Origin of the sequence: Romboutsia lituseburensis, assembly GCF_024723825.1 — a bacterium.
GTDB lineage: Bacteria > Bacillota > Clostridia > Peptostreptococcales > Peptostreptococcaceae > Romboutsia_F > Romboutsia_F lituseburensis_A.
Genome location: NZ_JANQBQ010000001.1, coordinates 346,029 through 1,268,774, shown reverse-complemented (window position 1 = coordinate 1,268,774; position 922,746 = coordinate 346,029). Strand labels below are relative to the sequence as shown.

The following is a 922,746-nucleotide window of genomic DNA, read 5'->3' as shown; positions in this document are numbered from 1 at the left end:
AGATGCTGCTGAAATGGCATTAGCTACTGACAAAACTGAAATAGCTGATTTATTAGCTTCAACTCATAAAGAAGGAATAGCTTTATCTGATGTATTAAACAACAGAATAGCTACAATAGGAGAAAAGTTAGACGTAAGAAGATTTGCTAAAATATCTACTGACGGACAAGTTGCTGGATACATCCACGGTGGAGGTAAAATAGGTGTTTTAGTTGAAATGAAGACTACTGCTAGAGATGCAGAAGTTATAGCTATGGGAAGAGATATAGCAATGCAAGTTGCTGCTATGAACCCTAAGTACGTTTCAAGAAACGATGTTGATCAAGATTACATAGCTCACGAAACAGAAATATTAACTCAACAAGCTTTAAACGAAGGAAAGCCTGCTAACATAGTTGAGAAGATGATAAAAGGAAGATTAGAAAAGCAATTAAAAGAAGTTTGCTTATTAGAACAACCTTTTGTTAAAAACGGAGATTTAACAATAAAGCAATTAGTAGCTGAAACTGCTAAAAAAGTTGGAGCTGAAATAGAGCTTGGGCAAATTGTTAGATTCGAAGTTGGAGAAGGTATAGAAAAGAAAGAAGAAAACTTTGCAGAAGAAGTTGCTAAGCAACTTAAGTAATGACCAAAGGAGAACACTTAAGTGTTCTCTTTTTTTTAAAAAAGTAAATACAAAACTAAATATACGGAAAAAATATAAAAGTTACACAAATCGTAATTTTTAACTGAAAGAGGAGGATTTCTTAAATGAGTAAACCAAAATATGAAAGAGTGCTATTAAAACTTAGTGGTGAAGCATTAGCAGGAGAAAAAGGTTTCGGTATCAACAATGTAGTTGTTGATGAAATAGCTGTTGCTATAAAGAAAGTACAAGAGATAGGTGTAGAGGTATCAGTAGTTGTAGGTGGCGGAAACTTCTGGAGAGGAAGAACATCTGAAGGTATGGATAGAACTACAGCTGATTATATCGGTATGCTTGCAACAGTTATGAATGCTATGGCACTACAAGATGCACTTGAAAATATAGATGTTCAAACTAGAGTTCAAACTGCTATAGAGATGAGACAAATAGCAGAGCCATATATAAGAAGAAAAGCTGTTAGACACTTAGAAAAAGACAGAGTTGTTATATTTGGTGCAGGAACTGGAAATCCATATTTCTCAACAGATACAGCTGCAGCGCTTAGAGCTGCTGAAATGGAGACAGAAGTTATATTACTTGCTAAAAATGTTGATGCAGTATATGACAAAGATCCAAAAGTACATGCTGATGCAGTTAAATTCGATGAATTAAGTTATTTAGAAGTTCTTCAAAGAGAATTAAAAGTAATGGACTCAACTGCTACATCTTTATGTATGGATAATCAAATTCCTATACATGTATTTGAACTTTCTACAGAAAATATAATAAAAGCAGTTATGGGTGAAAAAATAGGAACAATAGTGAAATAGTACTATTAATATGACACTAAAATAAATACCATAAAAATTAGAAATAAGTATTATAAAAATAGACAAATAGTTTTTATGAAAAAAATAAAAAAGTGTGTAAACTATTAATATAATACTAAAGTATTTTAATAAAATATGGTAAAATAGAAATAGATAAAATAATAGGAGGATACATATATGAAATTAGATACTCATAAGCAATTAGAAGCTAAAATGTCTAAGACAATAGAAGCTTTAAAATACGAATACACTACTATAAGAACAGGAAGAGCTAATGCTCAAATGTTAGATAAAATAAGAGTTGACTATTACGGAACTCCAACTCCAATAAATCAAATGGCTGCTATATCAGTTCCAGAACCAAGAACTTTAATGATAAGTGCTTGGGATAAATCTTCTATGGCAGAAATAGAAAAAGCTATAAGAAATTCTGATTTAGGATTAAATCCTTCTAATGATGGAGAAGTTATAAGATTATCTGTACCAGTATTAACAGAAGAAAGAAGAAAAGAGTTAGCTAAGAAAGCTCATAAAAGTGCTGAAGAATTTAAAGTTAGATTAAGAAATGAAAGAAGAGATGCTAACGATGCATTAAAGAAACTAGAAAAAGATGGAGAATTAACTGAAGACGAATTAAAGAAAGCTCAAGACGAAGTTCAAAAGATAACTGATAGATTCATCAAAGAAATAGATGCAGTTGCAGTAGCTAAAGAAAAGGATATAATGGAGGTATAATATTGAATAAATATTATAACCTTTTGGGCCTTCATATAAATAAAGTTGAAGAATTTTTCAAAAATCAAAATATAAAGTACACTATAAAAGCTATAAAAGGTAGAAAAGACCAAGAAAAGTTAACTATTCCTAAGGTCATTAAAATATCAGAAATAGATAATGGTGTAGAAATTTTAATAACATATTTTACTGACTCCTTAAAATAGGAGTCAGATTACTATTTGGAGGCATAAATTATGAATTCATATAATATAGATATTAATAAAGTACCTACACATATAGCTATAATAATGGATGGAAATGGAAGATGGGCAAAAGCTAGATTTCTACCAAGAACAGCTGGACATAAAGCAGGAGTTGAAACTATAAGAAAAGTTTTAATGGAATGTCAGAGATTAGGTATTAAGCATTTAACGCTATATGCATTTTCCACAGAAAATTGGAAAAGGCCTAAATTAGAAGTAGATACATTAATGAACTTATTATCAACATATTTAAAAAAAGAAGTAAGAGAATTACATAAAAATAATGTTAAGATAACAACTATAGGAGATACTAGTCAACTACCTCAAGCTTGTATAGATGAATTAGAAAGAGCGTATGAGCTTACAAAATTTAATACAGGCGTAAATTTAAATCTGGCACTAAACTATGGTGCAAGATATGATATAAAAAATGCTGTAATAGATATAGTAAAAGACGCAAAATGTGGTAAACTAGATATAAAGGACATAACAGAGGATACTATAACAAATTATTTAAGCACAAAGTCTATACCAGACCCAGAGTTAATTGTAAGAACTAGTGGAGAAGAACGATTAAGTAACTTCTTATTATGGGAGGCTGCATATTCTGAATTTTATTTCACAAATGTACATTGGCCTGATTTTAATGAAAAAGAATTGCAAAAGGCTATATATGATTACCAAAACAGAGACAGAAGGTTTGGTGGACTTAAGTAAGGAGAATAATATATGCTTACAAGAATTATTGCAGCTTTAGCGTTGGTTCCACTGTTTATATTTTTAATAATAGGTGGATTGCCATTATACATAGCAGAAATAGCAATAGTAGCTATTGCTTTACATGAATTTTATAAAGCATTTCAAACAAAAAATATTAACCCTTTATTTAATGTAGGGTATATATTTGCAGGATATTTATTAATAAAAAATATATATGGGTTAGGAATAGAATATTCATATGCAGTAGCATTTGTTTTATTTGTAATTTCAATAACATATTTATTAAGATGTAAAAATAACATACTCGATATATCAGTTACATTTTTAGGAATCTTTTATGTTGCTATATTTTTAGATTATATAGTTTTAACTATTAGAGATTTTGAATTAGGACATTTATATGTATGGATAATATTTATAATATCTTTTGCAACTGATACTTTTGCCTACTTCAGTGGATATTTATTTGGAAAACATAAGTTAATACCTAAAGTAAGCCCTAAAAAAACCGTTGAAGGTTCTATAGGAGGCATATTAGGAAGTATAGCATGCTGTGCAATATTTGGATATATATTCAAACTTCAAATAATGCCATTAGTAATTATAGGTCTTATAGGAAGTGTAGTAGCGCAATTTGGAGATTTATTTGCATCATCAATTAAAAGATATGTTGGTATAAAAGACTATGGAAAATTAATACCAGGACATGGTGGTATATTAGATAGATTTGATAGTGTTATATTAGTAGCACCATTTGTATATTATGCAATTATGATTTTTATAAAATAAAGGCTTTTTCGAGAGAGATGCTATCAGTAATTAGCAGTATTAGATAAAATATAATATCATTATAATTTTAAGTTTTATGTATGATATTATATTTTATTTTTTTATTTAATTTACTATACTTCCTAAATCGAAAAAGCCTTTTATAATATGTAAAAATCGTAATAGGATATTTTAATTGTATTTTAAATTAGTTTTAATATGAAATTTATTTTAAATTGGATAAATTTATATAATTTAATGGTATAATATAAGGATGAATATATTAAAATTATAGAAAGGGAATTAATATGAAAAGAATATCAATACTAGGGTCTACAGGGTCTATAGGAAAGCAAACTTTAGATGTTGTAAGAAGAAATAAAGATAAATTTGAAGTTGTAGCAATTTCTGCGAATAGTAGTGTAGATTTATTATTAGAACAAATAAAAGAGTTTAAACCTAAATATGTTGCGGTATATAATGAAGAAAGCGCAATTAAACTAAAAAAAATGATACCAACTGATATAAATGTAGAAGTGCTAAGTGGGATGTCGGGTTTGAAGGAAATATCTTCACTACCTGAAATTGATGTTTTATTAACAGCTATAGTAGGTATGATAGGATTAGTACCTACATTAGAAGCTATCAAATCAGGTAAGGATATTGCTTTAGCAAACAAAGAAACTCTAGTTTGTGCTGGTGATCTAGTTATTAGTGAAGCTAGAAAGCATAATGTAAGTATACTTCCTGTAGATAGTGAGCATAGTGCTATTTTCCAATGTTTAAATGGGGAGCAAAATAAAGAAATAGAAAAAATTATCCTAACAGCATCAGGGGGACCATTTAGAGGTAAATCTAAATCTGATTTAGAAAATGTAACTAAAAACCAAGCATTAAAGCACCCTAATTGGTCAATGGGAAGAAAAATAAGTATAGATTCATCAACATTGATGAATAAAGGGTTAGAAGTTATAGAAGCTAAATGGTTATTTGGAGTTGAACAAAATCAAATAGATGTTGTTGTACATCCTCAAAGTATAATACATTCTATGGTTCAATTTATTGATAGCTCAGTAATGGCTCAATTAGGATGTCCAGACATGAGATTACCTATACAATATGCGTTATCTTATCCTAATAGAATTGTAAATGATTTTGAAAGATTGGATTTAGCTAAGATTGCAACTTTAACATTTGAACAGCCTGACTTAGAAATATTCCCTTGTTTAAAACTAGCGTACGATAGTTTAAAAATGGGTGGTACATATTCAGCAGTATTAAATAGTGCTAATGAAGTACTAGTAAATGAATTTTTAAATGACAAAATAGGATTCTATGATATACCTTATTACATAGAAAAAACAATGGATGCTCATACTAGTATAGATAAACCAACGCTAGAACAAATACTAGATATAGATAGATGGGCAAGAGAATATGTGGCAAGTGCCATAAGATAGGAAGGTGTAAATTTGACTATTATAGCAGCGATAATACTATTTGGAGTATTAATATTCATACATGAGTTAGGACACTTTTTATTTGCTAAAAGAGCTGGTGTTACAATACACGAGTTTTCAATAGGAATGGGGCCTAAGTTATTTAGTGTTGAAAGAGGCGGAACTAAATATTCTGTAAGATTATTACCACTAGGTGGATATGTCAGTATGGAAGGTGAAGATGAAGAATCAAAAGATCCGAATTCTTTTGGAAAAAAGACTATTCTTCAAAGAGCAAGTATCTTATTAGCAGGGCCATTTTTTAATATTATATTAGCTATATTACTTTTAATACCAGTGTATATGTCAATGGGTATAGCTACTAATCAAAATGTTTTAGGAGAGGTTATAGAAAATACTCCGGCATATTCAGCAGGCCTTAAAGCCAATGACGAAGTTATAGAAATAAATGGACAAAAAATTACTACATGGGAAGATATAGTACAAAATATCCAAAAATCAGATGGGAAAGAAATAGATTTTAAAATATCTAGAGATAATGAAATTAAGGATATTAAAGTTAATCCACAAAAAAATGAACAAGGAAAGTATACAATTGGTATATTGGCAACACATGAAAAGAGTATCCTTAAATCTGTTAAGTATGCTTTTGTATCAACAGTAGATATGTCTAAGCAAATGTTTGTATTTGTAGGTAAAGCAATAACAGGTACAGTTCCTGGAGGTGCAGGAAATGCAGTTGCAGGGCCAATTGGAGTTATAGGTATAGTATCCAATGCAGCAAAAGTAGGAATAGTAAACCTATTACATATAGCAGCTGTTATAAGTTTAAATTTAGGTATACTTAACTTACTTCCAATACCAGCATTAGATGGTGGAAGACTATTATTCTTGGGTATAGAAGCTATAAGAGGTGGAAAAAAAATAGATCCTAACAAAGAAGCTACAATAAATCTAATTGGATTTGCACTATTAATGGCATTAATGATATTTGTAACATTTAAAGATATAACTAGATTATTTTAATTAATAAACAAATTTTATTTATGGTTAAGTGATAGTTGAATTGAAATTAAAAATCAATAAATTTATTGTTGAAATATAATTAGACATTTAGAAAAAGGTGATGAAATGTATAAAAGAAGACCTTGTAGAGAAGTAAAAGTAGGAAGTTTAAAAATAGGTGGAGATAATCCAATAAGCATACAATCAATGACTAATACAGATACAAGAGATGCAAAAGCTACAATAGCACAAATAAAAAGATTAGAAGAAGTTGGTTGTGATGTTGTAAGGGTAGCTGTGCCAGATATGGAAGCTGCTAAGAATATAGGGAAAATTAAATCAAATGTTAATATACCTGTAATAGCAGATATACACTTTGATCATAGATTAGCAATAGAAGCTATAAATCAAGGTATAGATGGAGTTAGAATAAATCCAGGAAATATTGGTAGTATAGAAAAAGTAAAAGAAGTAGTAAATTTATGTAAAGAAAAAAATCTAAAAATTAGAATAGGTGTAAATGGTGGATCTCTAGAAAAAGAATTACTAGAAAAATATGGCCATGCAACAGCCGAAGCTTTAGTTGAAAGTGCATTAGGTCATGTTAAAATATTAGAAGATTTAGATTTTTATAATATAGTAATATCATTAAAATCTTCAGATATATATAAGACACTAGAGGCATATGAACTAATATCACAAAAAGTAGATTATCCTTTACATATAGGAATAACGGAATCAGGAAGTGTTAAAAAAGGAACTATAAAGTCATCTATAGGTGTAGGAGCCTTATTATTAAAAGGAATAGGCGATACAGTTAGAATATCACTTACAGGAGATCCATGTGAAGAAATTGTTGTAGGAAAAGAAATATTAAGAAGTCTAGGACTATTAAATGATAAAATAAAAGTTGTATCGTGCCCAACATGTGGAAGATGTAATATAGATTTAATAAGTGTAGTAAATGAAGTTGAGGAAAAAATAAACCATTTAGAAAAAGATATTACAGTAGCTATAATGGGTTGTGCAGTAAATGGACCAGGAGAAGCTAGAGAAGCCGATATAGGTATTGCTGGTGGAAAGGGAGAAGGATTACTGTTTAAAAAAGGTGAAATAGTTAGAAAAATAAATGGTAATGATTTAGTAAAAGAATTATTAGATGAAATAGAAAAATACTAAGATATATACTTTAATCATAAAATATTCTAAATGATTGAAAATTTAATCATTTGGAATATTTTTATTTTAAAATGAAGTTAAAGTTACTTTTTAGATTAGTGCAAAATATTGGAGGATTCTAAAAATGGAATTGAGTGTGTTTGTAGAAAATCTTATAAGGGATTATGGATTAATAAGTATATTTGTAATAGTTGCACTTGAATATGCAAATGCACCTTTGCCTAGTGAGATTGTATTACCATTTGCAGGTATATTATCTTTAAAATTTGGTATGAATTTGCCAAGTGTTATTTTTATATCTATATTAGGTGGTATTTTAGGATCTATAATTAATTATTATCTAGGATATAAGATTGGAAATCCATTAATAGACTTTTTAAAAAGAAAATATCCCAAAACTAAAAAATCTATTAAGACATCTTATAAATGGATAACTAAATATGATAAAATTTCAGTTATGATATCAAGATTAGTCCCATTAGCTAGAACTTTTATATCTATTGTAGCTGGAGTAACAAAAATGAATATTGTAGCATTTATGCTATACTCAACTATAGGAATATCAATATGGAATACAATACTTATAAGTATGGGGTATATAGTAGGAAATAATATGATATTAATAGGAAATATATTAAGTAAGTACTCTATATTTATAGGTATAATAATAGTTATGATATCTGGATATTTAATTAAAAAAAAATAAAATAATAAATAGCAAAAAAATCAAGTTATATTTTAACTTGATTTTTTTGCTATTTATTAATAAAAAGTGAAATATAAAGAGATTATAATATTAAAAAGTATAGATATAAGGAGAGAAATGTTATGAGTATAAAAAATATATTAATAGTATCATTAATGCTATCTTCTTTAATTCAAATACAAGTACTAGCACAAAATAATTGTTATAAACATATTGATGAAAATTTAAATTTATATAGGATGTTTAGCTATAACTATAAACCAATAAGTAATAAATTAGTTATAAATGATATAAAAAATAAAAATTATTTATTAGATAAACTTAAAGTTAGTGATAAGTTAATTTCCATGACTCAAAAAGAAAAGATAAAAATAAATGCAGAGTTTAATTATGAGGTTAAAGAAGAAAATCTAAAATGGACTTTTGGGGGAAAGGATATAAGTTCATGGAAAACTTGGAATCCAGATCAGAAAGATTATAGTGGACAAGATTTCTTAAATATAGAAAATTTAAAAATAAATCCAGTCAAAATTGAAGATGGAAAATTAAAAAGTATTATTACAGGAGACTTAAACGTAGACCTTTTATACAATACAGTAGATTTAAGCCCTAGATCTATACGTGTTAAATATCCTGATATGATAGGAAATTATGATTTGAAAATAGAAGATACATCAACAAATACAAGTTTTAAAACTACAATGAAGTTAAATGTATACGATAGTTATAGAAAATATGATGAATTAAAACCAGAATTAGAACAAATATTTAAAAATGCCAAATCAAATATATATTTAAATTATGAATCTATAGGAAAATCAGCAGAAGGAAGAGATATGCATTTTGTAGTTATGGCTAAAGATAAATCTTCCGTAGATAAATATCTTAATGACACAGTTCCAATGATGCTTGAAAACCCAGAACAATTACAACAAAAAATAAAAAATAAAGCTATTGGAGATTATAAAATACCTATATTTATAAATAATATACATGCAGATGAAGCTCCAGGGGTTGATGCACAATTAGAACTATTAAAGAAATTAACTACACAAGATGTTATAAAATATAAAACTATAGATAAAAACAATAAAGAAATAGATGTAGAGCTAAATGTAAAGGACTTATTAGAAAATGTAATTTTTGTTATGAGTATAACTGAAAATCCAGATGGTAGATACTATAATACAAGAGCCAATGCAAATGGATTTGATTTAAACAGAGATAATGGTTATCAAACACAAGTAGAAACACTAAGTATAGTTGAACAAATAGCTAAGTGGAATCCAATTTCATTCCTTGATTTACATGGATTTATTAAAGGATTTTTAATAGATCCATGTACACCACCACATGATCCTAACTATGAATACGATTTAATTGCTAAAAATGCAACAGCTCAAGCACATGCTATGGGAAATGCTGGTATTGCTAATACTAAGTATGATAGTTATGAAGTACCTTTTGAAGATTATGGTGTAAATGGTGGATGGGATGATGCAACAGCTACATATATAGGAACTTATGCACTTCACCATGGTGCAATGTCCCATACAATAGAAGTACCAGAATTTAATCAAGATTCTGTAGATGCATTCGTTAATGCAATATTAGGTGCATCATCATTTGTACTAGATGGAAAAGATGAATTATTTATTAGTCAATTAGAATATTATAAACGTGGAGTTAATGGTGAGGATAATAGAGAAGCTGATAAATATTTTGTAAACTCTAAAGGTGAATCTATAGGAAGACCAAGAGGAGATAATGAAAATTTCTTCCCTGAGTATTATGTTCTACCTGTAGATAATAAGCTTCAAAAAAATATACCAGAAGTTCAGGACACAGTAAAATATTTATTGAGAAATGGGGTAAAAGTAGACGTATTAGATAATGACACTAAGATTGGAGATATAATATATCCAAAAGGAAGCTATGTGGTTGATATGCATCAAGCAAAAAGAGGATATGCAAATTTAGTATTGTATGATGGAATAAATGCATCAGACTTTAAAGAAGTGTGCGCCGAAATAGTCATGAATTTTCCTGATGTTAGAGGTTTTGATAATTATGAAGTTAGAAATAAAGATGTATTTAAAGGTAAGCTAAAGTCAATTAAATCAGTAGATAAAATACAAACTAAAATAACTGGAAATAATGACAAATACATTATAAAAAATAGTAATAATGATGCTATAAAGGCTATAAATGAATTATTAAGTAAAAATAAAACTGTATCAATACTAGCTAAAGATAGTAAAACTAATGAAGAAGGAGACTATGTAATAGATAAAAAAGATTTAAATGAGATATCTAAAAAATATACATTAGATGTAGAGCTATTTAAAGATGATATTCCAACTTTAAAATTAAGAGAGCCTAAAGTTTATGCAACTGGATCATATAGTAAGTTTATTTTAAATGAGTTAGGGTTTAATGTAGTTAACAAATTAGAAGATAGTAATATAATAATTGATGATACTGGAGCTGTTAATCCTAAAGATTTAAAAAATGGAGTAGACTACTTAGGAGTAGGAGAAGACTCAATTGTAAATGTAGGAGAAAAAGTTATACCAGGATTAAAGTTAGGTAAAACAGATTCTTATCATGAGGGATTGTTAAAAGGAGAATATCTAGACGATAGAGCTACATGTGGATATGACAATGAAAAGTATATATATACAGCTAATGGTTCATGGATAAATAGTGTGCCAAGAGGAGTTAAAAAAATTGCTAAAGTTTCAAATGAAAATGATTTCTATGTATCAGGTTGGTGGCCAAATAATGAGCAAGTTAAAGGTAAAACAATGGGAGTAACGACGGATTTAGAAGATACGACAGTGACGTTATATGCTAACACAATAACAAATAAAGCACATACTAAAGGTGCGTATAGACTTATTGCAAATGCTATATATGATTCAGTAGATAGTAAATTAGGGTATACATCTATAGAAGGCAGTGATAGATATGAAACTGCAATCAAATTGAGCCAAAGTAAATTTGATAAGGCAGATACGGTAGTTATAGTTAATGGAAATTCTTTAGCAGATGGGTTAACAGTAACACCATTAGCTGCTTATAAAAAATCACCGATACTTTTAACTAATGGACATAGCCTATCTAAAGAAACTAAAGATGAAATAAAAAGATTGGGTATTAAAAATGTAATAATTGCAGGTGGAAATGGGGAGGCAGATGCACTATCTATCTCATCAATATCGGCAACTAAAAAAATGCCTATAATTTTATCAGAAAAACAAGACATAAATAATTCAGCATATAAATTGGATGAAAGGAGAACAATTAGAAGATGCATATATTATAGGTAGTCAGAATAGTGTTGATAATAAAGTGCTAGAAAAGTTTTATGATAAAGGCTTAGAGACAGCATACATAGTAAAGGGAAAAGAATTAATAGATGCTTTATCAACAGGACCAATAGCATCTATAGATAATGCGCCAGTAATTATAGTAGGAAATATTTTAAACTCTAAGAGCTCTAAATCAATAGTAAAAGCTGGAGGAGGAATCCAAAATAAATTAATAAATAAAGTAATTTCTTTATTAGGAAAGTAAAAAGTAATAATTTTTTATCTAAAGACCCTATCTATAGGGTCTTTATTTTTAATAAACACCTTATTAAAAAATCTAATTGAAAAAAATATTAAAAAGTATGATATAATTTAAATTATTTATTTTTAGGGATGGTGATTAGAATGAAGAAAAAAATATATTTCATATTAATTGTATTATGGATGTGTTTTATATTTTATATGTCAGCACAACCAGCAACAGTATCATCAGCCCAATCTGGTGGAGTTATATCATTTTTAAGTCCAATTCCATTTGTAGGAGATATAGTTTCATACCTTATGGATATTAAAATTGGTGAATTTATTATTAGAAAATCTGCTCACATGTTTTTATTTTTTGTTTTAGCTATCTTAATATATTTACACAAATATAATAAAGTAAATATATTAAAAACTTGCGCTATAGCATTTTCATTAACTTTTTTATATGCATGTACAGATGAATTTCATCAACTATTCGTCTTAGGCAGAAGTGGAGAAATAAGAGATGTTATGGTAGATTCGACAGGCGCCTTTATAGGTGTTTTAGTAGCAGGATGTATAAGTAAGTTGATTATAGTTAGAAACAAAAAAAGAAAGATGATACTGAATTAAAAAAAGAATCAGTTGATAATCATAATGAGTTAATAAAAAATAATGATATTTCAGATTCTAAAATATAAATAAAAAGTGAACTGTATAAAAACAGTTCACTTTTTATTTATATTAAAATGTAAAAAAATCAAATACAGTAATTTTAATACATCAACATGCATAATTATAATAAAAATACCTGTATAAGGGGGTAAGAGATGACTTTTGAAGAATTATTAATAGATTTGTATCCTATAAATAATAAAAATAATAAGCTAAAAAAATTTATACAGAATCATTTACATGGTGAAAATTTGATAACTTATATACAAGAATTAGCTGTTTATATGGTAGCGGCTACAAAAGTTTCTGGTACTACAGTTTTAGAAAAAATATTATATGAACAAAATATAGATTCATTAAATGACGAATTTAAAAAGGAAAAAGAAGCAATTGTAAAAGATGATATATACTTTGAATTGAATGAAGATGAAGAGTTAAGTGGCTATTTTTTCATAAAGGCAAATGATGAAGTAATAGCTATAGTAGAAGAAGATTTGGAGTTATTTAGGTATTTACAAAATTTTATTTTAGATTAGGTATTATTTTTTTTATTTAACTCAAAATAATAATGAATTAATATATTTGAAAAATATTGACATTAAAATGAAAAATATTGACAGAAAGAGGTAAAAATATGTCAGAATATAGACTTACATCAAAAAAAATGATAATATATAGAAGCATAATTAATGTGGGTGGGCGAGGGACATATTTTACGAGGGAAGAGGAATGAACGAAAGATTACCAAATAATTTAGAACAAAATCAAGCGAACGTATTCAAAACAGATCTAAAAACAGAAATATTAGCAGGAGTAACTACATTTATAGCAAGTGTATATATTATAATGACAAATGCACTTATATTGTCTGATGCTGGTATTAATCCAGATGCTGCTATGATAGCAACAATACTTACATGTAGTATATCTACTGTGTTAATAGGTCTATTTTCAAACACGCCATTCATAGTTGTGCCTGGTATGGGTATTAATTCATTATTTACTTACACAATAGTAAATTCAATAGGGCTACCATGGCAAGATGCCTTAGGAGCTGTATTTATAAGTGGGATAATATTTACTATTATTGCAAGTACTAAAATAACTCCAATACTTATGAAGTCAATTCCAAGTAATTTAAAACATGCAATAACTGTTGGAGTAGGGTTCTTTATTTTATTTATAGGTTTACAAAAAAGTGGCCTTGTAGTTTCAAATGAAAATACTATGGTAGCACTTGGAGATATTACTCAAAAAGAAACATTATTAAGTATAGTTACACTTTTAATTATTTTAGTTTTAAATGCTAGAAATGTAGGTGGAAATTTACTTATAAGTATAATAGCAGGAACTATATTAGCTTTATTTATGGGAGTTACAAGTTTAAGTAATTTAGATTTTGCATCATTTAACATAGGTGCATTTACAGATGTATTTTTAGCTATGTCGTTTAAAAATATTTTAACAATACCATTTATAGTTGCAGTATTCTCTATAACTATTGTTATTGTATTTGAAAATATGGGAATTTTATATGGTCAAATGGAAGCTATAGGAAGAATTGATGAATTCCAAAAACCATTTACAATAGCAGGAATATCAAATATGATAGCAGGTATGTTTGGAACTAGCCCAACAATTGTTGCTGCAGAAAATTTCTCAGGTATAAGTGCAGGCGCAAAAGGAAAGATAGCTGCATTTACATCAGGAATATTATTCTTAGCATCGCTATTTTTAATACCTATACTTAAATTAATTCCTGATGGAGTAATAAGTAGTGTATTAATATTTATAGGATTTTTGATGATACAAACTTTCTTTGATATGAAAAAAGGGGACTTAATAGATAACATATCTATAATATTTATAGTTGCACTAATACCTCTTACTTATAATATAGTAAATGGTATAGCTTTAGGATTTATAGTATATACTGTTTTAAAATTGGCTTCTGGAAGAGGTAAAGAAGTATCTGTTCCGATGTATATACTTACAGCTTTATTTATATTAAGTTTTATTATGAATATATCAATGGGAATAATGCATTAAAGTAGTATAGGTAATTAATTCTTATTAAGAATTAATTACCTGTTTTTAATTGTAAAAAAAATTAAGTTGTGATACGATGAATCTTGTATAAGAAAAATAAAAAAAGTCTTTTTGTGGTACAATTTAAATAAAAATGTAGCTAGACGTAAAAATAGCTTGTTTAGTTTGGATACAAAACTGTAATTTTTATCTAGTGGACATTTTTTAAAAAAATAATATAATAATTAATAGATTGAAAAACGACAAAATAGGACAGAGGAGGGGGAGCTTAATGGCTAATCAAAAAATAAACTTTGGTAAAAAGAAAAAGAAATTAAATCCAAAAAAATTAGGAATAACAGCAGTTGCAGCACTGTTAGTTATATTTTTAGGAGTAAAGGGAGTAGGCGCAACTACATCTTATATCGCTGAAAAGAAAGAAGAAAAAATAGTACAAGAGAAAAAAGCAGAGGCTGAAAGAATTGCAGCTGAAAAAAAACGTAAAGAAGAAGAAGAAGCTAAAAAGAGAATGGTCGGAGTTAACCATGATGCTAAGCAGTACTCATATGATGCACTAAAAGTTTCAGAAAAACTAAAAACTTATGATTATACAAACAACGGAGAAAAAATAGTATTTTTAACATTTGATGATGGATCTTCAACAACAGTAACACCACAAATATTGGATACATTAAAGCAAAATAATGTTAAGGCAACATTCTTTGTAACTGGTCAAAATATCGAAAGAGGTGGAAAACCTGCAGAAGCACTTGTTAAAAGAGCTTTTGATGAAGGGAATGCAATAGCAAATCATTCATACAGTCATGATTATAAATATTTATATCCTGGTAGAACTCTTAATTTAGATAATTTCTTAGCAGATTTTAATAAGACAGATGAAATATTAAAAAGAGTAATAAGTCCATATTTCTCTACAAGAGTTTTAAGATGTCCAGGAGGACATATGTCTTGGAAAGGTATGGATACATTAGATGCTTACTTAAATGAAAATAATATGGCATCTATAGACTGGAATGCTTTAAATGCAGATGCAGAAGGAAGAAAGAAAAATGCAAGCGAATTAGCAGAACATGCTAAAAAAACAGCTGAAGGTAAAGAAATGGTAGTAATACTAATGCATGACACTTACGGAAAAGAAGAAACTGCAAAAGCACTACCAGAGATAATAAAATATTTCAAAGACAATGGATATGAATTTAAAACATTAGCATAGTTTAAATAAAAAATGGTGTAAAAGATAACTCTTTTACACCATTTTTTATTTAATTTAATTATTATATTATTTGAATTATTAAAAAAGATTCAATGATAAATATTAGAGGTATACCTACTGTAAATTTTCTCTTTTTAGTTTTATGTCTAAATTTATGCATTCCAACAAAAGAACCAATACTACCTCCGAGTATACTTAATAATAAAAGTGTTCTCTCACTTATTCTAAATTGATTATTTATAGCTCTTTTTTTATCTATATACATAGATAGAAATCCTATGAAATTTATAATTAAAATATAAAGAAAAACATATTTGAAATTTAAATTATACATAAAAATCTCCTTTCAATCTTAAGTGTAACTTTTATATAAATATATCATAAATTTAAAATTAATGATAAAAAAATAAATTATTGTTATAATAAAAATTAGTATAGTAACTGAAATAATTGAAGGGAGTAGATTAAGTGAATAACAAAATTAAAGATGTAAAGACCTTAGTTGAGACTAAATTTGTAGGTCTATATGATGTTGAATATAGAAATAAGCAAAATGAAGATAGACATTGGATGGTTGCATCAAGAAAAAATGAAGATGAATTAAAAGAAGTTTACTTAGAAGAAAAAGAGGATAAGATTGATGCTGTAGTAATAGCAGCTTTTCATGAATCAGAAAATAAATTAGTTTTGATAAAGCAATTTAGAGTGCCTATAAATAACTATATATATGAACTTCCAGCTGGACTTGTGGATAATGATGAATCAATGGAAAGTACAGTAGCTAGAGAGCTTAAGGAAGAAACAGGATTAGATCTTTTGAAAATAAATTATGTAAAAAGTAGACAAAAAGTTTATTTATCACCTGGAATGACAGATGAATCAGTAGCATTTGTGTACTGTACATGTGAAGGAGAACTGAGTAATGAGTTTTTAGAAGATGATGAAGATATAGAATCAATGCTTATCTCTAAGGAAGAAGCAAAAGAAATTTTAAAAAGTGATGAAATTATAGATATAAAATCATATTTGATGCTTCAAATGTTTGCTAGCATGGGAGATACATTATTTAATTAATATAAAAATACCTGAAATATATTTCAGGTATTTTTTATTATATATAAAAACATTTCTTTTTGAAAAAAATATATATTTAACAAAATGTACTTTTTTCAATATGTTTAGCTTATAAATAGGATATAAAAATTAAAAAATATTATATAAATAAAATTATATAGTTGCATTATCAAAATGATAATAATATAATAAACTTATCATTATCATTTTGATAATAAAATTTGGAGGTAGTTATATGGTGAATGAGAGTATATTAGAAATGATAGGTAATACACCTATGCTTAAATTAAATAAATTAGAAAGTTCAAGTATATATATAAAATTAGAAAAATATAATCCTGGAGGTAGTATAAAGGATAGAGCTGTATATTTTATGATAGATGGATTGGAAAAAAGAGGGGTTTTGAAAAAAGGTGATGTACTAGTTGAAGCAACAAGTGGCAATACCGGGATAGCACTAGCAATGATAGGTAAGTTAAAAGGTTATGAAGTGATAATAGTTATGCCAGAGACTATGAGTATAGAAAGAAGAGAGTTGATGAAAGCTTATGGGGCAAAACTTGTACTTACAGAAGGAAAACGTGGAATGAGCGGATCCATTAAAAAAGCACAAGAACTTTTAAATGAAAATAAACATTATAAAAGTTTAAATCAATTTGAAAATGAAGATAACCCATATGGTCATTATAAAACGACTGGAGTTGAAATATTAAATCAAGTAAAAGACTTGGATGTGTTTGTATGTGGTGTTGGTACTGGAGGAACATTAACTGGAGTTGCAAGATATTTAAAAGAAAAAAATCCAAATGTAATTATAGTAGCTATAGAACCTGAAAATTCGCCAGTTATATCAAAAGGTATCAGTGGATCTCATAAAATTCAGGGTATTGGAGCTGGATTTATACCTAAAAATTACGATGAATCACTAGTTGACATGGTTTTAACTATAAAAGATGATGAAGCATTTGAAGGTGTCAGAATGCTTTCTGAGAAAGAAGGTATATTAGTCGGATTATCTTCGGGTGCAAATGTTATAGGTGCTTTGAAAGTATCTAAAATATATTCTGATAAAAAAATAGTTACAATTGCTCCTGATGGAATTGAAAAATATATATCTATGGAAATATTTAAATAGAGGTGATACAAGTGTTAAAAAAAATAAATAAAGACATAGAGTATATTATGGAAAATGACCCTGCAGCAAGAAGTAAAATAGAGGTTTTTTTACTTTATCCATCTATACATGCTAGGTTAGTTCATATATTTACTCATTTTTTATATAAGCATAAATTATTTTTTGCAGCCAGATTATTATCTCAAATAGCTAGATTTTTAACAGGGATAGAAATTCACCCAGGAGCTACATTAGGAGATAGTATTTTAATTGATCATGGAATGGGAGTTGTAATAGGAGAAACTGCAGAAGTTGGAAATAGAGTAACTATATATCATGGAACTACATTAGGTGGAACAGGTAAAGATACAGGAAAAAGGCACCCAACGGTTGGAGATGATGTTATAATTGGTGCAGGTGCAAAAGTATTAGGACCTATAAATATAGGCTCTAACTCTAAGATAGGAGCAAATGCAGTGGTTTTAAAAGATGTGCCTGACGGAGCAACAGTGGTTGGTGTAGCTGCTAATATAGTTAGAATGAGAGGTCAAAAAAACGAAAGAGATTTGATTAAAGAAACTAAATAAATTCATTGAATAAAAGTGCATATTATAGTATCATTTTTTATTATAAAAAAATAAATGAGGTACAATATGCATTTTACATATATAATTAGGTGTATGGATAATTCTCTTTATACCGGATATACAACCGATATAAAAAGAAGGATGAAAGAACATGAAAGAGGAATAAATTCAAAATATACTAGGGTTAGAGGCTATAGAAATTTAGAAATATTTTTTATAAGTGACAGTAGAAGTAAAGCTATGAAATTAGAAAGTTATATAAAGAGATGCTCTCGAATTAAAAAGCTGTGGATTATAGAAAATGGAAATGAATTTATACAAGAACTTGAAAATAAATTATATTATAGCCTAGGAAAAATCGAAGAATTAAAATAATAAACAGAAAATTAAAAAATAATAATTAATTGACAATTATAGTAAAAATACTATAATTAAATTGTAAATAAATAATAAATATAGCTAGGGGAGCCTTTAGGCTGAGAAGTATAAACTGACCCTTATACCTGATCTGGGTAATGCCAGCGTAGGAAAGCTTGTACATAACTCTAAATATTACAATATTTAAACAAGTGTATTAAAGCTATACCTAATCTAGGTATAGCTTTTTATTTTATAAAATAATACTATAAATTTTTACTAAAGATAAGGGGGATAAATATGAAAAATTATAAAATACCTACATTAACAATAGCAGGTTCCGATTCAAGTGGGGGCGCAGGTATTCAAGCTGATTTAAAAACATTTAGTGCAATAGGAACATATGGAATGAGTGTGATAACTGCTGTAACAGCACAGAATACACAAGGTGTATTTGATGTAGAAGAATTAAGCCAAAATATTATAAAAAAACAAATAGAGGTAGTATTTGAAGATATAAAACCTAAGTCGACAAAAATTGGGATGGTATCCAGTCCTGAAATCATACTTGAGATAGCTAATACTTTAAAAAAGTATAATGTAGAAAATTTAGTAGTAGATCCAGTCATGATATCTAAGAGTGGGTATAGTTTATTAAGACCAGAAGCTAAGGCTAATTTAATAAAATATTTAATACCAATGGCATATATAGTAACACCGAATATTCCAGAAGCTGAAGAAATAACAGGAATTAAAATAAAAACAGTAGAAGATATGAAGGTAGTAGGAAATGAAATACTAAGTATGGGTCCTAAATATGTATTGATGAAAGGCGGACATTTAGAAGGAGATGCAATAGACTTGCTAATTGGAAAAGAAACATTTGAAATATTTAAAAGCAAAAGATTAAATAGAAAAAATACTCATGGAACTGGATGTACAATATCGTCAGCTATAGCATCACACTTAGCGTTAGGATATGATATTAAAGAGGCTGTAAAGTTAAGCAAAGAATATATAACAAATGCTATTGAAAATAGCTTTGATATAGGTCATGGCGTTGGGCCAGTACATCATTTTTATAAATTAGACCTAAAAAATGACAAAAAGGAGGAAAAACAGTTAGTACTAGCTGAATAAATAATTATGAAAAATGCTATAAGAAACAAATTAAAGTTATATTTAGTAACAGATAATGATATTTTAGAGGATAGAGACTTTTATAGATGCATAGAAGATGCAATAAGAGGCGGAGTTACTATGGTTCAGCTAAGAGAAAAAGATACATCAGGTAAAGAATTTTTAGAAAAAGCATTTAAACTTAGAGAAATAACACGAAAATATAATATTCCATTTATCATAAATGATAGAGTTGATATTGCTATGATTTGTGATGCTGATGGTGTGCATGTTGGGCAAAGTGATATAGATGCTAAATTTATAAGAAATATTATAGGGAAGAATAAAATATTAGGTGTTTCTGCTAGAAATTTAAATGAAGCAAAAAAAGCAAAACAGGATGGAGCTGATTATATTGGTGTTGGAGCTATGTACTCTACATCAACTAAATTAGATGCAAAATCAGTTTCTTATAAGACTGTAGGAGAAATAAAAAAAATAGTAGATATACCAATTGTTTTAATAGGTGGAATCAATCTAAATAATTTAGAAAATCTAAAAAAACTTGATTGTGATGGATATGCTGTTGTATCATCAATTCTTAAAGAAAGAGACATTTATGTTACCAGTAAAAATTGGGTAGAAGCAGTAAAATAAAAAGAGAGACTTTTTAAAGTCTCTCTTTTTATTTTACTTTTTATAAGGAACTTTTTTAGGTGGTATATATTTTTCTTTTGCCTTAGGTTCAGGAATAATAGGACAATCACAAATACCTTGAGGACCCATATCGCCCTTATCACCTTTAGGGCCAGCAGGGCCTTGAGGACCTACATCCCCTTTATCTCCTTTTTCACCTTTAGAGCTTGCTGCTCCAGCAGGACCTTGAGGACCCATAGGGCCTATATCTCCCTTATCACCTTTAGAGCCAGCAGGACCTTGAGGACCTATAGGGCCTATATCTCCCTTATCACCTTTAGAGCCAGTAGGACCTACATCTCCTTTATCTCCTTTAGGACCGGCAGGACCAGGTATACCAGCAGTATTACAATTTCCTACATTGCATAAAGGATTTATATAAGTTTCTTTACCTAAATCAATATACTGAATAGTATTTAATTTGATATAAATAGGACCTTTTCCAGAAGAAGTTTTCCCCATAACAGCGCAATGATTAACTTTGCAAATGCGTAGTCTTAAAATACATTCACTATTTTCTAATTTCAACCCCACTACTTTTCCAATACAGCTACATAAGATATTGTAGATTTGACAATCAGCTAAATCTACAGGATATACAAAAACAGGACAAGATCCTGTATTCATATTCTTACAACTCTTTTTGGTAGATTTTTTGTGATTTACATCACAAGAACAAGATTTTGAAGAACATATAGAAGTCTTACAATAAGAAGGCTTCTTGCAATCATTGTTGCAATTGTTGTCTTTTCCTATATAGTCTTTATACATATACAACACTCCATGTTAAATATTTTAATTTGTAGTTTTACTACGTAATATACATATATGCTTTTTATGTTAAAAATGGGACATTAAATAGCAAATAAATTATAACGTTCAAGTTAATTGTAATTAATATAGTGTAAAATAGCTTTAATTTAGAATTGATATATGAATTTTTTATAAAATAGATGTAGATAATAAAAAGTAATCTAATATAATTAAGACTTATATAAAAACATTCAAAGGAGCGTTTGACATCAAATGAATAAAACAAGGATACTAATTGTGATGATTTTATTTATTTCAATAGGTTTTAAGATAGATATTTTAGCGAAAGAGGATTATAAAGCTGAAAATAAGAATATCCTTATTATAAACTCATATGATAGCAAAAATTTATGGGAACTTTCGGTCTTAAAAGGTATTCAAGATGAGCTTAAAAAAAATGGTAAATATGATATAAATTTAAATATTGAATACCTAGATAGTAAGAAAAGAAGTGATGAGGAATATATAGATAAATTTAGAGAGCTATTAAAAATTAAATATAGCGATATAAATATTGATTTAATTGTCACTGTAGATGATGAATCATATGATGCTATAAAGCCAGAAATTTTTAATAAACATAGTATTTTTAATAAAAAGCCCTTAGTTTTTATAGGTGTAAACCAAGAGGTCTACTTAACTAAAGATGAAAAAAAATATATAACAGGATTTATTGATTCAAAAAATAAATTGCAAATAATAGATATTATAACTAAATTGCAACCTGATATACAGAATATAAATATTTTATTAGATAATACATTTTATAATGAAAAAATAAAATATGATATAGTAAATAGTTCATATTTGTTAGAAAAGTATGTAAAAATTAATTTTATACAAAGTAATTACGAAGAAGAAATATTATCGAAAGTAAAAGCATTAGATAAGGAAGAAGCAATTATAATATCTGGTGTATTTAAGGATAAGGAAAACAACTATATAAGGCCTAAAATATTTGTAAATAATTTAAAAGAAGTATCAAATGCACCATTATATACAGATAGAGCAGATTATGCAAAGTCAGGAATTATAGGTGGATATATGGATATTGGGCAGCGAAATGGTATTGTTAGTGCTAAAATGATATTAAGAATATTAGATGGTGAAAGTGTTGAAAATATTTCTCTAACAAATGAGCCGGAAGGAAGTTATATATTTGACTATAATGAAATATATAATTATGATATAGAAATAAAAAATATACCTAAAGGTAGTATTATCTTAAATCGAAAAAAACATGAATTATTAATTCCTAAAAAAGATAAAAATGCAATAGCAATAATTCTTTTTATAGTAGGATTTATATTTGTTGCTACTATGTTTATAATATATCTTGAAAAGAAAAGAAGTAGCCAGAATAAAAAATTATATGTATTAGCAAAAGAAAGAGAAAAATTAAAAACAGATTTTATTGTAAATATGAGTCATGAATTTAGGACACCTTTAAACGTTATAATAAGTATTTGTAAGCTGTTAGAAATTAAAGTGCAACAAGATGAAACTAATAAGGATTATTTGCTTGAAAAAATAAATAAAATAAATCAAAATTCAAATAGATTAACAAGATTAATTAATAATTTGATCGATATATCAAAATTTGAAGCCAGTTTATATGAGTGTAAATTTAAAGAAGTAAATATTGTTTATGTAGTTGAAGAAGTTGTTGAAGAAAGTATAGATTTTGCAAATCAGAAAAATATAGATTTAATATTTGATACAGAAGATGAAGAAATTATAACTTGTATAGATTTAGAAAAAATAGAACGAGCTATTTTAAATCTATTATCCAATGCTATAAAATTTACTAATAAAAATGGAAAAATAGAAGTATATATGAAAAAATATAAAGAAAATGTGAGCATAGCTATCAAAGATAATGGTATAGGTATGGCTAAAGATAAAATAGAACAAATTTTTCATAGATTTTATCAAATAGATTCATCTTTATCAAGAAGTAACGAAGGAAGTGGGGTTGGCTTATGTATAGTGGATGAAATAATAAAAATACACAATGGGCACATAAATGTGTATAGTCAAGAAAATAAGGGGAGTACCTTTGAAGTTATACTACCAATAAAACACTGTGATAAAATAGTTAAGGATAAAAGCATAAAAAATATGGCATTTAGAGAAGTTGTAAAATTAGAAATGTCTGATATTGATAAGTAAAAATACCTTAAAATATTTAAGGTATTTTTTTATTAATTTTATAATGTATTGTATATGAATAAAAATTCAACAATGTGAATGCTAAAAGTAATGACAATTATATATATATATGATATATTACTTGTACAAATACCCTATAGAAATAAATGAAATTTAAATAAATGATATTAAAATGAAGTAATAGGGTATAATTAAAAGTAGTATTAAAAAAAGAGGGAGGAAACATGAAGATTGATTGGAATAAAAAATATACAACAATATCTGTATATTCATTTTTAGTAATATGTGCAAGCATAACATTTTTTAGTATATTAAATAAAATGGATGAATTTACAAGTACATTAGGATGGATAGTTTCAACTTTGCAGCCATTTATAATAGGGTTTGTAATAGCATATCTGTTAAACTTTATATTAGCTTTTTATGAAGAAAGAGTTTTAGTTTTTGATTCAATAAAGAATATTAAGAAAAAAGGAAAAAGAGGAATTGCTATTTTACTTACATATATAACTGCATTTATAATACTTTATCTATTTACGAAATTTGTATTACCGCAAGTGGTAGATAGTATAGCAGGACTAGTGAACGATGTTCCTACATACGTAACTAATGTAACTAAATTGATAGAAGAAATTAGTGCAAAGATTAATCTAGAGAGTGAATATGTAGGGCTAGCTATGGATAAGTGGAATGACTTTGTTAATTACACTATTAGTATAATAACAAATCTACTACCAGTATTAGGAGAAGCTGTTAGGGTAATCTTATCAAGCATATGGAATATTATTTTAGGAATAATAATTTCAATTTATTTATTAATAGATAAGGAGAATTTTTGTGCATTAAGCAAAAAAATAACTTATGCTATATTCTCTAATGAACATGCAAATGTTGCAGTTGAATTAGCTCATAGAACAAACGATACTTTTGGTAAATTTTTAAGTGGTAAAATTATAGATTCTGCTATAATAGGTGTTTTAACGTTTGTTATTTTAACAATATTTAAAATGCCATACACAATACTTATATCAGTTATAATCGGTATAACTAATATAATACCATTTTTTGGGCCATTCTTTGGAGCTATACCATCATTTATAATAATAATGTTTGTGTCTCCTATAAAGGCATTATGGTTTTTACTTATAATAGTTGTAATACAACAATTAGATGGAAATATAATAGGGCCTAAAATATTAGGGGATTCTATTGGTATATCTGCATTTTGGATTTTATTCTCACTATTAGTAGCTGGAAAGTTACTAGGATTAGTAGGTATGATTATAGGTGTTCCTTTATTTGCTATAATTTACTCTATTATAAAAGATATAATAGAAGCTAAATTAAATAAAAAAGGATTACCTGAAGAAACGCAAGATTATATAAACCAAAATTAAAAAAAGCTGAGACAATTTTAATAATTGTTTCAGCTTTTTTAATAAAAAAATAAAGGAAAAAAGGCATAAATTGTAAAAAATAAAAGAAAGAAAATGAATATGGTAAAAAAATAGAAACTTTGTCGAAATTACCATTTAAAAAAAATCAATTATATGGTATAAATATTTTAAGAAGAATTTTATATTTACGGAAAAAAGAGGCGATAAAAATGCAGTATACATTAGACAATCAATCTAATAATGAAGCAAAGCAGAAAAAGGAGTTTAGGTTACCAACAGCGTATACTATATTGTTTTGTATAACAGTTGTAATTGCAATGATAACGCAGTTTATACCAGAAGTGAAAAATGCATCTGTAGCAGATGTTATCATGGCTCCCATACAAGGATTAAAAAATTCTATAGACATATCTTTATATGTTCTATTAATGGGTGGTTTTTTGGGGGTAGTAACTAAAACTGGAGCACTTGATGCAGGTATAGGTTCAGTAGTAAAAAAACTCAATGGGAAAGAGCTTTTTTTAATACCAATACTTATGTTTATATTTTCATTAGGTGGAACAAGTTATGGGATGTCAGAGGAAACTTTAGCATTTTATGCATTAGTAACAGCAACAATGATGGCTGCAGGATTTGATTCATTAACAGCCGTAGCAACTATACTTTTAGGTGCTGGAGTAGGAGTGTTAGGTTCTACAGTAAACCCATTCCTAGTAGCAACTAGTATAGATTCGTTAAAATCAGTTGGAGTTGTAGCTAATCAAGCTACAGTTATTGGAATTGGAGTGGCATTGTGGCTATCATCACTTTCAATATCTATATTCTTTGTTATGAGCTATGCTAAAAAAGTTAAGAAAAATAAAGAAAGCTCATTATTGTCTGAACATGAAATGGATCAAGCTAAAAAAGCATTCTTAGAGGGGAAAGAAGATGTATTAGAGTTTACTCCAAAAAGGAAAATAGTAATGGCTTTATTTGCTTTATCTTTTATAGTAATGATACTTGGTGTTATACCATGGGAAAGATTTGGAATAAATATATTCGAGCATACAGCATTTTTAACAGGAAGTTCGCTAGGAAATTGGTGGTTTTCTGAGTTAGCTATGTGGTTTGTATTGATGGCTGTAATAATAGGTGCTGTATATGGATTTAGAGAAAAAGATATAGTTTCATATATAATAGAAGGTGCTTCGGAAATGGTAGGAGTTGCACTTATAATAGGTATTTCAAGAGGAGTATCTGTTATAATGGGAAATACAGGCTTAGATGCATATGTACTACAAAATGCCTCTAGTGCTTTAAGCGGAATGTCTCCAATATTATTTACTAATGTTGCGTTTTTAATATATATTGGCTTATCATTCTTAATACCATCAACATCTGGATTGGCTAGTGTATCTATACCTATATTTGGACCATTAGCTCAAAGTTTAGGGTTTGCGCCAGAGATAGTTATATCTTTATTAGGCGCAGGATGTGGATTAGTAAATCTTATAACACCTACATCTGGCGTTGTAATGGGTGGACTTGCTATAGCAAAAGTTGACTATGGAACATGGGTAAAATTTGCGACTAAAGTTGTATTAAGTATATTTGCATCATCAGTTGTTATATTATCAATTGCTATGATGATTATAAAATAGTAAAATAGAATGTCTAAAACGACTAAGTAAGATTACTTAGTTGCTAAGACATTCTATTTTTATTTTAATTAGTTATTGCAACCGTATGCACAAATAGATATAATTAAGCTTGAAAACGATATCAAAATGATTTTAATTATATAGAAATATAAATAGGGGGAAGTTAAAATGATTGAAAAAAGATGGTGGCATAATTCTGTAGTATACCAAATATACCCAAGAAGCTTTATAGATAGTAATAACGATGGAATAGGAGATTTAAATGGAATAACATCGAAGCTAGATTATTTAAAAGAATTAGGAATAGACGTAATATGGTTATCTCCAGTATACAAATCACCAAACGATGACAATGGATATGATATAAGTGACTATAGAAATATAATGGATGAATTTGGGAACATCGAAGAGATGGAGAATTTATTAAAAGAAGCAAACAATAGAGGAATTAAAATACTAATGGATCTAGTTTTAAATCATACATCAGATGAACATGAATGGTTTAAAGAAGCTAAGTCTAACAAAGATAGCAAATATAGAGATTATTATGTATTTAGAAAGCCAGTACAAGGAAAAGAGCCGAATGATTTAGTTTCGATATTTAGTGGAAGTGCATGGCAACTAGATGAAGATAGTAATGAATATTATCTGCACTTATTTTCTAAAAAACAACCAGATTTAAATTGGGAAAATGAAAATATGAGAAATGAACTATACGATATGATAAATTTTTGGATAAGTAAGGGAGTAGGAGGATTTAGATTAGATGTTATAGATTTAGTAGGAAAGCAACCAGATAAATGTATAACAAATAATGGTCCAAAACTTCATGAATACATAAAAGAAATGAACTCTAAAACTTTTGGAGATAAAGATTTGTTAACTGTTGGAGAAACATGGGGAGCTACTCCTGATATAGCTAAATTATACAGCAATCCTAAAGAAAAAGAATTAAGTATGGTATTTCAGTTTGAGCATATAAGTCTTGACGAGATACCAGGAAAAAGTAAATGGGATTTAGCACCGCTTGATTTTGTTAAGTTGAAGATTGTGTTTGAAAAATGGCAAACAGAGCTTAAAAATGATGGATGGAATAGTTTGTTCTGGAATAATCATGATCTTCCAAGAATAGTATCAAGATGGGGAAATGATAGTAATGAATATAGAGAATTAAGTGCTAAGATGCTTGCAACAGTACTTCATATGCAAAAAGGTACTCCATATATTTATCAAGGTGAAGAAATAGGAATGACAAATGTCAAATTTGCTACTATAGATGATTATAAAGATATAGAACTATTAAATATGTATAAAGAACGTATAGCTAATGGATATGATGAAAAAGACATAATGAAGTCTATATATACAAAAGGAAGAGATAATGCGAGAACACCTATGCATTGGGATGAAAGTGAAAATGCTGGATTTAGTAAAGCAACTCCATGGATAAAAGTGAACCCAAATTATAAGGATATAAATGCTAAGAAAAATTTAGAAGATAAAAACTCAGTATTTAATCATTATAAAAAATTAATACAAATAAGAAAATCAATGGATGTAGTTGTATACGGTGACTTTAAATTATTATACAAAAATCATAAATCTATATTTGCATATATAAGAGAATTAAATGAAGAAAGAATACTAGTAGTTGCAAACTTTTATGATAAAGAAGAAAAATTTGTATTAGATAAAGATATAAAATATGATGAAGCTAATATACTACTAAGCAACTATATTGATTCTAATAAAAATCCAGATAAAATAACTTTAAGACCTTATGAAGCTATAATATATAAATTAAAGTGATTATTTATTTTTAATGTAGGGGGCAATATATGAAAAAAGCATGGTGGAAAGAAGCTGTTGGATATCAAATATATCCAAGAAGTTTTATTGATAGTAACAATGATGGAATAGGGGATTTACAAGGAATAATACAGAAACTTGATTATATAAAAGATTTAGGTATAGATGTTATATGGATATGCCCAATGTATAAATCACCAAATGATGATAATGGATATGATATAAGTGATTATAAAGACATAATGAATGAGTTTGGTAAAATGAGTGACTTTGATGAATTATTAAAGGAAGTTCATAAAAGAGGTATGAGACTTATAATAGATTTAGTTGTGAACCATACATCAGATGAACATGAATGGTTTAGAGAGTCAAAATCATCAAAAAATCATCCTAAAAGAGATTGGTATATATGGAAAGAAGGTAAGAATGGATTAGAGCCTAATAATTGGGAAAGTATATTTAAAGGCTCTGCATGGGAAAAAGATGAATCTACAAATGAGTACTTCCTTCATATATTTTCCAAAAAACAACCAGATTTAAACTGGGAAAATGAAGAAGTTAGAAAAGCTGTTTATGAGATGATAAACTGGTGGTTAGATAAAGGAATCGATGGATTTAGAGTAGATGCAATAAGCCATATAAAAAAAGAAGACGGTCTTTTGGATATGGATAATCCAAATAATTTAAAATATGTACCATCTTTTGATAAGCATATGAATGTAGACGGCATACAAAAATATTTAAAAGAGCTTAAAAAAGAAACCTTTGATAAATATGATATAATGACAGTTGGAGAAGCTAATGGTGTAACTACAAATGATTGTAATGAATGGGTTGGAGAAGAAGATGGAAAGTTTAATATGATATTCCAATTCGGGCATTTATCACTTTGGGACTATAAAAATAAAAAATCATTTGATATATTAAAATATAAAAGAGAAATGAATAAATGGCAAGAAGCGCTACATGGTAAAGGATGGAATGCTTTATTTATAGAAAATCATGATCAAGTAAGAGTAGTATCAAATTGGGGAAATGATAGAGACTATTTGGCTGAAAGTGCAAAATCTCTAGGATTATCATATTTTATGCAACAGGGAACACCATTTATATATCAAGGTCAAGAAATAGGAATGACAAATATAGAACTTGATAGCATAAATGATTATGATGATATAGGAACTAAAAATGCATACTATGAAGATATAGAAAAAGGTATAAGTGAAAGTTATGCTCTGAAAAAAGTATGGATGTCATCAAGGGACAACTCAAGAACACCTATGCAATGGAATAATTCTAAAAATGGTGGATTTAGTAAAAGTGATAAAACTTGGTTTAAAGTAAACTCAAACTACATAGATATAAATGTTGAAAAACAAATGAATGATGGAAATTCAATTCTTAATTTTTATAAAGAAATGATTAAAATAAGAAAACAAAATGAAGCATTAATATATGGTAAGTGTAATTTACTTATGAGATATGATGAAAATATTTATGCATATGAAAGAGTATTAAATGATGATACATTTATAATTATGTGCAATCTAAGTGATAATAATTCTATATACTATCAAAAAGAAATAAATATAGATTATAAGAACTTGATTCTATCAACACATGAAGTAAAACCTCATGAAAATACTACAACAATAAACTTAAAACCTTGGGAATCAAGAATATATAAGGAGAAAAGTATAAAAAGACAACAACAAAAAATGATAGATGGAGATCTTTATATAGCATTTGGAAATGAAGGATTAGAAACATTTGAAGAAAGACAATATGCTAAAGAGGTTTTATTTGATTATAATAGCTTAAGACCAAGTAAAGTAGATGAAAGAAATAAAATTTTAGAAAATTTATTTGGATCAGTAGATAAAAACTTTTATATAGAGCCACCGTTTAGATGTGATTATGGATATAATATATTTTGGGGAAAAGGATCTTATGCAAATTATAATTTAACGGTGCTAGATTGTTCAAAAGTTAATATTGGTAAAAATGTACTAATAGGACCAAATGTAAATATATTCACCGCAGGCCATCCTGTAGACCCTGAGGTAAGAGCTAGCGGACTAGAATTTGCAATGCCGATAACTATAGGTGATAATGTTTGGATTGGCGGAGGAAGTACAATAAATCAAGGAGTTAGTATAGGTGAAAATTCAGTAATAGCATCTGGAAGTATAGTGATTAAAGATATTCCCTCAAATGTTGTAGCAGCAGGAAACCCATGTAAGGTGATAAGAAGTATAAACGAAGGAGATAAAAAAAGATATTTTAAAGGCAGAAATATTTAAAATACTTTTATAAAAATAATTTAATATAAATATATAAAATTAATAATAAAAGCTATAGAAGTTTAAATTTCTATAGCTTTTATTATTAAAAAATAAGCTATAATAATTATGTAATATAATAAAATTTAATAGTTATAAATTTAAATTAATATATATTGGAGGATATATGAGCAAATATAATTTTGATAAAGCTGTTAATAGAGAAAATACAAATTGTATAAAATGGGATTTTAGAACAAGATGTAGCCAAAAAGCAACTCAGGAGGGGCTTCCTTTATGGGTTGCAGATATGGACTTTGAATGTGCTGAGCCTATAGTAAATTCATTACGAAAAAGAATTGAACATAAAATATTTGGATACACATCAGAAGATACTAAAGAATATAAAGATTCAGTTTGTGGTTGGTATAAGAGGAGATTTAATCTAGATGTTGATGGAAATAATATATTTTTTAGCCCAGGGGTAGTTCCGGCTATAATAACTTTGGTAAAAATACTTACTGAAGAAAATGATACAGTAATAATACAGCAGCCAGTATATACACCTTTTGAATTAAAAGTCAAAAATAATAACAGAAATGTAGTAAGTAATAGTTTAAAGTATGATGGAGTAAGTTATGAAATAGATTTCGATGACCTTGAAGAAAAAGCAAAAAATCCAAAGGCAAAGATTATGTTATTTTGTAGCCCACATAATCCTGTAGGAAGAGTATGGAAAACAGACGAATTAAGAAAGGTTATAGATATATGTAAAAAAAATAATTTATGGTTAATATCTGATGAAATTCACTCAGATTTAATAAGAAAAGGAAATAAGCATATGCCTACATTAAAAGTAGGTTGTGATTATAAAGATAAGATAATAACCTGTACCGCTCCGAGTAAAACGTTTAATCTAGCTGGTATGCATTTAGCAAATATAGTGATAAATAATAAAGAAATTCAGAAAAAATGGTTATTTGAATTAAAAGATAAGTTAGATATTGGATCACCAAGTCCATTTGCAGTGGTATCTGCAATGGCAGCATATAATGAATGTGAAGATTGGTTAAATGAATTGAACCAATATATAGATGATAATATGGAATTTATAGATAAATATTTAAAAGAAAATTTACCTAAGGCAAAGCTAGTAAAACCACAGGGAACTTATTTGGCATGGGTTGATTTTAATGAATATGGTTTAAGTGAAATTGAACTAGAAGATATAATGTTTAAAAGAGCTAAAGTTTTGTTTAATCAAGGATATAACTTTGGTAAAGAAGGTAAAGGATTTGTAAGAATAAACGCAGCATGTCCTAGATCAATATTAAAAGAATGTATGGATAGAATAAAAAACGCTTTTTAATTAATATAAAAAGGATAAAATTTATATAAATTTTATCCTTTTTGTTTTACAAACTTAAGATGCAAAAGATAATATTATTTATGTGTTTGAGGATAAAGCTTATAATAGGTTAAAAGTAAGTTAACCATTTTACCGTAGCTAGCAGAACCTTCTTTAATTCCATTAGCTTTTAAATAAGAGTCATTGAATTTGTTTGATATTTCATCAACCTTGCCTTCATATATTTTCCAAAAATTTTTATTATTAATCAAATCTTTTTTTACGTCATTAGAAATTTTTTTAGATAAAGACATATATTTTTTATAATCAGCTTTATATAGTGCATTAGCAGTATGATTAAGTGCAAGTATATATCCAGAATATTTAAAGTATATATCTGGATGGTTTATAGCTGTTAAATAACCTATAAAGTTGGCCTCATCTTCACTTGCATAACCTCTTTGATGGGCCATTTCATGTAGTGTTGTTGAAGGAATGTAAATATCAGGAACTGCAATATTAACATTTGCTTCACCAGTAAAAGGAAAATAAATGCCAGTTATACCTGTATAGCACATCAAATTAGATGATAATACATACTTAGGTTTAGAATAATTACCATCAATTTGAGGTAAAATACTTACAGTATTTTCATATCCTAAGTAAGCTCGATTGAGAACATCTTTAAAGTCTCTATTAACTTTCATAATACCATGAGAATCTTCTTTTACAAGTTCTCTAGTCTCATTTGATTTATAAATTAAAAAATTATATAAATTAGATAAGTCACTAGAATTGTGGTTACGTACATCTTTATTATATGTATAAACTATATTATTCTCCAGAGTATAATTTTTAATTAAAGTATCCTCTAAAGGTATTCTATTATAGTTTAATCCCCACAATATTATAAATAAAAAATATATTATAGATAAAAAACTTAAGATATTAAGTAAATAATATTTTAAAATATCTTTAAGTGAATATATATTATTATCATAAAGTTTTTTACGGAAGCTTTTATTAATGATAAGTATAAATATATATAATAAAAATAAAGCAGTAAATAGTGCTAGTAGATACATAAAAAATTCATATAAAGAAAATGGAAAAATTCCACTTACATTACTTAAGACTTCTACCATAAATTTGTTTATGAAGGATGAATAATATATGTCTATAGCTATAGGGAATTTTGAACTGATAAAGTTAATTAATAAAGCTAAAGGAAAAAGCAATATTGATAAGAGTTTAAGTTTCTTTATTTAAACCACCTCCAAATACAAATAAAGTTAAATTGCTAAAAATATTATACTTATATTATAAATGAATGGACAGTTTGAGGAAACAATATACATATGATATAATTATATAAAATTAAATAGAAGGGATAAATTATGCAGAATTTAAACATTAAGCTAACAAGAGATAATTTTAATTTCAGATTTAAACAATATGAAGGAATGTATTTTCATGCAAATATAGATGAAGATAATGAAATTGTAAAATATAAAATAAGCAAAGATAAAGAAGGACAAGAATTAAAAGAATTTGGCAATACGCATATAAAAGAAGAACATATGTTATACATACCTCAAATAGAAGCTTATATAGATTTAAAAAGTATAAAATAATAAAGCAACTTTAATTTAAATAAAAAGCATCTTTGAATGGTATTAAAGTCTCATTCGAGAGATGCTTTTTTACTCAATGCATTAAGTTATTAACAACATGGAGTGTAGCGCCCAACGCAGTGGCTTAAGCGAAGCACATTTTTTATATAAATAATTTGTATATCATAAGTATTATAAAAAGAACTAATGCTATTTTGAATATAAAGCTAGTTACAAATTTTAATGCTTTTATAGCAATTCCGATAACTACTATTAATAAAACTATTTTAAAAATTAAATCGATATCCATACCAATTCCTCCTATAGTATTATTATTACAGATATTTCCATAAAGATACAGTTATAATATTTTTAAATTAATTTTAAAAATATTTTGAAAAATAAAATGGTTACTTTATTAGAATAGAGCTTACTAAAGGTATAGTTATAACTGAAAATAAAGTTGTAAAAAAAACAGCTTGAGATGCTAAATGTGTATTAGCTTCATATTCACTTGCCATTATCGCAGTATTTGCAGCAGCTGGCATAGCAGATATTACAATAGGAATAGAAATTAACAAACTATCTTTTATTTGACCATTTAAAACAAAGTAGATAGCAATTGGAAGTATTATTAACCTAATAATTGTTACAAAATAAAGTTTTTTATTATAAAAACAATCAATTGCAGAAGATGCACAAAGCATACTACCTATTATTATCATTGACATTGGTGTAGTAATATTACCTAACATATCCAGTGGCTTACTTATGAAAATAGGTAATTTAATATTTAGTACAAATAATATTAATCCTATAAAAATAGATATAATTACTGGATTAATAAAGTTTTTTATAGAAAAAGAATAGTCTGCTTTTCCTTTAGATAAAAAATAAGTACCTAGTGTAATAGTTAATAAGTTAAATGGCAAATTAAATATTGCTGTATAAAATACAGCTTCTTTTCCTAATACAGCTTCGACAACTGGATAACCCATAAAACCAACATTAGAAAACATTATAACGTACTGATAAATACCCAAATCGTTGCAAGATTTAAATATAAATTTTAGCAAATATGATGCTAAGTATGATATAGTATACATGACAAGTGATATTATTAATAATTTTATTATTTTGTCAATCATGTCAGGACTATAATCAATTTGCATAGAATTAATAATCATTGATGGTAAAAAGATGCTCATAGTTAAAGATGATAATTTAGATGTAGTATATTCATCTAATAAATCTTTTTTTCTGGTATAATAACCGATTATTATCAAAATAAATAAAATTAATATTTGAGAAAATACATTACCCAAACTCATAACAAACCCCTCCCTCACATAATATTATATAGTATCTTATTTATAATGACTATAATATGTAAAATACTTGGAATAAATCATAATAAATAGTAAAAAATAAAAAAGAAATAATTACCAAAATCTATAAGGTGTTATGATACTATGATGGAGGATATTGTATAATTATCAATATTGTATCTATTATTACAATAAATTTACAAAAAGCTAAATATTATTTAGAAAAAATATTTTTATTATATAATAATCATTAAAAGTTAAAGTAATAGGGAGTTTAATATGAAAGAAAACAAATTTTCAATACATAATTTAAGAAATATATCTCAAGACCCAAAGATGTTTCATACTAAAGGAGCATTCTATGAGAAGATGGGAAAAATAGATAAAGCAATAGAAAGCTATAAGCAAGCTGCTGAATATGAGTATTTAAAATCACAGTATGCATTAGCTAATTTGTATCATGCTAAGGGGCAGTACAATGAAGCTGAAAAATGGTACTCAGCATCATTCAAAAATGGAGAAGAGAGAGCTGCACTTAATTTAGGAAATATGTATTTTAAAGTAGAGGGATATGAGTACTCTATTTACTGGTATGAAAAAGTTGCAGCCTTAGGAGACTTAAGAGGACAAAATAATCTAGGGGTTACATATTTTAAATTAAAAGACTATGAAAGGTCTGAAAAATGGTTAAAGCAAGCATCTCAAAGTAATTTTGGGAAGGCATGCTTTAATCTAGGTGTTCTTTATTATAATTTAAATAGAATTGACGAGGCAATTGAAAGTTATAAAAAAGGATCTGTATTATCAGATGAAGAATGTAAATTTAATCTAGCTGTATTAAGTCAAAGAGAAGAAGATGAAAAAAATGCTATAAGCTTATACAAACAACTTCATAAGTTAGGCCATAAAAAAGGATGTTTTAATATAGGGCTTATAATGGAAATAGATGAAAACTATGAAGAAGCTGAAAGATACTATCTAAAAAGTGCGGATAAAGATTGTAGTAATTCTCAATATAGATTAGGATACATATATGATAGAGATGAAGAATATGAAGATGCAATAGAATATTATGAAAGAAGTATCGAGAAAAATAACACATTAGCCAAGTATAGACTAGGAAATTTATATAATCAAAAAAATGATATTGAACAAGCTAAAATATATTATGAAATGGCAGCTAAAGACAATATGATAGAAGCAAAAAATAATTTAGCTGGTCTATATTTTGAGGCTAAGAATTATGAGGAAGCTATAAAGTATTATGAAGAAGCTATTGTAGATGGTTGTAAAGAAGCTATTGAAAATATTGGAGATTTATATTTCCAACAAGGAGATATAGAGAAGGCTATATCTTATTATTTAAGAAATTCAAATGATTTATCATGTCAGATTAAATTAGGAAGAATTTATGAAGATGGTGAACATTATGAAGAGGCGAGAATTTGGTATATTAAGGCCAGTGAAAATGGAGATACTCATGCTAATTATAAGTTAGGATGTATGTATGAAGAAGAAGATAATGTATTAGAATCTAAAAAATATTTTGAATTAGCATCTGAAAAAACACATTTAAATGCTAGAATTCATTTAGGAAAAATTTATTTTGAAGAAGAAAATTATGAAGATGCAAAAAAAATGTTTGAAGTACCAGCTAATGAAGGGAATACATATTCTCAACACATGCTAGGTGTAATATTTGATAGTTACTTTAAAGATTATGTAAATTCAAAGTATTGGTATGAAAAAGCTAGATCAAAAAATTGTGAAGAATCTATATACAATTTAGGACAATTAAGTTTGAAGTTAAATGAGGATAGTGAGGCTGAAAAATATTATAAAGAAGGATTTAAACTTGGAAATAAAAAATGTGAGTATATGCTAGCGGGACTTTATTATAAGAGAAGTTTAGAAATGTATAAGTCTTTAGCTAATGAGAACTATGAAAATTCAAATGAAGTAGTAAATTCTATGCCACAATTGAATATAAACTTTGATGAGGTGCTATTAACTAAGTTCGAAGAATTAGAAATTGTAGTAGATGAAGAAGAGTATGTTCCAATGTATATATTAGAAATAGAAGAAAATTTAAAAGAAAAATTTGAAGATCTTATAAAGGATATGATAATAGATTTTGATGAAAAATAAAATTATGACAGCTTAATATAATATTAAGCTGTCATAATTAGATAAGCCATATAAAATAAATAAAGGCCAATAAGAGTTAAACTTTCAATTTTATTCACATCTTTCTTTCTAGAAGCAAATATATATGTTATAAAAGTAACTATTATCATAAATACCCCATCTAATAAAAGCCCATTTTGTACAGTTATAGGAGATATAAATGAAGATGCACCTAATACAAAAAGTATATTAAATATATTAGATCCAATAACATTTCCTAATGCTATATCACTTTCACCTTTTGTAGCAGCTATAATAGATGTTACAAATTCAGGTAATGAAGTCCCTATAGAAACAATAGTAAGTCCGATTAATTTATCGCTAATACCAAATGTAGAGGCTATAGACGATCCAGAATAAACAACTAATTTACCTCCGATTATTATTGCAATCATTCCGAAAATTGAATAAAATATAGACTTATACAATGGTTGTTCTATACTATATGAAATAGTATCTGCATCTATTGAGATTAAACTTTCGTTCTCTGTAAATTTATTTTTAGATTTTAAAGCAGTGTTTATTAAATTGTAGAAAAACAAACCAAATAAAATAAGTAAGACGATACCATCAAATTTACTTAAAACATTAATTGAACTATTTCTAAACAAAGAATCACCTGTTAGAAAAACTATTAATATTGAAGTGAATAATAAAAAAGGAAACTCTTTAGATAGTATTGATTTTTCAACATGTAGTGTTTTAATATATCCAGCAGCACCTACTACCATAAGTATATTAAATATATTAGATCCAATAACATTCCCCATAGCCATTCCATTTTGTCCATCTAAAGAGGCTGTAATACTTACAGCTGCTTCTGGAGCACTAGTTCCGAAAGTAACGATGGTAAGACCTATTATAATAGGTGGTATGTTTAATACCTTTGCTATATTAGATGAACCATCAACAAAATAATCAGCCCCCTTAATGAGTAAGAAAAACCCAAGTATTAATAAAATATAATTCATAATAAACCTCCGCATATTTTAGTATAATACATTAAAAAAACCCCCAAAACAGATAAATATCTGCTTTGAAGGTCTTGCTTTCAAGTATAAACTTGCTTAATCAACCGAGTGTATTACACTGAAATGACGACTGATTATCCACACTTATGTATGGTAAGCTACTCCCCTTCAGGGAATCAATTTAATTATAATGTTATTGTAATATTAAATAGTAAATTTTGCAATAAAAAATAAATTTTTATATAAATATTTATTTTACTCGGTAATTAATATTTTATAGTTATATTGTATAAATGTAATAAAATTTATAATAACTTATTTCTAGACATGAAAAAGGTAACTATTAAACAAATTAAAGTAGTAATTAACATTACAATCCAAAATCCATTTATATCATTACCATATGGAATACCACCTACGTTCATTCCGAAAAAACCTGAAACTATAGTTGGGATAGTAGTTATTAATGTAACAGAAGTTAAAAATTGCATAACATTATTTTGATTGTTACTAATAATGGCACTAAATGCATCCATTACTCGGCTTAATATATCACCGTATATAGTAGCCATCTCTAAAGCCTGCTTATTTTCAACTATAACATCTTCTAGCAAGTCCTCGTCATCTGGATATTTTTTTATACTATTAGTTCTTACCATCTTATTTAAAACTAGTTCAATGGCTTTTAAAGAAGTAGAAAAATAAACTAGTGATTTTTCTAATTCTAGAAGTTGTATAAGCTCTTTATTTTTCATGGATTTAGTAACTTCTCTTTCTATTACAGAAGTCATCTTATTTATTCTTCTTAAGTAGTATAGATAATAACTTGCATTTTTATAGAGAATTTGAAGTATAAAACGAGTTTTTTTATAAGTATAGAAGTCTTTAATATGCCCTACAATAAAGTCATTTAATATTTTAGTTTGAGTAGAGCAGACTGTTAAAATAAAGCTATCTCCTATTATAATACCTAGAGGTATTGTTGAATAATGAGAAGAGTTACTATCACTTTCATCTACAGGTAAATCTATAAGTATAAGTGTGTGATTATCCTCGACATCTATTCTCGAACGTTCTTCCTCATCTAGAGCAGATTTAATACTTTCAATATCTATATTTAATAAAGCAACAATTTCACTTATTTCACTTTGGTTAGGTTCAACAAGATTTATCCAACAGCCACTTTCAAAAGAATTTAGCTTTTCCAATTTGTTGTCAATAGTCTTATAGTATCTTATCATGGCAACACATCCTTTATTCAATTTTTATAAATCTTATCACTTAATATTATCTATTAAATGATCGATTTATATAATCAAATAAAAAAATTCGTTCATTTTAAGATAATAATAAGTGATAGTTATTAAATTCCACATTCCGCAACGGACTGTGATCCATTTCCCATCACTCTCCTATGATTACATATTTAATTAGTATAAAAATATACTCTTTAAATAGGATACATTGTAAATAAATATAAATCAAGAATTGATTTTAAATTTAGTATATTTTTTTATAAAATATATATTTTTTCTATGAAAAATAAAATGCAAAAAATGATTTGCTTTATTTGGTTATGTTATTATAATAATAAAGTTAAATTACGTAATATTTATATATTTATATTGTAATGATTTATTTCAAAATAAGTATTCTTTTATTTTATAAACATATAAAATAATATATAAATAATACATATGTCAGGGGAGGAATATTTATGAAATATAGAAAGTTAGGGAAGACTGGGGAAGAAGTATCAATACTTGGCTTTGGATGTATGAGGTTTCCTCAAAAAGATGAAAAAATAGATGAAGAAAAATCATTAAAAATGATAAGGTATGCAATCGATAACGGGGTAAATTATATAGACACTGCATACCCATATCATAATGGAGAAAGTGAAATTTTTTTAGGGAAAGCATTAAAAGATGGATATAGAGAAAAAATAAAGTTAGCAACAAAGCTACCATCATGGGCAGTCAATAAAAGAGAAGATATGGATAAATTTATAAATGAACAATTAAAAAAGCTACAAACTAATCAAATTGACTTTTATTTGATTCATAGTTTAAATAAAGAAGACTATGGTAGGTTAAAGGAAAATGGCTTATTTGATTTTATAAGAAGCATTAAGGAAGAAAAGTTAGTTAAATATGTAGGTTTTTCATTCCATGATACATTAGATGTATTTAAATACATTATAGATGACTATGAGTGGGATTTTGTACAAATCCAATATAATTATATAGATGAGAAGTATCAAGCGGGAACAGAAGGGCTTTTATACGCTCACAATAAAGGGCTTGGGGTTATAATAATGGAACCATTAAGAGGAGGGGCTTTAGTAAACAACCTAAGTGGAGAAATAAAATCTATAATAAAAAATGCTCCAATTAAAAAAAATGCAGTAGAGTGGGCGTTTAAGTTTTTATATGATAAAGAAGAAATTTCAGTAGTTCTCAGCGGAATGTCATCATTGGAACAAGTTATAGATAATATAAAAGCAGCAAATAGTCAAGGCGATGCTAATTTAATGACTAAGTTTGAAAAACAAATCATAGAAGAATTAAGTAAAGAATTTAAATCAAAGATAAAAGTAAACTGTACAGGGTGCAAGTACTGTTTACCATGCCCTAAAGGAGTGCAGATCCCACTATGTTTTGAGTTATTAAATAGTTCTTCTATGTTTAATGATATAAAAAAGGCAAAAGATATGTATCATGGATTTTTGGTTAGTGAAGGTAGTGATGCATCTAATTGTGGAGAATGTGGAGCTTGTGAGCAAAAATGTCCGCAACATATAAATATAGTAGAGAAGTTAAAAGAAGTGAGAGAACTTTTTGAATAAACATAAAAAATAGAGCTAATATTAGCTCTATTTTTTATGTATGATATTAATTATAAGATATGAAAAACTTATATACTAAGAAACTGACAACTATATTGGTTGGAGCAATAAAGTTAAACATATATTTAGTATATAATAAATTTTTTAGATATGAAAAGGTATAAACCTTAGGATTAGGAGTGTTTAAGGTTTAAATATAATTAATCTAAAAAATTATATATCTATAATTTACATGTTAATTCACTTATGACTTCGTCCACAGAATACAATCTATCTATCTTATAGGCATTTGAACCACAAAATAGTAAAGCATTATCAATATCACCTTTAACTGCATTTATAAGAGCTTCTGATATGCAATAAGGTGTATCCTTAGGATTACAAGGAATTAAACAATTATAGCATTTAGTTATTTTAGGTCTAGTTTCACTAACTTTTTCTATAAATTTATTGTGTATAGCGCGACCTGGCATACCAACGGGACTTACTACTAAGTTTATATCTTCTTTGTTAGAGTTTATATAAGTATTTTTAAATATTGGTGATGCGTCACATTCATGCGTAGCTACGAACTTTGTACCAACTTGAACACCACTAGCACCAATATTTATATATTTTAAAACATCTTCACCAGTAAAAATACCACCAGCAGCAACTACTGGAATTTTCTTATTATATTTTTCTTCGTATTCTTTAGTTACTTTTAATATCTCAACAAACTCTTTATCATAATCAATAGAGTCTATATTTTTTAACTCCTCTTTATGATAACCCAAGTGACCTCCAGCGTTAGGACCTTCTACAACTATTAAGTCTGCAGTCATTTCTTCTTTTCTATCCCACATTTTTAAAATGACTTTACACGCTTTAGACGTAGATATAATAGGTGCTATTTTTACTTTGCTACCCTTAACTAAAGAAGGTAACCTACTTGGTAAACCAGCTCCTGAAATAATTAGATCAACTCCAGCTGAAATAGCTTCTTTTACATGCTGCTCATAATTATTCATGGCAACCATTAAATTTACACCAATTATTCCTTTAGGTGCATTTTCTTTAGCTTTTATAATATGCTTTTTTAAAGCTCTTAAATTCGCATTTAAAGTATTTGTTTCAAAATCTTCTTCATCGTATCCTACATGAACACCAGAAATAACTCCGACACCACCAGCACGAGCTACAGCTGCTGCTAAAGATGATCTAGATATTCCGACACCCATTCCACCTTGTATTATAGGTACTTTTGCAATTAAGTCTCCAATTTGTAACGGCTTTATAATAATCGCCTCCTTATATAAAATATACAAGTACATGATTATAATATTTGATATTATGACCTGGTACTAAAAATATTATACTACACATTTAAAAAAAATAATAGCGATATTTATATAAAAAAATAATTAATGTAAAAAGTTACAAAATTTAAACTGGTAATTAAATTAATAAATGTAATATAATGTATTTAATTTATAAAAGACGTGCATAATAAGACGGAATAAACTATATAATTTAAAATTGGTAAATATATATAAATATTCAAGTAAAATTCATAAAAATTTCATACGCAATGGATATAATAATAATAAAAGGAGGGATTAATGAAATGGGAATAGTATTCATAACAGCAGGATTAGTTTTCGTTATGTATGGATTAACATTTTTATCTTACTTGACGGAAAGTCATGTACTAGATGATGTAACAACTGATCAAATATAAATCAAAAAATAAATATATAAGTTTAAGTTATAATAATGAAGCATACTATTAAAATGTGTTATAAACTTTGTACTTATATAATAAATATAAATTGCAAAAATAAAAAATATAGATGCTAAAATTAGCATCTATATTTTTACTTCTGCGCAAAAAAAGAACTATTAAAAAATAATAGTTCTTTTTTACTTACTATTTACCTTGTCTAGATTTATTGTATCTTAATCTATCATGCTCATTTAAGTATTTTTTTCTAAGTCTTATAGCATCTGGAGTTATTTCAACTAACTCATCATCATCTATAAATTCTAAAGCTTCTTCTAAAGTAAATGTTCTTGCAGCTTGTAATTTTACTGCATCATCAGTACCAGAAGCACGAACGTTAGTTAATTTTTTGTTTTTACAAGGGTTAACAGTCATGTCATCTTTTCTAGAGTTCATACCTATTATCATACCTTCGTAAACTTCAACAGCAGGGTCAACGAACATTTGAGCCCTTTCACTTAAAGCATTAAGAGCATAAGCCATAGTTGTACCTGGAGTTTGAGCTATTAAAACTCCGTTAGTTCTTCCTGGCATTTCACCTTTATGTTCTTCGTATCTTTCAAATGATCTAACTAAAGAACCTTCTCCGCGAGTATCATTTATGAATTCACTTCTGTATCCAAGTAATCCTCTTGTCGGAGCGATGAATGTTATTTTAACATAATCACCTTCTATTTCCATAGCTTCCATCATAGCTTTTCTTAAGTTTAATTTATTTATAACAGTTCCTGAGTAAACTTCTGGACAGTTAACTATAACTCTTTCCATTGGTTCTAATAATTTTCCGTCTTCTTTTATGAATAAAACTTCTGGCTTAGAAACACCTATTTCATATCCTTCACGTCTCATGTTTTCAAGAAGTATAGATAAGTGAAGCTCTCCACGTCCAGATACTCTGTATCCATCAGTAGTATCCATTGGCTCAACTTTTAATCCAACGTTAACTTCTAATTCTTTATCTAATCTATCTTTTAAATGTCTAGTAGTTACGAATTTACCGCTTTTTCCACAGAATGGAGAATCATTAACTAAGAAGTTCATAGATAATGTAGGTTCTTCTATGTGTATTAATTCCATTGGTAATGGATTGTCCGGGTTACATATAGTTTCACCTATAGATATATCTGTTATACCAGCTATAACAACTATATCACCAGCATAAGCTTCATCTTTCTCAACTTGATTTAATCCTTCATAAACTGTAAGCTTAGCTATTCTTCCTCTAGCTACTGATCCGTCAGCCTTACATATAGAAACTTGAGAACCGTTTTTAACAGTACCTTTGTAAACTCTACCTATACCAAGTCTACCTACATAATCATCGTATGCAAGTGCAGATACTTGTAATTGAAGAGGTTCTTCACTATAATCAGGGTATGCTTCAACATGTTCAACAACAGTTTCAAATAATGGAGCTAAGTTAGAACTTTCGTCTTCCATTTCTTTTTTAGCTATACCTTGCTTAGCTATACCGTATATTATTGGGAATTCACATTGCTCATCAGTTGCATTTAAGTCAACGAATAAGTCGAATACTTCGTCAACAACTTCTTCAGCTCTTTGATCTTGTTTATCTATCTTATTGATGAATAATATTGGTCTAAGTCCAGCTTCTAACGATTTTTGTAAAACGAATCTTGTTTGAGGCATTGGACCTTCACTAGCATCAACTAGTAATATAACTGTATCAACAGTCTTTATAACACGTTCAACCTCAGAAGAGAAGTCACTATGTCCTGGAGTATCTACTATATTTATTTTGTAGTCCTTGTAGTTTATAGAACAGTTCTTAGAATATATTGTTATACCTCTCTCGGCTTCAAGGTCGTTACTATCCATTACACAGTCTTTTACTACTTCGTTATCTCTGAATGTACCTGATTGATGTAAGAATGCATCAACTAATGTTGATTTACCAGCATCAACATGGGCAATAACTGCGATGTTTATTATTTTATTTTTTGACATTTAATTTGCTCCTTTCAGCATTAAAATAACTTTCTTAGTATAACATAGTATAGGTGTGTATACAAGATACTATCTAGGTAAAATCAAAAAGTTGTCTAAAGATTTTTTCTAATATATTTTATGTAGAAAAAAAACTTTTAAAGTCGATTGATACAAAATATGGCATAAGCTATAATATAATTGGAAGGGAAAATGTTTTAATCAAGGGGGAAAAGGGGTAAAAATGAAAAATGCATCAAACGTAATTTCATTTAGAAAAAGAAAATTAGAGAAAAAATATGGAAAGATTATAAAAAAAAATAAATATTTATTTATATTTATTGTAATACCTATAGTAGTAGCATGTTTTATTATGATTGATAGATGGATTATAAAAACTAAATTAGCTAGTCAAGAGATAGGTTATGTTCCATACCATGAAAAGTATAAAAATTATATATTAAATGATAGTGAAGAAGGGAAATTTAAGGAATTAAAAGAATTTTATAAAACACAAGATAAAATAGAAACATATATAGAAGAAAGTAATCAAAGGTTAGCCTTAAGATTAAGATAGAAAGTTTGTTTAATAGATTTTTTTATGGGTATAATTTTAATAACATAAATTAAAAATCAAAAGGAGATTTGACATGATAAGAGTATGCCCATATTGTTCTAATATAGATGTAAATAAATTAAAGGAAATTGCAGGAGAAGAAAATGTAAAAACAGGATGTATAGGAGCCTGTAGAGCATTTTCTAAAGAAGTAGCTGGTAAAATAGATGGAGAGCTTGTAATAAAACAAAATGAAGAAGATTTCTTTAAACTATGTAAAAAATAATCGGTTGTAAAAAAGGTGGATTCTAAAAATAGAATTTACCTTTTTTATTGTAATCAAGTAATACTATAAGTAAGTTCATATAAATTATAAAAAGAGTTTATTGAATTTAAAAATTACACTAATTATAGCTATTATATGTTGGTATAAAAATAGAACATAAAGTGGCGAAAATATGACATAAAAATATTGGATACTTATATTATTATTGAAAAAATTTAAATATAGCAATATAATGAAACTAGAAAATTGATATAAAATGTTAAAAATAAAAGGGATGTGGAACATTGAAGAATACATTATCATTAGAAGAAATAATAAATATAGAATCATTCCAAAAAATACAAGATGATATAGCGAAAGCAACAGATACAGCAATAATAATGGTAGACTACAAAGGAAAACCTATTACTAGTCATAGTAATTGTAGCAAATTTTGTTATATGATTAGAAACATAGAAGAATATTCTGTTCTTTGCGAAAAATGTGATTCAAGGGGAGGTCTTGAATCTGTAAGAATAAAAGAAGCATATATATATAAATGTCATAAAGGTTTAGTTGATTTTGCAGTACCTATAATAGTAAATAATCAATACTTAGGAGCAGTAATGGCAGGACAGATATTAATGGAAGATGAAAATAATGTAGACTTAGAAGAAATCGTAATGTCTAAAAAAAACTTTTATAATTTAGATGAAGATTTAAAAAAGTCACTAGAATCTGAGTACAATAAACTTCCCAAAGTAAGTTTTAATAAAATAAAATCCATTTCTCAGATGATGTTTCATATAAGTAATTATATAGTAGAAGAAGCAGTACTTAAGATGTCATTAAATGAAGCTAACTATAAATTAACACAAGGAAATAAAGTAGATATAAACATAGAAAAAAATGAAAAAATAACTACTGTTGTTAATTTAAAAACTAACGAATTGGAGATTGAATCTCCTATAATTAAAGCGATTGAATATATAGATGATAACATTCAAGAAAACATAACATTAGATAAGATATCCTTTGTGTGTAATTTAAGTCAATGTTATTTTAGCAAGTTATTTAAAAAAGAAACTGGGCTTAATTTTGTTGCATATTTGAATGAAAAAAAGGTTGCAAAAGCGAAGCAAATTCTTGTAAATACAGATAGACCGATAAATAATATAGCTATAGATTTAGGATTTGAAGATTGTGGATATTTCATAAGAATATTTAAAAAAACAGAAGGCATGACACCTAAAAAATATAGAGATTTAAATAAAAAAGATAGTTCTATTTAAAAAATAGGACTATTTTTTTATTTAAAAATAAAAAAGACAAAAAAATCCTATTTTTTATAAAAAAATAGGCTAAAATTTGCTATAAAAAGACAAAATTTTAAGATGTATTTAATAAAAAAACAAGTTAAAATTATCACAAGGAAAACGAAATTATAACTTGAGGGGGAAATATAAAAGTGAAATCAAAAAGATTTGAAGCTTTAGCTAAACGTCCAGTAAACCAAGATGGTATTATTGGGGAATGGGCAGATGAAGGATTAATTGCAATGAACAGCCCTAATGACCCTAAGCCTTCTATAAAAATAGAAAATGGAAGAGTTGTTGAATTAGATAATAAACAAAGAGAAAACTTTGATATGATAGATAGATTTATAGCAGACTATGCTATAAATTTAGAAAAAGCTGAAGAATATATGAACTTAGATTCTTTAGAAATAGCTAGAAGATTAGTAGATATAAATGTAGGAAGACAAGAAATAGTAAACATTAGTACATCTATAACACCAGCTAAAATAGTGGAAGTTGTATCACACATGAATGTTGTTGAGATGATGATGGCAATGCAAAAAATGCGTGCAAGAAAAACACCATCAAATCAATGTCACGTAACAAATGTAAAAGATAACCCAGTTCAGATAGCTGCAGATGCTGCTGAAGCTGGAATAAGAGGTTTCTCAGAACAAGAAACGACTGTTGCTATAACTAGATATGCACCATTTAATGCATTAGCTATACTTATAGGTTCTCAAGTTGGTCGTGGAGGAGTTTTAACTCAATGTTCTGTTGAAGAAGCTACTGAACTTGACTTAGGTATGAGAGGTCTTACTAGTTATGCTGAAACCGTTTCTGTATATGGAACAGAATCAGTATTTACAGATGGAGATGATACTCCTTGGTCAAAAACATTCTTAGCATCAGCTTATGCTTCAAGAGGATTAAAAATGAGATATACATCAGGAACAGGTTCAGAAGCATTAATGGGATATGCTGAAGGTAAATCAATGCTTTACTTAGAAGCTAGATGTATATACATAACTAAAGGTGCTGGAGTTCAAGGACTTCAAAATGGAGCAGTTAGTTGTATAGGTATGACAGGAGCTGTTCCATCAGGAATAAGAGCTGTACTTGCTGAAAACTTAATAGCTTCTATGTTAGATATAGAAGTTGCTTCAGGTAATGACCAAACATTCTCTCATTCAGATATAAGAAGAACAGCTAGAACATTAATGCAAATGTTACCAGGAACAGATTTTATATTCTCAGGATATAGTGCAGTTCCAAACTATGATAACATGTTTGCTGGTTCAAACTTTGATGCAGAAGACTTTGACGATTACAACATACTTCAAAGAGATTTAATGGTAGATGGTGGACTTAGACCAGTAAATGAAGAAGAAACAGTTGCAATAAGAAACAAAGCAGCAAAAGCTATTCAAGCAGTATTTAAGGAATTAGGATTCCCAACAGTAACTGATGAAGAAGTAGAAGCAGCAACTTATGCACACGGAAGTAAAGATATGCCAGAAAGAAATATAGTTGAAGATTTAAAAGCTGCTGAAGAAATGTTAAAAAATAGAATAACTGGATTAGATATAGTTAAAGCACTAAGTAAGCATGGATTTGATGATGTAGCACAAAACATATTAAATATGTTAAAGCAAAGAGTTACAGGAGATTACTTACAAACATCAGCTATATTAGATGAAAAATTCGATGTTATAAGTGCAGTTAATGATATAAATGATTACAAAGGTCCAGGAACAGGATACAGATTAAGTGAAGAAAGATGGAATGAAATAAAGAATATACCAAATGTAATAAAACCAGAAGATATAGATTAAGGGGCGAAGATATATGAATAAGTTTGTAATGCCAACTCTTCAAATAGAAGAAATAGGTGAAGCTAGCGTTGGAACAAGATCAGATGAGGTTGTTATAGGAATAGGACCTTCATTTTTTAAACATCAAACTAAAACTATAGTTGGGATAAAGCATGATGAAGTTTTAAGAGAACTTATAGCAGGTATAGAAGAAGAAGGTTTACATGCTCGTATAGTTAGAGTATTAAGAACTTCAGACGTTTCATTTATGGGAAATGATGCAGCAAAATTTAGTGGATCAGGAATAGGAATAGGTATTCAATCAAAAGGAACAACTATCATACATCAAAAAGATTTACTTCCTTTAAATAATATAGAACTATTCCCACAAGCACCATTACTAGATTTAGAAGCTTTTAGATTAATAGGGAAAAATGCAGCAAAGTATGCAAAAGGAGAATCACCAAATCCAGTGCCTACTAGAAATGACCAAATGGCAAGACCAAAGTTTATGGCAATAGCTGCATTACTTCATATAAAAGAAACTAAGCACATTGTAGAAAATAGCAAACCAGTTCAAATAGAAGTTAAATTTTAATTAAGAAAGGAGATATATTATGCAATTAAATAAAATGACTACTAAAGAATATCCTTTAGCAACTAAAATACCTGAAAGTATAAGTACACCAACAGGTAAAAAATTAAATGATATAACATTAGAAAGCGTTATGTTAGGACAAATAAAACCTGAAGATATAAGAATATCTAAAGAAACACTAGAAATGCAAGCTCAAATAGCTGAAGAAATGAAAAGAGATGCAATAGCTAGAAACTTCAGAAGAGCAGGTGAACTTATAAGTGTTCCTGATGAAAGAATATTAGAAATATACAATGCATTAAGACCTTTTAGATCTACTAAAGAAGAATTACTAAAAATAGCTGATGAACTTGAAGAAAAATATGATGCTAAAATAAATGCAGAATTTGTAAGAGAAGCAGCTTGTGTATATGAAACTAGAAAAAAACTAAGAGTAGAATAAAAAGGGTGTAAAAAATGAAAATAATAGCAGGTGTAGATATTGGAAACGCGACAACAGAAGTAGCAATAGCAAAGGTAAGTTCTGATAAATGCGAGTTTATTTCAAGTGGAATAGTTCCAACTACAGGAATAAAAGGAACTAAAGACAATATATCAGGTGTTGTTTCATCATTAAAAATGGCACTAAAAAATGCAAACCTACAAATGAAAGACTTAGATTTAGTAAGAATAAATGAAGCAGCTCCAGTCATAGGAGATGTTGCAATGGAAACTATAACTGAAACAATAATAACTGAATCAACTATGATAGGTCATAATCCATCTACACCTGGTGGAGAAGGACTAGGAACGGGAAAAACTATAAACATAAAAGATTTAGAGTTATTAAAAGGAGATGCATTAGACGAAAGCTATATTCCATTAATACTAAGTGATATGAATTTCTTAGAGGCGGCATTTAGAATAAATCATGCAGTTGAAAATGGTATAGAAATAACTGGTGCAATAGTACAAAGAGATGATGCTGTTTTAATTAATAATAGATTAAACAAAAGTATACCTATAGTAGATGAAGTTACTTTATTAGAAAAAGTTCCTTTAAATATGCTTTGTGCAGTAGAAGTAGCACCACCTGGAAAAGTTATTGATAAACTTTCTAATCCCTATGGAATAGCAACAGTATTTAATTTAACTTCTGATGAAACGAAAATGATAGTTCCTATATCTAGAGCACTTATAGGAAATAGATCTGCAGTAGTTATAAAAACTCCAAAAGGTGACGTAAAAGAAAAGAAAATACCTGCTGGAAAAATAATTATTGAAGGTGAGAGAAGAAAAGAAACTGTTGATGTTGATGAAGGTGCAAAGAAAATAATGGAATCAGTCAACATAAGTTTACCAATTGAAGATATAAAAGGAGAATCTGGAACAAATGTAGGAGGTATGATTGAGAGAGTAAGACAAGTAATGAGTGAACTTACTAATCAAAATATATCAGACATAAAGATTCAAGATTTATTAGCAGTAGATACATTCACTCCACAAAACGTAAAAGGTGGACTTGCTAAAGAATTTTCTATGGAAAATGCTGTAGGTATAGCAGTTATGGTTAAAGCTGATAAACTGCAAATGCAAATTATAGCTCAAGAATTAGAAAGTATGTTAGATATAAAAGTAGAAGTTGGTGGAGTTGAAGCTGATGTTGCAATCAAAGGTGCTTTAACAACTCCAGGAACTAGTGCTCCACTTGCAATACTAGATATGGGTGCAGGGTCAACTGATGCTTCAATAATCAATAAGCAAGGTGAAATAAAGTCTATACACTTAGCAGGTGCTGGAAATATGGTAACTATGCTTATAAAATCAGAGCTTGGTCTTGATGATTTTTCAACAGCTGAAGATATTAAAAAATACTCTTTAGCAAAAGTAGAGTCATTATTTAACATAAGGCATGAAGATGGTAGTGTTGAATTCTTTGAAAAACCACTAGATCCATCAGTATTTGCAAAGGTAGTAATTATAAAAGACAATGAGTTAATACCAATAGACGGACAAAACTCAGTTGAAAAAATAAAAAATATAAGAAGACAAGCAAAAGAAAAAGTATTTGTTACAAATTGTTTAAGAGCTCTTAGTGTAGTTTCTCCTACAGGAAACATTAGAGATATAGAGTTTGTAGTATTAGTTGGAGGCTCATCTTTAGACTTTGAAGTACCACAACTTATAACAGATTCATTATCTCATTATGGTGTTGTTGCAGGTAGAGGAAATATAAGAGGTACAGAAGGTCCAAGAAATGCTGTAGCAACAGGACTTATACTATCTTCTAACTAAGGAGTTTATTATGATTATAAGAAGTTATGATTTAGACACACCGAGTGTTTATGTAATTCACAGTGAAAATGTGAGTATAGAAGATTTTAAAGAAGTTTTATGGGGAATTGAAGAAGAAGGTATTCCTTATAAAGTACAAGTTAAAAATGATGATACTTTAAATATCCTAAGCCATGAAGCATCTTTAAAGTCTAAATTAGGAGTAGGAATTGGAATAAATGAAAAGTCAATAGCTTTAACTACAAGTAAGTTAGATAAAAATAGTCCTCTAATTACTATAGAAATGAATAAAGAATATAGTAGATTAAGGAATATAGGGGCTAATGCAGCTAGATTAGTTAAAGGTATAGAACTTAAAAAAATTTAGGAGGTACACCTATGAAAAAGCTAAATGAATTTAAGGAATTAAGTTTAGAAATAGTTAAAGTAATGGCTAAAGCAGCAGAAGAAAAGGCTTTAGAAATAAATGTCCCAGTAGTAATTTCTGCAGTTGATAAAGGTGCAAACCTTATGCTAATGCATAGAATGGAAAATGCTTTTGTAACAAGCATAGATATATCAATAAACAAAGCATTTACATCAGCTTGCTTAAAGCAAGGAACACATGAAATAGTAGATGCAGTTCAACCAGGAGCATCTTTATATGGGCTTCAACTTACAAACAATGCAAGAATAGTGCCCTTTGGTGGAGGTCTACCAATAATAGTAGATGGTAATGTTGTAGGAGCGGTAGGTGTAAGTGGTGGAACAGTAGAAGAAGATATGTTAATAGCACAAGCTGCTGTTGACGCTTTTCATAAATAAAAAATAAAAAGATTATTATAAATTTTGGAGGAATATAAAATGAGTAGAATGTATGATTATTTAGTACCAAGTGTAAACTTTATGGGACCAGGATGTTTAAAAGTTATTGGTGAAAGAGCTAAAATGTTAGGTGGAAAGAAAGTTTTAATAGTTACAGATAAATTCTTAAGAAATCAAGAAAATGGAGCAGTAGAACAAACTGCAAAATACTTAAATGAAGCAGGCATTGAAGTTGTAATATATGATGGAACTGAACCAAACCCAAAAGATACAAACGTAGCTGAAGGTTTAAAAATGTTTAAAGAAGAAAATTGTGATATGATAGTTACAGTAGGTGGAGGTTCTCCTCATGACTGTGGTAAAGGTATAGGTATAGCTGCAACTCATGAAGGTGATTTATATGACTATGCTGGAATAGAAACATTAACTAATGCACTACCTCCAATCATAGCTGTAAACACTACTGCAGGAACTGCAAGTGAAGTTACTAGACACTGTGTTATAACTAACACAAAAACAAAAGTTAAGTACGTTATAGTTAGCTGGAGAAACTTACCATTAGTATCTTTCAATGACCCAGAATTAATGGTTGGAAAGCCAGCAGGACTTACTGCAGCTACAGGAATGGATGCATTAACTCATGCAGTAGAAGCTTACGTTTCTAAAGATGCTAACCCTGTAACAGATGCATCTGCTATACAATCTATAAAATTAATAGCAAACAACTTAAGACAAGCTGTAGCTATGGGAGACAATATAGAAGCTAGAACCAATATGGCATACGCTTCATTATTAGCAGGTATGGCATTTAACAACGGTAACTTAGGATATGTTCATGCAATGGCTCATCAATTAGGTGGATTATATGATATGCCACATGGTGTAGCTAATGCAATGTTATTACCTCATGTTTGTAAATACAATGTAATATCAAATCCTCAAAAATTTGCTGATATAGCAGAATTTATGGGAGAAAATATATCTGGATTATCAGTACATGAAGCTGCTGAAAAAGCTATAGATGCAATGTTTAGATTATCTAAAGAAATAGGTATACCAACTTCATTAAAAGAAATGGGTATAAAAGAAGAAGATTTCGAATACATGGCTGAAATGGCTCTTAAAGATGGAAATGCTTTCAGTAACCCAAGAAAAGGAAATGAAAAAGACATAGTAAATATATTTAAATCAGCATATTAATATAGGTGTCCCCTTTCAGAGATGAGAGGGGAATTTTATGGGGGAGAAGATGAATACAAGTTTTTTTGCAGAATTAATAGGAACAATGATATTAGTATTACTAGGAGATGCAGTTGTTGCAAACGTAATACTTAAAAAGACTAAAGGAGAAAATGGCGGTGTTATAGCAATAACTGCAGGATGGGCATTTGCAGTTGCGATACCTGTATTTATGTTTGGAAGCATTAGTGGAGCACACTTTAATCCAGCTGTTACAATAGCACTAGCATCAGTAGGTAAATTTTCATGGGCAGATGTTCCTATGTATTTAATAGCACAATTTATAGGAGCATTTATAGGAGCAGCTCTTGTATTAGTTCTATATTATGATCACTTTAAATCAACAGATGATAAAGCAACTAAATTAGGTGTATTTTGTACAGGACCAGCAGTTAGAAACTTAAAGTTAAACTTTATAACTGAATTTGTAGGAACATTTGTATTAATGTTTGCAATTTTAGGGATAGGTGCATCTAAATTAGCTGATGGAATAAGTCCAATTGCTATTGGAATATTAATTTGGGGAATTGGGTTAAGTTTAGGTGGTCCAACAGGTTATGCTATAAATCCTGCTAGAGATTTAGGACCAAGACTTGCACATTTTTTACTACCAGTACCTCAAAAAGGAGACTCTGATTGGGATTATGCTTTAATACCAGTTATAGCACCAATATGTGGAGCGATAGTAGCAGCATTTACATATAATATGATATTTTAAATAAATAAAATGTCTCAAAGTGGCTTTTGTCATTATTGAGGCATTTTTTGCATTATTAGTATAATAAAATATAAAAATGTATTTTATTATAAATTAAAAAACTATTAAATATATCCTTAAAATATATAATTTAAATTATAAAAAATACAAAAAGCTAGCATATAAAAAGCTAGCTTTTCAAACTATCTATCAATTTTTTTACTACTAGATAAGAAGCATTCTAGCTCATATAAGCTAGGTAGACCTTCCATATCACCGAGGTATTGTACGGCCATTGCACCCATAGCATTACCAATACGAGCACATTCTTTAAGCTCTAAATTATTAGTTAAACTATGTAAAAATCCTGCAACAAAAGCATCTCCAGCGCCTACAGTATCAACAACTTTTTTTACATTAAATACAGGAACATGGTGTCTTTCATCTTTATTTGCAACCCAAGTACCTTTATCACCTGATTTTAAAACAATAGTTTTTATACCAATAGATAAACATAAGTCTATAATTTTATCTGAGTCTTCAATATCAAATAACATAGAAGCTTCTTCAATACCTGGTGTTAATATATCAACATAAGGCAATATATCTAAAATTTCTCTTTTTGCTTCCTCGATGCTCCAAAGTTTTAATCTAATATTAGGATCAAATGCTACTAATATATTGTTTTCCTTACAGAATTTTAAAATTTTTCGACAAAAAATTCTGTTATTTTCACTTAGTGCTAAGGTTATACCACTAAAAAATACTACCTTAGCAGATTTTAAATAATCTAAATTTATATCATCAAAATTTAGATGGTGGGCAGCAGAATCTTTTCTATAATAATAAACATTTGTATCACCTAAAGGTGTCAATTCTTTAAATAATACACCTGTACTGTGACTTGTTGAACGTGTAACATAAGATGTGTCAACACCCTCTCCTCGAACCTCTTTTATGACAAAATCTCCAAATGGATCGTTACCAAGTTTACTAATCCATCCAACACTTTCATTTAACCTAGCAAGACCTATGGAAACGTTTGTTTCAGCGCCGGCAAGACCTTTTTTAAATCTATCAATATGCTTTAAACTACCTGCATGTTCTGGTGATAAATACACCATACTTTCTCCTATAGTAATAAAATCAGGCATTGTAAATTTCCCCCTAAAATAAAATTATTTTTAATCGCTTACTATAAGCATAAGTATACTTAGAAAATTTTACCTGTCAATATAAAAAATTAAATAAAACATCAAAAATATATTACGAAAAAATAAAAATCTTGAAAAAATAAAAAAAATATATATAATTAGATGTTAATCAAGGCTGTATTTAAAAATTAAAATCAAAGGGGGATTTATTGTGTTAAATAAATTAATCGATTGTGGAGTAATAGCAGTAATTAGGGCGAAAAATCATGAGGAAGCTAAGGGGTATATAAATGCATGTTCTAATGGTGGGATAAAAGCAATAGAGCTTACATATACAATACCAAATTTATGTAAATTGATAAAAGAAGTTAAAGAAAATAAAGATTTATTAATCGGAGCAGGTAGTGTAATAAATGGGGAAATGGCTAAAGATGCTATAAAAGCAGGGGCTTCATACATAGTTAGTCCAGGTTTTTCAGATGAAGTAAATGATGTTTGTAAAGAAAATAATATTTTATATCTTCCTGGATGTATGACAGTAAGTGAAATGATGAATGCATTAAACAAGGGAAATGAAATGGTTAAATTATTTCCGGGAGATACATTTGGAGCTAAGTTTGTTAAAGCTATAAAAGCACCAATACCAGATGTAAAAATAATGCCAACTGGTGGAGTAGATATAAATAATATTGATAAATGGTTTGAAAATGGAGTAAGTTGTGTAGGGGTAGGAAGCTCATTATTAAATGCAGGTTCATTAGAGGATATAGAGAAACTAGCTAAAGAATTTATAAAAAAAGTAAACGAAATAAGAAAATAAAGAATATGCAAGCACTCATTTAGATGGGTGCTTTTTTTATATTTCAATATACTGTATTAATAAAATAAAAAATCAAATAAAATTATGGAAAAAATTATGGAATAAAAATCCATTTTAATCATTGACGAAAAATAAAAAAATGATATATAATTAACTTAACAAAAATGAAACAACGTTCCGTATTATGGAACGATAATATAAAACATAGCATAGGGGAGGAAACAGAAAATGGATATAAGATATGCAAATCATCCAGCTGATTCAAAAAAATATGATACTAAAGAATTAAGAGAGCATTACCTAAAGGAAGAGATATTTTTAAAAGATGAGATAAGCTTAACATATAGCCACGTAGATAGAATAATATTTGGTGGAGCAATGCCAATAGATGAAGAATTAACATTAACTGCAGGAAAAGAAATGGGAGTTGAATTTTTCTTACAAAGAAGAGAAATGGGAGTTATAAACGTAGGTGAAGCAGGAGTAATAGTTTTAGATGGTGTGGAACACGAAATGAAAAAACATGATGGTATGTATATAGGAATGGGTGTTAAAGAAGTTACATTCAAATCAATAGATGGTGACAAACCAGCTAAATTCTATATAAACTCAGTACCAGCTCATAAGGAATATAAAACAGTAAAAATTAATATAGAAGATGCTAGACCAGTAAAATTAGGGGAACAAGAAAACTTAAACAAAAGAACTATATACCAATATGTACATCCAAATGTATGTGAAAGTTGTCAATTATTAATGGGAATGACAATGTTAGAGCCTAACAATGTATGGAATACTATGCCATGCCATACACATGAAAGAAGAATGGAAGTATACTTCTATTTTGATATGAATGAAGACACAAGAGTAATACATTTAATGGGAGAACCACAAGAAACTAGACATTTAGTAGTTTCAAATGAACAAGCACTTATATCACCAAGTTGGTCAATACATTCAGGAGTTGGAACAAGCAACTATACATTTATATGGGGTATGTGTGGTGAAAACCAAACATTTGATGATATGGACCATATAAAGATGTCAGATTTAAGATAAATAAATAAAACATCATAAGGAGTAAATGAGGATGAATAATTTAAGAGATTTTTCAATGGACTTTTTTTCATTAGAAGGAAAAGTTGCTATGGTAACAGGTGGGAATACTGGGTTAGGTCAAGGATATGTTGTAGCATTAGCTAAGTCAGGTGCTGATTTAGTAGTTCCAACTTATGATACAAATTGGGATGAAACAAGAGAATTAGTTGAATCATTAGGAAGAAAAGTACATTTTGTTCAAGCTGACTTAACAAAATCTGAAGATAGAGATAAGGTTATAGAAGAAGCTATAAATACATTTGGTAAAATTGATATATTAGTAAACAATGCAGGAACAATAAGAAGAGCTCCACTTCTTGAGTATAAAGAAGAAGATTGGCAAGCGGTAATGGATATAAACTTAAATGCAGTTTATTATTTAAGCCAAAAGGTATCTAAGATTATGGCTGAAAATGGTGGAGGAAAGATAATAAATATAGCATCAATGCTATCATTCCAAGGTGGAAAGTTTGTACCACCATATACTGCAAGTAAGCATGCTGTAGCAGGATTAACAAAAGCATTTGCAAATGAATTAGCATCTTTAAATATTCAAACAAATGCTATAGCACCTGGATATATAGAAACAGCAAATACTGCTCCAATAAGAGTTGATAAAAATAGAAACTCAGAAATATTATCTAGAATACCAGCTGAAAAATGGGGAACACCATTTGATTTAATGGGAGCTGTAGTATTCTTATCAAGTAAAGCATCTGATTACGTTAATGGTCATATATTAGCTGTTGATGGTGGATGGTTAGTTAGATAGTTGTGTTAACATAGGAAACTATACTTATTTTTAATATAAGCATAGTTTCCTTTTTAAATATAAAAAATCTTATAAATATTTATAGTTTATATTAAGGAGACATTGTTATGAGTGAAACAACATATAAAAAAGAAGTAAATATGAAATTAGATATATATTTAAGTACAGAAGAAATAAACGAAATATCAAAATATTCTAAGTTGAAATTTCTTGATGATGTTAAAGAAACTATACGAATTGCAGATGATGTTTGTAACAACAAGTTTATGTTTGAATGGAAATGGGATATGGAAAGAACATTTATACCTTACACATTTGAAGATAAGATAGTTTGGGATAAGACTCCAAATATGGATGAAGAATGGATTTTTATGTTAAATAGACATAGATATTGGGTTACACTAGGTAAAGCTTATGCACTAACTAATGACGAAAAATATTCAAAAGTATTTTTTTATCAACTAAAACATTGGATAGAAAATGTAGTATTAATTGAAGGAACAGACAAAACAACATGGAGAACTATTGAAGCTGGTATAAGATGTGAAAATTGGATAAAAGCATACATGTATTTTAAAGAAAGTGAGTATTTATCAGAAGATATAAAACTATTATTTAAAAACTCATTACAAGAGCACTGTGAATATTTATATAATAATTACCATGACCCTAGAAAGTTAAGCAACTGGGGAGTATTAGAAAGTCATGGTTTATTAATAGTAGGGTTAGCTTTAAATGAAAAAGAAATTAGTAATAAATACATAAACACAGCATTAGAAAGATTAGAAGAACAAATTGAATTGCAGGTAATGGATGATGGTATGCATTGGGAACAATCTCCAATGTATTTAAATGAGGTACTGCATTGTTATATTGACTCTATTATAATTTGTATAAAAAATAATATAAAAATACCAAGTATTATATTAGAAAAAACTAAAAAATTAGCTTATGCAAATTTATATATGAAAAAGCCTAATCATCATCAAATATGTCAAAGTGATAGTGATGATACTGATTTAAGAGATATGTTAACTAAAGCCGCATATTTATATAATGACCCTGTATTAAAATATGGTGCATATGAAGAAATTGATTTTGAAAGTATTTGGGACTTAGGATATAACTCAATAAAAAAATACAAAGAAATAAAATCAAATACACCTTTAAAAAAATCTTATGCATTTGAAGATAGTGGAAACTATTATATGAGGTCAGGATGGACAGAGGAAGACAGTTATATGTATTTCCATTGTGGGACACTAGGAAGTGGTCATGGTCATGCAGATTTATTACATTTTAGTGTTTTTGCAAATAAAGAAGATTATTTAATAGACCCAGGAAGATATACATATATAGAAGGAAATGAACTTAGACAATATTTAAAAAGTTGTAAAGCTCATAATACAACTATAGTTAATAACGAAGAATTTAGCGAATTAAATGGTTCGTGGGGATATAAAAGCGTTGCTACACCTATAAAACATCCTTTTGTAAGTGATTCTAATTTTGATTATTGTGAAGGGTCTCATTTAGGATATATAAATTTAGGCGTTTTTACAAATAGAAAAATAATTTATATAAAACCAGATATATGGTTAGTTATAGATGCATTTTATGGAGAAGGAGAACATGAGTATAAGCAATTTTTCCACTTTGCACATGATATAGTAATTAAAGACGACAAAACAATTTGTAAAGGAAAGAATGGATTTTTAACTTTAAATCATTTAAATGATTTAGAAAAAAGTATTGAGAAAAGTCCTGTATCATATCATTACAATAAATTAGAATATAAAGATACATTAACTACAAAATCAAATAATACTGGATTTACATCTATAATAACTGCTATAACTGTATCTAAAGAATTAAGTAAAGTTACATTTGAAAAAATGCCAGTAAAAAATTGTAACAATAGAGTTTTAGAAGATTATGAAGCTGAAGCTATAAAGATAGTAAGTGGAGATAAAACTTATATAGTTTTAATTTGCCATAATGAAATATATAAAGGGAAAAAATTATTAAATGTATATGGACATGATGTATATGGTAAGGTAGTTGTCATAACTGAAGATAAATATACAGTAAGTAAAAAAGTAATTAAATATTAAAAAATAGGGCTAATTTAGCCCTATTTTTATTTTTAAATTATAAATATTTAATTATATTACTTATTTCTGAAGAGATATCAGATAAAGAAGATTTTAACGCTATAAGATCATCAGTTGTTGTATATATTATTAAACCAGTAACACTCATAGCAAGGTTTATATTACCGTTTTTATCATATATAGGTATTGAAATACATATTATTCCAGAATCATATTCATGTTTATCAAGTGCATAACCTTGTTTTCTGACTTCATGAATTTCTTCTATAAATTCATCTGTATTTTTTATAGTTTTTTCAGTGTAGACTTTATAATCTACATCTTTCATTATATCTCTTATTTCATCATCACTATATTGAGATAAAAGTAATTTTCCAGCAGCAGTACAATAGCAAGGAGCCTTTTTACCAACTTTAGAAGACATAACAAATATTTTGTTTGAATTGGTAGGTTCTATTTTGTCTACATAAACAATATTTGTACGTGTGTCATCTAAAATAGAAAGATGAACTGTAGCGTCAACATCATCTGCAAATTTGGTTATTATAGGTCTTGAAATTTTAAAAATATCAAGTTTTGTACTTATACAATTTGAAAGATATAACAGCTTAAAACTCAAAAAATATTGTTCATTATCTTCAGATTGACGAACAAAATCTTTAATTTTTAGAGTAGTAATTAATCTATGTACAGTAGCCTTACTAAGGCCTAATGCCTTTGAAATCTCTGTAATACCAGCTCCATTGTGGTATTCACCTAAATATTCTAATATACTTAAAGCCCTATCTACAGATTGGACTAAATTAGTGTCAGTCATTTTGTATACATCCCCCTTAAATTAAAACTCGTAACTAATTTATAAATATAAAGATACACTAAATTTATAAATTTTAAAAGGGGAAAAATTTAGTTTTAAAGTAAAATAATAAAAAACATAAAATATTTAAGTTTTGATAATGAGAATATAAAAAAAACTTGAAAAATTTACCTTAAATAAATTGACAAAAATTAAACCGTTATTTATAATAAAGATAAGAAAAAACGAAACACTGTTTCATAATACGGAACGTAAGGGTTGAGTTAATAAGTAAATCATTATGGAGGGGAACATGATAAAAGACATTAACATTGAAAAAATCAAAAAGTCTAGTTTTTTCAAAGAAAACTATTTTATAACAAGGGAAGAAATCAAAACAGCTATTGACAATTGTATAAAAGTAATTGAAAAAAATATGGATAAATTTGGGGAACAATATCCGACACCAGCTACATTCGATAATAAGTACAAAGTGATTGATAATATAGAATGGACTAATGGATTTTGGACAGGAATGTTATGGTTAGCTTATGAGTATACAAATGATGAAAAATTCAAAAAGCTAGCAGATAAAAATGTTGAGTCATATAAGCATAGAATAGAGAACAAAATTGAGGTAGACCACCATGATATGGGATTCTTATACAGCCTTTCATGTGTAGCATCTTACAAATTAACAAAAAATGAAGATGCAAAGGAAGCAGCAATAAAAGCAGCTGACCAATTAATAGGAAGATACCAAGAAACAGGAAAATTCATACAGGCATGGGGAGTTTTAGGAGCTGAAGACAATTACAGATTAATAATAGACTGCTTACTAAATATACCATTACTATATTGGGCATATGAAGAAACAGGAGATAAAAAATATTATGATATAGCTTACAACCACTATGTTACATCATGCAACAATGTTGTAAGAAGTGATGCATCAGCATTCCATACATTCTATTTTGACAACAAAACAGGAGAACCTTTAAGAGGGGTAACAAGACAAGGATATAGTGATGATTCTTCTTGGGCAAGAGGTCAAGCATGGGGAGTTTATGGGTTACCTCTAAATTACAGATGCACAAAAGATGAAGAATGCTTTAGATTATACAAGGGAGTTACAAACTATTTCTTAAATAGACTTCCTGAGGATAACGTTTGTTTTTGGGATTTAATATTTAATGATGGTGATGATCAATCTAGGGATTCTTCAGCAGCAGCTATCGCAGTATGTGGTATGCATGAGATGGGTAAATATTTACCAGAAGTAGATGAAGACAAAGACACATATAAGCATGCAATGCACACAATACTAAGATCTTTAATAAATAATTACTCTACTACAGTAGAAGATGATGTTGATACATTATTATTACATGGCGTTTATTCATGGCATTCAGGAAAAGGTGTAGATGAAGGTAACATATGGGGAGATTACTTCTACCTAGAAGCTTTAATAAGATTTTATAAAGATTGGGAGCTTTATTGGTAAGGGTAAATAAAAAATATATTATATAAGGAGTGTTAAAGATGGGAGTACCAGATATAAAAATGCTAAGAATTGATGAAAGATTGATACATGGCCAAGGACAAATGTGGTTAAGTGCTTTAGGAGCTAACTTAGTTATAGTAGCAGATGATGAAGCTAGCACAAATAAGTTACAACAGACTTTAATGAAAACAGTAGTGCCAGCTTCTGTAGGAATGAGATTTTTCTCAATACAAAAAACTTGTGATGTAATACATAAAGCAGCGCCACACCAAAAAATATTTATAGTATGTAAGAGCACAGAATCAGCTCTAAAATTAGTTGATGGAGGTGTTCCAATCAAAGAGATAAATATAGGTAATATACACAATGAAGAGGGAAAAGAAAAAGTAACAAGATCTATATACTTAGGTCAAAAAGATAAAGAATCGCTAAGAATATTAAAAGATAAACATGGTGTGAAATTTAATACTAAAACAACTCCAATAGGTGGTGATGGAGCTGCAGAGGTAGATATAACTAATTACTTATAAAATAAATGTTTAGGGGGAAATAATAATGGAAATCTCAATATTCCAGTGTCTATTAATTGGATTATGGTCAGGTCTTTGTCTAGCAGGTCAGTTATTAGGAATATATACTAATCGTTCATTAGTTCTAGCAACGGGGGTAGGTTTAATACTAGGAGATTTACCTACAGCGTTAGCCATGGGAGCAGTATCGGAAATAGCATTTATGGGATTTGGAGTTGGAGCTGGTGGTACTGTGCCACCAAATCAACTAGGGCCTGGTATAGTTGGAACATTAATGGCTATATCAATGAAAGCAGCAGGAATGGATGTAGAGACAGCTTTAGCATTATCGATGCCATTTGCGGTTGCATTCCAGTTTTTAATAACAGCTACATATACAGCGATGGCAGGTATGCCTGCAGCAGCTAAAAAAGCACTAGAAGAGGGGAAATTTAAAAAATTTGGAATATTATCTCATCTATCAGTAGTAGCATTTTTAGTAGTAGGATTCTTAATAGGGTTTGCAGCTTCAATGAGTGTTGAAGGAGCTCAGGCTGTAATAAATATGATTCCAGTCTGGATAATAGATGGATTTGCCGTAGCAGGAAGAATGCTACCAGCAATAGGATTTGCTATGATACTTAATGTTATGGTAAAAAAAGAATATGTTGCATTTGTTGTATTAGGGTTCGTAGCAGTTACGTTCTTTAACTTACCTGTAATAGGTATAGCATTTTTAGCATTAGTATTTGCATTATATGATTATCATAACAAGCCAGTATTAGTAACACCACAAGCTAACTCAGTAGAATGTTTAGAGGAGGATTATTCTAATGGAATCTAAGAACCCAGTGTTAAAATGGAAAGATTATTTAATAGTTGCACTAAGATCTTTTTTCTTGCAATCGGCTTTTAACTATGGAAATTATCAAGGTGTAGGGTATGCAAATATTCTGATGCCTGCTCTTAAGAAAATATATGCAAATAATGAAAAAGAATTAAAACAATCAGCAATAGAAAATATAGAGTTTTTTAACTCAAATCCACAGACATTGCCTTTTATAACAAGCATACACTTAGCATTACTTGATAATGGAGAAAGTGCAGAAAATGCTCGTTCAATAAAAATGGCATTAATGGGACCTTTATCAGGAATAGGTGATTCATTCTTCCAATTTGGATTAGCTCCGTTATTTTCAAGTATCGGTGCAGGTCTAGCTGCAGAAGGATTAATAATAGGGCCAATATTATTTTTCTTAGGTATAAACATATCACTAATAACTACTAAAGTAGTGACTGGATACTATGGATATAAATTAGGGACAGATTATATAGATTCATTAAGCGAAAAAATGGCAAGTATATCAAGAATGGCAGCAATAGTTGGTATAACAGTTGTTTCAGGCCTTGCAGTATCATTTGTAAAGATAAATATTCCTCTTAAGTATACAGCAACATTACCAGATGGATCAGTAAATGAAATTGCATTCCAAACAATATTAGATAAGATAACTCCAAATTTATTACCAGCATTATTTACACTATACATTTTCTATCTAGTTAGAAATAAAAAATGGAATGTATATCAATTATTAGGATTAACTGTAGCTATTGGAATGATAGGATCAGTATTTGGTATTATAGCATAATAAAAAGGGGTGTAACATGTACAATATATTAATAGTAGGACACGGAAATTTTGCAACGGGAATGAAGTCTGCTTTTGATTTATTATTGGGGGCAAGTGATAGAGTTCATGCGCAAGATTTATCAGAAGATATAACTCATGAGCAATTTGAGAAGGTAGTTACAGATTATTTGAATAAGTATGATAAATTAATAGTATTTGCAGACTTAATAGGTGGAGCACCTAGCCAAATAGTAACTAGAAAAATAGCTGAGTTAGCTAAATCAAAAGAGCAATTTATAGTATCAGGTGTTTCATTAGCTTTAATGGTAGAAATATCGACAAATATTCTAATATTAAATGATGAAGAAGATATGTTAAAGAAGATAAATAATTCTTTAAATGGAATAATATCATTAGTTGGAGTCATGAGTTTAGCTGATTTTGAAGAGAATGAAGAAGAATTAGAATTAGAATATGAAGATATGATATAAGTAGAAATAAGGAGTAGTTAATTATGAGCGGTAATACAATGTTATTAGTGGTTTCAGTATTTATTGTCTATGTAGGATTATTAGTATTTATGCGAAATAAAAGAAAGCAGCAAATGGATATTCAACAAAAACAAAGAAAGGAATTTACTAAAAATCTTAAAAAAGGAGATTACGTTGTAACTATGTCTGGTATATATGGATACATAAAAGACATAAATAGTAACAAAGTATCATTAGAAGTGTCTAAAGATGTAAACATAAATATGGATATAGAGGCTATAATGGCTACTTTAGAAAAATAAATTTAACAAAAAAGAGTACTAGAAGATACCGCGTTAGTGTATTTAATAGTGCTCTTTTTTACTTTTAACTTATTAATATGTTTATAAATTTTATTTTGATATTTAATGAAGATATCTTATGTTAATAAATATTCTTTATGCAATACCCATGTATTATCTATCCATTTATAAATACATATATTATCAAAATCACATTTAAAATCACATTTGAATTTATTAACATAAGACCAAAGTTCACTGTATATTTTTTGGATTTTTTTTGAACTTATAGTTACATGAAAAATTTTATCCTTTCCATCTGATTTTTCAAAATTAATATAATTTATTCCACTTAATGCATCAATTAATGCATCATGAACATCTTTACCTTTAGGACTCATAAAAACCTTCATAAATATAACCCTGTCATCAAAATGATCATAATCTTTTATATGATAATTTTCATAAGTATGAGCTTTAGAAAATTCATCTAATGCACTTTCTAGTTCATCTATATTCTCAGATTCAAATGGTGATTTTATAGTAAAATGAGCTGGAAGCTTAGAAGAACGAGCTTTAAATTTTTTAAAGACATCTTTTCTCAAATTATGGTTAAACTCTCCGGCATCACCTTTAACTAAACTTACAATTACATATCTCATAAATTTACCTCCAATGGCATATAATGTGGATTTTAAGCAATAATCTATAATAGGTATTATATCCTAAACAGATTAAAATTAAAAAATTCATAAACACATACTTGATATATACATAGAATATATTAATTATAAATATAATTATAATTCAATTAAAAGTGAATAAAAGGAATTTAAATAATATAAAAGGATGGGATAAAACATGGGATTTTTTAAAAGATTGAAAAATGTAGTAGATGCAAAGGCTAATAAAGCATTGGATAAGTATGAAAACCCTATAGAAATGTTAGAATTATCAATAGTAAAGAAAGAAAATTTATTACAAGATGCTAAAAAACAATGTGCAAACTTTATAGCATCAGTAGATTGTATTAGAAATGAAAAAAAAGAAATACAAGAAAAAATTAATAAGTATGAAGAGGCTACTAAAGCAGCAATATTAAAAGAAGATACTGAAAAAGCTCAAAATTTTGTAAAACAAAAAATAGAGCTAGAAGACAAATTAAATGACACTGATTTAAGGATTAAAGAACAAGATGAAAAAATACAAATTATAAAAAATAAAATACAAGATTTAGAAATTGAAATATCTAAAATGAAATCTAAAAAGCAAGAATTAGCAACTAGAATAGATGTAGCTGATATAAATAATGAAATAAACGAAACATTAGCTGGACTTAGTGATGATAATGGAATAAATTTAGATGAATTAGAAAAGAAAGTTGTACAAAAAGAAAGCTATGGTAAGGCATTAGAAGATTTAAAACCTAAAAATGAGGATGAACTATTAGATGATTATATAAATAGTTCACCAGTAGTTGACAATAAAATAGAAGAAGAATTACAAAAAATAAAAGAGCAAATGAAAAAATAATTTGAGCATATTAAGGTAGATGGTAAATAACTATCTACTTTTTTAAAGATAGAATAAGGGAGGGACATTATGGCAAATGAACTTATAGAACAAGAAAAAATTAAATATAAAAAAACATATTCAGATATGATGTTTGCTTGCGATGATTTAAGACAAATGCTAGATGAAAGTGAAATTAAAAAAAGAATATTTATATCTAAAGTGGATGAATTAAAGAATTATATGAATTTTTTAGATAAATTAGAAATTGAAAGTAAAATGGATAAGAATTTTTTTAAAAAACTAATCAATAAAGAAAAAAATATAGATAACAAAATACATGAGTATATGACAACTGATAAAAAAAATAACCTAAATAAACTTGAAAAATGTATAAACTGCAAGTGTAAGAATTGCGTAAGTGAATGTAGTATGAATGGATGCTTAAACTGTAGAGAAAAAGAATATGTATATGAATGTAACAAATTAAATGGTTTATTTACAAAAACAAGTGAAACAGTAACTCTTTATAACCAAGATGAAGAGTTTATATTTAATGTTGCTGGGTATTTAGTTGAAAAAGATACAGAAGGAAATTTTAATAGATATGTTTATTTAATAGATAGTAAAGACTATGATAATCAACATATATTAAAATATTCTAAGTTTAAAGGGGAAGAATATTATGATTCAGTTATTAATGATGATAATCAAGGTGAACTAGTAAGATTAAATGAAAAATTTATAAAATTAGGATTAAAAGTATAAATGAAAAATAAAAAGATAAAATTAATGCCCCTTTTAGCTTTAGTACTGTTTTTATCTATTTCATCATTTAATATATTTTTACTAGAAAATTCATATGCGCAAGGTAATATATTTTATTTGGCTGAAGCAGCTCCAAAATCAGGTGGATTCAGCTCGGGTGGAAGTAGTAAGAGTTTTTCAACTCCAAAATCCACAACTATAAAGCCAGATTCAGGTAGTTTTTCAACAAAGCCAAATAAAGGATTTAGTAATTCGCCTGGAAGTAGTATAAAACCAGATTCAGGAAGTTTCTCAACAAAACCAAATAACAATAATAAAACATATGATAATAAAAAATATAATACATATGATGACTATGACAACTATCCTAGAAAAAGTAGACCTATATCAGGAAATTTTTATGGATTTTCTAATCCATTTTATGGAATGATGTATGGATTTAGAACAAGTTCATGGATAATGAAAGTAGTAATGGCTATAACAGTTTTAGTGATTTTATATATAATCATAGATATAATAAGAAGCAGAAGGAGATAAAAGAATCCCCCCCTATAAGGAGTATACTTCATATAGGGGGGATTTTTACAATACCAATAAACTAGAAGTTTTTAAATTATAAACAATATTCTTATAAAAAACTATTTATTTAATAATAATATTATAGATAAGCAACATAGAAAATAAAAAAATCCTTGATTAAATAAAATAAATGATTTAATATACCCTTATAGGGTATTAATAAAATATCTTTTTAAAGAAAGGAGAAACCTTAAATGGATAATAATATAATAAAGCAAGGTTATAAAGTAACAGGTATGACTTGAGCCGCATGTGGGAATGCTGCCGAGAGGGCAGTAAAGAAACTTGACGGAGTGAAAAGTCAAAGTGTAAATATGGCTACCGAAAAAATTGAAATAGAATTTGATAGTAGCAAAGTAACGTTTGAGGATTTTAAAAGAGCTCTTCAAAAATCAGGATATGATTTAGTAGAAGATATAAATTATAAAAAAATAGATTTAAAAATAGGTGGTATGACTTGTGCAGCTTGTTCAAAAGCAGTAGAAAGAGTAGTTAAAAAACTAGATGGGATAGAAAATATAAATGTTAATATAGCTACAGAAAAAGCTACTATAAACTATGATCCATCAAAAGTTAGATTATCTCAAATAAAATCAAGCATAGCTAAAGCTGGATATGAGGTTTTACAAGAAAATAACAAAGAAAAAGAGATAGATGAAGATAAAATAAGAAAAGAAAAGGAAATGAAAACTTTATTTACAAAGTTTATCATAGCAATCGGATTTTCTATTCCTTTATTTTATATAGCAATGGGACCTATGATTTCAAAGCCTATAGGACCATGGCCAGTACCTATGGTTATAGATCCTATAAATAATCCTTTAAATTACGCATTAATACAGTTAGTTTTAGTAATACCAGTAATGCTTGCGGGATATAAATTTTATATAAATGGATTTAAAGCACTTATAGGGAGAAGTCCTAATATGGATTCTTTAGTTGCTATAGGTACATCAGCTGCATTTATATATAGTGTATATACAACAATTCAGATAACTAATGGCCAAGCTCATAGTGGACATGGTGGAGGACACCATCAACTATATTTTGAAAGTGCAGGTATAATAATAGCTTTAATATTACTTGGGAAATATTTAGAATCAAGATCAAAAGGTAAAACAAGCGAAGCTATAAAAAAGCTAATGGGGTTACAACCTAAAACAGCTATTATAATAAAAAATGATAAGGAGATGGAAATCCCTATTGAAGAAGTAGAAGTAGGAGATATTATAATAGTAAAGCCGGGAGGGAAAATACCTGTAGATGGTATAGTTGTACAGGGACATACTTCAGTAGATGAATCTATGCTTACAGGTGAAAGTATACCAGTAGAAAAAAATATTGGAGATAAAGTAACTGGGGCTAGTATAAATAAAAATGGAAACATAAAGTTTAAAGCGCAAAAAGTTGGTAGTGATACAGCACTTGCTCAGATAATAAAGTTAGTTGAAGATGCACAAGGAAAAAAAGCACCTATAGCTCAACTTGCAGATACTGTATCTGGATATTTTGTTCCAACGGTAATTTTAATATCCGTAGTAGCAGCATTTTTATGGTTTATAGTAGGAAATAAAGACTTAGAATTTGTACTTACAATTTTCATATCTGTGCTTGTAATAGCATGCCCATGTGCATTAGGTCTTGCAACACCTACAGCTATAATGGTTGGTACAGGCAAAGGTGCAGAGAATGGTATTTTAATAAAAGGCGGAGAAGCTCTAGAACTAGCTCATAAAGTGGATACAATAATATTTGATAAAACTGGAACTATAACAGAAGGTAAACCTACTGTTACTGAAATTATAGTAAATGAAAATATTTATGAAAATTATTTATTAAGTATAGCAGCAAGTGCAGAAAAAGGTTCAGAGCATCCATTAGGTGAAGCAATAGTAAAATATGCAGAATATAAACAAGTAGAATTTATGAAAGTTAATAAATTCAAAGCTATACCAGGCCATGGTATAGAAGTATCTATAGATAATAAAGAAATATTACTTGGAAATAAAAAGCTTATGGTAGACAGAAATATAAGTTTAAAAACTCTAGAAATAGAAAGTGATAAACTTGCTAGCAAAGGAAAAACACCTATGTATGTATCTATTGATAATAAAATTTCTGGCATAATAGCTGTAGCAGATATAGTTAAAGAAAGTAGCAAAGAAGCAATAGAAAAATTACATGATATGGGCATAAAGGTAGCAATGGTTACTGGAGATAATGAAAAAACTGCCCAGGCCATAGCTAAAGAAGTAGGTATAGATATAGTACTAGCAGATGTACTTCCTCAGGATAAATCAAATGAAGTTAAAAAACTTCAAAGTGAAGGTAGATTTGTAGCAATGGTAGGAGATGGAATAAATGATGCTCCAGCACTTGCTCAAGCTGATATAGGTATAGCTATAGGTAGTGGAACTGATGTAGCTATGGAATCTGCAGATTTAGTATTAATGAAAAGTGATTTAATAGATGTATGCAATGCTATAAAATTAAGTGATGAAACTATTAAAAATATAAAGCAAAACTTGTTCTGGGCATTTGGATACAATACTATAGGTATACCAATAGCTGCAGGTGTGTTATATATATTTGGTGGTCCATTATTAAATCCAATGTTTGCAGCAGCAGCAATGAGTTTAAGTTCTGTTTCAGTAGTAACTAACGCGCTTAGACTTAAAAATTTTAAAGCTTATAAATAGTATATGGATAATAAAATATAATACATTAAGTAGCGCATGTGATATAATCTATTAATATTAAACTTGAAAAGAGGTATTAATATGAAAAAAATTATAGGCCTTGTGCTACTTATTTTATGTATGGGATCGATGTATTATTTTTCTAGTCAAGATGGAACTAAATCATCAAGTCAATCAGGAAAGGCAGTACAAGTTATTGATAAGGTAAGAGATAAAGTTACACTAAATGATAGTAGATTAATTAGTGTAAAAGAAAAAGTTTTTGATAAATTAAAACAGTATGGAGATAAAGGATATATTGTAAGGAAAATAGCTCACTTTTCTATATATGCATGCATAGGTATAAGTATGGCTTACATAATATACTTATTTTCAAAAAGAGTTTTTATATCATCTACATTAGCATTTATGTTATCAATAATGTATGCTTATTATGATGAATATAGGCAACTATCTGTAGTTGGAAGAGTTGGTAGTATAAAAGATGTATTTATAGATTCTGCTGGAGCATTAACTGGAATTCTAGTATTTTGTATCTTAACAGTTGGATTAAATGGAATAAAATCATTGATTTTTAAAAATAGAGAATATAATGATTAAAATAAACTATCAAAATTGATAGCTTATTTTGATTTAGTATAAATTAACAAGAATTAGTTATCAAAAAAAATGAAATAATATTATCAAAACATGTTAAATATTAATAATTTATAGGAGAATAAAATATGGCAAATTATAATGGAGTAGTTAAGTGGTATAATGTAGTTAAAGGATATGGATTTATAACATCTGATAGTGGAGACGATGTTTTTGTTCATTTTTCTAATATCAAAGAAGAAGGCCCTAACAAAGATCTTCATGAAGGAGAAGAAGTTAGCTTCGATATAATACAAGCTGATAAAGGAATCGCAGCTATAAATGTTCACAAATTATAGTTAAGTAGAAATGGCATCTTAAAAATAGGTGTCATTTTTATTTGTATTAAAAGAAATATATTAAAAAATAAAATATTTGAATATTGAAATATAAATTCATAAAAAATTCATATATTAACAATTTATATATGATAAAATTAGATAGCATATAATTTTAAGATGGAGTTGATAAATATGAATGAGTCGATACTAGTTGTAGAAGATGACTTTGATATACAAGAACTTATAGTAGAATTTTTAAGCTCTCAGGGCTATAAAGTAGATTCTGCAAGTGATGGATTAGAAGGAATACAAAAATTTAAACAAAAAAAATATGATTTAATCATTTTAGATGTAATGATGCCTAATCTAGATGGTCATTCAGTATGCAAAATGATTAGAAAAAATTCTAATGTGCCCATAATATTTTTAACAGCACTAAATGACGAAACTGATCAGGTTAAAGGCTTTGAATTAGAATGTGATGATTATATAACAAAGCCTTTTTCGTTTAATTTACTTATAAAAAGAGTTGAAGCTGTGCTAAGAAGATCTTCAAAAATGACTAGCTGTGATTTTATTACATTTGAAAAGTTAAAATTAGATTTAAATACATATACAGTAAATGTAAATGATGAAGTTATTGAATTAACATTAAAAGAATTTAATATTTTAAAGACATTAATAGAAAAGTACCCTCAAGTTATAACTAGAGAGAGTTTATTGGACAGTATATGGGGATACGATTATTATGGAGATACAAGGATAGTTGATGCACATATAAAAAATATAAGAAAAAAAATAGTATTACCATATATAAAAACAGTAAAAGGGATAGGATACACACTTGAGAAAGATATTTAATAAATGGGAAAATCTAAATATAAAATATAAGTTATTTTCAATAACAACAGGGCTTTTATTAGTATTAGCTATAATAATATATTTAATATTATATTTTTTATTACCATCATACTATCATAAGTATAAAATAGGGCTATTAGAAGATAGCATAAAAAGTCTTACACAAGAATCTGTAAATTACTCAACTGCACAATTAGAAGAAAGACTTTTCCATTTGGCAAAAGATCAAAACCTTTCTGTATTATTAATTGATTCTAATGACAGAATCGTTTATGGTAAAAATGAATTTATAGTCTTGAAATATAGTAAATATGTAATAAATAGAAATACAAAAGAATTTCCTATAACTATTCCTATTTATACAAAAGACTCTATACTTCCATACAAATTAAATATTGTTATGCCACTTCAGCCTATAGATGAAGCTAGTGATGTCATTAGAACTTTAATGCCATACATAATCGCTGTAGCAATACTTATAGCTATGTTGGGTGCATACATTTACTCAGTTGTAATAACAAAACCACTTATTGATATTATAGAAAGTGAGAGAGAAGCTGAAAATAGGCGAAAAGATTTCGTAGCTACTATATCTCATGAACTAAAAACACCTATTACAATAATAAGTGGTCAGCTAGAGGGAATGATTTATAATATAGGTAAATATAAGGATAGAGATACTTATTTAAAAAAATCATATGAATCTACACAAGAACTAAAAGAATTAGTAAATGAGATGATAGAAGTTTCAAAGAGTGAAATACTAGAGCAAGATTTAGTTTTGAAGGACGTAAATTTAAGTGAATTATTAAAACGATTAGTAAAAAGACAACAGTTCTTAATAGATGAAAAACATATAGATACTGTTTTAAATATAGAAGAAAATTTATATATAAAATGTGATGAGGAAAGAATTTCAAAAGCTATAAATAATATAATAAATAATGCTATAAAATACTCACCAAATGATGAAAAAATTATAATAAGACTAAGCCAAAGTAGTTTAAAGGGGCATAAGAAAAGAAATAACTCTAAAACTTACTTAGAAATAGAAAATACGGGTGTAAATATAGATGAAAAATACTTAAGTGAAATATTTAAACCATTTTTTAGGATAGAAAAATCTAGATCTAGAAAAACAGGTGGAAGTGGCTTAGGATTATATTTAGTAGGCCAGATATTCAATAGTCATGGCTTTAGACATAACTTAAAAAATAAAAATAACTCTGTTATATTTACAGTAGAATTTTAATAAAATATTTCAAGTATCATTCACATTAAACTCACATTAAATTCACATACGAGGTGTATTCTATAAATATAGAAAGACTAGCTTAAAAAAAACCATAATATAATACCCTATTTGCAATGGCAACCCTCCCTCACATCCTCCTATAGAGTTGTCATTGCAAAGCTTTATCCCCCATATACTCCAAACTATGGGGGATATTTTTTATTTTTTTTTATTAACTAAATAATCTACTAGATATCCCATTATTATAACTCCAGGTATATCTATTAAAAGCCTAGTAATAGTAAATTTGTATCCTAGAGCTCCTATTTCAAAAAGAAGAGTAGAAAACTTTGTTACACACCATGCATTTAAAAATATTATTATATTAGAAAATTTAACACCTTTTTTTATTAGAACTGCAGTAAATGGAAAAGCAGCATACATTGGACCAGCAGCAAAAAAAGCAATTAAAAAAGCAAGTGCGATTCCTAAAATTCCAGAATTAGATCCCATATATTTTATAAAATATTCTCGTGGAACCCAAACATCTAAAAGGCCTAATAAAATCATTACAGGAGGTAATATAGATAACATTTGAAAAATATTTGATTTAGTACTATAAAAAATATCTAAACCTAAATTGTTATCAAAAATATATATAGCTATACAAATCAATAGACTTATTAAGAAATACTTATATCTATTTAATATGAATTTGATATTTATCACCCTAATACACCTCCAACAAAAAATGCTACAATAAAAGCAAATAAAAATGCAACTAAGTTACGATAGAATGTAGCTTTTTTACCAATATAAGTTGCTTCTAGAGAAAAAGTCAAAATGCCAACCATAGTCAGCGTAGATATTAAAGCAGCGACTTGAGCATACCCTGCTCCGTTTTTTAATAATGAATCACCTGTTGAAAATGCAACGAATGTTGGCATCATGGTCACAGAACCAACTATAGATGATAAACTAATACCGATAAAACCGGAATCTGGACCTATAAGTTTTGATATAGAGTTAGGGTCTGTTATAGATAATAAAAAGGCTACAATCATTATTATAAAAAGAAATTGAGGCATAATGTTTTCCCAGGACTTGAGGCCATTTTTTATAGCTAGTTTAGTTTTTTCTTTGTCTTTAAAAAACGATACTATTACGAGTAGTATGCAAAGTGAATAAATAATATACGATGTCACAAAAAATTCCCCCCTTTAGCTAATAATATATAATATGTAATGGTAAGAAAAAATGAAATTGATGATAGTAAATTTTGTTAAATAATTTTTACTTATTTTGCAAAATATAAGATATATATTAGTTAAGGAGGTTCTAAAATGAGCATGATGAAAAAGCAAATGGAAAATTTAAAAGGTGATTTACAAAAAGGAATGAAAAAAGCTGAATTTGTATTAAAAGACACTGCAGAAGACATTAAAGATGATGCAAAAGGTGTCATGATGAGCATGGAAATGAAAAAAGATGAAATGGTAGAAGAATATGAGCAAAAAAAATTTGCAAAAGATTTAAAACATCAAATGGAAAAAGAAGAAAAATATAAATAGACTAACAAAGATATAGGGATAAAACTCTATATCTTTATTAAGTTATATCATAAATTTTTACTACATAAAAATAAGTACACTAAATTAAGCAAAATAATAAATTTAAAAAATAAAATTAAATTTTATAAAAATATGTATTAAAAAAAATTATAAAATGTGTTAAACTACAACTAATAATTTATTTGAAAAAATAAAAACAGTTAAGTAGGTAGATAGGAGAATAATCGACATGGGAATATTTGATATGTTCAAGAAGAAGCAAGAAGAAAAGGGTATCATAGCACTAACAAATGGAGAGTTATTAGAAATAACAGAAGTTCCAGATGAAGTGTTTTCTAATAAAATAATGGGTGATGGATTTGCTATAAAATCAACTGATGGGATAATAGTATCTCCAGTAGATGGTACTGTAGAAATGGTTTTTGATACAAAGCATGCAGTCGGTTTAAAAGGTGATAATGGATTAGAAATATTGATACACTTAGGCGTAGATACTGTTAATTTAAAAGGTGAAGGTTTTGAAGTGTTTGTAAGCGCTGGAGATAAAGTATCTGCTGGTGATAAATTAATAAAAATGGATGTAGACTTTATACAAAAAAATGCGAAGTCAGACATAAGTCCGGTAATATTCACTAACTTAGAAGAAAATCAAAGTGTTAAAGTTATAACAGGAAAAGTTATAGCTAAAGAAGAAAATAGAATTGAGATATTAAAATAATAAAAAAGCTTTTAGTATAAAACTAAAAGCTTTTTTCATGTTATAAATTATTTGGTTTATAGGTAAGTTATAATACCAACTGATAGGCTTGGGAAATAGATCTGTTTTTTAAGTCGTTGGCGACAGAAGCGAAGCAACTTTTTTACCTCAAAAAAATAAAAATAAAAACTCTTGCAAAAGAAAACTATTTCCAGTAATGTATTGGTATAGACCATGCGGTATATACCAATATAAAAAATATAAACATTAATTTATAATATGAAAAGTATATTTTAGTTTATTTTACTTAATAAAGTAAGAATATATATCATAAAAATACAACAAAGGAGAGACAAATTATGCTTAAATTTTTACAACGTATAGGAAAGTCATTAGTACTACCTATAGCAGCTTTACCTATAGCAGGTATAATGCTTAGATTAGGTCAAGGTGACGTAATAGAAAAATTAAACTTTTTACCATTTTTAGCAAATATATTACCATACTTTGGTGCGGCTGGTTCAGCTATATTTGATAATTTACCAATGCTATTTGCAATAGGGGTAGCAGTTGGATTTTCAGATGATCAAAATGGTGCATCGGCACTTGCAGGTATCATATCTTATTTAACATTAACAAAAGTTACAGGACAATATTGGACAATGAACTTAACTCCTGAAATAGCCTCAACTTTAAATATATCTTTCTTGGGAGGTATATTAGCAGGTATTATAGGAGGATTATCTTATAATAAGTTTAGAGGAGTAAAATTGCCAGAGTTTTTAGCATTTTTTGGAGGAAGAAGAGCAGTGCCTATAATGGCAGGTCTTATATCAGTAATAATAGCTATACCACTTGGTATGGTATGGCCAACTATTCAAGATGCATTATCAAATGTATCTGCAGGAATAGCTGGAATGGGTGCAATAGGAGCAGCACTGTTTGCATTCTTTAACCGTTTATTATTACCACTAGGATTACACCATGTATTTAATTCATTCTTCTGGTTCCAATTAGGCGAATTTGGTGGTAAAACTGGAGATTTAAATAGATTCTTTGCCGGAGACCCTACAGCTGGACATTTTATGGCTGGATTCTTCCCAATAATGATGTTTGGATTACCTGCATTAGCACTTGCAATGTACTTTGCAGCTAAAAAAGAAAAAAGAACAGCAGTAGCAGGTATGTTTTTATCACTTGCACTTACATCATTTTTAACTGGAGTTACAGAACCAATAGAATTTTTATTCATATTCTTATCACCGGTGTTACTAGTAGCGCATGCTATACTTAGTGCAGCATCAATGTTTATAACAGACAGTTTAGGAATATTGCATGGATTTACATTCTCAGCAGGCGCAATTGATTATCTTATGAACTTTAATTTAGCTACTAAGCCAGCATTAATATTATTAATAGGATTAGGTATAGGGGCTGCATATTTTGTAGTATTCTACACTTTAATAGTTAAATTAGACTTGCCAACTCCTGGTAGAGAAGATGATGAAGATGTAGCTATTGGAAATAAAAATCAAAAAACTTCTGATGATGAACTTTACCTAAAATATATAGAATACTTAGGTGGAGAAGAAAATATAGTTAAAGTGGATAACTGTGCAACTCGTTTAAGACTAGATGTAGTAGATTCGGAAAAAATAAATGAAAAGGGGCTAAAATCTATAGGAGCAAAAGGCGTAGTTAAATTAAGTAAAACAGCAGCTCAGGTTATAGTTGGAACAACTGTAGAATTTGTGGCAGATGGAATAAAAAATAATCTAAAAAAATCTGCTTAATATAAATATATAATATAAAAGGTGAGTGAAAATACACTCACCTTTTATGTTAAAATTCTAAATTTAAATTTATAAATCTTTTTTTTATATCATTCATAATATTAATCTCATCTTCTGGTGTATTTGCATCATAGGTAACTGAAAATCTTAAAAAACCTCCACAATCATCCCATGGTACTGTAGAAATAAGAGAATTTGATAAAATATATAATGAAGCTTCTTCTGCATTTTTAAACTTAGCTCCATTTTTAATTCCTATAGGAATAGGAACATAAATATAAAAACCTGCTTTAGGCTTACTAGCTTTAAATCCTATTTCCTTTAAAGTTTTAGTAAGTAGATCAAGTCTTCTAGAATATCTTTCACGATTAGGGTCAACCAAACTATAGTTGTCAAGTGCATATGCACCTGCTAATTGAATAGCTCTAAATTGGCCAGAATCAGCATGAGATTTAATTGTAGAGTAAAGTTTAATAAATTTTTCATTACCTACTATAAATGCTAGTCTCCAGCCTGTCATATTAAATGATTTAGACATAGAGTGTATCTCGACGCAAACATCTATTGCTCCATCAATACTTAAGATACTTAGTGGTTTGTAATCATCATAAGTTAAATGACCATATGCGGCATCGGATATTATAAAAATATTATGTTTTTTAGCAAATTCAATAGCTTTTTTGTAAAATTCAATACTAGCAACTTGTCCTGTTGGATTATTAGGATAATTTAGATATAGTAATTTTGCTCTTTTTAAAATATCATTAGGTATATTATCTAAATCAGGATAGAAATTATAATCTTCACATAAAGGAAGATTATATATTTCTCCACCTAAAAATTTTGTATAGGTAGATAGCGTAGGATACGCAGGCTTAGGCATTAAACATATGTCATTAGTATTTATAAAGCAAAATGGAATCATAGCAAGTATTGATTTAGAGCCTATGCCATGCATAATATTATTTTTAGTTAAATTATTTAATCTGTATATATTTTTTAAATATTTACAAGCAGATTCTCTAAACTCATCAATTCCATTGTCAGCATAAAATCTATTTTCTTTTTTTCTAGCCTCAATGTTTAAAATATCAACTATAGATAAGTCGGCCATCTGATCAGGTTCTCCGACTCCCATATCAATAAGTTTTATATTTGGATTTTTTAAAGTGGTTTCTTTTGTTAATTGTTTTATTTTTTCGAATTTATATAGTTCATTACCTTCTTTAAAAAAGGATGAGCCACCTAATCTGTCAGATACTAAATTGTCCAAAAACTCCATTAAAAATCCCTCCAAAAAATTAGTATAATATATTGTATTAAATATTGAAGCAATAAGATACAATATATGATAATTTTTTATTAATAAATAAATTTTTATTTTTATAAAAGCTAAATTAGAAATAAATTAGACAAAAATAATATTAAAAATAGTAATTAATTAACACGTGTAAAATACTTAGTAAAGGAAAAAATAATTTTATCAGAAAGGGTGGTAGGATGAAAAAAAATTTAAGCGAAAATAATAAAAATGAATTAATACAAGAATTTGTAAATAAAATTCAAGGAACTATAAATAAAAAATCAAAAGTACAAGAAAGTCAAACTAATGATAAAAAAATGTCTAATAAGAGACAAGGCGCATCTATAAAAAATAATTTACATTAATAAAAATTAAATAATTAGAAAGGAGAATCTACTTAATCATTTTGAGTAGAATAAACTAAATGGAAAATATAGTTAGAGTTATGAATGACGAAGAATTTAATTCAAAAATTGAAAATGGATCTGGAATTGCAGTTGTAGATTTTTTTGCAACATGGTGTGGTCCTTGTAAAATGTTAGCACCTGTATTTGAAGAAGCTGCAAATGAGGTAGAATCAAAAGCTAATTTTGTAAAAATAGATATAGACCAAAGTATGGAACTAGCAAGAAAATATAGTGTTAGTACAGTTCCTACAATAATGATATTTAAAGATGGAAAGCCTGTAGAAACTTTAGTAGGATTTATGCCTAAAGAAAAATTAATGGAAAAAGTAAATATTCATTTATAAAAATAAGGAAAAAAGCATCTAGAAAAATCTAGATGCTTTTTTTGTTTTAACATAAAGTAAACTTTTGTGTAATTAAGAATAATAATGTAACAACAAAGGATATTTAAACATAAAATAATACAAAGGGTAGAATTATAAACAAAAAATATCAAGGAGTGAACATATATGGGAAATAAAGTAGAAAAGACAGTAAAAAAAGTAACTGATCCAGTAACGAATGTAGGAAAAGAAGTAGTAAATGGAGTTGGAAATGTTGCAAAAGAAGCTGTTAAAGGAACTATGAATGTAGGAAAAGAAGCTGTCAAAACTGGATACAATGTGGGTAAAGAAACATTAAATACAGGGTATAATGTAGGTAAAGCTGTTAAGGATAGTATAAAAAAATAAATAAATAAGTAATGTAGGATATCTATGTATAGATATCCTATATTATTTTTAATAAATAATAATAAATTTTCTATGTAATTGAGTAAATAAAGGCTAAATAGTTAAATATAAAATATATACAATTACATAGGATGACTATTGTTATAAAATACATATGAAAGTAAAAGGTGAGTATTTATGGATAAATTTTATTTAATGCCTCATCCACCTATTATGATAGATGCGATAGGCAAAGGACAAGAACAACAAATAATTAAAACTATAAATTCTTGTAAACAAATAAGTACAGAAATTAGTTGCATGGATATAGATACTATAATAATAATATCACCACATGGGTTAGTATTTAAAGATGGAATAGCAATTGTTGATAGTGACAAATTAGAGGGGGACTTAAGTAAGTTCGAATCGGGTGAAATAAAATTAGAAATGGATATAAACAGAGAATTAACAAGTGAAATAATAGAAAATTCAACTATTAAAGGTATAGGTATAGCTCCTCTTGATAAATATACATGTGTAAACTATGGAGCCACGCTAGAGTTAGACCATGGAGCTTTAATACCTCTTTACTATATAATACAGAATAAAAAGTATAATTTAGTGCATATAACATATGGTATGCTATCAAAGTTTGAGCTTTATAAATTTGGAATGATAATAAGTGAGAGTGTACAAAAATTAAAAAGTAAGGCGGTTTTAGTCGCATCAGGAGATTTATCTCACAGATTAAAAGAAGAAGGTCCGTATTCATATAGTCCTTATGGAAAGAAATTTGACACTGAATTTTTAGGTGCACTAGAATCAGGAAATATGAAAAACTTACTTGATATAAATTATGAACTAATAAAAGAAGCTGGAGAATGCGGATTAAGATCTATGTATATCTTAGCAGGAGCAATGGATGGAAAAGATATAGATGCAACGATTTTAAGTTATGAGGATACTTTTGGAGTAGGATACGGTGTTGTAAAATTTAACACAAAAAAGTCAGACAAGAAATTATCAGTAGAATTAGAAACAGATCAGGAACATAAAAGAATAGAGAAGCTTTCTAAAGGGGACTTATATACTCAGTTAGCAAGAAAAAGTTTGTACTATTATTATGACAAAGGACACTATTTAAAAGAGTCTGATGATTTACCACATGAAATGTTAAATGAAAGACGTGGTGTATTTGTTTCGTTAAAGAAAGAAGGGGAGTTAAAAGGATGTATAGGAACTATTGGTGCAATAACAGATAATGTAGCACAAGAAATAATAAGAAATGCAGTGAGTGCTGCGACACAAGACCATAGATTTTCAAAAGTATCAAAAGATGAATTAGGATATTTAGATATATCAGTAGACGTACTTTTTGAACCAGAGCCATGCACATTAAATGATCTAAATGTTTATGAATATGGAGTTATAGTAAGTACGCTAGATAAAAGAGGATTATTACTTCCAAATCTCGGCGGTATAAATAGTGTAGATGAGCAAATTAAAATAGCACTTCAAAAAGCTGGAATAAGTTATAATGAAGATTTTTTAATAGAAATGTTTAAAGTAGAAAGGCACAAAGAAAATAACCTAGAGGATTAAATCAAATCTGTATATTCAAAAAAATAATAAAAACATGGTTATGTTAATCATATATAAATTAAGTTAACCATGTTTTTACTGTAATATTATGCTTATAAATTTATATTTTATTATCTAAAACATCAGCTAAAGTATAATCATCAAAGACCTTCATAAAAGAATTAAGAGCATGACCGATTACACCTTTAAGTTTACACGAAGAACTGATATTACAAGTATTATTATTTTTAGAAAAACATTCAACCACACTTAAATTATCCTCTGTAATTTTAAGTAATTCACCGAGATTTATATCACAAGGATTTTTGCCCAGGCGAATACCACCATTTCGACCTTTTGTAGACTCTATATAACCTTCTGTAGCTAATTTATAAACTATTTTTTTTATATGATTATTAGATAAGTTTAAAGTTTTCGAAATCGAGTCTACTGTAAATGTATTATCAGGATTATTTCCAAGAAGTATTAAAATTCTAAATGCATAATCACTAAATTTTGATAATGTCATAAAAACCTCCACAAATATATAATATTTATATTATAACTTAAATTACTATATATTAACTATTAACTTATTATAAAAATCTATTCAATAAGGTCAATTAACAAATATTACGTTGCATTTAAATCATGATATAATTAATATACTAATATTTTCTTATAGATATTTGATAATATATATTTTTTTTAGGGAGGAATCAAAATGACTTTAATGGCAAATATGACATGGTATGAGTTTAATGATAAAAAAGATGAAGATGTAGTGATATTACCAATTGGTTCAGTAGAACAACATGGACCTCATTTACCTTTTATCTACGGATACTATAATATCAGAAGGATTTGCAGAACTTTTAGGGGAGCATATTAATGGAATAGTAATGCCTTCTATTAATTATGGATACAAATCACAGCCAGCATTTGGGGGAGGTCCTTTATTTCTTGGAACAAATGATTAAAATAGTTAAAAAAGAATTATTATAAAAATAAAAAGGACTGATATATCAGTCCTTTTTATTTTTATAATAATATAGAACAATATGACAAAGTACTATATTTATAGGATTGAAATACAGCATAAAAAAAATAAAATATATATAAGGTTAAAAACAAAATTAATATCAATGTATATATTGAGATAAACGATTTCATAAGACGTCGGTTTCTTTTAATATATTCCAAAAAAATACAAAATATTTATAAATTTAGTGCTATAATATACTATAAGGGGGGAAAGCTGATGAAAAAAATACTATATATAAACTTAAAAAATAAGAGAATAAAAGTAACGCATCAGTATGACGAATATAAAATCAATTTAAACGGTGACAATTTGGTATTTGAAGCGCCACCTCTAGCTGGATACGGAGTTGTAGGGTTAAATCGATTAAGTGTGTATGATAAAAATTCTTTATCGCAAAGTGGAAGTCATTTTGCACATTTTATGAAATGTAATGGATATGATTATTTAGTATTGGAAGGGGAAAGTCAAGAACCTGTATATGTATATATAGATAAAGATAATATAAGCATTAAAGATGCAAAGTACATATACAATGAAAGTTATGATGTTGTTAAGGAGTTATTAAAAAAGGAATTAGAAGAAGAAAAGATAGAAATAGCTGCAGTAGGAATGGCGGGGATTAATAAGGTAGATTTTGCAAAAATAATGTTTAGGAATAATAAATCATGTGGCAAAAATGGATTAGGAAAACTTATGGCAACAAAAAAATTAAAAGCTATAGTATTAAAAAGTCAAGAAAATTTAATTCCATATGATGAGGAAAAATTCAAAAGATATAATCAAATAATAGGGCAAAGGATAATAAATAAAAGTAATGTAAATTGGTATGATGAGAATAATTCTTGTTATGGATGCTGTTTAAATTGTAAAAGTAGCACTGTAAACAGAATACATGAACAAGGTTTTAGTATAGAAGAATCTAATAAAATAAATGAATTATCAAATTATTATGGTATGGATAGTTTAACACTAGCTCAAGGAATAAATACTTATAAAAAAACATTTGATACAGAAATTATTGATTTAAATTATTTTGTAGAAAATATAATAAAAAATTATGAATATTATAGACCATTATTCGTAAATGAAAATAGCAAAGTAAGAAAAATAAAAGATAGTGATGAAAAATTAGGTTTTTGCAAGCTATTATTACAAAAAAATATACTTACAGAAAAAGAAAAGAAATGCTTAATAAAGTGTATTTTAGGATTAAGTATGGCAATTTAACTTAATTAGGAGGGGAATTATGAAACTTTTTGATGTAGTAAATGTTGAAGACGCTTTAAGTATAATAAAAAGTACATTTATTCAGGATTTAAAAGTCGAGAGAGTTAATTTAATAGATAGTTTTAATAGATATTTAGCAAAGGATATAGTTTCAAATATTAATGTACCTCACTTTAGAAAATCAACAGTAGATGGATATGCAGTTCGTTTTGAAGATGTTATATCAGCAAGTGCATCAAACACTACAAATCTAAAACTACTAGGAGAAAGTCACATGGGTAAAGTCTGTAAATTTGATTTAGATGAAGATGAATGTGTATATGTTCCTACTGGTGCAATGATACCATCAAACGCTCAGGGTGTTATTATGATGGAGTATTGTGATAAATTAAATGATAAAGAAATCTATGTACAAAAGAATACTTCATTTAATGAAAATATCGTTGGAATAGGAGAGGATATAAAGGAAGATGAAATCCTTTATAAAAAAGGGCATTTAATAAATGAAAGAGACTTAGGAGTATTAGCAGGAGCAAATATAAAAGACATTTCAGTATATAAAGAATTAGTAGTTGGAATTATATCTACAGGAGATGAAATTCTTAACATAGAGGAAGATATAAAAGAGGCTAAGATTAAAGATATAAATGCATATATTTTATATGGTCAATTTAAAAAGATGAACTTAAATCCTAAAATTTATTCACCAGTAAAAGATAATTTAGAAGAGATTATTAGTTTAATGAATCACGCTATAAATGAATGCGATATCGTACTTATATCAGGTGGAAGTTCTGTAGGAAAAAAAGATGAAACACTAAAGGCTATAGAAAGCTTTAAAAATAGTAAAGTATTTGTTGAAGGAATAGCTTTAAAGCCAGGAAAACCAACCATTATATCAAGTGTAGAGAATAAGTTAGTGGTAGGTCTTCCAGGGCACCCTTTATCATGTGCTTTTGTAGTTGAATCATTAATTAGGCCTTATATAAATTCAATATTTGAATGTAAAGAAGATAAATACATAGTTTGTGAGTTTGAGTATAACTATCACAAATCAAAGGGTAGGGAAGAAGTTTTAGCTGTAAATATAAAAAATGAAAATAATAAGGTTATATGTATGCCGATATTTTCAAAGTCAAGTACGATTAAACAGTTTGCTAAATGTGATGGATATATAAGAATAAATAGAGAACTAGAAGGGGTAAATAAAGGTGATTTAGTTAAAGTTTGTTTATTTTAAAAATTAATAAATTATAAAAAGTTGTATGTTTTAAATAAAAGCATACAACTAATTACTATTTGATAGGGAGATTTTTGTATGGGAAAATATTTAATGAATATACCTCTTGAAGATGGATTAAACAAGTATTTAAATGAAATTAAAGATTTGAAAAATTTAGAAGGTGAATTTATAGATATAGATAATTGTTTAAACAAAGTAACTTGTGAGCCTGTTTATTCAAAATTATCATCACCTTTTTATAATTGCTCTGCAATGGATGGAATTGCAGTTAAAGCAAAATCTACGTTTATGGCAAATGAGCAAAATATAATTACTTTAAAAGAAAATATTGGTTATATAGAAGTCGATACTGGAGATCCAATACCTAAGGATTTTGATGCAGTAATAATGATTGAAGATGTACTATCAAAAGAAAATAAGATTGCAAAAATATATAAGCCTGCTATACCATGGCAGCATATTAGATGTATAGGAGAAGATATAGTAGAACAACAAATGATAATTCCTAGCTTTCATAAAATAAGACCTCAAGATATAGGAGCTATGATTAGTGCAAGAGTACAAAATGTAAAAGTATTTAAAGATTTTAAAGTAGGTATAATACCAACAGGAACAGAACTTATAAATAAAGAAGAAACACCTAAAATCGGAGATATAATAGAATCTAATTCAAAGCTATTTGAAGGATTAATATTAGGATATGGAGCTATACCTATAATATATCCTATAGCTAAAGATGATTATAGCCAGATAAAAAAAAGTGTTTTAAATGCTCTAGATGAATGTGATATGGTGTTAATAAGCGCAGGATCTTCTCAAGGAAGAGAAGATTATACTCATGACATAATAGCAGATATAGGAAAAGTATTAATACATGGGCTAGCTATAAAACCAGGAAAGCCTGCCATATTAGGGTACGGAGAAAATAAACCTATAATAGGAGTACCAGGATATCCTGTATCAGCATGGGTGGTAATTGAGAATATAGTAAAACCTATAATAAATAAACTTACATATAAAAAATATTCTAATACTCAGTATATAACAGCAAAACTTGGGAAACGAATAATGAGCTCTTTAAAATATGAGGAGTTTATAAGAGTTAAGTTAGGAAAAGTAGATAATCAGTATACGGCGATACCTATAAAACAAGGTGCTGGAACGATAACTAGCTTAGTTAATGCAGATGGTGTAATAAGGGTAGCGCAAAATGTAGAAGGGATATCACAAGGAAGTATTGTAAAAGTAGAACTGCTAAAAGATATAGATGAAATTGATAAAACAATAGTAGCAATAGGTAGCCATGATTTAATTGTTGACTTAATAAGCTCAGAATTAACTAAAAATTCTTTAGGTCAGTTTAAGTTAAACTCAATTTATGTAGGAAGTGAACACGGAGTATTAGCTCTTAAGAATAATGAATGCCATATATCTCCAGTACATGCAATTAAATTAGATGATGAAGACTACATAAAATATATTATAGATGAAGATATATCTATAATAAAATTAGCTAAAAGAACTCAGGGGATAATTGTTAAAAAAGGTAATCCATTAAAAATTGAAAATATGCATGATTTAGTAAAGTATAGAATAGTAAATAGACAAAAAGGATCAGCATCAAGAATATTACTTGATAATTTTATAGATAGTAACAATATTAAAAAAAGTACCATAAATGGATATAAGAGAGAAGAATCGACTAATATGTGTGTTGCAAAAACAATACAAAATGATGACGCTGATTGCGCTATAGGGATATATTCAGTATCTAGAGCTTTTGATTTAGATTTTATACCTATATGTGAACATGAGTATGGTATACTTGTAAGAACTAAAGATTTAAAAGAAGACTATATAAAAAAATTGTTAGATGTAATAAATTCTAACAGCTTCAAAAAAAAGGTAGATAGCTTTGGTGGATATGATTTAAGTCAATGTGGTGAAGTTTTAAAATGTGATAAAAGTACTAATTAAAATAAAAGGGGAGTTCTATAAAGTGAAATAGAGCTCCCTTTTTTATAGTATATTTATTTTATATATTCTTTTCCATCTATAAGTAAAGACTTTAATTCTTTATTTTCAAATATAGCATCAAAATATATCGTATTATCTTTATCTAGTGATACATCACCTTGAGAATAGATATAATTTCCATTTTTATGCATAGTTTTTGTTTTTACTGAATGTTCACCATTTAATTTTAAGGCGCTTCTCACTGATGATTCAGATTTATCTGAAAACTGAGAAAACTCAGCTTCAGACACTAATAAACTAGAAGAAGCTCTAGAATGAGATTTTAAAGGTTTTCCATTAGGACCATACTTGTCTTTCAACAAATTATTATCAATAAAGGAAAGTAAAGAGAAAAACATTATCAGTCCAAGGACTATAATAAAAAACTTATTATTTTTTATTATTTTAACTCCTTTATCTTTCTTTTTTTTGTATTTTGGGTAACGAATAACTTTAGATGATCCACTATTTTTATTAATGTTAAAATTATACTTAGAATTTTTCTTATCTTCATCCCTTTTTTTGAAAGGAATAGTTTTATTAACTGTAGTTTTCAATTCTCATCCTCCCCTAACATATACAACATTCCCTTATAAGATAATAGTACTATCATTATGACTAATATACAATAAAAGGTAGAAGTTATAATCTTACAAATACTAATAAATTTCTTCAATATATAACAAACTTATATTATAAAAATCAATTATCTTTATATAAGATATGAAAAATTTTAAATTATGTTCTTTGAAAGTTATAGTTAACGAAGAATTAACATGAAAAAACTCTATAAATATAAATCTCTTTTACCTTCATTTAAAGAATTTATATTATTATATACAATTTCTCTTACATCATTTCTTTTAATTTTAGAAAGTTCTTTTTGAATTAATTTTTCTCCCATAGTTTGAAGTTCTTCATCTCCATAGTCTAATAAAAATTCCTTCAATGTAGTAAGGGCATTAGGAGTACAAACATTATGAATTTCACCGCTTTTAGCTAAACTCATAAATCTATCCCCGGTTCTTCCCATTCTATAACATGCTGTACAGTAACTAGGAATGTATTCATCATTAATAAGCTCTTTAAGAACTTGAATAGGTGTTCTATGGTCATCTAATGTAAATTGATCTACATTATTGCCGTCTTCACACTCTTTATATCCTCCAACGCCTGTTATAGATCCAGCACTAATTTGAGAAACACCGTATTTTAATAGTTCATTTCTCATAGATGCTGATTCTCGAGTAGACATAATTATACCCGTAAAAGGTACAGCTAATCGAGTTATAGCAACTATCTTCTTGAATGTATCGTCATCAACTAGATGAGGAAAATCTTTTAGTTCCATACCTTCAGCTTTTTTTAATCTAGGGAAAGATATAGTATGGAAACCTACTCCAAATTTATTTTCAAGATGCTCGTTATGCATCATAAGAGCTAATACCTCAAATTTAGGATCAGAAAGTCCAAATAGTACTCCAGCTCCTACATCATCAATACCTGCTTCCATGGCTCTATCAAATGCTGTTAGATGGTAATAATAGTCATTTTTTATAGACTTACCATGCATTTTTATGAATGTAGGTTTATTATAAGTTTCTTGGAATAAAATATATGTTCCAATTCCTTTTTCTTTTAATTTTTTATAATTATCCACTGTTGTAGCAGCAATATTAACGTTTACTCTTCTTATATTGCCATTTTGGTTATAAGTAGAATAAATTGTATCAAGTGATTCTAATATATATTCAATAGGACAGTTGTTAGGGTCTTCTCCAGCTTCAAGTGCAAGTCTTTTATGTCCCATTTTTTCTAGTATTTTAACTTCTTCTCTAATCTCATTTTGAGTTAGTTTTCTTCTTTCAAACTTATTACATCTTTGGTAGCCACAATAAACACAATCATTTACGCAATAGTTAGATATATATAAAGGTGCAAATAAAACAATTCTATTACCGTAAATACTATTTTTTATTTCTCCAGCTATTTTAAATAGTTTTTTTAATTGAATATCATCATTTATTTGAAGTAGTATAGCAATATCACTATAAGTTAATTTTTCTCTATTTGAAGCCTTAAAAAGAACTTTATCTATATCACTTTCTGTAGAATTTTTAGCATTTTCAAGTAATTCATTTATAAGTTCATGATTTATAAACATTTAACACGCCTCCAATTTATATTATCACCACGAGAATAATCTATTCTTAAATTAAGATTACTAATATTTTCTTCTAATTTTTTATTATGTTCAAATGCTTCTAATCCAGTAGACAATTTATTATCGTAAAGAGAATATTTACTTCTAAACTCATAAGGAGAAAGGTTTGGCATAATAACATTACAACCAGCTAGTAGTCCAAAGTTACGTCCATTAGAATCAATAGAAGAAAGAGCAGTAGTTGCAGGTAGCAAAACTGACGGAAGTAGCAATCTGGTTAAAGCTAATAACAATAATGTTTTTTCAAGATTACCAGGATTGTAATTTTTAAAGATGGTCTCTTTATGAGGAATAAAAGGACCAATACCAACCATATGAGGATTTAAATTTTTTAAATAAATAAGGTCATTTACTATGTCTATATTGGTTTGAAATGGAGAATCTACCATAAATCCGGCTCCAATTTGAAAACCTATTTTTTTTAAATCATTAAGACATTTTTTTCTATTTGATAATTTAAGATTAGATGGATGAAGTTTATTATAATGAGATGAGCTGGATGTTTCATGTCTTAATAAATACCTATCAGCACCACATAAAAAATATTTATTGTATGTTTCGTAAGATTTTTCTCCTAAAGAGAGGGTTATAGCACAATCTGGATATTTGATTTTTATTGAGGAGATTATGTCACACATTTTTTTATCGTCAAAGTACAAGTCTTCTCCTCCTTGCAAGACAAATGTCTTATATCCTATTTTATAACCAATTTCACAACATTCTAGGATTTCAGATTTAGTAAGTCTATACCTATCAATATTTTTATTAGAGCACCTTATTCCACAATAGTAACAATCATTTTTGCAGAAATTACTAATTTCAATAAGTCCTCTTAAAAAAACTTTTTTATCATAATATTTATCGCGAGTATTACAGGATAATTTATACAAATAATTTCTATTGCTAATATTGTTTTCTTTTAATTTATTATCTAAGTCATTATCAATATTATCCAACAAATAAAGTAATTCATCGCTTTTTAGAGAGTTTTCTTCATATAATTTATCTATTAGGATTTTTATATTATATTTAGTCATATATTAAAAGGCTCTAGAGTTCTGTCTAATATATTATTAGCATAAGCCATAAGAACTCCGTAATTCACAATAGGAATATCTAACTCTCTACAATTTTTAATTCTACTTAACATTGCATTTCTATTCATCATACAAGCACCGCAATGAACTACAAGAGAATAATCTGATAAATTATTACTAAAAGAAACACCAGATGTAAAATCAAATAATAGATTTTTATTAGTTTTAGTTTTTAGCATATTAGGAATTTTAAAATTACCTATATCATCATCTTGTCTATGATGAGTACATCCTTCTGCAATAAGAATTTTATCACCGTCTTTTAAATTGTTAATAGCAGCACATCCATCTATTAATTCTTTTAAATCACCTTTAGCTCTAGCAAAGAGTATAGAGAAAGATGTAAGTGGAATATCTTTAGGTATACTGTTATTAACCTTTTTAAATACTTGAGAATCTGTTATAACTAATTTTGGCTTTGACTTAAGATTAGCTAAAGTTTCTTTCAAATTATCCTCTTTAGAAACAATAGCATTACACCCAGAGTCTAAAATGTCTCTTATAATCTGTTGTTGAGGTAAAATAAGCCTACCTTTTGGAGCAGCTTTATCTATTGGAACAACTAATAAAACAAATTCATCTGGTTTTATTAAATCGCTCACTAATTTGAACTCATTTAGGCCCTTAGGTGAAACATTTATAATTTCTTTTTTTAGAGAATCTATTCCGTCTTTATTTTTAGCAGATACAAATACTACAGGGCATGTTACATATTCATGTTCTAAATTTATAAATTTAGTATTTAAAGAATCAATTTTATTTAAGACTAAGATGTGAGGTATATTTTTTGATTTGAATGTTTTGATTAAAGCTAAGTCGTCTTCGCTAAGTCCTACTAAACTATCTACAACTAAAAGAGCAATATCAGTTTTAGATAATACGTCCAAACTTTTACTTACTCTAAGTTCTCCTAAATTACCTATATCATCAAGACCAGCAGTATCTATTAACACACAAGGCCCAATTGGTAAAATTTCTATAGGTCTAAAAACAGGGTCAGTAGTAGTTCCAGCAACATCGGATACAATAGATATTTCTTGATTTGATATAGCATTTATTATGCTTGATTTACCAGCATTTCTTTTACCAAATAATCCAATATGTACCCTAACACCCTGAGGAGAGGAGTTAAGACTCATATTTTCACCCCCTAAAGTTCTTTCTTTGAGATGCTAGTTTTTACTAATACATCCTCAATATTTCCTAGCTTACCTGTTAAGCTATTTATAGTGTTCATTTCGGCTAAAACTACTATACAGATTATAGATACACCCTCTTCTTCGCAAGGGATGCCCATTCTTCCCTTTATAATGCCTTTGAAATTTGAAACAATTTTATTAAATTTATGTTGGGATTTATCTGGTTCTTCTAATATAGCACTTATAACAGCTACTTTTTTCATAATACCTCCCTTCAATAATATACAAAAAATCATATAATAAATAACAACTAACCCGAGCTAAATTTTATAAATAAAAAAACTTTTCCAAAGTAAATTACAAGGAAAAGTTAATATTTGCACAAAAATAAGAGTGCTATTTATAAACAATTCCTTTCAGATTAGATAAACTCTTTTCTGGTAGGGTAGTTTGTTAAATTTTAATATCAATCAACTAAAGAAATTACATGAAAAATCTGAAAGAAGATTGAAGTTAATTAAATAATAGTACTAAAATTTATATAAGTCTATATATATATTTTCTTTTTAAAAAATTTATATATATGAAAAAGTAATAAAAAACTATTTAATTCATAAAATATAAAAGAGTTAAAAATTTCATGTTGAGTTAAAAATATTAAAATTATTTTATTGTAGAAAAAATACAAAAAAAAATAAAAAATTACAAAAGATGCCATAAAAATAAAATTTTATATTGATACGAACAATTGTTTGTTATATAATAAAACAGTCGAAAGGAATGTTCGTAATTATATGATTAATAAATACAAAATAGTCATATTTTAAATAAAGGTAAAATATAATAGAGTATAACAAATTCAAAAAGGAGTGGTAACTAATGATGATTTCAGCAAGAAAGGTAAAAGAAATAACTTTAGCAAATTTAAAAAATGGAGAAGTGACTTTAATGGAATTAAATGAAATCTATGAGAAATTAGGATTTGTATTTGTTGTAAATCAAGGGAAACTTACTCGTATAAAAAAAGAAATTAAACATTAGTAAAATGTTAATATATAAATCTATTAGAAAAGCCTAGCTTGGTAGGGGATATTTATAACTAAGCTAGGTTTTTTATACTATATAACTAAAATAAGTATTAAAATTTAAATAATATAAATTTAAGGTATATTTATAGGAGATAAAACTATGAAAATGGTAACTTATAATATTCATAAAGGTATGGATGGAAATGATAAAATTACATTAAATAAGATAAGTAAATATTTGAAAGAATTAGATTGTGATGTTATTTGCTTGCAAGAGGTTTTGTATCCACAGTTTGCAAAATTAAAGTTGGATTTAAAGATGGATGGTATATTTGCTATGAATGTTAATAAACCAAGTTTGATGTATGGTATATGTACATTTGCAAAGAATGAAATAGAATATCATACTCACGTTTTTTTAACTAGTAAAAAAGAACAAAGAGGTTTTTTATATACAAACGTATTTTCGCTACAAGGAAAGTTTAATATCATAAATACCCATCTTGGATTAGATAAAGAAGAAAGAAAAATACAAATAAGTGAAATATTAGATTACAAACAGACGATAGTTGGTAAAAATATAATATGTGGAGATTTTAATGAAAAAAATATTAATATAAATACATTCTATGATGCGGCTATAGTTACAAAAAATAATGATTTATGTACATTTGTAAAATCAAACGCCAGAATAGATTATATATTTTTAGATTACAACATTATTGTAGATAATTATAAGGTAGATAAAGTATATTATTCTGATCACTACCCAGTAATAGGTGTATTTTGCTAAAATGTAACAATATAGTTACATATCTGACATAAATGTTGTTTAAAAAAATTTAATCTCATATAATTTAGATAGTCTTAAAAATGAGGTGGGGGTAATGAGTAAAAGTACACAAAAGAAGAAAGGCAGGCTAGAAAGCCTAAAAGAAAATAAAAAAAGAAATAGGGTAATAGGTTGTATATCAGCAGTTGTTTTTCTAGGAATTATTATTAATCATTTCAATACAAATCATCTTTATAATGATAAAATTGCAAAGCATATATTTATAGATAACATAGATGTATCAAACTTGACAAAAGATGAAGCGCTAGAAGTAGTAGGTAATAAAAAACAGCCCAAAAGTATGTATTTGATATATGAAAATACTAATCATGAAATATCTCCAGAGGATATAAATTTAAAATACAATGTAGAAGAAACTATAGAGGAAGCTTATAATTACACTAAAACTGATAGCTATTTTGAAAATGTAAAAAGATATTTTGGCCTTAAAAGCAATGATAAAATTATAGAGTTAAAATCATCATATGATGAAGCAAAACTTAGTGATAAAATACAAGCGGTATCAAAGGCTATAAATGTAGAAATGGTAAATGCAACAGTATATGTGTCTGGTGGCATAGGTGTAACACCATCTAAAGTAGGAAAAGAATTAGATATAGCATCCACTAAGGAAAATATTATAAAAAGTATAAAAGAAAAGAAATATGGAGACATAAATCTTGAAGTTAACCTAAAACAACCTAAAGTAACAACTAAGGATGCTGAAAGTGTAAATGCACTACTAGGTCAATATACAACGAAGTTTTCGACTGGATTATCTGGTAGGGTTCACAATATAAGAACGGCAGCATATAAAAGTAGTAATGTACTATTAATGCCAGGAGAAGTTTATTCATATAATAATTTAACTGGGGATAGAAACAGATCCAATGGTTATAAAGGAGCTCCTGTTATAATAAATGGAGGACTTCAAGATGCTTTAGGCGGAGGAGTTTGTCAGGTATCTACAACACTGTATAATGCTGTTTTAAGTTCAGGAATGGAACTAGTATCAATAACCAATCATTCATTAGCATCAAGTTATGCACCACTAGGAAGAGATGCTATGGTAAATGATGGGGGAACAGATTTTAAATTTAAAAATCCTTATTCACATCCTGTATTTGTAAAAACTACAGTTGGAAATGGAACTGTAACGTCTAGTATATATGGAAATTCAGGAGATAAACCTAACCTAGATATATATGTAAAAACATTTAAAATAAATGGACGAGACGCAGCAGATACATATAGAATATATAAAGATTCTAACGGAAAGGTTATAAAGAAAGAGTACGTGGATAGAAGTGTATACAAAAAACCTAAGAAATAATTAATAAAAACTCTAGTAAGTTAAATTAGACTTATTGGAGTTTTTTATTATAAAAAAATCTCTTAAATTAATTTATCATAAAACTTTTTATTATATAAAGATAACTTGTTCAATATAATGATTAAGAGAATAAGTTTTATAATGAAGGGTGAGAGGTTATGCTAAAAAATAAGAAAAGGTTAATATGCACTGCTATATTAGGCGTTATATGTATAAGCTTGTACTTTGATAAGAAGCAGTCAAGTACAGAGATTGTAATTATGGGAGGGAAACACATAAAAGAGTTTTGTGTAGAAAATGATAAGGAAGTAGATAACCAAGAAGAGTATTATAGTTTGGAACGATTTTTTAGACCATCTAGTTCAAAAATAATAAATGATAGAATTGAAAAATCCCTATATGAAATGTATGGAAATAAACCAAATGAAGTTAAAATTGATGATAATATGCTAAAAACTCCAGAAGATACAATTATAAATTATTTTAGTGTTTTAAGAGAAGCTGCAAATCCATTATATAATACTAACACAGGATGTGGTACTATTGGTGATGCTAAAGGTCCTTATCCAGTCGCATATAACTTTTTAACCGATGGATATAGAAAAAAAATGGACTATAACAAATATGTTAAGTCATTTGAGAATAAATTACATATTAATTTAGTGAAGCTAAATAAAGCCCCAGGGGATAAAAATAATCCAAATGATATAAAATATTTTGTAGAAATAGAAGTGATTGAAGGATCAAAAGAGAATAAGGGACTATTTGCATATTACTATGGATATATACATTTAGAAAAATTAGGAGATACATATAAAATAAAAGATATGGTTTATAATGATGAAAATTATTTATGTGCTCCATATCATGGATGGTCATATGATGCTAAATCTTTTTTAGAGATAGAATATGGTGAATGGTGTTCTTTAATTGATTCAGATATTAAAATAGAAGAAGATGGATATGAGAAAAAAGCATATTTTAAAGACAAAAATAATAATGAATATTATGTACTTTTTTATCAACTAACAAATGGAGTAGACTTAAAAATTGCTGATTATAAAAAAGATAAAAATGGAGTATGGAAAGTAATATATATTGAGCCAGAGAAATGTTTAGACAAAAATAAAGTAAAGAATTAAATAAGTTCGTAGATTATTGAATTCATATTTAAAAATGTAAAAAGGCAAGGATATAATAATTTATTATATCCTTGATTTTTATTGTTTTATTTAAGATTTAGTAAATCTACTAAATGTGTATCTTTAAAAAAAGTATTTGCATTGTATAAGAATAGTACATCTGTAAATTTATTATCATCAATTAAATCATATAAATTATTAGAATAATATTTTGGATCTACAATTGTAATTTTACTATAAGACTCGAGAAGATAAGGAACCATTGAATTTGCATAAGAATCTTTAATTAAAAGTAATTGTCTAGGAGTATTAGTTGTTGTATTAATTTCAATTATAGGATGGTCACCATTTAAAAATACTGAATATTTGTCTTGAGAATCAAGTTTAGTAGTATTATAAAGGGTTGTTTTTTTTGATTTATTATCTAAGTAATTAACAATAAAGTCTGTATTCGTATTTGAAGGTAGATAAATGTTTATATCATCAGAATTATTGCTTCTAAATCCACTTTGAGAGCATAAATTTCCTGTAAAATTATTACTAACTTTTTTTACATCATAATAAGTATCAGAACTTAATAACATATCTTCTTGAAGTTTTAAGAAGGTAGTATAGGCTCCCAAAGAGGTCCAGTGTTTATCAGTTTTATAATAAATATATTTATCAGATACTTTCTTAAGAGCATCAAATGTATTAATATATTTTGTATTTTTATTTAATTTTTTTGCGAATTCATCAATATAAGATTTTTGATTTTTAACTGGAGCATACTTGGGTAATTTACTTTCTAAAATACTAACTGAATTTGGTATTATCGCTAAGTAAGTATTTAAATTTTTGTTTTTTATTGAAAATTTATTTATTGCTTCACTAGTTTTATTTATTTCATAATTATTATTAGGCACAAAATTTTCTATAAGATATCCATCTTTACCTAAGAAAACATCATTATTATCTTTATTAAGAGCTATCAAATCAATACTAGATTTAACTTTTATAAAAAGTTCTTTTCCTATAAAATTAGAATCTACTGGTATACTGCTAACTAAATAAGATAAAGAAATTAAAAATATTACTATATTTATAAACGTTGGGAAACCATATCCACTAAGTTTTAACTTATAGAATTTTTTACTAATAAAAGGAGTACATAAAATAATTGATATAATTAGTAAAATAAAATTAGTGTAAGTGTAATACAAAGAGGAATTATTGAAAATAGGATTACCAGACATAAATAACATTACTTTAATGTAACTAAAACAAGAAGATAAATCATTCATACTAAATAACATCCAGCCAATTGAAACAATAATCAATGTATATAGATGGCAAATAAATTTTGGAAATGTTTTTAATTTATTTTTTAAAACTGTCTTTTCTAGCAATATGATAGTAGCAAAATATATTGCAAAAAATAAATAGTTTAAGCTACAACCAGCCCAAATACCTACTATTAGCCATACTAATAATATATTTAAAGATTGTTTCTTTGAAGATACTTTGTTTCCACCAAGGGGAATGTAGATGTAATCTTTAAACCAGCTACCTAAAGATACAAACCATCTTCTAAAAAATTCACATACACTTTTAGACATGTAAGGATAATTAAAGTTTGGAGTAATTTCAAAACCAAACATTTTGCCAATACCAATGGCCATATCAGAATAAGCACTAATATTAAAATAAATATGTAATGACACTGCTGCTATACCAACCCATGAAGTAACAACTGATAAATTCGAGATATCTATATGAATAATATTTTTCCAAAGTATGCCTATATTATCAGCAATTAATACTTTCTTAGCGAGACCCATTAAAAATAGTTCAATCCCTTTGCCAAGTTTATTTATACTTTCATTTCTATTAAATAATTGGTACTCTATATCTTTATACTTTACAATAGGTCCAAATATTAGTATAGGAAGTAATGAAATATAAAGAGCTATTGAGATAAAATTTTTTTGAATTTTAACATTGCCTCTATAAATATCAATTATGTAAGAAATTGATAAAAGCGTATAAAATGATATACCTAAAGGTATGCGTGTGTTTATTGAAGTTATATCAAAGAGTAATAAACTACATATATCATGTACTAAAAATGAGTAGCATTTAAATAATAATAGTATAGATATATCAACTATTATAGTAAATATAAAAATTTTTTTTCTTATTGATTTATTTTCCTTATTTTTATCTATAAAAATTCCCATATAATAATTAAATACTGTTGTAAATAACATTAATAAAATATAGATTGGTTTTCCGAACGAATAAAATAATAAACTTGATATAAGCAAAATCAAGTTTTTGAATCTTTTTGGAAATATATAATATAAGATTAATGTTATAGGTAAAAATATAAAAATAAAAGATATGTTAGTAAAATTCATATAAAAAACCTCTTTTTCTATTGATTTTTAATTTGAAATAATTAATTATAAATTAGCTTGTTTTTTTAATTGTTCTAACCATGCAGGATAAAACAATGGTTTTAAATGAATACCGTCTTTTTCATATAATTCATCATTATTAAGAAATAGATTAGATGTATCAATAAAAGTTATATTTAATTCTGAACACATTTTTTTTAATTCTTTATTATATTTATTTATATTTTTATAAATTGAATTTTTATCTTTTACCTGTTCTTGAACAGGAAGTATAGAATTTATAAAAATTTCAGATTTAGGCAGTGATTTTTTCACTTCTATTACTAAATATTTATAATTTTTAATAAATTCATCTACATTATCTTTATAGATAATCATATCATTTAGGCCATATAACATAAAAACTTTTGAAGGTTTTGTATCTTTTAATATTTGGCATTTAGACTTTGAATTTACTAAATTTGATCCTTTTTTTGCGATAATAGAATTATAATTAAAAAAATTATAAACTGCTAATCCCTCCACTTGAGAATCTCCCATAATAACACATTTTTTGAATATATTATTATAATCTATTTTGTGAAAATCTTTATCTATACCATAATAGGAAATTTGAATTTTATTAATCTGTTTTTCTATTTCAGACAGATCACTTTTATTAAGATCGTTTATCATAGCTACATTTTTATTAATTTTTTTTGTTTCTTTTAATTTAACTTCCTTTGTTGAAGACTTAGTAGCAAAGGAGTATGTAGCAATAGCTGGTACAAATATTACACAAATCATAGAAAATGTTATTAAGAAGTTTTTCGAACCTTTTTTCATTTAACAACACCCCTTTAAAATAAAATATTTATGACTATATATTATATTAGGACAACATATCTATAATGATTAATAATAAAAAATAAAGGTTACAATATTTAAACCTTAAATTTAATGAATAATATAAGAATAGAACAATACTTATTCTTATATTAAAAATTTATAACTATAAATTTTTAATATATAGGTTTTATATAGCTAAATATGTTAAAATATTATATCGAAATAAATAATAATAGAGCGATCCATATTATGTTAATAAACGAAAATTAAAATATAGTAAGGAGAAATAATGGAAGATATAGTAACAGTAAAAAGAGCAATTAATGGAGACAGGCAGTCATTTGAAAATTTAATAGATAAATATTCTGATAGATTGTATAGAGAAGCTTATATAAGATGTAAGTATGAAGAAGATGTAAAAGAGATTATACAAGAAACAATTTATAAAGCTTATAAAAATATTCATACTTTAAATGATCCTAAGTATTTTAAAAGATGGATAAGTAAAATTCTTATAAATGAATGTAATGATTTTTTATGCAAGCACGGTATGATAGACCTAGAGCATAGTAAAAACTCTTATATAAAAGAGTTTATAATTGGGGATATGATAGATACTAAAATAAATTTATATAATGCAATAGATGAATTAGAAAATAAATATAAAGATGTAATAATCCTAAGATATATAGAAAGATTAAAGCTAGAAGAAATATCAAATATATTAGAAATTACTATTAATGAAATAAAAATTAATTTAAAAAAAGGAATACTGGATATGAAAAAATTATTAAAGGAGGTTGATGATATTGAACAAGAAAAAGAACAATAAAGATAATAATATAAGCATAAGAGAAATTGATAAATATATGGATGATTTTTATATAGATAAAAATAAAATAGAAAATATAAAGGCATCGAAAGACTTGAAATTATGGGTAAAAGAATCAATCGATCAAGCTCAATCAGATATAGAAGAAGAAAAAAGAATTAATCAAAGGAAAAATAAAATAGTAATAGGAATTATATTTTTGATTTCAAGTTCTTTTTTAATATATAGCCCTGAAATAGTTCATAAATTTTATCCGATTCAAGCTATATTAAAAGATTTAAATGATGTATTAAAAGTAGATGAAATAACATCAAAAATAGGGATAGATAAAATAATACCGAAGGCTATAGTTGAGGAAAAAGGCAAAATTAAGTTTGAGAAGGCTCCTAAATACAATATAGAAAATTTAAATTAAGTATCAAATTTAAATATAAATTAGAAAATAAATAGAATAAAACAACAAAAAAAGAAGCTTGAAAGCTTCTTTTTTTGAAATAAAAATATATATATTAATATTAAAAATAATAATTATATTCTATTTACATTTGCAGCTTGAGGACCTCTGTTTCCTTCAACTATTTCGAAGCTAACTTCTTGTCCTTCTTCTAAAGTTTTGAATCCGTCACCTTGTATAGCTGAGAAATGTACGAATACGTCATCTCCACCTTCTACAGATATGAATCCAAATCCTTTTTCGCTGTTAAACCATTTTACTATTCCGTTTTTCATGAGAAAAAACCTCCATATATTAAAAAAAATGCAAGCTTATTATCTAAGCTTGTTTATTAAGTATAACTTATATAAAAAATAAAATCAAGTACTAAGTTAATAATAAATGAAAAAAATTAAAATTTTTTCAAAATTTAGTAAAAATATAGTTATAAGAGATAAGTTAATTAACGATTTTAGTATTAAAAATAAAAATATATGTTTATAAATGATAGATTTTTATTTTGAATAAATACTTTATGAAAACACAATATATAGAAGAAGGATAGAAAAACATTCAATATATTGTGTTAAAAAAATAAAAATGGGTATAAAAAAATAGTATTACAAGATAAAGAATGGGAGCGTACAACTTTTATGAAAATAATAAAAAGGGATGGAAGCAAAGAGAATTTTGATAAAAATAAAATAATAAATGCTATATATAAGTCAACAATAAATAGCAAATATGGAATAGATGAAAAATTAGCAAAAAATATAGCTATTAAAATTGAAGATAGAGTACTGTCTTCAAATGAAAATATAAGTGTAGAAGAAATTCAAGATAATGTAGAATTACTACTTATGGAATCAAATAGAAAAGATGTTGCTAAAAAATATATATTATATAGAGAAAAAAGATCAGATATAAGAAAGTCCAAATGGCAAATGGACCAGTTACAAAAATCAATTTGGAACAATAAGTACCAATATAACCATGAAAACTTTAATGAATGGTTAGTAAGAGTTTCAGGAGCAAATAAAAAAATAGAAAAGTTAATAAGAGAAAGAAAATTTTTATTCGCAGGTAGAATATTAGCAAATAGAGGATTATCTAAAGATGGAATAAAAGTAACTTATTCAAACTGTTATGTTTTACAACCACCTAATGATAATATAGAATCAATATTTGATACAGCTAAGTATCTTGCGAGAACTTTCAGCTATGGTGGTGGAGTTGGAATTGATATATCTAACTTAAGACCTAGAGGTTCTAAGGTACACAACTCGGCTAAAACTACAACTGGAGCTGTTTCATTTATGGATCTTTATTCAATGACTACAGGTCTTATTGGACAAAGAGGAAGACGTGGGGCTTTAATGATATCTATGGATGTAAACCATCCAGATATAGAAGACTTTATAGATATAAAGACAGACTTAGATAAGGTTACGAAAGCTAATATTTCAGTAAGAATTAATGATAGATTTATGAATGCTGTTGAAAATAAAGAAACATATGAATGTAAATTTGAAATACAAGAAACAAAAGAAGTAATAACTAAAAAAGTTGATGCTTATAAGTTATTTATGAAGCTTATAAAGAATAATTGGGATTTTGCGGAGCCTGGTATATTGTTTTGGGACAATATAGAAAAAAATCATTTATTAAGTGAAGATAAAAACTTTAAATATGCAGGTGTAAATCCATGTGCAGAAGAACCACTTCCAGCAGGTGGGAGTTGCTTACTTGGTTCTATAAATTTAGCTGAATTTATAGTAGAGCCATTTACAGAAAATGCTATTTTTGATATTAAAAAATTTAGAGCGTGTGTATCTGATTGTGTAATAGGTTTAAATGAAGTATTAGAAGAAGGGTTACCATTACATCCATTAGGCATTCAAAAAGAAACAGTATCTAAGTATAGACAAATTGGACTAGGTGTTATGGGAATAGCTGATATGCTTATAAAATTAAATATAAGATATGGAAGTGAAAAATCTATAAAACTTTGTGAAAAACTATCAAAAATAATGTTAAACGAAGCAGTTAAACAATCTGCATTATTAGCTAAAGACTATGGAGTATATGAAATGTATAATGAAGAGGCTATAATGAAGTCAAGATTCTTTAAAGAAAATATTGACAAGGATACAGCTGATTTAGTAAAAACATATGGCATTAGAAACTCACAATTACTAACCATACCACCAACAGGTTCTATATCAACGATGTTAGGTATAAGTGGGGGAATAGAGCCGATGTTCAACTTATCATATATAAGGAAGACAGAAAGTTTGCACAATGAAGATGTATATTATAAAGTTTATACACCTATTGTAAAGGAGTATATGGATATAAATAGTATAGATAATGAGGAAGATTTATCTGACATTTTCGTAACAGCAATGAACCTAAAAGCAGAAGACAGAATCAAAATGCAAAAAGCATGGCAAAAACATATAGATGCTTCCATTTCATCTACAATAAATATACCATATGAATCAACAGTAGAAGATGTATATGATATATATATGGATGCATGGAAAAATAATTTGAAAGGAATAACTATATATAGAGATGGATGCCAAAGAGGCGGAGTACTTTTGAATGAAAAGCCTAAAAATACTAAAAAAGAAAATATGTATGAAGAAAAAAATATAGAAAATGAATTAGCTATAACTACTGAAGAAAATGAAGTTGAAAGTTTTGTATGTCCTGAATGTGGAAATGAATCGATAATTCCAACCGGCGGATGTGGGATATGCTTACAATGTGGATATAGTAAATGTAATTAAAAAAAATTAACATAAAACAAGCAAAATTAAAAAAAATTAACATAAAAAAGGATTTTATAGTGGAAATGTAGAAATATGTATTGATTTGTTATTAGGTTCAAAAGTGGGGGGATGCTTTATGTCAGAAATAATAAAAGACATATGTGAAAATTTTATGGCAGGACAAATCATTCGCTATAATAGATAATTCCATAAAATCTAAAAAAGATATTTACAGGAAGTAAAATAACTGTAAATATCTTTTTTATTTATTTTAATGGTTAATAGGCTTATTAAAAATTAGAAAGTATAAATTTTGCACTATAGCTATTTAGTAAATTCCTAATATTTTTTCGATGACTTAAAAATTTAGAATATAAGTCTTCTGAGGGCTTTGGATCTCCATAAACTCTCCAATATTTAGTTGATTGGAATTCATAATTACCGTATCCCATAAATCCAACTACATCTTTTAGTGGGTATCCTAAAAAAATACCTATCTCATCAGGAAACTCATCTGAATATAATTTTTCTATTAAATGATTTAAACAGCTATCTAAATCATTTGGACTTGGATAATCTAGGTATTTTAAAAAATTTTGAATTTTAACATTCTCTAGTTGGCTGCTCAAAGATGTTTTATTAATAAATAAAATTTTCAATCCTTTTTTTTCTTTATCAATTATTATAAAATCAATCTTTGAACAAAGTTTAAAGTGTTTTTTTATTTCAGATAATTTATATTCTTTATCGTTATCAAATACAGGTATAGATAATATTTCACAAGGCTTAGATCCCATAAGAACAGGACCTAATAGTTCTAGTAACCAATTTATATATGATGAATTTAATTTATTTTCGCATGCATAGCATTTCATAATGACAACTCCTTATTGAAAATGATTATTAATATTAATGTGATTATAATACAAATGACAATCAATATCAATAAGGGGATTAAAAAATGTAATAAAATTTTAAAATATACAAATAATAATATAGTAATTTACTTAATTTTATTTTATGTATACACATAAAATACATACAAAAATAGGAGGATGGCTATGAATTTAAAAAAAATCACAACGACAGGACTATCATTAGCATTAATACTTGGTATGACTGGGTGTACTAGCAAAACTAAAACTGTTGAAGAAAAAAAAGTAGAAACACCTACTACAGAAGAAACTAAAGTTGTAGATAAAGAATATCTAAATAAATATTCTAAAGTTTACGGAGATTACGAAACTGGACTTAAAGACTATCAAATGTATCTAACTCCAGAAAAAGTGACAGAATATTATACTACTAATGAATATCCAGGAAATGAAAAATATTTAGAAAATGTAAAAATGGCTTATAAAACAAGTAAAGAAAAAACACAAGCATTTGTAAATTCATTAAAAAATGATATAAAAACAGATGATACTAATATTAAAAAAATGAATGAGAGCTTAATAGCAGAAGGTGAAAAAACTATAGCTAATATAGATGCCAAATTAAAAAAACTAGATGAAATTCCAAAAGATGCAGTGTCAAAAACACAAGAAGAATATATAAAATTAGTTGATGAAAGTGTTAAAATTAAAGATGAAAGTAAAAGTGAATTTACAAAAATGATTGATGAAATGAATAAAAAATTAGGTATAAATGTAAATAACAATACAAATGAAAAAACGAAATAAAATATAAGTAGATGTTTAGTAAAATTATTTAATTTAAATATGTGTATACAACTAAAATTAACTATATCAAAACTTATAAATATTATTATGTTAAGCTTAAGAAATATACATTTAGTATATTTTTTAAGCTTTTTTAATAATTAAAATTAAATTATATATGTAAATTATTTATTTTTAACACTAGAAAATGACAAATTTTTTGAAAATAATTTGATATTATATGTATAACTAAATCAAAAAAGTGGGGAGGATTATGGAGACAAAAGTAATTAGCCAGGAAGATAAATTACTAAAGATTAAAATGTTTATTAAAGAATATAAGGTAATACTTTTTCTAAATTTAGTTTTTATAATAATTGCTATTTTAAATAAGTATTATTATTGTAAAGCAATCAACTTATTAAGAACTACATTACTTTGGATATTTTTATATACAGTATCATATGATGAGGAAGGGGTAGAGCAAAATACTTTACTTAAAATTTTAAAAATAAGTAGTTTAGCTATTATAGTTTTATCAGGTGTTGGATCTATATATGATATAGATTATAAATTTATTCCATTCAATATAACATTAACTATAATGAACTTATCTAACTTAATCTATATAATTAATAAAAATAGTAAAGTAATTGAAACTACAGTAGTTATATATGCAAGTATCATAGTTTTTACATTGATATTATATAGTTTTATAGACATGGTGTATGTTAATAAAATCATTGTGTCTATAAATATATGTATAAATATTTTGACTTTATTTATATATAGAAGTAAGCAAATCAAATATAAAGATATGATAAAAAATTTATCTTATATTAATTTTATTTTAAATATTATTGTGCTGATTTTTATATTTATAAATAAAATTGAAATTAAAGAAAATTTAGGATATTTAGTTATGATAATATTATTTAACCACACATATTATGGATATAATTATATAATTAAAAATATAATAAAAAATCCATATTTTGAGCTAGAATTAAAAAATAAAAAACTAAATGCTAGTTCAGAAAGATTAAAAAAACTAAATACAATTATTAGTAAAGATGTAACAATTCAAAATAAGATTAAAGAATTCATACTTGAAAGACAAGCATTATTAGAACAAGCACTAGATACTATTCCAAGTGCATGGATGATTACTGACTATAAATTCAATATAATTTATAGAAATAACAAATGCAAAAGATTATTTAAAAATGATGTAAATAACTTTTTAAATATTGAATGTATACTAGAGAATGATAGTATAACTAAAGGTCTACAAAATATTGAAGTAAATAAAAATATATTAGAGACTATAGTATATGTAGAAAACAAACAATATGTATTAAATATAACAAATAATGATATTGATTTTACTTATTTAATAAGTTTTATAGATATTACTAGCGAATTAGATATGGAAAAAGAATTAAGAGATAAAAGAGAAGAATATGAAAGTATAGTGGAGGGGATTCCTTGCCCTATAATGATAAGGAATGTAAAAGCAAATGTAAAAGAAGCCAATTTGCAGAGCATAAATAAAGCTTTTGAAGAATTTTTTGGATATAATTCAAGTGATATAAATGGAATAGAATTAGTTAAATATTATGATATGTTTGACATAAATATCTACGATAATAAAAATTATAGAAAAGTAAATTTATCTCACGAAGAACAAATTAATTTTATACATGAGAATAGTAATTCTAGTTTTATTATGAACTGTACTATGAAAGATAAATACCAAAATGAACATAACTTAGAAGTGCATATAAATAATTATAACGAAGGATTAGAAGAATTAAAATTATTAACTTTTATAGATAAAAGTAAGGAGATTAATATATATCAACAAATAAATAAACAAAATCAGCTATATCATAAAATATTGAATAATATACCCGATGGTATAATTGTAGAGGCATTAGGCAGTGGAGAAATAATTTATGCAAATCAGAAATTTAAAGAAATTTTTGGTATAGAAAATGATAGTGATGGAATCTGGGTTCAAAAATACAGAGATAGATTAGAAACAAAACATTTATATAACTTACAAGCTGGAAACAAGAATAAAACAATTTATATTGTCAATGAAAATAAAAATATAAAAGAAGTAAAATTCTATTCAAAAATTTGGATTTTAGATAATCTAAAACATAGGCTTAGAATAGTTAAAGATTTAGATGAAAAAAGAGAAGCAGAACGAATGAAGGAGATATTGACAAAACAAAGAGAATACGACAAAATGAAAATGGAATTTTATGCAAATATATCTCATGAATTAAAGACGCCATTAAATAATATATATAGCTCAACTCAGTTAGTAGAAACATTACATAGTTGTAATAAAATAAAAGATCAAAAGGGAGAGATTAATTCACATGTAAAAATAGTAAAACAAAATATGTTTAGATTAATGAGATTGATTGATAATATAATTAATATATCTCAAGTTAAATCAGAAATATATAAAATAAATAAAGTTAATTTTGATATTGTATATTTAATAGAAGAGATAGTTTTATCAATTAACCCATATGCAAGATCAAGAGGAATAAATTTGATTTTTGATACAAATGAAGAATGTTTATTAGTTGGATTGGATCCTGAAGCTATAGAAAGAATTGTTCTTAATGTTTTATCAAATGCAATAAAATTTACTCCGAGTGGAGGAGAAATATTTGTAAGTATTTATAAGCTAGAAGATAAAGTACAAATAACTATAAAAGATAGTGGCGTAGGTATAGAAGAAGATAAGCTAATTGATATCTTTGAAAAGTTTAAACAAATAGAAAATGGTAATATAAATAATGAATTTGGCAGTGGAATAGGACTGTATTTATCTAAATCTTTAGTTGAAATTCAAGATGGAAGTATAGATTTAAAGAGTAAAGTAAATAAAGGAACTAAAGTTACAGTAGAATTTCCTATAAAAGAAGTTATAGAGGATGATGAGGAGATTATTGAATATGGAGGTAACATTGAAAAATTTAAAATAGAGTTTTTTGATATTTATAAGTAAATATTTAAATTGAAACAGTAAAGCTTTTAATGATTTTATAACAAAATTATTAAAAGCTTTTTTAATTTTAATATAATAAATTAGGTTTTTGTAAAATTCAACAAAAAATAATAAAAAATAAAATTAATATATATATGATGCACTCAAGTAGTTTCAATGTGTCTGTAGATAAACAAAGAAAAATCAACAACAAAAAATGATAAAATAAAAAATTTGATATAGTTTGTAGAAGGATATTTTGAAAGGATATAGAATAAATTAATTAAATGAAATTAATTAAAATGGATTAATTATTTAGGTGAATTTAGCATAAATATTAAATAAGTAACTTAAAATATTAATAATAACATTGAAAAATAGAGACCTAATGCTAAAGTGTAAAAAATTATATGGATAAGTCAATATTAATATATTGTCGAAATAAATAAAAAAGGGGTGTGGTATTTGAATGAGTAAATTAAAAATAACAGAAACTGCATTAAGAGATGGTCACCAATCTTTAATTGCAACAAGGTTAAAAACGGATGAAATAATACCTATACTTGAGACTATGGATGATGTAGGATATCATGCATTAGAAGTTTGGGGTGGAGCAACATTTGATGCATGCATACGTTTTCTTAATGAGGATCCTTGGGAAAGATTGAGACTTATAAGAAAACATATAAAAAAAACAAAATTACAAATGCTTTTAAGAGGTCAAAATTTACTTGGTTATAGAAACTATGCCGATGATACAGTAGATAAATTTGTAGAGCTATCAATAAAAAATGGTATAGACATTATAAGAGTATTTGATGCATTAAATGATGTAAGGAACTTAGAGGCTTCAATGAATGCCATTAAAAAATATAATGGTCATTGTCAATGTGCAATATCTTATACTACAAGTGAAGTCCATACTACAAAATATTATTTAGATTTAATTAAAACAATGGAGAATATGGGTGCTGATTCTATATGTATAAAAGATATGGCAGGAGTTTTAACTCCATATAATGCATATGAATTAGTGAAAAAAATTAAAGAAATGACTACCTTACCGATAGAGTTACATACTCATTGTACTAGTGGTATAGCAGATATGATATATATGAAAGCTGTAGAAGCTGGAGTAGATATAATTGACACTGCAATATCACCATTTAGTGGGGGAACTTCACAGCCTCCTACAGAATCATTAGCTGTTACATTTTCTGAAATGGATAGAAATCCAGGTCTTGATATGGAAAAGCTTTTGAAAGTAGCAGAGCACTTTAAGCCTATAAGAGATAAGTATATGAGTGAGGGAATATTAAACCCTAAAGTTTTGTTAACAGATCCTCAAACTTTAAAATATCAAGTTCCAGGGGGAATGCTTTCTAACTTACTATCTCAGCTAAAGCAACAAAATGCAGTTGATAAATATGAAGAAGTTTTAAAAGAAGTTCCAAGAGTCAGAGCTGATTTAGGATATCCGCCATTGGTTACTCCGATGAGCCAAATGGTTGGAACACAATCATTATTTAATGTATTAAGTGGTGAAAGATATAAATTAATACCTAAGGAAATAAAAGACTATGTAAGAGGGAATTATGGTAAATCACCAGCTCCAATTAGTGAAGAGATAAGAAAGAAAATTATAGGAGATGAAGAAGTAATAACTGTTAGACCAGCAGACTTGATAAAACCTGAATTTGAAACAATAAAAGAAGAAGCTAGTGAATTAGCTAAATGTGATGAAGAGGTACTAATGTATGCTTTATTCCCACAAGTAGCACCTAAGTTTTTAGAAGAAAAATATGCTATAAAAAGGGAAGAAAAAGAAGATGAAGTTATGCATATAACCGTAACTATGTAGAAAGTAGGTGATAATATGGATGGAAAAATAAGTATAATGCAAGGTCTTTATGTTACAGTAATTAGTATGGGAATGGTTTTCATAATTTTATTTTTAATATCATTTATACTTGGTTCTTTTAAAAATTTATTTAAAGATAAGGGTAAATATGTAAACAAAGAAGATCACCATAAAGAACTTGCTTTGACAGATGAAGAAGATGAAGACGAAAAGGTGGTAGTAGCGTTAGCAGCATCAATAATGGCAGGGCAAGGAAAAATTAATCCAAATCTTAATATAAAAAGCATTACAAGGATTAAATAAATTTGTGAAATTTAAGAAATTATAATTATTATATGAAAATAATTAGGTACTGTGATAAAAAAAATTTAATTTATATTCATAAATTTTAATGTTAAGTAGTATAAAGATAGTGGGTAAAATTTAATATATACTTAACCAAGTAAAAATATGATATGTCCACTAAATATATATTACTAATTAAAAAATATAGGATAGGTTTGTAATTATATAAAAAAAATAAAATTTAAATAAAGTTTATAATTTAGATAAAATAATATAAATGTAAAGGAGATTTAAAAGATGAATGCTAAAAAATATCATATAACATTAAATGGGAAAGTATATGAAGTAGAGATAGAAGAAGTTATAGAAGGCGTAAATGACAAAAACATAGAACAAAAATCACAACCACAAAAAACAGTAGCTAAACCTAATGTTAATTCAACTGGAGAGAGTATAACAGCTCCTATGCCAGGAACAATAGTAAATGTATTAGTGAAACCTGGTCAATCTGTAAAAAAAGGCCAAGTAGTAGCAGTTCTTGAAGCGATGAAAATGGAAAATGAAATAGTTGCTCCAGTAGATGGAAAAGTAGAAGCTGTAAATGTGGATAAAGGACAAAATGTAAGTCTAGGAGATAATTTGCTAGAAATAGCTTAATTAATTTTTGGGGGAGTTTAAAATGGGTGATATAATAACTAAGTTTATTACTGAATCTGGCTTTGCAATGATAACTTATAAAGAACTTATAATGATAGGTATTGCGTGTATATTTTTATATTTAGCTATTAAAAAGGGATATGAGCCATATTTATTAATACCTATATCAGTAGGTATGTTGCTTGCAAATATGCCAGGAGCAGATTTGATGAAATCTGCAACACAAGATAGTACAGGTGGACTATTCTATTATTTATACCAAGGTGTTAAATTAGGTGTATTCCCACCACTAATATTTTTATGTATAGGGGCTAGCACGGACTTTGGGCCGCTTATAGCCAATCCTAAGACTTTATTACTTGGAGCTGCAGCACAATTTGGTATATTCTTTGCATTCTTAGGAGCTATATTCTTAGGATTTACAGGACCTGAAGCTGCATCTATAGGTATAATTGGAGGCGCAGATGGACCAACAGCAATACAATTAACATCTAAGTTAGCACCACATCTTTTAGGACCGATAGCATTAGCTGCTTATTCGTATATGGCATTAGTTCCGGTTATACAGCCACCAATAATAAGAGCATTGACAACAGAAAAAGAACGTAATATAAAAATGGAGCAGCTAAGACCTGTTTCAAAAAAAGAAAAAATAATATTTCCAATAGTAGTTATGGTATTAGTTATAGGTTTACTTCCAACAGCAGCACCACTTATAGGAATGCTTATGTTCGGGAATTTATTAAAAGAGTCAGAAAGGGTACCGAAACTAGTTGAAACTGCACAAAATTCATTAATGTATATAATTACAATAATGTTAGGACTTACAGTTGGGGCAACAGCTAATGCGGATACATTCTTATCAACAAAAACATTAGGAATAACTGCAATGGGTCTTTTAGCATTTGCAGTAGGAACAGCATCAGGAGTACTATTTGGTAAAATAATGTGTAAGGTTACAAAAGGAAAAGTAAATCCTATGATAGGTGCAGCAGGGGTATCAGCAGTTCCTATGGCTGCTAGAGTTGTACAAAAAGTAGGGCAAGAAGAAAATCCTTCAAACTTCTTACTAATGCATGCTATGGGACCTAATGTAGCTGGTGTTATAGGATCGGCAGTAGTAGCTGGGATACTTCTTAAATTCTTTGCATAAATTAAATACATAAAAAATAGAGCTATTTTATAAAATAGCTCTATTTTTTATAAAAAACAAATAAAAACTTTAAAATTAATAATATAAACAAAATAATAAAGGAAAACGTAATTGTATATATTAATTTATGAAAATTAATTGTATAATATATTTAAATTGAAATGGTAATATGAGTTTACATAATTTAAATTAACTAGTTAAAACAATGAAGATTTAAAATTAATTTAGATGCATTTATATTTAAATAAAATATATCTAAAGGGGGAGACAAAATGTATAGTTTTAAAAATGATTATAGCGAAGGTGCACATCCTAGAATATTAGAAAAAATAGTAACCACTAATTTAGAACAGTGTGAAGGTTATGGAGAAGATATATATTGTATAGAAGCTAGAAATTTAATAAAGAAAAAATTAGAAAATGATAATGTAGATATACATTTCATATCAGGGGGAACTCATACAAATTTAATAGCCATAGCATCTTTTCTAAGACCTCATGAGGCTTGTGTAGCAGCAAATACAGGCCATATATTTGCAAATGAAACAGGTGCTATAGAATGTACAGGGCATAAGGTAATAGCTATGAACTCTAATGATGGAAAACTTAAAAAGCATCATGTATTAGAAGCTATTAAAGCTCATGCTAATGAACATGTAGTAAAACCAAAGCTTGTTTACATATCAAATTCTACAGAAATAGGTACTATATACACTAAAAAAGAATTAAAAGAATTAAGAGAGGTTTGTGATGAAAATAATTTATTATTATTTATGGATGGTGCAAGATTGGGATCAGCTCTTTGTTCAGAAGGAAATGATTTAAGCTTAAACCACATATCAAATCTTGTAGATGCTTTTTATATTGGGGGAACAAAAAATGGAGCATTGATAGGTGAAGCATTAGTAATTTGTAAAGATTCTTTGAAAGAAGATTTTAGATATCACTTAAAACAAAGAGGAGCAATGCTTGCAAAAGGAAGACTTTTAGGAATACAATTTGTTGAGTTATTTAAAGATGATTTATTTTTAGAGATAGGACAATATGCAAATGGTATGGCAAATATATTAAGAAATGGTATAAGTGAGCTAGGATACAGTTATTTAGTAAATTCACCTTCTAATCAAATTTTTCCAATATTCCCAAACAAGATTATAGATAAATTGAAAGAAAACTATTCATTTACAATATGGAAAAATATAGATGATGAAAATACTTGTATAAGATTGGTTGCTTCATGGGCAACAAAAAAAGATAGGGCAATAAAATTTGTAGAAGATTTAAGATGTATATCTAAAAATTAAAATAGGAATTATTAAAAATAATATTTTTTGAAAGTCATATTTTATTATAATAAAATATGACTTTTTTTATAAAAGGTTAAAGTTGATTATATGAATTATGATATTCATAGATATAAAAAATTATAGGTACTAAGGAGAATAAATGTAAAAAAACTAAATAATAAAATAATTATTGCTGGGTTATTATTTTTACTTATACCAGTAGGCTTATTAGGCTTTATAATATATAAATCACAAGATAAAGAAAATCTTACTAAAAATATAGAAAATATAGATGATCGATTAAAAAATGAAAAACATATAAATATAGCTTTATTTGGTCTTGATAAAAGAAATGAAGATGAAAAATCAAGATCAGATTCTATAATGATAGCTAGTACAGACTTAGAGAAAAAACTATTAACTTAGTTTCACTATTAAGAGACACATTAGTCGAAATAGAAGGGTATGGAAAAGATAAATTAAATCATGCTATTTTAGTAACTGCTACGTAAATATATATGGTTTGAGTAGGCTAAGTTGCGTAAATCTCAGAACTTGCAACATTTTTTATATAATTTCTAAATGGTATCCAATAGTTTGGGGTATTTTTATCACTTGTCAATTCATCATGAACTATTATATCTTTCCTATAGTGTAAACTTTTATATTGGAATTCGATAGATTCGAAGATTTAGGCAACGATATATTTTGAATAGCTTCAATACAAGGCAATATTTGGACACATTCGATGGCAATTATTTAATAGCCATTTTTTTAAACCTCAAGCAAATAAGTACTATATGCTCTATGAAAATTAGGTACCTGAGAGCATATAAAATTAAAAATAAACTGTGAACATTTACAATTGTTAGAAAAATATAGTCTAATTGATTTTATATAAAAAGAGTATTAGACTTTACTAAGTAGGTAAAAACTATTATATAGTTAATGTAATTTAACTAAGGATAACATTTTAATAAAATAAATTTACAATAACAAATATAAGTAATAATATACATATAAAAAGAGAGGGAGTAAAAATGAAAAAAACAAAAAACATTATAGTATTAGGATTAGCATCATTACTTATAATGAGTTCATTAGTAGGATGTTCAACAACTAAAGAGATTTCAGAACAAAACAACGAATCACAAATAAAGGTAGGACAAGTAATTACTAAAAAGCCAAAGTATGTGTTTTTATTTATAGGGGATGGAATGTCGCACACACAAGTGAATGCAGCCCAAGTATATAATGGAACTATAAAGAATAAAGATAAGGTTAAATTAGAAAAATTAGGATTTACGCAATTTCCTGTTATAGGAAATGCAACAACTCAAAATGCAACATCATTTATAACAGACTCAGCAGCGGCAGCAACGTCTATAGCAGGTGGTGTTAAAACTCAAAGTGGGGTTATAGGATTAGCATCAGATAAAAAAACTAAAACAGAAACTATTGCAGAAAAATTAAAAAAAGAAGGTTATAAAGTAGGTGTTGTAAGTAGCGTAGCATTAAATCATGCGACACCAGCGGCTTTTTATGCTCACACAAAGTCGAGAGGAAATTATTATGATATAGCACAGCAAATGGCTAATAGTAACTTTGATTATTTCGCAGGGGGAGCATTATTAAATTCTAAAGGATTAGATAAAAAGCAAAAAGATACATTTGATATATTAAAAGAAAAAGGATATAAAATTACAAATGATAAAGATGAAATAATGTCTTTAAATAGTGAATCAGGCAAGGTATATGCTATAAATCCACAGATACAAGACTCTTTTGCTATGGAATATAGCATAGATTCAGATAAAGATTCAATTATGTTAAATAATTTTGTTAAAAAAGGTATAGACGTACTTGATAATGAAAAAGGATTTTTTATGATGGTAGAATCAGGAAAAATTGACTGGGCAGGACATGCAAATGATGCTATGACAAACATAAGTGATGTGTCAGAATTAGATAAAGCTGTTAGTGAAGCTGTAAAATTTGCAAATAAGCACTCTGATGAAACTTTAATATTAGTTACAGGCGATCATGAAACAGGTGGAATGTCTATAGGACAAGCAACAACTGGATATGATACTGCATTTGATATACTAGAAAATCAAAAAATATCTTATGTAGAATTTAATGAATTGTTAAATAAGTATAAAGAGAAAACTAAAGAAAAAGATGCTAAATTAGAAGATTTATTACCTATAATAAAAGAAAATTTTGGTCTTATTACTAAAGATGATAAAGATGTAGCAAAGAAAGATAATAAAAATTTAGTTGTTTCTGATCATGAATATAAAAAGTTACAAGATGCTTTTAAAGAAACGATGAAAGAAAAAGACAAAAGAAAAGAAGATGAAGTGATATACGGTAATTACGAACCATTATCAGTAACACTGACTCATATAATGAATAATAAAGCAGGTATAGGATGGACATCATATTCTCATACAGGTGTTCCTGTACCAGTATACGCTATGGGAGCATCTAGTGAAGTATTTAATGGATCGTATGATAATACAGATATATTTAAAAAATTAGTTGAAGTATGTGGTTTAAAATAAAATATTTAGGAGGAAAAGTTGAGTAAAAAAATACATTTAAAAAGTAAAAAATCATTAATAAAAAATAAAGATTTTATATTCTCTATTATTTGTATAATTGGGATAATAGTATTATTATTAATTCCAACTGGTTTTGAAAAACAACTATATATAAACTCTCAAAGTGTAAAAGCTAAAGTTATTAGTGTGGATAACTCTAATATTTATAAAGTTGGTTTGATAAAACAAGGTGAGCAAATATGTAAAATAAAAATACTTAATGGAGAATTAAAGAATAAAGAAATTGAAGGAATAAATTTATTAAGTGGAAAGTTAGAAGAGGACAAGATATTTAAAGTAGGAGAGAAAGCTTTTGTACTTATAGAACAAAGCAAAGAAGGTGAAATTTTATTTGCAAATATGATAGATCATTATAGGATAGATTCGGAAATCTTTCTAGTAGCATTGTTTGTTGTTTCATTATTAATATTTTCTGGTATAACAGGTATTAGAACAATAATATCATTTGCATTTACATTAACTTGCATATTAAAATTATTTATACCAATGCTATTGAAAGGGTATCAGCCTATATTTCTAGCTTTATTTATAGGAGGAATTATTTCTATAATTACATTAATATTAGTTGCTGGATTTACTAAAAAAGCTTATTGTGCAATATTTTCTAGTATGTTAACATCTCTCTTAACGTGTATATTAGCGATAGTATTTGGAAAAATGTTTAATATACATGGATCAGTTATGCAGTGGTCAGAATCACTTTTGTATGCAGGATACCAAAATATTAATTTAACGCTTATATATCAAGCTGGAATTTATTTGTCTTGCTCTGGTGCAATTTTAGATTTAGCTATAGATATATCAGCTGCAATTGAAGAATTAGTAGATAAAAAACCAGATATATCTAAAAAAGAAATATTACTTTCAGGAATTAATATTGGTAAATCTATAGTGGGTTCTCAAACAACAACATTGCTACTAGCATATATGGGAAGTTTTATAGCGGTTATGATGGTTTATATGGCTCAAGGTACACCTTTACTCAGTATACTAAATACAAAATTTATATCTTCAGAAATTTTGCATACTTTTGTAGGATGTATAGGTCTTGTTATAGTTTCACCACTTACTTCAATTATATGTAGTTATGTTTATACAAAGCATAAAGATATAAATTTTAAAACAATAGAGTAGATAGATTGATAAAAGGCTACCTCAAAATTATAAATTGATTATGGAGGTAGTCTTTTGCTTAATTTTATACTATATAAAGTTAAAAAAGATGTTATTTAAAATAAGAATTATATAAAACTACATTAAATGGTATACTTAAATACAAATACTAAAATAATTTTTCGTATAAAGAGAGGTATAAAATTGAACAGAGGATTTTTTAATCAAGACGGGATAAATGTAGCAAAACAAATACTTGGTAAATACTTAATAAGAAAGTACGAAGGTAAAACAATAGTAACAAAAATAGTAGAAACTGAAAGTTATATGGGGATTACAGACAAAGGAGCACATGTATATGGTGATAAAAAAACTGAAAGAACAAAGCCATTATATTTGGAAGGCGGACACATATATGTTTATTTAATATATGGAATGTATTATTGCTTAAACGTATCTGCTAATAATGAAGATATACCTGAATGTGTTTTAATAAGGGCAGTAGAGCCTATAACTAATTTAGATGATATAGCATTCAATAGATTCAAAAAGGAATATGAACAACTATCAAATTATCAAAAAAAGAATATAACAAATGGTCCAGGAAAACTTTGCATGGCTTTAAATATAAATAAAACATTAAATAGCAAAAGTATTTTAGGTGATGAATTGTATATAAGTGATTTTTATTATGAAGGAAATAAAAAAATACATAGTGATAGTAACTTCGAAATAGAAAAAGGAAAAAGGATAAACATAGACTATGCAGAAGAAGCAAAAGATTATTTATGGAGATTTTTTATAAAAAATAATAAACATGTATCGGTAAATAAAAAATAAATAAGTTAAGTGTATATGAAGAAAAACTCAAATTATAAATAATTTTAAATAGTATCTTTTTATGATAAAATAGTATAGAAAATACAAGTTAAGGAGTATGTTATGAGTAGTAAATTAAAAAAAGAGATTTTTGAGTGGGTAAAAACTATAGCTGTAGCATTAGTATTAGCAGCAATAATAACTTCAGTAGTAGCACCTACTATAGTAAGCGGAGAGTCTATGTATCCTACTTTAAAGGATAAAGATTATTTATTTGTAAATAAACTATCATATAAGACAAAGGATCCAAAAAGAGGAGATATAATCGTATTTAAAACAGACTTAGTTGATTATGAAAGTGGAAAGAAAAAGGACTTAGTAAAAAGAGTTATAGCATTACCAGGAGAACACTTAGTTATAAAAAACAACCAAGTTATAATAGATGGAAAAGTATTGAAAGAAGACTATATACATGATGCATACACAGACGGATATATAGATATAATAGTCCCAGAAAATCATATATTTGCTATGGGAGATAATAGACCTAACAGTGGAGATAGTAGACAGGCAAATTTAGGTCCTATAAATGAAGATGAAATCATAGGAAAAGTTATGATAAGATTATATCCATTTAATACGATAGGAACAGTTAAATAAAAAAAAAGTCACCAAAATAATTTGGTGACTTTTTTTTTATTGTGCACCAATTATCACATTAAAAGTATATATTGTAATATAAAGTATTAATTCAATACCCTTATCTAATTATGAAGGAGACATATATATGTTAAATGACAAATCAATACTAATTACAGGTGGAACAGGTTCATTTGGAAAAGATTTTACTAAAAATATTCTAAATGATTATAATATAAAACGAATAGTTATATTTTCAAGAGATGAGTTTAAACAAGATTTATTTAAAAAAGAATTGTCATTGATGTTTCCTGATAAAATTCATAAAGTAAGGTTTTTTATAGGAGATGTCAGAGATAAGGATAGATTGTATAGAGCTTTTACAGGAATAGACTATGTAATTCATGCTGCGGCTATGAAGCAGGTACCTGCATGTGAGTATAATCCATTTGAAGCTATAAAAACAAACATTCACGGAGCACAGAATATAATTGATGCAGCTATAGATAAAAATGTAAAAAAAGTAATAGCCCTTTCAACAGATAAAGCAGTTAACCCTATAAATTTATATGGTGGAACTAAATTAGTTTCTGATAAATTATTTATATCTGCAAATGCATATTCAGGAGGAACTGGAACAAGATTTTCTGTTGTTAGATATGGAAATGTAGCAGGTAGTAGAGGATCAGTAATTCCATTTTTTAAAAGCTTAATAGAACAAGGCTATAGAGAACTTCCAATTACAGATTTAAATATGACTAGATTTTGGATAAGTTTGGAAGAAGGGATTGAATTAGTGTTGAAAGCTTTAAAAGAATCAAAAGGGGGAGAAACCTATATATCAAAAATACCTTCTTTTAAAATTACTGATTTAGGAAAGGCAATGCTTTCAACATGTACACTAAAAGAAGTTGGAATAAGAGAAGGTGAGAAGTTACATGAAGTAATGATAACAAAAGATGACTCAAGAACTACTTATGAATATGAAAATCACTATATTATTTATCCAAACTTAGAATGGTGGAATAAGTCACAATTTTTTTTAGAAGGAGGAAAGCTTATAGAAAATGGATTTGAATATAGCTCAAACAGTAATAATCAATGGTTATATGAAAATGATTTAAGAGAAAAAATTAAAAATATAGGATTATAAGAAATTAAAAAATAAGGAGTTTTTATATGGAAGAAAAATTAGCTATATATGGAGGTAATCCAACTAGAAAAAATTATTTATCTTATGGAAAGCAAAAAATTGATGAAGACGATATGAAAGAAGTTATAAAAGTATTAAAATCTGACTATTTAACTACAGGACCAAAGGTATGTGAATTTGAGGAAAAGATATCAGAATATGTAAATTCAAAATATGCAGTAGCGTTTTCTAGTGGAACAGCAGCTCTTCATGCAGCATGTTATGCAGCTGGTATAAAAGAAGGTGATGAAGTAATAACATCTCCAATAACATTTGCAGCATCAGCAAATTGTATATTATATTGTAATGCAATACCAGTTTTTGCAGATATAAACTCTGAGACTTATAACATAGATCCTGAGGATATAGAAAAAAAAATAACATGTAATACTAAAGCAATAATACCTGTGGATTTTACAGGACAAAGTGTAGAGTTAGATGCTATAAAAGAAATTGCAAGGAAAAATAAACTTATAGTAATTGAAGATGCAGCACATGCTATAGGGACAAAATACAAGGGTAAATGCATAGGTAGTATATCAGATATGACAGTATTTAGTTTTCATCCTGTAAAGACTATAACAACTGGTGAAGGAGGAATGGTAACTACTAATAATGAAGAATTTTACAAAAAGTTAATTCTATTTAGAACTCATGGAATAACAAAGGATAAAGACTTGTTAATTAGTAAGGAAGAGGGCCCATGGTATTACGAGCAAATAGACTTAGGATATAACTATAGAATAACAGACATACAATGCGGCTTAGGAATCAGCCAGCTAAATAAAGTTAATGAATTTATAAAAAAGAGAAAAGAGATTGTAAAAATTTATAATGAAGAACTTTTAAAAATAGATGGGATAATTATTCAAAAAGAAGAAAAATTCTCAGATACGAGTAGACATTTATATATAATAAAACTTGAGTTAGAAAAATTTAAAGTTGGAAGAAAAGAAATATTTGAAGCATTACTTGCTGAAAATATAGGAGTTAATGTACATTATTTACCTGTGTACCTTCACCCTTATTATAAAAACTTAGGATACAATAAAGGTTTATGCCCTAGAGCTGAGGATTTATACAAAGCTATAATCACATTGCCGCTTCATATAAATATGACGAAAGAAGATGTTAAAGATGTTATAAGAGCCTTAAATAAAGTATTAGGATATTATAAAATATAAAATGAAAAATAAAAAAGTAGTGGCAATTATTCAAGCTCGTGTGGGGTCGACTAGGTTACCTAAGAAAGTTTTAAAACTATTGAAGGGGGAAACTGTTATAAGTCATGTTGTACAGAGGGTAAGACAGTGCAAATGTATAGATGGAATAGTAATAGCAACATCACTATTAGATAAAGACCTAGAAATAGTCGAAGAAGCTAAAAATATAGGGGTCTCATATTTTAGAGGTAGTGAACAAGATGTTCTAAATAGATACTACGAAGCATCTGAGCTAATAAATGCAGATATTATAGTAAGAATAACGTCAGATTGCCCTCTTATAGATCCGATTGTAGTTGATGAGATAGTAAAATTTTATATAAATAATAATTATAATATTGTGACGAATGCTCCAGCCGATTTAACAAAGAGGACATATCCTAGAGGCTTAGATACAGAAATTTTTTCTTTTGAAGTTTTAAAAATAGCTAACCTGTATGCAAGTAAGAAATACCAAAGAGAGCATGTGACACCATATATTTATGAAAATACAGATAAAATATATTATTATATAAACAAAAAAGACTATTCAAAGTATAGATGGACACTAGATACAGAAGAAGATTTTATATTAATAAGTAAAATATATGATTATTTTTATAAAGGAGAGCATAATTTTTATTTGGATGAAATAGTAAAATATATGGAAAATAATCCTGATTTATACAAAATAAATAAATGTATAGCTCAAAAGGAAATTAATAAGGAGGAAAAATAGTGATTAGTTTAAGAGAAGCTAATTATAGAGATTTTAATTTACTATTTAATTGGACTAACGATGAGCAAGTAAGAAAAAACTCATTTAATAAAGAAAAAATAGATTTAGAAATTCATAAAATGTGGTTTAATAATAAGCTAAAAGATAAAAATACAAAAATTTATATAATAATAAATGATGAAATAGAAGTTGGAGTCATAAGACTTTCTAAAGAAAATAATGAATATTTAATAAGTTACAGTGTAGACAGCAACTATAGGGGAAGAGGAATAGGAACAAAAGCCATTTTATATTTAAATGATATTATGAAAGGTAAAAAATTAGTAGGCTTAGTAAAGCATGAAAATATTATATCATCTAAAGTATTTGAAAAGGCAGGATATAATAAAATTATATACAATGATTATATAAAATTTGTATATCAAAGTTAGGTGATTATGTGGAGTTGATAGCAATAAGAGCTGATGGTAGTTTTGAAAAGGGAATGGGTCATATAATTAGGTGCATATCATTGGCTAAAGAATTTAGAAATAAAAATATAGTTCCTATTTTTGTAATAAAGGAGGATAAAATCACAGAAGAAGTATTAAAAACAAATAAAATAGATTATATAACTTTAAAATCAGGTAACTTAGAAAATGAAATAAAAGAGATAGAAAATATTTTTAAATATATTAATCCCAAATATACATTGACAGATTCTTATTGGATGAGCGAAAAATATTTAATAAAACTAAAATATATTTCGAATATTTTGATATCTGTAGATGATAATAATTTATATAATTATCCTAGTGATATTATAATAAATTATAATCTTCATTCTAAAGACTTAAATTACAAATTAAAAAATAGCAAATCTAAAATACTGCTAGGATGCAAATACTGTATGCTTAGAAGTGAATTCCAAGAAAAAATTCCTATAAATATAAATAATATTGTGAGAAAAATTTTGATTATTATGGGAGGAACTGATATAAATAGTTTTTCAAGTGTAGCCCTAGATAGCCTTTTAAAAATTGATATGAATCTAAAAATAGATGTAATAGTAGCTAACTCTTATAAGTGTGTAACTGCATTGAGAGAAATACAAAGTAAAAATAATAATGTAAATTTAATATTTAATCCTAATAATGTTGCAGATGTTATGAAAAATTGCGATTTAGCAATCTCAGCAGGAGGAACAACTATTTATGAGCTAGGTTGCTTAGGAATACCAACTATATTAGTTCCTCAAGTTGACAATCAGATAAATTCAGCGAAAAAAGCAAATGATCTAGGTATGATGATAAATTTAGGTAAATATAATTGTGTTAATTTATATGAGCTAAATGATACAATTATTATGTTATCAAATAACAAAAAAATCAGACAAAATATGCACAATATTTGTTTACAATATGTTGATAAAAATGGAAATAAAAATATTGTAAATGAAATTATAGAATATAAAATTAGTAGGAGCGCTGTATATGAAAATTGAAAATTTTACAATTGATAATAATTCTTCATGTTTTATAATAGCAGAGCTATCAGCAAATCATGGTCATGATATAGAAATAGCAAAAAAAACAATAAAATCAGCAAAAGAATGTGGAGCAAATGCAATAAAATTACAGACATATACTCCAGATACAATGACTATTGATTGTAACAATGAGTATTTCAAAATAAAGAAAGGAACTTTATGGGATGGTAAAACACTTTATAATTTATACAAAGAAGCATATACACCTTGGATTTGGCAAAGAGAATTAAAAGAATATGCTGAAGGTTTAGGATTGATATGCTTTTCAACCCCATTTGATAAAAGTGCCGTAGATTTTTTAGAATCACTAAGTGTAGGAGCATATAAAATCGCATCATTTGAAATAACGGATATACCTCTTATAAGATATGCTGCATCTAAGAAAAAGCCAATGATAATATCTACAGGTATAGCAACACTAGAAGAAATAGAAGATGTAATTTACGCTTGTAAAGATGAGGGAAATAGTAAAATAATCCTATTAAAGTGTACATCTGAATACCCTGCAAAAGCAGAAGATGCAAATCTTAAAACTATGTATGATATGAAAAATAAATTTGACGTTGAGGTAGGTGTGTCAGATCATTCATTAGGCATAGAAGTTCCTACAGTAGCAGTCTGTTTAGGCGCAAAAGTTATAGAAAAACATTTTATACTAGACAAAAGTATAGGTGGTCCAGATTGTGAATTTTCATTAGAACCAAAAGATTTTAAATATATGGTAGACTCTATAAGAAATGTAGAAAAAATAATTGGAAATGTGCACTATGAAAAAGATAATGGAAGTAATAAAAATAGAGAATTTGCAAGGTCGCTTTTTATAGTAAAAGATATGAAAATCGGAGAAATATTGACAGAAGAAAATGTTAAATCAATAAGGCCTGGATTTGGATTAAAGCCAAAATTTTACAATAATATTTTAGGTAAAAAAATAAATAAAAATGTAAAAAAAGGAACACCTCTTACATTTGATTTAATAAATTAGATATAGTATCAAAAAAAAATATAAAACATATAGTGATAATAAGATATATATTTTATCACTTATGGAGGAAATATAATGCCACAGAATATATATATTTTAAATGGAACTATTTATGATGAAAAGCAGAACCTAATTAGTGGTGCGGTTGTGAAAATTTCTGAAATTGATCCTGTAAAAAAAACATCTAGATTTTTTGGATATACAGTTACTGATGTAAATGGATATTACCTGCTATCATTAGAAGCATTTGATGATAAATTTTATGAACTTGCTATATTTCCTCCATTGAACTCTTAAATACAATAAGCATTTAGTGTTAAGACATAAATAGGAGAAGTAAAATGAGTGAGCCTAAAAAAATAATAGTTTCAGGAAAGGAAATAGTAGAAGAAAAAATACTAGATATAAGCACTACTTTATCAAATAATAAGTATTTTTTTTTTAACTGGAGTAGTGTCCCAACCAAATGGAGAGCCACTTGTAGGTGCAGCAATAGTAATTTATGAGATAGATGAAAGTACGTATCCTAGAAAGAAAGAATTAATAGGTATTACGTTCACAATTGAAGGTGGAGTTTATGGGATTTCACTTTTAGTAGATAAAACATACAGTATGGTCGCTTATTCATAATAATAAGTGACCATTAATTTTTTATAAATACATAATAAAAAGGAGGAGTTAAAGTGATAACGCTAGATGTATCTAAACAAAATATCGTAATAGACAAAATAGGGGATTATGAGATTATAGGAAAAACTAGTGATTACAATATATATATAGATTGTAAAGCTAATATAACTTTAAGTAGTGTAGATATAGATGTGTCAAAAAAATCAATTGGAGCAATGATTATAGGAAAAATGGCAGATGTCAATTTGACATTTATAGGCACTAATAATTTAAAAAGTGCTGACAATTATGCAGGAATTCAGATGGAAGAAAAAAGTAAGCTTTTAATACAAGGAGATGAAAATTCTTATTTAAATATATACTCAGGTACATCTGCTGCAGGAATAGGTGGTGGATATGGTCAAGATTTAGAAGGTACAGTTACGATAGAAAGAGGAGCTATTAATGTAGTATCAACTAGAGAAGGAGCAGGAATAGGTGGTGGAAATGGAACTAATGGAGGTGGGAATTTATCAGGCAATCTGATTATAAATGGAGGCATATTAAATATAAAACCAGGTGATTCTGGAGGAGCAGGAATAGGTGGTGGATGTAATGGTTCATTATCAGGAAATGTATATATATATGATGGTAAAGTAAATTGTATTGCTGGTAAATATACAATTGGAGCAGGAATAGGTGGAGGGTATGATGCAGATTTAAGCGGGAGTTTACTAATAAGTGGAGGCTATATAGTAGCAATTGGAGGAGAAGGAGCAGCTGGAATCGGCAGTTCAATCAATATAAAAAACGGCGCAAAATTAAGTGGGAATGTAACTATAAAAGGAGGGATAGTCAATGCAACTGGTGGCCAGTATTTAAAGAATTATGGAGGGGCAGGAATAGGTAGTGGTTATGGAGGTGATTTTAGTGGTAACATAATATTAGATACAGGAGAAATAACAGCAAGAGGATATGGTAGTGCAAATGATATAGGATCGGGGTCTAAAGGTGAAATAACTGGTGATGTAGTAATAAAGATAAATGATATAACTGTTAGTCCAGCATATTTAATATTAAATATTGGGGAGTATAAAAAAATAGATACAATTGTAAATATAAATCCTATAATACATGCAAATATTGGATATTATACAAAAATTGAGTATATGTCACAAAATGGAAACATAGCAACAGTGAATGAAAATGGGCTAGTAAAAGGTATAGGAGAGGGCGAAACATTAATAATAGTTACATCATTGTTAGATAAAAGTAAATTTGCTGTTTGTAAAGTTAAAGTAAGTGGAAAAAATATAAATATAGGCGAAATTGATTTATTAATAGAAGTTGAAAAAGACACCATAAATCCAAATAATTTAAAAAATATTGTTTGTTATGGAAATAATCCTATAATAAAAAAAATATATATAAACTCAGCTATAAAGGAGGCAAATACAAATATAATTCAGACAATATGTGAAAATAATATAAATGCTAAATATAAATATAATTATACATATATTTATCTATATGTATATTACTCTATCGCTCTTTATACAGTAGATGAATGTATTTCAAATTTAAAAATCTATGCATTAAATAATGCTTGTATGTCATCTAACATAGAATTTTGTTTGAATGAAAATGAGGAATTTAATATAGAGGACTATAAAATAATAATAAATACTACTTATGAAATAGATGAGAAATATTCAAAAAAATGCTACTTATTTAATATAAAAGGGAATATTGAATTAATAAAACAATTTTAAAAAGTCAAAAAATGTAACACAAAAAAAAATACAAGAATATAATATATTAGGGATTAAAAAAAATCCTAAATATATTATATATAGGAGTGACATTTATGGCAACTACACCTAGAAAAGCATATATGCCTAAAAAGTATGATTCTATAGATATTAAATCAGGTCTAATACCTATAAAAAGCCAAAATATAGTTCCAAGTCTTTGGACAAATGGATTATTAAGAGGAACAGCCACTCTTAACAAGAGCATTTTATCAAATGCTGCAGTTTTAGTTTGGACAGGTAATGTTGGTAGTATAGGGAATGCATATGCTATAACTTTTACAGACCAAAATGGTAGATATGCAGTATCTGTAAAAACTGGTACTACTCTAGGAATAAGAATATACAGTTAACAATTAAAAAGGAGATTAGCTATTTGGCTAATCTCTGATTTTAGTTAGAGGGAGGAATAATGTCTAATATAAGAAAGCTTAAAAGTGATGATGATTATTATTTATACGAGTTAAAAAAAGATGATAAGTTATATTATCTTGGGAATAGAAAAAGTTATAAAAATAATATAGAAAATTTAGTAAATAGCCTAGAAGGGCTATTATTTGACTCTATAGTTTTTATATTTGGACTTGACAGTTCAGAATATATAAAAGCATTAAAAAATAATATATGCACATATAATAAAGTAATAATAATAGAGCCAAATGAAGATATTTTTAATATTTATAAAGATGAAATATTCGATGAAAATATGAGTTTAGTTTTATATGAACAAGAAGTGATACAAGGAATTTTAAATTTTTTAATCAATTTTAAAAATTTCAATAGATTATATGTTCACTGTTTTGGAAACTATGAAGAGGCTTACAAAGAAGAATATGAAAAATTCATTGAAATGATAGATTATAGATATTATGTAGCGGTTTCATCATTAGCTTTAGATAATAGATTTAAAAAGATGTTTTTTGAAAATATGATTTCTAATTTATATCAAATAAATAATTCGTCACCACTAAATTCATATATAAATTACAACAAAAATATACCCGCTATAATAGTGTCTGCAGGACCATCATTAGATAAAAATATTGAAACAATGATAAAATACAAAAATAATTTAGATAAATTTTTTATAATTGCAGGTAATAGAACATTAGGAACTCTTATGAAAAATGGAATAACACCTAACTTAGTTGTATCTATAGACCCAAATAAAGTTACTTACGAAATGATGGAAGAATATTTAAATTCAGCAGTGCCTTTTGCTTTTTATGAATATAGCAATAAAAATTTAGTAGAGGAATATAGAGGCGATAAAATATACCTATCTCAATTATTTTCAAAGACAATAGAAGATTTTACAAATTTAAGTGGAACTTATAGTGGAGGGTCTGTTGCTCATACTTGCATAGACATAGCATTGTTAATGGGATGTAACCCTATAATACTAGTAGGTCAAGACTGCGCATTAACTTATGGAAATCACCATTCAAAAAATGCTACATTTGATATCGATAGTAAAGTATCGTACAAAGGAGATATTATAAGAAAAGATGTATATGGAAATGAGATAAAAACAAGTAAAACACTAGATTTTTTTAGAATAAAAATTGAAGAGTATATAATATTAAAAAAAGATGAAAATGAAAACATTAAATTTATAAATGCATCCTATGGTGTAGACATAAATGGTGCACCACATAAAGAACTAAAAGACTTACTATTATCGAGTGATTTTTCTGAAAATGCAAAATATTTGATACAAGGTAAAAGTCTTAATATCAATGCTGTTGATGTAATAAATTCAATTCATGAATATATAAATTATTTTATAGAAAAATGTGTTGAATGTGAAAAAATATGTAAAAAAATATTAAATAAAAATATTAAAGCATCTTTATTAAATATTGATGATGATGATGAAAACCTAAAAGATTTTTTATATGTAATGAAAACTGTAGATGAATTTGAATTTAGTAAAATGAGCAATTATTTAGGTTGTTATTTAAATAAATTTTTATTTGATGTAAGACAAAAATATTTTGAAATGGAATCAAAAAATTATGAAAAATTATCTTCAAACTTTAACTATCAAAGTGAAACTTTTATAAATTATTTTAAGGAACTAAAAATTATGTTAGAAGAAGTTAAAGATATACTTTTAAATACTCACAAAATGTAAATTAATATCATACTTATAAGTAAAACTTAATTAAGGAGGTAAATTTATGAGGAATAAAGTGACAATAGATGGTAAAGAATATACTGAAAGAACGATTAAGTCAATCAATATAGATGGAAAAAACATTGAATCTAATATCATCCCAAATAATATGACTTCGCAAAAATTTATTATAAATGCAAATGTAAATTTGATAGATGACTTACAATTAGAACAAAAAGACTTAAGTGCACAAGATATAAATAAATCAGAGTATATGTCTTTACAAAATAGTAAAGTTAAAAAGTCATGGATAATTAAATTAATAGATTCAATAAAAAAAATAATACAAAAATAAAAAATTAATAAAATAATTATGCAAAATTTATCCTATAAGTATAAATTAAAAAATTAGAATTTATACTATTTACAATGTAGCTAAGTATATAAATAAAAATACAACATAAATTAAAATTAGATTGTATTTTTATTTATATATATCTACAAAAAGTAAAGAATCTGAATATATTTATTTTAATTCACCCAGATTCTTAGATATAATTATAAAATATTATTTTTGAAGCTAGAATAAAATTCTAATATTTCATTAGCTTTATTTTCCCAAGTATTAAATGAAGAAGTTATTTCATAAGCATTTTTTGTGATTTTATTTCTTTGTAATTCATTATCAAGATAATATTTTACTTTATCTGTTAAATCATTTTCTTTATTTGGATTATAAAACACAATACTTTCATTATTTTTATACATATTAAAAGAGTAATTATTTTCATTTGCTATTACTAAAGTATTATTTAACATAGCAGAAAGCACTCTTTCATGGCTACCATTTTTAAAATAACTAGTAATATGAATAATTATTTTTGATTGATTCATAATATTAAGCAATTGTGTGTATTGTATAGATCCATTATTCTTAAAATTAGAATATTCACTAAATGTATTACAATTACAATTGCCAAAGTGATTAATTTCCACTCCATTTTTAAGAAGCTCTAATATACCTTTATATCTCATTTCTTTTCTTATAAATAGATCTACAACTTTATAAATAGATGCTACAGCTTCTTTAAATTCTTTTGTCTTTATTAGCTTATCGTCAAAGTTAAAGTTGTTTATTATATCTTCTAAGTATTCATATAAAGGTTTTTGAAGATTTTTAATTGCATGGTTATATAAATCTATAGCAATTTCTTTTGATAATTTATCAAGGGAACTATTTATATAAGTTTCAAAGTCTATTAATTCATTTAAATCTCCTGCTACAATAACATCATATTTTTTTTCAGAACTTTTTAATTCTGCAATACTTCCTCCATGCGTTATTTGAGTAGTAGTTATATATTCATACATATATTTTTTTGCAATATCTAAATAGCCCTCATCAGATAAGCCCACAAACGTATTTTTACTTTTTAAAGAATCTAGTCTTAGTAAATGATAAAATGGATTATCTACTAGAACTGTTCCAAAAATAATATTTAAATTTTCATAAATTTGTATTGGAATAGCATTTATACCGTTGAAGCTAAATACAAAGTCAATATTTACATAACTTAAAAAATTTATTAAGTCTAGCAAATCATTATCATTATTGATGTCAATCGGTAAGTCACATATATATACAGTATGATTTTTTTTTGAAAAATATTTTGCCAAATCATCAATAAAATGATTTACAACATTATAATTAAAATTTCCTTTATATAACAAAATATTCATTTAAAAACCTCCTTTATTTATTCTATTCGTATAAAATTTATTTGTGAGAAGTACAATTAAATAAAAATATATACGATTGATATAAAACATTTTATAGCAAAAAAATTTATATTTAAATAAGTAAAAAATACTTTGACTTTAATAATATAGAGGAGTATGATGTATAAGGATGAAAAAATGAAAGGAGCAAATTAATGACACCAAAGTTATTTAAAATGTTAAGTCAAAAGGACTTAGATAGGCAACAAATTAAGAAAGATATAGTATCTGGTATTATAGTAGCAATAATAGCACTTCCATTATCAATCGCGCTAGCTATATCTTCTGGAGTTTCACCGGAAAAAGGACTTATAACAGCAATATTTGCTGGATTTGTAATTTCCTTATTAGGAGGAAGTAAAGTTCAAATAGGTGGTCCTACAGGAGCATTTGTAGTGATTGTTTATGGAATAGTTCAACAGCACGGTATTGACGGTCTTATCATAGCTACTATAATGGCGGGTATTATACTTATAATTATGGGAGTATTGAGATTAGGAGATCTAATAAAATATGTTCCGAAAACTATAACAGTAGGTTTTACTAGTGGAATAGCAGTAACTTTACTTATAACACAATTTAAAGACTTTTTTGGATTAAAAATCCAAAATGTACCAGCAGAAGCACTTGAAAAGTTAGAATGCTACATAGCAAATATAAATACATTTGATATAATGGCATTTATAGTAGGATTAGCTTGTATAATTCTTATGATTTACTGGCCTAAAGTAAATAAAAATATTCCAGGTTCTTTAATAGCATTAATAATAGCAACAGCAGTTGTTAAAATATTTAGTATAAATATAGATACAATAGGAAGTGTGTATTCTAACATATCTTCAAGCATCCCAGCACCATCGATACCTAAAGTAGATCTGAAATCAATAATACCATTGATTCAACCGGCGATTACGATAGCAATATTAGCAGCCATTGAGTCTTTATTGTCGTGCGTAGTTTCTGATAATATGATAGACGATACTCATGATTCTAATGCAGAGCTTATAGCTCAAGGTGCAGGAAATATAGCATCAGCTTTATTTGGTGGAATACCAGCAACTGGAGCAATAGCAAGAACGGCTGCAAATGTTAGAAGTGGTGGAAGAAGTCCAATTTCAGGTATCGTACATGCAGTAACACTACTTCTTATAATGGTAATATTAATGCCACTTGCAAAATTAATTCCTATGACTGTATTATCCGCTATACTTATAATAGTTTCTTATAATATGGGAGAGTGGAAGGAAATGAAGGAAATGTTACATTTACCTAAAAAAGATGTAATAGTTCTTTATACAACTTTTATACTTACAATAGTATTTGATTTAGTATTAGCAATAGGTGTAGGAATGGTAATGCATATAGTATTTAATATAATATCAAAATCTAATAAAGTAGATGAGATAGATAAAAATGAAAATTTAGAAGAAGTAATATAAAAATAATAAGAGTATATTTGGCTTATGAAGTTAGATATACTCTTATTTTATGATATAATGGCATAAAGTATAGATTGAGGTGATAATGATGGATAATATTCAAAAGGTTATAAAAATAAAAGACCTTAAAATGAGCTATGGAGATAAGGAAGTTTTAAAGGGAATCAACCTAGAAATAGAAAAGGGGAATATAATAGGATATATAGGTTCTAATGGAGCAGGTAAAAGTACAACTATTAAGATAATTTTAGGTCTTGTAAATGGATATAGTGGAAATGTATCTATATTTGGAAAAGATATAGAAGATGAAAATAATGATTATAAGCATAGAATAGGTTATGTACCTGAGATAGCAAAAGTATATGAAAGTTTGACTGCGAAAGAATATTTAACATTTGTGGGACAAATATACGGTCTTGAAAGTAATAAATGTGATGAAAAATCTAGAAGGTTAATGAAAGTTCTTGGAATAGAGCATGCCTATGAATCGAGGTTATCGTCTTTTTCAAAAGGAATGAAACAGAAAGTTGTAATAATTAGTGCATTACTTCACAATCCAGATATATTATTTTTAGATGAACCATTAAGTGGTTTAGATGCAAATAGTGTATTATTGATAAAAGAAATTTTATACAAGTTAAAAGAAGAGGGGAAAACTATTTTTTATTCATCTCATATAATGGAAGTTGTTGAAAAATTAAGTGATAGAATAATACTTTTAGACCAAGGAAATATAGTTTGTGATGGAGATTTTGAAGAAATAAAAAATGCTAGCTTTGATGGATCTTTAGAGGAAATATTTAACCAATTAACAGGTTTCGAAGAGCATTCTGACTTATCTGATGAATTTGTTAGAATATTAAAAGAGGTATAATTATGAAGGACTTTTATATATTAAACATACTAGATTTGTTTAAGGGCATATACAAAGGTCTAGGTATAAACTATGAAATAATGAGGCTTATAGTCCAATCTAAATTAATAATGGATGGAAGACGTGGCCAAAATATATTAAATCAAGAAGAAGAAGTCAAAGATAAAAATTCTTTCTACATGTCTTTAATAATATACGCAGTAGTAGGGTTGATATCAGCTCCAATTATAAGTATGGACATAAATCCAATTATAAAAATGAGCTTGTATTTTAGTTTTTTTATGGTACTTATATTAAGTGTATTTATATCGGACTTTTCAAGTGTAATATTAGATATAAATGATAAGGATATAATTGTTACAAAAGGGGTAGACTTAAAAACTTTAAATGCAGCAAAATTTACTCATATATTTATATACATATCACAGTTAAGTTTAGCTATATGTATAACTGCTGTAATTGCAGGACTTAGATATGGTCCTAAATTTATAGCATTGTTTTTGATTAGTATTATTTTAATTGATATCCTGATGATAATAATTACAGCACTTATGTATTTTATTATATTGAAGATATTTAGCGGAGAAAAGTTAAAAGACATGATAAATGCTTTTCAAATACTTTTTTTATTAGTATTTATAGTAGGATATCAATTTGTAGGAAGAGCTTTTACATTTGTAGATTTTAACTTCGTATATAAACCAAATGTATGGCATGTATTAATGCCCCCTATGTGGTTTGCATCAAATTTTAATGTAATAAGTGGAACTAATGTAGACAGTTTAACTAAAATTATGAGTGTATTATCAATCGTGATACCGATAATTTCAATAATAGCATATGTTAAATTAATACCAGTGTTTGAAAATAATTTACAAAAACTAAGTGATAATACATATAAAAATAAAAGAACTAAAGAAACTATTTCCCAGAAAATGAGTAAGATTATTTGTAAAAATAAAGAAGAAAGAGTATTTTTCAATTTTGTTTATGATGTTTTAAGTAAGGATAGAGAATTTAAAACTAAAATTTATCCATCATTAGCAATGGGAGCATTTATGCCATTTATAATGTTAGTATCATTTTATGATGGTAACGGATTAATACAGTTTTTAGATAGTTTAAGAGGTAGTAAAAATTATTTCATGGGATACTTATGTGTATTAATGTCTCAGAGTATAGTAACTACACTTAAGTTTTCAGCTCAGTATGAAGCTGCATGGATTTATGATGTACTGCCTATAAAAGAGAAGTCAAATGTTTACAAAGGAATGCTTAAAGCGAGTATTTATAAGCTTATATTACCAGTATTTCTTATTATGAGTATAGGGTTTATAATGTTATTTGGAACACATGTTATTATACATTTATTTGTAATGTTTGTTTCTATAATAATAACATCAATGATTACGTTTAAATTAAATGATAAAATAATGCCTTTTTCAAAGGAGTATAAAAATACTAACTCTTCTGATAATATAATAACTATGTTTAAATCTATGTTTATAGTAGGGATAGTTGTTGTAATTCACCTTTTAGTAAGTAAAAGTATGTTAATCACATTAATTTATTTTATTATCTTGCTATTAATTATTAAATTAATTTGGAATAAAATTTTTACAATAAAAAATTAAAAATAAAAAGCACTAAAAGATTGATTTATTAAATCTTTTAGTGCTTTTGTATAAAAAACCTATAATATTTATATAGAGTCAGATTTCCATTTTGCAACGTACTTATCCAATATTTTTTTTAGTGCTACTCCTATTTCTGAGTAAGCTTCATCATAAAGATTAGCGAGAGAAATCCTAATCGACCATTTAGGTCCTGCAAATCCACCACCACTTAGTAAAACAATAGAAGATTCTTCAGCTAAATCAAATAGAACATCTACAGGCTTATAATTCATTTCTAAATAATCAGCAAAATCTTTTCCATGATGACGTGTAGCCCATTCTAATAAGTCAAATTGAGTATAATAGCAAGCGTCATTAGGGTCGTTAGGAAGTTCTAATCCAAGGCTATCAAACAACAGTTTTCGTCTTGTATGACAAATATCAATAGTCATATTTTTATAGATATTATCTTTATCAATAAGCGCAAATGCAGAAAAGAATGCCATTTGTACTTGTTGAGGTGTAGAAAGACCTGCGGTATGGTTAAGAGCAACTTGCCTACTATCTGCAACTATTCTATCTATAAAAGGAACTTCCTCAGGATTAGTATTCATATCAGCATATCTTCTATTAGTTCTTTTTCTTATAGAGTATGGCAATTCAGATATTAACTTATCAAAAATATTATTTTCATGAAGTGCTAAAGTACCAAGTCTCCATCCTGTTACTCCAAAATATTTAGAATATGAATAAGAGCCGATTGTATTATATGGAAGCTCTGCCATTAAAGATTTAAATCCATGTACAAAAGTTCCATAAACATCATCTGATATAATCATTAAATTAGGGTTATGATTTTTAACTATATCAACTAGCTTTGAAGTTGATTTAGGAGAAATTGCAACTGATGGAGGGTTGCTTGGATTAACAACAAATAGTGCTTTTATATCATTATCATAAAGTTTTTCTAACTCTCTATCTGAACATTGCCAAGTATGCTTACCATCAGGAGCTGTTTCATCAGCTGTAATATAAACAACATCAAATTCATATCTAGGTAAATGCGGAATTTCTAAATATGGTGTAAATATAGGTGTCATTATAGCTATTTTATCCCCTTTTAATAATAAATTATTGGCTATTAATGAATCAAAAACATAACACATAGCAGCTGTAGCACCTTCTACGGCAAATACATTAAAGTTTCCTCCATTAGATACATTGTATTTCATTTCTTGAATTAGATATTCTTTAACTATTTTTTCTATATGTATAAGCATTCTGTCAGGAAATGGATAGTTATCTCCTATTATAGCATCTGCTAATTCATGAACAAATTTGTCTGGATCAAAGTTTAGTTTATTTATTCCGTATTCGATAATTTGTTTTAGAAATTCTATTTGAGGAAGATTTGGATTGTCTTCTATAAATTGATATAGTCTATTGCATATACCTGTTCTTCTAGGCATGCCAGATAAAGGACCTTTATGCCAAGAATCTAAACTTTCATTTATAGCAAAATGACCAAATGTAAAAAAAGCCTCACGAGGAACATGTGCAATCCAGTTAGGATTACCTCTACCGGCATCTAGTAAAGTACGAGTACTTTTTTTATTGGGTTGAGTAGCTAGTTCTAAAAGCTTATTTTTAAATTCAAATGGGCTAATTTTCCCATAAATATTTTCTAACTCTAAACGCTTTATATTAATAGGTTCCATAGAATATCTCCTTAATGTTACTTTAGTTAAAATATTTGTATAGTATATATTATTTGTATTTTAGAATATATTATGTTATTTAAAATAATGTACTCTACATAATATATTCTAAAATACGAAACTATATTAAAATTTTAAACTTTAATCTTCTGTAAATAGAATATTTTGGTATTTAAAGATTAAATAATATTACTGTTTTTTGAAACTTTTTGCTCTAGCTTCTAATTTTATATCTTCCTCTGAAGTAGGAGGATCCATAACTAAGTTATGATTCATTTTACATCCATGTTCATCTATGCATACAAATGTTAGATAACCATCAACTAGAACTTTTGCATCATTATTTCGAGTTACTTTTCCATAAACAGTTAAGCTAGTTTTACCAAGTAAGCAAATTTTAGATTGTATATGAATGATATCTCCTTTTCTTATAGGTGTATAAAAATTAAGTTCTTGTATTTTTACACAAACTAAGTTTTCGGGATGCTTATATTCAACAGCTGTTGTAATAAAGCAACTTTCAACAAACCATTCAGACATTCTTCCTGCAAATAATGTACCGTGGTGATTTAAATCTTCACTTTTTACTAATTTATAAATATCATAATAATTCATAAAAGCCTCCAAATAAAAAAATTAAAATCTTATAAATATTATGCACCAATAAGTTAAATGAAGAACTTATTTTTGGACAAATAGTGTTAAATTAAGGTTAAAAATTAAAATTTAATACTAGAAAAAACTAATAAGATAGTAGTATAATATATAATGTATATACATTTGGTTGATTATATATATATATATATATATAGGAGAGATGAATATGAGGAATTTGGGAATATCAATATATCCTGATAAAACTAGTGAAAAAGAAATTTATGAATATATAAATAGAGCCTATAAAAATGGTTTTTCTAGAATATTTTCGTGTTTATTATCTGTTCATGAAAGCAAGGAAAATATAATAAAAAAGTTTAAAGGAATAAATGAATATGCTAAATCTAAAGGATTTGAAATAATACTTGATGTAGCGCCTTCTGTATTTAGTGATTTAGGAATAGATTATAAAGACTTATCTTTTTTTAAAGAAACAGGCGCAGATGGAATAAGATTAGACTTAGGATATACAGGAAATGAAGAATCGTTAATGACGTTTAATCCACAAGATTTAAAAATAGAGATAAATATGAGCCAAGATACGCATTATTTAAATACTATAATGGACTATAGACCGAAAAAGGATAATTTAATCGGATGCCATAATTTTTATCCTCATAAATATAGTGGATTAAAATTAGAACACTTTTTAAAATGTACACAAAGATTTAATAAGTATGGATTAAAAACAGCAGTATTTGTAACTAGTCAAAATAAAGGTACATTCGGACCATGGCCTGTTACTGATGGATTACCAACTCTTGAAATACACAGAAATTTACCGATAGATGTTCAAGCCAAACATATAATAGCATTAGATTGCATAGATGATATAATAATATCAAATTGCTACCCAACAGAAAAGGAGTTAGAAGCATTAGGTTCTACAAGAAAAGATTTAGTAGAGTTTGATATTATCTTAGAAAAAAATACTCCTGATATTGAGAGAAAAATTCTATTTGAAGAATTACATTTTAACAGAGGAGATATAAGTGAATATATGATTAGATCTACTCAACCTAGAGTTAAGTATAGTGGACATAGCTTTAAATTATTTAACTCACCCGAGATATTAAAAAGAGGTGACATAGTAATAGAAAGTAGTAAATATGGCAATTATGCGGGAGAATTACAGATAGTACTTAAAAATATGAAAAATAGTGGAAAATCAAATGTTGTTGGAAGAATAAGAGAAGAAGAAATTTTTATAATAGACTATATAAAACCATGGCAAAAATTTAAATTCAAAGAAATATAAATAAAGCTAAAAATGAGGAGTAAATTTAACTTAAATTTACTCCTCATTTTTATAAATATAAGATATACTTAAGAAAACTTAAGTATATCTTAAGAAAAAAGTTAGAATTATATTATAATATAAAAGTATTAAACATTATATATGAAATAGCTAATAATATACAAACAAATGATATAAACGTAGTATGGAGGTTTTTAAATGAAGTATAAAATATTAATAGCAGAAGATGACAAGGATATTGTAGATATTTTAAAGCTTTATCTTGAAAATGAAGGATATGAAGTATTAGCTGCTAATGATGGTCAGGAAGCATTAAATATAATAACAAAAAACAAAATAGATTTAGCAGTATTAGATATAATGATGCCAAAGTTAAATGGATATGAAGTAACAAAAAATATAAGAGAAGTTAGCAGTATGCCTATTCTTATTTTATCTGCTAAAAATTTAGATAGTGATAAGATATTAGGGCTTGATTTAGGTGCAGATGATTATATAGCAAAGCCGTTTAATCCATTAGAAGTAATTGCAAGAGTTAAGTCACTGTTAAGAAGATGTTATAGTTTAAATAGTGATATAACAAATAGCGAGAAAGAAAAAAAAGAAAGCGTTATAAAAGTAGGAGATATAAAAGTAAACTTAGAAACTTTTGTAATTAGTAAAAATGATGAGGAAATAATATTAACACCTAGTGAGTATAAAATACTTACTACATTTATGAAATCACCTGGAAGAGTATATACAAAAGTTCAGATAGGAGAAATAATAAAAGGAGACTATTCGATGATAGATGAAAATAGCATAATGGTTCATATTTCTAGGCTTAGAGAGAAAATAGAAAATGACCCTAAAAATCCAACATATATAAAGACTATAAGAGGAGTAGGATATAAAATTGAAAAAATTAAAGAAAATTAAGAAAAAAAACTTCTTTAATCTCCTTATAAAAAACTATGTTCTTTTTACAATAACAAATGCAATTATAGTTTGTGCAATGTTTTTTATAGGTATACTTATAACAGATAAGTTTTTAGGTTTTCCATATGGGCACCCTAAAAATCAACTAGACATACTTAAAAAAGGGAATTATACTGAATTAGATATAAAAGACTTAGTAGGTAAAAATGGGTATATTCAAATCTTAGATAAAAATAATAAAGTAATATATAAGAGCAATAAAAAGAAAGAACAAATAACGTCATATACAAATAATGAACTTAAATATATACCTGACTATGATGAGTATGAATCATCGATACATTTAAAAACGTATAAGGATAAAAACAATAAAAAAATTACAATAATATCAAAAAATAAGTATACGGATGAATCAGATGGAAATTATGATAATAATGAAGGTTGGTTTGAAATATTAGATGAAAATTTAAATATTGTATATAGTGGTGGTAATTTAGAGAGCAATAAAACTTCTTATACTAAAAAAGAGTTTGATTATTTAACTGGTAACATATCAAAGAAGTATTATATAAGTAAATATCATTTTGAAGATAATCATAAAAATAAATATACAATGATTTTAAAAATTAGTAAATTAAGTGAGGATAAAATAGCTACAATTTTAGATAAAAGTTTAATGATAACTTTTATTATATTTTTAATAATATATACAATTTCTACTGCATTATTTGTAATGTGGCTAAATTGGAAGGTAAAAAAACCGCTTGAAAAATTGAATAAAGCGATGATTTCACTATCCGAAGGTGGTAGCTATGAAAGTATTGAATATAAAGGAGCGCATGAATTTATGCAAATCTGTGAAAATTTCAATATGATGTCGCAAAAGCTAAAGAAAAGCAAAGAAGAAAATGAGCATTTAGAATCAGAAAAACAAAAAATGCTGGCAGATATATCTCATGACTTGAAAACACCAATAACAATTATTCAAGGATATGCAAAAGCATTAGCCGATGGAATAATATCTAAGGATGATCAAGAAAAATATCTGAAGATAATATATGAAAAATCTAATAATTTAACTGAGCTTATAAATGTTTTTCATGAATATAGTAAGTTAGAGCATGTTGATTTTAAACTTAATTTAGAAAAAAAAGATTTAAGTGAATTTATAAGAGCTTATGTAGCCCATAAGTATGAATATATTTATGATATAGATTTTAATATGGAAGTAGAAATACCGGAGCATGAACTTTTATGCTACTTTGATGAAGTTCAATTAAAAAGGGCATTTGAAAATATCATATCAAATAGCATAAAACATAATAAAGAAGGAACTACTATATGTATTGTTTTAGAGGAAGAATTTAATGATTATAAAATAACTATTGGAGATGATGGTATTGGTATACCAGAGGATATAATAAATAGTGTATTTGATGCATTTGTAGTAGGTGATGATTCTAGAAATACAAAGCAAGGTTCAGGTCTTGGATTAGCTATAACGAAAAAAATAGTTGAAAAACACGATGGAAGTATAAAATTGATATCGGATATTAACTCTGAATTTAAGACTATTTTTGAAATTAGAATTCCTAAAAAATAAAAAATAAGATGGTAGATTTTGTTATGTCTATCATCTTATTTTTTATTTTTAACAACCTTACTAAATTGTAAGGTTAATGTAAGGTAAACTTTAGACTGAACTGATATTATAATATATAGATATTAAGAGGTTAGGAGGTATTTAAGTTATGAATTTAGGCATGGAAGATAGTCAGTCTAAAATATTAGATATTAAAAATAGTAAAAACAACTTAAATAAAGATAAGATAAAAAATATATTAAAAATAATATTAATGATAGGTATTTTAATAATAGTTTTAAAAGAATTTTTAGGTATAATAAGTTCTTTTGATATAAGTAAGTTTGAAAGATATACAAAAGAGTTATCTCTGTTAAATATAATTTGCATAGCCTTTTTAGGTATTATTTCATATATTCCACTTAGCTTTTATGATTTTGTATTAAAAAAAAGAGTTAATATAGAATTAGATAATAAAAAGTTATATAAGTTTTCTTGGATAGCTAGTTCAGTAGCTAGTATAGCCGGATTTGGAGGGAGTACAGCACTAGCATTAAAAACACATTTTTATAATGATTATGTAGAAGATAAAAAATTATTAATAAAAGAAATTTCTAAAATAATTGCTTTAAATTTAAGTGGCTTCTCAATGGTTTGTTTAGTATATACGATGATGAATACTAAAACAATACAAATTCCTAATCCAAAGGTATTAGGAATTATACTTATAAGTATATACTTACCAGCTTTACTTGCATATCTTGCATATAAATACTTAATAGGAAATTTAGAGGAAAAAACAGATGTTAAAGATGCTATAAAAATAATATTAATATCAGCATCTGAGTGGTTAACAACTATAATTTTAATATATAGTATACTAGTTATATTAGGAATAAAAATATCTATAGCAGAATTTTTCCCTATTTTTGTGATATCAATTGTGGTTGCAATTGTAAGTATGTCACCAGGAGGGATTGGATCTTTTGATTTAAGTTTTATGCTAGGATTACAAGCTCTTGGTGTAGAAGGTGAAAAGATATTATTGGCTATATTTTTATATAGAGTTTCATATTACTTGTTACCTCTTTTTATAGGGGCCATATTATATGCTAATGAAATTTATTTAAAGATGGATAGTAAAATAAGAACAATAGCAACAAATGTTGTATCGAAATTAGCATACTTAATATTAGTAGGTATCGTATTTTTCTCAGGTTCAAGTTTACTTATAAATGGACTTATTCCTAATTTAAACGACAATATAAAAATAATAAGAGAAACATCATATATATTAATGATGAATAAATTAGACTCATTATATTTTGATCAAATAGCAATTATATTAGGATTTGGATTAATTGCAACTTCTAGACTTATAATGTATAAATCAAAAAAAATATATAATATAACAACTATACTTGTTTTAATGTTTGGAGTAATAGCAATAATGAACCATGTAGGTTACTTAGCGGTTGTATATATTATTTCTATAGCAGCTATACTTTGTTTAAGTAAGCCACAATTTTATAGAGAAGGCTTTGTAATGAAATGGGAAAAGTTTTTAAGAGATATTTTAGTTTTAGGAGTATTTGAAGTAATATATATATATGTTCTTCGTACAAATAAATACTGGCTATATAGTCAATATAGTCATAATATATTTATTTATAGTATGATAGGATTTACTATGGCTGTTGCATATATAGCTATCATGTATTTAGGTAGTAAATCAGAAAATTTACCCAAACTTACATTAAAACAGTGTGAAGGTGATCTGAAAAATATACTAGAAAAATATCAAGGATCAAATATGATACACTACATTTATTTAGATGATAAGTTTATTTATTTAAATGAAGATAAAGATGTTATTATGCAATATCAAATTTGTTTAGATAAAATATTTATATTAGGAAGTCCGGTTGGAAATCCTGATAAAATATTAGATGTAGTACAAGAATTTAGCGAATTAGCAGACAAATATGGATATACACCTGTATTTTGCTCAGTTGAGCAAAGTTTAATACCACAGTTACATGAAATAGGTTATGATTTTATGAAATTGGGCGAAGAAGCTAGTGTAGATTTGCAGGAATTCACTTTAGAAGGACGAAAAATGAAAAGTGTAAGAAATGCTATATCTAGAGTTACAAAACAAGAATATACATTTGAGATAGTAAAGCCACCGTTTACGGATGAATTTTTAAATAGTTTAAAAGTAGTATCAGATGAATGGCTAGGTAATAGAAAAGAAAAAGGATTCTCAATAGGATCTTTTAAAGTTGATTATTTAAGTAGAGAACCAATTGCGGTTGTTAAAAATAAAGAAGGCGAAATTAAGGGATTTGCAAATCTTATGCCTATGTATGATAAAGAAACTTTATCAATAGATTTAATGAGATTTTCAAATAGTACTTGCAATGGTGTGATGGATTTTATGTTCGTAAACTTATTTATATGGGCTAAAGAAGAAGGCTATTTAAAGTTTAATATGGGATTAGCACCATTGGCTGAAGTTGGAAAATCAACACAATCTAGAAAAATAGAAAAATTAGGTGGATATGTGTATTCTTGTGGAGAGAAAATATATTCATTCCAAGGATTAAGAAAGTTTAAAGAAAAATACTGTGATGATTGGAATGGAGTATATATAGCATATAAGAAAAAAAGTTCGATTGCAATCACTATTGCTCAAGCTTTAATATTAATATCTAAATAATAAATTCTAAAAGAGATATCTTAATTAAGATACCTCTTTTTTTATAAACTAATATGAATAATTTACTAAAAAAGAAGTGTCCAATTAAAATGAACTTCTAATTGGGCACTTCCTAATTTTATAAATTTATTTATTGAGCAGGAGGAATTTCAGATGTTTGATTATTATCTTGTGAAGGTTGTTCCTGCGTATTATTTTCATCTACTGAAGGTTGCTGAGTTTCTTGGTTATCTCCAGTATTAGAAGTTGGCGTATTTTGATCTAAAGATGAATCTTGAGAATTTAAATTCGTAGAAGAATCATCTTTTGGTTTAACTGCATTATTTTGTTCAGGTGTTGACTCAACATTAGAATCATTAGTCTTATTTTCTGAATTTGAGTTAAATAATCCAGTAAACCAATTCCAAACTTTAGAGAAGAATCCTTCGACTTGCTCACTTGAAGGCATGTTTATTGCCTTATCATCTGTAGCATCTATTTGGGCATTTGATCCTAATAATTCATCATTAGTATTTTCAAGTATACCTAAATCTTTATCATTAGAATTGAATAAGTTACCAAACCATTCACCTATTCCGCCGAAGAAATTACCTATAGCATCAAATAAACCTGAGTTACCTACACTTTCACCAAGAGCTGATAAGTTTTTATCTACATTATCAGAAACATTAGCTAAAGTATTTTTTATTTTACCATAGTCATAATCTTGTTGAGATATTTTTAGCATTAAATCTTCTATCTTTTTAAATTGGTCGTCAGTTAGATTTATATTATAGTTATTTGTTATATTATTTATAGTATCTGCTATTTGAACAGTATCTTTAGTACCATTTTTTATTATCTCACTTTTTATATCATTAATAACACCTGTAGCTTTATCTTGACCTATTTCATCTCCTAAGTCACCTGTAGTAATTAATTCTTCTGTAGCTAATTCTTTTTTATCTTCAGGCAGAGATTTACCGGTAGCATCTTCAAATGCTTTCATAACACCTGTTAAAGCTCCTGTACCAGATACAGGGAATGGAGCTGCGGCTATTACGTTAGCATTTTCTATACCAGCAGTAGATAATGTAGTTGCTATCATAGAACTAGTAACCCAAGTCAGGTTAGCTGTTTTTACGTTTATACCGTTCCCTTTAGTAGTTGGTTCAACATAAGAACAAGAAATAGTTATTTTACCTAGTTGTTCTTCACTTGCAACACCTTGTAGATATTTTCTTTCTTCTTGGTTATTAACTTCTAAAACGACAGCTTCATTATCATTAACACCAAAATATTTTAACATCTGTTGCTTTTGCTCTGGCTTTAAGTTTGCACCAAGTGTAACAACTTTTGAACTATCTGCAAATGAAAGCGTAAGTGTAGACAAACTAAGCATAGCAGCAAGCGTAAGCGTAGTAGCTTTTTTTCTAAAATTTTTAAATACTTTATTCATAAATTTTCATTCCTTTCAACTTTTAAAAGTTAAACCATAATATGTGTCCCCTACTATAGTATACTATAAACTATTTTTTATGATAAGGGAATTACAAGTTGGTAACAAAATACAGAAATTTCTGACTTAAAAAGAAGAATAAGTTGTTGATGTTTCAGGAAAAATAAAAAATTAAAATAGCACTTATGTCAAATAAAAATTAAGCCACTATAAATATATTACTGGTGAATCTTAGTTATTCTTATAGGGTAAAATAATCACAGTAATTTGAATATAACCAGTCAACTAAAGGAGGAAAATATGGTTAAATTATTAAAAGGTCTTAAATCTTACTTATGGATAATAGTTCTTATATTTGTATTAGTATTTTTGCAGTCTTTATCTGACGTTTACTTACCAAATTTGATGAGTGATATAGTGGATAAAGGTGTTATTAATAAAGATACTAATTATATTATAAATACTGGATTTAAAATGATTTTAGTAACTTTTTTAGGAGGAGTAGTTACAGTTAGTGCAAGCTATTTTTCATCAAAGGTTGCTATGGGTTTTGGGCGAGATTTAAGGAACAAAGTATTTGATAGAGTAGAGAATTTTTCTTTGCAGGAGTTTAATCAAATTGGAACAGCATCACTTATAACAAGAACTACAAATGATATAACTCAGATTCAGCAAGTTGTTATGATTATGCTTAGGATGATGCTTTATGCGCCAATGGTAGCAATAGGAGCAACTATAATGGCAGTTAGAAAAGATGCTAAATTATCATTAATAATATTAGTTGCAATGCCTATTCTTATAGTAAGTATAGGATTAATACTTAAAAGAGCAGTACCTTTATTTAAATCTATGCAAAAAAGAGTAGATAATTTAAATAGGGTACTTAGAGAAAATCTAATAGGTGTAAGAGTTATTAGAGTATTTAACAAGGTAGACTTAGAAAGAAAAAGATTTAAAGGTACTAGTTTAGACTTATGTGAAGTTGCAACTAAAGCGAACCAAACAATAACATTACTTATGCCTCTTATGATGCTTGTAGTAAATATAAGTATCATATCTGTTGTTTGGTTTGGTGGAATTAGAATAGATAAGGGCGAAATGCAAGTTGGAGATTTAATGGCATTTATACAGTATTTATCACAAATAATGTTTGCACTTATGATGCTTTCGATGATGTTTGTTATGATACCACGTGCATCAGCATCAGCAACAAGAATAAATGAAATATTAGATATAGAAAAAACTTTAAGTGACAAAGAAAATGCAATTAAAAATACAGATAAAAAAGGATTTGTAGAATTTAAAAATGTAAGTTTTTCATATGAAAAAGATACTGAAAAAGTCTTAAACAATATAAGCTTTGTAAGTAAGCCAGGAGAAGTAACTGCTATAATTGGAGGGACAGGGTCTGGTAAATCAACTTTAGTAAAATTAATCCCTAGATTTTTTGATACCACAGAAGGTGAAGTTTTAGTGGATGGAGTAAATATTAGAGATTTAAATCAACATGTATTAAGAAGTAAAATAGGCTATGTCCCTCAAAAAGCTATATTATTTAGTGGAACTATTTTTGAAAATTTAAAGTATGGAAAAGAAAATGCAACAGAAGAAGAGGTTAAAAAAGCGATCGAAATAGCACAAGCAAAAGAATTTGTAGATAATATGGAAGAAAAAGAAAATTCTTTTATAGCTCAAGGCGGCACAAATGTATCAGGAGGTCAAAAGCAAAGATTATCAATTGCACGTGCTATTATAAAAAAAACTGAAATATATATTTTTGATGATAGTTTTTCTGCACTTGACTTTAAAACCGATGCAGCACTTCGAGCATCTCTTTTAAAAGAAACAAAAGAATCTACAGTAATACTTGTAGCGCAAAGGGTATCAACTGTAATGGATGCAACTAGAATAATAGTACTAGATGACGGACGTATAGCAGGAATAGGTACTCATGATGAATTATTAAAAACTTGTGATATATACAATGAAATAGTATCCTCACAACTTTCAAAGGAGGAGATGTAGTATGGCAAGTGAAAATAAGCAACTAAAGCCAGCTGGTATTGGTGGACCAATGAGAGGTGCAATTCCAACTAATAAAGCAAAAGATTTTAAAGGTACATTAAAAAGATTACTAGGGTATGTAAAACACTATAAAAAAAGTATTATGCTGGTTTTTATAGCTGCTATTTTAAGTACAATATTTTCTATAATAAGTCCTAAAATATTGGGTAAAGCTACCACTAAAATTTTTGAAGGAATAATGATGAAAGTTAAAGGTGTTCCTGGAGCTTTTATTGATTTTAATTATATAGGCAAAATATTAATATTATTAATAGTACTATATGTTATAAGTAGTGTGTTTAGCTATGTTCAACAATATATAATGGCAATCGTAGCGCAAAGAACCGTATATGATATGAGAAAAGATGTTTATGACAAGCTAAATAAGCTACCATTAAAGTTTTTTGATGCTCATACTCATGGTGAACTTTTAAGCAGAGTTAGTAACGATATAGACAATATAAGTTCTACACTACAACAAAGTATAACTCAGTTAATAACATCTATTGTTACTATAATTGGAGTAATAATTATGATGTTAACTATAAGCCCACTTATGACATTAGTAACAATTGTAACATTACCACTAGGTGTAATATTTGTAAGACCAATAATTAAAAGGTCTCAAGGGCAATTTATAAAACAACAAAGGGTTATAGGCGAGTTAAATGGACATGTAGAGGAAATGTATACAGGACATGACGTTATAAAAGCTTTTAACAGAGAAAACAACTCTATAAATACATTTAAAAATATAAATGAAGATTTGTATTCAGCTGCATGGAGAGCTCAATTTATGTCTGGCATAATGATGCCAGTTATGAACTTTACAAATAATTTAGGATATGTATTTGTATCTGTTATAGGAGGTATACTTGTAACACGTGGTAAAATACAAATTGGAGATATACAAGCATTTATACAATATTCAAAACAATTTGCTCAACCGATAAGCCAAACTGCAAATATTGCAAATATAATACAATCTACAGTTGCATCAGCCGAAAGAGTGTTTGAGCTTTTAGATGAGGAAGAAATGATCAAAGATCCAGTGCCTAGTAAAAAAATAGAAAATCCACAAGGAATGGTAGAATTTGAACATGTTAAATTTGGATACGAAGAAGATCATATATTAATAGATGATATGAATATAAATGTACTTCCTGGACAAACAGTAGCTATAGTTGGACCAACAGGAGCAGGAAAAACTACTTTAGTTAATTTACTACTTAGATTTTATGAATTAAATGGAGGTAGGATTTTAATTGACGGAGTAGATATAAAAGAAATGAAAAGAGAAGATCTAAGGAATATGTTTGGAATGGTTCTTCAAGACACGTGGTTATTTAAAGGAACTGTAAAGGAAAATATAGGATATGGTAATAAGGAGACTACTGATGAACATATCATAGCTGTAGCTAAAGCTGCAAATGCAGACCATTTTATTAGAACATTACCAAAAGGATATGATACTGAAATAAATGAAGAGGCATCTAATATTTCTCAAGGACAAAAGCAATTATTAACTATAGCTAGAGCTATGCTTAAAAATCCTAAAATATTAATACTAGATGAAGCTACAAGTAGTGTTGATACAAGAACAGAAATAAATATACAAAGGGCTATGAATAAAATGATGCAAGGTAGAACGAGCTTTGTTATTGCACATAGATTATCTACTATAAAAGATGCTAATATAATTTTAGTTATGAAAGATGGTAATGTTATAGAAAAAGGAAATCATGAGGAACTATTGGCTCAAGGTGGTGTATATGCTGACTTATATAATAGTCAATTTAGCAAATAAAGAAGCTGTCTAATTTAGACAGCTTTGTTGTAATTTAAGGGTTTACTTGTATCTCAACTAAAGGACAAACTCTAAATATATAATAACCAGAAACAGTAGCTGGTGGAGCAGTTTCATCATCTGCAACGAAGCTAATTGCATCGTATCCAGGTGCATTATCTAATACTATAAATGGATGAGGCTCAGGTCCCATTAATTCATAAACTATGAATTTATTAGGATCATTAGGATCAGATTCACTATATGGCTTAAAAACCAGAGAAAAATTAGTAGGAGTTATAGGCGCTGTACCCACAGGATAACATCCTAGATTTTGTTCTATACCTGTGAATTCGTAACTAGTTGCAAGTAAACCTTTATTTGAAGCATATAAAACTGGATTATAAGGAGAGGCACCTCCAACTAGAAGTTCATCTAATTTATAATAAACTTTTACTTTTTGTAATTTACAGTCTGGGTTATTATAATCATAGCTTTTAGTTGCTTCATTAACACAAACCTTAAAATACTGATCTTTTACAGTATTAATAAAACAAGTCACAAAGGGAACAACTTGTGTATAATCATATGGGTCTGTAATATTTATGCCTATATTTTGAAAAACAGATCTTCGAACTTGAAGATATATAGGAACTTCTTTTTGAAAAGCCATTTTAACATCTCCTTTTTATATTTTTATGACATATATTTATGTCAAATATATAGTAATTTTGATTAAATTATTTTTTTATAGCTTCAATAGATAAAGTTCCAGCTATAACAAATACGTAAAGATTTGAATCTCCCTCGTTTCTAGCAGAATCAAGCTGTAAATCAGTTAATGCAACACTTAAATTATATTGATCAGTTAAATTATCAGTGTAAGATAAAAGTGTTTTATCTATATAGATAGTACCTGAAGTTGCAGGCCATGCTAAATTTACACCTGTAGGTGTAGGAATTGTATTATCGTCAAATAAATCAGCATTAGCCACAAATTGTATAGCTCCATGAACACTCACTTGATTAACTGTAACATCACTAACTGATATAGATCCTTTAGGATTACAATTTACTGGTATGTCTATAGGTGGATCTAATTTTTCTATAACTTCTTCAACTTTAAGGACAAGGTCAGATGTATTTAAAGCTACTCCTAGTTTGTCTATAGGAAATCCTGTTTGAGTAACTAAAAAGTCTCGAGTATCTTGATTAAATTCCATAGGATAATTAATTGTTATACCACCTTTAAATTCAACAATAAGGGGTTGTTTTGCACAAGGTATACCCATTTATATTCCTCCAATACTTGGTTATATTAGAGAGAAAAACTCTCTAATATAATTTATTAATTAGAGTGGAAAAGTGTGATACTTAAATTACTTTAAAATAAAAAAAATATAAAATTAAGTCGAAAAGATATGTTGAAATCATATTTCTAAGTATTAAAAATTTAGTTAAAGCTTTTTGATAATTTTAACTTTATATAACCTATCAATAAAATAGGATTAAAGATAACATAAAGTGAGTATTAAAAAAAATAATGGGTAAAAATAATTTATATTTATGATTATTTTTACTTGAAAGATTGAAAAAATTGTAAATGTGGTATACTATAAAGAGGAAAAGTTTGGACAACAAATAGTTAGAAACTGAAAGGAGAATTACTATGTCAAAACAATTAGTAAAAGAAAGAGTTATAAAGTATTTAATGGAGGACTTATTAGTTCCACATGATATGATAGATACAGATGTAGCATTATCTGAATTTGAAGAAGGTGCAGAAGGTGTACTAGATGTAGTTGTTAACGTTAAAGATAAAGAAGACTATTATGCACCAGTTATGATAGTGCAATGTATGGATGAAGATATAAAATTAGAAGGCGAAGTTGTACAAAAACAAATAGATTTCCTAGAAGATGTAGACAATATGACTATGGCAGGAAGATTAGTATTAACTAATGGTGATGCTATGATGTATGCAGATTGGACAGGAGAAGAATATGATACTGAAGCAGCATTACCAACTTATGATACAATGGTAGAGGAATTCTTTAAAATGGAAGAATTAGCAGAAAAACATGAAAATCATCATCATGAAGAAGGACATGAATGTTGTGGTGGACATGAAGAAGGACATGACTGTGGATGTGGAGACGATTGTGGTTGTAAGCACTAGTAAAAATACAAAAATATACAAACTTGACTATATTTTTTAATGGTGGTATTATTAAATGGTTAAAGATTCTCTATAAAAAACCGTAAGTGTTGGGGCAAACGCTAAGGATTTGTTAATAGAGGGGTTTATAACGTCGTTCGAGGAAAAAAGACTGCATCTTGCAGTCTTTTTTTCTTTTTTATAAGAATATTCTAGTACTTTTAAAGTATGATATTGCTATATATGATATAAATAATTGGATAACAAAAAAATATTTTTAAATATTAGATAGATATATAAATAAAATTTTGAAAAATTAAAAAATATACTATATTTCAATAAAAAAACAGTTGAAAAATCAATCAAAATTTACTACAATAAATTACCAAAAAAAAAACTATAAAAAAAAGAAGGAAATTTGAAATGTAAAGTAGAATAATAGATAAATAAACTTATTGACATTTAAGTTAATTGAATGGTATTTTTCAGTAATTGAAATCATATTATAGAATTAGATGAAGCTAAAAAATACTTAAATATTTTGATTAACAAACTAATATGGATAGAAGGGGTTAGATTATGGGGGCTAAAAAAGAACATACTTATGAAAATTATATTTATGGGGACTCATCAAACACATCAAATGCAATGAAAATGTACTTAAAAGAAATTGAAGAGTACAAAATGCTATCAGCCGTTGAAGAAGTAGAACTAGCAAAGGCAATAATTAACTCTTCACCAGAAGCGAAAGAACAATTTATAAATGCCAATTATAGATTAGTTGTAAGCATTGCTAAAAAATACAGAAAAGAAAGTGTAGATATGCTAGATTTAATTCAAGCTGGAAATATTGGATTAATAAAAGCTGTAGAAAAGTACGATTATAAAAAGGGATATAAATTCAGCACTTATGCTACATGGTGGATAAAACAAAGTATAACAAGATACATAGATGACTGTGAAAATACTATTAGAATACCTGTACATTTACATCAAAGAATAAATTTTGTTAAAAGAAAAAAACAAGAGTTAGCTAATGTACTTCAAAGAGACCCTAGCTTAGATGAGCTAGCAGAAGTATGTGACCTTGAAGTAGAAAAAGTTATAGATATATTAAAGAGAGATAAAAATGTTGTATCTTTAGATACACCTATAAAAGAAGATGAAGATAGTAGTTTAGTTGAATTTATTCCATCAGACGCAGACTTTGGTGATGTAGTAATGCATGAAGTAGAACAAAATAACCTACGCGAAAAAATAGAAGAACTATTAACTGGCCTTAGTGAACAAGAACAAAGAGTTCTTAGAATGAGATTTGGTCTTGATGATGATACACCTAAAACATTAGAAGAAATAGGTAAAGTATTTGGTGTAACAAGAGAGAGAATTAGACAAATCGAAGCTAAGGCAATAAGAAAATTAAGACATCCAAGTCGATTAAAACAACTAAAACATTTTTATTAATTAAAACTTACTCTTCTTAAGATAAATGATAGCACAAAAAGTTCTAGAAAACATCTAATATATTTTAAATTTACAAAAACTATAAAAAATAAATTTTATTTAAATAAAAATAGTCTCAAACTTATGATAAGTTTGAGACTATTTTTAATGATTAACAGTTTTTCTAGTTTTTAAAGCATTTCTTTCCTCTAATAAATGAGAAACAAGAGTGTTTAAACTCCAATTTATATTGTCTTCAGTAACAAATGCTATAAGAGGTCTATTAATTCTAAATTTCTTTAAATTATCTATAAAAGCACTTACTTTAATTGATTCAATGTTATTGAAAATTAAAGATTTCTGATTTATACCTTCTTCTTCACCATTATCTAATTGTTTATTTATTATATCTTTAATTTTAGAATTTGAATTATGTTTAGTTAATATTTCTATATCTCTAATACCTAATAAATTACAAATCGTTTTAATTACAGAAAGTTCTTTAGCATTAAAATTATATGTAATTACGAAACTTCTACTATCTTTATTTATATCAAGATCACTTATCTTAGCAAAACTCATAAAATACCTCCAAAAACTATATTGTATTATAGTTATTATTACCCAATAATTATTAGTTTAAAAATTACATTAAAAAAAAGAGGTTATCCTCTTCTTTTTAGTCATCACCAAGTACACTGTATAAGATCATATTTGCAATAGACAATAATATTGATGCAATAATTGCACTTATAAACCCACTTAGATGAACTCCAGAAACAATTGAAAATGCAAGTTTTAAAACAGCTCCATTAATAACTAAAGAAAAAAGACCTAAAGTTAAAAATGTTATTGGTAAAGAAAAAAACTTTATAATAGGTTTTACTGTAAGATTTAAAATACCAAATATTAAAGTGAGAATAAGTAGTGATTTAAAAGATCCTATATACATATTATCCATTAACAATGAAACTAAATATATAGAAATTGCATTTATAACAATAAATGATGATGCTTTTTTCATATTAAACATCTCCTTTCAGTAACAGTATATGAATACTTAATATAATATTTATACATTGAATTTATAAATATTGCAAGGTGAATAGATTAACTAAAATAAGATACTTAGGTCTTGAAAAAATAAATTGTTCATATAATGTAAAATAAATAATTAAATATAGTAAAGCTAAAAAGGAATGGTAAGTATGTATGAAAGTAGGCAAATAGAGCTTTCACGTATGATAAGTATAATAAAGAATATAGAACAATCACTAGATATGCTTAAATTAGATATAGATTTATCAAGAGAAAGTAAAACATCAAATTTATTTAATCTATTAGAAGCAGAAGTAAAAAAAACATTAGAAAGTGTTTTGGAGTTGAAAAATCCATTTCTATTATTTGTTATAGGATCAGGAAATTATGGAAAATCAACATTGATAAATGCTTTATTAAATCAAAATATAGTTGAAACAAATGATATTCCAAATACATGGAAATTAGATGAATTTATAATGTCAGATGATGAAAATATAGAGATTTATTATACAGATAAGGAAAAAGAAATAATTAGTGTGGATAAAGGAAAATATATTTTGAAAAATGAAGAATATAAATTTAAGAAATCAAAAAAAAATATAGCTAATATGGTAAAAGAATATAAAAAAAACAAAGACATAAGTACTAAAGAACTTAAAGAATACAAGGTAAAGTTAGAACACAAATACTTATATAAGTCCAATATAGAGCAAGTTAAATATTACTTAAAAAAGGGAGATATATTAAATGATTTTATAATTGTAGATACACCTGGATTGAATCAAACTTTATTAAAGAATACATTAAATAGAATGAAAAGTTATTATGAAAGAGCAGATGGTGTTATATGGTTGATAGATGCTTCAAATATAGTATCAAATGAAACCAGTAAATTAATAAATGAAATAAATGATATTGATAGGTTATATAAAACAAAGAAAAATAAAATAGCAGTAGTAAATAAAATAGATATAATTGAAAAAGAAAATTTAGCCAATCTAGCTAAAGTTAGAAGACGAATAAGTGAGATATATAAAAATAAATTTGAAGATATAGTATATATTTCAGCAAAATATGCTTTAGATGGTTTTTTAACTAATAATTACGAATTAGTAAAAAAAAGCAATATAAATGAACTATACAATAGTATATATGATAACTTTACTAAGGTATGTGAGCATAATCAAATAGCTTCAAAATATAGAAATTTAGATACTATGAGAATAAATGTAATGAATTTAATCTATAGTTATAAACGAGAACTTTATAATGATATGTCTATATATAATCAAATTGATTTTGATATAAATAAAAAATTGAATAAATTATATATATCGACAAATGATTATCTTGATAGCATAAAAAATAACAATATATGTATAGATAAATTTAATTCTGTATTGAAAGATAATATAGAAAAATTGCAAAATCAATGTAATATAGAATTAAAAAAATTATATGAAGATACACAAATGAAAGCAAATCTAAGTAAAAAACACAAACAAAATAAAGTAGATACAGAGATATACTTTACCAAAAGTAAAAATATAATAATTAACTATCATACAAAAAGTAGTTCTATATATACAGATTATAAAACTGTGCATCAAAATAAAAATATTTTGGATAAATTCATTTCTAAAAAAACTTATGAAACTCAAACAAATGAGATACTATTCAAAGAGCAAATCTATAAAAACATCAATAGTTTAAAGAATGAGATAAATGAAGTACTAAACGACAAAATTGAAGCAATAAAGTTTGACATAAATCAAACCAAAAATAATGAATTTGAAAAAAAATATATTCATTATTCAAATATAAAAAAACATATAGAATACTTAAATGATATAGAAAACATATTAAATGATTTGAGGTGAAATCTTGGAAAAAAATAAAATTAATATTTATGATATAAAAGAACAGTTTTTAAATTCTCCTATTAGAAAAAAACTAATAGAAGAAAACTCCCTTCCATTTAAAAATTTAATTTATAAAAAATTAGATGAAACGTTAGAAAATATAAAAGCTATAGAAAATAATAAAGAAGACCCATTAAAAATAGTTATTGTAGGTGAAGTTAAATCAGGAAAATCTAGTTTAGTAAATGCACTTTTAGGCTGTGAAGTTAGTGAAGTTGATGTTTTAGAAACTACATCCAATATATTAGAAGTAATTTATGATTCAGAATCATATATAACAAAAGAAAAATATGTTACTAAAGTTAGATTAAATCTAGATTATTTAAAAAATATAAACATAGTAGACACTCCAGGTCTTAAGAGTATAACAAAACAAAATGAAGAAAAAACTATGTCATATATTAAAAATGCAGACCTGATTTTATTTGTAATAGATGCAACTCATCTAGGTCAGGAAGATATATCTGATGCACTGGATTTAATTTGCGAATATAAAAAGCCTATTGTAGGAGTTATAAATAAAAGTGATTTATTAGATAAAAATAAAAATGATACATTAGAATATATAAACGATGAGTATGGGATTTATATGGATAAATTTTTTATGGTATCTTCTTATTTAGAATATCAGGGGAAAATTAGTAAAAAGGCAATAGCTAAAGATAATGACTTAGTAATATCTAACTATACAGATTTGAAAAAAAATTTTAATGATTTAAATAAATATATACAAAATATATATGAAAATTGTGATGATATAAAAAAAGAAAGTAGAGAGCTATCAATTAAAGGTGTTATACAGAAAGAAATAATAAATCACCATGATTATATAAAATCAATATCTATTACTATTGATGAGCTTAATAAATATGAAAAGATACTTCAAAATAAGTTTGAATATATAAAGTCTAAAATGGATTTTGAGATTGATGATTGGTCAAATCGTGTATTTTTCAATGAAGAAATAGAAAAGATAAAGGAAAATATAACTGATGCAAATCTGTATATAAATGAAAACTATGTAGCTGAAATTATTAATAAAAAAAAGATAGAATTAGATGATTTATTTTTCTTAGAATGGAGTGAATGCATAAAAGAAGTAAGTCAGGAGCTTGATGAAAACATAAAAAAATACGTTGATGAAATAAATTATAAAAAAGAATTCTTAAGTAGCCCTAATTTTAATTTACAAGGTGAAAAAGCTAATATAAATGATATGCTCGCAGTAGTAGGAACAGGAGCAGTAATAGGTGCAACATCTGGAAGCATTGTATCATTATATAGTGCTTTGATAGGAGGATCTGCTGCGTCTGTTACTATAGGTAGTGCACTGATGATGTATTGCCCTCCATTATTAATTGCAGGGACCGTAAGCGGTGCAATAGCAAAAGCTATATATGATAAAGTTAAGTTAGAACAAAAAAGTAAAGATGTATTAAAGGATGTAGATGATTTTATAGAGGAAGTAAAGTATAAAACAGTAGAAGATTTGAAAAATGGATATGAAAGTGCAAGTAAAGAAATACTTTATACTACTTTAGATATTTTAAAAAATATAAAAGGCATATATAATAGCAAATATGACTTGGAAATTTTAGTAAAAGATAGTGAAGAATATATAAATAATTTCAAAAACATTTTAATGTAAAATTAATAAAAAAATAAAACTAAAAATGTGTAAATAACAAATAGTTAAGAGTGTTTTAATAATATTAAGGCACTCTTTTTATTATATAGAAAATTTAGAAAATAATTAATATACAAAAAACGGGACTTACGGCAAAAATCGACAGAGTGTATAATAGATACAAATGATTTCAGATTCAATTGAATCAAAGTTAAGCATCTTGGAAGAATAAAATTAAGTTAAAACGAAAGGAGCATTAAACTATGATAAAACTTATAGGAGTTTTAATTGTTGTGATAGGGTTTATTTTTAAAATTGAAACTCTTTTTACAGTACTAGTAGCAGATCTTGCTACAGGTTTAGTAGCAGGTTTAGACATAAACCAAATACTTACTATTTTAGGTGAATCATTTGTGGCTAATAGAGCTGTATCATTATTCATATTAACATTACCAGTAATAGGGATTTTAGAGAGATATGGTTTAAGACAAAGAGCAGTACATTTAATAGAGAGCTTAGGAAAGCTTACAGCAGGTGGAGTTTTTAGTATATATATGCTAATAAGACAAATTGCTGGAGTATTATCAATAAGAATGAGTGGGCATCCTCAGTTTGTTAGAACATTAGTAAATCCAATGGCTCAAGCTGCTGCAATAAGTAAACATAAAGAAATAGAAGAAGGAGATGAAGAAGCTATAAAAGCATTAGCTGCTGCATCAGAGAATTATGGTAACTTCTATGGACAAAATTTATTTGCTGGAAGTAGTGGAGTTTTACTTATAGCCTCAACTTTATCGGAGCAAGGATTTAAAGTTTCAGAATTAGAAATAGCTAAAGTAAGTATAATAATGGCTGTGGTATCGTTTTTAGTATCAGCAGTTCAAAATTACTTATTTGATAAAAAGTTAAAAAGAAAATATGGACAAAAATAATTAAATAAGGAGGGAAATGACGTGCAAAACTTTATAAATATATCGTTAGAAATTTTTTATGCTCTTATGGGCCTTTTAATGATAGTTATTGCAATAAAGTCATATAAGACAATAGATAGTAATAAAAAATACGGAACAGCATTATTTTGGATATTAATGTCTATACCATTTATATTTGGAACATTAATACCTGCTAATATAATAGGATTAATTTTAATATTATCAAGTTTACTAACGCTTACAAAGCAAGTTGTATTTGCAAAATACGATATGCTAAGTGAAGAATTTGGTCAAAAACAATCAGAAAAACTTGGAAATAAGATATTCTGGCCATCATTAGTATTGGCATTTGCAGCTGTTGCAGTTGCAATGGGTCTAAAGGCTTATAGAAGTTCTTCACAATTTGCAATAGGAGCAGGTGCGGTAATAGCGTTAATATCAGCATTTATGTTAACTAAAGCAAAAATTTCAACAACAGTAGATGATAGTGCAAGACTTTTACAACAAATGGGTCCTGCAAGTATGTTACCACAACTTTTAGTTGCTCTAGGAGCGCTATTTACTACAGCTGGAGTTGGAGAAGTAATATCAAATATAATTTCAGGAGTAGTACCTGCAGATAGTAGATTCTTTGGAGTAGTTGCGTATGTACTAGGCATGGCAATATTCACTATGATAATGGGAAATGCATTTGCTGCATTTGCTGTTATAACAGCTGGAATAGGTATACCGTTTGTTTTAGCTCAAGGAGCTAATCCTGCTATAGTTGGTGCTTTAGCATTAACAGCTGGATATTGTGGAACATTATTAACACCAATGGCTGCAAACTTTAATATAGTTCCAGCAGCACTTCTAGAAATGAGAAAGCAATATGACGTTATAAAATATCAAGCACCAGTTGCTATAGTTTTATTAGTACTTCATATATTTGCAATGTATTTCTTAGCATTTTAGTAAAATTATAAAATAAGATAAATAAGCATTACAGGAGGTAGCAAAATGAAAGTTTTATTAACTGGATTTGTGATCCATTTGGAGGAGAACCAGTAAACCCAGCAGAAGAAGCGATTGAAAAGCATAATCCAGACGTAGTTATATCTGTAGGACAAGCTGCATATTTTTCTAACTTATCGATAAAGGCAATGGTTAAACATATAAATGAAAATAAAATACCTGCGACTGTATATAACACAGCTGGTACTTTTATTTGTAACCATGTCATGTATGGAATATTATACATGGTAGACAAAAAGTATCCTAATATAAAAGGTGGTTTTATACACATACCATATATTACTTCTCAAGTTATGGATAAGAAAAATACTCCATATATGTCTTTAGATGAAATTGCAAAAGGACTAGAACTAGCAATAGAGGCCTGCACTTTATATAAAGAAGACATAAAAACTATAGGTGGAGAAATATGTTAATAGATAAAATATTTGTATATAGAAGTTTGAGAAGTGATATGTTCAACTATGATAAGCTTATGAATATAATCCAAAATCTAATACAAATGAATATGATAATTTAATACCAGTTTCTCATGGTGATTGGAAAGTCTATTTTATTTTTAATATAGATATGATTTAACAAAATATGTCGTCTTATCATACATTAAAGTATAATAAACAAAAGTAAGGAGTAATTAACATGACTACAATAAGCCTATGTATGATCGTTAAAGACGAAGAAAAAGTTATATCTAGATGTCTAGAAAGTGTATATAAGATAGTTGATGAAATAATAATCGTTGATACAGGATCAAAGGATAAAACTATAGACTTAGTAAGAAAATATACATCAGATATTTACAATTTTAAATGGATAGATGATTTTTCAAAAGCTAGAGAATTTTCATTTAGCAAAGCTACAAAGGACTATATATTATGGCTAGATGCAGATGAAACTATAGATAAATTAAATCAAAAAAAGTTATTAAATTTAAAAGACAATTTAAATGATAATGTTGATGCAATAACTATGGAAACTCATATGTGTATAGATGAAAATGGGAATCCTAAAATAATATCAAGACGAAATAGGATGGTAAAAAGAGATAGAAATTTTAAATGGATAGGCTTTATTCATGAATATATAGATATAGATGGAAATATATTAGATAGTGATATATCAATAATACATGACAAAATAAAGTGTGTAGATGATAGAAATTTAAGAATATATAAGAAAAACTTAGAATTAGGAAATATGTTTAGTGATAGAGACTTATACTACTATGGAAAAGAACTTTATTGCAATCTAATGTTTGATGAAGCTATAAATATATTGGAGGAGTTTGTTTCTAGAGAGACTTGGGAGGAAGAAATTGTAGATGCTCTTTGTAAAATAGGGGAATGTTATATGTATAAAAAAGAGATGAAAAAGGCTAGAGAATATTTCTATAGAACTTTTGAGTATGTGGAACCTCGAGGCGAGATAATTTATAATATAGCTAAATCTTTTGAGAAAGAAAAAAAATTTACTCAAGCAGTAGCATGGTATGAAGTTATATTAAATTTACCTATGCCAAAGGATTGTAGACAATGTATTAATTTAGGATGCTGGAGATTTAAGCCTCATTTAAATCTATGTGCATGCTATTTTGAATTAAATGATATATATAAATCATATTATCACCATAAAAAGTGTCAGGAAATAAACCCCCTAGATAAAATTGTAATTGAAAATGAAAAATATTTTAAAAGTATTATGAGAGAAAAATAATATAAAAAAGAAAAAGATGGGATTAACCCATCTTTAAAATATGTACAATTCTTACTTTTGGGGAAAGTAGAATATAGAATAAAAGTTAACATTATTTTCAGTTAAGATAGAAACAAAAAAGTCAGAAGACACAAGTCTTCTGACTATATTTAAGATATTTTCAAATATCTACATTTCTATTAAATATGCAACTCTTAATTTAAGTATAAAACGATTTTATATGAAATGTCAATCAATAAATTGACAAAATTTAATAAATATATAGAAGGAAATTGGTATTAAATTATCTAAATGTTATTTAGAAGAATTAAAGAATATTACACAAGATAAATACTTTAATTAATAAATTATACAAATAACTAGCATAAAACACAAGTTTTAAAAATATATTTTATTAACAGTAAGAAAGGAGTTATACAATGAAATTATACAAGCTTATAGAAAATTTGAATATAATGTCTATAGATGGAAATATGGATATAGATATAAGTGATATACATTACGACTCTAGGCTAGTGACACAAAATAGTTTGTTTATTTGTATAAAAGGATTTAATAGTGATGGTCATAAATACATAAATAGTGCTATTGAAAAAGGTGCAAAAGCATTTTTAATACAAGATGATATAGACATTAAAGATAAAGAAAATTATACTTTTATAAAAGTTAAAGATACTAGGGAAGGAATGTCGACAATAGCTTGTAATTTTTATAAAAATCCAGCTAATACATTAGAGGTTATAGGTGTTACAGGTACTAATGGTAAAACTAGCATAACAACATTTTTAAAACAAATTTTAAGTAAAAGAGCCCAAACAGGATTAATTGGAACTATAAATATAAATGATGGTAAAAATGAAATAATATCAAAAAATACTACACCAGAAAGTATAGATTTACAAAGCTATTTTAATGACATGATAAATAATAATTGCAAGTATTGTGCTATGGAAGTATCTTCTCATTCTCTGGCCTTAAATCGAGTGGGTAGTGTTAACTTTTCTATAGGTATATTTACAAATCTAACAGAGGATCATTTAGATTTTCATAAGAATTTAGAAGATTATAGAAATGCAAAAGAAAAATTATTTCACAAAACTAGTATTGCAAATATTATAAATATAGATGACGAAGGTGGAAAAGTAATTTTTAATAATATTAAAAAATTAAACACACCAATATATACATATGGTATAAATTCTGATGCGGATTTTACTGCAAGTGAGATAAAGCTGTACCCAAACGGAGTTTCTTATAAACTAAAGACACCAACATATACTGATTATATTTATGTAAATATACCAGGTAAATTTACAGTATATAATACATTAGGTGTAATAAGTGCATGCTATATTTTAAATATTGATATAGAAACTATTAAAGAGGTTTTAAAAAATACACCTGGAGTTAAAGGTAGATTTGAAAATATTAAAAATGATGAGGGGTTAACTGTTATTGTAGACTATGCCCATACTCCAGATGCATTAGAAAATGTATTAAAAACATCTAAAGAATTTGTAAAAGGAAAGATAATAACTGTTGTAGGGTGTGGAGGCGATAGAGATAAAATAAAAAGGCCTATAATGGGAAAAATAGCTCAAGAAAATTCTGATATAAGCATAATAACTTCAGATAATCCTAGAACAGAATGTCCAAGTATTATAATAAAAGATATATTAAAAGGTATAGATACGAATAATGATAATTTTATTGTGATAGAAGATAGAAAAAAAGCCATATACAAAGCAATAGAACTTGCAAACGTAGGGGATGTTGTTATGATATCAGGAAAAGGTCATGAAAATTATCAAATAGTAGGTACAACTAAACACCACTTTGATGATAAAGAAATAGCTTTAGAGGCAATTGATGTATTAAAATCATCAGCATACAACATATAATTTAGTGATCAAATAAACTCATATATAAAGCAGGTTTTTTAAGATTAAATTTCTTGAAATCCTGCTTTTTATAATGTTAAGAATTTAAATTATATAAATTTTATTTATGTAAATAATTATAATGTGATTTATTAAATAAAAATATTGTTTATAAATTTGAAAATAAAGCTTATTATATTATAATGAAATAGTTTTAATTAACAATTAAATATGTACAGGAGGCAATAATGAATAATACTAAAAAAATGACAGAGGCAGGAATGTTATCTGCTTTATTTATAGTCAGTACTATATTAGCAGTTGGAAGTGGTTTTGGATATACAATTTATTTGGATTTTGTTGTTCCTGTATTTTTTTGCATAGTGCTTTTAAAATGCGATTTTAAATACACAGTTTTATCAGGAATAGTTTCATTAACTATAGTTGGACTAGTACTTGGCAATATAGGTACTGCAATTTGGGCAAGCCAAAGTATAATGATTGGAATTTTATGTGGTTGCTTAATGGTTAAAGACACTAGCATTATGGATGACTTAGTATATGGATCTATATTAGGAGTTATACTTATGGTGTTTATAGATATATATGCATCAAGTTTAATAGGATATAGCTTTATGAAAGAGTTCAGGGGATATGCAAATATGTTTCCATATAAAGAGTATATGGATTTTATATATTACCTTTTTGTATCAACATTTCCATTTGGAACAGTATTTAGTATATATTATATATCTTTAATACTAGTTAAAAAAATAAATATACTAAAAGGTAATAGTAAGAAAAAATTCCAAGTAATAAGAAATTTTAGATCTTTTTCTAGATTTGTATGTTGTTCTAAAAAAGTATTTTATGGATGTTGTATATACATTATAGTTTTAGAATTATTAAGTATATTTAATATAAATTTAAATGGAGTTTATTTAAGTACTATTTTAATTTCTATAAAATATTTATGTTATTATTTTGTAATAAGGGATGGATACATAACTGCTCAAAATTATCTAATGTCTAAATATCAAAATGTATTATATGTGAGAATAACATCTATAATATCTCTTGTATTTTTAATTTTTTTATTTAAAGTAACAACGCTAGCTATAATTTTATTAAACTTAATATTAGATATAAATTTAAACATAAGGACAAAGCAAATAAGCATAATAAATAATTATATAAATGCTCTAGAAAATAAATAATATAGGGGTGTTGTGCTGTGTCTAAAAATATAGGTTGGCTTAAAGAAATTCCATTTGCTCATAGAGGTCTTTATAATGAGATAATACCAGAAAACTCTATGGGCGCATTTAGAAATGCAATAAAATATGGATATGGAATAGAACTAGATGTTCAGTACACTAAAGATAAAAAGATTGTGATTTTTCATGATAATGCACTTTATAGAATGACAGGATACAAGGGTAATGTTAACGACTTAACTTACTTGGAAATAAATAAATTAACATTATTAAATACAAATGAAAGAATTCCCTTATTTAAGGATGTTATAAATTTGATAGATGAAAGAGTTCCTTTACTTGTGGAAATAAAAAAGAGCAAAGATTACATAAACTTAAGTAAAGATGTTTATAATACAGTTAAAGATTATAAAGGGAAATATTCTATACAATCATTTGATCCAAGAATTGTTAGTTGGTATAAACAACATGCAAAAGAGGTTATAAGAGGTCAACTATCTTTTAATTTTAAAGAGTCATCTTTCAAATGGTATGAAAAGATTGCTTTAAAAGATATGATATTTAATTTTTATAGTAAACCCGATTATATTTGCTATGGCATAAAAGGAATAAATAGTTTGGAAATTAAAATATTAAGAAAGAAAAAGCCAATAATATCTTGGACTATAAAAAATGAAAATGAAATGAAATTTGCATATAAGTATAGTGACAATATAATTTTTGAAGGATTTATACCTAAAAATATTAAAAAGGGTTGACAAAAAAGTGTATAACTAATATATTAATATTAAATATTAAAATATTTAAAAGCGTTGATAAGAACAAGTAAAGCTAATGTAGTCTAACAGAGAGTTTCCGGTTGGTGAGAGGAGCAAGTTAAGTTAGTTTGAATACATCTTAGAGTAATTTTTCTGAAAGATAACACCCATTAAGGAAAATCGGGATGGCACACGTTATAGTGCAAAGGTATAATCAGTTTTGGCGTACCTAATAAGGTTAGTATTGTGAAATACTAATAAACTAAGGTGGTAACACGTGAGCAATGCTCTCGTCCTTTTATAGGATGAGAGCTTTTTTAATACAAAAAATTAAACAATATTAGAAAATATGATATTGGCGCCGATGTATTGTTTAATAAAATGAAATTTTAGCAATTTAAAATATAAATAGTTGGAGGTAAAAAATGATAAACTTAGACGATCAAATTAAAATAATATTAAAAGGTGTAGATGATATAATAGATGAGAAAGACCTTAGAGAAAAATTAGTTAAGGCTGACAAAGAAGGACGTCAACTAGTTATAAAATTAGGTCTTGATCCATCAGCTCCAGATATACACTTAGGTCATACTGTTGTTCTTAGAAAGATGAAGCAGTTACAAGATTTAGGACATAAAGTAGTAATAATAATAGGAGACTTTACAGGTAAGATAGGTGATCCAACAGGAAAATCTAGTGCTAGAAAAGCATTAACAACTGAACAAGTTTTAGAAAATGCTAAGACTTACCAAGAACAAATATTTAAAGTTTTAGATAAAGAAAAAACAGAAGTTAGATTTAACAGTGAATGGTTAGCGAAGTTAAACTTTGAAGATGTTGTTAAGTTAGCTGCAACTATAACTGTCGCAAGAATGCTAGAAAGAGAAGATTTTAAAAAGAGATATGAAAGCCATACTCCAATATCAGTACATGAGTTCTTCTACCCATTAATGCAAGGATATGACTCAGTAGCTATAAAAGCTGATATAGAATTAGGAGGAACTGATCAAAGATTTAACTTACTTATGGGTAGGGCATTACAAAAAGAATTTGGTCAAGAGTCTCAAGTTGTTATAATGATGCCTTTATTAGAGGGATTAGATGGTGTTAATAAAATGAGTAAGAGTTTAGGAAACTACATTGGAGTAGATGAAGAAGCTGGTGTAATGTACCAAAAATCTATGGAAATACCAGATGAACTTATAATAAAATACTACAACTTAGTAACTGATATTCATCCAGATGTGGTTAATCAAATAGAAAAAGATTTAAAAGAAGATAAAGTTAACCCAAGAGATATAAAGATGGGTCTTGCTAAAGAAATAGTAAAATTATACCATGGAGACGAAAAAGCTAACTTCGCAGAAGAAAGATTTAAATCAGTATTCCAAAAAGGACAAATACCTGTAGATATATTAACAGTAGAAGCGAGTTCTACAGATTTTGATTTAGCTCAAATCGTTGTTGAAAATAAATTGGCTCCAAGTAAAAGTGAGTTAAGAAGATTAGTTAAACAAGGTGGAGTTAAGGTAAATAGTGAAAAAATAGATGATCCTCAAGCAATAAATGCAGAAGGTGAATTAGTTGTACAAATAGGTAAGAAAAAGTTTATAAAAATAATTGTTAAATAATAATATATAAAAAAGCAGATTTGAATAAATTTCAAATCTGCTTTTTTAGTAATGCTGAACAAAACTTTTAACCTAAACATATTATATGAAAGTAAAACTATATTAACTATATGTAATTAATTCATAAAGTAATCAAAAATGTTGTAAAAAATGTATATAAATGTTATATTTTATCTATCGACGGTGAAAAATAAGCAAATGAGATTTATTGAGAAGAGGGAATTACATGTATTTACCAAACAGAATAGTTAAAATATTAGCTAATATAAACAAGTCTTACATCATATATTATACTAAAGGTAAAATATCTTCAGTAATTATTGATAGTGAAAATATAAAGATAGAAGCTTGCACTGAGGGCTATTGTATAAATCTTAAAGGTTCTAAAGTTATATTGAATGATTTAAAGTCTATAGAGCCATTACTTTATAAAGTTTGCATGCATAATAAAAATGATGAAAATAAAAGTAAGCTTAAAATTGCAGACAGTCTAGTTGAAATATTTTCTAAAAATGAAAAGACATTTGCAGTTAAGTATTTAAAAGGAAACATAGTATCTATAATAATGGATGAACATAAACTATCAATAAATAAGACATCGGCAGGATATTTGCTGAAAGTAAGTAATAAAAATATTGCAGTAGAAAGTTTCGGAGCAATAAAAAAATTGCTTTTAAAAATGAACATAATAAAAAAAATACAAAAAACAAAAATTGATAAAAATGAAATTTACTTTGAACAACTTAAATTAGATATTTAAAATATTTTCCTGGGAAATTTTAGGAATTAGTTGATGAAAGGAGAAAGTATGGAAGAGTATAATAAATCAATACCAAGAGAAAATTTGATTATGTTATTAATGGCAGGATCAATAGTAGTGTTTAATATAATAGGATTCATAGTATCTTACTTTGTGTGGAAAGAATATAGTAAGGATTCATCATTTATTGAAATAAATGGAAAAAGACTTTTGAACTTTCATATAACATTTGTAATATATGAAATTATATCATTTTTATTAATAATAGTTCTAATAGGGACTATATTAATGCCAATTGTAAGTATTGCATATTTTGTAATGACTATAATAGGTATGATAAAATATGGATATCATAAAGACTATGAATACCCATTTACATTTAAATTCATAAAATAGTAATTATAAAAGGCTATAGTTAATATAGTCTTTTATAATACATTAAAAAATTTTTGGAAAATAAAAAAAAATATAAAAACTACAATAATTATGTTTACAAAAATCATTTATTATACTAATGTTAAATTAAGAGGGCTTGATCACAAATATATAGGTACTTGAGGAGGGGGTAAATATTGTTTAAGGCGCATATAGCGGAATTTGGATTGATATTGATTGCCATGATCTGGGGGAGTGGCTTTGTTGGTACACAGTTAGCTTTAGATGGAGGTCTAACTCCACTACAGTTGTTAACGTTAAGATTTTTTATAGGGTCTATTTTAATTAATCTAATATTTTTTAAACAAATAAAAGAAAACATAAATAAAGAGATAATAAAGAAAGGTACTATATTAGGATTTTTCTTATTTATAGCATTTACAGTTCAAACGATAGGAATATTATATACTACTCCATCTAAAAATGCATTTATAACAGCTGCCAACGTTGTTATAGTACCATTTATAGGTTTTTTTGTGTACAAAAGAAAATTAGATAAAATTGGTATAATAAGTAGTATAATGACGCTTATAGGAATAGGTATATTATCTTTAGAAGCAGACCTTTCTATAAATATAGGAGATTTTCTAACTTTAATATGTGCATTTGGATTTGCATTTCATATATTTTTTACAAGTGAATTTGCATCAAAGTATAATCCAATTGCATTAACAGGAATTCAGTTTACAGTTGCATTTATATTATCTTTAGTTTGTCAGCTATTTATGGGAGAAATGCAAATAGATACACAAGTAAATGGGTACTTAGGTGCGCTATATTTAGGTATATTTAGTACTACTATTGCATTCTTACTTCAAACTATATGCCAAAAAATGGTAGATGGTACAAAAACAGCAATAATACTTTCTACAGAGGCTGTTTTTGGAACACTTTTTTCTGTTTTAATTCTAAAAGAAATTGTTACTGTAAAAATGCTTATAGGTAGTGCAATCATATTTACTTCTATTATAATGGCTGAAACAAAGTTATCTTTTATTAAAAAGAAAGATGTATATGTAGAAGATATGTGTAGTGCTATAGTAAAAGAAAGTGAAAATGAATTATAATATTTTAAAATATAGATAATAAAAGCCATTTAATTAAATGGCTTTTTTATTATTAATGATAAATGAAAAATATTTTGTAAAAAATTTAAAAAATATTATATGAAAAATGTTTAAAGTAATATAGGGGAGGGTATTTATGTATTACAATAATTTTTAACAGAAGAGTTGAGAGTTATTAACAAAAAATGTTAAAATAAATAAGAGAAAAATTTAAAAATTTGTTTAAATTAAATATACTCGGGTATATATAGAGTATAAGAAAATAAACAATAAATTAAATTAATATAAAAAAGTGGAGGGAATAATTATGAAAAAATTTGTTTGTACAGTATGTGGATATATACATGAAGGAGAAACTGCACCAGAAGTCTGTCCAGTATGTAAAGTTGGGGCTGAAAAGTTTGACGAAATGAAAGGTGAAATGGTTTGGGCAGATGAGCATAGAATAGGTGTAGCTCAAGGTGTAGATGATGAAATACTAGAAGGATTAAGAGCTAACTTTACTGGTGAATGTACAGAAGTAGGGATGTACTTAGCAATGAGTCGTCAAGCTGATAGAGAAGGATACCCAGAAGTTGCTGAAGCTTATAAGAGAATAGCATTTGAAGAAGCAGAACATGCAGCTAAATTTGCTGAGTTATTAGGAGAAGTTGTTGTTGCAGATACTCAAGCTAACTTAAAAGCTAGAGTTGAAGCTGAATATGGAGCAACAGAAGGAAAATTAAAAATAGCTAAGAGAGCTAAAGAATTAGGATTAGATGCAATACATGATACAGTACATGAAATGTGTAAAGATGAAGCTAGACATGGTAAAGCATTCTTAGGATTATTAGAAAGACACTTTGGGAAGCAAAACTAATAGATATAAGATAGAGAGAGCGTAAGCTTTCTCTATTTTTTTACGTGCAAGGGTATTATAATAAATAAATAACTGTGGATAATGTATTAAGTATAGTTATTTCAATGCTTTTACGAAAGTAAAAAATGACATTCTGAGCAATGGACGAAGTCGTTGGAGATAGAAGTGAAGCGATTTTTTTATAATTAATAATATTTACAAGTTATATAGTTAAGTTTTTATAGATATAATTATTCTAAAATTTTACAATTAAAATTAACATGAATAAGAAGGAGTTTATTATGAATTTAGTGTCTTTAAGAAAGTGCAATGATTATGAGTATGAAAATATAAAAAAGTCTATAGAAATGATGTTAGATGATTTAGGTGGGATAGAGAAATTTGTAAGTAAAAATAGCAAAGTTCTTATAAAACCAAATTTACTTATGAAAAAAAGACCAGAGGAAGCAACAACAACACACCCTATGGTTGTAAAAGTCTTATGCGAAAAATTATTAAAATTAAATTGTGAAGTTATAATTGGAGATAGTCCAGGTGGACCATATACTGCAAGTTCATTAAAGGGAATTTACAAATCGAGCGGAATGAAAGATGTAGCTGATGAGTTAGGGGTAACTTTAAACTATGATATAAGCGATGTAAAAGTAGAAAATGATAGGGCAAATGCACTGAAATACATGGACATTATTACACCTATAACTGAAGTTGATTACATAATAAATGTTTGTAAATTAAAAACACATGGTATGGCTACATTTACTGGAGGAGTTAAAAATTTATATGGATGCATAGCAGGATTAAAAAAAGCTGAAATACATTATAGATTCCCTACAGAGGAATTATTCTGTGAAGAAGTATTATTAGATATATGCTCTTATGTAAATCCAACGTTAACTATAATGGATGGAGTCGTAGGTATGGAGGGGGATGGACCATCTGCAGGTGTACCAAGACATATAGGCGTGATGTTAGCATCTCAAAGTCCTTATGCTCTAGATGCTGTTGCTTGTAAAATTATAAATTTAAATAGTGATAGAGTACCAACCTTAAGAGGATCTATAAAAAGAGGATACATAAAAGAAGATTTATCAGATATAAAAGTATTAGGGGAAGATATAGAAAAGTTAATAATAAAAGATTTTAAAATACCAAGTACTAGTAAAGATTTTAGACTTCTAAAATCAAGCCTACCTAAGTTTTTACATGAACCTATAACAAAGATAATAACACCTAAGCCAGTTGTTAGGCATAAAGACTGTATAAAGTGTGGAAAATGTATACAAGCTTGTCCTGCTAAGGTTATGAGCTTTAATGAGAATAAAGTAACTATAAACTTAGACAATTGTATAAGATGTTATTGTTGTCATGAACTATGTCCTAAAAAAGCTGTTGATATAAAAAGAAATTTTATATTTAAGTTGATAAAATAAATAATTATAAATCTAATTAAAATATGAATTATACAATAATAAAATTAAAAATAATTCGTAATTATGTTTAAAATAAATTTTACATAATGTATAATAGAATAAAAATATACACAAATGTGTTAAAAATTCAAACAATGGGGGACAAGAGTATGGCTTCAAAAAGAGAAGATATAGAGTATTTAGAATATATTTTTAGCAAATTTTACGATATTGGAGCCAATTCATATGGCGGAGTAACTAGACTTGGATATACTAAAGTAGAAGATGATATGCACAATATGTTTAAGTCATTGGGTGAAGAAGAGGGATTTTATACTTATATAGACGAAGTTGGAAATACATATGTTGCAAATGATATATCACAAAAGCCATATTACTTAATGGGATCTCATTTAGATTCTGTGGTAAATGGTGGAAGATACGATGGGGTATCTGGAGTAATAGCTGGGCTTTTAATTTTAAAGTGGGCTAAATATGAAAATTTAGATATACCAATAAGAGTAGCTGCATTTAGATGTGAAGAATCAAGCAACTTTGGAAAATGTACTATAGGTAGTGGACTAATAACAGGTGAATTAACCAAAGATGATATAAAGGGACTAGTTTCCAAAACAGGTAGACATATAGTGGATATATTTTATAGTAATGGATATAGTTTAAACCCTAAAAAGATTGAAAATATAAAGCAGTATTTAGAATTACATATAGAACAAGGAAAAGTATTAGAAGAATATGGAATAAAGGTAGGGATAGTAACTGATATAGCAGGTCCTAGAAGATTTGAAATAAGTGTATTAGGAGAAGCTGAACATTCAGGAGCTACACCTATGGATATGAGAAATGATGCTCTTTGTGCAGCATCAGAACTTATATTAGGATTAGAAAAGATTGGAATGGATGAAAGTTATAGAAAATCAGTAACTACAGTAGGTGTTATAAACAATGGACCGAACGTATTAAATGTAATTCCTGGTGAGGTGACTCTTGGAGTAGACATAAGAGGAATAGACATAGATAGTCTAGACAAAATAGAATCTTATATGAAAAGCACCATAATAGAAATTATGAAAAAAAGAAATGTAGAAATATTTGCTCAAGACACAGGTAGATTTGATCCTGTTAAAATGAGTTCTTATATACAAAAAAAGTTAATAGAGAGTAGTGAAAAATTAAAAATATCTCATAAGGTTATGCCAAGTGGTGCAGGTCACGATGCTATGGCGTTTAGCAAAATTTGTGATACAGCCATGATATTTATACCTTGCTATAGAGGTATAAGCCACAATAAAAGTGAATTTTCGTCATTATTAAGTATATACGATGGATGTAAAGTTATGTATGAATATCTAAAAGGAGAGTTATAGACATGATACTTATAAGAAATGGTAGAGTAATAGACCCAAGTACTAAAAGAGATGAAGTTTTAGATATAGTTATAAAAAATGATATTATACAAAAGATAGGTAAATTTCAAATAACAAGTGAATATGAAGTAGTAATTGATGCAAGTGGAAGTATAGTTTCACCTGGGTTAATTGATGTACATGTACACTTTAGAGATCCTGGATTTACCTATAAAGAAGACATAGAAAGTGGATCTAACTCAGCAGCAAGAGGAGGATTTACAACAGTGGTATGTATGGCAAATACAAATCCTATTGTTGATAATACAGAAACTTTAAACTATATAAAAAATAAAGCTAACAATTCACCTATAAATGTATTGCAAGTTGGATCAATAACAAAAGGATTTAAAGGTGAAGAACTAGTAGACATGGAAAATCTTAAAAATAGTGGTGCTATAGGATTTAGTGATGATGGTTTACCAATAATGAATAGCGATATAATTTTAGAGGCTATGAATAAAGCCAAAGAATTAAATGTACCATTAAGTTTTCATGAAGAAGATCCATCACTAATAACTTGTGCAGGGATAAATGATGGAAAAATATCTAAGCAAATGGGGATAGTAGGTGCATCAAATGTAGCAGAAGATGTTATGGTTGCTAGAGACTGTATGCTAGCTTTAAAATCTGGTGCAAAAGTCAATATACAACATATAAGTTCAAAAGCTTCTGTAGAAGCTGTAAGGCTAGCTAAAAGATTGGGAGCTAATGTATACGCAGAAGCGACACCACATCACTTTACATTAACAGAGGATGACGTTTTGATATATAAAACTAATGCAAAAATGAATCCACCTCTTAGGACTGCAGATGATAAATACAGCATAATTGAAGCACTACAAGATGATACTATAGAAATAATTGCAACTGACCATGCGCCACACACAAGTGAAGAAAAAAATGTAGATTTTGTTAAATCACCAAGTGGAATAGTAGGGCTTGAAACATCTTTAGCTTTAGGTGTAACTCATTTAGTTAGAAAAGGACATTTAAGCATAATGAAGCTGCTTGAAAAAATGACTATAAATCCTGCTAAGCTTTATAATTTAGAAAGTGGATGTATAAAAGAAGGAGCTAAAGCAGATTTAGTAATATTTAATCCTAATGAAGAATATGAAGTAAAAGAATTCGTTTCAAAATCATCGAATTCACCATTTATAGGCCATAAATTATATGGAAAAATTAATTATACTATATGTAATGGAAATATAGTATTTGAAAGTATAGAACAAGATTAATAAAAAATACCTAATTCTATTATTTAGAATTAGGTATTTTTTTACTTTTTGTAGATATATAATAATCAATAAACTAAAATTATCTCATAGGACATTTTAAGAAACGGATGAAGTTGTTGAAAGTATAAAGTGTCGTTCCTAAACGGTGGTTTAAGCTAAGTTAATTTTTTATAAAACAGAAGTATATAGGTTAGGGAGAGTGAGATATATGAAGTCTATAAAAATATGTATAGGTAGTGCATGTCATATAAAGGGATCATATGAGGTTATAGAAATTTTTAAAGAAGAAATAGATAAGTATAAATTAGGAGATAAAATAGAACTTTGTGCTTCATTTTGCCTGGGTAAATGCAAAGATGCAGTTTCAGTTATGAGATGGGATGATATTGTATTTTCTGTTTCAAAAGAAAATGCAAGGCAAATATTTGAAGCTGAGTTTATGCCATATATTTAAAAGATAAAGGGGAAGATAAAATGTGGGTTATGGGTTTTTCTAAAGTTAATTGTAAAAATTGTTATGCATGTTTAAGAGCTTGTCCAGTACATGCTATAAGGGTTAAAAATGACCAAGCTCAGATAATGAAAGATCGATGTATTGTATGTGGTAGATGCTTTAGAGCATGCCCTCAAAATGCAAAATTAATACGTTCAGAAATTGAAATGGTTAAACATTATATAAGTGGTAGAAAAAAAGTAGTAGCATCGATAGCTCCAAGCTTTGCATCTATATTTGGAAAATATAGTAATAAAATTCCTAAGGCACTTAGACTGCTAGGATTTGATTATGTAGAAGAAACAGCATCAATAGTAGATCCGATTATAAACGAATATGAAAGATATGCAAACTTAGATGATGACAAAACATATATAACAAGTTTTTGTCCTTCGGTAAATAAGTTAATTGAAAAATATTATAAAGATTTCAATGATAATATTATACCTGTAGCATCTCCAGCAATATTTCACGCAAGAGTATTAAAGAGTATATATGGAAAAGAGACAAAAGTTATATTTATAGGCCCATGCTTAGCTAAAAAAACAGATGGACATGATGATGAATCTATAGATATTGTATTAACATTTGAAGAACTTCAAAATTGGTTTAAAGAAAAAAATATAGATTTAGAAATTATTGGTGAAGAGCCATTTGATTATGTTAGTAAAGATAAGAGACTGTTACCTATAATTGGAGGGCCAACAAAGCATATAGAAGAAAAAAATCCTAAAAAAAGTATTATACAAGTCGATGGGATAGATGATTGTATAAAAATATTAGATGAATTAAAAAAAGGGAAACTTAAAAATTCATTAATTGATATGAATAGTTGTAGGCATAGCTGTGTAAATGGATCTGGTATGCCTCATGATAATATAACATGCTATGAAAGAAAGGAAAATCTTAAACAATACGCTAAAAGAGTTAACAAAGAAAAGAATCAAGACAATTCTAAAATAAATGATATAATCTCACAGGTTTCTATAAAAAAGAATTTTGTATCTAAAGAAATTTTACTAAAGCAACCAACAGAAGAAGAATTAAGAGAAATAATGAAAAGTATGGGGAAACATGATAAAAATGATGAATTGAATTGCGGTAGTTGTGGATATCACACATGCAAAGAAAAAGCTATAGCAGTGTATAATAATATGGCGGAAGTAAATATGTGCTTACCTTTTATGAGGGAAAGAGCTGAAAATTTAACAAATATCATATTTGATATGACCCCTAATATGATAGCTATAATAAATAAAAAATTAGATATAGTACAATTAAATCCATCAGCTGAAAAGTTTTTTGATATTACAAATAAAAAGGCTATAGGTCTTCCGATATTAATGTTTTTAGATGGAAATAAATTTGAAAATATAAAGAAAAATAAGGTTAATGTCTATAAAGAAAAAGTATTGCTAGAGTATAATCAATCAACAATAATACAAAGTATAATATGGTTAGAAAAAAACCAAGTTATGTTATGGATTGCAGATGATATAACAAAGGATGAAAAACAACAACAATCAATTCAGAACATGAAAATAGATGCCATAAATATGGCTCAAAAAGTTATAAATAAACAAATGACAGTAGCACAGGAAATTGCAAGTTTATTGGGTGAAACTACGGCAGAAACAAAGGTAACATTAACTCAACTTAAAAATCTTATTCAGGAGGATACAAGTAAAAAATGAAATTTTTTATAGATTTTGCCAGCAGCAGTTTAAATAAATATGGAGAAGAGTTATGCGGAGACAAAGTTGAGTTTTACCACGATGAAAAAAAGTTTATTGCGGTTTTGTCAGATGGATTAGGCAGTGGTGTAAAGGCTAATATTTTGGCTACATTAACAGCTAAGATAGCTTTAACCATGTTAAAAGAGGGTCTACCTATAGAAGAAGTAGTAGATACTGTTATACATACACTTCCGGTATGTTCACAAAGAAATTTAGCGTATTCGACGTTTACTATAATAAAAGTTGAAAACGATGGTATGGCATATGTTGCTGAATTTGATAATCCAAGTATTTTCTTTTTAAGTGATAGAGAAATAAAAAAAATAGAGTGGTGTACTACTGAAATTAATGGCAGGAAAATAAAAGAAAGCAAGTTTAAACTTAAAGAAAAAGATATATTGGTATTTGTAAGTGATGGAGTTGTGCACGCTGGGGTAGGGAAGGTATTGAATTTAGGATGGCAATGGGAAGATATTGAAAAATATCTAAAGGAAAATACAAACAAAAATATGTCAGCTAAGACAGTAACTAATTTGTTATTAGGTGCATGTGACCAGTTATATATGCAGCAACCAGGAGATGATACAACAGTTGCAACTATAAAGGCAGTTATGCCTAAAAAAGCTATATTATTCTCAGGACCTCCTATAAATCCTGAAATGGATAATCAAATCGTTAAAAAGATAATGTCTACTTATGGAAGAAGAATTGTTTGTGGGGGGACTGCTGGAAATATTGTTGCGAGGGAGCTAAATGAAGAGGTTAAAACAAGTTTTAAAGTAGTTGATAAAGATATACCGCCAATTGGTTATATAAATGGAATAGATCTTGTTACAGAAGGTGTTTTAACTATAAGAAAAGCAACTGAAATATTAGAAAAAGTAAAGGTAGCAACTGATTTAAAGTTTTTATATGAAGATGATGGAGCATCGAAGTTAGCTCGCATGCTTTACGAGGATTGTACACATATAAAATTTATAATAGGGAGAGCTATAAATCCAGCTCATCAAAATCCAGATTTTCCAAATGAATTAAGTATTAAGTTATATGTTTTAAATGAACTAAAAAATACTTTGTCAGGATTAGGTAAGATTATAGAAGTTGAATTTTATTAAAAATATAAATAAAAAAATGAGTATATCTTAAGTTTAAGGTATACTCATTTTTATTTATATAAAATTAGTATGTATTATTTGTAAATGGCCTTAATTGGATCTAATTTAGATGCTTTAAGGGCAGGAACAATACCAAATACGATTCCAGTTAAAACAGTTGCAATAAATGCATAGAATAAGCTGTTAGCATTAGGAATAGCTTTAAATGGTAAATAGTTAGATGCATAGTTAACTACTATAAATCCTATTATTATTCCCAGTATTCCACCACATACCGTTATAAATACAGCTTCGGTTAAAAATTGGAATAATATATGTCTAGGCTTTGCACCTATAGCTCTTCTAATACCGATTTCTCTTTGACGTTCCATAACAGATACATACATTATATTCATAACACCTACACCACCTACAAACATAGATATAGCAGTTATAGCAGTTATAAATAAGTTTATTTTAGAAACCATTGCTTCAAGCTCTTGAGTTTGTTCTGATGGATCTTGAGGGTTATACGAACCGTCAATATCTGGATGTAAATCATATAACTTATCACAAACTCTGTAAGCTACTTCAGATACATCATATCCTTTAGAAACTATTAAATCAAGTCCATAAATTTCAGTTGGATAAGAGTATTGATTCATTAAAGAATCAAAAGATTTCTTTGGCATATAAGATGTAGCATAAGTAAAGTCACCGCTATACATACCAGCAATCATGCCACTGTTATTTTCTTCAGTGTTAGTAGTCAGAGAACTCTCATCAACAACACCTATTACTTCAAATGTTGAACCACTAATAGTTATACCTTTACCTATAGCTTTTTCTGCATCACCAAATAAGTCTGTTGCATTTTGCATAGTTATCATAATTACTTTTCTATCATTATCTTCTAAAGAAAAATTTCGACCATATGAAGCTTTTACTTTTGTATCTTTTTTCAACTCATTTACTTCAATAGAAGTAGTCTTTTTATCAAAAGATGCTTCAGAAAAATAACTGGAGTTCATATCAAAATCTTCCTTAGCAGGTCCTATTCTTTCAACGCCTTCCACAAAAGATAATTCTTCAATATCTTTTAGAGCAAATGGTTGTAAAAATGCTGTCATGCTAGACATATTTTGATCTGTAGGCTCAAATGAAATTCTTGTTTTATTAGGGTTGACTTTGTCAACTGAACTAAAAACTTCTTTTTTTAGACCATTACCGATAGAACTTACAAGTATTACTGATGTAATACCCATTATAATCCAAAGTAAAGTTATAAATACTCTAAGTTTATGACCTTTTAAATTAGATAAAGAACTTTTTATTAAATTCATAGGCTACACCTCCATTGAAACTACACCATCTTTTAGTTTTACAACCTTAGTGGCATATTTTACTAAATCATTATCATGAGTAACCATTATTATAGTCTTTCCTTGTTCATTTAAATTTTTTAAAAGCTCCATAATGTCATTGCTAGTTTCACTATCTAAAGCACCAGTTGGTTCATCTGCAAAAATAAGAGAAGGGCTATTAACTAGTGCACGAGCTATAGCAACACGTTGTTGTTGACCACCTGATAATTGAAGTGGCATATTTTTTAATTTATCGAGTAGACCAACTGATTCTAATTTTTCACAAACTATTTTTTCTCTATCAACTTTATTTATTAAACCTTCATAAATAAGAGGTAATTCTATGTTATGGTATACATCTAATGTTTCTATTAAGTTAAATTGTTGAAAAATAAAACCTATATTTTTATTTCTAAATTCAGATTTTTGATTTTCATTTAAATTTGTAACATCTTCGCCATTAAATAAGTATTTTCCGTCATCGAATTTATCAAGGAAACCTAAACTGTTAAGTAGTGTAGTTTTACCACTTCCTGATTTACCCATTATCATAACAAAATCTCCAGCTTCTATTTCTAAGCTTAAAGATTTAAGCACATGGAACTGTTCCTTACCAACTTTATAAAATTTTTGAACATTTTCTAGTTTAATTATATTACTCAAGAATTACTCAGCTCCTTCTTCAGCAGGTGCCTTATCTTTTTCATCTGATGAATGCTCAGCTCCATCTTCAGTAGTGGCTTTATCTTTTTCATCTGATGAATTTTCAGCTCCATCTTCACTATTAGGAGTATTTCCTGTATTTACAGGATCACCTTCTTTCATATCTTCAGAAGGGTATCTTACTATACAAATATTTTTGTCAAGTCCAGATTTTACAGTTGTAAATTCATCATTTTGATCATTTATTTCAATAACTCTTTTCTTAAGTATTCCATTTAAATCTTCAAATACATAGTTTTCTGTTTTATCATCCTTTTTACTTTCTAATACAGCAGATGTTGGTATTTTAACTATTGAATCACGTACTTCTATAGATGCTTGAACGTGGAAGCCATTAGTTAACTCTTCTTGGTTTTCAAAAGATATTATTATATCATAGTAAGATAAATTACTTTGACCACCCATATTCATATCATTTGTAGCAGTAGATGGTCTATCTGATATATAGCTTATTCTACCTGTTAACTTTTTGTTATTAGAGAATACTAAAACGTCAACAGGATCATCTATTTGAAGTTTTGGTAAATCTTGTTCACTGGCTTGTCCCTTCATATAATACTCGTTACTTTCAATCGTCATAAATGCAGATTGCTCAGGTCCTTCAGAAGTCTCATTTAAATAAACTTTACCAGCAAAAGGAGCATATGTCTCTAAATATGCTTTCTTTTCTAAAGAAGATATTTGAGAGTTTAATTTGCTAACATCAGAATTTAATCCGCTTATTTCAGAACTAATACCTGAATCATTAGAGCTATTAGCTTTTTTTAGCTTATCTATCTGATTTTTTAGAGTATTTACTTGAGATTTTAAATCATCGATTTGATCTATTGCATCTTGATTTTTCGTAGTGAACAAAAGATCTCCTTCATTTACAACTTTTCCGTTAGTAACATTTACTTTACTTATATTTTCTTGATTAGGATTAAAATCCTGTGTTTTAGTAGGTGTGATAACACCATTTATAAAAATCTTTTCGTTATCAGCGATAGTATACGTCTCGATATAATTTTCATTCATGCTTATGTCATCGCCATTTATTTTATTCTTATTATAAATAAAGATTCCAATGCCCAATGCAACTATTACAAAAACACCTACACCTATAGCTACTTTTTTGTTTTTGAACTTTTCTAAAAAAGACATAAATTCCTCCTTGTGTAAACTTATACTGACTTAAATTATAAAAGAATTTATATATATAAGTCAAATAAAAATGGTAAATAATACAATATTGTAAATAAGCTTAGAATATATTGAAGATAAATGTAATTAAATGTAAAAAATACTTAATAATTAAGAATATTAATACAAATTTAATCTTATATTTTTGATGATATTTATCCTATCTTATATGGCATATTATGTGCAATATATAAAAAAACATAAATACATTATTAAAGTAATTATGAAAAATACATTAGCTAGTAAATTTGTATAAAACATAAAAATTAGAGTTATAAAAAATTCTTTTGTTATAACAAATAAAAGAGAGAGAGATAAAATTATCTCTCTCTTTATTCTATCTTTCTAAGCTGTAATTTCTATTTCTTGTTCTGATGTATTAACCAATTGCTTTATAAGTATATTTCTTGTTATACCATAGTGGTTTTCTTTTTGTAGTTTTATTTCAAAACCTAAATTAAGAACTGTCTTTAGACTAAAAATATTTTCAGTAGCTATTGCAGTTACAATATGGTTCTTACCTCTAATGATAGATTCTTGTATTCTAGTTTCCATTAATATTTTATGAAGGGAATTGCCACGGTAAAGAGGGTCTACCATTACATAACCAGATACATAACTAGAATTTATTTCTTCTTCAGTAAGTCCCATTTCATAAAGATAATCTAAATAATCACCACTAGGCAATTCGCATAGTGCTGATGCAACTAAGGTTTCTTCAACATAACATCCTATTATAAATCCACCCTTGTCTAATACATCCATTAAATAGAGTTGATCGCGAAATTTAAGCCAGTTTTTATTTTCCATCGCATCATTTACCCTATTGTATAAATTAGTAATGTCTTCAAACTTTGATGCAGTTATATAACATACATCAGCGTATAAGTTTTCACAAAGCTCTCCATTAAACTTAGATAATTTTACTTTCTTTATCAAAATAGACACCATTTCGTTCACATAAGTTCGCTAAGCTTATGCAGTTCTCTAATGAACTTCTCACACTTTCATGTGAGAGCAGACTATTTCTTCACCCTCGACATTATTCGTTAGGGGCAACCTACTTCCACTATCAATAGCTTATAGTGTACGAGACAATTCTCTAGTCGTTGAAGGTTTCCCTGTTCGGGACTTCCCTGCATGAACATCCATTGTACAAGCACTTAGGGTTTAACCATATGCCATCCTAAGACTTTTTTCTACTTTCGTTCCATCACGTTTAAAGCTATTCGCTTTTACGTTGTGGCACTTAGGCTTTAGGAATTATCTGCAATTCAAGTTGTGTCCTATGCAGATTTCTCTACATACGAGGCTTAAATCGTTACCTCTTTTCCGAAATTAGAGATCATAGATCTCTTTAATAAAATATTAAGCTATAATTATTTGTTTAAGTTATTAAGTTAAGGTGTAATTATTATACCATAATACTTAAGAATGTGTAGTATTTTTTACATATTTTTAAGTAAAAACTAATAATTTTAACTTAAATTTAAAAAAACTAATTAAAATTTATTAACTACTTATTAATTTGATATAAAAAAGCAGTAGCATATAAAAAAAAATATCGGAAAATATAAACTTATAAACTATATTTAAGGAGTAAGTTATGACAAATAGAAAAATAAATAAAATATACATAATAGCATTTATATTTTTAATAGGCTTATTTAGTTTAGGAATGAATAAACCTATTAAAATTGATGATGGAAAAATTTTTAGAAAAATATATATAGAAAATCAAGATGTAGGACACTTAACTATTAATGAAGCTAAACATCTTATATCTAAAAAATACCCTTTAGAAGTAATGCATATTAGATATAATGATAAAACATGGGATATAACCCCTGAAGATATAAATTTAGACTATAATATTGATAAATCTATAAAAAAAGCGTACTTATATACAAGAGGCTATGATAAGGTAGAAAATATAAAAAGGATGTTTAATTTATCATTTAAAGATCCATATACGATAAAATTGCATGGAAGTTACGATGAATCAAAATTAAGCAAAATTTTAGATGAAATTTGTAATGACATAGATATTGAAGTAGTTCAAGCTACTATAAAAATAACTGATAACTCAGAAATTAAGACAACCAAATCTAAAGATGGTATAGAAGTGGATATTATTAATTTGAAAGAAACTATATATAATATGATAGACAAAAAAAGTATATCAACTATTGAACTGCCTATAAAAATTATAAAACCAAATATAACCACAGAAAGTGTAAAGTCTATAAACTCAATATTAGGGCAATGTAGTACTAGTTTTTATGATCAATCATCTAGAGGTAGCAATATACATATTGCAGGTAAAAGTACGAGTGATTTACTTGTTATGCCAGGCGAAATCTTTTCATATAATAAAGCTACGGGAGCTAGAACGTGGAGCAATGGTTATAAGTCTGCTAAAGTAATAGTTGGAGGAAAATATGTAAATGGAGAAGGTGGAGGTGTATGTCAAGTATCAACAACTATATATAATGCAGCGCTACTTTCTGGAATGGATATAAAAGAAGTTCATAATCATACATTTACATCTCATTATGCACCAAGAGGTAAAGATGCAGCAGTATCATATGGATACACAGATTTTAAATTTAGAAATCCTTACTCACATCCTATATATATTAAAAACATTGTAAATAACGGAGCTATAACAACTAAAATTTATGGATGCGATCAAGATAGGGAAAGAATTTATATAAGGACAGAGGAAAAGTTAAATAAAGACAAAATTAATGTAAACACATATAGAATTTATTTAAATGAAGAAAATAAAAAAATTAGAGAAGAATTAATATCTGAAAGTACCTATAAAGTAAAGTAACCCCAGTGAAAATATAAACACTGGGGTTTAGTATTTTAAAACAAAGTTTTATCTAATATTAAAAAAATGATCTCGGTAAAAAGTTAATTAATTATAAAGAATAAATTTATATTTATTAATTATTTTATATGCAATTAATTAATGTATTTATATTTTCAAGTACATTAAAAAAATATATAATTAAATATAGGTATAAATTGATATAGAAAGTTATTTTGGAACTGAATTTTTAGTATTATATATTATTAAAAAATATACAGAAATTGAGCTAGATATTAATGTGAAAATAAGATATAAATTTGGGAATTTAGTTGCATAAACAACTAATATATCATAAGATGATAGTCGCATAAACAACTAATATATAATTAATATATTAAATAAAGGAGGAGAAATATGAGTTCACAACAAACTTTAGGAACAGAATCTGTATACAAATTGCTTATAAAGTACTCAATACCAGCCATAATAGGAATGATGGTAAATGCTTTATATAATGTAGTTGACAGAATGTTTATTGGAAATATCCCAGGTGTAGGGCCATTAGCTATAACAGGTCTTGGTGTAACAATGCCGATCGTAACTATAATATTAGCTTTTGGCATGTTAATAGGAATAGGTACAACAACTAATATATCTATAAAATTAGGTCAAGGTAAAAAAGAAGAAGCAGAACAATTAATCGGTAATGCAATGACTCTAGCCGTATTAATTGGATTAATAATAACTATAATCGGTCTTTTATATTTAGATAAAATACTAATTTTATTTGGTGCGAGTGATAAAGCATTAGTTTATGCAAAATCGTATGTAACTATAATTTTTATAGGGACAGTTGTTAACTTACTATCATTTTCTTTAAATCATTCAATAAGAGCTGATGGCAGTCCTAAAATATCAGCTGGAATAATGATTGTAGGATGTTTGACAAATATTATACTAGATGCAATATTTATATTTGGATTTGATATGGAAATAAAGGGTGCAGCTTTAGCTACAGTTATTTCACAGACAGTTACGGCCATACTTACTATGGCATATTATCTTTCTGGAAAATCTAATTTAAAATTTAGAAAATCTAGCTTAAAATTGAATAGAAAGCTAATGTTAGGAGTTTTTGCAATAGGGATATCTCCATTTTCTATGCAGATTGCAGCTAGTTTAGTTCAAGTTATATCTAATCAAGCTTTAAAAACTTATGGTGGTGATTTAGCTATAGGGGCTATGGCTACAATTTCATCAATTTCTATGCTATTCTTGATGCCTATATTTGGAATAAACCAAGGAGCACAACCAATAATAGGATTTAACTATGGAGCTAAAAAATATGAAAGAGTAAAAAAAGCATACTTATCGTCTGTAGCTGTAGCAACAATTATTTTAACAATAGGGGCTTTAGTAGTTCAAACATATCCTGAGATTATGATAAGAATGTTTAATAAAGATAAAGAGCTTATGAGAATTTCTGTTGAGGGTATAAAAATTTACTTGCTTATGATGCCTATAATAGGTATTTCAGTAACAGGAAGTAACTTTATACAATCAATAGGAAAAGCTAAAATAGCAATGATACTTAGCCTTCTTAGACAAGTAATTTTACTTATACCAGCTATACTAATTCTTCCGAAATTTTTAGGATTAAAAGGAGTATGGCTAGCCCAACCAATATCAGACTTTATAGCGACTTTAATTACGTTTGTAATATTATTCAATGAGATAAGAAGCTATAGTATCAAAGTAGAAAAAAATATTGAAAATAATTCTTTAAATGACAAATATCTAGAAAGTGAATTTGCTATAGATAAAAATAAGTAATATTTAAAAATAGATATAATATAAAGATGAGTAGTGTAAACGTAGCCTTTATATCAAAAAATGTAACCTTTTATATATAAAATCCATATTCTAATTATGAAATATAAGTTTAAAAGTTTTAATTACTTATATTCATATAAAAGTAATGAATTTTATATAAAAGGGTGATTCATTATGAATGAAAATTTAAATTTAACACCGTTTACAGTAGAAAGCGAAGTTAATAAATTAGATTATACAATTCCATATGGAGTTACAATGTTAAATGCGACAGAAGCTTGGAAGAAGGGATATACAGGAAAAGGAGTTGTTGTTGCAATTATAGATACTGGATGTGATACAAAACATCCTGCACTAGAGGGTAGAATTATAGGAGGTAGAAATTTTACTTCAGATGATAATTCAAATCCAGATATATTCGAGGATTATCAAGGACATGGAACTCATGTTGCGGGAACAATAGCTGCAAATACAACACCAGTTGGGATAACAGGTGTTGCACCAGGAGCTAACTTGTTAATATTAAAGGCTCTGGATAAAAGTGGATCAGGAAAAATGCAGTGGATTATAAGCGCCATTAACTATGCAGTATCTAAAAAAGCAAATATAATATCTATGTCACTTGGAGGACCTCAAAATACAAAAGAATTACATGATGTAATTTTAAATGCAGTTAATAATAATATATTAGTTGTATGTGCAGCTGGTAATAGAGGTGATAAGGGTAATGCAAAAACTGATGAGTTAGATTATCCAGGTGCATATGATGAAGTAATAGAGGTCGGTGCAATAGATTCAAATAAAGGAATTGCTCCATTTAGTAACTCTAATTTATATGTAGACTTAGTTGCTCCAGGAGTTAATATTTTGTCAACATATAAAAATCAAGGATACGCGACATTAAGTGGAACCAGTATGGCAACTCCGCATGTATCAGGTGCTTTAGCAATAATTATAGAATGGGCAAATAAAGAGTTTGAGAGAAATATGACTGAATCAGAATACTATGCTCAGCTCATTAAATTTACAAAAGCATTGAAGTTATCAAGAAGGCTTCAAGGTAATGGATATATTACTTTAAGTTTATAATAGATTTTAAGAGTGTATCTAGTAATGATTTATTTCATTTTATAGATACACTCTTTTAATTTAATTAACTGTAGATAAAATTTCAAAATTTATTTTATATATTATGATTTGAAATAATTTGATATAATGTAGGGAAAAGGTTTAAAAATGTAATAATATGACAGATTAAAGAACGTATATTATTAAGGAGTGATTAGATTGAGTAATTTAGTAAGTGTAGAATGGTTAAAAAATAATATAAATAATGAAAACTTAATTATAGTAGATTGTAGATTTAGTTTAATGGATAAGGACTATGGAAAGAAAAGTTATGAACAAGGTCATATAAAAGGAGCGGTAAGATTAGATATTGAAACTCAATTGTCAAGCGAAGTAAAGGAACATGGTGGAAGACATCCCTTAGCATCCATAGAAAGCTTAAAAGAAACTTTTGAAAATATAGGTATAAGCAATGATTCTATTATAGTTTGTTATGATGAAGGTGATCTAGCTGGACCATCTAGACTTTGGTGGACATTAAAGTACTTAGGTCATGATAATGTATATGTACTTAGAGATGGAATAGAGTCATTCAAAAAAATAGGCGGAGAGATAAATACTGTAGAAATTAAAAATAACAAAGATATATTCAATATAAAAATAAATGAAGAAATGAAAGTTGACATGAACTATGTAAAAGAAAGACTTTATAATAAAAATGTAGCTATTGTTGATTCAAGAGAAAATATAAGGTACATAGGAATATTTGAACCTGTTGACAAAAAAGCAGGGCATGTACCTAGCGCACTAAATTATTTTTGGATGGATATATTTAATAAAGTAGATGAAAAAATAGAACTAAAATCAGTAAAAGAATTAAAAGAACATTTCAAAGAACTATATAACTATAAAGAAGTAATAGTATATTGTGGTTCTGGAATAACTGCTTCTGTAAATAGCTTAGCACTTAGTGAAGCTAATATAAATCATAAAGTATATACAGGAAGCTTTAGCGACTGGATAAGTTATGATGATAATGAAATTGAAACTAATTTAAAAAATTAATACTAATGTAAATTAATAAAATAGACCAAGTATCTAAATAATAGTATTAGGTCTATTTTTTATAAAACCGCATTTTAGTAAATTTAATAGATAAAATAAAAAAATATTACATATATAATTTAAGAATGAGGTGATTTTATGAATACTTATAAAAAAATATTACAAAAGCAAAAAGACTATTTAGATAGTATTGGAAATATAGATGTAGATACACGTATAAAAAACTTAAAAAAATTAAAAGGTACTATAAAAAAATATGAAAAGGATATAATGGATGCTCTAGAAAAAGATTTAGGTAAGCATGAATTTGAATCATATTCAAATGAAGTTGGATTTGTATATAGTAGTATTGAACATGCACTAAAAAATATAAAAAAATGGTCTAAAGTACAAAAAGTTAAAAATGATATTGCACAAATTCCAGGTAAATCAAGAATTTATAGTGCACCTTATGGAGTTGTATTAATAATAGGTCCATATAACTATCCATTTCAACTTTTAATAGAGCCTTTGGTTGGAGCAATTGCAGGGGGAAATACTGTAGTTTTAAAGCCATCTGAGTATACTATGAATACAGAAAAAATAATAGAAGAGATGATAAAAGAAGCTTTTAGTGAAGAATACATAACTGTTATTACAGGCGACTATAAGGTAAACAGCAGCTTATTAGATTTAAAATTTGACTATATTTTTTTTACAGGAAGTGTTAATGTAGGAAAAATAGTAATGGAAAAGGCAAGTAAAAATTTAATACCAATAACATTAGAACTCGGTGGAAAATCACCTGTAATAGTAGATAATACAGCTTCTTTAAATATAAGTGCTAATAGAATTATGTGGGGAAAACTTTTAAACGCGGGTCAAACATGTGTAGCACCAGACTATATTTTAGCACATGAAGATATATATGAGGGGTTGTGCACAGCTTTAGAAAAATCAATTAAATCATTTTATGGAAATGAAATTTCAAAAAATAATGAATTTGGAAGAATCGTAAATGACAGACACATGAATAGATTAGCTGAAATTTTAGAACATGATAAAGATAAAATAATCTTTGGAGGAGAAGTTGATAAAGAAAATAAATTTATATCACCGACTATATTAAAAAATATAACACTCAAAGATAAAGTTATGGAAGATGAAATTTTTGGACCTATACTGCCTGTTATAAAATATAAAACTATTGAAGATATAAAACAATATATAAATGCTCACCCTAAGCCGTTAGCGCTATATGTTTTCTCAGAAGATAATAGATTTTCAGAAGATATTATAAATAGATTTGCATTTGGTGGAGGTTGTATAAATGATACAATAAGTCATGTTGCATCAAATTATCTACCTTTTGGAGGGGTTGGAACTTCTGGTATAGGAAAATATCATGGTAAAAGTAGTTTTGAAACATTTACTTATAAAAAGTCAATAGTTAAAAAATCAACCAATATAGATATAAAAATAGTCCTACCTCCATATAAAAATAAATTAAGTATGGTAAAAAAAATCATGAAATAATAAAAAAGACAGGTCATGCACCTGTCTTTTTTATTTAATTGAAAAACGAGAAGATTTATAAATTCTTTATTTTTAGGATTCTAATAAATATATACCCCATTAATTAGATACTAAACATATTAGTTGAAAAATAAAAATTTATTTTGCTTAATTTATTGAAATTGTACACAAAGAATAAATTATATTTTAGTACAAATAATAGTATAAATAATAATTTAAGGAGGATGTGTATGAATAAGTTATTATATATTAGTGTAAATTCAAAGCCAGAGGAACTGTCAGCAAGTAAAACAGTAGCAAAAGAACTTATAAATAGATTTTTAGAAAAAAATAAAGACTTTGTAGTAGAAGAAGTAGATTTATACAAAGAACATATTCCAAGATTAGAATATCAATACTTTGAAAAAAGAAACTGTGTAGTTGATGAAAGTGATACAAAAAAATTAAATGATAAGGACCAAAGAGAAATTAAAAAGATAAGAAGTTTGTGTAATCAATTTATAAGCTCAAATGTATATATAATAGCGGCACCAATGTGGAGCTTATCATTTCCAGCACCATTAAAAGAATATATAGACTGTATAATGCAAGATCAAAAAACAATAAGTTTTGATAATGGTAAACCAGAAGGATTATTAAATGATAATCCTAGAACCGTTGTGTATGTACAATCATCAGGAGGACATATACCTTGGTTATTAAAACCAGCAATGAATAAAGGTTTAAGTTATGTAGAAGATATAATGAAATTTATGGGAATTAAAAAATTTGAAGAACTTTTAGTGGATGGAACTGGATTCAGTGAAAAAGAGAAAAAAGAAGCTATAAATAAAGCATGTGAAAAAATTGATTATATAATAGACTCTATAAAATTTTAAATGTTATTATAAATATCCTTATATATTAATAATGCTTAAATATTAAGGATATTTATAATATTTAGAAAAAGTTAAATATGAACTAAAATTTACAATTTGAGTTTAGTATTTATTAAATACTATGAAAAATAAGACAAAAATCATAAAAATATAACAAAAAATAAAGTAAAAGCTATAAAATTATAATTTTTTTATATTTAAAAAAATAATAGGAAAACATTTCTTCGGAGCAAAAAATCTAAAATTATTTATATTTCAAATATATTCATTGCATCAAACATTTAAATATCAATATATTCAACAAAAACTAAATATTTTAAATTGGTAGAAAATTAAAAAAAATAACGTTTTGTAAAATAAAATTTCTAAAAAAACATAATTTTAAAATTGAGTGTCGAAAAATAGTAAAAAATGTATTGAAATGACTGAAAAAAACATTATAATTATAGATGTAAGATGAACTGATAAAAAAATAAATTATATGTTTTTAAGGAGATGCACAGACATGGAAAACAAGGAACTTCAAAAAAATCTTGGTATGGCTGCTGCTTTATCAACAGTTGTTGGTATGGTTATAGGTGGGGGAGTATTCTTTAAGCCACAAGCGGTTTATTCAGCAACAGGAGGAGCACCAGGACTTGGAATTTTAGCATGGGTATTAGCTGGAATAATGACTATAACAGCTGGACTTACAGCTGCGGAGGTTTCAGCAGCTATACCTAAAACAGGCGGAATGATGACTTATATAAGTGAGATCTATGGTAAAAAATTAGGATTTTTGACAGGGTGGATGCAAACGGTATTATTCTTCCCAGCAACTATAGCAGCATTAGCAGTTATATTTGCAGAACAAGCAACTGGATTAATGGGAAATCCAGCATTGAAACTTCCTCTAGCAGTAGGAATAATATTATTAGTAGCTGCTCTTAATACATTAGGATCTAAGACAGGTGGAGCAATACAAACTGTATCTACTGTATGTAAATTAATACCTCTTGTATTAATAATGGTATTTGGATTCATAAAAGGATCAGGACAAAATGAAATAATAACTCCATTAGTAGGAGAAGGAATAAGCATAGGTGGAGTATTAGGTCAGTTATTAATAGCTGTACTATTTGCTTATGACGGATGGATAAATGTTGGTGCTTTAGCTGGAGAAATGAAAAACCCAGGTAAAGATTTACCTAAAGCAATAGTTGGTGGATTATCATTAGTTATGGCTGTTTACTTAATTATAAACTTAGCTTACCTTTGGGTAGCACCAGCTCATGAATTAGCATCAGTAGCAGCACCAGCGGCATTAGTTGCAGAAAAGATATTTGGACAAGTTGGTGGTAAAATAATAACTGTAGGTATATTAATATCAGTATTCGGTGCATTAAATGGATATATATTAACAGGACCAAGAATAGCTTATACATTAGCTTCTCAAAAAACTTTACCAGGACACAATTTCCTATCAAAGTTAAACAATGCTCAATCACCAGCTAATGCAACAATAGCTATGGCAATATTATCAGCATTATATGCTTTATCTGGACAATTTAACTTATTAACAGATTTATCAATATTTGCAATATGGATATTCTATGTATTGACATTTATAGGGGTAATAAAGTTAAGAAAAGATCAACCAAATTTACACAGACCATATAAAGTACCTTTATATCCTGTGATACCAATGATAGCTATATTAAGTGGATTATTTGTTATAGTTAATCAATTATTCCTTGCTGGAATGCAAACAACTATGATATCAGTAGGTGGGCTTGTAATAACAGCTATAGGATTACCAGTTTATAACTATATGTCAAAGAAAAATGGATTAGAGACTAAATCAAATAAAGTAGCGTAACAAAAAAGACTCAAAGCTTTGCTTTGGGTTTTTTTTTATGTTTATATATTTTTTGGAATTTAAAAGAATGCTGATAAAACAAAATTTTTGACTAATAATATAAGAGAAGCTAAAATTTAAAAGGTTTATTTGTCGCAATAAACGTCTAATCTAAAATCTAATAAAAGATGTTCCTAAAAACGACATTATATAAATATAAAGCTAATAGGAGGAACAAAACATGCATAAAAATTTAAGAAAAACACTCGCCATAATACTAAGTACAAGTGTGGTTACAATAGGAGCTTGTATATCGAATATAAAAAATATATATGCAGATTCAAACAGTACAATTAATATATGCTATGATAATTCTTATGAAAATATAATTGAAAGTGAGCAAAGAAAAATAGCATATATAACTATCGATGATGGCCCAAGTAAATATACAGATACTATAATAAATACTCTTAATAAATATGGAGCAAAAGCAACATTTTTTATGATCGATAGAAATATGAAAACTTACCCAGAACAGGTTAAGAATATAATAAACAATGGAAATACAGCTGGATTTCATAGTGTAAGTCATGATATACATGAATTGTACAAAAGTAATGTATCTGCAAAAAAAGAATTTGATCAAAATAAAGAGACATTCCATGACATCACTAACTTAGAATCAAATATAATAAGGTTACCATATGGGAGCAAGCCTTATACTCCAACGAAATCTTATGAAATGCTAGTTGAAGCAGGATATAAGTTATGGGACTGGGACTTAGATACACAAGATTGGAAATCTAATTCAGTTCAAATAGTTGAAAATGTTAAAAGATATACTGAAAATAAAAAAGAGGTAATTATATTAATTCATGAGAAAAAACAAACAGTAGAAGCGTTAGATGGAATTTTAAAACACTTAACAGAACAGGGGTATGATATTATTCCTATAGAACAAGATCAACAACCTCAAAATTTTTGGATAGGAAATTTGTACAAATAAAAATAAAAGTGAACCACTTAAATTAAATGGTTCACTTTTATTTTTATTTAAAGAAAATCATCATTTTGTATATTAAATTATTTTGTATACAAAATAATGGTAGACAAATTTAGACAAAAAATAATACAATAAGATTTGGATAAAATAATAAAAATAGATTACAAAATCAAAATAAAGGAAATCTTAAGTATAAGCTAGTCTGAAAGGAGCAAATTCAATGAAAGATAATAAAAAAATAACAGAAGATCCTAGATTTAAACAGTGCAATAAAGAAGCACTTATGGGATTAGGCCTTGGAATTGTAAATCTTATATGGTGGTTTGGGTTTGGATATGGATTTGGAAAAAAAGATATATCTGAATATACATATATATTAGGATTACCTACATGGTTTTTCATGAGCTGTATAGTAGGTGGAGTTTTATTTTCTATATTAACAGTAGTAATGATAAATAAATTTTTTAAAGATATGCCCTTAGAAGGTTTAAGTGAAGAAGAAGTAGAGAAATATAGAAGGGAGTTTAAATAATGAAAAATGTTAATTTAGGAGTTTTAGTTCCTATAATAATATACTTCATAGCAATATTTGGTGTTGGTTTTTATTCTATGAAGTTCGTTAATAAAGCTAGAAAATCAAATAACAAAGAAAATGAATTTATGGATGAGTATATGACTGGAGGAAGAGGATTAGGAGGTTTTGTACTTGCTATGACTTTAGTTACAACTTATTTAAGTGCAGGAAGCTTTATAGGTGGACCAGGAACGGCTTATACAGAAGGATTAGGATGGGTCTTTTTAGCTATGGCACAAATGCCAACAGGATACTTTACATTAGCGGTGCTTGGAAAAAAGTTTGCTATTATATCTAGGAAAATAAATGCAGTTACTATAACAGATTTTTTAAGAGTGAGGTATAAGTCTGATATTGTAGTTGTGATAACTTCAATATCCATAGTAGTATTTTTTATATCAGCAATGGCAGCTCAATGGGTAGGAGCTGCTAGACTTTTACAAGGCTCAGTAGGACTTGATTACAATATAGCATTAACTGCTTTTGGTGTTACAGTTATAGTACATACGGTAATAGGTGGATTTAGAGCAGTAACAATATCAGATACAATACAAGGTATAATAATGACGATAGCAACGATAACTATCTTTGTAGGAACAGTTATTGCCGGTGATGGAGTTTCAAATATTGTACAAAACATGGCAAGTATTGATCCAGGTATGATAACTCCTTTTGGAGTAACAGAAGGTAATATGACTATATTATGGGTAACATCATTTTGGATATTAGTTGGATTTGCAGTTGTAGGAATACCATCAGTATCACAAAGGGCAATGAGCTACAAAGATACTAAAAGTTTGCACCAAGGTATAAAGTATGGAACGATAGTATCTATGATACTACTTTTAGGGATGCACATGGTAGGCGCTTTTGGATCAACTTTAGTGATTGGTATAGAATCAGGAGACTTAGTTGTACCAACTCTTACCACTCAGTTGTTCCCATCTGTTATAGCAGGAATATTATTAGCAGGGCCATTAGCTTCTATAATGTCTACAGTAGATTCACAATTGTTAGTTGCTTCAGGGGCTATAGTAAATGATATAGTAGTTAATTATATAAAACCAAGTTTAAAATCAGATTCTAAAAAAATAGGTAAGATAAGTATTATATCAACCGCTGTTTTAGGAATAGCTATATATTTAGTTGCAATTAATCCACCTGATTTAATAGTATGGTTAAATTTATATGCTAATGCAGGTATAATTGCTACATTCCTATGGCCTATAATACTAGGGCTTTATTGGAAAAGAGCGAATTATCAAGGTGCTATAGCATCTATAATAAGTGGTATAGGTACATATGTGTTATTTAGTAAAATATGGATTAGACCTTTTGGTACTCATACTATTGTATTACCATTATTGATATCTTTAGGAATGTTTATTCTAATATCTAAGCTAACAAAAGCACCAGATGATGATGTAATAGAAACATTTTGGGGAGTTTACTATAAATAGAAAATATAAGAATAAAAACACCTTAATGTTAATTTTACATTAAGGTGTTTTTATTTTTACTAAAGAACAACTTATGATATAATTTTTTACGTATAAGGAGAGTATGATTACACCATAAGGGAAGATAAGTAGGTGATTAAAATAAATAAAGAAATAATAATGTTTAATAAAGGTGCTGAAATAAAGGTAGACGTTATATATAGAAAGCGTAAAAATATAACGATAACTGTAAAACCTAAAAATCAGGTAGCAATTATAAGTCCCCCGGGAATTAATATTAAAACTTTAGAAAAACTTCTAAAAAGTAAGTCTGATTGGATATTAAAGCAATTAGACAAATATAAAGATATTGATATAAATGAAGAAATTATATTTGAAGATGGAACAGAACTTTATTACTTAGGAGAAATATACTATTTAAACATTATAAAATCCACTAAATACAATAGTAATGTTTATATAAGTGAAAATAAAATTATGATAGAAAGTACCAATTTAACTCAAAGTAATCTAAAAGATATACTCAAGAGATGGTACAAAAGTGAAAGTGAGAAAATTGTTATAGAAAAATTAAAAAAACTTAAAAATAAATCAGAAATAATGAATAACTTAACTCCTGCTTGTATAAAAGTAAAAGAACAAAATAAGAGATGGGGATCTTGTACTTCAAAAGGAAATATATATATAAACTCTAAAATATCAATGGCAAGACCAAAGTCAATAGAATATATATTAGTTCATGAATTTAGTCATTTAGTACATATGAACCATTCTAAGGAATTTTATAAATTTGTTGGAAGAATAATGCCATCATATAAAGATGAAGAATTATGGTTAAAGCATAATAGTTATAAATTAAAGTTATAATAAGTTTTATGTTTAGTGAATAAAATTTAAAGAGTATTATTTATTATACATAAGGGGTAAAGTTTATGACTGAAAAGGTTAGAAAGAAAAAAGTAAAAGTTCGATCTAGACAATCATCGCAAGAATCGTCTACAATCGCTAATAATGGAAATTCTAATAACGATAACTCTTTGAAAAATTCTTCTAACTGTGATTCAAATAAAGCTACAAGTAACTCTAATAATAATCTTAATATAGGTTTAGAAAATTTATCTTATGCAGATTATGTCTTGTTAGCTTCACTAGCTGCATTTTCTATAGGTGATGATTTAAGTGATAATGATTTAGATTTACTGATTGTATTTTTTAGTATGATGTCTTCTGATTTAGCTCTAATAAGAACTAAAAGAGGAGTAGCACAAAGAAATCTAGCTGTAAAACAAGCTACTACACAAAATAATCAAAATGGGGCTGAAAATGCAGCAATAGAATCAACTACAACAGGAGGAGAAGAAAGTCTAATAGCTGATTTAAGTAGAACAAAAAAAGTAAAAACTAAGAAATGTATAAAGAAAAAGAGGAAATAGTTTATGATTATATAAATTGTTTTCTCTTTAATTTTACAATTAAATAATTAGAAAAATGACTATTAAAAAGTAGGTTAGTTTGATATAATTAGAGAAATTATAAGATTAGTTGGGAGCGTAGATAAAATGAAATGTGAGAAATTTTATTTTAAAGGCAGTGATAATCTAGATATACATGTATATAAATGGCAACCTAAAAGTATAAATCCTATAGGATGTATACAAATAGCTCATGGCATGTCTGAAACTGCAATAAGATATGAATATTTTGCTAAAATATTAACTGAAAATGGATACATAGTTTATATAAATGATCATAGAGGGCATGGAAAAACAGCAAAAGATATAGAAAACGTAGGATATTTAGCTGATAAAGATGGATTTACTTATTTAGTAGATGATATGAGTATTCTTACAGACATAATAAAACAAGAAAATAAACATTTACCAATATATTTATTTGGACATAGTATGGGATCTTTTGCAAGTCAAAGATACATAATGAAATACTCTGATAAAATAGATGGTCTTATATTATCTGGATCTAATGGAAAGCATGGGTTTATATTAAATATAGCTCAAAAGATAATTAAATATGAAATAAATAAGAATGGAAGAAAACATAGAAGTAAAATGTTAGATAATTTAATTTTTGGAGGAAATAATAAAGGATTTAAATATCCTAGAACTGACTTTGATTGGTTAAGTAGAGATGAAAAAGAAGTTGATAAATATATAGGAGATCCTTTTTGTGGAGTTTTATTTACATGTGGATTCTTTGAAGACTTTGTAAAAGGTTTAAAAGAATTAGAAGATAAGGAAAATATAAAGAAGATACCACTAGATTTACCTATACATATAATGTCAGGAGATAAAGACCCTGTAGGTAAAAATGGAAAAGGTGTATTAAGATTGGAAAAGCAGTATAAAAACCTAAGAGTAAAGAATGTAAGCTGTAAATTATACAAAGATGGAAGGCATGAAATGCTAAATGAAATAAATAAAGATGAAGTAATAAAAGACGTATTAAGTTGGTTAAATAAAATAAATAAATTAGAAGAGGAGATAAATAGATAGGAAGTATAGCAGACGATGAGTTTATTCATGTATATCTTAAAGAGAGAGTATTTGACGCTAAACTAACTATAAACGTAAATAACGATGGAAAAGAGATTAAATTAAAACTTAAATCAGATTTAGATAAAAAATTATTACACATACAATATAACAAATCAAAAAGATGGCGAAGAATTTGAAAAAATAGTTTTAAAATTAACAGAAAAGTATTCTTTAGGAGAGGATAGAAAATCAGCTTCTAGCTTAGCATTATCTTATTATGCAGCTTTTAAGGAAGGATTTACATCTTCAGGGATAATGGTATTTATAGGTGTATTTTAGTAATAGGATTATTTTTTGTTAGATAAACTTTATATCCAGTAAAAGATATATCATAAATAAAGACTATTTCTAAAAAATATAATATTGATCCATACCTTTTGGCAGCAATGGGTCACTTTGAATCAAGATTTGATGATAAAGATTATGAGAAAAATACTAATAACGGTATATTAAGATTTAGTGATGAATCTTCAGTTAAATTAGCAAATGAATTAAAAATAAATAATTTTAAACCTAGTGGTTTAACTTATAATAAAACAAGCTTAAAGCTAGGGTAATACTATCTATCTAAATTTAAAGACCAAGGTTTAAGCAAAATGGTTCAAGAATGGAATGTAAGAAATGAATCAAATGATAAAATCGATAGAATAGCTTATGCTAAAGAATACTATGTTCCAAAGATTGAAAAAAATATAAAAATATTTAAAAATTTATATCCAGGATTAAATATATAGGTTTAATTTCTATAAATTAAAAAGTATAGGTTTAATAATCAATACTTTTTTTTGTTAGAGGCATTGAAAGTTCGAATTTAATATAAATATATAAGCTAAAATAGCCAAAAATGTATCTTATTTTAAAAATAAATAAAATGTTATTTATATATAATATAAAATTTAATAAATAAAGTTGTCAAAATTTACTAAATGATTAGTTTATTAACTAAAATAAAGTAAGAAAACGAATTTTCATCCTAAAAAACAAGTTAAAAGGTTTAATAACTTTATAAAATATAGAAAAAACTTAAAAAAACTAAAAAAAAATTAAAATAATATTGACATTAAAATGTTAATAATATATCATAGAAACTGTAAATAAAGTAAATTTTGAAAAAACAATAAAATAGTTAACTAAAAATGATATTTTAACAAAAAAATATATACTATATGGGGAATTTAAGCTAAAAATAATAATATTCTAATTAGTTAAAATATTATTTAACAAAGTTGTTTTTGAGAGTTTACTTGAGGGTAATTATATTAAGGATAAAATATTTTACATCATGGAGGAGAGTAAAGGATGGGAGAAAGTTCGTTTTTATCACAGTTTCTTATGATTACAGATATTAAAACGGTATTATTTATAGCTGTATTAATAGGAACATTTTTTATTGTCAAGCAATTTGAAAAGAAAAAAGTTGCGTTCTCAACAAGAACAATATATGCAACAGTAATAGGTCTTATATTAGGAGTTATAATACAATTTGTAGCTGGGCTTCCAGAAAATCCAGCAGAGATTACTTGGTTAAATGAGGTAAGTAAGTGGTATGGTTTATTTGGATATGGATTCATGGATTTATTAAAAATGTTAGTTGTTCCAATGGTATTTGTATCTATAATAAGAGTTATAATAAACATGAAAGAAGGAGACAATTTACAAGCTTTAACTTTCAGAACTCTTGGAATGTTACTTGGAACTACTGCATTAGCTGCTATAATAGGGATAGTAGTTGGTAATGTAATGAAATTAGGGGTTGGATTTGATGTAAGTGGGATAGAAGCTCCAGAAATGAAGGAAATAGTACCTTTAGTTGATACTATAAGAGGATTATTACCTGCAAATCCAGTTTTATCTATGGCTGAGGGTAACATAGTTGCAATAATAATATTTGCATCTTTCATAGGTATAGCTACAAATAGAATGAAGAAGAAATATATGGATGTTGTAACGCCTTTCATAGATTTAGTAGAAGCATTCTATAAGATAATAGTAAGCGTTGCTATGACTGTTATAAAGTTTATGCCATATGCAGTTGTTGCTTTACTTGCAAATACTATAACAGCTAGAGGATTATCTTCAATGCTAGCAGTTGTACAATTTGTTGCTGCACTTTATATAGCTACAGCTTTACTGTTTGTTGTTCACTTAATAATAATAACATTAAATGGATTAAATCCAATAACATATATAAAAAATGCTGCAGAACCTTTATTACTAGCATTTACATCTCGTTCAAGTTTAGGTACGTTACCTGTAACTATAGATAAACTTGTTAAAAATCAAGGTGTTGATGAAGGTGTAGCAAGTTTTAGTGCTAGTTTAGGTGCTAATATGGGTATGAATGGATGTGCTGGTATATATCCTGCATTAATGGCTATAACAATAGCTAACATGGCTGGTGTAGATAAAGATATAAGCTTCTATGTTATGTTATTAGTTGTTATAACTATAAGTTCATTAGGTATAGCTGGTCTTCCTGGTACTGCTACAATGGCAGTTTCAGTAGTTGTATCTGGTGTTGGTCTTGGGGCATACTTCCCATTAGCTGGTGGAATACTTGCAATAGATCCAATACTTGATATGGGTAGAACCATGATAAACGTAAATGGTGCTACTACAACAGCTATAACTGTTGGTAACTCACTTGGAAAGTTAGATAAAGAAGCTTTCGCAAAAGAAAATGTTGTGGTTAATGAAGAAAAAACTGCTTAAATAAGGTTTTAAATAGAAATGAGCTATCTCAGTAGAGCTAGCTCATTTTTTTATTTTCATCTACAATTTTAAAACAATCATAAAAAGAAACATTAGATTCTATAATTTTTGATGTTTTAATTAGAAATGGTATATTACTAGCAAAAGTATGTTCATTAGGATCTTTATGTTTGTATATGATATGGTTATATCTAGAAGATGAATATATTTTATAACCTAATTTTAAGCAGTCACTATTAAAGTATTTATCCTCTAAACAATTAACATCTTTAAATTTGACATCATCTAAGATTGATTTTTTGAAACATATAGTAGATCCTAAAACTGTAGTTACATAATCATTTTCTACTTTATTAACTTTTAATAGTAGCATATTATACATTGATAAGTAAACATATGCTTTTAATTTACCTACTATATCACAGTCATAATTTAAAAATTTACTTTCTGCTTCTTTTAAATAATAAGGACTATAATAATCGTCATCATCAAATTTACATATAATATTGTATTTTGATTTACTACAAGCATAATTTAGGCACATCCCAAGGGATATATTTTGAGATAATTTATATACTTGTATATTATTGTATAAATTTGTATAAAGATAGAAGTCTTTAATGCTGATAGAGTCGTTATTTATAACAACTATCAACTCTTTATTTGGAATTACTTGCCCTAAAAAGTTTTTAATTAAGCGAGAGATACAATTTTTCCTTTTAGTAATTGTAACAATCGAAAATCCATCAATATTCATATTGTAATTAATCTATTATAGGTGTAACAAGTAATAATGTAATCGTTCCTGTAAAATTATCATCAAAAGTAGAGAATGTTAAATCTGCAGGAGTAGTACTTGATACATTTTCCCATATTATAGACTGGCAATTGCAACTCTCTTCAGTATAGCATTTTCCAGGTTCAGATATAGTATCAATACAAGGATCATCTCCATTTAAGTCCTTTAGAAAATCTAGTTCTAACACAAATGTATAAGATGGTTCAGAAGAATCTATTTCTATAGGTGATATATTTCCATAATCTATGAGTTGGTCTTTAGCTATTACATTTATACTGTATTTTTCTAAATTAGATATATCATATATAGCATTTTTAGAGATTACTAAAGTTTTTAATGAACTTGGTATAGTAAGTTCAAGTAATTTTTCAGTAGTTAAATTAGTACTTGTTAAATCTAAAAACTCCAGATTAGGAATATTTCCTATTTTTGTAGGGTCTATAGGATTTCCCTCTATAGATAAAGTTTTTAAGCTAGTAAGTTGAGACAATGAAGTTAAATCTGAAATATTATTATTATCTAATTTTAATGAAGTTAAATTTCCTAGTGTTAATACACTTTCAGGTAGAGTGTTTAGATTATTACTACTTATATTTAATTGAGTTAGATTTCCAAGTAAAGATAAGTTTGAGAAATCTATAAGACCAGTACCAGCTATATTCAATGTATTTAAATTAGAAAAATTACCTATAGTATCTGGTAGGCTACAAATTAAATTATTAGCTAAACTTAAGCCAGTTAGTCCTATAAAGTTCGTTAAAGGTGTTATATCAAGGCATGCATTTTGAGTAAGGTCAAAGCTAAATAATGTAGTTGTTTCTAAACCGAAATCAATAGTTTTAAGTGAAGCAAAAAGATTAGTTAGTGATAAAAATGGAGTTAAATTCGTAAAATTATTATCTCTAGCTATTAAATTTTGTAAGCTAGTCAAATTATTAAGTTGATTGAAATTAGGATTTGTTTGAGCATTTGTATTAGATATATCTAAATCTATTAAAGATGTAAGATATTTAAATATATTATAGTCTAAGTTAGTAACGTTAGCATAATTTATTTCTGTTACAGAAGCTAGCTCAAGTACAGTAAAAATTGTATTATTTAAAGGTTTATTTAATTTTTTATTTAAAACAGCTAAAGTATCTTGATTTATGCTACTTAAGTTAACATCTGGAGCTAATGATAAAGTAATTTCTACTTCCAATTCATATAAATAATAATCTTCAAACTCACATGTAGGAGATACTTTTCCTCCTAAAGGAGAAACAACTGTTACTTCCACTAAAAATTGATTGGGTGTAAATTTAGGGACATTTTTATTGAAGCACATTTGAAACGGAGTTAAGAATAAAGCATCATTTTCAAGAGAATATATATCTAAATTATTGATATTAAATGGATCATTAATAGGTGGAGTTGTTGTAGGTTTTTGTTCATACAAGGCCACACTATAAGATACAAAAGGTTTAAAGTTTATTTCTTTGTATTCTAATATTATAGGCACAGATACTTTTTTACTTGAACAAGTGATATCAGTAGTATTAGACATATTTTTTATGCTTTCTGTTGTTTCTAAACTTTGGATTATAGGTAAATTAGGGTAGTAATATAAATCTGTGCTTTTTGGTACGGGATAGCTAAACTTTGATTTATCTACTTTAAATAATAAGTGTCTCTTTCCTGTTGTGTAATAATTACCTCTAGAGCCTAAAAGTCTAACACATGGTGTAGGTGTAGATTGAATTGTAACATCTGAATAAGAAACTGTGTTAGATAGATTTTCTTCAGATGAAACCTCATTGGATACCTCTTTTTCATTAGTAGGGGTATCTAGAAATTCATAATCTGGTATAGAACTTAGATTTAAATTATTTGTTTCGCTAATTTCATGATCATCATTAGCTGAGCTATTATCAATGGACAATAGTTTACTTTGCTTAATAGAATCAGATGAATCACATGTAAATAATGTTTTTATTTTTTTTAAAAAACTATTTTGATTAGCTATTTTTCTCACCTTCTTTTACAAAATTAATAAAGTTAACTAAAATTTGTCAACCTAGTAATATAATATGTTTTTTTTGAATAAAAGTGTTTAATTTATATAAATTGATAATGTAAATTATTTAATATTTATAATGTTAGTGGCATTTATAACTTAATTAACATAATATAATTAAGAAATACATGTAACCATTTAGAATGAATTTATTTAAAATATGTTAAAGAGGTAGGAATTTAATGAATAGAATTAATTCTGAATATAAGTTAAGTAAAGAACCTGATAAAAACATGAATAACAAAGAAATAAAAAAGATAGAAGAATTAAAAATAGCATGTATATTTGATCCATTTACAATGAGTTGTTATAAGGGAATATGTGAACTTATAATTTTAGATATAGATAAATATATAAACCAATTACAGATGAATAAGCCAGATATATTGTTAGTAGAGTCAGCATGGAGAGGAAATAACGGCATGTGGACTAATAAAATTTATACTAATAAAAGAGAAAATTTAAATGATTTAGAACGAGTAATAAGTTGGTGCAAAGAAAATAAAGTTCCAACCGTATTTTGGAATAAAGAAGATCCAGTTCATTATGAACAGTTTTTAAATACTTCTAGATTATTTGATTATATATTTACAACAGACGAAAACTCTATAATGAGATATAAACAAGATTTAAGTAATAATAATGTTTATATTTTACTGTTTGCAGCAAATCCTAAAATACACAATCCTATAAAATTACCTAATGAAAGAATAAATAAGGCTTGTTTTGCAGGAACATTTTATAAATATAAATATAAAGAAAGAAGAGATGACTTAAAAAAAATATTAGACATTGCTATAGAAAATATAGGTCTTGATATATATGATAGACATTACAATACATTAAATATAGGGTATAAATATACGGATGATTTTAAGCAATATATAAAAGGATATTTAGATGTAGATAAATTATATATTGCTAATAAAGGCTATAAAATAGGTATAAATGTTAATATTGTGAAAAATTCTCCTACTATGTTTTCAAGGCGTGTATTTGAATATCTTGCATGTGGAACACCTGTAATAAGTACTTATTCACTTGGTATAAAAAATATATTTAATGATTTGGCTGTAGCAAGCGATGACTTAACAGAATTAGATAGTGAATTTAAAAATTTACAAGATAATTATTACTATGATAAAAAGTCAATAAAGGGAATAAGAGAAGTATTAAATAATCATACATATGAAAAAAGACTATTATATATATTAGATAAAATAAATATAAAAATACCCAAGTACAAGAAAAAATTATATGTAATAAGTGTTGTAGATACAATGGATGAATTTTATATGATAAATAATATGTATAATAATCAAACGTATAAATACAAAAATATTTTATTTATAACAAGAAATAAAATATTACAAGTCAATGTTAATGAAGATATTAAAAAAAATATAATTGTACTTAACAATGAAAATAAAGAATTTAAAATTGATAACTTATCAAAGTTTAATTATATAGGTATTTTAAGACCTAATAATTATTATGGAAAGTATTACTTTGAAGATATGATAAATGCTACTTTATATACGGATTCTAATATTATAGGTAAAAAATCTTTTTTTAAATTTAATCAAAATCAACTCAATTTAGTAAATGAAGGTAAAGAATTTGAATATGTAGATAGTATAGATTTAGATAAATGTATACTTAAAACAGATACTATACAAAATCTAGGGTTGAATAAATTAATAGAAAATATACGTTTAAATAAAATAAAGTGTGCTGAAAGTGTGTATTTCTCCATAGATAAATATAACTTTATAGAAAATATTAAAGAATTTAAAGATAATATTTTTGATTATGTAGAAATTTAGACATATATATGTGTTAAATAAACTAAGAAGATAAAAGATAACATATATCACAAAATATAGATATAATTAGTATTATATAGTAGAAAAGTTAATTAGTGATAAAATTTCAGTGATGAAGGTGATTTATAATGACAGCAAAAATTTGTATAATAGGGCTTGGATATATAGGTTTACCAACAGCTGCAGTATTTGCAGACAATGGGTATAAAGTCATAGGTGTAGATATAAATAAAGAAATAGTAGACAATTTGAATAAAGGAAAAATTATTATCACAGAGCCTCATTTAGACAAATTAGTTAGGAGAGTGGTTGATAAAAAAAATCTTATAGGAGTATCAAAACCATGTGAAGCAGATGTATTTATAATTTGTGTTCCGACTCCTATAGGTGAGAATAAAAAAGCAGATTTAAAATATGTAATAGATGCAACCAGCTGTATATTACCTTATTTAAAAAAAGGATCAGTTGTTATACTAGAGTCAACATCCCCTGTAGGAACTACAAAAAATATTATAAAAAATATACTTAAAAAAAGTAACCTAGATATAGGCAAAGATGTATATTTGGGATATAGTCCGGAAAGAGTTTTACCAGGTAAAATAATCGAAGAACTTATCAATAATCATAGGGTTGTAGGAGGTATAAATGAAGTATCTGCTATTAAGATAAAGCAACTATACGAAACTTTTGTAAAGGGAGAAATATATATGACCGATACAGACACTGCAGAGTTAGTAAAGTTAATTGAGAATACTTTTAGAGATATAAATATAGCATTTGCAAATGAATTAGCTCAGATATGTGATAGTTTAGAAATAAATGTATGGGATGTAATAAAATATGCAAATAAGCATCCGCGTGTAAACATATTAAATCCTGGCCCAGGTGTAGGTGGACACTGTCTAGCTGTTGATCCATGGTTTATAGTAGAAAGCAGACCTGATTTGGCCAATTTGATAAAATTATCAAGAAATATTAATGACTATATGCCACAATACATGTTTAAATTAGTCAAAAGCCTGCTAAAAGACGATGAGGATAATAAAAAAATTACAATTTTAGGAGCAACATATAAACCTGATATAGATGACGTTAGAGAAAGCCCAATAACAAAGCTTATTAACTTATTAAAAGAAAATGATTATGAAGTTTGCGTATATGATCCATACGTTAATAATCTTGAAAATAAAGTAAAAAACTTAAATGTAGCAGTAAAAAATAGTAATTTACTAATTTTAGGCGTAGGACATAGTATATTTAAAAATATAGACTTTAAAGAATTGCTGAACTTAATGAATTCTAATATATTATTAGATACTATAAATTTTTTAAATAAAGAAGATATGATTAATATTGGTTTTAAATATGTATTGTTAGGTGATAAAAATGAATTTTAAGAAAATTTTCAACTTAATAAGTAACAAAAAAAATGATAGCCTATATTTGGATAATAATAAATCATATAAGAATTTAATAAATGTTGCATGTATATTAGATATATTTAGCTATCAGTGTTTTAAATATGAATGTAATTTAATTCCTTTAAGCCCTGATGATTGGAAACAGACTATAATAAAAGAAGAACCTTTGATATTATTAGTTGAATCATATTGGTTAGCCAACAATGGACAATGGGATATAACTAAAGTGAAGCAACAAAAACAGATAAAATTATTAGTAGAATTTTGCAAGTCACTAAATATTAAAACTGTATTTTGGAATAAAGAGGACCCTTATAGTTTTGATATGTATCTAAATTTAGCTAAAGAATTCGAGATAATATATACAACTGATATAGCATGTATAAAAAGATATAAAAGTATTGTTAATCATGAAAATGTATATTTATTACCTTTCGCAGCCCAGCCAGCTATTCATAATCCAATAGAAATTTATGATAATAGAAGTGATAAAATAAGTTTTGCAGGTAGTTATTATGGGGCTACATTTATAGAGAGACAACATCAATTTGAGATTATAGCAAGTATATGCAATGAATATGGTCTAGATATATATGACAGACATTTTGGAACAACAAATCCTTTACGAATGTTTCCTCAAAAATATAAAGATAATATAATAGGGAATCTAAAAGGGGAAGAAATTGTAAAGGCATATAAAGGATATAAATTTGGAATAAATTTAAACTCTATAAAAGGCTCTTATACGATGTTTGCAAGAAGAGTTATAGAACTTATGGCATCAAACACAGTAGTTATAAGTTCACCGTCTATAGGAATGGAAGAATTTTTTGGAGATTTAACTATTCATGATACAGATAATATAAAATCCAGTATAGATAAATTAAAAGAAGATGAAATATATTATAAAAAATACAGATTATTAGCATTAAGGAGAGTGTTAAAAGATCATACTTACGAAGATAGAATTAAAGATATAGTAGAAAAATCTTTGAATATAAAACTAAGTAATAAATTTAAAACAGTAGCTGTAGTAGCCTTTGTGGAAAATGAAGAAGAAATAAAAAAAATAGAGTATATGTTTAATAATCAATTATATATAAATAAAAATCTATATATAATTTGTAGATTTAATGTAAATAAAAGTAAAAAGCCGAATATATACGATATAAAAAGTATAGAGTATAAAAAAGTACAGGATTTAATAAAAGAAGAATATATAAGTTACATTAATACAAAAGACTTTTATGGACCATATTATTTAACTGATTTAATGTATGCTACATTATATGCTCCACAATGTGAAGCAATAGGAAAATCATCATACTATTTTTTAGAAGATAAATTGAAATTTAAGTCTAATAAGCAAGAGTATAAATATGTAAATGAATTGATGTATAGAAACTCTATAGTAAAATTATGTGTTATTAATAACAGAGTAGGAGATTTGTTTAATTTATTTAATAACGTTACTATAAGATATAATCATATGTTATCGATAGATTGCTTTAATTATTTATACAATGAAAATGATAAGCCTATAGATGAAAAATCATTAAATAAAATACTAGATATAAAAAATATAAATATAGGAAAAAATATAAATGAAATACAAAAAGACTATTATAGAAATATAATAGAAGATGAGAAAACATACAAACTAGATTTAAGCAAATTTATTTGCAAAAATATAGATATTAATTTAAAAAAATTTAAAGAAAGTGGGCTTATTATAAATAGCAATTTAGATCAATCAAAACATCAATATATAATATATAATTTACAAACTGATAATATAAGTAATATTCCCAAATTTAGTACTATAAAAGTGAGTTTTAATAAGGAATATACTATAACTGTATTAGGGGATAATGATGATAATCAAAATTCAGCTATATTTATAACTGCTTATTCTGATAAAAAAATGGAAAAATCATATGTTATACAATTAAACTCTAGTAAAGTATTAAGTTTTAGTAAAAAGATAAAAAAAATATTAGTAGCTGTAAGAATACAAGGAAGTGGAACTGTGATCATAGATGATATAATTATTAGAGAAAGTAGGAAGAATTATATAGAAGAAGGTAGAGGCGATTATTTAATACTTACAGATAATTATCCTTCAGATTTAGAAATATACAAAAATGGATTTGTACACCGAAGAGTAAAAAATTATATAAAAAATGGATTAAGTGTAGATATATTTGTATTTAATCCACATGAACAAAATAATTATTTACAATATGAATATGATGGTGTGATTGTCAGAAGGGGAGGAAAAGAACATCTAGCACAGCTTTTAGAAAATTCAACATACAAAAAAATATTAGTACATTTTCTTAGAGAAGATATGTATAATGTTATAAGTTTATTTAACAATATAGAAACTATAGTATGGATTCATGGTGCAGAAGTTAGACCTTGGTATAGACGATACTTTGAATATGAAGATAGTGTAAATTTAAAAGATATAATATTAAATAGTGATAGAAAAATGAATTTTATCAGAAAATTATTTACAAAAATACCTTTAAATATGCACCTGGTGTTTGTATCAGAAAATTTAAAAAATGAAGTAGAAAAAGATATAGGAATAAAAATTGATGAAAGTAAGTATTCAATAATTCATAATATTATTGATGAATCATTATTTTTATACAATTCAAAAACAAAGGATCAAAGAAAGAAAATTCTTAGTATAAGGCCTTATGATTCACAAATATATGCAAATGATTTAAGTGTTAAAGCAATTTTTGAATTATCTAAAAAAACATATTTCAATGAGTTAGAATTTTGCTTTTATGGAAGAGGAAAACTTTTTGAGCAGATTCTTAATCCACTTAGAATATTTGATAATGTAAAAATACATGAGACTTTCTTAAAACAAGAAGAAATAGCTAATATACACAAGGAATATGGAGTATTTTTGGTTCCAACACGTGGGGATACACAAGGTGTATCTAGAGATGAAGCTATGTCTAGTGGGTTGGTTCCAATAACGAATGATGTAGGAGCAATAAGAGAATTTGTAAATGAAGAATGTTCAATGATAGCACCTAAAGAGAGTTATATACAAATAGCAAATGCTATTGAATATTTATATCTAAATCCAGATGAATTCATAAAAAAATCAATAAATGCTACAAAACAAGTTAAAAATTTAAGTAGCACTAGTCATACAATATTAAAAGAAATAGAGTTAATACAAAAGCCAGTTAATAATCAATTTAAAGAAAAATACAAATTAGATTTACAAAACCTAATCTGTATACCAAATCATAAATTAGATATTACAAAAAATGATGATGGTAGTGTTAAAGTAAAGTCGATAATACCAGAAAATAAACATCAATATATATATTACAATATAAATGTTAAAGATAATGATGTTGTAAATTTTAATGCACCTCCACAATACAGTCCTATATTAATAGAATCTAATAAAGAATATTTATTTGAAAGCTTTGGTAGTAAAGCTGTTTATACGAGTATAGTTATTATAGCATACTCTAAAAATAAAAAAGAAAAACACTACTTTATTCCATTAAATTCTCATAAAATTATAAAATTTGATCTTAATATAGAAAAAATTATGATATGTATAAGAGTGGTAGGTAATCAAGAATTTAGTATAAAAGATATAACTATAAAAGAAAGGAAAAAAGAAATACAATCATTAAAAGAATATAAAGTTAATAATATCCCTTATATATCAATATTGATGACTTCATACAATGTAGAAAAATATATTGAACAGGCTATTAATTCTATTATAAATCAGAGTATTGGATTTCAAAATATAGAAATAATAATAATAGATGATGCTTCTACTGACAAAACAACACAAATCATAAAACGATATATGAATAAATATAGCCAAATAAGTCTCATAATAAATCCGCAAAATGAAAAATATCCAGGAAAATCTAAAAATAAAGCTTTAAATTTAGCAAGAGGAAAATATATTATGCTAGTTGACTCTGATGATATTTTAAGTATCCAAGCATGTATAAATTTATATAATTTAATGGAAATATATAAAAGTGACTATATTATAGGAAAATATAGTTATTTATATGATAAAGATAATAGAGTAGAGGCTGAACCTTTATTTGAAACTAAAAAATATAAAAGATCATATATAAACTTTAACTTAAATTATTTATATAATAATTCTTTAGAACAACATATTACATCCTGTGATATTATAAATCAACCAGGTACTTCATGTAATAAAATCTATAAAACGAGTTTTTTAAATAATAATAATGTAAGATATGTAGAAGATCAGATTATAGGAGAAGACTATATATTTAATCATCAGTGCCTATTAAAAGCATCAAAAATATCATACTTTCCAATAAATATATTTGAATATAGAAAAAGAAATACCATATTTAATAGATCTATAACACAAGAATTTAATACTCAAAGGATGGATGACTTGTTAAAACAAAAGCTAAGAACCTCTCAATTGTACAAATCAACACCATATCCATTTGATAAAATAACTAATAGTTATTTCTTAAATTCAATATACCCTAGAATAATAGATATAGAAAATTATACTGATAAAGAGAAAATATTAGAAAAAATAAAGGAATTTTTGAATTATTTTGATTTAAATGATCCAAGAATAAATGAAAATAGAAAAAATGTATTACAAAATGTACTAAAAAATGATATGAGTCATTTTAATACATTTATTGAAGAAGGCTTTTCAGTTATATCCCCAACTATTAGAAAAAATTGTATAGACAATATAATTAGAAATTTTATAAACCAAGATTATAGTAAAAAAGAATTAATTATTGTTGTAAACAAAGATAACATTAATATTGAATATATTCAAGAAAAAATTAAGAAATATATAAATATAAGAGTATATAAATTGCCAGAAAGTTATACACTAGGAGAATGCTTGAATTTTGGGGTAGAAAAATCTAAATATAAATTTATAGCTAAATTTGATGATGATGATCACTATTCTAAATATTATTTATCTGAAGTATATAATAATTTAAAAAAAACTAAATGTGACATTATAGGTAAATCTAAAATATATTATTATCTTGACGAATTTAAAGAACTAAGAATATTAAAAGATGGTGTTGTAAATAAGGATATAAAAAAAGTTGCTGGTGCAACTATATGTTTTAAAAAAGAAGTATTTGACCAAGTAAAATTTTATAATATAAATATAAATGAAGATGGTGTTTTTTTAGCTGAATGTATTAAAAAAGGTTTCAATATATATGCTACATCATCAAAAAACTTTATAGCATTTAGAAGTAATAGTCTAGATAATCATACATGGAAAATAGAATTAGAAAAAATTTTAGATATGACTATACCATATAAAAATAACATCAGTTTTGAACAATGTTTTAATTTAGTAGAACTTAAATCAACTGAAAGTGGATATTAAACAGAATATTAAAGTTAAAGAATGAATTTTATAGTTTAAAAATTGAAATATGCTAATTAAATGATTAGTAAAAATTTTAAAATTAGATTAATATATATAAGTTTAATTTATATGGAGATGATTATATGAATAAAAAAATAATAGTAAGTATAGTTTTTAATACATTAAATTTTGATCAAGTATTAAAGAATGATCAAATTATATCTCCTAGGCTTACTAAAGAATGGATAGATTATAGAATGGAGATATTTATGAAATATACATGTAAAAGTTTAATAAATCAGAGTAATCAATCTTTTACGGCAATAGTCCATTATGAGCAATCAACTGAAAATCTAGTTATGGATGCTTTGTCAAATTATGAGCCTTTACCAAATAATATAATATTTACATGTTTACCAGGTCATGATATTAATAATTTAATTTCAAATTATGAATACGTTTATATAACAAGAATAGATAGTGATGATGTCTACCATCCTAAATTTATTCAGCAGCTATTGGATTTTAAAGATAATTCTGTTGAATGTATAATAAATCAAAAGGGATATGTATATGATGTATCAAACAATAAATTAGGAATATGGGAAGCTCAATCTCCACCATTTTATACATTAGTTTACAATGTAGAAGATTACTATAGAGGAAAAAGATATAAATTACCCAATGGTCACCCAGATGCTATAAGATTAAAACATTATATATTGGATAAATATAACTTTATGGTCATAGTTCATGGAAAAAATACTTCAACAAAGTTTGAAAATAAATTTAATAAGAAAACAATAAATTGTGAAAATGAAAAAAATAAAATTTTGAAGGAATTTAATATATAGGTGTTAAAATAGCTACATTTTAAATAAATGTGGCTATTTTAATAGTTAATAAAATATATTAGCTAATAATATGGTTAATTTATTAGATATATTATAGATAAAATTATAGTACTTTTATACACGCTATAATGATATATAATATACAAACAAAAATATAAAAAAATAAAAGTTACAAAAAAGTTAATTAGAAGTTACAAAAAAGTTACATAAATTAGTAACAACCTTAATATATATACATATAAGCAACTTTAAGAAAACTTATAAAAAGGGGGACTATTATGAAAGAAAGGCGATCAATAATAGTTGGTGTAATAAGTGTATGTATATTAATGGTTATGTTAGTTGGATATTTCACTCTACAAAAAGATAAAATATGTTTAGTAGTTAAAGGAAAAGAAACAACAGTATCAACTTTCAAAAAAACTGTGAAAGACTTATTATATGAGAAAGAAATAGCTTATGATAAAGATGATGAGATAACGCCTAGCTTAGATACTAAGTTAAAAGATAAAATGAATATAAAAGTAGTTGAAGTAAAGAAAACAAAACAAACAGAATACAAAGATATACCGTTTGAAGTTAAGTTAGTAGATGATAAAGAGTTAAAAAAGGGGACAACCAAGGTTACACAAGAAGGTGAAAATGGTAAAAAAGAATTAGTATATGAGCTTACATATAAAGATGGTAAACTTGATGAAAAAAAATTAGCTAAAGAATCAGTGTCAAAAGAACCATTAGAACAAATAGTTAAAAAAGGTACAAAGGAACAATCAGTATCTGTGTCAAGGGGAGGATCAAATTCAAGACAAATGAGAGTTGTTGCAACAGCTTATGCAGGGGACGGAATAACATCAACAGGAACAGTTCCAAGATGGGGAACAATAGCAGTGGATCCTAGTGTAATACCATATGGTTCAAAAGTTTATATACCTCAATTTGGTATGACATTTAGAGCAGAAGACTGTGGAGGTGCAATCAAAGGAAATAGAATAGATATATTTATGGGAAGTGAAAGTCAAGCATATAGCTGGGGAAGAAAACCAATAGACATATATGTAAGCAGATAGAAAAAATTAAATACATATACTATCAAAAAAGAGAATAAAACAATATTCTCTTTTTTTTGCCATAAACATGTCGTAATATGCATATACGTTTTTATTGAACGAAATGTTTAATTATGTTATCTTTACATACATAGAAAAACAATATAAAATAAAGAATAATAAAGTTTTAGTAAAAAAATCGTTTTATACTATTCGTTATTAAAAACAGTGAGGATGAAAGGGAGATAATTTATGGAGTACATGAAAAAGTATGAAGAGTGGATAAATAAGCCTTATTTCGATGAAAAAACAAAACAAGAACTTGAAGCGTTAAAAGATGATAAAAAAGAAATAGAAGATAGATTTTATAAGGATTTAGAGTTTGGGACAGCTGGACTTAGAGGAGTTATAGCAGCTGGAACAAATAGAATAAATATATATACAGTAAGAAGAGCAACTTTTGGACTTGCAAACTACATAATAAAAAACACAACAGAAGAAGAAAAAAATAGAGGGGTAGTCATAGCACATGACAATAGACATATGTCTAGAGAGTTTTGTATGGAAGCTGCAAACACATTAGCAGCATGTGGCATAAAAGCATACATATTCGATAACTTAAGAACTACGCCAGAACTATCTTTTGCGGTTAGAAACTTAAATGCAATAGCTGGTATCGTAATAACAGCAAGTCACAATCCAACAGAATACAACGGATACAAAGTATACTGGAAAGATGGCGCACAAGTAATGCCTCATATAGCAAATGATATAACAGATGAAATAAATGAAATACATGATTACAGCACAATACCAACATTAACTGAAGAAAATAAACAATTAGTTATAATGTTAGACGAAAAACAAGATACAGAATTTATAGAAGCTGTTAAATCGCAAGTAATAAGAAAAGAATTAATAAAAGAAGTTGGAAAAGATTTTAAAATAGTGTTTACTCCACTTTGCGGAACTGGAAATGTTCCAATAAAAAGAGCATTAAAAGAAGTTGGATTTGAAAATGTAGCTGTGGTTAAGGAAGAAGAAATGCCAGATCCAAACTTTGCAGGTATAGACTATCCTAATCCAGAAGATAAAAAAGCTTTAACTAGAGGCATAGATCTTGCTAAAGAAGTAGGTGCTAATTTAGTTATAGCAACTGATCCAGACTGTGATAGAGTTGGAGTTGCAGTTAAAACTACAAGTGGAGAATATGCATTATTAACAGGAAACCAGATAGGTGGAATGTTAACTAACTATATAATAGAAGGACTTAAAGAGAATAATAAACTTAAAGATAGCTCTGCATTAATAAAAACTATAGTTACATCTGAATTTGGTGCAGATATAGCTAAAGCTAATAATGTAGAGGTACTAAATGTACTTACAGGATTTAAGTTTATCGGAGAAAAAATAAAATCATTTGAACAAAATAATGAAAAAACATATATGTTTGGATATGAAGAAAGTTATGGATACTTAGTAGGAACTCATGCAAGAGATAAAGATGGCGTTGTTGCTGCAGTTTTAATAGGTGAAATGGCAGCTTACTATTACTCTAAGGGACTTAGCTTATATGAAGGATTAATAGAATTATATAAAAAATATGGATTCTTTAAAGAAGAAACTATATCTTTAACACTAAAAGGAATAGAGGGTATAGCTAAAATAAAAGATATAATAGATTACTTTAGAGAAAATGGTATAGATAATGTAAATAAAGTAAAAGTTGTAGACACAAAAGATTATGCTAAAGGAATTGATGGTCTTCCTAAAGCTGAAGTATTAAAATATTTCTTAGAAGATGGATCATGGATAGCAGTAAGACCTTCAGGTACAGAACCAAAGCTAAAGTTTTATGTAGCAGTTAAAGGTGAAAATGAAAAAATGGCAAATGAAAAAATCACAGCAATAAAAACTTATATAAATAATACAATAGATAAGCTAATGTAGTTAATATAAAGGGTGCAATAAAATTTTGCACCCTTTTTAAATTCAAAAAATATATACAAATAGTATAGAAAAGGTATAATTAAAAATATGTTTAAATAAATATAATAGAAGTTATAAGTCCATATAATTAATAAAATGGAACAAAGGAGAGGAGGTAAAATCTATGAAAGCAGACAGGTACAGCATCATAAATTATTTTAAAGAATCTAATTATAGTGATATAAATTCAAAAGCAGCAGAAATGTCTTTTTACTTGTTATTATCCTTTTTTCCTTTTTTAATGTTTACTATAAGTAGTATAGTGTATATTCCTATACTTCATCTTAATAGATATATAGAAATTTTAAAAAATATGATGCCAGAAAGTGCGTTTGACCTAGCTTACTCTATAATTAACTCTGCAATTGCCAATAAAAGCTCAAGCTTTATAATAATGAGTTTTTTTCTAACGGTATGGACATCTTCTAGAGCTGTTAGAGCAATTATAAGAGGTGCAAATAAGTCTTATAATGTAAAAGAAACAAGATCTTATATAAAAGTATTTATAATAGCATTTTTATTTACAATAGGTCTTTTATTATTAATTTTTTCATCAATGATATTTTTAGTATATGGAGAGAAAATAGGCTATTTTATATTTGGATTTATAGGATTAGATAAAATATTTATGGATGTGTGGAATATTTGCAGATATACCATAGGTGTATCTACTATCGTTATCATATTAATAAGTTTATACAAATACACACCAAATAAAAAAATAAGTTTAAAGGAAGCAACACCTGGAGCAATAGTTGCAACACTAGGGTGGATAATTGTGTCATTTTCTTATTCTTACTATTCTAATTACTATGCAAACTATGAAATGATATATGGCAGTATAGGTGGAATAATTGTCTTAATGACATGGCTTTATCTAAGTAGCTGGGCTATATTAATAGGATGTGAAGTTAATGCTAGACTTTACTGTTATAAAAATAAGAAAAAAATAGTAAATATATAATAAAATTATGTGAACCGAGTATATAAAAGGAGTAGACTTTATCTACTCCTTTTAATTATATTAATTAATATAATTAAGTTCATATTTTAACTTAATATGTGTGAAATAGACAGAACCAAGCTTTATTTTTTATTCAGCAAATGCTTTTACTTCTTCATAGCACTTAAGATCTGTATAAAGCTCACCTTTATATGGATTGAGTTTTGTTTTTCTTATTTTGTAGATCATATAAACAAATAATGCTACATTAGCAAGAAGTGCAATTAAACTTAAAATAAATAATGCAGTTGGATTTTGTGTTGATTTAACAGCAAATTGTGATTCATCAATGAATGAAGGGCATGTCATTGCAAACATACACCAAAGAGCAAGTGTTTGTGCACGATGCTGTAACCAAGCACCTTTTTTAAGAGTAAAGGCAGTTACAGTTGGTGCGATTAGTAATGCAATGCCACAGTACCAAGCATGATCCCCTAAACAGTTATAAGTATATGCAAAGTTCCAAATATCATAAGCGATAATCCAGAACCAGCACATGTCTGGCCATAACATATCTTTGCTTTTATCTTTGCTAATACAAATTCCCGCCCAACCTGTGATTGTAATTATATTTAAGATACCTGCAATACCATTTAAGTAATTCCAAGAACCACTATACAACATTATTCCTTCAAATACTTCTTTTGTAAGGCCTAGGGATCCAATTTGAAAATCACGAGAAACAGCCTCAAGAATATTAATTGCAAGAATTAGTGGAGGAAAATATAAAACCCATCTATGACTAGTAGCGTCTTTTAAGTGGCGTATTAGCCAAAAACCTATACATCCTGCTAAAGCAGAATAAACTTTTGCGTAGTGAAACCAGTCATTTACACTAGTACCGTTAGTAGTATTAGGCCATACAAATAATGTAAGAATTATTGGTAATACTATAAATAGTGCAACCCAACCCCATTTATAACGGCGTCCAATTTCGTTTAATATAATTAATAAAATGAATACTAAAAATAGCATAAGCCAATTAGTAATTGGCTGTGATTCAAATAAAAACATAATGTTACCCCCCTCGATTATATATAAAGTGATAAATCAGGATTATTGTAGCACCTTTAGTTAGAAAACGAAACATACTAATGAGTATTTAGCATTTATTGAAAAGTATGAAATTTCACAAAATTTTTATATTTAGATAAATATTTTAAAATTAAAAAAAGTCGCATTGTTAGCGACTATTTCCATATGGTTTTTCAGTTTTAAAATTAGAAAGAACTAAGTTTAATTCAAATTCCATTGTAGATTTAAGATTATAACTTCCATCATTCAGACACCAGTCAAATATAGTACCTCTAGATATTCTCATAATTATTATAGTCAAATCTAGTGAAGAAATAGAGCTATCTAACTCACCACTTTTTATGGAATCTTCTACAATGGATTTAACTTCTAATGCAATATAACGGTCAGGTTTAGTAGAATACTTTCCATCTATTGAAAGTAAATTTTTATATATCTCACTTACAAATACCCAGCCAAGTTCCTCCATCATATTAGCACCCTCACCTAATAAAAATAATAATTTATCAAGATTTGAACAAAAGCTTTTTGTTTCAAGTCTATCCATTACTAGAATATCAACTTGCTCATAAGCTGTATTAATTATTTCTGCTTTTGATTTGAAATGATGATAAAAAGCTCCTGTTGAAATCTCTGCAGCTTGGCAGATGTCTTGAACTTTCACGCTATCAAAGCCATTTAACTTAAAAAGTCTAGTTGCTACTTGTGTAATTCTAAGTTTGGTTGCAATAGCTTGTTTTTGTCTCTTAGTTAATTTTTTCATGACAAATACCTTTCTATAGCACTGCAATGTCAATACAGTAAATTATATAATTATTTAGTATAGCATAAAAAAAGCAAATATATAATGATAAGTTATGAAAGAAAAGAAATGAAAACTAAAAGTATATATTTACAAAATATGTTAAAACTGTTACATTTTAATTACAGAATAAGATTCTGTGAAAATGATTCTGCATAAAATAATGTTATAAAATTAACAAATGAATGGTTTGAAATACATTAAATACTTTTGATAATACCAATAAATATTAAGGGGGCATTTTATGGAGAAATATAAAGTAATTGAAATAAAGGAAAGTGTTTTTGAAAATAATGATAAACAAGCAAATTTGCTTAGAGAAGATTTAAAAAAAGAGAAAACTTTTTTATTAAATTTAATGTCTTCTCCAGGATCAGGTAAGACTACAACCGTGTTAAGAACTATTGAGACATTAAAAGATGAAATGAAAATAGGGATTATGGAAGCAGATATAGACTCCGATGTTGATGCTAATACTGTTTCAAAAACAGGAGCAAAAGTAATACAGTTACATACAGGTGGGATGTGCCATTTAGATGCAGATATGACCAAGCAAGGTTTAGTAGAACTTGGAACAGAGGATTTAGACTTTGTAATATTAGAAAATGTGGGGAATTTAGTATGTCCAGCAGAATTTGATACTGGTTCTTCAAAAAACACTATGATACTTAGTATACCTGAGGGTCATGATAAACCTCTTAAATATCCATTAATGTTTTCCATAGTGGATGTAGTTTTAATAAATAAAATTGATGCTATAGAGTATTTTGACTTTGATTTAGACTTAGTTAAAGAATATATTAAAAAACTAAATCCAAATATAAAAGTTATAGCGATATCAGCGAAAACTGGTGAAGGTATGGATGAATGGGCCGATTGGATAAGAAAAGAAATAAGAGTATGGAATCAGTAATATAATATAAAAATTAAAATTTTTAGGGGAGATTACTATGGCAATTAAAGAAAAGGTTCTTCAATTTGCAAATCAAGTTAGTGGAAAGAAACTAGGTTCTAGGGGATACTTTAATGAAAATGATGCACGATATAAAATTTTAGAGCCAGTTGTAACTGATGAAATGGCAGAGGTTTTACTTTGTATGAAGATTAGACAAAAAATAACGGCTGAAAAAGTGGCACCTTTATGCAAAAAAAGTGTTGATAGGTGCACAGAGTTATTATTAGCATTATCAAAAATAGGGGTAGTTTTTGTTAATGAAATAGATGGTGTAGATACTTTCTGGTATGAAACTTGGGTACCAGGAATTATGGAAATGATGGTTAATAACAAGGAGCAGGCTAAAAAATATCCACAAATTCCTAAAGCATTTCATGATTATGGTGTGGAAAATGGACCTAGATCTACAGGTAGTTTTCCCCCAGGCGTGGGACTTATGCGTGTTATTCCAATAGAAATAGCTATAGATGGAGAAACGAGAAGAGCCTCGTATGAGGAAATATCAAAATATTTATACGATAGTGATAAATTCTCTGTATCAGACTGTTCATGTCGTACAGCAAGAGAAAGCATGGGAGAAGGATGCGGTCATTTAAAAGAGGATATGTGTATTCAGCTAGGTCATGCAGCTGAGTATTACATAAGAACAGGAAGAGGTAGAGAGATAACTAGAGAAGAGGCTTTTGAAATAATAAAAAAAGCTGAAGAAAATGGTTTAATGCACCAAATACCAAACTTAGATGGTTCAGGAAAAACTCACGCCATATGCAATTGCTGTGGATGTTCTTGTTTAGCGCTGAAGGGTGCAAATATGTTTGCAAATACGGATATGGTACGTTCTAATTATGTATCTAAAGTAGATAAAGATAAGTGTGTTGCTTGTGGGGAGTGTGTAGTAAACTGCCCAACTAATGCTTTGAAACTAGGTCAAAAATTATGTTCTAGCAAACCTATCGTAGATAAAATAGAAAGAAAAGAGACTCCAAGAAATACTAATTGGGGACCAGATAGATGGAATGAAGATTATAGAATTAATAGAGAGGATGTAGTAGAAAGTGGAACAAGTCCATGTAAAACTGCATGCCCTGCCAATATAGCTGTTCAAGGATATATTAAGCTTGCTTCACAAGGAAGATACAAAGAAGCTTTAGAACTTATAAAACAAGAAAATCCATTTCCAGCTATATGTGGTCGTATCTGTCCTAGAAAGTGTGAATCATCATGTACAAGAGGAAATATAGATTCACCGATTGCTATAGATGAAATCAAAAAGTTTATAGCTGAGCAAGATTTAAAAGAAGAGCATAGTTTCATTCCTAAAAAAAGACATAGTTATGGCAAGAAGATTGCCATAATAGGTGGCGGACCTGCTGGACTTTCATGTGCTTACTATTTATCAATAGACGGATACAAGGTAACTGTGTTTGAAAAACAAAAAGCACTTGGTGGTATGCTAACTCTAGGGATTCCTTCTTTCAGATTGGAAAAAGAAGTAATTAATGCTGAAATAGAAATACTAAGACAAATGGGAGTAGAGTTTAAAACAGGTATAGAGGTAGGTAAGGATATTACATTAGATGAATTAAGAAAAGATGGGAATGACGCTTTCTATTTAGCAATTGGGGCACAAGCTGGTAGAAAATTAAATATAAAAGGTGAAGATGCAAAAGGTGTTATACCAGGGGTAGAATTTGTACGTGATGTTAACTTAGGAGAAGATGTAAAACTAAATGGAAAAGTAGTTGTTATTGGTGGAGGAAATGTTGCTATAGATGTTGCAAGAAATGCAACAAGAGTAGGTGCAGATAGTGTAGATATGTTCTGTTTAGAAAATCGTGAACAAATGCCTGCTCTAGAAGAAGAAATAGAAGAAGCTTTAGAAGAGAATATAGTAATAAATAACTCTTGGGGCCCTAATAGAATAATTGTAGAAGATGAGAAAGTAGTAGGAGTTGAATTTAAAAAATGTATTTCTGTATTTGATGAAAATGGAAAATTCTCTCCAGTATTTGATGAAAATAATTTAAAAGTAGTAGATGCTGATTACGTTTTAATTTCAGTAGGTCAAAGTATTGATTGGGGCGATTTACTTAAAGGAAGCAAAGTAGAGTTAAATCCTAATAATACAATAAAAGCTGATGGATTTACTTATCAAACAAATGAACCTGATATATTTGCTGGAGGAGATTCATATACTGGTCCTAGATTTGCAATAGATGCAATAGCAGCAGGTAAACAAGGAGCTATATCAATTCATCGTTTTGTTCAGCCAGGGCAAAGTTTAGTAAATGGACGTGATAGAAGAGACTATCATGAATTTGATAAGAAAAGCTTGCAATTAGAAGGATATGACAAAATGCCAAGACAAAGACCAAATCATAAATCTGATGTAAATGTAAAAGAATCTTTCAAAGATATGCGTCTTATTTTTACAGAAGAACAAATGAAAAAAGAAACAGAAAGATGTTTAGGTTGTGGAGCTACTGTTGTAGATGAATATATGTGTGTAGGTTGTGGCCAATGTACTACAAAATGCAAGTTTGACGCTATATCATTAGTAAGAAAATATGATGCAGAAGGTGTAGCTTATGAAGATTTAAAACCAGCAGTAGTTAAAAATGTTATAAGACGAAAAGGTAGAATAATAACAAAAAAAGTTAAGGATGTATTTGTAAAATAAAATTAAAATAGATAAGAGGTGCATTATGGGGATTTTATATGAAAAAATTACCTTTGAAGGATGGGGAATTTTCCTGTTTGTATTACTTGCATTGATGGCATTCAATGAACTTGGAAGATCAACAAAATGGACGGGTATACTATTATTTTTAATAGTACCTACATTTTTAACTATTTATGTATGGCCAACTACAGCAGCACCAGGTAATGAATATGGGACGGGAACTTGGTTTAATTGGGTAAAAACTTATTCAGCACTGGCTGGGTGTATTTGGTTTATGGCTCTTAGATACATTCCATCCCTACAAAAGAAAAAATGGGCATTGGCTCTTCCAGCAATGATTTTAGCATTAAATATATTTGAAGCTTCTATTAGAGACTTTCAAATTTTCACTTATGGATTAATTGATGGTGGAGTTGTAGATAATCTTTGGACAATATCTGGGCCTTGGAATATTATGAATGGGATAGCAGGTCTATTAAATATAATCACAATTTGTGGTTGCTATGGAATATTTATATCGAGAGATAAAACAAAAGATATGATATGGCCAGATATGATATGGACATGGATTATAGCCTATGATGTATGGAACTTTGCTTATACTTATAACTGTATATCAGATCATTCAATTTATTGTGGTGCAGCTTTATTACTTTCATGTACTATACCAACTTTCTTTATAAAAAGAGGAGCTTGGTTACAACACCGTGCTCAAACATTAGCCCTTTGGATTATGTTTGTCATGACTGTTCCTCAATTTGCTGATAGGATAGCACCAGTTCCTACAACACACAATAAGACTGCGTTCTTTGTGGTAAGTTTAATATCTTTAACGGTGAATGCAGCTTTAGCAATTTATCAATTTAATAAGGTAAGAAAAAATAAACTTAATCCAATAAAGGATGAAATTTATACAGATACTAATGCTTATAGAAATGTCCTTGCTGAAAATAAGTAGAGGTAAAGACAGGAGTAGGTGAAAATAATGCACGAGCTAGGGGTAGTTATAGAAGTTGTAAAAACAGTGGAAAAAGTAGCGCTAGAAAATAATTTAACGAAAATAGATAGCGTAGTATTACAGATAGGAGAATTATCTTCTATGATACCTAAATATATAGAAAGCTGCTTTCCAGTAGCAGTAGATAATACAAGTTTGCAAGATATGAAGTTAAAAATAGAAGTTATACCTGCAAATGGCATTTGCAAAAGTTGCAATAAAGTATTTAATGTAAAAGAAAATAATGGACAATGCATTAATTGTAGCAGTAAAAGCTGGGATTTACTCAGTGGAAAAGAATTTATGATTAAGGAAATAGTAGCCTATTAAATAGAATGTAGTTATTAAGTGTAAAAGCTTAGTAACTACATTTTTTAATCTGAAGATATAAAGTCAATATTATTTTTATATAAATCCATATAGCAAAAGATATAGTTTTTAAAAATACTAATAATTATTTGTGAATAAATGGTATACTAAATGTGGATGAATATAAAATTGTTTTTATAGAAAGGGAGCTTATATTAAATAAGAGATTTTTGTTTTTAAATATAGATAAGTTAAAAAAGATTTTAAAAAATAATAATTATATGTAGTTAAATAGAATTTTAAATCTATATTTAATATAGTTAGGCAAGATATAAGGAGGTAAGTTGATGAAATTAAACAGAAATGATGAATGTTGGTGTAAAAGTAAAGTTAAATATAAAAAATGCCACATGCAATTTGATGAAAAATTAAACAAACTAAAACAAATGGGACATGAAGTTCCATCACATGAAATTATAAAAACTAAAGAACAAATAGAAAAAATAAAAGAAAGTGCAAAAATAAATGATGCTGTACTAGATGAAGTATCAAAGCAAATAAAAGAGGGGATGACTACTGAGGATATAAATAAAATCGTACATGATTTTACAATATCTAAAGGAGCAGTACCAGCACCACTTAATTATGGAGGATTCCCGAAAAGTGTATGTACTTCAATAAATGATGAAATATGCCATGGAATACCTAGTAAAAATACAGTCTTGAAAGATGGAGATATAATAAATGTAGATGTTTCAACGATATACAATGGTTATTATTCTGATGCATCAAGAATGTTTATGATAGGAAATGTTAGTGAAGAAGCTAAGAGATTAGTAGAAGTAACTAAAGAGTGTTTATATAAAGGAATAGAAGCTATTAAGCCATGGGGAAAATTAGGAGATATTGGTTATGCAGTGCAACAACATGCACAGAAAAACGGATATTCAGTAGTTGAAGAATTTGGAGGACATGGAATAGGGCTACAGTTCCATGAAGATCCTTTTGTTTATCATTATGGTAGTGCTAATGAAGGGATGGTTTTAGTTCCAGGTATGATATTTACTATAGAGCCTATGATTAACCAAGGAACATGTGATTTATATATTGATGCAGAAAATGAATGGACTTCGTATACTGAAGATGGAAAATTATCTGCTCAATGGGAGCATATGGTTTTAGTCACTGAAGATGGAGTTGAAATTTTAGCTAAGTAATCTTAAAAATAAATATTAGATAAAATAATAAAAAGTTATGTTACTAAGTATTTATGCATCCTTAGTAATATAGCTTTTTATATAAGAAAAATAAGTATATATGAACTATAGCAGTATTAAGGGGCGTATAGAAAATATGAAAAATTTAAAAAATAAAAAAAATGCGACAATAGTTATTATTTGTTTTGTAGTTTTAACAATAGCGGGAATTTATTTAACCAATCCAAAATTATTTAAATCAGATAAAGACAAATCTTTAAATTCCATAGAAAATAAAGTTTATCCAAATCAAAGCAATGACTACAAAGATTTAATAGAAAAACTTAAAAGTACTAATAAAATAGGCATTTATCATGATTATCATGCTGAAAGTGTAGATAAAATAAAGCCTATTTATATTAAAGATAAATATATTATAAATGACTATTTAAATTTAATGAGTAAAAATGTGAAAAAAAGTAGCGAAGAAATGAGCGGAGGTAGTGTTAAAAATCAAAAGCTTGTATTTTATACAGACAACGAAACTATAGAAGTAAATTATAGCTATGATGATTTAGATAACTTTGGTTTTATAACTTATAAAGGAGAGGACATATATTTAGATTATGATTTCTTTAGACTTATATCAAATACACAAGGATATTCTCCTAAAGAATCAAGTATAGATGAAGATGCTAAAAAATTATTAAAAAGATACAATTGGAGACCTAGTTTTTTAATAGCTAATCATAAAATAAAAATATCAGACGACTTAAATTATGCACCTGAAAAAGGAATTGATGAAGTATATTGGGCTTATAACTTACAATTTTCAAAGTCTATAGGATTAGATTTTTCTAATTTATTAGGAGAAGAAGTAAATGCAGAGGTATATTATTTATTAGAGCCACTTCCTGATGCATGTACTCCTACTGTTGATGCAAAGGCAGTTGTACTTAAACATAATAAAAAAATAGTAGGAGCATATATTGATTCTGGAATTTTAAATAGAGCAATATGTAGTTTAGATAGAAAGTCATTTAAAGAAATTACAGGTTTAACTATAGAGGATTATTTAATACAAAACCATATAGACAAAAATAGTAAGTTAAATAAGGAAGTAGAAAATTTAAGTACTGAAGAATTGATAAAGTCTTATTATAAATCTCAAAGTGATAATGATGTTAATAAATATTTATCAACTCTAGACATGGGAGCAATAATTTCTTTATTAGATCCTGATGAATTTGATATACAAGCTGAGTTATTTAATACATTGGATAAGAATAATACGATATTTAAGCATGCTAATGAAACAGAGGTTTTAAAAGTTAAGGAGAATGGGGAATCTAGCGGCATGAAAGATGTTAATATAAAGCTAAATATTTTAAAATGTAACCAAATAACTATTGATAAAGGTATATATGACATGGTAGTTAACATGAGAAAAAATGAGAATGGAGTATACAAAATCAATTCAGTAGGATTTTAATATATTTACTAAATAACTAAAGTTCAATAATAAAGGAGCATGTACTAAAACTATTAAAGAAAATAAGATGATAGTTAGTTTGGGAGATTAATTTTTAAATATATTATAACTATTATAAAGCTAAATGAGGTAAAATAGATATTATATAAGACATAAATTTTAAGGAGCGCATATGATAAAAAGAGAATTTGAAATAAATGATATAGCATATCTTGCTAAAGATAGAAGAATAAAGGTACATGTAGATGGAAGTGATACTTACACTAAAAATATATCTTTAAAGGCAGGAGATGCAGTTAAAATATTAGACTTTTATGAAATAGACAAGTATGGATATTCATATGAGGCTGAATTCAAAAAAGATGGAACTTCGTATATTATAAAAAAACATTTAAGCCAATCAGATTTAACACCTAAAAATAATAATATATAGTTTAATTAAAAATGCAAAGTGCTAATCTTATTCTGAGAGGTGCTTTGCATTTTTTATTTTTAATGTAATTTTAATTGTAATAAGCTTAATTATAACTATTATTTAGGATTTTATAATATTTTGATATCCATAATTATTTTAAGGAATATCAAATAAATTGTCTAAGTAGATTAACTTGAGGCAAGGAACATTATTCAATTAAATATACAAAATATGGTATAATATGGATAAAAATGTAACAATAAATTAAACGGAGATTAATATGTTAAAAATAGTAATATGCGAAGATGAGATAGAACAACAAGAAATATTAAAAGCTTATTTAGAAAAAATATTAAATCAAATAAGCACTAATTATGAAATATTATTTTTTTATTCAGGGTAAGAGCTTTTTAAAAATTATCCAGAAAATGTAGATATATTTTTATTAGATATACAAATGGATGGGTTAAATGGAATGGAAGTAGCCAAAAAAATTAGGAAGATAGATAAAAAAGAAGTAGAAATTATATTTACAACATCACTAATAGAATATATTCAAGAGGGTTACGAAGTAAGGGCATATAGATACCTTTTAAAACCTATAAAGTTAGAAAATCTTAAAAAGCATATTATTTCATGTGTAGAAGAAGTTAATAGAAATAAGAGCAGTTATATAGTTGTAAATGAAAAAAACGATGCTTATAAACTTAAAATTTCTGATATTACCTATATAGAAATTCAAAAAAGAGAAATGACAATACACACTATAAATAAAGATTATATTATAAATTCTAGTATGTCAAAAATGGAAAATGAGCTTAGTAGATATAATTTTTATAGATGTCACAAGAGCTTTATGGTTAATATAGAGTTTATTAAAAATATAAAACAATATGTAGCGATTTTAGAAAATAAAGAAGAAGTGCCTATAAGTCGATATAAATTCAAAGATACTAAAGCTAGATTTTTAAGTCATCTTGGGAGTGTTTTATAATGAATGAGCGTTTAGTCCTAGATATAATTTATAGAATAAATTCTATTATTTATGTAGTTATATTCTACTTAATAATAAATAAAATATATGATAGAAGAAAAGTCACTAAAAATTTAGATTATATAGTGATATTTATTATAACTATACTTACAATTATAATTCCAAAGTTTTGGTATAGGTGTGAATACATTATTTATAACGGAGTGTTACTTACCCTATTAAGTAAAAAAGTATTTAAAATTTTACTAAAAGATGCTTTTATTTGGGGAATGTGTTTTATATTTGGATATGGGATACTAAGAGATACAATAGATTATTTGTGTTTGTTAATGTTAAATATTATAAGAGATGCACCTCCTATAGCCTATGTACTTTATACATCTATACCTTTAACTATTATATTAATTTTAGTACTTAAATATTTTGATAAAATTGTAAAATCCAATTTAAATATTAAGTACTATATTTATATTGGATTTACAGTAGTTACAAATATAGTATGTATATTATGCTTAATAAAATCAAATAGACATATAGAAGATATATATGATTTTATAATAACAAATAACATAAATACTTATATAGACAATAATAATTTTATAACAGTTAACTTTATACCTTTTATAGAATTTACAAAACATTCAGTTATAATAGCTATAATATTTTGTAATATATTTTTGATTTTTATAATAAATAATATAATTAAAAAGATGAAAGATGAGTCTGAAATGAAATCTTTAAATGATAAATTAGACATGCAGTATAATCACTACTTAAGTATCCAAGAATCTCAAATGAAAGTAAGGAAATTATATCATGATATAAACAATCACATGGCATGTATTAAAGAGCTTCAAAATGAAGATGTAAATGAATATATAGATAGCATTAATGAGGAATTAAAAGAGTATAAAAATACTTTCACTACTAACAATATGATACTGGATATAATTTTAAATGAAAAAAACTCTGTGTGTAAAAAAAACAATATAGAACTAACTTGTGATATAAATTTTTCAAAATATAGTTTTATAGAAATGATAGATATATCATCTATTTTCTCTAATATTATAGATAATGCTATAGAAGCATGTAAAAAAGTTGAAGATAATAGATACATAAGTATTAGAGGAACAGTAGTTAAATCTTATTATGTTATAAAGTGTAAAATCTTCTTTAGATAAATACAATGGAGATTTAGAAATTATAAGTGATAAAAATAAATTTATAATAAATATTTATATTCCAATAGATTAAAAATATAGAAAAATTATGCTAGTTGGAACAAAAAAAATACCACTTGTGTCGGTTATATTGATTCAAAAAAATGAGAGTGATATCTTTTAAATACAAGAGAGCGCTCTCATTTTTTTGCACAAGGAGGAATTAAAAAGGTTATGTTTGAGTTTAAATTAGCATTAAAATATTTAATGAAAAATAAAAAACAATCTATTTCAATAATAGCTTGTATAGTTGTTGCAATAGCTCTAATTTTAGGAGTTGATATTGGTTCAAATAGTATACAGCTAAATCAAATAGACATGGCTAGAGAGATAGCGGGGTATTACGATGGAACATTAAGAACTAATAGTAAAGAAAATATTGAAAAACTCAAAAAAATAGATGGAGTATATAACGTAAATCCAGTTGAAGACTTGGGGCAGATTATTCCAAAAGATGGGTTAACATCTAAGCTTTATACATACAATGAAAGTTACTTAAAAGCATTTAACTATAAACTTGTATCGGGAAGGCTTCCAAAGAACAACGGCGAAATAGTTGTAGATAAAACAATATTTGAGAAATATAGTGAAAAAAATATATTAAATAAAAGTATTGATTCTATAAATAAAATAGAATACAAAATAAAAGGGGAAGACAAAATTTATAGCAAAAAAAATAAATACAAAGTAGTTGGAGTTATAGCAAAAGAAGAAAAATACTATACAACTGGAAATGACGAATCAATTGGAGGAGCAGACCTTTTTACATTTGTTAAAACTGATGAAGGTTCTATACCTAAGGATTTAGTAAAATATCATATAGTATTTAATTTAAAAGGTGTTAATCCAGAGAATTTAGATGCAAAATTTTCAAAGCTAAGACAAGAGTATAATCCAAAACTAGATAGTAGTGTAGATATTAGACAAGATACTAGAAGTGGTATATCTAGCAATGAATACCTAGATGCAACTCTTAGACTATTCAAAGACCAGCAGGATAACAATGAAGTACAAGCAAAAATATTTATTATAGTTATAGCAGTATTTACAATAGTTAATTTCTTTAATATAATTCTTACAAAACTTACAACACAAATAGGTAGTTTAAGAGTTATTGGAATGTCTAATAAAAAAGTAATTAAATTTTATTTAATTAAAATATCAATATTATTTACACTAGGTTCAGTTATAGGGTTTATAAGTTCTGTTATATTTGCAAGATATGCTATGTGCACAATTATAACCTTAAATATGTTTGATATAAATGATTTTAGTAAAGTTAAATTAAATATTCCGTACTTTATTGTATTTAAAGCTTTAATTATAGTTTTATTTATACTATTAATTACGGTACTTATTCCTGTTTTAAAATCACTAAGAAAATATCCAATAGATATTATAAATGCTACAGATAAAATAAAATACAAAACAAAATATAATAGTAAAATTACTAGAACGTTTTTAAAAAATAATTTACTTAGAAAAAAAATAAAAACGTTAATATCTGTAATAGTAATAGCTTTTAGTGGAATTATGGTTATACAAAGAATTTCTACTAACTTAGATTATATTAATGATCAAGTAGACAAACAATCATTTTACTCACCTCATAAATACAACTATATAATAAGACCATATTTTAATACTGACGAAAGTATAAAAAAGGTAAGTGATAAAGATATTTCAAATATTAAAAGTATAGATGGAGTAACAGATCTAAGAGTAGATAGTTATGCTAGACAAATTTTAATAGCAAATAATAATAGAGTAAGTAAAATTTATATGGATGAGTTTGGAGATAAAGATAGTAGTTTAAATACACTAGATGTTCACTCGGTAATTGAGGGGATGAAAGATATAAATAAATTGAGTGAATTTGTAAAAGTAGGAGATATTAAAAGTTTAAATAATTCAAATAAGGACTATATAAATATTGCTATATCTAACAATTTTTATTATATTAAGGATTCATTTTATAAGCCTGTTATAAAGGATTTAAAGTTAGGTGATATACTTAGTTTTAAAGTAATAACTATTGATGATGATGGTAATTATTATCATAAAAATTATAAATGCAGAGTTAGTGCTATTTTAGGATATAACTACAATATGAATTATGAAACAGATTATATTGGACCTAGAGTAGTTATGAATTTTGATAATTTCAGTAAAATAACTAATGGATTTTATGATCAAAAAGTATTTTTTAACGCTAAAAAAGAAAGTTATAAAAGTGTAGATAAACTTTTAGACAATATAAAAGAAAATAATAAATATTTACATGTTTATAATGGACAAGAACATAAGAAGGAATTTAAAATTGACTATACTATGATAATATCTTTATTGGTGTTTATTTCAGCATTATTTAACATGTATATTACTATTAGTTTAAATATAAATAATAATATAAAAGAGTTCTCTATATTAAGAGCAATAGGGTTAAATAAAAAGTCTCTTAAAAAATTAGTAGTTTTGGAGTCGATAACATATGCATTACTAGGAAGTTTATCTGCTATTATTGTTACTGCAATAAAGGATTTTAAATATATTAAATACATTAAAGAAACATTTATAGATCACTTTGGGATGGATATAAAGATAAAATCAATATACTTACCTCCAAAAGAAGTGATTATATTTACAGTAATAATAGTTTTATTTGCTTTTTTAGTAGGATCCATAAAAGCAAAATCAATAGACAAGGTAAATATAATTGATGGAATAAATGAAAATTAGTAGATATTGTAAACAAAATATAGGGGAGAACTATAAAATGAAAAAAATTTTAAAAGTTGATAATATAAAAAAAATATATGGAAAAGGAGAAAGTACAGTTAAAGCTATTGATGGGATAACTTTAGAAATAGAAAGTGAAAAATTTAGTGCAATAGTAGGTGAAAGTGGTAGTGGTAAAAGTACACTACTACATTGTATGGCAGGACTTGATAAGCCTACTGAAGGAAATGTGTATTTAGACGACCAAAACATATATAAATTAAGTGATGACAAACTATCTAAAATTAGAGTTAAAGAGTTTGGATTTGTTTTTCAAAGCTTTAATTTAATACCAGTAGTAAATGTGTATGAAAATATAGTTTTACCTGTATCAATAGCTCATGATAAGATAGATAAAAATTATATTGATGATATTATAAAAAAATTAGGACTAGAATCTCAAATAAAAAAATTTCCTAATGAATTATCAGGTGGGCAACAGCAAAGAGTGGCAATTGCTAGAGCATTAGCAAATAAACCTTCAATAATATTTGCAGATGAGCCAACTGGAAACTTAGATAGTAAAACTACTAAAGAGGTAATGGATATATTAAAACTTTGTGTAGATGAGTATAAACAGACTTTGGTTATGATAACTCATAATGACGAAATAACTAAAAGTGCAGATAATATTATAATTATTAGTGATGGAAAATTTTTATCAAAATAATTTTATTCTGTCATGATAAAAATTAATATTATATTATAATAATAATTATAATATAGAAAAATATGTAAAAAAATGTTACAATACAACTTGGACTAAATAATTAAAATAATATATGGAGGATGAAATATGAATACAACAAAAAAAGCATTTTTTAATATAGCAGTACTATTTGTAGTGCTATTTATATTTTCATCATTTTTAGGATGGAAAATTATAAAAGGAGAATCTATTAGTACTAGTTCTGAAGAAGGTATCAGAATGCTTAAATCAATAGAATCTATGATTGATAAAAATAAGTTACAACAAGTAGTAAAAACTAAGAGCATAGATGACGATTATTACAAAGAACTAGAAGGTAAGTTAACAAAAATTGTAGATGAAAATAAATTACTTTATCTTTATACATATAATATTGATGATTCTGGTAGTGGTTTAAAGTATGGTGTAGTAGCTAATTCATTTAATGATGGTACTTTAGATACATTAGGAATGGATATAGCCTCGGATGATGTAACGAATAAAATGAAAGGCGCTTTAGATGGAAAGTATTCTACTTCAAGTATTATTGATAGTGAAGAGTGGGGAAAGCTTATGTCATGTTACATACCAATTAAAGATAGTTCAGGAAAAATAATAGGTGGTATAGCAGCTGATATTCCTCAACAAGAAATTTTTAATAAAGCATTTAAAATGTTATCTAAGATTCAAATTACTTTATTATTAGTTTGTGCTATGCTAGCAATTGCTGCATATAGCTTTATTCGTAAGAATATAACTAAACCTGTAATTGAATTACAAAAAGATCTTGAATTAATTTCAGAAGGTGATTTTACGAAAAATGTTAATCAAAACCTTTTAAATAAAAAAGATGAAATAGGCCTTATAGCTAATTCTATAGAAAATACTAGAATATGTATACAAAATATTACTTCTAATATAAAAGAAGAGAGTATTTTAATTAATAAATTAGTAGATGAAATATATACAAATGTTAATATGCTAACAGAAGAAGTAAATGATATAGCAAATGTATCTGAAAATGTATCTCAAGGTATGGAAGAAACAACAGCATGTATGGAACAAATAAAATTTGATTCTACAGTTTTAGGTAATGCAATTGTTGAAATAGAAGGAGATGCTAAGAGTGGAGTAGATAAGAGCAATTCTATAAATAAAAGTTTTAGTGAATTTAAAACTATAGTAAGTGAATCTAAATCAAATCTTGATAATGTATATTCTGAAGTAGAAGTGAATTTACATGAATCTATAGAAAAAACATCTAGAATTCAAGAAATAATAAAATGTGCTGAAATGATTTCTAGAATTAGTGATCAAACAAAAGTACTTGCAATTAATGCATCAATAGAAGCGGTGAGAGCTGGAGAACACGGAAAGGGATTCTCTGTGGTAGCAGAAGAAGTAAAAGAATTGGCAGAAGAATCTAAAAATGTAAGTTCTTTAATTCAAGAACGAACGAACTCAATTGTTGCATCTGTTAGAGGATTAGCAAATGAATCTAGTAATATTCTAGAATTTTTAGATAAAAAAATACTTAAAGATTATGAAATGTTTTTAGAAATGGGTAATCAATATTCTCATGACTGTAATACTATGAAAGAATTATTTGACAATTTCTTTAAAATGACTAATGAGTTAAATGAAAGTATTAACTCAATAGGAAGCTCAATAAATGACGTTGTTTTAGTAACAAATACAACAACAGAAGGATCTGTAGGTATAAGTGTGAATGTAAATAATATAAATATTAAATTTAAGGATATTTTTGAGCAAATAGAAAATACCAAATCAAAAAGTGACATGCTAAAATATTTAGTTGCAGATTTAAAAATATAAAAACTCACAAGACATGTAAAGAAGGGAAAATTAAGTATGGATATTTTTAATAAAGAAAAAATTAATACTTCTTATCAGAAAGAATTAGATTTAGCTAAAGGATTAGCAATTTTATTTATGGTTTGGGTTCATGTTAATGAATACTACCAATCTCCAAAGATAGAAGGTGGTTTTTATAATAGATTAGTTGAATTTTTAGGAAGTCCGATGTCAGCACCGATATTTATAATTTTAATTGGAGTAGGTATTGTATATTCAAGAAGAAGTACTGCAAAGTATTTATTTAAAAGAGGAATATCTTTATTATTATTAGGATATGGATTAAATATACTTATGGATTTTATTCCAAATATTATATTAGCACTTAGAGCTAATGATATGAGTTATATTCAATTAGGGCTAGAATCTATATTCGGAATTGATATATTAGCATTTTCAGGATTAGTATTTTTGTTTTTTTCTCTAATTAAGAAATTTAATATTTCAAATAAAGGATTATTTGGTATTTGGTGTGGATTAATGACATTAAATATATTTTTAAGAGGAACTGTTATTGAAAATAAAATTATTAATATTATTTGCAGAGGAATATGGGGAACAGATGAACTTTCTTGGTTTCCATTTTTATCATGGATTACATTTGCTCTAGTAGGGTATTATTTTGGTCAAATTTTAACAAGATGTGCAAATAAAACTGTTTTATATAAGAATATATTATTTGTAACTGCACCACTTTCAATACTTTTATGGGTTTATTCTTATGTAAATAATGTGAAATTCGGAGCCTTTGGAGCATTATATCAAACTGAGTATTATCATCAAGATATTATGGGGAACATTGTATTATGTGTTTTTGCATTATTCTGGATAAGTCTTTTATATTTTGTATATCAGTACATTCCAGAGATAGTAAAAATAACTATTAATAGATGGAGTAAAAATACTAATTTGATGTATTGTATTCATTATACTATTATAGGATTTTCTATTTTATTATTAAAAACAGAATCATATATGCCGTTACAAACTATTTTACTAGCAATAAGTATATTTACTTTTACAGATATACTTTGTATATTTATTAATAAAGTAAAGTCAAAGAAACTTTCTAAAGGTTATACAAAAAATGAATATGCAGCTTTACAAAATATACAAAGTTAAATTTATAAATGAGAAAAACTATTTTAAGTAATTAAGAATCATAATTTTTTTTAAATGCATATAATAGTATAAATAAAAAAGTACATAGTATAAATAAAAAAGTACATAGAACCGTATCACAATTAAGTGATACGGTTTTTATATTATATAATATTTTACATATCCATAAAACTCGTAATTATCAAATATCGGAAGTGGAGAATTAAACTTTACATAAATAGGAGCATTAGCTAGCTTTGGATGTTCTTTTATTAAATCTCTGTCACCATAAATTATAGCTTGTAATGCTAAATTCATATGAGATTTAAAAGCACTGTATTTCATAAGAGAAGAAAAATAGTCCAGGTTTCCAATATAAGCATATAAAAATAGCACGTAAGAACTATCAAAGTTTTTCAAGGTACCTAAAAGCTCATCTCTTAAATCTTGATTTATAACTTTATAATTATATTCATCGGCTATGTCTAAAAACATCACACCAGTCTTATCGGAATGTGTAAGTGTATATTTTCGACCTTCTATAGGACCATAGGGTGCCATAGGTTCTACAAAAGTTGTTTCTAGTTTATCAGGATTAAAATTCACATTATCACCAACCTAGTATTTTAACTTATATATAATATTAGGTTTAGTAATTATGTGTTACATAAAGCATGGCGAATGTAAAATATTTATAAAATTGGAAGAACCTTTGGTAAATATATTTATAGTCTACTTATTAACAATACCATATCTTTTCATCTTATTATAAAGCGCATTTCTACTAATTCCTAGCTTGTTAGACGCTTGAGAGATATTACCGCTACAAACTCGTAAAGCTTTTTTTATTTCTATTTGCTCAAGAACTACTAGAGGAGTAACAATATCATCATTAGTTTCACACATTGCACAAAGTTTATCAGGTGATTTTTGTTCTATTGGATTGCCTAAATTATCATGTGTAAGACAATGGCATTCTTCTAAATCTATTTCACAAGTAGTTTCTCCGTTTAAGGCAACTATGTTTTCTACGAAATTTTCCAACTCTCTTATATTTCCAGGCCAACAATATGAAATCATTTTTTTTAAGAGAGTCCCTGGAATATTGGGGATTGGTTTATTTAATTTTCTGCTTTTCACATTTAGGAAGTGATTTAAAAGAACCGGTACATCTCCAATACGTTCTTTTAATGGAGGTACATTTATAGGTAATACATTAAGCCTATAATATAAATCACTTCTAAATCTTTTATCCTTTACCTCTTGTTTTAAAGCTTTGTTAGTAGCAGCAATTACACGAATATCTACAGAGATATTATGTTTCCCGCCTATTCTTGTAATTACACCTTCTTGTAAAACTCTAAGTAGTGTAACTTGCATTTCTAAAGGCATTTCACCTATTTCATCAAGGAATATAGTACCTCCATTAGCTAGTTCAAATTTACCTAAAGCACCATTTTTATTTGAGCCTGTAAAAGCACCTGATTCATAACCGAATAATTCACTTTCTATTAAATTGGCAGGTATAGCACCGCAATTTACAGCTATAAATGGTTTATATTTTCTAGAGCTATTGTTGTGTATAGCTTGAGCTAAAAGTTCTTTGCCACAACCACTCTCTCCAAGGAGCAAAACTGTAGAAGGACTATCTGATATAGCTTTACATTCTAATATTACTTTTTTTATTTGGCTACTTTCACCTATTATATCATCAAATGTATAACTTTTTTTAGTGATTTTAGTATCTTTCATTTATATAGACCTTTCTAAAAATTAATAAATAAAATTTAATTGATAAGTTATTTTAGCATATAACAAAAAAATATAAAATAGTAACTAATGTAGACAACTTAATAAAAAGTGTAATTAAAAATGACAGTGTAATGAAAGTTTACATTGAAATGGTAAAAAAAATAACACAAGTGATAAAAAGATTGATTGATTTATAACAAAGAAGATGGATAAATTCTTAACTAAATAAAAAATAAAAACTTGGCACGAAAATTGCTTATATAATATATAGAATGTTAAATAAAAAACAAAAAAAGATTAGGAAAGGAATTGACGTTATGAAAGACAACAAAAATATGAAAAAAGGGTTATTACTTGGAATTACAGTAGGACTTGCATGGGGACTTGATTCAGTTTTAATGGGAAAAGTTGGAGGTAGCAGTATATTTTCAGAATTCGAACTTTCACCGCTAGTATCAGCATTTTTCCATGATAGTTTCTGCTTTATGTGGATAGCATTAGTTTTATTATTTGGAAAACAGTTGAAGCCAGTATTTGGATTATTAAAAACTAAAAAAGGTAAGGCAACGGCTTTAGCAGCTTTAGTGGGAGCACCAATAGGCATGAGTGCTTACTTATTATCTATAAAATATGCAACAGCGCCTTACGCATCTAGTATATCAGTTATTTATCCAGGTGTTGGAGCAATATTATCATATTTTATATTAAAAGAAAAACTATCAGCAAGAGCAATGGTTGGTATTGCGGTAAGTTTATTAGGTTCATTTATGTTAGGATTTAATCCATCATCAAATGTACCAGATACATTCTTTATGGGAGTTATATTTGCATTAGTAGCAGTATTAGGATGGGCTTTAGAAGGTGTTATTATAGGGTTTGCTATGAAACATATAAAAGGAGAGGAACATATTAACCCGACACCACAACAGTTTTTATGTCTAAGATATTTAATATCAATGTTATCATACGGATTTATAGTTTTACCATTAATAGGTGGTTATGGTGTAGCAGCTAATGTAGTAACCAGTGGAACGATAGTAGCGTATGCTGGTATAGCTATATTAGGTGCAACAACCTATCTTTGTTGGTATAAAGCTGTTGATTTAATAGGAGCAGCAATGGGAACTGCTTTAAACTCAACTGCTGCATTATGGTCTATTATATTTAGTGCTATATTATTTGGAGAGAAAATAACTCCTAGCCTAGCATTCTGGGGACTAGTTATAGTTACAGGTGTATTTATATTTGCTATAGATCCGAAGAAAAAGAATGCATAATTTAAGTTGTGGAGGATGATAGTATGTTAAAACAAAACATAATAAAAAATATGGAAAATATAGTGAATGAATGTATAGGTGATGCAGATGCAGGTTGTGTAGCTACATGTCCTATGCATACAGATGCTAAAGAATATATAAGATTAATAAGAGAAGATAAGGGATTTGAAGCCATAAAAGTTATAAGAGAAGATTTGTTTATACCAGGAACTTTAGGTAGAATATGTGCTCATCCTTGTGAAAGTAAGTGTAAAATTAATGAGATAAATTCTCCAATGTCAATTGCAGGACTTAAAAGATATGCAGCTGATAATTTTGATAGAGAAGAAGATTGGGATTTATCGGTTAAGCCATCAAATGGAAAAACTATAGCGATAATAGGTGCTGGTCCATCAGGGCTTCAAGCAGCACTTGAACTTCAAAGAGAAGGATTTGATGTTACTGTATTTGAAAAGCTACCTGTTAGAGGTGGTATGATGGCAGTTGGGATACCTGAATACAGATTACCAAGAAATATTTTAGAAAAAGAAATAAGTTATTTAGATAAATTAGGAGTTAAGTTCAAGTTAAACTGTGAAATAGGAAAAGATATAGATTTTAAAGAAGTAGTAAATTCATATGACAGTGTTATAGTTGCAGTTGGTAAGCATCAAGGTAGTGTTGATAGAAGTTTAAAAAACTCTAATGCTAAAGGAATATTCTCAGCAGCAGAATACACTAAAGAAGCTGCAATTACAAGAGATGTAAAAGAAGCTGGGAATAAAGTGTTAGTAGTTGGTGGTGGAGATGTAGCAATGGACTGTGCTAGAATCTCTAAAAGACTTGAACAAGTTAGAGAAGTATACTCTATATGTCTAGAAGATAGTTTTAATACTATGAATGCATCAAATCATGAGATAATAGGTGCAATAGATGAAGAAATAAAGTTTAACCATGGTCAAGCTATAAAAGAAATAATAGTAGATGAAAATAATAGAGTAAGTAAAGTAATACTTAAAAAATGTATATCTATATTTAATGAAAATGGAGCTTTCAGCCCTACATTTGATGAAAATGAAAGTAAAGAATTAGAAGTAGATACTATAGTTTTTGCTATAGGACAAGGTGTAGAGGGAAGCTTTGCAAATGGTATATTAACTCAAATGCCTAACACTAATTTTGAGTGTGATAAATTAACACTACAATCTAAAGCTAATGAAAAAGTATTTATAGCAGGAGATGCTTCTGGAGAATCCGTAATAGTTGTACAAGCTATGGCGACAGGAAGAAGAGCAGCAGAATCAGTTAAGAGATTTTTAAGTAATGAATCTTTAACAGAAGGTAGAAAACTAGAAGACACTTCTAGCTATGAGACTAAGTTAAAAAGAGAAGTAGACTGGACTGATATTAGTGAAAGAAGATATTCTATGGCTGAATCAGACAAATCTATAAGAGTTAAATCTTTTGATGAAGTATCGCTTGGATATACAAAAGAAGAGGCTTTAAAAGAGGCTAATAGATGTAGACAGTGTGAATGTAAATTATGTATGAAAGAATGTATAATGATGAATGAATATACAGATTGTCCAAAAACTTTATTTAAAAAATATTTAAATAAAGGCTATGAAAATATGGATAAAATGATAGCATTCTCATGTAATGATTGTAGCCAATGTACTATTAAGTGTCCTAAAGATTTAAACTTAAGAGAAAACTTTATAGCTATTAAAGATCAATATATAGTAGATAACAATGATCAACAAGTTATAGAATTGTTAAAGCCTTTTGATAAATCACAGGAAATGGAATGTAGTGAGGAGTACTCAACTACTGTTTTAGCACAAGATAAAAAAACAAAATATTTATTTGTACCTGGATGTACAGTTCCAGCTTATAGTCCTTCAGTTGTAGAAAGTACCCTTAAGCATCTAAAATCAAATTTAGATGGAGAGGTTGGAGCATTATTACAATGTTGCGGTAAAGTAACTAAATTAATTGGAGAAGATAAAAGCTTTAAGAAAAGAAATAAGATGGCTATAGATGCTATAAATGAAACTAATGCAGATGTTATAATTACAATATGTCCTTCTTGTTATAATGTTTATAATGAAACATCTGATAAGAAAGTTATATCGTACTGGGATTTAATGAAAGAAAAAATAGGTATACCAGAAGTTCAAAAAGGCGTAGGCACTAGTTCAGATGTAATATTTAATATACATGATTCTTGTGTAACTAGAAATGTTAAATCACATCATGAAAATGTTAGGTGGATATTAGATGAATTAGGTTATAAGTATGAAGAAATGCAAAATAACAAAGAAAATACAAGATGTTGTGGTGTTGGAGGTATGGTTTGTAGCTCAAATCCTCAATTATATGAGAAACTATATACAAGAAGAGCGAATGATTGTACTCAAGAAAATGTATTGACTTATTGTGGTTCTTGTAGAGGAACTATGGAAGCATCAGGAAAAGATGCACTTCATATACTAAATTTAATACATGAAGGAACATATACTAAAGATATGGCTAAGAAAAGAGGATACACATCTGAAGAAGAGATGTGGAAAAATAGATTAGAAACTAAAAATAGGCTTGATAAAATGAAATAGTAAATTAAATTTGCTATTTTAGAGACAAGTGTAAATTTAATATAAAATTATATAAATAAATATAAAATAAATTTAAGAATAAAAAGTACTAATCATTTTATGATTGGTACTTTTGTTTTTTGTCATTTTTATATTAAGTCTAATTACTTTAATTTTGTTTTTAGTTAAAGGGTAATAGTTTAGGGCTTGGATAAAATTAAATATTAACAATATAATTCCATATTTAAAATATGACATATTTATGTCATATTATATTAGTCATACTTTAAGAAAACGTATAGGAGGAAAATTATTTATAAATTATGAAATAGTTAATCTGAAAGAAAATCAAGTAGTAGGTTTATATCTATAAATTAATTTATAAATCTAAGTTTAGAAAAAATATTTCAAATTTTATTATAAATACAGATACAAAAAGGCAAGTAAAATAGCTTGTTTTTTATAACTTTTTGATTTTAAAATAAAAAAATTTTCATAAATAAAAGTAATTTTTTTTTATATGCACAAAACATTAGAATTCTAAGGAACAAGAGTTGTCAAAAATAGTTATTATTTGTAAAAAAATGTAACTATTTTGTCGCTTTTTGCGGAGTAAGGTGTTTACAAAGGATCAAAATTGTATTAGACTAATAAACAAGTTACAAAACAGTAACAAAATTTAAAAAAACGAATTTTATAACAAGATAGTTAATTATATATAAATTTTATAAATTAAATGGAGGAATTTTATGAGGAAAAATAAAAATATCAAAACATCATTAATATTAACCATAGGTTTAGCCGTTGGAGGATTATATACTTCAACACATACTGTACACGCTGTAGAAAGAGAAGTAGTAAGAACGGAAACATTAAACGTAAGAAAAGGACCATCTGTAGAAGAATCTAAAATAGAAATTTTAGATAAAGGTACTGTTGTTGAGATATTAGAAAAAAACAAGGAATGGAATAAAATTAAGATTGAAGAAAATGAAGGATGGATACATTCAGATTATACTAGTAATGAAAAAGCTACAGTAACTGTAGATAAATTAAATGTAAGAAAAGGACCATCTATAAAAGATTCTAAAATAGAATTTTTAAGTAAAGGAACGGATGTTGAAATTTTAGAAGTAGAAGATGATTGGTACAACGTTAAATATGACGACAAAAAAACTGGTTGGGTAAATGAAGAGTATGTATTAACAGAAACTCAAGTTAGGCAATTAGAAAAAGAGACTTCAGTTGCTAAAAAATCTGTTGATCAAAATAATAACACAGTGGTATCAAATAATACTGTAAATAACAATGAATTATCATCAAATGATTCTAAAAATAATAATGAAGAAGAAAAAGCTAATTTTTCTAATAACAACACTGGACGTTTAATGACAGTAAATGCAAGCGCATATTCAGGTCATACTATAACAGCTACAGGAACTACTCCTAGATGGGGAACTATAGCAGTAGACCCTTCAGTAATTCCATACGGAACAAGAGTATATATACCTAAATTTGATATGGTATTTATAGCAGAAGACTGTGGTGGAGCTATAAAAGGTAATAAAATAGATATATTTATGAATAGCGAATCAGATTGCAATAGCTTTGGAAGACAAAATATAGAAATACAAATATTAGGATAAATATATACTACTAATTTGAAGTTATAAATAAAAACTTAATAAAATATAAAAATTAAAAGGGTGAATTATGTATATTTTAGGTAAGTCATCTTTTTAATTTTTATATTAAATTCATAAATTAACTCGTTATGCTAGTTAATTTTTTTAATAATAAAACTCCAACAAATATAGCATCTTAAGATTATCATCATTAATCTAAAGGAGGGTTACCGTTTAAGAATTATTATACCCCAGAAATAGAAAATTTAAATGGCTTATTTACTATTATTTATACCATTGTTGATGATATATACAGTGATATTATACTTATAAATATTAGAAATAGGACAAATGTTAAAGATAGTAAACTTTCAGATAGTGAAATAATTACTATCAGTATTGTTAGTGAACTTTTGACTATTGATTCAGAAAAGGCATTCTTTGGTTTACTATGCAGAGAATATAAAATGTTATTCCAAAAAATAGGAGATAAAAGATATATCAACAAAAGGCTAACACCTGAGTTAAAAAAGGCAAAATCTATAAATTTATTATTCTTAAAAGAGGAAATAGTAAGGATAACTATCCAAAATAAGTTAGATAACTAACATTTAAAGTTAGAAGAAGAATAGAAACTAGCTTTTCTCAATTAATGGAACAATTAATTTTAACTAGTACAATAGGTTAATATAGTATTTTTTATTTAGAGGATGATTAATAAAATATAAAAATAGCTTTTTTTCTGAATATCTGAGTATTATTTCATTTATATCATAAAATATATGTGCAACATTAAACACATACAGAATTTAGTTAATCTAGATTTTATTGTAAAGTAGTGTTAAAATGTTTAAGATTATGGAAATAATAAGGACGTGAATTTGATGAAAAAGAAAGCATTATTTTTAGTAATTATTTTTATATTTATAATAGCATTAGGAAGTTACACTTATTCTAATACTAATGAATTATCTAATACAGAAAAGGTAGAAGACTTTAACTATATGTACAATACTATAAAAAATGGATATCCTTATCTTGATGTAAATAAAAGACGTAATAATATAGAGTGGTTAGAAAATAAGGATAAATATATAAAAAGAATTGAAAATACTAAAAGTGACCAAGCATTTATAGAAGAAATGTCATCTATATTATCAGACTTGAACAATAGACATACTGAAATAATAGATAATAAAAAGAGATATGAACTTTTTAAGAAGTCATATTCAAATAATAATTCATATGACTTTCTTAATAATAGTAAGGTAGTAGATAGATACAATTCTATAAAACCCAAGATAGAAATATCAAAAGAAACTTTTTTAAAAAAAGAATTAATTTTAAAAGATGCAATTAAAAATAAGGTAGGATACATATATTTACCATCAATGGCATCTAAGAATGGATCTATAGAAACAGATTTAGACATGATTGGAGATTATATTAATACATTAGGTAATCATAAAGCTTTAATTATTGATATAAGAGGAAATTTAGGGGGAAGCGATAAATATTGGCAAGGAATAGTATCTAAGCTTACAAAAGATGAAATTAAAGTAAATGGTTATAGAGTTTATAGAAACAATAGTGAGATAATTAAAAAATATACTAATGCAAAAAATATAAAGCTACAACCTATAAAAAGTTTACCTATGAATGTAAAAAATAATGCTCCAGAGGAAGTCTTAGGAAAGTTTAGCAATTTTGAAAATACACTGTATGATATAAAGTCAAATCCTAATTTAAAGTTTAAAGGCAATATTTATTTACTTGTAGATGAAAAAGTATATTCATCATCAGAGGCATTTGCTATATTCTGTAAGGAAACTGAATTTGCTACACTAATAGGAAAAACTACAGGAGGAGACGGAGGGGTGATAGATCCTGTATTATTTGATTTAAAAAATAGTGGACTAATAGTCAGAATGGCAAGCTGCATGTATTTAAATAAAGATGGAATATGTGATGAAGAATTTAAAACTACTCCAGATTTTAAAATAGAAGATTCTAAAAGAACCTCGGATTATGAAGATGATAATTGCATAAAAAAGGTATTAGAGATTGAAAATATAGCATAAAAACTATTTATTATAAAGAGGTATTGATTTAATAATCAATACCTCTTTTGATATTTGACTAACATGATGATGAGCATAAATCGTTATAGCAAAATAAGCTAAATATTGTTGAACAAAGTTTAGTATGATATACTTTAGAAGAATATATGATAGAAATGAGGTTTAAAATGAAAAAAACGAAGTTTTTTAAAGCGTTAATTCTTACACTTCTAATAACGATATCAACATCTGTTACTAGTGTAGCAAATGCACAAAATAATATAGGACAAATTCAAGGAATAATTGCAGAATCAGCAATAGTTATGGATATGGATACTGGTGAAATTATTGCATCAAAAAATGCTGATAAACAAAGACCTGTAGCTAGTACGATTAAATTGTTAACATCACTAATCTTTGCTGAGAATACTTCAAAATCAGAGCAAATTGCGTTTACTGAAGATGCACTTAAAACTACTCAAACAGCATTAAATAATTTCAAAAAAATTAATGTTGGCGATAAAATATCAAGTAATGATATTATGAAAGCCGTTATGATTTTCTCTGCTAATGATGCAGCATATCTAATGGCAGACTCTGTATCTGGAAATACTAAAGACTTTGTAAAGATGATGAATGATAAAGCTAAATCTCTCGGATTAGAAAATACACATATAGTAAATCCTTGTGGATTAGAAAAAGATGCTCTAAACCCACAAAGTACAGAAGTCAATTTATCAACAGCATATGATATAGCAATAATTGCAAGTGAAGCTTATAAAAATGAGTGGATAAGAGATATAATTTCAGAAAAGTATAAAAAAACATCAGTTAATTTATCTGGATCACCTGTTCTTATTGAAACAAGAAATAAAATTCTTGGACAAGATGGTAATATAGGTGGGAAAACAGGAAATGAAATTCAAGCAGGTCGTTGTTTTGTAGGATTCTTTGAAAGAAATGGTAGAAAATTAGTTACTGTAGCTCTTAAGTCTGAGTATGGATCAGACGACACAAATGTATTTAATGACACAAAAAAAATTGCAGATTATGGCTATGCTGCTAAAAAGCAAGTATTTAAAAAAGATGGAGAAAAGGTTGGTACAGTAGACTTAGAATATAAAGCATTTGGACTTTTTGGACCTAAGAAAAGTATAGAAGCTCCTATTATAACATCAAATGATATAATGTATTATAAAAATGATATTAACGATAAAAATGCAAAAGTAGAATACAATAGTAAAGATAAAAATGCATGGAAATTATCAAATAAAAAAGTAGACTTAACATTTTCATTGCCAAATTATAAATCAAGAGTGCCTGGAAAGATAGATTCATCAGTATTTGATTTAATTAAAGATAATATAGGACTTTATGCTACTACTATTGTGGGAACTATTTTATCATTGGGAGCAATAGCCTATAGTGTTAAATTTATTAATAGAAAAAAAAGATCGAAGAGAAGAAATAAAAATATATATAAAAGAAGATAATTAATAATATAAAATCAAAATAAACCGTATTACTTTTTGTAATACGGTTTATTTTATGTAGTATATATGAGTAATAAATTTTATTTGAATTTTTGAGGGAATTGTTTTATTATACCATCTGTAATAACATCAGCAAACATAATCATATGATCTTCACCTTTATCATAGGCTTGTATATCTGCATTCCAATCATTATTTAATCTGGCAACAACTTGATCTGTAACAAATTGTAAATGCTTATATAGCATGTCTTTTAGAGTTTCATACGAATAGTTAGGATTAGCAGAACTTAAAAATTTAGCTATATTATCTGCATTTTCATACCATAACTTATTGTATTTTTTTAGATTTTCTTTATTTCCATTTTTAGCAGCATCAGTTACTTGGACAGCAAGGTTTATATGCTCTCTTAACAATAAAGCAAGTTTATTTCCAGCTTCTTCTCCGTAATATGGTTTAATTGAATTTCCGATATCATCTTGGTTTTTAAGCAATCTTTCTAATACAAGTCCCTTATCTTCAAGTGAAGATAAATCGCTTACAATCGTATTTCTAGTCCATGAAACATGATCTATCCATAACCTTCTTTGTAGCATTCTTAAATCACAACAAGATTTACTATACTGTAGGTCTTTAGAAGTGAAGTTTTCTAAAGCTTGACTTTTAATCGGAGTTAGAATAAGAATTAACACAAATAATGATAATAATGAATTTCTTAAAATTTTTTTCATTGTTATATACTCCTTTAATTATTAAATTCGACCTTAGTTTGTCCTAAATTAAATATATACATTCTTAGTACTTTTATTAAAAACATATTACAAAATTTTAATGATATTTTCTAATAAGTTAAAAGTTAAATAAAGTACAATATCATGTTAAGTTTATATAACAGTGATACATTAAAAAACTTGACAATTAAAGGTCTACAATAGTAAATCAAAGGAGAAAAAATGAGAGATATAAAATTATCAGATTCAGAAATGAAATTTATGAATTTAATATGGGATAATGCACCAATCAATTCTACAGAGTTAGTAAAGCTAGTAGAATCTAGTTTAGGATGGAAAAAATTAACTATATATACTGTACTAAAAAGGATGTAAAAAAGAAAGTAGTATAAATATAAATTTAGCTTTAAATATTTGGAAGATAGTAACTGTTGGGTTATTCATAGTATTTATTATTAACTATATACTAAGCATAAATAAATGGACGAATAGAATAGACAAGATAAGTCCAATAATAGAAAATAATAAATAAATTAAAAAAGAGAAGCCAGTGAATTTAATCCTCACTATCTTCTCTTAGTTCTATAATTTTTAATATTTCACTCATGTGATATTCTAAAATCAAATTACCATCATCAGATATAACATAATTATTTATGACATTGATACCATAAGTATATAGTTCTTTTGCTAAGTGTTTGGATACCATTAAGTTTTGTTTTTGTATACTTAAACCATACATATGATAATATAATTCTTCACATTCTTTCAGTATTGCTTCAAGTTTTTCCTTATCAAATGTATAAATAGAATAATTTCCTTCATCTATATAGTTTTTATGAGTTAATTGTAAACTTGTTAAAATATCTGATAATTCTTCTAATCTATTATATTCTATATTTGAAATTATATCTTTTACTAAATTTATATAAAGATCTTCCAACTCATGAAAGTTAAATTGTATTTTCTCGATATATCTTTTTCTCCTAAGACTGTAATTTACAACTAATGCTATAATTACGCCAACTAGTGTATCGAAGGTTCTTCCAATGGAATAAGAAAGAGGGTCAGATGATCCTGAACCAACTACTATGGATGCAAATGTCAATGTAGCTATTGCAACCGAATCTTGTATTCGTAATAATATACATAAATATATTATGAATATTACTCCAAGACCGATAAGTATAGAGGATTTACCTAAATACATTATCATTAAATAACCACAGATACCACCTAAAATTGTTCCAGCAATTCTCATTAAACCTTCTAAAAATGAACTTTTTACAGTGTTTTTCATTGATACAACACTTGCTGAAACTGTAAAAATAGAATCATTAACTATCCCAAGTTCTCCAAAGAGAACAGATAGCATAACACCTATACCTGTTTTGATAGTCCTCATACCTATTTTAGGAAATATGTTTTTGTTGTTAGGTTTTAAATTCAACACCATCCTTTCTTTAGTTATTACTTTATATATTCTAATTTATAGCATAATTTGTCAATAGTATTTTATAGATACCATTTAATGAAAGTAAATATTAATATGATATTTAATTATTATGTGATATACAATTAATAAAAATACATATGATAAGAAAGTCTATCTGTGTTTAAAGATTATAAAAGATTGCATACTAAATATAACTGTAACATTACAAATAATTTATAATAAGCTTGTTATGACTAAGTTTATGTGTTAACATTAGGAAGAATTATATAAAAAACAATTAATATAAAGCTCTTATACTTTTAGTATACGAGCTTTTAAATTATACGGAGGAAAAATGAACAATAAATCAAGTAAAGAAATAGGATTAAAATACAATAAAGCAAAAAAAATGGATAAAAATTTTATGTATCAAGATTTAAAAAGAAGCAACTGTTACAACACTGATTTTTCGAACTCAAATTTTAATTTTACAAGTTTAAGAGGTGCTCATTTTAAATCTTGTAACTTTTATGGATGTACTTTTAAATCATCAGAAATCATAGGAGCTAACTTAAAAAGAAGTAAATTTAAGAATGCAAAATTTGAAAATACTATATTTGAAGGTGTTAATTTAGAAGAAGTAGATTTTACTGGTGCTAAATTTAAAAATGTAATTTTCTTAAATACAGATGTAACTAAAGCTAAAAACATTGATATAAACTCACCTCAAATAAAAGTATTTGAAGAAATGCCTGCTATAGAGATAAGTGAAAGATTAGAAAATGCTGTAAAATCAGCAATGGAAAATAAATATGTTAAAAAATCAAGAACATTAGATACTAAAGATGGTGGAATTAATTCTGTAAGTATAATGATACTTTTAGAAAGCTTTAAAGAAAAGCAATTAATAGATGGATTGATGTTAATTGGAGAAAGAATAGACAAGGAATTTTGTACACTAAGCTATATAATAAAAAATTTAGAAGTATATAAATCTCAAGGTCTTTTATAAATTCTCAATAACTATATAAATAATTATACCCTCATGATATTTTGAGCGATGGGGGCTATTTGTATTAAGTAAATATATCTGTATTTATAAATTTTACTTGTTACATAATAGTATGGTATTATAATAAAATACAGAAATTTAAGGAGATATAGCATGAATTATATACAACCAAACAGTAAACATGAAGTATTTGTTAAAAATATAGGAATAAAGCAAAGATTTGACAAATTAATAACTAAATCAGTTAATATAACACCAGAACAGGTAACAAAATCACTAGAATTTGCAAAAAAATGTGTTGAAGAATCTAATGACTATATAAATTTAGTACCAGATGATATAAAAGACAAAGAGCTTAAAAAAGAAATAGGGATACAAAGAATATTTGTAGAAAAAATTGCTGAATGTGCATTTGTAAATTATTTAGTTAGTAAAGGGAAAGATGCATCTGTAATTGATAAAAATAAAATAGGAATAAAAACAGCAATCGCTAAAGGGATGCATACGAGACTTATTGTAGATAAAAGTGAATTTTCAAATAAGAAAAATAAAAAAAATTACTATGTTGGGGTTCATCTTAATTTAGAAATGGAAGATAAAAAAGACAAAGTTAAAAGACATATAGTAAAAGATTTATACAATATTGAAAAGGTTCAAATTTTTGGATACTTAGATAATAAATTTATAAATGAACTTAAATATGAAACTGTAAAAAATAAAGAAGGTAAAAAAGAGTATAAATTTTATAATAAAAAATCTAAAGGATATGAATCTAAATCAGAGTATGCTAAGCTTTTAGATAGCGAATGTAAGTGGTATTATTTAGATAGAATGTTACCGATAGATAACCTTGTTAAGAATTTAAAGTAATAAAAATATAGTAAGTTTGTTTAGAGTATTGGCTAAAATCCGATACTCTTTTTAATTACAATAAAATTAAAAAATATTACACAATTTTAGAAGGATTAAAAATATTTAGCTATAATTTTATAAGGGTAAATATAATTATCTATAAATTTTGAGGGGGATTTTACATGAAAGAAATTAAATTAAAAAATGGGGAAATTGCGATTTTAAGGGAAGCAATGAAAGAAGACGCTAAACAGATGATAGATTATTTAAATATAGTTGGAGGTGAAAGTGATTTTATAACTTTTGGTGCCAATGAATTTTCAATGAGTATAGAAGATGAAGAAAACTATATAGAAAAGATTAATTCTATGAAAAACTGTAAGATGATACTTACTATTATAAATAATGAAATAGTAGGAATTGCATCAGTAACTTCTGATCAAAAAGAAAGAATGAAGCACAATGGAATATTAGGGATAAGTTTTAGAAAAAAATACTGGGGTATGGGTATTGGAAATGAAGTTATGAAATATCTTATAGAATGGTCTAAATCTAACGGTATAACAAAGAAGATAAGTCTTTTAGTTAGAGAAGATAATGCTAGAGGAATTAATTTGTACGAAAAATTTGGATTTGAAAAAGAAGGATTATTAAAAAAAGATATATATATATGAATGATATTTATTATAGTACTATTTTTATGGGATTATATATAGAGTAGTCTAATCGAAATATCAAAACAGGAGATATATGCAATTTATAAGTAAATTGAAAATTTAAAAAATTTGAATCTGACTAAAAAAGAATAATTAAACATTCTAAAAAAGATGGATCTTATGCAACAGATTATTCTATAAAAATAAATAAAATATTGATATTTAATTGGTTGACAAAATAAAATTAAACTGATACGCTTATAGCATACCGAACGAAAGTATGTAAAGGAGAATAAAGATGGCAAGAAATAAAAATCCTGAGATTACAATAAATCGTATTCTCGACACATCGATGGATCTATTTCTAAAAAAGGGATATGATAACACTACTATTCAGGATATAGTAGATGCTTTAGGTGATTTAAGTAAAGGTGCCATTTACCATCACTTTAAGTCAAAAGAAGAAATTATCGAAGCTGTGATACCTAGACTTTATGATTCGTCAGACAGCCAGCTGTTAAAAATAAAAGAATCAACTTCATATACGGGTTTAGAAAAGCTTAAGCAAACTTTAATAATTTCTTTAAAAAATCCTGGTCAGGAAAAGCTAGCTATGGCAGCACCAAATTTAATGAAAAATCCTAGATTTTTAACTCAACAACTTTATAATACGATAGAGGACATTGTACCTAAACTTATTGAGCCTATTATTAGGGAGGGCATAAAAGACGGGTCAATAGTAAGTGATAATTCTAAAGAGGTTGCAGAAACATTTATGATTTTAATGAATGTTTGGATAAATCCAGCCATATTTCACTCTACAAAAGAAGAATTTAAGAATAAATTTACCTTTTTTAAAAAACTAGTTGAGGACTTAGGAATTCCAGTATTAGATGATAATGTTTTCAGGGTACTGGAAAGATATAGGTCTATTATCGAAAGAGAGCGAAAAAAAAAATTATCATAAATTATATATCAACATTTTCAAGTATTTTTAGCTAAATATGTTTGAAATATAAATTACTGCCTTAATTGGCAGTTTAATTTTAAGAATTACATACCAAATGAATGTATGTAATTTAAATTATAATATCAATCTATGGAGGTTGTTTAATTGAATAATAAGACAAAGTTGTTTAACAGAGACTTTACCTTAATGGTAATAGGTCAGGTAATTTCCTTGTTTGGAAATTCAATTTTAAGATTTACATTGCCACTTTACCTTTTAGATACTACAAATTCTTCAGCTTTATTCGGAGCCGTGTCCGCATGTTCTTTAATTCCTATGGTTATAGTAACTCCTTTTGGAGGAATTATTGCAGATAGAGCTAATAAAAGAAACATTATGGTAACTTTAGATTTTATAACTGCAATACTAGTTATAGCTTTTTTATTTTCTATAGGTAAATTTAATTTAATATTTATGTTAATAGTTACATTGATGACACTGTATGGAATACAAGGTGCTTATCAACCTACCGTCCAAGCAAGCATACCACTTTTAGTAGATAGAGACCATTTACTACCGGGGAATGCTGTTATAAACCAAGTTAGCTCACTTGCAGGATTATTAGGTCCTATAGTTGGTGGGATTTTATATGGATTTTATGGACTTATACCTATTTTAATATCAAGTATAATATGTTTCTTTGTATCTGCTATCATGGAAATATTTATAAAAATACCGTATAAGAAGCAAGAAATAGCATCTAATGCATTTTCTATTGTTAAAGATGATTTTATGACTAGTTTAAATTTTATATTTAATGATAAGCCGATAGTCTTTAAAACTATTGGAATAATTTCTTGTTTTAATTTATTTTTAACTCCTTTGATAATGATAGGTATCCCTGTTATTATTACTCAAATATTAAATATGTCTAGTCAAGCATATGGAATAACTCAAGGTATGTTAGCATTGGGCGGATTATGTGGAGGAATTATGACTGGGATTTTGGTGAAAAAAATCAAGATTTATCAAAGTCACATAATATTGTTATTTGCTATATTGGGGTTAATCCCAATAGGCGTTGTGATTATGCTTAATTTAAATCATAGAATTTCTTATATTATTGTTACAGCTTGTTGTTTTTTAATAATGGTAGTATCTACTTTATTTAGTATTCAAATCTTAGCTTTTATACAAAGTGAAACACCTGATCATCTTATAGGAAAGGTTATTTCATTTTGTTTGTCGATAACGATGTTTTTAACACCTATTGGTCAAATTATGTATGGTTATTTATTTGAAGTACTTAAAAGTAATACACATATAATTGTGTTTATAGTTACTTTGATTTCGGGATTAATAGCAATTGTATCTAAAAAGGTTTTTAGTAAATTGAGAAAGGCAGGGATTTTTAATGACAGATAATAAATATGTATATATAATTTTCAGTTTTATAATTAATATATTAAATATAATAATTATTATGCCTTTAATTTTAGCTTTTGGGTTAATAGTTCTATCATTATGTTTAGTGAATTTAGCGCTTTTTCTAGCATTTATTTTATCAGTGTTAAAAATATTTATTCATAAATTACCAGTGAATTTTGGTGTGAATAATATTATATTAAAGCTTATAATTATATGTATTGTAGCCATAGTAAGTTATTATTTACATAAATTTTTAAAATTATTTATTCCTAAATATTTAAATTTTTTAGGTATATATATGAAAAAAGTTTCTCATTTAAATTATGTATAGGAAATTAAAAATAAGCTCAATTTAGTAAACAAGATAATTATAAAAATAAATAATAATTAAAAAGTGTCTTAAAATAATTAATAAATCAATTTAAGGCACTTTTTATTTCTAATATAATACCATCTATATAAAATTATATAAATGGTATTATATTAGAGTTAATGATAAAATAAATACTAAATAAAATAGTTAGGAGATCTTTAATTAATATGATAAGGAAATTGGGAAATAAAGAAATAGATACAATAATAGATATATGGCTAAAGAACAAATTAATGAGGATTCTGGATATAGTGAATATATAATGGAAATTTAATGAAAGTAAAAAATTGAATTATAATTGAATTATAAATGAAAGGAAAGTAAGTGATGATATATTTAGAAAGTTTTATATTTCCTAGTGAATATATGGAGTTTAAATTTATAGATAATGAAAAACGAACTTGTTATGACTCATTTTATCCATTTAAAGTATTATCAAAAAATCTATTTGAAAGAATAGATTTTGAATCAATTACTATTTTATATGGAGGTAATGGCTCGGGAAAATCGACAGCACTAAATGTAATAGCAGAGAAGCTAGAGTTAAATAGAGATTCTATATATAATAAAACTAATTTTTATGCTGATTATGTTAATTTATGTGAAATGTATATTGAAAAAGAAGTACCAGAAAACAGTAGAATTATAACAAGCGATGATGTGTTTGATTATATGTTAGATGTTCGTAATATAAATGAGGGTATTGATAAAAAAAGAGAGAATCTTTTTGAAGAGTATTTAGATACTAAGGGTTCTAGTTTTCAAATGAGCTCATTAGATGATTATGATGAATTAAAAAAAATAAATTATGCTAGAAGAGTAACTCAATCTAAATTTGTTCGAAAAAAATTAACTGATAATATAAGGGAGTATTCAAATGGAGAAAGTGCTTTTAAATATTTTATTGAAAAGATAGAAGAAAATGGATTATATATTCTAGATGAGCCTGAAAATAGCCTTTCACCAAAGCGTCAGGTAGAGTTAGTTAAATTTATTGAAGATGCAGCAAGATTTTTAGGTTGTCAATTTATTATATCAACCCATTCACCATTTATGCTAGCTATGAAAGGTGCTAAAATATATGACCTTGATGAAAGTCCAGTGGATGTTAAAACGTGGACTGAATTAGAAAATGTCCGTACATATTATGAATTTTTTAAACAACATGAGGATGAATTTTAAAAATAGGATATAATTTTCCTATTTTTTTATTTTTAATAAGTGTGCTAAGATTTAGTAAACGAATGTTGAACTTAAAGTTTTGATATAATTGTATTAAAGAATATAAAAATGGAGGGATAAAAATGTATCTGCATGTTCAAGCCCCTAATAGTTAAAATTAATATAACTAGGGGGCAATTTGATGAAACTAAATTTAAAATTAATGTATATAATATCATTTTTGCAAGGTCTAGTATTTTATGCACCTGTAAGCTTGATTTATAGAAAACAAAGAGGATTATCAGTAAGCGAGTTTTTCTTTTTAGAATTTATTCTTTTATTGATAGTTGTATTAACAGAAATACCATGGGGATATTTTGCAGATAAATATGGATATAAAAAAACATTAATGATATCTTATTTATTATTTTTCTTAGGACGATTGAGTTTATTATTTTGTAGCAGTTTTATGGGATTTTTAGGTCAAACTGTGTTAACAGCTTTGGGTATATCTGGAACTTCTGGATGTGATATAGCATTTTTATATAAATCATGCGATTTAAATGAAAGTGAAAAAGTTTTTGGACGATATAGTGCATTTAACAGTCTAGCATTTTTCATTTCATCAATATCATCATCTTTTTTTATATCTATATCAATAGAATTAGCTGTATTAGCAACAGTTATTGCTTATGGAGTAAGTGTTGTTATAATGTATTTTATAGAAGATATAGAAATAGAAAGTTCTAGTCATAATAAAAATTTAATAATAAAAGAAATCTTTAAAGATATAAATGATATAAAATGGATATTTGTGTTTGTTATAGCAACTGCTATAATAGCTGAAATATCTTATGGAATAAGTATAAATTTAGGGCAATTACATTTTGAAAGTATAGGAATTGATATAAGGTTATTAGGGGATATAAGTGCATTTTCAGAGCTTTTAGCGATGCTATCATGTAAAACTCATACGCTTAGCAAAAAATTTGGTCAAGATAAAACCTTAAAGACTATGATAAATATAATGTTATTATGTGTATTAGTACTTATACTTACGAATAGTATTATAATTAGTATTATTGCGATATGTTCTTTAAGTGGGTTAATATCTATGATATCTCCTATTGTATTAGATATAAAGAATAAATCTATAAGTAAAAATAGAGCTACTGTTTTATCTGTTTATTCAATGATAGGAAGTATAGTTTCTACATTTATAAATATAGCAGTAGGGTTTTGTGCGGATATCTATTTGAAATATGCATTTGTAGCTTACTTTGTGATAATGGGAGTAGGTGTATTTGGAGTTTATTTGTATATGAAAAATATTAATTAATGATGAGTTTTATTTCAAGAATGTTAGAGTTAATAAAGCCTTAGTTTATAGATGAAGTTAAAAATATAATGATTAGCCATAAAGCATAATACTAAAAAACTAGATATAATTTATATCTAGTTTTTTAGTATAAATAAGTTATTTAAAGTTTCTTTCTCCATCTAATCTATTGTGAGTTTCAGGACCTGCGCCTGCTCTAGTTACACATTTTTTATGTCCCTCACCATCGATTTCAACGATTGTCTCTCTATCAGTATTTGTATTTTCTGCCTCTGAATAAAGGATTTGTCTACCTAAATCTTTTAGTTCTTCCATAAGTGATTTATCTTTCATTTGTTTTTCTCCTTTATTTTTTATTTTGCTCTTTAATTAATATCAAATACCTTGCAATATTTTCAATTAAATTTAGTATAGAGGATACTTTATTATTTTTATAAATTATATAATGAGTTTTTTAATTCTATGGAGTATAAAATTGCAAAATAATAGAGTTTTGCCTTATTACTTTAGTCAATCACCTAATCAATGGTTTAATAATTAATAACTATTGATTAACTATATGTTTTTTGATAAGATGTAAATAATAATAAAATTTGATAAATAAAAGTTTTATAGGGTTCCGCAGTTAAAATTTTTAACTGGTCTGGTCCGAGATAAAACGCACAGTATTCTGTGTTCACGGAAGGACAAAAGCCTGGGAGATATTTTTTATATCGACTAGGCTTTTTTTAATTCTAAAATTACATGATAAAGGGAGTGAAAAAATATGAAATGGTTAACATTAGTAATTGCAGGTACTTTTGAAGTATGGTGGGCTGTAGGTTTAAAGTATTCCGAAGGATTTACAAAATTATTTCCAAGTATATTAACAGTAATAGGAATGATAGCGAGTTTCTATTTTTTATCATTAGCATTAAAAGAGTTACCATTAGGAACAGCTTACGCTATTTGGACAGGAATTGGAACTATTGGAACTGTTATTTTAGGAATAGCATTGTTTAAAGAACCGATAGATCCTATTAGATTAGTTTGTATTGGTTTTATAGTAATAGGAATAATTGGTTTAAAATTAGTATCACAACATTAATAAATTATTTAAATTATATTTATAATAGTCTATAAAAAATTTACTATAGACAACAATTTACTATAAAGATTATGGTGATAGTTAAAGTACTTCTATATAGATACAAACATATTTATGACAATATTTTCAAATGTCAACTTATTTTTATAACTAAAAATTAAATATTAATTAATAATATGTGATATAATATTAAAAGTTTTATAATTGGAGGTCAAAAAATGAAAAAAAATAAAATCGTACTTATATTATTTTTAGTATTAATATTATTACTTGGATTATTTGTAACTAAACAAAATAAAAATAAGTCTAGTAATACCGATGAAAATAAAAAGTTATTAATTACTCTGGTACTAGATAAGGGTGGAGTAAATGATGAATCTTTTAATCAGTTAGCTTGGGAAGGTGCAAAAAAGGCTAAAGAGGAATATGGAGTAGAAGTAAAATACTTAGAGTCTAAACAAGAAAGTGATTATACAACAAACATAGAAACAGCAGTAGATTTAAATTCAGACTTAATAATAGGTATAGGGTTTAATTTAAGTAAGGCTATAGAAGATGCAGCTTTAAGTTATCCTAATCAAAAATTTGCCATAATTGATGGGTCATTTAAAACTGTGCCTAAGAATGTAAATAATATATCATTTAGTGAATCTGAGGCTGGATATTTAACTGGATTAGTTGCTGGAAAGACTAGTAAAACTAATAAGTTTGGATTTGTTGGAGGAATGCAAGTACCAGCTGTACTTCATTTTAAAGAAGGCTTTGAAAAAGGTATCAAGGAATCAAATCCAAATGCAGACTTAGTAGTTCAATATGCTAATTCATTTGTTGATGCATCTAAAGGTAAAGCTATAGCTCAGCAAATGTATAACAATGGTATAGATATAATAATGACTGCAGGTGGCGGTGTTAATAATGGAGTATACGAAACAGGATTAGAAAATGGAAAGTATGCTGTTGCAGTTGATATGGCTCAAAATCATATTTCTCCTAATGTAATATTAACATCAGCTCTTAAGAATGTAGATGTAGGTGTTAAATTAACAATAAAAGAATTAAAAGATGGAAACTTCAAAGGCGGAAATACAACTGAATACAATATAAAAAATGATGGAGTTGGTTATGAAAAAACTAAATTAATACCTGATGATATAATTAAATTTGTTGATTCTAAAAAAGAATCTATGAAAAAATAATAAAAAAATAAAAAGATGGTATCGAAATTAATGATATCATCTTTTTATTTTTTTAATAAAGTTACTTGATAATTTCGCTATTTTTTTATATTCAATATCATGTACATAGTGAGAACAGTTTAAGTATATTATTTGTGAGTTTTTTAATTCTTTAGCAGTTGTTTTCTGAATTTTTTTCCAATCATTCTCATTCCATCCAGTACCAATGCCATTTGATACAAACATTAATACAGGAATATTTGGAATAGTATTTTGAGACACCTTTTTAGCGTTATTTTTAGCTTCAAGAACTTCATTTAGCATTGTAGAAGTTGCTGTTCTTCTATAAAAAATTGTTTTATATAAATCTTTTTCATCATCAGTTAAAGTTCCATATTTTATAGCATCACTTTCAGATAAACTTGGAATTAATCTTGTTATTCCAAGTTTTGAAGCGACTGAGCTAATCTTTATTAATGGAGTGTTTATTTTATAATTTTCATAAGCTTTAGGAAATGCCATATCAAGTCCTACAATTCCCTTTACCTCTTTTGGATATAATTGTGCCCAATATAATGCTTCTAGTCCAGACATTGAATGTGGAAATAGTATATAAGGGCCTTTTATATTTGCAAGAGAAAGTGCTTGTCTTGTATCATTTAATATCGAGTCTATATCTCTTGGAGTATTAACAATATCACTAAAACCATATCCAAATTTTTCTATTACAACAATTCTATAATGATCACTCAATAACGAATACAAAGATTTAAAATCTAAAGTAGGTGAACTAGTACCCCCACCAGACATGAATACCAAAGGAACTTCCCCTTTACCTTCAGTATATATGTGCATATAATGACCATTAACATTTACCATTTGTCCCATTGGTATAAAATTTTTATCTTCTTTTGATAAATTAATTTTGTGATTAATATATATAAGTGCTATAAGCAAACCAATGATTATTGATATAGCAAATATTAAAGCAATCATTATTTTAGTTATTCTTTTCATAGATTTCCCCCATAAAAGTTTTTGTATAATAATCTATATCCATGGTATATCCTTTTTTATACTTATAAATAATTATACCAAAGTTTAATAACTAGTATAATATTAACAATGAATATAAGCAAAATAGTATGGATAAATATAATTAACTTATATTGTAAATATTAATATTAATATTTGTATATAGGAGGATAAAATATGAAGTTTGATATAGATAAATTTAGATATCAATTTACTAGAAATCAAGCTAGTTATAAAGAAATACAGGATAATATTTTAGAAGGAATGAATGTACATGGAGCAAACTTTATAATTTTGATGTGTGCAATAATTATTGCATCTATAGGTCTTAATATGAATTCTGTAGCAGTTATAATAGGTGCAATGCTAATATCACCGTTAATGGGATCAACCATAGGTATAGGGTATGGTGTAGGAACGTACAATGCAGAACTTTTAAAAAGTGCTTTTAAAATATTAGGTATTTCTATTTTGATAAGTATAATTACATCAACTATTTATTTTAAATTAACACCAATAACTACTGCTGGAAGTGAGATATTGGCAAGGACAAGTCCCACTATATGGGATGTTATTATTGCTTTTATAGGTGGTATAGCAGGAATGATTGGGTTGACACGTAATAAATCAAGTAATGTAATACCAGGAGTTGCTATAGCAACAGCTTTAATGCCACCCTTATGCACTTCAGGGTATGGAATAGCAACAAAACAAATTGAAATATTTTTAGGTGCAGGATACTTATTTTTTATAAATGGTTTTTTTATATCTATATCAACATTCATAGTTACAAAGGCACTAGGTGTGCCAACTAAAACTAGTGTAGATACTGAAAAACAAAAAAAATTTAAAAGATTTATAATTACATTATCTATTATAGTTATGATACCAAGTATGATATCTGCTATTGCAATGATTAGAGAAACTATAAATGATAAGAATTTAAATGATTTTATAAATAAAGAATTACAACAACAATATGTGCTAAATAAAATAATAGATGAAAAGAATGATACTATAACACTAGTTACTATTGGAGATAGAATAACAACTAATGATTTAAATGAGTTAAACAAAAAACTTTCTTATTATGGATTAGGTGATAAAAAGTTAATAATAAATCAAGATAAAAGTGAACTATCTATCATAGAAAAATACATGAATAATATAAAAAATAATGAAAATAGTTTAAAAAATAATATGGGAGGTATTATAAAAAATAAACCTACTGAGATTAATAATCAAGCAATATCTAAAGAAATAAAGGCTATCTATCCTGAAATTAAAAAATTATATATAGGATATTTAGATGGAGAAACACAAAAAGATAGTGGTATACCTGTAATTGTTATATATAGCGAGAATGAAGATCTTAGAAATAGTTTAGTAAATATTGAAAATTGGTTTAAAATGAGAATAAATACTGAAAATGTAATGGTTTATATAGAGAATTTTGATGGAACTCATAAGTAATATATCGCTATTAAATAAAATATTAAATAGGTAAGATAAAAAGAGAGTGCAAATGCACTCTCTAAAAATATAACTATCTAGTAAACACAAATGAGTTATTATTAGATAAATCTTTATTAAATTTATAACCTTCTAAATTAAATTTCATCAAATCATTAGCATTATCAATTTTATTTTTAACAATATAAGAAACCATATACCCACGAGCTTTCTTAGCATAAAGGCCTTTGACTTTATACACATCTTTTGAAGCATCATATTCTTTGAATATAATATCAATAAACTTAAAATCACCAAGCTTTTTTAAATCAACACATTTTAAGTATTCAGAAGAAGCTAAGTTAACTAAAATTTTATTTTTTTGCTTATCAAGTTCATCTATAAGAAATTCTGTTATTTTACACTTCCAAAACTTATAAAGATCTTTGCCATATTTATTATTAAGCTTTGCTTTCATTTCAAGTCTGTAAGGTTCTATTAAGTCAAGTGGAGAAAGTACTCCATAAAGACCCGATATAATTTTAAAATGCTTATTTGCAAATTCTATTTCATCATCATTAAAATCATTAGCATTCATACAACTAAAAACTTCACCATCAAATGCAAATAGACTTTGACACTTTTTATTATTTTGATTTCCAAAGTTTTTATATCTATTAAAATTTAAGTTAGATAAATCATCACTTAAATTCATTAAACCTGAGATTTCCTCAATAGATAATGTTTTTAGTATGCTCATAAGATAATTAGCATCATTTGCAAAAAAAGGAGTACTGTGTTTATTTAAATTTATATCTTTATCGAAATTCATTGTTGTAGTTGGGGAAATTATTGTTATCATATGTATCACCTCATAAATATTAATAGTTTTATTATATACCCTGTGGGAATTAAATTAAAACATCTGTTAAAAAATGTATTTTGAATTATATGGAAAAAATATGTACATATGATAATATATAATTAAGAAGGAATTATATATTAAGTAAATAAGATATTATGCTTAAAGTTTATATAAAACTTTAGTTAAATGCTTTTAATTGGAGAGGAGAATACAATTATGGATAACAATGTTGTTTGGGTAAATGAACAAAAAATAAAGAGAACTATATTAGCTTTAGAAAAAAATAATATGAAAGGCTATTTTGTAAATAATAAAGAAGAATTATTAAATAAAATACAAGAGTTAGTTGAGAAGGACTCAGTAGTTAGTTGTGGTGGATCAATGTCTTTATTTGAGACAGGGGTAATAGATCTTTTGAAGAATGGTACTTATAAGTTTTTAGATAGATACAAAGAAAACCTTACACCACAAGATATGAAACAAATATATATAGATACGTTCAGTGCAGATGCATACTTTACAAGTACAAATGCTATAACAGAAAATGGAGAGCTTTATAATGTAGATGGTAATGGCAATAGGGTAGCAGCTATGTTATATGGGCCAGACAAAGTAATTGTTATAACAGGAGTAAATAAAATAGTTAAAGATATTGATGAAGCTGTAAACAGAAATAAATCTATTGCAGCTCCTGCAAATGCTAAAAGAATAGGAACAAAAACTCCTTGTAAAACAACGGGATACTGCATGGATTGTGAAAGTCCAGATAGAATATGTTGTGAATATACATTAATAAAAAGACAAAGAACAGCAAATAGAATACATGTAATATTTATAAACGAAAATTTTGGGTATTAATATATTTAAAAGTATATAAATTGAAATTAATGGATTTATTGATAAATAAGATTTTACAATTAATCATATAATATATTAATAATATATTTTTAGAGAATAAGTCACCAAGGTTAGTTAGGAGGAAATATGAAAAAAGTAAAACTTATATATAATCCAAATTCAGGTGAAAAAAGAATAGTTAATCACTTAGATGACATAATTCAAATATATCAAAAAAATAATTATATGTTAGTACCATATAGATTAAATAAGGAAGAACATATAAGTAAGGCTTTTTTAGGAATTGATGAAACCTATGATCATTTATTACTAGCTGGAGGAGATGGAACTTTAGATACAGTCATAAATTCAATGAAAGAGTTTGATATAGATTTGCCTATTGGAATATTGCCAACAGGAACTGCAAATGATTTTGCTAAAGCTTTAGATATTCCATGGGATATAAAAAAAGCTATAGAATGCATAATTAAATCTACTTCTGAGAGAATTGATATAGGAAAGATAAATAATAAATATTTTATAAATGTAGCTAGCGCAGGTATGTTTACAGACGTGTCTCAAAAGATTAATCCTGATTTAAAAAATTATATGGGAAAAGTATCTTATTACATAACAGGAATTGAAGAAGCTCTTCATATGAGGAAGTTTAATATACGAGTTACATCAGATGAGGTTAAGTATGAAGGAGATATGTATTTAATGTTAGTTTTCAATGGGAAAACTGCAGGAAACATAAACTTAGCATATAAAGCAGAAGTAAATGATGGATATCTAGATGTTATAATATTTAAAGGTATGCCTATTCCAAAATCTATACCAGTACTAATTAGTGTATTAAGAGGGGAACATTTAGATCAATTTAATGAAAATGAACTTTTATATTTTAAAACAAAAAAAGTATTAATTGAGTGTAGCGATGATTTGTCAACAGATATAGACGGAGAAAAAGGACCAGATTTTCCACTACAAATTGAATGTATTAAGGATGGTATACAAATACTTGGATTTAATAAATAAAATAATAAAAAAGAGCCTTGAAAATTATTCAAGACTCTTTTTTATTTATTTACCAGGTTTGAAAGAACTCTTTAATGGAACAACTCTATTTAATACTAGTTTTTCATCAGTTGTGTATTTATTATCAACACTGAAGAATCCGTTTCTTACGAATTGGAATTTATCTAAAACTTTAGCATTCTCAAGTTGAGTAGGTTCTATAAATCCTTGAAGTATTTCTATAGAGTTTGGATTTATTTGCTCTAAGAAATGCTTACCTTCATTTTCTGGAGCATCATCAAGAATTAATGGCTCATATAATCTAAACTCACAAGGCTTAGCAGAGTTTGCTTCAACCCAGTGTATAGTAGCTTTAACTTTACGACCAGTAAATCCTGAACCACTCTTAGTTTCAGGGTCATAAGTACAATGTATTTCAACAACATTTCCGTTTGCATCTTTTATAACTTCATTACATTTAACAAAGTATGCACCTTTTAAACGAACTTCATTTCCTGGGAATAATCTGAAATATTTCTTAACAGGTTCTTCCATAAAGTCATCTTGTTCTATATATAATTCTCTACCAAATGGTACTAATCTAGTTCCTTTAGTTTCATCTTTGGCATTGTTTTCTATTTCAAGCATCTCTGTTTGACCTTCTGGGTAGTTAGTTATAATTAATTTAAGTGGTTTTAAAACACCCATAGCAAGAGGAGCTTTAGGTTGTAAGTCTTCTCTTACGAAGAAGTCTAACATTTGGCTATCAACCGTAGAATCAGCTTTAGCTACACCTATTTCACGACAGAAGTTACGTATAGCATCTGGAGTGTATCCTCTACGTCTAAGTCCAGATATAGTCGGCATACGAGGATCATCCCATCCATCAGTTACACCTTCATCAACAAGTTGCTTTAATTTTCTTTTACTCATAACAGTATTTGTAAGGTTAAGTCTTGCAAACTCTATTTGTCTTGGAACAGATTCCATTTCACATTCTCTAACGAACCAATCGTAAAGTGGTCTTTGATCAGCAAACTCTAAAGTACATATAGAGTGAGTTATACCTTCGATAGCATCTTCTAATGGATGAGCAAATGCATACATTGGATATATACACCATTTGTCACCAGTATTGTGATGATGAGAATGAGCTATTCTATATATTATAGGATCTCTAAAGTTTATGTTAGGAGAACTCATATCTATTTTTGCTCTTAAAACTTTTTCTCCATCTTTAAATTCACCATTTTTCATTCTTTCGAATAAATCTAAGTTTTCCTCTACAGATCTATTTCTGTATGGACTTTCTTTACCAGGTTCAGTTAAAGTTCCACGATATTCTCTTATTTCGTCTTGAGTTAAATCACATACGTAAGCTTTTCCTTTTTTTATTAAAACAAGAGCTCTTTTGTACATTTCATCGAAGTAATCAGATGCGAAGTATAGGTTGTTCCAATCAAATCCTAACCACTTAACGTCTTCCTTAATAGAATTAACATATTCTACATCTTCTTTTATTGGGTTTGTATCATCAAATCTTAGGTTTACTTTTCCTTTAAACTCGTCAGCTAAACCGAAGTTTAAGCATATACTTTTTGCATGCCCAATATGTAAGTATCCGTTTGGTTCAGGTGGAAAACGAGTTATGATACTGTCATGTTTTCCTGTATCTAAGTCATTTATAATAATGTTTTTTATAAAGTTAGATGAATTGTTTTCATTTGACATATATAATACCTCTCTATTAATTAAATTTTCTATATAGTAAATAAAGATACTATAATCCATACTATTCATTTTAATCTAATATTGGAAAAAAATAAAGATATAATTACTTAAAAATCAAATCTTATCAGAATATATATTTAACATTATTATACAAAAATATATATTTTATAAGTAAAAACAAGATAATAATTAAATGTGATTTATAAAATTTATAAAAATAAACTGCTTTATATAAATTAATCTTAAAATTAACTTTAAAAATATAAAATAGATTATTTATTTCATAGTAGGTTTAATTTTATTAATAAATATCTCTAAATCTAAATAATATAAAATATAACTATAAATTAATAATATTTAACAAACACAATACGAATAATAGGTATATAATTGTTTTATGGAAATTTAGAAGAGGTGATGAAATTTGAATAAAGGAATGAAAATAATAACTTCTATTATAATTATTGTTTTAGTATTATTAGGTGGTACATATTATGCATTAATGCCAGAGGAGAAAGTATCTGTAGAAAAAGGAAAAATTATAACTATTGAGCAGTTAATAAAAGAGTCATCTATAGACAACTTTGAAATATCAAAAAAACCTCTAGGTTTACAAGGAAAAATATCTATAACATCACAAGAATTTAAAGATATAGTTTATTCAGTAATGAAAACAAACAATATAACTGAATTAGAAGATGCTAGTATAATTCTTGAAAATGATAAGGTTAAAATAGTATCTCCGTATAAGGCGTTTGGAATTATAGATAGTCAAATCGAAGCATATTTAATGCCAAAGATATCTGATAACAACTTAAATATAGAAGTAAGTAATTTAAAACTTGGAAAAATTAATTTAAGTGACAAGACTTTAATTAACCATTTAAATTCATATAAAGATAAAATACCATTTACTTTAAATGGAAAAGTTATAACTATAGACAAAAGTTATACATATCCAATAGTTTTAAATAATATAGAAATAAAAGAAAATAAAATAATACTAGATTTGAACTTACAAGTTAATAATATTATAGACGCTATATCTAAATACAAAATTAATATTAGATAAAACATATGAAAATAAACGACAGAAATTAGGTGCATGTATTTATGGAACAAATATTATACTCAATAGCAGATCATAAATTGTTAGCTGCTGTAATAGGACTTTTATTAGTAGCTGTAGAAACATTTGCTCCAGTATTACCACTTTTAGCGATAGTTTTAGCAAATGCTTTTGTTCTTGGAATGTGGAAGGGTTTTTTAGTATCATGGGTTGGTTCAAGCGTTGCATCCATAGCATTATATTATGTTGCTAAAAAATTTTCTACAATTAAGTTCTTTACAAAGTATGAAAAAAATATTAAAATAATTAAAATTAAATCTTGGATAAAAAAACAAGGGTTTAATAGTATATTTATATCATATGTATGTCCTTTTATTCCTGATTTTTTAATAACTATTACATCTGGATTTGTTGGATTTGATATAAAAACATTTATATCTGGGATGGTATGTGGTAAATTTGTTATGTTTTTACTTTTAAGTTATATTGGAGAAGATATTGGTGATTTATTTTATAATCCTAAAAAGATAGTTATATTTACTTTTGCTATTTTAATATCTTGGATAATCGGAAAACGAGTTAATAATAAAATTCATAAAGAGAGCAAATAAAAATGTATTTACAAATATATATAGATTATGATATAATTCTATAGTTGTATTAATTTAAAAAATTAAGGGGGAGAAATATGAAAAAGATATATATCGTAACAACTTATACTGGTACATTATTATCTTATCTTATAAGAAATATAAGTAAAACCCCATATGCACACGTATCTATAGCTTTAAATAAAGAGTTAAGACCTATGTATTCCTTTGGAAGATTAAATCCTAAAACTCCTATATTTGCAGGGTTTGTGGAAGAAAATATAAATGAAGGATTATATGCTATTAAGACAAATACTATGTGTAGGGTGTACTCATTAGATGTTACAGACTTACAGTATGAAAAATTATATAAGAATATAATGAATGTTAGTGAAAATAGAGAAGAATATGATTATGATGTTAAAGCACTTGTATGTTTATCAATAGATAGACCAAGAGAAAAAGAGTATAAGTATGTATGTTCACACTTTGTAGCTGATATGATGCAAAAAAGTGATATACATATAATAGAGAAACCAGCATATGAAACTAGACCTAATGACTTTTATAATTTAGAAGGATTAGAGCTAGAATATGAAGGATTACTATCTAAATATTCAACAAGAGAACCTATATATATAACTAGAGTTGCTGAAGCATAAGCTATTATATTTAAAATTAATAAAACAATGAAGAAAATACCTCATATTTTATATGAGGTATTTATTTTTTTGAAAATTATGGATATAATGTAATTAATAAGGATATAGTTTTGAAAGGAGTATTAAATGAAAAAATTTATACAAACATATGGTGTAGCTTTTTTAATAGTAGCTATTTACGCATTTGTTAAATTACCAGTACTAAGGTTTGATTTCATATCATGTATTTCTGTGCTTATAATTTTCTTTGGTATAGCAGGAATATTAGATATGATGCTTGATAGGGGAGAAAAAACATCTAAAATAGCTAAATATAATTTTTCGATAGCTATAATACTAATAATATACAGTATAGCAGCACCATTTATTGCATCTTCTCCAATACTTCATGCTAAGTCATATAGAAATTTAATTGGAGAAGTTAAAGAAAGCGAATTTTCAAAGGATGTAAGTCCTGTAAATACTAACAATATAAGAGTAGTAGATGAAGATATGGCTATGAAATTAGGAGATAAAAAGTTAGGAGAAGTTCCTGCACTTGGAAGTGTATCTAAGCTTGGTAAATTTCATATACAAAGTGTAAAAGGTGAATTATATTGGGTAGCACCATTAGTACATAGAGATATAATAAAATGGATAACATCATTAGATGGAACAAACGGTTACGTAATGGTATCTGCAAGTAATCCTCAAGATGTTAGACTAGTTCAAGAAATAGATAATAAACCTGTAAAAATAGTTTATCAACCAGAAGCGTACTTCCTTCAAGATTTACATAGACATATGTACGTAAAAGGAATAATGGATGTAGGTATGACAGATTTTACATTAGAAATAAATGACGAAGGAAGACCATATTGGGTGGCTAGTTTATATGAACATAAGATAGGATATAGTGGAGCAAATGCAGTTGGTGTGGCAACTGTGGATGCAGAAACTGGAGAAACTAAAAGATATTCTATAAAAGATGCTCCAAAATGGATAGATAGGATACAACCTCAAGAGTTTGTAACAAATCAAATAAATGATTGGGGATTATATATAAAAGGATTCTTAAATTCAGTTATATCAGAAGAAGGTGTTTTAGTTCCAACTGAAGGAACTTCATTAGTATATGGAAATGACAATAAGGCATATTGGTATACAGGAATAACTTCATCAGGTGGAGATGAATCTACTATAGGATTTATGTTAGTAGATACTAGAACAAAAGAAGCTAAACTATATAAACAACCAGGAGCAACAGAAACTGCTGCAATGAGATCTGCAGAAGGTAAAGTCCAAGAGAAAAATTATGAAGCTACTTTCCCTGTGATGTACAATATCTTAGGGAAACCAACATATGTATCATCTTTAAAAGATAAGGCAGGACTTGTTAAGATGGTATCATTTGTATCAGTTGAAGATTTTAGTGTACTAGGATTAGGTGAATCTAAAGAAGAAGCATTAAGAAATTACAGAGAAGTATTAGCATCAAAAGGAAATAATATAAAAATAGAAAATGATACAACAACAGATAAATTAGAAGGTAGTATAACAAGGATTAGCCCAGATGTTAAATCAGGAAATACATTCTATTATATGACACTCGATTCAAATGAAAGTATAATATTTAATGCAACATCTAAGGTGTCAACAGAAATACCTTTAACAGTAGTAGGAGATAAAGTGAAAATAACTTATCAAAAAGGTGAAAAAGGATTTGTTGATATAGTTGAGTTTGATAACTTAACTTTAGGAAGTCAGCCTGAAGCTAATAATAAGCAAACTACGGAAGAAAAAAACATAGAAGAAAAAACAACTAACGAAGCTGAAAACATTAAACAATAATAGAAAGTAGCTATCTAAAAATTAGATAGCTACTTTTTACATTTTATAAGTATTTATAAATTATAACATAGACTATTAATTAAAATAGTTAAAATGATTTTAGGATATTAGGTGTGCTAAAATTAAATCTATAATTTAAAATAAAATAAATTGATTAAAATATGTAAATTTTATTGTCCCAAATTAATATAATGGTAATATAACTTGCCAAAATAATAACTTCAAGGGAGAATAGACGCAATGATAGGAATAGAAAGAGATATATTAATACTAATTAGCAGAGTAAGATGCATGACGGAAACTCAGGTGGGAAAAGTTTTTGGATCAAAAAAACGATATGGACGAAAGCCTTTCAAAAAAACGCTAAGAAAAATGTGTAATGAATATACTCTTAGAAAATATCCGTGTAATATAAATTATTCGGGGTACAAAGATAATACTTATGTATATTATTTAAACGGAAGTAAAATGTATAAAGGACAAGAACTAGTTAAAGCAGTCATAGGTTCAGAAGTTGCTATAAAGCTAAGCTCAGGTGGATATGAAATTAAAAGATTTTATAGAAATGTATCTGTAGCAGATTCAAAATTTGATTTATTTATAGAGTATATAGATAAATATAATGAACAGAAACAATTATTAGTAGATATAAATCTTGATGGAAATTTTAGATCATCAAAATATGAAGATATGGAATGTAAAATAAATAAATCAACAATACCATTTTATGATATTCCTAAAATATTAGTTGTAACATCTGAAAATATAGATGGATTACAGGAAATTAGAGGAAATTACGAAGTAAATTTCTTAGATTTAAATTTAAGTAAATTATTTAGATATATATAAAACCTATTTTAATAAATAGGTTTTTTTTTGATGATTTGCAGATAATAATTAAAGACACTAAAAATTTAGCAAAAGAGGTGATTATATGGGAGAAATGAATACAGCAGCAATTAGTGCAAATGAATTAGTACTAATAATGGCTTCGATTGCAACGATAGGTGTTATAGGTGGATGGTTTGCTCAGAAACTAAAGCTTCCAGATGTAGTAATTTATTTAATATTAGGAGTGGCTTTCGGTCCTACATTTTTAAATTTAGTAAATATAGAAGCATTTCCAACGGTAAACGAAATTATATTAACTTTCGGGTCAGCATTTATACTTTATGAAGGTGGAAGAGAAGTAAAATTAAAAATATTAAATGAAGTAAAAGTAACTGTAGGGCTTCTAGCATCATTAGGTGTTTTTATAACAGCAGGGATTATAGGACTTACAGCACATTATGTATTTAATTTAGGAATAGGTCCGAGTTTTTTACTAGGAGCTACTATAGCATCAACAGATCCAGCGGCACTTATACCTGTATTTAAAACAGTTCCTATAAAAAATAAATTAAAACAGACTGTAATAAGTGAATCTGCATTTAATGATGCATTTGGTGCAATTTTATTTACATCAATACTTACTGGATTAACTATGGCAGAGAAAGTAGGAATATTAGCAACATCACTAGAGCTAGTATTTATGATATTAATAGGATTATTAGTTGGAATAGGCATAGCATTGATAGCTGTCGGAATTTCATCAGACAAAAAATATGGAATATTCCATGGTTATGCACCTATAATATCAATTACGGTAGTTGTTTTTGCTTATGAAATATCAGAAAGATTTGGTGGAAGTGGATATATGGCAGTATTTATTGCAGGTCTTGTATATGGAAACAAAAAAAGATTTGGATTCTGGGTTCCGGATGAAGATTATATATCAGGAGTACATTTTAGAGAAAATATAGCAACAATAGCAAGAATGTCAATATTCATAGTACTTGGAACGCATCTTAATCTAAATTCATTGTTAAAGTTTGGTATGGGGTCAATAATTGTAGTATTAGTTTTAATGTTCATAGCTAGACCTATAGTAGTTTTAATTTGTACTGCATTTGATAAAAAAACTAATTGGAGCAAAAATGAAAAGTTATTTATGATGTGGGTAAGAGAAACTGGTGTTATACCAGCAGCTTTATCTGGAATAATAGTATCAACGAAAGTAGAGGGATATGAAATTATATCATCAGCTGTATTTATGACTATTATAGTAACGTTATTGATACAGGCTAGTACTACTAATATAGTAGCAAAAAAATTAGAAGTTTTGGAAAAATAAAAAATAGTTGCAAAATTAAGAAAAGGGTGTTAAAACTATATTAATTAATTAATTAAATAAAAAAGCCTAGGGTAGAGGTGCTTAGATTAAGAGTACTTAGTAGTAGCTGGCAAGTGTTGATAACTAAGGAAAGGAATCGTAGCCGAAGAGTGTTAATTGGCAAATAAATTCTCTGGCTTTGTACAAAATATGTGCAAGGCTGTCACTTATTAAAAGTGTTGAGCTACAAGGTTTACTTTGAGTTAAATAAAACGTCCAAAGTATTCCTTTGGACGTTTTTGATTATAGTAAATTATTGCTGAAAACCTCAAAATGGCTGTATACTTTATACTAATACAGGAGGGTATTTATGAAATTACATGGAACTATGTCAGTAAAAAATAGAAACTTATATATAGGTGGTGTAAAATGTGAAAAAATAGCAAAAAAATATTCAACACCACTTTATGTATTTGATGAGAAACTTATAAGACAAAATTGTAGAGAGTATGTAAATTACTTTAAAGTTAAAGAAAAAATCTGTAAAAGACATGATATAACACAAAATATTTATTTTAGAATAACTCCGGGCATAGAAGCACATACACATGAATATATAAAAACCGGACAGATTGATTCAAAGTTTGGTTTTGCACTGGCTAATGGATATTTATATGAAGCTTTAGGAAAAATAAGGGATTATAAAAATATAAGTTTGATAGGACTACATGCACATATAGGATATCAAATATTTGAGATTGATTCATATATGGATGCAGTAGATATAATGATGAATTTAGTAAAGAAAATAATAGAAAATTTTAATATAGAAATAAAAGAAATAGATTTAGGCGGCGGTATAGGTGTTTATTATACCAAGTATGATAGCCCCAAAACTATAAAAGAATTTTGTGAGTCTATAATAAATAGACCAGAAAGAGCTTGCCAAAAACTTAAAATAAATAAACCTATATTAATTATAGAGCCAGGTAGATCTATTGTTGCAAATGCAGGAAGTACGTTATATACAATAGTATCTATAAAAGATATAAAGGATATAAGAACATATGTAAGTGTAGATGGTGGTATGACTGATAATAAAATACCTAAGCCAGCAGTTGTATTTATAGAGAACGGAAAAGCAAAATTAATTTGCAAAAGGCAAACATATAAAGATTTGATATCATTAGAACTTTAAACTGCCTAAATAAAAAAGTTTCCTTTTTTATTTATTTTTTACTGAATAATCGCTAAAAAAATACAAAAAATATTAAAAAATAATAAAAAATAAATAAACTAAATTCGATATTTTTACCTAAATAAACCATATTTATGATAAAATTATCTTAAATAATAAGGAGGGATTTGATGAAATTAAAAATAGTCTTATTGGTATCATTATTATCTATAGTAATGGTTGGATGTTCTGGGTTAAAAGAAAATACAACCGTTCATGATGGAAAAGAAGCATTAGAAGCACACGATTATGAAAAAGCAAGAGATTTTTTATCGGATGCCTTAGAAATGGATAGTTCAGATGAACATGCAAGAGCAATGTATATGCAAGCTACTAAAATGGAAAATGTATTAGAGTACGAAAAAGAAGGAAATTATAATAAAGCTATAAAAGAGCTTGAAGCAATAGAAGAAATAAAAAACGGATCGTCAACTATAAAAACTGAGGCAGCTGCTAAGAAAAAAGAGTTGGTTAAAGCCAATGAAAAGTACTTAAAGGCAAGAGAAGAAAGAAAGCAAAATGCCAAAGAAGTATCTAGTAAAGATCAAGATAGAATAGAAGCACAAGCTTCAATAGAAAAAGAAAAGCATTTAGCATACTTAGCACAAAAGAAAAAACAAGAAGAGGTAGAAGCTAAAAAGAAAGTAGAAGAAGAAGCTAATAAACCACAGGAACCAAATCAAGGTACTAATGAATTGGAAAATCCAGGTATAGTAGTTTCTCCACCAGTTGAACAAACAGTTGCTCAATAATTTAATCAAAAATGCCTATATCTTTATATAGGCATTTTAATCAATGAACGAAATTATTTGTGATATAAAACGTAGTGAATTTTTCACTTAGAACCCTTTATATATAGATGATTTTGAATATATTTGTCAATGCAAGATTTTAAAACAGCAGCTATAGGTACAGATAGAAATACTCCTATTATACCAAATAGTGACCCACCGAGAAGTACAGCTGATATTATCCAAAGAGGACTAAGTCCTACCTGATCTCCCATAACTTTAGGGCCTATTAAATTACCATCTAATTGTTGAAGAACAAATATAAACACTATTACCCAAAATGCTTTTACAGGACCTTGAGTGAGAGCCATAGCAACAGGAGGAATAGCTCCTATAAAAGGACCAAAGTAAGGAATTATATTAGTTAAAAAAACTATAAAAGATAAAAATAACACATTATCTATTCTTAAAAGAAACTTAAACCCAAGAAAAGCAAGTACTCCTATAATTGCTGAATCTAATACTCTTCCTATTATATAATGGTAAAAAATATCATGGCACATAATAAAGAAGTTAACTGTATTATTAGCTTTATTTTTTGTAGTAATACAGTATAGTAAGTTTTTAAACCCCTTAGCTATATTTTCTTTATCGTATAGCATGTATATAGATAATATGACACCCATAGAAATATTAAAAATTAATGATGTTAAACTAAATAAATAAACAATTATATCTGAGGATGTCTTAGAAAAAATATTAATCATTTCCTTAAGTATCAAATTTATATTATTTTGTATATGAGGTATTAAAACTTCTAGTATATCTGTTTGCTTAATATGATTATTTAAAAAATCTTCTATCATACTTATATAATGAGGGATTTCTTTAATTAAAGTATTTAAGGTATTTATAATAGATGGAATAAAAATTTTACCCATTAATAATAAAGAAATAAAAATAATTACATAAGATATGAGGATATTTAACACTCTATGTAAATTAAACTTATTTTCTATATATTTGACTAAAGGATCAATCAAAAGTGCAAGCAAAATTCCTATTAAAAAAGGACTTAAAAGTTTAACTAATCCTCCTATATTAGAAAGTAGCCTAGAAGGAGAATCTATTACTTTATAAATTATTATAGATATAAAGCCTATAAGTACATAATATTTAATATTTTCTTTGGAAATCATAAAATTCTCCTTTATTAACTTATTAAAATTTCTTCAATAATATCTCCAAATATATATGTAAAAATTCGCATAAAATCAAATTTTAACATTATAAAAAGTAAATCAATTAAAGTATGTAATAAAATTTTAGTAAAATAAAGTGTACTGAAATATTATTATGTGTAGATTTTTAGTATTTTATTTAATCAAACACATTTCATAGAAACAAATAACTAAAAAATAATATATAAATTTAAATAAATAATTAGTAACTACAAAAACTAAATATATTAAAATCTATTCAAATATAGTAGATGTATTAAAAAATTTAGTGTTTTGTTTTTAGTATAGATGTATTATGATATAATAATGTAATAAAAATAAGAAAATAGAGAAGGTGCAGTATGAGAATTAACAAATACATAGCTTCTTGTGGAGTGGCATCAAGAAGAAAAGCAGAAGAAATAATATTACAAGGAAGAGTAAAAGTTAATGGTGAAACTGTAGAAGAGTTATCATTTAGCGTAGATGAAAATAATGATATCGTAGAAATAGATAATGAACAAATAGGGCTAGATGAAAAAAAAGTTTATATAGTTTTAAATAAACCAGAAGGTTATATAACAACTGTAAAAGACCAATTTGATAGACCTAGTGTACTTGATTTAGTAAAAGATATAAAAGAAAGAATATATCCAATAGGAAGACTAGACTATGAGACTAGTGGATTATTAATACTTACTAATGATGGTGATTTAACATATACTTTAACTCACCCTAAACATGAAGTAGATAAGACATATATGGCAATAGTAAAAGGAATACCAACATCAGAACAAATGAATGAGTTTGAATCTGGACTTTATATAGAAGACTATAAAACAGCACCAGCTAAAATAAAAATAGTTAAAAAAGATGAAGAAAAAAATTATGCTATATGTCAAATAAAAATACATGAAGGCAGAAATAGACAAGTTAGAAAAATGTGCAGAGTTATAAATCATCCAGTTATGAGACTTAGAAGAGTAGCCATGGGTAAAATTACTTTAAAAGAAACGGAAATTGGAAAGTACAGACATTTAACGGATGAAGAAATACAATACCTAAAAGGTCTTAAATAGAGGTGTTTTATGAAAAAAGCAAAATATTTAACAAAGGTTACGGATATAAATAAACTTTACCTAGATCAAGTTATAAAAGAAGGCGATATTGTAGTAGATGCTACAATGGGAAATGGATATGATACAAAGTATCTGGCTGAAAAAGTCGGAGAAAATGGATATGTATATAGTTTTGATGTTCAGGAAGAAGCCTTAAAATCAACTAAGAAAAGACTTGAAAAAGAAAATTTACAAGACCGTGTAGAGTTAATATTAGATGGTCATGAAAATATGGACAAGTACGTTGCAAAAAAAATTTCATGTGTTGTGTTTAACTTGGGATATTTACCAAGAGCAAAGCATATGATTATAACAAAACCAAATACAACGATAAAAGCTATAGAGCATAGCTTAAAACTATTGAAACCTCATGGGATAGTAAGTATTGCTATTTACACTGGACATGAAGGTGGGCCAGAGGAAAAAAATAGTGTATATGATTTTGTTAAAACGCTAGATCAAAACGAATTTAACGTACTTGAGTGTGGATTTATTAACCAAATAAATAATCCACCACAATTAGTTTTGATAGAGAAGAAGAAAGAATATTAAACCATGCTTTATAGCATGGTTTTTTTTATTTAAATAAGAATATTTATATAACTAATAAATAAGCTTAATATAGGGAGAATTAATTAAGTTAAAAACGCTATAGAGTTAAGGGGGGAGTTTATGAAAAAGACATTGGTAGTAAAAAAATCATGGTGCAAAAAATGTGGTATTTGTGTTGAATATTGTCCAGTAAAAATATTAGAGTTAAAAGAGGATTCAATAAGTGTAACAAATCCTAATAAATGCATAGGGTGTGGTCAATGTGAACAAAGATGTCCAGATTATGCAATATACCTAAAAAAAAGTGAATAAAAACCTTAAGGAGAGATTTGGTATGACTGATAGAATAAAGTTATTACAAGGAAATGAAGCTTGTGTACAAGGAGCAATTTATGCGGGCATGAGATTTTTTGCGGGGTATCCAATAACGCCATCTACAGAAATAGCAGAGATATCATCATTATTACTTCCGAAAATAAATGGAAAATTCATTCAAATGGAAGATGAAATAGGTTCTATAGCAGCTACAATAGGGGCATCTTTAACGGGATATAAATCAATGACAGCGACAAGTGGCCCAGGATTTTCTTTAAAACAAGAGTGTATAGGTTACGCATCATTAGTTGAATCACCATGTGTAATTGTAAATGTACAAAGATGTGGACCTAGTACAGGATTACCTACAAGTCCATCACAAGGTGATTTAATGCAAGCTAAGTGGGGAACTCATGGAGACCATACAATAATAGCATTGTCACCATCAACAGTAGAAGAGACATTTAATTTAACAGTAAAATCATTTAATTTTGCAGAAAAATATAGAGTACCAGTAATACTACTTTTAGATGAAGTTGTAGGCCATTTAAGAGAAAAAATGAGAATACCTATGGCAGGTGAGTTAGATGTATTAAATAGAAAAAAACCAACATGTGATTATAAAGAATATAAAGCATATGAAGATGGTAAAGATTTTGTACCAGCTATGGCAAGTATAGGGGAAGGCTATAGATATAATGTAACAGGCCTTATGCATGATGAAACAGGATTTCCAACAAATAGCACAGTAGAAACTGAAAAATTAATGAATAGATTGTTCAATAAAATAGAAAAAAATCTAGATGATATATTAATTTATGAAGAATATGAGACAGAGGATGCAGACGTTTTATTTGTTTCATTTGGAGGGTCATCACGTTCTTGCAAAGATGCAGTTAAAATGTTAAGAAATGAAAATATAAAGGCTGGATTATTTAGTATAAAAACAGTATGGCCATTCCCAGAAGATAAATTAATAGAGGTTAGTAAAAATGCAAAACAAATAGCTGTTGTTGAAATGAATAAAGGACAAATGATATTAGAGGTACAAAGAGTATTAGGAAAAGAAAAAGACATATTTGGTATTAATAAAATAAATGGTGAAGTAATAACTCCTAATGAGATAATAGCTAAAATTAAGGAGGAATGTATCAATGCCTAGTGAAGTAATTAAAAACAATTTAAGAACAAATAGACTTCCTCATATTTGGTGTCCTGGGTGTGGACATGGAATACTAATGAGAGCGATAGCAGTTGCAATAGAAGAATCTGATATAGATAAGGATAAGGTTTGTATAGTTTCAGGAATAGGATGCTCATCAAGAGCAGCAGGATATATGGACTTTAATACTGTTCATACAACTCATGGTAGAGCATTGGCATTTGCAACAGGAATAAAACTTGCAAAACCAGATCTTCATGTGATAGTAATTAGTGGAGATGGAGATTTGACAGCTATAGGTGGAAATCATTTTATACATGCATGTAGAAGAAATATAGATATAACAACAATAGTATTTAATAACAATATATATGGTATGACAGGTGGACAATATTCTCCAACTACCCCAAATGGAGATTTTGCAACAACAGCTCCGTTTGGTAACATAGACAAACCGTTTGATATATGTGAATTAGCTTGTGGAGCAGGTGCTAGTTTTGTAGCACGTTCAACAGTATACCATGTTCCAAATACAATTCAATATATTAAAAAAGCACTTAATCATAAGGGATTTTCATTGGTAGAGGGGTTAAGCATATGTCCAACATACTATGGAAGAAAAAATAAAAAAGGCTCACCAGTTATTTTAATGAATGAGCTAAAAGATAGAAGTATTAATTTAACTAAAAAAGATACTTTAACAGAAGAACAGCTAACAGAAAAAATTTTAATAGGTATATTTAAAGATACTATCACGCCTGAATACACAGATGAATATAAGAAAGTATTAGATAAGTTCAATAAATAGATAGATTTAATAAAAAATACCTAAGGAGAGATATAAAAGATATGAAAGTAGAAGTAAGACTTAGCGGTTCAGGAGGTCAAGGTTTAATATTAGCCGGAATAATATTAGCAGAGGGTGCAATAAGCACTAACTTAAATGCAGTTCAAACACAATCATATGGGCCAGAAGCTAGAGGTGGAGCTAGTAAATGTGAAGTTGTTATAAGTGAAAATGAAATAAATTTTCCTAAAATTTCAAATCCAAATATATTATTATCTTTAACACAAAAATCTTTAAATCAGTACTTAAAAGATATGGACAATAGTGGTATAATAGTTATTGATAGTTCAATAGAAGTAAAATGTACAGAAAATTTGAATATTTACAAGTTTCCGATAATAGATTCTTCAAAGGAAGTGACTGGAAGCTACGTTTCAGCGAATATGGTTGCACTGGGAGTTATTAGTCAGTTAGTAAAAGATGTAGATATAGAAAATATTAAAAAGTCAATAATAAAGAGGGTTCCAAAAGGAACTCAAGAGTCAAACATAAAGGCATTTGAAAAAGGAATTGAACTTTTCAGAAATAATATTGATGTAAACCACTAAAGGAGAAAGATATGGACGATACAAAGGATTTAAAAGATAGCAAAAAGCTTATATCAGACATCCAAGCTCAATACCCAAGATTTAGTAAAGGACAAAAACTAATAGCACAGTATATTTTGTCAAATTACGATAAAGTAGCATTTATGACTGCATGCAAACTAGGAGATACAGTAGGGGTAAGTGAATCTACTGTTGTAAGATTTGCAAATGCCTTAGGATACTCAGGATATCCAAAGTTACAAGCAGCACTTCAAGAGTTAATAAAAAATAAATTAACTACAGTGCAAAGAGTAGAAATGGCAAAAGAGTATAGCGATGATTATACCATACTTAATAAAGTTTTAAAAAGTGACATGGATAACATAAAAACTACTTTAGAAGAAATAGACCATAAAGCCTTTGAAGATTCAGCGAATAGATTATTAAAAGCAAGAAAAATATATATATTAGGTATGAGAAGTTCATTTACTATAGCTCAATACTTAGGATTTTATTTAGATATAATACTTGATAATGTCCATATAATTAGAATGGATATGGGGGATGCGTTTGAACAAATAGTAAGAATAGATGAAAATGACGTTATAATAGCTATAAGTTTCCCAAGATATTCTAAAAAATCATATCAAATAGTAAATTATGCAAAAGAAAAAGGAGCACATATAATATCTTTAACAGATAGTTTATTTGCACCAGTAGCATCTCTTGCAGATAATACACTTTTAGTAAAAAGTAATATGGCATCATTTGTTGACTCATTAGTTCCTGCTTTAAGTATAGTTAATGCACTTATAGTTGCAGTAGGTATGAAAGAGAAGGATGATATAAAAGAATACTTTGATGACCTAGAAAAAATATGGGATAGATACTCAGTATACGAGTAAAATTTAATTAAATAACAAAAAATAAGTCCAGCTAACAACATAAGTTAGCTGGATTTAACTTTTAATATTAATTTAATAAATTAAAAAAAGCATCTTCTTGTACAAGAATTACAGTTACAATTACAGCTGCAAGAGTTAATCTTAAAGCAGCAACAATACCAATCAGAATCCCAAGAGTTATTATTACAGTTGCAGCTATTATTATGGCAGCAGTTGTTATTATTATTGCAGTTACAGTTATTACCATTACAGCAAATGCTGTTATTGTTGTTGCACCACCAATTATTGTTTACAAAACAACTATCACAAGATTTTTTATTGCACTTATCACTGTTATTACATAAATTACACATGAACAAATCGCCTCTTAAATTAGTAAATATTAAGATTTTATATGAATCATAATTATAAAAAATAAATATTTTTATACAAAATCTATACAATATAGTATGTCGTAGCATGTCGGAATGTTACGGCTTATAATAATGTTATAAAATAGGTAAAAATAAAAAATATAAATTAAAACACTCTTTAATATATATAATAAAGGGTGTTTTAATTTATATTTAAATTTAATTAATAACATATTGGGGGGAGAATCATGGATAAATCATTTAATAAATTTGTATTTGGATATCCTATGCTATTTGAAAAAAAGGGAGATCAATATGTTGTAAGAATAAAAGAGCTAGATATAAAGCAACAATCTCAAAGTAGGGGTAGGGCTATTAGAGAAGTTTTTGAAGAAATAAGAGAAAAAAATAAGTTGAATTTGATAGAACCTAAAAAATACAACTGTGAACTATCTTATTATAATGATTTGCAGATAAGGCTATTTAAAATAAATCAAAAAATAACTAAATTTGGTTTCTCTATAATCGCAGAGGATATAAATGAAATAGATATATTAAAATTAGAAAAACTATGTACAGAAATAGATTTAAATAAGTTATACGATACATATGAAACACAAAATATTGAAAATGAAATTATAAAAATATTAGATCCATACATAATAAGTCCTCACTTAAGAGCTTTAAACATGGTATCATTAATAATGAAGACAAAGCATATAAACAAGTTTTCACATATAATAGAACAATCATATTTAAGTTTATTTAGAGAAGAATACATATCTACAGTAATGATATTAACACCTGTTATAGAAGGAATACTATTATCTTTATATGAGTTTAGATCTATAGATAAAAAACCAAAAGAACATCAACTTTTAAATAAGTGGGCTGAGTTAGAATACAATAATTTTAATGAAAAAATACCACATCCATTTATAGTTGATGAGTACATAAGAGCATTTATTGATATATCAGAAAAGATAATATTTACAAAGCATCAAATAGCAAGAGACAACTCATATTTTAATAGAAATTATATAGCGCATGTAATGGGAGATGGAAGATTTTATTCAAGAAATAATGCATATAAATTAATTCATCTAATAGATTTAATGGCACATGTGCTTGCAGCATGTACAGGAGAGCATAAAAGATATGCATTTAATAGAGATAATACTGATTATAAATTAAGACTCTATTATTATACCAATTTAGCGAATGAAAAGGATATTGAAGAGTCTAAGCGACATATATTCAATTCACATTTGAATTTTAAAGGTTACTTGTAATAAGTAAAATAATAAGAACTAAAATTAGTATAAACTAATGAGAAAACAATGAGGTGGAAAATGAATAAGACTATTGGGGTACTTGCACATGTAGATGCAGGAAAGACAACATTTTGCGAACAAATACTTTACCATACAAATTCAATTAGAAGTAGAGGTAGAGTTGATTTAAAAAATACATTTTTAGACAATCACGACATAGAAAGACAAAGAGGAATAACTATATTTTCAGAACAAGGTGTATTTGAATATAATAATTCAAAGTACTATTTAGTAGATACACCAGGACATATAGATTTTTCTGCGGATATGGAAAGAGCTATAAGTATAATGGACTATGCCGTAGTAGTTATAAGTTCAGTTGAAAAAATTCAATCTCATACAAAAACAGTATTTAGGTTACTTAAAAACAATAATGTTCCTATAATATTTTTTGCGAATAAAATAGATAGAGAAGGAGCAGATATAGAACTTTTAATACAAGATATAAAAGATAATTTAACGAGTGATGTAGTTGATTTAAGCGGAAATTTAAATATAGAAAATAATAAAGAACTTAGTGATGAACTTATAGAGTTTATATCAGAAAGAGATGACTTGTTATTTGAAAAATACTTAAACGATGAATATGAAAATGATTTGTGGGTAGATAGATTAAAAGAAATGGTAAAAACATTAAAGATACACCCTTTACTAAAAGGATCAGCGCTTCATGATATAGGGATAGATGAATGCTTACAAAAAATAGATTTTTTAACTTATACATCTTATGATGAAAATAAAGAATTTGTAGGAAAAGTTTATAAAGTTAGATACGATGAAAATAAAAATAGAATAACATATATAAAAGCACTTCAAGGGAAACTTAAAGTTAAAGATGAAGTAAATTACAATCATAAAGATAAAATTTTAAGTGAAAAAATTAATTCTATTAGAGTTTATAATTCAAATAAATACGAAGTAGTAAATGATATAAAAGCAGGGCAAATATTTGCAGTAACAGGAATAACACAAGCAATTTCAAAAGAATATCTCTCTCAAATTGATTATAATTTAAACGATATAAATAAAATAAGTAATAAAAATGAGATAATTCCCACTCTAAAATCAAAAGTTATATTTGATGAGTGCTTAAACATAAAAGATATATTAAATATTTTTAAAATACTAGATTCTGAAGAACCAGCATTAAATGTAGTTTGGGATGAATATTTAAAAGAAATACACATACATGTCATGGGAAAAATTCAATTAGAGATACTAAAAGATGTTATAAAAAATAGATTTGGTGTAGATATTGAGTTTGGAAAATGTGAAATATTATATAAAGAAACAGTAAAAGAAAGAACAATAGGATATGGACATTTTGAACCATTAGGTCACTATGCAGAAGTACATTTACTAATAGAGCCAAATAAAAGAAATTCTAGTATAACATTTAAAAATAATGCGTATGTAGATGAGATATCAATTGGAAATCAAAACTTAATAAAGACTCATTTATTTGAAAAAGAACATAAAGGAGTACTTTGTGGTTATCCCTTAACTGATTTAAGTATAACGTTATTAACGGGAAGAGCACACAATAAACACACTAGTGGAGGAGACTTTAGGCAAGCAACTCTAAGAGCATTAAGACAAGGTTTAGATCAAGTTAAAAGTATTTTACTGGAGCCATATTATAGATTTAAAATAGAAGTGGATTTAAATAATATGGGAAGAGTATTATCAGATATTCAAAAAATGAATGGAGAATTTAATCCTCCAGAAACTTTTAAAGATAAAACAATAATAGAGGGTAGAGGGCCTGTTGCTACCTTTATGGAGTATAGTTTAGAATTAGCGACATTTACAAAAGGTAATGGAACTATAAGTTTAGTATTTGATGGATATGATATATGTCACAATAGTCAAGAGGTAATAGAACAAATAGGATATGACAAAGATTCAGATAGTGAATATACATCAAACTCAATCTTTTGTTCTAAAGGCAAAGCATATGTAGTACCTTCAGAAGATGTTAAAAATCATATGCATTGCTTAAAATAAAAAGTTGAAATTTTGTATTGACAATATAAAAAAAATATAATAAAGTATATAGAAATAAATCTTTCGTATAACCCCAATAATAAGGTTTGGGGGTCTCTACCAAGAACCAATAATTCTTGATTACGAAGAAGTTATACATATTTATGTATGAAAAACTTCTTTGTAATTAAGAATTTTTTTTTATACATAAAATTAATATAAATATAAAAAATAAATAAAAAAGGGGACGATATTATGACGAAAAAATTACCAAAAATAGAGTTACATTGCCATTTAGATGGAAGCGTTAGAGCAAACACTATAATAGATATAGCTAAAAATGAAGATATAACATTACCATCTTTGGATGAAAATGAAATAAAAAAGTTAGTTCAAGTACCTGAGGATTGTACATCGCTTAATGAATATTTAAAAAGATTTGATTTACCTAATATGATAATGCAAACTAAGGAAGGTTTAGAAAGAGTAGCGTTTGAATTATTAGAGGATGCAGCTAGTGAAAATGTTAAATATATAGAAATAAGATTTGCTCCACAACTTCATACTCAAGAAGGATTAAACTTTAAAGAAATAATCCAAAGCGTTATAAATGGGATAAATAAAGCTGAAAAGATATATGATATAAGGGGAAATATTATATTATCTTGTTTAAGACATATGAGTGTAGAGGATGCTGACTTAACAGTAGAGTCAGGAAAAGAATTTTTAAATAAAGGTGTAGTGGCTATAGATTTAGCAGGTCCAGAAGAGGAAGGTTTTGCAGTTAAATTTAAATCAGTAATTGATAAAGCAAGAGGTTATGGGTATAAAGTTACTATTCATGCAGGTGAGGCTGCAAGTGGTCAAAATGTAATAGATGCAATAAAGTTACTAGGAGCCCAAAGAATAGGTCATGGTGTTAGAATTAAAGATATGAAAGAAGCTTATGATTTAGTAAAAAGCAATAACGTAGTATTAGAAATGTGTCCTACTAGTAATATACAAACTAAAGCTATAGAAGATTTCAGACAATATCCATTATTAGATTTTTATAAAGATGATATAAAGGTTACATTGAATACAGACAATAGAACAGTTTCAAATATAGATTTAACTGATGAAATAAAATTAATATCTGATAATTTTGGATTTAGTAATGATGATTATAAAAAAATATACCTAAACAGTATAGATGCTATATTTGCAGATGAAGAAACTAAAGCATGGTTAAGAGCTTTTATATAAATAAGATTTAGTTTGAAAATAAAAAAGTCTATAGATATTAATAAATTATTTTGTTTATTAATCTATAGACTTTTTCTAGTAATTAAGAATAATTACATTTTATCAGGAGCAGGATATTCAACTCCTTTAGTATCAACTTTAATAGACTTTATTACAACATCTTTAACAGGTTTATCATTAGCACCTGTTTCAACATTTTCTATTTCATGAATAATATCCATTCCTTTTGTAACCTTACCAAAAGAAGCATATTGGCCATCTAGATGAGAAGCATCTTTAGTTACTATAAAGAACTGACTTCCAGCGCTATCTTTACTTTGACTTCTAGCCATAGATAAAACACCTTCAGTATGAGCTAAGTCGTTTTTAAATTTGTTTTTTGTAAATTCACCTTTTATACTATATCCTGGTCCACCCATACCAGTTCCATCAGGATCACCACCTTGAATCATAAAATCTTTTATAACTCTATGGAATGTAAGTCCATCATAAAAACCACTATTAGATAGTTCAATGAAATTATTTACAGTATTTGGAGCTATATGAGGATAAAGTTCTGCTTCAACAGTTCCAAAATCTTTAAATACTATAGTGGCAACTGGTAATTCCTTTGGTGGAGTTCTTACTTCATCAACACTTGATTCATTCGATGAACATCCAACCAAAGCTAAAGCTCCTGCAAGTATACTTGCCAAAAATCCTTTTTTTCTTTTAGTAGTCATAGTTTTTACCATCCTTATGTTAATTTATGGGTTTATTATATCATAAATACAAATAATTAAAAAACTAAAGTATATTAAATATAAATTCAATTATAATTTAGTTTTTTATTAATTAATTTTTTTATAAGTTTCCTTTAAAGGATTAAATTACCATAGAATTATTGTAAATTAGTACACATAATATTAGTAAAATAATGTATATTGGAGGTTTTTAAATGGAATTAAAAAACAAAAGCAAGCTGATTATATTTATTATGTGTTCATTATTACTAATTGGTACAAGTGTAAATTACTCTTATGCTAAAGAACCTATTATGGAATATAAGTATACAGTAGAAGAACAAAAAATTAAAAGAGCTCAATTTATTTGGAAATCTTGTATAAATGAGTTAAAAAATGAAAATATTTTAACTACTATAGATATAAATAATATAAACAGCTATTTAAATAAAGAAATGAGATGTGAAAAATTTGAATCGCCTTTAAAACGATATGATAGACAAAAGAGAGCTCTTAGACCAACAACTATAGAGAAGATGGTGAGTGAAAAGATAATAACCCCAGAAAAAGGTGGAAAATTAAGAGATAAGATGAGTAAGTACAATTTATCTAATTTAGAAAAATAGAAGCTTCTTATCTATTGTTTATAATTATTAATATGTATATAATTTAAAGTGCAACTAAATATTAAAATGGGGGAGAGATAGAAATGAAAAAATACAAAAGTGTTATATTTGATATAGATGGAACAATATTAGATACAGCAAAGATGAATCTAATTCCTCTTATGAAGCTTATAAAAGAAGAAAAAAACAAAGATATGGATTATGAAGATTTATTATTTGCTCTAGGCCTTCCAGGTAAAAAGACGCTAGAACAATTGGAATTTGAAAATGTAGAAAAATCATATGAAAAATGGGTAAGATATGTAAATGAATATGAAGAAGGTGCAACTTTGTACACTAATATGGATAAAGTTATAAAAGATATACACTCTAAAAATGTATTATGTGGAATTGTTAGTTCAAAAAATAAATCACAATACGAAATAGATTTTATGCCAACAGGGCTTCATGATTATATGAATGTTGTAATTTTAGAAAATGATACAAAAAATCATAAGCCACATCCAGAGCCATTAGAAAAAATTATAAAAATGATGGAAATAGATAAAGAATCTACTATCTATATAGGAGACTCAGTTGGTGATTATAAATGTGCAAAAGCATGTAACATTGATTTTGGTTTAGCATCATGGGGGGCAGTAGATGCTAAAAATATAGATGCACAAATAATTTTAGAAAAGCCAGAAGACTTATTAAAGTTTATATAAGATAATTTGTAGAAATAAGTATATTAAAACTTAATGAATTATAAGTGAAGATGTAATACAATTAATTTAAGTATACTACTCTCCTTGGTATACACAAATTAAAACCTATTTTTTATTTAAAGAGAATCTAAATATGAGCGGAATATTAAAAGCCAACTATATATTAATATATAGTTGGCTTTTAATATTTATATAAAAAATATAATAAATGGTGGTATAATAAGTAAGAGAAATAATGTTGGAGGGGAATATGAGAGAACTATTAGAAATGAATCCTATAATAGGAGCTATAAAAAATGATAAAGATATAGAAGATGTTATTAAATCAGATTGTGATATTGTGTTTTTATTAACAGGAGATATCTTAACTTTAAAGGAAAAAATAGCATACTTACATAAGAATAATAAAAAAGTATTTGTGCATGTAGACATGATATCTGGCATATCATCAAGTCCAGTGATCGTAGATTATATAAAAAAAGACTTAGATTTAGATGGAATAATAACAACAAAAACAAATATTGTTAAAAGAGCGATAGAATTAGATTTAAGAGTCGTGCAAAGGTTTTTCTTTATAGACTCAATGTCTTTGGAAAATGCAATAGATAGCTTAAAAAGGGTTAAGCCTCAAGCGATAGAAATTATGCCAGGAATAATTCCTAAAGTAATTAAAAAAATGCATAAAACTTTTCCGAGCATTCCTATTATCTGTGGAGGTTTGATAAACGAGAAAGATGAAATAATAAAGGTATTATCATCAGGTGGTATGGCGGTATCGACTACAGAAAAAAATATGTGGTAAGACCAATTTTTTAAAAAGTTTGAAAAAAGAATGTCTATTAATTAACAATTGCAAAATAATGTTGACGGGAAAAAGTTTTCATAGTACTATTTAATTAAATTAAATATTAGGCTGGAGAGAGAGAGAGCCCTTAGTTTGTTACTATAGGATAGCTCTCTCTTTTTGTCTAAAAATGAATATTAAAGGAGGAATTGGGTTGAAAAAAACATTAATGGGAGAGTGCATATCTGAATTTATAGGATCTTGGATACTTATATTTATTGGGTGTGGTTCTGTAGCTTCGCTAGTATTAAATGGAGCAAGTATTTCGCAATGGGAGATAGGCATCATATGGGGATTAGCAGTAACAATGGCAATATACATAACAGGCGCAGTATCAGGTACTCATATAAATCCAGCTGTTACAATAGCTTTGATGGTTTATAGAGATTTCCCTAAAAAGAAAGTAATACCATACATAGTTGCTCAAGTTCTAGGGTGTTTTGTAGGTGCAGCAACTGTATACTTCTTATTTAAAAACCTATTTATATCTTACGAAGCTACTAACAATATAGTAAGAGCTAGTGCAGATGGTCTTGCTACAGCAGGAGTATTCTCTACATATCCACATGCTCAAATAAGTACTTTAGGCGCTTTATTTGTAGAGATAATAATAACAATGTTTTTAGTAATGGTAATTTTAGCAGTAGGTGACGCTAAAAATGCTAACAGACCAGGCGCTAACTTAGCACCAATTATGATAGGTTTGACAATAGCTATAATAGGAGCTAGTTTTGGAGTATTAACAGGATTTGCAATGAATCCATCAAGAGACTTAGGACCTAAATTATTTGCTATGATAGCTGGATGGGGTGTAGATGCTCTAGGACCTAACATGTATTTCTGGGTGCCAATAGTTGGACCAATTATAGGTGGATTACTTGCAGGATTTGTATTTGATAAAGGTGTAAGAAAATACATGGAAGATGAAGAAGTTTCAGAAAGCGCAAAATAATATTAAGTAAGGTTAGTTGTTAAGACTTATATTATATAAGATAATTTATTTAAAATTACTGGGGGAATATAAATGGAAAAAAAATATATAATGTCTTTAGACCAAGGAACTACAAGTTCAAGAGCTATATTATTTGATAAACAAGGAAATATAGTAGCTACTTCTCAAAAAGAGTTTACTCAATTTTATCCAAATGCTGGTTGGGTAGAGCATAACCCAATGGAAATATGGGGAAGCCAAAGTGGCGTAATGAGAGAAGTTTTAGAAACTAACTCAATAAGACCAGATGAAGTTTGTGCCATAGGTATAACAAATCAAAGAGAAACAACTATAGTATGGGATAAAAATACAGGAAAGCCAGTATATAATGCTATAGTATGGCAATGTAGAAGAACATCTCAAATATGTGATGAATTAGAAGCTAAAGGATACAAAGGTTTAATAAAAGAAAAAACAGGACTTATACTAGATGCTTATTTCTCAGCAACTAAAATAAAATGGATACTTGATAACGTTGAAGGTGCTAGAGAAAAAGCTGAAAATGGAGATTTATTATTTGGAACAGTTGATACATGGTTAATATGGAATTTAACTCGTGGAAAAGTGCACGTTACTGATTATTCAAATGCAGCAAGAACAATGCTTTATAATATAAAAGAATTAAAATGGGATGATGAAATCCTTGAAATACTAAACATACCAAAGAGTATGCTACCAGAAGTTAAGCCATCAAGTTGTATATATGGATATACTGATGAAGGTATGCTATCAGGAGCACAAATTCCAATAGCAGGATGTGCAGGAGATCAGCAGGCAGCATTATTTGGGCAAACTTGTTTTGAAGAAGGTAGTGCGAAAAACACTTATGGAACAGGATGCTTTATGTTAATGAATACAGGCGAAAAAATGGTTGAGTCTAAAAATGGACTATTAACAACTATAGCTTGGGGTGTAGATGGAAAAGTTGAATACGCCTTAGAAGGAAGTATATTTATAGGTGGAGCAAGTATACAATGGTTAAGAGATGAACTTAGAGTTTTATATGATGCAAAACAAAGTGAATTTTACGCAGAAAGTGTAAAAGATACTAATGGAGTATATGTAGTACCAGCATTTGCAGGATTAGGAGCACCTTATTGGGATATGTATGCAAGAGGTGCTATAATGGGATTAACTCGTGGATCTAATAGAGCACATTTAGTTCGTGCTACTTTAGAATCTATTGCATATCAAGTTAAGGATGTACTAAATGCAATGCAAGAGGACTCAGGTCTTAAATTAAAAGGATTAAAAGTTGATGGTGGAGCAAGTGCTAACAATTTCTTAATGCAATTCCAATCTGATATATTAGATGCTAATATCAATAGACCTAAAGTTGTTGAAACAACTGCATTAGGAGCTGCATATTTGGCAGGTCTTGCAGTAGGATTCTATGATAGTAAGGAAGATATTAAAAACTCTTGGGTAATAGATAAAGAGTTTATGCCTAATATGAGTGAGGCTAAGAGAAACGTATTATATAAAGGATGGAAAAAAGCAGTTGAAAGAAGTTTAGATTGGGCAAGAGAAGATGAAGAATTTGCAAAAGAATTAGCAACTGTAGAAAATTAAGAAAAATTAGTGACATTAACTTGTAAATAGTATATAATTAAAGTATAAAAGAAAACGTTTCATTATTTCTAAAAAATAATGTTAAAATATTTATGGCTAAGAGATGAGAGAGCCTTCTATACAATGTATAGGGGCTCTCTCTGTTTTTTTGCAAAAAACTGAGGAGGGGAAAGTAATGTATGATATAGCAATAATAGGAGCTGGAATTAGTGGGAGTTCAATAGCTCGTGAATTATCTAAATACAACTTAAAAACATTAGTACTAGAAAAGGGAGTAGAAGTATGCCAAGGCACTACTAAGGCAAATAGTGCGATAGTACATGGTGGGTTTGATGCAAAAGAAGGTAGTTTAAAAGCAAAATTAAATGTAGCAGGAAATAAGCTTTATCCACAACTTTGCAAAGAATTAGATGTAGAATTTAAACGAAATGGAGCTTTAGTATTAGCATTTGATGAAGAAGATAAAAAACATATAAAAGATCTTTATGATAGAGGGCTAGTTAACAAGGCAGAAGGTCTTAAACTTTTAAATAAAGAAGAAGTAATTGAAATAGAGCCTAATGTAAATAAAAATGTAGCGGGAGCTTTACTATGTGAAAGTTCAGGGATAGTTTGCCCATTTAATTTAAATGTAGCTCTTATGGAAAATGCTATAACTAATGGAGTAGAGCTTAAGCTACAGTCAAAAGTTATAGATATAAAAAAAGAAAATGATATTTTTAATATAAAATTAGAAAATGACGAAGTTATAAAGTCTAAATACGTAATAAATGCAGCAGGAGTATACTCAGATAAAATAAATAATATGGTAGGTGGAGATGAATACTATATAATACCAAGAAAAGGTCAATACAAAGTATTAGACAAGTCAGATGGTAAAATGGTAAATCATACATTATTCCAATGTCCAACAGAAAAGGGTAAAGGAGTACTTGTGACTCAAACTGTTCATGGAAACCTATTAGTCGGTCCTAATGCTACACCAGTAGAAGACAAAGAAGATATATCAACAAGTAGAGATGGAATAAATGAAATCGTAGAAAATTCAAGAAAAAGCATTGAAAATATAGACTTTAGAAAAACCATTACATCTTTCTCTGGTCTTAGAGCAACACCTAGTACAGGAGACTTTATGATATTTGCATCTCAAAAATGCAAAAACTTTATAAATGTAGGTGGTATAGAATCACCAGGTCTTGCTTCAGCACCAGCTGTTTCTAGATATGTAGTTGAACTACTAGAACAGGAAGGATTAGATCTTGTAAAAAATCAAAAATTTAATCCTGTAAGAAAGAAAAATAAACCATTCTCTCATATGACTAAAGAAGAAAGAGATGAAGTAATAAAACAAGATGAAAATCATAAAAAAATAATTTGCAGATGTGAAACTGTAACAGAAGCAGAGATAATAGATGCAATTCATAGACCATGTGGTGCAAGAACTGTGGATGGGATAAAAAGAAGAGTTAGACCTGGAATGGGTAGATGCCAAGGCGGTTTTTGTGGACCAAAAGTAGTAGAGATAATAGCTAGAGAATTGAAGATTCCAGTAGAAGAAGTTTTAAAAGATTATGAAAAATCAAATATGGTTATAGGAAAAGTAAAAGAGTTAAGGGGTGAGTTAGTTGAAATATAATGTAGTAGTAGTTGGTGGAGGACCAGCAGGATTAGGAGCAGCGGTAGAAGCTAAAAAAAATGGAGCTAAAGATGTACTTATAATAGAAAGAGATAGAGAACTAGGTGGTATACTTAACCAATGTATTCATAATGGATTTGGACTACATGAATTTAAAGAAGAACTAACTGGTCCTGAATATGCTCAAAGATTTATAGAAATGGCTAAAAGTGAAAATATAGATTATATGTTAAATACTATGGTTCTTAATATAAGTGAAGATAAAACTATAGAAGCATTAGGAGAAGATGGTTTAATAAATATCAAAGCAGATGCAATAGTTTTAGCTATGGGGTGTAGAGAAAGAACTAGAGGTGCTATAGATATACCAGGATATAGACCAGCCGGTGTGTATAATGCTGGAGCAGCACAAAGACTTAGTAATATGGAAGGATATATGGTAGGAAAAGAAGTTGTTATATACGGATCAGGTGATATTGGTCTTATAATGGCAAGACGTATGACTTTAGAAGGTGCGAAAGTCAAAGCGGTAGTAGAAGTCAACCCTCACTCAAGTGGTTTAACTAGAAATATAGTTCAATGTTTAAATGATTTTAATATACCTTTAATGTTAAGCACAGGAATATCTAATATTCATGGAAAGCAAAGAGTAGAAGGTATAACTTTATCTAAACTTGATAGTAATAGAAACCCAATAGAAGGAACTGAAGAATTTATAAAATGTGATACAGTACTTCTTTCAGTAGGGCTTATTCCTGAAAATGAATTAAGTGTTGAAGCAGGTGTTAAATTAGATACAAGAACAAGTGGACCAATAGTTAGAAATAGTATGGAAACTAACATAGATGGAGTATTTGCTTGCGGAAATGTTGTTCATGTTCACGACTTAGTTGATTTTGTTACAAAGGAAAGTAGAATAGCAGGTAAGAATGCTGCGCTTTACTATTTAAATAAATTAGAGAATAAAGAAACTGTAAGCACAGTTGCTAACGAAGGTATAACATATATAGTTCCACAAAATATAGATACAAGTTGTGGTGAAGATGTTAACTTATTTATGAGAGTAAGATCAATTTTCAAAAACAAAAAATTAGTAGTAAGAAGTAATGATAAAGTTATTTTAGAAAAGAGACGACCTCACATGATACCATCAGAGATGGAAAATATTAAAATAGGAAAAGATTTATTTAAAGATATTACAGGGGATATAACTGTAAGTGTAGAGGAGGCGTAAAAAATGGCAAATATAACTTGTATAGTTTGTCCAATGGGATGTCCATTGGTAGTAACTAAAACAGATGATGGATATAAAGTAGAAGGAAATACTTGTAAGAGAGGGGAAAAGTATGGAGTAGAAGAATTAACTAACCCTAAACGAGTTATAACTTCAACTGTAAAACTTGAAAAATCATATTTAAACTTACTTCCTGTCAAAACACAAGATTCAATACCTAAAGATATGATGTTTGAAATAATGGAAGTGCTAGATACTATAAAAGTAAGCGCACCAATAAATGTAGGCGATGTTATAGTAGAAAATATATTAAATACAGGCATTAATATAGTAAGTGCAAAAACTGTTGAAGAAGTAAGTGCATAAAAAGTAAGTAAAAAACTGTTAATTGGAATTAACTAATTCTAATTAACCGTTTTTTTTAGTAACTCATAAATAACTCTTTACATAAAATTAATATATATATATTAAAATAGGAGCGTTATATGAGAACTGTTGCAACGTTTATAATATGTTTAATAATTTTTTTAATAATAATTGATATATTTGCAGTATTATTTAGATTAACAGGTCTGAGTAGAGAAAAAGCTAGGTTTCAAGTAATATCACTTCTTACAAGTACAGGATATACAACAAGGGAAAGCGAATTAATAACTCAGCACCCAGTAAGAAGAAAATTAGCTAGTGCTTTAATGGTAGTAAGTTATGTAAGTACTTTAACATTTATATCATTTTTAGTTAATATGCTATCAAATAGTTTAATTAATATAAAATCATTATCGGCAATAATATTATTTGTGATATGTGCAGTATTTTTTTTTAAAAGCCCTATATTAGATGTATTAGAAGATTTAATAGAGCATTTAATAGAGAAATCTTATCTATGGAAAAAATCAAATCCTAAGTATTTAAATTTTATTACAAAGCATAGAGGATATTCTATATGCGAAGTATATTTAGAAGAAAGCTGCGACTTAATAGGAAAGAGTATAAAAGAAAGTAAGCTAAGCAGTATAGAAATTAAAGTTTTAAGTATTGACAAGGGATATGAAATTATAAACTTTCCTAAAACTTACTATATATTTCAAGAAAATGATAAGCTTATGGTATATGGAAATACAAAAAACATAAAAAATAAATTTTATTAAAAAAGCATTGTAAATAAATTATATAATTTATTTACAATGCTTTTTTATATTAAGTTAAAAATAAAAGAGATAATATAATTATTAAAAAAGGTAATATAAAGATTAACTTACCTTTAGTTGTTCCTACATTAACTGTCCAACCAACTCCAAATCTTTTACTTACAAATATCGAAGGGTCATTAGGATTATTATAAAGACATCCAAAGATCCATAAGGAATCTTCATCATCTATTGAATAAACAGCATCTTTTGCCTTGGCAGGTGACTTGTAGTATAAATAAGTCAAATAAATAGATGATAATATAATTATAATAGTTGAAGATAACATAATAGGAGTATTTACATTTCCACCTTTTAAAGTAGCTATTAAAATATTTATAAATAAGGCTTGACAGCTTATATTTAAAGCTAAGAATGTATACCCAAAACTTTTTAAATAATGTAGATGAAGTTTTTTACTATTATCGACACTAGTAGTAGATAGCTTAGCTCTAGATTTTAGAGAATATATTGAAGAAATATATATAACAATATTAAGTCCAATCATCATAACAACTTGAGCTAAGATTAAGCCAAATGATTTATCAGCAAAAGCATCAGGGGCTCCACTTATACCCCAGTGAGTTGGAATAGTGTTTGGGATTGAGTTATATTGTGTTAACATATAAATTCCAACTAAAACGACTGCAATAATAGGTATAGCTAAAACTATTGAAAATTTATTTATTATTATGTTTTTTTCAGTTATAAATTTTGTATCTAAAATAACTTTTGTTTTTTCTAATTCTACTTTAGGATCATTTAAAGCTAACTCAGACTTTAAATTTTTTACTTTATTGTGTATATGAACATATACTACAAATTGATATAAACAAAAACCTAGCATTGGAATAATAGAAGAAGATACATAAGCATTAAATCCATAAATTAAAGCTAGCGTTATTATACTAAACAAGATAAATCCTATAGTAATAAGTGATTTAAATCTTTTATCTAAATTTTTAAATTCTGGTTTACCAAAATAATCACTATTTAAACTAATTCCGTAAAATTGTCTTTTTCCACTTAGAGCTTGAGTAAAATAAATTAAAACATAAAGCAATAAAAGTGTTGGAATATTAATTAATAAAGCTATTGTACTATTCATAATCTTTCACCTCATAATCATTAAATAATTTACTTGCATAATCTAAAAATTCTTCGCGAGATAGTCCTAAAAGATAACTTTGAGCAACTAATAAATCAAGCATAGACTTTATCTTGTTTTCATTTATATCATCTTTAGGTAAAGGCAGAGAATTAACAATAGCTCCTTTTCTTCTGTCTATATTTATATAACCTTCTTCTTTAAGTAAGTTATAAGATTTATTAACCGTATGAAGGTTAACACCTATTTCTTCAGCCATATTTCTAACAGACGGTAAAGATTCATTTATTTTTAAGTCACCGCTTGCAATAGATTTTATGATTTGTTCTCTAATTTGTGTATATATTGGAACATCACTATTAAAATCTAAATTTAAAATCATTTTTTACACCTCCACATTTAAGTTAATGTTTGTTAAAACTATTTGTTATATATATTATATAACAAATCTATGAAATGTTACAACTAAAATTAAAAAAATATGAAATTTTATAAATTAATATTAAAAAGTCATATAAAAATAATTAGTTTAAAATGAAATTAAAATGGTAAATATATATAATTGAACTTTGATAAACTATGATATAATAATTAGTCTAAAATATATAAATGATAGAGTATAAGCTAAATGTTTAAAAATAAATATTTAAGGAGAAAAATATGTTTTGGTTTTCAGATAACAAAAGCAAAAAAGAGAAGGTTGATAAATATGAAGAATTAGAAAAGCTAGTTTGGAGTTTTTTTATGGATGAGATACCTAGATTAGGATTTGAACAAAGAGAAGGTCAAGAAGATATGGCACTTGATATTTGTTATTCTATAAAAGAAAAAAAGCATACTATAGTAGAAGCGGGAGTTGGTATAGGAAAATCTTATGCATATATAGTGCCATTAATGTATTATAATATGTTATTCAACAAACCTGTTTTAATAGCAACTTCAACAATAGCACTTCAAGAGCAGTTAATAAAGGATGTAAAAAAAATTTGTTCATATATAAAGCATAGACCAGAAATAATATTAGCTAAAGGTATGACTCATTTCGCCTGCAGAAAAAGAGCAGATGAATATTATAAAGATAAAGATGACGTAAATGAAGACGAAGAAACACTTTATAAGTACATAGAAAATGGAACAGTAGATAGACGATTTATAAACTTAGATATAAATGATGATATTTGGGAAAATGTATCTATAAAAGCAACTGATCATAGTAAATGTGAGTATTTTAAAACTTGCAGATTTATGAGGCTTAGAAATGATATGCTAGAAACTAAAGGGGTTATTCTTTGCAATCAAGATTTATTAACAGTTCATTTTCAAAAATTAAAAAAAGGCCAAAAAGGACTTTTAAGTGACAATATAGACTTAATAGTTATAGATGAAGCTCATAATTTAGAAGATAAAGTAAGAAGTTCTTTAGTAGAGAGCTACACTAAAAATAGTATAAAAAACTTATTAAAAGATTCTAGAAACAGTATAAAGAAAAATAGTATAAAAAATAATTTATCTTTAACTATAAAAAAAGTATATGATTTTTTAGACAAATGGTTTGTAGAGTTAAATAATCAAATACAAAGTCAGATAAATGAAGATAAAAACTTTAAAACTAATGAAATTGAAAGATTTTTCATAAATACAAAAAATCATAAAGAATTAATTATTAACATTGATAAAAATATTAAAGATATCCATGAAAAAGTACAATTTTATAGTGACAGTAACTTAAGTGAGGATATTGTTGAGGAATTAGAAAATTTAACAGTTTTTTTAGAGAACTTAATAGATGATAAATCAAATAATTTATTCTGGATGGAAAAAAATAAAGGAATAGAAATTTTTTCTTGCCCTAAAGACATAGATAAAGAAATAAGCAGACTTTATTTTGACAAAACGAAAACAACTATATTAACATCAGCAACTATAGCGGATAAAAATAAAGGAAATGAAGAAGAAAAATATGAGTATTTTATAAAAAATACAGGGTTTGATACAAAAGAAGGATTTTTATCTCCTCAAAAGTATTCACCATTTAACTATAATGAAAACTCAATGATTTATTATTTAGAAAATATGCCTCATCCTACTTATGAAAGAAGTGATTTTATAAAAAAGGGAGCTCAAGAGATAATAAAATTATTAGAAATAACAAAAGGTAAAGCCTTAATATTATTTACTTCAAAAAATGATTTAAAAGAAGTATATAATATATTAAGCAAACAAAATTTAAAATATAAATTACTTGTACAACGTATGTCATCATCACAAGATGAGATATTAGAAGAGTTTAAAAAAGATGAAGACTCTGTATTGTTAGCAACAGGAACTTTTTGGGAAGGTATTGATATACCAGGAAAAGCTCTTTCAAATCTTATAGTGTTTAGGCTTCCGTTTCCAGTACCAGACCCAATAATTGAGTATAAAAGAAACACTTGCGATGATTTTTTAATGGAAGTTAGTGTTCCTTATATGATAGTGAAACTCAGACAAGGTGTAGGTAGATTAATAAGAAAACATGATGACATGGGGATTGTAGCAATTCTTGATTCTAGAATAGGAGACTCATCAAATAGTAAGTACAAAGATATTGTATTTGATTCTCTTCCAATAAAAAACAGAAGTAATGATATTGAAATGGTAAGAAGTTTTTGGAATAAAAAATGTAGACTATAAAAGATTAAATAAAGACAGTAAGAATATTGTTTTATATTCTTACTGTCTTTATTTTGTATACAATATAAAGATATGAAATGTTATAATATGAGTATCAACTTTTGTTTTAATCTATAAAATACATAAAGTAAAAAGGAGATATTTATATGAAACAACTTAAATTATTAACAGAAATTCATGCATTTGATAGCTTTAAAGAATTTGTATATGAATTTAAAATTGGAAAAGATGACTTATTGTTAACTAGAAGTTCTATATATAATGAATTTATAAAAGATTTAAATTTAGAATGTAATATTGTTCTTCAAAATAAATATGGAAATGGAGAACCTAGTGATGAAATGATAAATGAAATAATAAAAGATATACAATACATAAATTATAAAAGAGTAATAGCTATTGGTGGGGGAACTGTAATTGATATATCAAAATTACTTATATTTAAAGACACAAAAGATTGTTTAGATTTATTTGAAAGAAAAGTAGAACTTATAAAAGAAAAAGAGCTTATAGTTATACCTACAACTTGTGGAACAGGAAGTGAAGTTACAAATATATCTATAGCAGAGATTAAATCGAAAAATACTAAGTTAGGATTAGCATCAGATGAATTAACACCTGACTATGCAGTTCTTATACCAGAATTAATGAAAAACCTACCATTTAAAGTATTTATGTCAAGTTCAGTGGATGCATTAATACATGCAATAGAATCTTTTGTTTCTCCAAAATCAAATGAATTTAGTGAATTATTTGCCATCAAAGCCATTGAAATTATAATAAAAGGTTATAAAGAAATAATAAAAAATGGAATTGAATATAGAAAAAGTTTATTAAAAGAATTTTCAATAGCTAGTAACTATGCAGGAATAGCATTTGGAAATACAGGAGTTGGAGCTGTACATGCAATGTCTTATCCGTTAGGTGGAGTTTACCATGTTCCTCATGGAGAAGCTAATTATCATATGTTTACAGAAGTATTTAAAGTGTATAATATAAAAAATCCAAATGGCAAAATAAAAGAAGTAAATAAGCTATTAGCTAATATTTTAGAAATAGATAATGAAAAAGATATTTATTTTGAAATAGAAGTTTTACTAAATAATTTATTGAATAAAAAGCCTTTAAGAGAGCTTGGAATGAAAAAAGAAGATATAAGTGAATTTGCAAATAGTGTAATTAGTACTCAACAAAGACTATTAGCAAACAATTATGTAGAAATAACAGAAGAGGAAATGATACAAATATATACAAATCTATATTAATAATTATTAGAAAATCAAATATAAATAAGGAGATATCTTAAATTATAGGTATTCTCCTTTTTTATTATTAAGGGAATTATGATGCTTGATAGTATATGGATAAGTACTGTAATTGTATATTAAACGAAACAAATTCTTTAGTGAATAAATAGTATTAAGTTAATGATATATTCTAAAAATTTATGTATACTTACTATAAGTAATAATATTATATATATATGAAAAAGTACAATTACAAATAAAGGGGAAAATTCTATGAATATAATAGAAACTAAAAAATTAACAAAAAATTATGGTAAAAATAGAGGAATACAAGACGTAAATATTTCAGTTAAAGAAGGTGAAATATTTGGATTCATTGGACCTAATGGAGCTGGTAAATCAACAACTATAAAGACACTATTAAATTTTATATATCCAACTAGCGGAAGTAGCAAAATACTAGGAATGGACATTGTTAAAGATAGTTCAAAAATAAAAGAACATATAGGGTATGTTGCAAGCGAAGTAAGATATTACGATGATGTAAAGGTTAAAGATATTATAAAATATTCAAAAAGCTTTTATCCTAAAATAGATCAGGAGTATGTTAACAAAATTTGCAATGAATTAGAATTAGATATGAATAAAAAAATGGGAGAGCTAAGTCTTGGAAATAAAAAGAAAGTATCGATAGCTCAAGCATTAATTCATAGTCCTAAATTATTAATATTAGATGAACCTACTAATGGTCTAGACCCTTTAATGCAGAATAAACTTTTTAATATTTTATTAAAAGAGAAAGAAAAAGGCAATACTGTATTTTTATCTTCGCATAATTTAACAGAAGTCCAAAATTTGTGTGACAGGGCATGTGTTATAAAAGAGGGGAAAATTATAGATATAATAGAAATTGAAAAAGAAACTTCTAAACTTAGCTTAAAGGTAACATTAACTAGTAGCGATATACCTAAAGAAATAGTCTTAGATTTAAGTAGTAAATTATTAAGCGATAAAGAAAATTCATATACATTTACATACTCAAAAGATATAGATACTCTTATAAAAGAAATAAGTAAGTTTAAAATTGATGAACTATTAATAGAAAAAGAAAATCTTGAAGATACTTTTTTAGACTATTACAAAAATAAGGAGATAGAGTAATGAATATATTTAGATTTGAGTTTAAAAGATTATTAAAGTCAGGTATAGTATGGTCTTTAATTTGTGGATTTTTAATAGTATTGTTTATGGCATTATTTCCAAGTATGGAAGATATGGGAATGAAAGAAATTGTTAATTCAAAGATGCAGGGGATGTCAGTTGATTTACTTAAGGCGTTTAATATTGATGCAGCTGTTGATTTTACAAATATATTTGATTATTTAGGATATGCAATTCAATATATAGCAATGGCAAGTGCTATATATGGTTCAATACTGGGAGTGAATTCTCTTATAAGAGAAGAAAGTCAAGGAACTATTGAATTTTTATATTCAAAACCAATAACTAGAACAAAAATAGTTACATCAAAATTATTATCAATAGTTTCAATATTCTTTATGTATATTATGATTATAGGTATACTTGCAATGGGAACTTGTTATATTGTAAAACCTGAGGATGTTACAGTTATGGATTTAATTATTAAAATTAAATCTGTATTTATAGGAATTACACTTCTTGGATTTGTATTTATGTCATTAGGATTATTAATATCGTCAATTATAAAATCTGATAAGGGTGCGATTCCTATATCTATTGGAATATTTTTCGTTTCATACTTTATGGGAATAATAGGTAAGTTAAAGGAAAGTTTTGAATGGCTAAAGTATATTTCACCTTTTGATTACTTTGTACCAAGCAATATTATGAAAAATGGATTTGAGATTAAATATATTATAATTAGTTTATGTATAATAGTTATTTGCGTAATTAGTAGTTATGCAATATATAAAAATAAAGATATGAATATATAAAAATAAAGATATGAATATATAAAAGGAGGAAAAAATATGAAAGACGGTCATATACATTCACCTTACTGCCCTCATGGTAGCAAGGATGATTTCGAAGAATATGTAAAAAATGCTATAGATAAGGGATTAACGGAAATTACATTTACAGAACACTTACCACTTCCTAAAAAATTTGAAGATCCATCGCCTAAAAAAGATAGTGCTATGGATGAAAGTTTGTTAATGAATTACTTTAATGATGTAAAAAGAATTAAAGATAAATACAAAGATAAAATAAAAATAAATGTTGGAGTAGAGGTAGATTTTATAGAAGGCTATGAAGAAGAAATAAAGTCTAAATTAGATAAATATAGTAAATACATAGAAGACTCTATTTTATCTTGTCATATGTTAAAAATAGAAGATGAATATTATTGCATTGATTCTAGTATAGATGATTTTGAGAAAATAATTAAAAAGTTAGGCTCATTAGAGAATGTTTATAATAAATATTATGAAACTTTAAAACTTGCTGTAAATAGCAATTTAGGTGAACATAAACCTAAAAGATTAGGACATTTAAATCTGGTAAGAAAGTATAATCAGATTTTTTCATATGATTATACAGGAAATAAAACATTAGAAGAGGTTATTAAATTAGTTAAAGAAAAAGACTATGAATTAGATTTTAATATATCAGGGATAAGAAAACAGTATTGCAAAGAACCATACATACATGGATACCTTTTAGAATTAGTAAAACAATACAAAATACCTACTGTATTAGGATCAGACTCACATGATTCTAGTACAATAATAGGAAAACAGTATAAAAACATTTAAATAATATAATATATAGATATAAAATTATATATATGGTACTATATAAAAATATTAAAATCAACTTAAGGAGCGATTTAGCTTATGGAATGTAGACCAAATTGTGGAGCTTGCTGTATAGCACCATCTATAACATCTAACATACCTAAAATGGAAAATGGAAAACCTGCTGGTGTTAGATGTATACAGTTAGATGAAAATAATATGTGCAAAATATTTAAAGATCCTAAACGACCAAAGGTGTGTGGAGAATTAAAACCTTGTAAAGAAATGTGTGGATCAAATCAAGAAGAAGCTTTAAAATATTTAAGCGAATTAGAAGAAGCAACTAGTCCTAGAAATTAAAAAGAAATTACCCTTAGATAAAAGTTTATCTAAGGGTTTTATATTTTTCTAAAAAATTATTTATCTTTATTAATCATAGTACTAGATATATCAACTATAAATTCATTATAGTGAGGAAGAGATCTAAAGAGAATTTTAAATTCGATTAATTGCTTTTCTATGTCATCTAATATAATTTTTTGAGCGCTTGTAGGATAGTCTTGAATATCATTTAATTTAACTTTTAGTTTCTTTACATAAACATCTATTTCATTTAAGATTTGCTCACTTTTTATACATTGATTTTGAAATTTTACACTTTGTTTATAAAGTAAATTTGCATTACATAATAAAATTTCATTTTGAGTTATTGTATTTTTTAATTCTTCTAACTCTTTAGGATTAGGAGGTGATTGTTGATTTGTTAGACTACTTTGTTCTTGAGGTAATTGAACTTTTTTTTTATCATCTGATTTTGTTAAATAATTAATGACATCTTCAATATCTATATCATCTTTTTTTAGCTTTACTTTGAAATAATATGCAAATCCTGAAACTAAAACAGTTATAGCGGAACTTACTGCTCGAATAAGCTTTGTTTGTAAATCAGAAGATAAACCAATTTTAGAATTTTTACTGTCTAGATTTTCGTCTTGAGATGCTAAATCAAGTGTAACTTCATGCAATAATTTTAATTGAGATTCATTGTATTTTAAAATTTGTTTTTCTAAGTCCTCAGATATTACATAATTTGATTCATATTTTAGAAAAGCAGAGCTTAAGTCTTGAAACTCCTCCATAGTATATTTAAGTTGAGATTTTTCTGTTTCACTAATATATCCATTAGAACTAAATTCATCAATTTGTTTATACACATTATTTAAAGTTTTATCAAAATCATTTTTATATGGTTCTTTTTTTGTTAAAATATAAAGTTTTTGAAACTGAGAAGCCTTAACTACATCACCTCTAAATTCATCTAATATCAATATTTTTTTTCTGAGCAAATTACTTTCTTCAATATATTCAGATACTTTTTGATGGTTGATGTATACATACACATTAACTATTATCAACATAGATATGATGGAAGAAATTCCAATAAAAACTTTTTTTTCATGATTGCCACCTTAAGATGTTTTATTAGCATTATATGATTACTATACCTACTATGTACTAATATAGAAAATAAATATTTTTATCTAAATAAATATTTAAAAGTATATGATACAATCTTACTATATACACGATAGGAAAAGGAGAATATATGAATAAACTAGAGAATAATATAACAGTTATTGATAAAGCGTCTTATGATGGTGTAGAGTTTGAAGTTGTTGCATACAACGACTTACAAGGAGCGCAAAGTATTGATACAGCAATGGGATTGTTTTTTGCTAACCAAGCTGGACTTAAAATGAAGCAGGTAAGAATTAAATTAAATAATGCTACAGTAAAAACAGAGGCGGGTGCACTATATTATTATAAAGGTAGTATAAAGTCAAAAGCTAATGTTGGTGGAGTAGGTGGACTATTTAAAAAAGCAGTATCTGGGACTATAACAAATGAAAGTACTATAAAGCCTTCGTATAGTGGAAGTGGAGAAATACTTTTAGAACCTTCATACAAACATTATATAATGATGGAACTAGATAATGATAGCATAATAGTAGACAAAGGTATGTTTTATTGCTGCTCAGATGATATAAATATAAAAGGGAGTATGCAAAAAAATATCTCAGCAACTTTATTAGGTGGAGAAGGGATATTTCAAATAGAACTTTATGGAAGTGGTATAATTGTTTTAGAATGTAATGTTCCTAAAGAAGAGTTAGTAGAAATTGATATAAAACAGGGTGAAGAATTAAAAGTTGATGGAAATTTTGCAATAGCAAGAACTAAAGGTGTAGAATTTAGTGTAACTAAATCAGATAAGAGCCTATTTGGTTCAGCTATAAATGGAGAAGGATTATTGAATACATTTAGTGGTCAAGGAAAAGTATGGATAGCTCCTACTCAGCCAATGTACGAAAGAATGAATTATGGTCTTCCAACTCAAAATAATTCTATGAATAATCATTCATCTCGTCAAAGGGGATAAAAGTTAGCGTAGAGGAGTTAATTAAAAAGTGTTGATTTTAATGGCACCATTGACTTTGTAATCTTTTTATAGGGGTTGTACATGCAGCTCCTATTTTAATGCTAAGAAACTATAAAATATTAATCAATTATATGAGCAATGAGATATGAGTTTGCCAATCATACATTGGGTATGTAAAGAGTAGCAATTAAGTAATGTATTAAGTTAAGTTAATTTTTTATAGTTTAATTTTGTATATAAACTTAATAATAATTTTCAATTATGATATAATAATTAACTAGACTAAAGTAAAATTCAAAAATGAATCACTTAAAGTTTATTTAAATTTTAAACTTAAACTTAAATTAGTAAGAAACAAGGGAGGAATCCACTAATGAGTATAGATAGAAATAAATTAACTCCAATGATGAAACAATACTTTGAAGTAAAAGACAGATATCCAGACTGTATATTATTTTTCAGGCTAGGTGACTTTTATGAAATGTTTTTTGAAGATGCAATAGTGGCATCAAAAACACTTGAAATAGCATTAACAGGCAAATCTTGCGGTCTAGATGAACGTGCTCCTATGTGTGGTGTACCTTTTCATTCAGCAAATGCATATATATCTAAATTGGTTGAAAGTGGATACAAAGTTGCAATAGGAGAGCAGATGGAAGACCCGTCAACTACTAAAGGATTAGTAAAAAGAGATGTAATAAGAGTAGTAACTCCAGGAACAGTACTTGAAGGAAGTTTACTTGAAAATAAAAAGAATAACTACTTAATGAGTTTATATAAAGAAAATGAAAATATAGGATTAACTTATGTAGATATAAGTACAGGTGAAGTAAATGCAACGTACTTAAAAGAAGATAAATTAATAGAAGAAATTGCAAAGGTTCATCCAACAGAAATAATTCTTAATGATTTAAACTATATAGAAAAGCTTAATAATATAGCAACATTAAGTAATATTTATATAAATGAAAATTTTAGTGAAAATTATCTTGATATAAATATTTTAAATGAATATTTCCCAGACAATTACTTAGATAAACTAAAATTTGATGAAAATGGATTTATAAAAAATAGTCTATCAATTCTTTTAAATTATATATATAATACTCAAAAACAAGTAACCTCAAATATTAATCAAATAAATATATATAATAGTAGTGAATATATGGTACTAGATATGTTTACTAGAGTTAACCTAGAACTTACTCAAACTATTAGAGGAAATAAGAAAAAAGGTTCATTACTACATGTTTTAGATAAGACGTCGACAGCTATGGGTGGAAGACTTCTTAGAAAATACGTAGAAGAGCCATTAGTTAATAAAGACAAAATAGAAAGAAGACTTAATGTTATAGAAGAAATAAAAGACGATTTTATGCTTAGAGAAGATTTATTAGAAACTTTAAAAAGCGTATATGATATAGAAAGAATCTGTGGAAAAATAGCTTTTGAAAAAGTAACACCTAAAGAAATGATTCATTTAAAAAACTCTATAGAAAAGCTTCCAAATCTTAAAGAAACTATAAATTCGTCAAGTGCTAATATCCTTAAAATGTATATAGAAGAAATGGACAATCTGGATGATATTTATAGCTTAATAGAAGAAGCTATAAAAGAGGAACCAGGTATAGCTATAAAAGAAGGTAATATAATAAAGTCTGAATTTAATGATGAATTAAGAGAACTTAGAGATATATCTAAAAATGGAGCATTTTTAATTAAGGAAATTGAAAATAGAGAAAGAGAAAAAACAGGAGTTAAATCTTTAAAAATAGGATTTAACAAAGTATTTGGGTATTATATAGAAATAACAAAAGCAAATTTATCAACTGCTAAAATTGATGAAAGTTATATAAGAAAGCAAACTTTAAGTAATGCAGAAAGATATATAACTCCAGAACTTAAAGAGATAGAAGATAAAATACTTAATGCAGAAGAAAAAATAAAAAGTTTAGAATATGAGATATTTGTAAATATAAGAAATACTATATATGAAAATATAGATAGAATACAAAAAACTGCAAAAATTATAGCAAATATTGACGTATGTGTATCTTTAGCAACAGTTGCATATATGAATAATTATGTAAAACCTAATATAAATGAAGGTAATAAATTAGACATACAAAATGGTCGACATCCAGTTGTTGAAAGTTTAGTAGGAGAAGAAAACTTTGTTCCAAATGATACTTACTTAAATTCTGGAGAAAATATAATAAATATAATAACAGGACCGAATATGGCAGGTAAATCTACTTATATGAGACAAACTGCAATTATAGCATTAATGGCGCATATTGGTTCATTCGTACCCGCAGATTATGCAGATATTCCGATACTGGATAGAATATTTACTAGAGTTGGAGCAAGTGATGATTTAAGTCAAGGTCAATCTACATTTATGGTCGAGATGAGTGAAGTAAGTCATATATTAAAAAATGCTACAGACAAGAGTTTAGTTATACTTGATGAAATAGGTAGAGGAACGAGTACCTATGATGGAATAAGCTTAGCTTGGTCTATAGTTGAATATATACAAGGAAAAATAAAGTGTAAAACTTTATTTGCTACTCACTATCATGAACTTACAGATTTAGAAAATGAATTTGATGATGTTAAAAATTATTCAATAGCCGTTAAAGAAGATAGTGATAATATAATTTTCTTAAGAAAAATAATTCCACAAGGTGCGGATAAGAGTTACGGTATATATGTTGCAAAACTAGCAAAACTACCAGATGAAGTTATAAGTAGGTCAAGAGAAATATTAAATGATTTAGAAAAAAATCATGTTTATGAAAGTGTATCTATAAACCAAGAAATTAAAAGTCAGGATCATATATCACAAATAAACTTTGTGGATGTGGATATAGATAATAAAGCAAAAGAATTAGAGAGAGAACTTGATAAAATAAGAAAAGATAAGATTAGCTTAGAAAATCAATTAGAAAATATAAAAAAGGAATCTTCTAAATGTAAAGAAATAGTTGAAGAATATAATGATTTAAAATATCAATATGAATCATTAAATAAAAACTATAAAGAAATAAAAGTAAATAATAAATTATTAAGTGACGAAAATTTAAAATTAAAAGAAAATATAAATAGTGCTCAAGTAGTAAAGGAATCAGCTATAACTCAAATATCTTTTGAAACTATAGAAAATGATAGTTTAGCAGATGATATAGCTAATTTAGATATATTAAATATGACACCGCTTGATGCTATGAATGCACTTTACATGTTACAAAAGAAAGCAAAAACTCATTAACATTAATATTTACAACGTTATAACTTCTCGTGAACTAAACTAAATCAGTTGTTTAAAAAGCTAGATTTACAAAAAATTTAAATTGGTGGAGAAGTAATTTATAAGGAGGGAGGTTTTTTATGCATAGAATTAATATCCTAGATGATTTGACTATAAATAAAATAGCTGCTGGGGAGGTTGTTGAAAGACCTTCCTCTGTAGTTAAAGAATTAGTTGAAAACTGTGTCGATGCAGGTAGTACTAAAATTATTATTGAAATTGTAGATGGTGGTAAAAAGCTTATTAGAATAACAGATAATGGATGTGGTATACCATCTAGTGAAGTTGACAAGTCATTTTTAAGACATGCTACAAGTAAAATAAATAAAATAGATGATTTATATGACCTATATTCTTTAGGATTTAGAGGAGAAGCATTGGCATCTATATCAGCTATCAGCAAATTAGAGATGATTACTAAAACGAAAGATGAACCAATAGGAACTAAAGTTATAGTAGAAGGCGGAAAAGTAATTTTCAAAGAACCAATAGGTGCCACAAATGGGACTAATATACTAATAAAAGATATGTTTTACAATACACCTGTTAGACAAAAATTCTTAAAATCAACACATGCTGAGACTATAAATATAAGTGATTTAATAAATAAATTAGCTATAGGAAATCCTAATATTCAATTTAAATATATAAACAATAATAAACCAATGCTAAATACTCCAGGAGATAATAAGCTTACAAGTGTTATTAGAAGTATTTATGGAAAAGATGTATGTGAGAATTTAATAAAAGTAGAACATGAATGTAAATATTTTAATGTGAAAGGATATATAGGCAATAATAACGTATATAGAGCTAATAAAAATTTACAACATGTTTATATAAATAAAAGATTTGTTAAAAGTAAGGTAATACTAGATGCTTTATCAGAAGCATATAAAGCTATAATACCTATTAATAAACATGCAGTATGCTTTTTAAGTATAGAAATAGATCCATCAAGTATTGATGTTAATATACATCCAACTAAGTTAGAAATAAAATTTGAAAATGAAAAAGAACTTTATATAGAACTTAGAGATTTTTTAAAAAGAGCATTATTAAATACTAATTTAATAGGAAAATATCAAACATTTGATAAGCCTATTAAAGAGAACATAAAACTAGAAGAATCTAAAAAAGATTCAATAGAAAATAAAAGCGAAGTAAAAGTAAAAAATGGTTTTGAATATATACCTTATAAAGCGGATTTAGATCATACTAAAGACGTAGATGTTATTGATGTTGATACTAATTCAATAGACTCATTTATATCTGTCAATGATTTATTAACTAGTGATAAGTCTGATAAAAAAATAAATACGCTAGAAGAGTATATAATAGAACATGAGAAAGAAGAAATAGCTAAAGAAAGTGAAGAAAAACTTAAAGACTATACTAATATGGATGAAAGTATATATTCAAAAAATATTTATGAGGAATATTTAGATAGAATTGATAGAAGTAGAGAACTACAAAAAAGAATAGAAAAAAGTATAGTTAAAGATCTAGATAGTGGTTATTTAATGGATAAAGATGTACCTTTAAATTTAAATCAATATAAAAATGAAAACCACAGTGAAAATAATATTAATATAGACATAGAAGAAGACACTCAGGAACAGTTTTTTAAAGATGAAAATACAGAAAATAATAAGTTTACATTATCTGGTTATAATGTAATTGGAACAATATTTGATACTTATATAATTTTATCTAAAGGGAGTTCAATGTATTTATTAGATCAACATGCTGCTCACGAAAGAGTATTGTATGAAAGATATATGGAGAAGTTTTATAAAAACGAAATAAACATGCAAATGTTACTTGATCCAATAGTACTAGAGTTATCAACAGTGGATATGCTACATGTAGAAAAAAACTTAGATTTATTTATGAAATTTGGTTTTGAAATTGAAATCTTTGGTAATAATCATATAATGATAAGATGTGTACCAACTGTATTTGGAGTTCCTGAAAGTGAGAAATTTATACTACAAATAATAGATAATATAGAGGAAATAACAAATAACTATGAGTTAAAAGGAGAACGATTTGCATCTATGGCATGTAGATCAGCGATTAAGGCTAATGATAAAATAAATAATCTAGAGATAAATAGTTTATTTAAGCAAATGGAAGAATGTACAAATCCTTTTACATGTCCTCATGGAAGACCTGTTATAGTAGAAATTTCTAAAACTGAAATAGAAAAAATGTTTAAAAGAATTATGTAGAATGGGAAGATGACTATGAAAAAAATACCACTTATAATACTTACAGGACCAACAGCTGTTGGAAAAACAGATTTATCAATAAACTTAGCAAAATCTTTAGATGCTGAAATAATATCAGCAGATTCTATGCAAATATATGAGTATATGGATATAGGTAGTGCGAAGGTAACTAAAGAAGAGATGAACGGAATTACTCATTATTTGATAGATGAAGTAAAACCAGATTATACATTTTCTGTTTCTGAATTTCAAAATAGATCGAATAAATACATAAAAGAAATTCATGAAAAAGGTAAAAATGTCTTAGTAACTGGAGGAACGGGACTTTATCTAAATTCGTTGATATATAATATGGATTTTGCTAAGTCTAATGCGAATAATGAGTTAAGAGAACAATTAAGGTTAGAACTTGAACAAAATGGAATTGAATATATGCATGAAAAATTAAGAAGCTTAGATAGTGAAAGTGCAGATAGAATTCATAAAAATAACACAAAAAGAGTTATAAGAGCTTTAGAGGTTTGCTTAAGCGGAGAGAAAATGAATGATTTCTCTAATGATTTAAAATTTAATGAAAAATATAATCCGATTATAATTGTTTTAAATAGAGAAAGAGAACATTTATATGAAAGAATAAATAAAAGAGTAGATATAATGATAGAGGGTGGTCTAATAGATGAAGTTAAAAACCTTTTAAATATGGGCTATACTAAGGATTTAATATCTATGCAAGGAATAGGATATAAAGAAATAATAAAATACTTAGATGGTGAATATATTTTAGATGAAGCCATAGAAATAATAAAAAGAGACTCAAGAAGATATGCAAAACGTCAATTAACTTGGTTTAGAAGATATGAAAATGTAAAATGGTTTAATTTAGACGAATATAAAGATAAAAAAGTTTTAGAAAAAGATATCAATAATTATATTGAAAAAATGCTTTAATTTATATATTATATAATAGAGGAATAGTATAAAATTACCAATAATATATATTAATCTTTAAATTTAATTAAGATCTCGGGAGGATATATGCAAATGAAAAACTCAGTATTAAATTTACAGGACTTATTTTTAAATAATGCTAGAAAAGAAAGAATACCTGTAACTATATATTTAATGAATGGTGTACAAGTAAAAGGACTTGTTAAGGGGTTTGATAGTTATATAATATTATTAGAAGGAGATAATAGACAACAAAACATGATATATAAACATGCTGTGTCTACTATACTTCCAGGGAAATATATAAGTTTCCAAAATCCTAATCAACAAAAATAATAATATAATAATAATATAAATTAAAAAAGCTCTACAAAGGTATATAACTTTGTAGAGCTTTTAACATTTACTTTTTAATAAATTTAAAGCTGAAGGCATTAAACAAGATATATCTAATTCTATCATATAATTTAAAAAAACATTTCCAAATAAAGAATCTATATTTTTCTTACAATCAAATATTGGAGATAAAAATATACAGTCAGGACTTGCTAAACCTAATATATCATTATTAATTTCTAAATATGCGTTATTTGATAAATTTCTTGGATTTGGAATTAATATATTTGAAAGTATAATTGCGTTTATGTTGTCCTCCCCACACCCTATTGCTTCAAAATAAATTTTTTGGCAATCATTTATATAAGCAATTCCTTCAATTTCAATTTCAACCTTAAAACTTACATTTAAATTTTCGATAATATTAAACGTTATTTTGTTACATTCATCATTAGTTGTACTTAGCATTTTATTATCTATACATATGGTATCTTTTATAGAATTTTTGCAACAATTAATATTATGACCATTTATTAAAATTTTTTTATCAATATTACATATTTCATATTTAAAATTAGTTTTAACAATTTCTAACTTTGTATTAGAAGGTAAAGGACACTGACTAAAGACTTGAAAATTCATAGGAATATTAGAACTTAATTTAGTTGTAGCCTTAGATCTATCATATATCCTATTAACTAATACTGGACAGAAAAAATCATTTTTTTTTAATTTAGAATACATAAAATTCCCTCCCATTAAATATATATTATATTATGTCATTTTATAAAAAAATGTTACGTAAAATAAGCAAAATAAAAATAAAATAAAAAAAATAATATTATTGTGTCATTTTTAGTGAAACTTAATATATTAGTATGGAGAGATGAAAATCTTGAAAAACAAAATAGGGAGTGGTATGAATGGCGTTTATATGTGAAAACTCACATGAAATTACTAAGTGTGGAAAGTATGTACAAGAATATCTAGGGAATTTAGAATATGTATCAAATGGGATACTAAGTTTAATAAATACAAAAATATTACCATCAGAATTAATAGTAGATGGTAAAAATGCACCATTTGATTTAACTAATGATAAGTGTGTTTGTTTACCATTAACAAGTCTTCATCAAAATGACACAGCAGTTTTTGATTGTACTTTATGGGAGATAATCAAAAATAGTTTAATAATAGAGAGTACTAGTAGTACAGATACTCAAGGATATTTAGTTGTACTTTGTCAAACATTGCAATGTATATTAGCAAATACTGCAAATATAAACCATGGATTTGCTTCACAACTTGAAAGACTTCACTGTTTATGTGAATCATTAGAGACAAGATTAGACTCAGTATCTTGTAACAATAGATGTCCAGAAATAATAGGAGACCTATTATGTTTATTAATGCAAATATTAACAAAATTAATATCTGCAATATCTAAAGCTGCAGTTTTAGTATATTATGCTGACTGTAGTACACAACCAATAGCAACTGCCAATAAAGTAGTTTCATCATTCTTTAGTTGTATGATTTGTGATTTTGTAAATGATTTATGCGAACTTGAAAAATTAGTTCCAGAATTAAGCTCTATAGTAATAGGCTTTGCTACTTGTGATACACAAAGTTGTACGCCTTGTTATATAGCACAAAGTGCTCCTAGAAAAGTTAGACCTGTTTGTCCTCCAAGCGCTATGTATGGTGGGAATTCTGGATATGGACAATATAACGGTGGAGGCTGTGGATGTGGCTGTAAAAAAAGATAAGTGATAGATAAGTATAGTACAAGTTTACAAATTGTAAGCTTGTACTATAACTAAATTTATAGGAGGGAATATAATGGAATTTTATAATGAATTGGGATTAGTATATAGTGAATTAAGTAAATTAAATTTTAGTTTATTTTGCAAAGAAAAATGCCATCAAAGTGAAAAAGAATCTTTAAAAAGTGTAGTAAATATTTTGATTGATAAGGATTTTTGTAAAATAAAAGAAAACGAATGTGACAAGGAAGATTGTATAGGTTTAATCGATGTTTTATTAAAAACTATTCATAAAATAGAAAAATATACTTGTTGCGATAAAAACTATGGCTATTTATTACAACTAGAACGTTTTTCATGTATACTAAAAAACTTGAAAAATCTAATTTGTCAATTAAGATGTTTACCAAATAATGGAGATTGTGAATTAATAAGTAAAACATTTTGTGTATTAATAGAAATTTTATCAAGTATAATCGATATAATTTCAAAAATAAATAATATTGAATGCTTATGCTCATCTTGTATGTGTTGTAAATGTGAAATGATTGAATGTTTATTGTGTAATTTAGTAGAAAATATAAGTTCATTAGAAGAGTTAGTAGCTAAGTTATCTCATTTAGTTTTACAGATAGTATCTTTAAACGTTATAAATTGCACAAGTTGTAGTACTTCATGTTGTAGTGTTCCTAAAAAACGTGATTATTTAGAGGAATACTTTGAATCTTATTATTTAGATCAGAAATGTTACGATATAAAACCTAGAAAATATTATAGATAAGGAGCGATTAATATGAGTTTTGATCCTAATTATGGAACTTGCAGTGTTTGTGGTTCGACAGGTGGATGTTCGTGTGGATGTTCAGGCGGATATGATTACTCATCATGCTCACCTGATTATAACCCAGTAACAGTAAATAATACTACTAATCCAACGGTTGATGGTAGTACGGGTACAGGCGGAAGTAGTACTTCATCCGGAAATAATAGTAGTGTTAATGTAAGTTTAGGTGGATTTGGAGGTAGTGATAAAGGTGAAAATGGAGAATGTTGTTGTAAAAATGGAGTTAAAAAGTTACTTGATTATTTATACAAGGAATCTTTAGAATTAGACCCAAATCCTAAAACTAGTAGTATATGTATTTATGGAAATATTATACCATCAGATATTACTGAAAATAGTGGATGTGATGCATCAGCATTATTACAAATACAAAACAATAATGATATACAAACTACATCTATAACCAATGATGTAATAAAGCTTCCTAATGTATCAACAGTTTCTTTATGTTCTATATCTGTTATTAAGTTTTTATTCGAAACGGTTGAGAGTGCAGGAACAACAATTGGTGTAAACGTAGATTCTAATTTTAGAAAAGAATTTTTTTATACACCAAAATGCGGGTGCTGCTGCGATTGCGCAGATGGAGTTGCTCAATCACTATACTTTACAGGTTTAGGTCTTAAATATAGTGTTACATTAGAAAATACATTTGATTCAGATACATCAAAAGGATTATTACAAGGTATATTAGGTACTGAAAAAAATCCAGCGATATTAATTGCAATAGACTGCGATATGGCTATATTCTCAAGTAAAATAGATAATGAAACAGTGTACTATGGAGTACCTACTTGTAAAATTGCTAAATTTATTAATATAAGAGAGTAATAAAAATCTATAGAAAGGAGATTTAGATATGTACCAAAATGGAGGATGTTGTACCCCACAATCTAAAAATATAAATAGCGAATGCTGTTGTAAAAATGGTATATTATGTGCTCTAGATTGGTTTTATCAAGATTTTTTATTAAAAGGTCAAAAGTGTATTAAAGATTTAAAATACTATCCTATTTTACCAAATTTTAATCAATTTATAACTGGGACTGAAATTGATAAACCAATATCAAATATAATATATAACATACCTTATATAACACAAGATATAGTACCTATATATACAAATACACCAGTAGATGAACCATACAAAGGAAATATAACGTATTTAAATATATGTAAGATAGAAGGATTTGAATTTAAAATCAATAGCACAAATTGTACAGCTATTACAAAAGAATCAGATATTGCAAGTAGATTTTGTAAAATAAGCTATTCATCTCCATGTGGATGTTGTTGTAAAAATGGAACCTTAGAATATTTACTAAAAGCAAAAGACTTTTTATTAAATGTTCCATCGGGAACTCTTGATTCAGTTGTTTTATCTACTCAAAATAATAGTTTCGAAGTAACACAAATTCTAGCTGTTAATCCAGATACTGTTTGGGCAAAAAACGATAAAACTTTAGATAATAACACTCCGGTAACAACATACTATGTTTTGTCTTTATGCGAGTTAATAGGAATAAGTCTAAATAGAGTGTAATAAGGATGTGAAAAAATTGAAAAATTTTAATAATCCAATAACAAGTTGTTGCTGTAGTTGTGGAATGAAAAAGGCTATTTGTGAGATAAATATCTTAAGTGATTTAATTGAGAGCTACACAGTGTATTACACTTGTGGGAGTTCTAATGGAGTAATCAAAGAAAGTGATTATCCAAATTTTGTTTTACTACAAGAAAGTAATTCTTCAGATATAAAAAATATAAATTTATGTATAGAAGATATCTTATTTATTCAAATTGAACCTAAACAAGGTGATTACCAATCGATAATAAATTTACTAAACAATAAATACACCTCTCCATTTACTTTAAATATACCCTGTGATGAAAATTGTTGCTGTAAATCTAGTGTAGCAGCATATCTAAAAGATAAATATTTAGAACCAGATCCAAGTAAAAAAACATTTATAATCCAAGTGAACGGACAAAATAATAATACAATACCTAATGTAGCTGAAAATTTAATAAATTCTCATAAAGTATCTTTAGTACAGCTAAACTATGATGTAGCTTGGATATTAGATTACAATGGAAAAACTTTATATTTAGTTTCCTTATGCAACGTAGGTGCTTTAATTGATTAAATTAAAGATGATATATATATTTTTTACAGGGGGTATTCTTAAAAAGGATACCTTTTTGTAATTACAACAAATGCAGTAATAAAAATACTAGCTAGATAGTTATAGATTAATGGTATATAATTAAATTTATAATTATAATAAAATGAGGTGTGAAAATGAGTGCAGCAGAGAGAAGAGAAGAAATATTAAATATTTTAAAATATTCATCTGAAGCAATTAGTGGAACTAATTTATCTGAAAAATTAAATGTAAGTAGACAAATTATAGTTGGAGATGTAGCTTTACTTAGAGCAACAGGAGTAGATATAATATCAACACCAAGAGGTTATATATTAAATAATAAAGAAAATAATTATGACTGTTTAATAAAAACAATTGCATGCAAACATAGTGAGGATTGTATAGAAGATGAATTAAATACAATAGTAGATGAAGGTGCGAGTGTTATAAATGTAATTATAGAACATGGAGTGTACGGGCAATTAACGGGCAATCTACATGTATTTTCAAGAAGAGATGTAAAATCATTTATGAGTAAATTAAAAGAAGAAGAAGTTAATTCTTTAGCTAGATTAACAGATGGAGTACATCTTCATACCATAAAATGTAAAAATGAGGAAGTATTTAAGTTAGTTTCAAAAGCCCTAAAAGAAAAAGGATATTTATATTAAGTTTAACTTAATATAAATATCCTTTTTTTATATTAAAATAATTGACAACCATTGATTAAAATAATAAACTGTAAATAAAGGTGTAAAGACACATGTAAATGGAGGGAGTATATGAATAAAAAATTAAATACATCATCAATTATATTATCAGCACTTCTGTGTGCTATCGGAATTATAATACCTATGTTTTCACCAATTAAAATAATACTAGAGCCAGCATCATTTACTTTAGCAAGTCATGTAGCAATATTTATAGCTATGTTTGTTTCACCGGGCACAGCATTATTTGTTACAATTGGAACTACACTTGGATTTTTATTAGGAGGATTTCCTATTACAGTTGTACTTAGAGCATTAAGCCATGTTGTATTTGTTATTATAGGATCTTTATATTTAAATAAAAATAAATCAATTATCAACAATACTAAAAGTTCAATATTATATTCATTTATAATAGGCATAATTCATGCAGTTAGCGAAGTTTTAATAGTTATTCCGTTCTATTTTGGATCAACTCTTACACCTGGATATTATGAGCAAGGATTTATGGTTTCAGTTCTTGGTTTAGTAGGGGTTGGAACATTAATACACAGTATGATAGATTTTTCATTATCAGTGTATATATGGAATTTAATACCGAAAAGCATTGTAAAAAAATCTGTAGTTAAAGCATAAATTTAATAAAGATTAAGTGAGCGCTCAATTTTAACTTGAGCGCTTTTATTTATGTAGAAATAAACAAAAGAGTATATAACTTGAACAAAACAAAGCAATATGATAAAATTCTAGTGTTGAAATTATAAAAAAGACAGGTGAAAACAATGCTAAATGAAACAAAAGAATTATTGAAAAATTTCTATGGCTTAGATAATGAAACTTTTGAATTATCTGAAGAAGTCATGAAAGAAATAAAAGATAGATTTGAAGAAATAAAAGAAGTAAGAGAATACAATCAATATAAAGTTTTAAAAGCTATGCAAGAAGCTAACTTAAGTGATAATCATTTTAACTGGACTACAGGATACGGCTATAATGATATTGGTCGTGAAAAAATAGAAGAAATATATGCTAAGGTGTTCAATGCAGAAGATGCTATAGTTAGACCTATAATAGTAAATGGTACACATGCATTAAGCTTATGTTTACAAGGGTTAGTTAGACCAGGGGATGAAATATTGTCAGTAACAGGTGCACCATATGATACATTACAAGGAACTATTGGTATAAGAGAAGAAAAAGGATGCTTAAAAGAATTTGGTGTTACATATGATCAAGTTGATTTCTTAGAAAATGGAAATGTTGACTTAGAAGGAATTAAAGCAAAATTAAAAGATGAAACTAAACTTGTAATGATACAAAGATCTAAAGGATATTCTTGGAGAAAATCACTTACGATACCAGATATAAAAGAGATAATAGACACTGTAAGAAGTGTAAAACCAGAAGTTATAATTATGGTAGACAACTGTTATGGAGAGTTTATAGAAACACAAGAACCAACGGATGTAGGTGCAGACATAATGGCAGGATCTCTTATAAAAAATCCAGGTGGAGGTCTTGCATTAACTGGTGGATATATAGTTGGTAGAAGTGACTTGGTAGAGCTTATATCATATAGATTAACATCTCCAGGTATAGGAAAAGAATGCGGTTTAACATTTGGAACAAGTAGAACAGTTCTTCAAGGATTCTTTATGGCTCCATACGTTGTATCTCAAGCAGTAATGGGAGCAATATATTGTGCTAGAATGTTTGAAAAAATGGGGTATGAAGTACTTCCAAAATATGATGACCCAAGAAGTGATATTATACAGATAGTAAGACTTAAAAATGCTGATGAGGTAGTAGCATTCTGTCAAGGTGTACAGGCTGCAGCTCCAGTTGATTCATACGTAAAACCAGTTCCTTGGGCAATGCCAGGATATGAAGATGAAGTAATAATGGCAGCAGGTGCATTTATACAAGGATCTTCAATAGAATTAAGTGCAGATGCTCCAATAAGACCACCATATAATGTATATTTCCAAGGTGGACTTACTTTTGATCATTCAAAAATGGGAACTTTAAAAGCTATTGAATATATGAAAAAAAGTAAATAATAACGAGAACGAAGCTTATATAAGCTTCGTTTTTTTTGTTATAAAAGTATTAATTATTGAATGAAAAAATAAATAGTGCTACAATAACTTTACAGGTGTAAAGACATATATAAAGACTGTAAAGAAAGTGGTGTATTTAAAGAATATGAATTTAAAAGAGGAAATATTAAAATTAAAAAAAGAAAGAAATGCTATAATACTAGCTCATTATTATCAACCAGCAAATATACAAGAGCTAGCAGATGTTGTGGGGGATTCTTATTATTTAAGTGAAATTGCAAGAGATAGTAAAGAAAATGTTATAGTATTTTGTGGAGTTAGATTTATGGCAGAAAGTACAAAGATTTTATCTCCTCAAAAGAAAGTATTAATGCCCGTATTAGATGCAGGATGCGAAATGGCTGATATGGCGTCTGAAGAAGAAATAATAAAGTTAAAAGAAAAATATCCAAATGCATCTACAGTATGCTACATAAATTCAACTGCAAAAGTAAAATCTCATTGTGATGTTGCAGTTACATCTTCAAGTGCATTAGATATATTAAGCAATATTGATAATGAACAAATAATATTTTTACCAGATAAAAACTTAGGTGATTATATATCTGAATTCTTTAAGGAAAAAGAATTTATATTATGGGATGGTTACTGTAAATATCATAATAACATAAATAAAGATCAAATATTAAATTTAAAAAATAAGCATAAAAATACAAAGATACTTGTTCATCCAGAATGTAAAAAAGAAGTAAGAGACATTGCGGATTATGTAGGTAGTACAAGTGGAATTATAAGCTATGCTACAAAATCTGAAAACATAGAATTTATAATTGCGACTGAAGAAGGCATACTTCATGAACTAAAAAAGAGAAATCCAGATAAGAAATTTTTTATACCAGGAGAAACAATATGTTGTATTGATATGAAAAAAACAACATTAGAAAATTTATACGATACCCTACTAAATATGAAAAATGAAATATTTGTAGAAGAGGATGTAGCTAAAGATGCATTAAAATGCTTAGAGAATATGCACTGTTTAGCCAAAGAAAATGTATAAGCTCGTAAATAAAATAGTAGATGTATTAATAGTAGGTTCAGGGGTATCGGGTCTTTATAGTAGTTTAAACTTAAGAGAAGATTTGGAAATATTATTAGCGACTAAATCTGATTTACAAAAAACAAATACATCCTTAGCACAAGGAGGAATATCCACTGCTAGAGATGAAAATGACATAGCGTTATTTATAGAAGATACGCTAAAAGCAGGTAAATACAAAAATAATGTTGATGCTGTTAAAATATTGGCAAAAGAGTCTAAGTCAAAAATAATTGACTTAATAGATTTAGGTGTAGAGTTCGATATAGATAATAGTAATTTAAAATATACTAAGGAAGGCGCACATAGTACTAATAGAATAGTACATATAAAGGATAAAACAGGTGAAGGCGTTGAAGATATTCTTATAAACAGAGTTAAGGAAAGAGAAAATATACATATTTATGAATACACGTATTTAGTAGATATAATAAAAGACAAAAATAAATGCTTAGGAGCAGTGCTTATAAAAGACAATATACAATTTAATATATATGCAAAACAAGTTATACTGGCTACAGGTGGGATAGGAGGAGTATTCAAAAATACAACTAATCAAAAAATATTAAATGGAGATTCTATAGCTATAGCACTAAAACATAATATTAAATTAAAGAATTTAGGCTATATACAAATACATCCTACAGCATTTTTTGAAGATGAAAAAGATGAAAGACGATTATTAATATCAGAAGCTGTTAGAGGCGAAGGTGCAAAACTAATTGATATAAATGGCGAAAGGTTTATAGATGAGTTACTTCCTAGAGACATTGTATCAAAAGCAATATTTAATCAGATTAAAAAAACAAACTCACCATATGTAAATTTAGATTTAACTTTTATGGATAAAGAGTATGTTATTAAAAGATTTCCATATATATACAGTGAATGTTTAAAAAGAGGGGTTGATATAACTAAAGATCACATAAAAGTTTCTCCAGCACAACATTATTTTATGGGTGGAATTGAGGTGAATTTAGATTCTAAAACATCTCTTGAAAATTTATATGCTATAGGAGAAACTAGTTGTACCGGAGTGCATGGAGAAAATAGACTAGCTAGTAATTCATTGTTAGAAGGATTGGTTTTTTCAAAAAAAGCATCTGATTCAATAAATAACACTATAGATGATATTAATATAACTATAAAAAACGTAGATAAAGTAAAAGAAAATATAAATGATATAAGAAAGAATAACAAAAGAATAGTCATAGAAGCTATAAAAGAAAATTGTGAGGGGTTTGACGATGAATTATTTGATTATAGATAATATAATAAAAGATGCATTAAGAGAAGATATACCAAATGAGGATATAAGCACTAGCTATACTATAAGTGAAAGTAGTGTATCTACGGTTGAATTATTATGTAAAGAAGAAGGAATAATTGCAGGGCTTGATGTTTTTAAAAGAGTATTTAATATACTAGGCAAAGTGGAGGTAACTTTATATAAAAATGATGGAGATAGAATATACCCTAAAGATAAAGTAGCTTTTTTGAGAGGAAACACTAGAAATATTTTACAAGGAGAAAGAGTAGCATTAAATTTATTACAAAGGATGAGTGGCATAGCGACATTAACTAATTTATTTGTACAAGAAATTAAAGATAGTAATACAAAAATATTAGATACTAGAAAGACAACGCCTAATTTAAGAATATTAGAAAAATATTCAGTACGTGTTGGAGGAGGTAATAATCATAGATTTAACTTGTCTGATGGTATAATGCTTAAGGATAATCATATAAGTGCATGTGGTGGTATAAAAAAAGCTATTGAACTAGTTAGAAGTAATGCATCTTTTGTGAGGAAAATAGAAGTTGAAACTGAAAATTTAGAAATGGTAAAAGAAGCATTAGAATCTAATGTAGATATAATAATGCTTGATAATATGGATTTAGAAACTGCACAAAAGGCGGTAGATATTATAAATAAAAAAGCAATAACTGAGTTTTCAGGCAATGTATCTTTAGATAATATTAAACAAATCGGAAATATAGGAGTAGATTATATTTCGATAGGAGCATTGACGCATTCTAGCAAGGTATTAGATTTAAGTATGAAAAATTTAGTTAATATAACTGATTAAGTTAGTTATAGCACCTTATTGATTAACATATATATTAAATAATCAAATAAGTATATATTATTGAACAAGGGGGGGCAGGATGGATATTAATTTAGAAATGCTTAAAACGTTAACAGAAGCAGATGGAACTTGTGGAAATGAAAAAGAAGTAAGAAAAATAATGAAAGAATATATAAAGGATTACGTAGACGAGATATATACAGATAAATTAGGAAGTTTAATAGCTAAAAAATCATTTGATAAAAATTTTCCAAAGATAATGGTAGCAGGTCACATGGATGAAATTGGTTTTATGGTTACAGGAATAGATGAAAATGGTTTTTTATCATTTCAACCTCTAGGAGGGTGGAGCACTAATGTAATGGGATCACAAAGAGTTACGGTAACTACATCAAGAGGGAGAAAAATAATTGGAGTAATTAATTCAAAACCTTTTTTTACACTTCCTATAGAACAAAGAAGCAAATTGCCTGATATGAAAGATATGTACATAGATATAGGTGTTAATTGTAAAGGTGAAGCTGAGTTATTAGGTATAATGCCAGGAGACATGGTAACCCCATATTTTGAATTTAATGCTATGGCAAATCCTAATTATTTACTTGCAAAAGCTTGGGACAATAGAGTTGGATGTGCTATAGCTATTGATGTTATGAAAAATTTAAAAGATGAAAAACTTCCAAATGAACTCTATAGTGTAGGAACTGTTCAAGAAGAAGTTGGATGTAGAGGTTCAAAAACCGCATCTTATATGGTAAATCCAGATATAGGATTTTCTATTGATGTAGGTGTTTCATCAGATACACCTGGAGTTAATAAAAGAGAAGTTGCTGGAGAATTAGGAAAAGGCCCACTAATAAATATATACGATGGTTCTATGGTTGGACATAGTGATTTAAGAAACTTTGTAATTAAAGTTGCGCATGAATTGAATATTCCATATCAATTTTCATATATACCTTTTGGAGGAACTGATGCTGGTTCTATGCACATAAATTTAGATGGTGCACCTTGTTTATATTTAGGTATAGCTACTAGGTATGTACACTCACATGCTGGAATAATTCATAAAGATGATTATATTAATGTAGTTAGACTTTTAACAGAAGTAATAAAAAGATTAGATGAGAATAGGGTAAAAAAAATTATTGAAGGTGAGTAATTTAACATATAAAAATTTAATACAATAAAATTGGGGTAGAAACTATATAGAGTAAAATATATAGTTTCTATTTTTTTACTCTTAAGGGCATTATAATACATCAAAAGCTGTGAATAAGTTATTAGGTATAGTAATTCAATACCTTTGTGAAAGTAAAAAATGACATTTTTGAGCAACCGACGAAGTCGTTGGCGACATGAGCGAAGCGAATTTTTTACTGTTTACATTATAACTTTTGAATAAAATTAATTGTTATGGTAAAATTCTAATGTTATTTAAACTACTAAGGAGGAATTTATGGACAATATAAGAAGTAATATAAGTGACAGAACAAAAGGTATAATTTGTATTATAATATCTGCATTTGGATTTGCTATGATGTCTGCTTTTGTTAAGCTATCTGGAGATTTACCTACTTTCCAAAAAACTTTTTTTAGAAATTTAGTATCATGTATAGTAGCATTTATAATGGTTGTTAAAGCAAATGAAAGTTTTTTTGGAAAAAAAGAAAATAGAAAGATTTTAACTTTAAGAGCGACATTTGGTACATTAGGAATAATACTTAATTTTTATGCTATAGATAAATTGGTTTTATCTGATGCTAATATGTTGAATAAATTAAGTCCTTTCTTTGTTATAATTTTTTGTTCATTATTTTTAAAAGAAAAAATAAAGACAAATCAAATAATAGCTGTAAGTATTGCATTTTTAGGAGCATTATTTATAATAAAGCCAGAACTTAATATGCAAGTTATACCTGCATTAATAGGTGTAAGCGGTGCTATATGCGCAGCTATTGCATATACATGTTTAAGAGTTTTAGGAAGTAGAGAAAAAGGTGCTACTATAGTGTTTTATTTCTCATTATTTTCATTGATTGTAATATTTCCATTTATGGTTATATCATATAAGTCAATGACTTTACTACAGTTTGTTTATTTAATGCTAGCGGGGACATTTGCAACACTAGGACAATTTGGTATAACATGGGCATATAAATATGCACCAGCTAAAGAAATATCTATATTTGATTACTCAAATATAATATTTTCTGCCATTATAAGTATTGCATTATTTGGAGTATTCCCAGATAAATATAGTATATTAGGATATATTATAATATTTTCAGCTTCTTTATATATGTTTATGTATAATAAGAAATTAGATAAAATTAAAGATAATTAATATAAAAAAGCTATATAGTTGTTTAATTTACTATATAGCTTTTTTATTATTGCAAATTTAAAAAAATTTACTACAATTAATCTCATGATGATAATTTATAATATGTACTAATTATTTACATTTCATATTATAAATATTTGGGTATTATTTATGTTAGATAGCTAAACTTATATGTGAAAGGAGATTATATGGAACAGAGAATTAACTTAACTGATGGTAAAATAACAGAAAAATTAATTAAGCTATCATTACCTATAATGGGAACTTCATTTATTCAGATGGCTTACAATATGATAGATATGATATGGGTTGGAAAAGTTGGAAGTAATGCAGTTGCTGCTGTTGGAACTGCTGGATTTTATCCATGGCTTGCTATGGCTTTTATAATGATATCTAAAATTGGTGGAGAAGTAAAGGTAGCTCAGAGCATTGGTGAAAATGATTTAGATAAAACAAAATTATATATTAAATCATCTATTGAAATAAATATTATATTATCTGTTTTTTATACTGTATTTTTAATTGCCTTTAATAAATATTTAATTGGATTTTTTAAACTAGGAGATGTAGAAGTAATAAGTATGTCAAGAAAATATCTATATATAATATCCATAGGTATGATATTCTACTTTATAAATCCGGTTTTTACGGCTATATTTAATGGTATGGGGAATAGTAAGACTCCATTTAAAATAAATACAGTTGGTTTAATTACAAACATTATACTAGATCCGATACTTATCTTAGGGTGGTTTGGTTTCCCTAAATTAGGAGTAACTGGAGCTGCTGTAGCAACTGTAATAGCGCAAGCTGTTGTATCAGTTTTATTTATATATATAATAAAGCAAAATAAGGATGGCTACTTTAAAATAAAAGTATTTAGAAATATACAATTTAAGTATTACAGAATATTATACAGATTAGGGATACCTGTTGCTATTCAAAGTGGAATGTTTACATTATTTTCTATGTTACTAGGTGTTATCGTTGCATCTTTTGGTCCAGTTGCAGTAGCTGTTCAAAAGGTAGGTTCACAAATTGAATCTATATCTTGGATGACAGCTGATGGATTAGCAGTAGCTCTATCTGGATTTGTAGGTCAAAATTATGGAGCTAAAAAATACGATAGAATAAACAAAGGGTGTAAAGTAACATTTATAATAGCTATATTATTAGGTATCTTAAATACACTTATATTAGTATTTTTAGGTAAATATATTTTCACAGTATTTATCCAAGAGTATAAAGCAATATATGAAGGAACTATATACCTAAAAATATTAGGGTATTCTCAACTATTTATGTGTATAGAAATAATAACTATTGGAGCATTCAAGGGCCTTGGAAGAACATATATACCATCGATTATAAGCATTATTTTTACAGGTGCTAGAGTTCCATTAGCGTATATTTTATCTAAACCTGAAATACTAGGACTAAATGGAGTATGGTGGAGTGTAACAATAAGTAGTGTATTTAAAGGAATATTACTTATAAGTATATTTATATTTTTATTAAAATTAGGTAAATTATATAATATAAAAAAAGATAATAAATTAGAAAATAATAAACTTATAAAGGAATGATAAAAATAATTGAAGCTTTTATACTAATACACTATATAAAATGTTTTGTTAATAAATCAATAGATATAGCTATAATTTTTTATTAAGTTATAGCTATATTTATTATATAAAAATTATTTTAGAGGATAAGGATTTTTCTTGTTGATAACTCTAAAATTTTCAATATCAGTGGTTTCACTATCAGTGCTTTCATTTATTTCTACATTATCTAAAATTTCCTTGTATTGATCATCAAAATTATTTAAATAAGTTAAATCATCTTTTGAAGAGCATTTATTTTTTTCATAATTAATTCTCCTTTAAATATTATTTTAACAAGTAATAACTAAGTTATATTTTTATTATTTTAAAAAATGATTTTATTATGTAATATAAATTTAAGCTTAAGAAAATGTTTTCTACAAGTTATTTTTAAATTATGAGATTTAAGACTATTTAAAAAGTCTTGTCATAAGAAAGTAATAGCGGTTATAATAAATTTTAGGGTTTAAATTTGTTTTTTTATTATAAAAACGCTTATAAAGTCATACAATGTAGAATTATTAGAGCACAAATAAGTATAAAAAGTACATGTGGGGCAAGTACTTTTTAATAAAAGTAAGTGTACAGTTAAATACATAATTGCAAAAAATTAGATGTTATAGCTTTAATACATAAAGGTTTTTAAAAGTGCAAATATTAAAATTAGCATAAACGGTAAGGCTAAAAAATAATTTAAGCTAAGCATCAAATAGAAATTCTATGTAGCTTAAATTTAAACTCACCAAATGACAATATTATAGAAATAGAGGATGAGAAAATGACAATATTAATAAATGCATTAGGTATAGTTATTTTATTAGGTGCATTATATCTTTTATCATCTAGTAAAAAAGACATTAATAAAAAATTAATAATAAAAGCATTATTAATTCAATTTGTAGTGGCATTTTTATTAGTAAAGTTTCCATTAGGAAGAATAGCTTTACAAAAAGTATCAGATGTTGTAACTAATGTATTAAGTTATGGAAAAGAAGGTTTAGGATTCTTATTTGGGCCTTTAGCTGATGCAGGAGCACCAACAGGAATGATATTTGCTGTTCAAGTTTTAGGGAATATAATATTTATATCTGCATTAGTAGGAGCACTTTATTATCTTGGAATTATAGGATTTATAGTTAAGATAATAGGTGGAGCTATAGGAAGTGTTCTTGGAACTAGTAAAGTAGAAAGTTTTGTTGCAGTTGCAAACATGTTCTTAGGACAAACAGAATCACCAATACTTGTAGCAAAGTACTTAAAGGATATGAGTCAAAGTGAAATAATGTTAGTGTTAATATCTGGAATGGGTAGTATGTCAGCTACTGTTTTAATGGGATACGCTGGAATGGGTATACCAATGGAGTATTTATTAATAGGTGGAGCATTAGTTCCGTTAGGTAGTATAGTTGTATCAAAGATGATACTTCCTGAAGTTGTACCTTCATTGGCAGATCAAGATTTAGAAGATGATTTAGAACATGCAGAAGCAGCAGCATCTAAAGAAGTAAAAATAGACAATAAAGGTGATAATGCAAACCTTATAGCGGCTATATCTCAAGGGGCTAACGATGGTCTTAATATGGCGCTTGGAATAGGTGCATCACTTATAGCTATAATATCTTTAGTTGCTTTAGTTAATGGTTTATTAGGTGTGTTTGGAATATCATTAGAACAAATATTATCGTATGTATTTGCTCCAATAGGATTCTTAATGGGATTACCAAAGCAAGATATTTTAACAGCTTCTCAATTACTTGGAAGTAAATTAGTATTAAATGAATTCATAGCATTTGGTAAGTTAGGTCCAATGCTAAGTGGATTAAGTTACAGAAGTGGTCTTATGATGGCTATATCTCTTTGTGGATTTGCAAATATATCTAGTATGGGTATATGTATATCAGGGATATCAGTATTTTGTCCAGAAAAAAGAAATGTGTTAGCTAAGTTAGCATTCAAAGGAATGTTAGGAGGATTTTTAGTAAGTGTACTAAGTTCTCTAGTTGTAGGGTTAATAATAGCTATATAATAAATAAAGAGAGTGTCTATTTATAAAGACACTCTTTTCTCATAGAAAATATAAATTGTCAATAAAATTAAAAATCTATATTAAATTTTATGTTCATTTATAACAAGTTAACAAAAATTTAATTTGAAATATAAATAAATTAAGGTAATATTATATAAGTAAAAACTACATTTAAAAAAGTTAGGATAGGTTAATTATGGAAAGGATTATTACTGTAAATTCTAATAATATGAAAAAATCATTAGAAACTAAAAAAATCTTATCTGAAAAATTAAAAAGTGCAGGTTTTTGTGTTAGTGATAGATTAGAAAATGAATCAGAGTTAATAATATCTATAGGAGGAGATGGATCATTTTTAAAAACAATAAATGATTTTAATTTTCCTAATATACCTGTAGTAGTAATTAATACTGGACATTTAGGTTTTTTCGCAGAATTAGATCCATCAGAGATTGATGAATTTATACAAGACTATAAAAGTAAAAAAGTATTTATACAAGAAGTACACCCTTTAAAAGCTAATATTTGTACTAAAGATAGTCATATTACTATAGAAGCTATAAATGAAGTAGTAATAAAGAGTGTATGCTCTAGGACGTTACATTTAGATTTAATGGTTAATGAAAATAAAATACAAAAATTTAGTGGAGATGGAATGTTGATTTCAACGTCAATAGGTTCTACAGCGTATAATTATTCAGCTGGAGGTAGTATAGTAGATCCAAGTTTGGATACTTTGCAACTTACACCTTTAGCGCCTATGAACACTATTGCATATAGGTCATTTACATCAAGCATTATATTACCAGCTCACTCAACTATAAGGATCCTTCCAGAGTATAGATTTGAAAATTCTATACTAGTAGTTGTTGATGGTGTAGAATATAAGTTTAATGACATTGTAAACATAGATATAATCAGGTCTGAGACTAAAATAAAATTGCTTAGAAGATCTAATTATGAGTTTTGGAAACGAGCTTCTGAAAAATTTTTATAGAATTAATCAAAATTTGTTATATAATAGATATTGTTAAAAAATTAAATTAATCAAAAAAGAACGTAGGAGAAAGAATATGTCAAAAGTAGCAAAAGCCGCAGTCGGTCTTATGGCTGCAACCTTATTTGCAAAAATGTTAGGATTTGGTAGAGAACTAGCACTAGCTTCAGCTTATGGTGCATCTTCAACTAGTGATGCATTTTTAGTAGCTATGAATATACCAGCAGTAATATTTACAGCTGTAGGTACGTCTCTTGGAACTGCTTTTATCCCACTTTATTGTGAGGTAAAATCAAAACATGGACAAAAGGCATCAATTAAATTTACAAATAATGTATTTAATATAGTAGCATTAATTTGCTTATTTGTTTCATTAATTGGTGCAGTATTTACAGAGCCAATAGTAAAAATGTTTGCTGTTGGATTTAAAGGAGAAACACTTGAACAAGCTATATACTTTACTAGGGTAATAATTCTAGGAATGGCATTTTTAGGTATGAACTATATAATGACCGCTTACTTACAAGTTAAAGAAAACTTTATAATACCAGGATTGATGCCAATACCAAATAATATATTTATAATAGCAACAATAATTATAAGTACAAAAATAAGCCCTTACTTATTGCCTTGGGGAGCTCTTATAGGAATAGCATCTCAGTTTTTCTTCCAGCTTCCATTTGCAATGAAGAAGGGATATAAATATAGACCGCACATAAACTTAAAAGATAGATATTTAAAAAGAATGTTGTGGCTTGTGGGTCCAGTACTTATAGGAGTTGCGGTAAATCAGGTAAGTACTATAGTAGATAGAACAATAGCATCTACATTAGTTGAAGGTAGTATATCAGCTCTTAACTATGCAAACAAACTTAATCAATTTGTTATGGGTATGTTTATAGTTTCTATATCTGCTGTTATATATCCAATGTTATCTAAGTTATCTACTGAAAATAACAAAGAAAAGTTTAATGAATCAATCAGAACAGCATCAAATACTGTTATATTGTTAGTAATACCTATATCAGTAGGTGCTATAATACTTGCAAGTCCAATAGTTAAACTATTATTCCAAAGAGGAGAATTTGATGCAAGAGCAACATATATGACATCTATTGCTCTTATATTCTATTCAATAGGTATGATAGGATTCGGTCTTAGAGATATCCTAGGTAAGGTATTCTATGCATTACAGGATACTAAAACACCTATGATAAATGGTATGCTTGCAATGACATTAAATATAATACTTAATATTTGTTTCGTTAATTTTACTAATATGCAACTAGCAGGCTTAGCATTAGCGACAAGTATATCAGCTATAGTTACTATAATATTATTATTTATAAGTTTAAGAAGAAAAATTGGACCATTTGGTGGAAAAAATATTGCAGCAGTAATGATAAAAGCTTTAATAGGAGCAGGCCTTATGGCAGTTGTAACTTTATTTGTATATAAATTTGTAGCAAGTTTATTAGGAGCAGGATTTATACAAGAAGCTATTACTTTAGCTGTCGCAGTTGGGTGTGGAGCTATAGTATATGCTGTTAGTATAATAGTTCTTAAGGTACAAGAAGTAAATCTTATAATAGATACAGTTAAAGCTAAATTAAAATTAAAATAAATGTAAGAAAAGTAGATAAATTTTAAGCTTATCTACTTTTTATTTTTATTATTTTAAAAAAATCACTATTTTGAAAATTAAGATTTATATATTAATAAGAAAAATGTCAATTTAATGATATAATTTACATATATTGACAAAATAATAAAAAGGGGGAGACATAATGAAAGAAAAATTTGAAAAGTACATGATGCTGTTTGCAACTATATTTTGGGCAGGCGCATTTATAGCAGGGAAATTTTCAATAGCAGAGTTTCCGGTATTTTCTTTAGTTTTTTTTAGATTTTTGATAGCAACAATAATTATTTTTATAATACTTATAAAAACAGAAGAAAACTGGAAAATTACTAAACAGGATTTGAAAACGTTTTTAGTTTTAGGGGTAGTAGGAATGGTAGGGTACCATGTATTCTTTTTCCTATCTTTAAAATATACTACTGCAACAAATTCATCATTAATAGGAGCTACAAACCCAATAGTAACAACTATATTAGCATGTATATTTTTGAAAGATAAAATAACTTATAAAAATATATTAGGAATTTTAATATCTTTATTTGGAGTAATTCTTATAACTACCAATGGAAATATGAGCGTATTATTCAATATGAAGTTTAATATAGGTGATATATTAATGATGGTAGCTGTATTATGCTGGGCAACTTATGGAGTTTTATCAAAGAAGGTACTTGAGGTTTACTCACCTATTAAAATAACTAGTTATGCATTTTTAACATGTGTGATAATTTTAATACCTCTAGTTATACTTGAAAAGCCTTGGGTATACATTCCACACACTACTTTTAATGGGTGGATGTCTGTAATTTATATGGCTATATTCCCTTCAGTAGGCGGATATTTAATACAACAAATATCTATAAAAAAAATTGGTCCAACAAAGACTTCATTATTTATTAATTTAGTACCTGTATTTTCTATGGTGCTAGCATTTTGTATACTAGGAGAATCTATATCGATTATAAAAATAATAGCAGGTATTCTGATAATATGTGGAATATGTACAAATCTTATGGTTAAGAAAACAACAAAAAAAGAAGAAACTAATTAATAAGATTAAATAAAATAAAAATAACCTATAAAGTTTAACTTTATAGGTTATTTTTATTTAGAAAATATTTGAAAAATAAACTTGCTTTACTAAAACAGACAAAATGTTGTATAATACAACAATGCGTTTGTTTATATTACAAAAAAGAAGAAACAACGAGGAGGGAAGAATGAAAAGTTTTAAATATTTTTTTAGAGGAAATATAGAACATAATAATTTTATTATGTTTGGGAGAATGCATCTTTTTATATTATTTTTAATGGCAATTATAAGTATTTTTATATTAATAAGGAAAATTGAAAATCGTAAAATAGAACTTTTTATAGGAGTAATATTAATTTTACAGCAAATTATTTTATATAGTTGGTACTTTATTAGTGATACAGACTTATTTAAGGAAGCTCTTCCATTATATCATTGTAGGGTAGCAATAATATGCATAGGTTTAGGTCTTATACTTAATCAAAAATATATAATGAAACTAGGATCATATTTAGGTATATTTGGATCAATAGCAGCCTTACTGTTTCCAGGGTTAGATCCATTTGTATTTCCTCATGTAACTCAATTTTCATATTTCATAGGACACTTGTTTTTATTATGGGGATCTATTTATTTATTATTTGTTAAGAATATTGGAATGACAATAGTAGATTTTAAGAATACAATCATATTTATAAATGTATTTCATATAATGATGGCTATTCTAAATAAATATTTAGGATCTAATTATGCATATATAAGTTCATCTCCAATAAATATTGGAAAAAGCTTAAACCAAATAATTTATACTGTATTAGTAATGATGATTTTTAATCTAGTATTATTTTTAGAGTATATTTTTATTAATAAAAATATAGCACTTCAAAAGAAGAATAAGTTTGGAGATGTTAGTTTGAAAATAAAGATAATAGAATAATAGATACTTCGTTTTTCATGTAAAAATATGTAAAAATATGCTAAGATATAAATGAGAAATAAAATAAATGAAGGGGACAAAAATGAGTAAGAAAATATTGGAAAAAAAGGATATGCGGATGATTGTAATAATGATAGTATTAGGATTCATACTAGATGTTATTATGAACAATGGAATGGAAATTGCATTTTTATTATTTACATCGTATGCGTGTCATAGAGGGCTTACAACCATATTAAAAAATTCAAAAGAGTATAAAAACTATACATTTTTTGATGAGCAAAAATATAATAATGGGTTAAAAAATTTCGTAATAGTTGTCGATATATATATAATAATTAGAATACTTTCTATACTTATGACTAAATATAACGGATTTACTATATTAGAAGTAATATTAGTGTTAGTAATATTTGTACCTTATGAGTCATATCTAGGAAGGAAATATATAAAAAACATAAGAGATAAAGAAAAGAATATAGAAAGAGTTTTAATAAAAAATAAATCAGTAGTAGCTATTATGCTTATTATATTTTTAGGATTTACTATGTATATAGTTAACTTTACAAGCAAAATTAAATTTACTAATCATATGAAGTTTGGAGAATATGAGTATAAGCTAACATATGATGAAGATGACAAACGAGTTCTTCAGATTAACACAGGATCTAATCACACGAAGACAGAAGAGACAAATAGAAATACAGAGTATTTTGAGGACTATATAATAACTGCGAAAAAAGTATTTGCAAATTATGTATATAAAATATATGCATTTGTATCTATGGCAATAATGTTTATATTAGTTTTAACTCAGTGTTTTAGTGGCAACAAAGATAAAAAAACAGTATCAATTTTATCAAATTTATTTTTAGTAATAGGTATAATATTTGCTATAATAGCCTTAAATCCCAATTTAAATTATGCAGAGCAAGATTTGACAGTATATATAAATGAATATTTAGAGTAAAAACAATGAATAAATCTAGAATTAGATTTATTCATTGTTTTTTTATTTTATAAATTATAAATACTTAATTTGATAATAATATCTATGTTAATTGCTAACAATACCATTATGAGTAAAATAGTGAAGGAGGATATTATGAAGTTATCTAAAAGTATTGATAAAAACTACAATGCAATTTCATCAAGGTTAGAGATAAAAGATAGCTTTGATATAATAGCAAGAGAGGTATATATAGGTGGAAGAAAGTCGTATTTGTTTTTTATAGATGGACTTGTAAAAGATGATGTAACAGAGCGAATATTAAATACCATAATGAATATATCAAAGGATGAAATGAATCAAGTCAAAAGTATACAATCATTTATGAATCAATATATAGCACATATAGAAGTGGATAAAGAAAGTGATATAGAAAAGATAACTACATCTGTCTTAGTAGGCCCTATGGCAATCGTAATAGATGGATATGATGAATGTATGCTACTTGATGTACGTACATATCCAGCTAGAGGGACTGAAGAACCTCCAAATGAACAAACTTTAAAAGGGCCTAGAGATGGTTTTGTGGAAACTATTGTAATGAATACAGCTCTAATTAGAAGAAGAATAAGAGATGAAAAATTAGTATTTGAAATGACTAATATTGGGAATAAAACTAAAACAGATCTATCTATAGGATATATTAAAGGTTGTGCAGATGAAAAAGTTATAAACTTTATTAAAAAAGAGCTCGAAGAGATAAATGTAAGAGGATTAGAAATGGGACAACAAAGTCTAGTTGAAGCATTAACTAAATCTAAATGGTATAATCCATTTCCTAAAATTAAAACAACTCAAAGGCCAGATGTAGCAGCAGCTCATATTAACGAAGGGAAAATAGCAATTATTGTAGATACTTCACCAAATGTAATAATTTTGCCAACAAGTATTTTTGATTTTATGCAAAATGCAGATGATTATTATCAACCAATAATAACAGGAAATTATTTAAGGTTTACAAGAAACTTTACTTTACTAATGACACTTATACTTACTCCTGTATACTTATTGTTATTAGAATATATAAATATACTACCTCAGTGGATTAGATTTATAGAACCAGATAAGGGGTTTGCAGTGCCTATCATTATACAATTTGTACTATTGGAAATAGCTGTTGATGCATTAAAACTAGCATCTTTAAATACGCCAGGTTCATTAGGTATGTCTTTATCAGTTGTTGGAGCCTTAATACTTGGGGATTTTGCTATAAAAACAGGATGGTTTGTTCCTGAAACTATATTATATATGGCAATAGTATCTCTAGGAAGTTTTGCACAATCAAGTACAGAACTAGGTTTTGCTCTTAAAATTTGTAGAATGTTACTTTTAATCCTTACGGGAATATTTGGAGTATGGGGATTCATTGTAGGTATTGTAATTACATTCTTACTTATAGCTACAAATAGAACAATAGAAGGTCAATCATATCTGTATCCTTTATACCCATTTGATAGAATAGCGCTTATGAGACAAATATTTAGAACTCCAATAAGATCAAGTAAAAAATAATAAAAATTAATAAGCTAAAAAAAGCCTTCATTTAAAACAGTAGAAGGTTTTTTTTATAAGTAAGCTAAATAGTAAATATTAAAGTTAAAACAGGTTAAATGTTAAATATTGTAAATCAAAAAGAAATATTGTAATATTTAAATGGGGAGGAAATAAAATATTTGAAAGGCAAGGGCATGAGAAAGAATAGAGTATTAAAAAAACAAATAACAATAATTTGTTTCCTTATTATTTGTATAGTAAAGTTTAGTGGATTTAAATCATATGCAGACCTAGATAATATAAATTTTAACAACATATACATCGAACCAGGTATAAGTCAATCAACTATAGAGTGCATATTTCAAGATAGCAAAGGATATATATGGATAGGGACAAATGATGGTTTAAATCGTTACAATGGTTATGAATTCAAGGTTTATAAAAATGAAGAAAATAAAAATAGTATAAGTGGTAACGTAATAACTGATGTAGCAGAAGATAATAAAGGGAACATATGGGTAGGAACTGTTGGAGGTATAAATAAAATAGATATAAAAACAGGGGAAATAAGCAATTATACCGAGGACAAAGGTAATATATCAGATGGAAATATTAAGAAAATTATATGTACAAAAGACAATAAAATCCTTGTAACAACTCATAAAGGATTAAGTATTTACAATGAATATAATAATACATTCGATATTGTACTAAAACAATCAGATGGATTAAGTAGTAATGAGATATGTTCTATTGATGAAGATAATTATGGTCATTTATGGATAGGAATGAATTCTGGGGTAGATGAAGTTTCAAAAGATTTTAAAGTTATAACTAATTATTTGGTAACTGAGTTTAAACATTATTTAGGAGACGACGAGGTTAGTTCGTTATATTGTGATAATAAACATGATATTGTATGGATTGGAACGTATAACTCAGGTTTATATAAGATAAATACTAAAAATAATGAAATAAGAGAATATAAGCATAATTCTAATGACAGAGATTCTGTTCCATCAAATCAGATAGAAGCTATTATGAGGGATAGCAATGATAATGTGTGGATAGGAACGAAAAGCGGTCTTGCAAAATATAATGAAAGTAATAATAAATTTAAAACATATATAAATAAAGTATATGATAAAAATAGCTTAATATATGACCATGTAAAGTCTTTAATGGAAGACAAAGAAGGCCTTATATGGGTTGGGACATATTCAGGATTAGGCATATTTGATAAAAATAACAAGATAAAGCATTATAAAGCTGGTATAGAGAAAGACCAACTATTAAGTGAAAATATGATTCATGGAATATATGAAGATGACGATGGATATCTCTGGGTTGGAACAAAATCAAAAGGAATAAATATAATAGATAGAAAAGATAATGTTTGTATATATTTAAATAGCAAAAATAATAAAGAAATGGACTGTGATTATATAAATGATATTACAGGAAGTGGAAGTTTAATATTTGTTGCTACTGACAATGGCATTTTAAAAATAGATAGAAAAAATAGAACTATAAGAAGTTATAATACAAAGGATGGTCTTATTAAAGGATCAGTTCAAGATATATTTTTAGATAATAAAGGGTATTTATGGATAGGAACTACAAATGGTTTATGCATATTCAATACAAAAAATAGCAAAGTAGTCAATATGAATGAATATATAAAAAGGAATTTATATGTAAAAGAGATATATCAAGATAGTGAAGGTAATTATTTCTTAGGATTATTAAAGGATGGAGGATTATGTGTACTAAATCCGGATCAAAAATCAATCAAATACTATAAGCATGAGCAGTCAAATAAAGATAGTATAAGTAGCAATTATGTAATGAGCATAATTGAAGATAAAGAAAAAAATATATGGATAGGAACTGATAACGGTCTAAATAAATTTGATAAAAAAACTAAAAAATTTATAAAATATAAAACACAAAATGGTCTTTCAAATAATACTATTCATGAAGTGTTAGTAGATAATGATAATAACATTTGGGCAAGTACTAATTTTGGAATTGTTAAAATTGATACTAAAAATAATAAAGTGAAAAATTTAAGTGTTACAGATGGTATACAAGGCAAAGAGTTTAATAATAATGCTTCATATAAGAATAAAAATGGAGAGTTGTTCTTTGGTGGTCCAAATGGATTAAATGCATTTTATCCAGAGGATGTAAATAAAGCAGTAAGTAAATCAAATGTATTATTTGATGGATTTAATGTAAATGATAAAGAATATTCAGATATAAATGGTTTAAATCTTAGTGAAAACACAGATACAATAACAATAAAGTTTTTTACGCCTATATATTCAAGTAAAAATAAAGTTATGTATGAATACTATTTACTAGGAAATAGAGGGAAATCTTCTGTTACTAAAGATAATTATGTTACATATAAGGGATTGGCTCCAGGTAGCTATACATTTGAAGTGCGAGCTATTGATACCAATGGAAATATAGGAGACCAAAGTTTCGTAAACTTTACGATAAAATGCCCATTCTGGATGAGTCCATCAGCATGTATTATATACGTTATATTAATAGCTATAATTATAATGAGACATAAATATAGGATGAAGACATTAGACAAGATAGTAAAGGAAAGAACAAAGCTATTAAGTGAAGAAATGGAAAGAAACACATTGTTACTTAATGAAAATATAAAGCTAGAAAAAAATAAGAATAGCTATTTTGTAAATTTATCCCATGAGCTAAGAACACCTTTAAATGTAATAAGCAGTACAAATCAATTAATAATGGGGTTAATGAAAAAGGGATCGTATATAACAGAAGAAAAACTAGGTCATTATATTGATGTGTCACAAAAAAACTGTCACAGACTATTAAATTTAATTAATAATATATTAGATGGAGCTAAGTTACAAAAGGATATGTATGTGATAGACTTAAAAGAAGTTGACATAGTCTACTTAGTGGAAGAAACGGCCCTTACACTAGCAGACTATATAAAGGCAAAAGGAATTGATATTATAATAGATCCTGAAATGGAAGAAAAAATAATAACTTGTGATCCATATGAAATAGAAAGATGTGTAATTAATTTAATAGGAAATGCAGCTAAATTTACTCCAGAGGGTGGTAGTATAACTGTGACGGTAAAAGATTTAGATGATAAAGTTATGATCAGTGTACAAGATACAGGTGTAGGTATAGAAGAGAAGTATCATAAGATAATATTTGATAGATTTAACCAGGTATTAAATGAACAAGATGAAGCTAAATGTGGAAGTGGATTAGGGCTAACAATTACAAGTCATATAATAAAACTTCATAAAGGAACCATATATGTAGAAAGTACTCCAGGAGAAGGAAGTAATTTTATAATAATATTACCTATTAATCCAAATGAAGTAATGGAGCAATGTTAATAAAAAACACTAGATGCTAAAAAGTATCTAGTGTTTCTTATTAAATAATTTTATAACTGTTTACTACAGAATTTGTAAGTAAATTAAAGACTACATAATTTCCAATTGATATTTGGTCTAAGTATTCAACAATTATAGGGTTAATAGTTACATAAACAGTAGGATAACTTAAATAAACACTTTCAAATGGAGAAAGTTTTATATGAAATCCATTGTCTACTAAACTTATATTTATTCTATTAAGGTTGTTGAGTGCATTAATAGTTTGAGCTTTTATATCTAATAATTGTAGTGTAGAGTTATCTATAATGCTTATAATTTCATCTATATTAATTTCTAAATTAAGATTTTTATTGTTTTCAATATTGGATTTAAATACTCTATATACAATATAATAAAAAATATTTTTTTCTAATGGTGGTAGTTTAGTCGGTGAATCATATATTATTTTTGGCAAATAAACTTTCATCTATATATCTCCTTATTTAGTATTTATGATGAATGTAATTATAATTAAAAAATTCAATAAAAGCAAGGTATTATTATTTTGTGGAAATTACAGAAAAAATTATTTATAATAAGTCTAGTAGTTTATTAAAAATATAAAAAATTAGAGGTAGTATTTATGAACAAAAAGACGTTGGTAATAGGAATTTTAGTAACGACATCAGTTTTAATCGGTGGGTACATTTTTATGAAGCCTACAGGAAGCAAAAAATTAAAAGAAGATACACATAAAGTAGAAGACGCTATAGAAAATAAAGATATTAATAGCACTTTAGAGTTTCTAAAGAAGGTACATGGATTAAAAGTTGAAAATGTAGAACTAATAGATAATCCAGTTGGATTTGAAGGGGCATTTTTAGCACCTAAGGAATCTATAAAAAATGGAGTAGATCACTTTTTAAATGAAAGTAAAAATGAAAAAATAAGCAAAGTTAATATAGATATAGGAGATGGATACATAAAAGCGATAGTAGATTATAATATAACTAAAAAAATAGTTACACCAATTGAGGTTAAGATTAAACCTTTACTAAATAAAAATAAAGACTTACTTTTAAATATTGATGAAGTTAAATTTTTAGACTTAAAAATAGCTAAGTGGATAGTAAATATCGGGATTAATAATTTCGCAAAGGATTGGTTTTCAGAAGATAGTGATATGGATGTAGAATTTAATGATGGAAATGTAGTTATAGATAAAAGTAATTTTAAATCAGTTACTCTAAATAATATATCAATAGACTCAACAAAATTAAAATTAGATATGACCATAAATTTAGAAAAAATATTTTAGCTTTTTATAATGCTTATATTAAATCATATAAAGAAAAAAGACAGGTTTCCGATACCTGTCTCAAATATAAGCATATTATAAAAATTTAATTAGATTAATGTTTTAGCATATAGTGGATTTTATATGTAAGTATCTAACTTATGATATATAAATTATATCCAATATTATAGGATATATACAACTATTTTATAAAAAAATTAAAATAGAATATTTCATATTTTAGTTAATAAAGTAAAGAAATTTATGGAAAACACAAAGAATTACAAAATTCGACACTATGCTTGTTGTATTATATAGGTGTTGATAAAATACATTAAGGGATGTAAAAATAATAAGTAAATAATTAAAGTAGGGGAACTAAATTAGTTCGAAAAAATACCAAAAGGATAACGTTTGGTTAAATTAATAGAAATAAAAGACAAGTTGAGGGGCTTGTCTTTTATTTTTATCTAAGAAAGGTAGGTTTTAAATATTAGAATTGACCATATCTATAAAATATTTATGAATTCTATAATCATTTGTTAACTCAGGATGAAATGATGTAACGAGCATGTTTTCTTCTTTTGCTGCAACTATTTTATTATCTACAACTGATAAAATTTCAACATTTTTTCCTACACTTTGGATAAAAGGAGCTCTAATAAATACCATATTTATATTATCACCAATATATTTCATACTAGAATAAGTATTAAAACTTCCTAATTGCCTACCATATCCATTTCTAATGACTTTTATATCCATTTCACATATATATTTATCATCTTGTTTTTCAATATCTTTAGCAAGTAAAATCATGCCAGCGCAAGTACCCCATACAGGAAGTTTATCATGTATTTTATTTTTTAAAATAGGATAGATATCTAAAGTTTTTATAAGTTTTCCAATACTAGTGCTTTCACCACCAGGTATAATAAGTCCATCCAAATTATCAAAGTCTTTTTTATATCTAACATCAAATGCATCAACACCTAGATTTTTTAAGATATTAATATGTTCCTCATAAGCACCTTGCACTGCTAATACACCTATTTTCATATTACCAACCTCTAACTGCTAATTTTTCATTATCGCTAAGACTTGATACAGACATTCCACTCATAGCGCCACCTAAGTCTTCTGAAATCTCAGCTAATTTTTTAGGATTATTAAAATTAGTTACAGCCTTAACTATAGCTTCTGCTCTTTTTTGAGGATTATCTGATTTAAATATTCCAGAACCAACAAATACACCATCACATCCTAATTGCATCATAAGTGCAGCATCTGCTGGTGTTGCAATTCCACCTGCTGCAAAGTTTACTACTGGTAAAGAGTTATTGTCATGAACGTATTTTACTAAATCAAAAGGTGCTCCCATTTCTTTAGCTGCATTCATAAGTTCTTCCTCACCCATTGATACAACTTTTCTTATATCAGAAGTCATAGTTCTCATATGTGTTACAGCTTCAACAACATCACCTGTCCCAGCTTCACCTTTAGTTCTAATCATTGCAGCTCCTTCACCAATTCTTCTTAAGGCTTCACCTAAATTTCTGGCACCACATACAAAAGGAACTTCAAATTTTGATTTATCTATATGATACACGTTGTCAGCAGGTGTTAAAACTTCGCTTTCATCTATGAAATCTATTTCTAAAGCTTCTAGTATTTGAGCTTCTACAAAATGTCCTATTCTAACCTTTGCCATAACTGGAATACTAACTGCATCTTGAATCTCTTTAATCATTTTAGGATCAGACATTCTAGCAACGCCACCATCACGTCTTATATCAGATGGAACCCTTTCAAGTGCCATTACAGCACAAGCACCAGCATTTTGTGCTATTACTGCTTCTTCTTTGTTTGTAACATCCATTATTACTCCACCTTTTAGCATTTGAGCTAAATTTTTATTTAATACATATCTACTATTCATGTATTCTCCCCCTTTATATTTGTTTGATTTACTTTACAAACAAATAGTAGTACAATTTACAAAAAATAGCAATACAATTAAAAATATAGATTATTTAAAATAAAATGTATGGATACAAAAACAAGTATAATTTGTAAAAAAACAAATTGTATGTAAAACAAATATAAAAATTAATAATTAATAAAAACTAAGAGATTTAGAAATTTATTTTTTTATTAAGTTAAAAATAAAAAATAATAGTTGACTTAATAAAAAAACTATATTAAGATTAAATCTAAATAAAATAAAAATACGAAATAGTAAAAATATTAAAAAAATGAGGAGGAATGGTGTTATGATTAAATTAACAATAAAAAAGGTAAACACAAATGTAAATATAAAATTAAATCATCATCACCATCATAGAACCAAGGGATTGTAATATGAAAATTAATTCATAGATACAAGCCCTTTTAGTGCTATTAAAAAGGCTTGTATCTATGGTGGTATATAAATAATAATTATAAACCATATAGGTATAAAGCCTATATGGTTTTTTTATATTTATTACAAATTTCTGGAGGAGAGTTATGAGAAAAACACTGAAAATTTTAAATGTAATGATTTTAATTTTACTGTCTTTATTATTGATAGTAGGATGTTCAAAAAAAGATGAAGTTAAAAATGAAATAGTGATAGGTTTTGATAATACATATTTTCCAATGGGATATATGAATGAAAATGGAGATACAGTAGGATTTGATATTGATCTAGCAAAAGAAACATTTAAAAGATTAGATATGAACATTAGATTTCAACCAATAGATTGGTCTATGAAAGAAACTGAATTAAGATCAAAAAACATAGATGTAATATGGAATGGATATAGCCTCACAGAAGAAAGAAAAAAATTAGTAACATACACAGAGCCTTATATGAAAAATAAACAATTAATAGTTGTGTTGAAAGATTCTAAAATAAAAAACAAAAGTGATTTAAAAGGAAAGATATTAGGAACACAACAAGGATCCGCTGGACTTGAAGCTATAGAAAAGGATAAAAAACTATTGAATAGTTTATCTAATAGTGAACCAATACTTTATGATACTTTTGATAAAGTATTTAGAGATTTAAATGCAAAAAGAATTGATGCATTAGTAGCTGATGAAACATTAGCAAAATACTATATAAATAAAACGGGGGTAGAAAAATACAATATTTTAGAAGAAAACTTTGGAGAGGAAGATTATGTTGTTGCATTTAATAAGGATAATATTAAACTCTGTGATAAAGTGAATAAAACTTTAAAACAAATAAAAAAAGATGGAGTGTTTAATGAAATATACAATAAATGGTTTGGAAAAAATAATTAAATTTAATAAAGGAGAAAGCTTATGTTACAGGGACTAAGTATTACAATATCAGTATTTTTAATGACATTAATAATATCAATTCCACTTGGAATTTTTATAACATTCTTAAGATCATCTAAAAACAAGTTAATAAGCAAATTATCAAAGACGTATATACTTATTATAAGAGGAACACCATTACTTTTACAGCTTATATTTATATTCTTTGGACTTCCACTATTAGGAATAGTATTTGATAGATATACAGCTGCAATAATAGCATTTTCATTAAATTATGCAGCATATTTTGCAGAAATATTTAGAGGCGGTATAAATACTATAGACAAAGGTCAATATGAAGGTGCTTTAGTATTAGGATTTAGTAAGTTTGATATGTATAAAAAAATAATAGTTCCTCAAGTAATAAAAAATATACTTCCAGCTATGTCAAATGAGATAATCACTCTTGTAAAAGACACAGCAATAGTATATACAATAGGACTTAATGACATTTTAAGGATAGCTCAAATTAAACAAAATCAACAAGCTAGTTTAATTCCTTTAATACAAGCAGGACTTATATACATTATAATAATTGCAGTGTTAACTCAAATATTTAAACAAATAGAAAAAAGATATTCATATTATAGATAGGAGACAGTAGTATGTTAGAAGTAAAAAAATTAAATAAATCTTTTGGAGAAAATAAAGTGCTCAATGATATATCTTTTGAGTTAAAAAGTGGTGAAATAGGAGTACTACTTGGAAAATCAGGTACTGGAAAAACTACTATATTAAGGTGTATAAATGGATTAGAAGAATTCGATAGTGGAGAAATAATAGTGGATGATATTTCGATAAAAAATATAAAAGATATTAATAAAATTAGAAAGAAAACCGGAATGGTTTTTCAAAATTTTAATTTGTTTCCTCATATGTCTGTTTTAGAAAATATTATTCAAGCGCCTATAAGTGTAGCTAAAATTTCAAGAGAAGAATCTATAAATACAGCAAAAAAACTATTAAAGCTTGTAGACTTAGAGGACAAAATAAATGCCTATCCATTTGAACTCTCAGGAGGTCAAAAACAAAGAGTTGCAATAGCGAGAGCTTGTGCATTGACACCTAAAGTTCTTTGTTTTGATGAGCCAACCTCAGCATTAGATGTAGAGTCTATAAAAAAAGTAATAAATATAATAAATGAACTTAAAAATAAAAAAATAGCAATTCTCATAATAACTCATGACATAGGATTTGCTAATGAAATAGGTGATAAAATTATAAACATTTGATATAATTTTTGTGTATATTAATAAATATTTACGTGGGGAGAAGGAATAGAGATGTATGCAGGAAAAGAAGAATTATTAAATTTAACACTAGAACTTGTGGGGATAAAAAGTGTGTCGGGGACTAGTGATGAGGCTTATGTTTCAAATTTTGTATATCAAAAATTAAAAGAATTAGATTATTATAAAGAAAATCCAGAGCATTTATTTATTAAGGCTATAAATAATGATGAACTAAATAGATCATTTGTATGTGCACTTATGAAATCTAAAAAAAAGACGACAAAGACAATTTTAACAATAGCACATATAGATACTGCCGATATTGAAAATGCAGGAATATTAAAAGAATATATATTAAGTCCATATGAATATACAGATAAGCTTAAAGAACACATAGATTTACTAAATGAAGATGCAAAAAATGACCTACTAAGTGGAGATTGGTTATTTGGTAGAGGAATAATGGATATGAAGATGGGACTTGCGATGCAAATACAACTTATAAAAGACTATAGCAAAAGAGATGATTTTGAAGGAAACTTATTATTAATAGCAGTACCAGATGAAGAATCAAACTCAAAAGGGGCAATAAGTGCTATACCTTTTATAAATAAAGTAATAAAAAAGCATAATTTAAGTCCAATAGCGGTAATTAATTCAGAGCCAGATTTTGGAGCATATCCAGGTGATGACAATAAGTACATATATACAGGATCTTGTGGAAAGTTACTTCCAGGTATTTTTATAGTTGGCAAAGAAGTTCATGTTGGAGAAAGTTTATGTGGGTTAAATCCAAATTTAATAGGTGCTGAAATACTTTCAAGATTAGATTTTAATACAAGTTTTTGTGAGAATATCGATAATGAAAATACAATGCCACCAACTTGTTTAAAATATGAAGATACTAAAGAAGTATATAATATTCAAATGCCTCCATCAGCCATAATGTATTATAACTTGCAAACACTACATTCTAATCCAAAAGATATTATATTAAAATTAAAAAATATATGCAAAGAAGCTAGTGATGAGGTTATTAGAAAAGTAAAAAAAGCTAAGACAGAGTATAAAAAGTTGTCCAAATCAACTATAAAAGAAGAGGATTTAGAAATTAAGATTTATACTTTTGATGAGATTTATAACAAAATTTATACTGAAAGAGGAGAAAAATTTAAAAAGACTATAAGTGAAAAAATAAGTGAAATTATAAAAAATCAGGACTTAGATGAAAGAGATATAAGCTGTGAAATAGTTAAAGAGGTTTGTAAATTTGCTAAAAGTGAAGAACCATTTGTGATTATATTCTTTGCACCACCGTATTATCCTCATGTTGGCATAAATAAAGAGGATGAAAGATCTAAAAAGATTTTAACTGTAGTAGATAATGTTATAAAAAGAGCTAAAGAAAATTATAATATAGACATTAAAACTCAAAAGTATTTTAAAGGATTATCTGATTTAAGTTATTTTGCACTTCAAGATGGGGAGGAAGTTATAAAATACTTAAAGCCTAATATGCCATGCTTAGGATATAAATATAATTTACCATTGGAAGAAATAAAAAAACTAAATGTACCTGTACTAAATTACGGGCCTCATGGTAAAGATCCTCATAAATTTACAGAAAGAATCCTTGTTGATTATTCTTTTGAAATACTTCCAGAGCTTGTAAGATATATGATAGAGGAATTAATTAAATAAGATAAAAAGAGATATGGTTAATTTAAAATGGATCCTATATAGTGGACACGAGAAAAAGCGTGTCTATCTATATAGGATCTTTTTTTGTACAATATTATTTAGGGAGTGAATTAATAAATGAGTAAAAAACTATTTACAGATGAAGAAATACTAAAATTATCTAAAAATAAATATATATAAAATGTTACTTGTAAAGGTATAACTTATACTAATGAATTTAAACTACATTTTATTGCAGAGTATCAAAATGGAAAAATACCTAAAAAAATCTTTGAAGATGCAGGATTCGATATTGAACTAATAGGATCTAAGCGTATAGAATCAGCCAGTTTAAGATGGAGAAATGCATATAAAAACAAGGGGGTTTTAGGTTTAGAAGACACAAGAACTTTAAACTCAGGACGAACTATTAACAGAGAATTAACTATTGAAGAAATTCTCGCTAAAAAAGATGCTGAAATAAAGTACCTTAAAGCGGAGCTTGAACTAGTAAAAAAGCTCGAGCTGCAAGAAAGGCAGGTGATAAATAACAAATTACCATCAGTTAAAATTTTTAGACTAATACAATGATGTCTCTACTTCAGGTTACTATAGATTTTTAAATACCTTTAAAAATAGACAATTTAAACAAGATATACCTGGGAAGGTAATGTTAACTGATATCACATATATGCCGTACGGCAATAATAAAATGGCATATTTATCTACAATAAAGGATTCTTCAACTAATGAAATATTAGCATATAATCTTTCTAATAGCTTAGCTATAGATATTGTAACCGATACAATAAACAAATTACTTAGTCAAAAGTATTTGAAATTAGATAAAGATGCATTTATTCATTCTGACCAATGATCTCATTATACAAGTCCAATTTTCCAAAAACTACTTAAGAAAAATAATTTAGGGCAATCTATGTCTCGTAGAGGTAATTGTTGGGATAATGCTCCGAAGGAATCATTCTTTGGGTATATGAAGGATGAAATTGATTATAAAAGCTGCACAACAATAGAAGAACTTCAAATTAAAATAGATGATTATATAGATTACTATAATAATGATCGTTGTCAGTGGAACTTAAAAAAGCTGACTACTATACAATACAGGAATCAGCTTTTATAAGTTTCTTAATAACCCTCTTTTTTTAGTATCCTTGACAAAGAGTCCATTTTAAAAATATAACTCTTTTTTTATTAATATTACATAATATAATGTAAAATATTAACAAAATATTTATACTCAATAGTATATATTTATGCGATATTTATTTTGAAATTGATATTATATTATTAAAGAATTAATTTCAAAATAAAGGAGAAATATTTATGTTAGGACAATATTTAAGCAAAAATAATTATGAAGAATGTATAAAAAGTGCTATTTATAATTTAAAAATAGATAATTTAGATAAGGCAATGAATTATTTACATGATGCATTATGTCAAAATGATTCATCAGGTGAAGTGCATAATTTATTAGGAATACTATATGAGAAAAAAGGAGATTTAAATTTAGCAGCTAAACATTATAGAGCATCTAGTGATTTAGATCCAACATTACAGGCAGCTAATATTAACTTAGAGAGAGTAACAACATATAAATATATGTATAGAGAAGATAATATTGATTATGGAGAATTTAAAACAATATATAAACCTTATTATCAAATTGTTTATGATAGTCTTAATATAGGAAGGCTGAAAAAGAATAAAAAATAAAGTTTTGGAGATGGTTAAATGAAAAAATTAAATATAGAAAAGGAAAGGTTATATGATTATGATAGGATAGAATGTCGGAGGCTATTAAATAAGGAAAGATTAAGTATAAATTTATTAAAATCAACATTTATAATGACATTAACTATATTAGTGTCATTTATTTTTTATAATATGAATTTAAATGAAGCAACAATTATACTTATATATATACTAGGTGTTTTATTTATATCAATTACAACTGAAGGGTATTTTTTTTGAATAGTTGCATCTATAATAAGTGTTCTATCCTTTAATTTTTTATTTACAGAACTATATTATACACTACTGGCATATAGAGCAGATTATCCTATAACATTTTTTATAATGCTTATAGTAGCAATAATAACTAGTACGCTAATGTCTAATGTGAAAGAAGAAGCTATGATTGCAAATTTAAGAGAAAAAAGGATAGAAGCACTTTATAGAAGTAATAGAAAGTTACTTCAAGCTGAAAATAAAAAACAGGTAACAGACTTTTCTGGTGAAAGTTTAGTTAAAATTTTAAATAAAGATGTTATGATTTGCTTGGCTAAAGATAATATATTGGAAGAAGAAAATATATATTATAAAAAAAATACTAAAATTAAAGACATGTTTATTTCATATATAGATAAAGAAGCTATGAAATATTCCTTTAATCAAAAAATACCGTGCGGATTAGGGACTAATTATTATAAAAACATAAAAAATTACTACTATCCTATAAAAGGTCAAAATAAAATAATAGGTATAAATTTAAATGATGAAAATCGTTTAACAAATACAGAAAAAATTTTACTTGAATCTATATCTGTTCAAACAGCTTTAGCTATAGAGAGAGAGAATCTTTTTGAAAAAAATAGAAAGGTTAGCTTAGAGGCAGAAAGAGAAAGGTTAAGAGGGAATTTATTAAGATCAATATCTCATGATTTAAGAACTCCTTTAACGAGCATATTAGGTTCAGTATCAACTATAATAGATAATAATGAAGTTTTAGATGGTGAAACTAAAAAAGAACTTCTTAAAAATATATATGATGATACTGTTTGGATAAGTCAATCATTTGAAAATATATTAAGTATGACTAGAATAGATGAAGGAAGATTGAAGTTAAATAAAAAGATAGAAATAGTAGATGAAATAGTAGTTGAAGCAGTTTCTAGAGTTAAAAAATTTTCTAAAAGTCATAATATAAACTTATCATTACCAGAGGATATAATACTTATAAATGCAGATGGCTTATTGATTGAGCAGGTATTAGTAAATTTAATTCAAAATGCAGTTAGATATACTCCTAAAAATTCTAATATTAATATAAAAATAATAAAAGATATTAATTATATAGCATTTGAAGTAGAGGATAATGGATGTGGAATATCAAAAGAAAACATAGAAAATATTTTTGAAAGATTTTATACAAAAACCAAATCAAACCAAGGAGAGCAAAGAGGAATAGGTTTAGGTTTAGCCATATGCAAGTAAATAATAGAAGCACATGATGGAGATATATGTGTTTTTAATAATAATTTAGGTGGAGCAACATTTAGATTTAATTTACCAGCAAGAGGAGAGATATAAATGGATATAAAGCCATTAGTTTTAATTGTAGAAGATGATAAACCTATATGTAAGTTTATAAGCGTATCATTAGAAACCCAAAATTACAAATGCGTAGAAACTGACTCTGGAAGTCATGCAGTTTCATTAGTTTGCTCTATTAATCCAGATATTATAATATTAGATCTTGGACTTCCAGACATAGATGGTATTGAAGTAATAGAAAAAATAAGAGATAAGAGTAACGCAAAAATAATAGTAGTATCAGCAAGGGATAGAGATAGAGATAAAGTTGAAGCCTTGGATAAAGGTGCTGATGACTATTTAACAAAACCTTTTAGTGTACCAGAATTACTTGCAAGAATAAGAGTAGGACTTAGAAATATTAATAAAAATACGATTAATTGTGAAGAAATTTCTAATTTTAAATTAAAAGAATTAGAAATTGACTTTGAAAAGCATAAAGTATATATAAGAGGGGAATCAATACATTTAACACCTATAGAGTATAAATTGTTAGAGCTAATGTCAAAATATAGAGGTAGAGTTCTTACTCATAGATTTATAATAAAAGAAATATGGGGAAGTTATTGTGAAAGTGAAACTCGGTCTTTAAGAGTTTTTATGGCAAGTATAAGACGAAAAATAGAAGTAGATCATGCACAACCAGAATATATAATTACAGAAGTGGGTGTAGGCTATAGATTAGTAGACGAATAAAAAGTGAGGGATATCCCCTCACTTTTTTATAACGGAATAAGTCGTCGTGGGGATATGAATATTAGTGCCAATGCAGTGACTTAAACGAAGTGAATTTTCTAATTGGTATTATTTTTTATATAGTATGGAAATTTAATGATTTAGAATTTATTAAAATGAATTTTAGAACAATCTAAATTAGAATCATTGTAACTATTTTTAGATTCATTTTTATATCCTATAGAAAATAATGCTAATACTCTAAACTTATCAGGGATATTTAATAGATTTTTTACTTTATTTTCAGAGTTTTCATTTTCACTTTCTCGATTTCTTATCTGTATCCAGCAAGAACCAAGGCCTAAAGCCTCTGCCTGTAGTGAAAGTATAGTAGCTGCAACAGATGCATCCTCAATCCAAACATCACTAACTTCAGTATTAGCAATAATAGCTATAGTCATAGGGGCAGTATCAAGACCTAAAGTACCTATTTTTTTGCAACTTGATAATTTTTTAATGGTTTCTTTGTCCTCTATTATTATAAATTCAAGAGGTTTTTTGTTCATTGAAGATGGAGCTAGTAATACTGCTTTAAGTAGTTTTTCTAATTTTTTTTTCTCTATTGGCTTATCTTTATATTTTCTAGTGCTTCTCCTTTGCTTTAATAAATCTAGCATACAAAAATCCTTTCTAATTCAAATTTATTTGTACAATAAAATTATAGCAACAAAATAAATACATTTCTATTAGTAGAATCAAAGTATTTAGTTATGATATTTATTTTACAAAATGTAAACCTTTATATAAAAATAGGTTTACTAAAAATAAAAGATGTAGTAAAATTAAATTGAAAAATATTTTAAGAGGTGAGATTATGAAAACAAAAGAACTGTCAATGGTTGCACTCTTTGCAGCTTTAACAGCTATAGGTGCATTTATAAATATTCCACTACCGTATGTGCCATTTACATTGCAATTTATGTTTTGTGCATTTGCTGGAATACTTTTAGGTTCTAAATTAGGAATGCTATCGCAAATAGTATATGTAGGGATAGGACTTATAGGAATTCCAGTGTTTACACAAGGAGGAGGGTTTGGATATATATTTAAGCCTACATTTGGATATCTTATAGGTTTTATAATTGCAGCATTTATAATTGGAAAGTTAACTGAAAATAAGGAAGAGTTAAATATAAAAAATATATTATCAGCTGTATTGACTGGTTTATTTTGTGTATATCTTATAGGAGTACCGTATTTATATTTTATAAATAAATTTTATCTAGGTAATACATATACTGTATATTTAGCTGTTATTTATGGTTTTATAATGTGTATAGGTGGAGATTTTTTATTAAGTTTAATTATAGCTGTAGTAGGTTCAAAGATAATACCCATATTAAAAAAATTAGGATATATAAGCTATAAATAAAATACATAATAATAAAAACGTATTAACTTTATGTTTGAGATGTTTTCATATTGTATGTTTTTAATTTAAATTAAATTTAAATTAAAAACATTTTTATGGAATAAATTTTAAAAAAGAAAAATGTCAAAATTTATATTATGAAAATGTTTTTCAGAAAATGCGGAAAATGTTATAATATAGGAGAAAAAGAAGAAAAATAAAAGAAATATAGGTTAAAAACATGATCAGAAATAAAATAAAAAATTTTACAGAAGATATTTGTGAATATAATGGTTATTCTAAACAACAACAAGAAGAGATTGAATATACTCTTAGAATATTTATATTTGAGATACTAAAAATTTTAATTATAGTTGGATTATTTTCTGTAATCGGATACTTTAAAGAAATAGTATTTATTATTATAACTATGAGTTTAACTAAACCTTTTACTGGAGGATATCATGAAAGTTCACAACTCAAATGTTTAATAGCTACAATGATAATATTTTTAATTATTATCATTTTGGCTAAGAATAATAATTTAAATTTAATAAGTATTATTTTAATTAATTTGATAAATATTTTTAGTGTTTATCATCAAGCACCAATAATAAATAATGATATGCCTCTGACAAGATATGATTTAATAAAGAAAAATAAAATGTTAGCATTAGTAAATTCTAGTATATTATTTTCAATTGCTTTAATTTTATACAGTAAAGGGATATATAGTAGTATTATAACATGGACTTTATTCATAAATTCATGTCTTATGTTTAATAAAAAATAAAAATTTAGGAGGAAAATAAAATGAAATTAAAAAAAATGATGGGTGGATTAATGTGTTTATTATCAGTAGTTATGATGGATGCTAGTGCAGCATCTATGTTATTAGTAGGAACAGAAGAAATGCCACAATCAATGAAAAACAAGAGATAATAATTAATAATGATAGAAACTATAGATATAGTTAACACAATATTACAATCAATATTAGTAAGCTATTTTCCTTATTATTGTTTAAAAAAAGATAATTTATTAGAAGACAAAAAAAGCATATTTAAATTATTATTATGTTGTTTTTCAATATTTATTTGTATACAAATATTGACTAAAATGATAGGTGGAAGTTCATTATCTATAATTATAATGAATGTTTCAAATATAGTTATACTTGGTTGTTTTTATTTTAAAAACTATAGTAAAGCTCTTACATCTTATTTTATTATATATTTTATAATGCAATCAACAGTTATAGTATTTAGTAATGTACATTGGTCATATATCGAATATATAATTAATAATAAAGAATTAGCTAAAGTTTTAAGTGTATATTTACCAGTAATTACTATAGAAATTATAATAATAGTCTTAATAAGAAAAATATATTATATTTACAAATCATTATCTAAACATAAATATTACTTTGAAATAGCATTTTTATTTGTTTTTGCATTTGACTATGTACTTTGTTTATCATTAACTATACATGGAAATGATAGTATTATGTTTAAAAATTTAACAATAATTAGCTGTATTATATTTTTTATACTATTAGCTTTATATTTTGTAAATATAAATAAAAAAATTGCAGAGATAAAAAAATTAAATAGTTCTTTGAATAATAAAAATAATGAATTAAAGAAAATAAAGCATGATTATGGATCACAGATTTCTTATATAAATGGTTTATATATTATGAATCAATATGAAAGACTAGGTGAGCTTCTAAAAAAGATAATAGATGGTAATAATGATATATCAGATAATATAAGAGAAATATCAAATGAAGAATCTATTATTGCATATGTAGTAAATTCATTAAATATTGAAGGCATAAATTTAATAATAGAAGAAGATATAGATTTAAATTATTTAAATATTTCTGAGTATGAGCTTCATAAAATATTAGCAAATATAATAAATAATTCTATAACTGCTATGAATAATAATGGACTCATTATTATAAAAACATATAAGATTTTTAATAATGCATATATTAGTATAAAAAATAATGGCCCTAAAATAGAAGAAAAAATAATCGATAAAATATTTGATTTAGGATTTACAACGAAAACAGATTTAGGAAATCAAGAAAATGGTTTTGGACTAGCTATAGTTAAGGAATTAGTAGAAAATAATAATGGACAAATATATGTAGATAGTAACAATGACTATACTGAATTTAAGATAATTTTTAAACTTTAAAATCCGTTTATTCACCTTATTATATTAATATTCTATTTTAAAATTAGAGTAAATAAGGTGAAAGACGGATTTTTTTTATTCGGAAAATCCTAAAGTTAAAAATTTTTTGCCGTATTATTTGAAATATAAGGGGGGTGAATTTATGCAACAAATTTTAAAATTTAAAAAAGTAAAGTTGCTAAGTGTTGTTATAATTGTTTTATGTATGTGTACAAGTGTATTTATAAGTTTTGCAAATCCTCAAAGTAATAGTGAAGAAATAGACTTAGGGATAGACAATCTAAAGTATAATAAAAAAGAAGTTTTAGCGGTTAATGGTGATAGTATAGAAAGTATTATTCCAAAAGAAGGAATAAAATCAAATAATAAATTTGTAGTAGTTGAAAGAAGTAAAAAATCACTTACAACATCACCAGTTGATATCTCAATAATCGATTCAATAACAGATCGAACATATCCAGGAGCTTTACAATTAGCGGATGAGGACTTTGTTGACAATAAGCCAAATTTACTAATGTGTAAAAGAAATCCAATAGATATAAGTATAGACCTACCAGGTCTCAAAAAAGATAATACAATGACAGTTAAAAATCCAACATATGCAAATATATCATCAAGTATAGATGAGTTAGTATCTAATTGGAGTGAAAAGCACTCTCAAACTCATACATTACCTGCAAGAACTCAATATACAGAGTCTATGGTTTATAGTAAATCTCAAATAGCTAGTGCACTTAACGTAAATGCAAAAGTTTTAGATAATTCTCTAGGGATAGACTTTAACGCTGTATCAAATGGAGAAAAAAAAGTAATGATTGCAGCATATAAACAAATTTTTTATACTGTAAGTGCTCAACTACCTAATAATCCATCAGAGTTATTTGATGACAGTGTAACTTTTAAAGAGTTAACTCGTAAAGGTGTAAGTAATGAAACACCACCACTTATGGTATCAAATGTAGCATATGGTAGAACTATATATGTAAAATTGGAAACAACATCTAAAAGTAAAGATGTACAATCTGCATTTAAGTGCCTTATAAAAGGAAATGATGTAAATAGTAAGCAAGAATACAAAGATATCTTTGAAAATAGTTCATTTACAGCAGTGGTACTTGGAGGAGATTCAAAAGAGCATAATAAAATAATAACAAAAGATTTCGATGAAATACGAAATGTAATTAAGGAAAATGCAGAATTCAGCTTAAAAAACCCTGCATATCCAATATCATATACAAGTACTTTTTTAAAGGATAATTCAATTGCAGCCGTACATAATAAAACAGACTATATAGAAACTACAACTACAGAGTACTCTAGAGGTAAAATTAATTTAGATCATAGTGGAGCATATGTAGCTCAGTTTGATGTTTCATGGGATGAGTTTAATTATGATGAAAATGGAAATGAAATCTTAACTCATAAGACATGGAGTGGAAATAATAGAGATAAAACAGCCCATTTCTCAACAACAATACCACTTGAAGCTAATACAAAAAATATTAAAATTCTTGCGAGAGAATGCACAGGACTTGCTTGGGAATGGTGGAGAACTATTATAGATGAAAGAAATGTTCCTTTAGCAAATGAAATAAATGCTTCAATATGGGGAACTACTTTATATCCAAGAACGAGCTTAACATATCAATAAAACATACAACAATTATAACAATTTAATCAGCAAATTGCTGGTTAACTTTAATAGCATCTTAGTAAAAGTTAATTACTAAGATGCTTTTTTAGTGAAAAATAGTTAGACTTCAAATTATATAGCTATTGGTACTTAAATAATGTCCATTTGTGCTATGTATATAGAATAAAAAAATTAAAAATGTTATTATATGAAAGAATAAATATTCAAATTAAAATTTTATAAAAAAGGGTGTGAAATATTTTTGGAATATAAAAAACTAAGCAAAAAATCAAAACAATCTTGGTTTTTATCTAGATTAGTAACTACCATAATAGTAGGAATTTTTTTAGTTGGAGGAGAGTGGATTGTAAATTATAAATTAAAGTTGGAATTTACATTAATGTTTAAAACTCCAATAAATGTAATTATTATTATTATACTATTACTATTATTATTAAATACTTTTGTTTATCCAATAATAGAGTATAAACAATGGGAGTATATGATAAATGAAGATAAAGTTGATTTTAAAGAAGGGATATTTTCTATAAAAAGAACTATAATTCCGATGATTAGGATTCAACACATTGTAATTAATGAAGGGTTTATTAATAGAATATTTTCTCTTGCAAGTATAGATATACATACAGCTGGAGGTGTGCATACAATACCAAACTTAGAATTAAAAGATGCAAAAGAAATTAGCGAGTATTTAAGATCTAAAATAAGTGAAAAGGTGGAAGATGAAAATGATACCTATAACTAGAAATCACTGGTCAGAGATGATTTTTATGACTTTTGAAAATATAGTTAATTCAATTGTTTATATAATTCTTGGTTTAAAGATGATAAAAGAAGGAGCAGTATTTATTTTACTAGGTTTTATATTTTTATATTTAATGATAATTATAATAAAATGGAGATATAGCTTTTTTTATATTGAAGGAAGTACTATATTTGTACAAAATGGAATATTCAAAAAAATAAAAAAAGAAATACCAATAGATAAAATAACAACTTTAGATACAAAAACAAATATTTTAAATAGATTACTAAATACATCAAAGTTAAATATAAATACAGGTGCAATAAATAGTTTAGAAGATATAGAATTTTCATTTACATTAAAAAAAGATCAAATAGAAGTTATAAAAGAAAGAATATCAAATAGTACAAAGATTATATGTAAACAAGAATTAAAGGTAAACGAAGATGATATTAGATATAAAAGTAATTTATACAAAATGGAGCTTAAAGATATATTTTTATATACTATAACTAAAAGTAAAATTTATGTCATTTTAATGGTCGGATTTTTGTATAACATATTAGATGATTTAGTTGTAATTGATAAAGTAAATAAATATATAGATAATCATAGCAAAAAACTAGAATATTTATATGAAAATATATCAAAAAGTAACATAGCAACATTGGTTTTTATAATAATTTTATTTTTAACATTTATCTATATCATATCAACTTTAATTTGTTTTATATATAATTATGTAAAGTATTATAATTTTACATTACAGAGAATAGAAAATAATATATTTATAGAGTATGGATTTATTAGTAAAAAGAGCTTTAGCTTTAATATTGAACAAATTAACTCCATAAGATTTGATCAAAACTTAGTGTGTCAGCTATTAAATTTATATAACATAAATATAAGCGTAATAGGGTATCAAGATGATGATATAGCATCACAAACACTATTATATCCATTAGCTAATAAAATATTAAAAGAGGAAATAATAAAAAATATAGTATATGAACTTGAAATTTATGGAGAAAAAATTAAACCACCGAAACATACTGTAAGTATGTTTTTAATAAAAAGATATATAATTAGTCTAATAATATTATTACCAGTATTTTATTATGTAGATATTTATTTATGGATAATGTGCACCATATTATCTATAGTATTAATAATTCAAACTATTAGTGGGTATAGGCTGTATAAAAATACTAGTATAAAAATTGGTAAAGGAAAAATAGAAATAAGTAATGGTAGTATAAGGAAACAGACTATTATTATACCTAATGAAAAAATACAGTCAATTGGATATAAGCAAAGTATACTTCAAAGGAAAAAGCAAGTATATGATTATAATATAGATGTATGTTCAAATAACATTGGAGATTTGATTAAACTTAAAAATTTAGATACAAAAATAATAAATTATCTAGAAGAAAAAGCAGTTGTATAAAATAGAGCCTAATTAGGCTCTATTTTTATATAAAGAAAAATTAAATTTAAATTGTAAAAATAGTTGACGGCTTAAATGATAGGTGTTATCATTTAATTGAGATTATTGATAAAGATAATCATTTACAATAAGGAGGCGTATTTATGAAAATAATATATTGGAGTGGAACAGGCAATACTGAGACTATGGCAAATTTAATAGCCAAAGGTATTTCAAATAATGGAAAAGAAGCCGAGGTATTAAGCGTAGATAAAGTTAATATAGATGACATAAAAAATGAAAATATCTTAATATTAGGATGCCCATCAATGGGAACAGAAATGTTAGAAGAAGGAGAATTCGAACCATTTATACAGGAACTAGAAAATTTTGGACAAGGTAAAAAAGCATTATTATTTGGATCTTATGGATGGGGAGATGGAGAGTGGATGAGAAACTGGGAAGAACAAATGAAACTATATGGTTTTGAAATACCTATTGAACCAGTTATAGTGAATGAATCACCAGAAGGAGAAGACGAAGAATTATGCATAAAATATGGTGAGCAAATAGCTAAATTATAATAAAAAAATTAACATGTATTAGACTTAAAAATAAAAAATTACCCTTAAATTATACAACAATAAAAAGTAGACTAAATTAATGTACTGCACCTCAATTGTTGGAGCAAAAATCCAATGATTGGGGTGTTTTTATATATGCTAACTACTTTTTTATTTTAGAAGGAAAATAAATAAAAGACATACAAATTTTATCAACGGCCTTTAATACTTATAATGAATAAAAGTATCTTTTAAAACAGATATTAAAAATATAAAAATAAATTTTAAAATTAAGATAGAAATAGGATGTTTTAAAAGGAGATCTTTATGGATAAAAAGATAGTATTTAGAGTTATAGCTACAATATTTATATTTTCTATATTTTCTAAATCTGTATATGCAGCGCCTCCATCTTTAAGAGAGTTAAAGGCATACACAGAATATAATGAAATCTTCAATAGAATAGAAGATATAAGGAATAACATTACATTAATAAAAGTAAATCAATCAACTGATAAAAATAGCTCAAATAAAATACAAAGAGAAGTAAATTTTTTTGTTGCTCAATTGAACTCTATTGAAATAGAAATAGAGAAAATTAAAAAAGAACAATACAATTCAATGCCAGACCAAGTATGTGGAAGAGAACTAATGATAGTATGTGAAAGTTTAAAAATGAGTATAGAACAACTAGTATTATTACTAGATATTATAAAAGCTGATGAACCTGCAGGAAGCGATTTATTTTATTCTGAATATTTATTTCACTCATATTATCATTTAAACTTAGCCGATGATATTAGTGCTTATATAAGCAGATATTATAATTTTAAATAAAAAAACTAAAAGTAATTGTTACTTTTAGTTTTTTTATTTTTAGATGATACTTACGAAAAAGTGCGTATTTTAAAAATTCTTTATGCAATATTATACTAATCTTATTAGCTTAGAAATATTTTGATGTCATGGAAGATTTATTAAATAATTTTAGCATACAATATTTTTCATTATCAAGACCTTTAACAGATGAGCCAGATTTAATAAACAGATGGAAAAATGAAGATAAGAAAAAGCCAAAATGTGTATCTTGTAATAAATGTTATAATACCTATGGGAAAAGGTGTATATTAAATATAAAATGATTTTAAAAAAATATAATAAGGCTTAATACTATTGTATTAAGCTTTTTAATTTATAGAATTATATTAATACTATGGATTATGCAGAGTAGAATATTTGACAAATTTAACAAAAAGGATTTTAATATGTTTTGTAGTATTTAATATAATAGGATAAGGGGGTGTTGATAGTGAATGAGAAATATAGGTTAAATGATACGATACAATATTTGTACAATCAAATGTTGAGAGATGGAATACTAAGAGAGAGTAAAAAAGACCAAGTTCAATATATATTAGATATGATATCCATATATAATAATGATAAATTGGATATGATAGAAGATATAATTGAAAATGTAAAGTTATTTGGATATAAAGAAGAACATATTTTGCCGTTATATACAAAATTATTAGAATGTATAATAGATGTGGATAAAAAGTTAGATATAGATTTAGATAGTGGAAAATATGAATCGACATGTCAAATTGATAAGTTATTAGGACGCTAGTATACTAACTAGGTATTAAGGGGATGAAGAAATGGCTCACGTATTTGAAAAAAAATATGAAGTTGCATATAGAGATACGAATGTAAGACAAGAATGCAATTTATCGTCATATATGGAATTTATGGTAGATGCAGCATTTTGTCAAGAAGCTACTTTAGGGCTTTCTATATCAGACTTAATAAAGAGTAATCATACCTGGGTGATTTATGATTACAAAATAAAAATACATAAGTATGCAAATTATAGAGACAAACTAAAGGTAGTTACATATGTTAAAAGGTTTAAAAAATTCTATGCTATTAGAATATTTGAAATATACGATGCAAGTAATAATTTAATAGTAGAAGGAGAAACATTAGCATTTTTTATAGATATGATAAAAGTTAGACCATGCATTATACCGAAGTATTATTATGAACTATATTGTGTAGAAGAAGACAATAAGGAACCGATTAAAAAATTAAAACTAAAAGCACCAGAAAAGGTAACTCATGAAAAAGAGTTTGAAATTAGGTATGGAGATATTGATTTAAATTTGCATGTTGGAAATGTTCAATATGTAAAATGGATTATGGAAACTATACCATTTGAGGTAATGACTAATTATAGAAATAATCATATCAAGATAAAATATGAAAAAGAAATAAAATATGGTGAAAAGATAAGGGTCCAAACAGAAATTAAAAATCTAGAAAATAACATATTAGCAATTCATCAAATAATTGATAAAGATAATAAAGAAATAGCTTTATTAGAAAGTCATTGGGAAAAAATAAATGATAGCAATAATTTTATTAAAAATTTAAATATAGAACAGAATATAAAGCAATAATAAACATATATTATATAGAGAATTATATATACTATTTATAAAATAAAAGATTTTTAATCATTAATATAGATTGTTTAAGACTTAAAATAATAAAAGATGTGTATTGAAATACACACCTTTTGTTATTTTAATTAAAATTTAATCCTCTTCTTTTAAACAAATATTAAGAATTAGGGCAGCAATTGTTCCTGTACTTATACCCGATGCAAATAACATTTGAAGGGATTGAGGTAAATTATTTAATAAATCTGGTCTAGTTGTAATCCCTAGACCTAATGCAATAGAAACTACTATAATTAGAATATTTCTGTTATTCATTTTTATTCTGCTTAAAGTTTTCATACCACTAGCAGATACAACACCAAACATTACAACACCAGCACCACCTAAAACGGGATTAGGTATAGATGCCACAATAGACCCTAATTTTGGGAAAATTCCCAGAAGCATCATTATTATACCAGCCATAACAACGACATGTCGGCTAGCCACTCTAGTCATCGGAATAAGCCCTACATTTTGGCTAAAGGATGTATTTGGTCCAGCACCTAAAAAACCTGCTATAAAGCTTCCTACACCATCAGCTAAGACACCACGGCTCAAGTCATCACTATTAGGCTCTCTTTGAGATGCTTCACCAACAGCTATCAAACATCCAACAGTTTCTATAGTAGTTACTAAATAAGCAATTATAAAAGGTATTAAACCAGCTAAACTAAACTTAATTCCATATTTTAGAACTAGTGGAACACCAGGAACTCCAACAATAGATGCTTCTTTTATAGGATTAAAGTCAACAAGACCTAGAGGTATACATAATAAATAACCTAAAGTCATACCAATAAGTATAGAGGCACTACTAAAAACACCTTTACCATATCTATTAAGAAGAATAACTATTATCATGACTATTAAAGCAACACCAATATTAGTTATACTATCATATGTAGGCGATCCAACGCCACCAGCACACCAGTCCATAGCAACGGGAACTAATGTAAGTCCTATTAGAGTTACTACAGTACCTGTTACAACTTGGGGGAAAAATTTCATAAGTGGCTTTATAAATCGACTAAGAATCATTTCAATAAATGAGCCAAGTATCGTGGCACCAAGAATTCCTGCAAGACCCATTGAGGTGCCAACAGCAATAGATGGGCCTACAAATGTAAAGTCTGTTCCCATTATGCATGGAGCTTAGAACCTACTTTTCCTAATCCTCTAACTTGAATAACTGTTGCTATACCAGCTACAAATATTGCAGCGTTTATCATCATAGCGGTAGATTGGATATCAAATCCAAGAGCGGTACTTACAACTAAAGGAACTGCAACGATACCTCCAAAAGCAGCAACAATATGTTGAAAACCTAGAAGCACAGAAAGTTTTAATTGTGGTCTATCGTCAATTTGATAAAGTAGACAAGAATTTTTTGCTACTTTTATCATTTGAGAAGAATTTGTTTTATTCATTAATATTCCTCCTCAATATTTAATTTTGTTAGTGATATATTTTTAGTGATATTAAAGTATAGATTGAGAAGTTTATTTTAATGACAAATTTTAAATAAGTTTTATGTATACATCATATGTATATATGTATACGCAAAAAAAGCTTAACCATGAATCAGTAGTTATTTCATAGTTAAGCATTTTTGTATTTATTATTCCTCAATAAGAGCTATAGCTCTTATTGGTGAACCTGAGCCAGCTCTTATTTTAAGAGGTAGGCCAAAGTATAAGAACCTTTTATTAACAACCTTATCTAAGTTGCATAAATTTTCTGTATTGGTAATATCATATTCGCCGCATACTAGATGACCTGAAAAATCTATATCATTAGGATGATCAATAGCAGGGGCATCTACACCTATATTTACAACACCACATTCAGCTAAATATTTGGCAGCACTATAACTAAGCCCACTATATTCGGTTTGCCATTTGTCAGTTCCAAAATTTCTATCATAATGACCTGTATACATCAAAACTATATCACCTTTATTTAATTCTTCGTTGCATTTTTTTACAGCTTTTTTTATATCATCAACTTCTATGTATCTATCAGGCTTAATATGTGATAAATCTATACATATAGCGCTACCAAAGAAATAATCAAGAGGCATAAATTCAATAGTTTTACCACTAGGCTTGTACTCCCAAACAGCATCACAATGAGTTCCTCCGTGTTCACTTATAAGTAAGTTTCTAGCAGAAAAACCTAATGTCTTACTACCTGTTTTTTTCATATTTTCTTCATGGGTCATGTTAGTCATAATAAATGTTGGTTGATGCATTGGAAATACAGACATACCTTGAAATATTTCTTGAGACAAATCAATTACTTTTAAACTCATAAAAATTCCTCCTAAAAATGTTGTTGATAATAGATATTCATAAACTTAAAAAAATATAATCAAATTGCAAGTTGTATAACTTTAAATATAAAATCATTAGTTAAATTAAAAAAACTAAAAAATTTAGTAATAATTGTGATATTTAAAAATATAATTTATTAAACAAGCACAAAATAAAAAATTTATAGCTACACTTTAAAATTTGATTAACTTCTAACCTTACTTGTAATAGAAGTGAAGCTATTATTTGGGTAAAGTATGAACTTAATACATACTGCTTATATAAATTTTGTATATTATATAGGGATATCTATATATTTAAGCAAAAGAATACTTAGATAAAATAAGACCTAAGGAACATTTTGTTTATTTAAATTTTTTACAGGGCTTTTAAAATTTTTAAAATTAAAAATCAAGCCTAATTAATTTTTACAGCACATAGGATAGTTCCAATTGTGTTAAAAAACCTTAGTTTACATGGTTTTTAAGAGGTTAAGATAAATGAAGATTTGCTTGTTTTAATAATTTATCTACTTATTTAATAATTAAATTTTAAAGATAAGGAGATAAGTGAAATGGAAAAAAAACAATATGTATTAGCTGTTCCGAATTTTAGCAATGGTAGAGATCATGATGTTATTGAGGCTGTTGTTAATGAAGTTAGAAAAGTTAGTGGAGTTAAATTAGTAAGTTATGAACCTGAACATGACTTTAATAGAACTGTGGTTACGTTCATAGGTCAACCACAGCCTGTAAAAGAAGCTTTAGTAAATATGGCAGCAAAAGCTGCAGAGCTTATAGATATGAGAGAGCACAAAGGTACACATCCAAGAATAGGTGCTCAAGATACCCTTCCAATATTCCCATTTAAAGATATAACTATAGAAGAATGTGTTGATTTAGCTAAAGAAATAGGAAATGAATTACATAATAAAACTAAAATACCTATATATTTTGCTGGAGAAGCAGCAAGAAATGAAGAAAGAAAGGCATTTGCTTATATAAGAGCTGGTCAATATGAAGGTGTAAGAGATTTATTAAAAGAATGCAAAGGTAATGAAAAAAGAAAGCAAGAGTATGAAAATAGAAAACCAGATTTAAGTGTAGATGGATTAATAAGCGATACTGCAGGAGCTACTATTTGTAGTGCAGAGACAGATGGGCTTACTGCTTATAATATATTTTTAGGAACTGAGAATATTCAAATAGCTAAAGAAATAGCTAAAGGATTAAGAGGACCTACTGGAGGATTTTCTACAGTAAGAGCTGTTGGAATAAAATTTCCAGAAAGAGAAGGAGTAGTTGTTTCAATGAACTTATTAGATTGTTCAAAAACTCCAATGCATAGAGCTTTTGAATTTGTAAAAAGAGAAGCTGAAAGATACGGTGTTATGGTTACAGGTACAGAACTTGTAGGTCCAATAAAATTAGATTATATATTAGATAGTTTTGAGTATTTCTTTAGATTAGAAGGATTTAGAAAAGAGCAAGTATTAGAAACTCATTTAATGGATATGTAGGAGGATTAATATTATGGTTGATGTAATTATAAAAAATGCAAGAATACCACAAGGTGACGATACAATAGTAACTAATATATTAGTTAAAGATGAAAAAATAGCAGGTTTTGTTGATGATATAAGTATGATAGATGCTAAAGATGTAATAGATGCAAATGGAAATTTAACGATTCCAGGATGTATTGATTCACATACTCACTTTATGTATCAAGGATTCCCACATAGAGAAAACTTTTTAACAGGAACAGCAGCAGCTGCAACAGGAGGTGTTACAACTATAATAGATATGCCATGTTGTTCAGTTCCTTCTGTTAGAAGTATAGAACAGCTTGAAACTAAATTAGGTATATGTGGACCTCAAGCAGTAGTAGATTATGCTATGTGGGGTGGTGTTACAGGTGAAGATGTTAGAGAAGGTTGGATGCACAATGTTAAGGAACAAGCAGATTATGGTGTAGTAGCATTTAAAGTATATATGACTCCATCAGTTCCAACATATCCAAGGGTAACAGACCCTGAGATGTATGAATGTTTTAAAGCAGTTTCTAAAACAGGACTTCCAATAGGAATTCATGCAGAAAATTTTGCAATGTGTGATTTTTATGTTAATAAATTTAAAAATGAAGGTAGACTTGATGGGCCAGCATGGGCTGAAGCTAGAATGGAGCTAGCTGAAAAAGTTGCAATAGAATTAGGAATAAGTTTTGCAGAGGCTAGTGGGGCTAGACTTCATATAGTTCATATGAGTACAGGTATAGGTGCTAAATTAGTTAAAGATGCTAAGATGAGAGGATTAGATATAACAAGTGAATCTTGCCCTCATTACTTAACATTAAATTATCAAGAATCTATGAGTAAATATGGTCCACTTGCAAAAATAGCTCCACCACTTAGAACTAAAAAAGATAATGAAGAACATTGGCAAGGAATAAATGATGGAAGTATAGACTTTATAGCTACAGACCACGCTCCTTATGAAATAGAAAGTGAAAAACACAAAGAAGGTATGAATATATGGACTTCATTCCCAGGTATACCAGGTGTTGAAACTATGGTTCCAGTTGTTGTAAGCGAAGGATATAACAAAGGTAGAATATCTTTAAGCAAATTAGTTGATATATTAAGTACAAATGCAGCTAAACATTATGGATTATATCCTAAAAAAGGAGCTTTAAATATAGGTTCAGATGCTGACTTTACTATAATAGATTTAGAAAAAGAATGGACTATAGATCCTAAAACTATGGTATCTATGTGTGGATATACTCCACTTGAAGGAATGCAATTAAAAGGAAAAGTTTTTAAAACTGTAATCAGAGGGAACTTAATATATCAAGATGGAGAAAATGGTACATTAGGAAATTTAGATAGCTACGATGTAGTATTTAACAACCCAGAAGAATTAACAAGCGGAGAATATAAAGTAAGTTATAGAAAAGACCATCCAGAAGTTATATTAAATCATGTTAAAAATATAAAAGGTATAATGGTAAAACCAGGATTTGGTAAGTTTACTAAGAGACAACAAATAATGAAGTTAGATAAAAATATAAAATTTTAATTTAAACAGATAATAATATTATGTTAACAATTATTGAGTTATGTACGGATATAATCTTTAATTAGTGCACGACTTAATTTACAAATTAAGTATATAAATTTATAGGAGGATTTAATTTATGCCAAGACACGGTATTGTTGTTATAGATATGTTAAATGATTTTGTTGGAGAGAAAGCTCCACTTAGATGTCCAGGAGGAGAAAAAATTATACCTAATTTACAAAAGCTATTTGCATGGGTAAGAGAAAGAAATGCAAGAGGTCTTGATGATGTTCAATTAATACACATACAAGAAGCGCATAGAAAAAATGATGCTGATTTCAGAGTGAGACCAGTTCATGCTGTAAAAGGAACTTGGGGATCTGACTTTATAAAAGATTTATATCCACAGGGTGAAGAATATACTATACCTAAGAGAAGACATAGTGCATTTGCACACACAGATTTAGATTTGTATTTAAGAGAGGAAAACCTAGATACTGTTGTTGTAACAGGCGTTTGGACTAATGTATGTGTAAGAAGTACAGCAAGTGATGCTTTATATAATGCATACAAAGTTATAACTTTAAGTGATGGTGTACATTCTAAAAATGATGAAATGCATGAAGCGGGATTAAGAGATTTAAGTATATTTACTAAAATTATGACAATAGATGAATATATAGATGCTTGGGAAAAAGGTATTGATCCATGGCAAGGCGGTGGAGATAAAGAAAATAAAGTAGAATAAGTGGAAAAAATTTTAAGTAAGAGGCTTATACATGCTTCTTACTTAAAATTTATATTAATACAGGTAAATTAAAGATGGGAGAAAACTATATGAAAATTATAGTAGGAATATCTGGAGGAAGTGGTGCAATTTATGCACTAGGAATATTAAAAGCATTAAAAAATCTCAATATAGAAACTCATTTAGTAGTATCTAATATGGGTGAGTATGTGGTGAATCATGAGTGCGGAGTTGATTTAGACGAGCTTAAAGATATGGCAGACTTTTATCATGAAAACTATAATTTAGCAGCCCCTATAGCAAGCGGATCATTTAAAACAGATGGAATGATCATAGTTCCTTGTTCTATGAAAACTTTATCTGCTATAACTTGTGGATATAGTGATAGTTTACTTACAAGAGCTGCAGATGTTTGTATAAAAGATAGACGAAAGTTGGTGGTTTTACCAAGAGAAACACCACTTAGCTCTATTCATTTAGAGAATATGCTGAAACTTTCTAATTTAGGCGTAACTATTATGCCTCCTACACCAGGTTTTTATAATCATCCTCAGGACTTAAGCGATATTGTAACATCTATAGTTGGTAGAAGCCTAGATCAATTAGGTATAGACCATAATTTACTTAAAAGATGGGGTGAGTAGATGGAAACTCAAATGTTAAGGTATACATTAGATAAATTAAATAACTTAAATTATACCAAGATTTGTAGGAAAAAAGTCAATCCTAAATTTGAGTTAGGAGCTGTGCTTAAATATTTTGATAATGAAGTGCCAATTATATTTGAAGATGTTAAAGGCTATGATATGCCATTGGTTGGTGGACTTTATGGAAATAGACAAATATTTTATGATCTTATGGATATGAACAAAGAAAATAGAATTTTTAAATTTATGGATGCTATAGCAAATCCACAAGAAACAAAGTTAATTTACACAGGACCTATCAAAAAAAATATAATAACTAAAAATATTGATATAACAAAATTATTTCCAACTCCTACGTCTCACGAAAAAGATTCTTCAAGCTTTATAACTGCAGGAATGCTTTTAGTCAAAGACCCTGAAACCGGAGATATCCATATGGCGGTTAGAAGATTTCAGGTAAATTCTAAAACTAATATAAGTACTCTTATATCAGGTGCATCACCTCATTTGAGAAAAATAGTTAGAAAAAGCGAAGAAAGCAATAAGCCTGTAGAATGTGCAGTGGTTTTAGGGTATGATGCTGAATATTTAATAGCATCTCAGATAAGTTCATCAAAGTATGGACTAGACAAACATAAAGTCTATAGTGCATTGAAAGGTGAAGCATTAGAAGTTGTAAAATGCTATAGTGTCGATATAGAAGTTCCTGCATATTGTGAGATAGTATTAGAAGGTGAAATTGTTCCTAATAAAAAGATTACAGAAGGGCCTTTTGGAGAATTAATGGGATATTATGGAGAAGTAGCACCAAATCCTGTAATGGAGATAAAAACTATAATGCATCGAGATAATCCAATATTTCAGCATGCCTTTCCTTGCAGAGAAGAACATCTATCAAATGGACTTATAAGAGAAGTTGAAATATATAGTGCATTAAGTAGTGTAGTAGATGTTAAAGATGTAAATGTAACTATAGGTGGAGGGTGTAGATTACATGCTATAGTTAGTATAGATAAAAAAAATGAAGGCGATGGAAAAAGTGCAATATTGTCATCACTAGGAAGTAGTAAAGATTTAAAACATGTAGTCATAGTTGATAGTGATGTTGACATATACTCATATAAAGATGTTGAATTTGCGCTAGCATCTAGGGTACAAGCTAGTGACGATATTGTTATAATCAAAAATGCGTTAGGTAGTGCACTTGAAGCATCACATGTATATAAAGGAACTAGTGATAAAATAGGTATAGATGCAACTAAACCATTAAATGAAGAAAGTTTTATAAGAGCTATAATACCGGAATATGAAGACATTGATATAACTAATTATTTTTAATAAAAATATAAATAAAATACGTTTAATAAGTATTAAAAGGAACCTTAAGAGAGGTGAAAATTTTGAAAGCATTAGGGATTGTAGAAGTGAAAAGTATGATAGGTGCAATACAAGCTGCAGATACTATGTTAAAATCAGCAGATGTTGATTTAGTTGATATAAACTTAGTAGGATCTGGAATAGTTGCGGCTATAGTAAGAGGAGACGTTGCAGCAGTTAATGCAGCTGTAGAAAATGGAGAAGAAAGTGCAGCAAAAATTGCAGAAATAATATCGACAAATGTAATAGCAAGACCACATGATGAGGTAAGCAAAATATTATAGGTGGTGAAATAAATGGCAAACCCACTAGCTAGAACAATAATGAATAATATATCTAAAAAATCAAGAAATAAAAAAATAGAGGAAAAATTAGAAAAGTATACTGATGATAAGTGTATAAAAAATATAAATGAAAAAGAAGAAAACATTTTAAAAAATATATTATATAAAAACAAAGTAAGTTTAAATTCTTTAAATAGTATAAACGAAATTAAAAAAAATATTAACTCAAAAACTATAATTCAAGAAAAATCATCTCAAAAAAATAGCATAAATGATTTACTAAATAAATCTAATAACAAAACTAATGAACCTTTTAGTAAAACTAAACCTAAAATAAAAACTCAAAGTCTTAAAAGTTTAAATTTAAATAGTAAGTGTGAAGAAAATATAAAAAAACATACATCAGAAAAACAAATAAAAAAAATAACTAGCTTAAGAGATTTAGCTAAATAAGGGGGAGTACTATGAGAAAAGCCCTAGGTATGATAGAAGCAGTAGGTTTAACAACGGCAATAGCAGCATTAGATGCAGCTAGTAAAGCAGCAGATATTACACTAGTTGGATATGATAAGGTAATAGGGGTAGCAAAATCAGTTAGTGTTACTATACATATTGCAGGAGAAGTAGCGGCAGTAAATGCAGCTATTGAAGCGGGGATTGAAGCTGGAAATAAGGTTGGAACAATAGTTTCAAGTAAAACAATAGCTAGACCACATGAAGAAATTGATTTTTTAATAAATGAATTTAAAAGCAATTTAAAAGAAAAGAAATCTAAAAAAGAGGTTAATAAAATTTCTAAGAAAAAAGAGGGAAGTAAAGAGGAATAGTTTAAATAAAAATAAAGATATACAAATTTAGGAGGTATAAGTTTATGGGTCAAGCACTAGGAATGGTAGAAACTAAAGGATTAGTAGGAGCTGTAGAAGCTGCAGATGCAATGGTAAAGTCAGCTAATGTAACATTGATGGGATATGAAAAAATAGGATTTGGACTTGTAACAGTTATGGTAAGTGGTGATGTAGGGGCAGTAAAAGCGGCAGTTGATGCAGGAGCAGATGCAGCTAGAAATGTTGGAGAACTCCACTCAGTTCATGTAATACCAAGACCACATTCAGAGGTAGAAAGAGTCATACTTAATAGAGAATAATATATATGGAAAATAAAAAAAGCTTAACTCAAAGTATCTTAAGCAATATAGGAAATAAGACCATAAATCCTTTAGAAGCTAAGAAAGATAACAATGAAGTTAAGCTTGATTTAAATTCATTTATAATGGTTCCTATAAATCATCCTAAAATAAACGAAGTAATAAGAATTTTAAATGAGAATAAAGGTAAAACAGATAAATCAAAAACAGATATGAAATATACTGATCTTAAAAATAATATTAATTATGAACGTCATAATAAACAAGAAAATTCAGAAAAAAATACAAGATTAATAATAACACTAAATGATATTTTAAATAATTTTGATGAAAATCAAATTATAATACCTAAAAATTCTATAATAACTCCATTAGCTCATGATTATATAAAACAAAAGAATATAGAGCTAATTTTTAATAAATAAAAGTAGGGGATGAAATAATGCAAATAGGTAAGGTTATAGGTACAGTAGTTGCAACTAGAAAAGATGACTCATTAGTTGGAAGTAAACTAATGATAACTCAACCTTTAAATTTTAAGAATGAATTTGATGGAAAGCCATTAATTGCGGTAGATACAGTTGGAGCGGGAATAGGTGAGTTAGTTATTTTTACAGAAGGAACAGCTGCTAGAAATGCAGCTAAAAAATATGATTCATCAATAAATGCTGCAATAATAGGTATAGTTGATAATATAGACGTATGGGAGGATTAAGTTTGAAATATATAAAACAAGCAATGGAATATAAAGAGTTAATAGACACTCTTATGAGTGATAAACACCATGCAGATATTGTTTTGTATGGTGGGAGTGTTGTAAATGTATTAACAAGAGAAGTATATAAAGCAGATATTGCTATAAAAGGGAAATATATATTAATGGTTGGAAATTGCGAAAGTTTAATAGGGGAAAATACTATTGTAGTAGATGTTGAAGGAAAGTATTTATCTCCTGGGTTCATAGATTCTCATATGCATTTTGAAAGTAGTATGCTGACTATAACTGAATTCTCAAGACTTTCTATACCATCAGGAACCACAACATTAATAGCAGATCCACATGAAATAGGAAATGCACTAGGTTCTATTGGTATGAAAGCTATGGCAGATGAAGCAAGTAAGATGTTAAATCATGTTAGACTTGTAGTGCCAGCGTTAACGCCAGATTGCCCAAGTTTAGAAACTGCAGGTGTAGATGTAAGTTCTAAAGATATGAAAGACTTGCTAAATTACAAAAATATTATAGGAATAGGAGAATTACAAGGTTTTAGTAATGCAAAACATGTATACAGAAATACTCCAGAAATAATAACGGATTTACTTGCATCAACTACATATGCAAAAAGTATAGGAAAAGTAGTTGATGGAAATGCTCCTGAATTATTTGGAGAGGAACTAGCAGCTCATATAATATGTACTGGAGGCAAATGCTCTTGCCATGAAACTACGACAAAAGAAGAGTGTATAGAAAAGTTAAGACAAGGTGTATATGTATTTATGAGAGAAGGATCAACTCAAAAAAATATGGCAGAGTGTATAAGAGCTGTTACAGAAGAAAGATTAGATTCTAGAAGATGTATATTAGCAACCGATGATATGGTATCTGAAGATCTCGAAAAATTAGGCCATATGAATGAAATAGTTAAAAGAACTATTAATCAAGGTGTAAACCCAATTGAAGCTATACAAATGGTTACTATAAATCCGGCTACATATTTTGGTCTAGAAGATAGAGGGGTACTATCTCCATCTAAAGTAGCTGACATTGCTATTATAAATGATTTAAATAAAATGGATGTAGAAGCTGTGTTTATAGATGGAAAATTAGTTGCAGCTGAAGGTGAGTTAATAGTAGCTTTACCTAAATATACTTATCCAAATTGTGTAAAAAATTCAGTTAAAAGAGAAATATTAATAGATGCGGACTTAGAAATAAGAAGTGAAAAAAATAATGTTACAGTCAGATGTATAAGGGCAATACCAGATCAAAATTTAACTGAATGCATAGAGGAAGAAACTACGGTTAGAAATGGTGTAGTTCAGAGTAATGTAGCTAATGATTTATTATATATAGCTTGTGTAGAACGATATGGTAGAAATAATAATATAGGAAAGGCATTTGTTAAAGGATTCGGACTTAAAAAAGGTGCTTTTGCAGAAAGCGTAGCTCATGATACTCATAATATAACTGTTGTTGGAACTAATATAGGAGATATGGTAGTTGCTGTTAATAAAGTTATAGAAATGGGCGGAGGGCTAGCAGTTGCAAATAATGGCAAAGTACTAGAAGAACTTAGATTACCAGTAGGAGGACTTATAACAGATGAACTTACAGGAAGTGAAGTAAGTGAAAAAATATCTAAGTTAGAAAAATTAGTAAGAAATGATTTAGGGGGGGAATTACGTGCTCCATTTATGCATCTATCTTTCTTAGCATTATCAACTAGTCCAAAGTGGAAGATAACAGATAAAGGTCTTATAGATGTCAATAATTTTGAAATATTAAACCCTATAGTTTAAATTTTGTTACTTAAAATTATAAAAAGAAGCTATATTTTTATAGTTTCTTTTTTATTTTAAATAAAAAACATATATACATTGGGAAATGAAATTATTTGAGAATATAATAAAATGTAGAAATAAGTAATTATTTGTAGTATGAAATAATATATACAAAAAATAAAAAATTTATTATACTTAAAACATAGACAATTAAACCAAATTAGGAGAGATGTGATAAAGTGATATTTGATTTATTTTCAAAAATGACTCAAAAGTCTGCAGAAAAAGCTATAGACAGGTCAATTGATGAGTATAGCAAAGTTTTGGAGAAAGACGTAAATTTGATGGTACGTATGATTTATAATAGAAAAACGTATACAACAGATGTGGAAAGTATAAATAGTAGAGAGGTAGTTTTCAGATGTCCTATAAATGAATATGACCATGTAAGGTTTAAAAATGGGAACAATATAAAAATAGATTTTGTAAGTTACACAGGGCTATATACAACAAGAGTAACTATAATAGAAAAAATTGTAAAAGAGGATATTACATATTATAAAGGTAAAATTACCCAGCCAATAGAAAAAAAACAAAGAAGAGATAATTATAGATTGCCAATTTCATTAGATGTAATCTATACACTATTACCCAAAGAAATTACAGAATATGAAGGAAGCACATTAGACATAAGTGTTGGAGGGATGCTTATGGAAACATATGAAAATATATATCAAACTAAAAATATAAAAGTAAAAGTTGATATAGAAGATAAAATTTATGAGATAAAAAGTTATATAGTTAAAAAGAGAGAAAATTTCTCTAATGGAAAATATTTCTATCATATTAAATTTGAAGATTTAAATAATAAACAAAAAAATGAAATATCTAGATTTATATTTGATAATAGAAAAATGCAATCTAAAAATCTAAAGATTAAAAGTTAGAAACTAAAATTTTAACTAGTCTAAATATAGCTGCCTTAAAACTACGTTTTAAAGCAGTTTTTTGTATATAATAATACATGGAGGAAAGACATATGACAAAATTTAATAAGACATCAATTTTTATTGTGTTTATAGTCATAATAGGAACATTAATAATTACCAACAATATTTATAATGTTTATTCTAGCAATGATATAGACCAAATAGCAGAAGAAAATTTAGGGATGTTAAATAATAAAATAACATCAAAAGAAAAAAATGAAATTAAAATGTTGTTAACTCTAAAAACATATTTATCAGAAAGTAGATTAAATCAAAATCAACTAGAACCTAATTTGTTAGAGCTTAGTTTATCAAAAATTATAAATGATAAGTTAAATAATTATACAATAAAATATCTACTTAATGGATATGAACTTGAATATACAGATGATGAGTATAATTTAAAAAATAAAACATTAGAAAAGTTAAAATTAATAGTAAGTAAAAGTGATTATAATTATCTAAAAGATCAAATACAATCTTATGAATCTAGAAATTACGAATCATTAGAAAACATACAGTTAGTACTTGAAGATTATAATTTAAAGCAGATAGATATACTAGTATCATATTTAACAGAAGGTAGTAATTTAGAATTAGAAGCAGTTTTCAAAATAAATAAAAACTTAGAACTTAAGTATGAAAATATAGAGAATATAACACCTGACGAACTATCCAATTCAAATCTTGCTGAATATAAAAACATATGGAAAAATATAAAACATATATTACCACATTATGGACTTGAAAATTTTGATGAAATATATTTTTCAACAGATGGAAAAGATAATGAATTAGCTTCTGTAGCACCTAATAACGAAGACGGTAGTAGATGGATAATTAATATAGATCCAAAAGATGTATTTAATGAAGAAAATAACAATTATTTTTATGAGACTATCTTTCATGAATATTTTCATTATATGAGTTTAAATAGTCATCAAGTTGTTTATACATATGATTATGATACAGAAAATTATTGTGAAGAAGGAATATCATCTAAGAAAAATTCATATATAAATGAATTTTATAAAAGTTTCTGGACCGATATAATTGATGACAGAAATTCAAATAATGATAATTTATATTTTTATGAAAGGCATAAAAATAGTTTTGTAGATGAATATGCATCAACAGATCCAAGTGAAGATATAGCTGAAACCTTTAGTTATTTTGTATTAGAAGATAAACCAACGGGAAAAAGTGTAAAAGATGAAAAGATAAAATTTTTTTATAAATATAAAGAATTAGTAAAGTTAAGAGATGATTTAAGAAATAAAATTAATAGTTTATAAAAATAAAACTCATTTGTAGTAATAAATATAATAAGAACTACAAATGAGTTTTTTGCTTTATTTACTAATTTAAATAGATTTTAGTCTAATATATTTTTTAGAAAAATAAAATATAAAGAATCCAGCAGCACAAGTAGCTATAGATACAACTATATGCATGCCGACATCATATTTAAATACATAAGAACACGCATTATCTAATGCATGGAATAATATACAAAGCCAAATACTGTTTGTTTCAGTATATATGTAAGTGAGTATAAAAGATGATGCAATACATGTAAGTGCAAAAGGGAGAAAATTAGTTCCCTGTTGAGGTGTTCCAACTACAAACCAAAGGGGTAAATGCCATAACGACCAAATAGATCCTACTATCAAAGAACTTGTAAAATAAGAGTAATTCTTTAATAGTTTAGGCAGCAAATATCCTCTCCAACCAATTTCTTCTAAGCCACCACCAAATATCATAATAGGTGTTATCCAAACTAATGAGATTAATGGTTCATTAAGTAAAATGCTTTTACCTCTATGAAATTCAACAACAATAAATGGAATTGTCCACAAAATTAAAGTTACAACTAAAACATAGAAATATTCTTTAAAACTTTTTCTTATATTAGTAATATTTTTTACAAAATTAATAAAACTATAATTAGACGAAAATATTTTTATTGTAATTAAAGCAGCTAAAGCAGGGGAATATCCAGAGATACCATAAAATATCATAAAAATGGGTGAACCATAAGTTAAGATATTTTGATTAGTAGTATATATGGTAACTGAAAATCCAATTATACATAAAAATACTAATGTTATAAAAAAGTATTTTAAATCTTTAGAAATCATATTTTCCACCTCTACAATTAAAAAATAATAAAATAATTCAATCGTAATAAAAAGGTTAAATTATTATAGGTTTATTATATGCCAAGTAGAAAGAATATAATAGCACATAAATGTTAAAAAAATAAATTCTACCTTACTATAATATGTAAAAGTAGAATTTATTAATATTATTAAAAAAATATTATATAGAATTAACTAAACTTAATAGAATTTTTTCTAGTTTATCATCTGGTAAATCATTAAAATTAACTGAGCCAAGTACTGTGCAATAGCTATTTTCATTATTATCCCATACAATAGAATGATTAAGTATATCCTTGCAGACTTTATCCAAATCTATTCCCATAGCTTCCATACTAAATCTTAATTTGTCTGGATATCTACACGGTAGGTTATCCATATAGGTACATGATTCACAGTAACGACAGCGACCTCCATCTGTTAATAGACCATTAACTTCTTTTTCAAGAGGGATTAGAAGATCAGATAAAACTCTCCTTAAGTAAGGATGAATATCATTGATAGTTTGATCTTTATCTATCTCCATATACATAGCTATAACTAAAGAGTAATTATAGTTTTTAGTATAATCAGTAAATTTAGGACTATTTGGAGGACAAGTATAGCTTAAATTATAATGAGGGCAGCCATCCTTGCAAAGACCTGTAAAATAATCAAAGTTCATATAGTTTTTTAAAATATCATTTGAACACACATTTGCTTTTAAATTGATTTTATTATTATCTTTATTGAAATTTAAATTTATCATAAATAAAACTCCTAATTATTATTTTAATTAGAGTTTATTATTATAGTATTATTATGTCAATGATATTAAATGTTTTATCTAGTACCTTGTCATAAATATAAGTGATGAGATAAAATATCCAATAAACAGTCCGTTTATAATAGTAACAACAAATCTACCTATACCGAAATTATTAAATAATAAATAGCTTAAAATTAAAGTTAAAATCAAAAAAATAAAAGCAATTAAATGATATTTGATTTTATTGCAATAAAATTTTTTATAAGAAATTTTTTTTATACTATAAAGAAAAGCTAAGATTATAAAAAAGCCTATAATAGTACTTCCATGTTGCAATATTTTATAGATAGGTATTTTGAATGATAATATATTAAAACTTTTTGTTAAAAATTTTATATTTGTAACAAAAAATCCTGTCTTATGAGTAAAGGCATCCCAAAATACATGTGTTAGCATTCCGATTAAGCAAGAATAGGTAAATACTATAACACTCTTTAAATTTATAGATTTATTTTTATCATCTAATAAATAAGTATAATACTTAGAGAGGCCAAATGGTAAATTTGATATAAAAGGATATTTTATAATCTTAGTTATTATATAAGATAATAAAAAACATAAAGGTAAATTAACAAAAATAAAACCATTTAAAGTATGGCCTAAGCTACTACTTGGATTAAAAAGTATAAAATATATAAAATCAGGAGCCATAGATCCTAAAATTAAACCTAGTAAATTAAAATTTTTATTTTTATTAAAAACAACTAAAGCTGGGTGAGTTAATGTAAATGGCATAAAATAACCTCCTTTATAGATTAAATATTAAAAGTCATAAAACAACTTTAATAAGTTATTTTATGACTTTGTTTATGCAATTTCTGATTTTTTAGATTTAACAATATCTAAATTACTTATCCACTTTAAAACAATGAAGCTAAATAATGAAACACCTATAGAAAAAATAAATATTGAATTTATTCCAAATAAGTCTATCATAGTTCCATATAACAACTTCATAAGCGAATAAGAAACACCTATAGTAAAAGTATAAACAGTCATCGATGTAGTATAAAGCTTTTTATCAACTACTTTTCCAATGAAGTCAAAGGCGCAAATTATCATAATAGAAATAGCGATACCGTGCATAGATGTAGCAACCATAAATAACCAAGGGTTAGTTGTTAATGCATAAACAGTCCATCTAACTAATAAAGCACAACTTGCAAATCCTATCATTTTTACCAATCCATATTTTTCAACTAAATCTTTACTTTTTACCATAAAAAATAATTCAGGAATAACCATAAATACAGTAAGAAGACCAACAAGTTCAGCACCAGCGCCAAGACTCATTAAATGAATTCCTTGATAAGACATCATAGCTTCTGTTAATGAAGCTACACAAACTCCACAAACTAATATTAATATATATGATTTATTTTTAAATAATTTTGGTAAATCTTCTTTTAAGTTTAATTTTTCTTTATGTTCAACTTTAGTAGTAGTATCTAATATAGGAGTTATTAATAAGCATCCAATCATACTAACTATAAATACATATAAAAACATTATGTTGCTATTTGTTGCTTTTATAAGCTGACCACATAAAAATGATGAAATAGCAAATGACATAGAGCCAATTACTCTTATGCTACCATAATTTTTATTATTTTCTTTACAAAATGATGTAGTTATAGAGTCAGTCAAAGGTAGTATAGAGTTTCTAAACATTTCAAGGAATGTAGTAACTACTAACACTGGAATAAACGAATCTGTAATAATATAAAGTACTGTAAATAAAAGTGACAGCAATATATTAAACCAAAGGACAGATTTTTGCTTTTTTAATAAATCACTTATAAGGCCCCATATAGGAACAAATATAATACCAATTATAGAAGGTATTGATACGACCATCCCAACCTGAGATGAACTAAATCCTAATGTTTTTTCTAAATATACTGGTAAAAATGTATTATAAGCACCTAAACCAATAAAAAGAGTTAAATATTTTGCATAAAATTTTGTCATGATGATTTCCTCCCTGTATGAATATACCACAATATAAGCAATATGAAAATAGTAATAATTCATACTAAATATATTTAATAAAGCACATTAAATAAACAAGTAAAAACTTGCATATAATTGAGCGTATTTTAATTAAAAATGATATTATATATAAATTTATTTTAAAGGTATACAAAAAATTTAAATAAAAAACAGTTAACCTAAGAAGGTTAACTGTTTTGTTTAAAATTAATTAAAACAACAATTAATTGAATAAATACAATTGCTGCAAATGAAAATATAAAATAATGAAAAGCTAATAGTGAATTAAATAATCCGCTCATCATAATTATATATAGAACTACTGAAAGTATAAAACCTAAAATTATTTTTAATTTTAAATTAAGATTTTTATTTTTTAAGAAAGAGCATATTAGTAAAAGTAAAAATAATGCTGATATAAAAATTACAAAATAACTCTTTATTTTTAAGTTAGAATTTGAAAAAATTGTATTTTCAAACTGATACCTTTTATAATATACATGATGCATTACACCAGCACTTTTATTAGTTAAGTATTGTAAAATAAAAACACCTATAAATAAAATTAATTGAACAACCTTTGCAAAAGCACAGAAGATATTTTTAAAATTAATTTTTTTCATGTTAAAAATTATTTAGGTTCTCCTGTTTCTGTTGGATTTGAAGGGTCGTTGCTCCAGCCAATCCATCCATCGCTATATAAAGATGTATTGTCAAATCCCATAACATTAGCATAAGTTAGAACTTCAGCTGCTCTCCATCCACTTCCACACATAAATGCAAGATGGTTATTAGTATTTATATTTTGTGATTTCCATAAATTTTGAATTTCATCTGCGTTTCTCATTGTATTATCTATATTACGATAGTCCTCAAGTGTAGTTGAACTTGTTCCAGCATAGCCATAAATAGATCCTGGTATACGTCCCTTTTTGTTATGGTAGCTATAGCCACTTTTTTTACCTATATGCTCATCCCAACTACGTATGTCTACTAAAGTAAATTTAGAATTTTTTAATTGTTCTTTAAGCTCTGGTATAGTAACTATTAAGTCAGGATTTTGCGGTATTGTAGCTCCGAAGTCATTTCCTGATATTTTAGGGTTGTTTTTAGTCTCAAGTTCATACCCGGCACTTACCCATGCATCATTTCCGCCATTTAAAACTCTAACATCGTTTATACCAATATATCTAAGAACAACAGCAACTCTATAAGATGCCATTACATCAGGTCCAGTAACTATTACAGTATCATTTTTAGTAAATCCGTAGTCATTGGCAAATTTAGTTAGTTCTTTGTCACTAGCCATCATCCAACTAGGTGGTGGTTCTATAGTGTCAGTATTTATATGAACACTAGTAGGAACATGTCCTTTTAAATAAGCTTCTTTTTCTTCACCCCAGCTAGCTTCAACAATTTTTACATTTTTAGAATTTTTAAATGTTTCAGGTGTTTTTCCATCTAACAATTCTTTAACAGCTTGAGCTGGAACTATCATTTCATAATTATTATACTGCACCATAGGTAAGTTTTTATCATTGGCCCATTCATTTACATTATATGTATATAAATTATCATACCCTTTGTTTTTTAAGTAGTCATATACTTCCTTAGAGTCTTTTTCATTAGAATCATATAGTACTATATTCTTATCTTTATCTATTCCTTTAGTTTCTAATGCTTTTTCTAAGGTCTTTTCTTTATTTTTAGCGTCAACATTTAGCCAATTTGCTGAGAAATCGACTGCTCCTTTTATGTGTCCACCTCTTTTTATACCATCTAATGCCCAACCATTATAAGCATCGTTTATACGAGTATCGACTATTACCCAAGATTTATCGTCTAATTTTTTCTCTAAGTCACTAGTTGATATTGTTTTGATGTTAGCTTCTTGAGTATTATCAGCTTTTTTAGCGCAACCAGATAGTAATGATATGCTAAGTAGTGCAGCGATACTTAAGGTTAATGTAGTTTTTAATTTAAGTTTCATTAGAACTTCCTTTCTATTTAAATATATATTTAAGTTAGATTATATTAACAAAGTATACGATATTAGTAAATTAATATAGAAAAAAAATATAAAGAGATATATTAATTATAGATATTATCTATAATTAATATCTAAATTATAAAAAGAACAAAAGCTAAATAGTTAACATATCCTATTATCAAGAAGAATTTTAGGGGAGGGATAAAAGCATGGATTGTTTTAAAGTTAAACCAACAAAAACTTTAGTTAGAGTATTCAATGCACTACCAATAAATATGGCGGTGGACATATATGGAGATGGAATACTTATATTTTCAGACTTAAAATATAAAGACTTTACATCTTATTTTTATGTTCCTATAGGTACTCATAAGGTTGATATTTATGAAGCGGGTACTAAATCTAATCCAATAATAAGAACGTCACTTAGATTGCCTACCGATCAAATTTTTACAATAGCGATTACAGGAAACCAAGGAAAAGAAACTTTGTTAGTTGTAGATGAGGATATAGAGCAACAGCCTTCTAAGCAAGATGCAGTAGGAAGAACTGTAAATTTATGTCCTGATATAGAATTTATAGATTTATTGCTTAATGATGTTCCATCATTAAATAATGTTGCATATCGTGATGAAACACCATATGTATTTATACCACCAGGAATATACAATATTTCAGTAAAAGATGGAATAACGGGCGATGTTATATCAACAGGAAAATTTGAGTATAAAGTAGAACGAATATATACATTGTATATAGTTGGGTATGCACAAAATCTACAGATGGTTCAATCTGTAGATGGAAATACTTATGTATGTAAGTAGTAAAATATAAAAAATAAAGAATAAGGTTAGATAAATAAGCTATTCTAACCTTATTTTCATTTCATAATACTAATAAATTGCATAACTGTAGGTGATTAGTACCGCAAAATGGGATATAATAAATATACTAAATAGATAAAAGGTGATTAAATGAAAGAATACAATAGTATACAAGTGAAAGAATTAATTAAATGGCAGAATAAAATGAGGAAAAAACCGTCTATAATAAATAAAGCATCAAAAGGAACTCAAAACAAATTAAACTCTATCTTACCAGATAAATATCATGAAGTAATAACAACTGCAATTAAAAATATGACAAAAGTTGTTTTGTTAGGATCAAAATATACAACTAAGCCACCAATACAAAATTTAGATTTAGAAGAAAGAGATATATTGGCTAAAGAAAAAATTAAAAATTATAAAACAACAGCAGTTTTAGAAGGAGCAGGAACAGGAGCAGGTGGTATATTAATAGGTTTAGCAGACTTACCATTACTACTGAGTATAAAAATAAAACTTTTATATGAATTGGCTAGTATATATGGATTTGACGTTAATGATTATAGAGAGAGGATATATATATTAAATATATTTCAATTAGCATTTTCAAGTCAAAATCATGTAAACTACATATTTGAAAAGATGGAGCATTGGGATGAATATAAAGAAACTTTATCTGAGGATATAAATGATTTTAATTGGAGATCATTTCAACAAGAATATAGAGATTATATAGATCTAGCTAAATTGTTGCAGTTAGCACCTGGTATTGGAGCATTTGTAGGTGCATATGTAAACAATAAGTTAGTTGATAAGTTAGGTGAATTTGCTATATATGCATATCATATGAGACATTTAGAAAAAGAATTATATATAAATGATACTAAAGAAAGATGGTGGATAAAAAAATATAAAAATTTAAACAAATATAAATAAAAAAGTTCTTGGATTATTTACATAATCCAAGAACTTTTTTATGAAAAAATATTAATTAATTTTATAAATAAAAATAAATTAAGTTTTTATATTAATGAACCTTTAACATATCTATGATAAATCTGTCTATCATCTCCTAAATAGACAAACCTTTCTAAACGCTCTATTAAATTATAATTATCAAAGTTAAGATCATGATCATCAATAATTAGTGCATCAAAATCATAACCTTTTTCAAAACTACCAATATTTCCAAAGAAGGATCCTCCACCTTTAGTAGCTATATAAAATGCCTCGCTAAAACTTAAGAAATCATATTCTTTATTTTGAGCCCAAGTAAGCTTTGAAAATTCAATAGCATAAACCATAGTTTTAAAAATAGAAAAACTATGACCTCCACTTACATCGCTTCCAAATCCTATTTTTATATTGTTATCTAGTAGTTTTCTTATTGGCATTATTCCACTAGCTAAATTAGCATTAGAGGTAGGGCAGTGAACCGCATAAACATTTTTGTTTTTCATAAGGTTAATTTCATCATCTGTTAAATGTATACAATGTGCCATTAATGTGGGCGTATCACCAAATAAATTGAATTTATTATACACATCGCCGTAGAACTTTGAATCTGGATGAAGTTCTCTTACCCAGTTTATCTCACCAATATTTTCTGATAAATGAGACTGAACAGGAATATTGTGTTTTACTGCTATAGCTCCTAACTCTTTAAGTAAAGTTTCGCTACATGTAGGAACAAATCTAGGCGTTATTATCGGATTAACTAGTTCTGACTTATCAAATGTTTGACCTATAATATCAATAGTATCATTTATAGAATCATAAGTATTTTCACATAAAGTATCACAAGAGTTTCTATCCATATTAACCTTACCAACATATGCGCCAATACCAGATTGTTTAAATAATTCTATTAGTTTTAAGGTAGAAGATTTGTGTATAGTAGCAAATGCAGCTACCCTAGTAGTACCATTTTTATAAATTTCATTTACAAACCTAGAGTACATTTTTTCTCCATAGTTTACATCAATATACTTAGACTCCTCAGGGAATGTATAATCATTAAGCCAAGGAAGTAACTCTTTGTCCATAGCAATACCAAGGTTTCTAAATTGAGGAGCGTGGCAGTGTAAATCATTCATCCCAGGGATTATAAGTTTATCTTTGTAGTCAATTAATTCATAATCTTTATATTTTTCAGGCAATTTTTTGCATATATCTAAAATAATATTGTCAGATAAAATTATATATCCATCTTCTATAATTTCAAACTTGTCATGTGTAGGGGTGAAAATTATATTTCCTTTAATAATCCTCATAAAACACCTCTTAATAAAAAATTCTTGTTACTTTTTAATAAAATTATATAAACACTAATAATATGAATTTTATATAAATAATATATATGAAGATTTATTCGAAAATATTCAATAATATTGTTTTAAAATCAACAAATTAATATAAAATAACACTTTTGATTATAAAAAAAAGAAGTTTGAGTTGAACGTATGTATAATAACGAACTTATTTGTTTTTAAATAATGTAACATTCTTTTACAAAAATGTAATTAATTCAAATAAAAAAGTACTATAATGCTTAAAAGGTTCATATGTTTTAAGAAAGGTATTTTAACGTTTATAATATGTTTTTAATAAAATTTTTAGAATTATATTTTAAAATTTGAAGTTATTTAAATTAGACAAAAGATGATCAACTTAAAGTATTTACAAAAACTAAATTTGTTGTGGAGGAATTTATGATTGAAGAAGTATATAAGGCTAAGACTTTAGAAGAAACATTAAAATTATTGGATACTAAAAGTGACTCTATGATTATAGCGGGAGGAACGGATTTAATTGTTCAAATGAGGAATAAAAGATTACAAAAAAAGAATTTAATTGATATATCAGATGTAGAAGAATTGAAACTAATATCAGAAGATAAAGGAATTATAAAGATAGGAGCATGTACAACATTTAATCAAATAATACATAACGAAACACTTAATAGAAATTTAGACGGGTTAAAAAAAGCAGCTATGTCAGTAGGATCACCACAAATAAGAAGCAGAGGCACTATTGGAGGTAATATATGCAATAATTCACCTAGTGCAGACCTTATATTACCGCTATTAGTATTAGATGCAGTAGTAACCATACAAACAAAATCATATGAAAGGAAAGTGCATTTAAAGAATTTATTACTAGATAAAAATAAAGTAGATATAAAAGACAATGAAATATTAACCTATATAGAATTTGAAAAACCTACAAAAGACCAAATAGTAACTTTTTCAAAATTAGGTTTTAGGAAATCACTAGCAATCGCAAAAGTATCTGCTGGTGTTTTTTTAGATATAAAAGATAATAAATTTGAAATAGTTAGAATATCTTTAGGTGCATTAAGTAATATAGCTAGAAGAGCATATAATGTAGAAGATTACTTAATTGGTAAAGAAGTTAAAGATGAGTACATAAATATCGCAATAGATATGTTAGAAAATAACGTTAAAAAGGAATTACAAGGAAGAGAGAGTGCTGAATTTAAATCTCATGCAGTTAAAGGAGTAGTAGAAAGTGCTATAAGTGAGTGTATAAAATTAAATTTAAGAGGGTGAAGTGTTGAAAAACATTAATTTAAATATTAATGATACTTTGTATAATGTGAGCATAAATGAAAATGCACGATTAATAGACGTGCTTAGAGATAACTTAAATCTAACAGGAACTAAAGAAGGTTGTGGTGAGGGCGAGTGTGGGGCTTGCTCTGTAATTATAGATGGAGAAATAGTTAACTCATGTTTAGTAATGGCATTTCAAGTACAAGATAAAAAAATAATAACCATAGAAGGTGTAAAAGATGAATACTTAAAACAATCCTTTATAGATGTTGGAGCAGTACAATGTGGTTTTTGTACTCCAGGTATGATATTAAGTGGAAAAGTAATATTAGACCAAAATCAAAATCCTACAAAAGAGCAAATAAGGGAAAGTATATCTGGAAACTTGTGCAGATGTACAGGTTACAGCAAGATTGTAGATGCAATATATAATGCATCGAAGGTAAGGGGAGATAATTAGTGGATGTAGTAGGTAAAAGTGTAAAAAGGGTAGATGCTTATGATAAAGTAAGTGGAAAAGCAATATATCCACAAGATATATATATAGATAATATGCTTTATGGAGCAACTTTAAGATCAATGAAACCACATGCATATATAAAAGTTGATATTAGTAAAGCCTTAGAGTTAGAAGGAGTTATAAAAATATTTACGGCAAAAGATATAAAAAATAACTATCATGGGGTTGTATTAAAAGATCATCAAGTATTTTGTGAAAATAAAGTTAGGAGAGTCGGAGATCCAATTGCATTTGTGGTAGCAATATCTAAAGAAGTTGCAAATATGGCATTAGAATATATAAGGATAGACTATGAAGAAATTGAATGTGTGTTTGACCCAGAAATTGCAATGAAAAACGACTCAGTAAAAGTTCATGATAATGAAAGTAATATAGTTCATCATTTTAAGATTAGAAATGGAGATATTGATAAAGGGTTTGAAGAATGTGATATTATAGTTGAAAATGAATATAAAGTACCACAAGTAGATCATGTATTTTTACAACCAGAAAGTGGTGTTTCTACTATTGATGAAGATGGAAATATAACTTTATATATATCAACTCAATATCCTCATTACGATGTAATTGAAGTATCTGAAGCACTTGGAATAGAACCCAATAAGGTTAAAATTATAAATTGTACAGTTGGTGGAGCATTTGGTGGGAGAGAAGACATAATGATGCAAATACATTTAGCACTAGCAGCAAAAGAATTAAAAAGGCCAATAAAAACAGTTTACACTAGAGAAGAATCATTTTTAGCACACTCAAAGAGACATTCTATGATAATGAAATATAAAACAGGGGTTACTAAGGATGGTAAGCTAAAAGCGATAAAAGTAACTATAATAGGTGATACAGGTGCTTATGCGTCTTGGGCTATAAATGTACTTAGAAAAGCTGGTGTGCATGCAACTGGACCTTATGAAATAGAAAATGTTTGGGTTGATAGCTATGCAGTTTATACAAATAATCCATTTAGTGGGGCTATGAGAGGGTTTGGAGCAACTCAAGTACCGATTGCTTATGAACAACAAATGGATATATTAGCACAAAAGTTAAATATGGATCCTATTGAATTTAGACTTAATAATATTTTTAGAAAAGGAAGTAAAACATCTACCAATCAAATCCTAAAGGAAAGTGTTTCTCTAGAAAGATGTATAAAAGAAGTTAAAAAACACATAGACATAAATAAAAAAGGCTGTGGTATAGGGATTATGTTTTATGGAACAGGTTATGGAAATGGATTTCCAGATGTTTCAAATGCAACCGTAAAAATAGATAAATATGGAAAATTAGAAATATATGTGGGTGCAACAGAGGTAGGTCAAGGAGCTAAAACTATAATGAGTCAAATTGGAGCCGAAATCTTAAAAATAAATATAAAAGATGTAATTTTTATAAATGAAGATACATCTATAACTCCAGATTCAGGAACTGCTGCAGCTAGCCGCCAAACTTATAATACAGGCAATGCTATAAAGATAGCATGTGAAAAATTAAGAGATGAAATAGCTAAAGTTTACAATATAAATAAATATGATTTAAGAGAAGTATACGAAAATATGGATGAAGATAAACTTGTTAAGCATGCATCATTTACTGCTTATACGACTACTATGGATGAAGAAACGGGAATAGGAGATCCTTATTGGCCATATACTTTTGGAGCATGCGGTGTGGAAGTAGATATAAATGAAAAAACAGGAGAAGTTAAATTATTAAAAGCAGTAGTAGCTCAAGATGTAGGCAAAGCCATAAATCCACAGCTAATAGAAGGTCAAATAGATGGTGGATTTGCTATGGGAGTGGGATATACTTTATTTGAAAATCTAAATGTTATAAATGGATATATAAAAAATAATAAGTTATCTAAGTATTTAATACCAACTTCTTTAGATACAATAGATTTAAAAAAAATAATAGTAGAAGATGAAGAAAGTAGTGCACCATTTGGAGCTAAGGGAATAGGAGAGCCTGTTATAGTATATGTAGCACCTGCTATATTAAATGCTGTTGCAAGTAAGCTGGATAAAAGAGCTTATGAAATACCATTAACGCCTGATAAAATAATAAATCTTATAAATAGCTAAATTCATATAAGGAGGAATATATGAACACTAAAAATTTAATAGACTTAGCTATGAAAAATAAAAAGGCTGAGTTAGTATTAAAAAATGCAAAAATAGTAAATGTATTTTCACATGAAATTATAAATTCTGATGTAGCAATAGACAATGGAGTTATAGTTGGAGTAGGAAGTTATGATGGTATAGAAAATATTGATTTAGAAGGGAAATTTATAGTTCCAGGTCTTATAGATTCACATTTGCATATAGAATCAGCTATGGTAACACCCCAAGAATTTGCAAAGGCAGTAGTTCCAAGAGGTACTACTACAGTAATTGCAGATCCGCATGAAATAGCTAATGTTTGTGGGTTAGATGGTATAGAATACATGATAAATTCTAGTGAAAATTTACCATTAGATGTTTATATTATGCTTCCATCTTGTGTTCCAGCTACAAAATTTGAAAATTCAGGAGCGGTATTAAGCTCCGATGAATTAACAAAATTTATAAATCATCCTAAAGTTTTAGGGCTTGGTGAAATGATGAATTATCCAGGGGTTATATATAAAGATGAGGATGTTATAAGTAAGTTAGATTTAGCACATAAAAGCGATAAATTAATAGACGGTCATGGCCCAGATATAAAAGATGAAAAGCTAAATGCTTATGTAGTGAGTGGAGTGTGTACTGAACATGAATGTTCAACTGTTGAAGAAATGCTAGATAGGATTAGACTTGGGATGTATGTAATGATAAGAGAAGGCTCAGCTGCTAGAAATTTAGAAGAATTAGTTAGAGGTATAAATAGTTTTAATTATCAAAGATGTTTATTTTGTACAGATGATAGACATCCTCAAGATACTTTAAATAGTGGTCACATTGATAATAACGTGAGATTGGCAATTAAAAATGGAATAGATCCAATAACAGCAATACAAATAGCAACAATAAATGCAGCAAATTGCTATAATTTAAAATCTATAGGAGCAATATCTCCAGGATATAAAGCTGACTTATTAATAGTTGACAACTTAAAGGATTTTAATATTGAAGAAGTTTATAAAAATGGAAAATTAGTAGGGAAGAATAAAAAAGCTTTATTTGAAACTAAGTTAGTTGACACATCTAAAGTTATTGATACTGTTAATATAGGCGAAGTTAATAAAGAGAATTTAAAAATTATTTTAGAAAGTGATATAGTAAATGTTATTAGATTGCTTCCGCATAACTTAGTAACAGAAAAAGTAGTTAGAAAGGTTGATATTAAAAATAATGAATTTAAAAATAATGAAAAATTAGATATATTAAAATTAGTAGTTATTGAAAGACATAAAAATACAGGAAATATTGGGCTTGGACTTGTTGAAAATTTCAAATTAAAAAATGGATCAATAGCATCAACAATAGCACATGATTCACACAATATAATAGTAATTGGAGATAATGATGAAGATATATTAAATGCTATAGAAGAAGTTAAGAGAATAGGCGGAGGGATATCCATCTCATCTAATGGAAAGATATTAGATAGTTTGTCACTTCCAATAGGCGGAATAGTAAGTGATAAAAGTATTGAATATGTTAATGATAAATTAAATAAAATGTTAAATTTAGCTTACAATGAACTTAATGTAAGTAAAGAAATAGATCCATTTATGACATTATCATTTCTAGCACTTCCAGTTATACCTCAAATAAAGTTAACTGATAAAGGATTATTTGATGTTATTAAATTTGAGTTCATAAAAGTATAAAAAAAATTCAAAAAATTCAAAATAAAGTACAAGTCATTTAGTTAAGTTTATAAAAATCTAATCATATAATTTATAGTATAAAACGAATCAACTTGAATTTTCATATTAAGGATCAATTAAAATTAAATAAATGACTAAAATTTTTTAACATTGAAGCTATAGAGCTTGCCCTAGTTTAGGCATATATCTTTAGAATATAAGATAAAAGCCTTTTAGGATAAATTTAAAGGGAGGTTGTGCATATATGGAGTTTTTAGAGAAAAAATTTAAGCTCAAAGAACACAATACCAATGTTAAAACTGAAGTATTAGCTGGAATTACAACTTTTATGACTATGGCATATATTTTAGTTGTAAATGCTAATATTTTAGGAGATGCGGGTATGGACAAAGGCGCAGTATTCGTAGCAACTGCTATAGCAGCTTTTATAGGCTCGATGATTATGGGATTGCTTGCTAATTATCCAATAGGGTTGGCTCCAGGTATGGGATTAAATGCATTTTTTACTTATACTGTAGTTATAGCGATGGGTCATACATGGCAATTTGCATTATGTGCAGTTTTTATTGAAGGGTTAATATTTATACTTTTAACACTTACAAATATTCGTGAAGAAATTATAAATTGCATACCACCTCTTTTAAAGCATGCAGTTACAGTAGGTATAGGTCTTTTTATAACATTTATAGGGTTAGTTAATACAGGTATAGTAGAGCCTGGTGGAGCTATCTTAACTTTAGGAAGTATGCAAGCTCCATTAGTATTATTATCTATAGCGGGACTTATATTGGCATCAGTATTAATGTGCAAAAATGTAAAAGGTGCATTTTTATTATCTATGATAGTAACAGCAGCGATAGGGATGTTTTGTGGATTAGTAGAATTTCCAAAAGCTCTAGTATCAAGTATACCATCTTTAGATCCAATATTTTTAAAGGCATTCACAGTTCCTAAATCAGAAATATTTAGTTTAGATATGGTAGTAGTAGTATTTACATTCTTATTTGTTGACTTGTTTGATACAGTAGGATGTCTAGTGGGTGTTGCATCTAAGGGTAACTTATTAAATGAAGATGGAACATTACCTAGAGCTAAAGATGCTTTACTTTCAGATGCAATAGCAACAACAGCAGGAGCTATGTTAGGTACATCTACAATAACTTGTTATGTTGAAAGTTCAGCAGGTATAGCAGAAGGAGGAAGAACAGGTCTTACAGCTGTTACAACAGGATTTTTATTTTTAGCATCATTATTTTTCTCTCCGATATTTACAGCCATACCACCACAAGCAACAGGACCAGTATTGATATTAGTTGGAGTTTTAATGGCAAGTTCAGTACTTGAAATTAACTTTAAAGATCCAACAGATGCTATTCCAGCATTTTTAACATTTGTTATGATGCCACTTGCATATAGCATAGCTGAAGGTATAGTATTTGGTATAATTTCTTATACGATTCTTAAATTCATATGTGGGCAAAAAGAAAAAGTAAATATATCCCTTATAGTTTTAAGTATTTTATTTATATGTAAGTTTATATTCTTATAATTTAAAACTGAATTTTATTCAATATAACCTGTATATATTTAGTAATAGGGTCTAAATGTTTCTACAAGGCTACCGTAAATAGTCTGGCTACAGGTATTCAAAAACTAAAATTTTTAGGGGGAGGCATTTTATGATAAGAGATATATTATTACTTGGTAATCCTAAACTATATGAAAAAAGTGATAAAGTAAAAAAAGAAGAACTTGAATATATAAAAGATGTAGTAACGGATTTATATGACACCTTAGTTAATTTTAGAAAAAAACATTTTGTAGGACGAGCAATAGCAGCACCTCAAATAGGAGTAGCAAAGAGATTAATATATATGTACATAGATAAGCCTACAATTTTTATAAATCCAATTTTGATATTTGAAGATAGAGAAGTTATGGAAGTACTAGATGACTGTATGTCATTTCCACAACTATTAGTTAAAGTACGAAGATATAAAAGATGTATTGTAAAATATAAAGATATTGATTGGAATGATTGGGAGTTAAGGCTAGATGGGGATTTGTCAGAACTATTACAACATGAATATGATCATTTAGATGGAATAGTAGCAACAATGAGATCTAGAGATAATAAGTCATTATATCTAAAAAGTGAAAAAGAATTTTATAACATATAAATATGTGACTAAAAAGCTCTCTTAAATCGAGAGCTATTTTAAATTTTTATTATTTAAATAAAAACAATTAAGATAATGCTGAAAAATATTTTAGTATAAAATAAAACTTATGGTATAATTAATATAATATTAATTTAATAATAAATAGTAAAATTTACATTGAAAAATAATATGAAAAACAACATTAAAATAGTATTATTATAAAAGATGATTTAGTATAACAACAGTAAAAGGGAGCTATAAAAATGAGTAATATTAAGATAATATGCGATACAATGAATGATTTACCTCAAAAAATTATGGACAAATATGATGTAGATATATTACCAGCAACAATAATATTTGAAGGTAAAGAATATAAAGCGGGTGTAGATATAGATACAGATGATTTTTACAAACTATTGAGAAATTCAGAAAGTATTCCATCTACTTCACAAATAACATATATTACATATAAAGAAGTATTTGAAAAATATGTAAATGAAGGTAAGACAATATTATATATGGCAGGTTCGTCAACGGCATCTGGTATATATCAGTCAGCTACAATAGCAAAAAATGATATAGATGGAGATATTCACATATTTGATACATATAGTTTATCTGTAGGTGGAGGTATGCTTATATATGAAGCTGCTAAAATGGTAGAACAAGGGCATGATATAGAATATATAATAAATAAGTTAGAAGAGTATAAAAATAAAGTAAATGTTTATTTTTCAGTAGATTCACTAGATTATTTACACAAGGGTGGAAGAATATCGGGAACTAAAGCTGCTATAGGAACATTACTTAATATAAAACCAATATTAAAAATTGAAGGTGGTTTAGTAAATCAAGTAAATCAAGTTAGAGGAACTAAAAAAATAATTCCAAAGTTAATTGAAGAATTGAAATCACAAATTGGTGAAGATTTTTCAGGCAAAGACATTTATGTTGGATATGGAGATGATTTAGAATTACGTGATAAATTTATTGAAATCGCTAAAAAAGAATTATCGCCTAAAAATGTACATACATTCCGTATAGGGTCTTGTGTTGCTTGTCATTCTGGACCAAGTGTATTTGGACTAGCATGTTTAGATAAATAGATATAAAAAAGCATCTTTAGAGAAATTAAAATCTTTATGAGGTGCTTTTTTATTTAAATATATTATAATATTAAAAATATAAGCTAGAGATATTTAAATTAAAATACAAGGGGTGATAGAGTGAATTTACAAAATTTAAAGCTAAGGGCATATGAGATAGAAAACGAATTATTTAAGGAATTTGAAGAAGTAAATGATTATATATTTAAAAATCCAGAACTTGGGGGAGTAGAATATAAGTCTTCTAAATACATAGTTGATAAAATGAATGAATATGGATTTAAAACAATTTTTCCATATTGTAATATAGATACAGCCTTTAGAGCTGAACTTGGAGATGAAGAAGGACCGACAATAGCATTTATTTCAGAATATGATGCATTACCTGGTTATGGTGAAAATAATGATGAACCAGCACATGCATGTGGTCATAATTGGATAGCAGCATCAACTCTAGGAGCATGTGTAGTTCTTAGTAAGTTAAAAGAGCATTTTAAAGGTAAAATTGTTTTAATTGGAACACCGGCAGAAGAAACAATTGGATATAAATATAACTTAGTAAGATCAGGTGCATTTGATGATATAGATGCAGCATTTCAAATGCATATAGAGTCATGTAATAATGTAAATTGTAAATCTCTAGCAATGGATTCTATAGAATTTGAATTTGAAGGATTAGCAGCACACTCTGCATCTCATCCACATAAAGGTGTAAATGCATTAGATGCAGTTAACTTAATGTTTGCAGGAATAAATGCTTTAAGACAACATGTAAAAAGTGATGTTAGAATACATGGCATTATAACTAATGGAGGTCAGGCTGCAAATATAGTACCAGAAAAAAGTATTTGTCAATTTTATATAAGAGCAAGTGAAAGAAGCTACCTAGAAGAGGTTACTCAGAAGGTTATTAATTGTGCTAAAGGTGCAGAACTTATGACAGGCGCTAAATTAAGTTATAGAAACTTTGAAAATCCTTTTGATAATATAATAAATGTAAGAAGCTTTCAAAATACTATGAAATCAAATCTAGAAGATATTGGAGTAATAGATTTTTATGAAGGTAATAATCCTCCTATTGGATCAACAGATATTGGAAATGTAAGCCAAGTATGTCCTACTATGTATACTGAGTTAAGTTTAAATATTAATCCTATGGTATATGTTCATGAAAAAGAGTTTTTAAAATATGCAAATTCAAATGAATCGTATGAATTATTGAATAAGGCAATTAAATCTATGACAACAACGGCACTAGAGTTATATTGTGATAATAAATTATTAATTAAAATAAAAGAAGAGTATTTAATGTTAGTTGGTTCTAAATAAAATAGAAAATACAGTATTATAAGTTAAAATACCTTGAAAGTAATTATTTTCAAGGTTATTTTTATAGATAAATAAAAGATTAGAAAAACGAATATTTAATGCGAATGAAATAATATAGTATTAAAAAATATCGAAAAATACGTACATAAAATGATAAAAAATATAAAATGTTTATACGTATTGCGTATTTTATTGAATTAAAATATACGATTATGTTATAATCAAGAAAATAAATAAATATTAGGAGGAAGTATGTTTACGCTAATAGATATTGTTCAGCCAACTACAGTAGAAGAAGCATACGAAGTTTTAACTAAAAGAAAAAACAATCAATTAATCGGTGGTAGTGCTTTTTTAAGAATGGGTAAAAAAAGAATAGGAACTGGAATAGAATTGTCTAACCTAAACCTAGATTATATAAAAGAAGATAATAATTATGTAGAAATAGGTGCTATGACTACATTTAGAGAATTAGAAACTAGTAAAGTACTTGAAGAAAACTTTGGAAGTATAATAAAAAATTCAGTAAAAGATATAATAGGCGTACAATTTAGAAGTATTGTAACAATAGGAGCTACCGTATTTTCTAGATATGGGTTCTCAGATTTAATAGTAGCACTATTATGTTTAGACACTGAGGTAGAACTATGTAAAGGTGGAAGAATTTCTTTAGATGAGTTTTTAAATAAAAAATATGAAAAAGATTTTTTAACGAAAATTTATATAAAGAAAAATATGAAAAAATCATCATATAAATCACTTAGAAATGCTAAGAGCGACTATCCATTAATAAACATATCAGTTTCAAAATGTGATGATATATTTAAAATATGCGTTGGAGCAAGACCTCACAGAGCCACAGTTGCTTTAAAGTCTAGTGAATTTATATCTCAAAATAGTATAAATGAAGAGAACATAGATAAAGCAGCTCAAATAGCAGTTGATGAATTAGTTTTTGGAACTAATATGAGAGCAACTAAAGAGTATCGATATGCTATGACTAAGGTACTCATAAAAAGAGCTATAATGGAGGTCATATAATGCTAGTAGAACTTAAAGTAAATGGAAAAAAAAGAAAAGTTGATATAGATTGTGAAGAATATTTAGTTGATACATTAAGAAAATTAGGGAATCTAAGTGTTAAAAGAGGTTGTGACACAGGATGTTGTGGGCTATGTTCTATATGGATAGATAAAAAACCAGTTCTATCATGCGCAATGTTAACAGTAAGAGCACTGAATAAAGAAATAACTACGATAGAGGGAATAGAAAAAGAAGCTAGTGAGTTTGCTAGGATATTAGTAAGTGAAGGTGCTGAACAATGTGGATTCTGTTCTCCTGGTTTTATAATGACGGTAATCGCAATGAAAGAAGAACTTGAAAATCCAACAGAAGAAGAAATAAAACATTACCTAACTGGAAATCTATGTAGATGTACAGGATATATGGGACAGCTAAGAGCTATTAAAACTTATCTGGGGGTAAAATAGTATGAACATAGTAGGAAAAAGTATAGCAAAAATAGATGGGATGGCAATTGCTACAGGAAAGCCGGTATATACTGACGACTTAGCATCAAAGGATGCTTTGATAGTAAAAATACTTAGAAGTCCTCATGCACATGCTAAAATAAAAAATATAGATATCAAAAGAGCTTTAATGATAGAAGGCGTTGAGTGCGTACTTACTTATAAGGATGTACCAGATACAAGATTTACACTTGCAGGTCAAAGTTATCCAGAACCATCACCATATGATAGATTAATACTTGAAGATACAGTAAGATATGTTGGTGATGAAGTTGCAATAATTGCAGCTGTAGATGAAAAAACAGCTGTTAAAGCAATGAGAATGATAAAGGTTGAATATGAAGTTTTAGAACCTGTACTTAATTTTGAAAAATCAACTGAAACTGAAGTCTTAGTTCATGATACTCATAGGCATACCAACTTTGATATAGGAATGAATAGAGAAAAAAATATAGTTTCTACTCATAACTACACAAAGGGTGATGTTGATAAAGTTATGAGTGAATGTGATATAGTCGTTGAAGAAAGTTACTATACACAGCCTCAACTTCATGGAATGATGGAAACATATAGATCATACAACTACTTAGATCATATGGGAAGATTAGTTGTTGTAAGTTCAACTCAAATACCATTTCATGTAAGGCGTCATTTAAGTAGAGCATTAAATATACCATCAAGCAAAATAAGAGTAATAAAACCTAGAATAGGTGGAGGATTTGGTGGTAAACAAACTGCTTGTGTTGAAATATTTTCGGCTATTGTAACTTTAAAAACAGGTAAACCAGCAAAAATAATATATGATAGAAGAGAAACATTAAACTGTTCAACTAGTAGACATGCTATGAAATTAAATGTAAAGATAGGGTCTACTAAAGAAGGTATAATAAAAGTTATAGATATAGATGCAATATCAGATACAGGTGCATATGGTGAACATGCTTCAACTACATTTGGATTAGTTGGTGAAAAAACTATGCCAATGTACAATAAACTAGAAGCATCTAGGTTTAAAGGTCATGTAGTGTACACAAATAAAATGCCAGCAGGAGCATTTAGGGGATATGGAGCAAGTCAAGGGTGCTTTGCTGTAGAATCAACAATAAATGTATTAGCTAGTAAATTAAATATAGATCCAACGGAGATAAGACTTAAAAATATAGTAAAAGAAGGTGAAACTTCATTTGCATATGATAAAACATTAAACTCAGTAGACTTAGAGAGATGTATACAAAAGGGTAAAGAATTAATTAAATGGGATGAAAAATATCCTTGCAAAAAATTAGAAAATGGTAAAGTAAGAAGTGTTGGAATGTCACTTACAATGCAAGGGTCAGGAATAGCAGGTATAGATACTGCTAGTGCAGAAATTAAATTAAATGATGATGGAAACTACACATTATTAGTAGGATCAACTGATATGGGAACAGGGAGTGATACTATTCTTGCTCAAATGGCATGTGAAATACTTGAAACTACTATGGATAAAATAACAGTGATAGCTGCTGATACAGATGTAGTGCCGTACGATCCAGGATCATATGCTTCTTCAACAACATATGTAACAGGTATGGCGGTAGTAAAAGCTGCTACAGAATTAAGAGAAAAAATAATTAAGGTTGGTGCTGAGAGACTTAATATAGATAAAGAGTATGTTGAATTCGATGGAGAAAGAGTATTTACAGACAGTGAGGATATATCTTTATTTGAAATTGCAGTAGATTTTACAGTAGGACCTCAGAAAAACCAATTAGTAGGATATGCTTCACACGGAAGCCCAGTTTCGCCACCACCATTTATAGCAGGGTTTGTTGAAACTGAAATAGATAAAGAAACTGGAAAAGTAGAAATAATAGATTATGTAGCAGTAGTAGATTGTGGTACTGTCATAAACAAAAATTTAGCTAAGATACAAGTTGAGGGTGGAATAGTTCAGGGAATAGGTATGGCTATGTTTGAAGAAGTAAGATACACAGACTCTGGGCAAATGGATACAAATACATTTATGCAATATAAAATACCGGCTAGATGTGATGTAGGTAATATAATAGTAGATTTTGTTGAAACTCATGAGCCAACAGGACCATTTGGTGCAAAGTCGGTTGGAGAGGTTGTTTTAAATACACCACTTCCAGCAATACAGGAATCTGTGTTTAATGGAACTGGTGTTAGAATAAACACTTTGCCTATAACTCCAGAAAAAATATTTATAGAGATGAATAAATAATAATAAAAAAGCTACCTAATGATAGGTAGCTTTTTTATTTAGTATAATATGCAATACCTATACTTCCAGGACCAACATGAAGTCCAATAACAGGACCTATAGATTGTATTTTTACAGGTATTTTTAGCTTTTCTTCAAGTCTTTTAGCAAGAGCTAATCCTTCTTCTTCACAATTTATATGATGAACTATTACATCTCCAAGACCATTTTTTTCAATATCTTCAAATACAGCATTAACTATTGTGTCTATAGCTTTCTTTCTAGTTCTAACCTTAGTAAAAACAGATGTCTCACCATCCTTAACAGTAAGAATAGGTTTAATTTGAAGTATAGTTCCTAAAAGAGCAGATGCAGAACCTATTCTTCCACCCTTTTTTAAATAATCCAATGTTTCCGGTGAAAATAAAAATCTACTATTGTTTAATATATAGTTAACTGTATCAACTATATCGTTTTTAGATTTCCCATCAGAAGCAGCTTGAGCACCTTTTATAGCAGCGAATCCCATTTGCATACAATTGGTTTTAGAGTCTACTAAAGTTATATCTGCATCTGGATAATTTTCCAGAACCATTTCTTTTATTAAATTGGCACTAGAAAAAGTACCGCTCATACTAGATGATAAAAATATACCTATTATAGAATCACCATTTTTAACTATAGATTCAAAAGTACTTAACATCTCGTCTGGAATTGGTTGAGATGATTTTGGTATTTCATCGATTTTTTCCATTTCTTTATAAAAACATTGGTTATTAATATCTAACTCTCTAGTACTTTTATTGTTCATAAATACATTTAATGAAACTATAGAAATATCATATTTGTCAATGTATTCTTGTGGTATATAAGATGTACTATCTGTAACAATTTTTATACCCATACTAAATCTCCTTCCATATGTACAATTTTTTATATAAAATAAAATTGCAAAAATACTTCAATCACAATAAAATATAATACTATTATATACTAAAATCATTGTCAAGTAAAATATGAATGAACTATAATTTAATATACATTGATAGGGTATTTTATGTATAATTAAATAAATTATATACACTATACAATATGTATTTAAATTTCAATAAAAAAATATTGTTAATATAATTAAATTATATTAAAAGGAGTGCGATATGTTAAATATATTAGTTGCAGAAGATGATTTGAGAATATTAAGATTAATATCTGACTTTTTAAAAAGGTATAATTATAATGTATATCAAGCTACAAATGGTAAGGAAGCATTAGATATTTTTAAAAAAGAAAAAATTTCACTAATAATTTTAGATATAATGATGCCTATATATGATGGATGGCATATATGTAAATAAATAAGAAAGGAATCAGATATTCCTATTTTAATACTAACAGCAAAAGATAGTGACTCAGATGAATTATTTGGTTTTGATTCTGGTGCAGATGAGTATATATATAAGCCTTTTAATCCAGTACTTTTAATGGCTAGAGTTAAAAATTTATTAAAAAGAATAGAGATTCAAAATCAAATTAAAGAAAATTTAGATGAAAACCACAAAAAGAATTTATTAAATTATGAAGATATTTCGATAGACACAGAGAATAAATTAATGTTTATTAACAATGAAAATATAGAGCTAAAGCCAAAAGAATATGACTTAATAGTTTTATTTGTAAAAAATAAGGGGAGACTTTTTGAAAGAGAGAATTTACTAGATATTGTTTGGGGATATGATTATTTGGGAGATCCTAGGACTTTAGATACACATATAAACAGATTAAGAAATAAGTTAGGTGAAAAAGCATATTTATTAAAAACAATAAGAGGATTTGGATATAAATTTGGAGGAGAATAAATTGAAATCTATAAAAAACAAACTCTTAGCTGGAATAATATTAATAAATTCAATAATATTAATAGGAATTTTTATATTTAAATTTGGTTTTGAAGACTTCTATATAAAACATACAAGTAAGCTATTAAGTGAATTTGGAAATGAAATTAAAGTTTTAGTAAGTGAAAGTAATGAAGAAAAGTTAAATGACTATATAAATAAATATGGTGAAAGTAAAAATATAAGTGTTGATATATATGATCAATATGATTCACTAACTTTTACAAATAAGTATAGTTCAATGCATGGGCATAGAGGACAGAATTCTCTAAATAAGCCACTAGGTTCAAAAAAAAATCGATGTTCAATAACTCATGAATATAAAGTAGGAAAAAATATATCATCATATATCATGAAAGATAAGTCACAAGGTATTGAATTTTTAGCTACAATAGTGCCAAGTGAGGATGGTTTTTATTCAATAATATGTAAAACACCAATTAGCGCTATAAAAAATAGTGTTGATATCGCATCAAATTTTTTATTAATGATATTTATACCTATAATTACACTAAGTATATTTATGGCGGTATATTTTTCAAATAAATTTACAAAGCCGATAATTAAATTAACTAAAATAAGTAATAAGATGTATAATTTAGATTTTAGTGAAAAAGCAGAGATACAAACAAGAGATGAAATCGAGGAACTTGGAAACAGTATAAATTATCTATCTTATAAAATAAAAATTACTATGAATGACTTAAAATCTAAAAATGAAGAATTAGAAATAATGATAGAAAATAAAATTAAACAAGAGAAACTTAAAAGAGAATTTGTATCGAGTGTATCTCATGAGCTTAAAACACCGATAACGGTTATAAGTGGATATGCTCAGGGACTAAAAAGCAATATTTTAGATAATGAGGAAGATAAAAATTTTTATATTGATGTTATATGTGAAGAAAGTGAAAAGATGGGATTAATGGTAAATGATTTATTAGATTTGTATAAATTAGAGTCAAAAACCTTTAATTTAAAAAAAGAAAAGCTAAATATAAATGAGCTAATAAAAAAAGTAGTTAAAAAACAAGAGTTTGTATTAAAAGAAAAAGAAATAGAGATAATGGTTGATATAGATGAAGAATTAAAAAATGCACCTTATGCTATTGGAGACAAAATAAGGATAGAGCAAGTTTTAAATAATTTAATTGATAATGCAATAAATTATGTTACAAATGAAAATAAAATAAAAGTATATACAGAATTAATAGATGAGGATGTATATATATATATTTACAATAGTGGCAACAAGATAAAAGAAGAAGATTTACAGAAAATATGGTATTCATTTGTAAGATTAGATAAAGCAAGAACTTATAATAGTAATCGAATAGGTTTAGGGCTAGCTATAGTAAAAGAAATAATGGAGCTACATGATGGAGAATGTGGAGCTAAAAACACAGATGATGGAGTAGTATTTTGGATAAAATTAAAAAAAATTAGTTTGTGACATTAGTGTGACATTTGCCTCTTATAATAAAGCTAGATCAAATATTATTGGAGGTAATAAAAATGAAAAAATCATTGATAGCTTTAAGTGTAGTATCATTATTAGGATTAGGAGCATTTACTGTACAAGCTAATGAAAGTGACCAAAATACACCATCAAATAGTAGCATAAAAGAGAATGTAGATAACTCTAATAGAGGTAATGGGTATCAAAAACAAAAAAATAATATGTGTAATAACTTAACAGAAGAACAACAAAAGCTGATAGAAAAGGGATACAATGAATTAACTCAAGAAGAAAAAGACATGTATGATAAATATCATCGAAATCACAAAAAAGATTTAACTGAAGATGAATTAAATAAATATTATCAAATAGTTGATAAAGTTTATAAGTATATGGATGAAGATTTTAAATCACAAGTTAAAGAAAGAAGAGAACAAAGAAAGTTGCATAGAGAAGAAATGCAAAATAATCCTAATAAGGGCAATAGGCATGGAAAAGGAAAAAATTCTTGTAATTAATAGTAAAGGAAAAGCTAAGGTTTTACATACTAAACCTTAGCTTTTTTATGTATAAAGAAAAATAGTGTCCATACAATGAATTAAGTGAAGTGAATTTTTTAATTAAGTCAATATACTTAATATTTAGGTAAAATTGCGTTTATATCAAAACAACCTTTAAAAGTGAAAAATGAAGATAGATTATATTTTTTATCGCTTTTTAAGTTAGATTTAAATCCATATATTAAAACTGGTTTAGAAGAGGAGTAATTTATTAATGTAGGTTTACTCCAGGTTGCGCCGAAATCATATGACTTGCAAGTATATAAGTTATAATACTCTACCCAGTAAGCATATAATATGGAATTAGATTCGACTAAACTAGGGAATAAACACATAATATTAGAACTTAGGTAGTTAGGGTTATAAGTTTTAAAAGTATAATCATCAATATGTAATGAAAAATATCTATATATATATTTTCCGCTGTTATCTTCTGAATATGAAATATGATAAACGCATTCTTTAGATTGAATAACAGATAAATAAATCTTATTTTTTTTTGAGTTTGTTATTTGAATAGGATTAGACCATTTAAGTCTAGTTAAATCAAATGTAGATGTAAAGAGTTCTTCGGAGTTATCTACAACCTTAAAGTAAAATATAGTAGGAATATTATAATTCCAAGTTATTATAAAATTAGTAAGTATATTATGGTTAATATAGTCTATAATATTTTTTTTATATACATTATTTTGCTTATAAATATGAATTAACTTTGTTGGTTTATTTTTGTTAATTACATAATAAATAATATGATTTGAGCCTAATAAATTTTTTATATATGGAAATTTGATAAAATAATTATAATGGTCATATTTAAATATTGTAGTATTAATAAAATTATCATTAGTTATATTTATATTAATTAATTTACCTTTTTTATCATTAATTACTCCATATATAGTATCATTATCAGTTATATCAAACCATGTATCAGCAAAAGAAAAATCTCCATCAATTATAATATCAGAATATAGATTATTAAGATTAGAATCTAATCTATTATATAAAATATGTTTATTAAGATCAAATACATTTATTGTTTTATCTGATTTTCTAATAAATATATACGCATCATTAAAAAAAGACATAACACCCCTCCAAAAAGTACTTATACTAATATTTATATTTTAAAATTAAGCGCTTTATACGTTTATTGAACAAAAATAATAAAATATGCGAATAAACAGTAACACGTATCTACAAATATCCATATATTTTAATAAGAAGAGAAATACTCTTTTTAAAATTTATTAACAGGAGAGGATATTTGACATGGAAGAAAACAAAACTAATCAAGTAAATAATTGCTGTGAAGAATGTGAACCAACACCTCCAACACCGAAGCCAAATAAGTGTGCAAATCAATGTTGTGAACCACTTGAATTTAGATGTCCAGTTGATGTATCAAATGCTAGATGTATACCTGTATTAACAGAAAGAATATATGATTATGTTTGCTTAAAATCAGGTACAATGAAATTAATAAAAGATTTAGTATTTGAAGTTAAAAATAAGCCAGGAGTAGGATATGGTGCAAATGAAATATGTGTAAATGATATATTAGTTGAATATGATTTTATAGGATTAATGAATAGCGATAAAGAGCCATTTTTAAAATCATATATAGACAATCAAGAAATAGATTTTGTACCAGATGATTGTGCCCCTGAGTGTGAATGCTGTGGAAAAGAACTTTATAACTCTTATAAAAATAAAAAATTTATAGCAACTAAACCTAGTTGCTGTATGGATGGTAAAAAAATAAGAATCGCTCAAATAGGAGTAGAGTTTTATGTATGTAATTTAGTAATAACTGTAACTGGAAAAATAGGATGCGAAGACTTTGAAGCATGTACACATTATAGTGGACCAATATTAAACATATCAAATTTAGAAACAACACCATTAGATTTTATAGGTAAAATATGTTTACCAGCAGATCAAAAATGTGTAAATATGAAATTGAACTTTGATGGCTGTATAGGTGTTGATTGTGTATCTCCACAGGAAAAATTTAACCCAGATAAAAATACTAATCCAAATAGAGAATTTAAAGCTGATATATTCTCTTCACTTTTAGTAACAGAAAAAGTTTATGCAATAGTTAAAGAAGAATTAGTTGTATATACAGCACCAGGAAGAATACAATGTAGTGATGGAACTATAAAACCAAGCGGATGCTAATAGCTTAATAAAAATTAAAATATATAAGACCTGTTTAATAAAATAGGTCTTATATATTTTTAATTAAAGTTATATAAAGGGTGTTTTAGTGTAGAATAGGATATTTCTAAAATGTTTTAGCAAGTATTTATGTAATAAGAAAATATTTTAGAACATAAATATAAATTAAATAATTATGATTATATTTAATTAATAAGGGGTGAATTAACATTTGGAAAAATATGAAAATAAGTCTATAGTAGATATATTTATAAAGATAGAGGATATTATTACTAAATTAGCCAATAATTATTGCTTCTCTATATATATAGAGATTAGTACCACAGATGGATCTGAAACGACTTTGGAATTATTAAGTAATGAAAAAAATGAAATAGATATTAGTAATAATATTATAATATATAAAAATGTAGCAATATCTTTAAATGATATAGTTAAAATAAATATACGAGCAGATGAATTAATAAAAGGTAGAATTATGAATGGATTAAAAAACATAGATATATATAATTCTAAATACTTGTATAACTCTAATTATCAAAGAAGAGGTGGAAAAAGACCGAGAGATAAAAATATAGAAGATTATATTTATGATAATAGTAAAAACATAGAATCTATAAGATTAAATAGTAATATAGGCAAAGAAAAAAAGAGTACATTAGCTGAAAATAGTGAGCTATCTCTAGACCTACATAAAACAAAAGTTTTGAAAAATACAAGTGTATCATCACAAAGTAGAGAGGTAGTTAACTCAATTGACATATATTATCAAGATGTAGTAACTGAAATAGATATTGAAAAAATAAATGTTCTAACTGATAAAGCTAAAGAAGTTGAAGTAGCAAAACCTATAAAAACAAAAACTTTAAATGTAGTTACTGATATAAATATAGAAAATCAAGACATTATGATAAATAAATCTAGTACAAATGCAGTAAAAGATATTACAACCAATGAATGTGATGTGATTTCTGATGTATATCCTATATATACGCATGATGTGATAGGAAATATAAATTATAATGATCAAATAATTAAGCCCAAAACTATCGATATATTATGTATAGAACCTGTAAATAAATATGTTGATAAAGAAGATATAAACTCAAAGCCACTAAGATTAGACCCTACAGGTGAAATGTATATAGGCGTTATATTAGATGATGGAACATTTGAACCATTGCAAATATCTAAAAAAACACTAAGCATATTAGATAGTAATGTTGAAAATTTATTAGGCAATATACAATTTGAAAACAATATAAGTCAAGTTGTAAAAGATATAAATAAATCTAAGGAAACATCTATAAAAACGTTAGATGTAGAATATGTAAACAATTTAGTTGAATGTAGGTCTGAAAATATAAAGAATATAAAGGATCTTATAAGTATAAAAAATGAACAATTAAATACTGTTGTAAATGCAGAAGAGACAGTACATGTTATAAGTAAAGAAACTACAGAGGAGATAACTAATATAGGAAATATAAAAAATGAATCAATTAAACAGATAAAATATATAAATAGCGGCTCAGCGATACAATCATTAAATATAGAAAATGATTTTTCTAGTGTGATAGGGGATGCTAGCATAAATACGTCAAATGAGGACTTAGAAAATGATACTGTAGATACAATTGATAAAGATGGTAGTTTATCTAAAGACGATATAATTGGAAATATAGAATACGTAGGTAATGGTATAATGATTGTAGACAATGAAGATTCATGTATAACAATTTATCCAACATCAAAGATAAGTTCAGTAAATATATAGAAAATATTTATTAATGTTTAATTATATAAATATAAGGGCTCTATTTTTATAAATAAAGCCCTTATTTTAAGTTATAAATCAAGAAGTTACAATTTTAGTAAAGCTATATTTAAAGGTTATAAATATTTTTAATAACCTATAAATCCGATTGCATCTAAACAAACAAGGTAAATTCTATGAGTAGATGGAGCTGTACTTGAAAGTACTAATACATTATCTATTTTTCCTAGAACCTTAGCATTAGTGGCAGCTAACCATCCAGCAGTAAAGTTAATAAGATTATTAGAATTGAATTTGTTGAAAATAGCATTAAATATTCCTTTATTACAGCAACAATCTTCACATTTTAATTGACATTTTTTATGGAACTCATCAAGTAATTCAGATAATTCATCTTCCAAATCTTTACTTGGATTATGTTCATAATTAAATACAACAGCCTGCAAATCACATAAAGACATATGATTTAAAGAAAATGAAGGAATTTCAACATCGCTAGGAGTATTATTTGGGATAGGATAAAAGATGTTTGAAGTCGTTCCTAATGAAATTAAGTCACAATTACAAATATCTAAACCTTTAAATGGAACACCAAGATTTGATGGATTATTGATATTATCATTACCTGCAAAATCAGTTCTTATATTAGCACCAACTAAAAATTTCTCACCTATAAAAACAAAATGATCAAAGTCAATTCCTTTTAATCTTCTACTTGATAATAATTCTAAAGCTTTTTTCATACTTTCCTTACAACAGCACTCTTCTTTTTTTTCATGATGTTTAAATTCATGTTCATTAAATTCCCAACCGTTTCTATTTGATTGACAACCAGACATAATGTCACTCCTTATATTTGTAAATTCCATAGGAAATACTTAATAACCTATGTACTATAATATATTAGAAATAATATAAAAAGTTACAAAAAAATATAAAAATCGACATAAAAACAAAAATATACAAATTTTATTTCAATTCAAATATATACAATGTTTATTAAATAATTCATATGAAAAATTTTACAAGAATTTTAAACTGCATTAGTGAAATAATAAATATAGAAATAAAACCAAAAGGATGTGGCAACATGACTCATAAAAAAGTACCTAATAATCAAAAGATGGATAATTATAAAAAAGAAAAATTAGAAGTTGCTGAAGAATTAGGAATAAATGGATGCAACAATACTGAAGTCAATGCAGAGATAGCATCTCAAGGAGATCCAAAGTTTAGTAATAAAACTATGACTAAGCATAGAAATTTAAAAAATGATCAAAAGAATGCTAAAGAATAAATAAAATAAAGGCTGTAGTTTAAATTAAAAAACTATAGCCTTTATTTTTTATGATTTTTATTGATTTTTTTTATGTATTTTTTTTTAACTTTACGCAAATTTTTATTCTCATTATCTTTAAATCCTCTATCGAACACATCCTCAATTTGCCCTGATAAGTATCCTTCATCTTCAAACTTAGCTTTACAAGCAATTCTAGTTTCAGAAGCTAAAGAAATTTCTTCTCCTAAAGAAATTAAAAAGGAACCTAATATACCTAAATCTTCGTCGTTTTCAATTTCTTGAGAAATTATAGCAGCAAATATAGTAACGAGTATAAGATATTGATTAGCTAAATTATTACAGTGATTATTAATATCAAAGTCTCTATAAAAATAATTAGTTTTAGGCATAAGACCTCCATAAAAAAGTAGTACTATTTTATTATATGAACTAACTAAATAAACGTTACATATTCACGTTAAAAATATATAATAGATTAAATCTATAGGCTGATATATTTATATATAAAAAAACTATAATGACTAATATTAATAAATTTTATAATAAAAATGTGTTAATATATCAAGGTTAAGAGCGAAAAAAGAATTTTGGAGGAATAATACATATGAAGTATAATAAACGTTTAGCTATAATAATATCAGTTATGATGATAGGAAGTGCATTTGTAGGATGTTCAAATCAAAAAAATGATCAAGAAAAAAAATCAGAAAGTATAAAAGTAGAACAAAATATAGAATTAACAACTAAAGATGATTATACATACGAAAATAATGATTACTTTACAAGTGTATCTTGGTTAGAAAAAAATATTAAAGACAATAAAAAATTATTTATAATAGACGGAAGAAGTGATAAGGATTATAATAATGGTCATATACCAGGTGCAGTAAATGTACAGTGGCAAGAGTTGGCTAAAATGATTGGAAAATCAGGAGATAAAGATTGGGGCAATTTAATAGATGAAGAGCCAACTTTATATAAAGTTTTAGCTACAATAGGAATACAAAAAGATAGTCAAGTAGTAGTATATGCTAATAAAGATGGTTGGGGAGAAGATGGAAGAATAGTTTGGTGTCTTAAAAGAGTAGGTATAGATGCTAGAATGTTAAATGGCGGATTTGATTTATGGCAAAAAGAAAATAAAGAAATAAGTAAAGATTCAAAAATAGAAAACTCAGAAAATGATTCAAATAAAGAATATATAAAATTAGAAGATATAAAAATAAATAATAATGCTAATATAACAACTGAAGAACTTAAAAAAGAAATTAAAGATGTAAAAATAATAGATACTAGAGAAGAAGATGAATATAAAGGTGCTACTAAGTTTGGAGAGGCAAGAGGAGGCCATTTACCAGGAAGTATAAATATAGCATTTAACAAATTATACAATGAAGATGGTACTATAAAGTCAAATGATGAGATAGATAAAATAATGAAAGAAAATAAAATTGAAAAAACTGATAAGATAGTTACGTACTGTACATCAGGAATAAGATCTGCTCATATGGCACTTGCATTAAAAAATGCAGGATATGGTAATGTTAGAAACTATGATTCTTCATACTATGAATGGGCAGCAGATAAAAATAATGAAGTAGTTAAATAAGTTTGGAGTGAGAAAAATAGAAAATAAGAAAAAATTATTAATAAAGCTATTAGCAATACTAATTGTATTAGGTATATACCTATTTATTCCAACGGTAAAGCAAAATGTAAATCAGATGATATTTTATCTAAGTATGGTTAATTTAGATGCTATAAAAGAATACATTTTATCATTTGGAATATGGGCTCCTATAATATCATTTTTGCTGATGCTACTTCAATCAGTTGCAGCTCCACTTCCAGCATTTTTAATAACATTTGCTAATGCAGCGTTATTTGGGTGGGTTTATGGAGCAATTTTATCTTGGACTAGTGCAATGGCAGGAGCAGCACTTTGTTTTTATATTGCTAAGTTTTTAGGAAGAGATGTTGTAGAAAAATTAACTAGTAAATATGCTCTAGAGAATGTGGATAATTTCTTTGAAAGATATGGAAAACATACTATATTAATAGCAAGGCTTTTACCGTTTATGTCATTTGACCTCGTAAGTTATGCAGCGGGACTTACTTCTATGAGCTTTATGTCATTTTTAATAGCAACAGGAATAGGACAACTACCTGCTACTATTATTTACTCATATGTTGGTGGTATGCTTACAGGATCTTCAAAAATAGTTATGATGGGAATTATGATATTATTTGCTTTAAGCATATTAGCCTTTATGATTAAAAAAATATATAATGAAAAAAATAATAAAACTATAAATTAAAAATAAAAAATGAATTGGCTTTTGCCAATTCATTTTTTATTTAAGCATTTGCTCTTTCTTTTATATTATGAGTGTTCCATGTAAATGACAAGAAGAATATAGCTAATACAGACGAAATGATTAATAATATAAATCCACCATCCCAACTGAATCTATCAACTATAATACCCATTAACATTTCAGCTAAAACTTGACCACCCATATATCCAAATAAACCAGTAAATCCAGCAGCAGTTCCAGCAGCTTTCTTAGGCACTAAATCAAGTGCACTTACACCTATTAACATAACAGGTCCATAAATTAAAGCACCTATTGATGCTAAAGCACAGTTGATAGCAATTGGACTTGAACTTTTCCAGTATATAAATGTAGCTATAGTAACACCAATCATACAAATTATACCTATAGGAGCACGTCTACCATGAAATATGTGATCACTTATCCATCCAACTAGTATAGTACCTGGTATAGCGGCATATTCAAACAATGCGAATGCAATAGATGAATCTTTTGGGTTGAAGTTTTTAACTTCTTGTAAATAAGTAGGAACCCAGTTTATAACTCCATATCTAACTAAATATACAAAAACGTTTGCAAGAGCTATACACCATAAGAACTTATTGTTTAAGACATATTTAAATAATATTTCTTTTGCTGTAAGTTCAGATTCAGCATCTTCAACTTCTACATCATATTCAGGATAGTCATTTTTATATTCTTCAATAGGTGGTAACCCAACTGATTGTGGAGTATCTCTTGCAAATACTATGTAAATAAAACCACCAATTATAGCTATAATGCCAGGTAAGTAAAAAGCACCTTTCCAAGTTCCAAATAAAGATACGCCTATTAATACAACAGTAGCAATGAAACCTCCACCTATATTATGAGCAGTATTCCAAATTGACATCTTTACACCACGTTCACTATCAGAAAACCAGTGAGTCATTATTCTACCGCAAGGAGGCCATCCCATTCCTTGGAACCATCCATTAAGCAACATTAAAATAAACATAAAGGTAATATTCGTAGCATTTGGTAGGAATAAGTTTGTTACCCCTGATAATATAAGACCGATTGCTAAGAAGTATCTTGGATTAGATCTGTCAGAAACATTTCCCATTACGAATTTACTGATTCCGTAAGAAAGGCCTAATGCAGATGCAACAAATCCAATTTGAGTTTTGCTGAAACCTTGATCTAAAAGATAAACCTTAGATAATGCAAAGTTGCTTCTAACAAAGTAATAAATAAGATAACCAACATAAATACTTATAAACATCTGAATACGATACCTCTTATAAGTAGCTGGTATCTTTTCTTCAGATAACCTTTCAACAGAAGGTGCTGGCTTTAAAAAATTAAACATTTAATATTTCCCCCCTTTTTTGCACAAAAAAGTCAAGCCTATACTAGAAAAGATAACTATATAAAGTTATTTCTAGTTATGTGCTTGACTCCTGTTCTCTATTGCACTTGTATTAAATTAAGTTTAAAAGTTCTTCTCAAAATAAATGTAGCATACTACTTTTGTTAATTCAATATCAGAAGAAAAATTTATATAATTTAAACTATTTAGAAAACTTACAATCTAAATGATATTCTTATGTATTCTTATAAAATAGAAAAAATCTATACTTACAAAAGTAAATATAGAAAAAAACATAATATAAATAACTGTGTTTTTTAGGTTTTATATTTAAAATATGTTAAAATAACAAGATTGAGGTTATATTTTTTAAATTTAAAATAAATATTTAATTTTAAAAATAATTATAGGCTAGAAAGGAGAGAGATATGGGTAAATTATCGTTTAAGTTTCATCAATTAAACAGTAATAATAAAATATTTAGAAAAACATTTTTAAATGATAATAGCAATGTTATATTTATGCCAGGATGTAGTTTAAGTGGATATAGACAAGATATTATTATAAAAATATATGAGTATTTAAAAAAACATATAGATGATTTAGGGATTAGTTTGTCATGTTGTTACAAGCCAAGTATTATGATAAAAGATTATGACTCGTTTAACAAGTATTATAAAACTTTAGATAATATGCTAAATGATAATAATATAAAAGAAGTTATAACAGCTTGTCCTAATTGTTATAAAACTATAAAAGAAAATTCTAAAAATATCAAGGTAACCTTTTTATTAGAATTTATAAAAGAAAAAGGTATTGATAAAAAATTACTCAACAACTACATAGATATAGAGGAAATTTTTATAATTCAAGATTCTTGTGCAGTAAGAGGTAATGAGTCTATATATGAAAGTTGTAGATTTATATTAAATCAATTAGGAATTAAGTATATAGAATTTGAAAAAAATAAAAAAAATTCAAATTGCTGTGGATCTATATTTGTAGATGATAACAAAAGAGTAGAGCAAATAAAAAGAAGATGTGAACAAACTGATTGTGATAACGTAATATCTTATTGTGAAACATGTGCTAAATCTATGTTAGAAGGTGGGAAGAATTCTATTCATATACTAGATTTATTATTCAATGAAGATGTTGTAAACAAAAAAATGTTCACTCAAAAACATATATCTAGTTTTAAAACTTGGGAAAATAGATATAAGGCAAATTATAGGAGAAATTATGAATAAAAATTTAAAGAAAATACTATTACTAATTACAGTTATATTTTTTATATTTATATCATCTAAAATTATAAAAAACAATATTGATATATATACAATTAGAGATTATATAAACTCTTTTAAAATATTTGCGCCAATAGTATACATTGTAATGTTTGCTATCGTTCCTTTAACATTTTTCCCAGATTCTATATTAGCCATATCATCGGGTCTTATTTTTGGATTTTATAAAGGATATATATATACTACAATCGGTGCTTTGTTAGGAGGCAGTATTGCATTTTTTCTAGCAAGATATATAGGGTATGATTTGCTAAAGAAAATTTCTAATGATAAGTTGTCAAAGATAGAAAAATTAATAAACGCAAATGGATTTTATATAATATTTTTATTAAGATTAATTCCGCTTTTTCCATTTGATATAATAAGCTATGGAGCGGGACTTACTAGTGTTGACTATAAACAATTTTTATTAGCTACATTACTTGGAACAATACCTGGAATTGCAGTATTTACTAATATAGGATCAAGTGCTTTGGATATAAGTAGTACAAGTTTTTATATATCAATAGCTATGCTTATATTACTTTTTGCAATATCAATATTACTTAAAAAGAAGTTTTTAAATAATAAATTAAAAGAAATCGATTAAGAAAGGGTATATTATGTTAGATACACATGCAAGGAAATATGTTAATCCATTTATAGAAAAAGGAGCGGATTTTTTTATTAAGCTAAAATTAAGTGCGGATAGTGTAACTATATTAGCTTTGTTACTTGGAATATTTTCATCAATATTATTATATTTTGACCAAAATATAATCGCAGTTTTAATTCTTTGGTTATCAGGATATTTAGATGCTGTTGATGGAGCAATAGCAAGAAAAACTAACTCATCATCTAGCTTTGGTACAGTACTTGATATAACCAGTGATAGAATAGTTGAAATAGGAATAATAATTGTAACAGGAATAAAATTTGTAGATGTAAGGTTTAACTTAATAATTCTTTTGAGTTGTATTTTATTATCTATGGTAATATTTTTGACCGTAGGAGCAGTAAGTGAGAAAAATGGAATAAAGTCATTTTATTATCAAGCAGGAGTTGCTGAGAGAAGTGAAGGATTCATAATGTTTTCAATAATGATGTTAAGTAGCACTTACTTAGGAATAGTTATTAATATATTTGCATTTATTATACTTATAACAGCACTACAAAGAATGATTGAAGCAAGCAAGATTTTAAAATAGACACCATTGAGATAAAAAAGTTTGAATTTAAATATATTATGGTATATAATACTTAGGTAAACTTAATAAGACAGTTCGGAAGCCTCCTGTCTGTAAATAAAACTACGGTAAAAAAGCATTTAAATAATGTATAATTTTTTTGTGCAAAAAACCGTAGATGAAAACTACGGTTTTATTTTGTTTAAATGTATAGCTTTTAAAGTGAATTGTATCTTACTATAAGGACATAATTAAATATATAACTTTAAAAGATAATAAATAAATTTTCCTAGTTAGAAAGGCTACAAAATAATCAATATTAGGAGAAAAATATGAGAGAAAAAACTAAAAAAATGGTAAGATTAGCTGTTGTTGCAGCTTTGTATGCATCACTAACAATAGCATTAGGTGCGATAAGTTATGGACCGATACAATTTAGAATTGCAGAAGTAATGAACCTACTTCCTTTAATAGGTGGTGAATATATAATTGCTTTAACAATAGGTTGTTTTCTTGCTAACTTATTTGGAGGCCTAGGAGTTCCAGATATGGTATTTGGAACACTTGCGACACTTATAAGTGCATATTTAGTATACTTTACAGGAAAGAAAATGAAAGATAAGCCTGGATATATATTAATAGCGTCATTGTGGCCAACAATAGTAAATGCTATAATAATAGGAGGAGTTGTACTATATGGATTCTTTGGATTACCATTAATTCTTTCTATATTACAAGTAGGATTTGGTCAATTCGTAGTAATAACTATAATAGGCGTTCCTTTATTCAAAGTATTTAATAATAAATATTTAAAATTGCTAAAAAATATATCTTAATATTTTATGTAATTAGTAAGGAGTAAAAATGAACGAAATCGAAAAAATAGAAAGTGCTAAAATGATAGGTATAGGTGAAGATGGTATAAAAACATTAGATTCTATATCAGATAAAATAGTACATAATATGGATTTAGAAAAGATAACTGTTAATCAAGATGTTGATAAGGACTATGTTAGAGAACTATTAGATGGAGTAGATGTATTATTTTTGACACATAATAGTGAAGATAAAAAGTCATTACAAATAGTTAATGCTATAGGTTATATGGCAGATGAAAGAAGAGTGCTAAGTGTTGGACTAGACTCTGCTAAAAAAGAAAATAAAGATGATGTGAATTTAAATAGAGAGTTTAAAATAAATGATGAAAATACAGATACATTATTAAATGTTATGAACATGTTATTAGATTCTATATCAGACTCTTGTATGATAAATATAGATTTAAGTGATCTCAAAGAAACTTTATGTTCGGAAAAAGGTATAAAATATTCTTGTGGAGAATTTGATAAGAGTGTAAATAATGATGGAATAGTTAATGTTCTATTAGAAAATACTATAGAATCAGGTGAAGAGTTTGTTGGTAAGAAACAAGTAATACTTGTAGAAATGGACTCTAACTATTGCGAAGAAGAAAAAATGTTAATAATACTAAACGACTTGTTAATGAAAATACAAGATAGTAATAAAGAATCTTATGAAACGATATTCTCATTATATATAAGAGAAAAGTCTCAAGAAAAAATAAAAATAGGATTAGTTTGTAACTAATATAAAAAACCCTAGAAAAATGATATAATTTTTTTAGGGTTTTTTTATTACCTTTTTATAATAGATTGAGTATTTAACTTTACTTTAGTATCATTGAGTTAAAATAAAAATATAAAACTAAAAATTAGAATGAACATAGTCAATAAATTATAATAAAAAAGAGTGAAAAATATGAATAATGATGTAGCAAAAATTTTCAATATAAAAAAGAAAGATATTATAACTGTAATAGGTGCAGGAGGTAAAACATCTTTTATAAATTATATATCTAAAGAGTTAAGATATGAATGTTCTATATTATTAACAACAACAACTAAAATTTACATGCCAAATAAAGATTTATATGATAGAATCTATTTTTTACAAAATGTAAATAATAGTGATATTTATAAAAATAAAAATGGAGTTACAGTAATCGGAAAATATATAAATAATGAAAATAAAATTATCGGGCTTGACTTTAATGAATTGAAAGCCTTAGAGCAAACATTTGATTTACTACTTATTGAAGGGGATGGATCTAAAAGAAAAAAGCTTAAGGGCTGGAATGAAAATGAGCCAGTAGTCTATAATAAAACTACTAAGACTATTGGAATCTTAGATATAACCTCATACAAGATGGAAATAAGTGATGAAAATATACATAGATTAAAAAAATTAAAAAATTTAATAGATAGTAAAAACATAAATGATAAATACATCAATTTAGATATGTTATATAAAATAATTTTAAACAAAAATGGATTGTTTAAAAATGCTATTGGAGATAAAATATTATTTATAAACAAAGTTGAAAATAAATACTATGAAGATTTAAGTATCCAACTGGCAAAAAAAATAACAAAACAAAATAAAGATATAAAAATATATTATGGAAGTACAAAATTAGAAGTATTTAAACTTTTTAAAGACTATTAATCTAATATCATATAAAGGAGAAACTATTGATAAACAATAAAATAACAGCCATTATAATGGCATCCGGTTTATCTACTAGAATGGGTGCTAATAAGTTATTATTAAATTACAAGAATGAACCTATAATACAATATGTATTTGAAGCAGTTAAAAATTGCTTATTTTATGAGGTAATTGTCATAAGTCAATATAATGAAATAAAAAAGATTAGCAAAAACTATGAATTTAAATATGTGCATAATGAAAAACCTTATATAGGTCAGAGTGAATCTATAAAGCTAGGAATTTTAAATAGCAAGCCTTGTGACGGATACATGTTTTTTGTTGGAGATCAGCCCTTAGTAGACGAAATATACATAAAGAATATGATTTCTGCTTTCTATAAAAATCTAGATTATATAATAATTCCTAAATGTAAAAATAAAACTGGAAATCCTGTCATATTTCCTTTTTCTAAAAAAGAAGAATTATTAAAATTAAAAAATGATGAAAAGGGTAAAAAAATAATAAATAAAACTTCTAATATAAAGTATATAGAAGTTCCAGAAAGTATGTTATTTGATATAGACACGAAAGAAGACTACAAAAAATTAGAGGTGTAAAATGAAGAAAATAAAGACAGTAGATGCTATCGGACATATATTATGTCATGACATTACAAAAATAGTACCAGGAAAATTTAAAGGTAGAGCTTTTAAAAAGGGGCATGTAGTAAAAGAAGAAGATATAGAAGTTTTATTATCTATGGGAAAAGACAACTTATATGTATGGGAAAAAATTGATGGCCTTGTTCATGAAAATGATGCAGCAGTTGTTTTAAAGGACTTAACAGCCGGAAAAAATTTAGAATTTAGTGAAATTAAAGAAGGTAAGATAGACTTCATAGCAAATACATATGGGTTATTAAAAGTAGATGTTGACACATTATTAAAATTAAATTTAATAGATGATATAGTGTTATCTACGTTACATAATAATTTTGTAGTTAAGAAAGGACTAAAAGTTGCAGGCACAAGAGTCATACCTTTACTTATTGATGCAAAAAAATTAATAGAAGCTAAAGAAGTTGTAAAAGCTAAAAAAATAGTAGATGTAATTAAATTTAAACCAAAGAAAGTAGCAATAGTAACAACTGGGAATGAGATCTATCATAAAAGAATAGTAGATAAATTTGGACCAGTTATAAAAGAAAAAGTTGAAAAATTTGGATGCCAAGTTATAGGGCAAGCAATATGTTCTGATGATAAATACATGATAAAAAATGCTATAAATGATTTTATAAATCAAGGCGCAGAACTTATATGTTGTACAGGTGGAATGAGCGTTGATCCAGATGATGTTACTCCAACTGCTATAAAGGAAAGTGGAGCAGAAATAGTTACATATGGAGCACCAATACTTCCAGGTGCTATGTTTTTACTTGCATATAATAAAGATATACCAATAATGGGTATACCTGGGTGTGCAATGTACAACAAAACAACAGTATTTGATGTCATATTACCTAGGGTATTAATAGACGAGAAATTAACAAAAGTAGATATAGTAAAATATGGGCATGGTGGACTTTGTATGAGTTGTGAAGTATGTACTTATCCATCTTGTAATTTTGCTAAAATATAAATTAAAAACATATAAAAATAGAACGAAAACTTTACATAATAAAAAATAGATAGAACTTATTATAAACAATAATTAACAAAAAAATAACAATTATTATATAGATAAGAAACTTTAAAAATAGTTATACAAAAGGCTTAGAAATAACTGTTTACTTAGTTGACTAAAATAAATATTTGTTATATTATAAATAATGTTGTATAATAGAAAATTAATTTAGATACGAAGAAAGGAAAATACACGAATGTTACAAGTTACAAATGTTGGACTTAGATTTGGTGATAAAGAGTTATTCAAAGATGTTAACTTAAAATTCACTAAAGGTAATTGTTACGGGATAATAGGAGCTAATGGTGCAGGAAAATCTACTTTCCTTAAAATATTAGCTGGTGATATAGAAGCAAATACAGGAAGTATTTCAATAACAGAAAAGGAAAGAATGTCAGTTCTTAGACAGGATCACTTCAAATATGAAGAAAATACTGTATTGGATGTAGTTATAATGGGTCATGAAAGACTTTATGCTATAATGAAAGAAAAAGACGCATTATACATGAAAGAAGATTTCTCAGAAGAAGATGGTATAAAAGCTGCTGAACTTGAAGGTGAGTTTGCTGAACTTGACGGATGGGATGCAGAAACTAATGCAGAAAGATTATTAATGGGTCTTGGAATACCTAAAGAATTACATTATAAACAAATGAAAGAATTAGTTGGTGGAGAAAAGGTAAAAGTGTTATTAGCTCAAGCACTATTTGGTAAGCCTGAAATACTAATAATGGATGAACCTACAAACCACTTAGACTTCCAATCTATAAACTGGTTAAATGAGTTTATAATGGGTCTAGAAGATTCTATCGTAATAGTTGTATCGCATGATAGACATTTCTTAAATCAAATATGTACAAACATAGTTGATGTTGACTTTGGTAAGATACAAATGTATGTAGGTAACTACGATTTCTGGTATGAATCAAGTCAATTAGCTTTACAATTAGCTAAAGATCAAAATAAAAAAGCTGAAGAAAAAATAGCTCAATTAAAAGAGTTCATCGCAAGATTCAGTTCAAATGCATCTAAAGCAAAGCAAGCTACATCTAGAAAGAAACAATTAGACAAGATAGAACTAGATGAAATACAACCATCAAGAAGAAGATATCCATATGTTGGATTTACTCCTGAAAGAGAAATCGGTAATGAAGTTTTAGAAGTTGAAGGATTAACTAAAACTGTAGATGGCGTTAAAGTTTTAGATAATGTATCTTTCAGATTAGATAAAGAAGATAAAGTAGCATTTATGGGTGATGAAATAGCTATAACTACTTTATTCAACATAATAATGGGAGAAGATACAGCAGATGAAGGTACTTTCAAATGGGGAGTAACTACATCTCAATCATATCTTCCTAAAAATCATAACCAATACTTCGATGGAATAGAATATTCATTAGTTGACTGGTTAAGACAATACTCAGAAGAAAAGAGTGAAAGTTTTATAAGAGGATTCCTAGGTAGAATGTTATTCTCTGGAGAAGAAGCTTTAAAGCAATCTCAAGTTTTATCTGGGGGAGAAAAAGTTAGATGTATGTTATCTAAGTTAATGTTATCAAATGCTAACGTATTAGTTTTAGATGACCCAACTAACCACTTAGACTTAGAATCAATAACTTCTGTAAATAAAGGTTTAGAAAAGTTCCCAGGAGTATTAATATTTAACTCTCATGACCACGAGATGATACAAACTCTTGCAAATAGAATAATAGAAATAACTCCAAATGGATTAATGGATAGAAAAACTACTCTTGATGAGTACTTAGAAAATAAGGATATACAAAAACAATTAAAAGAAATGTATGGAAATACAAAGTAATTTAATAAGATAATTATTTAAAAGCACTTAATGTGTATTAGATAGTATTAAAAGTTATATGTTAACTTTTAAAAATGCTATCTAACACAGGAGGTGCTTTTTTTAATGCAATTAAAAGATGCTATTGAGGAATTTTTACTTGAATTAGACATAAGAGGTGCAAGTAAAGAAACCATAAGAAGTTATAGGAACTCTCTTAAAACATTCAGTAAATATATGTGTGATAGTACAAAATTAGATAACATTAAAGCTATTCATATTAAGGAGTTTGCAAAGTTCAATAAGGATAGAGGATTAAAGATGAAAAGTCAAAATGGATATATTTCTTCAATTAGAGCCTTATACACATATTTAGTGGATGAAGAAATTGTATCTAAGAATTTAGGTTTTGCAGTTAAGTTAGTCAATGCAAATGATAAGAAAGAAGATAGAAGAAAAAGAAAATAATTCTAGTAAAAAGGTTGAAGAGCATAACAATGTAGAAAAGAAAAAAGAGATTGAAGATATTTTAAATCATTACTTTAATGAACTTACAACCAAAATAATTGGAGAACCATTTGCGATAGTATTAAACAACAATGAAGATGGGTTTCCTATAAAGATAATTGGTATGAATGGTAAGCCAGGAACAGGGATAAAGAAAGCAATGATTACTTGCTTTGATTTAGCACATATAGATTTGATTATTGAGAAAAACTATCATATGCCAAGATTTGAGATACACGATAAGTTAGAGAATATTGACTTAAAAGAGTTAAGGAATATCGTGGAGCAAACACGTAACTTTAAGGGACAGTATGTATTCCCAATACTTAAGGATAGAATTAGTGAATTGGGAATAAAGCCAGAGGAAATAGTATTAAGACTTTCAAATGAAGAAAAGTTCTTTTTAATATAAAAGTAGCATTTACAAAAGGGTATGTAAAATAGCATACTCTTTTTTTGTTTAAAATATTAAAATTTAAAGTCTTAAAATAAATTTAAAAACTGTTGAACAGTCTGTTACACCTGTGAAATAAAAATGTATAATATAAATGTAAGACAAGATAAAAGCTAGAAAAATAGAAGTTGAGAGGTATAAAAATGAACGATAATAAATCAAATAGAACGGTAGAAAAGATAAAAAAACTTATAGATGTGGGTTTAACTAAAACTAAGATAGCTAGAAGGTTAGGAGTAAGTGATACAACAATAAGTTATGCTTATAAATACGGTAAACAAATATCTAGTGTATATGAAGAAGAATTAGATTATATGATACAAGAGATTATAGATATATTGGAAGCGTAATATAGAATATTTTTATAAAATAAAGTATCAGAAAATTCAAATAAATAAGAAAGGGTAGATGTAGTATGCAACAATTAATAAGTAGTAAAGACATAAAAATAATTGAGGTTAATGAAGTACAAGTGGTTTCTTCAAGAGAGATTGCTAGTAACTTTAGAAAAGAGCATTCAAAAGTAATAAGAAGTATTGAAGAGATTATAGAGCAAATGGATACATCAAGCCAAAATTGGCGACATCTTTTTATAGAGAGTTTATATGAAGATAGTTATAAAAGAGAGCAAAAAGAGTATCTTATAACAAAGAGTGGATTTAGTTTATTGGCTATGGGGTTCACAGGAAAGAAAGCATTGCAATGGAAACTAAAATATATAGATACTTTCAATAAAATGGAACAAATAATAAAAGATAACTTGCAACAACAAATAGAAGTAAATGAACCTCTAGTAATATTTGCAAGAGCAGTAATGAAATCTAGTGATACAACAGATATGAATACATTTGCTAAATTGTTAAATAGTAAGGATTTAAAGATAAATGGAAAAGAAATTGGTCAAAAGAAATTATTTGCATTTTTAAGGGATAATGGGATATTAATGAAAAATAATCAACCTTATCAAATTTATGTTAATAGAAAATATTTCAAATATAATAAGGTAGAAACACCTAAAGGGTTTGTAAATCAAACAGTTTTACTTGGTAAAGGTGAAGTAGCTATAACAAAGTTAATAAAGAAAAAAATGGATGAATATGAATTAAATAATATGACTGACAGATTAGCATAAGTATATATTTAAATATTAATTGATAATGATAACTGTATGAAAATAAGGTGTAGAAAATATGTCTACACCTAAATATTAAAAAATTAAAATGTGGAGGAAGAGTTAAAATGATAAATAGAATTATTTATAGTAATAAAGTGTATTACAAAGTTAAAGATTTAGTAGAGATGTATGATAATAAGTTTAGCTTATATAAGATAAAGAAGGTTATGAAGGAGCAAGGCATAGCTACAACAAAACTAAAAGGCTATGGTAATGCTTTATTTATAGAAGAAACTAATATAGCGATGATAGAGATAGATGGGGCTATAACAGTTATGGAAACTAAATTTAAAGATAGAAAGCAAGAATTAAAAAGTGAAATTAGTAGGATGTCATTGTTTAATTGTATGTTTACAGGTAAACTACCTAAGAAAACAGATGAAGAACTATTTAAAGAAGTAATGACAAAAACAGATGAAACAATGGAAAAAGATATAGATATAAAGATGGATAATGATGATTTTGAAAATGAGTGTATAGAATTTAATTCAGAAATAAAGGGTCATCAAGAATGTAAAATTGGGTTTAGTTATTTAATAAAAAATGAAAATGAAAAAATAGAAAAAAAGGTAATATCCTTACTTGTAAATAGTGATGATGAAGTAATTGCAGATGGTAGTTCAATATCATATTATAAAGAAGAAAATAGAATAGTTAGCGAATATTTAGAAGAAAGCATTATTCCAACTATTGGAGAGCCTAAAGTAAGGGCAAAGAAAGATATTATAGAATTCATATTAAACTTTATCAATAATAGCGAGTATGAAAGTGAACACTACGAAGATTATATAGAATTTAAGTGTCAAGAAATAGGTATGAGTATAAAATCATATGATGTTGTAGGTATATTAAGAGGAGATATTAAAATCATTAATGTATTTGGTGATAATTCAGAAGACATTATAGATGGAGTTATTGATGTAGAATATGTTGATATAGAGGATTATACTAAGGAATATGAATTTAAAGAATTTGTGAATAAAGTTACTAATGATGCAATAGAACAATGTAATAAAGTAGTGTCTAATATGTTTAATAAAGAAGAAAATTATATTGATGTTAAGTATACAGAAGTAGAAGAACAAGAAATAATGCGACAAGGATTAGAGATAGCAGAAAATATATTAGGTGAAGATGTAGTAGAAGTAATTAATAATTTAGATGAAGAAGAAACAGAAGTTGAGTATAAAAATATATATGAAAAGATAAAAGCAAGAGCCGAAAGAAATAAACGAAAATTTAGAGAAGAACAAGAACGTAGAAGTTTTGATATACCCTTAGATTTAAGGAATATATATGTAGAAGATGACGATATAGGATAATAAGTGAGTATTAGTAGTAGTTAAAGGTAAGTTTATTTAGGTAGATTTATCTTTAATTATTACTAAAAAACTCTATAAAAAGTGTCAAAAAAACTATTAAAAATGATTAAAAAATGATGAAAATATATCATAAAAAGTAGTTGTTTTGGTGTATTTATAGATAGTTTTAGGGCTTAATGTAGGTGTATAATAACATAGAAATAAAATAGAATAAAGTAAGGTAAAAGGCTAGGATGTAGTGATTGCAACGGTTATACCCCCCACGCCCTAAAATTCTAAAAGTTCGAAGGGGTGGCAGGAGGGGGGAAGCCTAAATTTACACAAAATGCCCTAAATGAGATTTTTTTTCGCCACGTCCACATAAAAGGTGAAAAAACACAAAAAAAATGAACAAAAAGTTTAGTATACAACTAAGCTATTAATAGTATATATGATAGGCGAAACAGTTGCAATAGCTTACTAGGATTAAATATCAGAATATTTAAAAAATACATTTAGAAACTGTTACATCTGATTAAAAAATATGCATAATACAGCTGTAAGGTTAATCAAGCTTTATAAATCAAAACTAAAATAATTGTAAGAAATTATAAATAAATTTAAAAAATTAAAAAAGAAAGGGTATAGGCACGATGCTTATACAAAGGTGATATTATGCAGTTACAAAATGAAATGGTACAAGATACTAGAGAAGTTTCTTATGAAGAACTATCTAAGTATGACAGAATGGTTCAAAGTGAGTTAATGAAAGACCCAAAGACAGGAAAGACATTAAAGTTATCAAAACTATTCAATGGCAATGAGGTAGAGGTAACATATGAAGAATTATCTAAATATGATATGTTGGCTCAAAGTGGATTAATGAAAACGGTAGAAGGTAAATACATATCTATACCTCAAATAATACTTACATTAGCAACAAGTGGTGGAGGGGATGGTAGTGGTTCGGTACATTGGAACAACATCTTAGGTAAGCCAAGTACATTTACACCATCAGCTCACGAACACAATGACAAAGCAAATATATTAGAAAGTGCAACAAAGCCAGTTGGATACAAAGGTTTTTGGTGTAAGAAAGAGGTATAGGATATGTATTTAAAACATTTAGATATTAATAAAGTTAGAGTTGAAGGTATAACTTGTGAGTCCATAGTTCAGACACAAAATAGTGGTGTTCCTATGATAATGATAGATTTATATAGTAACCCTAACTTTGTAGTAACTAAAATATATGGATTAGATAATTTGTATATGAGTGACGAACTTAATTATCAAAGTATTAGTGCGATTATAGTGGGGGAAGATGAAACTTCTATTTATATATTAACAGAAGGAACTCTAACTCTTCAAAAGATGGACAAAGATAAATTAGCCAATATGGTTACATTGCAAGAAGTAACTAGACCAAAATCATTTGACCGTACAATTTATCTTAAAGATGTAGAAGGAACTAATAAATATAAAATTGTAGTTGAGGCAGGATATGGATATGAGAATAATGGAAGTGTCGGAGAAAGAGTTGTTGAATACACTTTATTGCTAGATAAGTCTTGTAAGAAATTTGGGTTTATTTGGGTAAATCAAGATTTAGTATATTATAAAAACTTAAAACAAATATATTCTTCTTATAAAGAATATGAAGTAGGTATGAAGATAGACACATCTTTAGATAAAGAACCTTTATACTATTGTGATGGTACTAAGGATAGATTGATACTTACAGAGGATATGATAGTAAGAGGTAATACAAACTTCACAGAAGAACTTACATACAATGATAAAAGAATATTATGTGAAGGTAATTTAGGGTAGGGCTTAGGCTCTACCTTTTATTTTTTTGCCTATTTTTATGTCATTATAACTTTGGTGCAAATGAAAGAACTTATGTAAACTTATAGACATCTAATGTTAATGGTTTAATTGCCTTCTTTATACATATATACTATAATTAGTAATATAGTTAGGAGGCGATTCTTATGGAATATAGGATATTTTTATCGTTAGAGGAGTATTGTGAAATAGATGGCGTGCTAAATATTAATCCAAAGATAGTAAAAGACAACGAAGATGAAGAAGATTATGAGTACGAACGTGAAGATATTGGTGAAATAGACGCATATATATTACCAAAGACTGACGGAACTTATGAGAATGTATTTGAAAATGTAAATGCTATATCTGATGCTGCTATTGAATTATTAGATGTATTTAAAGATAAATCAGAAGCAGGAGATATAAAATTAGATGTATATAAAAATTTATTTAAAGAAGTTAATTGCTATATAGATAAAATTGAAATTATTGAAGACGAGCGACGTAAAGGATACGGAAGTAAAGCACTAGACGAACTATTTAAGATACTAAAAGGATTTGGAGTATCAGGCGTTTATTTAATAGCTAAATCAAAATTTATAGAAGGTGATGACTTAAATAGATTTTATGAAGAAAAAGGATTTAGTCTTGTACATAAGAATTATAACGATGGTAAATTAATAAATACATTTATGTTCAAATATTTAGATTAGGTTTAAAAAGAAGGTTGATTTCCTTCTTTTTTTTATGTCCAAAAGTACATAACTTTCCCATTCTAAATTCAAGGCATATATTAGTATTAAAACACAAATGGAACGGCTTAGATGGGCAACAGGATGGCTCAAAAAAACTTATTCAAATTGATAAAAATAGTACCTCAAAAAATGTTACATTTCGATTACTTCTCTGTATAATTCCAATAAAGGAGAAATAAGGTTATGTTCAATTTATATAGACATAAAGATTATAAAGATAAGTACGGATTATATTATGTATACATTCACGTATATAAAAATCAAGTTATATATGTAGGTAAAGGAAGTAGAGCAAGAGGTAGAGATTTTGCAAATAGAGATAGTAAATATAAAGAATACATAAATCAAATAGGCAAAAATAATGTAACTACATATATAATAGAAGAAAGTTTTGACGAAGAATTAATGATACAGTTGGAACAACTTGTCCACGAACTGATTTTGGATGAAGGATATGAATTATTTAGTAAGCCACAATTTGGGAAGTATGGATGCTTAAAAGGAAGGACTTTTTCAGAAGAAACAAAGTCTAAGTTATCTAAAGTAAGAACGGGTAAAAAGCATAACCAAGTAGCAAAAGATAAAATAGGGAATGCTCGTAGGGGGGCAACTTCTACATTAAGAAGAAATGTAGTCCAATTGGCATTAGATAGCACTTTCATAAATGAGTACGAAAATATAAGGGAATTAGATGAACTAGGATTTCATAATTCGGCAATAGTGATGTGTTGTAAGGGACAAAGAAATAAACACAAGGGATATAAATGGATGTATAAAGAGGATTATGCTTTAATTAATGCTAATGAAAAGGCACTATAAAATCTATATTAGATAATATAAGAAAATAATGCTTGAACCTGTCCAAATCTTATAGTATCATTATCTATATAAAATATAGAAATTATAGTGCTTTTAAATAATTAAAGCCTATTTTCGCTCTAAGTTAAGTATTGGACAGACTTATGTTATCAAATGCTAACGTATTAGTTTTAGATGACCCAACTAACCACTTAGACTTAGAATCAATAACTTCTGTAAATAAAGGTTTAGAAAAATTCCCAGGAGTATTAATATTTAACTCTCATGACCATGAGATGATACAAACTCTTGCAAATAGAATAATAGAAATAACTCCAAATGGAATAATGGATAGAAAAACTACTCTTGATGAGTACTTAGATAATAAGGATATACAAGCTCAATTAAAAGAAATGTACAAAGGTGCAAAGTAATTTAGTGAGATAAGTATAAAAAAGCACCTACTTAATATAGTAGGTGCTTTTTAAGTAACATATGAAGCTATTTTATATATAAAATTATTTTTAAATTTAAGATTATAGTAAATCATATACTTTAGAGTACTAAATTTGGAGGTTATTATGATTATAAATATTTCAGATAGTGCAAAGCAAGAATTTGACAAGATGTTGAAAGATTTTAGTCAAAATAAATGCATTCGTGTTTATTTAAAGGGTATTACTTGAAATGGAGCAGTTTTTTATGTAACTCTGGATGAGATTACAGATTGTGATAATGTTTATAAGGTTGATAATTATAATATAATTATCAATAAAAAGTTATCTTCAAAATTTAGTGTTGTAAATATCTATTACAATACTTTTAGTGTTAGCAATGATTTCAAGATTACAACTGATTTTGTGTGGAAAGATGAATATCATTACAGTGGTATTTTTTAAAAATGAATGTACTTATATCAATAGTTAAATTATAAAATAAAAATAAATACAGTAAATTTGAATATAAAATTAAGTATATAGTTAGTTAATTAATAAGTTTTAAAGTATATACAAGAAAGTATTTTTTTATTATAATAATATAAAACAATATTATTTAAAAGTAAAATGATTTTTTAAAATAAGAGTATCATTTTTATAGGTAATATTAATACATATTAATAAGTAGAAATTTTTATTAAGGAGATTAATTGGTAATGAAAAGAATAGACATTGCGAGTAAAACAATAACTCTTTTAACAGCTTTAAGTGTTGTATATGCTGCCTTAGAGTCTAACATATTGTTTATAGCCCCTATAGTAACTTTAGCTATACCATATACATTTATGAAAGAAAAAGGACTAGAACACTATGCTCAAAATAAGAGAATATTAAATAATTTATTCTTATTTAATATACTTAGTTTTATGATAGTATCAATGATATCTAACCATATGAATCAAACAGTATTTGATATAGTTGTAAATATGGTAGTGAGTTACGCGTATTTCAAAGTAATATGGGCAATAGAAAAGAAGCAAATAAAAGTATATAAAAATCCTGAATTATTATGTGAAAAGTTAGAAGATAAAATTCAAGTGTTAGAAGCTATGAAAGAAAAATTAGAAAATGATATGGAAAGCATAGACAATGAAAAGGCTAAAATATCTTTAGAGACTAAATTACTGGCGTTGAATCAGAAAATATTACAAGATAAAAGTCAGTTAGAAATAATTAAGATGAAAATAGAAACTCAAAAAAATGATATAAAATAATAAAAAGACTTTAGAAGTTAAATAACTTCTAAAGTCTTTTTATTATTACTTAAGATTATTTTTTATTATAGTATCTATAACAGTATCTAAAGTTAAATTTGATGTATTAATATTTTCTAACTCAACTATGTAATCTTCAAATTCGACCTCAACATAAGAGCTATGCTCGTTATTATCGTTTATATAATCTATAATTTTAAAATCGATTATTTCATCTTGGAAATATTCCTTTAATTCTTGATACTCCTCAGGATCAATATTTGATGCTTTAGATTTATTGCACTTGCAATTTGGGCATGACATACTAATCAACTCCTTGCTTTATATACTTATTATATTTTAACTTTTAGGTTATGCTTTGTAAAGAATAACATTTTATATTATACCCATTATTTTAATAAAAAGACTTAGAAGATTTAAATAAATTTAAGATATATGATTGAATACAAAATGCAGAATTAGTTTCAAAACAAGAACAAAATAGTATATAATATATAATAATTAGAAAATTAAAATAATTAATAGTTAAGTATATTCTTAGAAGAAAGGGCATTTGAATGGAGATTAAATTTATAGAAATAAATGAAAATGACTTTGAAGATTTTGAATTAATAGCACATTGGGATAATCAAAGTGATATAAAATACCTTATTAGACCTAATTTTACAAAGGGTAAAATGGATGATATAAAAGTAGATAGTATAATAAATGGATTTAAATCAAATGGTAATAAGAAGATATATATAATATCGTGTGATTATAAAAAGATTGGGTATATTAGTATAGAAACAGACTTTTTTGGATTGTACAAAAAAGAAAAAAACAGTGTATGGATTGGTATATGTATAGGAGAGTCTGAATATAGAGGTAGAGGTATAGCAAAACAGGCTATGGGATATATAGAAGAAATTAGTAAGCTGCTAAACCAGAAGCGAATTGAATTAGGTGTATTTGAATATAATAAAAAAGCAATTGAATTATATAAAACAATGGGATATGAAAAAATAGGTGAGCATAAAAACATTGTGTACTATAATGGTACATGGCATAGTGATATAAGAATGGAAAAATACATATAGATAAAATGCATCGTTTATACGATGTATTTTTTTTGAAAATAGTAATTTAAATTTGAAATTTTCTGTCAAGAAAAGGCTATTCTTCAATGAAAACGATAGTAAATGAAGTTTAATTATTGACAAAAATTAAACTTATAAAAAGTTGATAAAAAACATTGACTACATACAGTATATTGTATACAATATATTTATCAAAAGAAAAAGGGAGAGAAAAGAAGATGATATTTTTAAATAAATTAGCAAAAACAATGAAAGAAATAACAAGTTATATATTAGTAAATGAGAGAATTAACAGCCAAAGATGTGTGGCGAAAGATATAGATACAACTAGAACTATCATAGATAGTAAATAGTGCCCTAAAAAACTCCAAGATGTAAAATATAGAAAAAGCATTATTTTTAAATAATGCTTTTTTTATGTTTAAAATATTTTACAGATTATTAAAAAAATTTAAAAAATAAAATTTACAGTAGGATAGTATTTCTAAACAAATAAAAAAGTTATATGAACAAAGATTTATGTATACTAAATTAAAATAGTAGCTAATATAAACTTATATAAAAAAATAAAATATGTAGCCATTGAAAATACTGGCTTCTAAACAAAACTTGAATTTTTATGAAAAAAATATAAAAAAACTATTGAAATTTAAAAATAAAAATTGTATAATTTAAGATTAAAAAATTCCAGTATACAAAGGCTAATTGGTGTAATATAATGAAGTAAACCAAGAAAAAGGAAGGGATATTATGGCCAGGCGGCGATTTTTAGAAAGCTTAGGAAAGATTTTATTAGGATCTTTTATATTAGCTTTTGGATTTTACAATTTTTATTATTTAAACAACATAACTGAAGGTGGAGTGTTAGGACTTTTACTACTGCTAAAGAATGTATTTAATATAGAGCCTTCTATAGCGAATATTATTATCGATGGAGCACTTCTATTAATAGGGTATAAATTTTTCGGGAAAAAATTCTTTATTTACTCGGTGATAGCATCAGTAAGTTTCTCATTTTTATATGAATGCTTTGAATATATAGGTCCAATAATACCTCAAATACACAGTATGCTATTAGCAACAATACTAGCAGGTATAAGTGTTGGATTAGGTGTGGGTCTTATAGTAAAGGCAGGAGCAGCAGCAGGAGGAGACGATGCTTTAGCATTAGTGATTGCTAAGACTACATCTTTAAATATAGGTATTGTATATCTATTAGGTGATGTTGTAGTATTGATTTTATCACTTACGTATTTATCATTATTTGATATATTCTACTCGTTAATTGCAGTTACAATAAGTGGTAAAGTTATAGATTTAATATATTATCATAATAATAATTCACAAAAGATTACTGAAACTATATAATAATTTAATAAATTATTATATGTTTCAATAATAAAAGAGGAATAGTATATCTTAAATGATACTATTCCTCTTTTATTATAAAAAATAAAATATATAGTATACAATTTTAAACGTATAGTGTATACTATATTTAAAATAAAGAGTAAAAAAATGAATTAGTATATAATAAATGACGAACTAGGGGGACATAATTATGAAGATAAAAATAGGAATAAATGGATTTGGAAGAATAGGAAGGGCTGTCTTAAGAATAGCTGGTGAAAGACTTGATGAAAATATTGAAATAGTAGCAATAAATGCAAGAGGAACAGCTGAGACTTTAGCACATCTATTCACATATGATTCTTGTTATGGAACATTTAAAGGTGAAGTTGAAGCTAAGGACGATGAGACTTTATTAATAAATTCAAAAGAAATAAAGATTTTAAGAAATAATGACCCTAAGGATATACCTTGGAAAGAGCTAGGAGTAGATATTGTTGTAGAATCTACAGGTATATTTACAAAAAGAGAACAAGCTCAAAAACATATTGATGCAGGAGCTAAAAAAGTAATAATAACAGCTCCAGGAAGTGATGAAGATTTAACTATAGTAATGGGTGTAAATGAAGAAAAGTATAATGATAAGGTTCATAATATAGTATCTAATGCATCGTGTACTACAAATTGTTTAGCACCACTAGCAAAAGCAATAGATGAAGCTTTTGGTATAGAAAAAGGGTTAATGACAACTATACATTCATACACTAATGATCAGCAAATATTAGATAAAAATCATAAAGATTTAAGAAGAGCAAGGGCAGCAGGTGAATCTATGATACCAACTACAACAGGGGCAGCAAAAGCTGTGTCAAAAGTCTTACCTCAGTTAGAAGGTAAATTAAATGGATTTGCTGTAAGGGTTCCAACGCCTACGGTTTCATTAGTTGATTTAGTATGTGAATTAAAAACAGACGTAACAATAGAAAAAGTAAATAATGCATTAAAAAATGCATCTCAAACTACATTAAAAGGAATATTAGGATATTGTGAAAAACCACTAGTATCAGTTGATTATAAACAAGATGAAAGATCTTCGATAGTTGATGGATTGTCTACAATGGTTATGGATAATAAAATGATTAAAGTTGTTTCTTGGTATGATAATGAATGGGGATACTCAACTAGAACAGTAGATTTAGTAAATCATATTGCAAGAAATATGTTTAAACAATCAAATAATTAATATAAAAAAATAGTCATAAATAAACAAAATGCCTATACTTCATGCATTATGAGGTATAGGTATTTTGTTTAAGATGACAAAAAATACTAAAAAATGAAAAAAAACTAGAATAAGCATGAATTTTATTATATAATATACCAAATACAATAAATGTAAACTTAGGCTTTAAGTAAAGTCAAAGTCAGATTTTAAAATTTAATAAGGGGATGATTTACATGGAAAAGAGCGTAGAGAGAAGGAGAGTAAAGGCCATTGGGCTTGAAACTTTCGTATTTTTAGCGCTACTACTAGCTGGATTTGGATACATAGCTAGTATAATGGGTGCTGGTGTAATGTTTAAAGTTATAATGAGCACAGCACACGATTTACTTTTAAACACAGTATTTTTAATAATGGCAATGGCTGTATTAGCAGGTGCGCTTAGTGCACTATTATCAGAATTTGGAGTTATTTCACTTTTAAATAAATTATTTGCCATTTTTATGAAACCCTTATATGGACTACCCGGAGCGAGTATAGCTGGAGCTATAACGACTTACTTATCTGACAATCCTGCAATAATTTCATTTAGCAAAGATAAAGCCTTTACTAAATATTTTAAAGAATATCAAGTTCCTGCGTTATGCAACTTAGGAACATCTTTTGGAATGGGTCTTATTGTAACAACATTTATGATATCTCAAGGTGAAGAATATGTAGTACCAGCAATAATAGGTAATGTAGCTGCAATAATAGGTAGTGTAGTAAGTGTTAGGATAATGCTACATTTTACTAAAAAGTTCTATTTAAAAAATGAAGAAAGTAATTCTATAGAAGAAGTTGCAGTCTCACTTGTAAATGAAGATTGCAAAAAAAATATACAATTAAAAGATTCACAAGAATATAGAGAAATTAGAGATGGAAGCATATTTCAAAGAGTATTGGATGCAATGTTGGAAGGTGGAAAGTCAGGAGTAGAGTTAGGTTTAGCTATTATTCCAGGAGTATTAATAGTATGTACGTTAGTCATGTTATTAACTTTTGGACCTTCTGTAGATCCAGCAACAGGAAAAGAAGTTTATAAAGGTGTAGCATATGAAGGTATAGCATTACTTCCTGTTATAGGAGAAAAGTTAAGATTTATATTAGAGCCTATGTTTGGATTTACATCATCACAAGCTATAGCATTTCCTATTACATCATTAGGTGCGGTTGGTGCTGCAATGAGTTTAGTACCAAAATTTATAGCGGATAATGTTATAACTCCTAACGATATAGCTGTATTTACTGCTATGGGAATGTGCTGGAGTGGGTACTTAAGTACTCATGTAGGTATGATGGACGCTTTAGATGCTAGAGGATTAACTAGTAAAGCGATACTTTCTCATACTATTGGTGGGCTTTGTGCAGGTATGGCAGCTCACTTTATATTCGTTATTTTATGTTAGAATTACATAAACAAAAAAGTAGACTTAAGAACTCTTAAGTCTACTTTTTTTACTTTTTACTAAGTACGGAGTTTATTTAACGTGCCAATTAAAACTAACTTTAGATGCTTTAAATTACTTAGATGTATTTTTATGAGATTTTATAGGTCTAGCAGTGTTTTGACTAACAGAACCTGTTTTTGAAGGTCTTAAACGAGGTTCAATATTAAGTTCCTCTGCTATCTCTAAGCTTGATTGTGCTACATTTTTGCACTGTTTAGGGTCTTTAATGTTTTTATTCTTTGCCATGATGTCCTCCTAAGTGAAAAATTATCTAGCAATAATAATTTAACCAAAATAATTATTTTATATTATGTAAGATAAGGAAATTAGAAAATAAAACTATTTTTATAGTTATATTAATGTATTATAAATTCTAAAATAGATAATCATATACCTAGAGAGTTTAAGCACTAAAGGAGGTATGATTTTGAATATAGCAATAAGTCTTATTGGAGGTTTAGGACTTTTTTTATATGGCATGAGCCTTATGGGAGAGGGATTACAAAAATCAGCTGGAGATAAATTAAAAAGAATAATAGAACTTTTGACTAGCAATATAATAATGGGAGTTTTAGTAGGAACAGTTGTTACAGCTATTATTCAAAGTTCTAGTGCAACAACTGTAATGGTTGTAGGATTTGTAAATGCAGGACTTATGGGGCTTTCCCAAGCTATAGGAGTTATAATGGGAGCTAATATTGGTACTACAGTAACAGCTCAGTTAGTAAGTTTTAATTTAGAAGGGTTAGCACCAATAACATTAGGGATAGGGATTGTATTATACCTTTTTTCATCAAAACCTAAAGTAAAAAATATTGCAGAAATATTATTGGGATTTGGTATATTATTTACAGGGATGGAATTTATGAAAGATGCAGTAAATCCTTTAGCTGAATATAAAGGATTTACAGATGCACTTATTAGTTTTGGACAAAGACCAATACTTGGACTGCTTTTAGGTTTAGTTATAACAGCCATTGTTCAAAGTTCAAGTGCTTCAATGGGAATGCTAATAGCACTAGCTGCTCAAGGATTAATACCATTAAGTTCGGCACTTCCTATACTATATGGTCAAAATATAGGTACCTGTGTTACTTCTCTAATTTCAAGTATAGGAGCAAATAGAAATGCTAAACGAGCTGCAATAATGCATTTATTATTTAATATAATAGGAACAATAATATTTTTATTATTCTTAAATAAGCCAGTAGTATCAATTGTAACAAAAATTAACCCAAATGATGTAGCTAGACAACTAGCTAATACTCATACTTTATTTAATATAATTTCAGTAATAATTTTACTTCCATTTGCGAAATATATAGTAAAAATAGCAATGAGAATAATACCAGAAGGTGCAGATGAAAAAGAAAATGAAACATTTCTCGATGAAAGAATTCTAGAAACACCATCTATAGCATTTGGTAATACTATTAAAGAAACTTTAAAAATGGCGGATTTATCAAAAGATTGTTTGAATACATCATTAAATAGTTTTTTTAAAAAAGATTCTAAAGAGGCTCACAACGCTTTAGAGATGGAGACAAAAATAAAAGAATTACAAAAAAATATATCTAATTATTTATTAAAGCTATCTAAAACATCTATTACAAAAGAATCAATAGACGATATAGATAATTTGTTTAACACTATAAATGATATAGAAAGAATAGGTGCACATTCAGAAAATATAGCAGAGATATCAATAGAATCGATTGATAAAAAAATAGATATGTCTGATGAAGGAACTAAAGAAATCAATCAGATGTATGAAAAGGTAAAAGAAAACTGTGAAAGTATTATAAAACTTATAGAAACTAAAGATTCTAATATTGCACGTAAAATAATAAAAACAGAAGAAGAGGTTAATAAAATAGAAAAGTCTATAAGAGTAAATCATATATATAGATTAAATAATAATGATTGTAATATAGATTCTGGAATTTTATATCTTGACTTAATAACAAATTTAGAAAGAATATCAGATCATTGTTCAAATATAGCCAAAAGAATTTACAATTAAAATTATTTCAAAATAGGTCATATTAAATGACCTATTTTTTTATGTGGAAATTAATTACTTATATAAAATATTAAATTGATAAAATATTAAAAAAAATAATGAATAAGAAAAAATGATAAAAAAATACATTAAATAAATTATCCAACATATAAGATATCTAAAATGCATAAATTTTAATATTAGATAAATAGGATTTTATTAAAAATATAGTCAAATATATTTATGCATTTGGGGGGATAGAAATGGATGAAGTATTTCGCATAGGTATTGATATTGGTTCAACTACAGTTAAAACAGTAGTGCTTAGTGCTAACAATAATATAGTATATAAAGAATATAAAAGACATTACTCAGATGTAAAAAAATCTGTAAAAGAAGTTTTAGTTAATATTTATAGTAAGTTAGAAAATTCAAAAGTTACTATTGCTATAACTGGCTCAGGAGGTATAGATATCTCTACAAAGCTAGATATTAAATTTATTCAAGAGGTCATAGCATCTACAAAAGCAATTGAATATTTTTACCCTCAAACAGATGTTGTAATAGAACTTGGAGGAGAAGACGCAAAAATAACATATCTAAGCGGAGGAATTGACCAAAGAATGAATGGTATCTGTGCAGGTGGAACAGGTGCATTTATAGATCAAATGGCATCTCTTTTACAAACTGATGCTATAGGTCTAAATGAAATGGCAAAAGACTATAAAGTAATTTATCCTATAGCATCGAGATGTGGGGTATTTGCTAAAACAGATATACAGCCTCTTATAAATGATGGAGCTAAGAAAAGTGATATTGCTATGAGTATTTTCAATGCAGTTGTTATGCAGACAGTAAGTGTATTAGCTTGTGGGAGAAAAATTAAAGGTAAAATAGCTTTTTTGGGAGGACCACTATATTTTTTATCACAGCTTAGAGAATGTTTTAAAAAAGTACTAAAACTAGATAACAAAGACATAATTTTTCCAGAAGATGCACAACTTTACGTAGCTATGGGAGCGAGTTTATTATCTGAAAAAGAAGACATTATAAACTTAAATGATTTAATAAAAAAAATACAAAATCTAGATATTGAAGATTTTGATAATGTAAATAAATTAGAGCCTTTATTTAAGGATAATTTAGAATATAAAGAATTTATAAAAAGACATGAAAAAAATATAATTAAGATTAAAGGGATACAAGATTTTGAAGGTGACTGTTTTTTAGGAATAGATGCAGGTTCGACAACCACTAAAGTAGCTTTGATAGATGATAAGGGGAATTTGTTGTATACACACTATAGCAGTAATGAAGGAAGACCATTAGAAGCAGTTATAGATGTAATGAACGAAGTATATGATATACTTCCAAATAAATGTAATATAGTATCGTCTACTGTAACTGGATATGGTGAAGGATTGATAAAAAAAGCCTTGAAAATAGACTATGGAGAAATAGAAACTATAGCGCACTATAAATCAGCTAAATTTTTTAATAAAGATGTTGATTTTATTCTAGATATAGGCGGGCAGGACATGAAATGCTTAAAAATAAAAAATGGAGTTATAGACAGTATCATATTAAATGAAGCTTGTTCTTCAGGTTGTGGATCATTTTTAGAAACTTTTGCAACATCTTTATCAATGGATATAAAAGAGTTTGCTAAAAAAGGTATATATTCAAAGTCTCCTGTTGATTTGGGATCTAGGTGTACAGTATTTATGAATTCTAGAGTAAAGCAAGCACAAAAAGAAGGTGCAACTATAGCTGATATTTCGGCAGGCCTTTCATATTCAGTAATAAAAAATGCACTGTTTAAAGTAATTAAAATAAGAGATGTAAATGAAATAGGAAAACATATAGTAGTTCAAGGAGGGACATTTTATAATGATTTAGTTTTAAGAAGTTTTGAAAAACTTATAGGTAAAGATGTAATAAGACCATCTATTGCTGGAGTTATGGGAGCTTTTGGAGCAGCTTTAATAGCGAAAGAAAAATACAAATATGGATATGAAACTAATTTATTGAAAAAAGAAGAGCTAAAAAATATAAATCTAGATGTAAGTGTAAATAGGTGCGGAGGGTGTTCAAACAATTGCTTATTGACTATAAATAAGTTTTCAGAACAAGAGGTTTTTGTGTCTGGAAATCGATGTGAAAAAGGAGAAATTATTTACAATAAAAATAAAAAAGTAAATAAATCTATAAATTTATTCAAGTATAAATATAACAGAGTATTTAAGTATAAGCCATTATTAAAAGAAGAAGCTTTTATGGGGGAAATAGGAATACCTAGAGTATTGAACATATATGAAGATTATCCTTTTTGGCATACATTTTTTACAGAGCTAGGATTTAGGGTAGTTCTATCTAGTAGATCTTCAAAAGATATTTATGAAAAGGGGATAACTTCTATTGCATCAGAAACTGTATGTTATCCTGCAAAATTTGCTCACGGTCATATAGAATCATTGATAGAACAAGGAATAAAGCATATATTTTATCCGTGTATAACAAATGAGAAAAAAGAGGATTTGAATGCAAATAATTATTATAATTGTCCAGTAGTTATATCATATTCTGAAGTTATAAAAAATAATATTGAAGAAATTAGAGAAAAGAATGTAACTTATATAAATCCATTTTTAAGCTTAAATAATAAGAGCAAACTTAAAGCTAGACTTTATGAAGAATTATCTAAAGTTTTTGGAAATATATTAAAAGTAAATGTAGAAAAAGCGGTAGATAAGGCAAGTGAAGAACAAGAAAATTTTAAAAGAGATATTGAAAATGAAGGTGAAAAAGCACTTTTAGAAATTAAAGAAAGAAATATGAAAGCTATTGTTCTATGTGGTAGACCTTATCATCTAGATCCAGAAATAAACCATGGAATACCAGAAGTAATAAACTCACTAGGTATGGCAGTATTAACAGAGGACTCTGTAAGCCATTTAGGTGTTGTAAAAAGACCATTAAGAGTTGTAGACCAATGGGTTTATCATTCAAGACTTTATAGAGCTGCAAGTTTTGTAAAAAATGAAAAAGATTTAGAGTTAGTTCAATTAAATTCTTTTGGATGTGGGATAGATGCTGTAACCATAGATCAAGTACAAGAAATTTTAAATGAAGGTAGTAAAATTTATACGGTTATAAAAATAGATGAAGGTAATAATTTAGGGGCAGCTAAGATAAGATTGAGATCATTAAAAGCTGCAATGTTAGAAAGAGAGCTAAATGATAATAATGAATATATAGAAAATAAAAAAATTGAATATAAAAAAGGTGTTTTAGCTAAAAATCACACAATATTAGCTCCGCAAATGTCTCCTATACATTTTCAATTCTTTGAAGAAGCTGTTAATATAAGTGGATTTAAACTAGAAGTATTAAATTCAACGGGAAGTCATATTGTAGAGGAAGGGTTAAGATATGTAAATAATGATGCTTGCTATCCAGCTATAATTGTAATAGGTCAGATAATAAATGCATTAAAATCAGGGGAATATGATTTAAACAGTACATCTGTTGCAATAACTCAGACAGGTGGAGGATGCAGGGCTACAAATTATATAGGATTTTTAAGAAAAGCAATGTATGATGCTGGATTTAAAGAAGTGCCTGTAATATCTTTAAGTGTTAATGGAATAGAAAAAAATGGACTAATAAAAAATGTTAATTTAAAACTTATAAATAGAATATTTATGGGTGCAATATACGGAGACTTACTTATGAAAGTTTTGTATAGAGTAAGACCTTACGAGAAAGTGAATGGTAGCAGTAACAATCTTTATGATAAATGGGTAAAAATATGCAAAGATTCATTGAATAAGGCAAATATAAAAACCTTTAATAGAAATATTAAAGAAATAATCTATGATTTTGATAATTTAGAATTAGTAGATATAAAGAAACCAAAGGTAGGCCTAGTTGGAGAAATTTTAGTCAAATTTCACCCACTTGCTAATAACTACTTAGTTGATATTATAGAAAATGAGGGTGCAGAAGCTGTTGTTCCAGAGCTTATAAACTTTTTTTATAGTTGTTCACTAAATACAGTTTTTAAATATCAGTACTTAGAAGGCAAATGGATAACTAAAGCAATAGGCAAATCTATTATATGGTTTATGGAAAATTATCAGAAAACTTATAAGGAAGAGCTAATAAAAAGTAAAAGATTTAGTTGTCCTCAAAAAATAACTAATGTGGCTACAAGTACCAAAAAAGTGATTTCAACTTGCAACCAAACTGGTGAAGGTTGGCTATTAACAGGTGAGATGATAGAACTAATTGAGGATGGAATAAATAATATTATATGTATGCAGCCCTTTGGATGCCTCCCTAATCATATAACTGGAAAAGGACAAATAAAGGAGCTTAAAAGAATTTATAAAAATGCAAATATAATACCTATTGATTATGACCCATCAGCTAGTGAGACTAATCAGCTTAATAGAATAAAATTAATGCTTTCAACCGCATTTGAAAATATATAGTTTAAAATAAAAGGTGTTAAATTTATTATTTATAGCACCTTTTATTTATATTTTAATTTATACATTAATTCTATTTTAATGAACTAATATATTATACAATTCGATAATTTTGAGATAATAAATACATTTAAATAATATTGTTACTTTTTAATTAAAACATAAACATAAAATAATGAATAAACAATTAATTATAAGTTATTTTACATATTATATGAGTGATTATGTTATAATTATATAGAATTAAAGAAATAGTAAAGGTGGGCTAGCTATGAAGGTAGTTAACAATGCTATATCTTCGGATTATTTAAGGTATAAAGTAGATGAAGATATAAGTATTTATCAAGGTAGATTTTGTATTTACTTGGATAAAAAATATAGATGTAGTGGAATAATATATTACAAAATGACACCTCCAGTATCTATGAATTTTAAAGCTCAAATATTATCGGTAGAAGATGAAGACATTGATTTAGATTTAGACTATGATGATGCAATATTAGAAATGTATGGGTATAAACCAATATCTATAACAATAAATACTATAAATGATTTTAACATAGAGGGATATGCTAATGATAATTACATAAAATCTAAAAATTCATATGTAGAATATATTGATTTTCATATAGTTAATTTAGATAAATTTCCTGGAACTCTTATAAAACACGTGGATAAGTTGTTTGTGGGTAGGATACAATTTGAATTAAATGACTTTGTCATAACAATAGATAAAAGGTATGATTATAGAAAAGAGTTGTACGAAGAATTAAAAGCAAAATCGGGGAGTATAATAACTCATATTGGTAGAATAGAAAGAAAAGATAAAAAATTATTTAGAACAAATAATATGCTAAATTTCATAGATAGGCTTTCATTTGCACTAAGTTTTATGTGCGGTAGATACGTAGGAATTTGTCTAGTTAAAGGATATCAAAATAATAATAATGTATACAGATTATGGCGAGAAAATATAATAAGTCCCTATAAATTTGTACCTACGTGGACAGACACATTAGCTAATCATCATAATATAGAAAAGTATATGTCTTTAATGACTAAAAAACTAGAAGATGGATATTGTGGTCCTGTTATAAAAACTGTTATTGATTGGTACATAGAGTCTTTAGGTGAAATTACTATAGAAAACAATATAATATCTATACAAATAGCCCTAGAAACATTATCATATATGATTTTAGTAGAGCAGGAAAAAATATTAAATAATGAAGAATTTGATATGAATAGTGCTGCTAAAAATATAAAGATGGTATTAGATTTATGCAAAATACCATATAGTAGTGATGAGCTAGAACTGTTCGATGATTGGATAAGGGCTAGATTTGATGATGGAATCGATTTGATAATTTATTTTAGAAATAAAATAGTACATCCAACTAGAAAAGATAACAGAGCTACACTTACTGTTGAAGACATGTGGAATATAATTCAAATTGGGACAAGATATGTAGAGCTAATAGTTTTATCGTTTATAGGATATAAAGGAGAATATTCAAATCGTTTAAAAGAAAGATGGTTTGGAGAAGTTGAAGTAGTTCCTTGGAATTAAATTTGATTTAATATAAAATGTTTGGGTATATATAAAATATAATAAACAGCAAAGGGTGATACTTATGATAAAATTTTATGGATATTCAAAATGATCGACTGTAAGAAAAGCCAAGGCTTGGCTTAAAGAAAATAACATAGACTTTGAGGATATAGAAATAGTTAAAAATCCTCCAACAAAAGATGAATTGAAAAATATGTATGAAATAAGCGGATATGAATTAAAGAAATTTTTTAACACTAGTGGAGTAAAGTATAGAGAGCTAGGGTTAAAAGATATTGTTAAAACAGAATCTGATGAAAAGCTTTTAGAAATATTAGCTAGTGATGGAATGCTTATAAAAAGACCTATAGCATTTAACGGTAAAAATGTTGTTATTGGTTTTAAAGAAGATGAATGGAAAGATAAATTATTATAAATAAAAACTCCTATTGAGTAAAGCTATATTACTCAATAGGAGTTTTTTTATAAAAAAATATAGACTAAGTGTAACTTAAGTGTTATTATGTGTATATAGATAATATATACACTTTATATACAGATATATACAGTGTATTAAATAGAGGTGATAAATTGAATATAAACGTTAGTAACTCATCGACGATACCTTTATATGAACAAATTCAAAATCAAATAAAGGCGCAAATATTAAGTGGATGCTTAACACCAGGAGAAGGATTACCATCAATAAGAAATCTGGCTAAAGAACTTAAAGTAAGTATAATAACTACTAAAAGAGCTTATGAGGAATTAGAAAAAGAAGGATTCTTACAAACTGTAGCAGGTAAAGGTACTTTTGTAGCTCAGCAAAACACAGAAAGATTAAAGGAAATGGCCATGTATGAAATTGAAAGCAAACTAGAAGAAATAATAAAACAAGCTAAGTCTGTAGGGGTAAGTTTAGAAGAAGGTATAGAAATATTTAAAAGTATATATGAAGAAGTTTAGGAGGAGAAATATGAGTGCTATAGAGATTAGTAATGTAACAAAAACTTTAAATGAATTTGAGTTAAATATAGAAAATTTAAACATAGAAAAAGGTTTTATTACAGGATTTATAGGTCCTAATGGAAGTGGAAAAACTACTACTATAAAGTTGATTTTAAATATGATTTTTAAAGATAGTGGTAGTATAAAAATATTTGGAAAAGAATATAAATCTGATGATATAGATATAAAACAGATCATAGGATATGTTGGCGATGTATCCGGATATATTCCAGAATCGAAAATAAAAGATATAAAAAAAGGTGTATCTATGTTTTATAAAAATTGGGATGAAAAAGTATATCAAAAATACCTAGAAAAGTTCAAATTAAATGAAAATAAAAGATATAAAGAGTTATCTAAAGGTCAACAAAAAAAGTTTGAACTTATAATGGCTCTTTCGCATCACCCTAAAATAATAATAATGGATGAACCAACAGCTAACTTAGATCCTCTAGTTAGAAATGAATTTTTAGAAATATTACAAGATCATATAGAAAAAGAAGAAGCAACTGTATTTTATTCTACTCATATAACTTCAGATTTAGATAAAGTATCTGACTATTTAGTGTTTATATATAATGGAAAAATAATGCTAAAGGGTGAAAAAGATATTATATTAGATAATCACAAGATAATAAGAGGTAATAAAAATCTAATAGACGATGATACAAAGAAAGAACTAGTTAGCTTTAAAGAAAATCAGTTTGGGTTTGAAGGTCTAACATCAAATGCAAAATCAGCATATGAAGTGTTTGGAGAAGAAGTTGTGTATGATAAAGCTAACTTAGAGGATATTTTAATGTACTATACAAGGGGGTAAATTATGAATAATATAATGAATCTTACAAAGATGAGTTTTTTAAATTTAAAATCAGTATTTAAACAAATATGGCTTATAGCAGCTATATGGATAGTAGTTTCTACTTTTAATCCTACATTCTTAAATATGTTATTTGGAATGATTATAGTCTTGACGGTATATCAAGTAATGGCATATGAAGATATGAACGGAATAGATAATCTAATATGTGTAATTCCTGTAAAGAAAAAAGAGTATGTAATATCTAGGTATTTAATGGGTATAATTGCATTGTTTATAAGTATTATAATTGTATCTATTGAATACTTTGTAGCACTTAAGCTTAATCAAAATTTAATTCAACTAAATCTCTTATTAGTTACAGGAGGAACTGTTGGGGTTATTGCAATGTGTATCGTTATACCTATTTTACTTAAGTTTGGAATAAATAAAGGTAGAACAGTAACTATATTAATAATGATGATTTTAATGATGATACCATCTGGAGTAATAGGTTATCTAGCAGATTCTCCAGAGGCTATGGAAAAAACAATAGAAATGATAAATAATGTTGGAATTCCTTTAATAGCATTTGTATTAAATTTTATAGTTTTAGCTATATCTACTACTATATCAATAAAAATATATGAAAATAAAGAAATAAAATAATAATTTAAAAATAAGTGATAAAAGCCAGTATAGTTAAATTTAGAGACTAAAAGTTTTGAATTTAATTATATAGGCTTTTGACTTGTAAAATATTTGCACAAAAATGATAAAATAGAAGAACTAAAATTAGCTCTCAAGAATGAAAAAAATATTAGAAAGTATAAAATATATTCAGCTTTACTTAAACACCTTCAAGGCATTAATAATAAAGATATAAGTAAAATGGAAATATTAGACCCTCACACCGTAAGTTTGTATAAAAAAATACACTAGTTGACATATGAGAAAAAGTGGACTACTCTTTAAGTACAAATATTTATCTCTACACTAATGAAAAAATAAATATAAGTAGTTATATAAACATCAACATATTTAGGTGTATTTAAATTTTGTATAGAGGTAAATCAATCTATATTAAACCACAACACATGGTGTAATTACTAAAAAAGGAGTAAAATATGAAAATACAAGTATATCAAATAAGTTGTAAGGTATTTACTTTAAAAAATATCTTAACTCAAGATGCCCAATGTGAAATATGCAAAATAATAGATAGTTCACTATCTAAAAATAAAGATTGGTTAGAATTTCATAAAACTAATGAATATAAAAATTACTGTTTCGATTCATTATATCCAATTCCTAAAGACAAGATATACAAATCTAATCAAATATATACATTCACAATAAGAACAATAAATGAAGAATTAGCAAGATATCTTCAAAAGATATTAGCGAATGAATTTAATGACACTATTAAATGCCTTACTACAAAAATAAAGATAATTCCTAAAAAGTTTATAGAAAAAATATACTCTATATCACCTATGATAATGAAAAGTGATAATGGTTATTGGAAGAACAACCTCTCATTAAGAGATTTTGAAAAAAGATTAATTGAGAATTTAATAAAAAAGTACAATAGAATAAACAACACAAAAATTGATGAGGATTTTGAGTTTTATACAACATTGGAGTTTAAAAATAGAAAACCTTGTACAATGAATATTAAAAATGTAAAGCTACTTGGAGATAAAATCTCTTTAAATATATCAGATAATGAGATAGCACAAGAATTGGCTTATATGTCGCTTGGTGTAGGATTGTTAGAATGCAATTCAAGGGGTGCCGGATTCATGAACTATAGATGGTTATAAGGAGGTGGGAATGTGTTAAAAGATTGTATTGAAGTATTTACAAAAGAATATGAAAAATATGAGGACAAGCTAATACTAGATAATTACATACCATCTGATGGAAAATATATACTACTTTCAACAGAAGGTGAAAACGATTTCAAAATAGAGCATTCAATAGATATTAAATACAATAAAAAAACGGGTGAAGTTGAAGGAAGAAATAATTTACACTTCAATGAGATTTGTAATTATGATTATAATAGTAAACTTATCGACATGCAAAAACCAATGGATAGTAAAAAAATTATACAAGGAAATAATTATTTATCTTTCATTATAAAAAAAGAAAGTTTAAGCAATGGAAAACTTACAGAAGAAATAATAGATAATTATTATAAAACTTTATCTAATCCTTATTTAAAATATACTAAAACTAAAGCTAAACAAATATACGAAACAGTAGAATCTCAATTAGAAGCAATAGATCAAGAATTATTAAATAAGATTAAAAATTGGATAAAAGACAATATTTTTAATCTTGATGAACTAGGTATTGATATAAAAGGCAAAGATTATCTAAAAATATTTGTAATAGTTACTATGGAAATGTACATAACAGAAGGCAAAAGATACTTAATACCTAATATCTACAGTAAAAACGATTTTAATGAAAAAGTTGAAGATACTTTGTATGGGGTACCTAATGATAACATGAATTTAAATTCTAATAAGCCATATTTAGAAAACAAAACAAGGAAAGTAAAAGTACCATATATGGTAGATAACAAGGATATCTTATTGCAAAAGAAATTTTTTGATTACCTAATGAACTATGCAACTAAAGGAAAAACCAATATATATCTTAATGAAGATGGTATTAAATCATTTAAAAATGGTGAATTACCAGAAGCAGATTTTGAAGGTATGTATATGAGAATAAAAAAAGGGAAAGAAGTAGAGATACATTCTTATGATTTAGTAACATCATATAAGTATAAATTAAGTAAGCCTCTTAATTTTAAAGACGTATTAAGCTTACAAGATAAATTAAAATCAGATTTACAATATGGTAGCTGTAAAAATAGAAAAGATTTGCAATTTATTATAGATAATGTATTTTTCTCAAAATACTTGATAAATAACTATTATACAGAAGCTAAAGATATATCACTTAAAGATAGTGTTATAAAAAGAAATTTATTATTATCAAGACAAGCTATTTTTAATTGGATTTATAAAGGGAATGAAAATGGAGTATATGGTGTATTAAATAAAGTATCATTAGATTTAATAAAGAACTCAATTACAAACGGATATATACCAAAAGCATCACATCAATTCAATTTGAGACAAGCTATAAAAAGTTATTTTAAAGGAGGAAATGATATGGGAGATATAGTGTTAGAACTAAAGAATAACCTTAGAACAAAGATAAACTGTGCAGATACAAGTTCTTTTGAATCAGATGAGGAATATTATTTTTCAGTAGGACAATTTGTGAACTATTTATTATCAAAAAGTAAAGGTAAAAATAAACCACATTCACTAGCAAATCCATTTATAAATGCAAAAAATAATGAAGCAATAAAAGAAAAATTAAGAAATTTATATAAAAGATATAACTATGATATAGATATGCATGGAAGAAGAGTAAAAAATCTATATGCCATGATAGTATCATATGAGCCACAAGGAAAAGTAAATCAAGATATGATAATAGCAGGATATTTGCATAGTAATCTAATTTATGAAAGTAACAAGGAGGATAAATAATGAATAAGAGAGTTTATGGAGCAATAGGAATAGTATCTAAAATGGCAAATTGGAATGCTGATTTTACAGGTTATCCAAAGACAACATCTGATGGAGAAACATTTGGAAGTGATAAGGCATTAAAGTATCCAATGAAAAAAATGTGGGAGAATCAAGGGGAAAAAGTACTTTATATAAAGACAATGAAATTATCAGAGAATAAGGGAGAAATATCACTAGTACCTCGTTCGTTGAAAGAAAGATATGAACATTTATTTAATGTAGATGATTTGAAAAATTGCAAAGATAGTAAAGTAGTTCTAACAAATTTATTTAATGCATTAGATGTAAAAAATTTCGGAGCAACATTTGCAGAATCAGGAAATAATATATCTATCACAGGAGCGGTACAAATTGGGCAAGGATTTAATAAGTTTGATGGAACAAGCCCTGAAGAACAACAAATATTGTCTCCATTTAGAGATGCATCAAAAGATAATAAAAAAGAGGATTCAGAAGAAGCTAAAAACTCAACATTAGGAACAAAAATTGTAAGTAATGAAGCTCATTACTTCTATCCATTTACTATAAATACTATGGCATATAAAGAATTTAAAGAACTCGGTGTAACAGATGGATACACAGAAGAAGACTATAGCAAATTTAAGAAAGCAGCTTTAGTATCAGCTACATCATTTGCAACTAATGCAAAAGCAGGATGTGATAATGAGTTTGCACTATTTGTAGAAACAGAATCAGACTTATACTTACCTAATTTAGATGAGTTTATTGAGTTTACTAAAGGGGACGAGAAGAATACAATTAAATTAAATTGCTCTGAATTGCTAAATTCATTAAAAGATAGAATATTAAAAGTGGAAATTTATTATAATCCTTACACAACTAATATAGAATCTGAAATAGAAGGAGCTAAAAAAATTAATATATTTACACAAAAAGAGGTATAGATTATGAAGGCTTTAAAATTTAAATTATCAGGGAAAACAGCATTTTTTAAAAAGCCCGAAGTTAACTCATATTATTATTTTACCTATGGAAGTATTCATAAAGTTGCCCTATTAGGTATGTTTGGTGCAATACTTGGATATGGTGGGTATAATCAACACAGATATAACTTAGACAATATAAAAAGTTACAAAGACCCATATCCTGAGTTTTATAGTAAGCTAAATGCATTAAGGGTATCTATAGAACCACTGAATGAGAAGGCTTATACTCCTAAAAAAGTACAATTTTTTAATAATTCAATAGGAGATTACAATAAAGATAAAGACAAAAATTTATGCAACTTAATAGTAAAAGAACAATGGTTAGAAAATCCTAAATGGAACATTTATGTATTATTAGATAATGAAGAAGCCAATAAATTAAGCGATTACATTGCTAATTACAAAACAGTGTATCAACCATACTTAGGTAAAAATGATCATTATGCAAATATAAGTGAAATAGAATTATATGATGTAGAAGATATTGTGGAATATGATGATATTGATAAAATAGACTCATTATGCCCTAAAAGTTATGTTGAATTTGATATGGAAAATGATGAAGAAGAGGATTTGTTTAAATATAGTGAAAGATTGCCAATAGCATTATATGAAGCAACTAATATGTATGAGTTAGAAAGTTTTGTATTTAGTAATATGTGTATAGACTCTATTACTGTAAGTGATATATATAAAATAAACAATAAGAATATAGTATTCTTTTAAGAGGGAGGGGAAACCCTTCCTTATTTGTAGGAGGAACTTTATGAATTACTTTAAAAGAGAAGATTTAATAAATATAGAGTTATTAATCAAAGATAATATAGATTTTTATGCACATATAAAATCAGGTGAAAATGAAACACTAAAAGAACACATAGATAGATGTAATAAATATTTTTTAAAAATAGATGCTGCAAAAAACATAGGAAATATATTTAAGAATTTTGAAGAACTGTACTTAGGTAATACAGATAAATCAGTAAAGACATTATTTAGAAAGCTGTTGGTAAATACAATTAACTTCCACGATATAGGAAAAATAAATCCAAAGTTTCAATGTGAGAAAATGAATAATAAAATAATAAATAAAGAAATATTTGAAAATCTAGGAAGTAAACACTCCATTATATCTTCGATACTTTACTTAGATTATTTTATTGAAGAAGTAGACAAATATAAGAAGTTAGATAAAAAAACATTTAAAAAATTATCTCACATACTATTTTTAAATTCCTATATAATATCGAGACATCACGGAGATCTAAGTGGATTCAATGAATTTGTAGATTCATTTCATGAAGATTACCCAGGAGATGCAAGCAAAGTAATAGAGTCTTTAGGAAATGAAAATTACAAAGAAATATATAACAAAAATATAAGTCCTTTATATAAAAAAATGAAAATAAAATGCTCAAATGTAAGAAAGCAACTAAAAGAAAATAGCGAAGAAGAAAGTATTTACATATATACTTATGTAAAGCTTGTATTCTCCTTATTAGTAGCTTGTGATTTTTATGCAACTACAGAATTTATGAATAATCTAGAGCTTGATGAATTTGGTGAAATAAATGATATTTCTCTGTTCTATGATATTTATAAAAATGGAGAAATATACAAAAGTATAAGTAAATATGAGGAAAAAGAATACAAGAAAGAAAAAGATCTTACAAATGAGAGAAATATAAATATATTAAGAACAGAAATGTTTTTAGATGCACAGAATGAACTTAGTAAAAACTTAGAGAGTAATATATACTTTTTAGAAGCTCCTACAGGAAGTGGAAAAAGTAATGTATCTCTAAATCTTAGTTTTAAGCTATTAGAAAGTAATAACTACATGAATAAAATATATTATATTTATCCATATAACACACTTATAGAGCAAAATATAAAAACTATGAAAAATATATTTGGTTCAAATGAGGATATATTTAAAAATATAGCTGTAGTAAATTCTATAAATCCTATAAAAGTTGAAAAGTATTCATCAAAAAAAGAAGAATCTAGTGAAGAGTTTGATTATGAATATTATGCAAAAGCATTATTAAATAGACAATTCTTAAATTATCCAATGATACTTACAACACATGTAAGCTTATTCAATACTATGTTTGATAATAAAAAAGAATCATCATTTGCTTTTTATCAACTAGCTAATAGTGTAATTGTCTTAGACGAAATACAAAGTTATAAAAATACAATTTGGACAGAGATAATTACATTCTTAAAAGGATTTGCAAAAATATTAAATATGAAAGTAATAATTATGTCGGCAACTCTACCAAATTTAAATTATCTTACAAATGAAGTTGAAAATACTACTAATTTAATTGTAAATAGAGAGAAATATTTTAATCATCCATTATTTAAAGATAGAGTAAAAGTTATATATGATTTAATAGATAAGGACATAGACGAATTATATAATCATGTAAAAGAGAGTAGTTTTGCTAAGAATAAAATAATAGTGGAATTTATAAAAAAACAAAGTGCTTATGATTTTTATAATAAATTAAAAGAAGACGAAGAAATTCAATCAAAAATTGAGCTAATAACAGGTGACGATAATTCTATAGAGAGACAAAGAATACTTGATCTTGTAGATAAAACAGATGACATTATATTAGTAGCTACTCAAGTAGTAGAAGCTGGTGTCGATATTGATATGGATAAAGGATATAAAGATATATCAAAGTTAGATAGCGAAGAACAATTTATGGGGAGAATAAATCGCTCATGTAAAAAATCCGGAATTATCTATTTTTTCAATATAGACAAAGCAAATTTCATATATAAAAATGATCTTAGAATGAATAAAGAGTTTACATTAGAAGATGAAAATATGAAAGAAATACTAATAAATAAAAAGTTTGAAAATTACTACTCACCAGTATTAGATGCAATAAAAACATATAATAAATCGTTATGTGAGTTTAATTTAGATAACTTTTTCTCACAAGATGTTGGAGGATTAAATTTCAAAAAAATAAAATCTAGAATGGAACTTATATCAGAGGATATGTGGAGCATGTCTGTATATTTATCTACAAGAATAAAAACAGAAGATAACTTAATATTAGATGGTAAGGAAATTTGGGATAATTATAGAAAGCTTCTTTTGGATAAAAAATTAGAATATGCAGAGAAGCAAGTTAAATTATCAGAAGCAAGAAGTTTGCTTAATTATTTTATATACCAAGTGAAGAAAACAAATATTCCTTACAATGATAGGGTCGGAGAACTTTATTTCATAGAAGATGGTGAAAAGTACTTTAGAGATGGAAAAGTAGACAAAGAAAAATTAACTACTGGAATAGGAGATTTTATATAGTGAAAGTAAATGGGACTTTAGTAAACTACTATTTTCACTGTAAAAGGCAATGCTACCTTCATGGAAATAGACTCAACTTAGAGGATAATAGTGAAATAGTTAAAATAGGAAAAGCAATACATGAAAGTAAAGCAGGAGAATTGGAAAACACAGAAATATCAATAGATAATATAAAACTAGACAAGCTTACCTCAGAATATCTTACAGAAGTAAAAAAATCAGATGCTGATATAGATGCAGCTAAATGGCAATTGATATTTTATTTGAAAATATTAAAGGACAAGGGCATATATAGAAAAGGCAAGTTAGAATTTATAGAAAAAAATAAAACTGATAGAAAAATAATACATTTAGAGTTAAATGAAGAAATAGAAGAAGAGTTAAACCAATACATTGACGATATAGAAAATCTAATTGATACAGATGTTATACCTAAGGTGTTAAATAAACCTAAATGTAAAAAATGTGCGTACTATGAGTATTGCTATATATAGGAGGAAATATGGGAAGTACACGTTATATAACTTCTATGGGGGAATTAACAAGAAAAGATAACTCACTCTGCTTTAGAAAAAACGGCAAAAACGTTTATATACCTGTAGAAAATACAAAAGAAATATATTGTTTAAACGAAGTAAGTATAAATACAAAACTATTAGACTTTTTAGCACGTAATAATATAATAGTTCATTTCTTTAATTATTATGAAGGTTATAGTGGTACATATTATCCTAAGAATCAATACAATAGTGGGAAATTATTAGTTAAACAGGTAAAAAAATTCGAAAGTAACCGATTAGATATAAGTAAAGCTATTGTTAGAGGTATAGGTATTAATATAATAGAAGTTCTTTATCATTATTATAAACATGGGAAAAAAGAAGTAAAAGGAACCGTAGATTGGATAAAAGAAATCTTTTTTGATAGAGTTGAGAACAGTAAGAATATAAGAGAACTAATGTGTGTGGAAGGTGAGTTATGGGAAAAATTTTATAGAGAATTTAAAAATTTTCTACCAGAAGAGTTTATAATGAATAAAAGAGTAAAAAGACCACCAGATAACCCTATTAATGCATTAGTTTCATTTGGAAATAGCTTATTATACACAAAGACTATATCTTCCATATATAGAACACATCTAGATCAAAGAATAAGTTATTTACATGAACCATCTGAAGGAAGATTTTCACTAAGCTTAGATATAAGTGAGGTATTTAAACCAGTTTTAGTTTATAGGACTATATTTGATTTAGTTAATAATAAAAAGATTCAAGTTACTAAACATTTTGATAAAAAAGTTAATTACTGTTTACTTAGTGAAGAGGGTAGAAATATTTTTATAACTGCATTTGAAGAAAGAATGGAATCAGTATTTATGCACAATAGATTAAAGAGAAAAGTAACTTATAGAACAGCTATCAAGCTAGACTGTTATAAACTTATAAAATATATAATGGAAGATAAAGAATTTGTACCTTTTAGCTTAAAGGAGAAGATTTAATATGAGTAAAAACATGAACTATAACTATGCATTTGTTTTTTATGATGTTGGAGAAAAGAGAGTAAATAAAGTATTTAAAGTATGCAAAAAATATTTATCTCATTTTCAAAAATCTGTTTTCAGAGGAGAAATAACTCCTTCGGATATGATAACCTTCAAAAATGATTTAAACAAAGTTTTAGATAAAGAAGAGGATTTTGTTTGTATTATTAAGCTTTTGAATGATAGTGTGTTTGGAGAAGAAGTACTTGGAAAAGAACAGAATAATACAGGTGAAGATTTAATAATTTAATTTACCAAGTGGAAAATATTGATATGGATTATGAATCTAGTTATTTCAATGGTTACAACTATATTATATTAAATTTTATATAATTTAAGTTTTACTTGGTAAATTTCCATATAATTTAAGTGATTTTAAGGGATTGACATATATTCAGATTTGAAATAAAATTGAAATTACATAAGATTAACCTTAACATGAGATGTATTTAAACTAACTACAATGTCCATCTTCATCAACTTCTATATGAGATTAACCTTAACATGAGATGTATTTAAACTCATTACGTCCTCAACCATCTTAGCCGAATTACCTTGATTAACCTTAACATGAGATGTATTTAAACTTAGTTAATTTATATATATTTTTTCCTTTTATTCGTGATTAACCTTAACATGAGATGTATTTAAACTAAGTATGCTTTTACATATGCTTGGTAATGTATAAGATTAACCTTAACATGAGATGTATTTAAACTATAAACACCCTTTCTTTTTAACATTGTGAATAAACGATTAACCTTAACATGAGATGTATTTAAACAGTACTTTGTTTACCTCGTTGCAAATATCTTGTAAGATTAACCTTAACATGAGATGTATTTAAACGTAAACATGTTTAGAGCGTCTATTATAATATCAAGCGATTAACCTTAACATGAGATGTATTTAAACTGTCTATTCGTCCCCCTTAATGATAAATTTAATTAAGATTAACCTTAACATGAGATGTATTTAAACAATTTTTCACCTAACTCTTTTCTTAAACTCTCCATGATTAACCTTAACATGAGATGTATTTAAACTTAAGTATGAATGGTGGATTATAGTTTTCTATTATTAGATTAACCTTAACATGAGATGTATTTAAACTTAACAACATTTCCGCAAGTTAATATTTCCTTCATGATTAACCTTAACATGAGATGTATTTAAACGCATTAGCAAATAAAGCTTTAGAAAAATTTAAAGTTGATTAACCTTAACATGAGATGTATTTAAACCCCAAAAGTCCTTTCATTGGTATCGGCTTTATAACTTGATTAACCTTAACATGAGATGTATTTAAACAGCTCTACGGGGTCCCCTTCTTCGATAGCGTCCTCTGATTAACCTTAACATGAGATGTATTTAAACCTCTTAATAGTTTACTATATTACATGTATTCAATTTGATTAACCTTAACATGAGATGTATTTAAACAGTGATATAATGAAAAAATTTAATCCAAATAATAACGATTAACCTTAACATGAGATGTATTTAAACCATATAAAAAAGGCTATCTTATTTTTTTCAGATTTAGATTAACCTTAACATGAGATGTATTTAAACAATATTTCTATTAATCTTATAAACTCGCCTAGCGTGGATTAACCTTAACATGAGATGTATTAAACCGAGACAATGCATAGATTTGTGTAAATAAGATGTTTAATTTATAATATTGCTGGAAATTCTACATTTTCAGTAATATTATTTTTTTAAATGAAATACTAATAATAGGTTATTTCATATTTTTATTAGTATTTGTTAAATATAAAATATTATACCAAAAATATTTTTCGTCTTTTTTTGACATTTTTAATTCATTAGATTTATTTCATTTAATTTTTCTGAAAATCGTATCTCTAACTGAGCCAAAGTTGATCCCTAGTTCGCTGTAGGTGATGTCCATTTTTATATAACCACTTCAGTTGAAAGATATAACGCTTTTCTTAATGCATCATCTGTTGGAAATACGGTTCTATTTTTAGTACACTTTATTAATTGTCTATTGAATCCTTCCAATGCATTAGTTGTATAGATAATTCTTCTTATTTCTGGTGAAAACTCAAAGTATGTGGATAGTCTGTCCTAATTATTATACCAAGAATCTATAACTATGCCATACTGTTTCCCACATTTACCTTTTAATATATCAAATCCAATTCAAAAAGGGACTGTAGATAGATTTGAATTTACACAAATCTATCTACAGCCCCTAGAAATTTGGACATACCTTAATTATGATAAATCATAATAATGACATAGCTAGTATGGCAGATGTTTGTATAAGTATTAAAGATGGAAATTTATTAGATTACATTGAGAAATAGATTAAATTAACTATCTTTAAATAACAAAATGATGTAAGTAAATTTTAAAAAAAAATCTACTTACATCATTAGAAATTTTAAAATAATTAGTCTATTAAATTTATTTTATATAAATTTTAGGAATATACATAGTTACACCATCAAGCTTAGTGATACTATCATAAATTACCTCACTGTTGCTCACCAAGTCAGTATTATCCAATTCTAAAGTTAAAATAACTTGACTATAAGATACTACATCTAAAATATTGCTGTTTTCCCTAAAGTTTAATTTGATATTTTTATTACATCTAAGAAAATTTTGTAAGATGTCATAATTGATATTCATTGTCATCACCCCTAATAATTTATATAATACAATAAATACCAATAAAATTCAAATTTAAACTATAAGAATCTATTTTGTAAGTGTGTAGATAATCGATTTCTGGATTAATTTTAGATTCTATTTATATAGATAATCAATTTAATATATGATATACTTACAAAAGTAGTATGAATCTAAAGGATTAATATTACAACTTGTTCGAGAACCTCCAAGTATAAAAAACTAAGGTATTTATATAGTGGCAGTATATAAGTTTTACCCTTAGCTATGACCTTATAGGTTGTAAGGTTCTCCTTTAAATAACTTTTTAGGAGGAATTTGTTATGCAAAAAAGAAAGGTAATAATTGATTGTGATCCAGGGATTGATGATTCTTTGGCACTACTTTTAGCTTTAAATTCACCAGAGCTAGAGGTATTAGGCATTACTATATGTAGTGGTAATGTACCTGCAAAATTAGGAGCAAAAAATGCTCTAAAAACACTTCAGATTTGTTCTTCTTTACATATTCCAGTATATGTAGGAGAAGAATATCCATTAAAACGGGAACTTGTAACAGCTCAGGACACTCATGGAGATGATGGATTAGGCGAAAATTTCTACGAAGATATAAATGAAGCTAAGTTTTATGAAGGAGGAGTAGATTTTATAATAGACACTCTAAATAACAATGATAATGTATCTATTATAGCATTGGGACCTCTTACAAATATAGCTAAAGCACTAATGAAAGATAAAAAAGCTTTTAATAACTTAGATGAATTTGTGTCTATGGGAGGAACTTTTAGAATTCATGGAAATTGTTCTCCAGTAGCAGAATTTAATTATTGGGTTGATCCTCATGGAGTAGATTATGTTTACAAGAACTTACCTAAAAAAATTCACATGGTAGGATTAGATGTAACTAGAAAAATTGTACTTACACCAAATATAATTGAGTTTATAAATAGACTTGATAAAGATATATCTAAGTATATAACTGAAATAACTAGATTTTACATTGATTTTCATTGGGAGCAAGAAAAAATTATTGGTTGTGTAATAAATGATCCACTAGCGGTAGCATACTTTATAGATAGAAGTATTTGCAAAGGATTTGAATCTTTTGTAGAGGTAGTTGAAGATGGTATTGCTATGGGCCAATCAATAGTAGATTCTTTTGATTTTTATAAAGAAGAAAATAATGCTGTTGTATTGACTGATGTTGATAAAAATAAATTTATGGGTATGTTCTTAAAAAGGATATTTAAGGGATACGGTGATATTATAGACTCTATTGAAGGCGTTATATAATATGGAAAATAAGAGTATGGATATAAGAAAATTAAGTCTAATGAGCCTTGGAATTGCTATAAATATAATTGGAGCTTTTGTAGCGCTTATGTTAAAGCTTCCAATATACTTAGATTCTATAGGAACGATAATGGTAGCTTGTATTTTAGGTCCTAAATATGCAGTGATGACAGGTGTTTGTGGAAGTTTATTAAGTGGGATGACATTTGATATATATTCACTTTACTTTGCACCAGTTCAGATATCTACAGGACTTATTGCAGGAATTATGTACAAAAAAGGATTACTAAATGGTAAAAAAAGAATCCTAGGAGTAATGATATTTTCGATTCCAACTTCAATAATAAGTTCGCTAATAGCAGCATATTTATTTGGAGGTGTTACATCATCTGGATCATCGTATATAGTTCAAGTGCTAAAGGCTTTAGGTGCTAATGATGTTTTAAGTGTATTTGTTACACAGGTATTTACAGATTATATAGATAAGTTTGTAGCTACAGTATTAGTATCATTATCTATTAATGAACTTTCAAAGAGTTTTAATTCACCTATAGTAAACAATAAATAAGAAAATAGTATATATAAGTTTTTACTATAATGAAAATAGGGTTAAGAGCTTCTATCTTTGAAGCTTTTAATCCTATTTTTCGGACTAATCAAAACTTTGGTGGTATGAATTATAGAACTTATACTTTATATAAAGTTAAATAATTTTTATAGTAATTTATATATATATTAATTTTTATTTTTATTAAATATATAGTCATTTTAATATGTCAAATACACATTAAAATAAATTTAAAGCTACAATATATCAAATTAAGTTTGATTTATATATGTATATTTTATATAATTAGTGTATTATACTCTATATAAATATAGAGAAGTATTATATTTAAACCTCTTAAAATCAAACAATAAATATTTATTGTTTGATAAATAAAATTCATAAGGAGGTAGTTTTTATATGCAAGTAAGTGAAAAGCTAAATAACCTTAAATCTAAACTACTAGAATTAGAAAGTGTAGCAGTGGCATATTCCGGAGGCGTAGATAGTAACTTTTTACTTAAAGTAGCAACGGAAACTCTAGGAGATAGTGTTATTGCAGTTACACTAAATGCTATGATGCATTCAGATAGAGAGATTGAAGAAGCTAAAGAGTATGCAAAACAATTTGATGTAAAACACATTGTGGTGGATATAGAAAATTTCGAAGTAGACGAATTTATAAATAATAATACAGATAGATGTTATCATTGTAAAAAAGCAGTATTTAGTACAGTAAAAGATATTGCAAAACAGCATAATATTAACAATGTTTTAGATGGAACTAATTTAGATGATTTAGGTGATTTTAGACCGGGTCTTAAAGCCTTACAGGAATTGGATATAATTAGTCCTCTTAAAGAATGTGAGTTAACTAAAGAAGAAATAAGATTTTTATCAAAAGAAATGAATTTAAAGACTTTTAATAAGCCTGCTTTTGCATGTCTTGCAACAAGAATTCCTTATGGAACAAAAATTACAAAAGAAGTGCTTAGAAAGATAGAAAAAAGTGAAGAATATTTAGTAGAACAAGGGTTTAATCAATTTAGAGTGAGAATTCATGAAAATATTGCAAGGATAGAAGTAGGAAAAGATGAAATACATAAATTTTTTAATGAAGATTTACTAAATAAAACAAATAAAAAATTAAAAGATATAGGATTTGAATATGTTACCTTGGATATGGCAGGATATGAGATGGGTAGCATGAATAAAGGTATACAAAAATAGGAGGCATCATGAACAATTACACATTAATATCACCTTGCTTTTTCGGTATGGAAAAAATGTTAGCAAGAGAAATAAAAGACTTAGGTTTTGAAATAATAAAAACGGAAGATGGAAGGATTACATATAAGACTGGAGCTGATGGAATAGCCAAAGCAAATATGTGGCTAAGATGTGCAGAAAGGGTTCATCTTAAAATAGCTGAGTTTGAAGCTAAAACTTTTAATGATTTATTTGAAGGAACTAAAAGAATAAACTGGGCAGAATATATACCATATGGATCACAATTTCCAGTATCAAAGGCATCTTCAATAAAATCAAAGCTGTATAGTACTCCAGATATTCAATCAATAGTAAAAAAGGCTATAGTTGAAAGCTTAAAGAAAAGTTACTTAGAAGATGGGCTTTTAAAAGAAGATAAAGAAAAGTATCCAATATACGTATTTATACATAAAGATAAAGTAACACTGTCTATAGATACAACTGGAGATGCACTTCATAAAAGAGGATATAGAGAAAAAGCTAATAAGGCACCAATAAGAGAGACATTAGCTGCTGGTATAATGTATTTAAATCCTTGGAGACCAGGAAGAACATTAGTTGATCCTATGTGTGGGTCTGGAACTATTTTAATAGAGGCTGCTATGATGGGAATAAATATGGCTCCAGGTCTTAATCGTGAATTTATATCTGAAAAGTGGAGAACTATGGACAAAAAGATTTGGTGGGATGTAAGAAAAGATGCATATGATAAAATTGATGAAGATGTACAGTTTAAAATATATGGATATGATATAGATGAAGAAGCCATAGAAATAGCTAAAGAAAATGCAGAAATTGCAGGAGTAGACGAGTACATAGAGTTTAATGTAGGCAATGCACTTGATTTTAAGAGTGATGAAGAATATGGATTTATAGTTACGAATCCTCCTTATGGAGAGAGACTTGAGGATAAAGAAAGTGTTCAAAGTTTATATAAACATTTAGGATATACATTTAGAGAACTTAAAAACTGGTCTTATTACTTAATAACTTCATATGAAGAATTTGAACAGGAATTTGGAAAAGAAGCGGATAAGAGAAGAAAACTATATAATGGTATGTTAAAAACTAACTTGTACCAATACATAGGACCAAGACCACCTAAAAAAAATTAATAAATTAATTATATTTACCCCCTTAAGATAATATATATAGTATATAGAGTATTTTAAGGGGGTGTCTCAATGTTTAGAATGAATGGCAAAAATCGTAAAAAGGCATCTAAAGAAAAAAAAGTAGATAGTAAACAAAAATACCAAGAAAATTTTAATGAAATAATATTAAATGACTTAGTACCAGAAGAAAAAAGAGAAGAGTTTGGATTAAACAGTACAGAAAGACCTAAAGAAAATAAATCTAATGGGTTAAAATTAAACTTTGCATTAGGATCTAAAAAATCAAATTCAAAAACAAGTTCAAAAGGAAAACATTCAAATGCTTCAAAAGAAACAAATACCTCTAAAGATAATGTACAGAAAAATACGAAACATAATAAAAAGAATAATGCTAGTAATGATGATACGCAGGTAGAAGAAAATACTAAGACAACAAAAGGTAAAAACTCAACAAATAGTAAAAAGAATAATTCGGCGCCGAAGGGTAAAAAAACAAATAATTCAAAACATAGTGAATCTAGACCTAAAAATTCTAAGAAAAAGAGTAAATCATCAAATGCCAAGACAAGTGAGATAGATGAAATACAAGAGCAAGAGCCTATCATTAATGATGTATTACCGGAAGAAACAAAGTCTAGTAAAAAGCAAATTGGTCCTAAGAAAAAAAGAGTTAAACATTCTAATAAACAAGTAGAGGAAGATAGCAAAAGAATAATAGAAGATATAGATATTCAAGAAAATAATGAGGACTATGAAGTTAAGGATAATTTTGATTCAGTAAACTTTAGAAGCTCCCAAGAAGTTGAATATATAGATGATATAGAAGATATGGAATTAAATGAGGAAAAAGTTGAGCCAAATACTAAACAAAAATTTGAAAATTTAGTTTGGTCAGAAGATAAGTTTCCTAAAAAATAAAAATATAAATAAATAATTTAAATACGTGTTAAAATATAAAATAAAGGCTTAGTAATAAATGCTAGGCTTTTATTTTGTATTATTTTATTGAAATAATAGTAAAAATAAGTAAAACAATATCAAAAAATAATCTTGAGGTGAAAAATATGAATGCTAAAGATGTATTTAATGAAGTTAATGAAATTTTACTAAAAAAAATAAAACCTTCTGAGCATATAAACAGTTTAATAAAGAGAGGGTTCTTTGACGAAGAACCCTTTAATAAAATAAAGAACTTAGGAAAAATCGAACAAAATTTAAAATATCATCCAGAAGGAAGTGCACTTAATCATGTATTAATGGTAGTAGATAAGGGCAGTGAAGTAAAGCAACTATCAAAAAATGAAAAAATTTTTATGTGGGCTTGTTTACTTCATGATATAGGAAAGCTAACCACTACGAGAATTAGAAAAGGAAGAATAACATCGTATAATCATGATATCGAAGGAGAAAAAATAGGACAAGACTTTTTAAATTTGGTTAGTGATGATAAAATATTTAATGAAGAAGTATCGAAATTAATAAGATGGCATATGCAACCATTATTCTATGACAAAAATCTTCCTTTCTTTGAACCTAAACATATGTTAGAAGATGTAGATTATAAAGAAGTTGCATTAATTTCTTATTGTGATAGACTAGGAAGAGGAAATTTAAGTGAAGAAACTATTAAATTAGAAAAGAAAAGAATTGAAAGTTTTAAGGAGTATTGTAAAACTCATAAAAGTTAGGAGGTTTTTAATGAAATTATGTAGGTTGATAGCATGTGCTAGCTTAGTAACATTATTAGCAACTGGATGTAGTATAGACTCAAAATCTGGTGAATCACTATTATCGAAATCTCCAGAATCTTTGCTAAAAGATAAGCCTGTGTATGATGAAAATAAAGAAGTTTTATATAAAGCAATTGAACTAAAACTACCTTTAAACTCTAGCTTAATCTTGCCTTCAAATGCAAGTGAGGTAGGCAAAATTAATGAAGTGGATTTAAATGGAGACAAAAAAGACGAATTAGTTGTATTTGAGAAAAAAGAAAATCTAACAGAAAGAACCAATCAAGTTGGATTTATGATATTAAGTAAAAATAATGATGGAACATATACTGAAATAGACAATAGACTAGAACTTGGAGATTCTATAGAGTATGCTAATTTTTATGATTTAAATGGAGATGGAAGTAAAGAAATTATATTATTAGTTAAAAATAATAAAAAAACTAATATGTACATATATAATTTTGAAAATAATGAAATACAAAAAACATATATACTAGACCCAACATGGATAGATGATAGAGAAAAGTATTTAGATATGACGATAAAAATAGGTGACATGAATAATGACAATAAACCAGAAATTCTTATGATACATCATGATTCTAAAACAACTAAAGCTTATGCAAGCTTAGCTAAGTTTGATGACTCATTAGAACTAATAGGTTATACTGAACTTGAAAATGTAAAGACTTTATCCAATTTCTATATTACAATTGGGACAGTATCTACAGAAAAAATTGATGATAAGACTGTAGAAAATAAAGGCATATTTTTAGATATACCAATTGTACAGGATAACAATTATGCAACTCAGATACTGTATGTAGATGAACATAATAAGCTTAAAAAAGCATTTGATGATAATAATATGCCTACAATAAAGCCGTATTATATACCATTAGAAGATATAAATAATGATAAGGTAATAGATATACCTGTTATACTTAGAGGTAGTGGTGATGTATATACTACGAAAAACTCAACGACTGTAAATTGGTCTAGATGGAATGGCAAAGAAGGGCCAGATTCAGGGTTAGTATTTACAAGTCAAATATATTATAATTATCAATATAACTATAGATTATTTATACCAAACGATTTAGCTCAAAGCTCATATATTGAACATGAATTTTCTAAGGATGAAGCTTTATTTAAGTTCTATTATTATGACAAGCAAAACTCTGAACCTAAAAATTTATTTACAATAGCTGTAGTAAATAAAAGTGTAAGAGATGATAAGAAAAATTCAACTGCATCAAGTGGTGTAATTTTAGCAGATAATAATGAATATAGTTTCATATTATACCAAAATAATATAGAGGAACTTAAAAAGTTTAAAATAGATGCAAACACAATTAAAGAATATTTTTCACTAATATATGATGAAAATTCAAAGAAATAGTAATTGGGAGGAAATAAAATGAAGGAAAAAATATTAGTACTAGAAGACGAAATAGGTATTAGAAGTTTCGTAAGTATAAATTTAAAGAGAGAAGGCTACGAGGTAATAGAAGCTGGAACTGGAAGTGAAGCTATAGAAAAAATGACAACAGAAAAAGACATAAAATTAGCTTTACTAGATGTAATGCTTCCTGATATGAGTGGAACAGATGTATGTAAATTTATAAGACAAAATTTTGACCAAGTTGGTATAATAATGCTTACTGCAAAGGGTCAAGAGGATGATAAGATAGAAGGATTTATATCAGGTGCAGATGATTATATGGTTAAACCATTTAGTATAAAAGAATTACTTGTGAGAATATCTGCGCTACTTAGAAGAATTAAAAAAGAAGATAATGTATCAAAAACTAATGAAATAGTATCAGAACCATTTGTACTTGATCTGGATAAGAGAAAATTATTTAAAAATGCAAAAGAAATAGAGCTTACACCAACTGAATTTTCTATAGTTAAATACTTAATGACTAATGCTAAACAATCATTAAGTAGAGATCAAATACTAGATGAAGTATGGGGGACAAACTACTTGTATGATTTTAAAATAGTTGACGTAAATATAAGAAGAATAAGAAATAAAATAGAAGATGACCCATCAAAACCTAAATATATACAAACTATTTGGGGATATGGATATTGCTTTAGAAAGGAAGACTAGTAGTGTTACACTTTGAAGGGTTAAGAAAAAAGATAATTAAAAATTATTTCACAATAATAATTATAACAGTTGCATTATTTGAAGGTTTATTTATATTTTATATTCAAAATTATTATTATGATTATGTTAGGCAAAGTCTAATGAATCAAAAAGAGTATACTAAATCAGTATATGATGCACCTACAAGTTCCACTGGAAGTTTTGAAAGTAAAGTAAAGAATATAGTAGAAAAACAAAATACAGAAAAAAACTCTATATATGCTATTGAGATAATAAATAAAAATTCAGAGGTCATAATAGATCCTTATGGATTTAGAGTAAAAGAAAAAGTATCGTATGAAGATGTAACTAGAGCGTTAAGAGATGTTAAAGACCTAACACCATATACATATAGACAGCCTGAAACAAATGAACATGTTATGAGTATCTCAGTACCCCTTAAAACAAACAACATAATAGAAGGGGTAGTTAGGTATACTGTATCATTAGACAAAATAGATAATATAATTTTCAAGCTTACATTTGGGCTTATACTAGCTGGTATATGTATATTACTTATAGCTATATCTTTAAGTCTTAGATTTGCAGAGTCATTAATTCAGCCATTAAGAGAATTAAAACAATTTGCAAATGAATTAGCACATGGTAATTATAGTATTAAACTTAAAAATACAAATATATCTGATGATGAAATTGGAGACCTTGCTCAAACATTTGAGCATATGGCAGCAGAAATTGATAAAAGTGAGAAATTAAAAGAAGAATTTATATCTTCAATATCTCATGAGTTAAGAACACCACTTACATCTATAAAAGGATGGAGTGAAACCTTAGGATATGAAGGAATAACTAAAGAAGAATTAGACTTAGGATTAGGTATAATACAAGACGAAACTGAAAGGTTAATAAAACTTGTAAATGAATTATTAGACTTTTCTCGTTTAGCATCAGATAGAATAAAACTTCAAATTGACATGGTAGATATAAGACACTTAGCAACTGGTGTTGTAAATCAATTAAAAGTGAAATCAAGTGAAAAAAATATTACATTAAGTGTAGAATTTGAAGATGAAGAAATAGAAAGCGTACAAGGTGATAAAAATAGGTTACGTCAGGTTTTAATAAACCTTATACAAAATGCTATTAAGTTTACAAGTGAAGATGGATTTGTTAAATTAGTAGTTTCCCAAGGTGAAGAGTATACAACTATTAGAGTTATAGATAATGGATGTGGTATTGAATCTCATAATTTAGATAAAGTACTAGATAAATTTTTCCAAGAGGATTATAATAAAGCAGGTAGTGGACTAGGACTTGCGATAAGTCATGAAATTGTAAAACTTCATGGAGGAACTATGAGTATAGATAGTGAAAAAGGTAAAGGGACAGTCATAACAATCACTATAAAAAATAAATTAATAGAGTCAATATAATATATAAGTAAAAATAGTGCTATATAATTTAGTTATGTAGCACTATTTTTTTGAAAATATTAGATACTTTAATTTAAATATAAATATATAATTAAAACTAATAAAATTTGCTAATATGCTTAATATAATATAAAATACAATTTATAATGAATATATACGAAAAGAAAGAGGCATAATATGAGAAATATAAAAATGATAATAAAATATGATGGTTCAAGATACAAGGGATTTCAAAGACTTAAAGATAATGATATGACAATACAAGGAAAAATTGAAAATGTACTTAGCAAAATGACTAATGAATCTATAGAGATAATTGGTTCGGGAAGAACTGATATGGGAGTTCATGCTAATGGACAAGTTGCAAACTTTAAAACAAATTCTGAATTATCAATAAAAAAAATGCAAGATTATTTATATGAATATTTACCGGAAGATATTGTAATAATAAATATGGAAGAAGTGGATGATAGATTCCATAGTAGATACAATGCAAAGTCTAAAATATACTTATATAAAATAGATAATAATAAATATCATGATCCATTTTTAAGAAAATACACTACTCATGTAGAAAAAAAATTAGATTTAGAACTTATGAGAGAAGCGAGTAAAAACTTAATAGGAGAACATGATTTTACAAGTTTTGCCTCATCAAAATCTAAGAAAAAATCAAATATTAGAGAAATATACTCTATAGAAGTAAAAGAACATCATAGTTTAGTTGAAATATATGTTCATGGAAATGGATTTTTATATAACATGGTAAGAATTATAGTAGGAGCATTACTAGATGTAGGTTTACATAGAAAGACACCACAAGATATAAAGGAAATGTTAGAGTACCAAGATAGATGTAAAGCATCAGATACAGCTCCATCTAAAGGTCTTATTTTACACAAAGTAAATTATTAATTTATAAAAAAATAATTATACAGTTGACAAAGTAAATAATATAAACTAATATTACTTACAAGATAATAATTTAATAAAAAAATTCGATGAAAAAGAGAGTAGCTTAAATGAATTTTACAGAGAGTTAGGGATGGTGAAAGCCTAATATTGAAGTTTGAGTGAAGAGAACTTTGGAGAAGATTGCAGGAAATATAAAGTATTGCAATAGGATTATCTCGCCTTAAGAGAAAGAGTGGATAAGTAAAACTTATCAATTAGAGTGGTAACGCGGATAATATTCGTCTCTTGATTTTTTATAATCAAGAGACGTTTTTTAATATAAAGATAGCTTGTACTAAAAGTACTGGTAGCTACTTTATATAGTTATCAAGTATCTAAATGAAAGATTTTAATTTATCAATAAGAGTGGTACCGCGGAAAATTCGCCTCTTAGTATTTTAATACTAAGAGGCTTTTAATTTGTCCAAGTAAGTAGAACTTATAATAAAAATGCAAATAACATATAATACAATGTTTTGTATACAAAATAAATTAAGGAGGAAAAGTTTATGAAAGAAAAAGTAGTTTTAGCATATTCAGGAGGATTAGACACATCAATAATAATACCTTGGTTAAAAGAAAATTATGATATTGAAGTTATCGCAGTTTGTGCAAATGTAGGTCAAGAAGAAAATATGAAAGATGTTTATAAAAAAGCATTGGAAAGTGGAGCTAGTAAAGCATATGTTGATGATGTAAGTGAAGAATTTGTAACAGAGACAATATTTAAAGCAATAAAGGCTGAAGCTAAGTATGAAGGAAAATATTTATTAGGAACATCTCTAGCAAGACCAATAATAGCTAAAAAGTTAGTTGATGTAGCTCATATAGAAGGTGCAAAATATATATGTCATGGATGTACTGGTAAAGGAAATGACCAAGTGAGATTTGAGGCATCTATAGCAGCGCTTGATCCAAGTATAAAAATAATAGCTCCATGGAGAATATGGGATATAAAATCTAGAGAAGATGCAATAGAATATGCTCAAAGTCACAATATTCATATAACTGCAACTAAAGAAAAAATTTATTCTGTAGATGCGAATCTTTGGCATATATCTACTGAAGGTGGAGATATAGAACATTTAGAAAATGAACATCAAAATGATGTATATAAAAAATGCTTACCAGTAGAAGAAGCTTGTGATGAAGCTGAATATGTTGATATTTATTTTGAAAAGGGAGTTCCAATTAAAGTAAATCAAAAAGAGCTAGTGCCTGTTGAAATAATCAAAACATTAAATGATATAGGGGCAAAGCATGGTATCGGAGTAATAGATATAGTTGAAAATAGATTAGTTGGAATGAAATCAAGAGGTGTATACGAGACACCAGGTGGTACAATCCTTTATGAAGCACATAATATTTTAGAAAGTGCTACTTTAGATAAAGAAGCATTACATTTTAAGCAAATGGTTTCTTTAAAATATGGAGAGTTAATATATAATGGATTGTGGTACTCTAAATTAAGAGAGTCAATTGATGCATTTATTGAACAGACACAAGAAAATGTATCGGGAAGTGTAAAAATAAAGCTTTATAAAGGATTTATGAAGCCGGCTGGAATATTTACAGCAAATGCACTTTATGATGAGTCAATATCTTCATTTGGAGAAAGTGCTTTGTATAATCATAAGGATGCACAAGGATTTATAAACTTATTTACTTTACCTCTGAAGATACAATCTATAAAGGACGAGAAAATAAATAATAATCAAGAAAATTTAGAGCTAGGTAAAGAAGTAGCGGTAGATAAGGTTATATAAATAAAATGGTCTTAAGATTATTCTTAAGACCATTTTATTTTAAAATATATGGTTTAAATCACATTTTTCACTTTCTAAGATATTATCTAAAGTACTTTTTATTCTATATACCTGTTCAAGTGCCATTGACTTGTCTTTAGAAATTATAGATCCATCTAATATATCTAAGCATAAACATACATTATCAAAATAATCATGATTTAATAGCTTATACCATGCTCCTTTGTCTTTATGAAAATTTTTATGATAATCATCTAGCTCATTTTTGGCATCATCCCAATTATCGTTTCTTATATAACTTTCTATAATATCAGCTTTAGAATTGTAGACATCAGTAAAGGCAGATATTTCACTATTAATATAAAGTCCAAATATAACAAATAATATAGTCCAAATTAAAGAGTAAACTAAAGATTTCAAAGATAATCACCTCGATGTTAATTAATTTTTCTTTTCTTGAATATATGTTTTTTCATTTTCATCTATTACACACAAAAGAACATCTTTTAGATTTTCAATATGATTAGATTTTAATATCCCCTCCAACCAATTTGTATCTTTATTTACTATATTTAAGTTATGTTTTATGATTTTACCATCTATTATTAACGATACAGGTAGATGGTTAAAGGCACTATTGGGAGGATTTTTATATGATGGTGTTGGCAAAACACTCAGATTTCCGTCTGTTTCAAGTATGGCATATTGAACATCCATAATTCTGAAATAACCTTGTATACGAAGTTGTTCTAGTAATTCATCTATAGTGACTCTTTCTCTTTGCAATTCTTTATAATTAATTTCTCCTCTTTCTATTAAGATAGAAGGTTTACCTGACAATAGTACTCTTACTGTTCTAGACTTTAAAGCTAGATAAGAAATAACTATTTGCATAACAACAAGTCCTGTAACAGCTGCAACACCATTTATTATAGGTATATTATTGTTTTCCATAGGAACAGCCGCAACTTCTGCTATTAGAAGAGTTATAACTAAATCAAAAGAGTTCATTTCAGCTATTTCACCTTTACCCATAACTCTTAGAGATATTAAAACAACTATATATAACAAAATACTTCTTATTAAAACTACTAACATATTCATTTTCCTTTCAAAGTCATATGATAAATTATTATTACCATTTATATAATTTTGATTCATAAAACTAATGTTAAAACCTTTTAAAATTTTTACAAATTTGATATAATTAACTTTAAATTGAATTATAAAAATGTTTTTATATGACTAAAAATTATAATTACAAGTTAGATAGATAAAAAATTACATTTTGAGTTTGATGGACTAAGCCATTGTAAGATTAAGTTATCACCTAATGTAGTGGTTTAATTGAAGCGAATTCTTTATCTATTTCAAAATATAAATTATAGAGTAAATAAGTAACAAATTGGGAGGATTATAATGAGTAAAAGAAAGCAAGTACAAGTTCCTATAGAAAAAATACAAGAACAAGATAGATTTATAGAAGCAATAGCAGAGCAAAATTCAAGATATTACGCTATACATCAAGCAAAACCTAGATACTTAATACAAACGTTTGGATGTCAAATGAATGAACATGATTCAGAAAAATTATGTGCAATGCTTGATGAAATGGGATATGAAAGAGGGATAACTGCAGGTGAATGTGATTTAATAATATACAATACTTGTGCAGTAAGAGAAAATGCAGAACTTAAAGTTTATGGTAACTTAGGTCAATTAAAATTCCAAAAAAGAAAAAATCCAGATTTAAAAATAGCTGTATGTGGATGTATGATGCAACAACCTCACGTTGTAAAAGAGTTAAAATCTAAATATAATCATGTTGATTTAGTATTTGGTACACACAACTTATATAAATTCCCTGAGCTATTAACAAAATCAATGGATAATAAAAAGATGCTAGTTGATGTGTGGGATGTTGATGGAGAAGTAGTAGAAGGTCTTAAGAGTACTAGAAAGTTTGAATTAAAAGCTTTTGTTAATATAATGTATGGATGTAACAATTTCTGTACTTACTGTATCGTACCGTACACAAGGGGAAGAGAAAGAAGTAGAAAACCAGAAGATATAATAAATGAAATAAAAGAATTAGCTGCAAATGGGACTAAAGAAGTTACATTACTTGGTCAAAATGTTGATTCATATGGTAAAACTTTAGAAAACTCTATAACATTTGCAGAACTTTTAAGAAAAGTAAATGATATAGACGGCATAGAAAGAGTTAGATTTATGACATCTCATCCAAAGGATATATCAGATGAAGTTATATACGCAATAAGAGATTGTGATAAAGTTTGTGAATTTTTACATTTACCAGTTCAATGCGGTAGTACACCATTACTTAAAAAAATGAATAGACATTATACTAAGGAATACTATTTAGAAATAGTAGAAAAGGCTAAGAAAGAAGTTCCGGATATAGCTTTCTCTACAGACTTAATGATCGGATTCCCAGGGGAAACTGATGAAGATTTATTAGAAACTATAGATGTAGTAGAAAAGGTTAGATACGGTTCTGCTTTTACATTCATATATTCTAAGAGAAAAGGGACTCCAGCTGCTGAAATGGAAAACCAAATACCAGAAGATATAAAACATGAGAGATTTAATAAAGTATTAGAGAGAGTAAATACTATAGCAGCAGAAATTAATAAAGAATACGTAGGAAAAACAGTGGAAGTCTTAGTAGAGGGAAAAAGTAAGACTGATGAAGAGAAATTTACAGGAAGAACAAGACAAAATAAATTAGTTAATTTTGAATCTTGTGAAAAAGATTTAATAGGAAAATTAGTTATGGTGGAGATAACTGGAGCTAATAGCTTCTCGTTAGTAGGTAAGGAAAGTAAATAATTTTTAAATAGAAGGGGTTGTCTCAGGATAGATGCATTTAATCTATTAGCATTGAATTTAGTTGCTTTTAGTTTAGATTTTTTTGAGACAGTCCCTTTCAATATATTATTAGTACAATGGGGGATAAATTTAATTGATGTGAAAAAAGGTGGAGAATAATTAATAAAACATAGGAGACTTGATTATGTTTGACAATATGTTAGAGATATTACTAGATAATATTCCATACTCTATTTGGCTAAAAAGCAAAGAAGGACATTTTATATTTGTAAATAAATGCCTATGCGATAGTTTGAAAAAAACCAAAGAAGAGATATTAGGAAAAACTGTTTATGATATATATGGAGAAAAATTAGGAACAGAATATACAAAAAATTATAAAGAAGTGGAAAATCTAGGAGAAGCTAAAATGTTTTCGGGATATCAAGATGATATATTTTTAGAATGTTATATAGCGCCTATTAAAAAAGATGGAAAAATAGAAAGTTATTTAGGTATACTCCAAGATCAGACTGAACGCAAAAAATATGAAGATGAAATAGTAAAACAAAAAAATTTATTAAAAACTATAATGGATACAATTCCAGATTCTATATTTTATAAAAATTTAGATGGTGAATACATTAACTGTAATGTATCTTTTGCCCAAAATTATTATGAAAGTGATAAGGAAAAAATTATAGGAAAAAAAGATTTAGATATTATAAAAGATGAAAATTTTAAAAATCAAATTATTAAATCTGATGAAAAAATAATAAGAGAGCGAACTACTCAAACTACGAATATTAATATAAAAGTTAATGGAGAAACAAAATATATGGAGTGTATAAAAACTCCTTTAGTAGATATAGAAAATAACATGTGGGGAATTGTTGGTATATCAAGGGATATAACTGAAAGAAAACTGGTAGAAAAAGAATTAAGAAAAATAGGTTATAATGATAAGTTAACAAACGTTTATAATAGGGCTTACTTTGACGAAAAAATTAAAACTCTAGATAATGAAAGGTATTTGCCATTAAGTTTAATAATGGGGGATGTAGATGGATTAAAAATAGTAAATGATACATTAGGTCATTTAAAAGGAGATGAGCTTTTAGCTCAAGTATCAAATGTATTAAAAAGAGTTTGTGATGATGGGTTAATAGTTAGGTGGGGTGGAGACGAATTTATAATATTACTTCCAAATACAGAATCTAAAAAAGCAGAGCAAATATGCAAAAAAATTACACGTGCTTGTAAAAAAGAACCGTATACGTCTATACCTCTAAGTATATCCTTAGGGTATTCAACAAAAAGAAACTTAAAAGATAATATAGATGACATTATAAAAGATGCTGAAGAAAAGTTATATAAAAAAAAATTACCAAGAAATATAAATTCTAAAAAGAAAATTCTAAAAGGATTAATGGAAATCTTAGAAGAAAAAAGCTCAGATGCAAAAAAGCATACAGATAGAGTAGTATACTATGCTAAAAGATTAGGTAAAAGATTAAAACTTAGTATTGATGATCAAAAAGAGCTTATAATTTCAGCTATGCTTCATGATATTGGTAAAATAGGAATACAAAATGAAATTGCATCTAAAAATGGTAAACTAACTGACGAAGAATTTAATATAATAAAAACACATGTAGAAAAGGGATATAGGGTTGCTAAATCTAATTATGAGATAGCATATGTAGCAAATAATATACTATCACATCATGAAAAATGGAATGGTACAGGGTATCCTATGGGGTTAAAAGGCAAAGAAATACCGTTTTTAGCCAGAGTAATATGTGTTATTGATGCATATGATGCAATGACAAGTGAAAGGTCATATAAGAAACAAATGACTAATGATCAAGCTTTAAAAGAAATTGAACGATGCTCAGGTACTCAATTTGATCCTGAGATAGTTAAAGTTTTCATAGAAGAATTTAAATATGAAAATTAATTGGAGTAAAAAAAGTAGTTTATAAAATATTATATTTTATAAACTACTTTTTTATATTATATAAATAATTACCATACTAATCATTTAAAATTTCTAAGAAGTTTTGAAGTATTTTTGCAGTTATACCCCAAATAATATAATTATTATATTGATAAAATAAAACCTCGTAATTTCCTTTTCCAAATTTATAGTTTTCTTTGTTTGGAATTATATCATAAGGAAAATTGCTATCTGGTATAATTTTTACTTCATTGTTATAGTAGTTAGGCTCATATTTTAACAAATAAGGTATTGGTACTAAAAATATATGATCGACTTCATCTTTATTTATATTTAAAGTTTCAATATCATTTAATATACCGACATAAGGGTGAATAATTAAATTAGCTGGAGTTATAAGTAAATCTAGTTCAGATATTATTTGAATATTATCTGGGCATGTACCAAGTTCTTCACAAGTTTCTCGAATACAAGCATTATAAGGTGTTTCATTTAACTCTATTTTCCCACCAGGAAAGGATATTTCATTGGGTTGAGATCTCAATGTCTTGGATCTAACTTGAAATAATATATAAAAATTATTCTCTTTTTTTACAAGAGGAATGAGTACAGAAGCTTTTTTCATATTTTTGTGCCCATTTATATAAGGTTTATAGTTTGAAAGTTTATCTTTTAGGGTATTAATCATGATGTCCTCCTTATAAGTATTATATACTTATTATAGTATATGAAATAGTAAGAATTATAGGACAAATATAAAATAATTGTTAAAAAATGATAATTATAGTATAATCAAATTGAAAATACACATATTTCAGGGGAGCCAAGTAGCTGAGAGGAGATAATAAATCTCGACCCTTTAAACCTGTTTGGATAATGCCGGCGTAGGGAGAAAATCAGATTATATAAAGGCTATATTAAAAAGTAAGTTTTGTAATAATCAACAATTAAAGCCAAAATATAATTTCTCCTTTTATAATTACGAAATATCGATTTTAAAATAGGAGATTAATTATATTTTGGCTTTTTTATGTTCAATTAAACTATTTTTTTATAAATATAGAAATATTATCTGAATGAATAAAAATAAAGGATGGTGGATTATATGGTAATAGCAGATGTAGCAGTAGTACCTTTAAGACCTTATAAAGGTGAAGAAGAAATGTACAAGGTTGTAGATGTATGTATAGAAGAAATAAAAAATAGTGGTCTAAAATATGAAATAGGTGCAATGAGTACAACGATAGAAGGCGACTTTGACGAAGTATTTGAACTTCTAAAGAAAATACATAAAATACCTTTTGATCTTGGCTGTGAAAGAGTTATAACAACAGCTAGAATAGATGAAAAAGCTGGGGGAATAACAATAGATGAAAAGCTTAAAAACCATAGATAAAGTAAAAAATAGCTTATATCCAATAATTACATTTTTAAGCATATTACTTATATGGGAATTAGTAGTACAAATAAATGATATACCTAAATATATACTTCCAGCACCAAGTGACATAATAAAGGTATTTAGTAAAGATTATTTAAACTTATATACAAATACTTTAACAACTTTAAATGAAGCATTGTTAGGGTTTATTATAGCAATTATAATATCTTTAGTTATGGGAATACTTATGGACTTCATACCGATATTTAAAAAATGTGTTTACCCAATAATGGTTGTATCTCAAACAATACCAACTATTGCAATAGCACCTCTTTTAATAATATGGTTTGGATTTGATATGTTACCTAAAGTTATAATGGTAACTATGACATGTTTTTTCCCAATACTTATAAGTTTTGTAGATGGAATAGAAAATTTAGATAAAGATTATTTAAACTTATTTAAAACAATGAATAGCTCAAAATTATCAACATTTATACATTTGAAGTTTCCAATGTCTATGGAGAAGCTTTTTTCAGGACTGAAAATTTCAGCAACTTATGCAGTAGTTGCAGCAACAGTAGCAGAGTGGTTAGGGGGAACCAAGGGGCTTGGAGTATATATGGTGAGAGCAAAGAGTGCTTATGCTCTTGATAAGGTATTTGCTTCAACAATACTTGTAGTAATTTTTAGTTTATTATTTGTATTGTTAGTGCAATTAATAAAAAAAATAGTGTTAAGGCACAACAACTAGGGAGGATTTTATGAAACTTAAAAAATTAGTTAGTCTAGGATTAATAAGTGCACTTACAATTAGTACTTTAAGTGGGTGCTCAAGCAATAAGAAGTCTGAAGATAAAAAATCTAATGAAGAAAAGGTTACAATGGTACTAGATTGGACACCTAATACAAATCATACTGGATTATTTGTAGCTCTTGAAAATGGGTATTATAAAGAACAAGGGTTAGATGTTGATATAATACAGCCACCAGAAGGAGGAGCAGCTACTTTAGTGGCTACTCAAAAGGCAGACTTTGGAATAAGTTATCAAGAGGAAGTTACATTTGCTAAAACAAGTGATGATCCACTTCCGATAAAAGCTGTAGCAACAGTTATACAACATAATACTTCTGGGTTTGCAGCGCCAAAAGATAAAAATATAAAATCACCAAAAGACTTTGAAGGGAAGGTTTATGGTGGTTGGGGTTCACCAGCTGAAGATGCTATATTAGATGCGGTTATGAAAAAAGAAGGTAAAGATTTTAAAAATCTAAAAGTAGTAAATATAGGAGATGATGATTTCTTTACAGCGACAAGCAAAAACATAGATTTTGCATGGATTTTTGAAGGATGGACTGCGATAGAAGCAAGTCAACGTGGAGTAGAGTTAGACTATATACCAATAGGTGAAGTTGATAAAAGACTTGATTATTATACACCTATTATAATATCGAATGAAAAATTATTAAAAGAAAAACCAGAAGTTGCTAAAAAATTCTTAGAGGCAACAAAAAAAGGTTATGAATATGCAATAGAAAATCCTAAGGAAGCTGCTAAGATACTTGTAAAACATGCACCTGAAATAGATGAAAACCTAGCAATAAAAAGTCAAGAATATTTAGCTGAAAAATATATTGATGATGCAAAAAGATGGGGAGAAATGAAAGACAGTGTATGGAACAATTATACAGAGTTCTTAAGAGAATATAAATTGATAAATAAAGACTTAAAACCTAGTGAGGCTTATACTAATGAATTCTTACCAAAATAAAAATGTTAAAATAGATATTAAAAACATTTCTAAATCTTATGAAGATGTTAAGGTATTAGATAATATAAGTATAAGGGTCTGTGAAGGTGAATTTGTAAGTATACTTGGCCCTAGTGGATGCGGTAAAAGTACTATATTTAATATGATTACAAATTTAATCGAATATGATAGTGGAAGTATTGAGATTAATGGTAAATTGAGTTATATGTATCAAAAAGATTTATTACTACCTCATAAAACTATAATAGATAATGTTAGTTTGCCATTAACTATTATGAAGGAAAAGAACTTTTATAATAAATCTATAAGAAAAAAAGAAGCGCATAAAAATGTTATACAGTATTTTAAAACATTTGGATTAGAAGGGTATGAAAATAAATATCCAAAAGAATTATCTGGTGGGATGAAACAAAGAGCTAATTTTTTAAGAACTTTTGTAAATTCAAATGATATTATGCTGCTAGATGAGCCATTTGGAGCGCTAGACTCTATAACTAAAGCATCAATGCAAAATTGGTTATTAGATATAAAAAATAAAGTAAATTCAACTATACTATTAATAACTCATGATATAGATGAAGCTATAATGTTATCTGACAAAATATATGTTATATCTAAAAAGCCTGCAATTGTAAAAAAAGAATTTACAATTGATAAAACTTATATAAGTGATGAAAACCTAGAATATATTGTTAAATTGAAAAAAGAAATATTAAATTTATTATAAACTAAGGCACATGGATTAGATAAAAATTCATGTGCCTTAGTTTGTATTTAAATAAGCATAAAAGCTGTAGTAAAGTAAAATATTAGACTTAAAAATATAATTTATGCTATAATTAAATCTGACTTTAAGTTTGAAATATAAAGGAGAAAAAAGTATGACAGAAGACATTAAAGCTATTTTTGAAGAAGATGAATTAAAGCTATGTGTCAACGAAAATGACATTTATATAAATATACCAAAAGAAATATTAAACAAAGGTATGAAATTAATAAAGGAATACATAAAAATATATAAAAATATTGAAGCATTAAAAGAAAGTGTAAATAAGTATTTATTTGATAGAAATAGTTCAATAAATCATATGAACATCCTAAATCAAATTTTGCAAATAAAGAATTATGAATATTTTAACGAAATAGAACCATTTATAAATGTTGATATAAATGATATAGAAAATAGATTATTAAATATGTGTTTAGTCTTTAATATAAAAATAGAGGATATAAATAATTTAAAAGATGAATTATCTCAAAACTATGTAAATAATACTGAGAACTTAAATAATATTATAGATAAAGAATATGTTAAAGAAATAATAAACTATATAGAAGATAATGAAATTTATTCTTTAAATCAGAAGTCTAGATATGGATCAATATCTAGCGAGTATGAAGTTAAAAATAAATCTGAAATAGTTGATAAAAATGAAGATGAAACTAATGGTGAGTATAGCCCAATTCTTGTTATTCATAGACCTGCAAAATATCATAGGGGTACATATATATTAGAAGAAAATTCTTATGTATATATAAAAAGACAGCCACTAGATGCATTAATAAAACAAGAAAGACTGGAAGAAAAGGGTATAGATTCAATGGGTGCTATACTATACAAAAAGTTAAAACACGATCTTACGAATGAGAATTTACAAGAATTGCTAGCTGAACTTTATGTGTACTCTCAAAAAAATAATTCTCAATTTGATAATATTAAATTAGCAGACATAACTTCTAATAAAGTGTGGATGACAGCAGACAAACTTAAAAAAGAATTTAAGGAACTTAGATATTATCATAAAAACTTAACTCAAAAAGTAAAAGAAATTTATGACTCAACAGGGGCATATTATACTCAAATAGGAGGCAAGTATATATTTAACAGTAGAGAGTTTTTACATAGCTATAAAACATATAAGGGAAAAGATATAACAAACTAAAGAATATTAAATGAAATTGTTAATAGTTTGTAAAATAGGTTAATTAATGGTAAAATACGATACATTTTAGTCGATGAGAGAATATATTTATAGAAAGAAAGAACATCACATTTAATTAATAATTAACCATTTTTACAAAACTAGGAATAATAAAATTTTTATAAAAGGAGATGTTAAAAGTGACTACAACAGCATGGATATTTATGGGTGTAGCTTGGACATCAATAATTGCAGTATGCAGTTTAGCTCTTGCAAAGGTACTTAAATAGTTTGTAGTTATCAAAATTTATAGCATCTAGTTAAAAAAGACTATCCAGGATATTTTTATTATGGATGGTCTTTTAATTTTTATAGATTAAATAAGAAATTAATAAAATCTATTACAGTTGATATATGTAGAATGATTATATATAATAAATAATATAAGTACATATTAAGATATTAGGTGTCAATGTGACTTAATAGGGAATTAGATTAAATCTCTAAGCTACCCCAGTAACCGTAAAACGGACGAAATCTAAAATACCACTGATTAATCGGGAAGGTTTGAAAGTAGGACGAAGTTGAGCCGGGAGAACTGCCTAAAATCTAACTAGTACCTTCTGAGGGTGGGGATTAGTGTGATTTTCAATTGTAATTTAGTAATTGATTTAAACAGGCATGCCCTTTAGGTATGTCTTTTTGAATATGTCAAAAACTTAATAAAACACCCTAAACAATCAACTAGAAAGGTAATTCAAAATATGATTAGGAGAAAAAGTTTATCCTTAGTATGCATACCAATAGTGTTTTTAATAATTTGCATGGGAATATCTATAGGAAGTTCTAATATTAATTTGTTAGATACAGCTAATATATTATTAAATAAAATGTTTAACATTCCTTTAATAGATAATATAAACCCTAAAGATGTATCAATAATATGGTCTATAAGATTTCCAAGAGTTTTATTAGCATTTATGGTTGGAGGCTGTTTATCTGTAAGTGGTGCAGTAGTTCAGTCTATATTAAAAAATGAGTTAGCATCACCTTATACTCTAGGTGTATCATCAGGTGCATCACTAGGTGCAGGATTGGTTATAGTTCTTGGAATATCAATACCACTATTAGGAACCTTAACACTTCCGTTAATTGGTTTTTTATCAGGTCTTTTGACTGTTTATTTAGTAATAGTATTTAGCCAAAAAGTAGATAAAACAATGTCGAATAATACTATAATACTTGCAGGAATGGTACTTTCATTATTCGTAAATGCTCTTTTGACAACAATAACAGCTTTGTTTAGTGAAGATATAAAAAGTATTACAATGTGGCAGATGGGAAGTTTTTCCATGAAAGGATGGTCATACGTAAAAGTCCTTGTACCATTTTTGTTAATAGGAATGATAGGTGTATTAAAGTATACTAAAGAGATGGATATTTTAACGTTTGGAGAAGAGCAAGCAAAAGCTGTTGGTGTAGATACTGCTAAGGTTAAAAAGCACTTATTTATATTATCGGCAACTTTAACAGGCTCAGCAGTAGCCTTAAGTGGAACGATAGGATTTGTTGATTTAATTGCACCACATATAGTTAGAAAGGTATTTGGGTCAAAACATACATATGTGATACCAATGTCTTTTATATTTGGAGGATGCTTAATGGTTATAACAGATCTTATATCTAGAACTATAGTATCACCACAAGAACTGCCAGTAGGTGCTATAACGGCTCTTATAGGAGCGCCATTCTTTGCATATGTTTATTTTAATAATAAAAAAGGGTAGGTAAGAAAATGCTAGAAGTCAAAGAGCTTTATTGCGGATATGATAATAATGACATTATAAAAAATGTAAATTTTGAAGTTAAAAAAGGTGAAAATATTTGTATAATAGGGCCAAATGGTTGTGGAAAGAGTACTTTACTTAAGTCTATTGCAAATATAATTGATTATAGAGGAAGTATAAAGATAGATGGTAAAGAAGTTAATACATTTAATAGGAAAGAATTAGCTACAAAAGTGGCTTTAATGAGCCAAATATCTCAAATATATTTTCCTTATACAATTTATGAAACAGTATCGCTGGGAAGATATGCTTATTTAAAAGGTCCATTTCAATCTTTAAAAGGTGAAGATAGAGATATAGTTATTGATAGTATAGAAAAAGTCGGACTTTATGATATAAAAGATAAAATGATAAGTGAGTTGTCAGGAGGACAATTACAAAGAGTATTTTTAGCTAGAACATTTGCTCAAAATCCTGAAATTATATTATTGGATGAACCTACAAATCATCTAGATTTAAAGCATCAGATAGAATTACTGCAACATTTAGTCATTTGGGCAAAAGATAATAATAAGATTGTTGTTGGAGTTTTACATGATTTAAATTTAGTTCAGTATTTTTCAGATAATGTAATTATGGTAAGTAAAGGTGAGGTAGTAGCTAAGGGAACACCTAAAGAGGTCTTAATAAGTGAAAAACTTAAACAAGTTTATGATATAGATGTTAAGCAATTTATGATAGAAGTGCTTAAAAAGTGGGAATAAGAAGAATGTAGTACATACAATCAAGAGAAATTTTTAAATTAGAAGGAGAAGTAAATATGAGCAAGAAGTTTATTATGTCATTTAGCGGGGGTAAAGATAGTACTTTAGCACTTTATAGAATGATGAACAAAGGATATGTCCCTATAGGATTATTAGTAACAGTTAAAAAGGGTGAAACAGGTTCGTGGACTCATAGCATACAAAAAGAATTGTTAAATAAAGTTAGTGAGAGTTTAGATATACCTTTATTTTTAGTTGAATGTGAAATGAATGAATATGAACATAAATTTACAGAGACGCTTTTAAAAGCAAAAGAGCTAGGAGCTCAATCTTGTGTATTTGGAGATATAGATATATCTGATCATAGAAAATGGTGCGAAGATAGATGCAAGGAAGCAGAACTTGAGGCTATATTACCTTTATGGCAAGAGGATAGAGAAAAACTAGTGAATGAATTTATAGACAATGGATTTAGTACAGTAATTAAAAAAGTAAATTTAACGCAATTGCCTAGTGATTTTTTAGGAAAGGTACTAACTCGTGAAATTGTTGGGGAGATTAAGGATTTAAAATGTGATCCATGTGGTGAAAATGGTGAATATCATACATTTGTAATTGATGGTCCGATATTTAAAGAAAAAGTAAACTTTAAAATTAATAAAATAGTAATTGATGGTGATTATGGTAATCTAGATATATCAATATAAATAAAATATGAACTAAAAAGAGTGTTAAATTTAGCACTCTTTTTATATTGTAAAAATTTAATTAATATAAGGTATAATTGATACGGCCTAATATACATGGACGTTATAGTATGAAACAAGCAAAGTTTACTCAATAGGTAAGTTATGGTAGAATATACATAGAAAATAGAAGAAGAAATGTCAGGGCACAATAGTACCCCCTATTTTATTACTATACGGAGGTATAATTGAGACTACAAGAGAAGTTAATTAGTTTTCTTATAGTTTTGAATTTAAATTAGAGTAATTGTTTTATTAGATAATTTATTTTACAGTGGGGAATGAATAGATAAAATTGACATATGCTTAAGAGGGGATTATAAAAGTGAGCTGATTTTTTTGAAAAGGAGGTTAAAAGGTGGTTACATTAAAGGAAATTGCCAACGAGGTTGGTGTATCTGTAGGTACTGTTTCTAGAGTATTAAACCATGATACAACAATTAGTGTTTCTGATGAAACTAAAATAAAGATATTTGAAACTGCAGAAGAAATGCAATATAAGACTTTAAAGCAAAGAAAAAGTAGTAGTAAAGTTAAAATAAATAAATTAAGAGTCGGGATAGTTGAGATGTATAATCATAGTGAACAACTACAAGATCCTTACTATTTACTTCTTAGAAGTGTAGTAGATAGAGAATGTTTTGATAATGAAATAGAAGTTGTAAATGTTTATAAATCGGAAAAAGAATATAAATTTATAGGTGAAGAAAAGCTAAATGGAATAATTGCTATAGGTAAATTTAACGGTGAAGAAGTAAATATGATGAATGAAATTAGTGACAATATAGTATTTTTAGATTCTTCACCAGATGAGCAACGCTATGACTCGGTTAAAGTTAATTTTAAATTAGGGACTTATAAGGCGCTAGATTATTTGTTTGAATTAGGTCATAGTGATATTGGATATATTGGAAGTACAAAGACTTTAGATAACAAAAAAGAAAAAAATCTTGATTATAGATTAAGATACTATACTGATTATATGAAGTCTAAAGGAGTATATAAAAAAGAAAATATAATAGATACAAAAGAAATGACTGCTATGGATGGATATGAATCTACAATAGAGTTTATAAATAGTAATGAAAATATGCCTACTGCTTTCTTTGTTGGAAATGATACTATAGCAACGGGGGTACTTAAAGCTTTATATGAAAATAATATAAAGGTTCCGGATGATGTTAGTATAGTTGGATTTAATGATTTAATAGCATCTAAGCATACAATTGTACCGCTTACAACTGTTAGGGTACATATAGAGCATTTAGCAAGTGCTTCAGTTGATTTAATAATTGAGAAAATAAATAAAAGTAGAAAATATTGTAAAAAAGTTATAATACCTAGTGAACTAGTAATTAGAAAAAGTACAAAAAGTATAATATAAATGTAATAAAAAATAGCAACTAATTTTGTTTAGTTGCTATTTTTTATGTATAAATACATAAAATTTAAATAAAAACTTAAATACTAAATTTAGTTAAAAAAATATAAAATATAGTAAAATTATACTAAAAAATATTGGCTCAAGCTTATTAGTGTGCTAACATTTAAGTGTAAAAAACAAATATAAAGGGGAATTGTAAAATGTATTTAGGGGTGGATTATTATCCGGAACAGTGGAATGAATGTATGACAGATAATGATTTAGAAAACATAATAGAATTAGGAGCCAACGTAATAAGAATAGGGGAATTTGCTTGGCATATGATGGAGAGTATAGAGGGAAATTATGATTTTTCATACTTTGATAATATTATAAAAAAGGCAAAAGATAAAAGATTAAAAGTAATATTTGGCACACCAACAGCTACAATACCTGCATGGCTAGCTAAAAAACACCCTGATGTTCTATCTGAATTTGAGAATAATAAAAAAAGAGTATTTGGAGGAAGAAGACAGTATTGCTTTAATAGTAAAACCTATATAGAATACTCTAAAAAAATAATAACAAAGCTTGCAACTCATTATAAAGATGAAAAAAATATTATTGCATGGCAAATTGATAATGAATTTGGCCATGAAGGTAGTGATGTTTGCTATTGTAGCAATTGTGAAAAAGAATTTAGAGCGTACTTAAAAAAAGTCTACAACAATGATATAAAGAAATTAAATGAAACTTGGGGAACAATTTTTTGGTCTCAAGCTTATAATGAATTTGATGAGATACCTTTACCAACAAAAACTATAACAACTCATAATCCTAGTCTTAGGATAGAATGGGAAAGATTCAGATCTTTAAGCATTGAAAAGTATGCAAAACTTCAAGTTGATACATTAAAAGAAACAATTGGAGTAGATGTAGTTGTAATTCATGATTTTTCTGGTGGTTATTTTGATAAGAGTTTTGATTTTTCAAAAGTAGCAAAACATATAGATGTAGTAGCATATAATAATTATCCTGTATGGGGAGGACAAGCAAATCCTATACCACCACATGAAATCGCTTGTGGGCTAGATTTTATGAGAGGTGCAAAAAAGAAAAATTTTTGGATAACAGAAGCTATAATGGGGGCTCAAGGTCATGATGTTATAGGATATCTTCCAAGACCAGGTCAAGCTAAGATGTGGTCTTATCAGGCAATAGCTCGTGGATGTAATTCTTTAATGTATTTTAGATATAGAGGTGCTACTAAAGGAGCTGAACAGTATTGCTATGGAATACTAGACCAAGATAACATAAAAAGAAGGAAGTTTTATGAAGTAAAAAGTTTTTTTCATGAGATGAAATCAAATGAAGTAATTATAAATTCTAAAATAGATGCTAAGATAGCTTTAATTTATGATTTTGAATCAATGGCTTCCTTTAGAATACAAAGGCAAAGTGTTTTAATGGATTATAAAAATGAAGTATACAGGCTACATAGACCTTTTTATGAAAATAATTTAGTTATAGATGTAATTCCATCATATTCAGAATTTAGTGAATATGAAATTTTACTAGTGCCTGTTATGATTGTGCATAAAAAAGAAGTTCAAGAACGTATGAGAACTTTTGCTAGTCAAGGAAAAACTGTTGTAATAAGCTTTAGGAATGGAGTTAAAGACTATTATAATAATTTAGAGTTAGGTAAGTTTAATCCAATTAACTTTACTGATTTTATAGGAGGATATGTTGAGGAAATAGAGGCATTCCAAGAAAATCAAAGTATAGAGCTCATTGGATTAAATGAGTTTGAAACTATGAAAGGAACAGCAACAGTATTTAGAGACTTAATAAAAACAACAACAGCAAAAACTTTATTTAGATATAATGAAGAATTTTTTGAAGAATTAAGTGCGATAACTTTAAATGAATATGAAGGTGGGAAAGTTTACTACATAGGTAGTGGTGTAGATGAAAATATAATGGATAATTTAGCAAATAAAATATTAAAAGAAGCTAATATTGAAACTTTAAAATCTCCAAAAGGTGTAGAAGTAGTTAAAAGGCAAGTAAATGATAGTGAAAGATATTTTATTATGAATCATACTTCGAAAACTCAAATGCTACAAAATACAAAATTAAATCCATATGAAGCTAAAGTTGTTGAAACCCTATAATAATATCATTTTAGTAAAATAACTATTAAACCTCACAATTAAAATTAAATTTTAATTGTGAGGTTTTGTTATTTAAAAATAAAAATGGGTATAGAAATAAAATGTAAAAAGATAAATTTGTTTTAATTAAATGACATTAAAAGCATAAAGATGCAAAACAACATGAAAGGCAAGGTAACAAAATTTATGAAACATTTATTTACAGAAAAGGTTGTTCCTGTTGAACTAGATAATCCAGCAATTCAAATTGACTATGATAAATGTATAAAATGTGGATTGTGTAAAAGAACTTGTGATAATGAAATAGCAGTAGCGAATAGATTTAATTTAGAAGAAACAAATGATTTAGCTATATGTATACATTGTGGACAATGTGCGGTTGTATGTCCAACTCAAGCAATTACACAAGTTGAAGATTATCAAAAAGTTAAAGAAGAAATACAAAACCCTAAAAAGATAGTTATATTTAATACAGCACCAGCTGTAAGAGTTGCACTAGGTGAAGAATTTGGGTACGAAGTAGGATCATACGTTGAAGACAAAATGGTAGAATCTCTTAGAAGGCTAGGCGGAGATTATGTGTTTGACATAACATTTGGAGCGGATATGACGATAATGGAAGAAGCAAATGAACTAATAGATAGAATATTAAATAAAAGTGAAAATCTACCGCAGTTTACAAGTTGTTGTCCATCTTGGGTTAAATATGTCGAGACATTTTACCCTGAATTTATACCTAATTTATCAACAACAAAGAGTCCAATAGGTATACAAGGTGCGGCTATAAAAACTTACTTTGCTAAAAAAGAAAATATAGACCCATCCAAAATAGTTAATGTAACTATAACACCTTGTACATCAAAAAAATATGAAATAAAAAGACCTGAAATGAATGATTCTAGTAGGTTTAATAATATAGATGGTTTAAGAGATAATGATTACATAATAACAACAAAAGAATTAGCTAAATGGATAAAGGAAGAAAATATAGACTTTGAATCTCTAAATGGGAGTCAATTTGATAATATTATGGGATTAGGTAGTGGAGCAGGTATTATATTTGGTAATACAGGCGGTGTTATGGAAGCTGCTGTTAGAACGGCATACAACATATTAACTGGACAAAGACCAACGAAGGAATTGCTAGATTTTAAACCGGTTAGAGGGCTTGAAGGAGTTAAAGAAGCTGTATTACAAATAGATGAAAAAGTTATAAAAGTAGCCGCTGTTCAAACTACTAAAAATGCAGAAGCTTTAATAGAGAAATTAAAATCAAAAGAAGTAAGTTATCATTTTATAGAGGTTATGACTTGTAAGGGTGGATGTATAGGTGGAGCTGGACAACCTAAACAGCCTAAAAAAAGAGTTACAGATGAAATGAGATTAAAGCGTATTGATGGATTATATAATAAGGACGCCGGTATTAAAATTAAATGTAGTCATGAAAATCCAGATGTTATCAAGGCTTACGAAGAATTTTTTGAAAAACCCCTATCTCATAAATCTCATGAGCTTTTACATACAGAGTTTGAGTCAAAATATCATATGCTTGGAAGAGTTAATAAAAAAGTTGACAAAGTCAATGATGAAAGTCAAGATGCTATCTAATTATAAGTTTTAAGGAAGAGTTAATCAACAAAACTAAAGTAGGAGAAATGTATGAATGTAAAAGATATAATTAATAAGTTGTATGAAGAAAATAGTGCTAGTAAAAAAGAGCTTCTTTACTTGTTAGATAATATAAATGAAGGAGAAATAGATTATTTAATAAGTAAAGCTCATGATACTAGAATGAAATATTACTCAAATAAAGTATATTTAAGAGGTCTGATAGAACTTACAAGTTTTTGTAAAAAAGATTGTCTTTATTGTGGTCTTAGACGTAGTAATAAAAATGCTCAAAGATATAGATTAGACATGGATGATGTTTTAGAGTGTGTAAGAAAAGGCGATAAATTAGGATATAAAACATTTGTACTTCAAGGTGGGGAAGATGCTTATTATAGTGATGAAATTATGATAAAAATTATTAAAGCTATAAAAAGAGAGTTTCCTGAAAATGCAATAACGCTATCTTTAGGTGAAAGGAGTTATGAATCTTATAAAAATTTATTTGAAGCAGGTGCGGATAGATATTTATTAAGACATGAAAGTGCATCGAAAGAACTTTACGAATCTATACATCCAGGCGAGCCCTTTGAAGAAAGATTTAATTGTTTAAGCAATTTAAAGGAGATAGGGTATCAAGCTGGAGCTGGATTTATGGTTGGTATACCAAATCAGACTAATGAAGATTTAGTAAATGATTTGATTTTTGTAAAAAAATTTGAACCTGCAATGTGTGGGATAGGACCTTTTATACCACATAAAGATACACCACTTAAGGAATATAACCATGGTAGTTTAGAAAAAACAGTTATTTGTTTAGCAATAGTTAGGCTACTACTACCTAAAGTACTACTACCAGCTACAACAGCGCTATCTAGTATTGATAAAAATGGAAGAAATGCAGGTCTAAAAGCAGGAGGAAATGTTATAATGCCTAATTTATCTCCCATGAGTGTTAGAAAAAAATACTCTTTATATAATGATAAGGCATATATACTTGATGAAGATGCAGAGTATAGAAAATTAATCGAAGAAAAAGTTAAAGAAGCTGGATTTGAAGTTGAAGTTAACAGAGGCGATAATATAGATTTTATAAAATAAAAAGGAGTTTTTTATATGTTTATAAACCACAATCATATATATGCAATTTTAGAAAAAACAAAATGTCCATCAAATAATGAAATTAAAAGTGTACTTGAAAAAGCTAAAAAAAGAGACGGACTATCTTATGAAGACATAGCAGTATTACTTCAAGCAGAAGATGAAAAAGATTTAAATGAGATATACTCATTAGCTGGAGAAATAAAAAAAGATATTTATGGAAAAAGAATAGTTGTATTTGCACCTCTTTATGTAAGTGACTATTGTGTAAATAACTGTGTTTATTGCGGATATAAAAGAGACAATAAATTCCTAAGAAGAAAACTTACAATGGAAGAAGTTGCACAAGAAGTAAAAATTCTTGAACAAATGGGGCATAAAAGGTTAGCACTAGAACTTGGAGAGGACCCAGTTAATACCACTATAGACTATGTTTTAGAATGCCTAGATACTATATATAAGACTCAAAATGCAAATGGAGAAATAAGAAGAGTAAATGTAAATATAGCAGCTACAACTGTAGAAAATTATAAACTGTTAAACAAAAAAGGTATAGGTACATATATACTATTCCAAGAAACTTATCATCAACCTACTTATGAACAAATGCATCCAAAATCAATAAAAGGTGACTACAATTATCATTTAACATCTTTTGATAGAGCTATGGAAGCTGGGATAGATGATGTTGGAGCTGGAGTTTTATTTGGACTTTCAGACCCTAGATTTGAAGTATTGAGTTTAATGATGCACAACAACCATTTAGAAGAAAAATATGGAGTTGGATTCCACACTATATCAGTACCAAGACTTCAAGAAGCAAGTGGTGTTAATTTAGAAAGCTATCCATACTTATTAGATGATAAAATGTTTAAAAAAATAGTAGCTATACTTAGAATAGCCCTACCTTTTACAGGACTTATACTATCAACTAGAGAAACACCAGCTATGAGAAAGGAACTATTAAAATATGGAGTAAGTCAAATATCTGCTGGTTCTTCAACTGGAGTTGGAGGGTATAAGGAAAGAGAAGAAGGTAGAGATATTAAACAATTTAAAACAAATGATGAAAGAAGTCCAATTGAAATATTAAAAGAGCTATTAGACGATGGATATATACCTAGTTATTGTACAGCCTGCTATAGAAAAGGTAGAACTGGAGATAGATTTATGCAACTTGCAAAGTCAGGTAATATAAAATATGTTTGTGAGCCAAATGCTATAATGACATTACAAGAATTCACATTAGATTATGGAGATAAAGAATTATATGAAAAAGCACAGCAAATAATAAATTCTGAGGTTGAAAATATTCAAAGAGAAGATATTAAAAATTATACTAAAGAGAGTTTAGAAAAAATGCAATTTGGTAAAAGAGATTTTTATATATAGGAGGCGTATATGAATAGTACTCCAAATGGAAATAGAAAGCATATAGGAATATATGGAAATACAAATAGTGGAAAGTCATCTTTAATGAATAAAATATTGGGGCAAGAAGTTTCATTAGTTTCAAATGTTGAAGGAACAACAACTGATCCAGTACAAAAAGCTATGGAATTAATTCCGTTTGGTCCAGTTCTTTTAATTGATACAGCAGGACTTGAAGACAAAAGTCAATTAGGTTCTATAAGAATTAAAAAAAGCTATGAGTATATGAAAAGATTAGATTTTTCTATATACGTATTAGATGGGAAAAATCCAGATTTGGATACTTATAAGGTATGGAAAAAAGAAGCTAACAAATATAATTTAAGTCATTTATTAGTGATAAATAAAGTAGATGAATTAAGTAAAGAAGAAATAAAAAATTTAGAAGGTACATTTAAAAATTCTATATTTATATCTGCTAAAAAAAATACTAATATAGAATTTTTAAGAGAAATATTGATAAAAAATTTAGAGAAAGAAGAAGAGGAGAAACCTATTGTAGGTGATTTATTAGAATATGGTGCAAAAGTAATATTAGTAGTTCCGATAGACTCAGAAGCTCCTAAGGGAAGGATAATACTTCCTCAGGTTCAGGTTATTAGAGATTGCCTAGATCATGGAATAAAAACATATGTAGTAAGAGATACAGAACTTACACAAGCCTTAGATGAATTAAAAGATATTGATCTAGTTATAACTGATTCTCAGGCATTTAAACAAGTAGAGGAAATAATACCAGAAGATTTAAAACTTACAAGCTTTTCTATATTATTTGCAAGACAAAAAGGAGAATTAAAAGATTTTTTAGATGGAGCTAGAAGACTAAAGAGTTTAAAACCAGGCCAAAAAATTCTTATTTGTGAAAGTTGTACTCATAATGTAAGTCATGAAGATATAGGCAGAGTTAAAATACCAAAGATGCTAGAGAAAATTGCTAAAGGAAAGCTAGAGTTTGACTTTAAAGTTGGTTATGATTTTGCACAAGATCTAGATTCTTATGATTTTGTAATACACTGTGGAGCTTGTATGGTAAATAGAAAAAGTGTAATTCAAAAGATTGAAAAGTGTAAAGAAAGGAATATACCTATAACTAACTATGGCTTAGTTATAGCATACTTTACTAATATATTAGAAAAAAGTGTTGAAATATTTAAAGTTGATAATATATAAATGAAAACACCTTAAAACATATTTTAAGGTGTTTTTTGTATATAAATTTAGTAAAAAAAAGTAAAAAATAAATAGATTTACTTATAATTGAGAAAACGTTATTGTTGCGGTAATTATACTCTGCTAATATATAAATATAATGATAAAAATTTAAAAAAGGGGAAGTAAAAAATGAAAGAAAATATGATTCGAATTTTTACTAAAGTTTATGGGAGTGATAATGATATCCGAGTTTTTTTCTCACCAGGAAGAGTAAACTTAATAGGTGAGCATACTGATTATAATGGTGGAAATGTCTTTCCTTGTGCATTAAGTTTTGGAACATATGGAGCAATAAAATTAAGAGATGATAAATTAATTAGAATGTACTCTAAAAATTTTGATGATTTAGGTATAATAAGTTTTAATATAGATAATTTAAAAAATGAAGAAAAGCACAATTGGTCAAATTATCCAAAGGGGGTTATAGATGTTTTAAGTAAACATGGTTACAGTATAGATTGTGGATTTGATATGGTTGTATTTGGAAATATACCAAATGGTGCAGGCCTTTCATCATCAGCATCCATAGAACTTTTAATGGGGGTTATGATAGATGAATTATTTAATTTTAATATAGATAGATTAGATTTAGTAAAGTTTGCTCAAGAGGCTGAAAATAAATTTATAGGTGTTAATTGTGGTATAATGGATCAATTTGCAATAGGTATGGGTAGAGAAAATAGTGCGATTTTATTAGATTGTAACACTTTGGATTATATATACACTCCAGTTGATTTAACTAAAGAAGTGATTATAATTGCTAATACTAATAAGAGAAGAGGATTAGCAGATTCTAAATACAATGAAAGAAGAAATGAATGTGAAACTGCATTAAAAGAGCTTAAAACAAAACTTAATATAAAGTCATTAGGCGAACTAAGTGAAGAAGAGTTTGAAAACAATAAGCATTTAATTAGAGATAACACTAGAGTCAAGAGAGCAAGACATGCTGTCTACGAGAATCAAAGAACTTTAAAAGCTGTTAAAGCTTTGCAAAACAAAGATATATATAAATTTGGGCAGTTAATGAATGATTCACATACATCATTAAAAAATGATTATGAAGTAACAGGAATAGAGTTAGATACCTTAGTAGAACTTGCCTTAAGACATGAGGCTACGATAGGATCTAGGATGACAGGAGCTGGATTTGGAGGATGCACAGTATCTATAGTTAAAAGGGAATTAAGCGAAGATTTTATAAAAAAAGTAGGCAAAGGGTATAAAGAATTAATAGGGTATGATGCAGATTTTTATACTGTAAGCATAGGAAATGGAGCGAGAGAACTATAAAAAAGAATAGTCCATATAAAAGTAAAATATATTCTAATGAAGTTATGTTATATTTTACTTGGTAAGTAAATCTATAAGCTAAGAAATTGTGGGAGGTAAATATGATATTAGTTTGTGGGGGAGCTGGATATATAGGTAGTCATGCAGTAAGACAACTTATAGATAATTCAGAAGAGGTAATTATAGTTGACAACTTAGAAACAGGTCATAAAGGGGCAATACATCCAAAAGCTAAGTTCTACAATGTAGATATAAGAGATGAAAAAGAATTAGATATTGTATTTAAAGAAAATAAAATAGATGAAGTAATACATTTTGCAGCAAATTCATTAGTAGGGGAAAGTATGACAAATCCATTAAAGTACTATAACAATAATGTACATGGAACAGAAGTACTTTTAAATGTTATGGCAAAAAATGATGTAAAAAAAATTGTATTTTCATCAACAGCAGCAATATATGGAGAGCCTAAAAATATTCCAATTCTTGAAAGTGATGAAACAAAACCAACAAATGCATATGGTGAAACAAAGCTAGCTATGGAAAAAATGATGAAGTGGGCTGATATAGCACATGGTATTAAGTATATTTCCCTTAGATATTTTAATGTAGCAGGCGCTCATGTAAGTGGAGTAATAGGTGAAGATCATAGTCCAGAAACTCACTTAATACCACTGATACTTCAGGTTCCATTAGGAAAAAGGGAGTTTATATCTATATTTGGTGATGATTATGATACTCATGATGGAACATGTATAAGGGATTATATACATGTAAGTGATTTAGCCAATGCACACATATTAGCAGTTAATAAACTAAGAGAAAGATCTAATAGTAATATATATAACTTAGGTAGTGGAAATGGATTTACAGTAAAAGAGATGGTAGAAGCAGCTAGGTTTGTGACAGGACATTCTATACCTGCTAAAGTTTGTGAAAGAAGAACTGGAGATCCTGCTAAACTTGTGGCATCATCAGAAAAAGCTAGACACGAACTAGGGTGGCAACCTAAATTTGAAACTGTTGAGGCAATGATATCTTCTGCTTGGAATTGGCACAAAAGTCATCCAAATGGTTTTGAAATGTAGATATTAAGGGAGAGATAGTTATATGAATATATACAGTGAATTTGAGAGGCTTATAAACTATGGAATAAAAAAAAGATTGTTTGAAAAAGAAGATATTATATATATAAGAAACTCTTTAATTGAGTTATTTAGACTTGATGAATATATAATAGAAAATATAGAAGATGAAAATTTAGAAAATCCAACTGAAATTCTAGATAATTTATTGAACTATGCTTTTGAAAATAAAATACTGGAATCTAATTCTCCTATATATAGAGATTTGTTGGATACTAAAATCATGAACTTACTTATGCCTAGACCATCAGAGGTCATAAAGGAGTTTAATAAAAAATATCAAGAGGATAAAGTAAGTGCTACAAATTATTTATATGATTTAAGCAAGGCATGTGATTATGTTAGAACTCAAAGAATAGCTCAAAATACAACATGGAAAGTTGACACTGAGTATGGTGAAATTGATATAACTATAAACTTATCAAAGCCAGAAAAAGACCCAAAGGCTATAGCAGCTGCAAAAAACATGAAACAATCAGTATATCCAAAGTGTTTATTATGCAAAGAAAATGTAGGATATGCAGGTAGACTAAATCATCCAGCAAGACAAAACTTAAGAGTAATACCATTTAAGTTAAAAGATGAAGAATGGAATCTTCAATATTCTCCATATTCTTATTATAATGAGCATTGTATAGTATTTTCTAGCAAGCATGTACCTATGAGTATAAATAAAAATACTTTTGATCGGAATTTAGAATTTGTAGAAAAATTTCCACATTATTTTATAGGATCAAATGCCGACCTACCAATAGTGGGAGGATCTATACTTACTCATGACCATTATCAAGGTGGAAGATATGAATTTTCAATGGCAAAAGCAGATGATATTTATAGGTTTTGTATAAATAAATATGAAGATATAAAAATATCTATAATAAAATGGCCATTATCTGTAGTTAGAATAAGTGGAGAAAATAGAGAAAATATCAGTAAATTAGCAGATCAAATATTGACTCATTGGAGAAATTATTCAGATGAAAATGTAGGAATACATTCCCATACAAATGATATACCTCATAATACAATAACACCAATAGCTAGAAATAAAGATGGAAAATTTGAACTGGACTTAGTTCTTAGAAATAATAGATGTGATGAAAACTATCCAGATGGAATATTCCATCCTCATAAGGAACTTCATCATATAAAAAAAGAAAATATAGGCCTTATAGAAGTACTGGGTCTAGCAGTATTACCCTCTAGATTAAAAGAAGAATTAACTGTAATAAGAACATGTTTATTAGATGAAAGTAAAATAAGTTTAATAAGTAAAAATGAAAAACTAAAAATACATTTAGATTGGTTTAATAGTTTAAAAGAAAAATATATTTATTTTAATGAAAATAATGTTGATAAAATACTTGAAAATGAAGTCGGAAATATATTTAAAAAGGTATTAGAACATTGTGGAGTATTTAAGTGGGATAAAGAAGGACTAGATGCTATAAATAGATATGTTATAGATTTAAAAGGATATGTTGAAGGACGTAAAAGAGCAAATATATAATCTATAGCCTTTTACAAACTAATTGCCTATAAAAATAAATTAGAATTTGGTGATATTATGAAATGTACTAAAAGCATAGTTGGCAAAATAAATGATAAAAATATAGTAGCTTATAATATAAAGTATGATAATAAATTTGAGGTGGAAATACTTAATTTAGGTGGAATTATAACTAAGATAATAACTCCAGACAAGTATAATAATTTTGAAAATGTAGTAGTCGGATATAAAGAAATAGAAAGTTATATAGAAAATCCATCATATTTAGGGGCAATCATAGGTAGAACATCAGGACGAATTTGTGAAGGCAATGTAACTATAGATGACAGACAATATAGCTTATCCAAAAACTACAATCCTCATCACGGTCATGGAGGAAACGTAGGGTTTAATAAAAAAATATGGGAAGTTAATGTTATAGAGGATAAGGACAATATAACATTGAGGTTGTCTACAATTAGCAAAGATAAAGAAGAAAATTATCCAGGTAACCTAGATATTACTTTAATCTTTAAAATATATGAAGACTTTACAATAGAGCAAATATATGAATGTAAGTGTGATAAAACTACTTTAGTGAATTTGACAAACCACAGCTATTTTAACTTAAGTGGGAATATAAAAGCTCCTATAACCACACAATATTTAAAAATAGACTCTGATTATATATTAGAATTAGATGAAACTTGTGCAGTAACAGGAAAAAGCATTAATGTTAAAGACACAGCTTTTGATTTTAATAATATGAAGTGTATAGGAGAAGATATAGATTGCAATAATGATCAAATAAAAATAGGAAGTGGATATGATCATACATTTTTATTAAATAAGAATGGAAAAATACATTTAGAAGACAGGGCATCAAAAAGAGTATTAGATATTTCAACAGACCAAAAATCTGTAGTTGTTTATAGTATGAATTTTCCAGATGAATTTAAATTATACAATGGTAAAAAAGCACAAAGAAGATTTGGGATATGCTTTGAAACACAAGCACCTCCAATAGGTAGAAATATGTGTTTTATAAAAGATTCTATTTTAAACAAAGGTGAAGTGTATAAACAAAAAACTGTATATAAATTTTCAATAAAATAAAAAACATATTAAAAAACTACTTAATTTTAAGTAGTTTTTTAATACAATCTAATATAAATATCAGAATATAAGTTATCTGTAACTTCAAAATATATTTTTTTAACATCTAATGTATATTATTACCAAAATATATTACAAAATATATTTTAGTAAACAATAAATTACTAGTATTTGTCAAATTTGAACTTTATTGAGTCTAAAGTCATATATAAATAAAGAAACAATAAATTGAGGAGGACAAATATGAGAAATTATAATATTTATAGAAGTCTATTTATAGGAATAGATACACCTGTCATGATAAAAAATGGAAGGGTTGTGACTCCAATAAATTTTGATAATGGAGCAACAACACCGCCTATAAATATGGCAGCGAATGCAGTTATTGAAAACTCACTAATATATGGACCAATAGCTAGGGGTGCAGGTCAAAAAGGTGATTTATGTACTCAAAAATATGAAGAAGCTAGAGAACAAATTTTAACATTTTTTAACTTGTTAGGATGCAATTCACACACTGTAATATACACAAAAAATACAACTGAAGGAATAAACTTATTAGCAAATGTATTAATAAAGGATAAAAATGAAAAAGTGTTGACTACTAGAATGGAACATCATGCTAATGACTTACCTTGGAGAAAAGTAGCTACTGTAGAATATATAGATGTTGATGAATTAGGAAGAGTTAATATAAATGATATAGAAAAAAATTTGATAGAAAATAATGGTGAGATTAAATATGTAAGTATAACTGGAGCATCAAATGTAACTGGATACACAAACCCTATTAATGAGATTGCGAAAATATCCCATAAATATAATGCGAAAATAATAGTTGATGGAGCTCAGCTTATAGCACATAAAAAGGTAGATATGAAAGGTAGAACACCAGAAGAGCAAATAGACTTTTTAGTATTTTCTGCTCATAAAGCGTATGCTCCTTATGGAAGTGGAGCAATAGTGGGATTAACCGAAGAGCTATCACAAGCAGAACCATTTCTAAGAGGTGGTGGATGTGTTGATGTAGTAAGTGATTATGGTGTTGTATGGAGTGAACCACCTCACAAAGATGAAGCTGGAACATCTAATTTTTTAGGTGTAATGGCTATGGTAAGTTCATTAAATCAATTAAGAAATATAGGATTTAGAAATATATCTAGTCATGAAATGCTACTTAAAAATTACTTGATGAAAGAAATGAAAAAGTTAGATAGAGTAATACTTTATGGTGATACAGAGTATACGGATGATAGATTGGGTGTAATTACATTTAATATAGAAGGAATCGAGTTTGATACAGTTGCACATAAATTTGCAGAAGAGTTTGGTATAGCATTGAGATATGCTAAATTCTGTGCTCATCCATATGTAAATAGGCTGCTAGGTATAAGTGACGAAGAAGCTTATGAACATGCAATGGATGAAGACTTAGAACAATATGGAATGGTAAGGTTAAGTTTAGGGTTATATAACACATTAGAAGAAGCTGAAATTTTTATAAGAGCTTTAAAAAGTATAATAAGAAATAACTAATATACGTATGACTTATAATATTTTAAGAAACGTACGAAGCCGTTGTCACTATGAAGAGTAGTGAATACGCAGTGAATTAAGATAAATGAATTTTTTATTAGATATTTGAGAGATTGTGAAAAGAAAAATGGGTATAAATTAGATTATTGAAATAAAGGATTGCAAATACATGAAATATAAGCTACTATAAAAGTGAGAAAAAAGAATAATAAAAGTATTGGTGTTTATTTAACTTAATAGGGAATTAGATTAAAAGTCTAAGCTACCCCAGTAACCGTAAAACTGACGAAATCAAAGATACCACTGAGCAATCGGGAAGGTTTGAAAGTAGAATGAAGTTGAGCCGGGATACCTGCCAATATCTTTAACGTTAATATCTTCTGAGGGTTAGATATTTAACTATATAATAAAGATAAAATCAAAAGCATGCTCTCAAAGCATGCTTTTTTGTTTTTTGTATTAGTATTAAAGTTAAATGAAGAAGTAAAAAATTTATAAGTAGAAATTATAAGTAAGGAGAAAGAAAATGAAAAAGAAACTAACGAGTATATTAGCATTAGTATTAGTAGTTATGCTAGCTACTGTAGGATGTAGCCCAAAAAGTAAAACAATAAAAGATAGAGAAGGTAATGATGTTACACTTCCTAAAAAAATGGATAGAATAATATCAACAGCCCCATCAAACACAGAGGTGCTAGTAGATTTAGGTCTTGCTGATAAATTAGTAGCGGTGGATAAATATTCAACAGATATAGAAGGAATAAACAAAGACATAGAAACAATAGATTTCTTAAATCCAGATGCAGAGGCAATAATAGCTTTAAATCCAGATATAATAATAGCATCAGGACATAATAAAACAGGTTCAAGTGAAGATCCATTTAAACTTATAAAAGAGGCTGGAATAAGCGTAGTTTACATACCAAGTAGTGATAGTATACAAGGAATTTATGATGACATTATGTTTTTAGCAGATATAACTGATAAAAAAGAAAAAGGTCAACAGATAGTAGATAATATGAAAAAAGAAGTAGATGAAATAAAAGCTATAGGTGAAACTATAAAAGATAAGAAAAAAGTTTACTTTGAAATAGGACCAGCACCAAATCTATATAGTTTTGGGAATTCAACATTCTTAAATGAAATGATAGAATTAGTTGGAGCAGAAAATGCATTTAAAGATGAAAAATCATGGATAAGTCCAAGTGAAGAATCAGTGATAGATAAAAATCCAGATGTAATATTAACTAATGTAGACTATATTAAAAATCCTTTAGATGAAATTAAATCTCGTAATGGTTGGAGCAATATAACTGCAGTTAAAGATAATAAAGTATTTTTAATAGATAAAAATTCATCATCTCGTCCATCACATCACGCTATAAAAGCTCTTAAGGAAATGGCAGTAGCAATTTACCCTGAAAGTTATAAGTAGAAATAAAATAACACCTGTATTTTACAGGTGTTATTTTTGTTTAATCATAAATCGATTTTGAATATTCAGTAGGTGAAATCCCAAAATTAGATTTAAATTTTTTTGAAAAATAATGAATTGATGAAAATCCTAGAATTTCAGAAATTTCACTGAGTGTATATGTAGAGTTTTTAATAAGCTCCTTGCTTTTGTTAAGCTTAAGGTCATTAATATAATTTTTTACAGTATTATTCATATTCTTTTTAAATAAAGAGTGTAGCATAGATGGACTAATACAAAAATGTCGGCATAAATTATCGACTGAAAGTTTTTCATATAAATGATTATCTATAAATTTTAGGATTTCATTTAGCAAATTATTTTCATAAGTTTGTTGCATATGAGTAGTTGGTCTAGATTGAAAATAAGAATTCTCTAATCTAAGTGTTTGTATAATAAGTTGCTTTAAATAACAAAGTGATAAATCGTTAGAGTATATACTCTTGCTAGAAAGTTCTTCTATTAGTTTTCCAACAAGAGAATAAGAGTCTCTTTGCAATGTAAAGACCTTATTACATAATAACTCATGATGATTAAAGTCCATATTAAAATTAATTGTTAAATAAGAACTACTAGAATCTAGAGTTGATTGAGTATGAAATTGAAGAGGAGCATAAAAAATTAAATCTCCTTGTTCTAATTCATACTTTTTATCATCTACAGTAGTAGATAATAAACCTTTATCAACATAAGTTAACTCCCAATATGGATGGGTCTCTCCGGAAAAATTATAGTTTATACCTTTTTCTTGATAAAATTTGGTATATATTTCATTTATATTCAAAGAAGAAGAAATATTTTTGTAAGTATATTTTTCTTTTAAATTTATAGGTTTTAAATATTTGCTGTCACAAGAAATTTTAATTTCGCAATCATCAGATACGCAGATAAGATTAAAATAAATACCTTTTTTTAAATTTAATGTTCTATTTATTATAAATGACTCTAAAGAATTACCATCAGATGAAACTAATATCATTACAACTCCTTTAATTACTTTTATAAATAAATCATCTCTATCAACTAAATATAAGCTTTTAATACTTTTATTTTTAAATAAAAATTTGCTACCATAATCAAAGCTTATATTTTCATAGATTAAATCCCCAAATTTTTTAAATGTTGGACTTGTCGTTTTGTTAAACATAAAATCACCCCAATACAATGTCTATAATTAAATTATATCTAAATATCACATATAAACTCAAGTAAATAATAATAGGTATACACCAAAATGTCTTCATAAGAAAATGTTTGTTTTAATGGTTTCGGCCTTTTAAAGTAAAAAAAATCTATACTTAAGTAAGATTAGTCTATTTTAATAAAGAAATAGTACTAGTACCATTATAGTATAGAACTTTAACTATAAAAAAGAGGGGGAATCGGTGTGGAGATTAAAACAGAAACACCTAAAAAAATAAAAAATAAACAAAGTAAAAACAAACAAGTTTTAAAAAAAAGCGAAAGACAAAAAAAACAAGGTAGATTTATATTTTGGTGTGTAGTTCCTACGTTTTTATTATTTTTATTATTTAAAATATATCCAATGCTAAGTGCAGCAAAAATGTCATTGTACAGATCAACAGGTCTTAGTAGTAATCCGACTTTTATAGGTTTTGAAAACTTTACTACTCTAATTAATGATCCTGTATTTTGGAAATCACTAGGTAATACATTTTTCATATTAGGAGTATTTCCTATAGCTACAATGTTACTTTCATTGTTCTTTGCTGTAATACTTACCCAAGGCAGAATTTTTGAATTGGAGAAAACATTGTACAGAATAGTTTTTTTCTTACCTAATATATTATCAATGGTTGTAATAGGTATGCTATTTATGTATGTGTATGATTTTAATTTAGGTATCTTAAATTCATTTTTAGATTTTGCAGGATTAGAAGCTTTAAAAAGAACATGGTTGGGTGAAAAGGATACTGTCTTATGGGCATTAACTTTTACTATGGTGTGGCAGGCTGCAGGATATTATATGGTAATTTATATATCAGGAATAAATAGAATACCACAAGATTTATATGAAGCAGCAACTTTAGATGGAGCTACTCCTATGAAACAATTTTTTATAATAACATTACCTTTAATATGGGAAGTTGTGAGAGTTACAATAACATTTTTTATAACGGGCGCATTTAACTTAAGCTTTATATTTGTAAAAGTAATGACAAAGGGCGGTCCGGATAATGCATCAAATACATTATTAAACTATATGGATTCACAGGCATTTATGAATGCAAACTATGGATATGCAATGGCTATATCAGTAGTAGTATTTGTAATAGCTATAGTTTTAGCTGTAATAGTTAAAAAAATTACAGAAAGAGATGTAATAGAATTTTAGGGGGTGTTCTAAATGGTTAAGGGCAATAAAATTACAGTTAAGAGTATATTTACAGGAACTGTAATAAGGATAATTTTAATAGCATTTTTATTTATGGTAGTAGTCCCGTTACTGTGGACAGTAATGCAATCATTTAAAACATCACAAGAGTTCTTTCAAGACCCATGGGCATTACCATCAGCGTTTAAATTGACAAACTATATTAGTGCATGGAATAAAGCAAACATGTCAGGTTATTTTTTAAATTCTGTATATGTAACACTTATATCTACAGCATTTATGATGTTACTTGCTATACCAACATCATATTGTTTAGCAAGGTTTAAATTTTTTGGATGTGAGATCATAATGCTTGCTATGACTCTTGGATTATTTATACAACCAACATATATATTAGTTCCATTATTTTTATTGGCAGCTAAATTAAATTTATTGAATAATCTAACTGGTTTAAGTTTAATTTATGCTGTTATACAACTACCATTTTCAATATTCATACTTACAGGATTTATTAAAGGTATTTCTAGAGAGTATGAAGAAGCAGCCGAAATAGATGGATGTAATAGAATACAAACGATAAGACATGTTGTGCTACCTCTTATTAAGCCTGGGGTTATAACAGTTTTAATATTTAACTTTATGGGATTTTGGAATGAATATGCAATGGCATTTACATTGTTAACTGACGATACAAAGAAAACACTACCTGTAGGACTACAAAATTTAATGGAAGTACAACGCTTTTCAACTGATTGGGGGGCTTTATTTGCAGGTATGGTTATCGTTATAATACCAACGGTAATTATTTATATATTCCTAAATAAGAAGCTTACTGAAGCTGTTAATGTTGGAGGTATAAAGGGGTAAAATTATGAAACCAAATATAATAGTGTTTTTTTCAGATCAACAAAGATATGATACTGTAGGTGTATATGGTCAAAAACTTGATATAACTCCTAATCTAGACTACATGGCAAGTGAAGGAGTAACTTTTGAAAATGCTTTTACGTGCCAACCAGTATGTGGTCCGGCAAGAAGTTGTATGCAAACTGGAAAATATGCAACTCAAACCGGGTGTTTTGTAAATGATATAGGTATAAAAGAAGATGAAGAAACTATAGCAAAGATATTATCACTTAATGGATATGAAACTGCATATGTAGGTAAATGGCACTTAGCATCAACTCAAAACGAATGTGACTATTCTAAATCAGCTGTTCCAAAAGAAAAACGTGGAGGATATGAAGACTATTGGATGGCATCAGATGTATTAGAATTTACATCACATGGGTATGATGGATATGTATTCAATAAAGATCTAGAAAAAGTAGAGTTTAAGGGATATAGGGCTGATAAAATAACTGATTTTGCAATAGATTTTTTAGAAAATAGAAATAAAAATAAGCCTTTTTTATTGTTCTTATCACATATAGAGCCACATCATCAAAATGATAGAAAGACATATGAAGGTCCTAAGGGCTCAAAAGAAAAATTTAAAAATTACAACTTACCATTTGATTTAAAAGATCTAGATGGTGATTATAAAGAAAATTATCCAGATTATTTAGGATGTTGCAACTCTCTTGATGATAACTTAGGTAAAATAAGAGATAAAGTGAAAGAATTAGGAATAGATGAAAATACAATAATAATATATACTAGTGATCACGGCTGTCATTTTAAGACCGTAAATAAAGAACTTCCAGAAGGTGGAGCAGATGATTATAAAAGAAGCTTTTATGAAAACACTATAAGGGTTCCACTTATAATATATGGTCCTGAATTTAAAGGTGGAAAGAAGATAAAAGAGCTTGTTAGCTTAATAGATATTCCTAAAACAATATTAGATATATGTGTAAATGAAATACCAGATTTTATGGAAGGGGTATCATTACTTGATTTAGTTAATAAACAAAGTAAAAGAGATCATATATTTATACAAATTAGTGAAAGTTATGTAGGGAGAGCTATAAGAACTAAAAAATATAAATATTGTATAATAGACTATACAAAAAATCCATATAAAGATAAGGATAGTAATGAATATACGGAATGTTATTTATACGATTTGGAAAAAGATCCATTAGAAAAAAATAATTTAATAAATATTAAAGAATATGAAAATGTAAAAATAGAACTTAGAACTAAAATAAAAAAATATATTAAACATATTGAAAATAAAGATGTTGATATAAAATACAATGATATAAAAATTAAAAAATAATATAAAAAATAGGGATGAACTTAACATTGAGTGCATTCCTATTTTTTATATGTTTTATTTGAAATTTATTTATACAAACCTTTTTTTATATACAAATAAAGAAATAAATCAACAAAGATAAATCTTAATAATATTATAATAATAGTTAAAATTTGATTAGTATCACATTTTTTATAAAAACAAAGTGATATTATTTTTAATGAGATTAAAATAATTAAAATTGGAGGATTTGTTTTGTTTGAATTAGTAGAAGACGTTGTATTATTTAAACCAATAGATATAAATGCAAAAGATATATTACAACCATATTTTGATTTAGTAGATTATGAAGCATGTGAATACTGCTTTGTGACATTATATATGTGGAAAGATTTATATAAAACAGTTTATTATGTAGAAGATGATTTTGCTATAGTTTCTGGAGAATATGAGGGAAGTGAATTCGTAGTACTTCCACTAGCATCTAAAGAAAATATGGGAAAAGCAATTAAATTTATAATCGATACATTTAAAGGTAAGGGTAAAAAAATTCATTTAAGAGCTATAACTAAAGAAATCGTTGATTTCATGAAAGTAAATTATGAAGGTATGTTCGAATATATTGAAGAAAGGGACTACTTTGACTATGTTTATGATGGAGAGAGCTTAAGAACTTTAGCTGGTCGTAAAAATCAGAAAAAGAGAAATCATTTAAACTACTTCTTAAAAGAATATGAAAATAGATTTGAATATAACAAAATAGAAAGTGAAGAACAATTCAAAGAATGTATAAATCTTGTACAACTATGGTCTGAAGGAAAAGAAGATCAAAAAGATTACGAAGATGAGTTTAATGCTATACAAAGAATTTTTGATAATTATGAATTGTTAAAGGAAAATTTAAGAATAGGAGGAATATATATAGATTCTAAGCTAGAAGCTTTTACAATTGGTGAAATGTTAAACAATGATATGGCTGTAATACATATTGAAAAAGCTAATCCTGATATAAGAGGGCTATATCCATATATAAATCAACAGTTTTTATTAAATGAATTTGAAAATACTAAATTTATAAATAGAGAAGAAGATTTAGGTATAGAAGGACTTAGAAAGGCTAAACTTTCTTATCATCCAATAAAATTTGTAAAAAAATATACTGTATTAGAAATTTAAAAAAGGGAATATTATTCCCTTTTAATTTTATGCACTAAAGATTATAATATAAAATCAACTAATTAATTTTTTCATTTTATCTAAATCTTTAATAATTAATTTTTTTAATCCTTTAAACTCAAATAAGCCATCTTGTTCATATTTAGATAGTTTTCTGCTCATAGTTTCTCTGGTAATACCGCAATAATTAGCCATTCCCTCTCTATTTAAAGGTATATTAACTTGAATTTGACCATTAACTTCTTTACTATATTTATCAGCAAACTCTAAAAGCATGCATATTATTCTATGGTCAACATCATTTGAAGCAAGGCATGTTGCTAAATTTTCAGTTTCCATTAATTTTTTACTTACTTCATTTAAAATTTTTAAAGTTATATGAGGATTATTAGATAAAACTTTGTCCATATTTTTTTTAGAAACTGCACAAATAGTTACATTATTAACTGCAGTTGCTGAAAAATTAGATATATAATCATCATTAAATAAGCTAAGCTCTCCAAAGAAATCACCGATTGATAAAATACGAATTATTTGTTCTTTTCCATCGTGAGTTGTCTTTGATAATTTTATAGTACCATTGCTTATTATAATTAGATTTGAAATTAAATCTCCCTCATTAAATATTATTTCATCTTTTTTAAAACAAAAATGCTCTATATTAGTTAAAATTTCTTCTAACTCGATTTCTGATAAGGAATAAAATATTGGTATTTCTTTTGCGTATAATCTACTTTTACATTGAGTACTTATAAAAATCACTCCTAACAAACTAATATTATTAAACTTAATTGTAACATAAATTTAATAGAAAGGAGCAATTTTAATTAAAGTTTAAAGCTTAATGAATAGTTTATTTGAATATTAAAGCTAGTTATATTATTAAGGTTAAAAAAATTTAACAATATAAAAAATAACAAATTTCGGGTTTGTAAATATAATATAATGTTAGATATAAGTTAAAAACAAGTTAATAAGGGGGATGTTTATATGGAATCGTCTATACAAACAATAGCAAGTAATGCGCTTTTAATAATCTTTGCAATAGTTGCTATGACGGGGATTGTTTGTAGCAAATTGAGTGAAATGTTAAAAGTACCAGATGTAGTATTATTTTTATTAGCGGGGATTTTAATAGGACCTTCTTTCTTAAACTTTATAGATATAAGCCAATATCAGGTTGAAAATCAATTAATTTTAACCTTTGGGTCAGCGTTTATACTTTATTTAGGTGGAAAAGAAATAAGTTTAAAAGTATTAAAGAATGTAAGGATAACAGTATTTTTATTATCTTCATTAGGTGTAGTTATATCAGCAGTAGTAGTAGCAAAAGTAGTGGGATTAAGTTTCCAAGTATCAGCTATGACAGCATTGTTGATAGGGGCAATTATCGCATCTACAGACCCTGCAACATTAGTACCTATATTTAATCAGGTAAAAATAAAAGACAGAGTAAAACAAACAGTTATAAGTGAATCAGCGTTTAATGATGCTACTGGTGCGATACTTACATCAGCAGTATTATCTATAATATTATCAGGTAAGTTTTCATTATCAGAAAACATATATGAGCTAGCTATAATGGTTATAGTTGGAGTTGTAGTAGGGATTGTAACTGGGATAGTACTTCTTAAATTAGTAAATGATCAGCCATATGGTGTATTTAAAGATTTTGCACCTATTATATCAATACTTTCAGTAGTAATAGCTTATGAAGTGGCTACTAAATTTGGTGGTAGTGGATACATGGCCTGCTTTATAGTAGGGATTATAACAGGGAATAAGAAAAACTTTAAAATATGGCTATCACAACGTTCTTATGATGCTGATTGTTATGTTGCAGAAACACTAGGAACTATATGTCGTATGGCTATATTTGTAATATTAGGAAGCCAAGTAGATTTAGTTATGCTAGGTAAATATTTTGTTCCAGCACTTGTAGTTGTTTTAAGTTTAATGTTTATAGCAAGACCACTATGTGTATTGGCATGTACTTTAGTTGATAGAAATGCAAAATGGTCTAAAAAAGAAATTTTATTTATGATGTGGGTAAGAGAAACAGGAGTAATACCAGCCGCTTTATGTGGTATAATAGCAGCTATGAAAATTCCTGGATATGAAATTATTTCATCAATAGTATTTATGGCAATATTAATAACTTTAATAATACAAGGCAGCACTACAAAGTTAGTTGCTAAAACGCTAGGATTGCTAGAAGAAGATGAAGGTCAAAAAATAACTAATTAAAATTAAATTTTAGAAATGCTAATAATAAAAATAACTATAGTTTAATTATTAAACTCTAGTTATTTTTTATAATACACAGAAAATTATATTCATTTTAAGCAACGGACGAAGTCGTTGGCGCTATGAGTGAAGCTAATTTTTTATTATTATAATGTTAAACTTAGAAAATAGGAAAATTTGCCTATAATGATTTTTTAGATTGAAACAACTATTATTATATGAAATAACATGAATTAATGAAATGAGTAAAGGAGTGTAGTTTTATGAAAAAAACTAATTATAATGAGCTGGGAGTTGTGCTTCTTAATAACTAAGGAGTTACAGTAAAATTAATTCCTTAGTTATTAAGTTGAACATAGTACAACTTATAGCAAAGGAGATCAAAAAAATTGAAATATAAAAATACAAAAAATATATTACCTAAAGAATTACTAGAAGAAATACAACAGTATACTTAAGGTAATTATATATATACCAATTGTAGGGGATAAAAAAATGCCTTAGGGTCAAAAAATGGAACTAAACAAGCTATATTATGATAGAAATGAAAATATATTTAAGTTATATCAAGAAGGCTATTCAATAAATGAAATAGTAAAAATATATAACTTATCATAATCTAGTATAAGAAAAATAATTTCAAACATAAAAAAACAAAGTAGTCAATTAGGCTTAGGAGGTCTTACAAATGAATAATTATATATTCGAGAAGTTGCAATTAGAGGAATTAAAGGAACTAGTAAAGCTACTTTATTTGATGAAATAGGAAGTGGAACTGAGCCTAATGACGGTGCAGGGCTTGCAATATCAATATTAGAAGAATTTTATAAAATGGGTTGTATAACTGTAGCATCTACACACTATGGAGAAATTAAAAAATTTGCAAACCTTCATCCTGAATTTGAAAATGCAGGTATGATGTTTGATAAAGATGCGCTAGAACCACTATGTAAGCTTACTATAGGGAAATCTGAAGAAAGTAATGCATTGTTTATATCTAATAAGATGGGTATTAAGGAACGTGTAATAAAGAGAGCGCTGAACTATATAAATGAAAAAGAATATAATTTAGATACAGTTAAGAGTAAAAATATAGATACTAATGATGAAAAGGAAAAAAAGTAATAAAAACTATTTATACTGACTATGAAATCGGTGATAAAGTTAAATTATTAGATGAGAATAATTATGCAATAGTATATAAAAGTATAGATAAATTTAATAATTTAGAAGTTTTATATAATGATGAATTTATAAAAGTTAACTATAAGAAAGTAGAATTGTATTTAAAGGCAAAAGATTTATATCCTGAAGGATATGACATTGATAGCTTGTTTATATCTTATGAAGATAGAAAATTAGAAAAAGATATACAACGAGGATCTAAAAAAGCTTTAAAGAAGATACAAAAAGAAATAAAAAATAATAAAAAAGTTAATTAATATAAACCCTTTGGAAAAATATTATATTCCAAGGGGTTTTTATATTTTAAATTTATCTATTAATAAAACAGTAATTCAAATACAGTAAAATTTAAAAATAGAATTTCATAGCATATATTATAAATTATTTTATAAGGGGGGCATACACTTTGATTAGAAATAAGCTATCAATGAAAAATGATGAAATATTAGATTATTCTATGTTTAATATAGATATGGTTGAATTTGTAAACAGGAATAATATAGAAAGTAAAACAAAGTACTTGTTAACAACATCTTTAACTAATAAATATACTTATTTATTTCAGAAGCTTAACTTTAAATGGGATTTAATGTATAAGTGGAGATGTACAGTTGGAAAACCTTCAACACCAACTATTACAGGTATATTCAATATAAATGGAAGGAAAACATCATTTGGAACAGATATGTATATGGTAAAATATGCTACAAGGATAAAAGATGGATATTATTATCATTCGATTTTATATGATTCAACTGGTAGCTATGTAATTGATGATAGATTAGGGGGTGCTATAAGCCATGGATGCATAAGACTTGATACAAATAATGCAAAATGGATATATTACAATATACCTGATGGGACTAATGTAGTTATTAAATAAGGAATATTGTGATAACTGTTTTTATATAATTAATAATATAAGCATTAACATTTAATAAAATGTAGCATATATTATGTAGTAAATACAATCAATTTTAATCAATAGACGAAGTCGTTGGCTCCATGAAGTAGCTTAAGCGAAGTGAATTTTTATAAAAGTATGTATATTAATTGATTTATTTAGCTTTCTGTGATAAAATCATCTAAAAATTATTTTTAAGGAGAAGAGTATGAACATATTAGAACCGGAACCCGAAAGGACCCTTTCACAATCAAATTTTCAAAAAATATCATTAGCATTAGCAGATGCGTTTCAAAAAATATCAGAATTAAGCCATAAAAATAGAGAAGGTAAGATATTGGCCTTAAAAAAAAATAAAGAAGCATTAGCTGATGAAGAATCAAAAATTAATAGTCAAAATAAATTACACCAAAAAACAGTTAGAGAAATAATGACATCAAGGAAGGATACTTTCACTATAGACATTGAAGATGATATAGATAGTATTTTAGACAGTTTAGCGAATATAAAGTACTCTAAGATACCTGTATATGAAAAAAATATTGATAATATTATAGGTATTTTATATGTAAAAGATTTATTAATCATTGCAAAAGAAAGAGAGCTTAAAAGTATTGATATAAGAAATATACTACATCAACCTAATTATGTACCTGAAACTAAATATGTAAAAGAATTATATGATTCAATAAACTCTAATAATGATGAGCTATTTATATTAGTTGATGAATATGGCGGATTTTCAGGCATAGTTACATTAGATGATTTAATGTATGAAATTAAAGGAATAACATACGATAAGGAAATTAAAAATTCTAAAATAACTAAAATTGATGAGAAAAACTTTATAGTTAAAGGTTTTTTAACTTTAAGTGACTTTAATAAAGTTTTTAGAACTAATATAGAACAAGGTGATTATGACACTTTAAGTGGATATATAATAGATCAACTTGGTCAGATACCAGATGATAATGAAAATATAGAAATTAATCTAGAAAATTTAATACTTAAACTAACAAAAATTGATAACAGAAGAATAGAAGAAATACATGTTTGTATTGCTAACTAATCTTATTATATATATTATAGGATATCTTAAATTAGATATCCTTTTTTTAATTTTAATATAAAATAATATACTAAAAACTATATTTTATTTAAAGATTATAGTATGATAAAAAATGTATTATGAAAAATTTGACTAATACTAAAATTAGTATAAAGAATTAAAGGAGGAGTAAGGTGAAAGATATTTTTTTTAAATTAATACGGTTGTTTATAGGGTTTATTTTTTGTGCATTAGCTATAGCATTTATGATAAATGCTAACTTAGGTCTATCTCCATGGGATGTGCTTCATCAAGGTATTTCAGATAAGCTAGGGATAACTATGGGAACCGCTACTATTGTAGTAGGTTTAGTTGTTGTAATTATCGATGTTGTTTTAGGGGAAAATGTTGGTTGGGGTACGGTCCTTAATATGTTATTGGTTGGTGTATTTTTAGACTTAATAATATTTACAAATATAGTACCTAAAGCTGATTCATTTATAGGTGGAGTTTTAATGCTATTAATAGGAATGATTCTTATGGGTATCGGTATGGTATTATATATTGGAACTGGACTTGGAAGTGGCCCTAGAGATGGAATGATGATAGCGTTTCAAAAAATAACTGGAAAGTCTGTAAAATCTATAAGAGCCACTATGGAGTTAGCTGCATTATTTGTAGGATATTTATTAGGCGGAACTGCTGGAATTGGAACAGTTATAACAGCTGTAGGGCTAGGGTATTTTATACAAATTGTATTTAAATTATTAAATTTTAAAAGTGAGGAAGTTAAACATAGATTTATTATCAATGATATAAATTATTTAAAGGGTTGTTTAAATAAAAATATAGATACTGAAATAAATGACACAAACTTATAAATATCAATAGTTACCTCAATTTCACTATGTAACTATTAAGTGCGTAATTATAAAATCGCTTATTATTTTATATACTGTAAGGTGAATAAGATATTGTATGTGGGGGAGATAAGAACAATGAAAATGATGTGGAGGTACGTATTAAAATATAAAGTTCAATTCGTAGCAAGAATAGTTACTATTTCATTAGTAGCCCTAGCAAGTATTTGTTTTGACTTTTTAATGGGATTTATAGTCGATATATTTTCACAAGGGCAGGTAGATAAATTTTTACTGATAACAATTATTAGTATATCACTTATAATAATAATGTTTTTAATTGAGTACATAGATGGATTAGTTATGTCTAGTTACATAAAAAATACTGTAAATTATTTAAGAACAGATATATTTTCTAAGATAATAAATAAAGATATAAGAGATTTTTCGCTTGACAATAGTGGGAAATATATATCAATTTTATACAATGATATAAAGATTATAGAAGACAGTTTTTTAAATAACATTTTTCAAGTTATATCATCGTTTATATCGTTTATTATATCCTTAATAGTGTTATTTTCTATAAGCCCCTTAATAGTAGTATTTATAACTATATTTGGGGTTCTAGGATTTATAATACCAAATTCACTTTCAAAAAAATTAATATTAGAAAAAAGTAAATACTCAACAACTTTAGAAGAAATAACTTCAGTAACTAAAGATTTATTTTCTGGATTTGAAGTAATAAAAGGTTTTAATATTAGTAGTAAAATAAACTCAGTTTTTAAAAAGTCATCAATTAATGTAGAAGATTCAAAGAAAAAGTGTTCTATATTAGAGTCAATTATTAGAGGGTTTTCATTATCTTTTAGTGTGACTATATATTTAGGTGTATTATTAGTTGGCGGATATCTAATGTATAAACAAAATATTTCTGTGGGAACTGCAATAATAATAATACAACTTAGCACTCATATAGTAGGTCCGGTAAAAACAAGTATATCGTTAATTAATCAGATTAAGTCAGTATCTTTAATAGCAGACAAAATAGAATCTATATTAGAAACTTCTAATTATAATAATGAAAGTGTAAGTTTAGAAAGTTTTGATGAATCTATAAAAATAAAAAATCTAAGTTTTTCGTATACAGAAGAAAGAAAAGCATTAGAAAATATAAATCTTACACTAGAAAAAGATAAAAAATATGCAATAGTCGGTGAAAGTGGTTGTGGAAAAAGTACTCTAATAAAGTTACTTATGAGATATTATAATGATTATGATGGAAAAATAATTATAGATAACAAAGATATAAAATCTATTTATAGCTCTAATTTATATAAAAATATATCCATGATACAGCAAAATGTATTTATGTTTGATGATACAATTAAAGAAAATATAAGATTATTTTCAAATCATACAGATAAAAAGGTCTTAGATACTTGTAAAAGATCAGGGATTATGAGTTTAATAGAAAGATTGCCTAATGGAATAGATTCACTCGTAGGCGAAAATGGAAATAAGTTATCTGGAGGAGAAAAGCAAAGAATTGCAATTGCAAGATCTCTTATAAATGATACAAAAATACTTATACTAGATGAATCTACATCTGCATTAGATAATGAAACTGCATATAACTTAGAAAACTCGTTATTAAGCTTAAAAGACTTAACATTAATAGTAGTTACTCATAAGCTTATAAAGAGTATTTTATTAAAATATGATGAAATAATCGTTATGAAAGAAGGAAAAGTTATAGAAAAAGGAAGTTTTGAATCCTTAATAAATTTAAAAGGATATTTTTATAGCTTGTATTATATACAAAGTGATGAGTTAGATACTATATAAAATATAATAAAAAACAAGATAAAAAGATATAGGTAATACTGTTTACCTATATCTTTTTTGTGTAAAAAAATTATGATTATATTTTAAGTAATGTAGGAATCGATTATCTTTATGAATAAACTTATCAGGAACAAATCTATTTATATAAAAATATTATATAAGTATTGAAACCAAAATTTAGTATATTAAGAAAGGTAGTGATAATTTGAGCCTATGTAATTATAAAGAACTTAGAGGGGCATGGATAACGACAGTGTATGGAATAGACTGGCCTAAAACAACAAATGATCCAAAATCTCAGCAAAAAGAATTTATAGAAATATTAGATACATTACAAGATTTGAATTTTAATACGGTGTTTGTTCAAATAAGACCAGAATCTGATGCATTTTATAATTCATATATAAATCCATGGTCAAAATATATTACAGGAGAACAAGGAAAAAAACCTTCATATGATCCTTTAAAATTTATGATTAGAGAAACTCATAAAAGAGGAATGGAGTTTCATGCATGGTTAAATCCATATAGAGTGACAAATAAAGGCACGGATTTAGATAAACTATATAAACTACATCCAGCTAAATTAAACCCTGAATGGTTAATTGAGTATGATGGTGCATTGTTTTATGATCCAGAAAATCCTGAAGTTATAAAATATATAGCTACAACAGTTTTTGAAATAGTAAAAAATTATTATGTTGATGGGATACATTTTGATGATTACTTTTATCCTTATAACTACCCTCTACCAAAAGGAGAAGATAAAGAAGGGGAGACAGCTAACAATAGAAGAGAAGCAGTTAATGATATGATTAGATTGGTTTATAAAGCTATAAAATCAACTAGAGAGTGTGTACAATTTGGAGTTAGTCCTTTTGGAGTATGGAAGAATAAATCTACTGATCCAAGTGGATCAGACACTAATAATTTAGAAAGCTATTATGACATTTACGTAGATAGTGTTAAATGGATAGAAGAGAAGATAATAGATTATATAGCACCTCAGATATATTGGGCAATAGGCAATAAAAGTAGTTCATATGAAGCTTCTATAAAATGGTGGTCTGATAGAGTAAAAAATAGTGGTGTAGACCTATATATAGGGCAAAATATAAGTAATGTAGAAATAGCTAAAGAGATAGGCCAGCAAATAGAAATAAATAGAAAATATTGTGAAGTAGAAGGTAGTATATTTTTTAGTATGAAAAACATAGAAGAAAATACAGGAAATGTTATAGATAGTCTTAAAAAATTATATAGCTGTGAAGCTGACATACCATATGATGGTTGTATTTATGATGATAATAAATAATTATCTACACAACTGGTAAATGTAAATAAAAAAGAGATATTGTACTTCAATATCTCTTTTTTATTTAAGCAATAAATGTAAAAGCTTATAGTAAAATAGGAATAAGTGATCCTAGATCTAATAAACTTTCGTCACTTAGACATAGTATTTTTTTGTTTTTGCTTGTTATAAATTCAAGTACCTTTTCATAGTCGGGATGTTTTTTTATATTTCCGAAAAATGCAATAGTATCATTAGATATACTTCCACTACAGCCACCTATAAATCCATAGTTCATATCAAATAAATCTATAAAACCTTGATTAATAAGCAAACAATCAATATCAAATAATGAGCAAGCATTCATAATTCCCTCATCAGAAGTTATTATAGATTTTTCATCAATGATACAAATTGAACATTTGCTATAACCTTGCTTTACATCTATTTTTTGTATGTTACTTTCCTCTAGAAACTTTAGAATCTCAGGATCAGTATATTTAAAATTGTGTATTGCATAATTGCCAAATATAGCAACATTATAGCTTATATTATGTGGATACTTATTTTGTATCAAAGAACTACCTTTAATAACATTAATGCCATAATTTTTTAATGTTTTTGAATAATAATCATAAACATTAGGTGCAACAACTATATTATTATCATATAATTTACAAAGGCTTATATCTGGATGACATTTGATTGCATTATATGTGTTAGGACATTCTATAGTTTTTATTAGTTTAATACCTAAATTAATCAAAGTATTTTGCATATTAGGTGTTATTCTTTTATCTACTAATGCTACAGATAATGGTCCGTTAGCTAAAAATGATTCTTTAACAAATTTCATAATAATAGCCTTTAGTCATTTAATATTTCTATAAGTTTTATATTGTTTTTATCAATAGAAAATGAACTTCCCAATTCTTTACTTGATAAAGTTAGTAAAGCTACATTTTCACCATTTTTAAATTGCTCCATCCAGTCAATCAAAGAGTTAAAGTTTCTTATATTATCTCTTTCTACGATTTTTACAAAATCGTTTTTAAATACAATTTTTATCTTATTTAACTTCATTTTTTTCACCATCCTATATAATAAATATTTTATATCAAAAACAAAAATTATAATAGAGTGGTTTGAAGTTTTTATTAATATGGAGGTATTATTATGAAAAAAATATTACTTTTATTAATTATAATTATAGGTATTTTGATCTTAATTGTAGGTTGTACTGAAAAACATTTTAATCAAGTTATGAATGAAGGTAAAACAGCTGTAGAAAGAGGAGATTACGAAACGGCTAAAGAAAAGTTTAACTTGGCAACATTTGAAAAAAGGGATAATAAAGAGGCTAAAGCTCTCCTAGATCAAGCTAGTAATTTAATAGAAGGTAAACAATTAGAAAACGAAGGATATTTTAAAGAAGCAAAAAATATGTATGATAATATAAATAATATAAATAGCCAGTATAATAAAATTAAGATAGAAGGTAAACATCTAAGTTTAAATATGAGCAAAGAACTTCAAAAGGAAGATGAAAGTAGAGAATTTCTAAAAGAACTAAAAAGATGTGCCATAGATGTCAAAAATTTAATTGACGATTTAGAGTCTAATAATTTTAACGATCATATAAACAAAGACTTAGAAAATATAGTTGATAATATTGAGTATTATAATAATACTAAATAGATAATAAATTTTAAAAATTAAATATAAATATGTAAGATTAAAATTATCTAGATTGAGATAATTTATTTAAAACTTGTATAATATAGATTCTTTTTAAGAAAAATATACTTGACCATTTAATAATTAAAGCATAATTTTAGGAGGGTTAAGTATGAAAAAATCTATTAATAATCAAAATGCTAAAGAAGCCTTAAATCAAATGAAATTAGAAATTTCAAATGAGTTAGGCGTTGAGAGTAGTAATGAGGGTGAAAACAAAAGTGCTTATCAAAATGGAGTTATAGGCGGAAAAGTAGGCGGTCAAATGAGCAAAAGACTAGTTGAAATGGGAGAAGAAATATTGCTTAGCCAATATAATAATAAAAAATAGAAATTTTTAAAATAGCTATACTAAGTAAAACTTAGTATAGCTATTTTGCAGTATAAGGAAAGTAAGATTAAATTATAAAAAGTCTTAGATAAGTAGTTTAGAGGTAGATTCTAAAGAATATAAAATTTTTATACTAAAAGTTAAGTTGCTTTAATAGTAATAGTAATGAAAAATAAACTAAAAAGTAAATTTTTCTATGTTTGATAAAAAAAGATTTAATTTGGTTAAATTTACCTTATAATAATTATATAAAGAAAATTAAAAAAATAAGATAGGAGGTCAAGTATGATTTCAAAAGAAATAGCAACTAGAGTTTTAGAAAAATGCTTGATTACAGGTGGAGATTTTGCTGAAATCTTTGAAGAGGACACTATTACAAATTCAATAGGTCTAATAGATGAAAAAATAGAAAATGCACTAGGTGGTAGAAGCTATGGTGTGGGTATAAGAATTTTTAAAGGATTTAAGAGTGTGTATGCTTACACTAATGATAATAGTTTAAATTCTCTTTTAGACACAGCACATAAAGCAGCATTGGCCTTAGGAAGCTTAAAAGAAGATATAAGTATTACACTTCATGATACTAAAATTATAACTGATATAAATCCTATACAACTTTATCCAAATGATATTGGATATGATAAAAAAATAGGAGTGATGAAAACTGCATATAAAAGTGCAAAATCATATAGTACAGATATATCACAAGTAAGTGTAACTTATATAGATAAAGATCAAAAGGTATTAATAGCAAATACTGAAGGCTTATATACTGAAGATAGAAGAGTAAGAACTAGATTAGCTATAAGTTCAGTAGCATCTAAAGGAAATGAAAATCAAACAGGATTTGAAGGACCTGGTGGATGTAAAGGATTTGAAATATTTGAAGATATAGATCCAGAGTATCATGCAAAAGAGGCATCAAGAGTTGCAACAACAATGCTTAATGCTAAAAATTGTCCAGCAGGTAAAATGATGGTAGCTATAGATAATGGTTTTGGAGGGGTAATATTCCATGAAGCATGCGGCCATTCACTAGAGGCAACTGCTGTAGCAAAAGGAAACTCTGTATTTGCAAATAAATTAGGAGAACAAATTGCATCAACTAAAGTAACTGCTATAGATGATGGAACTCTTCAAAATCACTGGGGATCTAGCAATATAGATGATGAAGGAAATAATACTCAAAGAAACGTACTTATAGAAAATGGAATCCTAAAGTCATATATGATAGATAAATTAAACGGAAGAAGAATGAATATGAATCCAACAGGAAGCTCTCGTAGACAAAACTATAAATATGCACCTACATCAAGAATGACTAATACATATATAGCAGCAGGTGATGATAAACCAGAGGATATAATAAAGTCAATAGACAATGGATTATATGCTAAAAAGATGGGCGGTGGTTCTGTAAACCCTGTTACAGGAGAATTTAACTTTGCAGTATCAGAAGGATATTTAGTGAAAAATGGAGAAATTGTAGAACCTGTTAGAGGCGCCAGTTTAATTGGAAAAGGCAGCGAAGTTTTAATGAATATAGACATGGTTGGAAATAATTTAAAACAAGCACAAGGTATGTGTGGATCATCATCAGGAAGTATACCAACTAATGTAGGTCAGCCAATGGTTAGAGTAAAAGAAATTACAGTTGGTGGAAGATCGGAGGAATAGTTATGGAATTTAAAAGTTTTAAGAAAATGTTATTAAAAAAAGGTATAGAAGCTGGATTTGAAGAGTGTGAAATATACTTTAGTGAAGGTGAAAGTATAAGCATAAGTGTATATGAAGGTGAAGTTGAAAAGTATAGTTTAGATAAAGCATTTGGTTTATCATTTAGGGGTAAATTAGACGGAAAAATAGGATACTCATTTACAGAAATAATGGATTTTGATGCAATAAATATGTTAATAAAGAATGCTAAGGAAAGTGCATTGTATATAGAAAATGATGATACTCAGTTTATTTATGAAGGCGACAAAGAATATGAAAAAGTAAGCTCTTATTCAGAAAAGCTTGAAAATATAGATGCTGGTAAAATGATAGAGCTAGTTTTAGATTTAGAAAAAGAAACAAAGCTATATGAAAATGTAGTAAATATTAATGGATGTAAAATATCATATAGTTCATCTAATTATGGAATATACAACACAAAAGGACTAGAATTAACTAATAAAAGCAATATATTAATGTCTTATGTTGTTCCAGTAGTAGAAGAAAATGGAGAAAAACAAGATGGAATAGGATATACTATTGCAAAATCTTTAGATGAAATAGATCCTAAAATAATTGCTAAGCAAGGAGTTAAAGAAGCTAATTCAAAATTAAATGGAAAAATTATCCCATCAGGAAACTACAAAACTATACTATACAATGAAGCTATGGTTTCTCTTATTGGAACTTTTGCAGATATATTTAGTGCAGACTCAGCTCAAAAAGGCCTTTCTTTATTGAAAGATAAAGAAGGAGAAATTATTGCAAATGAAATAGTTACAATAGTGGATAATCCTTTACTAGAAGACGGATTAGCATCAACTCCATTTGATGATGAAGGGGTAGCTACTTTCAAAAAAGAAATAGTATCTCGAGGGAAATTAACTACTCTTTTACACAATTTAAAAACTGCTAATAAAGCAAATGTAAAAACTACAGGAAATGGATTTAAGGCATCTTATTCATCTCAAGTTGGAGTTGAGCCTAGTAACTTATATATAGAAAAAGGTGAGAAATCTTTTGATGAACTTATGGATTTAGTAGGAGAAGGTGTTGTTATAACTGATTTAGCAGGACTTCATTCAGGAGCTAATTCTATAACAGGAGACTTTTCTTTAGCAGCTAAAGGATTTTATATCAAAGATGGTAAGAAAGAATTTCCTATTGAGCAAATAACTGTAGCAGGAAATTACTTCGATTTATTAAAACAAATTGAAGTAATAGGAAATGATTTAAAATTCCCTATGAGTAGTGTAGGATCACCTTCAGTTATAATTAAAGAACTTTCTATAGCGGGAAGTTAAATAGGGGACTAAAATATGAAAATAGCAATAATGTCATGTAGAAAGCTTATGGGAATGTGTTCTGGTAGCGGATGTTATGAAGCTTACAATAATTTAGACGATGCTTTTGATATATATAAAGAAAAGCCGGAACTAGCAAGCTTTTTTTACTGTATAGGATGCGAAGATACTTTAGTAGAAGGCGAAGATTGGGAACATAAAATGAAACAATTACAAAATAAAAACGTAGAAAATATACATTTAGCTTTATGTACAAAGATTGAATGTGATAATTATAAAAAACATGAAAATATTTTAAGAAATTACGGATTCAATATAGTTCATGGGAGTCACAAATCTAAAAAATAGAAAGTTTTAAATAATTTTATTATGTTAACTGGTATTTATAATATATGATTAGTTTTAATATTTATATATTATAAATACCTTTTTTGTGTTTAAGGAAAATATTAAACAATATAAAGATGAATTATATTGAATTATATGATTAAAATTGAATAAAATTTAAGAAAAATGAAAAATAAAAAAATATTGTAAGAATGGAGAAATATTGGTAAAATTGCTATTTGTGACGAAGAGTAAATCAGAAATCTATAGGAGATCATAGATGGAAAATAAGCAATTACAAAAAACTTTAGGAGCATCTGCAGCGTTATCGACAGTTGTAGGAATGGTAATAGGTGGAGGGGTATTTTTTAAGCCACAGGCAGTATATGAATTAACAGGAGGTGCGCCAGGTCTTGGAATTATAGCATGGATAATAGCTGGAATAATGACAATAACAGCGGGTCTTACTGCGGCAGAGGTATCGGCGGCTATACCTAAAACAGGTGGTATGATGGTTTACATAGAAGAAATTTATGGCAAGAGATTAGGTTTTTTAACTGGATGGATGCAATCGGTATTGTTTTTCCCAGCAACTATAGCTGCAATATCAGTTATGTTTGGTCAACAATCAGCAATTTTATTAGGAAATGAGTCATTAGTTATACCTATGACGGTTGGAGTAATATTATTTATAGGAATTTTAAATTCATTTGGTTCAAAAACAAGTGGTGTTATACAAACAGTATCTACAGTATGTAAATTAATACCTCTTGTACTACTTATATTATTTGGATTTATAAAAGGTAGTGGAGAAAATCCTATAATGACACCTTTAGTAAGTGAAGGCCTTAAACCAGCTGGAGTAATAGGTCAGTTATTAGTTGCAATATTATTTGCTTATGATGGATGGATAAATGTAGGAGCTATAGCAGGAGAAATGAAAGATCCAGGAAAAGATCTACCAAAGGCTATAATAGGTGGACTATCTTTAGTAATGGCAGTATATGTAGTTATAAATTTAGCATACCTTTGGGTATTGCCAGCTAATGAATTAGCTAAATATGCATCACCTGCATCTGCTGTTGCAGAATCTATATTTGGACCAGTTGGTGGTAAATTTATAACTGTAGGGATACTAATATCTGTATTTGGATGTATAAATGGTTATTTATTAACAGGACCTAGAATAACTTATACTTTAGGAACACAAGGACATGTTCCTAAATTCGTAGGAAAATTAAATAAACATGATGTTCCAGCAAATGCAACATTAATAATGGCTTCTTTATCCGCATTATATGCATTATCTGGTCAGTTTAATTTATTGAGTGATTTATCTATGTTTGCTATTTGGAGTTTTTATGTATTAACATTTATAGGTGTAATAAAATTAAGAAAAAGTCATCCAAATATACATAGACCTTATAAAGTACCTATGTACCCTTTTATACCAATGGTTGCAATCTTAAGTGGACTGTTTGTTGTTATAAATCAGTTATTCTTTGCAGGTATAAATAGTACTATTATGTCTTTAGGAGGAATTATAGTAACTTTAATAGGATTACCTGTTTATAACTATTATGAGAATAAAAATAAATCAAAAAATATTGAAACAGATAAAAAAATCGTAGCATAACAAAATGAGTTACCTAATCTAGGTAGCTCATTTTTGTTATGAAGTGGTGAAATTTGACATTTCAACTATACTTATATAGTATTTAAGTATAGACCTTATATATAATGTACATTCAATAACAATTAAACTAGGGGTGGTAATATGAAATCATTTATAAGTATTGATTGGGATTATTTCATGAATTATATAAAGGACTATCAAGATTCAGAAATAGAAAACAAAAACAATATAATCATGCATTGGTATAAAATATATTTAGAGAATAAATCAAAGGGTATTGATTTAAGTAAAAAAATGAGTACTAGTGGTCAAGAAAATATTTTTTGGAGAGTATTAAAGCAAAAATTTAAATTAACTAAAAATACAAAACTTATAGTAACTGAGTCTCATGCAAATGCCTATGAAATAATAAAAGATAGTGGGTGTGAAAAGGTATACTCATTTGATGCACATTCAGACTTAGGATATGGAGGTTTACGCTCTCTTTATTTTGAAGTTAATTGTGCAAATTGGTTAGGAAAACTATTAGACGATAATATAATAAAGGAAGCAAATATAGTTTATAGTAAATACACAGTGGAAAAATCTGAATATTTTAAAGAGATTAATGATAAATTTGGTGTAAACTATTTACGACTCGAGGATATAAAAGAAGATGATGTTTTTGATACAGTACATATTTGTAGATCTGGTGCATGGAGTGCTCCATGGTTAGATAGAAAGTTTTATGAGTTTTTAAATAAGTCTAAACTTAATTATGAAATAAGAGATTTACAAGATAGAAATTGGAATCCAAATTCTATTAATTTAGCTATGGAGATAGATTGTCTTATATATGGATAATTAAAAATTATTAAGTATAAATAGGATGTACATTATATAAATATATATTAAACATAATAAAAAGCTATAAAAACTCTAGTATGAGTAGAAGTTTTTATAGCTTTTTTGCGGTTTTATTTAAATGTGTATAAAATAATTTAATAAATTTTCATAATGTATAATTGTAATTTTTATTGGAAATAGTGACTATAATAAACAATAAATAAAACATTATGATAGTGGGTGAAAATGTGAAGCCAACGCAAAAAATAGTATTTATGCTATTTAGTATAGTTTTAATAAATATTTTTATATGCATAAAACAAGATCAAAAATTTAAATATTTAGATGCTAAACATATGAAAATATATAATTTGTATAAAGATGATTTAGTACCTAGTGTAAATACCAAAAACTTACAAGAACCAATAGATGTAAAAATTATGTCGTTTAATATACATAAAGGTAGAAACGAGAAGAATAAATATACATTAGATTCAACTATAAAACTTATCAAAGAAAATGACGCAGATATAGTTTGTTTGCAAGAAGTTTTAGGCTTTCAAGATGCTAAGATAAAAAAGCAACTTGAAAATAATTCACAGTTTATAGTTAATCAAAGAGATAATTTATTTTCTCATGGATTAGCTATATATTCAAAGTACCCTATAGTAGAAAGCAACCAAATACTGTTAACTAGCAAGGGAGAACAAAGAGGTCTTTTACATGTGACTTTTTATATAAATAATAAATATGTTAATATAATAAATGCACATTTAGCAATAAATACTAAGGAAAGAAAAGTACAAATCGAAGAAATGATGAACTATATAAATGGATTAGATGGAGAAGTGATTTTAGTTGGTGATTTTAATCAAACTAATTTAGAATTGAGTGAATTGATAGATGTAGGGAAATATCATGGGTATGTTAACTCGAAAACATTTATACCTATAGATTCTAGAATAGATCATATATTTATAAAAGAGGGTAGTATATATTCATCTACGTATAATATAATAGATTCCAAATTATCAGATCATTATCCTATAACTGCAAATATTAAATATAAACCTCAATTAATAATAGATTAAAGCAACATAGTTTTTATTAAAACTATGTTGCTTTAATTTTAATTAAAAGATATTATATTACTTGATATGTTTAAAATTTTTAGTAGAGTGAGAGTTATTAATGAATTATATTAATTTTTAAAATTATATATTATAAATTGCCTGGGAAATTTCAGAAAATAATTAATATTTAAATTTTAACTATTTTATATAAAAAATAACAAAGTTTTTAATTATGTGAAGGGAGAAAATATGTTTAATTTAAATGATTGTATAGGCGTTATAACAAATAAATATAATAAAGAAATTATAGAAGCTTTTAACAATAGAGTATTAAGCCATGGAATAACAAGAGTACAGTGGATAGCAATTTATTATATTGGCCAAAACGAAGGAATAACACAAAAACAATTATCCTATATACTAGATTCAAATGAGTCTTCAATTGTTAGGCTTGTAGATAGAATGGAAAAGGATGATATGGTAAAGAGAGAAAAAGATGAAAATGATAGAAGAATTACTCGACTATACTTAACGGATTATGGAAATAAAAAAAGAGAAGAGATAATACCAATAGGAGAAAAATTTTCAAAAGATAGCATTAAAAATATATCAGAAAAGGATTTAGAAACATTCAAAAATGTTTTAAATCAAATAGTTAACAATCTAAAAAATACTTAATAATGATTTACAAAGTATTATAATGATGATATACTTGTCATATGAATAATTGCTATAGCAAGTGTTTAAAAAGGATAATCATAAGGGGGAAAAATCATGAAAAAAGATGTTAGAGGAATGTTAAACGATTTTACAGATGGATTAGCTGATATAAGTGAAACTAATAAAGCTAATGTTAATGCATTTATGCGTCTTTTAAATACGGGGTACAAAGAAGGTGCTTTAAGTACTAAGACTAAAGAACTTATGAGTGTAGCAATAGGAGTATATAATCGTTGTGAGTATTGCATAGTATATCATGTATATAAGTCACTAGAGGTAGGTGCTACTAGAGAAGAAATAATGGAAGCGGCTATGGTTGCAGTTGGATTTGGTGGAGGTCCATCTATGGCTTATAGTGCGACTTTATTAAAAGATAGTATAGATGAATTTGAAAATGATTTTAAATAAAAAACTCAAAAAAATGCTGTGTATAAGTTTTAACTTTACATAGTATTTTTTTATTTAAAAATGATTTTAATTGTGTTAAAATACCATAAAGAGCATATATAAGTGATTTTTAAGGGGAGGATATTATATTTACATTAGATAAGTTTATGAAGCTTTTATTAAAAAAGTATTTAATAAAATATGAAGACATTAAGGACGAAGTAACAGTAGATGTAAGAACAAAAGAGCAGTACTTAGAAAATAATGTATTCAAATATAACATTCCTATAATGACAAAGGAAGAACATGATTTTTTACATAGACACTTGTTTTGGGCAGAAGTAATTGTGATTTATGGCATGATAAAAAATATAAAGGAAATAACTAAAGATCTTATAAAAGTATCACATAATAAAACAAAAACACTAATTATTGGATGTTCAAAAGGAAGACTAAGAAGTCCTACTATGTGGGCTTATGCAAAGTTACTAGGTATAAATGCAAAAGTATTAGAAAATGGAATTTTGGGTATTAAAAAATATTAAAATCCAAGTTGTTTATTACAACTTGGATTTTTTACGATTAAGGTAATTATTATTTATGTGAACGTATGTATAAGATATAAAATTAAGTTAATATGATATTTTAAAATTAAAAAATATTCATTCAAAGTAGATGTAGATATGGCATTTTATCTGAAATGGAAGTTGTACAATTATCATATTCAATATTTATAAGTTTCTTAAATCTACTTTTAGACATACTAAGAATCTTAGCTATTGTAAAAGATAATGACTAAAATTTATTATAAAAATAATTGAAATATTAAATATATATAATAGAGTGAAGTTTAAGATTCAAAACTTCACTCTATTTTTTTAAAAAGTATAAATTTTAGATATAAAGATTAAAAAATAAAGGTTTTTATATAGCAATATAGCATTATATATAATAGAACGCTATATAATCAAAGATAATATTTGTAATTTAATGATAACCTATAGTAATAATAAAAAAATATCTTCATAAATATGTATAGCAGAGTTTTAATTTTTTATGAACTAGATCTTAGGCCAAAAACTATAAAAGGGGATTATGATATGGAGCTTATACAAGATTGGGTAAATAGCAAAGGCATAAAAATAAATTATATCGATAATCATATAATAAATAGTGAAAAAACGCCATTATTAATATGTCCAGGATTATCAGAGTCAGCACAAGATTATATAAAAATAATAGAAAGATTAAGGGATAGAAGGTGCATAGCTTTGTCCTTTAGGGGGAGAGGAAAAAGTGATTCACCAAAATGCGGATATACATTAACGCATCATTTACAAGATATACATTCAATAGTTGAATGTTTAAATTTGGATAAATTTTGTATTATGGGATACTCTAGAGGTGTTTCTTATGCAATAGGGTACTCACTGTTAAATCAAAATGCTTTAAAAGGATTAATATTAGGAGAATATCCAGCTCAACATAAAAAAATGCCAAAAGGTTGGGCAAGGGAGAGTATGGAATTTTATAAGTCCAATGGCCAATCAATATCAATAAAATACAATGTATTAGAAGCTATAGAAAAAGAATCAGAACAGGTTTATTTTAAAGATCAATTACCCAATATAACATGTAATACATTGATTTTAAAAGGTGAAAAAGAAGAAACTTTGTTAACCATAGAAGATATAAGTGAATATATAAAAAACCTAGGAAGTAAAAGTATAAGAATAAAACATTTTGAAAACTCAGGTCATGATATAAAAGAAGATGAATTTGAAAGTTTAACAAATGTATTGGAAGAATTTTTGGAATCAGTAGATAATCAATAAAACTGAATAAGATAAATATAGATATAAAAATAAGGCTATAGTTAGATTTAAAACTATAGTCTTGTTTTTATTTACAATGAAATTGTAGACAAATTATTATTATTATCTATAAGTAGTTTGTCGATAATTAAATTTTAATTTGGATTGTTATATTTAACACAAAATTAACGTTTAAGACAAATATTAATTAAACTTAATTAACAAAAATTATATACATGAATATATGAAAGTATTGAAATTTAAATGAATTTATATGGATAACACAACTATTATAGTTTGAAATTTAATTATTATAATGTTAAAAAATAAATAAATAAGAATAAAATTAAATTTTCAGAAAATTTACTTTACTTAATTTTGTCCAATATACTACAATTTAAATATAAAGCAAAACATTAATACAATATATATAAAAAAAACTATACGTTATTTTGAGGGAGGTATTTACATGCAAGCAAGAGATTATGTTTTACAGTTAATAAATAAAGCTCGTATAGCTCAAAGAGAATTTGAAAAATATTCTCAAAACCAAGTAGATGAAGCAGTTCGTGCTATAGGTAAATCAATATATGATAATGGTGAAATGCTCGCTCGTATGGCTGTTGATGAAACTAAAATGGGAGTTTATGAAGATAAAATAGTAAAAAATAAAGGTAAATCAAAAGCTGTTTGGAACAAACTAAAAGGTGTAAAAAGTAGGGGGATAATAAAATATATCGCAGAAGAAGGATTAGTTGAAGTAGCTAAACCTATAGGAGTAGTAGGTGCAGTCACTCCTACAACTAATCCAACAATGACACCTATGCACAATGCAATGATTGCTTTAAAAGGAGGAAATTCGATTATTATATGTCCACATCCAAGAGCTAAAAATACTGGAGTAAAAACAGTAGATTTAATGAGAGAAGCGCTAGAAAAAGTGGGAGCACCTAAAGATTTAATTCAAATAGTAAATGAGCCTACTGTTGAAATATCAAATTTGGTAATGCAGTTATCAGATGTATGTGTATCAACTGGTGGACCTGGAATGGTAAAGGTTGCATATAGTAGTGGGAAACCAGCATTTGGAGTAGGTGCAGGAAATGTACAATGTTTAATAGATAAAGATGCTAACCTTGATGAAGTAGTCCCTAAAGTGATAAAAGGTAGAATATATGATAATGGAATCCTTTGTACATGTGAGCAAAGTGCTATATGCCCTAATGAAATGTACAATGAATTTATAGCTAGATTAGTACAAAGTGGAGCGTATTATATAGAAAAAGAAGAAGAAGTTAAATCTTTAAGAAAAGCATTATTCCCAGATGGCAATATAAGTAAGGATTGCGTTGGAGCATCTCCTTATGAAATAGCTAAGATGGCATCTATAGAAATACCTAAAGATACAAAGTTATTGGTTGTAAAAGCTGAAAAATATGGAACAGAAGAATATTTTGCTAAAGAGAAAATGTGTCCCGTATTATCAGCATATAAGTATGATAAGTGGGAGGAGGCAGTAAATATAGCTAATCAAAATTTAGAATATGAAGGTAAAGGTCATAGTGCAATAATACACTCTTATACAAAAGAGAACATAGAATATGCAGCAAATATACTTCCAGTATCTCGATTTGGAGTTAATCAAATTGGTTCAAGTGGACTTGGAGGATCTTTCTTAAATGGTCTTAATCCTACAGCAACACTAGGATGTGGTTCTTGGGGAAATAATAGTATAAGTGAAAATTTATGGTTTAATCATCTAATAAATATAAGTAAAATAGCTTATGAAGTTCCTAGTAAACAAATTCCTACAGATGATGAAATCTGGAATTAAATCTTCAAATAAAGGAGATAAAAAATGATAAAAAACTTTAAAGAATTAATGGATGTAGTTATTAAAAATGAAACAAAAACAATAGCAGTAGCAGTAGCACAAGATAAAGATGTACTGTCTGCTGTAAATAATGCTTATAAGATGGGTATAGCTAAAGCAATTTTAGTAGGGGATAAGGAAGAGATAGAAAAAATTGCTAATCAAATAGATATTAAGTTAGATAATTTTAAAATTATAGATATCAAAGATAAAGTAGATGCTTGTACGTATGCTGTTAAATTAGTAAGAGACGGTAAAGCTGATTTACCTATGAAAGGATTTGTAGATACATCAGTTATATTAAAAGCTGTATTAAATAAAGAAACAGGTCTTAAAACAGGAAATCTAATTAGTCACGTTGGTTTACTTGAAGTTAATGGATTTGATAGATTATTTGTATTAAGTGATAGTGCTATGACTATTTCACCTACCTTAAATGAGAAGGTAGATATTATTAAAAATAGCATTAAAATTTCACATGCACTAGGCAATAAAGAGCCTAAAGTAGCCATACTTTGTGCAGTTGAAAAAGTAAATCCTAAAATGCCAGCTACAATAGATGCACAAGAACTTACAAAAATGAATGAAAGTGGAATAATCACAGATTGTTTAATTAAAGGACCTTTAGCAATAGATAATGCAGTAAGTTTAGAAGCTGCAAAACATAAAGGTATAAATCATCCTGTTGCAGGTAAAGCAGATATATTAATAGCACCAGATATAGAAGCGGGTAATATTTTAAATAAATCAATGGAATATTTTGCAAAAGCAGAAAAGGCAGGAGTGATAATGGGTGCTAAAACTCCAATTATATTAACTTCAAGAGCAAGCTCTGATATATCAAAACTTCATTCGATAGCATTAGGTGCACTGGTTGTTCAACAACTTGGAAAGGAGTAAAAATATGAATAATTATACTTTTCTAATAATAAATCCGGGATCAACATCTACTAAGATTTCAATATTTGAAGATGATAGAGAGACTATGACGGAAACTATTAGACATTCGAGTGAAAAAATAAATTCATACAAAGAAATTTATGATCAATTTGATTTTCGTAAAGAGCTTATAATGGATGTATTAAAAAATAAAAATATAGATTTAACAATATTTACAGCTATTATAGCTCGTGGTGGAAATATGAAGCCTGTAGTTGGTGGAACTTATGAAGTCAACGAAGAAATGCTAAAAGATTTAAAAATAGGCGTTATGGGTCAGCATGCATCTAATTTAGGTGGAGGATTAGCGTACTCAATAGCAAGTGAGCTAGGATTAAAAGCATATGTGGTAGATCCTGTTGTAGTTGATGAATTTGAACCATTGGCTAGAATATCAGGAACACCTCTTATACCAAGAAAGTCTAAAGACCATCCATTAAATCAAAGGGCAGTGGCTAGAGAAGCGGCTAAAGAAATGGGTGGAAAATATGATGATTTCAATTTTATAATAGCTCATTTAGGTGGCGGAATATCTGTTGGAACTCATAAAAGAGGTAGAATGATAGATGTTAATAATGCTCTTGATGGTGATGGTCCAATGTCTCCTGAAAGATGCGGTACAATACCATTTGGCGGAGTTATGGATTTATGCTATTCAGGTGAGTATACTAAAAAAGAATTAAGAAAAAAATTAGTTGGAGGTGGAGGCTTAGTAGGATATTTAGGAACAAATGATGCTAGGGAAGTTATAAAAAGAATAAAAGAAGGAGATGAATATTCAAAACTTATATACGAAGCAATGGCATATCAAATTTCAAAGGAAATAGGTGCATCTTCTGCAGTGCTTAAAGGTGATGTTGATGCAATTTTATTAACAGGTGGTCTTGCATATGATTCAATACTTATGGGTTGGATAAAAGATAGAGTTGAATTTATTGCGCCAGTTAAGATATTCCCTGGAGAGCATGAAATGAAAGCTTTGGCATGTGGTGTACTTAGAGTTCTTGAAAACAAGGAAAAATTACAAATGTATCCAAATAAGTAACTCCAAGAATTAAAGGAGGGAAGCTTTAAATGACGTCATTACATTATTTAGGAGCTGTGTTAATATTAGCATTAATCACAGCAGTAGGAATTTACTCTGGTAGAAAAGTAAGTTCAGCAAAAGATTTTTCATCAGGTGGTAGAAAGGCAGGCGTTGGAATTATAGCTGGTTCTATAATAGGTACATTAGTTGGAGGAGCATCAACCATAGGTACAGCACAGTTAGCTTTCAATTATGGTTTTTCAGCTTGGTGGTTTACACTTGGAGGAGGAATTGGATGTTTAATACTAGGGTTAGGATTTGCAAAGCCTTTATACAATAGTGAAATAACAACTTTACCACAAGTATTTGCAAGAGAGTATGGTCAAACAGCTAGCACAGTTTCAACTGTTTTAATGTCAATAGGAAGTTTTTTAAGTATAGTTGCACAAGTTTTATCAGGTATAGCATTAGTAACAACTGTTAGTCATCTAGGATCATTTCCAGCGACAGTATGTATAGTTCTATTAATGCTTGCTTATGTTATATTTGGCGGGGTTTGGGGAGCAGGCCTTGTTGGAATAGTAAAAACAATACTACTTTATGCTACTGTTATAATCTGTGGATTTATGGCATTAAATTTAGGAGGAGGATTATCTGCATTTAGAGAAGCATTGCCAAGTGATCAATATTTTAGTTTGTTCGCAAGAGGAACCATGGTTGATATGGGAGCAGGAATATCTTTAATTTTAGGTGTCATAACAACTCAAGCATATATTCAAGCTATAATATCTGCTAAAAGTTTAAAAATATCAAAATCAGGAGCTATAGTAAGTGCGATTTTAATACCAATAGTTGGTACAGCTGGAATATTTGTAGGTATGTATATGAAAATGACAGCTCCAAATATGGTAGCAGGAGAAGCACTTCCAACATTTATAATGCAAAACCTTCCTCCATTAGTTGCCGGAATGGTAATGGCTACATTATTAGTTGCATTAGTGGGAACGGGAGCAGGTGTGGCACTTGGTTTAAGTTCAATGATATGCAATGATATATACAAGGTATATTTTAATAAAAATGCAAGTGATAAGACATTATTAAAAGCGGCAAGAATTATAATAGCTGGAATATTAATTATCGTCGCAATACTTGCAAGTGGAAATCTTGGATCATTAATACTGGGCTGGAGCTTTATGTCAATGGGACTTAGAGGAGCGGTAGCATTTGCACCATTATGTTGTGCATTATTTTTACCAGGAAAGATACACAAAAAATTTGCTCTAGGAGCTATTATATTAGGTCCAACATTTGTATTAATTGGAAAATTCATATTACCATCTCATATAGACCCTTTATTTTTAGGGGTATCAGTTTCAATTCTAGTAATGTTTTTAGGATATTTTGCAAATAAAAACAAATCAAATCTAGATAAATCTCAATAATATAAATCCAAGTTTATAGATTTTATATTAATTGACAAATCTATAAACTTGGAAACGTGAAAAATTCTAAAAAATTTTTATCTTCAAAGACTTATATATATACTGCATGTATCTATTAAGAGATACAATTGACAATTTAGAAAACCTCGAAAAACACAAAGAAAAGTTATAAAAATATAACTTTATAAACAGAAGAGCGGGCTAAAAGTAGTCTAGGTTATCTTGGTTAAATGGAGGTTGTGTATGGAAGAGAAAAATTTTGATAGAGTATTAGGTAAAAAAGACGTCCTGGCCCTGGCCTTTGGTGCAATGATAGGATGGGGATGGGTAATCTTAGTTGGTGGATGGATTTTAAAAGCTGGAACACTTGGAGCAATGAGTGCATTTGTAATAGGTGGAATAATGGTTATATTTGTAGGTTTGGTTTATGCAGAACTTACAGCAGCCATGCCAGAATGTGGAGGTGCAAATGTATTTAGTCGAAGGGCGCTAGGTAAAAATGCATCATTTGTATGTACATGGGCACTAATCTTAGGTTACGTTGGAGTAGTCGCCTTTGAAGCTTGTGCATTACCTAATGTTGTGGAATACTTATTTCCGAATTTTTTAAAAGGATACATGTATAGCGTAGCAGGATTTGACATATATGCTAGTTGGGTAGCTGTTGGAGTTGTTAGTTCCATTATAATAACTGCAATAAATTATTTTGGGGCAAAACCTGCAGCAGTTCTTCAATCTGTATTGACAGTTGCAATAGCTGTAGTTGGTATAGCTTTAATATGTGGATCAGTAGTTTCAGGTGATTTGGAAAGTACAAAACCACATTTTATAGATGGTATTACTGGAATTATGGGAGTTGCCATAGCAACACCATTTATGTATGTAGGATTTGATGTTATACCACAGGCAGCAGAAGAAATAAATATGCCTTTTAATAAAATTGGTAAAATATTAATTCTATCAATAGTCATGGCAGTATCATGGTATGCATTAGTTATTTTTTCTGTATCAATGACTATGAAACCATGGGAGATGGAGACATCAATACTTGTAACAGCGGATGCTATGAAGTTTGCATTTGGAGGTAAACAGATAGCAGCTCAAATTTTAATAGTAGCAGGATTAGCTGGTATAATCTCAAGTTGGAATGCATTTTTAATGGGTGGTAGTCGTGCAATATACTCATTAGCACAAGCTAAAATGCTACCATCATTTTTAGCTAAAATACATCCTAAATATAAAACTCCAACGAATGCAATATTATTAATAGGTCTATGTTCTTGTGTAGCACCTTTCTTTGGAAAAGTAATGCTTACTTGGATTACTAATGCAGGTAGTTTTGGAATAGTCATAGCTTATGTATTGGTATCAATATCTTTTATGGTATTAAGAAAAAAAGAACCAGATATGTCAAGACCGTATAAAATTAAACATTATAAATTTATAGGTACTATGGCTATAATATTAGCGTCATTAATGCTTTTATTATATATACCAGGACTTATTAAACCGGAATGGATAATTGTAGTAGGTTGGACTGTATTAGGTGTAATATTCTTCATAAGCGCTAAAAGAAAAAGTAAAAATATAAATTAATATAAATAATCTACTGGGAGTATGTACTAGTTAGTATATTATTAAAATACTTAATTTGAGTGGGGGTAATTATATGAAATTAAACGAAGCTAAATTAACTAAACAAGAGCTTAAAGAGTTAACTAAAAAATATATGATAGAAACTTATGAGAGATTTGATTTTGTAGCACAGACAGCAAAAGACATGTATTTGTATGATGAAGAAGGGAATGGCTATTTAGACTTTTATGGTGGGGTAGCTGTAAATAGTGCTGGAAGTTGTAATGAAAAAGTAGTAGAAGCTGTTTGTGATCAAGTAAAAGATATTATACACACTTTTAATTATCCATATACAGTACCACAAGTATTACTTGCAAAATTAATATGCGAAACTATAGGAATGGATAAGATATTTTATCAAAACTCAGGTGCAGAAGCTAATGAAGCTATGATAAAAATGGCTAGAAAATATGGTACAGATAATTATGGACCTAACAAATATCATATAATAACAGCTAAAAGCAGTTTTCATGGTAGAACATATGGAGCGATGTCTGCAACTGGCCAACCAGATAACGGATGCCAATTAGGGTTTAAGCCTATGTTACCAGGATTTAGTTATGCTGACTTTAATGATGTAGATTCTTTTAAAAAATTAGTTACAGAGAATACTATAGCTATAATGATAGAACCGGTACAAGGAGAGGGTGGTGTTAGACCTGCCACACAAGAATTTGTAGATGGAATAAAAGAACTTTGTGAAGAAAAAGGGCTATTACTATTATTTGATGAAATACAGACAGGATGGTGTAGAACAGGGGAAGTTATGGCTTATATGAATTATAATGTTAAGCCAGATATAGTATCTATGGCTAAAGCTATGGGTGGTGGAATGCCAATATCTGCGGTATGTGCAAGCGAAAAAGTTTCTAAGGCATTTACAATGGGATCTCATGGAAGTACGTATGGAGGAAATCCTGTTTGTTGTGCAGCTGCATCTGCACAAATTAATGAATTGCTAGATAGAAATCTAGCTGATAATGCAAAACAAATGGGCGAGTATTTTATGAATAAATTAAAACACCTTCCACATGTAAAAGATGTTAGAGGTAAAGGATTATTAGTAGGAGTAGAATTTGATTTACCAATAGGTCTTGATATTAAGCATAACTGTATAGATAGAAAATTATTAGTTACATTAATAGGAACTAGCATAATAAGAATGGTACCCCCACTAATTTTAACTAAAGCCGATTGCGATAAGGCATATGAAATATTAAAAGAATCAGTTGAAGCAGCGTTAGCTAAATAATAAAAAATTAAGAAAGTAAGGTAGTTACCTGAGGTAACATCTTACTTTTTTTAGGTTTATAATCAAATAGATTTAAATAGTAAAATTGTTTGATAGGAAACTTTTAAAATATAAAACAAATATTAGGAAAACGTTAAAATAAAATGTAGAAGAAATAGGTAAAATATAGTATATTATAATAGAATAGAAAAATAAATGACAAACTTAGGGGGTTAATCATGAAAAAACAAATAAAAGAAAAAATACAACAATTAAAACCTGAGATGATATCATCTATAGTAGATTGTGTAAAAATACCAAGTGTTATAAGTGACGCTACAGAAAATTGCCCATTTGGGGAAAATATAGATAAAGCATTAAGATACACATTAGAACTATGTAAATCTTTAGGATTTAAAACAGTATATAAAGATGGATACTATGGATATGCAGAAATAGGTGAAGGTGAAGAACTAATAGGTATACTAGGTCATTTAGATGTAGTTCCAGAAGGAGAATTAGAAAGTTGGGAGTTTCCTCCATATGAAGGTGTAATAGATGGAGACAAACTTTGCGGAAGAGGTACTCAAGATGATAAAGGGCCTACAATAGGAGCTATATATGCTGTAAAAGCATTAATGGACTTAGGTGTTGAATTTAATAAAAGAGTAAGATTTATATTTGGAACAGATGAAGAAAATCTTTGGAGATGTATAAATAAATACTCTGAAAATAAAGAGGAAATACCTAACTATGGATTTACTCCAGATTCAAAGTTCCCTATGATAAATGCTGAAAAAGGACTTTTACAAGTATTTTTAAATGCCCCAGGAAATAGTGATATAGAATTAGAACTTGGAAATGCATTTAACTCTGTCCCAGATAAAGCTGCTTACAAAGGTAAATATATAGAAGAACTTGAAAAAGAATTAAGTAAATTAAAGTTTGAATACACAAGAGAAGAAGATAAAATATGTGTATTAGGTAAAGGTGTTCACTCTGCAGTAAGTGATAGTGGTATAAATGCTATTTCAAGATTAGCTATAGCATTAAACAATATTGGTGTTAATTCAAATGCTATTAAGTTTATAGCTGAGGTTATAGCTGAAGATGCTAATGCAAACAATATAATAGAAAATTGCCAAGATGAAGTTTCAGGAAAACTGACATTTAATATTGGTAAATTAAGTATAAATAAAGATAAAGAAAGTATAGGTGTAGATGTTAGAATACCTGTTACATATGATAAGGAAGAGTTTGTAAAACAATTAGTAGAAAAAGCTAAAGAATATGGATTAACTTATGAAGAGTTTGATTTCTTAAAAGCTATATATGTTCCGGAAGATAATTTCTTAGTAAAAACTTTAAGAAAAGTATTTGAAGAAGAAACAGGATTAGATGGAAAGCCTCATTCATCAGGAGGAGCTACGTATGCTAGAGCATTAGATAACTGCGTAGCATTTGGATCTGTATTTCCAGGGAAACCTAAGACAGAGCATCAAGCTAATGAATATATAAGCATAGATGACCTGACAAAGGCTGTTGAAATATACGCTCTTTCTGTATATGAATTATTAAAGTAATATATAAATAAAATTAAATACAAATCATATAATAAGTATAGGAATTGATAATTTCTATACTTATTTTTTTTGAATTTTGAGATAATTTCATATGGGAGGGAAATATAATGAACGTATGTATATTTCTTGGGGCTGGAGCTTCAGCTGCTGAAAATTCACCTATTCAAAATGAACTATTTAGTGAATATTTTGCAAGTTTAAAGCCTAAAGATTTTGAAAGTGATATGAATAAAGAATTATATAGATTTTTTAAACAAATGTTTAAGATTGATGTGATGAAAGATGATATGAAAGAGGCTAATTTTCCTACATTTGAAGAGGTTCTTGGCTTAATTGACTTAGCAGAGCAAAGAAGAGAATCATTTAAAAATTTTGGTTTAGAAACTTTGAATAGAAGAAGTGATAGTATAAGGTTTTTAAGACAGTATTTAATTTTACTCATGGCTCGTGCTATACATAAAAGTGAAGGTAGAAGAAATGAATATCATAAAATGTTAGTTGATAATTTATATGAAAGCAAGTTATTAGAAAAAACAACATTTATAAGTGCCAATTATGATATACATATAGATAACACTATAGCAGCTTTATATCGTCGCAAAAAAGAGCCTATTATGTTAGATTATGGCGTTGATTTTAATAATTTTGACGTAGAAGGAGGATGGAAAAAGCCTAAAGATCCCAGTGTAAAATTATACAAAATACATGGTTCTCTAAACTGGCTTTACTGTCCTATATGTAATAGCTTAACGCTTACTCCCTATGAAGGAGGGGTAATGAGATTACTTGATAATATAAAAGAAGCCAAGTGCTTAGAATGTAGGGAAGTCACAGTACCAATAATAATACCTCCAACTTTTTTTAAAAACATGTCTAATGTATTTATATCTACAGTATGGAGAGAAGTAGAGAGAACTTTAAGAAAATGTGATGTTTTAGTATTTTGTGGATACTCTTTTCCAGATGCAGATATTCATATAAAATATATGTTAAAACGAGTTCAAAGTAGTAGAAAAAAGCCACCATTAAAAATAATAGTATTTAATAATCACGAAGGAAAAGAAGAAGACTCCTTATTAAAAGAAGAAGATCGATATAAAAGATTTTTAGGGAGTGATGTAATTTATACTAGAAGCTCTTTTCAAGATTTTGCGAAAGATCCTTTAAAGTATATAAAAAATAAATAAATTAACATTATATATAATAAAATTAATTATAGAAAAAAGAATTTTATATATATATTAAAAATTCTGACAAATGAAACATATCCTTAATACTTGATTAATAAAATTTAAAATAGATAAAATTAGATCTTTAGTAGACTGATTTTTATCTATTTTAACTATATTAAAGTAATAGGGGGTAGTAAATGAAAAAAATACTTGGTAAGTGGAATAAAATAAGTTTGGTAAAAAGAATTATAGTAGGTTTATTAATCGGTATCATATTAGCATTAACAATTCCAGATATTGCAAAGCCAATAGTAATTTTAGGTTCTTTATTTGTAGGAGCATTAAAGGCAGTTGCACCAATTCTAGTTTTCTTTTTAGTTATGTCTGCTATTTCTCAGCACAAAAAAGGTCAACAAACCAACATGAAATCAATTATATGTCTTTATCTTTTAGGTACTTTTTTAGCAGGACTTATAGCTGTTGTAGCTAGTTTTATATTTAAGATAACATTAACTCTTGGTGCAGGAGTGGAAGATGTTGTTCCTCCTGGTGGTGTTGTAGAAGTACTTAAGACTTTGTTAATGAATATTGTTGACAATCCAGTTAAAGCTCTTTTTAATGCTAATTATATAGGTATATTATCTTGGGCATTAATTTTAGGGATTGCGCTTAAAAATGCTGCACAATCTACAAAATTAATGATAAGTAATGTAGCCGATGCACTATCACAAGTAGTTAGATGGATAATAAATTTTGCGCCACTTGGTATTATGGGCCTTGTATTTGATAGTATATCTACACAAGGTATTGAATCATTACTTGGATATGGCCAGTTAATTGTATTATTAGTTGGATGTATGGCATTTGTTGCATTTGTTGTAAATCCTATAATAGCATTTATAGGAATGAGAAAAAATCCATATCCACTAGTATTTAAGTGCTTAAAAAATAGTGGAATTACAGCATTCTTCACAAGAAGTTCAGCTGCAAATATACCTGTAAATATGGGATTGTGTGAAGAATTAAAATTAGATAAAGATACTTACTCTGTATCAATCCCATTAGGAGCAACTATAAATATGGGTGGAGCTGCTGTAACTATATCAGTATTAACACTAGCTGCTGTACACACACTAGGAATAGAAGTAGATATTGGGATGGCACTTATATTAAGTTTATTATCAGCTGTAAGTGCATGTGGTGCATCAGGTGTTGCAGGTGGTTCTTTATTATTAATACCATTAGCTTGTAGTTTATTTGGAATTCCAAATGATGTTGCAATGCAAGTTGTAGGAGTTGGATTTATAGTAGGTGTTATACAAGATTCTTGTGAGACTGCATTAAACTCTTCAACTGATGTATTATTTACTGCTGTAGCAGAATTTGCTAAAAAACGTAAAGAAAGCAATAATGATAATGAAAAGCTAACTTCAGAAATGTAAAGGTTATAATAGATATATAAATATAAAAGGATTGTTTCTAATAATAAAAAAGAAACAGTCCTTTTATATTACAAAAATTAGAAAATTTAATGAATTCTAAAAAATAAATTGATATAATTAAACTCACATAAGAGTATATAGGGGAGAGTGGTTATATGTTTGGAACTATAGTAAATAGTTTAGCTATTATTTTAGGTTGCGTAATAGGATTATTAGTAAAAGGTAGAGTATCACAAAAAATTAGTGATACGATAATGAATGGTTTGGCATTATGCGTTGTATACATAGGAATATCAGGGGCATTAAAAGGTGAGAATACTTTGCTAACAATAATATGTATAGCTTTAGGGGCTTTAATCGGCGAATTAATAGATATAGATAAATGGTTAAATAATTTAGGTGAAAAAATAGAGCTAAAAGTTAATAAGGGGAAATATAAAGGAAAAGAGAATATATCAATATCTCAAGGATTTGTATCAGCTAGTTTAATATTTTGCATAGGAGCTATGAGTATCGTTGGAAGTCTTCAAAGTGGATTAACAGGGAATCATGAAACACTTTTAGCTAAATCAGTAATAGATGGAATAACATCTATTATATTTACTGCTACATTAGGAATTGGTGTTATGTTTTCTTCCATATCAGTTTTTATATATCAAGGAATTATTACTTTAGGAGCATCATTTTTATCAAATGTTTTAAGTGATGCAGTAATAAATTCTATGACAGGTGTAGGTAGCCTTTTAATAATCGGATTAGGTTTAAACATACTTAAAGCAACAAATATAAAGATTGCTAATTTATTACCAGCAGTATTTTTACCAATTATAGCGGGTTTATTAGGCATAATATAAAACAAAAAACAACAAAAACATATTAGAAAGTTCAAGAACTATTAATATAATAAGGTTAAATCTTAGAAAGTTTAGACAAATTCTTTATTTAGAAGGAAAATCACTTTAATAATCAAATATATAAATAAATAGTTATAAAATATAGAAATTTGATTATAGTAGGGGGATTTTAGAATGGTTACATTTGATATAAATGGTGCGATTGTGGAGTTTGATGAAAAATTAGATAATTATAACACTGTTAGAAAGTCGTTTAAGATATATGCAAAGAGAGCTAGTGAAGATTTTGAAAAAAATTGTTTAGAGAATTTTAAAAGTAAGAAGTTATTATCAGAAAATGGATTAAAATTAGGATATGAATGTATTGAAAGCGGATTAAAAAAAGCGATAGAAACAATTGTTGGATTTGATATAATAACAATTGATCTTGAAATTTTTAAAAATTCTTATTGTGAAAAATATTTAAATTATGAAAGACAATTTAATAATTTAAATAAAGAAGTTTTACTAAATAATAAAGGTAAAAAACATAATCATAAAATTTTTGATATTAAGCCTATTGTAAAAAAATTAAGTCAATATCTTTATGAAGATTGTTTTAATATACATTATGCTGTAGTAGATGCACTTATAGAAAATAATATTGATTCAATAAGTTGTTATATAGGTAAAGAGAGAAAACAAAAAGCAAAAGCTTTGTTTAATAACTATAAAGATGGATTTATAACTAAACCAGATGAATGTAAGGTAGTTAAACAGATAATAGACTTAAATCCCTATAAAAAAGATGTATATGAATTTTTAGTAAAAGAAGATGGAGATTTTAGCCAAGAAATAGAACGACTAACAAATTATTTAGGATATGATATAAGCGAACATAAAAACGTGTTAATGGATACATATATAAAGAAAATAATAAAAGAAAATAATTATGATATAGAATCAGATAAAGAAAAAGTTGAAAAGTATGCTAAATATATAGGATGTATAGATTGCTCTGTATACTTAGCTAGAGTTGAAGCTATTTATACTTTTGAAAATGCATAAATAAATAAAATAAAAAGCTAAACTAAATTAAATTTAGTTTAGCTTTTTATTTTGACTGAAATACTTAAGCTTTTAAAACTTATAATTAAATTACCTAACCCTAAAAGTTAATTTATATAAAATTATGTTTATTATTAAAATAGCTATTATATAAATATTAAGTGGTAAAGTTCCAAAGAGTGAAATAACAAAGTGAATACCTGCCATAATAAGAGTTAAAACAACCATTAAATAATTATCTAATATTGCATAATTTTTCTTAAATATATTAGGTGGTTGAGAAAATGGCAGTTTTTTATTTAGTATAATAAATGTACTTATAGCTATAAATATAGTAATCAAAAATATAATTATTATATGTTGGATTACAGTTACCTCATAAATATTCATAAAAACAATACTTGAAATTATGTAAATAGGTATTATTACATTAGCTAAGCAAGCTTTAATAGCTGCTTTATGTACATTCATTTTATTTTTTATAGGTATAGTTTTATATATGTATGATGCATTACAATTTCTAGAGAATTTTAATGCTATTATTATTGTAGGAACTATAGTTACATAGCTATATAAAAATAAATAAATATACACACCTATATCTTCTACATTTCTATCAAGAATTACAAAAATACCGATTAAATTAGATCCAATAGTTGTATATACTGTAGTCTTAAAATCTCTATCAACTTTTAGCATTCTAGAAAAAAAATCAAAAAATATTCTTTCCTCTTTATCTTTACACACAATCTTACTCAATTTTATTTGAAATTTATATTTTTTTATATTATTATTTGAGCTTTCATTATTATTGAGTTTTTGAAGATTTTTTTCAAATATTGGTGTAAGCTTTATATATATTAAAGCTGATATTAAAGGTGTTACTAAAGCTAAAAAAGAAAGTATTAATAATGTTTTATTTATATGTTTTGTTGCTATTATCTCAAGTAAAGATGCAAACCAAAAAGGTGGTAAAAAGTAACGTATTGCACCTAAATGAATGCTTTTAAATAAATCTATACTTGTAGATAAATTAATAACAAGTATATAAGTCAAACTAAATAATATTGTAACTCCTATTTGTATAATAGTGATTGCATCTTTAAGTTTCGATCCATTAAATAACTTTAGTAAAAGTAAATAAATTAGCCCAGAAAACATTAGCATGAAAATATTTATAAGAAATATTTCTATTAAGAATACTAAAGAAAAAAGTAATCCATATTTTAGTGATGCAATTAATGAAAATCCACTCAATGCTATACTTATTTTTACCATGTATATCATAACATGTGTTATTTTAGATGCATTTAAAGTTTTTAAATCTATACCTCTAGTAGCTAATATAGATTTATCTTTAACATCTAATATTACTGATGAAAAATCAGACATAAAATTTGTAGCTATAAAAAACATAAACATTGCAAAATAAGTTGCCATTGAGACTAAAGTATTTTTACTCATTATTATAATAAACATCATAAAAAATCCAATGATTGTATATATTATTTGAACTGTTTTATATTGATCTAAATATTGATCAAACTGTTGACGTTCTAATAAATTAGATGTTTTTCTTGAGTCTAATGTTAGTTTTATACTTAATATTAACCTCATAGTATCATAATCAATACCAAGTTTTTCATATAAAAACCTAAATTTATCAAGTATATTTAGTGAAATAAAATTATTCATAATTTACACCTCTTTTATTACAGATATAAATTTTTTTGCAAGATTTTTATATTCACTAAATCCTGTAAGTTGATTAAAGATTTGTTCTAGAGATTTTTGATGTAAACTTTCTTTTAAATCATCAAAGCTTCCATCTGCAACAATAGATCCATCATCTAAAAGTATGATTCTATCACTTATTTTTTCTACAATTTCCATTATATGTGAAGAGTAAAAAATAGTTTTACCTTCTTCTTTTAAACTTAGCAAGATTTCCTTTATTATCATTACACTATTTGCATCCAATCCACTTAGTGGTTCATCTAAAAATAGTATATCTGGGTTATGTATTAAGCTAGATATTATAATAACCTTTTGCTTCATTCCTTTTGAAAAGGATTCAATTTTTGAGTTATAAACATCTTTTATTTCTAATATATCCATTAATTCATAAGCTTTTTTATCAGCATCATCATATTCTAATCCGTAAAGTTGTCCTATAAATGTTAAATATTCTCTAGCTGTTAAGCTTTCGTAAGTTTCTGCTACTTCAGGCACATATCCTATTCTTTTTTTATATACCTCTTCTTGAGAGATATCTTCTCCAAATATTTTAACAACTCCTGTATAACCCTCAATTAAACCTAGTATTATTTTTACAGTTGTACTTTTTCCAGCACCATTTGGACCTATATATCCTATTATATTTCCCTTGTCTATTTCAAGGTTTATTCCTTTTAAAACTTCTTTATCCTCAAAGTTCATCTTTAAATCTTTTATAAGTATTGCTTTATCCATGATTTATCCCCTTAACTGTACAAAACTTTATGTAATAATAGCATTAACATATGTCTTTTAGATAATAGATGTAATATTTAAAAAGTTTTCAAGTTCATTAACCTGTTTTTCTTATTAAAAATACTCTTATTTAAGGATAAACTAAAAATATTTTTTTACAATATTTTATGTATAAATGGTATTATTTTAGGCACGAATGGCGAGTTTTTAATATTAATAACTTGATTATTTTACTAATAAATAATTATTAAAAATTAAAATCTAATAAATTAAAGGAGGGGTTATATAAAAAAGAAAGGAAATATTTTTAAGTATTATATAACAAGAAAAGTGCCTCTAAAATATGGAGACACCTTAAAATAAATATATTCTAAACTATATTAAAAATTTATAAATAGTATATTGTATCATCTTTATAAACATCATCTTCCATTTTTAAGTTATCCTCAGAAATTACATAATCATAGTCATAATCTTCGTCATAAGTATTGTCGTAATCATAGTCATCATCATATAACAAAATATCACTATCAGATAATAAATCATTAAAATTTATTAAGTCCAAAATCTTACTTCTTTTACCGTTGCATTTTTTTGATGATCTAAAAGAAATATTCATTTTAAGCACCTCGAGAATATAAATTTAATAAGTAGCATAAAACTACGTTACTATTTATTATATTCAAATAAACTTATTTTAGTAATACATAAATAAAAAATTATAAAAATTTAACATTTTATATACAGATAAAAAAATAAATACATAAAATGTATGAATTATCTGATAAGTATGACGAAACTATCATAGATGTAGTATAATATTAATATATAAAAATCAATAAATTTTTTTAACTATTTTAAGTCAATACTTAAAGTAGTTTTTTTCATATATAGAATTAAAATCATATAAGTGTATTTATTAAAATTTGCTATCATTTGATTGACGGGAGGGTTTGAATGAAAGAATTAAAAAATAAGAACTTTATATGTACTAAAGAAGGAATTTTAAACAAAGAATCTATAGGGTGGAGTAGAAAGATATTCTCAAATTGTGACATAGATAGTGGATATTTTAGGAAGAAAATATGGAATCATTATATGTGGATGAACGACAAATATATATGTGCATTTGCTATAGTAAAACTTGATTATGTAGGACTAATTTTTATAGACTTTTATGACTTAGAGGAAAAAAGAGAGATACATAAAAATATTACAATACCTTTATGTAATGGAATGATAATACACAACTCAGTAGGGTCTTATGCCCATTATCAAAATAAAGATATGTATTTCAATATAATAAGAGTAAATGAAAAACTACATGTAATGATTAAATGGCATGAAATAGATATAGATGCTAATTTTATACTACAAAAGGAGTCATTAAATGTATTAGTACCGTGGAGTGATAAAAAATATCACTATACATCGAAACAATTACCTCTAAAATCAAAGGGATATGTATGCATAGGTCAAGATGAAAATGAAACTTTTAATTTAGAGGATTCTATAGGTTTTATTGATTACGGAAGAGGAATATGGGAAAGAGAAAAATCTTGGTATTGGTTAACTTGTGGATTTAAAAATGAAGACTTAAAAGTTGGCCTAAACTTAGGTGGTAAGTGGACAGATAATACAGGTGTTAATGAAAATGGTATAAAAATAAATGGTATATTATATAAGATATATAGTGATGTTAACTTTGAAAAAATAGATGAAAATAAATGGTCTATAAAAAATAATCAAAATAAAGAGGAACAAATAGATTTGATATTTAAAGTAGAATCTATAAATGATAAAAAAAATAATAAAATATTAGTTAAATCAAGTCTAAAACAACATATAGGAAGGATAAATGGAGAAGTTAAAGTAAATGATGAAACTATTGAATTTAACGATGTTATCTGTTGGTTTGAAGACCACTATGCAAAATGGTAAATTTAAAATATACTGAGTTAAAATATAAATGTATTTTAACTCAGTATATTTTTATATTAATAATTATCTAAGCCAAGGTGGATTACCGGGCACAAAAACTCTATTTCCAAATTTCTTTTTAAACTCTTTTAAAGCCTCATCAATAAGAGTTTTATTATTTTTAAATGTAGTTGTATTTTTTATAGTTTCTAAGTCTTGGCTAAATGGACAAGCTGAAATGCACATACCACAATCTGTACCTAAATATCTCCATTTTGTGTAGCATGATTCATGGTCTATTACCCAGTTATATTCTCCTAAGTTACTGATTTTACTATCATTACTTAATGAATGAGAAGGGCAGTTGAATGAACATTTTTTACACTCATTGCAAAAGTCCTCTAATCCAAAGTCTTCATAAGTATCTTCCTCAAGTTCTAAATCAGTAGTAACTACACCTAATCTTAGTCTAGAACCATATATTTTGTTAGTCAAAATAGCATTTCTACCAATATCTCCAAGACCTGCATCACGAGCTAAAAGTACTGGCATAACTAAATAGTTAGCATCCATATGATTTCTAGCTTCATATCCAAGGCTTCTTATAAAATAACTAAGAATCATACCTACAATAGAAGCATCTACATAACACTTACTAGTTTCTATGACTTCACAAATCATAGGAGACCTATTTATCATTTCTTTGTTCATTTCACATCCAAATACAATTGCATACTTATGATTTAGATTAATTTCTTCACCATAGTTTTCCTCATGACGACCTCTATGAGTATATATATGTGATTCATTTAATTTAGTAATGCCCACAACACAAGCTCCATATTGTTTAGCAAATCCTTTTAATTTTTTAGTAATTGCTTTAGGATTTGTTTCAACCTTTGGTGAATTAACTTCTTTTTCACATAGATGTCTTATATCTTCTAAAAATTCAAAAGCACAGCTAGGCATTTTCGAATTTATTTCATTATAAGTCATAGTACCGTTACTAAAACTTTATAAAAGTTTATAAAATCCTATTCCTAATTCATAGAGTTTGATTTTGAAATTCATAAGAAAATCTACTTTCGTTTTTTATAACTCTCCAAAGGCTTAAATTCCCCAATAACGTTTGGGTACATACTTAACTTATATTTAAGTTATATAGCTAAGTTTTTTAAATTAATACTAGCATTGAAATCTCTTTCTATTTCTAAATTACAACATTTACATTTATAAACTCTCTCTGATAAACTTAACTTATCTTTCTTATTACCACAATTACTACATATTTTTGATGATGGATACCATTTGTCTGCTATAACTAAGTTTATATTATTCCATTCACATTTGTATTTCAATTGTCTACGAATCTCATAAAATGAACAATCTGCAAACTTTTCAGCCAAATGCTTATTCTTCATTAAATTAAAAATTTCTAAATCTTCAATTACAATATGTGAAGGATTAAGTTTTATTAGTTTTGTAGTAGCTTGATGTATATTATTAAATCTAATATTTGTAATTCTTCTATGTTGCTTTAAAATAGATTTCTCAATTTTTAAAAGATTTCTAGATTTATTAGTAGTTTTATTTTTATACATTTTAATATAATGTCTACTTGCTTTTCTATGTAACCTTTTAAGTTTTTTTATTTCTTTTTTAGTATTAATTCTATTAAAATTCATCTGATTAGAATAAGCCATTAATGTTTTTATACCTAAATCTACTCCTATTGGTTCAGATTTATTTTCATTGATTTGGTTATCATCAACTTCAACATTTATACTTAACCAATAATATAATCCGTCAAATGATATTCTAGGATTATACATTTTACCTTTAGGGATTCTACTTTTCTCTGCTAGATTTATAGTTCCTATAACCTCTAATTGCACTTTATTATCAAACACTTTTATTTTATAAGTGTCATTATAAAAACTTAATTTAGAGTGTTTTTTACTTTTGAATTTTGGTTTTTTAGCTTTGCCATTGAAGAAGTTTTTATATGCTTTGAAACAATCTTTAATAGCTTGTTTAGTAGCATTATTTGGTATTTCGTACAACCATTCTTCTCCATTAGCGTTCATATCTTTTTTTAATTGTGTGAATTGCTTTCTTAATTCACCCTCTGATATAAATTTATTACCATTTTTATATGATTCAAATTGTTTAGCTAAAGTCCAATTATAAGCAAATCTAGCACAACCAAAAGTTTTATTCATTAATAATTGTTGTTCTTTATTTGGATAAATTCTAACTTTATAGCCTTTCATCATCTTTTTATCATATCCTATCCATCGTATATTATACGATGGATAGGATATGAACATTCGATGTAATATTAGGAAATCACTTTTATATAGTCTTAGATATTTTCCATATAACGCTACTTATATGAAGCTATTTCTCTCACGATAATAGCCACTCCCTTTCAGAACGTGCGTAGACTATTTCTTCACCCTCGACTTATACGTTAGGGGCAACCCATTTCCACTACCAATAGCTTGTAGTGTACTCCCTTGCGGGATAGTCGTTTGACCTTCCTATTTCTAGGCTTGGCGACCAAACATCCATTGTCACGATACTTAGGTTCTCACCTTATACCATCTCAACTATTGTTTCTGAGTTTCCTCACATTCATAAGAGTTTCTGATTCTATCTTTTATTGTAGTTGTTGAGCTTTAGGAGTTACTGGTTTTAAAGTTGTGTCCTATGTGGATTTCTCCACATACGAGGCTAAACAGTTTATAAAATATTATAATTGATTCCTATAGTTTTATAACCTTTATGCAACTGTTATGTTACCTTCCTCACATAAGTTAGGTCTAGATCTTAAACTATCATCAATTTCTTGTTTATCTGGATTTTTTGAATAATAATCTTGATAAGCTGTACTTCCTTTTTGATAGCTTGCTCTTGCAAACATAGTATCTCTTTCGTCTATTCTATTCATAATGTATTCCCCCTAAATGACATTGTTTTGTACAATACAATTATATAATAAAATACATATATTTACAAAAAATGAAAAAACTAAAAATTAGATTATAATTTTATGAAATAACTATTTCTATTAATTGAAATTTAAATATTAGAAAAGTAAGTCTACTAATTGAAATTTTTATAATGAATATTTTATAGGCTATGTTATATACTTTTCTCATTAATAATCTAATAAATAGGGTATTCTGTATATATTAACTATATCTTATAGAAAGGATACTTGAGATTATGCCCCAAGTAGATATAAAAGCCATTATTAAAGAAATTAGATTTTCAAAATGGTGTGAGTGTCCTAAATATAGATTCAAGAATGTTAATAAAAATAAAAAAATCTAGAGGGGAGGCAAAGATATTTATGCAAAAGATGTCGTTGCGATTTTGATAAGTTTATTTTTTATCATATTTTAAAGATTTATAATTGATATGTTAAATAATATTATATTTGATATAATATAAGTATGATAAGGAATAATATGTCGATATATTTTAATACCTATAGAATTATTATCATTATATACAGTTTATTTTTAATAAAAAAATTGAAAATATAGGGGTAATTATATATATAAAAGGAGAACTGGATGAATTATAATGAAACCTACGAACTTATAAAAAGTTTAAATAAAGAAAATATAGAACAAACTAAACCTGAATTAATAAAATGTTTAATTGGGTTAATGCTTAATATAAAAGAGGTTGATGAAAAAATTTCATTAGAAGAATTGGAAGGATTATTTAAAGTTTACTTATTAAAAAGAGACATAAAAAATAGCATGGATGAAACAGAAGAGCAAAGGATTGAACTAGGACTTTTAAACTCTGAATTTATAACAATATACGAACGCTTTATATATGGCATCGTAGACAGAGGTCATATAATGGATGCAATTAGAATAACTAAAAATATTCTAAAAGGAATAGGTGGAGAATATAGAGAAATTCTAATAGTTAAAAAAAATATTAAAATACAAGATGAAGATAATTTATATCTATATACAAAAAAACACTTAAATGATTTATTAGATGAATTGAAAAAACACCTAAAACAGCATGAAGATTCAATTATAAAAGAACAATTTAATATTATTGGGTTAGTAGAATTTATAAAAGTTGATTTAGATTAAAAATTAGAAGAAAGTACATATACTATATTAAACCAATTAAAAGAAAAAAGTTTAAATGAATTTGTTGATGAAAGAAAAGAAATAGATGATGAATGCATACAAGAATATACAAATATATTTAAAACTTCATATATAGAAGAACTAAAAAGAAGAAAATATGAATGGGCAGTTGTAAGTGAAAAGTTAAAACAACCGTATTTTTTAGATATGCTTTATAGTTACTTAAAAGAATAAGGAAATACAATTTTGTATTTCCTTATTCTTTTAGTTTACGTTAATAAATTTTAGATATAGTAAAGTAACTTAAGATGTTAGTGTAAAACTTGTTGTAATACTTCATTTATATATTGCTACGGCAATAAGATAGTTACAAACTTTTATAAGTTAAGCTATTACATCTCTAAATATAATTAAAAATATATTTATCACGAAAAAATCTGACATAGCCATTTTATATAACAAAATGCAATATATAGTTTACATTATGTTATATTTATAATACTATATGTAATATAGGGAGGTTTTTATGAAAAATAAAAGAATGAAAATAGCTCGTATTGAATGTGATATGAAGCAAGACGATTTAGCCAAAGCAGTAGGGGTAACAAGGCAGACGATTGGTTTGATAGAGGCTGGAAACTATAATCCAACTCTAAATCTTTGTATTGCAATATGTAAAGCTTTAGGGAAAACCTTAGATGATTTATTTTGGGAGGAATAGATATGAATAATATTAAAAATCAAGACGAAAGAGTTTTAGCTCAAAGAAGAAAAATTCAAAGTGATGGATTTCAATTATTGATATACGGATTACTTTTAGCAGTTGTAATACAGCAGTTTTTTTTACAAGCTCCACCTAGTCAATTTATGGGAGAATTTTTATGCTTAGTAGGTGCTGGGTTTTATAATCTTATACGCAATTTAAAATTAGGTAATAACATTTTTGTTAATAATGAAGGATCATATAAAAGCTATTTTAAAAATGCTGTAATTTCAGGTATAGGAACTATGATTCTTTTTACTATATTAACTGGTCCAAAAGTAGAAGATGTTATTGGATTTTATATATCATACGCCATAGTTTATGTGGCGATGTTGTCAGTCATATATTACTTTAGCAAAAAGAAGGAAGAGAAAATTCAAAAAGAACTAGATATGGATGAAGATGATATTAATTAGTGAATTGTTATGATTAATCTTATAAGAAAAAACTCCAACAAATATATTGACCTTTATTTAAATTAATGCAAATAAGGTTTAATATATGTTGGAGTTTTTTAATTATTTTATTATATTTAATTCTTTAGTATGTTTGTTTAGTATTTCATGTCCGTCTTCAGTTACTAGTACTAGATCTTCTATTCTAACTCCGAATTCTCCAGGTAAGTATATACCAGGCTCAACAGAGAATATCATTCCAGGCTTTAATACGTCAGTATTTATAGCAGAAACATCTCCCATATCATGAGTTTCAAGTCCTATAGAGTGCCCAGTTCTATGAGTGAAGTATTTTCCATAACCTTTTTCAGTTATATAATCTCTTGCGGCATTGTCTATATCGCAAAATCTCATTCCTGGTTTAACTAATGCTATAGCTCTTTTATTTGCTTCAAGTACTATTTCAAATACTTCTTTAGCTTTTTGAGGAGCTTCTTTATAAAATACTGTTCTAGTCATATCAGAGCAGTAGTTGTCTTTTATACATCCCATATCAAGTATTATACAGTCTCCAACTTTTACCTTAGCATCTGATGGATGAGCATGAGGATCAGCACCATTTGGACCATATCCTATTATTGGAGAGAATGAGAATCCATCTGCACCAAGTTCTTCATATATAGTAGCTAATTTTGAAGCCATTTCTTTTTCTGTTAAGTCCTCAAGTAAAGCTTGTTGAAGCTTAACCATCGCCATATCATTTATTTGAGAAGCTTTTCTCATTAAGTCTTTTTCTTCATCATCTTTACACATTCTTAAAGAGTCTATTATAAATGATGAATTTATATATTTGCAATTAGGGCAAGTATCCATTAAAGATAATAAGAATCTTGCTGGCCAATTTTTATCAATTCCGATCGTAGCATTTTTATCTATGTAATTTGAAACTATTTCTATTGCGTTTTGAGTATCGTTAAACCAAACCTTTTCTACACCTAAATCTTCAGTAACAGGGAATAATTCATTTAAGAAAAATTTATGATCTCCGTTAGTATCTAGATAAAGAGCAATAAGTCTTTCACCAGGGCTTATCATTTTACCTGTTAAGTAAAAGATTGATATTTTGTCTGTTACTAATATTTGATGGATATTGTTTTCCTTCATTCCAGATAAAACTTTTTCTAGTCTATTTAATTTCATTGTTTGTTCCTCCTTGAGTAATATATAAACAAGTTATTAATATATAATAATAAAATTATATAAAGCTTATTATACTACAAAAATATAAAATAGTAAAAATATTAATACAGTATTAGAATTTGAACAATATAATAATTGTATTCATTATATAGTAGATTTTTTAGCAAGGGATGAATTCGTTGCCTACATGAAGTGTAGATCACACGTGGTGGCTTAAGCAAAGCAAATATTTTATATATTGTATGAAAGAGTGTAACACATCAAATTAAAATTAAATATTATATAGTATAATCAGAGTCTTAGCTTAAAAAATATTATATAAGAGGGGGATTTTATGTTCAAAAAAGTAGTGGCACTGGCTAGTTCATTGGCACTTAGTATGCTATGCTTTACGGGATGTGCACAAACAACAAATGAACAGCAAAAAACTGATGAGAAAAAATTAGATAAAGTTACTATAGCAGAGGTAACTCATTCAGTATTTTATGCACCACAATATGCAGCTGTAACTAAAGGATTTTTTGAAGAAGAAGGAATTGATATCGATATACTAAACACTCAAGGTGCAGATAAAACTATGGCTGCCCTTATTTCAGGAGAAGCACAAGTGGGGCTTATGGGACCTGAGGCATCGATTTATGTTTATAACCAAGGTAGTGATAACTACGCTATAAACTTTGCTCAACTTACTAAAAGAGATGGAAGTTTTTTAATAGCTAGAGACAAAATGCCTGATTTTAAATATGAAGATTTAAAAGGTAAAGAAATATTAGGTGGAAGAAAAGGTGGAGTACCTTTAATGACACTTGAGTATGTATTAAAACAACATGGACTTAAAATTGGTGAAAATACAGCAGCTGGAGAAGTTAATGTTAGAACAGATGTGCAATTATCAGTTAGTTAATCACAATAAAGTAAACTGTTGGAATTTCAACAGCTTACTTTGGTAATTTAGGATAAATGACTATATTAAAATCGTGTTCATCCCTTCTTTTATGATCCTTAGTATAAATGACCTTATCAATTACAGATTTTAAAAGGTTATTTTTAATAGTTATATCATCAATAGAATAGTATTGGTCAATAACATATTCTAGATTTGGAATTATATTAGTAGTAGCTATATTTTTTTTCTTTTCATAATCAATTATTTCTAAAGTTGAATTTAATGTATTAGAAATAGAATCAATTCTATCTTTTAAATTATTACTTCTTTCTATAAATGTATCAACATCATAAATTCCTCTTTCAAGTAAATCATGAAGATTATTTTTTTGTTTATCAAGTTCAGATAGTTCATTTCTTAAATTAATCACTATCTTATTATAATTATCTAAATCATTAGATTTATATTCAACTTCTTTATTAGATAATGAAACCTTATAATTATGTAACCAATCTTTTAAACTATCAAGTATTCTATCTTCAATTATGCTTAATTTAGTACCTCTATTTCTACAGTTTTTACAAACTAAATATGTTTTATATGTATTAGATCCATCTTTGTGTTTTATAGTTGCATTATTAGTAGTTAATGTATAACCACATATAGAGCATTTTACAAGTCCAGCTAATGAATTTGTTAGAACATTATTTGAAGTAGGGGAGATAGACCTATTTTTTCTTATGTTTTGGCATTTATTCCATAATTCTTCGCTTATAATTGGTTCATGTTTTCCTAGTGCTTCTATTTGTTCATCTGCAGATCTAGTTCTAGATGAACCTTTTTTACGTTCAACCCTATTCCAAACTACATAGCCACAGTAAGTTTTATTTTTTATTATATCCCTTATAGCTTTTTCATACCAAGTACGACCAGTAGTTGTTTTTAGACCTAAAGCATTTAAGTGATTACATATTTTAAGAGCACCTATATTTTTATTATACATATCAAATATAGTTTTAATTACATCTGCTTTTTCTTCATCTATTACAAGAACTCTATCTTTATGATTGTTTATATATTCAATTTTATATCCATATGGAGCAGATTGAGCTATATATTTTCCATCTTCAATAGATTTAATTTTACCTCTTTGAAGTCTCCTAGAAATTATTTTCAATTCCTTCCTAGCCATAAATGCTTCAAATTCACTATATTCTTCATCAAATTCATTATTTAAATCATATAGCTTTCTAGGTGTTATAATCTTTGTATTAGAGTTTTTAAATGTTTCTAATATTAAACCTTGGTCTTGCATATTTCCACGTCCCAAACGGTCTATATCCATAACAAGAACTGCATCATATAGTCCGTTCTTAACTTCATCTAATAATTCTAGCATCTTAGGACGATTAGCTATACTTTCACCAGAAACAACTTCTTCTTTTATCTCAACAATATTTAATTTTTTTTCTTTTGCAATTTTTAAAAGAGTAGATTTATGCTTTCTTAGAGTATCTTCAATACTAGCATTTTCTAAATCTCTATCCTCACGACTTTTTCTCAAATAAATAACAGTATTCATAGTTAAGTACCTCCATAAGAGATTATACCAAAAAAAGATAAAAAGTAATCTTTATTTATGTTATAATAAATTTTGGAAACTATAATCTATAGGGTGGAGTTTCATACAAAAACCAACTTCCTACAGTAAGCAGGGAGGAGGTGAAATCTGTATGGAACTAAAGACAATAAGTGAAATAGCTGTTATATGTGCAACTTTTGCATCTGCTATTTCAATGCTAGTGGATTCTTATGTGAAAATAAAATCCACACAAAGTAAAAACCACCCAAAGGCCAATAAGGGTGGTAAAAGAAAATAATTTTTGTAATTATTAAGGAACTCCACTCTACTGTCAAATAGATTGTAGTTTCTTTTTTTATTGATACTTATATTATATACGATAATGTCGTATATATGTCAATAGAAAAATATATTAATTGATTAATTGATTAATTGATTGAGTCTTATAATTAAATAAAATATCCTTTAAAATAAAATATAAGAGCACCTACAACAGATGCAACTGTTAATAATCCCAAAACAAAATTTTCTAATGGAGTTAGTTTTTTACCTTCTATTTCTTCTTTTGATTTTAAATCTCTATAAACTTTTTTAGTTTTCCAATCAGTTCTTTTATTTTCATCAAATTTAACACCACTAAATTTTTCAGCTTTATTTAGCCTTGGTTTCCATAAACTAATATAATATCTTTCATGTTCCATAGCCTCATAATCGTCATCAAATATCATGTATTCAACCTTATGTATCAAAGGCAAATCTTTCTTTTTAAAATTAGTACGTCTTTGATTACAGCTGATATGTTCTGCAATTCTTTTGTCTAATCTTCTTCTAGTTTCACCTACATATATAACTTTACCGTATATATCTATCCATCTATATAAATAATGCTTATATAATCCCATAATTAGCCTCCTAATATATTTCCATAAAATACATAAAAATATTTTCTAAGAATATGTATAAAATAAATTGATGTTGGGAAATCAATTGTCGCTTCGGGACGTTGCCGCTCGCTTCTAAGCTATTGATTGTAGTTACTTCAAATCAAGTTATCTACTTATGCTTACTATCCATTTAGTCAAAATGATTGTCGATATTTTTTTAGATGTTTTTTAGATATTCATTCACATATCTTTTTACTATTCATATAGATATATTATAGATAATTAAAAAGGAGGTATTAAACATGACTGAAAGAGATAGTTTTGTTGTTGATTTTATAAATAAATATAAGTTATGTACTAGTAATCATATCTATAAAATATATTTTAGCCAAGTAGACCAAACTGTATGCAAAAGAAGGTTAAGATATTTAGCTGATTATGGGTATATTCAAAGAGAAAAATATAATGGAAATAACTATATTTATTATTCTGGAAATAAACCAGCAACAAGGATAGTAGCTCATGATCTATTGATAACTAATTTTGTAGTTAGACTATTAATAGATGGATATGAGATTATTGAATTTAAAAAGTCGTTTGTTCTTGGTGAAGTAATTAGTGATGCATATATTAGAGTTTCTAAGGATAATAGAATAAAAAATATATTACTAGAAGTACAATTAAGCAATCATGATTGTTTAAGTAAGTATAGAAATTTAAAAAAATTAGTATTAGACAACACTAAATGGGATGTATTGCCTAGAATAGTTGTTGCAGGAAATGTTGAGACACAAGATATACCAGGGGTTAAAGTAAGTTATTTAAATTTGAATATGGAGGGAGAATTGTGTATTTAGAAAGCGCAAAGGTACTTGGAATTATTAAAACATGCCATTATTGTGGCAAAAAATATATTAAAGATTCAAGTAATGGATGGGGGTGTTGTGAAGAGTGTTATTGCAATAAAGAAGTAATGATATGTAGAGAATGTGGTAAAGAGATAACAAAATTTGATTTTGATGATAATGGAGGTTTGTGTGAGAAATGCTATTTTGAATCTGATATTTATATTTGTTTAGAATGTGGAAGAGAATTTATACGAAATGATTATAGTAAAGGCATTATATGCTCAAAATGTGAGGGAGAATAAAATGAGTGAAAATATATTTGAACCTTTAGTAGATACTTTTGAGAATAGCACAAAGATATTACTTAAATATTCAAAGAAATATCTAGGATTAAACATATATGATTTTAATGATTTATTTAAAAAAATAAACTTTAAAAATAAGGCAGATGAATATCCAAAATTAATAAACATTGAGAATGAAGAATACTTTAAAGTTTATTTGTTTAGGTTGCCAGTAGGAATAACATTAAGTGATTTTAAAAATAAATCAGAAAATATAGCATTCTTTTTAGGAGTTAAAGATGATGTTTTAAGATTTGAAACTAAAGAAAATTTTAATATAGCCGTAAAAGTTATGACTAAAACACCTTCAGCAGAGTATGATCCATTAACTATGAAAAGAAATGATTTTAAAATTCCACTTGGATATAATTTAAATAATAATAAAATGGTTTACTGGGACTTAATAAGTTCATCAAATACTCATTGCTATATTGCAGGAAGTAGTGGAGGAGGTAAGAGTATAACATTAAGATTAATACTAACACATTTAATTAATAGTCTTAGTAAAAGAGATATAGAATTTAGTATAATAAACACAAAGAGGGTTGATTTAAAAGACTTTAGATATGCAAAGCATACTAAACATTATATGACAGGTATAGATGGAGTAGAGGACTTTTTAAGATGTGAGTTAGAAGAAATGGAAAAAAGATATAAGCTGTTAGAAAGAAATGATTGTGATGATTTAACGGAATATAGAAAAAAGATATGTAAAATTCCATATAGGATTATAGTGGTTGAAGAAATATCAAGCTATAAAGGAAACAAAGAATATCAAAGAGCGATAGAATTAATAGCATCACAGGGTAGGGGAGCAGGAATGATATTATTATTAGTTACACAGTTGCCATCTAGAGAGATTATGCCAAATACTATAAAGTGTAACATTAATACAACAATAGGGCTTAAGACAAAGGATGCTATAAGGTCAGAGATTATTGCAGGAACTGATTCAGGACTCGAAAAATTAAAAGGTAATGGTCATAGTAAGTTATTTAATGGAAATCATGATGGTACAGAATACCAAGGATTGTATATTTCTAAAGAAGTTATGAAAGATATTATAAAAAATAATTGTATAAAAGAAAAAGGAGCATCTGTAGCTGGAACTACAAATACTCCAGATAAAAATGATTAGGAAACCACTTTTTATCTACTTAATTATATATTATTTGACATGAATAGTAAATAATATATAATTAATATTTTATCGTTTATTTTTAACTTTAGGTAAATATATATTTTTTATAAAATATAAATTAACTAAAAGTAATATTAATCCGAAAATAAATAAAAACAATCCTACATGTAGAATTAGTATGAATATATTTTGATTAATTGTTAATATTGTTATAGAAGTATCATTTTTTACTATGAAAAAGGACTTTAAAATATATATTAACAAGGATGAAACAAATGAAAATATAGTCATAAAATTAACTTTGTAAACAACCCTTATGCTATTAGATTCATTTAACTTTCGAGTCATATAAGTATCTGATGAAATAATAGTGCCAAAAGAAGTAGAAAGCAAGCCTATTAAAATTCCACTGACAGTAGCTATATCTCCAGAATATACATTATTTATTAAATTTAATTCAAACTTAATTGAATTTGAAGTTATAAATATATACCCTAATAATGTTATACAAAAATAAGTTGGTAAAATATATTGTTCGGATCCGAAGGCTCTGTAAAAAAATATTTTTCTTCTAAATTTATTCATAACAGTTAGTTACCTTTCATATTAGAATCACTAATATAATTATAACTCATATTTATATAGAAGTAGTAGCTATTTCTAAAGTGCTAAATTCATTCAAGATAGTTTTTTTATTATAAGAAAATGCTTCTTCTATACATTTAAACATATCACTAGAATTTAAATATTTACTACCGTCATTTAATTTTACAGGATATACTTTAGATAATAGTTTTTCTTCGAATAAATCAACAGTTAAACCTTTAGTTTGACTAAGTGGCTTTGTATGAACCTTAGCTAATTTTAGTGGGCATTTAGATTTTATGAAGCCATCTTCATCAGAAAATTGATTTTTTATACTATCAACTAGCTTTATAATATTTTTGATAAATTTATTTTTATCTTTTAAATTAAGCCCAGATGAATCATTTATACCTATATTTATAAACATATTATCTAAAGATGTAAAGTTATTATCAAATTCAGGCAAAATACCAAGATTAAGTGCAGATTGTATTTGTCCTAATGCTGGATATGCAACTTTTAGGTCAAAACCTTTAAATATTCCTTTATAAAGCAGTTCTTCAACACTATCTGTATTTAATATTGGTGCTAATTCTAATATATTTTTTTCTTTAAACACTAGTTCAAAAATATCTGAAAGTCTTTCAATTCTACATCCATAATAATTAAATTCTGAAGCTATAATATTATGTTTTGGATAAACTATAAAGTGAGTTTGTTCCATAAGGGTATCATCCATGTTATGAGGAATTTCTCTTTTTTCACCTGTAAAAATATTAAATAGGTATGGAAAAGCTGAATCTCTTAATGAATAAAGTAAACATTCAATTTTTTCATTATCAATACTTATTACGTCTAAGAAATGATATCTATTTTTATCCTTTAAATTTTTAAGTATTAATCCACTGTCTTTTAAGTTTTCAAAGCTATTCCCTAGATCATTTTTATGTTTTTGTAAAATAGAATTATATAATTTAAATAACTTAAATAAGTTATCCATTTTCTTAACATCAGTTCTATAAAAATAGATACTCTTTTCAACTCTATTTTTTGTTTTTTTATTCGTAGATATTACACTGTTCATATTTCATATCCTCCTAGATAGATAGTGATAGACTTTGGTTATATTCTTCTGCTAACATTGTTTTATTGAATTCAGCAGAAGGGTCGATTTCATAAATAAGTTCTTCTAATTCATCAATAGATACATTAAAGAATTCTTTCCTTAAGTTTATTTTATTAACTCTCCTATCATCTAAGATAGAGTGTAGTTTTTGTTCAAGTCCAACTGCATCATCTGAGAATATAAAGCTATGTACATCAAATGTGAAAGGTACACTTGCGCTTCCTAATTCTTTAATTCTTTCAAATGGATCAAGTCTTCTTGTCATCCCTATTTTAAATACATCCTTACCAAAAGAACCTAAGTTACTTATTACATAGACGTTACCAGCTTTACCATTTTGTCTACTAACGATTTCTTCCTTTTTAGTTTCAACTAAATTAAGCTGATCTTGTAGTTCCTTTATTCTTAATTCAAGTTGTTGCTCTTTATCACTTTGAGGCGATTGTTTTAACTGTTCCTCTAGCTTTAATATTTCATTTTTATATTTTTCTTCCTCTGCCTCTACTTTTTTACGTTGTGCCTCTAATTCTTTCTTTTCTGCTGCTTCTTGCTTCATTTGTTCTCTTAATGCTGCTTGTTCAGCTCTTTGTTGCTCTTTTTTTACATAATATTGATATTCTATATTCACACAATTTAAAAATAAATACTCTATTTCTCCTATAAATTTTGATAGGGTAGAGGCGATACTTTGATTACCCTCACCAGCAATAATAAAATATTTTTTAGTGGTTTTCTTTATTAAGTTTAATGATTCATCTAAAGTTCCATATTTTAAGTTATATAAAATATTTTGTAATTCAGCTTTTAAAGCAATAACCATGAGTTTGTAAATGGCAATATTAGCTTTAGTAGTATAACGGCCTTGATATTTTTCAAGTGTATCTTCTATAGATTCTTGAACTAAATTAAATGATTTTTTTAGCTCTTTAACATCCATACTATGTATTTTTAATAAAATTGATGGATCTAAATCATTTATTAAGGCATAGTCATCAGTAGATAAATTTAAGCCATCTTGATAAAATATACTATTATTAGCATATTCTTGAAGGGCATACTCGGCACTTTTGAAAGCTAAGTTAATTTTTTTCTTTTTCTTAGATATGTTTCCAAGATTGGATAACTCTTTTTCAACTTTAGATTCTAGCTCATTTAGGTTATCTTTTGTATCGTTAATATTTAGAACTAATTTTTCTAAATCATTATTTTTATCGATTAAAACATTTTCTAAAAATTGTTTATTACTCCCCAGTTTTTCAATTTCAGACTTTAAGTCTAAATAAGCAGTTTCTTCCTTAGATAAGGTTATGTAGTTAAGTTGCGTTTTTAAATTTGTAACTTCACTTTCTAAATCAATCTGCTTAAACTTTAAGTCACTATTTATTCTTTCTAAATCATCATTTTTATTTTGTAATTCTAATAGTTGTCTTTTTAAGTCCTTTTTACTTGGACCGAAACTAAATAAACCCATGTAAGCCCCCTTAATATTGTCTAGATATTGTTATTAAATTTATACATTATAAGTTCCTCTGGAACTTTAAAGTATTTACTTAACTGTTCAGCTGTTACATATTCATAGCCTCTAGAGAACTTATTTAAAGCTTTATCACTTATAAGTATATGAGCAGCAAACTGATTAGCCTCATTCTCTAGTTTATTTGTAACAGAGTATGTATAACTTTTCAAAAAACATATATTAGTTTTTTTATGTAGCACAGAGTGTGCTAGTTCATGTGCAAGTACAACTCGTTCCTCCCATTCATCTAGTGAAGAATTTAGAGTAATGAAGAAGTTTCCGTCAACATTTAAGAAATATCCTTTAGTAGAACCTAAAGGATCTCTTTTTATTTTTATATTTAAGTAATCACATAGTTCATATAGATTTGATGTTTTATATTTATTTATTAATTTGATTACTTTTCCCTTAACTTTGCTCAAAATAAATCCCTCACTGTTATTTTAAATATGATGTCTACTTGGATTATAAAAAATTGTTTTAGTGATCTATTTTTTACATTTCATAGACTTAGCTAATTCTATAGTACTTTTTATAGAATCCCTAAGTAGTCGCATATCTTCATCACTCATAGGTTCGCCACAAAGCATAAGACCTTGTTGCATCATAAGTTCATCTATTTTTTTCTCAATATCTTTTTCTTGATTATCAGCAACTTCTTTCATTGTATCGTGTTTTCTATTATCTGTTCGACCTAATAGAAATTCAGTAGATACATTAAAATAATTTGCTATTTTTTCAAGTAAAGGCAATTCGGGTAATTGTTTTCCATTCTCATACTTAGATATTGAAGTTCTATCAACACCTAATATATTCGATAATGCACTTTGAGTAATTCCTTTTGAAATTCTTTCTTGCTTAAATCTATCTTTAAACTCTGCCATTTGCTCACCTCCATATTAAAAATATAAATAAAATGTGAGTTAAAATCAATAAAATGTGAAAAATTAGCACAAAAATATAAAAAAGTGTTGACTGTGTGATTTTAAATCACTATAATAATGATTGTAAGGTGAGTTAAAATCACTAGCAAGGAGGTTACATGAGTTGAAAAACTTTGAATTAAAAAATCTTAGATTAAAAAATAGAATCACACAAAAAACTATAGCTAATTTGCTAGATGTTGATGTTTCAACATACACAAAAAAAGAAAATGGACAAATTGTTTTTTCTATAAAGGAAGTATCGGCTATAAAAGACTTTTTTAAACTAAGTGATGCAGAGATAGTAAAAATTTTTTTAAAATAAAAGGTGAGTTAAAATCACTAAAATTAATATCTACATTTGATGGCACAAAATTGTGCTACCAAAATTAGATAAATTATATAAAGAAGAGAGGTAAAAAAATGAATGAATTAATACACATACAAGAAGTGAATGGAACTTTATTAGTAAGTAGTAGAGATATTGCTAAAAATTTTGAAAGAGAGCATAAGTCAGTAATTAGGTCAATAGAAGATTTAGCTAAGGCTGATGAATCAAATCTTAGCTATGAAAAATTTATTGAAATGTTTGTAGTATCATCTTATTTAAATAGAGGAAAGACATATAAAGAATATTATATGACGAGAGACGGATTTAGTTTATTAGTAATGGGATTCACTGGAGCAAAGGCACTAAATTGGAAACTTAAATATATAGAAGCATTTAACAAAATGGAACAACAATTAAGAGAACAATCTAATCCATATGCAAATTTAAGTAAAGAATTACAAATGATAATTCAATTGGACCAAAAGCAACAAATGGCAGAGCGAAAAGTTATAGAAGTTGCAAATAACTTAGAAGATTTTAAAAATAATGCACCTTTATTTAATTCAGAATGTGATGAACTAATAAAGTGTGTTAAAAAAACAGCTACAAGGGTTTTAGGTGGATATAAATCAAATGCATACAATGATAAGTCAATAAGAGCGAAGGTTTATAGTGATATACAACAACAGATAAGAAGGCAATTTGGTGTTGAAAGTTACAAGGCAATAAAAAGAGTTCAATTACATAAGGCTCTAGATATAGTTGCAGATTATGAAGCTCCTATAGTTTTAGCAGAAGAGGTTGAGATTTTAAATAGCCAGCTGGCATTAGCTTAGGAGGAAATTATGGAAAATCAAAAGAAGCCTGCTCAAGAAGGTCGAGTTCAAGAGCAGGTAAAGACTATAAATCAAATGAGAAAAGAACATGGTCTCAAGCCTATAAAGGGTGGAGACATAGTACTTATTCCCATAAAGTAATACTGTAACAATCAGCAGGAGCATTAGCATTTGATATATTATGAACTTCTACCATTGGTTCAAAGTTCATATTCAATGATTTACAAGCTATTGGTATTAGGTTGTTAAGTTCATCATTGCTAACTTCAAAGTCAAAAACTTTTTTTAATGAATGTAATAGCTCAACTGAATATATGCAATTAAAATTTCCACCTAAGAATAGCATATCATATTTAGCCATTACATCTTTTATAGTTCCAGTATCAGCTTGAATACTGGCAGAACGAAGTTCTAATAAAATTTTTGATAACTTTTGCAAATTATTATTCATAATATCACCACCTTTTATATTTTAGGCATCAACCTAAAATAATTATAACATACTGGAGGTAAAAAATGACAGTAGGCGACAAAATGAAAGACTTATTAAAAAAATATAATATAAAGCCATATTTACTTGCAGACATGGCTGGATTAGATAGAAGTAATGTTTATGACATTATAAATAATAAAAACACAAAACCAAGTATATATGTAATTGCTAAGATAGCTCATGTATTGGAACTAAGTGATGAAGAACTTGGAAAGTTAATAAGATAGGAGTGTTTTATATGGAAAATTTAAAAGTATTACAAGCTCAAAATTTGTTGGAAGGTACTTGGTACTTTCCAAAAGAGGATGTTTTCATTAGGAGTAAAATAGTTGATGTTGAAATACTTAAAAATTGTTTTGGAGAAGAAGATCTAATGGATATTAAATTAGAAAATGGTCATATAGCTATATGTGAATATAGTGAAGTAATAAAAATACCTAGACCTTCTAATATAGTTTCAGCATTTGATTGGTGTTTTGCTATTCAAAATAAAGATAAAGAGTTTATAGGATATATAGGTAAGCCTAGGGCATAGGACAATTTTTAAAAAGCATATACAGATAGTGGGGGTGTGTTCATGGAACAGAAATATGATGCAACGTACCACTTCGGTAAAACTACGGTGCACATTGTTTCCCCAGAAACTGTGCTTGGTAGAAAAATGACCGAAGATGAAAAGCAAAAGGTACTAGATGAAGTTAAAAGAATAAATATTGAAATTATGAGAATTAGAATTGCTAACGGAGAGTTTGCTTAGGCAACTTCTTCGGATGAGGATTTAGGACAAGTTGAGGAGTTTAAACATGGATATCAGGATTTTAGCTAAGTTTTGTGAGGAATTTAAAGAAAAGGATATAAATTATAAATTTAATTTATTAAAGGCATATAAAAAAGTTTATAAGATAAAACCAAATGAAAATAAAGATAAAGAGGTTACATGGCTTTATCAATAAGGAGTGTGTTTCACATGAAAATAGAAAAGACGTTACTACGTTAAGATAAGGAGGTGTGTATAGTGAAAAATACTATACATGGATTTAATCAACGTAAAGCCTTAGAGTTAGAGTTAGATTTAAAACAGTTAATTATCTTAAGGTGGTTTGTTGATTATAAAGATACAGGAAAAATGAACTCAAAGATGTTTGATGATGATAAATATTATTGGATTAAGTATGAAGGTATAATAGATGCTCTTCCAATATTAAAAACAACTAGTCATGACACTATTTATAGATATCTTAAGAAAATGTCAAAAGTAGGAGTTTTAAAACACAGGACTTTAAAGCAAGGTGGAATATGGAGTTACTTTACATTAGGAGATAGATATAAAGAGCTTATAGATGATAGTTATATGGTCGGAAAAAAATCCGATAGTATCGGAAATGAATCCGAGGGAAACGGAAAAAAATCCGATAGTGTCGGAAAAAAATCCGAGGGAAACGGAAAAAAAGTCGGAACGAAAAAACAACCTATTATTAATACATCTATTATTAATACAACAACTGGAGAAGAAGATGTTGTTGTTGAAGATGTAAACAGATATAGAGCTATGATTGAAGTTAAAAAAGCTTTTAATGAACTTGTAGAAAATGACATAAAAAAAGTAGTTGACTCTCTACAATCAACTACTGGTACTTATGACATAGACTATTTAAAGTCTAAGTTAGAAATTACCAAAAACAATTCACATATTAAGAATATCACAGGTTTCCTTATAAAAGCTATAAAAGAAAACTACAATATTAAGAGTTTGTCCAACAATAATACACAACATACTACAAAACCTACAAAGTTTCATAATTTTGATGAAACATTTACTCAATATGAGACAGAAGAACTTGATGAAATTATTTTAAAAAGTCAAAGGGCTAAATTTGGTTAAGATATGACTTTGGCATTAGAGAATCAAATTAATAAAGCTTTGAGTAAAAAAGGTAAGCATACTCTAAAGAGGTTTGAGTGTAGTAAGTGTGGTCAGATATATATTTATATAGTTAAAAGTGATTTAAATAATTTAAAGTGTATTAGTTGCGATACAGATATGAATTCAGAGGGTGAGTATTGATGAAAATTTTAGATAAGATGACAATAACAGAAGCAGCAGAGCTTATAAGATTAAAAGCTATAGAGGTAAAAAAAGAAAAAAATATAACAGAGCAGGAAGCATTTAAAGTTATATTATCAGATATAGAAAAACATCTAGGGGGAACCAGTGATGATATTGGAGTTAGAAGATAAGCAGTTTGAAGAAATTAGAGATATATTAGGTAGTTTATTTTTAAAAAGTAATATATCAGAGAGTACAGATATAAAAGAAGAAGTAATTAGACTTAGTCAATGGGTGGATCATATGGTAGTTAGCACTCAAAATGAAAGACAAGTATTTTATGAAAAATATCAAAAAGAGAGGAAACAATAAAATGTTAATGCTAAAGAAAAAGCATAAGGAACTTTTAAAAGTAGCTAATGAAAAATATTATTCTAAAGGATATGATAAGGCTACAGAAGAGCTAGAGGATGTATTTAAAAATACTGTTAAAGAACATAATGAACTTAAAAATGTGTTATTAGAAAGAGAAAAAAGATAGATATTTTAAACTTTTTTCTAAGATGTACATGTGATAAAGATATAGCAAGATATGAAGCAATAGTAAAAAGAACTAAAAAAGCTAGGATAAGAAAAAAAGCAGAGACGAAGATCCTAGAGATAAAGGAAAGAAAGTTAGCATTTGAGTAGTATTGTGGTGGTGCTAATTATTTGGATTGGCATCACTGATATAGTAAGTATTTTTAGGAGGAAGTATAGATGAAAGATTTATGGACAGCTATTTGGATAATATCTTTTATAAAATTATCAATTGATGTAGTTATATTAGCTGGAGAACATATAAAAAAGAAATATTAGTGTGAGGTGTTAAGAGTGTTAACTAGGCATAAAAAACAAATAGCATCAGAATTAGCAGAATCTCTAATAGAAGATGGGATGCTATTTGGTGAGGAACTTGAATGGTATTTGAAATTAGGAGCCAAAGGTCAAATTGAATTTAAGAATGAGGATGAATATTTTGAGTTTGAGAACCAAGTAATAAAATATGTTGAGAATAAAACTAGATATGTCAAAGTATTTGATACTGATACAAATGAAGAAAAAGTATTTAAAGAAGTATCAGACTTGGCAAATAAAATAGGTGTTACAAATGCAAGGATAATATCTGCAATAAGTGGCAAATGCTTGATGATGAAAAGATATAAAGTTGAGTATGGCAGAACAACTGTAAAGGAGCTTAGATATTACTAGAGCTAATGATGAAGTAATATTTGCATTAAAACATTGATTTTAGGAGGAGAACACTATGAAATTAGGACAAGAAATTACGTTTAAGAATGATTTTAAGATAGAAACATTGATAACAAATACAAAGCTACAAGTTAAAAAAGGAGATAAGGCAATAGCAACTAGAACTGGGTTAAAAATACTAAATGGAGAAGGTATAGGTAAAATCACTAATTACCAAGAGGGAGAACATATAAGAGGGTATGATCACAGAAATATAGCTAAAATGGTTCTTAACAGAATAAACTGCGTATTTGATATAGAAGGGTTTATGATGTACGAGGATATAAAAAAAGCAGAGATGATAGATGAAATAGAAGATGTTTTAACAGATATACTTTAAAAGAAAATATTGGTTTTAGGAGGAGAATGAATAAATGGAAAAATTATTAAAAGCTAAATTAAAATTAAAGAAAGTTAGGGGCAAATTAGAAGAATTAGACTTAGAAATAGATAATATACAAGATTTTATAGATGAGTTAAGCGGACAAAAATACTCGCTAGAAGAAGAGATGGAATCAAAAGAGAGAGAGGAAAATGAACTTTTAAAGTTTATAAGGGATTACACTATTAATAACTTAGATAAAGATATATCAGAAAAATACGGTAAAAATAGTTTTGAAGAAAAATTATTGAAAGCTACTCTGTTTACTGCTAAAAATGGATTTAAGCCAGCATTTAACCATGTATATGTAAGTAAAGACTATATATATTCTATTGATGGATACAGAGCTTTACAGTATAAACATAACAATTCTAATATAGTAAAAAATATGTTTGTAGAGGTAGATAACCTATTAGAAGAAAAAATAGATTTATCTTTATTTAAAGAAGTTGATGGTGAACATGAAACATGCGGATTAGATATAGCTAGAAAAGTTATAAATAAAGAAATTGAAAAAGTTGATAATGATATTTTTAACATAGATAAAGATTATTTTATGAATGAATTTTTGTATAAAGAAGCGGATGGAAAATTCTATAAATTACTTATATTTGATTTCAAAAACATGAAGATAGCAGTAAATAAAGAATTTATAGAAGATGCACTTAACATATTTAAAGATAGTAAGTTTAATGTAAGCTATTCTGGAGCTACTAATCCTATGATTTTTAGTAATGACGAAATTAAATTATTAGTATTGCCTGTTAGATATAGCGATATTGACAAAATATAAGTAGCTTGGTACCGACACAAATGTCGGAACCAGCTAACTAAAGATGGGTTTTAGGAGATGAAATATGAAAATTAAAATAGGCGACATAGTAACTATAAAAAATAAAAAGTATCTATCTAATGAATACCCTAGGTGGATAAGAGAAGCTATAGAGCAAGATATACACTTGAAAGTTATAAAGCCGATACCAATGAAAGGACTTTTGGTGAGGTCAATGTTAGGTGATAAGTATATTTTTAATAGAAGTGATTTAAGAGCTATATAAAAAATGGAGGCGATTTTATGATTAAAAGAATAACAAGTTTAATGTTAGTAGGAATTTTAGTAGCACCAAGTATAGTAGATGCTGCACCAGTATCAGTTGCAAGACCAGTAACTATTTCACGTCCTGTTACAGTTTCAAGACCTGTAACAGTAGCTAGGCCATCAGTTACCACTCCGAAAGTCAGTACTCCTAAACCAAGTACTACTGTTCCAAGAGTAACTACACCAAAAGGTACAACACCAAAACCTTCTAGCTTAAAGTCAGGAACACAGACTTTAAAGCCTAGTAGTACGAAATCAAATACACAAACAAAATCAAGCACAACTAAGTCTAATCAATCAAATAACAATTCAAAATTAGATATGACTAAGAAACCTGAAAGTAATAATAAAAATGATAATTATAAAAATATTGATAAGAAAAATGATACATATAGCGTAAAACCTAAAGATACGAATAGCAAAACAATAGTTAAAAAATCTTATTATAATAATTATTCTAGTTCTCCACTTTATATAAATAATGGGTCAAACTTTTGGGCTTACTATGGGTTGATGAATATGAGTAATAATAATTTAACAGAGCGAGAGCTTGCAAATGCTTTAGAAAAAAAGGGCTATAGCGAAGATGAAGCAGAAAAGATAGTTAAAGATGCTCGAAAGGAAAGCAAAGGTAATAAAAAATCTATATCAAAAATTATAGTATATGGAATAGCAGGGATTGGAGCTATTTCTGGACTAGCATTATTATTATTTAAATTAAATAGGAGATAAAACTTAAAAAATAACCTGGGGCTTATGCTCCAGGAACTAAAAGATGGGTTTTAGGAGATGAAATATATGATAAAAAGAATAAAAGAGTTTATAAAAAATAAAACAAATCAGAAAAAGTGTGAGCATGAATATGCTGAATTTGGAAAAGTTTCAAAATATACAAATCTAAATGGATACAGAGTTTATATAAGATGTGAAAAGTGTGGTCATATCAAAGATTCATACTTTAGATACGAATAAAAAAATATTTGAATAAGTAAATGTCATTATCAGTATAGTTCTATAGCTATATCAATAATGATAACTAAATGATAAGAGGTTATAGAACATGGAAGATAATAAAATATATTGCAGTAGATGTGGTGACGATATGACGGAGGGATATGACGTGCATGATGGACTTTATCATTATTGTAGCAATGAATGTCTATACACCGTAATGAATGAAAAAGAGTACTTAGAGTTGTATGAAGAAGGTTATGCATTTTGGACTATATTTGAAGATTAGGAGATTGAGTATGAGAGTTCTTATATTTAATACAAATGAGCCTTTTTTATTAAAAGAAATTAATAGTAATAAAGATGTTAATGAAACTATAGAAGATATAAAAAAAGACTATGCAATTGATACATATAGCTATAAGAAAGTAGATAATACATTGTTTGTATATATATTTATAAAATAAAAAACATATTTTAATTGATAGGAGATTGATTATGAATCAAGTAATTTTAATAGGAAGATTAACTAGAGATGTAGAGTTAAAGTACATCCAAGGACGTGGAATGGCAGTTGCTCAATTTGCAATAGCTGTTGAAAGAGAATTTACAGGTAAAGATGGTAAGAAAGAAACTGATTTTATAGATATACAAGTTTGGGGAAAGAGTGCAGAGAATTGTGCTAATTATATATGCAAAGGTAGCTTAATAGCTGTTAATGGAGCTATAAGAATTGAAACTTATAAAAATAAAGATGGAGAAAATAGAAAAACAACTAAGATTAATACAAGTAGAGTTCAGTTTTTAGATAGTAGAAATAAAACAAATAACCAAGAACCACAATTTGAACCACAAGGAGCATTAGATCCTAATGGTTGGGATGCAATAAATGATAATGATATACCATTTTAATAAATAAAATATAGAGATTATTTATCAGGGGGATGCACCAAATATATTATTTAGAGGTGCTATGATGAATATAAAAAAAGATTATATAGAGAAAACAAAGAAATATTTAGAAGATTTAAGAATGAAGCTAACTAGAAAAGAAAATTTACAAATAGAAATAGAGATGTTAAAGGAAAGGCAACGTATTGAGGGCGGAATGGATTTTAATGATATTTTAAGAACGGGAACATCATATAGAGGTATTGAAGATTTAATAATAACATATGATTCTCAAATAACTTGTAAACAGGCTGAAAGTGAACGAATAGACCATTATTTAAGGATGTATGAGTTATATTCTAGAAGTCTTAGTAGTTTTGATAAAAAGATATTAAAACTTAGATATTTAGAGAGTGAGAAAAAAATATCTTTTGTAAATATAGCAAAAAAGTTATCTTATTCTAAGAGTGCTATAGCAAATATACATGATGAAGCAATAGAAAAACTAGCATTTTACATATATGGAGATGCTGCGACTTATATATAAAATACTTAACTGTGGATAAGGTGGAAATTTAGTGGAAAAAAAGTGGACACAAAGTGGAAGCATTATGTGCTAATATATTATCATAGGAAAAATGACAGACAGTAAACCTCACAATAAAGAATATGATATCCATTAGTTAAGACTCAAAACACAAAAAAGGAACTATCAAACCTCACACATAGATAGTTCCTTTTTTGTGTTTAAAAAAGGGAGTGTTTATGTGAAAGTTTGGAAAGAAGCAAGTGAGATTAGTATGATCCATGAGTTACCAGACAGAAAGTTGAGGGAATTAGATATAGAAATGAGAAAGAAACCTAATTTTGATAAAAGTAAAGAAAGCAAGGTTATGAAAAATAGGTTAAAATTAAAAAAATAATTGTAAATTTTTTTAAAATCTAAAGTAAAAAACTTACCTTTTCAAAGCTGTGTAAAGTTTATAAAAATAATTAGTTAAGTAGTTTGAAAATACTTAAGTTCAAAAATAATAATAACTTAACAGTTTATGTATTATGTAATGTTTTGGAGGTGATGAAAGATTAATGTTGTACAACCTATTAGAGACAAGGAAAAGATAAGAGAAGCTAAGAGGTTTTTAGAGGAATGGGACCAAAGATATTATGTTATGTTTTTACTTGGAATACGTACAGGACTTAGAATAACAGATATATTAGAGTTGAGAGTTAAGGATGTAAGAGATAAGAGTGGAAAGATAAAAACTCATATACTTACTAAGGAGAATAAGACTAATAAACGTAAGAGAATAAAGATGCATACAGAGTTGAAGCAGCAGTTAGAGGAATATATATTAAGCAAAGATGATGAAGCTTATTTAATACAATCTAACAAGAAAGATAAGTTTGGAGATAACAAACATATATCAAGGCAAAGAGCATGGGAAGTATTAAAGAATGTATCAGAATTTATAGGAGTAGATGAGATAGGGTGCCATACACTTAGAAAGACATTTGGCTATCATTACTATAAGAAGACTAAGGACATTGCTTTATTGCAAAGTATATTCAATCATTCATCACCAGAGATAACACTTAGATATATATGTATAACTGATGATATGATGGATAGAGCATTTGATAACATGGAGTATTAGGAGAATGTATAGACTGTGTTAAAGAAGATATGTAACTGTGGTAAGCTAATTAATCAGCAACAAAGAATGTGTGATGCATGTATGAGTAAACATATAGAAGCTAAGAAGAAGAGTAACAAGGTTTATAACTCTTATAATAGAGATAAAGATATTGATTCATTTTATAAAACAAATGAATGGTTAAATACAAGAGAATATATATTAACTAAATATAATTATATCGATCTATGGGATTATTTTGTTAATCAAAGAGTTACAAATGCAAATACAGTACATCATATCACAGAAATAAAAGATGATTATGAACTAAGACTTGATGAAAAGAATTTAATACCGTTAAGTCCTAAAAGTCATAGTAAGATACATAAGTTGTACAGAAAAGACAAGGAAAAGACTCAATTGAAGCTTAAGGAGATTATAGATCTAGCAAATAAATTTGGAGTTAGATAGTACCCCCCCTCCCTTTTTAATTTTTTGAATGGTTATAAAGGAGCGAGCGGTACTCTTTTCTTCCGGAGATTTTCCCTTTTTAAATTTTTTTATGAAAGGAGGTGCACCATGGGAAGAAATCGAAAAACAACTTCTACTACTAAAAAGCATTTAACAAAAAAAGAAATTAATCAAAGAGAAAATCAAGAAAATAAAATAAAATTAGATAGAGAGGATTTAGCAAAGGTTCCAGAATGGATGCAAAATGACCTCCTAGCTCGTAATGAATTTGCAAGAGTAGTTGATGCAGCTACTAAAATTAATTTATGGGATAATTTAGATTTATCTATATTAGCAATATATTGTAAAGCATATTCTGGGTATATAACTGTTACTGAATTAATAGATAAGAATGGTTATACTGTTCCAGGTAAAGAAAGTGAAAAAATAAGTCCATATGTTACAGCACAAAATAGATATGTTGAGCAGATTCTAAAATGTTCTTCTAAATTAGGACTAGCTACTACTGACCGCTTGAAGTTAATAGTACCTGAAGGAGAAAGTAAAGAAAATAAATTCAATAAATATATAGTAGTGTGATATGGCGAAAAGAAAAAAAGATAGAGTTACTGAATATGCTAAACTGGTTGTAAGCGGTAAGATAATAGCTGGTAAAAGTGTTATAAAAGCCTGTAAAAGGCATTTAAATGACTTGAAACGTAGCAAAACTAAAGAATTTCAGTATAAATGGGACGTTGAGAGGTCAGAGTCAGCATTAAATTTATATAACGACTTAACTATATTAGAAGGTGATGAACCTCAACAACTAAAAACTAGAGGATTCCAAGAATTTATACTTGGAAGTTTAGAAGGTTGGGTCACCAAAAGAACTGAATATGTTAGATTTAGAGAGGCTTACATTCAAGTTGCTAGACAGAATGGGAAGTCTTTTTTAAGTGGAGCTAAGGGTGTAAAAACTAGTAATTTTTCAAGTTATAGAATGGGTAGAATTATATGTGCTGCCACAAAAATGGATCAAGCTAAAATAGTTTGGGAAGAAATAAAGAAATTTATTATTGCAGATGAAGATTTAAAAGTCATGTTTAAAATAACAGAATCTGAAAATCTTATAACTGCTGGAGCAACAGGAACTACAATAAAAGCTATAGGAAGAGATACTAAATCTATAGATGGATTTAGAAGTGTACTTGCTATACCAGATGAGTTACATGCTCATAGAACTAATCAAATATATAAATTACTTCTTGGAGGTCAAAGAAAAGTAAATAATGCACTAATTTTAGCTATAACTACTGCTGGATTTGATTTAAATTCATTCTGTTATGAACATTATCAATTCTGTAAAAAGGTATTAGATGGTGCTGTAGACAAAGACAGTTTATTTATATTTATTGCAGAAATGGATGAAGATGATGATATTTGGGATTATCATAATTGGGTTAAAAGTAATCCATTATTACTACTTAATGAAGATAATACAATAAATATGGAAGAAGTACGAAAAATGAGTGAAGTTGCAGTGGAAGTTAAAGAAAAGGGTGGACAAGATTTACTAGACTTTATGACTAAGTGGCTAAATATGTGGGTTAGCTATAGGGGTGGAAAATACTTAGATGTTGATTGCTTAAATAAATGTGAATCTGACTTAACTATTGAAGATATGAGAGGCAGAGAATGCTATTTAGGTATAGATTTATCTAGTGGTGGAGATTTAACATCAATAGGTCTTGTATTTCCTTTAAATGATGAAGAAGAAACTGTATTTATTCATTCTCACTCATTTATGCCAGAACTAAGGCTATTAGAACATGAAAAAACAGATGATGTACCTTATAGGCTTTGGGTTAAAGATAAATTATTAACTTTAACTACTGGTGCATTTGGAATAAAAACAGATTATAAATTTATCGTAAATTATCTAAAGGATCTTATAGAAAAGTATGAAATAATCATAAAAATATGCGGTTATGATAGACATAATGCAAGTGCTTTTTTATCAGATTTAGATTTTTTAGGGTGTGATTTAGTTGATATAAATCAAAGTGCTAAGTCATTAAATGATGCTACCGTTGATTTTCAACTTTCAGTAAAATCACTTCAAGTTAAATATGATAAAAGAAACAAATTATTTAAATGGAGTGCAGTAAATGCAACTACTACAAAAAACAGTTTTGGAGAAATAAAAATAGATAAAACATTAGAAGAAAATAGAATAGATCCAATAGATGCAATAATAGATGCATGGAAATTGTACTTTGAAGAAGAAAAACAATCAGATGTAGCATTTGTACCTGATTAAAAAGGAGGTGATTTAATGGGAATTATAAGTTGGGCAAAAGGATTATTTTTTAAGACTCCAAGTATAGATTTTTTACAAAGAGGTTCAAGAGCATTTTCATTTTCTAATGGAGAATTAGCAAATAATGAAACAATATTTGCTGCAATAACTATGCTATCAAATGCTATTGCGAGTGCTCCTATTAGTTTAAGACAGGGATATGACAAAGTTAAACCTCTTGATGATAACTTTTCTAAATTATTAAGAGATGGACCAAATTCTAATATGAGTACTTTTAAGTTTATTAGATTAATGGAAACTATAAGAAATGTTAAAGGTAATGCATATGCAATAAAAGAGTACGATTATTATGGGGATATATCTAGTATTTGGGTTTTAGATAGTGATTTTGTAACACCTATAATAGATACTGATACAAAAGAATTATGGTACAGAATATCCACTAAAAATGGTGATGATTATTTCCATAATAGACATATAATAGATGTTAGCCATATTAGTACAGATGGAGCAAATGGAATAAGCCCTATATCGGTTTTAAGCAATACTCTTAATTATGATAAAAGTGTAAAAGAATTAAGCCTTGAACAACTTCAAAATAGTGTTAATTTTAGATATGCATTTAAAGTAAATGGGAATATAGATCCTATTAAATTAGCTGAATACCATACATTAATCGAAAGCTACATGAAAAAAGGAATTATCTATCTTGATAATGGAAAATCATTAGAAGAATTAAAAGATAGATCATCAATAGATCCTAAAATATTTGAGGTTGAAGAGATAACAGTATCTAGAGTAGCTAGGGTATTTAATATACCACCTCATAAACTTCAAGCTAAAAATGTAACTTATGCAAGTGCAGAACAAGGAGATTTAGAATTTTTAGTTGATACAGTACTGCCAATAGCAAGGATGTATGAGCAAGAATTTAATAAAAAATGTTTAAGTGAAAAACAAAAACATAAAGGATACGAAGTAAAATTCAATTTAAATGGATTTGCTAGAGCAGATATGAGAACTAGAGGTGAATTTTACTTTAAAATGATTAGAAGTGCTGGTCTTACTCCTAATGAGGTTAGAATGCTAGAAGATATGCCACCTAAACAAGGAGGAGATGACTTAATGGTAAGTAGGGATTTAATTGCTATTAAAGATTTACCACTATTGTTAAATCAGAAAGGGGGTGAGAAGGTTGAGCAAAATAGAATTTAAAGATAAAAAGGGCAATATTGAAGGGAAATTAGAAATAAAAAATCAAACTGAAAATAGTGCAGATTTACATTTTTATGGAGACATAATAAGTGAATCTCCTGGAGAGTGGTATAAAAACTATTATCCAGATGATAAATGTCCTTCTGATATAAAAGAGTTTTTAGACCAATTAGAAAATGTAAATTCTATCAATATATATTTAAATAGTGGAGGAGGCTCTGTATTTGGAGGACTTGCAATTTATAATCAGTTAAAAAGATATAATGCTACTATAAACACATATATTGATGGATTAGCAGGAAGCATTGCTAGTGTTATAGCAATGGCAGGAGATACAATATATATGCCTAAAAATGCTCTTTTTATGATACATAAACCATTAACTTGGGCAGGTGGAAATGCTGATGATTTTAAAAAGATAATTGAATTACTTGATACTTGTCAAAAGTCTATACTTAATGTTTATATGACGAAAGCAAAAGATAATGTAACAGAAGACGAGATAAATAATCTTATTAATGCAGAAACTTGGTTTACAGGAGAGGAAGCAGCTAACTATTTTAATATTGTTCTTGAAGATAATATTAATATAGAAAATAGTATTAATGATGATTATATCAATAAGTACAATATACCTAAAAATAAATTAGATGATGTAAAGAAAGTCGTATCAAATACGGCTTATTTTAATGCAAAAAAAGAATTACCAGTAATGGATGAAGCTACAAAAATAATGATTGAAAGAATAAAAAAATTATAAAGGATGGTGCACGAAATGAATAGATTCCAATTACAACAAATGCTTGATGGTGTAAAAGAGCAGTTAAAAAATGAAAATGAAAACTTATCTAATATGTATTTAGATTCAAAGTCAACTATTGAAGCTAGAACAGAACAACAAAGAACAGTTAAAGATTTAGAAGAAAGATTTAATGGGATAAAAGCTAAAATAGAAGCTTATGATGAAAAAGAAAAGGAGAATATAAAGAATAATTCATTAGGGCATAGTGAAAAAGATATAAAAATAAATGCTAAAGCAGAGCTAATAAAAAGTGTTATGGCTAATAAATCAGTATCTACCAATATTATGAATGCTTTAGGAGATGGAAGTAGTTTAGGCAATGGAGATAAAATACTTCCAAGAACAATGACCAATGAATTATTATATGAACCGATGGCTACAAATCCATTAAGAGAAATATCTACATTTACAAATGTTACAAATTTAGAGATACCTAAAATTGCATTCACTTTAGATAATGATGATTTCATAGAAGATGGAGCTACAGCAAAAGAACTAGCAGCATCTACAGACACTATAGTATTTGATAGAAATAAGTTTAAAGTATTTTGCGATATAACAGAAACTTTAATAAATGGGACTAGTACTAACTTAGTTCAAACTGTTGAAGCTGGATTAGAAGCTGGATTAGCTAAGAAAGAAAAGAAAATAGCATTCGCAACTACTTCTCCAACTGAAATGTCATTCTATTATAAATCAGGTTCTGATTATGTTATAAGGAAGGTAGAAGGTAAAAATCTATATGAAGCTATAATGTATGCTTTAGGTGATTTAGAAGATGATTACTCACAAAATGCTAGAATAATAATGAAAAAATCAGATTATTTTTCAATAATAAATTTCTTAGCTAATGGAAATACAGCTTTATATGCTGCTCAGCCAGAGCAGGTATTAGGTGCTCCAGTTATATTCTGTGATTTAGCAACTATACCAGTTGTTGGAGACTTTAGATACTCTCACTTCAACTATGATTTAAACATGCTATATGATAGAGATAAAAATGTTAAAACTGGTATGGAAAGTTTTGTATTAACAGCATGGATAGACCATAAAATAAAAATGAAGTCGGCATTTAGATTAGCAGTAGTGAACACTCCCAGTATCTAAACCAGAAGAGCATAATTTAGATTACGAAGCTATGACAGTTACAGAGTTAAGAAACATATGTAAAGAAAGAGGTTTATCTGGTTACTCAAACATGAATAAATTAGAGATTATAAAATTACTAGGAGAGTAGTTTATACTACTCTCTTTTTATAAAGGTAGGTGTATGCCTTGGATGAGAAAATTTTAGATGAAATAAAGCTATATGCTAGGATAGATGAAGACTACAATGAAACTCCAACTTTTATATCTTCAGCTGAAGAATATTTAAATAATGCAGGTATAACAAAAAATTATAATAGTAATTTATATATTCTTTGTATAAAGATGTTAACAAAGCATTGGTATGATAATAGAGAAATAACAACTAATAAGCCTATTGAAATACCATATGGTATAACTTGTATTATAAATCAATTACAAATTAATAATTTAGGTAGTGTAAATGCAACTAAATGACAGAATAAATATACAAAAATTTATTAATGAAACTGATGATGAAGGGTTTAATAAAGAAAGTTGGAATGACTATTATAATTGTTGGGCACGTTTTAAGACAGTTGGTTGGAAAGAGTACTATTCGGCTAAGGCTATCCAAGCTGAAAATACAGTAACATTTACTATAAGATATTCACCTAAAATAAAAGCTATGCTTGATGATCCAAGTGTAACAAAAAAATATAGAGTAGTTTATAAAAATAAAAACTATGATATTAAATATATAAATGATTTAGATAATAAGCATGAATATGTAGATATTAAGGCTGAAATTATCACATAAGGAGTTGATTATGTGAGTTCAACAATGGAATTAAATGGAATGGATCAAATAATATCAAGGTTAGAAAGTATGGGCAAAGCTAGTTCAAGGATTGAAAGAGATGCATTAAAAGATGGTGCACAATTAATAGTTGATGAAGCTAAAAATAATCTAGAAAGAAATGGAATGGTTAGAACAGGAGAATTAATAGACGGATTAAAAGTTAGCAACATGAAAAGAAAAGGGAATAGAAAATATGTCCAAGCTGGGATACAAAAAGGAGATAATTCAAATATATTTTATGGTAAATTCCATGAATATGGTACTTCTAAAATGGCAGCTAGACCCTTTTTAGCACCTGCATACGAAAGTAAGAAAATGGAAGCTAGAAATATAATAATGAATAGATTAAGGAGTGCTTTAAAACTATGAATAAGTTAATTAAAGATACCTTAAGTCCATTAGGAATACCTGTCAGTTTACAATGTTACAATGGTTCAGAAACAACATATATAACATTTTTTAGTTATTTAGATAAAGGTGAACTATATGCAGATGATGAGGAAATTGCAACTGGAAATTACATTCAGATAGATATTTTTAGCAAAGGGAACTACACAAATATAGTTAAAAAAGTTAAAAAACTAATGAAAGATGCTGGATTTATAAAAAAAGCATCAGGACCAGAACTTTATGAAACTGATACAAAATTGTATCACAAACCATTAAGGTTCTTTTTTTATGAAGAAAATAACTAGGAGGTAGCAATATGGCTATAAAAGGATTAAGAGGATTTAGATATTGTAAGTTAACAGAAGATACAGAATCAACACTAACTTATGATACAGCTATTAAAAAGTTAATAGGAGCTAAAAATATAAAGATTTCTCCTAAAGTAAATACAGGAGAGTTATATGGAGACGATCAATTACTAGAAACAAGTGTAGCTATAGGTGCTATAGAAGTTGAAATAGATGTAGCAGAGTTAACACTTCAAGAAAGAGCAGATTTATTAGGATATAAATTTGAAAATGGAGTATTAAAGGAAACTAAAGATTTTAACCCTCCATTTATTGCATTTGGATTTGAAGCTCCTAAATCAAATGGATCAACTAGAATGAAATGGTTGTTAAAAGGTAAAGCAGAACCTTTAGAAGAAGAAGGAAAAACACAAGAAGATAAAGTTGAGTTTCAAACTCAAAAAGTTAAATTAAAGTTTATGCCAAGAATTAATGATGGAGAATCAGCTTATACATCTGATACAGATGTTGAAAATGCACCAACTGCAGCACAATTCTTTACAACAACATTTTTAAAAGGTGGATCAATAACAGTAGTTAAATAAGGGAGGATATTAAAATGAAAATAACATTAAAAATAAATGAAGAAGATAAACAATTTACAGCACCATTTGTAAGCACTAGAAAGTTAAAAGATACACTTAAATTAAGCAATAAAGTAAATGCTGGTTTTACAGAAGATATATTAGACGAGTTAATTGACTATGAAGTAAGTTTATATGGAAATCAATTTACAGCAGAAGAAATGTTGGATGGATTTGCTGCATCTGATTTCTTTAATAAAATTTTAGAAGATATGCAAACAGTACTTGGAAACTTTAATTCAGCAGTAAAAAACTAAGTAGGGGAGATAATTCAGATGAAAACAATGAAACTGGATTATCTCCTTTAGATTTTATAAAAAATATATATAGTACTTTAATGTTTGATAGAAATTGGAGTATGTGTGATGTAGATAACATGGATATATTTTATTATTTAGAAGTGCTATCTTACAAAATAGAAAGCTCGATAGAAGATGATGAAAAAGATGTATATATAGATGAAGTTAGTTGGCTATAAGGACCTTAAATAAGGTCCTTTTTAATTTTAAAAATAGGAGGTGAAATTTATATAATGGTAGATAGTGAAGAGTTAGTAGTTCGGGTAGCTATGGATAACTCAAATTTTCAACAAGGTGTTAGTGCTTTAAATAGACAATTAAAGGTAATACAAAGTGAATTTAAATCAGCTACAACTGGAGTAAAAGATCATGGAACAACTTTAGATGGATTAAAAGACAAACAATCAATGCTATCAAAGTCTATTGAAGCACAATCTAAAATAGTTGAGCAATACAAAAATAAATTAAATGATAGTAAAGCAACACTTACAGAAAATGCAAATAAACAAGTTGAATTAAAATCAAAAATAGATAGCACAAAACAAGCATATGAACAAAGTAAATCTACATTAGGCGAAAATGCAGAGGAAACAAAAAAACTAAAACAAGAGTTAAATAAATTAGAAAAAGAATATGATCAAAATGAACAAAAAATACGAAGTAATGTAGCTACAATTGATAATTGGACTGTTAGGGTTAATAATGCACAAAGTAGTTTGAATAACTTACAAAGGGAATTAAATGAAACTAATCAGAGTATCTTAACACAAGAAAATAGATTTAATCAATTAAGTACTAAATTAGCTGGTGTTGGTAACAAATTTGATACTGCAGGTAAAAAAATTGGTAGTGCTGGTAAGTCACTTACAACAAATGTATCTGTTCCATTGTTTGCTATAGGTGCTGCTGCAGGTAAAGTTGGAATGGACTTTGAAGCTCAAATGTCTAGAGTTCAAGCTATATCTGAAGCAACTGGAAATCAATTTAAACAACTTGAAACACAAGCATTAAAGTTAGGTGAATCAACTGCATTTAGTGCACTTGAGTGTGCTCAAGGTATGGAAAACTTAGCATCTGCTGGTTTCTCTGCAAATGAAATTATGTCGGCAATGCCTGGCTTATTAGACTTAGCAGCAAGTTCTGGAGAAGATTTAGCAATGAGTTCTGATATTGCTGCATCTACTTTAAGGGGATTTGGGTTAGAAGCTAGTCAAGCAGGACATGTAGCTGATGTGTTAGCTAAAAATGCAAGTGCTACAAATGCTGCTGTTGCAGATACTGGAGAAGCAATGAAGTATATAGCTCCTGTTGCTAATGCTATGGGACTAAGTCTTGAAGAAGTAACTGCAGCTATCGGTGTAATGGCTGATGCAGGAATAAAAGGGAGTCAATCTGGAACTACATTAAGAGGTGCTTTATCAAGATTAGCTAAACCAAGTAAAGAAGCAGCTGGTTTAATGAAAGAATTAGGATTTAATGCTTTTGACTCTCAAGGTAAAATGCTACCTTTAAATCAAATTATAGGCAATTTACAAAATAGTACAAAAGGATTAACTGATGAACAAAAACAAGCAGCTATAGCTACTATATTTGGACAAGAAGCAATGTCAGGAATGTTAGTATTAATGGATGCTGGCCCTGGTAAAATAAATTCCTTAACAAAATCACTTAAAGATAGTGATGGAGCAGCAAAAAAAATGGCTGAAACAATGCAAAATAATACTAAATCAAGTATTGAACAAGCATTTGGAGCCTTAGAAACTGCAGGTATAAAAGTGTTAAAAGTTCTTGCTCCAACTATAAAATCAATTGCAGATCAAGTTGGAGAATTGGCTAGTAAGTTTAGTAATTTAAGTCCAGGTGCACAAGAGTTTTTAGTCAAAATGGGAATGGTAGCTACTGTACTTGGTCCAGTTATAATGATAATAGGTGGATTAACTAGCATAATAGGTGGAATAATAACAGCAATTTCAACCGTAAGTGGTGCAATAGCCGTTGTAACGACAGGAGCTACTGCTGCAACACCAGCTATAGGTGCATTAGCAGCAGTATTTACATTTTTAACTGGTCCAATAGGATTAACTATTGCAGCTATAACTGCTGTTGTTGGTGGCATAACATTGTTATGGAATACTAATGATGGTTTTAGAGATGGTGTTATAAATGCATGGAATAGTATTAAAGATACTTGTTCAAATGTTTGGAATTCAATATGTGACTTTTTTACAACAACTATACCTCAAGCATGGCAAAGTACTTTAGATTTCTTTAAACAAGCACCAGATTATTTTTCTCAACTATGGAGTGATGTATTAAATACATTTACAGAATGGGGAGATAACGTAAGTAATTTCTTTACAAGCACTATACCTCAATGGATTGATAATATAGGGAATTGGTTTAATGAACTTCCTGGTCGAATAGGTGAATGTTTAGGTATAGCACTAGGTAACATAGTTAATTGGGGAGTAGAAACATATAATTATTTCACAACTAATATCCCACAATGGATAGAAAGTATATCAAATTGGTTTTCACAATTACCAGGTAAAATATGGAATTGGCTACAACAAACTTTAAGTAAGATTGCAAATTGGGGAAGTCAAACAGCTCAAAAAGCTAATGAATCGGGGAGACAGTTTATAAGCAATGTTATAAACTGGTTTCAACAATTACCAGGTAAGATATGGTCATGGTTGCAACAGTCTATACAAAAGGCTGGTGAATTTGCATTACAAATGGCACAAAAGGCTACTCAAGCAGCTAGTAAATTTACTAGTAATATAACAAATGGTCTTAAATCTATTCCTAGTAAAGTAGTTTCTATAGGTGCATCTATTGTCGAAGGATTATGGAATGGTATAAAAAGTGCTGGAAGTTGGTTGCAATCTAAAGTAAATAGCTTTGCAGATGGTGTTGTAAGCGGATTTAAAAAATCGTTTAAGGTTAATTCGCCTTCTAAACGTATGATTCCGATTGGGGGGTCAATAACAGAAGGTTTAGCAGTAGGAATTATAAAAAATGAAGATATGCTTAAATCTACTACTCAAAGAGTTGCTAACATGGTACAAACTGAAATGAAAAAAGTAAAAAAAGATTTAGATACTGACTTAAAAATATTTGATGAGAAAAAACAAAAACTAAAATATGAACAAGAAGATAAATTAGATAAAATAAAAGATAAAAATAGAAAAAAAAATCTAAAAAGAGAATATGATGAAAAAGAAAAAGCTCTTAAAGAACAGATAGAATTAAGAAAAAAACAGGCAGATAAAGAAATAGAGCAACTGAAATTAATAGAAAAAAATGCAGAAGAACAACTAAAAAAGGAGCTAGAAGCTAACCAAGAGTTTGCTAAAGAAGTAAATAAATTACAAGATGCTTTAGAAGATGCTTTAAAAGCTAAATATAAGGAAGAATATGAGTTACAGGAAGAAAATATAAAAAAACAGTTAGAAAATTTAGATAAATGGAAAGAAGAAAGTATAAAAAGAATTGACTCTGTATATGATGCTAAAATTAAAGCGATTGATAATGAATTGAAAGCTTTAGAGGATGCAGAAAAAGAAAAAGAAAGAGAAGATAAAGATAAAGAAGAACTTGATAAAATAAATAAAATAACAACTGCTATAGAATATGAACATGATGAAAGTAATAAAGCTCAATTACAAAAAGAGCTAGAAAAATTATTAGAAGAAAGGAAGAAAAGGTTAGAAAAACAAAAGTTAGAAGATAAAAAAGAGGAACTGAAAAAAAGGAAAGAAGATTTAGAAGAAAATAAAAAACTAGAGATAGATAATCTAAATCAAATATATGAATCTGAAAAAGAGTCTTATGATAATAGACTTAAAGAACTAAAAAAATTCTATGATGAAAAAACAAATGAAGCTAAACTTCAAGCAGAATCTGAAAAATTGATAATGGATAAAAATCAGAGTGAAATCGTAGAGTTATTATATAGTTATACTCCTAAATATTTTGATGCAGGTAAGAGCTTAGGTGAAAAACTACTAGATGGTATTAAGCCAAATATAGATGAAATACAAAAAATGATAGATATTTTATGGACTAGCATAAGTTCCGCTAAGAGTGCCGCAGCATCTATTTCCGTACCTACATCTAGTAGTAATATATCTAATGTTACTACTAATAATAGTAGCACTAATAATTTTAATGTATATCATAATTCAAATAATTCAAATTCTGGAAGAGATGTAGAAACTACAATGAGAAGAATGGCATTTAGTATTAGTTAAGGAGGTCGAAAAGTGCAAAAGTTAATATATAGGAACAAAAAAGGTCAGGAACTTACACTTTGTAAATCTCGACCTTTTTTATTAGAAAGCATAGATAACTATGCTAATGTTAATACAAATATAAGTTTTTCAAACAATGTTACAGATGGTGTTAGTATAGATACAGTTTCTATAAAAGAAAAAATATTACCAGTAACAGGAGCTATTATAGCATCTAGTAGAGAAGATTTAGATAGAAAAAGAGCATATTTAAGTGCTCTTTTTAATCCTAAATTTCAAGCAACTTTAACTTATATAAACAATGCTTTAACTCGAAAAATTGATTGCATTGTACAAGATATAACATTTCAATCACCGATTGGTTTTATGCAAAAATTTTTAGTACAGTTTATTTGTCCAAACCCTTTTTGGAGGGATATTAATACCAAAAAAACTGATATAGCTTTATGGCAGGGAGATTTTGAGTTTGAGTTAGAAATAGAAGATGAAGGCATTGAAATGGGGCATAGAGTTAGTAATTTAATTTGCAATATAGCAAATTACGGGGACGTTTCTTGTGGTATGAAAATACAATTTAGAGCTTTAGCAACTGTTGTTAATCCTTCTCTTTTTAATGTTAATACAAGAGAATTTATAAAGATAAATAGAATACTAGAAAAAGGAGATTTATTAGAGGTAACCACGGATTATTCTAATAAAAGAATTGAGTTAGTTAAAAGTAACAGTACTAGGCAAAATGTTTTTAATTGGCTAGATTTAGACAGTGAATTTTTAAAACTAGAGGTAGGAGATAATCTATTTAGATATGATGCTGAACATGGAATAGATAACCTGGAAGTATCTATATATTATACTCCTTTATACTTGGGGGTGTAAAATGAAATCAATAAGGATATTAGATAAAGATATTAATTTATTAGGCGAAATAGATAATTATGAAGAATTTAAATTAAATAGAAGATTTTTCGGTTTATCAGAATTTGAGCTAAAAATAAAAGTAAGTAATTTACATACAGATAAACTTATAACAAACAACTTAATAGTATTAGATAAAGATTATAAAAATGTAGGGATTATTTTACATAAAGAATTTAATGGTGTAGAAAATAAATCTGATGTATTACTAGTTAAAGGAGTAACTCTTAAAGGATTGATAAATAGGAAATTAATAATTCCAGATATAAATCAATCTTATGAAATGTGCAAAGGTAAACAAGAAACTATTATAAAGCATTTCGTAAATAAAAATTGTGTTAAGACAGTTGATCCATTTAGAAAAACTGGTAGATTAGTTATAGCAGAAGATAAATTTAGAGGCAATGATGATAGCTGGAGAAGCTCATACGATAATTTATCAGAAAAAATCAAAGAAATATGCGAATATTGTGGTCTTGGTTGGGATGTAACTTTAAATCCGAAAGAAAAGCAATTTATATTTGATGTAATTGAAAGTAAAGATTTAACTATAAATCAAAATGTTAATCCTCCTGTTATATTCCGTTCTGATTTTAATAATATAGTATCTAGGAATTATATAGAAAGTATTATTAATGCTAAAAATGTTGTATATTCAGGAACTAAAGATGATGCTAGTAAAATTGTTTTATCTACTGGTGAGTCCTCTGGCTTTGAGAGAACTGAAGTATTTGCATCTATAAATTCTGATGACATAGAAGAAATTAAAAAAGAAGGACAAGTTAAATTAAAAGAATTTGAAGAATTAAAAAGTTTTGAGCTAGATATTAATGCAACAAATACATTTATTTATAAAAAAGATTATGATTTAGGCGATTTAGTAACTATACAAGATAGAAGTTTAAGAGTCACTATGAATTCTAAAATTGTAGAAACTGAAGAGGTTTACAATAAAAATGGTATGAGTTTAAAAATAACATTTGGAAGTACTATTCCAACAATACTTACTAAAATTAAAGATTTAGAAAAGAAGGTGATTTAATTGGAGAAAAGTTTTGTTTTTAATAGTGTAAATGGGGACAGAAAATACAAAGCAGATGACTTTCGAGATTATTTTGCTAGTTTTATAGGCAATGGTGTATTTCCAAACCCTTCTACTCAATTACAAGTCATAACTAATAATGATATGACTGTAACAGTCACACCTGGAAAAAGTTTTATAAAAGGGGCAATATATGAAAATACAGATAATTTAATATTAAAGTTAGATAATGCTGATGGTGTTTTAAATAGAGTAGATAGAGTAGTTTTAAGATTTGATAATTTAGAAAGAAATATTACTTGTAAAATAAAGCAAGGTACTTTTGCTAGTTCTTCTGTAGCTACAATATTACAAAGAGATGCAGATGCACATGAATTATGTATAGCTGAAATAAAAATAGATGCAGGAACTGTAAGTGTTTTACAAAGTAAAATAACAGATACAAGACTTAATAAAGACTTGTGTGGTATCGTAAAAGGAACTATTGAAGAAATAGACACAACTACATTATATAATCAGTTACAAGCTTATATTAAAGAAAAGAATTTAGATATGAATAAATGGATTGAAGAATCTAAGCATTTCTTTGAAAGTGATTTCAATAAATGGTTTGAAGAAATAAAAAATATACTAGATGAAAATGTTGCAGGTAATCTGTTAAATAAGATAACTGCTTTAGAGACTATAGTAAATAACCTAACCGCAAATAGTATAAAAATGAGTGATGGATCTACAGTTGAATCCAGTATCTCAAAATCTCAAAGAGTTAAAGTTACAGCTGATGATGGAACATGTAACAATACAACAGACTGTAATAGTATTACTAAGACTGGATTTTACATGGGTTCTAATGTGGCTAATGCTCCAGATACAGGCTGGTATTATTTTATAACCAAAGTACACAACAATAAATATCAGCACCAGGAAGCAATAGCTTTTAACAATCCTACTGTCAGATACGTAAGAGAATTAAACAACAGTACTTGGTCACCTTGGAGGCGTCTTTGACTCGTATGAGGATAAAAGAGCGGTAGTTAGCACAATAGGAGCTCAGGTAATTAGTGCTGATGCTCCCATGACTGACTGGCTTGCTAACTTAAGAAACAGCCAAGGTTCATCCATATATGATGTGGTAGGGGGAACTTCTTATTTAGCTGAGGAAGTACTAAATGCCAAGATCAATATGGTTAATCAGCTGAGTAACAAGGGAGTAACAGTAGGTATGAATAATTCTATGTCTAACATAGTCAACAGTATAGCAAACATACCAATGGGTAAGAAAGTTGCTATGGGAGGACCCGTTGCGGCGGGAGACCCTATTTTGAAGTTTCGATCTCTTGATGACAGGAGCGAAGCTAGGTATGGAAGAAAAACAATAACATTTGACTTAAATCAATTAGGATTTACTCCCGGATATATTTATTTTTACACTACATCATTTTCCTATTCGGGGTATGTCACATTTGTAGATTTTACTCACAGATTGTATGCTGCGGATATGTTTATTAACACTCAAGTTTTTACAGATCAAGTTGGAGCTGGGGGGTCTCTGGGTAGAGTTATAAGAGAGGGAAATTTAATTAGAGTTGAAGGATGTATCACAGAGCATAATGAAACTTTTAATTGGATAGCCCATGAACTATAGGAGGTATTTGAAATGAAACAAATAGGAAATAGAATTATATGTGATCAAGACGGAGCTATTATGTATAGCTACGGAGAAATACAAGGAGCAGATATTCCAGATAGAAAAGAGATAACTGAAATACACTGTATAGACTTAGACTTTGGAGAGATTGATTATTCTAAAGTTAGGCTAGTTAGTATCGATATGAATACTAAAAAGCCCATTACAGAACCAATTGAACCTATTCTGACAGAGGAGCAGAAACGAATAAAGGAACTAGAACAAAACAATGCGGACTTAGTCTATAAGGTTATGATGGGGGAGGGAGTATAGTATGAACTGGTATGAAACAATAAAAGAGTTTCACGATAAGAAGCTATGGAATTTAACACAAGTCAAAAATGGAGTAGTTAAGAATAAAATTACTAGAGAAGAATATAAAAAAATAACTAATGAGGACTATGCAGAATAGTCTTTTTTTATACAAAAATTTAAGGAGGAATATATGGATTTTTCAACACTAATACAAAATGTAGGATTTCCAATAGCTTGTTGTATGGCTCTTGGATATTATTTAAATAGCAAAGACAAGGCTGATAGAGAAGAAAGAAAAGAAGATAAAATTTCAGATAGAGAAAGAGAAGATAGGTTATTACAAGCTAATACAGAGTTATTGGTTACTAATAAACAACTAGCTGAAAGTGTAGAAATTATAGCAAAAGATATGAAGGAAGATATAAATAGAACTGAATTAAAAGTTGATAAAATATTAGAAAAGGTAGGTAATTAATTATGAATTTATTATTAATAGATGCAGGACATGCTAAAAATACACCTGGTAAAAATAATGCTAAGGAAAACTTCTATGAATGGGAATTTAATAATTACATGCAATATAAAGTTAAGAAGAGAGCAGAGGATCATGGTATATATGTATTCTTATCTAATCCAAATCCAGAAAAAATTAGTGATATAGGATTAACTCAAAGAGCTAATAGCATGAGTAACCATTATGTTTCTAAAGGTAAGCCAAAATCATTAATGATATCTATACATGCAAATGCTTACAATAATACTTCTGCTAGAGGGACAGAGACTTATGTTGCATCAAATGCTAGTCAAAGTTCAAAGATTGCAGCTAAATATATACAAGGTGAAATATTTAAATGTATAAAAAACTTAGATAGTAATGCTAAGGATAGAGGAGTTAAGAAAGAAGATTTTACAGTTATATATAAAACTATAGCTCCTTGTTGTTTAATTGAATATGCCTTTTATTCTAATATTAGTGATTTGAAAATTCTAAAAAATAATAGGGATGAATTAGTAGAAGCGACTATAAAAGGAATATGCAAATATTTTGAAATAGAGTACAAACCAATTAATAATACTAATAACTACGGCATTAAAGTATATGATTTCAAGACTAAGGAAAATGCATTGTTGTTTAGTAAAAAAATGACTACAATAGAAAATGCTTATAATGAAGTACATAAAAATAATGATAAATGGTGTGTAAAAATAGAAAGTTTTTCTACTAAAGAAAGTGTTTTAAACTTTAGTAATAAATTAAAACAAAAATATAATGCTTGGAATGAAATATATAATATATAATAGTATATTTAATTAAAAGAGTAGTCTTTTTACAGACTACTCTTGTGAATTATTTTATTGTGATTAACTAACTGATTAACAATTTGGAGTAATGACAGGAGCGTTTGTTGGTGGAGAAGCTGATTTTACAACAGCATTTGAACCAACTGGAACACAATTAGAAAAGGATGGTACAGGACACATAGTAGCATCAATCGGTCAAGATTCTGGAGAAATACCATATACTGCTTATTCTACAACTGAGTCTTTTATGAATGAAAATAAAGACTTAATACAAAGATTTACAAATGCAGTATATAAAGGTCAATTATGGGTACAAAGTGCATCTGATGAAGAAGTAGCAAAAGCTATGCAACCATTTTTTAATGATATGAGTTTAGATGATTTAGTATCTGTTGTAAAAAGATATAAAGAAGTAGATGCATGGAGCAAAGACCCTGTTCTTAAAGAAGAGAGTTTGAATAAGTTAATGGAAGTAATGAAGGAAGCTAAAGAGTTAGATAAAGAAGCTCCTTATAAAGATATAGTAAATACAAATTTTGCAAATAATGCAATGAAAAACGTTAAATAAATTAAAAGAGGCGATGCAAGATAATTATTTCTTGCATCGCCTTTTTACATAATAAACTAACATTCAGTAAATTTTTAATTAAGAAAAATCATTTTAAATTTAAGTATTTATATCTCATAGGATAAAAAGTTATAGATGATAATATACCACTTATAAAAGTGAATAATACACTATAAATAAAGCTAATATTTATTATAAAACCTGCTACGATAAGTATTAATCCAAGAATCAATGAAAGTGCAATATCTAAATGTAAATCTATTTCTAAATTTACAGAAGAAGACGCAATAAACCAAGCTATAAAAAGATTTGGTGCTATAGGATATGGAGAAGTTGAAGCTGGACATGAGTTAACAACTACAAATTATAAAGTAATAGGAGACATGAAAAAAGAAAATGAAGTAAGTCAAACAGTAAAAGAAAATCCACAATATGAGGAAAGTGGAGAATATAAATGTGATTTCTCGGAAAGTAGGAAGTTTAGAGTAAACTCTTATGAAGATGGAAGGTGTTATTAGAATAAAAATTTGGATTAAATAATCCGATAACTAGAGCTGAAGTAGTTTTAACTTTAAGTAGGGGACGTAAATGAGATGTTATCTAATAAGTACCACAAGTGAGTAATATTGAAGGAGTTTTCGGTTTAAACCGTAAAAAAGGTAGTTACATCTCAACGTAACTACCTTTTTGATTATTTGATTTCAAATAATGTTTCATTTAAAGTTTTAAATTTGCTAGGATCGAATATTTTTATATAACCATGTATATCAATAAAATTATTAAATGATTTTACAGCAGCATAATTAAACTCAATATCTCCTGTAACTGTTTTACCTGGAGCAACTTTTAAACTACAATTAGAATATGTATTTTTTCCATTTACATATGTATCATTTGTACTTAATGTGATAGCTTTGTTTGTTTTATTAGTGATTTTTACAGACAAAGTATAGTAACCATACTCAGATTTACCTTTTCTTAATATATCTACTTTTGCTATATCATTATCAAGTATAGTTTTATTTACAAAAGGCGATGTATTACTTATTCTAGATAAAGTAGATACCGCTTCAGCTCTTGTAATTTTACCTTGAGGCTTAAATGTTCCATCTGAATATCCTTTCATAAAATCTTCTGATAACATACCTATAACTGCGTTTTGAGACCAATTTGATACACTATACTTATCTTTTAATAAGCCATATTTAGAAGACCATATCATGGACAAGTCTTTATAATTTGAAATCATTACAGCAGCTTGTTCTCTAGTTATTGGATCATTAGGTTTAAATTCTATGCTAGTTACACCATTACAAACACCATTAGTAACGGCAATATCTATTGCATCTTTAGCCCAATGATTTCTAGTATCAATAAATGATTTTCCACCTTTTGTAGTTAGCCCAAAATAATTATTAAATATAGTTACAAATTCAGCTCTAGTTATAGAGTTGTTAGGTTTAAATGTACCATCAGCATAACCATCTGTATACCCAGCGTTCATGAATTCTTTTATTGTAGACTCTGCCCAATGTCCAGTTATATCATTAGCGTTAGCATTTGCAACTATTGATGTAGATATTAATGTTATAACTAATGAACCTACTATACCTAGTTTTTTTAAATTTTTCATTTTTTATTCCTCCTAATAAAGTATTGTCTCATTAGCATTATACATAAGTTTATTGTAAAAATTTGTAAAAAAATAGGAAAAAAATTAAAATATTATTATGTTATAAACAAACTGATTACTAATTTGGAGTAATGATAGGAGCGTTTGTTGGTGTAGAAGCTGATTTTACAACAGCATTTGAACCAACTGGAACATAATTAGAAAAGGATGGTACAGGTCATATGGTAGCATCAATCGGTCAAGATGCTGGAGAAATACCATATACTGCTTATTCAAAAACTAAATCTTTTATGAATAAAAATAAAGACTTAATACAAAGATTTACAAATGCAGTATATAAAGGTCAATTATGGGTACAAAGTGCATCTGATGAAGAAGTGGCAAAAGCTATGCAACTATTTTTTAATGATATGAGTTTAGATGATTTAGTATCTGTTGTAAAAAGATATAAAGAAGTAGATGCATAGAGCAAAGACCCTGTTCTTAATAAGTTAATGGAAGTAATGAAGGAAGCTAAAGAGTTATACAAAGAAGCTCCTTATAAAGATATAGTAAACACAGATTTTGAAAATAATGCAATGAAAAACGTTAAATAAATTAAAAAAGGCTATGCAAGATAATTATTTCTTGCATAGCCTTTTTACATAATAAACTAACATTTAGATATATAACTAAAAATTACTTTCTGTCTCTTTATATATAATATTTATGTCGTCGATATTTTCAATTTTATCAAGTATTCTATTATATGGAGTATTATAATAGTTTATAACTAACTCAGTATCACTAATCCATTTAATATCTACAGAACTTACTTTATCTTGAAAAAAAATAACATCTGAATCATAGATTCGTTTTTTACTATTCTTCACAACTGCAACTCTTATGTTATTAGATACAGTTGCACTACCTCCATCTAAGAATACAACAGATTTATACTCACCATTTGGAGAATATATTTCTTCAATTATATTTATACTTTTTCTACTCAAAACTTCATGCGATTTCACATTTAAGTATATAAAAGTGCTAAATATCAATGCTACTATAATTAAACTTTTAATATGTTTCTTTTTCATTATCAACCTCCTTAAAAAGTATCAATTTATCTAATTAGAAATTTTCCTCATTTTAGCATTAATTAAATTAATTAACAAATTTTTAACTCTATGTGTTATATTACATACGTATAATTAAAGTCTTATGTGTCATTTTAGAGTTATAGTGTTTAAGATGCTGAATTTACTAAGGTTATAACTATGTATTTAAAAAATTAAAATAAATATATATATAAATATACCGAATAAAGATTATTCAAATAATGAAATTTAAAATATTTAAAAATGCAAATTTCTTAAAATAGAATTAAATAATTCAAAAAAAGACTATGTTAAAGACTTATCTTTGACATAGTCTTTTTATGTTCAATTAAAAGCCAAACAGGCTTAAAACTAAGCTTAGTACAGTAAAAATCTGATTTTAAAATGTATAAATTAATTATTAATATAGAAGTTTAAAATTTAAACTTTGAATAGTTTTCAAAAATAAATGTCAAATAAGCAACGAAAAAAATTGATTATATATTTTATTATCATATATAAAAAAAATTTTCATATAATTTACTATTAAATAAGATTTGAGGGAGATGGTTATATTGTTTAATAATTTAATTTGTGAAAAGCATGACAATATATATGTAATAAAAATAAATAGAGAAAAGTATCTAAATTCTCTAAGTGAAGAAGTCTTAAAAGAATTAGAAATGGCAGTAGATATTTTAAATGATGATGAAGAGGTATATGTTGGTGTAATAATTGGACAAGGTAAGGCGTTTGTAGCAGGTGCAGATATAGATGCTATGAAGGATATGAATTTTGAACAAGCTAGAAGATTTTCTAAATTAGGAACAGAGCTTTTTAGAAAGATAGAAAACTGTGATAAGCCAATAATCGCAGGAATAAATGGTTTTTGCTTAGGTGGAGGATTAGAACTTGCTATGAGTTGTGATTTAAGAATAGCATCAACTAAAGCTAAGTTTGGCCAAGTAGAAACAAACCTTGGAATACTTCCAGGATTTGGAGGGACTCAAAGACTACCTAGAATAGTAGGAATAGGCAAAGCAAAAGAACTTATATACACAGCAGATATTATAAAAGCAGATGAAGCATTAAATATAAAATTAGTAAATAAGGTTGTTGAGCCTGAAAATTTATTACAAGAATGTATTGATTTAGGTAAAAAAATATCATCAAAAGGACAATTGGCTATAAGATATGCAAAATGCGCAGTAAATAAAGGTTATGAAATAGACCTTGATAATGCTATTAACTTAGAAAGTTACTTATTTGGATTATGCTTTGCAAGTTATGATCAAAAAGAAGGTATGAGCGCATTTTTAGAAAAAAGAGATGCTAAATTTGATATACAAAAAGATATATCTAATAATAAATAAAAAAAATTATTATAAAGACTATTGATTGTAAACAACCAATAAATAAGGGGGTAAATTATATGAAAATAATGGTAATAGGAAGCGGAACTATGGGAAGTGGAATAGCTGAGGTTTTAATAGCTAATAACCACCAGGTAGTACTTAGAGATATAGATCAAGATAATATAGAAAAAGGTGTATTAAGAATTACAAAAAACTTAGAAAAACAAGTTGCAAAGGGAAGATTAGAAGAAGATAAAAAAAGTGATATGTTAAAAAGACTTGTAGGAACAACTGATATTAAGGAAGCTATGGATTGCGATTTAGTAATCGAAGCTATAGTTGAAAATATGGAAGTTAAAAAGAAATTATTTAAAGAATTAGATTATATATGTAAAAAACAAACAATCCTTGCAACAAATACATCATCATTATCAATAACAGAAATTGCCTTATCTACTAATAGACCAGATAAAGTAATAGGAATGCATTTCTTCAATCCAGCACCAATTATGAAATTAATAGAAATAATTGACGGTATGCTAACATCTCAAGAAACTCATGATACTATCTTTGAATTATCAACAAACTTACAAAAAAATCCTGTAAGTGTTAAAGAAGCGCCAGGATTTATAGTTAATAGAATATTAATACCTATGATAAATGAAGCTGTTGGTATTTTAGCTGAAGGTGTAGCAAGTGCTAAGGATATAGATGATGCTATGAAGTTAGGTGCGAATCATCCAATAGGACCATTAGCGTTAGGTGATCTTATAGGATTAGATGTATGTTTAAATATAATGGATGTATTATACAGTGAATTTGCAGATTCAAAATATAGAGCTCACCCATTACTTAGAAAAATGGTAAGAGGGGGATTATTAGGAAGAAAAACTAAAAAAGGTTTCTATGATTATCAATAATTAAAAAGTATGGGGGTTAATTATTATGGATAAATATGAATTATTAAAACAAATGTATAGAGAGTTTACGATAAGTGAAGTAGCTCCTATTGCACATGAAATAGATGAACAAGAAAAATTTCCATTTGAAACAGTAGATAAAATGGCTGAGTGCGGTATGCTAGGTATACCTTTCCCTAAAAAATATGGTGGGGAAGGCGGAGATTATTTTGGATACACTTTAGCAGTTGAAGAGTTATCTAAAGCTTGTGGTACTACTGGGGTAATATTATCAGCTCATACTTCGTTAGGTGCTTCTCCTATATATGAATTTGGAACAGAAGAACAAAAACAAAAATTCTTAGTACCACTTGCTAAGGGTGAAAAGTTAGGTGCTTTTGGACTTACAGAACCTAATGCAGGTACTGATGCTTCAGCGCAACAAACTACAGCAGTAGAAGATGGAGATTACTACATATTAAATGGAAGTAAGATCTTTATAACTAATGCAGGTGTTGCAGATATATATATAGTTATGGCAATGACAGATAAATCAAAAGGAACACGTGGTATAACAGCATTTATAGTTGAAAAAGATACTCCTGGATTTAGCATAGGTAAAAAAGAGAAGAAATTAGGAATAAGAGGTTCTTCAACATGTGAACTTGTATTTGAAAATTGCAAAATTCCTAAGGAAAACTTATTAGGTAAAGTAGGTCAAGGATTTAAAATAGCAATGAAAACACTAGATGGAGGACGTATAGGAATAGCTGCTCAAGCTTTAGGAATAGCTCAAGGAGCGTTAGATAAAACAGTTGAGTATGTAAAAGAAAGAAAACAGTTTGGAAGAAGTATATCAGCTTTCCAAAATACTCAATTTGAACTTGCAAATATGAAAACTAAGATAGAAGCTGCAAGACTTTTAGTATATAAAGCAGCTAATAAAAAAGATGAAGGTAAGCCTTTTAGCGTAGAAGCAGCAATGGCTAAATTATATGCAGCAGAAGTTGCTATGGAAGTTACTACAAAAGCAGTTCAACTTCATGGTGGATATGGATACACTCGTGAATATGATGTAGAGAGAATGATGAGAGATGCTAAAATAACTGAAATCTATGAAGGAACAAGCGAAGTGCAAAGAATGGTTATAAGTGCAGATTTATTAAGATAGAAATTTGCTTTACTTAAGTTATTGTATGGATGATCGATGAATTTATGAGTTGCTTAAAGTATAGCAAAAGATTGGTATAAGTTTGATAAAAGAGGAAGGGGATTAACTATGAATATTTTAGTTTGTATTAAACAAGTTCCGGATACAACAGAAGTTAAATTAGATCCAAAAACAGGTACATTAATAAGAGATGGAGTTCCAAGTATTATAAATCCAGATGATAAAGCAGGGCTAGAAGAAGCTTTAAATATAAAAGATAGAACCGATGCAAATGTTACAGTGTTGACAATGGGACCGCCTCAAGCTAAAAATGCTTTAAGAGAAGCATTAGCTATGGGAGCTGATAAAGCAATATTACTTACAGATAGAGCTTTTGCAGGTGCAGATACATTAGCAACATCAAGTACTTTAGCTGGAGCTATTAAAAAATTAGATTATGATTTAATAATAGCTGGAAGACAGGCAATAGATGGAGATACAGCTCAAGTTGGACCTCAAATTGCAAAACATCTTGATATACCTTCAATAACTTATGTAGAAAAATTAGAAATACAAGATGATTCAGTTGTTGTAAATAGAGCCTTTGAAGATGGATATCAAGTTATAAAAGCTAAAATGCCACTTCTTATAACTACTTTAAAAGAAATGAACATTCCAAGACACATGAGAGTATCTGGAATTTATGAATGTTTTGACGAAAGTAAAATAGAAACATGGAATTTAAATGATATAGACGTAAATTTAGAAGAGATCGGATTAAAAGGTTCTCCTACTAAAGTAAAAAAATCATTTACTAAAGCTGTTAAACCTGCTGGAAAACTTTATGAAGTAGATGAAAAACAAGGGGCATCTATAATAATGGATTCTCTTTATGAAAAATTCATAATAACTAAGTAGTTAATAGTAAAATTGAAAATATTTAAACCTTAAAATAAAAGATAAATTAAAGGAAAAAACGGAGATATAGAAGTTGTATAGGAGGGGTAACGATGAGTGTAATGGTTTTTATAGAACAAAGAGACAGCGAAATTCAAAAGGTTTCTTTGGAATTATTAGGAAAAGGGAGAGAGTTATCTAGAAAATTATCTGATAAGTTAACGGCTGTTTTGTTAGGAAATAATGTGAAGAATTTGTGCGACGAAATAGTAGCTTATGGTGCGGATGAAGTTATTTGTGTAGATGATAAAAACTTAGAAATGTATACAACTAACAACTATGCTAAAGCTCTTTGTGAAGTAATAGAAAATAAAAAACCGGAAATAGTTTTAATAGGTGCAACAACAATAGGTAGAGACTTAGCTCCAAGAGTTAGTGCTACTTTAAAAACAGGGCTTACAGCAGACTGTACATCACTTGAAATAGATGATGAAACTAAGGGTCTTCTTATGACTAGACCTGCATTTGGTGGAAATATAATGGCAACAATTGTATGCCCAGATCACAGACCACAAATGAGTACAGTAAGACCAGGGGTAATGCAAAAACTACCAAAAGACAACTCAAAAACAGGAATAATAGAACATTTCAATGTTAAGTTTGAAGATGATAAGAGTGTTGAAGTATTAAAATATGTAAAAGAAAATGTAAAGAAAGTTAATATAGAAGATGCAAACATACTAATATCAGCAGGTCGTGGTATAGGTTCTAAAGAAAACATGAATAAGTTGTATGAACTTGCAGATTTATTAGGTGCAGAGGTAAGTGCTTCTCGTGCTGTTGTTGATAGTGGATGGGTAGATAAAGCTCGTCAAGTAGGTCAAACAGGAAAAACAGTAAGACCAGACCTTTATATAGCTTGTGGTATATCAGGGGCAATACAACATTTAGCAGGCATGGAAGAATCAGAGTTTATAATTGCTATAAATAAAAACAATGAAGCTCCAATATTTGAAGTAGCTGATGTTGGAATAGTTGGAGATGTAAATAAAGTAGTTAGAAATTTAATAGATGAATTTAAAAACAAATAAAGATAAATTTTGCTTAAGCAATGCATTCATATTTAAGTTTAGCATTGCTTAAGTAAACTAAAGAAACATAAAACAAGTTAAATAGATATTCAAAAGTCAAATAAACTAAAAATTAAGTTTAGGGGGATTTTATTATGAAAGCGATGATAAGAGTTAGAATGGGAAGTAATGATGCTCACTATGGTGGGAATTTAGTTGATGGAGCAAAGATGCTTCAATTGTTTGGAGATGTAGCAACAGAGCTTTTAATAAAACATGATGGAGATGAAGGATTATTTAAGGCTTATGATAATATAGAATTTTTAGCTCCAGTATATGCAGGTGATTATATAGAGGCTGTTGGTGAGATAGTAGGGTTTGGAAACACTTCTAGAAAAATGGTATTTGAAGCTAGAAAAGTAATAATACCTCTTCCTGATATAAATGATTCAGCGGCTGAATTTTTAGCTGAACCTATAGTTGTTTGCAAAGCCAGTGGAACTTGTGTAGTACCTAAAGACAAACAAAGAAGATAATATATGCCCTACACAGGATATAAATAGATTTAGAGAATGTATAAATGCAATAAAGGAAGTTGCTATGAAGTATTTAAAAACAAAGTTAAATTTAGATGTGGGGGAAAATGAATGAGTAAAGTTGTATCAGTTGAAAAAATAAAGGAACTTTTCAAAGATAACATGACCATTATGATAGGTGGATTTTTAGCTTGTGGAACATCAGAAACCTTAATTGATGCTCTTGTAGAAAGCGGGGCTAAAAATTTAACCATAATAGGGAATGACACTTCATTTGTAGATAAAGGTATAGGAAAATTAATAGTTAATAATCAAGTCAAAAAGGTTATAGCATCTCATATAGGAACAAACCCAGAAACAGGAAGACTTATGAGTGAAGGTAAGCTAGATGTAGAATTATCTCCACAAGGAACATTAATAGAAAGAGTTAGAGCTGGGGGATTTGGATTAGGAGGCATACTTACTGAAACAGGAGTAGGAACTTTAGTAGAAAAAGGAAAAGAAAAAATAATAGTTAATGGTGTTGAATATTTATTAGAACTACCAATTAGAGCAGATATAGCGCTTGTTAAAGGAAGTGTTGTAGATGCATTTGGAAATACAAGATATAAAGGAACTACTAAAAACTTCAACCCTATGATAGCTATGGCTAGTGATTTAGTAATAGTAGAAGCAGAGACATTAGTAGAAGCAGGAAGTTTAAATAAAGACATGATAATGACTCCTGGTGTATTAGTAGATTACATAGTGATGGAGGAGAAATAAATGAAACCAAAAGAAATTATAGCAAGAAGAGTTGCAAGGGAGCTTAAAGATAATCAGTTGGTAAATCTGGGTATAGGTTTACCAACAATGACTTCTAATTATATAGATTCAGATATAAAAGTAACTTTTCAATCTGAAAATGGTATGGTTGGAATGGGGAAAGTTGCAAATGAAGAAGAAATAGATTTGAATGTCACTAATGCTGGTGGTCAATTTGTAACTATAAATGAAGATGGAGCTTTCTTTGATAGTTCAATGTCATTTGGCCTTATAAGGGGAGGTCATGTGGATGTTACAGTTCTTGGAGCATTAGAAGTGGACCAGTATGGTAACTTAGCAAACTGGATAGTTCCTGGAAAAATGGTACCAGGAATGGGTGGTGCTATGGATTTAGTTGTTGGAGCTAAAAAAGTCATAGTAGCTATGCTTCATACAGTAAAAGGAAAATCAAAGATACTAAAAAATTGTACACTTCCACTAACTGCAAAGGGAGTTGTGGACATGATAGTAACTGAACTTGCAGTAATGGAAGTAACAAAAGAAGGATTGGTAGTAAGAGAAATAAGTAAAGATATAACTGTTGATGAGTTAAAGTCAATGACAGAGGCTGAACTTATAATACCGAATAATTTAGCTTATATGGCAGTATAAAGCCAAAAGGTTTAGTGCATTTTTTTTAAAGCTTTCAAATATAATTAATACAAGTATAATTTATATTAATAAGGGGGATGTTTTATGAAAGGATGCAAGTATGGAACTCACAGAGTTATAAACGAAAATGTATTACCACAACCCGCTATAAAAGTAAATAATGACATGAACATTTATGATAATGAAGTATTAATAAATGTAAGTGCTTTAAATATAGATTCTGCTAGTTTTACTCAAATAGAAGAAGAGTGTAATCATGATGTAGAAAAAATAAAATCAAAAATATTAGAAATAGTTAATGAAAAAGGCAAGATGCAAAATCCTGTGACAGGATCAGGTGGAATGTTAATAGGAACTATAGAAGAAATCGGAAGTGAATTAGTAGATAAAATAGACTTAAAAGTTGGGGATAAAGTAGCTACATTAGTATCACTATCATTAACACCTCTAAGAATAGATGAAATAATAGATATAAAACCTGACATAGATAGAGTAGAGATAAAAGGAAAAGCAGTACTATTTGAAAGTGGAATATATGCAAAATTACCAAAAGATATGGAAGAAAACCTTGCATTAGCAGCATTAGATGTTGCAGGTGCTCCAGCTCAAACTCAAAAGCTAGTAAAAGAAGGAGACAGTGTACTTGTATTAGGCGCTGCAGGAAAATCAGGAATGCTATGTTGCTATGAAGCTAGAAAAAAAGCTGGTAGAAAAGGTAAAGTAATTGGATTAGTTATAGATGACAATCAAGCCCAATGTTTAATAGAAAATAAGCTTGTTGATGTAGCAATAATTGGAGATGCTAAAAATCCTAATGATGTGTTACAAAAGGTTTTAAGAGTTAATAAAGGCAAAGAAGTAGATTTATGTATAAACTGCGTAAATGTTACTAATACAGAAATGTCATCAATACTTCCTGTTAAAGATAATGGATGTGTATATTTCTTCTCAATGGCGACTGCATTTACAAAAGCAGCCCTTGGCGCTGAGGGTGTAGGAAAAGATGTAACTATGATAATTGGTAACGGATATACTAAAGGCCATGCTGAAGTTACTATAAATGCACTCAAAGAAAGCGAGAATTTGAGAAAAATATTTAAAAATTTATATGTATAGTTAGTATATTATTGATATTTGGTCCATAAAAAAGTTGCAATCATGTTGCAACTTTTTTAGTTTTTTGAAATGAAAAATAAAAAATCGGCATAATTTTCAGAAAATTTAATATAATCTAATATATTAAAAAATTTTAATGTGTGTAAAAGAAAAATAACACATATTAAAAGAATAAGGGGAGGATTTATTTTGAAAACAGAACCAAAGCTCAAAAGAAAGGCAACCGTAGTAGAAGCCTTAATACCATTATTATTTTTAATTGGAGTACTAGCATATTCATTAGTTAAGTTAGACGCTGATCCACATATACCACTTATATTAGGTGCTTTTGTAGCAGGACTTATAGGAATATTTAGATTAGGATTTACATGGAAAGAGTTAGAAGAGGGAGTTTTAGACACTATAAGAATGGCTATGCAAGCAGTTCTTATCTTAATGGTAGTTGGAACGCTAATAGGAACTTGGATATTAAGTGGTACAGTACCATCTATGATTTATTGGGGACTAAAAATAATATCACCAGCAATATTTTTACCAGCAACAACATTAATTTGTGCAATAGTTTCACTTGCAACAGGTTCATCTTGGACTACAGCAGGAACTGTAGGTATAGCTCTTATTGGTATAGGTCAAGGTCTTGGAATGCCACTACCACTTGTAGCAGGGGCTATAATCTCAGGTGCATACTTTGGAGATAAAATGTCTCCACTTTCAGACACTACAAATCTAGCACCAGCAATGGCAGGAACAACTTTATTTGAACATATAAAACATATGATATATACAACAGGACCAGCACTTATAATAGCACTTGTATTATATGGAATAATAGGAATGAGATATGCAGGTAAAGAATTAGATATAAGTCAGATAGAAGTTATGAGAAGTGCTTTGGAAGGCGGATTTAATACTTTATCACCTATCTTATTAATACCACCAGTAGTGGTTATATTAATGGTTGTATGTAAAATGCCAGCAATACCAGGACTTTTAGTAGGTTCATTGTTAGGTGCTATATTTGCAGCAGCATTCCAAGGTGCTGATTTAGGATCAATAATAGGTGCAGCTCATTATGGATATGTATCTGAAACTGGGGTTGTAGCAGTTGATGAACTACTAAGTCGTGGAGGACTTGATAGTATGATGTGGACTGTATCACTTATATTATGTGCACTTACTTTAGGTGGAATACTTGAGAAAACAGGAATGCTAGAAGCTCTTGCAAATGCACTACTTAAATTCTCTAAAGGTACTTTTGGTCTAGTTCTTGCAACTATAGTTTCTTGTATAGGAGTAAACTTAGCAACAGGTGAACAATACTTATCACTTGTTTTACCAGGAAGAATGTATAAAAATGAATATAGAAAAAGAGGATTACATCCTAAAAACTTATCTAGAGCACTAGAAGATAGTGGGACACTTTTATCTCCACTTATTCCATGGAACACATGTGGTGCTTATATGTGGGTAACTCTTGGAGTACATCCTTTTGCATATTTACCATTTGCATTTTTAAATTTAATAAACCCATTAGTTTCTTTATTCTATGCAGCAACAGGTATAACAATGGAAAAATTACCTCCAGAAGAAATGAAAGTTGTAGAACAAGAAATAAAAGAGGGCGTTCTATAAAATTAATAGATCAGATTAAAGATATAAAAAAGACTATATTTCAATTGAAATATAGTCTTTTTAATTTATTTAAAATTTATAGAGATTAATCTCTAGTTAATTTAACTATAACTTCTTCGTGTTGAGGATATAAATCTAGTAAATAATCTCTTTTGAATAATTCAAAATCTCTAAATTCAAATCCTGGAGAAACCATACATCCAACTAATGAGAAACCTTCATGATTCATAGCAGAACCAAAGATATAGTTCTTAGGAACTAAAACTTGTGGAACCTCACCATTTTCAACGTTTAATCCAAGTTCATGAGTAGTAAGCACACCTTCTGGGCTTATCATATAAACTGTTAAAGGAGAACCTGCATGATAATACCACATTTCATCAGATTTTAGTCTATGGAAGTTAGATACTTCACCATCCATAAGTAAAAAATAAATACTAGTCCAAAGGATTCTTTCCCCTTCAAATTTTGTTCTTAAATCATTTGATGTAATATTTTCACTTGAAGCGAAAGTTTGCTTAAAATATCCACCTTCTACATGTTTTTCTAAGTTTAAATTTTTTATGAAATATTCTGCTGAATACATAGATGTTGCCTCCGATACTATTTAAAATTTTGCTATATATTATGATTATAGTATATAGAATGACTTCATTATAAACTAAATAGGAATAAATTACAAATTACCTTAGGAGTTATAAACATAAAAGTAGTTTAATTATAATTTGCATGGAAATTTAGTGAATACCTTTTAAATTAGCAAGTTTGTGTGATAAATGATATAATAAATTACAAAATATGTAAATAATGAAAGGGGTATTTCATATGGAATCTTATGAAAAGGTTAAAGAGAAACTAGAAGAATTAAATATTGATTTTGAAATTGTAGAACATCCTCCTGTATTGACTACAGAAGAAGCTGATTCATACATTGAGGGAATAGATGGAGTTAGAACAAAATCATTGTTCTTAACAAATAAAAAGAAAACAGTATATTACTTACTTATTATGGATGGGCAGAAACGCTTAGACATGAATAAGTTTGGAAATATAACAGGAACAAATCATATTAAGTTTTGCTCAACTAACGGTTTGATGGACAAAATAGGACTGTTTCCAGGAGCTGTATCTATATTTGGATTGCTAAATAATGTAGAAAAAGATGTTCAAGTTTACTTTGATAAAGAAATTCTTTTGGAAGATAGAATGAGTTTTCATCCTAATGATAATACAAAAACAATTTTTATATCTACAGACGATATGCTTAAATTTATAGAATCTATTGGATTTAAATATGAGGCTATAGAATTATAAATATAAAGGAAAAGTAATTATTTATATTGGGAGGTAAAAATGAGCTACAGTAAACTAATAAAATCATTGGAACTACTTAAAGAAACACTTCATTCATCAAATAGCAAAGTTATGCTTAGTGTAGATGCTCTAGCAACAAAAGATGAAATTGAAGAAACAGAGCGTAAATTAAGAAAGCAACTTCCAAATAGTCTAAAGAAATTTTTCTCTACTGTATCTAAGGATATAAGTTTCTTTATAGATCTTGATGAAACATTACTTAAAGAAATCCAAAAAAATAAGAAATTCTTTAACACTGGATTGTTTGAATTAAACATAAGTTTATCTGGCATCATTGATGCACAGGATAGTATAGAAAACTGGGTTAATGAATGTTTTTCTAATCCAGAAGATGATTACGATAAAATTTGGCACAACAAATTAGGGTTGATGTGTATTGGTAATGGGGATGTAATAGCACTTGATTTATTAAGTGATAAAGATGAGCCAAATGTTGTTTATCTAAGTCATGATGATGCAGAAGAACACGGATGGATATTGGGTCTAAATTTTGAAAGTTATATCATAAACTATGTTGGAATTGCTTGTAGTGGCTTAGAATCCTGGGGAACAGCTCCATTCATAACAGATCCTAAAATAGGAATTGATATGATGTGTGATAATGCGATTGCTTTTAGGCAATTGTTAGGTTTGCCAGAAGAATATATACATAAAAAATAGGAGAAATATTATGAGTAAATTAGATAAAAATGTAAGCGAAGAAAATTATTATAATTATATATCAGAGTTAGATGATAATACGAAAGATGTATTAAAAGAAACTATAGCAACTGCAAGTAAATCGTTTAGCATTAGCAATCCAAATGATGGAAAAACTATCGCAAGTGAAGTAAGGATTTGGATAGATAAAATTTTGGAAACAGGTACTTTTCCAGAAGAATATGAAAGCCTTGATGAAGTATGTATTGCATTGGGAGCTTTATATGGTCATTCGCTTGATATTAGTTATGGATGGAGCTGGGAAGTGTTTGGAAAAACAGAGGAAGATTCTATGTGTGGAGTAGTTTCTCCAGAAAAGAACTTCTGTAATCCTTCTTTTAATTATATTTATAGTATTTTAATAGGAAGTAATTATGGATTAGATGATAAAAAAGAAAATACAGTTCTTCTTTCTTATAATATGATGTCAGATATTGATAAAAAGCCGATGCACCTGAAGTATTATCCGGTATTATAAATAGATGAAGATTTTAACTACAAATATGATGTTTTCCTTTATATGATGGAGCACAATGATTTTATAGGTACATTAGAAATAACAGATAAAAGTATTCATATTAAAGGGCAAGTTGATATTAGTGGGAATTTATTACCTCTTTCTATTATGATTGAAAAGTAAAATTGTAAACCTTTATTATTAGGTGAGATCAGGATTATTTGACGAAAGGTTTAGTGATATGAATATATTAAAAACTATTTTAAAAAATAAAGAATTAGCAGATAAAATAAATTATAAATGCGATATTACAATTTACCCTGAAATGCGAAAGCAAGAAGATGCTGATGGACACATGATTTGGAATATTGAGGGAATGGCATTTGGAGAGGAGTATAACAATGTCAAAAATTAAGGAATTTCAAAAAACAGCCAGTGGAAAAATAAAGCTTGATTGGAGCTCAGTTGAAGAAGAGATTGGCTTTAAATTACATGATAATCTAAAAGACTTTTATTCACGAATATTAGGTGACAAAAATAGAATACTAGGCAGCAAAAATAAGTCAGGTATCATTTCAGGGATAATAAAATTTAATTATATCGAATTTGTAAAACGATATGTAAACAAAGACAACTGGCTTAATGACCCAAATAGCAATAACAGTTATGCCGAGTTTACGCTTTGTTTGTTAGAGCAGACAGATGATAAATATATTTCGGATTTTATTAAAGAGGCATTTTGGGGCGAATGGACAGGTGGAAATGATTTTGGACATAGGGCATATGTTGGCGAAATTCTTATTAACATGGGTCAAGTATCACTTCTTTTCAATAATAATACAGGAGAATTTGAATGGGTAGATTTTGGATATGGATATTTTGATACGTATTCGGATAATCCATATGGTATTGTGGCTGATAATACGCAAGAATTTCTTAACAAATTCAAAGTTATAGATATATGAGATTGACTATTTGCAGTTTACACAGGAGAAGTTTATATGACAAACATTGAAATAATAGGAGATTAAATTTATGGGAGAAAATATTTTTAAAAATATAGAAAATATAAAATCTAATTTAGAAGATATAGATAAAAAAGATAGTAGAGGAAGAACTCCACTTATAAATTCAATAGTTCAAAGAAAGCCAATAGATATTATAGAGTCTATAATAATGGGGGGAGCTAATTTAGAGTTAAAAGATAAATTAGGAGATACTGCACTTAAAAAAGCTATAAAGTTTAAAAGGGTAGATGTAGTAGAATTACTAATTAAACATGGAGTTAATATCCAAAGCGAAAATATAGAAAATTCTCCATGGTTTTTTGCTCGAAAAAATAAAAAAATAGCAGATATATTATTAGAGACAAAAGGATCTATAAGATTAACATTAAGTTCAGATGAAGAAAATATATTAGAAGAGCTTTTATATAATGAGGATATAGATGATATATGTTCAAAAATAGAAAATTTAGATTCATCAGAGATATTACATGCATTTATATTAGATTTTAATTATGATGATGAGTGGTTACCTGTAGTAACGGTTTTAAATAATGACAACTGCAAAGAAATAACAGCAATAGAAATAATAGAATTATTAACAGATGGAGATACATCACATCTAAAGATTATTGATGAAAAAATATTTAATTTAATTAGTATTAAATATTCAGATTTAATACTAAGATTAAAAACTAATATGCACTTATAAAGTTAAAGACAGGAGGGGGTTTTGTGACAAATATTGAAGTTGTAAAAAGTCAGATTGGAAAAAGAGGTTATCTAAACAGCCCTATTTATAGAGAGGCCATGATAAATATGAGGTTTGAAAGCTTCACAACAGAAGATACAAATTTTTTTATTGATTATTATAGGAATATAAAGGATATTTTCAGTCGAAATCAAATATTACAAGCGTTTGTTTTGCAATGTCAAAAATATGATTTAAAAGAATTCTTTTTAAGGGCTTTTAAAAAAGAGCGTTATCTTGATATGCGTTTAACTGCAATCCGTGGATATGCTATCTATGCATCAGAAAAAGAAATTGCTCCCCTTATGAAAAAATTTATCGATATTTTAGTTAAAATACCAAGCCGTACACCCTATAATTATCAAGAATATGAAATGCTTCGCTCGAAATTTGGATTGCCATATTTAGTTGAACAGTACAGATATGACTGCTTTAAAGAAGCATTGAATCAATTAGAAAAACAGTATAATGACATGCCTGATGAGTGTAAGGGCTTTTTTACTCTTGACGAAAATGGAATATATGTAGCTTTAATGACGCGAGAGGAAATAGACAAAAATCTTGATATCTTGTTTAAGAGAAAATAATTTATATAGTAAGAAAGGATTTTAACTATGGAAAAGGATAACTCTTTGTTGTATGCATGCTACATAAATGATATGGATTTGATTAAAGAGCGAATAATTGATGTAAAACCAGCTCAATTAAAAAAGAGTACTATAGAAACAGGTACACCTTTGCATGCTGCTGCTAAAAATGGAAATATAGAGGCAATTGATCTTTTATTATCAGCTGGTGCGAATATGGAACAAGGAAATTTTCTAAAAAACAGCGCATTACTTGCTTGTATAGAAGAAAAAAAATTGGATGTTGCAAGATATTTAATTGAAAAAGGTGCTAATGTTAATAAAAAAGGATGCCAAAATAGGAATGCACTAAGCCAATTGATATTACATGCTTGGGACAAAAATTTTGCAGAATTTTTAGTGGAGCATGGATGTTTAGTTAGTGCAACTTCAGTAGATAAATTATCAACATTGCAGGATGCAGCAGAGACTAATAACTGTGACGCAATATCGTTTTTATTAGAAAATGGTGTAGAGCCAATACATATGAGTAAATCACTTTGTTGGGCAATTATTTATAATGCTTCTGATGCAATACGTTGCCTAATAGAGTGTGGAGCTGATTTAGATAAGATGTACGAAAGTTGTAAGGGCGTTGAGAAGTCAATTTATCATGATACATTAGTGCTTGATAATCGTGGTGATAGAAGAGAAACAATAAAAATTCTTGTTGGTGCTGGAGTTGACTTTAAGTCTGTACCTGCTAGAGCAATAACTACTCTTATTCTTGAAAAAACAAAACTAAGTCCTTATGACTATGCACGGGAGCACCTTTCTAAACATCCTGAAAAGACATTTATTGCAAACAACTTGAAATTGATTGATTCTCTTTATTAGCTCTGTTGGAGCACTTTAATACAAGGAGTGGTGTTTTGAAAAATTTTGAATATTTTAAAGAAAATGTATACTTAGAGATACTGAATTTATTAAAAAATCAGCTTTCTAATTGTGATAAAAGTATATATGCAATAGCGTTAGAAATATTTTATGGAGAAGAATATGGCATAAAAGTTAGATATCAGACTAAGGATGGTTTTAATGTTCAACTTAAAAAAGGGTTTAAATTTCACAAATATGATGTGCAAGAATTTGAATATTTAAATGAAGTTGAAAATATATTTTTCTTCACAAATAATCACACAAGAGATTTTTGGGGCTCAATACTTTATTATATGTATGACGATAGCATTCCTATACCAAAGGGATACTATGATGACTTTGGTATACCAGTGCAAAATGGAATATTAGATAGAATAGAGTTGCCTGATGATACATTTACTTTTCTGGAAGAGATAGCACTATTTTGTGCTGAAAAGCTTAAACATACAACTGAATTTATTAGAAAAGATGATGATTTCTTAATATTTGTTTGCCATGAGAGCACAATGTATTATAGATATCCTCTTTCTTTTATTGAGAGAACTGTTGATGAAGATAAATTATATCTTTTAATGGATATAGTTGAATAAGATCGATAATAGTTAATGCCAAGAAAAGGACACCATTTTGGGTGTCCTTGTTTTAATGGAAAACTTTCATGATTTATATAAATAGTTAAAGGAGAGTTTGCATTTTTATAAATAAAGAGCTATGATTTAAGATAATAAAAAATAGTTTTAAATAAAACTTTTGTTTAAAACTATTTTTCTAGGGTAAATTATAAATAAATATTAGTTTTAAATAAAACCAATTAGAAAGGATAGCATATGAAAAATTTAGATTTTATAGAAAACTTTATGATAATACATCACTTTACAAAAAATATATTTAAGTATTCATCAATAAAAGAAATAGACTCTAATCTTAATGAAACACATTCAAAAATTTTATTATTTGTATATAAACATGAACATAGACAAATGAGTAAAATTAATTCTTATATAGGGATTCAAAAGGGTGCTTTTACAACATCTGTTGATACTTTAATTAAGAATGGATATATATTAAAAATTAAAGATGAAAATGATAAAAGATCAACAAATTTAGAATTAACACAAAAAGGAACAGAAATGGCAATTAAGTTAGAAGAAAATTTATACAGTGGTATAAATAATATGTTCAACAACATTGAAGAAAATGAAAGACAAGAAATAAATGAAGCATTAAAATTAATCGCTAAATTTTGTATGAAAAATAAAAAAAATATTAAATAGAAATAGGAGTAGGAAAATGGAAGATAAAAAAATAGTACTTTTAAGAGATGAAAAAGTTTCAAAAGCTATACTAAAACTATCTATACCTATGGTTATGGGTATGATGATTCAAGTTTTATATAACTTAGTAGATACGTATTTTATAGGAATGTTAAATGATTCTAATCAATTAGCAGCAGCAAATATATCACTTCCTGTATTTATGATGTTAATGGCAATAGCAGGAATAGTTGGTTCTGGTTCATCATCATATATATCAAGATGTATTGGTCAAAAAGATTATGAGGAAGCTAATAAAACTATATCAATAGCAGTTGGAATTTTAATTATTATGAGTATAGTAGTTATGATAGGCGGTATATTTATGTCTCCTATGATAGCAAAAGGATTGGGTGCAAATGATGCTACGCTTGACTATACTTACAAATATATAGTTATAATGTTTATAGGTGCAATACCTGTTATGTGTAGTTATGCACTTGGTCAACTTCTTCGTTCAGAAGGAAATATAATGCAATCAGTAATAGGCCTTACATTAGGTACAGTTGTTAACATAATATTAGATCCTGTTTTAATATTTGGATTTAATCTTCAAATATCAGGAGCTGCTATAGCTACTGTAATAGGTCAAACATCAACACTATTATACTTTATGTATGCATTTTTAAGTTCAAAAACAACTTTAAAAATAAATTTAAAGAAGTTTAGATATGATAAAAATATATTTAAAGAAATATTTACAATAGGAGTTCCTGCATCTTTAAATCAAATGTTAATGGGAGTAGCTACAGTTATTGCAAATAATATAGCTATAGGATATGGAACATTGACAGTTGCTGGTATGGGTGTTGCTATGAAGATAATGACTATAGGTACTTTTGTATTTATGGGATTTTCAGCAGGATGTCAACCTTTAGTTGGATATAATTATGGAAGTGATAACACAGCCAGGGTAAAAGAGATTATAAAAAAGGGAATAATAATAACTTCTATAATAGGAATAACTTTAGCTTTAGTATTTGGAGTATTTGCTAATTCATTAATTGGATTATTTACAAGTGATGCTGAAGTTATAAATAAAGGTGCAATTATACTTAGAGCACTAATAATTTCACTTCCTTTTGTAGGTGGTCAAATGATAGCTACAACGTCAGCACAATCAATGGGTAAAGTTGTTGTTGCATTTATCTTATCTATATCAAGACAAGGAATACTTTATATGCCTCTTTTAGTTATATTAAATAAAGTACTTGGATTTAATGGATTTATCTATGCACAGCCAATAACAGACATGATTATGCTAGTGTTCTCATCAATACTATTATTTAATGTTATTCCAAAGGAAAATAAATTAGAAAATTATACTTTAAAAGAAGAAAATTAATATTTTTATATAATTTAAAAGGGGGCATATCTCTATTAAGAGATAGCCCCCTTTGTTTTATCTTCTAGAGTTATAAATTTTTTCTATAATATTTAAAATTTCATACATGATCCATGCGCAAAATGCTAATACAAATACACCCATCATTACTAAGTCTAGTTTAAATACCTGGCTACCATAAACAATCAAATAACCAATACCAGCACGAGATACTAAGAACTCACCAACTATAACTCCAACCCAAGCCATACCTATATTAATTTTAGTAAGGTTTATCAAGTTACCTATATTAGATGGAATTATAAGCTTGAATAAAATTTGACTCTTAGATGCTCCAAAACTTCTTAACATTTTAACTTTTTCCTCATCAACATTTATAAAATAGTTATATGCAGATAAAATAGTAACAACTACTGATATAGTAACAGCAGTAACAACTATACCTGTTATACCAGCACCAGCCCAAACTATTATAATAGGAGCTAGAGCAGTTTTAGGCAAAGCATTTAAAACTACTAAGAATGGATCTAAAATTTTAGAAAGTCTTTCAGACCACCAAAGGGCTATAGCTATTAATATACCAAGTACTGTACCAATTACAAGTCCTAGTACAGTTTCATATACAGAAATCCATATGTGTGTCATTAATTCTCCATTTTGTACATATGTCATAAATAAATGATATATATCACTAGGTTTACTAAATAAGAAAGTATTTATAACTTTGAAATTAGCTAGAACTTCCCAAAGAGCTATAAATCCTACAAGAAGTAAGATTTGAGAAATTAATATCTTTATTTTATTTTTTTTAACTGTTTTTATATAGTTTAAATATCCTTCAGAATCTTTACTTAGTCTCATTTGAATCCAGCTCCTTCCATAGTATGTCAAAATAATTTTGGAACTCAGGAACTTTACGAGTTTGAAGTGGTGTAAGATCTTCATTTTGTCTTAGGTCTATGTTGTAAATATTTTTAACTGTAGCAGGGCGCTTAGATAAAGCTACAACTACATCAGACATTGATATAGCTTCACTTATATCATGAGTAACTAATATAGCAGATTTGTTTTCATTTTTAATTATCTTAAAAACATCATCACTAACAAGTAACCTTGTTTGATAATCAAGAGCAGAGAATGGCTCATCAAGAAGTAATATATCAGGATTAACAGCTAATGTTCTGATAAGAGCCACACGTTGTCTCATACCACCTGATAGTTCTTTAGGATACATATAGCGGTATTCCCATAGGCCGTAAGTTTTTAATAGTTTTTCCACTTGTTCAATAGATTCTTTAGTTTTATTATTTTGAATTTCTAGACCGATAGTTATATTATCCATGATATTTCGCCATTCTAGCAGATGATCCTTTTGAAACATATATCCGATATTACCCTTTATAACAACGTCACCGCTAGTTGGTTTTAAAAGTTTAGTTAATATATTAAGAATAGTTGATTTACCAGAACCAGATGGTCCAAGTAGTGTAAGTATTTGTCCTTCGTTTAAGGAAAAATTGATGTCTTTTAGAACTTCCAGTTCCCCTTCCTTGGTGTAAAAGGTCTGAGATAAATCTGTAACTTTTACAATTTCATTCATATATGCCACCTCCATGAAGTTTGTTCCTATATATTATAGTATTAAATAAAGGTATGATTTGTACCAGAATGGATGTATTTTATAATAGTTAGAAGCGATATAGTAGCGTAAATTTGGAGAATAATATACAGTACTATAAGATAGACCTGAGGGGTTGTCTTTGTGTAAATGTCATGATACTTGAAAAAAATATGTAGTTTAGGATTAAAAGTAAAATAGATTATTGAAAAATATGGTAAAATATAATTTGAAATTTAAACGACTATTAAAAAAGAGGGGATATTATGTTTGATAGAACTTGTGAAAATTTAGGAATAAATACATTAAGTAAAGAAAAAGAATCATTAGAAATGTATACATCAAAGATACAAGATGAATATATAAAAAATAGAATAGACCATATATTATCTTGGTATATAAATAAAGCAACCTTTTATAAAAGATTATTTTATACATTAAGTGTGATTCTACTTGTTATAAATGCATCTATACCTTTTATAAATCAGTTAGGACTTGATGATTCACCAATAATTATAACTGGAATATCTACTATAGCAACTATAATTACAGGTATATTAACTTTATTTACAATGAAGGATACTTGGTTTAGGTATAGAAATCATGTTGAACTAATAAAGTCACAATGCTCATTATTCAACGGACAAGTAGGGATATATTCTAAAGATAATAGAGAAAAACAACTAATAAGAAATATAGAATCTATAATTGATGATGAAAGAGGATTATGGAAATTAGATAAATTTAAAGAAGAAAATGATAATAAAGGGGAAGATAACGATGGAGAATAAATATAACTATAAATTAGAAACTCATTTAAATAAGATATGTGAATCTAATGATGAATATAAAAACTTATGTTCATCATGGGAACTCAGTAAAAAAACATATAAGCAAATTTTAAGGAATGTATCTATTAACTATCCTCATTATAGCTTACATGATGATAGTCATTCAGAAAGCATAATTACTAATATAGAGATGTTACTTGGAAAAGAAAGAATAGAAAGGTTATCACCTACGGATACATGGTTAATATTGAATTGTGCATACTTACATGATTTTGGAATGGCATTATTATATTCAAAGATTGAAGATGAATGGAAAAGTGATGAATTCCAAGATTTTATTAAAGAAAGTGAAGAATCATATGATATAAATTTAAGCGAGGCTTGTAAGTATATAAATAATTTTAAAGATAATATAAATAACGTAGAAAATACATGGCCACTAGAAATTAGAAAACATGCTATAGAGATTATATCGTCATATTTTAGAGGGAAACATTCATTACTAACTAAAGAATATCTAAGTCAATTAAATGAATGGGAATTAGATTTAACTCAAAATGGACTTATACATAAAAGATTAGTTAGTATAATAGCCGAAATAGCATTTATGCATACTCAAAGTTTTGAAGATATACTTAAACTTGATTATATATCTAATGGATACAATAGTGACTATATTCATCCAAGATTTATAGCAGAACTTATAAGATTAGGTGATGTTCTTGATTTAGATAATGGACGGTTCAATGAATATACAGAAAAAGTTACTGGATATATGGCAGAGACATCTAAAAATCATAAAGAAAAGCATCAGTCAGTAAGACATGTATTAATTATGCCTGAGAATATAGAAGTAAGATATGATTGTAGTAGTAGCGAAGTTTATAGAGAAGCTAGAAGATGGATAGAATATATTGAATCTGAGATAAAGAATGTAACTATGGGTTGGAGCGATATAATACCACCAGAAATAGGATGGTATCCACCTAAATTAAATAAAAAAGAACTATTATTAAATGGAAAGTTAGATGAACATAACTTATCTGACTTAAAATTTGAAATATCTCAAGAAAAAGCATTTTATATATTAAAAGGATCTAATATTTACTCAAATGAACTTACTTTTATAAGAGAATTTATACAAAATGCACTTGATGCTAGTAAAATACAGTTATTTAAAGATTTAAAAGAAGGAATATATGATTCATGGATAACTGAGGATGGACTAAAAAAAGGAATAAGGAATCTAACACCTTTTGATATAGATTCTAGAATATATGATAATTACAAGATAGAAGTAAAATTAGAAGCTAAAGGCGAGCATGATATAAAAGTAATTATAAAAGATAGAGGTACTGGAATTAGTATTGAAGATTTAAAAAACATGTGCAATGTTGGAAATAGCTATGATTTTAGAAAAAAGTATAAGCATGAAACTAAAGAAATGCCATTATGGTTAAGGCCAACAGGTGGATTTGGTATAGGTATACAATCAGCTTTTTTGGTAACGGATGAGGTTAAAGCTTTTACTAAGTCTGATAGAGACGGAATACTTGAGATAGACTTTACATCATCTAAAAGAGAAAGTTATATAAATGTAAAATCGACAAACAAAAAAATAAAACGAGGAACTGAATTTCATATAGAATTTAGTGGTTCTAAATATTATAAATACAGTTTAGGTAGTAAAACATGGGATTATATAGAAAATAACTACGATATATTTTCACAGCAGAATATAACTCAATATAGAGTTGAGGACTATATAAATGAGAATATAGGAAAAAATATATTTCCTCTAGAAGTAAAAGATACAGTTGAAAATATAAAAGATATATGCAGAGAACCTATAGGTCCATATATAGGAAAATTATTTGAAGAAGATAGTAACGTAGACAAAAAGTATATGTATCATATACTTGAAGATTTAAGCATCGTTTATATATGGGATAAAGAAAACAGTGTATATATAGACATTAAAGAATATAATGAAGATTTAGAAATTTATCCTAGAGCATTAACGGAGATATCATTTAAAGGCTGTTACGTAAATAGAGAGTTAATTGGTTTATATAATAGTATGCATGTAGATATACATGGATTTGACACAAAGAAGAGCTTAAAGATAGATAGAAGTAAATTAACTAAATATGGTATAGATGATCTAAAAAAGATACTTGAAGAAGCAGAAAAATTTTACTTTGATAAAACAATGGATAAGCTTAGGGATATCTCAGAAAAGGAAATTATACCATCGGTAAAGTTAAATTTATTTATGGATATGTTTGAAAAGGAAACTATACCACCTATAAGGTTAAATTTATATAGATATATGCTTAAATATAGTGTGCTAAATAAATTTGATTCCTTACATAAGAAGATATATAAGAAAATACTAAATTATGATAACTTAATAATAGATTTAGTTGCTGTATTAAAGCTTAGCAAAGATGGAATATATGAATATAATGAAGTTAGATTTATAGAATTAATAGACAAATATCCTAAGCTAGTTTGCTTAAATATAGATAATTTTATGAAAAGCCATGATAAGTATGACTTTGAACTTATGCAAACATGGATAAATAAAGAAAATGCTCTAATAGATGAAGAGATTATAGTTATAGACCCTATTCTTACATCTATACTTAAAAAATTTGGTAATGATAAAATTAAATATAAGAAAATAGATGACAAAGATGTGTTTATTTATTTTAAAAATGAATTTACTTTTAATAACAGAAGAGAATTAGATAAATTTTATGTGGATATGGATGAAGATACCAGAAAATTTTACATAAAGTCATTAATATTAATAAATTCAGAGGAAGATAACTTATATTCAGGGAGAAAAATAAATAGATTAGAGATACCTTGTATAAAAGGATATGAAGATTTATGTGTATATGGAAATGGAAATCATAATAGTAAAATTAGTATAATATCACCTATGATAGCAAATGATGGGGAGCATATAAGTGATTTTAAGAGCAAAAAAGCATTTATAGATAGTATCATAAATAGGGATGATTATAAGAGACTGGTAGACCATGTGTTCAAATACCGTGTTATTAAAAATGAAATATCAAAAGAAGAGATATCAGAAAAGTACCAAGCTTTAATAGGTGAATATTTTGATATTATAAATATATAAATATAAAATGGGCTGCCTCAAAATAAAGGTATATCCATCAACAAAAACGAACTCTAGGTGACTAGAGTTCGTTTTTGTGTATAGAAATAATAGCCATTCACGTTATAAATAAGTTACATTAGGGGGAATTTAATGTGCATTTCTCATATTAACAGACGAGTCTATTTACCTTGTGGATGCAATAGATATTACTGCTTGGTATACCGCATTGGATAAAACCGTTGCTCCGCTATCCAATGCTGGTGAATAAATGGATTTTATAGCAAATATATGCGTCTGTAAAAACACAGAGGAAGATTATTGTTTTAGAAAGCAAGTGACAAGGAATAAGCTACTTGAGGGAGTAGATGTGAAGAAGATTGGGACTACTTGGATTATTACGGAACAGGCTTTGGTTAGGAATTTTGGTGTGGATAAGTTGATAATGAAAGTATAGTGGCTATGTTAAATTATATTTATATTTAAATTTTAGTTTCCTAGATGATTTATATTTAAATTGAGGATAATAAAGAGAATATATATTCAAAGATAGAATTTAAAATGGTGTACATAAATTTGTACACCGTTTTAGTGTGAAAATCTATTAAAATATATATAATTATATATGTAAGAAAAAATTGTATAAATTTAGAAAAATAGGGAGATAAGATGATTCAAAATAAAGTTAATAATAATATCAAGTTTTACACATTTATAGATATTCTAAGTACTTACTCTGATGAGAATACATCAATATCAATAAAAGAAATAAATCATCACATGCACAATAGGATAGGTGTAACTGTAGATAGGAGAACAGTATATTCCTATATAAATGACATGAAGATGATTGGACTAGAGGTAAGCTCTTACAATGAAGAAACAGGCGGGTATCATTTTATTAATCACAGATTAGAAGAACATGAAATTAAAATTCTAATAGATTCAATATCATCTAGCAAGTTTATTACTAAGAAGAAAACTATAGAGTTGATAGACAAGCTATGTAAATTAAATTCTATATACATTAAAAAAGATTTAAGTAATCAAGTATTTGTAGATGATAGATCAAAGTCTAAGAATGAAGAGATATTTATCAGTATAGATAAGATAAATACAGCAATTAGAGATAAGAAGAAGATATCATTTTGTTATTATGATTATAATTCTAGCAGGGATCTAGTACCAAGGTTGAATAAGGAAAATGTGCAAAAGAGATATACGGTAACTCCTATAGCTACTATTTTAAAGAATGAGAATTATTATTTAATTCTTGCTGACAAGAGGCATGATGACTTGTCTAATTACAGGGTTGATAGGATGAAGAGTATTGAGATTGTTGATAGTGAAGCTCGATGTTTAGATGGGATTGAAGATTGTAAGGGTGGCTTTAATCCAGCGATTTATTCTAAGAAGAGTTTTAAAATGTTCCCAGGTGAGGAGAGTGTTGTTGAGTTAAGGTTTGAGAGAAATTTGCTTAATTTTATGATAGATGAGTTTGGTGATGATATTAGGATAGTTGATAATAGTGATGGTAGTTATAATGGAAGGTTTGTGGCTAAGGTAGGTAAAGGTTTGGCTAGATGGGTGTTTCAGTTGGGTAAGGATGCTGTTGTGCTTAGTCCAGAGAGGTTGAAGTATGAGGTTAGAAATGAGTTGATGGAGATGTTGACATTGTATTAGAGGGAAATTGTTAGGTGTTTTGGTTAATGAAGTAAATTATAAAAAAAGATGCTTATCTCTTGTTGTCAACGACTTCGTCTGTTACTCAAAAAATAAATGATAAAAAGTAAGATTATTACAAAAAATGACAAAAAAATATAAAAAAGTGTGATACATTATTGTATAGAAAGCTATAAAATGTAATACTACATTATAAACTAGTTATAAATACAGAACAAGTTCTAGATAAGTTTTCAGTAGAGGATATACTTGAAACATATAAGGAAGAATTGCATAAAATTTGTTTATAGATAATGGATTATAATGATTACTTAGGCAAAGAAGATCAATTAAATAAAAATAATGACAAAGAAATTATAAAGTCTTTAATAAATATAGTTTAGATGTATGTCAATTATATAAATGCAAAAGATTATATAGCTATGTATTTAAGTGGTTAAGAATTTAATGTAGAAGGTATAGTGGACTTAAAAGTTTAATAAAGAGGAGACTAAATTGTGAAAAATATAGGTACCATAAAGGTAGAAGAAGATATACCTTATGGATATAAAAAATTAGCTGAATAAGATAAAAATGTAGCTATACTATTAAAGAATAATAACATTTATATTAGTATATTTTATAGTGGTGTAGAGTATTGTAGTTTAGTTAAAATAAAAATTAGAGAAAGGATTATATATAAATACTTCTACGTAGGCAGGAGTTATTCTTAAAAGATATGAAAGATAAATTCGATAAATTATATTTTATGATTAAGGAATGTATGAATGCTATTGAAGCATTGGTGATTAGGCTATGAAAAAATTTGATTGTGATAAGTGTGGCAGATGCTGCAAAAGTCTAAATTTAAATGAATTGTATAGAAATTTAGATAGAGGAGACGGGATATGTAAGCACTTAGATGAGTTAGATAATAAGTGTTCAATTTATAATAATAGGCCTATGATATGTAATGTAAATAAGATATATAATAAGTATTTTGCTGAAATTTATACTTTAGAGGAATATCATATTATAAATAAAAGAAGTTGTAAAAAATTAAGAAAGGATATTTAATATGTTTAATTTTTTCAAAAAGAAAAAAATACAGTGCACGTCAGTGGAAAATATACAAGATACTGATAGTAATGAAAACACTAGAAGTTCTATAACTACAACAGTAGGTTTGGTTGTTACTGATTCAGCACGAATGTCAACAAATCAAGCGTTAAGTACTTATACAAAGCCAGATACATATACAGGGAATAGAAAACTATTTGACAGTGGTTCTGCAAAAGCAAGAACGAAAAAAGATGCATTTTTTAAAGGTTCTGAAGTTCGAGATCCTTATACTGGAGATATACTTGAAATAAGAAAAGTTGATGCTAAATTAAAATATGGAGATCGATGGCAAAATCATCTTGCCGAAACGGATCACATAACACCAATTGAAAAGATATTTAAGGATAATGGAAAAAATCCATGGTTGAAAAAAGAGGACATAAAGAATATTGCAAATAGCGATAAAAATCTAGAAATTATATCGAGAAAAACTAACAATGCCAAGCGTAGTCGTACAAATAAAGAACTTGTAACAGATGATGAATATCTTAAGAAAACAGGTGTAGAATTTTCTGAACAAGGTAAACGTGATGCCATTGAAAGTGGAAGAAAATCACAAGCTGAAATAAAAAAGCAAGTACAAAAAACATCTATGAAAAATGTTATTAAAACTGGACATGAAGCTGGAAAATATTCGGCCCAAAATTCAGGTATTACTGCTGCAACCATGTCGGGAGTGATGAATATAACAGCAGTTATTAAAGGAGAAAAAAGTACAGAAGATGCTCTAGCAGATACAGCTGTAGATGTTGGAAAAGCTACTGCCACAGGATATGTTTTAGGTGGAGGATTGACTACACTTTCTCATAGCTTATCATCTTCATCGTCTAAGTTTTTACAAGCTTTATCAAAATCAAATGTGCCAGGAAACGTCATGACAGCGGTAATCGTTACAGGGGACACTCTAAAGCGTTATGGAAATTGTGAAATATCAACTCAAGAATGTATAAGAGAACTTGGAGAAAAAGGGCTTAATTTTGCAACAGCAGGCTACTCAATGGCTGTTGGACAAGCTATTATTCCGATTCCGATTGTAGGAGCTGCTGTAGGAGCGTTGGTAGGTTCAACAATTACAAGTAGATATTATAATGAACTAATTAATACTCTTAAGACTAAAGAACTTGAACATCAAGAGCGCCAGAGAATTATTGATGAATGCGAAATTGTAGCTAAGCAAGCAAGATTTTTTAGAGAAGAACTTGAATGTTATCTTGAAGCATACTTTAAAGAACACCAAGATTGTTTTGATGAAGCTCTATTAGAAATTAATTATGCATTTCAAGCTGGAGATGCTGATGGAGTAATTGCAGGAGCAAACCGTATTACTAGAAAATTAGGCGGAAACATACATTATGACACCGTTGAAGAGTTTAAAGATTTTTTATCTAATGACTCAGTAGATATATTATAGGGAGGAAATATTATGCCAGTACCATTTCTATTAGCTGGGCTAGGTTTAGCGGCAGGAGCTATTGGAGCAGGAGCGCATTTTGACGCAAAAGAAACCAATGAAAGGGCTCAAAGAATTTCAGAAGAGGCACAAGAGTTATATGATGATGCGAAAAGATCACTAGAATATTCGCAAAAGAAAACTGAATCATCATTGCTTGATTTAGGATATGCAAAGAAAACTGTTTTAGAAAGTTCAATGCAACAGTTTTTGCAAGCGTATGAACGTATTAAAAATATTGAATTAAGTGAATCGGTTGGATTAGAGGAAATATCAAACTTTACAATCGATCAACAGGAAGCTCTGCAATTACGAGAAATGTCAGAAATATATCAGTCTGCTTTTTCAAGTGCAGCAACAGGTGCAGCAACAGGGGCTGTAATTGCACTAGCATCAAGTGGTTCTTTACCAGTAGTAACAGGTGTCTTATCTACAGCGGGAACGGCACTTATGGCAGGAGAAGTAGGTATGGCTGCAGGACTTGCAGGTTCCGCTTTATCATTTGGAGCAGCTATGACGCCACTTGCTGCTATTGCAGCACCTACGCTATTATTTACTGGAATTTCATCTAGTATAAAGGCAGATGAAAATCTTGAAAAAGCGCGAACTATATATGCAGAAGCAGAAGCTGCAGTTGAAAAAATGAGAATATCAGAAACATTATGTGTAGCTATTTCAGATAGGTGTGAAATGTTTAATAGTCTATTAGTTGAATTAAATAGTATGTTTTCTGAATGTACGAGTTTACTTGATGGTATGACGCGTAGTAAAATAGGATTGTTTAAAGGAAAGAGAGTAGATGCAACTAAGCTTACTCATGAAGAGCTTAAATTAATTGCTGTTACACGTTCACTTGCAGGTGCTGTTAAAGCAGTAATAGATACACCTATTTTAAATGAAAATGGTAGTTTATCTAGCGAAGCTGAAGATATTTACGAGAATACGGTAAATAAATTGCCTGATTTCACTAAAGCAGTAGAAGAAATTGATTCACATAACTATAAAGTTAAACCAATATCAGCAAATTATAATAAAAAAAGTAGAGGAGGAGCAGAATCTTCTCCTGGAATGTTAGATATGATACGAAATGCTTTTGCGATAGTTTTTGCTACTATTGTAACGAAAGCTTCATACTCATACATAAATGAACCATTTGTTTTATCAAGTATGATTTTTACTGTAATAACTCTAGCTGTTATGAATAACAATACAAAATCAAATATATTTAAAAGTGTAAAACATATTGCATGCGTTGCACTTGCTGCAGAATTTAGTATATTGTTATATTTTTGTTGTAAAGTTTTAGCTCAAACAAAACCGTCTATACTACTTTATATAATATTTGCAATTGTAAGTTTAATTTTATTTGGAATGATTCTTCCTAAAAAAGGCAAGAAAATTGGTAGCTTGAGAAGTGTATTGCAAAGATTGTTTGCATGTATTTTTTTATTTGCTATTGCATTGTTATTATTTATAATACTAGCAGTATGGATTGAGCTTCCTTTTATAGTAGCAATTATCATAACAGAAGCTATATTTACACCATTTGCATTAGTAGGTGCTTATAGTTGTGAATTATAAAACATTTGATTATAAATATAAGATTGTGGTTATATACCCTGTGTCTGAAAAATAGACTCAGGGTATTTTGTATAATATTGCTTTTTACAGTTATATAATAATTAGTCTATGAACTACGTAATTTTTTAGTACTATTCCAATAGCTGGTATTTTATTAAGTTACTGATTACTTTATTATAAGTACTAATTTTAATAACACCACCATTAAACCAATATCTAAGTATAGAACGGGAGACTCCAAGTTTATTAGCTACTATCTCTCTAGTATAATTATTTCTGTTCATCCATAGTTTAAGCTTGTCTAAAAACATATCAAAATTATATACTAGTTTTGTATAACCATCCATACATACACATATAATCCATATTAAATTTAGAAGACAATAGATGAAGCATTTCTTTAGTAGGATAATATCTATTAGATTCATATCCACTTATAACAGAATATGTAACATTACATAAATTAGCAACTTCAGAAATTGATAATCCTAATTCAACTCTAGATTTTATAAGTCTGTCTCCAAATGTATCTTATTTAAACTCAGGGGCTAAGCTTATATCTATAGAATCAACATCTTTTAGTTCTTGAGTGAGAGTTATATCGGATTTAGGTAAATCTACAATAACATCATCTTCTAAAGTTGCACTTTTATAGATAGCGAATCACTTATATCACGAGTAACTAATATAGCAGATTTGTTTTCATTTTTAATTATCTTAAAAACATCATCACTAACAAGTAACCTTGTTTGATAATCAAGAGCAGAGAATGGCTCATCAAGAAGTAATATATCAGGATTAACAGCTAATGTTCTGATAAGAGCCACACGTTGTCTCATACCACCTGATAGTTCTTTAGGATACATATAGCGGTATTCCCATAGGCCGTAAGTTTTTAATAGTTTTTCCACTTGTTCAATAGATTCTTTAGTTTTATTATTTTGAATTTCTAGACCGATAGTTATATTATCCATGATATTTCGCCATTCTAGCAGATGATCCTTTTGAAACATATATCCGATATTACCCTTTATAACAACGTCACCGCTAGTTGGTTTTAAAAGTTTAGTTAATATATTAAGAATAGTTGATTTACCAGAACCAGATGGTCCAAGTAGTGTAAGTATTTGTCCTTCGTTTAAGGAAAAATTGATGTCTTTTAGAACTTCCAGTTCTCCTTCTTTGGTGTAAAAGGTCTGAGATAAATCTGTAACTTTTACAATTTCATTCATATATGCCACCCCCATGAAGTTTGTTCCTATATATTATAGTATTAATGGAGGAGAGGATTTGTACCAAGTTTTAAACTATAAATAGATAAACACTAGAAAGTATATTGTTAGGTAAGCTTGAAAAAAATAGTCAATAAATTATATAACCCAAGTAAAATGTAAAGTTCTTAAGAATCGAATATAATTTATACACTTTATTTATTGAAAATACTATGTATACCATTTTCCATAATATTTTTCATAATAAAAATCAACTTATCGGAAGATAATATCTTATCATTTTTAAACCAATAGCTCATAATACTAATCATAGATGATAGTATATACTCCAAAACAAAATCAAATTCTAAATCATTAAGCTTTACCTCTGTAGCTAAAGCTTCCTTAAGCAGAGGTTTAACAGAGTCCTTTAACTTACTTGCAAAAGCAGGATCACCATTGTCTCCAAGTAAAACTGAATAATATTTTTCATTTTGCTCATATAGTTTTAAAAACATATTTATCGGAATTTCATTGTTTTTATTTAGTATAGAGATAGGTGGCAACTCATCTAAACTGGGAATGATTGAATTTTCTATTTGTTCAAGTACATCATAAATATCAGTAAAATACTCATAAAACGTACTACGGTTGTAACCAGCCTTAACTGTAATTTCTTTTATAGTTATTTTCTCAATTCTTTTTTCACAATACAAAGACCAAAATGCATCTATCAAATCTTGCTTAGTCTTAGATACAACATTTTTATTATTTTTCATTTTACACCTCTTTTAAATCCAACATTCCTATGAACATTGTTGGTTGATGATGAATATAAAATTTTTTATAATCTAAATATACAACAGGTTGTTGGATTCTACAAGAGGAGTGATTTTAATATGATTACAATAATATGTTCTGGTTCAAGAGGGGATTTTCAACCTTATATAGCACTGGCCCAACAAATAAAAAAATTAGGTGAAGATGTAAGAATAACAGGATTTTCACAATTTGAAGATTTTATAAAAAGTTATGGAATTGAGTATATTCCAATAGAAGTGGATTATAAAGCATTAGGCGTAGACCCTAAAATGTTAAAACAAGCAGGTTCAGCAGACAACCCGCTTAAAATGCTTTTAACTTTTAACAAGATGAAAAAATATGGTGCTCAGATAGCAAAACAAACCTATGATGCATTTGAAGGAAGTGATTTAATTGTTTATCATCCAGGATGTACTATAGGATATTTTGCAGCACAGGAGATGAACATACCATCAGTACTTGCTACACCATTTCCTATGCACAAGACTAATGAGTATTTATCTGTAGTGATGTATGGCAAATCTAAACCTACAAATATAAATAAGAAGATAAGCTATAAGATGATACAGAGTATGCTTTGGTTAGCTTCAAGTAATACTGTCAAAGAGCATTGGAAAGAGCGTTTTGGAAGAATGCCTATAAACTTTAAGAATCCTTATGAGAAAGTATCAAAATTAAAACCTGCAATAGTTTCATGCAGTAATTACGTATTTCCTAGACCAAAGGATTGGAATGAAAATATTCATCAAAGTGGATATTGGTTTGTAGAAGAAAACAATGAATACAAACCTTCTAAGGAATTAGAAGACTTTATAAACAAGGGTGATAAACCTGTGTATATAGGTTTTGGTAGTATGTTTGATAGTGATGAGAAAGATGATATAGTTAAAATTATCATAGATGCTATTACAAAATGCGGTAAACGTGGAATTATTTCAGGTATGGGTAAAATAGATAATTTACCAGATAATCTTATTTCAGTAGGAAGTATACCTCATACGTGGTTATTTGAAAAAGTATCAGTAGTTTGTCATCATGGTGGTGCAGGAACTACAGCGGCAGGATTTAGGGCAGGAGTACCAAGTGTTATTATACCATTTTCAAATGATCAGTTTGCGTGGGCTCACAGAGCATTTGATTTAGGTGTTGGGTGTAAGCCTATTTATAAAAAAGATCTTACTTCTGATAAACTTGCAGAGGGAATAGCTTATGCACTAAATAAAGATATAGTTGATAATTCAAAGACTTTGTCAGAAAAAATATCTTTAGAACAGGGAGCATTGGACAGTGCTAAAGTAATATTAAATGTATTACAAATGTAAACAAAAGGGTAGGAGTATGTAAATAAATATACCACCCTACCTTTTTCTAATTGTTTGAGATATTTTTTAGAAGAACGAATATATCTCAAAAAAGAAAATATGTTCTTTGTTGAGGCGAAAAAAAGTTTAATATAATATTATTATTCCTAACATTTCATAACTTTACTCGTTCTTTTTTTAAAATTATTCATTTTTAACTCAACATACCTTACAGGAACTTTTTCTAAATATGCTATTTCATTATATTCCTTGCCTATGTATTTATAACAAATTTCATCCGATAATAAAAGTTCACTAGCGCTAGTATCAGCTTCTATTTCTAAAGTTCCTAATCTAAAATATGTATAAGTAGCTAAAAATAAAGCGTTAGTAGTAGGGTGAAGTACAGCATGACCTAACTCATGAGCACATACCTCACGACGCCCCATATCATCTAAATCAGGATGAATAAGTATGACTTTTTCCCCTTTAATCATGCCATAACATCCCTTTAGTTTATTTATATCAGTATAATTAGGTAAATAATTTAATTTAATCCCCATTGCATTTATAAGTTCTTCTGGATCAGATGAATCATAACAATATGTAACTCTTCTAAGTGTTTCCCTTATATAATTTAATTTCACTAATAAGTCCCTCTGTTCTACTAAAGTTATCTAAATATATCCAGGAGTACCTAAATTTATTCACCAATACCCTTTAGCCCTAAGAACATCATATCCTTAGATTTAATTCACCTTATATAATATTTCTATTATATAAGCCTGCTGGATTCTAGTAAATTTTACTAGTCCATATCAGTTCATCTTTTTAAGATGGCGCGAACTACGCAATGAATATCTTTTAAATCCCCTCTAAAATATATCTATCAAACCTAAAGTAGCCTTTCTTTAATATTTTATTTAATACTTTTTTAGTTGGCTCTAAGTTCTCTTTTCTACCTATATTTATTGCACTATTTACATCTCTAAGTATAGTTGTATTACATTTTTTGCAAGTAAACTCCCTTATACTCGGATCTTTCTTTTCTAAATCCCCACAGATGCAACAAGCTTTTGTAGTATCTTTTTCGTCTACAACAATGCAAGTTTTATTATATTTTTCCATAGTCCAACTAAGTATTTTTCTAAACATCCCAACTAGGGATTGATTTAGCATTCCCCTATGCATATTTTTTTCATTCGCTACTTCTAATGTAGGTGTATAATCACCAATTACTGCTTTATCATAATTTTTAGCTATATAATTTGCTATACTATACATAATTAACTTAATTTGTTCTCGTCTTTTATGATATAGTTTATCTAGTACATTATTTAATTTTAAGTATCTCTTGCTTGGCAAATAATATTTACTGCCATGTTCTGTATATTTGAGTTTATTTTTTCTATTACATAAATCTCTTTTTGATTTAACTTCATCTATCAATTTATCAAAATACTTGACTTGATATAGTTTATCAAATTCAAATGTAGTTCCTTCATTATCAACTGCTACAAATAAGTTTTTATGATTTTGGTCAATTGCTATCCATGATTTTACTTCTTTTTTAGGTTTATCTTCTTTTTCAATTGTAAAAATAGCATAAAATTTATTTCCTTGTTGCTTACATAACCTAAAAGTTTTTATCTTTTCATCATTTTTTAGTTCAAATCTTTCTCTTAAATAACCTTTAATATACATTTGTTTATTTAACTCATTTTTACCTAATGCTACCCTTAAGTTTCTGCTATCTAATAATTTAAATCCTTTGTTCGGTTCATCATAATATAGAGAAAACCACTTTTTCTTAAATGACCTAAAATTAGGATAAGAACAGTTTTTACTAAAGAATTTAGTATAAGATTCTTTAAGCCTTATTGCAGTATTCTTAAGTGGTGATGAATGTACTGCGTATAAAAATTTGTTACTTTCTTTCATTTTAGTTGCAAAATCTCTTAAATTTCTTCCACTTAAAAGTTTATTTTGATTACCATTTTTATAATCTTCAATAGTAACTTGAAGTAGTTGATTATATAACCAATTGCATATTTTAGATTGTCCATCTAATATATTTGTATCTTTTTCATCAAATACTATTTCTATCTTTTTTGCATATATCATAACTTAAGCCTCTACTGTTGTTATATCTTCTATATCTTTATCATTAAATAGAGCTACATTTACATCTTTGATTTTTTTTAACTTGTGACTTCTACGTCCATATAGCTTTGATGAAAATACAGTTATTATAGATAATACATCTTCAACTAATTCGTCTTCATAAGTCTTATCTTCTGTATGATTTATTACCTCTATCTTTACATTATATATAGAACATAATTGTTCTATAATTTCATATCCAAATCTAATTAATCTATCTTTATAGTTTACAACTATTCTATCTATTTCTTCACTGCATATTAAAGATATTAATTCCTTTAATCCTGCTTTATTGTAATTTAATCCACTACCTAAATCAGAAATAACTTTGAATTGATATCCTTTAGCTATGCAATAATTACTAACATTATCTATTTGCTTTTGTAAATCTTGTTTTTTGTCTGATGATGATACTCTACAATATGCTATTGTAATTTTAAAACTATCATCTTCCTTACTTTTAAACCTAATCAAATCATTTTTATCATATCTTCTATGTTTACCAGTTGTTCTATATGAAGTTATTTTACCTTCACTTTCCCATCTTCTCATAGTTGGGATGGATACCCCTAAAAATTCACTTGCTTCTTTTATTGTTAACATATTAGAATACCTCCTAAATATATTATTCTCAAAAGAAGTTAGTTAAATTCATAGAGATTTAAGCAAATATAAACATTTTTAGTTAAACTGTTTTATTGCCCCCTATAAAATCGTAAAAATTAAGTGAGTAAGCAGGAATTTATATATCTACTTGAATCAATCATTATCTTTTTGTAGTGCCATCATCATACCAACTTTCATTGCTTTTAGTATGTTGTCTATATCCTCTTTATCAGCAGGCTTACCATAAAGCATCAAACCATCTTGTTTTAGCATTTCTTTAGTATTTTCATATATACTTTCAATATCTTTATTCATATCATTTTGCAAAGTTTTATAGTTTCTAATATCTGTTATACCAAGTAAGTAATCAGTAGATACTTCTAAAATCTCAGCTAATTTTGATAGTGTAGCAGCTTTAGGTTCTCTAAGTCCATTTTCATACCTAGATAAAGTTGCTTCATTTATTTTGGCTTTTTCACATAATTCCTTTTGATTCATACCTAAATAACGTCTAGCTTTTGTTATTCTTTCTCCGATACTCTCCATAATTATCACCTCTATAAATATTATAGTATGAATTTACCAAAAAGGAAATAAAAATTAACAAATGGTAAAAAAATAGAAATAATTTATAAAATAGAAATATAATTTACAAAGTAGAAAAAATAAAACACAATATTATCAAAAAGGATAAAAAAATTACTAAATGGTAAATTTGAGTGTAAATTTATACAAATGGTCGGAAAATGTCTTGACTCTGGATATTAATTCCAGTTAATATTAAATTACAGAAACACAGAAAAGTTATGGGGGGATAAATTTGAATTTTAGATTACTTAAATCAAAACGTGTACTTAAAGGGTTGTATCAATATGAATTAGCACAAGATATAGGGGTATCTTCTAAAACATATAATTTTAAGGAAAATGGGAAAATACCATTTACTGTAGATGAAATATTGAAGTTAATTGAACGTTTAGATTTGACATTTGATGAAGCTAACGATATTTTTTTCTTTAGTAAATTACCAAAAAGTTGGATAAAAAATAAAATATGCTAAAACGTAAAGTTAAAGGGGGAATATGAATGAATCATTTAGGGTTATTTACAAATGAAAATTTCGGGGAAATAAATGTTGTACTAATAAACAAAAAAGAATATTTTGAAGCTATACCTATAGCAAAGGCATTAGGATACTCAAATCCAAGAGATGCAATACTTAGATTATGTAAAAAAGAGGGGGTCGTATTTTCCGACGTGGGGGTAATTACTGCAACAAAATGTGATAAAAGTCAGGCAATTCAATATGTAAGTAAAAAGTTCATAGATGAAGGAAATGTATATAGGTTAATACTTAGATCAAAATTACCAAGTGCCAAGAAGTTTGAGAGTTGGTTGATGGATGAGGTGATACCTTCTATTAGAAAAAATGGTATGTACATGAATGATGAGGTAATTGAACAAACTCTAAACAATCCAGATTTTATAATACAAATGGCAAATAAGCTTAAATCAGAAAAAGAAGAAAGATTAAAAGCTGAGAAAAGAGCAAGTAACCTAGAATCAGTTATTAAAATAGATAAGCCATATACTGAGTTTGGAAAGTCTATAGTAAATTCTACAGGCTGCATAACTATAGGTAAATTTGCAAAACTTCTTAATAATAACAATATAAAAATAGGAAGAAACCAGCTATATGGATATTTAAGGGACAATGGTTATTTAATAAAGACTGGTAAGGATAAAAACATACCAAAGCAAATTTATATAAAGCAAGGTTTGTTTGAAGTAAGTGAAAGTATAGTAAATACAAGTGAGGGGAAATTTCTATCAGCTACAACTCTTATAACTGGTAAAGGTCAAAAGTATTTTAGTGAATCATTAGAAATGATTTTTTAAGCAACGGACGAAGTCGTTGGCGACAGAAAGTGTAGCGCCCACGCAGTGGCTTAAGCGAAGCGACTTTTTTACAATAATAGATATTGGGGGGAGTAATCTAATGAGAAAATATTTAGATGCAAATATAATATTTGAAACAAAAGATAAAGATAAAAAATCATGGCTGGAAGCTAGAAAATGTGGAATTGGAGGAAGTGATGCAGCTAGTGTACTAGGGCTTAATCCATATAGAAGTTCAATGAGTGTTTATTTAGAAAAAACTAATGATAATAATATTATAAATAATTTTGGGAAGGAATTTATCAATCAAAGTAGCTTACCTAAAAATGATTCAAATGTAGTAGATAAAGAAACCAATTATAAAATGGAGCTTGGCAATAAATTAGAAAACTTTGTAGCTAATGAATTTACTTTAAAAACTGGGAAAAAGGTTAGAAACGTAAATGGCATTTTAAGAAATGATAAATATCCATTTGCTATATCAAATATAGACAGATCAGTTGTAGGTGAAAAAGCATTTTTAGAATGTAAGGTAACTAGCAGTTATAATAAAAAGCTATGGGAGAAAGAAGTCCCTATTCATTATCAAATACAGTGCTACCACTATATGGCAGTAAGTGGAGCAACTCATTGTTATGTAGCAGCGCTAATTGGAAATGAAAAATTAATTATACATGAACTAAAAAGAGATGAAGAAATCATAAAAGAAATAATGGATTTGGAAAAAAAGTTTTGGGAGCAGTGCGTATTAGGTGGAGAACTACCTTTACCAGATGGAAGTAGTGACTATTCAAAAGTACTTCAAAGCTTCTATAAAGATAGCAAACAAGAAGAATTGATATTGTTTGAAAAAGAGGATGTATTAAATAGATATGATGATGTTTGTGGTCTTATAAAAGATCTAGATAGTGAAAAGAAAACTATAGAGCAATATATACAGATGCAAATGAAAGAATATGAAATAGCATATCTTGGGGAGAGAAAGATAACTTGGAAAAAGCAAACTAGGACAAGTATAGATACAACTAGATTAAAAAAACAACACCCTGAAATAGTTAAAGAGTTTATGAAAACTACAACGACAAGAGTGTTTAGAATTTAAAATATTATAATAAAACTTTGAAAATAACAAACAAATATATAGCCCATAATGAAATACTACCAAGTAACAAGGCTATCATATAGGCTTTAAAATCCATATTTTTATACGGTTTTAAAACTATGAATAAGTTGTATTGTCCATATAAAGCAAAAACAATACAAAAAATAGTATATAGCATGATATAAAAAGTGTTGTCTCGTTTAAATAGTAAGTAATCTATAACACCTATTAGAGGACATAAAATAATTAATATCGAAGAGGGTTTAAATTTATTTATACTCAAGTGAGTCACATCCTTTCACGATAAGTAAAATTTAAATTTAGTATAAATGAAATGGAAAAAAAATACAACAAAGGGGAGAATAAATATGAGTAAATTAAAAGAAGCATTAAAAAATCAAGAAGACAAAGGACAAGGTATAACAGTAAATCCAAGTTATGCTATGCAGCAATTAATGATAAAAATGAAAAATGATATAGATTTAGCACTTCCTAAAAATCTAAGTAGTGAAAGATTTCAAAAGGTATCAATGTCAGCATTTAATAATAATGAGAAACTTCAAAATTGTGAGCCTACGACATTTATTGCAGCTATGATGCAAAGTGCTCAGCTAGGATTAGAGCCAAATACACCTCTAGGACAAGCCTATTTAATACCACATAATTTAAATGGAGTAGATAAAGTGCAATTTCAAGTAGGATATAAAGGCCTTTTACAATTAGCACATAGAAGTGGAAAGCTAAAAACTTTATATGCTCATGAAGTTAAAGAAAATGATGAATTTGAAATAGATTATGGACTAGAGCAAAAGCTTATTCATAAGCCCTTACTTAAAGGAAATAGAGGGGATATTATTGGATATTACGCAGTTTATCATCTAGAACCTAGTGGATATAGTTTTGAATTTATGACTTATGATGAAGTACTTGATCATGGTAAAAAGTACTCTAAAAACTTTGAAGGTGGTATATGGGAAAAAGATTTTGATTCAATGGCGAAAAAAACTGTTATTAAGAAACTTTTAAAATATGCACCACTTAGTATTGAAATGCAAAAGGCTGTAGCTTTTGATGAAAGTGTTAAATCTAGTATTGATAGTGACATGCTGTTAGTTGAATCTATAGATTATGATAAAATGCCGCTTGGTAGGGAAATATAAGTCTTCCTTCCGGCAGACAAGCTGCAAAATTCGCTATGCTCATGGCGCCGACGCAGTCGCTTAAAGTTGGTGCGACTTATTATTACCATCTACGCTAGTTTATATTGAGCATTATAGGATTGTACTAGAACTAGTCACTATAAATAATATAGCTTTTACTTAATGCAAGGTGAAAAAAGAAGGGGGATTTATATGGCTTTATTTAGACATGTTAGAACAGCGTTTTGGAGAGATGAAAAGGTGTTAGAAGAGATGACTCCTGAGGATAAGTTATTCTTTTTATATCTTTTAACAAATGGGAATACGACTCAAATAGGAGTGTATAAGTTACCTAAAAAGCAAATGGCTTTTGAGTTGGGTTATTCAATAGAAAGTGTAAATACTTTTGTAGATAGATTTGAAAACTATTATAAAGTTATAAGGTATAATCCAACAACACGTGAAGTTGCTATTAAAAAGTGGGGTAAGTATAACTTAATTAAAGGTGGTAAGCCAATTTTAGATTGTGTAAAAAAAGAGGTAAGAGAAGTAAAGGATAAAACATTACTAGCTTATGTAGCTGATGATATATCTAAAGAAGATATAAAAATAGAGTTTGAAAAGTATATAGACGATACGTATAACGATTCGTTGGATAGTAAGCTTACGATACGTGGACAAAAAGAAAAAGAAAAAGAAAATAAAAAAGAAGAAGAAAAAGAAAATGAAGACGTGGCGTATTCTATGTCTGTAAGTAAGTTTAAAAAACTATATGAAGAAAATGTAGGTCTTATAAATGGAATTGTAGCTCAGTGGTTAATAGAACTTAATGAGAATATAGATTATGAATTATTTAAAAAAGCTATAGAAATAGCTACAGATAGAGGTAAATGTAATAAGGGGTATATAAACGGAATTTTAAATCAATGGAGTGACAATAACATTAAAAGCTATAGTGATCTAATGGCTTATGAAAAAAATAAACAAAACAGGGGAGATAGATATGGAGCAAATAGCAACAAGTATAGAAAAAATGAACTTACCTCATGGTGTGAAGATGAGGATGAAGAACTTTATAGAAAGCCAACATATGATGAAATCGCAGCAGTGGAAAGGGAATTTGGAGAATTTAGAAACAAATGTTAGAGAATATAGATGTGCTAAGTGTAGGGATTTAACTTTTATTGTAGAAGATGGAGTAGCAACAGCTTGTGAGTGTAGAGGGGTAAGACAAGCTGAGGAGATACTAAAAAGAAGTGGTATAAGTGAGGAGTTTAGGAATAAGAGATTTAGTAATTTTGTTTATGGTAGTCAAAGGCAAATTATAGATGCATATAAAGAAGCTTGTACTTACTCTAAATATTTTAAGGATATTGAAAATAATAGATGTAATTCTATTATGTTTATGGGACAAGTTGGGTCAGGCAAGACCCACCTTAGCCTAGCAATAGCTAATGAGCTTATGGAAAATAGTGTAGGTGTAGTGTATATGAGTTATAGAGAAGTGATAACAAAACTTAAGCAAAATATTATGGATGATGTTTATTATCATAGGGTGCTAGGGAAGTACAAAGTTGCAAGAGTACTTTTGATTGATGACTTGTTTAAGGGGAAGGTCACTGATAGTGATATCAATATTATATTTGAGCTGATTAATTACAGATATTTTAATAAGTTGCCTGTAATTGTTAGTTGTGAGCTGGATGTTGATGGACTATTAAACGTTGATGAAGCTATAGGAAGTAGATTAGTTGAAATGTGTAAGTTAGTCCAAGTTAAGGGGAAAAAGCTAAATTATAGGCTATTTGTATAGAAAGGTTAGGAATGTACAAAGTATGATAAATAAAAAATATTATACAAAAGAATACTTATTTAAGTTATCGGAAGTAAAAGCTTCTAAGATAATATTTGTAGAAAATGTCATCAAGATTATTTAAACAAGATATGTATTATGTGCTAAACATACTTTTTTCATAATTATTTAAAAGAGAATAGCTCAATAGGTTGAATAACTTAGAATAAGTAATTAAATTAGATAAAATAAAATATAATATGATGATAGGGTATAGTATAAGGAGGAATAAATAGAGGGGGAAAAATTTATGTCTATAGAATTACTGACAAGGGAACATATGCTAAGCTTTAAAAATGCATTAAAGTGTGTTAATAAAAGTATAAAAATAATAAGCCCGTTTATAGGATTAAGTACATCTAAAATAATAGCACAATTTATGAAAGAGAATCCTAAATGTGAATGTATCATAATTACAAGGTTTTACAGACAGGATTTTTTAGAAGGAGTAAGTAGTTTAGATGCATTAAAAATATTAAAGGAGTCCAATGTAACTTTGTATGGGCTAAAGGATTTACATAGTAAATTGTATTTAGTAGATGATAATTTTGGAATTATAGGTTCAGCCAATTTTACAATTGGTGGGTTTAAGAGTAACCATGAACTTTCACTAGCAATAGAAGATGAGTATGAATTGTTAAAGAATCTTAATGATTACTTTGAAGAATTAATTCAAAGTATAAAGTGCAGTGGTAGTTGGGAGATAACCCTTAATAAAATTAGAGAAGAGTTTGAACTTACAGATAATATATTTAAGAATAGAAAAGATAGATTAGTTAAATTTACTAATAACAAAAAATGGGGAGCTGATATCAGTAAATTAAGAAAAGATATAGATCAGAAAGAAATAGACTTGGTTGAGCAGTTTCTAAAGAAAGAATTAGAAGAAAGTAATGAAATAGCTTGGATTAAATTTGAAGGTACAGGAGAAAATAGATGGGATAATAATTATAAATATTTTCCTAAAAAGCTAAAATCTAAAGGTGTATACACAAATCATTTCCCTAGGAAGCCAAGAAGTATAGAGCGTGGTGCTAGAATATATTTATCTGTTTTAAGTTATGATGAAAAAGGAAATGCAATTCCAATAATAATTGGGAGAGCAAAAAGCTACGGATATTTAGAAACTAATGTAACTGATGACGTTGATAGAATTGGAAATGTATTGTTAGAGAGATATCCATATTATGTTGAATTATATGATATAGAGATAATAGATACAGAAATAGTCAATGGTATATCATTAAATACAGTTATAATGGAATTAGGCACAAATTTATACCCTAATACAATAGGTCGAAACCTAAAACAAGAGGATATAAGAAAAAGACATCATCAAAAATCTCATATAAGAATTACATCGGTAGCTAAATCTTTTCTAGATGATAAGCTAGATAGTTTAATCAAGGAGTATGGAATAATTAATGTTGATTAAATTTTATTAAGCTTAGTATCATGTTGTATAAAAATTTTATTTAATATGATACTTTAAATAATAACATAAGATGTTGCAACTAATTAGATAGATTTTATATTATATAGTTTATTCAAGAGATATTAATAAAAAATTAATATCTCTTTTTCATAAATTAAATACAAAGCCAAAATTGAGCGTTTAAATATCGTAAAATCTCAAAAGAGATAAATATTAAGCAGCCTGAATCATCAAAATATAGCTTTAGTTTACTTGATATTTATAATAAAATCTATTTCATACTTAATATATTTTTAGATAATTCATTAATACTATCAGATAGAGTCTGAAGCTTTCCTTCAATCCTAACAAGCAAATACATGCTAATAGCTATTGGGAAACCTACAGAAGCTATTAAAGTTTGAATTTCTGAATACATAAATATCATCCTTTCAATTAATAATATATGTTTAAAAAAAGACTATGATAAAGGTCTAAAAAATTTAGAATCTTAACATAGTCTTTAAATTTGATTATAATTTTAAATCATAATCAGTAGTTCCAGTTTCAACTACTTTAGCATCAACAAAAGCAACCAAATCATCACCATTTGATGTAAATATATTTTTAGATAATATATTTTCCATAGCAGTCTTTATTTCTGATTCATTTAAATCCTCTCTAGGATTATCTACTGATAAAGCTACCTTTTTACCTAAAACAGTTTTAAAGTTCATAACTAATTTCTTTTTTATATCCATGATAAATACCTCCAATTTTTATTTGAGCAACGGATGCAACCGACGCGTGAGCGAGGATTGTATCGTTGGCGAAATGAGTAAAGCGAATTTTATATAAATTTAAGTTTGAGCAACTGATTATCTAAAGTTATCTTTCAAATTGCTCAAAAGTATATTAACTTCTATGCTGATAGAGTTGTATTGTCAATTTTAGCTATTTCTAATAAAGAATGTCCTTGAAGTGAAGCTAATATTTCTCCTACTTCGTATACATCATCATTAGATGCTGATGGTTTTAAATTTGAGTAAGTCTTAGTCTTTACTATAACTTTTTGAGTTATAGGATCTGTACCTGTTTGAAATTTTAATTTTAATCCTGATGGATTTTTAGTTGATATTGCCATAATAAATACCTCCTTAGTTTTTAGAAGTTGTTTGCTTCTTGAGATAAGTATAAGGATTTAGAATTTTAGAATATATTAAAACTTTTTATAAAAGTTTTTGAAAAAAGAATTTTAATACATAGTAGAAAAATGGTTTTATAATCTAAAGTTGTTCAATAAAAAAAACAATATGATGAATTAATGTAAAGTAGTTTATTTAGATGATATATTTTATAAATGTTGAAATAAAGAGGATTAGGGGGTATTATAAACGTATATATTATATAGATATTTAGAATTAAATATGGAGGTACTTTATGTTAGAATATTTAACTAAAGAAGATCTACCAGAATCACTAGGTGATATTATAGATACTATTGGTATTGAAAATGTGAAAGAATTGATAAAATTAGCTGGTGGAGGCAATGTTTATATACCTAGTGAAAATAGTGTTGTTAAGTCGTTTAGGAATAAATTGATTAAGGAAAACTTTGATGGAAATTACAAGAACTTGGCAAGAAGATTTGGTATAACTGAAATGCAAGTTAGAAATATTATTAATTATAAAAAAGCTTAATATATGTTATAACAAAAGAGTTGGAGCGTGAAGATGTTATTCATGCGTCAACTCTTTTAGTTGCAAAAAATAGGCTAATTTATAACTAAAATAGTTTTAAAGTTCATAACTAATTTTTTTTACGTTCATAATTTATTTGTCGAAGTAAAGTTAATAAATTTGATCTGAAAATCAAGCTCATTAAAATATAAACTAGAGAGTTTAATCAATATATTTTAACTATAAAGTACATGTAGATGATATAATAATATTTATGTAAATATCATAAATTGAAATATTATAAAATAAAAAGGGGAGAATTTAAAAAATGTCAAATTTTTATTTTTTAGATAGATGGTCGAATCTAAAAAAATTAGGAATGCAAGCAGAAACATATATAGTAACCGATCCAAATGCTTCTATGCTAAAGACTAGAATACTAGGGGAACAATTAATAGATTTAGTATTAGCAGCTTTAAAAATAGAAATAGATAGATTTGCAACTCAAGATGATAAAATAAAAAAGCTAAGAACAGTAAACATCAATCAATCTATACCAGATTGGTTTAATATAGTGAGACTTCATGGTAATAAAGCAATGCATGAAGCTATGGATGATAAAGATAAAGCTAAAGAAGCTTTAATTGCAATGGTAAAAATAAGTGCTTGGTTTTATATAAATGCAACTAAGGACAAGTCTATACTTCCACTCAAATTTAAAATGCCAAAATCAGGGTCTAAAAAAGTTTATAAGATAGATGACTACAAAAAAGAAGTTGAAGAAATAGAAGAAGATAATAAAAAAGAGATAGAAGAAGTAAAAGAAGAGTTAAAGGAAACTTCTATAATAAGTAATTATATAGAACTTAAAAAAGTAGAAGATGAGCTTGACTTAAATGAAGTTCAAACTAGAAAAAAACTAATAGATGTACTGCTTGAACAAGCAGGGTGGGAAGTTTGTGGTAGTAAAGTAGTTAAAGAATATAAAATAGAAAACTACAAAGGTGAAAATGGTAAAGTAGGATTTGCTGATTATGTATTACTAGACAAAAAAGAAAACCCTATAGCAGTAGTAGAAGCTAAAAGAACTATGGTAGATCCATATGTAGGTCAACAACAAGCTAAATCTTATGCAGATGGTATAGAAGCACAAACTGGTATAAGACCTATAATATACTTCACAAATGGATACGAAACGTATATGTGGGATGATAAATATAGTGCTCCAAGACTTGTATGGGGATTTTATACCTTAGAAGACTTAGAGTATGAAATGTTTAAACATAAAAACAAAAGACTTCTTAGTAGTATTGAAATAGATACAAATATAAGTGGTAGAAGCTACCAAATAGAAGGTATAAAAAGTGTATATGAAAAGTTTGAAAAAGGGCATAGAAAATCTCTAGTAGTAATGGCAACAGGATGTGGTAAAACGAGAACAGCAATATCTCTAGTAAAAGGTATGATAGAAGCTAATCATGTAAAAAGAGTATTATTTTTAGCTGATAGAGATGAGCTAGTGAAACAAGCAAGTAGAGATAAAAGTAGTTTCAAAACATTTATGCCAAATACCCCACAAATGAGAATAACATCAAAAACATCACAAGATAGAGAATCAGTATTATACTTCTCAACTTATCAAACAATGATAAATTATTACCATGAATTTAGTGTAGGTTTCTTTGACCTTATAATATGTGACGAAGCCCATAGAAGTATATATAAAGTATATAAAGATATCGTAAATTACTTTGATGCTTATATAGTAGGACTTACAGCAACACCAGTAGGATTTATAAATAGAAATACATTTACATGCTTTGATTGTGGTGATAAAGACCCGACATTTTCTTATTCATACGAAGAAGCTGTAAATCACAGACCACAGTATCTATTAAAATATAGAGCTAAAGATGCTTCAACGGAGTTTTTAAGAAAAGGTATAAGATGGAATAATTTAAATGAAGATCAAAAAAGAGATTTAGAAGAAAATGGACTAGATGAGGAACAAATAGATTTTGATAAAAATGCTTTAGAGGAATTTGTAAGTAACAAAGATACAAATAGAAAAATACTACAAAACTTAATGGAAAATGGAATTAAAGTAAAAGATGAAATAGGTAAAACTATAGTATTTGCTAAAAATAAAAATCATGCAACATTACTTTTAAAACTATTTGATGAAATGTATCCTCAATATAATGGTGATTTAGCAGCTATAATACATTCAGATATAAAAAATAAAGATGATGTACTTAAAAGATTTAAAGAAGAACAAAGACCTAAAATTGCAATATCAGTAGATATGCTAGATACAGGAGTAGACGTTCCAGAAGTAGTAAATTTAGTATTTGCTAAGCCAATATATTCAAAAGTTAAGTTTTTACAAATGATAGGTAGAGGAACAAGACTTTGCCCAGATCTATTTGGTGATGGTGAAGATAAAGAAGAATTTTATATATTTGACCATTGGCAAAACTTTGAGTTCTTTGAAGAAAAACCAGAAGGTATAGTTCCAAGAGAAGCTAAATCATCACTTCAAACTAGATTTGAAAGTAGAGTAAAACTTTTAGAAATATTAAAATCTGAAAGTTTAGAAGAAGAAGTAAATAACATAGTAAATCTAATAAGAGAAGATATAGACTCTCTACCAGAAAAATCAGTAGAAATAAGAAAAAATAAAAAACTTATAGAATCATTAAAACCCGATAAAGTATGGGCAAATATAGATAAAAACTTAATAGATAAATTGATGAAAAATATAGCTCCACTAATGAGCTGGGTAGATGTAAGTGAACATAGAGATGCTATACTATTTGATAACTCAATGTATAAAATGCAGATATTAAAAATAAATGAGGATCCTAAAATAATTACTCATGTATCAAAAGTTGTAGGAGATTTATCTAGGCTTAATACGACTATGAATCAATTTAATGGAGTTCGTGATTATGTAAAAGAGCTTCTCAAAATAGAAAAGTGGGGAAGTCTAAACTACAAAGAGCTAGAAGAAATAAGATTACTTTTAAGAGATTTAATGAAATATAAGTCTAAAAATTCTAAGACATTTGTAGAGATAGATATAAAAGATAGTACTATGTTAGTAAAAGATATAGAAACAAGTGATAATTATGGACAAGTAAATGTTGACGCTTATATAGAAAGAGTAAAAAAATCTTTAGAAGAAGAAATGAATATGAATCTAGTTATTCAAAAGATAAGAAAAGGTAAAGAAATAACAACTAAAGAACTAGACTCTATCTATGATATATTTAATACTGGTAAAATAGAATTTAGTTTAGATGAATTATCAAAAAAAGCTCATGTAAGCAAGGAAGATGTTATAGGTATAATTAGAAAATTTGTAGGAGTAGATGAAGAAGAATTAAATACTAAATTTGATGAATTTATAAATACACATCACTCTAAAATGAACGTAAAGCAAATGAATATGATTAAAATGATAAAAGATGATATACTAAAAAACAGAGGAATATCATTTGCATCATTATATGAAGGAAAATATACAACACTAAGTAAAGATGGTATAGATGGAATATTTAATGAAAAACTTTGTGATGAAGTATTTGATTTAATAGAACCATATAAAGCAGAAGAAGATGATATATATGCTTAATACATATTGCTTAAAATAAAAAATTGAGGTGATATTATGAAATGGGAAGAAGTAAGAAACTTATATCCTAATAAGTTTGTTAAGCTTGAAATCTTAGAATCTCATATAGTAGGTGAAAAAGAATATGTAGATGAAGTAGCCGTTATAAAAGCTATAAGTGATGATAAAGAGGCTATGAGAGAATTTATAAAATGTAAAAATAAGCAAGTAGTATATAGTACTAAAAATGAAAACTTTATAATAGATGTGGTCAGAAATATAGGAATCAGAAGAGGTATGTAAAATGCAAAAAATAGAGTTTAAAAATGGTCTTTTATATACAGACTTAGAACTAAGTCACGAAGGTAAAACTATAATAGTAAAAGATGTTATAGTTGATACTGGAGCATCACATACAATAATAATACCTGAATACTTAGAAGAGATGAATGTTGGATTTAGTGAAGATGATACTATTGTAAGAGCATCTGGATATGGTGGAACAATAGGTTATTCAGTAAGAAAGCTAATAGATAAAGTTTCTTGTAAAGATATATGTGTAGATAATATAAGAATAGACTTTGGAGAAATTGATCCAGAGGAAAGAGTAAATGGATTATTAGGTTTGGACTTTTTAAAAAGTGCAAATATAGTAATTGACTTAGTAGATAATACAATGGTGAAAAAATAAACATAAAGAAGTAGAAAGAGGGAAATAATGCTTAATTCAGAAATAAAAAGTAAAATAGATAGATTATGGGATAGCTTTTGGTCAGGAGGAATATCAAATCCCCTAACTGTTGTAGAGCAAATATCATATCTATTATTTATAAAAAAATTAGATGATGCGGAAATATCAAAAGAAAAGAAAGCAAAAAGAATAAAAAAGCCATATACTACAGTATTTGAAAAATACATACAAGCTATGGATGAAAGTGAAGTAAATAGACTTAACTTAAATAGTGATAATTTAAGATGGTCGGAGTTTGTTCATTATGATTCTGAAGCTAGTTTTAAAAATATGCAAGATAAAGTATTCCCATTTTTAAAATCATATTCAGATGATAATAGTATATTTGCAGATCAAATGAAAGATGCTGTGTTTTTAATACAAAAGCCAAGTTTATTATATGAAGCAGTTCAACTAATAAGCTCTATAAACTTAGATGATAATGATACAAACGGTGATTTATATGAATATCTATTATCAAAACTAGCAACAGCAGGTGTAAATGGTCAGTTTAGAACACCAAGACATATAATAAATATGATGGTGGAGCTTATGGATCCAGATATAAGAGACGTAATTACAGACCCATCTTGTGGTACGGCAGGATTTTTAGTAAGTGCTAGTGAGTATATATTAAGAAAGTATACTGATAAGGATAGTGTATTTACTGATGAAGAAGGAATACTTCACGATAAGATAGGGGATATGATAGATAGTGATGGATGGGAGCATTATAAAAATAAGATGTTTAATGCTACTGAATTTGACCCATCTATGTTTAGAATAGCAGCTATGAACTTAATGCTTCATGGTATAGAAAATCCTCAAATAACTCAAGTTGATGCACTATCTAGTCAATATGATGAAGAAGATAAATATTCATTAGTACTAGCGAATCCTCCGTTTAAGGGAAGTATAGACGAAGGTGATATAAACAAGAGTTTAAGAAGTGTTGTTAAAACTAAAAAGACTGAATTATTATTCTTAGCACTTATAGATAGAATACTTGATATGGGTGGTAGAGGTGCTGTAATAGTTCCAGATGGTGTGCTATTTGGTTCATCTAAAGCTCATAAAGATGTTAGAAAAAAGATTATTGAAGAGTGTGAGTTAAGAGCAGTTATATCTATGCCTAGTGGTGTGTTTAAACCTTATGCTGGGGTGTCTACTGGTATACTTATATTTACTAAGGGTGGACAAACTGACAAGGTTTGGTTTTATGATATGCAAGCTGATGGATATAGCTTAGATGATAAGAGAAATGAGATAGAAGCTAATGATATACCTGATATTATAGATAGTTTTAGAAAGTGTATGGATGATAAGGAACTTGAGCCGACTAAGGAAGATAAGTGGTTCTTTGTTGATAAGAGTGAGATTGTTGATAATGGCTATGATTTAAGTATTAACAAGTATAAAGAAATTGAGTATGAGGAAGTTGTTTATGAAGCTTCTGAGGTGATTATGGAGAAGCTTGAGAAGCTTGAGATGAGTATTTTAGAGGATATTAAGGCTTTAAAGAAGATGGTGAATGGACATGAGTAAGAAGTTACCACAAGGATGGAAAGAGTATACATTAAAAGAATGTACAACTTTTTTAGATGGATTAAGAAAACCAGTAAAAGAACAGAATAGAGTTCCAGGACCATATCCTTATTACGGTGCTAATGGTATTCAAGGTAGTATAGATTCTTATATATTTGATGAAGAACTTGTATTATTAGCAGAGGATGGAGGCCATTTTGGGTCTAAAGAGAAACCTATTGCATATATGATAGAAGGAAAATCCTGGGTTAATAATCATGCACATGTATTAAGAGCTAATAAAGGTATTATAACAACAAAATACTTATGTAAGGCTTTAAGTTTTTATAATGTAATGAAGTATGTAACTGGAAGTACAAGACTAAAGCTTACAAAAGGAGCTGCAGAAAAAATTATTTTAAAGGTACCACCTTTGGAAGAACAAGAAAGAATTGTTTCTATTTTAGAAAGAGCTGAAGGTGCTATTTCTAAGAGGGAAGAATGTAATAGGTTGCTTGATGAGTTAGTTAAATCAAGATTTATCGAGATGTTTGGTGACCCAGTGATAAATCCTAAGGGATGGGAGAAAAGAAAATTAGCTGATGAGTGTAATATTGTTACAGGTAACACTCCATCAAGAAAAGTAGATGAGTATTATGGTGATTACATAGAATGGATTAAGTCAGATAATATAACAAATGCTGGTACTTATTTAACTACGGCAAAAGAATACTTATCTGAAGAAGGATTAAAGGTAGGGAGAAGTGTTGAAGCAAATAGTATTTTAATGACCTGTATAGCAGGAAGTCTTAAATGTATTGGTAATGTCGCTATAGCAGACAGAATGGTATCATTTAATCAACAAATAAATGGAATAGAAACATTAGATAATAATGTATTCTTTATGTTTGAACAATTTAATTTATCACAAGCATATATACAAAGTACAATTAATATGGCATTAAAAGGAATCTTAAGCAAAAGTCAATTATCAGAATTAGAGTTTATATTTCCGCCAATTGAAGTACAAAATGAGTTTGCTATATTCTTCAAACAAGTAGACAAATTGAAATTTGAAATGCAAAGTAGTTTAGAAGAGCTACAAAATAACTTTAATTCACTTATGCAAAGAGCATTTAATGGAGAATTATAAGAAAATATTATAAAATAACAAGAGAGTAGAAAATTCTACTCTCTTTAAAATATAAAGAATACCATAATATTTTTATATTATATTTTGTGAAATTTGTAGTCTTGATTTTAAAGAAGAGATAAAAATAGTTAATAACTAAGGGGGATCTATGTTACATTTAACATTAAGAACCGTAAAGTATATACGTAATGAATTTGAAAAGAATTTATATAAATATTCTACTGAAACTTATAATATTAATGAGTTTGAAAAGGTAGTTATATTGGAAGATAGTTTAGCTTTATATATAGGAATACAAAAAGAAGACTTTTGTGTTTGTGAAAATGTAAAAGAAAAATATGGGTGGACTAAAGATTGCGAATTTATGGATATGCCAGAAAAAGGTAAAGATTATTATATTTTATTTATAGAGGAGTTAACCTACAATAATTTAGGATTTAAATATAATCATAGAGGTTTTATTCGTGATATGGAATCATTTACAGGAATAAATTATCTTGGTTTAGATGTTACTTATACAAAATTTAAAGGATATTCTAGAGCATATTGGTGTCAAGAGGAGAAAACATTTGTTGAAAAAATAAATGAATTAGTTCCAGAAGCTAAATTAAAAGAGAGATATAAATCATGGGAAGGTATAAAGTATAATTTCATAGTACTAGAAATAGAAGATGTGAATGGAAATATAGAATATGGAGTGGCTTACACTACTCAAAATCCTCATACTTATATAAATTCAAGATGTAAAAAAATTCTAAAACAAGGTGCTTATAATAGCCTTGGGGATATTCGCCAAGGTAATTTGAAATTTGAAAAAGCATTTGAGTTATGGAAAGGGAAAACTAGAAAATATAGATTAGAAAATCATTTTAGGTATTTTTACTTAAGTAAATATTTTAGGGAAAAAGATAATGTATGGAGGTATGCTGATAAGATACTTGAAAGAGCCTACAAAGATGAATATACACATAAAGAAAAAAGTACATATCTAAAACCTATTAATAAGTGGATTTCAGAAGAGTTGGTATATAATTTAACTAAAAAACTATACAAAGACTATAATGTTATTTATCAGCATAGACCGTTCTTTTTAAAAGGTCCTACTGGAGGTCAAATGTCTTATGATGTATTTATATCAGGGTTAAATATAGCTATAGAATATCAAGGTAAGCAACACTTTGAGGCTGTAGAATTTTTTGGTGGAGAAGAAGGCTATAGAAAAACTGTAGAAAGAGATAAATTAAAAAAACAATTAAGTGATAAATATGGAATTAAACTTGTATATATAAATTATTGGGAAGAGATAAATTTAAAACTTATTGATGAAAAAATTAGTAATAGGAAATGTAATTAGATAGTTACTTAGCATATATGTAGAGTAATATTGTAATATTAAGAATAGAACAATTAAGAGATGTGGCTAAGTTTAGTATCATACATCTTTTTATAATAAACACATATACTAGGAGTTTATTGTTAGGAATAATTATAATATCTATTAGAAACATATTTAACTTTGTCATAATATACATATCTATTTTGATAACCAATTTTGAGATTAAAGAATTTATTATAAATATTAATGATATAAAATATATATTATTTTAGAAAGGCATAGAAATTAATAGAATTAGAAGAGTTTTGGATAATACTTACAATATTGCTTAAAGTTATATGTACAAGTAACATATTTACCTCAATCTTAATATAATAAATATACTAAAATTAATAGGGGGGCTAAAATATGGATAAAATGCAACTTGACATACAGCTTATAACAAAAAGTGTAAAAAAAGTATATGATAAAGATATGATAGAATTTCATAAACATTATAATTTAACGACTAGAAATGGTGACCCAGGTATGAGGTGGGATTTTATAAATACTAATATAGAAGAAAATTTTAAAGAAGAGATTTATAAAACATTATTAGTTAAAAGGGGGTATTGGAACCAGATAGTTATATATAATATCCATGATAAAAGATTATATTTTGTTATGAGAGAAAATAGATATAAAGATGTTAAAAAAGATAAGAAAAGAAAAAAATTACATTTAATACAGATATTGGGGTCAGTAAATGAAAAAGATAAAAGTGAGGCCTCTATAATTCTTAAACAAAAGCTACCAGAGTATGTTTCTAAAGCTAAGGAATATGTATTAATAACTTATGAGTATAATGAAAATAATGGTAAGTGTGATTTTATAGGTAGAAAAATAACATCTAAATTTAAATGTAATTATAAGAAAGAATGGAATAGTGATTTGGATTTAGAAAAAGCAAATTAAATATAATTAAATTTTTTCAAAATTTGAAGTATTATTATAAATGGAAACCTAAAATAGATATAGCGTAGAATAATAAGATATGTATAAAAAATATTATGCTAATTAATTTAGATTTTATTAAGTTAGATTTAACTATAGAATAAGTTTATATACTCATAAGTAAGCTATCTTCCAAGAGGCTATAATTTTTTTCAGAAATACCTAAAAATTTAGACGCAGATCTTTTATTTAAATTATTTTCTAACCTACATCTAATGAGCTCTCTAAAAGTTTTAGGGGGCTTTTCTAATACCTAAAAATAATATAAAATTTTAATAGGAGTAAAATATTTTTACTTAAAAACCCAAGGAAAAATCAAATGATAAATTCAAATAAACTGATAACAAACACACAAAACCAAAACCTGCTAAATGAACTACAAAAAAGCTTAAAAGAATGTAAATCATTCTATTTCAGCGTAGCCTTTATAAATTTTAGCGGACTGCAACTACTACTAGGCACACTAAAACAACTAGAAGAAAAGTGCGTACTAAAATAATAACATCAACATACCTAAACTTCACAGACCCAAAAGCACTAGATAAAATAAGAAGATTTTATAAAGCAACTTAAAAGTATAAATAAAACTAACAATCTTATATTTGAAAATCTAAAAACAATAACACCAAATGATAGATGAAGCTCACAACGCTGCTAGTAATACTTATTTAAATGTACTTAACTATTTTACGCCTAAATTTACACTAGGTATTACAGCTACTCCAAAGCGTAGTGATAACAATAATATATTTGATTTATTTGACAACAATTTAGCCCTAGAAGTTATTTATTTAATAAATTTACTTATGTACAATGACAATAAAAAGAAAATATTATAATCATTATTAGTATTTGAGATCAGAGATATAGAAATTTGATATTTGATGATATAATTATACTTAAAGAAGATTAACAAATAACTATAGAGGAGATATTGTAATGGAGGACATAAGCTACAAAATATGGGGAGATTTTTATCAAGAGTTTGCAAATAAAATACTACAATATAAAAATAATAGAAAAGATCTAATTACAATTATTAGAAAGGTTTATGACAATGTTAATATTAAATTACCAACACTTGAAAAAGACAATAATATTGTAGACATAGATCCTTTTACTGTTTTTGGATTGTTTAATAAAGGTATAAAAGATGAAAATAGAACTATTATTATAACTGAATTTGCAAAGCTTCTAAATATAAATTTAGAAGTGCCAACTGATTTTTCAGGTATACCTGTACTTAATAATATGTCTTCAACTTTTTATAAATTTGAGGGATATAGAAAAGAAGAGGATATTGATAACTTATGGAAAGTATTTGAATATGCAATCAAATATGATGAAAATCCAAATGATGAAGATGAAGTAAATTTAATTAATTACTACGACAAAACCATAGCACAAAAGGGTGTAAAATGGAAGTTAAGTATGGGATTATTTTGGATAAGACCTTATAGATATATTAATCTTGATGAACAAAACAGAACATTTATTTGTAATGAGAAAAATAATTTGAATTCAGTAAAATTAATATTCCCAAATATTGAAAAAGGACATGTTCCAAATGGTGAGCAGTATATAGCTATATCAAATGAGTGTAAAAGGCTTGTTGAGAGTGGTAATTATAAATTTAAGAATTTTATTGAGATGTCTCATTGTTCTTGGTCTGATAAATCAAATAATCTACCAGAAGATTATATTGTAGATACAAAAGAGGAGGAGGATGCAAAAGTGAGTAGCAGAAATAATCAGATATCAAAAAATACAATATTATATGGTCCTCCAGGTACAGGAAAAACTTATAATGTTTGCAACAAAGCTTTAGAGATAATAGACCGTGAAAAATACAAAGATATCATAGATAATCCTTTAAAGAGAGACGAAGTAGTTAAAGCATTTAACAAACTAAAAGAAGATGGACTTATTGGATTTTGTACATTCCATCAATCATATTCATACGAAGACTTTGTAGAAGGCCTAAGAAGTGATCGTAATGGAGGATTTGAGCCTAAGGATGGTATATTTAAACAATTATGTGAAAGTGCATCAGTAAAAGCTCAGACAGAGCTACCAAAATATGAATTTGACCAAAATCAAATATCAGTACACAAAATGTCTTTAGGTGATACTAGCAGCAAAGAAGATAACATATATGAATACTGTATAAAAAACAATTGTATATCTCTAGGATGGGGAGAAAATATAGATTACTCAAATTGTAATGATAGAGAATCTATAAAGCAAATATTTAAAGAAAAATTTCCAGAATCTAGTGACAATAGTTTTGATATAAATGCTATAAATAGATTCAAACATATAATCCAAGAAGGTGATTTAGTAATAATATCACAAGGAAACCACAAAGCAAGAGCTATAGGTAAAATTACAGGGGACTATTACTACGATTCTAATACAGAAATTAGATATAATCATTTTAGAAAAGTAGAATGGCTTTATAACGGAGAAGCAATAGATGTAAAAAGAATACTAAAGGATAAAGTATTTTCTCAACAATCAATATATACGTTCTACAATGAAGATTTAAAGTTTGATAATATAAAAGAGCTTATATCAGAAAAGCCCATAGAAAATAAAGCTAAAAATTACGTACTTATAATAGATGAAATAAACAGGGGTAATATATCTAAAATATTTGGAGAGTTTATAACGCTTATAGAAGAAGATAAAAGAATCGGTGAGAGAAATGAATTAAAAGTAACTCTTCCATATTCTAATGAATCTTTTGGTGTGCCAAATAATTTATACATAATAGGAACGATGAATACAGCGGATAGATCAATAGCATTACTTGATACTGCACTTAGAAGAAGGTTTGATTTTGTAGAGTATATGCCTAATGAAGAATTACTTTCAAAAGATGTAGAAGGAATAAACGTGTCTAAGTTATTAAAAACTATAAATGATAGAATTGAGTTTTTACTTGATAGAGATCATACAATAGGACATGCATATTTTATAAAAGAGAATTTAACTTTTGAAGACCTCGTATCTATTATGAAAAATAAGATTATTCCTCTACTTCAAGAGTATTTCTATGATGATTTTGAAAAAATAGAAATGGTTTTAGGTGGTAGCGGTAAAATTAAAAATAATGATTATTTACTAAATAAAACAACTATTAAAGCAAGTAGTTTATTTAAAACGAATCAAACTTTTATGTATCCAGATCAAGTTAAATATAGTGTAGTAGAAAAGCCTAGTAGAGAAGCTTTCATAAGAATATATGATGATATAAAAGATGAAGCTTTAGATAATACAAATACATTAGATGGAGAATAGTTTTATGAGGCATATAACTATTTATGAGTGTTATGATAAGCTTAAAATTACAAATGGAGGATCTAATAGATCCATAAGTGTTAAAGAAGCTGATGAGTTAAATCGATACATAGAAAGACAAAAGCTAGATAATAGAAATATTATATGGTCAAGAGATGATGTATTATTTATAAATTATGTTGGTTTTATAAAGTTATCTACGGTATCTATAGAGATATTACCTAAAGTAAATATAAATAGCAGTGATCATGAAGGTAGTAGAAAATCATTACTTAATATGTTAAGTAAAAGTGGGATAATAAATTTTAATTATTCAAATTTAGGAATGTTAAGTGTGTATAAAATGGACTTAAATGAAATACTGGCCTTAATATTTGCTAAAACTCTTCAAAGTCAATTAACAAGAGGACCATACTTAGAGTATATTAATGTAGAAGAAAATAGCAAGGCTCTAAAGGGAAGTTTATTAGTTAAAGAACATATTAAAAATATATCTAGATGTAGTAGTGATGTATTTTGTAGGTTTGAAGAATTTTCTATAGATAATACATTAAATCAGATATTTAACACTTGTATAAGAAAGACTATAAAAAATGTAAAAAACTCGGAAACTTTAAAGATTCTAAGTCATATAAATGTTATATTTTCTGAAGTATCATATATTGATATAAATAATAAGAAATTATTAGATTATAAGTTTAGTAGGCTAAATTCTAGATTTGAGCCAAGTTTATTATTAGCTAAGATGCTTTTAAATGGATATTCATCTATTGGAAATAAAGGTGATGATAAGTCTTTTGCTATATTATTTGAAATGAATGATGTTTATGAAAGATATATAACTAATTTGCTTAGGCTAAATTTAGATAAATACGAAGTTCATTCTCAGCATAGTAAGTATAAACTACTTAAGAATGAAAAAACTGATAGAGATATATTTTTACTTCAGCCAGATATCGTTATAGAGGTTGAAGGTAAGGAAAAGTTAATTATAGACACTAAGTGGAAAAAGATTGATGGAAGTTTAAATAGGCATGGTGTAAAGAGAGATGATTTTTATCAGATGTATGCTTATTTAACTAGATATGAAGATGTAAAAAGTGCTATTTTGTTATATCCTAGTAGCAGTGATTGTAGTAGTGAGTATTTAGAGTCTTGGTATCTAGAGCATAATAAGAATAAGAAGATAAGGGTATATGCAGTAAGCCTTTATGATGAAGTAAAGACATTAGAGACTCTTAAGAATATAGTTGAAAATAATATTTAAAAGTAATTTTACTTAAAATAGATAGATTCTCGAATTCAACCTTACAGAAATTCTAATTTAGAAATGTGGCATAAAATAAAATATAAATACAATGAATATAGGACATGAATTTATAATGAAATAGGGTAAATTATTTCTATATGGTTTGTAGCAGAGTTATTATGGATATGATATAATTAATAAAACATTAAAATTGTATATAGAAAGGGTGAAGATGATTATGAGCAAAGAAGATAGAATTATAGAGAATACAAATGCGACTATGTCAATGGAAAATATGCCCTTATTACAAGAAGATAAAGAGCGCATAAGAGAATGCCTGGAAGGTAAAGTTTCATTTCAAGAAGCCATAGACAAGCTTGTAAAAAAGTATACACATAAATTGGTAAATTAATGGAAGATAAATATTATTATGAATATGAAGCTGATAGTCACTATTGTTATCCAGGGACATATGTATTGAAGAATAAGCTTAATATTAGAGATGAAAATGAGCTAAAATCAGCAGAAAGAAGTATAACTTCTTTGAGAACAGCTCAATTTATGCAAAATCCTATAGATGGAAAATTGGACTTTGATTATCTAAAAAGTATCCATAAATTTATTTTTGGTGATATATATGAATGGGCAGGTACAACAAGAACTGTAAATATTTCAAAAGGAAATCAATTTTGCCTATGTGAATTTATTGAAGAGCAAATGATTTCAATAATGAGAAGGCTTGAAAAGGAAAATTATTTAGAGAACTTATCAATTAAGAAATTAGCTGATAGATTAGCTTATTATATTGGTGAAATTAATGCAATTCATCCTTTTCGTGAAGGTAATGGAAGAAGTCAGAGAATGTTTATAGAGTGTATTGCATTACATAATGGACTTCAATTAGATTTTGCAAAAATTAGTAATGAAGAGATGCTTAAAGCTAGTGTAGAAACATTCAATCTAGAGTATGAATTTATGAGTGAAATTTTATTAAGAGCACTGAGTATAAAGGAATAAAGTATTTGTAACATTCTTTAATGCCCAAGAAATTAGATGAAAGAAAAAATATACAAATCAAAAAATATTTAATTAATAAAATACAAAAAAGATAGTTGATATTATATAAAATCAACTATCTTTTTTATATACTAAGGCATTATAAATTATTCGGTTTGTGAATAATTTATAATGCCAACTGCTAGGCTTGAGCAACGGACCTGGTTTTATGTCGTTGGCGACAGGAGCGAAGCGACTTTTTTATTACTCAGATATTAACTTATTTACCGCAGGAATATCAGCAGGAGCCCATTTTAAAGACTCAAGATTCTCACGTCTAAACCATATAAGCTCAGAATGCTCATTAGAAGTTGGAATCCCCTCAACAATTTTACATCTGATACAGATAAGATTAACTATAACATTTTCGTATTCATGAGTATTATCATGGAAAACATCTAAAGCTTTAACTTTACAATCTAGTTCTTCCATTATTTCACGTTCAATAGCATCATTAAGAGATTCTCCACTTTCAACCTTACCACCAGGAAACTCCCACATATTTGGAAGTGTCATTTGAGGAGATCTTAGTGCACACAAAACTTCATTATATTCATTTTCTATAATACCAGCAACTACTTTTAATTTTTTTTTCATAAGATTCACCTCGTTGTTATTTATATATAATTATACAATAGGTTTAGAAATGATTAAATATGTAATATAATTTAATTATGATTAAAGTGATAGCCTCAAATGTAGCAAAATGGATAAGATTGCAACTGAGCTTGTATGTTAGGTATTAGAGTTGAAAATGCAAATTATTTGCTATGGTGAGGATATGCTTTGACGGGATCAGGAGCTATAAAGATGTAGAACATGTTAAAATAAAAAGATATGGGGGAGAGATAATATGAATGAATTTGAAGAATATTTAAGATCATTAGGAACATTAAGTGAAAAATCTATTAAGGATGATATGTCTAGGATAAATATAATGAAAAATAGAAATATTGATTATACAAAGGGAGAAGAGTATGTAAAAGTAAAGTTTGAAAAGACTAATTTATCTGAAAGTACTATAAAGAGTTGTTTAAGGTTATGTAGAAGGTATCAAGATTGTAAGAAAATAAATAATATAAAGTAATAATTTTACTATATATACAACTAATAGGGGAAAATGGTAAAATTTAATTGTTAGGATTGGAATATGAAAGGTGGAGTAAAATGAGTGGCGAAGTAAATAAATATAGTTTTTCAGGTAAAATAGAAGTGTCAGATTCTAGTATATCTAGAAGCTTATACATACATCAAAAAGAAGCTATAAAAGAATTAACAAATCAAAGTGAGAAAGATATTTTTAAATCTTTATTAGTTATACCAACAGGTGGAGGGAAAACTTTTACCACAGTTTATTGGGTACTAAAAGAAATGATAAATAATAATAAGAAGGTATTATGGCTAGCACATAGGCATGAACTTCTAAATCAGACATTAAATACTGCAGCTAATACAGCTTACAAAGATGTATTACCAAATATAGATAAGTTTACATATAGGATAATATCTGGATCATCAGAACATGATAATCCAGTAAATATAACAAAAGAAGATGACTTCATAATAGCAAGTAAAGATAGCCTAAACTACAATAAAGAATATTTACAAAAGTGGCTAGATAATAATAAAGATAATGTGTGTCTAGTAATTGATGAAGCACATCATGCTACTGCTAAGACGTATAGAAATATAATAAATATGGTAGAAAAATCATGCAAAAACAATCTGAAAGTAATAGGACTTACTGCAACTCCAACAAGGACAAGTGAAAAGGAAAAAGGGCTATTAGGAAAAATATTTACAGATGGTATTTGCTACAGCGTAGATTTAAAAACTCTTGTAAATAATGGTATATTATCAAAACCAGAGTTTATAGATTTGAAAACAGATTATAAAATGGATAGAGAACTTAATAGTTATGAGCTGAATGCGCTTAGAAGATTTCAAAATTTACCAGATTCAATAGCTAAGCAAATAGCTCTTAATAAAGAAAGAAATAATTTTATAGTAGATCACTACATAAATAATAAAAGTAAATATGGAAAATGTTTAGTATTCGCTGTAAATATAGATCATGCAATTGCACTTAATGCACTATTTATAAAGAAGGGGATAAAAAGTGATTATGTTGTATCAAGTATAAAAGATGGTTACACTGGTGTTACCATAAGTGCTCAGGAGAATGAAAAAAAGATTTTAGACTTTAGAAATGATAAACTAGATATATTAATAAATGTAAATATACTGACAGAAGGCACGGATATACCTAATGTAGAGACCGTATTTTTAACAAGACAAACAACTTCATCTATACTTATGAATCAGATGATAGGTAGAGGACTTAGAGGGAAAAGTGCTGGTGGAACAGAGAATGCATATATAGTAAGTTTTATAGATGATTGGAAATATAGAATAAACTGGGTTAGTCCAAAGAGATTATTAAACTATGGTGAATTTGATGAAAAAGAGATAGATAGAAAAAGATCTTTAGGTAATACTTTAGTACCTATAAAAATGATAGAAGAATTTGCAAAACTTATGGATTCATCTATTGAAAAGAAATGGGTAGGAAAAGACTATATGGAGTTAGTTCCAATCGGTTCGTATTGTTTTAATATTTTCGATGAAGAAAATGATATAGATAAAAATTGTGAAGTATTGGTTTTTGATAATTTAAAAAATCCGTATGAGCAGTTAATAGAGGATTTAGAGTATATTTTTAGAAAGTTCAATGTAAATGAAGAAGGTATAGATGAACCTAAAATAGACTCTATTTATAATCACATATTGGATGAGATATTTGAAGGGTACGATTTAGATTTAGGATTTAATGAAGAGGATATAAAAGATATTATAATGTATTATGAGTTAGCTGGTGAAAAACTTGAGCTTATAGAGTTTGAAGGAAGAGAAGAATTTAATATAGCTAATTTAGTAGATGATATTTTAGATAAAAGGTTAAATAGATTTGAAGAAGCTGAGTACATAAAAAATAAATGGGAAGACAAATCTTTAGGTTGGAGTATATATTTTAATGATGAATTTTTATTATTTAACAGTGAAATAGATCGAGAAATGAGAAATAGATTTATAAAAGAAAGTCATAAAAAACCAAAATTTACCCCAGATCATATAGATTATACAAAATTAAGTTTATATCAAATAAAGAAATTAAATCCTAAGAGATGGAGAGAAATAAATGATGAAGTATATGATAACTATAGAGATGAGGAAGGGTATTATGTAAGTGCAAGTGGAAAGTATAGAAGTAAAAAAACTAGATATTTCCAAATAGATCATATAGTACCGATATCTAAAGGCGGTCTTACAATAGTTGAAAATTTACAACTATTAACTAGATGGGAAAATGCTATAAAAGGAAATACCGTTGGAGTGGAATTTGAACAGTTAGATGAGGATTATCAAAATGAAGCATTGCTAGAGTGTTGCAATAATGGAGATTTTGATAAAGTTTCAAATATTATTAAAACTATGCTAGATTATAATCCAAAGTCTTTAGCTGCCTTAAATATGAAAGCTAAGATACAGCTAGAAAAGGAAAGTTATACAAGTGCAATAAAAATAGCAAATCAAGTGCTAAAACTTGATGAAGATAATGAATATGCAATGTGTACTAAAGCACACTGCTATCGTAGACAAGGCAAGCCACATAAAGCTATAGAGTTGTATGAAAAAATTATTGATATTTATGGTGAGTATGAGCATATATATGTATATCTAGGTGATTGCTATTATGAATTAAGAAAGTATAATATAGCTATAAATCAGTATCACAATGCACTTGAAATTAATGATAATAGATATGATGCAAATTTTGCATTAGGATGGATCTATTCAAGAAATAGAAGGTATGAGTTATCTAATAAATATTATTTAAGAGCAGCACAGATAGATAGTGAATGTTCTTCTTCGTTGAATAATATAGGTCTTAATTATTTTAAATTAGGTGAGTATGAAAAAGCATTAGAATACTATGAAAAAGCTTTAGAGTTAGATCCAGATGAAAGAATATATATAAATAATAAAGCTGATGTACTTGAAAAATTAAATGAAACATTAGGAGATATAGGAATACAAGTAATAGAAGATATTGAAGAAATAGATGATGAGGATTTAGATGATATAGAATGGGAAGAAGATATAGTTTATGATGAGATGGATATTGATGAGTTTGAAGAATTTAATATTTAATTAAATAAGATTAGAGTCAATAACTTCAGAATAATAAAAAATTGTAAAAAGGTTAGACAAAATACGTCTAACCTTTTTTGTATCATATTATTATAATAAAAATAGGTGGATATATATGGAATTTAATAAAGTAGATAGAGTACTTAAGATTTATGTGCTTATATATTAATTAAATTGTAGATACAATAAATAAATTGACATAATATAGAAAATAATGTACTATAATATAGAAAATAAAATATTAAATAAAAATTTAAACCATGAAGGTTTACACTAGCGATAGCTCTATCTATTGCTATAGGTGTACCTCATGGTTTTTTTGTTGGGGGTATAAGGTATGAAAACTTGGGAGGAAGTAATTAAATTTCACGGACATGAATGTCCAGGCTTAGCAATAGGATATGCTGTATCAAAAGCTGCTAAAGAATACTTAGAGCTAGATTTTTCACAGGATGAAGAAATCGTTTGCGTATCAGAAAATGATGCATGTGGATTAGACGCAATACAAGTGATGCTTGGATGCACTGTAGGAAAAGGTAACTTATTAATAAGACTTAGAGGGAAGAGTGTATATCATTTTTATAACAGAAAGAACAATAAGTCAGTTAGAATGTGTTTAAAACCAAAGAACAATGCTTTATCTAGGGAAGAATACAAAAATTACTTAATAAATTCTAATCCAATGGAATTATTTGATTTTTCAGAGTCAAATATAGAGCTTCCAGAAAAAGCCAGAATATTCTTATCAGAAGTTTGTGAAATATGTGGAGAAAAATCATCTGAACAATTTACAAGACTTCAAGAGGGTAAAAAAGTTTGTTTAGATTGTTATAGTGATTACAAAAGATTCTTTTAATAAATTTATAGACAATAAAATAGGGGGATACATATGAGATTTAAAAAGTTAGTTAGTTTAGCACTTATGACAACTATGGTTTTAACTAGTTTAGTAGGGTGTAGCAATACAAAAGAAAGTGATAAATCTGTTAAGCCAGAAAGTGAAAAGGCTATATCAAAAATGTTTGAAACTGTAAAATTAGCAGGAGGAACTGATTGGGGGGTTCCAAATCCATTTTTACATGTTTCAAGAGGTCCAGGTGCTGCAAAGGTAGGATATATATTCGATACTTTACTTGAAAAAGATGAAGAAAAAGTAATACCATGGACAGCAAAAGAATGGAAAATAGATGGTAATAAATATACTTTCAAATTAAATGAAGGAATAACATTCCATGATAAAAAGCCATTAACTGCAAATGATGTGGCTTTTACATTAGATTATTATAAGGAGCATCCACCAGCAAACGATACTTTAAGAGTAGATGGTGAATTTATAGTGGATAACTATAATGTGGTGGATGATAATACTATAGAGATAAATGTTAAAGAAAATTTAGCAACTACATTAGTAAAACTTGGTTCATTTAGTATATTACCAAAGCATATATGGGAAAATGTGAAAGATCCACTTACATATAATAAAGAAGATGCTTTAATAGGATCTGGACCATATAAATACAGCTCTCATGACAGTGCTAGCGGAACTTATGAGTTTGTGGCTTATGAAGATTACAAAATGGGAGAACAAGGAGCTAAAAAAATTCAGTTTGTTCCAGTTAGTGATGAAGTATTAGCTTTTGAAAATAAGGAAATAGATGTTATGAGTCCATCAGCTGATATAGTTGGTAAGTATGAAAATAGTGATGAGTATACTGTTATAAAATCTCCAAGTTTCTCAGGTACTAGAATGATGTTAAATATGGAAAAAGTAAGTCAGTTACAAAGTGTTGAAACTCGTCAAGGGATGATGTATGCACTAAATAGAGAAGATTACTTACAAAAAATAGCTAGAGGAAATGGAACAGTAGCAAGTGCAGGGTTTATACCATCAGATGCTAAGTACTACAATGATAAAGTTGAAAAATATGATTACAATGAACAAAAGGCTAAGGAATTAATAAAAGAAGGATTTGAAGCAGAATTATTATGTTCAAACTCTCAAAGTGAAGTTAAGCTTGCAGAACTTGTAAAAGCAGACCTTGAAAAAGTAGGCATAAACTTAACTATAAAAAGTGTAGATAGTAAAGTAAGAGATCAAAACATAAGAGAAGGAAATTATGAATTATCATTACTAGGAAACGGTGGATGGACTAATGACCCAGATATATTAAGGGGATTATATAGTTCAGAATTCGAACCATCTCCAAATGCAAATCCATGGGGAATGGGTGTAATAGGATTTAAAAATGAAAAGATAGATAAGTTATGTAATGATCAATTAAAAGAAATGGATTCTAATAAGAGAACGGAAATGATAAAAGAATTACAAGTTGAAATAAGCAAAGAAGTTCCCATACTTCCTTTAATATGTGAAAGTACATTAACAGCATATAGAACTGATGGATATAACCACTGGATGATGAAATATGACTATCCAGCAGTAAGTCAAAATAGATTATCATTTATAAATAGAAAATAGGGGTTATTATGAAAAAGAAAGTATTAATGTATTTAGGAATATTCACTTTAATATATGCATTTAATTTTTTTATTTTTAGGCTTATGCCAGGAGACCCTTTAGATTTTGCAAGTTCAGATATGGATTCAAACTCGATAGAAATGTCAGGAGGGTCTAATTACAAATATTTGCAAGAATATTATGGACTTGATAAAAAAGTTCATATACAGTTTTTAGATACTATAAAAGCCAATATAAAAGGTGACTTTGGTCAAAGTATTTTTTATAGACAAAGTGTAAAAACATTAATACAGGAGAAATTACCATGGACATTGTACATGGTTTTTTCTTCATCTATTATAAGTTTGACGCTTGGAATATTGTTAGCTTTTATAGGGCTTAAATACAAGACAATTGATAACGTTTTATACACATTACTAAATTTAATTTCAGAAGTACCATCATTTTTAATAGGAGTATTACTATTATTTACATTAGCAGTAAATATAGATTTCTTTCCACTTGCTGGTGGATTTACACCATTTAAAGAACACGTAAATATAATTTCATATCTACTTGATATATTAAGATACAGTATATTACCTATAATGTGTTTGGTAATTATAAATGTAGGGGATTTTTACTTAACAGCAAGAGCTAGCTTTATTGAAATAATAAACAAGGATTATATATTAACAGCAAAGGCAAAAGGATTAAAAGAGTTAAGAATATTATTATACTATATATTAAAAAACAGCTTTCCACCAATACTTAACAAATTTTTTATATCTATAGGGTTTACACTATCAGGGGCATTACTTGTAGAAAATATTTTTGCATATCCTGGAATAGGTAAGCTATTAAAAGATGCAGTACTTCAAAGAGACTATATTCTTATTCAAGGAATATTTTTAGTAAGCACTACATTTGTTTTAATTTCAAACATGGTAGCAGATTTTATAAATCAAAAAAATATAGATAAGGAAGGATGTTAAGTTGAAAAAATTAAATTTTTATATACCTATAACCTTCTTAGTTTTAATAACAATTGTATTCTTATACGGAATATTTTTTTATAAACACTCTCCAAATATTCATACAGAATTTCCACTAGTACCACCAAGTAAAGATTTTTTACTTGGAACTGATGATTTAGGCATAGATGTTTTTTCTCAATTATCTAGTGGATATTTTTATAGTATGTCTATAGGTATATTTACAGCATGTATAGCAGGGGTTTTAGGTGTATTTACAGGGTGTATAGGTGGATATTTTGAAGGGCGAGTAGAAGATGTAGTTGACTTTTTTATAAGTACATTTATGTCTATACCACAATTGCCAATATTAATACTTATAGGTGCATTTTTTAAGCCTAGTGTATTTAATTTAGTAATAGTAATAAGCTTATTTTCATTTGCTCCAATAGCGAGGGTTATTAAGGGGAATGTAAAAAATATAAAAAATAAGCCATATATAATGCTATCGAAAGCTTACGGAGGCAGTGATTTATATATAATTAAAAATCATATATTAAAGAAAATTTACCCTCTAGCTAGTATAAGTACTATAAAGGTAATAGGAAAAGCAATAATACAAGAATCATCTCTAGCCTTTTTAGGATTAGCAGATCCAACATCAAAGACTTGGGGACTTATGATTAATAGATGTATTAGTTTTAAAGGAATATATTTTACAGAATTTTGGAAATGGTGGCTATTGCCACCAGTAATATTGTTATCATTTACTATATTAGCACTAGCTATGGTAAATAAATCTTTAGAGTGGAAATTTTTAAAGGGTGAGAAAAATGAAGATAATAGAAATAAAAAATTTGCAAGTTGAGTATAAAAATTCAAACGGAATAAAAAATTCGCTTAGCTCATGTAGCCAACAACTTCGTCCGGTATTAAAAAACATAGATTTAGATTTTTATAAAGGTGAAATAACTTGTATAGTGGGAGAGTCAGGTTGTGGAAAAACAACATTAATAAAATCGATAACAAATATATTAGAAGATGCAAGTATTAATGGAAACATATATTACAACAAAAATGATTTAGCAAAAATGGATAATAAAGAGCTTAACAAATTACGTTGGAGTGATATAGCCTATGTATTTCAGAATTCAAAAGGATCATTAAATCCGAGAACAAAATTAAAAAAACAATTAGAAGATGTTTTAATAAGAAAGTATGCAAAAAAAGAGATAAAGTCAAAATCTATTGAATTATTAGAAAAAGTAGGACTTGATAGTGATTGTTTAGAGTTATATCCAAATGAATTATCAGGAGGGATGGCACAAAAGTTTTGTATAGCCATGGCAATTTCCCTAGAAGCAAATACTATAATATTTGATGAACCAACTTCATCATTAGATAGTGAATCAAGAGATTACATATTAAAGCTTATAAAAGACTTAAAATTAAGTGGCAAAACTATAATATTAGTTACACACGATTTAAAGCTCGTAAAAGATTATGCAGATAAAATAGTGGTAATGTATGGAGGGAGAATCGTTGAAATTGGAGATGCTAAAAATATTATAGATAATCCAAAGCATATGTACACAAAAGGGCTTATAAATAGTTGTGTAGATTTAAACCCATATAAAGAGTTAAGTATAATACCCGGTATTTATGAATTTTCAAATGAAGGATGTAGTTTTTATAACAGATGTACTCAAAGACTAAGCTATTGCAAAGAAAAAAATCCAATACTTAATAAGTATGAAGATAGGAATGTATATTGTAATAGGGGTGGCATAAAAAAATTACTTCAAGCAAAATCAATATCAAAATCATTTAGGAAAAAAGAAGTATTAGATAATTGTAATCTTGATATATACTTTTCTGACATTATATCTATAGTGGGAAAATCAGGTGAAGGTAAAAGCACACTTGCAAATATAATCTCTGGGCTTGATGAAAACTATAATGGAGAAGTTTTGTTAGAAGATACAAACAAAACTCCAAGGGATATGATGAAAGAATTTGGAGGAGTTCAAATTATAATGCAAAATCCATATGACTGTATAAATGATAGCTTTACTGTATATGAAGCTATATCAGAGCCTTTAGTTATAAATAATATAAATAAGAATGATATATTAAATGATGTGAAGCAATATTTAGATGTTGTTTCTCTTAATAATAACGAAGAGTTTTTAAATACTAAGGTAAGTAGCTTATCTGGTGGACAAATTCAACGAGTGTCTATTGCTAGAGCGCTTGTTATGAAACCAAAGTTATTAATCGCTGATGAGATTACATCTATGATGGATGCATCTAGCAAAGCTAATATTATTAAATATTTAAAGGATATCCAACAAAGGGTAGGTTTGTCTATGATATTTGTAACTCATGATATAGCACTTGCAAAGAGAATATCAGATAAGATATTTTTACTTAAAGATAAAAAAATTAAAGCTTTAGTTTAAAATACATGGTCTGTAAAATAAATTTATACATTTACTTTGATAACTAACCCTATTCAATTAATTATGAGATTAAACAACATAAATTGGAAAAATAATGCAAAATATATTAAAATAAAAATGAATAGAGTACTTAAAGTCAAAGGGAGAGAGAAAAATGAATATATGGTTACATAGAATATCTCATTGTATGGATATTTCATATCCACTGATAGATGATAATTATATATCAATAGGATTTTCTGATTTTTGTAACAAGGAATTTTTAGAAAAGACTATAGATGGTGATTGGAAATTTTTTAATAATCAATTTGTAGAAAAGTGGAGCAATATAAAAAAGACTAGGCATAACCTATGGAGATTTATTAATGAATTTAAAAGAGGAGATTGGGTTTTAGTTCCATCTTGGGGTGAGTTTTCTATATATGAATTAGAAGAGGAAGTAAAAATGATAAATAAAGATGTACTTCCAAGTAAATTAAAAGAAAGTGGATTTGAAATTAAAGAAGACGGTAAGTTATACGAAAATAATAATCTTAGAGATATTGGTTTTGTATGGAAGGTAAGGCCTATAGCAAAAAATATTCCTAGAAAAGAAGTATTTGAAAGAGCACTGATATCTAGAATGAAGATAAGAAATACAAATGCAAATATAACAGATTTAAAAACTAGTATAGAAAAAATAGTAGATGAATGGAAAAATAATAAATTATCTACTTTTCATTCAAGTTTATTAGAAAGTATATTAAGTAATGTAGAAAAGAGCATTGTTGAAAAGTTAGATCCAGATAAATTAGAACAACTAGTAAAGTGGTATTTTTACAAAATTGGGGCTAGTGATGTATACATACCATCTAAAAATGAATCAGGAAAAGAAAATGGAGCAGATGCAGATGTTATAGCAACATTTGAAGCTATAAAAGTGATTATATATGTACAAGTTAAACACCATCAAGGATGTACGTCTGAATGGGCAATAGATCAAATTACTGAATATAAAAATCAAAAAGAAAATGTATATGATGAATATACATACATACCTTGGGTAATAACATCTGCTGACGGTTTTTCAGATATAGCAATAATAAAGGCAAAAGAGTCTAATGTAAGATTAATAGATAAAACAGATTTTAGCAAAATGCTAATTGATATTGGGTTTAGTGATATAAATGATGCATTTAAAGATAATAAATAAATCTGGGCTTTCTTATCTAGCAATTTAGATGTTAAATAAAAAGTAATTATTGTAAGTAGAAGCATAGTTTTTATAAAAGCTATATGGCAGTACAAAAATCGTATAGTCGAACTATTTACAGGGAGTTAAATTAAATATAGTAAGTATAACGGCACAGCTATTAAGGTTGTGTAGAAAGATGTTAAAGGAGAATATATATGGATAATTTATCAGCTCTTATTATAGGGGCATCAATAGCTATATCAGGATATTACATAGGTAATGGAATAAGCAAGGGTTTAATATTTTTTAAAAGTAATAACTCTAATTACTCTTCAGATAAATTTGGAGATATTCTATTTCAAGAAAATGAAGATATATTTAATACCAAATTAGTTAAGAAAAAATATATAGCTAAGAAACTTGGCGTTTCTAAACATGAAGTTGATTATTTAATAAAGGAATATCCCAATATAAAATACATAAATATAAATGGAAATATATATTACGATAAAAGTTCAGTACAAAATTGGATTGATAAAATTGGAGAATAATCAAGCCTATATAGTGAGAAATGGCTACTATCACATCATTTGTTCAAAATTTATTTAAATAATTTGAATATTATTATCTAGAAATATAGATATAGAGAAGAGTACATTATGTTTAACATGAAAAATAAAAAAACGAAGAGCTGTATTTTTCTTGATTATAATTTTAGTTATATCAGGAATTGTATATTATAAAAATAAAATAGAATGGCAGTATAACCCTATTAAAGTTATACAAAAATCTTTTGAATTTAAAAATAAACATGATTATGAAGCATATAAAAAATGTTATAAATATCCAGAATCTATACAAGAAGACAGTATAGATAATATAGAATCAGTAAATAGCATAAATATAGATAAAGTAAACGATGCAAATTTATATAAATCATTTATAGATAGTAATAATATAGATGAAGAAGATATTGAAATATATAAGGTTAAATATGATATTAAATTTAACGATGAATCAAAGTCATCTATAGGTAATGGAGAGGATGAAATAGACTATATATTAGCAAAGGATCAAACCTCAAAGTGGAAAATTTATTCTTGGGGGCGTTAATAATTTATCTAGGGAAGAATACAAAAATTATCTTAACAATTTATAAGACTTCAAGACGGGAAAAAGTTTGATTAGATTGTTATAGTGATTATAAAAGATTCTTTTAATAAATCAATGAGAAAAGCACGAATAACTTTTTATATTATAAATCGGAGTATAGATGGATTTATGCAAAACTAAATCCGCCTATACTCCGATTTGTATTGAATAGAACACTTAAGTAAAAGAGAGCGAAAAATGAATATATGGTTACATATGTACGCATACCATTTAAAAATATAAAAATCAACTTTAAGGAGATTATTTTATGAAATTAATGAAATTAGCAGAATTAAAAGGACATGATGTATATGAATTTTCATATTTAAATAATTATAATGAAGATTCTTATGATGGGCATTGGAGTAGTGAATCTATCTATATTTCAGATGAAGAATTTACAATTTTATCTGAATTTATAGATGCAGTTATAGAAAACTTCAATTATTATGGACCTAATAAAATCCATATTGAACAATGGAATAGTGTAAGGTCTAAATTTAATAGTTTAAATATTAAAGATAATGATATCGGAAGATTTTTCTCAAACATAGAATATTGGTTAAACTCTGACTTAAATAAATCAGATTGTTTTTGGATTTTAGGTTTATAGTTGTATTTAGCTATAAAACCTACCATTCAGGTATAAAAAAAGACCTATCATGTACATCTTATTTACAAATTAAACTCAGTATAATAATATTTTATTTAAATTCATAGATAAGAAATTTTACGATATTTTAATATAAAATATACGGAGGTAAGATAGAGTTGATAAAACATTATTTTTTATTACAGTTAGAATTAAATTTATCAAATCATATGATATTTAAAATAAAAAAATGCTTAGAACATAAGATTTGTGAAATTGGTTTTTTAGTTTTAGAAGATTATAGACGTCCAGGAATATTAGAGGATTTTGAATACTTAAAACCAGTGTATGAAGATGGAACATTTGAATGGGAAGATGATGGTAATCTAATTGTTGTAAGTATATATACTTATGATGAGATTAATCAAGAAGAAAAAGAATCTTTACTAGAATTAGCTTCTACATTAATAGAGTTTAAACCAAATGTAAACCATAGAGTAGATTTCTTTGTTTCAGATGAACTTCTAGATATTGTGGATAAGTATTGGTACAATCAAAGGTATTATAAGTCTGCGTTACAATATCTTTTAAATACTCTTGAAAAGAAGATAAACATAGACGATTTATCTGAGGATGATTTCAATCATTTATCTCAAGATTAGGTATAAAATTAATACATATGTTAATTTATTTGTATAATCTAGATAAATTTTCATAACTATTTTAACTCATAAAAGATTTAAATTAATCTAGTATATTTAAATCTTTTATGAGCTATTTTCTAAGGGATAGTTATAAACTGTAGTTTTTACATTAATAGGTATAATATATCTAAATATGCTGTACTTATAAGAATCTATAAAGTTCCATATAAAATGTTATAAAAATAAAAATCCATATAATTACAGATATTAAAACTATTAATAATTTACCCTTTATGTTTTGTTCAATATTTTTATAGATGTAATAAAGATCATATTGATATAAAATTCCCAGTAATAGAACTAATATAAATATACTTAAATTAAACATAATAGTATCTGGAATTTCAAATATAGGAAATATAAGTAATCTTATTCCTAAAAGGACTGTAAGTATTTTACATATATATGATATTAATTTTTGAGGTTTTTCTCTTGACGTCATAAAATTTTACTCCTTTATATTTTTAATAAATCTAAAGTTATTTTAATATATAAACTTAAAATAATTTTAAAATTGGACTAAAATAGATTTTATTTGGAGTAAAATAGTAAGTTTAATTGTAAAACTTCTTTAAATATATATAATAAAGATGACATTTATAATACATTCGGAGCCACCAAAAAAAGTTGATACCTAAACCAAATTACAAATTTAATTAAAAATAAAAAACATAATGTGTATATAACGTTATTTATCAAGACTGATAATGCGATATTAACTGATTTAAATACATTATTTTGAATTAACATAGGGGGATTAAAAATCATGAAAACACTAGAAGAAAAACTTTTTAAACGCTACATAGGTTACTTAGATGAAAGAGATGAGTATCAAAAAAGTATAATATACAATACTCTTGCAAAAGTAAATATGTATTCATTTTATTTAATTTCGATTTTAATGATGGGGAGTCTTATTTTTGATTCTATTAATCATCAGTTTACATTTGGTACATTTGCATTATTTTTTATTCAACAATTTAATGCATATTATATTTTTATAAAAATAAGAAAAAGTGGTGTTGATACAACAGAATTTTATGATAATGCTACATACATATTACAGTTAAAAAGATTAAAAAAACAATCAATGATGGCTGGGATACAATGGGGTCTTTGGATGCTTATAATGATGGAGTATATATTCCCAGCACTTGAGGGCAAAAAAAATGAAGTAGGTTTAATTTCATTTGTTATATGGGCTTGTGGAGGAGCTTTTTTTGGAGGCACTATGTACCTTTTGGGGAAGCTAAAGTTAAGAAAGGTTGATAATAATTAATTAGTTATTAAAACGTATTTCAACTATAGTTTAAAAACTTCTTTAAAGTCGTATAGTAAAAAATGACCTTAGAATACATAGAATTGTATTTTAAGGGCATTTTTTTATCTCAAATACTTAATCTTTAAAGTGAAAACTAAGTATTAACTTAAAGTATGGATGAAAATGTTTGCATGTAGTGATAAACTTTAATTAGGGGGAAGGTATATTTGAAAGGGAGTGAAATTTATGCAATTTTCAATAGGGGATATTGTGATGTTTTTGATGATTTTAGGATTTGGTTTATATTTTACAAGGCAGTATTATAGATCAAAGCATAAAAAATATTTATTATTTTTATTAGTCTGCGTCTATGGAATATTTAATAGAAACTATATGATTTCTATTAATGGAGTAGAAATTAATAATACGATATATGTTCAGATATTTAGATGTATAATTGTAGCTGCAATAATAATACTTGGATATAAATTATATAAGGAAAAAGAACTATTTTAACAGAAGATGATTTCAATCATTTATCTCAAGACTAAATCTAAAGTTAATCTAAATGTTAATTTATTTAAATTAGTTTCTAAACTCAACTTTAAGAACTGTTTAGAAACTAATTATTATTATATGTTTTTAATAACTAAGATTCCTACCCCAATCGAAAGATATATTATAGATAGATAGGCAGCTATAGCTTGAATATCTATTGTATGTACACCAATTAAAGATAAAACTAAAATAATTACACAGCTAATAAGTAGGAATGCATGAGCTATGTAATGGCTAACATTCTTTATTAGAGCGATACTACGTTCATCAAACTCAGGGATATTCTTTTTGTTATGATTTATGGTAATTACTACTGATATAATAGAAGCTATAGATGAACCTACAAGTGTTGCAGCTATATTTTCTAAATTATATATTCCAGCTATGTTTCCTCCAATATAAAAACCTATTTGTGAACATACTGTGAAAAAAATTAAAAATATAATAAGCCATTTTATATTTGTTTGTTTCATAATTTTATTTCTCCTTATCATTATTATCTTCTTCTAAATAAAACAATTCTTCTATTGGTACATCAAAGTATTTGATTAATTTTAATGCAAGTTCTAAGCTTGGGTTGTACTTATTCTTTTCTATAGCATTAATAGTTTGACGAGTGATTTGCAAATCTTGTGCCATTTTTATTTGAGTTATTCCTTTTTGCTTTCTAATTTCTTTTATATGATTTATAACTTTCAATTGAATCCTCCTTTATAGTGTAAAGATATCTTTACTATTAATATACAATATTTACCTAATAATGTAAAGATATCTTTACAATTATGACTGTTCAATAAAAACACATTTAAAAATAGACATCCATTAAAGTAAAATCTAGGTATACTTAAAATGTTTATTCAAACAATATGATATAATGATATTGATATGTTTATGAAAAGGGGAGAGATAAATGCTAAATATATTAATAGGTTTTTGGTTTATATACAGAGCATATCAACTAAAGAAAACTAAAAATGTAAAAAAATATGGAATGGATATTTCTAAAAAAATAAAAGACATGGATGGATATATAAATTTATTCTCTAAAGCATATTTTTTAACTGGTACAATTTCAGCTATACTAGGAGTAATCATGATAGTAGATAAATATATTATTGAAGTACCAGTAGGGATAGCATTATTATTAGTGAGTCTATTCATTATATTTATTATTACAGAGGTGATTATAGTAAAGAAAAAAAGACTAAAATTTATCCAATAAGATTAAGACATAGCAATATGTTTTTGTGTAAATATTTCTTTTTAAATAACACTTAGTTATAATAAGATTTAATTAAAATGATTGAAATTAGTCGCAAAAAATGTTATGCTTACAAAAGTAAATTAAAAAAAAGAATGTCGTTATTATACATAGAAGAGCTTATTTTTATAAGCTCTTTTTAAATGATAAAGAGAGGTAATAATATGATAAAAATTGACAACTTGTCTTACTCATTTCCGAACAAAGATCTATACAATAATATTTCATTTACATTAGAAGAAGGTCAACATTGTGCTTTTATAGGAGCCAGTGGTAGCGGAAAAAGTACACTGATAGATATAATTATGGATCCAGAAAGATACATGTTTGATGGTAAATTAGAAATGGATCAAAACTGTAGAATTGGATATGTAAGCCAGTTCTCACAATTAGAAAAAACAAAAGAAACTACTGTTTTTGAATATATAGCAGAAGAATTTATTAAACTGCAAGAAAAAATTGCATCTATTTGTACTGAAATGGAAACATCTTCAGATATAGAGACTTTATTAGAACAGTACCAAGAAGCTTTAGATGCATTTGATGCAATCGATGGTGATGATTACGAAAGCAATATTAATAAAAAACTAAATCTTGCAAACTTAAATAAGCATAAAGATAGAATGATATCTGAACTTAGTGGTGGGGAGTTTAAACTTATTCAAGTAATTAAGGAAATGCTTAATAAGCCAGACCTAATGATTATGGATGAGCCAGATGTATTTTTAGATTTTGAGAATCTTAATTCTCTTAAGAATCTAATTAACTCTCACAAAAAAACAATGCTAATTATTACACATAATAGATATCTGTTAAATCATTGCTTTAATAAAATTATACACCTTGAAAATACGGAACTTCAAGAATTTGATGGAAGATATATTGATTATAATTTCTCATTACTTCAAACTAAGATTGAGATGCAAGAATTAGCTATTGCTGATGATGAAGAAATTGAAAGAAATGAAGCTTTAATAGAAAAGCTAAGAGAAAGAGCAACTTATAATGCGGAAGCATCTAACGGAAGAGCTTTAAAAGCTAGAGTTAAAATTCAAGAAAGATTAGAAGCACGTAGAATTAAAGCTCCATTTGTAGATATTAAACAACCTGATATAAATTTAGTTACTGATAATGAAATAGAAGAGACTGTTGCTTTAAAAGTTAATGATTTTAGTGTAGCTTTTGATGAAGTACTTTTAGAAGATGTTAACTTTGAGATAAAATCTAATGATAAAGTAGCTATTATTGGTACAAACGGAGTTGGAAAAACGACTTTACTTAGATCAATATTTAAAAATAATAGTGATTCTATTGAAATAAATGATGACATTGAAGTGGCTTATTTATCTCAGATGCAAGGCGAGATACTAAATGAGTCTAATACAATACTTGAAGAGTTTTACGATGCAGGATTTGAAACTTACAGAGAGATTAGAAGATATCTTTCAAACTATGGTTTTGGAGAAAAATTTATTGAACAAAAGATAGAATCTTTATCTGGTGGAGAAAAAAATATCCTTCAATTAGCTAAAGTTTCAGCTAGTAAAGCAAATATGTTGCTTCTTGATGAACCTACAAGTCATTTAGATACTTATTCACAAGTAGCTCTTGAGAAAGCTGTAAAAAATTATAATGGTGCAGTTTTAATGATTTCTCATGATTATCATTTTATAATTAATTCTATGGATTATGTTTTAATGATAGAAGATAAGAAAATTAGAAAAGTTAATATGCGTAAATTTAGAAAGATGATTTATGATACTCATTTTGATAAAGACTATTTACAAATAGAGCAAAAGAAAAAAGAAGTTGAAATGAAAATAGCACTTGCTTTAGTGGACACTGACTTTGAACTTGCAAGAACTTTATCTGAAGAGTTAGAAGGACTGATTAAGTTACTTTAAATAGTTTCTTTTTAAATAAGTAAGTTATAAGCCTTTTAGAGTTTGCAGATTAAATTAAAAATCTGTTAATTTTAAGAGGCTATTTTTTATTTATTCTTATATTTTATTTAGAATACAGCACTATGCACAAATTTAATTAAAAAATTATAATAAAATATCCGACGAAGACTTATAAATTCGAAAATTTTACTTAAGAAGAAATTAAGATTGTCGTATATAAAGTTAATAAAAGGTATAGAAAAGTTTTAGAAGTAATACAAATGTGTTGTAATTAACATGACAATTAAAATGTTTATTTACCAGGATACTTCTTGACATTATGAAATTAATAGCAATATATTATTTGGAGGATTTTGATAAATGAAAAAAATACCTAAAAAATTATTAATAGGAATACTAGCTTTAAGCTTATGCGTAACTGTGGGTTTAGGAATTAATAAAAAAATAAGAAAGCAAGATACTTCTAATAAAAAAGAAGAACAAAAAAAAGAGGATAAAAAAGATAGTAGTTCAAAAGAAGAGACTAAGGAAGAAAATAATAATGCTACTGAAAAAGATACAGCTAAAGAAGAAGAAGAATTAAAAAGAAAAGAAGAAGAGGAAATAAAAAGAAAGCAAGAAGAGTTAAGAAAGAAAGATAAAGAAAAAATAGAAGCAACTTATTCTAAGATAAAAAAAGACCCTAATTATGTAAATCAAGAAAATGGAATTTCAAAAATTATTAAAGCTAGACAAGCAATAGTAGATGAATACGGTAATATATATGACAATGTTATGTACATTAAAGATGAAAAAATTGAAACTATAAAAGGTGATTATTATGTTTTTGGTATAAATGTAAATGGAGAAGTGAGTAAAGAAGAATTATTTATTGTAGATAAAAATACTTTTAAAGCTAAAAAATATACTAATGATGATATTAATTAAATCTAACAGGCATATATGAATTAGGATGATTGAATTACCTGTGTAAATATATTTTTAAATATAATAGAGCTTAAAATTTATAAAAGTGATGGTTAGGAATCCGTATTTTAGTGGATATTTGATAAAAGAGTACAATAGAGGAATATGAATAGCTTTAGTAGAATAGTTACTTTAACTAAAATTGTATTAGGGGGAAATAATGAATAAAATGAAAAAGAATAAAGTTATTTCATTAGTACTTTGCATAACGTTATTGTTTGTTACAGGTTGTACTTCCACTAGAGTTGAGAATAAACATGATACTAATGGAAAAGAAAATAAAGAGATAGTAAAAGAGTTTAATAATATTAATATGATAGTAGACCCTAGAATAGAGTTGTTATCTGTAATTATCTATTTATGTCCAGATTATAATGAAAGTACTAAGAGCATTACACCAGAAGACTTATCATATAAGAAAGATGTAGAAGAACGCTTTAACAAATTTAAAAATCATAAAGCAGTAAAGATATTTAGATCAATGTTTAATAATAATGGATTTAGTTATGATGCACCACCTACAGCTATGCTATTTTTAAGCAATACACCAAATTTAACCTTAAGAGAAGATATAGATAAACAAGATTATGTTTATACTCAGTGTATGGAAAGAGCTGGAGGAGAAAAGAAGTTTCTAAAATTCGTTGAAGCACTAAATGATTTTTGTGCTGAAACAAATTTTTATGAATTTTATAATGAACATTTAGATTATTATAATAAGATAATAGACAATACAGTAAATAATTTAGAAGATATAGATTATGTTTCTCAAGTAGAAAAATACTATGGTAAAGAGCAAAGAGGATATAATATCGTACTAAATGGCATGCTTTATGCAAATAATTATGGTCCTAAAATAAAAAATAAAGATGGAAGCTATGATTTATACTCTATATTAGGATCAAGAGGAATAAAAAATGACGTACCAGTATTTTCTGATGATGTATATTTTAAATATATTGTTAGACACGAATTTGGCCATTCTTTTGTAAACTACTTAGCTACAGAAAATATTAAAGAAGTTAATAAATATTCTAAACTTTATGAACCAATAAAAGCTGATATGGAAAAGCAAGCATATTCTACGTGGGAGACTTGCTTAAATGAACATATTGTAAGAGCTGTTGTTATAAGGGTTACTGATATTTATGGAACTAAAGAAGAAGCTAATAAGTATCTAAAAATGGAAAAAGAACGTGGTTTTATTTATGTAGAGGATATAATAGATTTACTAAAAAAAGAGTATGAGCCAAATAGAGATAAGTATAAAACATTTGAAGATTTCTATCCTCAAATTTTAAAACTATTAGATAAATTGATGCAGAAAAATCATTAAAGTTTAGAACTTAACATGGTTAAGTATAGACTGTTAAAAACTTATAATTTAAATTAACTAGAGAGTATATATAAACTTAATACTCTCTATTTTTATTGCTCTATAAAATGTTTACTTTAATGAGTGTATTATGATATATAATTAAAATTGGTATAATATAGATAAACAAAAACTTAAAGATAGATTAAACTTAGGAGCAGAGATTATGGAATGGTTAATGACAGTAGGGCAAATTAGTAAGTTATTTAATATTACATCTGAAACACTTAGACACTATGATAGGATAGGTCTATTAAAACCTATAATTAATGAAGATAATGGGTATAGATATTACTCATTAAAAGAAATAGAAATGCTAGATTTAATATTAGATGCAAAGTACTTAGAAATACCTTTATCTAATATTAAAGAAGCACTAAAAAATGAAAGTATTGATAATTACATAGATTTAATAGATTTACAAGAAAAAACTATAGATGAAAAGATTGAACATTTACTAAAAATAAAAGAACAAGCAAAACAAAAGAAAGAAATTTTAAATGAAATGCTTAATTTTGAAAATAACTACGATTTTGAGAAACTAGAAATCAAGAATGAAGATAATACAATAGTATTTATTCCTATAGAATATCTAATAAATAGTAAAATTAAACAAAAAGATAGTTCTTTAAGGTCTTTGTACTTAGAGCCGTGGATGATAATGTATGAAGCTAAAGATAAAAATACACTAATAGATGATAAAAAATATATGGCTATATATGAATACAATACAAGTAACTTAATCATTGAAGAAGATAAAAAAATATATAAGAAAAAATACAAAGGGAATTTTATTAAAACAAAGTTTGTAGGAACTATGGATGAAGTAGAAGAATATATAAAATTGATTTTAAGTAACTTTTACGATAATAAAGAAAATCTAAATCTAGATATTAGTATTAATTGGATATGGGTAGTATACAATGAAAAAGGAACAATTAATTTTGTAGAAATAACTATACCTTTAGATTAATTGCTATTGACATTTGTGTTACAAAAAGGTTTATACTTGTTTCGAGGTGATAAGTATGGATCAAACAATTTTAGGAACAGAAAGACTATCTAAGCTATTTATTAAATTTACGATACCAAGTATCATAGGAATGATATTTATAGGAATACAAGGAATAATAGATGGGTTATTTGTTGGAAATATAATAGGAGAAAATGCTCTAGCTAGTGTAAATTTAGTTCAGCCCTATATGCAACTTATAATGGCTTATGCTTTAGTTATAAGTGTTGGTGCTCAAAGTATAATAGGTATAAGCCTAGGCAAAGGAGAAACTGAAAAAGCACAAAATGTATTTAGGACAGCATTAATTTTATTAGTTCTAGCATCAGTTGCTGTAACTATATTAGGTTTATTTTTTAGTGATAATATAGCATTAATGCTAGGTGCTAATGATGCATTAGTAGAAGGTGCTTCTACTTATATAAAGACTATATCGTTATTTGTAATATTTGTATCTGCAATGTTCTTATTTGAAATGGTAGTAAGGTCAATTGGGAAACCAACAATATCATTAATAAGTATGATAGTAGCAGTATTAATAAATGTAGTGTTAGATTATTTATTAATTAAAAAATTCAATATGGGAATAAGTGGAGCTGCATTAGCAACTGGAATCTCATATTCTACTGCATTTTTTATAAATATAATACCTTTTTTAAGCAAAAAATCTTCTATTAACATATATAAAGGAAAATTTGCTAAAGTTGAAATATTCCCAATGATGTACAATGGTTCATCAGAAGGAGTTTCTTCAATATCAAATGCATTGTCTATGTTTTTATTTAACACTGCACTTATGAAAATAGCTGGTGAAAGTGGTATAGCTGCATTCTCTATCATCAATTATATAGCTCAAGTTGGATATATGATACTATTTGGTATAGCTGATGGTATTAGACCTATAGTAAGCTATAACTTTGGTGCTGAGAATAATGAAAGAGTACAAAAGCTATTAAAAGCATCAGTAATCGTTAATATAGTAATCGGAGTTATAATATTTATAATAATGGCTATGTTCTCTAAGCCTTTGATAAATATTTTCTTGAAAGATGGAAAAAACGTATTAGAAATGGCAAGTACGGGAGCGAGAATTTATGGATTAGCATTTTTATTTAATGGTTTAAATATATTAATATCTTCTTATTTTACAGCTATTGATGATGCAAAATCTTCAATAATAGTAGCAGCAAGTAGAGGGTTAATTTTTATATTTGTTGGTATCCTTGTACTACCTTATTTATTTGGAATAAATGGAATATGGGGAACTATAGTTTTCGCAGAGGTAGTGACTATATTTATATGTTATAGATTATTAAAGAAAAATAAGTTAAGTAGTGTAAATTCAGAATGCAAACCTGTAGTTAGATAAGTAAAGACCTATCATATAATTATTTTAATTATTATGATAGGTCTTTTTACGCTTAAGTAGAGACTATGAAAAAACTTATATTTTGGTTTCAAGTATTAATTATTAGCAATTATTATGATATATTAAAGGATAGAAGATTTAAATCAATATAAAATAAAAAGGGAAATTACATCAAGGAGAAAAAATATGAAATTTAAATATGACTTACATGTACATACAAAAGAGGTTAGTCCTTGTGGACGCCTTAGTATAGAAGAAATAATAGACCAATATATAGAAGAAGGATATTCTGGGCTAGTAATTACAGATCACATGAGAAGGGGCTATTACAGAAAATGTAATAAAGAGGATTGGAAGGAAAAGACAAATGAATATTTCTATAGCTATGATAGAGCTAAAGAATATTGCAAAGATAAAGATTTTTACATAGGTCTAGGTATGGAAATTAGTTTTAAAAGTGATACTAATGACTTTTTAGTATATGGATTTGAAAAGAATGATTTTTTAGAAAATGAGTGGATGATAGAAATGGAATTGAAGGAATTTTATAATAAGTTCAAGGACAAAGCTGTTATTATACAAGCTCATCCTCATAGAGAAAGAGGTAGTAAACTAGAAGATATAAACTATTTACATGGATTAGAAATATTCAATCTAAACCCAAGACACAACAATCATAATGATTTGACGGAAGCTATTTATAAAGCGAATCCAACTTTAATAGCTACAGGTGGAAGTGATGTACATAAGCAAGAAGACCTATGTGCAACGGGTATATATACAGATAAAAAAATTACTTCGGATAATGAATTAGTTGATATATTAAGAACTAAAGATTTTAAGATAATCGGAATGGATTAGTAAAATTGTAATATCATTAATACAAATAAAAGATATATTTAAATAAAAAGTGAATATAAGATATGTTGATGCAAAATACCCTACGTCTAGAAAATAGACGTAGGGTATTTTGGTATGCTAAGTTTTTCAGATATTTTAATTCATTGTTATTTATATGTAGCTATACAATGATATTTATAAATTAGCAAACTAAATAACTTTTGGGAAATAGATATATGAAAAATAAGTTATAGGACAAAGTTAATTGTTCATAAATTTTATTATTTGAGGGTGAAAAATTATGCATGCATTGAATAATAAAAGATTAACGTTAAGAGAATGTATATAATTTTATTTTTAGGAGGTAATTATTTGAGAAGAATAATAAGTTTAATTTTATTAATTTTCTTATTAAGCCTATCAATTGGATGTAGCAGAGACGAGAAATTAAAAGAATTAAGTAAAGAACAAAAAGTAGAGGATTTTAACTATTATATAAATACAATGAAAGAAAATTACTGTAATTTTGATGTGTTTTATAATAAATACAAAACAGAATACTTAAATCTTTATGAAATTTTAAAAAAAGAAATAGAAAATAGTAATAACAATCAGGAATTTTATGACATAATGAATGCTTCAATAAGTTTACTTCAAGATGACCACACTAATTTAATTCCCCCAGATAAAATAGATTGGTTTAGAAGTACATATAAAAGCGATTATCAACTTAACATTTTAAATGATAAAAATTTAGTAGATAAAAATAAAAAATGGGAAAATTATTTAGCGCAAAACAATAATTTGCAAAGTTTAGATAAAAAAGTTAATGAAAAGATTTATGAAAATAATAAAGACAATATACAAACAAATATAATTGATAATGAGATAGCATATCTTAAAGTTAATAACTTTACAGTATTTAGTGATGAGGATATTAGTAAAATAAATAAATTATATAAAGAGATTAATAAGTATAACGATTATATTATAGATATAAGAGGCAATGGTGGTGGGAATAATCAATTATGGATTAATCATATTGTAAGTCCGATAATAAATAAGACATATGAGAGCACTACATATGCACTTCATAAGGGCGGAAAAATAACAAAAGATTATTATGCAAAAAGAGGTATAGATTTAAAAGAAATAAATAAATTTCCTGATAAAGATATACTAGATAAAGTAAAAAATATAGAGGATTATAAATATTATACTGAGTATAAATTAAATATTTATAATGGAAATATGTATAAAATTAAGCAGGATGAAAATGGTTATAGTGGAAATATATATTTATTAGTAGATAGAGGTGTATTTTCATCATCTGAGGGATTTGCTATGTTTTGCAAAGATAGTGGCTGGGCAAAGGTTGTAGGTAATGAAAATAGTGGTGGAGATGGTGTGGGTATTGACCCTATAGTATTTAAATTACCGAATAGTGGATTAGTTGTTAGAAGTACAGCCGAGAAAGGTTTGAATCAAGATGGCAGTAGCAATTTAGAAAATGGAACATCATTAGATTTATACATGAATTCTTTAGATGATTTAATTAAGTATATAAAAAATAGAAATTGAATTAGTATACTCATAAATAGTTTATACATAAGGGAGATACTCCAAATAGGTACTAGAGGAGGAATAATGCTTGAAAATATATATAACAAGGCATAGAGAAACAATATGGAATATAGAAGGCAGAATGAATTGTGAGTAGGGGGGAGAGCGAAGATGGTTACTTATAATAATAATAAAGATGTTGATATATTTAAAGTAAAGGAATTTTATTGTAAATACGCAACTTGGAAGGTGCCAAATAAATACGATGATTGGGAAAAAATAATAAAAAAATCATCATGTATTATAACTTGTTGGGATAAGGATAATTTAATAGCAATGGCTAGAGCATTAAGTGATGAAGTAAGATGGGCTACAATAATAGATGTATTGGTACACCCTAATTATAGAGGAAAATCTATAGGAAGAAAGATGATTGAAAAGTTATTAGAACAAGAAAAAATGCAGGTAAGGACTATTTATTTAGCTACACCAGATAAAGAAAATTTTTATAATAAATTAGGATTTAAAACAGCTAATGAGCATTGTTCGTATATGATTAAGGTGAAAAATTTTGATGAAGATAATTATATATTACCAATTGAACAATAATACGTGCTTATAAACTACTTAAAAAATATTAATTAAAAATTAAATTTACATTCAAATATTGATTGTGCAAAATTATACTTAGGTAGTATGCTAGATATGAAAATTAAGGGGGAAATATGAAATTAAAATCTGGTAAGCTAAGTGAAGAACAAGCAATACAGGTGTCAAAATGGAAATATGAAGATGAGTATAAGATTTATAATCTACCTGGATGGGAGACGATGATTAAAGAACAGTATTCATTATGCGATGATTTAAAGAGAGAGAGGTTTACATCATTTGTAAATGAAGAAAATGAACTAATAGGATTTATAAATCTATTAGATGAGGGAGATAGTATATTTTTTGGTATAGGTATAAATCCTAAATACTGCAATAAAGGTATAGGAAAAATGATTACAAAATTAGCATTATATGAATGTAAGCACAAATATCCAAATAAACCTGTAATATTAGAAGTGAGAACTTGGAATAAAAGAGCTGTTAATTGTTATAAATCTCAAGGATTTGAAATTATAGAAGTTAAGCAGCAAGAAACTTATATTGGGAAAGGCGAATTTTATGTTATGAGATGTTTAAATAAATAGATATTTCAAACAATAAAAGAGGAGAGTAGTGATATAATCCTCTTTTATTGTTCAAAAAAAGTACTACTCAATATCAAACTTAATAAAACACTTACTTGTGATTTTTTTCAACAAACATATTTACCAATCCAGCCATAAATATAAGAACTCCAACTAGCATAAATGAATGTATGAATCCATTTAATAAAATATCAAATGAGCCAGTTAAATTTTTATTAGCATAAATCATATTAATCATTGAATAGCCCAATGGTGAACTGAATAATATTACTATAATACCTAATAAAAAATATTTAATTTGATTTTTAATAAACATCCCTCCCTAAAAATTTCAACAATATTAATTAAATTATAGCAGAATTTAAAACTTAGTATTCATACACTAAATATCATTATTAAAGAAGCTAAATATTTTAGTAAATAGTCAGTTAAAAATAGATATATACTTGTATATGGATATAATAGACAATTAAACTCTAATTCTTGATATAATTAAATTAACAATCATTATAAATTATGAGTTAAAGAGGTGGTAATAAGATGAACTTTTCATCATTTAGAAAATTAGATTATATATTATTTTATGCAATTATTGCAGGGCTATTTATAGCTCAATTGTTTGAATTATCTTTAACCGTTGTAATAGGTATATTAATAGTAGCTGCAATTCCAGCTTTAATTTTAGGGACTATAACTAATCTCATATTTAAATAAAAATGAAGAAAGTATAGTAGTAATACTTATACTTTATACAAAATAAATCATTAGAATAAGGTAGGGGAGAACATGATAAATATCTTACTTAGTAGATATAATTTTGATGAGGCTTGGTGTTATGAAAGATTAAAAGATATTATTAATAGTAATCATAGAGTATTAATAGTGCCTTTATCATTTGATGATAGGAAAATAAGTAGTGATGAAGATTGGCAAAAATCATATAATCCTAACTATGGAAAATATTATAAGGAAGTAGTATCTTCATTTGCTAGTTATGGGATTAGAGAAGATGATATTATCTGGATAAATTATTTCACAGATAAGAAAGAAAATATCATAGAAATGATAGAAAAGAGTGATATTTTATTTTTTACTGGAGGACTTCCAGACAAAACAATGGATAGATTAAAGGAATTAGGTTTAATAAAACACATAGAAACATTCAAAGGTATAATAATAGGTGCTAGTGCTGGTGCTATGATACAAACTAAAGAATATCATATTTCTCCGGATAAAGATTATGATACTTTTTCATACAATAGAGGATTAGACATTATAAAAAATTTTAATATCGAAGTTCATTATAATGAAACAGATATGCAAAAGTCTTGTATAAATCGAGTGTTGGATGAAAAAAGACGAACAGTTTATGCTATTAAGGATACTGGAGCTATTGTTATAAATAATGATAATATAGAATTAGTTGGTGATGTGATTAAATTTAATAAAGTTGATTAGTTAGATATACTATTATTGATAGTATTTTAAATTACTATATTTAGGGGGAATGCTATGAAGTTATGGAATAGAAATTTTTTTCTACTATGGCAAGGTCAATTAGTATCTGTTTTTGGAGATGCATTATATTCAATGGCTTTAGGTTTTTGGGTATTGCAAGAAACTGGATCAACCACAATTATGGGTAGTATTATGGCTTTAGTTACAATACCTAGAATAATACTAGGCCCTTTTGCAGGTGTTATAGTAGATAGATGTGATAGGAAAAAGTTAATTATACTTGGGGATTTAATAAGAGGAATAGGAATGTTAATTATTGCTATATTAGCACTAAATGGTTCATTGAAAATATGGATGGTAATGTTAATGGGAATAGTGCTTGGAATATGTTCATCTTTTTTCAATCCGTCAATACAGTCTGTACTTCCAGAAATAGTCCCAAGTGATAAATTAATTAAAGCAAACTCATCATATCAAATGGCAACTACAGGAGCAGACATAGTTGGTCAATCTATAGGAGGTGTTCTATATACAGTCATAGGAGCACCATTAATGTTTTTAATCAATTCAATATCATACCTATTTTCATCTTTTACCGAAGGATTTATTAAAATTCCTGAAATAGAAAGAAAAAATATAAATATAACTTTTAGAGAAGATTTTATGGAAGGTATAAAATTCATACTAAGATTTAAAGGATTAATTAGAAGTTTAATTATGGCTTTCTTTGTAAATTTTTTATTTGGAATGATAAGAGTTCTAATAATACCTTGGTTTGTATCTGATCCTTCTCTTGGCATGGCTAAGTATGGGATTTTAAATGGATTTCAAAGCTTTGGGTTTTTAATAGGTACACTTATATTATCATTTATAACTATTAAGTCAAATCAGAAATATAATGTTTATATATTTTCAATAGTAACGTTTGTATCGCTTATAGGTTTAGGGGCATTTATAAATAATTTTGTAATCGTCATCATATGCTTTACTAGTGCATTTGGATTTATGTTTGTATTTAACACAGTTGCAAACTCAACAATAATGGAATTGACACCAGCTGATAAAAGAGGAAAGGTATTTGCTACAATAGGTACCCTAGCGATGGCTATTTCACCTATTGGAAACTTTGTTGGCGGTGTATTAGGTGAATTTATGAATCCTAGGGCTGTTATAATAGGAAGTGCCATAGTTGGACTTATTATTGTATGCAGTATTGTTGTAAATCCAGAGGTAAAAAAGTTTATAAATTATGAAGCTGAAAAAATAGATGTAAAATAAGTGAATTTGAACTACTAGAAAGATATAGTGGTATGTTGTAGATATAACAAAATAGGGGGTATTAAGATAATGGATATAAGAAAACACAATGAAATTGCTTGGGACAATGAAGTTAAAATAGGAAATAAATGGACGATACCAGTGAGTTCTGTAGATGTAAAAATGGCTAAGAAGGGAAATTGCACAATACTGTTAACTCCAACAAAGCCTGTCCCTAACAATTGGATAGGAGATGTAGCAGGAAAAGACTTATTATGTCTTGCATCTGGGGGAGGGCAACAAGGGCCTATATTTTCGGCACTTGGGGCTAATGTAACAGTTTTTGATAATAGCAAAGAGCAATTATCAAAAGATGAAATGGTAGCTAATAGAGATAACTTAAATATAAAACTTGAACAAGGTGATATGAGAAATCTATCAAGGTTTGATAATGAAACTTTTGATTTTATATTTCACCCAGTATCTAACTGTTTTATTGATAGTGTCGAAACGGTATGGTCAGAATGCTATAGAGTGCTAAAACCAGGAGGCATATTGATAGCAGGATTTTCAAATCCTATTTCATATATATTTGATTTATATGAATGGGAAAAAAATAATAAATTAATTGTTAGAAATAGCATACCATATTCTGATATAGAACAACTTCCAAAGGATCAGTTAGAAGAAAGAATACAAACTAAAGATACATTAGAATTTGGTCACTCTCTACAAAGTCAAATAGGAGGTCAAATAGACGCTGGTTTTGTAATTAGTGGTTTTTATGAAGATAAGTTAGGGGATGGACTATTAGATAATCATATAGATACATTTATTGCAACTAAAGCAATAAAATTATAATTGAATGTAAAAGGATGTAGTGATATTTTATTACTACATCCTTTTTTTAATATATTATAAAGAAGTTTCTCTTAAACTTAAATGTTCATTTCTTTCAATGAAGTGTCTAATAGACCATTCATTTTGGAATAATACAACTGGATTTCTATTTTTATCTTCAACTAGTAGTGTATCCATTGGCATTGAAAGCTTGCCAGATTTAGAAATATCATTTTCAATCCAACGTACATAGCGGTAAGGTAGTGAGTTCATTAACATGTCAACACCATACTCTTGCTTTAGACGATATTCTAAAACTTCAAACTGTAAAACTCCAACAACTCCTACTATAAGTTCTTCCATACCAAAGTTAGGTTGTTTGAATACTTGTATAGCACCTTCTTCTGCTAATTGTGTAATACCTTTTACAAATTGCTTTCTCTTAAGAGCATTCTTTGTAGAAATTCTTGCAAAATGTTCAGGAGCAAATTGTGGTATACCAGTGTACTCAAGCTTTGATTGTTTTTCACTTAAAGTATCACCAATATTAAATATACCTGGGTCGTGTATACCTATAATATCTCCTGGATAAGCTGTATCTATTATAACACGGTCTTGTGCCACAAACTGTTGTGGTTGAGAAAGTTTTATCTTCTTATTTCTTTGAACATGATTTACTGCCATACCTTTTTCGAATTTACCAGAGCAAATTCTAAGGAATGCAATTCTATCTCTATGAGCTTTATCCATATTAGCTTGGATTTTAAATATAAATCCTGAGAAGTTATCAGAATTAGGGTCTATATCACCTAAGTTACTGCTACGAGGCATAGGTGGTGGTGTTATCTCTAAAAATGACTCTAAAAATGGTTCAACACCAAAGTTAGTAAGGGCACTTCCGAAGAATACAGGTGATAATTCACCATTTAATATTTTATCTAAATCAAAATTATCACCAGCTATATCTAAAAGTTCAATGTCTTCTAGTAATTTTGAATGAAGAGCATCACCTAATAAAGTATTGAATTTTTCATCAGTTACTTCTCCAGTTATAGAGTTAGCAATAGATTGTCCGTGGTTACCATCATCAAATAATTCTATTTGATTTTTATGACGGTTAAATACACCTCTAAATTCTTTACCAGAACCAATTGGCCAGTTTACTGGGCAAGAACGAATTCCTAACACATTTTCAATATCTTCAAGTAGCTCAAATGGGTCTTTTCCTTGACGGTCCATTTTATTTATGAATGTGAAAATTGGAATTCCTCTCATTTTACAAACATGGAATAATTTCTTTGTTTGCTCCTCAACCCCTTTAGCAGAGTCAATAACCATTACTGCACAGTCTGCTGCCATAAGAGTTCTATAAGTGTCTTCACTGAAATCTTGATGTCCAGGAGTATCAAGAATGTTTATACAAAAGTTATTATATTCAAATTGAAGAACACTTGATGCAACAGATATACCTCTTTGTTTTTCAATTTCCATCCAGTCAGAGACTGCATGTTTTTGAGATCTTCTTGATTTAACAGATCCTGCTTCACGAATGGCTCCACCATATAATAGGAACTTTTCAGTTAATGTAGTTTTTCCTGCATCGGGATGGGAAATGATTGCAAAAGTTCTTCTTCTTTTAACTTCATCAATCAAGTTTAAATTTTGTTCTGTCATTTTTTATCATCCTTTATTTTAATTTTATGATTATCCAAATATAAAAAATTATATTTATTAACAGTTTTAAAATGGACATAATTTTTTATGTACTATAAAAAGCTATAATCCTATTGATATTACAACTTTATTGCAAAACTGTCAATATGGAAGCTAACTAATGTGTAATAATTCTGCTACAATTAAATAAAAAGTAGAGGGAGGAAACTATGAATAGAAGAGGAACTGGAGCAATATTTTGTTTGATATCGGCAATATTGTATTCAACAAGATATATAAGTGCTGCAATTTTTGGATCAAATCTTTCTTCATGGGATGAACAGTTGTTTTTTAATATGTTAAGTTATGTAGGAGGTACCCTTACGACATTAAGCATTATTTCATTAGTTATAGGCGTTGGATATCTAATATTAGCAGAAAAAAACAATGAATAGTTGCTAGCGAATTTATTGAAATAATTTAATAGGAAAATTGAGTTATTTACAACAGATACTGAGTTAATATATAAAGTGGTTAGGTTAAAATTTAGAAACTAATATTAAATCAATGTTAAATGTTTTATATTTACCTAAAGATTTAACCATTACCAACGATAATATTAGTATTAATGAACCGTAAGGTGGATTAATACTAATATTATGAGGAGGAAACACATATGAAAAAATCAAGATCAAGAGTAATAGCATTAGTAGGGGGAGCTGTATTAGCATTAAACTTATCTACTCCGATAATATCTAATGCACAAGCAAGAACTATAACTAAAACAGAAATATCTTCAAAAGTAACTGCAGTTAAACAACAAGTAGCATTAAAAAAAGCAGAGCTACAAAAACAGCTTGAAGCTAAAAAGCAGGAAGTAGCATTAAAGCAAGCAGAGCTACAAAAACAACTTGATGCTAAGAAACAAGAGATAGCAGTAAAAATAGCACAATTAAAAGGGGCAAATAAAGAACAGAGAAAAGCAGAATTACAAAAGCAACTTGAAGTTAAAAAGCAAGAAATAGTATTAAAGCAAGCAGAGTTACAAAAGCAATTTGAAGCTAAAAAACAAGAAATAGCATTAAAATTAGCAGGATTACAAAAATAGTTTGAGATATATTAATTATAAATAGTCAATTATATTAAAAATACTAATATAATTGACTATTTTAAATGAGTTTAACTAATTTATTGTATTTTGAGTTGAGAGAGTAATAATTTGGCTCTCTTTTTTTGTGTATAAAAATATAACTTTATAAAAATGTGTTTTAACTAAGTGTATATTTAATAAATAAGTTAAAATATGTAATTTCTGTTATAATTAAATTAAAACTTACTATAAACTTATTAGGAACATCTAATTTTATTTTTAGTGTGAGGCTATTTGAATGAATTCTTTAGATGACTTAATAAAGTATAAAAAAGGGGAAAATACAAGGGGGGATATGATGGAAAATTACTGTATTAAAAACGTTGATTTTAGAGATATAGAAGAAGCGTTTGAATTAGTAAAAGATGTATTTATGGAATTTGATGCTCCAGAATATAGCCAAGAGGGAGTAAATGAATTTATAAATAAAATAATTGAAAATAAAGAGTTTATTAATAAATTTAAAACGGGTGAGCAAATGATGATAGGAGCTTTTCATAACAATAAAATTATTGGAGTATTAGCTATTAGTACAAGAAATCATATATCACTTGTTTTTGTAGACAAGAAATATCATAGAATGGGTATTGCAACGAAATTAGTCAATGAAATTGCTAGTAGGTTAAAATCAAAAAATATAGATAAAATTAAGCTAAATTCATCGCCATATGCGATACAATTTTATGAAAAAATAGGCTTTATAGCCACAGATATAGAGCAGATTAAAAATGGAATAAGATATGTACCAATGGAGCTTACGTTGTAAAATATAATTACATATGCAGTATTTATTATAGGGAGTATGGGGGAAGCAATATGAATAACAATATGGTTTTTTTAGCAGTATTTATGCCTATATTTTTAATGGCTCACTTACTTATATATAACATACAGTTTATAAGTGGTAAAAATTATTTTTATGGTGTATATGTAAAAAATATTACATTAAATGAAGAAGATAAAAAGCGAATTGACAAAGGCTATAAAAGAAAAATGAACTTAACATTTTTAATAATGTTATTAATATTTATAATTAATATGGTCTTAAAAAAGTATAGTAGTGAAATAATTATAGTAATCCTAATGCTTGGATATACAATCGTATCCTTTGTTTTTCTAAAAACGTATTATGTAGAAGTGAAAGCATTAAAAAGTAATATACTAAATTTACAAGAAAATCATAATTTAAAAAATGAGAATGAAAGTAAAAAAATAATTATAGATACACAATTATTAAATGCAAAGACTAGATTGAAGAAAAAATTTACTGTATTATTTGGAATATGCGTAGCATTATCTATAATTTCAGCATTATACTTAGCTTTTAATTATAATAACTTGCCAGATACAATAATTACACACTGGGGACCAGATGGAAAGCCGGATGGATTTTCACAAAAAAGCTTGCAAAGTGTATTTTTTGTTAGTTTTATAGATTTAACATTAGTAGTACTAATGGCATTTATGACAGTAGAAACAATTGGTGCAAGAGTGTATTTAGATATTATTAATTTAGAAGAGAACAGAAAAAAAGCTATAAAATACCTAAATAGATTAGGATATTGTTTTTTACTACTAACTTTAAGTATACAATCAATTACGACAACGATGCCAATTTTCATGGTTAATCAAATGGATGTACCAATGATATTATTTATACCAAGTATGATTTTACCAATGTTTTTCGGCATAGTATCCATGTATTACTTTATTAGACTTTCATCATTAAAAAGCAAAAACAAAGATATAAATTCATTAGATTCAGATGATGAAAAATGGATTTATGGATTTATATATTACAATAAAGACGACTCATCATTTATGGTAGAGAAAAGATTTGGAGCAGGATGGACCTTTAACTTAGCATGTTTTAAAGGAAAAATGATCACAATACTTTTAGTAGTAATGATAGTTGGTTCACTTATAATTCCATTTTTTATATAAACAAACTACCCCTATCTAGCGAAAGATTAGATAGGGGTTTTAAGTTATATTTATGTAATTATCTATCAATCATAGATTCAAATCCACCTAGATTTGATTTATATATAAATTTTAAAATTATTATAGCACTTCAAAAAATAAAATGGTAACTAATAAATTACAATGTATAAAATACAATATTTCCAAGTGAATAAATGCAGAAATTTTGTAAAATAATATTTTATAGAGTATAATTATAATATAAACGTATAACCTAGGGGGATAGTTTTTAGATGAACATAAAAGTAAAAGATATAGCAGCTAAATCAGGAGTATCTATAGCTACGGTTTCTAGATATTTAAATAAATCAGGATATGTAAAACAAGAAACAAGAGAACTTATAAAAAATGCAATACAAGAAATAAAAGAACAAGATAAAACATATGTAAGAGAAAGAAACATTGCAGTAGTATTTCCAGACTTATCAAACATGTTTTTTACAGATGCTCTTAAAGGATTAACTGAGGAAGCAGAAAAATTAAATTATAATGTATTTTCATTTGATAGCGGTGAAAGTATAGAAAAAGAAATGAAAATAATAGATGTTTTAAATGATTTTAATATTTGTGGGTTAATAATTACTACCACTATAAAAAATAGAGAAACAACTAAGCAACATATTCAAAAATTAAACTCTTTAGGTGTACCTGTAATACTATTAGACAGAGATTTGATATTCTGTGATTTTGACGGAGTTTTTATTGACAATCAAAAAGGTGCTTTTGATGGAGTAGATACTTTAATAACTTCGGGTCATAAAGAAATAGCAGTAATAACAGGTCCATTGGAATATGAAACAGCACAGCATAGACTAGAAGGATATAAACAAGCACACAAAATAAATGGCTTAGAAGTTAATGAAGAGTATATATATGAAGGTGATTTTCATGTTGACTCAGGATATAAATTTACAAAAGAGATAATAAAAAATAATAAAGATGTAACAGCGATATTTATCTGCAATAATATGATGACACTAGGTGCTATAAATGCATTAAATGAGATGAATATAAAAATAGGACAAGATATATCATTATTAGGATTTGATGACTTAGAATTCTTTACATACTTAGGATTAAATATAAGTGTTGTATCTAGGCCAACTTCTGAAATGGGGAAAATGGCTTTTGAAGTATTATCAAAAAAGTTAATAGATGAAGAACCTTGTGCCACTCAAAACATAGTATTAAAGCCAAGTATCGTAATAAGAGGTTCAGAAAAATTAAAAGGAAATAATAAAAAATAGAGGTCAAATGACCTCTATTTTTTTGTTTAATAAAATTATGAGACCTCAAAATCTACGTATAATTAGTGTAAATACAGTGACTTAAGATAAGTGAAATTTTATTCTAAAATAGTGATAAATAAAATATATGAAACAAAAATGGAATAAATGAAAAATAATATGAAAAAAATATGAAAAAATATATGAAAAAAGTATTGAAAAAATAAAAAAAATAATATATTATATGAATATAGAATAGGAAAACGATATTACAGACATGAAACAAATGTGAAAGTAAAAGGGAAATTTATAGGAAGTATCAATAAAAAAACAAAAAAATTCAAAGGGAGAGATTAAAATGAATGTATATTTAGCAGAATTTATAGGTGTAGCAATGTTAATATTCTTTGGATGTGGGGTTTTAGCAGGAAATGCATTAAAAACTTCAGGGTCATATCAAGCAGGAAATGTAGCAATAAATATTGCTTGGGGATGCACAGTTGCCATGGTTATATTTTGTTTAGGAGATATAAGTGGAGCACATATTAATCCAGCAATAACTATTATGCAAGCTGTAAAAGGAAGTTTTGAATGGAGTTTAGTACCAGGATATATATTAGCACAAATAGCAGGTGGAATGTTTGGTTCACTTTTAGTTTATCTTCAGTTTATTGATCATTGGGAAAAAACAGACGATGCAAAAACTAAGTTAACAATATTTGCAACAGCTCCAACTATAAGAAATAATGTAGCAAACTTTTTTAGTGAATATATAGTAACATTTGGATTAGTATTTTGTATATTAGGAATTGATACAAATACATTCCCAGGAGGATTAAAGCCTTTAGCGGTTGGATGTTTAATCTTTTTAGTAGGTACATCATTTGGAGGAGTAACAGGAGCTGCATTAAACCCAGCTAGAGACTTAGGTCCACGTTTAGCACACTTCCTACTTCCAATACCAGGTAAAGGAAGTTCTGACTTTAAATATGCATGGATACCTGTAGTAGCACCTATAATGGGAGCAACTACTTCTGGATTAGTACATAATGCTTTATATGAAGGCATAGTAGATTATAGACTTTATATGATGTTAGGATTAACATTAGTTACATTTATTGCTATCAAGCTATTAAGCAAAAATGAAAAAATATCAAATGAATTAATAGGTGAAGTTGCATAGATTAGGAAAATGATTGCATTAGTATATTATACTAGTGCAATTTTTATATAAAGAAAGTTAAAGCGTGTGTAAAAAATATGAAAAAAATATGAAAAAATATGAAAAAATGATTGCAATTAATAAAAAAATATTATATTATATATTTAATGAAAACGATATTTGTAGGGTTTGAAATGTTTAATAGTATGAAAATATATAAAAAATAAAATTACATGACAGTAGAGAGGGGAATTTAATATGGAAAAGATATGTGTAATAGGAAGCCTTAATATGGACTTAGTTGTAAATGTTTGTGAAATGCCAAAGAAAGGTCAAACTTTAATAGGAAGCAAATTTAGAGAAATACCAGGTGGAAAAGGTGGAAACCAAGCTGTTGCAGCATCAAGACTTGGTGGAGATGTATATATGATAGGTAAAGTTGGAAATGATGGTTTTGGAGAAAGTTTATTAAAACAATTAAAAGCAGACAATGTAAATACTAAATATGTACAAGTTGAAGAAGGACCAAGTGGTGTAGCTCTTATAACAGTAGATGAAAATGCTGAAAATGCTATAGTAGTTTCACCAGGAGCAAACTTTAAGTTAACAGAAACTGATATAGATAAATGTATAGATGCAATAAAGGAAAGCGCTACAGTAGTAATACAACTTGAAACACCAATAGATACAATAAAATATGCTTTAGAAAAATCGAAAGAACTAGGTAAGTTTACAATATTAAACCCAGCACCAGCAGTTAAGTTAAGCGATGACATTATAAAAAATGTAGATTTATTAACACCAAATGAAACTGAATTAGAGATATTAAGTGGAGTAAGCATAAACTGTGAAGATGATATAAAAAAAGCAGCTAACGTAATGATAGAAAAAGGTGTAAAACAACTTATAGTTACATTAGGATCGAAGGGAAGTCTTTACTTAGATAAAGATACTATGGAATTTAAAAAATCATATAAAGTAGATGCAGTAGATACTACAGCTGCAGGGGATAGTTACACAGGAGCATTATCAGTAGCACTTTCTCAAAATAAGAGTATAGATGAGGCTATGGAATTTGCATCAAAAGTAGGGGCTTTATGTGTTACTAAGGTAGGAGCACAAACTTCAATACCTAATTTATATGACATTGAAAACTACAAATTCTAGTACAATTAATAAAAATTATAATATCTAAATTAAAAAATAATACATATTAAAATCGGAAGTATTATTTTTTAATTTAGTTGAAATAAAATCGGGAGGTAAAATTATGAAAAGTTTAGAACGCAATGCAAACGAAATTAGAAAAAATATCGTTGATATGATTTATTCGTCAAAATCAGGGCATCCAGGTGGATCTTTATCAGCAGTTGAAATACTTACATATTTATACTTTAAAGAAATGAATATAGATCCACAAAATCCTAAAAAGCAAGATAGAGATAGATTTGTACTAAGTAAGGGTCATGCAGCACCTGTTTTATATGCAACACTTGCTCAAAGAGGTTACTTTGATAAAGAGATGTTAAATACATTAAGAAAATTACATTCACCACTACAAGGGCATCCGGATAGCAAGAAATTAGTTGGTGTTGATGTATCTACTGGTTCTTTAGGTCAAGGTATATCAAATGCAGTGGGAATAGCTTTAGGTGCTAAAATAGATAAAAGTAATGTTAGAGTGTACTCATTACTAGGAGATGGGGAAGTACAAGAAGGACTAGTATGGGAAGCGCTTATGGCAGCTGCACACTATAAATTAGATAACTTAGTAGCGATAATAGATAACAATGGATTACAAATAGATGGTAAAAATGAAGATGTAATGAATATATATTCTTTAAAAGATAAATTAAAAGCATTTAATTTAAATGTATTAGAAATAGATGGGCATTCTTTTGAAGAAATAGAAAAAGCATTTGAAATTGCAAAAAATACAAAAGAAATGCCAACAGTTATAATAGCTAAAACTGTAAAAGGTAAAGGGGTTTCATTTATGGAAAATGAAGCAGGATGGCATGGGAATGCTCCTAGTTTAGAACAAAGAAACATAGCAATACAAGAATTAGAGTCTAAGGGGGTATAGTAATGGGATTAGCTACTAGAGAAGCATACGGAAAAGCATTAGTGCAATTAGGAAAAGAAAATGAAAATATAGTAGTATTAGATGCGGATTTATCAAAGTCTACTAAAACAGCAGACTTTGCAAAGGAATATAAAGAGAGATTTATAAATGTAGGTATAGCAGAACAAAATCTAATGGGATTAAGTGCAGGTCTTGCCTCTTATGGAAAAATACCTTTTGCAAGTACATTCGCAGTATTTGCCACAGGTAGAGCATTTGAAATAATAAGAAATTCAATATGTTATCCTAACTTAAATGTAAAAATAGCTGCAACTCATGCAGGTATAACTGTTGGAGAAGATGGAGGATCTCATCAATCGATAGAAGATATAGCTTTAATGTCATCACTTCCAAATATGACGGTAATAGTTCCAGCAGATGAGGCTGAAACTGCTCAAGTAATAAAAGAAGCAGCAAGAATAAATGGACCTGTATATATAAGATTAGGAAGACTTTCAGCAGAGGATATATTTGATGAAAATTATAAATTTGAAGTTGGAAAAGGTGTAACTGTAAAAGAAGGTAATGATATAACAATAGTTACAACAGGTCTTACTACGAATATAGCATTAGAAGCAGCAAAAGAATTAGAAAATGATAATGTTAATGTAAGAGTAATACATATGCCTACTATAAAACCTATCGATGAAGAAATATTAATAAAAGCAGCTAAAGAAACTAAGTGTTTAATTACTTTTGAAGAACATTCAATAATAGGTGGATTAGGCGATAGAGTGTGTGCTGTAACAAGTTTAAAATCACCAGTTAAGGTAAGAAAAGTTGGGATAGAGGATACTTTTGGACAATCAGGTACACCAAAAGAGCTATTACAACACTATGGATTAACTAAAGAAAATATAAAAAATGTAGTAATGGAAGAAATAAATAATTAATAACATAGGAGAGAGATTATGAAAATATTTATAGATACAGCAAACGTAGATGAAATAAAGGAAGCAGCAACATGGGGGATACTAGATGGTGTAACAACAAATCCATCATTAATAGCTAAAGAAGGAAGAGATATAAAAGAAGTAATAAATGAAATATGTGGGATAGTAGATGGACCAATAAGTGCTGAAGTAATAAGCTTAGAGTGTGATAAAATGGTAGAAGAAGCTTTAGAATTAGTAAAGCTACATAAAAATATAGTAATTAAAATACCAATGTGCATAGAAGGATTAAAGGCAGTTAATATATTAACTCAAAAGGGAATAAAAACTAATGTAACTTTAATATTCTCTTCTCAACAAGCGTTACTTGCAGCGAAATCAGGAGCTACTTATGTAAGTCCATTTGTAGGAAGATTAGATGATATAGGTATGGTTGGAATTGATTTAATAACTGAAGTTTCAACTATATTTAAAGCTCATAACATAAAGACAGAAATAATATCAGCAAGTGTTAGAAATCCAATACATGCATCTGAATGTGCATTAGCAGGTTCAGATATTGCTACTATACCATTTAATGTATTAAAGCAAATGGCTAAGCATCCTTTAACTGATATAGGAATAGAAAAGTTTTTAGCTGATTATAAAAATATGTAATTAAAAATTTTGTACAAAAAATACCCCTGCGTCTTAGAAACATACGTAGGGGTATTTTATTATGTATAAATAAAAAACTTATCAGTTAGTACAAAGTACTAAAATCTATTAAATCCATAATATATTAAAGATACCTAATCTGAAATAAAAGTTTATTAAAAGAAGTAGGAGGTTTAATGTGATAAATAAAATAGTAAAGGGGTCCATATTAAATAAATATGCAGAGCCAATTCCAAGCTGTAAAGTAGAACTTTATCTAAAACAGTTACGTAGGGATATATTATTAGCCGAAACTTACTCAGACCAATGTGGAATGTATAGTATTCAGTATGCCATAGATGATAGTAAAGACAATTCAAATAAATGTAGTAATGAAAAGAAAATACCACTAGCTAATATATATTTAAGAGCATACATATGTAAATCTAGCTTAGCTAATACAGGATTTGATATGTTTTGCCAAAGCAACCAAGAATGCACAGACTATATACAATCAGGTATATTATATGACGCAGATGAAGAAGAAATTATAGATCTTATACAAGGAAATCAAGTAAAAGAATATCCAAAATATGATAAATTAACATTAGAAATAAGACGATTAATATATAATATGGATATAACAGATTTAGAAGTAAATAGTGAGCATAATGATATAGAATATGTATCAAAGTTATTAGAGATAGATCAAAAACAGGTACTATATATTATAATATGCCATAGGTTAGAAGCGAATCCTAGCATTGGAACAAGAGCAGCAATTAATCCTCTTAAAGGTTACGTATATTACCCATTTTTAGAATTAGGAATTTTTAGTGATATAGAAGCAATATTATTACAGCTATACACAGACTTTAAAGATATTGATGATATATTAAGTCAAATAAAAAATAAGATAGTAGACTTAGATGAACAAAGTCAAAGAAATACTTTATCAAAAGGAGTAGAGGATAATCTTATATCAGAAATACCAGATGATGAACTTCAAGAAATAATAGAAAATTTAAGCTCATTAAGAAAAGATAATATAATTAGTTCTGCAACAACTACGGGCAATACGAGCATTGAAGAGTTGTTAGATTTATCAGGAACAAGTAGTGAATTGAGAGAAAGTTTTATAGATGCATATACAGCTAATAGTGGAATACTTGAAAGTACATTAGACGAACTAAAAGCCAATGATCCAAATTTCACAGAAGATATGGCAAGAGATTTGCAACACACATTTGCATTAGATGGATTAGTAAGAGGTCGTGTTCCAATGACAAGGGAGCTAGTAGGTGAATTATCTAGAGAGAGCGGTTTGTGGGTTGCAGACTTTGCAGGTAGGTCACATGGTAGATGGGAATCATATATAAGAAGTAGCCAGACTGGGTACCCAGATGATACTGAAGGTGATACAGAAGATGAAAGGATTGCTAATTATGCAGCTAAGTTAGAAGAAAATTTTAGAGAAGAATACCCAGTCGCAGCCGCCGCACATGCAATTGCAACAGAAATGCCTAGCGCAGAATCTGCAAGATCTTTTATAGCACAAAATGTAGAAATGGGAATAGCTGATTATCCTATGGGAGATCTAAATATAGATGGGCTAGTAAATGAAATTCAAACATTATCCCAGTCTAATTTTTCAACAAGATCATTACCATCTGAAGATACTATTAACGATGCAAAAAGGTTGCAAAGAGTACTTCGTATTACAACAGATCCAACTTTAAGCAAAATATTATATGAAAAAGACTTATGTGCACAAAGTATCTATCTTATGGGTGTGGGCAATTTTATAAATCAAATGATAGAACTAGGAGTAGATGAAGATGTAGCTTATGATGCTTATGAAAGTGCTACATCAATTTATGGTGAGCTATTATCAGAGTTTGGAAGGTTAAATAATTTTACAAATACTTTAATACCAAGTGCAGTATCAGGAGTAACTCCATCAGATGAGCAACTAGATAAGATGGGCACGTACAAAAGTTTAGCTGTTCTTACAGGATATGAACAACAACAAAATGTTGAAACTTTATCTCGTGATACAAACATACTAGATGCAGATTATAACACATTATTTGGAAATCTAAGTTATTGTGAGTGTGAGCAGTGCAAATCTGTTCATGGTGCAGCAGCCTATATGGTTGATATGCTTAATTTTTTATCTTATAGAAGTATGAAAAATGAAAGTAGCACTAAATCTGCCAAGAATATATTGTTTGAAAGACGAAGTGATATAGGAAAAATTGAATTAAGTTGTGAAAATACTAATACTAAATTACCTTATATAGATTTAGTTTGTGAAATATTAGAAAATTCAATAAAACCAAACATAGGAGCATATCAAACAACAAAAAAAGAAGATGAACTAAAAGCAATGCCGGAACACATAAATAATAATGTCTACAAAGAGTTATCAAGAAGTATTACTTTTAATAATTTACCATTTAATTTATACAATGAAGAAGCTAGAGAGTATTTAAATTCAATAAACATTAAACTATCAGATCTTGTAAGTATATTTTCAAATAACCTTGAAGAAAAAGAGTATTTAGTAGCACTTGAAAGTTTAGGGTTTAACTATTTTGAAGGTGAATTTATGTTAAATCCATCAAATATACCCCAAGTAGATAAGGATGTATTAACGTCAGATATTATTAATTTTACAGATGTTTTAAATAAAGCGAGTTTAACTTATAATCAGTTAAAAGATGTGTTATCTACAGAATATATTAATCCAAACAATCAACTTGTAGTATTAAATAGTAATAGTTGTAATATAAATGAAATAAAATTTAAAATTTCATATGGATCTATAGCATATAAATTACCTGTGTTAACAAGACTACAAAAATCAACTGGATGGAGATTCTGTGACATAGATATGGCTATACAAAGCTCTAATATAGGTAATAAAAAGGTAGGTAAAAACTTATTTATACAAATAAAAGCAATAATAGATTTAAAAGAAAAATTAAGATTATCTGTTGAAGAAATAATAAGTTTTTATAGAGGATTTAATACAACTAAAGTGTATTTAGAAAATAATGAAGAAATAGTAAATTTATATGATAAGTTATTTTTAAATAAAACAGTATTAAAGGCACAAGACATAGACCAAGCGTTTGTTAGTATATCAGGGAATGAAAAAATATTAGATCATAAAGATACAGTATTAGCATCTCTTAGTTTAAATGAAAGTGAATTAAATCTTATATTAGATCATTTAAAATATTTATTAGATAAAAATTTAAATGATGACATATTATTGACATTGGATAATTTAAGTATTCTAACAAGATACACATATTTAGCAAGAAGTATGGGGTATTCTATAAAAGATTTATTAACACAAATACTTATAATATATGATGATTATAACTTTGATATATTTACAAATCCAACTACAACTTATGATTTTATAAATAAATGTGAAGACATAATAAAATATAATTTTGACTTAAAAACCTTAAAATATTTATTGAGATACACTACAGGAGAAGATAGTTTAATAAGTAAAGATGATATAGTTAAACAATATGTATCCAATTTAAGAAATAATCTTTCACATAGCAATACTAATTTACATGATGACATTATGATTGAACAAACTAGTATTGAATTTAATCTTAAAACTTCAACATCAGCATATATATTAACTCAAATGCCATATGGTCTATTAAGAGAGATGGAATATATCAAACCTAATTTAATTAATTTTATGAAAAATGATTTAGATAAATTATTATTAAAAAATAATGAAGACGAATATTTATATGAAATAAATCAAGAAAATTTTAAAAACATATTCTTCGTTTATTATTTGATTTTTAAAATGTCTATATTAATAAAGAAACTAAAAATAGAAACAGAAGAATTGATATTTATACAACAAAATTCATACCGTCTAAATTTAATGAGTTTTGCATATTTACCTATACGCGAGACTGATGATGATGTAATGTATGATCAGTGGTTAAACTTAGTTAAATTATATAAACTTAAAAAAATATATCCTAAGCATGATGAAACATCTATATTTAAAGTGTTAGAAACAGCTACGGCAGCTCATACCCTGAGTGAATTTAATCAAGAGTTATCTAATTTAACTTATTGGGATATTAAAACATTAGAAACATTACAAACTCACTTTTTTGTAGAAAGTGCACAGCATGATATTGATTCAATATTAAGATACTATGAACAGGTATCTAATATTTATAAAAGTGGAATAAAAGTAGATGACATATTGGAATATGCAAATATAGATATATACACTTATGAAAATAATAATAAAGCAAAGTCTATAGCAAACTCTATAATACAAGTTGTAAAATCTAAATTCTCTAATGAAAATTGGCTAAATATAAGTGCAAATATACAAGATAAAATTAGAGTTAAAAAAAGAGATTCACTAGTATCTTACCTATTAAATAAAGACTCAAATAAAAGGTTTAAAACTACAGATGATTTATATGAATACCTATTAATAGATAGTCAGATGTCACCTTGTCAATTGACAACAAGAATACTACAAGCAAATACAACAATACAATTATTTGTTCAAAGATGTTTAATGAACCTAGAAAACTATAAAATATCTTTAAATGATATTGATTGGGAACAATGGAATATTTGGATGAAAAACTATAGAGTATGGGAAGCAAATCGATTAGTATTTTTGTATCCAGAAAACTGGATAGAACCAGAATTAAGACGTGATAAAACTCCTTTCTTTAAAGAGCTTGAGGATAAACTAAATCAAAATGAAATAACCAACGAATATGCAGAAGAGCTGTTTATGCAATATATTGAAAAATTAGAAGAAGTAGCTCACCTAAAAACGTGTGCAATACACAAACAAGTAGAAAATGATAAGAAAATAGTTCATATAGTAGCTAGAACTAATGAACAACCATACAACTATTATTATAGAAATCAAGAAATCATAGATGGAAATATGATTTGGGGTCCATGGGAAAAAATAAATATAGGTATAAATGCAGAGCAAATGGTATTGTTTATTTTAAATAGAAAACTTCATATGTTCTGGTTAGATATAGATGATAAACCTTATAAAGAACAAGATTTAGGCAACCAGTCAAGCTCAGGAAAAGATGCTAGAAAATATATGAATATTAAATTATCTTGGAGTGTATACAAAAATAATAATTGGACACCTATAAAAACATATCCTAATGATATACCAATAACAGTATATGACTCTTTTTGTACTCAATTACACAATATAGTTAATTTAAGGGTAGGTTTAAATAGTAATAAAAGTGTAGCTACTTTTGTGATATATAATAATTTACGCAACTTAAAAGGTGACATCGCTGGTGCTTATTATTTATATTTTAATGGGAAAATGTATGACATTAAAAGAACTATTTATACACCATTTACCCAAACTCCATATACACAGGATATAGTTAATAGTACATTAGCACAGGTATATAGCATATATTTTAAATGTTTAGATAGTAAAAAAGTTTATAACTCATTATTTAATAGAGGAGTAGATCAAGAGTTAATATCCTGTATAGGCAGCAACTATAAAATATCAACAACAGATTGGTACAATAAACTAGCATATGTACCTCAATATATGAATTATGAATATAATTATCTTAAAAAAAATGATACTGATGATATTACTTTATGGATTAGAGATGATTTTAAATACGATTGGGGAATGGTATTAAGATATAAACCATGTAATTTAATTATCCCTCTAGATACAAATCCTAAATATCCAGATGGACCATTTGTGTATCAAGATAATAATAGAGAATACTATATTACATTATATTATAAATTTACTCAAACCAGTGATGCTGTATCTTGGCAAACATACCCACTATATCATCCTTATGCAAACGTATTTATAAGAGAGCTCGATAGATGTGGAATAGATGGGCTATTAAATAGAAATATACAGCTTATGCCTAATACAACGTATCCTAATAGCTTTAATTTCAAAGCTACCTATAATCCACACATATGTGTAGGAATTCAAATGGGAGGTAAGGATTATAAAGAAGATCCAAATAGTGAAATAGTAGATTTTTCAGATTATGGAAGTTATTCAATGTATAACTGGGAAATATTCTTCCACATACCAATGCTTTTAGCAAATAAATTAAATCAAAATCAAAAATTTGAAGAAGCTCAAAAATGGTATCACTATATATTTAATCCAACATTAATATCAGATGAACCTATACCAAATAAATATTGGATAACTAAACCATTTTATAAAACAACAACAACTGAGTATGCAAATGAAGAAATTAATAATTTGATGAAAAATAAAATTAGTACGCAAAATCAATCTGCAATAAATGCATGGAGAAAAAATCCTTTTGATCCACATAAAATAGCAAGAACAAGAACTGTAGCTTACCAAAAGAATGTAGTGATGAAATATATAGATAATATAATAGATTGGGCGGATTATCTATTTACTAAGGATACTTTTGAATCTATAAATGAAGCAACTCAATTATACGTAATAGCTGCTAAGATACTAGGACCTAAACCTATTAAACTTAAAGCAAAAGATAATATCGCATTAACTTATAATCAATTAGAAACATTTGGTATAGATAAATTTGGAAATGGATATGCAGAAAATGCAATACCAATAAAAATTAGAGACACTATGACTAAAGATGAAAAATCACAACTTAAAGAAAATTTATCTAAGTTATCATATCCAAACTTGAGTAGTTTGTATTTTTGTATAACTCCTAATGATATACTTTTTAAGTATTGGGATAGAGTAGCAGATAGATTATTTAAAATTAGAAACTGTATGAATATAGAAGGAATATTAAGAGAGCTTGATTTATTTGAGCCACCAATAGATCCATCTATATTAGTGAAAGCAACAGCAGCAGGAGTAGATATAAACTCTATATTAGATGATACTAGTAGTATTAATGTCCCATATTATAGATTTAAAGTATTAGTAAAAAAAGCATCGGAGCTATGCTTCCAATTACAATATTTAGGTAAATCACTATTAAAAATACTTGAAACTAAAGATGCAGATGAACTAGCCAATATATCTTCAACAGTATCAAATGATATATTAGATTTATTAAAAACTATTAATGAAAAAGAAATAGATTCAGCACAATGTGACTTAGATTCACTAATTAATTCTAAAGATACTCTTCAAATAAAGAAAAATTACTATTCAAACTTAGAAAAATTAATTCCAGCAGAAAAATCACAAATATCAATGATTACATTTGCGATGGCTTCTAAAATTACTGCATCAGTTCTTAGTAGTATCTCAGGAGGGTTGAGTGTTATTCCCGGATTTGATGCAGGTATATCTGGATTTGGTCCCCATAGCACAATTTCACAGCCAGAGTATGTCAATGGGTTCCAAGCCTTTGCAGATATGAGTAGTAGTGCAGCAGATACATTTTCCTTAGAAGCAGAGTTATCAGAACTTTTAGCAGAGGTAGAACGAAACTATAAAGAATGGCAGTATGAAATAGAATCAGCAAACTCAGATATTAATTCTATGGATCAACAAATAAAATCAGCTCAAATAAGACTTGATATAGCTAAAGATAATTTACAAAATCAAATACTAGAAATAAGAGACCAAGAAATATTGTCAGAGTTCTTTGAAAGCAAGTATACTAATTCAGAGCTTTATAACTGGATGATAACACAAGTATCAACAGTATACTTTAAAGCTTATAAATTAGCATATAATGTAGCTAAAAAGGCACAAAAAGCTTATGAATATGAATTAGGCAAAAAAGTATCATTTATACAAGTGGGATACTGGGATAGTCTTAGAAAAGGTCTATTATCAGGAGATCGATTATATCAGGATATTAAAACTATGGAAATGTCATATATAGATGAAAATGAGCGCCAGTATGAATTGACTAAGAATATATCATTAAACAAATTAAATACAGTAGCACTTCAACTACTAAAAGAAAATGGATATTGTTATATAAGTATACCAGAATTAGTATTTGATATGGATTATTATAATAACTATTTTAGAAGAATAAAATCAGTAAAAATATCTATTAAATGTGAAAAAGAACCATACACTACAATTAGCTGTATATTAACATTAAGTAAAAATGAGTATAGAGTAAATGAAGATGTAACCAATGGATATATTAAGACTGCTAATGATAATAGATTTGTATCTGCTCATGTACCTACAAATTCAATACAAACAAGTGATGGAGATTATGATGATGGAATGTTTGAATTTAACTTTAATGATGAACGATATTTACCATTTGAAGGAGCAGGAGCAATAAGTGAATGGTCAATACAATTAAACTCAGATTATAAACAATTTGATTTTGAATCTATAACAGATGTTATAATTCATATGGACTATACTGCAAAGGGAGCTACAGATACTGAGTTTCTTGAAATAGCAAGAGCAGAAATAAAAGAAGCAATAATTACAAAGTAAGCTTAATTATTTTATAGATCAAGTTTTTTATAACTGATCAAAATAAAGGCTATGAGTGAATTCATAGCCTTTATTTAAAATATTTATGAGAATTAAAAAGTATAGATAGGAGTTAAAAAAATGGAGAGTACTATAAGTAAAATACCTATAGTTTTTGAAGAAAATATTAATCCGAATTTAGAAAATGTAAAATATGTAATGAGAAATTGTGACTACAATGCACATTTTTTAGAAAATGAAGTTATACTTTATTTAAATCAGTATTCAATTGATGAAATATTAGAAAATAATAAAGAAGAATTACAACAAAATAAAAACTTATTTTGGAAAATATATAATAAACTTTTCAATAAAGATAACACTTCTTTAATAGAATCAGAAATAAAGCCCAATAATATATTAAAGTTAAAATTCCACAATTGTAATAAGGAAACCAGGTTTTTAGTAGAAGAAGAGTTACCATATTATATAAACTATATAAAAGGAAATAATAAAGAAAATTGGATACAAAACAAACCGGCATATGTAAAAATTAAACAACAAAATCTATACAAAGGAATAGATATAGTTTATTATGAGCAAGAAAACAAATTATCATATGATTTTATGATAAGTAAAAATGCAAATCCTAAAGATATAAACTTTTCAATCGAAGGAAGTAGCAATATAGAAATAGATGAAAATGGAGATATAAACATATCAAAAGACATATCAATCGTTATTATTAAAAAACCTAAAACCTATCAAATAATAAATGAAAAAATAGTGGATATAGATAGTAGATATGTATTAGATGCAAATAATATTAAATTTGAAATAGAAGAGTATGATAAAAGTATAGATTTAATAATAGATCCTACAGTTGAGCATGTAAATATAATAGGTGGTAGTAAAGAGGATAGTTTAGAAGATTCAGTATTAGACAAAAAAGGTAACATTTATTTAATAGGTAAAACATTATCTATAGACTATCCATTAATAGGTGAACAATCTCAAACAATAAGCTATGATACATTTTTACTAAAGCTAGATAAAGATGGAAACACAGTCTACTCTATAAGAGTAGGTGGAAGTGATGATGATGAAGGTAAGAGTATTGCTGTAGATAGTGAGGGTTGTGTATATATTACAGGCAGAAGTAAATCTAATGACTTTCCATTGAAAAATGAAATACAAAATTACTCAGGGGGATGGGATGTATTTTTAGCTAAAATAAAAATACAAGAAGATAAAACCACTAAAAAAGAAAATGGAAATTTACTATTTTCTACTTATTTAGGAGGAAGATACGATGACTGTGCAAATTCTATTTGTGTAGATAATAGCAATAATGTATATATTACAGGATATACGAATTCATCTGATTTTCCTAAAAGCCATGTAGATGATACACAAATTAATAAAGATATATTTATAACAAAATTACAAATAGATGATAATATATCTTCCAATTCTAAAGTATTAAATACAAAGCTATTAAATGGAGAGCAAGGAGAAGGAAATTTTATAAGTATAGATAATAATGATAATATATATGTAGTTGGTGAAGTAAAGACAGATAAATTCCCAGTAGAGAAAAAAATCTATAATTTTAAAGGAGAGAAAGATATTTATGCAATAAAATTATATCCAAGTATGAATATAAAATTTGCTACTTACTTAAATCAGGGTATATATAATAGTGCAAACGCATTAGTCGTTGATTATGATCAAAACATATATATAACAGGATATACAGTTAAATATGATTACTCGAACAAAGATGTATGTATATATAGAATAAATAAATGGGGTGAAATAAACTTAAATAAGAAACTAGAAGGCGATAAAGATGAAGAGGGATTGGCGATAAATGTTGATAAATATGATAACATATACGTGGGTGGATACACCTCATCTTCGAATTTTCCTATATTAAATTCATGTATTAGATATAATGTAGGTCAATATGGTTTTTTGACTAAGCTAAATAGTTATGGAGATATAGTATTTTCAACATACTCAGGAAAAAGCGACTGTAAGACTGCAATAAATTCAATTAATTTAGATAAAGATAGAAATATATATATATCAGGAAATACAAGTGTTGAAACTATGTCTTTTACAAGAGGTTTAAGTAGCGAAAATCAAAATATATTTATAGTTAAAATAAGTCAAGAACCTGAAGTGATTAAGAAAGTAGTTGAATTTGCAGATATAAATTTGATTGCAAAATTAGAAAAAAATATATTGACTGAAAAAGAAGTTAGTGAGTTATATAGTCACCCAAATGAAATAAATCCAGTTTATTTTTATATAAGTGAAGAAACTGAAAAGGTAGAAAAAAATATAGATATTGGCAATTGTGGTAAAGTAAGTGGTTTAATTGAAATGAAAAATATAATAGTAACTCTAGGAATAGAATATAAAATAGGACTAGTGCTTGGCAAAAATGATATGAGCAATCTAAATATATTTGATTTAGTAGAAGGATATGCTCAAAATAAGATAGATTATGGATGTGTATATAAAAATAAGCAAAATCCAACAATTGATGATTTTAAAATAAAAATAGAAGTGAATGATATGCCAATTAGTGAATTTGATGATTATTATATTTTTAATATAATAGGTAAAATATATATTGAATATTAAAGAAAATACTTAATAAATAAAGGTATATAAAATTTAAAAAGTAGCACTAGTTTTTTTAAACACTCTAAATATGTTAAACTATGAGGTGATTTTTAGTATAATAAGATAGGATTAAGTATTATACTAAAATATAAACAAGAAACGAGGATAAACATAGATGAGATCTACAAATATACTAGATGAAATTTCTGATGGGAAATTATATGATATAGAAGATATAGTAAAAGCAGATACATGTGGTTGTAATGGATGTAATGATTGCTGTTGTGATGTTGGAGAATTAGTAGTGCTTACACCTTTTGATATATATGAAATGGTAAGCTATTTAGGTGTTGAGTTTGATAAACTGATAGGAAATAAGATTGAGTTACGTAAAAATAATAAAATATCATTACCATACTTAAAGATGCAGGATAATAATAAAAAGTGTAGCTTTTTAAACGAAGAAGGCAGATGTATGATTCACTCTAAACGTCCAAATATTTGCCGTTTATTCCCTCTTGGCAGAGCATACCAAGATGATACTTTTAAGTACTTTTTACAGGTAGGAAACTGTCCTAAAGAAGATTTAAAAGATGTTAAGGTAAAAGAGTGGGTAGGAATTGAAAACTATGATGAAAATAAAGTATTTATTTTAGAGTGGCATAAGTTTATTAAGGCACTAGGTTTCCGTTTAAAGTTTGTTAGAGATGAAAAAGAACTTGAAGAAATTAATGAAATTCTATTAGACAGTTTTTATCGTGTAAAAGTAGGAGAAGGAGAGAATTTCTACTCTGTATTCTTTAAAGACTTACCTATGATAAAAAATAGATTAGGAATTATATAGCAGTATAAATTAAGAATAAATTTAAATAACCCTACGTCTGAAAAACAGACTCAGGGTTATTTTAGTTTTAATTATTAAGACTTAAGGGTATGTATTTAATAAATAAGTAATTAAAATTAATAAATACATATACTATATAAAAATAGGCGACGGAGGATTACTATATGAATGGAAAAATAATATTAAACTTAGCAATGAGTTTAGATGGATATATAGCAGATGAACAAGGTGGATATGAGTGGATAGTTGGAGACGGCAACTCTACACTTAATACAGAAAATAAATGGGATCATAATAAATTTTTAGAAGGAATTGATATTGTGGTTATGGGAAGAAAGTGCTATGATCAAGGATTTCATAAGGACTTTAAAGATATAGATGTATACATAGCAACTTCACAAGATATGGATGATTATGAGAATTATCATTTTATAGGAACAGATATACTAAAGACTATAATTGAGTTAAGAGATGAAGGTAAAAAGATATACTTATTTGGCGGAGGTGGAGTAATAGATAACTTTACTAAAGCTGATATTATAGATGAATATATTATTGGAATCATACCTACTATTTTAGGTAAAGGAAGAAAACTATTTTTAGAAAATAATCCTAAAATAGATTTAAAACTTAATTATTACTCAGTTGAAGATGGCATTGTAGTTATGAAATATTTAAAAAGAAATAAATAAGAAATATTAAAAAATCCACCGTATAAAAGCATGGTGGATTAAAAATAATTATATTACGATGTTTTTCAATTATTTTCAATAAATCACCTCTTTAAATTTATAAGTTAATGTATATAATTTCAGTACATATCTAAATAAATTTCAATAAATAATTAGTTTGTAAATAATTCTATAATTAAAGATACAACTAAAATAATAAAAGTAAGAATATATAAAATCATAATAGAAGTTATTTTTTTAGATTTTTTATAATTATTAATAGCCATATACATATCTGGGATCCATCCTATAATAAGTGCAAAAAATATTAGAGGTTGACCAATATAAAAAAAACTTAAAAATATAAGGACTAACCCCGTTGCAGTAAATATATTAAAGTTATTATTTTTAAATGAGAAAAAATTTTTCAAGTAAGCACCTCCTAAAGTTAACTATTTAATTATAGGGTAAAATCAACGATTATTCAATGAATAGGCTATATTAATTTACATAATTTGGTAATTATTAGATTATATGATATAATCGCAATGGGAAATTTTATAAATTATTTATAAGATAATATCAAAAATTAAGGGGACGTATTATGAAAAGGAAAAAAGGATTATTATGCGCATCTATATTATTGACATTAATATTACCAGGATGTAGCAAAAAACAAGTAGATGTTAATGTATTAGCAACTACAGATTTACATAGCCTAGTGCCACAAGCAATGGTAGAGTATGTAGATAGTGAAAGAAAAAAAGATGCAAATATAACTGTAGTTGATGCAGGGGATTTTTTTGATATTAAAGACCCTAAGATGCAAACGTGGTTTAGATCAAAAGAACTGTACGATGATAAAGGGAAAGTATATTCAAGAGAAGGAGAACCTCCAGTTGTAAAAGAAATGTATCAATTAAAATATGACGCTATAGCTCTTGGAAACCATGAGTTTATATCAAATAACAAATCTACATTAGATGAACTAATATCACATTATGAAAAAAATAATATGCCTATACTGTCAGCAAATACATATAAAACTAATGGAGATAATTACACCAAACCATATATTATAAAAAAAATTAAAACAGATGAAGGAACTATAAAATTAGGTATTTTAGGACTTACAATTAAAGAAGTTAATGATGAAGGGTCAAGAGACTTAAAAGACATGCCATCTTATAAAAATCAATTGTACATGAATGATTTGGTAGAAGATGCTAAAAAATGGACTAAAATAATGAAGGAAAAAGAAAAATCAGATATAATAGTCGCAGTAGCACACAGTGGAGAAAAACCTAAAAAACCTAGACATCCAGGTAATAGAATTCAAGACTTAGCTCAAGATGTAGAGGGAATTGATGCAATAGTTGCAGGTCATACTCATGTAGCATTTGAACAACATGATTATAAAAATAAAAATGGTGAAGATGTAATAGTAACACAGCCTGGAAAGCATGGAGAATGTATATCTAAAATTAATTTTAAAGTTGAAAATAAAGATGGGGGCTGGAAAGTGATAGACAAAGATAGTAGTATAGTTAAATTTCAATAATATATAAATTAGATATTATGCGGGAGGAATATTATGAACAGTGAAAAATTTGAACTATTATGCCAAGGAGACAGTAGAATACTTAAAATATATGCACACAGAGGTGAAGTATATATAGTAGAAGCAGGATCTATGGTTGCAATGACACCAAGCTTTGATTTAAATGTAAAAGCAGGTGGAATAGGAAAAATGTTTGGAAGATGGATGTCTGGAGAAAGTGCATTGCTTCAAGAATACACAGCTTTGGATGATGGAGAACTATTATTAGCACCTACAGCATCAGGCGATATAACTAAGATTGATTTAGATGGAAGCAAGAGTTTAAGAATAAGTAACGGTAACTTTCTAGCTTGTACTGAAGGTATAGATTTAGAAACAAAAGCAAGAATAAAAGGTATATTAGGTAGTGGAGAAGGAATATTTGGGCTTAGGGCCAAAGGTGTTGGAACATTATTTGTAAATTCTTGTGGTTCAATATATAAGATAAACCTTACAGAAGGACAAGAATACATAGTAGATTCTAGCCATTTAGTTTTATGGGATGATGATATGGAATACTCAACAGAACTAGCATGTAAAGGGGTAGCGTCATCATTTTTTAGTGGAGAAGGTTTTGTAGCTAGATTCAAAGGTCCAGGTGAAATATTAATTCAAACTAGAAATCCTGTAGTTTTATCTCAAAATGGCTAAAATTAATAAAAGCAGATATTTTTAGGGAACGATTATAAAAATATAGGAGAATATAATATGAATAATATTAAAATTAATAAACTATCTGCAAATGATAACATTCCATATGATTTGCTGTATCTAGCAGATCCATCTATTGAATCTGTCAATGAATGTATAGCCAGAGGGGATTGTTATATTGCGTACAAGAATAACGAACTTGTAGGTGCATATATTTTAATAAAAACACGACCATCAACATTAGAACTTGTAAACATTGCGGTTTGTGAAGAATATCAAGGACATGGTATAGGCAAAAAATTGTTACATAGTGCTATTGATATAGCCAAGAAATCAAATTCTAAGACTTTAGAAGTTGGAACAGGAAACTCTAGTATATCTCAACTAGCTTTTTATCAAAGATGTGGTTTTAGAATAGTTGGTATAGACAGAGACTTTTTTAAAAAACACTATAAAGAAAAGATTGTAGAAAATGGCATTGAATGTATAGATATGATTAGATTGAGTATAGATTTATAAAAATGAGGTAAAAAAATGGACAGATATGAAGAAATAAGAAAGAGCATTATTAATTTTAGAGATGAAAGAGATTGGAAGCAATTTCATAATCCAAAAGATATAGCAATATCATTAAATATAGAAGCTGGAGAATTACTAGAATGTTTTCAATGGAAAAGTAATCATGATATTGAAGAAATTTTAAAAAGTAGTAAGAGAGAATCTATAGAAGATGAAATAGCTGATGTAGCTAATTATTTAATACTTTTATGTAATGAATTAGATGTAGATCTTTTTGATGCTGTGGAAAGAAAGATAGAAAAAAATAGAGTAAAGTATCCAGTAGACGAATTTAAAGGAAGCTCAAAAAAATATAATGAGTAAAATACAATAAGGATACTATTTATCAATTAGTAGATAAATACAAAACTATATTAATCATATATAAATGAGGGTTTATGGTGTTTTTAGGCTAACTAAAAATATATACATAAACTCTTTTTAATATATAAACTTATTAAATTTAAAATAATTAAAAAAATTCTAAATAATACTTTAAAAATATATCTAAACATTATATAATAAAAACAAATACAGGTAAATATTGGCAAATCTGGGGAAATCCAGAGACGCAAAGCTAAAGGGGCTAAGGTTGTATAACTATGCCAGCCAGTTGCCGAAGAATAAAAATTCTTTGTTTATATAGGTCTATTTTGTTATGTCTATTTTTAAGGTAATGCAAAATAATAATCTATGTTTATTTTTGATGGCAACTATCCTTTTCGGATAGTTTTTTATTTTTTAGAATTTTATTTTTTAGCTTAAATAATATGACCTTGGTTTTTAATATTAAAAATGAGAGGGAGACATTATGAAGAAAAAAATATCAGCAGTAGTAGCAGTATCAATGATAGCTACTAATATTTCACCAGTGATTAATGCGTATGCAAATGAGGTAGTAAAAGACAACGTAAAACTTACAGAAGCAAAAGAAATACGTGAAGCTCAAATTAAAAAGTTTGATTTAAAGAGTTATTCAAATTTTGAAGAATATAACTCAAAATTTAGAGTAAACACAGATGAAATAAAAACAATCTCTAATAATGGAGGAAAATATGCTTCAAGTTCTATAGACAGGGCAATAGACAACAATCTATCAACTCATTGGGAAACAGGAAAGCCAAACAGCGAAATATTTAAAAATGAAGTTGTAATAGAGTTTAATAATTTAGAAACCATAGATAGAATAGCTTATGCTACAAGACAAGATGGTGCAAAAGGTAAAGGATTTCCGAATGCATTTGAAGTTTATTCATCAATTACAGGAAAAGATGAAGATTTTAAATTAGTATCAACAGGTAGTCATTCAACTACTGGAGATATGATGGAATTTAAATTTGATACCATAACTACTAAAAAAGTTAAATTTGTATTCAAAGAAGCAAATCAAGGATGGGCAAGTGCATCTGAATTTTGGTTTTATAAAGAAGATAAAATAATAGATAAATTAAGTCAAATATTTAAAGATGATAATATGAATCAAGTATCAGAAGAATTTAATACAATGGAAAAATTAAATGCTTTTGAAGAAGAAGCTAAAACTCATCCTTTATATAATAATTTTAGAGAAGATATAGAAAATGCAAAATTAATATTAGAAAATAGAGATGTTAATTTTGTAAATGCTAAAGTGTCACCATTTATAAACTTTGGAGATGTAAGATTACCTAAATATGATAGTTCATTTAAAGTATCATCAGATAAAATAGCAAGTATAACAACAAATGGTGGCCATTATGGATCAAGTAATATAGAAAAAGCTATAGATTCAGACGTAAATACATCTTGGCACTCAGGTAAACAAAATAGCGATACGCATACAAATGAAGTTATATTAACGTTAGATAAAGTAACTACATTAAATAGAATAGTATATACTGCACCTCAAAGTACATATAGAGGGTTTGCAGAAAGTTTTGATATATATGCATCAACTACATCAAAAGGGGATACTTTCAAACTAGTAAGTAGTGGGGTAGCATCAAAAACTAAAGACTCTGTAGAAATAAAGTTTAATCCAACAGAATTTAGAAGAGTTAAGTTTGTATTCAAAAAAGGATATGAAAACTGGGCATTAGCATCAGAGTTTGGTCTATATTACCAAGATGAAGTAAAAGACAAGGTAGAAGACTTATTTACAAACAATTTATATAATGAGTTAAAGAAAGAGTATAATTCTATAGAAGTTATAGAAAAGCTTGAAAAAGAAGCAAATAATCATCCTTTAAAAGATACTCTTATTGAAAAAATCAATATAGCAAAAGATATATTAAATAATAAACAGCAAACTATAAAGATTGTAGAAGCAGAGCAACATGGAAATATGGAAAAGCATGCACGAGAAACTTTAAAATTTGGATTTGGAAGTAATAATCAACCAACAGGTGTCTTAGCTAAGCCAGGAGATAAGTTAGTTGTATATGTAGAGGCAGAACAAGGTAAACCACTACCTAAAATCTTCTTCTCTCAACAAGAAGGTAGCTGGGCTAGTTGGGGAAGAACTGTTGATTTAAAACCAGGTAAAAATATAATAACTGTACCTAAGGTATCTCAGGAAGCGAATTATGGTCATAAGGTTGTATCAGGAGGGCCAGTATATTTAATAAATCCATATACTGAGCAAGAACAAGGAAAAGCTCCAATTATAAGGTTTGAAAGTGGAGCAGAATTATTCCCATACTTTGATGAAAACACTAATGAAAAAGAGTTCATAGGATTCTTAAAAGAGTATAAATCAAAGGTGGATGCCGATATTAAAGCAAATCCAGATGTAGCTAATAGACAAGTAATAGATACATTTGAGTTTAAAACAGAGCATATGTTTTTCACAGGTACAGCAAGTGGAGCTTATGAGGCTTATATTAATAAAGGGGTTAAGCCACTTGATACTATAAAGTCATGGAACAATTACATGAAAGTGCTATTTAAATATTATGGATTAGATGGAAATAATGAATATGATGATCCTAAATATATAAGAGAAAATATAAGACTTGCTCAACCTTGGGGATATATGTATGCAGCAGGGGATCATATAGGGGTTCAAGGTGATGTCATGACTAAATTATGTATACCATTTGAAGATAGAAATAGTTCTAACTGGGGTATAAGTCATGAGATTGGCCATAGAATGGATATGCAAAAAAGACTTTATGGTGAGTCAACTAATAATATGTTAGCTTTATACATGGATTATTATTATGATTTACAGCCAGGTAATTCTGTACCTTATGAAAAGATATACGAAAATGTAATGAGCGAAAATTCTAATGAGTTTGTAACTGGTGAATATTTTGAAAGAATCGCACCGTTTTGGCAGTTAGAATTATACTATCCTGGTTATTGGGCAGAATTTAATAGCTATTACAGAGAAAGAGATAAAGATATAACTATATTATCAGGAGATAAGCAAGAAGAAAGCAAAACTAAGCACATAGTAGAGTTTTCATCAGAGATACTAGGAGTAGATTTAAGTGAATACTTTGCTAGACATGGATTCCCTGTAACTGATGAAGTTAAATCTGAAATGGCCGCTAAGTATAAAAAACCTGATAAAAAACTTTGGTACTTAAATGATAAATTGGTTAAATATAATGGACAAGGTTTTGTAGATGGAGTACAAACTAAATTAAATTTAAGTAGTGAAAATGAAAAAATAAAATTAAAATTTAGTGTAACTGAAAATGGAAAAGATGACTTACTTGGATATGAAATACTTAAAAATGGAGAAGTAATAGGATTTACTGAAAAAGAATACTTTGTTGATGAAGCTAGTGATTTAACTAAAAATGATAAGTATACAGTTATAGCTTATGATAGAAGGTTAAATACTAATTCACCAGTTACTTTAAATTCACAAGGACCAAACTTAATAGTTAATCAAAATAATATAACAATTAAGTTAAATGAAGAGTTTAACCCATCAGATTACTTTACAGCTACTGATTATAACGGAAATAATATCAAGTCAGATGTAAAGATAATAAAAAATAATATAAATACTAATAAGCATGGAGAATATGATTTAGTATTAGAAGTTGAAAGTAATGGTTGCAAAATAATAGAAAATATAAAAGTAAATGTAGTAAGTAATTATGAATATTTATCTGATTTAGAAGTGGTTTCTTCAAAGGTAGGATATGGTAAGCTAGAAAAAGATAAATCACCAGATGGAAGAACTATAACTTTATTAAACAATGGAAACAACATTACATACAAAAAGGGTATAGGTGCTCATGCAAACTCTGAAGTTGTATATAATGTAGAAAATAAAGGATATGATTATTTTGAAAGTAACATAGGAATAGATCAATCTAGAAAAGGTAAAAATTCATCTGCAACATTTGAAGTATACGTAGATGGAGAAAAGAAATATAGTAGTAAAACATTTAAAGCTGATACAAATGTTGAACATATAAAAGTAGATATAAAGGGTGCTAAAGAAGTAAAACTTGTAACAACAGATGCTAATGATAGTAACTCTAATGATCATACAATATGGGGAGAAGCTAAATTTACTACTAATAACTCTAAGCCAAGCTTAACAATACCTGAATCAATAGCTACTAAAATTGGAGAACCTATAAATATAAATGAAGAATTTAGTGCTATTGATGTAGAAGATGGAGACATAACTAAAAAAGTAGAAGTAACTGGAGAAATTGATTTTAATAAATCAGGTAAATACATTCAAACATATAAGGTATCAGATAGTAATGGAAATGAAGTTACTAAAACTAGAGCTATATATGTTGTAAATATGGAAGATAGTGAATACTTAAGTGACTATAATTGGAAATCAGCAAATATTGGTTGGTCAAGTATAAAAAAAGACAAGGCAGTAAGTGGAAATGCTATAAGGCTTACAAATGTAGATAATAAAGAAGTATCATACCAAAAAGGTATAGGAACTCATGCAACATCAAATATTATTTATGATTTAACTGATATAGATGCATCATACTTTACTTCATATATTGGAGTAGATAGACAAATGTTTGGAACTGTTGGTTCTGTGGAATTTAAAGTACTATTAGATGGCAAGGAAGTTTATACTAGTGGTTTAATGAAATCAAAAGATGTCCAAAAGTATGTAGAAATTAACATTGCAGGATCTAAAGAACTAAAATTAGTTGTAACTGATGGTAACAATGGAATAGGTTCAGACCATGCTAACTGGGCAGATGCCAAACTTCACTTTGCAAAAGAAGGAACATCTAATGAAGTTGTTAATTAATAAAAAGCACATTAATGTAAAATAAAATTATCATATACCCTACGTCTGAGAATCAGACGTAGGGTATTTTAATATAAAAAATAAAAAAAACTATTGACTTGGAGTTAACACCAACTATTATACTGTCAATATAGCAACACAAAATATACAAAAAAAGGAGAATTTAAATGAGTTTAAATATTTTAAATAAAATCAACAATCCAAAAGATTTAAAAATACTATCGAGAGAAGAATTACATACATTATCAACAGAGATAAGAGATGTATTAATAAAAAGAGTAAGTACAACAGGTGGTCATTTTGGACCAAACTTAGGTATGGTAGAAGCAACTATAGCACTTCACTATGTGTTTAATTCACCAGTAGATAAGTTTGTATACGATGTATCTCATCAATCATATACACACAAAATATTAACTGGAAGAAAAGAAGCATTTACAAATCCTGAAAAGTTTAAAACTGTTACAGGATACACTGAACCTAAAGAAAGTGAACATGACTTCTTTACAGTAGGTCATACATCAACTTCAATAAGCTTAGCTTGTGGATTAGCAAAAGGAAGAGATGTAGTAGGTGGTAAGGAAAATATCGTTGCTATAATAGGTGATGGTTCTCTAAGTGGAGGAGAAGCTTACGAAGGATTAAACAATGCAGCAGCATCGGGAAAAAATATAATAATATTAGTAAATGACAATGATATGTCTATAGCCGAAAATCACGGAGGATTATACCAAAACTTAGCTTTACTTCGAGAAAGTGAAGGAAAGGCAGAGCATAACTTCTTTAAATCATTTGGATTTGACTATCACTTTGTTAAAGATGGAAATGATATTGATTCATTAATAGAAACTTTTAAAAAAGTTAAAGATACTGATCATCCAGTAGTAATTCATATGCACACTGTAAAAGGTAAAGGATATGATGATGCAGAAGTAAACAAAGAAGCATTCCACTGGGTAATGCCATTTGATTTAGAAACTAAAGCACCATTATTTAGTGGTGAATATGTTAAATCTTATGGAGATATAACAAGTGATTTCTTAGTAGAAAAAGCAAGAAAAGATAAAAGTATAGTAGGAATAACTGCAGCTACGCCAAATATAGTTGGATTAGCTGGACTTAGAAATGAGTTTAAAGATCAATATGTAGATGTTGGGATAGCTGAAGAACATGCAATAGCACTTGCATCAGGTATAGCTAAAAGAGGTGGGAAACCAGTAGCATCATTTATAAGTTCATTTATACAAAGAACTTATGATCAACTATCTCAAGACCTTGCAATAAATAATAACCCAGCAACTATATTAGTTAACTGGGGAGGGATAAGTGGTGGTGATGTAACTCACTTAGGATTATTTGATATACCTCTAATATCAAATATACCAAACATAGTATACTTAGCACCTACAACTAAAGAAGAACATATTGCTATGATGGAATGGGCTATAGAACAAGATAATCACCCTGTAGCTATACGTGTTCCGAATATGGAAGTTGTATCAACAGGAATTGAAGTTGAACCTAACTTTGATGAACTAGATAAATATGTAAAAGTTGAAGAAGGTAGCGAAGTAGCAATAATAGGGCTTGGCGCATTCTTCCACTTAGGTAAAAAGGTATCTAATAGATTAAAAGAAACTGGAATAAATGCTACATTAATAAACCCAAGATTTATAACAGGAGTAGATGAAGAGTTATTAAATGAATTACAAGATAACCATAAGGTAGTAATAACATTAGAAGATGGAATACTTAATGGTGGATTTGGTGAAAAAATATCAAGATTCTACTCAGATAAAAATATGAGGGTTTTAAACTTTGGTGCTGATAAAGAGTTTACTGATAGTGTAGCTTTAGAAGTATTATATGAGCGTTATCATTTAACTGAAGAGTTAATAGTAGCAGATATAGAAAAAGTACTTGAAGATATAAAAACTTTAGCTTAATAAAATATAATATAAAAAAGAGCTGATTTTGTTATAAATACAAATCAGCTCTTTTTATATTTATAGCAAAGCCGAATTATATTGTTTTTTACGCTTAAGGAATTTATGATACTTCAAAAACTGTGGATAAGTCATGAAGTATAGTCATGTCAACACGTTTGTGAAAGTAAAAAATGACATTTTTTAGCAACGGACGAAGTCGTTGCGACATGAGCGAAGCGAATTTTTTATTTATAAAATAATAAATAAAAATGGTTGACTTGGAGCGAACTCAAAGGACTAAGATATAAGTATAGAGTAAATAAAACAGGGGGTAGATAAATATGAGTAAAAATATATTAGTTTTATCAGGAAGTCCAAGAAAAGGGGGAAATTCTGATATACTTTGTAATCAGTTTGTAATGGGAGCAAAAGAATCTGGAAATAAAGTAGAAAAGATATTTATAAGTAATAAAAAAATAGGATACTGTACAGGATGTTATGCCTGTGAGAAAACTGGTAAATGTGCACAAAAAGATGAAATGGCTGATATATTAGAAAAAATGATTAAAGCAGATGTAATTGTAATGGCAACACCAGTGTATTTCTATTCACTAGATGCACAGATAAAAACGTTAATAGATAGAACCGTTGCAAGATATACAGAAATAAATAATAAAGAATTTTATTTTATAGCTACAGCAGCAGTAAATAGCAAAGCGGCACTTGAAAGAACCATAGAATGTTTTAGAGGATTTACTGATTGCCTAGAAGGAGCAAAGGAAAAAGGCGTTATATACGGAACAGGAGCTTGGGAAAAAGGCGATATAAAAAGTAGTGACGCAATGAAAGAAGCATATGAAATGGGGAAAAATATATAACATAAAAAAGCTAGTCAAATTAGACTAGCTTTTTTGTGTTATAAGCAATACTAATTTTCACATATAAAATTATTTAAAATTAAAATCTAAAAAAAAAGTTAGATTTATTTACAATAATTTATTTATATTGTATAAAATAAAAAAGAAATAATAATTAAATATTTAATTTTGATAGATATAAGATAATGTGCTTCGAATTAATAAACGAAGAATAAAATTTTAGAAATGATATCGGAGGAAAAGTAATGAAAATAACACAGGAAAATTTTATTCTAAGACTAAAGCAAAGAGATGAAAAAGCCCTAGAATATGTTATTGATAATTATGGATGGGTAATAAAAACTATCGTTAGGAAAAGTATGTATAACTTAGAAAGTCATCAGGAAGAATGCATAAATGATATATTGCTTGGTGTATGGAATAATATAGAAAGTTTTGATGAAAGTAGAAACACTTTTAAAAATTGGTTGGGCGGAATTTCAAAGTTTAAAAGTATTGATTATGTAAGAAAATATTCAAAGCATTTACAAAATCAAAATATAGATGATGTAGAAATAAAAGTAGAAGATAATACACATGAGAATCTCTTAGAAAATGAATTAAGTGATGATATAGAAAATATATTAAGCCATTTAAAAGAAAAAGATCGAGATTTATTTTTAAAACTATATGTGCAAGAAAAAGATATAGATACAATAAGTGAAGAAACAGGTATGCATAGAGATGTAATCTACAATAGAGTATCGAGAGGGAAAAGAAAGTTGAAAGATATATTCAAACTTGGAGGAAGGTAGTGTTAATATGAAAAATATATATGATGAGTTAAATAATATAGATATAAATTTAGATGAATATGAAAGAGAAGATTTTAATGATATAGAAAAGCAAATAATAAAAAGAAATTTTAAACAATCAATTAAAAAGAATATAAACTATAAAAAATATATAGCAGTAGCTTCAGTAGGTATAGTAAGTTTAGGTGTTTTATATAATACGTCTATTGGAGCATTTGCATATGAACAAATAACAGAAGTGGCATATAACATAAAACAAGCTTTAGGAATAAAAACAGATTTAACTAAATACTCAGATAATGTAAACCAATCAGTAACTAAAAATGGATTAACGGTAAGGGTCAAAGACGTATTACTTGATGGAAATGAATTATTAGTATATTTAGAGCATGAATATGATAAAGAGCTTAAAGCAAATGAAGATATAGAGTTAATATCAGAAAGGTTTTATGTAAATGGGGAAAAAGTAAGTAAAGGGGTATCAGGATATTCCACAATAAAAACTAAAAATAAAACAGAATTTGTTGCAGGATACAAATTACCAGATGATATTTCAATGGATGAGGATATAAATATAAAGATAAAAATAAATGATGCTTATAAATGGCTAGATAATGAACATGATAAATTTAAAAGAATATGGGGTCCATGGACATTTAAATTTAAAGTAAATGGAAGTAATTTAGTAAAAGATACTAAAGAGATTAAAATAAATAAAGATATTAAATTACAAAATGGGGTTGATTTATATATAAAAAGTTACAGACAAAATCCTGTAAATCAGACAATAACATTATCAGAGCCACAAGGAAATGAAAAGATAAAGTTAGATAATGGAAAAACTATTAATTTAAATGAAGCTGAACTTGTTTTAAAAGGAAAAGATGATTTAGGTAATAAACTTACTTTTAGCCTTAAAGGTGGAATGTATTACTCTACAGAAGCTAAGTATGAGTTTGATAAATCAAATGGACTATTTGATTTAAATGCTAAAACTCTAAAACTTTCTCCATATTTAAAAGTTAATACAGTTGAAGGGAATAATGAAGTTACAACATATAAAAAGATAGGAAGCGAGTTTGAAATACGTTTAAAATAAAATACAAATTAAAAAATGAAAGCTATAAGTATTGTAATTTGAAATATTTATAGCTTTTATTTTTTTAAAATAAAAATGATAGATATGACACAAATCAATACGAAGTAAAAAGTAGAAGAAAATAAAAATAAAAAATAAAAAAGTGATAGATATGATATAAAACTATTCGAAGTTATATATGAAAGAAAATAATAGGACTTATACATTAAATATTTAAACTAAAAAGGAGTTATATATGAAGCTTAAAGAAAAATTAAAAAACATTAAATTAACTAAGAAGAAAAAAATTATAATAGCTGTAACAATAGCAGTATTATCAATCGGAGGATTTAGTGCATATTCAACAATAAGTACTAATCACAAAGAACAGATTGAAAATGAAAATACATTTGGTATATATACTATACCAGGTAAAGAGAAAATATTTATGAGTGGAAAAGTAGAACCAGTAAATATTAAAAAGATATTTGTAGATGGTGAAAATGGAGAATTAGATAAAGTTATAGTGGGAAATGGAAAGTATGTAAGCAAAGGAACACCTTTATTTACTTGTAAAAACAAATCACAAATAAATGAAATAAGTAATTTAAATACACAGATATCTCAAAAGAAAAAAGAAAAACAAAGTGTAGTAGATGAGGAAAGTAAACAAGTAATAGAAATGGAAATAAAAGAATTAAATAAGCAAGTATCAAATTTAAATAAAACTGCTTATAGCACAGTATATGCACCATTTGCTGGTAAGGTATATATAAACGATAAAGCATTTGAAGGAGATAATACTCAACCAGTATTAACATTGCAGACGCAAGAGTTTTATATAAAAGCTCAAGTGAATGAAAGGGACTCTTACAAAATAAAATTAAATCAAATTGTTGAAGTAACTGCTTTAGCAACTAAGCAAACATATGATGGTAAAATATTTAATATAAATGATATACCTTTAGATGGTGACGAATTAAGTCAAGATTTTTCAAATGATAATGGAATGTCACAGTATAGTGTTGATATAAGTCTAGATAAACAAGATAACTTAAAAAGCGGATTACATGTTCAGCTAGTAGCTTTATATGGTAGTGAATATAGAAAAATTCCAAGTACAGCTGTATTAAAAGAAGGTAATAAAAATTATGTATTCAAATTAGATGGAACAGTTGTTACTAAAAAAGAAATAGTAGTAGTACAAGAAAAAGACGGTTACATGTTAGTTTCAAATGGAATTAAACAAAATGATAAAATTGTAGAGGATATAATAGACCGAAATATTTTGGATGGTCAAGAGATAAAACCAATAGGAAATGATCTAAATTAATAAGAAAGTGAGGCAGACATATTGAGTGAAAGTATAATAAAACTTAAAAATATAGAAAAAAACTACCCAGTAGGAAAAGATAAATTAAGTGTTTTAAAATCGATAAATATCAATATAAAAAAAGGTGAATTTTTAATGATTGTGGGGAAATCAGGTAGTGGTAAAACAACTTTATTAAATATACTTGGTTTTTTAGATAGGTTTAATGAGGGACAATATATATTTAAAGGCAAAGATGTAACAAATTTAAGTGAAAAAGAACGTTCAAGATTTAGAAATACAAACATAGGGTTTGTATTTCAACAATTTAATTTAATACAAACATTAGATATATATAAAAACATTGAACTACCTATGATATATAATGACAGATACGATAAAGAAGAAAAAGATAAAAGAATAAAAGAAAGCCTAAAAAGAGTAGGACTTATAGATAAAATAAATCAAAAACCTTTAGAACTTTCAGGAGGCCAACAACAACGTATAACAATAGCAAGAGCACTTGTAAATGATCCAGATATAATATTTGCAGATGAGCCAACAGGAGCATTAGATACACAAACAAGCGCAGATATAATGGAGCTTTTAAAAGAATTAAATAATGACGGAAAAACTATAATAATGGTTACGCATGACCCTGAACTTTTAAAGTATGCTACAAAAGTTATAAGGTTACATGACGGTGTAGTAGTCGAGGAGGAATAAGTATGGTAATCATAAATAATGCTATTGAGAATATAAAGTCAAATAAACTTAGAGTAGTTGTTGCAATGATATGGATAGTACTAGGAATTACATCTGTAATAGTTGTTTCTAGTATAGGAAATGGTATAAAAAAGCAGTCTTTAGATATGAAATTAAATCCTCAATTTAGGACATTAAGCTATGTATTTTACCCAGACTATGAAAGTACAATATCAAATCCAGCATTTTACGAGCCTTTTACACAGGACGATATAAATAAGATATCTAAAATGGAAGGTGTAGAAAGAGTAACACCTAAATATGGAGAAAACACAAGTAGTTCTATTTATGCACAGGTAAATTCAGAATATGATGAAGAGTTTACTAAAATAAATGAATATAAGGATGATACAAAACTTGATATAAGATATGGTAGAAAGTTTTCATTAGAAGACTTAGAAAGGAAAACTGTAATAATAGAATATGATACTGCATGGAACTTATTCAATTTTCATGCTGAAAGTGCAGTTGGAAAATCTGTAAATATAAATGGAGAGACATTTGAAGTTATAGGAGTACTAAAAAAACGAGAAGTCGACTTTAGTGATGAAAGTGAATCATATAGAAATCCAGAGATATATTTATCTAAATTAGGTATAGAAGAGCTAACACAAAAAGTACTTTCAGATTCATCTATAACTGGAATAGAAATCTTGGTACTTCCTGAATATGAAACATCAGAAATAAGCGACCAGATAAATAGCATGTTTGAAAAAACAAAGGATAAAGATTTTGGTTCATATGGTGGAGATGGTAATGGTTCGGAGCAAGAATGGAGTTTAACAGTTCTTCAAGGTTCTATAAGCCAATTTACTTCGATACTATCAAAAGTATCATTGTTTATAGGTGGTATAGGTATAATGAACATAATGTATATGTCAGTAGCAGAAAGAAAATCTGAGATAGGAATTAGAAGAGCAATAGGTGCTGAGCCTAAAGATATTTTGATACAGTTTGTAATAGAAACAATAGTTATAACAACTCTAGGTGGAATTATTGGAATGATTGTTGGAACATTTGCTGCAGATTATGCAAGTGGATATATTGGAATAAAAGCTATTCCAAGTATAGGTGTTTATTTAAAAGCATTTTCAGTTTCTATATTAACTGGTGCGATATTTGGATCTATACCTGCAATAAAGGCAGCTAAACTAGATCCTATAAAAGCAATACAAGGACAATAAAAATTAAAATAAGGAGACAATAAAAATGAACATAGAAATGAATAAAAAGAATAAGAAAGTAATAGGTATTATAACTATTGTAGCAGGTTTATTAATAGGAGGGTCTATAGTAGGCCATGGAATTATAAATGACGCAGAAAATGAGTATGTTAATGTATCTAGTCAAATAGATTATATAAATACATTAGCTAAAGAGAGATTAAATATATTAAAAGACTTAGAGGATAACATGAAAGGATATAAGTCAGCAAATATATTGTTAGAAGAATGCATAAAAAACTCAAATAAAATTAGTGAAAAAACAGATATAACATCTGAAGATATGAATAAAAGTATAGATACATTAAGTGATTTAAACATTAGTGTAGATAAATTATTAGATGAGTATGATAAAAATAGCGAGCTAAAAGAAGATGAACTGTTATCTAAAAAAATGGATGGCTTATTAGAATTAGATTATTTAATAGATGATCAAGTTAAAGAATTTAATACTAATAGTAGAAAGGATTTTAATGAAAGTATAATTAAGTTTCCAGCCAATATAATTTTAAAAACAAAGGGGTATGCTCCTGTTAAAAGCTTTAAAAATTAACAAAAGCTATGAGGAAATTTCTACTTATATAATTTATACTTAAAACAAAAACTAATATTAAATTTTACAAAAGGGACATATGTCCTTTTTATAAAATTTAATATTTGCTAAAATAAACTTAAATAGAAACGTATTCTAGGAGTAATTAAAATGCAAGATAAAAATGCAAAAGAATTTATAAAGAAAATACCTAATATTATAAAAGATAAATATAAAATAAGAATATTTGAAAAATCTAAAATAATAACTCTTAAAGGCAATAATATAGAAAAAATATACATAAGCCTAGTAGGAAAAATGCAAGTTAAAAATGAATTTGAAAATGGATTTATATATAATTTTGCAGAAGTTGAATCTATTGCATACATAGGTGTAATGGAAATTATGGCAGATGAGAAAAAATATTCGTCTACATTACAAACATCTACAGAGTGTACAATGATAGAAATGAAAGTAGACTACTTTGTAAGTTGGATAAAACAAGATCAAAATCTAGCATTAGATGTACTCAAATTCGTATCTTCTAGTATGTACAAACAATCATTAAACAACGGTGAAGTTTTAGCATATCCTGCGATATACTCACTTATAAACTACTTAATCGATACATATGAAAATGAGAATGAAGAAACTGTTTACATAAAAAAAAGCCGAGAAGAAATAGGTTCAATATTAGGCTTTTCTATAAGGACAATAAATAGGAATCTAAAAATTCTTAAAGAAGAAAATTTAGTTTGTGTTGATAGAAAATATATATCAATAAGCAGTGAACAATTTGAAAAACTTTCAAATAAGTTAAATTCAATTAAATAAAAAAGTCTTCCTTGAAGATTTTATAAGGTTGACTTTTTTGAAATACATACACGTAAATTATATCTATCCATAATTTTAATATGAGTATAATTTTCTATGTATTATAAAAATATAAATTATATAGGGAGAAAAATATGCAACCAGTACTAGATATTATAAAAAATAAAACACTAACTTACAGTCAACAAGTACTACAATTAGCAGGTCAAGCAGAGAGTACTTTAAATGTACTCAATATAGATGAAGAAACTAAACAGTTACTAGATAAAAATATAATATGTGGTATGTTTGAAGGTAATGCACCTTATAGACCAAGATACATAATACCTGATTATGAATTATTAATGAAAAATGGATGTAAATTTTTAGATCTAGATGCACCAACAGATATATGGGATGCAACTAATACATTATTAATATTTTATAAGCATGTTCCATCTATAACATCATATCCGGTATATCTTGGAAACCTAGATGAACTTTTAGAGCTTTTTGTAAAAGATGAAGATGAAGCTTATAAGGCTATTAAATTATTCTTAAAGCATATAGATAGAACGCTAACAGATTCTTTTGTTCATGCAAATATAGGACCAATAGATACAAAAGCTGGAAGACTTGTACTTAAGGCAATGGAAGAACTTCAATGTGCAGTACCAAACTTAACGGTAAGATATGACAAAGACTTAACTTCAAAGGAATTTACAAAGTTATGTGCAAGTACGGCCTTATCAACGGCTAAACCAAGTTTTGCAAATCATAAGATGGATGTTAAAGATTTTAATACAGAAAAGTACGCATTAGCAAGTTGTTATAATGGATTTATAATAGGTGGAGGAGGTTATACACTAGTTAGACTAGTTCTTAGCAAATTAGCTAAGGAATCAGACTCTGTTGAAGATTTTATAGAAAATAAATTACCTTATGCATCACTTAAGATGTTAGATTATATAGATGAAAGAGTAAGATTTTTACTTGAAGAAGCAGCATTTTTCAAGTCAAACTTCCTTGTATTAGAAGGATTTGTAAAACAAGAATTATTTAGTGGAATGTTTGGTGTAGTTGGACTTGCAGAAGCAGTAAACTATCTTTTAAATGCAACTAATCAACAAGATAGATTTGGATACTCAAAAGAAGCTAATGATTTAGGATTAAGAATAATAGAGAAGCTTAATTCTATTGTAACTTCATATAAATCAAAATATTCAACTGGCTTTAATTCAAATCATTTGCTACATGCACAAGTTGGAATAGATATAGATGAAGGAATATCACCAGGATGCAGAATACCAGTAGGTGAAGAACCTGAATTATTCAAACACATTTTACAATCAGCACCATATCATAAATACTTCTTCAATGGAATAGGTGATATATTTGTATTTGAAGATACTTATAAGGACAATTTAGAAGCTGTAGTAAATGTTATAGATGGTGCATTTAATAGTGGAATAAGATATATATCAATATATAGTGATAGCTGTGATGTAGTTCGTGTTACAGGGTATTTAGTAAAAAAATCAGAAGTAGCACAACTTGAAAGTGGAAATGCAGTAAAAAACAATGCAACAGTATTTGGTATGAATGCTAAAAATGGGGCAAAAGCATTTGACAGAAAGATTAGAGATTAGTTATGGCATTAGTTAATAAGATTATTCCATTTTCATGTATAGATGGGCCAGGAAATAGAACTGCTATATTTTTTCAAGGATGTAATTTTAAATGCACTTATTGTCACAACCCTGAAACTATAAACAAATGTATAAATTGTAAAAAATGCGTTTTGGTTTGCCCTGTTAAAGCTTTAGAAATAAAAGATGAAAAAGTAATTTGGAATGAAGATAAATGTGTACAATGTGATAATTGTATTAGGGAATGTAGTCATTTATCTACTCCTAAAACTAAAGATTTTAGTGTAGATGAGTTATTTAATCAAATAAAAGAAATAAGCCCTTTTATTCAAGGTATAACTGTAAGTGGTGGAGAATGTACCTTAAATGCTGACTTTTTAATAGATCTATTTAAAAAAGTAAAAGATGAGTTAGGACTTACTTGTTTTGTTGATACCAATGGGGGAATAGATTTATCGGAGTATAAAGAATTAGTAGATATAACTGATAAGTTTATGCTAGATGTAAAAAGTATAGACGAAGATGAGCATATTAAAGTTACAGGTACTAGTAATAATATAGTTTTAAAAAATTTAAAATATCTTTTAGATAATAACAAACTATATGAGGTTAGAACAGTTATAGCTCCAAATCTAGATAATGAAAAAACTGTTTTAGAAGTATCAAAAATTATTGAGGACAAATGTAAGTATAAATTTAATGCTTATAGAAAATATGGAGTAAGAAAAGAAGGAATTGATCTTCATGGAGAAGTAGGACCTAGTGAAGAAGAAATAAATAATTTAAGAAACTTATGTAAAAGATGTATCTAATTTCTAGATACATCTTTTTTGTAATAAATAAACTTTGCCCAGTTGCTTAAGATTATATCAATTAACTTTAGAGTCATAAGTTTTCAATATATCTTTAGCAATATCAACTTTTGTTAGTCTATTGTTCATAGCTTGCTTTTCTATGTATTTATGAGCTTCATTTTCACTCATATTTAAGTATTCTATTAAAATACATTTAGCTCTATCAATAAGCTTTATTTCTTGGATTTTATTTTTAAGCACATCATTTTCATTTTTTAAATTACTAATCCTATTATGAAAGGCGCTTACTAATTTTAAGGTCTGAAAAAACATTGCTTTACTTATGGGTTTTCCTATAACAAACACACCTGCATTTTCTACAATTTGTGAAATTTCATCTACTAAATCATTTTTTACTATAAGCAAAACACCACAAGATGTAGATTCAGTTATATTAAGAGCAAGTTCACTTCCAAACTCATCTGGTAAAGGTGTATTTATAATCACTAAATCAAATATATTATCAACTAAAGCTCTACTTGCTTCACAACAATTTCTAGATACAGATATTTTATAAGAGGCATTTGACTTTAGCATCTGGACTATATTTTCTTTAGCTTTGTCTGAATTTACTACTAATAAGATATTTTCCACTAAACCACCTCTTTACATAGTTTGGAAATACAACTTTTCTTCGATAGTTTCTTTATTCGAAGCGTATAAATATGCTTCAAATTCTTGATCTTTATAGTCTATATATTTTTTTAGTGTGTTAGGCGGAAGTACAGATTTAACAAAATTACTTTCTTTAGCTTTTTGTAGTGCATCTCTTAGATTTGTAGGCAATGAAGCTATATCTTTTAATTCTTCAAAAGAAGCAGCATATAAGTTTAGATTACAAGGATTAGTAAGCTTTAGGTTGTTTTTTATACCATCAAGTCCAGCATTTATTATAAGTGCAAATGCTATATATGGATTACAACATGGATCTGGAGAACGAAGCTCCATTCTACTATAAATTCCTTTAGCAGCAGGAATTCTTATAAGTTGAGATCTATTTTGACAAGACCAAGTAATATATTTAGGTGCTTCAAAGTATCCCAATCTATAATAAGAGTTTGTTAATGGATTTAAAAAAGCAGTTATTTCATCTATATGAGTTAATATACCAGCCATAAAACTTTGAGCAATACCATAGCTTTCTTTAATTTCTTTATCAAATATATTTATACCATTTTTAAATAATGATATATTAACATGAAGTCCACTTCCACTTTTATCTAAAATAGGTTTTGGCATAAATGATGCAAATAGACCGTGCCTATTAGCAACTGATTTTACAATAGATTTAAAGGTAATTAAATTATCAGCAGCATCTAAGGCATTGCTATACTTAAAGTCGATTTCATTTTGACCTGGCCCCTGTTCATGGTGTGAACTTTCTGGAATTATTCCCATTTCATCTAATGCTAAACAAATTTCACGACGTACATTTTCCCCTCTATCAAATGGACCTAAGTCAAAGTATCCAGCAAAATCATGGGGTATTTTAGTAGGGTAGCCCTTTTCATTTAGCTCAAATAAATAAAACTCACATTCAGGACCTATTTTGCAAACATATCCCATATCAGTAACTTTTTTTATTGCTTTTTTTAGGATATGTCGTCCATCACCTTCAAAAGGTGTTTTATCTGGATGTTTTATATCACAAAATAACCTAACAACTCTTCCTTGTTCTGGTCTCCAAGGAAGTATAGATAAAGTTGTTGGATCAGGGAATAAAAATAAATCAGATTCTTCAACATTCATAAAGCCTTTTAAAGCTGATGCATCAAACGATATTCCATGTTCAAAAGCACGAGGTAGCTCTTCTGATGTTATACAAATGTTTTTCTGACTTCCAAATATATCACAAAATGAAAGTTTTATAAATTTCACATCATTTTCTTTAGTAAAATCTAATACATCATTAATAATATTACTCATTTAATAATTCCTCCCAATTTTAGAAAAACATGCACCATTTAACGATATTTTAATATAATATATTATCAGCAAAGGCGCTGTAGATATTAAATCTACGGTGCCTTTTTTGCATTTTATTGATTTTTAAAAACTTATTATAATTATATAAATGGAGGTCGTTGTTTATGAATGATATCGTCCGTTGCTCAAAATGCATGGAAGAGTGCAGTTACATCAAAAATCATCTATAAATTTTTTAGATGGTTTAGTAATTTTAAGCAAAATAAACTTAATATATTTAATTATATAGATGATATACTGTATATTAGTAGTAATCAAAATAATATAGTTGGGGGAATTTTTATGTCTCAAATTACGAAAAAGGCATTTGCAGCATCATTAAAAAGGATGTTATCACAAAAGCCCTTAGATAAGATAAAGGTTATAGACATTACTGAGGATTGTGAAGTTAATCGTCAAACATTTTACTATCATTTTAAGGATATTTATGATTTGTTAGAGTGGATTTATACACATGAAGCTAGCAAAGCCTTAGATGGAAAAAAGACATATGACACTTGGCAGCAGGGGTTTAATCATATATTTAACTATATTTTAGAAAATAAATCATTTGCCTTAAATACTTTTAATTCTGTAAGTAGAGAGTACTTAGAAAGATATCTATATAATGAAACATATACGTTATTAATGGGAGTAATTGAGGAAAAATCAAAAGACATACCTATTAGAGAAAAAGATAAAATATTTATAGCAGACTTTTATAAATATGCTTTTGTAGGTATTTTGCTTGATTGGATAAAAAAAGGAATGAAAGAAAATCCAAAAGATATTATTGATAGATTAAATACATTAATTTATGGAAATATAGAAGAAGCTTTAGAAAGATATAGAACAGACAATTAATATATTAAAGTAAATACAAAAGGACAAACTAGACAAATGTTATTATATGTCTAGTTTTTTTACACTTTTAAGTGTATGGCTAAATATTTTACATAGCTACAATATTGTATATATAATAAAAAATCAAAACAGAATACTATGTTAATAAATAATAAAAAAACATAGGGGTTGATTTTTAATGTATTATAGCAATGGAAATTATGAAGCATTTGCACGTCCGCAAAAACCAGAAGGTGTAGATAGAAAGTCAGCATACTTAGTTGGAGCAGGGTTAGCATCTTTAGCTGCTGCATGTTTTTTAGTTCGTGATGGTCAAATGAAAGGTGAACATATCCATATACTAGAGGAGTTAGATATTGCTGGTGGAGCTTGTGATGGTATTAAAGATTTGCAAAAGGGATTTATAATACGTGGTGGTCGTGAAATGGAAAACCACTTTGAATGTTTATGGGATTTATTTAGATCAATACCTTCAATAGAAACAGAAGGAATTTCAGTACTGGATGAGTACTATTGGTTAAACAAAAAAGATCCAAATTATTCATTAATGAGAGCGACAGTTAACAGAGGAGAAGATGCTCATACTGATGGTAAATTTACATTAAGCGATAAAGCATCTATGGAGATAATACAGTTATTTATGTCTAGAAATGAATCATTATATGATAAGAAAATCAAAGATGTATTTACACAAGAATTCTTTGAATCAAACTTCTGGCTATACTGGAGAACTATGTTTGCGTTTGAAGATTGGCACAGTGCTTTAGAAATGAAGTTATATATACAAAGATTTATTCATCATATTGGTGGGCTTCCTGATTTCTCAACATTAAAATTCACTAAATATAATCAGTATGAATCATTAATTCTTCCAATGATTAAGTACTTAGAAGCTCATGGCGTTCATTTCCAATATAATACGATAGTTAATAATGTAATATTTGAAATAAATGATGATAAAAAAGTAGCTAAACAAATAGTTTGTACTCATAATGGAAAAGAAGAAACCATTGATTTAGTAGAAGATGATTTAGTATTTATTACAAATGGTAGTTGTACAGAAAACTCAACTCTTGGAGATGATAGTAATGCACCTGGTTTAAATACTTCAGAAGGTGCTTGTTGGAGACTATGGAGAAATATTGCAGCACAAGATCCAGCTTTTGGTAGACCAGATAAGTTTTGTACTAATATAGATCAAACTAACTGGGAATCAGCTACTATAACTACTTTAGATAATAGAATACCTCCATATATAGAAAAAGTATGTAAGCGTAATCCATTTAGTGGAAAAGTTGTTACAGGTGGAATTGTTACAGTTAAAGATTCATCTTGGTTAATGAGTTATACTTTAAATCGTCAACCACACTTTAAAGAACAAGCAGATAATCAACTTGTAGTATGGGTTTATGGATTATTTACAAATGTTGAAGGAGACTTTATTAAAAAGCCTATGAAAGAATGTAGTGGCAATGAAATCACTCAAGAGTGGCTATATCATTTAGGAGTTCCTGTTGAAGAAATACCTGATATGGCAAATTCAGCACATTGTATTCCTTGTATGATGCCATATATTACTTCATTTTTTATGCCAAGAACATCGGGAGATAGACCAAAGATTGTACCAGAAAATAGTGTAAACTTTGCATTTATTGGTCAATTCTCAGATACTGTTCGTGATACAGTATTTACAACAGAATATTCTGTAAGAACTGCTATGGAAGCTGTTTATACTTTGCTTAACGTTGATAGAGGAGTTCCTGAGGTATTTGCTTCTTGCTATGATATTAGAGTACTTTTAGATTCAACAGCGAAAATGCTAGATGGTAAGAAGCTTACAGATGTTAAATTACCAATGGCAACTAAGCTTAAGGTAAAATCTGCAATGAAAGAAATTTCAGGGACTATAATTGAAGAGTTATTAGAAAGATACAAATTAATATAAGATAAATTATCTATTAAGGGTTAAATTTAATAATATAGGTAACAAACAAAAAGGTTATGTTTTAATATTAAGACATAACCTTTTTATAATTTAGAAGTTAATTTAATTAACTATAATATATTTATATTGTATAAATCAAACCAATAATCAAGTTGAACAAGCCATGCAATAAGTTGTGGCTTTGACATCAATTGGCCAAACCAAGTTATATTTTCGTACTGTAATATATTATCTAAAGCATGAGAGTCTATTATATTAGCAAGTACAGAGTTAGGATTTTTTAGCTTTTCTCTTAATAACTTAGTAACTAATTCTTCATATTGTGGATTATGAGTTTTTGGATAAGGGCTTTTTTTACGATTTAAAATTTTATCAGGTAAACAGTCATGCATAGCATTTCTTAGAAGTGATTTTTCAACTCCATTTTCAAATTTATACTCCCAAGGAACATTAAATACATATTCTAATATTCTGTGATCAGCAAATGGCACTCTTACTTCAACACCACTGGCCATACTCATTCTATCTTTTCTTTCAAGAAGTGAAGTCATAAAGTACTGAGTAGATAACCAAGTAGCTATTCTACTTTGTTTCATGCTAGCATTATCACTATCGAGCATACTACATTCATTAACACTATTTTTATAAACTTCTTTTACAAACTCATATCCTTCTTTTCTTTTTACTATAGTATCATCAAATAAGCTTATACGAGTATGAGGATCATGTATCCAAGGGAAGAAGTCACGCTCTAACATTTCTTTTCTATAAAACCAAGGATAGCCACCAAATATTTCATCAGCACATTCTCCAGATAAAGCAACTGTATGATGTTCTTTTACCTTAGAGCAATAGTATAAAAGAGAAGAGTCTATATCTGCCATTCCAGGTAAATCTCTATATTTAACAGCATCAAATAATAAACTTGTTATGTCAGATATATCTGCAGTTAAAATTCTGTGGTCTGTTCTTAGATAATGAGCTAGATATCTTGCATATTCATCATCTGATTGTGGTTGGAAAATTGTATTTTTAAAGTTTTCCTTGTTTCCTTTGTATTCAAAAGAATATGTTCCAAGTATATTACCTTCATTTTTATATTTTTGACTAGCCACAGAACTTATTATGGATGAATCTAGACCACCTGATAAAAATGTAGATAGAGGAGCATCTGAAACTAACTGTCTATTAATTGCATCAGTTACTAAGTATCTAGTGTTTTCTATAGCATCCTTTTCAGTTCCTACAAATTCTTTTGCTTCTAAGTTCCAGTATTGTTTCAAGTCAAAGTGATTATCTTTATATATTCCAAAATGAGCTGGCTTAACTTCGTGTATATCTTTAAATACACTTGTACCGCTTATTTTCATAGGAGCTAAGTAAAATAGTTGCCATAAACCTTCTTTATCTAAATTAGCATTTACTTTAGGGTGTTTAAGTAATGCTTTTATTTCTGAAGCAAACAATAGTGACGTTCCTACTTGAGTATAAAATAAAGGCTTAATTCCGAATCTATCTCTAGCTATATAAACTTCATTATTACTTTTATCAAATACAGCAAATGCAAATATTCCATTTAATTTTTCAGCACATTCTTCTTTGAATACTATATAAGAATAAAGCACTACTTCTGTATCACAATTAGTTTTAAATTCTATTCCGTAGCTTTCTAGTTCTGATTTTAATTCTGGTGTATTGTAAATTTCACCATTGTAAATTATAGTGTATTCATTGCCTTGAAAATATCTAGTCATAGGTTGAAGACCATTTTCTAAGTCCATTATTGCTAATCTATTGTGTTGAAAAGCAACCTTATCATTAATAAACACACCGTTTTGGTCAGGACCCCTATGGCTTAATTCCTTACCCATTTCTAGTAATATATATTTATTTAGATTATCTTTATTTTTAAAGTCGATTATTCCACATATTGAACACATTTAAAATCCTCCTAAGATGTATATATTTAAACAAAAAAATAGACGTTACCTAAAATACCTTCTTGATATTTTAAGATGACGCCTTTGTCTCTTAGTATAATATATGCAAATTTATATATTTTGTTAATGATTTATAAAAATATTAATCTTAAAAGCAACGTCAACAACTATATTTTTAACATTTTAGGAAAAGATAATACTAAAATGTTAAAAAGGAGTGTACAAATATGGATTATCCAATGTTTTGTTATCAATGCGAACAAACGGCAGGTGGAAAAGGCTGTACTAAGGTAGGTGTTTGTAGTAAAACACCAGAAATAGCAGCTCTTCAAGATTTACTTATATATCAAGCAAAAGGAATAAGTTGTTATGTAAATGAGTTAATAAAAAAAGGTGAAAAAATAGATAAAGATATAGTTAGCTTTGTTGAAAATTCTTTATTTACAACACTTACAAATGTTAACTTTGATGGTGATGTTCATGAAGAGATGTTAAAAAAGTCTCAACAAATAAAGCAAAACTTAAGAAGTAAGGTATCAACTTGTGAAAACTGTTGTGAGCAAGCTACATATAATTTAAGTGACACTAGAGATAAAATGTTAGAAGATGCAAAACGTGCAGGTATAATGTATGATCAAAATTTAGATGCAGATATACGTTCTTTAAGACAAACTATAATATATGGATTAAAAGGAATATCTGCATATGGGCACCAAGCTAGAGAATTAGGATACTATAATGATCAAGTTGATGAATTTTATTTTAGAGCTTTAGCTGCAACTTGTGATGATAATCTAACAGTAGAAGATCTAATAACTTGGACTCTAAAAACAGGAGATATGAGTGTTGCTGTTATGCAAAAACTAGATGAAGCAAACACTACGATATATAAAAATCCAGCGCCTCATAAAGTAAATGTTCATGTAAAGAAAGGGCCATTTATAGTTGTTTCAGGACATGATTTAAAAGACTTAGAGATGCTTTTAAAGCAAACAGAAGGAAAAGGAATAAATATATATACACATGGTGAAATGATTCCTTGCCATGGATATCCAGAGCTTAATAAGTATCCTCACTTAGCAGGAAACTTTGGTGGTGCTTGGCAAGATCAACAAAAAGAATTTGATAACATACCAGGTTGTATACTAATGACTACAAACTGTCTTATGAAGCCTAGAGATTCATACAAAGATAGAATATTTACAACAAGTGTAGTTGGATGGGATGGAGTAAAATATATAGGAAAAACTGAAAATGGAGAAAAAGACTTTAGTGAAATAATAAATAAAGCTTTAGAGCTTGGAGGATTTAAAGAAGACCAAGAACCTAAAGAAATATTAGTTGGATTTGGTCATAATGCTACTTTAAGCAATGCACCAGCTATAATAGATGCAGTTAAGTCAGGAAAATTAAGACACTTCTTCTTAATAGGTGGATGTGATGGTGCAAGACCTGGAAGAAACTATTTCACAGAGTTTGCTAAACAAGTTCCAAATGATTGTATAATACTTACATTAGCTTGTGGTAAATATAGATTCAATAAATTAGAATTTGGTGAAGTAGCAGGGCTTCCTAGATTATTAGATGTAGGTCAATGTAATGATGCTTACTCAGCTGTAAGAATAGCCTTAGCTCTAGTAGATGCTTTTGATACAGATGTAAATAGTTTACCACTTTCTATAATATTATCATGGTATGAACAAAAAGCAGTTGCAGATTTATTAGCACTTTTATCATTAGGTATAAAAGGTATATATCTTGGGCCATCATTACCAGCATTCTTAAGTCCAAATGTACTTCAATACTTAGTTGATGCATTTGATATAAAACCTATAAGTACACCAGAAAAAGACTTAGCATCATGTTTAGAAGTACCTACTAAATAAGTCAATAAAATATATCTAGAATATAAATATAGTTATTTAGCAGATATAATAAATATATATTAATTTTATAGATAACAATAAATAGCATTTTAAGCAACGTATAAAGTCTTTGATTATTAAGTCAAATTCGTTGCTTAAAATGTAACTTACGTTACGGAATATATAAATCATCTTGTGTATAATTTGAGTATACTTATTAAATTAAAAATTAAAAAATATTTTTATACATTAAAAAGAGTATATAAAATACACATTTGGAGGATATATATAAATGGAAAATTTAATGTTTTGTTATCAATGTCAAGAGACCGCGGGATGTAGCGGATGTACAAAGTTTGGAGTATGTGGAAAATCACCAGATTTAGCAAGAATGCAAGATCTATTAATATATACAACAAAGGGATTATCAGAAGTAACAACAAGACTTAGATCAGAAGGAAATTCAATAGATTCTGAAATAAATCATTTAATAACTATAAATTTATTTACTACAATAACAAATGCAAACTTTGATGATGCAGTCTTTTATGCAAGAGTTAAAGAAACTTTAACTGTTAAAGAGTCTTTATTATCTAAATTAAAAAATAAAAAGAATTTATCAGAAGCAGCATTATGGAATGCAACTTCAAATGCTGAAATGGATGTTAAAGTAAATTTATTAAGCAAGATAAAAGGTGCTATACTTGGAAGTGGAAAAGAATCTGTTGATATAGACAAATTATTAGATGCAAAATCAACTAAGGTAGGAGTACTTGCAACTAAAGATGAAGATATAAGAAGCTTAAGAGAGTTAATAATATATGGTCTTAAAGGTATGTCTGCATATATGAAACATGCTAATGCATTAGGATATGATAATGAAGATGTAAATGCATTTATGCAATCAACATTAGCTAAGACTTTAGATGATAACTTAAGCATAGATGAATTAATAGCATTAACATTAGAAACGGGTAAAGTAGGGGTAGATGGTATGGCACTTTTAGATAGTGCAAATACAGGAACTTATGGACACCCAGAAATAACTAAAGTAAATATAGGCGTAAGAAATAACCCAGGTATACTTGTATCAGGGCATGACTTAAAAGATTTAGAGTTATTATTAAAGCAAACAGAAGGAACAGGTGTTGACGTATATACTCACTCAGAAATGCTACCAGCTCATTACTATCCAGCATTTAAAAAATATTCTCACTTTGCAGGTAATTATGGAAATGCTTGGTGGAAGCAAAAAGAAGAATTTGAAAGTTTTAATGGTCCAATACTAATGACTACAAACTGTATAGTACCACCAAAGGATAGCTATAAGAATAGAATATATACTACAGGTGCAGCAGGATTTGCTGGAGTTAAGCATATAAAAGGTATAAGTGAAGACAATAAAGATTTTTCACAAATAATAGAACAAGCTAAAAAATGTGCTCCTCCTAAACAAATAGAAACTGGAGAAATAATAGGTGGATTTGCTCATAATCAAGTATTTGCACTTGCAGACCAGGTTGTAGAAGCAGTAAAAACAGGTGCAATAAAGAAATTCTTTGTAATGGCAGGGTGTGACGGTAGAGCTAAATCAAGAAACTATTACACAGATTTTGCAAAGGCACTACCAAAGGATACTGTAATACTTACAGCAGGATGTGCTAAGTATAAATACAATAAACTAAACTTAGGTGATATAAACGGTATACCAAGAGTATTAGATGCAGGTCAATGTAATGACTCGTATTCATTAGCTTTAATAGCTCTTAAATTAAAAGAAGTATTTGAACTTCAAGATATAAATGAATTGCCAATAGCATTCAATATAGCTTGGTATGAGCAAAAGGCTGTAATAGTATTATTATCACTATTATACTTAGGTGTTAAAAATATTCACTTAGGGCCTACATTACCAGCATTTTTATCACCAAATGTAGCTAATGTACTAATTGAAAACTTTGGAATTGGTGGAATAACAAATGTTGAAGATGATTTAAAAATGTTCTTAGGATAATAAAATCAATAAGATGCCATCTCATCAACTTAATGTGAGAGGGTATCTTATTTTTATATAGTGGCTTTAATAAATAAGATCATAAGAACTAGAAGAGAGAAAGATCCTATGTAATCTTTAAGTTTATATGATTTATGATTTCGTAACATATCACCAAATAATTGGATTATTAGTATTGTCATAAATAGTAGAATTACTAGCTTGTAGGAACTAAAATTTGTATTAGTTAAGAATAAGGAGTCAAATAAATGTAATATTATAATAGCTGAAAACATTACTATAAATAATTGTTTTTCTGTTAATCTCAAGTAACCACCTCTTTAAACTTTATAAAGTGATTATACAATGTTTATCATAAATTTACAAATGATGAATTATATAAAATCAGTAAATAACTTGATAACAGTATGGGTAGGTTAGAAGAGTAGAGTCTACAAATATATATAGATACTTTTTAAATGCTTGTAGGGAGTTATAGAACGTTAGTAAATAATAAGAAAGATAAATTTATTAATAAGTTAGATGATGATGTTTTAAATATTAAATGTTATAAAAAGAAGTTATCGAAAATAAAGTACCTAGTAGAAATAAATATATAATTAAAATAAAATAATTTGTAAATTTATGGTATTATATTATATGGAGTAAATTAAAAAACATCAATAAGGGAGGAAAAGAATATGGATAAAAATAAAAAGGATGAAATAGTTAAGGAATTTATTGATGGATTTAAATCTCTTGATAAAGAAGATATGAAAGATATTATCGAATATGTAGAATTATCATCAGATGTTGATCTAATTCCTAAGCAAGGGAAGTATGGAGTTAAAAATAATTATTTAAACTAAACATACATATTAATTAAACACAACATTAAATAAGTGTTCATAAAAACAGATGTTTTTTTGAACACTTATTTTTATACATATATATATATCTTTTATACTCTTTTTTATCCCACTATAATTATACCATAAATAACTTCTTTTTTTAGACTATGAATATTTATTAATTACTATAATAATTGGTGTAGTTTTTTAAACAAAGTTAATATATTAAAGAATGACACTTGTATAATAAACTTAACAAAAAGTTATCGTTCAACAATGGAAATTACGAAGTTTTCTAGAAAACTTCTTCCGAAGAGTATAAATGATGAGTATGTTGAAAAACAAGGTGATAAACCTAATGTTATTGGCTTTTTAGATGAAAAACTTATAGAAGATATAAAAGCTTATAAGTAAAAGAAGCATAAATCTATTGGTATTATTACAAAAACAGCTCGTGAAACTAGAGAGCTATATAGTTTATTAAAAGCAAATAATGTTGATGTAGTATCTATAGAAAAAGATGATGACGACTATGTAAATGGTGTATTAGTAATACCATCATATCTAGCTAAAGGTCTTGAATTTGATGTAGTTTTTATATATGATGCAAGCGATAAAAAATATAACAGTGAAGATGAAAGATTACTACTATACACTTGCTGTACAAGAGCCCTTCATGTGTTAAATATATATTATATAGGAGAAATTACTCCTTTATTAAAGTAATAACTTTTAATTAGATTTTACACAAATTAATTGTAAACTCTTTTTCATTAAATTACAATAAGGGTACGGTAGAGTAATATTAAAAAGCATTATTACATAAAGGTGGTCATATAAATGAAAAAAAATATATATAAAAAACTAGATGATCTAGATATAAAATACCAAATATTAGAACACAAAGAAGTGTTTACAGCAGAAGAGTTTTATGACGTAACTAAAGATATGCCAGGTTATCACTGTAAAAATCTATTCTTAAAAAACTCAAATAAAAGCAAAAACTATTTGCTAGTAGCAAAGCACGATAAATCAGTAAATCTAAAGGATGTTAAAGTGCAAATAGGAAGTACTCGACTTTCATTTGACACACCGGAGAAGTTATATGAACTATTAAAAGTAACACCTGGAAGTGTAAATCCATTTAGTATTATAAATGATAAAGACAGCCAGGTAGAATTATTAATCGATAGTGATTTATTAGATGGAAATAAACTTAACTTTCATCCTGCTATAAATACAGAAACATTTAATATATCAGGAGAAGATTTTAATAAGTTTCTAGAGAATATAAGTAACGATGTTACAAAGGTAAATATATAAATTATCGATTGAAGTTAATCTGTAGATAAAATACTTTTAAATGATTACAGTATATTTTGATATAAAAATCACCTATGAATATTTTTTTATAGGTGATTTTTAATTGGATTAAACCTAATGTAATAAAACCTCTTGAGGTGAAGTATTAGGGTGAAAAAGTAACCATACTTAGAAATACTTTTGGTGAAAATCAACTTGTAATTTAAATTAATAAATTACAAGTTGATTTTATCAACCAATAGATCTATAATAAATTAAACAACGTTTTAAACAGTGTTTAATTTGGAGGGCGACAATAATATGAATAATGAAGAAAAAGCATTATCTACAAAGGATACTATTTTAAAAGTAACATTAGATATTATAAAAAAAGAAGGGATTGAAAGTATAACAATAAGAAAGATAGCTAGAGAAGCAAATGTTAATGTAGCATTAATTAATTATCATTTTGGATCAAAAGATAACTTAATAAATGAAGCATTAAAAATACTTATAAAAGACATGCAACAGTTATTTAATACGCTTGAAAATAATGAAATTGAACCAAAGAAAAAATTAAAGATATTTCTTTTAGGATATGTAGAAATATTAGGAGATAATACATCAATAATTAAAAAGGCTATGGCTGATACTGATAAATTATTTCAATCACAATTAGATTTATTAAAATTTGTAAATCAAATGGGGTTTGGGAAAATAAAGCATTTAATAAAACAAATTACAAACATAGAAGATGATAAAATTTTAACTTTTACAATGTTTCAATTAGTAGGATCTATATTTTTCCCTATGATGGCATTACCCTTAGTTGAAAAGGGAGGTCAAATAGAATATAAATTTAATGATGACATTGAAGGATATATTGATATATTAATAGATAATTTCTTCAAAGAATATTAAGAGGTGGGAATATGAGTAATAATGTAGCAGTAAAGGTATGTAATTTAGATGTTGAGTATGACAAGGTAAAAATATTAAACAATATTAACCTTAACATTAAAGAAGGTGAGATAATTGGATTATTAGGCCCGTCTGGGTCAGGAAAGACTACATTAGTAAAGACTATTATTGGAATGAAGGGATTTGTCAAAGGAGAAGTAATAGTTTTAGATGAAAAGATGCCAACGTTAAAAGTAGTAAATGACATAGGGTATATGGCTCAAAGTGATGCTTTATATGATGATTTAACAGGAATTGATAATGTATTATTCTTTGCAGAACTTTATGGTATAAAAGGCAAAATTGCAAAACAAAGAGCTATGGAAGTCTTAGAATTGGTTGATTTGCAAAAGCATGCTAAGAGACCGGTTAAAAATTATTCTGGTGGGATGAAAAGAAGACTTTCTCTTGCAATAGCGCTAGTTCATAGCCCAAGGCTTTTAATTTTAGATGAACCAACTGTTGGTATAGATCCAATCCTTAGAAAAAAATTCTGGGATGAGTTCAATCGAATTAAAGACAGTGGTGGAACAATTATTGTAACTACACACGTTATGGATGAAGCATATAAGTGTAATAAGTTAGCGCTAATTAGAAATGGAAAAATAATAGCTGAAGGATCTCCTAACGAAATAATAGCTGCATCAGGTGGCCAAACAATAGAAGATGCATTCTTATTCTATAGTACTGAGGAGGGGGAATAGTAAATGAGAACTTTAACAATGTCAAAAAGGATTATTAAGCAAATTATAGGAGATAAAAGATCTCTTGCACTTTTATTTATTGCGCCAGTATTTGTATTATTTTTATTTGATGTAATTTTAAATGCAACAATTGAAAATCCGAAATTATTAATAGATACAAATACTAAAATCCCCATTGAATTAGTAGATGAATTAAAAAAACAAGGAGATGTCACTAAAAGTAGTGATTCAGAAGGAGCCTTACTAGATAAAATTAAAAATAGAGAATACGATGGACTAATACAAATAAGTGATAACAAGCTAATAACTACAGTAGAAGGAACAGAGATGAGTATAAATGCATCAGTTCAAAAATCTGTTGCTACTGCTTTTTCAAATTATACAAAAGACACGATGTCTTCAAATGAAAAACTGTCTATGATGGGAATTAAAATGATGGATAATGAGATAAATTACATAAATGGTTCATCTGATATGAATACTTTTGATTCAATAGCTCCAATGATGATGGGATTTTTCATATTCTTCTTTGTATTTTTATTGGCAGGTATTGCATTTTTAAGAGAAAGAATAAGCGGAACATTAGAAAGACTAATGGCAACACCAATAAAAAGATATGAAATTGTAATGGGGTATTTCTTAGGATTTGGTGTTTTTGTAATGATTCAGACAATAATAATTCAATTATTTATGGTATATGGATTAGGAATAGAAATAAAGGGAAATTCATTTTCAGTTCTTTTAATAAATGTATTATTAGCAGCTGGTTCACTTTCTTTAGGTACACTGCTTTCTACATTTGCAAAGACAGAGTTTCAATTAATTCAGTTTATACCTATTGTAATATTACCTCAGATACTATTCAGTGGAATATTTTCTCTAAGAGAAGCACCTATTTGGGTTGAAGGTTTATCAAAGATATTCCCATTAACTTATGCAGCTGATGCGCTAACAGGGGTAGTTCTTAGAGGGTCAACTTTGTTTGATGTAGGTACAGATGTTTTAATATTGTTAGGTTATGCAATTTTATTTATAGTACTAAATACAATTGCATTAAAAAAATATAGAAGGTTATAGCAGAAAATACTTGTAAATACTTTAACTTTAGATAAATTTTTATTACACTAGTATTAATACATTTACATAAGAAAAAGGGAGAGTATACATGGAATTTAGAAAATCAGTTAAAACAGATGCAGATAGAATAATGGAGATTATAAAGCAAGCACAAGAACATTTCAAGGAACAAGGAATTGATCAATGGCAAAATAATTATCCTAACAAAGAAGTTATAAATAATGATATTGATAATGAAGAAAGTTACGTATTGTTAAAAGACAATGAAATTGTTGCAACTACAGTAGCTTCATTTAACAAAGAACCAACATATAAAACTATTTATGAAGGTGAATGGATAACTAATGACAAATATGTAGTTGTACATAGAGTAGCAGTAGATAATAAATATAAAGGGCTAGGACTTTCAAATCAAATTTTTAAACATGTAGAACAACTTTGCTTAGACAAAGGTGTTAATAGTTTTAAAGTAGATACACATACTGATAATAAAGTTATGCAAAACTTACTTAAGAAAAATGGATTTAAATACTGTGGAATAATTTATGTAGAAGATGGAAGTGAAAGAATAGCTTTCGAAAAGGTTTTAAATAAAAAATAAGGCTTTAATATAAGCCTTATTTTTTTATAGCGTCTAGATTCATTATTTTTATAGGGAATAATTTAATAAATATAAGTAGTAAATGGTTTACAAATAGAAGATTCTATCATATCATATGAGTATAATTGAATATGATTGTAGGAGGTGATTTTATGGAAATAGTACAAATGATAAAAGCTCTTGGAGATGAAAACAGATTAAGAATATTAAGCATACTTAGATATGGTGCTCTTTGTGTTTGTGAAATCGAAGAAATTCTTGAGTTAAGCCAATCAAATGCATCTAGACATTTAAATAAATTAATGAATGCTAAATTAGTAACTTATTATAAAGAGGCTAAGTATGTATATTATAAATTAAATGAAGAGACATTAAATAAACATCCATTTGTAAAAGAGCTTTTGGATAATGAATTAGATAAAACAGATAAATTAAAAGAGGATTTTATAAAGACTACTAGATGCAAATTAAATGGTTTATCTTGTGAATCAATTGAAAAATCAAAAACAAATTGAACTTAAAGATAACTATGTATTATAGAAGGGAGCAACTAATGAAAATAGCAGTAATATCTGATATACACAGTAATATTTATGCACTAGAAGCTGTACTTAAAGATATAGAATCTAGAAATATAGATATAGTTATATGTACTGGTGATCTAGTAGGGTATGGTACTAGACCAAATGAAGTAATAGAGGTTATAAGAAGAAATAAGATATTAACTATAATGGGAAATTATGATGATGCTATAGGAAACCATAGGTTAGTATGTGGATGCGATTATCCAGATCCTAAAGATGCACAAAAAGCAAGTGCATCAATGAGTTTTACATTATCAAAAACTACTAAAGAGAATAAACTGTATCTAAGAAACTTACCAAGAGACGCTATGATTAGCTTTAATAATAAGAATATACGATTTGTTCATGGAAGTACTAGACTTATAAATGAATACTTAAAAGAAGATTCGATCCAAGCTAAAGAAGTAATGCAGGAAATAACAGAAGATATTTTGGTATGCGGACATACACACATACCTTATTTTAAACAATATGGTGATAAACTTTTAGTCAATGCAGGTAGTGTAGGCAAGCCGAAAACTAATAAACCAGATTCTAATTATGTAATAATAGAAATTAAAAATACAAATGAAGATTTTAATAAAGAAGCTGTAAATGTTGAAATTATAGAAGTATCTTATGATTATGAAATGTCTGCTAAAGAAATAGAGTTAGAAGAGATGTTACCTAATGATTTTGCGAAATTATTACGAAGTGGAAGTGCAAAATAAATTTTATATTATATATGATTAAAATTGAATGTAATAATATATAAAAAGGCTGGTGTTTATTTAATGAAAGACATTACTAATGGTGATTTAAAAAATATAGTAAGAGATAGTTATTCTAAAATAGTAAAGGAAGAATCAAAGCTTAAATGTTGTGGAGAAGATATTTCTAAAAGTATAGGGTACTCTGATGATGATATGGAGACTGTTCCAAAAGATTCTAATTTAGGACTAGGATGTGGAAACCCTCATTTAGTTGCAAATATAAGTGAAGGTGAAACAGTGCTAGATTTAGGGAGTGGGGCTGGATTTGACTGCTTCTTAGCGTCAAAAAAAGTTGGAGATAGAGGATTAGTTATAGGTGTAGATATGACTTATGAAATGTTAAATCAAGCAAGAAATAATGCAATAGATGGCAATTATAAGAATGTAGATTTTAGGCTAGGCGAAATTGAAAATCTACCTGTAGCAGATAACATTGTTGATGTTATAATATCAAATTGTGTTATAAATTTATCTCCTAATAAACAGAGGGTATATGATGAAACATATCGTGTTTTAAAAACAGGAGGAAGATTGTCTATATCAGATATAGTTCTTATGAAAGACTTAACTACCCAAATGAAGCAAGATGAAAAATTATATTGTGGCTGAGTTACAGGAGCCTCTTCAGTTGAAGAGTTAGAAGCTTATTTGAAAAAATCAGGATTTAAAAATATAAAAATAGATGTTAAGCCAGTGTCTAAGGAATACGAACAAAAATGGGGACATAATTTAAATGTAGGAGAATACATTATGTCTGCATCTGTCACAGCAAATAAATAATAAAAATATAAATTACTCAAATATAGATAAATACTTAAAGGTTTCCAATAGGAAACTATACCACTTCAAAGTGCTTACTATATGAATTATTTAGAATATTAATTATAAATAAATATAAAAAATCTAGTTATTTGCTAATACAAAGCTTCTAACTAGATTTTTTATTATCCAAAATGCTTAGTAATATCCACGTGTGTTCTATAAGTTGTAATCTTATATCTACTAGACACGCAGGTAGTTTGTCTGAAAATATGTATACATAATAATATAAGGAATCAATTACCAGTACTATTTGTATTATAAAAATATCATTATGCACATAATTTAAATATAGACTATTTAAAAGGAGCATATGTTATGTCAGAGAAACAGCAGCAAAGGGAAGATTACATAAATAAAAGATATGAAGAGGCTAAAATTAGTACTTTAGATATAGATAACAGAGTAAAAGATCTAGAAAATATAATAAATTATAAAATGGATAATTATAGAATAATCTCAATAGAAGAATTTATAAAAAAAGATATACATACATTACAGCTACCGAAAGCATTGCTATCAAAAAATAAAGAACCTAATAAGCCTATAATAAGGAAAGCTAATTTTTTTGAAAAAGTACTTAAAAATCATAAATATCATTATAGCTTATATGTAGATGAAATAGAAAGTAAATACAACAATGAGTATAAGATATACGAAGATAAAGAGTATAAAAGAAAAAAACAGCTAGAAAATTTGATAAAAGCTCATGAATTACAAGTAAATGAAATTATAAATATAAAAAAACAATTGTACTCAAATGGTGATGTGAGCATTATAACTGGATATAAAGAAGAGTTACTCACTAAGTCCAAGTACCCTTTTGATTTTAAGAAATATATAACTACTGGATACTCTAAAGAGACTAAAACTTTAGTTATAGATTACTTATTACCTAAAGATAATATAGTACCAAATGTACAGGAATATGAATATATACAAAAAGGAGATAAGATAAAAGCTAAACTAAGAAAAGAAAAAGATATAAAAAGTATATATAATGAAGTAATATTTTCTATAGTTATTAGAACTATAAGTGAAGTGTTTAATTTTGATAAACCTAATAATATAGATAATATAGTATTTAATGGATATATAGAAGATATAGACTTAGCTACAGGGCAAGATATAAAACCATATATAATATCTGCTACGATAAACAAAGAAAAATTTAAATATATAGATGTAAAAAGAATTAACAAATTAAAATGTCTAAAAGAGACAATGCAAGCAAGGATAAATATAAATTCTAATTTAGAGCTTAAATATATAAATCCTATATGTAAATGTAATCATTTTAATAAATCTATTGTAAATAATGATAGCATAAACCTATTAGACGTTGATCCATATGAATTTGAAGATTTAGTTACTATATTATTTAGAAAAATGGGATATAATGCTGTAACTACTAATAAGAGTAACGATGGTGGAATAGATTGTGAATTTCATTATGAAGATCCACTTGTAAGTGGAAAAATAATAGGTCAGGTTAAAAAGTATAAAAATAATATTGATATACCAAAACTTAGAGAATTTGAATGTGTTTTAAGAAACTCAGATGCTATGAAAGGTATATTTATATCTACAAGTAATTTTAGTCCACAATGTAAGATATTTGCAGCATCAAATAATATACAGCTTATAAATGGAAATGAACTAATTGAGCTTTTTAATAGACATGGTATAAATTCATATATTTCAAAAAATTAATTTTAATATTTAAGTCACTTTAATTTATTTTATGAGTTAAAGTGTTTTTTTATGTATTAATATATATAGTATTAAAAGTGTTAAATATGATTAAATATATTAAAAAAATATTTGACACTGAAGTATTCCAGAGCTAAAATATAGTTAATACAATTTAAAAAAGTAAGATATATTTAACGAAATACTAAAATCTTAAACACAGGAGGAATAATTATGCTAGACATTAAGAGAATTAAAGAAGATTTAGATACTATTAAAAAGGCTATGGCAAGAAGAGGGGAAAAGGAATTTAATTTAGATGAAGCAGTTTTATTGGATGATGAAAGAAAAGGATTGCTTAAAGAGGTAGAGGTACTTAAAAATAAAATGAATGTAGATTCTAAAAACATACCGAATCTTATAAAAAAAGGTTTTGATATAACACAAGAAAAATCTGAATTGAAAGATCTATCAGAGCAAATAAAAGTATTAGATGAAAAAGTTAGAGCTGTCGAAGCTGAATTAGAGTATAAATTAATGAGAATACCAAATGTACCAAATGAAGAAGTTCCTCAAGGTGAAACTGACGAAGATAATGTAGAGATTAGAAAATGGGGAGAACCGAGAAGATTTAATTTCGAAAATAAAGCTCACTGGGACATAGGAACTAACTTAGGTATATTAGATTTTGAAGCTGGGGCTAAAATAACAGGATCTAGGTTTACTTTATATAAAGGTTTAGGTGCAAGGCTTGAAAGAGCACTAATCAACTTTTTCTTAAACACTAATGTAGAAGAACAAGGATATACAGAAGCTATACCACCATTTATGGCTAATAAAAATAGTTTTTTAGGAACAGGACAATTACCAAAATTTGAAGAAGATATGTTTAAAATAGAAGGATTAGATTATTATTTAATACCTACGTCAGAAGTTCCTCTAACTAATATACATGCTAATCAAATTATGTCATTTGAACAGCTTCCTATAAACTATACTGCATATACACCATGCTTTAGATCAGAAGCAGGATCTGCAGGTAGAGATACTAGAGGATTAGTTAGACAGCATCAATTCAATAAGGTAGAAATGGTAAAGATAGTAGCACCAGAAGAATCTTACAATGAATTAGAAAAGTTAACTCACAATGCAGAAATATTGTTACAGATGTTAAATTTACCGTATAGGGTAGTTAAAATATGTACTGGAGATTTAGGATTTACAGCTGCATTTAAATATGATCTAGAAGTTTGGATGCCAAGCTATAACAGATATGTTGAGATTTCTTCTTGTTCAAACTGTGAAGACTTCCAAGCAAGAAGAGCAGGAATTAGATTTAAAAGAGATAAAAACTCTAAAACAGAGTATGCTCATACACTAAATGGATCAGGTCTAGCGATAGGCAGAAGTTTTGCTGCTATACTAGAAAACTATCAACAAGAAGACGGTACAGTTGTTGTTCCTAAAGTACTAAGACCTTATATGGGTGTAGATGTTATAAAATAAGCGACTCTATTAAGAATTGTCATAATTTATATGATGTTAAAATATGATTACTTTTGACCCAGAAGGATATTTTAATGACTAATAATAATCATAGATAAGGATATATCTTTAAACTTAGATATATCCTTTATATTTTATAATTTAAAATAAGTATAATTAAATAGAGATTAATATAAAATAGTCCATATTATGGTATAATACAAAATAGAATTATTATAAGGAGAAAAGGTATGAATAACGTAAATATCGGAGAAAGAATATCACAAATAAGACAAAGTAAAGGTATTAGTATAAGAGAATTAGCTAAACAGGCTAATGTTACTCCATCATTACTTAGTCAAATTGAAAGAGGTCTTGCTAATCCATCTGTAAATTCATTAAAGTCAGTCGCAACGGCTTTAAATACACCTTTATTTACATTTTTTACTTCAGAAGTAATAAAGGAAGATTTGATAGTAAGATCAAATCAAAGAAAAAAAGTTATTTTGCCAGGGAGCGATAGTGTTGAATATGAAGTTTTAGCACCTGATAATAGTGATAACTTAGAGTTTGCTATAATGAATCTACTTCCACAATCATCGTCTTGTAATGAACATATATTTCATAACGGAAATGAAATCGCATACATACTCGAAGGTGAAGTAAATTTATATCTTGATGATGAAAAATTTACATTATTCAAAGGAGATAGCGTGAAAGTACCTGCTGGTGTAAAGCATCGTTGGGAAAATAGTTATGATGAGCTAGCAAAAGTTATTTTTGCAGTTATTTTATAACATATATGAATAAAAAGCCAATAAGTAATATTGGCTTTTTTTGATTGATAAAGATTAGTGTTTCTTTATAACTCTTAAAAACTTCTTCCATTCATTATCTGAGAAAAAAGTAATTATTAAATCAGCTACATCTACTATAACATTAGCTAATTCCATAAAAATACCCCCTTAAACGTATATATTGTAAATTATAACATATTTTATAATATATATACGTAGATTAAAAGAAATCATTAAGGGTATATATTATAAATAGTTAGATTTTTACAATATAGCTTGTGCTATAATTAAAATAGTAATTTACAGGATAAAACAGATAAGGACGGTGTATTATGCTTGAATATAAATTTGATACTCAGTTATTAATTGAAGGAAAAAATCTTTCTGAAGATGAAATTAACGACTATATAACAAATAATATAGAAGGGGATTGCTTACTTGCAGTTGGTGATGACGAATTGATTAAAATTCATTTCCATACAAATACGCCATGGAAAGTGCTTGAGTATTGTGATTCATTGGGAGAAATTTATGACGTAGTTATAGAAAATATGGAGCGTCAAGCGAATGATTTACAAGGATAAACATAAATAATATATAAATTAAGAGAGTAATAATATTACTCTCTTTTGATTTTATAATTTAAATTACAATTTTAAATTCTTATTTTTTGACTAATATCAAATCTCAAAATATATAAGTATACATAAATTAAAGAAGGTAAATGGAAATAAAGTTAGAATATATATAATTAAAATCTTTTAGGAGACTAAAATAATGTGTTTATTAAGAATAAAATATGATGATAAGAATGCCTTATTTGAATTAACAACACAGATAAGCAAAATCATAGATGATGACACAGTAATTATATGTATTGGAACTGATAGATGTATACTAGATTCTTTAGGTCCAGTAGTTGGCAAAATGCTTGAAAGTATGAATATAGAAAATAAAGTTTATGGTATAATAGGCGAAACTATTAATGCTCTAAATATAAATGAAAAATTAGAATATATAAAATCAATACATCCAACATCTAAACTTGTTGCAATAGACGCTTGTGTAGGAAGTAAAAAATCTATAGGACAGATACATGTTTACAAAGGATCAATTATACCAGGAGAAGGTGTTGGTAAAAGTTTACCTAGTATAGGAGACTACTCTATAATAGGCATTGTAAGCGATAGTGATTTATTCTCAAGCAAAGATTTAAACTTTGTAGTTAATATGGCTGAAGTTATAGCATTTAGCATGAACTTTAATAAAAGTATTAACAACTATGAATATCAAAAAATGAATTTATCTACTAATAGATATGAATTTGTGTATGATCAAAGTATTAAAAAAGTTGTATATGGGAAACCAGAGGATTTGATTGAAAGTGATATAGATAACACCACAAATAATCCAATTTACTGCAATATATTTTATAATAAGGTAAATGAGATATTAATGAGAGTTTTGCTTGTGGCTATTTTAATGTGGTCATTTCTATAAAAAACTAGACAGATTTATAAATTTGATGTATTCTAATTCATATAATAACGTTTTTAGTTAAAATTATTTTAGCATATATGGAGGCAATAAATGGATATATTCTCTAAAGTCCCAGGATTCAGAAGTGAAAATCAAACTAAAAAAATTATATCTACGATATATTATTTGTTTTTTATAGGAAACATGACGGTTATTGCTATGAGTAGCCCAGAATCGGTTTTAATTACGATTCCTCCGATTATATTACCATTTGTAGTTTTTGGGTTAGTAGATATAAAAGAAAATATTAAAAATAAAAAATTAATAGTTAACACTATTTTACCAATAATATTATTATCGATAATAACTTTTCTAGCCTATTATCAACATTAAATATATAGCATATAGATTATCGTTTTTTTAGTTAGTCTATATGCTGTTTTTAATTATGTGATAAAGTCACAGAAAAATATGGAAAAATGTTATAATATAAAGAGAACTTAAAAACAATAGAAAAAATAGAAAAGATTGAAAGGATGATGGCAATGACAAAACCTTCAGTATATCATCAACAAGGATACACTTGTGCAGAGGCAATAATAAAATCATACAATGAAGAACATAATACAAATATACCTGTATCTCTAGGAAGTGGTATGGGAGTAGGTATGACCGTTGGTAGTTTATGTGGTGCTGTAAATGCAGCTGCTATGGTTGTTGGATTTATAAAAGGAAGAGAAGACAGCTCTATACCAAATGAAGCGAGAAGTTATTCTAGAGAACTAATGACTAGAGTAAGAGCAAAATATAATACAGAAATATGTTCTGAATTAAAAAGAAATAAAGTAAGTTGTGGGGAAATAATAGATTTTTCATACGAAGCTTTAAATGAGTTATTACAAGGTTAAATATAAATAAAAAGACTACCTATAATTTATAGGAAGTCTTTTTTTGTTGTAATATGAAAAAATATAAAAAAAAATAAAAAAATATTTATGATTTTTTCATATTCCTAAAATTCAGATTTTTTTACTTGGTGAATCTATCTTAACAAAAAAACCAAAAATGATAAATATTATTTTAAAATATTCATTAATAAAAAATATGAATAAAATAAAAATTAAGAAAAAAGTGTTCAAAATACTAAAAAAACCCAACTAAACATTAAAAATATTATAATGTAAAATATATTTAACAGACAAACAAAAGAAAATTAAAATTGGTTAGATTTCTAATTTTGTAAAATTTAAAAACAATCAATTATTATGAAAATTATAACAATCTGCGAAAATGTTGTCGAAAAGAATCGAAGAGTGTATAATCTTTTTAACCTTTAATCATCTAAAGGTAAAGACAAAAAATAAATATAGAGGTGTGAAACAATGGGCAATAACACAAACAGCGCTAAAAAACTTACACTAATGTCATTAATATTAATGATATTTACATCAGTATTTGGTTTTGCTAATATGCCAAGATCATATTACTTAATGGGGTATGGTGCAATTCCTTGGTATATACTAAGTGCATTAGTATTCTTTATACCATACGCATTCATGATGGCTGAATTTGGTTCAGCATTTAAAAACGAAAGTGGTGGTATGTATTCTTGGATGGAAAAGTCAGTAGGATCTAAGTTCGCATTTATAGGTACATTTATGTGGTATGCATCTTACATAATCTGGATGGTTAACGTATCTTCAGGGATATGGATACCGTTCTCAAATGCTATATTTGGATCAGATATGACAGCTACATGGAGTATACTTGGATTAGATTCAACTAAAACGATAGGATTATTAGGATCAATATGGATATTATTTGTTACAGTTGTAGGAACTAAGGGAGTTGAAAAAATAACAAAGATAACCTCTATAGGAGGAACATTTGTTGCTTTATTAAATGTAGTTTTATTAGTAGGATCAGTTGCTGTAGTAGCATTAAATGGTGGAGAATTATCTCAACCAGTTGAAAGCTTCTCACAAGCATTTTTAACATCTCCTAATCCTCAATACCAAACACCATTAATGGTATTATCATTTGTTACATTTGCAATATTTGCATTTGGTGGACTTGAGGTTTTAGGTGGATTAGTTGACCAAACTGAAAATGCTGAGAAAAACTTCCCTAAAGGTCTTGTTATTTCAGCTGTAGTTATATCAGTAGGATATGCAGTAGGTATATTTGCATGTGGTACTTTCACTAACTGGGCAGATGTTTTATCAGGAGAAAATGTTCATATGGGTAACGTTGCTTATGTTTTAATGAACAACTTAGGATACCAACTAGGACAGGCTATGGGAACGACTAACGCAGTAGCTGTACAAATGGGAGCTTGGACAGCAAGATTCGTTGGATTCTCTATGTTCTTAGCTTTCACAGGAGCATTCTTTACATTAACTTATTCTCCATTAAAAACTTTAATTTCTGGGGCACCAAAAGAAGTATGGCCAGGAAAACTTGGAGAAATCAAAAACGGAATGCCAGTAAATGCTATGAAGTTCCAAGCAGTAATAGTTATAGCTTTAATACTACTAGTTTCATTTGGTGGTAAAGGAGCTTCTGAGTTCTTTAATATATTAGTTTTAATGACTAATGTTGCAATGACAATACCATACTTATTCTTATTAGCAGCTTTCCCTAAATTCAAGAAAAAGCAATTAAGTGGAGAAGTTGATAAGGCATATATGGTTTATAAAACTCAAGGAGTAGCAACAGGAGCAGCTATAATAATAGGATTATTAGTTGGATTTGCAAATATATTCTCTATAGCTCAACCTGCAATAGATGGAAAAGTATTTGATTCAATAATGATGATATTAGGTCCAGCTATATTCGGTTTAATTGCATTCTTCTTATATACTAATTATGAAAGAAGATATGCTAAAAATAATAAAAAAATGAAAAAAGCTAGTTAATAAATTAAATGTCTCAAATATTTTATAAAATATTTGAGACATTTTTTTATGCTTAAGGGCATTATAATACATCAAAAACTATGGATAAGTCAAGAAGTATATTAATATCAACACCTTTGTGAAAGTAAAAAATGATATTTTTGAGCAACTGACATGTTTTTAGATTGCTGGCGGCAGGAGCTAAGCAACTTTTTTATTGTTATTTGAAAAACAGTAATTATTTTAAAGGATATATATTATTTATACTGAAACTAATTAATATAAATAGATTAATTAGTTTATTTATAGTTAACAGAAAATTCGACAAATATAACTATAAAAATATGTTAATATAAGTCGTGATAATTAATATAGGCTTATATATTTCACTAATTTGGAGGAGTGTTATGTCAATAAACATAAGCAGTTGTGATACTTTATGTTACAAAGGTAGTGCTAAATATAATGAAGATATTGTTGGAGTAACACCTTGGGGAGCGTGGGTGCTAGATGGGGCTACAGGACTTAACAATAAAAATTTAGTATGCAAAGAAAGTGATGCGAAATGGTATGTAAATTGGTGGAATAAGTATCTTTATGAAAATATTAATAAAGAGAAAACTATAAAAGAAATTATGATTGAAGGAATAAGTAGCATAAAATCAGAATATTACTCAAAAGTAGAAAAAACTAAAATAGAAAAATTGGATACACCATCAAGTTCTATATCTATAATAAAATATAGAGACAATATAATAGAATATTTATTACTAGGGGACTGTTCCTTACATATGAAAATAGGGGAGAATACTCATATAATAAAGGACAGAACACTTTGTAGACTAGATAAAATTGTTTATGATGAAATGGAAAACCTAGACAACCTTTCAAACCTTTCATTTGAAGAAATTAAAACAAGTGTAATGCAAACAATAATTAATAATAGACTAAAAAAGAATACTGAAAACGGTTACTGGATATTAGAGTTTGAAGAAAAGGCTATAGAAAAAGCTATTTATGGAGAAATAAAAGTAAATCAACATATAGATATTTTAATGGCAAGTGATGGTTTTTCATGTATTAGTGATAGATATAACCTTATAAATGAAAATGACTTACTAGACAGAGCTATAAATGATGGGATAGGGGTTATTTATTCAAAACTTCGTAGTATGGAAGAAGATGATTTTAAAACAATTAAGTTTCCTAGGTTTAAGGTAAAAGACGATTCATCGTGTATATACTTAAATGTAGATTAAAACAAATGATAATTGACACAACAAGGGGGACAAAATGAATATACTTCATATAATAACTCAAAAACCAAACAGCACAGGTAGTGGAATATATATGTGTGGTATGGTAAATGGGTTTGAAAAAATAGGGCATAAGCAAGCGGTAATAGCGGGGATAGATAAATACGATGAGCAAATGTTGTTTAATAAAAATATAAAGTTTTATCCGGTAAACTTTAATACAACAGAATTACCTTTTAATGTTGTTGGTATGAGTGATGTAATGCCATATAAGAGTACAATGTATAAAGAAATGGATAAAAATATGGTTAACTCTTTAAAGTCAGCTTTTAAAATTCGAATAGATAAAGCACTAAACGAATTTAAACCAGATTTAATAATATGTCATCACTTATATTTGCTTACATCTTATGTGAAAGAAATTATAAGGGATATCCCTGTAGTGAGTGTTTGTCATGGAACTTGTTTAAGGCAACTTAATAATCATGATTTAGAAAAAGATTATATAATACAAAATATAAAAAACTTAGATGCTATATTTGCTCTTCATGATGAGCAAAGAAAAGAAATAATTGAGATATTTAATATATCCCCATCAAAAGTATTTACATTAGGAAGTGGATATGATGAAAATAAATTTTTTAAAAATAAGAACAGTTTATCAAATGATGTCATCAACATAACATATGCTGGCAAAATAGCTAAGGCAAAAGGGCTTAAGTCATTTATAAAGTCGTTGAGTAATTTAACACACTCTAAGGAATTTCTAAATATAAACATAGTTGGAGATGGCAACAATAAGGATGAATATGAAGAAATTGTTAATTTAGCTAAAGAAAACTATTATAATATAAATTTTTTAGGAAAAATAAAACAAACAGAACTATCTAAATTATTTAGGGAGTCTCATATATTTGTTTTACCCTCATTTTTTGAAGGTTTACCGTTAGTAGTTATAGAGTCTTTAGCATGTGGATGTAATGTTATTACTACTGATATACCTGGCGTAAAGAGATGGATAGGAAAAGCAATAAATAATAGTAATAAAATTAGTTATGTAGATTTACCTACTATGAAAGACGTAGGAGTTCCTTATGAAAATGAACTGCCAAAATTTGAAAATAGCCTAACATATGCTATAAACAATATGATATTAAATATTGTAGAAAATAATACTAGAAATAAAATGATAAATATGGAAGATAAAACCTGGAATGGTTTATGTAATAGATTAGAAGAAAATATATTAAACTTTAATTATTAGTATGATAATAAGAGGTATCTTAAATTAAATTTATGATACCTCTTTATTTATACATATTTTTAAACTGCTAGATTTTTTTGAATATAATTAATTGAATCATCTATATTATTAAATACTTTTTTAGAAATTAATATCCTTTCTATACCATTATAAAAATATTTATTATCAAAAACTTTATCGATTTTAATTTCAATATAATTGTCAAAAACATTTATATAAATGCATTTAGTATATTTAAAACAACATTTAAAAGCAATAAATCTATTAGATGTTGTTTTTATTAATGTAAAATTATTTAAGTTTAATTTAGACTTAAGATAAATCGCAGTACTATCCATATACACTCCTTTTAAAAATTAATAATTCTAAATAGATTATTGCCAATATATAGATAATTTATATCAATTTAATTAAATAAATATAAAAAATTCACTTTACTTAATTCACTGTGTAAGCTATATACTTTATAGCCACAAACTACTTTGTACTGCTTAAAAAGGTATAAGCAATATTTGCCTATACCTTTTAATGAATAAAATATATAAGGTTAGTAATGAGTATATGTAAATTATATCCACAAATTAAAAATTAATACTAAAATGACTTTTTAGTAATATATAGAAATTTTAAAATATATATAATTATATATTGATAATAAGAAAGAAGTGATTTTATGAATTATTTGAGCTATTTAAATATAAAACATTTCAAAGGGATAGAAAATCTAGAGTTAAACGATCTATCAAACGTAAATATAATAGTTGGAAATAATAACACAGGTAAAACATCGTTATTGGAAGCAATATCATTATTACAAAGCCAAAATAGTCTAAAAACTATTTTAAAACACATATCAAGAAGAGACAGTGCTTACCTGTCTAAATTTGAACTTTTTTTAGAGCTATTTCCAAAACAACAAGATGAACTAAAAAGTATACACATAAACTCTATTATAAACAACAAAAGTAGAGAGTTAGTACTAAAAGGAAGTTTGTCAAATGATTTAGAATTCGATAGTGTTTGTTTAAAGGATTATAATCAAAAATCATTTAAAGGTACTATAAGTGTTAAGTTAAATGAAGAAAGTATTACAAAGAAAAAGATAGAGTTAAAGGAGAATCAAAGTGTAATAGAGAATAGTAGTTATGACATCATAAAAATCATATATATAACACCATATGACCATTTTAAAGATGGATTGATAAATAAAACTATAGAAAATATAGAATTAAGTGAAAAATTGAAGATAATAGAGTTGCTAAAAAAATTTGATGAAAATATATTGGATTTTAATGTAGTAACGAAAAATAGTAAAAATAATATCCAAAGAACATATATACATCACAAAATCAATGGAGAAATGCCGTTATTTAGCTTTGGAGATAGTATAAAGAAAGTTCTTACATTAGCTTCAGCCGTTATAAATGCAAAGCAAGGTATACTTTTAGTAGATGAAATAGAAACAGCTATACACAAAAATATGATGATTGAAGTATTTAAATGGTTTATTGAATTTTGTAAAGAATATGAGGTTCAGCTAGTTTGCACAACTCATAGCTTAGAGGTAATAGATGGAATTATAATGTCTATGGATGAGGAAATTGATGATCTATCTTGCTTTAGAATAGAGACATACGACAATAATGTCTATAGCACTAAATTTTCAGGCAATAGATTAAAAGATATTAGAACTTTTCTAGGTCAGGATGTGAGATAATGAGAAGCTTTATATTCTTTGTTGAAGGAGTACATGATGTAAACTGTGTAGCAAGAGTATTACTTCTTAGACACTTTAAAGAAGCTAATAATATAGATCAGTTACCTCAAATGTGGAAAGATAGAATTCCTAGAACATACCCATTTATAAACAATAGACTAGATAGACATATACCAATGCCGTCGTTTTTTATGAAAAATAACCTATGTGTGACAATTGTTTCTTCAAATGGTGCTACAAATATAATTAATGATATAGACTTGTATTTGAGTAATATGACAAAAGCTGAATTAAAGCAAGTAAACGGTGTATGTGCTATATTTGACGCAGATCAAAATAGTGCACAAAAATCTTTTGATGATAAATTTAAAAAATATAATAAGGATATGGTGATAAATAAAAAAGATTTTTTGGTTGGTCATTGTAGAGTTAGAGGGGAAATTATAAATCTACACTATTATTTTTTCCCAGATAATAGTTCAAAAGGAACACTAGAAAATTTATTGTTAGAAGGAGCTAAAGTTGTTTATGGTGATTTGTTAGACAGTGTAAATGAATATTTATCAAAGGTTGATGAAAGGCATAAGTACAACTGGAGTATATCAAGTGAAAATAAGGTTAAGGTAGGTTGTATAGCTAATGTATTCCAACCAGGAGGAGCCAATCAAACATCAATTAGATATGACAATTGGATAAGTGATGAAAGTATGTCATTTAGTTACGTAATAAAAAAATTTTATGATTTTATAGTTGACTTAGTTGAATGATAAAAGGGGGATTTTTATATGAATTGTGCACAGACATATCCAGCATTAGAAATAAATTTAGATAAAATTTATGCAAATACTAAATATATAGTAAATTTATGCAAAAACTTAGATATCAACATAGCGGGAGTTGTAAAAGGAGTTAATGCTCAATCAGAGGTTGTTCAAAAAATGGTAGATGGTGGATGTGAATATATAGCAAGTTCAAGAATAAATCAACTTATACAATTAAAAGCAAATGGTATAAATAAAGACACTATGTTAATAAGAATGCCTATGATGGGAGAAATAGAAACATTAGTAGAAAATATTGATATAAGTCTTAATTCAGAATTAGAGACTATAGTAAAAATAAACCAAGAGTGTAAAAAACAAGATAAACAGCATAAAGTAGTTTTAATGTTTGATCTAGGTGATTTAAGAGAAGGGATACTTGATGAAACAGAATTTATAGAAACTGCAATATATATAGAAAATAACCTGAAAAATATAAAACTTTATGGAGTAGGAACTAATTTAAGCTGCTATGGTTCAATTAAACCATCTTATGAAAATCTAGAAAAGCTATGTAATGTAGCTATTGAAATTGAAAAAAATATAAATAGAGAATTAGATATAGTATCAGGAGGAGCAACAACAACGCTACCTTTAATATTAGATAATAAAATACCTAAAAAAATAAATAATTTAAGAGTAGGAGAAGCTATATTAGTAGGAAGAGATTTAGAAGATTATTGGGGATATGACATAAAAGAAATACACAAAGATACAATAACTTTGAAAGCCGAAATTATAGAAATAAAAGAAAAACCTTCTTATCCAATAGGTGAAATGTTTATAGATGCATTTGGAAATAAACCAAAGTATGAAGATAGGGGAGTTAGAAAAAGAGCTATACTAGGGATAGGAAAGCAAGATTTTGTATTTCACGATACTTTAATACCTCTAGAGCAGGGAGTAGAAATAGTTGGAAGCAGCAGTGATCACTTAATAATAGATATACAAAATTCAACACAAGAGTTTAAAATAGGCGACATCATTAATTTTGGAGTATTTTATCCAAGTATGCTTTATTTAACTTCTTCAGATTATGTAGATAAATATTATATTTAAAAAAGTTACTAAAAGAGCTGAAAGTGGATTACTACTAAGGCTCTTTTAATTCTTCAAAATTAATACAAAAGCTCCTAGTAGAGATACATACTAAGAAAACAAAAAAGTAGATAGTTATATAATAAAAAATTTAGGTATATAATTAACAAGAAAGATGTAATTTGAAAAACTTATAAATTAGAAAGGTTGGATTTACTTTAATGAGAATATATACTAAAACAGGTGATAGTGGCCAAACATCGTTATACGATGGAACTAGAATAGATAAAGATAGCTTAAGAGTAGAGTCTTATGGAACGATAGATGAGTTAAATTCGTATATAGGATTGTGTATAAATTACACTAAAGATGAAACTGACAAAAAAATATTGTTTGATATTCAAAAGTTTCTTTTTTACGTTTCTGCAGACCTTGCAACAATAAAAAAAGATAAACTAAAAAAAACTATAGAAGAAAGTGATATAATTAAATTAGAAAAAATTATAGATGATTATATAAACAAAACAGAAGATATAAATGCTTTTATAATTCCAGGAACAGGTTTAGCATCAGCAAATTTACATATAGCACGTACTGTATGTAGAAGAGCAGAAAGAAGAATTTTATCCCTTAGCAAATTTGAAGAGGTAAATCCTTTAGTAATTAAATACATAAATAGATTGTCAGACGTTTTATATGCAATGGCTAGATACAATGAAGAAAAATTGATACCTATGGAATTTTAGTAAGACTTATAGATAAGTTTATTTTGTTTCAATATAATTTTAATAGGGTAGTAAATAAATATAAAACACAAAAGAAAAATTAATCGAGGAGGAAAAAATATGTCAAATTGCAATTCATGTCCATCAAAAAATAGTTGTAAGAGTCAAGCAACTTGTAATATAGAAAATAATCCTAATAATAAAATAAAAAAAATAATAGCTGTAATGAGTGGTAAAGGTGGAGTTGGAAAATCTACTGTTACATCATTATTAGCTAAGCAATTAAATAAAATGGGATATAAAGTAGGTATTTTAGACTCAGACATAACGGGGCCTAGCATACCAAGACTTATGGGATTAGAAAATGAAAGAGCGGTATCTCCAAATGGTGTAGATATTTATCCAGTAGAGACTAAAGATAAAATAAAAACTATGTCAGTTAACTTTATGGTAGATAAAGAGAATCAACCTATAGTATGGAAAGGTCCTTTAGTAGGAAAAACTGTAAAACAATTTTATAAAGATGTTATGTGGGGTGAGTTAGATTATTTACTAATTGATATGCCTCCAGGAACAGGAGATGTTGCTTTAACAGTTATGCAATCTATTCCTATAAGTGGAATAGTAATGGTTTCTGTACCTCAAGATATGATATCTATGATAGTAGCAAAAGCCGTTAATATGGCTAAAATGCTTAATGTAAATGTAATAGGGGTTGTAGAAAATATGAGTTATATTCAATGCCCAGATTGTGATAAAAAAATAAAGTTATTTGAAGGTGAAGAAACTAATAAGTTCTTAGATGAAATGAACTTAAAATTACTTGGAGAACTACCTATGACTAAAGAAATAGTAAATATAACACATAATGGTGTTGAAGAAATCAGTAATGAATTAAGTGAAACCTTAAATAACATAATAGACCAAATAAAATAATTCAAAGAGCCATCAAAATACTAATTTAATTATTAGCCTTTTGTTATGGCTCTTTTCAATTTAAGGAAATTAAAAATATGATATAATTAAACCATAAGGAGATGGTAATTTATGAAATTAATAGATTTACATTGTGACACTATAGATAAATTAATGGAAGATCAAAATGCAAATTTATATAAAAATGGTTTTTCAATAGATATAGAAAAGTTAAAAAAATCAAATTCAATAGCTCAGGTATTTGCAGTTTATTTTGACTTAGATTTGTATAGAGATAATCCATATAATCGATTTGAAAATATGGCATCAAAATTCTATGAACAATTAGATTTAAATAAAAATGACATAGCTTTAGCTAAAAATTATCAAGATATATTAAATAATCAAAAACAAAATAAACTATCAGCGATACTTTCTATAGAAGAAGGTGCCGCTCTTAATGGAGATATTAAAAATTTATATAAGGCATATGAAGCTGGCGTTAGATTAATAACTTTAACTTGGAATTATGAAAATGAAATAGGATATCCTCACAATAAAGAAGGCTTTGAAAATAAAGGCCTTAAACCTTTTGGATTAGAGGTTATAGAACGAATGAATGAACTAGGGATGATAATTGATGTATCTCACTTAAACGATGGAGGTTTTTATGATGTTTCTCGTAATTCAAAAAAACCCTTTATAGCGTCTCATTCAAATGCAAGAAATGTTACTGGTGCTAGTAGAAATTTAACTGATGATATGATAAAGATTTTAGGTAACAATGGTGGAATTACTGGAATTAACTTTTGTAAATTTTTCTTAGGAGAGAGTAAGGTATCAAAAGTAGATGATATAGTAAAGCATATAAAACATATTGTAAATGTTGGAGGAATTGATGTAGTTGCCATGGGATCTGATTTTGATGGAATACCAGATGGTTTAGAAATGAAAGATATAAGTCAAATGTATATGTTACAAGATGCATTATCGAAATCAGGGTTTAATGAAGATGAAATAGAAAAAATGATGTATAAAAATGCATTAAGAGTTATAAAAGATGTTTTATAATATAATAAGCAAGTAAAATAAAGAGTATGTAAATATTAATGTGTATTTTCTAGATTTAATTTAGAGATATGATAATTAATTTTGTGGACTATGACTATAAAGTCATAGTCCTTTTTAGGATTTATTTCCATTTTTACAAAAGAAAATACCCCTTATAATAAAAAACGCTGTTTTTTTAAAATTAGATATTTATGCTTGTAATTCTATCCTCAAAGTAGATACTTAAATGAGCTAATATTTGAGTCCAACTTCGTATTTTTTGAGTCCATTTCTCTGAAATATCCATAGTTGCTAAGTATAGTGACTTATGTAACGCATCATCAGATGGAAATACACTCTTAGATTTAGTTACTTTTCTTAATAGTCTGTTGTAACTTTCCATTGAGTTAGTTGTATATATTAAAGTTCTTATCTCTTGAGGATACTTAAAGTATGTAGAAAGTTCATCCCAGTTATTTCTCCAACTTCTTAATGCTATCGCATATTGCTTGTCCCATTTTTGCTCTACGAGCGTTAGCTCATTAAGTGCAACATCTTCAGTAGATGCTGTATACACTAGTTTTAAATCCCTAGCAAATTCTTTTCTATGTTTGTAAGACACATAGTTTAAAGTATTTCTAATTTGGTGGACAATACATCTTTGAACTTCAGTAGAAGGAAATACTGCTTGTATAGCATCTTTAAAACCAACTAAACCATCAACAGATGCAATTAAAATATCTTTAACACCTCTATTTTTAATATCTGTAAGTACTTTAAGCCAGTATTTAGAGCTCTCATTTTCACCAACCCAAATACCTAAAACATCCTTAACACCTTCTAAGTTTATTCCTATTGCTATATATGCCGCTTTATTAATTATTCTACCTTCGCTTCTAACTTTATAATGAATAGCATCCATAAATACTATTGGATATATTGTATCAAGAGCTCTATTTTGCCATTCTTGAGCAAGTGGAAGGACCCTATCAGTAATCTTAGAAACTAATGTATGAGATACATCAATTCCATATATACATTTTAAATGCGATGATATATCTCGAGTAGACATACCTTTTGAATACATGCCAATAATTTGGTCCTCTATTCCAGATATATCATTTTCATAATTTCTAACAACTCGAGGTTCAAAATCACCATTTCTATCCCTTGGAATACTTATTTGAACCTCTCCAAAGTCTGACTTAACCTTTTTCTGTCTATATCCATTTCTAGAATTAGCTATTGATTTATTTTTATTATCGTATCTGTCATATCCTAGGTGATCATCAAGCTCCGCTTCAAGCATTTCTTGAATAGTTCCTGCAAATAAGTCTTTCAACATTTCTTGTACATCTTTAGTTGTTTTTACGTTATATTCCTCAATTAGTCTTTTTAGAATTTCACTTTTGTTCAACATAAAAAGTGTGCACCTTCCTTCGGATAATTAATTATATTAATAAGTTAATTATCGCACTCTTTAGAAGAATACACACTTTATTTTACTCATCTATTTAAAAGGAAACATCATCCAAGGATTAGCGAGAACTTCTCTAGAAGTTAAACATTCTACTTTTAGTATCATACTAGAGTCAATAACCATGTACTCTGCCTGCCCATTACCTCTTATTCTATATCCTTTTATATTTTTATTTTTTTCATCTAATTGAGTAACTATAAAATTAAAAGTTTTACTGTCTTTACAAGCTCCCTTTTCAAACTTAGTACATTGTGTTATACGAACCATTCCATTACAATTTTTAATAACTTCAAATATGGATGGCTTTTCAGGCTTTTGATTTTCTTTAAAACACTCTAAACTTAATATTTGACTAGACTTTAATACTATGTCTTCAAAAGGCTCATTATCTTTTAATACAACGCCTTCAATAAATCCACAATTTTTATGAATTTTTGTTATTTTAAGTATTACATTTTTACTTGTGATACACTCTCCATTGATACTTAGTGAGCAGTATGTTACTTTAAGCTTCTTATTTTCACACTTTTCTATAGTTTGAAATACATCTTGTTCTGATATAAATTTTAAACTAGGTCCTAACATAAATAATCCCCCCTATTTAAGATTACGAATTATCAAAAAATAAATAAACTTAGGATATATATTAAGGTATGGCCATGCACTTAAATTAGTTACAACATCATATAGTATATAGTAGTAGTTTGTTTATATAATATAATTCAATAATTTTAAGTTTATTACTAAAAATAAATTTAAGGAGGAATAATAAATGAAATATCTTAGTTATAGGAGTGGAACTATAGTAGAGATATCGGAAAGCTCAAATGAAAATTACAAATATATAATGATAGCAAAAGATGTAAATGATATATACACATATACTAAATTAGTATATTCTCAAGATACTATAATACTTGACTGTGAATATTCTGAAATAGGAATTGATGATTTAAATATAGGAGACTATGTTTTTGTATATCACTCAAATAGAATGACTATGAGCATTCCTCCTCAAACATCAGCATATATAATTGAAGTTAAATAATATATCTAACCAACGCATATCTAAATTATTTTATAGATATATGTTGGTTATTTTAGTATAATACTATATAAAATACTAAAACTATTTATATTATATTTTTAAACATAAATAATAACTATCAAGGAGATTTAAATATGAAAAAACTTATGGTAATAGAAGACTCAGAAGTTATAAGACAGGAATTAAGCTCTCTATTATCCAAATATGGATATGAAGTCATAGCTCCAGATAACTTTGATAATATAATTAATGAAATTGAAACTAAAAATCCAAATTTAATTTTATTAGATATAAACTTACCTGTATTTGATGGATTCTATATATGTAGAGAGGTTAGAAAAACATCAAATGTTCCAATTATAATAGTTACAAGTAGAGATAGCGATATGGACGAACTCATGAGTATGAACTTAGGAGCAGATGATTTTGTTACGAAGCCATATAACACTCAAATATTACTAGCTAGAATAAGCTCAGTACTAAAAAGAGCTTATGGCGATACTGAAAATATGGATATACTTACATATAAAGATTTACAGCTAAATTTATCAAAAGGAACTATACATGCATTTGGTAATACCTTGGAAATAAGTAAAAATGAATTAAAAATATTGTCTTATCTTATGAAAAATAAAGAAACAATAGTATCTCGTGATAAAATAATGAACTACATGTGGAATTCAGACGTATTTGTAGATGATAATACATTATCTGTAAATGTTAATAGACTTAGAAAAAAACTAGAGGAAATAGGACTAGACAACTATATTGAAACAAGAAGAGGATTGGGGTATATAATTAAATGAAACTATCAAAATTTTTAAAAGATAGAGGTCTTTTTCTAGCAATAAATTTAATTCTAGCTTTACCTATAGTTTTAATTATGGTTGCGTTTAAATTTAAACTTGAACTAATAGCTATAATAATGTTTATATGGTTTGTGCCCTTATTATCATATATTTTAATAGAATTTAATAATAAGAAAAAATTTTATAATGAATTAGAAGATATTCTTGTAAATATTGATAAAAAATACTTATTGTCTGAAATTATGAAAAAGCCATCTAACTATGAAGAGGAAAAGATTAAATATATATTAACTGAAACCAATCGTAGCATGAGAGAACAGATTAACTACTATAAAAATATTCAAAAAGAGTATCAAGAATATATAGAGACTTGGGTGCATGAAATAAAAACACCAATAGCTTCTACTATGCTTATAATAGAAAATAATGAAGAGCGAATTCCATATTCTATGAAAAATGAAATTAAAAAAATTGAAAATTATATAGATCAAGTTTTATACTACTCAAGAAGTAACGATGTAAGTAAAGACTATATAATAAAAAAAATGGATTTAGAACCAGTAGTTAGAAATGTAGTAAAGAAAAATGCTAGTGATTTTATAAATAAAAAAATAGCTATAGAAATAAACGACTTAAGTGAGTTTGTATATAGTGATTCAAAGTGGATAGAATTTATAATAAATCAGATCATATCAAATTCTATAAAGTATTGTGCAACTGAAAATCCTAAGGTAAGTGTATATTCTATAAAAAATGAAAATAACACTATACTTACTATAAAAGATAATGGTGTAGGTATTTCACAAAAAGATTTAAATAGAGTTTTTGAAAAAGGATTTACTGGTGAAAATGGAAGGTTATACGGAAAATCCACAGGCATAGGATTGTATTTATGTAAAAAGTTATGTGATAAATTAGGATTAGGTTTAACTATAAACTCTATATATAATAAGGGAACAGAGGTTAATATTATTTTTCCAATAGGAAGAGAAATAAAATAAAGCTATCTCATTTTAATGAGATAGCTTTATTTTATTATATATGCAAAATGTAACAATATGAAAAAAAATGCATATTTATACAATAAGAAGTAAAATTTACAGAACTTATTGGGGGTATATATATGCATACAAATAATAAATTAAACAAAGGTAGAGTACCTAAAAACAATAAGAATTCAAAAAAATTAAGTAAAGGTAAAAATAAATCAAAAACATCTACTAATGATTTAAATCAACAACTAAAAAAAATATTGTTAGAAAAACTTATCGAAAAACTAAAATAGGCAAATTTAATCAAGGGAGTTTTCATATGAAAACTCTCTTGTGTCTTTTTAAGTATAAGATTATATACAGATGGAAAAATTAAATAGTAAATAAAGTAAATAAAATATTTTAAAATTAAATATATAAGGAGTAAAAAATGCAAAATAAAAAACAAACATTAATACAAAGTTCACTAGGATCTGTATTTTCAGTTTTTAGTGAAGATGAATTAAAAAAAATAACAGATAAAAGTAAAAGAACTATTGCTATATCTGGTAAAATAAATAACCCTGGAATAATAGAAATACCTGAAAATGCTACCTTAGCTGAGATAATAACTCAAGCTGGAGGTTTATTAAATGATAGTGGCTTTAAGGCTGCTCAACTTGGTATTCCATTTGGAGGATTTTTAACAGAAGATAGCTTAGACAAAGAGTTAGATTTTAAACTTTTTGACAATGGTACAAGTAGAAACATAATAATACTTTCTCAAGAGGATTGTATAATACAATATGCTAAATTCTATGTAGATTATTTATTGGGCAAAATTCAAGACGGTGGACTTGAGGAATATGAAGTTGCTAAAAAAGAAATAATTAGGATTTGGAAACTTCTTGATAGAATAAGTAAAGGTAGAGCTAATATGAGAGATGTATATCTCTTAAGAAGACTAACAGGAACTGTTAAAGAAAAGGTAAATCAAAAACATAATATAATAGAGGAGATAATAGATAAATTTTATGAAGAAATCAAAGAACATATAGAGGAAAATAGATGTTACACATCACAATGTAATCATTTAATAAAACTAAGAATAACATCTAAATGTATAGGATGTGGAGCTTGTAAAAGAGCATGTCCTGTCGATTGTATAAATGGAGAACCTAAAAAACAACATTACATAGATTATACAAGATGTACACATTGTGGTCAGTGTATAGCTGCATGTCCTGTAAATGCTATAACAGCAGGAGATAATACATTTAAGTTTTTAAGAGATTTAGCTACACCAAATAAAGTTGTAATAACACAAATGGCACCAGCAGTAAGGGTTGCTATTGGAGAAGCATTTGGGTTTGAGCCAGGTACAAATGTTGAAAATAAAATAGCTGCAGGTCTTAGAAAGTTAGGGGTAGAATATGTATTTGATACTACATGGGCTGCAGATTTGACCATAATGGAAGAAGCAGCTGAGCTTCAAGAAAGGCTAGAAAAGCATTTAGCTGGAGATAAGGATGTAAAACTTCCTATTCTTACATCATGTTGCCCTGCATGGGTAAAATTTATAGAGCAAAACTATGGTGATATGCTAGATGTGCCATCATCAGCTAAATCACCAATGCAAATGTTTGCGACTGTGGCTAAAGATTTATGGGGAAGAGAGCATGGACTAGAAAGAGATCAAATTACATCAGTAGCAATTATGCCATGTATAGCAAAAAAATATGAAGCTTCAAGACCTGAGTTTTCCAGAGGACTTAACTATGATGTTGATTATGTAATTACAACAGCTGAACTTGTAAAGATTTTTAAAGATTCAGGTATAGATTTGAGTATAATTGAAGACGAGCCTATAGATCAAGTGTTAGGTGAATATACAGGCGCAGGAGTCATATTTGGTAGAACAGGTGGGGTTATAGAAGCTGCTACAAGAACGGCAGTTGAGAAAATGACAGGTAAAAGAGTTGATAATATAGAATTTGAACAATTAAGAGGTTGGGATTCTTTTAGAGCATGTGAACTTGAAGTAGGAGATTTAAAGCTAAGAATAGGTATAACATATGGATTAAAAGAAGCAGGCAAAATGTTAGATAAGATAAGAGAAGGAGAAGAATTCTTCCATGCCATTGAGATTATGGCTTGTACGTATGGATGTGTTGGCGGTGGCGGGCAGCCAAAGGCTAGAAAAAGAAATGAAGTATTACAGCAAAGAGCAGAAGGTTTAAATAGTATAGATAGATCACTTCCAATTAGAAGATCTTATGAAAATCCTGCTGTACTTGCAATTTATGAAAAATATTTAGATCATCCTTTAAGTCATAAGGCACACGAACTTTTACACACAAAATATTTTGTAAAAGTAAAGAAAAATAAATAAAATAATAAATACCCTTCATTAATAAATTTCGTATTTAATGAAGGGTATTTATTATTTTTGTGTATAAAATGAAAGTTATGAAAACCTTATATTCAATTATTGTCATAAATAGTTTTAAAATGATATAATTTGCATAAAGGGGAAAGTTTAATTAAATGTAAATATTATTTGGAAGGGATATATAATGAATAATTTAAACAAGGTAATTATTAATATGATAGAAAATATGCCTATACCAGCTATATTCGGAGAATTAAAGATAAATACAAATGGCATAGAATTAGTTTCTGTTAAAGGTTATAGCGTTTTAATAAATGGTTTGGTTAAAGACTATAATTTATCAGAAGAAGAATTTTTGAAGGATTTTATCAAGACTATTAATTACAATTTAAATAAAGATGGTTGCAAAAATAAACTATGTAATCAAAATTTTATATGCTATATATCAAAAGCATCACAATGGTTTAAAATAACTATTCAAACGATATGTGACAGTTATTTTATAATTTACTTTTATCCTACTTATGAAGGATATAATGATACAGAGAATATTTTAGAATATAACAAAAAGATAGCTTTAGAATTTGATCATAAAAAAATACTAGATGTTGTTAGTGATTCTATTCCTGATCATATATTTTATCGAGATTTAGAGGGAAGATATATGGATGTAAATAGGAGCTTTTTACAAGATACAAAGTTATTAAAAGAAGATGTTATAGGCAAAACTAATTATGATCTTGAGATATTTAAAGATATTAGCGATAACTTCAAAGAATCTGATGATAAAATACTTGAAAGTAAAAAATCTGAAGTATTTCATGAAGTCATTTACTTTGGAAATGACCTCAGGCATATTGAAACCATAAAAGCACCGTGTTTTGATAGTGAAAATAGAATTCTTGGAATTGTTGGAATATCACGTGATATTACAGATCGTATATTAAAAGAAGTAGAAGAGGAAAGAATAAAAGCAGATTTTTTCGCTAATTTATCACATGAGCTAAGAACACCTCTTAACTTAATATTTAGTTGCTTACAAATGATAGATCTAAAAATAAAAGATAATGATGACATAAAATCTTTATGTGGATCATATTTAGATATTATAAAGCAAAATTCTAAAAGATCTTTAAGATTAATTAACAACTTTATAGACTCTAATCGATTAAACAATGGATATTTAGAATTGAATGCTCAAAATGGGGATATTGTACAATTTATAGAAAATATATGTGATTCTGTTTCAGAGTTTATACATCAAAAAGAATTAACAATGATCTTTGATACTTATATTGAGGAATGTATTATTAGTTTTGATATGGAAAAAATAGAGCGTGTAATGTTAAATTTAATATCAAACGCAATAAAATATAATAAGCCTAATGGAAGGATCGATGTAATCTTACAATTAAATCAAAATGTATTTGAAATAAAAGTAAAAGATACAGGTATTGGAATTCCCAAAGAAAAACAAGATGAAATATTTAAAAGATTTAAACAAATTGACAACAGACTAACAAAACATAGTGAAGGCAGTGGAATAGGATTATCATTAACTAAGTCACTTATTGAGATTCATAATGGAAATATATCAGTAAACAGTAAAATAGGTTTAGGAACTGAATTTATAGTAAAACTACCATATACTAAAGAATGTTTAAATACTAAAAAGGTTTTAAAAATAAATGATAAGTTAATAAATACAAATGAATTAGTAGAAAGAATGAGCATCGAATTTTCTGATATATACTAATATATCTATTTCTCAAAATTTAAATATACTCATAAAAGGGTTGAATCTTATTTTATTCAAAATGATAAGTTTAACAAATAAAAAAGATTAACTATAGAAATAATAAATTTAAATAAAACTATTTAAAAGAAATGAGTGTATAAAAGTTATGAGTAAAAAAAAATTTTTAAAAGATATAGAAAATGGACAACAATTTAATACATCTCTTTTAGTAATGAAGAGACTATACAAAGATGCTGATAAAGTAGTTTATCTATTAAGTGATAAAAGTGATCAGATAAAAGGAAAGGTACCCTCTAGAATTAAATTAGAGATAGGAGATATTATAAGTATTAATACTAAAAAAACTTTTATATTAGATATAGAACAACTTGAAAAATTAACAGATTATAACTTAGAAGACTATCTTCCTACTGTAAATAGATCTATAGATTGCATTATGAATGAAATAGAAATAATATCAGAGGAATGTATAACTTCACAAGAAGGTAAGCTTCTAAATGATTACTTTTTTAAAGATCAAGATTTTATATCTAAATTTAAAGTAGCTATTGGAGGAATATCTATGCATCATAATTACATAGGTGGATTATGTGAACATACACTAGGTGTAATGTATTTAACTAAAGTGTTATGTGATAGATACAATTGTAGACGGAGAGAAATAGCAGTTCTTAGTGCTAAATTGCATGATATAGGTAAAATTTATGAGCTTGATTACAATGGGCCTTTTAAATATACATTACAAGGTGAATTAGAAGGGCATATAGCCATAGGTGTTCAATTAATAGACAGAGCTTTTAATAATATAGACTATCCATTTAGTGATGACTTTATAAGAAGGATAAAAGGATGTATAATACAACATCACGGAAAAATTGAATATGGTTCTCCAAGAGAGGCTAACATGGAAGAATCTTTTATATTAAATTATGCAGATAGTGTAGATGCTACTTTAAATAGAATTAATCAGATAAAAGAAGTTACCAAAGAAAATAGTTGGTCAGAGTATGACAGGCGAATAGATAAAAAACTATATCTATAAATTATATTAAGCAATATATATTAAAAAAATAATATATTTAAGACTAAAAAAAATATCTTAATCTAACATATTTTAAGGTATTTTTTTAGTTTTTAAAGTAAGTATATAGAAATTTAAAAACTTATATAGACAAAGTATTATTAGTATAGTATGTTAAAAATATAGATGAAAATTTAAATTAAATAGGGGGTAAAATGAATAATCCATTAGTTATAAACATACAAAAATGTAGTATTCACGACGGACCTGGTATTAGAACTACTATTTTTTTTAAGGGTTGTCCTCTAAAATGTGCTTGGTGTCACAATCCAGAAAGTCAGAAATACACAAAAGAAGTACTATATAATCTAGAAAAATGTACTCAATGTGATTCATGTATGAATCATTGCCCTAATCATGCTATATATAAAGAGAATAATCAAATATATCTGCACAAAGAAAAGTGTGAATTTTGTGAAATTTGTTTGGATTATTGTTTAAATAATGCTCGTGAAATAGCAGGTAAAATATATACTGTTAACCAACTAGTTAATGAAATTGAAAAAGACATGATTTTTTATGAAGAATCTAATGGTGGCGTTACTTTATCTGGGGGAGAAGTTATGACATCAGATATCTTTTTTATTAAACAGATACTTAAGTCTTGCAAAGATAAAGGCATACATACTACAATTGATACTTGTGGTTTTACTTCGTTTGAAAAGTTCAAAAAAATTTTACCATATACAGATTTATTCTTATATGATATTAAGCTAATAGATGGTGAAAAGCATCTATTATTTACAGGTGTAGATAATAAATTAATACTTGATAATTTAGAAAAACTATCAGATGAAGATGTAAGTATAACTATTAGGATACCTTTAATAGAAGGAGTAAATGTAGACAAAGAAAACACTGAGATAAAAAAAATAATAAAATTTTTATCACCATTAAATATAAAAAATATAAATCTTCTTCCATATCATGATATAGGTATCTATAAATACACAAAGCTAAATAAAAAGTATGAGGGTACTGAGTTTAAAACTCCAAGTGAAGAAAAATTAAAAGAAATTAGTTTGTTGTTTGAAAATAATCATTTTATAACTAAAATAGGGGGATAAATATGTTAAGGGGAAGTTTTGATAGAACTAAAAAATTAAGACAAGAAAGTATAGATACAAAACCATATATAAGTATAGAAAGAGCGAAGCTTATAACACAAGCATATAAAAAATATGAAGGTAGTGTTGAAGTTCCAGTACTTAGGGCATTAGCATTTAAGCACTATATGGAAAATAGAAGTCTTTGTATAAATGAGGGAGAACTAATTGTAGGAGAAAAGGGTTCCTCTGCACAGGGGGCTCCAACTTATCCTGAGCTTTGCTGTCATACAATGGATGATTTAGAAATTATGGATAAGAGGGATAAGATATCTTTTAAAGTAAGTGATGATGTACGAAAAATACAAAAAGAGGAAATTATACCTTTTTGGGAAAATAGACAATTAAGAAAGAAAATAATAAATTCAATGGACAAACAATGGATAGATTGTTATGAAAATGGAATTTTTACTGAATTTATGGAACAAAGGGCTCCAGGTCATACTGTATGTGGTGATATTATATATCAAAAAGGATTCTTGGATTTAAAACAAGAAATAAAAGATGAGATAGATAATATTGATTTTATCAATGACTTAAATGCTTATAATAAAAAAATTCAATTAGAAGCTATGGATATAGCTTGTGATGCAATTATTATTTATGCTCAAAGATATGCAAAATATGCTAGAGAATTAGCTCAAAATGAATATGATGAAAACAGAAAAAAAGAACTTTTACTAATATCAAATAATTGTGAAATAGTCCCAATGAATAAACCGAATACATATCATCAGGCTCTTCAAATGTACTGGTTTGTTCATATAGGTGTTACAACTGAACTTAATATTTGGGATGCTTTTAGTCCTGGTAGATTAGATCAGCATTTATATCCTTTTTATAAAGATGATTTAGAAAATGGTATAATCGACTATAACAAAGCAAAGGAATTATTAGAATGCTTATGGGTTAAATTTAATAATCAGCCTGCTCCTCCAAAAGTAGGTATAACATTAAAAGAAAGTGGAACATATACTGACTTTGCAAATATAAATACAGGTGGAATAACTAGTGATGGTAAAAATGGTGTAAATGATGTAAGCTATATAATATTAGACGTTATGGATGAAATGAGACTTTTACAGCCAAGCTCTAATGTACAAATAAGCAAGAAAACTCCACAGAAATTTTTAAAACGAGCTTGTGAAATTTCTAGACAAGGATGGGGGCAACCGGCATTTTATAATACAGAAGCTATTTTACAAGAGCTTTTAGATGCAGGTAAGACCTTAGAAGATGCTAGATATGGAGGAACAAGTGGATGTGTTGAAACAGGATGCTTTGGAAAAGAAGCTTATGTTTTAACAGGTTATTTAAACTTACCTAAAATTCTCGAAATTACTTTGAATAATGGATTTGACCCTATATCTAAAAAACAAATTGGATTAAAAACAGGAGATGCTAAAAAGTTTATTGCATATGAAAATTTATTCGATGCATTTAAAAAGCAACTTAAACACTTTGTAGATATTAAGGTAAAGGGAAATAATGTAATAGAATCAATTTATGCAAAACATATGCCATCTCCTCTTATGAGTGTTATTGTAGATGATTGTATAAAAACTGCAAAGGATTATAACGCAGGAGGGGCTAGATATAACACTAAGTACATTCAAGGTGTAGGAATAGGAACTACAACAGATAGCTTAGCTTCAATTAAATACAATGTATTTGATAATAAGAAGTTTACAATGGAAGAATTGTTAAATGCTATTGAAAATAACTTTGAAGGATATGAAAGAATTTACAATTTAGTCAAAAATAAAACACCTAAATATGGTAATGATGAAGATTATGCCGATGATTTAATGATAGATGTATTTAATTCATTTTATAAAGAAGTAACAGGAAGAAGATCACCTATAGGTGGTACTTATAGAATAAACATGTTACCTACTACTTGTCACGTTTATTTTGGAGAAGTTATGGGAGCAAGCTCAAATGGGAGATTAAGAGGTAAGCCATTATCAGAGGGGATTTCTCCAGAAAAAGGAGCCGATATAAATGGACCTACTAGTGTGATTAAATCTTGCTCTAAAATGGATCACTTAAAAACAGGAGGAACTTTATTAAATCAACGTTTTGCACCTTCTGTAGTAAAAGGGGAAGAAGGTATAGAAAATATGTCTAACTTAATAAGAGCATATTTTAATATGGATGGACATCATATTCAATTTAATGTGTTTGATAAGAATATATTACTTAAAGCTCAAAAAACTCCTGAAGAATACAATGATTTAATAGTAAGAGTTGCAGGATATAGTGATCACTTTAACAACTTAAGTAAAGCTTTGCAAGATGAAATAATAGAAAGAACTGAGCAAACATTTTAATAAATAAATTTGAAATCAAAGGAGAAATGTAAATGAATAAAACAATAGGATTTATAGGATCAGGTAATATGGCTAAAGCTATGATAGGTGGAATAGTCAAGTCTAAGTTAGTACCATCAAATAAAATAAATGTTTCTGATTTAAATCAAGATACATTAAATAAGGTTAATGCTGAATTTAATGTAAATACATCTACAGATTCAAGGGATGTAGTTGAAAAATCAGACATTGTTATTGTAGCAGTAAAACCTAATGTATATGGTTTAGTTCTAGACTCTGTAAAAGATTTAATAGACAATAATAAGATAATAGTTACTATAGCAGCTGGAAAGACAATAGAATCAATTGAAAATATCATAGGAAATGATAAAAAAATAGTAAGGACTATGCCAAATACACCAGCGCTTGTTAATGAGGGTATGAGTGCTCTTTGTAAAAATAAAAATATCTCTGATGATGAATTAGATACTGTAAAAAATATATTTGATTCATTCGGTAAGAGCGAGGTTGTTTCTGAAAATATGATAGATGCTGTAATAGGTGTTAGTGGTTCTGCTCCAGCATATGTATTTATGTTTATAGAAGCTATGGCAGATGCTGCAGTTAGTGCTGGTATGTCTAGACCTCAAGCTTATAAATTTGCATCACAAGCTGTAATGGGCTCTGCAAAGATGGTCTTAGAAAGCGGTAAACATCCAGGTGAGCTTAAAGATATGGTTTGCTCTCCTGGAGGAACTACTATAGAGGCAGTTAAAACCTTAGAAGAAAAAGGCCTAAGAAACGCTGTTATAAAAGCTATGGAAAATTGTATAAAAAAATCTCAAGAAATGAGTAAATAAAAGATTACTTAAATCATAATTAATAACTTCGTTTATTGATAAAAATACTTATACGTAAAAATGGGTTCTTTCAAGAATCCATTTTTTATTTTTATATTCATATATATTTTAATATTTAATTTTAATACAATAGAATTCTTTATAAAATCGACAATATAATGTATAATAAATTAGTTATAATAATTTTTAAAATAATTTAAGCAAGTTTTATAATAATGTATTTGGGTAAAATATAACTATATAAAACGATTTGTGACATTAAATATTATGATTTAATTTAATATATAAGCAAAGGAGAAACATATGAAAAAAGTAGAACTACTAGCACCAGCAGGTGATTTAGAAAGATTAAAAATAGCATTTACTTATGGTGCAGATGCGGTATACCTAGGTGGCGAAATATTTGGTATGAGATCTGCAGCTAAAAATTTTACAATAGAAGATATGAAAGAAGGTTTAGAATTTGCTCATGAAAGAGGTAAACAAGTATTTGTAACTATAAATATAATACCTAGAAATGAAGAGCTAGACCAATTAAAAGCATACTTATTAGAGTTAGATCAAATAGGTGTAGATGCAGTTATAGTAAGTGATCCGGGTGTATTTAGTGTAGTAAAAGAAACTATTCCTAATATGGAAATACATATAAGTACTCAAGCTAGTACGACAAATTCATTAGCTTCAAACTTCTGGTATAATCAAGGAGCTAAAAGAGTTGTCATGGCAAGAGAATTATCATTTGAAGAGATAAAAAGAATAAGAGACAATGCAGCTGAGGATATGGATATAGAAGCCTTTGTTCATGGAGCTATGTGTATGTCTTATTCTGGTAAGTGTGTTATAAGTAACTACACAACAGGTAGAGATGCAAATAGAGGTGCTTGTGCTCAACCATGTAGATGGAAATATACTTTATTTGATGAAGTAAGTCTAGGAGAATACGAGCCAGTAGTAGAAGGTATCGATTCTTCATTCTTCTTTAACTCTAAAGATTTATGTATGATAGAATACATCCCTCAAATAATAGAAAGTGGAATAACGAGTTTAAAAATAGAAGGTAGAATGAAAACTGCTTACTATGTAGCTACGACAGTTAGGGCTTATAGAATGGCTTTAGATGAATATTATAAAGATCCTGAAAATTGGAAGTTTAACCCGATGTGGTTAGATGAACTAAAAAAAGGTAGTCACAGAGATTACTCAACTGGCTTCTATTTCAATAGGCCTGATGATACTGCCCATAACTACGAGTCAGCTTCTTATATAAGAAATTATGACTTTATAGGTATTGTAAGAGGTCACGAAGAAGATTCTGATTTAGTTATAGTAGAACAAAGAAACAAGATGAATGTAGGAGATAAAATAGAAATTATTGGTCCATTTAAAGAAACTATGGAAGCTAATATATTAGAAATGTATGATGAAAAAAATGAACCTATAGAATCAGCTCCTCATGCAAGACAAATAGTAAAAATGAAGTTAGACATAGATGTTGAAAAAGATTATATGCTAAGAAAGCCTATATTAACTATTAGAGCTCTTTAATATAAAATAAAAATAAAGTAGGATATCCTACTTTATTTTTATTTACATATATTTACATAATTGATATAATTTCTTAGGGGTGATAACAATTAAAAAACATATGCCTATATTAAAAAATAGTTATATTTACTTTATAATAGGGTTAATTTCTATTATTTATTATTCTTATATAAATATTGCATTTGGAGGGCTAGCATTTGATGAATTCTTCTTATGCCTTGGAATTTGTTTTATTTTATATGGATTTATAAAAAATAAGACAAAGAAAAACTATCTTGAAAATATAATAATAAAGTTAATAATAATTATTATTGTAGCAATTTTTATAATAGGAGAAGCTTTAATGATTCTATATCCTAAAAGTGACATAACTAATCAGTGTGATTATTTGATTGTACTAGGTGCTGCAGTCAAAAAAAATGGGCCAAGCCTTACATTGAGATCTAGATTAAATTCAGCAATAGAGTATTTAGATAGAACTAAAGATGATTGTTTTATAGTTGTATCTGGAGGTAAAGGCTCGGATGAAAAAACATCTGAGGCTCAAGCTATGAAAGATTATCTTATAGACAAAAACATAAATCCTTCTAGAATCATCTTAGAGGATAAATCAACTAATACATTTGAGAACTTTAAATATTCTAGAGCTAAAATTGAAAAACATAGCTCCTCTTCCATAAAAGATCTTCAAATAAAGGTAGTTACAACGGATTTTCATAGTTTAAGAAGCTCTGTATTAGCTAAAAGAAATGAATATACAAATGTTACGTTTTATTCTAGCAAATCTAAGTTAGCATTTATTCCTGTATATTATACACGTGAATTTTTTGCTCTTTTAAAAACTATATTAATTTATTAGATATATTAACTAAAGCCATAAATTAAGTTGTATAAACTTAATTTATGGCTTTTTTACGTTTTCTTATCTTTTACTGTTGCAATACGAATATTTTTTTAACTTAGATACTATTTATATAAAGTAATACATTAATATTCTTAATACAGGAGAGATTATATGAAAAAAGTAAAAATAGCTGTAATAGGTGCTGGGTCTAGAGGAATGTATGCTTATGCACCTTATTTATTGGATAACCCAGAACTAGGAAAAATTGTTGCCATAGCAGAACCTATTGATGAAAAAAGGGATCTTTTTAAAAATAAATATAATCTAGATTCAAAAAATATATTTAACTCTTGGCAAGACTTATTGGCAAATAATAAGATTGCAGATGCTATAATAATAGCTAACAATGATGACTCACATTTTGAACCTGCTAAATTAGCTTTAGAAAAAGGATATCATGTGTTGTTAGAAAAACCTATGTCTAATAATTTAAATGAAGTTATAAAATTAGGGGAACTGTCAAAAAAATATAATAATCAAGTATTCATGGTATGTCATGTACTAAGATACACACCATTTTTTAACGAGCTAAAAAAGATTATTGAAAGCAAAGATTTAGGAGATCTAATAAGCATACAACATAATGAAAATATAGGATATTGGCACTTTGCTCATAGTTATACTAGAGGTAACTGGAGAAATAGTATCAAAACTAGTCCTTTAATTTTAGCAAAGAGCTGTCATGATTTAGATATACTTTTATGGTTAGTTGATAGTCCAGGTGAATATATATCTTCATTTGGAAATTTAAGTCATTTAACAAGTGCTTCATTTAAACACAATATGAAAGATCGCTGTGTAAAATGTGATCTACGAAATACATGTCCTTACTCTGCAATTAAAATTTATCTACAAGAAGATAAAATAGTTAGATCGTTGAATTCAGTTCATCCTAACCCTACAAAGTATAATTTAAAAAAAGCACTACAAAATGGTCCATACGGAAGATGTGTGTATAAATGTGATAATAATGTTGTAGACCACATGGTAAGTATAATCGAATTTAAAAATAAAGTTACTGCCACTTTTAATTTATCTGCTTTTACAGAGGAATGTAGTAGAACTATAAAGCTAATGTTTAGCCATGGAGAAGTTGGAGGTAATTTTACACAAAATATAATAGATATTCATAAATTCGGTACTAATACTCATACTATAATTAGTCCAAAGATAAATCAAAGTGGCCATGGTGGAGGCGACTATTCCCTTATTAAAGATTTTATAAGTTCTATAAGTTCTAATGATGGAGAGTTAAAAACAACTGCTACAAATTCAGTACAAAGCCATGTGATGGCTTTTGCAGCAGAATATTCTAGAATAAGTCATAAAGTAATTAACTTATCTGATTTTTATAATAATATCAAAGAAGATATAAATGAATTATAAGATATAAAAAATTCGCTTCGCTTAAGCCACTGTGTGGGCGCTACACTTCATGTCGCCAACGACTTCGTCCGTTGCTTAAAAATGTGATGTAAAAAGCATAATGGCTTTATTACATCATTTTTTTATTGTCATTTTAAAGTAAAGATTATGTTAAAAAGAGATTTGATGGAATAATTCTAAGGACAGGCTCATATAATTTCTTAAAGTAAATAAAGAACCAAGGGGATGAATTATATGAGATACTACAACAAATCTATATCAGAAACATTAAGTTACCTGAAAGTAAACTCAAAACATGGTTTAGATGATGTAGATATAGAAGAGAGAAAAAAGAGATATGGTAAAAATGAGTTTACAGTAAAAGATGGACCTACATTTTGGGACGAGCTGAGTGAAAGCCTAATGGAGCCTATGATACTTATATTATTAGGTGCTGCCGTTCTTAGTTCATTTGTTGGTGAAATACATGATTCAATAGGCATAATTATAGCTATTTTATTAGGAATTTCGATAGGAATAATAACAGAAGGTAAATCTAAAAAAGCTGCTCAAGCCTTATCTAAAATGACTGAGAATATAGAAGTTAAAGTTATTAGAAATGGTAGAATAATTCAAATATCTAAAAATGACTTAGTTCCTGGAGATATAGTACATATAGAAACTGGTGATATGGTCCCAGCGGATGGAAGACTATTAGAATCTCATGACTTAAAACTAAGAGAAGATATGTTAACAGGAGAATCTGCGGATGTATTAAAAGATGCAAATGCTACTATAGATATGGACGTTATTTATGGAAAGACAGAAATAATGGAACAAGATACAATACCTGCTAAACAAATAAATATGGTATTTGGAGGAACTTTGGTAGCATACGGTAGAGGGGTCATGGTTGTTACTTCTATAGGCGATAATACTGAAATGGGTAAAATTGCACAAAATTTAGGTGAAGATAATGTACAAACACCTCTTCAGATAAAATTAGGAAAATTAGGTGCAAAAATAGCATCTATATCTGGTTTAGTAGCTACACTGCTTTGTCTTTACATGATAATGGAAATGCAGCTAAAAGGTCAAATACAAATAAATACATCTGGGTTTATACCTTTTTTACAATCCTTAGAACCAACAAAAGATATTTATATGGTATGTATAGCTTTAATAGTTGCAACTGTTCCAGAGGGATTACCAACTATGATAAATGTTACTTTAGCTATTACAATGCAAAAAATGGCTAAAATAAACGCTCTTGTCACTAAGAAAGAAGCTTGTGAGACTATAGGTGCTGTTTCAGTAATTTGCTCTGATAAAACAGGTACACTAACACAAAACAAAATGAAAGTTGAAGTTGCATATATAGATGGTAATTATGTAGATAGTTCAAACTACAAAAGTAATAGTTACTTTGAAGAAAACTGTATAATAAATTCAACTGCAGATATAGAAAAAGAAGATAATTCATTCAAATATATAGGAAGTGCAACAGAATGTGCATTACTTTTATATCACAAAGAAAAAGATTATCAAGGTATGAGACAAAATACAATGATAGCTTTTCAAATACCTTTTAGTTCAGAGAAAAAACGTATGACTTCTACTATAGTGAAGGACAATCAAGGAGTTATTCTTTGTAAAGGTGCGCCAGAAGTTCTTCTAAAAGAATGCATGTATATGCAAAAAGGTTCAAAGGTAGTACCTATGACAAATAGCCTTAGAGAGAATATGATAGCTGAAATAAAAAAACTACAAACAAAATCAATGAGAACATTAGGATTTGCATATAAAGAAGTAAGCAGATCTTATATAGAAGCGGCCTTTACATCCGAGGTTAGTTTAGATAGAGGAGACGCTTTAGTTTTCGGAGGTTTTGTAGGAATAATAGATCCACTTAGAGATGGAGTAAAAGAGTCTATTAATATTGCAAAAAATGCTGGTGTTTCTGTAAAAATGTTAACAGGAGATAACATAAATACTGCAAAAGCAATAGGAGAAGAAATAGGATTATTAAAAAATGGTAAAAAAGCTGTAGAAGCTACGTATATAGATGCTTTGAGCGATAAAGATTTAATGGAAGAGATAAATGACATATCAATAGTAGCACGTTCAAAACCTGATACTAAAATGAGAATAGTACAAGCTCTTCAAAAAAATGGAGAAGTTGTTGCTGTTACAGGTGATGGTATAAATGATGCTCCTGCCCTTAATAAAGCTGATGTAGGCATTGCTATGGGGATATCAGGGACTGAAGTTTCTAAAAATGCAGCAGATATAATATTAACTGATGATAGCTTTAGTACAATAGTTGATGGTATAAAATGGGGGAGAGGTATATATGAAAATTTCCAAAGATTTATACAATTTCAGCTTACAGTAAATATTGTTGCATTTGCAATAGCTGTTATTTCTCAGCTTATGGGTAAAGAAATGCCCTTTACGACTATTCAGCTATTATGGGTCAATATAATAATGGATGGACCTCCAGCTTTAGCATTAGGTTTAGAACCTGTAAGAGACTATGTTTTAAATAGAAAGCCTATAAATAGAAAGTCTGGAATAATTGCAAGAAGTATGGCCGTAAATATATTTATAAACGCATTTTTAATAATAGCCATTGTGTATGGACAATATCTATTTAACATATTAAAAGCCACACCAAGTGAACAGCCAACTGTTGTGTTCTCATTATTTGCATTTTGTGCTCTATTTAATGCTTTAAACTGTAGAGAATTTGGATTAAATAGTACTATACCAAACTTCTTTAAAAATAAATTAGCACTGCAAGTTATACTTATAACATCTATAGCACAAATATTATTCACACAAGTATTTAAAGGATTCTTTAATTCTGTATCACTAAATCATATTATGTGGTTCAAGATAGTAATTCTAGCATCTACAGTACTTGTACTAAATGAAGTTGTAAAATTTGTACTTAGAATAGCAAAAGAACAATATAAAAAATTTAAAAATTAATAAAAAATACCTACATTATAATTTATACATTAGTGTAGGTATTTTATTTAATATAAAAATTGTACAAGAATTATTTATCTATTACGACAAAAATAAAATACTTTAATAAATATAATATTACAATAAACACTTAAAACTTATACAAAAACTAGTCGAAAAAATTTTTAAAATGCAAAAAAATATAAAAACTAGATAAAATGCAATATAAATTTACATAAAGGATATTTTAGTCATATATTGAACTATATATAACTATCCAAGAGGTGAATTTATATAAAAGCAAGGAGACAAATAATATGAAACTGAGTAAAAAAGTTATTAGCTTAATATGTTTGACTTCTTTAATGCTAGGATTTAATTCTTCATCTAGAAGTAGTTCAGCATATAATAATTCAAATTTATGCTCAATAGACTTTGATTATTATAGCAAAAATACTGTAGTTGAACAGACTATTGTTAAAAGTAGTACTAGTATAAATGTTGCTAATTCTCAAAGAGAGAACATTCTATTAGAAGAAAAAGAAAATTTAAGAAAACAAAACGTAAACTATAGTAGAGATGATATGACATTAGTAAGTGGTATTACTGAAAAAGAGCTAAATAATGTTTTTATGAATTATACAGGTGCATCTACTATGGCTCATTTGTCAGGAGCAATTGTTGATGCTGAGAAGAAATATGGTGTAAATGCATTTACAATGGCTGCAATTGTAGCTTTAGAAAGTGGATTTGCTACATCAAGAAGGGCAGTAGAAGATAATAATTTAACTGGTTATGAAGTTTATAGTGATGATTCAGAAGGACATTTATTTTCAAGTCAGTATGAATCTGTAGTACAAACTGCCAGGCATTTATCAAAAAACTATTTATCTAAAGGTGGACCCTATTACTTAGGTGTTGCGGTTGATGATGTGCAAATAAATTATTGCCCAGATGAAGGTAAAGGTAAGAATTGGGATGGCAAAGTAGATAAACTAGCTCATGGTTTTTTAAAAACATATAAAAACTTATATCTTCAATAAGAAATTTAACATTTATCTTTAATAAGCATAGTATATATCATTAATTGTTTTATAACTTTTTAAGGAGGGTAAAATATGAATATCAATCACATTAATAATCAAGATATAAATAAACCTTCAGAAAAAAGTATCAGGATGACGCCTATTGAAATAGAAGCTATAAAACTTATTGATATAGATAATTTAAAAAACAAAAAATGTGCTAGAAAGCTTAAAGTCTCAACTGATGAATTTAGTAACTTAGTATTAAGCGCTAGAAAAAAAATGGCAACATCAATTATAGAAAATATACCTATTATAATAGATGAATATTTGCCTGAAAAAAAAATAACTACTATTTGCAAGTTTAGATGTGCTGTGTGTGGAGAGATATACACAGTGAACTATTTAAATAATAAAATAGCTTGCCCTCTTTGTAATTCTAATAAGATAATGACCAATAAAGAAGCTGGATTTTGTAAATAAAAAATACACAACATAAACTTGTGTTTTAAGTTTTTCATGTTGTGTAATAATCTTTAACGCTTCTTTAAGTTTTTATAAAATTTATTTTTATTATCGTTATTGTTAACAGATTTTTTAGCTATTTTTTTATTAGTATTTGATTTATAAGGTTTATTTTCTTTAGTATCTTCATCTTCTACATTTTTAACTTTATCATTTAAAACATCTAGTACAAATTTTTGTATTACCTTTACTGTACCAGATTTGTTTATGTATCCAGATGAATTTTCAGTTGCTAAAGCCAGTTCATAAAAATCTACACCTTTTATTTCATCTTTAAAGTTTATATGAAAAGTATATTTAGAATCTTTACTAACCAATATTAATGTTTCTTGATCTAATGAAATACTTTTAAATAAATTTGGATTTGTAAATTGTAATAAGTCCATATAATCACCTATATCTTTCTATCATTTTCAATTATTAATATTACCATAAAATGAAAATTTACTCAAAATAATTTTAATTCAGTTTGAGCTAATTGTTGGATGTTGTTAACAAAAAACAACAACTTATCAACAGTAATAAATCATTTATTAACATTTTTTAGAGAATAATTCACATTTTGTTAAATAACATGCTATAATGTATATAGCTAGATAGAATTAGGGGAAAGTTTTTAGGGGGAGTGCTACTAATGATAGATATTTTAAATACAATAACCGATTATGTATTGGTTGTTGATGAAAACGGATGTATAATGTTTGCAAATACATCCTTATTAAACAAGCTAAAATATACACTTGATGAACTTAGAGACCTAAATTCAATTTTAGTGGATAAAGATTTTAATTTTATTATAGAACAGTTGAATGAAAATAAGTCTCTACATAATATAGATTTATACTTTTATAATAATGCAAAAGATAAAGTTTTATTTAATGGAAATATAAAAAAATCTATTTTTGAAAATAAGGATGCTTTTATTATAATTTGTAATTGTAATAATACAGATAAAGAAGAAATGAGAAATGAATTTTTTGGAAATATATCTCACGAATTCAAAACACCATTAAATTTAATTTTAGGTACAATTCAGTTAATAGAAAAAAACGTTGCTAAAGGTAATATAAATTCAGTAAATGGTACAGATATAAATAGGCATACAAAGTGTATAAAGCAAAACTCATATAGATTGTTAAGACTAGCAAATAATATTATAGATATGACTAGAATAGAAACAGGGTACTATCAATTGCAATTAGGAAATCATAATATAATAAATATAATAGAAGAGATTACTCTTTCTGTATCTAGCTATATGGAAACAAAAGGAATAAATTTAGTATTTGATACCGATTGTGAAGAATTAACAGTTGCTTGTGATCCAGATAAAATTGAAAGAATAGTACTTAATTTATTATCAAACTCGATCAAGTATACAGATAATGGTGGAGAAATTAATGTTTTAATAAACACTTTCCCATCAAAAGTTCGTGTGTCTATAAAAGACAATGGAAGCGGAATAAGCCAAGAAAAATTACCATATATCTTTGAAAGATATGTACAAGATGACCGTAAATATAGAGTTAAATCTGAAGGTAGTGGTATTGGCTTATCACTAGTAAAATCTTTAGTTAATATGCATGATGGAGAGATTTATGTAAATAGCGAACTTGGGGAAGGTTCAGAATTCATATTTGAGATTCCAATAAAAGTAATACAAGAAAATAGTATTGAAAAATTTGATATGGATAATGAACATTTAAGAATTGAAAAATGTAATGTTGAGTTTTCAGATGTATACTCAATGTAAAATAAAGCTCTGAATTATTAAAATCAGAGCTTCTAATATTTTTTGTACAAATTTTAAACTATTACAAATCCGCCATTAGGGCTTATAACTTGCCCAGTTATAAAACTTGCATTATCACTAGCTAAAAATAGCGCACAATTAGCAATATCTTCTGGTGTTCCTAATCTCATTAAAGGAGTTTCTTCTTTTAAGCCCTCTAGAACTTCTTCACTAACATTTTTTAACATATCAGTTTGAATTGCTCCTGGAGCGATACAATTAACTTGAATATTAGATGGACCTAGTTCCTTTGCTAGAGCTTTAGACATTCCTATTATAGCAGCTTTAGAAGTAGAGTAATGAACTTCTAAAGATCCTCCAACCATTCCCCATATAGAAGATATATTAATTATCTTTCCAGCGTGCTCACTAATCATATATTTAAGAGAAGCTTGTGTTGTATAAAACACACTATTTAAATTAGTGTTTATCATCTCATTCCATTCTTCATATGTTATATCTGTAAATAATCTAGCTGTAGCTATTCCAGCATTATTTATAAGAACATCTATTTTACCGAATGTACCTATGCAATGTTTTACCATTAAATTCACTTCAAAAGGGTTAGATACATCAGCCTTGTAAATATCTGCACTATATCCATTATCTTTTAATTCTTTAAGAAGAGAATATGCCTCTTTTTCTGATTTATTATAGTTTATCAAAACATTATAATTATTTTGTGCAAATAATCTAGCAGTGGCTCTACCAATCCCCCTAGAAGCACCTGTTATTAGTACTGTTTTATTACTCATATATGTTAAATTCCTTTCATATGTATTAATCGAATACAATCATTATATTGCAAATTTCCATATTTTTAAAGAGTCAAAAAATAAAAAAACAAAAACTCTTATTAGTAGAGCTTTTGTTTTTTCTAATATTTTTTATGCACAAATTATTATATTACTTTCAATATTTAAATCTTTAGTAATATCTTCTACTAACTCAAACACCGTATTTTCAATGAAGTATATATCTTTATTTGATATTTCATATGTAAAATTATGATTTAATATAGAAATCCCATTTATAACTAGTTCAAGAGAATCACTATTTTTTATAAGTTCAATGTTCAAATTTTTATACTGATTATTTTTTAAGTAATCAGTTAGATACTTGAATATTAAGTCAAGCTCAACTTGTTTTTTTGCTTCCTTTAAATTAAATTTACACTTTGTGCAATATTCATATGCAAAATTAGTAGAAGAAGTAATTAAATCAAAGTTTGTGCTGTTACACTTAGGGCATACGAATTTTTCTTTTTCTGAAATACCTTTCATTACACTAGATCCCCCAAAATTATATTTACGTTATACAAAATTTCCCCTTTGTATATTGCAAGATTATTATAACACTTCAAAGTATTGTTTTTTACATGTAAATTATAGTAAAATGTGAGATACTATTATTGTAATTAATTCACTATATAATTAATTATAAATTTGAAAGGAGAAGGAGTAATATGGCAATATTTCTTATAGGTCTTTCTACTATTATCTTTTTATTACTTACATTTATAATAGTATTTTTATTAAATTATAAAGAAGGCAAATTTGTAAAGAGAAACTCAATGTTTATAATTATAGTTTTTGTTATATTGATAGGTTTATTTATAAATACAACAGCGATACCTTCTAATTACATAAAAGAAAGACTTATTTGTATAACATTGATAGTTCTAACTTTATTAAGTCTATTCTTATATAAAAATAAGTTTAATGTAAGTAGGATCTTGCTATCCTTTATAGCTCTTATATCTATGCTTATATATGTTTAAGTTTTAAAAATATGTTATAATTACCGTATAAATATTTTGAGGTGAATGGGTGAATGTATGACTACTAAAGATATTGTGTTAGTTGGCTTATTAGCTGCACTGCTTAAAGCATCACAAGCAATTCTAAGCTTCTTGCCTAATATAGAAATTGTTAGTCTTTTAATACTAGTGTTTGCTATAAAATTAGGAGCTAAAAAGACTATCTATGTAACTACTGTATTTTCTGTATTAAATATGCTGATCTGGGGAATTAACCCAGCATCTATTGGATATTTCGGAGTCTGGGGAGCTTTTGCTATAGCTTGTAGTTTACTAAAAGGATTTATAACAAATGAATTTAGAGCGGCTTTAATCTTAGGTTTATTTGGTATATGTTTTGGATTTTTATTTGTTATTGTTTATTTACCAATTGATAAAACATATGCCATAACATATTGGCTAAATGGAATTTCGTTTGATATAATACATCATATGCCATAACATATTGGCTAAATGGAATTTCGTTTGATATAATACATCATATGCCATAACATATTGGCTAAATGGAATTTCGTTTGATATAATACATGCTATATCGAATTTCATTATAGGCCTATGGGTATTTAAACCTGCTATAAATGGATTTGATAGAGCATATAAAGCTATTTATATGAATAGTAATTCTAAAAAGAATTATATAAATAATTAAGTAAAAAAGAAGTGTTTTAAATGAACACTTCTTTTTTTACTTAATTATTTTATTAAAGATTGAATTTCTTTATCAGTTAACTTTCTCCATTTTCCAGGAGCTATTCCTTTAACTGTTAAATTCATTATTCTTATTCTTTGAAGTTTTGTAACATTGTATCCAAATACTTCACACATTCTACGAATTTGTCTATTTAGACCTTGAGATAATATGATTTTAAATGTCTTATTATTTACCTTAGTTACTTTACATTTATTAGTTATAACATATTTATTATTTACAGGATTAAAAATACGTACACCATTTTGCATATCAGTTATAAACTTATCAGTTATATTTCTATCAACAGTAACTACATATTCTTTTTCATGGTTATTTTCTGATCTTAGTATTTTGTTAACTATAGTTCCATCACTAGTTAATATTATTAATCCTTCTGATGGTTTATCTAATCTACCAACTGGAAATATACGTTCTGGGTAATTTATATAATCAATTATATTATCTTTTATATGTCTTTCAGTTGTACAGGTAATTCCAACAGGTTTATTTAATGCTATGTAAACATGTTGTTTTTTAGGTGTTATTTTTCTTCCATTTACCTTTACAACATCGTTAGGTTCAACAGCTTGTCCAATTTGAGCTATCTTACCATTTATTAAAACTTTTCTTTGCTGAATTAACTTATCAGCCTCTCTCCTAGAGCACATTCCTGTAGAGCTAATATAGTTATTTAATCTCATGTTTATCTCCTTACTTATTTTACTCTTAATATATTTTAAATAATACATTTAAGTATATTATAGTTATATATCTTAATCAAGGTTTTATGTAGTATAATAAATCATTATACAATATAAAAAGTATTAAAAGTAGCTTATTAAAGCTGTTTTTAATACTTTTTATATTAATTATTATGTAGTTATGATATATAGTATTTGTTTACAATAGCAGAATGATTTTTCATTTTTAATTTTAATTTAAAATCTACTATAAGTATTGCAATAATACTAGATATTATAGATATGCATGCAGAAAATAATATAGACATCTTAGCGATGTTAACTAAAGTTAAATTATGTATGAATGCAATTTCTGATACAAATATAGACATTGTAAATCCTATACCTGCAATCAGTGATACTAAAAATACAGCCGTCCAACTTATATTCGATGGTTTTTCAGTTATTTTTAAAGAGCATCCTATAAAGCTAAAGAGCATAATGCCTAGAGGTTTTCCTATACACAAACCTAATACTATACCATATACTAAGGAATTTGCAGATGATATATCAATATTATAAATAAATGAAATTCCTGTGTTTGCAAAAGCAAATAGCGGAATAATAATCAAACTATTTATAGGAACTAGAATTCTTTGTAACTTCTCAAGGGTACTTTTACCTGAGTTATTGTCAGATGGTATCGCAATAGCAAGTAAAACACCACTTATAGTACAGTGTACTCCGCTTAAATACACAAAGTACCACATACATAAGCCAGCTATTAAATAATAAAAAATACTTTTAATATTTAATACTTTATTAGAAATTATAAGAGTAATTAGTATAATAAAAGCAATTATTAAAAATTTTAAATTTATGTCTATAGAATAAACAATACCAATAGCAAGTATAGACATTAAATCATCAACAACAGCGAGTGATAATAAAAATATTTTTAATGAAGGATTTAGCTTTTTTGAAAATATAAGAAAAATACCAACTGCAAATGCTATGTCTGTTGATATGGGAATACAAAATCCACTAATAAAAGGTGTATTCTTATTAAAAGCTATAAATATTATAGCGGGAACGATAACACCACCTAATGATGCTATAACAGGGAAAGAAGCTTTTTTAAACGAGGATAAGTTTCCATGAAGTATTTCATGTTTTATCTCAAGTCCTGCAACTAAAAAAAATATTGCCATTAAAAAATCATTTATAAACATATGTAATGAAAAGTTTTTAGTAATATAAATTTCTTCAAAAATATACTCATAAGTACTTTTTGAAGGACTATTGTACATAAATAAAGCACATATAGTAGATAAAATTAAAAAAATACTGGTCAGAACTTCTAACTTTACAGGTTTTTTATAGTTTCTTAATAATCTCAATTTATCACCAACTAACTAAAATTTTTAAACAAGCATTTAGTTAAATTTATGAAATGCTTTATACAAATATGATAATAAAATAAAAATCAAAGCTCTTATATTAAATAAGAGCTTTGATTTTTATTTTAACGGCCGCAGTTACAGTTACAATTACAACTACCCCCATTATTATTAGAATTGCTATCATTACAATTATTATTTATTTGGCTATAGCAATCTTGAGCTTTTTGTAAAAGATGACAAGATTGGTTCATTAGTTCTTCTGCTTTAACAGCTGCATTATTAGCTTGTTGTTTTAATTGGTTAAATTCACACCAAGCTGCTTTAGCTTCTTCCTCTAATTGCTTAGCTCTACATTCTGCTTGAGCTGCTAATATAGTAAATTTTTCTATTTTTTTATTGCAACAAAGAGCTTGATCGTAAAGCTCTCTTGATTTTTCAGCAAGATTTTCACATTTTTCATAGTTTATAGATGGTTTTACACAGCTACAGTTGACTTTTTTTTCTTTCTGACATCCACATTTATTATTACAACTAGATTTACAATTTCTTCTCATTAAAAATCACTCCTGAAATATTTTTATTTGAAGTTACCCTCCATATATACTATGATTTAGACGACAAGATGTTATCAAAATAAGCAAATTTTTACATTTAATAAATAAATATTGTTAAATGTAAACAATACTATGAATATAAATCTATATGTGTACAATAATACATAAAGAGGTGGTAAATTATGTATTATAATGAAATTCTTTTAAAAAATTTTGAAAAATACTGGAATCCTAAACAGATCTATATAGAAAAGGAAAAATATAATAGTAGTTGTGAAATAATAGATGATTTAGAATATGTAAAATTATATACAGGAATGTTTGATAATGAAAAAAACTTTAGCAATATTTTTGGTAATATAATTATAGGAAAGTCATGTAAAAAAAATATAAAAGGATATAACAGTTTAAGAGAGTGTTGCGGTCTTTTAGTGTCTAGAGAAGATGTAGATGATCTTAAATCATTTATAGATAAAGTAAATCCAATTCAATGGGAATTATTTGGAAGAACATTTAATTCTAGATATATTTATGTTTTTGATGAAGAAAAACAGAACCATAAGAGCATTGAATGGAACGGATTATCGAACTTTTAACTTTGTATAGAAATATATAATTCGATTAAATGCCAAAAATATCGAGGTTTATATTTTTAACTACCATGAAAATATACGTACATTCACGAATTTTGTATAATTAAGCCGTAGAATTACAATTTTATTATATAGTTATTTTTTTAGTAACCTTTTTAATACTAAAATCATAATATTTATTAACACTATTAAATACCCTCTACAATAACTTCTGAGACAAAAGTTATCTAGAAATATATAGATAAAACCAATAATTCCATTTTAAGTGTAGGCTGGTATAATAGTTTTAAAGTAGCTTGAAATTTCAGGCTACTTTTTTATTTTTTGTATTATAGTTAGTGCACGTACATATAAATTAACTATAGAAAATAAATAACCTTTATAAGGTTAGGGGAGGAGAGTAATTTGGAAAGCTTTTTTATAAACATAATAACAATAGTATTTTTAATTATTACAATTACATATTCAATATTAAATATAATCGCAAATAAAAAATTATACAATTATATTAATGACGATTTGAGGAAGCTAGATGATGATTATAAGAGGAGTCTTATATATAACAATATAAGAACTAAATACAATTTATACTTAATTGAAAATTCTTATGCTGAAATAAACATAACTACATTTATTGAAGAAATCTGCACAGGTTTTAGATTTAAAAATAGACCTATATTAGAAAAAATTAAATCTATTAAAAATTCATCATCAACTTGTATATTGTTAGGTGTGCTAGGAACATTTGTAGGATTGTCTTTAATGTTACTTACTATAAATACTAATGATATAATAAATTCATTGCCAGCAACTATTAGTTCTATGCAAACAGCTTTTATTACTAGTATTTGTGGTATTATATGCTCTATAATTATAAATATTTTATTAAACTATAATGACTGTGAGCAAGCATTAGTTCAATTAATGTTAAAATGTGAAAATTTACTTACATCTGAAATAACTCATGAAAAGTCGCAAACAATAGATTCTAAAATTGAAGATGTAAAAAATACAATAAAACAAATTAGCAAGTCTATTGAATCTATCGAAAAATTTGATCAAATAGCTAAGGATTTACATGAATTCAATGATGAGTTTATGGATGGAATAGAAGCTCTTAAAAACTTACTATTAGGTTCGCAAGACTCTATAAAAACTTTTGATCAAAGTGTTCGAAAATTAGATAAGCAAATGAATATAATGAACATAAAATTTAATAAGCTATTTGATAAGTATGATAATCAAGAAGACATAAATAAAGAAATTTTAATAGATATAAAACAGACATCTAAAAATATATTTGAGTCTACTGAAAATCAATTTAAAATAAAAGAATACATAAGAAATCTATCATCTACATTTGCATTGTATGAAAGGACTGCTCAAGATTTATTACAAAAGTTAGTTAATCATGAAAAACAAATAACAGATACTCAATCAAATTTAAATAATGAACAAATAAACTTAGATGAGACTGTAAAACACTTAGCTTCTGTTATAGCAATCTCTACTCAAGATATAGAGCAAAAGCTAAATATGATATTTGATTATATAGATATTTATAAAGAAGCTGTTACAATGGCATCTATGCAAGATGATAACCATAAAAGATCTGAAGATGAAATTTACGATATAGATGATTACGGCATTGATTCTATCAAAAAAAATTCATATCAACCAAATGAATTAGTTAGAAGTAGAAAAAGAACAAATCCTTATTTAAGAAAGAGAGTAGAATCCAAACAAAATAATAGACTAGAAAACAAGTCATCAAATTATTTACTTGGAGATGATAAACATGATAAATAAGTACAGACGAACTATTAACCGAGAATTTGAGAAAAGTAGTTTTTGGCCTACTTTTACAGATATGATTTCAACTGTATTAATGGTTGTAATGCTCATGTTATTTAGCGTTGAGTCTATTACCGGTTCTGTAGAAAAAGATCTTGCTAAAGAAGTAGATACTTCTGTTAAAGAAACTCTAAAAGAAAGTGGCTTACCTGTTACCGTAGATGAAACTACAGGCTTAGTGACTTTCGGTGAGAAAACTATGTTTGATGTAGATAGCTCTGAGTTAAAACCAGAAGCTAAAGAAATGCTTAAAATATTCATTCCTAAGTACGTAGAAGCTATTTATAAAGATTACGGTGAAAATATATCTAAAATAGTAGTCAAAGGTCATACAGACGATGTAGGAAGCTATTTATATAATTTGGACCTTTCTCAAAAAAGAGCATTTAGTGTAGCTCAGTTTATTGTTGGAGATGAAATAGGAGACTATAAATATAAAGAAAGGGTTTTAAAAGATATTGAAGCAATTGGAAGATCTGAAGCTGAATTAATTAAGAATAAAGATGGAAGTATAGATAGAGATTCTTCACGAAGAGTTGAAATAAAGTATGAAATAAGTTTGGATAAGTAATAAAAAAGAGTAGCTCTTAATAATTCAATAAGGGTTACTCTTTTAATTTATCGTATAATTATTGAACATCATTAATATCAATTAGCCATCTTGAATGATTATTTTTACGAACTACAAAAAACCAAGATTCATACATCCCATTTTTGTAATGGATAGGTGAACGATCATTATATGAAATTTCATAATTAACTTTATAAACTTTTAAATTTTGTGGATTAATTAATTCATTGTTCTTAAGATAAGCATTTAAGATGCTTTCGTTGGTTTCTTCTTTTATATATATTAATGAAGTTTTATCTAAATACTTTAATTGTTTTTCTATAGAGGATAAACTATCATTTGTAACAAGTAGATTAGATAGTTTATCTACATTTTTATCATTTTTAAATAAAAAATACTCACGAACTACTTGTTCAGCATCTTCAATAGGTCCAAATCCCTCAGATTTTACTGTCACACAGAATGTAAATATTAGCATAGGTACAAGTATTAAAAATGCTATTAACTGATTATTTCGTGCATTGTTCCTAATAAAAACACCCCCAAAATATTATATAGATTATAATACATTACTTTGAATTAATTTTAATAGAATGGTTAAATATACTAATAAACGATAGTAGATTTGAATTTTATGTCTAGAAAATATCTCCTTATTTATAGTATACTACTATAGACATAAAAAATGAATTAAAGGGTTAAAAATTTATTAAGATTTTAATTTACATATGTCTTATACATAAAAGTTGAGGAGGAATTATAATGAGTACACCAACACCACATAATAATGCAAAATTAGGAGATATCGCAGAAACGGTATTACTTCCAGGAGATCCCCTAAGAGCTAAATTCATAGCTGAAACTTATCTAGAGGATGTAGTCCAATATAATACTGTAAGAGGTATGTTTGGATATACAGGTTATTATAAAGGTAAAAAAATATCTGTTCAAGGAAGTGGAATGGGAATACCTTCTATCGGAATTTATTCTTATGAATTAATACATTTTTATGGAGTTAAGAATTTAGTTAGAATAGGATCAGCAGGTGCTATAAATGAAAACTTAAAACCACATGATGTTGTTATAGGAATGGGAGCTTGCACAGATTCAAGATATGCTGCTCAATACGATTTACCAGGAACTTATGCTCCTATTGCTAGTTATGAATTAATGCAAAAAGCTATTAAAAAAGCAAAAGAGCAGGGAACTCATGTAACTGTAGGTAATATACTTTCAAATGATGTGTTTTACTCTGATGCAGGCTTAGATAATTTAGCTAAATGGAAAAAAATGGGTGTTCTTTGTGTAGAAATGGAAGCAGCTGGACTTTATATGAATGCAGCTAGAGCTGGCGTAAATGCTCTTGCTATACTTACAATATCAGATTGTCCTTTTACTGGAGAAGAATGTTCTGCTCATGATAGACAAGTAGCATTTACTAAAATGATGGAAATCGCATTAGAGTTAGCATAGTAAAAAATAGGGGAGATACGTATGTTAAAAATATTAGGTGTATTATTTATTGTACTAGGTCTTATCTTAAATACATACTCTATATATGCTTTTAAAAACGCTAAAAATCTAAATAAAACTAAAAAAGAAGAGTTAGATAAATTAAAGAAAAATGGAACTACTTTTATATTTGCAGGTGTATCTGCTTTAGTTTTAGGTTTGATTTTATAGCTTACAAATAAAAAAGAGTAATTAGCAAAACATATTAAATTTGCTAATTACTCTTTTTTATTATAATACTCTAAATACGCCTGTTACAATTCCTATAATTTCAACATCTTTTGATGTAAGAACTATCGGTTCCATAAAATCATTTTCTGGTTTTAAAGTTATAACATCTCCATCTTTTTCAAATCTTTTAACAGTAGCGTATTCTTTATGTATAAGTGCAGCTACTATTTCAGAGTTAGAAGCTGAATGCTTTTTATCTACTATAACATAGTCACCATTTAATATACCTGCATTTACCATACTATCACCTTTAACTTTTAAAACAAAGTTATTTGTTCCTTTTACTAAGTTCGCTGGTAGAGAAATGTATTCTTCGATATTTTGTTTAGCTAAAATAGGAGCACCTGCTGTTATTTGACCAACTAATGGAAGTTGTAAAATTTCAGGTATATGTCCATAATCTGGTTGATACTTATTTTGATCTAAAACCTCTATAGCTCTAGGTTTAGTTGGATCTCTTCTTATGTATCCAAGTTTTTCTAATTTATTTAAATGAGAATGTACTGTAGATGTAGACTTTAAGCCTACAGCTAAGCAAGTCTCTCTTACTGATGGCGGATATCCTTTTAACGCGATTTGTTCTTTTATAAACTCCAGGATCAATATTTGCTTACTACTTAAGTCGAAATACATAAAACCTCTCCTTTCTTATTTCTGTCATTTTATATTTATATTGTAGCACAATGATTCTATTTCTACAAACATTCGTTCCTAAAATCAGGAAATTTATTTTTATTATCAATTAAAATTTACAAATTCTGTTCATTCTATTCCTATTTTTACAATACATACTATTTATCTTTTGATAAATTAATTATATCTTCATCTAGTAAATCGACACTATCTAAATCACTTTCATCATCAATCCACTCAAAGTTATTTACAATATCACGTTTAACATGCTTTTTATGAGCAGCGTATAATTGAGTAGTGGTTACATTATCGTGATCTAATAAGTTTTGAACGTCATAAATTGAAAAACCATTTTGAATCAGAGAGGTTGCCGCAGTTGCTCTTAATTTATGAGGACTATATCCATTATCTCTAGATGTATCCATTGAGATAGATGTATATTTTTTTACCAACTGTCTAATGGCTTTTGCTGTTAATCTTTTATTTTGTAATGATAAAAATAGAGCATCCTTATACTCATCATTTAATAGTTCACTTTGAGGTCTTTCATTATAAATATAGTCCTTAACAACTAACTCACAAGTATGGTTTATAGGCATTAAAACTTCTTTACCTCTTTTTCGATAAATTTTAAATTCACCTCTAGAAAAATTAAAAGAAGAGATATTCAATTCTCGAAGCTCATTTAATCTAAGACCATATGTAACAAATAGCGCTAAAATGGCCTTATCTCTAAGTTTAGTCTTTTTCCAATAAACTTTTTCTTTTTCTGTAAGGCCATCACCATTTTCAACGGAATCTAACATCTTAGCAACTTCATCTATTTCAAGTCGCTTTATAGCGTCTGGTTGAGGCTTAGGAAGCTTTATTGGATTAAAACCATCAGTAATATTATTATCTAGTTGTTCGTTCCTATACATGAATTTAAATAGAGTAGAGATAGATGATTTTTTTCTAGCTAAAGCTCTATTGTTATTTTCAAAAATCAACGTATTCTTACTAGTTTGTTTATAGTATCTTGTACAATAATCCCCTAAAAATAAATTAACGTCTCTAGCTTTTATTTTATTAAACTCATTTAAACTAATATCCTTGATATCTTTTGCACTTGTTAGTTCTTGCATCTCAACTAAATAAGAACAAAAAAATTGAATATCTACTAAATATGCTAAACGAGTAGACACGGCAACTGATCCTTTTAAATAAATAAAATAATCCTTCATAAATTTAGGAAGGCTATTTTCGATTGATATACATCTTTCTATTACGTTATTATCTCGAATTACAATATTGTCTGGTTTGTCTGACTTATTATGTATTTTTAAAGCTTTAGAATTACTCACAAAAGGTTACCTCCAAATTTTATCTTTTATAAATATAAAATAACATAAGATTTTTTTGTTTTCAACTATTCCTTAAAAATAAGAAGATATATAGATTTTAGTGTAAAAATCTATATAAAGAAGCTTAATAAAGATTAGTGTAAATAGAGTCTAAGATAATATTTAAATATTTATATATTAAACCAATGTATAAAATGATAAAAATTGAATCTAAGTAAATTAATCATAATAATGAGTATTAGGAAAATAAGTAAACTAAGAACGGATATTTAGAATATGTTAATATTAATTACAGATAACATAGTTAATCATATTAAATTAAATATCAAAACAAAAATTTTTTATAGTGTTGATATTTAAAATTTTATTTTAAAATAAGAATTAACAAAAAGAGGAGTAAATCTGCATGCAGATTTATTAATTTTAGAAATGAGTAATTATAAGTAAAAATTTAGAAATTAAATAATAGTTATTTTTATTTAAATAACTATTCCCTAAATATACATTTAAAGACTAGTTATTTATTATCAAAATTTCAATATATTGTATGTTTTTATAACTACTCTTGATATTTATATAATCTGCATGCAAATTTGTTTTGTATTATTTTTTGTAATCTGCATGCAGATTTATGATTTTAACATTATAATTATCTTGCTAAGTTAATTTAAAGTATCTGTTTAAGTTATTAAGTTAATAAAAATAAATCAACTTATAATAATATTATATTTAAAATTTTATTTGCCTTATACTTAAAATTTAATCTTTAATTAATGATTTTCGCTTAAATCTTCTAAATTCACTTCAAATCTATTATTTTCATCAACTGATTTTACATATGCAGTTCCTATATTATTATCAACTGTAACTATAGTTACTGGCTTATTTTGGTAATAAACTACTGTATTATCATTTTCTTTAGAATTTACTATTTCTGCAGCTCTTCTTAATTGCATAATATAATGATCCTCCTTATTTAATATATATAATATTTAAAATCTATATTAAATTAACCTTTTATTTTAAAAATTATTCTACTTAAAATTAAAACAAAATTTGTAAAAATAAAAAGCTATTTATAAGAAAATTTCTTACAAATAGCTTTTTTTATTATGATTTTATAATTTATGTTTTATCTAGGTTCTACTATTAATTTTATTGCTGTTTTTTGATCTCCATCAATGTAAATATCTGTAAACGCAGGAATACAAACTAAATCCATTCCGCTAGGTGCTACAAATCCCCTAGCTATAGCTACAGATTTAATAGCTTGATTAAGAGCTCCTGCGCCAATAGCTTGTATTTCAGCACTTCCCTTTTCTCTTAGTACTCCAGCTAAAGCTCCTGCTACAGAATTTGGATTAGATTTTGATGAAACTTTTAAAACTTCCATTTCAACAACCTCCCTTGTTTGAACCATATCATATATAGACTAATTCTTTAAAAAAAGTACCAACTCAATATATATATTTAAATTATATTTCTATATATACCAAAAAAAACCTTTATTTTTTTTACAAACATCTTCCAATTTCTCTGAATTTGTTGTATCTTTGAGAAATTATTTCAGCTTCACTAAGAGTTTCATAGTAACTAAGTCTGTCTACAATAAAGTTTTTAATTTTTTTAGAGATCAAATCAACATCTTCTTGTGCTCCATTAAAAGGTTCTTTTATTATTTTATCAATAATTTTAAGGTTTTTTAAATCATGACTTGTTAATTTCATGACTTCACTAGCTTCTTTAGATTTTGATGGATCTTTAAAAAGTATACTAGATAGCCCTTCTGGAGAAATTACAGAATAAACTGAGTGTTCTAGCATACAAATTTCATTGCCTACTCCAATTCCAAGTGCTCCTCCACTTCCCCCTTCTCCTATAACAAAGCAGAGAATAGGTACAGAAAGTTTGCTCATTTCTAGTAAATTTTTAGCAATTGCTTCACCTTGACCACGCTGTTCTGCTTCTAAACCACAAAAAGCACCAGGTGTATCTATAAAAGTTATTATAGGTCTTTTAAACTTCTCTGCTTGTTTCATAAGTCTAAGTGCTTTTCTATAACCTTCTGGATGAGGCATCCCAAAATTTCTTTTTATATTTTCATGTACATCATTTCCTTTTTGGTGTCCTATGATTGTAACGTTAAAATTATCAATTTTTCCGATACCCCCTATTATCGAAGGATCGTCTTTATAGAGTCTATCTCCATGAAGTTCTATGAAAGTAGAACAAATTCTTTGTATATAATCATTTGTTGTTGGTCTTTTTATATCTCTACTTATGCACACCTTTTCATATGGCGTTTTTGTGCATGCTTTATTTTGAAGCTCTTTAAGTTTTTGTTCTAAATGATTGATTTTATCACTTAAGTCGATATCATTTGATGTTGAGATTAATTTTAGCTTCTTTATATCATCTTCAAGATTTTGTATTTGATTTTTTATATCGTTAATAAGCATAAGCAATTAACTTCCTCCTATATACAAAATCAACGAATAAATCTTTATCATTTATTCGTTGATTTAATTTATTTAATTATGGGTATCTTAATGAAGAGATAATATATTAAATATCATTTCTTTCATGTTTTTTCTATTTACAATAATATCTATAAATCCGTGCTCTAATAAGAACTCTGCTGTTTGAAAGCCTTTTGGTAATTTTTGATTAATAGTCTGTTCAATTACCCTTGGACCTGCAAAACCTATTAAAGTATTAGGTTCTGATAAAATAATGTCTCCAAGCATAGCAAAACTTGCTGTAACACCACCTGTAGTTGGATCTGTAAGTATAGTTATATATGGTAAATTCTTATCCTCTAACTTACTTAAGGCTTGAGATGTTTTGGCCATTTGCATTAAAGAAATCATTCCCTCTTGCATCCTAGCCCCACCTGAAGCAGTACAAATTATTATAGGTAAGTTATTATCAGCAGCATATTCAATTGAATATGTTATTTTATCTCCTACTATACTTCCCATGCTTCCCATCATAAAGTCTGGGTTCATTACGCACAAAACAGTTCTTATATTATTTATTGTTCCTAATCCACAGATTATGCCTTCTTCTTCATTAGTTTTTTCTTTATATGAATTTATCTTCTCTATATAATCAGGGAATTTTAAAGGGTCTTGTATTGATAAATCAAATTCAAACTCTTTAAAGCTATCTTTATCTATTAATAAATCTACTCTATCCCTTGCTTTTAATTTATAATGTGTATTACACTTAGGACATACATTTAAATTCTCTTCTATATCTTTTTTAAATACATGATCTTTACAACCCTTGCAATAAATCCAAAATCTATCATCTACACTGTTTTCTTTAAATTTGTTATTTAAAGTTACTGTTACGTATTTGTTATCTTTAGTAATTTTTTTTATAGACGATTCGTTGGAAGATAAAAATTTTTTTATCATAACTATCTACTCCTTTAATGCTACATTTTTGATTACTCTGTAGCTATAGCAATTTCAGCAATAAAATCATTTTCTATAAATTTTGTATAATGACAATCTTTCATAAATATATCACTATTTATAAGCATTTTTTGAAATTCTATATTAGTATCTATACCGTCTATAATGATTTCCTCTAAAGCTCTATTCATTTTATTTATACACTGTTGTCTATCCTCTGCCCAACAAATAAGCTTCCCTATCATTGAATCATATATAGGTGGAATTGTGTATCCAGAATATATAAACGTATCGAATCTAACACCAAATCCGCCTGGTATATTTATAGATGTTATTTTACCTGGACATGGTTTAAAATCATTGTATGGGTTTTCTGCATTTATCCTACACTCTATTGCATGACCATTGAATTTAATCTCATCTTGAGTAAAAGGTATTTTTTTATTGCTTGCAATTAAAATTTGAAGTTTTATAAGGTCTACACCTGTAATCATTTCTGTAACAGGATGCTCAACCTGAATTCTAGTGTTCATTTCAATAAAATAAAAATTCTTATCTTTATCTACTATAAACTCTATTGTACCTGCACCTAAATATCCAATACCTTTGACTATGTCAACTGCAGTCTTGTATAATTTGATTTTTTCTTGTGAGTTTAAGTAGTCAGTCAAAGACTCCTCTAAAACTTTTTGGTTTCTTCTTTGCATAGAGCAATCCCTACCACCAAGGTGAATAGCATTTGAGAAGTTATCACCGAATACTTGAACTTCTATATGTCTAGGATTTTCTATAAATTTTTCCATATATAAAGCACTACTACCAAATGCAGATAAAGCCTCTGAACTTGCCATGTCAAAGTTAGAGAAAAGTTCTTTGTCACAAGTAACTATTCTCATACCTTTTCCCCCACCACCATTTGATGCTTTTATAATTACAGGGTATCCAATTTTATTAGCAAGAATTAAAGCTTGTTCTTTGCTTTCTAAAATACCTTCTGAACCAGGAACAACTGGAATATTTAATTTCATCATTGTTTCACGAGCTTGTGATTTATCACCCATTATAGCCATTTGTTCTTTTTTAGGTCCAATTAAAATGATATTGTTTTCTTCACACTTTTGTGCAAACTCAATATTCTCAGATAAGAATCCAAAACCTGGATGTATAGCATCACATTCTAGTTTAAGAGCTAAATAAATTATATTATCAATGTTATTATAGCTTTTACTTATATTATTAGGTCCTACGCATATAGATTCATCTGCTAAGTATCTATGTAAACATTCTTTATCTACATCAGAGTATATGGCTACCGTTTTAATGTTTAGCTCTTTGCAAGTTCTTATTATTCTAACTGCTATATCGCCTCTATTAGCCACTAGTATCTTTTTTATCATTTTCTAATACCTCCTACCTATAGTGCTTTAATTTTAAACATAGGCTGACCATATTCTACTAGTTCTTCATTTTCTACTAATATTTCAATGACTTCACCACTAACATTACTATTTATTTCATTCATAAGCTTCATTGCTTCTAAAATACATAATGTATCACCTGCTTTAATGATATCTCCTACTTTAACAAAGTTTCCTTCATCAGGATTTGGAGATGAGTAAAATGTTCCCATTAATGGTGCAGATACAACATGTATATTTATATTATCTTCGATTGTTTCTTCAATAGCTTCTTCGCATATGTCACTAACAACTTCTTCACAGTTTGCATTTTCGCTTAAATCATGCTTACTATCTCTTAAATCATTATTAACAATTCTATTACTAGATTTAGACACTTCTAGTTTTAAGTCACTGCTCTCTATTTTCACAAATTCTAAATTAGTTTTATCTATAACATTTAATAATTCTTTAATTTCATTAATTTTCATACTTTCAAATTACCCCCTCGTATTATTACCTGGTACTAATATTATATCACAAAAATTACCTTTGTAAATATATTTTGATATTTATTAACTTTTAATCATAAAAAAGCACTGATAATAAATCAGCGCTTTACTTAAGTTAAATTAACTCTTTTTTAATTCTTCTTCTACATCATATAGCTCTTCAGATGTTAAACCTGTAAGTTCCATTATAAACTGCTTTTGTGCATTTTTTTCTAAAAGTTCCTTAGCCATTTCTATTTTAGTTTTTAATGGATTAGAATCATTTTGATTATTAGAAACTATTTTTTCATCAATTAGTGTATTTTTATCTAATTGAACTGCATCAAACACTACAGTATCTTGTTTTTTAATTATTAATTTATTAGTTTTATGTTTTTTTGAGTCATAATTAAAAGTTTTAATTTTCTTTTCCTTTATATTACACTCTTCTTTATTATAATATTTGCTCATTTTAGAATATGTTAATAAATTAAATAAAATAAAAATAGCAGGAATACAGAAATATATTTTGGCACCCATAAAACCAATTATAACTGTAGATATTATAATTACTATATTAATATTTTCTAATGGAACATTAAAAACTTCTTTATTTGATGCATAGGACCTAATTACCGCTAGTAATAATGTAATTATACAAAGTGGAAGTAGTAAATAACTAGAAAGTAATGATCCAAATCCTAATGTATCAAAGTATGTATTTATATTGCTATATATAATCATGTCTCCATTTAAATATGAATATAAACAAGCAGCAATACCTAATGTACCTCCTAAAGCTTGTGTATACCAATTTGTAAACCGTAAGTTCATATTATCACTCCCTAAATGCATATATAAAATTAATATGCAAGTCTACTCTCAAATATTTACAAACCTAGAAGAAAATTAAAAATACTTTTATACATTAAATAAATAGCCATAAAAAAAGGTTTCATATTTAAAATTGAAACCCTCTTTTATGGCTATTTTAATGAATTCATTGCATCTTGAAGTGTTTCTATATTTTCTTTAGATGTTTGAATTGATATTAGCTGTTGTGTTAGTTTTTGAGCATTTTCATTGTCATTTTCTTCTATACATTTATATATTTTGCTAAGCAGTTCATATTCCTCATCGTTTAAAATAGTATTTGTTTGAAACTTATTATTATAGCTATATAGGCACATTTTTAATTTTCCTCCTTTCAAATATCCTATTTTATATTTTAATCATTAATAATTCTTAATATACATTTAACTAGATTATTATCAATTTTATATTTATTTTTATATAAAAAAGTATTATAATCTATTTTATGTATGTTTTTAGTAGAAATATACATAAAATATAAAGGTATGATTAGTACTAATTGATTAAACATGCTTATTATGGAAATACTACTAATAAATCCACTGAGTTAAGGGGAGTTTGACTATGTTAGAAAATATAGAATTTATTGTAAAGATATTATTTTTAATACTTTCTGTTGTATGGATTGGAAAGATTATGGTATTAAGAACTGATAAACAAATAGTTATAAATCCTTTACTTATAGGAATAGCTGCTGTATTAGCTGTTCTTCCTGACAGTACCAATTTAGAATTCTTCGGAATTACAATGGAAACTATTAAAATTGCTTTATACGGTATATATTCATTAATAGTTATATTTGGATTATATGCTATAAGTCAAAAAAATGGTATATTTTAAATACATAAAAAAAGAAAGATTAAATATTTAATCTTTCTTTTTGCTTATAAATGTTTATCTTTTTCTAGCTTCACATCTAAAAATTTTCATACCATATGACATAAATTTATCTTCATATTCTGTTGTAATATTTTCAAAATCACTTTCAGCCAAGTTTAAAGATATGTTCTTAAGAGTCCAATCATTACCAGATATTTCATTTAAACTAAATTCAAACAATTTTTCATTATCTGTTTTAAAGTGAACCTCACCATCTTTATTTAATAATAACTTATATTTATTTAAGAAGTTAGAATGAGTTAATCTTCTTTTAGCCCATCTTTTCTTAGGCCAAGGATCACAGAAATTAACATAAATTCTTGATAATTCTCCCTCTTCAAAGTAATCAAGTACATTGCTAACATCTGCCCAAGCAAATAATATATTATCTAACTTTAATTCATCTGCTTTTTCAACAGCCTTTATTAATACTTCTTCTTTTATTTCAAAAGCAATATAATTTACATCTGGGTTTTGCTTAGCTAAAGTTGTTATAAATTTTCCACGACCTGTACCAAACTCTACATATATAGGATTATTATTTTTAAACTTTTCATTCCATTTACCTTTTAACTCATTTATGTCATCTCTAAGTACATAATCTGTGTAACTTAAAAGTTTTTGATCTGCACCTTTTACTTTTCTTCTTCTCATGTCTAGCTCCTTATTAATTATATTCTATATTAATGCTTTATTTATTTTATAATAATGCACTATCCTTTTATAATACATTAATACTAAAAAAAAATAAAGAGTATTAGCTTTCAAGCTAATACTCTTTTTTATTTTAGTGACCACAGCCAGAGCATCCTCCGCCACATCCACCTTCATCTTGCATGTTTTCAGGAGCTACTCTAAATCCGTAGCCAGTGTCTTCTATAACTATGTTTCCATATTTATTAAAATCATCACTACTCATTATAAAGTGTAGTCCTTCTACATCATATTCTAAATCGTCAGCCTTTTGCTCATCCAGAGCAATTCCAAATGATGGACCGCCTCAGCCAACACCTGCAAAATAAACTCTTATATTATTAGGTCTATCTTGGTTATCTTTTAAGATGTCTGTTAACGTTTTAACCGCTGTTTCTGGTAAAGTAACCTTCATATCATCATTTCCTTTCAAATTTTCTTAAATTCATATATATTATATACTTTTATTAGGTATATAATCAATCGATTTTTACCATTTATATAATTTTTTTCCAAAAAGTAAATTTTTTTAACATAAAATGATCTTTTCAGTAACATTTTTGTCCATAATATGGTAAAAATTAGTTTTTGTTATTATTAATATACCCAAATTATATATTAATAAACAATATGTTTATTTAGGTGAAATTTATCTAATAATGTTTGATTGTGCAATATTTTGTTGATATAATATATTAATGTAAATAATCTAGGCATCTTAGGAGGAATTTTAATGAAAAAAGAAAGGGTTACGGGTCTAATTGAATTTTTAGGTTTGATTATAGGTTGTATATCAATGGCAGTTGGTATAAATACGTTTTTAAAACCTCATACTATTGCTCCCGGAGGACTTAGTGGTTTATCTGTTGTTTTAAATAAAGCCACTGGGATATCGGTTTCAGCGATAATGTTATTAATAGGAATTCCATTAGTTATATTTGCATTTAAAATATTAGGTAGTAAAAATTCAGTGAAAACTTTAGTTGGAACTGTTTTATTTTCACTAATAGTAAATGTTACTTCTCCACTAGCTGATTTAGGGGCTACTAATGATTTATTATTGTCATCTATATCTGGCGCAATATTATTAGGTATTGGTATTGGCATTATGTTTAGGGTTGATGCATCTACAGGAGGTACAGATTTAATCGCTTTAATATTAAGTAAAAAATTCCCTGGTATAAAGCCTACAAAATTTATGATTTGCTTAGATGCATTTGTAGTTATATCTTCAGGAATAGCTAGTCAAAATATTGAAATAGCACTTTATTCTGCTATAGCATTGTACGTGGTTGTAAAAGTAGCTGATGCTATAATGGAAGGGTTCGATTATTCAAAAGCATTCTTTATAATATCAAATCATTCTGACGATATAAAAAGCGTCATAACTAGAGAGCTAGATAGAGGACTTACGGTACTAGATGGTAGAGGTGGTTATACAAATGAAGAAAAGCAAGTTCTTCTAGTTGTAGTATCAAAGAACCAGGAAGTTTATTTGAAAAAGCTTGTTAAAACAGCAGATCCATCTGCATTTATAATTGTAAGTAATGTTCATGAAGTTTTAGGAGAAGGTTTCAAAAAACTTGAAAATTAAAAAGCGGCTTTTGAGCCGCTTTTATTTTTTCTCAGTTACTGCATTCACTTCTAAAATTTCTCCTTCCTTTAAATTGCATACATATAAAGAAGGAGTTATATATTTATGAGTGTTTAAGAAAGGAAATAGTATTGTATATCTTCCATTTTTTAGATTGTTGAATTTATATGATCCATTTAAATCAGTTAAACAAGATACTTTATCTCCATCACTATTTATAAGTGTAATTAATTTGTTTTTAAACTTATACTTTTCTTCTTGATTTAAGCTTCTTACCTGCAGTTTCCCATAAATAACACCTTCACTGTTTTGGTAAATTCCTAAATTTTGGCTAGGCAAATTTACTTTTATAGGTTGTAATAAGATCCCACTTAAAATTCCAGACTTTAAAAAAGGCACTTCATGATAAAAATCAGCTTTAAGAATGCAATCTGAGGAGATATTTTCAACTAGTATCTTAGATATTGAATATAATAAAGAAGGTCTTTTATTTGTCTTTAAAGAAGTATATTTTCCATCCAATTGAATGTTATCTAATAAAACTATAGTTTCTTTATTCCAAAAAATAGGACTCTTGAATAAAAAATTTTCCCCGTACTTAATATGAATAGGCTGTAAAATAACACATTGCTCTGTAGCTATAACTTTTACATTTTTAGAGTGTATAGTTTCTATAAAGGAAAGATCTTTTATTTTATTATTTGAAATATTTATTAGTGATAAGTTTTTTAGACTTTTCAAATTATCAATAAAGGATATGTTGTTTCCATCTAATCCAATGCTTTTTAATTTTTTTAAGTTAATTAAAAAAGATACATCTTCTATTCTGTTTTCTGAAAGCTCTAAGTTCGTAAGTCTAGATAAGTAAGAAAGAAGTGTAGCATCTACTATTTCATTTTTACTTAAATTTAAACTATTTAAATTTGTAGCGTATTGAATACCCTCTAAGTTTTCTATCGAACAATCGGATAAATCTAATTCTCTAAGTGTAACTAAATAGTCCTTTGTGATTTCTTCAATATCTTTATTTTGCGAATTTGCTAGGACAAATCTTAAATGGCTATCTATCCAATTATTATTTATATCTATTGACAAGATGATCATCCCTTTTTATTTAGTTTAAGTTTATTTTTTATATAACTACTTCTTAACATTTCATACCTATGACATTTAACATATTTGTTTTTAGAATATAATTTTTTATTAAATGTTTTTGTATAATTGAATCCTAAAATTTCTAACGGTTTTTGAGAATATTTGTTATCTTCAAAAGTTATTGCAAAAATTTTTTGTAACCCTAAATCTTCAAATCCATATCTAATCATTTCTTTAGCTAATTCAGTTGAAAGATTATGCCCCCAATAATATGGATTTATACAAATACCCATCTCTCCCTCTTTAGATGATGGTGATATATTGTTAAATCCTACATTACCCACTACTATATTTTCTTCTTTTAAAACTATTGCATAATGACCTATCTTACCTTCTTTGTAATTTTTTAAGAAGAATAATTTTATGAATTTTTTCGTATCTGATATTGTTTTATGTGGCTTAAATGGTAAGTACTTTACTACAATATCGTTTTGATAATAATCAAATAAGTAAGGTGCATCTTCTAAAGAAATAGGTCTTAAAATGCACCTTGAAGTCTCTAAAGTTTTCATTTTAAAATTGTTAGAGTTGTGCATATTTTATATCCCTTTCAAAAAATTATATAAGTATCTTTAATACAATTTATGAAACTAATATAATAACTGTTCTTATTAAACATAAAATATATACTTTTATGCCATTTTTCATAAAATAAGTAATTTCAACAGTTTTATGCTATTTTTTATATATTATGTCAGTTATATGTCAGAATTTAAAATGTTTTTTATTTTGTTTTTATGTTATAATTAGTTAATAATTGTTATTTTAAGGAGGGGAAAATGAGTTTTGCATTTATAAGAAAAAGAAGTAAAAATTACATAGTTTATTTAGAATATAAGGATAGTACTACCGGTAAAAATAAGCAAAAAAATATGGGGTCATTTGAGAAAAAAAGAGATGCTTCTAAGAAGCTAAGTGAACTTCGAGATAGCATTTATAACGATAAATTAGCTTCCCCAGATTCAATGAATCTAGAAAAATTTTTGATTGATTTTTTAGAAAAGCATAAGGTGAATTTATCTATAACTACTTATAATTGTTACTTACGCATTTGTAAAAAGTACCTAATTCCTATGCTAGGTCATTACAGATTGAATGAGTTAAGGCCTGTTCATGTTCAAGACTACGTAGATGATTTAGTCGGAATACTCACTCCTCAAACTATAAAAGTACATATAAACATATTAAATTTAGCACTAAAAAAAGCTTATAGATTAAGAATAATAAGAGAAAATGTAGTTGATTGTATAGATGTACCTAGGATAAAAAAGTTTAAAAATAATATATATAATAGAGACGATTTAATTAAGTTATTGGAGATTTCAAAAGGAACACACCTAGAATTATATATTCACTTAGCTAGTGGGCTAGGGCTAAGAATTTCTGAAATATTAGGTTTAACATGGGATAATATAAACTTTAGCGAAAACACTATAACAATAGATAAGATTACAGTTAGAGATAACGGACAAGTTATTTTAAAAAATCCCAAAACTGAAACATCTGAAAGAACTATTTCTGCACCCAGTGAAATTATGATTATGTTAAAAAATCATAAAAAATCACAACTTGAATTAAAATTAAAAAGAGAAGCTAAGAATAAATTAAATTTACTTTTTTTTGATAAGAATGAACACCCTATAGCTCAAGATGTAATTAGTAAAAAATTTAGTAGGTTTTTATTAGAACATAATTTAGAACATATAAGATTTCATGATCTTAGACATTCTCATGTTACGTTACTTATAAACTCAAAAGTTCCAATAAAAGTTATATCAGAAAGAGTTGGACATTCTAATATTAATACAACACTTAATATATATGCTCATGCACTTAAAGAAATGGATTCAGAAGCAAGCGATAAAATTTCGGAATCATTATTTAGATTAGGTTAATCATTAGTAAGAAAACAAACCTTTTGCATTAGATTGTAAAAGGTTTGTTTTTTATTTTAATATAATAAGTTGCAAAAAGTTTTATTTTGCTTAAAATCGATTTTAGAGTCTTTAAATGAAAAATCCACTAAATAATATTTTTCTAGTTGATTTTAATATCATTATGTAAACTTTACTTATATTTTATCTATTTCTAATAGAAAATGCATACTCTTCAATTGCTTTTATAAATTCAGATGTATCTTCTAGATATGGAGTATGCTTTCCATTAATTGTTTTAATTATTTTATCTTGAAATTTAAAATTTTCGAAATGTCTTACTCCTATTGCATAATCTTCACTACCTGTTATTATTAATGTCGGAGTATTAATTTTTTCACTAAGCTTACAATAATCTAAAAAATAACTTTTATTATTAAATGATTGATTAGACATGTTTATATTTATGATTTCATCATCTATACTATTCATTTTAATGTAGTTATTATAATCTTTATATTGTAATATGTAATACTTATCTTCTTTGACTAAATTGTAGGCTATTTGTTTCCACTCTTCTCTTAAACTTATTTCATTTTCTTTTCTTGTAATATTCAATAGTTCACAGCCTTTATTTATTTGGCTTTCTAGACTCTGATTAAAATTGAGAGCGCAATTTGCTAAAATTAATCCACATACATTTTCTTGATATTTATTTACATAGCTAGTGGCTATTATTCCTCCAAAAGAATGAGCTAATAATACCCACTTTTTTATATCGAGCTTTTTTCTTATTAATTCAATATCCTCTACTATTTTATTTATGGAGTAATCTGTATTTTCATAACCTTCTGATCTTCCACATCCTCTTTGATCTAAATAAATCATTTCAAAATCTTTTTCTAATTGTTTTCCACAGAAAATTTCAAAGTCTTTGCTCCATGCTCCTGGTCCTCCATGTATAAAAATACAAGGTATGCCTTTTCCAGATTTTTTAACATATAGTTTTAAATTATCATTTGTTTCTATAAACATATTTTCCTCCAGCGTTTCTATTAAATAAGTTAATTTCTATTTAGATTATTATTTTGAATAATTAAATAGGCAGCAAGATACTATCTGCTACCTATTTAATCAAATTATCATATTATTACATAGATTTTTCTATCTTCTTTATTGCATAATCTATAGCAACTTCTAAATTACCGTTATTTTTTCCTCCTCCTTGTGCTAGAGTCGGACTTCCTCCTCCTCTACCATCAACAAGAGTCATAGCATCTTTCAATACATTGTTCATATTTATCTTAGACAGATTTTCATTGCAAGCAAATATAAGATTAACCCTATCCTCACTTTTAATTCCTATTAGTGCGATAGAATTTTCAAACTCTACTATTTTATTAGCTACTTTTAGTGCATATTTTGAATTTTGATTATCATAAACTTTTTTAACTATATTTAAATTTTGGACCTTTTCGCTATTTGCTAACATTTCTTTTATTTCATAATTAGATACAGCTTCTTCTAACTTTTTATTCTCTCCTAAGGCAATTTCTAATCTTTCATGTAAATTTTTTATTCCTTTAATAGCTTCTTCTTCTCCACAACGTAAATACTTACATATATCATTTAAACATAAATCTCTTTTTGCTGAATAATCAACCGCTCTCTGACCTGCTAAAAATTCTATTCTAGTTGCTCCTCTACTCTTCTCCCATTTCTTTATTTTTATCATTCGAAGATCTAAAGTAGACTTTGGATGAACACCACAACAAGCATTACTATCTAAATCACCGATTTTTACAATTCTAATTTCTTCTGCAGTGTCTGGTAAGTCTCTCCTTATCCAAATCTTTTTCAACTCTTTTTTAGAAGGGGTAAGAGTTTCTAAAAGGATATTTTCACCAATGATTTTATTTGCATATTCTTCAGCTTCTTTTATTTCTTCAGATGAAAGAATTGTTTCTATGTCTACCGTGCTTACTTCTTTTCCTAAATGGAAACCAACAGTATTTTTCTTAAACAATGTGTAAAAACATCCTGAAAGTACATGCTGTGCAAAGTGCTGGTGCATACCATCTTCTCTACGGTACCAATCTATAAAACATTTTACTTTATGTATCTTTATAGGTTTTTTTTCTACAATATGATAAACTTTCCCATCCTTTTCATAAGTATCTATGACATCATGTACATCTATTTTACCTAAATCGCAGAATTGACCTCCCCCTCCTGGGAAGAATGCTGTTTTATCAAGAAGTATGTGAAACTTATTATCTATCTCTAATATTTCTTCTATTTCTGCAGTAAATTCTTTTATGTACTGATCTTTATAATATAATTTTTCCATTATTCCTCCTATTAACATATGTTCTAGCTTCCGATAAGTTAGAATATAACATTAAATTTATTTTTATAATTGTAATTTTACACTAATTGGTTACTTTTATAAAGTTTTTATATATAAAATAGTATTATTTGTATACATTTTTAGTTTTTGATTTTTTATAAAATAAATTTATTTAGTATTTTAATTTATTTTATAAAGCAAAATGCGATTTTATCCAATGGCGTGACTTAAAATAATTAAGTCATTTTTAAAATTTATATAATTTGAATTACTTTTTTTAGATACATAAAAAGCACCTATAATTAATTATTAAGGGTGCTTTTTATAAAAAATCAAAGCAATTTTTTCAATTTAAATATTACTATCCCAACAATAACTATAATTAACATTATGAAAATGGTTAAAGGATATCCAAAAGTCCATTCAAGCTCTGGCATAACCTTAAAGTTCATTCCATAAATACCTGTTATAATAGTAAGGGGAGCTGCTATTCCTGTAAGAACTGTAAGTTTTGTAATTAATACATTTGTTTTTTCTGCAACTTGAGAAGAATAGATATCTAATAACTTATCAGCTAACTCTCTTGTAGATAATGCAAAACTATATAATTTATCTATTCCGAAATCAATACCTTGTAAGTTGTCTAAATTATATTTTTTAACATCTGAATATTTTAAATACCTTATGTTTTCTTTTAAGATTCTATCACCTATATATAAAAGCGGTCTTGTATTTTTTACAACAGTTCTAGTTATTCCTCTTATATAATTTATCTTTGATACATGATCGTCTATAGCACCTTCTAGAATTTCATCCTCTAACTTAAGAATCATGTCTTCTACCTTTTCAAGGCTCTCAAATTCATGTATTATTATATTTTTAACTATTAAATAATTAATTTTAAAAAGACTTACTATGCTAGGTGTATCTTCCATCTTTATATTATTTAAGATCATATTTTTAACAAACTCATATATAAAGTGATTTTCGCTACAAACAACTAGTATAAAGTTATCTGATAGATAGATATTTACTTCTTCTATTTCAGCTTTATTGTCTACAATTTCAAAAGTGTTAACACTTAAAAAATCATATTTTTCAAATAAATCAAGCTTTATATTTTCATCAAATTTAAGACAATCTTTAAATGTAATTTCATCTATTTTTAAAATATCCTTTAGAAGCTTTAATTCATCGACAGAACTTAAAATTAGGTATGAATCATTTTCATTATAAAAGCTTTTTTCAAATTTATCTTTTTTTTCTCTAGTTTCTAAATTTAAAATATGCATTTTATCACCTTGATTTATTATTAGTCAAAATCAAGATGATAATACATGAATTTATGTATTATTTATATATATTAGCTTTTTCTATGAACTTATTGTATAGCTTTAGCATATGAGGTTCATTTTTTACATACTCATTTAATTTATTTATCGGTATCCACATTACTCCACTATTTTCATCTTCTTTAATACTTAAAGATTCATTTTCATCAGCTTCCATTAAATATGCAATAGATAAGTGCAAATGAGGTGCTACATATTTACCATTTTTAATATGACTTTTTACATCTAAAACATCTAATGAAAATATACCATCCCCTATTATAGTAGCATTTTTAACCCCTGTCTCTTCTTCAAGTTCTTTCATCGCAACATTAAAAAAATCACTATCTCCATCATTATGTCCACCCATCCATGACCAGGTATTATAAATATTATGATGTACCATAAGCACTTTATCACGAGTTTTATTAACTACAAATGTAGACGAAGTCAAATGGGCTATTTCATTATTGCGTGTAAGTATCTCATCAAAAATATCTATACTCTTTAATATAATCTCTTTATCTTTATATTCTTGTTCATTAAATGGCTTGTATTCTTTTATACTATTAATCCAACTCAATATAGTCATCCCCTTTATATTTTTAATTTTATACTTATTTTACCACAATTAATTTATTTATGCTGTTTAATCAATTAATTAGTTGTAGCTTTAATAGTATATAAATTATTTAAGTATATGATTTAATACTTGTTATATTCACATTTTTTTATAACTTAACATATATTATAGTAAGATTTTAAAATCTTATATAGGAGTTGATAATATGTATGAATATGCTTTAAAATTTTTACATCAATATGTAGAAATCTATACTTATTTATCTCAACAAAAGCTATACGGAACAATTATCAAAGTAACTCCTGCTGAAATAGTTTTAAATAGAGAACATATAGAAAAAGCTTCTAATAAAAATTACAATCTTTATATTCCTTTAAATTCTGTCATCTCTATTCGAAAACTTGATTAAAAGTTTTGCTATTATTCAGACTTAATATTAAAAATAAAATCGATATAATATAAAAGTGTACTCTTCATCAACTAAAAATAGCTTAAAATATAAAAAATACTTATATTTTAAGCTATTTGTTTTTATCTAATGAAGAAACACCTGTAAATTTATTCATTTGATCTATAGACATAACACATGAAAAGCTACTTCCACATTGCGCAGTTAAAGATTTATACTATAAGAGCAAGTGATATATCTTTTGCAAAATAGATAAGGGCATACCACTTTTATTTGATACACCCTTTTTATTTACTTTATTAATTTCAAAATAGGTTTAAATAAACCATTATAAATCTTCCCAAAAATTTTTAGTGATAATATATATGTTATAAATAAAGGACTTATTATAATTACCCAATTAGTTAATATATGTTTATCCCAAGTTGGTATAAAATAAAAAATCAAAATAATTACGTAAATATGAAATGCATACACATACATTGTAGATTTTCCCATTTCAGAATAGAATGTTTTCTTATTTGGAGTTATAGCACATACAAATATACTTAAAGTAATACTACTTAGATAAAGAATTATTCTATAAAATATGCCTTGCCAGATACTTAAACCTAGCTCAGTATAAGAATAAGAACCATATAAAAACTTATAATCTACGATTTTATTTTCTGCTATAAACAATGCTATAGCAACAAATATAGTCAATCCTAAAATAGCAATCCATATATTTACCTTATCATCTACTTTTTTTAGTTTTTTCATATCTGTATAATATCCAAGCAAGAAAAATGGTAAAAACACTATAGTTCTAGAAAAAGATAATATGGATCCATTCGAAATAAGCCCAACTACTAATCCTAATGCAAAGCTTATAGGTAATATATATTTAATTTTAACTAAATATTTAAGAGATATCCTCCAAAAAAATAAGCTAAGTAAAAACCATAAAGTCCAACCAGGATATAATAATGGAAAACTATTTTGCCCAGTATAAATATAAGCTAGAGTATACCAAATTACATTAAGTACTATATATGGAATTAAGAGTGTTTTTAAATATACCTTTTTACTTTTATTAATGTTTTTTGAAAGAAAGCCTGATATAAATATAAATAAAGGCATATGAAAGATGTATATAAACATATAAACTCCCATTAGTGTAGTATTTGTATTTATATATCTCTCTATTAAATGTCCAAAGACAACTAAAAATATTAATATAAATTTAATATTATCTATAAAGTAATTATTTTTTACATCTTCCATCTGTGCACCTCATTTTAATCATTCGCATTATCTTTCAACTTCTTTCAAGTTCTCTACTTCTTTTATAAAATCTAAAATATACTTAGAGTATTTATTACCTTCACCTCTTACAAGTTCTATGGTATCTTCATGTTCTGCTTTTTTTATTATTTTTAATATAGTATTTTCATCTAAATTTTGTATTTTATCTATAAAAGAAATAGAAGTATTTACATCTATAAGTGAGTCACTATCACCATGTATACACATAATAGGTATATCAACTTCTTTATTATTAATTAAATTGATAGGATTAGCTTTATCTACCTTACCTTTATATACATAGTTTCTTATAAGAATTTTAGAGTATGTAGAACTACACTTGAAAAAGTCTAATACGCCTGATATTGAAATAAATCCTTTTAATATTGATGGATTAATCCCATACTTTACTTGTCTTTCATGGTCAAATACAATATGAGCTGCTAGTTCTCCTCCTGCAGAGTATCCAGCTACAATTATATTATTTACATTTGGATTAATTTTTATAAAATTACTTAAAGCTAAAAATACATCTTCTATTTGTGTTGGATATCTATATGCAGGAACTAATCTATATCCAGCCAATACAGTTGTATATCCCATTTTATAAAAATATTTACCTACGCTGCTATATAATGATGGACTACCATGCCACCATCCACCACCATGGATAAAAAATATAGTAGATTTAATTTGATTTAAATCAATAGATGGTTGATATAATTTATAGTATTGCTTTCTATTTTCTCCATACCTTATTTTTTTCCCTTTTATATTAAAATCTCTTATATAGCTATAAACTAGTGTTCTATTAATACTTCTTGCTTTTCGTCTTATTTTTTTTAAAGTTATATTTTCCATTAATTTTTAGTTATAAATCCTTTCATCTATTTTTAGTACTTTTAATTTAATCTTAAAATAAAAAGACATGAATTCTAAACCCATGTCTTTTTATTTATATTATATCTCATTTTCAATTATTTATTTTATTTTTTATAGTATATCTTAATATCTTGCTTTTTTGACTCACATTTATAGTGCTTTTAAAGCAGCTATGTTTAATAAACTCCAAGGTTTATTAAAATGTGGTTGGAAGAAGAAATCAGTCATTGCTAATTCTTCAATAGTCATTTCATTTTGAATAACTACTGATAAAGTGTTGGCAAACTGAGTTAAGTCTATTTTAGATACTATTTGACCACCTAATACTTTTCTACTATCTTTATCAAACACTAATTTTAAAGTAGCTTCTTCATATGTTGGCATGAATTCAGGTCTATAATTATCTGTAGCTGTTACTGAATCTATATTTAAATTTGTTGTATTTTTTGCAACTTCTTCTGTCATACCTGTAGATGCGATACATTGGTTATATATTTTTATACCTGATGTTCCTTGAGTTCCCATATATTTAAGAGTAGGTTTAACTAAGTTTTTACCTATAAGAGTACCCATTCTAACCGCATTTGTTGCTAATGGTATATATCTTGTATCGTTTGCTGGATTAAATTTAACAACACAACAATCTCCAGCAGCAAATACATCTTTTTCACTAGTTTGCATATATTCATCTATTATTATAGCTCCATTTGGCAGTGTATCTAGTTTTCCTTGTATTAATTTTGTGCTAGGAGCAAATCCTATACATAATATCACTAAATCTGCTTCAAATTCACCCTTATCTGTTACTACTTTACTTACTTTTGAATCAATTCCTTCAAACTTTTGAACTTTTTGACCTAATACTAAATTAACACCTTTATCTTTAAATTCCTTTTCTGCAATGTCTGTAAACTCTTTATCTAGATATTTAGCCATTATTCTATCTTCTGCATCTATTAAAGTAGTATTTTTTCCTTGTATTTCAAATGCTTCTGCAAGCTCTACACCAATATATCCAGCACCTATTATAACTACATTCTTAGCATCACTACATTTACTTGTTATTGTTTTAGCATGATCATAATTTTTACATAAAACTATATTTTCAAGATTTCCACCTTCAAAATTTGGAACTATTGGCCAAGAACCTAACGTTAAAACAAGTTTATCATAACTGTCTTCAAACGTTTCGCTTGTTAATAAATTTTTAACTATTATACTTTTATTTTCAAAATTTATATCTAAAACCTCATGTTGCATATTAGTTTTTATACCTAATGTTTGTAAGTTTTCTGGTGAATTATAAAATAACTTTTGAGTATCTTTTACTACATTTGCAACATTTAGTGCTATTCCACAAGATAAAAATGATACATTATCATTTTTTTCATATATAACAACTTCACTTTCTGGATATTTATCTTTTATATTAATAACTGCAGCAGTACCTGCATGTGTACATCCTATAACTATAACTTTCATTTATTATCCCTCCATATTGGTAATTTTTTAACATGTTATATTAATACCCGATATTTATAGTTTAAAACACAATTATTTTTTTATTACAAATTTCTATTAATATATAACTATTAAAATAGTACTCTATAAATTATATTAAACTGATGTATAAAAAAAGTATGTATATTTATTAAATACACATACTTTTTTATTTATATTGATTTTATAAACTCAATTACATCATCTATTATCCAGTCTGGAGTAGAAGCTCCTGCTGTTACACCAATTGTATTATATTTTTTTAAAGCACTTGAATCCAAATCATTTTTAGTCTCTATTGCAAATGTACTTACAAACTCTTGACATATATTAACTAGTTTCTGAGTATTTGAGCTATGTGTTCCGCCTATAACAATCATACAATCTACTTCTTTTGATAGCTCTCTAGCTGCTTGTTGTCTTACTTTTGTTGCTGAGCATATTGTATTATTAAATATTACATCATTAGTTCTTTTAGAAATTTCATCTACTATTTTTAGGTATAGCTCTGAATTAATTGTTGTTTGAGCTACTACACAATACTTTTTAGATTTATCTAAATTAGTGCTTTTTAAATCTTCTATAGTTTTTACTATAATTGAGTTATTATTACACCATCCATTTATACCTATTACTTCAGGATGTTTACTATCTCCTATAACTATTATTTCATATCCCTTTTTACTATACTCTTTAACTATTTTATGTATTTTTTTAACAAACGGACATGTAGTATCAACTATAGTTATTTGTTTTTTATCTGCATTTATATATACTTCTTCTCCTACTCCGTGAGATCTTATTATCATATTATTTTGTTCTGGAATGCTTGAAATATTATCTACCGTTACTAGGCCTTTTTCTTCATACTTGCTTACAGCCTGTTTATTATGAATAAGAGGACCTAAAGCATAAATACCATCCTCATTAGATTCCAATTTATTCCAAGCCATTTTCATAGCTCTTTTTACTCCAAAACAAAACCCTGCTTCTTTAGCTATTTTTACATTCATTTGTTATCTCCCTATAGTTTTTATTTAAATTATAGATTTTTGTGTAATTTATGTATTTATTTAGAATGTATATAATAATTCTCTTTTATAACTTCTAATACATTTTGAGCCAATCTTTCATTCTCTTCTGTTGTAAGCTTTTGTTTGTAGTATTCTTCAAAAGATATAGGTTTGTCTATATATATTGTAACTCTATTAAAAAGTTTATAGTTACTTATAATAGATATTGGTACCACTTGAGCTTTTCCTTTTATTGCAAAAACTGATAGTCCCGCTTTTGCTTGTCCAAATCCTGGCTCTTTAATTCTAGTCCCTTCAGGGAATATACCTAATACATACCCATCTTTTATAGATCTTAAAATATTTTTTATCGTAGACACATCAGGCTTTTCTCTATTTATAGGAATAACATTTAACTTATTTAAAATAAATCCTAAAGGTTTTATTTTAAATAATTCCTTTTTAGCTATTGCTGCTACCTCTCTATTTCTTATAGCAGAGGCTAAAAATATTGGATCTAGATTAGATTTATGATTAGCTGCTATTATGATATTTCCTTCATCTGGAATGTTTTCTTCTCCAATTACTTTGTATTTGTAAAATACATTAGAAAAGCATCTTAATACACTTGTTACAAACTTATAAAAATTCACACTTATCTCCCTTCAATTTAAACATTACAATTATTAAAGTACCTCATTTTAAAGGTACTTTAATAATTGTAATTTAATTTATAAATTTATTTTAGACAATACAGATTCTACAACTTCATTTATATCTTTACCTGTAGTATCTATCTCTATAGCATCCTCAGCCTTAACTAAAGGAGCAAATTCTCTATTTGAGTCTATTTCATCTCTTTTTATTATATCATTTATTATTTCGTCAAGTTTAACTTCATATCCTTTATTTACAAGTTCTTTATACCTTCTATTACCTCTTTCTTCAGGTGTTGCCACTAAGAAAAATTTATAATCTGCTTTAGGAAAAACATAAGACCCTATATCTCTACCATCTAGTATAACAGAGTTTTTTTCACCTATTTCCCTTTGAACATCAACCATTAAATATCTAACATCTTTTATTTTAGCTACATTAGATACATTGTTGCTCACTTTCATTGTTCTTATTTCTTCTTGTAACAAGTTTCCATCTATATATATATTGTTATCTTTAAATTCAATTTGTATATCTTTAGCTATTTTTATAACTTCATTTTCATTATTTATATCAATTTTATTTTGAAGGCACTTGTATGTTACCGCTCTATACATTGCACCTGTATCTATATAATTTATATTTAGTTTTTCTGCTATTATTTTAGCTATGGTACTTTTGCCCGCACCTGCTGGTCCATCAACTGCTATTACTAAATTTTTCATATGTTATTCTCCTAATTAACTATTAAATTTTTAAATATTACTTTCTAAAAATAAGGCTTTTCTTATTTATAATTCATCTTTTGTTATATCTGCCCTTAAATTTTTAGCGCTATTTAGATATATATGTCTTATATCCTTTTTTGTTTTTTCAGTATTTACATACATCATGACTCTTATGCACATTCTTAAACTGCCTTCTATATATTTTTCCTCAAAGTTTAGCATAGGAACCTCACAAATATTTAAGATTTCTCTTACTGCCACAGAAGGATATACCTTATCTAAATCACTTGTCATAGTAAAGCACATACTTATTATGTCTTCTACATCAAGTAAATTTTCAATTATTATAGTTTGAATTAACTTTGCACTTTCATCTAAAATTTCTTGTTTATTATTAGATGTTACAGTTGTAGCACCTCTTATTGCTAATACATTCATATTATCACCTACACGCTTATTCCAGCAAGATACCCCGTTGAGAAAGCTATTTGTAGATTATATCCACCAGTTTCTGCATCTATATCTATTACTTCCCCCGTAAAGAATAGATTGTTTATAATTTTTGATTCCATATTTGATGAATTTATCTCTTTAACAGAAACACCACCACATGTTACCTGAGAAGTTTTTATTCCTTTACTTCCATTACATGTTAACTTCATATTTTTTATACTTTCTATTATTTTATTTTCGTCAGATTTAGTTAATTCATTTGCTTTTTTATCTGTCAATTCTAATATAGAAAATACTTCCTTTAAGAAGTTTTGTGGTAATATTCCTTTCAAGTTATTTAAAACATTTTTATTTGGGTTTTCTCTTATAGTATTAGATATTTCATCCACGCTGATATTTGGTAAAAAATCTATATTTAATTCTAATTCATTTTCATCTATATATTTGTTTATATGAGATGAAAACTTTAATACAGCTGGACCAGTTAAACCAAAATGAGCAAATAACATATCACCAATTATAGTTATCTTTTTCTTTTTTATTTTACAAGAAATTTCTACATTTTGCATAGAAATACCTTGTAAGTTTTTAATCCATCCTTCTTTTACTGTAATAGGAGTAAGAGCTGGATAAATTTTAGTTATAGTATGGTTATATTTTCTAAGTATTTCATACATCATACCATCTGAACCTGTATGAGGGTAGCTTTTCCCACCAGTAGATATTATAACTTTATCTGCTAGTAGTTTCTCTCCATCTTCTATTTTTACTCCTATTACAGAATCATTTTCTACTATAATGTCTACTACCTTTTTATTTAAAAGTATATTTACTTTATTTTTAGTTAAGTCATCTCTTAACATGTCTATTACTTCTTCCGATTTATCTGATTTTGTATAAACTTTATGATCATTAAAATCCTCTACTTTATATTCTAAACCATTTTGTTCTAAGTAAGATAATAAATCCATATTTGTAAAGGTATAAAAGCTACTATATAAAAATTTTTTGTTAGTTACTACTTTTTCAAAGAAATCTTCAATATCTCTATTATTAGTAATATTGCATCTTCCGCCTCCAGTAACTTTTAATTTTTTACCTAACTCTTCATTACGATCTACCAATATAACATCATGATTATTTTTTGAAGCTGAAATAGCTGCCATCATTCCTGATGACCCTGCTCCAACTACGATTACTTTAGCCATAAATTTACTCCTATTCCAATGCTGAGTTATTTATTTTCTCATTATTTTTTATATGACTTGTATCATTCATTTTTAATACTACAGGACCATAATCTCTGAATTCAACCATATTTAAAGCTGTATTATCTTGCTTTATTCTATAGATATTTTCCATTCCTGAGTTTAAGAAAGATAACAACATAACTCTAACTGTTACAGAATGACTTACAAGTAATATATGTTTATTATCGTATTTTTCATTTATTTCCTTTATAAAATTATCTACTCTTTCTTTTATTATATGAAGAGTTTCTCCACCTTCTATGTTTACTAGATGTGGCTCATTTCTCCATGTAGTATAAGTTTCTAAATGGTCTTTCTTTATTTCTTCGATTAATAGACCTTCCCATGATCCAAATCCCATTTCTCTAAGTGCTGGAGTTTGCTTTACTTCTACTCCTATTTTTTTACCAACTATCTCAGCTGTTTGAATAGCTCTTCCTAAATCACTACTGTATATGTAATCTATTGGATAAGTTAGCATAGCTTCTGCAAGTTCTAAAGCTTGTTCTTCTCCTTTTTTAGTTAAATCTGAATTTCCATGTCCTTGAGTTTTACCTAAGATATTCCAATTAGTTTGTCCATGTCTTACTATGTAAAAAGTATTTGCCACTATTATGTCCTCCTAAATTGTAATTATTTTAAACGTTTATCAAATTTTTATTATACCATAAAGACGTACTATTAAAAAGATTAATAAAATTTTATAGCAAATTTATCCTTTATCTATTAATATTTCTATTTGAGCTAAAGATTTAATTTCACCATAACTATTAGCTCTTGTCATTATAGATACTTCATGGAAATCGCCTTTTGTTTTTATACTGTTTACTTTTATATACTCTTTCATTATGTCATAATATTTTTTAGTATCATAGAAAGTATCATCAAAATACAAAGTTAAGTAGTCTCCTTCAGGCAAAGTTATTATGTCTTTATCTGTATTTAAAATATTATCTAACTTTATCATTGTCTTTATATAAGTTAATTTATCTTGATTCATTAAATCATCATAAGATGTAGCAAATACTATTTTATAATTAAAGTTGTCGTAAATTTTTTCTACTTCTAAAAGAGTTTTTCTTAAATTCATTTCAAACTCTTCATTGTATCTTCCGGAATAATCATATTTTATTAAATTTCTTATTTCATTGTGTTTTGTAAACACAGTTTTCATACCTTTATTTAAAGAGTCTATTATATCATTTTCCAGATTTTCTATACTATTTTTTATAGAATTTAATTCATAGAGTTTTTTATTTATTATCTCTTTTTGGTTATTGAAAGTATTCAAAATAGATTCTAAAGAATCATAGTCGTTCATAACTTCCTTTATTTCATCTAATGGTATTCCTATTGCCCTACATTTTTTTATTATATCCATTTTTATAAAGCTTTTCATAGAATAATACCTATATCCCGTTTTTTCATTTATATAATCCGGTTTTAAAAGATCTTGTCTATCATAATGCCTTAATGTTTCAATAGATACGTTATTAAGTTTTGCCATTTCTCCTATTGAAAAATATTTTTCCATGTAATCACCTCTATATAATTTTAACAATACATAATATTATACAAAAAACAATAACTTATATTAAACATATTTATAATATTATTACATTTATCCAAATAAAAAAAGGAGTTTAAAAACTCCTTTTTTATAATATACTATATTTTCCTATTTTTATGCTACTTCATAAACATGCTCTATAGACTTGTTAGTAGAAGTATTTATATTCGATATTATATTTATTGCTACAAATGTTAAACATTCTGAAAGTAATGTTCCTGCCCATATTCCATTTGCACCAAATATCTTTGAAAGTACAATTAAAGATATAGGTAAGAATATTACAGATCTAAATAAACAGATTATTGTAGATAACTTAGGCATTTCTATAGCTTGATAATAAACTATAGTTCCTATATTTAAACCTACAAAGAAATAACTTAAACTTGTAAGTCTAACACCAAAGTATGCTATTTCTAAAACCTTAGGATCATTTGTAAATATTGAGATTAAACCTCTTCCAAACAAATAGCAAACTGAAACGAAAAATCCAGTTGTTATTATAGATGCAATACTGTTTATTTTATAAAACCCTAAAACTTTATCAATGTCTTTTTTACCAAAATTATAACTTATAAGTGGCTGCGCTCCTAATGTTAAACCAAATAATACCATATAAATGTTAGTTCCTATATAATTTATTATACTATATGAAGCTACACCAATTTCGCCCATAACTTTTACTAAAACTACATTGTGTATTAAAACTATAAATGAAAAACTTATTTGAGATAAAAATGATGGGAATCCTATTTTTAATAAGCTATTTATAGTCTCAAGTTCTAAATTTACTCTACCAAAAGATAAGTAACCTTTTTGCTTTAAGAAATGAGGTAATAACATTGCAACTGTCACTATTTGTCCAAGACCTGTTGCTATTGCTGCTCCTTTTATTCCTAAACCAAATTTAAATATAAATACATAATCAAGTATTACATTTGTTATAGCTCCAGCTATAGTCGATATCATTGCAAGCTTAGGTCTATTATCATTTCTTACAAAACTATTTAAAACTATACCAACTAAGTTAGGTATACAGAATAAAGCATAGTATCTTAAATAGTCTACTGATAAGTTATGAAGTGTATTTGTCGATCCTAGAACTTTTACTATTCCATCTGTAAATAATACACATACAATACTTATTATTATCGATAATAATAACAAAAACTTACATACTTGTCTAAAAATATTTACGGCCTTTTCTATATTCTTAGCACCAATATTCTTAGAAACCAATGCTCCACCACCAACGGCCATCATATTCGCTATACCAACTAGCATTACTGTAAATGGTAAAACTATGTTAACAGCTGCAAGAGCATTATCTCCTACACCTTGTCCAACAAATATACCATCAACTATTGTATAAAGTGCTGATACTAACATAGCAAACGCAGATGGTACAGCGTACTTTAAAAATTCACTAACCATACGAATTCACCTCTTCTTAATATTATTCCTTTAAAAATTATAAACTCTTGCGTAACAAAAGAGTCAATAATTTTAAATTGTTAAGTTTTTAATTTTCAATAAGGTTATTTTTTCCATTTACATTAATTAAATGATATAATAGTTATTTGTTAAGACTATTGATATAAGTTGATAATTTTAGTCATTAATTTCAGAAAGGAGAGAATTTATGTTTTCTAATTTATTAATTAAATTTTTTATTAAAAATAATGAAAATATTCAAAATGAAGAGGTTAGAAATAAGTATGGATATTTAGCTGGTTCTGTAGGTATAGTTACTAATTTACTATTATTTATTGTAAAGATTTCAGTAGGTATAATAACCTCTAGTATAGCGGTTACAGCAGATGCATTTAACAACTTTTCTGATATGGCATCATCTATAATAACTATTGTAGGATTTAAACTTGCAAGTATACCACCAGATAAGGAGCATCCTTTTGGACATGGTAGGTTAGAGTATATATCAGCTTTAGTTGTAGCTTTTATGGTTATGTTGGTTGGAATACAGTTTATAAAATCATCAATTGAAAGAATATTAAATCCTATTCCAGTAAAATTTCAACTAATACCTTTTATCCTTTTATTTGTTTCTATACTAGCTAAACTTTGGCTGAGTAATTTTAATAAATATATAGGAAATAAAATAAACTCATCGGCACTTAAGGCAGCCTCTGTTGATGCTTTAGGAGATGTATTTACTTCTTCTTGCGTTGTTTTATCATTTTTAGCTGCTAAATTTACGTCACTTCCTCTTGATGGTTATATTGGTGTACTTGTTTCTCTTGCTATATTATATGCAGGATTTACTTTAGTGAAAGAAACAATAAGTCCATTGCTCGGAGAAGCTCCTGACGAAGACCTCGTTAAAAGTATTAATGAACGTGTCTTATCTTATGAACATATTAGTGGTGTGCATGACTTAATTGTACATAATTATGGAGTAGGAAGATGTATAGCATCTCTTCATGCTGAAATTCCGTCTAATATAAATATTATGACTATTCATGATATTATTGATAAAGCTGAAAGAGAAATTTCTAAAGAGTTAAAAATTCATTTGATTATTCATATGGATCCTGTATGTATTGAAACCACAGAGGTATCAGAAGCTAGAGAAGAAATCCAAAATATTATTGATTCTAATTCTAATATAAAATCTATGCATGATTTTAGAGTTGTAGGAGACAGAGATAAGAAAAACTTAGTTTTTGACATTGTCGTATTTCATGAAAATAAGGTTAGTGATGATGACCTAATAGATTATATTAATAATGAAATAAAATCTATTCATCCTCAATATAACTGTATTATTACTGTTGATCGAGAATATCACTAAAAATATAACTAGTATATATTTATAGGAGGATCTTTATGAGTGTTTGGAGTGAATTAATTGAGTTATATCCATTTCTAGACAGATTAGATGAAAAATCTCAAAATATAATAAAAAACTCTTTAATTGTAAAAGATTTTAATGAAGGGTACACTTTAATTCATGAAGGAGCTTCTTGTTTAGGTTTTTCATTGATAATTAAAGGTTCCATTAGAGTTTATAAGCTTTCAGATAAAGGAAGAGAAGCTACACTGTATAAATTAAATGCAGGCGATACATGTTATTTATCTATGTCTTGTATGCTTAGTGAAGATTCTTACCCTGCATTTGCAGAAGTTTTAGAACAATCTACAATTATTTTTATTCCCAGCAATATATTCAATGAATTTGTTTATAATACATTAGATTTTCAAAAGTATATATTCAAAAATCTTTATAGTAAATTTAATGATGTCTTAGGTGTTCTAGAAGAAATTGCCTTTGAAAGAATTGATGTTAGAATTGCTAAATACTTACTTTTAATTTCTGAAAAAACTAATAATAGTAAATTTATTTATCTAACTCAAGAAAAAATTGCGCAAGAGCTTGGAACTAGTAGAGAAGTTGTTAGTAGAATGCTTACTGATTTTAAAAATAAAGATATGATAACTTCTCAAAGAGGAAAAATCACTATATTAGATTTTGAAAAACTCCAATCTATATCTAGTTTAGTAAAATAATAAAAGGAGCAAATCTCTATATTGAGATTGCTCCTTTTGTACTTTTATAGTTATAATTATTTATTATACTATTCTTTTAGCCCATAAATAAGCACTATTCCAGTACGAATTATTTATACTTGTTCTTTGTACAACATCTCCTGGCTTAGGTGCATGTATCATTTCACCATTCCCTATGTATATACCTACGTGACTAACACTTCCACTTCCATCTGTGCTTGAGAAAATTAAATCTCCTGGTTGAAGATTTGATCTACTAACAGTAGTACCATATCCAGATTGCTCTTTTGAAGTTCTAGGTAGATTAACACCAGCTGCATTTTTATATACATAATAAGTTAATCCTGAGCAATCAAATGAGTTTGGACCTTCAGCCCCCCATACATATGGCTTTCCTAATTGCTGTTTAGCTAAATTAACTACAGCTTCTCTAGTATTAATTGATGGTTTTTCAGTTTCATCTCCACCACCTGGGTTTCCTCCTAGAGATATATAATCAGCACTAGCCCATCCTATTTTTCCACTAGACAGTTTTACTTTATACCATCCATTTGATTTTGCTATTAATTCTACACTATTATTTTTATATAGCTTTCCTACTATAGAATAACTAGTTCCAGCTCCACTTCTTACATTTAATGCAGATGTTGTAACTGTTCCATATCCTGATACTGATTCTTCTCCTGAACCACCACCAGATCCACCTAATCTTATATAATCAGCGCTAGCCCATCCTATTTTTCCATTTGATAATTTTACTTTATACCATCCATTCGACTTTGCTACTAATTCTACACTATTATTTTTATATAGCTTTCCTACTATAGAATAGCTAGTTCCAGCTCCACTTCTTACATTTAATGCAGATGTTGTAACTGTTCCATATCCTGATACTGATTCTTCTCCTGAACCACCTTCAGAACCACCTATTTTTATATAATCACTACTAGACCATCCTATTTTTCCATTTGATAGCTTAACTTTATACCACCCATTTGATGAATCTAATATATCAACTGTATTCCCTCTATATAATTTACCTATTACTGAATTAGAAGTACCTGGTGCACTCCTTACATTCAATACATCTGTAGTTACTATTCCACTTTCATTTGCATAAGCGTTTGTAGCCCCCATAGTAAGTGCTACAGTACTTAGCCCTATAGACATAACTATGTTCTTCTTTAACATACCATTCCTCCTTAATATTATAAATTTTTAGAGATTAGTGATTTTTCGACACTTAATCTCTATACTCATACTACTATATAAATTTTCCTTTGTAAACAAAAAGTTACAAATTAATTACAAATATGTTACATTTTTGTTACCTTTTGTAATTAATTAATTTAAGGTATGATAAAGAATTTAATACTTAAAATATTTTTTTATTATGTTTAATCAAAGCTGTTAAAGTAGTATTCATTTGGCTCAAATAAATCTTTTTTATTTCTATTATGTCTGAATTTTGACATTTCTTTATATATCTTAATTCTAGCTATATTTATATCTCCAATAGGTCTATGATCTAATAAGCTATGTCCTGGAGAAAAAGATAATATTTCTGCCAAGTCATATCTTTGTTTAGTTCTAAAAACCTGTGCAGGAATTTTTATCTGACCTAATTTAATAAACGGAGCTTTTTTTTCATCCCATTTAACTGATGCATCATTTATAGGCATTTCCTTATCATTAGTTTGTATTTGAATCATAAAATCAAATACTGCTTCATTAGCTTTAAGATGTTGTTGCATATTATATGTCAAATAATTTGGTGTAAATTTTCTAGGTAATGTACTTTTGTATACTGATTTTGGAATTAAAGCATATTTAACCTTTTTATCCCCAAACATATATGGAGTAGTGCTGTAATATTTTACATTTAAAGGGCTAGTCTCATGTTTCATATTCTTTAGACTATTAATAATAGCTTTGAAGTTTCCATTAAAAAGGAATTTTGCACCAAGCATTATAGGATTTAATTTTGTTGTGTAATAAATAACATCATGAAAAAGTTTCAATGTTCCTATTGGCATAATTTCATTATTTATAAACAAAAAATCTTGAGTATATTTTTCATCCTTAGTGCATTTGTTACCATTTACATTTAAAACTTTAATGGAAAATCCTCTAAAATCTTTATATTTATCACTTTTAATTTTAGGATTAGAATTTGATACGCGAATAATAGCTGGATAAGTTTTGTATTCATTAAATATACCCACCTTATATTCATCTGGTAAATTTTTATCAACTATAAAATATGCTTTTAAAAGTCCTATACATTTAGCATGGGCATCCCTTTTTGTGTTGCCTTTAGAATATTGTTTTATTAACTTTTTCTTTAGCATTAAGATAATTCTTTCTGTTAATTGATCTTCACTATATTTACTCATCTTAAGTCTCCTTAATTATAATTTTTATAATATATATTATTTACAGTTTAGTAAATTTAATTTAGATACTTATATGCATTATTTGTTATAAATCTTTTATACAATATAAGTTACTTAACAAAAAAGGAAATATCTACTATACTAAATTATTAAAATTCTTTAGTATTAGATATTTCCTTTTGTTGAAATGTATTTTATTACTATTTTACAGATACTTTGATCTTATCATTTTCACCATCTATTAAAATAGTACATCCGTTGTATATTTCTCCAGCTATAATTTTTTTAGCAATAATAGTTTCTAAAGTGTTACTAATATATCTTTTTAGTGGTCTTGCTCCGTATATTGGATCATATCCTTCACTAACCATTATATCTTTTGCATTTTCTTTTACTTCAATATTTATATTTTTATCATGTAGTCTATTTCTTAAAGATTTCATAAATATATCTATTATTTGCTTAATACCTTCTTTATTTAATGGTTTAAACATTATTATATCATCAACTCTATTTAAGAATTCTGGCTTAAATCTTCTCTTCATTTCATCCATTACTAATTGTTTTGATTCATTAGTTATATCTTCTCCAAATTCTAATAAATATGAGCTACCTATATTTGAAGTCATTATTATAAGTGTATTTTTAAAATCTACTGTTTTGCCTTTATTATCAGTAAGTCTTCCATCATCTAATATTTGCAAAAATATATTAAACACATCTTCATGAGCTTTCTCTATCTCATCAAATAGTATTACTGAATAAGGATGTCTTCTTACTGCCTCTGTTAATTGTCCTCCTTCTTCATATCCTACATATCCCGGAGGAGGTCCTATAAGTCTAGAAACTGCATGTTTTTCCATGTATTCTGACATATCTATTCTTATAATATTTTCTTCGCTGTCAAATAAATTGTTAGCTAAAGTTTTAGCAAGCTCAGTTTTACCTACTCCTGTAGGTCCTAAGAATATAAATGACCCGATTGGTTTATTTTCATCTTTAAGCCCTGCACGAGCACGTATAACAGCGTTACTCACAGCTGTTACTGCTTCATCTTGACCTATTACCCTTTTATGAAGCTCATCCTCTAATTTTAATAATTTTTCTCTTTCTCCTTCAACAAGCTTAGTAACAGGTATTCCAGTCCATTTAGCTACAATTTCTGATATTTCATTTTCTGTAACTTCTTCTTTTAATAATGCGTTTTCGTAACTTTCTTTAATTTTTAATTCATGATCTTTTATTTGTTCTTCAAGCTTTGGTATTATACCATACTTCACTTCCGCCGCTTTATTAAAGTCATATTCTCTTTCATATTTTTCTACGTTACCTTTAGCTTCATCTAGCTGTGCTTTTAGGTTTCTTATCTCTAATATTTGACTTTTTTCTTTTTCATATTTAGCAGTCATTTCATCATTCTTAGATTTTAATTCTGCTAACTCTTTTCCTAGTTTTTCAAGTCTTTGTTTACTTTTTTCGTCATTTTCTTTTAATAAAGCTTCTCTTTCTGTTTCAAGTGTAAATAATTTCCTTCTAACTGTATCTAATTCCGTCGGAAGAGAGTCAATTTCACTTCTGATCATAGCTCCAGCTTCATCTATCAAATCGATAGCTTTGTCTGGTAAAAATCTATCTTGTATATATCTATCAGAAAGTTTAGCTGCTGCAACTATTGCGCTATCATGTATTCTAATACCATGATGTATTTCAAATCTTTCTTTAAGACCTCTAAGTATTGAAACTGTATCACTTACGCTAGGTTCTTCTGCTATAACAGGTTGGAAACGTCTTTCAAGCGCTTTATCTTTTTCTATATACTGTCTATACTCATCAAATGTAGTTGCACCTATACAATTTAATTCTCCTCTTGCAAGTAATGGTTTTATTAGGTTACCTGCATCCATAGCACCATCAGTTTTTCCTGCACCAACTATAGTGTGTATTTCATCTATAAATAATATTATTTTTCCTTCTGACGCTTGGACTTCTTTTAGTACTGCTTTTAATCTCTCTTCAAATTCACCTCTATATTTAGCTCCTGCAATTAAAGATCCCATATCTAGTGAAAATATTATTTTGTCTTTTAGTCCTTCTGGTACATCTCCTCTAACTATTCTTTCTGCTAGTCCTTCAACTATCGCAGTTTTACCAACACCAGGCTCTCCAATAAGAACTGGATTGTTTTTAGTTCTTCTTGATAGGATTCTTACGACTCTTCGTATTTCTTCATCTCTTCCTATTACTGGATCTAATTTATTCTTTTTTGCTAATTCAACTAAATTAGTTCCAAAACGAGCTAATACTTCATATGTTCCTTCTGGATCTTGAGATTCAACTCTTTGACTTCCTCTAACACTTGATAATACATTTAAGAAATCATTCTTATTTATATTGTATTGTCTTAATATTTTCCCTAAACTAGTATTAGATTCCATTTCTATTATTGCAAGCATAACATGTTCTACACTTATATAGGAATCTTTAAATTCCTTTGAGATTTCTTCTGCTTTTATTAGTATTTCATTGATTTTTCTAGTAGCTGTTACTCCTTGTGAGCTTATACCTTCTCCATGTATTTGCGGTAGTTTATTAAGTTCTATATTTATACTATTATTTAAAGATGGTACAGATACATTCATTTTTTCAAGTATATTTGGTATAAGTCCATCTTCTTGATTTACGAGAGCGCTTAAAAGATGAATTACATCTACTTGTTGATTATGATTTTTTACGGCTATACTATAAGCATCATTTAAGCTTTTTTGTACTCTTACTGTCATTTTTTCTATATCCATTCTAAAATCCCTCCATTACATTATTTTATATATATTAATTAATTTTATTCTATCCCTTAATTATTAGCACTCTATTATATCGAGTGCTAATAATTTATTAATTAAAATATATACCTATATTCATCAATTGTCAATAATATCTAAAAAATTTATATAAACTAATTTCATCAAAATTTGCTAGTATATTCCAACATGCTCCAAATGCTTCTATTTATACATAATAAAAATTAAATTTAATTGATAAAATAATAATTATAATATATATGTTACGTAATAATGTATAAATAAAAGAAGTCTCATATATGAATGGATCAGTTATATCTGTATAATAAATGTAGAAAAAAAGGATTAAGTATTTCACATGAGCTAATAGAAGTTATATTAAATTTTGAAGAACAGTTTTTAGATAGCAAAGGTCTTATTGAAGTAGAAGAATATGAATATATTTATTAATAAATAAAGGAACACAGTATAGTGATATATTGAATACTATATACCGCTATACTATGTTCCTATTTTAATATTTCTTTATATAAATGAAATATCTATTATCTATTCTTCAACATGGGCATTATTTTTGTTCAACCTACTATGCTTAGCTCCATATAAGAAATAAACCGTAACTCCAACCAAAATCCACACTACAAATCTTATCCAAGTAACTAAAGGTATACTAAGTGTTATATATAAACAGAAACCTATTGCAAATAAAGGAATAATAGGTACCCATGGGCATCTAAATTTCCTCTCTACGTTTGGCATCGTTTTCCTTAAAACTATTATACCTGCTGATACAGCTATGAAAGCAAATAATGTTCCTATATTACATAAGTCTATAATTACAGTTAGAGGGAAAAATCCTGCTATTATACAAGTTACTATTCCTGTTATTAACGTACAAGTTGCAGGTGTACCATGCTTTTTATTTATAGATGCAAATGCTTTAGGAAGTAACCCATCTCTTGACATAGCCATAAATATTCTTACTTGACCATATAATGTAACTAATAAAGTAGATATCATACCTATAACTGCACCTGTTGCTACAAGAGTAGATCCCCAATTTATACCAATTTGAGATAATGCATCAGGTATAGCATTCATTACATTTATAGATTTAAAAGGTATCATACCAGTAAGAGCTAATGCTACCCCTATATATAAAATAACTACTGTAATTAAACAAATTAATAAACCTATTGGTACATCTCTTTTAGGGTTCTTAGTTTCTTCCGCTGCTGTTGATACTGCGTCAAATCCTATATATGCAAAAAATATTACTGCTGTCGCTGACATTATTCCACCCATTCCATATGGTGAAAATGGTATATAGTTTTGAGGTTTAATATGAGTAAGCCCTAGGAATATAAACAGTAAAATAACGAAAACCTTAATTCCAACAATAATATTGTTTACTTTTGCACTTTCAGATACCCCTACATAAAGTAACCAAGTTATAAAACAAGTTATTAATACTGCTGGTAAGTCAATAAATCCACCTGCTAAAATTGATTTTGTAAGTGCTTCTGGTAAAACAATCCCATAAGCATTTAACATACCTACTAAAGTTCCAGACCATCCCGATGCAACTGCAGCTCCTGATACTAAATAAGTTAACATTAAATTCCATCCTATAATCCAAGCAACAATTTCTCCAAATGCTACATATGAATAAGAATAGGTACTTCCTGATACTGGAAACATTGTTGAAAGTTCCGCATAGGTTAGTGCACATAGAGCACTTGTTACAGCTGCTATTATAAATGATATTATAACTGCCGGTCCAGCCATCATTGCTCCTTGTCCTGTGGCTACAAATACACCAGTTCCTACAACAGATCCAATTCCTAATAAAGCTAAATCAAATGCTCTTAGATTTTTTTTAAGACCGCTATTTTCAGAAGTTTCTTTGAAATCTGCAACTGTCTTCTTTCTAAAAAAATCCATTTTCATACTTACTACTCCCCTTCTAGGTTTAAATTTAAAATATATTTAGTTTTGTGTGAATTTTTTTACTTTTAAATATATTCTTAAAGTTATTATAGTAACATTATGGCAAAAAAGTAACTTTTTTTAACGGCGCAATACGTCATATTTTTACTAAACACCTAATTGTTCAACAAAATAATTTATATTTTTCACTAAAATAAACGTAATTTTAACAAAATTAATTTTTTTTAACATATGTTAAACTTTATGTAACGAAAAATTTTTATGTAAATAACGTCTATGGACATTTGATTTATTTTTCATATTAAATAATTTTATTATTTAACCTTTTATATTTTTATTTAATTTATTATAAAAAAGGTATAAACTTAATAGTTTATACCTTTTTAAAATAGTTAGTAGATTATTATAGTACTTTCTTCACGAACATTTTCATAAATCCATTTCGCACTACTTGTTGCTAGCCTTATGCATCCATGACTTATAGCAACACCCAACCTATCATCTTTTATGCTAAGTCCTGTTTCATTATATATGATAGAATGATAATAATACTCATCAGTTATATTAGTTGCATACTTGACAGAGCTATTTTCATCTCCAATTGCAGGATACTTTATACCTACAAAAAATACTCCACTTATCGTTGGTGTAGAATTCTTTCCAACGGTACAGCTCCATTTATATAACATATCCCATGCTTCTTTGTTTTTTTCAAATATATATGTATATTTATTTTTTGTAGATGTTATTATTAAATAATCAGTTTTGCTATTTATATTATTTTTATTTGCAAAATCAGACATGTCTTTATTAAAATTAGTATAATCTAAATTAGTATTCTTATTTAATCTAACACCATTAGATTCCATAAGCCATCACCTCACCGAAATATATATATTTTTATTTATGAGTATACTTAAAATAAAATGAACAATTCTGACTAAATATTTAAGTAAAATATTTATCTATGTATTTAAGAAAAACAATTAAATAAATTATTTAATTGTTTCTAGGTACAAAAAATAAGCATCTATAATACTATAGTAGTAGTTTTCAAATTAGGGGGTGTCATCATGCTACAATCTTTTCTTCTAGTTTTATCTCTATCTATTGATACATTTGTAGCTAGTATTGCTTATGGAACTGACAAGATAAAAATTCCATTTTCTTCTGCTTTAATCATAAATGGGGTATGTACTTCTTTTTTAGCTATCTCTCTTTTTTTAGGATCTATATTAAAGGATTTTCTGTCTCCTAATGTAGCATCTTTAATTAGCTTTTCATTATTAATGGTACTTGGGACATACAGATTATTTGAATCATTTTTTAAAACATATATACACAAATTTTCAAATTCAGAAGTTCCTTTAACCTTTAAAGTTTTTGATTTTAAATTCGTTCTTGAAATTTATGCAAATGAAACTAAAGCGGATTATGATAAATCAAAAATATTAACTGGTAAAGAAGCTTTTTATTTAGCTGTAGCACTTTCACTTGATAGTCTCGCCGTTGGCTTTGGTAGTAGCTTAGGAAGTGTTCGTTACTTAGAGGTTATTTTACTTTCATTAATAGTTGGAATTTCTTCTTTAATAATAGGTTCTTATATGGGTAGCAAGTTTGTTGAAAAAGTAGATGTGAATCTTTCTTGGCTGTCCGGAGCTATTCTTATATTATTAGCCCTTATGAGATACTTTAAATTTTAAATTACATGTTTAAAACTAAAAAAGGTACCCTTTATTTTAAAGGTACCTTTTTTAGCTTTAAATTTATTAACTTATTTGCTTTGCAATAGCTCTTTTATATCTCTAAGTAGCAGTACTTCTTCTGAAGTTTTTTCTTCAACCGTGACAGCTTCCTCTACTTTTTTTATCCTTAATTTATTTATTATTCTAATAAACATAAATATTGCAAATGCTATTATAAAAAAATCTACAGTAGCCTGTACAAAACTACCTATATTTAAAGTTATAGGAGGTGTATTACCTACTCCTTCTCTCAATACTACTTTGTATTCTGAGAAATTTATACCTCCTGTTAATATACCTACAAATGGCATAATTAAATCATTTACTAAAGATGTAACTATTTTTGAGAAAGCTCCTCCTACAACAACCCCTATTGCCAAATCAATGACATTTCCTTTAATTGCAAATTGTTTAAATTCTTTGGTTAAATTTTTCAAATATATTTACCTTCTTTCTATCTTTTCGTAAAAAATTCTTATAGTTAGTTTATCCTTATTTTAAATGTTTAATTTAAAATATAACTTTTATATAAAAAATACAGTACCTAATAGTTAGCTTACCATAGATACTGTATATATATTATGCTATATTTTTATTCCTAGACTTTATAACCTGCTGTGCTATATTTACAGAGTGGTCAGAAATTCTTTCTAAATTAGATATTATATCTAAATACACAACTCCATTATCTATAGTACATAAGTTTTCACTTAATCTTCTCATATGATTTTCACGACATACTTTTTCCATAACATCAACTTGCTCTTCCATCTTTATTACCTTGCAAGCTAAGTCTATATCATTATTTTCCATAGATTCTAATGCAGCAGAATATGCATCTACAACTTTATTGTACATTTGAACTAACTCATCTTTACCTTCTTTAGATAAATTTAAGTCTTTTTCTAATATAATTTCGGCTAATTCTGCTATATTTTCAGCATGATCACCGATTCTTTCTATATCATTTACTGTATTGAATAGCTCATCAACAGTTTCTCTAGACTCATTACTTAAAGAAGTTTTAGATAATTTCAATAAGTAATTTAATATAGTCTTTTGTAATAAGTTAACTTTTGATTCTTCTTCAAATGCTTTTTTAACCTTCGAATTTGAGCCTTCAAATAAACCTTCCATTGAGTTAATTAAAGCTTTTTTAGCCTTGTCACCCATTCTTAAAGTTTCTTTAACAGTATTTGATAGTGCGATTGATGGAGTTTCCATCATTCTTTCATCTATATACTTAACTGTTTTTCTATCTTCAATTTCATCTTCTCTCTCAGGTACAAGCTTCATAGTAAGTTTTACTATGAACTTAGAGAATGGAAGTAATATAATAACATTTATTATATTAAATAACGTATGTGAATTCGCTATTTGTCTACTTACATCTGTTGGGTCTAAATGTGTTACCATCATAGTTATTGGCTTAGTTAATAACAGCATAAATACCATAGTTCCTATAATATTAAATATTAAGTGCATTGTTGCTGCTCTTCTAGCATTTTTACTAGCACCTATACTAGATATTAATGAAGTTACACAAGTACCTATATTTTCTCCATATAATATAGGTAATGCTGCTCCCAAACTTATTGCTCCTGTTGATGCAACTGCAAGTAGCATACCCATTGAAGCACTTGAACTTTGAACTATTGCTGTTATACCAAACCCTAATAATATACCAAGTATTGGATTTTGACCTAACGTACTTAAAGCCATAGTAAACCCTTCAAATTCAGTTAAAGGCTTAACTGCATCCTTCATAAAGTCCATACCAGTGAATAATATACCAAATCCTATTAATATCTCAGCCATATTTTTAACTTTTGGCTTAGATGAGAATAAATAAAGTATTATACCTATACCTAGTGCAACTGGTGCAAGACCTACTAAATTAAGAGAAACTAGCTGTGCTGTTATAGTTGTACCTATATTCGCACCCATTATAACCCCTATTGCCTGTGGTAAAGTCATAATTCCGGCATTAACAAATCCAACAACCATTACTGTAGTAGCACTACTACTTTGTATAATTGCTGTAACTAAAGCACCAACTATAACCCCCATTAAAACATTACTTGTTAAAAGTTCGATTATCCTTCTTAGTTTAGCTCCTGCTGACTTTTGAAGTCCATCTCCCATAAGGTTCATACCATACAGGAAAAGTCCAAGACCTCCCATTAAGTTAATTGCTATTTCCACTTTCTTGTTTCCTCCTTAAGATATGCATATGTAATTTTTTAAATTTTCTTATTTATTAGTACAAATTCATTCTATCAAAAAAAATGTCATATTGTGTTAAGTAAATGTTAACTTATTTAGATTTATGTTAAGATTATGTTAAATGGCAGTTAAATATTAAGTTAATATTAATATAAGTTTAAGAGTTTGTTAACAATAAATTTTTATAAATATTAGTTATTTTCTATATTTAATCAAGAAAAATAAAGGCTTAATAAAATATTAAGTCTTTATTTTTTATTATATTATTATTCTAAATTATTTTTTATTCATTTATAACTATAGCAATAAATTCTAAATTATTTTCGCCTGTATTTTCGATTGAGTGAGTAGCACCATCACAAGTATATATAACATCTCCTTTTGATACCTTCGTAATGTTACCATTGTCATCTACAATACCTACTCCACTCAATATATAATATACTTCAAAATCGTCTGTATGGTCATGATATCCTATAGACGCACCTTTTGGTAATGTTATTTTTGATATCATTTTTGCTTTATCTTTTAACTCATCTCCCCAAATTAAGTGTTTTATATTTACACTTTTTTTACCACCTCTCAAATTATCTACTCTTGTAACCCCTATATCCTTTGCTATCTTTATCATCTAAATTCTCCTTAATTTTAATTTTATGTTTTTATTCTATATTTTAGTTAAGTCCCCTTTAATTTTTTAGCTTAAATATTAAATTTAAATTCTATAAAAATAAAAGGATTTAGTTTTAAATTCAACTAAATCCTTGTTGATATTAAGCTTATCTAAAATCATTCATATTATTTGGTATAGTTAAAAACTGAAGTATACTTTGTAGAGGTAACATTCTATTTTCAATATCCATTCCAAACTTTTCAAAACTTTCTTTTATACATCCATTATATGTTTTTAAAATACCATCTTCTAATTCTTGTAAGTGAGAAGCTATATATTGTTTTATATCATTTTCTGTTTTAATATTAGATATTTCTTCCCCTATAAAAACATGTTTAAATATCTCAAATCCTTCACCCTTAGATCCCCAGATGAATATTCTATATGTTATTAAAGATTTTTCTAAATATATTCCACTACTTATTGAATTCATATGGTTTATATCTTCATATAAGTGTTGGTTAAAATCTACAAATCCACTTGATGCTATTTCATATGTCTTAGCTTCATTAAACTCTATATTACACTTAGATAAATTACTATAAAATTCTTCATATCCATTACTTTGAATAAGTATATTACCTAACTGTCCTACTTGTATATTTACATTATCATCTTCTAAAAATTTTTCCATTTCAAACTCCTTTTAATTATTACATTATAATACTTTATTCTAGCATATACAGTTAGATTTTTAAATATATTTCAATATTTATAATTTTTTACTTATGCTATCTACTATTACATCTTTATATTGCTCAAAGTAATGTATAAGTTCTTTATAGAACACATTAGATATTTCTAATATTTGTTTTATCTCTAACAACTTATTATCGAAAGTTGTTTCTTCTACGCAACCAACTATATAGCTTATTAAAATTTCAATTAAAGAGCTTGCTATAATATATCCATCATTTCTGTCTTTTAACTTTAGCTGAACATATGGAATTAAACTTACATATGTGGATATTTTAGCTATATTTTCTTCTTTGCTATTATTTATAAATTTCTTTGCAGCAAACATAAATGATTCTTCCATTGGTATATTTTTAAGTAAATCACATATTACATTTATTATATACTTATTTAAATTTTCTTCACTATCCTTACACATTCTCTCGATTATTTCTTTATCAAAATTATTTTGCGAATATATCTTCAATTCATTTAATTTCATTACATATCTCCTAAATATACATATTTATTTTTAATATAAAATTTTACTTTATAATTACTAAGCTTAAATAAGCATATAATCCTTATATTTTTTCAAAGTAATTACATAAAGATTTAGTCTTTAATTCTTTTATATTTTAGCATCTTAAATACGTATATTTCCAGTAAAATTTATATATGTTTTAATTTATAATAAAAAACCTCTATATGATCCTAAAAATCAATAGAGGTTTTAGAGCTCTTTAATTAATTATTTATTTAAATCATATTCATATTCAACAAGGTCATTATCTTTATCTGAATATTTTTTTATATTACAATAATCTTTTAGATAATCTTCACCATTATCATTAGATAAGAAGACTGGTTTTGCTTTACTTGTAGTAGTTTTTATTTTCCAATTATTATCCGCTTTTGGAGATATAGTTCCTTTTGCTTTTATATAGTCTGTAACTATTTGTCTAGTTTCATCACTAGAAGTAAATACTACTTTTTTATCACTTCCTTCAAATATAGGAAAGTTCCCCCCACCACTAGCTCTATAATTATTAGTTATAACTAAGAATTCATCACTCTCTTTTACTTCTTTTCCATCATATTTAAGATTCGTTATTCTATTTGAATCTTTATTTACTAAGTCTCCATTTTCATTATATTTTGGCTTTTTAGTTACATCAATTTCATATGTTAATCCATCTAATGTATCAAAGTTAAATGCAGGGTAGTTTTTATTTAATAGCTCTTGTGATTCAGACTTATTTGGGTCTATCGTATTAAACATACCTGCACTCATTTCTAACCAATTCTTGATATATTTTCCATTTAATTTAAGAACTGCTGCTGTATTAGGATATTTATAAATATTTGCAATATCTTTTATGGATAAATTACCTTTTTCTATATCTACATAATCATCAGCTTTTGTTCCATCTTTTGAAAGGCCTGCTTTAAACGGTGCCGCTGCTGATAATACAGGTAGCTCTTTATACTGCTTTAACTCATCCTCTTCTAAAATTTTCTTTTTAATATAATCTAATTGAGCATCAGATATAAGTTGAACAGCATTATTATCATTAGTCAATGCAAAATAAGTATTTATAGCTACATCTGTTTTGCCAACTGGAGAATTTACATATGCAACTACTTTCTCATGTGATTCTTTTAGTGCTCCTTCTAATGCTTTGTCATTTTCTATACCTTCTGCACTAATATATTCAGAAGATGAATCAACAACTTTATATCCTTCTTTATCTTTTTGTAGTTTTAAATCAATTACCCCTACACCTTCTGCATATTTAGAAGGTTGAACCGTTGCAATATTATTCATGGTACCTTTTTTCACATCAACCTCTTTTAATTGCTTATTACCTTCTATAAAATTCTCAGCAGGGAATATATCATGTGAGTGACCTCCTACAACTGCATCTATTCCTTTAATTTTTGTAAGTTCATAAGCCATATTTTCTTCATCTTTTTCGTACTTTCCATCACCATATCCTGTATGAGCAAGTGCTACAACTACATCACAACCGTCTTTCTTCATTTTACTTATAACATCTTCCGCGCTATCTTTTATATCTTTTACAGTAACTTTTCCTTCCAAGTTTAATTTATCCCAACTTAATATTTGAGGTGGAACAAATCCTGTTACACCAATTTTTATTTGATGCTCTTTACCGTTTTCATCAACTACATTCTCTGTTATTATTTTATATTGTTCAAATTCAGATTTATTAGTTTGTGCATTATAAATATTAGCATTTACAATAGGGACTTTAGTATCTTTTATTATTTGTTTTAAATAATCTAATCCATAATTAAATTCATGATTACCTAAATTGCCCACATCATACCCTGAAGTTTCTAAAGCTTTATACGCAGGATGTGTCTCACCTACTTTAACTGGTTCTACTCTAGCATAATAGTCACCTAAGGGATTTCCTTGAATTAAATCTCCATTATCAACTACTATAAGATTGTCAAGTTTTTTATCTCCTTTTTTCCCATTTTCATCTTTATATTGATTTATAATAGTTGAAATTTTAACTAATCCATAATTATCAGACTCTGATGTCGTATAATAATCGTAGTTCATTAAATAGTCATGCATATCGCTAGTTGCTATTATTTTAAAATCTATAGTATCTGCGGGATTTTGAACATTTGTATTTTCTTTATTTGAACAGCCTACTATAACCGGGACCACCATAACCAAAGTAAGTCCTAATGTTAGTAATTTTTTTGAAATTTTCAATACGATCACTCCTTATATATATTTTCTAACACTTCTTATTATTTGAATATAATAAAAAAAAATACTGTTTTATAACAAAGAAAAAGAACGGCTAAAAACCGTTCTTTTTTCTAACATTTAATAAAATTTTATATTTTAAGCTGTTTGATTTGATTTTTTGACTTTACAAATATTTTTTGCAAATAATATAGATGCTATACCACATATAAACATTAATCCTGGATAATATAAATATGGTAAAATTTCAACTGGAGATATTTGAGCAACACCAGCTGCTGTTAAAAGCTGTGCTCCATATGGTATAACGCCTTGCCAGCAAGATGAAAATATATCCAATATACTAGCTGTTTTTCTAGGATCTATTTCATATTTATCAGCAATATCCTTTGCTAATGGGCCCGCTGTAACTATTGCTATAGTATTATTTGCAGTACATAAATCAATAACACTTACTAATCCAGCTATTCCAAACTCTGCACCTTTTTTACTTTTTATTCTGCTTGTTATAAAATAAAGTATATAATCAATACCACCATTAAACTTTATAAGAGAAACTGCGCCTCCTACTACTATACATAAAATACTTAATTCATACATACCTGCTATTCCGCCAGATATAGCTTCTATAAGTCCAAATATATCGAATGATTTAGTAAATAAACCTACAACCCCTGCAAATCCAATTCCACTGCCTAATAGTACGAAAACATTTACTCCACATAGTGCACCTATCAGTACTACTAGGTATGGAAGAACTTTTATTAGATTATAGTCATAGCTTTGGTTTGCAACATTATCATATCCTAATGTTACTATTGTTAGTAACACTGCAGTAACTATAGCTGCTGGTAAAACTATTTTAAAGTTCATTTTAAATTTATCTTTTAATTCACAACCTTGTGTTCTTACTGCTGCTATTGTTGTATCTGATATTATAGATAAATTGTCTCCAAACATTGCTCCACCTACTACTGCTCCTATAACTAAAGCTACTGGTATTCCTGTTTTTTCAGATATTCCAACACCTATTGGAGCTAAAGCGGCTATTGTACCAACTGAGGTTCCCATTGATACTGATATAAAGCATCCTATTATAAATAGTCCTGCTACTAAAAGATTTGATGGAAGTATTGATAAACTTAGGTTTACCGTTGAATCTACTCCTCCCATAGCTTTAGCTACACTTGAAAATGCTCCTGCAAATAAAAATATTAAAACCATTAAAATAATATTAGGTTCTCCTGCACCTTTACAAAATACATTTAACTTTGCTTCTAAACTCTCTTTTTTATTAAATAATAATGCTACTGCACCAGATATTAAAAATGCTACTACTGCAGGCATTTTATAAAAATCTCCTGTTATTATCCCACTTCCTACAAATAATAATAAAAACACGCCTAAAGGCAATAATGCTAATGGATTTCCTTTTTTAGTTTCTTGTTTCATTTTATTGGTCTCCTTTTAATTTTTATACTTAAATTCTCACATAAAATTCATCTTAGGCAATTATTCATACTAATTAAGTTCGCGCGCCACTTAATTTATATAAATAATCATTCTTTGTTGCATAAAAAAACTCCCGTCCTAAGAAATTAATCTTAGGAACGAGAGTTGACTTCGTGTTACCATCCTAGTTTATTTGTATTTCACAATACAAACCTCATTAAGTACGCCAAATTTATGGTTATACTCTATCACTGTAACGGGTGAACCCGTTGTAGCCTAAATCTTATAACTAGATCTCGGTACACCGCTCCAAGGCCATTTTCACTTTAATATTCTTTGCCCCTTCTCACCAATAAGGGCTCTCTGTAAAAGTATTCTTAAAGTTACTTTCCTTTTCATCGCATTTATAATTTCTTTTTATATTTTATATAATATATTTTCTAAAAAGCTTTGTCAATTATATTTTTAAATTTTCTAAAAATTTTTTTTAATTTTATATATTTATTTAATTTTACATCCTATAAGCTTACATGTGCCTCCACACTCAAAGCATAAATAATCGGGTTCTTCTTTGTCACTAATTTGCACCGATATTGAATTACACTTTTCACATTTAAGTTTATATACATTTCCACTTTTTAATAGTGGATCAATTAAATTTTGATTACTTTTACTCATTATAAACCACCCCACCCTTTGTTTATTTAACTATAATATAGCACAATTATATCAAAATTTCTTATTTTTTGTAATTTTATATATTTTTTAATCCATAAAAAATCATCTAGAATTTAAATTCTAGATGATTTTAGTTTATACGAGATTTATTTTTTAGTAGTCCATTGTAAAAATTAATTACATCCTCAATATACGTGTTAAAAATTGCATCTTCTTCGATATATATATCATGTTTTGCATCTTTTCTTAAAATAATCTTGCAATTTTTAGCATAACTTGCGAACTTATTTTGTCCACCCGGCCTTACAAAAATATCTTTCCCTGCCTGAAATATCAATATAGGTATTTTTACTTTACTTGCATTTTCCTCTCGAGTTAATACATCTGTTGCTTTAAATGCTTCTTTTAACCATTTAAATGCCCCCCCAGATGTTTGAAGTTCTTCATTTTCAAGCTGTTTTTTTAAATATGAACTATATCTTGTTTGAGAATCAAGTTCTAATTTATTTAAATTTCCTTTTATTTTAAATGGACCATGGCCTAATATATATTGGTTTCCTTGACCTATAAGACACATAAATCTAGAGACTATCTTAGAAATAAAGATAGGATATTTTCCTGTTTCAATTTCCATCATAGGACAATTTAAAATTGCTCCATCGAAATAATTTTCATACTTTTCTAAAAATAATGATCCTATAGCTCCTCCCATAGAGTGAGCAAATAGGAATATTTTTTCTTCTTTTTTATTATATACAACAACACTATCTAAAAAAGTTTTAAAATCATATACATAATGTTCAAAACTTTCTACATTTATTTGGCTATTATCTATACCTAATCGTCCGGATTTTCCATGGCCTCTATGATCCATTATGTATACTGAAAATCCGCTATCATTAAACATTTTAATTATTTCATCATATTTTTCTGATGTTTCACAGAAACCATGAGATATTACTATATTAGCTTTACTCTGTTCTACAATATAACTTTTATAATATATTTTAACGTTCTCTTTTCCCATTATATATCCATCTTCATATATTGTACTACTTTTTATTTTATCCATAGTCTCCTTATCCTTAATATTATTTTAATAAAATTATAACATACAAGGGATACATTTAATATTTACAAATTTTTCATATAATCATGTTCAACCTTAAAATTTAAGTATTTATAATACTTTTATTGTAATAAATTAAGATTTATACAATATATTTATTGTATTCGAATTACTGATTTACATTTTTACTCCACTATTTATAATCATAATTTTCACACAATAAAAAGAGGCATCATTTAAAACGACACCCCTTTCTATATGTGTGTGAAGTAATACAATTATCTTAGTACAACTTATACCCTCTACTACATACATTTAATCTTTATTTTAAGATTTTATTTTTTCTTCATTCAATGAACTATGTTTATATCCATAAAATACATATACAATAAATCCTATAGAAATCCAGACTAAAAATGCCATTTTTGTGAAAGTAGGTAATTGTAATATTAAGAATAAGCAAAATACAACTGCAAGTATAGGAATTACTGGAACGAAAGGAACCTTAAATGGTCTTTGTAAATCAGGTCTAGATTTTCTTAGTATTATAACTGATAAAGAAACTATAACAAATGCTGCTAATGTTCCCATATTAGTTAATTCTGCAACTTTTCCTATTGGGAAGAACCCTGCTACAAGTGCTGTAGCTATAAAAACTAGTGCTATACTCTTAGTTGGTGCTCCACTTTTTTGAGAAACTTGACTAAATGCTTTAGGTAATAATCCATCTCTTGATAAAGCATAAAATAAACGAGTAGATCCATACATCATAACTAATAATACTGAAGTTATACCACATACTGCACCTACTGATACTAAAGCTGATCCCCATTGAATACCAACTTTTGATAATGCGTATGCAACAGGAGCCGCATTATCCTTAAAGTCTAAATATGGTACCATACCTGTTAATATAGCAGATACTACTATATATAATACAGTACATATTAATAAAGACCCTATTATTCCTTTAGGCAAATCTTTTTGAGGATTTTTAACTTCTTCTGCTGCTGTTGCAACCGCATCGAATCCAATATATGCAAAGAATACTATTGCGGCTCCAGAGAATACTCCACTCCATCCATAAGGCATAAATGGATGCCAGTTAGCTGGTTCTACGTGTTTAAACCCTAAAATTATAAATAAAAGAACTACTGCTATTTTTACTGCTACTAATATATTATTTAGTTTAGCGCTTTCCTTCGCTCCTAATAATAATAATCCAGCTATAAGAGCTAAAATTAATATTGCTGGTAAATTTATAATACCGCCACTACCAGGTGCTGCTATTAAGGCTTTAGGTAAATGTATACCTAGTATATTTAGTATATTTACTATATAGCCAGACCAACCAATTGAAACAGCTGCTACTGCTACACAGTACTCTAATATTAAATCCCAACCTATTAGCCACCCCCAAATTTCTCCAAGCCCTACATATCCAAAGGTATATGCACTTCCTGATATAGGTATCATCGCTGATAGTTCTGCATAGCATAATGCTGCAAAAGCACACGCTATACCTGAAATAATAAATGATAGTATAAGAGCTGGACCTGCATAATCTGCAGCTGCTACACCTGTTAATACAAATATTCCTGTTCCTATTATTGCCCCTATACCTAGCATAGTAAGTTCAAATGCCCCTAAAACTTTCTTTAATCCTTTACCTTCTTGATTATGGCTCAATAGCTTCTCAACTGGCATCTTTCTGAATATATCAGATTTCATAATATGCCTCCTTCTTAATTTTTAATATACTAAATTTATCAAATACTATCTATTAGGTAATTATATTTATAGGTATAGGAACGTATTTGATTTTATTAAATACAATAATGCTATCTCACATTTTATCCACCTCATTTTTTTTATTTACTTAATAGTATGATGTTTTTATTAAGAAAACGTTATGATATAGTTAATAATAGGTAAAATTTTCTAAATTTTCTGTATTTTATTTTATTAAATATACTTTACTCTGTATACTTAAAATAAAAAATAGACTATGCTTAATTCTTTGCATAGCCTATTTTTATATCATTTTCTTTCTTTTTTTAACTTTCTTATTTCTTCTACTTCTAAATATGTTATCCAGTTTTGAGCTGTATTATCTAATTCGCCTGTCATATCAAATAAGCTTCCTATAAACATATTTCCTAACATTTCATACTCTATATCTTCTATATCATTATCGTTTTTATTTTTCATGAAAAAAACCTCCTTTTGTATAATATTTATTATAGGAGGATTAAATATTCTAATTTTTTATTTTAGGGTACTTGAAAATTCTTACATTAAAATAATTTTTATATGCAAAAAATCTACTTCAATAAAGTTAGCTTAATGTAGATTTTTCCACCTTTATTTGTATATTTAATAGCATTTGACAATAAATTTATTATAACTTGTGAGAACTGATTTTTATCTATATTCATATATATATTATTTAATTCATAATCTATACTTATATTTTTATCTAGTGCTTTTGCTTCATAATTATATATTATATTTTGTATTAGTTCTCCTAAGTTAGTATTTTTTCTATTCGATTCACTCGTTTCATTATCAAACTTTGCTAAATTTCTAAGACTACCTACTAAACTCCCTAATCTTACGACCTCTTCTTTTATGCTTATAAGTCTTTGTGGTGTAATTTCCCACACTCCATCGATCATTGCATCTAAATGTCCTTGCATACTAGTTATAGGTGTTCTGAGTTCATGAGATATGTCTGTTGTTAGCCTTTTTCTTAGTAATTCTTGTTTATTAAGTTTTTCTGCCAGTTTATTTATAGATATTATAAGCTCATTTACTTCTTTAATATTACTATTATATTCTAATGCATTGTTATAGTTACCTTCACCAATTACTTTTGCCATACTAGATACCTTTTCTATAAGATTTGATATTATTATTGATATTATTATCGTAGCTCATATGGATATAATACTTATTATAAACATAAATTTATTCATTATATTTAAAAACTCCATATCATTTTCCATGTAATATATAGAGTCATAGTGAATTATTTTTTCATATCCAATTACATTTTTATTGTCATCATATATTTCAAATTTATATTCTTTTAATTGACCATTCCAATTTTGATCTATGCGCTTCATATTTTTTTTATATTGTTTAAAGTATGATTAGATAGCATTTTTTCATCTTTGAAAATACTCCAAATTAAAAAATTATTATTGTCATATATTTCTAATGCTACTCCTTTTCTTATGGCATCTTCGCCTAAGAGTTTTATAGTTTCTACATCCCATTCATTATCATTATATACATTTCTTAAATCAAAAACTAGATGATTAACCTCTGCTTTATTACTATCATCTATGTACTTACTAAACTCTTATTCAAAAGATTTATTCACAAATATAGCTATTACAATTATAGTTAGTGTCATAATATATGGAAAAATTTATTTAATCTATGCAGTCTAATATCTGTCTAGCATCATATCCATTTTTTTTAAAATTTGAGTTTAAATATTCATATTTAATAGGTATAACTTTAAAAATATTAAGAGTTATAGGAAGCTTTTTTATATACTCAAGATTTAACTTTTTTAAGTTAATAATTTCTTCATATTCTTCGCTATAAGTATCTATCATTTGGCAATTTCCCGTAATTTGAAGACCTCTTAAGTTGTCCATACCTGTATACTCTTCGTAAATTGTAATACTTATATTTTTATTTTGAAGTATCCCTACATATTTTAATCCACCTTCTGATATAAAATAAAATACATTATCTTTGTATTCATACTCTATAGGTGTAGCCCTTATAAAATTTTCATATCCGGTAGCAATTGTAGCCGTATTGTGTTTTTTTATAAATTGATCTATACTTTTTTTCATCTCAATTTTAGGAACAGTTTTCTGTTGTCTATCTATGTATTTTTTTATATTTATAGCTGCTTTTACAGCTTCAGTATCTTTAAATTCTCCCATATCTTTAAATGGTACATTTATTATTTCCGAAAAATTTTTTATGCTAGATTTATCTTCTTGTGTTAATTTGCTAAGCACTAATTCTTCATGTATAAAATGATAATATATATTTGCCTTCTTAGTTATATTTTGTATTTGAGTTGAGTATTGGATTCCGTCTTTTTTGGATAATCCAACACAAACTACTATAAGTTTTTTGTTTGTAAAATCAAAATTATGTTTTTCTAAATATTTTATCGTTTTATCTCCTGTCTTCTTTCCTAATAAAGGAATTGCTATAACTATATTTGAATATTTATCTATTGAATTTGGACTATTTTCAACGTCGAGCAATTTAGAATTTCCTACTATAAATGATATGATTTCTGCAGCTTTTCTTGTAGTATTAGAATTACTTTCATATAATACAAGTGTATTATTCATATTATCACTCCTATTTAATTAGCTTAAAAGCTATTTTAATAATTAATTTAAACTTTTAATTTAATTCCTTTAATAAATCATATGTTTTATATAAATCTATATTCAAAATAACCTCTACCCTACCACTTTAATTTATTAAAGTAGTAGGGTAGAGGTTATTCACACTTTGATTTCCATTTAGAAAGCTTTGATTTATATATTTGTATTACTTTTTCTTCATCAATTTTATTATTATATGTTTGGCTTATTATTGCGCTTGCCACTATTATAACATCTAAACATTCTTCTATTATATCTTCTTTAGATTTGTTTTTATAACCACAACCACATGCATTTGTATAACTTAATACAGCTTGTGATACCTCTCCTACCTCCTCTGATAATTTTAAAGTTCTTTCAACTAATGTTTTACTATCTAATACGGTTAACTTTTCTATCTCATCTAAGTCAACTAATTTTTTTTCTTCCATAATATCTCCTTAAACTTAATTGATGTTGATATTAATTAAGTATACTAGAAAATTGCTAATCTGTAAAAATGATTATTATAATATTTTAAAATAAAGTTTAATCAAAATATGTTGTAACTTTTATTATATTAGATTTTTTTTCAAAATTATTTGATATATTTATATTATACAATCTGTTTTTACTATTATTTTTTAAAACTAATAAATCTCCTTCATTTAAATTTATCAAACTATCCATATTAATATCTACACTACCCTCTAAGCAATAAAAAATAATAATCATTTTTTTATTATTATCAATATTCGTTGATAAATTTAAATTTTTTAAAGTTTTACAGTCTATTTTTATATGCTCTAAATTACCATCACAACCTTTATTCATCATCAGATTAAAATCAGTAACTTTTCCATAACTTTTAGTTAGCCACTCTCCTTTAAAACTATCTTGTTCAAATTTATTTAATTTAATTTCATGATGTCCTTCATGCTTTAAATTAAGAGCTCCATCTAAAATCATAATTTTTCTATTTATTCCAGGTAAACTAGTAAACGTAGATTCATTTACACTTACTTTAGCTGAGCTTACTCTAAATATGAAATTTAGCTCACTATATATAGAACTTTCTGGATATATGTATAGCTGAGTTGTAGATCCTCCTGACCAAGAGCTTGTTTTATGTTCATTTTTTCTAATAACCTTTATATCATATGTCACTAAAATCCCCCCTAAAATTAATACATCCATTACACCTATTCAATATCTTTGTTCAAACTCCTTTTCTAAAAAACAGCCACCTCTCTATATAGATGGGGCTATTTTTATGATTAACTTGCCGCAAATAAAACTCTATATTCTCCTGGAATTAAAAAAATTATAGTATGTGCGGGTATCCAAAATAACGGTATTGTTTTTCCTATAACAAGAGATAGAAACCTATTTAAATCTATTCTATCTGCTATTGATTTCATACTTATATCCTTTATAGATTCATATTTCATATCTAGATATGTGTCTGTTATCTTATGTGTAAACATAAATGTTGGTGCAAATGTAAGATTCATAATAGTAGATGTAAAAAATGCAAACACAAATTTAGATTTTCCTCCTGGTAATAATTTCATTTCTAATGCCCTCGTTACCCCTGCATCAAAGATTCTAAATATTAGAGTAATTACAACCCTTTTTATTCCCCATATATAATCTCCTTTCTTTTCGATTTTACATTTTATTTTATATTTTGCTTTTTATCTACAACTTTGTACTTTTTTTGCTTAATTCCTTTTTAATTTTAAATTTTTTATACAAAAATACCAAATATAAAAACTTTATATTTAGTATTAACTTATTTATATATACTATTGATAATCTTCATTAAATTTTCTTTGCAACTAAATTGAAACTCTTCTAAATCTACACATTTAACTTTACATATATGTCTATATACTTTTTTAATTTCATTAGGCATTCCATAAACACCATTGACCCATTCTAATGCTATTGGACCATCTGTTTCTGCCAATAGCTTATTTACTGGTATCTCTTTTATTATTTCTATTGTTTTCGTATTTGAATATAAATCTACACTTGCTGTAAAATAGCACTTTAAATCTATTAATTTTAATAAAGTATCTTTATCTCCAGAATACCAATGTATTATTGTTTGGTTAGAAATATCATACTTTTTTATTAAATCTAGTACTAGTTTTTCTGCACCTTTAGTATGTACATTTATGTATTTTTTGTATTTTTTTGCACAGTCTAAAAAGTATTTAAATACCCTTATTTGATTTTCATAAGTTGATTTATCTTCTACCCAATGAAAATCCAAGCCTACTTCTCCAATTAATGGAGTTGTTTTTATATATTTTTCTAGCTTTTCTAAATTGTATATTCCTTTATCAACCTTCCATGGATGTATTCCAAATATCGGTATAATATATTTGCTTTTATTTGATATTTCTAAATTTTTAATATAACTTTTTTCATCCATTGAACAGGCTATTGTTTTTATCTCCTCGTTATTGATTATATTTATTGCCTTATCAATTGTTTCATTTGTATAAAAATCTAAGTGATTATGAAAGTCTATGTACATGTAGTCTCCTTAATTTTTTAATCTTTATTTATCCATTTTTAACCTTATTTCTATATATTTTGTTTTCGTCAAACCTATCTATATATTCATTTTTTCATTACTATATCCTATTGAAATTAAAGCATACGGCACCAAATTCTCAGGTAAATCCAAATCTATTTTTGTTTTATCAACTACTTTATTTTTTGGAAATATTCCAGTCCATTAAGAAGCTAAGCCTTGGTGAGTTGATTCTAGTAGGATATTTTGCCACTTGCCCCTAGATCTTGTATCCATTTACCAGCTTTTAAAAATCGTTCTTTATTCCCAAGAACTGCTATACATATAGGATCATCTTTTATATGTTTAGCTCTATGCTGCACTTTTGATAGTTGATGTAATACTACTTTATCATCTATTACAACAAACTCCCATGGTTGAGAATTTTTTGAAGATGGAGCTTGCATTGCCGCTTTTATTAATAAAGTACTATATACCCATTTTAGCATATATTTAATTATATTTTAAAACATTCCACAACAATGAATTATTTACATTTATTTAGATATTTTTTATAAATAATCAAAAATATTTATCAGGTTACAAATATTTAATTTTTATTTAATTTTTATATAGCTTTATTATTAAGATATAATAAAGCTATATAAAAACTATTATATGGAGGAAATATATATGAGATCACATGAAGTTGACTTTAAGTTGTATGGAGATGATATGCAGTTTGTAGAAATAGAGCTAGATCCTAAAGAGACAGTTGTTGCTGAGGCTGGAGCTATGATGATGATGGATCAAGATATTACTATGGAAACTATATTTGGTGATGGTAGCAAAAATGGAGGCTCTAAACTATTTGGTGCTGCAAAAAGAATGCTAACAGGTGAAAGTCTTTTCATGACAGCTTTTACAAATGATGGATATAATAAACAAAAAGTATCATTTGCTTCTCCTTATCCAGGTAAAATAATTCCTGTTGATTTAGCACAAATTGGCGGTAAACTAGTTTGTCAAAAAGATGCATTTTTATGTGCCGCTAAAGGGGTAAGTATTGGTATAGATTTTAGAAAAAAACTAGGAGTTGGCTTCTTTGGTGGAGAAGGATTTATTCTTCAAAAACTTGAAGGAGATGGACTTTGCTTTATACATGCGGGTGGTACTATTGTAAAAAAAGAGTTAGATCCAGGAGAAAAATTAAGAGTCGATACTGGTTGTTTAGTTGCTATGACTAAAGATATTAACTATAATATAGAATTTGTTGGTGGAGTAAAAAATAGTTTATTTGGTGGTGAAGGATTATTTTTAGCTAGCTTAACAGGTCCAGGTAGTGTATGGATTCAGAGTTTACCATTTAGTAGACTTGCTTCTAGAGTCTTTGCTTCTGCTCCACAAGTTGCTGGAGATGGCAGAGATGAAGGAAGTATTTTAGGTTCTTTAGGTAGCTTATTTGAAAGATAGCATTAACTTAAAATAAAAAAGTCTGGTTTCAATCAGGCTTTTTTATTTTAGATGTTAATAATAAAAAATATTTTTTATTACTTAATTCTTATATTTTATTCTCAGAATATTATTTTTTCATCATGCACCAATATGAAACATTTTCTACTGGCATATTGCCAGTTTCTAATATTTTAAATCCAAGTTTCTCGTAAAAATTTAAATTTATAAAATTTTGAGTTTCTAAATAACATGAAATGTTTTGGCCTTCAATTTGTTTTAAAATATACTTTATCATATGGCTACCATATCCTTTATTTTGGTATATTGGATTAATACCTATTAGCGATATCTTTATAAAGTTATCTCTCATATATAGCTTTTCTTTTGTATATAAGTAGTCTAAAATATCAACTAATTTTTTCATATTATTTCTACCTAAAGTGCCGATTAACTTTATACCGCCTGATCTAAATACCTTTATAGGTGTCATCACATCTTCACCAGGTAGTATTATTAGTACACCTTCATATTTATCTGAAATTGTGTATACTCTTCCATATTTCAAACCATATTTAATTCTCATTTCAAAAAAGCGATCTAAATATTTTTTCCTTTTGTTTTCATCCGGAAATAAGTTTATATATAATGGATCCTTCTCTAAGGATAAAGTAAGAACCTTCGCTAATTTAATTAATTTATATTTTTCTAATTCTAATATTTGTTTCATAATACTCTCCCCATTCTACCTTTTAACTTTGCAAACAGTTTATCATACTTAAATAAATGATACAATATAAGTAGTTAAGCTATTTACTTATTATATGAATAGTATAAATATATACTAAATAAAAAAACCTCATACACACAACTGTGTAATACAGCTATACTATAAAGGCTTTATAAAAATAAATATTTTAATTTAATATCAAATAATCTAGAAGTTTTAATTATATACTAGCTAAAAATCATTTAACAACTAAAGCATAATACTTTAATATTTCTGTAAAGGATTTTTTTCATTCATAATACTAGTATCTTCATATTTCAGCATACTCTATTAAGGTTTCAATAGCAAGACCTGCCCTCCTCATACATTTAATAAACTCTATCCCATTACAATCTTCTTTTAAATAGTTTCTTCTTACTCTGTTATCACGATTTATATTCGCTATAAGTCCTATTTTTTCATAATAACGTAATGTGTCTTGAGAAAATCCAAATTTCTCACTTACTTCTGTAATCGTCATTCTCTTACGCTCCTGGCTATAATATCTTATTAAAGTTTTAAACAATATAATTTATTTGATACCTTAAGTATATCATAATACTTTGAGTTAACTCTAAGTCAAATTAATTTTTTAATAATTTTATTCTACTAGGTAATTTTATGTTTTTCATTTTTAATTAACCGATTTTATTTTAAATAATAAAATCGGTTAATTTTTTCTATTTATATAGATTAACTACTTACTATATCAGTAGTTAATCTATCTCTATCATTTTTCCATTTATTGCATATATTACAAATTCACATATATTTGTAATATGATCACCTATTCTTTCTAGATATCGACCTACAAATAAAAGCTTCACTCCTTGATTTATATTATGTTTATTTTTGTGCATCGCGCTTAAGGCGTCTATATGAACTGCACTATATAATTCATCTACCACATCATCTTGTAATCCGGTTTTATGGGCTAGCTTCGGATCATTATTCTTTAAAGCATTCTTCGCACTTTTTAACATTCCTATAGTTACATCCTTCATCTTAGGAATATCTATAAGCTTTTCTACATGCTCCTCAGTTCCTATTTTTATAGTTTCCATAGCTATATTTACAGCATAATCTCCAACTCTTTCAAGCTCCATAGATATAGATCCTAGTGCATAGATTATTCTTAAATCTTTTGCTAAAGGTTGTTTAAGTGCCATTAGTTCAATACTTTTTTCTCTTATATATTCTCTTAAATCGTCTATTTCATCATCTAGAATCAAAATATCTTTAGAGGCCTCTAAATCTTTTGATACCATAGCATCTACTGATTTTGACACTATATTTTCACACTTATCCATCATTTCACATGTCATATCTATTAATTCATTTATGTTTACATCTAAATTGTTTAAACTCACATTTTTACCTCCTTATTCAATTTAATCTTAGCCAAATCGCCCTGTTATATAGTCTTCTGTTCTAGAATCTTTAGGGTTTGTAAATATGGTTTTAGTATCATCAAATTCAACTAATTCTCCGCTTAAAAAAAACGCTGTTTTATCAGAGATACGTGCTGCTTGTTGCATGTTATGAGTTACTATAACAATCGTGTATTTACCCTTCATCTCTTGTATAAGTTCTTCTACTTTTAATGTTGATATTGGATCAAGTGCTGATGTTGGTTCATCCATAAGTATCACTTCTGGTTTCATAGCTATAGCTCTAGCTATACATATACGTTGTTGTTGACCTCCTGATAATCCAAGAGCTGATGTTTTTAATCTATCTTTGACTTCATTCCATATAGCTGCATCTTCTAAACTTTCTTGTACGATTTTGTCCAATGTAGTTTTATCTTTTATGCCATGCACCTTAGGCCCATATGCTACATTATCATATATACTCATTGGAAACGGGTTTGGTTTTTGAAATACCATTCCTACTTTAGTTCTAAGCTTTATAACATCATCACTTTTGTAAATGTCATCTCCATCAATCTTTATCTCACCTTTTATCTTTACATTATCTATTAAATCATTCATTCTATTTAATGTCCTTAAAAATGTAGATTTTCCACATCCTGATGGGCCTATAAATGCTGTTACCTCATTTTCATCTATATCTATATCTATCCCCTTTAAAGCTTTATTGTCACCGTAATATAATTCTAAATTTTTAACACTAATTTTGGACATATCGCACCTCTTTTAATAATTAGCTTTATTAAATTTCTTAGTTATTAATTTAGCTAAAATATTTAAAATTAATATTATAACTATCAAAACAATACCTATTGCTGCCGCTTCTTGTATATTTCCTTTTTCTTTTGTTACTAAATAGGCTTGAACTGTTAATGTTCTTGCACTTTCAAATATACTCATTGGCATTTTCGCTACTGTCCCAGCTGTAAGTAAAATTGCTGCTGATTCTCCTATTACTCTTCCTATTGATAATATAAGTCCAGAAAGTATTCCTGGCGTAGCACTTGGAACTATTACCTTATATAGTGTTTGAAATTTAGTAGCTCCAAGCCCCAGTGATGCTTCTCTATAACTTTTGGGAACTGTTTTCAATGATTCTTCTGTTGTACGTATTATTAATGGTAGTATTATTATTGAAACAGTCAATGCCCCTGATATTATAGAGTAATTAAGTCCTAGTACTACTACAAAAAATATTCCTCCAAACAGTCCATATACTATTGATGGTATTCCTGCTAAACTTTCTGTTGCAAATCTTATTATTTTTACTACTTTACCTTGTTTAGCGTACTCTTGTAAATACACTGCAGCTAATACGCCTATAGGAGTTGCTATAAATATAGACAAAACTATTGTATATAAAGTAGCTACGATCATAGGCAAAATTCCACCTTGACCATTAGCTGAGTAATCACTAAATAAAAACGTTGGTGTTATCAAACCTATTCCATTTATAAATATAAATCCTACTATTGTAACTAGTATCGCTACTGTAAATACTGCACATAGCCATACTAATAAATTTAAAATAGTCTCTTTAATTTTTCTCATATTATTTTCCTGCCTTATTTGAGATTTTAGTTAATATTAAATTTAGTATTAATATAAACATGAATAAAACAACACCTGTTGCAAATAACATTTCTTGGTGTGTTCCAAATGCATATCCCATTTCTAGTGCTATATTTGTTGTAAGCAATCTTACACTATCCATAATAGATTTAGGTATTATAGGTGAATTCCCTGCTACTAATATTACGGCCATTGTTTCTCCTATCGCTCGACCAACACCAAGTACAACTGCCGCTAATATCCCTGACTTTGCGGCTGGAAGTATCACTTTAAAAGTTGTTTCTGTCTTTGATGCTCCAAGTGCTAGTGAACCTTCTTTATATACCTTTGGAACTGCCTTGATAGCAGTTTCTGAAATAGTAATTATGGTTGGCAGCATCATTACTGACAATACAACTATTACTGCGAATAAACTTTGTCCTTTTGGCAATTTAAAAATCTTTTGTATATTAGGAACAATAAATGTAACTCCAAAAACTCCATATAACACTGACGGAATACCTGCTAATAGTTCAACAGCTGGTGAAATAAATTTACTAATCTTTTTCGGTGCTACCTCTACTATAAACGTTGCTGTTAGTATTCCTATAGGTGCACCTATTATAAGAGAACCTATAGTTGCATATAGAGAGCCTAATATCATAGGTAGTATCCCAAATTTGTCATTACTTGGGATCCACTCTGTTCCAAATAAAAACTCAGACAAAGAATATCCTTTTACAATAAAAGGTGTTAAACCTTTATAAAACACAAATCCTATAATTAAAAGTAAACTAAGTACAGCAACTAAGGCACTAATTAAAAATATTTTTTCTGTTATAAATTCAACTATATATTTATTTTTATTACTACTATCTTTAGAGTTGGTTAATTGATTATTCCCTTCCATGATGATAACCTCCAAACAAAAAATCTCTCTGCCTATATAAAGAGAGAGATTTTTTGATCTAAATGAATTATTTTATTTTTATTAGACCATTTTCTTCAACTATTTTTTGTCCCTCTTCACTTAATATAAAATCTATGAATTTTTTAGATTGTTCAGTTCCTTTATCTTCTTTATATACTAGTAAAAATGGTCTTGAAATTTTATACTTTCCATCTAATACATTTTTTGCATTAGGCTCTATACTATCTACATTTAAAGAATTTATGCTATCATCTATATACTCAAATGATATAAATCCTACTGCATTTTCATTAGTTGTTACAGTAGATTTTATGTTACCTGAGCCATCTCCTATTTGAGCATCTTTAGTAAGTTCTTCTGATTTATAACCAACTATTTCTTGAAATGCATCACGAGTTCCTGATCCATCTTCTCTACTTACTACAACTATTGGAGCATCTTTTCCTCCGATATCTTTCCAGTTTATTATTTTTCCAGTATATATGTCTTTTATTTGAGCTATTGTAAGGTTATTAACAGCATTTGCTTTATTAGTTATAACTGATATACCATCATAAGCTATTTCTACTTCTTTAAGTCCAGCATTTTTTTCTTCTTCTTTTAAGTCACGAGATGACATTCCTACTTGTACTGTTCCATTTATAGCATCCTTTATTCCTGCCGACGATCCAAGTTGATTTACTTCTACACTTATATCACTATTTGACTTTTTAAAAGACTCTGCCTCTTTCTCTATAAGTGGACCTACTGAAGTTGATCCAGATATAGTTACATTGCTACCTACCTGCTCTTTAGATTTTCCACACCCTACTGCCATTGTAAGTACTAACAATATGTTAAAAAATACAACTAATAACTTTTTACTTTTCATGTTAATCCTCCATCATAGTTTAAATTTCAATTTGTTTTATTATGCCACTACTGCACTAATTTTATTAATAAAGTAAAATTTATATAAATACTACTTAAATAAATAGTTACAAAATAAAAAGTAACAAACTTTTTAAAATTTGTTACTTTTTTAGTTTAAATTTATTACTTTTTCATGTATATTTTACAGCTTACTTAAGTATGAGTTAACTCTTCATTTGCAAAAAAACGTGTATTTTACTGGATTTGTAATAAATTTACAGTATAATTTTTATACACTTATCTATCCTTGAAATTTCAACTGTTACACATATTTAAATTGTAACTATTTTGTTACCAATTTAAATTTTTATTTAGATTTACTGTTTACAAACTCAAAAATATGTATTAAGATTAATTACAAGCTCAACAAGTTACAAAAAAGTAACAAAATTTTTAAAAATGACTAATAAAAAACTAAACGGTTAATAATATATAATTTTGATTTAAAATTGGAGGAGATTACTATATGAGTATGAATAAAAAATTGAGGAAATCATTAATAATAACTTTAGGATTGACGATAGGTGGATTTTGCGCAACTACTAATAGTATATATGCAGCACAAAACGAAATGGTAAATGCTGATAGTCTAAATGTCAGGAAAGGTCCTTCTATACAATATGAAACTGTAGGTTCTTTACAAAAAGGTAGTGTAATAGAAATATTAGAAACTAAAGATGGATGGAGCAAAATTAAACTTTCAGAACAAAAAGAAGGTTGGGTAAGCTCAGACTTTACAGTTAAGGAAAAAGGTAGCGTAACTGCTAGCAAGTTAAATATAAGAAAAGGACCTTCTACTGAGAATGATAAGATAGGATCTTTAGAAAAAGGAAAAGCTATAGAAATATTAGAAACAGAAAATAACTGGTTTAAAATAAAGTTAGAAAATAAAAAGACAGAAGAATTTGGTTGGGTATCTTCAGAACATATATTCACTGAATCTCAAAAGATAAAAGAAGAAAAACAAAAGGCTTTAGATGCACAAAATACAGTTAAAAATAATACTATTGTTTCTAATGTATCATCTAATCAAAGTTCAGATACTTTATCTAATACAAATTCTAATGAAGAAAATACATCTTCATCAACTAATGGTAGAACTTTAACTGTAAATGCAAGTGCATATTCAGGGCATACTATAACTGCTACTGGAACAACACCTAAGTGGGGTACAATAGCTGTTGATCCATCTGTAATACCTTATGGAACTAAAGTATATATACCTATGTTTGATAAAGTATTTATTGCTGAAGACTGTGGTGGTGCTATAAAAGGAAATAAAATAGATATATTTATGAACAGTGAGCAAGAATGTGTAAACTTTGGGAGAAAAAATATAGAAATAAAAATATTAGGATAAAGTTGGTATATTAGTGTATTAATACATCAATTTCTATTCAAAGTAATATACTATTTATTAAATTCAAATAGTATATTATTGTACTAAAAAGGAGTTGTAAAAAATTTACAACTCCTTTTTTTATTTTAATGATGAGAGCAGCCATCATGATTGCAAGAATGATTTGCAGGAAACTCATTTAATTTATTTTCTTTTAGCATTTGTAAATTTGATGATACGTTACCTTCGCAAGCTCTATAAACTTTTATTCCCATAGAGTTTAATTTCATTATAGCCCCTTGCCCTATTCCACCAACTATAACTGCATCAACAGTTTCACCTGATAAAGCTTTTATTGGCTGACACTTTCCATGTTCATGTCCTAAATCACCATTTCCTATTGATCTAACTTCATTATTATCTAAATCACATATAACAAACATTGGAGCTGATCCAAAATGATTAAATGGAACGCTTTCCATTCCTTTGTTTTCTTGTACTGGTATACATACTTTCATCTTATTTTTCCTCCTCTAATCTTTTTTTACAACATTTTTTCATAGATTTACAATTTGTTTTACAATCTAATATATTAAATTCATGTATATCAAATTTTTCTTTATAATCTTGTAAATCTTCATTAATTAAAGATCCTAAAAAATCTTTAGATTTTTGAAATAAGTCTTTGTTTATATGGTATATAACATAATAACCATCTTTATATCCAGTTATTAGATTATTTTGCTTTAGGACCTTTATATGTTGAGAAACTGCAGCTTCTGATATGTTAACATGTTTTGCTATTCCTTTTGCACATACGTTTTTATGGGCTAGAAGTAACAGTATTTTTACCCTAGTTTCATCACCCATTGATTTAAATACATTTAATATGTCTTTCATATACACCTCTTAACTAGTTAAGTAATTACTTAATTAAATTGTAGTCCTCTCGTGTTTATATGTCAAGAGTAGTTTTATAAATCTATGATTTTATGAACGTATAAATAGTCATCTCACAATCTAATTAGTAAGTATCCTTAATTCAAGAACAGTAGCTACTCATATAACATCTGATTTAAGTATGCAGGAACGCCTATTATTTTTATTTAAAATTATTTATTATAATAATATAGTAATTGAATATATATAAAAAGCTATCTTAAAATAATTCATTTTAAGATAGCTTGTCCCCTTAACACCAAACCCTCACCTATTCTAAACTAACATTTGGTAGTAAATTGTAAATTGTACACTTGTTATACCTAAAAATACTTTTAGGATTTAAATTAAATTGTATTCGGCTAAATTTTAATAGTTTTGTATCACCGTTAATACTGTCCAAGTTTTAGAAATTTAACTTAATTTCCAAAGGTTTTTAATGTTCACTTTTAGATAGGCTACTCACTTTGTATTACATTAATTCTGTTAACCAGTTTTGTTCTTGAATCTTCATATCTAATTCTCTATATTTTTTTGAAAGTACATCACATTCTTTCTGTAGCTCAGATACATTTATTGTAGATATAAATTTTACTTCTGATTGACTATATCTATCTATTCTTATACTAGCTTCTTCTATTATAGATACTAATATATTTCTTTTTCTTTTTATATTATCTCTAGTACAAATTGCATCAGCCAATGTTGTATTTTCTTCAAATTTAGTTTCATTATTTGTTTTATTTATCCTTTTTATTAACGCCTCTAATTCTTTAAGTATTGATTTTAATTCATTTAATAGCTCTATTGGATTTTCAGAAACCATTTCACCTTCTTGAACCTTAGCATTACTAGTTATACGATTTTTCAACTCATATATTTTATTTTGATAGTCAGATCTTATTAAAAGAGCTTGTGCTAATTTCATACTTTATCTCCTATGTTAAATTTATATATTTAAACTATGTATACAATAATTAATATATATTAATTATTGTATGTTTTCAAGTTCTTTACCATTTATTAGTGTTTATACCTAATTAATTTCTCTACAATATAAAACATACCAAAAACGAATTTTTCTAACTTCAACCTCATATGTTCCATCTTTTAGTTTAAAGATGATTGATTTGTTTTTACCTAAAAAAGATACATTGTCAATAAATTCTACATTGTTTATACCTTGATCATTTATAATAGTTTCTCTTATTTGACTTTCTGTTGGATATGTATCTATATTATATATCTCAATATAAAACCCTTTTTTCATAAAGTATTCCCCCTTTAGTATTTAAATTTTGTAATAAGCAATTATTATAAAATTTAATAATGCATTTTTAGCATCACCATTTCTAATATCTTTCTACATATCTTTACTGTAACTATTATGACAATAGAAAACGAAATAGCTTCTAATGAGTTATCGTAAAATTTAAAATTAATCAATTCATTAATTGAAAAACCGTAACATAATAATACAAATAATGTAAAATTCCAATTTATCAGAACGCTCACTAGCTTTTGAACATGTCCATACTTAAACCTATTTTTAGATATAATTAATGTTTTACTAGAATTTTTTGTATCTTTAAAAAAATCTAGAATACCATATTTTATAATAACACATATCGATAAACTTATTATAAATGATATATCATACGCAAATGTTAAAAATAAAGATACAACTATTATAAGTAAAAAAATTACACTATTTGTCATAACTTTAAAAATTTTTCGTCCAAATAAAGTTAATAAACCAATTCCCAATATTAATTCCATAACATCGTTCCTTTCTTAAATTATATTTATAACAATATTACTTCTATATTTAGATAATTGTTTCTTTAAATGAAATTATATCCTTCAAATAAAAATTAAATTCATCAAGTATATTCCATTTTATATTATATCATTTTAACCAAAGTCTCTGTGAAACAATTATATTACAATTATTTATAGTTAGATAAGATTTTAAGTACGATTTTAATTAAAATAAACGTCGTAGATATTTGATAAACAAACTTACTATAATGAAAAATACAGTACAATAAATTATTTGTACTGTATTTTTCATTATAAAAACTATTATTATAATTTTATATTTTTTGTTTATTTAATTTCAACTTATTAATAGTAATTTATTTGATACACACATCCCTACACCAATTACAGTTTCTATATGCATCAAATGCTGTATAGATGGTTCAAATAATATAGTAGCATTAGGTGATATCTCATCATCGCCTTCCCATACAGCTATACAAATATTAACTTTAGGAAGTACTTTAAATTCATACCCTTTATCACCAAACTTAATATATGATCCACCTAATTTTAATGCACTTTGTTCAAATACATTTATATTTTTTCCGAATTTCTTTATAAGTTCTAATATTGAAGCTTTATAAAATGCAGGGTAAAACAATGTCCCTCCATTTGGTATCTCCTTTAAGCTTACCCATCTATTAGTATTAATTATGTTTTCTGTTGAGTATGTAAGATAATTTAAAATAATTATAGCATCTGAAATTTCAGGTATAGACCTATCTTTCTCTCTATATATAGTTTCACTGTCAAAGTCTAATACATAGTCCTTTTCAAAAAACGGAACTATATATTGTCTTTTATCCGTATAATATTTCACATTCAATCTACGTTCTACATCTGTAGGATCTAACTGTTTCAACTTACTCCATTCATTATCGTATGCAACTTTATAATTACTTTTCATATCATAGGCCCCCCTTTTATAGTATATATTTAATTATAACTATTTTTAATAACTTACAAGTATAATTTTATTAAAAATTCTATAAATATAATAAAATTAATAATAAAAAATACAGTACGAGTTTTGTACTGTATCTTTTATTAAAATGTATAAATTTATTTTATTAAGCTATTCATTCCAAGTCTTTTGAATTCTTCATCCATTCTAGATTTATCTATATCAAGCCTTAATCTATTTATATCTAGTTCTTGAATTTCGTCTATATCCGTTTTTATAGTTGCTAATTTTTTACTTATAATCGCATCTTCTTTGTATAAAAGCAAGTTTTTTATAGGCGTTCTTTTTATTCCTAAACTTTCCTTAAAAAATGCATTAAGCTCTTTTTCTTTGGCTTTATCTAAATTTTCTAAAGCTTCATATATTTTTTCTATTGATCCATAGTGGGATACTAAAGGTCTACTTGATGTTTGTCCAACATTCTTAACACCTTTTATATTATCTGACTTATCGCCTTCTATTGCTTTTATATCTATTATTTGTATCGGCTCTACACCTTTAAAATATTTTACATATTCAGGTGTATACTCAAATACACCATTTGGCAATTTAAATCCTTTTTTATCTATTTCTAATTCTTTATACATATCATCGCATTTACCTGTTACCATCCATAATTTTGTGTATTCTGATACTAATTGAAGGTAATCTTCATCTTTTGTGTGTAAATATATATTTATATCTTTTTCAAATTTTTTAACTAAACTACCAGCAAAATCATCTGCTTCATAATCTGAATTAGAAAAGACTGGTATATTTATTTTTTTAAGCATTTCTGTAAGCAATATAAATTGGCTTTTTAATGGGTATGGAGTTTCACTTCTGTTAGCCTTATATTCTGGATCGATTTCTCTTCTAAAAGTATTTCTACTTCTATCGAGCACAATAGCCAAGTGAGTTATTTTTTGAGATTCTATTAATGGCAATAACGTTTTAAAAAACATATATATCCCATTTGTGTATTCTCCTTCTGGTGACCTCATTAATTTAGTATATGCAAACTCTTTTTGTTCATCTGTTTTAGCGAATAACAAATCTCTAGCTGTTGCATAAAAACTAGTTGATAGTAGAGATGAACCATCCACTATTAATAGTTTTTCTTCTATATCATCTTCAAAAATATCTTCATCCATATCTACCGCTTCGAATTGATCTAAGTTAAAGTCTAAAATTATATTACTCTCTTCTTCAATTTCTATTTGATTATTATTTAGAGTTGTTTTTCCTCTTAGATCTGTATCTAACTTAGAACCTACATAGCTATTTAATCTTATATATTCTCTTCTTGATTCTCCTTCTCTATTTTTAAAATCCTCATTGTACAAAGTTTTTTCAAGTTCTTTTATATATTTTAAATGTTCTTCAGTAATTTCTTTTTTAAAGTTATATAGTATTACATTATCATCTTGTTTTTCACTTTTATCTTGTTGTTCTAAAAAGTCGAATAAGTTATTCATAATTGCTCCTTTATACTTTGTTTATATTCCATCATTATATTTTACCACTTAATAAACTTTATATCTATAATTAAGTAGTTTCAAAAAAACAACCCTAACCAGTTGGTTAGAGTTGTTTTAAAATTGGAGGCGACACCCAGATTTGAACTGAGGATCAAGGAGTTGCAGTCCACTGCCTTACCACTTGGCTATGTCGCCTTATCCCTTACTATATAAGTATATGAATTTATTTTAATTTTGTTACTATATTTATATAGATTTAAAATATTTATTATATCTTAACTTTTTGAATATTTTTTCTCAAATTGTTTATTAGTTCATTACTTATATTTGAATTTTTTAATTTATAAGCTAGTAGACATGACCCTTCACTAGGTTCTAATATTGGTTCTATAAATTTAATATTATATTCACTTAGATTTTCTTTTAATGGATTTAATATTAATTGATTACTTTTAAATACTCCTCCTGAGTAAGATACTAAAATTTCATCATCGAAATTTAATTCATTTATTATCATTTTAACTAATAAGCTTAATTCATACGCGGCTTCATTAAAAATTCTAATAGCATTTTTATCCCCTCTTATTGCACTATCATAACATAAACTAGAAAATTCAGCTATCTTAGTTCTATCTTTTTTTATTTTATTAAGTGCATAATCTATTATCTCAAAATCATCATTTATATTTAAAACATCTCTTATATGATAATATAAATCACCTTTATCTAATCTATGATCTGCCTCTTTTGAAAACACCTCTAATGTTTTTTTACCTATCCAGTGCGCAGATCCTTCATCTCCTATATAATCCCCCCATCCACCGCATCTTACAGTTTTTCCATTTAAGTCTTTTCCTAGTGCAATAGATCCGGTTCCACTTACTATATTTATTCCACAATTTCCTGCAAGAGATCCTTCAAAACCAACTTCAACGTCATTTCCAATTGCAAAATTAATATTATTTAATATATTTTTTACTATTTTATCTAATCTTAATTTTGCGCTTTTAACCTCCCCATATCCAGGCAGACCTAAAAATACAGATTCTATCTCATCTATTTGTATATCATTTTGTTGCAATAAATTATATATACCATTTTTTAATATTTTTTCTACTCCATCAAATCCAATTTGTTCATAGTGACTTGTTCCATAGATTAATTTATCTATTTTAACACCTTCTTCATTTATTATTGTAAATGTAGTCTTAGTTCCTCCACCATCTATTCCTATATAATACATATTTTCCTCCTAGCATTTATAGTTTTCATAATAATTGTAGTAAATTTACAATAAAACAATATGTACTATTTTTAGTTATTTATAAAATATATTTACTTATTTGAGATTAATAAATACAGCTAGATAAAAATATCTAGCTGTATTTATTAATTATCAAGATTATATTTACTAACTTTTATTTCATTTGAAAATATTTTTATATCTTTTTTATTTATATATCCAGTTTCCATATATAATGCATTTGACATTCCACATGAATTAGCAAGTTTTAAACACTCTTCCCAACTATAATCATTTATCACTCCATATGCAAATCCAGCGATAGACGAATCTCCACTTCCTACGGTATTTAGAATCTCTATTTTTGGTATTTTAACATCATATATGTGCTCTTTATTTAAAAATATCATGCCATCTTTTCCCATTGAAATACATACATTTTTTACACCTTTCTCTAAAAGAAATCTCGAAGCATTTATGGCATCTTCTTTATTATTTATTTTTTTATGTGTTAATAATTCTAATTCGTCTCTATTAGGCTTTATTAAATATAAATTTTCATTAATAGCCATTTCTAAACTTTTTCCACTTGTATCTAATATGAACTTTACACCTTTTTTTTCGCAAATTTTTCCTAATCTTTTATAATAATCAACTGGCATCCCTTGGCTTAAACTTCCTGACACTACTAAAACCTTACTACTCTCTAAAACTTTATCTAATTTAGATTCAAAATCTAATATATTATTTTCGTTAATATTAGGACCTTTTTCAAGTATCTCTGTACTATTTTTATCTCCATCTATGATATTTAAACAAATTCTGCTTTCTCCGTCTATTTCGGTAAAATTATTAACAATCCCAGCTTTATCTAATTCATTTTTTATATATAATCCATTATATCCACCTAAAAATCCCAAACATCTTGGATTTTCACCTAACTGTTTTATAACTTTAGCTACATTTAATCCTTTTCCTCCTGCTGTTGAATTTACGAAGCTTGCTCTTTGGACCATACCTATTTCAAATGTGTCTAGTTTATATAGTCTGTCTATGGATGGATTAAACGTTATAACTGTAATCATATGCTTTATTCTCACATTTACACATTTTTATTTTTTCAACTACTACATCATACATAGCTTTTTTTGCTGGAACTAAATATTGTCTTGGGTCTGATGCATCAGGATTTTCATTAAAATATTCTTTTATAGCACTTGAAAACGGCATCTTAAGCTCTGTAGCTATATTTACCTTGCATATACCTTTATTTATAGCTGTTTGTACTGAATTATAAGGTACACCTGATGCTCCGTGAAGCACTAATGGTATATCTACTAACTCTCTTATTTTATCTAGCCTTTCAAAATCTAACTTAGGCTCTCTCTTATATAAACCATGTGCAGTTCCAATAGATACAGCCAAAGAATCTACCCCTGTTAATTTAACAAACTCTAATGCTTCATTAGGATCTGTTAAAAATGAATCTTTTTCATCTACTACTAATTCATCTTCTATACCACCTAATTTACCAAGTTCTGCTTCTACAGTTGCCCCGTACTTATGTGCAAAGTCTACTATATCTGTTACTATTTTTACATTTTCTCTAAACTCGTGTTTTGAAGCATCTATCATTACAGATTTACAACCAAGAGTTATAATCCTTTTTATATCCTCTACGTTTTCATGATGATCTAAGTGGAATGTTAATGGTATATCATTAATTTCATTTGCTTTTTCTATTATCGCTAATAAATAATTTTCATCTGCATACTTGACTGTTGAAGGTGTTGCCGCAAGTATTACTGGTGATTTCAAATCACTTGCAGCTTGTAAAACAACTTGTATTGTTTCTAAATTATGAATATTAAATGCAGGTATTGCATATCCCTGTTCTTGTGCTTTTATTAACATTTCCTTTGTAGAATTTAAACTCATATTCAAACGCCCCTTTTATGTTTTTAAATTATAGTTCATATAATATATAACTACTATCTATTATTAAAAATTAATTTTTAAATTAAATCGTGTAATATTACTCCTTGAACAACTCTATTTACCTCTCCTGTTGGACATGGATTATCAGGTGTTATATTTAAATTAATTGATTTTAAGAAAGATAACATTTGACCAAATATGATTTGTTGAAGTGGAAGCAATGCTTCATTTTCTACACTATAATTTATATTATCTAGTTCAAATATATAATCTGCTTTATCAGATATACTTTTATCTATATTACACCCAACAACAACAACTTTATCTTCTTTTCTATGAGCTAACATCTCTCTAGTTAAATCTAAATCATACATTCTTGTATAATCATAATTAGATATATATATGACAGTTATTGTAGTATTATCTATTACAGATTTTGGTCCATGTCTAAATCCAAGTGGTGTATCATAATTTGAATTAACTATACCTCCTGTTAATTCTAATATTTTAAGAGCGCTTTCTCTTGCTATAGCTTTAGATGTTGATGATCCTAAATATACTATTCTCTCAAATTTTTCATTCACTAATTCACTAACTTTATGCGTGTTATTAACTAAGAAATTGTTAACACTTACAGATAATTTATCAACATCCTCTACAAACATTTCGATATTACTAATATTAAATAGAGCCATTGTACTTAAGACCATCGTAGTAAAACTACTTGTCATAGCAAATCCTAAATCATTAGTTTCTTTTGGCATTAATAATAATAAACTTTTTTCATCTTCTTTAGTGTTTTGTGCTAATTTACCATCTTCGTTACAAGTTATTATGACTTGATATAAATTATCTACAAGTTGATTAGCTAATTTAACTGCATGGACACTTTCCGGTGAATTGCCTGATCTTGCAAATGATATCAAAAGCGTTGGAATACCTTTTATCAAATAACTTTCTGGACTTGCAACCAAGTCTGTTGTTGCTATAGCTTCTACTCTCTTATTTAATAAGTTAGTTAAATAAGGCTCGCAAGTTTCTCCTGCAAATGCTGATGTTCCTGCACCCGTAAGTATTATCCTACTATCCTCTATATTAAAAAAATTATTCATAAAATCATCTATTTTATTTTTATTGTTTTTAATCTTTAAAACAGCTTCTTTCCAAGCTTTAGGTTGTTGTAGTATTTCTTTCGCTGTATTTAAACCATTTATTTCATTTAATTTCTCAAGATCTATACCTAATAATTGCTCGCCTATTTTTTCCATTGTATCTTCCCCCTTATTAATTTATTACACTATCATTGTATATTTTTATTACATATATGTATTTGTAATTTTATACTTCTATTTTGTATTTTTGTATTTAATATATATTGTTGTTTGATGTGTGCTATATTAAAAATATGTAATAAATAGTTTGAAATTGTTAATTGAAAACATGTTTAGTAACTATATTTTAACTAATAGGAGGATTTTTAAATTCTATGAGTCATTTAACTTTACTTATAAAACCAAGTTCTAGTGAATGTAATTTAAATTGTGAATACTGCTTTTACAAAGACATTGCTATAAATAGATTAGTTTACAAAAATAGATTTATGGATCTTGATACATTAGAAAATATAATAAAAAAAGCCTTATCAGAGGATATATACTCTTGTAATTTTATGTTTCAAGGTGGAGAGCCAACCTTAATTGGTATAGAGTTTTATAAAAATGCAATTTTATTTCAAAAAAAATATAATAATAGAAATGTAACTATAATCAACTCAATTCAAACAAACGGTATTAATATAGATACTGATTTCGCTCTTTTTTTTAAGGAAAATAAGTTTCTAGTTGGAGTTTCACTAGATGGTCCTAAGAAAATCAATGATTTTCATAGAAGTACTTTAAATAATTTAAGCTCTTTCGATAAAGTTTTAAATGGAATAGAATTATTAAAAAAACATGAAGTTCAATTTAATATCCTTTGTGTTATAACTAAAAAAAGTTCAAAGCATATTAATGAAATATACTCTTTTTATAAAAATATGAAATTTAAATATATACAATTTATTCCATGCATCAAAAAATTTGATACTTATTATCTTAATAGTGATGAACTATATTATTTAAATAGTAATGATTACTACATTTTTTTAGACAAACTTTTCAATTTATGGTTTGACGATTTAGTGCAAGGAAATTTTATTGAAATCAGAAATTTTTTAGATTACATTGCAGTTTTAAAGGGATATACACCTACAAGCTGCGGTATGGGCGGTTTTTGTAGTTTACATACCGTTATAGAATCTAGTGGAGATGTTTACCCATGTGATTTTTACTGCCTTGATGAATGGAAATTAGGAAATATAAATAGTGATACTTTAATAGATATAAAATGCTCTGATGTATGTAAAAATTTCTTTCAACGATCTCTATATGTACATGATAAATGTAAAATATGTAAATACTTTAAATTATGTGGAGGTGGGTGTAGACGCAACCTAGAACCTTTTATTGACAATAAACCTTCTTTTAATTATCAGTGTCATGCAATTAAAATTTTTTTTGATAAAAATATAGATAAACTTTGCTTTGCATCTGATTTACTTACTTAAGTGATTTTATTTTTTCATCCCCTGTAAGGTATAAAGAGAGCTTTTATAATATTTTAAGCTCTCTTTTAATCATCACATCAATTGCTTAACTCTCTTTTAAAATAATGCCATGTATTCCAAACAGATACTAATTCCCATCCTTCATTACCATATTCATTTAATAGTTGCGACGTTTTATTAGAGTCCCCAACTATCATAACACATTTGTATTCGTACTTTACCATCCTAACACCTCAAATTCTCTTTTATTATTTTATATTAAAAAATACATGTCTATATTCTACTTATGAGAAACATTATTTTATTTATTTAACTCTATTTTAATTATATTAATATTAATAATTCCAAATAAATTTTTAATTGATTTTTGTCTTATTATATCCTACACTTAACTTGAATAAAGATTTTAATACTACTATGGCAATTTTCAAGGGGGAATAGAAAATGAAAAAATTAATTGTAACTGACAGAAGTGCCTGTCAAGATTGCTTATCATGTGAAATAGCATGTTCTCAAGCATTCTATAAAGCATATGAATTAAATACGTCTTGTATAAAAATAGGACATAAAAAAGATGATTCTATAGATGTTAAGGCATGTAACCAGTGTGGATTATGCGCTAGAAAATGTCCTCAAGAAGCTATAACTCAAAATGCTAAGGGAGTTTACATGATAAATAAGAAAAAATGTAATGGATGCCTTACTTGTGTTGAGGCCTGTCCAAAAGGTATAATAGCTAACGCCGAAGGAAAACCTGTTCCTTCTAAGTGTATAGCTTGCGGTATATGTGTTGATGCTTGTCCAATGGGTATACTTCAAGTTCAGGAAGGATAATTTTACATATATTAGGCTATAAATATTATTAATTTTTATAGCCTTTAATTTTTTTATCTTTTTTAAAGTTTTTTTAAATTTTTTATTTACAACTTAATCATATATATGTATAATAAGTTTTAAATAATATAAATTTTAAAAATATTCAATAAAAGGAGTTCTTAATATGATAAATAATATAAACGTAACTAACAGCATAAAATTAAATATATATTATTACTTTAGCTATTTTAGTTAGGTTTGTATTTATGATAGAGATAAATCATCGTAGATACAGACCCATTAGGTTATGTATCTATGATGGCTAAAGATAATTATAATGTAGCCACATAGATAAAATACTATGTGGCTTTTTTAATCCTAGGCAAAAACTAAGCCACATAGTATAACTATGTGGCTTTTTTATATATAAATAAATAGAAAGAGGTAAGATTATGAAAAAAAATATAGACATTCTTATTATTGGATTCGCTTTGTTTTCAATGTTCTTCGGAGCAGGTAATTTAATATTCCCACCATACATAGGTATGACATCTGGTACCGGTTGGTTAACAAGTTTTTTAGGATTTGTAATTGCTGATATAGGTATTATATTATTGTCAATTAATGCAGTTGCAAGAGCTGGTTCTTATCAAAATGTAGCCGGAAAAGCAGGAAAGAAATTTGGATTAAGTTTAGAGTTTATTATGATGCTTTGTCTAGGACCGATATTAGTTATTCCAAGAACAGCCGCAACTACTTTTGAAATGAGTATTGCTCCACTATTTGGATCATTTAATCCTATTGTATTCTCTATAATTTTCTTTGCTATAACATTTACGCTTACTGTAAGACCAACTAAAGTTATGGATATTATAGGTAAGTTTTTGACACCTGTCCTTTTAATTGCTCTTATTTTCTTAATAGGTAAAGGGGTTATCTCTCCTATAGGGGATTTAAAATCTCTTTCTCATTCTGATAGGTTATTTGCTACAGGACTTACTCAAGGGTATCAAACAATGGATGCTTTAGGTATAGGAGGAGTTGCAGCGCTTATTATGTCTTCATTCTTTAATAAAGGTTATGTAGATAAAAAAGAAAATGCTAGTTTGACATTAAAGGCTTCTTTAGTTGCAGGTTGTGGGCTTATACTAGTATACGGTGGATTAACTTACTTAGGTGCTACAGTTTCTACTATTTATGATCAATCTATATCTCAAACTACTTTGTTAATTAATATAACTCATAGTCTTCTAGGTTCTACTGGTACATTGTTATTAGGTATAGTCGTTGCATTTGCTTGTCTTACTACAGCTATTGGATTAACATCTGTTACAGCTAAATACTTCGAAGATGTTTCTAATAAAAAAATAAAGTATGAGCATATAGTTACTTTAATATGTATATTTAGTGCTGTTGTTTCTAATCTAGGAGTTGACAAAATTATTTCTATAGCAGTTCCTATATTAACAGTTTTATACCCTGTATCTATAGTGTTAGTGTTAATGAGTTACTTCAAAAACATACTAACTAAAAATTCAACATTTAAAGGTGCGGCTTATTCAACATTGATTGTAAGCATACTTACTGTCTTAGATACATTAGGCTTAAATTTAAATTTTGTTCATTCTTTACCTTTTGCTGAGTTAGGTTTTAACTGGGTTTTACCAGCTATAATTGGAGGTATTTTAGGAACGTTCCTATTAAAAGATAAAGTAGAAATTATAAATGAAAAAATTTCATAATTAAAAAAGTGCTAAATACTAAAATTAGTATTTAGCACTTTTTATTTCAATTTACCGTTAATGCTTTTCTGCCCATCATAATCCATACATTTAAAAATTTTTTTTTGGTAATTTTTTTATCTTTTTCATTTGTTAATGGATCATTATAGTATATATTATTTTCATCAAATCCAGTTAATGTTACTGCATGAGTTGAAAAAGTTGCATTTATTTTGTTTCCATCAATATCCTTCCACTGCACCCAATCTACATTTTCTCTAAATTTAGATGTTACCCAAACAACTATTGGCCTATCTGATGCCAGTATGCTTTCTAGCTTGTCAAGACTACATCCTGTTAAATCTAAGGCACCTTTTGAGTAATACATTTGTATTAATTCTGATAATGGCTTAGGATTTATAGCATATCCCATATTATTTTTACCAGTAACATCACCTACGAACCCGTATTCTGGGTTTCCCCATAATTTTATATCTCCAGTATCATCAGAATATATATTGGTTTTATCTTTTTTCATGTGATGTGCTAGGGTTAACTTATCTATATTTATACCTTTATATTTTAATAGCATAGCTAGACTAGTAACCTCACAACCATTTTCTAACTCTGTTAACTGACTTATCAATGAAACATCCATTTTACTTTTCCATGATTCATATATATTGTTAGTTTCGTCTATCTCTATTTTATAAATTAAATTTTTTTGTATTGACTTTATACAATAAAACAAACTAATTGTTATAATAAATATAGATAATAAACTAAATAACTTGTTTACTAAACTTTTAATAGCTATCTCCCCTATCTTAATTTTATATATAATTATTTATATATTTTTATTAAATAATTAATGCATAAAAAATTAAATTTTACCTTTGATAGCTATTTAATTGTTGATAAAATGTAATCATAAGACCTGCACTACTTTCTTGTGCTAACGTTATACATTTAATACCAGTTAATAAAAACTTTTTCTTTAAATCCTTTATTTTTTTATATTGAGCATCTATTTCTAAAGCATTAAATCCATTGTAATTTAAATATTCCTCTATATTATTTAGTATAATAGGTGGATTTTTAGATTGAAACTTTTTATTTTTTTTATAATTTATTCTTATATATCCTTCAAATTGAATATGATTGTCAAGTACAGTTACTTTAGCATGCTGAGGTACAGTTAAGTCTTGCACTAAATGACTTGCCGCTCCAAATAAAAACATACTCTTTGAATAATCACCGTTATTATAGTAACTAATTGCATTATTATAATACTTCTGAGCTAAAGTTAATGCATTATCTTCTGATCCAAATTTATTTTGAGGGTTATTAGGATTATAAAAATGGTAATAAGACTTAAAGTCTTGGTCAGCCCAAACTATACCTTTATTAATCTCTATCATATGTTTGCTAAAAAAATTATATTCTTTTTCATATCCATATTGATTTAAAAGATTTAGAGCACTTTTTTGAATAAATTTGTGAACTTCACAGTTTGTTTTTATAATTACTTTCTTAAATGGATTTAGAACCTTAAAGGTACCATTTATAGTCGCTGAATAAGCATTTTCTAATGGACTTCTCACATATATCACCCGCTATATTCTAATTATTGATCTTATATAATATGATTTAGGTTCTAGTTTTGATATAGAACTTATTTAATTATACAGACTATTCTATATTTAATATCTAATTTGTATTTTTTATTTTTTTCCAATATACTTATTAGAATGAGATTATTTTTTTATTTCAATTCAAAAAGGGGGATCTCTTAAGTTTATGGAAAATTTAATTTTATCTGTTAATGTTATACTTCCGTTGTTTTTTACAATGTCTCTTGGATATATAATAAAAAAAATTGGTCTGTTTAACTATATTACATTAAAAACGATGAATAGCCTTACTTTCAAAGTTTTTCTACCGTCATTATTATTTTATAATATTTATAAAACAGACTTGAAAACAGCATTAAATTTAAAATTAATGCTATTTGCAGTTACGTGTATAATTTCTATTTTTTTATTGTTATGTTTCCTTACACCATTTATAGAAAAAGATAATAAAAACAAAGCTGTACTTATACAAGCTATTTTTAGAAGCAATTTTGTTATTTTTGGTATACCTGTAACAGTATCTCTTTTTAACCAAGATGCTACAGGTATTGCATCCATGCTAATTGCAGTTGTAATTCCTACATTTAACATTTTATCAGTTATTGGTTTTGAAATATTTAGAGGCTCTAGTATAAATTTCAAAAATATAGCTAAAGGTGTTGTTTCTAATCCTTTAATTATAGCATCTGCTGTTGGTGTAAGTTTTCTTGCTTTAAATGTACAGTTACCTACTGCAATAGATAAAACTATCTCTGATCTTTCTAAAGTTGCTACACCTCTAGCTATTTTATTATTAGGTGGCTCATTTGAATTTAAGGCTTCTACAAAATATTTAAAACAACTTGTGCTTGGGGTTCTCGGTAGGTTAATTATTGTCCCATCTATATTTTTACCCATAGCTATTTCGCTAGGGTTTAAAAATGTTGAACTTGCTTGTCTTCTAGTAGCAATGGCCTCTCCTACTGCCGTTTCTTCATTTACTATGGCTGAACAAATGGACGCTAATAGCGAACTTGCTGGTCAACTTGTGGTATTTACCTCTGGTTTGTCAGTTATTACTGTATTCTTATGGATATTTATTTTAAAACAACTCTGTTTTATATAAATAAAAAGAAGGTAATTATTAAATTACCTTCTTTTCATTTATATAAATTCTAGCTAAATTATTATACAGTTTTCACATCTAAATCTAATAGTACGACTTTGTTATACTCTATGCTTTTCTTTACATCAATAATTCTTTGATTACTTGATCCTCTTAGCTTTATTGATAAGTTTTTATTTTTTTCTTCAAATTTTCCATCAATTAGTATATTTATATATTTTAAAATATCCTTTTGCTTTTCATTAAACTCATCTAATACATATCCAGTCCAAATATATATTAGTTTATCTGGATAAACTTCTTTAAATACTTTACAAATATTTATTATTCGATCTATGTTTTGAGGACATAATGGTTCCCCACCCAATATAGATAAATTCCTTTTTATATTATTTTTATCTATATTTTCAATTATAAAGTTTAAATCTTCATCTTTAAACTCTTTTCCCCCGTTAAAATTCCAAGTTTCTTTATTAAAACATCCTTTGCAGTGATGTGGGCATCCTTGAGTCCAAAGTGACATTACTATTCCTAAACCATTTGCTATATCATTTAGTTTTATCTTAGAAAACCTCATTTACGCCCTCCTCTTTCTATAGATGTAGTACTCTTTGTCCAATTTCTTGTGTTCTACCTTTACCCCACATATTGGCTCCAATGTAACCACAAGTCCTTCTCATTACTTGCATCTCATCTTTATCTCTATTGTTACAATTTGGGCAATGCCATACCAAATCATTATCAAGTTTTATTTCACCTGTATAGCCACACTTATAGCATATATCTGGCTTTGTATTTATTTCTGCATATTGTATATTATGATAGATATAGTTTATTATCTGCTCAACAGCTTCTAAGTTTTTACTCATATCTGGAACCTCAATATAACTTATACATCCACCTAAACTTATATCATGAAACTGACTTTCAAAACTAAGCTTATCAAAAGCATCTATTTCTTCACTGACATGTACATGATAAGAGTTTGTATAATACATTCTATCTGTAACATCTTTTATTTCTCCAAATTTTTGCTTGTCTATCCTACAAAATCTTGAAGTCAAGCTTTCCCCTGGTGTTCCATAAAGTCCAAATCCAAGTCCGGTTTCTTTTTTCCATTGTTGGCAGGTATCATTTAAATGATTCATTACCTTTAATGCAAACTCTTCACCATCTTTTGTTGTATGGCTAGTACCTAACATAGCTTGAGTCATTTCATTAACGCCTACATATCCTAATGATAATGTTGAGTATCCATCTTTTAGAAGTTTATCTATCTTCTCACCCTTTTTAAGCCTTGCAATTCCACCATGTTGCCAATGTATTGGAGATACATCTGATATTGTTCCTAATAACAGATTATGTCTTACCATCAAAGCTTCTTTACAAAGTTTTAATCTTTTATCTAATATTTCAAAGAACTTGTCCATATCTTTTTCAGAACTTAATGCTACTTGTACTAGGTTTAACGATATAACTCCTTGGTTGAATCGTCCATACCATTTATAGTTCCCATTTTCATCCTTCCAAGGACTTAAATGAGATCTGCATCCCATTGGTGGAAATGCATTACCTTCATAGTTCTTTTTCATTATTTTTGCACTTTGATAATCTGGAACTAATCTTTTTGTATTACATTTGGCTGCAAGTTTTGTTATATAATCATATTTTCCACCTTCTAGGCAGTTATGCTCATCCAATAAGTAAACTAACTTAGGGAATTCTTCTCCGATTTCTTGTCCTTTGTAGTTTTTCATTCCTTCTAATCTTTGCGATATCATTTCTTCACAAATTAGTGCCATTTCATATTCATATTCATTGCCTTCTTCTATTTCTAAATAAATAGTTGAAAATGGAGATTGACCATTGCTAGTATATAATGTAGATAATTGATATCTAATAGTTTGTATTCCAGCTTTCAAATCTTCCTTCATTCTATCATTAGCTAAATCTTTAGCCACTTCATTTCCATATTTTATACTGTATTTATTAAAGTATTTATTATATGACTTTCTTAAATAAGGTGCTATATGCTTTATAGTTATTGAGTTTCCTCCAAATTGACCACTTGCTATTTGAGCTATTATCTGAGTAACTATAGTACAAGCTGTTGGGAATGTATTTGGAGATTCAATTAACTTATTGTTTATTACTGTACCATTATCTAACATATCCTCTAAATTTATAAGCATGCAGTTATGAATTGATTGCATAGCATAATCCATATCGTGGTAATGAAGTACTCCTTCATCATGAGCTTGAACAATATGTGTTGGTATTAATTTTCTTCTAGCTATATCCTTTGATATTTCCCCTGCAATTAAATCTCTTTGAGTTGCCGCAAGAACTCCATCTTTATTTGAATTTTCATTTATTATTTCTTCATTGCTTCTATCTAAAAGGCCTAAGATGCTGTCATCAGTTGTATTTACTTCTCTTTTAAATGATTGTACCGCTCTATATCCTTCATATGCTTTAGCTGTTAATTCTTGTTTATAATTTATAAGCTTTTTATAAACCATTTCTTCTACTTGGTAGACAGTTGGAGAAATATTTTTTTGAACGTAATAATCTTCTATCTCATTAGCTATCATTTTAGCTATTTTTTCTTCGTATATTCCACTTCCATATTTCATTGCTTTTAGAATTGCATTTTCTATTTTTTCTTTATTAAATTCAACACTCTTTGAATCTCTTTTTATTATACTTAACTGTGTAATCATAAATTTCTCCTTATGCCTAGTGAATTTCTTATCGTTATTTTAAACATTAAGAATTTACTATATGTAGTAACACTTTGTTTATTTTATACTATATATAGTAATTAATCAAGTTCATTATTGTAAATTAAATCAAAGATTAACCTTATATATACTTAATTTTTTATACCCATTTTTTTCACATATAATTAATAATTTAGCGTTTATTTTCACTATATATTAGTGGACATTCAAAGTGCTTAAAATTTAGTTGGTGTAATCTTTTAACATAAAAAAATAGTTATTTAAATTTAAATAACTATTTTCTTATAACCTATGTATATATATCAGAAAACTCAACTTCCATACTAACTATATTATTTAAGTAATCATTATGAGAATATATATGCTTCTCTCCATTTTCTATAAATACATCTGGAAAGTTAATTATAAATTCACTACCTTTTCCTATTTCACTTTTTACATGTATAGATCCATTATGTTTTTCAACCAAAGACTTTACCAATGATAACCCTATTCCACTACCTGCTTGTTCCTTTTCAAATTTATTTTTCACTTGTTCAAATCTTCCAAATATACTTTCTAATTTATCATTAGGAATACCTATACCATTATCTTTTACTATTATCTGAATATCGTCATTGCAATTTACTATGACTTCTATAACTCCATCGGGTTTATTAAATTTTATAGCATTTGAAATTAAATTTAACAGTATTCTTTCTATATTATCTTGATCAAAAGCAATTATTTTTTCTTCTACATTTGTATCGAATATTATATTCATTTCATCATTGTTAACAAATTCACGAATGGACATACATATATTTTCAACACAACTTACAATATCTCCATTTTGGGGATTGTAGCTAAAATGGCCTAAATCTAACTTTGTTGTATCTATTAGGTTATTTACGAACTTAAGCATTCTTAACCCATTTTGATGTATTCTATCTAAGTATTTATAAAAATAATTAAAATTTTCTTCATCTAATTTGTCTATTTTAATACCTATAACTTGAAGAGAACTTAATATCAAATTAATAGGAGCTCTAAGCTCATGAGATAAATTTTCAAAAAAATCCATTCTTAAACTTTCTAGTTCATGAGCCATTTTTTTACTTTTAGTTACATCACTAACTATTCCTATTTTTTTTACTATATTTCCATTCTCATTAAATATAGGTACAAATTTGCACCATAGCCATTTTTCTTTTCCATCTTTAATAACTTTTAATTTATCTATAGATATGTCTTTAGAATTATATCCTTTTGGTGTTTTTTCAAAAACAACCTCATCCCAATATTCATACCAATTATTTATATCTTCATATACACCCATTTCTTCTGGATTTATGCCATAAATTTTTTCAAATGAGGGACTTATATATATTGCTTTTTTTTCATCCATAACAACTATGGTATCATCTAAATTGTTTGCAATTTCTAAAAACATCCTTTCGTTTTTTTCTATACTCTCTCTTAATATCACTTTATCAGTTATTTCCATAGAAATACCCATTGTACCTAGAATGCATTTATTTTTTTCATCTGTATAAGGCCATTTAGCAGTTTCAAAATGTCTTTTTTTCCCATTAAAAAATTCTACATCTTCACATGTATATAATGAATTTTCTTTTAAAACTTTATTATCCTGTCTCTCAAATTTATCAGCAATGTGCTTTTCAAATAATTCATAATCCTTTCTTCCTATAATTTCTTCATATGGTAAATTTATCAATTCGATATACTTATCATTAACATCTAAGTACACTCCCTCTCTATCCTTTATCCAGGCATGAATTGGAGATTTTCTAAGTATAGAAGATAGCTTAAATGACTGTTTGCTGAGTTTATTGAATCTGATATGGAATTCATCGTTGTCTGTATTATAGATTTCTATATTTAAATACAAATCTATATGACTAATATATTTTACAACTGTACTTTTCTTTTCATTTATTGCTTTTTCAAAGCACATACCCCATTCTTTTTTTTCTTTTAGGCTTAATTCATTTATAATTAATTTGTTTATAACATCATTTTTTCTTACTTCAAAAAATCTCTCGAACGATTTATTTACATCCCTTACTATCAACCCTAGATATGCTCCATTTGTTTCTCTAACAAGCTTTGCATGCATATAAGCCATGGGACTATCCTCTATCATTGCCCTATATATGTTTTGTTCCATAATCGCCCCCTATATCCCCCTCTAATTTTAATATAATTTTAATTGTTTTTATAACAAATTTCAATAAATTGTAAAATTATTTTACTATATTATAAAAATTAAAAGCTATTATAATTACCATACAGAATATAAAAATGTTTTTCACTTTGTTTTTATCAATTTTATTTGAAAAATAACTTCCTAAAAAACCACCACTAACACCACCTAAAATCATGTATATTAATACCTCTAGATTGTAAACTCCAAACCCTTCTCCAAGTAATATACTTAATAACTTAGATCCTTGTGAAAAAAATATTATAAAAATAGAATGAATAGCACTTTTTTTTACATCCATATCTAGTAAATACATTAAAACTACTACATTTAATGGACCTCCTCCTATACCCAAAAATGATGAAATCGACCCAAGTACTATACCATAAATAAAAAACTTCATTAATTTTTTTATATTATTCTGTAAATCATATCCATATTCATTATTTCTATCATCATTTAAATTATAAACATTATTTTTTCTCTCTTTAGTTTTTATTTTATATGCATTTATTTTTTTCTCATTTATATATAGTAGTAAAACTATAAACATAAGTAAAAATAAAATAATAGACTGAAGTTTTTGAGCTATTATGTTATTATTTATTACTTTTAAATATATGAAAAAGAAATATTTACCTATAAATCCACCTAAAATAGATCCTGTGGCTAGGCATATAGTTTTTTTTCCTTCGAGCTTTACTTTATTTTTTAAACTTTTACCTAATGATACAATAGACATTGAAAAAACTGTAAAGCTTGACAAAACCCCTATAGTCGGCAAACTATAATTTCCTAGCGTATCTAATACAGGTTTAATTATAACGCCTCCTCCTAATCCTGATATTGCTCCTACTGTTGTAGATACTAATCCAACTAAAAAATATACTATACTCATAATTTACTCCTATTAGCTTTTTATTATATGTTAATATTACCATATATTTTTATAAAAAAAACAAAATGAGCTATCTTAAATAATCATAGATAGCTCATTTCATTTATGATGTTCTTTTATGGACACTTTTTTCTCCTTTTGCAACATTTAATATTTTATCTTACCTCATTTATCTGCAAATTGAATTAAGCAAGTAATCAAATTCATTTATTCTTCATCATAGTCTGGTGTATAATTATATTCTATTTCACTTTCATAGTCTAAGTATAATAAATCAAGCATATTTTCCATATATATCCTCCTAATTAATTATATATTATTATTTTTAATGAAATTTTATTTTAGTAACTTTCATTCTTAATATAATATATGCAGGATAAATAAAAAAATTGCCAATTTTATAATATATTTTTTTAAATACACTCATTTAATGTACATTAAATGAGTGTATTTTGAAAGTTCTAATCAATATTTATCCATACTAGCTCACCCGGATGAAGTACTAATGTATCCATTAAATTACCTTCAATATATACATCTGTGCTTTGAACATCAAATGAGTTATTTATTATAGCCATTTTATTGACATCTAAAAAGGCAGCGCATTCAGTATTTATATTGCTTACATAATATTTTTTCATAATATCTTCTCTTTTTTTAACCCAATAAATACTTCTCAGAAGTAGCCTGCAATTTTCAGGATTATATGGAAGTCCACTAATATATACTGCTCTACCATTTCCATATGTATTTGAAGAAAGTGAAATATCACCTTTGTGCATAGATAGTATATCCACACTCTCTTCTCTTTTAAAGATACCCTCTTTACCTTCGCCAAAATCAAATGTCTCATTTAGTTCTTCTGTTATGAAGTGTTTTGTTTCTATTTCATGATATTTTCTATAAGACAGTCTGTAAGTCAGGTCTTTATCTACACCTAAAACATCGAATAGTTGAAAATATTTTCCTTGATTTTGATAAGCTGTAGGCTCACCTATTCCTATAAATCCACCACCTTCATATACCCACTTTCTTAATGTTGTTATTATTTTCTCATCAATCCAATTTTCACCACCACTCCAAGATGTCATTGCATCTCCTGCATTAATAATAACACCAATGTCTTTTGGCACTCCATTTTTTATATCGTCAAAATTAATAAATTCAACGTCAACTGGCATACCACTTAAACACTCTATAACACCAACGTATGAATATATTTCCTTATACCATAGAGCATGTGCAACTTGATTTGTTTGCCAACTTCTCAGCTTACCCCAACAATTTAGAATTGCTACTTTAAATGGAGCTGCATAAGCCTTAGTTCCTTTTATATTATTGTGTATTGTCCTAAATTCTTCGCATATTCGTTCTACTTCATCTATAAATTCAGGGAATTTAAGAGCTAGTCCTAAGTATCCACCATAGCCTATCCTATCAAGAGGCTTTCTAAGTATAGCACGTCTTGCTTGAGTCCAGTTTTCTTTAGCTTCTCCAACAGGATTTCCACCTTCTCTAAATACATCAGGGAAAAAATATGGTAGAAACCTTCCTTCTGTGTATTTAACTCCTGATATATCAGATATCATCCTCATAGTAGTTCCATTTCCTACTGATCCTACGACCGCATCTAAACCTATTGATTCGAAATATTTTCCATACGGCTCCGTTCCTATCCAATTATCACCTAAAAACATCATTGCTTCTTTTTTTGCACTATGAGCAATATCTACAAATTCTTTAGCATTAGTTGCTACAAATTTAGATTGAAAGTCTATAAAATCCAAATATTTTTTCGATGGTATCCTAAATGGAGAATTATAATATCCTTCATCTACTATATCTTCCGCTTTTAGTCTATATCCTTTTTCTTTTTCAAATTCATCTAGACACTGCTTACTTAGAGAAGATGAATATCCAAACCAATCAACAAATTTTTCTTTAGCTTGTTCATTATATATTAATGTAAAATGGTAAAAAAATGTTGTAAATCTAACTACATCAATTTCTGGATTTTCTTCTATCCAATTTTTCAGATATTTTTTCATGTGATTAAACGTTTCAGGATGCCTTCCATCATAAGGCATTTCATGAGGCTTATCTCCCCAATTATTAGTTAAATGATTGTACATTTGTGTTGGATCCCATATTTGGTATGCCAAAAAACTTACTGTATATTCATGAAAAGGTATCGCTTCTTTAATTGCTACATTTCCATTTTCAAAATCATAATCCCAGTTGCTACAGTTTAAAACATTTCCGGTTGTTCTATCAATAACTTCCCATAGTGATTTTATATCATCTTCAATATTGGGTCTAAATTGCTCTTTATATATACCTTTCATAATATCTATAGTTAATATTTTATCTGTTGCTATATTACTTTCACTTGTTATATATAATTGTTGCAATTGATTCATATGCTCTTTTGCCCATTTTTGATCATTTCTAGTTGGAAGATATGTTGAATACATTTTTAGATTTAAGCTTTTAAATTCACTCGATAACTTAGTACCATCACAATCCCTTATAGCATCCGCTCCCCATCTTTTTATTATTAATTTCATTTGGTCATCGATACCTATATCAGTTGGTATTGTTACTCTCCCCTTACTTTGCATAACTAAGCCCCCTATATTTTTAATAAAGACACCCTAAATTTCATTTATTTTAGGGTGCCTTTGTCCATTAATTTTTATTTATTCATAGCTTCTCTTAATTTTTCATTTGATTTATTCAATCCATCAGCCCAAGATGATGCACTAGTTTCTCCACTAAATACTGATCCAGCTTTATTAAATACTTCTTCTCTCATATTTATTTCCGTATTTTCTACTGTTTTCCACGCCTCAACAATTGGCTTTACTCCATTATCAAATACAGTTAAACAGTTATAGTTTGACTCTGGTATATATTGTTTAGCCATTTCTAGAGCATTTTTAGTAGGAACTACGCCTTGATTTAACTTAGCATTGGCTTCTACCATCTCATCACTATATAAAAATCTCATAAATTCTTTCGCTGTTTCTATATTATCTGAATTTCCAGGGATATACATTTCTTCTATCATTGTAGATACATATTGATCTGATCCCTCTTTAGCTGGTGGTGCAGTGAATCCCCATTTCCAACCATCTTGAACAGCATCTTTCATTTCTCCTTCATACCAGTTTCCATTAGGAGCAAATAAAGCTTCTCCTTTTAAATGTGCTGTTTGAGCCTGGATGTGACACATTGCTGGAGTTCCTTTTAATAGATATCCATCTTTACCTATTTTTTCTAATTTTTGAAGGGCGGCTTTAACTTCTGGTTTTTCCCATGCGCCTTTTTCATAATTAAATATATCTTGAACAGCTTTTTCTCCAGCTTCTGACGCTATAACCGGCCAAACAAGAGCTTCTAAATAACCTGGGTGCTGACCTTGGTATGTAAATAATGCTATACCTTCAGCTTTGGCTTTTTCGCCTAGAGCATAAAATTCATCCCAAGTCTTTGGAACCTCCCATCCCTTTTCTTCAAATAAAGCTTTATTGTACCAAAGACCAGTTACATTGTAATAAAGTGGTGCTAGATATACTTTGCCATCACCATATGGAGCACAAGATGATTTGTCTAACAATCCATCCATCATTTTCTCCTTTATAGGTTTATCCTCTCCTGGTGCTGGTTTTTCAAATACATCTGTCAAATCAGCTAAGTTTTTATCTTTTATTAAAGCTTTTGCGACACTCTGTGAATTTTGGGCACTATGATATATAAAGTCCGGAGAATTTCCACTTGCTATTTGTGGTCTTATAACATCCCCTATGTTTGGACTTGCATTTAATACAACGTCAACATCTGGATACTTAGATTCAAATTGTTTTTCAGCTTCTTCCCAAAATGCAGTTCCAAAGCCACCTTCAAATACAGCTACGTCAAGTTTACCTGAAACTTTCCCTTTATCTGGTGAAGTTTCTTCTCCTTTATCTCCCCCTGTAGAAGAACATCCTACAATTGACCCCATCACCATAATTGTCACTGCTAACAGTGATCCTACCTTTTTAAATGGATGTTTCATATAATATCCCTCCTATAAATTCAACTAAAACCCCTTTTTAGAAATCGTTTTCTTATTTGTAATTGTATATGTTTTATTTATATATACAAATATAAAATCTTTACATTAGTATGGATAATTATTACTACTTAAAATACTTTTCTCTATACTCACTAGGAGTTATGTTAAACTTTTTAGCAAATAGTCTACTAAAATATAATTGATCATGTATTCCTACACTTAATGCTGCATCCTTTACCCTAAAATTTTCTTTTTTTAATAGTTCCTTAGATTTTTCTAGCCTTGTATTTTTTATATACTCTGATATAGTTACATCTAATTCTTCTTTAAATATTCTACTCAAATAAGATTCATTCATATTTACAATTTTAGATAGTAAATCTAATGATAATTTTTTTTCTATATTTTCATTTATATATTTAACAATTTTTTTTATCTCAGGTCTACATACAATAATCTTAGAACTTACACTATACTCACTAACTTCTCTTTCATAATTTATAACATCAATTGCATCTTTCAAACTTTCACACTCTTTATGTACTATTTTTTCAAAATCCACATCTAAATACTGCTTAACATTTCTAGCTATGTTAGATATTAATATATTTATGTCTTGAGTATTTTTATTAGATTTTATGATTATTGAATACTCACTTCTATTTAAATTTATTAGTGTTAATAATTCTGAATTAATATATAAAGCACATGTACTTATAACATTTGCTATGAACTTAGTTATCTTATGCTCCTTGTCTATATTATCTATACTTGTGCTTAAAATCCTTAAATAAACAAACACATAATCAGTTAGATATTTTTGTTTTAATCTATCGTCTAACTTCAAACTATTATTTCCTTTTAAGTATTTTTCTAAGTATTCATTTACTATTAACTTTTCTTTTGAAATTTCTAATATATTTTCATTTTTAATCAACTTATTATCCTTAATAAGCTCTTCTTTAGCTTTGTTTAATACATCTAACAGCTCTTTTTTATTTATAGTAACTTTTAATAAATACTCAAATGCCCCATTCTTCATAGACTCTTTCACTAGATTAAAATCATCATAATTACTTAGCACTATTATTTTTCCTTCAAATTCTCTAGACTTTAATTGTTTTATTAATTTATTTCCGTCCATTTTAGGCATTTTTAAGTCGGTTATAAGTATATCAATTTTTTCCCTATTTATTAAATTTAAAGCTTCTATACCATCTTTTGCCACTCCAACTAACTCCATTTCATTTACTTTCCAATCAATTATAGATGTTAAAAAATTTCTTGTTATGTATTCATCTTCAACTATTAGTACTCTCATTTAATATGCCCCCTGCGATTTTAGGAATTAATATCTTTGTTCTAGTTCCTTTTTCTTTTGATGATATTATTTCAAACGTATATATACCTTCGTAGTATATATTTAATCTTTCTTTTATATTTTTAACTCCAATACCTGCGAACTTATCTATATCAAAACTTCCATCTTTAAGTTTATCTTCCGTTATACCTACACCATTATCTAATATTTCAAAGTATATAAATTCATCTTTATCGCAAACTATTATATCTATAAAATTTTGATTCTCATTTTCTTCAAAACCATGTAAAATACAATTCTCTACAATTGGTTGTAGTATAAATTTCAGTATTTTTTCATACTTTAAATTTTTATCTATATTAAACCTAACATCAAAAATATCTCCATATCTAATTTTTTGTATTGTAATATAATTAAAAACATTTTCGATTTCATCTTCTATATTTATAAAATCATCTTTATTCACTATGGTACTCCTAAGAAGCTTAGCCAAAGCTTCTAATCCATTAGCTACTATATTGTCTTGGTTCATCATTGCAACATATCTTAACCCGCCTAATGTATTAAATAAAAAATGAGGATTTATTTGAGCTTGTAGCATTCTTAGGGTGACTTCTCTCTTCTCATTTTCTCTAATTTTTATAGTACTTAATAGTGTTTTAATCTTTTTAGACATGTTGTTATATTTTTTCATTATGAATGATATTTCATCATTTCCTGTTATTTTCATATTGTCACCAATAGTATTTTCATTTATATTACTCATAGTATTTATAATTTCATTTATAGGATTTGTTATAGATTTATGTATTAACATAGATATTAGTATTGATAAGGCTATTACTACAATACTTACTAAAAAATATATTTTATATATATTAGCGCAGCTCATATATATATATTTATATGGTATTATCCCTATTAAACTCCATGATGCATATCTTATAGGGGTATTTGTTATTATGAATTTTTCATTATTTATTTTAATTATTTGTGTACTATTGTCTATGTTTTTGACTAACTTTATATAACCTTTATTTTTATGTTTTAATTCATTAGCTTTTCTAATTTCTTCAATAGATATTTCCTCATTATTAGTTACCATAATATTATTATTATCATCCATCAATACTCCATATCCATTAAAGTCTACGTTATAGTTATTAAACATCTTTACAATAACCTTTTCCTTAAGAGCCAAAAACAGATATCCATGAGTACTCTGACCAACTTTTATTGGCTTTGTTATAGCAATATAATTAGATTCACCTTTATTTATAGAAGTCCAATTTATAATTTTATTTTCTTTAATACCATTTTTTATTTCTTCTAGCTTCGTACTATGGTTTATATAGCTAAATCCCTCATTATAAACAACTTGAAAGTCTTCATCCAGTATTGTAAAATCTGCAATGTCTGATACATAGCTTGTACGTGATCTTATTAGTTGTGATAATTGAGTATAGAATTTCTCCTTTTCTTTGACTATAAGCTCATTATGATTTTTAATATCTTTTAATAAACTACTATTCCATATTATCTCATTTGTTATTGAATCAAATTTATCCATATAACCCCCTATTGCTTGTACAATTAAATTAGATGCTATTTTATCATTAGATATTATATTCTTTTCTATCAAGTCTATAGAAGTTGTATTAATTACAATAAATATAATAAATATAGGAACGATGGATAATGTTATAAATGACATCAAAAGCCTTTTACTTATACTAACTTTTCTTAGTTTTTTTGTTAAGATACTTGATATTTTCTTAATTGACAGCATATTTTTGTAGTTCATATAATTTCCCCTCTCCCCTCACTTAATTATACTATATAGCAATATTGCTTATATATTTTTAGATGTTTTTTTATATAAAACTTTATTTTTAACCAAAAACACCTATATTACAATTGTAATATAGGTGTTTTTATTTATTCAGCCTCTCTTAGAGATTCTACTATGTTATTTTTATTTACATACTTTATAGCAAATTTAGGTATTGTACAAGATATTAATAATAATATAGATGAACATATCATTATAGGTATCATTGTAAATTTATAGCTAAAGCAGTCCATAACGCCTGCTGTTAAATCAACTAGTTTATAAGTTATTGGAATTCCTATTATTAAAACCATAAATATGGTTGCTAATGCATAGAATATACCTTCTAGTACAACCATATTTTTAAGTTGTTTTTCAGTCATTCCAACACTCCTTAACATTGCTATTTCTTTTTGTCTTGATATTATATTTGATATTATTACATTTACAAAATTTAATATTCCTATTACCCCTACTATAAAACTAAGTCCATATCCTATCATTTTATATGTATTGACCATATCATTAAATTCATTTTCATAAGTTAACTTCATTCTATAATCTAATGTAGGATTTGTTTTGATTTTATTATTTAAAAAAGCTTTAACATCATTTACATGATTTTTATCAACATTAAACATTGCAGTCATCACTGATTCATCTTTACTAATATTTTTAAATTCATCAACTGGCAAGTATCCATTAATTTCAATAGTAAAAGCATATCCTTTATATAAATATAGAGGTAAATTTTTCACTATTGCCATAACCTCATATTCTTTACTTTTTCCATTTTCAAAAGGAATGATAATCTTTTCTCCAGCATCTATCCAATTTCCAATTTCACAGTCATCATGTAAAATAATATAATTTCCACTTTTAAATTTTTCTATATCTATTTTTCCTTTAGTTATAAACCTTTCTAATAAAGAACATATCCCTTCATCTATTCCATAACATCCAGTGAAACTTTTTTTCTCAGTTAAAGCTATATCAATATATTTTTTATTATCACCCTTCAAAGATCTTTTTTTTATTTCAAGGTTTTTTTTCATTTTATCAGTTAATGGAGCTTCCACACTTTTATAGTATATTTTATCAACCTCATCAACACCTTTTAAACCTTCAATTTCTTTGCAAGTATCTTCATTTAAAACTTTTGAATAATCTTGTAAACCATAGTTCCATCTATAAAAACTTGTATCTCCAACTGTAAAATCGGTTCCTATAAGACCACTTAAATACTTGTCCATATCAAACCCTGACACTACTGTATATGCAGTATTTAAAAGTATTATACTTAAAGATAGAGAAGATATAACTACAAAAGCTTTTTTCTTATTTCTAAATACATTTGATAGTGCCATATTTTTAATTTTAGCACCTTTTGAACTTTTCTTTATTTTTTTTATAGTATTTTGACTTACTCCACTATATCTTACAGATTCTATTGGAGAAACCTTAGAAGCTATTTTAGATGGTTTATATATACTTATTAATACTGTTATTAATGAAAATACGATTGCTCCTATAAATATAATTGGGCTAGTTGAAGTTTTAGTATATTCCATAGTTGTTTGGCCTACTACAAATGGAGTTAAAACTACACCTATAAAATAACCTGTAGCTAATCCTAAAGGTATCCCTATTATTGATAGTTTTATTGCTTGTTTTTTAATAATTTTATTTATTTGTTTTTTAGTTGTTCCGATAGTTTTTAAAAGCCCATAAAATTTTATATCCTTTACTATAGATATGTAAAAAATATTATATATCATTAAGTACCCAGATATCATGATAATACCTAAGAATCCTACAATTCCATATAATGATTGAGGTTCATCTTCTATATTAGTACTAGAATATGCCCAATTTACTCCTGTTCTTATCTCATCTAATTTGAACCCACTTTGAGTTATAACTTTATCTAATTTTTTTTGTATAAATAAAGAATTTGAAAAATTAACTTGTAAAGATATAAGACCTATACCACTATCAGTTTTTTTAGATTTTTCTTGATCAACCCCTTTAAGTTCTGAATCTACAAATTCTTTAGATAGATATAATAAACTTGATCTTGATACTTTATCTCCTTTATATATACCACTTATTTTAAATTCCGTATTATATTCTTTATCATCTATAAAATATTGTAAAGTTATTTTTTGATTTACCTTTTTAGGTATTTGCAACGTATCTAGAGTTATATCGTCTACTAATATTTCATCTTTATCTTTTGGTATAGTTCCCTTATAAGGTTTATAGAAACCATTTTCTATAAAGTTTTTATCTGCATAGTTAATTTCAGTTTGTCTTTTTACTAATTCTTTATTTTCAGCTAGTCCTATATGTATTAATATAGCTTTTTCTTTAATTAATTTATTATCCTTAATTTTTTCATACTCTTTTGTAGTTAAATCTTCAAATCCTCCATGATATGTAGTACCAACCATTCTCATAGTATTGTATTCTGTTGTTTTTACCATACTCATTTGTATAGTAAAAAATGCTGTAAAAAGTAATGTTGTGAGTATTATAGATACTATTGCAAACTTATTTCTTCCTTTATTGTATTTAAAGCTATTTTTTGATAGCCTATTAATAACTTCCTTGTTATTAGTTCGAATCATTATTCACTCACCACCTTAGATAAAATCTTCCCGTCTTCTATCCTTATAACTCTATCTGCCATTTGTGAAATTTCTTGATTGTGAGTTATCATTATAATAGTTTGATTAAATTTTTGACTCATAGTTTTTAACAGACCCATAACGTCTTGGCTAGTCTTGCTATCTAAGTTACCAGTAGGTTCATCTGCAAGTATTATTGATGGCTTAGTAGCTAAAGCTCTTGCTATTGCTACTCTTTGTTGTTGTCCACCTGATAAGTTGTTAGTTAAATTGTTAACCTTACTTTCCAACCCTAGTGATGTTATAACAGTATTTACATACTCTTCATCTATTTTGTTACCATCAAGTTCTATTGGTAATACTATATTTTCATAAACATTTAAAATAGGAATTAAATTAAACTGTTGAAACACAAATCCTATTTCTCTTCTTCTAAATATTGTAAGCTCCTCATCATTTAATTTAAATATATCATTATTATTTATAGCTACATTTCCTTTTGTTGGTCTATCAAGACCACCGATCATATGAAGTAGCGTACTTTTTCCACTACCTGATGTTCCTACAATACAAACAAATTCTCCTTTATTTATTTCAAATGTTACTCCATCTAAAGCCTTAACTAAACTTTCATCTTTCCCATAGTATTTTTTTAAATCATTAACTTTTACTATACTCATATTTTCCTCCTAAAAATTATCTTTTGTCTATGCTATAAATATATCAACTAAATATAACAAACTAGTGTCTCAAATATAACACTTTTGACATATTTAAATAATTTTTATGAGGGTAAGTATATCGACATAGTCGTTCCTTTATCTATTTGTGATGATACTTTTATATAACCACCTTGCATAGATATTATTTCTCTTGATAAATAAAGTCCTATTCCTACTCCGTCATAAGTTTTTGCATTTTTACACCTATAAAATCTTTTAAATATATTATTTATTTCATTTTCATCAATTCCGATTCCATTATCTTTTATATCAATTCTTTTAAACATCTCATAAGAGATTATGTCTATACTTATACTCCCTCCTCTATTGGTGTATTTTATTGAATTTTCTATTATATTTACTAATGCTTCTGTAGTCCATTTTATATCAAAGCAAGCAATTAATTCTTTATTACAATTGTATATTATTGATATTTCTTTATCTTCAGCGTTTTTGTACACTTTTTGTACTGATTTTAATATTAATTCTTGTATACTATTATTTTTAATAGCTGTTTGTATTATATTACTTTCTAATCTAGACATCTTTATAAGTGCTTGAATTAAAAAATTAAGTCTTTCTGCTTGTCCATTTATATCTTCTAATATTTCTTTACTATAATTATCTAATTTATTGTTTTCAAGTATTAGCTGGCTATATAATAATATATTAGAAATTGGTGTTTTAGTTTGATGAGATATATCTGATACAAGAGATTTTACCTTATTTCTTTCTTCTTCAATAGTTTCTTTGTTGGATTTTGTTATACTTACATACTTAAACATCTTGTTTTCTAGTGATGATAATTTATCTTCTTTATATCCTGTAACAAAATTTTGATTGTTTATAGCATTATCTGCTATATAGTCTAAATCTCTTATTATTTTATTTATTTTACTCCTAATAAAATAAATAAAAGTCACTCCTATAAATATTATTGTTATTATAAAGATTACACTTACCTTTGTTACTAAATTTATTTCATAGTTTTCTATGATAAAAACTGAACTCAAAAAAATGCCACTTATAAGCACAAGTAAAAAAATATGTAATATGTAGATAGGTTTAAATGAATAATTATTGTATTTGTTCATTTTTATCCTACTAAAAAAGTATATCCTATGCCATATACGGTTTTTATATACTTTTTGTCATCATTTTTATTTTCTATTTTTTGCCTTAATCTTTTAATAGTAACAGTTAAAGCATTTTCATCTACATATTCACCTTCATCGCTCCATACATTATCTATTAATTGTTCTCTCGTTAAAACTTGACCTGGATTTGTTACTAATATTTTTAGTAGTTTTTGTTCTGTTTTACTTAAATTTATAAGCATGTCTTTTTTATAAAAGTTCATTTTTTCAAAATCTAACTCTAATTCTCCAAAATTAAAAACGTTATTTCCATTATTAAAAACCTGCCTTCTTAGTGCTGCCATCACTCTAGCTCTTAAAATCATTAAACTAAAAGGCTTTGTTATGTAATCATCTGCCCCTAATTCTAATCCTGTTACTATATCCACTTCCATATCACATGCAGTTAAAAAAATTATAGGTACTTGTGATGTTTCTCTAGTTTTTTTACAAAACTCAAATCCATTGCCATCTGGAAGATTTACATCTAGTATTATTAAATCTATGCTTTCATTTTTTAGTATATACGCACCTTCTTCTAAATCAAATGCTTGCTTTATATTTATATCTTCTTGACGAAGAGTAAGCATTATTCCTTTATTTAGTGTTATATCATCTTCTACTATTAATATTGTTTTATTTCTTTTCATTTCGTCCCCTTTCATTTGTAAAAATATGGATATTTTACGTTAATAGAATATCACATGTAATTATAGTTTACAAACATATTGAGTTAATTGCTTATACTTAAAAAGCTATCTCATTAAATGAGATAGCTTCTATATTATGATACTTGATTATTTAGTTTTACAGAAGTTTCTATAATTCTTTCTTCTTTTGGTAGTATTATATTTAAAATTACTGCTATAAGAGCTACTAATACTAGACCTGAATCTCCAAATATTAATTGTATTGATTCTGGCATATTAGCAAGTACTCCTGGTACTAATGATAACCCTACTCCTACACCTAACGAAAGTGCTACTATTGTACTATTTCTATTAGTAAGTTCTTCACTTGTTATAAGTTTTATACCACTTACAGCTATCATAGCAAACATCATTACACTAGCTCCACCTAGTACACTTGCTGGCATTAATGATATAAGAGCCCCAAACTTAGGGAATATTCCTGCTATTATTAAAAATACAGCTCCAGTTGCTACTACATGTCTATTTACAACCTTTGTCATTGCTACTATTCCTACATTTTGACCAAACGATGTATTTGGTAAAACTCCAAATATTGAACCTATCATACTTCCTAATCCATCGGCCATTATACCTCCAGTTATTTCTTTATCTGTAGCTTCACGACCAATTCCACAATTTGTTATTGCAGTTATATCTCCTACTGTCTCTATTGCTGAAACCATATATATACACATAAATGCGAATATTGCATCTATATGAAATTCAAATCCAAATTTAAAAGGTGTTGGAAAAGTTAAAGTTGACATTTGAGATATTTGTGAAAAATCAACTTTTCCCATAGGAATAGCAACTATATATCCAACTACTAATCCTATAAGTATTGATGCTATACTCGTTATTCCCTTTGTATATTGATTACAAAATAGTACTGTTAATAATACAATTGTACCTAATATTAAATTTGAAGGTGATGCAAAGTCCGCTGATCCTACCCCGCCTGCAAAATAATTTATTCCTGTTGGTAAAAGTGATATTCCCATTGCTAGCACAACAGTTCCTGTAACTACCGGTGGGAAGAATTTTCTTAATTTTTTCATAGTGTTTCCAAATAAAATTTCCACTATAGCTCCTATTAAGCAAGCCCCTAGTATTCCTTCATACCCATATTTAAGACCAACCGCTGTAGCAACTGGAACAAATCCAAAACTAGTTCCCATTACTATAGGAAGTTTAGCACCAAATGGCCCTATTTTATAGCATTGTATTAAAGTTATAAGTCCCGAAACAAACATCGCACATTGAACTAGCATAGTTTTATCGCTAAGTGGTAAATTTAATGTATTTGATATTATTATTAAAGGTGTTACATTACCTACAAACATAGCTAATATATGCTGCAATCCCAGTGGTACTGCCTCTTTCAATCTTGGTTTACCATCTAATTGATAAATAACCGAACTTTGATCTATCATATTTTTTCATCCCCCATATTTTCGCTTATTTTTTATGTATTTTAATATATTTTTCAATTTTATAGTTCGTGTTTATGTTTTTATTATAGCATATCGATTTTTTTTGTCTATATTTTTTATGAACATTTTTATTTTTTTATTTTTTTTCATACGTATTATTTCATACTATATATATAATTTTTTTTTTATAGTTATATTATATATAAAAAAACTCGTGTTTTTATACACGAGTTTTTATTTTCTATATATGAAATTTTATCTATTTTCCATATTCCATTTTCATCTTTTACAATGCTTATGTTTCTTTCTCCACCTTTAGCTTCATATATAAAATTTGTTGTTTCTTTTGTTTGTGAAAATTCACCTTGTTGAATACCAAACCACACTTCTTTTGCTATTTGTTGTGACTGAGATTCAGTTTTATTTTCTACAAAGCTATCACTATTATCTAAAAATAATACTTTTTCTATATCATATCTATTATCAAATTGTGTTTGAATATATATTCTTACAATACTTAAAGCATCCAAGTTCTGTAAACAATCATCACTTAAATCCTCTTTTAAAAGATCATATACCCTTTTTTCTTCATAATTCAAACAAAATTTAGTTTGTATCTGTTTAACTGTATCAGATCTATTTGAATAATCTTTAGAACACCCCGTCGTTGTACACATACTACATATAAGTAGCAAACATATAAACCCTCTTAACATCTCCAACCACCTTACATTTATTTCTTTAGGTAAAATATATCATCTACTATTTTTAATTTCAATATCTATGCCCTAAGTGGTTGTTTTTTAGACCTCAATAGCAAAATTACCTTAACGGTATATAAATATGTACAGTAAAATTATTCTCTAATGTATCAATTACTAAATTTCCATTGTATTTTTGAACTGAATTTTTTATACTTTCAACTCCGATGCCATGTAAAAATTTATCCTTTTTCTCCGATATTAACTTATTCTTTTTCTTAATTATTTTATTTAACTTATAATTTTCACATTTTATAACAAAAAATGAATTTACTATATTACCTATTATTCTTATATTTCTCTTTTCTATAGCTTCGACTTTCTTTGATGCCTCTATAGCATTATCCAATAAATTAGAAAATATACTACAAACATCAATCATTTCTATAAAGCTGCATTTTGAAAAGTTTATATCATAAACAAAATTAATATTATTTTTATTACAAATATTGATCTTTTCTTTTATTATTATATCTAGTATCATATTTCCACTATTTTTTATACAACAACTATCTTTTAATTCAGCTTTTAAATTTTCAATATATTTTTTTGAATCACCACTGTTATCTTTCATATTCTCTATACATAATAAATGGTTATTTAAATCATGATATAATTTTCTAACCTTCATTTGAGATTTTTGAATATGTAAATAATGTCTATATTGTGATTCTATTTTTTCTTTCATTATCTCATTTTCTAGTTTAAGTGAATTGCTTTTTATTATTTTGCCAACAATTATTATTAAAGTTATACTCGATATTAAAAGCAAAATAGATACTAAAAGCATTATTAAATTTTGTATTGAGCTATCATTTATTAAGCTCATTTTAAACGATAGAATCAATACTATACTGATAATATTGGTTACTATAGGTATCATTATATATATAAATTCTTTAGATTTTATCTCAAGATGAAGCCTGTACCCTTTAATCGTAGGAATTACACATATAAGCAATACTTTAGATAGTATGGTTACCTCCAGTTTAAAAATATTATTTCCTAATACATCAACTGTTGTATTCAAGGAATTAAAAAATACTACAATACTAATGCTAAGAGCTTCTAATCCTACCATAGTCATCCAAAACATAAAGCATATTAATGAAATTTTAATTACATTATCGTCATAACTATAATTATATAAAATAAGACCTAGAAACATTCCTATAAGTAACTTTTCTATAGGTTTCATATTTAAATATATAAAAATGATAGTGATTAGTACCATAATTAATGTTCCTATATTAATAAATAAATTACTTTTCCTTTTTTCTAATATTTCATCTAAAATTATTTTTAATACAAACCAATCAATGATTGTTGTTACAATTAAAAATATAATCCAAAAAATTTTACTCTCTAACATAGAATTTCTCCTAAAGATTTTGCTAGCCTACATTTAAATTCATTTAACCTATATCTGCTAACGGGTATTTCTAGATTTTTTATAATTATTATATTTCCCTTTAAAGAATCTACTTTTTTTAAATTAACTAGATAACTTCTATGACATCTAAAAAAATTATACTGTATCAACTCTTTTTCGATATTAGTAATACTCATTTTAACTTGATATTCACTATTTTTTGTGTGTATAGTTATATCTTTCTTATAAACTTCAATATAAAGTATTTCATCTATAGGTATTTTATAAATATTATTTTTTTCTTGTACAACTATATTTTTTGATTTTTTGATTTTTATGTCATTTATACACGCTAATACGTGTTGCTTTAATTCATCAACACTAAATGGCTTTATTAAATACCTGTATGCACGAACTTCATATCCTTCTTGTAGGTAAGATGGATTTCCAGTTGTAAATATAATTTGTGTATTGTTGTCCCTTTTTCTTATTTCTCTAGCTACATCCATACCTGATAGCTTACCCATTTCTATATCCAGCATAAATATATCTATGTTTTCTGGATAGTTATTAACTAGTTCTTCCCCATTTTCAAACTCTATAGTTTTAATTGTATATTTATTATTATTTTGAATTTCTTTTAAAGTTTCCTTTATTAACTCCCTCGAATTTTCGCAGTCCTCACAAATAACTACTTTAAACACATATACTCCTCCTTGATGATTTAAATGTATGTTAGCTTATATAATTATAATATACACTCTTTTCTCACTATTGTAAAATTTTTACATTATTATATAATTTAATGATTAGAATATTATTTAAACAATAAAAAAAGCTATAAAAATCATTAAATTTTTAAATAGCTTTTTTATTTCATTATTTTCGTTCAAATGCACTACAACTATTATATCTAAGCTCCTTTAAACTCATCTTTTTTAATAATAATATACCTATTGAACCTATAAATGCTACACACGTAACTATTATCCATGCTATAAATATTCCATTTAAATCTATAATTTTCCCCATTATCATAGGTCCTAAAGCATATCCTGCTCCAGAAATCATAGGAATAAATGAGCTAATTCTTCCCCTATGTGAAGCTGGTGTATTGTTAGCTATAAAAGCTGAACTATTTATAGCTATTAAAACTTCACCTATAGTTAACAATATTACTGCTATAAAAAATAAAATCATTTTATCTGCAAATGCTATAACTAAAAAACATAGTCCATATAAAGTTCCACCTATACTTATTACATTTAAAGAGTTAAATTTTTTAGTTAAATTAGTTAAAATAGGAGTTAATGCAATTACAGTTATTCCATTGGCTGTTCCTAGTAATCCATATAATCTAGCTCCATCCGCTCCAAATAACTCTCCCATTTGTAAAGGTAGAGAAAATCCCCATTGTGAATATGAAAATTGATATAAAAGCATCATTACTGGAAATAGAATTAAGATAGGAAGTTTATACAATATTTTTAATGTAGATACTTTAGAAAATTCATCATGTTCTTTATCTTCTAAACTTTTTATTTCTTCAACTTTATGTTTAGGCTCTTTCACATATAAAATAAATAGTCCTAATGCTATGACAGTTGTTATTGCATCTCCTATAAAGATTATATTCAAATAGTCCTTATATAAAAGTCCACCTAATATTGGTCCTATAGAAAATCCTATATTTACTCCCATATATAATAGAGAATAAGCTTCTTTCCTATTTTCTTCATTAGTTAAATCTGCATTTAAAGCATCATATGCTGGAGTTGAAAAAGCATAAAAACAAGATGATAATATCATAATTTGTGCGGTTAATATACTAGTTGGCATTATTCCACATACTATAAGCATACTAGCACCTAATAGTTGAAATACTATAATTACCTTTCTTCGTCCAAAACTATCACTTAATTTTCCTCCTATTATCATACATGGAACTTGGCATATAGCTAGAATTGTTACAAATTGGCCAGCCTCAAAAGCCGACATCCCGATCCTTTGAGTTAGTATTAATGACATAAGAGGGTGTACAAAAGATCCTATACAGTTTACAATTTTTCCTATAAATAGAATATAAATTTCTCTAGGTAGTCCTTTATACGAACTAAAAAAATTCTTCATCTATTTCACCCCTTTTGATGAAAATTTAAGCTTAGTTTAATTATATCACTGTTAAATTTATTTTTTACCAAATTTTCTAAATTTTTTAATTTTTATATAATAAAAAAGTAGCTTAACTATATTTGTACTGAGACCCAAAAGTTGGACTTTATGCAATTTTAGATTCATATTTAATTCTATAGTCAACCCGACTACGCCACTTTGATTTTTCTTTAATTCTTTTATTATTATAGTAATAAATGTATTCTTCTATAGCTAACTTTAGTTCTTCGAAACGCCTATGTATCTTACCATAATACATTTCTTGTTTCATTATTCAAAAAAAATTTTCCATAGGTGAATTATCAAGGCATGTACCCTTTCGAGACATACTTTGAAATATTTTATTACTTTTAAGTATCTTACTATATTTATTCATTTGATATGCCCAACCTTGATCTGAGTGAAAAGTTCTCCTAAAGTTGCAATCATTTGTAATACTTATAGCTTTATTTAAAGCCTCACTTATAGACTTGAAATTAGGTTTTTCTGATATACTATATGACAAAATTTCTCCATTAAAAATATCTAAAAATGGATCAAGATATGCTGTCTTTATAGATATTCTTCCATTATCATCTGTTTTAAACTCAGTTGTATCAGTTGTTATCTTCTGATGTTGTACTGATGTTGTAAATCTTCTATTAATTTTATTATTAGCTATCTTTCCAAGTGTACCTTTATATGAATTATACTTACGTGATTTATGAGAAAATGCTGTACATTTAAGTTCTAGTTTTTTTATAATACGTCTCACTTTCTTTTGGTTAATAAATATATCCTCATCTCTTAATGTAGCTGTAATTCGGCGATAGCCATATCTTCCGATATGTATTTCAAAGATTGATTTAATTTTTTCTTCAATATCCTTATCTGGATTTTCACTATCAAATCTTTTTTGCCAGTACATATATGTTGATTTAGGGAACTTAGTAGCTTCAAGGAGAATAGATAGCTTAAAATTCTTACGAAGATTATAAATTACTTTTGCTTCGCATTGGCTTTTAGCCTTTCTGGAACATTCATCCCTGAAACACGCAGCTTTTTTAAAAAAGCGAACTCCGCTCTTAAAAGTTCATTTTCACGCTCTAACTCTTCTTCTCTTGTTAATTTTTTCTTGTTTAATATTTTTATTCATGATTGGTATCCCTTTCTTTTTTAACAAGGCATCGACACCATCATTTAAAAATTTTTGTTTCCAAGTTACTATAAGTGAGATATTGTTCATACCAAAATGGTTAGCGACTTCTTGCACACTAGATTTAGTTATTAACATATAGTTTATAACATCTAGCTTGAACTGTATAGTATAACAAGTTCTTTGTTTTTTTCTTTTTAATTCCTCTTCTCCTAATGTATTGTATACATTAACCCATGTTTTAACTTGAGTTTCACTACCAAGGCCATATTGCTTTGCTATTGAACCAAGCCCTCCTTCTCCATCTAAGTATGATTTAACAACTTTCATTTTAAAGTTAAAATCATGTTTAGCCATAAAAAACACCTCAATCGTTAGATTTTGGTCTAACAATTGGGGTGCAGTACAATTTTAAGCTACTTTTTTATTTTCTATTTTTTTAATCTTTCTTTTACTTCATCTTCACTCTCTTCAACAATATTTGCATTAAAAATTATTTCTTCAATAGAGGAACTATTCGAAAGTACGTCTTTCGTAAACTGTAGGGCGTCATCGTAATGTCCATTTGAAAATCTGCTATCGCTCATTTAATCACTCCTCTAACACATTTTTAACATGGTGGGAAACGTTTCTTGCTAGCTAATCTTTCTCCTACTATTTCTGATATCTTCTTATTCGATTGTATTTCTTTAGCTATCTCCATTCTAGTGGAATTTTCTTTTAATAGCTTTTTCATTTCTTTATTATTATCAAATTCTTCTCTTTTATTTTTCATATTTTTTTCCTTTCTTTTTATTTATCTTTACTTTTAAATTGTCCAGTTCTTTAAGTTTTACTACTATAATTTTTTTTATTTTTTTGATATTTTTAACTTTAGTTCTATTATTTATTATTAATTATTTGTATATTTTTAATCATTGTATAAATAAAAAGGATTATTTTAAATATAATCTTAAGTCACTTTTACTAATCCTATATAGCAAATTTTCATTATAAACTTAATAACATATTTGTGTATATTTTAATTTTTTAACTTTTAAATTTTTAATTTATATTTTTATAGTCTTTTAAACTATATATAATTCTTTATATATAAAAAAGCTATTAAAAAATATATGTTAATACATTTTTTAATAGCTTTTTATGTTATGCTAATTCTTTACTTTGTAAAATTTCTTCTTGTATAGTTTTTGTCACTCCACATTCTTCATTTGTATATTTAGTTTCGAAATTTGCAACCTCTTTTACGTCTTCATGCCCATTTTTCATTGCATAGCTGTAATAAGCACTTTTCATCATCTCTATATCATTTAAATGATCTCCAAAAACCATGGTTTCTTTATAATCTATATCAAACATATTTTGTACTTTTTTTATCGCTATTCCCTTATTTGTCCCCAAACTAGACATATCTAACCAATATCTACCTGATGGAGTTAATGTTACACCTTCTATTTTTTCATTTTTAAATATAGGATAACTATTAGTTTCAGCGTCTATTAAGTCAAACATATTAACTTTAAATATTCCATCTTCTACATTTAATAATGAATCTACTTTTGTAATTGGTAAATTCATAGGAAAAAGCACGTTTAACTGCTCAAGAATTGTTTCATCTTCTAAATACAGTCCTCTTGTTCCGCATAGCATAGGATATGCATTATCTACTTTACGCCCCAGTTCTACTAGCTTCTTTATAGTATCCTTTTCCAAAAACTTTGAGTATATGCATTTATCTTTATAATATATTCCTGTTCCATTTTCACAAATAAATAATAATTCATCTTTGTAATCATCAAATTTATAAGATATATCTAAATAATTCCTTCCTGTAGATATAGCAAACATTATATCATTTTCTTTCAAAGCACTTATAGTTTCCTTAAAGTCATTTGGAATTTTATGATTACTATTTAGTAATGTCCCATCCATATCCGTTGCTATTAATTTAACCACCTAATCCCCTCCTATTGTATAATACATTTTTAGAAAAATTGCTGTTCGCAATTCTAGATCTACATACTACATATTATACATAAAATCGTAAAAAACTAAAAGTTATGTATATATTTATACAACTATTGATAGTAAAAACATTTCATTTTTTTATAATGATACATTTTATGGATAAAAATTATCTGAAATTTATTCGGCTAGTTTTAACTGTTTTTATTTGATTAGTTCCCAAGTTTCATCGCTTCCTGAAACTGTATTTGTACACCATTTAGATGTACATACAATAAAAAACAAGATAATCTATGTTTAATACAAAAATTATCTTGTTTAATAAAAAATACACTTAAAATATATATTATTTTTATTTTGCTTTAACTAACTTTAATTTTTTTCTATTTTTATATTTCCCCATATGATAATGAGTATTTACGGTAAATATGCCACAAATTATTACTACAAAGTAGTAAATAAATGCACCATACAAAAATACTGCAAATCCAGAAAGTTCTTTTGGAAATACATTAGCAAATATAGTTAAAAATGCAATTTCATTTGCACCTACATTCCCTGGTGTTGGAACTGGCGAAACAGCCATATATAAAAACACTTGTAAAGTTAAAATCTCAATATAATTTTGACTATTTAAATTAAATGCTTTATAAATACAGTATGTTATACTAAAAAATACTGTCAATTGTATTATCGTTAACAATATGCTTGTTATAAGAGCTTTTTTATTCTTTATAAATATTTTTATTGAATAACTATATTCGTCTATATATAAATTTACCGTAGATTTTTTACATTTTAAATTTTTAAATATTTTTAATTTTGACAACATATCGATAATAATGTTTACTAAAAATTTAATTTTTTTAGGACTACATACAATTAGCATTCCTGTAATAAGCATAATTACATTCATAATCATCCCGATTGTCATCATTAGCATAACTGATGGCATTTCGCTTTTTAAAATACTCATATTTCCGATTATAAAAACGCCACAATATATGGTTACTATAGTTTGAAATAATACTGTCTTATTAGTAATTATAGCTATTGACTTACTAAGACTTACATTATACTGAGTTAGACTATATACTTGTATCGGTTGGCTTCCTGAAGCAAATGGTGTTACTAGATTATAGTATAATCCCATTGTACCAATTTTAAATCCTATGAGCTTTATTTTAGTCTTTTGTATGGCATTTATTATTATTTCAAGTATTAAAGATTCAAATAGTATATATCCTATCATTAAAAGAATTCCAAGTGCCAGAAATTTTTTATTAACAATTTCTATAATATGAGGAATTAACTTTATGTCTAATGTTGTTGATACTACATAAGTTGTAAGGCATATTAGAAACAATAAAAAACCATATTGAATTAAAGCTTTTTTCTTTTTAGTTAATTTTGTCATATTTTTTCTCCTAATATTTATTAACCATTATTACATCATATACTATTATACAACTTATATGCAATACTTTTGTACTATTTGTAATTATATGTAATTCTATTTTTAAATTTATTTATGTTTACTATATTTAAATTAAAGAATCTCATATAATATATTTACTATATATTTTAAAATAAATTTATCTATTTACTTTCTTATTTTATAAACTTTCTTTAATTTTCTAATTGTAAAAATTCATACTAAATTTCTGAAAATAAATTTATTTTACATATTTTTAACGTATATGTAGTTATCTTAAATAAGAAAAAGAGCTATTAATTATATTTATATAGCTCTTTTTCTGTTTATTTCATTTCTTCATCATAATAATTTAATGCCCCCGTTGGACATTTAATCAAACATTTTGGATTCTTGCATTTATCTATGCAGACTGACTCATCTACTATAGCTAAATTATTCTCTATTTTTATAGCATTATGCTCACAATTTTTAGCACATATACCACAACCCAAACAAGATACACTACAAGCTTTTTTGGCTATAGATCCTTTGTCTAAACTATTGCAACTAACTACAACTATAGTGTCTTGTGCAACCATTTTTATAACATGTTTTGGACATATACTTTCACATTTTCCACATCCAGTGCATAAATCCTTATTTATAATTGGTAAATTATTTTCACCCATTTCTATAGCATCAAATGGACAATTTTTTACACATGTACCTAACCCTAAACATCCAAATGAGCATTCTTTAGCTCCTCCTAGCAAACTATTTGCACAAATACAATCTTGTATCCCTTCATAATTATACTTTACAGTAGTATTCCCCCTACATCCATTACATTTTAAACAAGCATATCTAGGTTCAATTTCTTCTGCTTTTTTGCCTGTTAACTCTGCTACCATATTTGCAACCAACTCTTTTCCTGGTATGCATAGATTAGGAGGTACATCTTCATCTAATACTACAGCTTCTGCATATGCCAAGCATCCAGCATATCCACAAGCCCCACACTGTCCTTTAGGAAGGACATCTTCTACTATGTGTATTAAAGGATTGGTTTCTACTTCAAATTTTTTATTTGCTATAGCTAGTATAAGTCCAAAGAATATACCCACCGATGTTAATAATACTACTATTAATATAGCAGTCTCCATATATTTCACTCCTTTTTAAAACATCTTTATATCATTCCTGAAAATCCTAAAAAAGATAATGCTAACATTCCTGCTAATATAAAAGCAATTCCCATCCCCTGTAATGGTTTAGGTACATTAGCATATACTAATTTTTCTCTTAAACTAGCCATCAATGTTATAGCTAATGCAAAACCAATTCCAGAACCTAACGCTTCAACTACACTCATCATAAATGGATAATTATTATCTGCATTTATTAAAGGAACACCTAATACAACACAGTTAGTTGCTATTAATAGTAAATATATCCCCCACATACCATATAATGTAGGAGCAAACTTTTTAATTGTTAACTCTAATAATTGAACAAAACTTGCAATTAAAAGTACAAAAACTACTGTTTTTAAAAATACTAAATTTAGAGGAATCAATACAAAATGAAGAACTACCCATGCAAGTATTGAGCTCAGTGTCATTACTGAAGTGACGGCCATTCCCATTCCAACAGATGCACTTAAATTTTTTGATACTCCAAAGAATATACACAATCCTAAGAATCTAGTTAATACAAAGTTATTAACTAATACTGTTGATATAAACAGTATCAAGTATTCTTTCATACATTACACCTCCATCTATTTATGATTAACTTATGAAGATATTACTTTATTTTCTTTACTTTTCTTTTTTACTTTTTTAGAGTCATGTAAATTCATTGCTCCAATAATATATCCTATCAGTATGAATGCTCCTGGTGGCAATATCATTATTAGCGCTGGATTATACCATGATCCTAGCATAGTAACCCCAAATATAGTTCCATTCCCTAATAATTCTCTTATTATCCCTATAAATACCATTGCTACAGTAAATCCACACCCCATACCTAATCCATCCAAAAATGATAGTAAAACTTTGTTTTTAGATGCAAAAACTTCTGCTCTAGCAAGTATTATTGCAAACACAACTATTAATGATAGATATATCCCTAAGTCCTTATATAAAAGAGGAAAATACGCTTGAAGTACTAATTGAACTACTGTAACTATTGTAGCTATTGATGTTATATAAACAGGTACACGTACCTTTGGATTTACTACTTTCCTTGTTATAGAAACCACTGTATTATTAGCTGTTATTACAAACATTACACAAAGCCCCATTGTTAGCGCATTTATAGCACTTGATGTTACTGCTAATGCAGGACACAAACTAAGAGCTAATCTAAATACAGGATTTTCGTCATATATACCTTTTGAAAAAACCTTCCACAATTCCTTTCCTGTCATATTACTTACCTCCTATATATTGCTTAACTTCTTGTACAGCTTCCTTTACTCCATTAGTCACAGCTCTTGATGAAATTGTTGCCCCTGTAATAGCTTGAATATCATCTTTATCTGAGATGTCTTTTACCACCACCAAATGATTAATCGTTTTCCCATTAAATTGATTTTTAAACTTTGATTCTAATGTTTTGCTTCCTAATCCAGGAGTCTCATTGTTAGATAATACAGTATAGTCTATTACTTTGCAGTTTTCATCAACTGCAACTAACATTTTTATAGGTCCCCCATAACCATTACTCTCAGTTTGAACTATATACCCTATTGCTTTATTATTTTTTTCAGCTTCATACCATTCTGTTTTATTTTTAATTGTCTTAAAATTACTAGCTTCTTTTACTAGTTCCTTCATTGATTGTTCTTTAACAATTTCATTATTTTTTTGCGCTACTGGATTTGTAATAAAATAGACTATTGCAATTATAACTCCTGATATAAAACATGCCAGTGTTAAATTAAGGGCTATTGCAAATACACTATATGATTTTTCATGTTTATCAGACATTTACACAGCCTCCTTTGATCCAAATTTTGTAGGCTTTGTAAATCTATCTATTAGAGGTGTCAGAGCATTCATTAATAATATGGAATAACATACGCCCTCTGGATATCCACCCTGAAGCCTTATAATCGTAGTAATTACACCTGCTCCAAAAGCAAATACTAATTGTCCTTTTTTGGTTATTGGTATTGTTACCATATCAGTCGCCATAAAAAATGCACCTATTACTAGTCCTCCAGCCATCATATGAAATAAAGGGTCTCCTGTAAAAAGTCCTTTAGGCCCAAATGTCCAAGTTAATATTCCTACTGTTCCTATCATAACTACAGGAATTTGCCAGTTGATGTATCTTTTATAAATTAAGTATGCTCCTCCTAATAATATAAGAATTGTTGAAGTTTCACCAATGCATCCATTTCTAGTTCCTAAAAATAATGATTGATATAAGTTTATTTGACTCCCAAAAGTCTGGATTAAATTATCATATCCTTGCATTTTTAAAATATTAAGAGGTGTTGCTGTTGTAACTACATCTACTTTTGTTGTTAAAGATGTCCATGTAGTCATAGCTACTGGCCAAGAAACCATTATAGCTGCCCTTCCTATATGAGCAGGATTAAATATATTTTGACCAAGTCCTCCCATAGAATGTTTCGCTATTATAATTGCTATTGCAGATCCTATGCCTATCATGTATGCAGGTATATTAGGCGGCATACATAGAGCTAATAATAATCCAGTCAAAAATGCACTTCCGTCATAAATTGTTATTGGTTGTTTTCTGATTTTTTGTACTAAATATTCAGATAAAACTGCACAAATGATACTTACTAAAATTACTATAAATGCAGATGTTTTGAAATAAACAACACCAAATATAGTTGCTGGCGCTAATGCTAAATTTACATTCCACATTATTTTAGGGACACTTTCATTACTGCTTATATGTGGAGATGATGAGACAGTATTCATAAACTTTCCCCCTTACTTTTTATTAGATGATTGTGAACATTGAAGCTTGTTATATCTTATAGATTGGACTATCTTTCTTTTAGACGGACATACATACGCACAGCTGCCACACTCAACACAGTCTAAAAGATTATAATCTTGTTTTGCCTCTAAATAAGCATTTTTTTCTGCTAATGTTGCAAATGTACTTGGAATAAGTCCCATAGGGCAAGCCTGAACACACTTACCACATCTTATACAAGGAAATTCTATTCCTTGATTTACCTCTTTATCTATTAGTGCTAATATTCCAGATGTGCCTTTTACTACAGGAATATCTAAAGTATATTGAGCAAATCCCATCATAGGCCCACCCATAATTATTTTTTTAGCTTCAGATTTTAGCCCTCCGCAATAACTTATTGCATCTTCAAATGTTGTTCCTATTCTAAGTAGCATATTTTTAGGATTATTTATAGCTTTCCCACTAATAGTTGTTACTCTTTCTATTAAAGGTATTCCATTTACAAGAGCCTCATAAATTGCAACTACGGTTCCTACATTTTGAACAACAACTTTTACATCCGTTGGAAGCCCTCCTGATGGTACTTCTCTTTCTGTTAAAACTTTTATTAACATTTTTTCTGCACCTTGAGGATATTTAGTTGGTAATGCAACTACTTCTATATCTAAATTTTCATATATACTAATATTTTTTATAGCTTCTTTCATTTTTTCAATTGCCAATGGCTTATTATTCTCTATTCCTACATATCCCTTATTTACTTTTAACATTTTCATAGTAACTTTTATACCTTGAGCTACTTTATCTGCCCACTCAACCATCATTCTATAATCTGCTGTTAAATAAGGCTCACATTCTGCTCCATTTAATATAAATGTATCTACTGCTTTAAATTCATCTAGCGATAATTTTACATGTGTTGGAAATGTAGCTCCTCCCATACCTACTACACCTAGAGATTGTAATATTTGAGCCATTTCTTTGTGAGTCAATTCATCTACATTTCTATTAAGAGGTATTCCTTCAACCCAATCATCTTCATTATTACTTTCTATTATTATTGATAAACATTTTCCAAAAGTACCATGGTTATACTCACATATATCAACAACAGTTCCGCAAATAGATGCATGTATATTACTGGATATGTAGCCTTCATTTGCTGCTATTAATTGCCCTTTTTTTACTATATCTCCTATATGAACTACCGGACTTGCCATTGAGCCTATATGCTGTCTTAAAGGAATAACAACTTTATTAGGAATTGGAGCTCTTTCAATAATACATCCTTCAGACATAGCTTTGTTATCTTTAGGATGAACTCCCCCTATAAATGATTTAAACATTTTAACACCTCTTTTTATTTGATTTTGTTCTTTTTTTACTTAATGTATGCTTAAAATTGAATAATTGAAATGACTTATTAAGAAAGTATTTTAGTTATTGTAGGAATGTTATCTTTATCTTTCTTTGCTTTTAACTCTATAAATCTTATATATATTAGGGAAAGTATAAAAAATATGCTTCCTAAAATAATCTCATATGTTTGTATTGATTTGTGTATATAAGTAGCTATAAAATATCCTAATATAATACCTATAAAAGTTAATACTATTGGTTGTATATAAACAACATATACTGAGCTTAACATTTTATTTTTTTTAGACTCAAAAATCACCTTTTGCCCTACTTTTGCACCTAGAGGATTTTGGACATTTAAAATTAAAGAATTATTTCCTGGGCACCCTCCACAATTTTTACAATCGCTATGTCTACCTACTTTAACTTTAGCTGTATTATTTTCTATTTCAATAACATAGCCGATTTCTTGATTTTTCATAAAAATCTCCTCTTCAACAACTGTAATTTTATTAATGCTTTTTTAAATTTCTCTTTACTTTACTAAATGATATGACTTCTAAGCTTAATTTTGGTTATATTAAAGTTAATTTTTTGTAAAATTCTTCTAACAAAACTTCTTTTTATTTTATAGACTTTACATTTTTCGTTAATTTTGAAACAATATTATTTATCATTTTTTGTTGTTATTTTGTATTTTTAGTTGAGTATTTATAATGACTTTTTATATATAAATTATGAAAAACAAAAAACTTTACTATTTATAATCAGTAGCAAAGCTTTTTACTTCTATATCTAAATTTTTAATACATGATTTATTTATCCTTAAATTAACTATGTATTTAATTTTATATTTGCACTCTAGATAATTATCATTTTAACAAAATTTGTCTTTTTATTCATAGTTAATATATATAATTAAGTTAAAATTTCTTATAATTTTTAATTAATTAATAAAAATAATTAAGCGTAAAATTTTTTTGATATTATAATATTTCATATTATATTTTTAAAATTTCAACTTATAATCATTAGCATAAAAAAATAATCCTACTTATGTAGGATTATTTTATATTTCAAGTTTACTTATATTTTCTTTCATTATTTCTATAGAATTATCTAATTTTTCTTTTTCTGTATTCTCAAGAGCTAAATGTATAACCTCTCTAACACCATCTTTATTAACTATGCTCGGTACCGCTATATAAACATCATCTTGATTGTATTCACCATTTAAATATGAAGATACGGTTAATACACTATTCTCATTGTCAAGAATTGCTTTTGTAATTCTTGTTAATGCCATTCCTATACCATAATAAGTTGATTTTTTACATTCAATTATTTTGTATGCTATATTTCTAACTTCATCTTCAATTTCTTCTAAATCACTGAAATTTATTTTACTATCTTTTCTAGATGCTATTTGGTATATAGGTTGTACTCCAGAAAATGCATAACTCCATGCTACAAATTGAGAATCACCATGTTCCCCCATTACATAAGCGTTTATATCTTTGGGGTTTACATCTAACCTCTCACTTAATGCATATCTAAGTCTAGCAGAGTCTAAAGTGGTTCCTGATCCAATTACTTTTGATTTATCATATCCTGATAGCTTCCAAGCCACATAAGTCATTATATCAACAGGATTAGTTGCTATTAATAATATTCCATTAAATCCAGATTTTTTTATTTCATTTATTATGGACCTCATTATTTTAGTATTCTTATGTAATAAATCTAATCTGGTTTCACCTTCATTTTGAATTGCTCCGGCTGTTATACATATAAGATATGCATCCTTACAATCACTATAATCCCCTGCGTATATTTTCATCTTTCTAGGTGCAAAACTTAATCCATGATTTAAGTCTATAGCTTCACCCTCTGCTCTTTTTTTATCTAAATCTATTAAGACTAATTCCTCACAAGTACCTTGGTTTAGCATTGAGTATGCATAACTCATTCCCACCATACCAGTTCCTACGATTACTACTTTATTTTTTTTCATTAACTTCCCTCCTAATTTCACATTTCCCTATTATATAATAATTTCCCCAAATTTGAAATCTATAAACTAAAATAAAAAGAAAATTTTTCCCTTTATTTTTATTTTTACATTATATATATTAATATTTTTAGTATAATTAATGTTTCAGTACTAATTTTTCAAAAAATATTTGTATATTTAAATTCTAATATACAAATTTACCATTCAAATTTGTATTGTTTTCTGTTAAAATTTGAATAATAAGTGTATAATAGAAAAGTCACACTAAAAATTAGTAAACAATTTATATTTACATAGAAGGAGCAAAAAATGACAACTTTTAAAGAATTAAATTTAAGTAATAATTTAATCAACGGATTATCTAAACAAAATATAACAAGCCCAACTGAAGTTCAAGCTTTAGCTATAAACAAAATTTCTGACAATAAAGATTTATTAGTAAAAGCTCAAACAGGAAGCGGTAAAACTTTAACTTATTTATTACCGATGTTTGATAAAATAGATACTACTAAAAGGGAAACTCAAGTCTTAGTACTTGCACCCACTCATGAACTTGTAATGCAAATTGTTGAGCAAGTAAAACTATTATCTACAAATTCTAATATGGATGTTACTGCATTTTCATTAATAGGTGAAGTAAATATACAAAAGCAAATAAAAAATATAAAATCTATAAAACCTCATATAGTTGTAGGGACTTGTGGTAGAGTTTTAGATTTAATCTCTCAAAAAAAATTAAAAGCTCATAATATAAAAACAATAGTTTTAGATGAAGTTGATAGTCTGCTTAGCGGAAACAATATAAACGTAGTTAAAAGCATAATAAAAACAACTTTAAGAGATAGACAAATTTTAGGATTTTCAGCTAGTTTAAATGATTCTACTGTTGAAATATGCGAATCTATAATGAAAGAACCAGAAGTATTAAAAACTAAAGATGAATCGACTATAAATCCTAATATAAACCATATGTACTTATACGGAGATCGAAGAGAGAAATTCACTTTACTTAGAAAATCTATATCAGCTACTAATCCAAAAAGAGCTATTATATTTGTTAATGATGAAGATAGTATAGAAGTTGTAACTGATAAGTTAAATTATCATAACTACAAGGCTGTTGGTATATTTGGTAGAATGACTAAGGAAGATAGAAAAAATGCTTTAAATGCATTTAAGATAGGTAAAGCAAAAATATTAGTTTCTTCAGACTTATCTGCAAGAGGATTAGATATAGTAGATATAACTCATGTATTTAACCTTGATTTCCCTATGAGTAAAAATGAATATGTACACAGATGTGGTAGAACTGCTAGAGGTAACAGAAAAGGAGATGCTATATCTATTGTTACTAATCAAAATCTATCTACTATAAGAACTTATAAAAAAGAATTTAATATAAATATAAAACCTAAAGAACTAAAAGAGGGTAAATTAGTAGATTCTACGAATCACCAAAATAAAGCTAAGAAAAAAACTGACTTTAAAAACAAGAACTTAAAGTCTAATAATAAAAATATAATAAAAAAATAAATTTAGCCTATACATATAAAAAAGGATACTTACTTTATTCTAAGTATCCCTTTTATTTTAATTCATTTTCATGTAATTTCCTATATTTGCACTTTCATCAATTACTCCTTCTATCACACTTTCTTTGCTTGTCATTATAACTGTTACACCTGGTCCATGACCTGATTTTACACAATCACTATGAACTACAACACCTATGCTTACAGATCCTTTTAAAAATCCAACACCATAAGTATTATCGCAATCTTGTAGTAATACTATGTCTCCAAATTTAAGTTTATCAAGACCTAATCTCTTTATTTCTTCCATATCAGCAGTCATTATATCATAATCACCATCTGTTGCCGCACTTTTTGATCCAATACCTGATCCCATTAAATACGGAGGAACTTTTGCAACTACATGTACTTTTAATTTTGAATCTTCTTCTTTTATATTTAGATTTTCAAATAAATCAGGATCTATATTCATTACATGAACATTTTCAAATTCTGGTAAACTTAAGCCTTGACCATATGCTTTTATCATTATTTTATCGTCTATAGCTAACTCTTCTATGATATCTTTTTCAAAATGTATTAGTACATGGTCTATTCCTCCATGCATACCTGTAACATATCCCTTTTTGCCTTTAGCATCTCCTGAAACTATTTTAGCTTCATTTCCTATACATGAAAATGTCATTAAAGCTGCATTTTCAGAATTATTTTCATTTCTTATAGATACCCCTGGTTCTACATGATCTCCTGCCCAGTTAAATACGCTATCTCCAATTGAAACGTTATATGATATTCCACCTGTTGCTGGTAATATCATAGGTTTTCCATCATTACTTATTCTATAATTTCCCCCTACTGGATGATGTATTTTTCCTTGAACAGACCATTTTACAACCTTATCTTTATTTGTTTTTAACATAACTATACTCCTTTAACTTTAAACTATAATACAATATCTTCCTTAAAATTCATTGTATTATAGTTTATATCTATAATCAATTAATTCTATATTTTTTCTAAAATATCATATTTTAAGAATTACAATTTAATGCATAAAAAAAGTACCTACATAAATAGGTACTTAACTGGTGCCCAGAGGCGGAATCGAACCACCGACACGGGGATTTTCAGTCCCCTGCTCTACCGACTGAGCTATCTGGGCAAAATATGGCGGAGAGGGTGGGATTCGAACCCACGGTGCCGTTAAGCATCACTGGTTTTCAAGACCAGCTCCTTAAACCACTCGGACACCTCTCCGTTTATTTTTACTACGCTTTTTAATATATCATATCATTTTTAAATATGCAATACATTTTTACATTTTTTTACTTTTTAATTTAATATTTTCATATATAATAAAAAATTCGCTTCGCTCATGGCGCCAACGACTTCGTCCGTTGCTTAAAATCTCATTTTTTACGTACTATAAGTTTGTTGATATATCAATATTTGAACTACTTATCCATAGTTATAATGTAATCATAATTTCCTTATACGTAAAAAATACAACTAAGCTATATAAATCATTTTTTTATTTATACAACTTAATTGTATAATCTTCAATTGTAAAATAAATCACTATTTCCAGTATTCTGTCTCTATACCAATATCCTTTGATACAAATTTTTTACCACCTGTATCTTCATAGTGTTTTAATGTTTTTAAAATTATATTTCTTCCTACTATTAATATAGGTACGTTTGAGTATACAACCATTATGTTTACCATATCTGATATATACCATACATTACCTAACTCTAAGCCTGCTAAAACAGATAAGACTCCAAATGGAACAAATAAAACTGCACCAAGGCCTCTTATTATCATTATAAATTTATTATCCCTAGTAATACAGTTTGCTGATATTTCTGCAAATAATACAAGACCTATTAATGTTGTAAATGCAAACATAGCATAACATAATGATAAAATAGCATTTACTATATTATCTAAACCTACTCCAGGAACTAAGTGAGCTACTGATGCATTATAAACTGTTATTTTAGATTCCTTTATAACTTCCCACACCACTCCAGCATCTCCATTCCAAACACTCGCCATGACAATTAAAAATCCTGTCATTGTACAAATTATCATAGTATCTAAAAATACTCCTATTGCCTGTATAAATCCTTGCTCACATGGATGATCATTTTCAGATATAGCAGCAGCCATAGTTATTGTACCTTGACCTGCTTCATTTGACATTAGGCCTCTCTTAACACCTTGTGCTAAACACATACCAAATCCTCCACCAAATATAGCTTCTGGTGTAAATGCTCCTTTAAATACTGATACAAAAAAGTATGGTATTAATTTGAAATTTATACACACTATAACAATAACTATAGATACATAAACAATTGCCATTACTGGAACTAATTTATCAGTTACTCTAGTAACTCCTCTTATACCTCCAAATACAGTAAGAGCTACTGAAATTATTATAATTATTCCTATTGCATAATATAAAACTGATTGTCTATCATAAGTTTGACCCGTTAAATGCTCTGCTACTGCACCTAATGAAGTGTATAAATTAAATGTTTGTCCTGGTAAATTAAATAATGCATAAATTATAAATATAGTAGACAGCAGTACTCCCACCCAATATTTATTTCCAAACATCTTTCTTCCATAAAACGGAAGTCCACCTACAAATTCTTTATCTTTCTTTTCTTTAAATAGTTGAGCTAGAACAGCTTCTGAAAATGCTACAGACATTCCAAAGAATGCTGATACCCACATCCAAAATATTGCTCCTGGGCCTCCCACTGAAACTGCATATGTAACTCCTATTATATTACCTGGACCTATCCTCATTGCAGAACTTAATAAAAATGCTGCAAATGGACTTACTCCAATATCACCGGTTTTCTTTTTTATAATAGTTTTTAATCCAGTTTTAAATTTTCTCACCTGAACAAATCGAGTTTTAAAACTAAAATATATTCCTGTGCCTACTAATAATAGTATAGAAAATGCGAAATTGCCCAAAATAGGTATATCTGCATACCATTTAAAATTTGTTGGAAAATTCCACATAAAATCTGATATTGGGACTATAAATTCAAAAAATTTATTTACACTGTTTAATACCTGCTCCAAAATATCACTCCTTCATAATTAATATATAAATAGTTTATTAAACTTTTATATAAATCCATATTTATAAATAGTTTCTAGCTAAGATTTTGATATTACATTATATATTTGCATAACAGATGTAGCTACATCATCTTTTTTATTTCTAGCTTTAGTATAAGGCCTTTTTATTATTTATTCTGGCTATTATTAAATTATTGTTAAAACTTTATATATAAAGTGATTAACTTAAATATAATAATTTGTAAATATAAAAAAATCCCAAGTTCTTTTGAACTTGGGATTTTTTTATGATTAATCATTATTTCCAATATTCCGTTTCTATACCAATATCCTTTGATACAAATCTTTTACCACCTGTATCTTCATAGTGTTTTAATGTTTTTAAAATTATATTTCTTCCTACTATTAATATAGGTACGTTTGAGTATACAACCATTATGTTTACCATATCCGATATATACCATACATTACCTAACTCTAAGCCTGCTAAAACAGATAAGACTCCAAATGGAACAAATAAAACTGCACCAAGTCCTCTTATTACCATTATAAATTTATTATCCCTAGTAATACAGTTTGCTGATATTTCTGCAAATAATACAAGACCTATTAATGTTGTAAATGCAAACATAGCATAACATAATGATAAAATAGCATTTACTATATTATCTAAACCTACTCCAGGAACTAAGTGAGCTACTGATGCATTATAAACTGTTATTTTGGATTCTTTTATAACTTCCCACACAACTCCAGCATCTCCATTCCAAACGCTAGCCATAACAATTAAAAATCCTGTCATTGTACAAATTATCATAGTGTCTAAGAATACTCCTATTGCTTGTATAAATCCTTGTTCACATGGATGCTCATTTTCAGATATTGAAGCAGCCATAGTTATTGTACCTTGACCTGCTTCATTTGACATTAATCCTCTCTTAACTCCTTGTGCTAAGCACATACCAAACCCTCCACCAAATATAGCTTCTGGTGTAAATGCTCCTTTAAATACTGATACAAAGAAGTAAGGTATTAACTTGAAATTTATACCGATTATAATTATTACTATAGTTGCATATATAATTGCCATTACTGGAACTAACTTATCCGTCACTCTAGTAACTCCTCTTATACCTCCAAACACAGTAAGTGCTACCGAAATTATTATAATTACTCCTATAATATAATATAAAACAGATTGTCTATCATAAGTCTGGCCTGTTAAATTTTCTGCAACAGCTCCTAAGGAAGTGTATAAATTAAAGGTTTGTCCTGGTAAATTGAATAATGCATAAATTATAAATATAGTTGATAATAATCCCCCTACCCAATATCTATTTCCAAATATTTTCCTCCCGTAAAAAGGAAGACCTCCTACAAACTCTTTATTTTTCTTTTCTTTAAACAACTGAGCTAGTACAGCTTCTGAAAATGCTATCGACATCCCAAAAAATGCTGATACCCACATCCAAAATATTGCTCCTGGGCCTCCAACTGAAACTGCATATGTAACACCTATTATATTCCCTGGTCCTATTCTCATTGCTGAACTTAATAAAAATGCAGCAAATGGGCTCACTCCAGTATCACCTATTTTCTTTTTTAAAATAGTTTTAATCCCTGTCTTAAATCGTCTCACTTGAACAAATTTAGTTCTAAAACTAAAATATATTCCAGTCCCTACTAATAATAGTATAGAAAATGCAAAATTTCCAAGAATAGGTATCTTGGCGTACCACTCAAAATTTGTTGGAAAATTCCACATAAAATCTGATATCGGCACTATAAATTCAAAAAAATTATTTACACTGCTTAATACCTGCTCCAAAATATATCCCCCCTTGTAATCAATATAAAAAGTACAAAAAATTTTATATATTTTTATATAAGTATATGATTACAAGTGAAGTTTATGCTATTTAAAATTTTGATATCAAATTAGCCATTTCTATAGCAGACACAGCTGCATCATATCCTTTATTTCCTGCTTTAGATCCTGCTCTTTCTATTGCTTGCTCAATATTATCTGTTGTTAAAACGCCAAATATAACTGGCTTTTTATACTCTAATGATACACTTGCTATTCCTTTTGATACTTCTGCACATACATAATCATAATGAGAAGTTGAACCTTTAATAACTGCTCCTAGGCATATAACTGCATCATATTTTTCACTTGCAACCATTTTTTTAGCTACTAATGGAATTTCAAAAGCCCCTGGAACCCATATAAGCTCAATATAATCATCTTCTACTCCATGTCTTTTTAGCCCATCTCGCGCTCCTTCTATTAACTTAGATACTATAAACTCATTAAATCTAGCTGCTACAATACCTATTTTTAAATCTTTTGCTACTAAATTTCCTTCTATTATTTTCATAACTAATTCCTCCATTTATATAATTAATTTAATATGTAAACATATGAGACATTTTTTCTTGTTTTGTTTTTAGATAAAATTCACTATATTTATTAGTTTCCATCTGAATCGGAACTCTATCTACAATTTTTATTCCATACTCACTTAATCCATTAATCTTTCTTGGATTATTTGTCATTATCTTTAACTTTGTTGCTCCTAAATCTTTAAGTATTTGAGCTCCTATATCATAAGATCTCATATCATCTTTAAATCCTAACTCAATATTGGCTTGTACTGTATCCAATCCTTTATCTTGGAGTGCATATGCTTTAAGCTTATTTATTAATCCTATGCCTCTTCCTTCTTGTCTTAAATATAATAAAATTCCGCACCCTTCTTTTGCTATTTGCTTCATTGCTAAATCATACTGTTCCCCACAATCACATCTTTTAGACCCTAAAGCATCACCAGTTAGACACTCTGAGTGAACTCTTGTTAATATAATATCTTCTTTATTTATTTCTCCTTTTACTAAAGCTACATGATGTTCTCCATTTAACTTATTTACAAAACCATAAATTTTAAATTCTCCGTATTTAGTCGGCATTTTGGTTTCAACCACTCTTTCAATAAGTTTTTCTTTTTTTGTTCTATATTCTATTAAATCTGATATAGTTACTATCTTTAAATCATGCTTTTTAGCAAATTCTATAAGTTTAGGTGTTCTAGCCATAGTTCCATCTTCATTCATTATTTCACATATTACGCCTGCTGGCTTCAGTCCCGCTAACTTAGCTAAATCTACTGCTGCTTCAGTATGACCAGCTCTTTCTAATACTCCATTTGTTTTAGCTCTTAATGGAAATACATGTCCTGGTTTTTTAAAATCTTTTTTACTACTTTTGTTATCTAAAAGCTTTTTAATAGTTAAAGCTCTTTCATATGCTGAGATACCTGTATGGGTGCTGGTATAATCAACTGACACTGTAAATGCTGTTTCATGATTATCTGTATTGTCATTTACCATTTGTTTAATATCTAATTCCTGCAATCTTTCATCATTTATTGGTGTACATATAAGCCCTCTTGCATATGTCGCCATAAAATTAATAGCTTCTGGTGTAACCTTTTCAGCCGCCATCAACAAATCCCCTTCATTTTCTCTACTAGGATCATCTATTACAATAATGATTTTACCTTCTTTTATATCTTCTATTGCTTGCTCTATAGTATTAAATTCAAACATAACTAACTTCCTCTCCTATTTTATTAACATATTATTTTAATATTAAATGAATCCATTCTCCTTAAGAAAATCTTCATTTAAATTACTTTTTATGTTTTTTTTACTTAAACCTAATAGCTTCTCTACATACTTTCCAATCATATCGCATTCTATATTTACTGTATCTTTTACATTTTTTTTTAATAATGTTGTTTCACTTTTTGTATGAGGTATTACAGATACCTTAAATTTATAATCATCTACATATGCTACAGTCAAACTTATTCCATCAATTGCAATTGATCCTTTTTCTACAATATACTTTAATAAGTCTTTACTGGTTTTTATACTAACCCATATAGCATTGTCTTCTTTTATAAATGAAATTATTTCTCCTATTCCATCTATATGACCACTTACTATGTGTCCACCTAATCTGCATTCTAAACATAATGCTCTTTCCAAGTTAACCTTGCTTCCTATTTTAAGCTTACCTAGATTACTTCTTCTTAAAGTTTCTGCCATTATATCAGCTTCAAAATAATTTTCATTGATACTACTTGCAGTAAGACAAACTCCGTTTGTTGATATACTGTCTCCCAAGTTTATCTTCTCTAATATTTTGTTAGCTTCTATTGTTATTTTTGAGGATTTGACAGATTTTTTTATATCTTTTACAATTCCTATTTCTTCAATTATCCCTGTAAACAAATTAAGCCTCCTTTCCATGTATATATCCTTCAACAAGAATATCTCTATCTATCACTTTTAAAGTTATACTTGTTAAATTGTACGCATCACTTAAATATTTAACTCCTTCTCCTCCCACAGGGGTTTTTGCTAATTTACCTCCTAAAATCATCGGAGCAATATATATCTGAACTTTATCTACTATCCCTTCTTTTAGTGCTGAAAAATTTAACGTCGAACCTCCTTCTAGTAAAACACTATCAATATGTAATCTACCTAAAGCTTTCATTAATTTTTTTAAATCAACCCTATTATCTTTTTTATCTATTACTAATACATCTATTCCTTCTGATTTCAACTTTTCTACTTTTTCTTTATTTGAATTATTTGTTGTAGCTATTATAGTTTTAGAACAATTGTCCTTTAACACAATGCTATTTATTGGTATTCTCAGACTTGAGTCTACTATAATCCTTATTGGATTTTTACCTTTAATTAATCTACATGTAAGACTTGGATCATCATTTATAATAGTATCTACTCCAACCATAATAGCACTTACTTCACTTCTTAATTCATGTACCTTTTCTCTTGATTTTTGTGATGATATCCATTTTGACTCACCTGCGTATGTGGCTATTTTTCCATCTAATGACATAGCGTTTTTCATTATTACAAAAGGTTCTTTATTTAATATATATTTTAAAAATACTTCGTTCATTTTCATACATTCATCTCTTAATACATCAATTACAACTTCAATATTATTATGTATAAGCTTTTTTACTCCATTTCCTGAAACTATTGGATTTGGATCTAAATGACCTATAACTACTTTAGAAATCTTACTTTTAATTATTTCATCTACACAAGGTGGAGTATTGCCATAGTGACAACACGGTTCTAAAGTAATATACATAGTTGATCCTTTTAAGTCTTCTTTTGTACTTTTTATTGCATTTATTTCTGCGTGATTTTGCCCATACTCTTCATGATATCCTTGACCAATTATTTTTGAATTTTTTACAATAACAGCTCCAACTAGAGGGTTCGGACTTACACGCCCTTTGCCTTTTTTAGCTAAGTCTATCGCAGCTCGCATATATTTCTCATTCATTTAATCTCACCTCTTAAACAAATATTTCATAAATTATAAAAAGCCCTAAGTTTATACTCAGGGCTTTTTATAATTTTATATAGATCATCAATGTCAGTTTACATAATTTAATTATAGTTTATATTTAAAGCTTAGTTTATATCCTATAATTAAAAAAGCTCTGAAATATTTTATATTTCAGAGCTGTGTACACTAATCAAAACTAACTAAATTAGATTTATATAACTATCTTCTTCCATCCAGACTTTACTGTCGGCTTCGGAGTTTCACCGAATCATGCCAATTAAGGCTCGCGGGCTTTACCGCCGGTAGGGAATTTCACCCTGCCCTGAAGATTTATTCATTTTTCAATTTAATTGTATTCGAGTTTATATTAATTTGTCAACATTTTTTATTTTATATTTTTGTTAAATTTTCATCATATAGTCCATATCCCATGAAAGAACCTTTTGCAATCTTTATATCTGCTATGTTACAAAGATTTTTATATACTGTAGTTTTTTTTAAATTTTCTATATCTGTATTTAGTTTGCTATGTCTTGGATTTTGATTTGCAAATATAAAAAGTATTTCAATATTGCTTCCAAAATCTATATTTACATTATTATATGGATAAATAAGACCAAGTTGAGATTTAATGTTATATATTTCTTTTATCTCTCCTTTTAAGCTACTTAACTTTTCTTCACAAGTGATAAATTCATAAATCTTACTGCTATAATTAGTTATATTAAAATCCTCATATTCATTATGTTTCATACCAATTATACATAGGCTCAAGTTATTATTATTTTCTCTAGATTTGCTATTTGCTGGCCATTTTACACCAATCATATCAAACTTGTAATTTTCCTCTTTATTTAAATGGACTGTATACTCTATATCGCATATAAAATAATCACTATATTTGCCTACATTACCTGAGTTATTTTCCTTTGCAACTATATGTTTGTACTCGCGTTCTCCTCCATCTGGTTTTTTTAGTTTCATCCAAAAATCCATTTGTTGTTTAATTTTTGGTATAAATTGTATAAGTTTTCTTGTTTTTTCTAAATTATCTATATCTTCTATGCATTGTATAATTACACCCTCGCTATCATTTGAAGTTATATAATTTTTATCAAAATAAGCATTGTATAAATTTTCACTAACTTCTTTTATTTTTATTAAACTTCCACCTCTATAGTATATATTTATATAATTTTTTCTAATTTCAAATTGTAATGTAGAGTCTGCTTTCACATATTTTAATATTTTGCATAAACATCCTTCCTTTAGGTCATAAACAAATGATTCAGATATCATTTTTGCCATAAAATCACTCCTTTTAAATTGCTTTTATATAAAAATTCCCCTCCTTTTTAAAGGCAGGGGTTTTCTCTTTGTTATTAAATATATTAAAAGTTTTAGATTTTTATATTTAATTTAGTTAAACTTTAATCATAATTAAATATTCAATATTTTTATCTTTTATAAAAGATATTATAATTAAAACAATTTTATTCCTTGATATATATTTTTTAATTATTATTCTTTTAATTATTTTGTTCTTAATAAAATATACTTCCAGGTATTTATATTTTATTTATTTCATAAAATAACTTTAACACAAATTTTTATGATTTATTTACAATTTTTGTTATTATAGTTTATTTAAATCATCAAAGGAGCTGACAGCATGAAACTTATTAAAAACTTAATTTTTATATTAACTTTTATAGCTCTATCTACTTCTATATCATTTTGTAATACTGATGATATAAAATTAATACCTGTAGGTAAAGTTGTATATATATATTCTGATTTAAAATATCCTGCAGTAGAAAGTCTCTTGAGTGAACAAGCAAAAAGTTTAAACTGCAAAGACGTTATAATATCAATAGATTGCAAGTCTAAGGGAAAAGCAACTACTTTAGATGACATGCAAAACATAATGAAACTAGAAAAAGAAAAAGTCACAGTTCATATACTTAGAAAGGGCAAAGATAAATCAATAACTATGACTTCTGATGAATTAAGACTTTACCAATTATCTTGTACATCTGGTGGTGTTGGAACTATTACTGCTATTGATAAAGATGGAAATTTCGTAGGACTTTCTCACGAATTAAGTTGTGTAAAATACAATGTAGATTTTGATAAAATAAAAATTTTTGAAACAAATTTTGTTCAACAAAAAAAATCATCAAAGGATGATGTTGGATTCTTGGTAATAAGTCGGATTGGAAATTTTCTAGGAGAAATAACTTCAGTTAACAACTTTGGAGTTAAAGGACATTATAATAATTTTAAATATAATTCTAAACAAGCTCTTCCTATATCTAAGCCTAAACTAGGAAAAGCATATATATTATGTACTGATCCTATTACTAGTGAACTCAATCTTCATGAAATTGAAATAACAAAAGTTGAGAATGAATTATCTAGAATCAAAATAGTTGATGACTCATTAATAAAATTTAGAGGTGGGATCGTTAAAGGAATGAGTGGCTCTCCAGTTATACAAGATAATAAAATAATTGGTGGAGTTCGCTCAACTAAAATA

General features: G+C 27.1%; 888 protein-coding genes, 3 tRNA genes, 9 pseudogenes, 1 CRISPR repeat array, 11 riboswitches and 3 other annotated features (2 of these 915 running past the window's edge). Of the genes and pseudogenes, 649 read left to right on the top strand and 251 right to left on the bottom strand.

Translation table 11 applies throughout. The features are described 5' to 3' along the window. From tsf to NWE74_RS06115, 16 genes are all read left to right on the top strand, one after another. Positions 1-625: the 3' portion of a translation elongation factor Ts gene (gene tsf, locus NWE74_RS06190; RefSeq protein ID WP_258242356.1), read on the top strand. It extends 284 nt beyond the left edge of the window; the window shows 625 of its 909 coding nt (coding positions 285-909); the start codon falls outside the window, past its left edge; it ends in the stop codon at positions 623-625. Positions 626-750: 125 nt separating this feature from the next. Further along, positions 751-1,455, top strand: a complete 705-nt coding sequence (gene pyrH, locus NWE74_RS06185) for a UMP kinase (RefSeq protein ID WP_258242355.1) — start codon at positions 751-753, stop codon at positions 1,453-1,455. A 177-nt stretch (positions 1,456-1,632) separates the two neighbouring features. Further along, entirely contained in the window at positions 1,633-2,190 is a 558-nt protein-coding gene (frr, locus tag NWE74_RS06180; RefSeq protein ID WP_092724248.1) for a ribosome recycling factor, read from the top strand. 2 nt (positions 2,191-2,192) lie between these two features. Beyond that, a complete protein-coding gene (locus NWE74_RS06175; RefSeq protein WP_092724246.1) occupies positions 2,193-2,396 on the top strand; it encodes a hypothetical protein in 204 nt (67 codons plus the stop codon). A gap of 30 nt (positions 2,397-2,426) precedes the next feature. Then, a complete protein-coding gene (locus NWE74_RS06170; protein ID WP_258242354.1) occupies positions 2,427-3,152 on the top strand; it encodes an isoprenyl transferase in 726 nt (241 codons plus the stop codon). A gap of 12 nt (positions 3,153-3,164) precedes the next feature. Then, a complete protein-coding gene (locus NWE74_RS06165; RefSeq protein ID WP_258242353.1) occupies positions 3,165-3,944 on the top strand; it encodes a phosphatidate cytidylyltransferase in 780 nt (259 codons plus the stop codon). Between the two features lie 287 nt (positions 3,945-4,231). Then, positions 4,232-5,383 (top strand): 1-deoxy-D-xylulose-5-phosphate reductoisomerase, encoded by a 1,152-nt coding sequence (locus NWE74_RS06160; RefSeq protein WP_258242352.1) that lies wholly within the window; start codon positions 4,232-4,234, stop codon positions 5,381-5,383. A 12-nt stretch (positions 5,384-5,395) separates the two neighbouring features. After that, positions 5,396-6,409 carry an RIP metalloprotease RseP gene (gene rseP, locus NWE74_RS06155; RefSeq protein WP_258242351.1) on the top strand — a complete coding sequence of 338 codons (1,014 nt, stop codon included), beginning with the start codon at positions 5,396-5,398 and terminating at the stop codon, positions 6,407-6,409. A 105-nt stretch (positions 6,410-6,514) separates the two neighbouring features. Further along, entirely contained in the window at positions 6,515-7,567 is a 1,053-nt protein-coding gene (gene ispG, locus NWE74_RS06150; protein WP_258242350.1) for a flavodoxin-dependent (E)-4-hydroxy-3-methylbut-2-enyl-diphosphate synthase, read from the top strand. Between the two features lie 124 nt (positions 7,568-7,691). Continuing rightward, positions 7,692-8,273: a DedA family protein gene (locus NWE74_RS06145; RefSeq protein ID WP_258242349.1), complete on the top strand. Its 582-nt coding sequence runs from the start codon at positions 7,692-7,694 to the stop codon at positions 8,271-8,273. A 122-nt stretch (positions 8,274-8,395) separates the two neighbouring features. Beyond that, complete coding sequence (locus NWE74_RS06140; protein WP_258242348.1) at positions 8,396-11,605, top strand: cell wall-binding repeat-containing protein; 3,210 nt, start codon at positions 8,396-8,398, stop codon at positions 11,603-11,605. Beyond that, a complete protein-coding gene (locus tag NWE74_RS06135) occupies positions 11,565-11,852 on the top strand; it encodes a cell wall-binding repeat-containing protein (RefSeq protein ID WP_258242347.1) in 288 nt (95 codons plus the stop codon). The genes NWE74_RS06140 and NWE74_RS06135 overlap by 41 nt, the downstream gene beginning before the upstream one ends. A gap of 140 nt (positions 11,853-11,992) precedes the next feature. Next, positions 11,993-12,463: a VanZ family protein gene (locus NWE74_RS06130; protein WP_258242346.1), complete on the top strand. Its 471-nt coding sequence runs from the start codon at positions 11,993-11,995 to the stop codon at positions 12,461-12,463. Between the two features lie 197 nt (positions 12,464-12,660). Then, entirely contained in the window at positions 12,661-13,041 is a 381-nt protein-coding gene (locus NWE74_RS06125; RefSeq protein ID WP_258242345.1) for a hypothetical protein, read from the top strand. A gap of 193 nt (positions 13,042-13,234) precedes the next feature. Then, a complete protein-coding gene (locus NWE74_RS06120) occupies positions 13,235-14,554 on the top strand; it encodes an NCS2 family permease (RefSeq protein ID WP_258242344.1) in 1,320 nt (439 codons plus the stop codon). Positions 14,555-14,825: 271 nt separating this feature from the next. After that, positions 14,826-15,767 carry a polysaccharide deacetylase family protein gene (locus NWE74_RS06115; protein ID WP_258242343.1) on the top strand — a complete coding sequence of 314 codons (942 nt, stop codon included), beginning with the start codon at positions 14,826-14,828 and terminating at the stop codon, positions 15,765-15,767. Between the two features lie 61 nt (positions 15,768-15,828). Here the strand turns inward: NWE74_RS06115 and NWE74_RS06110 are convergent, their stop codons facing one another. Then, positions 15,829-16,101 carry a DUF1294 domain-containing protein gene (locus NWE74_RS06110; RefSeq protein ID WP_258242342.1) on the bottom strand — a complete coding sequence of 91 codons (273 nt, stop codon included), beginning with the start codon at positions 16,099-16,101 and terminating at the stop codon, positions 15,829-15,831. Between the two features lie 134 nt (positions 16,102-16,235). Here NWE74_RS06110 and NWE74_RS06105 point away from each other — a divergent pair, with 134 nt between their 5' ends. The 6 genes from NWE74_RS06105 (at position 16,236) to thiE (ending at position 20,675) form a co-directional block, all read left to right on the top strand. Then, positions 16,236-16,841: an NUDIX hydrolase gene (locus NWE74_RS06105; protein ID WP_258242341.1), complete on the top strand. Its 606-nt coding sequence runs from the start codon at positions 16,236-16,238 to the stop codon at positions 16,839-16,841. A 235-nt stretch (positions 16,842-17,076) separates the two neighbouring features. Next, a complete protein-coding gene (gene cysK / locus NWE74_RS06100) occupies positions 17,077-17,976 on the top strand; it encodes a cysteine synthase A (RefSeq protein WP_258242340.1) in 900 nt (299 codons plus the stop codon). 11 nt (positions 17,977-17,987) lie between these two features. After that, entirely contained in the window at positions 17,988-18,542 is a 555-nt protein-coding gene (epsC, locus tag NWE74_RS06095) for a serine O-acetyltransferase EpsC (RefSeq protein WP_258242339.1), read from the top strand. A gap of 66 nt (positions 18,543-18,608) precedes the next feature. Continuing rightward, positions 18,609-18,917, top strand: coding sequence for a GIY-YIG nuclease family protein (locus tag NWE74_RS06090; protein WP_258242338.1), 309 nt, complete (start codon positions 18,609-18,611; stop codon positions 18,915-18,917). Between the two features lie 76 nt (positions 18,918-18,993). Further along, a riboswitch (TPP riboswitch) is annotated at positions 18,994-19,089 on the top strand. A 110-nt stretch (positions 19,090-19,199) separates the two neighbouring features. Then, positions 19,200-20,039 (top strand): bifunctional hydroxymethylpyrimidine kinase/phosphomethylpyrimidine kinase, encoded by an 840-nt coding sequence (gene thiD / locus NWE74_RS06085; protein WP_258242337.1) that lies wholly within the window; start codon positions 19,200-19,202, stop codon positions 20,037-20,039. Positions 20,040-20,045: 6 nt separating this feature from the next. Next, a complete protein-coding gene (gene thiE, locus NWE74_RS06080; RefSeq protein ID WP_258242336.1) occupies positions 20,046-20,675 on the top strand; it encodes a thiamine phosphate synthase in 630 nt (209 codons plus the stop codon). A gap of 33 nt (positions 20,676-20,708) precedes the next feature. Here the strand turns inward: thiE and NWE74_RS06075 are convergent, their stop codons facing one another. Beyond that, entirely contained in the window at positions 20,709-21,485 is a 777-nt protein-coding gene (locus NWE74_RS06075) for a collagen-like protein (RefSeq protein WP_258242335.1), read from the bottom strand. 255 nt (positions 21,486-21,740) lie between these two features. Here NWE74_RS06075 and NWE74_RS06070 point away from each other — a divergent pair, with 255 nt between their 5' ends. From NWE74_RS06070 to NWE74_RS06040, 6 genes are all read left to right on the top strand, one after another. Then, entirely contained in the window at positions 21,741-23,699 is a 1,959-nt protein-coding gene (locus NWE74_RS06070; RefSeq protein WP_258242334.1) for a sensor histidine kinase, read from the top strand. A gap of 224 nt (positions 23,700-23,923) precedes the next feature. Continuing rightward, positions 23,924-25,096 (top strand): AI-2E family transporter, encoded by a 1,173-nt coding sequence (locus NWE74_RS06065; protein WP_258242333.1) that lies wholly within the window; start codon positions 23,924-23,926, stop codon positions 25,094-25,096. Positions 25,097-25,305: 209 nt separating this feature from the next. Beyond that, positions 25,306-26,739 carry a YfcC family protein gene (locus NWE74_RS06060; protein ID WP_258242332.1) on the top strand — a complete coding sequence of 478 codons (1,434 nt, stop codon included), beginning with the start codon at positions 25,306-25,308 and terminating at the stop codon, positions 26,737-26,739. A gap of 168 nt (positions 26,740-26,907) precedes the next feature. Further along, positions 26,908-28,548 (top strand): alpha-glucosidase, encoded by a 1,641-nt coding sequence (locus NWE74_RS06055; protein WP_330666314.1) that lies wholly within the window; start codon positions 26,908-26,910, stop codon positions 28,546-28,548. Positions 28,549-28,577: 29 nt separating this feature from the next. Further along, positions 28,578-30,851: an alpha-amylase family glycosyl hydrolase gene (locus NWE74_RS06050; protein ID WP_330666313.1), complete on the top strand. Its 2,274-nt coding sequence runs from the start codon at positions 28,578-28,580 to the stop codon at positions 30,849-30,851. 166 nt (positions 30,852-31,017) lie between these two features. Beyond that, the gene (locus NWE74_RS06040) at positions 31,018-32,199 is read left to right on the top strand and encodes a MalY/PatB family protein (RefSeq protein ID WP_258242331.1); all 1,182 of its coding nucleotides are present in this window, start codon (positions 31,018-31,020) and stop codon (positions 32,197-32,199) included. Positions 32,200-32,273: 74 nt separating this feature from the next. Here NWE74_RS06040 and NWE74_RS06035 read toward each other — a convergent pair whose 3' ends face one another. Further along, positions 32,274-33,323: a DUF3810 domain-containing protein gene (locus tag NWE74_RS06035; protein WP_258242330.1), complete on the bottom strand. Its 1,050-nt coding sequence runs from the start codon at positions 33,321-33,323 to the stop codon at positions 32,274-32,276. Between the two features lie 252 nt (positions 33,324-33,575). Here NWE74_RS06035 and NWE74_RS06030 point away from each other — a divergent pair, with 252 nt between their 5' ends. Continuing rightward, entirely contained in the window at positions 33,576-33,812 is a 237-nt protein-coding gene (locus NWE74_RS06030) for a hypothetical protein (RefSeq protein WP_258242329.1), read from the top strand. Between the two features lie 142 nt (positions 33,813-33,954). Here NWE74_RS06030 and NWE74_RS06025 read toward each other — a convergent pair whose 3' ends face one another. Continuing rightward, positions 33,955-34,101 carry a hypothetical protein gene (locus NWE74_RS06025; protein ID WP_258242328.1) on the bottom strand — a complete coding sequence of 49 codons (147 nt, stop codon included), beginning with the start codon at positions 34,099-34,101 and terminating at the stop codon, positions 33,955-33,957. Positions 34,102-34,201: 100 nt separating this feature from the next. Continuing rightward, entirely contained in the window at positions 34,202-35,122 is a 921-nt protein-coding gene (locus NWE74_RS06020; RefSeq protein ID WP_258242327.1) for an AEC family transporter, read from the bottom strand. Between the two features lie 276 nt (positions 35,123-35,398). Between NWE74_RS06020 and NWE74_RS06015 the strand changes: the two genes are divergently transcribed. Next, positions 35,399-37,267 (top strand): sel1 repeat family protein, encoded by a 1,869-nt coding sequence (locus NWE74_RS06015; protein WP_258242326.1) that lies wholly within the window; start codon positions 35,399-35,401, stop codon positions 37,265-37,267. A 23-nt stretch (positions 37,268-37,290) separates the two neighbouring features. Here the strand turns inward: NWE74_RS06015 and NWE74_RS06010 are convergent, their stop codons facing one another. Then, positions 37,291-38,277: a calcium/sodium antiporter gene (locus NWE74_RS06010; protein ID WP_258242325.1), complete on the bottom strand. Its 987-nt coding sequence runs from the start codon at positions 38,275-38,277 to the stop codon at positions 37,291-37,293. Between the two features lie 305 nt (positions 38,278-38,582). Beyond that, positions 38,583-39,518: a magnesium transporter CorA family protein gene (locus NWE74_RS06005; protein WP_258242324.1), complete on the bottom strand. Its 936-nt coding sequence runs from the start codon at positions 39,516-39,518 to the stop codon at positions 38,583-38,585. A 476-nt stretch (positions 39,519-39,994) separates the two neighbouring features. Here NWE74_RS06005 and NWE74_RS06000 point away from each other — a divergent pair, with 476 nt between their 5' ends. Continuing rightward, entirely contained in the window at positions 39,995-41,125 is a 1,131-nt protein-coding gene (locus tag NWE74_RS06000) for an aldo/keto reductase (protein ID WP_258242323.1), read from the top strand. A gap of 221 nt (positions 41,126-41,346) precedes the next feature. Here NWE74_RS06000 and NWE74_RS05995 read toward each other — a convergent pair whose 3' ends face one another. Together NWE74_RS05995 and typA are read right to left on the bottom strand one after the other, a co-directional pair. Beyond that, a complete protein-coding gene (locus NWE74_RS05995; RefSeq protein ID WP_330666312.1) occupies positions 41,347-42,438 on the bottom strand; it encodes a nitronate monooxygenase family protein in 1,092 nt (363 codons plus the stop codon). A 596-nt stretch (positions 42,439-43,034) separates the two neighbouring features. After that, entirely contained in the window at positions 43,035-44,855 is a 1,821-nt protein-coding gene (gene typA, locus NWE74_RS05990) for a translational GTPase TypA (protein ID WP_258242322.1), read from the bottom strand. A gap of 223 nt (positions 44,856-45,078) precedes the next feature. Here typA and NWE74_RS05985 point away from each other — a divergent pair, with 223 nt between their 5' ends. The 11 genes from NWE74_RS05985 to NWE74_RS05935 all read left to right on the top strand — a co-directional run bounded on the left by NWE74_RS05985 (position 45,079) and on the right by NWE74_RS05935 (position 54,400). Next, the gene (locus NWE74_RS05985) at positions 45,079-45,411 is read left to right on the top strand and encodes a hypothetical protein (RefSeq protein WP_258242321.1); all 333 of its coding nucleotides are present in this window, start codon (positions 45,079-45,081) and stop codon (positions 45,409-45,411) included. Between the two features lie 73 nt (positions 45,412-45,484). Further along, positions 45,485-45,676, top strand: a complete 192-nt coding sequence (locus tag NWE74_RS05980) for a DUF1450 domain-containing protein (RefSeq protein WP_258242320.1) — start codon at positions 45,485-45,487, stop codon at positions 45,674-45,676. A gap of 284 nt (positions 45,677-45,960) precedes the next feature. After that, positions 45,961-46,947: a PocR ligand-binding domain-containing protein gene (locus NWE74_RS05975; protein ID WP_258242319.1), complete on the top strand. Its 987-nt coding sequence runs from the start codon at positions 45,961-45,963 to the stop codon at positions 46,945-46,947. Between the two features lie 176 nt (positions 46,948-47,123). Then, positions 47,124-48,788, top strand: coding sequence for a propanediol/glycerol family dehydratase large subunit (locus NWE74_RS05970; protein WP_258242318.1), 1,665 nt, complete (start codon positions 47,124-47,126; stop codon positions 48,786-48,788). Between the two features lie 13 nt (positions 48,789-48,801). Beyond that, a complete protein-coding gene (locus tag NWE74_RS05965; protein ID WP_258242317.1) occupies positions 48,802-49,365 on the top strand; it encodes a propanediol/glycerol family dehydratase medium subunit in 564 nt (187 codons plus the stop codon). 19 nt (positions 49,366-49,384) lie between these two features. Then, complete coding sequence (locus tag NWE74_RS05960; protein ID WP_258242316.1) at positions 49,385-49,807, top strand: diol dehydratase small subunit; 423 nt, start codon at positions 49,385-49,387, stop codon at positions 49,805-49,807. A gap of 14 nt (positions 49,808-49,821) precedes the next feature. Further along, positions 49,822-51,639 carry a diol dehydratase reactivase subunit alpha gene (locus NWE74_RS05955; RefSeq protein ID WP_258242315.1) on the top strand — a complete coding sequence of 606 codons (1,818 nt, stop codon included), beginning with the start codon at positions 49,822-49,824 and terminating at the stop codon, positions 51,637-51,639. 10 nt (positions 51,640-51,649) lie between these two features. Further along, a complete protein-coding gene (locus NWE74_RS05950; protein ID WP_258242314.1) occupies positions 51,650-52,006 on the top strand; it encodes a glycerol dehydratase reactivase beta/small subunit family protein in 357 nt (118 codons plus the stop codon). Between the two features lie 11 nt (positions 52,007-52,017). Beyond that, complete coding sequence (locus tag NWE74_RS05945; RefSeq protein ID WP_258242313.1) at positions 52,018-52,443, top strand: GlcG/HbpS family heme-binding protein; 426 nt, start codon at positions 52,018-52,020, stop codon at positions 52,441-52,443. A 39-nt stretch (positions 52,444-52,482) separates the two neighbouring features. Next, positions 52,483-53,643: an iron-containing alcohol dehydrogenase gene (locus NWE74_RS05940; RefSeq protein WP_258242312.1), complete on the top strand. Its 1,161-nt coding sequence runs from the start codon at positions 52,483-52,485 to the stop codon at positions 53,641-53,643. A gap of 49 nt (positions 53,644-53,692) precedes the next feature. Then, positions 53,693-54,400, top strand: coding sequence for an MIP/aquaporin family protein (locus NWE74_RS05935; protein WP_258242311.1), 708 nt, complete (start codon positions 53,693-53,695; stop codon positions 54,398-54,400). A 182-nt stretch (positions 54,401-54,582) separates the two neighbouring features. Here the strand turns inward: NWE74_RS05935 and NWE74_RS05930 are convergent, their stop codons facing one another. Continuing rightward, entirely contained in the window at positions 54,583-55,533 is a 951-nt protein-coding gene (locus tag NWE74_RS05930; protein WP_258242310.1) for a sugar kinase, read from the bottom strand. Positions 55,534-55,744: 211 nt separating this feature from the next. Here NWE74_RS05930 and NWE74_RS05925 point away from each other — a divergent pair, with 211 nt between their 5' ends. The 4 genes from NWE74_RS05925 to NWE74_RS05910 all read left to right on the top strand — a co-directional run bounded on the left by NWE74_RS05925 (position 55,745) and on the right by NWE74_RS05910 (position 60,337). Further along, complete coding sequence (locus tag NWE74_RS05925) at positions 55,745-56,353, top strand: bifunctional 4-hydroxy-2-oxoglutarate aldolase/2-dehydro-3-deoxy-phosphogluconate aldolase (RefSeq protein WP_258242309.1); 609 nt, start codon at positions 55,745-55,747, stop codon at positions 56,351-56,353. Positions 56,354-56,581: 228 nt separating this feature from the next. Then, on the top strand, positions 56,582-57,412 hold the full coding sequence (gene kduI, locus NWE74_RS05920) for a 5-dehydro-4-deoxy-D-glucuronate isomerase (protein WP_258242308.1): 831 nt from the start codon (positions 56,582-56,584) through the stop codon (positions 57,410-57,412). Between the two features lie 31 nt (positions 57,413-57,443). After that, positions 57,444-58,223, top strand: a complete 780-nt coding sequence (gene kduD, locus NWE74_RS05915; protein ID WP_258242307.1) for a 2-dehydro-3-deoxy-D-gluconate 5-dehydrogenase KduD — start codon at positions 57,444-57,446, stop codon at positions 58,221-58,223. A 107-nt stretch (positions 58,224-58,330) separates the two neighbouring features. Continuing rightward, on the top strand, positions 58,331-60,337 hold the full coding sequence (locus tag NWE74_RS05910) for an alginate lyase family protein (RefSeq protein WP_258242306.1): 2,007 nt from the start codon (positions 58,331-58,333) through the stop codon (positions 60,335-60,337). 37 nt (positions 60,338-60,374) lie between these two features. On the opposite strand, the gene NWE74_RS05905 is transcribed toward NWE74_RS05910, so the two are convergent. Continuing rightward, positions 60,375-61,154, bottom strand: coding sequence for an IclR family transcriptional regulator (locus NWE74_RS05905; RefSeq protein ID WP_258242305.1), 780 nt, complete (start codon positions 61,152-61,154; stop codon positions 60,375-60,377). 292 nt (positions 61,155-61,446) lie between these two features. Here NWE74_RS05905 and NWE74_RS05900 point away from each other — a divergent pair, with 292 nt between their 5' ends. From NWE74_RS05900 to yajC, 6 genes are read left to right on the top strand one after another with little or no spacing between them, the layout of a single operon-like run. After that, a complete protein-coding gene (locus tag NWE74_RS05900; RefSeq protein WP_258242304.1) occupies positions 61,447-62,637 on the top strand; it encodes a glycoside hydrolase family 88 protein in 1,191 nt (396 codons plus the stop codon). Positions 62,638-62,675: 38 nt separating this feature from the next. After that, positions 62,676-63,167, top strand: a complete 492-nt coding sequence (locus tag NWE74_RS05895) for a PTS sugar transporter subunit IIB (protein ID WP_258242303.1) — start codon at positions 62,676-62,678, stop codon at positions 63,165-63,167. A gap of 25 nt (positions 63,168-63,192) precedes the next feature. Then, positions 63,193-63,990: a PTS mannose/fructose/sorbose/N-acetylgalactosamine transporter subunit IIC gene (locus NWE74_RS05890; protein WP_258242302.1), complete on the top strand. Its 798-nt coding sequence runs from the start codon at positions 63,193-63,195 to the stop codon at positions 63,988-63,990. Then, positions 63,980-64,795 (top strand): PTS system mannose/fructose/sorbose family transporter subunit IID, encoded by an 816-nt coding sequence (locus NWE74_RS05885; protein ID WP_258242301.1) that lies wholly within the window; start codon positions 63,980-63,982, stop codon positions 64,793-64,795. The genes NWE74_RS05890 and NWE74_RS05885 overlap by 11 nt, the downstream gene beginning before the upstream one ends. Positions 64,796-64,811: 16 nt before the next feature. Then, positions 64,812-65,267, top strand: coding sequence for a PTS sugar transporter subunit IIA (locus NWE74_RS05880; RefSeq protein WP_258242300.1), 456 nt, complete (start codon positions 64,812-64,814; stop codon positions 65,265-65,267). A 23-nt stretch (positions 65,268-65,290) separates the two neighbouring features. Continuing rightward, entirely contained in the window at positions 65,291-65,569 is a 279-nt protein-coding gene (yajC, locus tag NWE74_RS05875) for a preprotein translocase subunit YajC (protein ID WP_258242299.1), read from the top strand. A 116-nt stretch (positions 65,570-65,685) separates the two neighbouring features. Here yajC and NWE74_RS05870 read toward each other — a convergent pair whose 3' ends face one another. Continuing rightward, positions 65,686-66,210, bottom strand: a complete 525-nt coding sequence (locus tag NWE74_RS05870; protein ID WP_258242298.1) for a 2'-5' RNA ligase family protein — start codon at positions 66,208-66,210, stop codon at positions 65,686-65,688. Positions 66,211-66,409: 199 nt separating this feature from the next. Here NWE74_RS05870 and NWE74_RS05865 point away from each other — a divergent pair, with 199 nt between their 5' ends. From NWE74_RS05865 to NWE74_RS05830, 8 genes and pseudogenes are all read left to right on the top strand, one after another. Continuing rightward, on the top strand, positions 66,410-67,081 hold the full coding sequence (locus tag NWE74_RS05865; RefSeq protein WP_258242297.1) for a PspA/IM30 family protein: 672 nt from the start codon (positions 66,410-66,412) through the stop codon (positions 67,079-67,081). Positions 67,082-67,150: 69 nt separating this feature from the next. Beyond that, positions 67,151-67,828 (top strand): hypothetical protein, encoded by a 678-nt coding sequence (locus NWE74_RS05860; RefSeq protein ID WP_258242296.1) that lies wholly within the window; start codon positions 67,151-67,153, stop codon positions 67,826-67,828. After that, a complete protein-coding gene (locus NWE74_RS05855) occupies positions 67,829-68,365 on the top strand; it encodes a hypothetical protein (RefSeq protein WP_258242295.1) in 537 nt (178 codons plus the stop codon). It abuts the gene before it with no gap. Between the two features lie 236 nt (positions 68,366-68,601). Next, positions 68,602-71,106 (top strand): annotated as a pseudogene (locus NWE74_RS05850) (heavy metal translocating P-type ATPase). Positions 71,107-71,187: 81 nt separating this feature from the next. Next, positions 71,188-71,706, top strand: coding sequence for a VanZ family protein (locus NWE74_RS05845; protein WP_258242294.1), 519 nt, complete (start codon positions 71,188-71,190; stop codon positions 71,704-71,706). Between the two features lie 125 nt (positions 71,707-71,831). Continuing rightward, positions 71,832-72,041, top strand: a complete 210-nt coding sequence (locus tag NWE74_RS05840) for a cold-shock protein (RefSeq protein WP_258242293.1) — start codon at positions 71,832-71,834, stop codon at positions 72,039-72,041. Between the two features lie 174 nt (positions 72,042-72,215). Beyond that, positions 72,216-72,884, top strand: a complete 669-nt coding sequence (locus tag NWE74_RS05835) for a response regulator transcription factor (RefSeq protein ID WP_258242292.1) — start codon at positions 72,216-72,218, stop codon at positions 72,882-72,884. Next, positions 72,868-74,136, top strand: a complete 1,269-nt coding sequence (locus NWE74_RS05830; RefSeq protein ID WP_258242291.1) for a sensor histidine kinase — start codon at positions 72,868-72,870, stop codon at positions 74,134-74,136. Before NWE74_RS05835 ends, NWE74_RS05830 begins: the two co-directional genes overlap by 17 nt. A gap of 201 nt (positions 74,137-74,337) precedes the next feature. On the opposite strand, the gene NWE74_RS05825 is transcribed toward NWE74_RS05830, so the two are convergent. Together NWE74_RS05825 and NWE74_RS05820 are read right to left on the bottom strand one after the other, a co-directional pair. Then, a complete protein-coding gene (locus NWE74_RS05825) occupies positions 74,338-74,847 on the bottom strand; it encodes a permease (protein ID WP_330666311.1) in 510 nt (169 codons plus the stop codon). After that, positions 74,844-75,206: a hypothetical protein gene (locus NWE74_RS05820; RefSeq protein ID WP_330666310.1), complete on the bottom strand. Its 363-nt coding sequence runs from the start codon at positions 75,204-75,206 to the stop codon at positions 74,844-74,846. Before NWE74_RS05820 ends, NWE74_RS05825 begins: the two co-directional genes overlap by 4 nt. A gap of 255 nt (positions 75,207-75,461) precedes the next feature. Between NWE74_RS05820 and NWE74_RS05815 the strand changes: the two genes are divergently transcribed. The 3 genes from NWE74_RS05815 to nagE all read left to right on the top strand — a co-directional run bounded on the left by NWE74_RS05815 (position 75,462) and on the right by nagE (position 78,179). Next, entirely contained in the window at positions 75,462-75,689 is a 228-nt protein-coding gene (locus NWE74_RS05815; protein WP_258242289.1) for a hypothetical protein, read from the top strand. Positions 75,690-75,918: 229 nt separating this feature from the next. Next, on the top strand, positions 75,919-76,407 hold the full coding sequence (locus tag NWE74_RS05810; RefSeq protein WP_258242288.1) for a PTS sugar transporter subunit IIA: 489 nt from the start codon (positions 75,919-75,921) through the stop codon (positions 76,405-76,407). Between the two features lie 338 nt (positions 76,408-76,745). Continuing rightward, on the top strand, positions 76,746-78,179 hold the full coding sequence (gene nagE, locus NWE74_RS05805) for an N-acetylglucosamine-specific PTS transporter subunit IIBC (protein ID WP_258242287.1): 1,434 nt from the start codon (positions 76,746-76,748) through the stop codon (positions 78,177-78,179). Between the two features lie 49 nt (positions 78,180-78,228). On the opposite strand, the gene NWE74_RS05800 is transcribed toward nagE, so the two are convergent. Beyond that, positions 78,229-79,461 carry an LL-diaminopimelate aminotransferase gene (locus NWE74_RS05800; protein WP_258242286.1) on the bottom strand — a complete coding sequence of 411 codons (1,233 nt, stop codon included), beginning with the start codon at positions 79,459-79,461 and terminating at the stop codon, positions 78,229-78,231. Positions 79,462-79,679: 218 nt separating this feature from the next. On the opposite strand from NWE74_RS05800, the gene NWE74_RS05795 reads away from it, so the two are divergent. The 4 genes from NWE74_RS05795 to amrA all read left to right on the top strand — a co-directional run bounded on the left by NWE74_RS05795 (position 79,680) and on the right by amrA (position 82,204). Then, entirely contained in the window at positions 79,680-79,847 is a 168-nt protein-coding gene (locus NWE74_RS05795; RefSeq protein WP_258242285.1) for a hypothetical protein, read from the top strand. 68 nt (positions 79,848-79,915) lie between these two features. Then, a complete protein-coding gene (gene trxA, locus NWE74_RS05790) occupies positions 79,916-80,233 on the top strand; it encodes a thioredoxin (RefSeq protein ID WP_258244421.1) in 318 nt (105 codons plus the stop codon). Between the two features lie 165 nt (positions 80,234-80,398). Beyond that, entirely contained in the window at positions 80,399-80,620 is a 222-nt protein-coding gene (locus NWE74_RS05785; RefSeq protein ID WP_258242284.1) for a hypothetical protein, read from the top strand. A gap of 177 nt (positions 80,621-80,797) precedes the next feature. Beyond that, positions 80,798-82,204 carry an AmmeMemoRadiSam system protein A gene (gene amrA, locus NWE74_RS05780; RefSeq protein WP_258242283.1) on the top strand — a complete coding sequence of 469 codons (1,407 nt, stop codon included), beginning with the start codon at positions 80,798-80,800 and terminating at the stop codon, positions 82,202-82,204. Positions 82,205-82,304: 100 nt separating this feature from the next. Here amrA and NWE74_RS05775 read toward each other — a convergent pair whose 3' ends face one another. Next, positions 82,305-82,712 carry an RrF2 family transcriptional regulator gene (locus tag NWE74_RS05775; RefSeq protein ID WP_258242282.1) on the bottom strand — a complete coding sequence of 136 codons (408 nt, stop codon included), beginning with the start codon at positions 82,710-82,712 and terminating at the stop codon, positions 82,305-82,307. Between the two features lie 195 nt (positions 82,713-82,907). Between NWE74_RS05775 and NWE74_RS05770 the strand changes: the two genes are divergently transcribed. The 4 genes from NWE74_RS05770 (at position 82,908) to NWE74_RS05755 (ending at position 87,675) form a co-directional block, all read left to right on the top strand. Further along, positions 82,908-83,075, top strand: coding sequence for a creatininase family protein (locus tag NWE74_RS05770; protein ID WP_258242281.1), 168 nt, complete (start codon positions 82,908-82,910; stop codon positions 83,073-83,075). A gap of 369 nt (positions 83,076-83,444) precedes the next feature. After that, complete coding sequence (locus NWE74_RS05765; protein ID WP_258242280.1) at positions 83,445-84,455, top strand: aldehyde ferredoxin oxidoreductase N-terminal domain-containing protein; 1,011 nt, start codon at positions 83,445-83,447, stop codon at positions 84,453-84,455. A gap of 19 nt (positions 84,456-84,474) precedes the next feature. Continuing rightward, on the top strand, positions 84,475-85,695 hold the full coding sequence (locus NWE74_RS05760) for a molybdopterin molybdotransferase MoeA (RefSeq protein ID WP_258242279.1): 1,221 nt from the start codon (positions 84,475-84,477) through the stop codon (positions 85,693-85,695). A 78-nt stretch (positions 85,696-85,773) separates the two neighbouring features. Beyond that, positions 85,774-87,675, top strand: a complete 1,902-nt coding sequence (locus tag NWE74_RS05755; protein ID WP_258242278.1) for a molybdopterin biosynthesis protein — start codon at positions 85,774-85,776, stop codon at positions 87,673-87,675. A 53-nt stretch (positions 87,676-87,728) separates the two neighbouring features. Here NWE74_RS05755 and NWE74_RS05750 read toward each other — a convergent pair whose 3' ends face one another. From NWE74_RS05750 to NWE74_RS05730, 5 genes are all read right to left on the bottom strand, one after another. After that, complete coding sequence (locus tag NWE74_RS05750) at positions 87,729-88,271, bottom strand: hypothetical protein (RefSeq protein WP_258242277.1); 543 nt, start codon at positions 88,269-88,271, stop codon at positions 87,729-87,731. 230 nt (positions 88,272-88,501) lie between these two features. After that, the gene (gene hydG / locus NWE74_RS05745; protein ID WP_258242276.1) at positions 88,502-89,878 is read right to left on the bottom strand and encodes a [FeFe] hydrogenase H-cluster radical SAM maturase HydG; all 1,377 of its coding nucleotides are present in this window, start codon (positions 89,876-89,878) and stop codon (positions 88,502-88,504) included. Next, on the bottom strand, positions 89,869-90,975 hold the full coding sequence (hydE, locus tag NWE74_RS05740) for a [FeFe] hydrogenase H-cluster radical SAM maturase HydE (protein WP_258242275.1): 1,107 nt from the start codon (positions 90,973-90,975) through the stop codon (positions 89,869-89,871). Before hydE (NWE74_RS05740) ends, hydG (NWE74_RS05745) begins: the two co-directional genes overlap by 10 nt. Beyond that, a complete protein-coding gene (gene hydF / locus NWE74_RS05735) occupies positions 90,972-92,174 on the bottom strand; it encodes a [FeFe] hydrogenase H-cluster maturation GTPase HydF (RefSeq protein WP_258242274.1) in 1,203 nt (400 codons plus the stop codon). Before hydF (NWE74_RS05735) ends, hydE (NWE74_RS05740) begins: the two co-directional genes overlap by 4 nt. Before the next feature lie 11 nt (positions 92,175-92,185). Then, positions 92,186-92,437, bottom strand: coding sequence for a TM1266 family iron-only hydrogenase system putative regulator (locus NWE74_RS05730; protein WP_258242273.1), 252 nt, complete (start codon positions 92,435-92,437; stop codon positions 92,186-92,188). A gap of 616 nt (positions 92,438-93,053) precedes the next feature. Between NWE74_RS05730 and NWE74_RS05725 the strand changes: the two genes are divergently transcribed. From NWE74_RS05725 to NWE74_RS05710, 4 genes are all read left to right on the top strand, one after another. Then, positions 93,054-93,215 (top strand): hypothetical protein, encoded by a 162-nt coding sequence (locus NWE74_RS05725; RefSeq protein WP_258242272.1) that lies wholly within the window; start codon positions 93,054-93,056, stop codon positions 93,213-93,215. 147 nt (positions 93,216-93,362) lie between these two features. Then, entirely contained in the window at positions 93,363-93,995 is a 633-nt protein-coding gene (locus tag NWE74_RS05720; protein ID WP_258242271.1) for an endonuclease/exonuclease/phosphatase family protein, read from the top strand. 94 nt (positions 93,996-94,089) lie between these two features. Beyond that, positions 94,090-95,367: a VanW family protein gene (locus NWE74_RS05715; protein ID WP_258242270.1), complete on the top strand. Its 1,278-nt coding sequence runs from the start codon at positions 94,090-94,092 to the stop codon at positions 95,365-95,367. A gap of 158 nt (positions 95,368-95,525) precedes the next feature. Continuing rightward, positions 95,526-96,509: a hypothetical protein gene (locus NWE74_RS05710; RefSeq protein WP_258242269.1), complete on the top strand. Its 984-nt coding sequence runs from the start codon at positions 95,526-95,528 to the stop codon at positions 96,507-96,509. An 86-nt stretch (positions 96,510-96,595) separates the two neighbouring features. Here NWE74_RS05710 and NWE74_RS05705 read toward each other — a convergent pair whose 3' ends face one another. Continuing rightward, complete coding sequence (locus NWE74_RS05705; RefSeq protein WP_258242268.1) at positions 96,596-98,908, bottom strand: DHHW family protein; 2,313 nt, start codon at positions 98,906-98,908, stop codon at positions 96,596-96,598. A 45-nt stretch (positions 98,909-98,953) separates the two neighbouring features. After that, positions 98,954-99,733, bottom strand: coding sequence for a GDSL-type esterase/lipase family protein (locus NWE74_RS05700; protein WP_258242267.1), 780 nt, complete (start codon positions 99,731-99,733; stop codon positions 98,954-98,956). 292 nt (positions 99,734-100,025) lie between these two features. Between NWE74_RS05700 and NWE74_RS05695 the strand changes: the two genes are divergently transcribed. Both NWE74_RS05695 and NWE74_RS05690 read left to right on the top strand, forming a co-directional pair. Further along, entirely contained in the window at positions 100,026-100,568 is a 543-nt protein-coding gene (locus NWE74_RS05695; RefSeq protein WP_258242266.1) for a sigma-70 family RNA polymerase sigma factor, read from the top strand. Beyond that, the gene (locus NWE74_RS05690) at positions 100,546-100,983 is read left to right on the top strand and encodes a hypothetical protein (RefSeq protein WP_258242265.1); all 438 of its coding nucleotides are present in this window, start codon (positions 100,546-100,548) and stop codon (positions 100,981-100,983) included. Before NWE74_RS05695 ends, NWE74_RS05690 begins: the two co-directional genes overlap by 23 nt. Positions 100,984-101,096: 113 nt before the next feature. Here NWE74_RS05690 and cspD read toward each other — a convergent pair whose 3' ends face one another. Beyond that, on the bottom strand, positions 101,097-101,297 hold the full coding sequence (gene cspD / locus NWE74_RS05685; protein WP_092723188.1) for a cold-shock protein CspD: 201 nt from the start codon (positions 101,295-101,297) through the stop codon (positions 101,097-101,099). Positions 101,298-101,654: 357 nt separating this feature from the next. Between cspD and NWE74_RS05680 the strand changes: the two genes are divergently transcribed. Further along, the gene (locus NWE74_RS05680) at positions 101,655-103,796 is read left to right on the top strand and encodes an adenosylcobalamin-dependent ribonucleoside-diphosphate reductase (RefSeq protein WP_258242264.1); all 2,142 of its coding nucleotides are present in this window, start codon (positions 101,655-101,657) and stop codon (positions 103,794-103,796) included. Between the two features lie 272 nt (positions 103,797-104,068). Here the strand turns inward: NWE74_RS05680 and NWE74_RS05675 are convergent, their stop codons facing one another. Beyond that, entirely contained in the window at positions 104,069-104,653 is a 585-nt protein-coding gene (locus NWE74_RS05675) for a DUF3793 family protein (RefSeq protein WP_258242263.1), read from the bottom strand. A gap of 186 nt (positions 104,654-104,839) precedes the next feature. On the opposite strand from NWE74_RS05675, the gene NWE74_RS05670 reads away from it, so the two are divergent. The 23 genes from NWE74_RS05670 (at position 104,840) to NWE74_RS05560 (ending at position 129,432) form a co-directional block, all read left to right on the top strand. Further along, the gene (locus tag NWE74_RS05670) at positions 104,840-105,460 is read left to right on the top strand and encodes a hypothetical protein (protein ID WP_258242262.1); all 621 of its coding nucleotides are present in this window, start codon (positions 104,840-104,842) and stop codon (positions 105,458-105,460) included. 253 nt (positions 105,461-105,713) lie between these two features. Further along, positions 105,714-108,473, top strand: a complete 2,760-nt coding sequence (locus NWE74_RS05665) for an ATP-binding protein (protein WP_258242261.1) — start codon at positions 105,714-105,716, stop codon at positions 108,471-108,473. Between the two features lie 448 nt (positions 108,474-108,921). Further along, entirely contained in the window at positions 108,922-110,313 is a 1,392-nt protein-coding gene (locus NWE74_RS05660) for an oxaloacetate decarboxylase subunit alpha (protein ID WP_258242260.1), read from the top strand. Between the two features lie 15 nt (positions 110,314-110,328). Continuing rightward, positions 110,329-110,616: an OadG family protein gene (locus tag NWE74_RS05655; protein WP_258242259.1), complete on the top strand. Its 288-nt coding sequence runs from the start codon at positions 110,329-110,331 to the stop codon at positions 110,614-110,616. A gap of 279 nt (positions 110,617-110,895) precedes the next feature. Beyond that, positions 110,896-111,255 (top strand): biotin/lipoyl-containing protein, encoded by a 360-nt coding sequence (locus NWE74_RS05650; RefSeq protein WP_258242258.1) that lies wholly within the window; start codon positions 110,896-110,898, stop codon positions 111,253-111,255. A gap of 22 nt (positions 111,256-111,277) precedes the next feature. Then, positions 111,278-112,408: a sodium ion-translocating decarboxylase subunit beta gene (locus NWE74_RS05645; protein ID WP_258242257.1), complete on the top strand. Its 1,131-nt coding sequence runs from the start codon at positions 111,278-111,280 to the stop codon at positions 112,406-112,408. A gap of 272 nt (positions 112,409-112,680) precedes the next feature. Beyond that, complete coding sequence (locus NWE74_RS05640; RefSeq protein WP_258242256.1) at positions 112,681-113,712, top strand: threonine aldolase family protein; 1,032 nt, start codon at positions 112,681-112,683, stop codon at positions 113,710-113,712. A 1,022-nt stretch (positions 113,713-114,734) separates the two neighbouring features. Next, a complete protein-coding gene (locus NWE74_RS05635; RefSeq protein WP_258242255.1) occupies positions 114,735-116,261 on the top strand; it encodes an alkaline phosphatase in 1,527 nt (508 codons plus the stop codon). An 18-nt stretch (positions 116,262-116,279) separates the two neighbouring features. Continuing rightward, positions 116,280-117,455, top strand: a complete 1,176-nt coding sequence (locus NWE74_RS05630; protein WP_258242254.1) for a YibE/F family protein — start codon at positions 116,280-116,282, stop codon at positions 117,453-117,455. A 183-nt stretch (positions 117,456-117,638) separates the two neighbouring features. After that, complete coding sequence (locus tag NWE74_RS05625) at positions 117,639-118,274, top strand: DNA-3-methyladenine glycosylase (protein WP_330666306.1); 636 nt, start codon at positions 117,639-117,641, stop codon at positions 118,272-118,274. Between the two features lie 102 nt (positions 118,275-118,376). Next, positions 118,377-118,913, top strand: a complete 537-nt coding sequence (lepB, locus tag NWE74_RS05620; protein WP_258242253.1) for a signal peptidase I — start codon at positions 118,377-118,379, stop codon at positions 118,911-118,913. Between the two features lie 127 nt (positions 118,914-119,040). Next, positions 119,041-120,045, top strand: a complete 1,005-nt coding sequence (gene pseB, locus NWE74_RS05615) for a UDP-N-acetylglucosamine 4,6-dehydratase (inverting) (protein ID WP_258242252.1) — start codon at positions 119,041-119,043, stop codon at positions 120,043-120,045. A gap of 26 nt (positions 120,046-120,071) precedes the next feature. Continuing rightward, entirely contained in the window at positions 120,072-121,268 is a 1,197-nt protein-coding gene (pseC, locus tag NWE74_RS05610) for a UDP-4-amino-4,6-dideoxy-N-acetyl-beta-L-altrosamine transaminase (protein ID WP_258242251.1), read from the top strand. Position 121,269: 1 nt separating this feature from the next. Further along, entirely contained in the window at positions 121,270-122,025 is a 756-nt protein-coding gene (locus tag NWE74_RS05605) for a glycosyltransferase family protein (RefSeq protein WP_258242250.1), read from the top strand. Beyond that, complete coding sequence (locus NWE74_RS05600; RefSeq protein ID WP_258242249.1) at positions 122,025-122,456, top strand: GNAT family N-acetyltransferase; 432 nt, start codon at positions 122,025-122,027, stop codon at positions 122,454-122,456. The genes NWE74_RS05605 and NWE74_RS05600 overlap by 1 nt, the downstream gene beginning before the upstream one ends. 8 nt (positions 122,457-122,464) lie before the next feature. Continuing rightward, entirely contained in the window at positions 122,465-123,508 is a 1,044-nt protein-coding gene (pseG, locus tag NWE74_RS05595; RefSeq protein WP_258242248.1) for a UDP-2,4-diacetamido-2,4,6-trideoxy-beta-L-altropyranose hydrolase, read from the top strand. Further along, the gene (gene pseI, locus NWE74_RS05590; RefSeq protein WP_258242247.1) at positions 123,498-124,538 is read left to right on the top strand and encodes a pseudaminic acid synthase; all 1,041 of its coding nucleotides are present in this window, start codon (positions 123,498-123,500) and stop codon (positions 124,536-124,538) included. The genes pseG and pseI overlap by 11 nt, the downstream gene beginning before the upstream one ends. A 75-nt stretch (positions 124,539-124,613) precedes the next feature. Further along, positions 124,614-124,835, top strand: a complete 222-nt coding sequence (locus NWE74_RS05585; RefSeq protein ID WP_258242246.1) for a pollen Ole e 1 allergen/extensin family protein — start codon at positions 124,614-124,616, stop codon at positions 124,833-124,835. Positions 124,836-124,991: 156 nt separating this feature from the next. Further along, positions 124,992-125,168, top strand: a complete 177-nt coding sequence (locus NWE74_RS05580; RefSeq protein ID WP_258242245.1) for a hypothetical protein — start codon at positions 124,992-124,994, stop codon at positions 125,166-125,168. Positions 125,169-125,221: 53 nt separating this feature from the next. Continuing rightward, positions 125,222-126,919, top strand: a complete 1,698-nt coding sequence (locus NWE74_RS05575; protein WP_258242244.1) for an Ig-like domain-containing protein — start codon at positions 125,222-125,224, stop codon at positions 126,917-126,919. A gap of 95 nt (positions 126,920-127,014) precedes the next feature. Beyond that, positions 127,015-127,311 (top strand): hypothetical protein, encoded by a 297-nt coding sequence (locus tag NWE74_RS05570; protein WP_258242243.1) that lies wholly within the window; start codon positions 127,015-127,017, stop codon positions 127,309-127,311. A gap of 59 nt (positions 127,312-127,370) precedes the next feature. Continuing rightward, a complete protein-coding gene (locus NWE74_RS05565) occupies positions 127,371-129,095 on the top strand; it encodes a motility associated factor glycosyltransferase family protein (protein ID WP_258242242.1) in 1,725 nt (574 codons plus the stop codon). A gap of 46 nt (positions 129,096-129,141) precedes the next feature. Continuing rightward, complete coding sequence (locus tag NWE74_RS05560) at positions 129,142-129,432, top strand: hypothetical protein (protein ID WP_258242241.1); 291 nt, start codon at positions 129,142-129,144, stop codon at positions 129,430-129,432. Between the two features lie 203 nt (positions 129,433-129,635). On the opposite strand, the gene NWE74_RS05555 is transcribed toward NWE74_RS05560, so the two are convergent. Then, on the bottom strand, positions 129,636-130,817 hold the full coding sequence (locus tag NWE74_RS05555) for a glycosyltransferase (protein WP_258242240.1): 1,182 nt from the start codon (positions 130,815-130,817) through the stop codon (positions 129,636-129,638). Between the two features lie 194 nt (positions 130,818-131,011). Here NWE74_RS05555 and NWE74_RS05550 point away from each other — a divergent pair, with 194 nt between their 5' ends. The 3 genes from NWE74_RS05550 to NWE74_RS05540 all read left to right on the top strand — a co-directional run bounded on the left by NWE74_RS05550 (position 131,012) and on the right by NWE74_RS05540 (position 134,803). Further along, positions 131,012-132,295, top strand: a complete 1,284-nt coding sequence (locus NWE74_RS05550; protein ID WP_330666305.1) for a SulP family inorganic anion transporter — start codon at positions 131,012-131,014, stop codon at positions 132,293-132,295. Positions 132,296-132,383: 88 nt separating this feature from the next. Then, positions 132,384-133,169: an ABC transporter ATP-binding protein gene (locus NWE74_RS05545; protein WP_258242239.1), complete on the top strand. Its 786-nt coding sequence runs from the start codon at positions 132,384-132,386 to the stop codon at positions 133,167-133,169. Between the two features lie 2 nt (positions 133,170-133,171). Further along, the gene (locus NWE74_RS05540; protein ID WP_258242238.1) at positions 133,172-134,803 is read left to right on the top strand and encodes a hypothetical protein; all 1,632 of its coding nucleotides are present in this window, start codon (positions 133,172-133,174) and stop codon (positions 134,801-134,803) included. A gap of 68 nt (positions 134,804-134,871) precedes the next feature. Here NWE74_RS05540 and aspD read toward each other — a convergent pair whose 3' ends face one another. Both aspD and NWE74_RS05530 read right to left on the bottom strand, forming a co-directional pair. Continuing rightward, a complete protein-coding gene (aspD, locus tag NWE74_RS05535) occupies positions 134,872-136,503 on the bottom strand; it encodes an aspartate 4-decarboxylase (RefSeq protein ID WP_258242237.1) in 1,632 nt (543 codons plus the stop codon). A 189-nt stretch (positions 136,504-136,692) separates the two neighbouring features. Then, a complete protein-coding gene (locus NWE74_RS05530) occupies positions 136,693-137,118 on the bottom strand; it encodes an acyl-CoA thioesterase (protein ID WP_258242236.1) in 426 nt (141 codons plus the stop codon). A gap of 208 nt (positions 137,119-137,326) precedes the next feature. On the opposite strand from NWE74_RS05530, the gene NWE74_RS05525 reads away from it, so the two are divergent. The 4 genes from NWE74_RS05525 (at position 137,327) to mprF (ending at position 143,640) form a co-directional block, all read left to right on the top strand. Next, positions 137,327-138,418, top strand: a complete 1,092-nt coding sequence (locus tag NWE74_RS05525) for a DUF871 domain-containing protein (RefSeq protein ID WP_258242235.1) — start codon at positions 137,327-137,329, stop codon at positions 138,416-138,418. A 198-nt stretch (positions 138,419-138,616) separates the two neighbouring features. Beyond that, positions 138,617-139,336 (top strand): response regulator transcription factor, encoded by a 720-nt coding sequence (locus tag NWE74_RS05520; protein ID WP_258242234.1) that lies wholly within the window; start codon positions 138,617-138,619, stop codon positions 139,334-139,336. Then, positions 139,314-140,939, top strand: coding sequence for a HAMP domain-containing sensor histidine kinase (locus tag NWE74_RS05515; protein ID WP_258242233.1), 1,626 nt, complete (start codon positions 139,314-139,316; stop codon positions 140,937-140,939). Before NWE74_RS05520 ends, NWE74_RS05515 begins: the two co-directional genes overlap by 23 nt. Positions 140,940-141,087: 148 nt before the next feature. Beyond that, positions 141,088-143,640 (top strand): bifunctional lysylphosphatidylglycerol flippase/synthetase MprF, encoded by a 2,553-nt coding sequence (mprF, locus tag NWE74_RS05510; protein WP_258242232.1) that lies wholly within the window; start codon positions 141,088-141,090, stop codon positions 143,638-143,640. Positions 143,641-143,770: 130 nt separating this feature from the next. Here the strand turns inward: mprF and NWE74_RS05505 are convergent, their stop codons facing one another. Continuing rightward, complete coding sequence (locus NWE74_RS05505) at positions 143,771-145,078, bottom strand: DUF1002 domain-containing protein (RefSeq protein ID WP_258242231.1); 1,308 nt, start codon at positions 145,076-145,078, stop codon at positions 143,771-143,773. Between the two features lie 300 nt (positions 145,079-145,378). Here NWE74_RS05505 and NWE74_RS05500 point away from each other — a divergent pair, with 300 nt between their 5' ends. Both NWE74_RS05500 and NWE74_RS05495 read left to right on the top strand, forming a co-directional pair. Further along, positions 145,379-147,103, top strand: a complete 1,725-nt coding sequence (locus tag NWE74_RS05500; RefSeq protein ID WP_258242230.1) for an ABC transporter ATP-binding protein — start codon at positions 145,379-145,381, stop codon at positions 147,101-147,103. Position 147,104: 1 nt separating this feature from the next. Continuing rightward, positions 147,105-148,949 carry an ABC transporter ATP-binding protein gene (locus NWE74_RS05495; RefSeq protein ID WP_258242229.1) on the top strand — a complete coding sequence of 615 codons (1,845 nt, stop codon included), beginning with the start codon at positions 147,105-147,107 and terminating at the stop codon, positions 148,947-148,949. Between the two features lie 34 nt (positions 148,950-148,983). Here the strand turns inward: NWE74_RS05495 and NWE74_RS05490 are convergent, their stop codons facing one another. Both NWE74_RS05490 and NWE74_RS05485 read right to left on the bottom strand, forming a co-directional pair. Next, positions 148,984-149,601: a hypothetical protein gene (locus tag NWE74_RS05490; protein WP_258242228.1), complete on the bottom strand. Its 618-nt coding sequence runs from the start codon at positions 149,599-149,601 to the stop codon at positions 148,984-148,986. A 67-nt stretch (positions 149,602-149,668) separates the two neighbouring features. Next, complete coding sequence (locus NWE74_RS05485; protein WP_258242227.1) at positions 149,669-150,220, bottom strand: hypothetical protein; 552 nt, start codon at positions 150,218-150,220, stop codon at positions 149,669-149,671. Positions 150,221-150,597: 377 nt separating this feature from the next. Here NWE74_RS05485 and NWE74_RS05480 point away from each other — a divergent pair, with 377 nt between their 5' ends. Continuing rightward, positions 150,598-151,107, top strand: a complete 510-nt coding sequence (locus NWE74_RS05480) for a type I restriction enzyme HsdR N-terminal domain-containing protein (RefSeq protein ID WP_258242226.1) — start codon at positions 150,598-150,600, stop codon at positions 151,105-151,107. Positions 151,108-151,665: 558 nt separating this feature from the next. Next, positions 151,666-152,550 carry a sigma-70 family RNA polymerase sigma factor gene (locus tag NWE74_RS05475; protein ID WP_092723100.1) on the top strand — a complete coding sequence of 295 codons (885 nt, stop codon included), beginning with the start codon at positions 151,666-151,668 and terminating at the stop codon, positions 152,548-152,550. 144 nt (positions 152,551-152,694) lie between these two features. On the opposite strand, the gene NWE74_RS05470 is transcribed toward NWE74_RS05475, so the two are convergent. Together NWE74_RS05470 and NWE74_RS05465 are read right to left on the bottom strand one after the other, a co-directional pair. After that, positions 152,695-153,111, bottom strand: a complete 417-nt coding sequence (locus NWE74_RS05470) for a DUF3783 domain-containing protein (protein WP_258242225.1) — start codon at positions 153,109-153,111, stop codon at positions 152,695-152,697. A 97-nt stretch (positions 153,112-153,208) separates the two neighbouring features. Beyond that, entirely contained in the window at positions 153,209-153,553 is a 345-nt protein-coding gene (locus NWE74_RS05465) for a phage holin family protein (protein ID WP_258242224.1), read from the bottom strand. 184 nt (positions 153,554-153,737) lie between these two features. On the opposite strand from NWE74_RS05465, the gene NWE74_RS05460 reads away from it, so the two are divergent. The 20 genes from NWE74_RS05460 (at position 153,738) to NWE74_RS05365 (ending at position 176,803) form a co-directional block, all read left to right on the top strand. After that, positions 153,738-155,450 carry a dynamin family protein gene (locus tag NWE74_RS05460; RefSeq protein ID WP_258242223.1) on the top strand — a complete coding sequence of 571 codons (1,713 nt, stop codon included), beginning with the start codon at positions 153,738-153,740 and terminating at the stop codon, positions 155,448-155,450. Between the two features lie 4 nt (positions 155,451-155,454). Beyond that, the gene (locus tag NWE74_RS05455) at positions 155,455-157,140 is read left to right on the top strand and encodes a dynamin family protein (protein WP_258242222.1); all 1,686 of its coding nucleotides are present in this window, start codon (positions 155,455-155,457) and stop codon (positions 157,138-157,140) included. A gap of 242 nt (positions 157,141-157,382) precedes the next feature. Beyond that, positions 157,383-158,051: a DUF969 domain-containing protein gene (locus NWE74_RS05450; RefSeq protein ID WP_258242221.1), complete on the top strand. Its 669-nt coding sequence runs from the start codon at positions 157,383-157,385 to the stop codon at positions 158,049-158,051. 21 nt (positions 158,052-158,072) lie between these two features. Further along, positions 158,073-159,005 (top strand): DUF979 domain-containing protein, encoded by a 933-nt coding sequence (locus NWE74_RS05445; protein ID WP_258242220.1) that lies wholly within the window; start codon positions 158,073-158,075, stop codon positions 159,003-159,005. A 188-nt stretch (positions 159,006-159,193) separates the two neighbouring features. After that, positions 159,194-159,481 (top strand): hypothetical protein, encoded by a 288-nt coding sequence (locus NWE74_RS05440; RefSeq protein ID WP_420330181.1) that lies wholly within the window; start codon positions 159,194-159,196, stop codon positions 159,479-159,481. Between the two features lie 223 nt (positions 159,482-159,704). Continuing rightward, complete coding sequence (locus NWE74_RS05435; RefSeq protein WP_258242219.1) at positions 159,705-160,778, top strand: glycosyltransferase; 1,074 nt, start codon at positions 159,705-159,707, stop codon at positions 160,776-160,778. Positions 160,779-161,197: 419 nt separating this feature from the next. Next, positions 161,198-162,679 (top strand): UDP-N-acetylmuramoyl-L-alanyl-D-glutamate--2,6-diaminopimelate ligase, encoded by a 1,482-nt coding sequence (locus NWE74_RS05430; RefSeq protein ID WP_258242218.1) that lies wholly within the window; start codon positions 161,198-161,200, stop codon positions 162,677-162,679. 227 nt (positions 162,680-162,906) lie between these two features. Then, on the top strand, positions 162,907-163,875 hold the full coding sequence (locus tag NWE74_RS05425) for a DUF2232 domain-containing protein (protein ID WP_258242217.1): 969 nt from the start codon (positions 162,907-162,909) through the stop codon (positions 163,873-163,875). A gap of 17 nt (positions 163,876-163,892) precedes the next feature. Beyond that, positions 163,893-164,633: a glycerophosphodiester phosphodiesterase family protein gene (locus tag NWE74_RS05420; RefSeq protein WP_258242216.1), complete on the top strand. Its 741-nt coding sequence runs from the start codon at positions 163,893-163,895 to the stop codon at positions 164,631-164,633. Between the two features lie 45 nt (positions 164,634-164,678). After that, positions 164,679-164,934: a binding site (T-box leader), on the top strand. A 124-nt stretch (positions 164,935-165,058) separates the two neighbouring features. Continuing rightward, a complete protein-coding gene (tyrS, locus tag NWE74_RS05415) occupies positions 165,059-166,264 on the top strand; it encodes a tyrosine--tRNA ligase (RefSeq protein ID WP_258242215.1) in 1,206 nt (401 codons plus the stop codon). A 226-nt stretch (positions 166,265-166,490) separates the two neighbouring features. After that, on the top strand, positions 166,491-167,024 hold the full coding sequence (locus NWE74_RS05410) for a hypothetical protein (RefSeq protein ID WP_258242214.1): 534 nt from the start codon (positions 166,491-166,493) through the stop codon (positions 167,022-167,024). A gap of 48 nt (positions 167,025-167,072) precedes the next feature. Further along, positions 167,073-167,420 carry a DUF4870 domain-containing protein gene (locus NWE74_RS05405; RefSeq protein WP_258242213.1) on the top strand — a complete coding sequence of 116 codons (348 nt, stop codon included), beginning with the start codon at positions 167,073-167,075 and terminating at the stop codon, positions 167,418-167,420. A gap of 176 nt (positions 167,421-167,596) precedes the next feature. After that, positions 167,597-168,526, top strand: a complete 930-nt coding sequence (locus NWE74_RS05400; protein WP_258242212.1) for a DMT family transporter — start codon at positions 167,597-167,599, stop codon at positions 168,524-168,526. A 307-nt stretch (positions 168,527-168,833) separates the two neighbouring features. After that, on the top strand, positions 168,834-169,385 hold the full coding sequence (locus tag NWE74_RS05395) for an NADH peroxidase (RefSeq protein WP_258242211.1): 552 nt from the start codon (positions 168,834-168,836) through the stop codon (positions 169,383-169,385). Between the two features lie 281 nt (positions 169,386-169,666). Continuing rightward, positions 169,667-170,815 carry a DUF362 domain-containing protein gene (locus NWE74_RS05390; protein WP_258242210.1) on the top strand — a complete coding sequence of 383 codons (1,149 nt, stop codon included), beginning with the start codon at positions 169,667-169,669 and terminating at the stop codon, positions 170,813-170,815. Between the two features lie 149 nt (positions 170,816-170,964). Continuing rightward, complete coding sequence (locus tag NWE74_RS05385) at positions 170,965-172,179, top strand: hydantoinase/carbamoylase family amidase (RefSeq protein WP_258242209.1); 1,215 nt, start codon at positions 170,965-170,967, stop codon at positions 172,177-172,179. 2 nt (positions 172,180-172,181) lie between these two features. Then, positions 172,182-173,459 carry a dihydroorotase gene (locus NWE74_RS05380; RefSeq protein ID WP_258242208.1) on the top strand — a complete coding sequence of 426 codons (1,278 nt, stop codon included), beginning with the start codon at positions 172,182-172,184 and terminating at the stop codon, positions 173,457-173,459. A 208-nt stretch (positions 173,460-173,667) separates the two neighbouring features. Continuing rightward, positions 173,668-173,913, top strand: coding sequence for a (2Fe-2S) ferredoxin domain-containing protein (locus tag NWE74_RS05375; protein ID WP_258242207.1), 246 nt, complete (start codon positions 173,668-173,670; stop codon positions 173,911-173,913). Positions 173,914-173,933: 20 nt separating this feature from the next. Continuing rightward, the gene (locus NWE74_RS05370) at positions 173,934-175,646 is read left to right on the top strand and encodes a [Fe-Fe] hydrogenase large subunit C-terminal domain-containing protein (RefSeq protein WP_258242206.1); all 1,713 of its coding nucleotides are present in this window, start codon (positions 173,934-173,936) and stop codon (positions 175,644-175,646) included. After that, complete coding sequence (locus NWE74_RS05365) at positions 175,643-176,803, top strand: serine/threonine-protein phosphatase (protein WP_258242205.1); 1,161 nt, start codon at positions 175,643-175,645, stop codon at positions 176,801-176,803. The genes NWE74_RS05370 and NWE74_RS05365 overlap by 4 nt, the downstream gene beginning before the upstream one ends. A gap of 74 nt (positions 176,804-176,877) precedes the next feature. On the opposite strand, the gene NWE74_RS05360 is transcribed toward NWE74_RS05365, so the two are convergent. From NWE74_RS05360 to NWE74_RS05345, 4 genes are all read right to left on the bottom strand, one after another. Beyond that, positions 176,878-178,125 carry an ABC transporter permease gene (locus NWE74_RS05360; protein ID WP_258242204.1) on the bottom strand — a complete coding sequence of 416 codons (1,248 nt, stop codon included), beginning with the start codon at positions 178,123-178,125 and terminating at the stop codon, positions 176,878-176,880. A gap of 3 nt (positions 178,126-178,128) precedes the next feature. Next, the gene (locus tag NWE74_RS05355) at positions 178,129-178,809 is read right to left on the bottom strand and encodes an ABC transporter ATP-binding protein (protein WP_258242203.1); all 681 of its coding nucleotides are present in this window, start codon (positions 178,807-178,809) and stop codon (positions 178,129-178,131) included. A 3-nt stretch (positions 178,810-178,812) separates the two neighbouring features. After that, positions 178,813-180,012 carry an efflux RND transporter periplasmic adaptor subunit gene (locus NWE74_RS05350; RefSeq protein WP_258242202.1) on the bottom strand — a complete coding sequence of 400 codons (1,200 nt, stop codon included), beginning with the start codon at positions 180,010-180,012 and terminating at the stop codon, positions 178,813-178,815. A 384-nt stretch (positions 180,013-180,396) separates the two neighbouring features. After that, positions 180,397-180,990 (bottom strand): GNAT family N-acetyltransferase, encoded by a 594-nt coding sequence (locus NWE74_RS05345; protein ID WP_258242201.1) that lies wholly within the window; start codon positions 180,988-180,990, stop codon positions 180,397-180,399. A gap of 667 nt (positions 180,991-181,657) precedes the next feature. Between NWE74_RS05345 and NWE74_RS05340 the strand changes: the two genes are divergently transcribed. The 16 genes from NWE74_RS05340 (at position 181,658) to NWE74_RS05265 (ending at position 199,369) form a co-directional block, all read left to right on the top strand. Then, on the top strand, positions 181,658-182,890 hold the full coding sequence (locus NWE74_RS05340; protein ID WP_258242200.1) for a VanW family protein: 1,233 nt from the start codon (positions 181,658-181,660) through the stop codon (positions 182,888-182,890). Between the two features lie 396 nt (positions 182,891-183,286). Next, complete coding sequence (locus tag NWE74_RS05335; RefSeq protein WP_258242199.1) at positions 183,287-184,705, top strand: MATE family efflux transporter; 1,419 nt, start codon at positions 183,287-183,289, stop codon at positions 184,703-184,705. Between the two features lie 174 nt (positions 184,706-184,879). After that, on the top strand, positions 184,880-185,794 hold the full coding sequence (locus tag NWE74_RS05330; protein ID WP_258242198.1) for a S8 family peptidase: 915 nt from the start codon (positions 184,880-184,882) through the stop codon (positions 185,792-185,794). A gap of 198 nt (positions 185,795-185,992) precedes the next feature. Next, on the top strand, positions 185,993-186,838 hold the full coding sequence (locus NWE74_RS05325; protein WP_258242197.1) for a sulfurtransferase: 846 nt from the start codon (positions 185,993-185,995) through the stop codon (positions 186,836-186,838). Between the two features lie 138 nt (positions 186,839-186,976). Next, entirely contained in the window at positions 186,977-188,353 is a 1,377-nt protein-coding gene (locus tag NWE74_RS05320; RefSeq protein WP_258242196.1) for an aldehyde dehydrogenase, read from the top strand. Between the two features lie 230 nt (positions 188,354-188,583). Next, the gene (locus NWE74_RS05315; RefSeq protein ID WP_258242195.1) at positions 188,584-189,231 is read left to right on the top strand and encodes an FMN-dependent NADH-azoreductase; all 648 of its coding nucleotides are present in this window, start codon (positions 188,584-188,586) and stop codon (positions 189,229-189,231) included. Between the two features lie 505 nt (positions 189,232-189,736). Beyond that, positions 189,737-191,089 carry an APC family permease gene (locus NWE74_RS05310; protein WP_258242194.1) on the top strand — a complete coding sequence of 451 codons (1,353 nt, stop codon included), beginning with the start codon at positions 189,737-189,739 and terminating at the stop codon, positions 191,087-191,089. A gap of 220 nt (positions 191,090-191,309) precedes the next feature. Further along, positions 191,310-192,074, top strand: coding sequence for a polysaccharide deacetylase family protein (locus NWE74_RS05305; protein WP_258242193.1), 765 nt, complete (start codon positions 191,310-191,312; stop codon positions 192,072-192,074). A gap of 217 nt (positions 192,075-192,291) precedes the next feature. Continuing rightward, positions 192,292-192,603, top strand: a complete 312-nt coding sequence (locus tag NWE74_RS05300; protein ID WP_258242192.1) for a YhdT family protein — start codon at positions 192,292-192,294, stop codon at positions 192,601-192,603. After that, positions 192,603-194,105 carry a sodium/pantothenate symporter gene (panF, locus tag NWE74_RS05295; RefSeq protein ID WP_258242191.1) on the top strand — a complete coding sequence of 501 codons (1,503 nt, stop codon included), beginning with the start codon at positions 192,603-192,605 and terminating at the stop codon, positions 194,103-194,105. The genes NWE74_RS05300 and panF overlap by 1 nt, the downstream gene beginning before the upstream one ends. A 132-nt stretch (positions 194,106-194,237) precedes the next feature. After that, entirely contained in the window at positions 194,238-194,972 is a 735-nt protein-coding gene (locus tag NWE74_RS05290) for a M48 family metallopeptidase (protein ID WP_258242190.1), read from the top strand. A gap of 65 nt (positions 194,973-195,037) precedes the next feature. Then, positions 195,038-195,538: a hypothetical protein gene (locus tag NWE74_RS05285; RefSeq protein WP_258242189.1), complete on the top strand. Its 501-nt coding sequence runs from the start codon at positions 195,038-195,040 to the stop codon at positions 195,536-195,538. 126 nt (positions 195,539-195,664) lie between these two features. Beyond that, positions 195,665-196,615 carry an alpha/beta hydrolase gene (locus NWE74_RS05280; RefSeq protein ID WP_258242188.1) on the top strand — a complete coding sequence of 317 codons (951 nt, stop codon included), beginning with the start codon at positions 195,665-195,667 and terminating at the stop codon, positions 196,613-196,615. A 419-nt stretch (positions 196,616-197,034) separates the two neighbouring features. Further along, complete coding sequence (locus tag NWE74_RS05275) at positions 197,035-197,214, top strand: hypothetical protein (protein WP_258242187.1); 180 nt, start codon at positions 197,035-197,037, stop codon at positions 197,212-197,214. A gap of 39 nt (positions 197,215-197,253) precedes the next feature. Further along, positions 197,254-197,391: a hypothetical protein gene (locus tag NWE74_RS05270; RefSeq protein ID WP_258242186.1), complete on the top strand. Its 138-nt coding sequence runs from the start codon at positions 197,254-197,256 to the stop codon at positions 197,389-197,391. Between the two features lie 565 nt (positions 197,392-197,956). Further along, complete coding sequence (locus NWE74_RS05265) at positions 197,957-199,369, top strand: cation:dicarboxylate symporter family transporter (protein WP_258242185.1); 1,413 nt, start codon at positions 197,957-197,959, stop codon at positions 199,367-199,369. 37 nt (positions 199,370-199,406) lie between these two features. On the opposite strand, the gene NWE74_RS05260 is transcribed toward NWE74_RS05265, so the two are convergent. Both NWE74_RS05260 and NWE74_RS05255 read right to left on the bottom strand, forming a co-directional pair. Beyond that, positions 199,407-200,126 carry a glycosyltransferase gene (locus NWE74_RS05260; RefSeq protein WP_258242184.1) on the bottom strand — a complete coding sequence of 240 codons (720 nt, stop codon included), beginning with the start codon at positions 200,124-200,126 and terminating at the stop codon, positions 199,407-199,409. Between the two features lie 7 nt (positions 200,127-200,133). Further along, positions 200,134-202,182 (bottom strand): leucine-rich repeat domain-containing protein, encoded by a 2,049-nt coding sequence (locus NWE74_RS05255; RefSeq protein ID WP_258242183.1) that lies wholly within the window; start codon positions 202,180-202,182, stop codon positions 200,134-200,136. A 224-nt stretch (positions 202,183-202,406) separates the two neighbouring features. Here NWE74_RS05255 and NWE74_RS05250 point away from each other — a divergent pair, with 224 nt between their 5' ends. The 7 genes from NWE74_RS05250 (at position 202,407) to NWE74_RS05220 (ending at position 215,734) form a co-directional block, all read left to right on the top strand. Then, positions 202,407-204,050: a CgeB family protein gene (locus NWE74_RS05250; RefSeq protein ID WP_258242182.1), complete on the top strand. Its 1,644-nt coding sequence runs from the start codon at positions 202,407-202,409 to the stop codon at positions 204,048-204,050. A 128-nt stretch (positions 204,051-204,178) separates the two neighbouring features. Next, the gene (locus tag NWE74_RS05245) at positions 204,179-205,447 is read left to right on the top strand and encodes a nucleotide sugar dehydrogenase (RefSeq protein ID WP_258242181.1); all 1,269 of its coding nucleotides are present in this window, start codon (positions 204,179-204,181) and stop codon (positions 205,445-205,447) included. After that, positions 205,437-210,899, top strand: coding sequence for a glycosyltransferase (locus tag NWE74_RS05240; protein WP_258242180.1), 5,463 nt, complete (start codon positions 205,437-205,439; stop codon positions 210,897-210,899). The genes NWE74_RS05245 and NWE74_RS05240 overlap by 11 nt, the downstream gene beginning before the upstream one ends. Before the next feature lie 125 nt (positions 210,900-211,024). Beyond that, on the top strand, positions 211,025-211,735 hold the full coding sequence (locus tag NWE74_RS05235) for a glycosyltransferase family A protein (protein WP_258242179.1): 711 nt from the start codon (positions 211,025-211,027) through the stop codon (positions 211,733-211,735). A gap of 278 nt (positions 211,736-212,013) precedes the next feature. After that, positions 212,014-212,802: a 3D domain-containing protein gene (locus NWE74_RS05230; protein ID WP_258242178.1), complete on the top strand. Its 789-nt coding sequence runs from the start codon at positions 212,014-212,016 to the stop codon at positions 212,800-212,802. 231 nt (positions 212,803-213,033) lie between these two features. Next, a complete protein-coding gene (locus NWE74_RS05225) occupies positions 213,034-214,731 on the top strand; it encodes a phospho-sugar mutase (protein WP_258242177.1) in 1,698 nt (565 codons plus the stop codon). 163 nt (positions 214,732-214,894) lie between these two features. Next, complete coding sequence (locus tag NWE74_RS05220; RefSeq protein WP_258242176.1) at positions 214,895-215,734, top strand: YihY/virulence factor BrkB family protein; 840 nt, start codon at positions 214,895-214,897, stop codon at positions 215,732-215,734. Between the two features lie 129 nt (positions 215,735-215,863). On the opposite strand, the gene NWE74_RS05215 is transcribed toward NWE74_RS05220, so the two are convergent. Together NWE74_RS05215 and NWE74_RS05210 are read right to left on the bottom strand one after the other, a co-directional pair. Next, entirely contained in the window at positions 215,864-216,787 is a 924-nt protein-coding gene (locus tag NWE74_RS05215) for a DUF5692 family protein (RefSeq protein ID WP_258242175.1), read from the bottom strand. Positions 216,788-216,956: 169 nt separating this feature from the next. Beyond that, complete coding sequence (locus NWE74_RS05210; RefSeq protein WP_258242174.1) at positions 216,957-217,598, bottom strand: TetR/AcrR family transcriptional regulator; 642 nt, start codon at positions 217,596-217,598, stop codon at positions 216,957-216,959. A gap of 256 nt (positions 217,599-217,854) precedes the next feature. Here NWE74_RS05210 and hypB point away from each other — a divergent pair, with 256 nt between their 5' ends. The 14 genes from hypB to NWE74_RS05145 all read left to right on the top strand — a co-directional run bounded on the left by hypB (position 217,855) and on the right by NWE74_RS05145 (position 234,337). Next, positions 217,855-218,523 carry a hydrogenase nickel incorporation protein HypB gene (gene hypB, locus NWE74_RS05205; protein ID WP_258242173.1) on the top strand — a complete coding sequence of 223 codons (669 nt, stop codon included), beginning with the start codon at positions 217,855-217,857 and terminating at the stop codon, positions 218,521-218,523. Positions 218,524-218,560: 37 nt separating this feature from the next. Then, the gene (locus tag NWE74_RS05200; protein ID WP_258242172.1) at positions 218,561-221,245 is read left to right on the top strand and encodes an FAD-dependent oxidoreductase; all 2,685 of its coding nucleotides are present in this window, start codon (positions 218,561-218,563) and stop codon (positions 221,243-221,245) included. Positions 221,246-221,270: 25 nt separating this feature from the next. Further along, complete coding sequence (locus NWE74_RS05195) at positions 221,271-222,206, top strand: DUF5692 family protein (RefSeq protein ID WP_258242171.1); 936 nt, start codon at positions 221,271-221,273, stop codon at positions 222,204-222,206. Between the two features lie 27 nt (positions 222,207-222,233). Then, positions 222,234-222,575: a hydrogenase maturation nickel metallochaperone HypA gene (locus NWE74_RS05190; RefSeq protein ID WP_258242170.1), complete on the top strand. Its 342-nt coding sequence runs from the start codon at positions 222,234-222,236 to the stop codon at positions 222,573-222,575. Positions 222,576-222,901: 326 nt separating this feature from the next. Continuing rightward, the gene (locus tag NWE74_RS05185; protein WP_258242169.1) at positions 222,902-223,771 is read left to right on the top strand and encodes a methionyl aminopeptidase; all 870 of its coding nucleotides are present in this window, start codon (positions 222,902-222,904) and stop codon (positions 223,769-223,771) included. Between the two features lie 136 nt (positions 223,772-223,907). Continuing rightward, positions 223,908-225,242, top strand: a complete 1,335-nt coding sequence (locus tag NWE74_RS05180; protein ID WP_258242168.1) for a DUF4830 domain-containing protein — start codon at positions 223,908-223,910, stop codon at positions 225,240-225,242. Positions 225,243-225,414: 172 nt separating this feature from the next. Further along, positions 225,415-225,675, top strand: a complete 261-nt coding sequence (locus NWE74_RS05175) for a hypothetical protein (protein ID WP_258242167.1) — start codon at positions 225,415-225,417, stop codon at positions 225,673-225,675. A 262-nt stretch (positions 225,676-225,937) separates the two neighbouring features. Beyond that, complete coding sequence (locus tag NWE74_RS19100) at positions 225,938-226,060, top strand: hypothetical protein (protein ID WP_309137273.1); 123 nt, start codon at positions 225,938-225,940, stop codon at positions 226,058-226,060. 33 nt (positions 226,061-226,093) lie between these two features. Further along, positions 226,094-226,651, top strand: a complete 558-nt coding sequence (locus NWE74_RS05170) for a LytTR family DNA-binding domain-containing protein (protein WP_309137304.1) — start codon at positions 226,094-226,096, stop codon at positions 226,649-226,651. Next, complete coding sequence (locus NWE74_RS05165; RefSeq protein ID WP_258242166.1) at positions 226,651-227,835, top strand: GHKL domain-containing protein; 1,185 nt, start codon at positions 226,651-226,653, stop codon at positions 227,833-227,835. The genes NWE74_RS05170 and NWE74_RS05165 overlap by 1 nt, the downstream gene beginning before the upstream one ends. Before the next feature lie 213 nt (positions 227,836-228,048). After that, positions 228,049-230,613: an ABC transporter permease gene (locus tag NWE74_RS05160; protein ID WP_258242165.1), complete on the top strand. Its 2,565-nt coding sequence runs from the start codon at positions 228,049-228,051 to the stop codon at positions 230,611-230,613. Between the two features lie 37 nt (positions 230,614-230,650). After that, complete coding sequence (locus NWE74_RS05155; RefSeq protein ID WP_258242164.1) at positions 230,651-231,322, top strand: ABC transporter ATP-binding protein; 672 nt, start codon at positions 230,651-230,653, stop codon at positions 231,320-231,322. 126 nt (positions 231,323-231,448) lie between these two features. Then, entirely contained in the window at positions 231,449-233,176 is a 1,728-nt protein-coding gene (locus tag NWE74_RS05150) for a methyl-accepting chemotaxis protein (protein WP_258242163.1), read from the top strand. A gap of 36 nt (positions 233,177-233,212) precedes the next feature. Then, positions 233,213-234,337, top strand: a complete 1,125-nt coding sequence (locus NWE74_RS05145; protein ID WP_258242162.1) for an acyltransferase — start codon at positions 233,213-233,215, stop codon at positions 234,335-234,337. A 138-nt stretch (positions 234,338-234,475) separates the two neighbouring features. On the opposite strand, the gene NWE74_RS05140 is transcribed toward NWE74_RS05145, so the two are convergent. After that, positions 234,476-234,922, bottom strand: a complete 447-nt coding sequence (locus NWE74_RS05140) for a staygreen family protein (RefSeq protein ID WP_258242161.1) — start codon at positions 234,920-234,922, stop codon at positions 234,476-234,478. 126 nt (positions 234,923-235,048) lie between these two features. After that, positions 235,049-236,068, bottom strand: coding sequence for a sigma-54 interaction domain-containing protein (locus NWE74_RS05135; RefSeq protein ID WP_258242160.1), 1,020 nt, complete (start codon positions 236,066-236,068; stop codon positions 235,049-235,051). Positions 236,069-236,385: 317 nt separating this feature from the next. On the opposite strand from NWE74_RS05135, the gene NWE74_RS05130 reads away from it, so the two are divergent. From NWE74_RS05130 to NWE74_RS05105, 6 genes and pseudogenes are all read left to right on the top strand, one after another. Then, positions 236,386-237,345: a DMT family transporter gene (locus NWE74_RS05130; protein ID WP_258242159.1), complete on the top strand. Its 960-nt coding sequence runs from the start codon at positions 236,386-236,388 to the stop codon at positions 237,343-237,345. Positions 237,346-237,368: 23 nt separating this feature from the next. Next, positions 237,369-239,939, top strand: coding sequence for an FAD-dependent oxidoreductase (locus tag NWE74_RS05125; RefSeq protein ID WP_258242158.1), 2,571 nt, complete (start codon positions 237,369-237,371; stop codon positions 239,937-239,939). A gap of 728 nt (positions 239,940-240,667) precedes the next feature. Further along, on the top strand, positions 240,668-241,564 hold the full coding sequence (locus NWE74_RS05120; RefSeq protein WP_258242157.1) for an SH3 domain-containing protein: 897 nt from the start codon (positions 240,668-240,670) through the stop codon (positions 241,562-241,564). A gap of 236 nt (positions 241,565-241,800) precedes the next feature. After that, positions 241,801-242,213: pseudogene (locus NWE74_RS19290) on the top strand (IS982 family transposase); the annotation flags it as partial. A gap of 214 nt (positions 242,214-242,427) precedes the next feature. Beyond that, the gene (locus tag NWE74_RS05110) at positions 242,428-243,624 is read left to right on the top strand and encodes a S41 family peptidase (RefSeq protein WP_258242155.1); all 1,197 of its coding nucleotides are present in this window, start codon (positions 242,428-242,430) and stop codon (positions 243,622-243,624) included. Between the two features lie 167 nt (positions 243,625-243,791). Then, positions 243,792-245,096: a D-alanyl-D-alanine carboxypeptidase family protein gene (locus tag NWE74_RS05105; protein WP_258242154.1), complete on the top strand. Its 1,305-nt coding sequence runs from the start codon at positions 243,792-243,794 to the stop codon at positions 245,094-245,096. Positions 245,097-245,176: 80 nt separating this feature from the next. Here the strand turns inward: NWE74_RS05105 and NWE74_RS05100 are convergent, their stop codons facing one another. Beyond that, positions 245,177-245,827: a glycosyltransferase gene (locus NWE74_RS05100; RefSeq protein WP_258242153.1), complete on the bottom strand. Its 651-nt coding sequence runs from the start codon at positions 245,825-245,827 to the stop codon at positions 245,177-245,179. Between the two features lie 222 nt (positions 245,828-246,049). Here NWE74_RS05100 and NWE74_RS05095 point away from each other — a divergent pair, with 222 nt between their 5' ends. Further along, entirely contained in the window at positions 246,050-246,202 is a 153-nt protein-coding gene (locus NWE74_RS05095; protein ID WP_258242152.1) for a BlaI/MecI/CopY family transcriptional regulator, read from the top strand. Between the two features lie 181 nt (positions 246,203-246,383). On the opposite strand, the gene NWE74_RS05090 is transcribed toward NWE74_RS05095, so the two are convergent. After that, a complete protein-coding gene (locus NWE74_RS05090) occupies positions 246,384-247,277 on the bottom strand; it encodes an FUSC family protein (protein ID WP_258242151.1) in 894 nt (297 codons plus the stop codon). Positions 247,278-247,617: 340 nt separating this feature from the next. Here NWE74_RS05090 and NWE74_RS05085 point away from each other — a divergent pair, with 340 nt between their 5' ends. The 7 genes from NWE74_RS05085 to NWE74_RS05055 all read left to right on the top strand — a co-directional run bounded on the left by NWE74_RS05085 (position 247,618) and on the right by NWE74_RS05055 (position 255,032). Beyond that, the gene (locus NWE74_RS05085; RefSeq protein ID WP_330666300.1) at positions 247,618-248,274 is read left to right on the top strand and encodes a pentapeptide repeat-containing protein; all 657 of its coding nucleotides are present in this window, start codon (positions 247,618-247,620) and stop codon (positions 248,272-248,274) included. A 153-nt stretch (positions 248,275-248,427) separates the two neighbouring features. Next, positions 248,428-249,144, top strand: coding sequence for a hypothetical protein (locus NWE74_RS05080; RefSeq protein WP_258242150.1), 717 nt, complete (start codon positions 248,428-248,430; stop codon positions 249,142-249,144). A gap of 164 nt (positions 249,145-249,308) precedes the next feature. Continuing rightward, complete coding sequence (locus NWE74_RS05075) at positions 249,309-249,800, top strand: GNAT family N-acetyltransferase (protein WP_258242149.1); 492 nt, start codon at positions 249,309-249,311, stop codon at positions 249,798-249,800. Positions 249,801-250,080: 280 nt separating this feature from the next. Beyond that, a complete protein-coding gene (locus NWE74_RS05070) occupies positions 250,081-250,749 on the top strand; it encodes a TetR/AcrR family transcriptional regulator (RefSeq protein WP_258242148.1) in 669 nt (222 codons plus the stop codon). A gap of 147 nt (positions 250,750-250,896) precedes the next feature. After that, positions 250,897-252,156: an MFS transporter gene (locus NWE74_RS05065; protein ID WP_258242146.1), complete on the top strand. Its 1,260-nt coding sequence runs from the start codon at positions 250,897-250,899 to the stop codon at positions 252,154-252,156. Positions 252,157-252,859: 703 nt separating this feature from the next. Continuing rightward, positions 252,860-253,714, top strand: coding sequence for an AAA family ATPase (locus NWE74_RS05060; RefSeq protein ID WP_258242145.1), 855 nt, complete (start codon positions 252,860-252,862; stop codon positions 253,712-253,714). Between the two features lie 181 nt (positions 253,715-253,895). After that, positions 253,896-255,032 (top strand): MFS transporter, encoded by a 1,137-nt coding sequence (locus tag NWE74_RS05055; protein WP_258242144.1) that lies wholly within the window; start codon positions 253,896-253,898, stop codon positions 255,030-255,032. 138 nt (positions 255,033-255,170) lie between these two features. Here the strand turns inward: NWE74_RS05055 and NWE74_RS05050 are convergent, their stop codons facing one another. Continuing rightward, complete coding sequence (locus NWE74_RS05050) at positions 255,171-255,365, bottom strand: hypothetical protein (RefSeq protein WP_258242143.1); 195 nt, start codon at positions 255,363-255,365, stop codon at positions 255,171-255,173. A 267-nt stretch (positions 255,366-255,632) separates the two neighbouring features. Next, positions 255,633-255,735, top strand: a riboswitch (guanidine-I (ykkC/yxkD leader). 63 nt (positions 255,736-255,798) lie between these two features. Here NWE74_RS05050 and sugE point away from each other — a divergent pair. Beyond that, entirely contained in the window at positions 255,799-256,119 is a 321-nt protein-coding gene (gene sugE / locus NWE74_RS05045) for a quaternary ammonium compound efflux SMR transporter SugE (RefSeq protein WP_258242142.1), read from the top strand. A 218-nt stretch (positions 256,120-256,337) separates the two neighbouring features. Further along, complete coding sequence (locus NWE74_RS05040; protein WP_258242141.1) at positions 256,338-257,315, top strand: BMP family lipoprotein; 978 nt, start codon at positions 256,338-256,340, stop codon at positions 257,313-257,315. Positions 257,316-257,351: 36 nt separating this feature from the next. Here the strand turns inward: NWE74_RS05040 and NWE74_RS05035 are convergent, their stop codons facing one another. Further along, positions 257,352-258,311 (bottom strand): alpha/beta hydrolase, encoded by a 960-nt coding sequence (locus NWE74_RS05035; protein WP_258242140.1) that lies wholly within the window; start codon positions 258,309-258,311, stop codon positions 257,352-257,354. A gap of 195 nt (positions 258,312-258,506) precedes the next feature. Here NWE74_RS05035 and NWE74_RS05030 point away from each other — a divergent pair, with 195 nt between their 5' ends. After that, a complete protein-coding gene (locus NWE74_RS05030) occupies positions 258,507-259,802 on the top strand; it encodes a DUF389 domain-containing protein (RefSeq protein ID WP_258242139.1) in 1,296 nt (431 codons plus the stop codon). Between the two features lie 73 nt (positions 259,803-259,875). Here NWE74_RS05030 and yaaA read toward each other — a convergent pair whose 3' ends face one another. Then, positions 259,876-260,643, bottom strand: coding sequence for a peroxide stress protein YaaA (gene yaaA, locus NWE74_RS05025; RefSeq protein ID WP_258242138.1), 768 nt, complete (start codon positions 260,641-260,643; stop codon positions 259,876-259,878). Between the two features lie 219 nt (positions 260,644-260,862). Between yaaA and NWE74_RS05020 the strand changes: the two genes are divergently transcribed. Both NWE74_RS05020 and NWE74_RS05015 read left to right on the top strand, forming a co-directional pair. Then, positions 260,863-261,504 carry a lactate utilization protein gene (locus NWE74_RS05020; protein WP_258242137.1) on the top strand — a complete coding sequence of 214 codons (642 nt, stop codon included), beginning with the start codon at positions 260,863-260,865 and terminating at the stop codon, positions 261,502-261,504. A 126-nt stretch (positions 261,505-261,630) separates the two neighbouring features. Continuing rightward, positions 261,631-262,521 (top strand): YegS/Rv2252/BmrU family lipid kinase, encoded by an 891-nt coding sequence (locus tag NWE74_RS05015; protein WP_258242136.1) that lies wholly within the window; start codon positions 261,631-261,633, stop codon positions 262,519-262,521. A gap of 45 nt (positions 262,522-262,566) precedes the next feature. Here the strand turns inward: NWE74_RS05015 and NWE74_RS05010 are convergent, their stop codons facing one another. Continuing rightward, positions 262,567-264,231 carry a glutamine--tRNA ligase/YqeY domain fusion protein gene (locus NWE74_RS05010; protein ID WP_258242135.1) on the bottom strand — a complete coding sequence of 555 codons (1,665 nt, stop codon included), beginning with the start codon at positions 264,229-264,231 and terminating at the stop codon, positions 262,567-262,569. 424 nt (positions 264,232-264,655) lie between these two features. On the opposite strand from NWE74_RS05010, the gene NWE74_RS05005 reads away from it, so the two are divergent. From NWE74_RS05005 to NWE74_RS04970, 8 genes are all read left to right on the top strand, one after another. Then, positions 264,656-265,303 carry a DUF2140 domain-containing protein gene (locus NWE74_RS05005; protein WP_258242134.1) on the top strand — a complete coding sequence of 216 codons (648 nt, stop codon included), beginning with the start codon at positions 264,656-264,658 and terminating at the stop codon, positions 265,301-265,303. 41 nt (positions 265,304-265,344) lie between these two features. Next, the gene (locus NWE74_RS05000) at positions 265,345-265,911 is read left to right on the top strand and encodes a TVP38/TMEM64 family protein (protein WP_258242133.1); all 567 of its coding nucleotides are present in this window, start codon (positions 265,345-265,347) and stop codon (positions 265,909-265,911) included. A gap of 77 nt (positions 265,912-265,988) precedes the next feature. Beyond that, a complete protein-coding gene (locus tag NWE74_RS04995; protein WP_258242132.1) occupies positions 265,989-266,552 on the top strand; it encodes a hypothetical protein in 564 nt (187 codons plus the stop codon). A 126-nt stretch (positions 266,553-266,678) separates the two neighbouring features. After that, positions 266,679-268,382: a hypothetical protein gene (locus NWE74_RS04990; RefSeq protein WP_258242131.1), complete on the top strand. Its 1,704-nt coding sequence runs from the start codon at positions 266,679-266,681 to the stop codon at positions 268,380-268,382. 240 nt (positions 268,383-268,622) lie between these two features. Further along, positions 268,623-269,231: a hypothetical protein gene (locus NWE74_RS04985; protein ID WP_258242130.1), complete on the top strand. Its 609-nt coding sequence runs from the start codon at positions 268,623-268,625 to the stop codon at positions 269,229-269,231. Positions 269,232-269,316: 85 nt separating this feature from the next. Beyond that, positions 269,317-270,555: a cation:proton antiporter gene (locus NWE74_RS04980; RefSeq protein WP_258242129.1), complete on the top strand. Its 1,239-nt coding sequence runs from the start codon at positions 269,317-269,319 to the stop codon at positions 270,553-270,555. A gap of 64 nt (positions 270,556-270,619) precedes the next feature. Then, positions 270,620-270,789, top strand: a riboswitch (Lysine riboswitch). Between the two features lie 115 nt (positions 270,790-270,904). Next, positions 270,905-271,732 (top strand): diaminopimelate decarboxylase family protein, encoded by an 828-nt coding sequence (locus NWE74_RS04975; protein ID WP_258242128.1) that lies wholly within the window; start codon positions 270,905-270,907, stop codon positions 271,730-271,732. A gap of 170 nt (positions 271,733-271,902) precedes the next feature. Further along, a complete protein-coding gene (locus NWE74_RS04970; protein WP_258242127.1) occupies positions 271,903-272,523 on the top strand; it encodes a tetratricopeptide repeat protein in 621 nt (206 codons plus the stop codon). An 83-nt stretch (positions 272,524-272,606) separates the two neighbouring features. Here NWE74_RS04970 and NWE74_RS04965 read toward each other — a convergent pair whose 3' ends face one another. Beyond that, positions 272,607-273,701 (bottom strand): AI-2E family transporter, encoded by a 1,095-nt coding sequence (locus tag NWE74_RS04965; RefSeq protein ID WP_258242126.1) that lies wholly within the window; start codon positions 273,699-273,701, stop codon positions 272,607-272,609. Positions 273,702-274,084: 383 nt separating this feature from the next. Between NWE74_RS04965 and NWE74_RS04960 the strand changes: the two genes are divergently transcribed. The 7 genes from NWE74_RS04960 (at position 274,085) to NWE74_RS04930 (ending at position 279,148) form a co-directional block, all read left to right on the top strand. Then, the gene (locus NWE74_RS04960; RefSeq protein ID WP_258242125.1) at positions 274,085-274,801 is read left to right on the top strand and encodes a pseudouridine synthase; all 717 of its coding nucleotides are present in this window, start codon (positions 274,085-274,087) and stop codon (positions 274,799-274,801) included. A gap of 9 nt (positions 274,802-274,810) precedes the next feature. Further along, a complete protein-coding gene (locus NWE74_RS04955; RefSeq protein WP_258242124.1) occupies positions 274,811-275,392 on the top strand; it encodes a class I SAM-dependent methyltransferase in 582 nt (193 codons plus the stop codon). Positions 275,393-275,512: 120 nt separating this feature from the next. Continuing rightward, entirely contained in the window at positions 275,513-275,704 is a 192-nt protein-coding gene (locus NWE74_RS04950; protein ID WP_258242123.1) for a 4Fe-4S binding protein, read from the top strand. Positions 275,705-275,726: 22 nt separating this feature from the next. Then, positions 275,727-276,869, top strand: a complete 1,143-nt coding sequence (locus NWE74_RS04945) for a 2-oxoacid:acceptor oxidoreductase subunit alpha (RefSeq protein ID WP_258242122.1) — start codon at positions 275,727-275,729, stop codon at positions 276,867-276,869. Next, positions 276,862-277,677 carry a 2-oxoacid:ferredoxin oxidoreductase subunit beta gene (locus NWE74_RS04940; protein WP_258242121.1) on the top strand — a complete coding sequence of 272 codons (816 nt, stop codon included), beginning with the start codon at positions 276,862-276,864 and terminating at the stop codon, positions 277,675-277,677. The genes NWE74_RS04945 and NWE74_RS04940 overlap by 8 nt, the downstream gene beginning before the upstream one ends. A 41-nt stretch (positions 277,678-277,718) precedes the next feature. Continuing rightward, a complete protein-coding gene (locus tag NWE74_RS04935; protein ID WP_258242120.1) occupies positions 277,719-278,264 on the top strand; it encodes a 2-oxoacid:acceptor oxidoreductase family protein in 546 nt (181 codons plus the stop codon). An 11-nt stretch (positions 278,265-278,275) separates the two neighbouring features. Then, complete coding sequence (locus NWE74_RS04930) at positions 278,276-279,148, top strand: MurR/RpiR family transcriptional regulator (protein WP_258242119.1); 873 nt, start codon at positions 278,276-278,278, stop codon at positions 279,146-279,148. Between the two features lie 67 nt (positions 279,149-279,215). Here NWE74_RS04930 and NWE74_RS04925 read toward each other — a convergent pair whose 3' ends face one another. Continuing rightward, on the bottom strand, positions 279,216-279,395 hold the full coding sequence (locus NWE74_RS04925) for a hypothetical protein (RefSeq protein ID WP_258242118.1): 180 nt from the start codon (positions 279,393-279,395) through the stop codon (positions 279,216-279,218). 354 nt (positions 279,396-279,749) lie between these two features. Here NWE74_RS04925 and NWE74_RS04920 point away from each other — a divergent pair, with 354 nt between their 5' ends. The 3 genes from NWE74_RS04920 (at position 279,750) to add (ending at position 284,066) form a co-directional block, all read left to right on the top strand. Further along, entirely contained in the window at positions 279,750-280,793 is a 1,044-nt protein-coding gene (locus tag NWE74_RS04920) for a hypothetical protein (RefSeq protein WP_258242117.1), read from the top strand. Positions 280,794-280,853: 60 nt separating this feature from the next. After that, complete coding sequence (locus NWE74_RS04915) at positions 280,854-282,842, top strand: TetM/TetW/TetO/TetS family tetracycline resistance ribosomal protection protein (protein ID WP_258242116.1); 1,989 nt, start codon at positions 280,854-280,856, stop codon at positions 282,840-282,842. Positions 282,843-282,885: 43 nt separating this feature from the next. Next, a riboswitch (purine riboswitch) is annotated at positions 282,886-282,985 on the top strand. 91 nt (positions 282,986-283,076) lie between these two features. Next, on the top strand, positions 283,077-284,066 hold the full coding sequence (gene add / locus NWE74_RS04910; protein ID WP_258242115.1) for an adenosine deaminase: 990 nt from the start codon (positions 283,077-283,079) through the stop codon (positions 284,064-284,066). A gap of 92 nt (positions 284,067-284,158) precedes the next feature. Here add and NWE74_RS04905 read toward each other — a convergent pair whose 3' ends face one another. Continuing rightward, a complete protein-coding gene (locus tag NWE74_RS04905; protein WP_258242114.1) occupies positions 284,159-284,788 on the bottom strand; it encodes a peptidylprolyl isomerase in 630 nt (209 codons plus the stop codon). Positions 284,789-285,003: 215 nt separating this feature from the next. On the opposite strand from NWE74_RS04905, the gene NWE74_RS04900 reads away from it, so the two are divergent. From NWE74_RS04900 to NWE74_RS04860, 9 genes are all read left to right on the top strand, one after another. Then, the gene (locus tag NWE74_RS04900) at positions 285,004-285,414 is read left to right on the top strand and encodes a hypothetical protein (RefSeq protein WP_258242113.1); all 411 of its coding nucleotides are present in this window, start codon (positions 285,004-285,006) and stop codon (positions 285,412-285,414) included. Between the two features lie 83 nt (positions 285,415-285,497). After that, on the top strand, positions 285,498-286,121 hold the full coding sequence (locus tag NWE74_RS04895; RefSeq protein ID WP_258242112.1) for an HAD family hydrolase: 624 nt from the start codon (positions 285,498-285,500) through the stop codon (positions 286,119-286,121). A 250-nt stretch (positions 286,122-286,371) separates the two neighbouring features. Beyond that, the gene (locus NWE74_RS04890) at positions 286,372-286,923 is read left to right on the top strand and encodes a glycerol-3-phosphate responsive antiterminator (protein WP_258242111.1); all 552 of its coding nucleotides are present in this window, start codon (positions 286,372-286,374) and stop codon (positions 286,921-286,923) included. Between the two features lie 196 nt (positions 286,924-287,119). Further along, positions 287,120-287,917 (top strand): MIP/aquaporin family protein, encoded by a 798-nt coding sequence (locus NWE74_RS04885; protein WP_258242110.1) that lies wholly within the window; start codon positions 287,120-287,122, stop codon positions 287,915-287,917. A gap of 72 nt (positions 287,918-287,989) precedes the next feature. Further along, a complete protein-coding gene (gene glpK, locus NWE74_RS04880) occupies positions 287,990-289,528 on the top strand; it encodes a glycerol kinase GlpK (RefSeq protein ID WP_258242109.1) in 1,539 nt (512 codons plus the stop codon). A gap of 175 nt (positions 289,529-289,703) precedes the next feature. Beyond that, positions 289,704-291,164, top strand: coding sequence for an NAD(P)/FAD-dependent oxidoreductase (locus NWE74_RS04875; RefSeq protein ID WP_258242108.1), 1,461 nt, complete (start codon positions 289,704-289,706; stop codon positions 291,162-291,164). After that, a complete protein-coding gene (locus tag NWE74_RS04870; RefSeq protein ID WP_258242107.1) occupies positions 291,154-292,398 on the top strand; it encodes an NAD(P)/FAD-dependent oxidoreductase in 1,245 nt (414 codons plus the stop codon). The genes NWE74_RS04875 and NWE74_RS04870 overlap by 11 nt, the downstream gene beginning before the upstream one ends. 3 nt (positions 292,399-292,401) lie before the next feature. After that, positions 292,402-292,764, top strand: a complete 363-nt coding sequence (locus NWE74_RS04865; protein ID WP_258242106.1) for a DUF1667 domain-containing protein — start codon at positions 292,402-292,404, stop codon at positions 292,762-292,764. 119 nt (positions 292,765-292,883) lie between these two features. Beyond that, positions 292,884-293,546 (top strand): TrkA C-terminal domain-containing protein, encoded by a 663-nt coding sequence (locus NWE74_RS04860; RefSeq protein ID WP_258242105.1) that lies wholly within the window; start codon positions 292,884-292,886, stop codon positions 293,544-293,546. 49 nt (positions 293,547-293,595) lie between these two features. Here the strand turns inward: NWE74_RS04860 and NWE74_RS04855 are convergent, their stop codons facing one another. Both NWE74_RS04855 and NWE74_RS04850 read right to left on the bottom strand, forming a co-directional pair. Beyond that, positions 293,596-294,693 (bottom strand): DUF5808 domain-containing protein, encoded by a 1,098-nt coding sequence (locus NWE74_RS04855; protein ID WP_258242104.1) that lies wholly within the window; start codon positions 294,691-294,693, stop codon positions 293,596-293,598. Then, the gene (locus NWE74_RS04850; protein WP_092724732.1) at positions 294,686-295,075 is read right to left on the bottom strand and encodes a GntR family transcriptional regulator; all 390 of its coding nucleotides are present in this window, start codon (positions 295,073-295,075) and stop codon (positions 294,686-294,688) included. The genes NWE74_RS04855 and NWE74_RS04850 overlap by 8 nt, the downstream gene beginning before the upstream one ends. 278 nt (positions 295,076-295,353) lie before the next feature. On the opposite strand from NWE74_RS04850, the gene NWE74_RS04845 reads away from it, so the two are divergent. The 6 genes from NWE74_RS04845 (at position 295,354) to NWE74_RS04820 (ending at position 301,753) form a co-directional block, all read left to right on the top strand. After that, complete coding sequence (locus NWE74_RS04845) at positions 295,354-297,366, top strand: ATP-dependent DNA helicase (protein ID WP_258242103.1); 2,013 nt, start codon at positions 295,354-295,356, stop codon at positions 297,364-297,366. A gap of 146 nt (positions 297,367-297,512) precedes the next feature. After that, positions 297,513-298,631: a 4-hydroxybutyrate dehydrogenase gene (locus NWE74_RS04840; RefSeq protein ID WP_258242102.1), complete on the top strand. Its 1,119-nt coding sequence runs from the start codon at positions 297,513-297,515 to the stop codon at positions 298,629-298,631. 255 nt (positions 298,632-298,886) lie between these two features. After that, the gene (locus NWE74_RS04835; RefSeq protein WP_258242101.1) at positions 298,887-299,774 is read left to right on the top strand and encodes an ABC transporter ATP-binding protein; all 888 of its coding nucleotides are present in this window, start codon (positions 298,887-298,889) and stop codon (positions 299,772-299,774) included. Beyond that, positions 299,774-300,589: an ABC transporter permease gene (locus NWE74_RS04830; protein ID WP_258242100.1), complete on the top strand. Its 816-nt coding sequence runs from the start codon at positions 299,774-299,776 to the stop codon at positions 300,587-300,589. The genes NWE74_RS04835 and NWE74_RS04830 overlap by 1 nt, the downstream gene beginning before the upstream one ends. A 36-nt stretch (positions 300,590-300,625) precedes the next feature. Further along, a complete protein-coding gene (gene hisJ, locus NWE74_RS04825; protein ID WP_258242099.1) occupies positions 300,626-301,411 on the top strand; it encodes a histidinol-phosphatase HisJ in 786 nt (261 codons plus the stop codon). An 81-nt stretch (positions 301,412-301,492) separates the two neighbouring features. After that, the gene (locus NWE74_RS04820) at positions 301,493-301,753 is read left to right on the top strand and encodes a YkgJ family cysteine cluster protein (protein ID WP_258242098.1); all 261 of its coding nucleotides are present in this window, start codon (positions 301,493-301,495) and stop codon (positions 301,751-301,753) included. Between the two features lie 56 nt (positions 301,754-301,809). On the opposite strand, the gene NWE74_RS04815 is transcribed toward NWE74_RS04820, so the two are convergent. Next, positions 301,810-302,739: a hypothetical protein gene (locus NWE74_RS04815; RefSeq protein ID WP_258242097.1), complete on the bottom strand. Its 930-nt coding sequence runs from the start codon at positions 302,737-302,739 to the stop codon at positions 301,810-301,812. Between the two features lie 260 nt (positions 302,740-302,999). Here NWE74_RS04815 and NWE74_RS04810 point away from each other — a divergent pair, with 260 nt between their 5' ends. The 5 genes from NWE74_RS04810 (at position 303,000) to hfq (ending at position 310,661) form a co-directional block, all read left to right on the top strand. Next, the gene (locus NWE74_RS04810; RefSeq protein WP_258242096.1) at positions 303,000-303,833 is read left to right on the top strand and encodes an AIM24 family protein; all 834 of its coding nucleotides are present in this window, start codon (positions 303,000-303,002) and stop codon (positions 303,831-303,833) included. 373 nt (positions 303,834-304,206) lie between these two features. Then, a complete protein-coding gene (gene mutS / locus NWE74_RS04805; RefSeq protein ID WP_258242095.1) occupies positions 304,207-307,104 on the top strand; it encodes a DNA mismatch repair protein MutS in 2,898 nt (965 codons plus the stop codon). A gap of 119 nt (positions 307,105-307,223) precedes the next feature. Next, on the top strand, positions 307,224-309,377 hold the full coding sequence (gene mutL, locus NWE74_RS04800) for a DNA mismatch repair endonuclease MutL (RefSeq protein ID WP_258242094.1): 2,154 nt from the start codon (positions 307,224-307,226) through the stop codon (positions 309,375-309,377). Positions 309,378-309,392: 15 nt separating this feature from the next. Further along, positions 309,393-310,325, top strand: a complete 933-nt coding sequence (gene miaA / locus NWE74_RS04795) for a tRNA (adenosine(37)-N6)-dimethylallyltransferase MiaA (protein WP_258242093.1) — start codon at positions 309,393-309,395, stop codon at positions 310,323-310,325. 93 nt (positions 310,326-310,418) lie between these two features. Further along, positions 310,419-310,661: an RNA chaperone Hfq gene (hfq, locus tag NWE74_RS04790; RefSeq protein WP_258242092.1), complete on the top strand. Its 243-nt coding sequence runs from the start codon at positions 310,419-310,421 to the stop codon at positions 310,659-310,661. Between the two features lie 60 nt (positions 310,662-310,721). Here the strand turns inward: hfq and NWE74_RS04785 are convergent, their stop codons facing one another. Then, positions 310,722-311,405, bottom strand: a complete 684-nt coding sequence (locus tag NWE74_RS04785; protein WP_258242091.1) for a hypothetical protein — start codon at positions 311,403-311,405, stop codon at positions 310,722-310,724. A gap of 179 nt (positions 311,406-311,584) precedes the next feature. Here NWE74_RS04785 and NWE74_RS04780 point away from each other — a divergent pair, with 179 nt between their 5' ends. The 22 genes from NWE74_RS04780 to NWE74_RS04675 all read left to right on the top strand — a co-directional run bounded on the left by NWE74_RS04780 (position 311,585) and on the right by NWE74_RS04675 (position 337,876). Next, positions 311,585-312,430 (top strand): hypothetical protein, encoded by an 846-nt coding sequence (locus tag NWE74_RS04780; protein WP_258242090.1) that lies wholly within the window; start codon positions 311,585-311,587, stop codon positions 312,428-312,430. 73 nt (positions 312,431-312,503) lie between these two features. After that, complete coding sequence (locus NWE74_RS04775) at positions 312,504-313,208, top strand: hypothetical protein (protein ID WP_258242089.1); 705 nt, start codon at positions 312,504-312,506, stop codon at positions 313,206-313,208. Positions 313,209-313,220: 12 nt separating this feature from the next. Next, on the top strand, positions 313,221-314,102 hold the full coding sequence (locus NWE74_RS04770; RefSeq protein WP_258242088.1) for a hypothetical protein: 882 nt from the start codon (positions 313,221-313,223) through the stop codon (positions 314,100-314,102). 28 nt (positions 314,103-314,130) lie between these two features. Next, positions 314,131-314,814, top strand: a complete 684-nt coding sequence (locus NWE74_RS04765; RefSeq protein ID WP_258242087.1) for a hypothetical protein — start codon at positions 314,131-314,133, stop codon at positions 314,812-314,814. Between the two features lie 16 nt (positions 314,815-314,830). Further along, positions 314,831-315,418, top strand: a complete 588-nt coding sequence (locus NWE74_RS04760; RefSeq protein WP_258242086.1) for a hypothetical protein — start codon at positions 314,831-314,833, stop codon at positions 315,416-315,418. Positions 315,419-315,573: 155 nt separating this feature from the next. Further along, positions 315,574-316,089: a transcription repressor NadR gene (locus NWE74_RS04755; protein ID WP_258242085.1), complete on the top strand. Its 516-nt coding sequence runs from the start codon at positions 315,574-315,576 to the stop codon at positions 316,087-316,089. A gap of 111 nt (positions 316,090-316,200) precedes the next feature. Beyond that, entirely contained in the window at positions 316,201-316,764 is a 564-nt protein-coding gene (locus tag NWE74_RS04750; RefSeq protein WP_258242084.1) for a hypothetical protein, read from the top strand. Positions 316,765-316,910: 146 nt separating this feature from the next. Beyond that, the gene (locus NWE74_RS04745) at positions 316,911-318,188 is read left to right on the top strand and encodes an aminotransferase class I/II-fold pyridoxal phosphate-dependent enzyme (RefSeq protein ID WP_258242083.1); all 1,278 of its coding nucleotides are present in this window, start codon (positions 316,911-316,913) and stop codon (positions 318,186-318,188) included. 145 nt (positions 318,189-318,333) lie between these two features. Next, positions 318,334-319,248 carry a quinolinate synthase NadA gene (nadA, locus tag NWE74_RS04740; RefSeq protein WP_258242082.1) on the top strand — a complete coding sequence of 305 codons (915 nt, stop codon included), beginning with the start codon at positions 318,334-318,336 and terminating at the stop codon, positions 319,246-319,248. Next, positions 319,241-320,557, top strand: a complete 1,317-nt coding sequence (locus tag NWE74_RS04735) for an L-aspartate oxidase (RefSeq protein WP_258242081.1) — start codon at positions 319,241-319,243, stop codon at positions 320,555-320,557. Before nadA ends, NWE74_RS04735 begins: the two co-directional genes overlap by 8 nt. Beyond that, a complete protein-coding gene (gene nadC / locus NWE74_RS04730; RefSeq protein ID WP_258242080.1) occupies positions 320,535-321,377 on the top strand; it encodes a carboxylating nicotinate-nucleotide diphosphorylase in 843 nt (280 codons plus the stop codon). The genes NWE74_RS04735 and nadC overlap by 23 nt, the downstream gene beginning before the upstream one ends. A gap of 79 nt (positions 321,378-321,456) precedes the next feature. After that, entirely contained in the window at positions 321,457-322,539 is a 1,083-nt protein-coding gene (locus NWE74_RS04725; RefSeq protein ID WP_258242079.1) for a M42 family metallopeptidase, read from the top strand. A gap of 297 nt (positions 322,540-322,836) precedes the next feature. Then, positions 322,837-323,724 (top strand): DMT family transporter, encoded by an 888-nt coding sequence (locus NWE74_RS04720; protein WP_258242078.1) that lies wholly within the window; start codon positions 322,837-322,839, stop codon positions 323,722-323,724. 188 nt (positions 323,725-323,912) lie between these two features. Next, entirely contained in the window at positions 323,913-325,310 is a 1,398-nt protein-coding gene (locus NWE74_RS04715) for an MATE family efflux transporter (RefSeq protein ID WP_258242077.1), read from the top strand. 799 nt (positions 325,311-326,109) lie between these two features. Continuing rightward, positions 326,110-327,357 (top strand): NupC/NupG family nucleoside CNT transporter, encoded by a 1,248-nt coding sequence (locus NWE74_RS04710; RefSeq protein WP_258242076.1) that lies wholly within the window; start codon positions 326,110-326,112, stop codon positions 327,355-327,357. A gap of 196 nt (positions 327,358-327,553) precedes the next feature. Further along, positions 327,554-328,354 carry an NAD(+)/NADH kinase gene (locus NWE74_RS04705; RefSeq protein ID WP_258242075.1) on the top strand — a complete coding sequence of 267 codons (801 nt, stop codon included), beginning with the start codon at positions 327,554-327,556 and terminating at the stop codon, positions 328,352-328,354. Positions 328,355-328,430: 76 nt separating this feature from the next. Next, on the top strand, positions 328,431-329,978 hold the full coding sequence (murJ, locus tag NWE74_RS04700) for a murein biosynthesis integral membrane protein MurJ (protein WP_258242074.1): 1,548 nt from the start codon (positions 328,431-328,433) through the stop codon (positions 329,976-329,978). A 163-nt stretch (positions 329,979-330,141) separates the two neighbouring features. Then, positions 330,142-331,047 carry a DMT family transporter gene (locus tag NWE74_RS04695; RefSeq protein ID WP_258242073.1) on the top strand — a complete coding sequence of 302 codons (906 nt, stop codon included), beginning with the start codon at positions 330,142-330,144 and terminating at the stop codon, positions 331,045-331,047. A 169-nt stretch (positions 331,048-331,216) separates the two neighbouring features. Next, a complete protein-coding gene (locus NWE74_RS04690) occupies positions 331,217-331,966 on the top strand; it encodes a TIGR02206 family membrane protein (RefSeq protein WP_258242072.1) in 750 nt (249 codons plus the stop codon). 82 nt (positions 331,967-332,048) lie between these two features. After that, positions 332,049-332,936, top strand: a complete 888-nt coding sequence (locus NWE74_RS04685; RefSeq protein ID WP_258242071.1) for a hypothetical protein — start codon at positions 332,049-332,051, stop codon at positions 332,934-332,936. Between the two features lie 135 nt (positions 332,937-333,071). Further along, the gene (locus NWE74_RS04680; RefSeq protein ID WP_258242070.1) at positions 333,072-334,487 is read left to right on the top strand and encodes a spore germination protein; all 1,416 of its coding nucleotides are present in this window, start codon (positions 333,072-333,074) and stop codon (positions 334,485-334,487) included. 161 nt (positions 334,488-334,648) lie between these two features. Further along, on the top strand, positions 334,649-337,876 hold the full coding sequence (locus tag NWE74_RS04675) for a ligand-binding sensor domain-containing protein (RefSeq protein ID WP_258242069.1): 3,228 nt from the start codon (positions 334,649-334,651) through the stop codon (positions 337,874-337,876). 40 nt (positions 337,877-337,916) lie between these two features. Here NWE74_RS04675 and NWE74_RS04670 read toward each other — a convergent pair whose 3' ends face one another. Next, complete coding sequence (locus NWE74_RS04670; RefSeq protein ID WP_258242068.1) at positions 337,917-338,345, bottom strand: hypothetical protein; 429 nt, start codon at positions 338,343-338,345, stop codon at positions 337,917-337,919. 156 nt (positions 338,346-338,501) lie between these two features. Between NWE74_RS04670 and NWE74_RS04665 the strand changes: the two genes are divergently transcribed. Continuing rightward, entirely contained in the window at positions 338,502-339,176 is a 675-nt protein-coding gene (locus tag NWE74_RS04665; RefSeq protein ID WP_258242067.1) for a hypothetical protein, read from the top strand. Positions 339,177-339,641: 465 nt separating this feature from the next. Here NWE74_RS04665 and pdxT read toward each other — a convergent pair whose 3' ends face one another. Next, on the bottom strand, positions 339,642-340,214 hold the full coding sequence (gene pdxT / locus NWE74_RS04660; RefSeq protein ID WP_258242066.1) for a pyridoxal 5'-phosphate synthase glutaminase subunit PdxT: 573 nt from the start codon (positions 340,212-340,214) through the stop codon (positions 339,642-339,644). 1 nt (position 340,215) lies between these two features. Beyond that, positions 340,216-341,094, bottom strand: coding sequence for a pyridoxal 5'-phosphate synthase lyase subunit PdxS (gene pdxS / locus NWE74_RS04655; RefSeq protein ID WP_258242065.1), 879 nt, complete (start codon positions 341,092-341,094; stop codon positions 340,216-340,218). 569 nt (positions 341,095-341,663) lie between these two features. On the opposite strand from pdxS, the gene NWE74_RS04650 reads away from it, so the two are divergent. The 9 genes and pseudogenes from NWE74_RS04650 (at position 341,664) to NWE74_RS04610 (ending at position 349,432) form a co-directional block, all read left to right on the top strand. After that, complete coding sequence (locus tag NWE74_RS04650; protein WP_258242064.1) at positions 341,664-342,446, top strand: amino acid ABC transporter substrate-binding protein; 783 nt, start codon at positions 341,664-341,666, stop codon at positions 342,444-342,446. A 21-nt stretch (positions 342,447-342,467) separates the two neighbouring features. Next, on the top strand, positions 342,468-343,079 hold the full coding sequence (locus tag NWE74_RS04645) for an amino acid ABC transporter permease (protein ID WP_258242063.1): 612 nt from the start codon (positions 342,468-342,470) through the stop codon (positions 343,077-343,079). A gap of 11 nt (positions 343,080-343,090) precedes the next feature. Further along, the gene (locus tag NWE74_RS04640) at positions 343,091-343,717 is read left to right on the top strand and encodes an amino acid ABC transporter ATP-binding protein (RefSeq protein WP_258242062.1); all 627 of its coding nucleotides are present in this window, start codon (positions 343,091-343,093) and stop codon (positions 343,715-343,717) included. A gap of 51 nt (positions 343,718-343,768) precedes the next feature. Next, positions 343,769-345,418 (top strand): M20/M25/M40 family metallo-hydrolase, encoded by a 1,650-nt coding sequence (locus NWE74_RS04635; RefSeq protein WP_258242061.1) that lies wholly within the window; start codon positions 343,769-343,771, stop codon positions 345,416-345,418. A 117-nt stretch (positions 345,419-345,535) separates the two neighbouring features. Further along, positions 345,536-346,541, top strand: a pseudogene (locus tag NWE74_RS04630) (IS3 family transposase). A gap of 203 nt (positions 346,542-346,744) precedes the next feature. Continuing rightward, a complete protein-coding gene (locus tag NWE74_RS04625) occupies positions 346,745-347,137 on the top strand; it encodes a tetratricopeptide repeat protein (RefSeq protein ID WP_258242060.1) in 393 nt (130 codons plus the stop codon). Between the two features lie 18 nt (positions 347,138-347,155). Further along, on the top strand, positions 347,156-347,395 hold the full coding sequence (locus NWE74_RS04620; RefSeq protein WP_258242059.1) for a DUF4118 domain-containing protein: 240 nt from the start codon (positions 347,156-347,158) through the stop codon (positions 347,393-347,395). Beyond that, the gene (locus tag NWE74_RS04615) at positions 347,396-348,637 is read left to right on the top strand and encodes a sensor histidine kinase (protein WP_309137303.1); all 1,242 of its coding nucleotides are present in this window, start codon (positions 347,396-347,398) and stop codon (positions 348,635-348,637) included. A 96-nt stretch (positions 348,638-348,733) separates the two neighbouring features. Beyond that, a complete protein-coding gene (locus NWE74_RS04610) occupies positions 348,734-349,432 on the top strand; it encodes a response regulator transcription factor (protein ID WP_258242058.1) in 699 nt (232 codons plus the stop codon). A 140-nt stretch (positions 349,433-349,572) separates the two neighbouring features. On the opposite strand, the gene NWE74_RS04605 is transcribed toward NWE74_RS04610, so the two are convergent. Further along, on the bottom strand, positions 349,573-350,088 hold the full coding sequence (locus NWE74_RS04605; protein WP_258242057.1) for a nitroreductase family protein: 516 nt from the start codon (positions 350,086-350,088) through the stop codon (positions 349,573-349,575). Between the two features lie 197 nt (positions 350,089-350,285). Between NWE74_RS04605 and NWE74_RS04600 the strand changes: the two genes are divergently transcribed. The 11 genes from NWE74_RS04600 (at position 350,286) to NWE74_RS04550 (ending at position 359,886) form a co-directional block, all read left to right on the top strand. Next, the gene (locus NWE74_RS04600; RefSeq protein WP_258242056.1) at positions 350,286-350,843 is read left to right on the top strand and encodes a biotin transporter BioY; all 558 of its coding nucleotides are present in this window, start codon (positions 350,286-350,288) and stop codon (positions 350,841-350,843) included. 220 nt (positions 350,844-351,063) lie between these two features. Beyond that, the gene (locus tag NWE74_RS04595) at positions 351,064-351,615 is read left to right on the top strand and encodes an accessory gene regulator B family protein (RefSeq protein ID WP_258242055.1); all 552 of its coding nucleotides are present in this window, start codon (positions 351,064-351,066) and stop codon (positions 351,613-351,615) included. A gap of 20 nt (positions 351,616-351,635) precedes the next feature. Further along, on the top strand, positions 351,636-351,764 hold the full coding sequence (locus NWE74_RS04590; RefSeq protein WP_258242054.1) for a cyclic lactone autoinducer peptide: 129 nt from the start codon (positions 351,636-351,638) through the stop codon (positions 351,762-351,764). 9 nt (positions 351,765-351,773) lie between these two features. Continuing rightward, positions 351,774-353,033: a sensor histidine kinase gene (locus NWE74_RS04585; protein ID WP_258242053.1), complete on the top strand. Its 1,260-nt coding sequence runs from the start codon at positions 351,774-351,776 to the stop codon at positions 353,031-353,033. A gap of 142 nt (positions 353,034-353,175) precedes the next feature. Further along, the gene (locus NWE74_RS04580) at positions 353,176-354,684 is read left to right on the top strand and encodes a thiol-activated cytolysin family protein (RefSeq protein WP_330666296.1); all 1,509 of its coding nucleotides are present in this window, start codon (positions 353,176-353,178) and stop codon (positions 354,682-354,684) included. A 244-nt stretch (positions 354,685-354,928) separates the two neighbouring features. After that, entirely contained in the window at positions 354,929-355,432 is a 504-nt protein-coding gene (locus NWE74_RS04575) for a PH domain-containing protein (RefSeq protein WP_258242052.1), read from the top strand. Continuing rightward, on the top strand, positions 355,416-356,882 hold the full coding sequence (locus NWE74_RS04570; RefSeq protein WP_258242051.1) for a PH domain-containing protein: 1,467 nt from the start codon (positions 355,416-355,418) through the stop codon (positions 356,880-356,882). Before NWE74_RS04575 ends, NWE74_RS04570 begins: the two co-directional genes overlap by 17 nt. Positions 356,883-357,025: 143 nt before the next feature. Next, entirely contained in the window at positions 357,026-357,445 is a 420-nt protein-coding gene (locus NWE74_RS04565) for a flavodoxin (protein ID WP_258242050.1), read from the top strand. Between the two features lie 306 nt (positions 357,446-357,751). Further along, positions 357,752-358,261 (top strand): hypothetical protein, encoded by a 510-nt coding sequence (locus tag NWE74_RS04560; RefSeq protein ID WP_258242049.1) that lies wholly within the window; start codon positions 357,752-357,754, stop codon positions 358,259-358,261. 472 nt (positions 358,262-358,733) lie between these two features. Further along, on the top strand, positions 358,734-359,054 hold the full coding sequence (locus tag NWE74_RS04555) for a hypothetical protein (protein ID WP_258242048.1): 321 nt from the start codon (positions 358,734-358,736) through the stop codon (positions 359,052-359,054). A gap of 31 nt (positions 359,055-359,085) precedes the next feature. Further along, on the top strand, positions 359,086-359,886 hold the full coding sequence (locus NWE74_RS04550) for an acyl-[acyl-carrier-protein] thioesterase (protein WP_258242047.1): 801 nt from the start codon (positions 359,086-359,088) through the stop codon (positions 359,884-359,886). Positions 359,887-360,024: 138 nt separating this feature from the next. Here NWE74_RS04550 and NWE74_RS04545 read toward each other — a convergent pair whose 3' ends face one another. From NWE74_RS04545 to NWE74_RS04540, 3 genes are all read right to left on the bottom strand, one after another. After that, positions 360,025-361,071: a nucleobase:cation symporter-2 family protein gene (locus NWE74_RS04545; RefSeq protein WP_330666294.1), complete on the bottom strand. Its 1,047-nt coding sequence runs from the start codon at positions 361,069-361,071 to the stop codon at positions 360,025-360,027. Next, positions 361,071-361,358, bottom strand: a complete 288-nt coding sequence (locus tag NWE74_RS19195) for a solute carrier family 23 protein (RefSeq protein ID WP_330666293.1) — start codon at positions 361,356-361,358, stop codon at positions 361,071-361,073. Before NWE74_RS19195 ends, NWE74_RS04545 begins: the two co-directional genes overlap by 1 nt. Before the next feature lie 191 nt (positions 361,359-361,549). Beyond that, on the bottom strand, positions 361,550-362,242 hold the full coding sequence (locus NWE74_RS04540; RefSeq protein ID WP_258242046.1) for a cyclase family protein: 693 nt from the start codon (positions 362,240-362,242) through the stop codon (positions 361,550-361,552). A 575-nt stretch (positions 362,243-362,817) separates the two neighbouring features. On the opposite strand from NWE74_RS04540, the gene ftcD reads away from it, so the two are divergent. From ftcD to NWE74_RS04470, 14 genes are all read left to right on the top strand, one after another. Continuing rightward, positions 362,818-363,762, top strand: coding sequence for a glutamate formimidoyltransferase (ftcD, locus tag NWE74_RS04535; RefSeq protein ID WP_258242045.1), 945 nt, complete (start codon positions 362,818-362,820; stop codon positions 363,760-363,762). Between the two features lie 13 nt (positions 363,763-363,775). Next, the gene (locus NWE74_RS04530) at positions 363,776-365,323 is read left to right on the top strand and encodes a dihydroorotase (protein WP_258242044.1); all 1,548 of its coding nucleotides are present in this window, start codon (positions 363,776-363,778) and stop codon (positions 365,321-365,323) included. A gap of 118 nt (positions 365,324-365,441) precedes the next feature. After that, positions 365,442-366,053, top strand: coding sequence for a cysteine hydrolase family protein (locus NWE74_RS04525; RefSeq protein WP_258242043.1), 612 nt, complete (start codon positions 365,442-365,444; stop codon positions 366,051-366,053). Between the two features lie 89 nt (positions 366,054-366,142). Beyond that, entirely contained in the window at positions 366,143-366,697 is a 555-nt protein-coding gene (locus NWE74_RS04520; RefSeq protein ID WP_258242042.1) for a UbiX family flavin prenyltransferase, read from the top strand. Continuing rightward, positions 366,698-368,038 (top strand): UbiD family decarboxylase, encoded by a 1,341-nt coding sequence (locus tag NWE74_RS04515; protein ID WP_258242041.1) that lies wholly within the window; start codon positions 366,698-366,700, stop codon positions 368,036-368,038. A gap of 59 nt (positions 368,039-368,097) precedes the next feature. After that, positions 368,098-368,361, top strand: coding sequence for a BMC domain-containing protein (locus tag NWE74_RS04510; RefSeq protein ID WP_258244416.1), 264 nt, complete (start codon positions 368,098-368,100; stop codon positions 368,359-368,361). A 12-nt stretch (positions 368,362-368,373) separates the two neighbouring features. Beyond that, on the top strand, positions 368,374-368,814 hold the full coding sequence (locus NWE74_RS04505) for a hypothetical protein (RefSeq protein WP_258242040.1): 441 nt from the start codon (positions 368,374-368,376) through the stop codon (positions 368,812-368,814). 11 nt (positions 368,815-368,825) lie between these two features. Continuing rightward, entirely contained in the window at positions 368,826-369,188 is a 363-nt protein-coding gene (locus NWE74_RS04500) for a BMC domain-containing protein (protein ID WP_258242039.1), read from the top strand. A 44-nt stretch (positions 369,189-369,232) separates the two neighbouring features. Further along, positions 369,233-369,508 carry a BMC domain-containing protein gene (locus NWE74_RS04495; RefSeq protein WP_258242038.1) on the top strand — a complete coding sequence of 92 codons (276 nt, stop codon included), beginning with the start codon at positions 369,233-369,235 and terminating at the stop codon, positions 369,506-369,508. 5 nt (positions 369,509-369,513) lie between these two features. Next, positions 369,514-369,933 (top strand): hypothetical protein, encoded by a 420-nt coding sequence (locus tag NWE74_RS04490; RefSeq protein WP_258242037.1) that lies wholly within the window; start codon positions 369,514-369,516, stop codon positions 369,931-369,933. A 17-nt stretch (positions 369,934-369,950) separates the two neighbouring features. Further along, positions 369,951-370,223, top strand: a complete 273-nt coding sequence (locus tag NWE74_RS04485) for a EutN/CcmL family microcompartment protein (protein WP_258242036.1) — start codon at positions 369,951-369,953, stop codon at positions 370,221-370,223. Positions 370,224-370,225: 2 nt separating this feature from the next. Further along, positions 370,226-372,028, top strand: coding sequence for an adenine deaminase (gene ade, locus NWE74_RS04480; protein ID WP_258242035.1), 1,803 nt, complete (start codon positions 370,226-370,228; stop codon positions 372,026-372,028). 221 nt (positions 372,029-372,249) lie between these two features. Further along, positions 372,250-372,957 (top strand): flagellar brake protein, encoded by a 708-nt coding sequence (locus NWE74_RS04475; RefSeq protein WP_258242034.1) that lies wholly within the window; start codon positions 372,250-372,252, stop codon positions 372,955-372,957. Positions 372,958-373,049: 92 nt separating this feature from the next. Next, entirely contained in the window at positions 373,050-374,294 is a 1,245-nt protein-coding gene (locus NWE74_RS04470; RefSeq protein WP_258242033.1) for a hypothetical protein, read from the top strand. A gap of 69 nt (positions 374,295-374,363) precedes the next feature. Here NWE74_RS04470 and NWE74_RS04465 read toward each other — a convergent pair whose 3' ends face one another. From NWE74_RS04465 to NWE74_RS04445, 5 genes are all read right to left on the bottom strand, one after another. Next, on the bottom strand, positions 374,364-375,140 hold the full coding sequence (locus NWE74_RS04465) for a CPBP family intramembrane glutamic endopeptidase (protein ID WP_258242032.1): 777 nt from the start codon (positions 375,138-375,140) through the stop codon (positions 374,364-374,366). 181 nt (positions 375,141-375,321) lie between these two features. Then, positions 375,322-375,909, bottom strand: coding sequence for a DUF2284 domain-containing protein (locus NWE74_RS04460; protein WP_258242031.1), 588 nt, complete (start codon positions 375,907-375,909; stop codon positions 375,322-375,324). Positions 375,910-375,987: 78 nt separating this feature from the next. Next, complete coding sequence (locus tag NWE74_RS04455) at positions 375,988-376,704, bottom strand: DUF4184 family protein (protein ID WP_258242030.1); 717 nt, start codon at positions 376,702-376,704, stop codon at positions 375,988-375,990. Positions 376,705-376,776: 72 nt separating this feature from the next. Beyond that, complete coding sequence (locus NWE74_RS04450; protein WP_258242029.1) at positions 376,777-377,940, bottom strand: MFS transporter; 1,164 nt, start codon at positions 377,938-377,940, stop codon at positions 376,777-376,779. A 652-nt stretch (positions 377,941-378,592) separates the two neighbouring features. After that, the gene (locus NWE74_RS04445; RefSeq protein ID WP_258242028.1) at positions 378,593-379,951 is read right to left on the bottom strand and encodes a rhodanese-like domain-containing protein; all 1,359 of its coding nucleotides are present in this window, start codon (positions 379,949-379,951) and stop codon (positions 378,593-378,595) included. Positions 379,952-380,160: 209 nt separating this feature from the next. Here NWE74_RS04445 and NWE74_RS04440 point away from each other — a divergent pair, with 209 nt between their 5' ends. Next, positions 380,161-380,775 (top strand): DUF4397 domain-containing protein, encoded by a 615-nt coding sequence (locus NWE74_RS04440; protein WP_258242027.1) that lies wholly within the window; start codon positions 380,161-380,163, stop codon positions 380,773-380,775. A 150-nt stretch (positions 380,776-380,925) separates the two neighbouring features. Continuing rightward, positions 380,926-381,714, top strand: coding sequence for an EcsC family protein (locus NWE74_RS04435; protein ID WP_258242026.1), 789 nt, complete (start codon positions 380,926-380,928; stop codon positions 381,712-381,714). Between the two features lie 86 nt (positions 381,715-381,800). On the opposite strand, the gene guaD is transcribed toward NWE74_RS04435, so the two are convergent. After that, positions 381,801-383,051, bottom strand: coding sequence for a guanine deaminase (guaD, locus tag NWE74_RS04430; RefSeq protein ID WP_258242025.1), 1,251 nt, complete (start codon positions 383,049-383,051; stop codon positions 381,801-381,803). A 438-nt stretch (positions 383,052-383,489) separates the two neighbouring features. On the opposite strand from guaD, the gene NWE74_RS04425 reads away from it, so the two are divergent. From NWE74_RS04425 to NWE74_RS04375, 11 genes are all read left to right on the top strand, one after another. Beyond that, complete coding sequence (locus tag NWE74_RS04425; protein WP_258242024.1) at positions 383,490-384,350, top strand: FAD binding domain-containing protein; 861 nt, start codon at positions 383,490-383,492, stop codon at positions 384,348-384,350. Position 384,351: 1 nt separating this feature from the next. Continuing rightward, positions 384,352-384,813 (top strand): (2Fe-2S)-binding protein, encoded by a 462-nt coding sequence (locus NWE74_RS04420; RefSeq protein WP_334304161.1) that lies wholly within the window; start codon positions 384,352-384,354, stop codon positions 384,811-384,813. Beyond that, positions 384,813-386,951 carry a xanthine dehydrogenase family protein molybdopterin-binding subunit gene (locus NWE74_RS04415; protein WP_258242022.1) on the top strand — a complete coding sequence of 713 codons (2,139 nt, stop codon included), beginning with the start codon at positions 384,813-384,815 and terminating at the stop codon, positions 386,949-386,951. Before NWE74_RS04420 ends, NWE74_RS04415 begins: the two co-directional genes overlap by 1 nt. Before the next feature lie 20 nt (positions 386,952-386,971). After that, a complete protein-coding gene (gene ade / locus NWE74_RS04410; RefSeq protein ID WP_258242021.1) occupies positions 386,972-388,684 on the top strand; it encodes an adenine deaminase in 1,713 nt (570 codons plus the stop codon). A gap of 244 nt (positions 388,685-388,928) precedes the next feature. After that, a complete protein-coding gene (locus NWE74_RS04405) occupies positions 388,929-390,233 on the top strand; it encodes an NCS2 family permease (RefSeq protein ID WP_258242020.1) in 1,305 nt (434 codons plus the stop codon). An 8-nt stretch (positions 390,234-390,241) separates the two neighbouring features. After that, positions 390,242-390,343, top strand: a riboswitch (purine riboswitch). 20 nt (positions 390,344-390,363) lie between these two features. Continuing rightward, a complete protein-coding gene (locus tag NWE74_RS04400; RefSeq protein ID WP_258242019.1) occupies positions 390,364-390,864 on the top strand; it encodes a peptide deformylase in 501 nt (166 codons plus the stop codon). 245 nt (positions 390,865-391,109) lie between these two features. Next, the gene (locus NWE74_RS04395) at positions 391,110-391,955 is read left to right on the top strand and encodes a DegV family protein (protein ID WP_258242018.1); all 846 of its coding nucleotides are present in this window, start codon (positions 391,110-391,112) and stop codon (positions 391,953-391,955) included. A gap of 120 nt (positions 391,956-392,075) precedes the next feature. Beyond that, positions 392,076-393,284, top strand: coding sequence for a M20 family metallopeptidase (locus tag NWE74_RS04390; RefSeq protein ID WP_258242017.1), 1,209 nt, complete (start codon positions 392,076-392,078; stop codon positions 393,282-393,284). Between the two features lie 252 nt (positions 393,285-393,536). After that, positions 393,537-394,325 (top strand): FAD binding domain-containing protein, encoded by a 789-nt coding sequence (locus NWE74_RS04385; RefSeq protein WP_258242016.1) that lies wholly within the window; start codon positions 393,537-393,539, stop codon positions 394,323-394,325. Beyond that, on the top strand, positions 394,325-394,774 hold the full coding sequence (locus NWE74_RS04380) for a (2Fe-2S)-binding protein (RefSeq protein ID WP_258242015.1): 450 nt from the start codon (positions 394,325-394,327) through the stop codon (positions 394,772-394,774). Before NWE74_RS04385 ends, NWE74_RS04380 begins: the two co-directional genes overlap by 1 nt. 1 nt (position 394,775) lies before the next feature. After that, positions 394,776-397,040: a xanthine dehydrogenase family protein molybdopterin-binding subunit gene (locus NWE74_RS04375; protein WP_258242014.1), complete on the top strand. Its 2,265-nt coding sequence runs from the start codon at positions 394,776-394,778 to the stop codon at positions 397,038-397,040. A gap of 34 nt (positions 397,041-397,074) precedes the next feature. Here NWE74_RS04375 and NWE74_RS04370 read toward each other — a convergent pair whose 3' ends face one another. Continuing rightward, a complete protein-coding gene (locus NWE74_RS04370) occupies positions 397,075-397,923 on the bottom strand; it encodes a DegV family protein (protein ID WP_258242013.1) in 849 nt (282 codons plus the stop codon). A 253-nt stretch (positions 397,924-398,176) separates the two neighbouring features. Between NWE74_RS04370 and NWE74_RS04365 the strand changes: the two genes are divergently transcribed. From NWE74_RS04365 to NWE74_RS04350, 4 genes are all read left to right on the top strand, one after another. Then, positions 398,177-398,374, top strand: coding sequence for a response regulator (locus tag NWE74_RS04365; protein ID WP_258242012.1), 198 nt, complete (start codon positions 398,177-398,179; stop codon positions 398,372-398,374). A gap of 126 nt (positions 398,375-398,500) precedes the next feature. Beyond that, positions 398,501-398,875, top strand: coding sequence for a winged helix-turn-helix domain-containing protein (locus NWE74_RS04360; RefSeq protein WP_258242011.1), 375 nt, complete (start codon positions 398,501-398,503; stop codon positions 398,873-398,875). A gap of 1 nt (position 398,876) precedes the next feature. Continuing rightward, a complete protein-coding gene (locus tag NWE74_RS04355) occupies positions 398,877-400,367 on the top strand; it encodes a sensor histidine kinase (protein ID WP_258242010.1) in 1,491 nt (496 codons plus the stop codon). A 62-nt stretch (positions 400,368-400,429) separates the two neighbouring features. Next, positions 400,430-400,891 (top strand): hypothetical protein, encoded by a 462-nt coding sequence (locus NWE74_RS04350; protein WP_258242009.1) that lies wholly within the window; start codon positions 400,430-400,432, stop codon positions 400,889-400,891. A 116-nt stretch (positions 400,892-401,007) separates the two neighbouring features. On the opposite strand, the gene NWE74_RS04345 is transcribed toward NWE74_RS04350, so the two are convergent. Continuing rightward, a complete protein-coding gene (locus tag NWE74_RS04345; protein WP_258242008.1) occupies positions 401,008-402,024 on the bottom strand; it encodes a hypothetical protein in 1,017 nt (338 codons plus the stop codon). Positions 402,025-402,208: 184 nt separating this feature from the next. On the opposite strand from NWE74_RS04345, the gene NWE74_RS04340 reads away from it, so the two are divergent. Together NWE74_RS04340 and NWE74_RS04335 are read left to right on the top strand one after the other, a co-directional pair. After that, complete coding sequence (locus NWE74_RS04340; protein ID WP_258242007.1) at positions 402,209-403,120, top strand: hypothetical protein; 912 nt, start codon at positions 402,209-402,211, stop codon at positions 403,118-403,120. Positions 403,121-403,331: 211 nt separating this feature from the next. Continuing rightward, entirely contained in the window at positions 403,332-404,897 is a 1,566-nt protein-coding gene (locus NWE74_RS04335; RefSeq protein ID WP_258242006.1) for a hypothetical protein, read from the top strand. A gap of 128 nt (positions 404,898-405,025) precedes the next feature. Here the strand turns inward: NWE74_RS04335 and NWE74_RS04330 are convergent, their stop codons facing one another. Beyond that, positions 405,026-405,736 carry a CotA family spore coat protein gene (locus NWE74_RS04330; RefSeq protein WP_258242005.1) on the bottom strand — a complete coding sequence of 237 codons (711 nt, stop codon included), beginning with the start codon at positions 405,734-405,736 and terminating at the stop codon, positions 405,026-405,028. 251 nt (positions 405,737-405,987) lie between these two features. Between NWE74_RS04330 and NWE74_RS04325 the strand changes: the two genes are divergently transcribed. Next, the gene (locus NWE74_RS04325) at positions 405,988-406,194 is read left to right on the top strand and encodes a hypothetical protein (RefSeq protein ID WP_258242004.1); all 207 of its coding nucleotides are present in this window, start codon (positions 405,988-405,990) and stop codon (positions 406,192-406,194) included. Between the two features lie 41 nt (positions 406,195-406,235). Here NWE74_RS04325 and NWE74_RS04320 read toward each other — a convergent pair whose 3' ends face one another. Then, positions 406,236-406,586: a hypothetical protein gene (locus NWE74_RS04320; protein WP_258242003.1), complete on the bottom strand. Its 351-nt coding sequence runs from the start codon at positions 406,584-406,586 to the stop codon at positions 406,236-406,238. A 215-nt stretch (positions 406,587-406,801) separates the two neighbouring features. Here NWE74_RS04320 and NWE74_RS04315 point away from each other — a divergent pair, with 215 nt between their 5' ends. Further along, positions 406,802-407,806 carry a sulfurtransferase gene (locus tag NWE74_RS04315; protein ID WP_258242002.1) on the top strand — a complete coding sequence of 335 codons (1,005 nt, stop codon included), beginning with the start codon at positions 406,802-406,804 and terminating at the stop codon, positions 407,804-407,806. 7 nt (positions 407,807-407,813) lie between these two features. Then, positions 407,814-408,515 (top strand): TVP38/TMEM64 family protein, encoded by a 702-nt coding sequence (locus tag NWE74_RS04310; protein WP_330666288.1) that lies wholly within the window; start codon positions 407,814-407,816, stop codon positions 408,513-408,515. A gap of 40 nt (positions 408,516-408,555) precedes the next feature. On the opposite strand, the gene glpT is transcribed toward NWE74_RS04310, so the two are convergent. Next, complete coding sequence (gene glpT, locus NWE74_RS04305) at positions 408,556-409,884, bottom strand: glycerol-3-phosphate transporter (protein WP_258242001.1); 1,329 nt, start codon at positions 409,882-409,884, stop codon at positions 408,556-408,558. Between the two features lie 428 nt (positions 409,885-410,312). Here glpT and NWE74_RS04300 point away from each other — a divergent pair, with 428 nt between their 5' ends. The 20 genes and pseudogenes from NWE74_RS04300 (at position 410,313) to NWE74_RS04205 (ending at position 426,885) form a co-directional block, all read left to right on the top strand. Next, the gene (locus NWE74_RS04300) at positions 410,313-411,134 is read left to right on the top strand and encodes a (Fe-S)-binding protein (RefSeq protein WP_258242000.1); all 822 of its coding nucleotides are present in this window, start codon (positions 410,313-410,315) and stop codon (positions 411,132-411,134) included. Next, positions 411,127-411,780 (top strand): TVP38/TMEM64 family protein, encoded by a 654-nt coding sequence (locus NWE74_RS04295; protein WP_258241999.1) that lies wholly within the window; start codon positions 411,127-411,129, stop codon positions 411,778-411,780. Before NWE74_RS04300 ends, NWE74_RS04295 begins: the two co-directional genes overlap by 8 nt. A 13-nt stretch (positions 411,781-411,793) precedes the next feature. After that, positions 411,794-412,378, top strand: coding sequence for a CDP-alcohol phosphatidyltransferase family protein (locus tag NWE74_RS04290; protein WP_258241998.1), 585 nt, complete (start codon positions 411,794-411,796; stop codon positions 412,376-412,378). 311 nt (positions 412,379-412,689) lie between these two features. Continuing rightward, the gene (locus NWE74_RS04285) at positions 412,690-413,193 is read left to right on the top strand and encodes a QueT transporter family protein (protein ID WP_258241997.1); all 504 of its coding nucleotides are present in this window, start codon (positions 412,690-412,692) and stop codon (positions 413,191-413,193) included. Positions 413,194-413,221: 28 nt separating this feature from the next. Continuing rightward, positions 413,222-413,965: a cell division protein gene (locus NWE74_RS04280; RefSeq protein WP_258241996.1), complete on the top strand. Its 744-nt coding sequence runs from the start codon at positions 413,222-413,224 to the stop codon at positions 413,963-413,965. Between the two features lie 171 nt (positions 413,966-414,136). Continuing rightward, complete coding sequence (gene yqeC / locus NWE74_RS04275; protein ID WP_258241995.1) at positions 414,137-414,883, top strand: selenium cofactor biosynthesis protein YqeC; 747 nt, start codon at positions 414,137-414,139, stop codon at positions 414,881-414,883. A 26-nt stretch (positions 414,884-414,909) separates the two neighbouring features. Next, positions 414,910-415,485 carry a molybdenum cofactor cytidylyltransferase gene (gene mocA / locus NWE74_RS04270; RefSeq protein WP_258241994.1) on the top strand — a complete coding sequence of 192 codons (576 nt, stop codon included), beginning with the start codon at positions 414,910-414,912 and terminating at the stop codon, positions 415,483-415,485. Between the two features lies 1 nt (position 415,486). After that, positions 415,487-416,506 carry a molybdopterin-binding protein gene (locus NWE74_RS04265; RefSeq protein ID WP_258241993.1) on the top strand — a complete coding sequence of 340 codons (1,020 nt, stop codon included), beginning with the start codon at positions 415,487-415,489 and terminating at the stop codon, positions 416,504-416,506. 241 nt (positions 416,507-416,747) lie between these two features. Beyond that, positions 416,748-418,373 (top strand): ABC-F family ATP-binding cassette domain-containing protein, encoded by a 1,626-nt coding sequence (locus NWE74_RS04260; protein ID WP_258241992.1) that lies wholly within the window; start codon positions 416,748-416,750, stop codon positions 418,371-418,373. Positions 418,374-418,478: 105 nt separating this feature from the next. After that, positions 418,479-418,820 carry a site-specific integrase gene (locus tag NWE74_RS04255; RefSeq protein WP_258241991.1) on the top strand — a complete coding sequence of 114 codons (342 nt, stop codon included), beginning with the start codon at positions 418,479-418,481 and terminating at the stop codon, positions 418,818-418,820. Beyond that, entirely contained in the window at positions 418,786-419,271 is a 486-nt protein-coding gene (locus NWE74_RS04250) for a DUF2326 domain-containing protein (RefSeq protein ID WP_258241990.1), read from the top strand. The genes NWE74_RS04255 and NWE74_RS04250 overlap by 35 nt, the downstream gene beginning before the upstream one ends. A 185-nt stretch (positions 419,272-419,456) precedes the next feature. Continuing rightward, the gene (locus NWE74_RS04245; RefSeq protein WP_258241989.1) at positions 419,457-419,663 is read left to right on the top strand and encodes a hypothetical protein; all 207 of its coding nucleotides are present in this window, start codon (positions 419,457-419,459) and stop codon (positions 419,661-419,663) included. A 65-nt stretch (positions 419,664-419,728) separates the two neighbouring features. Next, complete coding sequence (locus NWE74_RS04240; RefSeq protein WP_258241988.1) at positions 419,729-420,445, top strand: phage regulatory protein/antirepressor Ant; 717 nt, start codon at positions 419,729-419,731, stop codon at positions 420,443-420,445. Between the two features lie 107 nt (positions 420,446-420,552). Further along, a complete protein-coding gene (locus NWE74_RS04235; protein ID WP_258241987.1) occupies positions 420,553-421,809 on the top strand; it encodes a hypothetical protein in 1,257 nt (418 codons plus the stop codon). 654 nt (positions 421,810-422,463) lie between these two features. After that, positions 422,464-422,895 carry a hypothetical protein gene (locus NWE74_RS04230; RefSeq protein ID WP_258241986.1) on the top strand — a complete coding sequence of 144 codons (432 nt, stop codon included), beginning with the start codon at positions 422,464-422,466 and terminating at the stop codon, positions 422,893-422,895. 3 nt (positions 422,896-422,898) lie between these two features. Continuing rightward, entirely contained in the window at positions 422,899-423,621 is a 723-nt protein-coding gene (locus tag NWE74_RS04225; RefSeq protein WP_258241985.1) for a hypothetical protein, read from the top strand. Between the two features lie 164 nt (positions 423,622-423,785). Next, positions 423,786-424,334, top strand: a complete 549-nt coding sequence (locus tag NWE74_RS04220) for a GNAT family N-acetyltransferase (protein WP_258241984.1) — start codon at positions 423,786-423,788, stop codon at positions 424,332-424,334. Between the two features lie 225 nt (positions 424,335-424,559). After that, positions 424,560-425,195 carry an NUMOD3 domain-containing DNA-binding protein gene (locus NWE74_RS04215; RefSeq protein WP_258241983.1) on the top strand — a complete coding sequence of 212 codons (636 nt, stop codon included), beginning with the start codon at positions 424,560-424,562 and terminating at the stop codon, positions 425,193-425,195. A gap of 128 nt (positions 425,196-425,323) precedes the next feature. Continuing rightward, positions 425,324-425,608 (top strand): annotated as a pseudogene (locus tag NWE74_RS04210) (ABC transporter ATP-binding protein); the annotation flags it as partial. A 719-nt stretch (positions 425,609-426,327) separates the two neighbouring features. Further along, positions 426,328-426,885, top strand: a complete 558-nt coding sequence (locus NWE74_RS04205) for a hypothetical protein (RefSeq protein WP_258241982.1) — start codon at positions 426,328-426,330, stop codon at positions 426,883-426,885. Positions 426,886-426,930: 45 nt separating this feature from the next. On the opposite strand, the gene NWE74_RS04200 is transcribed toward NWE74_RS04205, so the two are convergent. After that, a complete protein-coding gene (locus tag NWE74_RS04200) occupies positions 426,931-427,188 on the bottom strand; it encodes a hypothetical protein (protein WP_092724843.1) in 258 nt (85 codons plus the stop codon). A 254-nt stretch (positions 427,189-427,442) separates the two neighbouring features. On the opposite strand from NWE74_RS04200, the gene NWE74_RS04195 reads away from it, so the two are divergent. The 5 genes from NWE74_RS04195 to NWE74_RS04175 all read left to right on the top strand — a co-directional run bounded on the left by NWE74_RS04195 (position 427,443) and on the right by NWE74_RS04175 (position 431,984). Further along, complete coding sequence (locus tag NWE74_RS04195) at positions 427,443-427,964, top strand: GNAT family N-acetyltransferase (RefSeq protein ID WP_258241981.1); 522 nt, start codon at positions 427,443-427,445, stop codon at positions 427,962-427,964. A 218-nt stretch (positions 427,965-428,182) separates the two neighbouring features. Continuing rightward, entirely contained in the window at positions 428,183-428,317 is a 135-nt protein-coding gene (locus NWE74_RS04190) for a hypothetical protein (RefSeq protein WP_258241980.1), read from the top strand. 397 nt (positions 428,318-428,714) lie between these two features. Further along, positions 428,715-429,332 carry a YitT family protein gene (locus NWE74_RS04185; protein ID WP_258241979.1) on the top strand — a complete coding sequence of 206 codons (618 nt, stop codon included), beginning with the start codon at positions 428,715-428,717 and terminating at the stop codon, positions 429,330-429,332. A 193-nt stretch (positions 429,333-429,525) separates the two neighbouring features. Next, a complete protein-coding gene (gap, locus tag NWE74_RS04180) occupies positions 429,526-430,557 on the top strand; it encodes a type I glyceraldehyde-3-phosphate dehydrogenase (RefSeq protein ID WP_258241978.1) in 1,032 nt (343 codons plus the stop codon). A gap of 215 nt (positions 430,558-430,772) precedes the next feature. Then, positions 430,773-431,984, top strand: coding sequence for a hypothetical protein (locus NWE74_RS04175; protein WP_258241977.1), 1,212 nt, complete (start codon positions 430,773-430,775; stop codon positions 431,982-431,984). A gap of 114 nt (positions 431,985-432,098) precedes the next feature. On the opposite strand, the gene NWE74_RS04170 is transcribed toward NWE74_RS04175, so the two are convergent. Further along, on the bottom strand, positions 432,099-432,272 hold the full coding sequence (locus NWE74_RS04170; protein WP_170139124.1) for a hypothetical protein: 174 nt from the start codon (positions 432,270-432,272) through the stop codon (positions 432,099-432,101). Positions 432,273-432,453: 181 nt separating this feature from the next. On the opposite strand from NWE74_RS04170, the gene NWE74_RS04165 reads away from it, so the two are divergent. From NWE74_RS04165 to cas2, 15 genes are all read left to right on the top strand, one after another. Continuing rightward, positions 432,454-434,049 carry a Na/Pi cotransporter family protein gene (locus NWE74_RS04165; RefSeq protein WP_258241976.1) on the top strand — a complete coding sequence of 532 codons (1,596 nt, stop codon included), beginning with the start codon at positions 432,454-432,456 and terminating at the stop codon, positions 434,047-434,049. A gap of 242 nt (positions 434,050-434,291) precedes the next feature. Then, a complete protein-coding gene (locus tag NWE74_RS04160) occupies positions 434,292-438,524 on the top strand; it encodes an acyl-CoA dehydratase activase-related protein (protein WP_258241975.1) in 4,233 nt (1,410 codons plus the stop codon). Between the two features lie 268 nt (positions 438,525-438,792). Beyond that, entirely contained in the window at positions 438,793-440,091 is a 1,299-nt protein-coding gene (locus NWE74_RS04155) for a hypothetical protein (RefSeq protein WP_258241974.1), read from the top strand. Between the two features lie 64 nt (positions 440,092-440,155). Beyond that, the gene (locus NWE74_RS04150) at positions 440,156-440,509 is read left to right on the top strand and encodes an arsenate reductase family protein (protein WP_258241973.1); all 354 of its coding nucleotides are present in this window, start codon (positions 440,156-440,158) and stop codon (positions 440,507-440,509) included. Between the two features lie 155 nt (positions 440,510-440,664). Next, positions 440,665-441,039 (top strand): GntR family transcriptional regulator, encoded by a 375-nt coding sequence (locus tag NWE74_RS04145; RefSeq protein WP_092725245.1) that lies wholly within the window; start codon positions 440,665-440,667, stop codon positions 441,037-441,039. Between the two features lie 10 nt (positions 441,040-441,049). Then, entirely contained in the window at positions 441,050-441,901 is an 852-nt protein-coding gene (locus NWE74_RS04140; protein WP_258241972.1) for an ABC transporter ATP-binding protein, read from the top strand. A 3-nt stretch (positions 441,902-441,904) separates the two neighbouring features. Then, the gene (locus NWE74_RS04135; RefSeq protein WP_258241971.1) at positions 441,905-442,549 is read left to right on the top strand and encodes an ABC-2 transporter permease; all 645 of its coding nucleotides are present in this window, start codon (positions 441,905-441,907) and stop codon (positions 442,547-442,549) included. 458 nt (positions 442,550-443,007) lie between these two features. Beyond that, a complete protein-coding gene (gene cas6, locus NWE74_RS04130; RefSeq protein ID WP_258241970.1) occupies positions 443,008-443,706 on the top strand; it encodes a CRISPR-associated endoribonuclease Cas6 in 699 nt (232 codons plus the stop codon). Positions 443,707-443,718: 12 nt separating this feature from the next. Then, on the top strand, positions 443,719-445,461 hold the full coding sequence (locus NWE74_RS04125) for a type I-B CRISPR-associated protein Cas8b/Csh1 (protein WP_258241969.1): 1,743 nt from the start codon (positions 443,719-443,721) through the stop codon (positions 445,459-445,461). Next, positions 445,461-446,408 carry a type I CRISPR-associated protein Cas7 gene (locus tag NWE74_RS04120; RefSeq protein ID WP_258241968.1) on the top strand — a complete coding sequence of 316 codons (948 nt, stop codon included), beginning with the start codon at positions 445,461-445,463 and terminating at the stop codon, positions 446,406-446,408. The genes NWE74_RS04125 and NWE74_RS04120 overlap by 1 nt, the downstream gene beginning before the upstream one ends. A gap of 3 nt (positions 446,409-446,411) precedes the next feature. Next, positions 446,412-447,176 (top strand): type I-B CRISPR-associated protein Cas5b, encoded by a 765-nt coding sequence (cas5b, locus tag NWE74_RS04115; protein WP_258241967.1) that lies wholly within the window; start codon positions 446,412-446,414, stop codon positions 447,174-447,176. Between the two features lie 40 nt (positions 447,177-447,216). Continuing rightward, positions 447,217-449,784: a CRISPR-associated helicase Cas3' gene (gene cas3, locus NWE74_RS04110; protein ID WP_258241966.1), complete on the top strand. Its 2,568-nt coding sequence runs from the start codon at positions 447,217-447,219 to the stop codon at positions 449,782-449,784. After that, positions 449,784-450,278, top strand: a complete 495-nt coding sequence (gene cas4 / locus NWE74_RS04105) for a CRISPR-associated protein Cas4 (RefSeq protein ID WP_258241965.1) — start codon at positions 449,784-449,786, stop codon at positions 450,276-450,278. Before cas3 ends, cas4 begins: the two co-directional genes overlap by 1 nt. A gap of 8 nt (positions 450,279-450,286) precedes the next feature. After that, entirely contained in the window at positions 450,287-451,285 is a 999-nt protein-coding gene (cas1b, locus tag NWE74_RS04100) for a type I-B CRISPR-associated endonuclease Cas1b (RefSeq protein ID WP_258241964.1), read from the top strand. Position 451,286: 1 nt separating this feature from the next. After that, on the top strand, positions 451,287-451,577 hold the full coding sequence (gene cas2 / locus NWE74_RS04095) for a CRISPR-associated endonuclease Cas2 (RefSeq protein ID WP_258241963.1): 291 nt from the start codon (positions 451,287-451,289) through the stop codon (positions 451,575-451,577). Between the two features lie 175 nt (positions 451,578-451,752). Further along, a CRISPR array of direct repeats spans positions 451,753-452,968; the repeat unit is 30 nt; unit sequence GATTAACCTTAACATGAGATGTATTTAAAC. Positions 452,969-453,223: 255 nt separating this feature from the next. Here the strand turns inward: cas2 and NWE74_RS04090 are convergent. Together NWE74_RS04090 and NWE74_RS04085 are read right to left on the bottom strand one after the other, a co-directional pair. Further along, positions 453,224-453,490, bottom strand: a pseudogene (locus NWE74_RS04090) (transposase); the annotation flags it as partial. Positions 453,491-453,766: 276 nt separating this feature from the next. Beyond that, on the bottom strand, positions 453,767-453,994 hold the full coding sequence (locus tag NWE74_RS04085) for a hypothetical protein (RefSeq protein ID WP_258241962.1): 228 nt from the start codon (positions 453,992-453,994) through the stop codon (positions 453,767-453,769). A gap of 187 nt (positions 453,995-454,181) precedes the next feature. Beyond that, positions 454,182-454,226, top strand: a riboswitch (PreQ1 riboswitch). Between the two features lie 91 nt (positions 454,227-454,317). Between NWE74_RS04085 and NWE74_RS04080 the strand changes: the two genes are divergently transcribed. The 11 genes from NWE74_RS04080 to NWE74_RS04030 all read left to right on the top strand — a co-directional run bounded on the left by NWE74_RS04080 (position 454,318) and on the right by NWE74_RS04030 (position 466,222). Beyond that, a complete protein-coding gene (locus tag NWE74_RS04080; RefSeq protein WP_258241961.1) occupies positions 454,318-455,286 on the top strand; it encodes a nucleoside hydrolase in 969 nt (322 codons plus the stop codon). Position 455,287: 1 nt separating this feature from the next. Beyond that, positions 455,288-455,854 carry an ECF transporter S component gene (locus NWE74_RS04075; RefSeq protein ID WP_258241960.1) on the top strand — a complete coding sequence of 189 codons (567 nt, stop codon included), beginning with the start codon at positions 455,288-455,290 and terminating at the stop codon, positions 455,852-455,854. A 399-nt stretch (positions 455,855-456,253) separates the two neighbouring features. Further along, a complete protein-coding gene (larE, locus tag NWE74_RS04070) occupies positions 456,254-457,063 on the top strand; it encodes an ATP-dependent sacrificial sulfur transferase LarE (protein WP_258241959.1) in 810 nt (269 codons plus the stop codon). An 8-nt stretch (positions 457,064-457,071) separates the two neighbouring features. Next, on the top strand, positions 457,072-458,217 hold the full coding sequence (locus NWE74_RS04065) for a THUMP domain-containing class I SAM-dependent RNA methyltransferase (protein ID WP_258241958.1): 1,146 nt from the start codon (positions 457,072-457,074) through the stop codon (positions 458,215-458,217). A gap of 69 nt (positions 458,218-458,286) precedes the next feature. Continuing rightward, positions 458,287-459,135 (top strand): hypothetical protein, encoded by an 849-nt coding sequence (locus NWE74_RS04060; protein WP_258241957.1) that lies wholly within the window; start codon positions 458,287-458,289, stop codon positions 459,133-459,135. Between the two features lie 146 nt (positions 459,136-459,281). Beyond that, entirely contained in the window at positions 459,282-459,905 is a 624-nt protein-coding gene (locus NWE74_RS04055) for an HD domain-containing protein (protein ID WP_258241956.1), read from the top strand. A 10-nt stretch (positions 459,906-459,915) separates the two neighbouring features. Further along, positions 459,916-461,352 carry an FG-GAP repeat domain-containing protein gene (locus NWE74_RS04050; protein WP_258241955.1) on the top strand — a complete coding sequence of 479 codons (1,437 nt, stop codon included), beginning with the start codon at positions 459,916-459,918 and terminating at the stop codon, positions 461,350-461,352. Positions 461,353-461,370: 18 nt separating this feature from the next. Next, entirely contained in the window at positions 461,371-462,069 is a 699-nt protein-coding gene (walR, locus tag NWE74_RS04045) for a cell wall metabolism DNA-binding response regulator WalR (RefSeq protein WP_258241954.1), read from the top strand. A 2-nt stretch (positions 462,070-462,071) separates the two neighbouring features. Beyond that, positions 462,072-463,502 (top strand): sensor histidine kinase, encoded by a 1,431-nt coding sequence (locus tag NWE74_RS04040; protein ID WP_258241953.1) that lies wholly within the window; start codon positions 462,072-462,074, stop codon positions 463,500-463,502. A 177-nt stretch (positions 463,503-463,679) separates the two neighbouring features. Further along, complete coding sequence (gene truA, locus NWE74_RS04035) at positions 463,680-464,417, top strand: tRNA pseudouridine(38-40) synthase TruA (RefSeq protein ID WP_258241952.1); 738 nt, start codon at positions 463,680-463,682, stop codon at positions 464,415-464,417. A 77-nt stretch (positions 464,418-464,494) separates the two neighbouring features. Continuing rightward, positions 464,495-464,706: a binding site (T-box leader), on the top strand. A gap of 259 nt (positions 464,707-464,965) precedes the next feature. After that, positions 464,966-466,222, top strand: coding sequence for an argininosuccinate synthase (locus tag NWE74_RS04030; protein WP_258241951.1), 1,257 nt, complete (start codon positions 464,966-464,968; stop codon positions 466,220-466,222). A gap of 39 nt (positions 466,223-466,261) precedes the next feature. Here the strand turns inward: NWE74_RS04030 and NWE74_RS04025 are convergent, their stop codons facing one another. Together NWE74_RS04025 and NWE74_RS04020 are read right to left on the bottom strand one after the other, a co-directional pair. Then, a complete protein-coding gene (locus tag NWE74_RS04025; RefSeq protein WP_258241950.1) occupies positions 466,262-466,642 on the bottom strand; it encodes a DUF4363 family protein in 381 nt (126 codons plus the stop codon). A gap of 21 nt (positions 466,643-466,663) precedes the next feature. After that, positions 466,664-467,320 (bottom strand): DUF421 domain-containing protein, encoded by a 657-nt coding sequence (locus NWE74_RS04020; RefSeq protein WP_258241949.1) that lies wholly within the window; start codon positions 467,318-467,320, stop codon positions 466,664-466,666. A gap of 321 nt (positions 467,321-467,641) precedes the next feature. Here NWE74_RS04020 and miaB point away from each other — a divergent pair, with 321 nt between their 5' ends. Further along, on the top strand, positions 467,642-469,075 hold the full coding sequence (gene miaB, locus NWE74_RS04015; protein ID WP_258241948.1) for a tRNA (N6-isopentenyl adenosine(37)-C2)-methylthiotransferase MiaB: 1,434 nt from the start codon (positions 467,642-467,644) through the stop codon (positions 469,073-469,075). Positions 469,076-469,259: 184 nt separating this feature from the next. Further along, entirely contained in the window at positions 469,260-471,014 is a 1,755-nt protein-coding gene (locus NWE74_RS04010) for an HD domain-containing phosphohydrolase (protein WP_258241947.1), read from the top strand. Between the two features lie 76 nt (positions 471,015-471,090). Here the strand turns inward: NWE74_RS04010 and NWE74_RS04005 are convergent, their stop codons facing one another. Further along, positions 471,091-471,702 carry an NUDIX hydrolase gene (locus NWE74_RS04005; protein ID WP_258241946.1) on the bottom strand — a complete coding sequence of 204 codons (612 nt, stop codon included), beginning with the start codon at positions 471,700-471,702 and terminating at the stop codon, positions 471,091-471,093. A 118-nt stretch (positions 471,703-471,820) separates the two neighbouring features. After that, positions 471,821-471,922, top strand: a riboswitch (TPP riboswitch). A gap of 197 nt (positions 471,923-472,119) precedes the next feature. Between NWE74_RS04005 and NWE74_RS04000 the strand changes: the two genes are divergently transcribed. From NWE74_RS04000 to NWE74_RS03905, 20 genes are all read left to right on the top strand, one after another. Beyond that, a complete protein-coding gene (locus NWE74_RS04000; protein ID WP_258241945.1) occupies positions 472,120-472,410 on the top strand; it encodes an MTH1187 family thiamine-binding protein in 291 nt (96 codons plus the stop codon). Then, positions 472,385-473,149 (top strand): ABC transporter permease, encoded by a 765-nt coding sequence (locus NWE74_RS03995; RefSeq protein WP_258241944.1) that lies wholly within the window; start codon positions 472,385-472,387, stop codon positions 473,147-473,149. Before NWE74_RS04000 ends, NWE74_RS03995 begins: the two co-directional genes overlap by 26 nt. Before the next feature lie 10 nt (positions 473,150-473,159). Beyond that, a complete protein-coding gene (locus tag NWE74_RS03990) occupies positions 473,160-474,167 on the top strand; it encodes an ABC transporter substrate-binding protein (protein WP_258241943.1) in 1,008 nt (335 codons plus the stop codon). Beyond that, positions 474,148-474,894, top strand: a complete 747-nt coding sequence (locus NWE74_RS03985; protein WP_258241942.1) for an ABC transporter ATP-binding protein — start codon at positions 474,148-474,150, stop codon at positions 474,892-474,894. The genes NWE74_RS03990 and NWE74_RS03985 overlap by 20 nt, the downstream gene beginning before the upstream one ends. A 154-nt stretch (positions 474,895-475,048) precedes the next feature. Then, positions 475,049-476,110: a hypothetical protein gene (locus NWE74_RS03980; RefSeq protein WP_258241941.1), complete on the top strand. Its 1,062-nt coding sequence runs from the start codon at positions 475,049-475,051 to the stop codon at positions 476,108-476,110. A 426-nt stretch (positions 476,111-476,536) separates the two neighbouring features. Continuing rightward, positions 476,537-476,710, top strand: a riboswitch (cobalamin riboswitch). Positions 476,711-476,853: 143 nt separating this feature from the next. Then, positions 476,854-477,876 carry a FecCD family ABC transporter permease gene (locus NWE74_RS03975; RefSeq protein WP_258241940.1) on the top strand — a complete coding sequence of 341 codons (1,023 nt, stop codon included), beginning with the start codon at positions 476,854-476,856 and terminating at the stop codon, positions 477,874-477,876. Between the two features lie 8 nt (positions 477,877-477,884). After that, positions 477,885-478,640, top strand: coding sequence for an ABC transporter ATP-binding protein (locus NWE74_RS03970; protein WP_258241939.1), 756 nt, complete (start codon positions 477,885-477,887; stop codon positions 478,638-478,640). Positions 478,641-478,696: 56 nt separating this feature from the next. Further along, on the top strand, positions 478,697-479,347 hold the full coding sequence (locus tag NWE74_RS03965) for a diphthine--ammonia ligase (RefSeq protein ID WP_258241938.1): 651 nt from the start codon (positions 478,697-478,699) through the stop codon (positions 479,345-479,347). 397 nt (positions 479,348-479,744) lie between these two features. After that, complete coding sequence (locus tag NWE74_RS03960) at positions 479,745-480,770, top strand: LacI family DNA-binding transcriptional regulator (RefSeq protein WP_258241937.1); 1,026 nt, start codon at positions 479,745-479,747, stop codon at positions 480,768-480,770. Positions 480,771-480,970: 200 nt separating this feature from the next. Further along, positions 480,971-482,926: a beta-galactosidase gene (locus NWE74_RS03955; RefSeq protein ID WP_258241936.1), complete on the top strand. Its 1,956-nt coding sequence runs from the start codon at positions 480,971-480,973 to the stop codon at positions 482,924-482,926. Between the two features lie 186 nt (positions 482,927-483,112). Continuing rightward, the gene (locus tag NWE74_RS03950) at positions 483,113-484,534 is read left to right on the top strand and encodes a [FeFe] hydrogenase, group A (protein WP_258241935.1); all 1,422 of its coding nucleotides are present in this window, start codon (positions 483,113-483,115) and stop codon (positions 484,532-484,534) included. A gap of 51 nt (positions 484,535-484,585) precedes the next feature. Beyond that, positions 484,586-485,635 (top strand): [FeFe] hydrogenase H-cluster radical SAM maturase HydE, encoded by a 1,050-nt coding sequence (gene hydE / locus NWE74_RS03945; RefSeq protein WP_258241934.1) that lies wholly within the window; start codon positions 484,586-484,588, stop codon positions 485,633-485,635. Between the two features lie 15 nt (positions 485,636-485,650). Continuing rightward, positions 485,651-487,027 carry a [FeFe] hydrogenase H-cluster radical SAM maturase HydG gene (gene hydG, locus NWE74_RS03940; RefSeq protein WP_258241933.1) on the top strand — a complete coding sequence of 459 codons (1,377 nt, stop codon included), beginning with the start codon at positions 485,651-485,653 and terminating at the stop codon, positions 487,025-487,027. A 9-nt stretch (positions 487,028-487,036) separates the two neighbouring features. Further along, a complete protein-coding gene (gene hydF / locus NWE74_RS03935; RefSeq protein ID WP_258241932.1) occupies positions 487,037-488,236 on the top strand; it encodes a [FeFe] hydrogenase H-cluster maturation GTPase HydF in 1,200 nt (399 codons plus the stop codon). Between the two features lie 171 nt (positions 488,237-488,407). Further along, positions 488,408-489,571 (top strand): galactokinase, encoded by a 1,164-nt coding sequence (locus NWE74_RS03930; protein WP_258241931.1) that lies wholly within the window; start codon positions 488,408-488,410, stop codon positions 489,569-489,571. Positions 489,572-489,672: 101 nt separating this feature from the next. Further along, positions 489,673-490,659, top strand: a complete 987-nt coding sequence (gene galE / locus NWE74_RS03925; RefSeq protein ID WP_258241930.1) for a UDP-glucose 4-epimerase GalE — start codon at positions 489,673-489,675, stop codon at positions 490,657-490,659. A gap of 22 nt (positions 490,660-490,681) precedes the next feature. Then, positions 490,682-492,226 carry a UDP-glucose--hexose-1-phosphate uridylyltransferase gene (galT, locus tag NWE74_RS03920; protein ID WP_258241929.1) on the top strand — a complete coding sequence of 515 codons (1,545 nt, stop codon included), beginning with the start codon at positions 490,682-490,684 and terminating at the stop codon, positions 492,224-492,226. A gap of 57 nt (positions 492,227-492,283) precedes the next feature. Beyond that, positions 492,284-493,321, top strand: coding sequence for an aldose epimerase family protein (locus NWE74_RS03915; protein WP_258241928.1), 1,038 nt, complete (start codon positions 492,284-492,286; stop codon positions 493,319-493,321). Between the two features lie 243 nt (positions 493,322-493,564). After that, complete coding sequence (locus NWE74_RS03910; protein ID WP_258241927.1) at positions 493,565-494,857, top strand: aminotransferase class V-fold PLP-dependent enzyme; 1,293 nt, start codon at positions 493,565-493,567, stop codon at positions 494,855-494,857. Positions 494,858-495,058: 201 nt separating this feature from the next. Then, positions 495,059-495,232, top strand: a riboswitch (cobalamin riboswitch). Between the two features lie 151 nt (positions 495,233-495,383). Beyond that, on the top strand, positions 495,384-496,292 hold the full coding sequence (locus NWE74_RS03905; protein WP_258241926.1) for an ABC transporter substrate-binding protein: 909 nt from the start codon (positions 495,384-495,386) through the stop codon (positions 496,290-496,292). Positions 496,293-496,332: 40 nt separating this feature from the next. On the opposite strand, the gene NWE74_RS03900 is transcribed toward NWE74_RS03905, so the two are convergent. Next, on the bottom strand, positions 496,333-497,478 hold the full coding sequence (locus NWE74_RS03900; RefSeq protein ID WP_258241925.1) for a helix-turn-helix domain-containing protein: 1,146 nt from the start codon (positions 497,476-497,478) through the stop codon (positions 496,333-496,335). A 240-nt stretch (positions 497,479-497,718) separates the two neighbouring features. On the opposite strand from NWE74_RS03900, the gene NWE74_RS03895 reads away from it, so the two are divergent. The 4 genes from NWE74_RS03895 (at position 497,719) to NWE74_RS03880 (ending at position 502,066) form a co-directional block, all read left to right on the top strand. Further along, the gene (locus NWE74_RS03895; RefSeq protein ID WP_258241924.1) at positions 497,719-498,687 is read left to right on the top strand and encodes a carbohydrate ABC transporter permease; all 969 of its coding nucleotides are present in this window, start codon (positions 497,719-497,721) and stop codon (positions 498,685-498,687) included. A 12-nt stretch (positions 498,688-498,699) separates the two neighbouring features. Next, positions 498,700-499,554, top strand: a complete 855-nt coding sequence (locus NWE74_RS03890) for a carbohydrate ABC transporter permease (RefSeq protein WP_258241923.1) — start codon at positions 498,700-498,702, stop codon at positions 499,552-499,554. A 4-nt stretch (positions 499,555-499,558) separates the two neighbouring features. Then, entirely contained in the window at positions 499,559-500,911 is a 1,353-nt protein-coding gene (locus NWE74_RS03885; RefSeq protein ID WP_258241922.1) for a sulfatase-like hydrolase/transferase, read from the top strand. Positions 500,912-501,145: 234 nt separating this feature from the next. Next, positions 501,146-502,066, top strand: coding sequence for a DUF2156 domain-containing protein (locus NWE74_RS03880; RefSeq protein WP_258241921.1), 921 nt, complete (start codon positions 501,146-501,148; stop codon positions 502,064-502,066). Positions 502,067-502,120: 54 nt separating this feature from the next. On the opposite strand, the gene NWE74_RS03875 is transcribed toward NWE74_RS03880, so the two are convergent. Continuing rightward, positions 502,121-502,828, bottom strand: coding sequence for a Crp/Fnr family transcriptional regulator (locus NWE74_RS03875; protein WP_258241920.1), 708 nt, complete (start codon positions 502,826-502,828; stop codon positions 502,121-502,123). A gap of 228 nt (positions 502,829-503,056) precedes the next feature. Here NWE74_RS03875 and NWE74_RS03870 point away from each other — a divergent pair, with 228 nt between their 5' ends. The 8 genes and pseudogenes from NWE74_RS03870 (at position 503,057) to NWE74_RS03830 (ending at position 511,476) form a co-directional block, all read left to right on the top strand. Beyond that, the gene (locus tag NWE74_RS03870) at positions 503,057-504,313 is read left to right on the top strand and encodes a cation:proton antiporter (protein WP_258241919.1); all 1,257 of its coding nucleotides are present in this window, start codon (positions 503,057-503,059) and stop codon (positions 504,311-504,313) included. A 513-nt stretch (positions 504,314-504,826) separates the two neighbouring features. After that, positions 504,827-504,931, top strand: coding sequence for a helix-turn-helix domain-containing protein (locus NWE74_RS03865; protein ID WP_258241918.1), 105 nt, complete (start codon positions 504,827-504,829; stop codon positions 504,929-504,931). A 132-nt stretch (positions 504,932-505,063) separates the two neighbouring features. Beyond that, positions 505,064-505,755, top strand: a pseudogene (locus tag NWE74_RS19285) (MutS-related protein); the annotation flags it as partial. Positions 505,756-505,904: 149 nt separating this feature from the next. Then, a complete protein-coding gene (locus tag NWE74_RS03850) occupies positions 505,905-506,381 on the top strand; it encodes a L,D-transpeptidase (RefSeq protein WP_258241916.1) in 477 nt (158 codons plus the stop codon). Between the two features lie 229 nt (positions 506,382-506,610). Next, entirely contained in the window at positions 506,611-507,471 is an 861-nt protein-coding gene (locus NWE74_RS03845; protein WP_258241915.1) for a transporter associated domain-containing protein, read from the top strand. Between the two features lie 173 nt (positions 507,472-507,644). Next, positions 507,645-508,331 carry a YczE/YyaS/YitT family protein gene (locus tag NWE74_RS03840; RefSeq protein ID WP_258241914.1) on the top strand — a complete coding sequence of 229 codons (687 nt, stop codon included), beginning with the start codon at positions 507,645-507,647 and terminating at the stop codon, positions 508,329-508,331. Positions 508,332-508,448: 117 nt separating this feature from the next. Next, positions 508,449-510,161: an ABC transporter ATP-binding protein gene (locus NWE74_RS03835; RefSeq protein ID WP_258241913.1), complete on the top strand. Its 1,713-nt coding sequence runs from the start codon at positions 508,449-508,451 to the stop codon at positions 510,159-510,161. 205 nt (positions 510,162-510,366) lie between these two features. After that, complete coding sequence (locus NWE74_RS03830; protein WP_258241912.1) at positions 510,367-511,476, top strand: glycoside hydrolase family 10 protein; 1,110 nt, start codon at positions 510,367-510,369, stop codon at positions 511,474-511,476. A gap of 85 nt (positions 511,477-511,561) precedes the next feature. Here the strand turns inward: NWE74_RS03830 and NWE74_RS03825 are convergent, their stop codons facing one another. Further along, entirely contained in the window at positions 511,562-512,311 is a 750-nt protein-coding gene (locus NWE74_RS03825) for a DUF6873 family GME fold protein (protein ID WP_258241911.1), read from the bottom strand. Positions 512,312-512,322: 11 nt separating this feature from the next. After that, positions 512,323-512,538 (bottom strand): hypothetical protein, encoded by a 216-nt coding sequence (locus tag NWE74_RS03820; protein WP_258241910.1) that lies wholly within the window; start codon positions 512,536-512,538, stop codon positions 512,323-512,325. Positions 512,539-512,631: 93 nt separating this feature from the next. Between NWE74_RS03820 and NWE74_RS03815 the strand changes: the two genes are divergently transcribed. The 23 genes from NWE74_RS03815 to NWE74_RS03705 all read left to right on the top strand — a co-directional run bounded on the left by NWE74_RS03815 (position 512,632) and on the right by NWE74_RS03705 (position 537,570). After that, positions 512,632-513,153 (top strand): hypothetical protein, encoded by a 522-nt coding sequence (locus tag NWE74_RS03815; protein ID WP_258241909.1) that lies wholly within the window; start codon positions 512,632-512,634, stop codon positions 513,151-513,153. Positions 513,154-513,304: 151 nt separating this feature from the next. Then, the gene (locus tag NWE74_RS03810) at positions 513,305-513,523 is read left to right on the top strand and encodes an alpha/beta-type small acid-soluble spore protein (protein ID WP_258241908.1); all 219 of its coding nucleotides are present in this window, start codon (positions 513,305-513,307) and stop codon (positions 513,521-513,523) included. A 285-nt stretch (positions 513,524-513,808) separates the two neighbouring features. Beyond that, complete coding sequence (locus tag NWE74_RS03805; RefSeq protein WP_258241907.1) at positions 513,809-515,200, top strand: TldD/PmbA family protein; 1,392 nt, start codon at positions 513,809-513,811, stop codon at positions 515,198-515,200. Positions 515,201-515,202: 2 nt separating this feature from the next. Continuing rightward, the gene (locus tag NWE74_RS03800) at positions 515,203-516,543 is read left to right on the top strand and encodes a TldD/PmbA family protein (protein WP_258241906.1); all 1,341 of its coding nucleotides are present in this window, start codon (positions 515,203-515,205) and stop codon (positions 516,541-516,543) included. A gap of 15 nt (positions 516,544-516,558) precedes the next feature. After that, the gene (locus NWE74_RS03795) at positions 516,559-516,891 is read left to right on the top strand and encodes a CGGC domain-containing protein (RefSeq protein ID WP_258241905.1); all 333 of its coding nucleotides are present in this window, start codon (positions 516,559-516,561) and stop codon (positions 516,889-516,891) included. A 259-nt stretch (positions 516,892-517,150) separates the two neighbouring features. Then, a complete protein-coding gene (locus tag NWE74_RS03790) occupies positions 517,151-518,506 on the top strand; it encodes an APC family permease (protein ID WP_258241904.1) in 1,356 nt (451 codons plus the stop codon). 141 nt (positions 518,507-518,647) lie between these two features. Next, a complete protein-coding gene (locus NWE74_RS03785) occupies positions 518,648-519,349 on the top strand; it encodes an arginase (RefSeq protein WP_258241903.1) in 702 nt (233 codons plus the stop codon). A 230-nt stretch (positions 519,350-519,579) separates the two neighbouring features. Then, positions 519,580-520,422 carry an endonuclease/exonuclease/phosphatase family protein gene (locus tag NWE74_RS03780; protein WP_258241902.1) on the top strand — a complete coding sequence of 281 codons (843 nt, stop codon included), beginning with the start codon at positions 519,580-519,582 and terminating at the stop codon, positions 520,420-520,422. A 231-nt stretch (positions 520,423-520,653) separates the two neighbouring features. Next, positions 520,654-521,082, top strand: coding sequence for a MarR family winged helix-turn-helix transcriptional regulator (locus NWE74_RS03775; protein ID WP_258241901.1), 429 nt, complete (start codon positions 520,654-520,656; stop codon positions 521,080-521,082). A gap of 96 nt (positions 521,083-521,178) precedes the next feature. Next, on the top strand, positions 521,179-521,532 hold the full coding sequence (locus NWE74_RS03770; RefSeq protein WP_258241900.1) for a carboxymuconolactone decarboxylase family protein: 354 nt from the start codon (positions 521,179-521,181) through the stop codon (positions 521,530-521,532). Positions 521,533-521,678: 146 nt separating this feature from the next. After that, positions 521,679-522,056 carry a hypothetical protein gene (locus NWE74_RS03765; RefSeq protein WP_258241899.1) on the top strand — a complete coding sequence of 126 codons (378 nt, stop codon included), beginning with the start codon at positions 521,679-521,681 and terminating at the stop codon, positions 522,054-522,056. Positions 522,057-522,611: 555 nt separating this feature from the next. Beyond that, positions 522,612-523,346, top strand: coding sequence for an alpha/beta fold hydrolase (locus NWE74_RS03760; protein WP_258241898.1), 735 nt, complete (start codon positions 522,612-522,614; stop codon positions 523,344-523,346). A 448-nt stretch (positions 523,347-523,794) separates the two neighbouring features. Then, complete coding sequence (locus NWE74_RS03755; protein WP_258241897.1) at positions 523,795-525,159, top strand: aldehyde dehydrogenase family protein; 1,365 nt, start codon at positions 523,795-523,797, stop codon at positions 525,157-525,159. Between the two features lie 24 nt (positions 525,160-525,183). Further along, positions 525,184-526,098: a phosphate butyryltransferase gene (locus tag NWE74_RS03750; protein WP_258241896.1), complete on the top strand. Its 915-nt coding sequence runs from the start codon at positions 525,184-525,186 to the stop codon at positions 526,096-526,098. Between the two features lie 4 nt (positions 526,099-526,102). After that, a complete protein-coding gene (gene buk, locus NWE74_RS03745; protein WP_258241895.1) occupies positions 526,103-527,182 on the top strand; it encodes a butyrate kinase in 1,080 nt (359 codons plus the stop codon). Positions 527,183-527,211: 29 nt separating this feature from the next. Further along, the gene (locus tag NWE74_RS03740; RefSeq protein ID WP_258241894.1) at positions 527,212-528,606 is read left to right on the top strand and encodes a sodium:solute symporter family protein; all 1,395 of its coding nucleotides are present in this window, start codon (positions 527,212-527,214) and stop codon (positions 528,604-528,606) included. Between the two features lie 243 nt (positions 528,607-528,849). Beyond that, positions 528,850-530,202: an APC family permease gene (locus NWE74_RS03735; protein WP_258241893.1), complete on the top strand. Its 1,353-nt coding sequence runs from the start codon at positions 528,850-528,852 to the stop codon at positions 530,200-530,202. Between the two features lie 73 nt (positions 530,203-530,275). Then, positions 530,276-531,493 carry an aspartate aminotransferase family protein gene (locus NWE74_RS03730; protein WP_258241892.1) on the top strand — a complete coding sequence of 406 codons (1,218 nt, stop codon included), beginning with the start codon at positions 530,276-530,278 and terminating at the stop codon, positions 531,491-531,493. A 218-nt stretch (positions 531,494-531,711) separates the two neighbouring features. Continuing rightward, complete coding sequence (locus NWE74_RS03725) at positions 531,712-533,055, top strand: M20 family metallopeptidase (protein WP_258241891.1); 1,344 nt, start codon at positions 531,712-531,714, stop codon at positions 533,053-533,055. 107 nt (positions 533,056-533,162) lie between these two features. Further along, positions 533,163-534,242, top strand: coding sequence for an SIR2 family protein (locus NWE74_RS03720; protein WP_258241890.1), 1,080 nt, complete (start codon positions 533,163-533,165; stop codon positions 534,240-534,242). A gap of 182 nt (positions 534,243-534,424) precedes the next feature. Continuing rightward, entirely contained in the window at positions 534,425-535,669 is a 1,245-nt protein-coding gene (sstT, locus tag NWE74_RS03715) for a serine/threonine transporter SstT (RefSeq protein WP_258241889.1), read from the top strand. 155 nt (positions 535,670-535,824) lie between these two features. Further along, positions 535,825-536,523 carry a DUF554 domain-containing protein gene (locus NWE74_RS03710; RefSeq protein ID WP_258241888.1) on the top strand — a complete coding sequence of 233 codons (699 nt, stop codon included), beginning with the start codon at positions 535,825-535,827 and terminating at the stop codon, positions 536,521-536,523. Between the two features lie 174 nt (positions 536,524-536,697). Next, positions 536,698-537,570 (top strand): kinase, encoded by an 873-nt coding sequence (locus NWE74_RS03705; RefSeq protein ID WP_258241887.1) that lies wholly within the window; start codon positions 536,698-536,700, stop codon positions 537,568-537,570. A gap of 90 nt (positions 537,571-537,660) precedes the next feature. Here the strand turns inward: NWE74_RS03705 and NWE74_RS03700 are convergent, their stop codons facing one another. The 3 genes from NWE74_RS03700 to NWE74_RS03690 all read right to left on the bottom strand — a co-directional run bounded on the left by NWE74_RS03700 (position 537,661) and on the right by NWE74_RS03690 (position 540,661). After that, positions 537,661-539,265: a hypothetical protein gene (locus NWE74_RS03700; protein WP_258241886.1), complete on the bottom strand. Its 1,605-nt coding sequence runs from the start codon at positions 539,263-539,265 to the stop codon at positions 537,661-537,663. 3 nt (positions 539,266-539,268) lie between these two features. After that, the gene (locus NWE74_RS03695) at positions 539,269-540,042 is read right to left on the bottom strand and encodes an ABC transporter ATP-binding protein (RefSeq protein WP_258241885.1); all 774 of its coding nucleotides are present in this window, start codon (positions 540,040-540,042) and stop codon (positions 539,269-539,271) included. 388 nt (positions 540,043-540,430) lie between these two features. Beyond that, positions 540,431-540,661: a hypothetical protein gene (locus NWE74_RS03690; RefSeq protein ID WP_258241884.1), complete on the bottom strand. Its 231-nt coding sequence runs from the start codon at positions 540,659-540,661 to the stop codon at positions 540,431-540,433. 338 nt (positions 540,662-540,999) lie between these two features. Here NWE74_RS03690 and NWE74_RS03685 point away from each other — a divergent pair, with 338 nt between their 5' ends. After that, positions 541,000-541,983 carry a DUF2804 domain-containing protein gene (locus tag NWE74_RS03685; RefSeq protein WP_258241883.1) on the top strand — a complete coding sequence of 328 codons (984 nt, stop codon included), beginning with the start codon at positions 541,000-541,002 and terminating at the stop codon, positions 541,981-541,983. Positions 541,984-542,046: 63 nt separating this feature from the next. Here NWE74_RS03685 and NWE74_RS03680 read toward each other — a convergent pair whose 3' ends face one another. The 3 genes from NWE74_RS03680 to NWE74_RS03670 all read right to left on the bottom strand — a co-directional run bounded on the left by NWE74_RS03680 (position 542,047) and on the right by NWE74_RS03670 (position 544,915). After that, positions 542,047-542,958, bottom strand: coding sequence for a 4Fe-4S dicluster domain-containing protein (locus NWE74_RS03680; RefSeq protein WP_258241882.1), 912 nt, complete (start codon positions 542,956-542,958; stop codon positions 542,047-542,049). A 161-nt stretch (positions 542,959-543,119) separates the two neighbouring features. Then, positions 543,120-544,235, bottom strand: coding sequence for an RNA-guided endonuclease TnpB family protein (locus NWE74_RS03675; protein WP_309137271.1), 1,116 nt, complete (start codon positions 544,233-544,235; stop codon positions 543,120-543,122). A 512-nt stretch (positions 544,236-544,747) separates the two neighbouring features. After that, on the bottom strand, positions 544,748-544,915 hold the full coding sequence (locus NWE74_RS03670) for a hypothetical protein (protein WP_258241880.1): 168 nt from the start codon (positions 544,913-544,915) through the stop codon (positions 544,748-544,750). Between the two features lie 308 nt (positions 544,916-545,223). Here NWE74_RS03670 and NWE74_RS03665 point away from each other — a divergent pair. The 4 genes and pseudogenes from NWE74_RS03665 to NWE74_RS03650 all read left to right on the top strand — a co-directional run. Further along, positions 545,224-545,354 (top strand): annotated as a pseudogene (locus NWE74_RS03665) (IS1595 family transposase); the annotation flags it as partial. A 192-nt stretch (positions 545,355-545,546) separates the two neighbouring features. After that, entirely contained in the window at positions 545,547-546,089 is a 543-nt protein-coding gene (locus tag NWE74_RS03660) for a hypothetical protein (RefSeq protein WP_258241879.1), read from the top strand. 526 nt (positions 546,090-546,615) lie between these two features. Then, a complete protein-coding gene (locus NWE74_RS03655) occupies positions 546,616-546,810 on the top strand; it encodes a helix-turn-helix transcriptional regulator (protein WP_092724930.1) in 195 nt (64 codons plus the stop codon). Positions 546,811-546,812: 2 nt separating this feature from the next. Then, the gene (locus NWE74_RS03650; RefSeq protein ID WP_258241878.1) at positions 546,813-547,268 is read left to right on the top strand and encodes a DUF6773 family protein; all 456 of its coding nucleotides are present in this window, start codon (positions 546,813-546,815) and stop codon (positions 547,266-547,268) included. Between the two features lie 102 nt (positions 547,269-547,370). Here the strand turns inward: NWE74_RS03650 and NWE74_RS03645 are convergent, their stop codons facing one another. After that, the gene (locus NWE74_RS03645) at positions 547,371-548,447 is read right to left on the bottom strand and encodes a M24 family metallopeptidase (protein ID WP_258241877.1); all 1,077 of its coding nucleotides are present in this window, start codon (positions 548,445-548,447) and stop codon (positions 547,371-547,373) included. A gap of 334 nt (positions 548,448-548,781) precedes the next feature. Here NWE74_RS03645 and NWE74_RS03640 point away from each other — a divergent pair, with 334 nt between their 5' ends. Then, on the top strand, positions 548,782-549,351 hold the full coding sequence (locus NWE74_RS03640) for an ABC transporter substrate-binding protein (protein ID WP_330666282.1): 570 nt from the start codon (positions 548,782-548,784) through the stop codon (positions 549,349-549,351). A 34-nt stretch (positions 549,352-549,385) separates the two neighbouring features. Here NWE74_RS03640 and NWE74_RS03635 read toward each other — a convergent pair whose 3' ends face one another. Continuing rightward, positions 549,386-550,915, bottom strand: coding sequence for a recombinase family protein (locus tag NWE74_RS03635; RefSeq protein WP_258241876.1), 1,530 nt, complete (start codon positions 550,913-550,915; stop codon positions 549,386-549,388). 151 nt (positions 550,916-551,066) lie between these two features. On the opposite strand from NWE74_RS03635, the gene NWE74_RS03630 reads away from it, so the two are divergent. Beyond that, positions 551,067-551,213: a hypothetical protein gene (locus NWE74_RS03630; protein WP_258241875.1), complete on the top strand. Its 147-nt coding sequence runs from the start codon at positions 551,067-551,069 to the stop codon at positions 551,211-551,213. A gap of 151 nt (positions 551,214-551,364) precedes the next feature. Here the strand turns inward: NWE74_RS03630 and NWE74_RS03625 are convergent, their stop codons facing one another. Further along, entirely contained in the window at positions 551,365-551,817 is a 453-nt protein-coding gene (locus NWE74_RS03625) for a GIY-YIG nuclease family protein (protein ID WP_258241874.1), read from the bottom strand. Positions 551,818-552,101: 284 nt separating this feature from the next. Between NWE74_RS03625 and NWE74_RS03620 the strand changes: the two genes are divergently transcribed. The 4 genes from NWE74_RS03620 (at position 552,102) to NWE74_RS03605 (ending at position 554,649) form a co-directional block, all read left to right on the top strand. Next, positions 552,102-552,656, top strand: coding sequence for a hypothetical protein (locus tag NWE74_RS03620; RefSeq protein ID WP_258241873.1), 555 nt, complete (start codon positions 552,102-552,104; stop codon positions 552,654-552,656). Continuing rightward, positions 552,647-552,949 carry a 60S ribosomal export protein NMD3 gene (locus NWE74_RS03615; protein WP_258241872.1) on the top strand — a complete coding sequence of 101 codons (303 nt, stop codon included), beginning with the start codon at positions 552,647-552,649 and terminating at the stop codon, positions 552,947-552,949. Before NWE74_RS03620 ends, NWE74_RS03615 begins: the two co-directional genes overlap by 10 nt. Before the next feature lies 1 nt (position 552,950). Further along, positions 552,951-554,129: an FtsK/SpoIIIE domain-containing protein gene (locus tag NWE74_RS03610; protein WP_258241871.1), complete on the top strand. Its 1,179-nt coding sequence runs from the start codon at positions 552,951-552,953 to the stop codon at positions 554,127-554,129. A 373-nt stretch (positions 554,130-554,502) separates the two neighbouring features. Then, positions 554,503-554,649 (top strand): hypothetical protein, encoded by a 147-nt coding sequence (locus NWE74_RS03605; protein ID WP_258241870.1) that lies wholly within the window; start codon positions 554,503-554,505, stop codon positions 554,647-554,649. A 120-nt stretch (positions 554,650-554,769) separates the two neighbouring features. Here the strand turns inward: NWE74_RS03605 and NWE74_RS03600 are convergent, their stop codons facing one another. The 4 genes from NWE74_RS03600 to NWE74_RS03585 all read right to left on the bottom strand — a co-directional run bounded on the left by NWE74_RS03600 (position 554,770) and on the right by NWE74_RS03585 (position 558,243). Next, entirely contained in the window at positions 554,770-555,801 is a 1,032-nt protein-coding gene (locus tag NWE74_RS03600) for a hypothetical protein (RefSeq protein ID WP_258241869.1), read from the bottom strand. A gap of 13 nt (positions 555,802-555,814) precedes the next feature. Then, a complete protein-coding gene (locus tag NWE74_RS03595) occupies positions 555,815-557,314 on the bottom strand; it encodes a GIY-YIG nuclease family protein (protein WP_258241868.1) in 1,500 nt (499 codons plus the stop codon). A 20-nt stretch (positions 557,315-557,334) separates the two neighbouring features. Then, positions 557,335-557,781 carry an ImmA/IrrE family metallo-endopeptidase gene (locus NWE74_RS03590; RefSeq protein WP_258241867.1) on the bottom strand — a complete coding sequence of 149 codons (447 nt, stop codon included), beginning with the start codon at positions 557,779-557,781 and terminating at the stop codon, positions 557,335-557,337. A 66-nt stretch (positions 557,782-557,847) separates the two neighbouring features. Beyond that, a complete protein-coding gene (locus NWE74_RS03585; RefSeq protein ID WP_258241866.1) occupies positions 557,848-558,243 on the bottom strand; it encodes a helix-turn-helix domain-containing protein in 396 nt (131 codons plus the stop codon). Positions 558,244-558,406: 163 nt separating this feature from the next. Between NWE74_RS03585 and NWE74_RS03580 the strand changes: the two genes are divergently transcribed. The 3 genes from NWE74_RS03580 to NWE74_RS03570 all read left to right on the top strand — a co-directional run bounded on the left by NWE74_RS03580 (position 558,407) and on the right by NWE74_RS03570 (position 559,590). After that, the gene (locus NWE74_RS03580; protein ID WP_258241865.1) at positions 558,407-558,607 is read left to right on the top strand and encodes a helix-turn-helix domain-containing protein; all 201 of its coding nucleotides are present in this window, start codon (positions 558,407-558,409) and stop codon (positions 558,605-558,607) included. Between the two features lie 98 nt (positions 558,608-558,705). Next, positions 558,706-559,449, top strand: coding sequence for a Rha family transcriptional regulator (locus tag NWE74_RS03575; protein ID WP_258241864.1), 744 nt, complete (start codon positions 558,706-558,708; stop codon positions 559,447-559,449). Positions 559,450-559,458: 9 nt separating this feature from the next. Then, the gene (locus NWE74_RS03570; RefSeq protein WP_258241863.1) at positions 559,459-559,590 is read left to right on the top strand and encodes a hypothetical protein; all 132 of its coding nucleotides are present in this window, start codon (positions 559,459-559,461) and stop codon (positions 559,588-559,590) included. Here the strand turns inward: NWE74_RS03570 and NWE74_RS03565 are convergent. Further along, a complete protein-coding gene (locus NWE74_RS03565; RefSeq protein ID WP_258241862.1) occupies positions 559,574-559,900 on the bottom strand; it encodes a hypothetical protein in 327 nt (108 codons plus the stop codon). The two genes, NWE74_RS03570 and NWE74_RS03565, sit on opposite strands and share 17 nt — an antisense overlap. Positions 559,901-559,965: 65 nt before the next feature. On the opposite strand from NWE74_RS03565, the gene NWE74_RS03560 reads away from it, so the two are divergent. The 44 genes and pseudogenes from NWE74_RS03560 (at position 559,966) to NWE74_RS03350 (ending at position 587,113) form a co-directional block, all read left to right on the top strand. Continuing rightward, entirely contained in the window at positions 559,966-560,169 is a 204-nt protein-coding gene (locus tag NWE74_RS03560) for a helix-turn-helix transcriptional regulator (protein ID WP_258241861.1), read from the top strand. A gap of 11 nt (positions 560,170-560,180) precedes the next feature. Beyond that, positions 560,181-560,477: a hypothetical protein gene (locus NWE74_RS03555; protein WP_258241860.1), complete on the top strand. Its 297-nt coding sequence runs from the start codon at positions 560,181-560,183 to the stop codon at positions 560,475-560,477. Positions 560,478-560,513: 36 nt separating this feature from the next. Continuing rightward, positions 560,514-560,699: a hypothetical protein gene (locus tag NWE74_RS03550; protein ID WP_258241859.1), complete on the top strand. Its 186-nt coding sequence runs from the start codon at positions 560,514-560,516 to the stop codon at positions 560,697-560,699. Positions 560,700-560,745: 46 nt separating this feature from the next. Further along, entirely contained in the window at positions 560,746-560,895 is a 150-nt protein-coding gene (locus tag NWE74_RS03545; RefSeq protein ID WP_258241858.1) for a hypothetical protein, read from the top strand. Positions 560,896-560,957: 62 nt separating this feature from the next. Further along, positions 560,958-561,824, top strand: a complete 867-nt coding sequence (locus NWE74_RS03540; RefSeq protein WP_258241857.1) for a hypothetical protein — start codon at positions 560,958-560,960, stop codon at positions 561,822-561,824. Positions 561,825-562,006: 182 nt separating this feature from the next. After that, positions 562,007-562,180 carry a hypothetical protein gene (locus NWE74_RS03535; RefSeq protein ID WP_258241856.1) on the top strand — a complete coding sequence of 58 codons (174 nt, stop codon included), beginning with the start codon at positions 562,007-562,009 and terminating at the stop codon, positions 562,178-562,180. Continuing rightward, positions 562,158-562,361 (top strand): hypothetical protein, encoded by a 204-nt coding sequence (locus tag NWE74_RS03530; RefSeq protein ID WP_258241855.1) that lies wholly within the window; start codon positions 562,158-562,160, stop codon positions 562,359-562,361. The genes NWE74_RS03535 and NWE74_RS03530 overlap by 23 nt, the downstream gene beginning before the upstream one ends. Position 562,362: 1 nt before the next feature. Next, positions 562,363-562,530: a hypothetical protein gene (locus NWE74_RS03525; RefSeq protein ID WP_258241854.1), complete on the top strand. Its 168-nt coding sequence runs from the start codon at positions 562,363-562,365 to the stop codon at positions 562,528-562,530. Positions 562,531-562,862: 332 nt separating this feature from the next. Further along, complete coding sequence (locus tag NWE74_RS03520; protein ID WP_258241853.1) at positions 562,863-563,240, top strand: hypothetical protein; 378 nt, start codon at positions 562,863-562,865, stop codon at positions 563,238-563,240. Positions 563,241-563,295: 55 nt separating this feature from the next. After that, positions 563,296-563,619 (top strand): hypothetical protein, encoded by a 324-nt coding sequence (locus tag NWE74_RS03515; RefSeq protein ID WP_258241852.1) that lies wholly within the window; start codon positions 563,296-563,298, stop codon positions 563,617-563,619. A gap of 34 nt (positions 563,620-563,653) precedes the next feature. Then, positions 563,654-564,454, top strand: coding sequence for a hypothetical protein (locus NWE74_RS03510; RefSeq protein WP_258241851.1), 801 nt, complete (start codon positions 563,654-563,656; stop codon positions 564,452-564,454). Between the two features lie 64 nt (positions 564,455-564,518). Then, positions 564,519-564,719, top strand: a complete 201-nt coding sequence (locus tag NWE74_RS03505) for a hypothetical protein (protein ID WP_258241850.1) — start codon at positions 564,519-564,521, stop codon at positions 564,717-564,719. Positions 564,720-564,736: 17 nt separating this feature from the next. Further along, a complete protein-coding gene (locus tag NWE74_RS03500; RefSeq protein ID WP_258241849.1) occupies positions 564,737-565,492 on the top strand; it encodes a hypothetical protein in 756 nt (251 codons plus the stop codon). 66 nt (positions 565,493-565,558) lie between these two features. Further along, positions 565,559-565,732: a hypothetical protein gene (locus NWE74_RS03495; protein WP_258241848.1), complete on the top strand. Its 174-nt coding sequence runs from the start codon at positions 565,559-565,561 to the stop codon at positions 565,730-565,732. A gap of 88 nt (positions 565,733-565,820) precedes the next feature. Next, on the top strand, positions 565,821-566,000 hold the full coding sequence (locus NWE74_RS03490) for a hypothetical protein (RefSeq protein WP_258241847.1): 180 nt from the start codon (positions 565,821-565,823) through the stop codon (positions 565,998-566,000). Between the two features lie 10 nt (positions 566,001-566,010). Then, entirely contained in the window at positions 566,011-566,178 is a 168-nt protein-coding gene (locus NWE74_RS03485; protein WP_258241846.1) for a hypothetical protein, read from the top strand. A gap of 31 nt (positions 566,179-566,209) precedes the next feature. Beyond that, a complete protein-coding gene (locus tag NWE74_RS03480; protein ID WP_258241845.1) occupies positions 566,210-566,623 on the top strand; it encodes a single-stranded DNA-binding protein in 414 nt (137 codons plus the stop codon). Positions 566,624-566,687: 64 nt separating this feature from the next. Further along, the gene (locus tag NWE74_RS03475) at positions 566,688-567,149 is read left to right on the top strand and encodes a hypothetical protein (protein WP_258241844.1); all 462 of its coding nucleotides are present in this window, start codon (positions 566,688-566,690) and stop codon (positions 567,147-567,149) included. A gap of 220 nt (positions 567,150-567,369) precedes the next feature. Then, positions 567,370-567,525, top strand: a complete 156-nt coding sequence (locus NWE74_RS03470) for a hypothetical protein (protein WP_258241843.1) — start codon at positions 567,370-567,372, stop codon at positions 567,523-567,525. A 159-nt stretch (positions 567,526-567,684) separates the two neighbouring features. Further along, the gene (locus tag NWE74_RS03465) at positions 567,685-568,257 is read left to right on the top strand and encodes a tyrosine-type recombinase/integrase (protein WP_258244413.1); all 573 of its coding nucleotides are present in this window, start codon (positions 567,685-567,687) and stop codon (positions 568,255-568,257) included. Between the two features lie 15 nt (positions 568,258-568,272). Beyond that, entirely contained in the window at positions 568,273-568,707 is a 435-nt protein-coding gene (locus NWE74_RS03460) for an HNH endonuclease (RefSeq protein ID WP_258241842.1), read from the top strand. A gap of 108 nt (positions 568,708-568,815) precedes the next feature. Next, positions 568,816-569,286, top strand: coding sequence for a phage terminase small subunit P27 family (locus NWE74_RS03455; protein WP_258241841.1), 471 nt, complete (start codon positions 568,816-568,818; stop codon positions 569,284-569,286). Position 569,287: 1 nt separating this feature from the next. Beyond that, positions 569,288-571,006, top strand: a complete 1,719-nt coding sequence (locus tag NWE74_RS03450) for a terminase large subunit (RefSeq protein ID WP_258241840.1) — start codon at positions 569,288-569,290, stop codon at positions 571,004-571,006. A gap of 15 nt (positions 571,007-571,021) precedes the next feature. Next, positions 571,022-572,221: a phage portal protein gene (locus NWE74_RS03445; RefSeq protein WP_258241839.1), complete on the top strand. Its 1,200-nt coding sequence runs from the start codon at positions 571,022-571,024 to the stop codon at positions 572,219-572,221. Continuing rightward, positions 572,202-572,981, top strand: a complete 780-nt coding sequence (locus NWE74_RS03440) for a head maturation protease, ClpP-related (RefSeq protein ID WP_258241838.1) — start codon at positions 572,202-572,204, stop codon at positions 572,979-572,981. Before NWE74_RS03445 ends, NWE74_RS03440 begins: the two co-directional genes overlap by 20 nt. A gap of 15 nt (positions 572,982-572,996) precedes the next feature. After that, positions 572,997-574,130: a phage major capsid protein gene (locus tag NWE74_RS03435; protein ID WP_258241837.1), complete on the top strand. Its 1,134-nt coding sequence runs from the start codon at positions 572,997-572,999 to the stop codon at positions 574,128-574,130. 22 nt (positions 574,131-574,152) lie between these two features. Continuing rightward, positions 574,153-574,260: pseudogene (locus NWE74_RS19280) on the top strand (Rho termination factor N-terminal domain-containing protein); the annotation flags it as partial. A 38-nt stretch (positions 574,261-574,298) separates the two neighbouring features. Continuing rightward, positions 574,299-574,586, top strand: a complete 288-nt coding sequence (locus tag NWE74_RS03430) for a head-tail connector protein (RefSeq protein ID WP_258241836.1) — start codon at positions 574,299-574,301, stop codon at positions 574,584-574,586. Next, on the top strand, positions 574,573-574,908 hold the full coding sequence (locus NWE74_RS03425) for a phage head closure protein (RefSeq protein ID WP_258241835.1): 336 nt from the start codon (positions 574,573-574,575) through the stop codon (positions 574,906-574,908). The genes NWE74_RS03430 and NWE74_RS03425 overlap by 14 nt, the downstream gene beginning before the upstream one ends. 12 nt (positions 574,909-574,920) lie before the next feature. Next, positions 574,921-575,319 carry an HK97-gp10 family putative phage morphogenesis protein gene (locus tag NWE74_RS03420; protein WP_309137270.1) on the top strand — a complete coding sequence of 133 codons (399 nt, stop codon included), beginning with the start codon at positions 574,921-574,923 and terminating at the stop codon, positions 575,317-575,319. After that, positions 575,316-575,645 carry a hypothetical protein gene (locus NWE74_RS03415; protein ID WP_258241834.1) on the top strand — a complete coding sequence of 110 codons (330 nt, stop codon included), beginning with the start codon at positions 575,316-575,318 and terminating at the stop codon, positions 575,643-575,645. Before NWE74_RS03420 ends, NWE74_RS03415 begins: the two co-directional genes overlap by 4 nt. Positions 575,646-575,656: 11 nt before the next feature. Further along, positions 575,657-576,232 carry a major tail protein gene (locus NWE74_RS03410; protein ID WP_258241833.1) on the top strand — a complete coding sequence of 192 codons (576 nt, stop codon included), beginning with the start codon at positions 575,657-575,659 and terminating at the stop codon, positions 576,230-576,232. A 14-nt stretch (positions 576,233-576,246) separates the two neighbouring features. Continuing rightward, positions 576,247-576,528 (top strand): phage tail assembly chaperone G, encoded by a 282-nt coding sequence (gene gpG, locus NWE74_RS03405; RefSeq protein WP_258241832.1) that lies wholly within the window; start codon positions 576,247-576,249, stop codon positions 576,526-576,528. Positions 576,529-576,803: 275 nt separating this feature from the next. Further along, the gene (locus NWE74_RS03400) at positions 576,804-580,826 is read left to right on the top strand and encodes a phage tail tape measure protein (protein ID WP_258241831.1); all 4,023 of its coding nucleotides are present in this window, start codon (positions 576,804-576,806) and stop codon (positions 580,824-580,826) included. Between the two features lie 12 nt (positions 580,827-580,838). Beyond that, positions 580,839-581,702, top strand: a complete 864-nt coding sequence (locus tag NWE74_RS03395; protein WP_258241830.1) for a phage tail family protein — start codon at positions 580,839-580,841, stop codon at positions 581,700-581,702. A 1-nt stretch (position 581,703) separates the two neighbouring features. Further along, on the top strand, positions 581,704-582,783 hold the full coding sequence (locus tag NWE74_RS03390; protein ID WP_258241829.1) for a siphovirus ReqiPepy6 Gp37-like family protein: 1,080 nt from the start codon (positions 581,704-581,706) through the stop codon (positions 582,781-582,783). Continuing rightward, positions 582,784-583,791 (top strand): pyocin knob domain-containing protein, encoded by a 1,008-nt coding sequence (locus tag NWE74_RS03385; RefSeq protein ID WP_258241828.1) that lies wholly within the window; start codon positions 582,784-582,786, stop codon positions 583,789-583,791. Positions 583,792-583,858: 67 nt separating this feature from the next. Continuing rightward, positions 583,859-584,428: a hypothetical protein gene (locus tag NWE74_RS03380; RefSeq protein WP_258241827.1), complete on the top strand. Its 570-nt coding sequence runs from the start codon at positions 583,859-583,861 to the stop codon at positions 584,426-584,428. Between the two features lie 12 nt (positions 584,429-584,440). Further along, positions 584,441-584,743 (top strand): hypothetical protein, encoded by a 303-nt coding sequence (locus NWE74_RS03375; RefSeq protein WP_258241826.1) that lies wholly within the window; start codon positions 584,441-584,443, stop codon positions 584,741-584,743. A gap of 1 nt (position 584,744) precedes the next feature. Then, the gene (locus tag NWE74_RS03370) at positions 584,745-584,882 is read left to right on the top strand and encodes an XkdX family protein (RefSeq protein WP_258241825.1); all 138 of its coding nucleotides are present in this window, start codon (positions 584,745-584,747) and stop codon (positions 584,880-584,882) included. A 33-nt stretch (positions 584,883-584,915) separates the two neighbouring features. Next, the gene (locus tag NWE74_RS03365; protein ID WP_258241824.1) at positions 584,916-585,200 is read left to right on the top strand and encodes a hypothetical protein; all 285 of its coding nucleotides are present in this window, start codon (positions 584,916-584,918) and stop codon (positions 585,198-585,200) included. A gap of 2 nt (positions 585,201-585,202) precedes the next feature. Further along, on the top strand, positions 585,203-586,024 hold the full coding sequence (locus tag NWE74_RS03360) for an N-acetylmuramoyl-L-alanine amidase family protein (RefSeq protein WP_258241823.1): 822 nt from the start codon (positions 585,203-585,205) through the stop codon (positions 586,022-586,024). A 91-nt stretch (positions 586,025-586,115) separates the two neighbouring features. Beyond that, the gene (locus NWE74_RS03355) at positions 586,116-586,595 is read left to right on the top strand and encodes an ABC transporter substrate-binding protein (protein WP_258241822.1); all 480 of its coding nucleotides are present in this window, start codon (positions 586,116-586,118) and stop codon (positions 586,593-586,595) included. A 383-nt stretch (positions 586,596-586,978) separates the two neighbouring features. Then, a complete protein-coding gene (locus tag NWE74_RS03350) occupies positions 586,979-587,113 on the top strand; it encodes a hypothetical protein (protein WP_258241821.1) in 135 nt (44 codons plus the stop codon). A gap of 173 nt (positions 587,114-587,286) precedes the next feature. Here NWE74_RS03350 and NWE74_RS03345 read toward each other — a convergent pair whose 3' ends face one another. Further along, complete coding sequence (locus NWE74_RS03345) at positions 587,287-588,228, bottom strand: S-layer homology domain-containing protein (protein WP_258241820.1); 942 nt, start codon at positions 588,226-588,228, stop codon at positions 587,287-587,289. Positions 588,229-588,449: 221 nt separating this feature from the next. On the opposite strand from NWE74_RS03345, the gene NWE74_RS03340 reads away from it, so the two are divergent. Continuing rightward, on the top strand, positions 588,450-588,695 hold the full coding sequence (locus NWE74_RS03340) for a hypothetical protein (protein ID WP_258241819.1): 246 nt from the start codon (positions 588,450-588,452) through the stop codon (positions 588,693-588,695). Positions 588,696-588,899: 204 nt separating this feature from the next. Here the strand turns inward: NWE74_RS03340 and NWE74_RS03335 are convergent, their stop codons facing one another. Continuing rightward, positions 588,900-589,307 (bottom strand): DUF5412 domain-containing protein, encoded by a 408-nt coding sequence (locus tag NWE74_RS03335; protein ID WP_258241818.1) that lies wholly within the window; start codon positions 589,305-589,307, stop codon positions 588,900-588,902. Between the two features lie 566 nt (positions 589,308-589,873). Between NWE74_RS03335 and NWE74_RS03330 the strand changes: the two genes are divergently transcribed. The 10 genes from NWE74_RS03330 (at position 589,874) to nhaC (ending at position 599,378) form a co-directional block, all read left to right on the top strand. Next, positions 589,874-590,680, top strand: a complete 807-nt coding sequence (locus NWE74_RS03330; RefSeq protein ID WP_334304160.1) for an enoyl-CoA hydratase-related protein — start codon at positions 589,874-589,876, stop codon at positions 590,678-590,680. A 59-nt stretch (positions 590,681-590,739) separates the two neighbouring features. Further along, positions 590,740-591,582, top strand: coding sequence for a 3-hydroxybutyryl-CoA dehydrogenase (locus NWE74_RS03325; RefSeq protein WP_258241817.1), 843 nt, complete (start codon positions 590,740-590,742; stop codon positions 591,580-591,582). Between the two features lie 25 nt (positions 591,583-591,607). Continuing rightward, a complete protein-coding gene (locus NWE74_RS03320) occupies positions 591,608-592,732 on the top strand; it encodes an acyl-CoA dehydrogenase (protein ID WP_258241816.1) in 1,125 nt (374 codons plus the stop codon). Positions 592,733-592,840: 108 nt separating this feature from the next. Further along, on the top strand, positions 592,841-593,629 hold the full coding sequence (locus tag NWE74_RS03315) for an electron transfer flavoprotein subunit beta/FixA family protein (RefSeq protein ID WP_092724939.1): 789 nt from the start codon (positions 592,841-592,843) through the stop codon (positions 593,627-593,629). 92 nt (positions 593,630-593,721) lie between these two features. Beyond that, positions 593,722-594,699 carry an electron transfer flavoprotein subunit alpha/FixB family protein gene (locus NWE74_RS03310; protein WP_258241815.1) on the top strand — a complete coding sequence of 326 codons (978 nt, stop codon included), beginning with the start codon at positions 593,722-593,724 and terminating at the stop codon, positions 594,697-594,699. A 134-nt stretch (positions 594,700-594,833) separates the two neighbouring features. Further along, complete coding sequence (locus NWE74_RS03305; protein WP_092724941.1) at positions 594,834-595,214, top strand: hotdog domain-containing protein; 381 nt, start codon at positions 594,834-594,836, stop codon at positions 595,212-595,214. 111 nt (positions 595,215-595,325) lie between these two features. Next, positions 595,326-595,979 (top strand): 3-oxoacid CoA-transferase subunit A, encoded by a 654-nt coding sequence (locus NWE74_RS03300; protein ID WP_258241814.1) that lies wholly within the window; start codon positions 595,326-595,328, stop codon positions 595,977-595,979. Next, positions 595,980-596,630 (top strand): 3-oxoacid CoA-transferase subunit B, encoded by a 651-nt coding sequence (locus NWE74_RS03295; RefSeq protein WP_258241813.1) that lies wholly within the window; start codon positions 595,980-595,982, stop codon positions 596,628-596,630. An 84-nt stretch (positions 596,631-596,714) separates the two neighbouring features. After that, complete coding sequence (locus NWE74_RS03290; protein WP_258241812.1) at positions 596,715-597,746, top strand: L-erythro-3,5-diaminohexanoate dehydrogenase; 1,032 nt, start codon at positions 596,715-596,717, stop codon at positions 597,744-597,746. 189 nt (positions 597,747-597,935) lie between these two features. Next, positions 597,936-599,378: a Na+/H+ antiporter NhaC gene (gene nhaC / locus NWE74_RS03285; RefSeq protein WP_258241811.1), complete on the top strand. Its 1,443-nt coding sequence runs from the start codon at positions 597,936-597,938 to the stop codon at positions 599,376-599,378. 85 nt (positions 599,379-599,463) lie between these two features. Here nhaC and NWE74_RS03280 read toward each other — a convergent pair whose 3' ends face one another. Continuing rightward, a complete protein-coding gene (locus tag NWE74_RS03280) occupies positions 599,464-599,964 on the bottom strand; it encodes a cupin domain-containing protein (protein WP_258241810.1) in 501 nt (166 codons plus the stop codon). A gap of 239 nt (positions 599,965-600,203) precedes the next feature. Here NWE74_RS03280 and NWE74_RS03275 point away from each other — a divergent pair, with 239 nt between their 5' ends. The 11 genes from NWE74_RS03275 (at position 600,204) to NWE74_RS03225 (ending at position 607,826) form a co-directional block, all read left to right on the top strand. Next, positions 600,204-600,692, top strand: coding sequence for a prolyl-tRNA synthetase associated domain-containing protein (locus NWE74_RS03275; RefSeq protein WP_258241809.1), 489 nt, complete (start codon positions 600,204-600,206; stop codon positions 600,690-600,692). 39 nt (positions 600,693-600,731) lie between these two features. Then, positions 600,732-601,412: an SMI1/KNR4 family protein gene (locus tag NWE74_RS03270; RefSeq protein ID WP_258241808.1), complete on the top strand. Its 681-nt coding sequence runs from the start codon at positions 600,732-600,734 to the stop codon at positions 601,410-601,412. A gap of 10 nt (positions 601,413-601,422) precedes the next feature. Then, positions 601,423-601,929, top strand: a complete 507-nt coding sequence (locus NWE74_RS03265; protein ID WP_258241807.1) for a hypothetical protein — start codon at positions 601,423-601,425, stop codon at positions 601,927-601,929. A 220-nt stretch (positions 601,930-602,149) separates the two neighbouring features. Then, the gene (locus NWE74_RS03260) at positions 602,150-602,323 is read left to right on the top strand and encodes a hypothetical protein (RefSeq protein ID WP_258241806.1); all 174 of its coding nucleotides are present in this window, start codon (positions 602,150-602,152) and stop codon (positions 602,321-602,323) included. Then, a complete protein-coding gene (locus NWE74_RS03255; RefSeq protein WP_258241805.1) occupies positions 602,310-602,873 on the top strand; it encodes a hypothetical protein in 564 nt (187 codons plus the stop codon). The genes NWE74_RS03260 and NWE74_RS03255 overlap by 14 nt, the downstream gene beginning before the upstream one ends. 70 nt (positions 602,874-602,943) lie before the next feature. Then, a complete protein-coding gene (locus NWE74_RS03250) occupies positions 602,944-603,624 on the top strand; it encodes an ankyrin repeat domain-containing protein (protein ID WP_258241804.1) in 681 nt (226 codons plus the stop codon). A gap of 23 nt (positions 603,625-603,647) precedes the next feature. After that, positions 603,648-604,250: a hypothetical protein gene (locus NWE74_RS03245; RefSeq protein ID WP_258241803.1), complete on the top strand. Its 603-nt coding sequence runs from the start codon at positions 603,648-603,650 to the stop codon at positions 604,248-604,250. Between the two features lie 27 nt (positions 604,251-604,277). After that, on the top strand, positions 604,278-605,126 hold the full coding sequence (locus NWE74_RS03240) for an ankyrin repeat domain-containing protein (protein WP_258241802.1): 849 nt from the start codon (positions 604,278-604,280) through the stop codon (positions 605,124-605,126). A gap of 35 nt (positions 605,127-605,161) precedes the next feature. Next, entirely contained in the window at positions 605,162-605,758 is a 597-nt protein-coding gene (locus NWE74_RS03235; RefSeq protein WP_258241801.1) for a hypothetical protein, read from the top strand. 237 nt (positions 605,759-605,995) lie between these two features. Continuing rightward, positions 605,996-606,442: a MarR family winged helix-turn-helix transcriptional regulator gene (locus tag NWE74_RS03230; protein ID WP_258241800.1), complete on the top strand. Its 447-nt coding sequence runs from the start codon at positions 605,996-605,998 to the stop codon at positions 606,440-606,442. A 16-nt stretch (positions 606,443-606,458) separates the two neighbouring features. Then, complete coding sequence (locus NWE74_RS03225) at positions 606,459-607,826, top strand: MATE family efflux transporter (RefSeq protein ID WP_258241799.1); 1,368 nt, start codon at positions 606,459-606,461, stop codon at positions 607,824-607,826. A gap of 57 nt (positions 607,827-607,883) precedes the next feature. Here NWE74_RS03225 and NWE74_RS03220 read toward each other — a convergent pair whose 3' ends face one another. Together NWE74_RS03220 and NWE74_RS03215 are read right to left on the bottom strand one after the other, a co-directional pair. Further along, positions 607,884-608,687 (bottom strand): ABC transporter permease, encoded by an 804-nt coding sequence (locus NWE74_RS03220; RefSeq protein WP_258241798.1) that lies wholly within the window; start codon positions 608,685-608,687, stop codon positions 607,884-607,886. Then, positions 608,674-609,441 carry an ABC transporter ATP-binding protein gene (locus NWE74_RS03215; RefSeq protein ID WP_330666279.1) on the bottom strand — a complete coding sequence of 256 codons (768 nt, stop codon included), beginning with the start codon at positions 609,439-609,441 and terminating at the stop codon, positions 608,674-608,676. Before NWE74_RS03215 ends, NWE74_RS03220 begins: the two co-directional genes overlap by 14 nt. A gap of 269 nt (positions 609,442-609,710) precedes the next feature. Between NWE74_RS03215 and NWE74_RS03210 the strand changes: the two genes are divergently transcribed. The 6 genes from NWE74_RS03210 to NWE74_RS03185 all read left to right on the top strand — a co-directional run bounded on the left by NWE74_RS03210 (position 609,711) and on the right by NWE74_RS03185 (position 619,183). After that, positions 609,711-610,235 carry a DUF4231 domain-containing protein gene (locus NWE74_RS03210; protein WP_258241797.1) on the top strand — a complete coding sequence of 175 codons (525 nt, stop codon included), beginning with the start codon at positions 609,711-609,713 and terminating at the stop codon, positions 610,233-610,235. Then, a complete protein-coding gene (locus NWE74_RS03205) occupies positions 610,225-613,389 on the top strand; it encodes an ATP-binding protein (RefSeq protein WP_258241796.1) in 3,165 nt (1,054 codons plus the stop codon). The genes NWE74_RS03210 and NWE74_RS03205 overlap by 11 nt, the downstream gene beginning before the upstream one ends. A gap of 648 nt (positions 613,390-614,037) precedes the next feature. Beyond that, positions 614,038-615,051 (top strand): helix-turn-helix transcriptional regulator, encoded by a 1,014-nt coding sequence (locus tag NWE74_RS03200; protein WP_258241795.1) that lies wholly within the window; start codon positions 614,038-614,040, stop codon positions 615,049-615,051. A 795-nt stretch (positions 615,052-615,846) separates the two neighbouring features. After that, positions 615,847-616,107 (top strand): YkgJ family cysteine cluster protein, encoded by a 261-nt coding sequence (locus NWE74_RS03195; RefSeq protein WP_258241794.1) that lies wholly within the window; start codon positions 615,847-615,849, stop codon positions 616,105-616,107. A 1-nt stretch (position 616,108) separates the two neighbouring features. Then, entirely contained in the window at positions 616,109-617,563 is a 1,455-nt protein-coding gene (locus tag NWE74_RS03190) for a hypothetical protein (RefSeq protein ID WP_258241793.1), read from the top strand. Positions 617,564-617,575: 12 nt separating this feature from the next. Next, positions 617,576-619,183 (top strand): hypothetical protein, encoded by a 1,608-nt coding sequence (locus NWE74_RS03185; protein ID WP_258241792.1) that lies wholly within the window; start codon positions 617,576-617,578, stop codon positions 619,181-619,183. Between the two features lie 318 nt (positions 619,184-619,501). On the opposite strand, the gene NWE74_RS19275 is transcribed toward NWE74_RS03185, so the two are convergent. The 3 genes from NWE74_RS19275 to NWE74_RS03175 all read right to left on the bottom strand — a co-directional run bounded on the left by NWE74_RS19275 (position 619,502) and on the right by NWE74_RS03175 (position 621,173). Next, entirely contained in the window at positions 619,502-619,693 is a 192-nt protein-coding gene (locus NWE74_RS19275) for a helix-turn-helix domain-containing protein (RefSeq protein ID WP_420330205.1), read from the bottom strand. A gap of 125 nt (positions 619,694-619,818) precedes the next feature. Next, positions 619,819-620,415: an ABC transporter ATP-binding protein gene (locus NWE74_RS03180; RefSeq protein WP_258241791.1), complete on the bottom strand. Its 597-nt coding sequence runs from the start codon at positions 620,413-620,415 to the stop codon at positions 619,819-619,821. A gap of 194 nt (positions 620,416-620,609) precedes the next feature. After that, positions 620,610-621,173, bottom strand: a complete 564-nt coding sequence (locus NWE74_RS03175; RefSeq protein WP_258241790.1) for a TetR/AcrR family transcriptional regulator — start codon at positions 621,171-621,173, stop codon at positions 620,610-620,612. A 120-nt stretch (positions 621,174-621,293) separates the two neighbouring features. Between NWE74_RS03175 and NWE74_RS03170 the strand changes: the two genes are divergently transcribed. Next, a complete protein-coding gene (locus NWE74_RS03170; RefSeq protein WP_258241789.1) occupies positions 621,294-622,538 on the top strand; it encodes a glycosyltransferase in 1,245 nt (414 codons plus the stop codon). A gap of 146 nt (positions 622,539-622,684) precedes the next feature. On the opposite strand, the gene NWE74_RS03165 is transcribed toward NWE74_RS03170, so the two are convergent. The 4 genes from NWE74_RS03165 to NWE74_RS03150 all read right to left on the bottom strand — a co-directional run bounded on the left by NWE74_RS03165 (position 622,685) and on the right by NWE74_RS03150 (position 625,832). Further along, entirely contained in the window at positions 622,685-623,164 is a 480-nt protein-coding gene (locus NWE74_RS03165) for an ImmA/IrrE family metallo-endopeptidase (protein WP_258241788.1), read from the bottom strand. 217 nt (positions 623,165-623,381) lie between these two features. After that, positions 623,382-624,641: an RNA-guided endonuclease InsQ/TnpB family protein gene (locus tag NWE74_RS03160; protein ID WP_258241787.1), complete on the bottom strand. Its 1,260-nt coding sequence runs from the start codon at positions 624,639-624,641 to the stop codon at positions 623,382-623,384. 3 nt (positions 624,642-624,644) lie between these two features. Continuing rightward, the gene (locus NWE74_RS03155) at positions 624,645-625,283 is read right to left on the bottom strand and encodes an IS607 family transposase (RefSeq protein WP_258241786.1); all 639 of its coding nucleotides are present in this window, start codon (positions 625,281-625,283) and stop codon (positions 624,645-624,647) included. Positions 625,284-625,439: 156 nt separating this feature from the next. Continuing rightward, complete coding sequence (locus NWE74_RS03150) at positions 625,440-625,832, bottom strand: helix-turn-helix domain-containing protein (protein ID WP_258241785.1); 393 nt, start codon at positions 625,830-625,832, stop codon at positions 625,440-625,442. 274 nt (positions 625,833-626,106) lie between these two features. On the opposite strand from NWE74_RS03150, the gene NWE74_RS03145 reads away from it, so the two are divergent. The 7 genes from NWE74_RS03145 to NWE74_RS03115 all read left to right on the top strand — a co-directional run bounded on the left by NWE74_RS03145 (position 626,107) and on the right by NWE74_RS03115 (position 632,713). Continuing rightward, positions 626,107-626,346 carry a helix-turn-helix transcriptional regulator gene (locus NWE74_RS03145; protein ID WP_092724972.1) on the top strand — a complete coding sequence of 80 codons (240 nt, stop codon included), beginning with the start codon at positions 626,107-626,109 and terminating at the stop codon, positions 626,344-626,346. 26 nt (positions 626,347-626,372) lie between these two features. Next, complete coding sequence (locus NWE74_RS03140) at positions 626,373-627,185, top strand: phage antirepressor KilAC domain-containing protein (RefSeq protein WP_258241784.1); 813 nt, start codon at positions 626,373-626,375, stop codon at positions 627,183-627,185. Between the two features lie 100 nt (positions 627,186-627,285). Next, positions 627,286-628,287, top strand: coding sequence for a YqaJ viral recombinase family protein (locus NWE74_RS03135; protein ID WP_258241783.1), 1,002 nt, complete (start codon positions 627,286-627,288; stop codon positions 628,285-628,287). A 368-nt stretch (positions 628,288-628,655) separates the two neighbouring features. Then, entirely contained in the window at positions 628,656-629,447 is a 792-nt protein-coding gene (locus NWE74_RS03130; protein WP_258241782.1) for a recombinase RecT, read from the top strand. A gap of 192 nt (positions 629,448-629,639) precedes the next feature. Further along, on the top strand, positions 629,640-630,572 hold the full coding sequence (locus NWE74_RS03125; RefSeq protein ID WP_258241781.1) for a DnaD domain protein: 933 nt from the start codon (positions 629,640-629,642) through the stop codon (positions 630,570-630,572). Beyond that, a complete protein-coding gene (locus NWE74_RS03120; RefSeq protein ID WP_258241780.1) occupies positions 630,547-631,239 on the top strand; it encodes an ATP-binding protein in 693 nt (230 codons plus the stop codon). The genes NWE74_RS03125 and NWE74_RS03120 overlap by 26 nt, the downstream gene beginning before the upstream one ends. Positions 631,240-631,528: 289 nt before the next feature. After that, entirely contained in the window at positions 631,529-632,713 is a 1,185-nt protein-coding gene (locus tag NWE74_RS03115) for a phospholipase D-like domain-containing protein (RefSeq protein ID WP_258241779.1), read from the top strand. 271 nt (positions 632,714-632,984) lie between these two features. Here the strand turns inward: NWE74_RS03115 and NWE74_RS03110 are convergent, their stop codons facing one another. The 3 genes from NWE74_RS03110 to NWE74_RS03100 all read right to left on the bottom strand — a co-directional run bounded on the left by NWE74_RS03110 (position 632,985) and on the right by NWE74_RS03100 (position 633,836). Beyond that, positions 632,985-633,131 (bottom strand): YvrJ family protein, encoded by a 147-nt coding sequence (locus NWE74_RS03110; RefSeq protein ID WP_092724982.1) that lies wholly within the window; start codon positions 633,129-633,131, stop codon positions 632,985-632,987. Positions 633,132-633,225: 94 nt separating this feature from the next. Next, positions 633,226-633,453: a DUF2922 domain-containing protein gene (locus NWE74_RS03105; RefSeq protein WP_258241778.1), complete on the bottom strand. Its 228-nt coding sequence runs from the start codon at positions 633,451-633,453 to the stop codon at positions 633,226-633,228. A gap of 161 nt (positions 633,454-633,614) precedes the next feature. Beyond that, positions 633,615-633,836 (bottom strand): DUF1659 domain-containing protein, encoded by a 222-nt coding sequence (locus NWE74_RS03100; RefSeq protein WP_092724984.1) that lies wholly within the window; start codon positions 633,834-633,836, stop codon positions 633,615-633,617. A 296-nt stretch (positions 633,837-634,132) separates the two neighbouring features. On the opposite strand from NWE74_RS03100, the gene NWE74_RS03095 reads away from it, so the two are divergent. The 13 genes from NWE74_RS03095 (at position 634,133) to NWE74_RS03035 (ending at position 649,293) form a co-directional block, all read left to right on the top strand. Further along, complete coding sequence (locus tag NWE74_RS03095) at positions 634,133-634,393, top strand: Mor transcription activator family protein (RefSeq protein ID WP_258241777.1); 261 nt, start codon at positions 634,133-634,135, stop codon at positions 634,391-634,393. Between the two features lie 307 nt (positions 634,394-634,700). Then, on the top strand, positions 634,701-638,009 hold the full coding sequence (locus tag NWE74_RS03090; RefSeq protein WP_258241776.1) for a DEAD/DEAH box helicase family protein: 3,309 nt from the start codon (positions 634,701-634,703) through the stop codon (positions 638,007-638,009). 36 nt (positions 638,010-638,045) lie between these two features. Further along, entirely contained in the window at positions 638,046-638,291 is a 246-nt protein-coding gene (locus tag NWE74_RS03085; protein WP_258241775.1) for a hypothetical protein, read from the top strand. A 1-nt stretch (position 638,292) separates the two neighbouring features. Then, complete coding sequence (locus tag NWE74_RS03080; protein ID WP_258241774.1) at positions 638,293-638,679, top strand: retropepsin-like domain-containing protein; 387 nt, start codon at positions 638,293-638,295, stop codon at positions 638,677-638,679. A gap of 27 nt (positions 638,680-638,706) precedes the next feature. Next, positions 638,707-640,263 carry a type I restriction-modification system subunit M gene (locus NWE74_RS03075; RefSeq protein ID WP_258241773.1) on the top strand — a complete coding sequence of 519 codons (1,557 nt, stop codon included), beginning with the start codon at positions 638,707-638,709 and terminating at the stop codon, positions 640,261-640,263. Beyond that, positions 640,256-641,395: a restriction endonuclease subunit S gene (locus NWE74_RS03070; RefSeq protein WP_258241772.1), complete on the top strand. Its 1,140-nt coding sequence runs from the start codon at positions 640,256-640,258 to the stop codon at positions 641,393-641,395. The genes NWE74_RS03075 and NWE74_RS03070 overlap by 8 nt, the downstream gene beginning before the upstream one ends. A 148-nt stretch (positions 641,396-641,543) precedes the next feature. Beyond that, positions 641,544-642,749: a hypothetical protein gene (locus NWE74_RS03065; protein ID WP_258241771.1), complete on the top strand. Its 1,206-nt coding sequence runs from the start codon at positions 641,544-641,546 to the stop codon at positions 642,747-642,749. A gap of 390 nt (positions 642,750-643,139) precedes the next feature. Beyond that, positions 643,140-643,685: a DUF5986 family protein gene (locus NWE74_RS03060; RefSeq protein ID WP_258241770.1), complete on the top strand. Its 546-nt coding sequence runs from the start codon at positions 643,140-643,142 to the stop codon at positions 643,683-643,685. 668 nt (positions 643,686-644,353) lie between these two features. Continuing rightward, positions 644,354-644,563 (top strand): DEAD/DEAH box helicase family protein, encoded by a 210-nt coding sequence (locus tag NWE74_RS03055; RefSeq protein WP_258241769.1) that lies wholly within the window; start codon positions 644,354-644,356, stop codon positions 644,561-644,563. 100 nt (positions 644,564-644,663) lie between these two features. Then, complete coding sequence (locus tag NWE74_RS03050; RefSeq protein WP_309137269.1) at positions 644,664-647,027, top strand: AAA family ATPase; 2,364 nt, start codon at positions 644,664-644,666, stop codon at positions 647,025-647,027. A 4-nt stretch (positions 647,028-647,031) separates the two neighbouring features. Continuing rightward, positions 647,032-648,294, top strand: a complete 1,263-nt coding sequence (locus NWE74_RS03045) for an McrC family protein (RefSeq protein WP_258241768.1) — start codon at positions 647,032-647,034, stop codon at positions 648,292-648,294. Between the two features lie 220 nt (positions 648,295-648,514). Continuing rightward, a complete protein-coding gene (locus NWE74_RS03040; protein ID WP_258241767.1) occupies positions 648,515-648,688 on the top strand; it encodes a hypothetical protein in 174 nt (57 codons plus the stop codon). Then, positions 648,688-649,293 carry a Fic/DOC family protein gene (locus NWE74_RS03035; protein ID WP_258241766.1) on the top strand — a complete coding sequence of 202 codons (606 nt, stop codon included), beginning with the start codon at positions 648,688-648,690 and terminating at the stop codon, positions 649,291-649,293. Before NWE74_RS03040 ends, NWE74_RS03035 begins: the two co-directional genes overlap by 1 nt. Positions 649,294-649,536: 243 nt before the next feature. On the opposite strand, the gene NWE74_RS03030 is transcribed toward NWE74_RS03035, so the two are convergent. After that, complete coding sequence (locus tag NWE74_RS03030; protein WP_258241765.1) at positions 649,537-649,929, bottom strand: (deoxy)nucleoside triphosphate pyrophosphohydrolase; 393 nt, start codon at positions 649,927-649,929, stop codon at positions 649,537-649,539. 256 nt (positions 649,930-650,185) lie between these two features. On the opposite strand from NWE74_RS03030, the gene NWE74_RS03025 reads away from it, so the two are divergent. From NWE74_RS03025 to NWE74_RS02970, 12 genes are all read left to right on the top strand, one after another. Beyond that, complete coding sequence (locus NWE74_RS03025; RefSeq protein ID WP_258241764.1) at positions 650,186-650,419, top strand: hypothetical protein; 234 nt, start codon at positions 650,186-650,188, stop codon at positions 650,417-650,419. Positions 650,420-650,499: 80 nt separating this feature from the next. Continuing rightward, entirely contained in the window at positions 650,500-653,544 is a 3,045-nt protein-coding gene (locus tag NWE74_RS03020) for a DEAD/DEAH box helicase family protein (protein WP_258241763.1), read from the top strand. Positions 653,545-653,881: 337 nt separating this feature from the next. Further along, entirely contained in the window at positions 653,882-654,400 is a 519-nt protein-coding gene (locus NWE74_RS03015; RefSeq protein ID WP_258241762.1) for an FmdE family protein, read from the top strand. 33 nt (positions 654,401-654,433) lie between these two features. After that, positions 654,434-656,023 (top strand): ABC transporter substrate-binding protein, encoded by a 1,590-nt coding sequence (locus NWE74_RS03010; RefSeq protein WP_258241761.1) that lies wholly within the window; start codon positions 654,434-654,436, stop codon positions 656,021-656,023. Between the two features lie 8 nt (positions 656,024-656,031). Then, positions 656,032-656,997 (top strand): ABC transporter permease, encoded by a 966-nt coding sequence (locus NWE74_RS03005; RefSeq protein ID WP_258241760.1) that lies wholly within the window; start codon positions 656,032-656,034, stop codon positions 656,995-656,997. Position 656,998: 1 nt separating this feature from the next. Beyond that, entirely contained in the window at positions 656,999-657,844 is an 846-nt protein-coding gene (locus tag NWE74_RS03000) for an ABC transporter permease (protein ID WP_258241759.1), read from the top strand. Then, positions 657,810-659,438, top strand: coding sequence for an ABC transporter ATP-binding protein (locus tag NWE74_RS02995; protein ID WP_258241758.1), 1,629 nt, complete (start codon positions 657,810-657,812; stop codon positions 659,436-659,438). The genes NWE74_RS03000 and NWE74_RS02995 overlap by 35 nt, the downstream gene beginning before the upstream one ends. A gap of 154 nt (positions 659,439-659,592) precedes the next feature. After that, on the top strand, positions 659,593-660,630 hold the full coding sequence (locus NWE74_RS02990; RefSeq protein ID WP_258241757.1) for a restriction endonuclease: 1,038 nt from the start codon (positions 659,593-659,595) through the stop codon (positions 660,628-660,630). A gap of 197 nt (positions 660,631-660,827) precedes the next feature. Next, complete coding sequence (locus tag NWE74_RS02985; RefSeq protein ID WP_258241756.1) at positions 660,828-661,163, top strand: hypothetical protein; 336 nt, start codon at positions 660,828-660,830, stop codon at positions 661,161-661,163. A gap of 151 nt (positions 661,164-661,314) precedes the next feature. Beyond that, positions 661,315-661,725 (top strand): DUF4829 domain-containing protein, encoded by a 411-nt coding sequence (locus NWE74_RS02980; protein ID WP_258241755.1) that lies wholly within the window; start codon positions 661,315-661,317, stop codon positions 661,723-661,725. 307 nt (positions 661,726-662,032) lie between these two features. Next, positions 662,033-662,377 carry a hypothetical protein gene (locus tag NWE74_RS02975; RefSeq protein ID WP_258241754.1) on the top strand — a complete coding sequence of 115 codons (345 nt, stop codon included), beginning with the start codon at positions 662,033-662,035 and terminating at the stop codon, positions 662,375-662,377. A 158-nt stretch (positions 662,378-662,535) separates the two neighbouring features. After that, the gene (locus NWE74_RS02970; RefSeq protein ID WP_258241753.1) at positions 662,536-663,018 is read left to right on the top strand and encodes a hypothetical protein; all 483 of its coding nucleotides are present in this window, start codon (positions 662,536-662,538) and stop codon (positions 663,016-663,018) included. Positions 663,019-663,202: 184 nt separating this feature from the next. On the opposite strand, the gene NWE74_RS02965 is transcribed toward NWE74_RS02970, so the two are convergent. Beyond that, positions 663,203-663,502 (bottom strand): hypothetical protein, encoded by a 300-nt coding sequence (locus tag NWE74_RS02965; protein WP_258241752.1) that lies wholly within the window; start codon positions 663,500-663,502, stop codon positions 663,203-663,205. Between the two features lie 324 nt (positions 663,503-663,826). Between NWE74_RS02965 and NWE74_RS02960 the strand changes: the two genes are divergently transcribed. Together NWE74_RS02960 and NWE74_RS02955 are read left to right on the top strand one after the other, a co-directional pair. Then, on the top strand, positions 663,827-664,339 hold the full coding sequence (locus NWE74_RS02960) for a hypothetical protein (RefSeq protein WP_258241751.1): 513 nt from the start codon (positions 663,827-663,829) through the stop codon (positions 664,337-664,339). Positions 664,340-664,567: 228 nt separating this feature from the next. Then, a complete protein-coding gene (locus tag NWE74_RS02955; RefSeq protein WP_258241750.1) occupies positions 664,568-664,837 on the top strand; it encodes a hypothetical protein in 270 nt (89 codons plus the stop codon). 116 nt (positions 664,838-664,953) lie between these two features. On the opposite strand, the gene NWE74_RS02950 is transcribed toward NWE74_RS02955, so the two are convergent. Both NWE74_RS02950 and NWE74_RS02945 read right to left on the bottom strand, forming a co-directional pair. Beyond that, positions 664,954-665,352: a hypothetical protein gene (locus NWE74_RS02950; protein ID WP_258241749.1), complete on the bottom strand. Its 399-nt coding sequence runs from the start codon at positions 665,350-665,352 to the stop codon at positions 664,954-664,956. Between the two features lie 4 nt (positions 665,353-665,356). Beyond that, on the bottom strand, positions 665,357-665,578 hold the full coding sequence (locus NWE74_RS02945; RefSeq protein WP_258241748.1) for a helix-turn-helix transcriptional regulator: 222 nt from the start codon (positions 665,576-665,578) through the stop codon (positions 665,357-665,359). A gap of 211 nt (positions 665,579-665,789) precedes the next feature. Between NWE74_RS02945 and NWE74_RS02940 the strand changes: the two genes are divergently transcribed. The 10 genes from NWE74_RS02940 (at position 665,790) to NWE74_RS02895 (ending at position 676,365) form a co-directional block, all read left to right on the top strand. After that, positions 665,790-666,101, top strand: a complete 312-nt coding sequence (locus NWE74_RS02940) for a hypothetical protein (protein ID WP_258241747.1) — start codon at positions 665,790-665,792, stop codon at positions 666,099-666,101. Between the two features lie 203 nt (positions 666,102-666,304). After that, the gene (locus tag NWE74_RS02935) at positions 666,305-668,044 is read left to right on the top strand and encodes an ABC-F family ATP-binding cassette domain-containing protein (RefSeq protein WP_258241746.1); all 1,740 of its coding nucleotides are present in this window, start codon (positions 666,305-666,307) and stop codon (positions 668,042-668,044) included. 360 nt (positions 668,045-668,404) lie between these two features. Further along, a complete protein-coding gene (locus NWE74_RS02930) occupies positions 668,405-668,971 on the top strand; it encodes a hypothetical protein (protein WP_258241745.1) in 567 nt (188 codons plus the stop codon). 199 nt (positions 668,972-669,170) lie between these two features. Further along, on the top strand, positions 669,171-670,346 hold the full coding sequence (locus NWE74_RS02925; protein ID WP_258241744.1) for a DUF4932 domain-containing protein: 1,176 nt from the start codon (positions 669,171-669,173) through the stop codon (positions 670,344-670,346). Positions 670,347-670,551: 205 nt separating this feature from the next. After that, positions 670,552-671,358 (top strand): MerR family transcriptional regulator, encoded by an 807-nt coding sequence (locus NWE74_RS02920; protein WP_258241743.1) that lies wholly within the window; start codon positions 670,552-670,554, stop codon positions 671,356-671,358. Positions 671,359-671,413: 55 nt separating this feature from the next. Next, positions 671,414-672,766, top strand: coding sequence for an MATE family efflux transporter (locus tag NWE74_RS02915; protein WP_258241742.1), 1,353 nt, complete (start codon positions 671,414-671,416; stop codon positions 672,764-672,766). A gap of 186 nt (positions 672,767-672,952) precedes the next feature. Next, a complete protein-coding gene (locus NWE74_RS02910; protein WP_258241741.1) occupies positions 672,953-673,627 on the top strand; it encodes a PHP domain-containing protein in 675 nt (224 codons plus the stop codon). 351 nt (positions 673,628-673,978) lie between these two features. Then, the gene (locus tag NWE74_RS02905) at positions 673,979-675,187 is read left to right on the top strand and encodes a S41 family peptidase (RefSeq protein WP_258241740.1); all 1,209 of its coding nucleotides are present in this window, start codon (positions 673,979-673,981) and stop codon (positions 675,185-675,187) included. A 153-nt stretch (positions 675,188-675,340) separates the two neighbouring features. Continuing rightward, complete coding sequence (locus NWE74_RS02900) at positions 675,341-675,778, top strand: GNAT family N-acetyltransferase (protein ID WP_258241739.1); 438 nt, start codon at positions 675,341-675,343, stop codon at positions 675,776-675,778. A 116-nt stretch (positions 675,779-675,894) separates the two neighbouring features. Further along, positions 675,895-676,365, top strand: a complete 471-nt coding sequence (locus NWE74_RS02895) for a GNAT family N-acetyltransferase (protein WP_258241738.1) — start codon at positions 675,895-675,897, stop codon at positions 676,363-676,365. A gap of 91 nt (positions 676,366-676,456) precedes the next feature. On the opposite strand, the gene NWE74_RS02890 is transcribed toward NWE74_RS02895, so the two are convergent. Continuing rightward, positions 676,457-676,681 (bottom strand): hypothetical protein, encoded by a 225-nt coding sequence (locus tag NWE74_RS02890; protein WP_258241737.1) that lies wholly within the window; start codon positions 676,679-676,681, stop codon positions 676,457-676,459. Between the two features lie 224 nt (positions 676,682-676,905). On the opposite strand from NWE74_RS02890, the gene NWE74_RS02885 reads away from it, so the two are divergent. The 4 genes from NWE74_RS02885 (at position 676,906) to NWE74_RS02870 (ending at position 679,941) form a co-directional block, all read left to right on the top strand. Further along, positions 676,906-677,079, top strand: a complete 174-nt coding sequence (locus NWE74_RS02885; RefSeq protein ID WP_258241736.1) for a hypothetical protein — start codon at positions 676,906-676,908, stop codon at positions 677,077-677,079. Positions 677,080-677,151: 72 nt separating this feature from the next. Then, entirely contained in the window at positions 677,152-677,823 is a 672-nt protein-coding gene (locus NWE74_RS02880) for a Type 1 glutamine amidotransferase-like domain-containing protein (protein WP_258241735.1), read from the top strand. A gap of 54 nt (positions 677,824-677,877) precedes the next feature. Then, positions 677,878-679,101, top strand: a complete 1,224-nt coding sequence (locus NWE74_RS02875) for an MFS transporter (RefSeq protein WP_258241734.1) — start codon at positions 677,878-677,880, stop codon at positions 679,099-679,101. A gap of 69 nt (positions 679,102-679,170) precedes the next feature. Further along, positions 679,171-679,941, top strand: a complete 771-nt coding sequence (locus tag NWE74_RS02870; RefSeq protein ID WP_258241733.1) for a class I SAM-dependent methyltransferase — start codon at positions 679,171-679,173, stop codon at positions 679,939-679,941. A 54-nt stretch (positions 679,942-679,995) separates the two neighbouring features. Here the strand turns inward: NWE74_RS02870 and NWE74_RS02865 are convergent, their stop codons facing one another. Continuing rightward, positions 679,996-681,594 (bottom strand): peptide chain release factor 3, encoded by a 1,599-nt coding sequence (locus NWE74_RS02865; protein ID WP_258241732.1) that lies wholly within the window; start codon positions 681,592-681,594, stop codon positions 679,996-679,998. A 209-nt stretch (positions 681,595-681,803) separates the two neighbouring features. Between NWE74_RS02865 and NWE74_RS02860 the strand changes: the two genes are divergently transcribed. The 14 genes from NWE74_RS02860 to NWE74_RS02795 all read left to right on the top strand — a co-directional run bounded on the left by NWE74_RS02860 (position 681,804) and on the right by NWE74_RS02795 (position 703,385). Then, positions 681,804-682,028 carry a hypothetical protein gene (locus NWE74_RS02860; RefSeq protein WP_258241731.1) on the top strand — a complete coding sequence of 75 codons (225 nt, stop codon included), beginning with the start codon at positions 681,804-681,806 and terminating at the stop codon, positions 682,026-682,028. Positions 682,029-682,249: 221 nt separating this feature from the next. Further along, the gene (locus NWE74_RS02855; RefSeq protein ID WP_258241730.1) at positions 682,250-682,681 is read left to right on the top strand and encodes a hypothetical protein; all 432 of its coding nucleotides are present in this window, start codon (positions 682,250-682,252) and stop codon (positions 682,679-682,681) included. Positions 682,682-683,021: 340 nt separating this feature from the next. Further along, a complete protein-coding gene (locus tag NWE74_RS02850) occupies positions 683,022-683,489 on the top strand; it encodes a GNAT family N-acetyltransferase (RefSeq protein WP_258241729.1) in 468 nt (155 codons plus the stop codon). Positions 683,490-683,539: 50 nt separating this feature from the next. Next, positions 683,540-684,667 (top strand): DUF1648 domain-containing protein, encoded by a 1,128-nt coding sequence (locus NWE74_RS02845; protein ID WP_258241728.1) that lies wholly within the window; start codon positions 683,540-683,542, stop codon positions 684,665-684,667. A 272-nt stretch (positions 684,668-684,939) separates the two neighbouring features. Continuing rightward, complete coding sequence (locus tag NWE74_RS02840) at positions 684,940-685,953, top strand: LacI family DNA-binding transcriptional regulator (RefSeq protein ID WP_258241727.1); 1,014 nt, start codon at positions 684,940-684,942, stop codon at positions 685,951-685,953. A 337-nt stretch (positions 685,954-686,290) separates the two neighbouring features. Continuing rightward, a complete protein-coding gene (locus NWE74_RS02835; protein WP_258241726.1) occupies positions 686,291-687,115 on the top strand; it encodes an MIP/aquaporin family protein in 825 nt (274 codons plus the stop codon). 237 nt (positions 687,116-687,352) lie between these two features. Continuing rightward, entirely contained in the window at positions 687,353-688,261 is a 909-nt protein-coding gene (gene rbsK / locus NWE74_RS02830; RefSeq protein ID WP_258241725.1) for a ribokinase, read from the top strand. Between the two features lie 103 nt (positions 688,262-688,364). Then, entirely contained in the window at positions 688,365-689,180 is an 816-nt protein-coding gene (locus NWE74_RS02825) for a transketolase (protein WP_258241724.1), read from the top strand. A gap of 2 nt (positions 689,181-689,182) precedes the next feature. Then, positions 689,183-690,112 (top strand): transketolase family protein, encoded by a 930-nt coding sequence (locus NWE74_RS02820; protein ID WP_258241723.1) that lies wholly within the window; start codon positions 689,183-689,185, stop codon positions 690,110-690,112. A gap of 18 nt (positions 690,113-690,130) precedes the next feature. Beyond that, positions 690,131-690,769 carry a fructose-6-phosphate aldolase gene (fsa, locus tag NWE74_RS02815; RefSeq protein WP_258241722.1) on the top strand — a complete coding sequence of 213 codons (639 nt, stop codon included), beginning with the start codon at positions 690,131-690,133 and terminating at the stop codon, positions 690,767-690,769. A 178-nt stretch (positions 690,770-690,947) separates the two neighbouring features. Beyond that, positions 690,948-699,233: a neuraminidase-like domain-containing protein gene (locus NWE74_RS02810; protein ID WP_258241721.1), complete on the top strand. Its 8,286-nt coding sequence runs from the start codon at positions 690,948-690,950 to the stop codon at positions 699,231-699,233. 120 nt (positions 699,234-699,353) lie between these two features. Next, complete coding sequence (locus NWE74_RS02805; RefSeq protein ID WP_258241720.1) at positions 699,354-701,867, top strand: SBBP repeat-containing protein; 2,514 nt, start codon at positions 699,354-699,356, stop codon at positions 701,865-701,867. A 157-nt stretch (positions 701,868-702,024) separates the two neighbouring features. After that, positions 702,025-702,693 (top strand): YkgJ family cysteine cluster protein, encoded by a 669-nt coding sequence (locus NWE74_RS02800; protein ID WP_258241719.1) that lies wholly within the window; start codon positions 702,025-702,027, stop codon positions 702,691-702,693. Positions 702,694-702,857: 164 nt separating this feature from the next. Then, positions 702,858-703,385: a dihydrofolate reductase family protein gene (locus NWE74_RS02795; protein ID WP_258241718.1), complete on the top strand. Its 528-nt coding sequence runs from the start codon at positions 702,858-702,860 to the stop codon at positions 703,383-703,385. A gap of 152 nt (positions 703,386-703,537) precedes the next feature. Here NWE74_RS02795 and NWE74_RS02790 read toward each other — a convergent pair whose 3' ends face one another. Continuing rightward, on the bottom strand, positions 703,538-703,795 hold the full coding sequence (locus NWE74_RS02790) for a hypothetical protein (RefSeq protein ID WP_258241717.1): 258 nt from the start codon (positions 703,793-703,795) through the stop codon (positions 703,538-703,540). A gap of 173 nt (positions 703,796-703,968) precedes the next feature. Between NWE74_RS02790 and NWE74_RS02785 the strand changes: the two genes are divergently transcribed. From NWE74_RS02785 to NWE74_RS02710, 16 genes are all read left to right on the top strand, one after another. Further along, positions 703,969-704,925 carry a metallophosphoesterase gene (locus NWE74_RS02785; RefSeq protein ID WP_258241716.1) on the top strand — a complete coding sequence of 319 codons (957 nt, stop codon included), beginning with the start codon at positions 703,969-703,971 and terminating at the stop codon, positions 704,923-704,925. A 33-nt stretch (positions 704,926-704,958) separates the two neighbouring features. Continuing rightward, positions 704,959-705,615, top strand: coding sequence for a TIGR00266 family protein (locus NWE74_RS02780; RefSeq protein WP_258241715.1), 657 nt, complete (start codon positions 704,959-704,961; stop codon positions 705,613-705,615). 57 nt (positions 705,616-705,672) lie between these two features. Continuing rightward, positions 705,673-706,134 (top strand): GNAT family N-acetyltransferase, encoded by a 462-nt coding sequence (locus tag NWE74_RS02775; protein ID WP_258241714.1) that lies wholly within the window; start codon positions 705,673-705,675, stop codon positions 706,132-706,134. A 15-nt stretch (positions 706,135-706,149) separates the two neighbouring features. Beyond that, entirely contained in the window at positions 706,150-706,497 is a 348-nt protein-coding gene (locus tag NWE74_RS02770; protein ID WP_258241713.1) for a nucleotide pyrophosphohydrolase, read from the top strand. A gap of 212 nt (positions 706,498-706,709) precedes the next feature. After that, positions 706,710-706,794: riboswitch (cyclic di-GMP riboswitch) on the top strand. Positions 706,795-706,984: 190 nt separating this feature from the next. Further along, positions 706,985-711,409 carry an NPCBM/NEW2 domain-containing protein gene (locus NWE74_RS02765; RefSeq protein ID WP_258241712.1) on the top strand — a complete coding sequence of 1,475 codons (4,425 nt, stop codon included), beginning with the start codon at positions 706,985-706,987 and terminating at the stop codon, positions 711,407-711,409. A gap of 167 nt (positions 711,410-711,576) precedes the next feature. Continuing rightward, entirely contained in the window at positions 711,577-713,355 is a 1,779-nt protein-coding gene (locus NWE74_RS02760; RefSeq protein ID WP_258241711.1) for a 1-deoxy-D-xylulose-5-phosphate synthase, read from the top strand. Positions 713,356-713,678: 323 nt separating this feature from the next. Beyond that, positions 713,679-714,215 (top strand): flavodoxin family protein, encoded by a 537-nt coding sequence (locus NWE74_RS02755; protein ID WP_258241710.1) that lies wholly within the window; start codon positions 713,679-713,681, stop codon positions 714,213-714,215. A gap of 245 nt (positions 714,216-714,460) precedes the next feature. Further along, complete coding sequence (locus tag NWE74_RS02750) at positions 714,461-715,009, top strand: sigma-70 family RNA polymerase sigma factor (RefSeq protein ID WP_258241709.1); 549 nt, start codon at positions 714,461-714,463, stop codon at positions 715,007-715,009. Between the two features lie 7 nt (positions 715,010-715,016). Continuing rightward, positions 715,017-716,108 carry a DUF4179 domain-containing protein gene (locus tag NWE74_RS02745; protein WP_258241708.1) on the top strand — a complete coding sequence of 364 codons (1,092 nt, stop codon included), beginning with the start codon at positions 715,017-715,019 and terminating at the stop codon, positions 716,106-716,108. A 235-nt stretch (positions 716,109-716,343) separates the two neighbouring features. Beyond that, complete coding sequence (locus NWE74_RS02740) at positions 716,344-717,420, top strand: efflux RND transporter periplasmic adaptor subunit (RefSeq protein WP_258241707.1); 1,077 nt, start codon at positions 716,344-716,346, stop codon at positions 717,418-717,420. 21 nt (positions 717,421-717,441) lie between these two features. Then, complete coding sequence (locus NWE74_RS02735; protein WP_258241706.1) at positions 717,442-718,125, top strand: ABC transporter ATP-binding protein; 684 nt, start codon at positions 717,442-717,444, stop codon at positions 718,123-718,125. Between the two features lie 2 nt (positions 718,126-718,127). Then, a complete protein-coding gene (locus tag NWE74_RS02730; RefSeq protein ID WP_258241705.1) occupies positions 718,128-719,348 on the top strand; it encodes an ABC transporter permease in 1,221 nt (406 codons plus the stop codon). A 25-nt stretch (positions 719,349-719,373) separates the two neighbouring features. Beyond that, positions 719,374-719,940, top strand: a complete 567-nt coding sequence (locus tag NWE74_RS02725) for a LemA family protein (RefSeq protein WP_258241704.1) — start codon at positions 719,374-719,376, stop codon at positions 719,938-719,940. Between the two features lie 150 nt (positions 719,941-720,090). Then, positions 720,091-720,753 (top strand): Crp/Fnr family transcriptional regulator, encoded by a 663-nt coding sequence (locus tag NWE74_RS02720; protein ID WP_258241703.1) that lies wholly within the window; start codon positions 720,091-720,093, stop codon positions 720,751-720,753. A 134-nt stretch (positions 720,754-720,887) separates the two neighbouring features. Next, positions 720,888-722,381, top strand: a complete 1,494-nt coding sequence (locus NWE74_RS02715; protein ID WP_258241702.1) for a YjjI family glycine radical enzyme — start codon at positions 720,888-720,890, stop codon at positions 722,379-722,381. Between the two features lie 2 nt (positions 722,382-722,383). Continuing rightward, complete coding sequence (locus NWE74_RS02710; protein ID WP_258241701.1) at positions 722,384-723,193, top strand: YjjW family glycine radical enzyme activase; 810 nt, start codon at positions 722,384-722,386, stop codon at positions 723,191-723,193. 57 nt (positions 723,194-723,250) lie between these two features. Here the strand turns inward: NWE74_RS02710 and NWE74_RS02705 are convergent, their stop codons facing one another. Both NWE74_RS02705 and glnA read right to left on the bottom strand, forming a co-directional pair. Then, on the bottom strand, positions 723,251-723,829 hold the full coding sequence (locus tag NWE74_RS02705) for an ANTAR domain-containing response regulator (RefSeq protein ID WP_258241700.1): 579 nt from the start codon (positions 723,827-723,829) through the stop codon (positions 723,251-723,253). A gap of 12 nt (positions 723,830-723,841) precedes the next feature. Continuing rightward, positions 723,842-725,161 (bottom strand): type I glutamate--ammonia ligase, encoded by a 1,320-nt coding sequence (glnA, locus tag NWE74_RS02700; protein ID WP_258241699.1) that lies wholly within the window; start codon positions 725,159-725,161, stop codon positions 723,842-723,844. A 168-nt stretch (positions 725,162-725,329) separates the two neighbouring features. Between glnA and NWE74_RS02695 the strand changes: the two genes are divergently transcribed. After that, positions 725,330-726,064, top strand: coding sequence for a TetR-like C-terminal domain-containing protein (locus tag NWE74_RS02695; protein WP_330666275.1), 735 nt, complete (start codon positions 725,330-725,332; stop codon positions 726,062-726,064). 178 nt (positions 726,065-726,242) lie between these two features. After that, positions 726,243-728,009, top strand: a complete 1,767-nt coding sequence (locus NWE74_RS02690) for an oleate hydratase (protein ID WP_258241698.1) — start codon at positions 726,243-726,245, stop codon at positions 728,007-728,009. A gap of 110 nt (positions 728,010-728,119) precedes the next feature. On the opposite strand, the gene asnB is transcribed toward NWE74_RS02690, so the two are convergent. Next, positions 728,120-729,949, bottom strand: a complete 1,830-nt coding sequence (gene asnB / locus NWE74_RS02685; RefSeq protein WP_258241697.1) for an asparagine synthase (glutamine-hydrolyzing) — start codon at positions 729,947-729,949, stop codon at positions 728,120-728,122. 227 nt (positions 729,950-730,176) lie between these two features. On the opposite strand from asnB, the gene hcp (NWE74_RS02680) reads away from it, so the two are divergent. The 23 genes from hcp (NWE74_RS02680) to NWE74_RS02570 all read left to right on the top strand — a co-directional run bounded on the left by hcp (NWE74_RS02680) (position 730,177) and on the right by NWE74_RS02570 (position 752,327). Further along, positions 730,177-731,835, top strand: coding sequence for a hydroxylamine reductase (hcp, locus tag NWE74_RS02680; RefSeq protein WP_258241696.1), 1,659 nt, complete (start codon positions 730,177-730,179; stop codon positions 731,833-731,835). Positions 731,836-732,106: 271 nt separating this feature from the next. Then, complete coding sequence (gene hcp / locus NWE74_RS02675; RefSeq protein ID WP_258241695.1) at positions 732,107-733,828, top strand: hydroxylamine reductase; 1,722 nt, start codon at positions 732,107-732,109, stop codon at positions 733,826-733,828. Positions 733,829-734,508: 680 nt separating this feature from the next. After that, a complete protein-coding gene (locus NWE74_RS02670; protein ID WP_258241694.1) occupies positions 734,509-734,676 on the top strand; it encodes a hypothetical protein in 168 nt (55 codons plus the stop codon). A 258-nt stretch (positions 734,677-734,934) separates the two neighbouring features. Further along, positions 734,935-735,072, top strand: coding sequence for a hypothetical protein (locus NWE74_RS19190; RefSeq protein ID WP_330666273.1), 138 nt, complete (start codon positions 734,935-734,937; stop codon positions 735,070-735,072). Positions 735,073-735,087: 15 nt separating this feature from the next. Beyond that, positions 735,088-735,384 carry an ATP-binding domain-containing protein gene (locus NWE74_RS19250; RefSeq protein ID WP_334304164.1) on the top strand — a complete coding sequence of 99 codons (297 nt, stop codon included), beginning with the start codon at positions 735,088-735,090 and terminating at the stop codon, positions 735,382-735,384. Between the two features lie 114 nt (positions 735,385-735,498). Continuing rightward, complete coding sequence (locus tag NWE74_RS02660) at positions 735,499-735,981, top strand: prolyl-tRNA synthetase associated domain-containing protein (protein ID WP_258241693.1); 483 nt, start codon at positions 735,499-735,501, stop codon at positions 735,979-735,981. Between the two features lie 300 nt (positions 735,982-736,281). Next, the gene (locus tag NWE74_RS02655) at positions 736,282-736,881 is read left to right on the top strand and encodes a TetR/AcrR family transcriptional regulator (protein WP_258241692.1); all 600 of its coding nucleotides are present in this window, start codon (positions 736,282-736,284) and stop codon (positions 736,879-736,881) included. Positions 736,882-736,892: 11 nt separating this feature from the next. Further along, a complete protein-coding gene (locus NWE74_RS02650) occupies positions 736,893-737,624 on the top strand; it encodes an ABC transporter ATP-binding protein (RefSeq protein ID WP_258241691.1) in 732 nt (243 codons plus the stop codon). 3 nt (positions 737,625-737,627) lie between these two features. Beyond that, positions 737,628-738,701, top strand: a complete 1,074-nt coding sequence (locus NWE74_RS02645) for an ABC transporter permease (RefSeq protein ID WP_258241690.1) — start codon at positions 737,628-737,630, stop codon at positions 738,699-738,701. A gap of 88 nt (positions 738,702-738,789) precedes the next feature. Continuing rightward, positions 738,790-739,302: a GNAT family N-acetyltransferase gene (locus NWE74_RS02640; protein WP_258241689.1), complete on the top strand. Its 513-nt coding sequence runs from the start codon at positions 738,790-738,792 to the stop codon at positions 739,300-739,302. A gap of 152 nt (positions 739,303-739,454) precedes the next feature. Beyond that, on the top strand, positions 739,455-739,817 hold the full coding sequence (locus NWE74_RS02635; protein ID WP_258241687.1) for an ArsR/SmtB family transcription factor: 363 nt from the start codon (positions 739,455-739,457) through the stop codon (positions 739,815-739,817). A 38-nt stretch (positions 739,818-739,855) separates the two neighbouring features. After that, positions 739,856-740,596, top strand: a complete 741-nt coding sequence (locus tag NWE74_RS02630; protein ID WP_258241686.1) for a metallophosphoesterase family protein — start codon at positions 739,856-739,858, stop codon at positions 740,594-740,596. 63 nt (positions 740,597-740,659) lie between these two features. Continuing rightward, complete coding sequence (arsM, locus tag NWE74_RS02625; protein ID WP_309137268.1) at positions 740,660-741,418, top strand: arsenite methyltransferase; 759 nt, start codon at positions 740,660-740,662, stop codon at positions 741,416-741,418. A 357-nt stretch (positions 741,419-741,775) separates the two neighbouring features. Beyond that, positions 741,776-743,170 (top strand): restriction endonuclease, encoded by a 1,395-nt coding sequence (locus tag NWE74_RS02615; RefSeq protein ID WP_258241683.1) that lies wholly within the window; start codon positions 741,776-741,778, stop codon positions 743,168-743,170. A gap of 213 nt (positions 743,171-743,383) precedes the next feature. Then, a complete protein-coding gene (serS, locus tag NWE74_RS02610) occupies positions 743,384-744,655 on the top strand; it encodes a serine--tRNA ligase (protein ID WP_258241682.1) in 1,272 nt (423 codons plus the stop codon). A gap of 230 nt (positions 744,656-744,885) precedes the next feature. Further along, on the top strand, positions 744,886-745,431 hold the full coding sequence (locus NWE74_RS02605) for a cupin domain-containing protein (protein WP_258241681.1): 546 nt from the start codon (positions 744,886-744,888) through the stop codon (positions 745,429-745,431). A 332-nt stretch (positions 745,432-745,763) separates the two neighbouring features. Beyond that, entirely contained in the window at positions 745,764-746,015 is a 252-nt protein-coding gene (locus NWE74_RS02600; RefSeq protein ID WP_258241680.1) for a kinase to dihydroxyacetone kinase, read from the top strand. 193 nt (positions 746,016-746,208) lie between these two features. Beyond that, entirely contained in the window at positions 746,209-746,931 is a 723-nt protein-coding gene (gene yyaC, locus NWE74_RS02595; protein WP_258241679.1) for a spore protease YyaC, read from the top strand. Between the two features lie 90 nt (positions 746,932-747,021). After that, complete coding sequence (locus NWE74_RS02590) at positions 747,022-747,303, top strand: hypothetical protein (protein ID WP_258241678.1); 282 nt, start codon at positions 747,022-747,024, stop codon at positions 747,301-747,303. A gap of 152 nt (positions 747,304-747,455) precedes the next feature. Then, positions 747,456-747,818: a C-GCAxxG-C-C family (seleno)protein gene (locus tag NWE74_RS02585; protein WP_092725069.1), complete on the top strand. Its 363-nt coding sequence runs from the start codon at positions 747,456-747,458 to the stop codon at positions 747,816-747,818. Positions 747,819-748,292: 474 nt separating this feature from the next. Continuing rightward, entirely contained in the window at positions 748,293-749,828 is a 1,536-nt protein-coding gene (gene yjeM / locus NWE74_RS02580; RefSeq protein WP_258241677.1) for a glutamate/gamma-aminobutyrate family transporter YjeM, read from the top strand. A 386-nt stretch (positions 749,829-750,214) separates the two neighbouring features. Beyond that, positions 750,215-751,066, top strand: a complete 852-nt coding sequence (locus tag NWE74_RS02575) for a hypothetical protein (protein ID WP_258241676.1) — start codon at positions 750,215-750,217, stop codon at positions 751,064-751,066. A 34-nt stretch (positions 751,067-751,100) separates the two neighbouring features. Beyond that, positions 751,101-752,327: a glycosyltransferase family 4 protein gene (locus NWE74_RS02570; RefSeq protein ID WP_258241675.1), complete on the top strand. Its 1,227-nt coding sequence runs from the start codon at positions 751,101-751,103 to the stop codon at positions 752,325-752,327. A 59-nt stretch (positions 752,328-752,386) separates the two neighbouring features. On the opposite strand, the gene NWE74_RS02565 is transcribed toward NWE74_RS02570, so the two are convergent. Continuing rightward, the gene (locus NWE74_RS02565; protein WP_258241674.1) at positions 752,387-752,665 is read right to left on the bottom strand and encodes a hypothetical protein; all 279 of its coding nucleotides are present in this window, start codon (positions 752,663-752,665) and stop codon (positions 752,387-752,389) included. A gap of 335 nt (positions 752,666-753,000) precedes the next feature. Here NWE74_RS02565 and NWE74_RS02560 point away from each other — a divergent pair, with 335 nt between their 5' ends. From NWE74_RS02560 to NWE74_RS02535, 6 genes are all read left to right on the top strand, one after another. Continuing rightward, complete coding sequence (locus NWE74_RS02560) at positions 753,001-754,044, top strand: AAA family ATPase (protein WP_258241673.1); 1,044 nt, start codon at positions 753,001-753,003, stop codon at positions 754,042-754,044. Continuing rightward, positions 754,044-754,811, top strand: coding sequence for a DUF3226 domain-containing protein (locus NWE74_RS02555; RefSeq protein ID WP_258241672.1), 768 nt, complete (start codon positions 754,044-754,046; stop codon positions 754,809-754,811). The genes NWE74_RS02560 and NWE74_RS02555 overlap by 1 nt, the downstream gene beginning before the upstream one ends. 18 nt (positions 754,812-754,829) lie before the next feature. Then, a complete protein-coding gene (locus tag NWE74_RS02550; RefSeq protein ID WP_258241671.1) occupies positions 754,830-755,924 on the top strand; it encodes an alanine/ornithine racemase family PLP-dependent enzyme in 1,095 nt (364 codons plus the stop codon). Between the two features lie 200 nt (positions 755,925-756,124). Beyond that, entirely contained in the window at positions 756,125-756,649 is a 525-nt protein-coding gene (locus tag NWE74_RS02545) for a cob(I)yrinic acid a,c-diamide adenosyltransferase (RefSeq protein ID WP_258241670.1), read from the top strand. A gap of 99 nt (positions 756,650-756,748) precedes the next feature. Then, positions 756,749-757,564 (top strand): Mrp/NBP35 family ATP-binding protein, encoded by an 816-nt coding sequence (locus tag NWE74_RS02540; RefSeq protein WP_258241669.1) that lies wholly within the window; start codon positions 756,749-756,751, stop codon positions 757,562-757,564. A 111-nt stretch (positions 757,565-757,675) separates the two neighbouring features. Beyond that, complete coding sequence (locus NWE74_RS02535; RefSeq protein WP_258241668.1) at positions 757,676-758,614, top strand: dipeptidase; 939 nt, start codon at positions 757,676-757,678, stop codon at positions 758,612-758,614. 181 nt (positions 758,615-758,795) lie between these two features. On the opposite strand, the gene NWE74_RS02530 is transcribed toward NWE74_RS02535, so the two are convergent. Both NWE74_RS02530 and NWE74_RS02525 read right to left on the bottom strand, forming a co-directional pair. Further along, a complete protein-coding gene (locus NWE74_RS02530; RefSeq protein WP_258241667.1) occupies positions 758,796-760,013 on the bottom strand; it encodes an IS256 family transposase in 1,218 nt (405 codons plus the stop codon). A gap of 90 nt (positions 760,014-760,103) precedes the next feature. Then, positions 760,104-760,658 (bottom strand): hypothetical protein, encoded by a 555-nt coding sequence (locus NWE74_RS02525; RefSeq protein ID WP_258241666.1) that lies wholly within the window; start codon positions 760,656-760,658, stop codon positions 760,104-760,106. A gap of 187 nt (positions 760,659-760,845) precedes the next feature. On the opposite strand from NWE74_RS02525, the gene NWE74_RS02520 reads away from it, so the two are divergent. The 16 genes from NWE74_RS02520 to NWE74_RS02445 all read left to right on the top strand — a co-directional run bounded on the left by NWE74_RS02520 (position 760,846) and on the right by NWE74_RS02445 (position 780,706). Continuing rightward, complete coding sequence (locus NWE74_RS02520; protein ID WP_258241665.1) at positions 760,846-761,121, top strand: hypothetical protein; 276 nt, start codon at positions 760,846-760,848, stop codon at positions 761,119-761,121. A 134-nt stretch (positions 761,122-761,255) separates the two neighbouring features. Continuing rightward, positions 761,256-761,927, top strand: a complete 672-nt coding sequence (locus NWE74_RS02515; protein WP_258241664.1) for a response regulator transcription factor — start codon at positions 761,256-761,258, stop codon at positions 761,925-761,927. After that, on the top strand, positions 761,924-762,931 hold the full coding sequence (locus NWE74_RS02510) for a sensor histidine kinase (RefSeq protein WP_258241663.1): 1,008 nt from the start codon (positions 761,924-761,926) through the stop codon (positions 762,929-762,931). Before NWE74_RS02515 ends, NWE74_RS02510 begins: the two co-directional genes overlap by 4 nt. Before the next feature lie 122 nt (positions 762,932-763,053). Next, a complete protein-coding gene (locus NWE74_RS02505) occupies positions 763,054-763,215 on the top strand; it encodes a hypothetical protein (RefSeq protein ID WP_258241662.1) in 162 nt (53 codons plus the stop codon). A 137-nt stretch (positions 763,216-763,352) separates the two neighbouring features. Then, entirely contained in the window at positions 763,353-765,293 is a 1,941-nt protein-coding gene (locus NWE74_RS02500; protein WP_258241661.1) for a [FeFe] hydrogenase, group A, read from the top strand. 184 nt (positions 765,294-765,477) lie between these two features. Beyond that, complete coding sequence (locus NWE74_RS02495; protein WP_258241660.1) at positions 765,478-767,049, top strand: PAS domain-containing sensor histidine kinase; 1,572 nt, start codon at positions 765,478-765,480, stop codon at positions 767,047-767,049. 148 nt (positions 767,050-767,197) lie between these two features. Further along, positions 767,198-768,094 (top strand): HD domain-containing protein, encoded by an 897-nt coding sequence (locus NWE74_RS02490; RefSeq protein WP_258241659.1) that lies wholly within the window; start codon positions 767,198-767,200, stop codon positions 768,092-768,094. Between the two features lie 194 nt (positions 768,095-768,288). Next, positions 768,289-769,200: a trans-4-hydroxy-L-proline dehydratase activase gene (locus tag NWE74_RS02485; protein ID WP_258241658.1), complete on the top strand. Its 912-nt coding sequence runs from the start codon at positions 768,289-768,291 to the stop codon at positions 769,198-769,200. Positions 769,201-769,202: 2 nt separating this feature from the next. After that, positions 769,203-771,572, top strand: a complete 2,370-nt coding sequence (gene hypD / locus NWE74_RS02480; protein WP_258241657.1) for a trans-4-hydroxy-L-proline dehydratase — start codon at positions 769,203-769,205, stop codon at positions 771,570-771,572. A gap of 32 nt (positions 771,573-771,604) precedes the next feature. Continuing rightward, positions 771,605-772,411 (top strand): pyrroline-5-carboxylate reductase, encoded by an 807-nt coding sequence (gene proC, locus NWE74_RS02475; RefSeq protein WP_258241656.1) that lies wholly within the window; start codon positions 771,605-771,607, stop codon positions 772,409-772,411. 303 nt (positions 772,412-772,714) lie between these two features. Further along, complete coding sequence (locus NWE74_RS02470; protein WP_258241655.1) at positions 772,715-773,956, top strand: peptidase U32 family protein; 1,242 nt, start codon at positions 772,715-772,717, stop codon at positions 773,954-773,956. Between the two features lie 100 nt (positions 773,957-774,056). Next, a complete protein-coding gene (locus tag NWE74_RS02465) occupies positions 774,057-774,815 on the top strand; it encodes a YdcF family protein (protein WP_258241654.1) in 759 nt (252 codons plus the stop codon). A gap of 156 nt (positions 774,816-774,971) precedes the next feature. Further along, entirely contained in the window at positions 774,972-776,246 is a 1,275-nt protein-coding gene (locus NWE74_RS02460) for a Gfo/Idh/MocA family protein (RefSeq protein ID WP_258241653.1), read from the top strand. A 234-nt stretch (positions 776,247-776,480) separates the two neighbouring features. Continuing rightward, positions 776,481-779,219, top strand: coding sequence for a calcium-translocating P-type ATPase, PMCA-type (locus NWE74_RS02455; RefSeq protein WP_258241652.1), 2,739 nt, complete (start codon positions 776,481-776,483; stop codon positions 779,217-779,219). A 296-nt stretch (positions 779,220-779,515) separates the two neighbouring features. Next, the gene (locus NWE74_RS02450) at positions 779,516-780,241 is read left to right on the top strand and encodes a glucosaminidase domain-containing protein (RefSeq protein WP_258241651.1); all 726 of its coding nucleotides are present in this window, start codon (positions 779,516-779,518) and stop codon (positions 780,239-780,241) included. Positions 780,242-780,316: 75 nt separating this feature from the next. Beyond that, on the top strand, positions 780,317-780,706 hold the full coding sequence (locus tag NWE74_RS02445) for a DUF134 domain-containing protein (protein ID WP_258241650.1): 390 nt from the start codon (positions 780,317-780,319) through the stop codon (positions 780,704-780,706). 53 nt (positions 780,707-780,759) lie between these two features. On the opposite strand, the gene NWE74_RS02440 is transcribed toward NWE74_RS02445, so the two are convergent. Then, positions 780,760-781,134 (bottom strand): hypothetical protein, encoded by a 375-nt coding sequence (locus NWE74_RS02440; RefSeq protein ID WP_258241649.1) that lies wholly within the window; start codon positions 781,132-781,134, stop codon positions 780,760-780,762. Between the two features lie 248 nt (positions 781,135-781,382). Here NWE74_RS02440 and NWE74_RS02435 point away from each other — a divergent pair, with 248 nt between their 5' ends. After that, positions 781,383-782,501, top strand: coding sequence for a PAS domain-containing sensor histidine kinase (locus tag NWE74_RS02435; RefSeq protein ID WP_258241648.1), 1,119 nt, complete (start codon positions 781,383-781,385; stop codon positions 782,499-782,501). 53 nt (positions 782,502-782,554) lie between these two features. On the opposite strand, the gene ymfI is transcribed toward NWE74_RS02435, so the two are convergent. Together ymfI and NWE74_RS02425 are read right to left on the bottom strand one after the other, a co-directional pair. Further along, entirely contained in the window at positions 782,555-783,295 is a 741-nt protein-coding gene (gene ymfI, locus NWE74_RS02430; protein WP_258241647.1) for an elongation factor P 5-aminopentanone reductase, read from the bottom strand. Between the two features lie 132 nt (positions 783,296-783,427). Next, on the bottom strand, positions 783,428-783,823 hold the full coding sequence (locus tag NWE74_RS02425; RefSeq protein ID WP_258241646.1) for a hypothetical protein: 396 nt from the start codon (positions 783,821-783,823) through the stop codon (positions 783,428-783,430). Between the two features lie 182 nt (positions 783,824-784,005). Between NWE74_RS02425 and NWE74_RS02420 the strand changes: the two genes are divergently transcribed. Further along, positions 784,006-784,320, top strand: coding sequence for a hypothetical protein (locus tag NWE74_RS02420; protein WP_258241645.1), 315 nt, complete (start codon positions 784,006-784,008; stop codon positions 784,318-784,320). Between the two features lie 57 nt (positions 784,321-784,377). Continuing rightward, the gene (locus tag NWE74_RS02415) at positions 784,378-784,800 is read left to right on the top strand and encodes a hypothetical protein (protein ID WP_258241644.1); all 423 of its coding nucleotides are present in this window, start codon (positions 784,378-784,380) and stop codon (positions 784,798-784,800) included. A gap of 252 nt (positions 784,801-785,052) precedes the next feature. Here NWE74_RS02415 and rluF read toward each other — a convergent pair whose 3' ends face one another. The 3 genes from rluF to NWE74_RS02400 form a co-directional block, all read right to left on the bottom strand. Continuing rightward, a complete protein-coding gene (gene rluF / locus NWE74_RS02410) occupies positions 785,053-785,751 on the bottom strand; it encodes a 23S rRNA pseudouridine(2604) synthase RluF (protein WP_258241643.1) in 699 nt (232 codons plus the stop codon). Between the two features lie 179 nt (positions 785,752-785,930). Beyond that, positions 785,931-787,130 carry a Na+/H+ antiporter NhaA gene (nhaA, locus tag NWE74_RS02405; RefSeq protein ID WP_258241641.1) on the bottom strand — a complete coding sequence of 400 codons (1,200 nt, stop codon included), beginning with the start codon at positions 787,128-787,130 and terminating at the stop codon, positions 785,931-785,933. Positions 787,131-787,255: 125 nt separating this feature from the next. Then, positions 787,256-787,687 carry a hypothetical protein gene (locus tag NWE74_RS02400; RefSeq protein WP_258241640.1) on the bottom strand — a complete coding sequence of 144 codons (432 nt, stop codon included), beginning with the start codon at positions 787,685-787,687 and terminating at the stop codon, positions 787,256-787,258. 182 nt (positions 787,688-787,869) lie between these two features. Between NWE74_RS02400 and NWE74_RS02395 the strand changes: the two genes are divergently transcribed. The 3 genes from NWE74_RS02395 to NWE74_RS02385 all read left to right on the top strand — a co-directional run bounded on the left by NWE74_RS02395 (position 787,870) and on the right by NWE74_RS02385 (position 790,705). Further along, the gene (locus NWE74_RS02395) at positions 787,870-788,283 is read left to right on the top strand and encodes a hypothetical protein (protein ID WP_258241639.1); all 414 of its coding nucleotides are present in this window, start codon (positions 787,870-787,872) and stop codon (positions 788,281-788,283) included. 402 nt (positions 788,284-788,685) lie between these two features. Continuing rightward, positions 788,686-790,089: a MotA/TolQ/ExbB proton channel family protein gene (locus NWE74_RS02390; RefSeq protein WP_258241638.1), complete on the top strand. Its 1,404-nt coding sequence runs from the start codon at positions 788,686-788,688 to the stop codon at positions 790,087-790,089. Next, on the top strand, positions 790,079-790,705 hold the full coding sequence (locus tag NWE74_RS02385) for an OmpA family protein (RefSeq protein WP_258241637.1): 627 nt from the start codon (positions 790,079-790,081) through the stop codon (positions 790,703-790,705). The genes NWE74_RS02390 and NWE74_RS02385 overlap by 11 nt, the downstream gene beginning before the upstream one ends. A 58-nt stretch (positions 790,706-790,763) precedes the next feature. Here NWE74_RS02385 and NWE74_RS02380 read toward each other — a convergent pair whose 3' ends face one another. Continuing rightward, entirely contained in the window at positions 790,764-791,183 is a 420-nt protein-coding gene (locus tag NWE74_RS02380; RefSeq protein ID WP_258241636.1) for a DUF4829 domain-containing protein, read from the bottom strand. Between the two features lie 284 nt (positions 791,184-791,467). On the opposite strand from NWE74_RS02380, the gene deoD reads away from it, so the two are divergent. Both deoD and NWE74_RS02370 read left to right on the top strand, forming a co-directional pair. Next, a complete protein-coding gene (gene deoD, locus NWE74_RS02375; RefSeq protein WP_258241635.1) occupies positions 791,468-792,178 on the top strand; it encodes a purine-nucleoside phosphorylase in 711 nt (236 codons plus the stop codon). Positions 792,179-792,199: 21 nt separating this feature from the next. After that, a complete protein-coding gene (locus NWE74_RS02370) occupies positions 792,200-792,388 on the top strand; it encodes a hypothetical protein (protein ID WP_258241634.1) in 189 nt (62 codons plus the stop codon). A gap of 60 nt (positions 792,389-792,448) precedes the next feature. Here the strand turns inward: NWE74_RS02370 and lexA are convergent, their stop codons facing one another. The 10 genes from lexA to NWE74_RS02320 all read right to left on the bottom strand — a co-directional run bounded on the left by lexA (position 792,449) and on the right by NWE74_RS02320 (position 800,924). Next, complete coding sequence (lexA, locus tag NWE74_RS02365) at positions 792,449-793,081, bottom strand: transcriptional repressor LexA (RefSeq protein WP_258241633.1); 633 nt, start codon at positions 793,079-793,081, stop codon at positions 792,449-792,451. A gap of 158 nt (positions 793,082-793,239) precedes the next feature. After that, positions 793,240-794,424, bottom strand: coding sequence for a tyrosine-type recombinase/integrase (locus tag NWE74_RS02360; protein WP_258241632.1), 1,185 nt, complete (start codon positions 794,422-794,424; stop codon positions 793,240-793,242). Positions 794,425-795,194: 770 nt separating this feature from the next. Then, positions 795,195-795,380 carry an H-type small acid-soluble spore protein gene (locus tag NWE74_RS02355; protein WP_258241631.1) on the bottom strand — a complete coding sequence of 62 codons (186 nt, stop codon included), beginning with the start codon at positions 795,378-795,380 and terminating at the stop codon, positions 795,195-795,197. A 176-nt stretch (positions 795,381-795,556) separates the two neighbouring features. Further along, entirely contained in the window at positions 795,557-795,817 is a 261-nt protein-coding gene (locus tag NWE74_RS02350; RefSeq protein WP_092725114.1) for a stage V sporulation protein S, read from the bottom strand. Positions 795,818-795,938: 121 nt separating this feature from the next. Continuing rightward, entirely contained in the window at positions 795,939-796,883 is a 945-nt protein-coding gene (locus NWE74_RS02345; protein WP_258244407.1) for an acetyl-CoA carboxylase carboxyltransferase subunit alpha, read from the bottom strand. Between the two features lie 87 nt (positions 796,884-796,970). Next, the gene (gene accD, locus NWE74_RS02340; RefSeq protein ID WP_258241630.1) at positions 796,971-797,846 is read right to left on the bottom strand and encodes an acetyl-CoA carboxylase, carboxyltransferase subunit beta; all 876 of its coding nucleotides are present in this window, start codon (positions 797,844-797,846) and stop codon (positions 796,971-796,973) included. A 32-nt stretch (positions 797,847-797,878) separates the two neighbouring features. Continuing rightward, positions 797,879-799,243 (bottom strand): acetyl-CoA carboxylase biotin carboxylase subunit, encoded by a 1,365-nt coding sequence (accC, locus tag NWE74_RS02335; protein ID WP_258241629.1) that lies wholly within the window; start codon positions 799,241-799,243, stop codon positions 797,879-797,881. Between the two features lie 17 nt (positions 799,244-799,260). Then, positions 799,261-799,734: an acetyl-CoA carboxylase biotin carboxyl carrier protein gene (gene accB, locus NWE74_RS02330; RefSeq protein WP_258241628.1), complete on the bottom strand. Its 474-nt coding sequence runs from the start codon at positions 799,732-799,734 to the stop codon at positions 799,261-799,263. Positions 799,735-799,875: 141 nt separating this feature from the next. Further along, complete coding sequence (locus NWE74_RS02325) at positions 799,876-800,568, bottom strand: hypothetical protein (RefSeq protein WP_258241627.1); 693 nt, start codon at positions 800,566-800,568, stop codon at positions 799,876-799,878. A gap of 152 nt (positions 800,569-800,720) precedes the next feature. Next, positions 800,721-800,924, bottom strand: a complete 204-nt coding sequence (locus NWE74_RS02320) for a hypothetical protein (protein ID WP_092725118.1) — start codon at positions 800,922-800,924, stop codon at positions 800,721-800,723. 247 nt (positions 800,925-801,171) lie between these two features. Here NWE74_RS02320 and NWE74_RS02315 point away from each other — a divergent pair, with 247 nt between their 5' ends. Further along, complete coding sequence (locus tag NWE74_RS02315; protein WP_258241626.1) at positions 801,172-801,447, top strand: hypothetical protein; 276 nt, start codon at positions 801,172-801,174, stop codon at positions 801,445-801,447. Positions 801,448-801,501: 54 nt separating this feature from the next. Here NWE74_RS02315 and trmB read toward each other — a convergent pair whose 3' ends face one another. Further along, on the bottom strand, positions 801,502-802,140 hold the full coding sequence (gene trmB / locus NWE74_RS02310) for a tRNA (guanosine(46)-N7)-methyltransferase TrmB (RefSeq protein WP_258241625.1): 639 nt from the start codon (positions 802,138-802,140) through the stop codon (positions 801,502-801,504). A 133-nt stretch (positions 802,141-802,273) separates the two neighbouring features. Next, positions 802,274-802,405 carry a hypothetical protein gene (locus NWE74_RS02305; RefSeq protein WP_258241624.1) on the bottom strand — a complete coding sequence of 44 codons (132 nt, stop codon included), beginning with the start codon at positions 802,403-802,405 and terminating at the stop codon, positions 802,274-802,276. Between the two features lie 507 nt (positions 802,406-802,912). On the opposite strand from NWE74_RS02305, the gene NWE74_RS02300 reads away from it, so the two are divergent. Continuing rightward, positions 802,913-803,773, top strand: a complete 861-nt coding sequence (locus tag NWE74_RS02300) for a YitT family protein (RefSeq protein ID WP_258241623.1) — start codon at positions 802,913-802,915, stop codon at positions 803,771-803,773. Between the two features lie 21 nt (positions 803,774-803,794). Here the strand turns inward: NWE74_RS02300 and NWE74_RS02295 are convergent, their stop codons facing one another. Further along, a complete protein-coding gene (locus tag NWE74_RS02295; protein ID WP_258241622.1) occupies positions 803,795-804,868 on the bottom strand; it encodes a leucine-rich repeat domain-containing protein in 1,074 nt (357 codons plus the stop codon). 5 nt (positions 804,869-804,873) lie between these two features. Continuing rightward, positions 804,874-805,464 (bottom strand): GNAT family N-acetyltransferase, encoded by a 591-nt coding sequence (locus tag NWE74_RS02290; protein WP_258241621.1) that lies wholly within the window; start codon positions 805,462-805,464, stop codon positions 804,874-804,876. A 243-nt stretch (positions 805,465-805,707) separates the two neighbouring features. Between NWE74_RS02290 and NWE74_RS02285 the strand changes: the two genes are divergently transcribed. Next, positions 805,708-806,823, top strand: a complete 1,116-nt coding sequence (locus tag NWE74_RS02285; RefSeq protein WP_258241620.1) for a site-specific integrase — start codon at positions 805,708-805,710, stop codon at positions 806,821-806,823. Between the two features lie 183 nt (positions 806,824-807,006). Here NWE74_RS02285 and NWE74_RS02280 read toward each other — a convergent pair whose 3' ends face one another. The 4 genes from NWE74_RS02280 to NWE74_RS02265 form a co-directional block, all read right to left on the bottom strand. Beyond that, positions 807,007-807,837, bottom strand: a complete 831-nt coding sequence (locus NWE74_RS02280) for an alpha/beta fold hydrolase (RefSeq protein WP_258241619.1) — start codon at positions 807,835-807,837, stop codon at positions 807,007-807,009. A gap of 115 nt (positions 807,838-807,952) precedes the next feature. Further along, on the bottom strand, positions 807,953-809,152 hold the full coding sequence (locus NWE74_RS02275; RefSeq protein ID WP_258241618.1) for an alanyl-tRNA editing protein: 1,200 nt from the start codon (positions 809,150-809,152) through the stop codon (positions 807,953-807,955). Positions 809,153-809,484: 332 nt separating this feature from the next. Further along, on the bottom strand, positions 809,485-810,444 hold the full coding sequence (locus tag NWE74_RS02270; protein WP_258241617.1) for a CorA family divalent cation transporter: 960 nt from the start codon (positions 810,442-810,444) through the stop codon (positions 809,485-809,487). A 58-nt stretch (positions 810,445-810,502) separates the two neighbouring features. Continuing rightward, a complete protein-coding gene (locus NWE74_RS02265; protein WP_258241616.1) occupies positions 810,503-811,066 on the bottom strand; it encodes an NUDIX hydrolase in 564 nt (187 codons plus the stop codon). Positions 811,067-811,271: 205 nt separating this feature from the next. On the opposite strand from NWE74_RS02265, the gene NWE74_RS02260 reads away from it, so the two are divergent. Then, complete coding sequence (locus NWE74_RS02260) at positions 811,272-811,475, top strand: ATPase (protein WP_258241615.1); 204 nt, start codon at positions 811,272-811,274, stop codon at positions 811,473-811,475. A 291-nt stretch (positions 811,476-811,766) separates the two neighbouring features. Here NWE74_RS02260 and NWE74_RS02255 read toward each other — a convergent pair whose 3' ends face one another. From NWE74_RS02255 to NWE74_RS02205, 11 genes are all read right to left on the bottom strand, one after another. Continuing rightward, entirely contained in the window at positions 811,767-812,741 is a 975-nt protein-coding gene (locus tag NWE74_RS02255) for an acyltransferase family protein (protein WP_258241614.1), read from the bottom strand. Between the two features lie 27 nt (positions 812,742-812,768). Further along, positions 812,769-813,623 (bottom strand): alpha/beta hydrolase, encoded by an 855-nt coding sequence (locus NWE74_RS02250; protein WP_258241613.1) that lies wholly within the window; start codon positions 813,621-813,623, stop codon positions 812,769-812,771. 171 nt (positions 813,624-813,794) lie between these two features. Further along, on the bottom strand, positions 813,795-815,126 hold the full coding sequence (locus NWE74_RS02245) for an FAD-dependent oxidoreductase (RefSeq protein ID WP_258241612.1): 1,332 nt from the start codon (positions 815,124-815,126) through the stop codon (positions 813,795-813,797). A 191-nt stretch (positions 815,127-815,317) separates the two neighbouring features. Next, the gene (locus NWE74_RS02240) at positions 815,318-816,157 is read right to left on the bottom strand and encodes a 4-hydroxy-3-methylbut-2-enyl diphosphate reductase (RefSeq protein WP_258241611.1); all 840 of its coding nucleotides are present in this window, start codon (positions 816,155-816,157) and stop codon (positions 815,318-815,320) included. 56 nt (positions 816,158-816,213) lie between these two features. After that, positions 816,214-816,810 (bottom strand): lysophospholipid acyltransferase family protein, encoded by a 597-nt coding sequence (locus NWE74_RS02235; protein WP_092725148.1) that lies wholly within the window; start codon positions 816,808-816,810, stop codon positions 816,214-816,216. A gap of 78 nt (positions 816,811-816,888) precedes the next feature. Beyond that, complete coding sequence (gene cmk / locus NWE74_RS02230; RefSeq protein WP_258241610.1) at positions 816,889-817,539, bottom strand: (d)CMP kinase; 651 nt, start codon at positions 817,537-817,539, stop codon at positions 816,889-816,891. Positions 817,540-817,605: 66 nt separating this feature from the next. Continuing rightward, positions 817,606-817,980 carry a chorismate mutase gene (aroH, locus tag NWE74_RS02225; protein ID WP_258241609.1) on the bottom strand — a complete coding sequence of 125 codons (375 nt, stop codon included), beginning with the start codon at positions 817,978-817,980 and terminating at the stop codon, positions 817,606-817,608. 8 nt (positions 817,981-817,988) lie between these two features. Beyond that, positions 817,989-819,203: an NAD(P)/FAD-dependent oxidoreductase gene (locus NWE74_RS02220; protein ID WP_258241608.1), complete on the bottom strand. Its 1,215-nt coding sequence runs from the start codon at positions 819,201-819,203 to the stop codon at positions 817,989-817,991. A 10-nt stretch (positions 819,204-819,213) separates the two neighbouring features. Then, positions 819,214-819,855 (bottom strand): histidine phosphatase family protein, encoded by a 642-nt coding sequence (locus NWE74_RS02215; RefSeq protein ID WP_258241607.1) that lies wholly within the window; start codon positions 819,853-819,855, stop codon positions 819,214-819,216. A 102-nt stretch (positions 819,856-819,957) separates the two neighbouring features. After that, on the bottom strand, positions 819,958-820,779 hold the full coding sequence (locus NWE74_RS02210) for a MerR family transcriptional regulator (protein ID WP_258241606.1): 822 nt from the start codon (positions 820,777-820,779) through the stop codon (positions 819,958-819,960). A 150-nt stretch (positions 820,780-820,929) separates the two neighbouring features. Then, complete coding sequence (locus NWE74_RS02205) at positions 820,930-822,249, bottom strand: MATE family efflux transporter (RefSeq protein WP_258241605.1); 1,320 nt, start codon at positions 822,247-822,249, stop codon at positions 820,930-820,932. Positions 822,250-822,457: 208 nt separating this feature from the next. On the opposite strand from NWE74_RS02205, the gene NWE74_RS02200 reads away from it, so the two are divergent. Together NWE74_RS02200 and NWE74_RS02195 are read left to right on the top strand one after the other, a co-directional pair. Continuing rightward, positions 822,458-823,627 (top strand): cation diffusion facilitator family transporter, encoded by a 1,170-nt coding sequence (locus NWE74_RS02200; RefSeq protein WP_258241604.1) that lies wholly within the window; start codon positions 822,458-822,460, stop codon positions 823,625-823,627. A gap of 35 nt (positions 823,628-823,662) precedes the next feature. After that, positions 823,663-824,343 (top strand): Crp/Fnr family transcriptional regulator, encoded by a 681-nt coding sequence (locus NWE74_RS02195; RefSeq protein WP_258241603.1) that lies wholly within the window; start codon positions 823,663-823,665, stop codon positions 824,341-824,343. Positions 824,344-824,406: 63 nt separating this feature from the next. Here the strand turns inward: NWE74_RS02195 and NWE74_RS02190 are convergent, their stop codons facing one another. The 3 genes from NWE74_RS02190 to clpB all read right to left on the bottom strand — a co-directional run bounded on the left by NWE74_RS02190 (position 824,407) and on the right by clpB (position 829,534). Continuing rightward, positions 824,407-825,534, bottom strand: coding sequence for an SH3 domain-containing protein (locus tag NWE74_RS02190; protein WP_258241602.1), 1,128 nt, complete (start codon positions 825,532-825,534; stop codon positions 824,407-824,409). A 206-nt stretch (positions 825,535-825,740) separates the two neighbouring features. Then, positions 825,741-826,739: a catalase family protein gene (locus tag NWE74_RS02185; RefSeq protein WP_258241601.1), complete on the bottom strand. Its 999-nt coding sequence runs from the start codon at positions 826,737-826,739 to the stop codon at positions 825,741-825,743. 200 nt (positions 826,740-826,939) lie between these two features. After that, positions 826,940-829,534 carry an ATP-dependent chaperone ClpB gene (clpB, locus tag NWE74_RS02180; protein WP_258241600.1) on the bottom strand — a complete coding sequence of 865 codons (2,595 nt, stop codon included), beginning with the start codon at positions 829,532-829,534 and terminating at the stop codon, positions 826,940-826,942. Positions 829,535-829,840: 306 nt separating this feature from the next. On the opposite strand from clpB, the gene NWE74_RS02175 reads away from it, so the two are divergent. Then, entirely contained in the window at positions 829,841-829,987 is a 147-nt protein-coding gene (locus tag NWE74_RS02175; protein WP_258241599.1) for a hypothetical protein, read from the top strand. A gap of 99 nt (positions 829,988-830,086) precedes the next feature. Here NWE74_RS02175 and NWE74_RS02170 read toward each other — a convergent pair whose 3' ends face one another. After that, a complete protein-coding gene (locus tag NWE74_RS02170; RefSeq protein ID WP_330666270.1) occupies positions 830,087-831,487 on the bottom strand; it encodes an APC family permease in 1,401 nt (466 codons plus the stop codon). A gap of 392 nt (positions 831,488-831,879) precedes the next feature. After that, positions 831,880-832,356: a L,D-transpeptidase gene (locus NWE74_RS02165; protein WP_258241598.1), complete on the bottom strand. Its 477-nt coding sequence runs from the start codon at positions 832,354-832,356 to the stop codon at positions 831,880-831,882. Positions 832,357-832,560: 204 nt separating this feature from the next. On the opposite strand from NWE74_RS02165, the gene ytaF reads away from it, so the two are divergent. Further along, the gene (gene ytaF / locus NWE74_RS02160) at positions 832,561-833,190 is read left to right on the top strand and encodes a sporulation membrane protein YtaF (RefSeq protein WP_258241597.1); all 630 of its coding nucleotides are present in this window, start codon (positions 832,561-832,563) and stop codon (positions 833,188-833,190) included. A 71-nt stretch (positions 833,191-833,261) separates the two neighbouring features. On the opposite strand, the gene mscL is transcribed toward ytaF, so the two are convergent. The 19 genes from mscL to NWE74_RS02065 form a co-directional block, all read right to left on the bottom strand. Continuing rightward, positions 833,262-833,669, bottom strand: coding sequence for a large-conductance mechanosensitive channel protein MscL (gene mscL, locus NWE74_RS02155; protein ID WP_258241596.1), 408 nt, complete (start codon positions 833,667-833,669; stop codon positions 833,262-833,264). A gap of 142 nt (positions 833,670-833,811) precedes the next feature. Then, on the bottom strand, positions 833,812-835,437 hold the full coding sequence (locus NWE74_RS02150; protein ID WP_258241595.1) for a Na/Pi cotransporter family protein: 1,626 nt from the start codon (positions 835,435-835,437) through the stop codon (positions 833,812-833,814). Between the two features lie 304 nt (positions 835,438-835,741). Continuing rightward, complete coding sequence (locus NWE74_RS02145) at positions 835,742-836,089, bottom strand: cupin domain-containing protein (protein ID WP_258241594.1); 348 nt, start codon at positions 836,087-836,089, stop codon at positions 835,742-835,744. A 148-nt stretch (positions 836,090-836,237) separates the two neighbouring features. Next, positions 836,238-836,765 (bottom strand): hypothetical protein, encoded by a 528-nt coding sequence (locus NWE74_RS02140; protein WP_258241593.1) that lies wholly within the window; start codon positions 836,763-836,765, stop codon positions 836,238-836,240. A gap of 78 nt (positions 836,766-836,843) precedes the next feature. Continuing rightward, positions 836,844-837,308: a hypothetical protein gene (locus NWE74_RS02135; protein WP_258241592.1), complete on the bottom strand. Its 465-nt coding sequence runs from the start codon at positions 837,306-837,308 to the stop codon at positions 836,844-836,846. A gap of 249 nt (positions 837,309-837,557) precedes the next feature. Continuing rightward, positions 837,558-839,561, bottom strand: a complete 2,004-nt coding sequence (locus NWE74_RS02130; protein ID WP_258241591.1) for a bifunctional 2',3'-cyclic-nucleotide 2'-phosphodiesterase/3'-nucleotidase — start codon at positions 839,559-839,561, stop codon at positions 837,558-837,560. 135 nt (positions 839,562-839,696) lie between these two features. After that, positions 839,697-841,010, bottom strand: a complete 1,314-nt coding sequence (locus NWE74_RS02125; protein ID WP_258241590.1) for a Na+/H+ antiporter NhaC family protein — start codon at positions 841,008-841,010, stop codon at positions 839,697-839,699. 151 nt (positions 841,011-841,161) lie between these two features. After that, positions 841,162-841,418, bottom strand: a binding site (T-box leader). A 93-nt stretch (positions 841,419-841,511) separates the two neighbouring features. Continuing rightward, a complete protein-coding gene (locus NWE74_RS02120; protein ID WP_258241589.1) occupies positions 841,512-841,688 on the bottom strand; it encodes a hypothetical protein in 177 nt (58 codons plus the stop codon). 130 nt (positions 841,689-841,818) lie between these two features. Next, positions 841,819-842,760 (bottom strand): lysophospholipase, encoded by a 942-nt coding sequence (locus NWE74_RS02115; RefSeq protein ID WP_258241588.1) that lies wholly within the window; start codon positions 842,758-842,760, stop codon positions 841,819-841,821. A gap of 324 nt (positions 842,761-843,084) precedes the next feature. Then, positions 843,085-844,488 (bottom strand): amino acid permease, encoded by a 1,404-nt coding sequence (locus NWE74_RS02110; RefSeq protein WP_258241587.1) that lies wholly within the window; start codon positions 844,486-844,488, stop codon positions 843,085-843,087. 309 nt (positions 844,489-844,797) lie between these two features. Continuing rightward, the gene (locus tag NWE74_RS02105) at positions 844,798-844,968 is read right to left on the bottom strand and encodes a hypothetical protein (RefSeq protein ID WP_258241586.1); all 171 of its coding nucleotides are present in this window, start codon (positions 844,966-844,968) and stop codon (positions 844,798-844,800) included. Positions 844,969-845,081: 113 nt separating this feature from the next. Next, positions 845,082-845,639 (bottom strand): sensor histidine kinase, encoded by a 558-nt coding sequence (locus NWE74_RS02100; RefSeq protein WP_258241585.1) that lies wholly within the window; start codon positions 845,637-845,639, stop codon positions 845,082-845,084. A gap of 54 nt (positions 845,640-845,693) precedes the next feature. Further along, positions 845,694-845,885: a hypothetical protein gene (locus NWE74_RS02095; protein ID WP_258241584.1), complete on the bottom strand. Its 192-nt coding sequence runs from the start codon at positions 845,883-845,885 to the stop codon at positions 845,694-845,696. A gap of 312 nt (positions 845,886-846,197) precedes the next feature. Further along, entirely contained in the window at positions 846,198-847,148 is a 951-nt protein-coding gene (locus NWE74_RS02090) for a pyridoxamine 5'-phosphate oxidase family protein (RefSeq protein ID WP_258241583.1), read from the bottom strand. 155 nt (positions 847,149-847,303) lie between these two features. Then, on the bottom strand, positions 847,304-847,618 hold the full coding sequence (locus NWE74_RS02085; protein WP_258241582.1) for a MazG-like family protein: 315 nt from the start codon (positions 847,616-847,618) through the stop codon (positions 847,304-847,306). A 97-nt stretch (positions 847,619-847,715) separates the two neighbouring features. Beyond that, a complete protein-coding gene (locus NWE74_RS02080; RefSeq protein WP_258241581.1) occupies positions 847,716-848,333 on the bottom strand; it encodes a HutD family protein in 618 nt (205 codons plus the stop codon). Positions 848,334-848,443: 110 nt separating this feature from the next. Then, positions 848,444-848,740, bottom strand: coding sequence for a hypothetical protein (locus NWE74_RS02075; RefSeq protein WP_258241580.1), 297 nt, complete (start codon positions 848,738-848,740; stop codon positions 848,444-848,446). A 221-nt stretch (positions 848,741-848,961) separates the two neighbouring features. Beyond that, positions 848,962-849,714 carry a TatD family hydrolase gene (locus NWE74_RS02070; protein ID WP_258241579.1) on the bottom strand — a complete coding sequence of 251 codons (753 nt, stop codon included), beginning with the start codon at positions 849,712-849,714 and terminating at the stop codon, positions 848,962-848,964. 233 nt (positions 849,715-849,947) lie between these two features. Continuing rightward, positions 849,948-850,202 (bottom strand): nitroreductase family protein, encoded by a 255-nt coding sequence (locus NWE74_RS02065; protein ID WP_258241578.1) that lies wholly within the window; start codon positions 850,200-850,202, stop codon positions 849,948-849,950. A 184-nt stretch (positions 850,203-850,386) separates the two neighbouring features. Between NWE74_RS02065 and NWE74_RS02060 the strand changes: the two genes are divergently transcribed. After that, entirely contained in the window at positions 850,387-851,166 is a 780-nt protein-coding gene (locus NWE74_RS02060; RefSeq protein ID WP_258241577.1) for a TIGR00266 family protein, read from the top strand. Positions 851,167-851,275: 109 nt separating this feature from the next. Here the strand turns inward: NWE74_RS02060 and NWE74_RS02055 are convergent, their stop codons facing one another. The 7 genes from NWE74_RS02055 to NWE74_RS02025 all read right to left on the bottom strand — a co-directional run bounded on the left by NWE74_RS02055 (position 851,276) and on the right by NWE74_RS02025 (position 856,700). Next, a complete protein-coding gene (locus NWE74_RS02055) occupies positions 851,276-851,875 on the bottom strand; it encodes a GNAT family N-acetyltransferase (protein WP_258241576.1) in 600 nt (199 codons plus the stop codon). A gap of 310 nt (positions 851,876-852,185) precedes the next feature. Next, positions 852,186-852,395, bottom strand: coding sequence for a MerR family transcriptional regulator (locus NWE74_RS02050; protein WP_330666268.1), 210 nt, complete (start codon positions 852,393-852,395; stop codon positions 852,186-852,188). 235 nt (positions 852,396-852,630) lie between these two features. Beyond that, positions 852,631-853,284, bottom strand: a complete 654-nt coding sequence (gene phoU, locus NWE74_RS02045) for a phosphate signaling complex protein PhoU (protein ID WP_258241575.1) — start codon at positions 853,282-853,284, stop codon at positions 852,631-852,633. 27 nt (positions 853,285-853,311) lie between these two features. Beyond that, positions 853,312-854,061 (bottom strand): phosphate ABC transporter ATP-binding protein PstB, encoded by a 750-nt coding sequence (gene pstB / locus NWE74_RS02040; RefSeq protein WP_258241574.1) that lies wholly within the window; start codon positions 854,059-854,061, stop codon positions 853,312-853,314. Between the two features lie 12 nt (positions 854,062-854,073). Further along, on the bottom strand, positions 854,074-854,898 hold the full coding sequence (gene pstA, locus NWE74_RS02035) for a phosphate ABC transporter permease PstA (protein WP_258241573.1): 825 nt from the start codon (positions 854,896-854,898) through the stop codon (positions 854,074-854,076). 1 nt (position 854,899) lies between these two features. Continuing rightward, positions 854,900-855,808, bottom strand: a complete 909-nt coding sequence (pstC, locus tag NWE74_RS02030; protein WP_258241572.1) for a phosphate ABC transporter permease subunit PstC — start codon at positions 855,806-855,808, stop codon at positions 854,900-854,902. 67 nt (positions 855,809-855,875) lie between these two features. Next, positions 855,876-856,700 (bottom strand): phosphate ABC transporter substrate-binding protein, encoded by an 825-nt coding sequence (locus NWE74_RS02025; protein ID WP_258241571.1) that lies wholly within the window; start codon positions 856,698-856,700, stop codon positions 855,876-855,878. 507 nt (positions 856,701-857,207) lie between these two features. Between NWE74_RS02025 and NWE74_RS02020 the strand changes: the two genes are divergently transcribed. Further along, positions 857,208-858,101, top strand: coding sequence for an SH3 domain-containing protein (locus tag NWE74_RS02020; protein WP_258241570.1), 894 nt, complete (start codon positions 857,208-857,210; stop codon positions 858,099-858,101). Between the two features lie 125 nt (positions 858,102-858,226). Here NWE74_RS02020 and NWE74_RS02015 read toward each other — a convergent pair whose 3' ends face one another. The 12 genes from NWE74_RS02015 to NWE74_RS01960 form a co-directional block, all read right to left on the bottom strand. Further along, positions 858,227-858,598 (bottom strand): NifB/NifX family molybdenum-iron cluster-binding protein, encoded by a 372-nt coding sequence (locus NWE74_RS02015; protein ID WP_092725208.1) that lies wholly within the window; start codon positions 858,596-858,598, stop codon positions 858,227-858,229. A gap of 1 nt (position 858,599) precedes the next feature. Beyond that, complete coding sequence (locus NWE74_RS02010) at positions 858,600-858,980, bottom strand: ArsR/SmtB family transcription factor (RefSeq protein WP_258241569.1); 381 nt, start codon at positions 858,978-858,980, stop codon at positions 858,600-858,602. A gap of 511 nt (positions 858,981-859,491) precedes the next feature. Then, positions 859,492-859,947, bottom strand: a complete 456-nt coding sequence (locus tag NWE74_RS02005) for a DIP1984 family protein (RefSeq protein WP_258241568.1) — start codon at positions 859,945-859,947, stop codon at positions 859,492-859,494. A 108-nt stretch (positions 859,948-860,055) separates the two neighbouring features. Further along, positions 860,056-860,289, bottom strand: coding sequence for a hypothetical protein (locus tag NWE74_RS02000; protein WP_258241567.1), 234 nt, complete (start codon positions 860,287-860,289; stop codon positions 860,056-860,058). 53 nt (positions 860,290-860,342) lie between these two features. Then, positions 860,343-860,798, bottom strand: coding sequence for a hypothetical protein (locus tag NWE74_RS01995; RefSeq protein ID WP_258241566.1), 456 nt, complete (start codon positions 860,796-860,798; stop codon positions 860,343-860,345). Positions 860,799-861,138: 340 nt separating this feature from the next. Beyond that, positions 861,139-861,750, bottom strand: a complete 612-nt coding sequence (locus NWE74_RS01990; RefSeq protein WP_258241565.1) for a DUF3786 domain-containing protein — start codon at positions 861,748-861,750, stop codon at positions 861,139-861,141. A gap of 155 nt (positions 861,751-861,905) precedes the next feature. Next, entirely contained in the window at positions 861,906-863,264 is a 1,359-nt protein-coding gene (locus NWE74_RS01985) for a 5'-3' exonuclease (protein WP_258241564.1), read from the bottom strand. Between the two features lie 124 nt (positions 863,265-863,388). Then, positions 863,389-863,462: transfer RNA gene (locus NWE74_RS01980), tRNA-Cys, on the bottom strand. Positions 863,463-863,535: 73 nt separating this feature from the next. Further along, positions 863,536-864,510: an N-acetylglucosamine kinase gene (locus NWE74_RS01975; protein WP_258241563.1), complete on the bottom strand. Its 975-nt coding sequence runs from the start codon at positions 864,508-864,510 to the stop codon at positions 863,536-863,538. A gap of 146 nt (positions 864,511-864,656) precedes the next feature. Further along, the gene (pfkB, locus tag NWE74_RS01970) at positions 864,657-865,595 is read right to left on the bottom strand and encodes a 1-phosphofructokinase (protein WP_258241562.1); all 939 of its coding nucleotides are present in this window, start codon (positions 865,593-865,595) and stop codon (positions 864,657-864,659) included. Continuing rightward, positions 865,573-866,448, bottom strand: coding sequence for a tagatose-bisphosphate aldolase subunit GatY (gene gatY, locus NWE74_RS01965; RefSeq protein ID WP_258241561.1), 876 nt, complete (start codon positions 866,446-866,448; stop codon positions 865,573-865,575). The genes pfkB and gatY overlap by 23 nt, the downstream gene beginning before the upstream one ends. A 77-nt stretch (positions 866,449-866,525) precedes the next feature. Next, on the bottom strand, positions 866,526-867,716 hold the full coding sequence (locus tag NWE74_RS01960) for an SIS domain-containing protein (protein WP_258241560.1): 1,191 nt from the start codon (positions 867,714-867,716) through the stop codon (positions 866,526-866,528). Positions 867,717-867,934: 218 nt separating this feature from the next. Here NWE74_RS01960 and NWE74_RS01955 point away from each other — a divergent pair, with 218 nt between their 5' ends. Then, positions 867,935-869,053 carry an anaerobic sulfatase maturase gene (locus NWE74_RS01955; RefSeq protein WP_258241559.1) on the top strand — a complete coding sequence of 373 codons (1,119 nt, stop codon included), beginning with the start codon at positions 867,935-867,937 and terminating at the stop codon, positions 869,051-869,053. Positions 869,054-869,130: 77 nt separating this feature from the next. Here the strand turns inward: NWE74_RS01955 and NWE74_RS01950 are convergent, their stop codons facing one another. Beyond that, a complete protein-coding gene (locus NWE74_RS01950; RefSeq protein ID WP_258241558.1) occupies positions 869,131-869,277 on the bottom strand; it encodes a DUF4177 domain-containing protein in 147 nt (48 codons plus the stop codon). 220 nt (positions 869,278-869,497) lie between these two features. On the opposite strand from NWE74_RS01950, the gene NWE74_RS01945 reads away from it, so the two are divergent. Both NWE74_RS01945 and brnQ read left to right on the top strand, forming a co-directional pair. After that, complete coding sequence (locus tag NWE74_RS01945; RefSeq protein ID WP_258241557.1) at positions 869,498-869,887, top strand: 4Fe-4S binding protein; 390 nt, start codon at positions 869,498-869,500, stop codon at positions 869,885-869,887. A 434-nt stretch (positions 869,888-870,321) separates the two neighbouring features. Beyond that, the gene (gene brnQ, locus NWE74_RS01940; RefSeq protein WP_258241556.1) at positions 870,322-871,611 is read left to right on the top strand and encodes a branched-chain amino acid transport system II carrier protein; all 1,290 of its coding nucleotides are present in this window, start codon (positions 870,322-870,324) and stop codon (positions 871,609-871,611) included. A 46-nt stretch (positions 871,612-871,657) separates the two neighbouring features. Here the strand turns inward: brnQ and NWE74_RS01935 are convergent, their stop codons facing one another. Then, positions 871,658-872,248 (bottom strand): C39 family peptidase, encoded by a 591-nt coding sequence (locus NWE74_RS01935; protein ID WP_258241555.1) that lies wholly within the window; start codon positions 872,246-872,248, stop codon positions 871,658-871,660. Between the two features lie 232 nt (positions 872,249-872,480). Further along, on the bottom strand, positions 872,481-873,194 hold the full coding sequence (locus NWE74_RS01930) for a zinc dependent phospholipase C family protein (protein WP_258241554.1): 714 nt from the start codon (positions 873,192-873,194) through the stop codon (positions 872,481-872,483). Positions 873,195-873,390: 196 nt separating this feature from the next. Here NWE74_RS01930 and NWE74_RS01925 point away from each other — a divergent pair, with 196 nt between their 5' ends. Then, the gene (locus tag NWE74_RS01925; protein ID WP_258241553.1) at positions 873,391-874,329 is read left to right on the top strand and encodes an AEC family transporter; all 939 of its coding nucleotides are present in this window, start codon (positions 873,391-873,393) and stop codon (positions 874,327-874,329) included. Positions 874,330-874,390: 61 nt separating this feature from the next. Here the strand turns inward: NWE74_RS01925 and nrdG are convergent, their stop codons facing one another. The 32 genes and pseudogenes from nrdG to NWE74_RS01765 all read right to left on the bottom strand — a co-directional run bounded on the left by nrdG (position 874,391) and on the right by NWE74_RS01765 (position 910,166). Further along, positions 874,391-874,906, bottom strand: coding sequence for an anaerobic ribonucleoside-triphosphate reductase activating protein (gene nrdG / locus NWE74_RS01920; RefSeq protein WP_258241552.1), 516 nt, complete (start codon positions 874,904-874,906; stop codon positions 874,391-874,393). Between the two features lie 16 nt (positions 874,907-874,922). Further along, positions 874,923-877,052 (bottom strand): anaerobic ribonucleoside-triphosphate reductase, encoded by a 2,130-nt coding sequence (nrdD, locus tag NWE74_RS01915; protein ID WP_258241551.1) that lies wholly within the window; start codon positions 877,050-877,052, stop codon positions 874,923-874,925. Positions 877,053-877,362: 310 nt separating this feature from the next. Next, entirely contained in the window at positions 877,363-879,243 is a 1,881-nt protein-coding gene (locus NWE74_RS01910) for a sensor histidine kinase (protein ID WP_258241550.1), read from the bottom strand. A gap of 76 nt (positions 879,244-879,319) precedes the next feature. Further along, a complete protein-coding gene (locus NWE74_RS01905) occupies positions 879,320-880,177 on the bottom strand; it encodes a sulfite exporter TauE/SafE family protein (protein WP_258241549.1) in 858 nt (285 codons plus the stop codon). Positions 880,178-880,638: 461 nt separating this feature from the next. Further along, positions 880,639-882,798: a 1,3-beta-galactosyl-N-acetylhexosamine phosphorylase gene (gene gnpA / locus NWE74_RS01900; protein ID WP_258241548.1), complete on the bottom strand. Its 2,160-nt coding sequence runs from the start codon at positions 882,796-882,798 to the stop codon at positions 880,639-880,641. A 74-nt stretch (positions 882,799-882,872) separates the two neighbouring features. Next, on the bottom strand, positions 882,873-884,237 hold the full coding sequence (locus tag NWE74_RS01895; RefSeq protein WP_258241547.1) for a carbohydrate ABC transporter substrate-binding protein: 1,365 nt from the start codon (positions 884,235-884,237) through the stop codon (positions 882,873-882,875). A 124-nt stretch (positions 884,238-884,361) separates the two neighbouring features. Beyond that, a complete protein-coding gene (locus NWE74_RS01890; RefSeq protein ID WP_258241546.1) occupies positions 884,362-885,558 on the bottom strand; it encodes a response regulator transcription factor in 1,197 nt (398 codons plus the stop codon). Next, positions 885,539-887,362 carry a sensor histidine kinase gene (locus NWE74_RS01885; RefSeq protein WP_258241545.1) on the bottom strand — a complete coding sequence of 608 codons (1,824 nt, stop codon included), beginning with the start codon at positions 887,360-887,362 and terminating at the stop codon, positions 885,539-885,541. The genes NWE74_RS01890 and NWE74_RS01885 overlap by 20 nt, the downstream gene beginning before the upstream one ends. A gap of 134 nt (positions 887,363-887,496) precedes the next feature. Continuing rightward, positions 887,497-890,019: an ABC transporter permease gene (locus NWE74_RS01880; RefSeq protein ID WP_258241544.1), complete on the bottom strand. Its 2,523-nt coding sequence runs from the start codon at positions 890,017-890,019 to the stop codon at positions 887,497-887,499. After that, entirely contained in the window at positions 890,019-890,699 is a 681-nt protein-coding gene (locus NWE74_RS01875; protein ID WP_258241543.1) for an ABC transporter ATP-binding protein, read from the bottom strand. The genes NWE74_RS01880 and NWE74_RS01875 overlap by 1 nt, the downstream gene beginning before the upstream one ends. 104 nt (positions 890,700-890,803) lie before the next feature. Next, positions 890,804-891,754 (bottom strand): sensor histidine kinase, encoded by a 951-nt coding sequence (locus NWE74_RS01870; protein ID WP_258241542.1) that lies wholly within the window; start codon positions 891,752-891,754, stop codon positions 890,804-890,806. Between the two features lie 83 nt (positions 891,755-891,837). After that, a complete protein-coding gene (locus tag NWE74_RS01865) occupies positions 891,838-892,527 on the bottom strand; it encodes a response regulator transcription factor (protein WP_258241541.1) in 690 nt (229 codons plus the stop codon). Positions 892,528-892,661: 134 nt separating this feature from the next. Beyond that, the gene (locus tag NWE74_RS01860; protein WP_258241540.1) at positions 892,662-894,002 is read right to left on the bottom strand and encodes a uracil-xanthine permease family protein; all 1,341 of its coding nucleotides are present in this window, start codon (positions 894,000-894,002) and stop codon (positions 892,662-892,664) included. A 191-nt stretch (positions 894,003-894,193) separates the two neighbouring features. Beyond that, complete coding sequence (locus tag NWE74_RS01855) at positions 894,194-894,718, bottom strand: hypothetical protein (RefSeq protein ID WP_258241539.1); 525 nt, start codon at positions 894,716-894,718, stop codon at positions 894,194-894,196. A 106-nt stretch (positions 894,719-894,824) separates the two neighbouring features. Further along, on the bottom strand, positions 894,825-896,135 hold the full coding sequence (locus NWE74_RS01850; protein WP_258241538.1) for a GHKL domain-containing protein: 1,311 nt from the start codon (positions 896,133-896,135) through the stop codon (positions 894,825-894,827). Further along, on the bottom strand, positions 896,129-896,839 hold the full coding sequence (locus tag NWE74_RS01845) for a LytR/AlgR family response regulator transcription factor (protein ID WP_258241537.1): 711 nt from the start codon (positions 896,837-896,839) through the stop codon (positions 896,129-896,131). Before NWE74_RS01845 ends, NWE74_RS01850 begins: the two co-directional genes overlap by 7 nt. A gap of 175 nt (positions 896,840-897,014) precedes the next feature. Further along, positions 897,015-898,265 (bottom strand): MDR family MFS transporter, encoded by a 1,251-nt coding sequence (locus NWE74_RS01840; RefSeq protein ID WP_258241536.1) that lies wholly within the window; start codon positions 898,263-898,265, stop codon positions 897,015-897,017. Positions 898,266-898,413: 148 nt separating this feature from the next. After that, a complete protein-coding gene (locus NWE74_RS01835; protein WP_309137267.1) occupies positions 898,414-898,578 on the bottom strand; it encodes an IS3 family transposase in 165 nt (54 codons plus the stop codon). A gap of 3 nt (positions 898,579-898,581) precedes the next feature. Beyond that, a pseudogene (locus tag NWE74_RS01830) lies at positions 898,582-899,346 on the bottom strand (IS3 family transposase); the annotation flags it as partial. Positions 899,347-899,385: 39 nt separating this feature from the next. Further along, positions 899,386-899,799: a transposase gene (locus NWE74_RS01825; protein WP_258241535.1), complete on the bottom strand. Its 414-nt coding sequence runs from the start codon at positions 899,797-899,799 to the stop codon at positions 899,386-899,388. 74 nt (positions 899,800-899,873) lie between these two features. Then, complete coding sequence (locus NWE74_RS01820) at positions 899,874-900,029, bottom strand: hypothetical protein (protein ID WP_258241534.1); 156 nt, start codon at positions 900,027-900,029, stop codon at positions 899,874-899,876. A gap of 23 nt (positions 900,030-900,052) precedes the next feature. Then, positions 900,053-900,217 (bottom strand): hypothetical protein, encoded by a 165-nt coding sequence (locus NWE74_RS01815; RefSeq protein ID WP_258241533.1) that lies wholly within the window; start codon positions 900,215-900,217, stop codon positions 900,053-900,055. 371 nt (positions 900,218-900,588) lie between these two features. After that, positions 900,589-901,398 carry an HAD family hydrolase gene (locus tag NWE74_RS01810; protein WP_258241532.1) on the bottom strand — a complete coding sequence of 270 codons (810 nt, stop codon included), beginning with the start codon at positions 901,396-901,398 and terminating at the stop codon, positions 900,589-900,591. A 361-nt stretch (positions 901,399-901,759) separates the two neighbouring features. Then, entirely contained in the window at positions 901,760-902,824 is a 1,065-nt protein-coding gene (locus NWE74_RS01805) for a lysylphosphatidylglycerol synthase transmembrane domain-containing protein (protein ID WP_258241531.1), read from the bottom strand. A gap of 344 nt (positions 902,825-903,168) precedes the next feature. Then, positions 903,169-903,987 (bottom strand): RnfABCDGE type electron transport complex subunit B, encoded by an 819-nt coding sequence (rnfB, locus tag NWE74_RS01800; protein ID WP_258241530.1) that lies wholly within the window; start codon positions 903,985-903,987, stop codon positions 903,169-903,171. 26 nt (positions 903,988-904,013) lie between these two features. Then, positions 904,014-904,589 carry an electron transport complex protein RnfA gene (locus NWE74_RS01795; protein ID WP_258241529.1) on the bottom strand — a complete coding sequence of 192 codons (576 nt, stop codon included), beginning with the start codon at positions 904,587-904,589 and terminating at the stop codon, positions 904,014-904,016. A gap of 30 nt (positions 904,590-904,619) precedes the next feature. Next, the gene (locus NWE74_RS01790; RefSeq protein ID WP_258241528.1) at positions 904,620-905,258 is read right to left on the bottom strand and encodes an electron transport complex subunit E; all 639 of its coding nucleotides are present in this window, start codon (positions 905,256-905,258) and stop codon (positions 904,620-904,622) included. A 1-nt stretch (position 905,259) separates the two neighbouring features. Beyond that, the gene (locus NWE74_RS01785; protein WP_258241527.1) at positions 905,260-905,820 is read right to left on the bottom strand and encodes an RnfABCDGE type electron transport complex subunit G; all 561 of its coding nucleotides are present in this window, start codon (positions 905,818-905,820) and stop codon (positions 905,260-905,262) included. After that, positions 905,821-906,789, bottom strand: coding sequence for an RnfABCDGE type electron transport complex subunit D (locus NWE74_RS01780; RefSeq protein ID WP_258241526.1), 969 nt, complete (start codon positions 906,787-906,789; stop codon positions 905,821-905,823). Between the two features lie 12 nt (positions 906,790-906,801). Further along, positions 906,802-908,139, bottom strand: coding sequence for an electron transport complex subunit RsxC (gene rsxC, locus NWE74_RS01775; RefSeq protein ID WP_258241525.1), 1,338 nt, complete (start codon positions 908,137-908,139; stop codon positions 906,802-906,804). A gap of 77 nt (positions 908,140-908,216) precedes the next feature. Then, complete coding sequence (locus NWE74_RS01770) at positions 908,217-908,633, bottom strand: SoxR reducing system RseC family protein (protein ID WP_258241524.1); 417 nt, start codon at positions 908,631-908,633, stop codon at positions 908,217-908,219. Positions 908,634-909,221: 588 nt separating this feature from the next. Continuing rightward, on the bottom strand, positions 909,222-910,166 hold the full coding sequence (locus NWE74_RS01765; protein WP_258241523.1) for an L-lactate dehydrogenase: 945 nt from the start codon (positions 910,164-910,166) through the stop codon (positions 909,222-909,224). Between the two features lie 309 nt (positions 910,167-910,475). On the opposite strand from NWE74_RS01765, the gene NWE74_RS01760 reads away from it, so the two are divergent. Beyond that, positions 910,476-911,699 carry a DEAD/DEAH box helicase gene (locus NWE74_RS01760; protein WP_258241522.1) on the top strand — a complete coding sequence of 408 codons (1,224 nt, stop codon included), beginning with the start codon at positions 910,476-910,478 and terminating at the stop codon, positions 911,697-911,699. Between the two features lie 57 nt (positions 911,700-911,756). Here NWE74_RS01760 and NWE74_RS01755 read toward each other — a convergent pair whose 3' ends face one another. The 10 genes from NWE74_RS01755 to NWE74_RS01710 all read right to left on the bottom strand — a co-directional run bounded on the left by NWE74_RS01755 (position 911,757) and on the right by NWE74_RS01710 (position 921,515). Further along, positions 911,757-912,617, bottom strand: coding sequence for a DUF4438 domain-containing protein (locus tag NWE74_RS01755; RefSeq protein WP_258241521.1), 861 nt, complete (start codon positions 912,615-912,617; stop codon positions 911,757-911,759). A gap of 167 nt (positions 912,618-912,784) precedes the next feature. Continuing rightward, positions 912,785-912,860 (bottom strand) — tRNA-Phe (locus tag NWE74_RS01750). A 6-nt stretch (positions 912,861-912,866) separates the two neighbouring features. Further along, positions 912,867-912,955: transfer RNA gene (locus NWE74_RS01745), tRNA-Ser, on the bottom strand. Between the two features lie 321 nt (positions 912,956-913,276). Next, entirely contained in the window at positions 913,277-914,806 is a 1,530-nt protein-coding gene (locus NWE74_RS01740; RefSeq protein WP_258241520.1) for an alanine/glycine:cation symporter family protein, read from the bottom strand. A 298-nt stretch (positions 914,807-915,104) separates the two neighbouring features. After that, entirely contained in the window at positions 915,105-916,634 is a 1,530-nt protein-coding gene (locus NWE74_RS01735; protein WP_258241519.1) for an alanine/glycine:cation symporter family protein, read from the bottom strand. 91 nt (positions 916,635-916,725) lie between these two features. Next, complete coding sequence (gene ribE, locus NWE74_RS01730; RefSeq protein WP_258241518.1) at positions 916,726-917,187, bottom strand: 6,7-dimethyl-8-ribityllumazine synthase; 462 nt, start codon at positions 917,185-917,187, stop codon at positions 916,726-916,728. Positions 917,188-917,215: 28 nt separating this feature from the next. Then, positions 917,216-918,415 carry a bifunctional 3,4-dihydroxy-2-butanone-4-phosphate synthase/GTP cyclohydrolase II gene (locus NWE74_RS01725; protein ID WP_258241517.1) on the bottom strand — a complete coding sequence of 400 codons (1,200 nt, stop codon included), beginning with the start codon at positions 918,413-918,415 and terminating at the stop codon, positions 917,216-917,218. Between the two features lie 42 nt (positions 918,416-918,457). After that, positions 918,458-919,105 carry a riboflavin synthase gene (ribE, locus tag NWE74_RS01720; protein WP_258241516.1) on the bottom strand — a complete coding sequence of 216 codons (648 nt, stop codon included), beginning with the start codon at positions 919,103-919,105 and terminating at the stop codon, positions 918,458-918,460. A 1-nt stretch (position 919,106) separates the two neighbouring features. Continuing rightward, on the bottom strand, positions 919,107-920,201 hold the full coding sequence (gene ribD / locus NWE74_RS01715) for a bifunctional diaminohydroxyphosphoribosylaminopyrimidine deaminase/5-amino-6-(5-phosphoribosylamino)uracil reductase RibD (RefSeq protein ID WP_258241515.1): 1,095 nt from the start codon (positions 920,199-920,201) through the stop codon (positions 919,107-919,109). Between the two features lie 223 nt (positions 920,202-920,424). Continuing rightward, positions 920,425-920,541, bottom strand: a riboswitch (FMN riboswitch). A 56-nt stretch (positions 920,542-920,597) separates the two neighbouring features. Further along, a complete protein-coding gene (locus tag NWE74_RS01710; protein ID WP_258241514.1) occupies positions 920,598-921,515 on the bottom strand; it encodes a hypothetical protein in 918 nt (305 codons plus the stop codon). Between the two features lie 364 nt (positions 921,516-921,879). On the opposite strand from NWE74_RS01710, the gene NWE74_RS01705 reads away from it, so the two are divergent. Further along, on the top strand, positions 921,880-922,746 hold the 5' portion of the coding sequence (locus NWE74_RS01705; protein WP_258241513.1) for a SpoIVB peptidase S55 domain-containing protein. It continues 63 nt past the right edge of the window; only the first 867 of its 930 coding nucleotides appear in the window; the start codon lies at positions 921,880-921,882; its stop codon lies off the right edge, out of view.

What these genes read in the sequence shown, in the direction of transcription:
- pyrH (WP_258242355.1), top strand. Translation starts at nt 751, where the DNA reads ATGAGTAAACCAAAATATGAAAGAGTGCTATTAAAACTTAGTGGTGAA.
- frr (WP_092724248.1), top strand. Translation starts at nt 1,633, where the DNA reads ATGAAATTAGATACTCATAAGCAATTAGAAGCTAAAATGTCTAAGACA.
- NWE74_RS06170 (WP_258242354.1), top strand. Translation starts at nt 2,427, where the DNA reads ATGAATTCATATAATATAGATATTAATAAAGTACCTACACATATAGCT.
- NWE74_RS06165 (WP_258242353.1), top strand. Translation starts at nt 3,165, where the DNA reads ATGCTTACAAGAATTATTGCAGCTTTAGCGTTGGTTCCACTGTTTATA.
- NWE74_RS06160 (WP_258242352.1), top strand. Translation starts at nt 4,232, where the DNA reads ATGAAAAGAATATCAATACTAGGGTCTACAGGGTCTATAGGAAAGCAA.
- ispG (WP_258242350.1), top strand. Translation starts at nt 6,515, where the DNA reads ATGTATAAAAGAAGACCTTGTAGAGAAGTAAAAGTAGGAAGTTTAAAA.
- NWE74_RS06145 (WP_258242349.1), top strand. Translation starts at nt 7,692, where the DNA reads ATGGAATTGAGTGTGTTTGTAGAAAATCTTATAAGGGATTATGGATTA.
- NWE74_RS06140 (WP_258242348.1), top strand. Translation starts at nt 8,396, where the DNA reads ATGAGTATAAAAAATATATTAATAGTATCATTAATGCTATCTTCTTTA.
- NWE74_RS06135 (WP_258242347.1), top strand. Translation starts at nt 11,565, where the DNA reads ATGAAAGGAGAACAATTAGAAGATGCATATATTATAGGTAGTCAGAAT.
- NWE74_RS06130 (WP_258242346.1), top strand. Translation starts at nt 11,993, where the DNA reads ATGAAGAAAAAAATATATTTCATATTAATTGTATTATGGATGTGTTTT.
- NWE74_RS06125 (WP_258242345.1), top strand. Translation starts at nt 12,661, where the DNA reads ATGACTTTTGAAGAATTATTAATAGATTTGTATCCTATAAATAATAAA.
- NWE74_RS06120 (WP_258242344.1), top strand. Translation starts at nt 13,235, where the DNA reads ATGAACGAAAGATTACCAAATAATTTAGAACAAAATCAAGCGAACGTA.
- NWE74_RS06115 (WP_258242343.1), top strand. Translation starts at nt 14,826, where the DNA reads ATGGCTAATCAAAAAATAAACTTTGGTAAAAAGAAAAAGAAATTAAAT.
- NWE74_RS06110 (WP_258242342.1), bottom strand. Translation starts at nt 16,101, where the DNA reads ATGTATAATTTAAATTTCAAATATGTTTTTCTTTATATTTTAATTATA.
- cysK (WP_258242340.1), top strand. Translation starts at nt 17,077, where the DNA reads ATGGTGAATGAGAGTATATTAGAAATGATAGGTAATACACCTATGCTT.
- NWE74_RS06090 (WP_258242338.1), top strand. Translation starts at nt 18,609, where the DNA reads ATGCATTTTACATATATAATTAGGTGTATGGATAATTCTCTTTATACC.
- thiD (WP_258242337.1), top strand. Translation starts at nt 19,200, where the DNA reads ATGAAAAATTATAAAATACCTACATTAACAATAGCAGGTTCCGATTCA.
- thiE (WP_258242336.1), top strand. Translation starts at nt 20,046, where the DNA reads ATGAAAAATGCTATAAGAAACAAATTAAAGTTATATTTAGTAACAGAT.
- NWE74_RS06075 (WP_258242335.1), bottom strand. Translation starts at nt 21,485, where the DNA reads ATGTATAAAGACTATATAGGAAAAGACAACAATTGCAACAATGATTGC.
- NWE74_RS06070 (WP_258242334.1), top strand. Translation starts at nt 21,741, where the DNA reads ATGAATAAAACAAGGATACTAATTGTGATGATTTTATTTATTTCAATA.
- NWE74_RS06065 (WP_258242333.1), top strand. Translation starts at nt 23,924, where the DNA reads ATGAAGATTGATTGGAATAAAAAATATACAACAATATCTGTATATTCA.
- NWE74_RS06060 (WP_258242332.1), top strand. Translation starts at nt 25,306, where the DNA reads ATGCAGTATACATTAGACAATCAATCTAATAATGAAGCAAAGCAGAAA.
- NWE74_RS06055 (WP_330666314.1), top strand. Translation starts at nt 26,908, where the DNA reads ATGATTGAAAAAAGATGGTGGCATAATTCTGTAGTATACCAAATATAC.
- NWE74_RS06050 (WP_330666313.1), top strand. Translation starts at nt 28,578, where the DNA reads ATGAAAAAAGCATGGTGGAAAGAAGCTGTTGGATATCAAATATATCCA.
- NWE74_RS06040 (WP_258242331.1), top strand. Translation starts at nt 31,018, where the DNA reads ATGAGCAAATATAATTTTGATAAAGCTGTTAATAGAGAAAATACAAAT.
- NWE74_RS06035 (WP_258242330.1), bottom strand. Translation starts at nt 33,323, where the DNA reads ATGGTAGAAGTCTTAAGTAATGTAAGTGGAATTTTTCCATTTTCTTTA.
- NWE74_RS06030 (WP_258242329.1), top strand. Translation starts at nt 33,576, where the DNA reads ATGCAGAATTTAAACATTAAGCTAACAAGAGATAATTTTAATTTCAGA.
- NWE74_RS06025 (WP_258242328.1), bottom strand. Translation starts at nt 34,101, where the DNA reads ATGGATATCGATTTAATTTTTAAAATAGTTTTATTAATAGTAGTTATC.
- NWE74_RS06020 (WP_258242327.1), bottom strand. Translation starts at nt 35,122, where the DNA reads ATGAGTTTGGGTAATGTATTTTCTCAAATATTAATTTTATTTATTTTG.
- NWE74_RS06015 (WP_258242326.1), top strand. Translation starts at nt 35,399, where the DNA reads ATGAAAGAAAACAAATTTTCAATACATAATTTAAGAAATATATCTCAA.
- NWE74_RS06010 (WP_258242325.1), bottom strand. Translation starts at nt 38,277, where the DNA reads ATGAATTATATTTTATTAATACTTGGGTTTTTCTTACTCATTAAGGGG.
- NWE74_RS06005 (WP_258242324.1), bottom strand. Translation starts at nt 39,518, where the DNA reads ATGATAAGATACTATAAGACTATTGACAACAAATTGGAAAAGCTAAAT.
- NWE74_RS06000 (WP_258242323.1), top strand. Translation starts at nt 39,995, where the DNA reads ATGAAATATAGAAAGTTAGGGAAGACTGGGGAAGAAGTATCAATACTT.
- NWE74_RS05995 (WP_330666312.1), bottom strand. Translation starts at nt 42,438, where the DNA reads ATGTACTTGTATATTTTATATAAGGAGGCGATTATTATAAAGCCGTTA.
- typA (WP_258242322.1), bottom strand. Translation starts at nt 44,855, where the DNA reads ATGTCAAAAAATAAAATAATAAACATCGCAGTTATTGCCCATGTTGAT.
- NWE74_RS05985 (WP_258242321.1), top strand. Translation starts at nt 45,079, where the DNA reads ATGAAAAATGCATCAAACGTAATTTCATTTAGAAAAAGAAAATTAGAG.
- NWE74_RS05980 (WP_258242320.1), top strand. Translation starts at nt 45,485, where the DNA reads ATGATAAGAGTATGCCCATATTGTTCTAATATAGATGTAAATAAATTA.
- NWE74_RS05965 (WP_258242317.1), top strand. Translation starts at nt 48,802, where the DNA reads ATGAATAAGTTTGTAATGCCAACTCTTCAAATAGAAGAAATAGGTGAA.
- NWE74_RS05960 (WP_258242316.1), top strand. Translation starts at nt 49,385, where the DNA reads ATGCAATTAAATAAAATGACTACTAAAGAATATCCTTTAGCAACTAAA.
- NWE74_RS05955 (WP_258242315.1), top strand. Translation starts at nt 49,822, where the DNA reads ATGAAAATAATAGCAGGTGTAGATATTGGAAACGCGACAACAGAAGTA.
- NWE74_RS05950 (WP_258242314.1), top strand. Translation starts at nt 51,650, where the DNA reads ATGATTATAAGAAGTTATGATTTAGACACACCGAGTGTTTATGTAATT.
- NWE74_RS05945 (WP_258242313.1), top strand. Translation starts at nt 52,018, where the DNA reads ATGAAAAAGCTAAATGAATTTAAGGAATTAAGTTTAGAAATAGTTAAA.
- NWE74_RS05940 (WP_258242312.1), top strand. Translation starts at nt 52,483, where the DNA reads ATGAGTAGAATGTATGATTATTTAGTACCAAGTGTAAACTTTATGGGA.
- NWE74_RS05935 (WP_258242311.1), top strand. Translation starts at nt 53,693, where the DNA reads ATGAATACAAGTTTTTTTGCAGAATTAATAGGAACAATGATATTAGTA.
- NWE74_RS05930 (WP_258242310.1), bottom strand. Translation starts at nt 55,533, where the DNA reads ATGCCTGATTTTATTACTATAGGAGAAAGTATGGTGTATTTATCACCA.
- kduI (WP_258242308.1), top strand. Translation starts at nt 56,582, where the DNA reads ATGGATATAAGATATGCAAATCATCCAGCTGATTCAAAAAAATATGAT.
- kduD (WP_258242307.1), top strand. Translation starts at nt 57,444, where the DNA reads ATGAATAATTTAAGAGATTTTTCAATGGACTTTTTTTCATTAGAAGGA.
- NWE74_RS05910 (WP_258242306.1), top strand. Translation starts at nt 58,331, where the DNA reads ATGAGTGAAACAACATATAAAAAAGAAGTAAATATGAAATTAGATATA.
- NWE74_RS05905 (WP_258242305.1), bottom strand. Translation starts at nt 61,154, where the DNA reads ATGACTGACACTAATTTAGTCCAATCTGTAGATAGGGCTTTAAGTATA.
- NWE74_RS05900 (WP_258242304.1), top strand. Translation starts at nt 61,447, where the DNA reads ATGATAAAAGACATTAACATTGAAAAAATCAAAAAGTCTAGTTTTTTC.
- NWE74_RS05895 (WP_258242303.1), top strand. Translation starts at nt 62,676, where the DNA reads ATGGGAGTACCAGATATAAAAATGCTAAGAATTGATGAAAGATTGATA.
- NWE74_RS05890 (WP_258242302.1), top strand. Translation starts at nt 63,193, where the DNA reads ATGGAAATCTCAATATTCCAGTGTCTATTAATTGGATTATGGTCAGGT.
- NWE74_RS05885 (WP_258242301.1), top strand. Translation starts at nt 63,980, where the DNA reads ATGGAATCTAAGAACCCAGTGTTAAAATGGAAAGATTATTTAATAGTT.
- NWE74_RS05880 (WP_258242300.1), top strand. Translation starts at nt 64,812, where the DNA reads ATGTACAATATATTAATAGTAGGACACGGAAATTTTGCAACGGGAATG.
- yajC (WP_258242299.1), top strand. Translation starts at nt 65,291, where the DNA reads ATGAGCGGTAATACAATGTTATTAGTGGTTTCAGTATTTATTGTCTAT.
- NWE74_RS05870 (WP_258242298.1), bottom strand. Translation starts at nt 66,210, where the DNA reads ATGAGATATGTAATTGTAAGTTTAGTTAAAGGTGATGCCGGAGAGTTT.
- NWE74_RS05865 (WP_258242297.1), top strand. Translation starts at nt 66,410, where the DNA reads ATGGGATTTTTTAAAAGATTGAAAAATGTAGTAGATGCAAAGGCTAAT.
- NWE74_RS05860 (WP_258242296.1), top strand. Translation starts at nt 67,151, where the DNA reads ATGGCAAATGAACTTATAGAACAAGAAAAAATTAAATATAAAAAAACA.
- NWE74_RS05855 (WP_258242295.1), top strand. Translation starts at nt 67,829, where the DNA reads ATGAAAAATAAAAAGATAAAATTAATGCCCCTTTTAGCTTTAGTACTG.
- NWE74_RS05845 (WP_258242294.1), top strand. Translation starts at nt 71,188, where the DNA reads ATGAAAAAAATTATAGGCCTTGTGCTACTTATTTTATGTATGGGATCG.
- NWE74_RS05840 (WP_258242293.1), top strand. Translation starts at nt 71,832, where the DNA reads ATGGCAAATTATAATGGAGTAGTTAAGTGGTATAATGTAGTTAAAGGA.
- NWE74_RS05835 (WP_258242292.1), top strand. Translation starts at nt 72,216, where the DNA reads ATGAATGAGTCGATACTAGTTGTAGAAGATGACTTTGATATACAAGAA.
- NWE74_RS05820 (WP_330666310.1), bottom strand. Translation starts at nt 75,206, where the DNA reads ATGCCTCAATTTCTTTTTATAATAATGATTGTAGCCTTTTTATTATCT.
- NWE74_RS05815 (WP_258242289.1), top strand. Translation starts at nt 75,462, where the DNA reads ATGAGCATGATGAAAAAGCAAATGGAAAATTTAAAAGGTGATTTACAA.
- NWE74_RS05810 (WP_258242288.1), top strand. Translation starts at nt 75,919, where the DNA reads ATGGGAATATTTGATATGTTCAAGAAGAAGCAAGAAGAAAAGGGTATC.
- nagE (WP_258242287.1), top strand. Translation starts at nt 76,746, where the DNA reads ATGCTTAAATTTTTACAACGTATAGGAAAGTCATTAGTACTACCTATA.
- NWE74_RS05800 (WP_258242286.1), bottom strand. Translation starts at nt 79,461, where the DNA reads ATGGAGTTTTTGGACAATTTAGTATCTGACAGATTAGGTGGCTCATCC.
- NWE74_RS05795 (WP_258242285.1), top strand. Translation starts at nt 79,680, where the DNA reads ATGAAAAAAAATTTAAGCGAAAATAATAAAAATGAATTAATACAAGAA.
- NWE74_RS05785 (WP_258242284.1), top strand. Translation starts at nt 80,399, where the DNA reads ATGGGAAATAAAGTAGAAAAGACAGTAAAAAAAGTAACTGATCCAGTA.
- amrA (WP_258242283.1), top strand. Translation starts at nt 80,798, where the DNA reads ATGGATAAATTTTATTTAATGCCTCATCCACCTATTATGATAGATGCG.
- NWE74_RS05775 (WP_258242282.1), bottom strand. Translation starts at nt 82,712, where the DNA reads ATGACATTATCAAAATTTAGTGATTATGCATTTAGAATTTTAATACTT.
- NWE74_RS05770 (WP_258242281.1), top strand. Translation starts at nt 82,908, where the DNA reads ATGACTTTAATGGCAAATATGACATGGTATGAGTTTAATGATAAAAAA.
- NWE74_RS05765 (WP_258242280.1), top strand. Translation starts at nt 83,445, where the DNA reads ATGAAAAAAATACTATATATAAACTTAAAAAATAAGAGAATAAAAGTA.
- NWE74_RS05760 (WP_258242279.1), top strand. Translation starts at nt 84,475, where the DNA reads ATGAAACTTTTTGATGTAGTAAATGTTGAAGACGCTTTAAGTATAATA.
- NWE74_RS05755 (WP_258242278.1), top strand. Translation starts at nt 85,774, where the DNA reads ATGGGAAAATATTTAATGAATATACCTCTTGAAGATGGATTAAACAAG.
- hydG (WP_258242276.1), bottom strand. Translation starts at nt 89,878, where the DNA reads ATGTTTATAAATCATGAACTTATAAATGAATTACTTGAAAATGCTAAA.
- hydE (WP_258242275.1), bottom strand. Translation starts at nt 90,975, where the DNA reads ATGACTAAATATAATATAAAAATCCTAATAGATAAATTATATGAAGAA.
- hydF (WP_258242274.1), bottom strand. Translation starts at nt 92,174, where the DNA reads ATGAGTCTTAACTCCTCTCCTCAGGGTGTTAGGGTACATATTGGATTA.
- NWE74_RS05730 (WP_258242273.1), bottom strand. Translation starts at nt 92,437, where the DNA reads ATGAAAAAAGTAGCTGTTATAAGTGCTATATTAGAAGAACCAGATAAA.
- NWE74_RS05725 (WP_258242272.1), top strand. Translation starts at nt 93,054, where the DNA reads ATGATGATTTCAGCAAGAAAGGTAAAAGAAATAACTTTAGCAAATTTA.
- NWE74_RS05720 (WP_258242271.1), top strand. Translation starts at nt 93,363, where the DNA reads ATGAAAATGGTAACTTATAATATTCATAAAGGTATGGATGGAAATGAT.
- NWE74_RS05715 (WP_258242270.1), top strand. Translation starts at nt 94,090, where the DNA reads ATGAGTAAAAGTACACAAAAGAAGAAAGGCAGGCTAGAAAGCCTAAAA.
- NWE74_RS05710 (WP_258242269.1), top strand. Translation starts at nt 95,526, where the DNA reads ATGCTAAAAAATAAGAAAAGGTTAATATGCACTGCTATATTAGGCGTT.
- NWE74_RS05705 (WP_258242268.1), bottom strand. Translation starts at nt 98,908, where the DNA reads ATGAATTTTACTAACATATCTTTTATTTTTATATTTTTACCTATAACA.
- NWE74_RS05700 (WP_258242267.1), bottom strand. Translation starts at nt 99,733, where the DNA reads ATGAAAAAAGGTTCGAAAAACTTCTTAATAACATTTTCTATGATTTGT.
- NWE74_RS05695 (WP_258242266.1), top strand. Translation starts at nt 100,026, where the DNA reads ATGGAAGATATAGTAACAGTAAAAAGAGCAATTAATGGAGACAGGCAG.
- cspD (WP_092723188.1), bottom strand. Translation starts at nt 101,297, where the DNA reads ATGAAAAACGGAATAGTAAAATGGTTTAACAGCGAAAAAGGATTTGGA.
- NWE74_RS05680 (WP_258242264.1), top strand. Translation starts at nt 101,655, where the DNA reads ATGAAAATAATAAAAAGGGATGGAAGCAAAGAGAATTTTGATAAAAAT.
- NWE74_RS05675 (WP_258242263.1), bottom strand. Translation starts at nt 104,653, where the DNA reads ATGAAATGCTATGCATGCGAAAATAAATTAAATTCATCATATATAAAT.
- NWE74_RS05670 (WP_258242262.1), top strand. Translation starts at nt 104,840, where the DNA reads ATGAATTTAAAAAAAATCACAACGACAGGACTATCATTAGCATTAATA.
- NWE74_RS05665 (WP_258242261.1), top strand. Translation starts at nt 105,714, where the DNA reads ATGGAGACAAAAGTAATTAGCCAGGAAGATAAATTACTAAAGATTAAA.
- NWE74_RS05660 (WP_258242260.1), top strand. Translation starts at nt 108,922, where the DNA reads ATGAGTAAATTAAAAATAACAGAAACTGCATTAAGAGATGGTCACCAA.
- NWE74_RS05655 (WP_258242259.1), top strand. Translation starts at nt 110,329, where the DNA reads ATGGATGGAAAAATAAGTATAATGCAAGGTCTTTATGTTACAGTAATT.
- NWE74_RS05650 (WP_258242258.1), top strand. Translation starts at nt 110,896, where the DNA reads ATGAATGCTAAAAAATATCATATAACATTAAATGGGAAAGTATATGAA.
- NWE74_RS05645 (WP_258242257.1), top strand. Translation starts at nt 111,278, where the DNA reads ATGGGTGATATAATAACTAAGTTTATTACTGAATCTGGCTTTGCAATG.
- NWE74_RS05640 (WP_258242256.1), top strand. Translation starts at nt 112,681, where the DNA reads ATGTATAGTTTTAAAAATGATTATAGCGAAGGTGCACATCCTAGAATA.
- NWE74_RS05635 (WP_258242255.1), top strand. Translation starts at nt 114,735, where the DNA reads ATGAAAAAAACAAAAAACATTATAGTATTAGGATTAGCATCATTACTT.
- lepB (WP_258242253.1), top strand. Translation starts at nt 118,377, where the DNA reads ATGAGTAGTAAATTAAAAAAAGAGATTTTTGAGTGGGTAAAAACTATA.
- pseB (WP_258242252.1), top strand. Translation starts at nt 119,041, where the DNA reads ATGTTAAATGACAAATCAATACTAATTACAGGTGGAACAGGTTCATTT.
- pseC (WP_258242251.1), top strand. Translation starts at nt 120,072, where the DNA reads ATGGAAGAAAAATTAGCTATATATGGAGGTAATCCAACTAGAAAAAAT.
- NWE74_RS05605 (WP_258242250.1), top strand. Translation starts at nt 121,270, where the DNA reads ATGAAAAATAAAAAAGTAGTGGCAATTATTCAAGCTCGTGTGGGGTCG.
- pseI (WP_258242247.1), top strand. Translation starts at nt 123,498, where the DNA reads ATGAAAATTGAAAATTTTACAATTGATAATAATTCTTCATGTTTTATA.
- NWE74_RS05585 (WP_258242246.1), top strand. Translation starts at nt 124,614, where the DNA reads ATGCCACAGAATATATATATTTTAAATGGAACTATTTATGATGAAAAG.
- NWE74_RS05570 (WP_258242243.1), top strand. Translation starts at nt 127,015, where the DNA reads ATGGCAACTACACCTAGAAAAGCATATATGCCTAAAAAGTATGATTCT.
- NWE74_RS05565 (WP_258242242.1), top strand. Translation starts at nt 127,371, where the DNA reads ATGTCTAATATAAGAAAGCTTAAAAGTGATGATGATTATTATTTATAC.
- NWE74_RS05560 (WP_258242241.1), top strand. Translation starts at nt 129,142, where the DNA reads ATGAGGAATAAAGTGACAATAGATGGTAAAGAATATACTGAAAGAACG.
- NWE74_RS05555 (WP_258242240.1), bottom strand. Translation starts at nt 130,817, where the DNA reads ATGAATATTTTGTTATATAAAGGAAATTTTAATTATAATGTTGTAAAT.
- NWE74_RS05550 (WP_330666305.1), top strand. Translation starts at nt 131,012, where the DNA reads ATGACACCAAAGTTATTTAAAATGTTAAGTCAAAAGGACTTAGATAGG.
- NWE74_RS05545 (WP_258242239.1), top strand. Translation starts at nt 132,384, where the DNA reads ATGGATAATATTCAAAAGGTTATAAAAATAAAAGACCTTAAAATGAGC.
- NWE74_RS05540 (WP_258242238.1), top strand. Translation starts at nt 133,172, where the DNA reads ATGAAGGACTTTTATATATTAAACATACTAGATTTGTTTAAGGGCATA.
- aspD (WP_258242237.1), bottom strand. Translation starts at nt 136,503, where the DNA reads ATGGAACCTATTAATATAAAGCGTTTAGAGTTAGAAAATATTTATGGG.
- NWE74_RS05530 (WP_258242236.1), bottom strand. Translation starts at nt 137,118, where the DNA reads ATGAATTATTATGATATTTATAAATTAGTAAAAAGTGAAGATTTAAAT.
- NWE74_RS05525 (WP_258242235.1), top strand. Translation starts at nt 137,327, where the DNA reads ATGAGGAATTTGGGAATATCAATATATCCTGATAAAACTAGTGAAAAA.
- NWE74_RS05520 (WP_258242234.1), top strand. Translation starts at nt 138,617, where the DNA reads ATGAAGTATAAAATATTAATAGCAGAAGATGACAAGGATATTGTAGAT.
- mprF (WP_258242232.1), top strand. Translation starts at nt 141,088, where the DNA reads ATGAATTTAGGCATGGAAGATAGTCAGTCTAAAATATTAGATATTAAA.
- NWE74_RS05505 (WP_258242231.1), bottom strand. Translation starts at nt 145,078, where the DNA reads ATGAATAAAGTATTTAAAAATTTTAGAAAAAAAGCTACTACGCTTACG.
- NWE74_RS05500 (WP_258242230.1), top strand. Translation starts at nt 145,379, where the DNA reads ATGGTTAAATTATTAAAAGGTCTTAAATCTTACTTATGGATAATAGTT.
- NWE74_RS05495 (WP_258242229.1), top strand. Translation starts at nt 147,105, where the DNA reads ATGGCAAGTGAAAATAAGCAACTAAAGCCAGCTGGTATTGGTGGACCA.
- NWE74_RS05490 (WP_258242228.1), bottom strand. Translation starts at nt 149,601, where the DNA reads ATGGCTTTTCAAAAAGAAGTTCCTATATATCTTCAAGTTCGAAGATCT.
- NWE74_RS05485 (WP_258242227.1), bottom strand. Translation starts at nt 150,220, where the DNA reads ATGGGTATACCTTGTGCAAAACAACCCCTTATTGTTGAATTTAAAGGT.
- NWE74_RS05480 (WP_258242226.1), top strand. Translation starts at nt 150,598, where the DNA reads ATGTCAAAACAATTAGTAAAAGAAAGAGTTATAAAGTATTTAATGGAG.
- NWE74_RS05475 (WP_092723100.1), top strand. Translation starts at nt 151,666, where the DNA reads ATGGGGGCTAAAAAAGAACATACTTATGAAAATTATATTTATGGGGAC.
- NWE74_RS05470 (WP_258242225.1), bottom strand. Translation starts at nt 153,111, where the DNA reads ATGAGTTTTGCTAAGATAAGTGATCTTGATATAAATAAAGATAGTAGA.
- NWE74_RS05465 (WP_258242224.1), bottom strand. Translation starts at nt 153,553, where the DNA reads ATGAAAAAAGCATCATCATTTATTGTTATAAATGCAATTTCTATATAT.
- NWE74_RS05460 (WP_258242223.1), top strand. Translation starts at nt 153,738, where the DNA reads ATGTATGAAAGTAGGCAAATAGAGCTTTCACGTATGATAAGTATAATA.
- NWE74_RS05450 (WP_258242221.1), top strand. Translation starts at nt 157,383, where the DNA reads ATGATAAAACTTATAGGAGTTTTAATTGTTGTGATAGGGTTTATTTTT.
- NWE74_RS05440 (WP_420330181.1), top strand. Translation starts at nt 159,194, where the DNA reads ATGGTTAAACATATAAATGAAAATAAAATACCTGCGACTGTATATAAC.
- NWE74_RS05435 (WP_258242219.1), top strand. Translation starts at nt 159,705, where the DNA reads ATGACTACAATAAGCCTATGTATGATCGTTAAAGACGAAGAAAAAGTT.
- NWE74_RS05430 (WP_258242218.1), top strand. Translation starts at nt 161,198, where the DNA reads ATGAAATTATACAAGCTTATAGAAAATTTGAATATAATGTCTATAGAT.
- NWE74_RS05425 (WP_258242217.1), top strand. Translation starts at nt 162,907, where the DNA reads ATGAATAATACTAAAAAAATGACAGAGGCAGGAATGTTATCTGCTTTA.
- tyrS (WP_258242215.1), top strand. Translation starts at nt 165,059, where the DNA reads ATGATAAACTTAGACGATCAAATTAAAATAATATTAAAAGGTGTAGAT.
- NWE74_RS05410 (WP_258242214.1), top strand. Translation starts at nt 166,491, where the DNA reads ATGTATTTACCAAACAGAATAGTTAAAATATTAGCTAATATAAACAAG.
- NWE74_RS05405 (WP_258242213.1), top strand. Translation starts at nt 167,073, where the DNA reads ATGGAAGAGTATAATAAATCAATACCAAGAGAAAATTTGATTATGTTA.
- NWE74_RS05395 (WP_258242211.1), top strand. Translation starts at nt 168,834, where the DNA reads ATGAAAAAATTTGTTTGTACAGTATGTGGATATATACATGAAGGAGAA.
- NWE74_RS05390 (WP_258242210.1), top strand. Translation starts at nt 169,667, where the DNA reads ATGAATTTAGTGTCTTTAAGAAAGTGCAATGATTATGAGTATGAAAAT.
- NWE74_RS05385 (WP_258242209.1), top strand. Translation starts at nt 170,965, where the DNA reads ATGGCTTCAAAAAGAGAAGATATAGAGTATTTAGAATATATTTTTAGC.
- NWE74_RS05380 (WP_258242208.1), top strand. Translation starts at nt 172,182, where the DNA reads ATGATACTTATAAGAAATGGTAGAGTAATAGACCCAAGTACTAAAAGA.
- NWE74_RS05375 (WP_258242207.1), top strand. Translation starts at nt 173,668, where the DNA reads ATGAAGTCTATAAAAATATGTATAGGTAGTGCATGTCATATAAAGGGA.
- NWE74_RS05370 (WP_258242206.1), top strand. Translation starts at nt 173,934, where the DNA reads ATGTGGGTTATGGGTTTTTCTAAAGTTAATTGTAAAAATTGTTATGCA.
- NWE74_RS05365 (WP_258242205.1), top strand. Translation starts at nt 175,643, where the DNA reads ATGAAATTTTTTATAGATTTTGCCAGCAGCAGTTTAAATAAATATGGA.
- NWE74_RS05360 (WP_258242204.1), bottom strand. Translation starts at nt 178,125, where the DNA reads ATGAATTTAATAAAAAGTTCTTTATCTAATTTAAAAGGTCATAAACTT.
- NWE74_RS05350 (WP_258242202.1), bottom strand. Translation starts at nt 180,012, where the DNA reads ATGTCTTTTTTAGAAAAGTTCAAAAACAAAAAAGTAGCTATAGGTGTA.
- NWE74_RS05340 (WP_258242200.1), top strand. Translation starts at nt 181,658, where the DNA reads ATGACAAATAGAAAAATAAATAAAATATACATAATAGCATTTATATTT.
- NWE74_RS05335 (WP_258242199.1), top strand. Translation starts at nt 183,287, where the DNA reads ATGAGTTCACAACAAACTTTAGGAACAGAATCTGTATACAAATTGCTT.
- NWE74_RS05330 (WP_258242198.1), top strand. Translation starts at nt 184,880, where the DNA reads ATGAATGAAAATTTAAATTTAACACCGTTTACAGTAGAAAGCGAAGTT.
- NWE74_RS05320 (WP_258242196.1), top strand. Translation starts at nt 186,977, where the DNA reads ATGAATACTTATAAAAAAATATTACAAAAGCAAAAAGACTATTTAGAT.
- NWE74_RS05315 (WP_258242195.1), top strand. Translation starts at nt 188,584, where the DNA reads ATGAATAAGTTATTATATATTAGTGTAAATTCAAAGCCAGAGGAACTG.
- NWE74_RS05310 (WP_258242194.1), top strand. Translation starts at nt 189,737, where the DNA reads ATGGAAAACAAGGAACTTCAAAAAAATCTTGGTATGGCTGCTGCTTTA.
- NWE74_RS05305 (WP_258242193.1), top strand. Translation starts at nt 191,310, where the DNA reads ATGCATAAAAATTTAAGAAAAACACTCGCCATAATACTAAGTACAAGT.
- NWE74_RS05300 (WP_258242192.1), top strand. Translation starts at nt 192,292, where the DNA reads ATGAAAGATAATAAAAAAATAACAGAAGATCCTAGATTTAAACAGTGC.
- panF (WP_258242191.1), top strand. Translation starts at nt 192,603, where the DNA reads ATGAAAAATGTTAATTTAGGAGTTTTAGTTCCTATAATAATATACTTC.
- NWE74_RS05285 (WP_258242189.1), top strand. Translation starts at nt 195,038, where the DNA reads ATGACTGAAAAGGTTAGAAAGAAAAAAGTAAAAGTTCGATCTAGACAA.
- NWE74_RS05280 (WP_258242188.1), top strand. Translation starts at nt 195,665, where the DNA reads ATGAAATGTGAGAAATTTTATTTTAAAGGCAGTGATAATCTAGATATA.
- NWE74_RS05270 (WP_258242186.1), top strand. Translation starts at nt 197,254, where the DNA reads ATGGTTCAAGAATGGAATGTAAGAAATGAATCAAATGATAAAATCGAT.
- NWE74_RS05265 (WP_258242185.1), top strand. Translation starts at nt 197,957, where the DNA reads ATGGGAGAAAGTTCGTTTTTATCACAGTTTCTTATGATTACAGATATT.
- NWE74_RS05260 (WP_258242184.1), bottom strand. Translation starts at nt 200,126, where the DNA reads ATGAATATTGATGGATTTTCGATTGTTACAATTACTAAAAGGAAAAAT.
- NWE74_RS05250 (WP_258242182.1), top strand. Translation starts at nt 202,407, where the DNA reads ATGAATAGAATTAATTCTGAATATAAGTTAAGTAAAGAACCTGATAAA.
- NWE74_RS05245 (WP_258242181.1), top strand. Translation starts at nt 204,179, where the DNA reads ATGACAGCAAAAATTTGTATAATAGGGCTTGGATATATAGGTTTACCA.
- NWE74_RS05240 (WP_258242180.1), top strand. Translation starts at nt 205,437, where the DNA reads ATGAATTTTAAGAAAATTTTCAACTTAATAAGTAACAAAAAAAATGAT.
- NWE74_RS05235 (WP_258242179.1), top strand. Translation starts at nt 211,025, where the DNA reads ATGAATAAAAAAATAATAGTAAGTATAGTTTTTAATACATTAAATTTT.
- NWE74_RS05230 (WP_258242178.1), top strand. Translation starts at nt 212,014, where the DNA reads ATGAAAGAAAGGCGATCAATAATAGTTGGTGTAATAAGTGTATGTATA.
- NWE74_RS05225 (WP_258242177.1), top strand. Translation starts at nt 213,034, where the DNA reads ATGGAGTACATGAAAAAGTATGAAGAGTGGATAAATAAGCCTTATTTC.
- NWE74_RS05220 (WP_258242176.1), top strand. Translation starts at nt 214,895, where the DNA reads ATGAAAGCAGACAGGTACAGCATCATAAATTATTTTAAAGAATCTAAT.
- NWE74_RS05215 (WP_258242175.1), bottom strand. Translation starts at nt 216,787, where the DNA reads ATGTTTTTATTTGAATCACAGCCAATTACTAATTGGCTTATGCTATTT.
- hypB (WP_258242173.1), top strand. Translation starts at nt 217,855, where the DNA reads ATGGAGAAATATAAAGTAATTGAAATAAAGGAAAGTGTTTTTGAAAAT.
- NWE74_RS05200 (WP_258242172.1), top strand. Translation starts at nt 218,561, where the DNA reads ATGGCAATTAAAGAAAAGGTTCTTCAATTTGCAAATCAAGTTAGTGGA.
- NWE74_RS05195 (WP_258242171.1), top strand. Translation starts at nt 221,271, where the DNA reads ATGGGGATTTTATATGAAAAAATTACCTTTGAAGGATGGGGAATTTTC.
- NWE74_RS05190 (WP_258242170.1), top strand. Translation starts at nt 222,234, where the DNA reads ATGCACGAGCTAGGGGTAGTTATAGAAGTTGTAAAAACAGTGGAAAAA.
- NWE74_RS05185 (WP_258242169.1), top strand. Translation starts at nt 222,902, where the DNA reads ATGAAATTAAACAGAAATGATGAATGTTGGTGTAAAAGTAAAGTTAAA.
- NWE74_RS05180 (WP_258242168.1), top strand. Translation starts at nt 223,908, where the DNA reads ATGAAAAATTTAAAAAATAAAAAAAATGCGACAATAGTTATTATTTGT.
- NWE74_RS05175 (WP_258242167.1), top strand. Translation starts at nt 225,415, where the DNA reads ATGATAAAAAGAGAATTTGAAATAAATGATATAGCATATCTTGCTAAA.
- NWE74_RS19100 (WP_309137273.1), top strand. Translation starts at nt 225,938, where the DNA reads ATGTTAAAAATAGTAATATGCGAAGATGAGATAGAACAACAAGAAATA.
- NWE74_RS05165 (WP_258242166.1), top strand. Translation starts at nt 226,651, where the DNA reads ATGAATGAGCGTTTAGTCCTAGATATAATTTATAGAATAAATTCTATT.
- NWE74_RS05160 (WP_258242165.1), top strand. Translation starts at nt 228,049, where the DNA reads ATGTTTGAGTTTAAATTAGCATTAAAATATTTAATGAAAAATAAAAAA.
- NWE74_RS05155 (WP_258242164.1), top strand. Translation starts at nt 230,651, where the DNA reads ATGAAAAAAATTTTAAAAGTTGATAATATAAAAAAAATATATGGAAAA.
- NWE74_RS05150 (WP_258242163.1), top strand. Translation starts at nt 231,449, where the DNA reads ATGAATACAACAAAAAAAGCATTTTTTAATATAGCAGTACTATTTGTA.
- NWE74_RS05145 (WP_258242162.1), top strand. Translation starts at nt 233,213, where the DNA reads ATGGATATTTTTAATAAAGAAAAAATTAATACTTCTTATCAGAAAGAA.
- NWE74_RS05135 (WP_258242160.1), bottom strand. Translation starts at nt 236,068, where the DNA reads ATGAAAGATACTAAAATCACTAAAAAAAGTTATACATTTGATGATATA.
- NWE74_RS05130 (WP_258242159.1), top strand. Translation starts at nt 236,386, where the DNA reads ATGAAAGACAACAAAAATATGAAAAAAGGGTTATTACTTGGAATTACA.
- NWE74_RS05125 (WP_258242158.1), top strand. Translation starts at nt 237,369, where the DNA reads ATGTTAAAACAAAACATAATAAAAAATATGGAAAATATAGTGAATGAA.
- NWE74_RS05120 (WP_258242157.1), top strand. Translation starts at nt 240,668, where the DNA reads ATGAGGAAAAATAAAAATATCAAAACATCATTAATATTAACCATAGGT.
- NWE74_RS05110 (WP_258242155.1), top strand. Translation starts at nt 242,428, where the DNA reads ATGAAAAAGAAAGCATTATTTTTAGTAATTATTTTTATATTTATAATA.
- NWE74_RS05105 (WP_258242154.1), top strand. Translation starts at nt 243,792, where the DNA reads ATGAAAAAAACGAAGTTTTTTAAAGCGTTAATTCTTACACTTCTAATA.
- NWE74_RS05100 (WP_258242153.1), bottom strand. Translation starts at nt 245,827, where the DNA reads ATGAAAAAAATTTTAAGAAATTCATTATTATCATTATTTGTGTTAATT.
- NWE74_RS05095 (WP_258242152.1), top strand. Translation starts at nt 246,050, where the DNA reads ATGAGAGATATAAAATTATCAGATTCAGAAATGAAATTTATGAATTTA.
- NWE74_RS05085 (WP_330666300.1), top strand. Translation starts at nt 247,618, where the DNA reads ATGAACAATAAATCAAGTAAAGAAATAGGATTAAAATACAATAAAGCA.
- NWE74_RS05080 (WP_258242150.1), top strand. Translation starts at nt 248,428, where the DNA reads ATGAATTATATACAACCAAACAGTAAACATGAAGTATTTGTTAAAAAT.
- NWE74_RS05075 (WP_258242149.1), top strand. Translation starts at nt 249,309, where the DNA reads ATGAAAGAAATTAAATTAAAAAATGGGGAAATTGCGATTTTAAGGGAA.
- NWE74_RS05070 (WP_258242148.1), top strand. Translation starts at nt 250,081, where the DNA reads ATGGCAAGAAATAAAAATCCTGAGATTACAATAAATCGTATTCTCGAC.
- NWE74_RS05060 (WP_258242145.1), top strand. Translation starts at nt 252,860, where the DNA reads ATGATATATTTAGAAAGTTTTATATTTCCTAGTGAATATATGGAGTTT.
- NWE74_RS05055 (WP_258242144.1), top strand. Translation starts at nt 253,896, where the DNA reads ATGAAACTAAATTTAAAATTAATGTATATAATATCATTTTTGCAAGGT.
- NWE74_RS05050 (WP_258242143.1), bottom strand. Translation starts at nt 255,365, where the DNA reads ATGAAAGATAAATCACTTATGGAAGAACTAAAAGATTTAGGTAGACAA.
- sugE (WP_258242142.1), top strand. Translation starts at nt 255,799, where the DNA reads ATGAAATGGTTAACATTAGTAATTGCAGGTACTTTTGAAGTATGGTGG.
- NWE74_RS05040 (WP_258242141.1), top strand. Translation starts at nt 256,338, where the DNA reads ATGAAAAAAAATAAAATCGTACTTATATTATTTTTAGTATTAATATTA.
- NWE74_RS05035 (WP_258242140.1), bottom strand. Translation starts at nt 258,311, where the DNA reads ATGAAAAGAATAACTAAAATAATGATTGCTTTAATATTTGCTATATCA.
- NWE74_RS05030 (WP_258242139.1), top strand. Translation starts at nt 258,507, where the DNA reads ATGAAGTTTGATATAGATAAATTTAGATATCAATTTACTAGAAATCAA.
- yaaA (WP_258242138.1), bottom strand. Translation starts at nt 260,643, where the DNA reads ATGATAACAATAATTTCCCCAACTACAACAATGAATTTCGATAAAGAT.
- NWE74_RS05020 (WP_258242137.1), top strand. Translation starts at nt 260,863, where the DNA reads ATGGATAACAATGTTGTTTGGGTAAATGAACAAAAAATAAAGAGAACT.
- NWE74_RS05015 (WP_258242136.1), top strand. Translation starts at nt 261,631, where the DNA reads ATGAAAAAAGTAAAACTTATATATAATCCAAATTCAGGTGAAAAAAGA.
- NWE74_RS05010 (WP_258242135.1), bottom strand. Translation starts at nt 264,231, where the DNA reads ATGTCAAATGAAAACAATTCATCTAACTTTATAAAAAACATTATTATA.
- NWE74_RS05000 (WP_258242133.1), top strand. Translation starts at nt 265,345, where the DNA reads ATGGAACAAATATTATACTCAATAGCAGATCATAAATTGTTAGCTGCT.
- NWE74_RS04995 (WP_258242132.1), top strand. Translation starts at nt 265,989, where the DNA reads ATGAAAAAGATATATATCGTAACAACTTATACTGGTACATTATTATCT.
- NWE74_RS04990 (WP_258242131.1), top strand. Translation starts at nt 266,679, where the DNA reads ATGAAAAAATTTATACAAACATATGGTGTAGCTTTTTTAATAGTAGCT.
- NWE74_RS04985 (WP_258242130.1), top strand. Translation starts at nt 268,623, where the DNA reads ATGATAGGAATAGAAAGAGATATATTAATACTAATTAGCAGAGTAAGA.
- NWE74_RS04980 (WP_258242129.1), top strand. Translation starts at nt 269,317, where the DNA reads ATGGGAGAAATGAATACAGCAGCAATTAGTGCAAATGAATTAGTACTA.
- NWE74_RS04975 (WP_258242128.1), top strand. Translation starts at nt 270,905, where the DNA reads ATGAAATTACATGGAACTATGTCAGTAAAAAATAGAAACTTATATATA.
- NWE74_RS04970 (WP_258242127.1), top strand. Translation starts at nt 271,903, where the DNA reads ATGAAATTAAAAATAGTCTTATTGGTATCATTATTATCTATAGTAATG.
- NWE74_RS04965 (WP_258242126.1), bottom strand. Translation starts at nt 273,701, where the DNA reads ATGATTTCCAAAGAAAATATTAAATATTATGTACTTATAGGCTTTATA.
- NWE74_RS04960 (WP_258242125.1), top strand. Translation starts at nt 274,085, where the DNA reads ATGAGAATTAACAAATACATAGCTTCTTGTGGAGTGGCATCAAGAAGA.
- NWE74_RS04955 (WP_258242124.1), top strand. Translation starts at nt 274,811, where the DNA reads ATGAAAAAAGCAAAATATTTAACAAAGGTTACGGATATAAATAAACTT.
- NWE74_RS04950 (WP_258242123.1), top strand. Translation starts at nt 275,513, where the DNA reads ATGAAAAAGACATTGGTAGTAAAAAAATCATGGTGCAAAAAATGTGGT.
- NWE74_RS04945 (WP_258242122.1), top strand. Translation starts at nt 275,727, where the DNA reads ATGACTGATAGAATAAAGTTATTACAAGGAAATGAAGCTTGTGTACAA.
- NWE74_RS04940 (WP_258242121.1), top strand. Translation starts at nt 276,862, where the DNA reads ATGCCTAGTGAAGTAATTAAAAACAATTTAAGAACAAATAGACTTCCT.
- NWE74_RS04935 (WP_258242120.1), top strand. Translation starts at nt 277,719, where the DNA reads ATGAAAGTAGAAGTAAGACTTAGCGGTTCAGGAGGTCAAGGTTTAATA.
- NWE74_RS04930 (WP_258242119.1), top strand. Translation starts at nt 278,276, where the DNA reads ATGGACGATACAAAGGATTTAAAAGATAGCAAAAAGCTTATATCAGAC.
- NWE74_RS04925 (WP_258242118.1), bottom strand. Translation starts at nt 279,395, where the DNA reads ATGGTAATAACTGTAACTGCAATAATAATAACAACTGCTGCCATAATA.
- NWE74_RS04920 (WP_258242117.1), top strand. Translation starts at nt 279,750, where the DNA reads ATGGATAAATCATTTAATAAATTTGTATTTGGATATCCTATGCTATTT.
- NWE74_RS04915 (WP_258242116.1), top strand. Translation starts at nt 280,854, where the DNA reads ATGAATAAGACTATTGGGGTACTTGCACATGTAGATGCAGGAAAGACA.
- add (WP_258242115.1), top strand. Translation starts at nt 283,077, where the DNA reads ATGACGAAAAAATTACCAAAAATAGAGTTACATTGCCATTTAGATGGA.
- NWE74_RS04905 (WP_258242114.1), bottom strand. Translation starts at nt 284,788, where the DNA reads ATGACTACTAAAAGAAAAAAAGGATTTTTGGCAAGTATACTTGCAGGA.
- NWE74_RS04900 (WP_258242113.1), top strand. Translation starts at nt 285,004, where the DNA reads ATGGAATTAAAAAACAAAAGCAAGCTGATTATATTTATTATGTGTTCA.
- NWE74_RS04895 (WP_258242112.1), top strand. Translation starts at nt 285,498, where the DNA reads ATGAAAAAATACAAAAGTGTTATATTTGATATAGATGGAACAATATTA.
- NWE74_RS04890 (WP_258242111.1), top strand. Translation starts at nt 286,372, where the DNA reads ATGAGAGAACTATTAGAAATGAATCCTATAATAGGAGCTATAAAAAAT.
- glpK (WP_258242109.1), top strand. Translation starts at nt 287,990, where the DNA reads ATGGAAAAAAAATATATAATGTCTTTAGACCAAGGAACTACAAGTTCA.
- NWE74_RS04875 (WP_258242108.1), top strand. Translation starts at nt 289,704, where the DNA reads ATGTATGATATAGCAATAATAGGAGCTGGAATTAGTGGGAGTTCAATA.
- NWE74_RS04865 (WP_258242106.1), top strand. Translation starts at nt 292,402, where the DNA reads ATGGCAAATATAACTTGTATAGTTTGTCCAATGGGATGTCCATTGGTA.
- NWE74_RS04860 (WP_258242105.1), top strand. Translation starts at nt 292,884, where the DNA reads ATGAGAACTGTTGCAACGTTTATAATATGTTTAATAATTTTTTTAATA.
- NWE74_RS04855 (WP_258242104.1), bottom strand. Translation starts at nt 294,693, where the DNA reads ATGAATAGTACAATAGCTTTATTAATTAATATTCCAACACTTTTATTG.
- NWE74_RS04850 (WP_092724732.1), bottom strand. Translation starts at nt 295,075, where the DNA reads ATGATTTTAAATTTAGATTTTAATAGTGATGTTCCAATATATACACAA.
- NWE74_RS04845 (WP_258242103.1), top strand. Translation starts at nt 295,354, where the DNA reads ATGTTTTGGTTTTCAGATAACAAAAGCAAAAAAGAGAAGGTTGATAAA.
- NWE74_RS04840 (WP_258242102.1), top strand. Translation starts at nt 297,513, where the DNA reads ATGAAACAACTTAAATTATTAACAGAAATTCATGCATTTGATAGCTTT.
- NWE74_RS04835 (WP_258242101.1), top strand. Translation starts at nt 298,887, where the DNA reads ATGAATATAATAGAAACTAAAAAATTAACAAAAAATTATGGTAAAAAT.
- NWE74_RS04830 (WP_258242100.1), top strand. Translation starts at nt 299,774, where the DNA reads ATGAATATATTTAGATTTGAGTTTAAAAGATTATTAAAGTCAGGTATA.
- hisJ (WP_258242099.1), top strand. Translation starts at nt 300,626, where the DNA reads ATGAAAGACGGTCATATACATTCACCTTACTGCCCTCATGGTAGCAAG.
- NWE74_RS04820 (WP_258242098.1), top strand. Translation starts at nt 301,493, where the DNA reads ATGGAATGTAGACCAAATTGTGGAGCTTGCTGTATAGCACCATCTATA.
- NWE74_RS04810 (WP_258242096.1), top strand. Translation starts at nt 303,000, where the DNA reads ATGAATAAACTAGAGAATAATATAACAGTTATTGATAAAGCGTCTTAT.
- mutS (WP_258242095.1), top strand. Translation starts at nt 304,207, where the DNA reads ATGAGTATAGATAGAAATAAATTAACTCCAATGATGAAACAATACTTT.
- mutL (WP_258242094.1), top strand. Translation starts at nt 307,224, where the DNA reads ATGCATAGAATTAATATCCTAGATGATTTGACTATAAATAAAATAGCT.
- miaA (WP_258242093.1), top strand. Translation starts at nt 309,393, where the DNA reads ATGAAAAAAATACCACTTATAATACTTACAGGACCAACAGCTGTTGGA.
- hfq (WP_258242092.1), top strand. Translation starts at nt 310,419, where the DNA reads ATGAAAAACTCAGTATTAAATTTACAGGACTTATTTTTAAATAATGCT.
- NWE74_RS04785 (WP_258242091.1), bottom strand. Translation starts at nt 311,405, where the DNA reads ATGTATTCTAAATTAAAAAAAAATGATTTTTTCTGTCCAGTATTAGTT.
- NWE74_RS04780 (WP_258242090.1), top strand. Translation starts at nt 311,585, where the DNA reads ATGGCGTTTATATGTGAAAACTCACATGAAATTACTAAGTGTGGAAAG.
- NWE74_RS04775 (WP_258242089.1), top strand. Translation starts at nt 312,504, where the DNA reads ATGGAATTTTATAATGAATTGGGATTAGTATATAGTGAATTAAGTAAA.
- NWE74_RS04770 (WP_258242088.1), top strand. Translation starts at nt 313,221, where the DNA reads ATGAGTTTTGATCCTAATTATGGAACTTGCAGTGTTTGTGGTTCGACA.
- NWE74_RS04765 (WP_258242087.1), top strand. Translation starts at nt 314,131, where the DNA reads ATGTACCAAAATGGAGGATGTTGTACCCCACAATCTAAAAATATAAAT.
- NWE74_RS04755 (WP_258242085.1), top strand. Translation starts at nt 315,574, where the DNA reads ATGAGTGCAGCAGAGAGAAGAGAAGAAATATTAAATATTTTAAAATAT.
- NWE74_RS04750 (WP_258242084.1), top strand. Translation starts at nt 316,201, where the DNA reads ATGAATAAAAAATTAAATACATCATCAATTATATTATCAGCACTTCTG.
- NWE74_RS04745 (WP_258242083.1), top strand. Translation starts at nt 316,911, where the DNA reads ATGCTAAATGAAACAAAAGAATTATTGAAAAATTTCTATGGCTTAGAT.
- nadA (WP_258242082.1), top strand. Translation starts at nt 318,334, where the DNA reads ATGAATTTAAAAGAGGAAATATTAAAATTAAAAAAAGAAAGAAATGCT.
- NWE74_RS04735 (WP_258242081.1), top strand. Translation starts at nt 319,241, where the DNA reads ATGTATAAGCTCGTAAATAAAATAGTAGATGTATTAATAGTAGGTTCA.
- nadC (WP_258242080.1), top strand. Translation starts at nt 320,535, where the DNA reads ATGAATTATTTGATTATAGATAATATAATAAAAGATGCATTAAGAGAA.
- NWE74_RS04725 (WP_258242079.1), top strand. Translation starts at nt 321,457, where the DNA reads ATGGATATTAATTTAGAAATGCTTAAAACGTTAACAGAAGCAGATGGA.
- NWE74_RS04720 (WP_258242078.1), top strand. Translation starts at nt 322,837, where the DNA reads ATGGACAATATAAGAAGTAATATAAGTGACAGAACAAAAGGTATAATT.
- NWE74_RS04715 (WP_258242077.1), top strand. Translation starts at nt 323,913, where the DNA reads ATGGAACAGAGAATTAACTTAACTGATGGTAAAATAACAGAAAAATTA.
- NWE74_RS04710 (WP_258242076.1), top strand. Translation starts at nt 326,110, where the DNA reads ATGACAATATTAATAAATGCATTAGGTATAGTTATTTTATTAGGTGCA.
- NWE74_RS04705 (WP_258242075.1), top strand. Translation starts at nt 327,554, where the DNA reads ATGGAAAGGATTATTACTGTAAATTCTAATAATATGAAAAAATCATTA.
- murJ (WP_258242074.1), top strand. Translation starts at nt 328,431, where the DNA reads ATGTCAAAAGTAGCAAAAGCCGCAGTCGGTCTTATGGCTGCAACCTTA.
- NWE74_RS04695 (WP_258242073.1), top strand. Translation starts at nt 330,142, where the DNA reads ATGAAAGAAAAATTTGAAAAGTACATGATGCTGTTTGCAACTATATTT.
- NWE74_RS04690 (WP_258242072.1), top strand. Translation starts at nt 331,217, where the DNA reads ATGAAAAGTTTTAAATATTTTTTTAGAGGAAATATAGAACATAATAAT.
- NWE74_RS04685 (WP_258242071.1), top strand. Translation starts at nt 332,049, where the DNA reads ATGAGTAAGAAAATATTGGAAAAAAAGGATATGCGGATGATTGTAATA.
- NWE74_RS04680 (WP_258242070.1), top strand. Translation starts at nt 333,072, where the DNA reads ATGAAGTTATCTAAAAGTATTGATAAAAACTACAATGCAATTTCATCA.
- NWE74_RS04670 (WP_258242068.1), bottom strand. Translation starts at nt 338,345, where the DNA reads ATGAAAGTTTATTTGCCAAAAATAATATATGATTCACCGACTAAACTA.
- NWE74_RS04665 (WP_258242067.1), top strand. Translation starts at nt 338,502, where the DNA reads ATGAACAAAAAGACGTTGGTAATAGGAATTTTAGTAACGACATCAGTT.
- pdxT (WP_258242066.1), bottom strand. Translation starts at nt 340,214, where the DNA reads ATGAAAATAGGTGTATTAGCAGTGCAAGGTGCTTATGAGGAACATATT.
- pdxS (WP_258242065.1), bottom strand. Translation starts at nt 341,094, where the DNA reads ATGAATAGTAGATATGTATTAAATAAAAATTTAGCTCAAATGCTAAAA.
- NWE74_RS04650 (WP_258242064.1), top strand. Translation starts at nt 341,664, where the DNA reads ATGAGAAAAACACTGAAAATTTTAAATGTAATGATTTTAATTTTACTG.
- NWE74_RS04645 (WP_258242063.1), top strand. Translation starts at nt 342,468, where the DNA reads ATGTTACAGGGACTAAGTATTACAATATCAGTATTTTTAATGACATTA.
- NWE74_RS04640 (WP_258242062.1), top strand. Translation starts at nt 343,091, where the DNA reads ATGTTAGAAGTAAAAAAATTAAATAAATCTTTTGGAGAAAATAAAGTG.
- NWE74_RS04635 (WP_258242061.1), top strand. Translation starts at nt 343,769, where the DNA reads ATGTATGCAGGAAAAGAAGAATTATTAAATTTAACACTAGAACTTGTG.
- NWE74_RS04625 (WP_258242060.1), top strand. Translation starts at nt 346,745, where the DNA reads ATGTTAGGACAATATTTAAGCAAAAATAATTATGAAGAATGTATAAAA.
- NWE74_RS04620 (WP_258242059.1), top strand. Translation starts at nt 347,156, where the DNA reads ATGAAAAAATTAAATATAGAAAAGGAAAGGTTATATGATTATGATAGG.
- NWE74_RS04610 (WP_258242058.1), top strand. Translation starts at nt 348,734, where the DNA reads ATGGATATAAAGCCATTAGTTTTAATTGTAGAAGATGATAAACCTATA.
- NWE74_RS04605 (WP_258242057.1), bottom strand. Translation starts at nt 350,088, where the DNA reads ATGCTAGATTTATTAAAGCAAAGGAGAAGCACTAGAAAATATAAAGAT.
- NWE74_RS04600 (WP_258242056.1), top strand. Translation starts at nt 350,286, where the DNA reads ATGAAAACAAAAGAACTGTCAATGGTTGCACTCTTTGCAGCTTTAACA.
- NWE74_RS04595 (WP_258242055.1), top strand. Translation starts at nt 351,064, where the DNA reads ATGATCAGAAATAAAATAAAAAATTTTACAGAAGATATTTGTGAATAT.
- NWE74_RS04590 (WP_258242054.1), top strand. Translation starts at nt 351,636, where the DNA reads ATGAAATTAAAAAAAATGATGGGTGGATTAATGTGTTTATTATCAGTA.
- NWE74_RS04585 (WP_258242053.1), top strand. Translation starts at nt 351,774, where the DNA reads ATGATAGAAACTATAGATATAGTTAACACAATATTACAATCAATATTA.
- NWE74_RS04580 (WP_330666296.1), top strand. Translation starts at nt 353,176, where the DNA reads ATGCAACAAATTTTAAAATTTAAAAAAGTAAAGTTGCTAAGTGTTGTT.
- NWE74_RS04570 (WP_258242051.1), top strand. Translation starts at nt 355,416, where the DNA reads ATGATACCTATAACTAGAAATCACTGGTCAGAGATGATTTTTATGACT.
- NWE74_RS04565 (WP_258242050.1), top strand. Translation starts at nt 357,026, where the DNA reads ATGAAAATAATATATTGGAGTGGAACAGGCAATACTGAGACTATGGCA.
- NWE74_RS04560 (WP_258242049.1), top strand. Translation starts at nt 357,752, where the DNA reads ATGGATAAAAAGATAGTATTTAGAGTTATAGCTACAATATTTATATTT.
- NWE74_RS04550 (WP_258242047.1), top strand. Translation starts at nt 359,086, where the DNA reads ATGGCTCACGTATTTGAAAAAAAATATGAAGTTGCATATAGAGATACG.
- NWE74_RS04545 (WP_330666294.1), bottom strand. Translation starts at nt 361,071, where the DNA reads ATGGGAACAGACTTTACATTTGTAGGCCCATCTATTGCTGTTGGCACC.
- NWE74_RS19195 (WP_330666293.1), bottom strand. Translation starts at nt 361,358, where the DNA reads ATGAATAAAACAAATTCTTCTCAAATGATAAAAGTAGCAAAAAATTCT.
- NWE74_RS04540 (WP_258242046.1), bottom strand. Translation starts at nt 362,242, where the DNA reads ATGAGTTTAAAAGTAATTGATTTGTCTCAAGAAATATTTCAAGGTATG.
- ftcD (WP_258242045.1), top strand. Translation starts at nt 362,818, where the DNA reads ATGGAAAAAAAACAATATGTATTAGCTGTTCCGAATTTTAGCAATGGT.
- NWE74_RS04530 (WP_258242044.1), top strand. Translation starts at nt 363,776, where the DNA reads ATGGTTGATGTAATTATAAAAAATGCAAGAATACCACAAGGTGACGAT.
- NWE74_RS04525 (WP_258242043.1), top strand. Translation starts at nt 365,442, where the DNA reads ATGCCAAGACACGGTATTGTTGTTATAGATATGTTAAATGATTTTGTT.
- NWE74_RS04520 (WP_258242042.1), top strand. Translation starts at nt 366,143, where the DNA reads ATGAAAATTATAGTAGGAATATCTGGAGGAAGTGGTGCAATTTATGCA.
- NWE74_RS04515 (WP_258242041.1), top strand. Translation starts at nt 366,698, where the DNA reads ATGGAAACTCAAATGTTAAGGTATACATTAGATAAATTAAATAACTTA.
- NWE74_RS04505 (WP_258242040.1), top strand. Translation starts at nt 368,374, where the DNA reads ATGGCAAACCCACTAGCTAGAACAATAATGAATAATATATCTAAAAAA.
- NWE74_RS04500 (WP_258242039.1), top strand. Translation starts at nt 368,826, where the DNA reads ATGAGAAAAGCCCTAGGTATGATAGAAGCAGTAGGTTTAACAACGGCA.
- NWE74_RS04495 (WP_258242038.1), top strand. Translation starts at nt 369,233, where the DNA reads ATGGGTCAAGCACTAGGAATGGTAGAAACTAAAGGATTAGTAGGAGCT.
- NWE74_RS04490 (WP_258242037.1), top strand. Translation starts at nt 369,514, where the DNA reads ATGGAAAATAAAAAAAGCTTAACTCAAAGTATCTTAAGCAATATAGGA.
- NWE74_RS04485 (WP_258242036.1), top strand. Translation starts at nt 369,951, where the DNA reads ATGCAAATAGGTAAGGTTATAGGTACAGTAGTTGCAACTAGAAAAGAT.
- NWE74_RS04470 (WP_258242033.1), top strand. Translation starts at nt 373,050, where the DNA reads ATGACAAAATTTAATAAGACATCAATTTTTATTGTGTTTATAGTCATA.
- NWE74_RS04465 (WP_258242032.1), bottom strand. Translation starts at nt 375,140, where the DNA reads ATGATTTCTAAAGATTTAAAATACTTTTTTATAACATTAGTATTTTTA.
- NWE74_RS04460 (WP_258242031.1), bottom strand. Translation starts at nt 375,909, where the DNA reads ATGATAAATTTAAATTTCAATAAAGATAATAATAAAATCAATTTAAAA.
- NWE74_RS04455 (WP_258242030.1), bottom strand. Translation starts at nt 376,704, where the DNA reads ATGCCATTTACATTAACTCACCCAGCTTTAGTTGTTTTTAATAAAAAT.
- NWE74_RS04450 (WP_258242029.1), bottom strand. Translation starts at nt 377,940, where the DNA reads ATGACAAAATTTTATGCAAAATATTTAACTCTTTTTATTGGTTTAGGT.
- NWE74_RS04445 (WP_258242028.1), bottom strand. Translation starts at nt 379,951, where the DNA reads ATGAAACTTAAATTAAAAACTACATTAACCTTAAGTATCGCTGCACTA.
- NWE74_RS04440 (WP_258242027.1), top strand. Translation starts at nt 380,161, where the DNA reads ATGGATTGTTTTAAAGTTAAACCAACAAAAACTTTAGTTAGAGTATTC.
- NWE74_RS04435 (WP_258242026.1), top strand. Translation starts at nt 380,926, where the DNA reads ATGAAAGAATACAATAGTATACAAGTGAAAGAATTAATTAAATGGCAG.
- guaD (WP_258242025.1), bottom strand. Translation starts at nt 383,051, where the DNA reads ATGAGGATTATTAAAGGAAATATAATTTTCACCCCTACACATGACAAG.
- NWE74_RS04425 (WP_258242024.1), top strand. Translation starts at nt 383,490, where the DNA reads ATGATTGAAGAAGTATATAAGGCTAAGACTTTAGAAGAAACATTAAAA.
- ade (WP_258242021.1), top strand. Translation starts at nt 386,972, where the DNA reads ATGAACACTAAAAATTTAATAGACTTAGCTATGAAAAATAAAAAGGCT.
- NWE74_RS04405 (WP_258242020.1), top strand. Translation starts at nt 388,929, where the DNA reads ATGGAGTTTTTAGAGAAAAAATTTAAGCTCAAAGAACACAATACCAAT.
- NWE74_RS04400 (WP_258242019.1), top strand. Translation starts at nt 390,364, where the DNA reads ATGATAAGAGATATATTATTACTTGGTAATCCTAAACTATATGAAAAA.
- NWE74_RS04395 (WP_258242018.1), top strand. Translation starts at nt 391,110, where the DNA reads ATGAGTAATATTAAGATAATATGCGATACAATGAATGATTTACCTCAA.
- NWE74_RS04385 (WP_258242016.1), top strand. Translation starts at nt 393,537, where the DNA reads ATGTTTACGCTAATAGATATTGTTCAGCCAACTACAGTAGAAGAAGCA.
- NWE74_RS04380 (WP_258242015.1), top strand. Translation starts at nt 394,325, where the DNA reads ATGCTAGTAGAACTTAAAGTAAATGGAAAAAAAAGAAAAGTTGATATA.
- NWE74_RS04375 (WP_258242014.1), top strand. Translation starts at nt 394,776, where the DNA reads ATGAACATAGTAGGAAAAAGTATAGCAAAAATAGATGGGATGGCAATT.
- NWE74_RS04370 (WP_258242013.1), bottom strand. Translation starts at nt 397,923, where the DNA reads ATGGGTATAAAAATTGTTACAGATAGTACATCTTATATACCACAAGAA.
- NWE74_RS04365 (WP_258242012.1), top strand. Translation starts at nt 398,177, where the DNA reads ATGTTAAATATATTAGTTGCAGAAGATGATTTGAGAATATTAAGATTA.
- NWE74_RS04360 (WP_258242011.1), top strand. Translation starts at nt 398,501, where the DNA reads ATGGCTAGAGTTAAAAATTTATTAAAAAGAATAGAGATTCAAAATCAA.
- NWE74_RS04350 (WP_258242009.1), top strand. Translation starts at nt 400,430, where the DNA reads ATGAAAAAATCATTGATAGCTTTAAGTGTAGTATCATTATTAGGATTA.
- NWE74_RS04345 (WP_258242008.1), bottom strand. Translation starts at nt 402,024, where the DNA reads ATGTCTTTTTTTAATGATGCGTATATATTTATTAGAAAATCAGATAAA.
- NWE74_RS04340 (WP_258242007.1), top strand. Translation starts at nt 402,209, where the DNA reads ATGGAAGAAAACAAAACTAATCAAGTAAATAATTGCTGTGAAGAATGT.
- NWE74_RS04330 (WP_258242005.1), bottom strand. Translation starts at nt 405,736, where the DNA reads ATGTCTGGTTGTCAATCAAATAGAAACGGTTGGGAATTTAATGAACAT.
- NWE74_RS04325 (WP_258242004.1), top strand. Translation starts at nt 405,988, where the DNA reads ATGACTCATAAAAAAGTACCTAATAATCAAAAGATGGATAATTATAAA.
- NWE74_RS04320 (WP_258242003.1), bottom strand. Translation starts at nt 406,586, where the DNA reads ATGCCTAAAACTAATTATTTTTATAGAGACTTTGATATTAATAATCAC.
- NWE74_RS04315 (WP_258242002.1), top strand. Translation starts at nt 406,802, where the DNA reads ATGAAGTATAATAAACGTTTAGCTATAATAATATCAGTTATGATGATA.
- glpT (WP_258242001.1), bottom strand. Translation starts at nt 409,884, where the DNA reads ATGTTTAATTTTTTAAAGCCAGCACCTTCTGTTGAAAGGTTATCTGAA.
- NWE74_RS04300 (WP_258242000.1), top strand. Translation starts at nt 410,313, where the DNA reads ATGGGTAAATTATCGTTTAAGTTTCATCAATTAAACAGTAATAATAAA.
- NWE74_RS04295 (WP_258241999.1), top strand. Translation starts at nt 411,127, where the DNA reads ATGAATAAAAATTTAAAGAAAATACTATTACTAATTACAGTTATATTT.
- NWE74_RS04290 (WP_258241998.1), top strand. Translation starts at nt 411,794, where the DNA reads ATGTTAGATACACATGCAAGGAAATATGTTAATCCATTTATAGAAAAA.
- NWE74_RS04285 (WP_258241997.1), top strand. Translation starts at nt 412,690, where the DNA reads ATGAGAGAAAAAACTAAAAAAATGGTAAGATTAGCTGTTGTTGCAGCT.
- NWE74_RS04280 (WP_258241996.1), top strand. Translation starts at nt 413,222, where the DNA reads ATGAACGAAATCGAAAAAATAGAAAGTGCTAAAATGATAGGTATAGGT.
- yqeC (WP_258241995.1), top strand. Translation starts at nt 414,137, where the DNA reads ATGAATAATGATGTAGCAAAAATTTTCAATATAAAAAAGAAAGATATT.
- NWE74_RS04265 (WP_258241993.1), top strand. Translation starts at nt 415,487, where the DNA reads ATGAAGAAAATAAAGACAGTAGATGCTATCGGACATATATTATGTCAT.
- NWE74_RS04260 (WP_258241992.1), top strand. Translation starts at nt 416,748, where the DNA reads ATGTTACAAGTTACAAATGTTGGACTTAGATTTGGTGATAAAGAGTTA.
- NWE74_RS04255 (WP_258241991.1), top strand. Translation starts at nt 418,479, where the DNA reads ATGCAATTAAAAGATGCTATTGAGGAATTTTTACTTGAATTAGACATA.
- NWE74_RS04250 (WP_258241990.1), top strand. Translation starts at nt 418,786, where the DNA reads ATGATAAGAAAGAAGATAGAAGAAAAAGAAAATAATTCTAGTAAAAAG.
- NWE74_RS04245 (WP_258241989.1), top strand. Translation starts at nt 419,457, where the DNA reads ATGAACGATAATAAATCAAATAGAACGGTAGAAAAGATAAAAAAACTT.
- NWE74_RS04240 (WP_258241988.1), top strand. Translation starts at nt 419,729, where the DNA reads ATGCAACAATTAATAAGTAGTAAAGACATAAAAATAATTGAGGTTAAT.
- NWE74_RS04235 (WP_258241987.1), top strand. Translation starts at nt 420,553, where the DNA reads ATGATAAATAGAATTATTTATAGTAATAAAGTGTATTACAAAGTTAAA.
- NWE74_RS04230 (WP_258241986.1), top strand. Translation starts at nt 422,464, where the DNA reads ATGCAGTTACAAAATGAAATGGTACAAGATACTAGAGAAGTTTCTTAT.
- NWE74_RS04225 (WP_258241985.1), top strand. Translation starts at nt 422,899, where the DNA reads ATGTATTTAAAACATTTAGATATTAATAAAGTTAGAGTTGAAGGTATA.
- NWE74_RS04220 (WP_258241984.1), top strand. Translation starts at nt 423,786, where the DNA reads ATGGAATATAGGATATTTTTATCGTTAGAGGAGTATTGTGAAATAGAT.
- NWE74_RS04215 (WP_258241983.1), top strand. Translation starts at nt 424,560, where the DNA reads ATGTTCAATTTATATAGACATAAAGATTATAAAGATAAGTACGGATTA.
- NWE74_RS04205 (WP_258241982.1), top strand. Translation starts at nt 426,328, where the DNA reads ATGAAAAGAATAGACATTGCGAGTAAAACAATAACTCTTTTAACAGCT.
- NWE74_RS04200 (WP_092724843.1), bottom strand. Translation starts at nt 427,188, where the DNA reads ATGTCATGCCCAAATTGCAAGTGCAATAAATCTAAAGCATCAAATATT.
- NWE74_RS04195 (WP_258241981.1), top strand. Translation starts at nt 427,443, where the DNA reads ATGGAGATTAAATTTATAGAAATAAATGAAAATGACTTTGAAGATTTT.
- NWE74_RS04190 (WP_258241980.1), top strand. Translation starts at nt 428,183, where the DNA reads ATGATATTTTTAAATAAATTAGCAAAAACAATGAAAGAAATAACAAGT.
- NWE74_RS04185 (WP_258241979.1), top strand. Translation starts at nt 428,715, where the DNA reads ATGGCCAGGCGGCGATTTTTAGAAAGCTTAGGAAAGATTTTATTAGGA.
- gap (WP_258241978.1), top strand. Translation starts at nt 429,526, where the DNA reads ATGAAGATAAAAATAGGAATAAATGGATTTGGAAGAATAGGAAGGGCT.
- NWE74_RS04175 (WP_258241977.1), top strand. Translation starts at nt 430,773, where the DNA reads ATGGAAAAGAGCGTAGAGAGAAGGAGAGTAAAGGCCATTGGGCTTGAA.
- NWE74_RS04170 (WP_170139124.1), bottom strand. Translation starts at nt 432,272, where the DNA reads ATGGCAAAGAATAAAAACATTAAAGACCCTAAACAGTGCAAAAATGTA.
- NWE74_RS04160 (WP_258241975.1), top strand. Translation starts at nt 434,292, where the DNA reads ATGGATGAAGTATTTCGCATAGGTATTGATATTGGTTCAACTACAGTT.
- NWE74_RS04155 (WP_258241974.1), top strand. Translation starts at nt 438,793, where the DNA reads ATGAAGGTAGTTAACAATGCTATATCTTCGGATTATTTAAGGTATAAA.
- NWE74_RS04140 (WP_258241972.1), top strand. Translation starts at nt 441,050, where the DNA reads ATGAGTGCTATAGAGATTAGTAATGTAACAAAAACTTTAAATGAATTT.
- NWE74_RS04135 (WP_258241971.1), top strand. Translation starts at nt 441,905, where the DNA reads ATGAATAATATAATGAATCTTACAAAGATGAGTTTTTTAAATTTAAAA.
- cas6 (WP_258241970.1), top strand. Translation starts at nt 443,008, where the DNA reads ATGAAAATACAAGTATATCAAATAAGTTGTAAGGTATTTACTTTAAAA.
- NWE74_RS04120 (WP_258241968.1), top strand. Translation starts at nt 445,461, where the DNA reads ATGAATAAGAGAGTTTATGGAGCAATAGGAATAGTATCTAAAATGGCA.
- cas5b (WP_258241967.1), top strand. Translation starts at nt 446,412, where the DNA reads ATGAAGGCTTTAAAATTTAAATTATCAGGGAAAACAGCATTTTTTAAA.
- cas3 (WP_258241966.1), top strand. Translation starts at nt 447,217, where the DNA reads ATGAATTACTTTAAAAGAGAAGATTTAATAAATATAGAGTTATTAATC.
- cas1b (WP_258241964.1), top strand. Translation starts at nt 450,287, where the DNA reads ATGGGAAGTACACGTTATATAACTTCTATGGGGGAATTAACAAGAAAA.
- cas2 (WP_258241963.1), top strand. Translation starts at nt 451,287, where the DNA reads ATGAGTAAAAACATGAACTATAACTATGCATTTGTTTTTTATGATGTT.
- NWE74_RS04085 (WP_258241962.1), bottom strand. Translation starts at nt 453,994, where the DNA reads ATGAATATCAATTATGACATCTTACAAAATTTTCTTAGATGTAATAAA.
- NWE74_RS04080 (WP_258241961.1), top strand. Translation starts at nt 454,318, where the DNA reads ATGCAAAAAAGAAAGGTAATAATTGATTGTGATCCAGGGATTGATGAT.
- NWE74_RS04075 (WP_258241960.1), top strand. Translation starts at nt 455,288, where the DNA reads ATGGAAAATAAGAGTATGGATATAAGAAAATTAAGTCTAATGAGCCTT.
- larE (WP_258241959.1), top strand. Translation starts at nt 456,254, where the DNA reads ATGCAAGTAAGTGAAAAGCTAAATAACCTTAAATCTAAACTACTAGAA.
- NWE74_RS04065 (WP_258241958.1), top strand. Translation starts at nt 457,072, where the DNA reads ATGAACAATTACACATTAATATCACCTTGCTTTTTCGGTATGGAAAAA.
- NWE74_RS04060 (WP_258241957.1), top strand. Translation starts at nt 458,287, where the DNA reads ATGTTTAGAATGAATGGCAAAAATCGTAAAAAGGCATCTAAAGAAAAA.
- NWE74_RS04055 (WP_258241956.1), top strand. Translation starts at nt 459,282, where the DNA reads ATGAATGCTAAAGATGTATTTAATGAAGTTAATGAAATTTTACTAAAA.
- NWE74_RS04050 (WP_258241955.1), top strand. Translation starts at nt 459,916, where the DNA reads ATGAAATTATGTAGGTTGATAGCATGTGCTAGCTTAGTAACATTATTA.
- walR (WP_258241954.1), top strand. Translation starts at nt 461,371, where the DNA reads ATGAAGGAAAAAATATTAGTACTAGAAGACGAAATAGGTATTAGAAGT.
- truA (WP_258241952.1), top strand. Translation starts at nt 463,680, where the DNA reads ATGAGAAATATAAAAATGATAATAAAATATGATGGTTCAAGATACAAG.
- NWE74_RS04030 (WP_258241951.1), top strand. Translation starts at nt 464,966, where the DNA reads ATGAAAGAAAAAGTAGTTTTAGCATATTCAGGAGGATTAGACACATCA.
- NWE74_RS04020 (WP_258241949.1), bottom strand. Translation starts at nt 467,320, where the DNA reads ATGTTAGTAGTTTTAATAAGAAGTATTTTGTTATATATAGTTGTTTTA.
- miaB (WP_258241948.1), top strand. Translation starts at nt 467,642, where the DNA reads ATGAGTAAAAGAAAGCAAGTACAAGTTCCTATAGAAAAAATACAAGAA.
- NWE74_RS04010 (WP_258241947.1), top strand. Translation starts at nt 469,260, where the DNA reads ATGTTTGACAATATGTTAGAGATATTACTAGATAATATTCCATACTCT.
- NWE74_RS04005 (WP_258241946.1), bottom strand. Translation starts at nt 471,702, where the DNA reads ATGATTAATACCCTAAAAGATAAACTTTCAAACTATAAACCTTATATA.
- NWE74_RS04000 (WP_258241945.1), top strand. Translation starts at nt 472,120, where the DNA reads ATGGTAATAGCAGATGTAGCAGTAGTACCTTTAAGACCTTATAAAGGT.
- NWE74_RS03995 (WP_258241944.1), top strand. Translation starts at nt 472,385, where the DNA reads ATGAAAAGCTTAAAAACCATAGATAAAGTAAAAAATAGCTTATATCCA.
- NWE74_RS03990 (WP_258241943.1), top strand. Translation starts at nt 473,160, where the DNA reads ATGAAACTTAAAAAATTAGTTAGTCTAGGATTAATAAGTGCACTTACA.
- NWE74_RS03985 (WP_258241942.1), top strand. Translation starts at nt 474,148, where the DNA reads ATGAATTCTTACCAAAATAAAAATGTTAAAATAGATATTAAAAACATT.
- NWE74_RS03980 (WP_258241941.1), top strand. Translation starts at nt 475,049, where the DNA reads ATGACAGAAGACATTAAAGCTATTTTTGAAGAAGATGAATTAAAGCTA.
- NWE74_RS03975 (WP_258241940.1), top strand. Translation starts at nt 476,854, where the DNA reads ATGATTAGGAGAAAAAGTTTATCCTTAGTATGCATACCAATAGTGTTT.
- NWE74_RS03970 (WP_258241939.1), top strand. Translation starts at nt 477,885, where the DNA reads ATGCTAGAAGTCAAAGAGCTTTATTGCGGATATGATAATAATGACATT.
- NWE74_RS03965 (WP_258241938.1), top strand. Translation starts at nt 478,697, where the DNA reads ATGAGCAAGAAGTTTATTATGTCATTTAGCGGGGGTAAAGATAGTACT.
- NWE74_RS03955 (WP_258241936.1), top strand. Translation starts at nt 480,971, where the DNA reads ATGTATTTAGGGGTGGATTATTATCCGGAACAGTGGAATGAATGTATG.
- NWE74_RS03950 (WP_258241935.1), top strand. Translation starts at nt 483,113, where the DNA reads ATGAAACATTTATTTACAGAAAAGGTTGTTCCTGTTGAACTAGATAAT.
- hydE (WP_258241934.1), top strand. Translation starts at nt 484,586, where the DNA reads ATGAATGTAAAAGATATAATTAATAAGTTGTATGAAGAAAATAGTGCT.
- hydG (WP_258241933.1), top strand. Translation starts at nt 485,651, where the DNA reads ATGTTTATAAACCACAATCATATATATGCAATTTTAGAAAAAACAAAA.
- hydF (WP_258241932.1), top strand. Translation starts at nt 487,037, where the DNA reads ATGAATAGTACTCCAAATGGAAATAGAAAGCATATAGGAATATATGGA.
- NWE74_RS03930 (WP_258241931.1), top strand. Translation starts at nt 488,408, where the DNA reads ATGAAAGAAAATATGATTCGAATTTTTACTAAAGTTTATGGGAGTGAT.
- galE (WP_258241930.1), top strand. Translation starts at nt 489,673, where the DNA reads ATGATATTAGTTTGTGGGGGAGCTGGATATATAGGTAGTCATGCAGTA.
- galT (WP_258241929.1), top strand. Translation starts at nt 490,682, where the DNA reads ATGAATATATACAGTGAATTTGAGAGGCTTATAAACTATGGAATAAAA.
- NWE74_RS03915 (WP_258241928.1), top strand. Translation starts at nt 492,284, where the DNA reads ATGAAATGTACTAAAAGCATAGTTGGCAAAATAAATGATAAAAATATA.
- NWE74_RS03910 (WP_258241927.1), top strand. Translation starts at nt 493,565, where the DNA reads ATGAGAAATTATAATATTTATAGAAGTCTATTTATAGGAATAGATACA.
- NWE74_RS03905 (WP_258241926.1), top strand. Translation starts at nt 495,384, where the DNA reads ATGAAAAAGAAACTAACGAGTATATTAGCATTAGTATTAGTAGTTATG.
- NWE74_RS03900 (WP_258241925.1), bottom strand. Translation starts at nt 497,478, where the DNA reads ATGTTTAACAAAACGACAAGTCCAACATTTAAAAAATTTGGGGATTTA.
- NWE74_RS03890 (WP_258241923.1), top strand. Translation starts at nt 498,700, where the DNA reads ATGGTTAAGGGCAATAAAATTACAGTTAAGAGTATATTTACAGGAACT.
- NWE74_RS03885 (WP_258241922.1), top strand. Translation starts at nt 499,559, where the DNA reads ATGAAACCAAATATAATAGTGTTTTTTTCAGATCAACAAAGATATGAT.
- NWE74_RS03870 (WP_258241919.1), top strand. Translation starts at nt 503,057, where the DNA reads ATGGAATCGTCTATACAAACAATAGCAAGTAATGCGCTTTTAATAATC.
- NWE74_RS03865 (WP_258241918.1), top strand. Translation starts at nt 504,827, where the DNA reads ATGGAACTAAACAAGCTATATTATGATAGAAATGAAAATATATTTAAG.
- NWE74_RS03845 (WP_258241915.1), top strand. Translation starts at nt 506,611, where the DNA reads ATGAACATATTAGAACCGGAACCCGAAAGGACCCTTTCACAATCAAAT.
- NWE74_RS03835 (WP_258241913.1), top strand. Translation starts at nt 508,449, where the DNA reads ATGAAAATGATGTGGAGGTACGTATTAAAATATAAAGTTCAATTCGTA.
- NWE74_RS03825 (WP_258241911.1), bottom strand. Translation starts at nt 512,311, where the DNA reads ATGAAATTTGTTAAAGAATCATTTTTAGCTAACGGACCATTATCTGTA.
- NWE74_RS03820 (WP_258241910.1), bottom strand. Translation starts at nt 512,538, where the DNA reads ATGAAGTTAAATAAGATAAAAATTGTATTTAAAAACGATTTTGTAAAA.
- NWE74_RS03815 (WP_258241909.1), top strand. Translation starts at nt 512,632, where the DNA reads ATGAAAAAAATATTACTTTTATTAATTATAATTATAGGTATTTTGATC.
- NWE74_RS03810 (WP_258241908.1), top strand. Translation starts at nt 513,305, where the DNA reads ATGAAAAAATCTATTAATAATCAAAATGCTAAAGAAGCCTTAAATCAA.
- NWE74_RS03805 (WP_258241907.1), top strand. Translation starts at nt 513,809, where the DNA reads ATGATTTCAAAAGAAATAGCAACTAGAGTTTTAGAAAAATGCTTGATT.
- NWE74_RS03800 (WP_258241906.1), top strand. Translation starts at nt 515,203, where the DNA reads ATGGAATTTAAAAGTTTTAAGAAAATGTTATTAAAAAAAGGTATAGAA.
- NWE74_RS03795 (WP_258241905.1), top strand. Translation starts at nt 516,559, where the DNA reads ATGAAAATAGCAATAATGTCATGTAGAAAGCTTATGGGAATGTGTTCT.
- NWE74_RS03790 (WP_258241904.1), top strand. Translation starts at nt 517,151, where the DNA reads ATGGAAAATAAGCAATTACAAAAAACTTTAGGAGCATCTGCAGCGTTA.
- NWE74_RS03785 (WP_258241903.1), top strand. Translation starts at nt 518,648, where the DNA reads ATGAAATCATTTATAAGTATTGATTGGGATTATTTCATGAATTATATA.
- NWE74_RS03775 (WP_258241901.1), top strand. Translation starts at nt 520,654, where the DNA reads ATGTTTAATTTAAATGATTGTATAGGCGTTATAACAAATAAATATAAT.
- NWE74_RS03770 (WP_258241900.1), top strand. Translation starts at nt 521,179, where the DNA reads ATGAAAAAAGATGTTAGAGGAATGTTAAACGATTTTACAGATGGATTA.
- NWE74_RS03765 (WP_258241899.1), top strand. Translation starts at nt 521,679, where the DNA reads ATGAAGCTTTTATTAAAAAAGTATTTAATAAAATATGAAGACATTAAG.
- NWE74_RS03760 (WP_258241898.1), top strand. Translation starts at nt 522,612, where the DNA reads ATGGAGCTTATACAAGATTGGGTAAATAGCAAAGGCATAAAAATAAAT.
- NWE74_RS03755 (WP_258241897.1), top strand. Translation starts at nt 523,795, where the DNA reads ATGCAAGCAAGAGATTATGTTTTACAGTTAATAAATAAAGCTCGTATA.
- NWE74_RS03750 (WP_258241896.1), top strand. Translation starts at nt 525,184, where the DNA reads ATGATAAAAAACTTTAAAGAATTAATGGATGTAGTTATTAAAAATGAA.
- buk (WP_258241895.1), top strand. Translation starts at nt 526,103, where the DNA reads ATGAATAATTATACTTTTCTAATAATAAATCCGGGATCAACATCTACT.
- NWE74_RS03740 (WP_258241894.1), top strand. Translation starts at nt 527,212, where the DNA reads ATGACGTCATTACATTATTTAGGAGCTGTGTTAATATTAGCATTAATC.
- NWE74_RS03735 (WP_258241893.1), top strand. Translation starts at nt 528,850, where the DNA reads ATGGAAGAGAAAAATTTTGATAGAGTATTAGGTAAAAAAGACGTCCTG.
- NWE74_RS03730 (WP_258241892.1), top strand. Translation starts at nt 530,276, where the DNA reads ATGAAATTAAACGAAGCTAAATTAACTAAACAAGAGCTTAAAGAGTTA.
- NWE74_RS03725 (WP_258241891.1), top strand. Translation starts at nt 531,712, where the DNA reads ATGAAAAAACAAATAAAAGAAAAAATACAACAATTAAAACCTGAGATG.
- NWE74_RS03720 (WP_258241890.1), top strand. Translation starts at nt 533,163, where the DNA reads ATGAACGTATGTATATTTCTTGGGGCTGGAGCTTCAGCTGCTGAAAAT.
- sstT (WP_258241889.1), top strand. Translation starts at nt 534,425, where the DNA reads ATGAAAAAAATACTTGGTAAGTGGAATAAAATAAGTTTGGTAAAAAGA.
- NWE74_RS03710 (WP_258241888.1), top strand. Translation starts at nt 535,825, where the DNA reads ATGTTTGGAACTATAGTAAATAGTTTAGCTATTATTTTAGGTTGCGTA.
- NWE74_RS03705 (WP_258241887.1), top strand. Translation starts at nt 536,698, where the DNA reads ATGGTTACATTTGATATAAATGGTGCGATTGTGGAGTTTGATGAAAAA.
- NWE74_RS03700 (WP_258241886.1), bottom strand. Translation starts at nt 539,265, where the DNA reads ATGAATAATTTTATTTCACTAAATATACTTGATAAATTTAGGTTTTTA.
- NWE74_RS03695 (WP_258241885.1), bottom strand. Translation starts at nt 540,042, where the DNA reads ATGGATAAAGCAATACTTATAAAAGATTTAAAGATGAACTTTGAGGAT.
- NWE74_RS03690 (WP_258241884.1), bottom strand. Translation starts at nt 540,661, where the DNA reads ATGAATATTTCTTTTAGATCATCAAAAAAATGCAACGGTAAAAGAAGT.
- NWE74_RS03685 (WP_258241883.1), top strand. Translation starts at nt 541,000, where the DNA reads ATGAAAGAATTAAAAAATAAGAACTTTATATGTACTAAAGAAGGAATT.
- NWE74_RS03680 (WP_258241882.1), bottom strand. Translation starts at nt 542,958, where the DNA reads ATGACTTATAATGAAATAAATTCGAAAATGCCTAGCTGTGCTTTTGAA.
- NWE74_RS03675 (WP_309137271.1), bottom strand. Translation starts at nt 544,235, where the DNA reads ATGAAAGGCTATAAAGTTAGAATTTATCCAAATAAAGAACAACAATTA.
- NWE74_RS03670 (WP_258241880.1), bottom strand. Translation starts at nt 544,915, where the DNA reads ATGAATAGAATAGACGAAAGAGATACTATGTTTGCAAGAGCAAGCTAT.
- NWE74_RS03660 (WP_258241879.1), top strand. Translation starts at nt 545,547, where the DNA reads ATGAATTATAATGAAACCTACGAACTTATAAAAAGTTTAAATAAAGAA.
- NWE74_RS03655 (WP_092724930.1), top strand. Translation starts at nt 546,616, where the DNA reads ATGAAAAATAAAAGAATGAAAATAGCTCGTATTGAATGTGATATGAAG.
- NWE74_RS03650 (WP_258241878.1), top strand. Translation starts at nt 546,813, where the DNA reads ATGAATAATATTAAAAATCAAGACGAAAGAGTTTTAGCTCAAAGAAGA.
- NWE74_RS03645 (WP_258241877.1), bottom strand. Translation starts at nt 548,447, where the DNA reads ATGAAATTAAATAGACTAGAAAAAGTTTTATCTGGAATGAAGGAAAAC.
- NWE74_RS03640 (WP_330666282.1), top strand. Translation starts at nt 548,782, where the DNA reads ATGTTCAAAAAAGTAGTGGCACTGGCTAGTTCATTGGCACTTAGTATG.
- NWE74_RS03635 (WP_258241876.1), bottom strand. Translation starts at nt 550,915, where the DNA reads ATGAATACTGTTATTTATTTGAGAAAAAGTCGTGAGGATAGAGATTTA.
- NWE74_RS03630 (WP_258241875.1), top strand. Translation starts at nt 551,067, where the DNA reads ATGGAACTAAAGACAATAAGTGAAATAGCTGTTATATGTGCAACTTTT.
- NWE74_RS03625 (WP_258241874.1), bottom strand. Translation starts at nt 551,817, where the DNA reads ATGGGATTATATAAGCATTATTTATATAGATGGATAGATATATACGGT.
- NWE74_RS03620 (WP_258241873.1), top strand. Translation starts at nt 552,102, where the DNA reads ATGACTGAAAGAGATAGTTTTGTTGTTGATTTTATAAATAAATATAAG.
- NWE74_RS03610 (WP_258241871.1), top strand. Translation starts at nt 552,951, where the DNA reads ATGAGTGAAAATATATTTGAACCTTTAGTAGATACTTTTGAGAATAGC.
- NWE74_RS03600 (WP_258241869.1), bottom strand. Translation starts at nt 555,801, where the DNA reads ATGAACAGTGTAATATCTACGAATAAAAAAACAAAAAATAGAGTTGAA.
- NWE74_RS03595 (WP_258241868.1), bottom strand. Translation starts at nt 557,314, where the DNA reads ATGGGTTTATTTAGTTTCGGTCCAAGTAAAAAGGACTTAAAAAGACAA.
- NWE74_RS03585 (WP_258241866.1), bottom strand. Translation starts at nt 558,243, where the DNA reads ATGGCAGAGTTTAAAGATAGATTTAAGCAAGAAAGAATTTCAAAAGGA.
- NWE74_RS03575 (WP_258241864.1), top strand. Translation starts at nt 558,706, where the DNA reads ATGAATGAATTAATACACATACAAGAAGTGAATGGAACTTTATTAGTA.
- NWE74_RS03570 (WP_258241863.1), top strand. Translation starts at nt 559,459, where the DNA reads ATGGAAAATCAAAAGAAGCCTGCTCAAGAAGGTCGAGTTCAAGAGCAG.
- NWE74_RS03565 (WP_258241862.1), bottom strand. Translation starts at nt 559,900, where the DNA reads ATGAATAATAATTTGCAAAAGTTATCAAAAATTTTATTAGAACTTCGT.
- NWE74_RS03560 (WP_258241861.1), top strand. Translation starts at nt 559,966, where the DNA reads ATGACAGTAGGCGACAAAATGAAAGACTTATTAAAAAAATATAATATA.
- NWE74_RS03555 (WP_258241860.1), top strand. Translation starts at nt 560,181, where the DNA reads ATGGAAAATTTAAAAGTATTACAAGCTCAAAATTTGTTGGAAGGTACT.
- NWE74_RS03545 (WP_258241858.1), top strand. Translation starts at nt 560,746, where the DNA reads ATGGATATCAGGATTTTAGCTAAGTTTTGTGAGGAATTTAAAGAAAAG.
- NWE74_RS03535 (WP_258241856.1), top strand. Translation starts at nt 562,007, where the DNA reads ATGAAAATTTTAGATAAGATGACAATAACAGAAGCAGCAGAGCTTATA.
- NWE74_RS03530 (WP_258241855.1), top strand. Translation starts at nt 562,158, where the DNA reads ATGATATTGGAGTTAGAAGATAAGCAGTTTGAAGAAATTAGAGATATA.
- NWE74_RS03525 (WP_258241854.1), top strand. Translation starts at nt 562,363, where the DNA reads ATGTTAATGCTAAAGAAAAAGCATAAGGAACTTTTAAAAGTAGCTAAT.
- NWE74_RS03515 (WP_258241852.1), top strand. Translation starts at nt 563,296, where the DNA reads ATGAAATTAGGACAAGAAATTACGTTTAAGAATGATTTTAAGATAGAA.
- NWE74_RS03510 (WP_258241851.1), top strand. Translation starts at nt 563,654, where the DNA reads ATGGAAAAATTATTAAAAGCTAAATTAAAATTAAAGAAAGTTAGGGGC.
- NWE74_RS03505 (WP_258241850.1), top strand. Translation starts at nt 564,519, where the DNA reads ATGAAAATTAAAATAGGCGACATAGTAACTATAAAAAATAAAAAGTAT.
- NWE74_RS03500 (WP_258241849.1), top strand. Translation starts at nt 564,737, where the DNA reads ATGATTAAAAGAATAACAAGTTTAATGTTAGTAGGAATTTTAGTAGCA.
- NWE74_RS03495 (WP_258241848.1), top strand. Translation starts at nt 565,559, where the DNA reads ATGATAAAAAGAATAAAAGAGTTTATAAAAAATAAAACAAATCAGAAA.
- NWE74_RS03490 (WP_258241847.1), top strand. Translation starts at nt 565,821, where the DNA reads ATGGAAGATAATAAAATATATTGCAGTAGATGTGGTGACGATATGACG.
- NWE74_RS03485 (WP_258241846.1), top strand. Translation starts at nt 566,011, where the DNA reads ATGAGAGTTCTTATATTTAATACAAATGAGCCTTTTTTATTAAAAGAA.
- NWE74_RS03480 (WP_258241845.1), top strand. Translation starts at nt 566,210, where the DNA reads ATGAATCAAGTAATTTTAATAGGAAGATTAACTAGAGATGTAGAGTTA.
- NWE74_RS03475 (WP_258241844.1), top strand. Translation starts at nt 566,688, where the DNA reads ATGAATATAAAAAAAGATTATATAGAGAAAACAAAGAAATATTTAGAA.
- NWE74_RS03455 (WP_258241841.1), top strand. Translation starts at nt 568,816, where the DNA reads ATGGGAAGAAATCGAAAAACAACTTCTACTACTAAAAAGCATTTAACA.
- NWE74_RS03450 (WP_258241840.1), top strand. Translation starts at nt 569,288, where the DNA reads ATGGCGAAAAGAAAAAAAGATAGAGTTACTGAATATGCTAAACTGGTT.
- NWE74_RS03445 (WP_258241839.1), top strand. Translation starts at nt 571,022, where the DNA reads ATGGGAATTATAAGTTGGGCAAAAGGATTATTTTTTAAGACTCCAAGT.
- NWE74_RS03435 (WP_258241837.1), top strand. Translation starts at nt 572,997, where the DNA reads ATGAATAGATTCCAATTACAACAAATGCTTGATGGTGTAAAAGAGCAG.
- NWE74_RS03425 (WP_258241835.1), top strand. Translation starts at nt 574,573, where the DNA reads ATGCAACTAAATGACAGAATAAATATACAAAAATTTATTAATGAAACT.
- NWE74_RS03415 (WP_258241834.1), top strand. Translation starts at nt 575,316, where the DNA reads ATGAATAAGTTAATTAAAGATACCTTAAGTCCATTAGGAATACCTGTC.
- NWE74_RS03410 (WP_258241833.1), top strand. Translation starts at nt 575,657, where the DNA reads ATGGCTATAAAAGGATTAAGAGGATTTAGATATTGTAAGTTAACAGAA.
- gpG (WP_258241832.1), top strand. Translation starts at nt 576,247, where the DNA reads ATGAAAATAACATTAAAAATAAATGAAGAAGATAAACAATTTACAGCA.
- NWE74_RS03400 (WP_258241831.1), top strand. Translation starts at nt 576,804, where the DNA reads ATGGTAGATAGTGAAGAGTTAGTAGTTCGGGTAGCTATGGATAACTCA.
- NWE74_RS03390 (WP_258241829.1), top strand. Translation starts at nt 581,704, where the DNA reads ATGAAATCAATAAGGATATTAGATAAAGATATTAATTTATTAGGCGAA.
- NWE74_RS03380 (WP_258241827.1), top strand. Translation starts at nt 583,859, where the DNA reads ATGACTGACTGGCTTGCTAACTTAAGAAACAGCCAAGGTTCATCCATA.
- NWE74_RS03375 (WP_258241826.1), top strand. Translation starts at nt 584,441, where the DNA reads ATGAAACAAATAGGAAATAGAATTATATGTGATCAAGACGGAGCTATT.
- NWE74_RS03370 (WP_258241825.1), top strand. Translation starts at nt 584,745, where the DNA reads ATGAACTGGTATGAAACAATAAAAGAGTTTCACGATAAGAAGCTATGG.
- NWE74_RS03365 (WP_258241824.1), top strand. Translation starts at nt 584,916, where the DNA reads ATGGATTTTTCAACACTAATACAAAATGTAGGATTTCCAATAGCTTGT.
- NWE74_RS03360 (WP_258241823.1), top strand. Translation starts at nt 585,203, where the DNA reads ATGAATTTATTATTAATAGATGCAGGACATGCTAAAAATACACCTGGT.
- NWE74_RS03355 (WP_258241822.1), top strand. Translation starts at nt 586,116, where the DNA reads ATGACAGGAGCGTTTGTTGGTGGAGAAGCTGATTTTACAACAGCATTT.
- NWE74_RS03350 (WP_258241821.1), top strand. Translation starts at nt 586,979, where the DNA reads ATGAAAAAAGAAAATGAAGTAAGTCAAACAGTAAAAGAAAATCCACAA.
- NWE74_RS03345 (WP_258241820.1), bottom strand. Translation starts at nt 588,228, where the DNA reads ATGAAAAATTTAAAAAAACTAGGTATAGTAGGTTCATTAGTTATAACA.
- NWE74_RS03340 (WP_258241819.1), top strand. Translation starts at nt 588,450, where the DNA reads ATGGTAGCATCAATCGGTCAAGATGCTGGAGAAATACCATATACTGCT.
- NWE74_RS03335 (WP_258241818.1), bottom strand. Translation starts at nt 589,307, where the DNA reads ATGAAAAAGAAACATATTAAAAGTTTAATTATAGTAGCATTGATATTT.
- NWE74_RS03330 (WP_334304160.1), top strand. Translation starts at nt 589,874, where the DNA reads ATGGTTATATTGTTTAATAATTTAATTTGTGAAAAGCATGACAATATA.
- NWE74_RS03325 (WP_258241817.1), top strand. Translation starts at nt 590,740, where the DNA reads ATGAAAATAATGGTAATAGGAAGCGGAACTATGGGAAGTGGAATAGCT.
- NWE74_RS03320 (WP_258241816.1), top strand. Translation starts at nt 591,608, where the DNA reads ATGGATAAATATGAATTATTAAAACAAATGTATAGAGAGTTTACGATA.
- NWE74_RS03315 (WP_092724939.1), top strand. Translation starts at nt 592,841, where the DNA reads ATGAATATTTTAGTTTGTATTAAACAAGTTCCGGATACAACAGAAGTT.
- NWE74_RS03310 (WP_258241815.1), top strand. Translation starts at nt 593,722, where the DNA reads ATGAGTGTAATGGTTTTTATAGAACAAAGAGACAGCGAAATTCAAAAG.
- NWE74_RS03305 (WP_092724941.1), top strand. Translation starts at nt 594,834, where the DNA reads ATGAAAGCGATGATAAGAGTTAGAATGGGAAGTAATGATGCTCACTAT.
- NWE74_RS03300 (WP_258241814.1), top strand. Translation starts at nt 595,326, where the DNA reads ATGAGTAAAGTTGTATCAGTTGAAAAAATAAAGGAACTTTTCAAAGAT.
- NWE74_RS03295 (WP_258241813.1), top strand. Translation starts at nt 595,980, where the DNA reads ATGAAACCAAAAGAAATTATAGCAAGAAGAGTTGCAAGGGAGCTTAAA.
- NWE74_RS03290 (WP_258241812.1), top strand. Translation starts at nt 596,715, where the DNA reads ATGAAAGGATGCAAGTATGGAACTCACAGAGTTATAAACGAAAATGTA.
- NWE74_RS03280 (WP_258241810.1), bottom strand. Translation starts at nt 599,964, where the DNA reads ATGTATTCAGCAGAATATTTCATAAAAAATTTAAACTTAGAAAAACAT.
- NWE74_RS03275 (WP_258241809.1), top strand. Translation starts at nt 600,204, where the DNA reads ATGGAATCTTATGAAAAGGTTAAAGAGAAACTAGAAGAATTAAATATT.
- NWE74_RS03270 (WP_258241808.1), top strand. Translation starts at nt 600,732, where the DNA reads ATGAGCTACAGTAAACTAATAAAATCATTGGAACTACTTAAAGAAACA.
- NWE74_RS03265 (WP_258241807.1), top strand. Translation starts at nt 601,423, where the DNA reads ATGAGTAAATTAGATAAAAATGTAAGCGAAGAAAATTATTATAATTAT.
- NWE74_RS03260 (WP_258241806.1), top strand. Translation starts at nt 602,150, where the DNA reads ATGAATATATTAAAAACTATTTTAAAAAATAAAGAATTAGCAGATAAA.
- NWE74_RS03255 (WP_258241805.1), top strand. Translation starts at nt 602,310, where the DNA reads ATGTCAAAAATTAAGGAATTTCAAAAAACAGCCAGTGGAAAAATAAAG.
- NWE74_RS03250 (WP_258241804.1), top strand. Translation starts at nt 602,944, where the DNA reads ATGGGAGAAAATATTTTTAAAAATATAGAAAATATAAAATCTAATTTA.
- NWE74_RS03240 (WP_258241802.1), top strand. Translation starts at nt 604,278, where the DNA reads ATGGAAAAGGATAACTCTTTGTTGTATGCATGCTACATAAATGATATG.
- NWE74_RS03230 (WP_258241800.1), top strand. Translation starts at nt 605,996, where the DNA reads ATGAAAAATTTAGATTTTATAGAAAACTTTATGATAATACATCACTTT.
- NWE74_RS03225 (WP_258241799.1), top strand. Translation starts at nt 606,459, where the DNA reads ATGGAAGATAAAAAAATAGTACTTTTAAGAGATGAAAAAGTTTCAAAA.
- NWE74_RS03220 (WP_258241798.1), bottom strand. Translation starts at nt 608,687, where the DNA reads ATGAGACTAAGTAAAGATTCTGAAGGATATTTAAACTATATAAAAACA.
- NWE74_RS03215 (WP_330666279.1), bottom strand. Translation starts at nt 609,441, where the DNA reads ATGGAGGTGGCATATATGAATGAAATTGTAAAAGTTACAGATTTATCT.
- NWE74_RS03210 (WP_258241797.1), top strand. Translation starts at nt 609,711, where the DNA reads ATGTTTGATAGAACTTGTGAAAATTTAGGAATAAATACATTAAGTAAA.
- NWE74_RS03205 (WP_258241796.1), top strand. Translation starts at nt 610,225, where the DNA reads ATGGAGAATAAATATAACTATAAATTAGAAACTCATTTAAATAAGATA.
- NWE74_RS03200 (WP_258241795.1), top strand. Translation starts at nt 614,038, where the DNA reads ATGATTCAAAATAAAGTTAATAATAATATCAAGTTTTACACATTTATA.
- NWE74_RS03195 (WP_258241794.1), top strand. Translation starts at nt 615,847, where the DNA reads ATGAAAAAATTTGATTGTGATAAGTGTGGCAGATGCTGCAAAAGTCTA.
- NWE74_RS03190 (WP_258241793.1), top strand. Translation starts at nt 616,109, where the DNA reads ATGTTTAATTTTTTCAAAAAGAAAAAAATACAGTGCACGTCAGTGGAA.
- NWE74_RS03185 (WP_258241792.1), top strand. Translation starts at nt 617,576, where the DNA reads ATGCCAGTACCATTTCTATTAGCTGGGCTAGGTTTAGCGGCAGGAGCT.
- NWE74_RS03180 (WP_258241791.1), bottom strand. Translation starts at nt 620,415, where the DNA reads ATGAATGAAATTGTAAAAGTTACAGATTTATCTCAGACCTTTTACACC.
- NWE74_RS03175 (WP_258241790.1), bottom strand. Translation starts at nt 621,173, where the DNA reads ATGAAAAATAATAAAAATGTTGTATCTAAGACTAAGCAAGATTTGATA.
- NWE74_RS03170 (WP_258241789.1), top strand. Translation starts at nt 621,294, where the DNA reads ATGATTACAATAATATGTTCTGGTTCAAGAGGGGATTTTCAACCTTAT.
- NWE74_RS03160 (WP_258241787.1), bottom strand. Translation starts at nt 624,641, where the DNA reads ATGATATATGCAAAAAAGATAGAAATAGTATTTGATGAAAAAGATACA.
- NWE74_RS03155 (WP_258241786.1), bottom strand. Translation starts at nt 625,283, where the DNA reads ATGTTAACAATAAAAGAAGCAAGTGAATTTTTAGGGGTATCCATCCCA.
- NWE74_RS03150 (WP_258241785.1), bottom strand. Translation starts at nt 625,832, where the DNA reads ATGGAGAGTATCGGAGAAAGAATAACAAAAGCTAGACGTTATTTAGGT.
- NWE74_RS03140 (WP_258241784.1), top strand. Translation starts at nt 626,373, where the DNA reads ATGAATCATTTAGGGTTATTTACAAATGAAAATTTCGGGGAAATAAAT.
- NWE74_RS03135 (WP_258241783.1), top strand. Translation starts at nt 627,286, where the DNA reads ATGAGAAAATATTTAGATGCAAATATAATATTTGAAACAAAAGATAAA.
- NWE74_RS03130 (WP_258241782.1), top strand. Translation starts at nt 628,656, where the DNA reads ATGAGTAAATTAAAAGAAGCATTAAAAAATCAAGAAGACAAAGGACAA.
- NWE74_RS03125 (WP_258241781.1), top strand. Translation starts at nt 629,640, where the DNA reads ATGGCTTTATTTAGACATGTTAGAACAGCGTTTTGGAGAGATGAAAAG.
- NWE74_RS03115 (WP_258241779.1), top strand. Translation starts at nt 631,529, where the DNA reads ATGTCTATAGAATTACTGACAAGGGAACATATGCTAAGCTTTAAAAAT.
- NWE74_RS03110 (WP_092724982.1), bottom strand. Translation starts at nt 633,131, where the DNA reads ATGTATTCAGAAATTCAAACTTTAATAGCTTCTGTAGGTTTCCCAATA.
- NWE74_RS03105 (WP_258241778.1), bottom strand. Translation starts at nt 633,453, where the DNA reads ATGGATATAAAAAAGAAATTAGTTATGAACTTTAAAACTGTTTTAGGT.
- NWE74_RS03100 (WP_092724984.1), bottom strand. Translation starts at nt 633,836, where the DNA reads ATGGCAATATCAACTAAAAATCCATCAGGATTAAAATTAAAATTTCAA.
- NWE74_RS03095 (WP_258241777.1), top strand. Translation starts at nt 634,133, where the DNA reads ATGTTAGAATATTTAACTAAAGAAGATCTACCAGAATCACTAGGTGAT.
- NWE74_RS03090 (WP_258241776.1), top strand. Translation starts at nt 634,701, where the DNA reads ATGTCAAATTTTTATTTTTTAGATAGATGGTCGAATCTAAAAAAATTA.
- NWE74_RS03085 (WP_258241775.1), top strand. Translation starts at nt 638,046, where the DNA reads ATGAAATGGGAAGAAGTAAGAAACTTATATCCTAATAAGTTTGTTAAG.
- NWE74_RS03080 (WP_258241774.1), top strand. Translation starts at nt 638,293, where the DNA reads ATGCAAAAAATAGAGTTTAAAAATGGTCTTTTATATACAGACTTAGAA.
- NWE74_RS03075 (WP_258241773.1), top strand. Translation starts at nt 638,707, where the DNA reads ATGCTTAATTCAGAAATAAAAAGTAAAATAGATAGATTATGGGATAGC.
- NWE74_RS03070 (WP_258241772.1), top strand. Translation starts at nt 640,256, where the DNA reads ATGAGTAAGAAGTTACCACAAGGATGGAAAGAGTATACATTAAAAGAA.
- NWE74_RS03065 (WP_258241771.1), top strand. Translation starts at nt 641,544, where the DNA reads ATGTTACATTTAACATTAAGAACCGTAAAGTATATACGTAATGAATTT.
- NWE74_RS03060 (WP_258241770.1), top strand. Translation starts at nt 643,140, where the DNA reads ATGGATAAAATGCAACTTGACATACAGCTTATAACAAAAAGTGTAAAA.
- NWE74_RS03055 (WP_258241769.1), top strand. Translation starts at nt 644,354, where the DNA reads ATGATAGATGAAGCTCACAACGCTGCTAGTAATACTTATTTAAATGTA.
- NWE74_RS03050 (WP_309137269.1), top strand. Translation starts at nt 644,664, where the DNA reads ATGGAGGACATAAGCTACAAAATATGGGGAGATTTTTATCAAGAGTTT.
- NWE74_RS03045 (WP_258241768.1), top strand. Translation starts at nt 647,032, where the DNA reads ATGAGGCATATAACTATTTATGAGTGTTATGATAAGCTTAAAATTACA.
- NWE74_RS03040 (WP_258241767.1), top strand. Translation starts at nt 648,515, where the DNA reads ATGAGCAAAGAAGATAGAATTATAGAGAATACAAATGCGACTATGTCA.
- NWE74_RS03035 (WP_258241766.1), top strand. Translation starts at nt 648,688, where the DNA reads ATGGAAGATAAATATTATTATGAATATGAAGCTGATAGTCACTATTGT.
- NWE74_RS03030 (WP_258241765.1), bottom strand. Translation starts at nt 649,929, where the DNA reads ATGAAAAAAAAATTAAAAGTAGTTGCTGGTATTATAGAAAATGAATAT.
- NWE74_RS03025 (WP_258241764.1), top strand. Translation starts at nt 650,186, where the DNA reads ATGAATGAATTTGAAGAATATTTAAGATCATTAGGAACATTAAGTGAA.
- NWE74_RS03020 (WP_258241763.1), top strand. Translation starts at nt 650,500, where the DNA reads ATGAGTGGCGAAGTAAATAAATATAGTTTTTCAGGTAAAATAGAAGTG.
- NWE74_RS03015 (WP_258241762.1), top strand. Translation starts at nt 653,882, where the DNA reads ATGAAAACTTGGGAGGAAGTAATTAAATTTCACGGACATGAATGTCCA.
- NWE74_RS03010 (WP_258241761.1), top strand. Translation starts at nt 654,434, where the DNA reads ATGAGATTTAAAAAGTTAGTTAGTTTAGCACTTATGACAACTATGGTT.
- NWE74_RS03005 (WP_258241760.1), top strand. Translation starts at nt 656,032, where the DNA reads ATGAAAAAGAAAGTATTAATGTATTTAGGAATATTCACTTTAATATAT.
- NWE74_RS02995 (WP_258241758.1), top strand. Translation starts at nt 657,810, where the DNA reads ATGAAGATAATAGAAATAAAAAATTTGCAAGTTGAGTATAAAAATTCA.
- NWE74_RS02990 (WP_258241757.1), top strand. Translation starts at nt 659,593, where the DNA reads ATGAATATATGGTTACATAGAATATCTCATTGTATGGATATTTCATAT.
- NWE74_RS02985 (WP_258241756.1), top strand. Translation starts at nt 660,828, where the DNA reads ATGGATAATTTATCAGCTCTTATTATAGGGGCATCAATAGCTATATCA.
- NWE74_RS02975 (WP_258241754.1), top strand. Translation starts at nt 662,033, where the DNA reads ATGAAATTAATGAAATTAGCAGAATTAAAAGGACATGATGTATATGAA.
- NWE74_RS02965 (WP_258241752.1), bottom strand. Translation starts at nt 663,502, where the DNA reads ATGACGTCAAGAGAAAAACCTCAAAAATTAATATCATATATATGTAAA.
- NWE74_RS02960 (WP_258241751.1), top strand. Translation starts at nt 663,827, where the DNA reads ATGAAAACACTAGAAGAAAAACTTTTTAAACGCTACATAGGTTACTTA.
- NWE74_RS02955 (WP_258241750.1), top strand. Translation starts at nt 664,568, where the DNA reads ATGCAATTTTCAATAGGGGATATTGTGATGTTTTTGATGATTTTAGGA.
- NWE74_RS02950 (WP_258241749.1), bottom strand. Translation starts at nt 665,352, where the DNA reads ATGAAACAAACAAATATAAAATGGCTTATTATATTTTTAATTTTTTTC.
- NWE74_RS02940 (WP_258241747.1), top strand. Translation starts at nt 665,790, where the DNA reads ATGCTAAATATATTAATAGGTTTTTGGTTTATATACAGAGCATATCAA.
- NWE74_RS02935 (WP_258241746.1), top strand. Translation starts at nt 666,305, where the DNA reads ATGATAAAAATTGACAACTTGTCTTACTCATTTCCGAACAAAGATCTA.
- NWE74_RS02930 (WP_258241745.1), top strand. Translation starts at nt 668,405, where the DNA reads ATGAAAAAAATACCTAAAAAATTATTAATAGGAATACTAGCTTTAAGC.
- NWE74_RS02925 (WP_258241744.1), top strand. Translation starts at nt 669,171, where the DNA reads ATGAATAAAATGAAAAAGAATAAAGTTATTTCATTAGTACTTTGCATA.
- NWE74_RS02920 (WP_258241743.1), top strand. Translation starts at nt 670,552, where the DNA reads ATGGAATGGTTAATGACAGTAGGGCAAATTAGTAAGTTATTTAATATT.
- NWE74_RS02915 (WP_258241742.1), top strand. Translation starts at nt 671,414, where the DNA reads ATGGATCAAACAATTTTAGGAACAGAAAGACTATCTAAGCTATTTATT.
- NWE74_RS02910 (WP_258241741.1), top strand. Translation starts at nt 672,953, where the DNA reads ATGAAATTTAAATATGACTTACATGTACATACAAAAGAGGTTAGTCCT.
- NWE74_RS02900 (WP_258241739.1), top strand. Translation starts at nt 675,341, where the DNA reads ATGGTTACTTATAATAATAATAAAGATGTTGATATATTTAAAGTAAAG.
- NWE74_RS02895 (WP_258241738.1), top strand. Translation starts at nt 675,895, where the DNA reads ATGAAATTAAAATCTGGTAAGCTAAGTGAAGAACAAGCAATACAGGTG.
- NWE74_RS02890 (WP_258241737.1), bottom strand. Translation starts at nt 676,681, where the DNA reads ATGTTTATTAAAAATCAAATTAAATATTTTTTATTAGGTATTATAGTA.
- NWE74_RS02885 (WP_258241736.1), top strand. Translation starts at nt 676,906, where the DNA reads ATGAACTTTTCATCATTTAGAAAATTAGATTATATATTATTTTATGCA.
- NWE74_RS02880 (WP_258241735.1), top strand. Translation starts at nt 677,152, where the DNA reads ATGATAAATATCTTACTTAGTAGATATAATTTTGATGAGGCTTGGTGT.
- NWE74_RS02875 (WP_258241734.1), top strand. Translation starts at nt 677,878, where the DNA reads ATGAAGTTATGGAATAGAAATTTTTTTCTACTATGGCAAGGTCAATTA.
- NWE74_RS02870 (WP_258241733.1), top strand. Translation starts at nt 679,171, where the DNA reads ATGGATATAAGAAAACACAATGAAATTGCTTGGGACAATGAAGTTAAA.
- NWE74_RS02865 (WP_258241732.1), bottom strand. Translation starts at nt 681,594, where the DNA reads ATGACAGAACAAAATTTAAACTTGATTGATGAAGTTAAAAGAAGAAGA.
- NWE74_RS02860 (WP_258241731.1), top strand. Translation starts at nt 681,804, where the DNA reads ATGAATAGAAGAGGAACTGGAGCAATATTTTGTTTGATATCGGCAATA.
- NWE74_RS02855 (WP_258241730.1), top strand. Translation starts at nt 682,250, where the DNA reads ATGAAAAAATCAAGATCAAGAGTAATAGCATTAGTAGGGGGAGCTGTA.
- NWE74_RS02850 (WP_258241729.1), top strand. Translation starts at nt 683,022, where the DNA reads ATGGAAAATTACTGTATTAAAAACGTTGATTTTAGAGATATAGAAGAA.
- NWE74_RS02845 (WP_258241728.1), top strand. Translation starts at nt 683,540, where the DNA reads ATGAATAACAATATGGTTTTTTTAGCAGTATTTATGCCTATATTTTTA.
- NWE74_RS02840 (WP_258241727.1), top strand. Translation starts at nt 684,940, where the DNA reads ATGAACATAAAAGTAAAAGATATAGCAGCTAAATCAGGAGTATCTATA.
- NWE74_RS02835 (WP_258241726.1), top strand. Translation starts at nt 686,291, where the DNA reads ATGAATGTATATTTAGCAGAATTTATAGGTGTAGCAATGTTAATATTC.
- rbsK (WP_258241725.1), top strand. Translation starts at nt 687,353, where the DNA reads ATGGAAAAGATATGTGTAATAGGAAGCCTTAATATGGACTTAGTTGTA.
- NWE74_RS02825 (WP_258241724.1), top strand. Translation starts at nt 688,365, where the DNA reads ATGAAAAGTTTAGAACGCAATGCAAACGAAATTAGAAAAAATATCGTT.
- NWE74_RS02820 (WP_258241723.1), top strand. Translation starts at nt 689,183, where the DNA reads ATGGGATTAGCTACTAGAGAAGCATACGGAAAAGCATTAGTGCAATTA.
- fsa (WP_258241722.1), top strand. Translation starts at nt 690,131, where the DNA reads ATGAAAATATTTATAGATACAGCAAACGTAGATGAAATAAAGGAAGCA.
- NWE74_RS02805 (WP_258241720.1), top strand. Translation starts at nt 699,354, where the DNA reads ATGGAGAGTACTATAAGTAAAATACCTATAGTTTTTGAAGAAAATATT.
- NWE74_RS02800 (WP_258241719.1), top strand. Translation starts at nt 702,025, where the DNA reads ATGAGATCTACAAATATACTAGATGAAATTTCTGATGGGAAATTATAT.
- NWE74_RS02795 (WP_258241718.1), top strand. Translation starts at nt 702,858, where the DNA reads ATGAATGGAAAAATAATATTAAACTTAGCAATGAGTTTAGATGGATAT.
- NWE74_RS02785 (WP_258241716.1), top strand. Translation starts at nt 703,969, where the DNA reads ATGAAAAGGAAAAAAGGATTATTATGCGCATCTATATTATTGACATTA.
- NWE74_RS02780 (WP_258241715.1), top strand. Translation starts at nt 704,959, where the DNA reads ATGAACAGTGAAAAATTTGAACTATTATGCCAAGGAGACAGTAGAATA.
- NWE74_RS02775 (WP_258241714.1), top strand. Translation starts at nt 705,673, where the DNA reads ATGAATAATATTAAAATTAATAAACTATCTGCAAATGATAACATTCCA.
- NWE74_RS02770 (WP_258241713.1), top strand. Translation starts at nt 706,150, where the DNA reads ATGGACAGATATGAAGAAATAAGAAAGAGCATTATTAATTTTAGAGAT.
- NWE74_RS02765 (WP_258241712.1), top strand. Translation starts at nt 706,985, where the DNA reads ATGAAGAAAAAAATATCAGCAGTAGTAGCAGTATCAATGATAGCTACT.
- NWE74_RS02760 (WP_258241711.1), top strand. Translation starts at nt 711,577, where the DNA reads ATGAGTTTAAATATTTTAAATAAAATCAACAATCCAAAAGATTTAAAA.
- NWE74_RS02755 (WP_258241710.1), top strand. Translation starts at nt 713,679, where the DNA reads ATGAGTAAAAATATATTAGTTTTATCAGGAAGTCCAAGAAAAGGGGGA.
- NWE74_RS02750 (WP_258241709.1), top strand. Translation starts at nt 714,461, where the DNA reads ATGAAAATAACACAGGAAAATTTTATTCTAAGACTAAAGCAAAGAGAT.
- NWE74_RS02745 (WP_258241708.1), top strand. Translation starts at nt 715,017, where the DNA reads ATGAAAAATATATATGATGAGTTAAATAATATAGATATAAATTTAGAT.
- NWE74_RS02740 (WP_258241707.1), top strand. Translation starts at nt 716,344, where the DNA reads ATGAAGCTTAAAGAAAAATTAAAAAACATTAAATTAACTAAGAAGAAA.
- NWE74_RS02730 (WP_258241705.1), top strand. Translation starts at nt 718,128, where the DNA reads ATGGTAATCATAAATAATGCTATTGAGAATATAAAGTCAAATAAACTT.
- NWE74_RS02725 (WP_258241704.1), top strand. Translation starts at nt 719,374, where the DNA reads ATGAACATAGAAATGAATAAAAAGAATAAGAAAGTAATAGGTATTATA.
- NWE74_RS02720 (WP_258241703.1), top strand. Translation starts at nt 720,091, where the DNA reads ATGCAAGATAAAAATGCAAAAGAATTTATAAAGAAAATACCTAATATT.
- NWE74_RS02715 (WP_258241702.1), top strand. Translation starts at nt 720,888, where the DNA reads ATGCAACCAGTACTAGATATTATAAAAAATAAAACACTAACTTACAGT.
- NWE74_RS02710 (WP_258241701.1), top strand. Translation starts at nt 722,384, where the DNA reads ATGGCATTAGTTAATAAGATTATTCCATTTTCATGTATAGATGGGCCA.
- glnA (WP_258241699.1), bottom strand. Translation starts at nt 725,161, where the DNA reads ATGAGTAATATTATTAATGATGTATTAGATTTTACTAAAGAAAATGAT.
- NWE74_RS02695 (WP_330666275.1), top strand. Translation starts at nt 725,330, where the DNA reads ATGATATCGTCCGTTGCTCAAAATGCATGGAAGAGTGCAGTTACATCA.
- NWE74_RS02690 (WP_258241698.1), top strand. Translation starts at nt 726,243, where the DNA reads ATGTATTATAGCAATGGAAATTATGAAGCATTTGCACGTCCGCAAAAA.
- asnB (WP_258241697.1), bottom strand. Translation starts at nt 729,949, where the DNA reads ATGTGTTCAATATGTGGAATAATCGACTTTAAAAATAAAGATAATCTA.
- hcp (WP_258241696.1), top strand. Translation starts at nt 730,177, where the DNA reads ATGGATTATCCAATGTTTTGTTATCAATGCGAACAAACGGCAGGTGGA.
- hcp (WP_258241695.1), top strand. Translation starts at nt 732,107, where the DNA reads ATGGAAAATTTAATGTTTTGTTATCAATGTCAAGAGACCGCGGGATGT.
- NWE74_RS02670 (WP_258241694.1), top strand. Translation starts at nt 734,509, where the DNA reads ATGGATAAAAATAAAAAGGATGAAATAGTTAAGGAATTTATTGATGGA.
- NWE74_RS19190 (WP_330666273.1), top strand. Translation starts at nt 734,935, where the DNA reads ATGGAAATTACGAAGTTTTCTAGAAAACTTCTTCCGAAGAGTATAAAT.
- NWE74_RS02660 (WP_258241693.1), top strand. Translation starts at nt 735,499, where the DNA reads ATGAAAAAAAATATATATAAAAAACTAGATGATCTAGATATAAAATAC.
- NWE74_RS02655 (WP_258241692.1), top strand. Translation starts at nt 736,282, where the DNA reads ATGAATAATGAAGAAAAAGCATTATCTACAAAGGATACTATTTTAAAA.
- NWE74_RS02650 (WP_258241691.1), top strand. Translation starts at nt 736,893, where the DNA reads ATGAGTAATAATGTAGCAGTAAAGGTATGTAATTTAGATGTTGAGTAT.
- NWE74_RS02645 (WP_258241690.1), top strand. Translation starts at nt 737,628, where the DNA reads ATGAGAACTTTAACAATGTCAAAAAGGATTATTAAGCAAATTATAGGA.
- NWE74_RS02640 (WP_258241689.1), top strand. Translation starts at nt 738,790, where the DNA reads ATGGAATTTAGAAAATCAGTTAAAACAGATGCAGATAGAATAATGGAG.
- NWE74_RS02635 (WP_258241687.1), top strand. Translation starts at nt 739,455, where the DNA reads ATGGAAATAGTACAAATGATAAAAGCTCTTGGAGATGAAAACAGATTA.
- NWE74_RS02630 (WP_258241686.1), top strand. Translation starts at nt 739,856, where the DNA reads ATGAAAATAGCAGTAATATCTGATATACACAGTAATATTTATGCACTA.
- NWE74_RS02615 (WP_258241683.1), top strand. Translation starts at nt 741,776, where the DNA reads ATGTCAGAGAAACAGCAGCAAAGGGAAGATTACATAAATAAAAGATAT.
- serS (WP_258241682.1), top strand. Translation starts at nt 743,384, where the DNA reads ATGCTAGACATTAAGAGAATTAAAGAAGATTTAGATACTATTAAAAAG.
- NWE74_RS02605 (WP_258241681.1), top strand. Translation starts at nt 744,886, where the DNA reads ATGAATAACGTAAATATCGGAGAAAGAATATCACAAATAAGACAAAGT.
- NWE74_RS02600 (WP_258241680.1), top strand. Translation starts at nt 745,764, where the DNA reads ATGCTTGAATATAAATTTGATACTCAGTTATTAATTGAAGGAAAAAAT.
- yyaC (WP_258241679.1), top strand. Translation starts at nt 746,209, where the DNA reads ATGTGTTTATTAAGAATAAAATATGATGATAAGAATGCCTTATTTGAA.
- NWE74_RS02590 (WP_258241678.1), top strand. Translation starts at nt 747,022, where the DNA reads ATGGATATATTCTCTAAAGTCCCAGGATTCAGAAGTGAAAATCAAACT.
- NWE74_RS02585 (WP_092725069.1), top strand. Translation starts at nt 747,456, where the DNA reads ATGACAAAACCTTCAGTATATCATCAACAAGGATACACTTGTGCAGAG.
- yjeM (WP_258241677.1), top strand. Translation starts at nt 748,293, where the DNA reads ATGGGCAATAACACAAACAGCGCTAAAAAACTTACACTAATGTCATTA.
- NWE74_RS02575 (WP_258241676.1), top strand. Translation starts at nt 750,215, where the DNA reads ATGTCAATAAACATAAGCAGTTGTGATACTTTATGTTACAAAGGTAGT.
- NWE74_RS02570 (WP_258241675.1), top strand. Translation starts at nt 751,101, where the DNA reads ATGAATATACTTCATATAATAACTCAAAAACCAAACAGCACAGGTAGT.
- NWE74_RS02565 (WP_258241674.1), bottom strand. Translation starts at nt 752,665, where the DNA reads ATGGATAGTACTGCGATTTATCTTAAGTCTAAATTAAACTTAAATAAT.
- NWE74_RS02560 (WP_258241673.1), top strand. Translation starts at nt 753,001, where the DNA reads ATGAATTATTTGAGCTATTTAAATATAAAACATTTCAAAGGGATAGAA.
- NWE74_RS02555 (WP_258241672.1), top strand. Translation starts at nt 754,044, where the DNA reads ATGAGAAGCTTTATATTCTTTGTTGAAGGAGTACATGATGTAAACTGT.
- NWE74_RS02550 (WP_258241671.1), top strand. Translation starts at nt 754,830, where the DNA reads ATGAATTGTGCACAGACATATCCAGCATTAGAAATAAATTTAGATAAA.
- NWE74_RS02545 (WP_258241670.1), top strand. Translation starts at nt 756,125, where the DNA reads ATGAGAATATATACTAAAACAGGTGATAGTGGCCAAACATCGTTATAC.
- NWE74_RS02540 (WP_258241669.1), top strand. Translation starts at nt 756,749, where the DNA reads ATGTCAAATTGCAATTCATGTCCATCAAAAAATAGTTGTAAGAGTCAA.
- NWE74_RS02535 (WP_258241668.1), top strand. Translation starts at nt 757,676, where the DNA reads ATGAAATTAATAGATTTACATTGTGACACTATAGATAAATTAATGGAA.
- NWE74_RS02530 (WP_258241667.1), bottom strand. Translation starts at nt 760,013, where the DNA reads ATGTTGAACAAAAGTGAAATTCTAAAAAGACTAATTGAGGAATATAAC.
- NWE74_RS02525 (WP_258241666.1), bottom strand. Translation starts at nt 760,658, where the DNA reads ATGTTAGGACCTAGTTTAAAATTTATATCAGAACAAGATGTATTTCAA.
- NWE74_RS02520 (WP_258241665.1), top strand. Translation starts at nt 760,846, where the DNA reads ATGAAATATCTTAGTTATAGGAGTGGAACTATAGTAGAGATATCGGAA.
- NWE74_RS02515 (WP_258241664.1), top strand. Translation starts at nt 761,256, where the DNA reads ATGAAAAAACTTATGGTAATAGAAGACTCAGAAGTTATAAGACAGGAA.
- NWE74_RS02510 (WP_258241663.1), top strand. Translation starts at nt 761,924, where the DNA reads ATGAAACTATCAAAATTTTTAAAAGATAGAGGTCTTTTTCTAGCAATA.
- NWE74_RS02505 (WP_258241662.1), top strand. Translation starts at nt 763,054, where the DNA reads ATGCATACAAATAATAAATTAAACAAAGGTAGAGTACCTAAAAACAAT.
- NWE74_RS02500 (WP_258241661.1), top strand. Translation starts at nt 763,353, where the DNA reads ATGCAAAATAAAAAACAAACATTAATACAAAGTTCACTAGGATCTGTA.
- NWE74_RS02495 (WP_258241660.1), top strand. Translation starts at nt 765,478, where the DNA reads ATGAATAATTTAAACAAGGTAATTATTAATATGATAGAAAATATGCCT.
- NWE74_RS02490 (WP_258241659.1), top strand. Translation starts at nt 767,198, where the DNA reads ATGAGTAAAAAAAAATTTTTAAAAGATATAGAAAATGGACAACAATTT.
- NWE74_RS02485 (WP_258241658.1), top strand. Translation starts at nt 768,289, where the DNA reads ATGAATAATCCATTAGTTATAAACATACAAAAATGTAGTATTCACGAC.
- hypD (WP_258241657.1), top strand. Translation starts at nt 769,203, where the DNA reads ATGTTAAGGGGAAGTTTTGATAGAACTAAAAAATTAAGACAAGAAAGT.
- proC (WP_258241656.1), top strand. Translation starts at nt 771,605, where the DNA reads ATGAATAAAACAATAGGATTTATAGGATCAGGTAATATGGCTAAAGCT.
- NWE74_RS02470 (WP_258241655.1), top strand. Translation starts at nt 772,715, where the DNA reads ATGAAAAAAGTAGAACTACTAGCACCAGCAGGTGATTTAGAAAGATTA.
- NWE74_RS02465 (WP_258241654.1), top strand. Translation starts at nt 774,057, where the DNA reads ATGCCTATATTAAAAAATAGTTATATTTACTTTATAATAGGGTTAATT.
- NWE74_RS02460 (WP_258241653.1), top strand. Translation starts at nt 774,972, where the DNA reads ATGAAAAAAGTAAAAATAGCTGTAATAGGTGCTGGGTCTAGAGGAATG.
- NWE74_RS02455 (WP_258241652.1), top strand. Translation starts at nt 776,481, where the DNA reads ATGAGATACTACAACAAATCTATATCAGAAACATTAAGTTACCTGAAA.
- NWE74_RS02450 (WP_258241651.1), top strand. Translation starts at nt 779,516, where the DNA reads ATGAAACTGAGTAAAAAAGTTATTAGCTTAATATGTTTGACTTCTTTA.
- NWE74_RS02445 (WP_258241650.1), top strand. Translation starts at nt 780,317, where the DNA reads ATGAATATCAATCACATTAATAATCAAGATATAAATAAACCTTCAGAA.
- NWE74_RS02440 (WP_258241649.1), bottom strand. Translation starts at nt 781,134, where the DNA reads ATGGACTTATTACAATTTACAAATCCAAATTTATTTAAAAGTATTTCA.
- NWE74_RS02435 (WP_258241648.1), top strand. Translation starts at nt 781,383, where the DNA reads ATGATAGATATTTTAAATACAATAACCGATTATGTATTGGTTGTTGAT.
- ymfI (WP_258241647.1), bottom strand. Translation starts at nt 783,295, where the DNA reads ATGAGTAATAAAACAGTACTAATAACAGGTGCTTCTAGGGGGATTGGT.
- NWE74_RS02425 (WP_258241646.1), bottom strand. Translation starts at nt 783,823, where the DNA reads ATGAAAGGTATTTCAGAAAAAGAAAAATTCGTATGCCCTAAGTGTAAC.
- NWE74_RS02420 (WP_258241645.1), top strand. Translation starts at nt 784,006, where the DNA reads ATGGCAATATTTCTTATAGGTCTTTCTACTATTATCTTTTTATTACTT.
- NWE74_RS02415 (WP_258241644.1), top strand. Translation starts at nt 784,378, where the DNA reads ATGACTACTAAAGATATTGTGTTAGTTGGCTTATTAGCTGCACTGCTT.
- rluF (WP_258241643.1), bottom strand. Translation starts at nt 785,751, where the DNA reads ATGAGATTAAATAACTATATTAGCTCTACAGGAATGTGCTCTAGGAGA.
- NWE74_RS02400 (WP_258241640.1), bottom strand. Translation starts at nt 787,687, where the DNA reads ATGAGAAGAAATTGTAAATCTAGTTGTAATAATAAATGTGGATGTCAG.
- NWE74_RS02395 (WP_258241639.1), top strand. Translation starts at nt 787,870, where the DNA reads ATGTATTATAATGAAATTCTTTTAAAAAATTTTGAAAAATACTGGAAT.
- NWE74_RS02385 (WP_258241637.1), top strand. Translation starts at nt 790,079, where the DNA reads ATGATAAATAAGTACAGACGAACTATTAACCGAGAATTTGAGAAAAGT.
- NWE74_RS02380 (WP_258241636.1), bottom strand. Translation starts at nt 791,183, where the DNA reads ATGCTAATATTTACATTCTGTGTGACAGTAAAATCTGAGGGATTTGGA.
- deoD (WP_258241635.1), top strand. Translation starts at nt 791,468, where the DNA reads ATGAGTACACCAACACCACATAATAATGCAAAATTAGGAGATATCGCA.
- NWE74_RS02370 (WP_258241634.1), top strand. Translation starts at nt 792,200, where the DNA reads ATGTTAAAAATATTAGGTGTATTATTTATTGTACTAGGTCTTATCTTA.
- lexA (WP_258241633.1), bottom strand. Translation starts at nt 793,081, where the DNA reads ATGTATTTCGACTTAAGTAGTAAGCAAATATTGATCCTGGAGTTTATA.
- NWE74_RS02355 (WP_258241631.1), bottom strand. Translation starts at nt 795,380, where the DNA reads ATGCAATTAAGAAGAGCTGCAGAAATAGTAAATTCTAAAGAAAATGAT.
- NWE74_RS02350 (WP_092725114.1), bottom strand. Translation starts at nt 795,817, where the DNA reads ATGGAAGTTTTAAAAGTTTCATCAAAATCTAATCCAAATTCTGTAGCA.
- NWE74_RS02345 (WP_258244407.1), bottom strand. Translation starts at nt 796,883, where the DNA reads ATGCTTATTAACGATATAAAAAATCAAATACAAAATCTTGAAGATGAT.
- accD (WP_258241630.1), bottom strand. Translation starts at nt 797,846, where the DNA reads ATGATAAAAAAATTTTTATCTTCCAACGAATCGTCTATAAAAAAAATT.
- accC (WP_258241629.1), bottom strand. Translation starts at nt 799,243, where the DNA reads ATGATAAAAAAGATACTAGTGGCTAATAGAGGCGATATAGCAGTTAGA.
- accB (WP_258241628.1), bottom strand. Translation starts at nt 799,734, where the DNA reads ATGAAAATTAATGAAATTAAAGAATTATTAAATGTTATAGATAAAACT.
- NWE74_RS02325 (WP_258241627.1), bottom strand. Translation starts at nt 800,568, where the DNA reads ATGAACTTACGGTTTACAAATTGGTATACACAAGCTTTAGGAGGTACA.
- NWE74_RS02320 (WP_092725118.1), bottom strand. Translation starts at nt 800,924, where the DNA reads ATGTGCCTATATAGCTATAATAATAAGTTTCAAACAAATACTATTTTA.
- NWE74_RS02315 (WP_258241626.1), top strand. Translation starts at nt 801,172, where the DNA reads ATGTTAGAAAATATAGAATTTATTGTAAAGATATTATTTTTAATACTT.
- trmB (WP_258241625.1), bottom strand. Translation starts at nt 802,140, where the DNA reads ATGAGAAGAAGAAAAGTAAAAGGTGCAGATCAAAAACTTTTAAGTTAC.
- NWE74_RS02305 (WP_258241624.1), bottom strand. Translation starts at nt 802,405, where the DNA reads ATGAGTAGTGATGATTTTAATAAATATGGAAACATAGTTATAGAAGAC.
- NWE74_RS02300 (WP_258241623.1), top strand. Translation starts at nt 802,913, where the DNA reads ATGAAAAAAGAAAGGGTTACGGGTCTAATTGAATTTTTAGGTTTGATT.
- NWE74_RS02290 (WP_258241621.1), bottom strand. Translation starts at nt 805,464, where the DNA reads ATGCACAACTCTAACAATTTTAAAATGAAAACTTTAGAGACTTCAAGG.
- NWE74_RS02285 (WP_258241620.1), top strand. Translation starts at nt 805,708, where the DNA reads ATGAGTTTTGCATTTATAAGAAAAAGAAGTAAAAATTACATAGTTTAT.
- NWE74_RS02280 (WP_258241619.1), bottom strand. Translation starts at nt 807,837, where the DNA reads ATGTTTATAGAAACAAATGATAATTTAAAACTATATGTTAAAAAATCT.
- NWE74_RS02275 (WP_258241618.1), bottom strand. Translation starts at nt 809,152, where the DNA reads ATGGAAAAATTATATTATAAAGATCAGTACATAAAAGAATTTACTGCA.
- NWE74_RS02270 (WP_258241617.1), bottom strand. Translation starts at nt 810,444, where the DNA reads ATGCATATTTTAAATTTAGAAACTAGAGAAAAAAAAGATAAATTTGAA.
- NWE74_RS02260 (WP_258241615.1), top strand. Translation starts at nt 811,272, where the DNA reads ATGTATGAATATGCTTTAAAATTTTTACATCAATATGTAGAAATCTAT.
- NWE74_RS02255 (WP_258241614.1), bottom strand. Translation starts at nt 812,741, where the DNA reads ATGGAAGATGTAAAAAATAATTACTTTATAGATAATATTAAATTTATA.
- NWE74_RS02250 (WP_258241613.1), bottom strand. Translation starts at nt 813,623, where the DNA reads ATGGAAAATATAACTTTAAAAAAAATAAGACGAAAAGCAAGAAGTATT.
- NWE74_RS02245 (WP_258241612.1), bottom strand. Translation starts at nt 815,126, where the DNA reads ATGAAAGTTATAGTTATAGGATGTACACATGCAGGTACTGCTGCAGTT.
- NWE74_RS02240 (WP_258241611.1), bottom strand. Translation starts at nt 816,157, where the DNA reads ATGAATGTAAAAATAGCTAAAGAAGCAGGGTTTTGTTTTGGAGTAAAA.
- cmk (WP_258241610.1), bottom strand. Translation starts at nt 817,539, where the DNA reads ATGAAAAATTTAGTAATAGCAGTTGATGGACCAGCAGGTGCGGGCAAA.
- aroH (WP_258241609.1), bottom strand. Translation starts at nt 817,980, where the DNA reads ATGAATGTATTAGCAATAAGAGGTGCTACAACTGTAACATCTAATAAT.
- NWE74_RS02220 (WP_258241608.1), bottom strand. Translation starts at nt 819,203, where the DNA reads ATGGCTAAAGTAATCGTAGTTGGAGCAGGGTCATCAGGAATGATGGCA.
- NWE74_RS02210 (WP_258241606.1), bottom strand. Translation starts at nt 820,779, where the DNA reads ATGGAAAAATATTTTTCAATAGGAGAAATGGCAAAACTTAATAACGTA.
- NWE74_RS02205 (WP_258241605.1), bottom strand. Translation starts at nt 822,249, where the DNA reads ATGGTTAGTGAATTTTTAAAGTACGCTGTACCATCTGCGTTTGCTATG.
- NWE74_RS02200 (WP_258241604.1), top strand. Translation starts at nt 822,458, where the DNA reads ATGTTTTCTAATTTATTAATTAAATTTTTTATTAAAAATAATGAAAAT.
- NWE74_RS02195 (WP_258241603.1), top strand. Translation starts at nt 823,663, where the DNA reads ATGAGTGTTTGGAGTGAATTAATTGAGTTATATCCATTTCTAGACAGA.
- NWE74_RS02190 (WP_258241602.1), bottom strand. Translation starts at nt 825,534, where the DNA reads ATGTTAAAGAAGAACATAGTTATGTCTATAGGGCTAAGTACTGTAGCA.
- NWE74_RS02185 (WP_258241601.1), bottom strand. Translation starts at nt 826,739, where the DNA reads ATGAGTAAATATAGTGAAGATCAATTAACAGAAAGAATTATCTTAATG.
- clpB (WP_258241600.1), bottom strand. Translation starts at nt 829,534, where the DNA reads ATGGATATAGAAAAAATGACAGTAAGAGTACAAAAAAGCTTAAATGAT.
- NWE74_RS02175 (WP_258241599.1), top strand. Translation starts at nt 829,841, where the DNA reads ATGGATCAGTTATATCTGTATAATAAATGTAGAAAAAAAGGATTAAGT.
- NWE74_RS02170 (WP_330666270.1), bottom strand. Translation starts at nt 831,487, where the DNA reads ATGAAAATGGATTTTTTTAGAAAGAAGACAGTTGCAGATTTCAAAGAA.
- NWE74_RS02165 (WP_258241598.1), bottom strand. Translation starts at nt 832,356, where the DNA reads ATGGAATCTAATGGTGTTAGATTAAATAAGAATACTAATTTAGATTAT.
- ytaF (WP_258241597.1), top strand. Translation starts at nt 832,561, where the DNA reads ATGCTACAATCTTTTCTTCTAGTTTTATCTCTATCTATTGATACATTT.
- NWE74_RS02145 (WP_258241594.1), bottom strand. Translation starts at nt 836,089, where the DNA reads ATGATAAAGATAGCAAAGGATATAGGGGTTACAAGAGTAGATAATTTG.
- NWE74_RS02140 (WP_258241593.1), bottom strand. Translation starts at nt 836,765, where the DNA reads ATGGAAAAATTTTTAGAAGATGATAATGTAAATATACAAGTAGGACAG.
- NWE74_RS02135 (WP_258241592.1), bottom strand. Translation starts at nt 837,308, where the DNA reads ATGAAATTAAATGAATTGAAGATATATTCGCAAAATAATTTTGATAAA.
- NWE74_RS02125 (WP_258241590.1), bottom strand. Translation starts at nt 841,010, where the DNA reads ATGAAACAAGAAACTAAAAAAGGAAATCCATTAGCATTATTGCCTTTA.
- NWE74_RS02120 (WP_258241589.1), bottom strand. Translation starts at nt 841,688, where the DNA reads ATGAGTAAAAGTAATCAAAATTTAATTGATCCACTATTAAAAAGTGGA.
- NWE74_RS02115 (WP_258241588.1), bottom strand. Translation starts at nt 842,760, where the DNA reads ATGGATAAAATAAAAAGTAGTACAATATATGAAGATGGATATATAATG.
- NWE74_RS02110 (WP_258241587.1), bottom strand. Translation starts at nt 844,488, where the DNA reads ATGAAATCTGATATATTCAGAAAGATGCCAGTTGAGAAGCTATTGAGC.
- NWE74_RS02105 (WP_258241586.1), bottom strand. Translation starts at nt 844,968, where the DNA reads ATGAAAAATAAAAACGATAATGATATAGAAGATATAGAGTATGAAATG.
- NWE74_RS02100 (WP_258241585.1), bottom strand. Translation starts at nt 845,639, where the DNA reads ATGGCAAAAGTAATTGGTGAAGGTAACTATAACAATGCATTAGAATAT.
- NWE74_RS02095 (WP_258241584.1), bottom strand. Translation starts at nt 845,885, where the DNA reads ATGAAGCGCATAGATCAAAATTGGAATGGTCAATTAAAAGAATATAAA.
- NWE74_RS02090 (WP_258241583.1), bottom strand. Translation starts at nt 847,148, where the DNA reads ATGAATAATACACTTGTATTATATGAAAGTAATTCTAATACTACAAGA.
- NWE74_RS02085 (WP_258241582.1), bottom strand. Translation starts at nt 847,618, where the DNA reads ATGGAAGAAAAAAAATTAGTTGACTTAGATGAGATAGAAAAGTTAACC.
- NWE74_RS02075 (WP_258241580.1), bottom strand. Translation starts at nt 848,740, where the DNA reads ATGAAATTATTACCAGGAGGAAAATCTAAATTTGTGTTTGCATTTTTT.
- NWE74_RS02070 (WP_258241579.1), bottom strand. Translation starts at nt 849,714, where the DNA reads ATGTACATAGACTTTCATAATCACTTAGATTTTTATACAAATGAAACA.
- NWE74_RS02065 (WP_258241578.1), bottom strand. Translation starts at nt 850,202, where the DNA reads ATGCTAAAATGGGTATATAGTACTTTATTAATAAAAGCGGCAATGCAA.
- NWE74_RS02060 (WP_258241577.1), top strand. Translation starts at nt 850,387, where the DNA reads ATGAGATCACATGAAGTTGACTTTAAGTTGTATGGAGATGATATGCAG.
- NWE74_RS02055 (WP_258241576.1), bottom strand. Translation starts at nt 851,875, where the DNA reads ATGAAACAAATATTAGAATTAGAAAAATATAAATTAATTAAATTAGCG.
- NWE74_RS02050 (WP_330666268.1), bottom strand. Translation starts at nt 852,395, where the DNA reads ATGACGATTACAGAAGTAAGTGAGAAATTTGGATTTTCTCAAGACACA.
- pstB (WP_258241574.1), bottom strand. Translation starts at nt 854,061, where the DNA reads ATGTCCAAAATTAGTGTTAAAAATTTAGAATTATATTACGGTGACAAT.
- pstA (WP_258241573.1), bottom strand. Translation starts at nt 854,898, where the DNA reads ATGAGAAAAATTAAAGAGACTATTTTAAATTTATTAGTATGGCTATGT.
- pstC (WP_258241572.1), bottom strand. Translation starts at nt 855,808, where the DNA reads ATGGAAGGGAATAATCAATTAACCAACTCTAAAGATAGTAGTAATAAA.
- NWE74_RS02025 (WP_258241571.1), bottom strand. Translation starts at nt 856,700, where the DNA reads ATGAAAAGTAAAAAGTTATTAGTTGTATTTTTTAACATATTGTTAGTA.
- NWE74_RS02020 (WP_258241570.1), top strand. Translation starts at nt 857,208, where the DNA reads ATGAGTATGAATAAAAAATTGAGGAAATCATTAATAATAACTTTAGGA.
- NWE74_RS02015 (WP_092725208.1), bottom strand. Translation starts at nt 858,598, where the DNA reads ATGAAAGTATGTATACCAGTACAAGAAAACAAAGGAATGGAAAGCGTT.
- NWE74_RS02010 (WP_258241569.1), bottom strand. Translation starts at nt 858,980, where the DNA reads ATGAAAGACATATTAAATGTATTTAAATCAATGGGTGATGAAACTAGG.
- NWE74_RS02005 (WP_258241568.1), bottom strand. Translation starts at nt 859,947, where the DNA reads ATGAAATTAGCACAAGCTCTTTTAATAAGATCTGACTATCAAAATAAA.
- NWE74_RS02000 (WP_258241567.1), bottom strand. Translation starts at nt 860,289, where the DNA reads ATGAAAAAAGGGTTTTATATTGAGATATATAATATAGATACATATCCA.
- NWE74_RS01995 (WP_258241566.1), bottom strand. Translation starts at nt 860,798, where the DNA reads ATGGAATTAATATTGGGAATTGGTTTATTAACTTTATTTGGACGAAAA.
- NWE74_RS01990 (WP_258241565.1), bottom strand. Translation starts at nt 861,750, where the DNA reads ATGAAAAGTAATTATAAAGTTGCATACGATAATGAATGGAGTAAGTTG.
- NWE74_RS01985 (WP_258241564.1), bottom strand. Translation starts at nt 863,264, where the DNA reads ATGAATAACTTATTCGACTTTTTAGAACAACAAGATAAAAGTGAAAAA.
- NWE74_RS01975 (WP_258241563.1), bottom strand. Translation starts at nt 864,510, where the DNA reads ATGTATTATATAGGAATAGATGGTGGAGGAACTAAGACTACATTTACA.
- pfkB (WP_258241562.1), bottom strand. Translation starts at nt 865,595, where the DNA reads ATGATTACAGTTATAACGTTTAATCCATCCATAGACAGACTATATAAA.
- gatY (WP_258241561.1), bottom strand. Translation starts at nt 866,448, where the DNA reads ATGAGTTTAAATTCTACAAAGGAAATGTTAATAAAAGCACAAGAACAG.
- NWE74_RS01960 (WP_258241560.1), bottom strand. Translation starts at nt 867,716, where the DNA reads ATGGAAAAAATAGGCGAGCAATTATTAGGTATAGATCTTGAGAAATTA.
- NWE74_RS01955 (WP_258241559.1), top strand. Translation starts at nt 867,935, where the DNA reads ATGAGTCATTTAACTTTACTTATAAAACCAAGTTCTAGTGAATGTAAT.
- NWE74_RS01950 (WP_258241558.1), bottom strand. Translation starts at nt 869,277, where the DNA reads ATGGTAAAGTACGAATACAAATGTGTTATGATAGTTGGGGACTCTAAT.
- NWE74_RS01945 (WP_258241557.1), top strand. Translation starts at nt 869,498, where the DNA reads ATGAAAAAATTAATTGTAACTGACAGAAGTGCCTGTCAAGATTGCTTA.
- brnQ (WP_258241556.1), top strand. Translation starts at nt 870,322, where the DNA reads ATGAAAAAAAATATAGACATTCTTATTATTGGATTCGCTTTGTTTTCA.
- NWE74_RS01935 (WP_258241555.1), bottom strand. Translation starts at nt 872,248, where the DNA reads ATGGATGTTTCATTGATAAGTCAGTTAACAGAGTTAGAAAATGGTTGT.
- NWE74_RS01925 (WP_258241553.1), top strand. Translation starts at nt 873,391, where the DNA reads ATGGAAAATTTAATTTTATCTGTTAATGTTATACTTCCGTTGTTTTTT.
- nrdG (WP_258241552.1), bottom strand. Translation starts at nt 874,906, where the DNA reads ATGAGGTTTTCTAAGATAAAACTAAATGATATAGCAAATGGTTTAGGA.
- nrdD (WP_258241551.1), bottom strand. Translation starts at nt 877,052, where the DNA reads ATGATTACACAGTTAAGTATAATAAAAAGAGATTCAAAGAGTGTTGAA.
- NWE74_RS01910 (WP_258241550.1), bottom strand. Translation starts at nt 879,243, where the DNA reads ATGGAACAAAACATATATAGGGCAATGATAGAGGATAGTCCCATGGCT.
- NWE74_RS01905 (WP_258241549.1), bottom strand. Translation starts at nt 880,177, where the DNA reads ATGAGTATAGTATATTTTTTAGTTGGATTAGTATCTACAACAGTAGGA.
- gnpA (WP_258241548.1), bottom strand. Translation starts at nt 882,798, where the DNA reads ATGCAAAGTAAGGGGAGAGTAACAATACCAACTGATATAGGTATCGAT.
- NWE74_RS01895 (WP_258241547.1), bottom strand. Translation starts at nt 884,237, where the DNA reads ATGAAACATCCATTTAAAAAGGTAGGATCACTGTTAGCAGTGACAATT.
- NWE74_RS01890 (WP_258241546.1), bottom strand. Translation starts at nt 885,558, where the DNA reads ATGAGAGTACTAATAGTTGAAGATGAATACATAACAAGAAATTTTTTA.
- NWE74_RS01885 (WP_258241545.1), bottom strand. Translation starts at nt 887,362, where the DNA reads ATGAACTACAAAAATATGCTGTCAATTAAGAAAATATCAAGTATCTTA.
- NWE74_RS01880 (WP_258241544.1), bottom strand. Translation starts at nt 890,019, where the DNA reads ATGATTCGAACTAATAACAAGGAAGTTATTAATAGGCTATCAAAAAAT.
- NWE74_RS01875 (WP_258241543.1), bottom strand. Translation starts at nt 890,699, where the DNA reads ATGAGTATAGTAAAAGTTAATGATTTAAAAAAATACTATGGGAAAGAT.
- NWE74_RS01865 (WP_258241541.1), bottom strand. Translation starts at nt 892,527, where the DNA reads ATGAAAAGAAATAAAACAATATTAATAGTAGAAGATGATATAACACTA.
- NWE74_RS01860 (WP_258241540.1), bottom strand. Translation starts at nt 894,002, where the DNA reads ATGATAGATCAAAGTTCGGTTATTTATCAATTAGATGGTAAACCAAGA.
- NWE74_RS01855 (WP_258241539.1), bottom strand. Translation starts at nt 894,718, where the DNA reads ATGTTAAGAGGGTTTATATGTTTGCTACTTATATGTAGTATGTGTACA.
- NWE74_RS01850 (WP_258241538.1), bottom strand. Translation starts at nt 896,135, where the DNA reads ATGTTAGAGAGTAAAATTTTTTGGATTATATTTTTAATTGTAACAACA.
- NWE74_RS01840 (WP_258241536.1), bottom strand. Translation starts at nt 898,265, where the DNA reads ATGAAGAATTTTTTTAGTTCGTATAAAGGACTACCTAGAGAAATTTAT.
- NWE74_RS01835 (WP_309137267.1), bottom strand. Translation starts at nt 898,578, where the DNA reads ATGAAACAAGAAATGTATTATGGTAAGATACATAGGCGTTTCGAAGAA.
- NWE74_RS01825 (WP_258241535.1), bottom strand. Translation starts at nt 899,799, where the DNA reads ATGGCTAAACATGATTTTAACTTTAAAATGAAAGTTGTTAAATCATAC.
- NWE74_RS01820 (WP_258241534.1), bottom strand. Translation starts at nt 900,029, where the DNA reads ATGAGCGATAGCAGATTTTCAAATGGACATTACGATGACGCCCTACAG.
- NWE74_RS01815 (WP_258241533.1), bottom strand. Translation starts at nt 900,217, where the DNA reads ATGAAAAATAAAAGAGAAGAATTTGATAATAATAAAGAAATGAAAAAG.
- NWE74_RS01805 (WP_258241531.1), bottom strand. Translation starts at nt 902,824, where the DNA reads ATGACAAAATTAACTAAAAAGAAAAAAGCTTTAATTCAATATGGTTTT.
- rnfB (WP_258241530.1), bottom strand. Translation starts at nt 903,987, where the DNA reads ATGGAGACTGCTATATTAATAGTAGTATTATTAACATCGGTGGGTATA.
- NWE74_RS01795 (WP_258241529.1), bottom strand. Translation starts at nt 904,589, where the DNA reads ATGAAAGAATACTTGATACTGTTTATATCAACAGTATTAGTTAATAAC.
- NWE74_RS01790 (WP_258241528.1), bottom strand. Translation starts at nt 905,258, where the DNA reads ATGACAGGAAAGGAATTGTGGAAGGTTTTTTCAAAAGGTATATATGAC.
- NWE74_RS01785 (WP_258241527.1), bottom strand. Translation starts at nt 905,820, where the DNA reads ATGTCTGATAAACATGAAAAATCATATAGTGTATTTGCAATAGCCCTT.
- NWE74_RS01780 (WP_258241526.1), bottom strand. Translation starts at nt 906,789, where the DNA reads ATGAATACTGTCTCATCATCTCCACATATAAGCAGTAATGAAAGTGTC.
- rsxC (WP_258241525.1), bottom strand. Translation starts at nt 908,139, where the DNA reads ATGTTTAAATCATTTATAGGGGGAGTTCATCCTAAAGATAACAAAGCT.
- NWE74_RS01770 (WP_258241524.1), bottom strand. Translation starts at nt 908,633, where the DNA reads ATGAAAAATCAAGAAATCGGCTATGTTATTGAAATAGAAAATAATACA.
- NWE74_RS01765 (WP_258241523.1), bottom strand. Translation starts at nt 910,166, where the DNA reads ATGAAAAAAAATAAAGTAGTAATCGTAGGAACTGGTATGGTGGGAATG.
- NWE74_RS01760 (WP_258241522.1), top strand. Translation starts at nt 910,476, where the DNA reads ATGACAACTTTTAAAGAATTAAATTTAAGTAATAATTTAATCAACGGA.
- NWE74_RS01755 (WP_258241521.1), bottom strand. Translation starts at nt 912,617, where the DNA reads ATGTTAAAAACAAATAAAGATAAGGTTGTAAAATGGTCTGTTCAAGGA.
- ribE (WP_258241518.1), bottom strand. Translation starts at nt 917,187, where the DNA reads ATGAAAATAATAGAAGGAAATTTAGTAGCAAAAGATTTAAAAATAGGT.
- NWE74_RS01725 (WP_258241517.1), bottom strand. Translation starts at nt 918,415, where the DNA reads ATGTTTGAATTTAATACTATAGAGCAAGCAATAGAAGATATAAAAGAA.
- ribD (WP_258241515.1), bottom strand. Translation starts at nt 920,201, where the DNA reads ATGAATGAGAAATATATGCGAGCTGCGATAGACTTAGCTAAAAAAGGC.
- NWE74_RS01710 (WP_258241514.1), bottom strand. Translation starts at nt 921,515, where the DNA reads ATGGCAAAAATGATATCTGAATCATTTGTTTATGACCTAAAGGAAGGA.